Annotated in this window: 711 protein-coding genes, 1 tRNA gene, 5 pseudogenes and 2 riboswitches (1 of these 719 running past the window's edge); of the genes and pseudogenes, 415 read left to right on the top strand and 302 right to left on the bottom strand. The window is 64.5% G+C overall.

Features of this window, described 5'->3' with window-relative positions:
• Positions 1-201: 201 nt before the first annotated feature.
• The 3 genes from QY049_RS08765 to QY049_RS08755 all read left to right on the top strand — a co-directional run bounded on the left by QY049_RS08765 (position 202) and on the right by QY049_RS08755 (position 2579).
• Positions 202-1419 (top strand): acyl-CoA dehydrogenase family protein, encoded by a 1218-nt coding sequence (locus QY049_RS08765; RefSeq protein WP_258762483.1) that lies wholly within the window; start codon positions 202-204, stop codon positions 1417-1419.
• A 322-nt stretch (positions 1420-1741) separates the two neighbouring features.
• The gene (locus QY049_RS08760) at positions 1742-2233 is read left to right on the top strand and encodes a septal ring lytic transglycosylase RlpA family protein (protein WP_258762482.1); all 492 of its coding nucleotides are present in this window, start codon (positions 1742-1744) and stop codon (positions 2231-2233) included.
• A 46-nt stretch (positions 2234-2279) separates the two neighbouring features.
• Positions 2280-2579, top strand: a complete 300-nt coding sequence (locus QY049_RS08755; RefSeq protein ID WP_258762481.1) for a hypothetical protein — start codon at positions 2280-2282, stop codon at positions 2577-2579.
• Positions 2580-3174: 595 nt separating this feature from the next.
• Here the strand turns inward: QY049_RS08755 and QY049_RS08750 are convergent.
• Positions 3175-3627 (bottom strand): low molecular weight phosphatase family protein, encoded by a 453-nt coding sequence (locus QY049_RS08750; RefSeq protein ID WP_258762480.1) that lies wholly within the window; start codon positions 3625-3627, stop codon positions 3175-3177.
• Positions 3628-3980: 353 nt separating this feature from the next.
• Between QY049_RS08750 and QY049_RS08745 the strand changes: the two genes are divergently transcribed.
• Positions 3981-5438 carry a hypothetical protein gene (locus QY049_RS08745; RefSeq protein WP_258762479.1) on the top strand — a complete coding sequence of 486 codons (1458 nt, stop codon included), beginning with the start codon at positions 3981-3983 and terminating at the stop codon, positions 5436-5438.
• A 215-nt stretch (positions 5439-5653) separates the two neighbouring features.
• On the opposite strand, the gene QY049_RS08740 is transcribed toward QY049_RS08745, so the two are convergent.
• Positions 5654-7384: a methyl-accepting chemotaxis protein gene (locus tag QY049_RS08740; RefSeq protein WP_194476878.1), complete on the bottom strand. Its 1731-nt coding sequence runs from the start codon at positions 7382-7384 to the stop codon at positions 5654-5656.
• 220 nt (positions 7385-7604) lie between these two features.
• Between QY049_RS08740 and QY049_RS08735 the strand changes: the two genes are divergently transcribed.
• The 4 genes from QY049_RS08735 (at position 7605) to QY049_RS08720 (ending at position 14100) form a co-directional block, all read left to right on the top strand.
• Complete coding sequence (locus QY049_RS08735) at positions 7605-8987, top strand: ethanolamine ammonia-lyase subunit EutB (protein ID WP_258762478.1); 1383 nt, start codon at positions 7605-7607, stop codon at positions 8985-8987.
• 172 nt (positions 8988-9159) lie between these two features.
• Positions 9160-10746: a B12-binding domain-containing radical SAM protein gene (locus QY049_RS08730; protein WP_194476876.1), complete on the top strand. Its 1587-nt coding sequence runs from the start codon at positions 9160-9162 to the stop codon at positions 10744-10746.
• Entirely contained in the window at positions 10743-11528 is a 786-nt protein-coding gene (gene eutC, locus QY049_RS08725; RefSeq protein WP_258762477.1) for an ethanolamine ammonia-lyase subunit EutC, read from the top strand. The genes QY049_RS08730 and eutC overlap by 4 nt, the downstream gene beginning before the upstream one ends.
• A 205-nt stretch (positions 11529-11733) precedes the next feature.
• On the top strand, positions 11734-14100 hold the full coding sequence (locus QY049_RS08720) for an RND family transporter (protein ID WP_258762475.1): 2367 nt from the start codon (positions 11734-11736) through the stop codon (positions 14098-14100).
• Between the two features lie 84 nt (positions 14101-14184).
• Here QY049_RS08720 and QY049_RS08715 read toward each other — a convergent pair whose 3' ends face one another.
• Positions 14185-14682, bottom strand: a complete 498-nt coding sequence (locus tag QY049_RS08715) for a hypothetical protein (protein ID WP_194482792.1) — start codon at positions 14680-14682, stop codon at positions 14185-14187.
• A gap of 481 nt (positions 14683-15163) precedes the next feature.
• On the opposite strand from QY049_RS08715, the gene QY049_RS08710 reads away from it, so the two are divergent.
• The 6 genes from QY049_RS08710 (at position 15164) to QY049_RS08685 (ending at position 21321) form a co-directional block, all read left to right on the top strand.
• Complete coding sequence (locus QY049_RS08710) at positions 15164-15397, top strand: hypothetical protein (RefSeq protein ID WP_194476873.1); 234 nt, start codon at positions 15164-15166, stop codon at positions 15395-15397.
• Positions 15398-15588: 191 nt separating this feature from the next.
• Positions 15589-16473 carry a squalene synthase HpnC gene (gene hpnC, locus QY049_RS08705; RefSeq protein ID WP_258762474.1) on the top strand — a complete coding sequence of 295 codons (885 nt, stop codon included), beginning with the start codon at positions 15589-15591 and terminating at the stop codon, positions 16471-16473.
• Positions 16463-17302, top strand: a complete 840-nt coding sequence (gene hpnD, locus QY049_RS08700) for a presqualene diphosphate synthase HpnD (protein WP_258762473.1) — start codon at positions 16463-16465, stop codon at positions 17300-17302. Before hpnC ends, hpnD begins: the two co-directional genes overlap by 11 nt.
• The gene (hpnE, locus tag QY049_RS08695; protein ID WP_301269245.1) at positions 17302-18558 is read left to right on the top strand and encodes a hydroxysqualene dehydroxylase HpnE; all 1257 of its coding nucleotides are present in this window, start codon (positions 17302-17304) and stop codon (positions 18556-18558) included. The genes hpnD and hpnE overlap by 1 nt, the downstream gene beginning before the upstream one ends.
• Positions 18559-18622: 64 nt before the next feature.
• Positions 18623-20575, top strand: coding sequence for a squalene--hopene cyclase (gene shc / locus QY049_RS08690; RefSeq protein WP_301269244.1), 1953 nt, complete (start codon positions 18623-18625; stop codon positions 20573-20575).
• On the top strand, positions 20572-21321 hold the full coding sequence (locus QY049_RS08685; RefSeq protein ID WP_258762470.1) for a phosphorylase: 750 nt from the start codon (positions 20572-20574) through the stop codon (positions 21319-21321). The genes shc and QY049_RS08685 overlap by 4 nt, the downstream gene beginning before the upstream one ends.
• 141 nt (positions 21322-21462) lie before the next feature.
• On the opposite strand, the gene QY049_RS08680 is transcribed toward QY049_RS08685, so the two are convergent.
• The 6 genes from QY049_RS08680 to ispH all read right to left on the bottom strand — a co-directional run bounded on the left by QY049_RS08680 (position 21463) and on the right by ispH (position 30268).
• Positions 21463-23001 (bottom strand): efflux transporter outer membrane subunit, encoded by a 1539-nt coding sequence (locus QY049_RS08680; RefSeq protein ID WP_258762469.1) that lies wholly within the window; start codon positions 22999-23001, stop codon positions 21463-21465.
• A 6-nt stretch (positions 23002-23007) separates the two neighbouring features.
• Positions 23008-26112, bottom strand: a complete 3105-nt coding sequence (locus QY049_RS08675; protein WP_258762468.1) for an efflux RND transporter permease subunit — start codon at positions 26110-26112, stop codon at positions 23008-23010.
• A complete protein-coding gene (locus tag QY049_RS08670) occupies positions 26105-27331 on the bottom strand; it encodes an efflux RND transporter periplasmic adaptor subunit (protein ID WP_258762467.1) in 1227 nt (408 codons plus the stop codon). Before QY049_RS08670 ends, QY049_RS08675 begins: the two co-directional genes overlap by 8 nt.
• 123 nt (positions 27332-27454) lie before the next feature.
• Positions 27455-27814, bottom strand: coding sequence for a hypothetical protein (locus tag QY049_RS08665; RefSeq protein ID WP_258762466.1), 360 nt, complete (start codon positions 27812-27814; stop codon positions 27455-27457).
• A gap of 331 nt (positions 27815-28145) precedes the next feature.
• Positions 28146-29306, bottom strand: coding sequence for an adenosyl-hopene transferase HpnH (gene hpnH, locus QY049_RS08660; RefSeq protein ID WP_258762465.1), 1161 nt, complete (start codon positions 29304-29306; stop codon positions 28146-28148).
• A gap of 35 nt (positions 29307-29341) precedes the next feature.
• Positions 29342-30268, bottom strand: coding sequence for a 4-hydroxy-3-methylbut-2-enyl diphosphate reductase (gene ispH, locus QY049_RS08655; protein WP_258767009.1), 927 nt, complete (start codon positions 30266-30268; stop codon positions 29342-29344).
• A 462-nt stretch (positions 30269-30730) separates the two neighbouring features.
• Between ispH and QY049_RS08650 the strand changes: the two genes are divergently transcribed.
• Positions 30731-33319 (top strand): MMPL family transporter, encoded by a 2589-nt coding sequence (locus tag QY049_RS08650; protein ID WP_258762464.1) that lies wholly within the window; start codon positions 30731-30733, stop codon positions 33317-33319.
• On the opposite strand, the gene QY049_RS08645 is transcribed toward QY049_RS08650, so the two are convergent.
• Positions 33287-33919 carry a DUF2147 domain-containing protein gene (locus tag QY049_RS08645; RefSeq protein ID WP_258762463.1) on the bottom strand — a complete coding sequence of 211 codons (633 nt, stop codon included), beginning with the start codon at positions 33917-33919 and terminating at the stop codon, positions 33287-33289. The genes QY049_RS08650 and QY049_RS08645 overlap by 33 nt on opposite strands.
• 142 nt (positions 33920-34061) lie before the next feature.
• Here QY049_RS08645 and hpnO point away from each other — a divergent pair, with 142 nt between their 5' ends.
• The gene (gene hpnO, locus QY049_RS08640) at positions 34062-35453 is read left to right on the top strand and encodes an aminobacteriohopanetriol synthase HpnO (RefSeq protein WP_194476862.1); all 1392 of its coding nucleotides are present in this window, start codon (positions 34062-34064) and stop codon (positions 35451-35453) included.
• Between the two features lie 40 nt (positions 35454-35493).
• Here the strand turns inward: hpnO and QY049_RS08635 are convergent, their stop codons facing one another.
• From QY049_RS08635 to QY049_RS08610, 6 genes are all read right to left on the bottom strand, one after another.
• The gene (locus tag QY049_RS08635) at positions 35494-36258 is read right to left on the bottom strand and encodes an anti-sigma factor (protein WP_258762462.1); all 765 of its coding nucleotides are present in this window, start codon (positions 36256-36258) and stop codon (positions 35494-35496) included.
• Positions 36255-36803: a sigma-70 family RNA polymerase sigma factor gene (locus tag QY049_RS08630; RefSeq protein WP_258762461.1), complete on the bottom strand. Its 549-nt coding sequence runs from the start codon at positions 36801-36803 to the stop codon at positions 36255-36257. Before QY049_RS08630 ends, QY049_RS08635 begins: the two co-directional genes overlap by 4 nt.
• A gap of 127 nt (positions 36804-36930) precedes the next feature.
• Positions 36931-37260, bottom strand: coding sequence for a cupredoxin family copper-binding protein (locus tag QY049_RS08625; RefSeq protein ID WP_194476859.1), 330 nt, complete (start codon positions 37258-37260; stop codon positions 36931-36933).
• 24 nt (positions 37261-37284) lie between these two features.
• Positions 37285-38229, bottom strand: coding sequence for a metallophosphoesterase (locus tag QY049_RS08620; protein ID WP_258762460.1), 945 nt, complete (start codon positions 38227-38229; stop codon positions 37285-37287).
• Positions 38230-38367: 138 nt separating this feature from the next.
• Positions 38368-39252 carry an alpha/beta fold hydrolase gene (locus QY049_RS08615; RefSeq protein ID WP_258762459.1) on the bottom strand — a complete coding sequence of 295 codons (885 nt, stop codon included), beginning with the start codon at positions 39250-39252 and terminating at the stop codon, positions 38368-38370.
• Between the two features lie 12 nt (positions 39253-39264).
• Complete coding sequence (locus tag QY049_RS08610; protein WP_258762458.1) at positions 39265-40884, bottom strand: GMC family oxidoreductase; 1620 nt, start codon at positions 40882-40884, stop codon at positions 39265-39267.
• A gap of 210 nt (positions 40885-41094) precedes the next feature.
• On the opposite strand from QY049_RS08610, the gene QY049_RS08605 reads away from it, so the two are divergent.
• The gene (locus QY049_RS08605) at positions 41095-42267 is read left to right on the top strand and encodes a M20 aminoacylase family protein (RefSeq protein WP_194476855.1); all 1173 of its coding nucleotides are present in this window, start codon (positions 41095-41097) and stop codon (positions 42265-42267) included.
• A 79-nt stretch (positions 42268-42346) separates the two neighbouring features.
• Here QY049_RS08605 and QY049_RS08600 read toward each other — a convergent pair whose 3' ends face one another.
• From QY049_RS08600 to QY049_RS08590, 3 genes are all read right to left on the bottom strand, one after another.
• Complete coding sequence (locus QY049_RS08600) at positions 42347-43969, bottom strand: inorganic phosphate transporter (RefSeq protein ID WP_258762457.1); 1623 nt, start codon at positions 43967-43969, stop codon at positions 42347-42349.
• Positions 43970-44091: 122 nt separating this feature from the next.
• Entirely contained in the window at positions 44092-45534 is a 1443-nt protein-coding gene (locus QY049_RS08595; protein WP_258762456.1) for a UdgX family uracil-DNA binding protein, read from the bottom strand.
• Positions 45534-46772 (bottom strand): putative DNA modification/repair radical SAM protein, encoded by a 1239-nt coding sequence (locus QY049_RS08590; RefSeq protein ID WP_194476852.1) that lies wholly within the window; start codon positions 46770-46772, stop codon positions 45534-45536. The genes QY049_RS08595 and QY049_RS08590 overlap by 1 nt, the downstream gene beginning before the upstream one ends.
• A 163-nt stretch (positions 46773-46935) precedes the next feature.
• Here QY049_RS08590 and QY049_RS08585 point away from each other — a divergent pair, with 163 nt between their 5' ends.
• Genes QY049_RS08585 through QY049_RS08575 form a run of 3 tightly spaced genes read left to right on the top strand, consistent with a single transcriptional unit; the run spans position 46936 to position 52659 of the window.
• A complete protein-coding gene (locus tag QY049_RS08585; RefSeq protein ID WP_258762455.1) occupies positions 46936-47724 on the top strand; it encodes an ImuA family protein in 789 nt (262 codons plus the stop codon).
• A complete protein-coding gene (locus QY049_RS08580) occupies positions 47621-49213 on the top strand; it encodes a DNA polymerase Y family protein (protein ID WP_258762454.1) in 1593 nt (530 codons plus the stop codon). Before QY049_RS08585 ends, QY049_RS08580 begins: the two co-directional genes overlap by 104 nt.
• Positions 49210-52659, top strand: coding sequence for an error-prone DNA polymerase (locus QY049_RS08575; RefSeq protein WP_258762453.1), 3450 nt, complete (start codon positions 49210-49212; stop codon positions 52657-52659). Before QY049_RS08580 ends, QY049_RS08575 begins: the two co-directional genes overlap by 4 nt.
• Before the next feature lie 179 nt (positions 52660-52838).
• Here QY049_RS08575 and QY049_RS08570 read toward each other — a convergent pair whose 3' ends face one another.
• Together QY049_RS08570 and QY049_RS08565 are read right to left on the bottom strand one after the other, a co-directional pair.
• The gene (locus QY049_RS08570) at positions 52839-53609 is read right to left on the bottom strand and encodes an SDR family NAD(P)-dependent oxidoreductase (RefSeq protein ID WP_301269243.1); all 771 of its coding nucleotides are present in this window, start codon (positions 53607-53609) and stop codon (positions 52839-52841) included.
• A gap of 67 nt (positions 53610-53676) precedes the next feature.
• A complete protein-coding gene (locus tag QY049_RS08565; protein ID WP_092229821.1) occupies positions 53677-53964 on the bottom strand; it encodes a hypothetical protein in 288 nt (95 codons plus the stop codon).
• 59 nt (positions 53965-54023) lie between these two features.
• Between QY049_RS08565 and QY049_RS08560 the strand changes: the two genes are divergently transcribed.
• The 3 genes from QY049_RS08560 (at position 54024) to QY049_RS08550 (ending at position 59979) form a co-directional block, all read left to right on the top strand.
• Positions 54024-55439 carry a CoA transferase gene (locus QY049_RS08560; RefSeq protein ID WP_258762452.1) on the top strand — a complete coding sequence of 472 codons (1416 nt, stop codon included), beginning with the start codon at positions 54024-54026 and terminating at the stop codon, positions 55437-55439.
• Between the two features lie 145 nt (positions 55440-55584).
• On the top strand, positions 55585-56829 hold the full coding sequence (locus tag QY049_RS08555) for an efflux RND transporter periplasmic adaptor subunit (RefSeq protein ID WP_258762451.1): 1245 nt from the start codon (positions 55585-55587) through the stop codon (positions 56827-56829).
• 33 nt (positions 56830-56862) lie between these two features.
• Positions 56863-59979: an efflux RND transporter permease subunit gene (locus QY049_RS08550; RefSeq protein ID WP_258762450.1), complete on the top strand. Its 3117-nt coding sequence runs from the start codon at positions 56863-56865 to the stop codon at positions 59977-59979.
• Positions 59980-59987: 8 nt separating this feature from the next.
• On the opposite strand, the gene QY049_RS08545 is transcribed toward QY049_RS08550, so the two are convergent.
• From QY049_RS08545 to QY049_RS08535, 3 genes are read right to left on the bottom strand one after another with little or no spacing between them, the layout of a single operon-like run.
• Positions 59988-60899 carry an amidohydrolase gene (locus QY049_RS08545; protein WP_258762449.1) on the bottom strand — a complete coding sequence of 304 codons (912 nt, stop codon included), beginning with the start codon at positions 60897-60899 and terminating at the stop codon, positions 59988-59990.
• Between the two features lie 40 nt (positions 60900-60939).
• Positions 60940-61497, bottom strand: coding sequence for a hypothetical protein (locus tag QY049_RS08540; RefSeq protein ID WP_258762448.1), 558 nt, complete (start codon positions 61495-61497; stop codon positions 60940-60942).
• A gap of 24 nt (positions 61498-61521) precedes the next feature.
• The gene (locus tag QY049_RS08535) at positions 61522-62919 is read right to left on the bottom strand and encodes a TolC family outer membrane protein (RefSeq protein ID WP_194476842.1); all 1398 of its coding nucleotides are present in this window, start codon (positions 62917-62919) and stop codon (positions 61522-61524) included.
• 259 nt (positions 62920-63178) lie between these two features.
• On the opposite strand from QY049_RS08535, the gene QY049_RS08530 reads away from it, so the two are divergent.
• A complete protein-coding gene (locus QY049_RS08530) occupies positions 63179-65038 on the top strand; it encodes an acetyl-CoA hydrolase/transferase C-terminal domain-containing protein (protein ID WP_258767008.1) in 1860 nt (619 codons plus the stop codon).
• 160 nt (positions 65039-65198) lie between these two features.
• On the opposite strand, the gene QY049_RS08525 is transcribed toward QY049_RS08530, so the two are convergent.
• The gene (locus tag QY049_RS08525) at positions 65199-65978 is read right to left on the bottom strand and encodes an enoyl-CoA hydratase (protein ID WP_194476841.1); all 780 of its coding nucleotides are present in this window, start codon (positions 65976-65978) and stop codon (positions 65199-65201) included.
• A 110-nt stretch (positions 65979-66088) separates the two neighbouring features.
• On the bottom strand, positions 66089-66760 hold the full coding sequence (locus QY049_RS08520) for a hypothetical protein (protein WP_194476840.1): 672 nt from the start codon (positions 66758-66760) through the stop codon (positions 66089-66091).
• A gap of 290 nt (positions 66761-67050) precedes the next feature.
• On the opposite strand from QY049_RS08520, the gene QY049_RS08515 reads away from it, so the two are divergent.
• Together QY049_RS08515 and QY049_RS08510 are read left to right on the top strand one after the other, a co-directional pair.
• Entirely contained in the window at positions 67051-67596 is a 546-nt protein-coding gene (locus QY049_RS08515; RefSeq protein WP_194476839.1) for a sigma-70 family RNA polymerase sigma factor, read from the top strand.
• Positions 67597-67598: 2 nt separating this feature from the next.
• Positions 67599-68237: a DUF1109 domain-containing protein gene (locus QY049_RS08510; RefSeq protein ID WP_258762447.1), complete on the top strand. Its 639-nt coding sequence runs from the start codon at positions 67599-67601 to the stop codon at positions 68235-68237.
• On the opposite strand, the gene QY049_RS08505 is transcribed toward QY049_RS08510, so the two are convergent.
• A complete protein-coding gene (locus QY049_RS08505; RefSeq protein WP_258762446.1) occupies positions 68234-69334 on the bottom strand; it encodes a DUF2336 domain-containing protein in 1101 nt (366 codons plus the stop codon). The two genes, QY049_RS08510 and QY049_RS08505, sit on opposite strands and share 4 nt — an antisense overlap.
• A 62-nt stretch (positions 69335-69396) precedes the next feature.
• A complete protein-coding gene (locus QY049_RS08500) occupies positions 69397-70554 on the bottom strand; it encodes a GGDEF domain-containing protein (protein WP_258762445.1) in 1158 nt (385 codons plus the stop codon).
• Positions 70555-70994: 440 nt separating this feature from the next.
• Here QY049_RS08500 and QY049_RS08495 point away from each other — a divergent pair, with 440 nt between their 5' ends.
• From QY049_RS08495 to QY049_RS08480, 4 genes are all read left to right on the top strand, one after another.
• On the top strand, positions 70995-71564 hold the full coding sequence (locus QY049_RS08495; RefSeq protein ID WP_164938793.1) for a sigma-70 family RNA polymerase sigma factor: 570 nt from the start codon (positions 70995-70997) through the stop codon (positions 71562-71564).
• Positions 71561-72253 (top strand): hypothetical protein, encoded by a 693-nt coding sequence (locus tag QY049_RS08490; RefSeq protein WP_194476835.1) that lies wholly within the window; start codon positions 71561-71563, stop codon positions 72251-72253. Before QY049_RS08495 ends, QY049_RS08490 begins: the two co-directional genes overlap by 4 nt.
• Positions 72254-72269: 16 nt before the next feature.
• Positions 72270-73952: a S8 family serine peptidase gene (locus QY049_RS08485; protein ID WP_258762444.1), complete on the top strand. Its 1683-nt coding sequence runs from the start codon at positions 72270-72272 to the stop codon at positions 73950-73952.
• A gap of 482 nt (positions 73953-74434) precedes the next feature.
• Positions 74435-75043, top strand: a complete 609-nt coding sequence (locus QY049_RS08480) for a TIGR03809 family protein (protein WP_194476833.1) — start codon at positions 74435-74437, stop codon at positions 75041-75043.
• A 20-nt stretch (positions 75044-75063) separates the two neighbouring features.
• Here QY049_RS08480 and QY049_RS08475 read toward each other — a convergent pair whose 3' ends face one another.
• From QY049_RS08475 to QY049_RS08415, 13 genes are all read right to left on the bottom strand, one after another.
• Positions 75064-76434: a TIGR03808 family TAT-translocated repetitive protein gene (locus tag QY049_RS08475; protein ID WP_194476832.1), complete on the bottom strand. Its 1371-nt coding sequence runs from the start codon at positions 76432-76434 to the stop codon at positions 75064-75066.
• Positions 76435-76527: 93 nt separating this feature from the next.
• Positions 76528-77187, bottom strand: a complete 660-nt coding sequence (locus QY049_RS08470; protein WP_258762443.1) for a pyroglutamyl-peptidase I — start codon at positions 77185-77187, stop codon at positions 76528-76530.
• Positions 77184-78173: a methylmalonyl Co-A mutase-associated GTPase MeaB gene (meaB, locus tag QY049_RS08465; protein WP_258762442.1), complete on the bottom strand. Its 990-nt coding sequence runs from the start codon at positions 78171-78173 to the stop codon at positions 77184-77186. Before meaB ends, QY049_RS08470 begins: the two co-directional genes overlap by 4 nt.
• A 39-nt stretch (positions 78174-78212) precedes the next feature.
• Complete coding sequence (locus tag QY049_RS08460; RefSeq protein ID WP_258762441.1) at positions 78213-79199, bottom strand: tripartite tricarboxylate transporter substrate binding protein; 987 nt, start codon at positions 79197-79199, stop codon at positions 78213-78215.
• A 117-nt stretch (positions 79200-79316) separates the two neighbouring features.
• Entirely contained in the window at positions 79317-80087 is a 771-nt protein-coding gene (locus QY049_RS08455) for a DUF3298 and DUF4163 domain-containing protein (RefSeq protein ID WP_258767007.1), read from the bottom strand.
• A 220-nt stretch (positions 80088-80307) separates the two neighbouring features.
• Positions 80308-82464, bottom strand: a complete 2157-nt coding sequence (gene scpA, locus QY049_RS08450) for a methylmalonyl-CoA mutase (protein WP_258762440.1) — start codon at positions 82462-82464, stop codon at positions 80308-80310.
• A gap of 23 nt (positions 82465-82487) precedes the next feature.
• The gene (locus tag QY049_RS08445; RefSeq protein ID WP_194476826.1) at positions 82488-82952 is read right to left on the bottom strand and encodes a GFA family protein; all 465 of its coding nucleotides are present in this window, start codon (positions 82950-82952) and stop codon (positions 82488-82490) included.
• Positions 82949-84820, bottom strand: a complete 1872-nt coding sequence (locus QY049_RS08440) for a methylmalonyl-CoA mutase subunit beta (RefSeq protein WP_258762439.1) — start codon at positions 84818-84820, stop codon at positions 82949-82951. Before QY049_RS08440 ends, QY049_RS08445 begins: the two co-directional genes overlap by 4 nt.
• An 81-nt stretch (positions 84821-84901) precedes the next feature.
• The gene (gene folK, locus QY049_RS08435) at positions 84902-85393 is read right to left on the bottom strand and encodes a 2-amino-4-hydroxy-6-hydroxymethyldihydropteridine diphosphokinase (RefSeq protein WP_194476824.1); all 492 of its coding nucleotides are present in this window, start codon (positions 85391-85393) and stop codon (positions 84902-84904) included.
• A gap of 1 nt (position 85394) precedes the next feature.
• Complete coding sequence (folB, locus tag QY049_RS08430) at positions 85395-85763, bottom strand: dihydroneopterin aldolase (protein WP_194476823.1); 369 nt, start codon at positions 85761-85763, stop codon at positions 85395-85397.
• A complete protein-coding gene (gene folP / locus QY049_RS08425) occupies positions 85760-86620 on the bottom strand; it encodes a dihydropteroate synthase (RefSeq protein ID WP_194482789.1) in 861 nt (286 codons plus the stop codon). The genes folB and folP overlap by 4 nt, the downstream gene beginning before the upstream one ends.
• Positions 86621-86806: 186 nt before the next feature.
• On the bottom strand, positions 86807-87214 hold the full coding sequence (locus QY049_RS08420) for a DUF4332 domain-containing protein (protein WP_194476822.1): 408 nt from the start codon (positions 87212-87214) through the stop codon (positions 86807-86809).
• Positions 87215-87240: 26 nt separating this feature from the next.
• A complete protein-coding gene (locus QY049_RS08415) occupies positions 87241-87606 on the bottom strand; it encodes a DUF2267 domain-containing protein (protein WP_194476821.1) in 366 nt (121 codons plus the stop codon).
• Positions 87607-87955: 349 nt separating this feature from the next.
• Here QY049_RS08415 and QY049_RS08410 point away from each other — a divergent pair, with 349 nt between their 5' ends.
• From QY049_RS08410 to QY049_RS08400, 3 genes are all read left to right on the top strand, one after another.
• Complete coding sequence (locus QY049_RS08410; protein WP_258762438.1) at positions 87956-89578, top strand: DUF853 domain-containing protein; 1623 nt, start codon at positions 87956-87958, stop codon at positions 89576-89578.
• 177 nt (positions 89579-89755) lie between these two features.
• Positions 89756-91045: a glycosyltransferase family 87 protein gene (locus tag QY049_RS08405; protein WP_258762437.1), complete on the top strand. Its 1290-nt coding sequence runs from the start codon at positions 89756-89758 to the stop codon at positions 91043-91045.
• Between the two features lie 42 nt (positions 91046-91087).
• Positions 91088-92482: a M20/M25/M40 family metallo-hydrolase gene (locus QY049_RS08400; protein ID WP_258762436.1), complete on the top strand. Its 1395-nt coding sequence runs from the start codon at positions 91088-91090 to the stop codon at positions 92480-92482.
• A gap of 202 nt (positions 92483-92684) precedes the next feature.
• On the opposite strand, the gene QY049_RS08395 is transcribed toward QY049_RS08400, so the two are convergent.
• Together QY049_RS08395 and QY049_RS08390 are read right to left on the bottom strand one after the other, a co-directional pair.
• The gene (locus QY049_RS08395) at positions 92685-93464 is read right to left on the bottom strand and encodes a class II aldolase/adducin family protein (RefSeq protein WP_028153549.1); all 780 of its coding nucleotides are present in this window, start codon (positions 93462-93464) and stop codon (positions 92685-92687) included.
• Between the two features lie 174 nt (positions 93465-93638).
• On the bottom strand, positions 93639-95288 hold the full coding sequence (locus QY049_RS08390; RefSeq protein ID WP_194476817.1) for a glycosyltransferase family 39 protein: 1650 nt from the start codon (positions 95286-95288) through the stop codon (positions 93639-93641).
• 313 nt (positions 95289-95601) lie between these two features.
• On the opposite strand from QY049_RS08390, the gene QY049_RS08385 reads away from it, so the two are divergent.
• Both QY049_RS08385 and QY049_RS08380 read left to right on the top strand, forming a co-directional pair.
• Positions 95602-96474, top strand: a complete 873-nt coding sequence (locus QY049_RS08385) for a DUF308 domain-containing protein (protein ID WP_258762435.1) — start codon at positions 95602-95604, stop codon at positions 96472-96474.
• Between the two features lie 160 nt (positions 96475-96634).
• Positions 96635-97051, top strand: coding sequence for a MucR family transcriptional regulator (locus QY049_RS08380; protein ID WP_258762434.1), 417 nt, complete (start codon positions 96635-96637; stop codon positions 97049-97051).
• Between the two features lie 4 nt (positions 97052-97055).
• On the opposite strand, the gene QY049_RS08375 is transcribed toward QY049_RS08380, so the two are convergent.
• Positions 97056-97484 (bottom strand): SufE family protein, encoded by a 429-nt coding sequence (locus tag QY049_RS08375; RefSeq protein WP_258762433.1) that lies wholly within the window; start codon positions 97482-97484, stop codon positions 97056-97058.
• Positions 97485-97554: 70 nt separating this feature from the next.
• The gene (locus QY049_RS08370) at positions 97555-97992 is read right to left on the bottom strand and encodes a DUF5330 domain-containing protein (protein ID WP_258762432.1); all 438 of its coding nucleotides are present in this window, start codon (positions 97990-97992) and stop codon (positions 97555-97557) included.
• A 409-nt stretch (positions 97993-98401) separates the two neighbouring features.
• Between QY049_RS08370 and QY049_RS08365 the strand changes: the two genes are divergently transcribed.
• From QY049_RS08365 to QY049_RS08350, 4 genes are all read left to right on the top strand, one after another.
• Positions 98402-100231 (top strand): ATP-binding protein, encoded by a 1830-nt coding sequence (locus QY049_RS08365; RefSeq protein ID WP_258762431.1) that lies wholly within the window; start codon positions 98402-98404, stop codon positions 100229-100231.
• On the top strand, positions 100224-100958 hold the full coding sequence (locus tag QY049_RS08360) for a peptidoglycan-binding domain-containing protein (RefSeq protein WP_258762430.1): 735 nt from the start codon (positions 100224-100226) through the stop codon (positions 100956-100958). Before QY049_RS08365 ends, QY049_RS08360 begins: the two co-directional genes overlap by 8 nt.
• 125 nt (positions 100959-101083) lie before the next feature.
• Positions 101084-101293, top strand: a complete 210-nt coding sequence (locus tag QY049_RS08355) for a hypothetical protein (RefSeq protein WP_194476810.1) — start codon at positions 101084-101086, stop codon at positions 101291-101293.
• A gap of 53 nt (positions 101294-101346) precedes the next feature.
• A complete protein-coding gene (locus tag QY049_RS08350) occupies positions 101347-101691 on the top strand; it encodes a DUF1491 family protein (RefSeq protein ID WP_128952824.1) in 345 nt (114 codons plus the stop codon).
• Here the strand turns inward: QY049_RS08350 and QY049_RS08345 are convergent, their stop codons facing one another.
• Positions 101692-102669, bottom strand: coding sequence for a DUF2336 domain-containing protein (locus QY049_RS08345; protein WP_258762429.1), 978 nt, complete (start codon positions 102667-102669; stop codon positions 101692-101694).
• Positions 102670-102920: 251 nt separating this feature from the next.
• Between QY049_RS08345 and QY049_RS08340 the strand changes: the two genes are divergently transcribed.
• The 6 genes from QY049_RS08340 (at position 102921) to QY049_RS08315 (ending at position 108933) form a co-directional block, all read left to right on the top strand.
• Complete coding sequence (locus QY049_RS08340; RefSeq protein WP_194476808.1) at positions 102921-103109, top strand: hypothetical protein; 189 nt, start codon at positions 102921-102923, stop codon at positions 103107-103109.
• A gap of 14 nt (positions 103110-103123) precedes the next feature.
• Positions 103124-103885, top strand: a complete 762-nt coding sequence (locus QY049_RS08335) for a hypothetical protein (RefSeq protein ID WP_258762428.1) — start codon at positions 103124-103126, stop codon at positions 103883-103885.
• Positions 103886-104095: 210 nt separating this feature from the next.
• Complete coding sequence (locus QY049_RS08330) at positions 104096-107503, top strand: CHAT domain-containing protein (RefSeq protein ID WP_258762427.1); 3408 nt, start codon at positions 104096-104098, stop codon at positions 107501-107503.
• 25 nt (positions 107504-107528) lie between these two features.
• Positions 107529-107972, top strand: coding sequence for a hypothetical protein (locus QY049_RS08325; protein ID WP_258762426.1), 444 nt, complete (start codon positions 107529-107531; stop codon positions 107970-107972).
• The gene (locus QY049_RS08320; RefSeq protein WP_258762425.1) at positions 107969-108166 is read left to right on the top strand and encodes a hypothetical protein; all 198 of its coding nucleotides are present in this window, start codon (positions 107969-107971) and stop codon (positions 108164-108166) included. The genes QY049_RS08325 and QY049_RS08320 overlap by 4 nt, the downstream gene beginning before the upstream one ends.
• Before the next feature lie 2 nt (positions 108167-108168).
• Positions 108169-108933: a hypothetical protein gene (locus QY049_RS08315; RefSeq protein WP_258762424.1), complete on the top strand. Its 765-nt coding sequence runs from the start codon at positions 108169-108171 to the stop codon at positions 108931-108933.
• Between the two features lies 1 nt (position 108934).
• Here the strand turns inward: QY049_RS08315 and QY049_RS08310 are convergent, their stop codons facing one another.
• Entirely contained in the window at positions 108935-109795 is an 861-nt protein-coding gene (locus tag QY049_RS08310; protein WP_258762423.1) for a LysR family transcriptional regulator, read from the bottom strand.
• A gap of 94 nt (positions 109796-109889) precedes the next feature.
• Between QY049_RS08310 and QY049_RS08305 the strand changes: the two genes are divergently transcribed.
• Entirely contained in the window at positions 109890-110720 is an 831-nt protein-coding gene (locus QY049_RS08305) for an MBL fold metallo-hydrolase (RefSeq protein ID WP_258762422.1), read from the top strand.
• Positions 110721-110723: 3 nt separating this feature from the next.
• Here QY049_RS08305 and QY049_RS08300 read toward each other — a convergent pair whose 3' ends face one another.
• The 3 genes from QY049_RS08300 to QY049_RS08290 form a co-directional block, all read right to left on the bottom strand.
• Positions 110724-111230: a DUF1993 family protein gene (locus QY049_RS08300; protein ID WP_258762420.1), complete on the bottom strand. Its 507-nt coding sequence runs from the start codon at positions 111228-111230 to the stop codon at positions 110724-110726.
• A gap of 79 nt (positions 111231-111309) precedes the next feature.
• The gene (locus QY049_RS08295) at positions 111310-112491 is read right to left on the bottom strand and encodes an MFS transporter (protein ID WP_258762419.1); all 1182 of its coding nucleotides are present in this window, start codon (positions 112489-112491) and stop codon (positions 111310-111312) included.
• 27 nt (positions 112492-112518) lie between these two features.
• A complete protein-coding gene (locus tag QY049_RS08290) occupies positions 112519-113406 on the bottom strand; it encodes an alpha/beta fold hydrolase (protein ID WP_258762418.1) in 888 nt (295 codons plus the stop codon).
• A 123-nt stretch (positions 113407-113529) separates the two neighbouring features.
• On the opposite strand from QY049_RS08290, the gene QY049_RS08285 reads away from it, so the two are divergent.
• Complete coding sequence (locus QY049_RS08285) at positions 113530-114435, top strand: LysR family transcriptional regulator (RefSeq protein ID WP_194476797.1); 906 nt, start codon at positions 113530-113532, stop codon at positions 114433-114435.
• Between the two features lie 143 nt (positions 114436-114578).
• Here the strand turns inward: QY049_RS08285 and QY049_RS08280 are convergent, their stop codons facing one another.
• Together QY049_RS08280 and QY049_RS08275 are read right to left on the bottom strand one after the other, a co-directional pair.
• Complete coding sequence (locus QY049_RS08280) at positions 114579-115268, bottom strand: L-2-amino-thiazoline-4-carboxylic acid hydrolase (protein ID WP_258762417.1); 690 nt, start codon at positions 115266-115268, stop codon at positions 114579-114581.
• A 39-nt stretch (positions 115269-115307) separates the two neighbouring features.
• Positions 115308-115700 (bottom strand): RidA family protein, encoded by a 393-nt coding sequence (locus QY049_RS08275; protein ID WP_194476795.1) that lies wholly within the window; start codon positions 115698-115700, stop codon positions 115308-115310.
• Positions 115701-115829: 129 nt separating this feature from the next.
• Between QY049_RS08275 and QY049_RS08270 the strand changes: the two genes are divergently transcribed.
• From QY049_RS08270 to QY049_RS08230, 9 genes are all read left to right on the top strand, one after another.
• Complete coding sequence (locus QY049_RS08270) at positions 115830-116456, top strand: LysR family transcriptional regulator (RefSeq protein ID WP_258767006.1); 627 nt, start codon at positions 115830-115832, stop codon at positions 116454-116456.
• A 172-nt stretch (positions 116457-116628) separates the two neighbouring features.
• Positions 116629-116811, top strand: a complete 183-nt coding sequence (locus QY049_RS08265) for a hypothetical protein (RefSeq protein WP_258762416.1) — start codon at positions 116629-116631, stop codon at positions 116809-116811.
• Between the two features lie 52 nt (positions 116812-116863).
• Positions 116864-117091 carry a hypothetical protein gene (locus tag QY049_RS08260; RefSeq protein ID WP_194476794.1) on the top strand — a complete coding sequence of 76 codons (228 nt, stop codon included), beginning with the start codon at positions 116864-116866 and terminating at the stop codon, positions 117089-117091.
• Positions 117092-117290: 199 nt separating this feature from the next.
• Positions 117291-117716 (top strand): hypothetical protein, encoded by a 426-nt coding sequence (locus QY049_RS08255; RefSeq protein WP_258762415.1) that lies wholly within the window; start codon positions 117291-117293, stop codon positions 117714-117716.
• 173 nt (positions 117717-117889) lie between these two features.
• A complete protein-coding gene (locus tag QY049_RS08250) occupies positions 117890-118360 on the top strand; it encodes a DUF2147 domain-containing protein (RefSeq protein WP_258762414.1) in 471 nt (156 codons plus the stop codon).
• A gap of 199 nt (positions 118361-118559) precedes the next feature.
• Positions 118560-119390, top strand: a complete 831-nt coding sequence (locus QY049_RS08245) for an oxidoreductase (protein WP_258762413.1) — start codon at positions 118560-118562, stop codon at positions 119388-119390.
• 9 nt (positions 119391-119399) lie between these two features.
• A complete protein-coding gene (locus QY049_RS08240; RefSeq protein ID WP_258762412.1) occupies positions 119400-120416 on the top strand; it encodes an AraC family transcriptional regulator in 1017 nt (338 codons plus the stop codon).
• Positions 120417-120555: 139 nt separating this feature from the next.
• The gene (locus QY049_RS08235; protein ID WP_258762411.1) at positions 120556-121404 is read left to right on the top strand and encodes an SDR family NAD(P)-dependent oxidoreductase; all 849 of its coding nucleotides are present in this window, start codon (positions 120556-120558) and stop codon (positions 121402-121404) included.
• Between the two features lie 64 nt (positions 121405-121468).
• Positions 121469-122062 carry a class I SAM-dependent methyltransferase gene (locus tag QY049_RS08230; protein WP_258762410.1) on the top strand — a complete coding sequence of 198 codons (594 nt, stop codon included), beginning with the start codon at positions 121469-121471 and terminating at the stop codon, positions 122060-122062.
• A gap of 70 nt (positions 122063-122132) precedes the next feature.
• Here the strand turns inward: QY049_RS08230 and arsC are convergent, their stop codons facing one another.
• From arsC to QY049_RS08210, 4 genes are read right to left on the bottom strand one after another with little or no spacing between them, the layout of a single operon-like run.
• Positions 122133-122534, bottom strand: a complete 402-nt coding sequence (gene arsC, locus QY049_RS08225; RefSeq protein WP_194476787.1) for an arsenate reductase (glutaredoxin) — start codon at positions 122532-122534, stop codon at positions 122133-122135.
• A complete protein-coding gene (locus tag QY049_RS08220) occupies positions 122531-123232 on the bottom strand; it encodes an MIP/aquaporin family protein (protein WP_258762409.1) in 702 nt (233 codons plus the stop codon). Before QY049_RS08220 ends, arsC begins: the two co-directional genes overlap by 4 nt.
• Positions 123232-123759, bottom strand: a complete 528-nt coding sequence (locus QY049_RS08215) for an arsenate reductase ArsC (RefSeq protein ID WP_258762408.1) — start codon at positions 123757-123759, stop codon at positions 123232-123234. The genes QY049_RS08220 and QY049_RS08215 overlap by 1 nt, the downstream gene beginning before the upstream one ends.
• Positions 123752-124114 (bottom strand): helix-turn-helix transcriptional regulator, encoded by a 363-nt coding sequence (locus QY049_RS08210; protein ID WP_258762406.1) that lies wholly within the window; start codon positions 124112-124114, stop codon positions 123752-123754. The genes QY049_RS08215 and QY049_RS08210 overlap by 8 nt, the downstream gene beginning before the upstream one ends.
• 125 nt (positions 124115-124239) lie before the next feature.
• On the opposite strand from QY049_RS08210, the gene QY049_RS08205 reads away from it, so the two are divergent.
• From QY049_RS08205 to QY049_RS08195, 3 genes are all read left to right on the top strand, one after another.
• The gene (locus tag QY049_RS08205; protein WP_258762405.1) at positions 124240-124557 is read left to right on the top strand and encodes a helix-turn-helix transcriptional regulator; all 318 of its coding nucleotides are present in this window, start codon (positions 124240-124242) and stop codon (positions 124555-124557) included.
• 48 nt (positions 124558-124605) lie between these two features.
• Positions 124606-125973 (top strand): NAD(P)-binding domain-containing protein, encoded by a 1368-nt coding sequence (locus tag QY049_RS08200; protein ID WP_258762404.1) that lies wholly within the window; start codon positions 124606-124608, stop codon positions 125971-125973.
• A gap of 85 nt (positions 125974-126058) precedes the next feature.
• The gene (locus QY049_RS08195; protein WP_301269242.1) at positions 126059-127237 is read left to right on the top strand and encodes an MFS transporter; all 1179 of its coding nucleotides are present in this window, start codon (positions 126059-126061) and stop codon (positions 127235-127237) included.
• Positions 127238-127440: 203 nt separating this feature from the next.
• Here QY049_RS08195 and QY049_RS08190 read toward each other — a convergent pair whose 3' ends face one another.
• The 6 genes from QY049_RS08190 to QY049_RS08165 all read right to left on the bottom strand — a co-directional run bounded on the left by QY049_RS08190 (position 127441) and on the right by QY049_RS08165 (position 137002).
• Positions 127441-127830, bottom strand: a complete 390-nt coding sequence (locus tag QY049_RS08190; RefSeq protein ID WP_194476780.1) for a response regulator — start codon at positions 127828-127830, stop codon at positions 127441-127443.
• Positions 127827-132011, bottom strand: coding sequence for a GAF domain-containing protein (locus QY049_RS08185; protein ID WP_258762402.1), 4185 nt, complete (start codon positions 132009-132011; stop codon positions 127827-127829). The genes QY049_RS08190 and QY049_RS08185 overlap by 4 nt, the downstream gene beginning before the upstream one ends.
• 241 nt (positions 132012-132252) lie before the next feature.
• Positions 132253-133092 (bottom strand): class I SAM-dependent methyltransferase, encoded by an 840-nt coding sequence (locus tag QY049_RS08180; RefSeq protein WP_258762401.1) that lies wholly within the window; start codon positions 133090-133092, stop codon positions 132253-132255.
• Positions 133093-133544: 452 nt separating this feature from the next.
• Complete coding sequence (locus QY049_RS08175) at positions 133545-134129, bottom strand: DUF1254 domain-containing protein (RefSeq protein WP_194476777.1); 585 nt, start codon at positions 134127-134129, stop codon at positions 133545-133547.
• Positions 134126-134704 carry a DUF1214 domain-containing protein gene (locus QY049_RS08170; RefSeq protein ID WP_194476776.1) on the bottom strand — a complete coding sequence of 193 codons (579 nt, stop codon included), beginning with the start codon at positions 134702-134704 and terminating at the stop codon, positions 134126-134128. The genes QY049_RS08175 and QY049_RS08170 overlap by 4 nt, the downstream gene beginning before the upstream one ends.
• Before the next feature lie 9 nt (positions 134705-134713).
• Positions 134714-137002 carry a transglycosylase domain-containing protein gene (locus QY049_RS08165; protein ID WP_194476775.1) on the bottom strand — a complete coding sequence of 763 codons (2289 nt, stop codon included), beginning with the start codon at positions 137000-137002 and terminating at the stop codon, positions 134714-134716.
• 293 nt (positions 137003-137295) lie between these two features.
• On the opposite strand from QY049_RS08165, the gene QY049_RS08160 reads away from it, so the two are divergent.
• On the top strand, positions 137296-137811 hold the full coding sequence (locus QY049_RS08160; RefSeq protein ID WP_194476774.1) for a YcgN family cysteine cluster protein: 516 nt from the start codon (positions 137296-137298) through the stop codon (positions 137809-137811).
• Positions 137812-137973: 162 nt separating this feature from the next.
• Entirely contained in the window at positions 137974-139560 is a 1587-nt protein-coding gene (locus QY049_RS08155; RefSeq protein WP_258762400.1) for an MDR family MFS transporter, read from the top strand.
• Positions 139561-139565: 5 nt separating this feature from the next.
• Here the strand turns inward: QY049_RS08155 and QY049_RS08150 are convergent, their stop codons facing one another.
• From QY049_RS08150 to QY049_RS08105, 10 genes are all read right to left on the bottom strand, one after another.
• The gene (locus QY049_RS08150) at positions 139566-141581 is read right to left on the bottom strand and encodes a GAF domain-containing protein (protein ID WP_258762399.1); all 2016 of its coding nucleotides are present in this window, start codon (positions 141579-141581) and stop codon (positions 139566-139568) included.
• Between the two features lie 128 nt (positions 141582-141709).
• Entirely contained in the window at positions 141710-143434 is a 1725-nt protein-coding gene (locus tag QY049_RS08145) for a thiamine pyrophosphate-requiring protein (protein ID WP_258767005.1), read from the bottom strand.
• A gap of 33 nt (positions 143435-143467) precedes the next feature.
• Positions 143468-143893 carry a hypothetical protein gene (locus tag QY049_RS08140; protein WP_258762398.1) on the bottom strand — a complete coding sequence of 142 codons (426 nt, stop codon included), beginning with the start codon at positions 143891-143893 and terminating at the stop codon, positions 143468-143470.
• A gap of 202 nt (positions 143894-144095) precedes the next feature.
• On the bottom strand, positions 144096-145691 hold the full coding sequence (locus tag QY049_RS08135) for an MBL fold metallo-hydrolase (RefSeq protein ID WP_258762397.1): 1596 nt from the start codon (positions 145689-145691) through the stop codon (positions 144096-144098).
• Positions 145688-146608, bottom strand: a complete 921-nt coding sequence (locus QY049_RS08130) for a ribose-phosphate diphosphokinase (RefSeq protein ID WP_258762396.1) — start codon at positions 146606-146608, stop codon at positions 145688-145690. Before QY049_RS08130 ends, QY049_RS08135 begins: the two co-directional genes overlap by 4 nt.
• Complete coding sequence (locus QY049_RS08125) at positions 146605-148146, bottom strand: thymidine phosphorylase family protein (RefSeq protein ID WP_258762395.1); 1542 nt, start codon at positions 148144-148146, stop codon at positions 146605-146607. Before QY049_RS08125 ends, QY049_RS08130 begins: the two co-directional genes overlap by 4 nt.
• A 150-nt stretch (positions 148147-148296) precedes the next feature.
• Positions 148297-148461 carry a Flp family type IVb pilin gene (locus QY049_RS08120; RefSeq protein WP_194482787.1) on the bottom strand — a complete coding sequence of 55 codons (165 nt, stop codon included), beginning with the start codon at positions 148459-148461 and terminating at the stop codon, positions 148297-148299.
• A 186-nt stretch (positions 148462-148647) separates the two neighbouring features.
• Entirely contained in the window at positions 148648-148830 is a 183-nt protein-coding gene (locus tag QY049_RS08115; RefSeq protein ID WP_194476766.1) for a hypothetical protein, read from the bottom strand.
• A gap of 188 nt (positions 148831-149018) precedes the next feature.
• Positions 149019-149255, bottom strand: a complete 237-nt coding sequence (locus QY049_RS08110) for a hypothetical protein (RefSeq protein ID WP_258762394.1) — start codon at positions 149253-149255, stop codon at positions 149019-149021.
• A 58-nt stretch (positions 149256-149313) separates the two neighbouring features.
• Entirely contained in the window at positions 149314-150300 is a 987-nt protein-coding gene (locus QY049_RS08105; protein WP_258762393.1) for a Ku protein, read from the bottom strand.
• A 235-nt stretch (positions 150301-150535) separates the two neighbouring features.
• On the opposite strand from QY049_RS08105, the gene QY049_RS08100 reads away from it, so the two are divergent.
• The 14 genes from QY049_RS08100 (at position 150536) to QY049_RS08035 (ending at position 167907) form a co-directional block, all read left to right on the top strand.
• Positions 150536-150691, top strand: coding sequence for a hypothetical protein (locus tag QY049_RS08100; RefSeq protein WP_194476763.1), 156 nt, complete (start codon positions 150536-150538; stop codon positions 150689-150691).
• A gap of 242 nt (positions 150692-150933) precedes the next feature.
• Positions 150934-151608 carry a response regulator transcription factor gene (locus QY049_RS08095; RefSeq protein WP_194476762.1) on the top strand — a complete coding sequence of 225 codons (675 nt, stop codon included), beginning with the start codon at positions 150934-150936 and terminating at the stop codon, positions 151606-151608.
• 105 nt (positions 151609-151713) lie between these two features.
• Positions 151714-153090: a sensor histidine kinase gene (locus tag QY049_RS08090; RefSeq protein WP_194476761.1), complete on the top strand. Its 1377-nt coding sequence runs from the start codon at positions 151714-151716 to the stop codon at positions 153088-153090.
• Between the two features lie 148 nt (positions 153091-153238).
• The gene (locus QY049_RS08085) at positions 153239-154642 is read left to right on the top strand and encodes a hypothetical protein (protein ID WP_258762392.1); all 1404 of its coding nucleotides are present in this window, start codon (positions 153239-153241) and stop codon (positions 154640-154642) included.
• 99 nt (positions 154643-154741) lie between these two features.
• Entirely contained in the window at positions 154742-155011 is a 270-nt protein-coding gene (locus QY049_RS08080; RefSeq protein ID WP_194476759.1) for a hypothetical protein, read from the top strand.
• A gap of 131 nt (positions 155012-155142) precedes the next feature.
• A complete protein-coding gene (ccmI, locus tag QY049_RS08075; RefSeq protein WP_258762391.1) occupies positions 155143-156258 on the top strand; it encodes a c-type cytochrome biogenesis protein CcmI in 1116 nt (371 codons plus the stop codon).
• Between the two features lie 37 nt (positions 156259-156295).
• Positions 156296-156817 carry a cytochrome c maturation protein CcmE gene (gene ccmE / locus QY049_RS08070; protein ID WP_194476757.1) on the top strand — a complete coding sequence of 174 codons (522 nt, stop codon included), beginning with the start codon at positions 156296-156298 and terminating at the stop codon, positions 156815-156817.
• The gene (locus QY049_RS08065; RefSeq protein ID WP_258762390.1) at positions 156814-158796 is read left to right on the top strand and encodes a heme lyase CcmF/NrfE family subunit; all 1983 of its coding nucleotides are present in this window, start codon (positions 156814-156816) and stop codon (positions 158794-158796) included. Before ccmE ends, QY049_RS08065 begins: the two co-directional genes overlap by 4 nt.
• 4 nt (positions 158797-158800) lie before the next feature.
• A complete protein-coding gene (locus QY049_RS08060) occupies positions 158801-159289 on the top strand; it encodes a cytochrome c-type biogenesis protein (RefSeq protein ID WP_194476755.1) in 489 nt (162 codons plus the stop codon).
• A gap of 103 nt (positions 159290-159392) precedes the next feature.
• Positions 159393-160736 carry a methyl-accepting chemotaxis protein gene (locus QY049_RS08055; RefSeq protein WP_309493924.1) on the top strand — a complete coding sequence of 448 codons (1344 nt, stop codon included), beginning with the start codon at positions 159393-159395 and terminating at the stop codon, positions 160734-160736.
• A 221-nt stretch (positions 160737-160957) separates the two neighbouring features.
• Complete coding sequence (locus QY049_RS08050; RefSeq protein ID WP_194476753.1) at positions 160958-162535, top strand: Do family serine endopeptidase; 1578 nt, start codon at positions 160958-160960, stop codon at positions 162533-162535.
• Between the two features lie 272 nt (positions 162536-162807).
• Positions 162808-163488, top strand: coding sequence for a response regulator transcription factor (locus QY049_RS08045; protein ID WP_258762388.1), 681 nt, complete (start codon positions 162808-162810; stop codon positions 163486-163488).
• The gene (locus tag QY049_RS08040) at positions 163472-164932 is read left to right on the top strand and encodes an ATP-binding protein (RefSeq protein ID WP_194476751.1); all 1461 of its coding nucleotides are present in this window, start codon (positions 163472-163474) and stop codon (positions 164930-164932) included. Before QY049_RS08045 ends, QY049_RS08040 begins: the two co-directional genes overlap by 17 nt.
• Positions 164929-167907, top strand: coding sequence for a bifunctional [glutamine synthetase] adenylyltransferase/[glutamine synthetase]-adenylyl-L-tyrosine phosphorylase (locus tag QY049_RS08035; RefSeq protein WP_258762361.1), 2979 nt, complete (start codon positions 164929-164931; stop codon positions 167905-167907). The genes QY049_RS08040 and QY049_RS08035 overlap by 4 nt, the downstream gene beginning before the upstream one ends.
• Here QY049_RS08035 and QY049_RS08030 read toward each other — a convergent pair.
• The 5 genes from QY049_RS08030 to QY049_RS08010 are packed head-to-tail and all read right to left on the bottom strand — an operon-like array spanning position 167873 to position 173856.
• Positions 167873-168109, bottom strand: coding sequence for a formate dehydrogenase subunit delta (locus tag QY049_RS08030; RefSeq protein ID WP_194476749.1), 237 nt, complete (start codon positions 168107-168109; stop codon positions 167873-167875). The two genes, QY049_RS08035 and QY049_RS08030, sit on opposite strands and share 35 nt — an antisense overlap.
• On the bottom strand, positions 168096-168926 hold the full coding sequence (gene fdhD, locus QY049_RS08025) for a formate dehydrogenase accessory sulfurtransferase FdhD (protein ID WP_301269241.1): 831 nt from the start codon (positions 168924-168926) through the stop codon (positions 168096-168098). The genes QY049_RS08030 and fdhD overlap by 14 nt, the downstream gene beginning before the upstream one ends.
• Positions 168927-168930: 4 nt before the next feature.
• The gene (gene fdhF, locus QY049_RS08020) at positions 168931-171804 is read right to left on the bottom strand and encodes a formate dehydrogenase subunit alpha (protein WP_258762360.1); all 2874 of its coding nucleotides are present in this window, start codon (positions 171802-171804) and stop codon (positions 168931-168933) included.
• Positions 171805-171814: 10 nt separating this feature from the next.
• Complete coding sequence (locus QY049_RS08015; RefSeq protein ID WP_258762359.1) at positions 171815-173371, bottom strand: NADH-quinone oxidoreductase subunit NuoF; 1557 nt, start codon at positions 173369-173371, stop codon at positions 171815-171817.
• Positions 173368-173856: a formate dehydrogenase subunit gamma gene (locus QY049_RS08010; RefSeq protein ID WP_258762358.1), complete on the bottom strand. Its 489-nt coding sequence runs from the start codon at positions 173854-173856 to the stop codon at positions 173368-173370. The genes QY049_RS08015 and QY049_RS08010 overlap by 4 nt, the downstream gene beginning before the upstream one ends.
• 224 nt (positions 173857-174080) lie before the next feature.
• Between QY049_RS08010 and QY049_RS08005 the strand changes: the two genes are divergently transcribed.
• Entirely contained in the window at positions 174081-174974 is an 894-nt protein-coding gene (locus QY049_RS08005) for a LysR family transcriptional regulator (RefSeq protein ID WP_194476744.1), read from the top strand.
• A gap of 3 nt (positions 174975-174977) precedes the next feature.
• Here the strand turns inward: QY049_RS08005 and QY049_RS08000 are convergent, their stop codons facing one another.
• The 13 genes from QY049_RS08000 to QY049_RS07940 form a co-directional block, all read right to left on the bottom strand.
• The gene (locus tag QY049_RS08000) at positions 174978-177308 is read right to left on the bottom strand and encodes a PAS domain-containing sensor histidine kinase (protein WP_258762357.1); all 2331 of its coding nucleotides are present in this window, start codon (positions 177306-177308) and stop codon (positions 174978-174980) included.
• A 225-nt stretch (positions 177309-177533) separates the two neighbouring features.
• Complete coding sequence (locus tag QY049_RS07995) at positions 177534-178925, bottom strand: cation-efflux pump (RefSeq protein WP_258762356.1); 1392 nt, start codon at positions 178923-178925, stop codon at positions 177534-177536.
• 196 nt (positions 178926-179121) lie between these two features.
• On the bottom strand, positions 179122-180090 hold the full coding sequence (locus tag QY049_RS07990; RefSeq protein WP_258762355.1) for a zinc-binding dehydrogenase: 969 nt from the start codon (positions 180088-180090) through the stop codon (positions 179122-179124).
• Positions 180091-180115: 25 nt separating this feature from the next.
• The gene (locus QY049_RS07985) at positions 180116-181111 is read right to left on the bottom strand and encodes a nitronate monooxygenase family protein (protein ID WP_258762354.1); all 996 of its coding nucleotides are present in this window, start codon (positions 181109-181111) and stop codon (positions 180116-180118) included.
• Positions 181112-181446: 335 nt separating this feature from the next.
• The gene (locus QY049_RS07980) at positions 181447-182106 is read right to left on the bottom strand and encodes a hypothetical protein (RefSeq protein WP_194476739.1); all 660 of its coding nucleotides are present in this window, start codon (positions 182104-182106) and stop codon (positions 181447-181449) included.
• Between the two features lie 46 nt (positions 182107-182152).
• Positions 182153-182356, bottom strand: coding sequence for a hypothetical protein (locus tag QY049_RS07975; RefSeq protein WP_018647766.1), 204 nt, complete (start codon positions 182354-182356; stop codon positions 182153-182155).
• A gap of 170 nt (positions 182357-182526) precedes the next feature.
• The gene (locus tag QY049_RS07970; RefSeq protein WP_258762353.1) at positions 182527-183243 is read right to left on the bottom strand and encodes a hypothetical protein; all 717 of its coding nucleotides are present in this window, start codon (positions 183241-183243) and stop codon (positions 182527-182529) included.
• A gap of 160 nt (positions 183244-183403) precedes the next feature.
• Entirely contained in the window at positions 183404-184189 is a 786-nt protein-coding gene (locus QY049_RS07965; RefSeq protein WP_258762352.1) for a fumarylacetoacetate hydrolase family protein, read from the bottom strand.
• Positions 184189-185208 (bottom strand): 2-dehydropantoate 2-reductase, encoded by a 1020-nt coding sequence (locus QY049_RS07960; protein WP_258762351.1) that lies wholly within the window; start codon positions 185206-185208, stop codon positions 184189-184191. The genes QY049_RS07965 and QY049_RS07960 overlap by 1 nt, the downstream gene beginning before the upstream one ends.
• Before the next feature lie 111 nt (positions 185209-185319).
• On the bottom strand, positions 185320-185745 hold the full coding sequence (locus tag QY049_RS07955) for a CBS domain-containing protein (protein WP_194476735.1): 426 nt from the start codon (positions 185743-185745) through the stop codon (positions 185320-185322).
• 183 nt (positions 185746-185928) lie between these two features.
• Positions 185929-187230, bottom strand: a complete 1302-nt coding sequence (gene oxlT, locus QY049_RS07950; protein WP_194476734.1) for an oxalate/formate MFS antiporter — start codon at positions 187228-187230, stop codon at positions 185929-185931.
• A gap of 233 nt (positions 187231-187463) precedes the next feature.
• Positions 187464-188753: an oxalate/formate MFS antiporter gene (oxlT, locus tag QY049_RS07945; RefSeq protein WP_258762350.1), complete on the bottom strand. Its 1290-nt coding sequence runs from the start codon at positions 188751-188753 to the stop codon at positions 187464-187466.
• Positions 188754-189002: 249 nt separating this feature from the next.
• Positions 189003-189140, bottom strand: coding sequence for a hypothetical protein (locus QY049_RS07940; RefSeq protein WP_194476732.1), 138 nt, complete (start codon positions 189138-189140; stop codon positions 189003-189005).
• Between the two features lie 297 nt (positions 189141-189437).
• Here QY049_RS07940 and QY049_RS07935 point away from each other — a divergent pair, with 297 nt between their 5' ends.
• Entirely contained in the window at positions 189438-190766 is a 1329-nt protein-coding gene (locus QY049_RS07935; protein ID WP_258762349.1) for an Hsp70 family protein, read from the top strand.
• A 234-nt stretch (positions 190767-191000) separates the two neighbouring features.
• Here QY049_RS07935 and QY049_RS07930 read toward each other — a convergent pair whose 3' ends face one another.
• The gene (locus QY049_RS07930; RefSeq protein WP_194476730.1) at positions 191001-191444 is read right to left on the bottom strand and encodes an SRPBCC family protein; all 444 of its coding nucleotides are present in this window, start codon (positions 191442-191444) and stop codon (positions 191001-191003) included.
• 321 nt (positions 191445-191765) lie between these two features.
• Between QY049_RS07930 and QY049_RS07925 the strand changes: the two genes are divergently transcribed.
• Positions 191766-192737: a hypothetical protein gene (locus QY049_RS07925; RefSeq protein ID WP_258762348.1), complete on the top strand. Its 972-nt coding sequence runs from the start codon at positions 191766-191768 to the stop codon at positions 192735-192737.
• Positions 192738-192932: 195 nt separating this feature from the next.
• Here the strand turns inward: QY049_RS07925 and QY049_RS07920 are convergent, their stop codons facing one another.
• The 8 genes from QY049_RS07920 to QY049_RS07885 all read right to left on the bottom strand — a co-directional run bounded on the left by QY049_RS07920 (position 192933) and on the right by QY049_RS07885 (position 204219).
• Positions 192933-194237, bottom strand: coding sequence for an ATP-binding protein (locus tag QY049_RS07920; RefSeq protein ID WP_258762347.1), 1305 nt, complete (start codon positions 194235-194237; stop codon positions 192933-192935).
• Positions 194234-194944: a response regulator gene (locus QY049_RS07915; RefSeq protein WP_258767003.1), complete on the bottom strand. Its 711-nt coding sequence runs from the start codon at positions 194942-194944 to the stop codon at positions 194234-194236. Before QY049_RS07915 ends, QY049_RS07920 begins: the two co-directional genes overlap by 4 nt.
• 90 nt (positions 194945-195034) lie before the next feature.
• Positions 195035-196996 (bottom strand): MacB family efflux pump subunit, encoded by a 1962-nt coding sequence (locus QY049_RS07910; protein ID WP_301269240.1) that lies wholly within the window; start codon positions 196994-196996, stop codon positions 195035-195037.
• A gap of 1 nt (position 196997) precedes the next feature.
• Positions 196998-198233 carry an efflux RND transporter periplasmic adaptor subunit gene (locus QY049_RS07905; RefSeq protein ID WP_258762345.1) on the bottom strand — a complete coding sequence of 412 codons (1236 nt, stop codon included), beginning with the start codon at positions 198231-198233 and terminating at the stop codon, positions 196998-197000.
• On the bottom strand, positions 198230-199702 hold the full coding sequence (locus QY049_RS07900; protein WP_367401176.1) for an efflux transporter outer membrane subunit: 1473 nt from the start codon (positions 199700-199702) through the stop codon (positions 198230-198232). The genes QY049_RS07905 and QY049_RS07900 overlap by 4 nt, the downstream gene beginning before the upstream one ends.
• A 675-nt stretch (positions 199703-200377) precedes the next feature.
• Complete coding sequence (gene frc, locus QY049_RS07895) at positions 200378-201655, bottom strand: formyl-CoA transferase (protein WP_194476722.1); 1278 nt, start codon at positions 201653-201655, stop codon at positions 200378-200380.
• Between the two features lie 61 nt (positions 201656-201716).
• Positions 201717-203450: an oxalyl-CoA decarboxylase gene (gene oxc / locus QY049_RS07890; RefSeq protein ID WP_258762343.1), complete on the bottom strand. Its 1734-nt coding sequence runs from the start codon at positions 203448-203450 to the stop codon at positions 201717-201719.
• Positions 203451-203523: 73 nt separating this feature from the next.
• On the bottom strand, positions 203524-204219 hold the full coding sequence (locus tag QY049_RS07885) for a GntR family transcriptional regulator (RefSeq protein WP_008553944.1): 696 nt from the start codon (positions 204217-204219) through the stop codon (positions 203524-203526).
• Between the two features lie 344 nt (positions 204220-204563).
• Between QY049_RS07885 and QY049_RS07880 the strand changes: the two genes are divergently transcribed.
• The 8 genes from QY049_RS07880 to QY049_RS07845 all read left to right on the top strand — a co-directional run bounded on the left by QY049_RS07880 (position 204564) and on the right by QY049_RS07845 (position 214522).
• On the top strand, positions 204564-206693 hold the full coding sequence (locus tag QY049_RS07880) for an acetate--CoA ligase family protein (RefSeq protein ID WP_194476720.1): 2130 nt from the start codon (positions 204564-204566) through the stop codon (positions 206691-206693).
• Between the two features lie 58 nt (positions 206694-206751).
• Positions 206752-207591, top strand: coding sequence for an IclR family transcriptional regulator (locus QY049_RS07875; RefSeq protein WP_258762342.1), 840 nt, complete (start codon positions 206752-206754; stop codon positions 207589-207591).
• A 103-nt stretch (positions 207592-207694) separates the two neighbouring features.
• The gene (locus QY049_RS07870) at positions 207695-208498 is read left to right on the top strand and encodes an NYN domain-containing protein (RefSeq protein WP_258762341.1); all 804 of its coding nucleotides are present in this window, start codon (positions 207695-207697) and stop codon (positions 208496-208498) included.
• 84 nt (positions 208499-208582) lie between these two features.
• Positions 208583-210385 (top strand): adenine deaminase C-terminal domain-containing protein, encoded by a 1803-nt coding sequence (locus QY049_RS07865; RefSeq protein WP_301269239.1) that lies wholly within the window; start codon positions 208583-208585, stop codon positions 210383-210385.
• A gap of 152 nt (positions 210386-210537) precedes the next feature.
• The gene (gcl, locus tag QY049_RS07860) at positions 210538-212328 is read left to right on the top strand and encodes a glyoxylate carboligase (protein ID WP_258762339.1); all 1791 of its coding nucleotides are present in this window, start codon (positions 210538-210540) and stop codon (positions 212326-212328) included.
• An 11-nt stretch (positions 212329-212339) separates the two neighbouring features.
• Positions 212340-213125, top strand: coding sequence for a hydroxypyruvate isomerase (hyi, locus tag QY049_RS07855; RefSeq protein WP_258762338.1), 786 nt, complete (start codon positions 212340-212342; stop codon positions 213123-213125).
• 12 nt (positions 213126-213137) lie between these two features.
• The gene (locus QY049_RS07850; RefSeq protein WP_258762337.1) at positions 213138-214025 is read left to right on the top strand and encodes a 2-hydroxy-3-oxopropionate reductase; all 888 of its coding nucleotides are present in this window, start codon (positions 213138-213140) and stop codon (positions 214023-214025) included.
• A gap of 113 nt (positions 214026-214138) precedes the next feature.
• Entirely contained in the window at positions 214139-214522 is a 384-nt protein-coding gene (locus QY049_RS07845) for a DUF1236 domain-containing protein (protein ID WP_258762336.1), read from the top strand.
• Between the two features lie 80 nt (positions 214523-214602).
• Here the strand turns inward: QY049_RS07845 and QY049_RS07840 are convergent, their stop codons facing one another.
• Both QY049_RS07840 and QY049_RS07835 read right to left on the bottom strand, forming a co-directional pair.
• Complete coding sequence (locus QY049_RS07840) at positions 214603-215199, bottom strand: thiamine pyrophosphate-dependent enzyme (protein ID WP_194476714.1); 597 nt, start codon at positions 215197-215199, stop codon at positions 214603-214605.
• Positions 215200-215207: 8 nt separating this feature from the next.
• Entirely contained in the window at positions 215208-215774 is a 567-nt protein-coding gene (locus tag QY049_RS07835; RefSeq protein WP_194476713.1) for a thiamine pyrophosphate-binding protein, read from the bottom strand.
• Between the two features lie 241 nt (positions 215775-216015).
• Here QY049_RS07835 and QY049_RS07830 point away from each other — a divergent pair, with 241 nt between their 5' ends.
• Together QY049_RS07830 and QY049_RS07825 are read left to right on the top strand one after the other, a co-directional pair.
• On the top strand, positions 216016-217065 hold the full coding sequence (locus QY049_RS07830) for a hydroxyacid dehydrogenase (RefSeq protein ID WP_258762335.1): 1050 nt from the start codon (positions 216016-216018) through the stop codon (positions 217063-217065).
• A gap of 97 nt (positions 217066-217162) precedes the next feature.
• Entirely contained in the window at positions 217163-217375 is a 213-nt protein-coding gene (locus tag QY049_RS07825; protein ID WP_194476711.1) for a hypothetical protein, read from the top strand.
• 3 nt (positions 217376-217378) lie between these two features.
• Here the strand turns inward: QY049_RS07825 and QY049_RS07820 are convergent, their stop codons facing one another.
• The 3 genes from QY049_RS07820 to QY049_RS07810 all read right to left on the bottom strand — a co-directional run bounded on the left by QY049_RS07820 (position 217379) and on the right by QY049_RS07810 (position 220891).
• Positions 217379-217957, bottom strand: a complete 579-nt coding sequence (locus QY049_RS07820) for a GNAT family N-acetyltransferase (protein ID WP_258762334.1) — start codon at positions 217955-217957, stop codon at positions 217379-217381.
• Between the two features lie 6 nt (positions 217958-217963).
• Positions 217964-220321, bottom strand: coding sequence for an Orn/Lys/Arg decarboxylase N-terminal domain-containing protein (locus QY049_RS07815; RefSeq protein WP_194476709.1), 2358 nt, complete (start codon positions 220319-220321; stop codon positions 217964-217966).
• Between the two features lie 90 nt (positions 220322-220411).
• A complete protein-coding gene (locus tag QY049_RS07810; RefSeq protein ID WP_057759127.1) occupies positions 220412-220891 on the bottom strand; it encodes an Lrp/AsnC family transcriptional regulator in 480 nt (159 codons plus the stop codon).
• 133 nt (positions 220892-221024) lie between these two features.
• Between QY049_RS07810 and ald the strand changes: the two genes are divergently transcribed.
• Positions 221025-222140, top strand: coding sequence for an alanine dehydrogenase (gene ald / locus QY049_RS07805; RefSeq protein WP_258762332.1), 1116 nt, complete (start codon positions 221025-221027; stop codon positions 222138-222140).
• Between the two features lie 46 nt (positions 222141-222186).
• On the opposite strand, the gene QY049_RS07800 is transcribed toward ald, so the two are convergent.
• Positions 222187-224097, bottom strand: coding sequence for an NAD(P)/FAD-dependent oxidoreductase (locus tag QY049_RS07800; RefSeq protein WP_258762331.1), 1911 nt, complete (start codon positions 224095-224097; stop codon positions 222187-222189).
• Positions 224098-224355: 258 nt separating this feature from the next.
• Between QY049_RS07800 and QY049_RS07795 the strand changes: the two genes are divergently transcribed.
• Together QY049_RS07795 and QY049_RS07790 are read left to right on the top strand one after the other, a co-directional pair.
• Entirely contained in the window at positions 224356-224574 is a 219-nt protein-coding gene (locus QY049_RS07795) for a hypothetical protein (protein WP_194476707.1), read from the top strand.
• A 111-nt stretch (positions 224575-224685) separates the two neighbouring features.
• Positions 224686-225744, top strand: coding sequence for a YeiH family protein (locus QY049_RS07790; RefSeq protein WP_194476706.1), 1059 nt, complete (start codon positions 224686-224688; stop codon positions 225742-225744).
• 58 nt (positions 225745-225802) lie between these two features.
• Here QY049_RS07790 and QY049_RS07785 read toward each other — a convergent pair whose 3' ends face one another.
• The 5 genes from QY049_RS07785 to QY049_RS07765 all read right to left on the bottom strand — a co-directional run bounded on the left by QY049_RS07785 (position 225803) and on the right by QY049_RS07765 (position 230328).
• Positions 225803-226675 (bottom strand): ABC transporter ATP-binding protein, encoded by an 873-nt coding sequence (locus QY049_RS07785; RefSeq protein ID WP_301269238.1) that lies wholly within the window; start codon positions 226673-226675, stop codon positions 225803-225805.
• Positions 226672-227586, bottom strand: a complete 915-nt coding sequence (locus tag QY049_RS07780; protein ID WP_258762330.1) for an ABC transporter permease — start codon at positions 227584-227586, stop codon at positions 226672-226674. The genes QY049_RS07785 and QY049_RS07780 overlap by 4 nt, the downstream gene beginning before the upstream one ends.
• Positions 227583-229004 (bottom strand): ABC transporter substrate-binding protein, encoded by a 1422-nt coding sequence (locus tag QY049_RS07775; protein ID WP_194476704.1) that lies wholly within the window; start codon positions 229002-229004, stop codon positions 227583-227585. Before QY049_RS07775 ends, QY049_RS07780 begins: the two co-directional genes overlap by 4 nt.
• Positions 229005-229185: 181 nt before the next feature.
• Complete coding sequence (locus tag QY049_RS07770) at positions 229186-229959, bottom strand: Crp/Fnr family transcriptional regulator (protein WP_194476703.1); 774 nt, start codon at positions 229957-229959, stop codon at positions 229186-229188.
• Between the two features lie 72 nt (positions 229960-230031).
• Positions 230032-230328: a gamma-butyrobetaine hydroxylase-like domain-containing protein gene (locus QY049_RS07765; protein WP_194482784.1), complete on the bottom strand. Its 297-nt coding sequence runs from the start codon at positions 230326-230328 to the stop codon at positions 230032-230034.
• Positions 230329-230539: 211 nt separating this feature from the next.
• Here QY049_RS07765 and QY049_RS07760 point away from each other — a divergent pair, with 211 nt between their 5' ends.
• The 25 genes from QY049_RS07760 (at position 230540) to QY049_RS07640 (ending at position 258137) form a co-directional block, all read left to right on the top strand.
• Positions 230540-231313 carry a ferredoxin--NADP reductase gene (locus tag QY049_RS07760; RefSeq protein ID WP_258762329.1) on the top strand — a complete coding sequence of 258 codons (774 nt, stop codon included), beginning with the start codon at positions 230540-230542 and terminating at the stop codon, positions 231311-231313.
• A 103-nt stretch (positions 231314-231416) separates the two neighbouring features.
• Complete coding sequence (locus QY049_RS07755) at positions 231417-233159, top strand: fumarate reductase/succinate dehydrogenase flavoprotein subunit (protein ID WP_301269237.1); 1743 nt, start codon at positions 231417-231419, stop codon at positions 233157-233159.
• Positions 233160-233190: 31 nt separating this feature from the next.
• On the top strand, positions 233191-233424 hold the full coding sequence (locus QY049_RS07750) for a ferredoxin family protein (RefSeq protein ID WP_008141081.1): 234 nt from the start codon (positions 233191-233193) through the stop codon (positions 233422-233424).
• 2 nt (positions 233425-233426) lie between these two features.
• A complete protein-coding gene (locus QY049_RS07745) occupies positions 233427-234404 on the top strand; it encodes a HEAT repeat domain-containing protein (protein ID WP_258762327.1) in 978 nt (325 codons plus the stop codon).
• Positions 234405-234540: 136 nt separating this feature from the next.
• A complete protein-coding gene (locus QY049_RS07740) occupies positions 234541-235713 on the top strand; it encodes a fumarylacetoacetate hydrolase family protein (RefSeq protein WP_258762326.1) in 1173 nt (390 codons plus the stop codon).
• A gap of 378 nt (positions 235714-236091) precedes the next feature.
• Positions 236092-237057, top strand: coding sequence for a galactofuranose ABC transporter, galactofuranose-binding protein YtfQ (ytfQ, locus tag QY049_RS07735; protein WP_194476698.1), 966 nt, complete (start codon positions 236092-236094; stop codon positions 237055-237057).
• A 117-nt stretch (positions 237058-237174) separates the two neighbouring features.
• Entirely contained in the window at positions 237175-238716 is a 1542-nt protein-coding gene (locus QY049_RS07730; RefSeq protein ID WP_258767001.1) for a sugar ABC transporter ATP-binding protein, read from the top strand.
• Positions 238713-239705, top strand: a complete 993-nt coding sequence (locus QY049_RS07725; protein ID WP_258762325.1) for an ABC transporter permease — start codon at positions 238713-238715, stop codon at positions 239703-239705. Before QY049_RS07730 ends, QY049_RS07725 begins: the two co-directional genes overlap by 4 nt.
• Positions 239702-240682 (top strand): galactofuranose ABC transporter, permease protein YjfF, encoded by a 981-nt coding sequence (gene yjfF, locus QY049_RS07720; RefSeq protein WP_258762324.1) that lies wholly within the window; start codon positions 239702-239704, stop codon positions 240680-240682. The genes QY049_RS07725 and yjfF overlap by 4 nt, the downstream gene beginning before the upstream one ends.
• On the top strand, positions 240679-241443 hold the full coding sequence (locus QY049_RS07715; RefSeq protein WP_194476694.1) for a FadR/GntR family transcriptional regulator: 765 nt from the start codon (positions 240679-240681) through the stop codon (positions 241441-241443). The genes yjfF and QY049_RS07715 overlap by 4 nt, the downstream gene beginning before the upstream one ends.
• Positions 241440-242366: a Gfo/Idh/MocA family protein gene (locus tag QY049_RS07710; RefSeq protein WP_258762323.1), complete on the top strand. Its 927-nt coding sequence runs from the start codon at positions 241440-241442 to the stop codon at positions 242364-242366. Before QY049_RS07715 ends, QY049_RS07710 begins: the two co-directional genes overlap by 4 nt.
• A gap of 2 nt (positions 242367-242368) precedes the next feature.
• Positions 242369-243445, top strand: coding sequence for an aldose epimerase family protein (locus QY049_RS07705; protein WP_258762322.1), 1077 nt, complete (start codon positions 242369-242371; stop codon positions 243443-243445).
• Positions 243445-244323, top strand: a complete 879-nt coding sequence (locus QY049_RS07700; protein WP_258767000.1) for an SMP-30/gluconolactonase/LRE family protein — start codon at positions 243445-243447, stop codon at positions 244321-244323. The genes QY049_RS07705 and QY049_RS07700 overlap by 1 nt, the downstream gene beginning before the upstream one ends.
• A 73-nt stretch (positions 244324-244396) precedes the next feature.
• On the top strand, positions 244397-245470 hold the full coding sequence (gene chvE / locus QY049_RS07695) for a multiple monosaccharide ABC transporter substrate-binding protein (RefSeq protein ID WP_258762321.1): 1074 nt from the start codon (positions 244397-244399) through the stop codon (positions 245468-245470).
• Between the two features lie 64 nt (positions 245471-245534).
• Positions 245535-247112 (top strand): multiple monosaccharide ABC transporter ATP-binding protein, encoded by a 1578-nt coding sequence (gene mmsA, locus QY049_RS07690; protein ID WP_194476690.1) that lies wholly within the window; start codon positions 245535-245537, stop codon positions 247110-247112.
• Positions 247109-248299 carry a multiple monosaccharide ABC transporter permease gene (gene mmsB, locus QY049_RS07685; protein ID WP_258762320.1) on the top strand — a complete coding sequence of 397 codons (1191 nt, stop codon included), beginning with the start codon at positions 247109-247111 and terminating at the stop codon, positions 248297-248299. The genes mmsA and mmsB (QY049_RS07685) overlap by 4 nt, the downstream gene beginning before the upstream one ends.
• A 376-nt stretch (positions 248300-248675) precedes the next feature.
• Positions 248676-249332 carry an HAD family hydrolase gene (locus tag QY049_RS07680; protein ID WP_258762318.1) on the top strand — a complete coding sequence of 219 codons (657 nt, stop codon included), beginning with the start codon at positions 248676-248678 and terminating at the stop codon, positions 249330-249332.
• 6 nt (positions 249333-249338) lie between these two features.
• On the top strand, positions 249339-250289 hold the full coding sequence (locus QY049_RS07675) for a sugar-binding transcriptional regulator (RefSeq protein ID WP_194476686.1): 951 nt from the start codon (positions 249339-249341) through the stop codon (positions 250287-250289).
• Between the two features lie 283 nt (positions 250290-250572).
• Entirely contained in the window at positions 250573-251883 is a 1311-nt protein-coding gene (locus QY049_RS07670; RefSeq protein ID WP_194476685.1) for a sugar ABC transporter substrate-binding protein, read from the top strand.
• 89 nt (positions 251884-251972) lie between these two features.
• Complete coding sequence (locus tag QY049_RS07665; protein ID WP_194476684.1) at positions 251973-252845, top strand: carbohydrate ABC transporter permease; 873 nt, start codon at positions 251973-251975, stop codon at positions 252843-252845.
• Between the two features lie 4 nt (positions 252846-252849).
• Positions 252850-253680 (top strand): carbohydrate ABC transporter permease, encoded by an 831-nt coding sequence (locus QY049_RS07660; RefSeq protein ID WP_194476683.1) that lies wholly within the window; start codon positions 252850-252852, stop codon positions 253678-253680.
• Positions 253681-253695: 15 nt separating this feature from the next.
• Positions 253696-254703: an ABC transporter ATP-binding protein gene (locus QY049_RS07655; RefSeq protein ID WP_258762317.1), complete on the top strand. Its 1008-nt coding sequence runs from the start codon at positions 253696-253698 to the stop codon at positions 254701-254703.
• A gap of 20 nt (positions 254704-254723) precedes the next feature.
• Complete coding sequence (locus QY049_RS07650) at positions 254724-255497, top strand: SDR family NAD(P)-dependent oxidoreductase (RefSeq protein WP_258762316.1); 774 nt, start codon at positions 254724-254726, stop codon at positions 255495-255497.
• Positions 255498-255536: 39 nt separating this feature from the next.
• The gene (locus QY049_RS07645) at positions 255537-257183 is read left to right on the top strand and encodes an FGGY-family carbohydrate kinase (RefSeq protein ID WP_258762315.1); all 1647 of its coding nucleotides are present in this window, start codon (positions 255537-255539) and stop codon (positions 257181-257183) included.
• A gap of 18 nt (positions 257184-257201) precedes the next feature.
• A complete protein-coding gene (locus QY049_RS07640; RefSeq protein ID WP_258762314.1) occupies positions 257202-258137 on the top strand; it encodes a carbohydrate kinase in 936 nt (311 codons plus the stop codon).
• A 10-nt stretch (positions 258138-258147) separates the two neighbouring features.
• Here the strand turns inward: QY049_RS07640 and QY049_RS07635 are convergent, their stop codons facing one another.
• Positions 258148-259035, bottom strand: a complete 888-nt coding sequence (locus tag QY049_RS07635) for a LysR family transcriptional regulator (protein WP_258766999.1) — start codon at positions 259033-259035, stop codon at positions 258148-258150.
• A gap of 122 nt (positions 259036-259157) precedes the next feature.
• Here QY049_RS07635 and QY049_RS07630 point away from each other — a divergent pair, with 122 nt between their 5' ends.
• From QY049_RS07630 to QY049_RS07605, 6 genes are all read left to right on the top strand, one after another.
• Positions 259158-260579: an amidase gene (locus QY049_RS07630; protein ID WP_258762313.1), complete on the top strand. Its 1422-nt coding sequence runs from the start codon at positions 259158-259160 to the stop codon at positions 260577-260579.
• 85 nt (positions 260580-260664) lie between these two features.
• Positions 260665-261615, top strand: coding sequence for an ABC transporter permease (locus QY049_RS07625; RefSeq protein ID WP_258762312.1), 951 nt, complete (start codon positions 260665-260667; stop codon positions 261613-261615).
• Positions 261612-262505: an ABC transporter permease gene (locus tag QY049_RS07620; protein WP_194476676.1), complete on the top strand. Its 894-nt coding sequence runs from the start codon at positions 261612-261614 to the stop codon at positions 262503-262505. The genes QY049_RS07625 and QY049_RS07620 overlap by 4 nt, the downstream gene beginning before the upstream one ends.
• Before the next feature lie 2 nt (positions 262506-262507).
• On the top strand, positions 262508-263515 hold the full coding sequence (locus tag QY049_RS07615; RefSeq protein WP_258762311.1) for an ABC transporter ATP-binding protein: 1008 nt from the start codon (positions 262508-262510) through the stop codon (positions 263513-263515).
• A complete protein-coding gene (locus tag QY049_RS07610; protein WP_258762310.1) occupies positions 263512-264516 on the top strand; it encodes an ABC transporter ATP-binding protein in 1005 nt (334 codons plus the stop codon). Before QY049_RS07615 ends, QY049_RS07610 begins: the two co-directional genes overlap by 4 nt.
• A 54-nt stretch (positions 264517-264570) precedes the next feature.
• On the top strand, positions 264571-266064 hold the full coding sequence (locus QY049_RS07605; protein WP_258762309.1) for an ABC transporter substrate-binding protein: 1494 nt from the start codon (positions 264571-264573) through the stop codon (positions 266062-266064).
• A 293-nt stretch (positions 266065-266357) separates the two neighbouring features.
• Here QY049_RS07605 and QY049_RS07600 read toward each other — a convergent pair whose 3' ends face one another.
• Positions 266358-266978: an alpha/beta hydrolase gene (locus QY049_RS07600; protein WP_258762308.1), complete on the bottom strand. Its 621-nt coding sequence runs from the start codon at positions 266976-266978 to the stop codon at positions 266358-266360.
• Positions 266975-267913 (bottom strand): ring-cleaving dioxygenase, encoded by a 939-nt coding sequence (locus QY049_RS07595; RefSeq protein WP_258762307.1) that lies wholly within the window; start codon positions 267911-267913, stop codon positions 266975-266977. Before QY049_RS07595 ends, QY049_RS07600 begins: the two co-directional genes overlap by 4 nt.
• A gap of 130 nt (positions 267914-268043) precedes the next feature.
• Between QY049_RS07595 and QY049_RS07590 the strand changes: the two genes are divergently transcribed.
• Positions 268044-268943 (top strand): LysR family transcriptional regulator, encoded by a 900-nt coding sequence (locus tag QY049_RS07590; RefSeq protein ID WP_258762306.1) that lies wholly within the window; start codon positions 268044-268046, stop codon positions 268941-268943.
• 29 nt (positions 268944-268972) lie between these two features.
• Here the strand turns inward: QY049_RS07590 and QY049_RS07585 are convergent, their stop codons facing one another.
• From QY049_RS07585 to QY049_RS07565, 5 genes are all read right to left on the bottom strand, one after another.
• On the bottom strand, positions 268973-269257 hold the full coding sequence (locus tag QY049_RS07585; protein ID WP_258762305.1) for a hypothetical protein: 285 nt from the start codon (positions 269255-269257) through the stop codon (positions 268973-268975).
• Positions 269258-269421: 164 nt separating this feature from the next.
• Entirely contained in the window at positions 269422-270393 is a 972-nt protein-coding gene (gene dapD / locus QY049_RS07580; RefSeq protein WP_258762304.1) for a 2,3,4,5-tetrahydropyridine-2,6-dicarboxylate N-succinyltransferase, read from the bottom strand.
• Between the two features lie 93 nt (positions 270394-270486).
• Positions 270487-271398, bottom strand: coding sequence for an alpha/beta fold hydrolase (locus tag QY049_RS07575; protein ID WP_258762303.1), 912 nt, complete (start codon positions 271396-271398; stop codon positions 270487-270489).
• Positions 271399-271526: 128 nt separating this feature from the next.
• Positions 271527-274241, bottom strand: coding sequence for a hybrid sensor histidine kinase/response regulator (locus QY049_RS07570; RefSeq protein ID WP_258762302.1), 2715 nt, complete (start codon positions 274239-274241; stop codon positions 271527-271529).
• The gene (locus QY049_RS07565) at positions 274238-275281 is read right to left on the bottom strand and encodes an ABC transporter substrate-binding protein (protein WP_194476666.1); all 1044 of its coding nucleotides are present in this window, start codon (positions 275279-275281) and stop codon (positions 274238-274240) included. Before QY049_RS07565 ends, QY049_RS07570 begins: the two co-directional genes overlap by 4 nt.
• A 283-nt stretch (positions 275282-275564) precedes the next feature.
• Between QY049_RS07565 and QY049_RS07560 the strand changes: the two genes are divergently transcribed.
• The 3 genes from QY049_RS07560 (at position 275565) to QY049_RS07550 (ending at position 302128) form a co-directional block, all read left to right on the top strand.
• Entirely contained in the window at positions 275565-276323 is a 759-nt protein-coding gene (locus QY049_RS07560) for a hypothetical protein (protein ID WP_258762301.1), read from the top strand.
• A 71-nt stretch (positions 276324-276394) separates the two neighbouring features.
• Entirely contained in the window at positions 276395-300427 is a 24033-nt protein-coding gene (locus tag QY049_RS07555; protein ID WP_301269236.1) for a leukotoxin LktA family filamentous adhesin, read from the top strand.
• Between the two features lie 6 nt (positions 300428-300433).
• On the top strand, positions 300434-302128 hold the full coding sequence (locus QY049_RS07550) for a ShlB/FhaC/HecB family hemolysin secretion/activation protein (protein WP_258762299.1): 1695 nt from the start codon (positions 300434-300436) through the stop codon (positions 302126-302128).
• A 56-nt stretch (positions 302129-302184) separates the two neighbouring features.
• Here the strand turns inward: QY049_RS07550 and bluB are convergent, their stop codons facing one another.
• From bluB to cobU, 3 genes are read right to left on the bottom strand one after another with little or no spacing between them, the layout of a single operon-like run.
• Positions 302185-302817 carry a 5,6-dimethylbenzimidazole synthase gene (bluB, locus tag QY049_RS07545; RefSeq protein ID WP_194476662.1) on the bottom strand — a complete coding sequence of 211 codons (633 nt, stop codon included), beginning with the start codon at positions 302815-302817 and terminating at the stop codon, positions 302185-302187.
• A gap of 4 nt (positions 302818-302821) precedes the next feature.
• Positions 302822-303607: an adenosylcobinamide-GDP ribazoletransferase gene (gene cobS, locus QY049_RS07540; protein ID WP_258762298.1), complete on the bottom strand. Its 786-nt coding sequence runs from the start codon at positions 303605-303607 to the stop codon at positions 302822-302824.
• Positions 303604-304107 (bottom strand): bifunctional adenosylcobinamide kinase/adenosylcobinamide-phosphate guanylyltransferase, encoded by a 504-nt coding sequence (cobU, locus tag QY049_RS07535; protein WP_258762297.1) that lies wholly within the window; start codon positions 304105-304107, stop codon positions 303604-303606. Before cobU ends, cobS begins: the two co-directional genes overlap by 4 nt.
• Positions 304108-304228: 121 nt before the next feature.
• Here cobU and cbiB point away from each other — a divergent pair, with 121 nt between their 5' ends.
• Both cbiB and cobD read left to right on the top strand, forming a co-directional pair.
• Entirely contained in the window at positions 304229-305170 is a 942-nt protein-coding gene (cbiB, locus tag QY049_RS07530) for an adenosylcobinamide-phosphate synthase CbiB (protein ID WP_258762296.1), read from the top strand.
• Positions 305171-305181: 11 nt separating this feature from the next.
• On the top strand, positions 305182-306147 hold the full coding sequence (cobD, locus tag QY049_RS07525) for a threonine-phosphate decarboxylase CobD (protein ID WP_301269235.1): 966 nt from the start codon (positions 305182-305184) through the stop codon (positions 306145-306147).
• Here cobD and QY049_RS07520 read toward each other — a convergent pair.
• A complete protein-coding gene (locus tag QY049_RS07520; protein ID WP_258762294.1) occupies positions 306136-307584 on the bottom strand; it encodes a cobyric acid synthase in 1449 nt (482 codons plus the stop codon). The two genes, cobD and QY049_RS07520, sit on opposite strands and share 12 nt — an antisense overlap.
• Before the next feature lie 5 nt (positions 307585-307589).
• Positions 307590-308237, bottom strand: coding sequence for a cob(I)yrinic acid a,c-diamide adenosyltransferase (gene cobO / locus QY049_RS07515; RefSeq protein ID WP_258762293.1), 648 nt, complete (start codon positions 308235-308237; stop codon positions 307590-307592).
• 40 nt (positions 308238-308277) lie between these two features.
• Positions 308278-308501, top strand: a riboswitch (cobalamin riboswitch).
• A gap of 95 nt (positions 308502-308596) precedes the next feature.
• Between cobO and QY049_RS07510 the strand changes: the two genes are divergently transcribed.
• From QY049_RS07510 to cobJ, 7 genes are read left to right on the top strand one after another with little or no spacing between them, the layout of a single operon-like run.
• Positions 308597-308971, top strand: coding sequence for a DUF1636 domain-containing protein (locus tag QY049_RS07510; RefSeq protein WP_194476655.1), 375 nt, complete (start codon positions 308597-308599; stop codon positions 308969-308971).
• A complete protein-coding gene (gene cobW / locus QY049_RS07505) occupies positions 308968-310002 on the top strand; it encodes a cobalamin biosynthesis protein CobW (protein WP_258762292.1) in 1035 nt (344 codons plus the stop codon). Before QY049_RS07510 ends, cobW begins: the two co-directional genes overlap by 4 nt.
• Positions 310002-313250: a cobaltochelatase subunit CobN gene (cobN, locus tag QY049_RS07500; protein WP_301269234.1), complete on the top strand. Its 3249-nt coding sequence runs from the start codon at positions 310002-310004 to the stop codon at positions 313248-313250. Before cobW ends, cobN begins: the two co-directional genes overlap by 1 nt.
• Positions 313247-314407: a precorrin-3B synthase gene (gene cobG / locus QY049_RS07495; protein ID WP_258762290.1), complete on the top strand. Its 1161-nt coding sequence runs from the start codon at positions 313247-313249 to the stop codon at positions 314405-314407. The genes cobN and cobG overlap by 4 nt, the downstream gene beginning before the upstream one ends.
• On the top strand, positions 314407-315036 hold the full coding sequence (locus tag QY049_RS07490) for a precorrin-8X methylmutase (RefSeq protein ID WP_258762289.1): 630 nt from the start codon (positions 314407-314409) through the stop codon (positions 315034-315036). Before cobG ends, QY049_RS07490 begins: the two co-directional genes overlap by 1 nt.
• Before the next feature lie 2 nt (positions 315037-315038).
• Positions 315039-315770: a precorrin-2 C(20)-methyltransferase gene (locus tag QY049_RS07485; protein WP_258762288.1), complete on the top strand. Its 732-nt coding sequence runs from the start codon at positions 315039-315041 to the stop codon at positions 315768-315770.
• Positions 315767-316501 (top strand): precorrin-3B C(17)-methyltransferase, encoded by a 735-nt coding sequence (gene cobJ, locus QY049_RS07480; protein ID WP_258762287.1) that lies wholly within the window; start codon positions 315767-315769, stop codon positions 316499-316501. The genes QY049_RS07485 and cobJ overlap by 4 nt, the downstream gene beginning before the upstream one ends.
• Here the strand turns inward: cobJ and QY049_RS07475 are convergent.
• Positions 316477-317223 (bottom strand): cobalt-precorrin-6A reductase, encoded by a 747-nt coding sequence (locus QY049_RS07475; RefSeq protein ID WP_258762286.1) that lies wholly within the window; start codon positions 317221-317223, stop codon positions 316477-316479. The genes cobJ and QY049_RS07475 overlap by 25 nt on opposite strands.
• Between QY049_RS07475 and cbiT the strand changes: the two genes are divergently transcribed.
• From cbiT to cobT, 7 genes are read left to right on the top strand one after another with little or no spacing between them, the layout of a single operon-like run.
• Positions 317222-318403 carry a precorrin-6Y C5,15-methyltransferase (decarboxylating) subunit CbiT gene (gene cbiT, locus QY049_RS07470; RefSeq protein ID WP_258762285.1) on the top strand — a complete coding sequence of 394 codons (1182 nt, stop codon included), beginning with the start codon at positions 317222-317224 and terminating at the stop codon, positions 318401-318403. The genes QY049_RS07475 and cbiT overlap by 2 nt on opposite strands.
• Entirely contained in the window at positions 318400-318768 is a 369-nt protein-coding gene (locus QY049_RS07465; RefSeq protein ID WP_258762284.1) for a cobalamin biosynthesis protein, read from the top strand. The genes cbiT and QY049_RS07465 overlap by 4 nt, the downstream gene beginning before the upstream one ends.
• Positions 318765-319547 (top strand): precorrin-4 C(11)-methyltransferase, encoded by a 783-nt coding sequence (cobM, locus tag QY049_RS07460; RefSeq protein ID WP_258762283.1) that lies wholly within the window; start codon positions 318765-318767, stop codon positions 319545-319547. Before QY049_RS07465 ends, cobM begins: the two co-directional genes overlap by 4 nt.
• On the top strand, positions 319547-320857 hold the full coding sequence (locus QY049_RS07455) for a cobyrinate a,c-diamide synthase (protein ID WP_258762282.1): 1311 nt from the start codon (positions 319547-319549) through the stop codon (positions 320855-320857). Before cobM ends, QY049_RS07455 begins: the two co-directional genes overlap by 1 nt.
• Positions 320854-321585, top strand: coding sequence for a uroporphyrinogen-III C-methyltransferase (gene cobA / locus QY049_RS07450; RefSeq protein WP_258762281.1), 732 nt, complete (start codon positions 320854-320856; stop codon positions 321583-321585). The genes QY049_RS07455 and cobA overlap by 4 nt, the downstream gene beginning before the upstream one ends.
• A complete protein-coding gene (gene cobF, locus QY049_RS07445; RefSeq protein ID WP_258762280.1) occupies positions 321582-322331 on the top strand; it encodes a precorrin-6A synthase (deacetylating) in 750 nt (249 codons plus the stop codon). Before cobA ends, cobF begins: the two co-directional genes overlap by 4 nt.
• A gap of 10 nt (positions 322332-322341) precedes the next feature.
• Positions 322342-323394, top strand: coding sequence for a nicotinate-nucleotide--dimethylbenzimidazole phosphoribosyltransferase (gene cobT / locus QY049_RS07440; RefSeq protein WP_258762279.1), 1053 nt, complete (start codon positions 322342-322344; stop codon positions 323392-323394).
• Here cobT and QY049_RS07435 read toward each other — a convergent pair whose 3' ends face one another.
• The gene (locus tag QY049_RS07435) at positions 323395-323967 is read right to left on the bottom strand and encodes a histidine phosphatase family protein (RefSeq protein ID WP_258762278.1); all 573 of its coding nucleotides are present in this window, start codon (positions 323965-323967) and stop codon (positions 323395-323397) included.
• A 72-nt stretch (positions 323968-324039) separates the two neighbouring features.
• Positions 324040-324242: riboswitch (cobalamin riboswitch) on the top strand.
• A 115-nt stretch (positions 324243-324357) separates the two neighbouring features.
• Here QY049_RS07435 and QY049_RS07430 point away from each other — a divergent pair.
• The 5 genes from QY049_RS07430 (at position 324358) to QY049_RS07410 (ending at position 332024) form a co-directional block, all read left to right on the top strand.
• Positions 324358-326706, top strand: coding sequence for a TonB-dependent siderophore receptor (locus QY049_RS07430; protein ID WP_301269233.1), 2349 nt, complete (start codon positions 324358-324360; stop codon positions 326704-326706).
• A 12-nt stretch (positions 326707-326718) separates the two neighbouring features.
• Positions 326719-328140, top strand: a complete 1422-nt coding sequence (locus QY049_RS07425) for a PepSY domain-containing protein (RefSeq protein WP_301269232.1) — start codon at positions 326719-326721, stop codon at positions 328138-328140.
• 118 nt (positions 328141-328258) lie between these two features.
• Positions 328259-328999, top strand: coding sequence for an aspartate/glutamate racemase family protein (locus QY049_RS07420; RefSeq protein WP_258762275.1), 741 nt, complete (start codon positions 328259-328261; stop codon positions 328997-328999).
• A gap of 11 nt (positions 329000-329010) precedes the next feature.
• On the top strand, positions 329011-330420 hold the full coding sequence (gene hydA / locus QY049_RS07415) for a dihydropyrimidinase (RefSeq protein WP_258762274.1): 1410 nt from the start codon (positions 329011-329013) through the stop codon (positions 330418-330420).
• A 170-nt stretch (positions 330421-330590) separates the two neighbouring features.
• Positions 330591-332024: an NAD-dependent succinate-semialdehyde dehydrogenase gene (locus QY049_RS07410; RefSeq protein ID WP_258762273.1), complete on the top strand. Its 1434-nt coding sequence runs from the start codon at positions 330591-330593 to the stop codon at positions 332022-332024.
• A 53-nt stretch (positions 332025-332077) separates the two neighbouring features.
• On the opposite strand, the gene QY049_RS07405 is transcribed toward QY049_RS07410, so the two are convergent.
• Positions 332078-333211: an MFS transporter gene (locus QY049_RS07405; protein WP_301269231.1), complete on the bottom strand. Its 1134-nt coding sequence runs from the start codon at positions 333209-333211 to the stop codon at positions 332078-332080.
• A gap of 1257 nt (positions 333212-334468) precedes the next feature.
• Here QY049_RS07405 and QY049_RS07400 point away from each other — a divergent pair.
• The 7 genes from QY049_RS07400 (at position 334469) to QY049_RS07370 (ending at position 342616) form a co-directional block, all read left to right on the top strand.
• Positions 334469-335401 carry an N-carbamoyl-D-amino-acid hydrolase gene (locus tag QY049_RS07400; protein WP_258762271.1) on the top strand — a complete coding sequence of 311 codons (933 nt, stop codon included), beginning with the start codon at positions 334469-334471 and terminating at the stop codon, positions 335399-335401.
• Between the two features lie 39 nt (positions 335402-335440).
• On the top strand, positions 335441-336910 hold the full coding sequence (gene hydA / locus QY049_RS07395; protein ID WP_258762270.1) for a dihydropyrimidinase: 1470 nt from the start codon (positions 335441-335443) through the stop codon (positions 336908-336910).
• Between the two features lie 233 nt (positions 336911-337143).
• Positions 337144-338748, top strand: a complete 1605-nt coding sequence (locus QY049_RS07390) for an ABC transporter substrate-binding protein (RefSeq protein WP_194476631.1) — start codon at positions 337144-337146, stop codon at positions 338746-338748.
• Positions 338749-338765: 17 nt separating this feature from the next.
• A complete protein-coding gene (locus QY049_RS07385; protein ID WP_194476630.1) occupies positions 338766-339707 on the top strand; it encodes an ABC transporter permease in 942 nt (313 codons plus the stop codon).
• On the top strand, positions 339704-340627 hold the full coding sequence (locus tag QY049_RS07380) for an ABC transporter permease (protein WP_194476629.1): 924 nt from the start codon (positions 339704-339706) through the stop codon (positions 340625-340627). Before QY049_RS07385 ends, QY049_RS07380 begins: the two co-directional genes overlap by 4 nt.
• A 19-nt stretch (positions 340628-340646) precedes the next feature.
• Positions 340647-341636 carry an ABC transporter ATP-binding protein gene (locus QY049_RS07375; protein WP_258762269.1) on the top strand — a complete coding sequence of 330 codons (990 nt, stop codon included), beginning with the start codon at positions 340647-340649 and terminating at the stop codon, positions 341634-341636.
• Complete coding sequence (locus QY049_RS07370; RefSeq protein WP_301269230.1) at positions 341633-342616, top strand: ABC transporter ATP-binding protein; 984 nt, start codon at positions 341633-341635, stop codon at positions 342614-342616. Before QY049_RS07375 ends, QY049_RS07370 begins: the two co-directional genes overlap by 4 nt.
• Before the next feature lie 211 nt (positions 342617-342827).
• Here the strand turns inward: QY049_RS07370 and QY049_RS07365 are convergent, their stop codons facing one another.
• The 3 genes from QY049_RS07365 to QY049_RS07355 all read right to left on the bottom strand — a co-directional run bounded on the left by QY049_RS07365 (position 342828) and on the right by QY049_RS07355 (position 347678).
• Complete coding sequence (locus QY049_RS07365; protein ID WP_258762267.1) at positions 342828-343814, bottom strand: helix-turn-helix domain-containing protein; 987 nt, start codon at positions 343812-343814, stop codon at positions 342828-342830.
• 200 nt (positions 343815-344014) lie between these two features.
• A complete protein-coding gene (locus QY049_RS07360; RefSeq protein WP_258762266.1) occupies positions 344015-344722 on the bottom strand; it encodes a hypothetical protein in 708 nt (235 codons plus the stop codon).
• Between the two features lie 118 nt (positions 344723-344840).
• Entirely contained in the window at positions 344841-347678 is a 2838-nt protein-coding gene (locus tag QY049_RS07355) for a winged helix-turn-helix domain-containing protein (protein WP_258762265.1), read from the bottom strand.
• Between the two features lie 341 nt (positions 347679-348019).
• On the opposite strand from QY049_RS07355, the gene QY049_RS07350 reads away from it, so the two are divergent.
• The 6 genes from QY049_RS07350 to QY049_RS07325 all read left to right on the top strand — a co-directional run bounded on the left by QY049_RS07350 (position 348020) and on the right by QY049_RS07325 (position 352473).
• Entirely contained in the window at positions 348020-348691 is a 672-nt protein-coding gene (locus tag QY049_RS07350; RefSeq protein ID WP_258762263.1) for a sensor histidine kinase, read from the top strand.
• Between the two features lie 47 nt (positions 348692-348738).
• Positions 348739-349428, top strand: coding sequence for a VOC family protein (locus QY049_RS07345; RefSeq protein WP_258762262.1), 690 nt, complete (start codon positions 348739-348741; stop codon positions 349426-349428).
• Between the two features lie 244 nt (positions 349429-349672).
• On the top strand, positions 349673-350986 hold the full coding sequence (locus QY049_RS07340; RefSeq protein WP_258762261.1) for an epoxide hydrolase family protein: 1314 nt from the start codon (positions 349673-349675) through the stop codon (positions 350984-350986).
• A 147-nt stretch (positions 350987-351133) separates the two neighbouring features.
• Entirely contained in the window at positions 351134-351556 is a 423-nt protein-coding gene (locus QY049_RS07335; RefSeq protein WP_258762260.1) for an OsmC family protein, read from the top strand.
• A gap of 105 nt (positions 351557-351661) precedes the next feature.
• Positions 351662-352177, top strand: coding sequence for a peptide-methionine (S)-S-oxide reductase MsrA (gene msrA / locus QY049_RS07330; protein ID WP_258762259.1), 516 nt, complete (start codon positions 351662-351664; stop codon positions 352175-352177).
• Between the two features lie 2 nt (positions 352178-352179).
• Positions 352180-352473 carry a DUF1330 domain-containing protein gene (locus QY049_RS07325; RefSeq protein ID WP_194476618.1) on the top strand — a complete coding sequence of 98 codons (294 nt, stop codon included), beginning with the start codon at positions 352180-352182 and terminating at the stop codon, positions 352471-352473.
• Positions 352474-352616: 143 nt separating this feature from the next.
• On the opposite strand, the gene QY049_RS07320 is transcribed toward QY049_RS07325, so the two are convergent.
• Complete coding sequence (locus tag QY049_RS07320) at positions 352617-353276, bottom strand: TetR/AcrR family transcriptional regulator (RefSeq protein ID WP_194476617.1); 660 nt, start codon at positions 353274-353276, stop codon at positions 352617-352619.
• A 138-nt stretch (positions 353277-353414) separates the two neighbouring features.
• Here QY049_RS07320 and QY049_RS07315 point away from each other — a divergent pair, with 138 nt between their 5' ends.
• From QY049_RS07315 to QY049_RS07305, 3 genes are all read left to right on the top strand, one after another.
• Positions 353415-354560 carry an HlyD family secretion protein gene (locus QY049_RS07315; protein WP_258762258.1) on the top strand — a complete coding sequence of 382 codons (1146 nt, stop codon included), beginning with the start codon at positions 353415-353417 and terminating at the stop codon, positions 354558-354560.
• On the top strand, positions 354557-356053 hold the full coding sequence (locus QY049_RS07310) for an MDR family MFS transporter (protein ID WP_258762257.1): 1497 nt from the start codon (positions 354557-354559) through the stop codon (positions 356051-356053). The genes QY049_RS07315 and QY049_RS07310 overlap by 4 nt, the downstream gene beginning before the upstream one ends.
• 93 nt (positions 356054-356146) lie before the next feature.
• Positions 356147-357085: an aldo/keto reductase gene (locus QY049_RS07305; protein WP_258762256.1), complete on the top strand. Its 939-nt coding sequence runs from the start codon at positions 356147-356149 to the stop codon at positions 357083-357085.
• 62 nt (positions 357086-357147) lie between these two features.
• Here QY049_RS07305 and QY049_RS07300 read toward each other — a convergent pair whose 3' ends face one another.
• Positions 357148-359988 (bottom strand): winged helix-turn-helix domain-containing protein, encoded by a 2841-nt coding sequence (locus QY049_RS07300; protein WP_301269229.1) that lies wholly within the window; start codon positions 359986-359988, stop codon positions 357148-357150.
• A gap of 322 nt (positions 359989-360310) precedes the next feature.
• Between QY049_RS07300 and QY049_RS07295 the strand changes: the two genes are divergently transcribed.
• A complete protein-coding gene (locus tag QY049_RS07295; protein WP_258762254.1) occupies positions 360311-361300 on the top strand; it encodes a tripartite tricarboxylate transporter substrate binding protein in 990 nt (329 codons plus the stop codon).
• Positions 361301-361332: 32 nt separating this feature from the next.
• On the opposite strand, the gene QY049_RS07290 is transcribed toward QY049_RS07295, so the two are convergent.
• A complete protein-coding gene (locus QY049_RS07290) occupies positions 361333-361788 on the bottom strand; it encodes an RbsD/FucU family protein (RefSeq protein ID WP_258762252.1) in 456 nt (151 codons plus the stop codon).
• A 326-nt stretch (positions 361789-362114) separates the two neighbouring features.
• Between QY049_RS07290 and QY049_RS07285 the strand changes: the two genes are divergently transcribed.
• Positions 362115-364274 carry an exonuclease domain-containing protein gene (locus QY049_RS07285; RefSeq protein ID WP_301269228.1) on the top strand — a complete coding sequence of 720 codons (2160 nt, stop codon included), beginning with the start codon at positions 362115-362117 and terminating at the stop codon, positions 364272-364274.
• 57 nt (positions 364275-364331) lie between these two features.
• Here the strand turns inward: QY049_RS07285 and dinB are convergent, their stop codons facing one another.
• Entirely contained in the window at positions 364332-365432 is a 1101-nt protein-coding gene (gene dinB / locus QY049_RS07280; RefSeq protein WP_301269227.1) for a DNA polymerase IV, read from the bottom strand.
• A gap of 126 nt (positions 365433-365558) precedes the next feature.
• Positions 365559-366560, bottom strand: a complete 1002-nt coding sequence (gene iolG / locus QY049_RS07275; RefSeq protein ID WP_301269272.1) for an inositol 2-dehydrogenase — start codon at positions 366558-366560, stop codon at positions 365559-365561.
• A gap of 243 nt (positions 366561-366803) precedes the next feature.
• On the opposite strand from iolG, the gene iolD reads away from it, so the two are divergent.
• On the top strand, positions 366804-368645 hold the full coding sequence (gene iolD / locus QY049_RS07270) for a 3D-(3,5/4)-trihydroxycyclohexane-1,2-dione acylhydrolase (decyclizing) (protein WP_258762249.1): 1842 nt from the start codon (positions 366804-366806) through the stop codon (positions 368643-368645).
• 15 nt (positions 368646-368660) lie between these two features.
• On the top strand, positions 368661-369560 hold the full coding sequence (gene iolE / locus QY049_RS07265) for a myo-inosose-2 dehydratase (RefSeq protein ID WP_258762248.1): 900 nt from the start codon (positions 368661-368663) through the stop codon (positions 369558-369560).
• A gap of 785 nt (positions 369561-370345) precedes the next feature.
• Here iolE and QY049_RS07260 read toward each other — a convergent pair.
• From QY049_RS07260 to QY049_RS07250, 3 genes are all read right to left on the bottom strand, one after another.
• Positions 370346-371104 (bottom strand): SDR family NAD(P)-dependent oxidoreductase, encoded by a 759-nt coding sequence (locus tag QY049_RS07260; RefSeq protein ID WP_258762207.1) that lies wholly within the window; start codon positions 371102-371104, stop codon positions 370346-370348.
• 98 nt (positions 371105-371202) lie between these two features.
• Positions 371203-371409, bottom strand: coding sequence for a hypothetical protein (locus tag QY049_RS07255; RefSeq protein WP_258762206.1), 207 nt, complete (start codon positions 371407-371409; stop codon positions 371203-371205).
• 10 nt (positions 371410-371419) lie between these two features.
• Positions 371420-372496 carry an OpgC domain-containing protein gene (locus tag QY049_RS07250; protein WP_301269226.1) on the bottom strand — a complete coding sequence of 359 codons (1077 nt, stop codon included), beginning with the start codon at positions 372494-372496 and terminating at the stop codon, positions 371420-371422.
• A 527-nt stretch (positions 372497-373023) separates the two neighbouring features.
• Between QY049_RS07250 and QY049_RS07245 the strand changes: the two genes are divergently transcribed.
• On the top strand, positions 373024-373512 hold the full coding sequence (locus QY049_RS07245; protein WP_258762204.1) for a CDP-archaeol synthase: 489 nt from the start codon (positions 373024-373026) through the stop codon (positions 373510-373512).
• Here the strand turns inward: QY049_RS07245 and QY049_RS07240 are convergent.
• The 4 genes from QY049_RS07240 to QY049_RS07225 form a co-directional block, all read right to left on the bottom strand.
• On the bottom strand, positions 373493-374458 hold the full coding sequence (locus QY049_RS07240) for a metallophosphoesterase (protein ID WP_258762203.1): 966 nt from the start codon (positions 374456-374458) through the stop codon (positions 373493-373495). The genes QY049_RS07245 and QY049_RS07240 overlap by 20 nt on opposite strands.
• Positions 374459-374577: 119 nt before the next feature.
• Positions 374578-375534, bottom strand: a complete 957-nt coding sequence (locus tag QY049_RS07235; protein ID WP_309493989.1) for a 1-phosphofructokinase family hexose kinase — start codon at positions 375532-375534, stop codon at positions 374578-374580.
• 1 nt (position 375535) lies between these two features.
• Positions 375536-376513: a glucokinase gene (gene glk, locus QY049_RS07230; RefSeq protein ID WP_258766996.1), complete on the bottom strand. Its 978-nt coding sequence runs from the start codon at positions 376511-376513 to the stop codon at positions 375536-375538.
• On the bottom strand, positions 376510-377844 hold the full coding sequence (locus QY049_RS07225; protein WP_258762201.1) for a GH1 family beta-glucosidase: 1335 nt from the start codon (positions 377842-377844) through the stop codon (positions 376510-376512). Before QY049_RS07225 ends, glk begins: the two co-directional genes overlap by 4 nt.
• Before the next feature lie 177 nt (positions 377845-378021).
• Here QY049_RS07225 and QY049_RS07220 point away from each other — a divergent pair, with 177 nt between their 5' ends.
• Positions 378022-379359, top strand: a complete 1338-nt coding sequence (locus tag QY049_RS07220) for an agarase (protein WP_258762200.1) — start codon at positions 378022-378024, stop codon at positions 379357-379359.
• Between the two features lie 21 nt (positions 379360-379380).
• Here QY049_RS07220 and ppsA read toward each other — a convergent pair whose 3' ends face one another.
• Together ppsA and QY049_RS07210 are read right to left on the bottom strand one after the other, a co-directional pair.
• Positions 379381-381792, bottom strand: a complete 2412-nt coding sequence (gene ppsA / locus QY049_RS07215; RefSeq protein ID WP_258762199.1) for a phosphoenolpyruvate synthase — start codon at positions 381790-381792, stop codon at positions 379381-379383.
• A gap of 73 nt (positions 381793-381865) precedes the next feature.
• The gene (locus QY049_RS07210) at positions 381866-382252 is read right to left on the bottom strand and encodes a DUF302 domain-containing protein (protein WP_258762198.1); all 387 of its coding nucleotides are present in this window, start codon (positions 382250-382252) and stop codon (positions 381866-381868) included.
• Between the two features lie 203 nt (positions 382253-382455).
• Here QY049_RS07210 and QY049_RS07205 point away from each other — a divergent pair, with 203 nt between their 5' ends.
• The 6 genes from QY049_RS07205 to QY049_RS07180 all read left to right on the top strand — a co-directional run bounded on the left by QY049_RS07205 (position 382456) and on the right by QY049_RS07180 (position 392734).
• Entirely contained in the window at positions 382456-383292 is an 837-nt protein-coding gene (locus tag QY049_RS07205) for a universal stress protein (protein ID WP_258762197.1), read from the top strand.
• 54 nt (positions 383293-383346) lie between these two features.
• Positions 383347-384084, top strand: a complete 738-nt coding sequence (locus QY049_RS07200; protein WP_194476597.1) for an ABC transporter ATP-binding protein — start codon at positions 383347-383349, stop codon at positions 384082-384084.
• Entirely contained in the window at positions 384081-386444 is a 2364-nt protein-coding gene (locus tag QY049_RS07195; RefSeq protein WP_258762196.1) for an ABC transporter permease, read from the top strand. Before QY049_RS07200 ends, QY049_RS07195 begins: the two co-directional genes overlap by 4 nt.
• Positions 386441-387646: an efflux RND transporter periplasmic adaptor subunit gene (locus tag QY049_RS07190; RefSeq protein WP_367401175.1), complete on the top strand. Its 1206-nt coding sequence runs from the start codon at positions 386441-386443 to the stop codon at positions 387644-387646. The genes QY049_RS07195 and QY049_RS07190 overlap by 4 nt, the downstream gene beginning before the upstream one ends.
• Positions 387647-387712: 66 nt before the next feature.
• Positions 387713-390010 (top strand): heavy metal translocating P-type ATPase, encoded by a 2298-nt coding sequence (locus QY049_RS07185; RefSeq protein WP_258762195.1) that lies wholly within the window; start codon positions 387713-387715, stop codon positions 390008-390010.
• 39 nt (positions 390011-390049) lie between these two features.
• Positions 390050-392734: a cation-translocating P-type ATPase gene (locus QY049_RS07180; RefSeq protein ID WP_367401179.1), complete on the top strand. Its 2685-nt coding sequence runs from the start codon at positions 390050-390052 to the stop codon at positions 392732-392734.
• Positions 392735-392965: 231 nt separating this feature from the next.
• Here QY049_RS07180 and QY049_RS07175 read toward each other — a convergent pair whose 3' ends face one another.
• Positions 392966-393634, bottom strand: coding sequence for a CBS domain-containing protein (locus tag QY049_RS07175; protein WP_301269225.1), 669 nt, complete (start codon positions 393632-393634; stop codon positions 392966-392968).
• Positions 393635-393837: 203 nt separating this feature from the next.
• Between QY049_RS07175 and QY049_RS07170 the strand changes: the two genes are divergently transcribed.
• Together QY049_RS07170 and QY049_RS07165 are read left to right on the top strand one after the other, a co-directional pair.
• A complete protein-coding gene (locus tag QY049_RS07170; protein ID WP_301269224.1) occupies positions 393838-394659 on the top strand; it encodes a universal stress protein in 822 nt (273 codons plus the stop codon).
• A 24-nt stretch (positions 394660-394683) separates the two neighbouring features.
• Positions 394684-394866: a hypothetical protein gene (locus tag QY049_RS07165; protein WP_194476592.1), complete on the top strand. Its 183-nt coding sequence runs from the start codon at positions 394684-394686 to the stop codon at positions 394864-394866.
• Between the two features lie 167 nt (positions 394867-395033).
• Here the strand turns inward: QY049_RS07165 and QY049_RS07160 are convergent, their stop codons facing one another.
• Together QY049_RS07160 and groL are read right to left on the bottom strand one after the other, a co-directional pair.
• On the bottom strand, positions 395034-395258 hold the full coding sequence (locus tag QY049_RS07160) for a ChaB family protein (protein ID WP_258762191.1): 225 nt from the start codon (positions 395256-395258) through the stop codon (positions 395034-395036).
• Positions 395259-395343: 85 nt separating this feature from the next.
• Entirely contained in the window at positions 395344-396966 is a 1623-nt protein-coding gene (groL, locus tag QY049_RS07155) for a chaperonin GroEL (RefSeq protein ID WP_194476590.1), read from the bottom strand.
• Positions 396967-397242: 276 nt separating this feature from the next.
• Between groL and QY049_RS07150 the strand changes: the two genes are divergently transcribed.
• Positions 397243-397680: an EF-hand domain-containing protein gene (locus QY049_RS07150; protein ID WP_258762189.1), complete on the top strand. Its 438-nt coding sequence runs from the start codon at positions 397243-397245 to the stop codon at positions 397678-397680.
• A 225-nt stretch (positions 397681-397905) separates the two neighbouring features.
• On the opposite strand, the gene QY049_RS07145 is transcribed toward QY049_RS07150, so the two are convergent.
• The 3 genes from QY049_RS07145 to QY049_RS07135 form a co-directional block, all read right to left on the bottom strand.
• Positions 397906-398985, bottom strand: a complete 1080-nt coding sequence (locus tag QY049_RS07145) for a YeeE/YedE family protein (protein WP_301269223.1) — start codon at positions 398983-398985, stop codon at positions 397906-397908.
• Positions 398986-399060: 75 nt separating this feature from the next.
• Positions 399061-399411, bottom strand: a complete 351-nt coding sequence (locus tag QY049_RS07140; RefSeq protein WP_092183595.1) for a metalloregulator ArsR/SmtB family transcription factor — start codon at positions 399409-399411, stop codon at positions 399061-399063.
• Positions 399412-399447: 36 nt separating this feature from the next.
• Positions 399448-399819: a thioredoxin gene (locus QY049_RS07135; RefSeq protein ID WP_258762187.1), complete on the bottom strand. Its 372-nt coding sequence runs from the start codon at positions 399817-399819 to the stop codon at positions 399448-399450.
• 74 nt (positions 399820-399893) lie between these two features.
• Here QY049_RS07135 and QY049_RS07130 point away from each other — a divergent pair, with 74 nt between their 5' ends.
• On the top strand, positions 399894-400625 hold the full coding sequence (locus tag QY049_RS07130) for a cytochrome c biogenesis CcdA family protein (protein WP_301269222.1): 732 nt from the start codon (positions 399894-399896) through the stop codon (positions 400623-400625).
• A 3-nt stretch (positions 400626-400628) separates the two neighbouring features.
• On the opposite strand, the gene QY049_RS07125 is transcribed toward QY049_RS07130, so the two are convergent.
• Positions 400629-401348, bottom strand: coding sequence for a hypothetical protein (locus QY049_RS07125; RefSeq protein ID WP_301269221.1), 720 nt, complete (start codon positions 401346-401348; stop codon positions 400629-400631).
• 83 nt (positions 401349-401431) lie between these two features.
• Between QY049_RS07125 and QY049_RS07120 the strand changes: the two genes are divergently transcribed.
• The 14 genes from QY049_RS07120 (at position 401432) to QY049_RS07055 (ending at position 412162) form a co-directional block, all read left to right on the top strand.
• Positions 401432-402016 (top strand): thioredoxin family protein, encoded by a 585-nt coding sequence (locus tag QY049_RS07120; RefSeq protein ID WP_301269220.1) that lies wholly within the window; start codon positions 401432-401434, stop codon positions 402014-402016.
• Positions 402017-402146: 130 nt separating this feature from the next.
• Positions 402147-402590, top strand: a complete 444-nt coding sequence (gene soxX, locus QY049_RS07115) for a sulfur oxidation c-type cytochrome SoxX (RefSeq protein WP_258762183.1) — start codon at positions 402147-402149, stop codon at positions 402588-402590.
• An 18-nt stretch (positions 402591-402608) separates the two neighbouring features.
• Positions 402609-403061 carry a thiosulfate oxidation carrier protein SoxY gene (gene soxY, locus QY049_RS07110; protein WP_194476583.1) on the top strand — a complete coding sequence of 151 codons (453 nt, stop codon included), beginning with the start codon at positions 402609-402611 and terminating at the stop codon, positions 403059-403061.
• Between the two features lie 18 nt (positions 403062-403079).
• A complete protein-coding gene (gene soxZ / locus QY049_RS07105; protein ID WP_258762182.1) occupies positions 403080-403406 on the top strand; it encodes a thiosulfate oxidation carrier complex protein SoxZ in 327 nt (108 codons plus the stop codon).
• Between the two features lie 28 nt (positions 403407-403434).
• Complete coding sequence (gene soxA, locus QY049_RS07100; protein ID WP_301269219.1) at positions 403435-404256, top strand: sulfur oxidation c-type cytochrome SoxA; 822 nt, start codon at positions 403435-403437, stop codon at positions 404254-404256.
• Positions 404257-404283: 27 nt separating this feature from the next.
• The gene (soxB, locus tag QY049_RS07095; protein ID WP_258762181.1) at positions 404284-405975 is read left to right on the top strand and encodes a thiosulfohydrolase SoxB; all 1692 of its coding nucleotides are present in this window, start codon (positions 404284-404286) and stop codon (positions 405973-405975) included.
• A gap of 6 nt (positions 405976-405981) precedes the next feature.
• Positions 405982-407253, top strand: a complete 1272-nt coding sequence (gene soxC, locus QY049_RS07090) for a sulfite dehydrogenase (RefSeq protein WP_258762180.1) — start codon at positions 405982-405984, stop codon at positions 407251-407253.
• The gene (locus tag QY049_RS07085; protein ID WP_258762179.1) at positions 407237-407929 is read left to right on the top strand and encodes a c-type cytochrome; all 693 of its coding nucleotides are present in this window, start codon (positions 407237-407239) and stop codon (positions 407927-407929) included. The genes soxC and QY049_RS07085 overlap by 17 nt, the downstream gene beginning before the upstream one ends.
• A 26-nt stretch (positions 407930-407955) precedes the next feature.
• Positions 407956-408390 (top strand): DsrE family protein, encoded by a 435-nt coding sequence (locus tag QY049_RS07080; RefSeq protein ID WP_246755559.1) that lies wholly within the window; start codon positions 407956-407958, stop codon positions 408388-408390.
• Between the two features lie 13 nt (positions 408391-408403).
• Positions 408404-409315 carry an alpha/beta hydrolase gene (locus tag QY049_RS07075; protein WP_258762178.1) on the top strand — a complete coding sequence of 304 codons (912 nt, stop codon included), beginning with the start codon at positions 408404-408406 and terminating at the stop codon, positions 409313-409315.
• A gap of 8 nt (positions 409316-409323) precedes the next feature.
• Positions 409324-409767, top strand: coding sequence for a DsrE family protein (locus tag QY049_RS07070; RefSeq protein WP_258762177.1), 444 nt, complete (start codon positions 409324-409326; stop codon positions 409765-409767).
• Positions 409768-409855: 88 nt separating this feature from the next.
• The gene (locus QY049_RS07065) at positions 409856-410944 is read left to right on the top strand and encodes a YeeE/YedE family protein (protein ID WP_258762176.1); all 1089 of its coding nucleotides are present in this window, start codon (positions 409856-409858) and stop codon (positions 410942-410944) included.
• 113 nt (positions 410945-411057) lie between these two features.
• A complete protein-coding gene (locus QY049_RS07060; protein WP_258766993.1) occupies positions 411058-411600 on the top strand; it encodes a YeeE/YedE family protein in 543 nt (180 codons plus the stop codon).
• A 10-nt stretch (positions 411601-411610) separates the two neighbouring features.
• Positions 411611-412162, top strand: coding sequence for a YeeE/YedE thiosulfate transporter family protein (locus QY049_RS07055; RefSeq protein ID WP_194476573.1), 552 nt, complete (start codon positions 411611-411613; stop codon positions 412160-412162).
• A gap of 30 nt (positions 412163-412192) precedes the next feature.
• Here the strand turns inward: QY049_RS07055 and QY049_RS07050 are convergent, their stop codons facing one another.
• Both QY049_RS07050 and QY049_RS07045 read right to left on the bottom strand, forming a co-directional pair.
• Positions 412193-412510: a helix-turn-helix transcriptional regulator gene (locus tag QY049_RS07050; protein WP_258762175.1), complete on the bottom strand. Its 318-nt coding sequence runs from the start codon at positions 412508-412510 to the stop codon at positions 412193-412195.
• A 408-nt stretch (positions 412511-412918) separates the two neighbouring features.
• Positions 412919-413611, bottom strand: a complete 693-nt coding sequence (locus QY049_RS07045) for an SDR family NAD(P)-dependent oxidoreductase (protein ID WP_258762174.1) — start codon at positions 413609-413611, stop codon at positions 412919-412921.
• 256 nt (positions 413612-413867) lie between these two features.
• Between QY049_RS07045 and QY049_RS07040 the strand changes: the two genes are divergently transcribed.
• The 9 genes from QY049_RS07040 (at position 413868) to QY049_RS07000 (ending at position 422628) form a co-directional block, all read left to right on the top strand.
• Positions 413868-414671, top strand: coding sequence for an SDR family oxidoreductase (locus QY049_RS07040; protein WP_258762173.1), 804 nt, complete (start codon positions 413868-413870; stop codon positions 414669-414671).
• A complete protein-coding gene (locus QY049_RS07035) occupies positions 414664-415866 on the top strand; it encodes a pyridoxal phosphate-dependent aminotransferase (protein ID WP_194476569.1) in 1203 nt (400 codons plus the stop codon). Before QY049_RS07040 ends, QY049_RS07035 begins: the two co-directional genes overlap by 8 nt.
• A gap of 218 nt (positions 415867-416084) precedes the next feature.
• Positions 416085-417017: an ABC transporter permease gene (locus QY049_RS07030; protein WP_258762172.1), complete on the top strand. Its 933-nt coding sequence runs from the start codon at positions 416085-416087 to the stop codon at positions 417015-417017.
• Positions 417017-417820: an ABC transporter permease gene (locus QY049_RS07025; protein ID WP_258762171.1), complete on the top strand. Its 804-nt coding sequence runs from the start codon at positions 417017-417019 to the stop codon at positions 417818-417820. The genes QY049_RS07030 and QY049_RS07025 overlap by 1 nt, the downstream gene beginning before the upstream one ends.
• 27 nt (positions 417821-417847) lie before the next feature.
• Positions 417848-418912 carry an extracellular solute-binding protein gene (locus QY049_RS07020; RefSeq protein WP_258762170.1) on the top strand — a complete coding sequence of 355 codons (1065 nt, stop codon included), beginning with the start codon at positions 417848-417850 and terminating at the stop codon, positions 418910-418912.
• 11 nt (positions 418913-418923) lie between these two features.
• Positions 418924-420018: an ABC transporter ATP-binding protein gene (locus tag QY049_RS07015; RefSeq protein ID WP_258762169.1), complete on the top strand. Its 1095-nt coding sequence runs from the start codon at positions 418924-418926 to the stop codon at positions 420016-420018.
• Positions 420019-420155: 137 nt separating this feature from the next.
• Positions 420156-420851, top strand: coding sequence for a 5-oxoprolinase subunit PxpB (gene pxpB / locus QY049_RS07010; RefSeq protein WP_258762168.1), 696 nt, complete (start codon positions 420156-420158; stop codon positions 420849-420851).
• Entirely contained in the window at positions 420848-421825 is a 978-nt protein-coding gene (locus QY049_RS07005) for a biotin-dependent carboxyltransferase family protein (RefSeq protein WP_301269218.1), read from the top strand. The genes pxpB (QY049_RS07010) and QY049_RS07005 overlap by 4 nt, the downstream gene beginning before the upstream one ends.
• Before the next feature lie 35 nt (positions 421826-421860).
• A complete protein-coding gene (locus QY049_RS07000) occupies positions 421861-422628 on the top strand; it encodes a LamB/YcsF family protein (RefSeq protein WP_258762166.1) in 768 nt (255 codons plus the stop codon).
• Here the strand turns inward: QY049_RS07000 and QY049_RS06995 are convergent.
• From QY049_RS06995 to QY049_RS06970, 6 genes are read right to left on the bottom strand one after another with little or no spacing between them, the layout of a single operon-like run.
• The gene (locus QY049_RS06995) at positions 422621-423037 is read right to left on the bottom strand and encodes an acetyl-CoA carboxylase biotin carboxyl carrier protein subunit (RefSeq protein WP_258762165.1); all 417 of its coding nucleotides are present in this window, start codon (positions 423035-423037) and stop codon (positions 422621-422623) included. The genes QY049_RS07000 and QY049_RS06995 overlap by 8 nt on opposite strands.
• Positions 423028-424005 (bottom strand): biotin-dependent carboxyltransferase family protein, encoded by a 978-nt coding sequence (locus QY049_RS06990; RefSeq protein WP_258762164.1) that lies wholly within the window; start codon positions 424003-424005, stop codon positions 423028-423030. The genes QY049_RS06995 and QY049_RS06990 overlap by 10 nt, the downstream gene beginning before the upstream one ends.
• Entirely contained in the window at positions 424002-424664 is a 663-nt protein-coding gene (pxpB, locus tag QY049_RS06985) for a 5-oxoprolinase subunit PxpB (protein ID WP_258762163.1), read from the bottom strand. Before pxpB (QY049_RS06985) ends, QY049_RS06990 begins: the two co-directional genes overlap by 4 nt.
• Positions 424661-426016: an acetyl-CoA carboxylase biotin carboxylase subunit gene (accC, locus tag QY049_RS06980; protein ID WP_258762162.1), complete on the bottom strand. Its 1356-nt coding sequence runs from the start codon at positions 426014-426016 to the stop codon at positions 424661-424663. The genes pxpB (QY049_RS06985) and accC overlap by 4 nt, the downstream gene beginning before the upstream one ends.
• Entirely contained in the window at positions 426016-426474 is a 459-nt protein-coding gene (locus tag QY049_RS06975) for an acetyl-CoA carboxylase biotin carboxyl carrier protein subunit (protein ID WP_258762161.1), read from the bottom strand. Before QY049_RS06975 ends, accC begins: the two co-directional genes overlap by 1 nt.
• A 47-nt stretch (positions 426475-426521) precedes the next feature.
• Positions 426522-427280: an SDR family oxidoreductase gene (locus QY049_RS06970; protein ID WP_194476556.1), complete on the bottom strand. Its 759-nt coding sequence runs from the start codon at positions 427278-427280 to the stop codon at positions 426522-426524.
• Between the two features lie 188 nt (positions 427281-427468).
• Here QY049_RS06970 and nac point away from each other — a divergent pair, with 188 nt between their 5' ends.
• The 4 genes from nac (at position 427469) to dusA (ending at position 431578) form a co-directional block, all read left to right on the top strand.
• Positions 427469-428455 carry a nitrogen assimilation transcriptional regulator NAC gene (gene nac / locus QY049_RS06965; RefSeq protein ID WP_258762160.1) on the top strand — a complete coding sequence of 329 codons (987 nt, stop codon included), beginning with the start codon at positions 427469-427471 and terminating at the stop codon, positions 428453-428455.
• Positions 428456-428559: 104 nt separating this feature from the next.
• A complete protein-coding gene (locus QY049_RS06960; protein ID WP_194476554.1) occupies positions 428560-429231 on the top strand; it encodes a 4-carboxy-4-hydroxy-2-oxoadipate aldolase/oxaloacetate decarboxylase in 672 nt (223 codons plus the stop codon).
• A 41-nt stretch (positions 429232-429272) separates the two neighbouring features.
• A complete protein-coding gene (locus QY049_RS06955) occupies positions 429273-430259 on the top strand; it encodes a peptidyl-alpha-hydroxyglycine alpha-amidating lyase family protein (RefSeq protein WP_258762159.1) in 987 nt (328 codons plus the stop codon).
• Between the two features lie 326 nt (positions 430260-430585).
• Positions 430586-431578: a tRNA dihydrouridine(20/20a) synthase DusA gene (dusA, locus tag QY049_RS06950; RefSeq protein ID WP_301269217.1), complete on the top strand. Its 993-nt coding sequence runs from the start codon at positions 430586-430588 to the stop codon at positions 431576-431578.
• Between the two features lie 46 nt (positions 431579-431624).
• On the opposite strand, the gene QY049_RS06945 is transcribed toward dusA, so the two are convergent.
• The 6 genes and pseudogenes from QY049_RS06945 to QY049_RS06920 form a co-directional block, all read right to left on the bottom strand.
• Complete coding sequence (locus tag QY049_RS06945; protein WP_194476551.1) at positions 431625-432287, bottom strand: outer membrane protein; 663 nt, start codon at positions 432285-432287, stop codon at positions 431625-431627.
• Positions 432288-432479: 192 nt separating this feature from the next.
• On the bottom strand, positions 432480-433034 hold the full coding sequence (locus QY049_RS06940) for a TIGR02281 family clan AA aspartic protease (RefSeq protein WP_194476550.1): 555 nt from the start codon (positions 433032-433034) through the stop codon (positions 432480-432482).
• Between the two features lie 28 nt (positions 433035-433062).
• Positions 433063-433266, bottom strand: coding sequence for a DUF1289 domain-containing protein (locus QY049_RS06935; protein ID WP_194476549.1), 204 nt, complete (start codon positions 433264-433266; stop codon positions 433063-433065).
• Between the two features lie 44 nt (positions 433267-433310).
• Positions 433311-434906, bottom strand: a complete 1596-nt coding sequence (locus QY049_RS06930) for a HAMP domain-containing sensor histidine kinase (protein ID WP_258762157.1) — start codon at positions 434904-434906, stop codon at positions 433311-433313.
• Positions 434907-435045: 139 nt separating this feature from the next.
• On the bottom strand, positions 435046-436323 hold the full coding sequence (gene nhaD / locus QY049_RS06925; RefSeq protein ID WP_258762156.1) for a sodium:proton antiporter NhaD: 1278 nt from the start codon (positions 436321-436323) through the stop codon (positions 435046-435048).
• 23 nt (positions 436324-436346) lie between these two features.
• Positions 436347-437243: pseudogene (locus tag QY049_RS06920) on the bottom strand (NAD(P)-dependent oxidoreductase); the annotation flags it as partial.
• Positions 437244-437410: 167 nt separating this feature from the next.
• On the opposite strand from QY049_RS06920, the gene QY049_RS06915 reads away from it, so the two are divergent.
• From QY049_RS06915 to QY049_RS06850, 14 genes are all read left to right on the top strand, one after another.
• Positions 437411-437848, top strand: a complete 438-nt coding sequence (locus QY049_RS06915; protein ID WP_194476545.1) for a VOC family protein — start codon at positions 437411-437413, stop codon at positions 437846-437848.
• Between the two features lie 54 nt (positions 437849-437902).
• On the top strand, positions 437903-439045 hold the full coding sequence (locus QY049_RS06910) for an Mrp/NBP35 family ATP-binding protein (RefSeq protein WP_258762155.1): 1143 nt from the start codon (positions 437903-437905) through the stop codon (positions 439043-439045).
• A gap of 197 nt (positions 439046-439242) precedes the next feature.
• Complete coding sequence (locus QY049_RS06905; RefSeq protein ID WP_194476543.1) at positions 439243-440334, top strand: TRAP transporter substrate-binding protein; 1092 nt, start codon at positions 439243-439245, stop codon at positions 440332-440334.
• Positions 440335-440775: 441 nt separating this feature from the next.
• Positions 440776-441864, top strand: coding sequence for a TRAP transporter substrate-binding protein (locus QY049_RS06900; RefSeq protein WP_258762154.1), 1089 nt, complete (start codon positions 440776-440778; stop codon positions 441862-441864).
• A gap of 84 nt (positions 441865-441948) precedes the next feature.
• Entirely contained in the window at positions 441949-442347 is a 399-nt protein-coding gene (locus tag QY049_RS06895) for a hypothetical protein (protein WP_258762153.1), read from the top strand.
• A 493-nt stretch (positions 442348-442840) separates the two neighbouring features.
• Entirely contained in the window at positions 442841-444175 is a 1335-nt protein-coding gene (locus tag QY049_RS06890) for an ABC transporter substrate-binding protein (protein ID WP_301269216.1), read from the top strand.
• 37 nt (positions 444176-444212) lie between these two features.
• A complete protein-coding gene (locus tag QY049_RS06885; RefSeq protein ID WP_301269215.1) occupies positions 444213-445082 on the top strand; it encodes a branched-chain amino acid ABC transporter permease in 870 nt (289 codons plus the stop codon).
• Positions 445079-446083: a branched-chain amino acid ABC transporter permease gene (locus tag QY049_RS06880; protein ID WP_246755557.1), complete on the top strand. Its 1005-nt coding sequence runs from the start codon at positions 445079-445081 to the stop codon at positions 446081-446083. Before QY049_RS06885 ends, QY049_RS06880 begins: the two co-directional genes overlap by 4 nt.
• A 2-nt stretch (positions 446084-446085) precedes the next feature.
• Positions 446086-446829 carry an ABC transporter ATP-binding protein gene (locus QY049_RS06875; protein ID WP_246755556.1) on the top strand — a complete coding sequence of 248 codons (744 nt, stop codon included), beginning with the start codon at positions 446086-446088 and terminating at the stop codon, positions 446827-446829.
• The gene (locus QY049_RS06870) at positions 446826-447545 is read left to right on the top strand and encodes an ABC transporter ATP-binding protein (RefSeq protein ID WP_258762152.1); all 720 of its coding nucleotides are present in this window, start codon (positions 446826-446828) and stop codon (positions 447543-447545) included. Before QY049_RS06875 ends, QY049_RS06870 begins: the two co-directional genes overlap by 4 nt.
• A 287-nt stretch (positions 447546-447832) precedes the next feature.
• Entirely contained in the window at positions 447833-448015 is a 183-nt protein-coding gene (locus QY049_RS06865) for a hypothetical protein (RefSeq protein ID WP_194476537.1), read from the top strand.
• A 56-nt stretch (positions 448016-448071) separates the two neighbouring features.
• Positions 448072-448299, top strand: coding sequence for a hypothetical protein (locus QY049_RS06860; RefSeq protein ID WP_194476536.1), 228 nt, complete (start codon positions 448072-448074; stop codon positions 448297-448299).
• Between the two features lie 256 nt (positions 448300-448555).
• Complete coding sequence (locus tag QY049_RS06855) at positions 448556-449230, top strand: response regulator transcription factor (RefSeq protein WP_258762151.1); 675 nt, start codon at positions 448556-448558, stop codon at positions 449228-449230.
• Between the two features lie 109 nt (positions 449231-449339).
• Complete coding sequence (locus tag QY049_RS06850; RefSeq protein WP_258762150.1) at positions 449340-450611, top strand: HAMP domain-containing sensor histidine kinase; 1272 nt, start codon at positions 449340-449342, stop codon at positions 450609-450611.
• A 142-nt stretch (positions 450612-450753) separates the two neighbouring features.
• Here QY049_RS06850 and QY049_RS06845 read toward each other — a convergent pair whose 3' ends face one another.
• The 5 genes from QY049_RS06845 to QY049_RS06825 form a co-directional block, all read right to left on the bottom strand.
• Complete coding sequence (locus QY049_RS06845) at positions 450754-452409, bottom strand: TRAP transporter large permease subunit (protein WP_194476533.1); 1656 nt, start codon at positions 452407-452409, stop codon at positions 450754-450756.
• A gap of 26 nt (positions 452410-452435) precedes the next feature.
• On the bottom strand, positions 452436-453017 hold the full coding sequence (locus QY049_RS06840) for a TRAP transporter small permease subunit (RefSeq protein WP_194482771.1): 582 nt from the start codon (positions 453015-453017) through the stop codon (positions 452436-452438).
• Between the two features lie 171 nt (positions 453018-453188).
• On the bottom strand, positions 453189-454223 hold the full coding sequence (gene moaA / locus QY049_RS06835; RefSeq protein ID WP_194476532.1) for a GTP 3',8-cyclase MoaA: 1035 nt from the start codon (positions 454221-454223) through the stop codon (positions 453189-453191).
• Between the two features lie 119 nt (positions 454224-454342).
• Positions 454343-454822, bottom strand: a complete 480-nt coding sequence (locus QY049_RS06830) for a hypothetical protein (RefSeq protein WP_194476531.1) — start codon at positions 454820-454822, stop codon at positions 454343-454345.
• 158 nt (positions 454823-454980) lie between these two features.
• A complete protein-coding gene (locus QY049_RS06825) occupies positions 454981-455655 on the bottom strand; it encodes an HAD-IA family hydrolase (RefSeq protein WP_194482770.1) in 675 nt (224 codons plus the stop codon).
• A gap of 162 nt (positions 455656-455817) precedes the next feature.
• On the opposite strand from QY049_RS06825, the gene rpiA reads away from it, so the two are divergent.
• From rpiA to gor, 3 genes are read left to right on the top strand one after another with little or no spacing between them, the layout of a single operon-like run.
• The gene (gene rpiA, locus QY049_RS06820) at positions 455818-456543 is read left to right on the top strand and encodes a ribose-5-phosphate isomerase RpiA (protein ID WP_258762149.1); all 726 of its coding nucleotides are present in this window, start codon (positions 455818-455820) and stop codon (positions 456541-456543) included.
• A 2-nt stretch (positions 456544-456545) separates the two neighbouring features.
• The gene (locus tag QY049_RS06815; protein WP_258762148.1) at positions 456546-457067 is read left to right on the top strand and encodes a DUF2059 domain-containing protein; all 522 of its coding nucleotides are present in this window, start codon (positions 456546-456548) and stop codon (positions 457065-457067) included.
• Between the two features lie 55 nt (positions 457068-457122).
• Positions 457123-458511, top strand: a complete 1389-nt coding sequence (gene gor / locus QY049_RS06810; RefSeq protein WP_301269214.1) for a glutathione-disulfide reductase — start codon at positions 457123-457125, stop codon at positions 458509-458511.
• A gap of 3 nt (positions 458512-458514) precedes the next feature.
• Here the strand turns inward: gor and QY049_RS06805 are convergent, their stop codons facing one another.
• Positions 458515-459654, bottom strand: coding sequence for a glucuronate isomerase (locus tag QY049_RS06805; protein WP_258762146.1), 1140 nt, complete (start codon positions 459652-459654; stop codon positions 458515-458517).
• A 299-nt stretch (positions 459655-459953) separates the two neighbouring features.
• Here QY049_RS06805 and QY049_RS06800 point away from each other — a divergent pair, with 299 nt between their 5' ends.
• Positions 459954-460262 carry a hypothetical protein gene (locus tag QY049_RS06800; protein ID WP_246755555.1) on the top strand — a complete coding sequence of 103 codons (309 nt, stop codon included), beginning with the start codon at positions 459954-459956 and terminating at the stop codon, positions 460260-460262.
• 13 nt (positions 460263-460275) lie between these two features.
• On the opposite strand, the gene QY049_RS06795 is transcribed toward QY049_RS06800, so the two are convergent.
• Positions 460276-460461 carry a hypothetical protein gene (locus QY049_RS06795; protein WP_258762145.1) on the bottom strand — a complete coding sequence of 62 codons (186 nt, stop codon included), beginning with the start codon at positions 460459-460461 and terminating at the stop codon, positions 460276-460278.
• A gap of 63 nt (positions 460462-460524) precedes the next feature.
• Complete coding sequence (locus QY049_RS06790) at positions 460525-461754, bottom strand: carboxylate-amine ligase (RefSeq protein ID WP_301269213.1); 1230 nt, start codon at positions 461752-461754, stop codon at positions 460525-460527.
• Positions 461755-461988: 234 nt separating this feature from the next.
• Between QY049_RS06790 and nhaA the strand changes: the two genes are divergently transcribed.
• Complete coding sequence (nhaA, locus tag QY049_RS06785; protein WP_258762143.1) at positions 461989-463224, top strand: Na+/H+ antiporter NhaA; 1236 nt, start codon at positions 461989-461991, stop codon at positions 463222-463224.
• Between the two features lie 18 nt (positions 463225-463242).
• Here nhaA and QY049_RS06780 read toward each other — a convergent pair whose 3' ends face one another.
• Both QY049_RS06780 and QY049_RS06775 read right to left on the bottom strand, forming a co-directional pair.
• The gene (locus tag QY049_RS06780; RefSeq protein WP_258762142.1) at positions 463243-463872 is read right to left on the bottom strand and encodes an FMN-binding negative transcriptional regulator; all 630 of its coding nucleotides are present in this window, start codon (positions 463870-463872) and stop codon (positions 463243-463245) included.
• A 74-nt stretch (positions 463873-463946) separates the two neighbouring features.
• Positions 463947-464291 (bottom strand): hypothetical protein, encoded by a 345-nt coding sequence (locus QY049_RS06775; protein WP_258762141.1) that lies wholly within the window; start codon positions 464289-464291, stop codon positions 463947-463949.
• Between the two features lie 194 nt (positions 464292-464485).
• Between QY049_RS06775 and QY049_RS06770 the strand changes: the two genes are divergently transcribed.
• From QY049_RS06770 to QY049_RS06750, 5 genes are all read left to right on the top strand, one after another.
• On the top strand, positions 464486-464866 hold the full coding sequence (locus tag QY049_RS06770; protein WP_258762139.1) for a nuclear transport factor 2 family protein: 381 nt from the start codon (positions 464486-464488) through the stop codon (positions 464864-464866).
• A gap of 288 nt (positions 464867-465154) precedes the next feature.
• The gene (locus QY049_RS06765; RefSeq protein ID WP_194476521.1) at positions 465155-465610 is read left to right on the top strand and encodes a TerB family tellurite resistance protein; all 456 of its coding nucleotides are present in this window, start codon (positions 465155-465157) and stop codon (positions 465608-465610) included.
• A 2-nt stretch (positions 465611-465612) separates the two neighbouring features.
• Positions 465613-465975: a hypothetical protein gene (locus tag QY049_RS06760; protein ID WP_258762138.1), complete on the top strand. Its 363-nt coding sequence runs from the start codon at positions 465613-465615 to the stop codon at positions 465973-465975.
• A complete protein-coding gene (locus tag QY049_RS06755; protein WP_258762137.1) occupies positions 465972-466610 on the top strand; it encodes a TerC family protein in 639 nt (212 codons plus the stop codon). Before QY049_RS06760 ends, QY049_RS06755 begins: the two co-directional genes overlap by 4 nt.
• A 41-nt stretch (positions 466611-466651) precedes the next feature.
• A complete protein-coding gene (locus tag QY049_RS06750) occupies positions 466652-467236 on the top strand; it encodes a TIGR00645 family protein (RefSeq protein ID WP_194476518.1) in 585 nt (194 codons plus the stop codon).
• A gap of 9 nt (positions 467237-467245) precedes the next feature.
• Here the strand turns inward: QY049_RS06750 and QY049_RS06745 are convergent, their stop codons facing one another.
• Both QY049_RS06745 and QY049_RS06740 read right to left on the bottom strand, forming a co-directional pair.
• Positions 467246-469162, bottom strand: a complete 1917-nt coding sequence (locus QY049_RS06745) for a diguanylate cyclase (RefSeq protein WP_258762136.1) — start codon at positions 469160-469162, stop codon at positions 467246-467248.
• 54 nt (positions 469163-469216) lie between these two features.
• Complete coding sequence (locus QY049_RS06740) at positions 469217-469534, bottom strand: hypothetical protein (protein ID WP_258762135.1); 318 nt, start codon at positions 469532-469534, stop codon at positions 469217-469219.
• On the opposite strand from QY049_RS06740, the gene QY049_RS06735 reads away from it, so the two are divergent.
• Positions 469534-469911 carry a hypothetical protein gene (locus tag QY049_RS06735; RefSeq protein ID WP_194476516.1) on the top strand — a complete coding sequence of 126 codons (378 nt, stop codon included), beginning with the start codon at positions 469534-469536 and terminating at the stop codon, positions 469909-469911. The two genes, QY049_RS06740 and QY049_RS06735, sit on opposite strands and share 1 nt — an antisense overlap.
• 3 nt (positions 469912-469914) lie before the next feature.
• On the opposite strand, the gene QY049_RS06730 is transcribed toward QY049_RS06735, so the two are convergent.
• Both QY049_RS06730 and QY049_RS06725 read right to left on the bottom strand, forming a co-directional pair.
• Positions 469915-470292, bottom strand: coding sequence for a winged helix-turn-helix domain-containing protein (locus tag QY049_RS06730; protein WP_194476515.1), 378 nt, complete (start codon positions 470290-470292; stop codon positions 469915-469917).
• Between the two features lie 78 nt (positions 470293-470370).
• The gene (locus tag QY049_RS06725) at positions 470371-471453 is read right to left on the bottom strand and encodes a helix-turn-helix transcriptional regulator (protein ID WP_258762134.1); all 1083 of its coding nucleotides are present in this window, start codon (positions 471451-471453) and stop codon (positions 470371-470373) included.
• A gap of 113 nt (positions 471454-471566) precedes the next feature.
• Here QY049_RS06725 and QY049_RS06720 point away from each other — a divergent pair, with 113 nt between their 5' ends.
• Both QY049_RS06720 and QY049_RS06715 read left to right on the top strand, forming a co-directional pair.
• Positions 471567-473051, top strand: coding sequence for an aldehyde dehydrogenase family protein (locus QY049_RS06720; RefSeq protein ID WP_258766989.1), 1485 nt, complete (start codon positions 471567-471569; stop codon positions 473049-473051).
• Between the two features lie 187 nt (positions 473052-473238).
• Positions 473239-473502 (top strand): hypothetical protein, encoded by a 264-nt coding sequence (locus tag QY049_RS06715; protein WP_258762133.1) that lies wholly within the window; start codon positions 473239-473241, stop codon positions 473500-473502.
• On the opposite strand, the gene QY049_RS06710 is transcribed toward QY049_RS06715, so the two are convergent.
• Genes QY049_RS06710 through QY049_RS06700 form a run of 3 tightly spaced genes read right to left on the bottom strand, consistent with a single transcriptional unit; the run spans position 473499 to position 475529 of the window.
• Positions 473499-474287: a hypothetical protein gene (locus QY049_RS06710; RefSeq protein WP_258762132.1), complete on the bottom strand. Its 789-nt coding sequence runs from the start codon at positions 474285-474287 to the stop codon at positions 473499-473501. The genes QY049_RS06715 and QY049_RS06710 overlap by 4 nt on opposite strands.
• A gap of 33 nt (positions 474288-474320) precedes the next feature.
• Positions 474321-474719: a hypothetical protein gene (locus tag QY049_RS06705; RefSeq protein WP_258762131.1), complete on the bottom strand. Its 399-nt coding sequence runs from the start codon at positions 474717-474719 to the stop codon at positions 474321-474323.
• Between the two features lie 60 nt (positions 474720-474779).
• The gene (locus QY049_RS06700) at positions 474780-475529 is read right to left on the bottom strand and encodes a hypothetical protein (protein WP_258766988.1); all 750 of its coding nucleotides are present in this window, start codon (positions 475527-475529) and stop codon (positions 474780-474782) included.
• 227 nt (positions 475530-475756) lie between these two features.
• Here QY049_RS06700 and QY049_RS06695 point away from each other — a divergent pair, with 227 nt between their 5' ends.
• Positions 475757-476416, top strand: coding sequence for a response regulator transcription factor (locus tag QY049_RS06695; protein ID WP_258762130.1), 660 nt, complete (start codon positions 475757-475759; stop codon positions 476414-476416).
• A 59-nt stretch (positions 476417-476475) separates the two neighbouring features.
• Positions 476476-477723, top strand: a complete 1248-nt coding sequence (locus QY049_RS06690) for an ATP-binding protein (protein ID WP_258762129.1) — start codon at positions 476476-476478, stop codon at positions 477721-477723.
• 3 nt (positions 477724-477726) lie between these two features.
• Here the strand turns inward: QY049_RS06690 and QY049_RS06685 are convergent, their stop codons facing one another.
• Positions 477727-478623 (bottom strand): alpha/beta fold hydrolase, encoded by an 897-nt coding sequence (locus QY049_RS06685; protein ID WP_194476508.1) that lies wholly within the window; start codon positions 478621-478623, stop codon positions 477727-477729.
• A 182-nt stretch (positions 478624-478805) separates the two neighbouring features.
• On the opposite strand from QY049_RS06685, the gene QY049_RS06680 reads away from it, so the two are divergent.
• From QY049_RS06680 to QY049_RS06670, 3 genes are read left to right on the top strand one after another with little or no spacing between them, the layout of a single operon-like run.
• Positions 478806-480194, top strand: coding sequence for a class II 3-deoxy-7-phosphoheptulonate synthase (locus tag QY049_RS06680; protein ID WP_301269212.1), 1389 nt, complete (start codon positions 478806-478808; stop codon positions 480192-480194).
• 4 nt (positions 480195-480198) lie between these two features.
• Entirely contained in the window at positions 480199-480552 is a 354-nt protein-coding gene (locus tag QY049_RS06675) for a diacylglycerol kinase (RefSeq protein WP_194476506.1), read from the top strand.
• Positions 480553-480567: 15 nt separating this feature from the next.
• Positions 480568-482325: an NAD+ synthase gene (locus QY049_RS06670; RefSeq protein WP_258762128.1), complete on the top strand. Its 1758-nt coding sequence runs from the start codon at positions 480568-480570 to the stop codon at positions 482323-482325.
• A gap of 3 nt (positions 482326-482328) precedes the next feature.
• On the opposite strand, the gene QY049_RS06665 is transcribed toward QY049_RS06670, so the two are convergent.
• Complete coding sequence (locus tag QY049_RS06665) at positions 482329-483504, bottom strand: DUF2865 domain-containing protein (protein WP_258762127.1); 1176 nt, start codon at positions 483502-483504, stop codon at positions 482329-482331.
• A 143-nt stretch (positions 483505-483647) separates the two neighbouring features.
• A complete protein-coding gene (locus QY049_RS06660; protein ID WP_194476503.1) occupies positions 483648-483953 on the bottom strand; it encodes a hypothetical protein in 306 nt (101 codons plus the stop codon).
• A 295-nt stretch (positions 483954-484248) separates the two neighbouring features.
• Here QY049_RS06660 and cysS point away from each other — a divergent pair, with 295 nt between their 5' ends.
• From cysS to QY049_RS06640, 4 genes are all read left to right on the top strand, one after another.
• The gene (gene cysS, locus QY049_RS06655; RefSeq protein ID WP_258762126.1) at positions 484249-485631 is read left to right on the top strand and encodes a cysteine--tRNA ligase; all 1383 of its coding nucleotides are present in this window, start codon (positions 484249-484251) and stop codon (positions 485629-485631) included.
• A gap of 115 nt (positions 485632-485746) precedes the next feature.
• On the top strand, positions 485747-486238 hold the full coding sequence (locus tag QY049_RS06650; protein WP_194476501.1) for a GNAT family N-acetyltransferase: 492 nt from the start codon (positions 485747-485749) through the stop codon (positions 486236-486238).
• Positions 486235-487833, top strand: a complete 1599-nt coding sequence (gene cimA / locus QY049_RS06645) for a citramalate synthase (RefSeq protein WP_258762125.1) — start codon at positions 486235-486237, stop codon at positions 487831-487833. Before QY049_RS06650 ends, cimA begins: the two co-directional genes overlap by 4 nt.
• Positions 487834-487975: 142 nt before the next feature.
• The gene (locus QY049_RS06640; RefSeq protein WP_258762124.1) at positions 487976-488353 is read left to right on the top strand and encodes a VOC family protein; all 378 of its coding nucleotides are present in this window, start codon (positions 487976-487978) and stop codon (positions 488351-488353) included.
• A 61-nt stretch (positions 488354-488414) separates the two neighbouring features.
• Here QY049_RS06640 and QY049_RS06635 read toward each other — a convergent pair whose 3' ends face one another.
• Complete coding sequence (locus tag QY049_RS06635) at positions 488415-489020, bottom strand: TIGR00730 family Rossman fold protein (RefSeq protein WP_194476498.1); 606 nt, start codon at positions 489018-489020, stop codon at positions 488415-488417.
• Positions 489021-489221: 201 nt separating this feature from the next.
• On the opposite strand from QY049_RS06635, the gene QY049_RS06630 reads away from it, so the two are divergent.
• The 12 genes and pseudogenes from QY049_RS06630 to QY049_RS06575 all read left to right on the top strand — a co-directional run bounded on the left by QY049_RS06630 (position 489222) and on the right by QY049_RS06575 (position 503406).
• Positions 489222-491177, top strand: a complete 1956-nt coding sequence (locus QY049_RS06630; protein ID WP_194476497.1) for an ABC transporter ATP-binding protein/permease — start codon at positions 489222-489224, stop codon at positions 491175-491177.
• Positions 491178-491234: 57 nt separating this feature from the next.
• Positions 491235-491960: pseudogene (locus tag QY049_RS06625) on the top strand (phosphatidylserine decarboxylase); the annotation flags it as partial.
• 87 nt (positions 491961-492047) lie between these two features.
• The gene (locus QY049_RS06620; RefSeq protein WP_194476495.1) at positions 492048-492929 is read left to right on the top strand and encodes a phosphatidylcholine/phosphatidylserine synthase; all 882 of its coding nucleotides are present in this window, start codon (positions 492048-492050) and stop codon (positions 492927-492929) included.
• 122 nt (positions 492930-493051) lie between these two features.
• On the top strand, positions 493052-493771 hold the full coding sequence (locus QY049_RS06615) for an RraA family protein (protein ID WP_194476494.1): 720 nt from the start codon (positions 493052-493054) through the stop codon (positions 493769-493771).
• 15 nt (positions 493772-493786) lie between these two features.
• Positions 493787-494611 carry an SDR family NAD(P)-dependent oxidoreductase gene (locus QY049_RS06610; RefSeq protein WP_301269211.1) on the top strand — a complete coding sequence of 275 codons (825 nt, stop codon included), beginning with the start codon at positions 493787-493789 and terminating at the stop codon, positions 494609-494611.
• Positions 494612-494824: 213 nt separating this feature from the next.
• On the top strand, positions 494825-495598 hold the full coding sequence (locus tag QY049_RS06605; protein ID WP_057759060.1) for a motility protein A: 774 nt from the start codon (positions 494825-494827) through the stop codon (positions 495596-495598).
• Positions 495599-495623: 25 nt separating this feature from the next.
• Positions 495624-496454 (top strand): flagellar motor protein MotB, encoded by an 831-nt coding sequence (locus QY049_RS06600; RefSeq protein ID WP_194476492.1) that lies wholly within the window; start codon positions 495624-495626, stop codon positions 496452-496454.
• A gap of 174 nt (positions 496455-496628) precedes the next feature.
• On the top strand, positions 496629-498527 hold the full coding sequence (locus QY049_RS06595; protein WP_258762122.1) for a potassium transporter Kup: 1899 nt from the start codon (positions 496629-496631) through the stop codon (positions 498525-498527).
• Between the two features lie 156 nt (positions 498528-498683).
• Positions 498684-500612 carry a potassium transporter Kup gene (locus QY049_RS06590; protein ID WP_194476490.1) on the top strand — a complete coding sequence of 643 codons (1929 nt, stop codon included), beginning with the start codon at positions 498684-498686 and terminating at the stop codon, positions 500610-500612.
• A gap of 159 nt (positions 500613-500771) precedes the next feature.
• A complete protein-coding gene (locus tag QY049_RS06585; RefSeq protein WP_194476489.1) occupies positions 500772-501098 on the top strand; it encodes a rhodanese-like domain-containing protein in 327 nt (108 codons plus the stop codon).
• Positions 501099-501105: 7 nt separating this feature from the next.
• Complete coding sequence (locus QY049_RS06580) at positions 501106-502287, top strand: aminotransferase (protein WP_301269210.1); 1182 nt, start codon at positions 501106-501108, stop codon at positions 502285-502287.
• A gap of 6 nt (positions 502288-502293) precedes the next feature.
• A complete protein-coding gene (locus tag QY049_RS06575) occupies positions 502294-503406 on the top strand; it encodes a polyamine ABC transporter substrate-binding protein (RefSeq protein WP_258762119.1) in 1113 nt (370 codons plus the stop codon).
• Between the two features lie 180 nt (positions 503407-503586).
• Here the strand turns inward: QY049_RS06575 and QY049_RS06570 are convergent, their stop codons facing one another.
• The 6 genes from QY049_RS06570 to QY049_RS06545 all read right to left on the bottom strand — a co-directional run bounded on the left by QY049_RS06570 (position 503587) and on the right by QY049_RS06545 (position 508462).
• Entirely contained in the window at positions 503587-504519 is a 933-nt protein-coding gene (locus tag QY049_RS06570; protein WP_258762118.1) for a lipid A biosynthesis lauroyl acyltransferase, read from the bottom strand.
• A 13-nt stretch (positions 504520-504532) separates the two neighbouring features.
• Positions 504533-505810 (bottom strand): beta-ketoacyl-ACP synthase, encoded by a 1278-nt coding sequence (locus tag QY049_RS06565; protein WP_194476485.1) that lies wholly within the window; start codon positions 505808-505810, stop codon positions 504533-504535.
• A gap of 104 nt (positions 505811-505914) precedes the next feature.
• Positions 505915-507120: a beta-ketoacyl-ACP synthase gene (locus QY049_RS06560; protein WP_194476484.1), complete on the bottom strand. Its 1206-nt coding sequence runs from the start codon at positions 507118-507120 to the stop codon at positions 505915-505917.
• A complete protein-coding gene (locus QY049_RS06555) occupies positions 507117-507587 on the bottom strand; it encodes a 3-hydroxyacyl-ACP dehydratase FabZ family protein (RefSeq protein WP_194476483.1) in 471 nt (156 codons plus the stop codon). The genes QY049_RS06560 and QY049_RS06555 overlap by 4 nt, the downstream gene beginning before the upstream one ends.
• A 10-nt stretch (positions 507588-507597) precedes the next feature.
• Positions 507598-507885 (bottom strand): acyl carrier protein, encoded by a 288-nt coding sequence (locus tag QY049_RS06550; protein ID WP_007592476.1) that lies wholly within the window; start codon positions 507883-507885, stop codon positions 507598-507600.
• Between the two features lie 232 nt (positions 507886-508117).
• On the bottom strand, positions 508118-508462 hold the full coding sequence (locus QY049_RS06545) for a hypothetical protein (protein ID WP_258762116.1): 345 nt from the start codon (positions 508460-508462) through the stop codon (positions 508118-508120).
• Positions 508463-508788: 326 nt separating this feature from the next.
• On the opposite strand from QY049_RS06545, the gene QY049_RS06540 reads away from it, so the two are divergent.
• Positions 508789-509415, top strand: coding sequence for a ParB-like protein (locus QY049_RS06540; protein ID WP_194476481.1), 627 nt, complete (start codon positions 508789-508791; stop codon positions 509413-509415).
• 16 nt (positions 509416-509431) lie between these two features.
• Here QY049_RS06540 and QY049_RS06535 read toward each other — a convergent pair whose 3' ends face one another.
• Positions 509432-509587, bottom strand: a complete 156-nt coding sequence (locus tag QY049_RS06535; RefSeq protein WP_194476480.1) for a hypothetical protein — start codon at positions 509585-509587, stop codon at positions 509432-509434.
• Between the two features lie 270 nt (positions 509588-509857).
• Here QY049_RS06535 and QY049_RS06530 point away from each other — a divergent pair, with 270 nt between their 5' ends.
• Positions 509858-510001: a hypothetical protein gene (locus QY049_RS06530; RefSeq protein ID WP_301269209.1), complete on the top strand. Its 144-nt coding sequence runs from the start codon at positions 509858-509860 to the stop codon at positions 509999-510001.
• Between the two features lie 23 nt (positions 510002-510024).
• On the opposite strand, the gene QY049_RS06525 is transcribed toward QY049_RS06530, so the two are convergent.
• Positions 510025-510228 carry a hypothetical protein gene (locus QY049_RS06525; RefSeq protein ID WP_301269208.1) on the bottom strand — a complete coding sequence of 68 codons (204 nt, stop codon included), beginning with the start codon at positions 510226-510228 and terminating at the stop codon, positions 510025-510027.
• Between the two features lie 160 nt (positions 510229-510388).
• Here QY049_RS06525 and QY049_RS06520 point away from each other — a divergent pair, with 160 nt between their 5' ends.
• The 4 genes from QY049_RS06520 (at position 510389) to QY049_RS06505 (ending at position 511966) form a co-directional block, all read left to right on the top strand.
• Positions 510389-511120 (top strand): Crp/Fnr family transcriptional regulator, encoded by a 732-nt coding sequence (locus QY049_RS06520; RefSeq protein ID WP_301269207.1) that lies wholly within the window; start codon positions 510389-510391, stop codon positions 511118-511120.
• A gap of 8 nt (positions 511121-511128) precedes the next feature.
• Positions 511129-511371 (top strand): hypothetical protein, encoded by a 243-nt coding sequence (locus QY049_RS06515; protein ID WP_258762113.1) that lies wholly within the window; start codon positions 511129-511131, stop codon positions 511369-511371.
• A 141-nt stretch (positions 511372-511512) separates the two neighbouring features.
• Positions 511513-511719, top strand: coding sequence for a hypothetical protein (locus QY049_RS06510; protein ID WP_258762112.1), 207 nt, complete (start codon positions 511513-511515; stop codon positions 511717-511719).
• A 49-nt stretch (positions 511720-511768) separates the two neighbouring features.
• On the top strand, positions 511769-511966 hold the full coding sequence (locus QY049_RS06505) for a hypothetical protein (RefSeq protein ID WP_194476474.1): 198 nt from the start codon (positions 511769-511771) through the stop codon (positions 511964-511966).
• Between the two features lie 30 nt (positions 511967-511996).
• On the opposite strand, the gene QY049_RS06500 is transcribed toward QY049_RS06505, so the two are convergent.
• From QY049_RS06500 to QY049_RS06490, 3 genes are all read right to left on the bottom strand, one after another.
• A complete protein-coding gene (locus QY049_RS06500) occupies positions 511997-512659 on the bottom strand; it encodes a flavin reductase family protein (RefSeq protein ID WP_301269206.1) in 663 nt (220 codons plus the stop codon).
• 155 nt (positions 512660-512814) lie between these two features.
• Complete coding sequence (locus tag QY049_RS06495; protein ID WP_301269205.1) at positions 512815-513393, bottom strand: peroxidase-related enzyme; 579 nt, start codon at positions 513391-513393, stop codon at positions 512815-512817.
• Between the two features lie 194 nt (positions 513394-513587).
• The gene (locus tag QY049_RS06490) at positions 513588-515327 is read right to left on the bottom strand and encodes an ATP-binding protein (protein WP_194476471.1); all 1740 of its coding nucleotides are present in this window, start codon (positions 515325-515327) and stop codon (positions 513588-513590) included.
• A gap of 438 nt (positions 515328-515765) precedes the next feature.
• On the opposite strand from QY049_RS06490, the gene QY049_RS06485 reads away from it, so the two are divergent.
• Positions 515766-516734, top strand: a complete 969-nt coding sequence (locus tag QY049_RS06485; protein WP_194476470.1) for a catechol 2,3-dioxygenase — start codon at positions 515766-515768, stop codon at positions 516732-516734.
• An 11-nt stretch (positions 516735-516745) separates the two neighbouring features.
• Here QY049_RS06485 and QY049_RS06480 read toward each other — a convergent pair whose 3' ends face one another.
• Together QY049_RS06480 and QY049_RS06475 are read right to left on the bottom strand one after the other, a co-directional pair.
• Positions 516746-520258: a molybdopterin cofactor-binding domain-containing protein gene (locus QY049_RS06480; RefSeq protein ID WP_301269204.1), complete on the bottom strand. Its 3513-nt coding sequence runs from the start codon at positions 520256-520258 to the stop codon at positions 516746-516748.
• A complete protein-coding gene (locus QY049_RS06475; RefSeq protein WP_194476468.1) occupies positions 520258-520740 on the bottom strand; it encodes a (2Fe-2S)-binding protein in 483 nt (160 codons plus the stop codon). Before QY049_RS06475 ends, QY049_RS06480 begins: the two co-directional genes overlap by 1 nt.
• Before the next feature lie 276 nt (positions 520741-521016).
• Here QY049_RS06475 and QY049_RS06470 point away from each other — a divergent pair, with 276 nt between their 5' ends.
• From QY049_RS06470 to QY049_RS06435, 8 genes are all read left to right on the top strand, one after another.
• Positions 521017-522474, top strand: coding sequence for a 6-hydroxynicotinate reductase (locus QY049_RS06470; RefSeq protein WP_194482767.1), 1458 nt, complete (start codon positions 521017-521019; stop codon positions 522472-522474).
• Complete coding sequence (locus QY049_RS06465; protein ID WP_301269203.1) at positions 522471-523367, top strand: UPF0280 family protein; 897 nt, start codon at positions 522471-522473, stop codon at positions 523365-523367. Before QY049_RS06470 ends, QY049_RS06465 begins: the two co-directional genes overlap by 4 nt.
• Positions 523368-523382: 15 nt before the next feature.
• Positions 523383-523967 (top strand): amino acid synthesis family protein, encoded by a 585-nt coding sequence (locus QY049_RS06460; RefSeq protein ID WP_015686892.1) that lies wholly within the window; start codon positions 523383-523385, stop codon positions 523965-523967.
• A gap of 32 nt (positions 523968-523999) precedes the next feature.
• Complete coding sequence (locus QY049_RS06455; protein WP_194476465.1) at positions 524000-525202, top strand: ABC transporter substrate-binding protein; 1203 nt, start codon at positions 524000-524002, stop codon at positions 525200-525202.
• Positions 525203-525273: 71 nt separating this feature from the next.
• Entirely contained in the window at positions 525274-527163 is a 1890-nt protein-coding gene (locus tag QY049_RS06450) for an ABC transporter permease (protein WP_258762108.1), read from the top strand.
• Positions 527160-527951: an ABC transporter ATP-binding protein gene (locus QY049_RS06445; protein ID WP_258762107.1), complete on the top strand. Its 792-nt coding sequence runs from the start codon at positions 527160-527162 to the stop codon at positions 527949-527951. Before QY049_RS06450 ends, QY049_RS06445 begins: the two co-directional genes overlap by 4 nt.
• Positions 527948-528652, top strand: a complete 705-nt coding sequence (locus tag QY049_RS06440) for an ABC transporter ATP-binding protein (RefSeq protein ID WP_194476462.1) — start codon at positions 527948-527950, stop codon at positions 528650-528652. Before QY049_RS06445 ends, QY049_RS06440 begins: the two co-directional genes overlap by 4 nt.
• 25 nt (positions 528653-528677) lie before the next feature.
• Positions 528678-529133, top strand: coding sequence for a MarR family winged helix-turn-helix transcriptional regulator (locus QY049_RS06435; RefSeq protein ID WP_194476461.1), 456 nt, complete (start codon positions 528678-528680; stop codon positions 529131-529133).
• Between the two features lie 66 nt (positions 529134-529199).
• Here the strand turns inward: QY049_RS06435 and QY049_RS06430 are convergent, their stop codons facing one another.
• Positions 529200-530396, bottom strand: coding sequence for an amidohydrolase family protein (locus QY049_RS06430; RefSeq protein WP_258762106.1), 1197 nt, complete (start codon positions 530394-530396; stop codon positions 529200-529202).
• Positions 530397-530553: 157 nt separating this feature from the next.
• On the opposite strand from QY049_RS06430, the gene QY049_RS06425 reads away from it, so the two are divergent.
• From QY049_RS06425 to QY049_RS06415, 3 genes are all read left to right on the top strand, one after another.
• Positions 530554-531327: a ferredoxin--NADP reductase gene (locus QY049_RS06425; protein ID WP_194476459.1), complete on the top strand. Its 774-nt coding sequence runs from the start codon at positions 530554-530556 to the stop codon at positions 531325-531327.
• Between the two features lie 106 nt (positions 531328-531433).
• Positions 531434-531760, top strand: coding sequence for a hypothetical protein (locus tag QY049_RS06420; RefSeq protein ID WP_258762105.1), 327 nt, complete (start codon positions 531434-531436; stop codon positions 531758-531760).
• A gap of 99 nt (positions 531761-531859) precedes the next feature.
• A complete protein-coding gene (locus QY049_RS06415) occupies positions 531860-533167 on the top strand; it encodes a cytochrome P450 (protein WP_301269202.1) in 1308 nt (435 codons plus the stop codon).
• Here the strand turns inward: QY049_RS06415 and QY049_RS06410 are convergent.
• Entirely contained in the window at positions 533068-534318 is a 1251-nt protein-coding gene (locus QY049_RS06410; RefSeq protein WP_258762103.1) for a DUF763 domain-containing protein, read from the bottom strand. The two genes, QY049_RS06415 and QY049_RS06410, sit on opposite strands and share 100 nt — an antisense overlap.
• A gap of 127 nt (positions 534319-534445) precedes the next feature.
• On the opposite strand from QY049_RS06410, the gene QY049_RS06405 reads away from it, so the two are divergent.
• Positions 534446-535591 (top strand): mechanosensitive ion channel family protein, encoded by a 1146-nt coding sequence (locus QY049_RS06405; RefSeq protein ID WP_258762102.1) that lies wholly within the window; start codon positions 534446-534448, stop codon positions 535589-535591.
• 39 nt (positions 535592-535630) lie between these two features.
• Here QY049_RS06405 and QY049_RS06400 read toward each other — a convergent pair whose 3' ends face one another.
• Positions 535631-536611 carry a tripartite tricarboxylate transporter substrate binding protein gene (locus tag QY049_RS06400; RefSeq protein ID WP_258762101.1) on the bottom strand — a complete coding sequence of 327 codons (981 nt, stop codon included), beginning with the start codon at positions 536609-536611 and terminating at the stop codon, positions 535631-535633.
• A 116-nt stretch (positions 536612-536727) separates the two neighbouring features.
• Here QY049_RS06400 and QY049_RS06395 point away from each other — a divergent pair, with 116 nt between their 5' ends.
• The 8 genes from QY049_RS06395 to QY049_RS06360 all read left to right on the top strand — a co-directional run bounded on the left by QY049_RS06395 (position 536728) and on the right by QY049_RS06360 (position 543918).
• Positions 536728-537438: a TetR/AcrR family transcriptional regulator gene (locus QY049_RS06395; protein WP_194476453.1), complete on the top strand. Its 711-nt coding sequence runs from the start codon at positions 536728-536730 to the stop codon at positions 537436-537438.
• A 73-nt stretch (positions 537439-537511) separates the two neighbouring features.
• Entirely contained in the window at positions 537512-538471 is a 960-nt protein-coding gene (locus QY049_RS06390; protein ID WP_258762100.1) for an amidohydrolase, read from the top strand.
• Positions 538472-538476: 5 nt separating this feature from the next.
• Positions 538477-539355 (top strand): amidohydrolase, encoded by an 879-nt coding sequence (locus QY049_RS06385; RefSeq protein ID WP_258762099.1) that lies wholly within the window; start codon positions 538477-538479, stop codon positions 539353-539355.
• Positions 539352-540653, top strand: coding sequence for a C4-dicarboxylate transporter DctA (dctA, locus tag QY049_RS06380; protein ID WP_258762098.1), 1302 nt, complete (start codon positions 539352-539354; stop codon positions 540651-540653). The genes QY049_RS06385 and dctA overlap by 4 nt, the downstream gene beginning before the upstream one ends.
• Before the next feature lie 67 nt (positions 540654-540720).
• The gene (locus QY049_RS06375) at positions 540721-541434 is read left to right on the top strand and encodes a PIG-L deacetylase family protein (RefSeq protein ID WP_027517331.1); all 714 of its coding nucleotides are present in this window, start codon (positions 540721-540723) and stop codon (positions 541432-541434) included.
• The gene (locus tag QY049_RS06370; RefSeq protein WP_194476448.1) at positions 541431-542114 is read left to right on the top strand and encodes a 4-carboxy-4-hydroxy-2-oxoadipate aldolase/oxaloacetate decarboxylase; all 684 of its coding nucleotides are present in this window, start codon (positions 541431-541433) and stop codon (positions 542112-542114) included. The genes QY049_RS06375 and QY049_RS06370 overlap by 4 nt, the downstream gene beginning before the upstream one ends.
• 20 nt (positions 542115-542134) lie before the next feature.
• Entirely contained in the window at positions 542135-543004 is an 870-nt protein-coding gene (locus QY049_RS06365; RefSeq protein WP_301269201.1) for a hypothetical protein, read from the top strand.
• On the top strand, positions 543001-543918 hold the full coding sequence (locus QY049_RS06360; RefSeq protein WP_258766985.1) for a DUF1932 domain-containing protein: 918 nt from the start codon (positions 543001-543003) through the stop codon (positions 543916-543918). Before QY049_RS06365 ends, QY049_RS06360 begins: the two co-directional genes overlap by 4 nt.
• A gap of 16 nt (positions 543919-543934) precedes the next feature.
• On the opposite strand, the gene QY049_RS06355 is transcribed toward QY049_RS06360, so the two are convergent.
• From QY049_RS06355 to QY049_RS06345, 3 genes are all read right to left on the bottom strand, one after another.
• The gene (locus tag QY049_RS06355; protein WP_258762096.1) at positions 543935-544252 is read right to left on the bottom strand and encodes a hypothetical protein; all 318 of its coding nucleotides are present in this window, start codon (positions 544250-544252) and stop codon (positions 543935-543937) included.
• A 156-nt stretch (positions 544253-544408) separates the two neighbouring features.
• Positions 544409-545614, bottom strand: coding sequence for an amidohydrolase family protein (locus QY049_RS06350; RefSeq protein ID WP_258762095.1), 1206 nt, complete (start codon positions 545612-545614; stop codon positions 544409-544411).
• 39 nt (positions 545615-545653) lie between these two features.
• Entirely contained in the window at positions 545654-546895 is a 1242-nt protein-coding gene (locus QY049_RS06345) for an amidohydrolase family protein (protein ID WP_258762094.1), read from the bottom strand.
• Between the two features lie 344 nt (positions 546896-547239).
• Here QY049_RS06345 and QY049_RS06340 point away from each other — a divergent pair, with 344 nt between their 5' ends.
• Genes QY049_RS06340 through QY049_RS06325 form a run of 4 tightly spaced genes read left to right on the top strand, consistent with a single transcriptional unit; the run spans position 547240 to position 550833 of the window.
• Positions 547240-547713 carry a MarR family winged helix-turn-helix transcriptional regulator gene (locus tag QY049_RS06340; protein WP_194482764.1) on the top strand — a complete coding sequence of 158 codons (474 nt, stop codon included), beginning with the start codon at positions 547240-547242 and terminating at the stop codon, positions 547711-547713.
• Positions 547714-547715: 2 nt separating this feature from the next.
• A complete protein-coding gene (locus QY049_RS06335) occupies positions 547716-549767 on the top strand; it encodes an FUSC family protein (RefSeq protein ID WP_301269200.1) in 2052 nt (683 codons plus the stop codon).
• Positions 549764-549970 (top strand): DUF1656 domain-containing protein, encoded by a 207-nt coding sequence (locus tag QY049_RS06330; RefSeq protein WP_194476443.1) that lies wholly within the window; start codon positions 549764-549766, stop codon positions 549968-549970. The genes QY049_RS06335 and QY049_RS06330 overlap by 4 nt, the downstream gene beginning before the upstream one ends.
• Positions 549967-550833, top strand: coding sequence for an HlyD family secretion protein (locus tag QY049_RS06325; RefSeq protein ID WP_194476442.1), 867 nt, complete (start codon positions 549967-549969; stop codon positions 550831-550833). The genes QY049_RS06330 and QY049_RS06325 overlap by 4 nt, the downstream gene beginning before the upstream one ends.
• A gap of 6 nt (positions 550834-550839) precedes the next feature.
• On the opposite strand, the gene QY049_RS06320 is transcribed toward QY049_RS06325, so the two are convergent.
• Together QY049_RS06320 and QY049_RS06315 are read right to left on the bottom strand one after the other, a co-directional pair.
• Positions 550840-552051 carry an acyl-CoA dehydrogenase family protein gene (locus QY049_RS06320; RefSeq protein WP_258762093.1) on the bottom strand — a complete coding sequence of 404 codons (1212 nt, stop codon included), beginning with the start codon at positions 552049-552051 and terminating at the stop codon, positions 550840-550842.
• A 54-nt stretch (positions 552052-552105) separates the two neighbouring features.
• A complete protein-coding gene (locus QY049_RS06315) occupies positions 552106-553731 on the bottom strand; it encodes a long-chain fatty acid--CoA ligase (RefSeq protein WP_258762092.1) in 1626 nt (541 codons plus the stop codon).
• 189 nt (positions 553732-553920) lie between these two features.
• Between QY049_RS06315 and QY049_RS38955 the strand changes: the two are divergent.
• The 6 genes and pseudogenes from QY049_RS38955 to QY049_RS06280 all read left to right on the top strand — a co-directional run bounded on the left by QY049_RS38955 (position 553921) and on the right by QY049_RS06280 (position 559133).
• A pseudogene (locus QY049_RS38955) lies at positions 553921-555779 on the top strand (flavin-containing monooxygenase).
• A 5-nt stretch (positions 555780-555784) separates the two neighbouring features.
• The gene (locus tag QY049_RS06300) at positions 555785-556591 is read left to right on the top strand and encodes a shikimate dehydrogenase (protein WP_301269269.1); all 807 of its coding nucleotides are present in this window, start codon (positions 555785-555787) and stop codon (positions 556589-556591) included.
• A 127-nt stretch (positions 556592-556718) separates the two neighbouring features.
• The gene (locus QY049_RS06295; protein WP_258762090.1) at positions 556719-557534 is read left to right on the top strand and encodes a lytic transglycosylase domain-containing protein; all 816 of its coding nucleotides are present in this window, start codon (positions 556719-556721) and stop codon (positions 557532-557534) included.
• A 111-nt stretch (positions 557535-557645) separates the two neighbouring features.
• Entirely contained in the window at positions 557646-557867 is a 222-nt protein-coding gene (locus tag QY049_RS06290; protein ID WP_194476437.1) for a hypothetical protein, read from the top strand.
• A gap of 11 nt (positions 557868-557878) precedes the next feature.
• Complete coding sequence (locus QY049_RS06285) at positions 557879-558301, top strand: hypothetical protein (protein WP_194476436.1); 423 nt, start codon at positions 557879-557881, stop codon at positions 558299-558301.
• Between the two features lie 385 nt (positions 558302-558686).
• Positions 558687-559133 (top strand): MaoC family dehydratase, encoded by a 447-nt coding sequence (locus tag QY049_RS06280; RefSeq protein ID WP_194476435.1) that lies wholly within the window; start codon positions 558687-558689, stop codon positions 559131-559133.
• A gap of 101 nt (positions 559134-559234) precedes the next feature.
• Here QY049_RS06280 and QY049_RS06275 read toward each other — a convergent pair whose 3' ends face one another.
• Positions 559235-562423 carry an efflux RND transporter permease subunit gene (locus QY049_RS06275; RefSeq protein WP_258762089.1) on the bottom strand — a complete coding sequence of 1063 codons (3189 nt, stop codon included), beginning with the start codon at positions 562421-562423 and terminating at the stop codon, positions 559235-559237.
• A gap of 141 nt (positions 562424-562564) precedes the next feature.
• Positions 562565-563800 (bottom strand): efflux RND transporter periplasmic adaptor subunit, encoded by a 1236-nt coding sequence (locus QY049_RS06270; RefSeq protein ID WP_258762088.1) that lies wholly within the window; start codon positions 563798-563800, stop codon positions 562565-562567.
• 198 nt (positions 563801-563998) lie between these two features.
• On the opposite strand from QY049_RS06270, the gene QY049_RS06265 reads away from it, so the two are divergent.
• Complete coding sequence (locus tag QY049_RS06265; RefSeq protein ID WP_258762087.1) at positions 563999-564607, top strand: TetR/AcrR family transcriptional regulator; 609 nt, start codon at positions 563999-564001, stop codon at positions 564605-564607.
• A 174-nt stretch (positions 564608-564781) separates the two neighbouring features.
• Positions 564782-565687, top strand: a complete 906-nt coding sequence (rnz, locus tag QY049_RS06260; protein WP_258762086.1) for a ribonuclease Z — start codon at positions 564782-564784, stop codon at positions 565685-565687.
• A gap of 64 nt (positions 565688-565751) precedes the next feature.
• Here the strand turns inward: rnz and QY049_RS06255 are convergent, their stop codons facing one another.
• Positions 565752-566600: an IclR family transcriptional regulator gene (locus QY049_RS06255; RefSeq protein WP_194476430.1), complete on the bottom strand. Its 849-nt coding sequence runs from the start codon at positions 566598-566600 to the stop codon at positions 565752-565754.
• A 139-nt stretch (positions 566601-566739) separates the two neighbouring features.
• Between QY049_RS06255 and QY049_RS06250 the strand changes: the two genes are divergently transcribed.
• The 8 genes from QY049_RS06250 to QY049_RS06215 all read left to right on the top strand — a co-directional run bounded on the left by QY049_RS06250 (position 566740) and on the right by QY049_RS06215 (position 574171).
• Positions 566740-567660, top strand: coding sequence for a dihydrodipicolinate synthase family protein (locus tag QY049_RS06250; protein ID WP_258766982.1), 921 nt, complete (start codon positions 566740-566742; stop codon positions 567658-567660).
• A 27-nt stretch (positions 567661-567687) separates the two neighbouring features.
• The gene (locus tag QY049_RS06245; RefSeq protein ID WP_194476429.1) at positions 567688-569127 is read left to right on the top strand and encodes an FAD-binding oxidoreductase; all 1440 of its coding nucleotides are present in this window, start codon (positions 567688-567690) and stop codon (positions 569125-569127) included.
• Between the two features lie 2 nt (positions 569128-569129).
• On the top strand, positions 569130-570236 hold the full coding sequence (locus QY049_RS06240) for a four-carbon acid sugar kinase family protein (protein ID WP_194482761.1): 1107 nt from the start codon (positions 569130-569132) through the stop codon (positions 570234-570236).
• Positions 570233-571261, top strand: a complete 1029-nt coding sequence (gene pdxA / locus QY049_RS06235; RefSeq protein WP_258762085.1) for a 4-hydroxythreonine-4-phosphate dehydrogenase PdxA — start codon at positions 570233-570235, stop codon at positions 571259-571261. Before QY049_RS06240 ends, pdxA (QY049_RS06235) begins: the two co-directional genes overlap by 4 nt.
• Positions 571262-571277: 16 nt before the next feature.
• Complete coding sequence (locus QY049_RS06230; RefSeq protein WP_258762084.1) at positions 571278-572408, top strand: iron-containing alcohol dehydrogenase; 1131 nt, start codon at positions 571278-571280, stop codon at positions 572406-572408.
• A 57-nt stretch (positions 572409-572465) separates the two neighbouring features.
• Positions 572466-573437: a tripartite tricarboxylate transporter substrate binding protein gene (locus QY049_RS06225; RefSeq protein WP_258762083.1), complete on the top strand. Its 972-nt coding sequence runs from the start codon at positions 572466-572468 to the stop codon at positions 573435-573437.
• 144 nt (positions 573438-573581) lie between these two features.
• Positions 573582-573655 (top strand) — tRNA-Gln (locus QY049_RS06220).
• Between the two features lie 156 nt (positions 573656-573811).
• Positions 573812-574171 (top strand): DUF1428 domain-containing protein, encoded by a 360-nt coding sequence (locus tag QY049_RS06215; RefSeq protein WP_258762082.1) that lies wholly within the window; start codon positions 573812-573814, stop codon positions 574169-574171.
• Here QY049_RS06215 and QY049_RS06210 read toward each other — a convergent pair.
• Positions 574168-574833, bottom strand: coding sequence for a TetR/AcrR family transcriptional regulator (locus QY049_RS06210; protein WP_258762081.1), 666 nt, complete (start codon positions 574831-574833; stop codon positions 574168-574170). The genes QY049_RS06215 and QY049_RS06210 overlap by 4 nt on opposite strands.
• Positions 574834-574922: 89 nt before the next feature.
• Between QY049_RS06210 and QY049_RS06205 the strand changes: the two genes are divergently transcribed.
• On the top strand, positions 574923-577211 hold the full coding sequence (locus tag QY049_RS06205; RefSeq protein WP_258762080.1) for an arylsulfatase: 2289 nt from the start codon (positions 574923-574925) through the stop codon (positions 577209-577211).
• 16 nt (positions 577212-577227) lie between these two features.
• Here QY049_RS06205 and QY049_RS06200 read toward each other — a convergent pair whose 3' ends face one another.
• The 3 genes from QY049_RS06200 to QY049_RS06190 all read right to left on the bottom strand — a co-directional run bounded on the left by QY049_RS06200 (position 577228) and on the right by QY049_RS06190 (position 582174).
• Positions 577228-577800 (bottom strand): invasion associated locus B family protein, encoded by a 573-nt coding sequence (locus QY049_RS06200; protein WP_258762079.1) that lies wholly within the window; start codon positions 577798-577800, stop codon positions 577228-577230.
• A 64-nt stretch (positions 577801-577864) separates the two neighbouring features.
• On the bottom strand, positions 577865-581002 hold the full coding sequence (locus tag QY049_RS06195) for a multidrug efflux RND transporter permease subunit (RefSeq protein WP_258762078.1): 3138 nt from the start codon (positions 581000-581002) through the stop codon (positions 577865-577867).
• Complete coding sequence (locus tag QY049_RS06190) at positions 580999-582174, bottom strand: efflux RND transporter periplasmic adaptor subunit (RefSeq protein WP_301269197.1); 1176 nt, start codon at positions 582172-582174, stop codon at positions 580999-581001. Before QY049_RS06190 ends, QY049_RS06195 begins: the two co-directional genes overlap by 4 nt.
• Positions 582175-582564: 390 nt before the next feature.
• Here QY049_RS06190 and QY049_RS06185 point away from each other — a divergent pair, with 390 nt between their 5' ends.
• From QY049_RS06185 to QY049_RS06155, 7 genes are all read left to right on the top strand, one after another.
• Complete coding sequence (locus QY049_RS06185; protein ID WP_194476418.1) at positions 582565-582804, top strand: hypothetical protein; 240 nt, start codon at positions 582565-582567, stop codon at positions 582802-582804.
• A gap of 233 nt (positions 582805-583037) precedes the next feature.
• Positions 583038-585446: a TonB-dependent siderophore receptor gene (locus tag QY049_RS06180; protein ID WP_258762076.1), complete on the top strand. Its 2409-nt coding sequence runs from the start codon at positions 583038-583040 to the stop codon at positions 585444-585446.
• A 305-nt stretch (positions 585447-585751) separates the two neighbouring features.
• Positions 585752-588310: a TonB-dependent siderophore receptor gene (locus QY049_RS06175; RefSeq protein WP_194476416.1), complete on the top strand. Its 2559-nt coding sequence runs from the start codon at positions 585752-585754 to the stop codon at positions 588308-588310.
• 20 nt (positions 588311-588330) lie between these two features.
• Complete coding sequence (locus QY049_RS06170) at positions 588331-589020, top strand: Fe2+-dependent dioxygenase (RefSeq protein ID WP_258762075.1); 690 nt, start codon at positions 588331-588333, stop codon at positions 589018-589020.
• Positions 589017-590027 carry a tonB-system energizer ExbB gene (gene exbB / locus QY049_RS06165; protein WP_258762074.1) on the top strand — a complete coding sequence of 337 codons (1011 nt, stop codon included), beginning with the start codon at positions 589017-589019 and terminating at the stop codon, positions 590025-590027. The genes QY049_RS06170 and exbB overlap by 4 nt, the downstream gene beginning before the upstream one ends.
• 3 nt (positions 590028-590030) lie before the next feature.
• Positions 590031-590492, top strand: coding sequence for a TonB system transport protein ExbD (exbD, locus tag QY049_RS06160; RefSeq protein ID WP_258762073.1), 462 nt, complete (start codon positions 590031-590033; stop codon positions 590490-590492).
• Between the two features lie 10 nt (positions 590493-590502).
• Positions 590503-591294: an energy transducer TonB gene (locus tag QY049_RS06155; protein ID WP_194476412.1), complete on the top strand. Its 792-nt coding sequence runs from the start codon at positions 590503-590505 to the stop codon at positions 591292-591294.
• 7 nt (positions 591295-591301) lie between these two features.
• Here the strand turns inward: QY049_RS06155 and QY049_RS06150 are convergent, their stop codons facing one another.
• From QY049_RS06150 to QY049_RS06120, 7 genes are all read right to left on the bottom strand, one after another.
• On the bottom strand, positions 591302-591724 hold the full coding sequence (locus QY049_RS06150; protein WP_258766981.1) for a hypothetical protein: 423 nt from the start codon (positions 591722-591724) through the stop codon (positions 591302-591304).
• Positions 591725-591800: 76 nt separating this feature from the next.
• Positions 591801-592481, bottom strand: a complete 681-nt coding sequence (locus tag QY049_RS06145) for a site-2 protease family protein (protein ID WP_258762072.1) — start codon at positions 592479-592481, stop codon at positions 591801-591803.
• A 121-nt stretch (positions 592482-592602) separates the two neighbouring features.
• Positions 592603-592995, bottom strand: coding sequence for a GFA family protein (locus QY049_RS06140; protein WP_258762071.1), 393 nt, complete (start codon positions 592993-592995; stop codon positions 592603-592605).
• Between the two features lie 7 nt (positions 592996-593002).
• Positions 593003-593749 carry an SDR family NAD(P)-dependent oxidoreductase gene (locus tag QY049_RS06135; RefSeq protein WP_258762070.1) on the bottom strand — a complete coding sequence of 249 codons (747 nt, stop codon included), beginning with the start codon at positions 593747-593749 and terminating at the stop codon, positions 593003-593005.
• A gap of 31 nt (positions 593750-593780) precedes the next feature.
• Complete coding sequence (locus tag QY049_RS06130) at positions 593781-594512, bottom strand: SDR family oxidoreductase (RefSeq protein ID WP_258762069.1); 732 nt, start codon at positions 594510-594512, stop codon at positions 593781-593783.
• Positions 594513-594641: 129 nt separating this feature from the next.
• Entirely contained in the window at positions 594642-596471 is a 1830-nt protein-coding gene (locus tag QY049_RS06125) for an IlvD/Edd family dehydratase (RefSeq protein WP_258762068.1), read from the bottom strand.
• A gap of 127 nt (positions 596472-596598) precedes the next feature.
• Positions 596599-597696 (bottom strand): LacI family DNA-binding transcriptional regulator, encoded by a 1098-nt coding sequence (locus QY049_RS06120; protein ID WP_301269196.1) that lies wholly within the window; start codon positions 597694-597696, stop codon positions 596599-596601.
• Between the two features lie 205 nt (positions 597697-597901).
• Here QY049_RS06120 and QY049_RS06115 point away from each other — a divergent pair, with 205 nt between their 5' ends.
• The 14 genes from QY049_RS06115 (at position 597902) to QY049_RS06050 (ending at position 610710) form a co-directional block, all read left to right on the top strand.
• On the top strand, positions 597902-598963 hold the full coding sequence (locus QY049_RS06115) for an ABC transporter ATP-binding protein (RefSeq protein ID WP_194476406.1): 1062 nt from the start codon (positions 597902-597904) through the stop codon (positions 598961-598963).
• 46 nt (positions 598964-599009) lie between these two features.
• Positions 599010-600323, top strand: a complete 1314-nt coding sequence (locus QY049_RS06110) for an ABC transporter substrate-binding protein (protein WP_194476405.1) — start codon at positions 599010-599012, stop codon at positions 600321-600323.
• A 66-nt stretch (positions 600324-600389) separates the two neighbouring features.
• Positions 600390-601337 (top strand): carbohydrate ABC transporter permease, encoded by a 948-nt coding sequence (locus QY049_RS06105; RefSeq protein WP_258762067.1) that lies wholly within the window; start codon positions 600390-600392, stop codon positions 601335-601337.
• 2 nt (positions 601338-601339) lie between these two features.
• On the top strand, positions 601340-602215 hold the full coding sequence (locus QY049_RS06100; RefSeq protein ID WP_258762066.1) for a carbohydrate ABC transporter permease: 876 nt from the start codon (positions 601340-601342) through the stop codon (positions 602213-602215).
• A gap of 77 nt (positions 602216-602292) precedes the next feature.
• Complete coding sequence (denD, locus tag QY049_RS06095; protein WP_194476402.1) at positions 602293-603279, top strand: D-erythronate dehydrogenase; 987 nt, start codon at positions 602293-602295, stop codon at positions 603277-603279.
• A 30-nt stretch (positions 603280-603309) separates the two neighbouring features.
• Entirely contained in the window at positions 603310-604272 is a 963-nt protein-coding gene (locus tag QY049_RS06090; RefSeq protein ID WP_258762065.1) for a sugar kinase, read from the top strand.
• A 16-nt stretch (positions 604273-604288) separates the two neighbouring features.
• Positions 604289-604939: a bifunctional 4-hydroxy-2-oxoglutarate aldolase/2-dehydro-3-deoxy-phosphogluconate aldolase gene (gene eda / locus QY049_RS06085; protein ID WP_194476400.1), complete on the top strand. Its 651-nt coding sequence runs from the start codon at positions 604289-604291 to the stop codon at positions 604937-604939.
• Between the two features lie 60 nt (positions 604940-604999).
• Complete coding sequence (locus QY049_RS06080) at positions 605000-606169, top strand: acetyl-CoA acetyltransferase (RefSeq protein ID WP_258762064.1); 1170 nt, start codon at positions 605000-605002, stop codon at positions 606167-606169.
• Positions 606170-606287: 118 nt separating this feature from the next.
• The gene (locus tag QY049_RS06075) at positions 606288-606494 is read left to right on the top strand and encodes a hypothetical protein (protein ID WP_194476398.1); all 207 of its coding nucleotides are present in this window, start codon (positions 606288-606290) and stop codon (positions 606492-606494) included.
• Positions 606495-606615: 121 nt separating this feature from the next.
• Complete coding sequence (locus QY049_RS06070) at positions 606616-607815, top strand: CaiB/BaiF CoA-transferase family protein (RefSeq protein ID WP_258762063.1); 1200 nt, start codon at positions 606616-606618, stop codon at positions 607813-607815.
• Positions 607816-607865: 50 nt separating this feature from the next.
• Complete coding sequence (locus tag QY049_RS06065) at positions 607866-609002, top strand: thiolase family protein (protein ID WP_258762062.1); 1137 nt, start codon at positions 607866-607868, stop codon at positions 609000-609002.
• Positions 608999-609358, top strand: a complete 360-nt coding sequence (locus QY049_RS06060; RefSeq protein WP_258762061.1) for a Zn-ribbon domain-containing OB-fold protein — start codon at positions 608999-609001, stop codon at positions 609356-609358. Before QY049_RS06065 ends, QY049_RS06060 begins: the two co-directional genes overlap by 4 nt.
• 495 nt (positions 609359-609853) lie before the next feature.
• Positions 609854-610381, top strand: coding sequence for a carboxymuconolactone decarboxylase family protein (locus QY049_RS06055; protein WP_258762060.1), 528 nt, complete (start codon positions 609854-609856; stop codon positions 610379-610381).
• Positions 610382-610407: 26 nt separating this feature from the next.
• Positions 610408-610710 (top strand): nucleoside triphosphate pyrophosphohydrolase family protein, encoded by a 303-nt coding sequence (locus tag QY049_RS06050; RefSeq protein WP_057759035.1) that lies wholly within the window; start codon positions 610408-610410, stop codon positions 610708-610710.
• A 66-nt stretch (positions 610711-610776) separates the two neighbouring features.
• On the opposite strand, the gene glsA is transcribed toward QY049_RS06050, so the two are convergent.
• The 4 genes and pseudogenes from glsA to QY049_RS06030 all read right to left on the bottom strand — a co-directional run.
• Positions 610777-612621, bottom strand: a complete 1845-nt coding sequence (gene glsA, locus QY049_RS06045) for a glutaminase A (protein ID WP_194476393.1) — start codon at positions 612619-612621, stop codon at positions 610777-610779.
• Positions 612622-612642: 21 nt separating this feature from the next.
• Positions 612643-614703 carry a TRAP transporter permease gene (locus QY049_RS06040; RefSeq protein WP_301269195.1) on the bottom strand — a complete coding sequence of 687 codons (2061 nt, stop codon included), beginning with the start codon at positions 614701-614703 and terminating at the stop codon, positions 612643-612645.
• Positions 614704-614849: 146 nt separating this feature from the next.
• Entirely contained in the window at positions 614850-616013 is a 1164-nt protein-coding gene (locus tag QY049_RS06035; RefSeq protein WP_258762058.1) for a TAXI family TRAP transporter solute-binding subunit, read from the bottom strand.
• Between the two features lie 151 nt (positions 616014-616164).
• Positions 616165-616376, bottom strand: a pseudogene (locus QY049_RS06030) (acetyl-CoA carboxylase biotin carboxyl carrier protein subunit); the annotation flags it as partial.
• Between the two features lie 95 nt (positions 616377-616471).
• On the opposite strand from QY049_RS06030, the gene QY049_RS06025 reads away from it, so the two are divergent.
• From QY049_RS06025 to QY049_RS06015, 3 genes are all read left to right on the top strand, one after another.
• Positions 616472-617446: an IclR family transcriptional regulator gene (locus QY049_RS06025; protein WP_194476390.1), complete on the top strand. Its 975-nt coding sequence runs from the start codon at positions 616472-616474 to the stop codon at positions 617444-617446.
• Positions 617376-618935, top strand: a complete 1560-nt coding sequence (locus tag QY049_RS06020; RefSeq protein WP_258762057.1) for an acyl-CoA carboxylase subunit beta — start codon at positions 617376-617378, stop codon at positions 618933-618935. Before QY049_RS06025 ends, QY049_RS06020 begins: the two co-directional genes overlap by 71 nt.
• A gap of 305 nt (positions 618936-619240) precedes the next feature.
• Positions 619241-619786: a hypothetical protein gene (locus QY049_RS06015; protein ID WP_258762056.1), complete on the top strand. Its 546-nt coding sequence runs from the start codon at positions 619241-619243 to the stop codon at positions 619784-619786.
• A gap of 268 nt (positions 619787-620054) precedes the next feature.
• On the opposite strand, the gene QY049_RS06010 is transcribed toward QY049_RS06015, so the two are convergent.
• The 4 genes from QY049_RS06010 to QY049_RS05995 all read right to left on the bottom strand — a co-directional run bounded on the left by QY049_RS06010 (position 620055) and on the right by QY049_RS05995 (position 625288).
• Positions 620055-621530, bottom strand: coding sequence for an FAD-binding oxidoreductase (locus QY049_RS06010; RefSeq protein WP_258762055.1), 1476 nt, complete (start codon positions 621528-621530; stop codon positions 620055-620057).
• A 251-nt stretch (positions 621531-621781) separates the two neighbouring features.
• Complete coding sequence (locus QY049_RS06005; RefSeq protein ID WP_194476385.1) at positions 621782-623077, bottom strand: MFS transporter; 1296 nt, start codon at positions 623075-623077, stop codon at positions 621782-621784.
• A gap of 111 nt (positions 623078-623188) precedes the next feature.
• Positions 623189-624385 (bottom strand): acetyl-CoA C-acyltransferase, encoded by a 1197-nt coding sequence (locus QY049_RS06000; RefSeq protein ID WP_258762054.1) that lies wholly within the window; start codon positions 624383-624385, stop codon positions 623189-623191.
• A 132-nt stretch (positions 624386-624517) separates the two neighbouring features.
• Positions 624518-625288 (bottom strand): enoyl-CoA hydratase, encoded by a 771-nt coding sequence (locus QY049_RS05995; RefSeq protein WP_258762053.1) that lies wholly within the window; start codon positions 625286-625288, stop codon positions 624518-624520.
• Positions 625289-625440: 152 nt separating this feature from the next.
• Between QY049_RS05995 and QY049_RS05990 the strand changes: the two genes are divergently transcribed.
• Complete coding sequence (locus tag QY049_RS05990; RefSeq protein ID WP_258762052.1) at positions 625441-625980, top strand: PaaI family thioesterase; 540 nt, start codon at positions 625441-625443, stop codon at positions 625978-625980.
• A gap of 59 nt (positions 625981-626039) precedes the next feature.
• Positions 626040-626660 (top strand): TetR/AcrR family transcriptional regulator, encoded by a 621-nt coding sequence (locus tag QY049_RS05985; RefSeq protein WP_258762051.1) that lies wholly within the window; start codon positions 626040-626042, stop codon positions 626658-626660.
• 25 nt (positions 626661-626685) lie between these two features.
• Here QY049_RS05985 and QY049_RS05980 read toward each other — a convergent pair whose 3' ends face one another.
• The gene (locus QY049_RS05980) at positions 626686-627594 is read right to left on the bottom strand and encodes a LysR family transcriptional regulator (protein WP_258762050.1); all 909 of its coding nucleotides are present in this window, start codon (positions 627592-627594) and stop codon (positions 626686-626688) included.
• A gap of 100 nt (positions 627595-627694) precedes the next feature.
• On the opposite strand from QY049_RS05980, the gene QY049_RS05975 reads away from it, so the two are divergent.
• The 8 genes and pseudogenes from QY049_RS05975 (at position 627695) to QY049_RS05940 (ending at position 636791) form a co-directional block, all read left to right on the top strand.
• On the top strand, positions 627695-629191 hold the full coding sequence (locus QY049_RS05975; RefSeq protein WP_194476379.1) for a CoA-acylating methylmalonate-semialdehyde dehydrogenase: 1497 nt from the start codon (positions 627695-627697) through the stop codon (positions 629189-629191).
• Positions 629192-629213: 22 nt separating this feature from the next.
• A complete protein-coding gene (locus QY049_RS05970) occupies positions 629214-630359 on the top strand; it encodes an isobutyryl-CoA dehydrogenase (RefSeq protein ID WP_194476378.1) in 1146 nt (381 codons plus the stop codon).
• A complete protein-coding gene (locus QY049_RS05965; protein ID WP_194476377.1) occupies positions 630356-631423 on the top strand; it encodes an enoyl-CoA hydratase/isomerase family protein in 1068 nt (355 codons plus the stop codon). Before QY049_RS05970 ends, QY049_RS05965 begins: the two co-directional genes overlap by 4 nt.
• Before the next feature lie 24 nt (positions 631424-631447).
• A pseudogene (gene mmsB / locus QY049_RS05960) lies at positions 631448-632341 on the top strand (3-hydroxyisobutyrate dehydrogenase); the annotation flags it as partial.
• On the top strand, positions 632341-634059 hold the full coding sequence (locus tag QY049_RS05955) for an AMP-binding protein (RefSeq protein WP_258762047.1): 1719 nt from the start codon (positions 632341-632343) through the stop codon (positions 634057-634059). The pseudogene mmsB (QY049_RS05960) and the gene QY049_RS05955, both read left to right, overlap by 1 nt.
• A gap of 6 nt (positions 634060-634065) precedes the next feature.
• Positions 634066-634545 carry a MaoC family dehydratase gene (locus tag QY049_RS05950; protein ID WP_258762046.1) on the top strand — a complete coding sequence of 160 codons (480 nt, stop codon included), beginning with the start codon at positions 634066-634068 and terminating at the stop codon, positions 634543-634545.
• Between the two features lie 114 nt (positions 634546-634659).
• Complete coding sequence (locus QY049_RS05945) at positions 634660-635577, top strand: SDR family NAD(P)-dependent oxidoreductase (RefSeq protein WP_246755550.1); 918 nt, start codon at positions 634660-634662, stop codon at positions 635575-635577.
• The gene (locus QY049_RS05940; RefSeq protein ID WP_258766980.1) at positions 635574-636791 is read left to right on the top strand and encodes a TIGR03862 family flavoprotein; all 1218 of its coding nucleotides are present in this window, start codon (positions 635574-635576) and stop codon (positions 636789-636791) included. Before QY049_RS05945 ends, QY049_RS05940 begins: the two co-directional genes overlap by 4 nt.
• Before the next feature lie 75 nt (positions 636792-636866).
• Here the strand turns inward: QY049_RS05940 and QY049_RS05935 are convergent, their stop codons facing one another.
• The 3 genes from QY049_RS05935 to QY049_RS05925 are packed head-to-tail and all read right to left on the bottom strand — an operon-like array spanning position 636867 to position 640255.
• Entirely contained in the window at positions 636867-637946 is a 1080-nt protein-coding gene (locus QY049_RS05935) for a D-TA family PLP-dependent enzyme (protein ID WP_194476372.1), read from the bottom strand.
• A gap of 3 nt (positions 637947-637949) precedes the next feature.
• Positions 637950-639761 (bottom strand): ABC-F family ATP-binding cassette domain-containing protein, encoded by a 1812-nt coding sequence (locus QY049_RS05930; protein WP_258762045.1) that lies wholly within the window; start codon positions 639759-639761, stop codon positions 637950-637952.
• A gap of 2 nt (positions 639762-639763) precedes the next feature.
• The gene (locus QY049_RS05925) at positions 639764-640255 is read right to left on the bottom strand and encodes a YaiI/YqxD family protein (RefSeq protein ID WP_301269194.1); all 492 of its coding nucleotides are present in this window, start codon (positions 640253-640255) and stop codon (positions 639764-639766) included.
• 107 nt (positions 640256-640362) lie between these two features.
• Between QY049_RS05925 and QY049_RS05920 the strand changes: the two genes are divergently transcribed.
• Positions 640363-641163, top strand: a complete 801-nt coding sequence (locus tag QY049_RS05920) for a hypothetical protein (RefSeq protein ID WP_301269193.1) — start codon at positions 640363-640365, stop codon at positions 641161-641163.
• Positions 641164-641325: 162 nt separating this feature from the next.
• Here QY049_RS05920 and QY049_RS05915 read toward each other — a convergent pair whose 3' ends face one another.
• Positions 641326-643695, bottom strand: coding sequence for a xanthine dehydrogenase family protein molybdopterin-binding subunit (locus QY049_RS05915; RefSeq protein WP_258762042.1), 2370 nt, complete (start codon positions 643693-643695; stop codon positions 641326-641328).
• Between the two features lie 210 nt (positions 643696-643905).
• Between QY049_RS05915 and QY049_RS05910 the strand changes: the two genes are divergently transcribed.
• The gene (locus QY049_RS05910) at positions 643906-644976 is read left to right on the top strand and encodes a Ppx/GppA phosphatase family protein (RefSeq protein ID WP_194476367.1); all 1071 of its coding nucleotides are present in this window, start codon (positions 643906-643908) and stop codon (positions 644974-644976) included.
• A gap of 1 nt (position 644977) precedes the next feature.
• Complete coding sequence (locus QY049_RS05905; protein WP_258762041.1) at positions 644978-645658, top strand: RlmE family RNA methyltransferase; 681 nt, start codon at positions 644978-644980, stop codon at positions 645656-645658.
• Positions 645659-645705: 47 nt separating this feature from the next.
• Here the strand turns inward: QY049_RS05905 and QY049_RS05900 are convergent, their stop codons facing one another.
• The gene (locus QY049_RS05900; RefSeq protein ID WP_258762040.1) at positions 645706-646404 is read right to left on the bottom strand and encodes a helix-turn-helix domain-containing protein; all 699 of its coding nucleotides are present in this window, start codon (positions 646402-646404) and stop codon (positions 645706-645708) included.
• 196 nt (positions 646405-646600) lie between these two features.
• Here QY049_RS05900 and QY049_RS05895 point away from each other — a divergent pair, with 196 nt between their 5' ends.
• Positions 646601-647416, top strand: a complete 816-nt coding sequence (locus QY049_RS05895; protein ID WP_301269192.1) for a class I SAM-dependent methyltransferase — start codon at positions 646601-646603, stop codon at positions 647414-647416.
• A gap of 521 nt (positions 647417-647937) precedes the next feature.
• Here QY049_RS05895 and QY049_RS05890 read toward each other — a convergent pair.
• The gene (locus tag QY049_RS05890) at positions 647938-649428 is read right to left on the bottom strand and encodes an MFS transporter (protein ID WP_258762039.1); all 1491 of its coding nucleotides are present in this window, start codon (positions 649426-649428) and stop codon (positions 647938-647940) included.
• Positions 649429-649799: 371 nt separating this feature from the next.
• On the opposite strand from QY049_RS05890, the gene guaB reads away from it, so the two are divergent.
• The 3 genes from guaB to QY049_RS05875 all read left to right on the top strand — a co-directional run bounded on the left by guaB (position 649800) and on the right by QY049_RS05875 (position 653044).
• Entirely contained in the window at positions 649800-651293 is a 1494-nt protein-coding gene (guaB, locus tag QY049_RS05885) for an IMP dehydrogenase (RefSeq protein ID WP_194476362.1), read from the top strand.
• 234 nt (positions 651294-651527) lie between these two features.
• Positions 651528-652550, top strand: a complete 1023-nt coding sequence (locus QY049_RS05880; RefSeq protein WP_258762038.1) for an NADP-dependent oxidoreductase — start codon at positions 651528-651530, stop codon at positions 652548-652550.
• 194 nt (positions 652551-652744) lie between these two features.
• On the top strand, positions 652745-653044 hold the full coding sequence (locus tag QY049_RS05875) for a hypothetical protein (RefSeq protein WP_258762036.1): 300 nt from the start codon (positions 652745-652747) through the stop codon (positions 653042-653044).
• Between the two features lie 16 nt (positions 653045-653060).
• Here QY049_RS05875 and QY049_RS05870 read toward each other — a convergent pair whose 3' ends face one another.
• On the bottom strand, positions 653061-653903 hold the full coding sequence (locus QY049_RS05870) for a metallophosphoesterase (RefSeq protein ID WP_258762035.1): 843 nt from the start codon (positions 653901-653903) through the stop codon (positions 653061-653063).
• Positions 653904-653971: 68 nt separating this feature from the next.
• Positions 653972-654589 carry an acriflavin resistance protein gene (locus QY049_RS05865; protein ID WP_258762034.1) on the bottom strand — a complete coding sequence of 206 codons (618 nt, stop codon included), beginning with the start codon at positions 654587-654589 and terminating at the stop codon, positions 653972-653974.
• Between the two features lie 164 nt (positions 654590-654753).
• Between QY049_RS05865 and QY049_RS05860 the strand changes: the two genes are divergently transcribed.
• On the top strand, positions 654754-655176 hold the full coding sequence (locus QY049_RS05860) for an MAPEG family protein (protein ID WP_258762033.1): 423 nt from the start codon (positions 654754-654756) through the stop codon (positions 655174-655176).
• A gap of 34 nt (positions 655177-655210) precedes the next feature.
• Complete coding sequence (locus tag QY049_RS05855; RefSeq protein ID WP_258762032.1) at positions 655211-656512, top strand: RsmB/NOP family class I SAM-dependent RNA methyltransferase; 1302 nt, start codon at positions 655211-655213, stop codon at positions 656510-656512.
• Between the two features lie 155 nt (positions 656513-656667).
• Here QY049_RS05855 and QY049_RS05850 read toward each other — a convergent pair whose 3' ends face one another.
• From QY049_RS05850 to QY049_RS05840, 3 genes are all read right to left on the bottom strand, one after another.
• Positions 656668-656877, bottom strand: a complete 210-nt coding sequence (locus tag QY049_RS05850; RefSeq protein ID WP_194482758.1) for a cold-shock protein — start codon at positions 656875-656877, stop codon at positions 656668-656670.
• A 263-nt stretch (positions 656878-657140) separates the two neighbouring features.
• A complete protein-coding gene (locus QY049_RS05845; protein WP_258762031.1) occupies positions 657141-657473 on the bottom strand; it encodes a DHCW motif cupin fold protein in 333 nt (110 codons plus the stop codon).
• A 237-nt stretch (positions 657474-657710) separates the two neighbouring features.
• Positions 657711-658082, bottom strand: coding sequence for a nuclear transport factor 2 family protein (locus tag QY049_RS05840; protein ID WP_258762030.1), 372 nt, complete (start codon positions 658080-658082; stop codon positions 657711-657713).
• A gap of 148 nt (positions 658083-658230) precedes the next feature.
• On the opposite strand from QY049_RS05840, the gene guaA reads away from it, so the two are divergent.
• Positions 658231-659829: a glutamine-hydrolyzing GMP synthase gene (gene guaA / locus QY049_RS05835; protein ID WP_258762029.1), complete on the top strand. Its 1599-nt coding sequence runs from the start codon at positions 658231-658233 to the stop codon at positions 659827-659829.
• Positions 659830-659846: 17 nt separating this feature from the next.
• On the opposite strand, the gene QY049_RS05830 is transcribed toward guaA, so the two are convergent.
• From QY049_RS05830 to QY049_RS05820, 3 genes are read right to left on the bottom strand one after another with little or no spacing between them, the layout of a single operon-like run.
• The gene (locus QY049_RS05830) at positions 659847-660710 is read right to left on the bottom strand and encodes a DUF6602 domain-containing protein (protein WP_258762028.1); all 864 of its coding nucleotides are present in this window, start codon (positions 660708-660710) and stop codon (positions 659847-659849) included.
• Positions 660711-660733: 23 nt separating this feature from the next.
• Positions 660734-661159 (bottom strand): PIN domain-containing protein, encoded by a 426-nt coding sequence (locus tag QY049_RS05825; RefSeq protein WP_258762027.1) that lies wholly within the window; start codon positions 661157-661159, stop codon positions 660734-660736.
• Entirely contained in the window at positions 661156-661455 is a 300-nt protein-coding gene (locus QY049_RS05820) for a hypothetical protein (protein WP_258762026.1), read from the bottom strand. The genes QY049_RS05825 and QY049_RS05820 overlap by 4 nt, the downstream gene beginning before the upstream one ends.
• Before the next feature lie 219 nt (positions 661456-661674).
• Between QY049_RS05820 and QY049_RS05815 the strand changes: the two genes are divergently transcribed.
• The 4 genes from QY049_RS05815 to QY049_RS05800 all read left to right on the top strand — a co-directional run bounded on the left by QY049_RS05815 (position 661675) and on the right by QY049_RS05800 (position 664367).
• Positions 661675-661917, top strand: coding sequence for a type II toxin-antitoxin system Phd/YefM family antitoxin (locus tag QY049_RS05815; RefSeq protein WP_258762025.1), 243 nt, complete (start codon positions 661675-661677; stop codon positions 661915-661917).
• A 3-nt stretch (positions 661918-661920) separates the two neighbouring features.
• Positions 661921-662358, top strand: coding sequence for a type II toxin-antitoxin system VapC family toxin (locus QY049_RS05810; protein ID WP_258762024.1), 438 nt, complete (start codon positions 661921-661923; stop codon positions 662356-662358).
• A 90-nt stretch (positions 662359-662448) separates the two neighbouring features.
• Positions 662449-663690, top strand: a complete 1242-nt coding sequence (locus QY049_RS05805) for a serine hydrolase (protein ID WP_301269191.1) — start codon at positions 662449-662451, stop codon at positions 663688-663690.
• Positions 663687-664367 carry a hypothetical protein gene (locus QY049_RS05800; RefSeq protein ID WP_301269190.1) on the top strand — a complete coding sequence of 227 codons (681 nt, stop codon included), beginning with the start codon at positions 663687-663689 and terminating at the stop codon, positions 664365-664367. The genes QY049_RS05805 and QY049_RS05800 overlap by 4 nt, the downstream gene beginning before the upstream one ends.
• Positions 664368-664384: 17 nt before the next feature.
• Here QY049_RS05800 and QY049_RS05795 read toward each other — a convergent pair whose 3' ends face one another.
• Both QY049_RS05795 and QY049_RS05790 read right to left on the bottom strand, forming a co-directional pair.
• On the bottom strand, positions 664385-664882 hold the full coding sequence (locus QY049_RS05795; RefSeq protein ID WP_258762021.1) for a peptide deformylase: 498 nt from the start codon (positions 664880-664882) through the stop codon (positions 664385-664387).
• A 10-nt stretch (positions 664883-664892) separates the two neighbouring features.
• Positions 664893-665342, bottom strand: a complete 450-nt coding sequence (locus QY049_RS05790) for an Lrp/AsnC family transcriptional regulator (protein WP_258762020.1) — start codon at positions 665340-665342, stop codon at positions 664893-664895.
• A gap of 137 nt (positions 665343-665479) precedes the next feature.
• Here QY049_RS05790 and QY049_RS05785 point away from each other — a divergent pair, with 137 nt between their 5' ends.
• The 3 genes from QY049_RS05785 to QY049_RS05775 all read left to right on the top strand — a co-directional run bounded on the left by QY049_RS05785 (position 665480) and on the right by QY049_RS05775 (position 668101).
• Positions 665480-666013 carry an alpha/beta hydrolase gene (locus QY049_RS05785; protein WP_301269189.1) on the top strand — a complete coding sequence of 178 codons (534 nt, stop codon included), beginning with the start codon at positions 665480-665482 and terminating at the stop codon, positions 666011-666013.
• Between the two features lie 19 nt (positions 666014-666032).
• A complete protein-coding gene (locus QY049_RS05780) occupies positions 666033-666506 on the top strand; it encodes an SRPBCC domain-containing protein (RefSeq protein ID WP_258762019.1) in 474 nt (157 codons plus the stop codon).
• Between the two features lie 368 nt (positions 666507-666874).
• Complete coding sequence (locus tag QY049_RS05775; RefSeq protein WP_258762018.1) at positions 666875-668101, top strand: MFS transporter; 1227 nt, start codon at positions 666875-666877, stop codon at positions 668099-668101.
• A 6-nt stretch (positions 668102-668107) separates the two neighbouring features.
• On the opposite strand, the gene QY049_RS05770 is transcribed toward QY049_RS05775, so the two are convergent.
• Positions 668108-668986, bottom strand: a complete 879-nt coding sequence (locus QY049_RS05770; RefSeq protein ID WP_258762017.1) for a helix-turn-helix domain-containing GNAT family N-acetyltransferase — start codon at positions 668984-668986, stop codon at positions 668108-668110.
• 185 nt (positions 668987-669171) lie between these two features.
• Here QY049_RS05770 and QY049_RS05765 point away from each other — a divergent pair, with 185 nt between their 5' ends.
• The 6 genes from QY049_RS05765 to QY049_RS05740 all read left to right on the top strand — a co-directional run bounded on the left by QY049_RS05765 (position 669172) and on the right by QY049_RS05740 (position 675328).
• A complete protein-coding gene (locus tag QY049_RS05765; protein ID WP_258762016.1) occupies positions 669172-669723 on the top strand; it encodes a carboxymuconolactone decarboxylase family protein in 552 nt (183 codons plus the stop codon).
• A 108-nt stretch (positions 669724-669831) separates the two neighbouring features.
• Complete coding sequence (locus QY049_RS05760) at positions 669832-670458, top strand: PadR family transcriptional regulator (RefSeq protein ID WP_258762015.1); 627 nt, start codon at positions 669832-669834, stop codon at positions 670456-670458.
• Between the two features lie 214 nt (positions 670459-670672).
• Complete coding sequence (locus QY049_RS05755; RefSeq protein ID WP_258762014.1) at positions 670673-672328, top strand: acetolactate synthase large subunit; 1656 nt, start codon at positions 670673-670675, stop codon at positions 672326-672328.
• Positions 672329-672435: 107 nt separating this feature from the next.
• The gene (locus tag QY049_RS05750) at positions 672436-674262 is read left to right on the top strand and encodes a chloride channel protein (RefSeq protein WP_258762013.1); all 1827 of its coding nucleotides are present in this window, start codon (positions 672436-672438) and stop codon (positions 674260-674262) included.
• Positions 674263-674286: 24 nt separating this feature from the next.
• Positions 674287-674634, top strand: coding sequence for a Lin0512 family protein (locus QY049_RS05745; protein WP_258762012.1), 348 nt, complete (start codon positions 674287-674289; stop codon positions 674632-674634).
• A gap of 4 nt (positions 674635-674638) precedes the next feature.
• Positions 674639-675328 carry a GNAT family N-acetyltransferase gene (locus QY049_RS05740; RefSeq protein ID WP_258762011.1) on the top strand — a complete coding sequence of 230 codons (690 nt, stop codon included), beginning with the start codon at positions 674639-674641 and terminating at the stop codon, positions 675326-675328.
• Positions 675329-675359: 31 nt separating this feature from the next.
• Here the strand turns inward: QY049_RS05740 and QY049_RS05735 are convergent, their stop codons facing one another.
• The gene (locus tag QY049_RS05735; protein WP_258762010.1) at positions 675360-675923 is read right to left on the bottom strand and encodes a hypothetical protein; all 564 of its coding nucleotides are present in this window, start codon (positions 675921-675923) and stop codon (positions 675360-675362) included.
• A gap of 246 nt (positions 675924-676169) precedes the next feature.
• Between QY049_RS05735 and QY049_RS05730 the strand changes: the two genes are divergently transcribed.
• From QY049_RS05730 to QY049_RS05705, 6 genes are all read left to right on the top strand, one after another.
• A complete protein-coding gene (locus QY049_RS05730; RefSeq protein WP_258762009.1) occupies positions 676170-677354 on the top strand; it encodes a serine hydrolase in 1185 nt (394 codons plus the stop codon).
• 95 nt (positions 677355-677449) lie between these two features.
• Positions 677450-677659 carry a DUF2892 domain-containing protein gene (locus QY049_RS05725; protein WP_194476337.1) on the top strand — a complete coding sequence of 70 codons (210 nt, stop codon included), beginning with the start codon at positions 677450-677452 and terminating at the stop codon, positions 677657-677659.
• Positions 677656-678177, top strand: coding sequence for an RNA polymerase sigma factor (locus QY049_RS05720; protein WP_258762008.1), 522 nt, complete (start codon positions 677656-677658; stop codon positions 678175-678177). Before QY049_RS05725 ends, QY049_RS05720 begins: the two co-directional genes overlap by 4 nt.
• Before the next feature lie 98 nt (positions 678178-678275).
• Positions 678276-678941, top strand: coding sequence for a DUF429 domain-containing protein (locus QY049_RS05715; RefSeq protein WP_258762007.1), 666 nt, complete (start codon positions 678276-678278; stop codon positions 678939-678941).
• A gap of 111 nt (positions 678942-679052) precedes the next feature.
• Complete coding sequence (locus QY049_RS05710; protein WP_194476334.1) at positions 679053-679196, top strand: hypothetical protein; 144 nt, start codon at positions 679053-679055, stop codon at positions 679194-679196.
• A 77-nt stretch (positions 679197-679273) separates the two neighbouring features.
• Positions 679274-679978, top strand: a complete 705-nt coding sequence (locus QY049_RS05705) for a glutathione S-transferase family protein (RefSeq protein WP_194476333.1) — start codon at positions 679274-679276, stop codon at positions 679976-679978.
• 2 nt (positions 679979-679980) lie between these two features.
• On the opposite strand, the gene QY049_RS05700 is transcribed toward QY049_RS05705, so the two are convergent.
• The 3 genes from QY049_RS05700 to QY049_RS05690 all read right to left on the bottom strand — a co-directional run bounded on the left by QY049_RS05700 (position 679981) and on the right by QY049_RS05690 (position 681970).
• The gene (locus QY049_RS05700) at positions 679981-680763 is read right to left on the bottom strand and encodes a sulfite exporter TauE/SafE family protein (RefSeq protein ID WP_258762006.1); all 783 of its coding nucleotides are present in this window, start codon (positions 680761-680763) and stop codon (positions 679981-679983) included.
• Positions 680764-680766: 3 nt separating this feature from the next.
• A complete protein-coding gene (locus QY049_RS05695; protein WP_258762005.1) occupies positions 680767-681399 on the bottom strand; it encodes a TetR/AcrR family transcriptional regulator in 633 nt (210 codons plus the stop codon).
• Positions 681400-681598: 199 nt separating this feature from the next.
• Complete coding sequence (locus tag QY049_RS05690; RefSeq protein ID WP_258762004.1) at positions 681599-681970, bottom strand: tRNA-binding protein; 372 nt, start codon at positions 681968-681970, stop codon at positions 681599-681601.
• 107 nt (positions 681971-682077) lie between these two features.
• On the opposite strand from QY049_RS05690, the gene QY049_RS05685 reads away from it, so the two are divergent.
• Positions 682078-682443: an ArsC family reductase gene (locus QY049_RS05685; protein ID WP_301269188.1), complete on the top strand. Its 366-nt coding sequence runs from the start codon at positions 682078-682080 to the stop codon at positions 682441-682443.
• On the opposite strand, the gene QY049_RS05680 is transcribed toward QY049_RS05685, so the two are convergent.
• A complete protein-coding gene (locus QY049_RS05680) occupies positions 682440-683090 on the bottom strand; it encodes a hypothetical protein (RefSeq protein ID WP_258762002.1) in 651 nt (216 codons plus the stop codon). The genes QY049_RS05685 and QY049_RS05680 overlap by 4 nt on opposite strands.
• Before the next feature lie 338 nt (positions 683091-683428).
• On the opposite strand from QY049_RS05680, the gene QY049_RS05675 reads away from it, so the two are divergent.
• The 7 genes from QY049_RS05675 to QY049_RS05645 all read left to right on the top strand — a co-directional run bounded on the left by QY049_RS05675 (position 683429) and on the right by QY049_RS05645 (position 689930).
• Entirely contained in the window at positions 683429-684184 is a 756-nt protein-coding gene (locus QY049_RS05675; protein ID WP_063983735.1) for an ABC transporter ATP-binding protein, read from the top strand.
• A complete protein-coding gene (locus QY049_RS05670; protein WP_194476327.1) occupies positions 684177-684923 on the top strand; it encodes an ABC transporter ATP-binding protein in 747 nt (248 codons plus the stop codon). The genes QY049_RS05675 and QY049_RS05670 overlap by 8 nt, the downstream gene beginning before the upstream one ends.
• Positions 684924-684983: 60 nt before the next feature.
• On the top strand, positions 684984-686204 hold the full coding sequence (locus QY049_RS05665; protein ID WP_258762001.1) for an ABC transporter substrate-binding protein: 1221 nt from the start codon (positions 684984-684986) through the stop codon (positions 686202-686204).
• A gap of 71 nt (positions 686205-686275) precedes the next feature.
• Complete coding sequence (locus QY049_RS05660) at positions 686276-687139, top strand: branched-chain amino acid ABC transporter permease (RefSeq protein WP_194476325.1); 864 nt, start codon at positions 686276-686278, stop codon at positions 687137-687139.
• A 1-nt stretch (position 687140) separates the two neighbouring features.
• Positions 687141-688109 carry a branched-chain amino acid ABC transporter permease gene (locus QY049_RS05655; RefSeq protein WP_194476324.1) on the top strand — a complete coding sequence of 323 codons (969 nt, stop codon included), beginning with the start codon at positions 687141-687143 and terminating at the stop codon, positions 688107-688109.
• 156 nt (positions 688110-688265) lie between these two features.
• Positions 688266-688910, top strand: a complete 645-nt coding sequence (locus QY049_RS05650) for a DUF47 domain-containing protein (RefSeq protein ID WP_194476323.1) — start codon at positions 688266-688268, stop codon at positions 688908-688910.
• Between the two features lie 15 nt (positions 688911-688925).
• Positions 688926-689930 carry an inorganic phosphate transporter gene (locus QY049_RS05645; RefSeq protein ID WP_194476322.1) on the top strand — a complete coding sequence of 335 codons (1005 nt, stop codon included), beginning with the start codon at positions 688926-688928 and terminating at the stop codon, positions 689928-689930.
• Here QY049_RS05645 and sugE read toward each other — a convergent pair.
• Positions 689923-690237, bottom strand: coding sequence for a quaternary ammonium compound efflux SMR transporter SugE (gene sugE / locus QY049_RS05640; RefSeq protein ID WP_258762000.1), 315 nt, complete (start codon positions 690235-690237; stop codon positions 689923-689925). The two genes, QY049_RS05645 and sugE, sit on opposite strands and share 8 nt — an antisense overlap.
• A 174-nt stretch (positions 690238-690411) precedes the next feature.
• Here sugE and QY049_RS05635 point away from each other — a divergent pair, with 174 nt between their 5' ends.
• The 7 genes from QY049_RS05635 to der all read left to right on the top strand — a co-directional run bounded on the left by QY049_RS05635 (position 690412) and on the right by der (position 697902).
• The gene (locus tag QY049_RS05635; protein WP_301269187.1) at positions 690412-692034 is read left to right on the top strand and encodes a peptide chain release factor 3; all 1623 of its coding nucleotides are present in this window, start codon (positions 690412-690414) and stop codon (positions 692032-692034) included.
• 103 nt (positions 692035-692137) lie between these two features.
• Positions 692138-692716 (top strand): hypothetical protein, encoded by a 579-nt coding sequence (locus tag QY049_RS05630; RefSeq protein ID WP_194476319.1) that lies wholly within the window; start codon positions 692138-692140, stop codon positions 692714-692716.
• A gap of 70 nt (positions 692717-692786) precedes the next feature.
• Positions 692787-693371 carry an NnrU family protein gene (locus QY049_RS05625; protein ID WP_301269186.1) on the top strand — a complete coding sequence of 195 codons (585 nt, stop codon included), beginning with the start codon at positions 692787-692789 and terminating at the stop codon, positions 693369-693371.
• A 74-nt stretch (positions 693372-693445) separates the two neighbouring features.
• Positions 693446-695041 carry a class I adenylate-forming enzyme family protein gene (locus tag QY049_RS05620; RefSeq protein WP_301269185.1) on the top strand — a complete coding sequence of 532 codons (1596 nt, stop codon included), beginning with the start codon at positions 693446-693448 and terminating at the stop codon, positions 695039-695041.
• Positions 695042-695212: 171 nt separating this feature from the next.
• The gene (locus tag QY049_RS05615) at positions 695213-695866 is read left to right on the top strand and encodes a tetratricopeptide repeat protein (RefSeq protein ID WP_301269184.1); all 654 of its coding nucleotides are present in this window, start codon (positions 695213-695215) and stop codon (positions 695864-695866) included.
• Positions 695867-695920: 54 nt separating this feature from the next.
• Positions 695921-696469 carry a hypothetical protein gene (locus QY049_RS05610; RefSeq protein ID WP_194476315.1) on the top strand — a complete coding sequence of 183 codons (549 nt, stop codon included), beginning with the start codon at positions 695921-695923 and terminating at the stop codon, positions 696467-696469.
• 50 nt (positions 696470-696519) lie between these two features.
• Positions 696520-697902, top strand: coding sequence for a ribosome biogenesis GTPase Der (gene der / locus QY049_RS05605; RefSeq protein WP_301269183.1), 1383 nt, complete (start codon positions 696520-696522; stop codon positions 697900-697902).
• A gap of 129 nt (positions 697903-698031) precedes the next feature.
• Here the strand turns inward: der and QY049_RS05600 are convergent, their stop codons facing one another.
• The 5 genes from QY049_RS05600 to radA all read right to left on the bottom strand — a co-directional run bounded on the left by QY049_RS05600 (position 698032) and on the right by radA (position 704171).
• Complete coding sequence (locus QY049_RS05600) at positions 698032-699258, bottom strand: ABC transporter substrate-binding protein (RefSeq protein WP_194476313.1); 1227 nt, start codon at positions 699256-699258, stop codon at positions 698032-698034.
• Between the two features lie 225 nt (positions 699259-699483).
• The gene (locus QY049_RS05595; protein ID WP_194476312.1) at positions 699484-700227 is read right to left on the bottom strand and encodes an SDR family NAD(P)-dependent oxidoreductase; all 744 of its coding nucleotides are present in this window, start codon (positions 700225-700227) and stop codon (positions 699484-699486) included.
• 157 nt (positions 700228-700384) lie between these two features.
• Entirely contained in the window at positions 700385-701896 is a 1512-nt protein-coding gene (purF, locus tag QY049_RS05590; RefSeq protein WP_194476311.1) for an amidophosphoribosyltransferase, read from the bottom strand.
• A gap of 28 nt (positions 701897-701924) precedes the next feature.
• On the bottom strand, positions 701925-702554 hold the full coding sequence (locus QY049_RS05585; RefSeq protein ID WP_194476310.1) for a CvpA family protein: 630 nt from the start codon (positions 702552-702554) through the stop codon (positions 701925-701927).
• Between the two features lie 168 nt (positions 702555-702722).
• The gene (radA, locus tag QY049_RS05580; RefSeq protein WP_194476309.1) at positions 702723-704171 is read right to left on the bottom strand and encodes a DNA repair protein RadA; all 1449 of its coding nucleotides are present in this window, start codon (positions 704169-704171) and stop codon (positions 702723-702725) included.
• 202 nt (positions 704172-704373) lie between these two features.
• On the opposite strand from radA, the gene QY049_RS05575 reads away from it, so the two are divergent.
• Both QY049_RS05575 and QY049_RS05570 read left to right on the top strand, forming a co-directional pair.
• On the top strand, positions 704374-705531 hold the full coding sequence (locus QY049_RS05575; protein ID WP_301269182.1) for an ABC transporter substrate-binding protein: 1158 nt from the start codon (positions 704374-704376) through the stop codon (positions 705529-705531).
• A 17-nt stretch (positions 705532-705548) separates the two neighbouring features.
• On the top strand, positions 705549-707585 hold the full coding sequence (locus QY049_RS05570) for a bifunctional diguanylate cyclase/phosphodiesterase (RefSeq protein WP_301269181.1): 2037 nt from the start codon (positions 705549-705551) through the stop codon (positions 707583-707585).
• Positions 707586-707588: 3 nt separating this feature from the next.
• On the opposite strand, the gene QY049_RS05565 is transcribed toward QY049_RS05570, so the two are convergent.
• On the bottom strand, positions 707589-708314 hold the full coding sequence (locus QY049_RS05565) for a sulfite exporter TauE/SafE family protein (protein ID WP_301269180.1): 726 nt from the start codon (positions 708312-708314) through the stop codon (positions 707589-707591).
• A gap of 251 nt (positions 708315-708565) precedes the next feature.
• On the opposite strand from QY049_RS05565, the gene QY049_RS05560 reads away from it, so the two are divergent.
• Complete coding sequence (locus QY049_RS05560) at positions 708566-708934, top strand: GFA family protein (protein WP_194476306.1); 369 nt, start codon at positions 708566-708568, stop codon at positions 708932-708934.
• Here the strand turns inward: QY049_RS05560 and QY049_RS05555 are convergent, their stop codons facing one another.
• On the bottom strand, positions 708935-709708 hold the full coding sequence (locus tag QY049_RS05555) for an exodeoxyribonuclease III (protein WP_301269179.1): 774 nt from the start codon (positions 709706-709708) through the stop codon (positions 708935-708937).
• Positions 709709-709748: 40 nt separating this feature from the next.
• On the opposite strand from QY049_RS05555, the gene QY049_RS05550 reads away from it, so the two are divergent.
• A complete protein-coding gene (locus QY049_RS05550) occupies positions 709749-709967 on the top strand; it encodes a cysteine rich repeat-containing protein (protein ID WP_194476304.1) in 219 nt (72 codons plus the stop codon).
• A gap of 12 nt (positions 709968-709979) precedes the next feature.
• Here QY049_RS05550 and alr read toward each other — a convergent pair whose 3' ends face one another.
• Positions 709980-711251 carry an alanine racemase gene (alr, locus tag QY049_RS05545; protein WP_301269268.1) on the bottom strand — a complete coding sequence of 424 codons (1272 nt, stop codon included), beginning with the start codon at positions 711249-711251 and terminating at the stop codon, positions 709980-709982.
• Between the two features lie 64 nt (positions 711252-711315).
• Entirely contained in the window at positions 711316-712827 is a 1512-nt protein-coding gene (locus tag QY049_RS05540; RefSeq protein WP_194476303.1) for a replicative DNA helicase, read from the bottom strand.
• 547 nt (positions 712828-713374) lie between these two features.
• Here QY049_RS05540 and QY049_RS05535 point away from each other — a divergent pair.
• Positions 713375-713581, top strand: a complete 207-nt coding sequence (locus QY049_RS05535) for a transcriptional regulator (protein ID WP_194476302.1) — start codon at positions 713375-713377, stop codon at positions 713579-713581.
• Between the two features lie 3 nt (positions 713582-713584).
• On the opposite strand, the gene QY049_RS05530 is transcribed toward QY049_RS05535, so the two are convergent.
• Complete coding sequence (locus QY049_RS05530) at positions 713585-714835, bottom strand: cyclopropane-fatty-acyl-phospholipid synthase family protein (RefSeq protein ID WP_301269178.1); 1251 nt, start codon at positions 714833-714835, stop codon at positions 713585-713587.
• A gap of 272 nt (positions 714836-715107) precedes the next feature.
• Between QY049_RS05530 and QY049_RS05525 the strand changes: the two genes are divergently transcribed.
• From QY049_RS05525 to QY049_RS05515, 3 genes are all read left to right on the top strand, one after another.
• The gene (locus tag QY049_RS05525) at positions 715108-716133 is read left to right on the top strand and encodes a hypothetical protein (protein WP_301269177.1); all 1026 of its coding nucleotides are present in this window, start codon (positions 715108-715110) and stop codon (positions 716131-716133) included.
• Between the two features lie 103 nt (positions 716134-716236).
• Complete coding sequence (locus QY049_RS05520; protein ID WP_301269176.1) at positions 716237-716848, top strand: TetR/AcrR family transcriptional regulator; 612 nt, start codon at positions 716237-716239, stop codon at positions 716846-716848.
• Entirely contained in the window at positions 716845-717306 is a 462-nt protein-coding gene (locus QY049_RS05515; RefSeq protein WP_301269175.1) for a PaaI family thioesterase, read from the top strand. Before QY049_RS05520 ends, QY049_RS05515 begins: the two co-directional genes overlap by 4 nt.
• 36 nt (positions 717307-717342) lie before the next feature.
• Here the strand turns inward: QY049_RS05515 and rplI are convergent, their stop codons facing one another.
• From rplI to rpsF, 4 genes are all read right to left on the bottom strand, one after another.
• Entirely contained in the window at positions 717343-717942 is a 600-nt protein-coding gene (gene rplI / locus QY049_RS05510) for a 50S ribosomal protein L9 (RefSeq protein ID WP_194476297.1), read from the bottom strand.
• Between the two features lie 48 nt (positions 717943-717990).
• A complete protein-coding gene (locus QY049_RS05505; protein ID WP_301269174.1) occupies positions 717991-718968 on the bottom strand; it encodes a DUF2232 domain-containing protein in 978 nt (325 codons plus the stop codon).
• Positions 718969-719096: 128 nt separating this feature from the next.
• Positions 719097-719336, bottom strand: coding sequence for a 30S ribosomal protein S18 (gene rpsR / locus QY049_RS05500; RefSeq protein ID WP_007592020.1), 240 nt, complete (start codon positions 719334-719336; stop codon positions 719097-719099).
• A 5-nt stretch (positions 719337-719341) separates the two neighbouring features.
• Entirely contained in the window at positions 719342-719839 is a 498-nt protein-coding gene (rpsF, locus tag QY049_RS05495) for a 30S ribosomal protein S6 (protein WP_128952215.1), read from the bottom strand.
• A gap of 345 nt (positions 719840-720184) precedes the next feature.
• Here rpsF and QY049_RS05490 point away from each other — a divergent pair, with 345 nt between their 5' ends.
• The 9 genes from QY049_RS05490 to gmk all read left to right on the top strand — a co-directional run bounded on the left by QY049_RS05490 (position 720185) and on the right by gmk (position 728806).
• Positions 720185-720889 carry a TetR/AcrR family transcriptional regulator C-terminal domain-containing protein gene (locus tag QY049_RS05490; RefSeq protein WP_301269173.1) on the top strand — a complete coding sequence of 235 codons (705 nt, stop codon included), beginning with the start codon at positions 720185-720187 and terminating at the stop codon, positions 720887-720889.
• A 3-nt stretch (positions 720890-720892) separates the two neighbouring features.
• Positions 720893-721918 (top strand): fatty acid desaturase family protein, encoded by a 1026-nt coding sequence (locus QY049_RS05485; RefSeq protein ID WP_258761985.1) that lies wholly within the window; start codon positions 720893-720895, stop codon positions 721916-721918.
• 173 nt (positions 721919-722091) lie between these two features.
• Positions 722092-723051, top strand: coding sequence for an ACP S-malonyltransferase (gene fabD, locus QY049_RS05480; RefSeq protein WP_301269172.1), 960 nt, complete (start codon positions 722092-722094; stop codon positions 723049-723051).
• A 10-nt stretch (positions 723052-723061) separates the two neighbouring features.
• Positions 723062-723799, top strand: a complete 738-nt coding sequence (gene fabG / locus QY049_RS05475; protein WP_301269171.1) for a 3-oxoacyl-[acyl-carrier-protein] reductase — start codon at positions 723062-723064, stop codon at positions 723797-723799.
• 314 nt (positions 723800-724113) lie between these two features.
• Positions 724114-724353, top strand: coding sequence for an acyl carrier protein (locus QY049_RS05470; RefSeq protein WP_008130699.1), 240 nt, complete (start codon positions 724114-724116; stop codon positions 724351-724353).
• A gap of 108 nt (positions 724354-724461) precedes the next feature.
• A complete protein-coding gene (gene fabF, locus QY049_RS05465; protein ID WP_258761984.1) occupies positions 724462-725727 on the top strand; it encodes a beta-ketoacyl-ACP synthase II in 1266 nt (421 codons plus the stop codon).
• A 125-nt stretch (positions 725728-725852) separates the two neighbouring features.
• A complete protein-coding gene (gene mltG / locus QY049_RS05460) occupies positions 725853-727124 on the top strand; it encodes an endolytic transglycosylase MltG (RefSeq protein WP_301269170.1) in 1272 nt (423 codons plus the stop codon).
• A 131-nt stretch (positions 727125-727255) separates the two neighbouring features.
• Positions 727256-728143 (top strand): YicC/YloC family endoribonuclease, encoded by an 888-nt coding sequence (locus tag QY049_RS05455; protein WP_194476288.1) that lies wholly within the window; start codon positions 727256-727258, stop codon positions 728141-728143.
• A 3-nt stretch (positions 728144-728146) separates the two neighbouring features.
• The gene (gmk, locus tag QY049_RS05450; protein WP_301269169.1) at positions 728147-728806 is read left to right on the top strand and encodes a guanylate kinase; all 660 of its coding nucleotides are present in this window, start codon (positions 728147-728149) and stop codon (positions 728804-728806) included.
• Here gmk and QY049_RS05445 read toward each other — a convergent pair.
• The 17 genes from QY049_RS05445 to lptF all read right to left on the bottom strand — a co-directional run bounded on the left by QY049_RS05445 (position 728739) and on the right by lptF (position 744285).
• Entirely contained in the window at positions 728739-730001 is a 1263-nt protein-coding gene (locus QY049_RS05445) for a hypothetical protein (RefSeq protein WP_301269168.1), read from the bottom strand. The two genes, gmk and QY049_RS05445, sit on opposite strands and share 68 nt — an antisense overlap.
• Positions 730002-730153: 152 nt before the next feature.
• Entirely contained in the window at positions 730154-730663 is a 510-nt protein-coding gene (locus QY049_RS05440; protein WP_301269167.1) for a hypothetical protein, read from the bottom strand.
• 36 nt (positions 730664-730699) lie between these two features.
• Positions 730700-732043 (bottom strand): caspase family protein, encoded by a 1344-nt coding sequence (locus QY049_RS05435; protein WP_301269166.1) that lies wholly within the window; start codon positions 732041-732043, stop codon positions 730700-730702.
• A gap of 764 nt (positions 732044-732807) precedes the next feature.
• Positions 732808-733014, bottom strand: a complete 207-nt coding sequence (locus QY049_RS05430) for a hypothetical protein (protein WP_301269165.1) — start codon at positions 733012-733014, stop codon at positions 732808-732810.
• A complete protein-coding gene (locus tag QY049_RS05425; RefSeq protein WP_258767117.1) occupies positions 733014-733190 on the bottom strand; it encodes a hypothetical protein in 177 nt (58 codons plus the stop codon). The genes QY049_RS05430 and QY049_RS05425 overlap by 1 nt, the downstream gene beginning before the upstream one ends.
• A 35-nt stretch (positions 733191-733225) precedes the next feature.
• The gene (locus QY049_RS05420) at positions 733226-733417 is read right to left on the bottom strand and encodes a hypothetical protein (protein WP_301269164.1); all 192 of its coding nucleotides are present in this window, start codon (positions 733415-733417) and stop codon (positions 733226-733228) included.
• 101 nt (positions 733418-733518) lie between these two features.
• Complete coding sequence (locus QY049_RS05415) at positions 733519-733938, bottom strand: phosphonate metabolism protein PhnM (protein WP_301269163.1); 420 nt, start codon at positions 733936-733938, stop codon at positions 733519-733521.
• Positions 733939-734168: 230 nt separating this feature from the next.
• The gene (locus QY049_RS05410) at positions 734169-734420 is read right to left on the bottom strand and encodes a tRNA 5-methylaminomethyl-2-thiouridine synthase (RefSeq protein ID WP_258761979.1); all 252 of its coding nucleotides are present in this window, start codon (positions 734418-734420) and stop codon (positions 734169-734171) included.
• A 21-nt stretch (positions 734421-734441) separates the two neighbouring features.
• A complete protein-coding gene (locus QY049_RS05405) occupies positions 734442-735146 on the bottom strand; it encodes a Crp/Fnr family transcriptional regulator (protein ID WP_301269162.1) in 705 nt (234 codons plus the stop codon).
• 134 nt (positions 735147-735280) lie between these two features.
• On the bottom strand, positions 735281-735508 hold the full coding sequence (locus QY049_RS05400; RefSeq protein ID WP_258761977.1) for a hypothetical protein: 228 nt from the start codon (positions 735506-735508) through the stop codon (positions 735281-735283).
• 74 nt (positions 735509-735582) lie between these two features.
• Positions 735583-736641 carry an alcohol dehydrogenase gene (locus QY049_RS05395; RefSeq protein WP_301269161.1) on the bottom strand — a complete coding sequence of 353 codons (1059 nt, stop codon included), beginning with the start codon at positions 736639-736641 and terminating at the stop codon, positions 735583-735585.
• Positions 736642-736666: 25 nt separating this feature from the next.
• Complete coding sequence (gene rsmA, locus QY049_RS05390) at positions 736667-737521, bottom strand: 16S rRNA (adenine(1518)-N(6)/adenine(1519)-N(6))-dimethyltransferase RsmA (RefSeq protein ID WP_258761975.1); 855 nt, start codon at positions 737519-737521, stop codon at positions 736667-736669.
• Entirely contained in the window at positions 737521-738534 is a 1014-nt protein-coding gene (pdxA, locus tag QY049_RS05385) for a 4-hydroxythreonine-4-phosphate dehydrogenase PdxA (RefSeq protein ID WP_194476276.1), read from the bottom strand. Before pdxA (QY049_RS05385) ends, rsmA begins: the two co-directional genes overlap by 1 nt.
• Positions 738534-739466, bottom strand: coding sequence for a SurA N-terminal domain-containing protein (locus tag QY049_RS05380; RefSeq protein ID WP_301269160.1), 933 nt, complete (start codon positions 739464-739466; stop codon positions 738534-738536). The genes pdxA (QY049_RS05385) and QY049_RS05380 overlap by 1 nt, the downstream gene beginning before the upstream one ends.
• A gap of 69 nt (positions 739467-739535) precedes the next feature.
• Positions 739536-741896, bottom strand: coding sequence for an LPS-assembly protein LptD (locus QY049_RS05375; protein WP_301269267.1), 2361 nt, complete (start codon positions 741894-741896; stop codon positions 739536-739538).
• 125 nt (positions 741897-742021) lie between these two features.
• Positions 742022-743119, bottom strand: a complete 1098-nt coding sequence (gene lptG / locus QY049_RS05370; protein ID WP_194476273.1) for an LPS export ABC transporter permease LptG — start codon at positions 743117-743119, stop codon at positions 742022-742024.
• Positions 743116-744285, bottom strand: a complete 1170-nt coding sequence (lptF, locus tag QY049_RS05365; protein ID WP_194476272.1) for an LPS export ABC transporter permease LptF — start codon at positions 744283-744285, stop codon at positions 743116-743118. The genes lptG and lptF overlap by 4 nt, the downstream gene beginning before the upstream one ends.
• A 338-nt stretch (positions 744286-744623) precedes the next feature.
• Between lptF and QY049_RS05360 the strand changes: the two genes are divergently transcribed.
• From QY049_RS05360 to QY049_RS05350, 3 genes are all read left to right on the top strand, one after another.
• A complete protein-coding gene (locus QY049_RS05360; RefSeq protein WP_301269159.1) occupies positions 744624-746123 on the top strand; it encodes a leucyl aminopeptidase in 1500 nt (499 codons plus the stop codon).
• Positions 746124-746129: 6 nt separating this feature from the next.
• Positions 746130-746582, top strand: coding sequence for a DNA polymerase III subunit chi (locus QY049_RS05355; RefSeq protein WP_258761969.1), 453 nt, complete (start codon positions 746130-746132; stop codon positions 746580-746582).
• Positions 746583-746748: 166 nt separating this feature from the next.
• Positions 746749-747249, top strand: coding sequence for a hypothetical protein (locus tag QY049_RS05350; protein ID WP_258766978.1), 501 nt, complete (start codon positions 746749-746751; stop codon positions 747247-747249).
• A gap of 31 nt (positions 747250-747280) precedes the next feature.
• Here the strand turns inward: QY049_RS05350 and QY049_RS05345 are convergent, their stop codons facing one another.
• On the bottom strand, positions 747281-748069 hold the full coding sequence (locus tag QY049_RS05345; protein WP_301269158.1) for a class I SAM-dependent methyltransferase: 789 nt from the start codon (positions 748067-748069) through the stop codon (positions 747281-747283).
• A gap of 85 nt (positions 748070-748154) precedes the next feature.
• Here QY049_RS05345 and QY049_RS05340 point away from each other — a divergent pair, with 85 nt between their 5' ends.
• Positions 748155-748697: an ABC transporter substrate binding protein gene (locus QY049_RS05340; RefSeq protein ID WP_301269157.1), complete on the top strand. Its 543-nt coding sequence runs from the start codon at positions 748155-748157 to the stop codon at positions 748695-748697.
• 6 nt (positions 748698-748703) lie between these two features.
• On the opposite strand, the gene QY049_RS05335 is transcribed toward QY049_RS05340, so the two are convergent.
• The 3 genes from QY049_RS05335 to QY049_RS05325 all read right to left on the bottom strand — a co-directional run bounded on the left by QY049_RS05335 (position 748704) and on the right by QY049_RS05325 (position 751269).
• Positions 748704-750566 carry an ABC-F family ATP-binding cassette domain-containing protein gene (locus QY049_RS05335; RefSeq protein ID WP_301269156.1) on the bottom strand — a complete coding sequence of 621 codons (1863 nt, stop codon included), beginning with the start codon at positions 750564-750566 and terminating at the stop codon, positions 748704-748706.
• Between the two features lie 56 nt (positions 750567-750622).
• Positions 750623-750796, bottom strand: a complete 174-nt coding sequence (locus QY049_RS05330) for a hypothetical protein (RefSeq protein WP_194476266.1) — start codon at positions 750794-750796, stop codon at positions 750623-750625.
• Positions 750797-751008: 212 nt separating this feature from the next.
• Positions 751009-751269, bottom strand: coding sequence for a sulfur globule protein precursor (locus QY049_RS05325; RefSeq protein ID WP_194476265.1), 261 nt, complete (start codon positions 751267-751269; stop codon positions 751009-751011).
• Between the two features lie 319 nt (positions 751270-751588).
• Here QY049_RS05325 and ndk point away from each other — a divergent pair, with 319 nt between their 5' ends.
• Both ndk and QY049_RS05315 read left to right on the top strand, forming a co-directional pair.
• Positions 751589-752011: a nucleoside-diphosphate kinase gene (gene ndk / locus QY049_RS05320; protein WP_018645406.1), complete on the top strand. Its 423-nt coding sequence runs from the start codon at positions 751589-751591 to the stop codon at positions 752009-752011.
• 42 nt (positions 752012-752053) lie between these two features.
• The gene (locus tag QY049_RS05315) at positions 752054-752914 is read left to right on the top strand and encodes a TerC family protein (protein ID WP_258761965.1); all 861 of its coding nucleotides are present in this window, start codon (positions 752054-752056) and stop codon (positions 752912-752914) included.
• Between the two features lie 3 nt (positions 752915-752917).
• Here QY049_RS05315 and QY049_RS05310 read toward each other — a convergent pair whose 3' ends face one another.
• The 7 genes from QY049_RS05310 to QY049_RS05280 all read right to left on the bottom strand — a co-directional run bounded on the left by QY049_RS05310 (position 752918) and on the right by QY049_RS05280 (position 762709).
• The gene (locus tag QY049_RS05310; protein WP_194476263.1) at positions 752918-753229 is read right to left on the bottom strand and encodes a DUF3240 family protein; all 312 of its coding nucleotides are present in this window, start codon (positions 753227-753229) and stop codon (positions 752918-752920) included.
• Positions 753226-756300, bottom strand: a complete 3075-nt coding sequence (locus tag QY049_RS05305; protein ID WP_301269155.1) for an efflux RND transporter permease subunit — start codon at positions 756298-756300, stop codon at positions 753226-753228. Before QY049_RS05305 ends, QY049_RS05310 begins: the two co-directional genes overlap by 4 nt.
• Positions 756301-757389, bottom strand: a complete 1089-nt coding sequence (locus QY049_RS05300; RefSeq protein WP_301269154.1) for an efflux RND transporter periplasmic adaptor subunit — start codon at positions 757387-757389, stop codon at positions 756301-756303.
• A 149-nt stretch (positions 757390-757538) separates the two neighbouring features.
• Positions 757539-759041 carry an exopolyphosphatase gene (ppx, locus tag QY049_RS05295; protein WP_194476260.1) on the bottom strand — a complete coding sequence of 501 codons (1503 nt, stop codon included), beginning with the start codon at positions 759039-759041 and terminating at the stop codon, positions 757539-757541.
• Between the two features lie 15 nt (positions 759042-759056).
• On the bottom strand, positions 759057-761246 hold the full coding sequence (locus QY049_RS05290) for an RNA degradosome polyphosphate kinase (protein WP_258766977.1): 2190 nt from the start codon (positions 761244-761246) through the stop codon (positions 759057-759059).
• A 149-nt stretch (positions 761247-761395) separates the two neighbouring features.
• Entirely contained in the window at positions 761396-762073 is a 678-nt protein-coding gene (locus QY049_RS05285) for a DnaA/Hda family protein (RefSeq protein ID WP_301269153.1), read from the bottom strand.
• 93 nt (positions 762074-762166) lie between these two features.
• The gene (locus QY049_RS05280) at positions 762167-762709 is read right to left on the bottom strand and encodes a CDP-alcohol phosphatidyltransferase family protein (protein WP_258761960.1); all 543 of its coding nucleotides are present in this window, start codon (positions 762707-762709) and stop codon (positions 762167-762169) included.
• A gap of 153 nt (positions 762710-762862) precedes the next feature.
• On the opposite strand from QY049_RS05280, the gene purM reads away from it, so the two are divergent.
• Together purM and purN are read left to right on the top strand one after the other, a co-directional pair.
• A complete protein-coding gene (purM, locus tag QY049_RS05275; RefSeq protein ID WP_301269152.1) occupies positions 762863-763936 on the top strand; it encodes a phosphoribosylformylglycinamidine cyclo-ligase in 1074 nt (357 codons plus the stop codon).
• Positions 763936-764589, top strand: a complete 654-nt coding sequence (purN, locus tag QY049_RS05270) for a phosphoribosylglycinamide formyltransferase (protein WP_194476256.1) — start codon at positions 763936-763938, stop codon at positions 764587-764589. The genes purM and purN overlap by 1 nt, the downstream gene beginning before the upstream one ends.
• Before the next feature lie 90 nt (positions 764590-764679).
• Here purN and QY049_RS05265 read toward each other — a convergent pair whose 3' ends face one another.
• Positions 764680-764886, bottom strand: coding sequence for a cold-shock protein (locus tag QY049_RS05265; protein ID WP_008551638.1), 207 nt, complete (start codon positions 764884-764886; stop codon positions 764680-764682).
• Between the two features lie 377 nt (positions 764887-765263).
• Here QY049_RS05265 and QY049_RS05260 point away from each other — a divergent pair, with 377 nt between their 5' ends.
• Positions 765264-766406, top strand: coding sequence for an autotransporter outer membrane beta-barrel domain-containing protein (locus tag QY049_RS05260; protein ID WP_301269151.1), 1143 nt, complete (start codon positions 765264-765266; stop codon positions 766404-766406).
• A gap of 18 nt (positions 766407-766424) precedes the next feature.
• Here the strand turns inward: QY049_RS05260 and QY049_RS05255 are convergent, their stop codons facing one another.
• Positions 766425-767465 carry a LysR family transcriptional regulator gene (locus QY049_RS05255; RefSeq protein WP_258761957.1) on the bottom strand — a complete coding sequence of 347 codons (1041 nt, stop codon included), beginning with the start codon at positions 767463-767465 and terminating at the stop codon, positions 766425-766427.
• Positions 767466-767536: 71 nt separating this feature from the next.
• Between QY049_RS05255 and QY049_RS05250 the strand changes: the two genes are divergently transcribed.
• From QY049_RS05250 to QY049_RS05230, 5 genes are all read left to right on the top strand, one after another.
• Positions 767537-768154: a hypothetical protein gene (locus tag QY049_RS05250; protein WP_301269150.1), complete on the top strand. Its 618-nt coding sequence runs from the start codon at positions 767537-767539 to the stop codon at positions 768152-768154.
• Positions 768141-768761 (top strand): GNAT family N-acetyltransferase, encoded by a 621-nt coding sequence (locus QY049_RS05245; RefSeq protein WP_194476252.1) that lies wholly within the window; start codon positions 768141-768143, stop codon positions 768759-768761. Before QY049_RS05250 ends, QY049_RS05245 begins: the two co-directional genes overlap by 14 nt.
• Positions 768762-768786: 25 nt before the next feature.
• Positions 768787-769347 (top strand): isochorismatase family protein, encoded by a 561-nt coding sequence (locus QY049_RS05240; protein ID WP_301269149.1) that lies wholly within the window; start codon positions 768787-768789, stop codon positions 769345-769347.
• Between the two features lie 34 nt (positions 769348-769381).
• Complete coding sequence (locus tag QY049_RS05235) at positions 769382-769546, top strand: hypothetical protein (RefSeq protein WP_258761954.1); 165 nt, start codon at positions 769382-769384, stop codon at positions 769544-769546.
• A gap of 142 nt (positions 769547-769688) precedes the next feature.
• On the top strand, positions 769689-771071 hold the full coding sequence (locus tag QY049_RS05230; RefSeq protein WP_301269148.1) for an aspartate aminotransferase family protein: 1383 nt from the start codon (positions 769689-769691) through the stop codon (positions 771069-771071).
• A gap of 113 nt (positions 771072-771184) precedes the next feature.
• Here QY049_RS05230 and rnd read toward each other — a convergent pair whose 3' ends face one another.
• The 6 genes from rnd to QY049_RS05200 all read right to left on the bottom strand — a co-directional run bounded on the left by rnd (position 771185) and on the right by QY049_RS05200 (position 777914).
• Positions 771185-772333: a ribonuclease D gene (rnd, locus tag QY049_RS05225; protein WP_194476248.1), complete on the bottom strand. Its 1149-nt coding sequence runs from the start codon at positions 772331-772333 to the stop codon at positions 771185-771187.
• A 412-nt stretch (positions 772334-772745) separates the two neighbouring features.
• Positions 772746-774080, bottom strand: coding sequence for an ABC transporter substrate-binding protein (locus QY049_RS05220; protein WP_301269147.1), 1335 nt, complete (start codon positions 774078-774080; stop codon positions 772746-772748).
• A gap of 11 nt (positions 774081-774091) precedes the next feature.
• The gene (locus QY049_RS05215) at positions 774092-774961 is read right to left on the bottom strand and encodes a carbohydrate ABC transporter permease (protein WP_301269146.1); all 870 of its coding nucleotides are present in this window, start codon (positions 774959-774961) and stop codon (positions 774092-774094) included.
• On the bottom strand, positions 774958-775908 hold the full coding sequence (locus tag QY049_RS05210; protein ID WP_301269145.1) for a carbohydrate ABC transporter permease: 951 nt from the start codon (positions 775906-775908) through the stop codon (positions 774958-774960). The genes QY049_RS05215 and QY049_RS05210 overlap by 4 nt, the downstream gene beginning before the upstream one ends.
• Before the next feature lies 1 nt (position 775909).
• The gene (locus QY049_RS05205) at positions 775910-776761 is read right to left on the bottom strand and encodes a phosphodiesterase (RefSeq protein WP_301269144.1); all 852 of its coding nucleotides are present in this window, start codon (positions 776759-776761) and stop codon (positions 775910-775912) included.
• Positions 776762-777224: 463 nt separating this feature from the next.
• Positions 777225-777914, bottom strand: a complete 690-nt coding sequence (locus tag QY049_RS05200) for an IclR family transcriptional regulator (RefSeq protein ID WP_258761949.1) — start codon at positions 777912-777914, stop codon at positions 777225-777227.
• 160 nt (positions 777915-778074) lie between these two features.
• Here QY049_RS05200 and QY049_RS05195 point away from each other — a divergent pair, with 160 nt between their 5' ends.
• The 4 genes in view from QY049_RS05195 to QY049_RS05180 are tightly spaced (at most 30 nt apart) and all read left to right on the top strand, a layout consistent with a single transcriptional unit that may run on beyond the window.
• Positions 778075-778866 (top strand): ABC transporter ATP-binding protein, encoded by a 792-nt coding sequence (locus QY049_RS05195; RefSeq protein ID WP_258761948.1) that lies wholly within the window; start codon positions 778075-778077, stop codon positions 778864-778866.
• On the top strand, positions 778850-779623 hold the full coding sequence (locus QY049_RS05190) for an ABC transporter permease (protein ID WP_194476241.1): 774 nt from the start codon (positions 778850-778852) through the stop codon (positions 779621-779623). Before QY049_RS05195 ends, QY049_RS05190 begins: the two co-directional genes overlap by 17 nt.
• A 30-nt stretch (positions 779624-779653) precedes the next feature.
• Complete coding sequence (locus tag QY049_RS05185) at positions 779654-780676, top strand: ABC transporter substrate-binding protein (protein ID WP_301269143.1); 1023 nt, start codon at positions 779654-779656, stop codon at positions 780674-780676.
• Positions 780677-780688: 12 nt separating this feature from the next.
• A protein-coding gene (locus QY049_RS05180) for a CaiB/BaiF CoA-transferase family protein (RefSeq protein WP_301269142.1) crosses the window boundary here: on the top strand, positions 780689-781542 show its 5' portion. Its footprint extends 391 nt past the window's final position; only the first 854 of its 1245 coding nucleotides appear in the window; the start codon lies at positions 780689-780691; its stop codon lies beyond the right edge, outside the window.

The following is a 781542-nucleotide window of genomic DNA, read 5'->3' as shown; positions in this document are numbered from 1 at the left end:
CGGTCTATTCTGTTACCCATGTAGCCGGTTAGGACCACTGCACCCTCTCCCCTTGCGGGAGAGGGTGGATGCGCGAAGCGCAGCCGGGTGAGGGGGATTTCTCCGCGAGAGAAATTCGCGCTTGAGTGCGCGGACAGAACCCCTCATCCGGCGCTTCGCGCCACCTTCTCCCACAAGGGGAGAAGGGAAGAGGAGGACACAATGAACTTTCAACACTCCGCCCGTTCGCTGGAATTGCAGGACCGCGTGCGCCAGTTCATGCGGGATCAGGTCGAGCCCGTCGAGGAGCTCTACTACGAGCAAGTAAAGCCGGAAGCCACGCGCTACAAGACGCCGCCTGTGCTGCAGGATCTGAAGCGGCTGGCGCGGGAGCAGGGGCTCTGGAACCTGTTCCTGTCAGGCGAACATGGCCCGGGCCTGACCAATCTCGAATACGCGCCTGTCAAGGAGATCATGGGCCGCATCCTCTGGGCGCCGGAGGTTTTCAATTGCTCCGCTCCCGATGTCGGCAACATGGAGGTGCTGGCGAACTACGGCACCAAGGCGCAGCAGGAGCGCTGGCTGAAGCCGCTGCTGGAGGGACGCATCCGCTCCGGCTTCTCTATGACCGAGCCGCAGGTCGCCTCCAGCGACGCCACCAACATCCAGTGCGCCATCACGCGCGACGGCGACGATTACGTCGTCAACGGTCGCAAATGGTTTACCTCTGGCGCGATGAACGAGGATTGCGAGATCCTGATCGTGATGGGCAAGACCGCCCCTGACGATCCCGATCACCATCGCCAGCAATCGATGATTCTGGTGCCGCGAAACACGCCCGGTGTCCGCATCATCAGGGACATGCTCACCTACGGCTACGACGACGCGCCGGTCGGCCATCCCGAGATCGTCTACGAGAACGTCCGCGTGCCCGCGGAGAACATCCTGCTCGGCGAAGGCCGCGGTTTCGAGATCGCGCAAGGCCGGCTCGGTCCCGGCCGCATCCATCATTGCATGCGGCTGATCGGCTGCGCCCAGCGCGCGCTGGAATTGATGTGCCGGCGTTCGGTCTCGCGCGTCGCCTTCGGCAAGCCGCTCGCCGAGCAGGGCTCGGTGCGTGAGGACATCGCGCATTCCTTCTGCGAGATCGCGCAGGCGCGCCTGCTCACGCTGCAGGCCGCCGACAAGATGGACCGCGAGGGCAACAAGGCCGCGCGCGATCTGATCGCCGCGGCCAAGATTGTGGTGCCCAGCATGGCCGCCCGCGTCATCGATCGCGCCATCCAGATCCACGGCGCGGCCGGCGTCTCGCAGGACACGTTCCTCGCGCGCGCCTATGTTTATGCCCGCTTCATCCGCATCGGCGACGGCCCCGACCAGGTGCATCTCGCCGCCGTCGGCAAGGAGCTGATCAAGCGCGGTGGCGTGATCGGAGGCTAGAGCCTCCCGTTGCAGGACAATCGCATGCACATCTCCTGAGGTTCCGCGCCATTGCGGCTTACGCGAACATTGGACAATGGCCTCATCGCTGAACGCGTAGGAATCCGGGGACCTAGACCCGTGAATCCACGGGTCATGTTGCTGACTCATTCTCTGTCTTAGACAGCGACAACGAAAGCACGCGGGGCCACTCAGGTTCTCGCAACGGTTCCGCGCCCAGCGCGAGTTCGCAAGAGACTGGCACAAGTTCAAAAACGCCGACGCGTTCGCTTGGCCAAGGTCTGCGGCATCAGGAACCGCACGAAAAATCAAAGGAGATCTGATGGTGTTCCGCACGAGCGCCGCAATTTGCGGCGCCCTGGTTGCGCTTGTCGTATCTGTGACAGTTGCCCGTAGTGAAACAAGTGGGGATCATTCAAGCGCCGTCGTCGATGCCGCCTGTGGCGATGCGATCGTTGGCGCAGCATCCACCTACAATCCGTTCAAGCCCGGCAAGGAGGAGGGCGGCCCGAAGACAGCCTCCGGCGAGCGCTATGATCCCGATGTCTGGACAGCCGCCATCAAGACGAGCCTGCGGCAGAAATTTGGCGGAGTCCAATTCGGGGCGCCACCGAAATTTGCGCTCGTCGAGGCCGTCGGCAAGAAGGTCATCGTCAAGATCAATGACGTGGGGCCGCTCAGGCCCGGCCGCATCATCGATCTCAACGAGCGGACCATGCGCCATTTCGATCCGAGCATGGAGCTGGGCGTCATTCCCGACGTCACCGTCAGGCCGCTGGCCGGCCACGATTGGACGCCGGGGCCGGTTGGCTGAACATTCGTTGATCTGGATCAACGAGGCGACAGCGCGGGATGGCGCGATGCGCTCTCCCGTTCGCATCGTTCCGGAGCCCATCATGTGGGTCCTGATGTACGTGTTCTCCTACTCGGTCAGTCCCGCCGCAACAAATGATAGGGCGGAATGGCGTCTGCTGCCGACCGTGGTGTTCCAGGAATTCACCAACGAAGAGCGGTGCAAGGCGGCGAAGTCGGCGCTGGAGGCGAGCTTGGGCCAGGCGGGTGCCAGGCTGAAGAGCGGTCTCGAGGATCTGAAGAGCCTGGGGAAGGCCGACCCCAGTCAGATCATCATCGCCTATAACGTGGAGTGCCTGCCAAAATAGGCTGGCGTCCTCGCTCACCAAGTCTAGTCGTGGCGGCGCACGAAAACCTCGTTCCCGCGATGTCCCCAATTGCCATTTTGGCACAAACTGCACAGACTTGCTGCCTGTCCTAAGCTAGCTTCTTGAGCATGGGCAACGAGTTGATCATACGTGTCGTCGTCGTTGCGGCCGGTGCGTTCACCGTGGCTGCCGTCTCCGCGCTCATCTTCGGCCATTGATCTATCTCAAGTGACGCATCGCGGCCGGGCGTTTCCTGTCGTTGGCAGGAACATGCGTACGGGGTGCAACAATGCGACCGTGGGCTTTGCATTCGCTGGTGTGGGGGCTGACGGCGATCGGCTTGATCGCCATCGTCTCCATGATGCTCTGAGGTCGTTGGCTTTGAGATCGATCCATTGCGACGCGACGGAGTGATGGAGTTCCGCTGGGCGCGACATTTTGTCGGCGGCGAACTCCGTCATCATCTGTTCAAGATTCGCAGTTAGTCTCTGCTTCGACGATTGGTTCGCCGGATGTACGCGGGCTGGATCGCAAGCCTCGGTCCACGTGCCGGGGCTTTTCGTTGTCGAGGCACTTTCAAGCGCCCATGTTTGCGCTACGGCTTGCGGCTTTGCAGGCTCCCGATCAGCAACCCGACGAGATCGTCGATCCTGCCGAGCGCCGTTGGTGGATCGAGGTCCTCGATATCGTCGACGTCCCAATATTCGACACGATCGGCGACGCCGGCAAAGCGGCGCTCGATCATGGGGCGATGCTCGGCGTCCTTCAGCGCGACCACGAGTTCGGCATCGGCAAAGTCGCCGAGCGTGCAGAGCATCGGATCACGCTCCGCGCCATCAGGCGCGATGCCTTTCGCTTGCAGGGCAATCAGCGCGTATGGCGAGATCGGCCCTATATTTTCAGGCGAGAGTTTGTCAGCGACGGCCCGCGAGAAGGCACTCCAACCCAATCCCTCGAGCCTGACGTGATGGTTGAATATCTCTTCGGCGTAGCGGCTTCGATAATAATTGCCGGTGCAGAGAAACAACACGCGATTGGTCTTGCTCATCGAGCCGCGCTTTCACCATCGTCTGCCGCGGCCTCATAGGGCCTGGCGTTTCCAAACAGGCTAGCACGTGATTTCGCCGGTGGATATTTGGGACCGGGCAGGTTCGCCGATCCGATAGTCGGATCGCGTTGGCAGGCCGGCTGGGCAATCCTATCCCACCCGCACCTCGACCCACTGGCGATGGCACCGCCTTCAGGCATCGTAGGACAATAGTAACGGCTCCGGGTTGAGAATGGTGGCGATCGCCATCTGCTGGGATCGACATCCGCACGACCGTACGTCCCGCCGCACGGTTTTGAACCGCGCCGCAAAGAGGAGCCGGGACTCTGGGGACGCCAGCAAGCAATTTCGACATGAAGCGGCAATGGATGGTCGCAGCTGCGATTGTCCTGGCGGCCGCGCTCGTCCAGATTCCGCTCGTCCTCAACGCGGATCTGGCCTGCCTGCTCACCCTGGACGAAAAGATCCTCGACGGCCGAAAGCTCGGGATTGATCTGTTCGAGTTGAATCCGCCGCTGTCGGTCTACATGTACATGCCGGCAGCGTGGCTTGCGCGGTCCATCGGTGTTGCACCCGAATTGGTCGTGATCATTCTGGTGGTCATCGAGATCGTCGTCGCGCTCATTGTGGTCGACCGCGCAAACGTCGCAGCCGAGTTGGGAATGGAAGAGAGAACTCTCTTCCTGTGGTCGTTCGCATTCCTGCTCGCGCTTCTCCCCGGCGCCGTATTCGGACAGCGGGAACACATCGCGGTCGCGGCGTTGACCCCGTTCGTCGCCGTCACGGCGCTGCGCTGGCGCGGTCTCGGTCCCGGGCGGACGACGGTCGTCGCGGGACTTGGAGCGGGGCTGGCCATGAGCATCAAGCCCTTTTTTGCGCTGGTGGTCGGACTTCCGATCATCGCCAGTGTCGTCCGCCAGCGCTCGCTCAGGCCGTTGCTGACCCCCGAAGCGTGCAGCGCCGCGATCGTCGTCATCGGCTACGGCGCGATCGTCGCGACCGTCTTTGCCGACTATCTCTCCCTCTATGCGCCGATGGTGGCCGAGGCGTATCTGCCGATCAGGAAGGGGCTGGGCGGCCTGCTTCCTCTCCCGATCGTCGTGATCGGCGCTTCGATCGCGTTCCTGCGCCTGTTGGCTCCGCGGCAATTCAGGATCACGGGCGATGCAACTCCGTGGCTCGCAGCGTCGATTGGCGGAGCCGCGACCTTGCTGCTTCAAGGCAAGAGCTGGCCCTATATGGCTTTCGGGTTGTGCACATTCGCCATTGCGGCGCCGCTACTGCAGGTCAGCACCCGCACATTGCGGAAGTCAGTGGCGATTGGCGGCGCTGCGGCGATTGTCCTGATCGCGGCCTATCTGTCCTCGCCGTCCCCCGGGTTTCCGCCGCTGGCGGAGCGTATCCAGGCGCTCGTGAAGCATCCGCGGCTGTTGACGATCACCGACCATGTCGGGCTGAGCCATCCGCTCGTGCGTCAAATCGGCGGCGCCTGGGTCGGCAGCTCCTGCGGCGCGCAGCTGCTCGCGAGCGGCGCAATGCTGCGCGAGAGCAGTTCGCAGCTGGCGGACGCCGAGCGCGCCAGGCTGGACGGCATCATCAAGTTCGAGCGGCGGCATTTGCTGGAGGACATACGCAAGGGGCGCCCGAACATCATCCTCGTGGATACCTATCTGCTGAGTTCATTTCCGTTCGATTGGCTGGCCTGGGCCAATGCTGATCCGGAGCTCCGTGCGGAGCTCAGTCGCTATCGCGAGGCCGAGGACGTCGGCCGTGTCAGGATATTGGTCGATCGATCGTATCAGGACCAATGACCGGCGGGGCAGGGTGCGAAAAACGCGCCATCGTCATGGTGACATCATGCCGGTGTTTTGCCCGACGGGTCAAGTTTATTTCGCAAAATCCGTAAAGCTCCCATGCGCGGGGCGAGCCCCTGAAAAGGCTCGCCTCGCCTACTGTGCATGGGGTTGTTTTCGCGTTTCCGGTTCGAGCGCGCCCGGCCCGAGCCTTGTCAGCGGCGGCCGGGCCGTCATCCCGCCTTGGCGATGCGGCTGTCCGCGCGCAGGTCCTGGAAGAACTTTTCCACCTCGCGCGAGAGCGTGTCCGCGGTCGCGGTCAGGCTGCTCGCCGCCGTCAGCACGGACGTCGCCGCCGTGTCGGTCTCGCCGATGGCATCGCGCAGCGAGGTGATGTTGGCGACCAGCGTCTCGTTGCCCAGGGCTGCGCTCTGCGCATTGGAGGAGATCTCGCGCGTCGCCTGGTCCTGCTGGCCGACGGCGCCTGCGATCGCCGAGGTGACCTCGTTGATCTCGCGCACCGCGCCGCCGATCTCGCGCACGGCATCGACCGCGTTGCGGGTGGAGGACTGGATCATCGCGACGTTCTCGCTGATGTCGGCGGTCGCCTTCGCGGTCTGGCCTGCGAGCGCCTTGACTTCGTGGGCGACCACGGCAAAGCCGCGGCCGGCCTCACCGGCACGGGCGGCCTCGATGGTGGCGTTGAGCGCAAGCAGATTGGTCTGCTCGGCAATCGTCTGAATGAGGGTCAGCACGCCGTCGATGCGCTGCGTGGCGGCGGCGAGGCTCTCGATCTCGGCGATCGACTTTTCGGTGCGCTGGCCGGTCTGCTCGACCGCGCCCGCGCTCTGCCGCACCTGCCGGCCGATCTCCTCGACGGAGGCCGAGAGCTCCTCGGCGGCGCCTGCGACCGCGGTGACGTTGTGCGAGGCCTGCTCGCTGGCGTTCGCCGCCATGCCGGCGCGCCCGCTCGCATCCGCGGTGACGCGGGTGATGGTCTGCGCGGTTTCGCGCATGACCGAGGCGTTGTCGCTGAGGCCCCGCATGATCGCGCCGATCGCTTCGCGAAACGCCTCGACGGAGTGCTCGATGTGGCGCGCGCGCTCTTCGCGTGCGGCCGAATCCTGCGAGACCTGCGAGGCGAGGTTGCGGTTGCGGCCCATCGCGTCCTGGAACACTTCGATGGCGCGGGCGAGCGCGCCGATCTCGTCGGCCCGGCCGGCGTGCGGCACCACCACGTTTTCGGCGCCGTCGGCGACCTGCTTGATGGTCGCGGTGATCGCGGCGAGCGGCCGGGCGATCGAGCGGGCGATGATGATGATTCCGATCACCACCAGCGCCAGCGCCACGCCGCCGAGGCAGGTCAGCACGAAGGACAGGGTGCGGTTGGTCTCGGTTTCGCGCGTGATCTGCCTTGCACGCTCGGCATAGACCTTGGACAGCGCCTCGAGGTCCTTGTTCAGCGCCGAGCGTACGGCGCGGTTGGCGTCGTTGTCGCCCCATTCGCGCCCCGCGGCGGCATTGATCTCGACGCCGCGGCGCACCAGCTCCTTGCGGAAGTCGACGAACTGCTCGATGCGCTTCTTGAAGGTGGCGAACTGCTCGGCGTCGTCAGCCTGGACGATGCTCTCCCAGCCCTTCACGACGCCCAGGATCCGATTGTTGAGCTTGAGCAGGCCGTCGCCGTATTTCTTCACCACGGCCGGTTCGGTCGACATGTAGATGCCGCGCGACTCCATCACGACCGCATAGACCAGCGAGTTGACGCGCTCGACGTTGAGCGCGGCCGCGTTGGCCGTCTCGATCGCGCTGGTCAATTCGGCGCCGCGGCGACTGTTGTAGTCGGACAGCATCGCGATCGCCGCCGTCAGCAGGGCGAACAGCGCGAAGATCGCATAGAGCTTGATGGCCAGCGTGAAACGGCCTGCCAGGCCGGCAGTATTCCCAGATCGATTGACTTGCATGGTGTTCAGGGCCCGAGTGGCCGGGAGCGGCCGGTGCGCGCGGTCGAATGAAATTGATACAAAACTATGCAGAATGAAGATGGACGTGGCGTTAACGCGGCGGTTGGCCCCCTTCGTTCCTGGCCGAAGGAAAGGTAAGATATTTCAGCGTCTTGATACGAAGGTATAGTCTCGAGATCGCTTGGAGTCGGTCACTGGCCGACGAATCCCGGAGGGGCCTTTGGTCTACCGCCACGCCATCGACGCCACGACCTACACCTTCCCCGACCTGCGCGACCTGCTCGCCAAGGCGGCGCCGCCGCGCTCCGGCGACCGGCTGGCCGGCATTGCCGCTGGCAGCGCCGAGCAGATGATCGCCGCGCGAATGGCCCTGGCGGACGTTCCCTTAAGTCAGTTCCTGAACGAAGCCGTCATCCCCTATGAGGCCGACGAGGTCACCCGTCTCGTCATCGACAGCCATGACGCCAAAGCCTTTGCGCCCGTGGCCTCGCTGACTGTCGGAGCCTTCCGCGACTGGCTGCTGTCGGATGCCGCCACGCCGGAGTCCCTGCGCAAGCTCGCGACCGGCATCACGCCGGAGATGGCGGCCGCAGTCTCGAAGCTGATGCGCAACCAGGACCTGATCCTGGCGGCGCGGAAATGCCGGGTCACGACCGCCTTCCGCAATACCATCGGCCTGAAGGGCCGGATGAGCACGCGGCTTCAACCGAACCATCCCTTCGACGATGCCAGGGGCATCACCGCCTCGATCCTCGACGGCCTGCTGCTCGGGGCCGGCGATGCCTGCATCGGCATCAATCCTGCGAGCGACGATCCGGCCGTGATCGCGCAATTGCTGCGGCTCCTGGACGAGATCATCGCGCGGCTGAAAATCCCGACGCAGGGATGCGTGCTGACCCATGTCACGACGACGTTGTCGCTGATCGGGCAGGGCGTGCCCATCGACCTCGTCTTCCAGTCGGTCGCCGGCACCGAGGCCGCCAACCGCAGCTTCGGCATCGACCTCGCTCTGCTGAAGGAGGCGCACGACGCCGGCCTGTCGCAGAAGCGCGGGACGGTCGGCGAGAACGTCATGTATTTTGAAACCGGCCAGGGCTCGGCGCTGTCGGCGGGTGCGCATCACGGCGTCGACCAGCAGACCTGCGAGGCGCGTGCCTATGCGGTCGCCCGCGCGTTCGCGCCATTGCTGGTCAACAGCGTGGTCGGCTTCATCGGTCCGGAATATCTCTACGACGGCAAGGAGATCATCCGGGCGGGGCTGGAAGACCATTTTTGCGGCAAGCTGCTCGGCCTGCCGCTCGGCATCGACATCTGCTACACCAACCATGCCGAGGCGGACCAGGACGACATGGACAATCTGCTGACGCTGCTCGCCGCTGCCGGCGTCACTTTCATCATGGGTGTCCCCGGCGCCGACGACGTCATGCTGAACTACCAGTCCACCTCCTTCCACGACGCGCTCTATGTCCGCGAGGTCTTCGGTGCGGCCCGCGCGCCCGAGTTCGACGACTGGCTGGTTCGGAGCGGAATTGCCGGCGCCGACTTCCGGCTTGCCGGTGACGCAGGCCTGTTGCCCGATTTTGCCTCCCGCCTGATCGCGTAGCGCGAAAACCGGCTAAAAAACTTCCGCCCGCCGGCGTGAACCGGGGAAACCATTGGCGCGTCTCAAGAATTAGTTCGGTGCCACAATATTGAGGAATTCCGGTCGCAGCGTTACGCTATGTATCTGGAGACCTCGTCAGTACCGTTCTTGGAACGTGGTTGGGGGAAGTTCGATGCGCGCTGAAAGCAACGGAACGAGCCGGCATATTCTCTGTGTCTTTCCGCGTTACACCTCGTCGTTCGGAACTTTCGAGCACGCCTATCCGCTGACCGACGGCGTCCGCGCCTTCATGCCGCCGCAGGGTCTGCTGCTGCTCGCGGCCTATCTGCCGAAGGAGTGGCAGGTCAAATTCGTCGACGAGAATCTCCGCAGCACCACGAAGGAGGAGTTTGAATGGGCGGAGGCCGTCTTCGTCAGCGGCATGCACATCCAGCGCCAGCAGATGAACGACATCTGCCGCCGCGCCCATGAATTCGACCTGCCGGTTGCGCTCGGCGGCCCCTCGGTCAGCGCGTGCCCCGACTACTATCCGTCGTTCGACTATCTCCATGTCGGCGAGCTCGGCGACGCCACCAATCAGCTGCTCGAAATCCTGTCGCGCGACACCTCGCGCCCCGAGCAGCAGGTCGTGCTCACGACCAAGGACCGCGTGCCGATGACGGAGTTTCCGATCCCGGCCTATGAGCTCGCCGACGTGAAGCGCTACTTCCTCGGCAGCATCCAGTATTCCAGCGGCTGTCCCTATGAGTGCGAGTTCTGCGACATCCCCGGCCTTTATGGCCGCAATCCGCGTATCAAGGCGCCGGAACAAATCATCGCCGAGCTCGACCGCCTGCGCGAATGCGGCATGACCGACACGGTCTACTTCGTCGACGACAATTTCATCGGCAACCGCAAGGCGGCGATGGATCTGCTGCCGCATCTGATCGAATGGCAGAAGAAGACCGGCTATGTGATGCGGCTTGCCTGCGAGGCGACGCTCAACATCGCCAAGCGGCCGGAGATTCTCAAGAAGATGCGTGAGGCTTACTTCATCACGATCTTCTGCGGCATCGAGACACCGGACCCGGACGCGCTGAAGGCGATGCACAAGGACCACAACATGATGGTCCCGATCCTCGAAGGCGTGCGCACCATCAACTCCTACGGCATGGAGGTGGTGTCCGGCATCATCATGGGGCTCGACACCGACAAGCCGAACACGTCGGATGCGCTGCTGGCCTTCGTCGAGGAGTCCAGGATTCCGCTGCTCACCATCAACCTGCTTCAGGCGCTGCCGAAGACGCCCCTGTGGGACCGACTGGCAAAGGAAGGGCGTCTGGTCGACGATGAGGGGCGCGATTCCAACGTCGACTTCCTGCTGCCTTACGACGAGGTCGTCGCATCCTGGAAGCACGCCATGAGCGTGGCCTACGAGCCCGAGAAGGTTTACGAACGCTTCCAGTATCAATGTGACAACGTCTATGTGCACCGCCTGAAGATGCCGGTGCCGGACGAGATGAAGACCTGGCCGAACATCAAGCGCGGCCTCGTCATGCTGCGCAACATCTTCTGGAAGGTCGGCGTGCTCGGCGACTACAGGCGCGTGTTCTGGAAATTCGCGCTGGGGCGGCTCCGGCGCGGTGACATGGAGGGCCTGATCGGCTGCACCATGATCGCGCATCATCTCATCACCTTCGCGCGCGCGGCCACGAGCGGCAGGCAGAACGCCTCGAACTATTCGATCCGGCTGCGCGAAGCGTCCGTTCCCGCCGAATGAGCGACAAGCCCGTTCCGGCCCGCCCGACCGTCGACTTGAAATCGTTCACGCCTGCGCGCGTCGCGCTTGGGCGGAGCGGCGCGAGCCTGCCGACAAAACCGCTGCTCGATTTCACGCTGGCCCACGCCCGCGCCCGCGATGCCGTGCATGCCGTCTTCGACGCGCCGCATCTGGCGGCCGGGGTGAGGGCGCTCGGCCTTGCGGTCGCCGAGGTCAGGAGCCGGGTCGCCGATCGCGCAGATTATCTGCGCCGGCCGGATCTCGGACGGCAGCTCGATGCCGCTTCCGCTGCGGCGCTGGCGGATGGCATCACAGCGCCGTGCCAGCTTGCGATCGTCATCGGCGATGGATTGTCGGCCGCCGCGATCCACGCCCATGCCGTCGCGCTGCTGCAAAGCCTGCTGCCGCTGCTGGGCGCGGGCGAGGCTGTCGCGATCGACCACGTCGTCGTCGCCTCAGGCGCGCGAGTTGCGCTCGGCGACGAGATCGGGGCTATCATCGGCGCCCGCATGGTTTTGATGCTGATCGGCGAGCGGCCGGGCCTGTCGGCGCCCGACAGCCTCGGGGCCTATCTGACCTTCGCGCCAAGGCCCGGCCTGACCGATGCCGGGCGCAACTGCGTGTCGAACATCCACAAGGCTGGGTTGAGCCATGACGAGGCGGCCCACAAGATTGCCTGGCTCGTCCGCGAAGGGCTGGCGCGGGAGGTCACCGGTGTGGCGCTCAAGGACGAGAGTGCCGACCGTGCGCCGCGTCGAATTGGCACGGCTTTGCCCGAATGACGGGCATTCCGGCAAAATCGCCGCATCTTGATTGATTCGGAGACCGCCGGTGTGCTTGCGAGAGGGGTGATTGACCTGCTAAACCGCTGCCGGCGATTTTCCGCGCATTTTCAACGGGCAAGCCTCCCATTGGTATGGCGTTTTCAAGCCGTTCGCGCGGCGCAATAAGCTCACAGCTAGAGCCGATTTAGGAACTGGACAAGGCATGCTCGAAAAGCACAGCGAGAGTGAGGTTCATGTCGACAAGGTCGAACAGGGGCCCGCGTCCTCCATTGCCTTCGGGCTTGAGCGTCTCGGGCTGATCGCCGTCCGCGCACCGATCGTCTCCTGCATCATCCTGCTGGCGCTGATCGTCGGTGCCGTGTTCGGCATCGAGCGGATCAAGATCGACGATTCGCTGTCGCAGCTGTTCCGCTCCAACACCCGCGAATTCCGCCAGTACGAAGAGGTGACCAAGAAGTTCCCGGCCGAGGAATTCGACGTCCTCGTCGTGGTCGAGGGCAAGACCCTGCTGGCGCGGAATAACCTCGAGAAGCTGCGCGACTTCGTCACGGATCTGCAACTGGTCGAGGGTACCCGCGGCCTGGTCTCGCTGTTCTCGGCGCGCCAGGCGCCGGCGCCGGGCAAGCTGCCGGCCGCGCTGTTCCCGGCCGAACTGCCCGAGGGCGCGGCCTATGACCGATTCATCGAAACAGTCAAAAACAACGAGATCATCCGCGGCAAGCTGCTGTCGGAGGACGGCACGCTCGCGCTGATCGTGCTCTCGCTCGATCCGGATGTGGTCGCCTCCAGCAAGCTCGGCAAGACCGTCGGCGACATCCGCGCGCTGATGAAGGAAGATCTTGGCGACACCGGGCTCAGCGTGCAGCTCTCCGGCGTGCCGGTGATGCAGCTCGAAATCCGCAACGCGGTCGAGCGCGACGGCCTCACCTACAACATTCTCGGCATCCTCGCCGGCTGCATCATCGCGATCATCTTCTTCCGCAAGATATCGTTCATGGTAGTGGCGGCGTTTCCGCCCATGATCGCGATCCTGATCGCGCTCGGCGCGCTCGGCTGGGCCAATTTCAATCTCAACATGTTCCTGAACGTGATGACGCCGCTCATCATGGTGATCTCGTTCTCGGACTCGATGCAGCTGACCTTCGCCGCGCGCGACCGGCTGATCGCGGGCCAGGACAAGTTCACCGCGTTCAAGAACGCGGTGCTGGTGGTCGGCCCGGCCTGCGTGCTGACGCACGGTACCGCCGGCATTTCCTTCATCGCGCTGCAGTTCTCCGATTCGGATCTGATCCGCAAGTTCGGCGAGGCGGGGCTCGCCGCGACCATCATCGCGCTTGTGACGGTGCTGTCGCTGGTGCCGGTGTTCGGCGTGCTGTTCGTGCGCAACGAGAAGGTCTTTGCGGTCAAGTTCCAGAGCGCCGATGCCGGCGTGCAGGCGCTGCGCAATTTCTGCTACTGGATCGCGGTGCGCATGGTCGGCCGGCCCGGCCTGTTCAGCCTGATCGCACTGCTGTTCGTCGCCAGCCTCGGCGTCGTCTACGCCAATCTTCAGCCGCGCTACCGGCTCGCCGACCAGGTGCCCGACAAGCGTCAGGCGGTGGCCGCCAGCAACCGGCTCGACGCCAAGCTGACCGGCGCCAATCCGGTCAACGTCCTGATCCAGTTCCCCAAGGGTGAATCGCTCTATTCGCCGGAGACGCTGCAAACCATCGCCGACGTCCACGCGACCGTGGAGAAGGCGGCCGGCGTCGGCAATGTCTGGTCGCTGGAGACGCTGCGCCGGTGGCTCGCCGAAAAGGCCGGCAGCGACGACGTCGCGACCCTGAAGGAATACGTCAACGTCATTCCCGAGCATCTGGTGCGGCGCTTCATCGACGCCCAGCAGGACGCGGTGGTCGTGGCCGGCCGCGTGCCGGACAAGGACTCCAGCCAGCTCCTGCCGATCGTCGACAAGCTCGACACCGAGCTCGACGCCGTCCGCAAGAAGCATCCCGGCTACGAGATCGCCGTCACGGGTCTTGCCGCCATCGCCGCGCGCAACTCGGCCGGCATGATCGAGAAGCTGAACCGCGGCCTCACCGTCGAATTCGCGCTGGTCGCGATCTTCATCGGTCTCGCCTTCCGCTCCTGGGTGGTGATGTTCGCCTGCATCCTGCCGGGCATCTTCCCGGTGGTGATGTCGGGAACCGTGCTGTGGGCGATGGGCGAGGGGCTGCAATTCGCCAGCGTGGTAGCGCTCACCGTCTCGTTCGGCCTTGGCCTGTCCGCAACCATCCACTTCCTCAACCGCCTGCGGCTCGAGAGCAAGCCCGGCGTCGGTTCGGCACTCGCGGTGGAGCGCGCGACCGTGCTGGTCGGCCCGGCGCTGATCCTGACCACGGTGGTGCTGGCCTGCGGCCTCGTGGTCACGGTCTTCTCGGACCTGCCGTCGCTGCGGCTGTTCGGCTGGCTCAGTGCCTTCTCGATGGTGGCGGCCTTGGTCGCCGACCTCTTCATCCTGCGTCCGACCGCGATGTGGCTGATCAATCTGCACGCCAGGCTTCAGGGCCCGGATAAGCCGGCGATCTGAGCGGGGGCGACACGTTCTCGACAGCAAAAAGCCCCCGGCTCGCGAAAACCGGAGGCTTTATTTATTTCGAGGCAGAGAGGGCGATCAGCCCTTCGTCATCGTGATGTTGACGCCGCGGATCTCGCCCTTGGAGGAGATCTGCACCGTCTGCTTGGTGCCGTTGGTGCGCAGCGTCAGGTTGGCGGCAAAGCCGTTGGCCTCGACGAACACGTCGATCTGGCCGCCGCCGGCGGTGCCCTGCAGATTGCCGAAGATGTTGCGGCTGGCCTCGCTCCAATTGCCGGAGATACGGTCACCCTGGCTCGTCACGTCGCTGGTGAGGTCGAATTTGTAGCTGTCGGAGGCGCAGTGCAGCGCCTGCTTGAGGCTGAGGCCGGTGCCGGCAACCTTGTAGTCCGCCTTGCAGCGGATGCGCTCGGTCGAGCCGTCCGACAGCGACACCGTGCCGGTGCCGGTCCACGCGCCGTCGAAACCGGCGAACGGCCCGGACGACTGAGCGTGGCTTGCCGCAACTGAGAAGAGCAGCGCCGCACCAATGCCGGCCGCCTTGATTGCCAGTTCAGATCGCCCAAGGAATTTCATCATCAATATCCCGTTTTGGAATGACGCCCGCGCATTGCAGGGGTCTCGCCGCATCGAAAGTTTAGTGTTGCGAGCCTGTCTCAGGTTCAAGCGGCTGGGTCCGGCTCGGAACCCGACCGCCCGCGATGTCAGGCTCGCAAAGCGCTGTTGCCACGGGTCCGGCCCCGGATTCTCTCTGTTTCCATGTGTTTCCGGCCGAGGCGGCCGGCCGGACAGATGCAGCTCTGCAACAGGTATGCAGTAAAACGCCGCCTGTCCGAATTATGACGTAGTATCAAACCCTTACATCTGCCAATGAAGGTCGAGGGAAGACCTGATTTGGTCGGTGCGGCACCAATTTGGCCGCATTTACCAGCGCTTGTGGCCTTCTCCGGTACCGCTCGCTTCCCGCGGTAACTTGCCATCAGAACATTCCGTTCCCGTCGTCCGCCCTGTGCTGTCCGGGATTGGTGCGATTCTGCCGTCAGAATGAAGGAATACAATGCGTAAGCTTCTCGTCGCTCTCACCGTGCTGTCGGCAACCCTGTCCACGGCTGCGTTTGCCCAGCAGGGACGTGGCACGGACGCCGAGCAGAAGGCCTGCACGCGCGACGTGCAGAAGTTCTGCCGTCCGGTTATCGACCAGGGCGATTTCACCATCCTGGCCTGCCTCAAGGAGAATCGGGCCAAGATCTCGCAGGGCTGCGACCAGGTCCTGAAGAACCATAACCAGTAAGCTCGGCCACTGGCCCACAAAGGCGGCCCCAGGGCCGCCTTTTCAGGCCGGATCAGGAAGGGCTGCCATCGCGCGACAGGATTGGTTTTGCGGCCGTATTCCCCTATATGGGGGCCGCGGCGGCGTCGCCGGCACGAGCCCGCGCGAACGCAAAAGCCCTTCCTGTCCAAACGATTGTTGATCAGCCCTCGATGACCTCTGCGAGCGAATTGCGATCCGGCAAAGGTGACCGCGACGAGAATTTCCCCGTCGCGTCCTGGATCATTCATCCGCGTCATCGCGCCCTGATCCTGGCGTACTACAATTTCGTCCGGACCGCCGACGACATCGCCGATCACGCGACCCTGCCGGCGGACGAAAAGCTTCGCTATCTCGACCTGCTCGAGGCGGAACTGCTCGGCACGGGCGACACCCAGGCCGAGGCCGTCGCGCTGCGGCGTGCGCTCGCCGAACGCGGCATGGCACCGCGCCACGCGCTCGACGTACTCATCGCGTTCCGCATGGACGTGACCAAGCTCCGCTACGAAAACTGGGACGAAGTGATCCATTATTGCCGCTATTCGGCGATGCCGGTCGGCCGCTTCATGCTCGACGTTCATGGCGAGAGCACCGCGACCTGGGCAGCGTCGGACGCGCTCTGCGCCGGCCTCCAGATCAACAACCATCTCCAGGATTGCGGCAAGGATTATCGCGAGCTCAACCGCGTCTACCTGCCGCGCGATGCCCTGGCTGCAAGCGGCGCCTCGGTCGAACAGCTCGGCCTTGCGCAGTCGCCGCCGGCGATGCTGGCCTGTCTTCAGGGGCTCGCCGTGCGCAACGAAGCGCTGCTCGGCGAAGGCAGGTCGCTGAGCGGCGAGATCCGGGATGTCCGCCTCGGTATCGACGTCGCGGTGATCCAGGCTTATGCCGATCGCATCGTGCGCCTCTTGAAGGTGCGCGATCCCTTGCGCGAGCGCGTGCACCTGAACAAGTTCGAGCTGCTCGTTTTCAGCCTTGCCGGCATCGTCGGTGAAATCGGCCGCCGTGCGATCGGCCGCAAGGCCATCTCGAATCCGGGGACTGCCCATGACGCTTGAGGCGACCGCGCCCGGCGCCAATTACGGCTCGTCCGCATCGAACAGCTCCTTCTACGCTGCGATGCGCATCCTGCCGCGCGACCAGCGCGAGGCGATGTTCCAGATCTACAGCTTCTGCCGCCAGGTCGACGACATCGCCGATTCCGACGGCCCGCGCGACGAGCGGCTCGCCGCGCTCCAGGAATGGCGCAACGACATCGACGCGCTCTATCAGGGCAATCCGCCGCCGCGCCTGAAGGACTACGTCGCCTCGGTGAAGACCTTCGGTCTGAAGCGCGAGGATTTCCTCGCCATCGTCGACGGCATGGAAATGGACGTGCCGCAGGACATCCGCGCGCCCGACATGGCGACGCTGGATCTCTACTGCGATCGCGTCGCCAGCGCCGTGGGACGCTTGTCGGTGCGGGTGTTCGGCCTGCCCGAAGACGACGGCATCCTGCTCGCCTATCACCTCGGCCGCGCGCTCCAGCTCACCAACATCCTGCGCGACATCGACGAGGACGCCGGTCTCGGCCGGCTCTATCTGCCGCGCGAGGCGCTGCTGCATGCCGGCATCACCTCCGACGATCCGAACCGCGTCACCGCCGAGCGTGCGCTGCCAAAGGTCTGCCTGCCGCTGACGCAGCGCGCGAAAGCGCATTTCGAGAAGTCGGACGAGATCATGAACCGCAACAGGCGCCGTGCCGTGCGCGCGCCGCGGATCATGTCGAAGTACTATCATTCCATTCTGGACCTCCTGATCGCGCGCGGCTTCAACGCGCCGCGCGAGCCGGTGCGTGTGTCGAAGGTCACGCGCATCTTGATCCTGCTCCGTTACGCTTTCATCTGATGCAAAACACAGCTCACATCATCGGCGCTGGAATTTCCGGCCTCTCCGCCGCTGTGCGGCTCGCCAATGCCGGCTACAAGGTCGCCGTGCACGAGGCGACGCACCAGGCCGGCGGCCGCTGCCGCTCGTATTTCGACGGCGCCACCAATCTCACCATCGACAACGGCAATCATCTGCTGTTGTCCGGCAACAGCCACGCGCGCGCCTATGCGCGCTCGATCGGCACCGAAGCCGGCCTCGTCGGCCCCGAGAGCGCTCAGTTTCCCTTCGTCGACATCAAGACCGGTCAGCGCTGGCAGATCGATCTCGGCACCGGCCGGTGGCCGACCTGGGTGTTCGACGAGGGTCGCCGCGTGCCCGACACGGGCCTCACCGATTATCTCAAGCTGGCGCCGCTGGTCTGGGCGTCGGAACAGACGCTGGTCGGCAAGTCCATTCCTTGCGAAGGCACGCTCTATCATCGCCTGGTGCAGCCGCTGCTGCTCGCGGCGCTCAACGTCGATCCTCCCGAAGGCTCGGCCGGGCTTGCCGGCGCGATCGTGCGCGAGACGCTGCTTGCAGGCGGGCAGGCCTGCCGTCCGCTGATCGCGCGCGACGGCCTCAGCGCCGTGCTGATCGAGCCTGCCGTGAAATTTTTGGCTGAGCGTGGCCACACCGTTCAGCTCGGCCATGAGCTGCGCTCGTTCGTCACGACTGACGGCAAGGTCAGCGCGCTGAACTTCGGTGGCGAGGACGTGATCCAGCTTGGCGTTGGCGACGTGATCGTGATGGCGGTGCCGCCGCGCGCGGCCACGAGCCTGCTGCCGGGCTTGACGGCGCCGACCGAATTCCGCGCCATCGTCAATGCGCATTTCCGCATCACGCCGCCGCCGGGCTCGGCGCCGATCCTGGGCGTGATCGGCGGCGTGGTGGAATGGCTGTTCGCCTTCCCGAACCGGCTGTCCGTCACCATCAGCAATGGCGACCGCCTGGTCGACATGCCGCGCGAGGAACTGGCGCAGGCGATCTGGAACGACGTCTGCGCGGCCGGCGGTGTCTCCGGCGAGCTGCCGCCGTGGCAGATCGTGCGCGAGCGCCGTGCCACATTTGCGGCAACGCCGGCGCAGAACGCCCTGCGTCCAGGGCCGGTCACGTCGCTGAAAAACCTGTTCCTCGCCGGTGACTGGACTGCTACGGGATTGCCTGCAACGATCGAGGGATCGGTCCGGTCAGGCGATCGCGCCGCGGATCTGGTGCTGGCCGCCAAAGGATCCTGACAAGCGGCCCCGACGGGCAATGTGCCGGTCATCTTCAATTCGACATCAGGAGCAATCGAGCGACATGGATTCCGTGAACCCGACCAGCGGCGAAGCTTTGGAATCGAGCATTGCGTCGGCCACGCAGGGCGTGCTCGCCTTCCAGCAGCCCGACGGCCATTGGGTTTTCGAGCTCGAGGCCGACTGCACCATTCCGGCCGAATACATCCTGCTGCGCCATTACCTCGCCGAGCCCGTCGACGTGGCGCTCGAGGCCAAGATCGGCAACTATCTGCGCCGCGTCCAGGGTGCCCATGGCGGCTGGCCGCTGGTGCATGACGGCGAGTTCGACATGAGCGCCAGCGTGAAGGCCTATTTCGCGCTGAAGATGATCGGCGATTCCGTGGACGCGCCGCACATGGTGCGCGCGCGCGAGGCGATCCACGCCCGTGGCGGTGCGATCAACAGCAACGTCTTCACCCGCTTCCTGCTCGCGACCTTCGGCGTGGTGACCTGGCGCGCGGTGCCGGTGCTGCCGATCGAGATCGTGCTGCTGCCGTTCTGGTCGCCGTTCCACCTCAACAAGATCTCCTACTGGGCGCGCACCACGATGGTGCCGCTGATGGTGATCGCCGCGCTGAAGCCGCGCGCGAGGAATCCGAAAGGTGTCGGTATCGACGAGCTGTTCCTGCAGGATCCGCGCTCGATCGGCATGACCGCCAAGGCGCCGCACCAGAGCATGGCCTGGTTCGTGCTGTTCCGCGCGCTCGACGGCATCTTGCGCGTGGTCGAGCCGATGTTTCCGAGACGCCTGCGCAAGCGCGCGATCGATGCCGCGCTCGCCTTCACCGAAGAGCGGCTCAACGGCGAGGACGGCATGGGCGCGATCTATCCGCCCATGGCCAACATCGTCATGATGTATGACGCGCTCGGCAAGGACGAGACCTTCCCGCCGCGCGCGATCACGCGCCGGGGCATCGACAAGCTGCTCGTGATCAAGGGCGACGAGGCCTATTGCCAGCCCTGCGTCTCGCCGGTGTGGGACACCACGCTGACCGCCCACGCGCTGCTGGAAGCCGGCGGCGACAAGGCCGTGCCTGCGGCGAGGCAAGGCCTCGACTGGTTGATCCCGCGGCAAGAGCTCGAGGTGAAGGGCGACTGGGCGGTGAAGCGGCCCGACGTGCGTCCGGGCGGCTGGGCGTTCCAGTACAACAATGCGCATTACCCCGATCTGGACGACACCGCCGTCGTGGTGATGTCGATGGACCGCATGCGCCGGGAGCATGGTGCGACCGGCTACGATGCCGCGATCGACCGCGGCCGCGAGTGGATCGAGGGCATGCAGAGCGACGACGGCGGCTGGGCGGCCTTCGACGTCAACAACCTCGAATATTACCTGAACAACATCCCGTTTTCGGACCACGGCGCGCTGCTCGATCCGCCGACCGAGGACGTCACCGCGCGCTGCATCTCGATGCTGGCCCAGCTCGGCGAGACCGAGAAGACCAGCAAGCACGTCGCCGACGGGGTGGCCTACCTCCGGAAGACCCAGCACCCCGAGGGGTCCTGGTACGGCCGCTGGGGCATGAACTTCATCTATGGAACCTGGTCGGTGCTCTGCGCCCTCAACATGGCCGGCGTCGACCGCAACGACCCCATGATGCGCAAGGCTGCCGATTGGCTGGCCTCGATCCAGAACAAGGACGGCGGCTGGGGCGAGGACGCGGTCAGCTACCGGCTCGACTACCGGGGATGGGAGGCCGCGCCCTCGACCGCCTCGCAAACGGCATGGGCCTTGCTTGCCCTGATGGCTGCTGGCGAGGTTGATCACCCGGCCGTCGCCCGCGGGGTGGAGTACCTGATTGCAACACAGAACGAAAAAGGACTGTGGGACGAGCAGCGTTACACCGCCACAGGCTTCCCCCGCGTGTTCTATCTACGTTATCATGGTTACCCAACGTTCTTCCCGTTGTGGGCACTGGCGCGGTATCGGAACTTGCGGAACACCAACAGCAGGGTGGTAGGGGTCGGGATGTGACTTTGGGGATGGGGGACTATATTACCGCGGGCAATGCCATTGATCCGCGGCCGATCCTGATCGTGACTGGACTGGTGCAGGAAGCCCGCATTGCGGCCGGCCCCGGCATGGCCGTGATCTGCTCGTCCAGCAGCCCGACCCAATTGCGGGCGCTTCTGACGGTGGTGGATCCCCAGACGATTCGCGGCGTGATCTCGTTCGGCGTGGCAGGCGGGCTCGACCCGAGCTTGCGCTCCGGCGACGTCGTGGTGGCAACCGAGGTGCTCTCGGGCGATGCCCGCTGGGGCGCCGGCCTGTCGCTCAGCGACGACCTCATCGACAAGCTGACCTCCGGCCGCCGCCGCGTCGTGCGCGGCTCCCTGGCCGGCGCCGAGGAAGTGGTCACGGGCTCGTCTTGCAAGGCGGCGCTGCATTCGGAGACCGGCGCCTTCGCCGTCGACATGGAGAGCCACATCGCGGCCGCCTATGCTGCCGAGGTTGGGCTGCCGTTCGCCGCGGTCCGCGTCATCAGCGATCCCGCCCATCGCGCACTGCCGGCAATCGCCCGCGCCGCGATCAAGCCGAACGGCCAAATCGACCTCGCCGCCGTCCTGCGCGGCATCGTGCGCAATCCGGCAACGCTCCACGCGCTGGTCTCGACCGGCATCGACTTCAACCGCGCGCTGCGCTCGCTTCGTGGCTGCCGCGATTTTCTGATCGGGACGGAGCTCGTGGACAGCGAGGCGCTGGTGGCGGAGACGATCTGAGCTCTTCAACCTGGCAAAACACAAGGCCCGGTCGCGGATGCGATCGGGCCTTTTTGTTTGGGGGTCTTAGCGTGACGTCGTAGACAGGCCTCAATGCTTCGATGGGTATCGATCGGATCGAACGGCGACCCAAGTGCGTCGCTACTGCAGCATGTCCGAGATCGTTAGCGGTCGCTCCGGCTCGACGTCCGATCTGTTCCACCAGCCGCCGCCCAGCGCCTGGAAAAGCGCAACCGTGTCGGCGTAGCGCGCCGCGCGCGCCTGCACGAGGCTCACCAGCGCCTGCTGATAGGTCTGTTGCGCGTTGAGCAGCGAGATGTAGTTGATATCGCCGAGCTCCAGGCGGTGCCTTGAGATTTCGAGGCTTTTGGCCGCCGCCTTCTCGGAAGCCGCAGCTTTTTGCAGAGCGACCGCGTCGGCCTGGATTGCGCGCAAGCTGTCGGCGACATTCTGGAACGCGGTGATCACCGTCGAGCGATACTGCGCATCGGCCTGGTCAAAGGTTGCTTTCGCCGCGAGCTCGCGATGCAGCAGCGCGCCGCCATGGAAGATCGGCTGGGTGGCGGCACCGGCGATACTCCAGAAATTGTTGCCCGGCGTAAACATCTGATCGACCGCAATTGCGGTGCTGCCGGCGCCTGCGCTTAATGTGATGTTCGGCAGCCGGTTGGCTATGGCGACGCCGATCTGCGCGCTCGCGGCATGAAGGTTGGCTTCCGCCGCGCGAATGTCGGGGCGCTGCTCGACCAGACGCGACGGCAGACTGACCGGCAAGTCGCGCGGCAGCCGCAGTCCCGACAGCACGAATTGCTCCGATAGAGCTTGACTCGGAAAGCCCCCGATCAACGCGGCGATGAGGTTACGCTGTTGCGCGAGCTGCTTGCGCAACGGTGGTAGCGCCTGCTCGGACTGCGCCAATGCAGCTTCCTGCGCCACCACATCGGCGTCGGCAACGGCGCCGAGGCCACGCTGCTTGCGCAGCAGGTCACGAATGTCGGTCTCGATCTTGATGATGCTTTGCGTCGCCGCGATCTGGCCACGCAGCGAGGCTTCCTGCACCGCAGCTCCAGCCAGATTCGAGGTCAGCGTGAGGTATGTCGCCTCCAGCGCAAAGCGTTGCGAGTCCGCCTGCGCCGCAAGCGCCTCGATCGAACGGCGCGTGCCGCCGAACACGTCGGGGGAGTAGGAGACATTGAGCTGAGTGGTGAAAAGATTGAAGGTGGACGCGCCGGCGCCAACGTCGGACGGGCTGCCGATCGCCGGTAATTGTCTGATGGCGCCGGCGTTGGCGTCGACCGCCGGAAACAGCGCGCCCTGCTGGGCGTAAACGTTTTCTCGGGCAACGCGGAGCGCCGCCTGCGCCGCCTGGAGGTCGGCATTGGCGGCCAGCGCCCTCTCGACGAGTGCGTTCAGCGCGCGGGAATGAAACAGCGTCCACCATTGGCCCGACAGGTCGCGCGCCGAATCGAACCGCTGCGCCGTTCCGGAACTCGTACTCGCCGCGGTGGTGCCCTTGAGCGGCTCTGGCGTGTAGCCGGTCACATCAGGCGGCGGAGGCGTGACAAAGTCGGGCCCGACGGCGCAGCCGGCGAGCAGCAGTACAAGAACCAGCGCGGAGACCGCAGCGCTCGAACCGCGCCGCGCCCGATACTTCCGGATGAGTGGGCGCCCACGCGTCATGAATCCTCAACTCTCACCGAAGGCGGCGTGGCTTGCGATTGCGGCGGCGCGGCGTTCGGCGCGGCGCTCGATCGCGAAATACAGTGTCGGAATGATGAACAGCGTCAGCAGGGTCGCCGGAACGAGGCCGCCGGCAACCACGGTGGCGAGGCTGCGCTGCACGTCACTGCCGACGCCAGTGGCGAGCGCCGCCGGCAGCATGCCGGCGGTCGCGACCGCGGCCGTCATCAGCACCGGCCGCAATCGCTCGCTCGCGCCGGTCACAACCGCATCCGCCAGGGACAGCCCCTGCTCGCGCAGGCGATTGAGGTTCGCGACCATGATGACGCCATTCATGACTGCGACCCCGAACAGCGCGATGAAGCCGACACCGGAGGCGACGTTCAGCGTCGTGCCGGTGAGATGCAGGGCCAAAAGCCCACCGAGCGTCGCCAGCGGCACCACGCCGATTACCAGCAACACCTGTCGCAACACTCCAAACTCGGCATAGAGCAGCACCATCATGGCGCCGAGCACCATGCCGAGGATCAGGCGAAAATGCGCTTCGGCGCGCTGCTCGCCCTCGAACTGACCGCCCCAGACGATGCGGTATTTCGACCGGTCGAACGACACCTTCTGATCGATGGTGCGGCCGAGCTCCTTCACCAGCGCGACGGGATCGCGGTCGCTGTAGTTGAATTTCACCAAAAGATAACGCTGGTCCATCTCGCGATTGATCATGCTCTCGCCGGTCTGGAAGCCGATGTCGGCAATCTGCGACAGCGGAATGAGCGCGCCATCGCTGGAGGTCAGCACGAGGCTCTTGATCGCCTCGGGACTTTCGCGCGCATCCGGGCTGAAGCGAACGCTGACGTCGTAGTGCCGTTCTCCAATGAAGACTTGAGTGACCGCGCCGCCGCCGATGCCGGTCGAGATCAGGTTAGCGACGTCGCCGACATTGATGCCGAAACGCGCCGCAACTTCCCTGTTCACCTTGATCGAGATCTGCGGCAGCGGCGTGTACTGATCGATCGAAGCGTCGCTGACGCCGGGCGTACGATTCAGAACGCCGATGATGTCCTTGCCGATCCGCTTCAGCTCGCCGAAATCGTCGCCGAAGACTTTCACGGCGAGCGAGGAGTGCGGGTCGAACACCTTGTCCAGCACGCTGTCGATGATTGGCTGGCTGACCGCAATTTCGAAGCCGGGCTCCTGGTCGAGCCGCGCCTTGATGCGGCGAACCAGCTTGGCTTTGGTCTCGCCGGCCGGCCAGCTTCTGTAATCCCGCAGGCCGATCGCAGCCTCCATATGCGACGGCGTCCACGGATCGGTGCCGTCGTCATTGCGGCCGATATGGCTGACGATGTATGCGACCTCGGGGAAACCGTTCACGATGCGGCGGAGGTCGGCAACCATATCGGTTGCCTTGCGCAGGGAGATGCCGGGCGGCAGCTCGGCGTGCAGCCACAGCGCGCCCTCGTCGAGCTCCGGCAAAAATTCGCGCCACACGGTGGCCCCGAGGATGACGATTGCTGCGGCCGCGGCGGCGCTGAGCGCGTAAACGATCCGCGGACGCGTCAACGAGCCCTGCAACGCGCCGCGATAGCGCTGCTCGAGCCGCTGCAAGAACATGTTGTGGAACAGGCGGCGTGGCCGGCGCCACGCGACATAGGCAAGGCCGGGCGCGACCAGCAACGCGAATGCCAGCGCACCGAACTGGGCGTAGCCGACCGCGTAAGCCAGCGGATAAAACAGCTTTGCCTCGATCCGCTGCAACGCGAATAGCGGCAAATAGGTGGTGATGATCACCGCGGTGGCAAAGAAGATCGGCCGCGCCACCTGCCGCGCGGCGTCGCGCACGTCGGCCTCGCTGAGCGACTGCTCCGGCCGCGCCTCCCGGCGGCGCAAGATCGCTTCCACCATCACGATCGAGCCGTCCACGATGATGCCGAAGTCAATCGCCCCGAGCGACAGCAGGTTCGCCGAGATGCCTGTGTGGCGCATCAGAATGAACGCGACGACCATCGCAAACGGAATGGTGGTGCCGACAATCAAGGCGCTACGCGGGCTGCCGAGAAACAGGATCAGGATTACCAGCACCAGCGCGATGCCGGTCACAACCGTCGTCGTAACCTTCTCGACGGTGGCGTTGACCAGGTCCGAGCGATCGAGATAAGGCACGATCTGCACGCCATCGCCTTTCAGTCGCGCATTGAGCTCCTCGATCTTCGCGTGGACGCCTTGCAGCACGCGCGACGGGTTTTCGCCACGCAGCAGCAGCACGGTGCCTTCGACGACATCGTTGACGCCGTCCTTGCCGACGATGCCGTGGCGTTCCTGGTTAGCGAGCTTCAGCTTTCCGAGATCGCGCACGAAGATCGGCGTGCCGTTGTGCTGGGCGACGACGATGTTGCCGAGATCGTCCAGGGTCTGCACCAGGCCGATGCCACGAATGACATAGCCGAGCTCGCCGCGGTTCAGCACGCTGCCGCCGGCGCTGGCGCTGTTGGCCGAGATCGCGTCGGTGACATTCTTGAGCGACACGTTGAAGCGGACGAGCTGTTGCGGGTCGAGCTCGAGCTGGAATTGCGTGGTGACGCCGCCGAAGTTCGAAACGTCTGCGACCCCCGGCACCTGCTTGATAGCGGGGATCACGGTCCACTGCTCGATCTCGGATAGCTCCCGCAGGTTCTTGGTGTCGGACTGAAGGATGTAATAGAGGATCTGGCCCGTCGGCGACGACAGCGGATCGAGACCCGGGGTCAATCCGGACGGCAAGGTCGCGTCCTGGATCCGCTCCATGATCCGTTGCCGTGACCAATAGTCTTCTATGCCATCGCGAAACACCAGCGTGATCAGCGACAATCCGAATGTCGAGCGCGAACGCATCATGGCAAGCCCTGGGGTACCATTGAGCTCGCGCTCGAGCGGAATAGTGACCTGCTGCTCGACCTCCTCGGCGGCAAGACCCGTCGCCTGGGTCACCACCTGCGAGGCGGTGTCGGCAACGTCGGGATAGGCTTCGACCGGCAACTGGGTCCAGCAGTAGGCGCCGTAGATCGCAACGATGATGCAGATCATCGCGACGACAAGACGCTTCTCGAGCGCCAGCGTGACCAGCCGGTCAATCACCGAGCAGCACTCCTCCTTTGACCACGATGCGGTCGCCAGGCTTGATGCCTTTCGCAATGAACGCCTGCTCACCCTGCTGGAACGCGATATCGACGGTGCGCGGTTCGAATTGCCACGGGGAGGTCTCGACATAGACCTGCGTCAGGTCGTCCTTCAGCAAGAGCGCGCTGGTCGGCGCGGTCGCGAGCGTCCGGCTGCCGGCGTGGAATGTTGCGGTCGCAAACATTCCCGGTCGCAGCCGGCCGTCGGCGTTGTCGAAGGCGATGCGAACCTTGGTGCGCCGGGTGTCAGCGTCGAGCACGTCGCTGACGAACAGCACGTTGCCGTGCCTGATTTCGTCGGGGTAAGCGACGAGGCGGACGTCGACCGGCTGGCCCTTGACGATCTGTGCGATGTCCTTTTCCGGCACGCTCGCTGTGACCCAGACGCTGGAGAGATCGGAAACCGTCAGCAGGGCCTGCGTCGAGTCGTTCCAGTATTCGCCGGGCGCAACGCCGAGATCGGTCACGCTGCCGTCCATCGGCGCCACCACGGTCACGGTGCGCGACTTGTTCGGCGTCTCGGGATCGATGCCAATCTGTTTCAAGTGCGCGGTGGCGCGCTGGTCCTCGACCTCCGCGGTCGCGTAGTCGGTTTCGGCTTGCTGCAAATCCTTCTCAGCAGCACCGCCGATCTTCGACAGGCCGCGCTGGCGGTCGCGGTTCTTCTGTGCCAACGCCAGCAAGGCCTTGGCGCGATCGTAGTCCGAATAGGCCGCGGCGAGATCAGGCGAGTCGATCGAGAACAGCGGCTGGCCGGCCTTGACTTGCTCGCCGAGCGTGACTTTCAGCTGGGTGACGCGGCCGGCCAGCGGCGGCGCCACCTTGATCAGACGGGCCGGATTGACTTCGACCACGGCGGGCAGCGCAAGATCGCGAGAAACCTCGCGCGCGATGACGGATGCGATCGCGAGCTTGCTCCGCACTGGCGAACCATCGGGCACCGCGACGGCGTCACCCGAGTGAATCAGCGCGGCGGGTTTCGCGGTCGCCTCGGGACGACCGGGAGTGCCGCCGATGAAGCGATAAAGGGCGAGGCCTATCAGCAGCAGCACCACCAGCGCAGCGATGCCCTTTGTAGGCGATGGGGCGGCGGCTGCGCGATCGCGGCCGGCGGGCTCCGCTGCGCCCGGAAACGGATCTTTTGGGCCAGCGGACTTGAGATGGGAATCGACGAGCATGGGGCTGTCGTCCGAATGGAACTTGGAAAGGCACGCGCAAACGAAAGCGTTTGACGCGAAGCCGGCTCAATCGTCTTGGGAAGCGCGTTTTGACAGCAAACGCCGCAAGGCGCGGCTCCGCCTTCAGGCGGCGGGCGGGCCGCGGGCCTGGAATGACGCTGACGGCTCGGCCGCCGCGGAGAACTCAAGGGGTGGCTGCAGGACGAGGAAATCGACCGCGACCGGCAGCGGCAGCTCCGGGGCAGCCGATGGCGCCGATATGGCGCTGAGCTGGATCAGCGCACAGGTCGGACAATCGATATCCGCGAGGCCGTTATGGTCGGGACCTTGCGGCGCCGTGCTGTCCGACTGTGAGATTTGCACTGCCGAGGCCAGCGCGGTCGACGGTGCATGCACGTGGCCGAACGTCAACACGAGCTGCAGCATCAGCGCGATCAGCGCCAGACGGCCACCAAACTGCCTGTTCGTTCGGAACCAGCGCATCAACCGCCTGTGATCCCCTTAAACATTGACGCCCCCGGCGCAGGCAGGCGGCCGAGTTGGGCAGGCTTTTCAGTTCCTGTCAATCTCCGTCCCCGATTGCGCTCACGATTTGGCGCGATCCGAACCCGCGCCGCCTATGTCGCGATCCTTGCCGGTTCGCTGCCGATTTGCTCGACGCTGCAATGGCCTAACCGAATAGTTCTCATGTCGGCGAGCTCTCGCGCTTCTACTGTGCATGGGGTTGTTTTTCATCTTTGTGGAGAGCGAACAAAACGAAAGGCCCGGTCGCCATCGGCGACCGGGCCTAGTTCGTTCGTGCGGCCTCGCGCGCTTACGCCGCCGTCGAAGCCTTCCGTGCAGCCTTCGCGGCAGCGGCGTCGGCCTCGTCCTTGCGGATCTCGGAAAGCTTCTTCTGGACCTGCTCGGAGAAGATGTACTGCGCCGGGCGCTGCTTCGACATGTCGATCTCCGGCGCCATCGGGCCCGAGGTCTTGATGCCGCGGAGCGACACCCACATCGCCTTGATCGGGTTGTTGAGCGCTGCGGTCGCCGCCGTCGGCTCGTAGCCGCAATGGGCCATACAGTCGGCGCACTTCTCGTACTTGCCGGTGCCGTAGGTCTCCCAGTCGGTCGTGTCCATCAGCTCCTTGAAGGTCTTTGCGTAGCCTTCACCGAGCAGGTAGCAGGGCTTCTGCCAGCCGAAGATGTTGCGCGCGGGCATGCCCCACGGCGTGCACTCGTATTCTTGGTTGCCGGCGAGGAAGTCGAGGAACAGGCCGGAATGCATAAAGTTCCACTTCTTGCCCTTGCCCATCGCAAAGACGTCGCGGAACAGCTTCTTGGTCTTGGTGCGGTTGAGGAAGTGCTCCTGGTCCGGCGCGCGCTCATAGGCGTAGCCGGGCGACATCGAGACGCCGACGCCGAGCTCGACCGTGAGGTCCAGGAACTTCGCGATCTCCTCGGCCGGATGGCCGTCGAAGATGGTGGCGTTGACGTTGACGGTGAAGCCGCGCGCCTTCGCCGCCTTGATCGCCGAGACGGCGCGGTCGAACACGCCGACTTGCGACACCGCCTTGTCGTGATGGTCCTTGAGGCCGTCGAGATGCACCGAGAAAAACAGGTAAGGTGAGGGCTCGAACAAATCGAGCTTCTTCTCGAGCAGCAGCGCGTTGGTGCAGAGCGAGACGAACTTCTTGCGGGCGACGAGGCCGCGCACGATCTCGCCGATCTCCTTGTGGATCAGCGGCTCGCCGCCGGGAATCGCCACCATCGGCGCGCCGCACTCGTCGGCCGCGTCCCAGCACTCCTGTGCGGTCATGCGGCGGTTGAGGATCGCATCCGGATAGTCGATCTTGCCGCAGCCGACGCAGGCGAGGTTGCAGCGGAACAGCGGCTCCAGCATCAGCACGAGCGGATAGCGCTTGCGGCCAAGCATTTTCTGCTTGAGCAAATAGCCGCCGATACGCATTTCCTTGAAGAAGGGGATTGCCATTACACGTTTCTTTCTGGGCTTGAAATTCGGGTAGGTCAGCTCGCAGCCAGTTCGGCCGGAAGCCTGAATTCGATGTTTTCCTCGCGGCCCGGGAGCACCGAGACCGTCACCGGTCCGATCCGCCGCAGCGCTTCGATCACGTCATCCACCAGCACTTCGGGCGCCGAGGCGCCGGCCGTGAGGCCGACTGACCTGGCACTCTTCAACCACTCCGGATTGAGCTCGCGGCCATCGGCGATCAGATAACTCGCGACACCGGCCTCAGTGCCGATCTCGCGGAGCCGGTTCGAGTTCGAGCTATTGGCAGCGCCCACCACCAAGATCACGTCGACCAGCTTGCTCAAGTCCCTTACCGCAGATTGGCGGTTCTGTGTCGCATAGCAGATATCCCGGATGTCCGGGCCTTGAATATCTGTAAATTTGGCTTGAAGTGCCTCGATAATGCCCCTGGTATCGTCGACCGACAGGGTGGTCTGGGTGATGTAGGCCACTGGCGTATCTGCCGGCAGCGTCAGGGCCTTGGCCTGTTCGACGCTCTGGACCAGCAGAACGGGGCCTGGAACCTGGCCCATCGTGCCCTCGACCTCGGGGTGGCCGGCATGGCCGATCAGGATCAGGGTACGGCCCCTGGTGATGTAGCGCTTCCCCTGATTGTGAACTTTCGTGACCAGGGGGCAGGTGGCATTCAGCACCGGAAGGTCGCGGGCGGCGGCCTCCTCCTCGACGCTGCGGGCGACGCCATGGGCGCTGAAAACGGTCACCGCCTTCGGCGGAACTTCGGACAGCTCCTCGACGAAGATCGCGCCTTTGCTCTTGAGGCTCTCGACGACGTATTTGTTGTGCACGATCTCGTGGCGAACGTAGACGGGCGGGCCGTATTTCTCCAGCGCCCGCTCCACGATCTCGATTGCGCGCACCACGCCCGCGCAAAAGCCGCGCGGCTGCGCTAGATAAACTTCCATTGGACGCCCATCACGCAAGTTGCACCAATCCGCTTCGTTGCCCCCGGCGGCACCCCTGATAACGGCCAAAGGTGCAATATCCGCACCATTGGTGTCACAGCCACGGTAGCCGCCCACCCCATCGAGGTTCCGGCGCATGCAGGCACAGCACTTTGTGTCAAAAAGTCGGCAACAAGAAAAGGTGGGAATGCGCCGCGGTTCCGGATAGGGCCGATTTGAGGTATTATAGTGCTTCATTTCGGATGGGCAAGACGGCGACATTTGTGCTCACCCCTTCGTCACTTTACCGCCTCAACTCCCCGGCTATACCGGCCGCCCCCGCATGATTTTGCCATGGTCCTTCGCCGTTTACCTCGAACCTTGTTCCGGCGAGGACGACCTAAAACGGCAATAGGTTTCGCCAGGGAACTCCGCTAAACAGCGGGCGTTTTCGGCAGGCTGTTAACACTAGAAAGAAAAGATGTGCTGCAAAGCGTAGTCGTTGCCATCGTCAGGGCCTGTACCCGGTTTGCCTCCCTCGTCGTCGTTCTCGGGCTCCTGCTGGCGGTGGGGGCGGGTTATTACACGTCCCGGCACTTCGCCATCAACACCGACATCAATTCGCTGATTGCCCAGAATCTGGACTGGCGCCAGCGCGACCAGCAGTTCGACCGCGCCTTCGACCGCGACGCGACGATTCTCGCGGTGGTCGAGGCGAGGACGCCGGAGATGGCGACCGCAGCTTCGGACGCGCTGTTTGCCAAGCTGAAGGACAACAAGACCGAATTCCAGTCGATGCAGCAGCTCGGCACCGGCGAGTTCTTCGAGAAGAACGGCCTGCTGTTCCTGCCGACCGAGGAAGTCGGCAAGATCACCAGCCAGTTCGAATCCGCCGCGCCCCTGATCGAGATCATGGCCGGCGATCCGTCGATCCGCGGCCTCACCGGCGCCCTGGAGACCGGGCTTGCCGGCGTCAAGCGTGGCCAGGTCAAACTCGACAGCACCGAGCGGCCGTTCAACCAGATCGCGGAGACGGTCGAGACCGTGCTCAACAAGGGCAATGCGATCTTCTCCTGGCGGGAGCTCGTCAGCGACAAGCCGCTGCAGGATTCGGACAAGCGAGCCTTCATCGAGTTCAAGCCGATCCTCGACTACAACGCGCTGGAGCCCGGCAAGGGTGCGACCGACGCGATCCGCAAGGCCGCGGTCGATCTCGATTTCGCGACGAAATATCAGGCGCGGGTACGGCTGACGGGTCCGGTGCCGATCGCCAACGAGGAATATGCCACCGTCCAGGAGGGCGCTGTCGTCAACGGGGTCGGCACGGTGCTCGTCGTGCTCCTGATCCTGTGGCTTGCGCTGCATTCGGCGAAGATCATCTTCGCGGTGTTCGTCAATCTCTTCGTCGGTCTCGCGATCACGACCGCTGCGGGCCTGATGATGGTCGGCTCGCTCAATCTCCTGTCGATCGCATTCGCGGTGCTGTTCGTCGGCCTCGGCGTCGATTTCGGCATTCAGTATAGCGTCCGCTATCGCTCCGAGCGCTACAAGCACAACGACCTTTCGGGGGCGCTCGTGCTGGCGGCGAAGCGATCGGCGGTGCCGCTGTCTCTCGCGGCGATGGCGACCGCGGCGGGCTTTCTTTGCTTCCTGCCGACCGCCTACAAGGGCATCTCGGAACTCGGCCAGATTGCCGGCGTCGGCATGCTCGTGGCCTTCATCTCCTCGATCACCATCCTGCCGGCGCTCCTGAAGCTTCTGAACCCGCCCGGTGAGAAGGAGCCGGTCGGCTACGCCTTCCTGGCACCGCTCGATCATTTCCTGGAGAAGCACCGTGTGCTGGTCGTCGGCGGCACGCTGCTGCTGGCGGTCGCCGGCCTGCCGCTGCTCTACTTCATGAAGTTCGACTTCAACCCGATGAACCTGCGCAACCCGAAGGCCGAGTCGATCGCGACCTTCCTCGACCTGCGAAAGGATCCGAACACCGGCGCCAATGCGATCAACGTGATGACCACGTCTGAAGAGCAGGCCAAGCAGGTCGAAGCGAAGCTGGAAAAGGTGCCGGAGGTGTTGCGCGTGATGTCGCTCGACAGCTTCGTGCCGGAGGACCAGCAGCCCAAGCTGAAGCTGATCGCGCAGGGTGCCAAGATCCTGAATCCCGCGCTCAACCCGGATCAGGTCGATGCCGCGCCATCGGACCAAGAGAATGTCGAATCGCTGAAGTCCTCGGTCGACAATCTGCGCCGCACCGCAGGCGATGCGAAGGGGCCGGGTGCGGTCGCCTCGCGCCGCCTTGCCGACGCGCTGGAGAAGCTTGCCAATTCGGATGAAGCGACCCGCAACAAGGCGCAGGACGTGTTCGTGACGCCGATGAAGATCGTGTTCGATCAGCTCAGGAACGCGATGCAGGCCGAGCCGGTCACGCTGAAGTCACTGCCGCCGGATCTCGTCAGCGCCTGGAGGAGCAAGGACGGAATCATCCGCGTCGAGGCTCAGCCGAAGGGCGATCCCAACGACAACGATACGCTGCGCAAGTTTGCGGCAGCCGTGCTCGAGGCCGAGCCGACCGCGATCGGCGGTCCGGTTTCGATCCTGAAATCCGGCGACACCGTGGTAAATGCATTCATTCATGCCGGCATCTATGCGTTGCTGGTGATCGGCCTGTTGCTGTGGATCACGCTGCGCCGCATCGTCGACGTGCTGATGACTCTGGTGCCGCTCCTCGTTGCGGGCGCGGTGACGCTCGAAATCTGCGTGTTGATCGGCCTGCCGCTCAACTTCGCCAACATCGTCGCGTTCCCGCTGCTGCTCGGCGTCGGTGTCGCGTTCAAGATCTATTACGTCGTGGCGTGGCGCTCCGGCAGGACAAACCTGCTTCAGACCAGCCTGACGCGGGCGATCTTCTTCAGCGCGCTGACGACGGCGACCGCGTTCGGCAGCCTGTGGCTGTCGAGCCATCCCGGCACGTCCAGCATGGGCAAGTTGCTCGCACTCTCGCTGGTGACGACGCTTGCCGCAGTGCTGTTGTTCCAGCCGGCCCTAATGGGCAAACCCCGCAATCTCAGGGAGTAGACAGATGTCGCCGACGGGATCGGCGGCACCTTTCTGACCGGGTTTGGCCGCGGCGGCGCTTTTCGAAGCTGCCGTCGTCGGCGCTGGTGCTGCGACACCGTGTGCCGGCGCGGTCTTGGGCGCAGCACCTGTCGTTTTGGGCGCACTCTTGGCCATGGCGTTGGCAGTGCTCGGGGGGATCGGCGGACCGACGCGGGTCCAGGTCTCTCCGCCGCACAGGAAGCCCAGCACGCAGCCCTTGATCTCGAGTTGGTCGGTGCCGACAGGCGTGATGGTCGCACTATACATCTGACCATCCTTCGCGTTGTAGACCTGACCTTCCCACTGCTCGGCGCCGGCGGTCTTCTTCATGTTGATCAGGGTCGCCATGCCCAGTGTCGGCCTGTTCTTTTTTGAGACATCCGGGTTGTTCTCGTCGCGCCCTCCGGGCTGTTTTTCCCAGGAAACCGCGCCCCACATGCTGCCATTGCATTGGGCGACGCGAATGTTGGCAACGCCATCGGCGACCCGCCAGTCGCCGGTGGGATCGGCGGCGAGCGCCGGTGTCAGGCCGGCGTAACTGCCTGCCAGTATTATTCCGGTGTAAAGGGCCAAACGCATGAGTGTTCCTTGGCAGTGCAACATGGTCTAAAGCTGTGCTTGCGAAGATGGTCCGAAAAAGGGCAAAAGGCCGCACAGACCCTTTTCCGTTTGCTGACCGTTTTCAGTTGACGAAGCGGCCCTCAACCGAAGTATGTAGCGGATGAACAGTCCAAATCCAGACATGTCCCAGCTGTTCGCGGACCGTCAGGCCCAGCGCAGCACCCTGCATAATCGGTACCTGAACGAGCAGTTCGTCCGGGTTCTCAAGACCATCGGCTACGACGTCGGCTTCCAGAAGGGGCAGGGGCAGTACCTCTATGATCGAGAGGGCGCGCGCTATCTCGACCTGTTGTCCGGCTTTGGCGTGTTCGCGATCGGGCGTAACCATCCGGTCATGCGCGACGCGCTGAAAAGCGTGCTCGACGCCGATCTGCCCAATCTCGTCCAGTTCGACGTCTCGACGCTGGCCGGCGTGCTCGCCGAGCGGCTGTTGAAATACGTTCCCTATCTCGACAAGGCCTTCTTCGCCAATTCCGGCGCCGAATGCGTCGAGGCCGCGATCAAGTTCGCGCGCGGGGCTACGGGCCGTCCCGGTATCGTTTACTGCGCGCACGGCTATCACGGCCTGACCTATGGCGCGCTGTCGCTGACCGGAGATTCGAACTTCCGTACCGGCTTCGAGCCGCTGCTGCCGGGATGCACCCCGGTTCCGTTCAACGATCTCGCCGCGCTCGAGAAAGCGCTGGCCTCGCGCGAGGTCGCGGCCTTCGTCGTCGAGCCCATCCAGGGCAAGGGCGTCAACATGCCCTCCGACGAATTCCTGCCGGGCGCGGCCGCGCTCTGCAAGAAGTACGGCACGCTGTTCGTCGCCGACGAGATCCAGACCGGCATGGGCCGCACCGGCCGCTTCCTCGCGGTCGAGCACTGGAACGTCGAGCCCGACATGGTGCTGCTGTCGAAGTCGCTCTCGGGCGGCCATGTGCCAGTCGGTGCCGTGCTGACGCGCAAGAGCATCTTCGACAAGATCTTCAACCAGATGGACCGCGCCGTGGTGCACGGTTCGACCTTCTCCAAGAACGACCTCGCGATGGCGGCGGGCATCGCCACGCTCGACGTGATGGAATCGGAGAAGCTGATCGAGGCCGCCGCCAAGCGTGGCGCCGAGCTTCGCCTCGCGCTGACGCGCATGGTGCCCGGCTACGAACTGATGAAAGAAGTCCGCGGCAAGGGCCTGATGATCGGCATCGAGTTCGGACCGCCGAAATCGCTCCGCCTGCGGGCGTCCTGGAACGTGCTCGAGGCCGCCAACAAGGGCCTGTTCTGCCAGCTCATCACCGTGCCGCTATTCAAGGATCACAAGATCCTGACACAGGTCGCCGGTCACGGTAGCCACACGATCAAGCTGCTGCCGCCGCTCACCATCACCGAAGAAGACTGCAACTGGATCGAGCGAGCCTTCGACGACGTCATCGCCGGCAGCCACAAGGTCCCTGGCGCGATCTGGTCGCTCGGCAAGACGCTGGTGGACAACGCTGTGCGGCGGTCGGCGTGATATCGCCGAGGTATCTCGGCACTCATGGTGTGAGATAAAGCTACCCTTCCACATTCGCCTTCATCGCCGCCTCGAACTTGTCGACGAACTCGGTGAGCTCGTCGCCGCCGATGTCGCTGACGGCCCAGAAGTTCAGGCCGCGCTCGCCCCAGCGGCGGCAGTTGAAGCCCTGCATGGTCTGCGTCTTCGGCGGCCGATGCTCGGTGCTGGCGGTCTGCGCCACGAACAGATTGATGATGTGCTGCCGGCGCTTGTAGACCACCGCTCCGATGGCGCGCGCATCGACATAGTCGAGCCGGCCGCCGACCAGCGTGAATCCTTGCGCGGTGAGGTCGATCACGGGCGGCGCCACGTCCAGCTTGCCGTTGAACCAGGGCTTCACCGTGTGCTGGTCGGTCGAGACGACGTCGATGAGATGGCCGGCCTGGAGCGAGCGCAGATGCGCTGAAACGATCTCCGAGAGGATGCGCTGCTGATCGTCCTGGCGCAGCACCAAGGCGACGACGCCGGAGGCGGCGAGCGCCGAGACGGCCGAGCCCATCGCGAACCCGCGCAGCACCGAGCGGCGGCTCGGCTGCGGCCGCGCCTGCGGCATCGACGCCTCGATGCGAGCGCGCAAGGCTGCGGGCGCGCTGTAGCGCAGGTTGCTGTCGGCCAGCACGCGCTTCATCTCGCGCTGCGCCGCGAACTCGGTGGCACAAGCCGGGCAGCTGTCGATATGGGCTTCGACCTCGCGCGCGTGGCCGGCATCAAGCTCGTTGTCGAGCAGCGCGTGAAGCAGGATCTTTGCTTCGTCGCAGGTCATTTCGAGTGCTCCTCTTCCGCCATCCAGGCCGCGCGCAGCATGGCGCGGGCTCGGGCAAGGCGGGACATCACGGTGCCGACGGGGGCACCGACGGCTTCTGCAATTTCACGATAGGACAGGTTGTTGATCTCCCGCAGCACGAAGGTTTCCTTGAACGGCTCGGCGAGCGCGTCGATCATCTTGCGGATGGCCCCGGCTTCGCGGTTGCGCAGTACTTCGGTCTCCGGGCTCGCCTCGTTCTCCTGCCACATCGGCGTCTGGTCGACCGCTCCGGGCGTGTCCTCGATCGCGGCATGCGAATGCGCGCGCCTGGCATATTCGGCGTTGCAGACATTGCGCAGGATCGCCAACAGCCACGGCTTCATGGCCGGGCCGCGATAGCTGTCAAAGTGCTTCAGCGCGCGCAGATAGCATTCCTGCACCGCGTCCTCCGCGTCGGAGGCGTCGCGCAGCAAATAACGTGCGAGCGTGTAGACGTCGTCGAGATAGGGCAGGGCCGCCTCGCGGAAGCGCTGCGCCTTCTGGAAATCGTCGCTGACGGGCATCGCCTCTCGCTTTGCCTCTTGCTGCGTTTGGTACGCCGTTTCGCCTTGGGGCCTGACCGAAGGCACGCGAGCCCGGCCGGTGTGGGACCACCGGCCGGGCAAGACAGAGATGCCTTGGTTGGAGACGTTACTCAACCTTGATCATCCCGGTCATGTGCGGGTGCAACGAACAAAAATATTTGTAGTCGCCCGCATCGGTGAAGGTGAACGTGAACTTGTCGTCAGTGTCCAGGGCCTTGGACCGGAACTTGCCGGCCGACACCACGGTGTGCGGGATGTCGTCCCGGTTGGTCCAGGTCACGGTCGTGCCGACCTTGATCGTGAGCTCCGGCGGTTGGAAGACGAAATTGTCGATATGCACCTCCATGTTGGTGTCGTCGGCACGGGCGGTGGTGACGGGCAGCAGGATGGCCGCGGCCACCGCAACCCCGAAGTCGCGGCGATTGAGTGTCTTCATTGTCAGCGTCCGTTCAACCTTGCTTCAACCCTGGAGCGGCGTGTCGATGATGGCGAGCCGCTGCTCGTTCTGCTTGAAGTTGATGCTGGCAACCCCGAGCATCGAGCGGAGCTTGGCGTCCTCGACCTTCATCGGTCCGGGCGAGGAGGCTGTGCCCGGCGCCGGTTGCGGGAACGCGGTCGAGCGTGCGGTGTGGAAGGTGACGTTGCCCTCGACCTTCTGCATCACCTGGTGGATGTGGCCGTTGAGCACGGTGACCGAGCCAAAGCCCTTGACGTATTCGAGCGCGCGGCCGCCGTCCTCGGTGCCCCAGCCCCATTCCGGATAGACCGTCCAGAGCGGAATGTGCGCGAACAGCACGATCGGCGTCGATTTCGACTTGCTGCGGAGATCGTCCTCGAGCCAGGCGAGCTGCTCCGCGCCGAGATTGCCGAGACCGCCGGCCTTGAGGTCGACGACGTTGACGAGGCCGACGAAGTGCACACCGCCGGCGTCGAAGGAGTACCAGCCCGCGCCCTTGGTGCCGCGGCCGTATCGCTCGCGATAAAACTTCACCTCTTCGTCGAGGAAGTCGTGCTCGCCGGGGACGTAGTGCACGTCCAGCTTGGACTGCGAGATGATGCGATCGGCATTGTCGAACTCGGCGGCCTTGGACAGATGGGTAATGTCGCCGGTGTGGATCATGAACGACGGCTTGGCCGGCATCGCATTGATCTTGTTGACGGCCTCCTCCAGCGTGCCGAGTGCATTGGGGTTCGCCGGCTTGTCGAAGCCGACATGGCTGTCGCTGATCTGGAGGAAGGTCATGCCAGGCGCGGCGGCGGTGGCGGCTTCAGCTGAATCGATGATGCCGAGCGAGCGCGGCACGCCGCCCGTGATGGTCCAGAGCACGCCGGTGCCGGCCCATGTCATGCATTCCAGCACCTTGCGGCGGCTGACGCCGTCGTCCCCGTGATCGTGTCCGCTCATCGCGCGTCTCCTTTGGCCCGGAATTGGGCTTCGGGGAGGTGATCGGGGGTGGGGCCGGTTTATTCGTGGGGGGCGATGACGTTTTCGTGAGGCGGGGTCACATACACCGGGCGCGGGATAACGGAGGTTGACGGGGATCTACGCCGAAAATTCCCGGACCGCCCGGACCACCAAGGATGGGGCTTCCTGTACGACGCAGTGGCCGGCACCTTCGAAGGTGAGCGTCTGGGCGTGCGGGATCAGCGCCACGGCGCGTGAGGCCATCTCCTTGTAGATCGGCCACGACGCCTCGGCGGTCGTCACCATCACGGGGCATGCGATCTCACTGAACCAGGCAAAGGGATTGCCGCGCGCGTCGCCGACATAGACCTGCTCCATCACTTCGTAGATCGGACGCAGCATCGCCGACTCGGTCTCGGGCGTACAGCAGAGCCGCACGCGGCCATTGTCGAGCTGCGTAAAGCCGTGCCGGACATAGGCCCAGAGTGAAGCCTCGGTCCAATCCGCAAAGGCGGGCGCCCCGCGATAGCGTTCGACGACGGCGTCGCGACTGTCGAACTCCGCTTGCCTGCGCAATGCGCCCTGCACGCGGGACAGCGATTGCGCGCTCAGTGTTGCGGAAGGATCGTGCGTCGCGTGCGGGTTCATCGCCGTCGGCTCCATCACGAAGAGGCGCGTGAAGCATTTCGGCAGCATCTTTGCCGCCAGCAACAGATCGGTTGCGCCTGCGCTGTGGCCGATGCCGTAGACGCCGCGCAGGCCCAGCGCGTCGACCACCCGGCAGACATCATCGGCATAGTCTGCAAAGTGATAGGTGGCGGGCTTGTGGCTGGCGCCATGGCCGCGGCGATCGAGAGCATAGACGGTGTGCGTCGATGCGAGTTCGCGCGCAACCTCGTCCCAGACGTCGGCAACGAAGCCGGTGCCGTGCACGAGCAGGGCGGGCGGCTTGCCGCTCTCGCCCCATTGCACCATGGCGATCGCTACGCCGGCGGGCCCGATGGAAAAGCGCTGAGGCATCATGGCGGCGGGATGCTACTTCGCATCCTCCAGAATCATGGTCGCACCCTTCTCGGCGATCATCGCGGTCGGCGTGTTGGTATTGCCCGATGTGATCGTCGGCATGATCGAGGCATCGACGATGCGAAGACCGTTGAGGCCATAGAAACGCAGGCGCTCGTCCACCACGGCCATGGGATCGCTCACCGCGCCCATCTTGGCCGTGCCGACGGGATGGAAGATCGTGGTGCCGATATCGCCGGCGGCCTTTGCGAGCGAGGCGTCGTCGTCGCCGACGGTGGGGCCGGGCAGATATTCGCTCGGGCGATATTTGGCGAGCGCCTTCTGCTGCATCAGGCGGCGGGTGGTGCGGATGGCGTCGGCGCCGACCTGGCGGTCGTCATCGGTCGAAAGGTAGTTCGGCGCGATGATCGGCTTCTCGTCGGGCGTGGCCGAGCGCAGCCGCACAGTGCCGCGCGACGTCGGCTGGAGATTGCAGGCGCTGACGGTGATCGCCGGGAAGTGGTGCAGAGGATCGCCGAACTTGTCGAGCGACAACGGCTGCACGTGGAACTGGATGTTGGCGCGCGCACGCGTCGCATCAGAACGCGTGAAGATGCCGAGTTGCGACGGTGCCATGGTCAGCGGGCCGCGGCGGCGGAAGGCGTAATCGAGGCCCATCAGGCCGCGCCGGAACAGATTGTAATAGGTCTCGTTCAGCGTGCGCACGCCCTCGACCTTGTAGATCGCGCGTTGCTGGAGATGGTCCTGCAAATTGCGCCCGACGCCGGGCTTGTCCATGACGATGTCGATACCGAGTGGCGACAGCCAATCGGCCGGACCGATGCCGGAGCGATGCAGCACTTGCACCGAGCCGATCGAGCCGGCCGACAGAATCACTTCGCGCTTTGCTCGCGCCTCGACGATCTCGCCGTTCTGGATGAAGCGCACGCCGACGGCGCGGCCCTGCTCGACGATCAGACGGTCGACCAGCACGTTTTTCTCGAGCCGCAGATTGGGACGGCCCAGCGCGGGTTTGAGAAAGCCGCGCGCCGACGACCAGCGCCGGCCGCGCTTCTGGTTGACGTGGAAGTAGCTCGTGCCTTCGTTGTCGCCGGTGTTGAAGTCGGGGATCCGCTTGATGCCCATCTCTTCTGCAGCGTCGCCGACGGCATCGAGAACGTCCCACGACAGACGCGGCGCCTCGATGCGCCAGCCACCGCCGGCGCCGTGATGCTCGCTTGCGCCCAGGAAGTGATCCTCGAGCCTTTTGAACAGCGGCAGCACATCATCGTAGCCCCAGCCGGTCATGCCGAGCTGGCGCCAGTGATCGTAGTCGGCGGCCTGGCCGCGCATCGAGATCATGGCGTTGATCGCCGAGCAGCCGCCGATCACCTTGCCTCTGGGATAGGCGAGCGCGCGGCCGTTCAGGCCCGGCTCGGCCTCGGTCTTGAACATCCAGTCCGAGCGCGGATTGCCAATGGCGAAGAGATAGCCGACCGGAATATGGAACCAGATCCAGTTGTCGTCGCCGCCGGCCTCGAGAATGAGGACTCGGTTCTTGGGCTCGGCCGATAGCCGGTTGGCAATGATGCAGCCCGCCGTGCCGGCGCCTACCACGATGTAGTCAAATTCACCTTCGAGGCGTCTTGGCATTTTGCTTCCACCCAAACAGGCGTCAGGCCCGAGCTTGTCCGGGCATCCACGCGCTTTCCGCCCTAATAGTCAGACGTGGATGGCCAAGACAAGCTAGCGACAAGCCCGGCCATGCCCAGAGGACAGAGCTACCCTCGATCTGCGGGAGTTAGGTGGACTGGCGCTTGCATGGTAGAGAGTCCTGTATTTTCAACAGAACTCGGACCCTCCATGCCCATCGTGAACCGCGTCGCCGACCTTCAACCCGATATTCAGGCTTGGCGGCGGGACATCCACCAGCATCCTGAACTGCTGTATGACGTCCACCGCACTGCAGCATTCGTTGCGGACCGGCTGCGCGAGTTTGGCTGCGACGAGGTCGTTACCGGCATCGGCCAGACCGGCGTGGTCGGCGTGATCAAGGGCAACAAGCCCGCTGGCGAAGGGCTCAAGGCGATCGGCTTGCGCGCCGACATGGACGCGCTGCCCGTCGAAGAGCAGACCAACCTGCCTTACGCCTCGAAGACTCCGGGCAAGATGCACGCCTGCGGCCATGACGGTCATACCGCGATGCTGCTCGGCGCCGCGCGCTACCTCGCAGAAACCCGCAACTTCGCCGGCGACGCGATCGTGATCTTCCAGCCGGCCGAGGAGGGCGGCGCCGGCGGCGCGGCCATGGTCAAGGACGGCATGATGGAGCGCTTCGGCATCGACCAAGTCTACGGCATGCACAACGGTCCCGGCATTCCGATCGGCTCGTTCGCGATCCGGCCGGGCCCCATCATGGCGGCAACCGACGAGGTCGACATCAAGATCGAGGGGCTCGGCGGCCACGCCGCGCGTCCGCACAAGTGCATCGATTCGGTTCTGGTCGGCGCCCAGGTGATCACCGCGTTGCAGTCGATCGTCGCGCGCAGCGTCGATCCGCTGGAATCGGCCGTGATCTCGATCTGCGAATTCCACGCCGGCAATGCCCGCAACGTCATCCCGCAGACGGCGGAGTTGCGTGGAACCATTCGCACGCTGTCGCCGGAGGTACGCAAGCTGGTCGAGAAGCGGGTGCACGAAGTGGTGGCGGGCGTGGCGCAGATCACCGGCGCCAAGATCGATCTGCACTACAAGCGCAACTATCCAGTCGTGAACAACCACGCCGCGGAGACCGAAGTGGCGATGCGCATCGCCAAACAGGTCGCGGGCGATGCCAATGTGCACGAGATGTCGCCGCTGATGGGCGGCGAGGATTTTGCCTACATGCTGGAAGCGCGTCCCGGCGCGTTCATCTTCTGCGGCAATGGCGATAGCGCAGGCCTGCATCACCCCGCCTACAATTTCAACGACGAGGCGATCGTGTTCGGCACGTCCTACTGGGTCAAACTGGTCGAGGAACAGCTCGCAGCGTCGTGACATGCCAAGGTGAAAGCGCAAACGAAAAAAAGGCCCGTGCATCGCACGGGCCTTCTTTTTTGGTGTGTCGTCTCGCGGATCAGAAGATGTGCGAGAACAGATAATAGAGCACACCCGAGATCAGCATCGCGGCCGGCAGGGTCAGCACCCAGGCCATGGCGATGTTGCGGATCGTGGCCCATTGCAGGCCCGAGCCGTTGGCGGCCATGGCGCCGGCGATGCCTGATGACAGCACGTGGGTGGTCGAGACCGGCAGGCCGTAGACATCGGCGGCGGCGATGGTGGCGGCCGCGGTGATCTCGGCGCAGGCTCCTTGCGCGTAGGTCAAGTGGGTCTTGCCGATCTTCTCGCCGACGGTGACGACGATGCGCTTCCAGCCGACCATGGTGCCGAGGCCAAGCGCGATGGCAACCGCGATCTTCACCCAGCCAGGGATGAACTTCGTGGCGCTGTCGAGCGAGCCCTTGTAGGCGTTGAGCACAGTGACGTCGGCGGCACCGAACTCGGCTTCCTTGTCCTTCACCAGGAAGCGGAGCGCTTCCGAGACCAGGTACATGTCGTTGCGGGTGTTGCCGACGAGTTCGGCCGGCACCTTGGCGAGCGAGCCGTAGGTGGTCACCTGCTTGGAGATGTCGCGCACGAGCACGGCGAGCGACGGGAACGTGCCTTCGTTGACCTCGTGCTGAGCGACATAGTTGGTGACGGCCGGGCGCGGATTGCCGATCACGCTGTAGCCGGCGGCCTTGCCCTCGATGATCTTGCTGGCAGCCTCCGAGTTCTGGCTGAACGCGGCTATCTGGCTCTCGGGCAGCGCGCGGTTGAGCGCGTAGGCGGTCGGCACGGTGCCGATCAGGATCAGCATGATCAGGCCCATGCCCTTCTGACCGTCATTGGAGCCGTGGAAGAAGCTCACCAGCGTGCAGGTGAGGATCAGGATGCCGCGGATCCACAACGGCGGCGGCTGGTCGCCCTTCGGCTCGCCGAACAGAGCGGGCGTGGCACGCAGCAGCACGGTGCGGAGGATCAGCAGCAGGCCGGCGGCGAGCGCGAAACCGAACAGCGGCGACAACAGCAGCGCCTTGCCGATGTTGGTGGCCTGGCTCCAGTCGACGCCCGAGGTGCCGCTGCGGCCATGCAGGACCGCGTTCATGATACCGACGCCCATGATCGAGCCGATCAGGGTGTGCGAGCTCGAGGCAGGCAGGCCAAAGTACCAGGTGCCGACGTTCCAGATGATGGCGGCGATCAGCAGTGCGAACACCATGGCGAAGCCGGCGCTGGAGCCGACCTGGAGGATCAGCTCGACCGGCAGCAGCGAGACGATGCCGAACGCGACCGCGCCCGAGGACAGGAGCACGCCGAACAGATTGAACATGCCGGACCACACCACGGCGACGTGGGCGGGCAGCGAGCGGGTGTAGATCACGGTCGCGACCGCGTTGGCGGTGTCGTGGAAGCCGTTCACGAACTCGAAGCCGAGTGCGATCAGGAGTGCGACGAAGAGCAGGAGGAAGGGAGCCAAGGTCTTGACCTGCGCGCCGGTGGCATCCACGTCGACCCAGATGCTGTAGGCGACGAACAGCAGCGCAGCGGCGATCACCCCCATGTAGATCACGCCGGTGAGCGGATGGAATCCGCGATTGAGGTCCGGTCCCTTACTCAAGGCCGGCTCGATGGAGCCCGGCAAAGCAACGTCACTCATTGGAATTCTCCTGTCCCAAGGCCCCGATTTTGCGCGCGGCATGTGACAGGCGGTTGAAATGGCGGGAGGCAGTTGAAATGACGTGCGTTCTCCACGACTCGTCGTCGTGCATCGGTGCCGTCTCAGGCGGCGCGCGGTGCTTTCTTCTGCAACGCCGCGGCGATCTTCAGGTCTTCGACAAAGCGCTGATACTCGAGCACCTTGGCTTCCGGATCGGGCAGTCGCAGCAGGTAGGACGGATGCACCGTCACGAGAGCTCTGCGTCCTTCAGGGAGGTCTATGAGCCGACCGCGGGTCTTGCCGATGGGCGTGATCTTGCCGAATACACTCTGTGCGGCGGTCGCGCCCATCGCCACGATCAGCTCGGGCTGGATTGCCGACACTTCACGCTCATACCATTGCCGGCACGCCTTGATCTCCGGCGTTGCCGATTTCTGATGCAAACGGATCTTGCCGCGCGGCACGAATTTGAAGTGCTTCACCGCGTTGGTGACATAGACCTTCTTGCGATCGACGCCGGCTTCCGCGAGCGCTCGGTCGAGCATCTGGCCGGCCGGGCCGACGAAGGGGTGACCGTCAAGGTCCTCCTTGTCGCCGGGCTGCTCGCCGACCAGCATGATGGTGGCGTCCTTCGGTCCCTCACCGAACACGGTCTGCGTCGCGTCCTTGTAGAGCGGGCAGGCGCGGCAATGGGCGGCCTCCTCGCGAAGCGTTTCGAGATCGTCGGCAGCGGACTTGCGTTTCATCGGAGCCTCCGGCCGCTTCTGGGGCTTGTGCGGATCGGTTGCGGCATTGGCGATCATAGCACCGGTCATGCGCTCGGCGTCCTCGATCAGGGGCTTAATGATCGAGGCTTCGGGCAGGTTCCTCCAGTATTTCTTCGGCATCTCCGTCTGCATCGCCTTCACCTTGAGCCGCGCCGGATTGAAGATGCTGGCGTAGTAGCGCCGCCATGTCTCCTCCAGCCGGTCTTCGCTCGGTGCCTCGCTCTTGCTCACGCCCGGTATGAACGAGAGCGCGTGACCGTCCCAATGCGCGCAGAGATCGGGCGTCAGGATCGACCACGGCATGTCGGCAAAGCGCTTGGCGAAGAATGGGGCTGCGAGCTCGACGATGTGATGTTCCGGCTCGAACCAGGCGACGTAATGCGCCGCGCGTTCGCGGCCGATCTCGCGAAAGCGCACGAAGGCATGCATCTTGTGCTCGTCGCGATGGACCGCGCGCGCCATCGCCGTGACCAGCGCGACCTCGCGATCGGTCGTGACCTCGATGAGATCGTGGTTGTCCCTCAGCCGCCAGAGCAGGCGATAGAGGATCGCAAAACGCTCGCCGTCGCGATGCAGGATTGCCGCTTTCGCGAGGTCGATGAATTTGGCCGGCACGTTGAACGTGCCGTCGTTCGTCTCGAGGATCGGAGACGGCGAAGGCGGTGCAAACAATTCGGCGTCGCCTCCTTGCACGACCCAGGTGACATCGGCGGGCTGCACGTGATGAAGCACGAGGCTGCGCGCGGCTTTGCGCCAGCCGTCGAAATCGGTTTCGCTGTCGAGGGTGATATATTGCATCAGAAGCCAAACCCCAGTTGCGTTGCCTTCGGCTTGAACCGTTCGATCAGCCCGGCAGCATCGAGACGATGCGGCGCGGGACGATGATCGCTGAGGACGATGAACGGCAGCGCCTTGTTGCGGGGCACGTGCAGCCGCGCGAGATCGGAGAGGCGGATCGTGGTGGTGCGCCGCGTCGCGATGATGCGCTCGACCGCCTTGGTGCCGAAGCCCGGCACGCGCAACAGCTCCTCGCGGCTGGCGCGGTTGACGTCGAGCGGGAAACGGTCGCGATGGCGCAGGGCCCAGGCCAGCTTCGGGTCGATGTCGAGCGGCAGCATCGCGCTGTCGTCGACGATTTCGCCGACATCGAAGCCGTAGAAGCGCATCAGCCAGTCGGCCTGGTAGAGCCGGTGCTCGCGCAGCAGTGGCGGCTGGACCAGAGGCAACGCGCGGCTGGCATCCGGGATCGGGCTGAAGGCGGAGTAATAGACGCGCCGCAGCCGGTAGGAACCGTAGAGATTGGCGCTTGTATGGAGAATGGTGTGATCGTTCGCGCTGTCGGCGCCAACGATCATCTGCGTGCTTTGGCCAGCCGGCGCGAAACGTGGCGGCTTTACTTTCGTCGTCTTCGCTACGCGGTCTTCCTCGGCCTCGTCGAGCTTCAGACGCAGCCGGCCCATGGTGCGACGGATCGCACGCACGTCCTTTTCCGGCGCGAATTGCCGAAGGCTCGCCGCCTCGGGCATTTCGATGTTGATGGAGAGACGATCGGCATATTTGCCGGCTTCGGTGATCAGCGCGTCATCGGCTTCCGGAATGGTCTTGAGATGGATGTAGCCGCGGAAGTGATGCTCCTCGCGCAGCTTTCGCGCGACGCTCACCACTTGCTCCATGGTGTAGTCGGGGCTGCGGATGATGCCGGAGGAGAGGAACAGTCCCTCGATGTAGTTGCGCCGGTAGAAGTCGAGCGTGAGCTTGACCACCTCGTCGATGGTGAAGCGGGCGCGCGGCACGTTGGAGGAGGCGCGGTTGACGCAATAGAGGCAATCGTAATTGCAGGCGTTGGTCAGCAGCACCTTGAGCAGCGAAATGCAGCGTCCGTCCGGCGCGTAGGAATGGCAGATGCCCATGCCGGGCGCGGTCGAGCCCATGCCCTTGCCGTCGCTGGAATCCCGCTTCTCGGTGCCGCTGGAAGCGCAGGAGGCGTCGTACTTGGCGGCATCTGCGAGAATCTCCAGCTTGCGGTGCACGTCCATTATTGAATCCCTTTGATTTCGCTGATGAATCCGACAGGACGCCAATTCGGTTGACTCCCGGAGCATCGTTAGCTTTATATTAGAACATATCATGAACAAATGAGCCAGCCGCTGGTTCTCTTTTTGAGAGTCATCGGCAATCACCTCTGAAGGAGCGGCGAGCATGAGCGGCGCACGCAGAAGCGCGCTTGCGACCTTGCGCAGCCAGATCGAACGGATCGAGACGGCGGAGGTCGTGCATCATCAGGACCGTGTCGTGCTCGGTCACGGCGAAGTCGATCGCGCCTTGAAAGGTGGGCTCGCGCGTGCGGCAATCCACGAGGTGTTTTGCGAAGGGCGCCAGGGCGCGGCCGCGACCGGTTTTGTCACCGGGCTTGCGGGCCGCGTCACGGCGCAGCGGCCGCTGCTGTGGGTGCGGCAGGATTTCTCGGGACTTGAAACCGGCGCGCTGTCGATGAGCGGGCTCGCCGAGCTCGGCCTCGATCCGCGCCGTATCGTAATGGTGCGTGCCGCCGACGTGGAGAGTGCACTGCGCACCTCGGCCGATGCGCTCGCCTGCGATGCGCTGGGTGCCGTCGTGCTCGAGCTCTGGGGCGAGACCAGGCAGTTCGATCTGGTGGCGAGCCGCAAGCTGACGCTGGCCGCGCAGGGTTCCGGCGTCACCGGTCTGTTGCTGCGGATGGCGGCGCAACCTTTGCCCTCGACCGCGGAGACGCGGTGGATGCTGCGCGCGGCGCATTCGCCGCCGGGGCCAGCCTGGAGTGCCTGGGGCGCGCCGCGCTTCGATGTCGAGCTGCTGCGTAATCGTCACGGCCCGTGTGGCCGGTGGATCATGGAATGGAAGTGTGATGAGTGCCAGTTCAGTGAACCGTCGACGTATTCTCAGCCTGTGGCTGCCGCGCCTGCCCATCGACCGGATCCAGCGGTTCTTCAACAGCGCCGGGCTGGGTAAGGCCAATGATCCCAGCATCGTCGTCATCAAGAACAACAACGCGCTGGTGATCCATGCGTTGGACGAGGCCGCCGAGCGGCTCGGACTTTACATCGGCCAGCCGCTCGCCAATGCGCGGGCGGTGTGTCCGGATTTAAAAGTGTTCGACGCCGATGTCGTGGCCGACGCGAAAACGCTGAGCGATATCGCCGATTGGTGCGATCGCTTCACCCCGCTGGTGGCGTTCGATGCGCCGCATGGATTGTTCCTGGACATCACCGGCTGCGCGCATTTGTTCGGCGGCGAGGCTGCACTGTTGCAGACACTGGTCCGCGCGCTCGACCGTCAGGGCTTTGCCGTCAGCGCGGCGATTGCCGGCACTTCGGTCTGCGCGCGCACGCTGACGCGACAGGCCACGGGCAGCATCGTCGCCGATGGCGGCGAGGCGGCGGCGATCGACCGGTTTCCGGTGTCCGCGCTCGGTGCGGACGAGACCATCACCACCGGCCTGCGCCGCGCCGGCCTGAAGACCATCGGCGATGTCGCATCGCGCAGCGCCTCCGAAATCACGGCGCGGTTCGGCGCGCGGTTCTCCACGCTGCTCGCGCATGCGCTGGGACAGGGCGATGCGCCGATCAGCCCGCGCAAGCCGCTGCCCGATTACATCGTGGAGAAGCGCTTTGCCGAGCCGATCGCGACCGACACCATGATCGCGATGACGCTGTCGCGACTGGCTGATACGTTGATCGCCTCCATGGAGAAGCAGGGCAAGGGCGCGCGCCGGCTGGAGGCCGCGTTCTTCCGCACCGACGGCGTGGTGCGCGCGATCATGGTCGAGACTGGACGTCCGGTGACGCGGAGCGCCGTGATCGACCGGCTGTTCCGCGAGCGGCTCGATGCGCTCGCCGATCCGCTCGATCCCGGTTTCGGCTTCGACATGGTGCGCTTGTCGGCGAGCCGAACCGAGGTCGTGGTGCAGGAGCAGCGCGATCTCGACGCCCATGTTCACGACAATGACGAACTCGCCGCACTGATCGACCGCATTGCCGCACGGATCGGAGGAAAGCGCGTCGTCGTGCATCTACCTGAGGATACCCATGTCCCCGAGCAGGCGGTGCTGGCCGCGCCGGCGCAGCATCATCTCGCCGTCGCCATGGAGGCCCAGTGGCCTGCTCGTGCCGAAGGTGAACCGCCGCTGCGTCCCCTCAGGCTGTTCGATAAGCCGGAGCCGGTCACCGTGCCGTTCGCGACCGTGCCTGACGGGCCGCCGCATCAATTCACCTGGCGCCGCGCGAAACATGCGGTGGTGCGGGTAGAAGGGCCCGAGCGCATCGCCATGGAATGGTGGCGGCAGGACGGCAAGCAGCTGACGCGGGATTATTTCCGCATCGAGGATGCCGAAGGCCTGCGCTTCTGGATCTTTCGGGACGGTCTTTACGAGGGAGAGGTGTTCGATGCCGACGGCAAGCCCGCGCCACCCAACTGGTATGTCCACGGTCTCTTCGCATGAACGCGCCTGCTTATGCCGAGATCGGCATCACCACGAATTTCTCCTTTTTGCGCGGCGGCTCGGATCCGCGCGCCTATGTGCATCAGGCCAGCAAGCTCGGCATTCCCGTGATCGGCATCGCCGATCGCAACACGCTCGCCGGCGTGGTGCGGGCCTGGAAGGAGCTCGACAATGACAAGGTGCTGCACAAGCCAAAGCTGCTGATCGGCGCGCGCATCGTCTTCATCGACGGCACGCCCGACATTTTCGTCTATCCGCGCGATCGCACCGCCTATGGCCGGCTGTGCCAGCTTCTGACCCGGGGCAAGCGCGGCGACGACATCACGCGGATCGAGAAGGGCGAATGCCATCTCGGCTTTGCCGATCTGCTGGAGTTCGTGGAAGGCCAGCTCCTGGTCCTGACGCTGCCGCACCGGTTCGATGACGCGCAAGCGTTGGATATTCTTGGAAAGCTCAAAGCAAGCCGCGCCGAGGGCGTGTGGCTGGCAGCAAGCCTGATCTATCGTGGCGATGACCGCCGCCGCCTGGCACGGCTCGACGATCTCGCCGCAACAGCAAGAGTGCCGCTGCTCGCGACCAACGAGGTGCTCTATCACCACCCCGGCCGCCGTCCTTTGCAGGACGTGCTGACCTGCATTCGCGAAAAGACCACGATCGAGGCGATCGGACGCAAGCTGGAAGCCAATGCCGAGCGCTTTCTGAAGACGCCCCGCGAAATGGCGCGGCTGTTCCGGGATTTCCCTGATGCGATCACAGAGACCATGCGCTTTGCGGGCGGGATCGGCTTCTCGCTCGATCAACTCAAGTACCAGTATCCTGACGAGCCGGTTCCGCCGGGCAAGAGCGCGCAGGGGCATCTGGAGGACCTGACCTGGGCCGGCGTCGACAAATATTTCGGCGGTGACATCGATGACAAGCTGCGCGCCACGCTGAAGAAGGAGCTCGCGCTGATATCAGAGCTGAAATACGCACACTACTTTCTCACTGTGCACGACATCGTCCACTACGCCCGCAGCCAGAACATTTTGTGCCAGGGACGGGGATCGGCGGCGAATTCGGCCGTGTGCTACGTGCTCGGCATCACCTCGGTCGACCCGACCAAGGTCGATCTGCTGTTCGAGCGCTTCATCTCCAAGGAGCGGCTGGAGCCGCCCGACATCGATGTCGATTTCGAGCATTCGCGGCGCGAAGAGGTGATGCAATATGTCTATCGTCGCTACGGCCGCCACAGGGCTGCGATCATCGCCACGGTTATCCATTATCGTCCGCGCAGCGCCATCCGCGATGTCGGCAAGGCGCTCGGCCTGACCGAGGACGTCACCGCGGCGCTCGCCGATACCGTCTGGGGTAGTTGGGGCAAGGGTCTCAACGACATGCAGGTCCGGCAGGCCGGGCTCGATCCCCAGAATCCCATGATCAACCTTGCGGTCGAGCTTGCGACCGAGCTGATCGAATTCCCGCGCCATCTCTCCCAGCATGTCGGCGGCTATGTGCTGACGCAGGATCGGCTCGACACCTATGTGCCGATCGGCAACGCCGCGATGGACGACCGCACCTTCATCGAATGGGACAAGGACGACGTCGACGCGCTCAGCATGATGAAGGTCGACGTGCTCGCGCTGGGCATGCTGACCTGCATCAGGAAATGTTTCGATCTGATCGACCATCACAAGGGCGAGCGTTGGGTTCTGGCGACCGTCCCGCAGGATGATCCCAGGGTTTACGATATGTTGTGTGCCGGCGAGTCGCTCGGGGTCTTCCAGGTCGAGAGCCGCGCCCAGATGAACATGCTGCCGCGCCTGAAGCCGCGGACCTTCTACGATCTCGTCATCGAAGTCGCGATCGTGCGGCCGGGGCCGATCCAGGGCGACATGGTGCATCCTTACTTGAGGCGGCGGAACAATCTGGAGAAGGTGACCTATCCCTCGCCATCGCCCGAGCACGGTCCCGCGGACGAGCTCTACAAGGTGCTGCACAAGACCAAGGGCGTGCCCCTGTTTCAGGAACAGGCAATGCGCATCGCGATCGAGGCGGCAAAATTCACCCCCGAGGAAGCCAACGGCCTGCGCCGTTCGATGGCGACTTTCCGCAATGTCGGCACCATCGGCCAATACGAGGAGAAGCTGATCGGCAACATGGTCGCGCGCGGCTATGATGCCAACTTCGCCAGAAGCTGCTTTGACCAGATCAAGGGCTTTGGCTCCTATGGTTTTCCGGAGAGCCATGCTGCGAGTTTTGCCCAGCTCGTCTACATCTCGTCATGGCTGAAATATCATCACCCCGACGCCTTCTGCTGTGGCCTGTTGAACTCCCAGCCGATGGGTTTTTACGCCCCGGCGCAGATCGTCGGCGATGCCCGCAAGAACGGCGTCGAGGTGCGCGAAATCGACGTGTCCTACAGCTTCGCGCAGAACACGCTGGAGAACACGGACGGCAGATATTGTGCCGTTCGCCTGGGCTTCCGTCAGATCGACGGTTTTCATTGGCTCGATGAGGATGAAGAGAGGCTGAAGCAAATTCAGTCGTCATTCCGGGGCGCGCCGACAGGCGCGAGCCCGGAATCCATACTCCCGATGGTGGTTATGGATTCCGGGCTCGACGCTGGCGCGTCGCCCCGGAATGACAAAAAAGAAGACTGGGCCGACCGTATCATCGCCGCTCGCGACCGCCGCCCCTTCACCTCGCTCGAAGACTTCGCCCGCGACACCGGCCTGCCCAAGCGCGCGCTGATCCTGCTGGCGGATGCGGATGCCTTCCGCTCGCTCGGGCTGGATCGCCGCGAGGCGCTGTGGCAGGTGCGGCGGCTGCCCGACGACGTCGCGCTGCCGCTGTTTGAAGCAGCCACCGCCCGCGAGCAACCGGACGAACACGCGCAGCCGTTGCCAATGATGCCGCGTCCCGAACAGGTCGTCGCCGACTACCAGACCATCCGTCTGTCACTCAAAGGCCATCCGATGGAATTCCTGCGCGAGATGTTTTCGCGCGAGCGGATCGTCGCCTGCAAGGAGATCAGCCACGAGAACGAACGGCGCCGCGTCCGCTGCGCCGGCGTGGTGCTGGTGCGGCAGCGGCCGGGCAGCGCCAGCGGCGTCGTGTTCATGACGCTGGAAGACGAGACCGGCATTGCCAATGTCGTGGTGTGGCCCAAGGTCATGGAGCAGTATCGGAAAGAGGTGATGGGCGCGCGCCTCATCGAGGTTCAAGGCTATATCCAGAGCAGCCCCGAGAAGGTGACGCATCTGATCGCGCAGCGCATGATCGACCGTTCGCACGATCTGGTTGGCCTTGCCAATGATGTTCTGAGCCGCAAGCCTCCGGTGCCGGCAGGCGCCACGGTCGTCGAGCCGCTCAATGACGATCGTCGCGACCACGCGGATATGCCGGCGCAAAAAATTCGCCATCCCCGCAACGTCCGCATACTGCCGCCGTCGCGGGATTTCCATTGAGGCTTGATCCATGCGCGCCAAGTCTCTCCCCGTCACCCTGACGTGGCCGCTCCTTCAGCGGCCCTCGAAGGCGACGGCCCGACTGCCAGCTTGGCTGCTCATCCTTCGAGGCTCGGCTTGCGATGCATGCGCATCGCAAACCTCGCACTTCAGGATGACGGAACAGGCAGGAGCACGCGCTAGAAATTCACCCGGTTCGAGATCGCACCATCCACGACGAGATTGGCGCCGGTCGTGAACGACGATGCCGGGCTCGCCAGAAACACCGCGGCGTTCGCGATCTCCTGTGGCGTTGCCATGCGTCCCGTCGGATTGCGCTTCATCGCGTCGTTGTAGCGCTCAGGCATATTCTGCTCGATCATGTTCCAGACGCCGCCCTTGAAATAGACGGTGCCGGGCGACACGACATTCACGCGGATCTTCTTCTTCGCATATTGCCGCGCCAGGCCCTTGGCCATGTGGATCAGCGCCGCCTTGATCGGGCCGTAGGAACTGGCGAGATCGGCCTGTGCCGCCGCGATCGAGGAGATGATGATGAAGGCGGCATCGCCGTTCTTTTCGCCGCTGGCCTCGAGGAAGGGCCGCGCCGCGTCGAACGCATGCACGGCCCCGAGCACGTCGAGCCGGAAGTTCTGTTCCCACGATGCCGGATCATGGCCTTGCGCCATCGCGCCGGCGTTGGCGAAAACCAGGTCTACTCCTCCTAATTCCTTCGCAGTGCCCTCGACCCACGCCTTCAGAGCAGCGCCGTCGGTGACGTCGACCGTGCCGCCGGTGGCGCGGATGCCGCTCGCCTTGAGTTCAGCAACGGTGGCCGCAACTTGCTCCGCGTTACGCGCGCACACCGCGACATTGCTGCCTTCACCGGCCAGCGTTGCTGCGATTGCCCGCCCGATGCCGCGGGTGCCGCCGAGCACGATGGCGTTCTTGCCTTTGAGACCGAGATCCATTGTTTGGGTTTTCCTTTTTGTTGGTCGTACGGAGTGTAGCCGCGGAGGCGGAGAAAGTCCTCCCCCTCTATTCCGGCGAGGCCCCCACAGGCGGGCCGCCGGGTGGGCGATGCAGGAAGGTCAGCGATGCATAGGCGCCGACCCAGGAGCCGATGGCCGCGAATGCGACATAGAAAGCGTTTTCGGTGTAGCTGATCACGGCGTAGGAGGAGAGCAGGTACCAGATCGCACTCCAGCTCGCGGCCGGTACGCGCTTGCGTGCGACCACGGCCGACGTAAACATCACGTAGACTGCGTCGGTTGCCGCCGTTGCGACGAACACGGCGCCTGCGGTGAGGGGATCGATGGCGGCCATTGCAATCCTTTCCGTGCTCATGGGATGGTCGCAAGAAAACCTAGGGGAGAGAGGCTACGATGCAAAGCCCTATCGGCGTTCTCAGCGATATCTGGACCTCCGCCGGCGGCGATAAGGCCGCGCTCGAGCGTGTGCACCTGACCGGCGAGGAGCCGCAGATCCCGTCCTCGTTCCGTGTCGCCGTCGCTGGGCAAACGACAATCGCCGCGGCAGCTCTTGCCGCCGCCGAGATCTGGCGGCTGCGCGGCGGCGAGGCGCAGGGCGTGAGCGTCGACATGCGCCATGCCGTCGTCGAATGCCGCTCCGAGCGTTATCTGCGTCTCGACGACAAGCCGCCGCCGCCGGCCTGGGACGCCATCGCCGGCGTCTACAAGACCGGCGACGACCGCTTCGTCCGCTGCCACACCAATTTCCCGCATCACCGCGACGCTGTCTGCAAGGTGCTTGGCTGCGTGCCCGAGCGCGACAAGGTGCAGGCCGCTCTGATGCAATGGAAGGGCGCGGATTTCGAAACGGCAGCCTATGCCGCAGGCGGCGTCGTTGCGTTGATGCGCTCCTACGACGAATGGTCCGCGCTGCCGCAGGCGTGTGCGCTCGCGGAGCTCCCGCTGATCTCGATCGACAGGATCGGCGATGCCCCGCCGAAGCCATGGCCTAAAAAATCATGGCCGAAAGGCGATCGGCCGCTCGCAGGTCTGCGCGTGCTCGATCTCTCCCGCGTCATTGCCGGTCCCGTCGCCGGCCGCACGCTCGCGGCGCACGGCGCCGATGTGCTGCTCGTTTCGGGGCCGACACTGCCGGCCATTCCCTGGCTCACCATCGACACAGGCCGCGGCAAGCTCACAACCTTCATCGAGCTGAAGAGCGAGGCAGGCAAGGCGCAGATGCGCGCGCTGTTGAAAGATGCAGACATCTTCTCGCAGGGCTATCGCCCGCGCGCGCTCGCGGCCCTCGGCTTCTCGCCGGAGCACGCCGCGGAGATCAATCCCGGCATCGTCTATGTCACGCTGTCGGCTTACGGCCATGGCGGTCCCTGGGCCGAGCGTCGCGGCTTCGATTCGCTGGTGCAGACCACGACCGGCTTCAACGACGCGGAAGGGAAGGCTGTCGGCGTCGATGGTCCCAAGGAATTGCCGGCACAGATTCTCGACCACGCCACCGGCTATCTCATGGCGTTCGGCGCGATGATGGCGAAGGCGCGTCAGGCTCGCGAAGGCGGTAGCTGGCACGTGCGCGTGTCGCTGGCGCAGACCGGACGCTGGCTTTGGAATCTCGGCCGGCTTGCGGATGGCCTGAACACCCCGGATCTTACGGGCGAGGCCGTACATGCTGCGTTCATGGAAACGATGTCATCTGGCTTCGGAACGTTGAAGGCGGTGCGCCATTCGGCTGTGCTGTCGAGAACACCGGCGCAATGGAGCCGTCCGGCGATGCCGCTCGGCAGTCATTCGCCGCAATGGCCGGCGCAAAGCTGACGTGAAGCTGACATGCCGCAAAATTTTAACGCAAACCGAAGGGTGCGCGGCGTTTTTTAGGTTGTTTGAAATCCCAAATCGGCACTATTAGCGCGACCGATGAGGCAGTCGTCTGCCGAGATCGTCGCAGACACGACCGGGCTCCATGGTAGTTGAAAACACCAAGCGATCGCAGGCGCTTACGAAACGGCGGGTGATCACATCCGTAGTCTTGCTGGCGCTCGCCGGGGCCGGCGCCTACGGCTTCATGTTTGCCGGCACCAAGGAGAAGAAGAACTCCGAGGTCTCAAGCCAGTCGCGCAAGAACGCCCAGAATTTCACGCCGACGCCATCAGAATGGGCGACGCTGACGATCGAGCCGGTCAATGCCAAGACCTTCCGCGCCGAGTATGTCACCGAAGGCAAGGTCGCCGTCGACGAGGACCGTTCGACGCCGGTGTTCTCGCCCTATGCGGGCCGGGTGACCAAGCTGCTCGCCAAGCCGGGCGAGAGCGTGACCCAGGGTCAACCGCTGTTCACAATCGAAGCCGCCGATACCGTGCAGGCCCAGAATGATTTCATCGCGGCGATGACGTCGCAGAACAAGGCGAAGTCGGCGCTCGAACTTGCCGACATCCAGTACCGGCGCGCCAAGGATCTCTACGAAGGCCGCGCCATTCCGCTCAAGGATTTCCAGCAGGCGGAAGCGACCCAGGTCCAGGCGCAGAACGACATGCGTTCCTCGGTGACGGCGCTGGAAGCCGCTAACAACAAACTGCGCATCCTCGGTTTTACCGACGAGACGATCAAGGCGTTCCAGACGAAGAGCACCATCAATCCGGAAATCACGATCTATGCGCCGATCTCGGGCACGGTCGTGCAACGCAAGATCGGCCCCGGGCAATATGTCAACACCGGCGCCAGCGATCCGGTCTTCGTGATCGGCGATCTCTCCACGGTCTGGCTCACCGCTTTCGTGCGTGAGAGCGACGCCGCCTCCGTCAGTGTCGGGCAGGATATCGCCGTCAACGTGATGGCGCTGCCGGGCCATCCGCTGGCCGCCAAGATCAACTATGTCGCCGCTGCGATCGATCCCAACACCCGCCGCCTGCTGGTGCGAGCAACCATCGACAACAAGGACGGCCTGCTCAAGCCGGAAATGTTCGCCAACGTCACGATCTATTCGACCGGCGACCGCGCCGCGCCCGCGGTGCCGAAGCAGGCGCTGATCTATGAAGGCGACCAGGTCCGCATCTGGGTCGCGCGTGACGACAAGTCGGTCGAGCTCCGCCAGATCAAGATCGGCCTCATCAATGGCAAACTCGTCGAGGTCACCAGCAACCTGAGGCCCGGCGAACGGATCGTCGTCAAAGGCAGCCTGTTCATCGACCGCGCGGCGTCCGGCAGCTGATCGACGAGCCCCAAGAAACTGCGAAAAACCTGAATGGACCGTCTCGTCGCCCTTGCCGTCAACCGGCGCTTCCTGATGGTCGGCATGTTCGTTGCCGTGTTCATCGGCGGCCTGATCGCGTTCAACCAGCTCAATATCGAGGCCTATCCCGATCCGACCCCGCCGATGGTCGATATCGTCACGCAGAGCCCCGGCCTGTCGGCGGAAGAGATCGAGCGCTACATCACGATTCCGATCGAGACCCAGGTCGCTGGCCTGAAGAACCTGACGACGATCCGCACCATCTCGCTCTACGGCCTCTCCGACGTCAAACTCCAGTTCTCCTTCGCCTACACTTATGACGAGGCGTTGCAGCAGGTCTTGAATCGCCTCGCGCAGCTGGCGCCGCTGCCGGGCAACGTGCAGCCGCAAATCTCGCCCCTGAGCCCGATCGGTGAAATCTTCCGCTACCGCCTGGTCGGTCCGCCGAACTACAGCGTGCTCGACCTCAAGACCATCCAGGACTGGATCCTCCAGCGCCGCTTCCGCGCCGTGCCCGGCGTGATCGACGTCACCGGCTGGGGCGGCAAGAGCAAGACCTACGAGCTCCAGGTCGACAACAACAAGCTGGTCGCCAACGGCTTGACGCTGCCGCAGTTGCTGCAGGCCGTCAGCAATTCGAACGTCAATGTCGGCGGCAACACCGTCAATATTGGCCAGCAGTCGGCCGTGGTGCGCGGCGTCGGCCTGATCAAGTCGATCGACGATCTTGCCAACACCATGGTTGCGCAGACCAACGGCAATCCGGTGCTGGTGAAGGACGTCGCCACCGTCACCGTCGGCCAGAAGCCGCGTCTCGGCATCGCCGGTCTCGACGATTCCGACGACATCGTGCAGGGCATCGTGCTGATGCGCCGCGGCGAGCAGAGCACGCCGACCATCAATCGCGTCGAGCAGCTCGTCGCCCAGATCAACGGCTCGACGATCCTGCCGCCGGGCGTGCGGATCGAGCGCATCTACGACCGCAAGGACCTGATCGACCTTACCACGCACACCGTGTTGCACAACATGGTGGTCGGCATCCTGCTGATCGTGCTGCTGCAATGGATCTTCCTCGGCGATCTCCGCAGCGCGCTGATCGTCGGCGCCACGATTCCGTTCGCGCTGTTCTTCGCTGTGATCATCCTGGTGCTGCGCGGGGAATCGGCCAACCTGCTCTCGGTCGGCGCCATCGATTTCGGCCTGATCGTGGACGCGACCGTCATCATGGTGGAGGCGATCTTCCGCCGCCTGACCCAGACCACGCCGACGTCGGAATCCGAGCAGATGTCGCCCGAGACGCTGTTCGGCATGAAGAGCCACGCCATCCTCAGCGCCGCGGCCGACGTCTCGCGTTCGATCTTCTTTGCCGCCGCGATCATCATTGCGGCCTTCCTGCCGCTGTTCACGCTGTCAGGCGTCGAGGGCAACATCTTCGGGCCGATGGCGCGCACCTATGCCTACGCGCTTGCCGGCGGCCTGCTTGCGACCTTTACCGTCACGCCGGCGTTGTCCGCGATCATCCTGCCCGCCCATGTCGAGGAGACCGAGACCCGCGTGATGCAGGTCCTGCACCGGCTCTACATGCCGGTGCTGAACTGGGCCGTCGCCAACCGCGCCATCGTACTCGGCGGCGCGGTCGGGCTCGTGGTGATGACGATCGTGTTCGGCCGGCTGCTCGGCCTCGAATTCCTGCCCAAGCTCGAAGAGGGCAATCTCTGGATTCGCGCCACGCTGCCGCCGACCATCTCGCTCCAGGAAGGCAACTCCTACGTCAACGAGATGCGGAAGCTGATCCGCGCCCGGCCCGAGGTCGAGTCCGTGGTGTCGCAGCATGGCCGTCCTGACGACGGCACCGACGCTGCCGGCTTCTTCAACGCCGAGTTCTTCGCGCCGTTGAAGCCCGCGAGCACGTGGCCGGGTACGCATGACAAGGAGGAGCTGACCGCGGAGCTGCTCAAGCAGCTCGACGACCGCTTCCCCGGCGTCGAGTTCAACTTCTCGCAATATCTCCAGGACAACGTCTCCGAAGCCGTCTCCGGCGTGAAGGGCGAGAACTCGATCAAGCTGTTCGGCAGCGATCTTCAGGCGCTGACGGACACCGCCAACAAGATCAAGTCGGTGCTGTCGACGGTGCAGGGCGTTACGGACCTTGCGGTCTTCACCTCGCTCGGGCAGCCGACCGTGCAGATCGACATCGATCGCGCCAAGGCCGCGCGCTACGGGCTCTCTCCCGGCGACATCAACGCCACCATCAAGGTCGCGATCGGTGGCGACACCGCCGGCGACCTCTACGAGCCGGGGTCCGACCGCCACTTCCCGATCATCGTGCGCCTGGCGCCGGAGTACCGCCGCAGCGCCGAGGCGATCCAGAACATCCGGATCGGCGCGCCCGGGCCGAACGGCTCGATCACCCAGATTCCCCTGAGCGAAGTTGCCACGATCAGCCTCGTCTCCGGCGCCGCCTACATCTACCGCGAGCAGCAGGAACGCTATCTGCCGATCAAGTTCTCGGTGCGCGAGCGCGATCTCGGCAGCGCCATCCGCGAGGCGCAGCAGAAGATCGCCGAACAGGTCCAGCTGCCGCCCGGTTCGCACATGGAATGGGTCGGCGAGTTCGGCAATCTCCAGGACGCGATCCGGCGGCTGTCGATCGTGGTCCCGATCTCGCTGGCGCTGATCGGCATCCTGCTCTGGTTCAATTTCGGCTCGATGACCGACACGCTGCTCGCCATGAGCGTGATCCCGATGGCGATCTTCGGCGGCGTGCTGGGTCTGTTGATGTCCGGCACCGCCTTCAGCGTTTCGGCGGCGATCGGCTTCATCGCGCTGTTCGGCATCGCCGTGATGGACGGCATCATCATCCTCTCGCAGTTCAACCAGTTGATCGAAGAGGGCATGGACCGCATGAGCGCGGTGGTTCGCACCGGCGAGTTGCAGCTCCGGCCCGTGCTGATGACATGCGTGGTCGCCGGCGTCGGCCTCTTGCCGGCCGCGCTGTCGGAAGGCATCGGCTCGCAGGTGCAGAAGCCGCTCGCGGTCGTCGTGGTGACCGGCATGATGCTTGCGCCGGTCGTGATTCTGGTGACGCTGCCGGTGCTGATCTCCTTCTTCTCCCGCCGCGCGCGCTGACGCCGATCTTAAAATCCGTAGAGCCGGGCCGGATTGTCGACCAGGATTTTCCTGCGGATGTCATCATCCTGTGACCACACCGGAAGCTGGTTCAGCAGCCGGCCGTCGTCGATCTGGTGAAATGGTGCGGGATCGGTAGCCTTGCGGCCCGCGACTTGCGCCGAATCCGGGTGCGGCCAGTCGGTACCCCAGACGATACGATCCGGGTTTGCGGCGATCAGCGCACGCGCATAGGGCACCATGTCCTGATAGTCGGGCGCGAGGTTCGACGAGCGATAGGCGCCGGAGATCTTCACATGGGCCTTGCCTGACTTGACCAGCGCGACGAGGTCGGAAAACCCGGGCTGCTCGAGCCCGAGAGCGGCCTCGAGCCCGCCGAAATGATCGAACACGACGGGCACCGGTGAAGCCAGCACGAGACCCCTGATGGCCGAGATCATCGCCGGCGTGGTGTAGAGCTGCACGTGCCAGCCGCGCGCTGACATGCGTTCGACGGCGGCGGCAAAGCGGGCGCGGCCGACATCGGGATCGTTGACACCGTCGGTCGCAAGATTGATGCGGATGCCCCGAAAGCCGTCCGCATGCATTGCATCGAGCTGGGCCTCGGTGGTCTTGTCGTCGATCACGGCTACGCCGCGCGCGGTTGCGCCGCGGGCCTTCATGCCGAACAGGCTCGAGGAATTGTCGGTGCCGTAGACGCTCGGCGTGACGATCACCACGCGCTCGACGTGCAGCGCCTCGTGCAGCGCCGCCATTTCGTCGGGGCTTGCCGGTCCCGGCGTGTAGACGCGCCCCGCGAAGAACGGAAAGTCTTCGACGTCGCCATGGATGTGGGTGTGACAGTCGCAGGCACCTGCCGGTACATCGAAACTGATCGGTGTCGCGGGCTGCGCTGCGCGCGCGAAAATCTTGTCGGTCATGGCGGCTCCGGCGGCGAGGAAGGCGCGGAACGATATCACATCAGCCGGGCAGTCCCGCCACGTCGGCGCATAGCTGGTCGACCAGCTCCGCAATCGGCCGTGCGCCGTCGGCGCGGACGACCGTGCAGGGCAGACCCGCCAGCCAGGCCTCGTCCTTTGCGAGGCTGCGTCCGTCGCGATCGCTGGCTTCGTAGTGCGAGGCCCATTCGACGAAGGCTTCGGTCTCCTCGTGGCGCCAGCCACCGGGAACAACGGCATCCGCACCAAAATGCGCAGCCTCGCGGGCGTATAGGCGTTGCACGCGAAGATCGCGCTGCGTCGTCACGAAGACAACAAGATCGAACAGCGGGACGATTTCGTCGCCCCAGCCGGTGACGGTTCCGCTGAGCACCCAATCGAGACGCGGCAGGAACATCTCACGCATGAGGCGCAGACGATCGGCGGCTGGGCGTGTCGTCCGATAGGGCGGAGCAGTCGGGAGCCAGAAATAGTCGTCGGTGTCGTGATGCGGCAGCGCCAACCGCCTCGCAAGAGCGCGGCCGAGCGTCGTCACGCCGGAACCCGAAGCTCCCATCAGATGGATGCGGCGGCTCTTCATTGGCGTCGACCGAAAGATTCGAAACTACTGCCCCGACGGCGTGCGCAGGCCGTGCCAGGCGTCGCGGACCTGCTGGTAGTGCACCTCGGGCAGATAGTCCGGTGTGTTCAGGTTCAAGGTCTTGACGTCGAGATGGCCGATGGCGCTGAGCAGCGTGTAGGAGGCGATGACGCGGTCGCGCAGTGCGCCGATCAGGCGGGCCTTGGCCTGGATCAGATCGGCCTGCGAGTTCAGCACGTCCACCGTCGTGCGCTGTCCGCCGGCGGCCTCGCGCTGGACGCCCTGGAGCGCGACGGTCGCCGCCTTCACCTCGGACTCCGAGGCCGAGACCGCGATCTTGGCGCCTTCGTTGGCGACCCAGGCGCTGACCGCCGCCGTGCGCGCCTGGTTGCGGATCTGGTCGAGCACCAGACGGCTCTGCGCCGTGACTTCCTTGGCCTGCCGGGTCTGCGATGCCGCCTGGCCACCGTCATAGATCGGCGCGGTGACGTTGGCGACGATCGAGGCCTGATCGGTACCGAAGGTGCCGAGCGTCTGGTCGCTGTCGCGGCTGCGGCTGACGCTGCCCTGGAGGCTGGCGCTGGGGAGCAGTGCGCCTTCGGCGACGCGGATATTGGTCGAGGCGACGTCGACGTCGAAGCCGGCTGCCATCACGGCGGGATGCTCGCGGATCGCCATGGCGATCGAATCCTCGCGGCTCTTCGGCAGATAGCGATCGACAACTTCGGCGGGACGAAGGGCGGAGGGCGAATTGCCGATCACCTGGGCGTAGGTCGCCTGGCTCACCGCAAGCGCGACTTCGGCGGCATTGAGATCGGCAAGGCCCCGATTGAGGCGCGCCTCGGCCTGGGCGGTATCGGTCGGGGTGACGTCGCCGGCGTTGAGGCGGCGCTGGGTGATGGAGAGCGTCTCGCGCAGGAAGGCGACGTTTGAGCGCTGCGCCTCGACCAGCGACTGGTTCGCCAGCACGTTGGTATAGGCGGTGACGGCGTCGAGCAGCACGCCCTGGCCAACGTTGCGCAGAGCCTCGCGACCGGACTGCACCTGGAGTTCCGCGACCCGCACGCTGTTGGCGGTGCGGAAGCCGTTGAACAGGGTCTGCGACACCGTGACCCCGATGGTCCATGGTTTCAGCGTTGCGGTCTGGATGGTGTTGTCGGGAAGCAGATTGCGCACTGCCTGCATGCCCGCGCTGAGGCTCGCCACGATCTGCGGCCGGTAGCCGGCCAGCGCCTGCGGAACGTTCTCGTCGGTGGCGCGCTGCCTTGCACGCTCGGCGTTGAGTTGCGGGTTGGTCTGGTAGGCCTTGACCAGCGCCTCCGGCAGCGCCTCTGCACAGACGGCGGCGGGCAGGGCGCAACAGAGCGCCACCGCAGTCCATGTCGCCAGGACAGGACCCACGCCCGATCGACGCCGCGTCATCACGCGGCCAGCTCTGGCGGTACGCCCAATCATGTAATCCCGCAAAACCCCGGCTGTCCGCCCCCGCCGACGGCGGTTCTCTTAACTGTTTACCCAGCGCCGGTCGCGCAGGCAAACTGCCGCGGAGCAAACCCCCATGAAATCCGTGCTTGTTGCAGGTGCGTCACACACCGATTGCGCCACGAATAGGCTATAGGGACCTGATGGTGCCTTCCAATTCCGTCGGGCGCCTTAGCCATGCGGTCCGGACCCACGGATGATGCCGAAAGTCTTCTCCGATCCCGATGCACTCGCGGAAGAAATCATTCGCGACGTCGGAACCGATCTGGTGGTCGGTCTGCCGCTTGGTCTCGGCAAGGCCAATCATGTCGTCAACGCGCTCTATGCGCGGGCCTGTGCCGATCCTGACATCAAGCTGACAATGCTGTCGGCGCTGACACTGGAGAAGCCAGCACCGAAGGCGCTCATCGAACGCCGGTTCATCACGCCGGTGATCGATCGCCTGTTCGGCGGGTATCCCGATCTGACCTACGCCGATGCGTTGCGCGAACGTCGGCTGCCGCCCAATATCGACGTGGTCGAATTTTTCTTTCTGGCCGGGCGCTGGCTGCACGTGCCTGCTGCCCAGCAGAATTACATTTCGGCCAACTATACCAATGCCGCGAGCTATCTGCTGGCGCGCGGGATGAACGTGGTGACACAATTGGTGGCGCAGCGCGTCGTCGACGGCGTGCCGCGCTACAGCCTCTCCTGCAATACCGACACGACGCTGGACGTGCTGCGCGAGCGCCGCGCCGGACGCGCGACGTTCAAGCTGATCGCGCAGGTAAATTCCGAGCTGCCGTTCATGCCAGGCGAGGGCGATCTTCCGGCCGAGGAGTTTTCCGCGGTGCTGGACAGTGCGGCGACCGACTTTCCCCTGTTCGCGCCGCCGTCGGAGCCGATCTCCGATACCAGATACGCCATCGGCCTGAATGCGGCATCGCTGGTCCGTGACGGCGGCACGCTGCAAATCGGCATCGGGCAGATCGGCGATGCGCTGGCACAGGGCCTGATCCTCCGCCAACGCCATGGAGCAGCGTTTCATGACGTCGTCACGCGGCTGTGCGAGGCGCGACCGGGCGTGGCGCAGGAAGCCGGGGCCTTCCAGGTTGGCCTCTATGGCGTCAGCGAGATGGTGACCGAGGCCTTCATCGGCCTGATCGACGCCGGCATTCTCACGCGCGCCATCGACGGCGTGGTGCTGCATGGCGCTTTCTTCCTCGGTCCAAGGTCGTTCTATCGTGTATTGCGCGAGATGCCATCAGACGAGATCGCGCGCATCCAGATGATGCCGGTGTCGTTTACGAACGAGCTCTACGGCGATGAGGATCGGAAGCGCAGCGCCCGCATCGACGCACGCTTCATCAACGTCACGATGATGGCGACGCTGCTGGGGGCGGCCGTGTCGGACGGCCTCGATGACGGGCAGGTCGTGAGCGGGGTCGGCGGGCAATACAATTTCGTAGCGCAAGCCTTCGCGCTCCAGGGCGCGCGGTCGGTCCTGACGCTGGAAGCTACGCGGCAGTCCGGCGGCGCGCTGAAATCCAACTTTCTCTGGCGCTACGGGCATGAGACCATTCCGCGCCATTTGCGCGATGTCTTCATCACCGAATACGGCGTTGCCGATCTCAGGGGAAAGTCGGACGCCGATGTGATCGCAAGCATGCTGACAATCGCGGATTCACGCTTTCAAGGCGAGTTGGCGCGGGTGGCGAAGGACGCCGGCAAGCTGCCGCGGGGCTACGAGATCCCGGCCGCTTACCGCGACAACCATCCCGAAAGGATCGCAGCCGCGCTGAAGCCCGCGCGCGAGGCCGGGCTCTTGCCGTCGTTCCCGTTCGGTTGCGATTTCACCGAGGTGGAGCAACGCCTGATTCCCGCGCTGGAGATCCTGCAAGGTGCGCAACATTCATCGCGCGCGCTGGCAGGTCTGCTGTGGCAGGGATTGATGCGGAAGCCTGATACGGCCGACGAGGCGTGCCTGGCACGCCTCGGCCTTGACCGTCCCAAAACCTGGCCGGAGCGCTTCTATCGCGCACTGGTCAACGCTGCTCTGGCAGAGAGCCGCGCCAGCTAGCTCCGCTGTCGTCCTGGCGAAGGCCAGAACCCACTGCACTTGGGAGCAGTCGTGGTGCGAAGCCGGTAACTCCGGGTCATCGCAAAAACATTGCTGCGGAGTATGGGTCCCGAATTTGCGCGCGCTTAAGGCGCGCTCGTCCGGGACGACGGAGAGGAAATCACCGGTTCTTGTTCACCGGCTTGCGCTTCTCGATGAAGGCGGCCATGCCCTCGGAGCGGTCTTCGAGCGCGAAGGTCGAGTGGAACAGATTGCGCTCGACGCTCATGCCCTCGGCCAGCGTCGTCTCGAAGGCGCGATTGACCGCTTCCTTGGCCATCGCGACCGCAGGGCGCGACATGGAGGCGATCTTCTCGGCCGCCGCCAGGGTCTCCTCCATCAGCTTGTCGGCGGGCACGATCCGGCTGACGAGGCCGCTGCGCTCGGCCTCGGCCGCATCCATCATGCGGCCGGTGAGGCAAAGATCCATCGCCTTGGACTTGCCGATCGCGCGGGTCAGGCGCTGGGTGCCGCCGATGCCGGGGATGGTGCCGAGCGTGATCTCGGGCTGGCCGAATTTGGCGGTGTCCGCCGCGATGATGAAATCGCACATCATGGCGAGCTCGCAGCCGCCGCCGAGCGCGTAGCCTGCGACCGCCGCAATGGTCGGCTTGCGGCAACGCGCGACGCGATCGCCGCCGATCGCGGCAAAGTCCTCGGAGAACATGTCGATGAAGCCCTTCGGCTGCATCTCCTTGATGTCCGCGCCGGCCGCAAAGGCCTTCTCGCTGCCGGTCAAGACGATGCAGCCGATCGCGTCATCGGCCTCGAGATCGTCGACCGCCGCGGCGATCTCGCGAAACACGCCGAAGGAAAGCGCGTTGAGCATCTTCGGCCGGTTCAGCTTGACGATGCCGACTGCGCCTTTGCTCTCGACGATGATGTGTTCGAACGTGCTCATGCTCCACCCACGCGTTTGATTGGGCGGGCAATGTGCCCGCTGGCGCGGATGCCTTCAAGGGGGCCAAGGGCCGCCGGGACGCGCGCGCAGCGCGCCCCGAAATGGGGCCTTCAAGCCATGAACATGCGTGCGGCCGAGGCCAGCGTCAGCAGCGTACCGACGCCGATGAAGATCTTGCCGATCAGGGTGCTCTGGTCCCAGGCCGAGTTCGGCTGGCTGCTCGCCATCACCGGCGCCGGACGCGGCTGCGCGTCGGTTGCGGCGACCACCGCTCTCTGCGCGGGGGGATTGTCCTGTTGCAGGGCGCGGTCGAGGTCGTTGAGCTGGTCGGGCGCGACCACCTGGTTCTCGGCATTGGGGGCGGCGTCATTGTCGGCTGCGGCCTGCACATTGTCGTTGGCGCGGCCGGTCATCGCCGAGGCCGCGGTCGCAGGGGGCGTCTCGGGGGTGAGCTGCGCGTTGGCATTGGCGACATCGGGCGACATCTGGCTCGAGGCCGGGGCGTCGGTGTTGGCCTTGTTGTCGATCTTGGCCTCGTCGACCTGCGGCTGCGCATCCGCCTTGTCGGATTTGTCGGCCTTGTCGTCGGATTTCTGCGCCGTCTTGCTGCCGGTGTGGCGGCGGGAGGCGTGGTGCCGCGACTTGGTCGGCTTGACCGCATCGGCCTGTTTGCTTGCGCTCGTGCTTGCAGCAGAACTCGGCGCCGCCTGCGCCGAGGCGCCCAACAGCAAGAACAGCCCGGCCAGAACGGCCAATGCCGCGCGCCCGCTGGCTTTCGTCATGTTCATGGTCTCCCCAATTCGCCCGTCCCGGAAGCGAACAGAGACCTTGGGCCATGACGACAGCGGGGCAAAATATGGGAATCTTCGGGCCACACCGGGCAAAACCGGGGCAAACCGGTTAGCGGCAGCGGGTGGCCGGATGCGGCAGGGCCCGATCGGTGTTATGAGCCCTGACGGAATTCCTGCGGCTGCTTCGGGGAAGGTGCGATCTTGATCACGACTTCGTGATCGTTCGGGCCGGGTCGTAACAAATTGAAAGAGCGGCCGAATTGCAATGATGAGGGGCGCGCGTGCGCGGACGTGAGGACGAATGGACCGGCCTGATGCGGTCGGCCATGGCAGGCGATGATGCGGCGTATCATCGGCTGTTGAAGGCGGTCACGCCGGTGCTGCGCGCTGCCGCGAGGCGCGGCTTGGCGCGTGCCGGGCAGCCTCCCGATCAGGCCGAGGATATTGTGCAGGAGATTTTGTTGGCGGTGCATCTGAAGCGGCACACCTGGGACAGCGAAGCGCCCTTCGCCCCCTGGCTGTTTGCGATCGCCCGCAACAAGCTGATCGACGCGCTCAGGCGCCGCGGCCGGCGCGTGTTCGTCAACATCGACGATTTCGCCGAGACGCTGCCCGGCGAGACGCCGCAGGAGACGGCCTCGGCCGGCGAGGTCACGGCGCAGCTCAACACGCTGCCGCAGCGCCAGCGCGACGTGTTGCAGTCGATCGCGGTGGACAGCGCCTCGATCAAGGACACCGCGACGAAATTCTCGATGAGTGAAGGTGCGGTGCGCGTCGCGCTGCATCGGGGGCTTGCGGCCCTGACCGCCAAACTACGGGACCACTAGTCATGGACACCGATCAACTCATTCGCACGCTTGCAGCCGACAACGCCCACCGCGCCCCGCGCGTCGGCGCGCTGCTGACGACGGGGCTCCTGGTCGCGGCGCCGTTGTCGATCCTGGTTTTCGCGACGTTTCTCGGCGTCCGGCCGGACGTGATGAGCGCCATGCACAACCCGTTCTTCGACATGAAGTTCGCGGTTACGCTGTCGCTCGCGATTCCCGCGATCATCATCAGCCTGCACCTGTCGCGGCCCGAGGCATTGCTGCGCGGCTGGGGCTGGCTTCTGCTGCTGCCCGTGGGATTGCTTGCGGTCGCGATCGGCAGCGAGGCGATGATGGCGCCGGCCATGCCGATGACGATGCGGCTCGTCGGCAAGAATTCGCGGGCATGCCTGTCGGCGATTCCCGCGATGTCGCTGCCGCTTCTTGCGGGCGCGTTGTTCGGCCTGCGCCATGGCGCTCCGGCGCGTCCTGCGCTTGCCGGCGCGCTCGCCGGACTGCTCTCGGCCGGGCTCGCCGCCACGCTCTACGCCTCGCACTGCACCGACGACTCGCCGCTGTTCGTCGCGACCTGGTACACGATCGCGACCGCGTTCGTGACGGCGATCGGCGCGGCGGTTGGGTCGAGAGTATTGAGATATTAAGCCGCGGACGTCGTGCTCTGCATGCGCTGGAAGCGCAGCACCTGCTGGGCGGTGGAACTGCGCAGGGCCTCGTAGGTATCGCGCAGCGACAGCATGTCGGTCTGCGTGCCGCCCGAGAGCTTTTCGCGCATGGCAACGATCGCGCGCACGCTCGACCATTGCATCCCGGCGACCTTGGCGAGGATCATCACGCCCTCGGTGCGGCTCTCGATCATCATGTTCTCGGCGATGTCGACCGAAACGCCGGCAAGGGCCGCGAGCCCCGCATTGGTCTCGTCGAACTTGCCCTGTTCGGCGAAGGCTGCGACCTGGAATTCGTTGAGACGGCCGTCGTCGTGGAGTGACTTCACCAACGCGCGCGCCATCTCGGTCTGCCGGCTCATGGCGGCGGCGCGGACCCGCTGTGCCGCTTCCTGGACCACGCTGGACACTTCGTCGGCGAGTTCGGGATGGGCGGCTTCCAGTTTCCTGCGCACGCTGAGGGATGCCTTGGCGACCAGTTTCAGATAGTGATGGCGCGGCAGGTCGGGCCGCAGGCCGATGCAGGCCGCAAGATCGTCATCGCGCTCGGCGCGGGCGACGAGATCGGTGAGGCTGCCCTCGGAGAGCTTCGCACCGGGATTGCTGACGGTCGACTGCACCACGTCTTCGTTGCCGCGCGACACCAGCACGTCGGTCAGCGCTTCCGACAGCACCCGTCGAAGCGAGATCGCCTTGAGATGGGCCTGGCTCTTGCTGCGTGCGATCTCGATCAGGGTCGTCTCGTCGAGCCGCTCGGACTTCGACAGCACGGGACCCGCGACCTCGATGACGTCGTCGAGCGCGAGCGTGCGGATGATTCGGGGCGGGGCGGCTCCGATCGGCGCGAGCCGGTCGGCGAGCAACGCTTTCGCCGAAGTCTCGATCTGCTCGATCAGGCATTGGAAGACGTCGTCGAAGACCCGGATGTGGTCGTCGGAGTAGTCGACCGCATTGCCCACGAAGAGGTCGGTGACGCGGCGCAGCGTCTCGACCCGGCGGGCGACGGTGCCGTGCGCGAGTGCCGATTGCAATTCGTCGAGGATGTTCTCGGATGATTTAACGGATTTGGATGTCATGGCCCTGTCCTGGAGCGTTCGGTCCGGCGATGCCTTCTCATCTGCCGGCATAAATGGATTGGTCAGCTCGTAGCAATGCGGTTGCGCCCTTGCGCCTTGGCGGAATAGAGCGCGCAGTCGGCGCGCGCGAGGAACGTGTCGGCAGTATCAACGTCACGCAGCGTCACGACGCCGGCGGAAATGGTCACGCTCATGCCGGGCGAGAATGCGCCCCAGTCGAGCTCGGCGACGATGCTGCGCAGCCGGTCGAGCATGCGCGATGCAGCCTCGATTGCGGTGCCGGGCAGCAGCAGCAGAAACTCCTCGCCGCCATAGCGGCCGAAGCGGTCGTCGGGCCGGATGTTGGCGAAGATGGTGATGGCGAAGGTCCGCAGCACCTCGTCGCCGACGGGATGTCCGTAGGCGTCGTTGATCCGCTTGAACCAGTCGAGGTCGATCAGCGCGATCGCGCACGGTGCGGCAGTCTGCCGCGACTTTTCGATCTCCGCGTCGAGCAGCCGCATGATGCAGCGGCGGTTGTAGGAGCCGGTCAGCTCGTCGAGCTCGGCGAGCTCCTCGATGCGCTGATAGGCGGCCTTCAGCTCGACGCTGCGCCGGTACAGGATCTTGCGCAGCGTGGCGCCGAACAGGCCGAGGAAGGCGCACTGGCCGATCACCAGCACGAAGCAGAGCATTGAGGCGGTCCGCTGGAGCCGCGTCGCAACCGGCATGCCGATCGGCAGGTCGGAGCCGAGGAACACGGCCGCGAGCGCGAGCGTCGCGAGCGCCCAGGTGAGCATCGCCTGTTCCGGGATCATGCGCAGCGTGCCGAAGGCGAAGATCAGGAACAGCACGCTGATGAAGGCAATCCCGATCGTCGGCACCGACACCAGGAAGATGAATTGCAGCGCCATATGCGCCGAGATCTGGAAGACCGTGAGGTAATGGTCGGTGTGCTGGTCGCCGACGCCGGCCTCCGACATGACCACGAAGATGCCGATGATCAGGAGGCCGCCGACCCAGAACAGCGACGGAACGTCGAAATGAACGGCGCCGTCATAGGCATAGAGCAACAGGACGAAGGCGCCGAGCGAGTAGCTGGCGGCCTGGCCGACATACATCTGTCGGCGCTGCCGGATCCGGCGCGCCAGCGCCGCGGGTGCCGCCGCCTCGGGCGCGAGGACGAGATCCGCGACTTCAGCGGCATTCCTTTCCGGAATGGACGTCGCGGCCGTGCTCATGGTCCCGCCAATGGTGGATGTCAGCCGAAAAAATCTACGTGGTAAGCCTTTAGGTTTGGTATCCTTTTGCATCGAATCCGGGGGGCGCCGCGCGCGGGTGAGGGGCTTCGTACGGCGCGGAGTATGGCAGTCAGTTAGGCATCGCAGGCGATATCGCGGACCAAATCCGGCGCCGAGCGACATAAGGTGCACAGGGCCGTGTCATGAACCCGGCTCGATCGGGCCGTCTGTGCCGGCCAACGGCAGTCCGTAAGAGAGTGTTCCCGTATTATGTTACCGTTCTGGAGCGAAGCCGCCAACCGCCACGGGTGCGACAAGGAAGCTGCGCGCATGTGGGGTAGTTCACACGGATCCCCGTATGACTGCGGTAGGTTGAAGAATTTCACCTCTCCCGTCGAACCCTGCGCCCCATCGATCCGACCAATCTTGCGAGACGGGCTTTGAGCGTGACACAGGCGGCTACGGACGAGGTCCTCATCGCCAGGATCGCCCAAGGTGACCGGCTCGCCATGCAGGTGTTGTACGGGCGGCACCATGTCAGGGTGTACAGGTTCGGGCTGAGGCTCGTGCGGGACGAGCAGACGGCGGAAGACCTCATCAGCGAGGTGTTTCTCGACGTCTGGCGTCAGGCCGGAAAATTCGAGGGCCGGTCCGCGGTTTCCACCTGGCTTTTGGCGATCACCCGATTCAAGGCCCTGTCCGCGCTTCGGCGCAGGAAGGATTTTGAGTTGGACGACGAAGCCGCGAACGCGATCGAGGATTCATCCGACGATCCGGAAACGGTGGTGCAGAAGAAGGATACCAGTGAAGCGTTGCGGGAGTGTCTGACGGGCCTCTCGCCGGACCATCGGGAAATCGTCGACCTCGTCTACTACCACGAGAAATCGGTGGAAGAGGTGGCTGAGATCGTCGGGATCCCGGAGAATACGGTGAAGACGCGCTTGTTCTATGCGCGCAAGAAATTGGCCGAACTGCTGAAGGCAGCCGGCATTGAGCGAGGCTGGCCATGATGGCGTTGAGCAAGAAGATGCTGGAGCAAGAGCCCAGTGAGATCGAGATGCTGCTGCCCTGGCACGCCGCCGGCACGCTGAACGCGCGCGATGTCCGCCGCGTCGAGGAAGCGCTTGCGAGCGATCCGGAACTCGCCAGGCAATATGCGGCGATCCGCGGCGAGTACGAAGAGACAATCCATCTGAACGAGAGCCTGGGTGCTCCCTCGGCACGTGCGATGCAGAAGCTGTTCGCCGCGATCGACGCCGAGCCGGCGCGGGCGACCGGTTCGCTGCCGCTGTCGGCGCGCATCGCCACGTTCTTCGCCAGCCTGTCGCCGCGCACGCTTGCCTGGTCGGCGAGCCTGGGTGCCATCGCATTGCTGCTCCAGGCCGGCATCATCGGCGCCGTGCTGATGAAGACCCAGCCTGCGACCTTCCAGACCGCATCGCTCTCGACCGGCGCGCCGATCACGCGCGAACTGGGCGCCGTCGCTCCGTCGCGGGCGCTGGTGCGCTTCACGCCCGAGGCGCGCGTCGCCGACATCACCGCGCTGCTCGACAGCTACCAGGCTTCGATCATCGGCGATGCCAAGGGCGGCATGTTCCGCCTCCAGTTCGACAAGGCGATGAGCCAGGACGAACTGACCGCGCTGCTCGGCAGGATGCAGCGCGAGAAGGTCGTCAACCTCGCCGTGGCGGCGCCTTAAACGCGCCTTCGCACCCATGATGCGCAAATCCGGGAGTCAGTTGCGGATCGGAGCCTATGCTTCCTCGGTTGGAGTTGCGCTCCTGCTCGCCGCCTGTCTCGGCATCGAGGTGGCGCACGCCCAGGCGATCATGCGCACGCCGACGATCAGCGTTCCCTCGCGCGTACCGACGATCTCTCCGAATGTTGCGGCCAGGGTGATGAGTGTCGACCACGGTCCGCGCGTGGCGCCGACGACGCCGCATATTTCGGCGCGGATGGCGCCGAACCCGGTGTTGCCCTATGCGCACTATTCGCCGAACCTCTACCCGGCCTGCTCCGCGCCTTATCGCGATGCCGATGGCGAGTGCCTTGCACAGCCGAGCGGAGGCGGCGGGGGGGCCGGCAAATCGGCCAAGAAGAGCACTGGCAAGGGGCGGGGCAACAATACGCCTGTCGGTGTCGTCTCGCGCACCTACGCCAACGAATTCGTGGCCGAAATCGACAGCGCGCTGTCGCTGACCGAGGCCGATGAACTCGCGCGGCGTCATGGGCTCGCGCGAATTGCATCGGAGAATTTTCCGCTGATCGGGGCTACGGTTGGCCTGTTCCGCATCACGGACGGCCGGCCATATGAGACGGTGCGGCGCGAATTCGCCGCCGACGGGAGCGTGCGCTCGCTTCAGCCGAACTTCCGCTACGTGCTCCAGGATCAGAAGCCGTCGGTGCCGACCGAGGGCGATCCGGCGCAATACGCGCTGTCGAAGCTGCGTCTGCCCCAGGCGCATACGCTGGCGCACGGCGCCAATGTCACGGTTGCCGTGATCGATTCCGGCATCGACGCCAAACATCCCGAACTCGCCAACTCCATTGCCGACAATTTCGACGCGCTGGGCAGCAGCGAGGGCGCCCATGTCCATGGCACCGGTATTGCGGGGGCCATCGTGGCGCATGCGAGGCTGATGGGCAGCGCGCCGGAGGCGCGCATCATCGCCATCAGGGCCTTCGGCGGCACCGGCGGCAGCGCTGAGAGCTCGTCCTACATCATCCTGCGCTCGCTCAATTATGCCGCCGAGCACGGCGCCCAGATCGTCAATATGAGCTTTGCAGGTCCCAAGGACGCGGTGATCGAGCGCGCGATCGCGGCGAGCGCCGAGCGCGGGCTTGTGCTGATAGCAGCCGCCGGCAATGCCGGTGCGAAATCGCCGCCGCTCTATCCTGCGGCCAATCCCAACGTGATCGCGGTGAGCGCGACTGACCAGCAGGACAAGCTGTTCACGGCATCGAACCGCGGCAATTACATCGCGCTGGCGGCGCCCGGCGTCGACATCTTCCTGCCGGCGCCTGACGGTAAGTACCAGATGACATCAGGCACCTCCTTCTCGGCGGCCTATGTCTCCGGCGTCGCGGCACTGCTACTGGAGCGCAACTACACGCTCAAGCCGGAAGCGTTGCGGATGACGCTGGCTAAGACCGCCCGCGATCTCGGTTCACCCGGGCGCGATGATCTCTACGGCGACGGCGAGGCCGATGCATTTGCCGCGGTCATGGCCGTTCCGGTCGACAGCACGACGCCGGTCGCTGCTGCCGGTACAACTAAACGTGAAGATGCCGGCAAGCGTCGCGACGACCCCGGCATCCGCGCGATCGCGCAGCCCTCGCTGTCGAGCGCCGACGATAAATCCACGATTTCTCAGGTGGATAGACCGGCGTCGCGCTAGCGCCTGCGACAACTTTGCGCGCCGGCCAAATGTCAAAAATTCGAACGCCGCTTTTGAACGTCCAGCCCGCTGCCACGACCAATCTATGTGGGAGCGGTCATCCCTCCCCATCAGTCATATCAGGCGCGAGCGCCCATCCACCCCAAGCGCCCATATGGCTCGACCCGTCCGGTTGTCCCCCCGGACGGGTCTTTTCTTTTGGGCATCCGATTTCTTGAAGCGCAATGCGAGATCAGCTTGCGGTTGAGCCCGCGGACGCGCCTCGTCGTTGCGAGGCCGCACCGGCACGCGGCAAGCCCGCTATGCTTGCGCGAAGCTTGACTCTGAAATCCCTGAAAACTCCGCACGACTACGGTCTTTGATGACGACGGCCGTGTCGTTGCTGGACAAGTCAAAACTTTTCCACAAAATATTCACGTCGCGTCTAAATTGATTCGTGTGCGTTGCGTCGCGTCCGTATTCTTCTCAAGACGGGCTGATTCATGACACATCGCAATGGGGTTGGCCAAGAAGTTGGCCAAGGCGCGGCCACCCGCGAAATTGCGGCGCGCTGGTGCGCTCTCGCCGAACAGCGGCTGGAGCATCTCTCCGAAATGTTCGAGACCGGCCGCTGGCGCCGGTATCACTCGGAGCTCGCATTTCTCGAAAACATCCAGGAAGCCAAGCGCGCGGTCCAGACCTGGCGCGCGCTGGCGAGTGGCGGGGATGTCGCCGCGGCCGCCGCCAGTGTGACCTCCGCATTCGGCTGGTCGCCGGCGACGATGCCGCGCGTGTTTCCGCGCGAGCAGGTTCAGACCGTTCAGCCAAAAGCCGTGCACATCGCACCCGAGACCGCCGTCCCGGTCAGGCTCGAGCCCACGCTGGACGTGCTTGCCGAAGTCCTCGATGCGCCGATTGCACCGGTTGTTCAGGGGGCGCCGGCGGCACCGCCTGCGCCAGCCGCTCTGGCTGCGCCGTCGATCGCATCGTTCCTCCAGACCTTCTCGCCACCCGCCGATGAAATCGTCGCGGCCCCCGAGCGCGTGGTCGAATTCACCTTCAGCCTCGATGGCATCGAAGCGAAGTACCCCTTGCTGCGGAATACGTTCTAGCGCAAGGCCGGGCGTCCCGCCTACTGCCGCACCGCATTTCCGCCGATCACCACCTGCGCAAAGCGCTGCGCGCCGTCGGCCGACAGGTCTGAGGTCACGGCCCGTGCATGGTCGAGGCCGACCACGGCGCCGCGCGGGGTTTCCGAGATCATGTTGTTGTTGACGAGGGCGATGCCGGCGCCCGGCACGACAGAGACGCCGATGCCGGCGAGCGCCTTGCGGATCACGTTGCCCGTGATCGCGACGTCGCGCAGATATTTGCCCCAGCCGGCGACGATGCCGTAGGACGGCGCGTTCTCGATCACATTGCCTGTGACCGACGTGTCCGCCTCGATGTAGATGCCGACGCCGGCATCGTCGTCAGGTGCGGTGCCGATCGGCCGCTTCGGGATCAGATTGCGGATGATGTTGCCCTGGACCACCGCGATGCGGCCGCCTTCGTTGAAATTGCAGACGGAGACGCCGACGGCGGCGCCATCGACCGTGTTGTTGGCTATCACCGCGGCCTCGAACGAGAACTCGGAATAGAGCGCGACCTCGCGGACGTCGCTGACGCTGTTGCCCGATATGTGGATGTTGGAGGCCGAGTTGCCGCGCACCGCGGAGTAATCGCAATTCCTGATGCGGTTGCCGCGCACGATCACGTTGCCGGCGCGGAAGGCGTTGATGGCGTTGCCGTACTGGCCGGAGCCGCCGGGGCCGGCCTTGATGTCCTCGATGCGGTTGTCCGCGACGATGGTGCCGTCATCGCCGATCGCGGTGCGCAGGATCTCGATGCCGTTGTCGTTGGTGCCGACGATGGTGTTGCGGGACACGCTGAGTCCTCTCGCGTCGAACGAGACGACCGCCGTCACGGCGATGTTGGTAAGGATGTTGCCGGAGATGTCGCCTGACACCTGCTCGAGCCAGATGCCGCTGCCGCCGGAGCCGGTGATCTCGCAATCGGTTATACGGACGTCGCGGCCGCCGAGCACATGGACGAGCCCGCGCCGCGTCGGCAGCGGAATGCCGCCGCCGTCGAAGGTGAGGCCGGTGAGGCCGATTGAGTCAGAGCCGTCGCTTTGGATCGCCGAGGCTCCGCCGGTGAAGATGAGTTTGGTCGCACCGCGCACGCCGATCACCTGCGCGCCGTTCGGTAGCCGCAGCAGCCCGGCCCGGTAGAGCCCGGGCGGAAGCGCCAGCGGCATCTGTGCGCGCGCGGCTTCGTCGATCGCGCGCTGGAGAACGCGCGTCTGGTCCTCGCTGCTGCCGGGCCGCACGCCGTACTGGGTTGCGTCGCGGCCGAGCAGCGACGTCAGCGGCGCCGCGCGAGCGGCGTCCGAGGGCATGGCGAGCGCACCGGCGATGCCGGCAGTCGAGGCTCCGATGAGGTGACGGCGATTGAGGTTCATGGCGCGTCCTTCGGCGGACGCGGGGTGTCCGCGGAAGTTAGGTAGCGCAGGGCGGACGACGCCGTCGGGATTGTTCGCGGTAGGGTTAAATGTTTACCGCAAAGCGCGCGTGTTCCGCGCCTTCCTCGCCAAACCCACCATCTCCATCAGCATCGCTTCTCCCGCGTCCACCAGTTCCTCCAGCGTGATCCGCGGCGCGCCTTTGCGCCGCGCTGCACCGCTGCGCGCTAGCAGGGGAATGTGGATGAACGTCGCCAGCTTCGGTCCGCCAGCCCTGACGTTTTCGATCGCGCGCCAGCTCAGATAGTTGCAGAGATAGGCGCCGGCATCGCGCGAGGGCCGCGCGTCGATGCCGGTGAGGCGCGCGGCACGCAGCAGCCGTGCCGTGTGCGGGCCGAACGTCATCGCGTCGGCATGACCGGCGATGCCACGCTTGCTCGAACGGGTGTTGGCCGCATCGGGCCAGAGCATGGTGACGGCGTTGCGCGCGCGGCTCTCGATGCGCAGGTATGGTGTGCGCGCGGCGAGGCCGAACATCAAAAGCGCATCCGGCTTCACCTCCGCCAGAACGTCAGGCAATTGCCGGTCGACCGCAGCATAGGTCACCGGAAAGATATGGCGCGAGATCTCGACATCGTCGAGTGCCGGGCGGCGCAACAGCGCCAGTCGCGCGACCAGGGGTTGGGTCGGATTATGCGGCGCGCCGGGAAACGGACCGAAGCCGGTGAGGAGAATACGGAGCTTGTCGCTCATTGCAGCAACTCCAGGATCCGCTCGGCGGCGAGCGCCGGGGTGAGATGGCCGTCCGCCACCTCGGACTCGATCTTCCGTACCTTGGTGCGCACCGAGGCCTCGCTGCGCAGCCGCGACAGCATGCGCTGCTCCAACATCGACCACATCCATTTGACCTGCTGGTCACGCCGGCGGGCGGCGAATTCGCCGGATGCGTTCATCGCCTTGCGGTGATCCAGAACCTTCTGCCAGAGTTCCGCGATGCCGGTGCCGGTCAGCGCCGAATAGGTGATCACAGGCGGGTGCCAATGCTCGGAGCGGGGGCTGAGGATATGCAACGCGCCGCGATAGTCGGCGGCGGTGACGTTGGCGCGCTTGAGGTTGTCGCCGTCAGCCTTGTTGATCGCGATCATGTCGGCGAGCTCGACCAGACCCTTCTTGATGCCCTGCAGCTCGTCGCCACCGCCCGGCAGCATCAGTGCGAGAAAGAAATCGGTCATCTCGCAGACTGCCGTCTCGGACTGGCCGATGCCGACGGTCTCGACGAGCACGACGTCGAAGCCGGCGGCCTCGCACAGCAGCATCGCCTCGCGCGTCTTGGCCGCGACGCCGCCGAGCGTGCCCGAGGACGGCGAGGGACGGATGAAGGCCGCGTCCGACGCCGACAGCCGCGCCATCCGCGTCTTGTCGCCGAGGATCGAGCCGCCGCTGCGCGCCGAGGACGGATCGACCGCGAGCACGGCGACCTTGTTGCCCTGCTCGATCAGATAGGTGCCAAGCACGTCGATGGTGGTGGATTTGCCGACACCGGGCGCGCCCGTGATGCCGACGCGGACCGCCTTGCCGGTGTCCGGCAGCAGCATCTGCACGAGTTCGCGCGCCTGCGCCTGATGATCGCCACGCCGGCTCTCCACCAGCGTGATGGCGCGCGCAAGAGCCGCACGATGGCCGGCGCGGAGGTCGCGGGCGAGGGTCGTGATATCGAGCGAAGTCTTCTTCTCAACCATGCCCTGCTTTACAACGGCCGAAGCAGGCAGGCGAGGGCCTCAGGCTTTGGCAAATCCGGCGGCCTTCATGGCTTGCCCCATCTGGCGATCCGCCTGGTCCATAAAGGTTTCGAACTGACCGGCATCGCGCCAGACGGTGCCAAAGCCGCGTCCGGTCATGAATTCCTTGAATGCAGTGGAATCGTAAACCTTCTTCAGAGCCCCGGTCAGCCTGGTCGCGATATCAGGGGCAAGGCCCCTGGGGGCGCCGATGCCGCGCCATGAGCTGGTCGAATAGTCGACGCCGAGCGTCTCTTTCAGAGTCGGGACATCGGGGAAGCTCGGATTGCGCGCAAGCGCCATGACCGCCAGGCTGCGCGCCTGGTGAGCCTCGATGGTGGCGCGCGCCTCCGGCACCGAGCAGGTGGTGAGATCGAGGCTACCCGCGACGAGATCCTGCATGGCGGGTGCCGCGCCATTCGACGCCGACCATGCGACCTGGTTTGCCGGCAATCCCATCGCCTGCATCCAGCCGACGAGTGCGAGATGCCAGATGCCGCCTTGTCCGGTGCCCGAGGCCTTGAACCGTCCCGGCGCTGCCAGCTTGATGGCATCCATCAGCTCCTTCGCCGTCCTGTACGGCGAGGACGTCGAGACCTGGACGCCCGGTGGGTCTTCGTTCATCAGCGCCAGCGGCGTGAAGTTTCGCGGCGCCAACTGTGTCAGGGCCTGCCAATGCAGCATCGCGATTTCCACCGTCAGCATGCCGATGGTGTACCCGTCCGGCGCTGCGGCTGCGATCTCGGCATGGCCGGTGGCGCCGGACCCGCCGGTGCGATTGACGACGTTGAACGGTTGGCCGAGCTCTTTCTCCAGCAGCGTTGCGACGATGCGCGCGGTTGCATCAGAGCCGCCGCCCGCACCCCAGGGAACGATCAAGGTCACCGGCCGCGCCGGGTAGGCTTGCGCGCGTGCGGGCGTGAACAGTGCAGATGTGGCCGCGGCCACGGAAGAGACCGCGAAACTGCGGCGCGTGATTCGTCGCATCAATGATCCCGGCGGCGCCCTCGGGAATCGGGCTCGTACCAATGCAATATGCTACGCAGCTTTGCACGGACGTCGCAAGCGGCCGACCCGAGCAGCTATGAGCAACCGGTTCCCTCGCTATTGCTGCTCCTCAGCGTCGCCCTTTGGCCGCGCACCGCCGAAAATGCGGACCCCTTCCGGCGTCAGATAGGGCTTCAAAGTCTCCCACGGAACGAATGCGACATATTGGCCCTCGGCGTAGGGGCCGACCGCATAGGGCGGATAGTGGAAGGTCAGGCCGGAGCTCTTGCCTGTTTCGGTCGATGGCGCGAGCGTCACGGCGCCGATCTTGAGCAGGCTCGGTTTGAGCTCCTTGAACCATTCCTCTGTCGCGGTCTCGCTGCTGTCGCGCTTCTTCTTCTCGATCTTCAGCGATGCAATCACGGCCTTTACCATCGCCTTCATGGTCGCGCCGTTGTCGGCCGTCTCGGTGAAGAACGGGCGGATCGAGATGCGCTTATTCTCGGATCTATCCCACAGCACCGTGTTCACGTCCGAATTGGGATGGGCGCCGTGGGTATCCATGTAGTCGTCGCGCAGGAGGCTGACATAGCGGTCGGCAACGACGGAGCGGATCGTATATTTGCGCTCGAACTCCCAGCCGCCGTCCTTGAAGAATTGCGGATCCTGCTTGCGCGAAGCGGCGGCGTCGGCTGCGTTCTTGTCGAGCCACTTCTTTCCCTCGGCGAGGCAATCCGCCGCGAGCGGCACATCGGCCTTGATCTTGTCGTCGAGGAATACCCGTGCCTCGATGTTCTTGTTCTTGATGATTGCGTCGGGCTTGGGGTCGGCGGCGAGGGAGGGGGAGGCCAAGACGATCGTCGCGATGGCCGAAAGGATAACGAGCAACCCGGCCCGCACATTGGCACGATGATATGTCACTTCAATATCCATCAATTCTCTATCCGACCGCCGTCGCGGCGATGCCGTCGCGGCGCTCGAACGTCTGCATGAGCGTAATGACCGCAAGATGAACCGGCGCGGAATGCGCGGCGCGAACACTGGGACGTGAAGATTGGTCGCGGCAGCAAGCCCGCGGGTTTGATAGCGGGAGCGAGAGGTGGCGGAATTACTCCGCCGCCTCGCTATGCCCGAGCCGCGCATTCAGCTTCCGGATCAGCTCCTCGGCGGCCTCCGCAATCACCGTGCCCGGCGGGAAGATGGCTTCGGCGCCGGCGGCGTGGAGCGCGTCGTAGTCCTGCGGCGGCACCACGCCGCCGACGATGATCATGATGTCCTCGCGGCCCTGCTTCTTCAGCGCGGCCTTCAGTTCGGGCACCGCGGTGAGGTGGGCGGCGGCGAGCGAGGAGACGCCGAGGATGTGAACGTCGTTTTCGACCGCCTGTCGGGCGGCTTCGTCGGCGGTCGCAAACAGCGGCCCGATGTCGACGTCGAAGCCGATATCGGCAAAGGCAGACGCAATCACCTTCTGGCCGCGGTCATGGCCGTCCTGGCCGATCTTGGCCACCAGGATGCGCGGGCGGCGGCCTTCCGCCTCCTCGAAGGCGTCGATCAGCGCCTGAACCTTCTCGACCTGGTTGCCCATGCTGGACGCCTCCCGCTTGTAGACGCCGGTGATGGATTTGATCTCGGCGCGGTGCCGGCCGAACACTTTTTCCATCGCGTCCGAAATTTCGCCCACGGTCGCCTTGGCTCGCGCCGCGTCGATGGCGAGCGCGAGCAGATTGCCGTTGCCTTCCCCGGCCGAGCGCGTGATCGCAGCGAGTGCGGCGTCGACGTCCTTCTGGTTACGCTCGGACTTCAGCCGCGTCAGCTTGTCGATCTGCAGGCGCCGGACATTGGTGTTGTCGACCTTGAGGATGTCGATCGGCGTTTCGTCCGTCGGCTTGTACTTGTTGACGCCGATCACCGCCTGCTTGCCGGCGTCGATGCGGGCCTGGGTCTTCGCGGATGCCTCCTCGATGCGCAGCTTGGGCACGCCGGCCTCGATCGCCTTGGCCATGCCGCCGAGTTCCTCGACCTCCTGGATGTGGCTCCAGGCCTTCGCGGCGAGGTCGCGCGTGAGCCGCTCGACATAATAGGAGCCGCCCCAGGGATCGATGATGCGGGTGGTGCCGCTCTCCTGCTGGAGGAACAGCTGGGTGTTGCGGGCAATGCGCGCCGAGAAATCCGTCGGCAGCGCCAAGGCCTCATCCAGCGCATTGGTGTGAAGCGACTGGGTGTGGCCCTGCGTCGCCGCCATCGCTTCGACGGTCGTGCGCATCACGTTGTTGAAGACGTCCTGCGCGGTCAGCGACCAGCCGGAGGTCTGGCTATGCGTGCGCAGCGACAGCGAGCGCGGGTCTTTCGGATTGAACGGCTTCAGGAGCTTCGCCCAGAGCAGGCGCGCGGCGCGCAGCTTGGCGACCTCCATGAAGAAGTTCATGCCGATCGCCCAGAAGAACGACAGGCGCGGGGCGAAGCGGTCGACGTCGAGGCCTGCGGCAAGACCGGCGCGAAGATATTCGACGCCGTCGGCGAGCGTGTAGGCGAGCTCGAGATCCTGCGTCGCGCCGGCCTCCTGCATGTGATAGCCGGAGATCGAGATCGAATTGTACTTCGGCATCTTTTGCGAGGTGTAGGCGAAGATGTCCGAGATGATCCGCATCGAGGGCGCGGGCGGATAGATATAGGTGTTGCGCACCATGAACTCTTTCAGAATGTCGTTCTGAATGGTGCCCGACAGCTTTTCCGGTGCGACGCCCTGTTCGCCTGCGGCGGCGACATAGAGCGCTAGGATCGGCAGCACCGCGCCGTTCATGGTCATCGACACGCTCATCTGGTCGAGCGGGATGCCGGCGAACAGCGTGCGCATGTCGTAGATGGAATCGATGGCGACGCCGGCCATGCCGACGTCACCGCCGACGCGCGGATGATCTGAGTCATAGCCGCGATGGGTGGCGAGATCGAACGCGACCGAGAGGCCTTTCTGTCCGGCCGCGAGGTTGCGGCGGTAGAACGCGTTGGAATCCTCCGCCGTGGAAAAGCCGGCATATTGCCTGACGGTCCAGGGCTGGTTGACATACATGGTCGGGTAGGGGCCGCGCAGGTAAGGCGCGATGCCCGGATAGGTCTCGAGGAAATCGAGCCCGGCCAGATCAGCCTCGCCATAAGCGGGTTTCACCAGAATGCCCTCCGGCGTCAGCCACGGCTCGGCGCTGCCTGACGGTGCGGCGGTTGCCGCGCGCTCGAAGGCGACATCGGCGAAGTTCGGAATACGGCTCATGGCTTCAACCATATCATGGACGCTCAATCGTGGTCCGGATGCTGATGGCTGACGATGGTCGCCATCTTCTCCGGTCCGTAATTCTGCTGCGTGGTCTGGCTCGGCAGGTTCGAAATGCCAACGACCCAGCCAAGGCGGGATTCCGTTCCGTACTGCCGCGTCGGCACCAACCGGTCGGGCCGGTCGAAGGCGCCGGTCATGATCTCGATCCGGTCACCATTGATGCGGCCGAAGCTCAGCGGCGTGCCGCAGGCGGCGCAGTAGCCGCGGTCGGCGATCGTGGACGAGCGGAAGAACGACGGCTGCCCCTTGGTCCATGCAAAATCCGTGCGGTTGACATCGGCGAAGGAAGCGAACGGCGCGCCGCTCGCCTTCTGGCACATCCGGCAGTGGCAGATCGACACCCGGTTCGGCGTCGCCGAGATCGCAAAGCGCACCGCGCCGCATTGGCAGCCGCCGGTGAGAACGGGTTTGCTGGCGTCGGTCATGCCTGTTCCATCCGCACATAAGCGTCTTGCAGCGTGGCAAGCGCGTCAACACCGGCGAAGACGAAGCCCGTGACGCCGGCCGCACGTAATGTCGCCTCGGCTTCAGCCGGACGGCCTGCCAGATAGATATGTCGCGCCCCCGCCGTTTGCAGGGCCTTCGCCGCGGCTTCGGCGTGTTCCGCATAGACCTTGTCGCTGGAACAAAGGCAGACAAGCGCCGCGCCGGAAGCCCTGAAGGCGGCTGCCAGTCTGGCCGGATCGGCAAAACCTTCGCTGTCGAGGGCCTGAATGCCGCCTGTCTCGAAGAAGCTCTTGGCGAAGGTCGCGCGCGCGGTGAAGTCCGCGGGCGTGCCGAGATTGGCCAGGAACACGCTCGGCCGCTTGCCGCTCACTTTCAGTGCCGCATCGGATTTGTCGCGCAGCGCTTCGAACGGTTGCGCAAGCCGGATCGGGACGAGGGCGTCGAACTTGTATTTGGCTTCGCCATAGGGGGGCAGCGCGACGGGCGTTGCCTTCAGCACCGTCACCTCATTCTCATGCAGGTTCGGAAACTCGCTCGCGCCGGTCAGCACGTCACGGCGCTTTGCGATGCTGGCATCGCGCGCCTTTCGTGTGGCTGCGACCCTATCCTGGAACAGGCCCTGTTGAAGTGCTGCGAAGGCACCGCCGGCTTTCTCGCTCTCCTGGAACAACGCCCACGCTGCTTCACAGAGCTGCGCCGTCAGCGTCTCGATGCCGCCGGAGCCGGCCGCGGGATCGCTGACCTTGGCGAGGTTGCTCTCTTCCAGCAGCAGAAGCTGCGTGTTCCGCGCAATGCGCCGCGCGAATGGATCGGGCAGGCCGAGCGCCAGCGTGTGCGGCAGCACGGTGATCGTATTGGCGCCGGCGAGCCCGGCTGCGAACGTCGCCATGGTCGCGCGCAGCATGTTCACGTAGGGATCGCGCTGCGTCAGCATGCGCCAGGCGGTATCGGCGGCAATGAACAGCGGTTTTGGTGCCAGCCCGCACGCAGCCTCGACGCGTGCCCACAACAATCGCAGCGCGCGAAACTTTGCCATGGTCAAGAACTGATCGGCATCAGCGGCAAGCCGCGCATAGACCATGCCTTGCGCGGCTTCCAGCGGAACGCCGGCCGATTCGATCGCGCGCAGATGGGCGACGCCGCAGGCGAGCGCGAAGGCCAGCTCCTGCACCTCGGAGCCGCCGGCATCATGGATCACGCGCCCGTCGGCAGAGGCAAACGGCCCCTTGAAGCCAAGCGCGGCGAGGCCTTTGATCCCGCCTGTGACGGCGGGAACGATCTCCTCCCAGCTGTAGGGGCTGGAGCCCCACACGGCGCAGGCCGCGAGCGGATCGAGCCCGAAGCGGATGTCGCAGGCCGCGGGATCGATGCCATTGCTCTTCACGTATTCCGCGACGTGGATCGCGGCCATCCGCGATTCCGGACCGACCTGAAGCTCGATACCGATACCGGCATCGAGATGAACGTCCTTCAACACCTTTGCAACCGCGTCGGCCGTCGGTTCCAGGCCGAAACCGTGACTACCATTGCCGCTGGCGAACACCAGCGAGAGTCCCGTCGCGCCATTCTCGAGGTCAGTGAGCGCCTGCGCATTCGCGCCCACCGCATCGGGATGGTCGATCCGTTGCATGATCTGCCACGGCGCGGCGGCAGACCGTCCCGCCACCAGCGCAGCCCCCTTGGCGCGTGGATAGAGCGGCTCGATCTTGAGACCGTCATAGGTCCTGCCGATCAGCTTCTCGAACGGCGCGCCTTTCAGCACGCCATCAACCAGCTTGCGCCAGTCCGCGTCCGTCGCCTTGGGAAAATCGGCCGCGAGCGGCAGATCGTCAGTCACGGAGGTCATACGGCCAAGGGCTCCCGAAAATCTCGACATTCGCGGGCGAAATTGCCACGGCGGACCGTCCCTGCAAACGGTTGTTTTTGGTTAACCGGTATCCGGAAGCCGCTCAATGCCTTGCGTTGAGACGCTGGCGAGCCCGTCACGCACACGAATGCCCGATATCACGCGATCCGGCGCGATTTCGTTGAGCGGCACCAGCACGAACGCCCGCTCGAACAGGTGCGGATGCGGCAGGGTCAGATCGGGCTTGTTCATCGACACATCGTCATAGGCGATCATGTCGAGATCGAGCGTGCGCGGGCCCCAGCGCCGGTCCTTGTTGCGCGTGCGGCCGAATTTCTGCTCGACTTTCTGCATGACGAACAACAGCGCGTGCGGATCGAGGTCGGTCTCGATCTCGGCGCAGGCGTTGATGAAGGGATCCTGGTCCTCGTCACCCCAGGGCGGCGTGGTGTAGTCCGACGAGCGTGCGACCAATGCGCCCTGCGCCATGCCGCAGACATGGGCGATCGCCTTTTTGAATGTCGCGCGGACATCGCCGACATTTCCGCCGAGGGCGATCAGCACGCTCGCCATATCAGGGATGCCGCGAGCGCGTCAGCATGATGCCGACATCGTCGAAGATCGCCGCGATCGGCGCATGCGGCTTGTGCACGGTGATCTTCACGGCGCGGATGCGCGGGAAGTGCGACAGGATGGCGTCGGCGACCGCGCCCGCCGCGCCCTCGAGCAGCTTGTAATTGGTGTTCTTGAACGCCGCCGTGGTGGTTGCCACGACTTCGGCATACGAGACCGTATCGGAGAGCCGGTCGCTGCGCGCAGGCCCCGACAAATCGGTGTAGAGTTCGAGGTCGATCACGAAGCGCTGGCCGACTTCGGTTTCGTGATCCATCACGCCATGGCGGGCGTGGATCGACAGGCCGGTGACGAAGATCGTATCTGTCATTGCTTGCTCTCGATTGCGTTTGCGACCCGCAGGGCCTGCAAGGTCTCAGCGACGTCATGGGTCCGGATGATCTTGGCGCCCTTCTGCGCGGCGATCAGATGCGCGGCGATAGAGCCGGCGAGCCGCTCTTTCGGCTCCGACGGCGACACCGAGGCGATGAAGCGTTTTCGCGAGGCACCAACGAGGATTGGCAGGCCGAACATGTCGAGCTCGCGCAAGCGCGCCAGCGCGATCATGCTCTGCTCGGCAGTCTTGCCGAAGCCGATGCCGGGATCGAGCACGACCTTGTCGCGTGCGATACCGGCCTTGGCAGCGATGTCGAGCGAGCGCATGAAGAACGCCTTCATGTCGGCGACGATGTCGATGGCGGAGTCGACGCTGTCACGATTGTGCATGACGATGACGGGGACGCCTTTGGCGGCGACCAGCGGCGCCATGCCGGCGTCGCGCTGCAGGCCCCAGACGTCGTTGGCAATGGCGGCACCCTCGGCGAGCGCGAAGGCCACGACCTCCGCCTTCATGCTGTCGATCGAAACAGGCACGCCGAGCGCCACGATATCAGCCAGCACCGGCTTCAGCCGGGCCAGTTCATCCGCGGCCGTGACCGGCTGGGCGCCCTTGTAGGGCCGGGTAGACTCGGCGCCGATATCGATGATGTCGACGCCGGCATCGATCATCGCCCGCGCCCGCGCAAGCGCCTGGTCCGGCGCGATGAAGTCGCCGCCGTCGGAGAAGGAGTCCGGGGTGATGTTGAGCACGCCCATCACCGCCGGGAGCGGCCGGCCCACGAGCGTCCGCAGCGCATCAGGCCCGGCCGAGCCGGCCTGTTGGACGGATGGGGAGGGCGAAGCATTCATGCGCGTGGCTTTGCGCGGTCGGGCAGGGGGAGTCAAGACCACCCTCCTGCCATTGCCCGCGAAGGCGGGCAATCCAGTACTCCGAGGCCGTGCCGTGATGCGGAGGAACTGCGGCGCACTGGATACCCCGCTTTCGCGGGGTATGACACCGAAAGCCAACGCTGCAGATCGTATGCCGAAAGAGACCTAGTACGTAATCTTCGGCGGCAGCTTCTTGGCCTTGGCGATGATGTCGCCAACCGACTTCTCGGAAGGAAGGATACGGACGAGCTTCTTCCGGTCGTTGGCCTCGCGCATGCTCTGCGCCAGCCTGGCCGGATTCCGAAAGGCGAGCTCGCGCACGGTGGTGACGCCGGCGGCGCGGACCAGGCCGACCTTGGCCCGGCCCATGCCGGGAATGCGCATGTAGTCGGAGACGTTGGCCCACTCCAGCAGCAGCTGCTCGCTGATGCCGGTCTTGGCCGAGAGCGCCTTGCGGCCCTTGGCCGTGCTCGCGGCTTCCAGCAGCGCGTCGGTGGTGCGGATGCCGTGCGCCTTCAGCTTGTTGGCGGCAAAGGCCGGCAGGCTCTCAATCTCGGAGATCGGATATGTCATGATACTCGGTATGAAATGCGACGGCTTCAAGCGAACTGGCTGAGGCCCGGCGTGCCCGCGATGATCTTGCCCATCTGATCCGCTCCGATTTTGTCTCGACCGTAGCGGAAAAGTTCACGGGCCACGTTCTGGATGTCGGACATGCCAAGCCCGAGGCCCATCAGGCGCGTGCCGACGGCCATCAGCCCGCCGCCCATCAGCCGCGACAGTCCGCCGCCGCTCCTGGATGCTTCGATCGCGCCTTCTGCACCGGGGATCTGGTCGATCAGGGCCTGTACGCTGTCGGAGGGACCTTCGCTGCGAAGGAAGCCCAGGATAATGCCGACGGTCTTTTCAGCGACAGCACCATCTATGCTGGCGTTTGTCGCCAGCCGCCCGATCAGCTCGTCCATATTGACCCGCCCCTCAGCCGGTTGCATGCCGGAGTATTATTCCGAAAAACGATCTTGAGCCGGTGCGATGTGAAATACAAGCGATGAACGCACGCGGCGTTCCGATTCATTCTCGAAGACGCGTAAAGTGTTGCAGCGATGCAAGAGCGGAGAAAAAATTCATCAGAAATTGCCGCGGTGCGAATGCACGCGTCCGACTTTTGGCGGATGCCGCGCGCTCATCCTCCGACAATGTCGCATGTCGAGGGTGTCTTGCACGGTTTCAATCGGCTTGCGACATGCGTTAAACTACGGAACTGATCGGCTTGAGTTTCAATACGCGAAACCAACTAGAGAGATAGAGAGTGTGATGACGGCGCAGGACAACAAGCTCGGCGATACCGACGACAAGATCTTCGTCGGCAAGGGAGACGAGCTGGCCTGGCTGACGCTGGCGCTCGCCAATCGTCACGGCCTTGTCACCGGAGCGACCGGCACCGGCAAGACGGTCACGCTGCAAGTGATGGCGGAAGGATTTGCGCGGGCCGGTGTTCCGGTGTTCGCCGCCGACATCAAAGGCGATCTCTCCGGCATTTCCGAGGTCGGGGAAGCAAAGGATTTCATCATCAAGCGCGCTACCGAGATCGGGCTGAATTTCGAGCCCGACCAGTTCTCGACGGTGTTCTGGGACGTGTTCGGCGAGCAGGGCCACCCGGTGCGGGCGACCGTCACCGAAATGGGGCCGCTGTTGCTGGCGCGCATGCTCGATCTCAACGACGTCCAGGAGGGCGTGCTCAACGTCGCCTTCCGCGTGGCCGATGACAACGGCCTTGCGCTGATCGACATGAAGGATCTGAGGGCATTGCTCGATGCCATCGTGCCCGATAGCGGCAAGAAGGGGCCGGACGCGGAGGAAGATCCGCTCGCGCCGATCCGCAAGGCCGCCCAGGGTTTTGGCAACGTCACCAAGGCCACCGTCGGCACCATCCAGCGCCAGCTCCTGGTGCTGGAGAACCAGGGCGGCACCAAATTCTTCGGCGAGCCGGCGCTGACCCTGAAGGACTTCATGAAGACCGACCGCGACGGCCGCGGCATGATCAATATCCTCGTCGCCGACAAGCTGATGCAGAGTCCACGGCTTTACGCGACATTCCTGCTGTGGATGCTGTCGGAGCTGTTCGAGGAATTGCCCGAGGCCGGCGACCTGCCCAAGCCCAAGCTGGTGTTCTTCTTCGACGAGGCGCATCTGTTGTTCAACGACGCGCCGAAGGCGCTGATGGACAAGATCGAGCAGGTGGTCCGCCTGATCCGCTCCAAGGGCGTCGGCGTCTATTTCGTCACGCAGAATCCGATCGACGTGCCCGACCGCGTGCTCGGGCAGATGGGCAACCGGGTGCAGCACGCGTTGCGCGCCTTCACCCCGCGGGACCAGAAGGCGGTCGCAGCCGCCGCCCAGACCTTTCGGCCCAACCCGAAGCTCGACACGACCAAGGTGATCATGGAGCTCGGCAAGGGCGAGGCGCTGGTGTCGTTCCTCGAAGGCAACGGCACGCCGGCGATGGTCGAGCGTGTGCTGATCCGCCCGCCTTCGGCCCGCATCGGGTCGATCACTCCTGAGGAGCGCAAGGCGATCATGGATGCGAGCCCCGTGAAGGGCAAATACGACACCGCTGTTGATTCCGAGTCCGCCTATGAAATCCTTCAGAAGCGCATTGCCGGCACCGCTGTGACGGCCGACGGCCAGGCGGGGGCGAGCGGCGGCGGTATTCTCGGTCAGATCGGCTCGATGGTCGGCACCATCTTCGGCACCAATACCGGGCGCAACCGGCTGACGACGGGACAGCGCATCGCGCGCGACGTCACGCGTACGGTCACCGACAAGGTGGTCGGCGGCGTCGTGGCCGATCTCGGCAAATCGGTCGGCGGCCAGCTCGGCGGCTCGGTCGGCCGCGCGCTCGTCCGTGGTGCGCTCGGCGGATTGCTGCGAAGGTAGGCAGCCAGCCCCATTTGGGGCAATTCATCCTCGGCCAGGGGCACCGCGACCGCTACCGGGACAGGCACAAATTCGGGTCAGGGGGACTCTCCAAGCGTCCGTCGGTCTGCTACGTGCTGTCTGTTTCCGACTGGACATAATGTGACACTCTCGAAGCCCTCAGATGAACATCGCGCATTGCGCCTGCCGTCCCTGCGCGCGCCGCTCGATCTGCTTTTCCTGTTTTGTTGCGTCATCCTCACCGCCGATGTCCTTGGTCCCGAGATCTTCGGCCACGGCAAGACCAAGGACTACGCGCTGTGGTTCTGGGCCGGGCAGCAGGTGCTGCATGGTGGCCCGCTCTACCCAAAAATCACCGAGCTGTTTGCCTATATCTACCCGCCGCTGCCGGCGATCCTGCTCGCGATCCCGAGCTGGTTCGGCAAGATCCCGCTTTATCTCGTGCTGTCGGTCCTGAACGCGGTGGCGTGGTGGTACACGGGCATCCTCTCCAACGCGATGACCGGCTCGGATCGAAAGCCCGGGCCCTGGCTCGAAGCGTTGCCCGCGTTCGCCACCGTGACCTTCGTGTTCGACATGTTCGATCTCGGTCAGCCGAACCTGCTGCTGCTGGCGATGATGCTCTACGGCTTCTGGAGCCTGCAGCATCATCGGCCCTGGCTTGCCGGCTTCATGTTCGCGCTCGCCACCGGCATCAAGATGTTTCCGGTAGCGGTGCTGCCTTATCTCGTCTGGCGCCGGCAGTGGGCCGCAGTCATCGGGATGGTCGCCTTCACCTGCATCCTGCTCTTTGTCGTGCCGGCGCCGATCCGCGGCTTCGAGCGCAACGCCGCCGAGCTCAACACCTGGTACCAGGGCATGGTCGCTTCGAGCTCGGAAAAGGGGTTCGGCCAGCGTGACGAGCAGAACTGGTCATGGGTCAACCAGTCCATCATCGCGGTGACGCACCGGCTGGTGCGCCCGATCAACTACAATCTGGATGATCCCGCCAAGCCCGTGCGCACCATGAATGTCATCGATGTCGGCTACAGGACGGCGAACTGGATCGTGGTCGCGGTATCGGTTCTGCTGGGACTTGGCTTCGTCGCGGTCATGCCGTCACGGCGGCGGCGAACGGCGCACTCGGATGCCGAGGAGCTCGGCATCCTGTTCTGCCTGATGACGGTGGCCTCGCCGCTGGCGCGACAATACTACTTCATGTGGCTGTTCCTGCCGTTCACGGTGCTGATGCATCGGGCCGCCTTCGATCTGCGGCCGAGGGTGCGGTTGGGAACCTGGCTTGCGCTCGCCGCGGCCGGCATTCTCATGCTGCTGTCGCTGCCGCCATTTCCCAACGCCTTTCAGGCCTGGGGCAACAACCTCGCCGCCACGGCGGTTCTGGCGGTTTGCCTCGCCTGGCATCTCCGGCATCCGCCTGATGCGGCTAGCTCCGACGCCCCGGCAGGGTTAAAAGCCAAAGCAGCTTGAACTCAAGCCATCTTGAGACTCCAGAAGTCAGGGAATGCGACCATGGCCAACGCGCAGCTTCAATCCGTGCTCGACCACATCGACAAGGACTTCGACAACAGCCTGGAGAGGCTGTTTTCGCTGTTGCGCATCAAGTCGATCTCCGCGGATCCGGCCTTTGCCGGCGATTGCAGGGCGGCCGCCGAACATCTCGCCGGGGACATCGCCAGCCTCGGCGTTGCGACCGAGGTGAGGCCGACCGCCGGCCATCCCGCGATCGTCGGCAAGACGGGGGCGGGCGGACGGCCGCACGTGATCTTCTATGGCCATTACGACGTGCAGCCGGTCGATCCGCTCGACCTCTGGCACCGTCCGCCGTTCGAGCCAGTGGTGACCGACCATGCCGACGGCCGCAAGATCATCGTCGCGCGCGGCGCCGAGGACGACAAGGGCCAGGTGATGACCTTCGTCGAGGCCTGCCGCGCCTGGAAGAAGGTGACGGGCTCGCTGCCGATCGACGTCACCTTCCTGATCGAAGGCGAGGAGGAGGTCGGCTCGAAGAACTTCGTGCCGTTCATCGAGGCCAACAAGGACGAGTTCAGGGCGGACTACGTGCTGGTCTGCGACACCGGCATGTGGGACCGCAACACGCCGGCGATCACGACGTCGCTGCGCGGCCTGCTCTATGAAGAGCTGAAGATCACGGCGGCCAATCGCGATTTGCATTCGGGCGTGTTCGGCGGCAGCGCGATGAACCCGATCCGGGTGCTGACGAGAATTCTGGGCGGTCTGTTCGACGACGACAACCGCATCACCATCCCCGGCTTCTACGACGGCGTGAAAGACCTGCCGCCCGACATTCTGGAGCAGTGGAAGAAGCTCAATCTGACGCCTGAGATGTTCTTGAAGCCGATCGGGCTCTCGATCCCGGCCGGCGAGAAGGGGCGGCTCTTGATCGAGCAGGCCTCCTCGCGCCCGACCTGCGACGTCAACGGCATCTGGGGCGGCTATATCGGCGAAGGCTCCAAGACGGTGATCCCCTCGCATGCGTCCGCCAAGGTCTCGTTCCGCCTGGTCGAGGGACAGGACCCGCAGAAGATCCGCAAGGCCTTCCGCGACTACGTGACGGCGCGACTTCCCGGCGACTGCAAGGTGGAGTTCGGCGACCATTCCGCCGCGCCCGCCGTTGCGCTCGACTGGAACATGAAGCCGCTGGCCGCCGCCCGCAAGGCGCTGACCGAAGAGTGGGGCAAGGAGACCGTACTGATGGGCTCCGGCGCCTCGATCCCGATCGTCGCCGACTTCAAGCGGACGCTCGGGCTGGACTCGCTGCTGGTCGGCTTCGGCCTTGACGACGACAACATCCACTCGCCGAACGAGAAGTACGATCTGCGCAGCTTCCAGAAGGGCATCCGCTCCTGGGCAAGGATCCTCGCGGCGCTGGCGGAGGTGAAGTAAGGGCACCGGTGCCGTAGCGTGGATTAGCCGAAGGCGCAATCCACCAACTTCGTTCCGCATACGCGTGTGTGGGGTGGATTACGCTTCGCTCATCCACCCCACGAAGCTCACCAAATAAAAACGCCGCCCGGAATTGGGCGGCGTTTCATTCCAAAACGTGCAGAGGTAGGTGACATCTACCCTACACGAAACCCCGCAAATCTCAAGATCGGTAGCCCGGCAGCTCGCGGTCGAGCTTGCGCAGCAGCGGCGGCCAGACGAGGTTGGTCGCGCGCAGCTCGGCGCGGTCGCGGTTGGCGAGCAGCTCCGTGTTCTTCTCGATCGCGATCTCCTCGACCGGATAGACCGGCGTGCCGAGCGCGCGTGTGCGCACCTGCATCGAGCAGGCACGCTCGAGGTGGTACATGCGCTCGAAGGCGGAGGCGACCGAGCGGCCGACGGTGAGCGTGCCGTGGTTGCGCAGGAGCATGTGGTTGTGATCGCCGAGATCCTTCTGGAGCCGCGGCCGTTCGTCGTGATCGAGCGCAATGCCTTCATAGTCGTGATAGGCGAGGTCGTGGGTCACGAGCTGCGCGGTCTGGTTCAGCGGCAACAGGCCTTCTGCGCTGCTCGACACCGCGGTGCCGTCGAGGGTGTGGAGATGCAGCACGCAGATCGCGTCCTCGCGCACCTCGTGGATCGCCGAATGGATGGTGAAGCCGGCCGGGTTGATGCTGTACTCGCTCTCGGAGAGCTGGTTGCCGTGCAGGTCGACCTTGACGAGGCTCGAGGCCGTGATCTCGTCGAACATCAGTCCGTAGGGATTGATGAGGAAGTGATGGTCGGGCCCAGGCACGCGCGCGGAGATGTGGGTGTCGACTAGGTCGTCCCAGCCATACAGGGACACCAGACGATAGCAGGCAGCGAGATTGACCCGTTGCTGCCACTCGGCCTCCGTCATGTTTGACGGCACTTCCTTGAGGCGGGCTTCCGCTGGCGACATGGCAAATCTCTCCGAACTTCGTTGTTGCGGGGAGGTACCCTAGTCTCGCAAGGGGCGGGCGGCAAGGCGACGAAATCGCGGCAGCCAAGCGTAGCCCGCATGGAGCGGAGCGGAATGCGCGACACTCTCACGGCCCCGGATTCGCTGCACTCTGTCCGGGCTAGGGAGATAATTCTACGGCGCCGGGATCGACAGCAGGCTGGAAATGCTTCGGCCGCGGATGTCGTAGACGCGGGCGAACACCACGTCGTCGCGCTTGATCTCGACCATCACGGGCGCGGTGAGACCCTTGCAGTAGAATTCGCCGAGCGTCATGGCGAAATCGGCGGCATTGGAATCCCAGCCGATGGTGAAGTCGGGGCCGAGCGCGACCTGGGCCGGGCGCTGCGGACCGCACACCGCGACCTTCCATTTGCGATTGCGCGGCGGCGCTTCCTGGCGCTCGACCAGCTGCTCGCGCAGCTCGTCGGAGGCCTGCTTCAGCGCGAGGCCCCAATAGTCCAGCATGAAGCGTTCGTCGGCGCCGCGCACCGTGCCGGCGATGTGGTTGAAGTGGGTGTACTGATAGGGATGCAGCCGGATCATCTCGGCAAGCGGCAACGCGAGGCCAAAGCAGAACAACGCGAGCACGGCCGGCTGCCAGGCGCGATGGTTGGCGCGCAGCCGCTCCATGGTCCAGGCGAAGGCGACGCCGCCCAGCACCGCCATCGGCGGGATCACGAACACGAAGTGGCGGATGCCGTTGTAGAGCGCCGGACGCTTCACCATCGCGATCGCGAGCGGCAGGGCCGCCGCCAGCGTCAGCATCAGCATGATGGTCTTCCGGCGCGCCGGAACCTCGCGGCGCGGGAGCATGGCGAAGGTGCCGACCACGGCGCCGGCCGTCAGCACCAGCATCACTTCGGGCAGCTGCAGCGCGAACAGCGTCGGCAGGTAGGACCAGGGCATGTCGGGCACGGACACGAGCGCACCGTCGAACATCTCCTTCCAGGGCTTCTCGAAGAAGTGCGAGAAATACGTCAGCGCCTCGAAGGGATTGCCGGGCTCCATGATCGACCACGGCCAGATCAGGCCCATCACGAGGTAGCCGAACACGAGGCCGGGCAACAGCACGTAGACGACATGGGCGAACCGCCTGATCGCCTCGCGCGCGCCTTCGGTGCGCAGCTCCTCCAGGAACAGCGGCACGAAGCCGATCATGGCGTAGACCAGCGCGAGACCGCCGAGGATGCGGCAGCCGATCGAGAGGCCCGCGCCCAGGCCGACGATCAGGATCGTGCGCGGCGTGGGCTTTGGATATTCCTCGGCAAGCCGGACCAAGCCGAGCATCAGGATGATCATCGCCACCGCGAAGGGCGCATCCTTCGGGTTCATGAACATGTGGCCGTAGAAGATCGGGCAGAGCGCGAGCAGCAGGAGCGAGGCGAGGCCCGCAAGAGGGCCGCCGATGCGGCGGCCGAGCCGCCACGTCACCGCGAGCCCGATCACGCCGACGATCGCGCCGACCAGGCGTCGCGTCTCGAACAGCTCGAGCGGAATGACCTTGTGCAGCAGCGCTGCGGCCATGTCGAAGCCGCCGCCATACATGTAGAGGTTGGCGAAGGAGAGCGCGCCGGTGTCCCTGAAGCCGGAGCCGTACATGCGCAGCAGCAGGTCGGCATATTCGGCGTGGGTATAGTCGTCCCAGCCGAGCCCGTAGTCGCGGAAGGTCAGGCCTGCGACGACGGCGACGGCAGCCAGCACCAGCATGGCAATGTCGTCGCAAGTCCGTTCAACCGAGCGCCCGAGTGGCGTATCGATCGCCGAAGTCGTGATGGATGTCATGGCTGTTGGTGACCCGGACGACCCTCTCGGCCCTGCTGGTGCGCGCGGGCCTGCTCCCCGGAATCCCTATAGCGCAGTTCCATTACCAAGTAATTGGGCATTATGGCTAAATTCCTGATGCGACGCAGCAATTTCCGACCAATTTGGAGCACCTGACAGCTAGCTGAACGTTGCTGAAGGGAATGTGAATAAGTCCCTGATATCCTTCCCTTTAGGAACGGTGGCGGCAATTGGTCGTTGGCGAGGGATGCAGTATGACGGTATCGTGGCGTAGCGGGTGTCGCGCGTTGATGCGTGGCCGGGGGTGTGTTCGATGAACGTGGCTTTGTTGATCGCTGGGATCTTCGCCGTGGTGGCGGGCCTCCTTGCGGTCGCGTTTGGCTATTCGATCAGGGATTTCAGCCTCGGCAGCACGCTCATAACCAGCGGAACGATTGGCGTCTGCTCCGGAATGTTACTGGTCGGGCTCTACGCCGTGGTGCTCGAGCTGAAGGCCATCGCGCGCCGCCTGGCCGGGGCGGGCGCGGCATCGGAGGTACGCGTCAGGCCGGTGCTCCCGCCGGGCCTTGCGTCGCCAAATGGACTGAGTGCGCCTGCGCCGGAGCTTGCTGCGGCGGTGCGGGCCGAGCCGCCATCGCCGGCTGGGCTGCCATGGCAGGCTGAAGCGCCCGTGCGCCCAGGCGCCGAGGCGACGGCCGAGGCGGAAGTGCCTCCGCAGCCGCCCACAGCTCAGGAACCACCGCGCCGGCGCAATCTGATGTTCGCCTCGAGCTCGCGCAAGGAGCGCGAGCGTGCCGAGGCGAAGGCTGCCGAAAGCCCACCGCCGCAGGCGCGCACCGAGCCCGCGGAGCCGGCCGCGCCCGACGCTCCACACGCGAGCTTCGACGACGCCTGGCCGAAGCCGGACCGCGCGCGGCCGCCGGAGCCGTCCGCGGCGCGTCGGCCGCTGCAGCGCCCATCGTCGACCTTCGAGCCTGCCGCGCCTCAGCCCGCCGCGCCTCCGCCGGCGCCCGAGCCGCCGCCGGCCGAACAGCCGCAGGTGACGGTGCTCAAATCCGGTATCGTCGACGGCATGGCCTATTCGCTCTATTCCGACGGCTCGATCGAGGCGCAGATGCCCGAAGGCATGATGCGCTTTGCCTCGATCGATGAACTGCGCGCCCATCTCGACCAGCGTGGTGGCTGACGACCTCGCGCGTCCAAGTCAAATCTTCCGGTTCTTGTCGCGAGATCAGTAATCGATACAACTTTCCAAGTTGTCCTATTTCGGCCAAAAGTATTGTCGACACAGAATACTTCACCGTCGCTCATGCCGCGACGGAGCCTGATTGGAGAGGGGCGCGCCCATGTCGGATGCAGGGGCCAAGAGTTTCATCGAGCTGACGGCGAGCATCGTGTCGGCCTATGTCGGCAACAACCCGACACCGGCCGCCGAGATTTCGAACCTGATCAGCCAGGTGCACGGCGCCTTGACGCGGGTGTCCTCGGGACGTGTCGAGGCGCCGCTCGAGCCGGCAAAGCCCGCGGTGTCGCTGAAGAAGTCGATCGCGCCGGACTATCTGGTGTGTCTCGAAGACGGCAAGCGATTCAAGTCCCTGAAGCGCCATCTGCGCACCCAGTACAACATGACGCCCGAGCAATATCGCGAGAAATGGGGCCTGCCGGCCGACTATCCCATGGTCGCGCCGAACTACGCGGTGGCCCGTTCGCAACTGGCAAAGAAGATGGGCCTCGGGCAGCAGCAGCGGAAGAAGGGGAAGTAACTCCTCAAGACGCTTCCGCGAGCGCCTCTTTCGCGTCGGTCTTGATGCGCTCGACCATCGAGCGCAGGCCGTTGGAGCGCTGCGGCGTCAGGTGGTCGCGGAAGCCGAACTCGTTGAACACCGAAACCGCGTCGGTCGCGAGAATTTCCTGCGGGGTGCGGCCGGAATAGAGCGCGAGCACGATCGCGACCAGCCCGCGCACGATGTGCGCGTCGCTGTCGCCGCGATATCTCAGGATCGGTACGCCATTGCCGCGATCGACCAGCTTCCGGAGCCAGACCTGGCTGACGCAGCCATTCACCTTGTTCTCGGCCGAATGCTCTTCCTCGGGCATCGGTTCCAGGGTGCGGCCAAGCTCGATGACGTACCGGTAGCGGTCGTCCCAGTCGTCCAGAAGCTCGAAATTGTCCCTGATGTCGTCGATCGAAGTCATTGATGGCCCGTGGTTCCCGCTTCCCGCCAATATAGGCACGCGAGGTCGTGAAATCGATAGGATTGGGGCCCTAATTCGGCGTCGGCTCGGGTCCGCGCCATTCCAGCGCGAGATCGTCCTGGGTCAGCGTGTCGCGCGGCGCCTCGGTGGCGGCCGCGTCGCCTTCACCGGCGACGGTGATCGAGCCGGTATGGTCGGGCGCCTTCTTGTTGGTCTTCTCGTTCTTCTCGTCGGTGATCTGCTCTTTCTTGTCGTTGATGATCTGGTAGATCTTGCGCGCGCCGTCCTGGGCCCGCTGGCCGATGATGGTCGCGGCCTGGCCGCCGACCTCGCAGGCCGCCGGCTGGCGCTTGCAGAACTGGCTCATGTCGGAGACGGCCGCGGTCGCAGCCTGCACCGCGTCGGCAGCGCCGATCTGTGGCAGCTTCTCCGATTCGGGCGTCTTGTCCCGCGGCAGGAGCACCAGCACCAGCCCGAGCCAGAATGTGATGCGGAGCAGAAAGCGCATCTTATCGACCTGTACGTTAGATCCCGCGGCGGCGTTGTCCGCGCGCGTTTCGACCTAGCAACTCTCGATAAATCGCAAGTGATTGCCTTGAGCTTAATTCGCGGAAAATTGACGCAAAAATCTTCGCAAGACGAGGTCTCGTAAAGATTCGATTGACGAGGGCGGCCGTGGCTGTCCGGACCTGCATGTCCACCAATTCGAAACCATGAGCGGGGCGGTGAAACCCTGTGTTCACCATCACCGATGATGACGTCGCCAAATCGCCTAAAAATCTCCGCGATGGCGCGGTGTCCGGCCGCACGCCGATCCGCCTTAGCACTCGTTTAAGGTCGCTCTGACACGGTGGCTCAACGACAAGGAGGCGTTCCGGCGCGTCTTCCAAAGACGATTGAGCCGAAGCGCGAGACCCGTGACAGTTTTGAGTATCATCCGCGATTGTCTCGATGCACTGCTGCATCCCTCCGCGCGTTACGATGCGCTGACGCGTGCGCGCCATCGGGCCTTCATGGCGCCGCGGCTTCTCGGAAGCCTGGCCGCCTTTGCCGCATTTCCCGTCTATCTCGTGCTGCGCGGCGCGCCGAGCGCGATCGAGGTCGCGGCCTTCGCCTGGCTGATCGCGCCGATCCTGTTGTCCTGGTTCCTGTCGCGCACCGGCCGCTATGAAGGCGCCCACGTGCTGTCGTCGCTGGCGCTCGCTGGCCTGATCATGGCGGTCGCCGCCACGACCGGCGGCATCGAATCATTCGCCGCGATCTGGCTGGTCGTGGTTCCGCTCGAGGCCTCGCTGTCGGCGTCGCGTCGCGTTGCAGCCTTTGCCTCCTTGCTCGCGCTGTCCTGCGCGGGCCTGTTGATCCTGCTCGGCCAGTTCGGCTGGCTGCCGGCCGGCGAGCTCGGTGGCGCGGAACGCGGTATGATGATGGCGTTCGGGGTTGCCTCCGCAACGCTCTATGCCGCGGGCCTCGCCTTTGGCGCCGAGTCGCTTGCGCGCACCAGCGTGACGCTGCTGTCGCGCGAGGAGGAGCGCTATCGCCTCCTGGCGCGCAACATGAGCGACGTGATCTCTCGGCATCAGCGCAACGGCGCGGTGCAGTTCATCTCGCCGGCGGCGGAAGCCATGCTCGGCATGCCCGTCGCCCAGCTGCTCGGCCACGGCCTGTTCGACCGGGTCCATGTCGCCGATCGTCCGGCCTATCTCACCGCGCTCTCGGATGCCGCGCGCGGCGACGTGCGCAGCGTCGAATTCCGCCTGCGGCGCGAGCCCGCCGGCTCCGAGCGCGGTCAGGTCGATTTCATCTGGGTCGAGATGCGCTGCCGGCCGCTCGAGCAGGACCAGCGTCGCGATATCACCGCTGAGCTCGAAGTCGTCGCGGTGATGCGCGACGTCACCGATCGTAAGCTGTCCGAGCAGGCGCTCGACCAGGCCCGGAGCGCGGCGGAATCGGCCGACGCCGCCAAGACGCGCTTCCTCGCCACCATGAGCCACGAGCTGCGCACCCCGCTCAACGCCATCATCGGCTTCTCCGAGATGATCGCGCAGGAGCAGAGCTTGATGCTGGCCGCTCACCAGCGCAAGGAATATGCCGAGCTGATCAATGCGTCCGGCCAGCATCTTCTGTCGGTCGTCAACGGCATCCTCGACATGTCGAAGATGGAATCGGGCAATTTCGAGATCGCGTCGGAACCGTTCGCGCCGCGCGCCTCGCTGATGCATTGCTGCAATCTGCTGGCACTGAAGGCACGCGAAAATGGCATCGATCTGATCACCGATGCGCCGCAGGATCTTCCCCTGATGAACGGCGATCCCAGGGCCTTCAAGCAGATCGTGCTCAATCTCGTCGCCAACGCCGTCAAATTTACGGAGCGTGGCGGTCAGGTCACCGTATCCGCGTCGGCATCCGCCTCGCAGCTGACGCTGCGCATCAGCGACACCGGCGTCGGCATCGCGCCTGACGATCTCAAGCGCATCGGCGCGCCGTTCTTCCAGTGCGGCAAGACCTATGAGCGCCGTCACGAAGGCACCGGCCTCGGTCTTTCGATCGTGAAGAGCCTCGTGGCGTTGCATCTCGGCGAATTGACGGTACAAAGCAAACTCGGCGAGGGCACCGCCGTCACGGTCAAGCTGCCGCTCGTCTACACGCCGCCGCAAGCCAGGCCGGCGGACAGCAAGATCGCGACGTTGACGCCGGTGCCGCGTCATGAAGTTCAGGACCAACCTGCTCTGGTGAAGAAAAGTGCCTAGAAAGTCTGCCAACGACGAAGCTGCTCCGCGCCGCCGTGGCGCCAAGGGTGGTGCCAAGGGTGGGGCCAAGGCCGCGGTCCTGGATGTCGAGACCGAGCGCAATCTGGTGATGCGCGTGCTGCTGCACAGCCCCAAGGACACGCTCGCCGGCCTCGTCGCCGCCGCGGCCGTCAGTGCCATCGTTGCGAACGCGCTGTTTCTCCAGACCGGCCGGCATCCGGCGCCGATGTTCGGCACCGTGATCAACCTTCCCGCGCCGTCGTCGATCTCTCTGTCCAATCCCTTGCCGCGCCCGCGTCCCGTCGGCGCCGACACCTCGCCGCTCGAGCCGAAGGCGACCGAGTTTCGCGTCGAGCCGAAGCCGGCCGAGAAGGCGCCGGAGAGGCCCGCCGAGACCACGGCCTCGACGTCGCGCTCTGGCGATCCCATGACCAATCTGGTGATCAAGTCCATGGCGCCGACGCAGACGCCGTCTGCGATGGCGGTCGCGCGGCCGCCGGCGCCGATTCCGGTGCAGCAAAGCCCGGCGGCGCGTCGCCTCGCCGGCGTGCAGCGCGCGCTGTCCGAATATGGCTATGGCAATCTGAAGATCACGGGCGCGATGAGCGGCGAGACCCAGTCCGCGATCCAGACGTTCGAGCGTCAGCACAAGATGCCGGTGACCGGCCAGGTGACGGACCGCCTGCTGCGCGAGCTTGCCGCAGCGATCGGCCATCCCGTCGAATAATCGAACGTCCGCTGTCATTGACGCCGATCAATCCTCGGACCGGAGGAGCGATTTGCGTGGGATCAATGACGGCGGGAACCCTCGGTGAACATGATCGTCCATCTCATCAAGGGAGAGAGGTCGTCATGTTCAAGGTCTCGATTCTCGTCTGGATCATGCTCGGCACGGTACTCGCGGGTATCAGCCTCATCGTGGTGCTGATGGTGCCGAGCTTTGCCGCTGGCGCCATCAGGAACATCCCGTACGCGGTCGCCGTGGGATTTGCGCTGGCAATGCCACTGTCATACCTCGTTGCGCGCCAGATCGGTGGCGGGCAAGGCGCCGGCAAGGCATAACAAGCCGGCGCTGACACTGGCGGCGCTCGTCACGCTGGCCTATCGTTCGACTCATGCGTTTGAAATCAAATATCTGGGTCTCAGCCTACTTGCGCCGTTGCCAGACCGAAGGCGTGTTCGGCGCCGTGCGCCGTCGCGGCGCCGAGGAAGCAGGCGCGGTGTTCGTGAAGGTGTCGCTGCTCGACGGCAACGCAATGCTCTACGTGCCGGCGCCGCAGACGTCTTACGACGATGGCCGTCCCGTCGATCGCTTCTTCGTGCCGATCGCGCCGCAGCCGGTGCCTGAGCCGGCCGTGGAGGAGCGCCTGACCAAGGAGCTGCGTTTCGATCCGGACGCCTGGATCGTCGAGACCGAAGACCGTGCAGGACGGCACTTCCTCGATCTGGCGAAAACCTGACTAGCGCTCCGACGACCCGCCGCTGCCGGTGCGCACCGCCGGGCTCGAGCCGGGCTGCACGCTCGGCCGCGACTGGCTTGCGCCCGCGCGAGCGCGCTGACGGTCGCTGTCGTGCAGCGCCGGCTGGTACTTGGCGCGGGTGACGGCGAGCGTCGAGCCGCGCCAGGCGGCCAGCATCACCAGCGCGGAGCGATCGCTGAGGCGGTCATACAGCCGCGACAGCCGGTAGACCTCGTTCACGGAATTGCCGATCGCGGGCTTGAAGAACAGCAGAATGCGCTGGAAGTTCGGACTTGGCATGTCGAGCGCGCGCGCGGCAACCGCGAGTGCCTCGCCGCCGGCATCGTCGACGATCTGCGCCGCGACGCGCGCGGGCAGGATCAGGGTATCGCCGAGCTCGTGGGTGAAGCTCTCGACATCGCCCGCGATCGCCGCCATCTCCAGGACCTGGATCGCGCGCCTGGCGTGCACGGTCGGAATCCGCGGCGCGGCCTTCAGCGGTGTTTGCGCCAGGTTGTGCAGGATCAGCGCGCGCTGGCTCGCATCGGCGCGGAAGAACATGTCGTGGATCTCGGCCGCCTCTTTCGGCTGCATCGCCATGTTGGCGGCCATGCGCGCTTCCGCGTCGGTCGGCGTGCGGGCAGGCGAGGGAGCAGGCGCAGGCCGCGGGATCTCGCGCGCGAGCGGCACTCGGCGGCCTTCCTGCACTGCGACCAGCCCGAGCTTCTGGAGGACGGGGACGGGCGTCTGGGGATAGATCGCGAGCCGCGCCTTGACGGCCGCGCGCGTCGCGTCGTCGACCTGGTCGATCAGCCGCGTCGCAAGCTCGATGAATTGCCGCTGCTCGTCCTCGCTGTGGGTGGGCGCCTGGACATACAGATCGGTCAACACGCGCAGCAGCGTCGGACGAACATCGACGCCTTCGCGGCGCGAGAGGGTCATCAGCCCGTCGAATCCGGGAAACAGCGACTTGGTCATGGAGGCGTACGCAACTCGGGAAGGACTGTTGCCTCAGCCTATCAGCGGTTCCTTTAAAGGCTCCTTAAGGAAAATGAAGTGTGAAGCAAACCCGCTCATTTCAGCAGATCTCGTGCCGTCGCGGGACGGCCGCGCGGCCCGTGCGGTTACGGTCCGAAGGCCGTGTTTACACCCCGTTAACCATAAACTGATCCTAATGACTCTCATGTTGCAGGGGCGCGTTTGGTCGCGCGGCAATTGAGAGAGCTGACATGGGGACCATCATCGAATTTCCGGCCGGTCGCCGGGTGGGCTCGTCGGGGGACGTCGCACCGCGCGCGGACACGGGGACGATCCTGATCCTTCCCGTCATTCGCATCGAGCGCGAGGCGGACGAAACCAGCGGCGACCGTGGACCGGAGCAGGGCACCGCGCCGGGGCGCCGTCGTCGTCGCCGCTAGTTCCGGCATTTGCAATGCCGGGTTCCATCCACCGGATTCGTACCCTCGCATCGGCCATCCTGCTGATGCTGATGGGCGCCTCGCTCGCAGCCTGCAGCGGCGGTGATTTCGGCCGCACCCGAGCCGACATGCGCAGCGACGACATGCATCGCTGGTTGGGTGCCGAGGTCACCGGCAGCCTCGGCCTCACGCCCTCTCAATTCCAGCTCACCGACGAAGAGCGCCAGCTTCGCGACCTCGCTTATCCCATGATCGAGCCGCCGCTGTCGCGGCCGGCCTGGAAGAGCGTGTTCGGCGACTACAAGGCCCTGCCGTCGCCGTGGCGCCAGAAGATCGTGTTCGACCGCACCATGTACGGGCGCACGCTGATCGACGAGCCGCATCGCTCGCAATCCTCGCGCTATGCGCAGCTGATCGAGGACGTGCGCAACGACATCACCCGCTTCGAGCCGTTCTTCGCATGCGCGATTCGCGTCATCGATCTCGACAGGAAGCGTGACGCCAGCATGGCGCGCGTCTCCGAGCTCTCGCCGAGGGAGAAGGCGGATGCCGTCGAGCGCATGCAGGAGAACTCGCTGATCGTCCAGTGGGTACAGCTGTCGCTGGAACAGCGCGTCTCGTCCTATCGCTGGGCGCTGGAGCGGCTGGTGATCCAGGCGCCCGACAGCATGGCCGCCGATGCCGATCGCCTGATCGGCGAACTCGCCGCCCAGACCGCCAATCCGCCGGTGCAGTCGCAGCCGGCCTACGGCCGCGCGGTGATCTCGAAGGGCTGAGCGGCGGCCGCCACGGCCGCGCTGGCATCAGGCTGAGCTGCCCCTGCCGGCAGGTCCTGCCGCGACGCGCAACCGAGGAATCGGTGCCCGCGGCTGTCGCCGACCCTCCCGGGCATCCCACCACCCTACCGATTGGTGATTGTTCTCCGCGGCAATAGAGGTAGGATTGGCTCGTTTTCTTCAAGTCATTTCACCCAAAGGTCCTTCGCGATGAGCGTAGACGCCGCGAGCCCGGTCAAGAGCCGCCTGGACGTCACCCTGCCGCGACAGTTGCTGGTCTTGGCCGTTCTCCTGGGATGGACCGGCTCGGCTGCCGCGCTGACCAAGGAGGCGGCATTCGAGAACTGCCGGATGACCGTCGGCAGGCCGATCGTGCAGGCCTGCATGCGTGCGGGCGGGGGTGCCGATCGGGAAGCATGCCGCGCCAAGGCCTCGCCGCAGGTCCGGGCCTGCGTGATGGCGGCTTTGAACGCCGCCAACGGCCGCGCCAACGTCGCCGTCGAGCTTCCCAAGGAAGCCGCACCCAAGCTGGTCCCCGGCACGGCGCTGCCGAAGGATTTCATCGCCCCGCCGCGCACCATCTCCGACATCACCGCGATCCTCGACAGCGAAAAGCCGAACGACAAGCTGATTGCGGAGCTGAAGGCGGACGCGGATTCAACGCCCACGGGCAAGGAGTCCCGCGAGGACCTCGCTCAGTTCTATTTCGATCGCGCCAATGCACGCGCCCAACTCGGCCGGCTCGCCGAATCCATCGCCGACGCCAACAAGGCCGTCGAGATCGGCCGCGGTGCAGTGGAGCCCAACATGATGGGCCGCCTGATGCAGCTCCTCTCGCTGCAATATGCTGCGGCTGGCGATCCGAAACGCTCGCTCGAAGTCATGCAGCGGCTGTTGCGCGACACCGCGAGCCTGCCGGGTGCCAAGGGGTATCAACTCAGCGCCAACAGGTCCATTGTCGGCATTCTCATCCAGATGGGTGACATCGCCCAGGCCGAGGCCTATCTGCGCCGGACCATGAGTGCCATCCAAGAAGCGCGAACCAGCGGTCTTCCAGGCTGGCGCACCTCCTATGCGCGCATGGGGCAAAGCTGGGAGTCGGATCTCGAAGGCACCCGGGCATTGATCTTCGAGGCGCGCGGGCAGTTCGTCGAGGCCGAGGCCGCCTATCGCGTGGCAGAGCAACGCAAGCGGGCCGCCATGAAGGCCTTGCTGGACTCGGACAATCCGCCGGCTGAAACCGTCGTGCTTCAGGCGATCGACAATTTCGTGCTCAGTCAGGCCCGCATGAAGGCACGGCAAGGCCGGCTTGCTGAAGCGGAGGTCGACGCCCGCCGCGCTCTGCTGTCGCGGTTGAAAGATACTGGCAAGTACAACCCGGTCATGCCGCGCTACGTGATGGGGCTGGCCGGCATTTTGGTCGACGAGGGCCGCTACGAGGAAGCCGAGCAGCTTGGCCGCGTCGCGCTCGAGATCAACAAGACGGTCGGCGTGCCTGATGACTCGCAATCGACTGTGCAGCTGCTCTCGCGGCTCGCCGGCATTCTCAACCTGCGGCGCAAGAATGCCGAAGCCAACGAGATGTTTGCGCAGATCGACAGGGCCGTTGCCAATTGGGACCCGCAGCGGCGCCAGGTCATCGAGCTCAACCCGGCGCGCATTCTCGCGCTCTACAATTCAGGTCAGCTCGACGCCGGCATCGCCGCTGCCGAGCAACTGGTCAAGAAGCAGATCGGACGGGTCGGCGAAAGCCATTTCGACACCGCCTCGGCGCGCGGCACCCTGGCTGTGGGCTTGATGCTCGCGCGGCGCGATGCCGACGCGATCCGCGAGTTCAAGGCCGCCATCCCGGTCATGATGGCGAACGCGAACGAGAATGCCGACGACGAGAACACGACCGTGGTGGCCGCGCGCAGCCAGCGACTTCAGACCATCGTCGAGAGCTATCTGCTGCTGCTCGCGCGGGCCGAGGGCACCGGCGGCGCCGTCGGTGAGGAGACCTTCAGTCTCGCCGACGCCATCCGCGGTCATTCGGTTCAGCAGGCTCTGGCGGCATCGAGCGCCCGCGCGGCTGCCAAGGATCCGGCGCTGGCCGATCTCGTGCGCAAGGAGCAGGACCTCACCAAGCAGGTCAACGCCCAGCTCGGCACGCTCAACAACGTCCTCGCCATTCCCTCGGCGGATCGCGACGAGAAGGGGGCGCAGCAGATCCAGGCGTCGATCGCGGCCTTGCGCAGTGAACGGGACAAGGCGCGCCTGGAGATCAAGCAGAAATTCCCTGTCTACGCCGATCTGGTTTCGCCGAAGCCGCCGAGCGTTGCCGAAATCCGCGCGACGTTGTCTGACAATGAAGCCATGTTGTCGTTCTATTTCGGCCAGAACGGCAGCTTCGTCTGGGCCGTGCCGAAATCGGGCCCGGTGGCGTTCGCTGCCGTCAACGCCAAGATCGGCGACATCGAGACCAAGATCCGCAAGCTGCGCGAGGCGCTCGAGCCGCAGGCGGCGATGATCTCGGACATTCCTCCGTTCGATCTCAAGCTCGGCTACGAGCTCTACGAGCTGCTGCTGAAGCCGGTCGAGAGCGGATGGAAGCCGGCCAGGAACTTGATCGTGGTGACCAACGGCGCGCTCGGCCTGTTGCCGCTGTCGCTGTTGCCGACCGCCCCGGCGGAGGTGGCGGCGGACGAGGATCCGCTGTTCGTCGGCTATCGCAAGGTGCCGTGGCTGGCCCGGACCCATGCCGTGTCGACGGTGCCTTCAGCGGCCGCGTTGCGCACGCTGCGGCAGTTACCGCCCGGCAAGCCCGGCCGCGGCGATCTCGTCGCGTTCGGCGATCCCTATTTCAACAAGGATCAGCAGGCCGAGGCAGAGAGCGCCGACAGCAAGGTTCAGGTCGCCGAGGTCGGCGGCAACGTCACCCGCGGCATGCCGCTGAAGCGTCGCAGCAGCCCGAAGCTCGAAGGCGTCGACAGCGCCGAGCTTGGCCTCCTGCCGCGGCTCCCTGATACGGCCGACGAGCTCAGATCGATCGCGCTGGCCTTGCAGGCGGATCCCTCGAAGGTCCTGTTCCTCGGCAAGAACGCGACCGAGAGCGCGGTCAAGACCATGAACCTGTCCGGTTTTCGCATCCTTGCATTCGCCACCCACGGTCTGGTCCCGGGCGAACTCAACGGACTGACGCAGCCCGCGCTCGCGCTGTCGTCGCCGGCGGTGACGGGCGAGAGCGGCGACGGCCTCCTGACCATGGAGGAGATTCTCGGCCTCAAGCTCGACGCCGACTGGGTCATCCTGTCCGCCTGCAACACCGGTGCGGGTGCAGGCGCCGGTGCCGAAGCGGCGTCCGGCCTTGGCCGCGCGTTCTTCTATGCCGGAACACGCGCCCTGCTGGTGACGAACTGGTCGGTGCATTCGCAATCGGCGCGGCAGCTGGTGACCGATCTGTTCAAGCGACAGGCCGACGATCCGAAACTGTCGCGGAGCGAAGCGCTGCGGCAGGCGATGATGGCCCTGGTCGATGGTCCCGGTTACCTCGACGACGAGGGCAAGACCGAGTTCGCCTACGCGCATCCGCTGTTCTGGGCGCCGTATACGATCATCGGCGATGGCGGCGTGCGATGATCGACGTGGGAAGGTTGGAAGGACAATGACGCGGAATATCTTGCTAGGGCTGGTTGCGGCAGGTCTCCTGTTTTCGGGAACGTCGCGGGCAACGCAATTGATCACCGAAGAGGAAGCCAAGCTGCCACCGCCGAAGGGCGCGATTGCGGCAGACCGGCGCGGTATCCTGCGCGGTCCGAAGGTGGAGTACATCTCGCCCGGCGAATTGGTGTCCTCGCCGATGCGACTTCAATTGAAGTTCGAGTCGTTCGGGGGCGCCAAGATCGATCCTGACTCGGTCAAGGTGACCTTCCTGCGCACGCCGAACGTCGATCTGACGACCCGGATCAAGCCGTTCGTCCAGGCCGACGGGATCAACATGCAGAATGCGGAATTGCCGCCCGGCGACTACACCATGCGGGTCGACATCAAGGACAGTGACGGACGGCCGGGCACGGCCATCTTTACCCTCAAGGTCGCACCGAAGTGACGTGTCCCTACTGCCAGGCCGAGAACGCGGAGAGCGTGCTGGTTTGCGCCTCCTGTTCCCGGGACATCGCCGTGCCCGCGACGCTGATTGCGGAGCGCGACGATCTCCTGCGCAAGCGGGACCAGCTGCGCGATGAGCTGGCGCGGGCCAGAGACGAGGTCGAAGCCATCATGCTGCGCAGGAAGTCGCGCTGACGATGGAGTGTCCGTTCTGCGCCGAGACGATCAAGGACGAGGCCATCGCGTGCAAGCATTGCTCGCGCGATCTGCGCTTCGTGCGGCCGACGCTCCTGGAGATCGAAGACATCGTTGCCGAGCTGGACAGGCTCAGGCGCGACCTCGACCGGGTCAACGTCCGGCTCGAGCGCTACAGGAATCCGCTGCGCTATTTCGCGACGCATGCCGTTCTCTACGTCGTCGTTCCGGCCGTCCTGCTGACGATCGCGCATGTTCTGGTCACCATCACCTTCGATCTCTCTCCGATCCCGCTGCGGATCGCGTCGATCGTGATCCCCCTGCTGTTCGGTTTCGCAGCCTATCCTCTGCATCGGGTCTCGACGCTGGGAGCGTTCGTGCTGGCATTGCTTCTCGCCAGCGTCAGCATCCAGGCGATGCTGACGGTGACCGGATTCCACGATGGCGTTCCGATCCTACCCACCGTGTGGGTCGAATGGCGCGAAGTGTTCGAATACGGCGCCAGCATCCTGCTGGCCTTCGTGTCCGGAAACATCCTGGGAGTCGTCGTCTTCCAGGTCCTGCCGCGCGTTCTCGGCCAGGGCGGCAAGCCCAATGCTTTCGCCTTCAGGATGGCGCGCCTGCTCGGGCAGCATGTCGGCGAGGAGCAGCTGCGCCGCCGCGCGCGGTTGATCCAGGATCTCATGCAGACGGTCGGACCGCTGGCCGGTGTCGCCGCGACGGCTGTCGGCTCGATCTACGCCGGCCTGAAGGGCCTGCTCGGCTAGCTCATTTGCGGCGCCCGGTGAGCCCTTGCGGCGCGCGCCGGGACGTTGCGCGCCCCCGCTGCAGCTTCCCGACGAGATCCTTCAACGCATCGGTGAGCGGCACCGACGCGCGATAGGCGAGCCCAACCTCGCGTTTGACCTTCACCTCGATCTCCCTGACGGCGATGTCGGAAACGCCTTTCGCCACGCCTTCGGGGACGATGGCGATGCCGACGCCGGCCGCGACCAGCGCCATCGCCCAATCCTCCGATTGCGCGATCGCCGCGGACGGACGCCGCTGCGACGCGCGGCCGAAGAACGCGCTCTGCTCGCAATGGCAGCGGTCGATCATGGCCACGTCGGCGAGATCGGCGGCGCGGAGTTTGTCCTTGAGCGTCAGCGGATGCGACGGCGGCAGCGCTGCGACGTAGCGCTCGCTCCAGAGCGGGACGAAATGCTCCTCGTCATCAAGCATGCTCTTCGAGATGATTCTGGCGTCCGCGCGCTCGTCGCTGCCGACGAGCCGGAGCGCGATGTCGTTGCGCGCCGTCAGCGGCTTGAGCAGCGCGATGGTTCTGGGCACGTCGAGCGTCCGCATCAGGCCGAGCGTGACAGTGGTCTTGGTGCTCGGTTTGCGGAACAGCTTTCGCGCGGCGTCGGCCTCGTCGATGATGCGGCGGGCGACGGTGTGAAACTGCTCGGCCGAGGCGGTCGGTGCGACGCCCTTCTTGTGCCGGATGAAGAGAGTGGTGCCGAGCTCCGCCTCCAGATTGGTGATCGCGGTCGAGATCGACGGCTGCGACACGAAGCAGCTTCGCGCCGCAGCCGTCAGGTTGCGCTCGCGGTAGACGGCGGCGAAGTAGCGGAGCTCGCGGATGTCCATAGGATAGGCCTAGAGATAGTATCAATATTCGATATTTTACCTATGGATCGAAGGATGACAAGAACAGCCTGTCCTCAACAGGCAGGGAAGCGCGATGAAGATCCATCACCTCAATACCGGCACTATGTGCCCCATGGGCCGCCGGCTCGTGAACGGCACCGGCGGCCTGTTCCAGCGCGCCCGCATGGTCTGCCATTGCCTCCTGATCGAGACCAGCGATGGTCTCGCGCTGGTCGACACCGGCATCGGGCTCGGCGACATCGCGACGCCGGATCGGCTCGGCAAGCGCTGGGTGCGCCAGACCGCGCCAAGGCTCGATCCGGCAGAGACGGCGGTGCAGCAGGTGAGGGCGCTCGGTTATTCGCCTGACGACGTGCGCCACGTGCTGCTGACGCATCTCGACCGCGACCACGCCGGCGGTGTACCCGACTTTCCCCATGCGGCGATCCATGTTCACCGCACCGAGTACGACATGGCGGTACTGCGCGAGCCCGCACCGCCCGAAGGGCGTTACGTCATGGCGCAGTGGAGCCACGGACCGCGCTGGAGTTTCTATGGCGAGGCCGGCGAAGACTGGTTCGGCTTCAAGGGCGTGCGCGCGCTCGGCGATCGCGAGGGTGACATCCTGACGATTCCGCTGGCCGGCCACACGCTCGGCCATTGCGGCATCGCGGTCCGCTCCGGCGACACATGGCTGCTGCATGCCGGCGACAGCTATTTCCATCACGCCCAGCTAGACTTGTCGCCGCGCGCGCCGCTGATGCTCCGTTATTTCCAGCGCCGCGTCGACATGGACCGCAACGCCCGCCTCGCCAACCAGGCGCGCCTCCGCGAGCTGAAGCTCAGCCATGGCAGCCGCGTGACGATTTTCAACAGCCACGATCCGGTCGACTACGAGAACTGCCGGTGCGGGGCGCACATATGAGTCTCACCCTTCGACGAAATTGATCGGTCTCAGATAATCCTGCTTGCCGATGTCGACGCCGTTGTGACGCAGGATGGCGTAGGCCATGGCGATGTGGAAGTAGGTGTTAGGGATCGTCATCTGCAGGAAATAATCCCGGCCGCCGAGAAACCTTCCTGGTGCCCAGGAGAGCCTCACCTTCTGCTCGCTCGCATTGGCATATTCCCTCTCGGGGACGCTCTCCACGAAGGCGATCGTCTTTTTGATGCGGGCGCGCAGTTCGTCGATGGTGCGTTCGTTGTCTTCATGTCGTGGCGGCGTCTGACCCGACAACCAGGCGGCCGCGGCCTTGACGTAGTTGCAGGCGCTTTGGACCTGATAGGTGAAGTCCTGCATGTCCGGTGCGAGGCGGCTGTGCATGAGTACCGCGACATCGAACTTCTTTGCGGCCGCATGCTGCTCGGCTTTGTCTAGGCAGGTCAGCAGATTGGCGAGGTTTTGCCTGCACTGTGAAACGACGTCGTAATACATCTCCGTCTTCCCTGACATTGAGCGGTCACGTCGCGGAGGCCGATGCCTGTGGCACCGGCCCCGATGGATTCTTTACGCGCTACGCCGGCACACTGCACGTCGCGGTACGGGAATTATCGGCAGCGGAGATGCGGAGTGTCGCGAGTTCTGCGAGGATGAAAGCGAGAACCGCAAGCCCTGCGCCGACAAAGCCGAGATGGTGCGCGCCGACCAGCGGGATCGCCACCGCACCGATCAGGCCCGCCGCCGACATGCCGAAGAACGAACCGGCGGTGTTGAGCCCGAGCAGGACGGGCGCAATCGACGGAGCGAGCGCGACGAGGCGATATTGCTGCGGCACCAGCAGGCCCCAGCCGGCGGCGCCCCAGATCGCGACGACCGGAATGGCGGTCCACAGGCTGGCGCTGGTCCAAGGCATCGAGGCGCTGACGATGGCGAGCACGACCAGCGTCGACAGGATCACCATGCGCGAACCGATACGATCGATGAGCCGACCGAAGGCGAGGTTTGCGACCGTGCCGCCGGCGCCCCAGAGCACGAGCAGGGTTCCCAGCACCAGCGCGTCGTTGCCGATGGCGCGGTCGAAGGCCACGGCGAAGTAGGTGTAGACCGTGAAGATGCCGCTGAGATTGACGAGCGTCGTCGCCAGCGTCAGCAGAATCCGGGAGTCGGCCAGTGGTGCGAGGCGCTTCGACAGCGAGACCGCCGGCGGCAGCGGCACTTCAGCGAGGAAAGTCCAGACACCGAGACCGGCCGCCGTGCCAAGCGCGGCCACGAACAGCATCGTGTAGCGCCAGTCGCCGAGGCCGCCGATGACGGCGCCGGCAGGCGAGCCCAACGCGGTCGACAGGGTCAGGCCGGCGACGACGATGGAGAGTGCGTAGCCGCGTCGCTCCGGCGGCACCAGCATGGCGGCGGATCCCGTCGCGGTCGGTGAGAACATCGCGGCACCAACGCCGGCGAGCGCGCGAGTCATTAGCGCTATGGCGAAGGTCGGCGAGACCGCGGTTGCAAGGTTCGCCAGCACGAAGACGGCGGCGCCCGCGATCAGCATGGTCTTGCGCGAGACGCCCGCCGCGAGCGCGGCGATGGTCGGCGACAGCAGCGCGAACGTGACCGAGTAGATCGTGGTCATCTGCCCGGCAGCGCCAATGCTGACGTCGAAATGCCGAGCGATTTCGGGCAGCACGCCGGCCACGACAAAACTATCGGTGCCGAGCGCGAACATGCCGATCGAGAGAACGAGGAGACGGCGGTCCATTGTCGTTGTCCTTGATGTCTGGATTGTTCAGGCGGCAGCGTTTGCCGCTGGATGCTGTGGCGCGAACCGCGCCTTGATCTCGCAGGCGACCTGCGCGACGTTTTCGTCGAGCACGAAATGTCCGCTATCGAGCCAGACCAGCTTTGTATCCGGCAGGTCGTTGAGGTAGGCGCGGGCGCCGGGCGGGATGAAGAACGGGTCGTGCTTGCCCCAGACAATGAGCGTCTTCGGCTGGTGCTGGCGGAAGGCGGCCTGCCACTCCGGATAGAGCGCAACGTTGCTCTTGTAATTCTCGAGCAGGTCGACCTGGTAATCCTGCGTGCCGGGCCGATCGAGCAGTGCCTGGTCGAGGATCCAGTTGTCGGGATTGATGGCCTCGGGGTTCTTCGCGCCGACGAGCCAATGAAACCTGGTGCCCTCGATGCTGACGAACTCCCGCGCGGGCTTCTCCGTCTCGGCGTTGCGGTTCTCCCACAGCGGCAGCAGCACCTTCCGGGGCGCATCGCCGACGCCTTCCATGTAGGCGTTGGCGTTCTGGATGATGAAGCCCTTCACCTGCGAAGGCCGCTGGGTGAACAGGCGGAAGCCGATGGGACCACCATAGTCCTGCATGTAGAGAATGTAGGAGGAAAGCCCCAGCGCCTCGACGAGGCCGGCGATATGCGCGGCGAGATTGTCGAAGGTGTAGGTGAACTCATTGCGCGGCGGCGCGTCGGAATGCCCGAAGCCGATGTAGTCGGGCGCGATCAGATGGAAGCGGTCGGCCAGTGCCGGCATCAGATCGCGGAACATCTGGCTGGAGGTCGGCAGGCCGTGCAGGAGCAGGATGGTCGGGGACGCCGGGTCTCCGGCCTCGCGGTAAAACACCTTGCGGCCGTTCACGGTGGCGGTGCGATGGAGCGTCGGGTGGGGCATGGGTTTCCCTTTTTTTGGCTGTCCGGCCGCCGGCGGCGAGCGGTGCCGCTCTTTTGGGGCTTTCCGGGAATGCCCGGCAGCCGCTAGGATCGGGAGGAACCCTCTCGTTTAGTGGAAGGCCCTATGGACCGCCTGGATGCCATGTCGGTGCTGCTCGCGGCCGTCGAGAACGGCAGTCTGTCCAAGGCCAGCCGCGAATTGCGGCTGCCGCTGGCGACCGTCAGCCGCAAGGTTGCCGAGCTGGAAGCGCATCTGAAGGCGACACTGCTGATCCGCTCCGCCAAGGGCCTGGAGCTGACCCCGGCCGGGCGGTCCTACGTCACCTCAGCGAAATCGATCCTCGAACAGCTGTCCGAGGCCGAGCGCGCGGCCGCAGGCGAATACAGCGAGCCGAAGGGCGACCTCGTCGTCACCGCGCCGATCATGTTCGGCCGCATGCATGTGCTGCCGGTGGTGACGCGCTTCCTTGAGGCGTTTTCCGAGGTGTCGGTCGGGCTGGTCCTCACCGACCGCGTTGCGCATTTCCTCGAAGACCAGGTCGATGTCGCCCTGCGTCTTGGTCTCTTGCCGGACAGCAGTCTGATCGCAACGCGCGTCGGCGAGGTCCGGCATGTCATCTGTGCGAGCCCGGACTATCTCGCCGCCAACGGAATTCCTGAAACGCTCGACGATCTGGAAAAACATCGTCTGGTCTCGTTCCAGAGCGTGTCGGCGCTGAGCACCTGGACCTTCGAGCATGACGGCACCGAGAAGACCGTCTCGTTCCGCTCGCGGCTCGGCGTTAACACCATCGACGCGGCCATCGATGCCGCGCTCGCGGGCGCTGGCCTCGTGCGCGCGGTGTCGTATCAGATCGCCGAGCACGTGCGGGCAGGGCGTCTCGCCGTCGTGCTCGAGGCCTTCGAGCCGCAGCTTCGCCCCGTGCATCTCGTCTACGACACGCAAAGCCGCTTGCCGCTCAAGCTCCGCGCTTTCGTCGATTTCGTCGTCCCGCGCCTGCGCGAACGGCTGGCGCAGGCGAGGCTTTAGTCCTCGGGGACGAAGCGCAGCGTGCCGGCCCGGCGGCTTGTCGGTGTCGCTGGTGTGGTTGACGCCGTCTATGACGCGCGTCGGCGAAATCGAACGGGCTCGTTCCGTCGAGGCACGCGACGTTGACGCCATGGAGGGTGAAATCAACCGTCGCGTTGCAACCGCGAGAAGCGGAAATTGCAGTGGCTGGCGCCGCCCGCCAGCGTCTGCGTCCGTTCCAGGCGGATGCCGCGCGTTGCATAGGCGTCGAAATCGAGCCCGCAAATGTTGGGCAGAATCTCCTTGTCGCCATGGCGGCCAGCGAATTTGCAGAAGCCGCAGGCCCGGTAGTTGATACCGAATTCGAAACTGTCATCCGGGCCCGGCGCGACGAAATCGTAGACGAAGTCCTCCGGAAACTCCGCCTGATGGCTTTCTGTCGTGCTCTTTGCCGCCTGCTCGCGCAGCAGCGCCTGGTTCTCCGCCGACATGAATTGATCGCCCGCGGCGAGACGTTCCGCTTCGGGCACGTCGAGCAATTGCGCCTTGTAGGTTTCCCGCTCGATCTCGCCGATCACGGGCAGCGGCACGCCATGCCGCCGCAGCACGCGGCTGATCGCCATGAAGCCGATCAGGCGCATGAAGAAATCGGTCATGCGGCTTGCGGTGCCGCCGACATAGGGCGTCTGGGTGAGCACGATGGCGAATTCGTCCATCACCTCGCGCCTGATGCCGTCGATGTCGGTGATGTCAGCGCGCTCGCGCAGCATCGCCTTGGCCAGGTCGAGCCGATGGCGCATCGCGGCTTCCATCGCGCCGCGATGCTGCTGGTAGAAGGGATGGATCTCAGCCATGGCAGCCTCGCATCTCTGGCTTGTTGGACATCAGGCACGTCATTCCGCGGCAATCGCCTCGATCTCGAGCAGCCATTTGCCGTTGACGGTCTCGGCGACGATGACCGTCAGCGCGGGCTGATGGTCCCCGAGCGCCGCGCGGCGAATGGTGCGGTTGGTCACGAGTTGAGCCCGGTCGGTCAGGAACGTGTTGACCTTGACCAGATGCTCGACGCCAAGACCGGCGGAGGCGAGCACCTCCTTGACGTTGCGCCAGGCTTGCTCGCATTGCGCCTCGAATCCTTCGGGCACGGTGCCGTCGGGTCTCTCGGGCACCTGACCGCTGATGAACAGCAGGCGGCGATGCTGCTTCAGTTCAAGTCCCATGCAGTAGCCGCCGGCGGGCGGGTGGACCGTTGCGGGATTGTGGCTGACGATGTGGGCTGGGGCCATGGGGGTTTCTCCTGATTGCGGGCCGACCGTATCCGGCGACATCACGGCGGCGCAAAGCATCATTCCTGCGGTTCAGCGCAAGAAAATCTATTGCAAGACGGCGGTCCATCAGTGTCAAACTCCGCCGCGATGACCTACGTCCTTCCACCGCTCAACGCGCTCCGCGCCTTCGAGGCCGCCGCGCGCCATCTCAGTTTCAAGCTGGCCGCGCACGAGTTGCATGTGACGCCCGCCGCTGTCGGGCAGCAGGTGAAGGCACTGGAGGCGCGCCTCGGCGTGCAACTGTTCGAACGGCTGCACAAGCAGCTCATCCTGACCGCGGCAGGCCAGGCCTATCTGCCCGGCGTCTCCGAGGGCTTTCGCCACATCGCGGAGGCGACCTCGCAATTGAAGCCGTCAGGTGCGGTGCTGCTGCAATTGGGGGTCCATGCCGGCTTCGATCTGCGCCGGCTCGATCTGGCAGCGTTTCGCGACGTGCATGCGGAGATCGGCTTGCGCGTGCTCCAGCCCGCCGGCCTGCACGAACTGGTCGAGGGCAAGGTCGACCTCTTGATCGCCCGCAGCCTCGGCCACCATCCCGGCTATCGCTGCAACAGGATCAGCGAAGGAACAGGTCGCGGCGATTGGCTGATCGCGCCCGAGGGCACCGCGGATTGCCCCGAGATCGTCGGCTTTCGCGCCTGGCTGCGCACCATGGCGGATGAGAAGGCGCACGCTGTCGGCCGTCCGCGATTGGTCGGCCGTGTCGGAAGCTGAGAAAGCAGGCGCGCAATCGGCCACTTCGTCATTTCCGGCTTGATCATTTGCGCTTGAAAGCGGCTCTTTTGCCTGCGTGACCCGTATCACAGTCTAACAGAACCGCCTGCGCTACTCCTGCGACCACCAGATGCGAGGGGATGGCACCCTCCTTGGACAACGGGAGAGACAAATGACTGAGCGCAGCAGCAATCGGAACCACAGAGAGCTGGACGACCGTGAACTGGAGACCGTGTGCGGTGGCTTCATCAATGATGGCGGCTGCATCGGTCCGTGGATCGTCAATGGACGGATCACCACCCATCAGCCCGCCGGCCCGAACCCCTGGCTGCCCGGCGGCATCTTTCACGGCTGAGAGCCATACGTCTCAACATTTTTGCAACGCAATCTGAACAGGAGTGACCACAATGCTGAACCTCGACCATGGAAAATCGGAAATCATCGAACTGACCGATGCGGAGCTCGAAACGATCGTCGGCGGCAACTGGCTCGGCGACGCCTTCCGCGCCATCGGCGGCGCCATCAAGAGTGCCGTCGAGTGGGTTGGCGGCCTGATCTTTGGCGGCTTGCAGGGCCCGGGCAACCAGCGCGGCCCGTTCGGTCCGGGATCGGGCCCCGGCCAGCCGCCCTTCTGATCCCATCGCCTTAAACTCGATCGCGAAAGGAGAGGCTGCCTCGGTTGGCGGCCTCTTTCTTTTTGGCCCTGTTGTCGCGTCGACATGCGGCCCGAGCGATCGGTTGTCCACACCCACGACACGCAGTAGCGACTTGCGGATCCGACCTACCAGCGATCGATAATTTGCCAGCGCGTTGTCACGTTGCTTTGATCGCGGCATGAGCACCAAATCACGCGAGGTCATCTGGAGCGGCCGCATCATGGGTGCGGAGATTTCCGCCAAGCATGCGCGCGAGGAAGCGAAGAAAGCCGTGCGCAAGGCCGATCGCGCCGAGGCGGAAGCCTGGTCGGTGCGGATGGAAGGCTACGGCGGTCCCTCGCAGCCGTCGCCGACGATCGCGCAATGTCTCAACGGCGGCCTGGGCTGGCTCGAGGTCGAGTGCAACAGGTGCAAGTCGCGCGCGAGCCTGCCGCTCGATGCGATCCGCCGTCCGCGCGATACGCCGATCTGGAAGCTCGAAGCGTCGCTGAAGTGCCGGTCATGCCGGAAGGGACGCTCCGCACCGCCGGTCCACATGATCAAGCTGACCGAAACCCGCAGCATCACGCCATACAAATGGGTGCATCCGACCGAGGAGCGGTAGAGCCATGATGGCAGCGCTCCGCCGAGCTTGACGCCGGCCCCAATTGGCGCGCCGCGCAATTCGGCTGGCGCTTTCTGCCGCTGCCGCGGCCGACAGCGAAATCTACAGATGCCTGCGAGACCACGAGCCAAGGCTCGATCACTCCTGTGTCCCCGCAAATCTGGAAACACATTATGCAAAGCTCTACGTTCACGCGTCGATCCTCCATCTTCCTGCTCATGGCAGCCTTGAACGTCGGGCTCATTCCGATGGCCCATGGCGAGTCGGCAGGTCCCGAGGCAATTGTCGGAACATGGGAAGCAGACGACGGCACGGTGAAGCTCGACATGTTCAGGGCTGGAACGGAGTTCCAGGCGCGCATGCTCTACGGCAACGAGATCGTGGAAGCCGACAACGTCACCTTCAAGAAGGACGCCAGGAATCCCGATCCGGGTTTGCGCGCGCGGTCGCTGAAGAACATCATCTTCATCACCGGATTGCGCTGGGAGGACGGCGAGTGGAGCGGCGGCTCGATCTATGACGCCTCATCCGGCCGCACCTACAACTGCAAGGCCACCGTCAAGGACGGCAAGATGCACCTCAGAGGATATCTCGGGCTCCCGGCGATGGGGCAGACCCGCTCTTTCCACCGCGCTCGCGGGTAAGTCGTTTCTGGCATCTCAAACCGTTCTTTCGAAAGCGCGACCCCCTGGTGTCGCGCTTTTCCTTTTGAAAAACGAGGAAGTCCAGGCGTTTGACGCTATCGCCAGCAATGGCGTGATGTGCAAGTCTATTGGCGCACTCGGCTAGTCACTTCGGTTCGTGGAGGCAGCAGAACAAAAATCAGAATGAAGAGAGGTCATCATGTCCACGACATCGAAACGAACGGCGCTTGTGACCGGAGCCTCATCCGGCATGGGGAAGGAAATCGCCAGGCGTCTGATCAAGGACGGCTTCCAGGTCAACGCCGCCGCGCGCAGCGTCGAGAAGATGGACGATCTCGCACGGCTCGGTGCGAGGACGTTGCGCATGGACATCTCCAGGGACGCCGACATCACGGCAGCCGTTCAAACCATCCTCGACGAAGCCGATGGCGTGGATGTGCTGGTGAACAACGCGGGGTTCGGGCTCTACGGTCCCGTTGAGGACGTCGGCCTCGACGAGGCGCGATATCAGTTCGAAGTGAATCTGTTCGGCGCCGCCCGATTGACGCAGCTTCTGCTGCCGAAGATGAGAGAGAGGCGCTCGGGAACCATCGTCAACGTCACCTCGATGGGCGGCAAGATCTACACCCTGCTGGGCGCCTGGTATCACGCGACCAAGCATGCGTTGGAAGGTTGGTCCGATTGCCTGAGGCTCGAACTCGCCCCGTTCGGCATCAAGGTCGTCATCATCGAGCCCGGCCTGATCGAGACGGGGTTCGGTGACGTGGTTGCCGGGGGGCTGCTCGATCGCTCCGGTACGGGGCCTTATGCCAAGCTCACGCAAGCGGTCGCGAAATCGACGCGGGATGCCTACGATCACGGACGCGGCACGAAGCCGGATGTCATCGCCGGTGTCGTATCCAGGGCCGTGAAAGCGGCCAAGCCGCGTACACGTTACGTTGCGGGCAAGTATGCCTTGCCCATGATCAAGATTCGCGCCTGGCTCGGCGACCGTGTGTTCGACCGCGTCATCATGAGCCAGATGCGCTAGGGATCGACGATGAGTGGAGCAGCCGCAGACAGATGCAAGGTTCCCCGCGCCTTTTGGCAGGCCGTCGATCATATCGGCGTTCCGCCGGCCGCACTGTTGCGGCAAGCCAAATTGCCGGCGACCTTGCATCTGAACGAACAAGGGCTGGTCACCACGGACCAGTTCTTTGCGCTTTGGCGGGCCCTTGAGGAGCTGAAGCCGGAGCCCGGGCTCGGCCTCAAGCTGGTCCAGAGCGCCGACACGGCCGTTCATCCGCCATCGAGCCTCGCTGCATTCTATGCGAGAGACTATCGTGACGGACTGCATCGCATCGCGCGGTTCAAGCGGCTTTGCTCGCCCGAGCAGCCGCGGCTGAAGGAAGGCAAGGGCGAGTGCACGATCACGGTCGAATGGCCGTACGCGACCGATCCGGAGCCCGCGATCTCGACGGACGTGACCTTTGCGTCCCTCGTTGAACTAGGGCGCCGGGGTACGGGGCAGCATGTGACACCGAAGCGGGTCGAGCTGGTACGTGCTCGACCCAGGAGCGACGTCTATCAGAACTATTTTGATTGCCAGATCCGCTATGGCGCGGCACGAAATAGTCTCATTCTGAAATCTGCGGACCTCGACCGTCCGTTTCCCGGGCACAACCAGGAGCTGCTCGATATCCTGACGCCGGCATTGGCGTCGGCGTTGGGCGAGCTGCAAGCCCGCAGCTCCATCAAGGAGCAGGTGAAGGTTGTCCTTAAGAGGAGCCTTGCGAGCGGGCGCCCTGAATTGTCGGACGTCGCGCGCGACCTCGGCACCAGCGACCGGACCCTTCAGCGCCGCATTACCGAGGAAGGTTCGAGCTTCCGTGAGCTGCTGGTCGAGGCGCGCCAGGAGCTCGGACGGCAATTGCTGTCGGATCCGACCACCGACATCGACGAGGTCGCGTGCCTGCTCGGCTATCAGGATGCGAGCTCCTTCTATCGCGCCTTTCGTTATTGGGAAGGCGTGACGCCCAGCCGCTGGCGAGAGCTGCACGGCGACAAGCTTCACTAAGACGCAGACCTGGGACGCTCTCCCCACACTCGCTTTGGCGCGTGTCGCAAGTTGGTTGGCGTGCTCTGTCGCTGTCATCAGGATGGTTCGGCTGTACGACACTCTCGAGAGTTGAAGTTCAACGAACGAGGAAATCGACATGTCTGGTAAAGTCTGGTTCATCACGGGGGCATCCCGCGGCTTTGGGCGCATCTGGGCGGAGGCTGCGCTCAAGCGCGGCGACAAGGTCGCGGCAACAGCCCGAATCTTCGCAGATGTCGCGGACCTCTCGGAAAGTTACGGCGATGCGGTGCTGCCGGTCGCGCTTGATGTCACCAACGCCCAGGCGGTGCAAAATGCCGTGACCCGGGCTCACGCGCATTTCGGAAAGCTCGACGTCGTCCTCAACAACGCGGGCTATGCGCTGGTTGGGGCGATCGAGGAGGCGCACGAGGCGGATGTCCGCGCCGAGTTCGATACGAACTTCTTCGGCTCCCTCCGGGTCATTCAGGCCGCGCTTCCCCTGCTGCGGCGACAAGGCTATGGGCATATCATCGGTGTGTCGAGTGTCGCGGGCATCGTCGCAGGTCCCATCACTGGCTTTTACAACGCCTCCAAATTCGCGGTCGAAGCGCTGCACGAGAGCCTGGCGCAGGAAGTCAAGGGCTTCGGGATCAAGGTCACGCTGCTCGAGCCTGGCGCCTATGCCACCGGGTTCGCCAGCATGGCATCGCTCAGGATTTCGCCAGTCATCAACGCCTACGGCAACATCCGCGCGGAGGTGTTCGCGGCGGGCGCCAGGTTCGCGTTTGGCGATCCGGAAGCAACAGCGGATGCCGTCTTGAAGGTAGTGGACTCCGAGGCGCCTCCGTTACGTCTCTTCGTCGGCACGGAAGGCCTGCCGCGCGCCCGCGCCGCTTATGCCGATCGTCTCGCCATATGGGAAGCCTGGGAGACGGTGTCCAACGCCGCCCAGGGCGAGGCCAGGCAGCACAACATCGCGTCGTAGAAGCGCGAGGCGCCTTCCGTGAAACCGCGTCCGTTCGCCTGCCGCGAACGGAGAGAGGATTGTGATGAACGCCACCGCAGTCGCAGACTTTTTCCAGTTCTTCCGCTCGTACATCTCCAATCCCCGGCAGGTCTCCGCCATCGCGCCATCGGGGCAGTCGCTCGCCCGGCTGATCACGCAGGAGGTCGTACCTGGCCGGGGGCCGGTGATCGAGCTGGGGCCAGGCACCGGTATCTTCACGAAGGCGCTCATTCAACGCGGTGTGCCGGAGCGCGATTTGCTGCTCGTGGAATACGGTTCGGATTTCGTCCGGCTGTTGCAGGAGCGGTTCCCGAGGGCGCGCGTGCTCTGGATGGATGCACGCCGGCTCTCTCAATACGAACGTTTCACGGCGCCTGCGTCCGCTGTCGTCAGCGGCCTGCCGCTTCTGTCGATGTCGCCGCGAAAGGTGATAGCCATTCTCTCCGGGGCATTCCGTCACATGCAGGAAGGCGGCGCGCTCTACCAGTTCACCTATGGACCGCGCTGTCCGGTGCCTCGGCCGATCCTCGATCGGCTCGGCCTGAAAGCGAGCCTCGTTGGGCGAACGGCATTGAACGTCCCTCCGGCGTCCGTCTATCGCATCCGGCGTCGCCATCGATCATCGGCGATGTCCTGAAAAAAGCGACCCGCAGCATCACGCCGTACAAATGGGTGCATCCGACCGAAGAGCGGTAGGCCGAAGGGGCCTATCGCGCTTCGACGACCTCGCCGTCTTCCTTCACGAACCGGCCGACGGGATTGTCGAGGAGATCGACGACCGCCTCCGAGGGCCTGCACAAGCGCGTACCCTTTGGCGTCACCACGATCGGGCGGTTGATCAGGATCGGGTGCGCGAGCATCCGGTCGATCAGTTCGTCGTCCGTCCATTTGGGATCGGCGAGGCCGAGGTCCTTGTAGGGCGTGCCTTTCTCGCGCAGCAACGCCCGGACGGGCACTCCCATCGCCGCGATCAGCTGCTCGAGCGTTTCGCGCGACGGCGGCGTCTTGAGGTATTCGATGACGTCAGGCTCGACGCCGCTCTGCCGGATCATCGCCAGCGTATTGCGCGAGGTGCCGCAGTCGGGGTTGTGATAGATCGTGACGCTCATCGGTTTGTTTCCGCGATCGGGACGGGGCCGCGTGCATTGGAATGTCCGAGCAGCCAGTTCATCAACAGCATGCCGGCGAACGCTCCGCAGAGTTCCGCGAGAATGAATCCGGGCAGGTCGACGGGACGAATGCCCGAGAACGTGTTTGTCAGCGACCGCGCGATGGCGACGGCCGGGTTGGCGAACGAGGTCGAGGCGGTGAACCAGTAGGCCGCGGTGATGTAGAGCCCGACCAGCCAGGGGACCGCCGTCCGCTGAAAGCGTATCCCGGCCAGGATCGTCGCGACCAGGCCGAAGGCGGCGACGGCTTCGGCGAACCATTGCGGTCCGCCGGTTCGAACCTTCGTCGAGACATCGAGCAGGGGCAGTCCGAACATCAGGTGCGCCGCCATCGTGCCTGCGATGCCGCCGGCGATCTGCGCCATCACGTAGAGGGCGGCCTCGTTCACCGGAAGCTCGCGCTTGCCGGTGAAGACCAGCGTGACCGCCGGATTGAAATGCGCGCCGGAGATCGGACCGAGCACCGTGATCAGGACGACCAGGATGGCGCCGGTCGGCAAGGTGTTGCAGAGCAGCGCAAGCGCGACGTCCTTGGTCAGCGTTTCCGCCATGATGCCGGAGCCGACCACGGTGGCGACGAGAATGCCGGTGCCGAGCGCCTCGGCCGCAAGGCGCCGCGAAAGATCGAAACTGTCCATCAGCCGGCCTTCGGCTCTGGACGCGTCGCGCCATCGGAGCGGCCGATCTCGCGCAGCCTGGTGCCGAGCGAGAGCTTGTCGATGCTTCTCATCGGGAGGTTCACAAAGGTGTCGATCCGATTCTTGAGATAGCGGAAGGCCGTGACGAAGGCCGCCTGCTTTTCCAGGTCCGAGCCCTCTGCGGCGGCGGGATCCTCGATGCCCCAGTGCGCCGTCATCGGCTGACCCGGCCAGATCGGACAAGCTTCACCTGCGGCGTTGTCGCAAACGGTGAAGACGAAATCCATCACGGGCGCATCCGGAGCGGCGAACTCCAGCCAGCTTTTCGACCACATCCCGTCGGCGGGATAGTCCATGCTTGCCAGCGTGCGCAGTGCCAGTGGATGCACCGCGCCCTTCGGCGTGCTGCCGGCGGAGAAGGACTGGAAGCGGCCGGCGCCGTCCCTGCGAAGAATCGACTCGGCGAGGATCGAGCGCGCCGAATTGCCGGTGCACAGAAACAGGACATTGTAGGTTTGATCAGGCACGGGCCTTCCCCTTTGGCTTTGGAGAGCAGCAGGCTCGCAGGCTCTCGACGACCGGCTCGCAGACTTCCGGCCGTCCGCCGCAGCAATCGCGCAGCAGGAAAACCGCGACGTCGCGAAACTCGCCGAGATTGGCGCGGTAGATGATCGAGCGGCTCTGCCGTTCGGACGACACGAGGCGCGCGCGGCTCAGGATCGACAGATGCGCCGAGAGGGTGTTCTGGGGCACCTCCAGGAGGCGGGCGAGGTCGCCGGCCGCGAGACCGTCGGGTTCGTGCCTGACCAGCGTCCGGAACGCCTCCAGACGGGTCGACTGCGACAGCGCAGCGAGCGCAAGCACGGCTTCTTCAGTTTCCATATATCCAGACTTATGGAATTATCGGCGGGGCGTCAATCCGAAACCTCGCGTGGATTGCAACGGTATTTCGAACATTCTAGAAATATGGTTGACGGCCGGGTGCGGACGGGCGCATGATGCGTGCCATGAAGATCGACGACGCAGCAGCCCGCCTGGAAGCTTTGGGTAATCGGACCCGGCTCCAGATCTATCGCGCCCTGGTGCGGGCAGGACACTCCGGCATGCCGGTCGGCCGCCTGCAGGACAAGCTGAAGATTCCGGCATCGACGCTGTCTCATCACATCAAGTCTCTGGTTGCGGTCGGGCTGGTCAGCCAGGTCCGCGAATCCACCACCCTCGTTTGTCACGCGAACTTCGAGGCGATGCGCGAGCTGGTGGATTTTCTGGCTGCTGAATGTTGCGCGGACGAAGCCGAGTGCGGGGGCGCCCAGTCGGCGGCCTGATTTTTTTGCCGAATTATTCGATGATTCTAGAATGACGGGAGTAGCGGGATGAGCGACGCAAAGAAGGTGGCCATCATCGGGGCCGGGCCGGTCGGCCTTGCAGCGGCCGCGCATGTGCTGGAGCGTGGCATGTCGCCCATCGTGCTGGAGGCCGGGCCGGAGGCGGGACATGCGATCCGCCAGTGGCAGCACGTGCAGCTGTTCTCGCCCTGGGAATACAATGTCGACAAGGCCGCAGCGCGTCTGCTCGCGCCGACGGGCTGGAATTCGCCGGACCCTCAGGCCTATCCGACCGGCGGCGAACTGCTGGAGGGATATCTCGAGCCGCTCGCGACGCGGACGCCGCTGCGCGACGTGATCCGCACCTCCAGCCGCGTCTCGGCCATCAGCCGCGTCGGCTTCGACAAGGCGAAGACGAGGGGCAGGGAGCAGGCGCCTTTCGAAATCCGCTACCAGAACGGCAAGGGGCCGGAGGTGCTGCGCGCTGATGCCGTGATCGACACGTCGGGCACATGGTTCTCTCCCAATCCGGCCGGCAGCAACGGCCTGCCCGCGATCGGTGAACGCGAGCGCGCGGACCGCATAGCTTACGGCATGCCTGACGTGCGCGGCGGCGATCGTTCCAGATATGCCGGCAAGACCGTCGCCGTGCTCGGCGCCGGCCATTCCGCTGTGGGCACACTGATCGATCTGGTGCAACTCGCCGACGAGGTGTCCGGCACGAAGGCCATCTGGCTGCTGCGCGGTGCCGATCCCGCAAAGGCTTTTGGCGGCGGCAGCAACGACAAGCTCGCCGCGCGCGGCGAGCTCGGTTCTCATTTTGCGGCGCTCGTCGCTGCCGGAAAGATCAGGGTCGAGACCGGATTTGGCGTCACGCATCTGTCGGACTCCGAAGGCCGCCTCAAGATATCGGCCGGTGCCTGCTGCGGTGCGCGCAGCGTTGTCGTGGACGAACTGGTGGTGTCGACGGGCTTCCGTCCCGATTTTTCGTTTCTGTCCGAGCTGCGCCTGCGGCTCGATCCGGCCATCGAGGCGCCGGTCGCGCTGGCGCCGCTGATCGATCCCAACGAACATAGCTGCGGCACCGTGCGCCCGCACGGCGCGCGTGAGCTCTCTCATGACGAGCCGGGCTTCTATATCGCCGGCATGAAGTCGTACGGCCGCGCGCCGACCTTCCTGATGATGACGGGCTACGAGCAGGCCCGCTCGATCGCAGCCGACATCGCCGGCGACAAGAAAGCGGCAGCGAGGGTCGAGCTAGTGCTGCCGGAAACCGGCGTCTGCACGCGCGGCGGCGTCGAGACGGCCGGGGACGCAGGATGTTGCGGCGGGCCGGCGAAGCAAGACGCGACGGCGTGCTGTGCCGCCGACGAAACGGCAAGGAAGGCCGGCGGATCCGGCTGCGGTTGCGCCTAAGCGGTGCCGGCTGGGGCGCCGTCTTTTTGGTCGTAGGAGGGGGGAAGCCATTCGTAGTCTGCGCGGTCGGTCTCTCATCGCGGTGATGTGCATCGGCCAGGTCGGCAATTTGCTGCCGCATGTCACGTTGTCCGCAAATCTGGCGCAGCACCTGATGCCGGCGTGGGGACTGTCCGCCGCCGAAGGCGGATTGATGGCGAGCGGCTACGCCTTCGGCTACATGCTTGCGGTGCCTCTGCTGACGACGTTGACCGACCGCATCGATGCGCGGCTCGTGCTGCTTTGGGGCTCGATCGCCAGCGGGCTCGCGACCGTGGCTTTCGGCATGTTTGCACAGGGCTTCTGGTCGGGTACGGCGATCTGGTCCATGGCGGGCCTCGGATTTGCCGGGGCCTACATGCCGGGATTGAAGGCGCTGACGGATCGGTTGCCTGCCGGCGACACCTCGCGGGCCGTCACGTTGTACACGTCGAGCTTCTCGGTCGGCGTCGGCCTCTCGTTCCTGGTGGCGCAAATCATCGCCGATCGTTGCGGATGGCGGACTGCTTTCGTCGTGACCGGCTTCGGTCCCGTCGCAATGGTGGTCGCGTGCCTTCTGATGCAGGCGCAGCGACCCGCGCCGAAGGTGGGGCGATTGCTCGACTTCGTCCCCGTCTTCGCCAACCGCGAGGCGCTCGGTTACATCCTCGGCTACGGCGCGCATTGTTTCGAGCTCTACGGCATCCGCACCTGGCTGGTCGGATTCTGGACCTTCGTCATCGCGCATCAGGGCGCGCCGTCATGGCTCAGCCCTGTCGTGATGAGCTTCTGCTTCGCGGTGATCTCCATGCCGGCCAGCATCCTCGGCAACGAGGCCGCGCTGAAAATCGGACGACATCGCGCCATCACGATGGTCATGATTGCGTCGGCCTGCGTCGCGCTGGTCATCGGGTTCAACGCGACGGCTCCGGCAGGAGTGCTCGCGCTGCTGCTGCTCGCCTATGGCCTGACCGTGCCGGCCGATTCGGGCGCGCTGACCGCGGGCATGTCCGCCGCCGCGGTGTCCGAACATCGCGGCGCGACGCTTGCCCTGCACTCGACCGTCGGTTTCGGCCTGTCGGCACTCGGTGCGTGGGGGACCGGCGTCGCACTCGACGCCGCGGGCGGACCGCAAAGCGCGCGTGGTTGGCTGCTGGTGTTCATCGTTCTTGCAGTGGGGATCGCGGTGGGGCCGCTGGCGCTGCTCTGGGCGCGGATGGTGCGTTTGGAAAAGCGGCCATCATGAGCGCCGCCTCAAACCTCCGGGGATCACCGTATCGTTCATGCACGGACCCTTATTTGGAGCGGACTGATCCATCGCATCATGGCCTCAGCCGGATCAGTTGATGTCAAGATGAGCCGGCGCCTGGAAGAGGCTTCAGCTTCTCCACTGGCTGCGGTGGACTAACGGACACCCGCAAACCGCGCAGCTTCGGGCCAATAGACGAGCTACACCGATCCCTCGAGGCGGTGGTCGATCTCATTGCGGAGCAAGTCGAAGTCGATCGGCTTGGGAAGCAATCCGGCTGCCCCGAGTTCGGTCGCCCTCTTTCTGGTCGCATCATCCCCGTAGGCGGTAATCATGATGACCGGCACGTTCGGACGTTCCGCCCTGACCTTTGGAAGCATCTCGAGACCGGTCATCCCGGGCATGTTGATGTCGGAGAGGATCAGGATCAGTGATGGATCGGGAATTGCTTTCACGCGCTCAAGAGCAGACGGCGCGGAAAGCGCGAATTCCATCGCAAAACGCCCGGATCGAAGATCCCGCCGGAAATGCTGTCGGAACATGCTTTCGACATCGGGTTCGTCGTCGACGACGACAATGTACGTGCTCAATTCGCGCTCCCTGGTTTCTGCGCGGACGTCGCTCGCGGCAACGTAACGACGAATTCGGTGAATACGCCGGGCTCACTGTCGACGTGAATGGTGCCACCGTGTTGTTTCACGACGATGTCGTGGCTAATGGAAAGTCCGAGTCCGGTGCCTTCGCCGGCGGGTTTGGTCGTGAAGAAAGGGTTGAACATCTGCTCCTTGACCACCGGCGGGATGCCGGTGCCGTTGTCGCGGATGCGAATCTCGACACGCAAGCCGCTGCCACGCGTGCTGGCGGTAAGCTCCGGCTCGAAGCCGGCGCCAGCTTCCGCAGCCCGCCTGCTGACGGCATAAAAACCGTTGGAAATCAGGTTGAGCAATACCCGTGTGATCTCCTGCGGAAACACCTCGACCGCGCCGGCGTCCGGATCGAAGTCGCGCCTCAGCGTGACGTTGAACGTCGGCCTCTCTGCGCGTGCGCCGTGATAGGCAAGGTTGAGGCTCTCCTCGACCAAGGCGTTCAGATCGGTGGGCCGGTGTTCGCTCGAACCCTCGCGCGAGTGAAGCAGCATGTTCTTCACGATCGAGTCGGCGCGCTGGCCGTGCTGCACGATCTTGGAAAGATTGTCCTTCAGCAGCCCGGTCAGCTCGCCGACCTCTGCGCGGAGTTTCCCGGCGAGCGCTGCTTGATCGAGCAGTTCTTCGAGCTCGTCAGCGAGCTCGATCGAGAGCGCGGAGAAGTTGTTGACAAAATTAAGCGGGTTCTTGATCTCGTGCGCGATACCGGCGGTGAGCTGGCCGAGCGAAGCGAGCTTCTCGGTCTGGACTAGGCGATCCTGCGCCTTGCGGAGGTCGTCGAGCGACTGCGACAACTCCCGAGTACGGGCCTGGACCTCGTCGAACAGCCGGACGTTTTCGATGGCGATCGCCGCTTGGTCGGCGAAGGTAATGGCGAGCTCGATCTGCTTGTCCGTGAACGCCTCCGGGTCAGTCCGTGTCAATGTGATGACGCCGATTGGTACACCCTCGCGCAGCATCGGCACGCCCAGGAGCGCACGGAAGTCTCCAAGCCGCTGCCCTTCGCGGAAAGTATAATCCTTGTCTGCCTCGACGTCGGGAATGTGGACGACGATCCCCTCGAAGAGGGCGCGTCCGGTCACTGAATGCCGGTCGACGACAACAGGTATGCTACGGACGTAGTTCATGAAATCTTCCGAGAAGCCGAACGATTCGGCACGATAGAAGATGCCGTCCTTCTGCCGAGTTATGGTTCCCTTGTCGGCTGCGCAAAGCCGCGCAGCCGTCTCGACCAACGCATGCAGGACGGCCGGCAGATCGAAGGTTGCACGGCTGATGACCTTGAGCACCTCCGCCGTCGCAGTCTGCTGTTGCAGCGATTCCTGCAGCTCGCGAGTCCTGATTTGCACCTCCTCGAACAGGCGGACATTGCCGATGGCAATCACCGCCTGGTCCGCGAAGGTCTGCAGGAGCGCAACCTGCTTCTCAGTGAAGGGATGCACCTCGGTACGCCGGAGCACGATCGCGCCGATGCTTTCCTCGTCGCGCAGCAGGGGCACGCTGAGAATGGTGCGATGTCCCATCGTGATCGCGAGCTGCCGGCCGTCGGAAAGGTCCTCGTTTATCTCGTCGCGGAGATCGGCGATATGAACCGGCTTCCTGTCGATGAAGGCGCGTCCGGCGGTCCAGCGGCGGTTGATCGGCCACTTCTCCAACCCGATCGGGATCGGTCCGTGATGAGCGGAAAAACGCAGGTCGTCGCCGTCCTTGAGCAATACCGCCGCATCGTAGGCCTCGCAGACCTGGCAGGCGCTGTCGGTGATGGCCTTCAGCACCGGCGCGACGTTCGTCGGCGAGGAGGCGATCACGTTCAGTATGTTGGAGCTGCCGGTCTGGTAGGTCAGGGCTTCCTCGAGATCGCGCGTCTTGGCCTGAACCTCGTCGAACAACCGGACATTGCCGATGGCGATCACCGCTTGGTCGGCGAAGGTCTGAAGCAAGGCGATCTGCTTGGCGCTGAACGGATGCACATCGGTACGGCGCAGCAAGATCGCGCCGATCGCCTCTCCCTCACGCAAGAGAGGCGCAGCCACGAGCGTATGACAACCGTCGGCGAGCGACATTTCACGCCCGATGACAAATTCTGCAGATTCGTCGGAGAGCATATCGTGGACGTGTACCGGAATCCCATCGGCCATTGCGCGGCCAGAGACCGTGGTCCGGTCGTTGGACCAGCGCCTCCGCCCCATTGGAATTGGGCCATGATGCGCGCCAAGGCATAGCTCCTCGCCCTCCTTCAGCATCACTGCCGCGTCGTAAGCTCCGCATAGCTCGCACGCGCTCTCGACGATGGCCTGCAGCACTGGAGTGACGTCCGTGGGCGAGGAGGCGATCACGTTCAGGATGTTGGAGCTGCCGGTCTGATAGGTCAGGGCTTCCTCGAGGTCGCGGGTCTTGGCCTGCACTTCGTCGAACAGGCGGACGTTCTGGATGGCGATGACAGCCTGGTCAGCGAAGGTCTGGACCAATTCGATCTGCTTGTCGGTGAATGCGCGCACGACCTGCCGTGTCAACGTGAAGACGCCTATGGTCTGGCCGTCGCGCCGCAGCGGGACGCCGAGATTGGTTCGGTGCTCCCCTAGTTGCTGATAGCAGCGCGCAAGATCGCCCTGCGTTTCATCCGCAAGGATGTCAACGGTTTGGACAGGGAGCCCGGACACGGCCGCGCGCGCGGTCGTGCTGCCCCCATCGAGGGAGAAAGGATGCGTCCTTGCAAAGATCTCCAACTCGGGTGGGAAGCCGAAATTGGCAGACATGTGAAGCTGGTCGCCTTGCCGAAGGTAGACCATGCCGCGCTCGGCTTCGCACAGCCGCGCAGCCGATTCCGTCAGCGTATCGAGAACGGTTTGCAGGTCGAAGGCCGAACGGCTAATGACCTTCAGCACGTCGGCGGTCGCGGTCTGCTGCTGGAGAGACTCCTGCAGGTCGTCCGTACGTTGGCGCAATTCCTTCAGCAGCCGTGTGTTTTCAATGGCGATGACCGCCTGGGCCGCGAAATTGGTTACGAGCTTTATTTGTCTATCGCTAAACGGTCGAACTTCCTGACGATAGATGACGACGGCTCCGACAAGCTCGGCGTCCTTGAGCATTGGCACAGCAAGAAGGGTTCGAGCCTGCAATATGTCAACCGTCGCAATGCGTAGAGGATCGCCTTCAGAATACAGCGTTCCCGACATCACGTCGGGAATGTGTATGACCGCTTTGCTTGCAACAAGCCTTCCCAGACCCGTGTCGGGTCCGGCAACAAGTGGTCCGCGTTTGAAGAGTTCAGCGTACTCAGCGGGAGTATTGTGCAGTTCGGCGGGCAACAATCCCCTGCCATCGAACAGGAGCAATTGGCCGAACTTCGCTTCACAAATCCGCAAAGCGTTGTTCAGCATCGACCTGAAGACCGGCTGCAGATCGCCCGGAGAGCTGCTGATAACCTCGAGAACTTCCGAGGTCGCCGTCTGCTGCTCCAGTGCTTCCTGTGTCTCGTTGAACAGCCGAGCGTTCTCGATCGCGATCACGGCCTGACTGGCGAATGTCTTCAGGAGATCCAGGTGGCGTTCAGAGAACGATCCGGTTTTTACGCGCGTGACGCTGATGTAGCCGATTGGAGACCCATTGCTGAGCAAAGGCACGAAAACCATACTCCGAAAGCCGAGCGTCCTGGCCAAGGTGCGCGCGCGGGGCGTCTGCTCGGTGTCTGGGATTTGTACCGTTTTGCCTTCGTATACCAGTTCCTGCGCCGCAAAGCCGGCAATAGGGCGCGGGAACGAAGCTCTCAGTGTTTCGTCCGCAAGCGGACTAATCGGAGTGAAGGCCGCGAGGTGAGCGGCGTTGTCGATGAAGCGAAACACAGCAGTTGAGAAGCCGCCGAGCAGCCGATTTGCAGTCTTCGCAATCGCATCGAAAGCCCGCTGCACGTCAGAGGGCGAACTGGCGATGATCCTGAGGATGTCGGCCGTCGCCGCCTGCTGCTCACGGGCCTCTTTCAATTCTACGTCGGACGCCGTTGAAAGCTTCAAGCGGGTGGCGGACCGAACAGGACGCTTGGTCACGGCTGGGGCGCACTCGCTCGCTGAGCGCGCGTTGCGCGTTTTCGTCGCGCTCTTCTTGCCGCCCGCTTTTGTCGACCGCGCCATATCCGCCCCCCGAGGGTGAACAAGGCCATCATATCGGGCGAACGCACCACTCCGGAAGGGGTGAACGAGCGGAATCGCGGCTGCCGAGCCGGCTGATGGCCGCGTCAAAATGCGGGCTGGCGGAGGCCCACACGACTGTCCGGCCTAACCCCGGCGAACGGATATACGGGGCCACGGCCTTCTCGATTGACAATGACCGGAAGTCCAGATTGGCCTGAACGGTTTTCCGATTTGCCATCGACTACCGATGTGCACGCACGATGTGCGGACCGGGTCCGAGCACGATATCTTGCCTCAGGACGCCGTAGAACCGCTCGGCTATTTCGGGAAGCCCAAGATCTTCTATCACACTAAAGCCCTCGCCTTGCAGCAATTGCAGCAACTCGATGGGATCGAAAAAGCTGAGCCAGGGTTCACCCCGCGCCGCTGCCCTTGCGGCCGTTGCCATGACGTCGGCGCGTCGCTCGGCAGGATAGTTGCGGAATGGTTCGGCATAGTCAAAAACGACCGCGGTTTGCGGTACCTTGGAAATGAATTTCAGTGTGGAAGAGACTGCATCTTTCGTCAGATAAGGCACGACGCCAAGCCATTGAAAGAACGCAGGCTCGTCCAGGTTGAACCCCGCTCTTGTCAGCCCCTCCGCGAGGCTTTCTCGTTCAAAATCTACCGGGGCGAAAACGAGTGACGGCGGCTCGGCGAGACCTGCGGCCCGCATCCGATCACGTTTCCACGTTTGTGTCCCGGCGTAGTCGACCTCGAATGTGCGAACGCCGAGATCAGCGTAAGGATTTCGCAGCGAGAAGGTATCGAGGCCCGCACCCAGCACCACGACCTGACGTGCGCCGCTCGTGATGCAATCGGACAATACGTCCTCGGAAAATCGGCTGCGCGCGGCTATGAACAAACGCCACGGTCGTAGCGAGTCATTGGCAGCGATCTCGTCCAAGACAGCGGCGGTCTCTTCGTCTAAAATTTTCAACGCAAGGGGGTCTTTGAAGATCGCTCCGCCTTCCAGTTTTTGGTGGATGGCACGATAAGCCGCCGCTCCCCGAGCCGTCTGACTTGGTTGTCCATCGCGCATGGTGATCTATCCCAAAAGCGTGCAGATCTCACGGCATCGTTGTGGCTTAAACTATAGCACCCCCGCAGGGACTGCCGACGTCAGCTGCAGGGTCAAAAGCGACCTTGGCCGGCTTGTCTGCTCGGCTCTCGGGTGTGTGCACAAGATGGCGATGCCATGGGCACGCCGGACCGCCCAACTGACGACGGCTGATCATGGCAAGCTGTGCTCGAAATGAAATCGCCCGCGACGGATTGCTCCGCGCGGGCTCCGAGAATTTTCGATGATGCCATTCTGCCAGTGTTTTGCCCGACGTGTCAAAGTGGAAAACTGCGACTGAGCAAGGGGAATCTCGGCCGCACAAACGCTTTCCTTGATGCGACGTCAGAATTGCCAATCGCTTCAACGCCGGCGCTACTGTGCATGGGGTTGTTTTTCAGCTTTTGCTTCGATGGCGCCGCAACGCCCGCGCCTCAGCGCCGGCCGCGCGGCGCCTCGGCTTTCGCCGGCGCTTCGGTCTGCGGGGTGCAGGTCGCGGCTTGCAGCGTGGCCTGCGCCTGCGGCATCAGGCCGGGCTCGGCGGCCAGCGCCTTCATCAGGATCAGGCCTGTCGTCGTCGGGGAATCGATGATCAGGCGGTCGGCCGCGGTGACCTCCTCGTCCTCGGGCAGGGCGCTGTGCTGCGCTTCCGTCATCAGGTCGAGCTCGATCACCTTCTTGCCGGCCGAGCGGTCGTTGATGGCGTAATAGGCGATCTCGTTGCGGGTGTAGAACGACACCGACGTGTAGGCCTGGCTCACCGGCACGGTGAGCTTGATCGGCCCGCCCGCGAGGTCATAGCGGCAGATCGCGAGCGCGAAGGCCGGGTCCATGAACGGCATCGGTGACGTCTGCGGATCGGCCAGCGGCAGCTGCGTCACGCCGTTGAGCTTGGTCATCGGCGTCAGGCGCGAATAGGCGTCCTGCGTTGCGATGCGCGGCAGGGCGAGCACGCTGACGAGATGGACCACGAGGCCCAGCAACACACCGGCAAGAATCGTGAACGCCAGGCGGATCATGAGCAGCCGACCGTCGAGATGTTGGGCATCGGCGCGTCGCGCTTGGTGCGCGTCGCCACCCCGACCGGAGTGTCGTAGAGGCGGAACATCAGCGCGTAGCGCTCGATGCCGCCGGTCGGCAGCCAGTTGCCGGCGCGCGAGCGCGCGGCGATGTGGATCTCGAACGAGCCGTCCGAGGCGCGCACGATCTCCTGGCTGGTGAAGCCGTAGCGGGCAAGCGAGTTGGCGACGAGATGGCCCTTGCGGTCGTACAGCGTCAGCGTCCAGAACCGCGCCGGCGGCGTCACGCCCGACACGACGACGTCGCAGCGGCCGTCGAGCGCCTTCTTCCTGTCGTCGGTGGTCGCGGTGAAGGCGACGCCGTCGCCGGTGCCGATCGGCAGTTCGCCGTTGCGGACGATGGTGGCGCGCGAATAGGGATCGACGTCGCCGGTGCCGGTGCGGGGGCGGGCGGTCCAGGCGCCGATGGTCAGTGTGCCGATCTCGGTGCCGCGGGTCGTCGTCATCCAGGTCGCGCCGACGCCGACCACGGTCGCGAGCAGAAGGGCCGTCAATGTGATCAGGATCAGCCGCACGGGACCAGATCAGTTCTTGCGCGGGGTGGATGCGTTCGCGTTCTCCTCCGCCGCGTAATTCTGCGGGAAGGCGAGCGCGCTCGTCGACGACGCCGGCCTGGCCGGCTGGCTGTCGTTATCAGCCGATTTGTTCGCGGTCTTGGCGGCGTCGTCGAGCATCTTCTCGACGCGCACCAGGATGTCGGCGCCGCGCTTGGTCAGCACCGGCGGCGGACCGGGCTTGGTCTCAAGCACCTTCGGCGCCGCGTTGGCCTGCGCGTCCCTCGGCTGCGGCGGCAGCTTCTGGCCCATGCCGACGCCGGGAATTTCCCGGACCTCGACGCCCTGATGCGCCGCGACCATGATGTCGTGCCAGGTCTGCGCCGGCAGCGAGCCGCCGGTCATGCGGTTGGTCGGCGAATAGTCGTCATTGCCGTACCAGACCGCGCAGGTGAAATTGCCGGTGTAGCCGACGAACCAGGCGTCGCGATACGCATTGGTCGTGCCGGTCTTGCCGGCGGTCGGAATGCCGTCGAGTGCGGCGCGGCGCGCGGTGCCTTCGCTGACGACGTGGCTCATCATGCCGGCCATGTCGGCGGCGATGTTCGGCGGGATCGCCTGCTTCGGCTTCGGACCGTCGCGGTCCCAGCGCCAGACCAGGTCGCCGGCGCCGGTGCGCACCTCGAGGATCGCATGCGGCGTCACCGCCTTGCCGCGGTTCGGGAAGGTCGCGTAGGCCACGGCGTGCTCGAGCACGGTGACTTCGTCCGAGCCGATCGGCATCGACGGCGTGTCGGGCAGCGGCGCCTTGATGCCGAAGCGGCGCGCGACCTCGACGATCTTGGCGCGGCCGATCTTGGCCGGGTTCGGCGCCTTCGGCTGTTCCTTCTGTCCGATCGCGATCGACAGCTTGACCGGCACGACGTTGATCGAGCGCGTGATCGCCTGCGTCAGCGTCACCGGGCCGGAATAGGAATGGCCATAGTTCTGCGGGCACCAATTGCCGATGCAGACCGGGCCGTCGACCACGATCGAGTTCGGCGTGAAGCCGTTGAGGAGAGCGGTCGTGTAGACGTAGGGCTTGAACGAGGAGCCGGGCTGGCGATAGGCGTCGGTGGCGCGGTTGAACTGGCTCGCGCCGTAATCGCGGCCGCCGACCATGGCGCGGATGCCGCCGTCGAGATCAGCGACGACGGTCGCGGCTTGCGTGGCGTGGTAGTCGCGGCCGAACTGGCGCAGCTGGTTCTCGATCGCGTCTTCGGCGGCCTTCTGCACGTTGGTGTCGATCGCGAGGCGAACGACGAACACGCGCTCGGTGTAGGACTTCGGGAAGGTGTCGACGAGCTTGCGCATCTCGTCGAAGGCGTAGTCGAGGTAATAGTTCGGCGAGGCCTCGTCGCGGCGGTCGACCGCGAAGGCCGGATTGCGGCGGGCGCCGAACACCTGGCCCTCGGTCATGAAGCCGGCATCGACGAGGTTGTCGAGCACGACGTTGGCGCGGGCGCGCGCGGCGGGCAGGTTGATGTGGGGGGCGTATTTGGTCGGCGCCTTGAACAGGCCGGCGAGCATCGCGGCCTCGGCCAGCGTCACGTCGCGCGCGGACTTGTTGAAGTAGAAATGCGCAGCGCCATCGACGCCGAAGGTGCCGCCGCCCATATAGGCGCGGTCCAGGTAGAGCTTGAGGATCTCGTTCTTGGTCAGGCGCCATTCCAGCCAGACCGCGAGGAACGCCTCGTTGATCTTGCGCTCGATGGTGCGCTCGTTGCTCAGGAACAGGTTCTTGGCGAGCTGCTGGGTGATCGAGGAGCCGCCCTGGCGGACGCCGCCGGCTTGCGCGTTGGTGACGAGCGCGCGCGCGGTGCCGGCGATGTCGATGCCGAAATGGTCGTAGAAGCGGCGGTCTTCGGTGGCGAGCGTCGCCTTGATCAGCACGTCCGGAAAGTCTTCCAGCGGGATCGAGTCGTTGTGCTTGATGCCGCGGCTGCCGATCGGGTTGCCGTAACGGTCGAGGAAGGTCACGGCGAGGTCGGACTTCTTCAGCCAGTCCTCGTCCGCGGTCTCGCGGAAGGCGGGGATGGCCAGGATCAGCATCAGCACCATACCGCCGAGGCCGATCGTTGCGGCCTCCGACAGCGGCTCGATGAACACCCAGCGCTTCCACCGCCCGACATAGAAGCGGTCCATGAAGGTCGAGTAGCGCTCGTAGAGCTCGCGGATGCCCTTGGCGGAGGAGAACAGCGAGGAGTCGATGCGCGCATCGAGGTCCAGGAAGAAGTTCCGGACTCTGCTCTTCCAGTTGGATGGTGTGTTCTGGACCACCTAGAACCCTTGAGGCTCGCTTCGACAGCGTTCAAGCACCCGGCCGGGGCGGCATCGAGACGTCTTGCGGGATTGTTGCGGCAAACCCAAGGCGCCCGTGTCGCGCACCTCAGGGGACTTGCTGTTCTTCTAGCCGAGCGGGGCCTATAAACCAATGGTCACGCTCGCAATTTGAACAACAGGCCTAATTGAACCCCGGTTCATTACGGGTCTTTTGCGGGCCTTGCTTGCAGCTTTTGGGCAGCCCGCCCTAGAAGGTGCCGGCCGCAGCTCTTTGGATCAGTATCAGGCGCATGACCGCAGCTCCAAAACGACCTTCAGACCAGGATGGATTCTTCTGGAAAACCAAGAAGATGGAGGACATGTCGCCGGCCGAATGGGAGAGCCTTTGCGACGGCTGCGGCCGCTGCTGCCTGAACAAGCTCGAAGATGAGGATACCGGCGAGATCTATTTCACCGACGTGAGCTGCAAATTGCTCGATTCCTGCACGGCCGGCTGCAAGAGCTACGCGAATCGCTTCGACTCCGTTCCCGATTGCGTGGTCATGACCCCCGAGAGTGTCCGGGACCTGAAATGGCTGCCGCCGAGCTGCGGCTACAAGCTCGTGGCCGAGGGCCGCGATCTCTATTGGTGGCACCCGCTGGTCTCAGGCGATCCCAATACGGTGCACGAGGCCGGCGTCTCCGTGCGCGGCCGGGTCGCTGGCACCGAAGTGGAGATCCCTGACGAAGAGCTCGAGCATTATCTGGTGCAATGGCCGGGGCAGCTGCCGAAGCGGGCGCGCCTGAAGCGACGTCCCAAGGACTGATCTGCCGGTAATCCCGGATCACATCATCGGGATGACCCCGGGGCGGGATGCACCCATGCGCGGCGGTGCCTGCCTGAGAAGAACTTTGCTGTCTAGATTGGCTTCATAGAACGAATCCTTCGCGGCTTTGCGCCGCAACACGCTCGATCTGACACGCCCGAGATGAACCAGTTCACACGGCAGAGCAGCTCTGCCGATATCCAGACCTTGCCCGACGATATTGCCGAGGAACTGACCCGCCTTCCAGGCGAGGTCATCAGCGTGAGTGATGCGCCGCCGATCTCGCCGCCGGCACCGCTGACCTCGGACGAGGTCCGCACCATCGTCATCAGCCTGATGCTGACGATGTTCCTGGCCGCGCTCGACCAGACCATCGTTGCCACGGCGCTGCCGACCATCGGGCGCCAGTTCCAGGATGTGTCGAACCTGTCCTGGGTCATCACCGCATATCTGCTCGCCTCGACCGCGGTTGCACCGGTGTTCGGAACACTGAGCGACATCTACGGCCGCAAGGTGATGATCATCGTCTCGCTGAGCCTCTTCATCGCCGGCTCGATCCTGTGCGCGATCGCGCCGAGCATGTCGATGCTGATCCTGGCCCGCGGCCTCCAGGGGCTCGGCGGCGGCGGCATCATGCCCGTCGTGCAGACCGTGATCTCCGACGTCGTGAGCCCGCGCGAGCGCGGGCAATACCAAGCCTATTTCTCCAGCGTCTGGATGGTCGGCGGCATCTTGGGCCCCGTCATCGGCGGCGTGTTTGCGGAGCATCTGCACTGGTCGATGATCTTCTGGATCAATCTGCCGCTCGCGGCGGCAGCACTCGCGCTGCTGCTGCCGAAGATGAGCAAGATCCCGGTGTTCCACCGCAAGCGCAAGGTCGACTGGCTCGGCGGCGTCCTGCTGATGGCTTCCGCCGTCGTCTTCATGCTGGTGCTCACCTGGGGCGGCACGCGCTACACATGGCTGTCGCCGACCATTCTTGCGATGGTGGGCGGTGCCGTCGCGCTCGCGCTCACCTTCGTCTGGCACGCGCGCCGCGCCGACGAGCCGTTCCTGCCGTTGCCGCTGCTCTCGGGATCGGTCGCGCCGTTCGCGCTGACCGCCGGCGGCTGCGGCCTCGGCGCCATCACCGGCCTCACCGTGCAGCTGCCGCTCTATTACGAGTCGGTCTATCACCTCAGCGCCAGCGAGGCGGGCCTTGCGCTGATCCCGCTCGCGGCGGTCTCGACCTGCGGTGCTGCGATCGCCGGCCGCACCATGGCGCGCGCCAAGCATTACAAGCGCGTCGCCATCATCGGCACCTCCTGGGCCGCGATCTGCGCGCTCGGCCTCACCGTCACCACGCTGCCGCTATGGGGGCTTCTGACGCTGATGGCCGCCTTTGCACTTGGCCTCGGCACGACTTTCCCGGTCTGCGTGGTCTCGCTGCAGAATTCGGTGGCCCGCCCGCAGGTCGGCACCATCACCGGTGCGATGAACTTCTTCCGCTCGCTGATGTCCTCGTTCACGGTCGCCGCGTTCGCCGCGATCCTGCTGATCTCGCTCGGCGCCGACATTCCGCTGGGCGGCGAGCATCACGTAGCAGGCGGCATCCCGGCGATTCCGACTGAAGACATGCGGCACGCCTTCCGCTATGTCTTCGCGGCCGCGACCGCGCTGATGGCCACCGCCTCGCTCTGCCTGATCATGATGGAGGAGCGGCCGTTGGCCGGTCCCACCACCACGCAGGCCGTCGAGATGGCGGAGTAACGGCGCTAGCCGCCTCCACCCACGAAGCCGCTCTTGCGCGGCAACACGATCGTGAACTCCGTGAACTGGCCCGGCTCCGTCGCGACGTCGATCGTGCCGCCATGCTGCTTCACCACGATGTCGTGGCTCATCGACAGCCCGAGGCCGGTGCCTTCGCCGGCCGGCTTTGTGGTGAAGAACGGATTGAACATCTTCGCCTTCACGTCGTCGGGAATGCCGGTGCCGTTGTCGCGGATGCGGATCTCGATGGTATCGCCACGATCGCGGGTCGTGACAGTCACGACAGGCTCGAACGTGCCGGCGCCGCTCTCGGCCTTGCGTTTGGCCACCGCATAGAACCCGTTCGAGACCAGGTTCAGCAGCACCCGCGTGATCTCCTGCGGGAACACCTCGGCGGAACCTGCCGCCGGATCGAACGTGCGTTTCAGCGTGACGTCGAACTGCGGCTGCTCGGCGCGCGCGCCGTGATAAGAAAGGTTGAGGCTCTCCTCGACCAGTGCGTTGATGTCGCTCAAGCGATGCTCGCCGCCGCCTTCGCGCGAATGCAGCAGCATGTTCTTGACGATGGAATCGGCGCGCTTACCGTGCTGCACGACCTTTTGCAGATTGTCCTTCAGCATGCCCGTCAACTCGTCGACGTCGTTGCGGAGAGCGTCGCCGAGCGGGACGGGTGCCAGCACCTCGTTCAGCTCGTCCGTCAGCTCGGCCGACAGCGCGGCAAAATTGTTGACGAAGTTGAGCGGATTCTTGATCTCGTGCGCGATGCCCGCTGTGAGCTGGCCGAGCGAGGCCAGCTTCTCGGTCTGGATCAGCCGGTCCTGCGCCGCGCGGAGATCTTCAAGCGATTGGGCAAGTTCGCGGGTGCGCGCTTGCACCTCGTCGAACAGGCGGACGTTCTCGATCGCTATCACGGCCTGGTCGGCGAAGCTCTGCACCAGCTCGATCTGCCGGTTGGAGAACGGGTTGACGGTAGCACGTCCGAGGAAGAGAACGCCGATCGGCTGCCCTTCGCGGAGCAAGGGGACGCCAAGTAGGGTGCGATAGCCACCGGCCCGCTGCTGCTCGGGAAAGGCGTATTCGGGGTCAATCAGCACGTCGGTGATCTGCACCGCTTTGCCTTCTAGCAGCACCCGCCCCACCAGGCTGCCGCGGCCGGGGTAAAGCCTTACGGTGCTGGATACGCGGTCCCATTCCGGCGCAAAATTATAACGCGTGGCATGCGCGTATCCGCCGTCGGCCTGCTGGCGCGTGATCGCAGCCATATCTGCATTGCAGAGCCGTGCCGCCGATTCCGTGAGCGTGTTGAGCACGGTCTCGAGGTCAAAGGCGGAGCGGCTGATGACCTTGAGGACGTCGGCGGTTGCGGTTTGCTGCTGCAGCGTCTCCCTGGTTTCGTTGAACAGCCGCGCGTTCTCGATGGCGATCGCCGCCTGGTCGGCAAAGCTCTGCTGCAGCGCCAGCTCTTCGTCGGAGAAGGGCTCCAGGCGGTCCCGGTGAACGATCAACGAGCCGATCGCCCTGCCTTTGCTGCGCAAGGGCGTTCCGCAGATGGTTCGCGTGCCGGCGGCGCGGGCGTGCGGCAAGCCCGGAAAGTCGGCCAGATCGCCTTCGAGATTGTCGAGGTCCGGCGCATGGATCTGCTGGTTTCGTCCGACGACCGCGCCGGGCATGTTGCGGCCGCCGACCTTAATGTCGGTGAGCGGTACCGCGGCGCGGATGCGCTGCGCGCTTGCGCCGTAGCGGTAGGCCTTGCCCCATTCGCCGTTCTCGGCGAGCTGGATCGAGACGCTGGAGGCGCCGAACAGCCGCGCCGTGGTCTCCGCAATTTGCTGCAAGGCATGATCGGCGTCGCCCGAGGTGCTGGCAATTGTCGCCAGGATGTCCGCGCCGGCGGTCTGGCGTTCGCGCGACAGGGCGAGCTCATGCCGCAAGCGCTCGGTCTCGGCGGCGCTCGATTGTAGCCTCTGCTCAAGCTCGGCAGTCTGGCGCGCAATATCAGCGTCCTGGGCGAGCGCAGTCATCGACAATTCCATATCGGGCAGGCGCCCGCAGGTGCAGATCTCAAACTATCCGGAACGCCAGTATTTCACCGTCAAATCAAGGGCGCCAGCGATATCATTGCAGAAATACGTCCGACCGTTAACGCCGCTCACGTGCCCGGGCGCGATACCTCGGTTTCCTTGCTTGTGATGAACTCCAGCAGCACCGGCACGCCTTCCTTCGTCTTCTGGATCCCGCGCTTGATCGCGGGGATGATGTCCTCAGGCCTGGTCACTCGCTCGCCATGGCCGCCGAAGGCGCGCGCCATCGCCGCATAGTCGCCGGAGATGTCGGTCGAGCGATATTTCTCGGTCGAGATCGGCATCACCTTCAGCTCGATCGCCATCGAGAAGTTGTTCAGAAGAATCGACATGATCGGGATGCGCTCGCGCACAGCGGTCTCGAAATCCATGCCGGTGAAGCCGATCGCCGCATCGCCCCAGACATTGATGCAGAGCTTGTCGGGCTTTGCCAGCTTTGCACCCATCGCCAGGCCAAGGCCGTAGCCGAGCTGCGTCGTCTTGCCCCAGCCGAGATAGGAGAGCGGCGTCACCGCCTTCCAGAACGGCGATAGCTGGTCGCGCGGGCTGCCGGCATCATGGGTGATGATGGTGTTGTCGATGTCGATGGTGTGCTGCAGATCCCACAGCACGCGATAGGGATTGAGCGGCGCGTCATTGCTGGTCAGCTTCGGCATCCATTTCGCCAGCCATTCCTTGTGCGAGGTCGCGATCTCGGCGGCGACCGTCGATGCATCGCGATCCTTCGTGACGGTCTTGCCGATCTCCTCCAGCAGCGCATCGAGCACGAGACCGGCATCGCCGACGAGGCCGACCTTCGCTTCGACATCCTTGTTGAGATGGTTGGGATCGAGCGTGGAATGGATGACGGTCTTGCCCTTCGGCATGGCGATGCCAAAGCTGGTCTCGGTGAAGGAGCAGCCGATGCCGAAGATGACGTCGGCCTCGGCCAGGAACTTCGGCACCGCGCGCGGCACGGCAAGGCCGCCCGAGCCGAGCGAGAGCGGATGCGTCTCGGGGAACGATGATTTACCGCCGAGGCTGGTAGTGACGGGGATGGCCAGCCGTTCCGCCAACCGCTTCAACTGCGGCCAGGCCTGCGCGTAGTGCACGCCCTGGCCGGCATAGAGCACCGGCCGTTTTGCATTCACGAGCAGGGCGGCAGCCTCCTTCACATGAACAGGGTCGGCGCCGTAGCGCGTGCGCAGCACCGGCGTGTAGTTCAGCGGTTCCGGTACTTCCTCGTTCCACATGTCGGAGGGGATTTCGACGATCACAGGCCCGCCGCGGCCGTTCTTCAGCTTGGTGAAGGCGCGTCGAAAGATGTTGGCGACCTCGGCCGCCAGGATGATCGGCTCGGACGATTTCGCAAACGGCTTCATCGCCTCGCTCGAATTGAAGTTCGGCTCGATATGCGCGAGCCTGCGCTGATAGCCCATCGGCAGCACCAGCACGGGCACGGATTCGCCAAAGCACTGCGCGACGCCGCCCATCGCGTTCTCGGCGCCGGGTCCGTGCTGCATGCAGAACGCCCCGATCGTGCGCCCAGACGTCACCCGCGAGATCGCATCCGCCATGTGAACGCCGACGCGCTCCTGCCGCACCATCACGGGCCGAATCTCGGCCTTGGCCGCGTGCTCGATCAGATGATTGACCGGATAGCCGCAGAGGATCTCGATCCCCTCGCGCCGCATGATTTCCGCAATGGCGGTGCCGAGCTTCATGGCGTCTCTCTCCTCAGGCCTGGCCGGTTGCTCCGGCCCATTGGAGGAGAGAGGATCAGGAAATGCCGGAGGCGTAAAGCGTGAGCAAATGACAATCAGCCATGCAGCGACCTGGCGGCAGCTCTATTTGCACTTCTGGCAAATCGTCAGCTTGCGCTTCAACGCCTCGTCCTCCTGATCGACCAGCGTCTGCGGGTCCAGACCGGAGCCGGATGCCGCGCGCGTCCTCGCAGGCGGCGTGACCTGGCTCGGCGCGTCGCTGTCGTCGGTACTGGCGTTGAAGCCGTCGTAATCGGCGGCCGGGTTCGGCATTGCCGGAAAACCGCCGATCACAGGTGGAGACGGCTCTCTGGCCGGTGAGGTCCTAGCGTTCGTGAGCACTGTCGGCTCGCGCTTGGGTTTGGAATTCCTGGGACTCGCGTGCTGCGAAGATGCGTTGGGCGGGGTGAGGGAAACCGGCGCCGTGGAGGAATTCTGTCCGCGCGCGCTGTCCTGCGACCAGACGCCGATCAACATGAGGCCGAGGGCCAGAAGCGTCGTGCGTTTCATCGGCGTCCTTCAAATGGTTATGGTTCAATGACTGACTGCATGGCCTATCGCGCCAGGGTATGAAGACTATCAGCACTGACACGATCGTCAAAGTTGGCAAAGCTCGGGCGAAAACAGGCGCGAGAACGCGAGAGTATGCGTGCCGATGAAACGGTGTTGATCGAGCGGGCTGTCGCCTCACATTCCGTCATTGCGAGCGCAGCTATACTTTGTCTTCCAGCGCGCGGCGCAGCTTTCGGATGATGACACCGCGGGCACGGTCGTCGGCAGCCGCGCCGACCCTGTCGTTGATGTCGAGCATCAGCTCCGACATCTCGTTGTGCCAGTCGAGGTGGGTCACAGCCTCCGGCGCGAGCCGCCGGCGATGATCGACGTCGATCACGCGCGGTTCGGGGGCGGCGAGTTCATAGATGTCGTCCAGCACCGGCTGGTACACCTTGGCCGCCGGAATGATCCGTTCGGCGACTCGCTCGGCGAGGCCTGCGATGGCGCCTTCCTCGCCATGGACCAGGAACAGCCCGCGGGCGATGGGGCGCCGTGCGGCAATCCAGCCGGCCATGCCTGCGCCGTCGGCGTGACCCGAATATTCGTCGATCATGCGGATCCGTGCCGCGACCCTGATTTCCTCTCCCTGGATCCGCACGGCTTTGGCGCCGTCCTGCAGGAAGCGGCCGAGCGTGCCGCTCGCCTGGAAGCCGGCGAGCAGCACGGTCGCGCGCTCGTTCCAGAGCCAGCGCTTCAGATGGTGGCGGATGCGTCCGGCGTCGCACATGCCGCTGGCCGCGATGATGATGTGAAATCCGCTGAGCCGCATGATTGCCTTGCTCTCGTCCGCGGTCTCGGTGAATTTGAGATGCGGCGAGTTGAGCAGGCGTTCGGCGTCGACGCTCGGGTCGAGGCTCGCGGCGTGCCGGCGAAACACTTCGGTGGCGCGGATCGCCAGCGGCGAGTCGAGGAAGATCGGCGCTTTCGGAATCTCGCCGTGCTCCATCAGGTCGACGAGGTCGACGATCAGCTCCTGCGTGCGTTCGACCGCGAAGGCGGGTATCAGCAGCGCGCCTCCGGCTGCGGCAGCGTCGCGCACCTCGGCCGCGAGATGCTGCCGGCGGAGCGCAGGCGTCGTGGCGGCGCGCACCCGGTCGCCATAGGTGGATTCGGAGATCACGTAGTCGAGGTCGCTCGGTGCTTCGGGATCGGGCTGGAGCAGCTTGGCTTCCGGTCCGACATCGCCGGAGAGCAGCACGCGCAGCGGGCGCGGGGAGCCTCGTTGGGCGATCTCGAGCTCGATCGAGGCGGAGCCGAGCAGATGACCGGCATTCCAGTAGCGCGCACGGACGCCCGGGATGACATCGATCCAGCGTTCATAGTCGACGGCGCGAAACGATTGCAGCGACGCGACCGCGTCCGCCTGCGTGTAGATCGGCTGCACCTCCTTGCGGCCGCGGGCCTTGTTGCGCCGGTTGAGCTGCGCGACTTCGGACTCCTGGATGCTGCCGGCGTCCGGCAGCATGTAGGAGCAGAGGTCGATCGTGCCGCGCGTCGCCAGGATCGGTCCGTCAAATCCTTCGCTCACGAGTTTTGGCAGCAATCCGCTGTGGTCGATATGAGCGTGCGTCAGCACGACGGCGTCGATATCGGTCGGCCGGAAGGGGAAGGCGCCGTAGTTGAGCTCCTTGAGCGTTTTCTGGCCCTGGAACAGGCCGCAATCCACCAGAAAGCGGCCGGTTGCGGTCTGGAACAGATAGCTCGAGCCGGTCACGGTGCGCGCGGCACCGCAGAAACGGACGGTGATGCTCATGTCGTTGTCTCCGGCGAAGGTGTGGTGCCGAGTTCGGACCGCAAGGCGGCCGCGAGAGGCGCGTCGAGGGCGATCGCGTTGGTCGGATGCGGTACGCTTTCCGTCGAGCGGACGGAGCGGACGCCGGCGTTGATGAATGCAGCGATCATCGCGGGTGGAAACAGCGCATGCGTCACGATCGAATCCACGGTCGTCGCGCCCATCGACAGTAACGCCTTCGCCGCGGCCATCAGCGTGGTCCCGGACGATACGATATCGTCGACCATCAGGGCCGGCCGTCCTGCCAGCAGCCCGGCATCTGCGAACGCAATGTCCACGGCACGATCACCGCGCCGGATCTTGCGCGCGACGGCGTGCTGCAGGCCCAGCCGTCCGGCCAGGTCCTTGACCCAGGGCTCGGACTCCGCATCGGGACCGATCACGACGGTGGCGGGATCGACGCCGCCGGCGGCGAGCGCGTCTGCGATCGCCGGCATGGCGGAGAGATTCTCGGCCTCGATGCCGGGGAACACGGAAGCGATGTCGGCGGTGCGATGCAGATGTGCATCCACGGTGACGACGCGATCGACGATCGCCGCAAGCAGGGTGCCCACGGCGCGCTGGCTGACGGCTTCGCCGGCATGAAACGCGATGTCCTGCCGCATGTAGCAGAGATAGGGCGCGACCAGCACCAGCCGCTTCGCGCCTCCGCGCCGCAGCGCTTCCGCGGCGAACAGCACGGCGATCAGCTTGTCATTGGGTTGATCGAGCGACGCATAGAGGATGGTGGTGTCGGCCGCCGGCGCGACCGTCACGCGCAGTTCGCCGTCCGGAAAGCGGTGCAGGGCGACCTCCTCGCAGGCCAGTCCGAGCCGCGCCGCGATGCGCTTCGCCGCGCCGGCGCCGGAGGGCAAGGTCTGGAACACGACCGTGCTCACGACGGCGTCCTGCCCGGTGGGACCTCGTGACCGTTGACGATGTAGCCGGTCTCCTGCTGAGCGGCAGACGCGGCCAGATCATGCTCCGGCCCTTCGAACGTGTAGACACGGTAGAGCGGCTCGCCCTGCTCGACCCGGTCGCCGATCTTCTTGAAGAGGCGAATGCCGGCGCCCTTGTCGAGTGGCGCGCCGGCGGTGCGGGCGAGGCGGTTGAGACGGAGGCAGTCGATCGTGGCGACCGTGCCGTCATGCGCCGCCTTGACGTCGAAGCTGCTGGGTCCAAGATCGGTGCTGCATTTCGACGGACCCTGGGCGTCGATGATCTTCTGCATCTGCTTCAGGGCGGCGCCGCTGTCGAGCAGTTCACGCGCGCGGGCATAGCCGGCGCCGCCGCGCAGCTTCGGATCGTATTCCAGGAGATGGGCGGCGAGCCGCAGCGATTTCTCGCGCAGGTCGCGCGGCGCATCTTCCTCATTGCCGAGCACTGCCATCACGTCGTTGGCCTCGAGCACCGGCCCGATGCCGTTGCCGATCGGCTGGCGGCCGTCGGTCGTGATCACCTCGACCGTGCGGCCGAACCGGTCGCCGACGAATTCGAACAGCTTTCGCAGCCTCATCGCGTCCATGGCGGTGGTGACTTTCGCGGTCGGCCCGACCGGAATGTCGATCAGCAGGTGCGTCGATCCCGCCGCGATCTTCTTCGACATGATGGAGGCGACCATCTGCTCGCGGGTGTCCAGGCTGAGCGGGCGTTCGACCGAGATCAGCACATCGTCGGCCGGCGACAGGTTCACATGTCCGCCCCAGATCAGGCATCCGTTGCAGGACGAGACGATCGACTTCATTTCCTCGACGCCGACATTCACGCGGGCCAGAACCTCCATCGTGTCGGCCGTTCCGGCCGGCGAGGTGATGGCGCGCGAGGATGTCTTCGGGATCGGGAGACCGTGGGCTGCGACGATCGGCACCACGATCATCGAGGTGCGGTTACCGGGAATGCCGCCGATGCAGTGCTTGTCGACCACGATCTGGTCGGGCCATACGAGCTGCGTGCCGGCCTGCGCCATGGCGCCTGTCAGGGCCAGGAGCTCGTCACTGGTGATGAAGCTCGCCGAGCCGATCAGGAAGGCGGCGATCTCCATGTCGGAATAGCGAAAATGCGCGAGGTCGCTGATGATGGCGTCGATCTCGGCCTTGTCGAGCGTTCGACCGCGGATCTTGGCGCGCACGGCTTCGAGGCTCTCCGGCGGCGCGGCGGGTGCGACCGTGACCAGCGTGCCGACCGGTTTGGCGAAGCGGTGGAAGGCGGGCTCGGAGAGGCCGATTTCGTCCTGGGCCGCCAGCGCATCGTCGTCGGTGATCAGGAGTGTCGCAAGCAGCGTCTTGTCGTCGAGGCGAAGCTCGACGCGGCTGAAGCCGCGAAAGATATCCGCGCGCAGTGCCTTCGATCGCCTGGAAACGACGACGACGTTCTCGCGGCCCGTATCGAGATGGACGCGGCGTATCTTGAGCTGGGAGCGCGAAGGATCGGGAGGCATGACGGACCACAAAAGTCGGGTCGCTCATGCTAAACTGTCGCTGTCGCGACAGGCTTGACTCAGATCATGGTCCGCTGGGTCAGCGAAACCAGCCGGTCGTCGGGCCGCGCCTGGGACGGGCCCGCTGGTGGCCACGACGGCGTGTCGGATCTACTTCATGGCCGTGCTGATCGAGTTGAACTTGTTGCTGAGGAGGACGCTGCCCGTGTTGGTCACGACGGTGACGATGGCGAGCGCGATGCCGGCGGCGATCAGGCCATACTCGATCGCGGTGGCGGCACTCTCATCGGCAAGAAAAGACCTGAGCAAAGTCATCGCCAACTCCTGTTCATCCGGTCCAATGTAGGCGCGCGGCGTTATCAAAGTGGTAAAGTGATCGACGAGGCGCTTGTCGCGCATCAATAAAGGCGGGTTCGGCCGACCCGACCTGATGTGTCTTAACGTGACAGCCGTTAAGCGAAGGTTTCATGATCCATTCAAATGAACGGAAGCGCGCATGCCTCAACTCGTGGTGGTGCGTCCCGGCGCCGCCTTTGGAGGCCGTCCCAGCGCGGCCGCGAGGCGTCCGATCAGATAGCCAACGACATGTGCCTGCGCCCGCACCGCCGCGTCGGCGATACGCTCGTCCTCGGCCGTTTCATTCACGATGCCGATGTAGTTTTTTCTGACGTCCTGCTGCGGCACAGTCGTGCGAGCCCTGCTTTTTCGATGGCCGGACCATGCTGCGCGCAAGGGGAATCAACGGTTAATTTTGCGTCCCGTAGGAATACCCGGGTGCGGCATGATGGCAACGTGACGTGACAAGTGAGCTGCCGCTTAAGGGTCTGTTGAGGCTGTTCGTCAACCGATCGGCAAGCATGCCGAGCGAGGCCTCATCGAGGCCGGCGATTCGCGTTCAATGCGCGCAGCATGCCGATGCGGGCGAATATCAGCCAGCCGCCGCCGGTCTCTGCCGCGTTGATCAGCATCTCGATGGCGGTTTGCCAGCGCGGCTCCTGCTGCTCGTCTTCGGACAGCTGCATGATGAAGTCCGCGGCCTCCTGCAACGTGCGCAGCCTGGCGCCGCCGCGCAATCCGATCGGATCGTCGAACGGCGTCGACCAGGGCATATCAGTCTGCCCGATCGGTGAGGGGAGGCGTCACGGCGCGGTCGGTGATGCGATGCCGTCAGCCGGCCTTCTTGGTTCGCGTGGTCGCGCGTACAGGCTTGTCGGCCTTCTTCGGCGCGGTTTCCCTGGCCGCGGCGTCCTTGCCGCCCTTGCCGGAGATCGGCAGCAGCATCTCGCGCTGGCCCTCGACGCGCTTCTTCGGCTTCTTGGCTTTTGCGGTTTCCTTGGCGGTTTCTTTGGCGACCTTCGCCGCCGGAGCTGCATCCTTTTCGCTGGCCAGGCTCTTCTTCAGCGCGTCCATCAGATTGATGACGTTGCCGCCGCTCTTCGGCGTGGACCTGGCCGCGATCGGCGTGCCTGCGCGCTTCTTGTTGATCAGATCGATCAGCGCGGTCTCGTAGTGATCCTCGAACAGCTCCGGCTCGAACGCGCCGGACTTCTTCTCGACGATGTGCTTGGCGAGGTCGAGCATGTCCTTCGTCAGCTTCACGTCCTGGATGTCGTCGAAATACTCCTTCTCGCTGCGCACCTCGTACGGGTAGCGCAGCAGCGTGCCCATCAGGCCGCTGTCGAGCGGCTCGAGTGCGATGATGTGCTCGCGGTTGGTCAGCACCACGCGGCCGATGGCGACCTTGTCCATGCTGCGGATGGTCTCGCGGATCACCGCGAAGGCGTCGTGGCCGACCTTGCCGTCGGGCACGAGGTAATAGGGGCGGATCAGATAGCGGTTGTCGATGTCGGACTTCGGCACGAATTCGTCGATCTCGATCGTGTGGGTCGAGTCCAGCGCGATGTCGTCGAGCTCGTCCTTGGTGACCTCGATATAGGTGTCGGTGTCGACCTTGTAGCCCTTGACGATGTCCTCGGAGGTCACCTCGTCACCGGTCTCGGCGTCGACCTTGAGATATTTGATCCGGTGGCCGGTCTTGCGGTTGATCTGGTTGAACGAGACCTTCTCGGTATCCGATGTGGCCGGATACAGCGCGACCGGGCAGGTCACGAGCGAGAGACGCAGAAAACCCTTCCAATTGGCGCGGGGGGCCATGGGCTACTCCAAACGCAACGGGGACAGACCTATGAGGATACCATCGGGGAACACCGAATCATACACAGGTTCGAGCGGAATCTTGCAACTGCGTTAACCAGTCGCTGACCTCAGCGGTTCGGCCCGATGCGGGGCGCAAGAGCCGGAACATCAAATCGGATCGGGCGTTGGCTCTGGATGCAGGCTGCGAAGAAGTCGCGGCCATCGGAGGCGACATCCAGGGATCGAGGTCACCATGGCAACCACGCGCGAGGAGCATCAGATCGTCGAAACTGCGACCGAGGCGCGCCAGGGCGAACCGGGGCCGTCGGTGGCCGCACTGCTCGCCATCTCGACCGGGCTCGCGATCCTGATCCTCGCCGTCATCTGGTTCGTGTTCTTCCGGACCTGACGGCAATCTGACGGGCAGATCGAACAGGAAGGGCGGACCTTCCGCCTCGCCGCCATCAGCGGCACACCGCGCCCGCCATGCCGCCGGTTCTTCCGGTGGCCTGGCGGGCGCAGTCGCATTGACTCGCGCCAAATCTTATATGACCAAAAAGTAACGCGGGCGGTTCCCGGCGTTCATATTCAGTTCACGCCGGAATTGCTCATCTGGAGCGGTGTTCATGCGGCTTATTTCTGGAGAGAAGCGTGCGCCTGCTTGTTGTTGAGGACGACCCCGATCTCAATCGCCAGCTCACCAAGGCGCTGACGGACGCCGGCTATGTCGTCGACCGCGCCTTCGACGGAGAGGAGGGGCACTATCTCGGCGACAACGAACCGTACGACGCCGTGGTGCTCGATATCGGTCTGCCCAAGAAGGACGGCATTTCGGTGCTGGAAGCCTGGCGCCGCAACGGCCGCACCATGCCGGTCTTGATTCTCACCGCGCGCGACCGCTGGAGCGACAAGGTCCAGGGTTTTGATGCCGGTGCCGACGATTACGTGCCCAAGCCGTTCCATCTGGAGGAAGTGCTGGCGCGCATCCGTGCGCTGCTGCGCCGCTCGGCCGGCCATGCCCAGAGCGAATTGAGCTGCGGCCCCGTCACGCTCGACACCCGCACCGGCCGTGTCAGCGTGTCGGGCAATCCGGTCAAGATGACCTCGCACGAATATCGGCTTCTGGCCTACCTCATGCACCATTCGGGGCGCGTGGTGTCGCGCACCGAGCTGGTCGAGCACCTCTACGACCAGGATTTCGATCGCGACTCCAACACGATTGAAGTCTTTGTCGGCCGCATCCGCAAGAAGCTCGACGTCGACATCATCCAGACCGTCCGCGGCCTCGGCTATCTCCTGACCCCGCCGCCGGCACCGGGCGCCTGAGAGCCTTTCGAAGGATATTGGCTTGACGGGCTGCCCGACACGGGCCTTGGTCCTGACATGACCGCCGACGCCATGCCGCCATCTCGCGCCTCCGGGATCATTCCGATGCCCGCCAGCTCGCTTGCCAACCGACTGTTCCTGTCGGCGACCGCCTGGCTGGTGGTGATCCTGGCGATCACCGGCGTGGTGCTGTCATCGGTCTACAAGAACGCTACCGAGCGTGCCTTCGACCGCCGGCTCAACCTCTATCTGCGCACCCTGATCGCCGAGGTCGCCACCCCCGACGAGCCGCCGGATCGCCAGTTCCAGTCGCTCGGGGAGCCGCTGTTCGAGCTGCCGCTGTCGGGCTGGTACTGGCAGATCACGCGCACCGACACCGAGAAGCCGGAGGTGCGCTCGTCGCGCTCGCTCTGGGACAAGAAGCTGCCGAAGCTGGAAGACAAGGGCGCCGAGCTCACCGCGGCCGGCATTCGCCTCGCCTATGTCGATGGGCCGGAAGGCCAGAATCTGCGCATGGTCGAACGTCCCGTCGACCTCGGCGCCGACGGCAAATATCTGGTCAGCGTCGCCGGCGACGACACCGAGATCTTCGACGAGACGCGCAGTTTTGACTACTACCTCGGCGGCACCTTCACCGCGCTCGGCATCGTGCTGCTGCTGACGACGGTGTTCCAGGTCCGCTTCGGCCTTGCGCCGCTCAAGCGGATTTCCGAATCGATCGCCGACATTCGCTCCGGGCGGGCCGAGCGGCTCGAGGGTGAATTCCCGGTCGAGATCGCGCCGCTCGCGCGCGAGACCAACGCGTTGATCGACGCCAACAGGGAGATCGTCGAGCGGGCCCGCACCCATGTCGGCAATCTCGCCCATGCGATCAAGACGCCGCTTTCGGTGATCGTCAACGAGGCCGGAACGCACGCGGCCGATCCGTTCGCGGCCAAGGTGATGGAGCAGGCCGACGTGATGCGCAACCAGCTCGCCCATCACCTGGAGCGCGCCCGCATCGCGGCGAGGGTCTCGATCGTCGGCACCGTGACGGAGGTGGCGCCCGCCATCGAGGCGTTGCGGCGGACCATGGAGAAGATCCACCGCGGCCGCGGCATCGCTGTTGAGGCGAAGGCCGATCCCTCGGCGAAATTCCGGGGCGAGCGGCAGGACCTAGAGGAGATGGTCGGCAATCTCGTCGACAACGCATGCAAATGGGCGGCCTCGCGCGTCTTCATCGAGGTGCTGGTGGAGGCCCCGACCGAGACGGGCGCAGCCCCCAGGCTGCGGCTGATCGTCGACGACGACGGGCGCGGCCTCTCGGAGGCCGAGCGCGCCCAGGTTTCCCGCCGCGGCCAGCGGCTCGACGAATCGAAGCCGGGTTCAGGGCTGGGGCTGTCGATCGTGACCGATCTTGCCGCGCTCTACGGCGGCAGCCTCTCACTCGGCCACGCGCCGATCGGAGGCTTGCGGGCCGAGCTGGTCCTGCCGGGAATATAATCCTCTGATCCGAAACGCTTATTTTGGCTTCCGGGCGAAACCGGAGGGTTTCGGAGCGACTTCCTCAACGGCTTCTTAAGGCGCACCCATCTATGATCGGTAAGGACGCATCCTACGTCCGCCATTTTACCGTGCATTACCCGGGCGCATGAGCCAGACATCGATCGAGCGGCTGAGGGAATATCTCGCGCAGCTCCCGCCGCAGGCGCAGGCGCTGCTGATGCGGGAGTTCGAGCGCGCGCTCGAGCGCGGCCAGGACACGGCTGTGGCGACCCTGGTGCTCGAACAGCTCCGCAAGATCGTGCGGAAGACAGAGGCCGACGAGGCCACGCCGCCGCGCACCGACGATCTGTCGCGGTTGCTGTTCCAGGTGCTGGAACCGTTCCTGATCGAGGCTGGCGCGCCAATTCGGGTCGGGCAGATCCGCCGCTCCTCGCTTCATCCGATCTGGCAATGGCTCGGCCGCGATGGCGCCCCGGACAAGATCAACGAATTCGAGGCGGCGCTGGCGCGCATGCCGGCCACGGACAGTTCCGGGCAGGTCGAGGCGCTGGCGCTCAAGCTTCAGGTCGTGGCTGCGGACGCCATCTTCGAGCTGACGGGGCCTGGCGGCGGCGACAAGTCGCGCGCGCTCGCCCGGGTCGGTCCGCCCAACGTGATCGAGGACCTCTATTCGATCGGCGCGGTGCTCGCCGTTCGCGAGGCCATGGGCACGTTGAAAGAAAAACTGCCGCGCTTCCTGCGTGCGTTCGGAGATCCCCAGATCGCCTCGGTGACCGCAGCGCTGAACATTCCGGTGCTCCAGACCCCGCAGATGCTGCCCTTTGCGCTGTCGGTGGTGGTCCAGCGCATGACCGCGCCGTGGCAGATCATTCGCCTCGCCATCAAGATCGCCGCCTCCGACGACGAGATTCGCGTCGCAGCCACACCCTATGGCGTCGCCGTCACGATGGCCCTGCACGATCTGTCCCGCGTTGCCGCCAATTTGCGCATGGACATCAAGCGCGGCCATTTCGAGACCGTCGCCGACAATCTCAAGGCGCTGCATGACGGCGTCCGCGGTCTGCGCACCGAGCTCGACCTGCGCAACGATTCCGCCTGGGGCAAGCAGCTGACCTCGATCCGGGCCGACATCTCCAATGCGCTGCAATCGGAAATCGACAGCGTTCCCGGCCGCGTTCGCCGCATCCTGCGCCAGCGCCCCGAGAAGGACATTCCGCCTGGCGCGCGGATCGACAGCACCGAGGTCGAGGAAACCGTCGCGCTGATCGACTTCGTCGCGACCTGCCGCAATTTCGCCAGCGAGCTCGCCATCAACGAGGTGACGCTGCGCACCTATTCCGACCTCCAGCAATATGTCGAACGCTCGACCGAGCAGGTGGTGCAGTCGTTGCGCGGCGCCGACCACAAGGTCCGCGCCTACCGGCAGCAGCAGGTGCAGGCGGCGATCCGCTTCTGCCAGGTGCTGTTCGGCGACGATTACGCCTCGCTGATGAGCCGAGCCGCGGAGAACGCCGCGACGGGCGAACGCAAATCGACGCGCGCGAGCTGATTCAAGCGCATCTTTTCGTGATCACAATTTGTGGTTGACGGTGCCTGCTGCGGGCCCTACGGTCGCCGTGCAAGCATTGGAATTTCTATCTGTGGGCGCATGAAACCCATTATCAGCTCCATCGAAATCGAAAACCGCGTCATTGTTGCCAAATATCAACGACTGATGGTCGGTGCGAAGGTGGTGCTGGTCGAAAAGGCGAGCGGTCGACAACTGCCCGAGACCGTTACCAGGGTCGCATCGCCCGTTCCCGTCGGGGCGTTGCGCATCAGATTGCCCGAGGCCATCGAGCCGGGAACATACTTCTTGAGGGCTCTCAACGGGCATGGCGAGGACGCCGCTCAAAGCGTTGACTTCGAGATCAGCTAAGCCGTTGGATTATCACCCTTTCGGGACAGGGTGTGCTCGCGCCAAATTGACAATTGTCAATTGCCGCATCGTCCGGCCGTGGTGTAAAGCCACCTATGGGCGCGGCTCACGCGCTGCCGGAAGCTTGCCAGATGACGCTATGGTTCGTGTTCGCGCTGATGACGGTCGCGGCGATTTTCGCCGTGCTCTGGCCGCTCGGCCGTGGCGCGCGCGATCAAGATCAAGGCAGCGAGGTCGCGGTCTACAAGGACCAACTGGCCGAGGTCGAACGGGATCTTGCCGCAGGGCTGATCGCGCTACCTGAGGCCGAGGCCGCACGCGTCGAGATCAGCCGCAGGCTGCTCGCCGCTGCCGGCAGCGAGTCCGCGCTCGCGCCGGCAACCAGCCTGAAATGGCGCCGCGCGGCAGCCGTGCTGGCGCTGGTCGGCCTGCCTCTGGCCGCGATTGCCATCTACGTTCCGCTCGGCTCGCCGACGCTGCGTGATTTCCCGCTGGCGGAGCGCGAGCGCGGTGCAGGTTCCGGCATGGCGCAGTCGCTCGAGAACCTCGTGGTGCAGGTCCAGCAACATCTGGAAAAGAACCCGACCGACGGCCGCGGCTGGAACGTGCTTGCGCCGGTGCTGGAGCGGCTCGGCCGCTTCGACGAGGCCGTGCGCGCCTATCGCAATTCGATCGCCTACAATGGCGAGAGCGCGGAGCGGCGCTCCGATCTCGGCGAGGCCATCGCGGCTGCCGCCAGCGGCGTGGTGACGGCGGAAGCCAAGACCGAGTTCGAGCGCGCGCATGCGCTGAACGCGGACGATCCCAAGGCGAACTATTTCCTCGGGCTCGCCGCCGAGCAGGACGGTCGCAGGGATGACGCGGCCAATATCTGGCGCGCGCTGCTGGCGAAGGCGCCGGCGGATGCGCCGTGGCGGCCGCTGGTGCAGACTTCGCTCGCGCGTGTCGGCGGTGGCGGCGTGACGATGCCGGCGCTGTCGGATGAGACGATCGCAGCGTCCAAGGAAATGAAGGATGGCGATCGCAATGCGATGATCCGCGGCATGGTCGAACGGCTCGCCACGCGGCTGAAGCAGAACGGCGACGACGTCGAGGGTTGGCTGCGTCTGGTGCGCGCCTATCTTGTGATGGGCGACCGCGACAAGGCGATGGGCGCCTCGAGCGACGCCCGACAGGCGGTCGCCAACAACGCCGAGCGGCTGCGCCAGCTCAATGAAGGCCTCAAGACTCTCGGGCTCGACGGATGACGGTCGCAGCACGAGACGAGCGGAGAACGGATACGCCATGACGCGCAAGCAGCGACGTATGACCATCATCGGCGGCTCGCTCGCCGTTCTCGCGCTCGCGGCCGCGCTGGTCCTCAATGCCTTGCGCGACTCCATCGTGTTCTTTTCGACCCCGACCATGGTGGCCGAAAAGCACGTCCAGCCCGGCACCCGTTTTCGCCTGGGCGGCCTGGTGCAGCCGGGCTCGCTCCAGCGCGGCGACAATCTGGCGGTGACGTTTGAAGTTGCCGACGGCGGCGCCAAGTTGCCCGTTGCCTACAAGGGCATTCTGCCCGATCTGTTCCGCGAAGGGCAGGGCGTCGTCGCCGAAGGTGCGCTCGATGCCAACGGCGTGTTCAAGGCCGATACCGTGCTCGCCAAGCACGACGAGACCTACATGCCCAAGGACGTTGCCGATGCCCTGAAGAAGCAGGGGCATTGGAAGGACGATTACGGCGCCCAGGCTTCCGACAAGGCGTCTGGTGGTGCCAAGCCTGCCGCCACGACGGCGCAGGGCAATTCGCAGGGAGCGATGCGGTGATTGCGGAAGCCGGACATTACGCGCTGGTGCTGGCGCTCGCGCTGGCGCTGATTCAATCCTTCGTGCCTGTCATCGGCGCGCGCCTGCGCGATCCCGCCTTGATGAACGTGGCGCGTTCCACCGCGCTGGCGCAGCTCCTGTTCGTCGGGGCGTCGTTCATCGCGCTGGTGACGTTGCACGTGAACTCGGATTTCTCCGTCGCCAACGTCTACGAGAACTCGCACTCCATGAAGCCGTTGATCTACAAGATCACCGGGGTCTGGGGAAACCATGAAGGCTCGATGCTGCTGTGGGTGTCGATCCTGGCGCTGTTCGGCGGGCTCGTTGCGGCCTTCGGCAACAATCTGCCGCTGTCGCTGCGCGCGCATGTGCTGGCGGTCCAGGCCTGGATCGCGAGCGCCTTCTATCTCTTCATCCTGATCACCTCGAATCCGTTCCTGCGCATCGCCAATCCGCCGATCGAGGGGCGCGACCTCAATCCGGTGCTTCAGGACATCGGTCTCGCCGTGCATCCGCCGATGCTCTATCTCGGCTATGTCGGCTTCTCGATCTCGTTCTCCTTCGCGATCGCGGCCCTGATCGAGGGACGCATCGATGCGGCCTGGGCGCGCTGGGTGCGGCCGTGGACGCTGGTCGCCTGGATCTTCCTGACCCTCGGCATCGCGATGGGCTCCTACTGGGCCTATTACGAGCTCGGCTGGGGTGGCTGGTGGTTCTGGGACCCGGTCGAGAACGCCTCGCTGATGCCGTGGCTCGCCGGCACCGCGCTCTTGCATTCGGCGCTCGTGATGGAAAAGCGCAATGCGCTGAAGGTCTGGACCATTCTTCTGTCGATCCTGACCTTCTCGCTGTCGCTGCTCGGCACCTTCCTGGTGCGCTCGGGGGTCATCACCTCCGTGCATGCCTTCGCCAACGATCCGACCCGCGGCGTGTTCATCCTGCTGATCCTCTGCCTGTTCATCGGGGGCAGCCTGTCGCTGTTCGCGGGACGCGCGACCTCGTTGAAGCAGGGGGGGTTGTTCGCGCCGATTTCGCGCGAGGGCGCGCTGGTGCTGAACAATCTGCTGCTCACGGTGGCCTGCGCCGTCGTGCTGTTCGGCACGCTCTATCCGCTCGCGATGGAAGTGCTCGCCGACTTCAAGATGTCGGTAGGTGCTCCCTTCTACAATCTCACCTTCGTGCCGCTGTTCGCACTGCTGCTGCTTGCGGTGCCGTTCGGGCCGATGCTGGCGTGGAAGCGCGGCGACCTGCTCGGTGTGACCCAGCGCCTGCTTGCGGCGGGCGTCGCAGGCCTCGTCGTGATCGCCATCGTCTGGGCCTGGACGCGTGGCGGCAGCGCGCTGGCGCCGTTGGCGATCGGGCTTGGCATCTTCGTCATCGCCGGCGCCGTGACCGACATCGCCGAACGAACCGGCCTGTTTCGCCTGTCGTTCGCGACCACGCTGCACCGCGCCCGCGGCCTGCCTCGCTCGGCCTGGGGCACCGCGTTTGCGCATGCCGGTCTCGGTGTCGCGCTGATCGGGATCGTCTGCGAGACGACCTGGAACAGCGAATATATCGCGACGATGAAGCCGAACGACGTGGCGCAGGTCGCCGGCTATGATCTGAAGCTCGACGGCCTGCTCGAGCGGCAGGGGCCGAACTACCGCGAGATGATTGCGCAGTTCAACGTCAGCCGGGGCGGCGAAGCGCTCAGCGTGATGACGCCGTCGAAGCGCAGCTTTACCACGCGCGGCTCCTCGACCACCGAGGCCGCGCTGCTGACCCGCGGCGCGAGCCAGCTCTACATCTCGCTCGGTGACGTCACCGCCGAGGGCGGGATCGCCGTGCGCATCTACCACAAGCCGCTGGTGCTGATGATCTGGTGGGGGCCGGTGCTGATGGCGTTCGGCGGCATGCTGTCGCTGTCGGATCGTCGCTTGCGCGTCGGCGCGCCGAAGCCGGCGCGAGCCAAGCAGCGCCTGCAGCCGGCGGAGTGATCCGATGCGCCGCATGATGGCCGCGTTCGTCGCGCTGATGCTGCTGGCCGTGCCTGCGGTGCATGCCGTGCAGCCCGACGAGATCATGTCGGATCCGGCCAAGGAAGCGCGCGCGCGCGCATTGTCGCGCGAGCTGCGCTGCATGGTCTGCCAGAACCAGTCGATCGACGATTCCGATGCGCCGCTCGCGCGCGACCTGCGGCTCCTGGTGCGCGAGCGGATCGCGGCCGGCGACAGCAATTCGCAGGTGCTCGACTTCCTGGTCGCGCGCTACGGCGAATTCGTGCTGCTGAAGCCGCGCTTCGAGCGACAGACCATGCTGTTGTGGCTGCTCGCGCCGCTGCTGCTGATGGGTGGCGGCTTCGCGCTGTGGCGGCAGAATCGCCGGCGCACGCAGGACGGTGCAGATCTGCCGACGCCGCCGCTGACGCCGGACGAAGAGGCGAGGCTCGCGGCGTTGATGTCCGAAGATGCGAAGTCGTCCCAGCCCTAAGTAATGATACGTAGGATGTTGGGCGGAGCGCGTTTCATGCTCTGTTGACCTTTGTCTGGAAGCTTGTCGCGAGATTTGATTCTAGACTCTGGGTCTCCGAGCGATGTTCACGAACTGCAATTTGACGATCCGTTTTCTGGTCGGCGCCGTCGTCGCTGCATTATTGTTCCTGCTGGGCATTGGTGGCGGCACGGGTTTCGTCGCGGTGCTCTATCTCAACAACGAGATTACCAGCCTCTCGTCCGACGTCGCCGCGCTGAGCGGTCCTGCGCGCGACCACGCGATGCAGATCTACCAGCAGGCGCAGGCCGCGTTCTCCTGGTTCCTGGTCGCCTGCGGAGTGATCGCGGTCATCGCCGTCGCGATCTGCCTCACCACCTGGTTCGCCGTGCGCAACGGCATTCTCAATCCCCTGGCGGCGATCGTGCATGCCATGCGCGAGGTTGCCGACCAGAAATTCGAGACGCCGATCCCGGGTCTCGGCGGCACCAACGAGATTGGGTTGCTCGCCGGCGCGCTGGAGGTGTTCAAGACCAACGGGATCGAACGGCGCCGTCTCACCGAGCAGCAGTTGCACGAAGCGCAGCACCAGGCTGACCGTTCAAAATACCTCGATGACCGGATCAAGGGCTTCAACGGGCTCGTCGCCAGCGTGGTCGACAGCGTGGCGTCGTCGGCCGTGCACCTGAAGCGCAACGCCGAGACGCTGTCGCAGACCGCCAACGACACCAGCAGCAAGGCCAATGCCGTGGCAAGCGGCGCGAGCCAGGCCAGCGCCAGCGTGCAGACGGTTGCGGGCGCGGCCGAGGAGATGACGAACTCGATCGGCACGATCAGTCGCCGCGTCACGGACGCCACGCAGCGCGCCGAGGGCGCGGCGGCGCAAGCCGAGAAGAGCCGCGACACCATCCATACGCTGTCGGATGCCGCCGACAAGATCGGCGAGGTCGTCCAACTGGTGCAGGCGATCGCATCGCAGACCAATCTGCTGGCGCTGAACGCCACGATCGAGGCGGCGCGGGCTGGCGAATCCGGCAAGGGCTTTGCGGTGGTTGCTTCGGAAGTGAAGAGCCTTGCGCATCAGACCAGCAAGGCGACGGAGGAAATCACCGCGCATGTTGCCAGCATCCAGGGCATCACCGCGGAGACGCGCGGCGCGATCGACGCGATCTCGAAGACGCTGTCGGAGATTTCGTCGATCATGTCCGGCATCGAGGTCGACACCGCCCAGCAGCGCAATGCCACGCAGGACATCAGCCGCAGCGTCCAGGACGCCGCGCGCGGCACGCTCGACGTCTCCAACCACATCGTTCAGATCACCTCGACCTCGGCCGAGACCGGCCGCATGGCGGCTGAAGCCCGGGATTCCGCCGTCGATCTGTCGCAGCAGGCGGAGACCCTGAAGCGCGAAGTCGACGAATTCATCGCCAGCGTCAGGGCAAGTTGACGAAGGGCGGAGGGCGCTTTGGCCGATCTCGCCGGAATCCTTTTAAGCTCCTGTAAGAACGCGACTTTTGGCCTGCGCTAAACTGCCGCAGCACGGTCCCGCCTTCATTACAAAAGTTTAACCCCGCAGCCAGCGCGCGGTAAGGCTGAAGCCCCCATCTTCAGGTCCCTACGGTGCCGCCACTGGCACCCGAAGGATTTCAAGGCCCTGGAGACCTCTGCATGACCGACCGTCCCGATCTCACGAACCTTCCGTCCTACCGGCAGTCCCGCCGTTCGGTGTTTTCCGCCCGCAGGATCGCGCTGATGGCTTCGGTCGTCGCCGGCCTCGGCATCGCCGTCCACGGCTTCAGCCCGTCGACGTCGCCTGCGGATTTGTTCTCCAGCCCGGCGCACGCGCAGGTCAACAACGAGGTCAAGAAGGTCGATCGTCCGATCGGTTTCGCCGACATCGTCGAGCGCGTGAAGCCCTCGGTGATCTCGGTGAAGGTCAACATCAAGGAGAAGGCCACGAGCAACGACGACGGCGATGATTCCTCGCCATTCCAGCCGGGCTCGCCGATGGAACGCTTCTTCCGCCGCTTCGGCGGTCCGGATGGCATCCCCGGCCTCAGGGGCGGCGGTCGTGGCCGCGTCGTGCAGGGCCAGGGCTCCGGCTTCTTCATCTCGGCTGACGGCTTTGCGGTGACCAACAACCACGTGGTCGACGGCGCCGACAAGGTCGAGGTCACCACCGACGACGGCAAGACCTACAGCGCCAAGGTGATCGGCACCGACCAGCGCACCGACCTCGCCTTGATCAAGGTCGAGGGCGGCTCGAACTTCCCGTTCGCCAAGCTCGCGGACAGCAAGCCGCGGATCGGCGACTGGGTGCTCGCGGTCGGCAATCCCTTCGGCCTCGGCGGCACCGTGACCGCCGGCATCGTCTCGGCCAGCGGCCGCGACATCGGCAACGGCCCCTATGACGATTTCATCCAGATCGACGCGCCCGTGAACAAGGGCAATTCGGGCGGTCCGGCCTTCGACACCAACGGCGAGGTGATGGGCGTCAACACCGCGATCTACTCGCCCTCCGGCGGCAGCGTCGGTATTGCGTTCTCGATTCCAGCCAACACCGTCAAGAGCGTGGTCGCCCAGCTCAAGGACAAGGGCTCGGTCAGCCGCGGCTGGATCGGCGTGCAGATCCAGCCCGTCACGTCCGACATCGCCGACAGCCTGGGGATGAAGAAGGCCGAAGGCGCGCTGGTCGCGGAGCCGCAGAAGGACGGTCCGGCCGCCAAGGCCGGTATCGAGTCCGGCGACGTGATCACGGCCGTCAACGGCGATTCCGTCAAGGATGCGCGCGAACTCGCCCGCACCATCGGTGGCATGGCGCCCGGTGCGACCGTAAAGCTCGACGTGCTGCACAAGGGCCAGGACAAGGTCGTCAACCTCACCCTCGGCCAGCTGCCGAACACGGTCGAGGCCAAGGCCGACACTGATAACGGCAGCGGCAAGGGTGCGAGCAGGGGCACCGATGTGCCGAAGCTCGGCATGACCGTTGCGCCCGCCAACTCCGTGGCCGGCGCCGGCAAGGACGGTGTCGTGGTCACCGAAGTCGATCCGAAGAGCGCTGCGGCCGAACGCGGCTTCAAGGAAGGAGACGTGATCCTCGAAGTCGGCGGCAAGAGCGTGAGCACCGCCGGCGAAGTCCGCGACGCCATCAACACGGCGCGGTCCGACAACAAGAACAGCGTCCTGATGCGCGTGAAGAGCGGCGGCCAGTCGCGCTTCGTCGCGGTGCCCATCGCCAAGGGCTAGCTTCAGGAGGCCGTCGAGATGAAGAGTGTCGCCGGCATCGGTCGCCCCCGCCGCCGGCACTCTTCCGGGGAGCAGCGCAACGCTCGCTCCCCACACCTACCTTCCGGTGGAAACACGCCCCCCTCCGTCGGAAGGTCTAGGGCGGTGAGGTCCCCCCAGCTTCACCGCCCGCCTTTTTGCCTATCCACGTTCCGTTCGCTTGGCTTGCATGCGATTGCCGCTCGCGCCATGTTTAGAGAAGGTTGACCTCCTTGACCGCCGCTGAACGCACGATGCGCCTCCTCATCATCGAAGACGACCGCGAATCCGCCGACTATCTCGTGAAGGCGTTTCGCGAGGTCGGACACATTGCCGACCACGCCGGTGACGGCGAGGAAGGCCTCGCCATGGCCGAGAGCGGCGATTACGACGTGCTCGTGGTCGATCGCATGCTCCCCAAGCGCGACGGTCTGTCGCTGATCGGCGCGCTGCGCGACACGGGCGATACGACACCGGTCTTGATTCTCTCCGCACTCGGGCAGGTTGACGACCGCATCAAGGGCCTGCGCGCCGGCGGCGACGACTACCTGCCGAAGCCTTATTCCTTTGCCGAGCTGCTGGCTCGCGTCGAGGTGCTGTCGCGCCGCCGTGGCGGCCCGGCGGAGGACACGCTCTATCGCGTCGGCGACCTCGAGCTCGACCGGCTCTCTCACCGCGTCGCCCGCGGCAAGGACGAGCTGACGTTACAACCGCGCGAATTCCGCCTGCTCGAATATCTCATGAAGCATGCCGGCCAGGTGGTGACGCGCACCATGCTGCTGGAGAACGTCTGGGACTATCATTTCGATCCGCAAACCAACGTGATCGACGTGCACATTTCGCGGTTGCGCTCCAAGATCGACAAGGGATTCGAGCGGCCGCTGCTGCACACGATCCGCGGCGCCGGGTACATGATCCGTGACGGCATTCGGTAAACTCGTCCGCACCACGGCATTCCGGCTGACGCTGGTCTATCTGCTGCTGTTCGCGATGTTCGCGGCCTCGCTGCTCGGCTATTTCGCCTGGAATACGCGGCGGCTTATCACCGAGGAAATCACCCAGACGGTGAATGCCGAGACCTCGGAGATCAACGTGATCTATGATCGCCGCGGCTTGGTCGGCCTCGTGCGAACGATCGAGTACCGCGCGCTGCGGCCGGGCGCCAACCTCTATCTCGTGACGACGCCGACCGGGCAGGCGATCGCCGGCAATGTCGGCTCGCTGGCGCCGGGCGTGATGGGAACGACCGGCTGGTCGGAGACGGCCTATCGTCGGATCGAGGATGCCGACGATCGCGACCATCGCGCGCTGGTGCGCGTCACCCAGCTCGAAAACGGCTTCCGCCTCCTGATCGGCCGCGATCTTGCCGAGCGGCGGCGCTTGTTCAGCATCGTGGCCAAGGCCGCGCAATGGTCGATCCTGATCGTCGTCGTGCTCGGCCTCGGCGGCGGCGTCTTCGTCGCGCGCAGGGTGCTGACGCGCATCGATGCGATGTCCGGCACGGCGCATCGCATCATGACCGGCGATCTCAGCGAGCGCCTGCCGGTCGGCCGCAGCGGCGACGAGCTTGATCGCCTCGCCGAGAATCTCAACGCCATGCTGGAGCGGATCGAGGCGCTGATGTCGGGCCTGAAGGAGGTCTCCGACAACATCGCGCACGACCTCAAGACGCCGCTGACGCGCTTGCGCAATCGCGCCGAGGAGGCGCTGGCGAAATCGGGCTGCGAGGCCGATTATCGCACCGCGCTGGAGCGGACCATCGAGGAATCCGACGGGCTGATCCGCACCTTTAATGCGCTCTTGATGATCGCGCGCGCCGAATCCGGCCAGGCGCGCGGCAACATGGATGATTTCGACGCCGCCGACGTCGCGGTCGGCATTCACGAGCTGTACGAGCCGCTGGCCGAAGACGACGGCATGACCTTGAAGGTCAAGACCCAGGCGGCGCCCATTCACGGCAATCGCGAATTGATCAGCCAGGCGCTCGCCAATCTGGTCGAGAACGCGATCAAGTACGGCAAGCCGGACGCTCAGCCCCAGGGAACCGTGATCAGCATGGATGCCCGTCAGATCACGATCGAGGCGAAGCGCGAAGGCGATCAGGTGCTGCTCAGCGTCGCCGACCGTGGCCCCGGAATTCCCGAGGCCGACCGCAAGCACGTCGTCGAGCGATTCGTCCGGCTGGAGGCGAGCCGCACCATGCCGGGCTCCGGCCTTGGCCTCAGCCTCGCCTCCGCCGTCGCTACGTTGCATGGCGGTGAATTGCGCCTGGGCGACGCCCAGCCCGGTCTCGTTGCCACGCTGCTGCTGCCGGCGCGCGTGGGGGCCGGCGACAGGGTTGCTCCTGCAGTAGCGGATGTGCCACAGAAGGTGGCATGAACCACTCCGCGCCGGGAAACGCGGACAAGCATGGTGAGAGCCTGGTCGCGCGCTTCGCGGAAGCTCCCCATATTGCCGCTTCCATGTCAGACGAGCGACGTTTCGAAGGCTGGCTGGCCGAGCTCGAGCCGGCACAATCGACCCGTCTTGAAGCCTTGCTGGTCCATCCCTTTGCGCGGGAGATCCTGGCCGGGATCGCGGAATTCTCGCCTTATCTGTTCGATCTGGTGCGCGCCGATCCGCTGCGCCTGATCCGGCTGCTCGAAAGCGAACCGGATACGCATCTCGCCGCGCTGATCGCGGAGGCGAGGGCCGCTGTGCTGGCGGCGCCCGACGAAGCCGAGGTGATGCGGCTGCTTCGCCGCATGAAGGCGGAAGCGGCGCTCCTGATCGCGCTGTGCGACATCGGCGGGGTTTGGCCGGTGATGCGGGTGACGGCTGCGCTGACCGATCTCGCGGTGTCCTCGGTGCAGGCGGCGCTCCAGTACCTGCTGCGACAGGAAGCCGCACGCGGCAAGATCGTGCCATCAGATCCAGAGGCGCCGGAGATCGGTTGCGGCCTGATCGTGCTCGCCATGGGCAAGATGGGTGCGGGCGAGCTGAACTACTCCAGCGACATCGATCTGATCGTGTTCTTCGATCCCGATGCCACGACGCTCGCGCCCGATATCGAGCCGCAGCCATTCTTCGTCCGGGTGACGCAGGGCATGGCGCGCATTCTCCAGCAGCGCACCTATGACGGCTACGTTTTCCGCGTCGACTTGCGGCTGCGGCCTGATCCCTCCTCGACGCAGGTCGCGATCTCGCGCGATGCCGCGCTGAACTATTACGAGCGCGAAGGACGCACCTGGGAGCGTGCCGCGATGATCAAGGCGCGGGCTTGTGCCGGCGATCCCCGGGCAGGCGAAGCGCTGCTGGCTGAAATCGCGCCCTTTGTCTGGCGCAAGCATCTCGATTTCGCCGCACTCGCCGACGTGCACGACATGAAGCGGCAGATGCAGACCTATCGCGGCCAGAGCGAGATCGCGGTCGAGGGCCACAACGTCAAGGTCGGTCGCGGCGGCATCCGCGAGATCGAATTCTTCGCCCAGACCCAGCAATTGATCGCCGGCGGCCGCCAACCGGAATTGCGCGTGCGACCGACGCTTGCCGCGCTGAACATCCTCGCTGCTCGCAACTGGATCACCTCATCGGCCCGCGACGAGCTGACCACGGCCTATGAATTCCTGCGCCGCGCCGAGCACCGTCTCCAGATGATTGCCGACGAGCAGACCCATGCGCTGCCTGAGGACAAGGAGGCGGTCGAACGCTTCGCTTGGTTCTTCGGCTATCAAAGCCGCGAGACGTTTGCGCGCGACTTGTTGCGTCAGCTCGAGATCGTCCAGGGACACTACGAAAAGCTGTTCGAAGGCGACGATCCGACCGGTACGGCAAGCTTGCCGGCGATCGACTATCGCGCAGGTCCCGACGATCCGCGCCTGCTCCAGCATCTGACAACGCTTGGCTTCAAGAAGCCCGCCGCCGTGGCGCAGACCGTCCGCGATTGGCTCACTGGCGACTACCGCGTCTTCCGCGTTGAGGCGACGCGAAATGCCTTTGTCGAGTTCGTGCCGGCTTTGATCGACGGTCTCGCGCATGCCGAGGAGCCGGACCGCGCCGTCGTGGCCTTCGACCATTTCCTCCAGGCGCTCCAACGCGGCGGCCGACTGATCACGCTGCTCGGCCAGAACCGCGATCTCGTCGCGCTCGTTGCGCTCGTGCTCGGCGCCGCGCCCCGGCTCGGCGAGATGCTGGCGCGGCAGCCGCAGCTGATGGACGGCCTGATCGATCCGCGCTTCTTCGGCGCGATGCCCGACAAGCGGGAATTGTCGGCGCGGCTTGCGGTCACGGTGCAGGATGCCGGCTCCTACGAGGAATTTCTGGACCGGCTGCGCCTGTTCGGGCAGGAGAGCCTGTTCCTGATCGGCACGCGCATTCTTTCGGGCACCGTCTCGGCGCAGCAGGCCAGCACGGCCTTTGCCGACGTCGCCGAGGGCATCGTCCATACCGTGCACGGTCTCGTCGCCGATCGCTTTGCCGCTCAGCACGGGCGCATCAAAGGGCAGGAGACCGCCATCATCGCGATGGGGCGGCTCGGCAGCCGCGAGATGACCGCATCCTCCGACCTCGACCTGATCCTGCTCTATGATTTCGACAGCGACGATCCGGACTCCGACGGCCGGAAATCGCTCCAGGGCGCGCACTATTTCGCCCGCTTCACCCAGCGCCTGATCAGCGCGTTCACCACCCGCACCAATTACGGCGTGCTGTACGAGATCGACATGCGACTGCGACCTTCGGGGCGCGCGGGTCCGGTGGCGTCCAGCCTCGTCTCCTTCGCGGACTACCAGGCCAACGAAGCATGGACCTGGGAGCACATGGCGCTGACGCGCGCACGCGTGGTGTCGGCCTCGGGAGAATTCACCGCGCGGATCGAGCGCATCATCCGCGAGGTGCTGACCCGCCCGCGCGACCCTGCGACTACCGCCAACGACGTCGCCGACATGCGCCGTGCGATCGCGCAGGAGAAGGGCGAGACCGACCATTGGGACCTGAAATATGCCTCAGGCGGCATGGTCGACATCGATTTCATCGCGCAATATCTCCAGCTCGTCCATGCACACGACAAGCCCGACATTCTCGATGTCAGCACACTGCAGGTGCTGGAGAATGCCGCCAGGCTCGGCGTGCTGCCGCAATCGGAAGCCGAGATCCTGCGCGCCGCGGCGCGGCTCTATCACGATCTGACGCAGATCCTGCGGCTCTGCGTCAGCGACCGCTTCAAGCCGGAAACGGCGGGAACAGACCTTCAGCGCGTGATGGCGCGCGCCGGCGATGCGCCGGATTTCTCCTCGCTGGAGGCGCGCGTGAAGGAGACGCAAAGCGAGGTGCGGCGCGTGTTCAGTGCGCTTCTGGAAGGGAAGTCGTCTGCTTGAGCGAGGTGAGGGCTTCGAGCACGTTCGGTTCGAGGCCCGCGCCGCCGGCATCGAGATGCGCGAAGATCGCGCGCTTCATCCTGGGATCCCAGAACTTCCTGATGTGATCGGCGATCCCGGGCACGGCCTTGTCGTGGCCCTGGCTGCGGAAGAAGGTGCCGATCTGGTTGGCCATGTAGACGAGGCGGTCAGGCGACGACATCGATGATCTCCTGAGCACGACGAGCCGTGATGCGGCCCTGGTGCGTGAACACTTCAAACCCGTCGCTGCGGGCGATGGCAATCAGCGTGATACCGGCAGCCGCTGCGGTGCGGACCGCAAGCGCGGTGGGGGCGGAGACGGCGATCATCACGGGCGCGCCGATCGCGGCGGTCTTCTGCACCATTTCGACCGAGACGCGGCTCGTCAGCAGCACCAGGCCTGCGCTTGCGCTCGTCCGGCTGCGCGCCAGCGAGCCTGCGAGCTTGTCGAGCGCGTTATGGCGGCCGACGTCCTCGCGCAGGGCCACGATACCGTTCGAGGGGGACCAGAACGCCGCGGCGTGCACCGCGCGGGTCTGCATGTTGATCGATTGCAGCGGGGCGATCGCCTGCATCGCCGTCATGATCTGCTGCGGTGTGAAGGACTGGCCCGGCGGCACGATGGAAGCGGGCCGCACGGCTTCCGCGATCGAGTCGATGCCGCAAATGCCGCAACCGGTGGGGCCGGCAATGTGGCGGCGGCGCTCGCTGATGCGCGCAGCGTTGTCCTGCTCGAGCCACATGCGCAGCTCGATGCCGTCGTCGAGGCGGACCACGTCGAGCGACTTGATGTCGTCGACCGATGTGATGATGCCTTCGTCCAGGCTGAAGCCGACGGCGAAATCTTCCAGATTCTGCGGCGTCCCCATCATGACGGCGTAGGTGCCGCCATTATAGGTCAGCGCCAGCGGCGTCTCCTCGGGGATCAGCCGTGTGCCCTCGGACGCGACACCATCGCGCCAGATTTCCCGATCGATGGCCTGGACCGCCACGTGCATGCCGTTACTCCGCGGCCTCGGCCGGCGCAATGCGGCGGGAGTGCCGCGCCTGCTCGTCGTAGCTCTTCTGCCAGTCGGACGGGCCGTTCGAGGGCGAGATCTGCACGGCCGTCACCTTGTATTCGGGGCAGTTGGTCGCCCAGTCCGAATAGTCGGTCGTGATCACGTTGGCCTGCGTATCCGGATGGTGGAAGGTGGTGTAGACGACGCCAGGCGACACGCGGTCGGTGATTTCAGCGCGCAATGTGGTCTCGCCGGCGCGGCTGGCCAGCCGCACCCAGTCGCCGTCGCGCACGCCGCGCTGCTCGGCGTCGTGCGGATGGATCTCCAGCCGGTCCTCGGCATGCCAGACCACGTTGTCGGTGCGCCGCGTCTGCGCACCGACATTGTACTGGCTGAGGATGCGCCCCGTGGTGAGCAGCAGCGGGAAGCGGGGGCCGGTGCGCTCGTCGGTTGCGACATACTCGGTGACGATGAACTTGCCCTTGCCGCGCACGAAGCCGTCGATGTGCATCACCGGCGTGCCTTCCGGCGCCTTCTCGTTGCAGGGCCACTGCACCGAGCCGAGTTCGTCTAGCTTGGCGTAGGAGACGCCGGCGAAGGTCGGCGTCAGCGCCGCGATCTCGTCCATGATCTCGGAGGGGTGGCTGTAGTTCATCTCTAAGCCCATCGCCTTGGCGAGGGCAATGGTGACTTCCCAGTCGGCCATGCCGTTCTTCGGCGACATCACCTTGCGGACGCGCTGGATGCGGCGCTCGGCGTTGGTGAAGGTGCCGTCCTTCTCGAGGAAGCTCGAGCCGGGCAGGAAGACGTGGGCGTAGTTTGCGGTCTCGTTCAGGAAGAGGTCGTGGACGATGACGCATTCCATCGCCGATAGCGCCGCCACCACGTGCTTGGTGTTGGGGTCGGACTGGAGAATGTCCTCGCCCTGCACGTAGAGGCCCATGAACGTGCCTTCGATTGCGGCATCGAACATGTTGGGAATGCGCAGGCCCGGCTCCGGGTTGAGCTTGACGTTCCAGAGCGCCTCGAACTGGTCGCGCACGGCATCGCCAGAGATGTGGCGATAGCCTGGCAGCTCGTGCGGGAACGAACCCATGTCGCAGGAGCCCTGCACGTTGTTCTGGCCGCGCAGCGGGTTCACGCCGACGCCGGGACGGCCGATATTGCCGGTCGCCATCGCGAGGTTGGCGATCGCGATGACAGTGGTCGAGCCCTGGCTGTGCTCGGTGACGCCGAGCCCGTAATAGATCGCGCCGTTGCCGCCGGTCGCATAGATGCGGGCGGCTTCACGCAACGTCTTCGGATCGACGCCGGTGAGGATGGCGGTGGCTTCCGGGCTGTGCTTCGCTTGCGCGACGAAAGTGGCCCATTCCTCGAACTCGCTCCAGTCGCAGCGTTCGCGCACGAAGGCTTCGTTGACGAGGCCTTCGGTGACGATGACATGCGCCAGCGCCGTCACGACCGCGACGTTGGTGCCGGGCATCAAGGGCAGGTGCAGCGCCTTCACGTGCGGCGATTCCACCATCTCGGTGCGGCGCGGATCGATCACGATCAGTTTTGCACCCTGGCGCAGCCGCTTCTTGAGGCGCGAAGCAAACACGGGATGAGCGGAAGCCGGATTGGCGCCGATGATGACGGCGACATCGGTGTCCTCGACCGAGTCGAAATCCTGGGTGCCGGCCGAGGTGCCGAAGGTCTGCGACAGGCCATAGCCGGTCGGCGAGTGGCAGACGCGGGCGCAGGTGTCGACGTTGTTGTTGCCGAAGCCGGCGCGGATCAGCTTCTGCACCAGATAGGTTTCTTCATTGGTGCAGCGGGACGAGGTGATGCCGCCGATGGCATCGCGGCCGTACTTGTTCTGGATGCCGCGCATCTTGGCGGCAGCGAACGAGAACGCTTCATCCCAGGACACTTCCTTCCAGGGATCCTCGATCCGCTCGCGGATCATCGGATTGAGGATGCGTTCCTTGTGGTTGGTGTAGCCCCAGGCGAAGCGGCCCTTGACGCAGGAATGGCCGCGATTGGCCTTGCCGTCCTTGTACGGCACCATGCGCACGACTTCCTCGCCGCGCATTTCCGCCTTGAAGGCGCAGCCGACGCCGCAATAGGCGCAGGTGGTGACGACGGAGTGCTCGGGCTGGCCGATCTCGATCACGGACTTTTCCGTCAGCGTCGCGGTCGGGCAGGCCTGCACGCAGGCGCCGCAGGAGACGCATTCGGAGCCGAGAAAACTCTCGCTCATGCCGGGCGAGACGCGGCTGTCGAAGCCGCGGCCGGAGATGGTCAGCGCGAAGGTGCCTTGCACCTCCTCGCAGGCGCGGACGCAGCGCGAGCAGACGATGCACTTGGAGGGATCGTAGGTGAAGTAGGGGTTGGACTCGTCCTTCGGCATCCAGGCGGCGTTGACCTCGCCGTTGGACTTTGCGAACACGTGGTTCTCGCCATCATAGCCATAGCGCACTTCGCGCAGGCCCACGGCGCCGGCCATGTCCTGCAGCTCGCAATCGCCGTTGGCACCGCAGGTGAGGCAGTCGAGCGGATGGTCGGAGATGTAGAGCTCCATCACGCCCTTGCGCAGCTGCTTCAGCCGCTCGCTCTGGGTGTGGACGACGAGGCCGTTCATCACGGGCGTGGTGCAGGAGGCAGGCGTGCCGGCGCGGCCCTCGATCTCGACGACGCAGAGCCGGCAGGAGCCGAACGCGTCGACCATGTCGGTCGCGCAGAGCTTCGGGATCTGGTGGCCTGCATCCATCGCGGCGCGCATGATCGAGGTGCCCTCTGGCACCGTGACCTCGTTGCCGTCGATGGTCAGCGTGACCATCGTTGATGATTTGGAGCGCGGCGTGCCGAAGTCGATCTCTTCGATCAGAGACATTGTCGTTCTCCTATTCCGCGGCCTGAAGCGTGGTCGGGATGGGTGCGAAGTCCTCCCGGAAGTGCTTCAATGCGCTGAGCACGGGGTAGGGCGTGAAGCCGCCGAGTGCGCAGAGCGAGCCGAATTTCATGGTGTTGCAGAGGTCTTCGACGAGCGCGAGGTTTTCGCTGACGCGCTCGCCACGGATGATCTTCTCGATGGTCTCGACGCCGCGGGTCGAGCCGATCCGGCAGGGCGTGCACTTGCCGCAGGACTCGACGGCACAGAACTCCATGGCGAAACGCGCCTGCTTGCGCATGTCGACGCTGTCGTCGAACACGACGATGCCGCCATGGCCGATCAGGCCGTCGCGTGCGGCGAACGCCTCGTAGTCGAACGGCGTGTCGAACAGCGCGCGGGGGAAGTAGGCGCCGAGCGGGCCGCCGACCTGCACGGCGCGAACCGGACGGCCGGTGAAGGTGCCGCCGCCGATGTCGTCGACGAGCTCGCCCAGCGTCACGCCGAACGCGGTCTCGAACAGGCCGCCCTGGCGGATGTTGCCGGCGAGCTGGATCGGCATCGTACCGCGCGAGCGACCCATGCCGAAATCCGCATAGGCCTTGGCGCCTTCGGCGAGGATGAAGGGGATCGCGGCGAACGACAGCACGTTGTTGATGACGGTCGGCTTGCCGAACAGGCCGTGATGCGCGGGCAGCGGCGGCTTGGCGCGCACCAGGCCCCGGCGGCCTTCCAGGCTCTCCAGCAGCGAGGTCTCTTCGCCGCAGACATAGGCGCCGGCGCCGACGCGCACCTCCATGTCGAAGCTGTGGGTCGAGCCCCCGATCTTGTCGCCGAGATAGCCGCCGCGCCGCGCCGCGACGATGGCTGCATTCATCGCCTCGACCGCATGCGGATATTCGCTGCGGATGTAGATGTAGCCCTTGGTGGCGCCGACGGTGATGCCTGATGTCGTCATGCCCTCGATGACGAGGAAGGGATCGCCTTCCATGATCATGCGGTCGGCGAAGGTGCCGCTGTCGCCTTCGTCCGCGTTGCAGACGATGAATTTGCGGTCCGCCTTGGCCTGCGCCACCGTCTTCCACTTGATGCCGGTCGGGAAGCCCGCGCCGCCGCGGCCGCGCAGGCCCGAGGCGGTCACTTCGTTGAGGATCGCGTCCGGGCCGAGCGAGAGCGCGCGCTCGAGGCCCCTGTAGCCGCCGTGGGCGCGGTAGTCCTCGAGCGAGCGCGGGTCGATCACGCCGCAGCGGGAGAAGGTCAGGCGGGTCTGGCGCTTGAGCCAGGAAATTTCGTCGGCGATGCCGAGCCGCAACGCGTGCGGCCCGTTGCTCGTCATCGACTCGAATACGGAGGCGACGTCTTCCGCGCTGACCGGGCCATAGGCGAGCCGGCCCTTTGGCGTCGCGACCTCGACCATCGGCTCCAGCCAGCAGAGCCCGCGCGAGCCGGTCCTGACGATCTCGACGGGCAGGCCGCGCTTGGCCGCAACCTGCTCGAACGCAACGGCAACCTCGTCGGCGCCGACGGCAACCGCGGCGGCGTCGCGAGGAACGAAGATCTTCATGTTCATCGCTGCGCCTCCGCGACCAGCGCGTCGATGCGCTTCTCGTTCAGCCGGCCGATGAGGCGGCCGTCGAGCATTGCGGACGGCGCGGTCGCGCACAGCCCGAGGCAGTAGATCGGCTCCAGCGTGACGCGATCGTCCGCAGTGGTATGGCCGAGCGACACGCCGAGCTTGGCTTCGGCGCGCGCCGCCAGCGCATCGCCGCCGGCAGCCTGGCAGGCTTCCGCGCGGCACAGCTTCAGCACGTGGCGGCCGGCCGGCTTGTGGCGGAAGTCATGATAGAAGGTGAAGACGCCATGGACCTCGGCGCGTGACAGATTCAGCGCCTGCGCCACCATGGGAATTGCGGCCTCCGGCACATAGCCGAACGCCTCCTGGAGCGCATGCAGAATCACCAGTGTCGCGCCTTCCTGGTTGGCGTGTTCGGCGATGATCTCCGCCCCGCGCGTGTCGTTCCAAGGCTCGTAACAAGGCTCAAAAACCGCTGTCATTCTTCGTTCTCAAATTGAGCGTCCCTTGCGCGCAAACTATTTGGAATCATTCGAAGATCAATAAAGCTGTCTCATGCTGCGATTGCGAATTCAGATCGATTTGAAAGCGCAATCGATCGATACGATCAGGTAATGAAACTTGTATCGGCTGCCGGTTTTTGCGTGTTGGTGCAGGCCCGCCGTGATAGCTTGCATGCCACGACGGTGACCAAGGGGACGGACGGTTGATCGACAAGCTTGAACTGCTGCTGGCGCTGGCCAAGGAACGGCATTTTGGACGTGCGGCAGAGGCCTGCGGCGTCACCCAACCGACCATGTCGACCGGGCTCAAGCAGCTCGAGGAGATCCTCGGCGTGATGCTGGTGCAGCGCGGATCGCGCTTCCAGGGTTTCACCCCCGAGGGCGAGCGGGCGCTGGACTGGGCGAGGCGCATCGTCGGCGATGCGCGCGCGATGCGCGACGAGATCAACGGACTGAAGCATCAGCTCTCCGGCGAGATCCGCATCGCGGCGATTCCGACCGTGCTCGGCATGGTCGCCTCGCTGACGACGCCGTTCCGCGCGCGGCATCCCGAGGTGCGTTTCAGCATCCGCTCGACGACCTCATCGGAGGTGCTGGGGCTGCTCGAGAATCTCGAGGTCGATGCCGGGCTGACCTATATCGAGAACGAGCCGATCGGGAAGGTGCGCACCATTCCGCTCTACAACGAGAGCTATCGCCTGCTCACCGCGCCCGATGGCATGTTCGGAGATCGCGAGACGGTGACCTGGAAGGAAGTCGGGCAGGTGCCGCTGTGCCTGCTGACTCCGGATATGCAGAACCGCCGCATCATCGACCGGGCGCTGCGCTCGGTTGGCGCGGAGGCGACGCCGACACTGACCTCGAACTCGCTGCTGGTGCTGTTCACCCACGTCAAGACCGGGCGGTGGGCGAGCGTGATGCCGGCCAAGCTCGCCGAGACGCTCGGCCTGTCCGACAAGGTGCGTTCGATCCCGATCACCGATCCGGAGGTCAATTACAGCATTGGCCTCGTGATTCCGCAGCGCGATCCGATGACGCCGCTGATCGCGGCGCTGGTCAACGTCGCACGTGAAGTGGCGCCGACGCTGCAATCGTAGGATTCAAGCCGCCGCCGATATTCCTGACGCCGCCTTGATGGCGTCGCGCGGCAGCGTCACGCGGACGACGGTGCCGACTTCAAGCCTGGAGCGCAGCTTCATCGAGCCGCCGTGGAGCTGCGCCAGCGAGCGGGCGATCGCGAGGCCGAGGCCGGAGCCGTGATAGGTCTTGGTGAGCTGGCTCTCGACCTGCTCGAACGGACGCCCGAGCCGCGCCAGCGAATGCGGCGCGATGCCGATGCCGGTGTCGGCGATCATCAGCACGACCTTGTCCTCGAACTGCCGGCTGCGCACCACGATGCGTCCGCCGTCGGGCGTGAACTTCACGGCGTTGGACAGCAGGTTGACGATGATCTGCTTGGTGGCGCGGCGGTCGGCGACGACCGAGATCGACTTTTCGACATCGGCATCCAGCGTCAGGTTCTTGTCCTGGGCCCGGCCGGAGACGACGCGCAGGGATTCCGCGAGCGTCTGTCCGAGGTCGAGCTCTTCCATGTCGAGCTTCATCCGGCCTGCCTCGATCTTGGACATGTCGAGGATGTCGTTGATGACCTCGAGCAGATAATGCCCGCTGGTCAGGATGTCGTGGCAGTATTCCTGGTACTTCTCCGAGCCGAGCTCGCCGAACATGCCCGAGCCCATGATCTCCGAGAAGCCGATGATGGCGTTGAGCGGCGTGCGCAGCTCGTGGCTCATATTGGCGAGGAATTTCGACTTGGTCTGGTTGGCTTCCTCGGCGCGGGTCTTCTCGCGCTGATACTTCTCGGCAAGATCGGCGAGCTCGATGGTCTGGCGTTCCAGCGCCGCCTGCGAGCGCTTGAGGTCGATGACCGTCGCGCGTAGCCGCAGGTCGTTGTCGACCAGCTTCTGCTCGTGCTCCTTGATGCGGGTGATGTCGGTGCCGACGGAGACGTAGCCGCCGTCCTTGGTGCGGCGCTCGCTGATGTGCAGCCAGCTGCCGTCGTCGAGCTGGGCTTCGAAGGTGCGGGCGCCTGGGCCTTGGGCGCCGGTCTCGTTGTGACGGGTGCGGACCTCCGGCATGCGGCCGACTTCCAGCACGGTCTCGTAGGAGGTACCGGGGATCACGGCTGTGTCGGGCAGCTTGTGCAGGCGCTGGAAGTGCGAGTTGCAGAGCACCAGGCGGTCGCTGGCGTCCCACAGCACGAAGGCTTCCGGAATGGTCTCGATGGCGTCGCGGAGGCGAAGGTCGGCTTCCACGGTGCGCTCGGCAAGGCTCTTCTGCTCGGTGATGTCGACCGCGATGCCGATCAGGTGCATGCCGGAATCGTTGGCGCCGCGGGTCCGCTCGCAGCGGACGCGCAGCCAGATCCAGTGACCGTCGACGTGCTGCATGCGGAAGGTCTGGTCGATGTGATCGATCGTCTCGGAGATCAGCTGGTCGGCGATCTCGAACAGGTCGATGTCGTCGGACTTCACCAGCGCGTTGACCTCGCCGAAGGTGAGGAGCTCGTTGCGGCCGTCGAGGCCCAGCATCGAGAACATCGATTGCGACCAGAAGATCCGCCCGCGCGACAGGTCCCAGTCCCACAGGCCGCAGCGGCCGCGGTTGAGCGCGGTGTCGATCCGGCCGCGCACGGCGTCGTTGATGAGGTCGCCTTCGCGGGCGCGGGTCGATTGCCAGTGGAAGGCGAAGCCGAGGATCAGGACGACGAAGCCCGTGGTGGCCGACAGCGTCACCGACAGCGCGGCGTCCGAGCCCCAGATCGGCTCGTTGCGCTCCTGGATCACGGTGACGAGGCCGGGCAGCGACCTGATCGGCCGCGATGTCGCCATCGCGTAATTCCCGTTCGGCAGCGTCATGTGAGAGACGCCGTGATCGCGCGGCGGCGCGGCGAGCAGCTGTGCGGTGGTGATCGCGTCCAGCAAGCGATCATTGCCAGGGGGATCGTTGTCGATCGGTATGCGGGCGAGGATACGGCCGTTGACGCCGGCCGAGGTGACGACGACGTGTCGGCCCGGCACTCTGGCCCGGGACGGGATCATGTCGGGCAACAGCGTCGGCAGGTTCTCGATGTTCTTCAGCCGCTCCGCGCGCACCGAGGTGACGCGGTCGATCCGCTCGGCGAGCAGTTCGGCGAGGGCCGAGATGTCGTTCTGGATCACCACGCGCTTCTGGCGCGTCTGGTCGACGACCTGGACGAATGCACCGAGGCAAATCGTGATGAGGAAGGCGATGATGAGCGTCGGCACGGCGCGTCGCAACGCCGGCTCCGCGATCAGGAGCCGATGATAGGCAGGTTTCGCGATCGATTGCGCCAATCCCTTGATCGAATCGGATTGGACGCATGCGTTCGCGGCGTCTGCACGCGCCATGCCTTCGGCCCCCTGAAAACCTGCTTGCTACTCGGTTCGAAAGCAGCCCCACATCGCTCTCGAATCACAGCGATTTGAATCCAGTTTTCGCAGGCTGTCGAGAGTCAACGAAACGTTAACGCGAAATAATTCTTATCCAACGAAGAGTCTGCGCGCTTCGACTCCGCAAACTCACGTGCATCGGGAGTCCGAAACGAGAACGTGTGACTCCTCGCACCTTGCGCGTCACGTGCGGGGCGGTTCGGCGTGACTGATGACGCGCTTCACGCTCGGGAACGCGCGACGCAGCCGACGCTCGATCGCGTCGACATGCTCGTGCACCCTGATCACGCTCATCGACGGCGTGGCGCGGCAGTGGAAGTTGACGATCTCGCCGGCGTCGGTGTTGCGCACGCGCACATTATGGATGTCGTGGATCTCCCCGCCCGCGGCGTACTCGGTGAGCGCCGACGCGATGGTCTGCACACGTTCCGGCGCGGCATCGACGCCGAAAGGCAGTTCCGGTTCCAGCGGCTCAATATGGACATCGACCTCGACGTCCTCGCCGAACTCCTCCTGGATGTTCCGCTCCAGCGTGTTGGCGACGTCATGGGCGGCCTCGAGCTGCATGTCGGCGTCGACCTCGAGGTCGATGCTGACGATCAGCTTGGCGCCCAGGTTCTGCGCCGTGCCCAAATCGTGCACCGTGACATGGTGGATGGCGAGGCCGGAATTGCGCGCGATCACCATGATGCGGTCGCGCACGGTTTCGTTGTTGCGGGCGACGGGGACGGCGGTGAAGGAGAGATCGGCATCGCCGAACGCCTTGCTGACGGCAGCTTCGGCGTTGCGCTTGATGGCTTCGACGCGGTCGATCGGGTAGGTTCGCGGCACGTTGACGATGCTGTCGATGAACGTAGTCGCCCCGACCATGCGCACGCGCAAGCGCTCGACGTCGATCACGCCGGGCACGCCGCGGATCGCGGCGGTGGCCTTTTCCTGCGCGCCCTCCGGCGCGCGGTCGACCAGCGTCTGCACCGTGGAGCTTGCCATCCGCAGGCCGAGAGCCGCGATCATCACGGCCACCGCGCCGGCCGCGGCCGCGTCACCCCACCAGAAGCCGAAGGCAGCGAGAATCAGGCCCGCGATCACGGCACACGAGCCCATGACGTCGGAGGCGAAATGGAGTGCGTCGGCGGCGAGCGCTTCGCTTCGGGTCTCGCGGGCGGCGCGGTGCAGCGCGCGGGCACGCCAGAGATTGACGACGATGTCGATCACCAGCACCACGAACGGCACGGCCGAAATCGTCGGCGGTGGGGTTCCCTCGCGCAGCCGGCTATAGGCCTCGACCAGGATGCCGCCCGCGAGCACGTAGAGCATCGCGGTGACGCCGAGTGCGGAGATGCTCTCCAGCTTGCCGTGACCGTAATGATGCTCGTCGTCGGCCGGCCTGTCGGAGACCCGCACTACCGCCCAGGTGATGATGGTCGCGACCAGGTCGATCGAGGAATGCAGCGCCTCGGAGATCAGCGCCAGCGATCCGATCGCGATCCCGACCACGAATTTGGCCGCCGCCATGCCGCCGCTGGCGAGGATCGAGATGGCCGCGACCGATGTCTTGTCGTGTTGTCCGCTCATGGCGGGGGATTTAGCAGGGCGACCGTGAACATCAAGCGACCATCCACAGAACTAGTCGCGAGTGAGTTGCAGGAGCGGATGCCTTTCACCACCGTCATTCCGGGGCGCCGAAGGCGAACCCGGAATCTCGATATTCTCAGGTGCGCAACTGCGCATAGTTCGGCTCTTTGAGCCGCCCCCGGAACGACGGCGGTCGTCACAGCGTCACCACGATCTTCCCCAGATGCTTGTTCGCCTCCATGTGCTCGAACGCCTGGTCGATCTGGTCGAACGGATAGACCTTGTCGATCGGCAGCTGGAGTTTTCGCGATTCCACCGCGCCCCAGATGTCCTTCCTGACCTCCTCGAAGATCTCGCGGACCTCCTCGATGGTGCGGGTACGGAAGGTGACGCCGATATAGCTGATGCGGCGAGCGGCATGGAGGTCGAAGTTGAAGTCGGCATGGGTGCCGCCGAGCCGGCCGACATTGACGATGCGGCCAAGGACTTTCGTCGCCGCGAGGTTCTGGTTGGCGACCTTGCCGGAGACCTGGTCGACGATGAGATCGACGCCTTCGCCGTTCGTCGCCTTCAGCACCTCGTCGACCCATTTGGGATCGGAGGAGTCGACCGATAGGTCGGCGCCATACTCCTTCAGCCGGCCGCGGCGATAGGCGTCGGTCGAGGACCCGATCACGAGTCTCGCGCCCTTGAGTTTTGCAATCTGCATCGCCATCAGGCCGACGCCGGAACTGGCGCCCTGGACCAGCACGGCCTGGCCGGGCTGCACGCCGCCGACGGTGACGACGGCGTTGTGCATGGTCGCGAGCGCGACGGGCAGGGTGGCGGCCTCCTCGAAGTTCATGTTCGAGGGGGCGCGGAACAGCCGGCCGTGATCGGCGAGCGTATACTCCGCGAAGGCCGCGCCGCCCGACCCCATGATGCGATCGCCGACCTTGACGCCCTTCGCGTCAGGTCCGAGCTCGGCGACTTCGCCGGCCCATTCCATGCCGAGCACGGTGCCGGCACCGCCGGCCGCGCCGTGCGCGTGGCCCTTGCGCATGCCGGTGTCGGCGCGATTGAGGCCGCAGGCGCGGACCTTGACGAGGACCTGCGTGCCTTTCGGCTTTGGTTGAGCGACCTCGGAAATCCGAGCGCCTTCAGGACCGTAGACGTAAGCCTTCATGAATTGCTCTCGCTTCTTGCAGTGATTATTCCGCGGCCTGCGCGCTTGGTTGAACGATCATGCCTTCGAGCCGGCTGCGAATGATCGCCTCGGCTTCGCGCACGATCCGGGAGATGAGCTCGCCGCAGCTCGGGATGTCCTGGATCAGGCCCTGCACCTGGCCGGCCGACCAGATGCCTTCGTCCGAATTGCCTGTGGCATAGACCATCTTGCCGCGGGCGCCGGCGACGAGCTCGCGGATGTCCTCGAACTTGGCGCCTTCCTTCTCCATCGCGACGACCTTGGTCGAGATCTCGTTCCTGGCGACGCGCGAGGTGTTGCGCATGGTGCGGAAGATCAGCTCGGTCTCGCGCTCGTCATTGGCGACGATCTTCTCCTTGATGAGCTGGTGGATCGGGCTCTCCTTGGTTGCCATGAAGCGGGTGCCCATGTTGATGCCTTCGGCCCCGAGCGCCAGCGCCGCGACGAGGCCGCGGGCGTCGGCAAAGCCGCCGGAGGCGATCATCGGGATCTTGACCTTGTTGGCGGCGGCCGGGATCAGGATCAGGCCTGGGGTGTCGTCCTCGCCGGGGTGGCCGGCGCATTCGAAGCCGTCGATCGAGATGGCGTCGACGCCCATCCGCTCGGCCGACAGCGCGTGGCGGACGCTGGTGCATTTGTGCACGACCTTGACGCCGTGCTTCCTGAACTCGTCGACGTGCTCCTGCGGCTTGTTGCCGGCGGTCTCGACCACCTTGATGCCGGCTTCGATGATGGCGGCGCGGTATTCGGCATAAGGCGGCGGCTTGATTGCGGGCAGGATGGTCAGGTTGACGCCGAACGGCTTGTCGGTGAGGTCGCGGCAGCGCGCGATCTCCTTGGTCAGGTCCTCCGGCGTCGGCTGGGTCAGCGCCGTGATGAAGCCGAGCGCGCCGGCGTTGGCGACGGCCGCGACCAGCTCGGCCCGCCCGACCCATTGCATCCCGCCCTGGACGATCGGGTGCTCGACGCCGACGAGCTTGGTGAACCGTGTCTGCAACATCGCTGTTTCCCCCGCCTGCGTAGCAGGCTCTGTTATCGGCTGATGGGCGGAGGATGCCGCCGGGGTCAGGAAATGTCTATTGCGCCGCCGTGCGGTGCGGGCGGGGCGTCATGCGGGCGGTGAGGGTGATTCCGCGGGGCGGACAATTGGTATCTCACCCCGTCATCCTGAGGCCCGAGGCATGGGACGCAACGCGTCCCATGCGGAGCCGCGATGGATGAACGGCCGAGACGCAGCCGGGCTGTCGCCGTTCGAGGCTTGCCAGCGGCGCGTTGCGCCTCAGGGCGACGGTCATTGGTTGACGCCTCGCTGCGCTCGAAATGACCGCTGAGAAGCTACTCCGCCGACAGCCGTACGATCTGGCGGCCGCCGTTCATGTCTTTAAGGCTGTTGACGAAGTTTTCCGGGCGTTGCCAGCGGTTGGGGACCTTCAATCCCATGTACTCGGCGATGTCGCCGATGAAGCCGGTGCAGTTGGTGGTCTCGGCATTCCAGACCGGCGAGCTCGCCTTCAGCTTCTCGATATAGGCGAAGACGCGCTTGGCGTCGGCTTCGTTGAGGTACACGCGATAGCTCGCGGTCAGATAGTCCGGGTCGAGATCGCCATAGCTCGCACCGGTCTCGGACGGCACCCAGGTGAGATAGCCGAGCACATAGGTCCAGGTATCGCCGGCCGGCGTCAGGCCGGCGACCTCGACGGCGCGCTCGCTGGTCTTGCCATACCAGACGAAGGCATGGCCCCAGCTCGCCGCCGTCCGCGCGCGGAAGTCGACGTAATAGGGGCCCTTCTCCGCCCGCGCGGCCGAGCGCCGCGTGGCTTGCGGTGCGCGCGAAGCGGCGTCGGTCGAAACAAGCGCGCTGGCGTCGGCCATGCGCTTGTTCGTTTGGTGGTTCTTCTCTTGGGCCGAGGCCGATGGCGTCGCGCAGGCGATCATGGTCGCAAGCGCGAGTCCTGCGAGGATGCAGGATCCCGATCGATCAAATTCGTTCGTCACGCGATGCCCCTCGACTGTCGGCGCTTGCGCAAATCCTGGGCGTCGCTCAGTAGCGCGCGGCGACCGGGCCGGGCGCCTTGCCGATCGGGGCCTTGCCAACCGGGCTCTTGCCGATCGGCATCTTGCCGATCGGAGCCTGCTCGGCCGGATAGACCGGCACGGGCTGGCGGCGCGGCAGATCGGCAGCGTTGGCGGCCGTCACCAGAGCAAGCGTCGCACCCAGAACAAATACGATTTTCTTCACAGTCATACCCCTAGCAGGTTTGGTCCAAACACGGCCGAGCCGTGCCCCCAGACACGCCTCCCACAAGGGCGGCCGAATGCGACCAAGTTGGGGCACCCCAGCGACATGTTGGCGGCATCTGTCGGGCACGCGCAGATGTGATGTGTGTCGAATTATTTCGGCGCGTCGCGCGCTCTTCAGCGATCGGCGCTCAGCCGGAAATGCATCTCGATCTTCGTAGGCGATCCGCCGGTCGCGACGCGCCACGGTGAGAAGCCGGGCGTGGGGGCGGGATCGGAGGGAAGGTCGATCGACCAGCGTTGCGTGGGTACGTCAGGCAGGGTCAGGCTGACGGCACGGTGGCGTGTCTTGTACATCAGCGAGGCCGTGGCGATAATCGCCCGGCGGTCGCCATCATGGGCACGCCAGTTCGGAGGCAACATCGCATCGGCGTAGCCTGAGGCCTCCTCGACCTCGATGTGCACGTCTTCCTCCTTGTCCGGCAGGCTCATGCCGGCCGGCAGGCGAAACTCGACCTGGAGCGTCATGAAGCCGTGACTGAGATTGGGCGAGCGGATGAGTTCGTACCATCCCCACCAGCCAAGAATGGCCACGATGAGCGCGACGGTGACGGCAAAGGGGAAGGAGAGCTGCGTGGTGCGCCGAGGCGTGGCATCGGAGGTTTCCGCGGGCGGCTCTGGCGCTGCGTTTCGGACCAGGCCGAAGCGCATGAACAGCCAGATGCCGGCGATCAGGCCGGTCACGCCGCCGATCGGGCCGATGTCGAAGAAGGCACTCATGGCGATGCCGCCATCGCGGTCCGGTCCCGCCAGCAGGACCACCAGCGCGGCAAGGCCCGCCCAGCCGGCGAGCGCGCCGAGCAGACCGGACAGGAGGCCGAGGATGAAGCGCATGTGCTGATAGTCGCAGCGAGGTTGATCGCGGTTCGAACCGGACTGTACGTCCGGCCTTCACCCGATCCGGTTCAGGCTATTGCGGATGGCCGAGAAGATGCCGCCGATGTCCTTGCGGATTGCGCTTCGCTCCATCCGGACTACGGCACCGCGTTTGCAGCTATAGCCGAAACTCGTTGGTCAGCTCGCCGATGCCGTCGATGGCGACGGTCACCGTGTTCACCGGCTCCTTCATGACGCCGACGCCGACCGAGGTGCCGACGGCGATGAGGTCGCCGGGGAGCAGGGTCATATCGTGGGAGATCTTGCTGACGAGCGCCTGCGCACTGAAGATCATGTCCGAGATCGGATAGTTCTGCCGCTCGGCGCCGTTGAGGATGGTGCGGACGGTGAGCTTGGCCGGGTCGAGGCCGGTCGCGATGACGGGGCCGAACGGGCCGTAATCGTCGATGCCCTTGGCGCGCGCCCATTGGGGAAAGGTGGGATCGCTGGTCAGGATGTCGTTGGCGGTGATGTCGTTGACGCAGGTGTAGCCGAAGATGAAGCTGTCGGCCTCGGCGGGCGAGACGCGGGCGCAGGTCTTGCCGATCACGATGCCGAGCTCGCCCTCATAGGTGGTCTTGCCGTCGTAGTAGGAGGGACGGCGGATCACGGCGCCCGGCGTCGTGATGGTGGTGGTGGCCTTGAGCAGGTAGAGCGGCTCAGGCGGCTCGGGCTGGTTCAGCTTGGCCGCGAGCGCGTGGAAATTATTCCAGAGCGCGACGATCTTGCTGGGTGTGCAGGGCGCCAGCAGTTCGACCTCCGACAGCGCCAGCGTCTTGCCTGTGCCTGCGTTGCGGCCGAACATCTCGCCGTCATGCACGCTGATGCCCGATGCGGTCAGCGTGCCGAAGCCGGTGGTGCCGGCGTGACGGAAGCGGAGCCATTTTTTTGTTTCGTTGCTCATCACGCCACCGCCAGTGCGCGAGGATCTGATGGCGTGGAGACGCCGTCATAGAGGCCGGCGATGCGGGCGCGCTGAGTCACCATCGCCAGCACCGAGTCGAGCGCGGGCGTCGGGATCTTGGTGAGGCGGCCCATCTCCTGCACCACGGTGACGAGCGGATCGATCTCCATCGGGCGGCCGCGCTCGAGATCCTGGAGCATCGAGGTCTTGTGCGCGCCGACCTTGCGGGCGCCCTCGATCCGGCGCTCGACATCGACGCGGAACTTGACGCCGAACGTTTCGGCGATGGCTTGCGTCTCCACCATGATCGCGCGCGACAGCGCGCGCGTGGCGGGATCGGTGCAGATCACGTCGAGCGTCGCATGGGTCAGCGCGCTGATCGGGTTGAAGCAGACATTGCCCCACAGCTTGAGCCAGATCTCGTCGCGGATGCGGTCGAGCACCGGCGCCTTCAAGCCGGTCGCGACGAAGAGGTCGGCGAGGCGCTGCACGTCGGCGGTGATGTCGCCGGAGGGCTCGCCGAGCGGGAAATTGTTGCCGTAGACGTGGCGGATCACGCCAGGCGCCTCGATCTCGGTGGCGGGATAGACGATGCAGCCGATGGCGCGCTCGGCGCCGATCTCGCGCCATTGCCGGCCGCCGGGATCGATGCTCTCGAGCGTCGAGCCCTCGTAGGCGCCGCCGTGCTTGTGGAAGTACCAATAGGGGATGCCGTTGACCGCGGTGACGATGCGGGTGTGCGGCCCGAGCAGCGGCTGCATCTTCTCGATGACGCCGGTGATCGAATGCGCCTTCAGCGTGACGATGACGTAGTCCTGCACGCCGAGCTCGGCCGCGTCGTCGGTGCAGCGGGGATGGACGGTGTGCGTCTCCTCGCCGGCGAGCAGAGTCAGGCCGCGCTCGCGCATCGCGGCGAGATGTGCGCCGCGTGCGACCAGGCTGACATCGGCGCCTGCGCGCGCCAGCTGCACGCCGAGATATCCGCCGATCGCGCCGGCGCCGTAGATGCAGATCTTCATGAAATCCTCGCGGGAGTACCGGAATTTTGGGACGAAAGATCCGGTCCGGCTCGGATGGATCCGAGCCGGGGCCGGTAGTCGCAGGGGAAGAGGTGTGGCCGCCTGAGGCGATCAGGCCGCTTGCGGCGTGCTGTTGGTCGCCTCGTCGACGGCAGCGGCGATGTCGCGCATGCTGATGACGGAGACGAGGCTGTAGTCGTCGATCACGGGCAGGTGCCGGATGTGATTCCGGTTCATCAGATGCCTGACGTGCTCGATCGTGTCCGAGGAGGTGCAGGAGACGAGCTGCTGCACCGAGATGAGTTGCGAGACCTTGACGTTGACCGCGTTGGCGCCGTGCTCGGCGACCGCGCGCACCACGTCACGCTCGGTGAACATGCCGACCGCGGTGTTGCCTTCGGAGCGGACCACGTCCTTCACCACCAGCGCGCTGATGTTGTTGGCCCGCATCAGCTTGGCGGCAATACCCACCGTTTCGTTCATTCGCACCGTGACAACGCGCGGTGTCTTCTTGCGCAGAATGTCTCCGACCAGCATTGCAACCTCCCTGGGTGAATGATGGGAGAAGTGTGGTATACATAATGCCAATCGTCAAGCGCTGGATTTGGTTGATCCGAAAAATCTTGCGGCAGCATTGCTGACGTTTGTCAGTTGCGCGGTCAAACGAGAAAGGGCGCACCGAAGTGCGCCCTTTGCGTTTGGTCTTCTGGTTGAGGCGGTCTACTCGGCAGGCTGGCCGACCGCGCGCTCCTGCTTGTCCTGTGAAGCGCTGATCGACAACCGCATCGGTCGCACCACGAACAGCGCCAGGCCGACGACGGCGAAGTTCATGATCGCGGCGATGGCGAACACCGAATGCCAGTTTCCCGTATAGCTCTTCAGGACGTTGGCGAGAGGGACGACGAAAGCGGAAAGTCCCTTGGCGGTGTAGAGCAGGCTGGTGTTCGTCGTCGCATATTTCGGACCGAACATATCCGTGCAGGTCGACGGGAACAGACTGAAGATCTCGCCCCAGGTGAAGAAGATCAGCGCCGCACAAATCACGAAGGTCCAGGGCGTCGTTCCCGCCGTGCCGAGCAGCCAGTAGGCGAGGCCGCCGGCGGTGAAGGCAATGGCCATCGTGTATTCGCGGCCGATCTGATCGGACACCCAGCCGAAGAACGGCCGCGCGCCGCCATTGGCAAGGTTGTCGATCACGCCCGAGACGATCAGCGTTGTCGCTCCGAACAACACCACCGACTGCGCCACGCCATAGTCCTTGGCGATCAGCGCGATCTGCGCGGCCACCATCAGTCCGCTCGCAGACACCAGCACGAACATGACGTAAAGCAGCCAGAATACCGGAGAAGCCAGCATTTGGCCGGGCGTGCTGCTGGTCTTCGACTGCAGAACCTTCACGGCGCCGGCGGCAGGTACTTCGCTCGGCTCCGGCGAACGCAGCAGCCAGGCCAGGATGAAGATGATGCCGCCCTGTCCGAGAGCGAACCAGAAGAAGGTGTCGGCATAGCCGATGGATGCGATCATCTTCTGGATCGGAATGACGGTGACGGCCGCACCCGCACCGAAACCCGCTGCAGTGAGGCCCACCGCGAGGCCGCGGCGATCGGGGAACCATTTCACGGCATTGCCGACACAGGTGGCATAGATGCCGCCCGCGCCGACGCCGGAGATGACTGCGCCGAGATAGAGCATTTCGAGCGAAGTCGCCTTCGCATTGATGAGCCAGCCAATGGCAACGAAGAGGCCGCCCGCGGCGACCATGAGCTTGGGTCCGCGTTGCGGGCCGAGCGAGTCGACGATCCAGCCTTCAACCGGCGTCAGCCACGTCTCGAGTGCGACGAAGATGCTGAAGGCGATCTGGATGCTGCCCACGTCCCACGAGTTCGCCTTGGACATCGGTCCGACGAAGTAGGTCCACCCATATTGCAGGTTCGCGATCATCGCCATGCAGACGACGCCGACAATGAGCTGAACCCAGCGAAAGCCGCCGGTGGGCGACGTCGCATTCATGCTTGCAGCCATGATTCCTCCTTGAGCTCCCAATGACGCGCCTTGTCTTCATTGTGACTGAGTGTCGCAAATGTCGTGACTTATCGTCGCAAGCGCCAAAGGAAGCTTGGTATAATATATTCCAAGAAGCAAGCGCGAATTTTTGGGTGCGTTGCGGTAAGACCGGCGGATGTCCGGGCGCAGCCAAAACGAAAACGCCCGGCCATGAGGCCGGGCGTCCGTCTGGAACGGCTTTGCCGATGCGTTCAGATCGTCGATCTCGCGACAACCACCTTGCGCCAGGGTTTCAGCGCCACCAGCGCCAGCAGCGAGGCCAGGATGTTGGCGCCGGCTGCGAGGATGAACACGTTGTCCCAATGGCCCGACGTCTGCTGCACGTAGTTCGCCAGCGGCACCAGCAATGCGGCGGTGCCCTTGGCGGTGTAGAGCAGGCCGGCATTGGTGGTCGCGAACTTTGCGCCGAACGTGTCGGTGCAGGTCGAGGGGAAGAGCGAGTAGATCTCGCCCCAGGCGAAGAACACGAAGCCCGACAGGATCACGAACCAGATCGGATCGTGGCCCCAGAGGTAGAGCATCCAGATGCCGACGCCCTCCATGCCGAAGGCGATGAACATCGTGTTCTCGCGGCCGATCATGTCGGAGATCCAGCCGAAGAACGGACGCGTCAGGCCGTTGAGCACGCGGTCGATGGTTGCAGCGAACGTCACCGCGGTCATGGTCATGCCGATCAGCGTGACCGGGATGGCGTCGACCTTCCAGTCGACCGCGATCGGCTTCAGGTTCGCCGTCACCATCAGACCGCCGGCGCCGACGATCACGAACATGAAGTACATCAGCCAGAAGATCGGCTGACGCAGAACTTCGGTCGGCTGGTAGTTGCGCCGCGTCTGCAACAGCGCGGCATTCGCCACCACGTTCGGCACCTGGCCCGCCTTCGGCGCCAGCAGGAAGAAGGCGAGAACGCAGATGATGATGCCTTGGCCGAGGCCGAAATAGAGGAAGGTGGTCTGGAAGCCGCTATCCTTGATCATGGCCTGGATCGGCGCGACGGTGAGCGCGGAGCCTGCACCGAAGCCGGCGGCGGTGATGCCCGCGGCAAGACCGCGCTTGTCGGGAAACCATTTCAGCGCATTGCCGACGCAGGTGCCGTAGACGCCGCCGGCGCCGATGCCCGCGACGATCATGCCGAGATAGTAGCCGTTGAGCGTGGTGGCCTGCGCGTTGATCGCCCAGCCGATCGCGCAGAGCACGCCGCCGACGAGCACGACGAGACGCGGACCGTATTTATCGACAAACCATCCTTCGACCGGCACCAGCCAGGTCTCGAACAAAACAAACAGAGTAAAGGCCCACTGGATCGAGGCGCGATCCCAACCGAATTTCTTCTGGATGTCGGGGACGAAGAACGTCCAGCCGTATTGGTAATTGGCGATCATCACCATGGCCGCTACGCCGATCGCCAGTTGCGCCCAGCGATACGTGTCGCTGACGCGTGCGGCTGTAGCAGCTGTTGTTGCTTGCACCATGTCCGTCATGAATCCTCCAGTTTGCGCTTCTGTTTTTTGAATGCGCTTGGCGTCATTCTTGTATTCATTATGCCAAGCTTCAAGCGCACGACGGCCCATTGTGCGCTTATGACGCAACCTCGCTTTTCGAGGCTGTGCAATGTGCCGATATCCAAAAAGAAATGGCCCCGCAGAGCGGGGCCAATTCTTCAGAAGTAGGAGTTTGCAGCTCTTGCAACCGCCGCGACAATTCGACGCGCCGGCTTCTCGTCCTGATGCTTACAGGCCGAAGCGGGGCACGTCGCCGTTGCGGATGTTCATTTCGGCATAGGCCAGCAACAGGCGGTCGATCGCAGCCACCAGACGGGCGAACGGCGAGGAAGCGGGGGCGAGGGCAACGGCAGCGGTCTTCGACATTGGAATTCCCTTTCTTGAGACGGTCAGTATTGCTGTCTCATTTCGAAGGTTGTTTTATGTATACCAGATGCCAATGTCCATGCATCCCATTGCATAGCAGCATTCGAACTACTGCATTGCAGCATAGCACCTGGTTAAAGACGTCGATTTGGAGCTCAAAACGGGCCGTTTCAGGCTCAAACCAGCGAAAAGCCGGGTCCGGACCACTACGGGTCGGCCCTGAACCGGCCCCTTGGCACTGCAGTGCAAAACGGCTAGTGGTTCGCCCCCTTTTCCAGGCATCTTGCAGAGTGGTTCATGTCGAGCGCCTCGCCCGCCGTCTCGATCGGCATCGATTTTGGGACCAGCAACACCGTCGTCGCCCTTGCGGCTGATGACCGCCGGGTCGAGGCCATCCGCTTCGACCATGGCGGCCAGCGCCACAGCACCTACGTCTCCGCGCTGTGCTTCTGGGAGGACCGGCCGGGCGCCGGCGCCCAGGCCGAAGGCGGGCCGTGGGCGATCGAGCAGTTTCTCGAGGGACGCCACGTCTATCGCTTCCTCCAGTCGTTCAAGACCTTTGCGGCGAGCTCCAGCTTCAACACCACGCAGGTGTTCCGGCAGCGCTTCAAGTTCGAGGACATTCTGGCGGCGTTCCTGCGCACGCTGGCGCGTCATGGCGGCGACAGGTTCGGCTTCGAGGCGGCCAACATCACCGTCGGCCGTCCCGTGCGCTTCGCCGGCGGCAATCCCGACGACGACCTCGCCATGCAGCGCTACCGCGCCGCGTTCGAGCGCCTTGGCGCCGGCCACGCCCGTTACGTCTACGAGCCCGTGGGCGCGGCGTTCTCCTTTGCGCGGCGCCTCGAGCGCGACGCCACCGTGCTGGTTGCGGATTTCGGCGGCGGCACCAGCGACTTCTCGGTGATGCGCTTCTCGCGCGCCGGCGGACACTTGCGCGCCGAACCGCTCGGCCATGCCGGCATCGGGATTGCGGGCGACACGTTCGACTATCGCATCGTCGATCGTGTCGTCTCGCCGCGGCTCGGCAAGGGCTCGAGCTTCCGCTCGTTCGACAAGGTGCTGCCGATCCCGAACAGCCATTACACCAATCTCGCGCGCTGGCATCAGCTCGCGCTGATGAAGAGCAACGGCGATCTGCGCGAGCTCAGGGAGCTCGCACGCAGCGCGCTGAAGCCTGATCAGCTCGAGGATTTCTTCACCATCGTCGATCTCGATCTCGGCTTTTCGCTGTATCGCGCGGTGTCGGACGCCAAGGTCGCGCTCTCGGCCAGCGACGAGGTCGACTTCCGCTTCAAGGGCGGCGGCGTCGATATCGGCTCGACCATTACCCGGACAAAGTTCGACGCCTGGATTGCCGACGACATCGCGCGCCTCGGCGCCACCGTCGACAAGGTGCTCGGCGAAGCCCGCATCACCGCGCGCGACATCGAGAAGGTGTTCCTGACCGGCGGCACCTCGTTCGTGCCCGCCGTGCGAAAACTGTTCGCCGACCGGTTCGGCAACGAGCGGCTGATGTCGGGCGACCAGTTCGAGTCGATCGCCTACGGCCTCGCGCTGATCGGACACAGCCCCGAGCCGGATCGCTGGACCGCGGACGGCGGCCTGAAGAAGACGGGCGCGTAGTTGGGGGGGCGCATGGTCGCCAACGGGGTGGTGCGCTCCCTCTCCCGCTTGCTGGAGAGGGTTGGGGAGAGGGTATCTCCGCATCGGGATTGTTGACGATTGCCGAAAATGTCCCTGCGCGGCGAGAACCCTCACCCGCCGCGCTCTGCGAGCGCGTCGGCCTCTCCCGCAAGCGGGAGAGGCGGCGCAAGCCGCGGCCGCATGGATTCAATCCGATGCTATTCCGATTTGGTGCTACTGATTGATCTCCGGCTCGACGAGCTTCGCCAGGTTGCGCAGCGATTCCTGCCAGCCGAGATAGCAGGCCTCCACCGGGATGACGTCGGGTAGGCCGGCCTGCGTGATGTCCACCTCGGTGCCGACAGAGACCTTCTTCAGGATCACGATCACCTCGATCACGCCCGGCAAATTGGGGTCGTCGAATTTGTCGGTGTAGCGCAGGCGCTGGCCGGGAACGAGCTCGAGATATTCGCCGCCGAAAGAATGGCCGTTGCCCGTCGTGAAATTCCGGAAGGACATCTTGAACGTGCCGCCGACCTTGGCCTCCAGATGATGCACGGTGCAGGTGAAACCATTGGGCGGCAGCCATTTCGCCAGCGCATCGGCCTCGATGAAGGCGCGATAGACCTTTTCAGGGCTGGTGGTGAGGACGCGGTGCAGACGTACGGTGTTCGGCATGGTCGTTATTCCCTGTGAACCGATGGGCGCGAGGTCTATTGCCCAATCATGGCCCAAGGACGAACGCGGCCACGCCGATCCGACATGGCACCGTCGGTTTTTTTGCCTGACGTTGCGGCCGGGCCGGTGCGTGTCGTGACGAGCCGTCGGCATACCGCGCGCGTTGTTCGCACAAATTCAGAGCATCCAGGCTCCGGTTCACACTCCGAAACACTCGAGCCGGATTTTGGCCTCTCATCTCGGCGATGAGTTCGTGGCCGGCCGCCTCGCACGACGAGGCGACCGCACGACGGGGCGATTGCAATTTGGGGACTTCGCGACATGAAGCAGAAGACGCTGCGTTACCGGGCCTTGCGCCGGGTCCGCAGCCTGCCGGCCGAGACCGCTTCGCGGTTGCTCGCAATGCCGGCCATCAGCCGGAAACTGAACGAGAGCTACGAAAAGGCGCGCGCATCCCACAGGCCGCGCCTGCCTCAACTTTCGCCGTTCGACAAGGACATCGTCGCCGGTCTGGAGAGGAACGGCGTCTACGTCACCTCGCTCGACAGGCTGGATCTGCCCGGCACCGGCGCATTGTGGAGGTCGGCGACGGGCATCGCGAGCGCCTATTCGCTCCGTGCCGGGCAAGGCGAGTTTGCCGGTGAATACACGGTGCAGGTCGGCGCCGAAGAGATGATGCATCATCCGCATATCGTCCGCTGGCCCCTCGACGACCGCATCCTCGACATCGTCGAGACCTATCTCGGCTTGCCTGCGGCCTGCGACACGCTGAATTTCTTCCATACCCTGGCCGATGGCCGGCAGGTCGCCGCGCGCCGATGGCATCGCGACGTCGAGGATCGGCGGATGGTCAAGGTCATCGTCTATCTGCACGATGTCGACGAGGATGGCGGTCCGCTCGAGATCCTGCATCGCGCCTTTCCGGGCAGCGACCAGCTCGACGGCGGCAATTTTCCGGTGCTGACCCAGGAAATGCTGGAGCAGCGTCTCGGCGGGGCGCTGGAGCCTGGTGATGTCACGAGTTGCACCGGCAAGGCGGGCACCGTGATCTTCGCGGATGTCGCAAGCCGCTATCATCGCGGCCGGCCGGCGATCGCGCGCGACCGCTCCGCGCTGTTCTACAATTTCTTCTCGCGCTCGCCGCTTCGCCCGTTCTACCGCGAGCGGCACGTGTTCTCGCGCGCGCAGCTTGCCGAGCTTGCTGCGGGCCAGAGCGCGCGGGCGCGCGATTGCTTGCTGTGGCACGCAAACGTGCCTCTGCTGGCCCGGATCGTGCCGCGCGCACGTTCCTAGCGGGATTGAAGCCACAATTCCGCTACGCTTGCCCGCTCAACTCCCGCGCGAAAATCAGGGAGCTTCCGTTGCGCAAGGTCATCCGGGCTTTCGCCGTCGCGTTTCTGTGTCTCGGCTCGTTTGCCAGGGCCGCGGGCATTCAGCTCCTTGAGCAACTCGGCGAGCATTGATCCGAACGATCGAACTCGGAAGCCATCAAGGCTCCCCGACGTTCGGAAGCAGCAGGCGGGCCCGGAGGCCATTCGGCTCGTTGTCCAGCAGCAGGAGCGATCCGCCATGCGCGGTGGCGATCGCCTGCGCGATCGCCAGACCGAGACCGAATCCCGCGGTCTCGTCCATCGTGCGAGCGGGCTCGCCGCGTACGAAAGGTTCCAGCATCGATGCCTTCCGCTCGTCTGGAATCCCCGGCCCGTTATCGGACACGTCAATGACGATATCTGCCTCCGAAACCAGAAGCGCGACCACGACTTCGGTACCGAAACGCGTCGCATTCTCGACCAGATTGGTGACGGCACGGATGATCTCCTCCGGCCGCACGACGAGGGCGGCCCGATCGGGACCTTGATACGCCAGCGCATGTCCGCAATCGGAGAACTGATCGCAGACCATCTGGAGAAGCGCGGCTACGTCCACCAATGTCGGCTTTCCCGCGCCCTCATTGCGTAGCAAGGACAGAACCGATTCCAGCATCGACTGCATCTGATCGAGGTCGCGGACAGTCTGCGTGCGCTGCGCGAGATCTTCGATGTATTCGGAGCGCAGCCGCAACCGCGTGATCGGCGTGCGCAGATCATGGCTGATTGCCGCGAGCATGCGGGTCCTGTCGTTCATCAGCCCGGTGATGCGCTCGCGCATGCGGTTGAGAGCGCGTGCCGCCGACTTGATCTCCTCCGGGCCGTTCTCGGGGAGCGGCGCAGCCGAGCCGTTCAGGCTGAAGTTTTCTGCTGCGCGGGCGAAAGCCGACAACGGGGAAGAAAGCGCACGGCCGGCCCACACGCCGAGCAGTGTCACGCTCGCGACCAGGAACAGCAGCGTGCTGGTCCAGAGCCCGCTCACGAAGGCGGGCATCTGGGGCGATCCGATCGTGGCCTCGAGCACGTCGTCCTTCGTCAGATAGTACCACAAGCGGTCGCCGTCCGGCCCGGAGCCGCGGATGAGATCGGTGTGGCCTTCGAGCGGCGAGGGGATGCTCAAGGGAGTCCGTTTCGGCATCGGCGCGGTGGTCACATCGTCGCGCAACTGGAGCTTCAGGGCGGGAAACGTCTGCCTGACGCTGTCCAAGACGACGGGCCGATTGGCCTGCGTCGTGTTTGCCATGATCTGCGCGATCAGCTCGAACTGCTCGAATGGCCGGTCCGAGGCCAGCCTCGGCCGGTTGAGCAGAAAATATCCGGCGATCGAGACGTGGATGAAGACCAGCGAGACCAGGATCAGGGCAGCTATCTGGCCGCTGATGCGACGGAAACTGAACAGCGAGACGATATCGGAAGTGCGGCTCATGCTTCCTCCACCACCGGCGTGAAGATGTAGCCACCGATGCGAACGGTCCGGATGACGGAGGTTCCTTCCGTCCGGTCGAGCTTGCGGCGCAAACGGCTGACCAGTACGTCGATACTGCGGCCAAAGCCGCTCTCGGGGCGGCCACGCGTGATGTTCAGGAGGCTGTCGCGCGTGAGGATGCGGCCGGCCCGCTCGCAGAAGGCTTGCAGCAGATCGAACTCGGCGCTCGTCAGCGGCACCTGCGCGCCTTCGGGATCGTGCAATTCGCGCAGCCTCAGATCGATCGTCCAGCCCTGGAATTTGAGGCGCGTGGCGGATCCTGCAGCCGATGCACTGCTTTGGCGACGTAGCACCGCGTTGATCCGGGCCAGCAGCTCGCGCGGGTTGAACGGCTTTGCCAGGTAGTCGTCGGCGCCCATTTCGAGGCCGAGAATGCGATCGACGTCGTCGCCCTTCGCGGTCAGGATGATGACCGGCGTGGCGTTGTCGACGCGCAGGCGTCGGCAAAGGCTGAGACCATCCTCGCCCGGCAGCATCAGATCGAGCACGATCAGGTCGACGCGATTCTGCGCGAGATAACGGTCCATCTCCCGGCCGTTGGTGACGGCATCGACCGCGAAAGCGTGCTCCGCCAGATAGCGCGAGATCAGCTCGCGGGTCGGCCGATCGTCCTCGACGATCAAAATGCTCTGCTTCGCCTTGGTCATCACTGAGACCGCATCGGGAAATCCGATCGTTAGTACATCTTCCGACGATTGTCTCGCCCGGGCAACGACGGTCATGTTTCAATCCTTCGTTCAGTCACGGCTGAGCGCCACCACGGGGTCGAGGAAGGCGGCGCGGCGGGCGGGGAAGAAGCCGAAGGCGATGCCGATTCCTGTCGAGGTCAGGAACGCCGCGCCGATCGAGAACGGCGAATAAGTGACCTGGAATCCCGGGACCGCCATGTTGATGGCGACACCGAGCAGCACTGCAAGCACAATGCCGGCGAGGCCGCCGATCGAGGAGATCAGCGTTGCCTCGACCAGGAATTGCTGGAGGATGTCGCTGCGTCTGGCGCCCACCGCCATGCGGACGCCGATCTCGCCGATCCGCTCGGAGACCGAAACCAGCATGATGTTCATGACGCCGATGCCGCCGACGACCAGCGAGATCACCGCGATCGCGGCGACCAGGAGCGCCAGCGTCTGCGTCGTGCTGGTGATGGTTCGGCGGATGTCGTCGGTGTTGAGAATCACGAAATCCTTGGCGTTGTGCCGCTGCGTCAGGAGCGTAGTGACCGCATCCTGCGCCAGAGTGGTCGAGACATCGTCGCTGATCCGGAGCAGCACACTGCGCAGCGAGCGGTCGCCGGTGAACTGCGCCTGGACGGTGGTGTAGGGGAGATAGACCGACAGGTTCTGGTTCGAGCCGAAGCCGCCCTGCTGCTGAGCGATGACGCCGACGATTCGGCACGGCACCGTGCCGAGCCAGATGATGCGGCCGATTCCTGCAGTCTGGTCGTCGGCGAAGAAAGTCTTCCGCGTGTTGTCGTCGATGACGACCTGCCGCTCGATGTTGCGCACGGCGTCGGCATCTAACAGGCGGCCCATCGCCAGCTTGGCGCCCTTGACCTGGAAATAGCTCTCGCCAACGCCGTTCACCAGCACGTTGGACTCGTTGCCGCGGTAGCGCGCCGTCATGCTGGTCGACACCGTCGGCGTGACGCCCGCGATAAAGCTCTGCTGGTCGAGTGCGCGGGCGTCAGCGAGCACCAGCGTCTTGATCTTGCCGGCGCGGGCATCGCCGAAATCCTTGCCCGGAAATACCTCGATGGTGTTGGTGCCGAGGCTCGATATGTCGGACAGAACCTTTCGTTGCGACGCATTGCCGAGCGCGACGACGGACGATACCGCGGCGATGCCGATGATGATCCCGAGCATGGTCAGAAACGCACGCAGCCGGTGCGCCGCCATGGCAACAAGTGCCATGCGCGTGGCCTCGCGCAGACGTCCCGATGCGTTCGCCCAGCCCGTGCCGCTATCCCGCGAGCCCAGGGGTATCGCAGGCGCCGGCATGTGCGTGGCCTCGGTCGCCGTGCGCCGGTCGGAGACGATCTTTCCGTCCCTGAGCTCGATGATGCGTTCGGCGCGCGCCGCGACCCCGGCATCATGGGTGACGGTGACGATGGTCCGTCCCTCGCGGTGCAGCTCTTCGAGGATCCTCAGCACTTCCTCGCCGCTGCGTCGATCGAGCGCGCCGGTGGGCTCGTCGGCCAGGATGACTTCGGCGTCGTTGATCAGGGCTCGCGCGATCGAGACGCGCTGCTGCTGGCCGCCGGAAAGCTGGTTCGGGCGATGACCGCCCCTGTCTGCGACGCCCAGGCGCGAGAGCAGCTGCCCCGCCCGCGTGCGACGCTGCCGCGCATTTGTGCCGGCATAGACGGCGGGGATCTCGACATTCGCGGCGGCGGAGAGGTCGCCGAGCAGATTGTAGCGCTGGAAGATGAAGCCGAAATGCTCGCGGCGCAGCGCCGCCAGTTCGTCTGCGTCGAGCTCGGAGACGTTCTTGCCGGCAACCCGATAGGTTCCGCAGGTCGGGCGGTCGAGGCAGCCGAGGATGTTGAGCAGCGTCGACTTGCCCGATCCGGACGAGCCGATGATCGCAACCATCTCGCCGGGCAGGATGCTCAGTGACAGATCGGCCAGCGCGACCACCTGTGTGTCGCCGGCTGCGAACTCCCGCCGGATGCTCCGAAGGTCGATGATCGGATCGGACACGTCAGGGGCCTCCGCCGCCCGGCGGCCCGCCCGGCATGCCTCGCGATGCCGTCTGCTCGTTGGCCTCGCCGGTGACGACACGCTCGCCCTCGTCGAGGCCCGACTTGACCTCGACCGTGGTGCGGTCGTTGAGGCCGGTCTTGATCTCGCGCTCTCGGACGTCGCCCGAGGCGGAGAGCGTGCGGACCGTGCTGCGGCCGTCGGATCTGCGCATCACGGCGAGCGCCGGGATGACTTTGATGCGCTTGGCTTCGCCGGTGACGATGTGCACCTCCGCGGTCATGTAGGTCCGCAACGCATGATCCTTGTTCGGAACGTGGAAGACGCCGATGTAGTAGATCGCCGTGCTGGTCGAGCTCGACGAGCTCGTGCTCGAACTCGACGACGTCGTGGTCGAAGAGAAGCTGGCATCGTTCTTGATCGATTCCGGTGCCGGCTCGATCTGTTCCAGCCGGGCCTCGTAGCGGTGGTCCTGGTCGCCGAGGATGGTGAAATAAAGCGATTGCCCCGGCTTGACCTTGACGATGTCGGCTTCCGAAATTTCCGCCCGCACCGTCATGGTATCGAGCTGGCCGAGCACGACGATGGTCGGCGCGGACTGGACCGCGTTGACCGTCTGTCCCTCCTGCACCACGGTGGCGAGTACGGTGCCGTCGATCGGGGCGGTGATGCGGGTGTATTCGAGGTTCACCCGTGCCGTCTCGACGCTGGCCTCGGCGCCGACGATCAGTGCTTCCAGGGCCGCAATCTGGGCGCGGGTCTGCCGCACGGTCGAATCCGCGCTGTCGAAATCGCTGCGCGAGGTCGCACGCTGCGCCAATGTCGTCTGCTGGCGCGCGAGGTTCGCCTCGGCCAGCACCAGCGCGGCCTCCTTCTCGTCCTTCTGCGCGCGGTAGTTCTTCAGCGAGGCTTCCGCGCTGCGCAGGTCGTTCTGCCTGGTGACAGGATCGATCTGAGCGATGACGTCGCCGGCTTTCACGGTGTCGCCGACGTGGACGCTGAGCGCCGTGATTCGGCCCGACACCTGCGCGCCGACCGCGGTCAGTCGCGCCGGCTTGAGCGTGCCGCTCGCGAGTACCTCCTCGCGCAGATCGCCGATGGTGACGGGCGCGGTGATGTAGGATTGCGCCTTGCTCGACGTCCCCGGAAAGCGTGAGGCCGCGACGACGCCCATGGCCACCACGGCGATGATTGCGGCGGCGATCTTGACGCGCCTGGTGGTGATGATCCCGGTCACTTCAGCGCCTCCCGCATGTGCGGTCCGGTGTTGGTATCCACGATGATCGGCGTCGATACGTCGACCGGATCGACCCAGCCGCCGCCGAGCGCCTTCGCGAGCGCGATATAGTCCTTGGCTGCCGACACCTTGCTCTGGATCAGCGAATCCTCGGACGAATAGAGCGAACGCTCGGCGTCGAGCACGTCGATGAAGCTGGCGCTGCCGGTCTCGAACAGCGAGCGCGACAGCTTTGCGGCCTCGCGATAATTCTTCGCGGCTTCCGTCAGCTTGGTCGCGCGGATGCGCTCTTGCGACAGCGAGACCAGCGCATTCTCGACGTCCTCGAGCGCGGTGAGCAAGGTCGAATGGAACGTCGCAAACGCCTGATCGCGTTGCGCCTCGGCAATCCTGACGGTGGCGACGCGCTTGCCGGCGTCGAACACCGGCACCGTGATCGAGGGCCCGACCGACCAGCTGACACTGGAATATTTGGCGAGATCGCCGGCGCGCAGCGCCGAGGTGCCGACCGAGCCGGTCAGCGACACCGCGGGATAGCGGTCGGCTTTGGCCGCGCCGATCTTGGCGGTGGCCTGCGCCAGCTTGCGTTCGGCGCCGGCGACGTCCGGACGGTTCGCGAGGAGATCGGCAGGCAGGCCAGTGGGCAGCGGCATGCGCGGCGCTGGTACGGGCGCGGCCTTCGCCATCAGTGCAGCAACGCCATCGGGCGGCCGTCCGAGCAGAATGCCGAGGCGGTGAATGTCGGCGGCGAGCGCGGCCTGATAGGTCGGAACGTTCGCTTCCGTGCTCGCGGCCTGCGCCGTGGCCTTGCTGAGATCGACGGCGTTGCCGCTGCCGGCGTCGTATTTGCTGCGGGTGAGCTTTTCGGTGTCGCGCTGCGAAACGGACGTGCGCTGCGCCAGTGCGATGCGGGCCTGATAACCGCGCGCCTCGACATAGTAGGAGGCCACGTCGCCGATCAGCGTGACGAGGCTGTCGCGCAGATCTTCGCCGGCCGATTGCTCGCCGCGCACCGCCGCCTCGATGCTCCGCTGCGTGCCGCCGAACAGATCGAACTCCCAGCTCGAATCGAAGCTACCCTGGTGCAGCGCGTAGGGCGAGGAATCGACGAGTACGGACGAGGAGCCTGCGCTGGTCTTGTTGTCCGTCACCGAGGTCGTGCCGCTAACGGATGGAAACAGGCCGGAGGCCGTCTGCTGCACCGTTGCGCGCGCCTCGCGCACCGCGGCCTTGGCCTTCGCGACATCAGGATTGGCGACGACCGCCTCCTCGATCAGCCGGTTGAGCAGGGGATCGCGCAGGCGCAGCCACCAGCGGTCAAGGGTTCCGGTTCGCTTTCGGGAGGTCGATTGGGCGCTCCAATGCGAAGGCAGTTCGAGCCGGGGCGGGCCGGCATAGTCCGGGCCGACCGCACAGCCGCCCAGGATGCCGGTCAGCATCAGTGCGACGCCGGCCAATCCGGCGCGCAACAGGGCGGTCGTCTGACGAGGATTCTCCTTTGCGGATGGCGCGGGACTTACGACGAACACGTGTGACGGCATCAAATCGGCTTGGATCCATTGGCCTTGCCCCCAGATGGGAAAGGCCAGGTGCTCTCGGCTGGGAGGGCAAGACCGGAAGCACTGCCGGGGGATCGTGGCCTTTCGGAAGCCGGAATATTTCCGGATGTAAACAGATGTTGCTTGATGCGTGTGGATCGGAGATCCCCGGGGGCACGATGGATGAGGTCCGGTAGAACCCGACCCGAGCAAACGCTTTGCGCTTGGTCGTCAGCAGCCGACACTGCGATGATGAATACGCCGTAGCGATCGCGCGTGCGCCGATCGACCGTTCGCCCGAGCCTCGGCACGACCGAGGAGATCTGGTGTCGGAATCTTCGGGTGGTTTGGCCGATCGACCATCGCGCTCGTGTTTCGTCGGGCAGGGCGCTCGCTCTTTCGGATCGTGACATCCTACCCCTGTTTTGCCCGACGCGTCAACAAAAATTCGAAAAAGACGAAATTTCGTTCAAGGTCGACGAACAGGCTACTGTGCATGGGGTTGTTTTCGAGGTTTTGGCTTGAGCCGGCCGCCATACGACATTGCCGGACGCAAAAAGGGCCGCCTCGATGGGCGGCCCTTTCGTCTCGCGGCTGCGGTGAGGCTTACTCGGCGGCCTGCTTCTGCGGCGGGTCGAGTGCACCGGACTTGTGGATCTCGGCGACCTGGTGATCGCTGAAGCCGAGCACGGCGCGCAGGATCTCGTCGGTGTGCTCGCCGAGCAGCGGCGAGCGGGTGACGTCGCTCGGGCTGTCCGACAGCTTGATCGGGTTGCCGACCGAGATGTACTTGCCGCGGGTCGGATGATCGACCTCGACGACGGTACCGGTCGCGCGCAGCGACTGGTCCTCGGCGATCTCCTTCATCGACAGGATCGGGCCGCAGGGGATGTCGTCCTTGTTGAGGATTTCCATCGCCTCGAACTTGGTCTTGGTCATCGTCCACTGCTCGATGCGCGAGAAGATCTCGTTCAGGCGCGGCAGGCGGGCCGGGGGCTTGGCGTAGTTCGGATCGGTCTTCCAGGTCGGCTCGCCGATCACGTCGCAGATCTTCTCCCAGACCGGGGCCTGGGTGATGAAGTAGATGTAGGCGTTGGGATCGGTCTCCCAGCCCTTGCACTTCAGGATGCGGCCCGGCTGGCCACCGCCGGAATCGTTGCCGGCGCGCGGCACGGCATCGCCGAACGGAATGCCTTCGCCGAACTGGCTGTATTCCTTGAGCGGGCCGTGGGCGAGGCGCTGCTGGTCGCGCAGCTTGACGCGGGCGAGGTTGAGCACACCGTCCTGCATCGCAGCCGTGACGCGCTGGCCCTTGCCCGAATGCGTGCGCTGATAGAGCGCGGTGACGATGCCGAGCGCGAGGTGCAGGCCGGTGCCGGAATCGCCGATCTGTGCGCCGGTGACGAGCGGCAGGCCGTCGCGGAAACCGGTGGTGGAGGCAGCGCCGCCGGTGCACTGCGCGACGTTCTCATAGACCTTGCAGTCCTCGTACGGTCCGGGGCCGAAGCCCTTGATCGACGCGACGATCATCTTCGGGTTGATCGCCTGGATCTTCTCCCAGGGGAAGCCCATGCGGTCGAGCACGCCGGGGCCGAAGTTCTCGACCAGCACGTCGCACTTCTTGATGAGCTCCGTGAGGACTTCCTTGCCCTTCGGGTTCTTGGTGTCGAGCGTGATCGAACGCTTGTTGTGGTTGAGCATGGTGAAATACAGGCTGTCCACGTTCGGGATGTCCTGCAGCTGGCCGCGGGTGATGTCACCCACGCCCGGGCGTTCCACCTTGATCACGTCGGCGCCGAACCAAGCGAGCAGCTGCGTGCAGGTCGGTCCGGACTGGACGTGGGTGAAGTCGAGAATGCGAACGCCCTCGAGCGCTTTGGTCATGGTGTTGCTCCGTACTCTGTCTGCCCCCGCCAACCGCAGGGATTAAAGGTTGAAGGGGGACTTACTTCTTCTTCTGCAGAACGCTCTGCGGATTGAGGTTGCCGATGCGGCCGCTCTCCGAGCCTGCGGCCGGATCGATCACCGCGTTGATCAGCGTCGGCTTGCGCGAGGCCATCGCCTCGACGACGGCGCGCTTGAGCTCGTCCGGCGAGGTCGCATTCACGCCGACGCCGCCAAAGGCTTCCATCATCTTGTCGTAGCGCGCGCCCTTGACGAACACCGTCGTCGCCGGATCGTCGTTGACGCCGTTGACGTCGGTGCCGCGATAGATGCCGTCATTGTTGAAGATGACGACGCAGATCGGAAGGTTGTAGCGGCAGATGGTCTCGACCTCCATGCCGGAGAAGCCGAAGGCCGAGTCGCCTTCAACCGCGAGCACGGGGTGGCCGGTCTCGAGCGCAGCTGCGATCGCCTGGCCCATGCCGATGCCCATCACGCCCCAGGTGCCGACGTCGAGACGCTTGCGGGGCTTGTACATGTCGATGACGCCGCGGGCGAGGTCGAGCGTGTTGGCGCCTTCGTTGACGAGGATCGCCTCGGGGTGATCCTTGATCACGTTCTTCAGCACGCCGAGCGCGCCGTGATAATCCATCGGCGACTTGTTGTTCATGAGCTTTGGCGCCATCTTGGCGACGTTCTCGTCGCGCTTGGTCACGATGGCCTTGGTCCATTCGGCGGGCGGAGCGGTCCAGCCCGTTCCCATCGCCTGGTTGAAGGCGGAGACCACCGAGCCGATGTCGCCCACGACGGGCGCGACGATCTCGACGTTGGAGTCCATCTCACGCGGTTCGATGTCGACCTGGATGAACTTCTTCGGGGATTCGCCCCAGCTCTTGCCCTTGCCGTGCGAGAGCAGCCAGTTGAGCCGCGCGCCGATCAGCATGACGACGTCGGAGTCCTTCAGCACCGTCGAACGGGCCGCGCCGGCGCATTGCGGATGCGAGTCGGGCAGCAGGCCCTTGGCCATGCTCATCGGGAGGAACGGCACGCCGCTCTTCTCGACGAAGTTCTTGATCTCCTCATCGGCCTGCGCGTAGGCCGCGCCCTTGCCGAGGATGATGAGCGGACGCTTCGCGTTCTTGAGCACGTCGAGCGCGCGCTTGACCGAAGCGGGCGAGGGGATTTGTGCGGGCGCAGCATCGATCACCTTGACCAGCGACTTCTGGCCGGCGTCCGCGTTCATCACCTGGCCGAACAGTTTTGCCGGCAGGTCGAGATAGACGCCGCCCGGACGGCCCGAGACCGCCGCGCGGATGGCGCGGGCGAAACCGATGCCGATGTCCTGCGCGTGCAGCACGCGATAGGCCGCCTTGCACAGCGGCTTTGCGATCGCGAGCTGGTCCATTTCCTCGTAGTCGCCCTGCTGGAGGTCGACGATCTCGCGCTCGGAGGAGCCCGAGACCAGAATCATCGGGTAGCAATTGGTGGTGGCGTGGGCGAGCGCGGTGAGGCCGTTGAGGAAGCCGGGCGCGGACACCGTGAGGCAGACACCGGGCTTCTTGGTGAGATAGCCGGCGATGCCCGCGGCGTAGCCGGCGTTCTGCTCGTGGCGGAAGGAGATCACGCGAATGCCGGCAGCCTGCGCCATGCGGCCCAAATCCGTGATCGGGATGCCCGGCACATTATAAATGGTGTTGATGCCGTTCAGCTTGAGCGCGTCGATGACGAGATGGAAGCCATCCGTCAGTTCCTGCTCGGTGCCCGGTGCTTCGGACTTGGTCGCGGTGTTCAGCATGGGCCTTGTCTCCCTGGTCTCAAGGTACGGGGCGAATGGTTCGCCCTTCTGGTGAATGTTGCGAGGTGAACAGTTACGTGAACAGTTCCTGGCCGTGCGCCTCGACGTAAGCCGCAAGGCCAAGGGTGTGGTCGCGGGCGCGCTTCTCGGCGAGCTCGGTATCGCGCGCCTCCAGCGCCTCGATCATGGCGAGATGCTCGGGCAGGGACGTCGCGGTGCGGTCCTTGCGGCCGATCGTCAGCTGGCGATAGCCGCGCACGTGCAGCAAGAGATCGTTGGTGAGATCGACCAGGACAGGGGATTCCGACAGCGAGATCAGCGCCTGGTGGAAGGCGATGTTGGCGCGCGAATATTCCTCGACGTGATCCTCGGGCAGGCGGTCCTTGCCGAAATCCTTGAAGTAGTCGCGGAGCGCCGTGATGTCCTTCTTGCGCGCGGTGGTGGTGATGAGGCGGGCGGCCATGCTCTCCAGCGCCGCCCAGGCGCGGATCATGTCGACGATCTCGCTCTTGGTCCGCCGCACCACCATGATGCCGCGGCGCGGCACGGTCTTCACGAAACCGTCCTGCTCGAGCATCGCGATGGCTTCACGGATCGGCGTGCGGCTGACACCCAGGCGCTCGGACAATGCGCGCTCGTCCAGCATCACGGGTTCGGGCGTCGAGTAGATGTCCATCCTGAGGATGGCTTCCTTCAAGGCGTCATACGCCTTGTTTTTGAAGCTGCTCTCCGGGGCAATACGAACGATTGCGATGTCTGCCTCGGCCATATTCGGCAACGCCTTGGTTGGTTTCCGCAGTGACACGACGATTCTCCTCCTGTGGGAGTCGTCTTTTACAGGAATATTTACCGGAAAGTTTTTGGCATACCACATGCCAGAATGTCAAGCTGCCTATTTTTTGCAGCGTTCTTGGTGGTGCTCTGGCTTGACAAGTTGGCTTCTGGCATACCAAATGCCATCGCTAGCCATTTTTGATCCAAGCTGGCGGAGTAATCAAGGCCTTTCGCCGCTCCGTTCCGCTAGGTGGAACAGAGCGCGGCGATGGCAAGTATCACGGCAGCCGCATCACGCGCGCTTTGCAAAGCAAGAACTGAAGGTCAAGGGAGAAGCTCATGTCCAATTCCAAAGACGTCGTCCGCAAGGTCCTTGACCAGGTCAAGGCCGACAACCGTACCAGCCTGACCGCGCCGGAAGGCAAGGTGGTCTGCGACGCCTACGGCATTCCGGTGCCGAAAGAGGGCGTGGCGAAGTCAGCGGGCGAGGCCGGCAAGATGGCCTCGTCGATGGGCTTCCCTGTCGTGATGAAGATCGTCTCGCCGGACATCCTCCACAAGACCGAGGCTGGCGGTGTCATCGTTGGCGTCAAGACGGCCCAAGATGCCGAGAAGGCCTACGAGACCATTCTCGGCAACGCGAAGAAGTACAAGGCCGACGCCAAGATCGAGGGCATCCAGGTGCAGCAGATGCTGGCCGGCGGCACCGAAGTCATCGTCGGCTCGATCACCGACGGCTCGTTCGGCAAGCTGGTGGCCTTCGGCCTCGGCGGCGTGCTGGTCGAAGTGCTGAAGGACATCACCTTCCGCCTCGCACCCGCGACCAAGGAAGACGCGCTGTCGATGCTCGACGGCATCCAGGCACATGAGATTCTGAAGGGCGTGCGCGGCGGCGAGCCGGTGAACCGCACGGCGCTCGCCGACGTCATCGTCAAGGTCTCGCAGCTCGTCACCGATTTCCCTGAGATCGTCGAGCTCGACCTCAACCCTGTCTTCGCCACCGCCAAGGACGCGATTGCCGCCGACGTCCGCATCGTCGTGGACTTCGCATACAAGCCCAAGCCGAAGCCGCGCCCGACCGAAGAGATCGTTGCGGCGATGAGCCGCATCATGCAGCCGAAGGCGGTCGCCGTGGTCGGCGCCTCCGCCGAGGACGGCAAGATCGGCAACTCCGTGATGAAGAACCTCATCAACGGCGGCTACAAGGGCGAGATCTATCCGATCCACCCGAAGGCGGCCGAAATCCTCGGTTACAAGGCCTACAAGAGCGTCAAGGACGTTCCCGGCGTGATCGACACCGCGGTGTTCGCGATCCCCGCGAAGTTCGTGGCCGCAGCGCTGACCGAATGCGGTGAGAAGAAGATTCCGGGCGCGGTGCTGATTCCGTCGGGCTTCGCGGAGGCTGGCGCGCCGGAACTCCAGGCCGAGATCGTCGAGGTCGGCAAGAAGTACGACATCCGCCTGATGGGGCCGAACATCTATGGCTTCTACTATACGCCGGCGAACCTCTGCGCGACCTTCTGCACGGCTTACGATGTCAAGGGCCACGCCGCGTTGTCGTCGCAGTCGGGCGGCATCGGCATGGCGATCATCGGCTTCTCGCGCTCGGCCAAGATGGGCGTGTCGGCGATCGTCGGCCTCGGCAACAAGTCCGACATCGACGAGGACGATCTGCTCGCCTTCTTCGAGCAGGATCCGAACACGAACCTGATCGCGCAGCACTGCGAAGACCTCAAGGATGGCCGCGCCTTCGCGGAGGCCGCCAAGCGCGTCTCCAAGAAGAAGCCGGTCGTCGTGCTCAAGGCCGGCCGCACTTCGGCCGGCGCCAAGGCGGCCTCGTCGCACACCGGCGCGCTCGCCGGTAACGACAAGATCTACGAGGACGTCCTGGCGCAGTCCGGCGTGATCCGCGCCCGCAGCTTGCGTCAGCTGCTCGAATTCGCCCGTGGTGTGCCGGTGCTGCCGACGCCGAAGGGTGAGAACGTGCTGATCATCACTGGTGCCGGCGGCTCGGGTGTGCTGCTGTCGGACTCCTGCGTCGACAACGGCCTGTCGCTGATGTCGATGCCGCCGGATCTCGATGCTGCCTTCCGCAAGTTCATCCCGCCGTTTGGTGCGGCCGGAAATCCTGTGGATATCACCGGCGGCGAGCCGCCGATCACCTACGTCAACACTGTGAAGCTGGGTCTGTCGGATGAGCGCATCCACTCCCTGATCCTCGGCTACTGGCACACCATCGTCACGCCGCCGATGGTGTTCGCCCGCAACATGGTCGAGGTGAAGAAGGAGATGGAGGCCAAGGGCTTCGTGAAGCCGATCGTGGCTTCGCTCGCCGGCGACGTCGAAGTCGAGGAAGCTGCCGAATATCTCTACCAGAACGGCATCCCGGCCTATGCTTACTCGACCGAACTTCCGGTCGAGGTGCTCGGCGCCAAGTACAAGTGGGCTCGCGGCGCGGGCCTGCTCTGAGACGCAAAACTTTCACCTCTCCCCGTCTGCGGGGAGAGGTGGGAACGGTCAGGTCGCGATGGGCAAGAACGTGATCCGGCGCAAATCGCTCGAAACACGATCGGCATCGGAGGCCGATCGTGACGGCGGCGTGCAGTCTGTGGACCGCGCGCTGTCCATCCTGGAGACCCTCGCCGAGGACGACGAAGGCTATCGCCTCAGCGATCTCGCTGTCCGCACCGGGCTGTCGGCCTCCACCGTGCACCGCCTGCTGGCGACGCTGGAAAGCCGCCGCTTCGTGCAATTCGACCGCGCTGAATCCAAATGGCATGTCGGCGTACGCAGTTTTACCGTGGGCGCGAGCTTTGCGCGGCGGCGCAATTTTACCGCGCAGGCCATTCCTTATTTGCGCAAGTTGCGTGATCTCACGCGTGAGACCGCCAATCTCGCCGTGGTCGACGACGAGTTCATCATCGTGCTGACCCGCATGGAGAGCCGGGAAATCATGCGCTCGCTGACCAAGGTCGGCGGCCGCGTCGCAATGGTGACCTCAGGCGTCGGCAAGGCCGTGCTCGCAACCTATTCCGACGAGGATGTCGGCGCTGTCATCCGCCATCACGGGATGCCGAGGCTCACCGCAAAATCCATCGTGCGGCCGAGCGATCTCTTCAAGGAGCTCGCGACGGTGCGAAAGCAAGGTTTTGCCGTTGACGACGAGGAGGCGCAGATGGGCCTGCGCTGCGTCGCCGCCGTGGTCTACAACGCGCTCGCAGAGCCGCTTGCGGCGATCTCGGTATCAGGCATGACCAGCCGCATCACTGACGAGCGGCTGCCCGAGGTCGGCCGTGTGGTACGGGATGTGGCCGCGGAACTCACGGCGGCGCTCGGTGGTGTCACGCCGGCGGTGAAACCGGCGTGAGCAGAGTTTGCAGTCCGGCTGCCCATTGACGAAATCAAGTCTGGCGGCAAGAGCCCCGACATCGTTATACATCCACCGTTGTCGCATCCTTTTGGGGAATGTCATGCCCGTTGAGCTCCGTTCGCCCCGTCTTGCTGTTCTGATCGATGCTGACAATGCATCCGCGAAAATCGCGGATGGGCTATTCGAGGAGATTGCCAAGATCGGGGAAGCCAGCGTTCGCCGCATCTATGGCGACTTCTCCAATGCGCGATCCAGGAGCTGGGCCGATCTTTTGTCGAAATACGCCATCATTCCGCAGCAACAGTTCGCCTATACGGCGGGAAAGAATGCCTCCGACATAACTCTGGTCATCGACGCAATGGACTTGTTGCACAGCGGTCGATTCGATGGCTTTTGCCTAGTCTCCTCCGACAGCGACTTTACCCGTCTTGCCGCCCGTATCCGAGAGCAGGGCGTTGATGTCTTTGGGTTCGGCGAACACAAGACGCCGGAGAGCTTCAGGCAGGCCTGCCGGAGGTTCGTTTATACCGAGAATCTGCTTGCCGCGCCGGCGAACACCCAGGGTGCCGCCTCCAGGTCGCCGCTGCTTCAACCCCCTGACGCAGCCATCCCCATGATCAAGAAAGTCATCGCCCAGATGGAAAGCGAAGACGGATGGGTTTCTCTCGGGGAGGTCGGAAAAGGGCTTACCAACCTCGCCCCCGATTTCGATTCCAGAACCTACGGCTCCCGCAAACTGAGCGACCTCGTGCGAAAAACAAATTCATTCGAGATTGATGAACCTAAGGGCCGGTCGATGCGGATTCGGGTCAAGCCCGCTGCCGCGCCACAGTCGCCTAGAACGCGGAAGTCACGCAGACCTGCGAATCGAGTGGGGGCAGGCGGTTCGCCGCCCAAGGCCTGAGCAGGCGGGCCGTCATTTTTGAGCTTGCCCGCTTTGGCGCAGAGCGTAACCATCGCTCGGCCGTAACGCCACGCGAGGGTTCCGATGACCAAGCTCACCCGTTTTGCCGTCGCGCCGCTGCACGCCATGACGCGCCGTCTCGCCGATGTCGCCTCTGCGCGCATCATGCCCGACCTCGTCATCTCAGGCGCGCGGGCGCTTTCGACCTATTCGGAGCGGATCCATCCGGGACGGGAGGTCTGGATCACCGGCGGCCGCATTGCCGCAGTGAAACCATCAGGCACGGCGAAGAAGACGTGGAGCGACGTCTCGGTTTATGACGCCGCCGGCGGCATCGTGGCGCCGGGGCTGGTCGATCCGCACATCCACATCGAATCCTCGATGGTGACGGCGTGCGCTTACGCCGAGGCTGCACTGCTGAACGGCACCACCACGATCTTCTGCGACAGCCATGAGATTGGCAACGTCATGGACGTTGCTGGCGTCGAGGCGATGCTGGAGGACGCCCGCGAGGCGCCGCTCTCGATCTTCTTGACGGTGCCGAGCACGGTGCCGGCGACGTCGGCGGAGCTGGAAACTGCGGGCGGTGATCTCACGCCCGACAAGATTGCAGGCTTGTTCGACCGCTGGCCTGAAGCCGTCGCGCTTGGCGAGAAGATGGATTTCGTCCCGGTGACGATGGGCGACGAGCGCAGCCATGCCATCCTTGCCGCGGCCTTGAAGCGCGGCCGCCCGGTCTCCGGTCATGTCTATGGCCGCGAATTCGTCGCGGCCTATGCAGCGAGCGGCGTCACTGACACGCACGAGGCGATCGACCGTGACATCGCCGACGATCTGCTCGACGCCGGCGTCTGGGTGTTTCTGCGTGGCGGTCCGCCGACCACGCCCTGGCACTCGCTGCCGCAGGCGATCCGGACGATCACCGAGTTAGGGGCCTCGCACAAGCGAACTGCCGTGTGCACCGACGATCGCGATGCTGATGATCTCCTGCTGTTCGGTCTCGACTGGGTGGTGCGCGAAGCAGTGAAAGCGGGAATGTCGCCCGAACAGGCGTGGTCGATGGGCTCGCTGCATGGCGCCACGCGCTTCTGCATGGAGGGCGATATCGGCGGGCTCGGCGGCGGCCGCCGCGCCGATCTCGTGCTGATGGACGACCAGCTCAAGCCGCAATGCACCTGGTATGGCGGCGAATTGGTGGTCGAGCATCGCAAGATCACGCCGCGTCTCGATCGGGCACTATCGCAGCGCTATCAATATCCGAAGGCGGCCTATGCGACCGTCAAACTCCCGGAGAAGCTGAAGCTGACGCCGGAGCTGCCCGTGAAGGCCTGTACCGTCAATGCGATCAGGACGGCGCTGCCCGGTATTACGCTGATCCATGAGAAAGTAGCGATCGAGCCGGCAAAAGATTGGCCGTCGCTGTTCGCGCGCTACGGTCTGTGCTTCGTTACGGTGGTCGAGCGCCAAGGCAAGTCTGCCGGCAACGTCGCTTATGGCCTACTCAAGGATTTCGGCCTCAAGCGCGGCGCGGTCGCCTCCAGCGTCGGCCACGACAGCCATAACATCATCGTTGCCGGAACCAACGAGGGCGACATGCAGGTGGCAATCGCTGCCATCAATGAGCAGCAGGGCGGTGTCTGTGTCGTCGCCGACGACAGGGTGAGGGCACTGGTGCCGCTGCCGATCGCGGGCCTGCTCTCTGACAAGCGCGTCACGGAGGTGGCCGAAGAGGTCAAGGTGCTGAAGAAGGAATGGGCCGGCGCCGGCTGCACCATCCCTTACATGGGCTTCAATTTGATTCCGCTATCGGTCATTCCCGAAATTCGCATCACCGACAAGGGCCTTGTGCTGGTCCCGCAGATGGAGCTGGCGCCGCTGTTCGAGTGAGCGGCTTTCACGGTTTTCTCGATCTAAGCGCTTGAGACCACCGCAATTTTTCCACCGCTGCCGCATCGTGGAAAATAAAATCTGCTTCGTTGAGATCGCATCTTTCGCGACTGATGATCTCGCTCGCTGACTTAAACCAAGCGAGGTCCGATATGGCGAAGATGCGAGCCGTCGATGCGGCCGTGCGTATCCTGGAGAAGGAAGGCATCTCGACCGCCTTCGGCGTACCCGGCGCGGCGATCAATCCGCTTTACTCGGCACTGAAGAAGCGCGGCTCGATCCGCCATATCCTTGCGCGCCATGTCGAGGGCGCTTCCCATATGGCCGAGGGCTACACCAGGGCCAAGGCCGGCAATATCGGCGTCTGCATCGGTACCTCGGGGCCGGCCGGCACCGACATGATCACCGGGCTCTATTCGGCGATCGCCGATTCCATTCCGATCCTCTGCATCACCGGGCAGGCGCCGCGCGCGCGGCTCTACAAGGAGGATTTCCAGGCCGTCGACATCGAGTCGATCGCCAAGCCCGTGACCAAATGGGCGGTGACCGTGCGCGAGCCCGCGTTGGTGCCGCGCGTGTTCAGCCAGGCCTTTCACGTGATGCGCTCGGGCCGGCCGGGGCCGGTGCTGATCGACATGCCGCTCGACGTGCAGCTTGCCGAGATCGAATTCGACGACGAGACCTATGAGCCGCTGCCGGTCTACAAGCCGACCGCGACCCGCAAGCAGGTCGAGAAGGCGCTGGAGATGCTCAACGCCGCCGAGCGGCCGCTGATCGTTGCGGGCGGCGGTATCATCAATGCCGATGCCTCCGACCTTCTCGTCGAATTCGCCGAGATCGCCAACGTGCCTGTCGTCCCGACGCTGATGGGGTGGGGCGCGATCCCCGACGATCACGTGCTGATGGCCGGCATGGTCGGACTTCAAACCAGCCACCGCTACGGCAATGCCACGCTACTGGAGTCCGATTTCGTGCTCGGCATCGGCAATCGCTGGGCCAACCGTCACACTGGCTCGGTCGAGACCTATACCAAGGGCCGCACCTTCGTGCATGTCGACATCGAGCCGACACAGATCGGGCGTGTATTCAATCCCGATCTCGGCATCGTCTCGGACGCCAAGGCCGCGCTCGAGCTCTTCGTCACCGTCGCCACGGAGTGGCGGCGTTCCGGCAGGCTCCGTGAGCGCCAGGCGTGGCCCGCGGCCTGCCGTGATCGCAAGAAAACCATGCTGCGCAAGAGCCATTTCGACAACGTCCCAATTAAGCCGCAGCGCGTCTATGAGGAGATGAACAAGGCGTTCGGCCGCGATACCGCCTATGTCACGGTGATCGGCCTGTCGCAGATCGCGGGTGCGCAGTTCCTCGGCGTCTACAAGCCGCGCAACTGGATCAACGCCGGGCAGGCGGGACCGCTCGGCTGGACGCTGCCGGCGGCGCTCGGTGTGCGCGCGGCGTGTCCGGATCGTGAGATCGTCGCGCTGTCGGGCGATTACGACTTCCAGTTCCTGATCGAGGAGCTCGCGGTCGGGGCGCAGTTCAATCTGCCCTACATCCACGTGGTCGTGAACAATTCCTATCTCGGCCTGATCCGGCAGGCCCAGCGCGGCTTCGACATGGACTATCACGTCCAGCTCTCGTTCGAGAATGTCAATGCGCCGGAGCTCAATGGCTACGGCGTCGACCATGTCGCCGTCGCCGAAGGCCTCGGCTGCAAAGCGATCCGCGTCACTGATCCCAAGGACACGCAGGCCGCGTTCGCAACCGCACGCGACTTGATGAAGAAGCACCGCGTGCCCGTGGTGGTCGAGTTCATCCTCGAACGCGTCACCAACATCGCGATGGGCACGGAGATCGACAACATCGTCGAGTTCGAGGAGGTGCTGGATCTGCCGCTCGACGAGGTCGGGGCCATCAGGCCCGGCGTGTTGCAGCCGGCAGAATAGGGGAGCGCACCATGCCGAAGTTTGCCGCCAATCTGACCATGCTCTTCAACGAGATGCCGTTCATCGACCGCTTTGCCGCGGCGAAGGCGGCAGGCTTTGCCGGGGTCGAGTATCTCTTTCCCTATGATTTCGACAAGGCGCAGCTGCGCGAGCAGCTGGAAGCCCACGGGCTGACCCAGGTGCTGCACAATCTGCCCGCCGGCAACTGGGCCGACGGCGAGCGCGGCATCGCGATCCTGCCCGATCGCACCAGCGAATTCCGCGACGGCGTGTTCCGCGCCATCGACTACGCCAAGGCGCTCGATTGCGAGCAGCTCAACTGCCTCGTCGGCATCGCGCCTGCCGACGCCGATCCGCGCGAGCTTCAGGAGACTCTGGTCGGAAACCTGCGCTTTGCGGCGTCGACGCTGGCGCGCGAGAACATCAAGCTGCTGGTCGAGCCGATCAACACGCTCGATATTCCCGGCTTCTTTCTCAACGGCACCGAGCAGGCGATCCAGCTGATCTCCGAGGTGCGGTCGAACAATCTGTTCGTCCAATACGACATCTATCACATGCAGATCATGGAGGGCGATCTCGCCCGCACCATGCAGGAATATCTGCCGCAGATCTCCCACATCCAGCTCGCCGACAATCCCGGCCGGCATGAGCCGGGCACCGGCGAGATCAACTATCCCTTCCTGTTCCGCCATCTCGACGCGATCGGCTATCGCGGCTGGATCGGCTGCGAATACAAGCCACGCACCACGACGCTGGAAGGCCTGTCCTGGCACGCCGCGCAGACGTTTGAGACTTGAGGAAACGCAGACATGATCGACATCGGATTCATCGGACTTGGCACCATGGGACGGCCGATGGCCGGCCATCTCCTGGCCGCGGGCCATCGTGTTCTTCTGCATGACGTCGCGCCGGTCGCGCCTGAGCTGATCGCGGCGGGTGGCATCGCCTGCAAATCGGCCAAGGAGGTTGCGGAGGAGGCGGACGCCGTCATCATCATGGTGCCGGATACGCCGCATGTCGAAGCCGTTCTGTTTGGCAAGGACGGCGTCGCGGGCGGCATCTCCAAAGGCAAGATCGTGATCGACATGAGCTCGATCTCGCCGCTGGCGACCAAGGAGTTTGCGAAGAAGATCGAGGCTCTGGGCGCCGATTACCTCGATGCGCCGGTGTCGGGCGGGGAGGTTGGCGCCAAGGCTGCGAGCCTCACCATCATGGTCGGCGGGCCCGAGCGGGCCTTTGGCACCATGAAGCCTGTTTTCGACAGGATGGGCAAGAACGTCACGCATGTCGGGGCGAATGGCGACGGGCAGACGACGAAAGTCGCCAATCAGATCATCGTCGCGCTGACGATCGAGGCGGTGAGCGAGGCGCTCTTGTTCGCGTCCAAGGCCGGTGCCGATCCTGCGCTGGTGCGCAAGGCGCTGATGGGCGGCTTCGCGTCCTCGCGCATTCTCGAGGTACACGGCGAGCGTATGGTGAAGCGCAATTTCGATCCGGGCTTCCGCATCGAGCTGCATCAGAAGGATCTCAACCTCGCGCTTGAAGGGGCGCGTTCGCTCGGCCTGTCGCTGCCGAGCACGGCGGTGGCGCAGCAATTGTTCTCGTCCTGCACCGCGCATGGCGGTAAGGGCTGGGATCATTCGGCGATGGTCCGTGCGCTGGAACTGATGGCGGGCCACGAGATCGCAGCCAGCTGAACTGTTACGCAGTGACATTCACCAGTTTGATGTGTGTTTCATCGCGCGGGAACCGGAACAATGCTCCGGCCCCGCGGTTGATGCCGCACAACAATCACTGGAGACATAAGGACATGAAAACCAGTCTTGCGATTTCGTTGGCTGCCGCGTCGCTGCTGGCGTCGAGTGCAGCCTTTGCTCAGTCGACGACCGCCGAGGGCGCCGCGAACGGCGCGCGTGCGGGCGGCGAAATCGGAGGCCCCGTGGGCGCGATGGTTGGCGGCACCGTCGGTGCGGCCGTCGGTGCCGGACTGGAGATTCCGAATGCAATTCTGGGTGGCATCCCGCGCGATGATTCCGTGGTGGTGCACGAGCGCGTCGTGGTTGGCGAGCCGCTGCCTTCGACCGTAGTGTTGCGGCCGGTGCCGAACTACACCCAGTATCGTTATGCCGTCGTGAACGATCGTCGCGTGATCGTCGAGCCGCGCACACGCCGCGTCGTCAAGATCATCGACTGATCGGAGCATAAGTGAGCGATTGAATATAGGGGCCCCGCGGAGTGACGCTCCGCGGGGCCCTTATCGTCGATGACGAAACCTTAAAGCGGCTCGCGCACGCCGAGGCCGTGCATGAAACGCTCGCGGATCTGCACGGGATCCCGGCGGGTGGTGCCGACACCAGGCTTGTCGTCGATGCGCAGTGCAATCAGGCTCGGCTCGTCGACCGACATCGCCTCGTCGATCAGGCGCTCGAAATCCTCCTCGTCCGCGGCCCAAGCACTGTTGGTGAGACCCGAGCCCAGGGCGATGGCGACGAGGTCGGCGACGCCAGCGGCCGGCGTCGGCTGCGCCCCGGTGATCTGGTAGATGCCGTTGTCCATCACGATCATGATGAGGTTCTTCGGTTTCAGCGCCGCAATGGTCGAGAGCGCGCCGAGCTGCATCAGGAGCGAGCCGTCGCCCTCCAGCGCGAAGACGCGGCGGTCAGGCTGCGCCAGCGCCACGCCGAGCGCGATCGGGAAGGCAAGGCCCATGCTGCCTAGCATGTAAAAGTTCTGCGGGCGGTGGCCGGCGGCCCAGAGGTCGAAATTGGTATTGCCGATGCCGCCGATCACCGCTTCCTCGTGCTTTAGCTTTGCGATCAGGCGCGAGGTCACATCGAAGCGGTTCATCACCTTGGTGTTGCGCGTGGTCATGCCGGGGCTCACTTGTCGAAGACCTTGCCGCCCGTGAGCAGCGGATTGAGAATCAGTGCGACCGGCGCCTGCGTGGTGACGGCCTGCTTGATCGAGCGGTCGGCGATGAATTCGAGCTCGTCGAGCCGGGTGATGGTGTGGTGCTCCAGCGCCAGCGAATCCAGCACCGGGCGCATCGTGCGGCAGACCAGCGATTGGCCGTAATTGAACTCGCCGAGCGTTCCGCGCTCGGATACGAACATGATCAGCGGGATCTGGTAGGGCACCGCGAGCGAGGCGAGCGTGTTGGCCAGCGTTGCAAAGCCCGAAGTCTGCATCAGCACCGCGCCGCGCCGCCCGCCCATCCAGGCGCCGGAGACGATGCCGACGGCCTCTTCCTCGCGGGCGGTGGCAAAGGTCGTGAAGAAAGGGTCGGCGTGCAAATTCTTGATCAGCGGCGTCAGCACGCGGTCGGGCACGTAGGGGATGAGGCTGATCTCGTTCCGCTTCAGGGTTTGCAGGACGAGGCTATGCCAGCTTCGCTCGCCGGCCTCCGGTCCCGCCCGGGACGAGGTCTGCTGTTCCGCAATCGCCATCGCGTTCTCCCTTCAGCCGCGCATGTTTCTTATTTGTCCGTCGCGGCGGTCTGCCGAACTTGACGGAGCGGGCGGGATTGTCAACATACCCGGGCCGGCACCGTGATCTGCGCCAGACGGACTGCCATGGCCGGCACCGCCATGTCATAAGCGGGAGAACGAGAAAACGGGGAGAACGCAGGAGCAGGGCGCGCATGGCGCTGACCTTGCGGGTCTCCATGAGAGAGCCGGAAGGGTCCTGATGTCGGTCAACAGCAAACGCGTCTTCTACGTCAAATACCTGGCCAATCCTATCTATGCCGACATCCTGAAGGCGCGGCCCGACGTCCGGCTCGACCGCATCGAGAACGAAAGCCCCGAGGATTTCTACGCGCCGATCCTGAGCGCGGCCCATGTCTACCAGATCGGCGCCGCCCGCGACGAGCTGGCGCCGCATTTCCATGTCGACGCTGCCCTCCTGAAGCGCACGCCGAACCTGCTGCTGGTCTCCAGCAACGGCGCGGGCTTCGACCCCGTCGATGTCCAGGCTTGTACTGATGCGGGCGTGCTGGTCGTCAACCAGTCCGGCGGCAATGCGCATTCGGTTGCCGAGCACGCGCTGGCGATGATGCTGACCTTGTCCAAGCGCATCATCCAGTCCGATCGACGGCTCCGCCGCGAGGCCAACGTCAACCGTAACGAGCTCATCGGCAACGAGGTCGAGCACAAGACCGTCGGCATCGTCGGTCTCGGCAATGTCGGTCGCCGCATCGCAGCACTCTGCAAGGGCCTGCTCGGCATGAAGGTGCTGGCCTACGACCCCTATCTCTCGAAAGAGGTGATGGCCGAGCGGGGCGGGGAGAAGGTCGAGCTGGACGAGCTTTTGCGCCGGGCCGATTTCGTCTCGATCTCATGCCCGCTCAACAAGGGCAGCCGCGACATGATCAGCGTGCGCGAGTTCGGGCTGATGCAGCCGCACGCCTATTTCATCACCACCGCGCGCGGATTCATTCACGACGAGGACGCGCTGCTTGGCGCGTTGCGCGATAGGCGCATTGCCGGTGCCGGCCTCGACGTCTGGTCCAAGGAGCCGCCGCCGCCGGAGCATCCGCTGCTTCAGTTCGACAACGTGCTGGCAAGCCCGCACACCGCAGGCGTTACGATCGAGGCGCGCCAGAACATGGGCCGCATTGCCGCCGAGCAGGTGCTCGAGACGCTCGACGGCAAGCGGCCGCCGCGCATCATCAATCCCGAGGTTTGGCCCGTCTATGCCGAACGATTCAAGCAGACCTTCGGCGTCGCGCCGGGGTAGGGGGCGGGAACCTCGCCGGGCCTTGATCCGCGTCAAAATCTCCCTCCCTCATCCGGCTTAAAGGAATTAAAGTATTGCCGGGGCAGCAGGAGGTCCCATGTCAACTTATGTCGTCAGGTTCATGAAGGACGTGCTCGGCGAATACGGCCGGCAGAGCGAGATCTGCCAGGGCACGCTCGAAATCGATGCCGTCGACGAGGACGAAGCGAGGGAGCGGGCGAAGGCGAGGTTTTGCCAGGACCAGGCGTTGCATCACTGGTCGCTGCATGCCGACCGCATTCAGGTCAGACCGGCTGACTTTCCCTCGTAAGGTCTAACGTCCGGGTGCCGTGACAGGCGGCGGCGCGGTGACGCCGGCGCCGAGCGAACGCTGCACCATGGCGGTATCAGACCAGCGGCCGTGCCGATAGGCCACGCCGCAGAGCAGGCCGACGCGCGCAAATCCAAACTTTTCGTGCAGCGCCAGCGACGGTGCGTTGTCGGCATCGATGTAGCCGATCATCTGGCGGAATCCGGTCGCTGCACAGGCATCGATCAGCTCTTGAAGCAGCAATCGCCCGACGCCGCGGCCGAGATGCTCGTGGTGGACGTAGATCGAGTGCTTGGCCGTGTAACGATAGGCCGGGCGCTTGCGGAACAGCACCGCATAGGCATAGCCGACGACCTCGCCGCGCCAGGTCGCGACCAGATGCGGCAGGCGAGTCTGCTTCAAATTCTTGCGCCGGTCGCGAAGGTCGTCCGGCTCGGGCGCACCGGTTCCCTCGACATCGCGCGGCACGCCATTGCGAACATGATGGCGATAGATCGCCAGCATCGCCTCGATATCGCTCTCGCGTGACGGCCGGACCAGGACCGGCTCCTCATCGGTGCGTGCAATCGCTTTTTCGTTCATGGGCTCCTACTCGGCAACGACATAGGTATAGAGTCCGATGCTGCCGCGCGCGTCGACTTCCTTGTAGACGCCCTGGATTTCGACATCGAAGCCCGGAAACGTGTTGAAGCAGGTTTCGAACATCTTGAGATAATCCACCATGGGCTTGGCACGTTCCGTCAGCCGCTCGCCGGGCACGATGGTAGCGATCCCTGGCGGATAGACCACGAAGGGCGTGGTGGCGATGCGGCCGGTGATCGCCTCGATCGGCAGGTAGTCGACGTCGTTCTTGAACAGATAGCGGGCGGCATCGCGGGGCGACATCGCGATCTCCGGCATGTGCTCCGGCATGAACTGCCGCGCCTGGAGCGCGCTAACGTCGGCGGCGCGGAAGAAGCGGTGCATCTCTCCGCAGAGGTCGCGCAGCCGCACGCCGGCATAGCGTGCCTGACGCCGCTGATAGAATTCCGGGATCGCGTCGGCCAGCAGCGCATTGTCGTCGTGCAGCTTCTTGAAGGCGACGAGGCCGGAGATCAGCGTGCCGGCCTTGCTGGCCTCGACGCCCGGCGTGAGCAGGAACAGCAGGGAGTTGAGGTCGTTCTTTTCAGGCACGATACGGTTTTCGCGCAAATATTGCGCGACGACAGGGGCGGGGATTCCGTGGTCGACATAGGCGCCGGTGGCGCGGTCGAAGCCGGGGGTGAGCAAGGTCAGCTTGTTCGGATCGGTCATGGCAAAGCCCTCGGCCATGCCGGGGAAACCGTGCCAGCTGCTGTCCGGCGAAAGCTGCCAGAGCGCGGAATTGGTCGCGAGTTCGTCGGTCGAGAGCGTTTCCCAGGCAACGTTATGCGCGGCGCCCGGACGGCTGACGTCGGGGATGGCGACGCGATCGGGAACGAAGGGCTCGAAGAACCAGCGGCGATCCGGGTTCTGTTCCTTCTCCTCGAATTCCCGGCGCATCGCGCGGATCTTTTTGCGCAGCTCGATGCCGAGGCGGATCGTGTCGTCCCACAGCACTTCGCCGGAGCGGCCTTTCATCATCTGGGCGCCGACATCGAGCGAGGCGAACAGCGGGTAGAAGGGCGACGTCGAGGCGTGCTGCATGAAGCTTTCGTTGAAGCGGCGGTGCTCGACGCGCCGCTTCTGGCCGCGGATGTGGCGGTCCTTGATGTGGATCTGGGACGCCTGCGAGAAGCTCGCGAGTTGCTTGTGTGTCGACTGCGTCGCGATGATACCGGGCGCTTCCGGCGCAAGGTTGGCCAGGCCCATGGCGAAGCGACCGGTATAGAGCGGGTGAAATTTCATGAAGCCGGCCCAAGCCTCGTCGAACAGGATGTATTCGCAGAGATGGCCGATCCGCTTCAGGATCATTTCGGCGTTGTGAATCGTGCCGTCATAGGTGCACTGCTCGACCACGGCGACGCGGAACGGCCGCTCCTTGCGCCAGGCGTCCTTGTCCGTGACCAGGGGGTGATTGCGGATCGCCTCGCGCAGGGCCTTCTCGTCGAGCATGTCCCAGCGCATCGGGCCGATCAACCCCCAGGCGTTGCGGATCGTCGGGACATAGACGGGGATGCCGCCGCCGATCATCAACGCGCCGTGATGGGCAGCCTTGTGGTTGTTGCGGTCGAACAGTACGAGGTCGCCGTCGGTGACGAGCGCACCGAGCGCGACCTTGTTCGAGGTCGAGGTGCCGTTGAGGACGAAATAGGTCTTTTCCGCGCCAAAGATCTGCGCGGCTTCCTTTTGCGCCTTCAGCGCCGGGCCCTCATGGGTGAGCAGGTCGCCGAGGTCGAGCACGGAATTGTCGAGGTCGTCGCGGAACACGGATTCGCCGAGGTGCTCCACGAAGACCCGGCCGATCGGGCTGCGGTTGTAGAACACGCCGCCATTGTGGCCTGGACAAGTCCAGAGCTGGTTGCCTTCCTCGGCATAGTCGACCAGCGCGCCGAAGAACGGCGTCTTCAGCGTTTCGGCATATTGTTTCAGTCGGCTGATCAGATTCTTGGCGATGAAGGTCGGCGTTTCCTCCGAGAGGAAGACGTAGCCGTCGATGAAGTCGAGCACCTCGACCGGCAAATCCTCGAACCGCTTGCGGCGGATCAGGAGGATGATCGGGAAGTCGAGGCCGCGGCGCCGCATCAGATTGATCAGCGCGGAGGTCTTGCCCTCAAGCCCCTTCTTCCCCCAGTCCACCACCATGCAGCCGATGGCGGCATCAGTCTGCACCGCGATCTCGGCGTCTTCCAGCTTGCGGGCCCGGACCACCTCGAAACCGGAGCGCTGGATCTCCTCGATGATCTGGTTGAAGCGGAGGCCCTCGAGATCGTCCGCGTCGAACACAGGTGCGGCGAACAGGAAGTTGAAGCGCTTGAAATAATCCATGGCGTGTCCCGAATGAGCGGAGACGGACAGGTCTCTGCACATTCGATGACAGTTCTATGACAGGGGCGGCAATCGGGCGCGGGAAGTGCCCTATCGCTTCGTCTCGCCGAACACCACGGTCGGCACCGCGCGGTTGACGACCTCGCGCAAAGCAAAACTCGATTGCACCCTTGCCACGCGCGGCAGGCGTGACAGTTCGGTGCGGTGGATGCGCTCGAAATCCTGGATATCGCGGGCGAGCACGATCAGGATGTAATCGTCGGTGCCGGACATCAGGAAGCAGCGCACGACCGATGGGCACTTCACCACCTCCGCCTCGAATGCCTTCAGCGCCTCGTCGCTCTGGCTCTCGAGCGCGATACGGACCAGTACCGTCGTGGTGAGCCCGAACTGCGCCAGGTCCAATGCGGCCTGATAGGCCTGGATGTAGCCGTCATCCTCCAGCGCCTTCTGCCGTCGCGCCAGCGCCGTGCTGGAAAGGCCGACCTTGTTTGCGAGCTCGGTATGGCTGGCGCGCGCATTGGTCGTGAGTTCCGCGAGAATCGCGAGGTCTTTGCGGTCGAGGGCCAAGGTTTCGATTCCGGCGTCAAAGGGCACTTCCGCGACCGAAACCGGCGCGGGGAGGCCAAAGCTAGCGGATATTTGCACGAAACCAAACTGCCTGCGTCGCTACGATCCCAAGGTGAATCAAAAGGAGACGAGGATGCGCGTCGGTGTGCCCAAGGAGATCAAGGTCCAGGAATATCGCGTCGGGCTCACCCCGGGTGCCGTCCGCGAGTATGTCGCAGCCGGGCATGAGGTAACGGTCGAGACCGGCGCCGGCTGTGGCATCGGCGCGCCCGACGACGTGTACCAGCGGGCAGGGGCCTCCATTGCCGCGAATGCGCGCGACGTCTTCGCGAAGTCCGACATGGTCGTAAAGGTGAAAGAGCCGCAGAAGAGCGAATGGACCCAGCTCCGCGAAGGCCAGATCCTGTTTACTTATCTCCATCTCGCGCCGGATCCCGAACAAGCGAAGGGCCTGCTGGCCTCCGGTTGCACCGCGATCGCCTATGAAACCGTCACCGACGCGGCCGGTCACCTCCCCCTGCTCGCGCCGATGAGCGAAGTCGCCGGCCGCCTCGCCATCGAGGCCGCCGGCGCCGCGCTCAAGCGATCGGCAGGCGGTCGCGGCCTGCTGCTCGGTGGCGTGCCCGGCGTGCAGCCGGCGCGGGTGGTCGTGCTGGGCGGCGGCGTGGTGGGAACTCAGGCCGCGCGCATGGCCACAGGCCTTGGCGCCGAGGTCACCGTAGTCGATCGCTCGATTCCTCGGTTGCGCGAACTCGATGATCTCTTCGCCGGACGTGTACGCACGCGCTTCTCCACGATCGAGTCGGTCGAAGAGGAGGTGTTCGCTGCCGATGTCGTGATCGGTGCGGTGCTGGTGCCTGGCGCCAGTGCGCCAAGGCTCGTCACGCGCGCGATGCTCAAGTCGATGCGGCCGGGCGCCGTGCTGGTCGACGTCGCGATCGACCAGGGCGGCTGCTTCGAGACGTCGCATGCGACGACGCACGACGATCCGACCTACGAGGTCGACGGCGTCGTGCACTATTGCGTCGCCAACATGCCGGGCGCGGTGCCGGTGACGTCGAGCCAGGCGCTGAACAACGCGACGCTGCCGTTCGGTCTGATGCTCGCGGGCAAAGGCTTTGCCGCGGTGCTGGAAAATCCGCATTTGCGCAACGGGCTGAACGCGCATCGCGGCCGCATCACCAACAAGGCGGTGGCCGAGAGTCTTGGGTTGGAGTTCGCGCCTGTTGGGAGTGGGCTGGCGGCATGAAGGCCGTCATTGCTTCGCGACGTTCGCAACAACGATGTGGTGAGGCCTACGCCTTCGTCAGCCTGTACTGTCGCATGTCTGGATCATGCGTCATGCGCCAGTAATCCACGAACCGCCACGGCATCGCCGAGAACACGCGGCCGCTAGCATTGCGGTAGTAGGTGCTCATGCCCGGATGGGTCCAGATCATGGCCTCGTGCTCGGCGTCGACCTTGCGGACGTAGTCGTCGAGTACATCCGGGCGAACGTCGATCGCGGTGACCTCGTGTTCGATCATGTCGGCGAGGCAAGCCGAGATGTAGCGGCTCTGGCATTCCGACTGGAAGATGACGCTGCCGCCGTGCGCCGGACCGGAGTTCGGGCCGAGCATGCAGAAGAAGTTTGGAAAATCGGGCACCGTGAGCCCGAGGAACGCGGTCGGATTGTCGTTGGCCCACGCCTCGCGCAAATTCTTGCCGTGGCGGCCGGTGATGTTGAGGCGCGCCGCCATCTCCGTGACCTTGAAGCCGGTGGCGACCACGATGATGTCGGCGGGGCGGTGCTTGCCGTCGGCGGTGACGATGCCGCTTTCATCGAAATGATCGATCGCCTCGGTGACGAGTTCGACATTGTCCCGCGTCAATGTCTTGAACCAGTTGTTGTCGAGCAGGATGCGCTTGCCATAGGGCGGATAGGTCGGCACGCATTTGGCGATCAGGTCGGGCCGGTCCTTCAGCTCGGAGAGGATGAAGTCTGTCAATTCCTGGCGATGCCGGTCATTGCCCTTGTTGACGGCGCGCTCCGGATGCGGCCACGCGGGATCCTTGCGCAGGAACGGCAGCAGGCCGTCGCCATAGCGCCAGAACATGTTGAAGCGATACCACTGCACATAGAACGGCAGATGGGCGAGCAGCCAGCGCGCGCCTTCGGTGATCGGATCGGAATAGCCCTTCACCGGTCGCGCCCATTGCGCGCTGCGCTGATAGACCGCGACCGAGGCGACGCGGCCTGCAATCGCCGGCACCAGCTGCATCGACGTCGCGCCGGTGCCGATCACCGCCAGGCGCTTGCCGTCGAGCCTGATGTTGTCAGACCACAGGGCCGAATGCAGGATCGTGCTCTTGAAGCTTTCCTCGCCTTTGAAATGCGCGCGCGAGGGATCGTTGAGCTGGCCGATGGCCGAGACCAGCGCCGTGGACTCGAAAGTCTCCTCGCCGTCTTTCGTCTTCAGCGTCGAGATCCAGCGCCGTTCGTCTTCATCCCAGCGCGATGCCTTCAGCTCGGTGTTGACGCGGAGATGCGCGCGAATGCCGTATTCGTCCGCGACTTTCAGGAGGTAGCCGAGCAGCTCCTCGCGCTGGCAGAAATAGCGCGTCCAGGCATTGCCCGAGCCGAACGAGTAGGAATAGGAGTGGTTCGGCGTATCGACGCCGCAGCCGGGATAGCGATTGATCCACCAGGTGCCGCCGAGCTCGGCGTTCCTCTCGACGATGGTGTAGGGGATGCCGAGATGGCCGAGCGCGACGCCGAGCGCGATGGCGCAGACGCCGGCGCCGACAATGAGCACATGCTGTTCGGCGAGATTCTCGTCGGAAGGGCGCCTCGTCCATCGCGCCTCGCGCGCCACAAAGCCCATTTCCTCGCGCATCAGCGGCGCATATTCCGGTGCGACGTTCTCGCCGAGGCAGGCGCGCATCATCTTGAGCAGCAGCTCCTCGCCGGGATCGGTGATGACAGGGTTCGGCGCGCCGTCGGCAAACAGCCTCACCACTGCGGCGCGGATCTCGTCCTGGATATCGCGGGGCACCCCGGCCTCCGGATCGGGGATGAGGCGGATGTCGCGTTTGGGCAGATAGGGGGGCTCGAGCCAGCGATCGTCGCCGGTCATGTGCACCAGCACCATGAGGAGGCAGCGGATGTCGGCCTCCGCGATAGCCGAGGCGAGGTCGAGGGGCTTGCGGGGAGATTCGATGTTCATCGTCTTCTTTTGATCTCCGGGGATCCAGCATCGGACCTGCGGGCGGCGGCACGGTAGTCGACCTGGATGGAATCGTCCATGCGGCGGTATCGGGGCCGGAGCTCTGGTGCTTAAGTAGGGCGAAAGAAGAAAACTATTGCCGCGAGACGGTCCGGCGGAAGGAGTTTCCCCTCCAGGGGCCAAAAACGCCAATCGCTTCCATTGCCGTTTGGGGCCGAAACGACGACATTCCCATCAGGATTTGGTGGATTGACGGCCATGGAACGTACTGGATTTGAGCCCTTCGGCGAGCAGCTGGTGTCCGCAACGGACGCCCAGCCGCAATCTCGCGCCTCAAAGCTGCTGCTGCGCGCCGGCACTACCGTGTTCTGGACGCTGGTTGCGGGCATCGTGCTGGCACGCGCCGCCTTCTTCGAGCCGGGCGTCTATGACAGCTTCAGCCACGTTGCCTCATTGGCCAAGAACCTGCTGTTCTGAGCCCGACTATTCCAGGCTGAGGATAGAACTTCGCTCGGCCCTGATATGTCGAAAACTTATTTCCCATTGGGATCGCGCTGCGTATAAATCTTCCTCCCTTGGGAGAGATTTGTGTCGCAGAATCAAGCATCCAGTCCGACCGACGCCAAGCCGACCACCGCCGCTAGCCGGATCGCCGCGCTGGTCCCTGGTATCCTCCTTTGTATCGCCGTTGCCGGCCTCTCGGCCCTGCTGGAACGAGCCGAACTCGGTGTGTTCGAGCATCCCTATGTCGAGGCGCTGGTGATGGCGATCCTGCTGGGGATGGCCCTGCGCAGCTTCTGGAAGCCTGCCCCCCGCTGGCAGGCCGGGATTGCCTTCAGCGCCAAGCAGCTCCTTGAAGTCGCCGTCATGTTGCTGGGCGCCTCCATCAGCTTTGCCGCCATCGCGGCCTCGGGCATTGCGCTGCTGGCCTCGATCGCGGCCGTCGTCGTGATCGCGCTTTGCGTCTCCTTCGGCCTTGGCCGCATGCTCGGCTTGTCGACGCGGCTGTCGATCCTGATTGCCTGCGGCAACTCGATCTGCGGCAACTCGGCGATCGCCGCGGTGGCGCCGATCATCGGCGCCAACAGCGACGAGATCGCGTCCTCGATCTCCTTCACCGCCATCCTCGGCGTGATGATGGTGCTGGGCCTGCCCCTTCTGATCCCGCTGTTGCAGCTCTCCGCCACGCAGTACGGCATCCTCGCCGGACTGACCGTCTATGCCGTGCCGCAAGTGCTCGCGGCGACGGTGCCGGCGGGCCTGATCTCCACACAGATCGGCACGCTGGTGAAGCTGATGCGCGTGCTGATGCTCGGCCCCGTGGTCATTGCCCTCTCGCTGGTCGCCTCGCGCTGGCAGACCGGTACCAAGAAGGCCAATGTTGGCTTCTTCCGCCTGGTCCCGTGGTTCATCCTCGGCTTCCTCGCGCTGGCGACCCTGCGCTCGCTAGAGATCGTGCCGGGCACGGTGGTCGCGCCGGTGACGAAGATCACTACGTTTCTCACGGTGGTGTCGATGGCCGCACTTGGCCTCGGCGTCGACGTGCGCGTACTGGCCAATGTCGGAGGCAGGGTGACGGCGGCCGTGACGCTGTCGCTGATGCTGCTGCTCGGCATCAGCATCGTGCTGGTGCACTGGTTCAAGTGATGAAGGCAAAGCTGCCGTAGCGTGGGCACAGGCGCGAAAGCGCCCGCGCCCATCACAATCAAATCACATCCGCCAGCGAGTGCCCATGCAGCTCGATGTTGAGCCCCTGCATGCCCATGTCGTTGATCTCGCCGCCCATCGCCTTCAGGCTTTCCTCGCGGATCAGCGACATCAGCCCGCGGCGCAGCGCCAGAAATTCCGACGACATCATCATCGACTGCTGACGCGGCCGCTCCAGGGGAACCGGGATCTCGGCCTTGATCGAGCCGGGGCGGGCGGTCATGCAGTAGACCCGATCCGACAGGAAGATCGCTTCGTCAATGTCGTGGGTGACGAACAGCACCGAGATCTTCAACCGCTGCCACATGTTGGTGAGAATCTGCTGCATGATGACGCGGGTCTGGGCATCGAGCGCGCCAAAGGGTTCATCCAGCAGCAGCACTTTCGGTCCCGTCGCGAGGGCGCGGACGATGCCGACGCGCTGCTTCATGCCGCCGGAGAGCTTTTCGGGATAGTGTTTTTCAAAGGCTTCGAGTCCGGCGAGCCCAAGCAACGTGCGCGCCGCGCGCTCGCGCTGCGAACGCGGCATGCCGCGCATCTTCAGACCGAACTCGACGTTCTCCCGTACCGTCTTCCAGGGAAACAGCGAATATTGCTGGAACACCATGCCGCGCTCGGCGCTGGGGCCGTTCACGCGCTCGCCGTCGACGGTGACGATGCCCGTGGTCGGCTTGAGGAAGCCGGCGACTGCATTGAGCAACGTCGATTTTCCGCAGCCGGAGGGGCCGACGATGGAGACGAACTCGCCGGGCTTCACATGAATCTGCGTGTCCGTAACGGCCTGAACAGGTCCCTCGATGCTCTCATAGCTGAGGGAGAAGTTTTTGACCTCGATATGGCCTTTCGGCTCGCCCGCAAGCATTTCGCTCATCTCGTCGACCTCCACGGCATTATCAGATGCCCCGCGCCCCTGATGAGCACGCTCGATCCCAGTCCGAGGACGCCGATCGCGATCATGCCCAGCGCAATATCGGCATACTGGACCAGCGAATAGGCCTCCCAGGTGAAGTAACCGATGCCGTACTGGCCCGAGATCATTTCGGCGGCGATTAGCGACACCCAGGCGACGCCCATGCCGACGGTGAGGCCGGTGAAGATGTGCGGCAGCGAGGCTGGGAAGTAGACCTCACGGAAGATCGAGCGTTCGCGGGCGCCGAGACATTGCGCGGCGCGCACCAGTACGGGATCGACCAAGGACATGCCGTGCAGCGTGTTGACCAGGATCGGGAAGAACGAGCCGAGGAAGGTGATGAAGACGATGCTCTGCTCGTTCGTCGGCCACAGCATGATCGCCATTGGCACCCAGGCGATCGCCGGGATCGGCCGCAGCACTTCCGCGACCGGGAAGATGACCTCATGCACCAGCTTGAACCGGCCCATGATCAGCCCGAGCGGCACGCCGACGATCGCAGCCAGCGAGAAGCCGATGAAGATGCGCCGGCAGCTCAGCACGACGTGCATCAGGAATTTCGGGTCGTGGATCGCCTTGGTGAAGCTCGCATAGACCGCGAGCGGCGAGGGCACGTTGATGAAGCGCACGAAGAACACGACTCGGTAGGTCGTGAGCAGGTGCCAGACCAAGAGGAAGGCGAGCAGCGAAATCACGCCGATCGCAGTCGCGCGCAGCCGGCCCTGATTCAACCGGTACCAGCGCAGTGCGAGTGTGCCGAAGGAAGGCGGGGTTGCGGGTGAGGTAACGGCGGGCGCGGAGCCCGCCTCTGCAAGTGCTGCTGTTGCCGGCATGCTGTCCTCGGGATGTCTGGCGAGGGCGGGACTGCTCACGTCTTGCCTCCGCTGACTGCCGCCTTCACCGCGTCGTCGAAGCCGAACACCTTGCCGTCGATCTTGGCGGCATAGGCCTCCGCGTCCTTCTTGAGCAGGAACGGGGCTATCTCGCCATTGCCGACCGCGAAGAAGGCCTGGTCGGCGAACAGCTTGATGCCGCGAATGGTGTCGAAGACGTAGGCGACGTTGATCTTCTTGCCCTTGGCCTTGAAGTCGGCGTAAGCGCCGAGTGCGCAGGCAGTGGACGAGAACGGCAGGATGCCGGCGTCGTCCACCCAGACCTCGCCGGCCTTGCGCGGATCGGTGATGGGCTTCTTGCAGAAGGCGTCTTCGCCCGTGATCTCGTAGTTCTTGGTGCTAGCGAGCTGCGCGTCATAGTCGAGCTTCATCTCGGCGTAGGCTTTGCGGATGTAGCTGTCGTCGACCCACTTCTTCGGATCGAACTCTTTCATGCGGCCGAGCTTCTGGAGCACTTTGACGTCCGCCGCGGCCGCGTCGATGAGCGTTGGCTTGATGGTCGGATCGGTGGTCATGTTTCCGCCGGGGCCAAGGAAGATGTAGACGACCTCCTTGTTGATGCCGGTCCATTCCTGGATCTTTTCGGCGGCCAGTTTCGGATCGGCGCGGAGCCACGCATTGGCGGCGATCAGGGCCTTTTCGTAGGCGACGACGACCTCAGGGTACTTCTCGGCGAAGTCGGTGCGCACCACGACGCCGTGGAAGGTCGGCAGATTGGTCTCGACGCCGTCGAAGATCTTTCGCGCAAAGCCGCGGAATGGCAGGAGCTCGGCGAAGGGGACAAAGTCCGCGTGGGCGTCGATCTTCTTCTCCTGAAGATTGGTCGAGCCGACCTCCGGGCTTTGGCTGACGAGTTGGAAGAAGTCGTCTGGGTAACCGCGGTCCTGCATCGCCTTGAGCACCATGCCATGCGCGGCGGAGCCGAACGGCACGCTCACGAGCTTGCCCTTGAGGTCGGCGAGATCGTAATAGGGCGAGTCCTTGTGGACGACGATGCCGTTACCGGAGCCGGCGAGGCTGTAGGCGGCAACTGCAATCAGGCGGCTCTTGCTCTCCGGATTGCTCTCGAAGGTGAAGCCGTTCACGATCAGCGGATAGTCGCCCATCATGCCGATCTGCAGCTTGTTCGCCATCATCGCATTGGTGACAGGCGGGCCCGAGGTGAAGTTTTGCCACTCGATCTCGAATTTGATGTTTGCGTATTTACCTGACGTCGGCAGGTACTTTTCGAGAAGATGAAGCTGCCGCACCACCGTTCCAGCGGTCACCGTGTTGGTCGTGGTGTCCTGCGTTCCGATGCCGAGCGTGACGGTTTCCGCCGAGGCCGGCTGCGCCAGGATTAGGGCGAGCGACGTCACCGACATCGCGATCGAGAGCGTGGGAAGATGGCGGACCATTTTCATCCTCATTCGGTTGGATGTGCTGTGGTTGCCATGATTGGGTGAGGGGGCAGACAGGGCAAATCCGGAATAACGGTCGTAGTCGATTAGTTGCCGGGAAAAGCTGCTTGCATACTCCTTGGGCAGTCCTGCACTATAAAGCCGCTTGCCTGTGCACTGCCCTTGCTCGCAAATTCTCTCAGTCGGATGCGTGGCCGCGCATCTCCTCCAGGACGTCGGTCCGGCAGACCACGATCTGCGAGCGCTTGGTCAGGACGATTCCCTTTTCCTGCATCCGCTTCAGGCTGATCGTGACCCACTGCCTGGTGGCGCCGACCATGTGGGCGATGTCGGCGTGGGTGAAGGCCGCTGCGATCACGCGCCCGTCGGCGTCCTCGACGCCATAGAGTTCGACGAGATGCAAGAGCAGGTGTGCCAGGCGCTGCGTGATCGAGCGCGTTCCCAGCATCTGCGCCAACGCCGAATAGCATTTGCCTTTGAAAGTCAGGCCCTCAATGAGGCCGATCGCGAGGTTAGGGATCTCTGCGGCAAGGGACCGCAATTCCTTTCCGGGCAGATGCACGACGCTGCAATTGCTGGATGCGACGCCGGACCATTGATGCACGGTGCCTTCGAACACTTCGGGCCCGCCGACGAAATTGCCGACATGCCAATAGGCAAGCGTAATCTCGCGTCCAAGGGGAGAAGTGTAGAACACGCGGATGCGGCCGCTCTCGATCAGCCAGATGCCGTCATGCTTGCCGCCCTGGCTGAACAGCGTCTGACCGCGGTTGAGCACCTTTCGCCGGCCCTGCTTCAGCACCAGTTCCCGCTCGCGCGGAGAGAGCTTGTCCATCAAGGGCGGTGGTCCGCCGATCCATTGCTGATTCTCGGTGAGCAGCAGCGAGGAACTGCCCGCAGTCCGGACTGTCGGGGGAACAGCCCCGCGAACCGCACTCGCCGCCTGCAACATCGTCTGCCTCCGGAACGTTCAAATCGTTCTAAAGAGGAGCAATGTCCGTGCCAGATGCGGGGAAGCGGGCGCTCAACGCCCCGCCAGGCTCAGCAGATAGGGTTTGGGGTAAATTCCCCTGTTATGCCCGTCCGAAAACGAGATGTTCAGCCCGTAGCCGAGATCGCCGATCTCGGTGATGGCAATCCCCGGAAATGCCACGGGAAAGCGGCCGTCGAAGCGGGCGCGGGTGCAGTGGGCGCATTTGCAGGAGAGGCGGAGTTGCTCGGCTGGAACGCTGATCGCATCGCCCTTGGTCGTGCGGACGAGGAGCGCTGCGAGATCGGCGCTTGCTTCGCAGTCGGCCACGGTTGGGGCCACCAAAGTCATGGTCATGACGAACCTCCAACACCTTTCTACGTCATTGCCGACACGCGCGGATAGCAACTAATTGCCGGGACCGGTGCGGTTGTGTCTTCGCTGCCTGCTCTTCGATCATCGCTCGCCAAATGTGAAACTAATCGACCGGAAATTTCACTTCCGAATTGCCGGAATCCCGTCTCTTCGAAACTTTGTACGCCGTCGAGGCCAAGGAGAGACCATGAGTGCATTTCAGAAGGAAACTGTTTTGTCGGTTCGCCACTGGACCGAATCCCTGTTCAGCTTCACCGCGACGCGTGATCCCGGTTTCCGCTTCCAGAACGGCCAATTCGCCATGATTGGACTGGAAGTCGAGGGCAAGCCTTTGATGCGGGCCTACAGCATGGCGAGCGCCAATCACGAGGAGGCGCTCGAGTTCTTCTCGATCAAGGTGCAGGACGGCCCGCTGACCTCACGCCTCCAGAAGATCAGGGAAGGCGATATCATCCTGGTCGGCCGCAAGGCGACAGGCACGCTGATCACCGGCAATCTGATTCCGGGCAAGCGCCTGCTGCTGCTCTCGACCGGCACGGGCCTCGCGCCGTTCGCCAGCCTAATCAAGGACCCCGACGTCTACGAGAATTACGAGACTATCGTGCTCGCTCATGGCTGCCGCCAGGTCTCCGAGCTTGCTTATGGTGAGCACGTCGTCGACGGCCTGCGCAATCACGAATTCTTCGGGCCGCTGATCCGCGACAAGCTGGTCTACTATCCGACGGTCACTCGCGAGCCGTTCCGCAACCGCGGCCGCATCACCGATCTGATCGGCTCCAACCAGTTGTTCGACGATATCGGGCTAACAGGCCTCGATATCGAGACCGACCGCATCATGCTGTGCGGCAGCCCGGCGATGCTTGAGGAGCTCCCCGCGATGTTTGCCGCGCGCGGCTTCGTTGAGGGCAATCACAGCCAGCCCGGCCATTTCGTGATCGAGAAGGCCTTCGTCGAGCGCTGAGGCGCAAATCGCGTCCCGGCGACAACTAATTGCTATCGCCGGAAAGTCACCTGAACAAATCTGACGCAAAGGCGCCGGACACGCGGCGAACCAGGAGCAAGTGATGGCACTAGATCAGATCGTCGACGGACTTTCCGAGGTTTCCTGCGACGTGCTGGTCATCGGCGGCGGCACGGCCGGCCCGATGGCGGCGCTGAAGGCGAAGCTGAAGAACCCGAAGGCCAACGTCGTCCTGCTCGAAAAGGCCAACGTCAAGCGCTCGGGCGCGATCTCGATGGGCATGGACGGGCTGAACAACGCCGTCATTCCCGGTTACGCGACGCCGGAACAGTACACCAAGGAAATCACCATCGCCAACGACGGCATCGTCGACCAGAAGGCGGTCTATAAATACGCGCAAAACTGCTACAAGATCATTGAGGAGCTCGACAGCTTCGGCATCCGCTTCCTGAAGAACGAGAACGGCGACTACGCCGTCAAGAAAGTGCACCACATCGGCACCTACGTTCTGCCGATGCCGAACGGCGAGACCGTGAAGAAGGCGCTCTATCGCCAGCTCCGCCGCGCCCGCATCCTGATCTCCAACCGCTACATGGCGACCCGGCTGCTCAAATCGTCCGATGGTCGTATTGCCGGCGCGATCTCCGTCAACACCCGCACCGCCGAGATGCTGGTGATCAAGGCCAAAGCCGTGATCCTCTGCATGGGCGCCGCCGGCCGCCTGGGCCTGCCGACCTCCGGCTACATGTTCGGCACTTATGAGAACGCCGCAAATTCCGGCGACGGCTATTCGATGGCCTATCACGCCGGCGCTGCGCTTGCGAACCTCGAATGCTATCAGATCAATCCGCTGATCAAGGACTATAACGGCCCGGCCTGCGCCTATGTCGCCGGACCCTTCGGCGCCTTCACGGCCAACAACGAGGGCTCGCGCTTCATCGAATGCGACTACTGGTCCGGCCAGATGATGCTGGAGTTCTACAATGAACTCCTGTCTGGCAAAGGTCCGGTGTTCCTCCAGCTCAAGCATCTGCATCCCGACACGATCTCGGAGATCGAATCGACGCTGCACAAGGTCGAAAGGCCGACGCGCGGCCTCTTCCAGCAGGGGCGCGGCGTCGACTACCGCAACGACTCGATCGAGATGCACATCTCCGAGATCGGCTTCTGCTCCGGCCACAGCGCCTCCGGCGTGTTCGTCGACGACAATGCCCGCACCACCGTACCGGGCCTCTATGCCGCCGGCGACATGGCGAGTGTGCCGCATAACTACATGCTCGGTGCCTTCACCAACGGGTCGGTTGCCGGCATCGACGCAATGGAGTTCGCCGACAGTCACGATTTCGCGGACTTTGACGCGGCCGATGTCGCAATGGAGCGCGATCGCGTTCTGGCACCAACGAAGCGGGAGGACGGCATTCCGCCGAACCAGGTCGAGTACAAAACCCGCCGGCTCGTCAACGACTATCTCCAGCCGCCAAAGGTCACCCGCAAATACGAGCTCGGCATGCGCCGTCTCGCCGAGACGCGACAGGACATGCAGGAGCAAATGATTGCGCGCAACGCACATGAGTTGCTCCGCGCGCTCGAAGTGCAGTCGATCATGGACTGCGCCGACATGGCGGTGCACGCCTCGCTCTACCGCGAGGAGAGCCGCTGGGGCCTCTATCACTGGCGCACGGATTTCCCGGAGAAGGACAACGAGAACTGGTTCTGCCACACGCTCTTGTCCAAGCAGGACGGCAAGATGACGAGCGAAAAGCGTGCCGTCGAGCCTTACGTCGTGCCGATCGCCGACGACGAGAAGGACCTCTACGACAAGCAGCGCATCCGCGCCACCGCCTGATCCACCGCACCACAGCAACAGGAGACATCGAATGCCTCTCGCGTCCTATCAGACATCGGTCCCGGTGGTCGTCGACGACGCCAAATGCATCGCCGACAAGGGCTGCACCGTCTGCGTCGACGTCTGCCCGCTCGACGTGTTGCGCATCAGCGACATGACCGGCAAGGCCTACATGGCCTATGACGAGTGCTGGTACTGCATGCCCTGCGAGGCCGATTGCCCGACCGGTGCGGTCACCGTCAACATTCCCTATCTGCTGAGGTGAGCATGTCGAGCCCGTTCGAATCTTACGATGATCTCGAAGATGCCGACGAGCGGCTCCAGGCCGCCGATCCGGCTGAGCGGCGCGTCGCCATCATCGCACTCGGCCATTCCGGCGATCCCGCGGCCGTGGCCCATCTCGCCAATATGGTCGCTGATCCCGATGCCGGCGTGCGCCAGCAGGTCGCAATGGCGCTCGGCGAGTTTGATGGGCCGGAAGCGGCGAGCGCACTGGTGAGACTGCTGGTCGACCCTGAAAGGATCGTCGCCGCGGCGGCGGCCGACAGCATGGCCGAGTTCAAGGACCCGGCCTGCGCCGATGTCATCCTGCCTCTCGTCAAGCACGCCCATGCCTTCGTCCGTATGGGTGCGCTGCGCGCGCTGAAGGAGCTGCGCCGCAAGGACACGTTGAAGCCTGCGCTGGAAGCGCTTCAAGATCCCGATGCCGCGGTGCGCGTGCAGGCGATCGGTGTGATCGGCTTTCTGAAGCTGGAAGAATCCATCCCCGCGCTGACTGCGCTGATCAACGATCCTGACGCTCATGTCCGGCGTGCCGCCGTGAGTGCGCTGGCATTCTCGCAGATGAAGCCTGCGGCCGAGACGATCACCCGCGCGCTCAAGGACGGCGACTGGATGGTCCGCGAGATGGCCGCTGAGACGCTAGGCCTCAACGTCAATGGATCGATCGCGGCCGACCAGTTGATCGGCGCACTCACGGACGAGTTCTGGCAGGTGCGGCTGAAGGCGATCCGCAGCCTCGGCAAGATGAAGGTCGAGCGCGCGGTTCGCCCAATCGGCAATTGCGTCAACCACGAACAGGCCAATTTGCGCAAAGAGGCGGCGGCCGCACTCGGCGAGATCGCTCATCCCGACGGCGAGGCATTTTTGGCCGTCATCGCCGACGATGCCGATCCCGATGTCCGCAAGAACGCGCGCTGGGCGCTCCAGCAGATCGCGGCCCGCAAGGCGCGCGCAGGCGCATAAAAGGCGCGGGCAGGGGCATAGCAGCGGGGCATCCTGCCGCTCTGGACTTCCCCTGCCAGACGTTTATTGGTCTTCGCCAATGGGATCGGCGGCTTGCGAAAGGCGCTGGTCCGAAGAAACAGCGAGGACGCCGGCCATGACGACTTTGACGGTTAGAGATCTTCTCCCCGAGGATGGAACGAAGGGAGCGCTGGTCGGTCGCGTCTGGTTGCCGCAGGCGAACGGTCCGGCCGTTGTCGCCGTGCGAGGCGATAGCGTCTTCGACGTCACCGCAAGGTTTCCGACGGTCAGCGCGCTCTGCGAGGAGGACAATCCGGCCAGGGCGCTTTCCGCGGTCAAGGGCGAGCGCATTGGCGATCTCGACGCCATCGTCGCCAACACGGCTCCCGATACGCGCGATCCGAAGAAGCCTTGGCTGCTCGCGCCGGTCGATCTCCAGACCCTGAAAGCCGCCGGCGTCACCTTCGCGATTTCGATGCTGGAACGCGTGATCGAGGAGAGGGCCAAGGGCAACCCGGCTTCGGCCGAAGCCATTCGCAAGGAAGTGACACGGCTGATCGGCGACGATCTGTCAAAGCTCAAGCCGGGCTCGGACCAGGCGATGCATTTGAAGCAGGTTCTGATCGATCAGAACGCCTGGAGCCAGTATCTCGAAGTCGGCATCGGCCCGGATGCTGAGGTCTTCACCAAGGCGCCGACGATGTCCTCGGTTGGCACCGGCATGGATGCCGGCCTGCATCCGAAATCGACCTGGAATAATCCCGAGCCGGAGCTCGTGCTGTTCGTCTCCAGCCGCGGCAAGATCGTCGGCGGTGCACTCGGCAACGACGTGAATCTACGAGACTTCGAGGGCCGCTCGGCTCTGCTGCTGTCGAAGGCCAAGGACAACAACGCGTCTTGTTCGATTGGTCCGCTGCTGCGCCTCTTCGACGACACCTTCACGCTTGATGATGCGCGCAAGCTCGACATCAGCCTGAACGTGAAAGGCACGGATGGCTTCGTGCTCGACGGTCATTCCTCGATCAGCATGATCAGCCGCGATCCGACCGATCTCGTCGCGCAGACCATCGGCAAAGTGCATCAATACCCTGACGGCTTCGTGCTGTTCCTCGGCACGATGTTCGCGCCGGTCAAGGATCGCGACGCGCCAGGGCAGGGTTTTACGCACAAGCGCGACGACATCGTCACCATCGCGGCGCCCCAGCTCGGCAAGCTGGTCAACCGCATGCGCACCAGCGACGAGTGCGAGCCGTGGACGTTCGGCATCGGCGCGCTGATGAAGAACCTCGCGCAACGGAAGTTGATCTAGCTTCTTCGCTTGTCTGCTGCTTGTGGCAGCGGATCGCACACGTGAATTTCCAAGAGACCATTATGCCCGGGCTTGTCCCGGGCATCTTCGTTCTGTGACCCGCGAGGAAGGCCGTAAGGGGCGGGACTAGCCCGGGTATGGCGTGCTGCTCCACAAAATCGCGTCACCCTAAAATTGTAGATGTGAAAGATTAGTGCTTTGGCGTGTCGCTTATGCTTGGCCCTTGCGCATCCCTGGTCCTTTGTCCAAATAGTAAAATAATATGACTATACGGAAGCGAACTTCCGTGAAATAGTCCCTTCCGCCGCCTCGAAAGCCGGCATGAGGGTGCCATGATACCGAATTGGTGCCCCGGATAACACTTGGGAGACACGCCTGATGACCCTCAAAGCCCTTTTTGCGGCCAGCGCCACGGCCGCATTGTTGCTCGCGCTGCCGGCCAATGCAGCCGAGCTCACCATCGGCTTCTCGCAGATCGGATCTGAATCCGGCTGGCGCGCAGCCGAGACCTCGGTCTCCAAGCAGGAGGCCGCCAAGCGCAAGGTCAATCTCAAGATCGCCGACGCGCAGCAGAAGCAGGAAAACCAGATCAAGGCGATCCGCTCCTTCATCGCGCAGAACGTCGATGCGATCTTTCTCGCGCCCGTGGTCTCGACCGGTTGGGACGCCGTGCTGAAGGAGGCCAAGGAAGCCAAGATCCCGGTCGTGCTGCTCGACCGCGACATCGATCCGTCGGGCAAGGACCTCTATCTCACCGCCGTCACCTCGGACAGCGTGCACGAAGGCGAGGTTGCCGGGGACTGGCTGGCCAAGACCGTCGGCGACAAAGCCTGCAACATCGTCGAATTGCAGGGCACGGTCGGCGCGAGCGTCGCCGCCAACCGCAAGAAGGGCTTTGACACCGCCATCGCCAAGCACGCCAATCTCAAGGTCGTGCGCAGCCAGACGGGTGACTTCACCCGCGCCAAGGGCAAGGAAGTCATGGAGAGCTTCATCAAGGCCGAAGGCGGCGGCAAGAACATCTGCGCGGTTTACGCCCACAACGACGACATGATGGTCGGCGCAATCCAGGCGATGAAGGAAGCCGGCCTCAAGCCCGGCAAGGACATCCTCACCGTCTCGATCGACGCGGTCCCCGATATCTTCAAGGCGATGGCCGCCGGCGAAGCCAATGCGACGGTTGAACTGACGCCGAACATGGCGGGCCCGGCGCTCGATGCCATCGCGGCCTTCAAGGGCAAAGGCACGGTTCCGCCGAAGTGGATCCAGACCGAATCCAAGCTCTACACCGCCGCCGACGATCCGCAGAAGATCTACGACAGCAAGAAGGGCCTCGGTTACTGAGGTGGGCATCTCGCCGGACCGCTGCCTCGTGGTCCGGCACCCCCTTCGCAATCGTTGCGCGAACGAATAGGCTGGGCGCCTGCAGGATAAGCGGGCGCCGGTGGGAGTGACGTCGTGATGGAGAACAGCCTTGATCCTGCTCCGCCCATCCTTGAGGTGCGCGGGATCAGCAAGAGCTTTGGTGCGGTGCGCGCGTTGCAGGAGGTCGACTTCACGCTTCGCGCCGGCGAGATCCATGCGCTGCTCGGTGAGAACGGCGCCGGCAAATCCACGCTGATCAAAGTCGTGACCGGCGTGTTCCCGCGCGATGCCGGGGTGATCAGGCTGGGCGGCGAAGAGGTCGCGCCGCGTTCGGCCAAGGCGGCGGTACAGGCCGGCATTGCCACCGTCTACCAGGAAGTCAATCTTCTGCCGAACCTCTCGGTGGCACAGAATCTATTTCTCGATCGCCAGCCGATGCGCTTCGGCCTCGTGCGCGAGGGCGAGATGCGCCGCCGCGCAGAAAAACTGCTCTCGGATTTCGGCCTCGACATCGATGTCTCTGCGCCCCTCGGCAATTATTCGGTGGCGATACAACACGTGGCCGCGATAGCGCGGGCCGTCGATCTTTCCGCGCGGGTGTTGATCCTGGACGAGCCAACCGCGAGCCTCGACCGTCACGAGGTCGATATCCTTTTCCGCATCATGCGCCAGCTGGCCGAGCGCGGCATCGGTATCGTCTTCGTCAGTCATTTCCTCGACCAGGTTTACGAGATATCCGATCGCATCACAGTCTTGCGCAACGGCCGCCTGGTCGGCGAGCGCGAGATTGCCTCGCTGCCGCGGCTCGAACTGATCCGGATGATGCTCGGCCGTGAGCTCGCCGAGACCACCAACGCTCGGGCTGCGTCCGCCGAGCAGAAGGCGCGCGAGGTTTGCGCCAGCTTCGAGAACTACGGCAAGGCCGGCTATGTCGCGCCGTTCAATCTCGAGCTGCACCACGGCGAGGTCGTCGGCCTTGCCGGGTTGCTCGGCTCGGGGCGGACCGAAACGGCGCGGCTGGTGTTCGGCGCCGAGCGCGCCGATGGCGGGCAGGCGAGGGTGGAGGGCGCCCCCGTGCGGCTTCAGTCGCCACGTGACGGCGTGCGGCACGGCTTCGGTTATTGCCCGGAGGAGCGCAAGACCGACGGCATCGTCGCCGAGCTCACCGTTCGCGAGAACATCGTGCTCGCGCTTCAGGCCAAGCGAGGACTGCATCGGCCGCTGGCGCGTCGCGAGCAGGACGAGCTTGCGAAACGCTACGTCAAGATGCTCGACATCCGTCCCCCTGATCCCGAGCGCCCGGTGGGTCTGCTCTCCGGCGGCAACCAGCAAAAGGTGCTGCTGGCGCGCTGGCTCGCAACCGCCCCGCGGCTCCTCGTGCTCGACGAGCCCACCCGCGGCATCGATGTCGGCGCGCATGCCGAGATCATCCGCCTGATCCGTGAGCTCTGCGACGACGGGCTGGCACTGCTGGTGATCTCCTCGGAGCTCGACGAGATCGTGACCTATTCCGACCGCGTGGTCGTGTTGCGCGATCGCGCCCATGTCGAGGAGCTCGGGGGCGAGGCGATCGATGTCACCAACATTCTCGCTGCCATCGCGGCCGACGGGGCAGCGATGCAAGAGGCCCACGCATGATCGCGCTGTTGCCGCGCCGCGGCCTTGCCCAGATCCTGGCCTTGATCATCATCCTTGCCGTTGACCGCGTGGTGTCGCCGCAATTCTTCGACCTGCGCCTCCAGGACGGCCGCTTGTTCGGCAGTCTCATTGACGTGCTCAACCGCGGCACGCCCGTGGCGCTGCTCTCGCTCGGCATGGTGCTGGTGATCGCGACGCGCGGCATCGACCTCTCGGTCGGCGCGGTGATGGCGATCAGCGGCGCGATTGCCGCGAGCCTCGCCGACAGCCATGGCCTTGCAGTGGTGCTGGCGGCGGCGCTCGGCGCGGGTTTGCTCTGCGGTTTGTGGAATGGCCTCCTCGTCGCCGTGCTCGGGATGCAGCCGATCGTGGCGACGCTGATCCTGATGGTGGCCGGGCGCGGCATCGCCCAGCTCATCACAGAGGGGCGCATCGTGACCTTCACCTCGCCGGACCTGGTATGGCTCGGCACCGGCGCCATTCTCGGCGTGCCGGTGCCGGTCGCGATTGCGCTCGGCATGCTGGTCCTCACCGGTGCGGTGGTGCGCGGCTCCGCGCTCGGGCTTCTGATCGAGGCCACCGGCGGTAACGCGCGGGCGAGCGAGCTTGCCGGCGTCGGCACGCGCGCAATGATCCTGGCGGTCTATGTCTGGTGCGGCGTCTGCGCTGCGCTCGCCGGCGTGATCGCGGCGGCCGACATCATGGGCGCGGATGCCAACAATGCCGGCCTCTGGCTCGAACTCGATGCCATCCTTGCGGTGGTGATCGGCGGCACTTCGCTGTTCGGTGGACGCTTCAGCCTTGTCCTGGCGGTGCTTGGTGCGCTGATCATCCAGACCATGAACACAGGCATTTTGTTGTCCGGCTATCCACCGGAGTTCAATTTGCTGGTCAAGGCCGTGGTGGTGCTCGCGGTGCTGCTGCTGCAATCGCCGAAATTGCCCGGCCTTGCCGGCATCATGACGCGGCTGCGGAGGACGAAACCGTGAAAGGCCTGCCGCCTGTCCTGATCACGGCCATCGTTCTCGTCGCCGGCTTTGCGGCCTGCGCGATCCAGTTTCCCAACATCGCTTCCACGCGCGTGGTCGGCAACCTCCTGACTGACAACGCCTTCCTCGGCATCGTCGCGATCGGAATGACCTTCGTCATCATCTCCGGCGGCATCGATCTCTCGGTCGGCTCGGTGATCGGCTTCACCACCGTGTTCGTGGCGCTCGCGATCGAACGCTGGGGCGTGCCGCCGCTGGTCGCTTTCGTCGTCATTCTTGTGCTGTCGGCGGGTTTTGGCGCGGCAATGGGCGCGGTCATCCACGTCTTCGACCTGCCACCTTTCATCGTAACGCTCGCCGGCATGTTCCTGGCGCGCGGTGCAAGCTTCCTGCTCTCGACGGAATCGGTGCCGATCAACGCGCCGATCTACTCGACCGTGTCCGATTTCGCGCTGCGCATGCCCGGCGGCGGACGGCTGAGCGCGATCGCCATCATCATGCTTGTCATCGTGACCGGCGGCGCACTTCTGTTGCATCTCACCCGCTTCGGCGCCAATGTCTATGCGCTCGGCGGTAACAGGGCCACCGCGAGCCTGATGGGCGTTGCGGTCGGCAAGATGACGGTGAAGATCTATATGCTGTCGAGCCTGCTCGCAGGGATCGCCGGCATCGTGTTCTCATTCTACACCAGCGCCGGCTATTCGCTCTCCGCTGTCGGCGTGGAGCTGGATAGCATCGCTGCCGTCGTGATCGGCGGCACGCTGCTCACCGGCGGGCAGGGCTCGGTGATCGGCACCTTTCTCGGCGTGCTGATCCAGGGCATGATCCAGACCTACATCAATTTCGACGGCACGCTGTCGAGCTGGTGGACCAAGATTGCGACCGGCATCCTGCTGTTCGCCTTCATCGCACTTCAGCAAGGGCTGGTCGCGCTGGCGCGTCGACCTGCGCAGAAGCGCGCGGGAGCAGCCTCATGACCTCGCGCATCGTCGTCATTCCGACACCACGGGCCCATTCCAACCATGCGGAGGTGGCCCGCTCGATCGGCGTGGACATCATCGCTGGCCGCTATGCGGAAGGTGTGCGTCTCCCGGGTGATGCCGAGATGACGGCGATGTTCGGCGTGTCGCGGCCGGTGCTGCGCGAGAGCGTGAAGACCCTGGTCGCCAAGGGGCTGCTCACCACCAAGGCGCGCGTCGGCACCGTCGTGCGAGAGCGCGCCGCCTGGAACATGTTCGACGCCGACGTGCTGGCCTGGCATCTCGACGCCGGCATCGACAGGCGCTTTCTCAACGATCTTGCCGAAATACGTCTTGCGGTCGAGCCGCGCGCGGCGGCCCTCGCGGCCGAGCGTCGTTCCGAGGAAGACATCGCCGAGCTTCAGCGCAGCATGGACCGAATGCGGCAGGAGCCGTCGGAGTCCGCCGCCTTTGCCGACGCCGACCTCGCCGTGCACCTTGCGGTGGCGCGTGCGTCCGGCAATCCGTTCATGCGCTCCGTCGGTCATGTGATCGAGGCGGCCTTGCGGGCGGCATTCATGCTCAGCGCACCGGCCGGGTCGGAAGATCGAGAGACCGCTTTGGTCTGGCACCAGAAGATCGCCGATTCGATCGCGGCCGGTGATGCCGACGCAGCGGCCGAGGCCATGGCGTTCGTCATTCACAACGGCATGCGTCGGCATCAGGGAATTGCTGCCGAAGCAGCTCCCGCAGCAGCAGAATCCGGAGAAAGTTCGTGACAGCCCTTCGTATCGCCATCGTCGGCTTCGGCAAGATTGCGCGCGACCAGCATGTCGGTGCGATCGCCGCGACGCCAGGCGCGGTGCTCGCCGCTGTTGCCAGCCGTAACGCGTCGCTGCCGGGCCTGCCGCATTTTGCGACCATTGAGGAACTACTGGAGAAGGGCCCGGAGATCGATGCGGTGTCGCTCTGCACGCCGCCGCAGGTGCGCCGCGCCCAGGCCGCCGCGGCTCTCGCCGCCGGCAAGCACGTCATGCTGGAGAAGCCGCCCGGCATTGGTGTTGCCGAACTCGATCCGCTTGTGGCGATCGCGACGGATGCAAAGCGCACCTTGTTTGCGACTTGGCACTCGCGCCATGCGCCGGCGGTCGAGCCGGCCCGCGAATGGCTGACGACGCGCCGGATCAAGTCGGTGCACATCATCTGGAAGGAAGACGTTCGGGTCTGGCATCCCGGCCAGACCTGGATTTGGGAGCCCGGCGGGCTTGGCGTATTCGATCCCGGCATCAATGCGCTCTCGATCCTGACCCGCATCCTGCCAAAGCCGGTGTTCGTCACCGCAGCTGATCTGGCTTTCCCGGCCAATTGCCAGTCGCCGATTGCCGCCAGCTTGACGCTGACCGATATCGACGGCCTGCCCGTGACAGCCGAATTTGACTTTCGCCAGACCGGACCGCAGAGCTGGGACATCGTTGCGGAAACGGACCAGGGCCGGATGACATTGTCTCGTGGTGGCAGGATCATGAAGGTCGACGGCCAGGTTGTTGCCGACGCGCCCGATGAGGAATATCGCGAACTGTATCGGCGCTTCGTCGAGCTCGCCGCGAGCGGCGAACGCGATGTCGACCTGGCGCCGCTCCGTCTCGTCGCCGACGCGTTCCTGCTCGGCAAGCGCAATATCGTCGAACCGTTTGTGGACTAGACATGGCCGACGGAAAAATAGCGAAGGACGTCTTCGGAACCCTGCCGGACGGGCGCAATGTCGAGCGTATCGTGCTGCGCGGAGAGGGCGGGTTCGAGGCCCGTATCATCACCCATGGCGCGGTGATCCAGGCGCTGATCGCGCCGGACGCCAAGGGCGGTTATGACGACGTCGTGCTCGGCCATGATACTTTCGCCGGCTATCTCGCCGAACGGAAGTTCTTTGGCGCCACCGTTGGCCGTTACGCCAACCGCATCGCCAACGGCCAGTTTTCGCTCGACGGAGAGACTTTCCGGCTTGCCGTCAACAACGGTCCGAATGCGCTGCATGGCGGCCTCGACGGTTTCGATCGCAAGCTGTGGGACATTGCCGGGATCGAGGATGGCGCCAGCCCTGCGGTCACGCTGACCTACACGAGCCCCGACGGCGATGAGAATTATCCCGGCAAGCTCGACGTGCGCCTGACCTATCGCGTCACCGGCCCGACCGAACTGTCGCTGATCGTGGAGGCGCGGACCGACCGGCCCACCATCGTCAACCTGACCAATCACAGCTTCTTCAATCTGGACGGCGCGACCTCGGGCACGTCCACGCTCGATCACAGGCTGACGGTGAAAGCCGAACATTTCCTGGCCATCGATCCCACCGCCATCCCGCTGCCGGGGCCACCGCGCAGCGTAGCCGGCACGCCGTTCGACTTCCGCGAGGCACATGCCGTCGGCGCGCGTATCCGCGAGGGCGATCAGCAATTGCGCAACGGCAGGGGTTACGACCACACTTATTGCCTCGCGCGCGACGGCAAGCTCGCGCTCGCGGCCCGGCTGGAGGCGCCGCTCTCGGGGCGGATCATGGAGTTGTTGACCGATCAGCCCGGCCTTCAGGTCTATTCCGGTAACTACCTCGACGGCACGATCTCGGGCAAGGGCGGCAAGCTGATCCGGCAGTCGGACGCGTTGTGCCTGGAGCCGCATATGTGGCCCAATTCGCCGAACCGGCCGGACTATCCGAGCCCGCGCCTTGATCCCGGCGGTGTCTATCGGCATCATACCGTCTATCGCTTTGCAGTGAGGTCGCCATGATGGAGCAGGTGCCGACCTCTGTTGTCTCCGCCGAGCGCTGTCACCTCGGTGAAGGCCCGACCTATGACGTCTCAACCGACACAGCCTGGTGGTTCGACATTCGCGAAAGACGCCTGTTCGAGGCGCATCTCGGCGGTGGCAGCATCCGCGTCCACGCGCTCGGCCGGATGGCAAGTGCGCTGGGGCGGATCGATGCCGAACGCCAACTCGTCGTCGCGGAGGATGGCTGTTACATCCGCACGCTCTCCGATGGCGCAATGACGTTGTTCTGCCCGCTCGAAGCGGACAATCCCGCGACGCGCTCCAATGATTGCCGCGTGCATCAATCCGGGACGTTCTGGATCGGCACCATGGGACGCAAGGCCGAGCGGGGGCTGGGGGCGATCTACGCGCTCCACCGCGGCAAGATATCGACGCTGTTTCCCGGCATCAGCATTCCCAATTCGATCTGCTTCTCGCCGGATGGTACCACCGGCTATTTCGCGGACACCGCGCGTGCCGTGCTCTATGCCGTGCCGCTCAATGCCGATACCGGCCTGCCGCGCGGCGAGCCGGAGGTGCTGCTGCGCCACACCGGCATCGGCGAGCTCGACGGCTCGGTGTGCGATGCCGACGGGCGGATCTGGAACGCCTGCTGGGGCGCTGGCCGCGTCGACGTCTATTCTCCGCAAGGCGAGCGCCTGCGCTCGCTGCACGTACCGGCCAGGCAGGCGAGTTGTCCTGCTTTCGTCGGGCCTGATCTGTCAGGCCTGCTCGTCACTTCAGCCTGGCAGGATATGGATGCGGAGGCTCGCGCAGCCGATCCACAGGCCGGGTGCACTTTTCTGCTACACGCCTCCGCGCGCGGTCGCGCGGAGCCTGACGTCAAGCTCGCATAGGAGATCCGAAACCAACCTTTACCGACGTACTGGACGACCCAAGAAACAGTCTGACACCCAACGGGAGTGAAGCATGTTGAAATTGAAGACGACATTTCTCGCGATGGCGCTGGCCGGCGCCGCAACGATGGCCACGGGCCTCACGGCCTCCGCGCAGGACAAGGCAACTGTCGGCATCGCGATGCCGACCAAGTCGTCGGCGCGCTGGATCGACGACGGCAACAACATGGTGAAAGTGCTGAAGGAGCGCGGCTACAACACCGATCTGCAATATGCCGAGGACGACATCCCGAACCAGCTCTCGCAGGTCGAGAACATGGTCACCAAGGGCGCCAAGGCGCTGGTGATCGCCGCGATCGACGGCACCACGCTGTCCGACGTGCTCAAGCAGGCCAAGGCCAAGGGCATCACCGTGATCGCCTATGACCGCCTGATCCGCGGCACGCCGAATGTCGACTATTACGCGACCTTCGACAATTTCCAGGTCGGCGTGCTCCAGGCTCAGTCGATCGAGAAGGGGCTTGGCCTCAAGGAGGGCAAGGGTCCCTTCAACATCGAGCTGTTCGGCGGCTCGCCCGACGACAACAACGCCTACTTTTTCTACAACGGCGCGATGAGCGTGCTTCAGCCCTACATCGACAGCAAGAAGCTCGTCGTCCAGTCCGGACAGATGGGCATGGACAAGGTCGCAACGCTGCGCTGGGACGGTGCCACCGCTCAGGCCCGCATGGACAACCTGCTGAGCGCCTACTACAGCAACAAGAAGGTGAACGCCGTTCTGTCGCCGTATGACGGCCTCTCGATCGGCATCATCTCCTCGCTCAAGGGCGTCGGCTACGGCAGCGCCGACCAGCCGATGCCGATCATCTCGGGCCAGGACGCGGAGGTTCCCTCGATCAAGGCGATGATCCGCGGAGATCAGTATTCGACCATCTTCAAGGACACCCGCGACCTCGCCAAGGTGACCGCCGACATGGTCGACGCAGCGCTTGCCGGCAAGCAGGTCACGGTCAACGACACCAAGACCTATGAGAACGGCGCCAAGACCGTGCCGTCCTATCTGCTGAAGCCGGTCGTGGTGTATAAGGACAATTGGGAGAAGACCCTGATTGACAGCGGCTACTACAAGAAGTCGCAATTCCAGTAAGACTTCTCAGGTTTCCCTCTCCCCGTCCGCGGGGAGAGGGACGCAACGGATGGGATACGACGCCATGACAGCCATGCTGGAGATGCGCAACGTCAGCAAGAGCTTTGCCGGCGTGCAGGCGCTGCGCGACGTCAACTTATCGGTCGAGGCTGGCCAGATCCATGCCCTCGTCGGCGAGAACGGCGCCGGCAAATCGACCCTGATGAAGGTGCTGAGCGGGGTCTACCCGGCGGGCAGCTATGAGGGCACCATCGTCTTCGAGGGCGAGGAGCGCCGTTTCCGCGACATCAACGATTCCGAGGCGCTCGGCATCATCATCATCCACCAGGAGTTGGCGCTGATCCCGCTGATGTCGATCGCGGAGAATATCTTTCTCTCGCATCCACCGTCAAAATTCGGCGTAATCGATCGCGACGAGGTCTACACACGCACCCGCGAGCTTCTCGCGCAGGTCGGCCTGAAGGAATCGCCGGATACGCTGATCACCGATCTGGGCGTCGGCAAGCAGCAGCTGGTCGAGATCGCCAAGGCGCTGTCCAAGCGCGTCCGCATGCTGATCCTGGACGAGCCGACCGCCAGTCTGAACGAGGCCGACAGCGCCGCGCTGCTCGAGCGCCTGATGAAATTCCGCCAGCAGGGCATCGGTTCGATCCTGATCTCGCACAAGCTGAACGAGGTCGCTCGCGTCGCCGACCACATCACCGTGCTGCGCGACGGCCGCACCGTCGATAGCATCGACTGCCGCGCCGAGCCGATCCAGGAAGACCGCATCATCCGCAGCATGGTCAACCGCGATCTCGCCCATCGCTTTCCGGAGCGCAGCTCGAAGATTGGCGAACTCGTGCTCGAGGTTTCGAACTGGTCAGTCTATCACCCCATCCATCCCGATCGCCAGGTCATCAAGAACGTCAACTTCGGCGTCAAGCGCGGCGAAGTCGTCGGCATCGCCGGGCTGATGGGCGCCGGCCGCACCGAATTCGCCATGAGCTTGTTCGGTCGCTCCTGGGGCACCAATATCAGCGGCCGCATCGCCCTCGAGGGCCATGAGATCGTGCTGCCGAACGTTGCGGCTGCGATCGACGCCGGCCTTGCCTATGTCACCGAGGATCGCAAGCAGCTCGGGCTGATCCTGGCCGACGACGTCCGCAAGAACATTACGCTGGCAAGCCTCGACCAGGTCGCGCCTGGGAGGGTGATCGACGACATCGCCGAACTGAAGGTCGCCAGCGACTACCGCAACCGGATGCGGATCCGCTGCTCCGACGTCTATCAGGAGACCGGCCAGCTCTCCGGCGGGAACCAGCAGAAGGTCGTGCTGTCGAAATGGCTGATGACCGACCCGAAGGTGCTGATCCTGGATGAGCCGACCAGGGGCATCGACGTCGGTGCAAAATACGAGATTTACTGTATCATCAATGAACTCGCGGAGGCCGGGCGTGGCGTCGTGGTGATCTCCTCGGAGATGCCCGAGCTGCTCGGCATCTGCGATCGCATCTGCGTCATGAACGACGGGGCCTTCGTCGGCGAGTTCGCGGGCGCGGATGCGACACAGGAAAAGATCATGCGCGCCATCATGCGCAACGAACGAAGCAACGGAAACGGCGCGGTCGAGGCCGCGGAAATGGGAGGATCGCAGCCATGACCGACAAGACGGTTTCGCTGCCTGAGGAGCGCCGGCACGGCAGCTTCATCAAGAACAATCTGCGCAACTACGGCATGCTGATGTCGCTGATTGCGATCATGCTGTTCTTCCAGGTCATGACCAGCGGCACGCTGCTCCAGCCGCTCAACCTGACCAACCTTGTGCTCCAGAACAGCTACATCGTCATCATGGCGCTGGGAATGTTGCTGGTGATCGTAACCGGGCATATCGACTTGTCGGTCGGATCTGTCGCGGGCTTCGTCGGCGCGGTCGCCGCTCTCCTGATGGTGAGCTACAAGGTCGACTACACGCTCGCTTTCATCATCTGCCTCGCGGTCGGCGCGGCCATCGGTGCGGCGCAGGGCTATTGGGTCGCCTATTTCAAGATCCCGTCCTTCATCGTGACCCTGGCCGGCATGCTCGTGTTCAAAGGGCTCGCGCTCGCGGTGTTGCAGGGCCAGTCGCTCGGGCCGTTCCCATCGACCTTCCAGAAATTGTCGTCAGGTTTTATTCCGGAACTGTTGCCCGAGTCCGGCACGCTGCACCCGACCTCAATGTTGATCGGCGCGTTGCTGGCACTGGGGCTGGTCTATGCCAGCGCCAAGGGGCGCGCGCGTGAAGTGTCGCACGGCATCGAGGTCGAGCCCTATGCATTCTTCCTCGGCAAGAGCGTGGTGCTGGCCTGCGCCGTTCTCTATTTCACCTACCTGATCGCGACCTATCGCGGCCTGCCCAACGTGCTGGTGATCATGAGCGTCCTGATCGCGCTCTATGGCTTCGTCACCCGCCGTACCGTGATCGGCCGGCAGATCTATGCTGTGGGCGGCAACGCCAAGGCGGCGGGCCTGTCGGGCATCAAGACCGAGCGGCTGACCTTCTTCACCTTCGTCAACATGGGTGTGCTCGCCGCGCTCGCCGGTCTCGTCTTCGCCGCGCGACTCAACACCGCGACGCCAAAGGCGGGCCTCGGCTTCGAGCTCGACGTCATCGCCGCCTGCTTCATCGGCGGCGCCTCGGCCTATGGCGGCGTCGGCCGTGTCGGCGGCGCCGTGGTCGGCGCCATGATCATGGGCGTGATGAACAACGGCATGTCCATCCTCGGCATCGGCATCGACTACCAGCAGGTCATCAAGGGCCTGGTGCTGCTCGGGGCGGTTTGCATCGACGTGTATAACCAGCGGCGGTAAGAAAGGCGCGACTTCGACGCAGTCGCTGGAATTCGATCACGGTATTGGCATTGCCGGGGGCGGCAATGCCTCGCCTTGACCACGATTTGGGACCTAGATCCCGCCGGTCGAGGAAAGCCGGGCAGGGCGGCGCTGATGGCGGCTCAATAACGCGGACCGGCTTCGCGCCCTCATTCGTATCGTTTCCGCCTCGACCCTGGGGCTTTGCTCCTTTGCCGCGGGCCTGCTGATCGGGGCATTTTTTCTGTTTTGAACAAGGCTTCGTCGTGGCTGGGCGTGCCATTCGTATCGCGCGTGATCCAGGCTGGTGAGGTCGAGACTTACGGCTCCTTGCTGAGCTATTGCCCAGCTTCTGAGTATATGATCGAATGGTCTGATGGATCCCTACAGGCCCGATATGATCATCTTCGATTGCGACGGCGTGCTCGTCGACAGCGAGTTGCTCAGCTGTCGCTGCCTGTCCGAAGTGCTGGCGGAATTCGGCTTTCAACTGAGCGTGGAGCAGGCGCTCGGACTTTTCCTCGGACGCAGCACGAAGGCGATCGAGCAGTACTATCGTGATCTCGGGCAGGCTTTGCCTGACGACTTTCTTCCCCGCCTGAAGGCCAGCGTGCTCGAGAGGTTTGCGGGCGCGCTTCAGCCGATCCCTGGCGTAGCTGCGGTGCTGTCCGGATTGGAGACGCCGCGCTGTGTCGCATCGTCGAGCGACCTCGACCGCGTCTCGCTCTCGCTGGACGTCACCGGCCTCGCTCCGCATTTCGGTGACCGGCTCTACACCGCGCAGATGGTCCGGCACGGCAAGCCGGCGCCTGACCTTTTTCTCCATGCCGCCGGGAAGATGCAGGCCGATCCCGCGCGCACGCTGGTGATCGAGGACAGCGTCAGCGGCGTGCACGCCGCCAAGGCGGCGGGCATGATGGTCTGGGGATTTGTCGGCGGTAGCCATTATCGCGCTCGCGATGGCCGGGCTATATTGTCGGCCGCCGGAGCCGATCGGGTCTTCGCGCAGATGAGCGATTTCTGGGAGGCGTGAGGCCGCATGGCCGCCGAGAACGAAAAATCCAGGCTCGACGATGCCGCGCGCGCCGGCTGGCTCTATTTCATAGCCGGCCACACCCAGGACGAGATCGCAAAGATGCTCCAGGTGTCGCGTGCCTCGGCGCAGCGGCTGGTCTCCCTGTGTCTCGCCGAACGGCTGATCACGTTCCGGCTCGAACACCCCATCGCCGCCTGCATGGAATTGGCGGCGCGCCTGAAGGAGCGGTTCGACCTCAGCCATTGCGAGGTTGTGCCGGCTGATCTTGCGGCGCCGCAGTCGACCGCGGGCATTGCCGAGCGCTGCGCCAATTTGCTGGATGCGACGCTGCGCTCGGAGACGCCCGTGATCGTCGCGCTCGGCACTGGGCGGGCGGTGCGCGCCGCGGTCGAGCGCGTCACGCCGATCGACCGGCCCAACCACCAGATCGTCTCGCTGGTCGGCAACATCTCCGCCGATGGCTCGGCGAGCTTTTACGACACCGTCGGCCGGCTCGCCGACCGCACCGGTGCACGGCATTATCCAATGCCGCTGCCGTTCCTGATGTCGTCGGAGGACGAGCGCAACAAGATGGTCCGCATTGAGCCGATCGCGAAGGTCAAGGCGGTCGCGGCCAAGGCGGATTTGCGCCTCGTCGGCATCGGGCAGATGGACCAGAGGGCGCAGGTCCATGTCGACGGCTTCGTCACGCGCGACGAATTGTTCGAGATGATGCGGCAGGGCGCCATCGGCGAAATCACCGGCTGGGCCTATGATTCCAAGGGCCGCCTGCTCAAGGCCGGCACCAACAAGCGCCTCACCAGCATTCCGCCGGAAGTGCCGGCGAAGACGACGACCATCGGTGCCGCGGTCGGTGCGGCCAAGGTGTCCGCGATCGCGGCGGCGTTGAATGGGCGGCTGATCAACGGCCTCATCACCGACGAGGCTACCGCGAGGGCGATCCTGGAGAGGTAGAGGCGGGCGGCCTCGCTACTTGCCCCTGCTGTCATCGTCCCGCGAAGGCGGACGATCCAGTGCGCTGCGGCCCTTCTCGGGGCAAACCAACTGACGACACGGAGTACTGGATGCCCCGCTTTCGCGGAGCATGACAGCCAATTTTGCTGCGCCTCTCTCCCGCACCGCAGCACTCATAAGTTGCCGGATTGCCGCCGCGCCTGCTTGACAAGCGGCAGCCCTCGTCCGAACATACGCCCAACGCGTGGGCATATGCTCAAAAGCGCGGGCTAGGGAGGTCACCGTGAAACACATTCTGGGCGCCGTCTGCGGCGCGTCCGTACTGCTTGCCGTCCCCGCGATGGCCGAAACGACCCTGACCATCGCCACCGTCAACAATGGCGACATGATCCGCATGCAGGGCCTGACCAGCGAATTCACCAAGAAGAATCCCGACATCACCGTGAAATGGGTGACGCTCGAGGAGAACGTGCTGCGCCAACGCGTTACCACCGACATCGCCACCAAAGGCGGCCAGTTCGACGTGCTGACCATCGGCACCTACGAGGTGCCGATCTGGGCCAAGAAGGGCTGGCTGGTGCCGCTTGCCAATCTCGGCGCCGACTACGACGTCGGCGATCTCCTGCCGAAGATCAGGGATGCCGTGTCGGCCGACGGCAAGCTCTATGCCGCGCCATTTTACGGCGAAAGCTCGATGGTGATGTATCGCACCGATCTGTTCGACAAGGCCGGCCTGAAGATGCCGGAGAAGCCCACCTGGGATTTCGTCATCGATGCCGCCAAGAAGATCACCGACAAGAACGGTGGGATCTACGGCATCTGCCTGCGCGGCAAGGCTGGCTGGGGCGAGAACATGGCGTTCCTCTCTGCGATGGCGAATTCCTACGGTGCCCGCTGGTTCGACGAGAAGTGGGAGCCGCAGTTCAACACGCCGGAATGGAAGACGACGCTCACGACCTATGTCAATCTGATGAAGGACGCCGGGCCTCCCGGCGCGAGCTCGAACGGCTTTAACGAGAACCTGGCGCTGTTCAACGCCGGCAAGTGCGGCATGTGGATCGACGCGACGGTGGCGGCGTCCTTCGTCACCAACCCGAAGGACTCAAAGGTCGCAGACAAGGTCGGCTTTGCGCTCGCGCCCAATACCGGGCTCGGGAAGAATGCCAACTGGCTGTGGGCCTGGAACCTCGCGATTCCCGCCGGCTCGAAGAAGACCGAAGCCGCCGAGAAGTTCATCGCCTGGGCAACGAGCAAGGACTACACCAAACTGGTAGCGTCGAAGGAAGGTTGGGCCAATGTCCCTCCGGGCACTCGCACCTCGCTCTACACGAATCCTGAGTACCTGAAGGCCGCGCCCTTCGCGAAGATGACGCTGGCCTCGATCGACGCCGCCGACCCGAACAAGCCGACCGTGAAGCCGGTGCCTTACGTCGGCGTGCAATATGCCGCGATCCCCGAATTCCAGGGCATCGGCACGCAGGTCGGGCAGCAGTTCTCCGCTGCGCTTGCTGGCTCGATGACGGTCGATGCGGCGCTTGCCGCTGCGCAATCGGCCACCGAGCGCGAGATGAAGCGCGCCGGCTACATCAAGTGAGCCTGAGCTCTCCCTGAGCTCAAACTCGCGGCCATCCACTCCTTGCGCGATGGATGGCCGCCTTCTTCCTCCAAGCGGAGAGCCCGAGGATGGCAACCCGGCAGACGCAATTCCTTGCGCGGTCGCTCCTGACTCCGGCCGTCGGACTGCTGTTCATCTGGATGATCGTTCCGCTCGCGCTGACGATCTATTTCTCGACGCTGCATTACAGCCTGCTCGATCCCGATTCAGAGTCCTTCGTCGGACTTGAGAACTTCCGCTACTTCCTCACGGATCCCGCCTTCCTCGCTTCGCTCCAGAACACGCTGGTGCTGGTCGGCTCGGTGCTGGCGCTGACGATCGTGCTCGGCATTCCCCTGGCGCTGCTGATGGACCAGCCCGTGATCGGCCGCAATTTCGTCCGGCTGATGGTGATCGCGCCGTTCTTCGTGATGCCTACGGTGAGCGCGCTGGTCTGGAAAAACCTGCTGATGCATCCGGTGTCGGGCCTGTTCGCCTGGCTCGCCAAGCTGGTCGGACTGACGCCAGTCGACTGGTTCAACGATTTGCCGCTGTTCTCGGTAATCCTGATCGTGGCCTGGCAATGGCTGCCGTTTGCAACCCTGATCCTGCTCACCGCGCTGCAGTCGCTCGACGAAGAGCAGAAGGAAGCCGCCGAGATGGACGGCGCGAGCGCGATCTCGACCTTCATCTACATCACGCTGCCGCATCTGGCTCGTCCGATCACGGTGGTGATCCTGATCGAGACCATCTTCCTGCTCACGGTGTTCGCCGAGATCTTCGTCACTACCGGCGGTGGCCCGGGCCTGCAGACCACCAACATCGCCTTCCTCATCTATTCGCAGGCGCTGATCCAATTCGACGTCGGCAGCGCATCGGCTGGCGGCCTGGTCGCCGTGGTCATTGCAAATGTCGTCGCCTTCTTCCTCGTCCGCATCGTCGGCCGCAACCTGGAAGCCTGACATCATGGCGCGCAGATCAACGACACAGCGGGTGGTGGTCTCGACGATCGGGGCGTGGTTCTTCGGCTTCCTGATCTTCTTCCCAATCCTGTGGATGGTGCTGGCGAGCTTCAAGACCGAGCTCGAGGCTTTTGCGATTCCGCCATCCTTCCTGTTCTTCCACTGGACGACGGAGAACTACGCGACGGTGCAGGAGCGCAGCGACTATTTCCTCCACGCGATGAACTCGATCATCATCGCCGGCGGTTCGACCTTGATTGCGCTGCTGATCGCGATCCCGGCGGCCTGGTCGATGGCGTTCTCGCCGACAAAGCGCACCAAGGACATCCTGCTCTGGATGCTCTCCACCAAGATGATGCCGCCGGTTGGCGTGCTGGTGCCGATCTACCTGATCTACAAGACTTTCGGCTTGCTCGATTCCCGCATTGGCCTCGTCTTCATCCTCTGTCTCGGCAATTTGCCGATCGTGGTCTGGATGCTGTTCACCTATTTCAAGGAAATCCCGCGCGATATCCTGGAAGCCGCGCGCATGGATGGCGCGACGATCGGCCGCGAGCTCGTCTATGTCCTGACGCCGATGGCAATCCCGGGGCTGGCGTCGACCTTGCTGCTCAATCTGATCCTGGCTTGGAACGAGGCGTTCTGGACGCTGAACCTGTCGACGTCGAACGCCGCGCCGCTCACCACGTTCATCGCGTCCTATTCCAGTCCGGAAGGACTGTTCTGGGCAAAGCTGTCGGCGGCCTCGACGCTGGCGATCGCGCCCATTCTCGTCCTCGGTTGGTTCAGCCAGAAGCAGCTCGTGCGCGGGCTCACCTTCGGCGCGGTGAAGTAAAGGGGCTGCCGGAACATGGGTCAGATTACACTTCAGGGCGTGCAGAAATCCTTCGGCCCCGTGCACATCATCAAGGGCGCCGATCTCGACATCGCCGACGGCTCCTTCGTCGTGTTCGTCGGTCCTTCCGGCTGCGGCAAGACCACGCTGCTGCGGCTGATCGCGGGCCTCGAGGACGTCACCGGCGGTGCTATTTTGATCGATGGCAAGAATGTCGTCGACACGCCGCCTGCCAAGCGCGGGCTGTCGATGGTGTTCCAGTCCTACGCGCTCTATCCGCATATGAGCGTCCGCGGCAATATCGGCTTCGGCCTGAAGATGGCGGGATTGCCCAAGGACGAGATCAGCCGCAAGGTCGAGGCGGCCGCAGCGACGCTGAACCTGACGCCTTATCTCGATCGCAAGCCGCGCGAGCTCTCCGGCGGTCAGCGCCAGCGTGTCGCGATCGGACGCGCCATCGTCCGTGAGCCCAAGGGGTTCCTGTTCGACGAGCCGCTCTCCAATCTCGACGCGGCGCTGCGCGTGCAGATGCGTATCGAGGTGACGCGGCTGCAGAAGCAGCTCGGCACCACCGCGATCTACGTGACGCACGACCAGGTCGAGGCCATGACCATGGCCGACAAGATCGTCGTGCTCAACGCCGGCAAGATCGAGCAATACGGCTCGCCGCTGGAGCTCTACGAGCGGCCCGCCAATCTCTTCGTCGCCGGATTCATCGGATCGCCCAAGATGAACTTCGTCACGGGCGACAACGCCTCGCAGCAGGGCGCGGCGACGATCGGCGTGCGCCCGGAGCATCTCAAGATCGAGCGCGAGGGCGCCGGCGGCTGGCAGGGCACGATTTCGGTCGCCGAGCATCTCGGCAGCGACACCTTTCTCTACGTCGATGCCGGGCCGCTCGGGATGTTGACGGCGCGCTACATCGGCGAACTGAGCCTTCATGCCGGCGACCGCGTGTCGCTGGTGCCCGACCCCGCACGCATCCACCGCTTCGACGCGAGCGGCAACGCGATCAGGAAGTAACAAGAAACGGGAAGACGGCCATGTACCTGGAAAAATTCAAGCTGAGCGGCAAGACCGCGTTTATCACCGGCGGCGGGCAGGGCATTGGGCTTGCCTGCGCCGAAGCGCTGGCCGAGGCAGGCGCCAAGGTGATTATCGGCGATCGCGACAGCAAGGTCGCTGGCGATGCCAAGGCCAGCCTGAAGGCGAAGGGCTACGACGTCGAGACCGCGATCATGGACGTCACCGACACCAAGCGCGTGGCGGAGGTCGCCAACGACCTCGTCGCCCGCCACGGCAAGGTCGACGTCCTCGTCAACAACGCCGGCATCGCCCGCAGCGAGACGCCGGCTGAGACCGTGACCGACGAGCATTGGCTCAACGTCATCGACGTCAATCTCAACGGAACCTTCTGGTGCTGCCGCGAGTTCGGCAAGCACATGCTCAAGGCCAAGAGCGGCGCCATCGTCAATGTCGGATCGATGTCCGGTTTCATCGTCAATAAGCCGCAGGAGCAGTGCTTCTACAACGCTTCCAAGGCCGGCGTGCATCACCTGACCAAGTCGCTGGCCGCCGAATGGGGCGCGCGCGGCATCCGAGTCAACGCGGTGGCGCCGACCTACATCGACACGCCGCTGAACGCCTTCGTGAAAAGCACCCCGAAAATGTACGATGCTTGGATCGGTGGAACCCCGATGGCGCGGATGGGACAGGTCGAGGAGATCGCCTCGGTCGTCCTGTTCCTGGCCTCGGAGGCCGCGAGCCTGATGACTGGCAGCATCGTGCTGGTGGATGGCGGCTACACTTGCTGGTAGGCTTATCGTCAAAACTGACGGAAGCGACCGGGAGCGACAATGCCGCGAGCGTATATCGGCGTCGATGTAGGGACCACGAGCACGCGGGCAGGGGTGTTTGACGAGGCGGGCACGCTGCTCGCGACCGCCAGGCATCCGATTCGAATCTGGCACGAGGCCGGCGATATTGTCGAGCAGTCCTCCCACGATATCTGGGAGGCCTGTGCCAGATCGGTGCGGGCGGCGATGGCGGAAGCAGCGATTGCGCCCGACAGCGTCGGCGGCATCGGCTTCGACGCCACCTGTTCCCTGGTGGTGCTCGACCGCCAAGGGGAGCCAGTCACGGTCAGCGCCTCCGGCGACAGGCAGCGCAACGTCATCGTCTGGATGGACCATCGCGCCGTCGCCGAGGCGCGGCTGATCAACGAGACCGCCGACGATGTGCTGCGCTATGTCGGCGGCTCGATCTCGCCAGAGATGGAGATGCCAAAGCTGTTGTGGTTGAAGCGGCATCTGCGCGCGAGCTTTGATGCTGCCGGGCATTTCTTTGATCTGGCGGACTATCTGACCTGGCGTTCGACCGGATCGCTGCAGCGCTCGACCTGCACCGTCACCTGCAAATGGAACTATCTCGCGCATGATGGCGGCGGCTGGAGCGGGCAATACTTCAAGCGCATTGGGCTTTCGGATTTCGTCAACGAAAAATATGCTCGCATCGGCACCGAGATCGTCGCCCCTGGCACGCGGCTCGGCACCGGTCTCACCCGAGCGGCCGCCGCCGATCTCGGCCTGCCCGCTGGCATTCCAGTCGGTGCCTCCTTGATCGATGCCCACGCCGGCGGCATCGGCGCGATCGGAGGTCGTGACGGCTCGGGCGGAACGACTGACGTTACAGATCGCCTTGCCTACATCATGGGAACGTCAGCCTGCATCATGGCGACGACCAAACAACCGTGCTTCGTGCCCGGCGTCTGGGGTCCCTACTACTCCGGCATGGTGCCGGACTTCTGGCTCAACGAAGGCGGCCAATCGGCCGCGGGCGCGGCAATCGACCATCTTCTCAAATCGCATCCCGGACATGCCGAGGCGATCGTCGCTGCCAGAAGCGAGGGCGTCGATCTCATCGAGTTCCTCGAGCGCCGCATCATCGCGCGCGCCGGCGATGCCAGCCGCGCCGCGTTGCTCGCCCGCGACGTCCATGTGCTTCCCGAGTTCATCGGCAACCGCTCACCCTACGCGGACCCTGACACCCGTGCGGTGATCGCGGGCCTCGATCTCGACACCGATGTCGGTTCGATGGAGCGGCTGTTCATCGCCGGCCTGTGCGGGCTCGCCTATGGGCTCGCCGAAGTGATCGAGGCCTTTGCAGCCCATGGCGTGCATGCCGGCATCATGATCATGGGCGGCGGCGCGAGCCGCAGCCCCTTAGTGCGGCAGATCATGGCCGACACCACCGGCCTTACTGTCGCGCTGCCGCAGACCAAGGAGCCGGTGCTGCTCGGCGCTGCGATGCTGGGTGCTGTCGCCGGCGGTGCCTATGCCTCGATCGGCGAGACCATGGCAAAGATGTCGGCTCTTGGGCGCAAGAGCGAGCCGACCACGCCCGACATGGCGGCGTTTCACAAGAAGAAGCGGGAGGTGTACAAGCTGCTGCGCGAAGTCGACCACGGCAGCCGCGCGGCGATGCGCGGCGTCGCCAAGGGGTAGAAGGACGCGTTAAGAGCCATGCTGATTTCCTGCGGCGATGCATTGATCGATTTCGTGCCGACGAAGAACGCCGACGGCCGCGAAGCGGTGATGCCGGCGGTGGGCGGCTCCTGCCTCAACGTCGCCATCGGCATCGCGCGGCTCGGCGCCCCGACCGGCTTTGTCGGCGGCATCTCGACCGACCTGTTCGGACGCATGATCGCAGATCACGCCGTAGCGTCGAGCGTCGAACTGGGCCTCGCCACCCGAAGCGATCACCAGACCACGCTCGCCTTCGTTCGCATCGTCGCGGGTGAATCGCATTACGCCTTCTATGATGCCGAAACCGCGACGCGGAATTGGACGTTTCGGCGCGGGAGCATCCCGTTCGATACGGTTGAGGCCGTCCATGTCGGCTCGACCACGCTGGTGAACGACCAGGGTGCGGCCGAGACCAAGGCCCTCATCGCGGACGCGAAGGCCTCGTCGACGATCTCTTTCGATCCAAATTGCCGGCCCAATCTGGTCAAGGACAAGCCGGCTTATCTTGCTCGCATGACCGAGTTCGCCGACAGCGCCGACCTCGTCAAGATGTCGGATGTCGACTTCACCTATCTCTTCGGCGAGGAACTGTATCGGCAGCGCGCGAGCGCGATGCTGGGGCAAGGCTCGAGCCTCGTCGTCATCACCCGCGGCAACAACGGCGCCATCGCCTGGCACGCAAAAGCAGGGCAGATCGAGGTGGAAGCGCCGAAGGTGCAGGTCGCCGACACCATCGGCGCTGGCGACAGCTTTCAGGCCGCATTGCTGTTTGCCCTGCATAAGCAAGGCCGTCTCTCACGATCGCAACTGAAGGGCATCGGCACCGAGGAACTCCGCCGCGCGCTATCGTTCGCCGCCAATTGCGCCGGGCTGACCTGCACCCGCCCGGGCGCCGATCCGCCTTGGAGCCATGAAATCAGCTGGCGCTGGTAGGTAGCTCTCCTCACAGCCGCGCGACGACTTTCTCGGCGCACTTCAGAAATTTGGGGATCAACGGGCTCTGCGAGTCCCGCCGCCAGCATACCGCGATGTCGATGGAGTCGACTGTGTCCCGCAGCGGCCGGAATACGATGCCGCGCGGCGCGCCGAGCCTGGCGCAGGCCGGCAGGATCGCAAGACCTTCACCGGCGAGGACAAGGCTCATCGCCGAATGCACCGTCTCGACACGGCTTGCGATCGGCATCACGATCTGATGCCGTCGCAGCAGGGCCGCGACCGCGGAGGAGGCGGGATCGCGCTCTGGCGGCGGCAGCGCGACCAGCGGACGGCCCTGCAATCGCGCCATCGGCACGGCGCCGAGACGCGCGAGCGGCGAGCGGTTTGGCATCGCCAGCATGAAGCGCTGCGCGCCGATCCGCGCCACCTGGATCTCGGGGTGATGGATCGCCGGCATGCACAGCGCTACCGTGACGCTGCGGTCGAGTAGCCGCGCCTCGCGTGTCGATGCGCTGAGGTCGACGAAGTCGAGATCAACGCCGGGAATGGATCGCCGCAGTTCGGGGATCAGTCGCGGCAGCATGGCGTTCGCCAGCACGAACATGTAGCCGACGGAGATCCGCCCGCGCCGACCGGCCGCAACCGCGCGGGCGGCTTCGATGCCATCTGCCGCAAGCGCCAGCGCCTCGCCTGCGCGCGCCAGCAGGGCCAGGCCCGCGTCGGTCAGGTCCATGCCGCGCGTGCCACGGTGGAACAACGGTGCGCCGACTTCGGCCTCGAGCTTGCGGATCTGGACCGAGAGCGGCGGCTGCGCCATCCGTAGCCGCTCGGCCGCCTTGCCGACGCTGCGCGTCTCGGCCACGGCGACGAAATAGCGGAGCCGGCGAAGATCCATAGGCATACCGAAACCGTATGGGTTGACCACCAAAATCGTATTGGACGCCGAGTTAACAAAACTGTCATTCTCGTTGTCAATGCATGGGGCCAACGAAGGCCGTTTCGGAGCATGATCTGACGATGAACGGCGATCCCTGCCTGCTGTCCGCTACCGAATTGCGTCCGCTGATTGCGAACAAGCAGATTTCTCCCGTCGAAATCACCAGCGCGGTGCTCGCGCGCGCCGAGGCGCTCCAGCCCAAGCTGAACTGCTTCATCACGATTTGTGGCGACGAGGCGATGGCAGCGGCACGCGAGGCCGAGCGCAAGGTCATGTCAGGCGAGCCGCTTGGTCTGCTGCATGGCCTGCCCGTTACAGTCAAGGACATCGTCAACACCAAAGGCGTGAAGACCACCTTCGGCGCCGTTCCTTACAAGGACAATGTACCCACCGAGGATGCCGTTGCGGTCGCAAAGCTGCGCGGCGCAGGCGCGATCCTGATCGGCAAGACCACGACGCCGGAATTCGGCAGCAAATGCCTGACCGATTCACCGCTGTTCGGCCGCACCCGCAATGCGTGGAGCGCGGAGCGCTCCTCCGGCGGCTCCAGTGGAGGTGCTGCCGTGGCGGTGGCGAGCGGCATCGCACCGCTGGCGATCGCGACCGACGGCGGCGGCTCGACGCGCATTCCGGCCGCCTGCAACGGCGTGGTCGGTTTGAAGCAGAGCAACGGCGTGATCGCGCACAGCCAGGCGCTCGATGCATTCGGCAACCAGACCTATGTCACGCCGACCACGCGCACCGTCGCCGACACGGCTCTGATGATGCAGGCGATATCGGGCGAGGATGCCTGCGATCCTTGGTCGATCGGCATGCCCGTGCCCGATTTCATCGACACCGCCGCCCCGCGTGGCGATCTGCGCGGGCAAAAAATCCTGTTCTGCGCAGCGCCCCCGGGACGCCCGGTGTCGGCGGACGTCGCCGCGGCCTTCAAGGCGAGCCTCGACCGGCTCGCGAGTCTGGGCGCCGAACTCGAAGAGTTCGCCGGCGAAGGCTACGACGTCGAACCGATCTGGCGCGCCATCAACCACACCGTCTGGCGTTCGCGCTTTTCGAAGCTGGTGGCCGAGCATGGCGACGCCTTAAGCGAAGCCTTCGTCAAGCAGATTGCGCTGGCGACCAATGTCAGCGGCGTTGACTATCAGGAGGCGATGTTCGCGCGTACAGCGCTGTTCCGTCGCGTGCAATCATTGCTTGCGCGTGGGCACCTTCTGGCGATGCCGACCATCACCCGGACCGCGCTGCCGATCGACCAGGATCTGTTCGGCAAGATCGAGATTGACGGGGTGCAGTTTGACAGCGTCCGGCCGCACTGGTTCCCGTGGACCATGCCGTTCAACATGACCGGCCACCCCGCCATCAGTTTGCCCTGCGGTTTCGGCCGCGACGGCCTGCCGATCGGGCTCCAGCTCGTCGGCCGCTTCCGGGCCGATGCGGAATTGCTGCGCGCCAGCGCGCTGTTCGAGGCCTCGCACGACCTTCTCGCCCGCCGGCCGGAATGACGGCATGCACTGGCCAGCAAGGGGCTTGCGTCCGGCGTCGGGACATGTTGATCGTGCCGCTGATGAGCCCTGAGCCCGATCGCGCATGAGCGTATTTGTCCTTCGACGTGTTCTGACATTGCTGGCGACGCTGGTCGGCGCATCCGTGATCATTTTTCTGGTGCTGGACGCGTTGCCGGGCAATGCCGCCCAAATGCTGATGGGCGCCGACGCCTCGGCCGACGCGGTCCGCGCGCTCACGGTCAAGCTCGGGCTCGATCAGCCGCTGGCGGTCCGCTACGTGCAATGGATCAGGGGCCTCGTCGTCGGCGACCTCGGCAATTCCTATGTTTATGGCACACCGGTTGCGAGCCTGATCGCGGAGCGGCTGGTGCTGACCATTCCGCTCGCGATCATGTCGATGCTGATCACGGTCGTGCTGGCGCTTTCGGCCGGCATTTACACCGCTGCCAACCACAACAAGCTCGGCGATGTCGGCGTGATGTCGCTGACGCAAGTCGGCATCGCGCTGCCGAACTTCTGGTTCGCCATTCTCCTGGTCCTGCTGTTCGCCGTGCGGCTGCAATGGCTTTCCGCGGGCGGATTTGCCGGCTGGGATGACGGCATCTGGTTGGGAGTCAAATCGCTGCTGTTGCCGTCGATCTCGTTGGCCGTGGTGCAGGCCGCCATTCTTGCCCGCGTCACGCGCTCGGCCGTGCTCGAAGTCCTGCGCGAGGACTTCGTCCGCACCGCTCGCGCAAAAGGGCTCGGCAAGCGCGAGGTGCTGTGGAGCCACGTGCTGCGCAATGCCATGATCCCCGTGATGACGGTGATGGGCCTGCAATTCGCCAATCTGCTCGCCGGCACGATCGTGATCGAGAACGTGTTCTATCTGCCGGGCCTTGGCCGGCTGATCTTCCAGTCGATTGCCAACCGCGACCTGATCGTGGTGCGCAATTGCGTGATGCTGCTGGCCGCCATGGTCGTCATCGTCAATTTCGTGGTCGACGTGCTCTATGCCTTCATCGATCCCCGCATCAAGGTGCACGACCTGTGAGCGCGCCTCTAACCAGTTCAGTCGACGCGCCAGCCCCAACGCGCCCCTTGCCGGCAAAGACCTTCTGGGGCCGCGCGCTGCGCCATCGCAGTTTCGTGCTGGGCGGTGCACTGAGCCTGCTGGTGGTGGTCTCGGCGCTGCTGTCGCTGGTGTGGACGCCGTGGTCGCCTTACGAGATCGACATCGCCTCGAAACTCAGGCCACCGTCGGCGGCGCACTGGCTCGGCACCGATTCCTTCGGTCGCGACATCGTCTCGCTGCTGCTCGCCGGCGCGCGCTCGACCATCCTGGTCGGCATCATCGCGGTCAGCATCGGTCTCACCTTCGGCGTCTGCCTCGGCCTGATTGCCTCGGCCAAGCGCGGCTGGACCGAAGAGATCATCATGCGCTTTTCCGACTTCACCTTCGCGTTCCCGGCCGTGCTCTCCGCGATCATGCTCGCGGCGGTCGCGGGGCCGGGCATGGTGACCTCGATCATCGCGATCGGCATCTTCCAGATCCCGACCTTGACCCGGCTGACGCGCGGCTCGGCCAATGCGATCTGGGCGCGCGAATTCGTGCTGGCCGCGCGCGCCTCGGGCAAGGGCGCCTTCCGCATCACAATCGAGCACGTGCTGCCGAACATCCTGTCGATCCTGATCGTGCAAGCGACGATCCAGTTTGCGCTCGCCATTCTTGCAGAGGCCGCTTTGTCCTATCTCGGCCTCGGCACGCAGCCGCCGCAACCGTCCTGGGGGCGTATGCTGAATGACGCGCAAACCATGCTGTTCCAGTCGCCGATGCTCGCGGTCTATCCGGGCGCTGCGATCGCCATCGCCGTGCTCGGCCTCAATCTGCTCGGCGACGGTCTTCGCGACTTGCTCGATCCCAGACTGGCGCGGGAGCGGTGACGATGGTTGATCCCGCAGCGCTGATCGAGGTCGCCAATCTCGGCGTCCGCCTCAACACCAGCCGCGGCCCGGCACAGGCCGTGCGCGGCGTCAGCTTTGCGCTGAAGCGCGGCGAGACGCTCGGGCTTGTCGGCGAATCCGGCTGCGGCAAGTCGGTCACGGCGCTGTCGCTGATGGGATTGCTGCCGGACAGCGCGGTTGTGACCGGCAGCATCAAGCTTGATGGCAACGAGCTCGCGCGGCTTCCTGATGCCGAATATTGCAAGCTGCGCGGCAACCGCATCAGCATGATCTTCCAGGAGCCGATGACGGCTCTCAACCCGATGCACACGATCGGCCATCAGGTTGCAGAACCCTTGCGGCGTCACAAGAAATATTCCGCCGCGCAGGCGCGGAAGGAGGCGATCGCCTTGCTCGACCGCGTCGGGCTGCCCGATCCCGCAAAACGCATCGATGCCTATCCGCACCAGTTCTCCGGCGGCCAGCGCCAGCGCGTCACGATTGCGATGGCGCTGGCCTGCGAGCCCGATCTGTTGATCGCGGACGAGCCCACCACCGCGCTCGACGTCACCATCCAGGGCCAGATCCTCGATCTCATCGCCGATCTGGTCGAGGAGCGCGGCATGTCGATGATCCTGATCTCGCACGATCTCGGCGTCATCGCCGAGAATGTGCAGCGCATGATGGTGATGTATGGCGGCACGGTGGTCGAGAGCGGGCCGACCGACGAGGTGTTCCGCCGCATGGGCCATCCGTACACGCAAGGCCTGTTCCGTGCCCGTCCAAAACTCGGTGCGCGCAAGGGGACGCGGCTGACGACGATCTCGGGCACGGTGCCGGAGCTCGCCGATCTGCCGGTGGGCTGCGCCTTCGGCGAGCGCTGTCCGCTGGTCGAGGAAAAATGTCGTGCGGCGCTGCCGCCGATGGTCGAGGTCGGCCCGGGCCACGCCGTGCGCTGCGTGCGTACCGATGTGTCGATGGCCACGAATGTCGGGGCGCTGTCCGCATGACCGCAGCACCTCTTCTCAACGTCAGGAATCTCGAGCAGCGCTACGCGCTGCCGCGCGAAAGCCTGTTTCGTTCGCCCGGAGAGGTGCGCGCGCTCAACGGCGTCAGCGTGCAGGTCCAGGCCGGCAAGAGCCTCGGCATCGTCGGCGAATCCGGCTCGGGCAAGTCGACCTTCGCGCGCGTCGTGATGGCGCTGGAGCGGCCGACGGCGGGGCAGGTCACGCTGCTCGGCCGCGATCTCAACCGCATCTCGCCTGATGAATTGCGCCGCGCACGCCGCGATTTCCAGATGGTGTTCCAGGATCCTTACGGCTCGCTCGACCCGCGCCAGACCATCGCGCGCATCGTCGCCGAGCCGCTCACCGTGCTTGACGATGCCGACCGCAATACGTTCCGCGCCCGCGTTGCCGCCGTGCTGAAGCAGGTCGGCCTGCGTGAAGCGGACATGGATAAATATCCGCACGAATTCTCCGGCGGCCAGCGCCAGCGAATCGCCATTGCGCGTGCGCTGATCACGCAACCCAAACTGATCGTCGCGGATGAACCCGTCTCCGCGCTCGACGTCTCCGTGCAGGCCCAGGTGCTGAACCTGATGCAGGACCTCCAGGAGCAGTTCCGCCTCAGCTACATCCTGATCAGCCACGACCTTGCCGTCGTCGACTATCTCTGCGACGAGGTCGCGGTGATGTATCTCGGCCGGGTGGTCGAGCAAGGGCGGCCGGAAGACCTGTTCGAGCGCTGCGCTCATCCCTATACGCGGGCGCTGCTGGACGCCGTGCCGCGGGCACGCGCCGGGGGCGGTCGGCGGCGGCGCGGCGCCCAGGCGATCGCCTCGCAATCGGCGGCGGCGACCGGATGCCCCTATGTTGCGCGTTGTCCGCTCGCCGACCAGCATTGCAGCGAGGTTCCGCCCTTGCTACGCAGGGTGGGCGAGGGACATCTCGCCGCCTGCCACAAGGCGGAGGCCGTGATGGCATTGCCGCAGTCGGGCCTGGAAGGTTAGTGTCCGCCCGAGGATTGGCGTAGGCTGGAAACAGAGAAGGCCGGGGAGTTAGGCATGTTGAAGAAGCTTTCGATCGTCGCTTTTGCCGCCGCATTGGCCGCGGCGCCGCTGCCGGTGCTGGCGCAGGGCAAGAAGGACAGCGTCGTCATGGGCATGACGCTGGAGCCGCCGGGGCTCGATCCCACCAATGCCGCCGCCGCCGCGATCGCCGAGGTCACGCTCTACAACATCTATGAGACCCTGACCAAGATCAACGAGGACGGCTCGGTCTCGCCGCTGCTGGCCGAGAGCTGGACGGCATCGCCCGATTTGAAGACGTATACCTTCAAGCTGCGCAAGGGCGTCAAATTCCAGAACGGCGAGGCTTTCAATTCAGCCGCCGTCAAATTCTCGTTCGAGCGCAACGCGGCCGCGAACAGCACCAACAAGGACAAGAGCCTGTACCAGGCGTTCGAGAAGGTCGACGCGCCCGACGCCGACACGATCGTGCTGACGCTGAAATATCCCGAGCCGAACCTGCCGTTCCTGCTGGGGCAGGCGAGCGGCTCGATCGTCGAGCCGAAGAGCGCGGCGACCAACATCACCCAGCCGGTCGGCACCGGGCCGTACCAGCTGGGCGGCTGGGTCAAGGGCTCCTCGCTCACGCTGAACAAATGGGCCGACTACCGCAACGCCTCCGCGATCAAGCTGTCCAAGGTGACGATCCGCTTCATCGGCGATCCGGCCGCGCAGATTGCAGCGCTGCTGTCCGGGGACGTCGATGCGTTCCCGCGTGTCACCACCCGCGGTGTTGCGCAGTTCAAGAACGATCCGCGCTTCACCGTGCTGATCGGCGGCTCCAAGGCCAAGACCATCGTCGCCATCAACGAGAAGAAGAAGCCGCTCGACGACGTCAGGGTGCGCCGTGCGATCCTCGCCGCCATCGACCGCAAGGCGATGATCGACGGCGCGGTCGAAGGCTTCGGCACGCCGATCGGCAGCTTCTACACGCCGGGCTCGCTCGGCTATGTCGACACGACTGGCATCAACCCTTACGATCCGGAGAAGGCGAAGAAGCTGCTGGCCGAGGCCGGCGTCACCACGCCGCTCGAGCTCAGCCTGAAGCTGCCGCCGCCGCCCTACGCGCGGCAAGGCGGCGAGATCCTCGCGGCCCAGCTCGCCAAGGTGGGCATCGTCGCCAAGATCGAGAATGTCGAGTGGGCGCAGTGGCTGTCGCAGGTGTTCGCGCCGAACGGGCCGCACAATTACGACCTCACCATCGTCTCGCATGTCGAGCCGTTCGATCTCGTCAAGCTGACCGAGCCCGACTTCTATCTCGGCTACAACAGCGAGGCCTTCAACGCGCTGTACAAGCAGATCGTGTCGACGCCTGACCAGGCCGGCCGCGCCAAGCTGCTTGGCGATGCCCAGAAGATGCTGGCGACCGATGCCGTGGCCGGCTTCCTGTTCCAGCCGCAATGGCCGACGGTCATCAACAAGAAGCTGAAGGGCGTCTGGAAGGAAGTCCCGCAGTTCGAGAACGATTTCTCGGCCTGGTCCTGGGAGTGAACCACTCACCCAGCTCGAAGCTGACAGGTTGATTCTGACCTCTCCCCGTCGAGGGAGAGGTCATTTTTTTGATCGCATCAAGGCAAGATCTGCAAAACAACCCCATGCACAGTAGACGGGGACAGTGCTTTCAATGGCTTGCGCGGCCCGCTTGAGCGCTAGTGCAATTTCGCGGCAAAGTTGACCCGTCGGGCAAAACACTGGCATGATGACATCATCGCGAGCCACCGCCGGGCACTGGTCCTGCCGATGAGAAGCGACGCACCGTCCGAAGACGATGCGCCGCTCGTTGCTCACGCCGCTTTCGCCTCGACACTGCCTATCCAGTTGCGGGCAAGCGTCACGTCTGCTTGCGATATCTGATGACCTGCCGGCAAGACCTTGTGGTCGACCCGCGCCCCTGCGTGCGACAACAGCGCTGCAAGCTTGGCCGAATTGCTCGCCGGCACGATCGGATCGGCCTGCCCGGACAGCAGCAGAACGGGCTTGCCGTCGAGTTTAGCCATGGGCGGATCCGACAGCGGCACCATGGCGCGCAGCAGGATCGCGCCGGCCAGCACCTCCGGCTTCAGCAGCAACAGCGCGGCTGCGATGTTGGCGCCATTGGAGAAGCCGACCGCAATGGGCGCGGCGATGCCGTATTGCGTCCGCGCGTTGGCGACGAAGTCGGCGAGTTCGATCGCGCGGCGGCGCACGTCGGTCTCGTCGAACACGCCTTCGGCAAGGCGGCGGAAGAAGCGCGGCATGCCGTGCTCGAGCACGCGGCCGCGCGGCGAGAGCAGCGCCGAGCCCGGCGAGATCATCTTGCCGAGCCCGAGCAGATCGTTCTCGTCGCCACCGGTGCCGTGCAGCAGCAGCAGAGGCGGGGAGCCCGCGCTGGTCGCGGGCTCGAAACGATGGATGAAGTCGGTCATGACGCGGTCTCTTCCAGGCTCGGCAGCACGCCCTCGATCTGCTTGCGATGCTGTTCGAGGAAGCTGGGCAGCTTCAGGTCACGTCCAAGCGTCGCCACGGGCTCGTCCACGGCGAAGCCGGGGATGTCGGTCGCGATCTCGAACAGAACGCCGCCGGGCTCGCGGAAGTAGATCGAGCGGAAGTAGTTGCGGTCCCGCTGCTCGGTCGGATGCAGGCCATGACTGCTCACGAGCCTCTCGGCCATCTTGCCCTGCTCGGCATCATCGGCCGCACGGAAGGCGATGTGGTGCACCGAGCCGCCGCCCTGGTGGCCGCGCAGAAAGCCCTTGGCCTCGTAGATGTCGACGACGCTGCCCTCGGCATCGCCTGGCGCCTTGAAGCGGATCACCGAGCCTTCACGGCCGGTCTCCTTGAAGCCGAACACGTCGGTGAGGACGGCGGCCGTCTTCGCTGCGCTGTCGAGCAGCAGGGTCACGCCGTGGAAGCCGCGGATCGCATGCTCTGATGGCACGTCGCCATTGCTCCAGCCGGGCTCGTTCTCGGCGCCGGGGACGCCAACAAGGGCTAGCGCCATGCCGTCAGGGTCGGTGAACGGCAGCACGGACTCGCCAAAACGCTTTTCGAGCGCCTCGTAGGCAATGCCCTTCTCGATGAAGCGCTGCGTCCAGAAGCCGAGCGAGCGTTGCGGCACGCGAAACGCGGTCTGATGGGTCTCGCCGACGCCCCGTCGTCCCGGAGACACGCCAGCCCAGGGGAAGAAGGTCAGGATGGTGCCGGGGCGGCCGGTCTCGTCGCCGTAATAGAAGTGATAGGTGCCGGGGTCGTCGAAATTGACCGTCTTCTTGACGAAGCGCAGGCCGAGATCCCGGGTGTAGAAGCCGAAATTGCGGATGGGGTCGCCGGCAATCGCGGTGACATGGTGCAGTCCAGACATTGTCGTCCTCCAAAAACTCGGGGAGCGGGTCTTGCTCTCTGGCCGGAAATATCGTTCCGCTTTGGATTGGAGACAATCCATGCAAATATGACGGCTATGTCTACGATTTGGAAACAATCGAGGCCCGGCCTTGGATAAGGTCGCCAGCCTCCGGGCCTTCGTGAAAGTGGTCGAAAGCGGCAGCTTTGCCGAGGCCGGGCGGCAATTGCGGCTGTCGCGCTCGGCGATCAGCAAATACATCGCCGACCTCGAGGAGAGCCTCGGCGTCCAGCTTCTGAACAGGACCACCCGTCACGCCAGCCCGACCGAGAACGGCCAGCGCTATTTCGAGCGGGCGGTCGTCATCCTCTCGGAGATCGAGGCCGCCGACCAGGCCGTGGCGCAGGCCCAGTCGGCGCCGCGGGGCCTGCTGCGGGTCAATGCGCCGATGTCGTTCGGTACGATGCGGCTCGGGCCCGCGCTCGCGGACTTCATGGAGACGTATCCGGAGCTTCAGCTCCAGATCGTGCTGAGCGACGATTTGCTCGATCCGGTGCAGGACGGTTTTGACGTGACCTTGCGGATTGCCGAGCTGGAATCCTCGAGCCTGATCGCGCGAAAAATCATCCCGATGCCGCGCATGATCTGCGCTTCGCCCGATTATCTCGCGCTTCACGGCACGCCAAGGCATCCGCAGGATCTGCGCGCGCATGCCTCGCTCACCTACGGCTTCCTGCTGACGGGCAATCAGTGGAAGCTGTCAGGCCGCGATGGCTACCACTGGATCCAGCCGGACTGGTCGCTCTGCGTCAACAATGCCGAAGTGCTTCGTGATGCCGCGATCAAGGGCAGGGGCCTCGCGCTGCTGCCGGAGTTCATTGCCGCTGATGCTTTGAAGAGGGGCGAGTTGCGGACGGTGCTCGATGATTATTCGGCGCCGCCGCTTGCGCTCTATGCGGTGTATCCGCCGACGCGACATCTGTCGGTGAAGGTGCGGCTGTTCATCGATTTTCTGGTGGAGCGGTTTGGGCGGGAGGAGGCGGCGGGCTGAGGCGCCGAGGCGGGGAACGTGGACTCAGATCAAATGCCACGCTTGCTGTCGGGCAATCCGAGAATAATGCCAAGGAACCAACCGCCAAAGAAAGAGACGATCAGCATGAGGAGATCGGTCGTTACGGAAGGACCGAACTCCTGCGGGCCTCGAACCCGATCAAACCCGATGAGCCCCAGAGCACAAGCTCCCGCGGAGAATACGGGCAAAAACACTGCGAGCCGTCCCTGAGGGTTCTGTGACAGAGCCCTGGATCGACGGTACGACATCGCGGCACTCGAGACGATCACGATCAGACAGGCAGTGAGGAACATGGACATTATCCTTCGTGCCTTGCAGCGTACTCGCTAGATCAAAAGAAAGCCTTTCCGAGCAGATCGAAGTTTATCGATTGCCGTATGGATTGATATCTGTAACCGCACACGATGCGGACGAAGTCAGCTCTGGGTCCACTAGCGCAAGCCGCGATCGGGCTTGCCTAACCGTGAAGCTGCGCGTTCAGGCCGTCCCAATTTCCCTTGCGTTTTGTCGCCTCGAGCGCGCCGCTCTGGGAATTGCGGCGAAAGAGAAGGCCCTTCTGGCCCGAGAGTTCCTTGGCTTTCACGACGCGGCCATCTTCCAACAGGATGCGCGCGCCTGCCGTGACGTAGCAGCCTGCTTCGACGATGCAATCGTCACCCAGTGAAATGCCGATACCGGCGTTGGCTCCGATCAGGCAGCGCTCGCCAACCGTGATCTTCTCCTTGCCTCCGCCTGACAGCGTCCCCATGATCGAGGCGCCGCCGCCAATGTCGCTGCCGCTTGCCACGACCACGCCGGCGCTGATCCGGCCTTCGACCATGCAGGGACCGAGCGTGCCCGCGTTGAAGTTGCAAAAGCCCTCATGCATCACGGTAGTGCCCGGAGCCAGATGGGCGCCGAGCCTGACGCGATCCGCATCCGCAATTCTCACGTCCGCAGGCGTCACGTAATCTGTCATGCGGGGAAACTTGTCGATGCCTGCCACCTCGAAGGCGAGACCACGCTTTCGCGCCAGCAGCCGCACGTCCGCGACGCGCGCGGGTTCGCAGGGACCGAGGCTCGTCCAGGCTACGTTGGGCAACAGACCGAAAATGCCGTCGAGGTTCAGGCTATTCGGCTGGACCAGCCGGTGGCTCAACAGATGCAGGCGAAGATAGGCGTCGTGCACGTCCGTCGGCGCGGATTCGAGAGAGCCAAGGCTTGTGCGGACGGCAACGATGTCGACGTTGCGGATGTCGTCGTGTCGCGCATAGCCGTCGGCCAGCTCGCCCAACGATTTGACGATCTCGTCATTCGTAAGCCGGACCGTCGCCGTCTTGTCGGCCTCCGCAACCAGGGTTGGCTTGAGAAACCAGGAATCCAGCACGCGACCGTCGGCGGTCACAGTCGCAAATCCCTCGCCCCACGCGCCCTTCAGCTCCATCGCCATTTGAATTCCTCCCAGTGCAATCCTTCGCAGTGGATACGCGAGTTCTCGCCAGGGGGAAAGCCGGGCTGAGGCGCGTCAGCCCGGCTCGTCGCCTTATTTCCTGCCGTCGAGGAACTCGCGGACCGCCTTGATGGTCGCCGCCGGATCCTCTTCCATCAGCCAGTGCCCGGCGCCAGGGACCACCACTTCGGTGACATCGCTCGCCGCATTGCGCATCACGACCGCTTCCATCTTGCCAAATGACTTTTCGCCGCCGACGGCGAGCACGGGCATGGTCAGCTTGGTCGCGATCTGCTTCTTGTTGTCCTCGGCGTCGGTACGGATCGCCCTGAATTGGGCGAAGGCGGAATGCATCGCGCCCGGCTGCGCATAGAGTTTTGCGTAGTGGCGGCGCGTCGCTTCGTCGACCTTGGAAGGCGTACCGGCAAACTCGTTCCAGAAGCGGTCGAGATAGATGCGCTCGCGCCCCTTGACCAGCCGCTCCATGTCGGGGCCGCCGAAATCGAAGTGCCAGAGCTGCGGGCTGCGGACGATCTCGTCCCACGGCGGTACGCCGGGGACGGGGGCATCCATGACGACCAGCTTCTCGGTGAGGTCGCGGTAGCGCGCCGCGTAGGCATACGCGACCATGGTGCCGATGTCGTGTCCAATGACGATGGCCTTGTCGATGCCGAGCGACTGTAGGACGGCCCGCATATCGGCGGCCTGGCTCCATTTGTCGTAGCCGGTCTCGGGCTTGGCCGAGAGGCCCATGCCGCGCAAATCAGGCACGACCACGGTGTGGTCGCGAACGAGGTCCGCGCCAAGCTTCGCCCACATGTCGCCGGTGTCGCCAAAACCGTGGATCAGGATCACGGCGGGTCCCTTGCCGCCGATGCGCACGTGGATCTGCGTGCCGTTGGCCGGGATGGTTTTGGTCTGGAAGCTGGACGGGAAGGGTTCCTCGGCGCGGGCGGCCGCCGGCGCGAGCAACATGAGGAGAATGGCGAGATGTCTTGCGCGCACGGGCGGTCCTTATCATTTTGTGTTTCGGATCGCAGAGGTAGTTGGAGACCGATCGATCTACAACAGGAATCCGTGCGAGCGGCCGTAGCAATCGTGCGAGATTGCAATCTCTCGGCCGGATCGCATTTTCAATGCGATCCGACCTCGTCCTTCGAGAGAGATGAGTGCTTCGCGGGCGCGAGCAGGTCGTCGAGCGCGTTCATCGAGGCTTCTCGAAGCGCGGCGAGCTCGCGCGCGGCATCCTGACATTCGCCTGATGACATCGATGGCGCTGCCTGCTCGACGTCACGACAGCGATCGAACAGTCGGACGAGGCCCAGCGCACTCGCCGCGCTGCCGAGCTGGTGCGCGGATCGCGCAAGCTGTTTGTGATCGCCGGCTGCGGCGGCGGCAGCGATGTCGGCGATCAGCTTTTCGCCTGTCTCGTCGAGCAATCGATGCAGCTTCGCGATCTGCGAGGTGCCGAGCAGGTCCTTCTGGTCGGCGAGAAAGTGCCGGTCGATCAAGGCTCCGGTTTCCGGCCGCGGATCCGCCGCGCCTCGTTCGGGCTCGTTTTCGAGCGCCTCGCGAAGCGCGTTCATGAGGATCGGCTTGCTGACGACCTTGCCGATCCCGGCGGCGGTCAGGCGCTCGCGGGTGTCGCGGGACACGTCGGCGGTCACGACGATGATCCGCGGCATCGGTTGCAGCGGGAGCTGCCGAATGCGCGTGGCCGCCTCGACGCCGTCCATGTCGGGCATGTGCAGGTCCATCAGGACCACGTCGAACGGCTGTTTGCGGGCGAGCGCGACGGCGGCGGCACCGTTCCTCGCGATCGCGGCGCGGTGCCCGAGCCTGATCAGAATGGCTTCGCCGACCTCGCAATTCACGGGGTCGTCGTCGACCAGCAGCACGCGGAATTGCCGCGACGGCGGCGGAAGCGCGCCGAGTGCGATGCCGCTCGCGGCCAGGCCGAGCGGCACGAGAAGCGTGAACACGCTGCCGGCGCCCGGCGCGCTCTCCACCGTCAGCTCGCCGCGCATCAGCCGCGTCAGGCGGCGCGCGATCGCAAGCCCAAGGCCGGTGCCGCCGAACCGCCGCGCGATGCTGTCGTCGGCCTGCACGAAATCCTCGAAGATCCGCTCGTGCATGTCGGGTGCGATGCCGATGCCGGTGTCGCGGACGATGACGCGCAGCAGCGCATGATCGTCATGCCGCTCGGCGGTCGCGCTCAGCGCGATGCCGCCGCTCGGGGTGAACTTGATGGCGTTGCCGATCAAATTGAGCAGGATGCGGTTGAGCCGGACGGGATCGCCGTGAACGGAGCTGTTGACTGTCGCATCGCAGGCGAGGTCGAAGGAGAGGCCCTTGCCGAACGCCTGCGGACCCATCAGGTCGACGGCCGTCTCGATCAACTGGTCGAGGCGGAAGTCGCGCGTCTCCAGCGCCTCCGTGCTGGCCTCCAGGCGCGCATATTCGAGAATGGCGTCGACCAGGGCGATCAGCGTTTCGCCCGAGGCGGCGGCGGTCGCGAGGTGGCGGCGCTGGATTTCGCCGAGCCGGCCGTCGTCGAGCAGTTGCAGAACGCCCATGACGCCGTTGAGCGGCGTGCGCAGCTCGTGGCTGACGACGGCGAGGAAGCGCGATTTGGTCTCGTTGGCCGCGACCGCGACGCTGCGCGCGCGCTCGGCCGCATCGTGCTCGGCAAGGGCGTGATCGCGCGCCTTCTCGAGCTCGGAGGTGCGCTCGATCACCTTGCGCTCGAGCGTCGCATAGGACTCGTGCAGATGCGCGGCCATCCGGTTGAACTGGTCGCCGAGCGCTTCCAGCTCGTCGCCGGTCTTTATGGCGAGCCGCAGCCCGAGATCGCCGCTGCCGATCCGCTGGGCACCCTGGCTCAGCATCTGGATCGGCACGGTCATGCGCCGGCTGAGCCAGAGCGACACCAGCGTCGCGAAGGCCAGGAGGACGATCAGCAGAAACGCCGACCGTCCGATCGAGGCGTAGATCGGCGCGTAGGCTTCGCTGAGCGGAAGCTCGGCGAACACCAGCCAGCCGAGCGAAGGCACCGTGGCGTAGGTCGACAGCACGCGCTGACCGGAAAAATCCTCCTTGATGAGGCCGCCCGAGGGGGGCCCGACCCCGTCGAGCGCGGCGCGCACGTCCGGATGCGAGGAGAGATCGCTGCGGCGGAGCGCCGGCCACAAATCGGGATGCGCGATCAGTACGCCGAGGCGGTCGACCACATAGGCCTTGCCCGTATTGCCGACCCTGATCCCGGCGACGAGGTCCCAGATGAAACGCAGATTGACCTCGGCGACCACCACGTTGGGCGTGCTGCCGGCCCCGCGCACCGCAATCGTCATGAAGGGCTCGGTGTCGTCGAAGAAGTAGACCGGCCCGTAATAGGCCCGGCTTTCATTGGCGCCGCGAAAGGCGGCAGAGGAGGAATGGTCGACGTTGCTGCCGACCCTGTCCGCGACACGGCGCGACACCCGCACCTGCTCGCGGCCCTTTGCATCGAGCTCGGTCAATTCGGCGATCGCGGGCGACAGACGCAGCAGGCGGATGGCGTTGAGGCGCTCGTCCTCGTTGGTCGACAGCTCCGGAGGCAGGCGCGAGAGCCATCTGATCTGGTTTTCGATCTGGCCGACGAACTGGCCGATCTGGATCGCCGCGCTTGCGGCCTGCTCGCGCTGGGCTGCGGCGAGAAGCTGCTTCTGCTCGCGATAGGAGAACCAGACGTCGAAGCCGGTATTGATGGCGAGCGCGGCAAAGGCGAGGGCGACGATCGCGTAGAGATATTTGCGGAACAGCCGGCCCGGAGGCGTCCGCAAATGTCCCTGGTCGATCTCTTCGTTCACTCGCGGATCTCGTCGGCGCGCGCCAGCAGGGTGAACGGGATCTTCAGCCCGAGCGCCTTGGCAACGGTGCGGTTGATCAGCAGCTCGTATTTTCGCGGCGACTGCACCGGCAGATCGCCGGCCTTGGTGCCGCGCAGGATGAGATCGACGTAATCGGCCGAGCGCACCTCCAGCGTCGGCCCGTAGCTCATCAGCCCGCCCGCCTCGATGAAATAGTGGAACGGATAGATCATGGGCACGCCATACCTGGCGGTCGTCGCGACGATCGCTCGCCGGTTGATCACGAGAAAACTGTCGACCAGCGAGATCATCGCCGCCTTCGGCGGCTCGGCGAAACGTCCGATCGCGCCGTCGATCTCCGCTACGGTGCCGATGGGCGCAAGCACCACCGCGACGCCCGAGGAAGCGGCCTCCTGCTCGAGCGAGTCGAGGTAGTAGCGTCCGGCGCGAGGCGTGCTCGCCGGATTGAACAGGACGCCGACGCGCTGGATGTCCGGAACGGCCTCCTTGATGAGCTGAAGCCATTTGCCGCCCATCTCGGGCGTGCTGCTGGTGAAGCCCGTGACATTGCCGCCGGGGTGGGCAAGGCTTTGAACGAAGCCGTTGCCGACGGGGTCGTTCGAGGTTGCGAAGACGATCGGGATCGTGGTGGTGGCCGCCATCATGGCTGCGGTATCGACGGTCGAGCCGGTCAGGATGACATCGGGCTCGAGATCGATGAGCTCCTGCACCGCGGTCTTCATCTGCGCCGGTCCGCCGAACGTCGAGCGGATCTCGAAACGATAGTTGACGCCTTCGACCCAGCCGCGCTGTCGCAAGCCCGCGATCAGCGCGCCGAGGCGGGAGGTCGAACTCTCGGTGATGTTTCGCCTGGTCAACTCGTCGTCGAGCGGCAGGCCGGTGATAGAGGCGACGATTCGGATGCGATCCGACGTTGCGCCTGATGCGAGGAAGCCTGCGGCAGTTGCGCCCGCAAGCCGAATGAAATCGCGGCGGGCGACCGCCGGCACAACGCGGGCAGGAGCAAGCCGCTCAGTCATGAAATGTTTCGCAAAAGTTGTCCCGGCGATGTGCATAACGCGAAAGGCTTGCGACCACAATTGATGAAAAAATGCGCTTGTGAATGTTCATTCGCAGCCACGGGCAGCCCGATACCGTATTGCTACGTAAATCGCTGTTTCGATCGATGTCCGCTCCGTGATGCCTCGTAACGCCTTGTGGCATTGCAACATTTCCGTCCCGGTTGAGACGCGTTTCGCGGAGGCCGATTAACGAACCGCCGATTTTTGAGTCGTTGTTTCCAGTTGTTTTCGAAGGTTTACGATGCGCAAAATCTACCTCGCCTCGGCCCTGGTTGGCCTTCTCACCACTGTTGCGGTCGGGCCGCTGGCCGCCCAGGGCGCGACGCCCAAGCAGAAAGCCGTGGCCGCTCCGAAAGCGGTCGCGGCGGGCGCTCCGCCGGCTGCAGCAGCCCCCGCCGCTGCGGCGCCGGCCGCCTCCACCGAGCCCGCTGCGGCGTCCGCCGACGACAAGGTCAAGGCGATCGACGGTTTCCGCTCCGCCAAGTTCGGCATGAACGAGGCCGACGTCCGCGCGGCGATGGCCAAGGACTTCAACCCGAAGGCCGACGCCATCAAGGCCCAGGACAACCCGTCCGAGCTGACCCACAGCGTGCTGCTCTCCGTTCCGGAGCTGCTGCAGAACGGCGGCACCGCCGAGCTCTCCTACGTGTTCGGCTACAAGACCAAGTCGCTGATCCAGGTCGGTGCGGTCTGGTCCAAGGCCACCGACGCGGCCATGACGCCGGAGAAGCTGTTCTCCAACGCCAACATCCTGCGGGCGCACTTCCTCAGCGAGGGCTTCAAGCCCGAATCGATCGCGGTCAACATGCCCGTGAACGGCGGCATCGTGATGTTCCGCGGCAGCGACACCAAGGATCGTTCGGTGATCCTGCTGCTCCAGGGCACGTTCGAGAACAAGGAGAACAACCAGCGCGTGCTCACGCCGACGGGCCTGCTGCTGTTCTACGTGGCCGACGCCAAGAGCCCCGACGTCTTCAAGCTCCCGCCCGGCCAGTTCTGACCGCGGGCGATCTCACGTCGTTCTCCCACGTGGTCGTGGATCGGCGCCAATGCCGATGAAGAGGGACTGAAATGCGCGGACCATTTGCGACGCGAGACGGCAACGGCGAACGGATGCTGCAAGGACTTGCACGCTTCCGTTCGATGTCGTTGCTCTGCGCGATGCAGATGGTCTTTCTGCCCGTCTTCAGCGTCCGCCTTCAGGCGCAGACGGCGAACGTCATCGTTCCGGACGGGCGCACCGGAACGAGCCTGCAGACCTCCGGCAGCGTCACCAACGTCACGACGTCGACGGTGTCGGGCGCCAACGCCTTCAACTCGTTCTCGCAGTTCGGCGTAGGGCAGGGCAACACCGTCAATCTGCAACTGCCGACCGGCACGCAGAACCTCGTCAACATCGTTCGCGACGCCCCCGTCTACGTCAACGGCACGCTGAACTCCTACATGAACGGGGCGATCGGCGGTAACGTCTACTTCGCCGATCCCAAGGGTTTTGTCGTCGGCCGCAGCGGCACCGTCAATGTCGGCAGCCTCAACGTCTCGACGCCGACGCGCGAGTTCACCGACAGCCTGATCGGCCCGGGTGGCGCGGTCAACGGCACCGCGGTCGGCAATTTGATGGCGGGCTCGTTCCCGGTCTCGCCTGACGGCAATATCAGGATCTACGGCCGGATCAACGCCATCGACGGCGTTCGCCTGACCGGGCAGAACGTGCTGGTCGGCGGCGCGAGCCAGCGCGACATCGCCAATCTCGATCACGCCGCGAAGTTCGCGGCGTCGGTCAATTCGAAGGGTCTGCGCAGCGCCAGCGCCATCACCGTCTCCAACGGCTCGATCCATATCGGCGCCGTCAACAAGGCGACGGTCAACGGGCGGCTGACCGCGCGCAGCAAGACCACGACGCCGAGCAACATCACCGTCACGGCCGGCAACGGCATCGAAGTCGGCAAGAACGCCAGGCTCACTACAGCCAGCAGGACCGGCGATGCCGGCAACATCACGCTGAAGACGCAAGGCGACCTGACCGTCAGGAGCGGCGCGAAGATCGATGCCGGCGCCGCCAGGGGCAATGGCGGTCTGGTCGACCTCAGCGCCGACGGCAGGTTCGATATCGGCGACAAGGTCCAGATCGATCTGGCGGCGCCGAACGGCAGGCACGGCACGCTGGTTCTCGATCCCGTCGACATCGTCATCGGAGACGCCTCGCAGGGCGATGCCAATGTCAACATGTCGAACGCGACGGTCGCGGCCGCGATCTCGGCCCTGAACGGTACCGGCACCTTCACGCTGCTGGCGAGCAATTCGATCACGATCGACCAGCACGGCCGGGTCGACGCCGGCGCCGGCGGCCTCAACGTCACCCTGAGCGCGCCGACGCTGACCCTGCTGGCCGGCAGTTACGTGCGCGGCGATACGGTGCTGCTGGATTCCGGCGTGAGCGGCTCCATCAACGTCAACGCTGCCGCCAATGGTGGCGCGCAGATCGTGGCGAATACCGCGCTGCAGTTCAATGCCGCGCACCTGATGCTGACCAGCACGGCTGCTGCGATCGTGGGCGACGGCACCGTCTCGGCCAACAGGACCGCAACAGGGTTCATCTCGAACGCGACGATTGCCCGGTACGCCGCCGCGATGAACGGGGCAGGCGATCTGACCGTGAGTGCGGCAACCTCCATCATCGTGGACGCCACCGGCATCGTCGATACCCGCGAGATCAGCGGCGGCCTTTCCACCGCCAGCTCGCTCGGCGTGACGCTGAAGGCGCCGACCGTCAGCGTTCTGGCCGGCGGCCAGGTCCTGACCAAGGCGATCAACGATTCCGACTCGGCCTTCACGACCGGCGACATCACCCTCGATGCCACCGGCACGCCCGGGGGCACCGTTTCGGTGGCCGGTACGCTGGCCGGCGGCATCACCACGCTGCAGGCCGGCGCCTCGGTCACGCTGGGTGCGACCGCCGTCATCGACACCCGCATTCGCGATTCCGACGGGTTTGCCGCCGCGAATTCGCAAAACGTCGTGTTGACCGCCCCGTCGATCACCGCATCGCAGGGCAGTCAAATTCTCGCCGGTGCGGTCAATGCCGACGGCACGACGACCTATGTGGGCGGCAACGTCAGGTTCGACGCGACGGGTTCCTCGAGCGGCGTCGTCTCGGCCAATGGCGCGATCGTCGGCGACAATGTCGACCTCTGGGCCGGTTCGACCGTGAATGTCGGCGCGCAGGCCACGATCGCCTCGTCGGTTCCGTTGGGCACGGCGGCGATCACGCTGCAGGCGCCGAACATCTCGGTCGCGACGGGGGCGGCGTTTTCGGCGCCGGGCGTCAACGACGGCGACCCGGTCGCGGGCGCGGTGGTCAACTACGCCCTGCAATCGGCATTCTCGGTCAACGACGCCACCAGCGTGCAGCAATACGTCGCCGCACTCAACGGCAGCGGCAAGATGAATTTGTCCTCGACGGTCTCGTTGGCCGTCGGCGCGGCGGGCGTCATCAGCGGCGGCAATCTGGACGTCACGCTGAGCGCGCCGTCGATCACGCTCGCAGGCGGCAGCAGCGTCAGCGGCAATGCCGTGTCCCTGCTGGCCGGCAACGACCTCAATATCGACGCCAGCCGGATCGGCGGTGCCCAGATTTCGTCGGCGACGCCGCTGCACCTGGCCGCGCCCACGCTCAGCCTCACCAACGGCGCCGCCGACGTCGTGATCGGCGATGTCGCTGCGGATGCCGCCGTCAATCTGACGAATTCCACGATCGCGAATTATCTCGCCGCCGGCCCGATCGAGACCTTCAGGATATCCGGCGCGTCGTCGATCGCGGTCGATGCCGCCGGCGTCATCGACGTCCGCCATCAGAGCGGAGGGGTTAGCAATGGAGCGCCGGCGAACATCGTCCTTGCCGCGCCGACCATCAGCATTGCCGCCGGCGCGTCCGTGCGTTCCGACGTCGTCAATTCCAGCAGCACGTTCTATTCGGCCGGCAACATCACGCTGACCTCGTCGAACATCACTGTCGGTGCCGGAACGTTGAACGGCGGCCTCGTGACGTTCAACGACGGACAGAGCGCGATCTATGTCGGTCCGTCCAGCGACCAGAACGCCGCCAACGCAGGCTTCCTCTCCAACGCCAGGATCGCGAGCTATTTGGCCGCGCTCGCCGGGTCGAGCACGTTCGGGCTTTCCGCCAGCAGCTCGATCTCGATCGACAACGGCGCCGTCGTCGCCGGTGGAAGCTCCCGCAACCTGAATTTTTCCGCGCCGACACTGACCTTCGCGGCCAACAGCACCGTGAGCGGCAACACCATTCTCCTGAACGCAGGCAGTGCCGGCGTCATCAACATCAACGCCGCCTCCAGCGGCGGGGCGCAGATCAATGCGCAAACGCCGCTGCAACTGACCGCTTCGCAGATCAACCTGAACACCGGCACCGCGACCGCCATGTTCGTCGGCGATGCCGGCACGTCGACAAACAATGCCGCGTCCGGGTTCGTCTCCAATGCGACGGTGGCGCGCTATGTCACCGCGATGCACGGCATCGGCACGCTGCAACTGTCGGCGTCGTCGTCGATCACGGTCGACGGTACCGGCGTCGTCGACGGCACCCAGATGAGCAACAACGTGTCCACCGGCAATTCGGTGAACCTGTTGCTGACCGCGCCGACGATCACGGTCGCCGCGCTGGGCAAGGTGGTTGCGCTCGCGGTCAACAGCGGCACGAGCTACACGTCCGGCACGGTCACCCTGAACGCAGCCGGCAGCGGCTCGGGTCTCGTCAGCGTCGGCGGCACCGTCAAGGGCGGCACGGTCTTGCTCAGTTCCAACCTGATCACGGTTGCGAACGGAGCGACGCTCTCGGCCGGCGCCAACGGCACGGTGATCTTCGCCTTCGACGAAGACCTGACGGTCAATAGTTCGTCGGGCAGCAACGGCTCAGGCGGTATCCTGTCGAACAACGTCATCGCCAACTATGTTGCCGCCATGAGCGCGGGCACCTTCGCGCTGTCGGCTGGGTCCCATGGCCTGACGCTGGCATCGACGGCATCCATCACCGCCGGCAACGGCATCGCAGTGGGTCTGTCCGGCGCCACGCTGAACGTCGTGTCCGGCGCGTCCATCAATGCAGTCACGGTCGGGTTCGGCTTCAACGAGGACAACATCGTCATCGCGGCGAGCAATCCGAACACGCCGGACTATGCGTTCGTCAGCAACAGCCAGATCGCGGCGCTGATTCTCGCGTCGGCCAACGCGACCAAGCTGACGATATCGGCGAACAAGCAGATCAACGTCGCAGCGTCTGGCATCATCGACACCCGCTTCCTCAACGCGCAGTCTCACTCTACGCACAATGCGCTGGGAATCGAGCTCGACGCGCCGATCATCACGGTCGCGACCGGCGCCCAGATCCTGGCCAAGGCGATCAATTCCGGCGGCAGCACCTTCACCGACGGTGACGTCACGCTGTCCGCGGCCTGGAGCACCAGCCTGATTTCGGGCCTTGCAAGTTCGACCACCAGCATCACGGTCGACGCGGCAACGATCACTGGCGGCAACGTTACCATTGCCGCCAACTCGTCGGCGTCGTCGAACTTCACCAGCAACGCCTTTGGGTATTTGGCCACGATCGGCGTGTTGCTCGCCGGGTTGGGCGTCAATGGCGGCTACGTCGCCGGCGAATCGACCGCAACGGTGGCGATCAATTCGTACGCCAACATCTCGGGATCCGGCAACGTCGCGATCACGGCAACGGGGTCGGAGACGGCGGCAGATCCCGTCGTCGCCGTGAGCGCGATTTCGCCGTTCGGCGCCTCCGTCGTGGTCGGCAGCGTGAAGGCGAACGTCTCGGTGACCGTCGCCGATCATGCGACGATCGCAGCCGGCGGATCGCTGCGGGTCGCTGCCGCCAATGATGCCACGCTGGATGTGTCAGCGCTGACCATCACGACGGCGGGGCAGTTCATCACGACCGTGGCCGTTGGCCAGGCCGACATCCAGACCCAGGCCATCGTGAACAGCCGCGCCAATATCAGCGCCGGCGCCGGCGGCATCAGCGTCACCGCGCGAAACGGCAATTCGTTCTCGACCAGCGCCACGGCGTTCGCCTTCAACCCGACGACCGGCTCCGGTGGCGTCGGCGCAGTCGCCGCCGTCAGCAATGTCAGCAGCGTGGCAACTGCGATCCTCGGCGCCGACGTCGGCAGTTCGAGCGCGGCGGCGCCGGGCCCGGTGCAGGTCTCGGCGTTTTCGGATACCAGCAAGAACGCGGTCAGTGCGTCCGTAACGCTGGGGCAGCCGGCCTTGGTCGGCGCGATCACCTCCGGCATCGCCGGTCTCGGGAAGGTGTCCGCCGGCGTTATCGGCGCCCTGATGTCCCCGCTGGTGTCGATCGAATTTCCGTTGAAGGTCGCAGGCTCGCTGTCGCTTGCCACCAGCAACCAGTCGGCCAATGCCGAGATCACCGCGATCGGCGGCGGCAACGCTCCGGCGATCTATTCCGCGGGCGACGTCAGCGTCGTCAGCCGGGTGATCGACGACCAGATCCGCAACAATTCGTCGTCCTCGGTCACCGTCAGCAATCCGAACAAGCCCGAAGCGGGCACCATCGCCGCTGCGGTTGCCTATGGCAGCTATAACCACAATTCGAATGCCTATGTCGGTCAGGATGTCATTGTCGACGCATCGCGGATCGCAGTGTCGGCCGATACAGAATTGCCGAACACCAACACCTGGGGCCAGTGGGACGGGCTGAGCGATACGCTCAGCCATCTCAACGCGAACTTCGGCGCGGTCAACAACGTCGTCACCACCTATGCCGACGCGACCGCGAGCGGCGGGAGCACGGCCAGCGTCTCCGGCTCCTTCGCCTATTTCGGCAATACCGACAACACCACGGCATGGATCGCGAGCGGCGCGAGCCTGACGTCGAACAAGACCACGACGGGTGCCTGGTCGACGCAGGTGGCCGACGGCAGCCAGAACGGCCTGACGGTGAATTTTGCCAGCAACATCACCGTTTCGGCGACGGCGACCAACAACTCGATCAACATCGGCGGCGTGTTCGGGCCTCTGGTGCTGATGCCCGGAGCGGATTCCGGCGGGGTGGCAGCCGGCGGCTCGCTCAACCTCATCATCTCGAGCAGCAATACCAACGCCGGCGTTTCCAACGGCGTCATGCTCAGCGCCAAGGACATCGCCGTCACCGCCATCACGACCGACCTGATGTTTGCGATCGCGCCGACGTCGGGTTCGTCGTCCGGCAGCATCGCGCTCAACGGCCTGACCTCGCTCGGCTTCATCGACAACGAGACCCACGCCTCGATCAGCTCGGGTGCCACGGTCACGGCGGCGACGATCGATGTCGAGGCCTATCAGAACATCTCGGTGCTGTCGCTCGCCGGCGCGATCCAGCTCAGCACCACCTCCGGCGTCGGCCTCGCGGTCGCCTATCTGACGGTCGACGCGGACACGGCCGCCTATATCGGCGACAATCACAGCGACATCCAGACGTTCAGCGGCGACGACGGCGGCGCCACATCCGCCGACGGCGGCGATATCACCAGCAGTGCGCTGACGATGCGCGCCGCAACCGCCGGCCGCCTCACGGTTGCTTCGGTCGCGGTGGTGGAATCCGATCCGTTCGCCCAGGTGGGCTCGGCGACCAAGGCCAAGTCGATCCTGTCGGGTTCAACCGGCATATTCGGGACGTCCGTGGCAAGCCAGCTCAACCGGGCCGCGGCGGCCGCTGCGTCCAAGTCCGGCAGCAAGTCGCCGAGCTTCAGCATCGATATCGCCGGCAGTTCGGCGGTCTCGCAGACCGGGATCGACACCACGGCCTATGTTTCCGGCGTCACGATCAATCAGACCAATCCCTACGCAGCCGGCGCTGCGCCGTTCGTGCAGGTCGAGGCGCTGAACTACACCATTCTGGACAACGGCTCCGGCGCAGCCGCGCTCAATTTTGCCGGCAGCAGCAACCCGAGCGCCGCCGTTGACGGAACCATCGCGGTCGCGATTTCGCAGAATTCGACGACTGCCTTCATCGCCAACACGACGATGAGCGACGAAGCCAGTGCCAGCGTCACCGCACTGACCGGCGGTTCGGAAACCGTGGTCGCGCTCGGGCTGACCGCGACCCGCACCGGGATTGCGGCCTCGGTCGCGGCCTCGGTCGCGCTGATCTCCGACAGCACCACGGCCTATATCGACAACTCGAACATGACCGGCGTCGCTGCCGGGACGTCGAACACGCTCGACGTCAACGCCTACCAGACCAGCAACATCGCGATCGGGGGCGGCTCGCTGTATCTGTCCGGCAGCACCAGCAGCAGCAGCGGCAGCATCGGCCTGGCGCTGACCTACGCGGAAATTCGCGATCCCGGCGGCAGCAAGGCCGTCGATGCCCACATCACCAATTCGCAAGTCAACGGATTCAACACGCTGGCCGTGATCGGCGACGACGCGGCCGTGATTGCGGCCGGCGCGGCTTCGGGCGGCCTCGGTGGCAACGGCTTGGCGGGCGCCATCGTCATCGACGTGATCAGCCCGACGATTGCGGCCTATGTCGGCGGCAGCACCATTACGATGTCGGCCGGCGGCACCGTCATCGTCAGTGCCCAAAGCGGCGACTCCTCCGATCTCGATACCGCGCTCCATAACCTCGCCAGCAGCACGAACAACGGCCAGGTCGCGCAGGACGATTGCAGCACTCCGAACGGCCCGCAGGCTTGCGTCGATTTCAACGGCGCCGCGCTCAACGGCGGCGTCGGGGCCGGGCCGGGCGCGGCGATCATGTCGGTCGCCGGCTTCGTCCAGGCCGGCAAGAACAATATCGGCGTAGCCATCGTCGCCGATGCCATTTCCACCACCCATTCGGCCTACATCACCCAGACGCTGATGACCGCGACGGGCGGTAGCGCGCTGGTGTCAGCGGAAGATTCCTCGAAGATCCAGTCCGTCGCGGTCGGATTTGGTCTTGCGACCGGGCAGTTTGCCGGGCAGGGCGGCGTCGTCGTCAGCACCATCAGGAACGACGTCTCGGCGGCGACCGGCGACGGCAACTCGACCCCCGCCAATACGGTGGTGAACGCCGGCAACGTCAGCGTCCGGGCGCTCGACAATTCTGCGATCACCTCCACGGCGGCAGTCGGGGGCGCCTCCACCCAGGGCAGCGCCGCCGGTCTTTCGATCGTCTACAGCGAGATCAGCAATCAGCTCAACGCCAACGTCACGGGCGCGAAGATCGTCGCCGGCGGCGACGTTGACGTCAGCGCTGCTTCGAACGCCACCATCTCGACGGTTGCCGTCGGCGTGGCCTTGTCGTCGCAGATCGGCCTTGCAGGATCGGTTGCGACCAATGTGATGGGCACCAACGTCACCGCCAGCATCAGCGGCGGCGCCGATGTGCTCGCCACCAACAATGTCGGCGTGCTCGCCGACAACACCGACGGCATCGCCGTATTTGCCGGCGCCTTCGCGATATCGAAGGGCGCGGCCGGCGGCGGTGGCTCGATGGTCACCAACTCGATCAACGGCAGCACGTCGGCCTATATCAGCGGGGCGGCCACCATGGTCGACGCGCTCGGCACCAGTTCGTCGGACGTCCTGTCGGTCAACAGCGGAACGCTCGCGCATGCGTTCAATATCGGCGGGTTCAGCGCGCCGACCGACGATATTCCCGATCTCAGCGAGACGCAGGAATCGGTGAAGGGTCTTGCCGTCGTTGCCAGCTCGCACCAGGCGGTGGTTGCCAACGTCGCCGGCCTCGCCTTGGGCAGCAGCATCGCAATCATGATCAACCCGATCGTGAACGTGATGCAGGGAACGACGAATGCCTATATCGACAGTGCCGGCATCGACACGCGGCTGACCAGTACCACGCCGGCGCCGCAAATCGACGTCGCCGCCAGCAGCTTCTCCTATTCGGGAACGTTCGGCGTCGGCGTCGCAGCGGTCACCGGTGGCGGCGGCGCCGCCGGCGGCGCCACCATCGTCAGCACGACGATGGCGCGCAAGACGTACGCCACCATCACCAATGCAACGATCGGCAACATCATCGCCGGCGCACCTGCGGTCGGAGCCGTCACCGTCAAGTCCAATGCGGAGCAGGATGCCTCCTCGATCGCGCTCGGCTTCAACAGCGGCTCGGTCGGGCTCAACGTCTTCAAGGCGACCACCGAAGCCTATGTCGATGGCGGCGCGCTCACCGCCACGTCGCTGTCCGTCAGGGCCGCCGACAGCACGGGCATCGCCTCGGCCAACGGCAGCGGCGCCTATGGCAGCCAGGCCGCCATCGGTGCCGCGTTCCTGGTGCAGGTCAGCGCCAACACCACCGAGGCCTATATCGGCGACGAGTTCCACTATCGCGGCAACAGCACGGGGACGCATACCACGGCGATCAACCTTGCCAGCACCGGTACCCTCGACGTCTCGGCCTCGACCACGGATAATTTCCAAGCTTATTCGGTCGGCGGCGCGGCAACGGGCGGCACCGCCGCCATCGCCGGCATGGCGAATATCGAAATCGCCAACAACACGACGATCTCCGGAATTTACGACACGACTGTGCAGTCGGTGAGCGGCGGTTCGGTCGGTGCGATCTCGGTCAGCGGGACCGAGACCGTGACCATCATGGAGATCGCCGGCGCGCTGTCGATCGCGGCGAGCGGGGCGGGCGTCGGCGTCGGCGCTGCGGCCAACGTCGTCTCCTTCCAGAGCTCGACCGTCGCGGAGACCCGCAACAGCAATTTGAATTCGTCCGGCACGATCAGCGTCGTCGGCCAGAGCACGCGCGAGGTCTCGTCCTACGCGGTGACCGCCGGCATCGGCGGCTCGGCCGGAATTGCCGCGACGATCGGGATCATCAACGTCGGCGTAAACCTTGCCGACGGCGCCGTGTTCGCCCAGCAGATGGGACAGCTCGGCGGCACCCTGGGCGCAACCAATTCGGGAACCAATTCCGACCAGGGCAGCAACGCGGTCGCGAGCGGCACCGTGGGGTCTCCGTCCGGAGCGCACGCCAGTTCGACATACGATGTCAGCACGGCGCTGAACGGCGGTGCCGACGGTGTGACCGCGCAGATCGACGGCGGTCACATCATCGCCCATGAAATCGACGTGGGCGCGACCAGCGCCACCAGCGCACAGATGTTCCTGCTCGGGGCCGGCTTCGGCAAGAATGCCGGCGTCGGTGCCGCGATCGGCTTTGCCACCGTCGGCAGCAACGTCCTTGCGAGCCTCAACCCCATCACGGCGGTGGCGCCCACCATCAACGTGCTGGCGACGGTGCAGGACGCGAGCGGCGGCGCGCGTCCCGGCCGGACCATCGACATCCAGTCGATCGCCGGTGGCGGAGCGCTTTACTTCGGTGGCGATGCAGCCGTCGCCGAGGATGACGTCGCCAACGTGGTCACCGCGCAGATCGGCGGGCAGGTCGCGGGAACCAGCAGCACCGCCGCCACCATTAATGTCGGCGCCCGCGACACCTCTTCGCAGCGCGCCCAGACCGAAGGCGCCTCGGTCGGCATCGCCGCGGTCGGCGCTTCGGTCACGTCGGCCCAGAAGACCAGCCTCGTCACCGCGCAGGTGATGGGCAGCGCCAATATCACGGCCGCCAGCCTCGGCGTGAACGCCTCCAACGCCGGCATGTTGTGGGCCTATTCGGTCGCGGCCTCCGGCGGCGTCATCAGCGGCAACGGATCGACCGCCTCCGCGACGGACCTCGCAAACGTCACGGCGCGGGTCGGCTCCAGCGCCAGCATCACGACCAGCGGCAGCAGCGGCCTGACCATGACCGCGACCGACACGCCGGATGCGGAGGCCAATGCGCTCGGCGTCGTCGCAGGCGCTGCCGCCGTCGGCGCTTCGGTCGCGACCGCGACCGTGAACTCAACGGTCACGGCGGAAGTGCTGAACAACGCCGCGCTGACCGGTAACGTGACGGTCTCGGCCTACGAGCGCGTCCAGGACGGCGGCAACGCGGCCTACACCAACGCGGTCGGCGCCTCCGGCGCTGTTCTTCTCGGGCTCCAGGCAACGGCGTCGCTTGCCTCCAACTCGTCCAGCGTTGCCGCCACGATCGGTGACGACGTCACGCTGTCGTCCGGTAACGTCACGGTTCTCGCCCAGAACACCACCGGCCAGAGCGCCAATGCCACCGGTATCGCGGCGGCGGGAATCCTGGCGGTCGGCGTGGTGGTGGCCAATGCGACCTCGGGCACGACAACGACCGCGACGATCGGCAACAACACGGACGCCTCCAACACGGGCGTGGTGAAGATCTCCGCCATCGGCACCGACAACAACTACGTTCACGCGCTGTCCGGCAGCGGCGGTTTTGTCTCCGGAAACGGCGCCTCGGCGAACACGTCGGACAGTTCGACCGTCATCGCCGGCATCGGTAACGGCAACCGCGGCGCCACGACCTCCAGTTCCGACAATTTCATCTCGGTGGCGTCGCTGGCGATCCTTGCCACCCACATCGACAATTACACGACGATGGCCGACACCGGGCAGGCCGCCGCCTATGGCGCCAGCGGCGCGGCGTCGACCCACAACGCCAATTCGGTGGTGACGGCGGGGATCGGCATCAACAATACGATCGGGGTGAGGGGCACCAGCCCCGGCCATTGCGACGTCTCGGATTGCGCCCCCGACCTGACCATCACGGCCAACAACATCTTCAACGAGGTCGGCACCGGCTCCAGCGCCAATGCGGGCGCCGGCGGCGGCATCAACGGCGTCGGCGCCACCAGCGCCATCACGCTGACCGGCGTGACGACCGTCGATATCGGCAAGAACACCCACATCGCCACGGGCACCGACACGGTCTCGAACCCCGGCAACATCAAGATGCTCGCCACCAGCACGATCACCGGCACCGACCGCGTGACGCTGGTCACCGGCGGCGGCATCGAAGGCGCCGGCGTCTCGTCGTCGCTGCACGCAGATGTCGACAACAACATCAATATCGGCTCGGCCACGGCCTTTGATTCCGGCGCGCTGACATCACCGTCCTCGGCCACGGCGGACCAGGTGTGGATCACCTCGTTCGGCACGATCGGGGCCGGCACCTACACCATGTCGTCCGCCAACACCTCGTCCAACGCCAACACCTACGGCGTTGCCTTCGTCGCCGCAGCAGCCTTCGCCAACACCAACATCACGACCAACCAGAACATCGTGGTTGGCGCATCGGTGCTGACCGCGTTCGACAACATCAATCTCACGGCCGGCCGGAGCCCGGATGGGCTGACGTCCACCACCATGCAGGATGACGCCTCCGCGATCAGCTTCACACGCGGCCTCATCGCGGTGCCGGATGCGCGCGCGTCGTCGACGCTCACCAACAACACCAATGTCACCATCGCGGCCGGCGCATCGGTCAACAGCGGCCAGAACATCGTCGCCGGCGGTTATGCCGGCGTGGTCAACGCGACCGCGACCGGCAGCGGTCACGGCTACGAGCTCGGCTTCATCCCCGCCAGCGACGGCCACAGCGACCCCAGCAACAACGCCCACGCCGAGCTGGCGGTCAACGGCACGCTGACGGCCGGCATCTACAACTCGCTGCTGATCACCATCTCCTGCGACAACAGCGCCAGCTGTCTCAGCGTGGCGCCCGGCGGCGCGCCGTTCAGCTTCAGCTATACCAACGCCTTCGACGGCACCACGCTGATCAACAGCCATTTCGACCAGGAGACCCGCGGCACGCTGCTCAACGGCCTGAGCACCTCGGGCAACGCGTTCGCGCTGGGACAGTTGTTCGCCTCGGGCGGCACCGTCACCCTCAACGCGGACCACATCACCGGCAGCGGCACCGTCACCGCCAGGGGCGCGCCGACGATCTCGGTGAACAACGCGAGCGACGCCAATCTGGTGCTCACCGGCGCCTATATCGGGATTGCCGCAGCGGGCGACATCTTCTTCACGGGAGCGGCCAGTGGCTTTGCGGCCGGAACGTCGGCGACGCTTCACGCCAACGCGAATACGAGCGGGATTGCCACGATCGCGATCAACAACTCCTACAACCCGCCCGACTACGACCTGAGCGTCAACGGGCCGACGCTGCTGATCCTCGGCGACGTCACCAACGTCAATGGCCTCGTGACCGTCAACAACACGCTCGGTTCCTACGGTCTGTCGGCCAATCTGACCGGCCAGCAGGTGCAGATCACCGTTCCGAACGGCGCGGTCGCGGTCTCGGCGAATGATGACTCCGGCATGTATATCGCCGGCGGCGCGCCATTCTCGGAATGGGCGAGCTTCATGGTGTACCCGGGCGGCAATCCGGCGAGCGGTACGCCGATCGGCAACATCGCAGCCGCGTACCTCGCGAACGCGTTGTTCCCGAATGCCGGCAGCGCTGCCGCCCTGAACAGGGACCTCTACGGCGAAGTTGGTGATTCCGGGACGAAGGTCGACGGCTCGCCGGCCAATATCAGCATGATCCTGTTCGGCAACTGCGTCATGTACGTCAGCGGTAATTGCATCCCGTACCAGACCCAGTACGCCTCCAACTGGAATGGGGTCGTCAGCCTGTCGCAGAATTACGATTTCAATGTCGGCGGTGACGACGCGATGCAGCCGTACATCTCGTACTTCTCGCTGACCAAGTCGACCGACGCGACCCAGAGCGTCTCCCAGCAATACGCGTCGGCGAATCTGAGCCGCAGCCTCTCGAGCTTCCAGATCTACGGTGCCCAGGTCGCGATCAAGGCCAGGATCATCGACGTCAACGGCAAGATCACCGCCGGACGCCAGACCAATTACAGCATCAATCTGGACTCGAGCCTGTCTGCGCCCGCCGTCGTCACCACGACGACGACCAGCACCGGCGACGACAACTCGTTCAGCTGCATGTACTTCCAGACCGGCTGCGCGACGACGGTGACGAACTCGAGCGTCTCGGGCGGATCCATTTCCGTCTTCGAGTACAACTACCAGAAGGACGTCCTGACGAATCCGACCACCAACCCGCTGATGACGCTGGTCTATGACCAGTTCGGTGCGCCGCTGGCGACCTACAACGCCGCGACCAACCAGATCACCGTCGCCAACATCAACGCGTCCTCCGGCGGCGGCAGCGTGCTGCTCGACGGCAAGATCATCAGCACCAACCAGCTCGGCAACATTCACGTCAACGGCGGCTACGGCAGCGTCAGCATCAACAACCAGACCGGCCTCGACCTCGTGGTCAAGGGCGTCAACACCGGCAACACGGCCGCGGCCGCGGCGCTGACCAGCACGGTCACCCTGGTCGATCGCAACATCACGTCCGGCAACAACACCTCGACCTACGTCTATTCGCCGGCGACCAACGCCATCAACCTCTACAAGACCGCGGACGGCGCACCGCCCAACACCAGTGTCGGCTGTACGGCCGCGAACAATTGCTCCACGACCTCTGGTTCGGACGGATATTACGATCCGGTTTCGGGGCTGCGCTTCCAGTGGGTGCAACAGGCATCGATCCATCGCGGCACCACGACCATCGATCCGGCCACCGGCCTTCCCGTCCTCACCATCGGCGACTACTCGGACTGGCAATTCACCGGCGACGTCAATCAGCCCTGGTCGTATGTCGCAGCGGACGGCACGCTCTCGTCGACGCCGCAGGGAACGATCACGACTGGCAATTCGACGAGCCTGCCGGTGTTCCAGGAAACCATCAGCGGGACCGTCAACCAATACCAACAGAGGAACATCGCCTATGGCCATTGTGACGGAACCTCTTGCAGCTATGGCTTCCACCAGAACGGTTCCAGCACCGGCGATTGGAACTACAATCTGGTCTACGACGGCACGCTGACCATCACCTCGTCGGTGAAGGCGGACAACCGGTTCGGGATCAATTTCGGCGGCAACGCCAGCGGCACGGTGAACATCGCCTCGAACGGCAACGTGATTTTCACAGGCGGCATCGTCAATCCGAACGGCGCGCTGTCGGTGAACTCGTCGTCGCAGCAGCAGCTCTTCAACACGACGACCGGCGGCAGCATCTCGCAGACCTCGACGGGCTCGATCCTGACCCAGAGTGCGAGCTTCAACGCCTCGGGAGGCATCGGCTCGCTGGCGGCTTCGATCAACGCGACGCTGTCCAACACCGGATCGGCACCGGGGGCGCTATCGGCGCAGGCCGGCGTCGGCGGCGTCTATTTGAACCTCGCCTCGGGCGCCACGCTCGGGCAGGTGTCGTCGGGCAACGCCAACAGCGGCTTCGGCGACGTCAACATCACTGCCACCGGCGATCTCGTCGCGGGCGCCAATGCGCAGGTCACCGGCCGCAACATCTCGCTGATCAGCACGCTCGGTGCCGTCGGCTCGATCACCAACCCGCTGTCGATCAGCGCCAATGCCTCGCAGCAGGCTGACGGCTCGTATAGCGGCGGCATCGTCAACGTCGTGGCCCATGGCGACATCGGCCTGACCCAGACCGCGGCGTCCTCGGCCTATTCCAGCGATCTGCGGGTTGGCCTGATCGCGTCGGCGAGCGGCGACGTGCTGCTCAACGTGCCCTATGGCACGATCCTCGACGCGAGTGGGCAGACCGCGTCGCAAACGCTGACGTCGGCGCAGGTCGCGGCGGTGTCCTCGGCCCTGCACCTGACCGCGCTTGATGGCGCCAACGACACCGCGCTCGCGAGCGTCATTGCCTTCTCCAACACGGTGAACCGCGATCTCCTGGCTTATAGCGTGCTGTTGCTGCATGGCACGATCCAGGCCGGCTCGGCGCCGCTCGGCGCGTCCGGCATCTCGCGTCTTGCCATCGGCGTGCTGAACTCGACCGACTACGCCACCTTCCAGAGCCTCACGGCCGCGGCCAATGCCACGATCGCGGCGGATGGCACATTGACATTGACGGCGAACGGCATCGCCCAGTTCAAGGCCGCGGCGGCCACCGCGCTTGGCATTGCCAACCCGACATCGGCGCAAATCCAGACCTACGCCAACAGCCAGTACCAGGCCTATGCGTCGGCGATCCAGAGCTACGCCAATGCGCAAGGCACCTACGTGCTGTCGAGCGACCTGGCCTCGATCGCGACCTATGCGCCAACGGCCCTGTCGGCCACGGACTATACCAAGTTCCAGACGTTGACCTCGAACGGCGCGACGCTGGGGACCGGCGGGGTTCTGGCCCTGACCGTGGCCGGCGTTTCGGCGAACGCCTCGGCGGCGCTCGGGTCGACGGCTTATGCCGCTTTCCAGGTGCTGACCTCGAGCACCAACGCCACGATCGGATCGGATGGCACGCTGACCCTGACGGCGACCGGCATCAACCAGTTCAGGGCGGCGGCGGCCGCTGCCCTTGGCATCGCCAACCCGACATCGGCGCAGATCCAGAGCTACGCCAATAGCCAGTACCAGGCCTACGCATCGGCGACCCAGAGCTACGCCAATACGGCTTATCAGGGCTACAAGAACACCATTCAGGCTTACGCGCCGACGCTGTATCTGCCGATCGCCACGGTGTTTGGACAGGCCTACGGGTCGAGCTGGAAGACCAATGCGCAGGTCGCCAACTATGCGACGAATGCGGCGGCCCTGCTGACGCTCAACACCTATGGTACCGTCGTCAACGGCGTGTTCACGCTGAGCACGGGCGCGATCGGCGATGCCGCTGTCGCCCACTACGCGTCCGCCGGACTGACGTCGACGCAATACGGCCTGTTCCAGACGCTGACCTCTGCGCAAAACAGCTCGGTCAACAGTGGCGTTCTCACGCTGACGACAGCGGGCGTGGCCTACTATGCGTCGTCCGCGCTGGGCTCGGGCTCCGCCGGCTATACCGCGTTCCAGAATCTGACCTCGGCCGCCAACGGAACCGTCAGCAACGGCGTGCTCACGCTGACCGCGGCCGGCGTCACCTTCTTCACCGCGGCTGCGGCCGCGGCGCTGCATGTTGCCTCGCCGTCGCAGGCGCAGGTCCAGGCCTATGCCAACGCGCAGTACCAGAGCTACGCGCAGAGCATCCAGACTTACGCCAACGGCCAGTATCAGGGCTTCGCGACGACGATCCAGTCTTACGCCACGGCCCAGTACCAGCCGCTGCAGACGGCGACGACGTTCAATGCCACCCCGGCGGTCGCGTTCTCGCTGCTGAGCGCCAGTGGCTCGCTTCAGAACGGCACCTTCGTCCTGACCAACAGCGGCATCCTGAGCTACGCCAAGAGCGCGCTGTCGAGCACCAACTATGCCCAGTTCGCCAATCTGCTCAGCAACGGGACGCTGAGCGGCGGCACGTTCCAGCTCAGTGCCAGCGGTGTCTCCTCGCTCGCCCAGACGGCGCTGACGCAGGACTACCAGAACTTCGAGACGCTCTATGCCAACGGCTCGCTGGTGAACGGCGTCTGGACCCTGACCGCCGCGGGCATCGCGGCCTTCCGCCAGGCGGCGTCGACCACGCAAAATCCGAACCCGACCGACGCGCAGGTGCAGGCCTACGCCAATGCGCTGTACCAGTCCTATGCGACGAACATCAACGGCGCGGCGAATGTGCAGTATCAGGGCTACCTGACGTCGATCTCGACCGCGGCGAGCACCGCCTACCGGAATTTCGCCGCCGAACTACTGGCGCAATACAACCAGCAAAACCCCAACAACCCGATCGCGATCACCGATCTGCTCGGATCGACGGCGACCTACAGCGCCGCCAATGCGATGCAGTTCCTGCAGACCTTCGCGTTCCTGCTTCCCAGCGCTGACAGGACGACGTTTGCAAGCCTGATGGCGCTCGGGCAGATCCAGAACGGCACGTTCGTGCTCAACAACGTGGCGTCCTATGCCCAGACCGGACTGAGTGCCGCCAACTATAGCGCTTACACCGCGCTGCTGGCCTCGGGCACGCTGTCGAACGGTGTGCTGGCCCTGTCGCCGGCAGGCCTGAACGGCATGGCGCAGGCCCAGCTCACGCCGAACTACCAGTCCTACGTCAACCTCACCACCAGCGGCTCGTTGCAGAGCGGCAACTTCGTCTTCAGCAGCGCCGGCGTTCTGGCCAACGCGCAGGCCGGCGTGACCGCCGCCTACAATTCGTTCCAGCAGTTGATGGCCAACGGCGCGGTCGTCAATGGCGTGTTCACGCTGTCGAGTAGCGGCCTTGCGGCCTACACGTCGATCGCCGCGGCAGCGCTGGGCGTCGCCAACCCGACCGCGTTGCAGGTGCAGACTTACGCCAATCAGCAGTACCAGAACTCGCTGTTCAGCAGCGCCAACCCGATCTACCAGTCGTACGCCCAGTCGATCAGTTCAGGCGCCCAGGCGCAGTACACGGATCTGGCCAACAAGGTCTTCCTCTACCTGCAGCAGCAGGACCAGCAGGGCTGCAGCGGCTTTGGTGGCTGTTCGGGCCCGATCCTGACCCCGGGGCAGACAACCGCCACGGATGCCCAGGTGGCGCAATATGCCAGCCAGGCACTGTACGGCACCGACTTGCAGAACTATCAGACGCTCACCGCCAACGGCACGGTCACCAATGGTGTGCTGACGCTGAGCGCAGCCGGTCTCGCGCCGGTGTCTGTGCAGGTGCTCTCCGCGCCGCTCGCGACCGCGTTCACCTCGCTTCTGAGCACCGGCTCACTGCAAGGCGGACAGTTCGTGCTGAGTTCGGCGACAGTCCTGCAGAATCTTCAGACGCTGGCGACCGGCGGCAGCGCGGCGTCCGGGCAGTTCCAGTTCAACACCGCAGGTATCCTCGCCAATGCGTCGACGGCGCTCGGCAGCAATCCCTTGCAGCAGCTCCTGGCGAGCGGTTTGGTCCAGACGACGACGGTGAACGGGGTGTCGACTTCGAGCTTCGTCCTCAGTGACCCCGGCGTGTCCTATTACGCCTCGGCGGCGCTGACGGCCGCGAACTACCTGACGTTCCAGGGGCTGACCGCGAGCGCCAATGGCGAGGTCGTCAACGGCGTGCTGACGCTGTCCGCCGCCGGTATCGCCCAATTCTCGGCAGCGACGGCTGCGGCGCTGCACCTGGGCACGACGGCGCCGACGGCGGCGCAGGTCCAGGCCTATGCCAACAGCCAGTACCAGGGCTTCGCGACGACCATCAAGACCTACGCCAATTCGCAGTATCAGAGCTACGGCAGCACGTTCTCGTCCTACGCCAACGGCCAGTACCAGCCGCTGCAGCAGGAAGTGCTGACCTACGCAGCGAACAACCTCAACATCGTGGTTGACCTCGCGAGCGGTACGTACCGGACCAGCTTCGATTACAGCAATACTTGCCAGTACAACAATTGCTCTGCGCCGGCGCCGATCACCAATGCTGTTCTGGCCGACTGGGCCCAGCAGGCGCATGCGGGAACGAACGTCAACAACCCGTTCAGCAACGGCTATGGCACGATCTCGACCGCGGACTATAACAGCTTCATCGCGATGCTGGGGCAGGGGACCGTGCAGTCCGGAGCGCTGATGCTCAATGCGGCCGCGCTGCAAGGCTACTACTCGAACCAGGCGTCGAGCGCGGCGATCCTGAATCAGTCGTATCTGGTGTTCCAGACCATCGTCGGGGCCGGCAACAGCACGATCCAGAACGGCGCGCTGACGCTGACCGCGGCCGGCATCACCAACGTTGCGGCTGCCGCCGTCGCCTTCCTCGGAAACAATCCGACCAATGCACAGGTGCAGGCCTTCGCTGCGCAGTCCTATGCGACTGACCTGGCGTCAATCCAGGGCTACGCGGCGGCCCAGTACCAGTCCTACGCCACGTCGATCAGCGCCTACGGCAACACGCAGTACCAGGGCCTCGTTCAGACCATCCAGAGCTACGCCAATACGCAGTACCAGGCGAACGTGACGACGATCCAGGCCTACGGCAATTCGCAGTACCAGACCCTCACGGCCAACGGCACGCCGCAGGTGAGCGACGGCATCCTCAGCCTGGTGGCCAACTCCGTCTACTCGACGGGACAGATCGTCTCCACGCTGAGCAATGCCGCGTTGCTGCCCTCGGCCGGGACCGTGGGGACGAATGTCACGGCCAGCGTTGTCGGCCGTAACGTGACGCTGAATGCCGGCAACAGCGTCGGCAGCACCGCGCCCAGCGTCTCGATCGGCCTGACCGACTTGAAGGACGGCACGATCACCACGACGCAGCAGGCCGCGCTGTCGGTTGCGACCACGCCGGGCTCGATCACGTTCAGCGCGACGGTCAGCAACCAGGTTCTGGCCGGTATCGACCTTGCCCATCTGCCGGCCGGCGTCACCGTCAATGGAAACACGCTCAGCGGCCTGACGCTGGGCAGTCTGCCGAACGGCGTGACGGTCAATGATCTGAACTCCGTCGAACTGGCGCAGACGGCGCCGCTCTACGTCAACGCCAGCGGCACCTTCAACGCGACATCAGGCGCCGCGTTGTACGTCCAGGCGGCCGCGAGTGACGGACACCCGGTGGCGAGCCTGACGATCGGTCAGATCACCGCGGGTGGGGACGTCACCTTGCTGGCACCGCAGAGCATCCTGGTGGCGACGAACTCCTCCGGCGCGGCGCTGTATGCCAATCAGGTCGTGATCAACCCGGCCGATGCTGCGATCGGCAATTTGACGCTCGCCGCCACAAACGCGATCGGCTCGGCCGCCAATGCGTTCACCTATCATGTCAACGGCAAGCTGATCTCGGCGCAGGCCGGTACCGACGCCTATCTGACTGCAACCGGCGGCGATGCCATCTTCGGCAAGGTGTTCGCCACGGACACCGTGTCGCTGACCGCGACCAACGGCAATATCGACAGCTATCTGGCTGGTGTCACGATGGCCGCCAACAACATCATCCTTGACGCATCGGGTGATGTCGGTACGCAGAACACGCCGTTCACGGTTCAGGTCGGCGCCACCGGCCTGCTGAGCGGCACGATTGCAGGATCCGCCTTCATCTATAGTCCGACGCTGGCGACGCAGAACCCGGTGTCGCTCAACGTCGGCAATTTGACGGCCGCCAACGGGCTGACGCTCATCAGCGATGCCGGCATCTCGTTCGGCGGCGCCGCGGGTTCGTCGCTGGGATCGGTCACGGTCTGCTCCGGTCCGTGCCTGACCGGATCGACCGCGGTCGGCGCATCGATCACGATGAGCGCGAATGCCTCGATCCTGTCCGGGCAATCGATCAGCCTGACCGCGCCCGGCGATATCGTGCTCGGCGAGCTGATTTCGACCGCCAATCCGTCTTCGGCCGCGACCGTCATCACGATCAACAGCACCGGCGGCGCCATCACGGCCAATGGCGATGGCCACACCAATATCACCGCGACGGCCGCGAACGCCGAGGTGTCGCTCTCTGCAAACAGCATCGGCACCTCGACTCAGAAGGTCGGCGTCGACACGCCGCTGCTGACGGCGACTGCCGGCACCGGAGGAATTTACCTGAGTTCGGTCGCCGATCTCGATGCGGTCCAGCTGTCGGCAATCCACGGGTCGGTCGATATCGTCTCGGGCGGCAAGTTGAGCCTCGACAGCGTCCTGGCGGGTACGGCCAATGGCGCGAGCGGCACCATCACCGCCAAGACACTGACGCATGCGGGCGACGTCGTCATTGGCACGGCGACGAGCAGTGGCGACATGACGGTCGACAGTGCCGGCGCCCTTCGTTTCACGCAGCTCGGCACCACGGCCGGAGCCATCGAGCTGACTGCCTACGCCGCCGTCAATGGCGGGACGCTCGACGCGGCGGCTGGGCTCGGCGTCACCTCGACCACCGACAGCATCACGCTGGCAACCGCCAGAAGCGGCGGCTCGCAGACGATCCAGGCCGACCAGAACGTCACCTTCAACAGCCTGACCGCGACCGGCATCACCGGCGACGTCGGCAGCATCACGGTCAACGCCATCAATGGCTTCGTGCTGGCGCAGACCGTGCTCGTGAGCGGGACGGCGACGCAGGGTTCGGTCGCGGCCAATGGCTCGGCCTCGCTGACATCGGGAACAACCAGCACGGGCAGGGTGCTGACGGCGACCACCGGATCGGGCTCGATCGGCGGCGGCGGCCTGGTCGATTGGACCTCGTTCACGGCGGGCACAACGCTGAGCGTGTCCTCGACGGCCGACAGCATCACCTTCCAGACCGCGCAGAGCGGCGGCACGCAGACCATACACGCCCACGACAACGTGACGTTCAACGCGCTGACCGCCACCGGCATCGCTGGCGATACCGGCAGCATCAGCGTCACCGCCGACAGCGGCTTCATCCTGGCCCAGACCGTGACGTCAGGCGGTGTGACGACGCTGGGCTCGATCTCGGCCAACGGCTCGGCGGCGCTCGTTGCCGGCACGACCGTCACCGGCAACACGCTCGCAGCCACGACCGGTTCGGGCCTCCTGACCGCCGGCGGCCCGGTGAACTGGAACACGCTCAACGTCGGCACGTCGCTCGGCATGGCGGCGAGCCTGGGCAGCATTACCTTCGAGACCGCGCAGAGCGGCGGCACGCAGACCATCCACGCCCATGACAACGTGACGTTCAACGCGCTGACCGCCACCGGCATCACCGGCGATGCCGGCAGCATCAGCGTCGCCGCCGACAGCGGCTTCATCCTGGCCCAGACCGTGACGTCAGGCGGCGCGACGATGCAGGGCTCGATCTCGGCCAACGGCTCGGCGGCGCTCGTTGCCGGCACGACTATCACCGGCAACACGCTCGCAGCCGCGACCGGTTCGGGCCTCCTGACCGCCGGCGGTCCGGTGAACTGGAACACGCTCAACGTCGGCACGTCGCTCGGCATGACGGCTAGCGTGGGCAGCATCACCTTCCAGACCGCGCAGAGCGGCGGCACGCAGACGATCCACGCCCATGACAACGTGACGTTCAACGCGCTGACCGCCACCGGCATCACCGGCGATGCCGGCAGCATCAACGTCACCGCCGACAACGGCTTCATCCTGGCGCAGACCGTGACATCGGGCGGCATGACGACGCAGGGCTCGGTCGCGGCCAACGGTTCGGCCACGCTGATCGCGGCACTGTCGAACACCGGGCATAACCTCACGGCGACCACCGGCGATGCGACCCTGCGCGGCACGGTGATCCGCTGGGACAACCTCAATGTCGGCGGCTCGCTCGGTATTACCGCGACGACGGGCGGCATCGATCTCGCAACGGCCGTCAGCGGTGGCACGCAGACGCTGCACGCCGTGACGGATATCGGCTTCACCCACCTCACCACCACCGGCATTCCGGGCGATGCCGGAGACATCAATCTCACGTCCGACACCGGCTCGCTCCGCGGTGGATCGATCTCCGCCAACGGCGACACGCATTTCGACACGGCCGGCTCGATCACGCTGGACCGCATCCGGGGCAGCACGATCAAGCTGTCCTCGCGGGGCGACCTGACGATCGGCTTCGTCAGCGTGGTCAGGGAACTCGACCTCGCGGCCGATACCATCAACGTCACGGGCGAGCAGATCCGCTCGACGCCGCCGATTCCGCTGATCATGAACGTGACCGGCTATCACGGCGGGACGGCGACGTCGGCCAACATCTCGCTCGATCCGGACAGCATCGTCGTCAATCAGTTCAACGTGGTGGATGCCAACTTCCTGACCGATGCCCGCGCCGTCTCGATCCTGAACGGCTATGTGCCGGGTCAGCTCGTTCTGACCACAGCGACCGAGCAGGTGCTGCTGAACAATCGTTCGCCGGCGCCGACGAGCTGGCCATCACTCCAGCTCTATCAGCCGGGCGGCGTGTTCGCGATGAGCCAGGTCGGCAACGCCAATGTCAGCAACGCCTATGTGGTGTTCTACACCGGCGACATCTCGGCGACCGTCACCAATTACGGAGCGACCCATACCTGCTGCAACGACTACACCGGCGCCAGCATGATGCGTAACATCGCCATCGACGGCGAGGGCTATGAGAGCATCGACACCTGGCTGGCGCAGAAGAGCGGGGGAACGTTCTATCAACTCGGTCTCTCCGGCCATGCGCGGCTCGACGCATTGCTGTCGCCGCGACCGGTCGAGGCCATCGGGTCCGGTCCCGCGGTGAACATCGAGGGGCTGAGCGACATGCGCAAGCTGCGCCGCCACGGGCAGCGCACGGGGCGTCCTGGCTGGAAAGATGCCGCAGTCGGCGTCATGACGAAGCCGGCAGTGAGCCGTCTTGCGGAAGCGTGGTAGAGTAGGATGCGTGTTCTGGGGGCAGCACTGGGGGTCGGGCTTGCAGCGTCGAGCATCGTGGCCGCGCGCGCGCAGGTGCCCACGATCAATCCAGGTGCGATCCAGAACGACGTCGACCGGCAACGACGCCAGTTCGAACAGCAGAGCGCGCCGCCCAAGCTGAACGGCCCCGCCGTGGTCGGCGGCCCCAGGGAAAAGTCGCCGCTGATGAAGCCCGGCGGCCCGAAATTCCGCCTGCGCAAGCTCGAATTCGACCCATCCAAATTCATCACGCCGGCGGAGCTCGACGAGATCGCGAAGAAGTATGTCGGCAAGAATGTCGACATCGCGACGCTGCTGCAGATCGTCGCCGACATCAATGCCATCTACACCGAGCGCGGCATCGTGACCGGCATCGCGACGCTGCCGGAGCAGGATCCCAAGGACGGGACGGTCAAGATCAAGCTGACCGAAGGCCGGCTCCAGAAGACCACCGTCGAGGGCAACAAGCAGACGCGGACCGACTACATCCTCCAGCGCGTGCAGGAGCCGGAAGGCGAGGTCCTCGACGTCCCCAAGCTCAATCGCGACGTGACCTGGTTCAACCGGACCAACGACGTGCAGATCAAGGCGCTGCTCCAGCCCGGCACGAGCTTCGGCCTGACCGACCTCCAGTTCGCGGTGATCGAGCCGCCGGTCGACACCTGGCAGCTCTTCGTCGACAACCAGGCCTCCGAGAACACCGGCCGCTGGGAAGGCGGCACCTTCTACAAGCGCCACGGTCTGTTCGGTGTCGACGACCGACTGACGTTCTACGGCGTCCGCTCCGACGGCAACCTGAACGGCAACGCCGCCTACAGCGTTCCGGTCAATCCCTGGGGCGGACGCGTCGGCGTCAGCTATACCGAAGGCAAGATCAAGATCATCGACGGTCCGTTCGTAACGCTCGACGTCACCGGACGGTCGAGCCAGGCCGCGGTCAATTTCAGCCAGCCGGTCTGGGTGACGCAGAACTGGCTTGTGCTGCTCAACGCCGCCGAAACCGAGGGCAAGACGGTGAGCCGCTTCTCGACGGTCGCGGTGACCGACGACCACTACGACAAGGCCACGGCCGGCGTCTCCGTGACCAATTCCGGTAACACCTATTCGATCACAGTCTCGCCCGCCGTGAACTACATCGAATGGCAAGACCATGTGCTCGGCAACAACCGCACGTTCAACACCTATACCGGCTCGCTGATCGCGACCAGCGCAGCCGGCCCGCCCAATTTCAGCGCCAACGTGCTGGCGAGCTGGCAGTATACCCAGGAGAAGCTGCTGCCGGGCGACCAGATATTCACGATCGGCGGTCCCACCACCGTGCGCGGCTATCCGACCAGCGCGGCGTCCGGTGACAGCGGCTACTATTTCAACGCCGAGCTGCATTACAATTGGTCGCAATGGCTCAGGGGATTTGACACCTACGTCTTCACCGACTGGGGCGCGGTGTATTCGACGGCCCCCGGCATCACGGAAATGTCCTCAGTCGGTGTCGGCTTCTCCTGGACTTATGCTCCGTTCATGACGTTCGAGGCGAACTATGCGACGCCGCTGAAGAATGCGGTCTCGACCCAGCGTCACTACGAGGCCTACGGCCGCGTCGTCTTCCGCCCGCTGCTGATGTTCGAGAAGCCGCAGAGCGCGGTCCCGGTGGCGGCCGTCGCCGACAAGAGCAGGTCGTAAACTTTCGCGCCTTCTCTCACCGTCGGCAATGACGGGGGATGGTGCGTGCGACCTTGCTACCGCCGCAGCGTGAACTCGCTCGCGTCGCGCCGATGCTCCCACTTCGCCCGTTCGAGCTCCGGCTGGTCGCACTCCGCCTCGGGATAACCGATGCAGAGATAGGCGATGAATTTCCAGGAGGCAGGCACATCGAGTACGTCATGGATGCGCTGCGGATTGAGGATCGAGACCCAGCCGAGCCCGATGCCGTCGGCGCGCGCGGCCAGCCACATCGCGGTGATCGCCCCGACCACCGAGTATTCCGTCGTCTCCGGCATCGTCGCGCGGCCGAGGCCATGGCCGATGTCGCTGGCCTTGTCGGCGAACACGGCGAGGTGGCCGGGCGCCTGCTCGAGGCCCGACAGTTTGAGCGCGGCATAGCGCGCCGCGCGCTCGCCGGAATAGCAGGCCAGCGCGTCGGCGTTGCACGCCTTGAAATCGTCGATCACGGCGCGGCGCCGCGAGGCATCGTCGACGATGACGAAGCGCCACGGCTGGCTCAGGCCGACCGAGGGCGATAGGCAAGCCGTGTCGATCAGCCGCTCCACGGCTCCGTCCGGCAATGGATCGGTGCGAAAGCGGCGCACATCGCGCCGCCAGACAAACAGCTCGCGCAATTGCCGACGGAAGGCGTCGTCGAACTCGACCATGACTTTAGCTTCCTGCCTGAAGGAAGGCCGCGGCAACAAGCAGGATCAGGATCTCGCCGACCTGCTCGAACGCGCCGAGGATGTCGCCGGTCTGTCCGCCGATCTGGCGGATGGCGAGCCGCGCCAGGATCAGCCCGGCCAGCGACAACAGCACCAGCCCGACCAGCGCCTTGGCCGGCCCGAGCGCCAGGGCAAGCGCGAGTGTTCCGATAGCGAAGGCTGTGGCCACGCTGCGGCCCGGCGGTGATCCAGCGCTTGCCGCGAGTCCGTCGCGTCGCGCCGGGGGGACCAGTGACATGAAGGCCGGCAAGCCCGCGCGGGCCGCGGCGTGCGCGGCGCACATCGCCAACATCACAGCCCAGGGATTGCCGATCGCGGCCAGCGCGCTCCAGCGCAGGCCGAACGACAGGATCAGCGCGCAGACGCCATAGCTGCCGATCCGGCTGTCGCGCATGATCTCGAGCTTGCGCTCGCGCGTGCGGCCGCCGCCGAGCCCGTCGGCGGTATCGGCAAGCCCGTCCTCGTGCAGCGCGCCGGTGATGAGGGCGGTCGTTGCAAGCGCGAGCAGGGCGGCCATGCCTGGCGCCAGTCCCAGTCTGCTCGCGAGCGCGTGGGATGCTCCGCCTGCAAGTCCCACCAGCAATCCCGCGACCGGCAGCGCCCAGGTCGCCCGCGCGATGGCGCCGTTGTCGGCAGGCTTCGACGAGCCTACCGGCACGATCGTGACGAAGGACGCCGCGATCCTGAGATCGGCGACGACGTCGTTCAGAAAGTCGGCGCGCGGCGTCATTTCAGCTTCATCGGCAGGCCGGCGACGATGAACTCGACCTCGTCGGCGACATCGGCAATCGTCTGATTCATGATTCCGGCGGCGTCGCGAAAGCTGCGCGCCAGCGCGTTGTCGGGCACGATGCCAAGGCCGACCTCGTTGGTGACGAGCACGACCGGGCTCTCGAGATTGCGCAGGGTGGCGGCAAGCGCGTTCACCTCGTGCTCCCAGTCGCGCTCGGCATGCATCAGGTTCGAGAGCCACAGGGTCAGGCAATCCACCAACCTTGCGCCGCCGCCATCGCTTGCGATGAGCGCGGGCACGAGATCGAGCGGCACCTCGCGTTCGATCCAGTCGGTTCCGCGACGCGCGCGGTGTCTTGCGATGCGCGCGTCCATTTCGGCATCGAAGGTCTCGGCCGTCGCGACATAGACGGGCTGCCCCGGAAAGGCGCGCGTGCGCGTTTCCGCGCGCGTGCTCTTGCCCGATCGTGCTCCGCCCGTGATCAAGATGACGGTCATGAAGGTCTCCCGTTGGCCTGACTAATCACCAAACGCGGCCAAAGACAAAGCCGAAATCAGGCGCTCGGGGGCTTGCGCTCGACCCTCGCTTTGCGCAACAGGGGCGGGACAGGAGGCAGGATTGGGCTTTGCGGGCGCGATGGTGGTGGCGATGGCGGTGGATGCCCTCACGGGCTGGCCGTCACCGTTGTTCGCGCGAATCGGCCACCCCGTGACCTGGCTCGGCCGGCTGATCGGCGCCATCGATGCCGGCTGGAATCGCGAGTCCGTCGCGCCGGCGCTCCGCCGCGCTGCCGGTATCGCTGGAGCGCTTGTCGTGATCGCGCTCTCCGTCGTGATCGGCTGGGTGCTGCAGTCCCTGCTTGCCGCGGGCTGGCTCCAGATTGCGCTGGTCGGCATCCTCGCCTGGCCATTGGTCGCGCTGCGCTCGCTGCACGATCACGTCGCCGCCGTTGCCGAGCCTCTGCCGGGCGGCGATATCGCCGCCGCGCGCGAGGCGGTCTCGCGCATCGTCGGCCGCGATCCCGCCGCGCTCGATGAAGCCGGCATCGCACGCGCCGCGATCGAAAGCCTCGCGGAAAACGCCTCGGACGGTATCGTCGCGCCGGTGTTCTGGGGCGCGCTGTTCGGCCTGCCGGGCATTTTGGGCTACAAGGCAATCAACACGCTGGATTCCATGATCGGCCATCGCAGCGAACGCTACGAGGCTTTCGGCTGGGCGGCTGCGCGCATCGACGATGTCGCCAATTTCATTCCAGCCCGGCTCACCGGCTTTCTGTTCGTACTGCTCGCGCCGCGGCGATCCCAGGCACTGTCATGCATGACGCGGGACGCGCGCCGCCACCGCTCGCCCAACGCGGGCTGGCCGGAAGCCGCAATGGCCGGCGCGCTTGGCGTCCGGCTCAGCGGGCCCCGCATCTATCGCGGCAGCTTAACGAACGAGCCCTGGCTCAACGAAGGCGCGCGCGATCCGCTTGCCGTGGACATCAATGAGGCGCTGGCCGTCTACCGCCGCGCCATGCTGCTGCTCGCAGCCATCCTTGCGATCCTGGCCTTCGCGTGAAAGAACAGGGCATGCGCGAGCACGGTGGAAATCTCGATCTGGCCCAGCAGCGTTTCGGCGGACGCGCGGACGACTGGATCGATCTGTCGACCGGGATCAACCGGCTGCCTTATCCCGTGGGCGAGATATCAGCGCATCATTGGCAGGCGCTGCCGCCGCGATCCGAGATCGAGGCGCTGCATCAGGCGGCGCGACACGCCTATCGCACGTCAGCGCCTGTTGTCGCGATGGGCGGCGCGCAGGCCGCCATTCAATTGTTGCCGCAACTCGCGCCGCGCGGCCGTGCCTGCATCCTTGCGCCGACCTACAACGAATATGTTCCGGTTCTGTCGGCCGCGGGATGGGAGGTCGAGGAGGTGAGGGAGCCAGGTGCGCTCGCGGGCGCCGAGCTCGCCATTGTCGTCAATCCCAACAATCCCGACGGGCGCCGTCATGCGCCGAAGGACCTGCTCGCGTTGTTGCCGCGTGTCGGTCGCCTCGTCGTCGACGAGAGTTTTGTTGATGCCATTCCCGAGCTCTCCCTCGCTTCGGAAGCAGATCGGCCGGGACTGCTGATCCTGCGCTCCTTCGGAAAGTTCTACGGGCTGGCCGGCCTTCGGCTTGGCTTCGCGATCGGCCATGCAGCCGACATTGCGAAGCTCGCGGCGGCATCAGGTCCGTGGCCGGTGTCGGGGGCGGCGATCGCGATCGGCTGCCGCGCCTTGCGCGATGATTCCTGGGCCGGGGCAACGTCGGCGCGCCTCGTGCGGGATTGCGCTCGCCTCGACGACATGGTGCGGTCGCAAGGCTGGCGGCTCGTCGGCGGCGCACCGCTGTTTCGTCTCTACGAGACGCCTGATGCGCTTGCCGCTCAGGAAAAACTCGCGCGCGGCCAGATCTGGTCGCGAGTCTTCGCGCAGAATCCGGCATGGCTGCGCCTGGGTCTTCCCGGCAGCGAAGCCGAATGGCTGCGCCTCGCAAAGATCCTAGCGCGCTAGCGCGAGCAGGCCTTCGACGTCGAGATGCCGTTCGATGTGATCGGCCAGGGCATCGAGCGCGCTCTCGACCCTGGCGTGATAGGGCTCCTCGCCTGCGGGGATGTCGAGCTTCGCCAGATACGCCTTGCGGAAATCATCCGACGTGAACAGGCCGTGCAGATAGCTGCCCTGTACGCGCCCATCGCCGGAAATCGCGCCTTCCGGCTCGCCATTCAGTGTTGCGAACGGCCGTACGCGATCCGGCCCGTCGGTGCGGCCGATGTGGATCTCGTAAGCCTGGATCGGCTGGGCCGTCGCCGCATGCACGGCCGCAACACGCGTCAGCGTCTTCTGCGGGCTCATCACCGTTTCCACGTCCAGCAGTCCAAGGCCCGGCGTGTCGCCCGCGGGCCCCTCGATGCCGTCAGGATCCGCGACGCTGTGTCCGAGCATCTGATAGCCGCCGCAGAGGCCTAGCACGTGACCGCCTCTGCGATGATGTGCGAGTAGATCGATGTCCCAGCCCTGCGCGCGCAAAAAGGCGAGATCGCCGCGCGTGGACTTCGAACCGGGGATCACGACGAGCCTGACGTCGCCGGGGATGGCTTCGCCCGGACGCACCATGACGAGATCGACCCCGGGCTCGAGCTTGAGCGGATCGAGATCGTCGAAATTGGCGATCCGCGACAGCGCGAGGCAGGCGATCTTGCACCGGCCGGGCTTGCGCGCGTCGCTCAGGCCCAGCGCATCCTCCGCCGGCAGCTCGCCGGCGCGCGCGAACCAGGGCAGCACGCCGAGGCCGCGCCATGCGGTCTTTTGTTCGATCAGCTTGTAGCCGTCGTCGAACAGCGTGGAATCGCCGCGGAACTTGTTGATGACAAAACCGTGGATCAAGGCGGCATCGTCAGGGTCGATCACCGTCTTGATGCCGACGAGCTGGGCGATGACGCCGCCGCGATCGATGTCGCCGACCAGCACGACGGGCACGTCGGCCTTGCGGGCAAAGCCCATATTGGCGATGTCGGCCTTGCGAAGGTTCACCTCGGCCGGGCTGCCGGCGCCTTCGACCAGCACCAGGTCAGAGCGCGCCTTGAGCCGCCCAAAACTCTCCAGCACCGCGCCCATCAGCGAGGGCTTCATCGCCGCGTATTCACGCGCGCGCGCAGTCGCGATGCGCTTGCCATGCACGATCACCTGCGCGCCGACATCGGTCTCCGGCTTGAGCAGCACCGGGTTCATGTCGGTGTGCGGTTCGACACCCGCTGCAAGCGCCTGCAGCGCCTGTGCGCGGCCGATCTCGCCGCCATCGACGGTGACGGCCGCGTTGTTCGACATGTTCTGCGGCTTGAACGGGAGCACGTGCAAGGTCCGCCGCGTGAAAGCGCGAGCAAGGCCGGCGACGATGAGCGATTTGCCCACGTCCGAGCCGGCCCCCTGTATCATCAATGCGCGTGCCATCGAATTCAGAACTCGACGCCGGCCTGCGCCTTGATGCCGGAGCGGAACGGATGCTTCACCAGCGTCATCTCGGTGACGAGATCGGCGATCTCGATCAGCTCGTCCTTGGCGTTGCGGCCGGTGAGCACGACATGCGTCATCGGCGGCTTCGAGGTTTTCAGGAAATCGACGACCTCGGCGATGTCGAGATAGTCGTAGCGCAGCGCGATGTTGATTTCGTCGAGCACGACCATGCGCAGCCGTTGATCGGATATCAGCTCCTTCGCTTTTTCCCAGCCGGCGCGGGCGGCCGCGATGTCGCGAGCGCGGTCCTGCGTCTCCCAGGTAAAGCCCTCGCCCATGGCGTGGAACTGGCAGAGCTCGCCGAAATGGCCGGTGAGCAGGCGCCGCTCGCCGGTGTCCCAGGCGCCCTTGATGAACTGCACGACCGCGCAGGGCAGGCCGTGGGCAACGCAACGCACGATCATGCCGAAGGCGGAGGAGGACTTGCCCTTGCCGGCGCCGGTGTGGACGATGATGAGGCCTTTTTCGCCGCTCTTGGTCGCCATGATCTTGTCGCGGGCGACCTTGATCTTCGCCATTTTCGCGGCGTGCTTGGCGTCAGTCTTGGCGTCCGTTTCGTCGGCCGTCTGGGTCTCCGGTTCAGGCGTCATGGTATCCGGTCCTTCGGCTTGACAAGAGGCGGCCGGGGGCAAATGGTGGTCCGGCGTTGGTTCCTGTCCTATGACAGGCGAAGAGGGAATGCGATAGGGTCCGAATCGGCAAGATTTGGGTCCAAAATGCAGCCGCCCCCGCGACCGTGACCGGAGAGATGCCCGAAGCCACTGATCCCCTCGGGGGATCGGGAAGGCGGGGATCGAAGGGCCAAAAGCCCTGCTCCGCAAGCCGGGAGACCTGCCAGCGCGGACGATTTTTGGACCGGCGGACGGGGTGTTCCGCGACGGGGAAACGGGCCTTCGCAAGAACGGTTCGTGGGCCTCTTCGCCTCCCGCCGATACTTCTGGAAGAGGCGATGACCGTCACACTGCATGTCTGCATCACCTGCCGCGCCGGCCAGACGCTGGGCGAGGGCGAGGTCGCGCCCGGCAAGCGCCTGCACGGCGCGATCCTCGAGGCTGGCGTGCCCGAAGGCGTCACCGTGGTTCCCGTCGAATGCCTGTCTGCATGCAGCCAGGGTTGCTCGGTCGCGCTCAGCGCGCCCGGCCGCTGGTCGTATGTCTATGGCCGCCTCTCGGATGCCAATGCGCACGACGTGGTCGCGGGCGCCGCCGCCTATGCCGCCGCGCCCGACGGCCTGGTGCCCTGGCGCAGCCGGCCCGAAATCTTCCGCAAGCAGTCGCTTGCCCGCATTCCCCCCATTGCCGTGTTGCCGGAGGCCGCCGAATGAACTCGCTCGCAAAAGTCCCGGTGACTGTTGTCACCGGCTTCCTCGGCTCCGGCAAGACGACGCTGATCCAGCATCTGCTCAGCAATGCGGGCGGCAAGAAGCTCGCCGTGCTCGTCAACGAGTTCGGCAGCGAGGGGGTCGACGGCGAGATTCTGAAGTCCTGCGCCGATGCGAACTGCCCGGAAGAAAACATCGTCGAGCTCGCCAATGGCTGCATCTGCTGCACCGTTGCCGACGATTTCATTCCGACCATGGAGCAACTGCTGGCGCGCCCTGTCAGGCCCGATCACATCCTGATCGAGACCTCGGGGCTGGCGCTGCCGAAGCCGCTGCTGAAGGCGTTCGACTGGCCGGAGATCCGCTCGCGCATCACGGTCGACGGCGTGATTGCGCTCGCCGATGCCGAGGCGGTTGCCGCCGGTCGTTTCGCGCCGGATCCGGATGCGGTCGAAGCCCAGCGCGCGGCGGACGAAAATCTCGATCATGAGACGCCGCTCTCGGAAGTGTTCGAGGACCAGATCGCCTGCGCCGACATCGTGCTGCTGACCAAGGCGGACCTCGCGGGTGCTGCGGGCATCGAGGCCGCCAAGGCGCTGATCACTGCCGAGATGCCGCGCCGCGTGCCGATGCTTCCCATTACCGACGGCGCGATCGATGCGCGCGTCATTCTCGGCCTCGGCGCTGCCGCCGAGAACGATCTCGCCGCGCGCCCCTCGCATCATGACGGCGAGGAGGAGCACGAGCATGACGATTTCGCTTCCGTCGTGATCGATCTCCCTGAGGTCGCCGACGTCGATGCGCTGGTCGCGTCCGTACAGAAGCTGGCGCGCGAGCGGAACGTGCTGCGCGCCAAGGGCTATATCGCGGTCGCGGGCAAGCCCATGCGCCTGCTGCTGCAGGCGGTCGGCGAGCGCGTGCGCCACCAGTTCGACAAGCCCTGGGGCGCAGGGCTCAGGCAGTCGAAGCTCGTCGTGATCGGCGAGCACGGCGATATCGACGAAACCGCGATCAGGTCAGGGCTAGGGATCTGATGCACGTCGTCTTCCGCGAGAGCCGTGGTCTCGAGGAGACCGCGACGCCGAGGGACATCGGCCAGGACCCGGCCGATCTCGCGGCGCTCTCGTTCTCGGATTCAGATCTGGCGGCGTTTGCGGCCGGCTGGCGACGTGGCCGCGAGAGCCTGCCGTCGCTGCGGCTCGCCAACCTCGCGGAGCTCCGTCATCCGCTATCGGTCGACACCTATATCGAGCGGACGCTGTCGCAGGCGCGCGGCATTCTGGTGCGGTTGATCGGTGGTGAATCCTACTGGTCGTATGGTCTTGCGGCGCTCCAGCAGCTGGCAAAGGATCGCAACATCGCGCTGGCCGTGCTCCCGGCCGATGGCCGTGACGACATCAGGCTGGACGCGTACTCCACCTTGCCGGTCTCGACGCTACGCCGGCTCAAGGTGCTCTGCGACACCGGTGGGCCCGTCGCGACGCAAGCGGCGATCGCGCAGCTTGCGCTGGCCTCGGGTCTCTATGCAGGCCCGGTCGTCGGCGAGATGGCCGTGCCCGAGATGGGCTTTTACGATCCCGCACGCGGGGTGATCGCCGCGCCGGTGGCGCGCGAGGGGAAATCGTCCGCGCTGGTGACGTTCTATCGCTCCTATCTCACTGCCGCGGACACGGGGCCCGTCGATACGTTGATCGCGGCGCTGCGCGAGAAGGGCTTTGACGCACATGGCGCGTTCGTCGCCTCGCTGAAAGCAGCCGGCGTCGCGGATTGGCTGCGCGCGCATCTCGCCAGGAATCCACCCGCCGCGATCGTCAACGCGACGGCGTTCTCGGCGCTGGGTGACGACGGTACGACGCCGTTCGATGCCGCATCGTGTCCGGTGTTTCAGGTCGCGCTGTCATCGGCGCGGCGTGAGGATTGGGCGGAATCGCTGCGTGGCCTGTCGCCGGGTGATCTCGCGATGCATGTCGTGCTGCCCGAGGTCGACGGCCGCCTGTTCTCAGGCGTCGTGAGCTTCAAGTCGGCCGCCGAGCGCGATCCCGATTTGCAGTTTTCACATCTCGCCCACAGGCCGGATGAAGAGCGCGTGAAGGCTGTCGCAGCGCGCGTTGCGGCCTGGCGCCGCCTCGCGGAGACGCCGGCCGCCGAGAAGCGGCTGGCGATCGTGCTGTCGAACTATCCGGGCCGCCCGCATCAGATCGCGCATGCGGTGGGTCTCGATGCGCTCGCTTCTGTCGAGGCGTTGGTGTCCGATCTCTCCGAGACTGGCTTCAATGTTGCGCCAGTCCAGGAGCTCGGTGAGGCGCTGCTCAGGCAGAAATTGACCTGGAGCGTCGTCGACTATCGCGCCGCGCTCTCGCGTCTTCCGCAAAGTTTGCAGGACGATCTCGCGAAAGCCTGGGGCGCGCCGGAAAGCGATCCGAGCTGCGGCGACGGCGCGTTCCACTTCGCTGCGATCCCATGCGGCCGATCGATCATCGCGGTCCAGCCAGAGCGCGGCGATGCGACGACGCGTGATACCGACTATCACGATCTCGCCCGCACGCCGCGCCATGCCTATGTCGCGTTCTATCTCTGGCTCCGCGCGCAGGGGATTGATGCCGTCGTGCACATGGGCGCGCATGGCACGCTGGAATGGCTGCCCGGAAAATCCGTGGCGTTGTCGTCCGCCTGCTGGCCCGAAGCGCTGATCGGCGATCTCCCCGTCATCTATCCCTTCATCGTCAACGATCCCGGCGAGGCCGCGCAGGCCAAGCGGCGCATTGGCGCCGTCACCGTCGGTCATCTGCCGCCGCCGCTCGAGCAATCCGCGGTCCCGGAAGGGCTGCGTCGGCTGGAACGCCTGCTCGACGAATATTCGACCGCCGACGGTCTCGACCCCGCCCGCCGCCAGCGCCTGATCGCCGCGATCCGGGACGAGGCGCGCACGGCAGGGCTCGAAGACGATCTCGGCCTCGATGTATCCGCCGCGCCGGCCGAAGCCATTCCGCGCATCGATCGCTTCGTCTGCGACCTCAAGCAGAGCCAGTTCGGCGACGGCCTGCACGTGTTCGGTCGCGGCGCGTGCGGTGATGCGGAGCGGGACGCGCTGCGCGCTGCGCTTGCCGGTCAGCGTGTTGCGCCGGGCCCGTCGGGCTCGCCGTATCGTGGGCGCCAGGACGTGCTGCCGACGGGGCGCAATCTCTTCGCCGTCGATCCGCGCGCGGTGCCGACGCCGTCGGCGCATGCGCAGGGGATCAAGCTCGCCGAAGAACTGCTGCGGCGGCATTTGCAGGATCACGGCGACTGGCCGAAGGGCCTCGTCGTCGATCTCTGGGGTTCCGCGACCATGCGCACCGCCGGCGAAGAGTTTGCGATGGCGCTGCATCTGGCCGGCCTCGCGCCGCGCTGGGACCACGCCTCCGGCCGCGTCACCGGCTACGACATCATCGCGCCGGCCGAACTCGGCCGCCCCCGCATCGACGTCACGCTGCGGGTGTCAGGCCTGTTCCGCGACGTCTTTGCGGGCCTTGCGCAATTGTTCGAGGCCGCTGCCGAAGCGCTCGCATCGCGCGAGGACGAGGGCGATGAGAATCCCTATCGCCACCGCACCTCGCGCGTGTTCGCGCCGCGCCCCGGACAATACGGCGTCGGCCTTTCGGCAATCCCCGATGTTTTCACGCCGGAGACGCGCGATGCGGCTGGCGAGGCCTGGCTGTCGGCCTCGTCCTGGGCGTTCTCCGCCGATGGCGCGATCAAGCCCGATCGCGAGGGTATCGAACAGCGGCTTGCATCCGCAGATGCGTTCGTCCATGCCCAGGACCTGCCGGAGACCGATCTCCTGCTCGCTGCCGACTATGCCGCGCACGAAGCCGGCGTCGCCGCGGCGGCAGCGCATCTCGGTGTATCAGGGCCATCGCTCTATCACCTCGACACGACGCGTCCCGAGCAGCCGCATGCGCGCACGTTGACCGAAGAAATCTCCCGCGTCGTCCGTACCCGCGCGGCCAATCCTGCCTGGATCACCGGCATGATGCGCCACGGCTTCCGCGGCGCGGCCGAGATCTCCGCGACGCTGGAGCACATGGCCGCGTTCGCGCATCTGGCCGACGCCGTGCCGCCGCATCTGTTCGATCTCTATTATGACGCGACGCTCGGCGATGCCGAAATCCGCGCCTTCATGGCGCGCGAGAACCCGGCGGCGCTCGCTGCGATGGAAACGTGCTTCAAGCGCCTGCACGAGGCCTCGCTCTGGCGAACGCGCCGCAATTCGATCGCGGCCGCGCTGAAGGAGGCGTCATGAGCGCGGCTTCGGTGAAGGGCTGGTGTCCTGGGGCGCTGCGGCCGATGCAATCGGGCGACGGGCTCGTGGTCCGCGTGCGCCCGTTCGGCGGCCGGCTCGATCCGGCCCAGACGGCAGGGCTCGCGCATCTCGCCGAGCGCCACGGCAATGGGCTGATCGACGTCACCAGCCGCGCCAATCTCCAGATCAGAGGCGTCAGCGAGACCAGCCACCGGCTGCTGCTTGACGGACTCGCGCAATTGAAGTTGCTCGACCCTGATGCCGACACTGAATCCCGCCGCAACATCCTGGTCACGCCGTTCTGGCGCGATGGCGACGAGACCCAGGCGCTCGCCGCAGAGCTCGAAGAGGCGCTGGCGGACTCTGCGCTCGAGCTTCCCACGAAATTCGGCTTCGCCGTCGATGACGGCAAATCACGCGTGCTTGCCGGAAATTCCGCCGACGTCCGGATCGAGCGTGACGCTTCAGGTGGTCTCATGGTGCGCGCCGATGGCGCCACGCTCGGCCGCAGCGTAGCGCGCGGCGAGGCGGTGACCGCCGCACTTGCCGTCGCGCGCTGGTTCGTTACATCAGGCGTCCGGGATGGGCGAGGACGGATGGCAACGCATGTTGCCGCCGGCGCAACATTGCCTCAGGCGCTGCGCGGCGAGGCGGAGCCCGCGCCGATCATGGCAGCAGTGCGTCCCGGGCTTTATCCGCAAGGCGCCATGGTCGGGATCGCCTTCGGACAGATGCCGCATGCGACGCTCAATCAGCTCTCGGGCCTCGGGCATGCGCTGCGGATGACGCCGTGGCGGATGGTTTTGAGCGAAGGCAAGCTAACGATGCCATCAGCCCCAGGCCTGATCACCGAAGCCTACGATCCGGCGTTGCGCGTCATCGCCTGCAGCGGCGCGCCGCGCTGCCGCGAGGCCCATGCCGACACCCGCGGGCTGGCCGCAACGCTCGCGCCGAACATCGGTGGGGCCGCACGGCTTCACGTCTCCGGCTGCGCCAAGGGCTGCGCCCATTCCGGCGCGGTCGCGATCACGCTGGTCGCGACGGCTGCCGGGTTTGATCTCGTACGCGACGGCTCGACCCGCGACGAGCCGGTCCTGCGCGGGCTTGACCGCGACGATATCGTTCGCGATCCCTCCATCCTGTTGGGAGGGCACTGATGCCGCATACTTACGAGACTGACGGCGCGGCGATCTATCGTCAATCCTTTGCGACCATTCGCGCCGAGGCCGATCTGGCGCGTTTCACGCCTGATGAGGAGCAGGTCGTGGTGCGGATGATCCATGCGGCGGGCATGGTCGGCCTCGAAGCTCATATCCGCTTCACATCGGGTATGGCGACCGCGACTCGCGCAGCCTTGCAGAAGGGCGCACCGATCCTGTGCGACGCCCGCATGGTGTCGGAAGGAATTACGCGCGCGCGATTGCCTGCGGCCAACGCCGTGATCTGCACGCTTGGCGACGAGACCGTTCCCGCGCTGGCGCAATCCATGCGCAACACACGCTCGGCCGCGGCGCTGGAGCTGTGGCGACCGCATCTCGATGGCGCGATCGTCGCGATCGGCAACGCGCCCACCGCGCTGTTCCATCTGCTCAGTATGCTGGAAGATCGCAGCTGCCCACGGCCCGCGGCGATTATCGGCTGTCCCGTTGGCTTCGTTGGCGCAGCCGAATCCAAGGCCGCGTTGATGGCCGATCCACCGGTGCCGGCGCTGACGGTCGAGGGTCGCCTCGGCGGCTCTGCAATCACGGTCGCTGCCGTGAACGCGCTGGCGAGCCGGAGCGAATAGTCATGGGACGCATCATCTGCTGCGGTCTCGGCCCCGGCGATCCCGATCTGATGAGTGTGCGCGCGGACCGGACCGTGCGCGGCGCGCAGCACGTCGCCTTTTTCCGCAAGAAGGGCCGTCCCGGTCAGGCGCGGCGTATCGTCGAGGGGATGCTCGCGGCCGACGTCACCGAATATCCCATGGAATATCCTGTCACGACGGAGATCGCGTTCGATAGCCCGAACTACGTGCAATTGCTTGCCGGCTTCTACGACGAATGGGCCGAGCGTCTGGCGCGGCTTTCGCGCGCGGTCGACGTCGTCGTGCTCTGCGAGGGCGATCCCTATTTCTACGGGTCCTTCATGCATCTGCACGCGCGGCTGCAAGGCCGCGTCGAGATCGAGGTGATCGCCGGCATTCCCGGCATGGTCGGCTGCTGGAATGGTGTCGGCCAGCCGATTGCGCTGGGCGACGACGTGACGACGGTGCTGATGGGAACGCTTCCCGAATCCGAGCTCGAACGCCACATGCGCGATTCCGATGCGCTGGTGATCATGAAGACCGGGCGCAACCTCGCAAAAGTGCGGCGCGCACTCGCGTCCACCGGCCGCCTCGATGACGCCTGGCTGGTGGAGCGCGGCACCATGCCGGGCGAGCGCATCGCGCGGCTCGCCGAGATCGACGCCGCTGAGTGTCCCTACTTCGCGATCGTGCTCGTGCACGGCAAGGGCCGGCTTCCGGACTCCGCCGAATGACGGGCACGCTGACCATCGCGGGCCTCGGCCCGGGCAGCGATGCGCTGGTGACGCCGGAGGTCACTGCAGCGCTCGCCGCCGCGACCGACATCCTTGGATACGCCCCCTATGTCGCGCGCGTGCCGTCGCGGCCCGGCCTCAAGCTCCATCCCTCCGACAACCGCGAGGAGCTTCAGCGGGCAGCAGAAGCCTTGCAGCTTGCGGCCGAAGGCGGGCAGGTGGTCGTCGTCTCCTCCGGCGATCCCGGCGTGTTCGCGATGGCATCCGCGGTGTTCGAGGCGTTGGAACAGGCGCCGCAACATCAGGACCTGCCGATCCGCGTCCTGCCCGGCATCACCGCGATGCTGGCGGCAGCTGCGCGCGCCGGCGCGCCGCTCGGCCACGATTTCTGCGCGATCAATCTCTCCGACAACCTGAAGCCCTGGACGGTGATCGAGAAGCGTCTGCGGCTCGCGGCCGAAGCGGATTTTTCGATTGCAATGTACAATCCGCGCTCGGCGAGCCGGCCGGAGGGATTTGGCCGCGCGCTCGCGGTTTTGAAGGAAACCGGCTGTGGCGGGCGCCTCGTGATTTTTGCGCGCGCCGTCAGCGCGCCTGACGAAAAAATCGTGATCGTGCCACTGGACGACGCGAGGCCCGAGATGGCGGACATGCGAACGCTGGTGATCGTCGGCAATTCGCAGACGCGCCGCGTCGGCCGCTGGATCTATGCGCCGAGGCGGGCCCGATGACCGAGCCATTGCATCACCTCCGTGACGCTCTCGACTTTCTTGCGCTCGGGCAGCGCCGGCCGCGAGATCATGATCACGGGCAGGCCGAGCCGGCGGGCCGCGTCGATCTTGGCGCGCGCGCCGTCGCCGCCGGAATTGCGGGCGACGATCCATGCGATGCCGCGCGTGCGCATCATGTCGAGCTCGCCGTCAAGCGTGAACGGCCCGCGCGACACGATGACATCGGCGGCGAATGGCAGAGGCGTTTCCGGCGGATCGACGAACCGCAGCGTGTAGGCATGCTGCGGCTTCGCCGCGAACGGAGCGATGTGCTGGCGGCCGATGGCGAGGAACATTCTTGCCGGCGCCTCCGGCAGCGCGGCGACGGCGGCGGTAACGTCGGTGACCTCGGTCCAGATGTCTTCGGGCGTTCTGCTCCAGGGCGCGCGCTCGAGCGCGATCAGCGGCGTGCCGGTCTCCGCGCAAGCGTCGACCGCATGACGGCTCATCTCGGCGGCAAAGGGATGCGTGGCGTCGATCACATGCGTGATGCCTTCGCGCCTGACGTAGTCGGCCAGCCCGCTCGCGCCGCCAAAACCACCGATGCGGGTCGGCAGCGGCTGATCGGCAGGCGCGCGGGTGCGGCCGCCGTAGGAATATACGGCGTCAATGCCTGCGCGCGCGATCTTCCCGGCGAGCAGGCTCGCGTCGGCAATTCCGCCCAGAACAAGGGCGCGCGTCATGGCTGATCCCTGGCTGACCATCATCGGTATCGGCGAAGATGGCCTCACGGGGCTGTCGGACGCAAGTCGAAAGGCGCTCGCCAGCGCGGAAACCGTGTTCGGCGGCGAGCGTCATCTCGCGCTTGCAGACGTCGGAAGCCGCGGCCGCGCATGGCCGGTGCCTTTCAACGCAGACATCGTGCTGAGCTGCCGTGGAAGGCCCACGGCCGTGCTGGCCTCCGGCGATCCGTTCTGGCATGGCGCCGGCGCAGGCCTTGCCGAGAGGCTCGACCCGAGCGAGTGGATCGCGCATCCGGCGCCCTCGACCTTCTCGCTCGCCGCCGCGCGGCTCGGCTGGCGGCTCGAATCCATCGCCTGCCTCGGGCTTCATGCCGCGCCGTTCGAGCGTCTCGTACCCTATCTCGCGCCGGGCGCGCGGATCATTTGTCTCGTGCGAGGCGGCAAGGCCGCTGGCGACCTCGCGCGATGGCTGACGGAACGCGGGTGGGGTGGCTCGGCATTCTGGACTCTCGCCGCACTTGGCGGCCCGCGCGAAGCCATTGCGGAGCATCGTGCCGACTGCTTTGCCGGCGACCTCGCTGGAAACCTGGTTGCAGTCGCCGTCGCGGCAAAGGACGGGAAGGGCATTCCCCGCAGCTCAGGACTCTCGGACGATCTCTTCGCCCATGACGGCCAGATCACCAAGCGGCCGGTCCGCGCGCTGGCGCTGTCGGCGCTGGCCCCGCGTCCCGGTGAACGCTTGTGGGACATCGGCGCCGGCTCGGGCTCGATTTCGGTTGAGTGGGCGCTGTGTGACGGGACGGCGATTGCGATCGAGACGCGCGAGGATCGCGCCGCGAACATTCGGGCCAATGCGGCGGCGTTTGGACTGACGCATCGGATCACGGTAGTTACGGGACAGGCGCCGGAAGCGCTTGCCCCGCTGGATGCGCCGGATGCCGTCTTCGTGGGTGGCGGCCTCGATCGTGCGATGTTCGACGCGATCTGGTTGCGGCTTGCGCCAGGGGCGCGGTTGGTTGCACATTCCGTCACGCTGGAGACGGAAGCGCTGCTCGGCGAATTGCATCAGCAGCATGGCGGCGAGTTGATGCGGGTCGAGATCGCCTACGCCGCTCCGCTTGGCCGCTATCGCTCCTGGGGGGCGGCGCGGCCGGTGCTGCAGTGGAGTGTGGTCCGATGAAGGTTGCCGGGCTCGGATTCAAGAAGGATGTGACGCTGGCCTCTTTGCGCGAAGCGCTTGCAGCGGCTGGCGGCCCCGATGGCCTCGCGGCCATGGCTACTGTCAGCGACAAGGCCGACGCTGACGTGTTGAAGCAGCTCGCGCGTGAATGCGGCGTGCCGATCAAGGCTGTGCCGGCCGATGTGCTTGCGCGTGTCGATACGCCGACGCAGTCGCAGCGGATCACCGGAAGGTTCGGCACGGGATCGGTCGCCGAAGCAGCCGCGCTGGCCGCCGCTGGTCCGCGCGCGCGGCTCATCGCGACGCGCGCGGTCTCGCAGGATCGCACCGCGACTGCGGCGATCGCCGAAGGAGACGGCCCATGACGGTGCACTTCATCGGCGCCGGGCCGGGCGCCGCCGATCTTCTCACCTTGCGTGGGCGCGATTTGATCGCGGCCTGTCCGGTCTGTCTCTATGCGGGCTCGCTGGTGCCCGCGGGCGTGCTGGCGCATTGCCCAAGCGGAGCGCGCATCGTCAACACCGCGCCCCTGTCGCTCGACGAGATCATCGCGGAGATCTCCGCCGCGCATGCGGAGGGCAAGGACGTCGCGCGGCTGCATTCCGGCGATCTCTCGATCTGGTCGGCGATGGGCGAGCAGCTTCGCCGCCTGCGCGCGCTCGGCATTCCATTCACCGTCACACCGGGCGTGCCGTCCTTTTCCGCAGCCGCCGCGGCGCTGGAAGCCGAGCTGACGCTGCCCGGCCTCACTCAGACGGTGGTGCTGACCCGCACGCCGGGCCGCGCCAGCGCGATGCCCGAGGGCGAGAAGCTTGCGGCCTTCGCCGCGACCGGCGCTGTACTCGCGATCCATCTGTCGATTCATCTGCTCGACGAGGTGGTTGCCGAACTCACGCCGCATTGCGGCGCGGACTGTCCGGTGGCGATCGTCTGGCGCGCGAGCTGGCCCGACCAGCGCATCGTCCGCGCGACGCTGGCGACGCTCGATGCCGCCGTCGCGACCGAGATGGAGCGCACCGCGCTGATCCTGGTCGGCAAGACGCTGGGTGCGGCGGATTTCGACGAGAGCCGGCTCTATGCCGCGGATTACGATCGTCGCTATCGTCCCGTTGGCGCCGAGCCGCGTTTTCCGGAGGCATCGTGATGGCGGCAGGCCTCGTCATCTCCGCGCCGGCCTCGGGCGTCGGCAAGACCACGCTGACGCTGGCGCTCGCGCGCGCCTGGCACAATCGTGGCTTGAACGTGCAGTGCTTCAAGAGCGGCCCTGATTACATCGATCCAGCCTTTCACGCAGCAGCCACAGGCCGCCCCTCCGTCAATGTCGATAGCTGGGCGATGGACCGCTCGACGATCGCGCATCTCGTCAGCCGGGGGAGCGATGCCGATATCGTGCTTGCCGAGGGCTCGATGGGCCTGTTCGACGGCGTCGCCGCGCGCGGCGTCTCCGGCACCGGTGCTACCGCCGACATCGCGGAAATGCTGGGTTGGCCGGTGGTTCTGGTGATCGACCCCTCCGGTCAGGCGCAGACCGCGGCGGCGATCGCCGCAGGCCTGCGCGATTATCGCGCCGGCGTGCGCCTTGCGGGCGTGGTGCTCAACCGGGTCGCCAGCCCGCGTCACGAAGACCTCGTGCGGCGTGCGCTCGACGACGCCGGCATCGCCGTGTTCGGCGCGCTGCCGCGTCATGCCGAGATCAGCCTGCCGAAGCGGCATCTCGGCCTCGTGCAAGCCGAGGAGCAGGCCGAGATCGGAAAACTGATCGACGAGGCCGCGCGCTTTGTCTCGGAGCACGTCGATCTCGATGCGGTGATGCAATCGGCCGCTAGCTGGTCGCCGCAACCGGCCGCGAACGGCCTCAACGTGACACCGCCCGGGCAGCGCATTGCGCTTGCGCGCGATGCCGCGTTTTCCTTCGTCTATCCGCACATGCTGGAAGCCTGGCGGGCGTCAGGCGCGGAGATTTCAACGTTCTCTCCGCTTGCCGACGAAGCGCCCGATGCAGGCGCCGACGTCGGCTGGCTGCCCGGTGGCTATCCCGAACTTCATGCCGGCAAGATCGCCGCCAATGCACGCTTCCGCAGCGGTCTGCGCGCCTTCGCCGAGACGCGACCAGTGCACGGCGAATGCGGTGGGTATATGGTGCTGGGGACAGCTTTGACCGACGCCGACGGTATTCGTCACGAAATGACGGGCCTGCTCGGCCTGGAGACGAGTTTTGCCAAGCGGCGCATGCATCTGGGCTATCGTCTCGCCTCGCTCGCAATGCCGATGCCGGGGCACAAGGCCGGCGCGCGGCTGCGCGGCCACGAGTTTCACTATTCGACGATCATCGCCCAGCCCGATGCGCCGCTGGCAGTCGTGCACGACGCAACTGGCAGCGTCATCGCCGAGACCGGCTCGCGGCGCGGGCACGCCACGGGCACGTTCTTCCATCTGATCGCGGAGGACCGGTGAGCGGTTTTGTCTCCTTCGTCTCCGCCGGCCCCGGCGACCCTGAGCTTCTCACGCTCAAGGGCGCCGCGCGGCTGCGCGAGGCTGACGTCGTGCTCTATGACGATCTCGCCTCGGGCGCGATCCTCGATCTCGCACGGCCGGGCGCGAATCTCGTCGCGGTCGGGAAACGGGCAGGGCGGCCGTCGACAAAGCAGCATCACGTCAATCGCCTGCTGGTCGACTATGCCGCGACGGGCGTGCGGGTCGTGCGGCTGAAGTCGGGCGATGCCGGCATCTTTGGCCGGCTCGAGGAGGAGTTGGAGACGCTGCGCGAGGCCGGCATCGGCTTCGAGATCATTCCCGGCGTCACCTCGGCCTGCGTGGCGGCCGCACAGGCCGGCATTCCGCTGACGCGCCGCCATACATCGCGCCGGGTGCAGTTCGTGACCGGCGCCGACGTCACCGGTGAGCTGCCGCCAGATCTGAACTGGGCGGCGCTGGCCGATCCTGATGCGACGACGGTGGTCTATATGGGCCGGCGCACCTTTCCGGTGCTGGCCGCAAAACTGATCGAGCACGGTCTTTCATCGAGCACGCCGGCGCTGTTCGCCGAATCCCTCGGACGCCCCGACGAGCGGCTGGTGCGCACCACGATCGCCGAGCTTGCCGAGCAACTCGCGCGCGGCGGTGCGGCTTCCACGGCCGCTGTCATCATGTTCGGCGCGCTGGCTGAGGGCGGATCGTCATGATGACGCTCTCCCTGATCGGCATCGGCTGCGGCGATCCCGGGCAACTCACGCGCGCTGCGATTGGCGCGATCAACGCCGCCGATCTCGTGCTGATCCCGCGCAAGGGAACGGCAAAGACAGATCTCGCCGATCTCAGGCGGGCGATCTGCGCCGACGTGCTCATCAACGCCACAACGCGCATCGCCGAGTTCGATCTTCCCGTGCGCGACGCCGCTGAACCCGATTACCGCAAGGGCGTCGACGATTGGCACGATGCGGTCGCCGCGGCCTGGTCGCGGACGATCGAAGAACATCTCGGCGGTGACGGCAAGGCCGCACTGCTGATCTGGGGCGATCCCTCGCTCTATGATTCCTCGCTGCGCATCGCGCGGCGGCTCAATCCCTTGCCCAGAATCGAGGTCGTGCCCGGCATCACCTCGATCCAGGCGCTGTGCGCGGCGCATGCGCTGCCGCTCAACGACATCGGCGAGCCGTTTCTGGTGACGACGGGACGCCGCCTGCGCGAAGGCGGCTGGCCGCAAGGCGTTGATACCGTGGTGGTGATGCTCGACGGCGGCACGGCATTCCAGTCGCTCGATCCAAATGGCCTTCACATCTGGTGGGGCGCCTATCTCGGCCTGGCTGACCAGATCATTCTGTCAGGCGCGCTGACCGAGGTCGGCCCGCGCATCGTCGCCGCGCGACAGGACGCGCGCGCGCGTCACGGCTGGATCATGGACAGTTACATTCTCAAGCGCAGGCCGTAAGCGAGGCAGCATGCTCCCTGATTGGGTCACCCGGAAATGTCCCGAGATCTCCGTCGTCCATCGCGACGCCGCGATCGCGCGACAGGCGCAACTGACGAAGCCGACCGGCGCGCTCGGCCGGCTCGAGCAACTCGCGATCGAGCTTGCGGGCTTGCAGGCGACCGAACGCCCGCGTGCCGCGCGCGTGCCGATCATCATCTTCGCCGGCGATCATGGCATCGTCGCGCAGGGCGTATCGGCCTATCCGCAGGCCGTCACCGTCGCGATGATGGCGAACTTTGCCGCCGGCGGCGCCGCGATCTCGGTGTTGGCGCGCGAACTCGGTTCGAGCCTCGAGGTCGTCGACGCCGGAACGCTGGCGGCGGACGCCATGCCCGGCGTGGTTACGGACAAGCCGCGCCACGGCACGCGCGATTTCAGCAGTGAGCCGGCGCTCACGCCGGCGGAGCTGGCATTCGCCTTCGAGGCCGGCCAGCGCGCGGTGGCGCGGGCGAAGGCCAATCAGCCTGATATCCTGATTTTCGGCGAGATGGGCATCGGCAACACCACGACCTCGGCGGCTATCGCCGCGGGCCTGCTCGGCATCGGTGCCGAGGAAATAGCGGGCCACGGCACCGGCGTCGATGCGGCGGGCCGTACCCACAAGGCGCGCGTGATCGATGCAGCGATCGCACGTCATGGCGTGGCCGGCGCTGCGCCCGAGAAGACAATGTGCGCCGTCGGCGGCCTCGAGATCGCGGCGATATCAGGCGCGATCATCGCGGCTGCGCAGGCGCGCATCCCCGTGCTGATCGACGGTTTCATCGTCTCGGTTGCGGCGCTCGCGGCGGCGCGGCTGAACCCGTCGTGCCAGCCCTTCCTGCTGCCGTCGCATCAATCGGCGGAGCAGGGTCATCGGCTGGTGCTGCGCGCGCTGAACGTGCAGCCGCTGATCAGCCTCGATCTCCGGCTTGGCGAGGGATCTGGCGCCGCGATCGCGCTGCCGCTGGTGCGATCGGCCTGCACGCTTCACAATGACATGGCGACCTTCGCACAGGCCAGCGTGCCGGATCGGCCTGGCTGATCAAGCCATCCGCTGATTGACCGACACCACGCGCCAGCCGCTGGCGAGTCGGTCGATCCGGGTCAGTGACAACGGATCGATCACGAAGCGCAACGCTGCTTGCGGGGTCAGGTCGAGCGCGATGCAGAGCGCGGCGCGAATGGTGCCGGAATGCACGACGAGGGTTGCGGGGCCGCGGCCGATCCGCGCGAGTCCCCGCCGGACGCGCGCGACCTGTTCCTCGAAGCTCTCTCCACCGGGCGGCCGTCCGCGCGCGGGATCGCTCCAGAACTGCGCATAGGTCTCGCCGCCATCAGCTGCGAGTTGGTCATGCCTCCAGCCGGTCCACGCGCCAAAATCCTGCTCGCCGAATTCGGCCACCAATTTGGGCTCCAGCCCCAGCGCTCGGGCCGTCTCAACCGTGCGGCGCGCCGGGCTCGCATGGCTCGTCGCGTCGCGAGGCAGACTTTGGCGCAGCGCGGCGAGCTGCGCGTGATCGCGCAGATCGGCCGGCGCATCATCCGCATGAATGGTTCCCGCGACACCGTCGACCGGTGCATGCCGTATCAGCCAGAGGAAGGCCGCGCCTTCCATGCTCGTCTCCAAAGAAGTTGGTCACTGCGGCAATGTCGCCGCATCAGGCACATTGACTCTGTCTTCGCCGTAATCCTAGATGGATTTGACGGTTTCCCCGCGAGGGGATGAAAAGGGAATGCGGTGCGGGGACGTTGTCCCCAATGCCGTAGCTGCCCCCGCAACTGTAAGCGGTGAATCCTTCGTCACGAGCCACTGGGTCCTCGGTCCCGGGAAGGCGACGAAGCGGTCACGACCCGCGAGCCAGGAGACCTGCCGTCAGCCGTGGTCACACGCGAAGATGTCGGTCGGGGAGTACAGACATTCGGCTTCATCGGAAGGCTGACGGCCTGATGATGGGACCTTGGTTCGCGGTGACGTGCCACTGACGTCACACCGAGGTCCAGAACCGTGTCTTCCATCCGTCTCGTACGACTACGCCGCATTCTGCCGGCGTCCGCCGCTCTCGCACTTTTTGCCGCGATCGACATGACGGCCGCCTTGGCGCAGCAGGCCGGCGAGCTCTTGCCGCCCGTCGAGGTGTCGCCGCCGCAATCCCGCAAGCAGGCCAAACCAGCCGGCCGGGACGCAGCGAGCACCCGCCGTGCGGCGACACGGCGGTCCGTTACCGCAGCGGTCGCGCCAAAGCCGGTCGCACTTGACCTTGCGCCACCGACGCCGCTCAACAGCAACGCCGTCGCCGCGAGCGCCTCGCGCCTCGGCCTGACGGTGCGGCAGACTCCTGCAACTGTCGAAGTCATCTCCGCCGAGACCATCCGCGAGCAGCGCTACCGCACCGTTTCCGACGTCGCGCAAGGCGCGGTCGGCGTCACCGCCGGCGATAATCCGGCCGAGCCCTCGGCCTTCTCCATGCGCGGCTTCACCAACAGCCAGATCAACACGCTCTACAACGGCATCAAGATCGGTCCGCAGAACATGACCTTGCGGATCATGGACACGGCCAATCTCGAAGCCGTGGAGATCCTGAAAGGGCCCGCCTCGCTGATGTCAGGCGAGGGTGCCGCCGGCGGCGCAATCAATCTCGTCACCAAGCGGCCGCACACGGGGCCGATCCGGAACGAAGCGGACTTTTCCTGGGACTCGCTGAACTCCCTCCGCGCGCATTTTGGCTCCGGTGGCAGCACCAATGTGCAGGGCCTGGACTATCGCTTCGACGTCAGCCGTTCCTCGCTCAACGGCTTTGCCGAGGACACCAACACCAGGACACTCGACCTCTCCGGCCAGCTCGACTATCGCGTCTCCGACAGTCTCAAGGTCTGGGGCGCGATCGAATATCGGGAGGACCGCTCGAAGGCCTATTGGGGCGCGCCGCTGGTGCCGGTGGCCTTCAGCGGATCGCACGCGACGGCGGGCATCGTCTCCGGCAGTTACTTCAACAGGACCGACCTCGGTGCCGTTACGATCGACGACCGCACCTTCAACACCAACTACAACGTTCTCGACAACCGCAACGTCGCCCAGGAAGTGTGGCTGCGCGGCGGTTTCGAGCTGAAGCTGGCGCCCGACCTGACGCTGAAGAGCCAGGCCTATGGTTATGGCGCCGAGCGCAGCTGGTTCAACAACGAGATCGAGGCGTTCGATGCCACGAACAACCAGGTCTATCGCGAGCGCTTCTATGTCGCGCACAGCCAGCGCCTCGTCGGCAATATCACCGATCTGGTCTGGGACGCCAATGTCGCGGGCTTCGACAACCGCATGGTTGCGACGCTGTCGTCGAGTTACCTCGATTTCGTCCGGCCGGGTGCTGCAAACTTCCCGAACGACTTTGTCTCGCTGGTCGATCCCGATCGCGGCTTCTACGGCCCGCTGACGACGCAGCAGCAGACCGCACGCATCGACAACGAAGCGCTGTCGTTCGAGGACCGGCTGAAACTCACACGAACGTTCTCGCTGATCGGTGGCCTGCGCGTCGAGCATATCGGGCTCGACCGCAATTCGACCGATCCGGTCGGGCTTGTGAAGGCAGGCTTTCCGTTCACGAAGGACTGGGCGCCGGTGACGGGACGCATCGGCTACACCTGGGAGGCCGTTCCGGGCCTGACCTTCTTCAGCCAGTACGCCACCGGCGCCGACGTCTCGGCCAACAACATCTTCCTGCTCGCACCGGCCCAGCCGCTCGACCTGACCACCACGCGCACCTACGAGACCGGCGTCAAGCACGTGCTTTGGGACAACAGGGCAGAGTGGTCGTTCTCGGCCTACGACATCGTGCGCAGGAACGTCTATGCGGCAGCCGGCGGCCAGACGCTCAACATCGCGGGACGGCAGGAATCGAAGGGCGTCGAGGTCGCCGGATCGATCCGCCCGATCGGGCCTCTGCGTCTGTGGGGCAACATCGCCTATGTCGATGCGCGCTATGCCGACTACGATTTCGCCGGCGGCTCGTTTTCGGGCAACGCGCCGCCGAACGTGCCGCGCGTCGTCGCCAATGCCGGCGCGTCCTGGCGATTCTTCACGCCGTGGCCGGTCGAGGTCGGCATCACCGGCCGCCATGTCGGTGACCGCTACAACACCGACGCCAACACCGTGACGATGAATGCCTACACGATCGGCGATCTCTACGCCTTCGTCGATATTCCCAAGGCGGTCTTCAATGCCGTCGACCTGGCGCGACTGACCTTCCGCGTCCGCAACTTCACCGACAAGCGCTACGCGATCTGGGGCGACCCGTTCTATCCCGACCAGATCCTGTTGGGCGCGCCGCGGACCTACGAGATTTCCGCGGCGTTCAAATGGTAGGGCGCTGATCCAATGATGGGCGCGGTCGCCCTGCTACATCGCTGGCTCGGGATCGCGTTCTGCCTTCCGTTCGCGATGTGGTTCGCGAGCGGGATCGTGATGCACTTCGTTCCGTTTCCGTCGCTGACGGAAGCGGAACGGTTTGCCGGGCTGCTGCCGCTCGCGCGCGGAGCGCCGATCATGCCGGTTGCCGACGCGGTGGCTGCGAGCGGGATCACCGACGCCACGCGCGTTCGACTGATCCAGCGGAGTGACGCGCCCGTTTTTGTCGTGTCGGGTCCGACGCGCGTATGGGCGGTCGATGCCTCAGGCGGGGCCGAGGCATCGGTCGGATCTGCCGATGTCGCACTTGCCATTGCGCAGGATCATGCTCGGCGACGCGGACTCGATGCCACACACGCGGCAATCGTCGCGCGCGCGGATTGCGATCAATGGAGCGTGCCGAACGGATTTGACCGCCATCGGCCGCTGTTCCGCATAGCTCTCGGCGACGCCGCCGGAACAGAGATTTATGTCTCGTCGCGCACCGGCGAGATCGTGCTGGATACGACCCGCAACGAGCGTGGCTGGAACTGGGTCGGCAGCGTCCTGCACTGGATCTATCCGACGATTCTCAGGCGCAACTGGGCGCTCTGGGACCAGGTGGTTTCGAATCTCTCGCTGCTGGCCTTGATTGCCGCGGTGCTAGGCGCGGTTCTGGGCGTGATCAGGATCAGAATCCGGAGCCGCCGGATCTCGTCGCCCTATCGCGGCTGGCACGCGCTGCATCACATCGTCGGACTCGCATCGACGGTCTTCGTGCTGACCTGGATCTTCAGCGGCTGGCTCTCCATGGATCACGGCCGGCTGTTCTCGCGCGGCCAATTGACCGCGGCCGAGGCCGGCGTGATCAACGCCGTGCCGGACTGGCGCGCGGCGCCATCCCTGGTTCAGCAGCCGTTATCGTCCCCGCTCCGTGAAGTCGAATGGTTTGCCTTCGGCGGCCATGTCTATCGACGCGAGCGGGGAGGACTCGGCAAGCAGGCCCTGATGTGGCCAAACGGTAAGCAGTCGGCGGCTCTCAGCCCGGAGGATGTGCTCGGCCTGACGAGCCGCCTTGCGGTCGGCTGCGGCGCGGCGTCCGTTCTGGCCGATAACGACGATTATCCCGCGCAGTCCATCGTTCGCGGTGCGCCGGTCTACCGCGTGCATTGCGGTGATCTCTGGTTCGACATCGACGGCGCCGACGGCAGCGTGCTGCAGCGGCTGGATTCGTCGCGGCGAGCCTATCGCTGGGCTTACAGCGCGTTGCACACGCTGGATTTTCCTGTCCTCAAGGCGCATCCGCGCCTGCGCGATGTCCTGATCGTCGGGCTCTGCGCGCTGGGCTTGGTGTTCTCCGTGACCGGCATCGTGATCGGCTGGCGACGCTTGCGGGCGACCTTCGCAACCTGAATGCACGCGGCAAATGATGTGCCGCCTGCAAATTTGCGGGTTGCGCGGATCCCGACAGGCGAGGATGATCCTCCGGAAGGCGCCATCGCGCGCGTTCGCAACGGAGCAATCGTGATCGATGTCAATCCTGCGCAAGCGTCTCGGCATGATCACGCCGTCCTCCAACTCGGTGCTGGAGCCCGTGACCTGCGCCATGCTGCATGGCGTCAATGATGTTACCGCGCATTTCTCGCGCTTTCGCGTCACCGAAATCGCGCTTGATGCCGCGGCGCTGAATCAGTTCGACGCTTCCGTGATGTTGCCGGCGGCGGACCTGCTGGCCGATGCCAGGGTCGATGCCATCGCTTGGAACGGCACCTCCGCAAGCTGGCTCGGCATCGGCAGGGACAGGAGTCTTTGCGACGCGATCACGGCGCGAACCGGCGTGCCGGCGACGACCTCGACGCTGGCCTGCATCGACGCCGCCCGCGCGCTGCGAGCCGAACGTGTCGCGCTCGTCTCGCCTTACATCGACGACGTGCAACGGCGGATCGGCGACGTCTGGGCCGGTGAGGGCATCGCACCGCATGCCGAGCGACATCTCGGCCTGCGCGACAATTTTTCCTTCGGCGAGGTCGCACCCGCCACAATCGTCGACATGATTCGCGCGGTGGCGGCGGAGGGGGCCGACGCTGTCGTCATCCTCTGTACCAATCTCGACGGCGCCGCGCTTGCCGCGCCGCTCGAACGAGAGCTTGAGATCGCCGTGCTCGATTCCGTCGCCGTGACGTTGTGGCGAACCCTCAGCCTCGCCGGCGCCGACGTCACGGCGCTGGCATCGTGGGGACGGATATTCCAGACATCAGCCGTGATGAAGTGACGGAGACACCAGTGACCCAGCTCGATCTCGCCATTCGCGGCGGCACCATCGTGACGGCCAGCGACGAGTTTCGCGCCGATATCGGCATTCGCGACGGTCGCATCGTCGCTATCGCGGACAACATCAAAGGCGCGGCGCGCGAGATCGATGCGACCGGACTGCTGGCGCTGCCGGGCGGCATCGACAGCCACGTCCACATATCTCAGCCGTCCGGACCGGATGTCGTGATGGCTGACGATTTCGCCTCGGCGACGCGCGCGGCGGCGGCCGGGGGTAACACCATGGTGCTGCCCTTCGCGCTCCAGGAGAAGGGGACGTCGCTGCGCACCTGCGTCGAGAACTACCGCAAGCTTGCGGAAGGCGAGTGCTACATCGACACGGCGTTCCACCTCATCATCTCCGACCCGACCGCGGTCGTGCTCGGACAGGAGCTGCCGGCGCTGGTCAAGGACGGCTACACCTCGTTCAAGGTGTTCATGACCTACGACGACCTCGTGCTCAGCGACAAGCAGCTGCTCGAGGTGTTCGAGGTGGCGCGCCGCGAGGAGGCGCTGGTGATGGTCCATTGCGAGGGCTACGACGCGATCCGCTTCCTCACCACCAAGCTCGAGCGTGATGGCCACATCGCGCCCTATTATCACGGCAGCTCGCGGCCGCAGGCTGTCGAACGCGAGGCGACGCACCGCGCCATCAGCCATGCCGAGGTGGTCGGCGTTCCCATCATGATCGTCCATGTCTCCGGGCGCGAGGCGATGGAGCAGGTACGCTGGGCCCAGCAGCGCGGTCTGCCCGTGCATGCGGAGACCTGCCCGCAATACATCACGCTGACGGCCGACGACATGAAGGGCCTGAACATGGACATCACGGGCGCGAAATATGTCTGCTCGCCGCCGCCGCGCGATGTCGAGAGCCAGCAGGCGATCTGGGAAGGCCTGACGTCAGGCGTGTTCCAGACCTTCTCGTCCGACCATTGCCCGTTCCGCTACGACGATCCCAAGGGCAAGCTGACGCCGAATGCGCGGACCTCGTTCCGCTGGGTGCCGAACGGCATCCCCGGCATCGAGACGCGGCTGCCGATCCTGTTCTCCGAGGGCGTTTCGAAAGGCCGCATCACCTTGCAAAAATTCGTCGAGCTGACCGCGACCAATCATGCTCGCATCTACGGCCTCTATCCGCGCAAGGGCTCGATCGGGGTCGGCTTTGATGCCGATATCGCGCTGTGGGATCCCAAGCTGCAGAAATCGATCCGGCAGGCCGACCTGCACCACGGCTCCGATTACACGCCCTGGGAAGCCTTTGACGTCACCGGCTGGCCGGTCACGACGATCGCGCGGGGGCGCGTCGTGTACGAGCAGGGCAGGATCGTGGGCGACAAGGGTGCGGGCGAGGTGCTCAGCCGCGGCAAGTCCAGCCTGGTGTGAAGGGAAGATGATGCGCCGCGGCGAGGCCGTATCGCCGCTTGTGCATGGCTTCCGCGCGTGGCTGCGGCAGCTTTGATCCCTTTCCGCCGGCCGCCTTTCAGTGTAGCTCTGCGCCCACCCAAGCGGCGGCCGAAAGTCGGGCCGCCGAAATCATGCGAGGAGACCTAAGGATGTACCCGAAAGTTCAAATGTTCATCGCCGGCCAGTGGACCGACGGCACTTCCGGCAAGTCGGAGGACATCCTCAATCCCGCCACCGGCCAGCCGATCGGCAAGACCCCCCACGCCTCGAAGGCCGATCTCGACCGTGCGCTGGAAGCCTCCAGGGCCGGCTTCGAAATCTGGCGCAAGACCTCGCCGTTCGACCGCTACAAGCTGATGCGCAAGGCCGCCGACATCATCCGCTCGCGCGCCGCCGAGATCGCGCCTGTCATGACCATGGAACAGGGCAAGCCGGTGGTGGAAGCCCAGGGCGAGACCATGCTGGCCGGCGACCTCATCGACTGGTTCTCGGAGGAAGCCCGCCGCGCCTATGGCCGCATCGTGCCGCCGCGGATGGGCAATGTCTCGCAGCTCGTGACCAAGGAGCCGGTCGGCCCGGTCGCAGCCTTCACGCCCTGGAATTTCCCGATCAACCAGGCCGTCCGCAAGATCTCGGCTGCGCTCGCTGCCGGCTGCTCGATCATCGTCAAGGGCCCCGAAGAGACGCCCGCAAGCTGCATGGAGCTGGTGCGCGCCTATGCCGACGCGGGCATTCCCGCCGGCGTCGTCCAGCTGGTATTCGGCGTGCCGTCGGAAGTGTCGGAATATCTCATTCCGCATCCGATCATACGCAAGATCAGTTTTACCGGCTCGACCGCAGTCGGCAAGCATCTGGCCGCGCTTGCCGGCTTGCACATGAAGCGCGTCACCATGGAGCTCGGCGGCCACGCGCCGGCGATCGTGTTCGCGGATGCCGACCTCGACAACGCCGCGAAGATTCTCTCGGCCAACAAGTTCCGCAATGCCGGCCAGGTCTGCGTCTCGCCGACCCGCTTCCTGGTGCATGAAAGCGTCTACCAGCCTTTCGTCGACAAGTTCGTCGCGGCGGCCAAGGGTCTCAAGGTCGGCAACGGCCTCGACAAGGACACCCGCATGGGTCCGCTCGCCAATCCGCGCCGTGTCGACGCCATGGAAGGCTTCGTCGCGGATGCGGTCCAGCGCGGCGCCAAGATCCAGGCCGGCGGCAAGCGCATCGGCAATGAGGGCTTCTTCTTCGAGCCGACCGTCATCACCGACGTGCCGCGCGATGCCCGCATCATGAACGAGGAGCCGTTCGGCCCGCTGGCGCCTATCACGTCGTTTCGCAGCTATGACGAAGTGGTGGCCGAGGCCAACCGTCTGCCTTACGGGCTTGCGGCCTATGCTTACACCACCTCGACCAAGACGATGCAGGCGATCGGCGCCGACGTCGAGAGCGGCATGGTCTCGATCAACCATCATGGCCTTGCGCTGCCGGAAGTGCCGTTCGGCGGCATCAAGGATTCCGGCTACGGCTCCGAAGGCGGTCTCGAGGCGATCGAGGGCTACCTGAATACGAAGTTCGTGACGCAGGCCAGCGCGTAGGGCTCGCGCCACGTCCACCGCAGGCGCGTCACGGCAGACCGTGGCGCGCCTTTCTATTTTCTGGTCACGGCACGTGCGGACAGCGTGACGAGAAACATCATCGCGGCGAGCATCCGGAATGCCGTGGGCAAGCCGACCGCGTGCGCGACAAATCCGATGCCGGCGGGGCCAACCAGAACACCGGCATAGCCGGCGGTGGTGATCGACGCCACCGCTAGCCCCGTGGGCATCGCGGTCTGCCCGGCCGCGCCACGGAACAGCACCGGTACGAGGTTCGAGGCGCCGAGGCCGATGAGCAGGAAGCCGGCGATGGCAACGGCCGCGCTCGGTGCCAGCAGCAGCACCGCAAGGCCTGCGATCGCAAGCAGGCTTCCTCCGACCAGCGTTGCGCGATCGCCGACACGCGCCACGACGGCGTCGCCACCGAGCCGGCCGACGGTCATAGCGATCGAGAACACGATGTAGCCGATCCCGCCTTGCGCTTCGCGGACGAGCCCGGTGCCGATGACGAGCAGCGCGCCCCAGTCGAGCATTGCGCCCTCGATCAGGAAGGTGATGGCCGCCAGCAGCGCCAACAGCAGCACGACGCCATGCGGCAGCACGAACAGCGGTCCTTCCTGCGCCTGTGCCGAGCGCAACAGGCGCGGCGAGGCGAGCGCCATCGCGATCAGCATCAGCACCGAGCAGATCAATGCGCATGCGAGCGGTCCGAGATGAAACGACAGCAGCGCCGTCATCACCGCGGATCCCGCGAATCCACCGATGCTGAACAGCGCATGAAAGCCCGACATCAGCGGAATCCCTGCCGCGCGTTCGACCTCGACAGCGTGGATGTTCATGGCGACATCGATCGAGCCGAGCGCAGCGCCGAATGCGAGCAAGGCAATCGCCAATGTGGCCGGAGATCCGGCAATGGCCAGCAACGGCAGGACCACGGCGAGGCCGATCCCGCCGGCGATGATGATCGGCCTGGTGCCGTGACGAGCGCTCAAGGCGCCGGTCGCGAGCATCGCGGCGACCGAGCCGATACCGAGGCTGAGCAGCAGCAGGCCGAGGACGGCGTCGCCGACCGCGAGTCGCTCCTTCGCGAACGGCACCAGCGGCGCCCAGCAGGCGAGGCCGAAGCCGGCGACCAGGAACGAAAGGCGCGTGGCGAGCCGCGTCGCCGGCCTGTCGGCTGAACTCATCGGTAAAACTCCGGGAGGGAAACGAAGCGCGCGTGATCGCGGGGGCGTGTGCTTAGATCATCAACCAGGAGTGAACGCCAGGGTTCCGCCGGCGCTGTGAGTTGACGAATTGTATCATTGCGATGTCAGCCACAATCCCTTGCGTTGCCTGACAGGCAAAACATGCAAACCCTGGGTCAACCGGCGCCATCCAAAATATTCCGCTTTACCGAAATTCGGTTTTGTCGTATGTGTCGCCCATCCTGATCCGGCGAAAAGGGGCGGTCGTACGTCGTCACGAGCCGCGGATCGGGTCGCGGTGGACGCGGGCAGCGCCGTCGCGGATGCGGGCCGCAGGGTGGGGCGATGGATTGAGCCGAACCCCGTGAGCGTCTTGCAAGCCGCGTTGTACGAACGGCGCTCGATGCTCTGCGAAGCCTCTTGGCGAAGCAGGGTCGCTTGCGTACGGCAAAACCGTGTGGTCCCGGCCGTCGTCGCTACGGTCAAGTCTTGCGGATGCGGCATCGCGCCAACCGGCGCGGTGCCGGTGACTTCCGTCGGGCGAGGGAGGCCAGAAGGAATTCGGCTCCCGGGAGAGCACGGCATAAGCCGTCCAACCATCGCGCAGGGAAGGCCGTGTGTTCGGCCACACCTGTATGCCGCTGTGCAGTTCTTTTTGCGCTACATGCGCACAGCGGACCGTGGGTGCCGGCCGGCACCCGGCCTTCCCTGCGCCCTTTGTTTTGAGGGCGTGACGCGAACAGCAAACCCCGGGCGAAACCCGCCGCGAGGCCGCGAAGGCGTGCCTGCAGGAACCCGGGATTGGGCCGCGCGCCGGGAGAAGCTGAGCTGACGGCTGTGCATAGCTCATGGGCATCCAATGCCCTCGTATCTCCATTCCAAAGCCTGCAAATTAGCCAGACGGTTTGATGTGCTCGGGACGCAGCGCAGCGAACGTCGCGATTCCCCCTGTGAAATCCGTGGTGCGCTGCACGCTTCTGCCGTGAACGATCCGCCAACTCGTTTGCTCACTCCGCGGGCACGTGACCCCTCGAGATAGGGGCGCGAACCGCACCGTCCGGGCGTGTGGCATCATCTCTGCGCCCGAGGGTTTGGCGTGCCGGGGTCGCGTGGTGCCGAATGGAAGGCAGACGGCATGAAAGCTGCTTGGTGGAAAAACGGCGCGCGGCTGCGTTATGCTGCGCCCGCCGACCCGCCCTTGAAGCTGCGATCGCCAGCCTCGCCAAAAAAAGTCGTCAAGAAGTCAGGACATCGCTGATGCGTATCGTCACAGTTGCCGCCGCCCAGATGGGCCCGATTCAGAAGGCCGACAGCCGCGAGGCCGTGGTCAAGCGCATGATCGCGCTGATGGACGAGGCGAAAGCAAGAGGCGCCGACCTGATCGTCTATCCGGAATTGGCGCTGACGACGTTTTTCCCGCGCTGGTACGTGGAAGACCGCGCCGAGTTCGACGGCTGGTTCGAGCGCGAAATGCCGAACGCGGCGACCAGGCCGCTGTTCGAACGCGCGGCGCAGCATCGGATGGCGATGAATTTCGGGTACGCCGAGCTCACGCCCGACGGCCACCACTTCAACACCGCCGTTCTCACCGACAAGTCGGGCAAGATCGTCGGCAAATATCGCAAGGTCCATTTGCCGGGCCACGTGGAATACGAGACCCATCGGTCGCATCAGCATCTGGAGAAGCGCTATTTCGAGCCGGGCGATCTCGGCTTCAACGTCTGGCGGGAACTCGGCGGCATCATCGGCATGGCCATCTGCAACGATCGGCGCTGGCCCGAGACCTATCGCGTCATGGGCTTGCAGGGCGTCGAGATGGTGCTGATCGGCTATAACACGCCCTCGGTGAATGCGGAGCGGGGCGAGGAGGGCCTCGAGAAGCGCCTGTTCCACAACCGCCTTTCCGTGCAGGCCGGCGCCTACCAGAATGCGACCTGGGTGGTCGCGGTCGCCAAGGCCGGCGTCGAGGACGGCCACGCATTGTTTGGCGGGAGCTTGATCGTCGATCCCAACGGCGAGATTGTCGCCGAGGCGAAAACGGAGGAAGACGAGCTTCTGGTCCATGCCTGCGATCTCGATGCGACCATGTTCGGCAAGACCACGATCTTCAATTTCGCGCAGCACCGCCGTATCGAGCATTACGGCCTGATCACCAGCCGCACTGGCGCGGTGCCGCCGCCGCAGAAGTGACGCCGGTCGACCTTCTGGCGATCGTTCATGGAGTGCCTCATGACAGACCCCACCTACGACCTCATCATCCGCGGCGGTCGCGTCGCCACCACCACCGACGTGTTCGAGGCCGACGTTGCGATCTCCGGCGAGACCATCGCGGCCATCGGCCGTGGGCTGCCTCCAGCCAGGCGCGAGATCGACGCGCGCGGCAAGCTGGTGCTGCCGGGTGGCGTCGATAGCCACGCGCATATCGAGCAGCTCTCTGCCGCCGGTATCATGAATGCCGACACGTTTGAGAGTGCTACTGTGTCGGCGGCCTTTGGCGGCACCACCACGGTGATTCCGTTTGCGGCCCAGCATGTCGGCATGAATCTGCCGCAGGTGGTCGCGGATTATCACGCGCTCGCAAGGAAGGGCGCGGTGATCGACTACGCCTTCCACATGATCATCGCGGACGCAACGAAGGAAACGGTCGAGGAGCACATTCCCGCGCTGGTGAAGCAGGGCCATGCGTCGATCAAGATCTTCATGACGTACGACCGGCTCAAGGTCGATGACGAGCCGCTGCTCGACATTCTCCTCGCGGCTCGCCAGTCCGGCGCGATGCTGTGTGCCCACGCAGAGAACCACGGCATCATCGCCTGGATGGTGAAACGCCTGCTCGCGCGCGGCTACACCATGCCGAAATACCATGCCGTCAGCCACGCGCGCGTGTCGGAAGCCGAAGCCTTCACCCGGCTGATCGGCATGGCGGCATTGATCGACCAGCCGATCATGATCTTTCATGTCTCGACCGCCGAGGGCGCCAAGGTGATCCGTGACTCGCGCGGGCAGGGGCTGAAGGTCTTTGCGGAAACGTGTCCGCAATATCTCTTCCTCACCGCCAACGATCTCGACAAGCCCGGCACGGAAGGTGCCAAGTGGATGTGCAGCCCTCCGCCGCGCACGCATGCCGATCAGGAGGCGCTGTGGCAGGCGCTGTCGCTCGGCGATCTCCAGACCATCTCGTCTGACCACGCGCCGTATCGCTATGACGAGACCGGCAAGCTGCGCGCCGGCCCCAATCCGAACTTCAAGCAGGTCGCGAACGGCCTGCCGGGACTCGAACTGCGGTTGCCGCTGCTGTTCGACGCGATGGTCTCGAAGGGCAGGCTGGGCCTCGAAAAGTTTGTCGAACTGACCGCGACGGCGCCGGCGAAAATCTACAATCTGCATCCGCGCAAGGGTTCGATCGCCGTTGGTGCCGACGCCGACATCGCGATCTGGGATCCCAATCGGGAGACCACGATCGCGGACGGCATGATGCACGACCTCGCCGGCTACACGCCGTTCGCAGGCCGCAAGCTGAAGGGGTGGCCGGTGTCGGTATTGTCACGTGGCCGTGTGATCATCGACGGCGGCAAATGTCTTGCGAGCGCCGGCAGCGGACAATTTTTGGCGCGCAGCGGCGGCGCGGCAGCGAAGCCGGCCGGTCGGCTCGTCGCCGACATGGATCCGGAGCGGAATTTTGGGGCGAGGCTGCTGTGATCCTGCATCGCGTGCGGTGAAGACCATCGTCCGGGAGGCTCCTCGAACAGAACGGCTCCCAGCGGCTCGGCACGGACGCGTTCATGCTGCTGCGCGACGACGGGTCCTAAAGTCTAGGAGAACCTGCTGGCGAAGGTGCGACCAGTGGCATACCATTTGCACGCTAATGGGCTCTGTTTCACCTGCCTTTGGCCAATGAACGGCCGGCATCACGGCATGACTGGGAGGACATTATGGATCGCAGGAGCGTATTGAAGGGACTGGCCGGAGCGAGCGGTCTGGCATTGACCGGCGGCCTCTCGGCCCCCGCGATCGCGCAAGGCGCCGCCGCCCGCACCTTGCGCTTTGTGCCGCAGGCCAATCTCGCCAATTTCGACCCGATCTGGGGCACGCAATATGTCGTGCGCAATGCGGCCGCGATGGTCTGGGACACGCTCTACGGCATCGATTCCTCGTTCCAGCCGCAGCGGCAGATGGTCGAGTCCGAGGAAGTGACCGATGACGGCACGACCTGGACATTCAAGCTGCGCCCGGGCCTCAAATTCCATGATGGCGAGCCGGTGCGGAGCAAGGACGTTGTCGCGAGCCTCAACCGCTGGGCGGCGCGTGATCCGATGGGCCTGATGCTCAAGGCGATCCAGCAGGAGTTGACTGCAGTCGACGACCGTACCTTCAAATGGGTGCTGAAACAGCCTTACCCGAAAATGCTGTTCGCGCTGGGCAAGAACAACTCGCCTTGCGCCTTCATCATGCCGGAGCGCATCGCGCAGACGGATCCGTTCAAGCAGATCTCGGATTATGTCGGCTCCGGTCCGCTGAAATTCGTCAAGGGCGAGTGGGTCCCCGGCGCGAAGGCCGTGTTCGAGAAATTTACCGACTACGTGCCGCGGCAGGAGAAGCCGTCCTGGCTCGCCGGCGGCAAACAGGTGATGATCGATCGCGTCGAGTGGGTGATCATGCCGGACCCGGCCACGGCGGCGGCCGCGCTGCAGAACGGTGAGGTCGATTGGTGGGAAAATCCGATCGCGGATCTCGTTCCGGTTCTGAAGAACAACAAGAACATCAGCGTCGATATCGGCGATCCCCTCGGAAATATCGGCTCGTTCCGCATGAACTTCCTCTATCCGCCGTTCAACAACGTCAAGGCGCGGCGTGCGGTGCTGATGGCGCTCAGCCAGGAAGACTACATGCGCTCGATCGTCGGCGACGACAATTCGCTGTGGAAGGCGCTGCCCAGCTTCTTCACGCCGGACACGCCGCTCTACACGGAATTGGGCGGCGATATCCTGAAGGGCAAGCGCGATCTGAATGCCGCCAAGAAGCTGCTCGCCGAGAGCGGCTATTCAGGCGAGCCGGTGACATGCCTCGTCGCGCAAGACCAGCCGATCACCAAGGCCATGGGCGATGTGACCGCGGACCTTTTGAAGAAGCTCGGCATGAACGTCGACTTCGTGGCAACCGACTGGGGCACGGTCGGCGCGCGCCGCGCACTGAAGACCCCGCCGGGACAGGGCGGCTGGAACATGTTCCACACCTGGCATGCGGGCGCGGATTGCGTCAATCCGGCTCCCTACACCGCCATTCGCGCCAACGGCGACAAGGCCTGGTTCGGCTGGCCCACCAGCGAGGCCACTGAAAAGGAGGTCACGTCCTGGTTCGAGGCCAAGAATCTCGATGAGGAGAAGGCCGCCATCGGCCGCCTCAACAAGGCTGCGATGGACGACGTCGTCTACGCACCGACCGGCTTCTTCCTGAGCTACACGGCGTGGCGCAAGAACGTCTCCGGCGTTGCCAAGGGACCCGTGCCCTTGTTCTGGGGCGTGTCGAAGTCCGCATGATCGCGCGCTGAAGCCAGATGCTCTCCTACATCCTCCGTCGCCTGGTCGCGACCCTGCCAGTGATGGCGATCGTCGCGCTGTTCGTGTTCAGCCTGCTCTACATCGCGCCGGGCGATCCCGCCGTGGTGATCGCGGGCGACCAGGCGAGCCCGGAGGATGTGGAGCGCATCCGCCAGAGCCTCGGCCTCGACCGGCCGTTCCTGATCCAGTTCGGAAGCTGGGTCTGGCGCATCCTGCACGGCGATCTCGGCACCTCGATCTTCACCAATCTTCCGGTGTCGACCATGATCGGACAGCGTCTCGGGCCGACGCTGTCGCTGATGATCGTGACGCTCCTGCTCACGATCGTCGTCGCGGTGCCGCTCGGCGTGATTGCGGCATGGAAGGCCGGCAGCTTCATCGATCGGGCCATCATGGGCTTCGCGGTGTTCGGCTTCTCGCTGCCGGTCTTCGTGGTCGGTTACATGCTGGCCTACATCTTCGCGCTCCGGCTCGAATGGCTTCCGGTGCAGGGCTATACGCCGCTCACCGAAGGCTTCTGGCCCTGGCTGGAGAACCTGATCCTGCCGGCCGTTGCGCTCGGCTGCGTCTACATCGCGCTGGTCGCGCGCATCACGCGCGCTGCCATGCTCGAGGTGTTGCAGCAGGACTACATCCGCACCGCGAAGGCCAAGGGTCTCGGGCAGGGCGGCATCCTGTTCATTCACGCGCTGAAGAACGCGGCGGTGCCGATCGTGACCGTGATCGGGATCGGCATCGCGCTCCTGATCGGCGGCGCGGTCGTGACCGAAAGCGTGTTCGCGATTCCGGGCCTCGGCCGTCTCACGATCGATGCGATCCTGCGCCGCGACTATCCCGTCATCCAGGGCATCGTGCTGCTGTTCAGCTTCGTCTACGTCCTCGTCAACCTGATGATCGACGTCACCTACACGCTCGTTGACCCGAGGATCCGCTATTGACCGATGCCACCGTCAACCCGCAATCGCTTCCGGCCGGCCTCGTCCTTGCGCCGCAACTGCCCGACATCCTCCGGCCGGTCGCGATCCGGCGCGGTTTCATCGGGCTGTTGCGCGGCCATCCCACGGTCGCGATCGGCGGTGCGCTGCTGCTGGCGCTGGTTCTGATCGCGGTCTTTGCGCCCTATCTCGGAACGGTCGATCCGACGGCGCTCGCACCGGCAAAACGCACGCGTGCGCCCTCGGCCGATTTCTGGTTCGGTTCCGACGTGCTCGGCCGCGACATCTATTCGCGCGTGCTCTTTGGCGCGCGGGTCTCGCTGACGGTCGGCCTCTCGGTCGCCGCGCTGGCCTCCGCCGCCGGGCTCGCCATCGGTGTCGTCTCCGGCTTCATCCGCTGGGCCGACGGCATCCTGATGCGTTTCATGGACGGGTTGATGTCGATCCCGCCGATTTTGCTCGCGATCGCGCTGATGGCCCTGACGCGCGGCAGTGTCGGCAACGTCATCCTTGCCATCACCATCGCCGAAATCCCGCGCGTCTCGCGGCTCGTTCGCAGCGTGGTGCTGTCGCTGCGCGAGCAGCCCTATGTCGATGCCGCGGTGGCCTGCGGCACGCGGACGCCGATGATCATCCTGCGCCACATCCTGCCGAACACGCTGGCGCCGATGCTGGTGCAGGCGACCTATATCTGCGCCAGCGCCATGATCACGGAAGCGATCCTGTCCTTCATCGGCGCCGGCACGCCGCCGACCATTCCGTCCTGGGGCAACATCATGGCCGAAGGCCGCGCGCTGTGGCAGGTCAAGCCCTACATTGTCTTCTTTCCAGCGGCTTTCCTCTCGGTCACCGTGCTTGCCGTGAACCTGCTCGGCGACGGCCTTCGCGATGCGCTCGATCCGCGCATGGCCAAGCGTCTCTAGTGTCCAGAGGCTGATCGCGATGGCATTGCTCGAAGTCGAAAATCTCCAGGCCCACTTCCGCACCCCCAGCGGCATCAACCGCGCGGTGGACGGCGTGTCCTTCCACGTCAACGAAGGCGAGACACTCGCCATCGTCGGCGAGTCCGGCTGCGGCAAGTCGGTGACCTCGATGTCCCTGATGCGGCTTATCCCGGAGCCGCCGGGCAGGATTGCGGGCGCCATCCGCTTCGCAGGCAGGGACCTCTTGCAGCTGTCAGACCGGGAGATGCGCGCCATCCGCGGCAACGACATTTCGATGATCTTTCAGGAGCCGATGACGAGCCTCAATCCGGTCCTGACCGTCGGCCGCCAGATCCGCGAGACGCTGATGATTCATCAGGGGCTCGACAAGCAGGCAGCCGAGACCCACGCCATCGAGATGCTGACGCTGGTCGGCATTCCCGAGCCGAAGCGGCGCGTGCGTGAATTTCCGCACCAGCTCTCGGGCGGCATGCGCCAGCGCGTGATGATCGCGATTGCGCTCGCGTGCAACCCGAAGCTCCTGATCGCGGACGAGCCGACCACGGCGCTCGACGTCACCATCCAGGCGCAGATCCTGAAGCTGATGCTGGACCTGAAGCGCCGCGTCGGCGCGGCGATCATCCTGATCACTCACGATCTCGGCGTCGTCGCCGAGATTGCCGAGCGCGTCATGGTGATGTATGCGGGCCGCAAGGTCGAGGAGGCGCCGGTGGCCGAGCTGTTCCGCTCGCCGCGCCATCCCTATACGCAAGGGTTGCTCGGCGCGGTGCCGAAGCTGGGCTCGTCGCTCGCCGGCACCGCGACGCGGCTTGCCGAAATTCCGGGACAGGTTCCGGACCTGCGCAAGCCGATCACCGGCTGCGTTTTTGCCGGCCGTTGCGCGCAGGCGACCGATCTGTGCCGGCAGTTCGCGCCGGGGCTCGAAGAGAAGGGCCCCCGCCACATCGCCGCCTGCCACTACGCCGCCAAGGGAGCGGTCGCGGCATGAGTACCCCGCTGCTCCAGGTCAACGACCTCAAGAAGCATTTTCCGGTCAACAAGGGCCTATTCGGACGGAAGACCGAATTCGTCTATGCGGTGGACGGCGTGTCGTTCGAGATCGCGCGCGGCGAGACTCTGTCGCTGGTCGGCGAGTCCGGCTGCGGCAAGTCCACGGTCGGCCGCGCGATCCTGCGGCTGTTCGACGTGACGTCGGGCCAGGTGATCCTCGACGGCCAGCGCATCGATGACGCGCATCCGAGCACGATGCGCCAGATGCGGCGACGTGTGCAGGTGGTGTTTCAGGATCCGTTCTCGAGCCTCAATCCGCGCATGCGCGTGCGCGACATCCTGGCCGAGCCGATCCGCAATTTCGGCCTCGCCAAGTCCGCGGCCGATCTCGAGACGCGCGTGACGGCGCTGATGGATACGGTGCGCCTGCCGCGCGAGGCGCTGAACCGCCGGCCGCACGAATTCTCCGGCGGCCAGCGCCAGCGCATCGGCATCGCGCGGGCGCTCGCGGCCGAGCCCGAGCTGATCGTCTGCGACGAGGCGGTCTCCGCGCTCGACGTCTCCGTCAAGGCGCAGATCGTCAATTTACTGCAGGATCTTCAGCGCGAGTACGGACTGGCGCTGCTGTTCATCAGCCATGATCTTGCGATCGTCGAGCACATGACCCATCGCGTCGCGGTGATGTATCTCGGCAAGATCGTCGAGGTGGCGCCGCGGCGGCAGATCTTTGCCGCGCCGAGACATCCCTACACCAAGGCGCTGCTCTCGGCGGTGCCGCTGCCGGAACCCGGAGCCAAGCGCAATCCGGTTATCCTCGGCGGCGACGTGCCGAGCCCAATCAATCCGCCGAAGGGCTGCCGCTTCCACACCCGCTGCCCGTATGTGTTCGACCGTTGCAGGACGGAAGAGCCGCAGCTTCGCTCGACCGAAGGCGAGCAATGGGTGGCCTGCCACCTCGATGCGCTGCCGGCGGGATAGAGGGCGGCGTCAGCTGATGTTGCTCAATGGCCGCCAGATCTCGGCAGAACCGGGCGCGTAGGCGAACGGATGGACCGAATAGGCGGCCGAAAAAGGGGCCGCCTTGTGGGGAGCAGGGCGGCCCCGAGAGGCTCGTAGGCCCGGGAGGAGAAGGGCGCGAGCCGGCGCAAGCTGCAGGGCACTTACGCCAAGAAGGTTGTCGCCAGCCTTGTCATGCGGCGGTGCTCACGATGTGATCCCGATCCCATGATGGACGTCGTCGTGAGAGCACTTCAACGTCAGGCCGGTGGCCCTTGGAGGCCGCGCGCCAGCGCGCCGGGGTCTCGCCGCTGATGCGCTTGAACACGGTCGAAAAATGCGCCTGCGTGCTGAAGCCGACTGCAAGAGCGATCTCGGCCAATGGTCTCTCGGTCGTCGTCAGCATCGACTTCGCCTGCTCGATGCGATGATTGAGCAGATATTCACGGGGGCGATAGCCCGTCGCTGCACGGAATTGCGCGGCGAAATGCATTCTCGAGAGGCCGGCGACATTGGCGAGTTCGGACAGGCTGATGCCGCGTTCGAAATGGGCCGCAATATGGTGCTCGACGCGCCGCAGCCGCCATTTCGGCAGGGCATTGACCTTGGCGCGCGGCAATTCGGGGCGGGCCAGATGCATCGCGAGAATCTCGCCGATGCAACGGGCAAATTGGTGGCCTGCGGCATCGCCCTGCTCGGCGAGAGCCCTGGTCAGTCCGGCAGCGAGCGGATCGCGCAGCAAAACGAGGTCGTCGAGCTCCTCGGCTGCATCCGGCGACCATCGCGCAGGGAAATGGTCGGCGGATATATGGAAGTGCAGGAAGTCACACGGTCCCTCGAATTGCGCGCTCAGTCGTCGCGACGGCGCACTGACATAGAGCGTGCCTGACGGCATCGTGCCGTCGAAAATGATCTGGCGTTCCCTGGTCAGTTTGGCCCGCGTGGTCTTCAGGGCGATGCCGACGAAATACCGGCCATCGGGAGTCGTTGCTTCGTGCCGCTTGGCGTCCCGCGAAGCTTCCCAGCGCGAGATCGTGATGTCCTCATTCGTCGAACTCGACGCAATCTGGCGCCATTCGACTTCTCGGGCGACCGTCAGACTCGTGTGAGGGATTTCCCGATCCCGCGAACCGGCCGGACAATCAATCCAGGTGTAGGCCGTCTGCGCTTCGGTCAACATTGCTTATCCTCTCTCAGCTTCGCGGTCGTGCTTTTGGCGAGCTGCGAACCCGCGATCTTGGTATGTTGAAAGGTTAGGCCTAAGCAGGTCTGGAAGCTCGTTAGGGGTGATTAGGATCTGTTAGATTATGTGCGAGTGTGCAGGGTGCGGCGGCCGGTCGCATCGGGTTTGGCTTTAGCCAATATTTCAAGGACATGCCGCTATTCGAAGACGGCGTCGAAGATCTCGACGTCGATCAGCACGGGCTTGGCCATCGCGGTGCCGTCGGGCTGCAATGTCAGGGTGCGCCGAAGCGTTGGAACGACGATGCCACCGAAGACATCGTGGGCCCACGAATAATGCGCGACCCGTGCGCCGAGGAGATCGTGATCGGTGCGTCGCTGCAAAGCACTAGCATCGAAGTAGAACACTTGCTCGGACGCAAGGTTGATCAGGCTCGACGGGAATTGCGCGCGAAGGCGGCGCCATGTCTCATTGTTCTCCTGCCAGGGCGGCAGCTCCTCCACCACGACGTCAGGACGGGCGAGGAGGAACGGGGTGGTGAGATAGTTCCAGATCTGGACGCCGCAGAAGAACACCAGATGCAGTTCGTCCGCGAGCGCGTGCGTGCCGTTGGTCGGAAAGGCGAGGCTCGGGTTGCGCCAGGTCCGAAGCACCTGTCCGTCCAGGCTTTCGATCGTGATCGCGTCGGGCGCGAACGCGCCGGACTGCTCGCCGCCGGTGATCCCGGTGAAGCGGACCGATTGTGTGCGCGTCGATCCCTCCGCGGTCACGTCCTTGAATTCCCTGGCATGTCCCGCGTCGGAAAACAGGGCCCCCCCAACGGAAAGATGCAGCGTAAACCGGCTCAAGCTGTTCCAGCGGACCAGGCCTCCGCAGGCGTCGATCGCATCGTCAAGAAGTGCCATGTCTCACTGCTTCCACCATGAATTGTCTGCACCATGGCGGGACGGGTGCGGCTTGGCGTGTTAGAAGTTGTTAGGAGTTGCAAGAGCGCAATCGGGCGGTATCCTGTTGAAGATGCTCCTAATTCAGGACGCTCAGCAGTGCCTTCGCGGCGATCAGGTCACGGCTCGACAGGCCTTCGTGATACTGCGCAACCAGTGGCGCGAGCAGGGCCTGCGCGTCGCGCTTTCGTCCGGCCTGCTGCCAGATGTGAACGAGGCTCATCGCCCCCCGCAACTCCCAGCCGCGCGCGCCTTGCCGGCGCGACAAGGCCAGCGATTGCTGGAGCCAGGTCTCTGCCTCGGTCGTCCTGGCGGACTGGACCAGAATGTCGGCCTTGACCCGCAGCATTTCCGGCATGTCGAAGGATTCGCCGTGGTCGCCGATCTGGGCGATCGCTTCATCGATCGTGCGCAAGGCCTCGCCGGCCTGGTTCTGGGCCGCCAACCCCTCCGCGAGCGCCGTCGCAAACACGGTCGTCATGATTCTGTGCCGAGTGGCGTACAAGGTCGCCTGGCTGCGGCGCAGATGCTCGATGCCGCCGGCGATGTCCCCGCGGCGGAGCAGGAGCTCGCCCTTCTGGCCGATACCGACCGCGTGATAGGGGCCGAGGAAGTGCCGTGCGGCGTGGTCGATCAGCCGCTCGATCAGGCTTTCTGCGCTGGTCCAGTCGCCGACCCATAGAAACACGTAGATCGTCCAGATCAGGGCGATCCCGAGCGTCAAAGGTTGCTCGAGCTGCTCGGCCTCTCTCACGGTGTATCTCGCCGCCTCGATGGCACGATCGGGCCGGCCGCTGAGCCAGAGCCCGCGCGCCAGGGCGACCAGCGCGACGATGCGGTCGTCATAGCCGAGATGGCCGATATTGAGCCGTTGCGAGCCCGGATTGTGCACCATCGCGCTCTCGCAGAACTGGACGGCCTTGTCCTGGTTGCCGATCAGATGATGCGCGACGCCGAGCATCCACTCGACGTTCAGCGTGCTGGTCGGGTCGTTCAGTTTCCTGGCGACGCTTTCGCCCTGTACGCCGGTGCCGAGCGCGCCGTGAAAATCTCCGACCCGGGTGAGGTAGATGTGCAGCCCGCGCAACAGCCAGAGTTGCCAGTGCAGGTCGTCGAGGCCCTCGGCCAGATGCAGGCTTCGCGTGAACGCCGACCGTACCCCTTCCGTATTGCCTTGCGTGAACATCACGGAGACGCCGAGAGCCGCCTGCAAGGTCATTTCCTTGCGGCTGTCGATCCCATCGGCGGAGGCAAGCGCCTGCTGGGTCCAGCTATGGCATTCCGTCAACAAGGTGAGCTCGAGGAAGAACTGCGCGGCCGCCGCCGCAAGGTCCACGCCGACCGCGCGGTCGCCGGCCTCGGAAAAGCTCCAGGTCAGCGCGGCCCGCACATTCGGCAGATGATCGGCATAGGGCAGGAAGCCGCCCGTGCTCTGCATGCCGGTCGATTTGACGGAGATGTCGTGCAGGAAGTCGCGGAAATAATCAGCGTGGGCGCGCGCGACGCGGGCCGATTCGCCGCTCTCGACGAGCTTGTCGCCGACAAAGGCGCGGGTCGTATCGAGCAGGCGGTATCTCAGCCTTCGTTCCGCAGGCGACGTCGCAATCAGGGATTTCGACAGCAGGTTCGAGATCGCTTCGACCGCTTCCGCCTCGTCGATGCCCTGACTTGCGGCGACGGCGAGCGCAGCTTCCAGCGTGAACGGCCCGACGAAGACCGACAGGCCGCGCAAGGTCGCACTCTCGGCCGCGGGCAGGAGGTCGTAGCTCCAGCTCAGCGCCGCGCTGAGTGTCTGGTGCCTGGGAATCGCGGTACGGCGTCCCCGCCACAAGAGCGAGAAACGGCTGTCGAGTAGCGAGGCCGTGCCGGCGATCCCATAAGCGTTGACTCGTCCGGCGGCAAGCTCGATTGCGAGCGCAATCCCGTCGAGGCGCCGGCAGATATCGGCGACGAGAGGCGCGTCCTCCTCGCTGAGTTCGAATTCGCTCAGGCTTTCCGTGATCCGCTCGACGAAAAGCTGGCTTGCCGGATAGGCGAGGACGTCGGCCATGCTCAGTCCGTCGCGTTGCGGCGGACAATCCAGCGGAAACAGCCGGTACACTCGTTCGCCCTCGGTGCGGAAGGACTCGCGGCTGGTGGCGAGAACGTGCAGCGCAGGGGCTTCCCGCACCATGCGCTCTGCCAGCGGAGCGAGCTCGTCGATGATATGCTCGCAGCTGTCGAACAGCAGCAGCATCCGACGGCTGCGCAGCGACTGCAGCAGTCCCGGTATCGGATCGCCGGAACTGACCGTCAGGCCGAGAGCCGCCGCGATCGTGCCGGAAACGAGCCGCGGGTCGGTCAACGCGCCAAAATCGACGAAGCAGACCTGGCCCTCGAAGCCCGCTTGCTGGCCATGCGCCACGGCCAGTGCGACCGATGTCTTGCCGATGCCGCCGGGCCCGACGATCGTAACGAACCTATGCAGGGAAAGTTCGGCCGCGATCTTCTCGACGGCGTCATCTCGTCCGATCATCCTGGCGAGCGGAGCGGGAAGCGACTGAAGCGAGGGAGCAACAGCGCTTGTCCTGACTTCCGCGGGTGCGGCGCGGAGCAGCGGTGCCGTGAAGCAATAGCCGCGGCCAGGAACGTTGACGACATAGCGGGCGCCTTCGCCGGCATCGCCCAAGGCCTTGCGCAGCGAGGTGATGTGAAAGCGCAGGCTGCCCTCGTCGACGTTCACATCGGCCCAGACCCGCTTGACCAACTCTCGCTTGTCGACGACCTCGCCTGCTCGCTCCGCGAGAAAGATCAGGATATCGAGCGCGCGGCCGCCGAGGTGAAGGGGCACGCCGTCCTTCTCGAGCAGCCGCGACCGAGGAAACAGCCGGAAGGCCCCGAAGGAAATGGCTGAGTCCTGGTCGTTATTGTCTGGCACGCGCCATGATTCCAGCGAAAGGAAAGTGCTGCTGTCTTGTTTGATCTACCAGAACGAGACCGTGAGTAAACCTGCCGAAAGCGGCGGAATCGCGCAGCGGGCATGCGATCGGGTCCAAAGAGCACGGTCGAAACGCGACGAATTTTGTTTAAACCCGAACGGCTTGTGCGGAAAGCGCGAAAGTTCGGCAGTGCGCCTCGGAACGGATGCATCGGCCGCGTCGCGCAAGCATCACGCCCATTCGATCATAACAAAATCTTGCAACGTCTAACGAGCGCGCGGCGCGGGTCTGCATCAGTATAGCGCTCGAGTTAGGCCTATTTCCAACGGGGGAGACTATGATCCACGATATCAGCTCTCGGCCGAACGACGGGGACGTTCGAGCTCACCTCGTCGCCAATCTGGATGACGTCTCGCGGGATTGGGAACTCGTGCTGCGGGAGTCGCACCATCGCATGAAGAACACGCTGACGCTGCTGGGCGCGTCAGTCCGTCGCGACTTCACGCGGGCCGGAGGCCGAGACATGTCGGTTGCGGTGGACCGGCTGGAGCGGCGGATCGTCGCCTTCGGCAGGCTCTATCAGCTGCTGTCCGACAATGATGATCTCGCGGAGATCTCCGTCGAGGCCTTCTTCGAGAACCTGTGTAGTGCGCTCTCCGCGGCGGTGCTGGAGCCGGCGTGCGTCCGGTGCGAGGCCGCGATCGAAAGTGGCACGCTGCCGGCATGGCAGTGCCACCGCCTCGCTCTGATGCTGACGGAGCTGGTCACGAATGCTGCCAAGCATGCCTTTCCGAACAAGAATGGCGCGGTGATCCGCATCGAAATGGCGAACCACGAGGGCTGTTGGTTTTGCACGGTCGCCGACAACGGCGTCGGTGCGACCAGACCCCTTCAGGGGGCCGGCAGCCGGATTCTGGAAGGATTGGCGCGCAGCCTCGGTGCGCGCTTGTTCGGCGATGCGGGGCAGGGCGGCACGCGCATATCCATCACGATGCCGATTGAACCAGCCTAGACACCCGCTTCACTCTCGAACCCGCACGCCAAATCAGGGAGTTCGACATGACCATCATTGAGATAAAGCGCGACGTCGAAACGGAAGTGTCGAAATCGCGTCGAACCGATCTCAAGCTCGAGGTCGTCGTGATCTCCGTATCGGATGTCGACCGAGCCAAGGCATTTTATGCAAAACTCGGCTGGAGACTGGACGCCGATTTCGCTTCCGCCGATGGCTGGCGTGTCATCCAGTTCACACCGCCGGGGTCGACCTGTTCGGTGATTTTCGGCACGAACGTTACATCGGCGGCGCCCGGGTCTGCCCAGGGCCTGTATCTGATCGTCTCCGATCTTGAAGCTGCACGACAGGATCTGCTCACGCGCGGCGTCAAGGTCAGCAAACCTTTCCACGGCGGCGGCGATGTTCACGCCGGAACGGACGAGCCGTATCTGTTCGGCCGCATCAGGCTCGGCGGTGCTGATCCAGAACGCGGCAGCTACAGTTCGTTTGCCTCCTTCAGGGATCCCGACGGCAACGGATGGTTCTTTCAGGAAGTGACCATGCGACTGCCCGGCCGCATCGACGCGCTGGACGCCACGTTCTCCTCGTCGAGCGAGCTTGCGCGCGCGTTGCGGCGCGCGGCAGTGGCGCATGGTGAGCATGAGAAGCGGACCGGCGCGCACGATGAGAACTGGCAGGATTGGTATGCCGACTACATCGTGCGCGAGCAGCTAGGCCAGCCGCTGCCGACCTGATGCGCAGCAATATCTACCAGGCCCGGCGCGCGAGCACTTATCGCGCGCCGTGATGCATTTGCGCACCTTGTGTGCCTTGGCACTCATTGGCCTTGAATGCGGCTGCGACTCGCAACGCCTAACGCAGTCTAACAATCCATAACGAGCAAATTGCGGATGCTTGGGCCAAGGTCGCCACAGGACGAACCGATCCTGGCGATTTCGAATTCGGTCGAGGTCACCAATCAGAACGATGGAGATCCAGATGACGATGCAAGCACGAGCCGACATCCTGAACCCGGATCGCCGCCAATTGTTGAATCAGGCCGCGATGGGCGCCGTTGCCGCTGGTGTCGCGAGCCTGTTGCCGCTGCATCAGGTGAAAGCTGCCGCGAGTGGCGCGATCCGCCCGTTCCATGTCAATGTCGCAGAGGAAGATCTGCTCGATCTGCGCCGCCGACTTGCGGCAACGCGGTGGCCGGATCGCGAGACCGTCGCCGACCAGTCGCAGGGCGTGCAGCTCACGACGGTCCAGCAGCTGGTTCGCTATTGGCAGTCCGACTACGACTGGCGCAGGATGGAGGCGCGGCTGAACGCGCTGCCGCAATTCGTCACCAAGATCGACGGTGTCGACATTCACTTCATTCACGTGCGTTCCGGACACGACAACGCGCTGCCGATGATCGTCACACATGGTTGGCCCGGCTCGATCATCGAGCAGATGAAGATCGTGGGTCCACTGACGGATCCGACTGCGCACGGCGCGGCGGCGGCGGATGCATTCGACCTCGTGATCCCCTCGCTTCCGGGCCACGGCTTCTCCGGCAAGCCGACGGAACTCGGCTGGGATCCGCAGCGTGTCGCGCGGGCCTGGGTCGTGCTCATGAAGCGGCTCGGCTACGCCCGTTACGTCGCCCAGGGCGGGGATTGGGGCAATGCAGTCACGGAGCAGATGGCGCTGCTGGCGCCGCCGGAACTGCTCGGCATCCACACCAACATGCCTGCAACCGTCCCTGATGATATCGCCAACGCGCTCCAGCCCGGCGGATCGAAGCCTTCAGGCCTCTCCGCCGACGAGAACTACGCTTACGACCAGCTCGACGATTTCTACAAGCACGGCCTCGGCTACGCGATCGAGATGTCGAACCGGCCACAGACGCTTTATGGCCTGGTGGACTCGCCGGCGGGTCTGGCGTCCTGGATGCTCGATCACGACGCCCGTAGTGCCGCGATGATGGCGCGGGTTTTCGACGGCAAGACCGAAGGCCTGTCGCGCGATGACGTCATCGATAACATCACGCTCTACTGGCTCACCAACACGGCGGTGTCGTCGGCGCGGCTGTACTGGGAGAACAAGCTGGTGTTCTTTGCGCCAAAGCACGTGAATATCCCAGTCGCTGTCAGCGTCTTCCCGGATGAGATCTATGCCGCGCCGCGCAGTTGGGCCGAGAAGGCATATCCCAAGCTGATTCACTACAACCGACTCGACAAGGGCGGCCACTTCGCGGCCTGGGAGCAGCCGGCATTGTTCTGCGCGGAAATGCGCACCGCGTTCCGACCGCTGCGTCAGTCGATCTGAGGCAGGTGGGGCAGACGCATCCCGCCCTTCAAAAGACACTTCAATGGCGCAAATCTTGGATCGTCCCTGGTAGCGCCAGCGGGGCCGCTTCCCATCGTGGGCAGGAGCGCCGCTGGACGACTCCAAATCAAGGCAAGGAGAAACAACATGATCCGCAAGGCGAAAGCAGTTTGGCAGGGCACCGGCCGCGACGGCACAGGCCATCTATCGAGTGAGTCCGGCGTGCTCTCCGACACGCCATACTCCTTCAAGACCCGCTTCGAGAATGAGAAGGGCACCAATCCCGAGGAATTGATCGCAGCGGCCCACGCGGGCTGCTTTACGATGGCGCTGGCCTTCGGTCTTCAACTCGCGGGCTTCACGCCGACGGAGCTGACCACCGAGGCCGCAGTGACCCTCGATCCAGAAGGCAAGGGATTCAAGATCAGTAAGTCCGCACTGACCTTGCGCGCCAAGGTGCCGAACCTCGACGATGCCGGCTTTGCCCGTATCGCGGGCGAAGCCGAGAAGAATTGCCCGGTGTCGAAGGTGCTGAACGCGACGATCACACTCGACGCCAAGTTGATCTGAGCCGGCGCCGGGAGCTGTTGCAAGGCTCATTCCCGGGACTTGCCAGCATCAGTCCGATGAAGGCAAAGTCCTGGGCGAGACGGCGGAGCAGAAGGGATACATCACATGACGACAGAGCGCGCGGTTTTGGCTGGAGGCTGCTTCTGGGGCATGCAGGATCTCATCCGCAAGCAGCCAGGCGTGATCGCCACGCGGGTCGGCTATACCGGTGGCCGGGTGAAGAACGCGACCTATCGCAATCACGAAGGTCACGCCGAAGCAATCGAGATCATGTTCGATCCCGCCAAGACCAGCTTCCGGACCATGCTGGAGTTCTTCTTCCAGATCCACGATCCCACCACGCTCAATCGCCAGGGCAATGATCTGGGGACGAGCTATCGCTCGGCGATCTTCTACACGTCGGACGAGCAGAAGCGCATCGCCGAGGACACCGTTGCCGATGTCGAGGCATCGGGTCTGTGGCCCGGCAAGGTGGTGACCGAAGTCACGCCAGTCGGCGAGTTCTGGGAGGCCGAGCCGGAGCATCAGGATTATCTCGAGCGCTATCCTGCCGGCTACACCTGTCATTTCATTCGACCGGACTGGAAGCTGCCACGACGTGCGACTGTTGCGGGAGGCTAGCGATGGCGAGAGGATACTGGATCACGTTCTATCGCTCGATTTCAGATTCAGAGGCGCTCGCGGCATACGCAAAGCTCGCGGGGCCGGCGATCACCGCCCATGGTGGTCGTTTCCTCGCCCGCGGCATTGCCGCGAAGACCTACGAGCAGGGCATTGACCAGCGCGCGACGGTGACCGAGTTCGACAACCTCGCACTCGCCGTGGGCGCGCACGACAGCCCGGCCTATGCGGAGGCGCTTCGGGCGCTCGGCAATGCGTGCGAGCGTGACGTTCGGATCATCGAAGGATTGGAATGAGGGCCGGCGGCGAAATGCGCTGGTCCCGGGTTTGAAGGCGATCGCTAGACTCTAACGAGAGCGGGCGGAAATGTGCAAGCCATCCTTGTCGCTTTGCCGGCAGCGCTGGCTGCCAACTGGTTCGCCTGATGAAGCCTTCGATCTCAGACGGGAGTCGCGTCCCGGTGCGCTTCCGGCCGGCATCCGCAGATCACGTCAACCGCCTTCCGGGCGAGCTCTCGCAACTCGGCGCGACGAGCGCCGGCACGTGCGCGAATGGCAATCGTCTGCATTGTGGCGGCGGCAAGGATCGCAAGCGCAGCGGGGTCTGCGTTCGATTTCAATTCTCCCTCGTCCCGTGCGCGGCGAAAGCGGGCTTCGAAATCGGCATCGATCGCGCGCAGTCCGGCCGCTACGCTGCTGCGGATCTCCGCATCTTCCGCGACTTCGGTCACTGCAGTTCCGACCACGAAGCAGCCACGAGCGGTTCCTTTCCCGGAAAAATAGATCGAAAGGGCTGCCTCATAGGCCAACATCAAGGCTTCATCCAGGGGATGGTTCCCTGCAAGGGCCTCCCGGGTGGCGGCCAGACTCGTCTCCCAATAGCGCGCGAGCGCTTCGAGATAGAGCGCGTGCTTGTTGCCGAACACCGCGTACAGGCTTGGTGGGCTCATGCCGGTCGCGACGGCGATCCTGTCGAGAGATGTGCCGGAATAGCCAGCCCTCCAGAACGTTTCCGTGGCCCGTTTGAGGGCCGTCTCTGCGTCGTAGGCCGGCGGCCGTCCGCGGCGCGCCGGGCCCGTCTCGTTCTTCTTCCGTGCCATGTCGCCAAGATCCTGGTTCCAGCGCTCTACACATATATTTGTATGGATCGTTATAAAAATCAATGGGGCGGTCTTGATCGCTGCGTGACGGTGCAATATTTGTAACGGTCGTTATTAAAAGATATAAGGACGAGGACGATGGGTCTGAAGATTGCGCCAATCGCCGGCTGGTTGGGCGATCTCGGGAGCTTCCGCGGACGCGAAGTTTCCGCAACGTTTCCCGGAACTGATCTTTCCAGGCGGCTGCGCCGCCCCTTGATGTTGGTCCTGCCGGCCGCGGCTGCCCTGTTCGGCGCCTTCATGTATCTTGCGCAGGGACGCTATATTTCGACCGACGACGCATTCGTCCGAGCCGCGAAAGTGACCATCAACGCACGGGTGTCCGGCCAGGCGGTTGAGATCGCCGTGCGCGACAATCAACGCGTTCGCCAAGGACAGATTTTGTTCCGAATAGATCCGGAGCCTTATCAGATTGCCGTCGATCAGGCCGAAGCCCGGCTCGGCAGCGCGCGGCTCCAGATCGAATCCCTCAAGGCAACTTACCGCCAGCAGCAGGCCGAATTGCAATCGGCGAGGGATACAGCTGCTTTCGACGAGCGCGAGTTCGACCGCAAGAAAATGCTGGTTGCCTCCGACTTCACGCCGCGCGCGGTCTATGAGCGGGCTGAGACCGATCTCAAGGTCGCGCGTCAGCGCACGGCTTCGATCGAACAGCAGATTGCCAACACGGTCGTCGCGCTCAACGGCGATCCTGATATTGACATCGATCGTCATCCGACGGTCCGTGCGGCGAAGGCACAATTCGACCGCGCGCGCCTCGATCTCTCCTATGCCACCGTGAGGGCACCCGACGATGGCGTGGTAACGAAGGTCGATGACCTGCAGGTCGGCGCATTCGTCGCCGCGGGGGCGCCCACGTTCTCGCTGATGTCGAGCAGGGACATCTGGATCGAAGCAAATTTCCGTGAGACAGGCCTGACCCACATGCGTCCGGGCCAGGAAGCGGTGATCGACGTCGACGCTTATCCGGACCGCAAGTTCAAGGCTCACATCGTCAGTATGAGTCCCGGCACTGGGTCGGACTTCTCGGTGCTGCCGCCCGAGAACGCGACCGGCAATTGGGTCAAGGTCGTCCAGAGGGTGCCGGTCCGCCTCGAACTCGATGATCCCGATCCGACCCGGCCACTGTTCTCGGGCATCAGCGTGACCGCGCGTGTCGACACGGGCCATCGCCAAAGCTCGCTGCATCTGCTCCAGCCCGCGCGCGCAATGGAGGTCAAATGAGCACGCTCCATCCATCCCGCGCTGCGGTCGGCGGTCACCACACAATCACCGCGGCGGCGCTTTTGGCGACATACATGCAATCGGTCAACATTTCCGTGCCGAACGCCGCGCTGCCGCACATCCAGGCGACGCTCTCGATGGCGAACGACGAGGTTGGCTGGGTGTTCTCCTCCTATATCGCGGCAAGCGCCGTCAGCATGTCGATCACACAATGGCTCGCGGCGCGCTATGGCAGAAGGACCATCTATCAGACTGCTCTCGCCATCTTCGCGCTCGGCCTCGTGCTCGACACGCTGGCAACGACGTCGATCCAGTTCGTGCTGGCCAGGATTGTTCAGGGCGCAGCTAGCGGACCGTTCGCACCGCTGTCGCTGGCGATCCTGCTCGAGGTGACACCCGCCGCCCGGCATGCGCGCATGAGCCTGGCGTGGACCGTTTGCTCCCTGCTTGGCATCAGCACTGGTCCCGCCATCGGCGGGTGGCTCGCCGAATATTATGGCTGGCCGTCGATCTTCTATTTCAGCCTGCCGATGGTGGCATTCATCTTTCCGACGATGAGGTCACTGCTGAGCGAGAAGCGCGCAGAGCGAAGCAAGCCCTTCGACTTCTTCGGCCTTGTGACTTTCTCCGTCGGGATGATCGGACTGCAGATGCTGCTGGATCGCGGAGAGCGCCTCGAATGGTTCGCCTCTACGGAGAGTTGGGTCGAAGCAGGCGCCTCTGTCCTGGGATTCTATCTCTTCATCGTGCACGTGTTGACGACAAGAGAGCATTTCCTGCGCACGGTCCTGTTCAGGGATCGCAACCTCATCCTTTCGACGGTGATCTCCTTCGCGCTGGGTTTCGTCCTGCTGCCGACGTTGGCCCTGACGTCCCCAATGCTGGAGGAGTTGCTCAATTACCCGGTCGACACCACCGGTTACATGACGATCCCGCGCGGCATGGCGCTGGTCGGAGCGCTGGTGCTGACGAGTCTCGTTCCGGCGCAGGTCGATTACCGGCCGTTTCTCCTGGGGGGAATGGCGCTGGTGGTCTATGCCAATTGGCTGATGCTTGGCTATTCGCCGGCGATGGATTGGCGGCCGGTCGTCGAAGCTGGCTTCCTTCAGGGTGCAGGTCTCGGCATGTTGCTGCCGACGCTCGCCAGGGCCGCGTTCGGAACTCTGGATACGAAGCTTCGCCCGGAAGGCAGCGCTCTGATCAGCCTGTCGCGGCTCTATGGCAGCACCATCGGAATCGCCGTGGTCCAGCTGTTCTTCTATGCCAACACACAGGCGATGCACATCGCGCTCGCCAAGCACCTTACGCCGCTGCGTGTGGCGGCGAATACGGTGGGTTCGATCGGCAAGCCGGGCCTTGCCGCCCTCAATGGCATGGTCACGCGCCAGGCGGCCACCATTGCCGTCATCGATCAGTTCGAGATCCTGATGTTCGCCATGCTCGTCGTGATGCCGCTCGTCTTCTTTCTGCGCAGGCCACGGCCCTCCGGTTAATCGCGGCGGCGGGCAGATCACACCGCATCTTCAGTTTCGATCATTTGGTCCCGCGATCGTGCGGGAGCCGAGGACAAGCAAAGGAGTCTCGACATGATTGCATCCGATTCCCTTCGTTACACGAGAGTTCCCACCTATGGCTCCGGATCGATCCCCGCCGTGGGCTTTGGCACGCTCATTCCGGATTCGGTCGTGACCAGGCAGGCCACAAAGGCTGCTTTGGAGGCGGGATTTCGCCATCTCGATTGCGCAGAGCGTTACCGCAACGAAGAGGCGGTCGGTGATGCGATTCACGAGGCGTTCGGGGCGGGGATGCTTCAGCGTCGGGACCTGTTCGTTACGACGAAGTTATGGAACACCAACCATCGGCCGGAGAGGGTGAAACCCGCCTTCGACGCGAGCCGCAGGCGGCTGAAACTCGACGACATCGACTGCTACATCATCCATACGCCATTTGCCTTTCAACCCGGCGACGAGCAGGATCCGAGGGACGAGCGTGGGCGGGTCATCTATGATTCAGGAGTGACGTTGGCAGAGACATGGCAGGCACTGGAGCGGCTCGTCGACGAGGGCCACTGCAGGTCGATCGGCCTTTCGGATATCACTTTGGAGAAGCTGCGCGAGATCGTTGCGGTCGCGCGGATCAGGCCCGCCATGGTGCAGGTCGAATCTCATCCCTATCTGCCGGAATGGGAATTACTCGACTTCTGCCGCGAGCACGGAATTGTGCTGCAAGCGTTTGCGGCACTTGGACACGCCATGAAGCCCAACGTCCTGGCCGATCCTGTGATCACAGCTATCGCGGAGCGAGTGCACAAGACGCCGGCTCAGATTGCGCTGGCATGGGCCGTCCAACGCGGCTCCGCATTCCTGACCACCTCGACGAATCCGCGGCGCATCCGGGAAAACCTCGATATCTCAGCCCTGCCTGAGGAGGCCATGCAGGAGATACAGCAGCGGATCACGACGAACATCAGGTTCAACTCGGTGGTCGAGACCGGCGTGCCCGGCTTTATTCCGAGAGCCGTATGAACTGAAGGACGTGAGTGCCGGCTTCATTCGGGTCAGAGCCACCGCAGCAAGATGCGCGAGGGTCACGTCCGCAGGTCTGCGATCAGGCCCCGCGCGATCCGCATATCGGCGATGTCGGATCCTTCGGTCAGCGTGCCGCAGACCTTCTCCAGAACGGCGAGTGCGTCTGCGCGCCGACCTTGTCCGATCCCGAGCTGCGCGATGCTGATGGCGCATCGCAGCTGCCAGAAGTCCGCGCCTTGCTGTGTGGCCAGATCCATGGCCTCGCGAAAGCAGGCATCGGCGGTTTCCGATTGCGGGGAGTCTCGCAGCATGAGCTCACCCTTGATGCGCAGCAACTCGGGCAGATACCAACGTTCCTGCCTGTCGTTGCAACGCGCCAAGGCGCTCTCGATCGTGTCGAAGCCTTGGTGGACCTGGTTGGCCTGTCCGAAACACGCCGCGAGTTCGCCGAGCAGGGGAAGGAAACGCGGCAGGAAGCGCGCATCGCCGGCGCGATTGAGCTCGTCGCGGAGCAGCGGCAGGCCCGTCTCGACGTCCGTGCGCTTCGCAGCGACCAGCGCGTTGAACGCGCGGGCCCACAGCCCCCAGAGCCTGATGGCATGGCGATCGGTATGCTCCAGCAACTCGGTGCCATGGCGCTCTGCGGCATCGTAGTCGCCGGCCAGGAAGGCGATCGGGCAGGCGGCTTGTCCGAGCACGCTACAGAAAGTCAGCGCGTGGCCGTTGGCGCGGCCTTCGTGAATGTTCTGCTCGGCGAGTGCGAGGGCCTGATCCGCCTGACCCTGCAGCCACAGGATGCGAGCGCGGAAATACTGCGTCGAAATCCGCAAATCGAGCGGGAAGATCTTCGGCTTCTCGGCCAGCACATGCAGCGACGCATTCACCCGGTCGATCCGAAGGCGCGCCTCGCGCTGGTCTCCGAGATAATGCAGCACGACGGCGGTGAGGCGGTCGGCCAGCATGAGGTCCGTCTTGTCAGGTGAATTCGCCGCGGCTTCGGCGAAACGGTCGGCAAGCGCGCGTGCCTTGCCGAACGCTCCATTGTTGAACTGATCGATGGACAAGCCCCAGAGGGCCCGCAAACGGAAATCCTTGTCATCGAACCTGTCGGCCAGCTCGAGCGTGGCCTCGAGGATCGGGCGAGCTTCGCGCGCCCGTCCTTCGCCATACATCAGCGACCAGCCGAGCGCCGCCAGGAGCTGCATGCGCACCCGGTCGTCGCCTTGGTCGCCGAGCGCGGCAAGCGCCGTCCCGGCGCGCTCGCGACATTCGGAGAACAACGAAAGACGGACCCAGAGCGTGACCGCCACCGCGGTCAGCGCGATGCCGAGCCGGGCATCGCCATCGGGCGAAAAGGCCCAGTCCAGCGCGGCGCGCAGATTGTCCAGTTCAGCGCCGTAGGTGCCGAGCCAGTCCGACAAGGGAGAGGAGGTCTCGGCCTCGGCGCGCTCGAACAGGTCGCGGAAATATTCGGCATGCTGCCGCGCGATCCGCTTGCCTTCACCGGCTTCGTTCAGCTTGCCCAGCGCGTAGGTCCGTGTGGTATCCAGCAGGCGATAGCGCAGTGTTCGTGCGCCTGATGGTGCGATCAGCGACTTCGTGACGAGATTGTCGATCGCCTCCATTGTCGCTGCGGCGCTGAGCCCGTCGCCTGCGGCGACGGCGGCAGCGGCCTCCGGCGTGAATGGCCCGACGAACACCGACAGTCTGCGCAAGACGGCGCTCTCGGATGCGGGAAGCAGGTCGTAGCTCCAGTCGAGCGCGGCGCTGAGCGTCTGGTGTCGCGGGATGGCGGTGCGTCGCCCGCGCCATTGCAGCGAAAAGCGGCTGTCGAGGAGGGATGCGGTGCCGGCGATCCCAAAGGCGTTGACGCGTCCCGCCGCGAGCTCGATCGCGAGCGCGATGCCGTCGAGGCGGCGGCAGATGTCCGCCACCAGCGGCGCTTCTTCCGCGCTGAGCTGAAACGATCCGGAACTCTGCGCGATACGTTCGACGAAGAGCTGGGCTGCGGGATAGGCAAGCACCTCGGCCACCGCGAGGTCGTCGCGCACGGGCGGGCAATCGAGCGGAAACAGCCGGAAGATCCGTTCGCCTTCGCTGCGAAAGGATTCGCGGCTGGTTGCCAGCACATGCAATCGCGGTACCTCGCGCACCAGGCGCTCGACCAGCGGTGCAAGGGTCTCCAGCACGTGCTCGCAACTGTCGAAGATCAACAGCGTCGGCTTGGTCTGAAGATGGGTCAGCAGAGCCGGGACCGGGTCTTCCGCGTTGATGGACAGCCCGAGTGTCGCGGCGATGGTGATTGCCGCGAGTTCGGGCCTTCTCACCGGTCCGACGTCGATGAAGAAGACGTGGCCGTCGAAATGCGCAAGACGGCGATGGCCCACGGCCACGGCGACTGCGGTCTTGCCGATCCCGCCGGGACCGACCACGGTGACGAAGCGATGCTGGACGAGCCCTGTCGAGATCTTGTCGATGACGTCGTCCCGCCCAATCACCCGGGCCAGCGGAGCCGGAAGCGATCGGGGGAGGGGGAGATCAATTGGGGGAGCAGGACGTGCGGGAGCGGCCTGGGCGAGCGATGCGACGAAGCAATAGCCGCGCCCGGGGACGTTGACCACATAACGAGCCGACTTGCCGGTGTCGCCGAGCGCCTTGCGCAGCGCTGCGATGTGGAAGCGGAGGCTGCCATCGTCGACATTCACGTCGGCCCAGACGCGTTTGACCAGTTCGCGCTTGTCGACGACTTCGCCGGGCCGCTCGGCCAGGAAGATCAGGATGTCGAGCGCGCGGCCGCCGACGTGAAGATGCGCGCCATCCTTCTCGAGGAGGCGGGACTTCGGAAACAGTCGAAATGGCCCAAAAGAAATGGCCGAGTCTTGGTTGTTGTTGTCTGGCACGCGCCATCGCCCCCTCGGCGGGGAGTCAAAATTGTTTGATTTGGTCTACCAGAACGAAGCGTACAGTAAACTGGACGAAAGCAGCAAAGGCGGTGGTCTGGTCGCTCGCAGTCGCTTCTGTCGATGACGCGCAGCGAAAATATAACCTGCAAAATGAATGGGTTATGACAGCGCCACTCCGGCGATGGCCGGCAGCTTCCAGTCCCGCGCGGTGGGCATGCCACTCATCGGCCGCGCCGCCATTGACGATCGCCGCGGAGTGCTGCGAATGGCGCTTTGGGGCCGGTCCCATTGATCAAGGCTCCCGACTTCGGAACAGGACATGGCATCCCTCTCGCGGCGAGACTTCGTCAATGCGGCCACGTTTGCTGCCGCCCTCGCCGGAAATCCACGAAGTGGACGCGCCACCGATTATCCGTCGCGTCCCATTCGGCTGGTGATTCCATATTCTGCAGGCGGTTCAGGCGATCAGATCGGTCGCCCATGGGTTGAGAGGATGTCGTCTCAGCTCGGCCCGACCTATGTGGGCAATATCGGCGGTGCGGGCGGTGCGATCGGGACGACCGCAATCGCACGCGAGAAGCCTGACGGCTATTCGCTGTTGCTCGGAAACGGCAGCACGCAGGTCATCATCCCGCTGACGACGCGCAATCCTGCTTATTCCATCAGCGACTTTCGGGCGATCTATCGGCTGATCAGCAGCGCTCTGGTTTTCGCCATCCATCCGTCGGTGCCGGCCACCGATCTGCAAGGCCTCATCGCTCATGCCAGGAGCAACCCCGGCAAGCTGTCCTATGGAACTCCAGGCATCGGCACCGGCAACCACCTCGTCGGCGAGCAGTTCAAGCAGCAGGCGGGTGGGTTGGATATCGTCCACATCCCCTATCGGGGCATCTCTCAGGCGACCAACGACCTCGTCAGCGGCCAGATATCTCTCGTGGTTGCGGTGATGTCGGTCCAATTGCAGCAACTGAGCCGGGCCGGCAAGATAAGGCTGCTTGCAGTCACCACGGACAAACGCTTGAGCGGTGCGCCCGATATTCCGACAGCCATCGAATCGGGCATGCCACATCTCAGCTATCAAGGATGGTTCGGCCTGTTCGCGCCGAAAACGACCGATGATGCGATCATCGACCGCATCGCGCAGGCGACCCTTGCGGCAATGGCGGATCCCGTACTCCAGGCGAACTATCGCGCGCAGGGCATGGAGCCCGACAGCGATTCAGGCCCCGACAAATTCCAGCGAACCGTCGATGCCACCCTGGCAAGCCTTGCGCCCGTGATCAGGTCGATCGGGCTCCAGTCGCTGTAAGCGCGCCGGGGGGGCGCGCATTCTCGTCGTCGTCATTCTTCGTCCGGCGCGATGACGCCTTTGGCGAGCAGGAAACAGCCGTAGAAGCGCCGCTCGCCGGTGGCGATCACGCAGTAGGATGCCTTGGCCTTCTCATAGAAGGCATGGCGCTCGACCCCGACCAGCGGCCAGGAGCGTCCCTCGGCGCGATCGATCACGGCCTGCACCTCGCGCTGAACCGGCGGCACCTGGTGAGGTTGGCCGACGACCTCCATGCGCAGCGCCGCATCGTCAACGAACGTATCGAGCGGCATCACCGAGAGGATGGCTTCAATCGCCTTCGCCGCGCTGACGTTGTCGATGCGGAGCAGCCCGCCGAACGTGGTTTGGCGCGCGATCGAGTCAGCCGGAAAATTGGTGTCGCATATGACGAGGCGATCGCCATGCCCCATTGCCCGCAAAGCATGGAGCACGTCGGCATTCAGCAGTGGGTTGATGCCCTTGAGCATGTTGTGTCCCTCCCTTGTCCTCGAAAGCGGCCCTGACTCTGATGGTCCGAATCCCATCCGTATCACTGCAAGTTGACGTATTTAACCAAGCGCGGTGACCCAGACATTGCCGTGCTGGTCGCACTTCATCCCGTCGGCTCGCTGTCGGGCACGGCACGGTAGACGCCCTGGAAGCCGAGCAGCAACCGCGAAGGTTCTGAGCTTGACACTGTCGGGCAAAAAGAACAAAAGTTGAACATGGATGCCCGTGAATCAGAGGTGGCCCGTGCCTTTGCTGCCCGCGCCAGATCCGGATCTCGCTGCGCCGCGCCGAGGGTGAGGCGCGGATGACGCTGCCTGTCCTGCCGGTCTATTATTATCACGACCACTTCACCGAGATGCTGAGCTTCGTTTGCGAGACCTACGGTCCGGTGCTGGCCGAACGGCATCGCACATTTATCGCTCGTTTTTCGTCGCTCTCGAAGGACGCCCAGTGCCTCTTCATCCGGATGGTCAACCGGAACGGTACGGTCTTCAATCCGTCCACGTTCAAATACGCGGAGATTGCCGATCCCGTCGGCGCATTGGGGGAGCTTGGTCTCGCCGGTTATGTCCGAGGCCTGACCGATCGGGATTACGCTGCGTTCCTGGCGTGCCTTGCGAAGCCGGTGCTGTTCGACGGTGCCAGGGCGGCCGGCATGAGCGATGTCAGGGCCTCATGGCCCAAGGCCAAGCTGACCGAGTATTGGCTCGCCCATCTGTCGTTCGGCACGGCCTTTCAGCACTGCGGTGGCGAGGCCTTCATCGCACTCGGCGACACCGAGCCGCTCGAGTTCCTGCTCTATCTCTACTTCGGCAAGACCGAGGACAACCTCAAGAATTTCGCGCTGCGCGATCTCGGTATCCTGCGCACCAACGATCAGGGCGATTTCAGCGCTCGGTTTGCCGATGTGGGCGAAGCGAGGGCCTGCTTCCACTACGCGCGCCTGCTGCGTCACCTCGAGACCAAATCGGACGAGGTGTACCGCAACTCCGTCGCCGACATTCTCGGCGGTCCGGTCTGCCCGACCGACTACGCGATCGAGCTGCGAAGCCGTGCTGCCCACAAAGCGGGGCTGCATTTCGAGAAAAAGGGCGAGGCCGCGCTCGCGGTCCAGCTCTACCGCGCCGGCGCCTCGGCCGAATGCAACGAGCGCCTCGCTCGACTGCTCTATGCGGAAGGCGACAAGGATTCAGCCGAGGACCTGCTGCGTCGGATGATCGACGATCCCGCCAGCGACGACGAATTCGTCTTCGCGAGCGACTTTTATGCCCGCAAGTTCGATCGACGCCGGACGGGGCTATGCACCGAGCTGCTGCGGGCGGGACGAACGCTCAGGGTCGACGACACCTGGCGCGGCAACCCGGAGGCCGGGATCGCAGGCGTTCTGCGCCGGCAGGGCCTCGAGGTCTTCCACGCCGAGAACACGCTCTGGCATTGCCTGTTCGGATTGCTGTTCTGGGACGAGCTGTTCGAATCCGGACAGCTGCACAGCGGCTTCGACTGGATGCCGCATTGCCTGAAGGACAGAACCTTCGCGTTGATGTTCTCGCCCCAGATCGAGACGAAGCTGGAGGCCGTCGCGTCGCGCTCCGCGCTCCCCCGGATTTTGCGTGTCGTCGCCGCAAAGTGGGGGAAGCCGAACGGCGTGTTCGCCTGGGACCATGTCGACATGGATGCACTCCGCGCGCTGCTTGCCGGCGCAAGCGCTGATGGTCTCGCCAGGATCCTTCGCCAGATGTGCGAGGACTATCGCGCGATGCGCGATGGCTTCCCCGATCTGATGCTCGTGGCTGACGGCGCCGTCTCGTTCATGGAAGTGAAGGCCGAGGGCGACGTCATCAGGCGCAACCAGCTCACGCGGCTTCGCCAACTCGGCAACGCCGGAATCCCCGCGGAAATCGGCCGTGCCGATTTCCGTTTCGATCCGGACCAAGACTACGTCGTCGTGGACATCGAGACAACAGGCGGCTGGACCGGCGGGGATCGCATCACCGAGATCGGTGCCGTCAAGATCCGCAATCATGAGGTCGTGGCGGAGTGGCATTCGCTGATCAACCCGCAGCGGTCGATCCCGTCCAAGATCGTCGCGTTGACCGGGATCACCAACGAGATGGTGCGGGACGCGCCGTTGTTCGCGGAAGTCGCCGACAATTTCATGCAATTCATGGGCGACGGCGTGTTCGTCGCCCACAACGTCAATTTCGACTATGGTTTCATCGCCGCGGAATACGAGCGCCTCGAGCGTCGCTTCCGCTTTCCAAAGCTCTGCACCTGCACGGGCATGCGCCGGCATTACCCCGGTCACAAATCCTACGGGCTCGGCAAGCTCACCCGTGCCTACAATATCGAGCTGAAAGACCACCACCGCGCTCTATGCGATGCCCGCGCCGCCGCGCATCTACTCAACTTGATCAATGCAAAGCGCGATGAGCACGGAGGCGGGGCGGAAGAGATCGCGGCCTGATCTGCCGGCAACCGCGAGATCTCCTGCAGGACAACGCGTCTGCCCATGTCCCACGGATCAGATACCGAAGGTCAATTGCGGTTCCGCATCGTCTCCGACTTGGAGGGACGACAGCGATACACCAAGCAGCCTGACTCGCTTGGGCAGCGGCATCTCGACTTCGAGCAGGCCGCTGGCGAGGCGCGCGAGTTCGTCCCGGCCGGCGACCGGCGCGAGCACGGACCTGCTGCGGGTGATGATCTCGAAATCGGCGAACTTGATTTTCAGGGTGACGGTGCGGCCCCGGCTGCCGGATGTCTCGCAGTGGCGCCAGACCTTGTCGACGAGGGGACGAAGCTCGCCGACCAGCACGTCGAGATCAGCGAGGTCGGTCGAGAACGTGGTCTCCGCGCCGATCGACTTGCGGATCCGGTTGGCCCGCACCGGCCGTTCATCGACGCCGCGTGAGATCCAATAGTAGTAGGCGCCCGACTTGCCGAAGTTGGCGTTCATGAATTCGAGCGTCTGGTTGCGGATGTCGAGACCGGTGAACAGGCCGAGTGCGTTCATCTTTGCACCTGTTGCCGGTCCGATCCCGTGGAACTTGCCGACGGGCAGCGTTTCCACGAAGGCGGGTCCCATCTCGGGCGAGATCACGAACTGGCCGTTGGGCTTGCGATGATCGGAGGCGAGCTTGGCCAGGAACTTGTTGTAGGAAATGCCCGCCGACGCGTTGAGGCCGGTCTCGGCCTTGATCTTCTCGCGGATCTTGAGCGCGATGTCGCGGGCGAGGGGAATGCCTTGCAGGTTTTCGGTCACATCGAGATAGGCCTCGTCGAGCGACAGTGGCTCGATGATCTCCGTGTGCTCGGCAAAGATCTCGCGGATCTGCCGGCTGATCGCCTTGTAGACCTCGAAGCGCGGCTTGACAAAGATCAGGTCGGGACATTGCCGCTTCGCGGTGACCGACGGCATCGCAGACCGAACGCCGAATTTGCGCGCTTCATAGCTCGCCGCAGCGACCACGCCGCGCTCGGCCGACCCGCCCACGGCGACGGGCTTGCCGCGCAGCTCCGTGTTATCGCGTTGTTCCACGGACGCGTAGAAGGCATCCATGTCGATATGGATGATCTTGCGAACGCGGGTTGCGTCGCCTTCCACGGCGTCGGAGTCTCTCATGCGCCGATGATACAATCGGTCCGAGAGAATCGCGAGGTGGCCCACGCTTCAGCCGTTGGTCTTGTCGTTGCCGGCGCGCCCAACGCGGCAATCTGGCGTTTGAACCGAGTTCGGCCGGCGTCAGCGTCAGGCGGCCTCGATGGCGACGGGGCGGCCGGTGCGGGCCGATTCGGTCGCTGCGTCGGCGAGCATCTGGGCACGCAGGCCGTCGAGACCGGTCGGAGAGAGCGCGGCCTTGCCGGCGCAGGCATCGACGAACGCAGCGAGCTCGGCGCGATAAGCGGCGGCATAGCGTTCGAGGAAGAAGTTTTGCACCGGATCGGCACGAAAACCCTGGCCGGTCGCGATCTCGACGGTCGTCTCGTGAATGTTGCCGGCCCGGAGCATTCCCTTCGAGCCGTGCACCTCGATGCGCTGATCGTAGCCGTAGGTGGCGCGGCGCGAATTCGAAATCTGGGCGATGCGCCCGCTCGCCGTCTTCATCAGCACCGCGGCGGTGTCGACGTCGCCGGCCTCGCCGATAGCCTTGTCCACCAGCGCCGAGCCGAGCGCAAAGACCTCGACCGGCTCCTCCGCCAGCAGGAAACGCGCCATGTCGAAATCATGGATCATCATGTCGCGGAACAGACCGCCCGAGCGTTTCACATAGTCGACCGGCGGCGGTCCGGGATCGCGCGAGATGACGCTGACGATCTCGATTTCGCCGGCCTCGCCGCTGCGCAGCCGCTTCTCCAGGCCCGCGAAGTTCGGATCGAAGCGGCGGTTGAAGCCGATCATCAGAGGCTTGCCTGACTTTTCGACCGTGGCCAGGCAGCGGCGAATGCGGCCCGAATCGAGATCGACCGGCTTCTCGCAGAACACAGCCTTGCCGGCCGACACGGAGGCTTCGATCAGATCGGCATGCGTGTCGGTCGGCGTGCAGATCAGGATGGCGTCGATGCCGGGATCGCTCATGATCGCGTCCGCATCGGCGACTTTCGCGCCGGTCGCCTGGGCCAGCGAGGACGCGGCCTCGGTTGAGGCGTCGGCCACCGCGACGAGCCGTGCATCGCCGCGTGCGACGACATTGAGAGCGTGAATGCGCCCGATCCTGCCGGCGCCGAGAAGTCCAAACCGCATTGTCATCATCATGTCCGTCTCAGACGGAGGCACTCCCTGGGTGGCATATTTTCTTTGTCTTGCTTGACTATTCGAATAAGCATTCCATTCTCTGCGCCGCCTAGTCAAGGTCGGAGCGTGTCCTTCTCGATGTCGTCAACCGCTTCACGGCATCGTGTCAGATTGGATGACGACGAAGGCGCGGTCAGCGTGATGACGGAATATTTCGGCCGGCCGATCCAAGCTGGCGGCGCGGTTGAGTGGGAGTGAGTAATGGCGACGATCAGGCTCACCATGGCGCAGGCGCTCGTCGCCGCGATGGCAGCGCAGAGGACGGTAATCGACGGGCAGGACCGGCCTCTCTTCGCCGGTGTCTGGGCGATCTTCGGGCATGGCAATGTCGCAGGTCTCGGCGAGGCGCTGTATGCCGCGCGCGATCGTCTGCCGACCTTGCGCGCGCATAATGAGCAGGCGATGGCGCATGCCGCGATCGCCTTCGCGAAGACCTCGCGCCGCCGGCGCATGATGGCGGTGACGAGCTCGATCGGCCCCGGCGCAACCAACATGGTGACGGCCGCAGCCGTGGCTCACGTCAGCCGCCTGCCGGTGTTGCTGCTGCCGGGCGACGTCTTCGCCGGCCGCCGCCCCGATCCGGTGCTGCAGCAGATCGAGGATTTCGGCGACGGCACTGTCTCCGCCAATGATTGTTTCCGGCCCGTCTCGCGCTATTTCGACCGCATCACAAGGCCCGAGCAGATCATGCCCGCCTTCGAGCGCGCGATGCAGGTTCTCAACGACGCGGCCGAATGTGGCCCCGTGACGCTCGCGCTCTGCCAGGACGTGCAGACGGAGGCCTTCGACTATCCCGATTGGTTCTTCGCCGAGCGCGTCTGGCAGCCGCGCCGGGCGCGGGCCGACGCGACGCAACTGGCTCAGGCCGCAGCGCTGCTCAAGGCAGCCAAGCGCCCGCTCGTCGTCGCCGGTGGTGGCGTCCTCTATAGCGAGGCGGAAGGTGATCTCGCTGCCTTCTGCACGGCGCACGGCATCCCGGTGGCGGAAACGCAAGCCGGCAAGAGCGCGATGCCTCACGATCTGCAGCTCAATCTCGGTGCGATCGGTGTCACCGGCACCGGCGCGGCCAACGATGCGGCGCGGCAGGCCGATCTCGTGCTGGCGATCGGCACGCGCTTGCAGGATTTCACCACGGGCTCACGCTCGCTGTTCGCCGATCCCGCCTGCCGGATCGTCGGCCTCAACACACAGCCGTTCGATGCCGGCAAGCACCGCGCCCAGCCACTCGTCGCAGATGCCAAGGTCGGCTTGGCGGACCTCGGCGCCGCGCTTCAGGGCTGGACGGCCCCTGCTATCTGGACCGATCAGGCAAGAAGCGGCCGCACGGCCTGGCTAGAAACGGCTGCGCGCTACCTGGCTGTCGGGAACGAAGCCTTGCCGAGCGATGCGCAGGTCATCGGCGCCGTTCAACGCCACAGCCGGCCCGATGATGTCGTGCTGTGCGCGGCCGGCGGCTTGCCCGGCGAGTTGCACAAGCTCTGGCAGCCGGGCGCGCCCGGCGGCTACCACATGGAATACGGCTATTCCTGCATGGGTTACGAGATCGCCGGCGGGCTGGGCGTCAAGCTCGCCGATCCCACGCGCGAAGTCGTCGTGATGGTCGGCGATGGTTCCTATCTGATGATGAATTCCGAGATCGCCACGTCGGTGATGCTGGGTACGAAACTCATCATCGTCGTGCTCGACAACAGAGGCTTCGGCTGCATCAACCGACTCCAGAACGCGACGGGAGGCGCGCCCTTCAACAACCTCCTGCGCGATACCCGCCACGAGACGTTGCCCGCGATCGACTTCGCCGCCCATGCCGCCGCGATGGGGGCGATCGCGTGCAAGGTCGCGAGCATTAGCGAATTGGAAACGGCGTTCGACGAGGCACGTCACCACGGTCGGACGAGCGTCGTCGTGATCGATACCGACCCGCTGCGCTCGACTGATGCCGGCGGCCATTGGTGGGATGTGGCGGTGCCGGAGGTCTCCGAGCGCACTGAGGTCGAGGCCGCAAGGCGCAGCTATGTCGAGGCGCTGATGCGCCGCAATACCTGATCAAGCGAGGACGTCATGCCTATCCGTATCGGTGCCAACCCCATCGGCTGGTCGAACGACGATCTTCAGGAGATCGGCGGCGACACGCCGCTCGAGACGTGCCTCGCCGAGGCGCGCGAGGCGGGCTTCGAGGGCATGGAACTCGGCCACAAATTTCCGCGCGAACCGCAAGCCTTGAAGGCCGCGCTCGCGCCCTTCGGCATGGCCTGCATCTCCGGCTGGTATTCGGCCGAGCTTCTCAAGCGCGATGCCGACGAGGAGACGCGGCATCTGCGCCCGCATCTCGATTTGCTGAAGGCGATGGGATCGACCGTGCTGGTCTTCGCCGAGACCTCGAATGCGATCCATGGCGACCGCAGCAAGCCGCTATCGCAACGGCCGATGATGAAGGCGGGCGACTGGGTGGAGTTCGGCCGCCGTATCACTGATATCGCCGAGCGTACGCTCGCCGAGGGCGTCAGGCTGGTCTACCATCATCACATCGGCACCATCGTGGAAAGCGCCGATGACATCGACGCCTTCATGGCGGCGACCGGCGAGGCCGCTCATCTCCTGCTCGATACCGGCCACGCCACCTGGGGCGGCGCCGATCCCGCTGCACTGGCCCGGAAGTATCGCGCCCGTATCAGCCATGTCCACGCCAAGGACGTTCGCCGGGCGGTGATGGAGCAGGCGCGGCGCGAGGATTGGAGCTTCCTCGATGCAGTGCTGGGGCAGGGCGGCGAGCTCGGTGTCTACACCGTGCCCGGCGATGGCATGGTCGATTACCCCGCCGTCTTCCGCGAACTGCCGGGTTATTCCAGCTGGATCGTGGTCGAGGCCGAGCAAGACCCGCAGAAGGCGCATCCGCTGACCTATGCCAGGAAGGGTGTTGCCCATCTGAAGCAGAGCTTGAAGGTGGCCGGGCTGGCTTGATCGGCGCGGTCCCGCCGACCCGTCGGGCAAAACATCCGGCACCCCGTCAATCCCTTTCGTCAAATATATTCCACTTTACCGAAATTCGGAAATGTCGTATGTATCACCCATCCCGGCTCATCCTTGAGGGGCGATCTCGAGTCGTCTTGATTGCGAGCCGGGCTTGCGGTGGACGCGGGCAGCGTTGGGCGCGAGAGGAGCGGGCAGGGCGGGTAGTCCCTGTGAGCCCGTAGCCGCGTGCCGGACGAACGGCGCTGTCAGGTTCGTCTCGCCAGCATTCATCCGGCAACGTCGACGAAGCTGGACGATCATGCGGCGAATTTGCGAACCGCGCGTACGGCAAAACCGTGTGGTCCTGGCCGTCGTCGCTACGGTCAAGCCGTCGCGGAGGTGCGGGGAGCCCAACCGGGTGAACTGCATCGTCAATCTGCGGGCGAGGGAGGCCAGAAGGAATTCGGCTCCCGGGAGAGCACGGCATAAGCCGTCAAACCATCGCGCAGGGAAGGCCGAGTGATTGGCACCACCTGTATGCTGCTGTGCGGTTTTCCTGCGCTACATTTTTCGCGCAGCGGACCGCGGGTGCGAGGTCGGCACCCGGTCTTCCCTGCGCCCTCTTGGGTTTAGAGAGGGGCGAACGACCAGCAAAGCTCGGGCGGAATGTGCCGCGAGAACGCGAAGCTGCGTCCAGCGTGCAGATCCGAGGACGACCGGTATCCGAAGTGACGCGCGGGCGCTGTAGACTGAGTGCCGCGCTGCCCCGGTCCCAACCGGCGCGGAGGTGCATGTCAGACCCAGCCGCCATCGACGATGTAGTGTTGAGCGGTGCAGGCGGAGGCCTCGTCGGAGGCGAGGAAAATGGTGAATTTCGCGACCTCGTCCGGCACGAGCCGGCGCTTCAGGCACTGCCGCTGCTGCAGTTCGACCTCGCCGGCCGGCGTCATCCATTTCTCGAGCTGGCGTTCGGTCATGATCCAGCCCGGGGCGATCGCGTTCACGCGGATGTTGTAGGGACCGTAGTCGCGTGCCAGCGAGCGCGTCAGGCCGATCACGCCCGATTTGCTTGCGGTGTAGGCCGCCATGCCGCCTTGTCCGGCGATCCACGACACCGAGCCGAAATTGATGATGGCGCCGGCGTTCGCCGCCTTCATGTCCGGCAGCACGGCTTGCGATGCGAAGAACTGATGCTTCAGATTCACGGCTATGCGATCGTCCCAATATTCCGGCGTCATCTCCTCGGTCTTGTGCCGTTCGTCATGCGCGGCGTTGTTGATCAGGATGTTGATCGCGCCGTGCGCCTTGCGTGCCTCCGCGACGCCGGCGCGCAGTGCCGGGATGTCGGTTAGGTCGACGCGCTGGAAATGCGCAGCCAGTCCTCGATTCGACAGCTCGCGCGCCAGGCGTTGGCCCTCGTCGACCTTGATGTCGAAGAACACCACCTTGGATTTCTGCTCCGCGAACCGCCGCACGATTGCAGCACCAATTCCCGCTGCGCCTCCAGTGACGAGCACGACCTTGCCGGCGAGGTCGGAATAGGTGGCAGCCATGGGAGCCTCTCAGTTTGTTGCGGGCGCCGCGACGGGCCGCGCGCCGACTCTTTTCCAGACCTTAGCGATTCCGTCCATGAGGTGCATAGGTCAGAATGTCAGTTGCGTACCCCAAAAACTGAAGGCAGGATTGCAGTCAAAGAGCGTACGAGCTCGATGTCTCGGGGATTCGCGGCGCCGGCAATCGTGGCAATGCCGAGGCGCTCGATGCGTCCGGCCGCGCGCGCGACGTGGTCTGGATCGCCCATGAACTGACCCAGCATACGCGGCGCCCCTGGTTCCCGCTTGAAGTCGATCGAGGTCAACTATTTAAACCTAGAACAATTCTGGACCCCGCCGGTCAAGCTTAGCCTCCCATGTAAGAAGGTTGGCAATCGCTATCATAAGCGCAATGCCCAAAGCGCTGACCGCAGCTTGCATCGGCAGCCGACCGGACACCTGGTTCAAAACAACAAATGCCACAAAAGAAGCGAGAACACTGAAGCAAAAGACGGAGAGCGAGTTTTCGCCACAACGGATCAGCGCCGTCGCCCAAGGCCCGGGTGAACGGTTCCGGTTCGGCGGCACGAAGCGCGTCAACAAAACAACGATTGCCAAAAAGTGGATGAGTCGAGCCGGATCCAAATGACTCTTATAGATCGGATAGAGCCAGTCTTCGATCATTTGCGGGATCAGCCACTTGAACCCATCCAGGCGCCAACTCAAGGCGACGATGAGGCTGAACAGAACATAAGCCGCGGAGATTGATATCGTGGCTCGGTGTCGCAAGAGAGCAGAGAAATACGGGGCGCGCGGACCGGCGGAGCAAGCTCCGACCACAAACAGGATCTGCCATGCGAAGGGATTGAAATAGAGCTCGCCAGCCGGCCAGGCGGGCATGTGCCAGCTATATAGCTGCACCATCAGGTAAAGCATGAACGATGCAGCGAGTGCGATTGCTGCACTACGGGCTATGAGCCACAGCACGAGCGGAAATGCGAAATGCAGGATGACGAACGTGGGCAAGATATCGGTGTTGACGGGAGCGTACTGAAGAGCCAGGAGGTGGATAAGGGCTATCCCCGGATCGTTGAAAAAGTGTCTTGTGTTGGTTTCGTCCAGATAGGAACCGCTTAGCCAAGCCAGAACGAGATAGATGATGACCAGCAGCAGAAACGCAACGTAGATTTCGAAGCTGCGTCGCAAGCTGCGTGCGATGATGGTTGGCCAACCTCGACTTTGCAGCGTGCCGCCATAAGAGACCATGCACGTATAGCCCGACACGAATACGAATACTTCGGAGGCGTCGCTAAAGCCGTAGTTGCGAATGGTCAACCAGTCGAGGGCATTGCCAGGGATGTGGTCGATGAAGACAAACCAGAGCGCCAGCCCGCGACAAGCGTCGAGCCGCAAGTCACGATCATCGCTGGGATGAGCCGCTATCTGTGAACTCCTTGGTGCCTTCGTTACAACAATCTGCAAGATTCAAAATACCCCCTCGCGTGACCCTGCTGCAGAGCGGGGCCGATCCGCAACAGTTTCAAACTGCGGCTATTTGGCTGCAGGAGTCTTGATCTACAGCAAAGTGGCTGTCGGCCCAAATCGTGCAGTATCCCGCTTACCGGGTTTTGCATCGTCCTCCCGGGGCTGGAAAGCCGCCGCCTGCGGTCATTTAAGCAGGCGGCGTTTTTATCGGTGTGCCGATTGGTGAGGCTAAACATAGACTTGGGCTCGACCTGCTCGATTCACCTCAACGATATGATCGGCGTTTGGTCTGTTGTGATGAGAGGCTTCGATATGCGGCTGCCACGCTCATTCATCATTGGGTATTGCACGACCGCACCCTCGTCCGGATGTTGCCTCACTCCAAGGATTGAGACGGGCTGCGATCTGCCGATGTGTCCGCTTCTCATACCCCGATGCTGTCCGCGAGATGCTTGATGGCTGCGATGCCGATCCTCTATTCAATTGCTCTCTTGACGCTCGCAAACGGGTCGCCGGTCGTAGCCAAGAAGCTCTTCGGTCCTCGCTTCGCGTTCGCACTGGATGGAGGGTTTTTGCTCTTCGACGGCCGCCCGGTATTCGGTGCCTCGAAGACCGTCCGCGGTATCGTTGCGTCAATCGCCGTGACCGCGGTTGGTGGGGTCATGCTTGGACTGGGTTACGAATTGGGAGCCCTCATGGCCATCGTCGCGATGGCGGGGGACCTGCTTTCCAGCTTCTTGAAGCGGCGGATGAACATGCCGCCTAGCAGCCAGGCGTTGGGTTTGGACCAGGTTCCGGAATCGCTGTTCCCGCTCCTCGCTTGCCGGGAGAGTCTCGGCCTGAGTTACGCCGGGATCTTAGTGATTGTCTTGATGTTCTTTGTCGGCGAGCTCGCGATCTCCCGCCTGCTGTACGTGTTGCGTATCAGGGATCAGCCGTATTGAAACGATCGGCGGGCCGGCACAAGCGATGCAGCGTGATCTCCGGCGGGCAGTTGAAGCGGACTGCCACGACGCTCGATCCCGCACCCACGGACGTGTAGCCGACCATATCGCGATAGCGCCAGGCGCCGGATCCGAACCGACGCGGCAGCACCGAATCGAGCGTGATGGGAATCGACCCCGGAAGGCAGATCTGTCCTCCGTGCGTATGTCCGCTCAGCAGCACGTCAAAGCCGGCATGCGCTGCTTGCCGGTAGATTTCCGGCGTGTGGGACAGCAGGACCGAGAAGGCTCCGTCGGGGACATCCGACGCGACCTTCTCGATGTTGTCGACTCTGAAATAGTGCGCGTCGTCGATCCCTGCGACGAATATCTCCTGATCGCCGCGCACGATCGTCGCGCATTCGTTCTGGAGCATGCGTATGCCCATTGCCTCCAGACCGGGCAGCATCCTGATCGTGTCGTGATTGCCGAGCACGCCGAGAATGGGCTGCTTCAGGTGAGCGGTCACCCGTGCCATGCCTTCCAGCGCCGCGTCGTACGCTCCGAAAGTCTTGCCACGATAGTCGCCGGTCAGGACGCATAAATCATAGTCCATGCCTGAGACCAGCTCTACGACGCGCCGCATGGCACGCTGGCTCATATCGACGTGGGTATCGCTGATATGAAGAATTGTGAAGCCGTCGAACAGAGTCGGTAAGGTGGCACATTCGATCGCGTTATGCTTGACGACAACGCTCTCGGCATTTCGGCAACCGCGCCAGTAGAGCCCGGACAGCTTCAGAACATGTCGTATCAACGAATGAACGGAGTACCAGTTCTCGATGTGGAAGAAGTTGAGGCCCTGGCCGAAGATCTGCGCTTCATGATCGGTTTCTATGCCGAGTCGCTGCCGGGCGTGAATTCGCCCCAGGCGCTTCTCAAGTTTTGAAAGCAGTTCGTCCTCCACCTGCTGCCCCTTCGGTTTCGTGGCAATCAACCCAACGGGTTGAAGCGACCCATTCTGACAGCCGCGGATAGTTGTCTGTCAACCGGCTGCGTTCGCCAGGCGGTTGATGGGCCTTGTTGCTAGGCATGACGGCCGGCGATAGCTGTTACGTTCACGCTGGACGCGAGACGATGGATGTCCTCTCTCAAGCATAGCCCCGTGCCGGGGCTCAGCAGTGCCGCCGAACCGCCGGCGACGCCATAGCGCAGAGCGGCTTCGAGATTGTCGTCTCGTGCAAGGCTCGACACCATCGCACCCACGAAGCTGTCGCCGGCGCCGGAAACGCTCACTGGCTCGATCGGGAGGCCATTTGCCCGCAAAGCGATGTCGCGCGTCAGGAGCAGAGCGCCCTGCGACCCCAGCGAGAGTGCGATGATCTCGATGCTGTAACGATCGAACAGTTTGCGTCCTGCTTCGAGCAGCGAGGGTTCATCCTCGGTGCCAATCCCGGCGAGATCCTGAAACTCGTGAAGATTGGGCTTGATGAGATAAACGCCGGCATCTAGGGCGGCCTTCAGCGCGGCGCCGGTCGTATCAACGATGACCCTGGCTGCCCCTTTCGACGCCCGGACCGCCTTGCCGTAGAAGTCGGCTGGTACTCCGGGGGGGAGGCTGCCACTTGCGACGACAAACCCGGCTTGGGAACTGATGCGTGCGAGTGCGTCGAGGCACTGCTGCCATTCGAATTCGCTGAGCAAGGCGCCCGGAAAGACCAGGCGAAACTGCTCGCGGGTTGTCTCGTCGAAGATGGTGATGTCCTCGCGGGTATCGTTCGAGGTCGGGATCACGATGCTGCGCACGGACTCGCGTTCAACCAGTGCTGCGAGGATTTGTCCGGTGGCGCCGCCGGCCGGGTAGACCGCGATCGTGTCGATACCGAGCCGCGTCAGAACCCTTGCGACGTTGATTCCGCCGCCGCCGGGATCGCGCTGAGCTTCCGCGCAACGCATTTTGGTGAAGGGGACCATCTTCCTGACCGAAGTCGAGATGTCGACCGCCGGGTTGATGGTCAACGTCACGATCTGGATTGGCGGCATCTCAGCCAAGGCCGTCGACCTCCATCAGCGCGCGAAGGCCGGTGAACGCGACGTCGTCATCCAGGATGAGATAGGCTGGTATTGGCTCCAGGAATGTCCTGAGACGCCCCTTTGCTTCGAAGCGCATTCGAAATTGGGACGCAGCAAGGTAGTCGGGCATATGGCGCAAGATACCTCCGCCGATGAACACGCCACCTCTCGCACCGACCGCGAGCGCAAAATTGCCTGCGACCGATCCCAGCATCGCGCAGAACATGTCGACAGCGGCACGGCTGGTGGCACAAGTCGCCTCGATTGCGGCGCACGTGATGTCGGCCGCGTGGCGTTTTGGAACGGTTACCCCGTCGACAGAAGCAAGAGCGTCATGGAGATTTTCCAATCCTGCGCCTGACAGCAGGCGCTCGGACGAGACATGCCCGAATCGCTGGCGCAAGTGTGCGATCACGGCGTCCTCGCGCAATGAGCCACCTGCCATCGTGGAATGGCCGCCTTCGCCGGAAAGAACGATCTGACGGTCTGCGTGCGATATGAGGGCCGCCATGCCAAGGCCGGTGCCGGGGCCGATCGCCGCAAGGGGCGCTCCCGCGACCCGATCGCGTCCACCCAGTTGCAGCAGACTGCCTGGGGCAAGATGGGGCAGTGCCAACGCAACCGCCTCGAAATCATTGATTAGGCGTACGGACGAAAAGCCATGGGCTCCGCGCAACTGCTCTGCATCGATCACCCAGGAGTTGTTCGTGAGCGCACAACGGCCATTCTGAACCGGGCCGGAGGCAGCAAGGATTGCGTGCTGAATTGCCCCGGCCTTCGCCCTGTCGCCGAGATAGGCGGCGAGCGCCTCCGGAAAGGTGCCGTGATTGCTGACGGCCGTGTGCGCGATCGTGCTGAGCTTGCCGTCGGTCAGAAGTGCGAAGCGGGCGTTGGTCCCACCGATATCGGCGAGCAGGGTCGTTCGCGCTGGAAGGGGCGCCTTCATCATGGCCGCCCCGCCTTGATCAGCCCTGCATACCAGGCGAACGAGGATTTTGGTGTTCGCCGCAGCGATGCATAATCCACATAAGTCAGGCCGAACCTGATGCTGTATCCGGAATCCCATTCGAAGTTGTCGAGCAGCGACCAGACGAAATAGCCGCGAACGTCGACGCCGCGAGAGGCGGCGGCATTCATCGCGTCGACATAGTCCCTCAGGAACTCCATTCGGCCAGTGTCGATCACCGCGCCGGTCACGTCAGGCTGGTCGGAATTTCCGTATCCGTTCTCGAGGACGTAGATCGGCAGGCCATAGCGCTCGTGGACACTCCGCAACGTGTCGCTGAAAGCCTTGGGATCGATCGGCCAATCGATCGGTGTCAAGGGGACTCCAGCGGGCTTGTCGCCGAAGTCGTAGCCCAGCATCGAATCCGCATCTGCCTTCACATAGACCGGGCTGTAGTGGTTCAGTCCGAACCAATCGACCGGCCGACAAATGCGCGAGAGGTCGCCGGGCTCCAGATGTGGCTCGATCGCTGCCCGCATCTGCGTCGGATACGCACCACGGCATTGGGGGTCCGGGAAGGCGCTGTTCCAATAGATGTCCAGACGTGCAGCCGCGGCTCTATCGGCCTCGCCGTCACTGGAGGGCCGGCATGGCTGCCGATTGTGGATGCACCCGATTGAGGCGCCGGCAACGTTTGCCCGGACAACATCTACCGCGGCGCCGTGCGCAAGATTGACGTGGTGGATCATGCGATGCAGCTTGTCCTCGCTGCTGCGATCCCGCTTGCCGAGTGATCGGCTGAACAGGCTGAAGATCGATGGCTCGTTGAGCGTCGCAAATTGCTTGACCCGGTCGCCGAAGCGGGTGGCGACCAGAGCCGCATAGTCGGCGAACCAAGTCGCCATTTCGCGGTTCTGCCAGCCGCCCCGCTCCTCCAAAGCCTGCGGCAGGTCCCAATGGTACAGGCACATCCACGGTTCGATGCCGGCGGCCAGGAGCTCGTCGACCAGGCGATCGTAGAAAGAAAGACCGGCCTCGTTCGCGGCTCCGCGGCCCTGCGGCAGGATGCGTGGCCAAGCTATCGAGAACCGATACGCTTGCACGCCAAGGTCTTTCATCAGGGCCACATCTTCGCGGTGGCGATGATAGTGGTCACACGCGACGTCGCCGGTATCGTGATTCTTGATCGTGCCGCTTTGGCAGTAAATATCCCAGATGCTGGGGCCGCGGCCGTCCTCCCGCGTTGCTCCCTCGATCTGAAAGCTCGAGGTGGAAACGCCCCAGATAAAATCGGGACGCAGACTGGCGGTGTTCGGCAGTCGAATTGTCGACATGGACGACCTGCTTGGTCCTGCTCTACCTGTGCCGCGCCACGCCGGTGTGGTCGTTGATTTCAAGCATCTGTTAGATTGATAGCCAGGCAGGTTCTGGATGGTATTGAGACAAGTCAAAAGACCTGGGCAGGACCGTGCGATGAATGGTTAGTCTTGGTCCGTTGCCGGGGTCCGCAGTTGCAGAGAACGAAGTGGGGAGGGGTCGTCGATGGCGTCAGCGGAAGCGGCTTCTTCCGTGTCGCCGAGCACAACGGCGTTTTCTGGCTAATCGATCCTGACGGTGGCCGCTTTCTCTCCAAAGGTGTCAATACCATCCGTTTCGATCAGGACCATGTCGGACAGACCGATCGCGTGCCCTACGCCAAGGCCTGCATGGCCAAATACGGCAGCCCCCACATCTGGCGCGCCGCGGCCGCCGACCGGCTGGCGCGCTGGAATTTCAACACTGTCGGCTGCTGGTCGGACGAGCTCGTCGCCGGTGCGGGATCGCGATTGCTGGCGAGCACGCCAACCACGGAGCTCGGTGCGTCCTTCCGCCTGCATCGCCGCGATCAGATCTTTCCGGACGTCTACGATCCCGAATTCTCGGCGCATATCCGTGTGAGCGCCGAGCAACGCTGCAAGCACCGGCGCAACGACCCCGGCTTGCTCGGGACCTTCATCGACAACGAACTCTACTGGTCGCCGGACTGGCGCGGCACCGACGAACTCTTGACGCTGTTTCTGAACCTGCCATCTCATCGTCCAGGCAGGATTGCCGCAATCGCGGGTCTGCACGAGCATTATCGAGAGTTTTCTCAGTTCAATTCGGTATGGCGCACACAGGCACGATCCTGGGACGAACTCGGCAGGATCGAACACATCGCGGCGCCCTTTGTCAGACTCCGGCCTGGCGTTCTGAACGATGCGCTCGAGACCAAGGCGAATCTGACGGATCGCGCCCGCGAGGCCTTCTCTGCCGATTGCGATGCCTTTGTGGCCGTGGTGGCCGACAAGTATTTCGAACTGTGCGTCTCGGCGATCAAGGCCGCCGATCCCAATCATCTCGTGCTCGGCTCCCGGTTCGGATATCAACCGCTCAGCGGCGTGATTGCCGCGGCCGGGCGTCACCTGGATGTCGTTTCCTTCAATTGCTACGACTTCGATCCAGGTCCTGTCATCGACGCTTATGCTGCCACCGGCAAGCCGTGCCTGATCTCGGAATTCTCGTTCCGCGGCGACGATGCGGGCCTGGCGAATTCCAGAGGGGGCGGACCGCGGGTGCCAACCCAGACCGAACGTGCCCGGGCCTTCGAAGGCTACGTCGCGGCAGCCCTCAGCAAGCCGAATGTGGTCGGCTATCACTGGTTCGAGCATGCGGATCAGCCGGCCGAGGGTCGCTTTGACGGCGAGGATTCCAATTTCGGCCTGGTGACCATCGACGACCAAGTTTATGACGAACTGACGCAGATGATGACCAAGGTCAATGCCGCGGCGGAACGTATCCACGCTGCGGCCGTCCCGGCTGCAGTCTGATTGCGATAATGGGCCAAAGCGTTACGTCGCGGACTGTGGGAGAGTGGCCTCGGCGTCCGACACGGCAGCCATGGTCCGGAACACGCTCGACGGATTGACGCTGATGGAGTCGATGCCAAGCCCTGTCAGATAACGCGCGATCTCCGGGTAGTTCGCGGGCGCCTCGCCGCAGATGCCGATATGGCGACCGTTACGCTTGGCGCCGACCACCGCCTGCCGGAACATCTCCAGCATTCCAGGATCGCGCTCGTCGAAATCGAAGGCCACGATGTCGGAATCCCGGTCGACTCCCAGCGTGAGCTGGGTGAGATCGTTGGAGCCGATCGAAAAGCCGTCGAACAATTCCGCAAAAGCATCGATCTGGATCACGTTGTTCGGAATCTCGCACATCACGTATATCTCAAGACCGTCGTCGCTGCGCTTCAATCCATTTGCCGCCATCGTCGCGATCACGCGCCGGCCCTCTTCGACCGTTCGGCAGAACGGCACCATGATACGCAGGTTGGAGAGACCCATTTCCTTCCGCACCCGGCGGAGTGCGGCGCACTCCAGCGCAAATCCTTCGGCATAGGCAGGATGGCTGTAGCGAGAGGCGCCCCGGAAACCCAGCATCGGGTTCTCTTCCCGGGGCTCGAAGCCTTCGCCGCCGATCAGGCTGGCATACTCGTTGGTCTTGAAGTCGGAAAGCCGCACGATCACAGGCTTCGGATAGAATGCCGCAGCGATGGTGCCGACACCTTCTGCCAGTCTTTGAACGAAGAAGTCGGCGGGGCTCGTGAAGCCCCTCACGAGACGCGCGATCGCGGCACGCGCCCTGGCTGACTTGACCTGATCCGGCTTGAGCAACGCCATCGGGTGAACCCCGATATGCTCGCTGATGATGAACTCCATGCGGGCGAGGCCGACCCCGGCCTGCGGCTGCATTGCGGTCCGGAACGCCATCTCCGGGGTGCCGACATTCACCATGATGGCCGTGCGCGGCTGCCGCAACTCGCTCACCGGCGTCCTGGTCACGTCGAAGCCGGCCTTTCCTTGATAGACGCTGCCGACGTCGCCCTCGGCGCAGCAGATCGTGACTTCGGTCCCGGTCTTGATCTTTTCGGTCGCGAGCGTGGTCCCCACAACGGCGGGGATGCCCAGCTCGCGCGCGATGATGGCGGCATGGCAGGTGCGGCCGCCCTTGTCGGTGATGATGCCGGCCGCGATCTTCATGACCGGCTCCCAGTCCGGACTGGTCGCCGGGGCCACCAGGATCTCGCCGGGTTTGAAGGCAGCGAGGTCGCGCGCGGTCACGACGCGGCGCGTCCGTCCGGACGCGATCTTCTCGCCCACCGCGCGACCGCTGACGATGACGGGGCCATGCGCTTTCAGATTATAGGTCTCGTACACGTCTGCGGAGCGCCGCGAGGCTACCGTCTCGGGCCTCGCCTGAATGATGTAGAGCTTCCCGTCAGTGCCGTCCTTGGCCCATTCGATATCCATCGGCATCGCGACGCCGGCATGTTGGGAGTAGTGGGCCTCGATCCGGAGCGCGATTTCGGCAAGGCTCAGCACTTCCGGATCGGAGATGCAGAACTTCCGGCGTTCGGCTTCCGGAACATTGCGGGTGAGCGTTGCATGATCGCTGCCGCGCTTGCCGTAGATCATGCGGATCTGCTTGGCGCCCAACCGTCGCCTCAGGACGCAGCGATATCCCAGGCTCAGCGTCGGCTTGTGGACGTAGAACTCGTCCGGATCGACCTGGCCCTGAACGATGGTCTCGCCGAGACCGTAGCCGCCTGTGACGAAGACGACGTCGCGAAAGCCGGATTCGGTGTCGAGCGTGAAGACGACGCCGCTGGCCGCCAGATCGGAGCGCACCATTTTCATCACGGCTACGGAGAGTGCGACCTTGAAATGATCGAAGCCCTTGTCGATGCGATAGGAGATCGCGCGGTCGGTGAAGATGGACGCAAAGCAGCGCCGGCAGGCTTCGAACAGATCCTCCGGCCCACGTACGTTGAGATAGCTTTCGTGCTGGCCTGCGAAGCTCGCGTTCGGAAGATCCTCGGCGGTCGCAGAGCTTCGCACGGCAACGGCAACTCCGGTCCCGGACTCGCGCTCGAGCTGCCGGTACGCTTCCACGACCTGGTGGCGGAGAAGGGGCGTGTCCATCGCGTGATAGATGATCTCTCGAGCCTTCGCAGCTTTGCTGGCGAGCTGTTTGATCTTGCTTTTGTCCACTCCGTCGAGAAGCTGGTGAAGCGCATCTGCGACGTTGTGCCGCGACAGCGCCTCGCGATAGGCGTCGGCCGTGATCGCAAAGCCGTCGGGGACCGAAATCCCTTGCGAGGCGAGAGCTGAGTAAAGTTCGCCCAGCGAAGCCGTCTTGCCGCCGACCAGGCCGACGTCGCCCAAACCGAGTTCGAGGAAGGATCTGATATACGAGGACATGGAAGCAGCAGATCAGGTGACGGCTTTTCCCGCTTGAGGCAGATCAAGCCTTCCAACGGCTTGGATGGGCTTCCTACAAGCTCTCGATCACCTTCCGCAGCAGCGTCTGGACACGCTGGGCTGATGCCTTGAGCTCGGGATTGTCGATTGCTTGCATCGATGCGACGGGATCAATGGCCGCGATTTCTGTGCGATCTTGAGCGATTTCCTGGACTACGACATTGCACGGCAGCATCGTGCCGACCTTGTCCTCCAGTTGCAGGGCCTCATAGGCGAGCTTCGGATTGCATGCGCCAAGGATACGATAGTTTCGAAAGTCGGTGCCAAGCTTCTCCTTGAACGTTCGCTTGACGTCGATTTCCGTGATGATGCCAAAGCCGCCCTGCTTGAGCGCTTCCGTTACGCGCTGCGACGCAGCGTCGAAGCCAACCGGCAGTGTCTTGCTGAAATAGTAGGCCATCTCGTGTCCTCCTCGTCACCGGAGCTTTATCAAGCCGACCGACGTACGGCCGCTTGATTTGGGTCAAATGAGCGGACTCGAGGTCGCGGCGTGGGCCGGTGATCGGACGTTTGGCGGCAGGGGCCGAACCGAAGGCGTTCTGACTTAGATCAATCGACCCGGATGCGGCGCTGATACCATAATCGAAAGTTCGGAGACACGCGATGGCCGTAAGGGACGTTCTGCTCACCTTGACCAGCTATCCCGAGCCGACGCCGGTTTCGGTAATCGACCGCGCCGTATCGCTCGTCTCACTATTTGGAGCCCACGTCGCGGCGATCTCGTGTGAAGTCCATGTGCAAATACCCGGGACCTTCCTGTCTGGGGTCGGCAATGTCGGATCGATCGTGGCCGGTGAAGCTCACAAGAGCAGGAAAAATGCGCAGGAACTGCTGGCGACTTTTGAAGCGGCGGCTACGAAATCGGGGCTGCTGCACGAGACCATTCTCGAGCGTTGTCTGACGTCCGAAGTCCCGGACCTCCTGGTGGACTATGCGCGGCTGCGCGATCTCACCATCGTGCCGGTGCCGGAATCCTATGACCAATGGTATGCTGAAGCGATCATATTCGGTTCGGGAAGACCGACGCTGGTGCTACCGGAGGCGACTGCCTCGAAGGAAGCCGAACTCAACAGGGTGATCGTTGCGTGGGACTTCAGCCGCGCGGCGGCACGCGCCGTCTCCGATTCGATCCCGATCCTGGAGAAAGCGCGAGAGGTGTTCATTCTCACGGTGACCAACGAGAAGGCGATATCGAGCCGACGCTCGTCGTCCGAACTTGCGAAGAATCTCTCGCGTCATGGCATCGACGTGGTCGTCGAGGAAGTCAATGCCGCGGGACAAGCCATCGGCGAGGTTCTCGCGGCTCAGATAGCTTCCCGCAGGGCGGATCTGCTCGTCATGGGGGCGTATGGTCATTCCCGCTTACGAGAGTTCATATTGGGAGGCGCGACCCGCAGCATACTGACGAGGCCGCCAATTCCCGTGCTGTTGTCGCATTGAACCGATCGGTAATCGGCCAAGCTACTGAAGGGCGGCCGTAAGCGGACTATGCTGATGGATGTCCATCCGCCCAAGCCGGATAGCAGCGGATCCCCGGTGTTTCACGCCAGGGGGCTTTCGAAGACCTATCGAATGGGAGAGATCGACGTGCATGCGCTACGCGACGTCGATCTCGACATCTTTGAGGGTGAGTTCGTCGTGCTCCTTGGGCCGTCCGGATCGGGCAAGTCGACCTTGCTGAACATTCTGGGAGGCCTGGACAGTCCGACGTCCGGCGAGGCTCGTTGGCGAGACCACAATCTGGTCGGGGCGACCGACGCCGAGTTGACGCGTTACAGGCGCGAACATGTAGGTTTTGTCTTTCAGTTCTACAACCTCATCCCAAGCCTTACGGTGCTGGAGAACGTTGCACTGGTGAACGAGATAGCGGAGAAGCCTCTCGATCCGCTCGAGGCGATCACCCTTGTCGGGCTGGAAGAGCGGATCGACCACTTTCCCTCGCAACTGTCGGGTGGCGAACAGCAGCGCGTCGCAGTTGCCCGCGCCATCGTCAAGTCGCCCGACGTCCTGATGTGCGACGAACCGACCGGTGCGCTGGATTGCGAGACGGGCAAGGTGGTGCTTGCAGCCATCGCACGCGCCAATGAGCGGCTCCGCACGACGACCATCATCATCACGCACAATGCGGCGATCGCGGGCATGGCAGACCGCGTGCTGCGGCTTGGCGGCGGGCGGATTGTCGGCGAGGAGCGCAATACACACCGGCTCTCGGCGGAAGAGGTGCGGTGGTGAGCTTGCTCGATCGAAAACTGCGGCGCGACATCGGTGCCATGCGGGGGCAGGTGCTCACCATCGCCTTGCTGGTTGCCGCCGGCATCGCCGTCTTCGTGGGATCGGTCTCGACATACGAGTCCCTCGACACAGCAGTGGAGCGATTCTACGCGACGACGCGGTTTCCGCAGGTCTTCGTGACACTCAAGCGCGCACCGTTGTCGATCGTCACGCAGCTCAACGCGATTCCCGGAGTCGCCGCCGTCGATCCCCGCATTGTTCGTGAAGTCATCGTCGACTGGCCGGCGGCCTCGCAGCCGGTCTCGGCCCGCATGGTGTCGCTCGTACATGCCGGGGACGAGACCCTTGCCCGGCTGCATTTGCGACGAGGCATGGCGCCCGAACCCGGCTTCTCGCAGGACGCCGCGGTCAATGAGGCGTTCGCGGAAGCCAATGGAGTGAAGCCAGGCGAGGAGATCCGCGTGCTGCTGAACGGAAAGGTGGAGGCGTTTCACGTTATAGGCGTGGCGCTCTCAGCCGAATATGTCTACGCCGTCAAGCTGGGGCTGCCGATTCCGGACGACCGGCTCTATGCAATTCTCTGGGTGGACCGCAGCGCGGCGGAAGCCGGCTTCGACATGAAGGCAGCCTTCAACGACGCGGTCATTTCGCTGACGCCGGGCACAGACCCCAAGCCGGTGATCGATGAACTGGACCGGCTGCTCGAACCGTATGGATCGGTTGGCGCGGTCGAGCGGCGGGATCAGCCGTCCAACAGATTTCTCGAAGACGAATTGAATCAGCAAAAGGTGATGTCGACGACTATTCCCTTCATTTTCTTCGGCGTCGCCGCGTTCCTGCTCAACAGCGCGCTCGGCAGGCTGGTTGCGGTGCAGCGCGAGCAGATCGCCGCATTGAAGGCGCTGGGCTTTCCCACGACTGCGTTGAGCCTGCACTATCTGAAGCTGGTTCTCGTTATCGTGTTGATCGGGTCGGTACTCGGGATTGCCGCCGGTTGGGGCTTTGGAAGGGCAATGATCGCAAGTTATCGAGGATTTTTTCATCTGCCCGAATTGACTTTTGCGCTCGCTCCCTGGTCAGCGGTGTTGGGCATTGTGATCAGCGCAACCGCGGCGTCTCTCGGCGTTTTGACCGCCTTGCGGCAGGTCGTTCGCCTTGCGCCCGCGGTCGCCATGCGGCCGGCCGCGCCGCTCGACTTTCGCCGATCCTGGATCGAGGCCCTGCTGCCACGTAATGTCGCGAGATCGCGCCGGATGATGGTCCTGCGGAATACCGCTGGACGCCCACTCCGTTCCCTGCTGACCGTGGCGGGGGTGGCCCTTGCCGTGCCAATGATGGTGCTTGGGATATTCTGGCACGACGCGATCGGCGAGATGATTGATCTGCAGTTCAATCTGGTGGAGCGCGGAAATACGACGGTCACGTTTCCGCATCCGATGGATCGCTCGATCATTCGCGACCTGGCTCGCGAGCCCGGCGTACTAGCGGTTGAAGGCCAGCGCATGGTGCCGGTACGGCTTCGCGCCGGGCAACGCAGCTATCTGACATCTGTGATCGGCCTGGCTGTCGGGGACGAACTGCGCCGGCCGCATGACGCCATGCTGCGCCCAATCGCGGCCGGGCCCGACGGCATCACGCTCACCCGGCGTCTTGCCGAGCGGCTCGATGTGCAGGCCGGCGGCATCATCTCGATCGAAGCGATGGAGGGGCGGCGTCGCAAGCGAGATATCCCGGTCAGTGCTGTCGTCGATGAACCGATCGGAATGGCGTCCTACATGGAGATCGAGACGCTGAACCGTTTCACGGACGAAGGCGCCGTGGTCTCGGCCGCGAGCCTGTATGTCGAGCCGACGGCGGTAACGACATTGGGGCGGAAGTTAAAGAACCTCCCCACTATCGAATCCGTGACGATGAAAGCGTATACGCTCACGTCTTTCATGGAGAAAATCGCAGGGCTTATCTTTGTAACAGCCGGCATCCTTGCAGCTTTCGCCACGATCATCACGGTGGGCGTGGTCTACAATAGTGCCCGCATCAGCCTGCAGGAGCGAGCATGGGAGTTGGCCAGCTTGAGGGTGTTGGGCTTCACCCGTGGTGAGGTCGCAGGCATCCTTTTCGGCGAATTCAGCATAGAGATCGCTTTGGGCATTGCGGCCGGCCTGCCGCTTTCGCGCGTTGTCATCGATCTGATCGCGAGATTCCATTCCAACGAGAGCTTTCAAATACCTGCGGTGGTCGCCCCGACGACTTACTTGATTGCAGCCGGCGTCGTGATGCTCGCGGCCGTTGCCAGTGCGTACATCGTCAAGGCGCGTGTCGACCGGCTCGATCTGGTTGCAGCCCTCAAGGCCAGGGAATGAATATGCGCATCGCGGGCCGGCACATTGGAATGGCTGCGGGAATTCTGACCGCGGCCGGGATCGCGATCTGGCTTCTGGTGCCAGCGCCGGTGGCGGTCGAGACGAGCGCGGTGACGAAAGGACGCTTCGTCGCCACCGTCGATGAAGACGGCAAGACACGCGTGCGCGAGCGATACGTTGTCGCTGCACCGCTCGCAGGACGGTTAGGCCGGATCCGCTTCAAGGTCGGCGACCAGGTGCAGGTCAACGACGCCGTCGCCACGATCTGGCCATCGCCGGCGCCGCTGATGGACCCACGAACCCGGCGGGAAGTCGAGGAAAGGCTGGGAATGGCCGAAGCCAACCTCGAGCGGACCAAGGCAGTTGTCGAGCGGGTGCGGGATCAGGTCAACCAGGCCAATACCGATCTGACGCGGGCGCGGACCCTGGCCCAGCAAGGGGCCGCTACGGTGCAGACCCTTGAACGTGCCGAACTTGCGGCACGCCTGGCTGACCGGGATCTTCGTGCGGCGGAATTTCAGGATCACGCCGCCGGGCATGAGATCAGTCAGATGCGCGCATTGCTGGCGCGTTACGGCAGCGACGGCGACGGTCAACCGGAAAGCTGGAGCGTCGCTTCGCCGGTCGCCGGCGTTGTTTTGGGGGTGACGACGCCAAGCGAGACGACCGTGCAGCCGGGTACGCCGCTTCTGGACATCGGCGACGCCAGAGATCTCGAAATCGTGGCCGATGTCCTCAGCACCGACGCAGTCGAGATCCGTGCGGGGGCTGATGTCACGATCGACCATTGGGGCGGCGAGGGGAAATTGAGGGGCCGCGTCCGCCGGGTTGAGCCGGCGGCATTCACCAAGGTCTCTACGCTTGGCGTCGAGGAGCAAAGGGTCAATGTTCTCGTCGATCTTCTGTCGCCACCGGGACAGTGGGCGCGGCTTGGCGACGGCTATCAGGTCGACGTTGAGATCACCGTCTTCGCAAAGGACGACGCGACGATCGTCCCATCTGGCGCACTCTTTCGCCGAGGAGAGCGCTGGAACGTCTACGTCGCGAAGGACGGGCGCGCCGAATTGCGTCAACTCGAGCTTTTGCGCCGCTCGGGTCGTCTAGCGGCAGTCGCTTCCGGCCTGGCTCCGGGAGAAAAGGTGATTGTCTATCCCAGTGACCGTGTGGCGCCGGGCAAGAGGGTCTCGCAACGAACGCGTTGATCTTGCTCAATGGGCGAAGCCGGATTTGGAAGAGTGTGATTTGTCGCCAACCGTGGGAATAAGATCATGTCGTTTGAGCGGGTCCTGCGATGGGCCTTGGTCGCGATTGCGATCGCGGGATTGGTCGCAGGTATTCTCGCGCGAGCCGTCGGCCGGCCTGATCTCGCCGATCTTGCATGGGAACTCGGCACGGCGCCCGTGATTGGAGGGCTTGCGGTCTCCATCGTCAGGGATTTTCTGAGCGGCCGCCTCGGGGTGGACGCCGTTGCGCTGCTGTCCATGAGCGCGGCGTTGGCGCTTGGCCAACCGCTTGCCGGGGCGGTGGTCGCGTTGATGTATTCCGGCGGCAACGTGCTGGAAGACATCGCGGTCGCACGCGCGGAGCGCGACCTGCGGTCGCTGGTCGATCGTGCGCCGCGGCAGGCCCATCGCAAGAGCGGCGAGCGGATCGAAGAGGTTGCAGTCGATGCAATCTCGGTCGGCGAAGAACTTCTGGTGCGGGCCGGCGAGATCGTGCCGGTCGACGGTATCGTTGGCTCGGCTTCGGCTACCATTGACGAGTCCGCCGTGACCGGCGAACCGATCCCGGTCGAAAAAGCGCGTGGCAGTGCCGTTCTGTCAGGCTCGTTGAATGCGGGTGAGACGTTCGAATTGACCGTGACCGCGCCGGCTGGCGAGAGCACCTATGCCGGCATCGTGCGCATGGTGACGGCGGCGCAAACTGCAAAAGCTCCCTTCGTGCGACTGGCCGATCGCTACGCGCTGATCCTTCTGCCGGTCACGCTTGTCATCGCCTTCGTGGCGTGGCGGATCTCCGGCGATCTGACGCGCAGCCTCGCTGTGCTCGTCGCGGCAACACCATGTCCGCTGATTCTCGCGGCACCGGTTGCTTTCATTGCCGGCGTGGCGCAAGCGGCGCGCCGCGGCATTCTGGCCAAGGGCAGTGGGGCGCTGGAAGCGCTGGCTCGTGCGCACACCGTGTTGTTTGACAAAACAGGCACCTTGACGGTCGGAGGGGCGCGGTTGCTGTCGATCGAAGTCGCGCCAGGAGGGGACCCTGACGAGGTGCTCAGGCTCGGGGCATCGCTTGAGCAGGCTTCACATCACGTGCTTGCAAAGACTGTGGTGGCGGCGGCTCTCGATCGCCGCCTCGAGCTGAAAGCACCCGAACAGGTCAAGGAGGCGATGGGCTCGGGCTTGAGCGGCCGGATCGACGGACATCAGGTCACGGCCGGATCGCGGCAGATGCTTTCCTCGAATGCTGAGCTCTTGCCGTGGGAGCTGCGGGCAATCCGGCGCGCCTCGTGGCGCTCGGCGCTGATAGTCTTTGTCGCCGTGGACGGACGTACAATCGGTGCGTTGCTGCTGGCTGATGAACTTCGTGCCGACACGCCGAGAGCGATTCGGTTGCTCCGCGACGCGGGCATCGCGCGCATGGTTATGGTCACGGGTGATCGTGCCGCGGCGGCGCAAGCCATCGGTGCTGCGCTCGACCTCGATGCCGTGCTGGCGGACCGCGTTCCTTCCGACAAGGTCGAGGCGGTGCGCGCCGAGCAACGGCTGCATCCGACCATCATGGTCGGCGATGGTATCAACGACGCCCCGGCGCTGGCCGTGGCAGACATCGGGGTCGCGCTCGGGGCGCGGGGAGCCAGCGCCTCGTCCGAGGCGGCTGATGTGGTGATCCTGGCCGACCGCCTTGACCGTGTGGGCGAAGCGATCATCATTGCGCAGCGGGCGCGGCGGATTGCCCTGCAAAGCATTGTCGTCGGCATGGGGTTGTCGCTGGTGGCGATGATCGCCGCCACTCTCGGCTGGCTAGCGCCGGTGCCGGCGGCGATCGTGCAGGAGGTGATCGATGTTGCCGTCATCCTGAACGCGCTGCGCGCGCTCACTCCAGCCTTCGGCGCTGGCGGCCGTCGCATCACGCCGGAGCAGGGGCTGACTTTGCATCACGATCATCAGACCCTGTTCAGGGACCTCGACCGCCTGCGCAAGATCGTCGATGCATTGGACGACGTGCCCCCCGAAACGGCCGGAACATTGATTGGCGAAGCCCAGCGGGTGGTTCAGGGCAGCGTCGTGAAACACGAGCGCGATGACGAAGACAGCGTCTATCCGAAGCTCGCAGAGGTCCTGCGCGAGCGCCATGGTCTCTCCGCCATGAGCCGCGCCCATCGGGAGATACTGCATCTTGCCCGGCTGCTCAGCCGGATCGTCGAGGACATGCCCTCGGAGAAAATCGACCGCTATCTCGTGCGGGACGCGCAACGCGTGATCGAGGCGATCGAGACGCTGGTGCGCATGCACACGGCCCAAGAGGAGGATATCTACGAAGCCGTGTCGGCTCAGGCCCCGGCCTAGCGGCACAATTCCTCTGTTCCGGTGCAAAGGAGGTTCGCCATCTCGAAGCAGGAACTTGCCAACCCGCCGATACTTCCGGAGTACCCGCACGCTCTGCCTGTCACGGAACTGCTCAGTCAGTTGCGCGTATCCGGAGCCGAAGGGCTCTCCGAGACCGAGGTCAGCGCACGGCGCAAGCATTTCGGTGCGAACACCATCGCCTCCCGACGTCCAGCCGGCGCGATGCGCCTGCTGCTGCACCAGTTCAGGAGCCCGGTCGTCTATCTCCTGAGTGGCGCAGCCGGCCTGGCGCTATATTTTGGTGAACTGGAAGAAGGAAGCGCCATCGTTGCGGTGCTTGCCATCAACACGCTGATCGGTTTCGTGACCGAGTTGAAGGCGGTCAGATCGATCGAGGCTTTGCGTGCGCTTGGCACGCATACCGTCCGTGTCCGTAGGCAGGGGCTGGTGCGTGGGGTTCCGGCCGAGGAACTCGTTCCGGGAGATGTCGTTGTTTTGGAGGCCGGTGACGCGGTTACGGCTGACCTGCGTCTGATCGAGACATCTCGCTTTTCCGCTGACGAGTCGTCGTTGACCGGAGAATCGGTCGCCGTCGAGAAACAGATCGACCCGGTCGGCGCAGACACCCGTCTCGGCGACCGCGCGTCGATGGCGTTCAAGGGCACCGCCGTTACGCGCGGGACCGGGGCCGGCGTCGTCGTCGCGACCGGCTTCGCCACCGAACTTGGCCGAGTGGCCCGTCTTGTCCTCGAATCTGATCCGGGTAGCTCGCCTCTTGAACGCAAGCTCGAACGCCTGTCGTTGCAGCTCGTTTGGGCGACCATCATGGCCGCCGCCGTTATCGGCACCCTCGGTCTCCGCGGCGGTGAGAAACCTCTCGTGATAGTCGAGGCGGCGATAGCGCTCGCCGTGGCGGCGATCCCCGAGGGCCTTCCGATCGTTGCTACGCTCGCGCTCGCCCGCGGCATGTGGCGCATGGCGCGACGGAACGCGCTGATCGAGCGCTTGTCCGCAGTCGAGACGCTTGGGGCTACGACCGTCATCCTCACCGACAAAACGGGCACTTTGACCGAGAATCGGATGACGGTGCGGCGGCTCTACACCGCCTCTGGCGAGATCGAACTCGAGGCAAAAGCGCAGCAAAGTGAGGGTTCGCAGATTGGCCATGACCCACAGGCCGTTCAATTGCTGCGAATTGCAGTCCTTTGCAACGACGCCCACCTCGACTTGGCAGACAAGAGCGGCAGCGGCGACCCGATGGAGATCGCGCTCTTGCGTGCCGGATTGAACGTGGGCATATCGCGGATTGCCCTGCTGGATGGGCAGCCGATCGTTGGGAAGCACGCCTTCGATCCTGCCACCAAGATGATGGCGACGGTTCACGAATACGACGGTGGCGTGCTGGTAGCCGTGAAGGGAGCGCCGGAAGCAGTCCTCGCCGCCACGACGCGCCTGGCCGTCGCACACGGCGAGGTCGTTCTCGATGACGACATGCGAGCGGAGTGGTTAAGCCGGGCTGAGCAGCTCGGCCATCACGGCCTGCGCGTACTTGCCTGTGCGATGAAAGCCGAGACGCGGGCCGATGTTCCGCCCTATGAGGGGTTAATCCTTGTTGGCCTGATTGGTCTCGAGGACCCTCCGCGTGCTGAGGTACCAATGGCGATCCGGGACTGCAGGCGAGCGGGAATTCGCGTGATCATGGTCACCGGCGACCATTTGGTGACAGCGCGAAGTATCGGGCGCGCCGTCGGTCTTGGCGAGAACATCGCGAATGCCGTTGAAGGCAAGAAGATCGCGGAGGTGATCGAGACCGGATTACCTTCGCTCCGCGACATCGGAATTTTCGCGCGGGTGAACCCTGATGAGAAGCTTGCTCTCGTCAAGGCATACCAGGCGGCAGGCGAGATCGTCGCCATGACCGGGGACGGGGTCAACGACGCGCCGGCGCTACGGCAGGCCGATATCGGTGTGGCCATGGGCCTAAGGGGAACCGATGTTGCACGCGAGGCGGCGGCCATGATTCTTCTCGACGACGCATTTCCGACCATCATCAAGGCGATCGGCGAAGGTCGCATCATCTTCGCCAATATTCGGCGTTTCGCCGCCTACCTGTTGTCCTGCAACCTTAGCGAAGTGATGGTAGTCGGCCTGGCCGTGCTGTCGACGTTACCCTTGCCGCTTCTGCCGCTACAGGTTCTGTATCTCAATCTCGTGACTGACGTATTTCCGGCCTTCGCGCTGGCGATGGGCGAAGGCGAGGCGGGTATCCTCAATCATCCTCCACGCGATCCACAGGAATCCATTCTGGGCCACCGCCAATGGATTACGATAGTGCTGCATGGTGCTGCATTGACGGCCGGCACATTCGGCGCTCTGGCTGTGTCGTCCTGGTTGGTTCTCGACGCCCAAGGGACCGTGACCGTTACGTTTCTCACGCTCGCCTTTGCGCAGCTGTGGCACACGTTGAACATGCGTGATCAGCACTCACCTGTCTTCGTCAACGAAGTGACTCGGAACGGCTGGCTGTGGTGCGCGCTAGTGCTTTGCGCGGTACTGATTGCCGTGCCGCCCTACCTGCCGCCGATTGCCCTGCTATTGCAGCTTTCACCTCTTACCTTCGAAATGTGGTCCGTTGTCATTTTCTTCAGTTTGATGCCGTTGGTCATTACGCAGGTCGCGACCGCGGTCACTAGTGGATGGACCGCAAGGCGATCAAGGGGCTGAGGTGAGGACGTTACCAACTATGCTTTGCGGTACATCATCGATGCAAATTTCATCGGCGCCGCCGGAATTCGGCGCTCGCGGCATTGATCGCATCAATATTCGATGAGCTGCGTCGGCAATAGTTCCAGCTATGAGAAGATCGGGCCTTGCCAGACCTCGTCCAGCGGGGCAAATGCCGTGCATCCTCGACCGAAGGCAGCGGGACAGCCGCCCCGCGAGCCGGCTTCCGGGTCAATAGACGAAGGCTGGAGTTTCGAGGAGGTGGTCATTCACCGCTACGACGCCGGGGATCGTCTCTGCGGCAACGCGAATGGCCGTACGTTCTGCAAGCGATGGCGCGAAACCCCAGATATCGATCACACCGTCCTGTACGGTCGCGTTCAAATTGAATGTATGAGCCCAGGGTTGCTTTCTGACCTCCTCGAAGAACCTCTTCCGGATGGCTGAGTCGGGCAACGAAATCTCGAGCTTCGGCCTGGCGCTGGCGATCGCCTGGAGCAGGTTCGCTCGGCTGACGATTCCGACGAGCTGGCCTTCCTTGTTGACGATGGGAACGCGCTTGATCTGATGCTCTTCGAGCAGCATCGCAATGTCGTGCAACGGCGTCTCGGGCGCCGCGCTGGCAACGTCTCGTGTCATGATGTCCTGCACCTTGATCGAGTGCGATTTGACATAGTCACTCGCGAGGTCGGCATCGCCGGTCAACAGGCGCAACCACCAGGAGGGGGAGCGTTCGGTGCTGCTCTCGGTTCTATGCAGCAGATCGCCTTCACTCACGATTCCGAGAACTTTATTGTCGGCATCGACGACCGGCACAGCACTGATCCGGTGCTCCAACAGCATCTGCGCCACCTGGCGGACGGTCGCATTCGGCCCGACGGTAACCACCGGCGACATCATCACATCTCGTGCCTGCATGATAGACCCTCCGTATCGCCTTTCAATTTCGGACCATCTTGCCTGATCGTGGGTGGTCCGGTTTGATCGGGATCAAGCATCGCAGCCGTCCCGGCGACGGGCCGCTGCAACGTCTTTGATTTCTGTCAAGCGTTTCGCCGATCCAGGGGCGATAAGAGGCCGTCGCATTTTGCCGGAGCATCATCATGTCTGTCGCAAGCGTCATGGTCTATGTCGATTCCGAACAGCAGGCGGCAGGCCAAGTTGCCGTTGCCGGGGGGATTGCGAGAACGTTCGGAGCGAGCGTCCTGGGTATTTCCGCGGTGGCGGTGGAAGCTCCCTTCGTGGCAGAGGGTGTCGTCATCGAGCAGACCACCGAGGAAGACATCAAGCGCATAAAGGCAACGCTTTCGGCGAAGGAGGCTTGGTTCAAGAGGGTGCTCGGCCTGCCGGGCGAGACGGTCGAATGGCGCTGGGCACTGGACTATCCGACCGACTTTCTGGTCGAGCAGGCTCGCGCGGCGGATATTGTGGTCGTCAAGCGTAGGTCACACACGGCCAGCCACTCGCACTTCCTCGATCCAGCCGGAGCCATGCTGCGGATGGGACGCCCCACCTTATCGGTGCCGGAGCGGGTGACGGAGTTGTCCGGCGAACGCATCGTGGTCGGCTGGAAGGACACACGGGAAGCACGTATCGCCGTTCGCGATGCCATGCCGTTTCTGACCAGGGCCTCCCAGGTCACAATCGCGGAAATCTGCACGTCGGGCGAGCAGGATGCGGCCCGCAAACGGGTTCGCGACGTGGCCGGCTACCTTCAACGACATGGCGTGCAGTCCCAACACGAGATACGTGTCCACACTGCGGAGCCGGACGGAGGCTATCTTGTTCGGTTGGCATCCGAACTCGGCGCCGACCTCATCGTCACCGGCGGCTATGGACACAGCCGGTTGGGAGAATGGATTTTTGGCGGCATGACCCAGACCCTTCTGCAACAGGCACCGGTCTGTCTGCTGATGTCGCACTGAGTCAATGCGGCGGGAGTGTGCGCAATGGACAAGGATGGTCAAGCGGCGCAGCAGAGCGCGGTGAAGCAAAGGTCCGAGGTGGCCGCTCCCGATCGGGGAAAGCCGGTCGTCGAAACCGGGCTGGCGGATCGCGCGATCAGGGATGCCGTAGAAGACGACGAGGTACGCGAGGCACTGAATTTGCGTGGTCGCGACAAGCGCCGGTAGTCCGAGAAGCTTTTATCACGAGCGGAAGTCCGTCAAATTCCGCGGCAATGCGTGCGAGACCAAAAGGGGTGGGCAAGATCGCGACGATCGCCTCGTCATTGTTTCGCCGATGAACAAATTGGGCGGATCAGCGCCCCTTTCTCAATTGCCTCGCTTCGAGTTGCCGCTCAAATCGTTGAGTCCGTTTTCCTTGGTACCCATTGATCTCCGCATTTCACATAGGAGCGCTTGACAGCCGACCAGGCCGTGCGATGAGCGATCTCTTCCTGCCGGAGATCGCCGACATGCGAAGCAAAGGAGTGATTGAACGCCTCCCGGTAAATGTCCAAAGCGTGGGGCGGCAAATGATGCCGCACGCCAGCGGGAAGGTCTTGGTTCGAGCGGTAGGGCATCGTTCGTGTCCTGGGGCGGATCGTCGCCGTCTTCGACCGCTCGCTCACGGCTTGATGCCGGAGGCCGCGACGAGACGTGTCGCAGCTACATCGCCATATCGTGCTCGGGCATGCGCTCGCGCTTTGTCTCCGGAATTTCCGTCATCGTCGCTTCCGTCAGAAGCAGAACGCTCGCCACCGAGACGGCGTTTTCGAGTGCGGTCCGCACCACTTTCACGGGGTCTACAATACCGGCTTCCACGAGATCGACGTACATCTTGCGGGCGGCATCGAAGCCGAAGTTACCTTCGCTGTCGAGCATCCGCGCGACCACGACGCCGCCGTCGGTAGCCGAATTCTCGGCGATCTGACGAGCCGGCGCCTCGAGGGCACGTCTCAGGATCTGCATACCGGTTCGTTCGTCACCCTCGCAAGCCGCTTCTTCCTTGGCCACGGCTGCCACGGTTCGAAGCAGGGCAAGTCCGCCGCCGGGTACGATGCCTTCCGCAACGGCTGCCTTGGTCGAACTGATGGCATCGTCGAGTGCTTCCTTCTTGGCCTTCATCTCGGCTTCGGTCGGGGCCCCGACCCTGATCACGGCGACGCCGCCGGATAATTTCGCGAGGCGCTCCTCGAGCTTCTCCCGATCGTAGTCGCTCGTGGACTTCTCGATTTCGACCCGGATCTGCGCCAGCCGTGCGTCGATGCGCGAGCGGTCGCCGCCGCTGCCGATCAGGGTCGTATTCTCCTTGTCAGCAACCACGCGTGCGGCGCGGCCGAGTTGTTGCAGGGTGGAACTTTCCAGCTTGAGGCCAATCTCTTCCGAGATCACCTGGGCGCCGGTCAGAATCGCTATGTCTTCCAGCATGGCCCTGCGCCGATCGCCGAACCCGGGCGCCTTGACCGCGCAGGCCTTGAGCACGCCGCGTAGCTGGTTGACGATAAGCGTTGCCAGCGCTTCGCCCTCGATGTCTTCGGCGATGATCAGGAGCGAACGGCCGCTCTTGGCGACCTGCTCGAGCAGAGGGACCAGATCGCGGAGCGCGCCGATCTTGTGGTCACAGAGCAGCACGTAGGGGTCCTCCAAAACGGATTCCATGCGATCCGCGTCGGTGACGAAGTACGGAGATAAAAAGCCGCGGTCGAACTTCATCCCCTCGACGACATCCAGAAGGGTCTCGGTCGTCTTGGACTCTTCGACCGAGATCACGCCATCACCGCCGACCTTCTCGATCGCGTCAGCAACCAGTTCACCGATGGACGCATCGTTGTGTGCGGAAATCGTCGCGACCTGAGCCTTCTCGGCGCGGGTCTTCACCGGCTTTGCCATGGCGCGGAGCGCCGCGATGGCGGCTTGTGCCCCCCGATCCAGACCACGCTTCAGGTCGATTGCGCTCGCGCCGGCGACAACGTTGCGAACGCCGTCCGACAGGATGGCGTGCGCGAGGATCGTCGAGGTGCTGGTGCCGTCTCCGACGACGTCGCCCGTTTTTTCGGCTGCCTGCCGAAGCACCTGGGCGCCGAGATTCTCCTCGGGGTCCTTCAGATCGAACTCCTTCGCGATGGTGACGCCGTCATTGCAGACAATCGGCGCTCCCCATCCTTTCTGGATCAGAACGGATTTCGACTTCGGGCCAAGCGTAACGCGCACCGCGTCCGCGAGAAGCGAGGCGCCACGCAGGACTTTCTCGCGAGCCGCCGAATGGAACAGGACTTGTTTGTGTGCCATCGAAATGCCTCAGGTGTTCTGCCGTTGCCGAGATTTCGTCGACCAGTGTGTACGACCGGGCTGAGCTGAAATTGATCTTGGTCAACAGGCGGTCGGCACCTGATGTCGTGATCTCCGAGCGTGCCCGCTACCTTGTTGATCTGAAGCTGCCGAGTCCATCGGGGGGATCTGCGGATAGAGCGTCATTCTGCACACCGCATGATTGACTTGGCTCAAGGTAAATTTCGCTGAGTCTCGGCACAGTCGCAACGACACCACCAACGCTGGAGAAATCCCATGCGATGCCGAACCATTGCTGCAGCGCTGCTGTTTGCCGCCATGAGTTATCCCGTCTCGGCTCAAGATACGACGGATCACGGCGCCCATCACACGGGGCAGGATCAGGCTCCGCTGACCAGGCAGACGGAATCTCCCGCAGGTCAATCCGCAGAGCAACAAGGCATGATGCGCGGTAGAGACATGATGGGAATGATGGGAGGCGGTATGAAGGAGCAGGGCATGGTAGGCGCGGCTGGGATGGGGTCGTCAATCATGTTCCGCATGATTTTCGCGCTGATGGATGCTGATAGTGACGGGACCGTCTCGTTGCCGGAGTTTCAGTCCGCGCACGAACGGATATTCAAGGCGATGGACAGCAACAAGGATGGCAAGCTCACTGCGGAGGAGATGCTGTCCTTTCTGAGCGGGATCAAGAGCAAAGTCTCACGGCAATAGCCGACTGGTCGGGGTTCGACGCGATCGCCCGATTCATTTGGGCGGTTGACTGGGGCGGCCGCATTTGCCCGGCGATCACGAGGCCGGGATTGCGCCCGCCCACGAGACCGCTATGACCAGCTACGTGCGCGTCGTAATACTCGGGTAGGCAAATCGGACCTCCGCGCGATAGGATTTGTCGTCATTCGGAGTCGCGCCGGCGTGGCAGAAGCGGTAAATGTTCCGCTACGTCGAGACGCCGAATAGCTTGCGCACTGCTGGCAACCACTCGCCTGTCATCGTGAACTCGAGCCCGAGTCGAGCTCCGCAGGCAATCGCCAGCATGGTGATCGGCGCCGAGACGGCGAGCGTCGAGAACGCGGTCAAGCCCTGGCCGATCGTGCATCCCATCGACATGACGCCTCCGATACCCATCAGGAGCGCTCCGGTCATGTGACGCTTCAATTCGCGCGCGTCGTCGCAGGCCTCCCAGCGGAAACCGCGCGCGAGCATCGCTGCGGCAAAAGAGCCCGCCACGACTCCGGCGACGGAGCCGATGCCGAAATTGAGACGTGCGCCGGAGAAAGTGGCGATGTAGAGAATGGTGTCGCCGAGTGGCGCCACGAAGGTGAGGGAAGAGACCCGCGTGGGATCGAACTCATCGTCAGCAAGCCATCCGGTCGCAAGCCATCCGAATGCGATCGCCGCGCCGACAGCAAGGCCGGAGGCCAGCAGCCGCGGCGAGCGGATCAGCCTGCCGTCCGCAAGTGTCCAGATGGCCAGCGCCGCGGCGATCGATACGGTAAGGATCGCGCGCATCGTGCCACCTGCGCCGAGCAACGAGGTCAGCGTCTGAGTGCTGCCCTCAGGCAGCCGCAGCGACAATGGCTCGATCAGCGCCAGGCGCAGCATGCCCGTGATGCCGCGCATGGTCGCGAGGGCGGACAGGCCGAGCACGAGAAAGACCACGATCGCGCGCAGGTCGCCGCCGCCGATCCGCACCAGCGTGCCGAAGCCACAGGTGCCGACCAGCGCCATGCCAACGCCAAACATCAGACCGCCAATGATCGCGCCGCCAAGACCTATCGATGCCGTGAGATAGATCGATCGCGATAGATCGACGATGCCAAACCCAGCGAGGGCCTGAGTCGCAAGCAGTGCAACGGCCGCTGCCAGCGCGAAAGCTTTCAGGCGGCGATAGTCCGATCCGAAAAACGCATCCTCGAGCATCGCGAGCGTGCAAAAACGGCCTGCACGGCCGGCAACGCCGAGCACGGCGCCCGCGGCAAGCCCGCATCCAAACGCTATGGTCGATGGACTGAGCATTCCCTCCCGGAAGATGTTTGTTCTGCCTCTTTGGGCAGTTTGCGCCTGAGGTGTACGAAAATCCAGCGAGGAAAATTACCGGCGGCGCCGGCGCACCGGCTCGCAGAACACGTCGTAGACGGCGGTGAGAATCTTGCGGACGTCCTCATTGGCGAGACTGTAGTAGATCGCCTTGCCGTCGCGGCGGGTGGTCACCAGCCGGTCGAGCCTCAGCCGCGCAAGCTGCTGTGAGACGGTCGATTGCCGCTCGCCTAGGAATTGCTCGAGCTCGGTCACGGATTTCTCGCCCTCGGCGAGGATGCAGAGCAACAGCAACCGAGACTCGTGCGACAGCGCCTTGAGCATGTCGCTCGCCTCGCGCGCCTTCTCGATCATCTGCTCGAGCTCGGCTGAGCCTTCGATCTCCTTCAGCTTTGGCAATGGCATCGCGTCAAAGTCCCCTGAGCAAAATCCAAAGAGCGGTCACGATCTGGCTGGTTCATATCCTGCGCTCGACAGGATCCGATCCAAGAGGCCGAAGAAGAAGGTATCCCCCGGATAGCCGCGAATGCGTCCGATCTCACGGCCTTCTTTTACCACGACGAAGGTCGGCGTGAAGGCGCCCGGATCGATTCCGGCGAGATCGGCAGGCAGGGGACCATTCAGGTCGACCCGGCGCAGCGGCGCGGCCTGACTTTCCTCGGTCTTGCCGTAGATCGGCGCAATCTCGGCATTGAAGCGCGCGCACCACACGCAGCCTGGCCGTTCGAACATGACGAGCTCGGCCGCGCGCGATGCCGCCGACGGCAGCGCCAGCGCGATAGTGACGGCGAGGAAGGCGGTGATTCGGTTCATTCTGGGCAACGGCCTCTGGACTTCCTCGCCGCTTTATATCATTAAATTCGTATATGTGCTAGGGATGAGGCGCAATGACCTTGGACGTCACGCTGGGTGCGGCCTTTGTCGCGGGTCTGTTGTCGTTTCTGTCGCCCTGTATCCTGCCCTTGGTGCCGCCTTTCCTTTGCTACATGGCCGGTGTCTCCGTCACGGATCTGTCCGGCGACAGGCCGGATCTGCGGCCGCGCATCCTGGTCTCCGCGCTGGCTTTCATCGCTGGCTTCTCGCTGGTTTTCGTCGCGCTCGGCTCGACCGCGTCGATCGCGGGTCGCTTCGTGTCCGCGCATCTGTCGACGCTCGGCATGGTTGCCGGCGGCCTGATCATCGCCATGGGCCTGCATTTCCTGGGCGTGCTCCGGATCCCGCTGCTCTATCGCAGCGCGACCGTGCAGGTCGACAACCGACCGGCCGGCGTCGGGGGGGCCTTCGTCATGGGGCTGGCGTTCGCGTTCGGCTGGACGCCTTGCGCAGGGCCCATTCTGGCTGCGGTCCTGCTGATGGCAGGCTCGGAGGAGACCACCGGACGCGGCGCGCTGCTGCTGTTCGTCTATTCGATCGGGACCGGCATTCCGTTTCTGATCGCAGCCGTCTTTACCGGTCGTTTCATGGCGTTGCTTGGCCGCGCGCGCCGGCATCTCGGCCTGATCGAGAAGGCAATGGGTGTCTTTCTGGTCGTAACTGGTCTGATGTTTCTGACCGGTCTGATGCCGGCGGTGTCCGAATGGCTGCTGGAGCTATTCCCCGGGCTGACCAGCATCGGCTGACGCTCAACCGTAGCGGAAATCGAGGAGCTGAGCATAGGACTGCAGCTCGATCAGGTAACGATGCACGAGCGGCCCGTCGCCGGCCATCGCCGCATGCGCGATCTCGCCGCTGCTCGCGATCGCGCCGTCGACGAGGCGACGAAACTCGCCTTTTTCAGCGATTTCTGGACTTGCCAAATCGTTGCATCTCCGGAGTTGATCGCGGAATGCGCCCGCCGCGGCAACGGTCCCTTCGGCGTTCGCAGGCGATGGCTGCTCGCCATAGCGCGTGGCCGCCGCGCGCAGTGCCTCCATGGCCGGCGCGATCTCGAAGACGCAGTCGCCGAGACCGTACAGGCCCGCACGCCGTCTGAGCTCATGAAGGGATTGGCGAAGCGCAAGCAACTCGCGTCCTGCGGCGATCGTGTCTCCGCTGTCGAGCGCGCGTGTTGCCGCCATGAGTCGTTCGCGCCCCTGGTCGAGAAGACCCGACATCGCAGCCGGTGAGTCAGCAGGCAGCGGACCGGTCGTGCTTGGCTCAAGCCGCTTCCACGTGACCAGCGCCTCGTCGGTTTCCATCTGGGCCAACGCGATGTTTCCAGTGCGCACATAGCTCGCCGCAGTGCGCAGATTGGCCATGATCGGCGCCATCGCCGGTGCGAAATCCGGGCTCTTCCCGGTCTGCGCCCCGAGGACGAGTTCGTTGGAAGCCAGCAATGCCAACAGGACGATGATGCAGCGCAAGATGGGAAATCCTTGTCACATTCGTGTATTTGAATATCATAATGAAAATGACCGGCGCGCAAGATGTTCCGATGCACAAATCCATGAGGATGATTCGAGTGCCGACGCGGCGCGGCTTTCTTGCGCTAGCGTCGAGCGCGGCTCTTGCCGCCGGCCGAGGTGGGGCGGCTGCTGAGCCCGCGCTTGGCGAAGACGGGATCTATCACGAGCCCTGGTTCCTGCAGAGCTTCCTCGATCTGCGCGAAGACCTCGATAGCGCGGCCGCCGGTGGCAAGCGGCTCGCCATCATGTGGGAGCTGCGCGGCTGTCCCTATTGCCGCGAGACGCATCTGGTGAACTTTGCCGATGCCGGCATCACGACCTATATCCGCGACAATTTCGAAGTGCTGCAGCTCAATCTGATCGGCTCCCGTAAGGTCACGGATTTCGACCGCCAGGAATTGTCCGAGAAAGAGTTCGCTCAGAAATACGGGATCAGGTTTACCCCGACATTTCAGTTCTTTCCACCGTCGTCCGATCGCATCGAAGCGATGGACGCGATGGCTCGGGAAGTGGCGCGGGCGCCGGGCTATCTCAAGCCGCCGCATTTCCTGGCGATGTTTCGCTTCGTGCGCGAGCGTGCCTACGAACGCGGCTCGTTCCGCGATTTTCTTGCCGCAAACGGCTAGCTGTCGGCGTCTTCCGAATTCCGCTTGACGTCGCCGTTTATATGAACATATCATAATAACTGAATTTGATGGACTGTAGGTCCATCGTGATCAAGAGCGGGCGTCACCCCGCTATTCAAGGGTAGGAAACATGCGGCGCTCGCTTGCGGCTGCGTTTGCACTGTGTCTGTCGGTCGGGGCCGTTTGCGCCCAAGAGCCGATCAAGCTCGACGTCATCGACGAGTCGCTGCCGAAGTCCCTGACCGGGGCGTCCGGCAATGCCGATGCCGGTAAAAAGGTGTTCCTGACCCGTACGCTCGGCAACTGCCTGGCTTGCCATCAGGTCACTAGTCTGAAATCCGAGGAATTCCACGGCGAGTTTGGTCCGTCGCTCGACGGCGTGGCCGGCCGCTACACCGAGGCGCAGCTGCGCCTCATCGTCGCCGACCCCAAGCGCATCTTCACCGACACGGTCATGCCGGCGTTCTTCAAGAACGACGGCTTGAGCAGGGTGCGCCCGGAGTTCGCCGGCAAATCCATTCTGACGGCCGCGCAGGTCGAGGACGTAGTTGCTTTTCTCAAGACGCTGAACTGACGGCGGGGAGGACCAGGAATGAAGGCCATCAATCGACGGCAGGCATTTTCGCTCGGGGGAGGCTTCGTCATGCTGACCCTGATGCCCATGGCGGCCGACGCCGAGGTGACGAACGACGCGGCGAAGTGGATCGAGAAGTTCACCGGCGGCAAGCAGCCTGCCAAGGGCAAGATTTCGCTCGATCTGCCGGAGATCGCGGAGAACGGCAACACCGTGCCGCTGTCGATCAACATCGAAAGCCCGATGACCGCGGAGTCCTACGTCAAGGAAGTCATGATCATCGCCGACGGGAACCCCAATGCAGGTGTCGCGACGCTGTCGTTCACGCCGTTGTCGGGCAAGGCGGAGGCCTCGATCCGAATCAGGCTCGCAACGACCCAGAACGTCGTCGCGATCGCGAAAATGAGCGACGGGGCACTGTTCACGGAACAGAAGACCGTCAAGGTCACCATCGGCGGCTGCGGCGGCTAAGGGCTCAGGAGAGAGAAGATGGCAGACAAACCGCGCATCAAGCTTCCGAAGGAAGCGGCCAAGGGTGAGGTCATCCAGATCAAGACCCTGGTCGCGCACGTGATGGAATCCGGCCAGCGCAAGGACGCGCAGGGCAAGACCATTCCGCGCAAGATCATCAACAGGTTCGCCTGCGAGTTCAACGGCAAGCCGGTGTTCTCCTGTGCGCTGGAGCCGGCGATCTCGGCCAATCCCTACATCCAGTTCGATGCGAGGGTGGACGAGGCCGGAACGTTCAAGTTTTCCTGGACCGACGACGACGGCACGGTGATCGCAGCCGAAGAGAAGATCGCACTCAAGGCCTGATGTGCGCGGCGCTTCGAGGGAGGGACGGATGCTGCAACGATATGTTGGGCTCGCGGCCGCAGCCATTGTGCTCGCGTCGGTCGCGACCTGCGCCTCCGCGCAGGAAGCCGAACGCAAGGGCATCCTGGCACCGCCCGGGCACGTGTTCAAGACCATCATCTCCGGTTACGAATTCCGCAGCAAGGAGACCCGCGCGCTGCAGGACGACGACCTCGAGAATCCGGGCTTCCTCGCCGTAGAGCGTGCAGCGGACGTCTGGAAGAAGGTCGAAGGCAGCGAAGGCAAATCCTGCATGAGCTGTCACGGCGAGGCCGAGACCAGCATGAAGGGCGTCGGCGCCGCCATGCCGAAATGGGACGACAAACTGAAGAAGCCGGTCAATCTCGAGCAGCGCATCAACATCTGCCGCACTGAGCACATGAAGGCCGAGCCCTGGAAATTCAAATCCCAGGAACTGACCGACATGACGACCTTCGTGCGCTACCAGTCGCATGGCATGCCGGTGATGGTGAAGACCGATGGTCCGATGTCGCCGTGGTTCGAGCGCGGCAAGCAGACCTACTACACACGGTTCGGCCAACTCGATCTCGCCTGCGCCTCCTGCCACGAGCGCAACAACGGAAAATTCATGCGCGCGGATTTTCTGAGCCAGGGACAGACCAACGGCTTTCCGACCTACCGGCTGCGCGACCAGCGTCTGGTGCCGCTGCACGAGCGATTCGAGGGCTGCATGTTCGACGTGCGCGCCGAGCCGTTCAAGCCCTTGTCGGACGACTTCCTCGCGCTAGAGCTCTACGTCGCCTGGCGGGGTATTGGATTGCCGGTCGAGACGCCGTCGGTGCGCAACTGAAACGATGAGCTTGCAGGAGCATTGCGCATGATCTCTCGCCGCGAATTCATTCAGGTGGCTGCGGCAACGGCGGCGCTCTCGACCGGCGTCGGCGCCGGCCTGACCCGGGCGGTTGCCCAGCAGCGCCTGACCGAGAAGGAACTGCTGGCGTTCGAGCCGCTCGGCAACGTCACGCTGGTGCATGTGACCGACATTCACGGTCAGCTCATGCCGCTCTATTTCCGCGAGCCGTCCACCAATCTCGGCGTCGGCGATGCTAAGGGGCTCCCGCCGCACGTCACCGGCAAGGAATTCCTCGCCCGCTTCGGCATCGCGCCGGGCTCGTCGGCGGCCTACGCCCTGACGTCGGAGGATTTCGAGGCCCTCGCCAGGAGCTACGGCCGAATCGGCGGCCTCGATCGTGCCGCTACCGTGATCAAGGCGATCCGTGCCGAGCGCGGCGACAAGGTTGCGCTGCTCGACGGCGGCGACACCTGGCAGGGCTCATGGTCGTCGTTGAAGACGCGCGGCCAGGATATGATCGACTGCATGGCGCTGCTCAAGCCAGACGCCATGACTGGACATTGGGAGTTCACCTACGGCACCGAGCGCGTCAAGCAGGCAATCGAGGGCCTCGGCTTCCCGTTCCTCGGCCTCAACATCCGCGACACCGAATGGAACGAGGCCGCGTTCGACGCCTCGACCATGATCGAGCGCGGCGGTGTCAAGATCGCGGTGCTTGGCCAGGCCTTCCCTTATACGCCGGTCGCAAATCCACGCTGGATGATTCCGAATTGGTCGTTCGGCGTTCGCGAGGAGGACGTGCAGTCGCAGGTCGACAAGGCCCGCAAGGACGGCGCGCAGCTCGTCGTGCTGCTCTCGCACAACGGCTTCGACGTCGATCGCAAGCTTGCGAGCCGTGTCAAGGGTATCGACGTCATCCTCACCGGACACACCCATGACGCGCTGCCAGAGGCGGTCAAGGTCGGAAAGACCCTGCTGATCGCGTCGGGCTCGTCCGGCAAATTCGTGTCCCGGCTCGACCTCGACGTTCGCGACGGCGAGGTCAAGGCTTTCAGGTACAAGCTCATTCCGCTGTTCTCCGACGTGATCACGGCGGACGCCGAGATGGCCGCGAAGATCGCCGAGGTGCGCAAGCCCTTCGCGTCGGAGCTGTCCAAGGTGCTCGGCAAGACGGATTCGCTGCTCTTCAGGCGCGGCAATTTCAACGGCACGTTCGACGACCTGATCTGCCAGGCGCTGATGCAGGAGAGGGACGCCGAGATCGCGCTCTCGCCGGGCTTCCGCTGGGGCACCAGCGTGCTGCCCGGACAGGACATCACCTTCGAGGACATAACCAACGCGACCGCGATCACCTATCCGGCGGTCTACCGCATGGGGATGACGGGATCGCGGTTGAAGGAGATCATCGAGGACGTCGCCGACAATCTCTTCAACGTCGATCCCTATTATCAGCAGGGCGGCGACATGGTGCGGATCGGCGGGCTGTCCTACGCGATCGATGTCGCAAAGCCGCAAGGCAGCCGCATCTCGGACATGCAACTGGTCAAAACCGGCGCGCCGATCGATCCCGCCAGGGAGTATCAGGTCGCCGGGTGGGCCAGTGTCAACGAAGGAACCGAAGGGCCGCCGATCTGGGAGGTCGTGGCCAATTACCTGACCCGACAGAAGACGGTTCGCCTCGAACCGAACCGAGCCGTCAAAGTCACCGGAGCCTGAGAAGCGATGTCGAAGATGGATCGTCCCGGACAATCCCGACGCAATTTCCTGGCTGCTGGCGCAGGTGTCGCGGCGTCGATGCTGGCGAAGTCTGCCTCGGCCGGTGCGGGCAATCCCGCGAACCAGCCGCCCAACGTGCCCGAGTGGACCAAGTCGCTCGGCGAAGGCGTCGCCGTGCGCCCCTACGGCAAGCCGTCGAAGTTCGAGAAGGACGTCATCCGGCGCGACGTCGAATGGCTGACCGCCTCGCGCGAGTCCTCCGTGAGCTTCACGCCGCTGCATGAGCTCGAAGGCATCATCACGCCGAACGGCCTCTGCTTCGAGCGGCACCACGGTGGCATCGCCGAGATCGATCCGGCTGATCATCGCCTCATGATCCACGGGCTGGTGGAGCGGCCGCTGATCCTCACGCTGGAAGAACTGAAGCGCTATCCACGGGTCAACCGCATCCATTTCATGGAATGTGCGGCGAATTCCGGCATGGAGTGGCGCGGCGCGCAACTCAATGGCTGCCAGTTCACCCACGGCATGATCCACTGCGTGCAATACACGGGCGTGTCGTTGCGCACGCTGCTGGAGGAAGCTGGCGTCAAGACGAACGGTAAGTGGCTGCTGGTCGAGGGCGCCGATGCGGCCGCGATGGATCGCAGCCTGCCGATCGAGAAGGCGCTCGACGACTGCATCGTCGCCTACAAAATGAACGGTGAGGCGCTCTATCCCGAGCAGGGCTATCCGATGCGGCTCGTGGTGCCGGGCTGGCAGGGCAATCTCTGGGTCAAGTGGTTGCGCCGCATCAAGGTCGGCGACCAGCCCTGGCACACCCGCGAGGAGACGTCGAAATACACGGACCTCCTACCGAGCGGCAAGGCGCGCCGGTTCACTTGGTCGATGGACGCCAAGTCTGTGATCACGAGCCCGAGCCCGCAGGCGCCGATCAAGCATGGCAAGGGCTTCACCATCATCTCGGGGCTCGCCTGGAGCGGTAACGGCAAGGTCAAGCGCGTGGACGTGTCGCTCGACGGCGGCCGCAACTGGTGGCCGGCGCGGCTCGATGGTCCCGTGCTCGACAAGGCGTTGACGCGCTTCTACTACGAGTTCGACTGGAACGGTGAGTCGCTGCTGCTGCAATCGCGCGTGCAGGACGAAACCGGCTATGTGCAGCCCAGCAAGGCCGAGCTGCGCAAGATCCGTGGCGTCAACTCCATCTATCACAACAATGGCATCCAGACCTGGCATGTACAGGCCAACGGTGAGGTCGAGAATGTCGAAGTCGCCTAAGTTCATGATAGCCGCGCTGATCGCCTGCGCGCTGACCGCGCCGGCATTCGCGCAACAGAAGGCGGACGCGAGGGGCGGCCCACGCTATCACATCGGACGCGCGCCGACCGCGGATGAGATCCGCGGTTGGGACATCGACGTGCGGCCCGACGGCCAGGGCCTGCCGGAAGGCAAGGGCACGGTCACCCAGGGCGAAAAGCTGTTCATGGACAATTGCTCGACCTGCCATGGCGAGTTCGGCGAGGGCAACGGCCGCTGGCCGGTGCTGGCCGGCGGCAAGGGCTCGCTAACGAGCGACAATCCGGTCAAGACCGTCGGCTCGTACTGGCCCTACGCCTCGACCGTGTTCGACTATGTCCGTCACGCCATGCCATACGGCAATGCCGAGTCGTTCTCGGTCGACGAATATTATGCGCTGGTCGCCTATGTCCTCTACCTGAACGACGTCGTCACCGACCAGAATTTCGAGCTGAGCAACAAGAACCTTGCCACGATAAAGATGCCGAACGAGCAAGGCTTTGTGATGGACGATCGCGCAACCAGCGAGAAATCGTTCTGGCAGAAGGATCCCTGCATGAAGGATTGCATCGCGCCGGTGAAGATCACCGGGCGCGCCGCCGTCATCGATGTGACGCCTGAGGACGGCAAGGACGGAAAGCCGCGGGGCGTGGAGTGATCCGCGGCCGGACGAGCCGCCGCGGATTGCTTCGCTGTCTGCTCGCTGCCGTCGTCGTCGCGATAGGCTTCGCCGCCCCGTCCCGGGCGGCCGAGCCGCACAGGCTCGCGCTGCAGATCAGCGACGACGACCCGGTCAAGATGCGTGCGGTCCTCGATGTTGCGGCCAACGTCTCGCGGCACTATTCCGGGCAGGGTGAGGACGTCGAGATCGTGGTGGTCGCCTTCAATGGCGGCCTCGACATGCTGCTCGATGACCGCTCTCCAGTGAAGGAGCGCCTGACGAACTTCCTCAAATCGATGCCCAATGTGAGCTTCATCGCGTGCGGCAACACGCTGGAGACGCTGGCCGTGAAGGAGGGCAGACGACCGCCGCTGATTGAGGGCGTCAGCATCACCCAGGTCGGCGTTGCCGTGCTGATGGATCTTGCCGAAAAGAGCTGGACGATTGTCCGGCCGTGAGGAGAGGCCGCCGATGCGATGGTTGATGGGACTGGCCGTCTTGCTCGCGCTCGCGCTCGCGCTGCCTGCCGCTGCGGCCGAGCAGGAGCTGGAACTGTCCGTCGAGGGCCGCACCACGCTCGGGACACTGCGCACGCCAGCTTCGATGGGGGCAGACACACCGCTCGTCGTGATGACCCACGGCACGCTGGCGCACAAGGACATGGAAGTCATTCACGACCTCGCGAAGGCGCTCGAGCAGCGCGGCGTCGCATCGCTCGCCCACACGCTGTCACTGGGGATCGATCGCCGCAAGGGCATGTATGACTGTGCAGTGCGGCACGACCACACGGCCGACGATGCGGCCGCTGAGATTGGCGCCTGGGTGACTCGTGCGAAGGGCATGTCACGCCTCGTCTTCGCGTTCGGTCACTCGCGCGGCGGGAACCAGGTTGCACGCTATCTGGCGGCGAGCGAGACGTCGCCGATCGTGGGTGCAGTGCTGCTGGCGCCGGTGACCGCAAAAGCAGAAGCCGATTTGCGCGCCGCCTACGCCCAGACCTATGGCAGGTCGCTCGAACCGTTCCTGGAGCAGGCGACGAAGGCCGTCGCGACCGGCCATGGCGGAGAGTGGATGGATGTGCCGGGATTCATCTATTGCCGCAATGCCGTGGTGACGGCGCGCGCCTTCGCGTCCTTCTATGCCGTCGGCCCTGGCCAAGACACTGCGGCGCTCGTGGCGCGCATGAAGCTGCCGGTGCTGGTGCTTGCCGCAACCAAGGATACCGTCGTGCCCGATGTGATCGCGTCCTTCGCGCCGCTTGCCGATTCGAGTGGCGGCAGGGTGCAGCTCGACAAGATCGAGGACGCTGATCATTTCTTCCGCGACCTGTTCGCGGAAGACGTGGCCGACCGCATCGTCGATTTCATCAAGCAGACACACTAGGAGGGACCATGCAGCGTCGATCCATGCTCCGCGGCAGCCTTGTCGGATTGTTCGGTGTCGTCGCGATGCGCGAGGCGGCCGCGGCGACGGAAGCGCCCACGCGGCAGCGCGTCGTCTATCACCTGGCCGATGCCGATCGTGTCGTCTTCGTTCTGGGTAACATTCAGAACCACGTCGATGGCGTGGGTGGACCGGGCAAGGCCGATATCAGGCTGGTTGTGCATGGACCCGCGTTGCGGGCCTTTCACGCACTCGCTGCCGACGACCACACCGTTGCGATGATGAAAAAGCTCACTGACGCCGGTGTCGGTTTTGATGCCTGTGCCAACACCATGAAGGCGCAGGGCGTCAAGCTCGACGACCTCACGCCCGGCTTCGTGGTGGCCGAGAAGGGCGGCGTGGTGCGGCTCGCCGAGCTGCAACAGCAGGGATATGCCTATCTGCGTCCATGAAGCGCTATCGCCAGCCTTGATTTGGCTCATATGACGCGGCAGCAGCGAGCGATAGATTGGCGCACCTCCAGGAAATTCCGAGGTAGCTGTGCTGACGACATTGATCGATCTCTTGGGGGAAGACCGGCTGTCATGGCTGGGCGGCCTCCTGGTCGGTGGCCTCTTTGGATTCTTCGCCCAGCGCAGCCGCTTCTGCCTGCGCGCGGCGGCCGTCGAATTTTCCCGCGGTGAGGGTGGGCCGCGCCTTGCGGTCTGGCTCCTGACGTTTGCCGCGGCGCTCGTGGGCACGCAGGCGCTGGTTGCGATCGGCTGGCTCGATGTTTCCGAGGCGCGCCAGCTTGCGCAGCAGGGGAGCATCTCCGGCGCGCTGGTCGGCGGCGTGATGTTCGGCTGTGGCATGATCCTCGCGCGCGGCTGCGCCAGCCGGCTGCTCGTGCTCTCGGCCAATGGCAATCTCAGGGCCCTGTTGTCGGGCCTGGTGTTTGCGGTGACCGCGCAGGCCTCCTATCGCGGCCTGCTATCGCCCGTGCGCGAGTGGGTGGCCGATCTGTGGCTGGTCGATGGTGGCCCCTCGCGCGACATCATGGCAGTGTTCGGCGGTGGTACGCCCGAGAAGCTTGCCTTTGGCGGACTATGGCTGATCGTGGGGCTCGCTTTCGCCTTTCGCAGCCAGTTGCCGCGCCGGCTGATCCTCGCAGCGCTGGCCACCGGGGTGGCCGTCGTCGCGGGCTGGTTCTTCACCTATCAGCTTGCGCAGGCGTCCTTCGCGCCGGTGACGCTGAAGAGCCTGACCTTCAGCGGGCCCTCGGCCGAATTGTTGATGTTGGTCCTGAACAGTGCGCAGCTCCGGCTCGGCTTCGATCTCGGTATCATCCCCGGCGTATTCCTCGGCTCGTTTGCTGCTGCGGCGAGCGCGAACGAGCTGAAGCTCGAGGGTTTTTCTGACGGACTCGGCATGCGGCGCTATCTGCTCGGTGCGTTGCTCATGGGGTTCGGCGCGATGCTTGCGGGCGGTTGTGCGGTAGGGGCCGGAGTGACCGGTGCCTCGGTATTCGCGCTCACCGCATGGCTGGTGCTCGGCGGCATGTGGCTGGGGGCGGGGCTCACCGACCTGCTCTTCGATCGCGGCGGCATGCGGCAACCGCAGCAAGCAAGTTCGGCAACTCCGGGCGTCTGATCCAATATTTTAGAGTTTGCTAAATTAGAAAGTTTGAATATGATTTTCGATGCGGGTCGATCGCGCCGTGAGAATGCGGCCGTGCCGCTAACGGGGAAACGCACATGACCACCATGACGGAAAGCTACGTTCGCGAGGCACCGCGCACCGCGCGGATCGACTGGTCGCCGTATCTCGTCGGTGCCGGGATCGGGCTCTTGAGCTGGATCGCGTTTGCAGTGTTCGGCGATCCGCTCGGGGTCACCACCGCTTATTCGCGTATTGCCTCGTTGTTCGCCATACCGGTGATCGGATCAGACGCGGTGGCACAGAACGCCTATTGGAAGAGCATGCCGCTGAAGTGGGATTACGGCGTCTGGTTCCTCGTCGGCATCCCCGCAGGTGCACTCATATCAGCGGTGATGTCGGGAACGTGGCGGCTCGAGCTCGTACCCGAGGTCTGGAAGGATCGTTTCGGGCCGTCAGTCGCCAAGCGTTTTGTCGCCGCGTTCCTCGGTGGCGCCGTTATCATGTACGGCGCTCGGCTCGCAGGCGGCTGCACCAGCGGACACGGCATCTCCGGCGGCCTGCAGCTCGCGGTGTCGAGTTGGCTGTTCCTGGCGGTGATGTTTGCAACCGGGCTCGGCATTTCCGCGCTCATGTTCCGCAAGCGCTGAGGAGGGTGCAATGACCGCGATGATGACAATTCTCGGCCCACTGCTGATGGGCGCAGCTTTCGGCTTCCTGCTGCAACGCGGCAAGGTGACGAATTGCAATGTGATCGAAAACCAATTTCGCTTGCGCGACTTCACCGTGCTGAAAGTGATGGGCACGGCAATCGTGGTCGGGGGCATCGGCGTGCTGTTGCTCGTCGATACCGGCAACACGAAGTACTATGTGAAGGATGCCAACATGCTGGCGGTCGCGCTCGGTGCCGCGCTGTTCGGCATCGGCATGGTCGTCTATGGATATTGCCCGGGTACGGCGCTCGGCGCCATCGCAACCGGCAGCGTTCATGCCCTGGTCGGCGCGCTCGGCATGGTGGCGGGTGCCATCCTCTACGCGCTGAGCTTCGATTGGTTGAAGGCGCACGTCCTCAACGTCTGGGCGCTGGGCAAAGTCCGACTTCCGGATGTGACGAATATCCCTGATATCGCCTGGTTCGCTGTGCTTGCGGTCGGCGCTGCGCTGTTCTTCTGGTGGGTCGAATCCACGGAATCCAGGCAGAAGCGCGGTTAGGCTGCGCGTTTCGTGCCAGTTGGCGAAAGCTCAGCGCTTACGAGGGGCGCAGAACAGCTTGTGCAGCGTTGAAAACAGCTCTTCGACCCGTCGGTCGGCGATCCGATACCACATCGTCTGGCTGTCCCGCCGGGACGCCACGACGCCCTCCGCCTTCAGCTTGGTGAGGTGCTGCGACAGGGCCGAGGCGGACAGGCCGATGTCCTCGGCAAGCGTGCCGGCACTGGCTTCGCCATATTCGACCAGCTTGCAAACAATGAGCAGCCGATGCTCGTTGGCAAGCATGCGCATCAGGGCGGCGACATCCTTGGCCTGCCGTTCCAGCGCGCGCGTGGTTAGCTTGCTCATAGTCCGTTCAATAGCACTCACACCGGCAACGTCAACACGCCGAAGCTGAGGCGCAAGGATGCGCTTCGCCGCTCATCCGGCAATCCGCTCAGTCAGCAAATCAGCACCGCTGTGGCGAGGCCGATTATGGCCCCGCCCACGATCCCCGAACTCGAGTTCGAGTTGTGCATCGGTTGGCCTCGCCGGTCGGAGCACCGCTCAGATCCGCGCCGTCCCCAGCCGAAGCGCGTTGGTTGCCGAGGAACTGAGCGAACCCGGCCCCCGCCTCTGTGGGCACACGACAGCTCGGCGGATCCGCTGCGTTCAGATGGTGGAAAGCCAAACGAAGACGCGACACAACTCGGCGCTGCAGTTCTTAGGTTGCCGTTCGTACGAATCTCTGTCGCAAAGCATCAGTTTCGGCCGGTCCTATAGCATCGGCTCGAACTGGCAATGCACGAGCATCTCGGAAACAGAGGCGTTGTTCGGCAGCATCAGCGCGGTCTCCACCAGCCGAGCGATGTCGCCCGGCTGGCTCATTTCATGGCGGGGAATCTCGTCGTCGTTGAGTGTCATGTCGGTGGCGACATAGCCCGGGCAGACCACCGTCGCCCGAATGCCGGCCGCGCGGCCTTCCCGGCGGATGCCGTGGGTGAGCGCGACCACGGCGAACTTGGTCATGGCGTAGCCGACATTGCTGCCGACCCGCTTTCCAGCGAGAGACCCTAGATTGACGACCCGACCATGACCGCAGATGGCCAGATGAGGCAGAACGGCTCTGACGATGCGCAAGGGACCCTTGACGTTGACGCGCCACATTTCATCCAACTCGCTCTCGCCCTCATCTGAGACGCGAACTCTGGGGTTGATCCCGGCTGCGTTGACGATGGCATCGACGCCGCCCCATCGCGCGACCGTTGCGTCCACCCAGGCCAGCGGGCTCTTGGCGTCTTCGGCGTCATAGCGATGCGTCATAAGCCGCTCGCTCTCGACGAGCCGGCTCGGATCGCGCATGCCGGCCGATACCCTGAATCCCGACGACAACAGCCGGTCGACGACGGCGCGTCCGATGCCGCGCGACGCCCCCGAAACCATGACGATCCGATTGCCGACCTCCAACATCTGATCCGTCTCCTTTGGGTGAGTCAGGGCATCTGCGAAATGTAAGGGGACGCGACCGATGGCGAGTAAGAGAAATTCACTCTGCCGGTATCGGACGCGCTTATGGCCTGCCTGCCGACACCGCCCGTTCGGGATATTGGATGTCCTTATGAGGGCAGAACAAATCCGCTGTATGCTTGCAGCAACGCATGCACGTAGTTTTCCCGCCGCCTTCGCTGCCTGCAAAAGATTGGCTGCCTGAAAAAGAGCCCTGCGGATGGGATTTTCTGACTATCGAACGGCGTTGGTGACGGGCGCATCCTCGGGGATCGGGGCGGCGACGGTTCGGCGCCTCCGCGCCGAGGGACTCGAGGTCCACGCGCTGGCACGCGATCATCAGCGATTGGCGCGTCTGGCGGCCGAGACCGGTTGTCGCGTATGCGAAGTCGACGTGAACGATCTCACAGCCCTGACGCGGCTTGCCCGCTCGGCCGAGTTCGACGTCCTCGTCAACAATGCCGGTCAGTCGCGGCGCAGCAATATCCGGGATACGGCGCCTGACGATGTCGATGCAATGGTTGACGTCAATCTGCGCGCGGTCCTGCACCTGACGCGGCTCGTCGTGCCTGATATGGCAAAGCGCGACCGCGGCCACGTCGTCAACGTCTCCTCGATCGCTGGCCATTACGCCTTTGGCGAGAATGCAACGACATTCAACTCCTCGGTGGCCTATCACGCGACCAAGGCGGGCATTCATTCGCTGTCGCAGCAGCTGCGTGTCGATCTCTATGGCACCCGCGTTCGTGTCACCGAAATCGCGCCCGGACGCGTGGCGACCAGCATCTTCCAGAACCAGAATGCTGCCGACAACCCCGATGCCCGCTTCGTCGGCGCATTCGAGACGCTTCAGTCCGACGACATTGCGGACGCCATTGCATTCGCGGTGGGAGCGCCGGAGCGGATGAACGTCGCGATGATCGAGGTCGTTCCCACGTTTCAGGTCGTCGGCGAATTGCGATTCGCGAGCCGATCCGAGGCCGCGCGATTGAAAGAGATGAGAAGTGGAGCTGACAATGCCTGAACTCGCAAACCGCCTCAAGACCGTGAAGGTGTCGGCCTCGGCGGCGATGACGGACAAGGCGCGGGAACTCCGCGATGCCGGCGTCAAGATTGTCGGCCTGTCGTCCGGGGAGCCGGACTTTCCGACGCCGCCGCACGCGATCGAGGCTGCGCATCGGGCGGCACTGGCTGGTGACACCAAATATCCTGCGCAGCCGGGGACCGTCGCGCTGAGGACCGCAGTGCAGCGCAAGTTCAAGCGGGAAAACAATCTCGATTACGCGCTCGACGAGATCCTGATCGCAAATGGCGGCAAGCAGATCATCTTCAATGCCTTGTTTGCGACCTGCAATCCCGGCGACGAAGTCGTGATTCCGGCGCCGGGCTGGATCACCTATGCGGATATCGTTCTGCTCGCGGAGGCGACGCCGGTCGCCGTGCCCTGTCCGGAAAACAACCAGTTCAAGCTCCGCCCGGCGGACCTCGAGGCTGCTATCACGCCGAAGACGAAATGGTTGATCCTGAACTTTCCCAACAATCCGACCGGCACGGCCTGCACGCACGAGGAGATGCGGGCCATCGCCGACGTCATGTTGAAATACCCTGATGTCTGGATACTCACCGACGACATCTACGAGCACCTGACCTACGACGGTTTCAAGTTCTGCACCATTGCGGAGGTCGAACCGAAGTTGAAGGATCGCGTGGTGACCGTGAACGGCGCATCCAAAGCCTACGCGATGACTGGTTGGCGGGTCGGCTATTGCGGCGGACCCAAGGACCTGATTGCTGCAATGAACAACGTCCACGGTCAGGCGACCGGCGGAATCTGTACGATAAGCCAAGCGGCGGCGGTCGCGGTACTGGACGGTCCTCAGGATTTCCTGAAGGAACGCGCGGACATCTATCGCAACCGCCGCGACTTGGTGGTCGGGCTCCTCAACCAGATTCCCGGTGTTACCTGCCACAAGCCGCAAGGCGCCTTCTATGTGTTTCCGAACATCGCCGGCTGCATAGGCAAGACCACCAAGGGCGGACGGCGGCTGGAAACTGACGCCGACTTCATCTCAGCGCTCCTGGAAGAGCAGCATGTCGCCGCCGTGCCGGGTGGCGCTTATGGGATGAGCCCATATTTCCGCATTTCCTACGCAACCGATACCGAGTCGCTCAAGGAGGGGTGCCGGCGCATCGCGAGCTTCTGCGAAGGGCTGCGCTGACCTGGCATCGAGACGACAGGAGGGCTGGCCTAACGGAGAATGAAAGATGCGACCAGCGGCATTTGTCGATCAAGATCGGAGCAAAATGCCGAACCAATTGTCATAATCGTTCCTGATGCCCCTAAACGAAGATGTTCTTGGTCCTGTAGGATGCCGACGCATAAGCTTTGTGCAAAGAGGGGAATGCCTTGGTATCGCGCAGTCGAGGACAGCCAGCGATGACCACCAGCGACGATGCGGTGGCAGTTTTGACTGTTGAAGCGCCTCCGGTCGCCCAGCGGCGATCGCCTTGGCGCCTGGCCCTGCCTGTCGGGCTTCTGGCCGTCCCGATGCTGGCATTCCTGACTTATTTCTTCTTCTATCCGGCCCTAGTGCTGCTGCTCTCGAGCATCCAGACGCAGGACAGCCGCGGCATCATCGGCCGTCCGTTCACGCTCTCGCACTACGCGCGCCTCATCAATGTCGAACTCTACGCACGCGTGCTCTGGACGACGCTGCGGATCAGCATCATCACTTCGGCCCTCGCGACGGTGCTCGCCTATCCGGTCGCGCTGGTAATGGTGAAGAGCCGCCCGGTAGTCACGCGGATCATCACGCTGATCGTCATTGCGCCGCTCATCGTCAGCGTGGTTGTTCGCGGGTATGGCTGGCAGCTGGTACTCCAGAACGGCCCCAAGGGCATGCTGAACTGGATCCTGATGACACTGCATATTGTGGATGCGCCGATATCGGTGCTCTACACGGAAGCGGCCGTCGTCATCGGGTCGCTGCACGTGTTCTTCCCGATGATGGTGCTGCCGCTGGCCTCGGCGCTCGGCAAGATAGATCCCAACCTCGAAGATGCGGCCCGCATGCTCGGCGCGCCCTGGTGGAAGGTGTTCCTGCGGGTGACGTTGCCGTTGAGCATGCCGGGCTTCGTGGCCGGGTTCACGCTGGTGTTCTCGCTCACCGCCGGCTCTTTCGTCATTCCCGCGATCCTGGGCGGCGCTTCGGCGGTCATGCTCGGCAATCTGATCGAGCAGCAGATCTTCGTCGTCTACAACTGGCCGTTCGGTGCGGCCATCGCCGTCGTTCTCGTCGGGCTGGTCATGGCGGTGAACGGTCTCTCGATGTGGCTTCTGGAAGGCCGACGTCTCCGGAGGCCCGAGTGATGGACGAGCGATTTTCCGGCTTCGGCGCCTTCATTCTCTACTCCATCACCGCCGGCATGATGCTGTTCATCCTGGCGCCGCTTCTTCTCGTCATGGCGGTGTCGGTGTCCGATTCCTATTTCGTGACCTTTCCTCCGCAAGGCTTCACGTTGAAATGGTACGCCAAGGTTCTCCAGGACCGCGACTTCCTCGAGGCGATGAGGCTGAGCATCCTGCTGGCGCTCGGCACGACGGCGGGATCGCTCCTCCTCGGCGTGCCGGCGGCCTTCGCGCTGGTGCGGGGCAGGTTCTACGGTCTGGCGGCGATCAAGGGATTCTTGCTGTCGCCGCTGATTTTCCCGGCGCTGGTCACCGGTCTCGCGCTGCTTCAGGTGCTGACCAAGCTCGGCTCCCAGGATGCACGGATCAATCTGCTGATTGGACACGTGGTGGTGACGTCGCCCTATGTCATCCGCACCGTCGTCACCAGTCTTCAACTGGTGGACGAGAATCTGGAGGACGCCGCGCGTACGCTCGGTGCTAACCGGCTGACGACCTTCTGGCGCGTGACGCTGCCGCAAATCGCCTCGGGCGTCGCCGCCGGCGGGCTGTTCGCCTTCATGGTGTCCTTCGACAATTACCCGGTCACGATGTGGTTGGCGAATTCCGAATACTCGCCCGTCCCGCTCGTTTTGATGCGGCAACTGGTCAACGTTTTTGACCCTTCTGTGCCTGCGATGTCGACGATCATCATCCTGATGGCGATGGTCGGCGTGCTGCTGCTGGAGAAACTGGTCGGCCTTCGCCGTGCGTTGGCCGCCTGATGTGCATTGGTAGATGGAGATAGGACCATGAAGCTGACACGTAGGACTCTCGTTAAGGCCGGTGCATCCGCGATTGCCTTCCCGACCATCATCAGCCGGTCGTGGGCGCAGGACGCCAAGCAGCTGCACGTCGGCGTCTACAATTCCGCGCTGGGCAAGCTGGTCCAGAAGGAGGTCATTCCGAAGTTCGAGGCCGAGTTCAAGTGCCGCGTCTTCACGATTGAGGGCGCCACGCTCTCCAACATCGCGGCGCTTCGCGCAACCCGCGATACGCCGCGTTTCAGTGTTATGATGATGGACGACGTCGGCATTCCCCAGGCAAAGCAGGAAGGCCTGATCGGCAAGCTCGACGCCGACAAGATCCCCAATCTTGCGAAGGTCTACCCGCGATACATCTTCGAGGACGGCTACGGCGTCGGCTTCTCGATCTCCAGCGCGGCCATGTTCATCAATCCGCAAGTGACTAAGCCGCTCAAGAGCTATGAAGAGATCTTCGACGCAAAGTATCGCAAGCAGATTTTGCTGAATACACCCAAGAATACGCAGAGCGTGCTGATGCTCATCGTCGCGGCTTCGCTCGTTACCGGGAAGCCGTTCAAGGAAGCGCAATATCTGGTCGATCAGGGCTGGGACAAGCTGGCGACGCTGAAGCCGAATGTCCTCACGATCTATGACAGCGAGGCGCAGGTGCTGCAGGTTGCCCAGGGACAGGCGACGATTGGGGGCATCGAATATTCGAAGGCGATCTATCCCCACACTGCGAAGGGATTGCCGCTCGATATGACCTTTCCGAAGGAAGGCGCGTTCACCGGCATCAACAGCATGACGATCGTCAAGAATGCACCGGAGCCGGAACTCGGAGCTGCTTTCATCAACCGCATCCTGGATCCGGCGGTTGCCAAAATGCTGTCCGAGCAGACGCTGAGTGCGCCCTCGGTCGGCGGAATCGACTTCAAGCCTGAGACGGCAAAATTCCTCGCTTATCCCGATACGAAGGCAACCGATCTTGGGCTCTTCACGCCGGATTGGAATTTCATCGTGCCGCGCCGAGGCCCGTGGCTGGAGAAGTATAACGAGGTATTTACGAGCTGAGTAGGATCGTCATGAAATCTTCCGAAGTCAGGCTTGATCGCCTTAGCAAGGAATACAACCGCGTTGTCGCGGTCGACGACGTGTCGCTCAGGATCGAGCCGGGCCACATGGTGGCGCTGCTCGGTCCGAGCGGATGCGGCAAGACGACCTGCCTCCGCATGATTGCGGGGCTGATCCGTCCGACGTCGGGCGACGTCTTCGTGAACGACAAGAAGATGACAGGCGTTCCGGTGCATCGCCGCAACGTCGGGATGCTGTTCCAGAACTACGCACTGTTTCCTCATCTGACCGTCGAGGAGAACATCGCGTTCGGCCTGGAGATGCGCGGTATCGCGAAGGCCGATGCCGCGCGAAAGGTGAGCGAGGCGCTCAGCCTCGTTCAACTATCCAACTTCGGAAAGCGCTATCCCGCTCAGCTCTCCGGTGGCCAGCAACAGCGCGTCGCTCTCGGTCGTGCCTTGGTGATCGAACCGGCGATGCTGCTGCTCGATGAGCCGCTCGGAGCACTCGACAAGGGGCTTCGCGAGAGCATGCAGGTCGAGCTGCGTGCATTGCAACGCAGGCTTGGCCTGACCACCGTCATGGTGACACACGACCAGGATGAGGCCCTGACGATGGCGGACAAGATCGTGGTGATGCGGGACGGCAGGCTCGAACAGGTCGGTTCGGCGACAGAGATCTACCAGCGTCCAACCTCGAAATTCGTCGCGCAGTTCATCGGTGCCTCGAATCTGTTCGAGGGGCCCATCGAGCAACGCAACGGCAGCGGGGCCGTCATCCGCGTCTCACCGGAGTTGAGCCTTCAGGTTGAACAGCTTCCAGCGTCCGCGAGCGACGTGATGGTCTCGATCAGGCCCGAGGCAATCGTCGTCGAGAGGGCAGGCCAGACCCCGGCGACGCAACGCGTGAACAGCGTGACGGCGCGGATCGACCAGGCGATCTATCGCGGCTTCGTCAGCCACTACTATCTCAAGACGCCGAGCGGTGGGCAGATCATCGTGTTCGAGCAGAACCAGTCGCAACAGGCCGGACTTCGATACGCTGTGGGCGAAGAGGTTGTCGCGCGCTGGGAAGCTCCGAGCAATCACATCATTGCAAGGCATTGAGATCAAGGATGAATGCGACGGATGCGGGCAATCGACATCCCTTATGCCCGCAGATGAACATCGTCTTGGATTGGTCTGGACTGTTTGGCTAGAACGGGAGGCGGCAGCGCCACGGGCGTTAGACTAACGAGGCCCTTTTGTCGATTAATCAGCCCAGCGCTCCTCTTGTCGGCGCGATCGAGAAAAGCCCGAAGATCAGCCTGATCGGCACGCTTGCGATGTTGGTCGAGGCACCGGGCGAATTTGACTTGATTCAACAGGGACGCATCTGGGCGCTTGCAGATGCCCTGTCGTCTTGGCCCAACGTGCAGGAGGCCGTCATTGGTGTCACCAATGTGATGCTGATATTCGACCAGCCGCCTTCGGATATAGGCATGCTCGGTGCCTCCATCGTCGAGCTGTGGCACCGCGTGCCTGGCCGAAGGGCCGATGGCAAGGTGATCGAGATTCCCGTGGTCTACGGCGGCGAGCTCGGCTTCGATTTGCCGGCGGTGGTGGAGCATACGGGACTGTCCGCGCGCGACATCATCCGGATTCACAGCGAAGGCGATTACACCGTCTGCGCCGTCGCCAGCTCGCCGGGCTTCGGATATCTCCACGGACTTGATCCCCGCATTCATATGCCGCGCAAATCGGTGCCGTCACTCAATATACGTGCAGGCTCGGTGACGATCGGCGGAATGCAGACTGGCGTTGCGGCGCTGACGAGCCCGAATGGATGGAACGCGATCGGCTGGGCCTCGGTCGCCATGTTCGATCCGTGGCGCGAGCAGCCGTCCCTGATGCTTCCAGGGGACCGTGTCAAATTCAGGATCGATCGGATCGAGCTGTGATCGAGATCCTGACCAGCGCTGCCTTCAACACGATCCAGGATCTCGGGCGTCGTGGCGCGCGGCGTTTTGGGGTGAGCACCTCAGGCGCGATGGATCCGATCGCGCTTGCTGGCGGAAATGCGCTGCTTGGCAATGACGACAATGCAGCCGGCATCGAGATCCAGACATTTCCGTTCCGGCTGCGCTTCCAGGCCGATGCTGCATTTGCGCTGACGGGCGCCGATCACATCTCGACACTGGCCGGATCACCCGTTGGTTCCTGGTGGTGCAGGCGGGCGCGGGCAGGCGACATTCTCGCGATCGAAACGCCGCGCCGAGGTGCGCGCGTCTACGCAACGTTCGGCGGCGGCCTCGATGTTCCCAGCGTGCTGGGCTCGCGCAGCACGCATCTGCGCGCCGGCTTTGGCGGGCTTGAGGGGCGGACCTTGCAGGCGGGCGATGTCATTCCGGTTGGGAGACGGTTGTGTGAGGCTGGCCGCCGCTTCGACTTCGGTGCCGCGCCGCCGGATGTAGCGATTGCAGGCGCTGGTTCGGCCGTGGATCGTGTGCTGCGAATACGCCTCATGCGGGCTGGCGAATATGATTTGTTTCCAGAAGCGGTGCAGGCGAGATTCTGGTCGACCACGTGGAAGATCAGCGCCCGCAGCGACCGCGGTGGATATCGTCTTGCCGGAGACAAGTTGACGCTGGATGCACCGGTCGAGATGCGTTCGCATGGTGTCGTGCCGGGGGTCGTGCAGGTGCCGCCCGGCGGCGAGCCGATCATCCAGATGAGCGATGCCAATACGGCGGGCGGCTATCCCAAGATGGCGGCGGTGATCCACGCCGATCTCTGGCGCCTTGGCCAGGCGACGCCGGGATCGTTCATCACCTTCAGCGAGGTGAGCTACCGGGACGCGGTCGCGGCCATGGCTCCCGTCAACGATTACCTCGCGAGGTTGCGTGCGACCGCGGATCTCTATCGAGCGCTTTGAGTGGACGTCAACAATAACAAGAGCAGGGTACGAACATGAAAATCGGCATCAATTCGGACATGGGCGAAGGCTTCGGCAATTACCGGATCTGCGACGACGAGGCACTGATGGGGATCGTCTCGTCCGCCAATGTGGCATGCGGGTTTCATGCCGGCGATCCCATCATAATGGATCGCATGGTTCGTCTGGCAAAGCAGAAGGGAGTCGAGGTCGGCGCCCATCCGGGCCTGCCCGATCTGCTTGGATTTGGCCGCCGCGTGATCCAGATGGACGCCGCCGAGCTCGAGAAGCACATGGTCTATCAGATCGGCGCCTTGCAGGCGATCGCGGCCAATGCCGGCCACCGCGTCACCCATGTCAGCTTCCACGCCGCGATGGGCAACATGGTCAATGCGGACCCCGACATGGCCGACGTCGTGGCCCGAGCGATTGCGACCATCAACCGCGATTTCATCGTGTTCTCGCAGCCCGACGCCGAGATTGTGCGCGCGGCGCGCAAGGTGGACTTGCGCATCCTGACTCTGTTCCTGGCCGATCGCGCCTATGACGAGCACGGCCATCTGGTGTCGCGCAAGCTTCCCAATTCAGTGATCAGTTCGACCGAAGCCGTCGCCGAGCGGGTCAAGCGCTTCCTTGACAGCGGGACGGTGAAGACCATCGACGGCAAGTCGATCAAGGTCGAGGCGCGCTCGATCCTGATCCACAGCGACACGCCCGGATCGGTCAATCTTGCCGGCACGGTACGCCGCGTGATCGAAGAGGGCGGCGGCGAGGTCACGCCCGCAACCGTGCTGCTCAATTGAGCGGGCGGATCCGCACGATCGGGGTGCCGTAGCCGACCATGGCACCCGTTTCCGCAATTACGGCATCGACGGTGCCGGCGGCGGGCGCTACGACGGGCGCGTACAACAGGCCGACCTTGACGAGGCCGACGATCGCGCCGGCCTCGATGCGCTGGCCGGGCACGACGAAAGGCTTGTCCTGCCAGGGATGCGCCGCAAGGAAATGTCCAGCGACATCAGCTTTTGCGATGATGGAATGATCATTGATCGGGGCGTCCGTAGCTGCAGGCGTTGCAGACGTCGCGATTCTGATACCGGTGTCGACGACGAGCTTCAGTGTCAGCCCCGGCTCTTCGATCTCGATCGTGTCGACGCCAGACTTTGCAAGGATCTGCGCTAGACGCGCGATGTCGGTGATCTCTATCGGCATGTTCTGATCTCCTCGACGAGACGCACATTGGCCCTCAGCCGGTCGAGATAAGCCGACATCTCGGATTCGGCTGCAAGCGCGTCGGTGTAGCCAGTTTGCTCGAACCGCAGCTTGGTGCCGAGCCGCGCCTGCCCGACGCGCCACAGATCGGCCCGGATCACGGTTGCGATCTTCGGATAGCCGCCCGAGGTCTGTGCATCGCGCATCTGGATAATGGGCTGTCCGTTGGGCGGAATCTGGATGACACCGGGGACAATGCCGTGCGAGCGTTTCTCGACGGGTGCCTGCGGCTTCACGGCGGGGCCTTGCAGGCGGTAGCCGTAGCGATTGCTCTGCGGAGTGATCTTCCAGCCGCTGGACCAGAACAGCGCCTGCGTAGCGTCGTCGAACGCGTCATATTCGCCGGCGACGACAACCCGGACGATGGTCTCGTCCGCCGCAGCGTTCGGTCGTGCCAGCGTGATCTCGGCCGGCTCGATCCCGAGTTCGCCGATGGCAGTGGCGGACGCCGCGCAGGGCAGGATATCACCCACCTGAAGCGGCCGCCCATGCAGGCCGCCGAATTCGCCTCGAAATTGCGTGCTGCGCGAGCCCAGCACGACAGGCACGTCGATGCCGCCGCTGACGGCGAGATAGAGACGAGCGCCGTGAGACATCGCCTTGATGGTCAGAACGTCACCAGTGCGTGCATGCGAGCGCCACCAGGACGGGATGGCGCGTGCTGCGATCTCAGCCTCGACACCAGCCCCTGTGAGCGCGAAGGCCATATCCCGGCCGAAGCGCAGTTTGAACGGCATCATCGGGATTTCGATGTTGGCGGCGTTCTCATCATTGCCGAGCAGGATGTTGCCGGCGCGCAGCGCGACATCGTCCATTGCCCCCGAGGTGCCGACCCCGAAGCGATATTGATCGAAGCGTCCGAGATCTTGGATGCTGGCGGGACCCGTGACTGACAGGATCTCGATCACCGGATCACCCGTTCGATCTCGAAGCGGATCGTATCTCCCGGCGCGAGCGCGGCGGGCGTCGGCCAAGAGGGGTCGAAGAACGTCCAGCTGGTGTGTCCGATGGCATGCCAGCCGCTGGGGCCGGGCGAGGCGGAGATGCCGGTCTGCGATCCGCCGATCGAGACCGAGCCGCCTGCGGAACGTTGCAGCGGTGTCTGTCGCCGCGGCATGGTGATACGCGGATCCATGCCGCCCAGATAGCAATAGCCGGGATGGCTGCCGAGCGCGAATACCGTGTAAAGCGGCGCGGCATGGATCGCCACGACATCGTCAATTGACAGGCCGCAATGATCCGCGACGGACCGGAGCTGCGAGCCGACCTCGCCGCCATAGGTGACCGGCAGCCTGATCTCGCGGCCGCTGATCGCAAGGCCCTCCGCCGCGTCCCAGCTCTCATTGAGGGCGGCAATCAGGGCGTCGAGCTGACATGGCGGCGTTTCGAAGGTCAGCATCAAATTAGTGATGCCGGGAATAGCCTCGCGAATGTCAGGCCATTTCGATGCTGTCGCGGCCAGCGCCCAGATGCGTCGCTGATGCGGTAGATCGAACGCGCCGGGGGCCTCGAAAAGGAGGGCCGATGTGCCAAGCAGGCTGATCCGCGGCCGGTCGGGTGCCGTCATTGCGCGGCCACCTTCGCATTCATCCAGTGCTCGAGATGGTGGATGTCGTAACCGCCACGGCAGAACGAGGGATCGGCGAGGATCGCCTGATGCAACGGAACATTGGTCCGGATGCCTTCGGCGCGGAGCTCTGACAGGGCGACGCGCGCGCGGGCCAGGGCCTCGTCGCGGGTGCTGCCGTGGGCGATCAGCTTGCCGATCAGCGAGTCGTAGTGGCGCGGAACGGTGGCGCCGGCCACGATATGGGAATCGACGCGGATGCCGATGCCGCCGGGCACATCCCAGCGCGTCACGGTGCCGGGCGAGGGCGCAAAGGTGGCAGGGTCTTCGGCATTGATGCGAAATTCGACGGCATGGCCGACACGCGCGATGTCCTCTTGGGCGATCTCAAGCCGTTCGCCACGCGCGATGCGAATCTGTTCCTTGACGATGTCGATTCCCGTCGTCATCTCGGTGACGGGATGCTCCACCTGGACGCGCGTATTCATCTCGATGAAGAAGAACTGTCTGTCCTCGTACAGGAATTCGAAGGTGCCCGCGCCGCGATAGCCGATCCGCCGGCAGGCTTCGACGCAGCTTGCGCCAACCCGCTCGATCAGCGCGCGATCGATGCCTGGCGCCGGAGCTTCCTCGACGACCTTCTGGTTCCTGCGTTGAAGCGAGCAGTCGCGGTCGCCGAGCCAGAGATGGTTGTCGTGTTGATCGCACAGCACCTGGATCTCGATGTGGCGCGGCTTTTCGAGGAATTTCTCGACATAAACCGCGGCGTTCCCGAAGGCCTTGCTGGCTTCCGCGCGCGTCAGCGCGAGCGCCTCGTCCAGCGCGCCTTCGTTGCGCACGATCCGCATGCCGCGTCCGCCACCACCGCCGGCGGCCTTGATGATGACGGGATAGCCGATGTCTTGCGCGATGGCGCGGACCTCCGCCGGATCGTCCGGCAGGGCGCTGTCCGGCCCGGGTACACAAGGTACGCCTGCGGCCCGCATCGCGCGCTTGGCGGCAACCTTGTCGCCCATGGTGCGGATACACTCCGCGGGAGGACCGATGAAGGTGAGGCCGGCGCGTGCAATCCGCTCTGCGAACTCCGCGCTCTCCGACAGGAAGCCGTAGCCGGGGTGGATCGCCCGGGCGCCGCTGGCCTCGGCCGCGAGCAGGATCGCCGCAATGTTGAGATATGTGCTGCTCGCGGGCGCCGGCCCGATGCAGAGTGCCTGGTCCGCAAGCGCAACATAGCGCGCGTCGCTGTCCGCCTCCGAGTGAATGACGACCGTCTTGAGGCCCATCGCCCGACAGGCGCGCTGGATACGGAGCGCGATTTCGCCGCGATTGGCGATCAAGACCTTGTCGAACATCAGGACGAACCCGCAGGACCGATCCGGAACAGCGCCTGGCCGGCCGCGATCTCGTCACCGTTTTCGGCGAGGATCGCAAGTACCACGCCGGGCGCTTCGGCGGCGATGTCGATGAAGGTCTTCATCGCCTCGATGATGCAAATCTTCTGCCCGGCCTCGATCCTCGCGCCGACCTCGACCAGCGGGGGCTCGTCCGGTGTCGCAGATCTGTAGAAGACGCCATGCATCGGCGCGGGCACGATGAGGTCAGCGGTTGCATCGAACGGGCGACTGTTCTGATGATCGGCGGCAGGGACGTGCGGGCCGCTTGCGCTTGCAGGGCGCACGGCGACCGGCTGCGCTTCCCCAGATGGATGTTTGAGGATGCGGATGCGGGTTCCGTCCTGCGTCAGCTCCAGCTCCGCGATGGAGGAGCGGGTAACCAGATCCACGAGTTGTTCGATCTTGGGCAAGTCCACTGTCACGCTCCGCGTTGACGACCTCTCGCGTTCGGGGCGTTCATGCGTTACTCGGCCGGCGGCCGGCTCTTCTGCGCGAAATTAAGGCCGCCGACGACCTGCTGGGTCGGCAGGACTTCCATGAACGCCACATTCATACGCGCTGGGGAGCCCACCACGAATGCGATCGAATTGGCGATGTCCTCGGGCTGGAGGGCATCATAGTCGTCGAAGAAGCGGCGCTTGGCTTCGGCCAGATCGCCCAGCAGCCGCCCGAAAACCTCAGTCTCGACCCGGGCCGGCGATATCTCGGTGACGCGGACCCTGGTTCCGTAGAGGTCGACGCGCAATTGCTGCGACAGCGAGTGAATGCCGGCTTTCGTGGCATGATAGACGGTATTTCCGCCGCCGAACGCGTAGTGGCCGGCGATCGAGGAGATATTGACGACATGACCGCGGTCGCGACGTGCCATGCCCGGCACGACGAGGCTCGTCAGATGCAGGACCGCGCGCAGATTAACGTCGATGAGCGCGTCGATATCTTCCGGCGTGGTGTCCAGGATATTGCCGCGCCGGGACTGGCCGGCATTGTTGACCAGGACGTCGAACTCGGCCGACTTTGCCAGGGCTGCGAGCGCGTCGAGGTCGCTGATATCAACGGCGCAGGGACGGCAACCGGTTTCCGCCGCCAGGGCGGTCAGGCGCGCGGCGTCACGTGCCACGGCGTGAACCTGAAGTCCCTCCGCACTCAGGCGGCGAACCGTCGCAGCCCCGATTCCCGAGGAAGCGCCCGTCACCAAGGCCGTACGATAATCCGAAAATCCCATCCCAAGGGCTCCTCTGCTACCGTCCAACCCGCGCGAGCGGCATCGGCTGCAAGGCGAGCTGCGGACGAGTGCAGTACCAACCTATAGGCCCGCAGGGTTCCCAGTGGTAAGAACAATTCCTTCTGATCCCATAGCTTCAGCCTATTGCTGCTGCATGGCTCCCTAGCTGGATATCCGGAGACTCCGTATTGGATACGAAACGTTTGGAGGCCTTCATCAAGGTCGTCGATCTCGGCAGCATGACGAGCGCGGCGAAGGTGCTGAATGTCGCGCAGCCGGCGTTGAGCCAGCACATTGCGAGCCTGGAGGCGGATTTCAAGAGCAAGCTGCTCCATCGCAGCGCCCGCGGCGTCAAGCCGACCGAGGCCGGACAAATCCTCTACCGCTATGCCAGGTCGATCCAGCGCCAGATCGAAGAGGCAAGGCGCACCATTCTGGACAACAAGCCGGAGTTGACGGGCAATGTCACGATTGGCCTCGCCCCGCTCAGCTCGGCCGCGCTGCTCGCAACCCCGCTGCTGTTGCGGGTCCGTGAGCGCTATCCCGGCATCGTGCTGCACATCTATGATAGTTCCGGAATCATGCTCAGCGAAATGATGCTGAAGGGCAGCATGGATATGGCTGTCCTGTATGGCGATCGTCCGGTGACCGGTCTCGATTACAAGCCGTTGATGCGCGAGCCTTTCTATCTCGTCGCGCCCCGCAGCACCTATGGGAATCACGCTCCTCCCGACGAGGTTTCGGCGGCGGAGGTCGCGCAATTCGACCTGCTGCTGCCGTATCGGGAATCCTTCCTGCGTCAGGCGGTCGAGCGGGTCTGTGCCGAGGCGGGGCTCCGTCCGCGCATCGTCGCAGAGATCCATTCGCAATCGACCTTGTCTTCGGCGATCGCGGCCGGAATCGGTGCTGCGGTGCTGCCCATGTCGATCGCAAAGGAGTTGCCGAACCTCGACGAACTCTGTGTTCGCAGGATCAACGCGCCGTCGGCGTCGCAGCAGATGTCGTTGTGTATCTCGGACAACATCGCGCTGTCCGACGCCGCATTCGCGGTCTACAAGATCTTGCTGGAAATCATTGCGAAGGACTGGGGACCGTACGATTGCGCGACGAGTCCTAATGCCGTTGTTGCAGCGGTCTCTACGGCGGTGCGGGATGGGTCGGACGAAGAGCCATAACGAAATGCGATGCGGCAATGCTAAAATCTGAAATTCTCGAAGATTGGGCCGTGGACTATTTGGAGGTGTAGCGCAGTCTTGCTGCGGACCCCCAGGGAGGGACCATGGTTCACGTGATCAAAACTTTCGACCGACCTGCCGCAGACCTCGTCGAACGCATCAAGCAGTTTCCTCCCTCCACGCTGCATGAGGCGCAGGGACGATCGGGCGCGCTGACCTCCCGGATCAAGCCGATCTATTCAGGGATGCGCGCCTGCGGCCCAGCCCTCACGGTGAGCTGCCATCCTGGCGACAACATGATGCTGATCACGGCGATTTCGCTGGCGAAGCCGGGCGATGTGCTCGTGGTGAGCGCGGGCGACCATCCTGAACAAGGCGGCTTCGGCGAGGTGCTGGCGACGGCGTGCGTCGCCAAGGGCATCGTCGGGCTGGTTACGGATGCCGGCGTTCGCGACGGCCTTGCGGTGCGCGGCACTGGCTTCAACGTCTTCTCCTATGGCCTCTGCATGAAGGGCACCGTCAAGGAGACGCTCGGCACCATCAACCAGCCGATCGTCATTGGCGGCATCGCCGTTCGTCCCGGCGATATCGTCAGTGCCGACGACGACGGCGTCGTGATCGTGCCGAAGGAGAATATCGCCGATGTCTGCGTCAAGTCGGCGGCGCGCGAGGAGAAGGAAGCCGGTGTGATGAAGGCGCTCAAGGCTGGCGGGAACATCCTCGAACTGTCCGGCATCGGCAAGGTGCTGGAATCCAAGGGTTGCACCTTCGCTTGAGCGATGGTGCGTGCCGCAAGCGAGCAATAGCGGGAAAACCAGTGGCAGCGATCCTCGGCTCGGGCGAACATCGCTACCGCGTCGTCGATAATTGGGCGAAGCTGCCGGATGGCTGGCAGCTCACCGACGTTGCCTCCGTCGCGGTCGACAGCAAGGATCGCATCTACGTCTTCAATCGCGGCGCCCATCCGATGGTGGTGCTCGATCGCGACGGCAACTTCCTGCGGAGCTGGGGTGAGGGGCTGTTCTCACGCGCCCATGGCCTGCACATTGATGCCGACGACAATCTCTACTGCACCGACGACGGCGACCACACCGTCCGCAAATGCACGACCGACGGCAAGGTGCTACTGACGATCGGCGTGCCCGGGAAGCCCGCGGCGTTCATGAGCGGCGATCCCTTCCATCGCTGCACCCACACGGCCTTGTCGCCGAAGGGCGAGATCTACGTCTCGGATGGCTACGGCAACGCCCGCATTCACAAGTTCACGCCGGACGGCAGGCTGATCACGAGCTGGGGCGCGCCGGGCACCGATCCCGGTCAGTTCAACATCGTCCACAACATCGTCACCGATGCCGACGGTTGGGTCTATGTCGCCGACCGCGAAAACCATCGCGTGCAGGTGTTCGACGGCAACGGAAAATACGAGGCGCAATGGAATAATTTGCACCGGCCCTGTGCGCTGTGCTGCTGCGGCGGGGCCAAGAACCCGACTTTCGTGGTTGGCGAACTCGGGCCGGCCATGCCTGTCAACCGCAAAGTGCCCAATCTCGGCCCGCGGCTGTCTATTGTGGATGCCAACGGCAAGCGCATTGCGCGGCTCGGCGGCGAGGACGGTCCCGGCCTTGCGAGCGGAAAGTTTTTGGCGCCGCATGGCATCGCGCTGGATTCCAGGGGTGACATGTATGTCGGTGAGGTCGGCGTCACCGACTGGAAAACGAACTTTCCGGACGAGGATATGCCGGCCGTGGTCCGCACCTCGCGTTGCCTGCAGAAGCTGGAGCGTGTGACGGACTTTCAGCGCTGACTTTGGCGGCAGTGTGTCGCTCGGATGCGCGTGAAGTTCAAGGAACATCGCGCAATTTATACTCAATCCGCAAACCTGGGCATAACGCCGGTCTATAGCAGCTTTAGATAGCATTGTATTTCCGTCGCCGGTCTTGCAAGCCGCGTGTGCACGCGGCTTTTCGTGTGCGCGACGTGTGCACTGAGAATCCGAATTCGCGATTTTCGCTTCCAATCCAGGCCCAAATGAGCCTAGAAGAGCCACCCCCGCGGAAACGTGGCCGAACTCGATATCTCAGTCGCTCCTACAACATATGCGACTGATCGACACCAAAATAACTTAGCAAGATGAATGACTTACGCTGGAGATTTTCCACAGCGCCGATGATGGATTGGACCGACCGGCACTGCCGGGTGTTCCACCGTCACCTGACGAAACGGGCGCTGCTTTATACGGAGATGCTGACGACGGGCGCCATTATTCATGGCGATCGGGAGCGGCTGCTCGGCTTCGACGCAGTCGAGCACCCGGTGGCGCTGCAGCTTGGCGGCTCGGATCCCGGCGACCTCGCGAAAGCTGCGCGGATCGGCGAAGAGTTCGGCTATGACGAGATCAATCTTAATGTAGGCTGCCCGTCCGATCGCGTGAAGGACGGCCGCTTCGGTGCTTGCCTGATGGCTGAGCCGGATCTGGTGGCAAGGTGCGTCGAGGCGATGAAGGGGGCGGTCTCCATCCCCGTCACGGTAAAATGCCGCATCGGCATCGATGACCAGGATCCCGAAGTAGCGCTCGATACGCTCGCGCGCGCTGTTGCAGCTGCTGGCTGCGACGCGCTGATCGTGCATGCCCGCAAGGCCTGGCTCGACGGTCTGTCCCCGAAGGAGAATCGCGACATTCCGCCACTCGACTACGACCGCGTTTATCGGCTCAAGCGTGCGATGCCTGATGTGCCTGTGATCATCAATGGCGGCGTCCTGAGCATCGAGGAGGCGAAAGCGCATCTTGCGCATGTCGATGGCGTGATGCTCGGCCGCGCCGCCTATCAGGAGCCGTGGCGGTTGCTCTCGGTCGATAGCGACATCTTCGGCGAGGCGGCGCCGCACGCGACCATGCAGGACGCATTCGAGGCGATGATGCCCTATGTCGCGGCGCAGCTGGCGCGCGGCACGCGGCTGCACGCCATCACGCGGCATTTCGTCGGCGCCTTCCACGCCGTGCCCGGTGCACGCGCTTTCCGCCGTCATCTTGCCGTGCAGGGCGTTAAGCCTGGCGCCGGGATCGATGTGCTGCGCGACGCGATTGCGCGTGTCGGTGCTCGCGCGCCGGCAGAGGCAGCGTAGCCGCAAGAAAAGCCAGATCGCGGCATCTGGCTCTTCCTCAAGAGGCTCAGCGGAACAGGTCGAAATGGTAGTTCACGCCGACGCGGAAGCTGTGGAGTTTCGCAGCATTCCAGTCCGGCAGATTGTCGTGTTTGAATTCAGTGTAGAGATATTCGGCCTTGGCCGACCATTTCGGCGCGAACGCCCATTCGACACCACCGCCGGCGGTCCAGCCCATCTTCATCTTGTTGATCGGACCGTCCTTCAATTCGCCGGTGGCAAGACCGGCGGTCCCGAAGAACAGCAGGCGTGAATCCATCGTCGCGATGCCGGCGCGGGCACGGCCGGTCATGTACCAGGGCAGGCTGACCGCGGCGCTGTTGAGCGCGTCGTGGTTCTTGACATCGCCACCTTCGAAGTCGTTCTCGATGCCGACCACGAACATCGGCGAGAGCTGATAGTTGTAGCCGATCTGTACGCCGCCGATGGCGCCCTTGACCTTGCCGCCGCTCGCACCGACGAGATTGTTGAAGGCATTGTCGCCGCTCTCGGCGTAGCCGGCGTTGAGGCCGGCGTAGAGGCCGGTCCAGGAGTAGACCGGCTGCGGCGCGGTGTAGGCGGGGGCGGCGTATCGCGGCGACAGGTCGGCTGCGCTGGCGTTGCTCGTTCCGAGCGCGACGGCAAAGGGCAGGGTGCGTATCGCGCGGCTCAAGGCGGCTCTCGCAGTCATCACTTTCAATCTCCCAACTTGGCCGCCTCAATCACTTGGGCGCGACGGCTCGTCCAACCCCGATCGGGGAACGGCTCCATCTATAAACCGACTAGTTGGTTTGTAAATAGCGGAATTGCCACGGCCGCGTTCGTTGTGGATTCAAGGATTGGCTGTGTGGCCGGGACCGGAAAGTGGCGCCTTGGCGCGCGCCTAATCGACCGCCGTGCGTCCGCGGCGGTGGCTGCTCTGGAGCTCCGGATAGCCGGTGAGCAATAGCGTGTCGGAGCGCACGCCCCAGCTCTCGAGGCGATCGAGGAAGCTCATGCCGAGCAGGTTGGTCTTCATCTGCCCACGCTGCACCACGAGCGCCGGCACCGATTTCTCGACGAGATGGCCGACGGCGAGACGATCAAGTGTCAGCCGCGCCGCCTTGGTGTGACCGCCCGCGGTCTCGAGGTCGACGTCATATTCGAGTACCTCGAGTGGCAGCCCGATCGCCTTCGCGGTCTCCCAGGTCAGCACGACCGACGTGGCGCCGGTATCGATCACCATCGGTGCGGCGACGCCGTTGATCTTGGCGCGTAGTGCGAATTCACCGCCCTGGCCTCGCTGGATCTGCACCGCGGGGGCGGGCGTTGCCGTCTTTGTGCGAAAAATGTGCGAGACCTTGTGGCTGGCGCGCGCGATCTGACCGGGGTCGCCATAGGCCACCACGGCGCCGGCCGTGCCGGCGAGCATGACGAGGACGAGCAGGAAGCGGATCATTGCGCGCCTCCGAAGGCGCGCGGGCCCGTCAGGCCCGTTTGGCCGAGCCCCCGATCGGCTGCAACCCGGCGTCCGCTAGTCGCGCCGGGAGCTGCGCCATCAACGCGAGCCGTTCCGCCCTTTCCATGGCGTGCCAGCGCGCGATCTCCGGCAAAGTCCGGCCACAGCCGAAGCACAGCTTGGTCTTGGGATCGATCATGCAGACGGCGACGCACGGCGTTTCTTTGCTCATCCGGACATAGTGGGGGATTGGCGGGCATCTCTGCAAGCATGTGTTTACGAACCCGTGCCCGCGCTCATGATCGGCTTGTGTCGCGGCCTGCGCTTCTCGTCAGGCACCATGGAACTCTCGGGCTGGAGCGGCGGCGCGTCCTCCGAGAGCGGCGCAAGCGCGCTCATCACGCGCTCCGGCGGGAAGGTGACGATCACCTCGGTGCCGATGCGCAGCTTCGACTTCAGCGTGAACGTGCCGCCATGCAGGTCGATCAGGTTCTTGGCGATGGGGAGGCCTAGGCCTGCGCCCTGTTCGGCCGATTTGATCGAGTTGGAGCCCTGGCCGAACGAGGCGAGCACGACGGGGATCTCGTCCTCCGGGATGCCCGAGCCGGAATCCTTCACCGAGAGATACTGCCCGCCAGACGCAGTCCAGCCGGCCTTGAGCCAGATCTCGCCGCCTTGCGGAGTGAACTTGATCGAGTTGGAAAGCAGGTTGAGCACGACCTGGCGGATCGCGCGCTCGTCGGCCCATAGCCGCGGCATCGCCTGCTCGAACACCTCGTGAATGGTGATTCCGCGGCTGGAGGCGCGCAGCTTCATCAGATGGTGGCAGTCGGCGACGATGCCGACCAGAGACACCGCTTCCTCGTTCAGTTCGTAGCGGCCGGCTTCGATCCGCGACAGATCGAGGATCTCGTTGATGAGGTTGAGCAGATGCACGCCGGAATTATGGATGTCCGCCGAGTATTCCTTGTACACCGGCACCGCATGCGCGCCAAAGATCTCGCTCTTCATCACCTCGGAGAAGCCGAGGATGGCGTTGAGCGGCGTCCGCAGTTCATGGCTCATCTGCGCGAGGAAGCGCGATTTGGCGACGTTGGCGGATTCGGCGCGGTGACGGGCTTCATCCGAGATCGCCTTGGCCTGTTCGAGCTCGCCGATCAGCGCGTCCTTTTCGGCGCGCGCTTCGAGCGTGGCGAAGGTCGAGGAGTGCAGGCGATGCGCCAGCAGCACGAAATAGCCTTCGGCCGCGAGTGCGAGTGCACCGAGAATATAATTGTCCAGCGAGCCGCTCATCACGAAGCTCAGCGCCATGGCGACCGCAACCGGCGCGGTGGCGGCCAGCGCTGCGATCGGCAGATTGGCGGCAAGCATGCTCGATACTGCGATCACCAGCAGCATCAGGAACATCATCAGCGTTTCCGTGACCATGTCGAGCACGGGATGGATCAGTATCGCCATCCAGCAAAGGCCGTAGAGCAGGTCGAGCACGACGAAGCGCGTTCGCCAGGTGCGCGTCGCGGTGGGCGACGCTGGCTCGATCAGGAAGCGCTTGCAGCTGCGGATCATCGCGGCGTGGATGCAGATCATGCCGGCGGTCCAGGCCGCGGCCGGGATCGGCTGCATCCACAGGCCGAACAGCATGCCGGTCGCGACCACCAGCAGCATCACGACGTAGGAGGCGGAGAGCCGTGTCTGTGCATATTGCCGGAGCAACTCGGCGTCGAAGGCCGGCCGGGTTCCGCTGGTCGACGTTAACTTATCGCGCGCCTCGCGCACCCGCTGCGCCGCAGCCCTTCGGCTGCTCACCGACGGAGCGCTGACCGGCTCGGCCGGAAGCTGCACTACCTCAGGCTTTTCAGCGGGGTTACTCATCAAGCAACAACGATTCCTGCCCACGTCGGACGCGGGCCTTCTGCATTGTCTATCTCTGGCAAGAAATCCTTAAGAGGTGACTTAAGGAGCTAAAAAATTACGTTAACCGGATGTTAATTCGGGCCCCGGCAGTTGCCGCTCAGTGCAGCCACGCGTGCTGCGCGACATAGACCACTGCGCCGGCCAGATAGCCCGCGAGCGCGGGTACCGCGATGCGGCGGGCGTACCAGAGGAACTCGATCCGCTCGAGCCCCATGGCGGCGACGCCTGCGGCCGAGCCGATGATCAGGATCGAGCCGCCGGTGCCGGCGCAATAGGCGATGAACTCCCAGAGGAAGCTGTCTGGCGGGTAGTGGCCGAGGTCGTACATGCCCATGGTCGCGGCCACCAGCGGCACGTTGTCGATGATGGCGCTGAGCAGACCGAGCACGACGACGATGATGTCCTGGCGGCCGATCGTGACGTCCAGCCATTTCGCCAGCATCGAGAGCAGGCTCACATGTTCGAGGCAGGCGACTGCGAGCAGGATGCCGACGAAGAATACGATCGAGCCCATGTCGATCTGCGTGAGCGCGTGCGCGAGCGACAGGGAACGGCGAACATGCTCATCCTTGCCGCGATGGACGAGGTCGCCGACCAGCCAGACGAGGCCGAGTCCGAGCAGCACGCCCATAAACGGTGGCAGATGCGTGGCCGCCTTGAAGGCGGGCACCGCGATCAGCACGCCGAGCCCGAGAAAGAACATCAGATTGCGCTCGACCTGGTCGACGCCGAGCATATTGCCGTCCTTCGGAGGAGGCGCGATGGTCTTGCCCTTCAGTGCAAAGCTGATCGCCGCCAGCGGCACGAGCAGGTTGATCAGGGAGGGCAGGAACACAGCGCTCATGATGTTAAGCGGCGAGATCTGGCCGCCGATCCACAGCATCGTGGTGGTAACGTCGCCAATCACGGTCCATGCGCCGCCAGCATTGGCGGCTATGACGATGAGGGAGGCGAACAGCAGGCGGTCCTCGCGCCGCGCGATCAGGCGCTGGATCAGCGAAATCATGACGATGGTCGTCGTCAAATTGTCCAGGATAGAGCTGAGGAAAAAGGCCACGAAGGCGACCAGCCATATCAGCTTGACCTGGCTGGTCGTGCCGATGCGGGAAGTGATGACCTCGAAACCGTCATGGGCGTCGATCACCTCGACGATCGTCATCGCGCCGATCAGGAAGAACACGATCTGTGCGGTCGAGGCGACGGAATCGTCGAGCTGACGGCCGACCAGAGCGTGGTCGCCCGTCGTGATCCCATAGATCATCCAGAGCAGGCCCGCGCCGAGCAGCGCGGACGCACTCTTGTTGATCCCGATCGGATGTTCGAGCGCGATCGCTGCATAGGCGAGAACGAAGAGTGCGGTGATCGCGATCAGCAAGGCGGAATTCGCTTCGTCAGGTATCAGCGCGACAGGCGCGCGAGCAGGCTCGACGTATCCCAGCGTTTGCCGCCCATCTTCTCGACCTCGGCATAGAACTGGTCGACCAGCGCGGTGACCGGAAGATTGGCACCGTTGCGGCGAGCCTCCGCCAGCGCGATCGAGAGGTCCTTGCGCATCCATTCGACAGCGAAGCCGAAATCGTACTTGCCCTCTTTCATGGTCTTGTAGCGGTTCTCCATCTGCCAGGACTGCGCCGCGCCCTTGGAGATGGTCTCGATCACCGCGGCGACGTCGAGGCCGCTCTTCTGGGCGAAGTGAATGCCCTCGGAGAGGCCCTGCACTAGGCCGGCGATGCAGATCTGGTTGACCATCTTGGTCAGCTGGCCGCTCCCGGCTGGCCCGAGCAGTTTGCACATCCGCGCATAGGCGCCCGTGATGATCGGCTCTGCGCCGGCGTAGACGTCCTGGGCACCGCCGCACATCACCGTCAGCACGCCGTTCTCGGCGCCGGCCTGGCCGCCGGAGACGGGGGCGTCGATGAACTTGAAGCCGGCCTTGGTCGCGGCCGCGTCGAGCTCGCGCGCGACTTCGGCGGAGGCGGTGGTGTGGTCGACGAAGGTCGCGCCCTTCTTCATGCCGGCGAAGGCGCCGTCTGGGCCGATCGTGACCGCGCGCAGATCGTTGTCGTTGCCGACGCAGCACATCACGAAGTCCTGGCCCTCGGCCGCGGTCTTCGGGGTCGCCGCGGTCTTGCCGCCGAACTTGTCCGCCCACTCCTTCGCCTTGGCGGCGGTGCGGTTGTAGACGGTGACCTCATGGCCCCCTTTTTTCACGAGGTGTCCGGCCATGGGGAATCCCATCACGCCGAGACCGAGGAAAGCGACTTTAGCCATGTGTGTGTCCGTAGCTTGAGTTTTACGGTTGCAGCCGGGCGAGGGGGCGCCAGCCGGGGTCCTTGAGGTTCCGCCCGAGGGCGGGCCGGGCGCACCATAAACCCTTGCGGGCAGAGGGCAACGGCTTCGTTTGGCGGCCTCCTGTGCTAGGATGGCGGACCTCAAGGACTTCAAAACAAGGGAGCGAAAGCATGGGCGGAATAAGCGTCGGCGTCCTCGATCATTTCAACATCCGGACCCGGAATCTGGCCGAGACGGTCAGCTTCTACGAGGACGTGCTGGGTCTCGAAAAAGGCGCCCGGCCGAATTTCGCCTTCCCGGGGGCGTGGATGTACAGCGAGGGCAAGCCGGTGGTGCACCTCGTCGACATTTCCCCGACCTCCGAGCCGCAAAAGCCGGATTCCGGCGTCGTCCACCACGTCGCCTTCGTCAGCCGCGGCTTCGACGGCATGAAGCAGCGCCTGACGTCCAAAGGCATGAAATTCGACTCCCGACAGGTGCCCGGCGGCGACCTCTGGCAGATCTTCGTCCACGACCCCAACGGGGTCATGATCGAGCTCAATTACGAGGCCGCGAAGGAGCAGGGGGCAGCGCCCGCCGAGATGGCTGACGATATCGGCAGGCAGTAGCCTTTTGGCCGTTTCCGCTCTAATGGGGCATCTTGAACTTCCAGGAGATGCGCTTTGAGCGTGACGCAGCAACAGGTCCTCGACAGCCTCGCCAAGATCAAGTCGCCCCGCGGGGTCGCGCTCACCAACGCCAATGTGCTGAGCGCGATCAGCGCGTCCGGCGGCAAGGTGTTCTTCTCGATCAACGTGGATGCCGCCGAGGCGCGGGCCTGGGAATCCGTCCGGGCCGAGGCCGAGGCCGCCGTGCGCGGCCTTCCCGGCGTCACCACCGTGATGGTGGCGCTGACCGCCGAGCGCAAGGCGGGCGCTGCTCCGCCGCCGCCCCCGCAGCCGAGTCGCGGCGCACCCGGCGTGCAGCCGGTCCACGCTCACAAGCCGGCGCCGCAGGGCGGCGCCCAATCGCCGATGGCGCGGCAGTCCGAGATTCCGGGCGTCGCTGCTGTGATCGCGGTCGCCTCCGGCAAGGGCGGTGTCGGCAAGTCGACCACCGCGCTCAATCTGGCATTGGGCCTGCGCGACCTCGGTCTCAAGGTCGGGCTGCTCGATGCCGACATCTACGGCCCTTCGGTGCCGCGGCTGACCGGCCTGTACGAGAAGCCGGAGCTGGATGGCGAGCGCAAGATGATTCCGCTCCGGCGCTTCGGCCTCGCCATCATGTCGATCGGCTTCCTGGTCGAGGAAGAGACCGCGATGATCTGGCGCGGCCCGATGGTGATGTCGGCGGTGACGCAGATGCTGCGCGATGTCGCATGGGGCACGCTCGACGTGCTCGTGGTCGACATGCCGCCGGGCACTGGCGATGCGCAGCTGACGCTGGCGCAGAACGTGCCGCTGAAGGGTGCCGTGATCGTCTCGACCCCGCAGGACCTGTCCCTGATCGACGCGCGGCGTGGCCTTGCCATGTTCAGGAAGGTCAACGTGCCCGTGCTCGGCATCGTCGAGAACATGAGCTATTTCCAGTGCCCCCATTGCGGCACGAAATCGGACATCTTCGGCCATGGCGGCGCGCGCCACGAGGCGGAGAAGCTCGGAGTACCGTTCCTGGGCGAGATCCCGCTGCACATGGCGATTCGCGCGACTTCGGATGCCGGCAATCCCGTCGTGGACAGCGAGCCCGATGGGCCCCATGCGGCGATCTACCGCGCCATTGCGGGACAGGTCCGGGACCAGCTCAAGAGCGCCATCGCAACGGCTTAAGCCAGACGTCAGGGAACATGCGACTTTCGTCGCCCCCTGTCATGCCATTGTCGCGTTCCGCGAGAGTAGCTTCCGTGTTAAATGCCCACGGCGGCGAAGCCCCTTCGGCTTGACGCAGGCTTGAACGCCGCGTCGCCGGAACGAGCGGCAGCAAAGAAGAAGTTCGGGGAAATGCCCCAGCAAGGAGAGACCTGAAGATGAAGCGTCGTGATTTTCTGAAAGTGTCGGCAGCAGGCGCGGCGGCGACCGCCGCGGTAGCCTCGCCGGCGATTGCGCAGTCTTCGCCCGAGATCAAGTGGCGCATGACGTCGAGCTTCCCGAAGTCGCTCGACACGATCTATGGCGGCGGTGAGCAGGTGGCGAAGTACGTCGCCGAGATGACCGACAACAAATTCCAGATCCAGGTGTTCGCGGGCGGCGAAATCGTCCCCGGCCTGCAGGCGCTCGATGCGACCTCGAACGGCACGGTCGAGATGTGCCACACCGTGTCGTACTACTATGTCGGCAAGGACCCGACCTGGGCGATCTACGCCTCGGTGCCGTTCGGCCTCAACGCGCGCCAGCAGAACTCCTGGTGGTACCAGGGCGGCGGCGAGCAGCTCGGCAACGAGTTCTTCAAGAAGTCGAACGTGATCGGCTTTGCCTGCGGCAACACAGGCACCCAGATGGGCGGCTGGTTCCGCAAGGAGATCAAGACCGTTGCGGATCTGTCGGGCCTGAAATTCCGCATCGGCGGCATTGCCGGGCAGGTGCTGCAGAAGGTCGGCGTGGTGCCGCAGCAACTCGCCGGCGGCGACATCTATCCGGCGCTGGAGAAGGGCACCATCGACGCGGCCGAGTGGGTCGGCCCGTACGATGACGAGAAGCTCGGCTTCGCCAAGGTTGCGAAGTACTATTACTATCCGGGCTTCTGGGAAGGCGGTCCGATGGTCCATGCCTTCGCCAACCTCGACAAGTGGAATTCGCTGCCGAAGAACTACCAGGCGATTCTCACCAACGCGACGGCCAACGCCAACAGCTGGATGGCCGCGCGCTACGATATGCAGAACCCGTCCGCGCTGAAGCGTCTGGTCGCCGGCGGCACGCAGCTCCGTCCCTTCACCAACGAAGTGCTGGAAGCCTGCCTCAAGGCGACCAACGAACTGTGGGCCGAGCTCTCGGCCAAGAACGCCGACTTCAAGAAGTCGATCGACGCCATGCAGGCCTACCGCTCCGACGAATATCTGTGGTGGCAGGTCGCCGAATACACCTACGACAGCTTCATGATCCGTTCGCGCACCCGCGGCTGATCGACGACCAGGCTGTCGGACTGAATGGCCCGGCCTCGTTTGCGAGGCCGGGCTTTTCTTTGCCGCGGTGGAGGGCGCACTCAATATTCGAGAAAACAACCCCATGCACAGTAGAGGCGGGGGCTCCCCGCAATGACGGCCGGATGGAGGCGGGCTTGACCCGTCGGGCAAAACAGTGGCAAATTGCGATCATCGCTTAATCCGAAATCTGGCTCGCTCGCCGGCGGGATGCCGCCGCCCCGGTCAAACCTTCGCGCAAGCGCCACCCGAGCGCTGAGCTAGTACTTAAGTCTTAAGGGTGACCCGGCTACCACTTGCGAGGCAGGACTTTTTCCATGCCGCAGTGCGATCACGATGGCATTCGAGCCGGCGCTGCGCCATGCTGTCGGTCAGGCCTCGACAAGAAGGCCCGCAATCGTAAATCCATCAGGGCAGGACAACATGAAACGAAGAGACTTCATCAAGGTCACAGGACTTGGTGCGGCCGGCGCCGCGACGCTTGCCGCTCCCGCAATCGCGCAGTCGATGCCGGAAATCAAATGGCGCATGCCGACGAGCTGGCCGAAATCGCTCGACACGCTCTACGGCGGTGCCGAGGTGATGGCCAAGGCTGTGGCCGAGGCGACCGACAACAAATTCCAGATCCAAACCTTCGCCGGTGGCGAAATCGTGCCGGGCCTGCAGGTGCTCGATGCCGTGCAGAACGGCACCTGCGAGATCGGCCACACCGCCTCGTACTACTATTTCGGCAAGGACCCGACCTTTACCTTCGGTTCGTCGGTGCCTTTTGGCCCCAACATGCGCATCAACCAAGCCTGGTACATGCTGGGTGGCGGCAAGGAAGTTCTGAACGAGTTCTACAAGAGCTACAACGTCACCTCGCTGCTGGCTGGCAATACCGGCTGCCAGATGGGCGGCTGGTTCCGCAAGGAGATCAAGACCGTCGCAGATCTCAACGGACTGAAATTCCGCATCGGTGGCTTCGCCGGGAAGGTGCTGGCCAAGCTCGGCGCCGTGCCGCAGCAGATCGCGGGCGGCGACATCTATCCCGCGCTGGAAAAAGGCACGATCGACGGCGCGGAGTGGGTCGGACCCTACGACGACGAGAAGCTCGGCTTCTACAAGGTCGCGCCGCATTACTACTATCCGGGATGGTGGGAGGGCGGGCCGATACTGCTCAGTTTCGTCAATCTCGACAAGTGGAACGCGCTGCCGAAATATTACCAGAACGTGCTGGAGCAGGCCGGCCATTATGCCAACAACTGGATGATGGCGAAATACGATCAGGCCAATCCGCAGGCGCTACGCCGCCTGCTCGCGGGCGGTACCAAGCTGCACGCATTCCCGCCCGAGGTCATGGAGGCTTCCTTCAAGGCGGCGAAGGCGCTGCATAGCGAGATTGCGGGCACCAACGAGAACTTCAAGAAAGTCTACGAGTCGCTGACGAACTTCTCGAACAACGATTACTCGTGGTTCCAGGTGGCCGAGCTCGCCTACGACAGTTTCATGGCGCGTCACGCGCAGGGCTGAGCGCGCCGTCTCGCGAATGCCGGCCCCGGGGCGAAAGCTCCGGGGCCTTTGCTTGAGGACGCCCTCACGAGATGAGACGTGACGATGAGCTTCGATCCTCATGCAGTTCAAGCTGCGCTGTTCAAGGCTTGGTCGCTGTCGACGGCCAGCCAATGGACGGCCGGCAATCCCGCGGCAGGCCAATGCAACGTCACGGCGCTGCTCATTCACGAACTCTTCGGAGGCGAGTTGCTGAAGACGCCGCTGCCGGCCGGCGATCATTTCTACAACAGGATCGATGGGCGGCGATATGACTTCACGGCGAGCCAGTTCGATCGGCCGATCGCTTACACGGACTTGCCGACCAATCGGATGGAGGCGGAGTTGGGCGCGACGAGCCAGCAGCTGCGTGAACTCAGAGCAGCTTTTCAGGAGCGCGGCACCAAATCAGGTCAATGGCAGCGATCAGGTCGGCAACGCCATTTCGGCGCGCGTCCCACCTGACCGACAATTGCACCGGATGATAGTCGGGCTGGACCGGCAGGTCGCGCGTGTACAGGCGCTGCGATCGTCGGACGTCATGGATCTGACGACCGTCGCGATCGAAACAAGGGGCTGCGGCACCTCGACTTTCGTCGATGTTTGGACGTCGAGCGACAAGACGGAAACTTCGTTCAAGCAGATCATTGCTTGAACGCCGGCCCCTTCCAAGATGGAGAGCGCGCTCGAGATTTGGCTGCATCGGCTTTGGGTTTGCTAGCGTGTTGATCTGCTGCTCACGGGCGCGTCTTCGATGTTGCGCAGCAACAGGATTGTCGAAGAACAATCGCCGAGCACGAAAGCGTGTTCACCGGTTAGACCAATTGTGGATTTTTGCCGTTCGGAAACCGGTGCAGTCTGCCACCGGGACGCGATGAGGGCTGCCGCCTGGTGCTGCGCGGCAGGCGCCCCCCAAGTCAAAACAGCGATGTCAAATCGCCCGTGATCTCGGAGACGAGTGACGTCTCCTGCTCTTCGCGGCAACCGGAATGATTCGTCTTATGAACTAACATCGTCAAACGAGAGAACAGGGAGGTCTGGAATGGCTATAATTCAACCTTCGATCAGTCGTCGTTCGCTCATCAAGTCCGGCGTTGTTCTTGCCGGAAGCCAATTGATCAGCGCTCCCTTCATCGTCAAATCTCTCGCCGACGAGCCGGTGAAGATCGGTATGGTCAATCCCTTGACGGGCGTTCTCTCCGCGCTGGCTCAGAGCGAGGTCGACGGGGCCAAATACGCTGAGGCCGAGATCAACAAGAAGGGCGGCATCCTGGGTCGCCAGGTTCAGCTTCTTGTCGAGGATTCCGCGAACGATGTCGGGACCGGTGTGCAGAAGACCCGCAAGCTGATTGACCGTGACAATGTGGCGGTCATTCTCGGTGACGTCAATTCCGGCATTGCCTATGCAATGTCCCAAGTCACCAACGAGAAGAAGATTTTCCATATCGTCCCTGGCGGCCACACCGATCCGATCACCGGCTCGAACTGCAAATGGAATGTCTTCCGGATCTGCAACACAACGACGATGGACGCCAACGCGGTCACGCCGGAGCTGGTGAAGAAGTTCGGCAAGAAATGGTTCTTCATCACGCCGGACTACGCCTATGGCCACACGCTTCAAGACGCCTTCATCAAGGCGCTGAAAAAAGCCGGTGGGACTTACGAGGGAGACATGCTCCCGATCAACAGTACGGACTTCTCGGCCACGTTGATCAAGGCGAAGGCGTTCAAACCGAACGTTCTACTCAACAACATGGGCGGTCTTACGCAAATCAACTGCATGAAGCAATTCACGCAATTTGGCATGCAGAAGGAAATGGCGCTTGGCGGCGCGCTCTTCGAGCTCGAGAGCATCAAGGGCTGCCCGCCCGATGCGCAGGCTGGATGGTGGGCGATGGAATGGTGGTGGAATCAACCGAACGTGCCGGAGGTCGTCAAGTTTGTGAGCGACTTCCGCGCCGCCACGAAGAAGACGCCCTCGGCGCGCGACTGGTTCGGCTATGTGGCGATGCATACCGTACGCCTGGCGTCAGACAAGGCGAAGTCGTTGGATGGCCCCAAAATGGCGAAGGCTCTCGAGGATCTCGAGCTGCCGCCGGATGTCGCTCTCCAGCCGGGCAAGGTACGCTACAGGGCGGGAGACCATGAGCTGATGCCGAACATCTTCGTTGGCGAAGTTCATCCGGCAAAATCTTCTCCCGACGACGTCTTCAATGCCGAGACGCTGGTGCACGGTGAGCAGGCCGCAGGCTCGGTGGAGGAAACTGGATGCAAGATGGTCGAACCGGCCTGATCCAATAAGCGGAGAAAACGTCAGGGCGGAGGACGCGATGATCCAGGTCATATTGTTCAACGTCACCAATGGACTGATCATTGGCGCGTTTTACGTGTTGATGGCCCTTGGCTTGTCGCTGATCCTCAATCTGAGCAACGTCATCAATTTCTCTCACGGCAATTTCCTGGCGCTCGGCGGCTATCTCGCTTTCACGTTGGCGCCGGCGCTGGGTTATTGGGGGGCATTGCTGGTTTCTCCGCTGATCACGGCAATCATCGGGCTCGCGGTGGAGAGATTGATGATCCGCCGCGTCTACAACAGGGACCCGGTTTACAGCCTGTTGCTCACGTTCGGCTTTGCCTTTGTCATGCAGGATATGGCTCGCTACGTTTGGGGGCCCAATGGCCTGCCGCTCGGGTTGCCCGAATTCCTGGCACAGCCGATCAGCTCAAGCCTGTTCTTCATCACCTGGTACCGCGTCTTCATGGTCGCGGTGGTGATCATCGCGGTGCTCGGGCTATTCGCGTTCCTACGCTACACAAGGGTCGGCGTCCGCATTCGGGCCGGCACGCTCGATCTGGAGACGGTGGCTTCCCTTGGCGTCAACATCAGCCTTCTGCGGACGTTCAATTTTGCGCTCGGCTGCATGCTCGCGGGCCTCAGTGGGGTGCTTGCCGCGGGGCAGATCGGGCTCAATCCGAATATGGGGGATGACCTGCTCATGCCGAGCTTCATTGCGATCATCGTCGGCGGCGTCGGCAGCTTGATCGGCACGCTGTTTGGCGGCTTGCTGATCGGACTGGCAGCGGCCCTGACCACCGTCGTCTTTCCGGCGGCGAGCGAGGCTGTCATTTATGCGATCATGATGGTCGTGCTGCTGGTTCGTCCGCGAGGCCTGATGGGCGAAGAAGGGATGATGTCATGAGTACTGACGTCAGTCCCGGTTTGCCGACAGCCGCCGTCGCAGCAGACCGGACTCCACCTGTTCCCCGATGGATGCTGCTCGTCATCGTCTGGGCCGTTCTGATCGCTGCCCCATACTGGCTGCCTCTGGTTGGCGGCTATACCGCACTTGCCGGAAAAGTTCTGGTGTTCGGCCTGGCTGCGATGGGCCTGAATCTCCTGTTGGGATTCACGGGCGTGCTGAGTTTCGGGCACGCAGCCTATTTCGGGCTGGGCGCCTATGGCGCGGGTCTCACATTGAGGTATCTCGCGCATAGTACCCCACTTGCCATGCTTTTGGGGACGCTGCTTGGAGGGGTCGCAGGCACGCTTTTTGGACTTCTGATCGTGCGGCGCCGCGGCGTCTACTTTGCCATGTGTACGATCGCGTTCGGGCAGCTCTGTTACTATCTAGCCTATAGCTGGAATGACTTCACCGGTGGCTTCGATGGCTTACGCGATTTCCACCGCGAGCCTATTGGATTGGGTCCCCTCGGTCTGGACATCACTGAGGGTGGCAACAAGTTCTACTTCTTCTTGCTTGCCGTGTTCGCGGTCACGGTCGGGATCCTTGGTCTGTTGGTTCGCTCGCCGTTTGGTCACACCTTGAGAGCGATCCGGGAGAACGAGCGTCGTGCTCGCTTCCTGGCCATTCCTGTCGAGCGTCAGATCTGGCTTTCCTTCTCGATCTCGTGCTTTGTGACGGCGCTTGCCGGCACACTCTATGCGCTCTTGAACAACTTCGCCGATCCACTCGCGTTGCACTATTCGCTCTCGGGCTATTTTGTCGTGATGTGCGTCATGGGCGGAATGCGGACCTTCTGGGGCCCATTGGTTGGCGCAACGGTCTTCGTGGTGCTGCAGGACTATATCTCTTCGATGACGGTCAATTGGATGTCCTTTGTGGGCGCCATTTTCGTGCTGGTCGTACTTTTCTTCCCGCGCGGTCTGCTCGGTATGCGGCGCCAGGGCAAGTCGGGGTGAGCATGCTCGAAGTTCGCAACGTCACCAAGCGCTTTGGCAACCTGGTTGCCGTGAAGGACGTATCGATGATGGTTGAGCGCGGCGAACTGCGCGCCATCATCGGTCCGAATGGAGCGGGCAAGACGACCTTTTTCAACATGATCAGCGGCTATTTCCCGCCCAGCAGGGGATCGATCCTGTTCAACGGCAAAGACGTGACCGCGACGCCGGCGCACGCGCGGGTTGGGCTCGGTATGGGGCGCACCTTCCAGATTACCGAGGTGTTTCCGGAATTGACCGTCCATGAGAACGTCCTCACCGCAGCCGAGGTGGCGGCAGGCCAGACCCTGCGCATGCTGCCGAACCGCAGCGACGCGAAGATTGCCAACGACGTGGCGACGGAGATGCTTGCGGTCGTGGGATTGAGCGCCAAAGCGGACCGGCTGGTCGGGGAGCTCTCGCACGGCGACCAGAGGACCACGGAGATTGCAATGGCGCTGGCGCAATTGCCGCGCCTGTTGCTGCTCGATGAGCCGACCGCCGGGATGGGCGATCAGGAAACCTATGAGATCACCACGCTGATTCGCCGCCTGCACCGGGAGCGAAACTACACCATCGTCTTGATCGAGCACGACATGCGGGTGGTCTTTCATCTCGCCGACCGCATCACAGTGCTTGACCAGGGCGCCTTGCTAGCAGAAGGGACGCCAGACGAGATCGCCACCTCTGAGGCGGTGCAAGCGGCCTATCTGGGAGAGACCCAATGATCCCGCTCAGAGTGATGGGATTGCAGACTTTTTACGGCAAGAGCCACATCCTGCACAATGTCGGCCTGGAGGTTCATGAAGGCGAGATCGTTGTCCTGCTCGGTCGGAATGGCGCAGGCAAGACGACAACGCTTCGCAGCATCATGGGACTAACTCCGCCCCGCGAAGGCAATGTGAGCCTGTTCGGAATCGACGCCACGCGGATGTCGCCCTATCAGGTTGCGGCGCTCGGCGTGGGCTATGTTCCGGAAGGGCGCAAGATCTTCGCCAACCTGACCGTCGAGGACAATCTGCGGGTCCCGGTCACGCGACCGGGTCCGTGGACCATTGATCGCGTCTTCAAAACTTTTCCGCGGCTTGCCGAGCGCCGGGAAAATCGTGGCCGCCAATTGTCTGGCGGCGAGCAGGAGATGCTCTCGGTCGCGCGTGCCCTTCTTCTCAATCCGAAACTGTTGCTGCTGGACGAGCCAAGCCAGGGTCTTGCCCCACTGATCGTGAAAGAGGTCTTTCAGATCATCCAGACCATGCGGCAAGAGGGCATTTCAGTGCTGCTGGTCGAGCAGAACGTAAGGGTCAGTCTCACCGTCGCCGACCGCGCCTATGTGCTGGATGACGGCGCCATCATCTATAGCGGAAGCTCCTCCGAACTCGCGAGTGACGAGGAACGCGTGCGTTCCATGGCGGGCGCAAGCGCGAAGGAATGGGCCGTGAGCTAGTCTGGTCCAGATTGCCGAAACAAAGCAGTGTGGTTCGCAATGCGACGAACTCGTCGTGAGTGGTCCAAATCTGCTCCGCCGCGAGGAGGGGACTTGAAGCGTTGTGCCGCCACCTCGGGCCGGTGAGTTGCGAAGCTACAGCGCGTCCGGGAGCTCGATGGGACAGGCTCAAGAGTTACCCGTTTGCCTGCGTGACGCGTATCACAGTCTAACAGAACCGCCTGCGATACTCCTGTGACTACGAGATGAGAGGGGATGGCACCCTCCTTCGACAACGGGAGAGACAAATGACTGAGCGCAGCAGCAATCGGAACCACAAAGAGCTGGACGACCGTGAACTCGAGACCGTGTGCGGCGGCTTCATCAATGATGGCGGCTGCATCGGTCCGTGGATCGTGAATGGACGGATCACCACCCATCAGCCCGCCGGCCCGAACCCCTGGCTGCCTGGCGGCATCTTCCACGGCTGAGCACCACACCTCGACCTTTCTGACACACACACACAATCTGAACCGGAGCGACCACGATGCTGAACCTGGACCATGGAAAATCGGAAATCATCGAACTGACCGATGCGGAGCTCGAAACGATCGTCGGCGGCAACTGGCTCGGCGACGCCTTCCGCGCCATCGGCGGCGCCATCAAGGGCGCCGTCGAGTGGGTCGGCGGCCTGATCTTTGGCGGCTTGCAGGGCCCGGGCAACCTGCGCGGCCCCTTCGGCCCGGGGTCGGGGCCTGGGCATCCGCCCCTCTGATCCAATTCTCCAAACTTGCTCGCGAAACAGGAGGTCGCCTCGGTCGGCGGCCTCTTTCCTTTTCCGGCCTGATGCTTTCAAGTTGATTGGCCAAATCCGACTGACTTACATCAACCTGACGACGGCGGCCGATCGTCGTTGAAAGCGCTTTTTCGCTGGCCGGGGCGTCCGGAATGGTGGAAGAGAGCGCAGATGCGGCCTGAGCCGTAGGGTGGCACCGGAGTAGGGGCCACCGGAACATCCGGCTGGAAATGCAATGCGCCTTCTGATCGTCGAGGATAATGCCGAGTTGTCGCGGCTCGTGGCCAGCGGGCTGGCGGGAGCGGGCTACGAGAGCGACGTCGTCGGCAGCGCCGAGGAGGCGCGCGAGGCGGTGCACAATGTCAGCTATGCCGCGATGATCCTCGACCTCGGCTTGCCCGACGGCGACGGCCTGTCGGTGCTGCGCGAACTGCGGCGGCAGATGGAGCCGCTGCCGGTGCTGGTGCTGACCGCGCGCGGTGGCGTGCAGGACCGCGTCAACGGCCTGCGCAGCGGCGCCGACGACTACCTCGCCAAACCGTTCGCGATGGAGGAGCTGGTGGCGCGGCTGGAGGCGATTCTGCGCCGTCCTGGCCAGTTGCTCGGTCGCTCGCTGCGGCTCGCCAATCTCGTCTACGACACCGAGACCCGCCAGATCTTCGTCGACGACGAGCCGCGGATCATTTCGTCGCGCGAGACCTCGGTGCTGGAGATCCTGCTGCGCCGCCAGGGGCGGGTGGTGCCGAAGAAGAACGTCGAGGATCACATCTTCGGGCTCGAGGGCGAGGTCGCCTCCAACGCGGTCGAGGTGTATGTCTCTCGCCTGCGCAAGCAGCTCATCGAGCATGGCGCCAAAGTCGTGATCCATACCATTCGCGGCGTCGGCTACATGATGGCCGAGGAGAAATAGCGTGAGCTGGGCCGGATCCCGGAGCGGGTCCACAACGGGGTCGCAAGAACGATCCCGTGCCGGGTTCCTTGGACGGGCGCCGTCGTTCAAATCGCTGATCTCGCGTATCGTGTTCCTGCACATCATCGCGGTCGCGGTGGTTGCGATCTTCCTGCCGCTGGTCCTGTTCTGGCTGTTGAGTTCCGAGATCGACCAGCTGCATCGGGCCGCGATGCGAGCCCAGGCCGAGACGCTGGCCGAGCGTATCGTCGTCCAACCCGACGGCAGGGTGACGTTCAATCTGCCGGATAGCCTTCGCGGTCTCTACTCGGAAGCCTACGGCCGCTACCAGTACGACATCAGGGATGCCGAGGGCCGCCTGCTGTTCTCGTCGCACAAGAAGACGGGCAGCTTCGACTCGGACTCGAGTGCCGGCGCCGACGTGATCCAGACGATCGGCGACACCAACTTTCGCATCAAGGTGGCGGAAGACCTGTCCCATCGCGACGTCATCACCGACGACATCGTGTCCAACTTCTTCCGCCGGGTCGGCTGGATCACCATTCCCGTTCTCCTGGTCCTGCTCGCCATCGACATCATCATCTTCCGCCGCGCGGTCGCGCCGCTGTGGAAGGCCTCGGAGGAGGCGAGCAACATCGGCCCGTCACGCACCGACATTCGCCTGCCGACGGAGCGGATTCCGCGCGAGATCGTGCCGCTCGTCACCGCCGTCAACCTGGCCCTCGATCGCCTCGAGGACGGCTTTCGCGTGCAGCGCCAGTTCACAGCCGACGCCGCCCACCAATTGCGCACGCCGCTGGCGATCCTGCGCACGCGGATCGAGACACTCGGCGACGGTGAGGCCAGGCAGGCGCTGCATGACGATATCGAGGGCATGAGCCGGATCGTCGCGCAGCTGCTGGAGATCGCCGAGCTCGACACGCTGGTGCTCGATCCCGGCGAGACCGCGGATTTGCGCGCCGTCTGCGCCGAGGTGGTCGGCGCGATCGCGCCGTTCGCGATCGCGCAGCACAAGGACATCGCGCTCAAGGGCGCCGACGCGCCGGTGATGATCCACGGCAATTCCGAGATGCTCCAGCGCGCAGTGTTCAACCTCGCCGAAAACGCCATCAAGTTCACCGCGACGGCGACGTCCGTCGACGTCGAGGTCGGCGACGACGGCTCGGTGCGCGTGCGCGATTGCGGTCCCGGCGTCACCCAGGTCGAACGCGAGCTGATCTTCCAGCGCTTCTGGCGCAGGGATCGCCAGCGCAGCGATGGCGCGGGCCTCGGCCTTTCGATCGTGCGCGCCGTCGCCGACGATCACGCCGCGACGGTTACGGTGGACAATCTCCCCGGCGGCGGCGCCGAGTTCACGCTTCGGTTCAGGCTGGCGGAGTAGGGCAAGCCGACTGAGGGTTGAATGCGCGGAGGGCACCCTTCATCCGGCGCCAAAGCCGAAGCTTCGCTTCGGCTTTCTCGAGAGAACGGCGGCCGAAGGCCGCCCATGCCATCTACTCCCACAAGGGAGGGAAAAGTGACGGCTACTTCTGCGGCGGACCGAAATCGAGTGGCGGCAACTCGATCTGCGGCACCTCGATCTTGACGGAGTTCGGATCGATGTTCGACTGGGCGCCCTTGTAATGCATGACCATCGACGGGAACGCGATCACCAGAGCGACCATAATGACTTGGATGACGACGAACGGGACTGCGCCCCAATAGATCTGCCCCGTCGTGACCGGGTCCATCCTCTTGCCGGTGACGCGATCGGTGTATCGCTCCTTGGGCGCGACCGATCGGAGATAGAACAGCGCGAAGCCAAACGGCGGATGCATGAACGAGGTCTGCATATTGACGCCGAGGATGACGCCGAACCAGATCAGGTCGATGCCCAGGTGCTCGGCAGCAGGCCCCAGCAGCGGGATCACGATGAAGGCCAGCTCGAAGAAGTCGAGGAAGAAGGCCAGCACGAACACGAACGCGTTGACGAAGATCAGGAAGCCGACCTGGCCGCCGGGCAGGGAGGTGAGCAGATGCTCGACCCAGACGTGCCCGTTGACGCCGTAGAAGGTGAGCGAGAACACGCGGGCGCCGACCAGGATGAACACCACGAACGCCGACAGCTTGGCGGTCGATTCCGTCGCTTGCCGGACCAGGTCCCAGCTCAGCCGCCGTTTCGCCGCGCCGAGGATCAGGGCGCCGGCAGCGCCCATCGCGCCACCTTCCGTCGGCGTCGCAAGGCCGATGAAGATGGTGCCGAGCACCAGGAAGATCAGGAACAGCGGCGGCACCATGACGAAGGTGGTCTGCTGGGCCATCTTCGAGAGGAAACGGAAGCCGGTGAACTTGTGGATGGCCCAGTTCAGCACCGCGACGACGAACGCGAAGATGATGCCGTTGAACATGCTGAGCACCACGAAGTCGGCACCGTGCGTCTCCGAATTGCGCATCATGAGCCAGCCGAACACGCAGCTCGCGATGAAGAGCACGCCGAGCGAGCCGAGGCCGCGGCTGCCATTGTCTTCGCGGAAGCCGATGGCTTCCTTCGGCAGGCCCGGCGCGGCTTTCGGGAAGATCATGCTGACGAGGAAAGCATAGCCCGCGTAGAGACCCGCGAGCACCAGCCCCGGAATGAAGGCGCCCTCGTACATGTCGCCGACGGATTTGCCGAGCTGGTCGGCCATCACGATCAGCACGAGCGAGGGCGGAATGATCTGCGCGAGCGTACCCGATGCAGCGATGATGCCGGTCGCCATGCGCCGGTCGTAACCGTAGCGCAGCATGATTGGCAGCGAGATCAACCCCATCGAGATCACGGAAGCGGCGACCACGCCCGTCGTTGCCGCAAGAAGGGCGCCGACGAACACAACCGCGTATGCGAGACCGCCGCGGATGGTTCCGAACAGCTGTCCGATGGTGTCGAGCAGATCCTCGGCCATGCCCGACCGCTCCAGTACCAATCCCATGAAGGTGAAGAAGGGAATGGCGAGCAGCGTGTCGTTGTTCATCACACCGTAGACGCGCTCAGGAAGCGCGTTGAGGAAGTCAGGACGGAATTCGCCGAGCTCGATTCCGACCACGGCATAGAAAAGCCCGACGGCGCCCAGCGAAAATGCCGCGGGATAGCCGAGCAACAGCACGACGACGAGCGTCGCGAACATGATGGGCGCCAGATTGGCGATGATGAATGCGGTCATGATTCCCCCTGAGCCGTCGCCAACGGCTATTTCTTCTCGATCGCTTCGACGAGATGCTCGACTTCCGCCTCGATCGCCGAGACCTGGGACTCGTGAGGATCGGGAATCAACCCGCGCATGATCGCGATCCGCTTGATCAGCTCGGAGACGCCCTGAACGAGCAGGAACGCGAACCCGATCATGATCAGGGATTTGGTGGGCCATTGCGGCAGGCCGCCTGCGTTGCCCGACTGCTCGTTGATATGGAACGATCGCTCGAAGAACGGTACGCCGGTAGCGATCATGACGATGCACAGCGGAATGAGAAAGAACAGATGACCGATCACGTCGATCATGCTGCGGACTTTCTTGGGCAACGTGTTGTTCACGATGTCGATGCGGATGTGCTCATTGTCGAGCAACGTCCATGGCGAGCAGAGCAGGAATACGATGCTGAAAAGCACCCACTGCAGCTCGAGCCATGAATTGGAGGACGTATCGAATACCTTCCGCACGATCGCATTGAGCGCCGAGACAACGACGGCCAGGACGATCATCCAGGCCAGACGCTTTCCCGTCCAGCGCGTGAACGCGTCGATCCCACTGCTCAGCTTAAGGAGCGCTTGCAAAGATAGGTCCTCCCCCGATGGTGCCCCAGCCGTCTTGACTGCGCCGAAGGGGCGCGTGGCTTGTCTCGCCGCGCAGGCATGAGGCTGGCGCACCAAACCAGCGGGCGTGCCGGCAGTCAATCGGAAGTTTGTTGATATCTAAGGGGAATAGTGCCGCAGCCGGTCCATTCCTCAACCGCCGGTGACGCTCATGTGCCTGGACACGCTGGGGCGGTCGTGACGTCGGTCGATGATGAAATCGTGGCCCTTGGGCTTCAGCCCGATGGCGCGGTCGATCGCCGCCGCGAGCAGCTCATCGTCGTCCGATGCGCGTAGCGGCTTGCGCAGATCGGAGGCGTCCTCGTGGCCGAGGCAGGTGTGCAGCGTGCCCGTGCAGGTGATGCGCACCCGGTTGCAGGATTCGCAGAAATTATGCGTCATCGGCGTGATGAAGCCGAGCTTGCCGCCGGTCTCGGCGACGCTGACATAGCGCGCCGGCCCGCCGGTGCTCTCGGCGAGATCCGTCAGCGTGAACTGCTGGGCGAGGCGCGCGCGCACCAGTGACAGCGGCAGATATTGGTCGATGCGGCCCGCGCCGATCTCGCCCATCGGCATCACCTCGATCAGGGTGAGGCCCATGTTCTTGCCATGGGCCCAGCGCAGGAGATCGGGGAGCTCGTCCTCGTTGAGGTTCTTCAGTGCGACCGCGTTGATCTTCACGGCAAGGCCCGCGGCGCGCGCGGCCTCGATGCCTTCCAGCACCTTGTCGATCTCGCCCCAGCGCGTGATCTCGCGAAACTTCCTGGGATCGAGCGTGTCGAGCGAGACATTGATGCGACGGACGCCGCAATCGGCGAGCTCTTGCGCGTGCTTTGCGAGCTGCGTTCCGTTGGTGGTCAGCGTCAGCTCGTTCAGCGCGCCGCTCTGGAGGTGGCGCGACAGCGAGCGCACCAGCGACATCACGTTGCGCCGGACCAGCGGCTCGCCGCCGGTCAGTCGCAGCTTCTTCACGCCCTTGGCGATGAAGGCCGAGCAGAGCCGATCGAGTTCCTCGAGCGTCAGCAGGTCGGCCTTGGGCAGGAACGTCATGTCTTCCGACATGCAATAGAAGCAGCGCAGGTCGCAGCGGTCGGTGACGGAGACGCGCAAGTAAGAGATTGTCCGCCCGAAGGGATCGGTCATGGCGCTCGACAACGCGGCGAGGGGGCTCGCAATAGGTCCGTTCATACCAAATGCCTTGTCACTTACGGCGACGGGCGCACGTTTGCTTCAGCGGTGCTTGGAAGCAATCTAAGCATCGGACGCGGCTGAGACAATCGGGTGGTATACCTAGATTGACGCCCGGATCAGCGCTTGCCCGCGTTGGGATCGGGGAACGGCGAGCCTGCGGGCGCCGCGGCATCGGCTGGCGCTGCAGCGGGCGCGGCTGCGGCCGGTTTCGGCTTCTTCGGCCGGTGCGGCTTCTTCTTCACGGGCTTGGGCGGCACAACCGGCGCAAGCTCCGCGAACACCGGATTCGGGTCGGTGGTGACCGTCGCAGGCGTGGTGAAATTGCCGGGATTCTTGATCACGTTCACCGGCACCGTGGTCGGCTGGTACTTGAGAAGCGCGTACGACACCGTGAACGGCGCGTCGGGGGCAGGAACCGAGACGGAGCAAGGTGTCTTGCAGCCGCCGCCCAGCGAGGTCGTGGCGTCAGCCCCCGGGGGATTGGATTCGAGCCGGACCTGGACGGTCGGCGGCGCCGATTTGAACATGTCCCAAGACATCGAGGAGCAGCCACCAAGGCTCGCCCCCGCTAACGCAATCGCGATGACACGACGCATGACCATCCACTCTAACTGCGACGAACCGCCACATAACCCCGTCGGGACCTTAGGGGCGTCGCCGGGGGCAAGCAACCGGCGGAAAGCGCATAGTTAATAGATGGTTAACGCGGGGTTCCACGGGGATAGAGTAGCCATTTCAGGGCCTTGCCCGACACTTAGGCGCTCATCAGGCTGTGGGCGGCATCCGGCAGGTCACGCATATGATGGATCAGCCTATCAGGTTTCAGATCGGCGATCGGCACGTCCGTGTAGCCGAAACTGACGCCGATCACGGGAACCCCGGCGCGCCGGGCCACCCCGACATCGGTTCCGGCATCGCCGACCATGATGCTGGCTTTGACCTCGCCGCCGGCCCGCGCCACGGTCTGGCGGAAAATGGTCGGATCTGGCTTCTGCACCCCGAACGTATCGGCGCCGCAGATCGCCGCGAAACGCCTGGTCAGGTCGAGCTGATCCAGCAGCCGCTTGGACAGCCATTCCAGCTTGTTGGTGCAGACCGCGAGGCGATGGCCCTGGGCCGCAAAAAGATCGAGCGCATCCAGCAGCCCCTCGAAGGGGCGGGATTCGACCGCGATGTGGTCGGCATAATAGGCGATGAAATCCGCCGTCATCCGGTCCATGTCGGCCACGCTGACGGTGCGGCCCTCGGCCTCCAGACCCCGCTCGATCAGCTTGCGGGCACCGGCGCCGATCATGTTGCGGGCCGAAGCCATCGGAACCGGCGGCAGGCCCTCACGGTCGAGCACGTGATTCAGCGCGGTGATCAGGTCGGGCGCCGTATCCACAAGCGTGCCGTCGAGATCGAAGACGAGGGTATAGGGGGAGGTCATGCCAAAAGCGCTATCGGGCCGGCCGGGCCGGCGCAAGGGGAGGGCCCATAAGATCACCTTATAGGCCTGTTCCCAGACCTGTTCTCGGGGGAGAAACGAGGCTACATAGGCCGCCGCGAGCGACATCATCGGCAGCACTCCTTAGAGGCGGGGCGCAAAGACGTGGATATGGACCAGTTGAAGCGGCAGGCTGCGGCTCGCGCCCTGGAAGAGGTGCGCGACGGCATGCAGCTTGGCCTCGGGACCGGCTCGACCGCCAAGCATTTCGTCGAGCTGCTCGGCGAGCGCGTCGCCGCCGGCCTCAAGGTGATCGGCGTGCCGACCTCCGAGGCGACGCGCGCCGACGCGGAGCGCTGCGGCGTGCCCCTGACGACGCTCGATGAGATCGACCATCTCGACATCACCGTCGACGGTGCCGACGAGATCGATCCGGAGCTCAATCTGATCAAGGGCGGCGGCGGTGCCTTGCTGCGCGAGAAGATCGTGGCAGCCGCCTCGGATCGCATGATCGTCATTGCCGACGACAGCAAATGGGTGCCGACGCTCGGCAGCTTTCCGCTGCCAATCGAGGTGATCCCGTTCGGGCTCGGCGCGACCCGCCGGGCCATCGAGAAGGCATTTGCGGAATGCGGCGTTTCCGGGCAAATGGCGGTCCGCAAGGCCAGGGGCGGGGGCGGGGATGGCCACGTTTTCGTCACCGATGGCGGCCACTGGATCGTCGATGCCCGGCTCGGGTGCATTGCGGATCCGCCCAGCCTCGCCAGGGCATTGAGTACGATCCCCGGCGTGGTCGAGCACGGGTTGTTCATCGGCTTGGCCAGCTCGGCCGTTTTGGCGGGTGGCGAGGGAATTCGCGTGATTGAACGGCGTAAGCCGAAAGGAGACTAGGAATGAAGAGCGTTTCGAAGATCGTGCCCGCCGTGTGCCTCGCCTTCGCGCTGGCACTGGGGGCAGTGCCTGCAACCGCTCAGCAGCAGCCGGCCCCGCAGGCACCCTCTCCGGGGGCGATCGCGGCGGCGAAGGAGATCCTGCAGCTGAAGAATGCAGCCGGGATGTACGCCAACGCCGTGCCGGCCATCGTGGACAAGGTCAAGACCACGCTGATCGGGCAGAACCTCAACTACCAGAAGGATCTCAACGAGCTCGCCCCTGTGATCGCCAAGCAGCTTGCCGGCCGCGAGCAGGAGATCGGCGAGGGGATGGTGGGGGTCTATGCCGGCGAGTTCACCGAGCAGGAGTTGAAGGATCTCGTCACGTTCTACAAGTCGCCGCTCGGCCAGAAGCTGATCGCCAACGAGCCCAAGGCCATCAACCTCAGCGTGCAGGTCATGAACGATTGGGCACGGAACTTCTCCGAGGTCGTCGCAAGCGCGTTCCGCGCCGAGATGAAGAAGCGTGGCAAGGAAATCTGACAGTACCTATCTGATCGGAATCCGGATCATGTTCTAGGAGAGGTCGGAGTGGACAATGGCTGAATTCGACGTCGACCTCTTCGTCATCGGTGGCGGTTCGGGCGGCGTGCGTGCCGCCCGCATCGCGGCCGGTTACGGCGCCCGCGTGATGATCGCGGAAGAGTACCGCATGGGCGGCACCTGCGTGATCCGCGGCTGCGTGCCCAAGAAGCTGTTCGTGATCGGCTCGCATGTTCGTCACGAGATCGAGGACGCCGCCGGTTTCGGCTGGACCGTTCCACCCGCGACCTTCGACTGGCCGACCCTGATCGCCAACAAGGACAAGGAAATCGCGCGGCTGGAGGCGGCCTACACCGCGAACGTCGAGAAATCGGGCGCGCAGATTGTCAAGAGCCGCGCGGTGATCGAGGACAAGCACACCGTCCGCCTGCTCGCGGACGACAAGAAGATCACCGCAAAGTACATTCTCATCGCCACCGGCGGCGCGCCCAACCATGGCGCGGCGATCCCCGGCATCGAGCATGTGATCTCCTCCAACGAGGCGTTTCACCTGAAGAAGCTGCCGCGGCGGATCGTGATCCAGGGGGGCGGCTATATCGCGCTGGAATTCGCCGGCATCTTCGCCGGCTTCGGCTCCGACGTGACCGTGATCTATCGCGGCGACAACATCCTGCGCGGGTTCGACGAGGACGTCCGCACGCATGTCCGAACCGAGATGGAGAAGCAGGGCATCACCATCCTCACCGGCTGCACGGTGAACGAGGTCGATCGCCACGGCGAGGAATTCACCACCCATCTGTCGAACGGATCGAGCATCGCGTCCGACCAGGTGATGTTCGCGATCGGGCGCCATCCGTCGGTCGCAAATCTCGGACTGGAGAAGGCGGGCGTCGCCATCAACCCGAGGAATGGCGGCATCGCGGTCGACCATTTCTCCAAGAGCTCGGTCGACAGCATCTACGCGATCGGCGACGTCACCCACCGCCACAATCTGACGCCGGTTGCGATCCGCGAGGGCCATGCTTTCGCCGACACCGTGTTCGGCAAGCGCGAGGTGCAGGTCGATCATTCGCATATCCCGACCGCGGTGTTCTCGCAGCCGGAGGTCGGCACTGTTGGCCTGACCGAGACTGAAGCACGCGCGCAGTTCAGCCACGTCGACATCTACAAGACGACGTTCCGCCCGATCAAGGCGACGATGTCCGGCCGCGACACCCGCGTGCTGATGAAGCTCGTGGTCGACGGATCGACCGACCGCGTGCTCGGCTGCCACATCGTCGGCGACTGTGCCGCCGAGGTCACGCAAGTCGTCGCGATTGCCGTGAAGATGAAGGCGAACAAAGCCGATTTCGACGCGACCATCGCGCTGCATCCGACCGCGGCCGAAGAGCTGGTGACGATGCGCACCCCGACCGCGCGCCACGTGCGCCAGGCGGCGGAGTAGCGTCTACCCGTACAAATATCCGACCGGTTTGCCCTCGGTGCGCAGGGGACGAATGTCCTTCTGCGTGATGATCTGGCCGGCGAGGCCGTCGATCTCGTCGCGCTGCGTCGGCGTCCAGCTGCGCAGGTTGTCGATGCCCTTGAGAAGACCGAGCCGCAGGACCTGGGTGTTCTCGCCGACTGCAATGAGGCTGATCGCGCTCTTGCTCGCGGTGACGACGTCGCCGGCCGCGAGCTCAAAGGTCCCGCCTGCCTTGTTCTTGAATTCGGCGGTGCCGCGAATGATGCGATAGATCGCGACCTCGCCGTTGGCGAAGGAGGCGGCATCCACCGAAGCCGACGAGCTCTTCGGCAGCAGCGATTGGCCGCGCGGATCGGTTGCGATGATGTGGCCGGTGACGAGCTGGCCGCTCGGCGCCTCGATGCCGATGTCGCGCACGTAGACCGGCAGCGCCGATTTGATCGTGCCGCCAGTGAGCGGCTTGAACAGCGCATCCAGCGCCAGCGGATCCTGAAGCCAGAAGCCGGCATTGGCCGGGCGATCGTGCAAGGGGTGGCTCCACGCCACGCGCGGCGTCTCGGCTTCGTTGATCTGGTCGGGGCCGACGATGGTCGGGTTCGGAAAGGTGGTGGGATCGGTGATGAAGGCTTCGAGGAACTTGCCGGAGTAGCCCATCGAGATGGGATCCGGCACCACCGTCTGCGGCGTCTTCAGATTCTGTTCGGTTGGCAAACCCGACCACGTGTAGAACAGCTGGCGATGCACGATCGCGCTTTGCAGCATCACCGCGCCAGGGCCGACATTGTAGAAGCGCCCGTCATAGTCGAAGGTGAAGGCGCCCGAGGTGACCAGCACGAGCTGAAAGCCGCCGGGCGGCAGATGCAGATGGAAATCGGTCGGCCCGGTGTCGGGGCGGTAGATCGGCAGGTTCGTGGCGACTTCGTGGAGCAGGAAGGTTTCGTTGTTGGCGTGAAAGCCTTCATTCGCACGGTTGTAGAGCGCTTGCGGACGATACGTCGCCTCGAATTTCGCGCACCTGTCGCGATCGATCGCAACGAAATCCCTGGTGTTGAGGCGGAGCGGCGCGCCGTTCGGGTGGGTGAGGCCGGTGGTCTTGAGATCGCCCGCAGCATGCACGTTCATGACGTTCTCCGCTCTGCGCCATTGCCAGCTTGCGAAGTCGTTGCGAATTTTGGGCCAGTTGGTTTGCGAAGCAGCAATGGCGCCCGGCGCGTCGATGCGGTGAGGAAAAATCGGTGGCTGCACCGGAGGTTAGACCGCCCGCTCGCACTGATCTTGCGACCCTGCGCCAAGGCTCGCGCTTCGGAGGTGGCGCCGCTTTTTGTCTAATTTGTCAGCAGGCCCCGCCGTCGCGCGTGCAGGCAGCGGTTGACATTATGTTCACTTTTTGTTCTTATGCTGCGACCGAGATGGAGGCAGCCATGGACAACCGCATCAACGACATCCGCAGAACCATCAGGGCGCTTCGCGTCAGCATGCGCGAGGCCGAGGCGATCATGCACGAGCAGATCAACCGCGATGAGGACTGCAGCTTCGTGGCGCAGGAGGTCATCAAGATGCGCTCGGTCATGAGCCTGCTCGTGAAGGAGCGAACCGCGCTGGGCGATTTCGAGCCGATCCTGGTCAACAGCTTCTTCATCCCGCGGCGGCGGTCGGCACGAAAGCTCGCTGCTGCGCAGGCGGCGACCGTCGAGTCCGTGTTCCGTCCACGCCTGGTGGCGCGGGCTTGAGGCGGAGAGCGCCTCAATCAAAGACGTGAGGCGCGGCCCGATCCGGCTTGCCGGCCGGGCTGTCCGCCCACTTCGCCATCTCCATGGTCCGCATATCGACGCTCTCGCACCAGAAGCAGCTCGGCGCTGTCAGGCCCTTCTCGGACAGGATCTGGATCAGGCTGTGGCCGCAACCGGCGCACCAGGCGATGTCGGTCATTCATTCCTCGACGGCGTAGCAAATTGGGCAATGAAGTTGTCGCTGGTGAAGCTTGCGTGGGCGCTATGACGGTGCCGGAGCGCTGCGCCCGATCGGCGCGCTCGTGCCCGAGATCGTCGAAGTAGCAATCCATCGTGACACGGCTGCGATGTCGTCGCCGTTGTCGCGATAGGCGCGAAGCTGGAATTCGGCCGAGCTGCCGCGATCTACAACGGTGCGGCAGTGCTCGATCTCCGCGGCGCAGCCCAATGCGTCCGCGTCCTCGGCGATGCCGTCGATGATCCGGGTGAGCATCTCCGAGATCATGACCGGTCCGTCCTTTGATGCAAAGATGCAATCGGTGCCGTAGCGCTGGGCGCGCCATTTGTTCTCGACCGCAATGGCGCGTTCGACGACGGTGACCTCCTTCGACAGATGCGGCCGCAGATAGAGGTGGCGCGTCAGGCAGCGATAGAGCGAGGCGATCGCGACGGCGTCCTCGACCAGGGTGCAGGTATCGGGCGCACGAAGCTCCAGCGTCGGGTGCTTCATGGATGGGCACATCGCCCACCAGATGTGGCCTTCGTCGGGGATCACGCCGGAGCGCTGGAGAGCGCCGATATATTCGTCGAAGTCCTGCCTGTTTTCGAATAGTTCGGGCAGCCCCGTGCGCGGCAGCTCGGAATAGGCGGCGAGACGATAGCCCTTCAGTCCCGTCTTGTGCGAGTTCCAGAACGGCGAGGACGCCGCGAGCGCGATGAACAGCGGCAGATGCGGGAGCATCGCCCGCATCACCGCCATCCGCTTTTCGGGATCAGGCAGTTGAACATGCACGTGCATGCCGCACATCATGTTGCGGTGGCCGATGCTGCGCAGATCCTCGATCATCTCCTCGTAGCGCGGCTTCGGGCTCGGCTGCGACCTGCGCCAGACCGCGGTCGGATGCGTGCCGCAGGCCATGATGACGAAGCCATATTGCGCGGCGACGTTGGCCACCTCGCGGCGCAGGAACCTCAGCTCCTCTCGTGCGTCATTGACATCGACGTGGACGTTGGTCGCCACCTCGAGCTGGGATTGCAGCATCTCGCGCATGGCTTGTCCGCCGGTCGACCAGTTTGCGGATTCGAACAGCTCGTTGGGCGTCTGGATCGCAACCTCGAGCGTACGGCGATCGGCGAGGAAGTATTCCTCCTCGATGCCGAAGGAATATTCGGCCGCCTTGCCGCGCCCGCCGGCCGAGCGAATGACGACATGCTGCTTGTCGTCGGAGGGATCGAGGCGCAGCAGTTTCAAAACGTCCGAAGCAAATGTCATCGTGCCACCCGGCGGCGGTATTGCCTGCGGGCAATAATCCGCCTGACAGGGGTGGGTTCCGCCTCGGACCTACTGGAAATTGTAAGATCGAACGGAACAATTTTCCCTGCTTCGGATCCGAGCTGAGCGGGGTTGCCTTGACGCCCTCGTCGTGTAGAACAGCCGCGGGTGATCGCTGCATCGGGCAGCGACAGGTTAAGCGATGGTCGGGCCGCCACGCAGGATGCGTGCGCCATGAACGATCAGCTGCCCGGCAGGCACCTGCCCAAATCACCGTTTTTCGTCGAGCGAGCACTCGCGACGCTCCAGCGATTCCTGCACGTCGAGGCCGTCAGCGGCGTGGTGCTGCTGGTGGCCGCGGCGGCCGCCTTGCTCTGGGCCAACTCACCCTTCGCCCATGCGTATCATGAGGTCTGGAACCTGCCGATTTCGCTTCATCTCGGCGGCTTCGTCTTCGTCCGATCGCTGCATTTCTGGATCAACGATGCGTTGATGACGATCTTCTTCCTGGTCGTCGGCATGGAAATCCGCCGCGAGATCCACGAGGGCGCGCTCAGCTGGTTCGATCAGGCCATGCTACCGGTGCTCGCGGCTCTCGGCGGCGTTCTCGTTCCCGCGCTGATCTATCTCGGCTTCAACATGGTCCCGGGACGTAGCCAGGGCTGGGCGATCCCAACCGCGACGGATATCGCTTTCGCGGTCGGCGTGCTCGCGTTGCTGGGACGATCGATCCCCGCGAACGTCAGGGTGTTTCTGCTGGCGCTGGCCATCATCGACGACATCATCGCAGTGCTCATCATCGCATTGTTTTATACGAGCGGACTCGATCTCAACGGCTTCATCGTCGCGGCAGTCGGCGTGCTCCTGGCGCTCGGGTTTCAACGGCTCGGCTTCGGCTCCGCGTTCGCCTACGTGCTGCCTGCATTCATCGTCTGGGCGGGGTTCCTTATGGCTGGCGTCCATCCGACGCTCGCGGGTGTCCTGCTGGGCTTGATCACGCCGGTCCGCTCGGCCCGTCCCGAGATCGTGCCGCCCGTCATTCGTGTTGAAACGGCGCTGCATCCCTGGGTCGCCTACGCCGTCATGCCGCTGTTCGCGTTGGCCAATGCCGGTGTCGACTTCAGAAGTGCCGAGTTCACTGGCGGCGCGCAATTCGTGACGCTGGGCATCGGACTTGCGCTTTGCGCGGGAAAGCCCATCGGCGTGATCGGTGCGACCTGGCTTGCGGTGCGCGCAGGGGGATGTCGACTGGCGCCGGGCGTGACATGGGCCGGCGTCTGCCTCGTCGGGCTTCTGGCCGGCATCGGCTTCACCATGTCGATCTTCATCGCCATGCTCGCGTTCACCGACGAGAAGCTGCTCGATGCCGCGAAATTCGGCGTGCTGCTCGGCTCGCTCATCTCGGTGACGCTCGGCCTCGGATGGGGAGCCGAATACGCTCACCGGCAGCGCGAGCACGGCGATCACTGAAACGGCGCCGTCAGCGCGTCAGCCCGGCAGCGGGATCAGGGGCGCGACCTCGCGATCCCCGGCGTTCTCGCTCGCCGCAAGGCCGGCTGCGACGCCGATGCGATCGGCCTCGGGCCGGTTCTGGCTCATCTTGCGCTTGCCTTCGAACCTGGTCACGGGAATGCGCACGCCGACGATCCCGCGCAGCTGCGCGGCGATGAAATCCGCGGGCGCATCGTTGACCGCCCACGGCTTTGCACGCGCGCCTTCGTGCCTGTTGGTCAGCCGCGTCACGACCGCGAGCAGGCGCTCCGGATCCTGGAAGAATTCCACCGGGCCGTAGGCATGTACGGCAATGTAGTTCCAGGTCGGCACGACCTTTTCGGTCTCCTGCTTGGTCGCGTACCAGGACGGCGTCACATAGGCGTCGGGACCCGAGAAGATCGCCAGCGCATCGCCGATCGGCGGCAGCTGCCATTGCGGGTTGGCCTTCGCCACGTGCCCATACAGCACGCCATGCTCGCCTTCGCTCTCGTCGAGGAAGAGCGGCAAGGGCGTTGCGATCGGGCCTTCGCTGGTGGCCGTGACGAGGCTCGCGAGCCGTGCAGCCCGGATGGTCGCGTGAACGCTCTCGATGTCGTCGTCCCTGAAGGCCGGGGGAATGTACATGACGTGTCTCCGTTCGGGTGACGGACATAGCCGGAATCTGGCCTGCCATAAACGGCCAGTTTTGGACAATAATGTCAGTCCAGTTCGGCGACCGCCTGCGCGAGCAGCCGGCAGCCCCGTTCGATCTGCGCGACCTCCAGCGCTGAATAGCCCATGACGAGGCCGACCGTCTTCCGCGCATTGCGCCGGCCGGCGACCAGCGCGGAGACGGGATAGATGCCGACGCCCTTGGCGCGGGCTGCCTTGATCAATGCCTCTTCATGTTTCAACGGCAGATCGTCGAACCACGCCACCACATGCAGGCCGGCGGCTGCGCCTTCGATCCTGACGCGATCGCCGAAGCGCCGGCGCAGCGCGGTGATCAACGCCTGCTGGCGCTCGGCGTTGCGCCGGGAAGTCGGAGGGCGACAGCTCGCCATAGCGGAAGTTCGCGACGAGCCCGCGCAGCGCCTCGTAGATCCGGCGCGCGCCCATGCGGGCGGGATTGGTCTTCATCTGGGTCATCGATCGTCTCGGCATGGAGCAATCTCTCACGCTCGTGATCAGCACGACGTGAGAGCTGCGTTGTATATCTTCATTCCCTGGGGCACCGGCTTCAATAGGGGAGACCGAGATGGACGACCAAGCCAAATTGGCGGCGCTCCAGCGCCATTGGGACGCGTCGGACGCGAACGATTTCGAGGCCGAGCATGACATCTATCGCGAGGACGCCTTGCTCGACTATCCGCAGTCCGGAGAGCGCATCCGCGGCCGCCGGAACATTCAGCAGAGCCGATTCGCGCAGCCGAACAAGAAGCGCTTCAAGGTTCGGCGGATCATCGGCGGCGGCGATCTCTGGGTGAGCGAGTTCGTCCTGACCTATGACGGAGTGCCGTCCTACGTCGTCAGCATCATGGAATTCCGTGACGGCCTGGTCGCGCACGAAACGCAATATTTCGGCGACCGATTTGAACCGTCACCGTCGCGCGCGCATCTCGTCGAGCGGATGGGGTAGACACGCCACTGCCTTAACCGAGTTTGCCAAGACGGAACCCGATGCGGCGGCTGGTCGCACGTCGGTCACCTTGATTCCAGCTCACGCAGCTTTATGTGTGGGAAGAACAAGAATCCGGGCCCCTCTGGCGAGGACGCTGACCATGTCGGCAAAACCTCGCGATGTCGGATGACCTGTCCCGCGCGAATGCGATGGATCGGCCGATTGTCGGGCCTGCTCGAGTTCCCTCCGCCCCAATCGTCTCCATCGCAGCTCAGCGCGGCCATTTCGCAAGCATGAGGAGCGACGATGTCTGACGCCACAACTTCCACCCCGATCGAGATCACCGAGCCGCGCGGCATCAACGAGCAGGCTGCGGCGGCGCTGGTAATCGCCGGCGCGCTGGTCGCCGTAGCCGACCGCCGCGTGTCGCCGGTCGAGCGCGACGAGGTGATCCGCTTCATCAGGGAGCGCGGACTGGCGCCGCATATCGGCGACGATCGTCTGTTTGCGATGTTCGACGAGCTCGCCGAACGGCTCGAAGAGCCTGATTTCGCCAACGTCGTGATCGACACGCTGCGCCCGGTCGCGGACCTGCCGCTGTCGTCCCATCTGATCGAGCTGTCGGAACGTGTCGCGGCGGCGGACGAGAATGTGGATCCGCACGAAGTGCAGGCGATCAAGCTGCTGCGGCTGCTGACGCTGGTGCTGCCGCGCGCGAAGCCGGTCGGGCCCATCGCGGTTGGCGCGGCCGCCAAGGCGTGAGCATGAGCGCAGCTTCCGATGAGCAAAAGACCAGATCCGAGGGCCACAGCGGCCAACCGGCCGGTGGCGATCCGCGCCTCGATGCGCTGGTCGATCGGCTGCCGCCGCGCCTTGCCAACACAGTCGACTATCTCCTGCAACCGTCCAGCCGCTGGGTCCGGATTCCCTCGGGCGCGCTGCTCGTCGTCGGTGGCGTGCTGTCCTTCCTGCCGGTGCTCGGCGTCTGGATGCTGCCGCTCGGCCTCGCGCTGCTCGCCGAGGACGTGCCGGCGCTGCGTGCGTCGCGCTCGAAGGTCTTCGACTGGATCGAGCGCCGCAAGCCGCACTGGCTGGACCCGGCCGCATCAAAAGACGATCGATCATGACTGAGTTCATCACCGCCGATGCGCTGACCGCGCTGCTCCAGGTCGTCCTGATCGACCTCGTGCTCGCCGGCGACAATGCCGTCGTCATCGGCCTGGCCGCCGCCGGCCTGCCGGCCGAGCAGCGCCGCCGCGCCATCGTCGTCGGCATCATCGCGGCGACCGGCTTGCGCATCATGTTTGCCGGCGTCGCGACCCAGCTTCTGCAAGTGATCGGCCTGCTGCTCGCCGGCGGCGTGCTGTTGCTGTGGGTGTGCTGGAAGATGTGGCGCGAACTGCGCGAGCAGACCGCGCATGCGAACCAGCTTGCGTTCAGCCATGGCGGTGCCGCGACCAGCCCTGCCGCACCGCGCAAGACGTTCGGGCAGGCGGCGATGCAGATCGTGGCCGCGGACGTCTCGATGTCGCTCGACAACGTGCTCGCGGTCGCGGGCGCGGCGCGCGAGCATCCCTACATCCTGGCCTTCGGCCTGCTTCTGTCGGTTGCGCTGATGGGCGTTGCCGCCGATCTGCTCGGCCGCGTGCTGCAGAAGCAGCGCTGGATCGCCTATGTCGGCCTCGCCATCGTCGTCTACGTCGCCTTCGAGATGATCTATCGCGGCTCGCTCGAGCTCGCGCCTGTCATCGCAAGTCTCTAAACCCGCCGCCGTATTCTGCCGTCGCCCTTCCGGAGTGATCGATGTCGTCCGAACCCCAAGCACCTTCGGCGCGCCTCGCGCCAAAGCCGCCGGTCGGCCTGTTTCCGCGCCTGATCTTCGGCTCGCGCTGGCTGCAATTGCCGCTCTATGTCGGGCTCATCGTCGCGCAGGCCGTCTATGTGCTGCTGTTCCTGAAGGAGCTCTGGCACCTGGTCGCGCACTCGTTCGACGCCAGCGAGCAGCAGATCATGCTGGTCGTGCTCGGCCTGATCGACGTCGTCATGATCTCGAACCTGCTCGTGATGGTGATCGTCGGCGGCTACGAGACCTTCGTCTCGCGTCTGAACCTGCGCGGCCATCCCGACGAGCCCGAATGGCTGAGCCATGTCAACGCCAGCGTGCTCAAGATCAAGCTTGCGATGGCGATCGTCGGCATCTCCTCGATCTCGCTGCTCAGGACGTTCATCGAGGCCGGGAATCTCGGCACCACGCGCAGCAATTTCACCGAGAGCGGCGTGATGTGGCAGGTGTTGATCCACCTGACCTTCATCGTCTCGGCGATCGGTATCGCCTGGGTCGACCGCCTCAGCGAGAATGGACACCGAAAGGAGAACGGTCACGCCTGAGCGCGGGCGCTACCCGGCGAGATCCAGGTCGGCGAGCGGAGGCGAGGCCACCTCCGCGCTGTGCAGCGACGTGCTTGCGACCGCACGATTCCGGCCGGCGTCCTTGGCGCGGTAGAGCGCGATGTCGGCCTGTCGCAGCAGCGCAATGTCGTTGCTGCCGATTTCTTGCTTGTCGGCGACGCCGATGCTGATGGTCACGGGGCCGCGCGGTGCCGCGGGATGGCGGATGTCGAGATTTATGACCGATTGCCGCAACTGTTCGGCGATCTCCATCGCGCGCTCTTCCGTGAGGCCCGGCAGCACGACGGCGAATTCCTCGCCGCCATATCTTGCGGCCTGGCCGCCGGAACGCGCCGCAATCTGGTCGATCGCGCCGGCAATCTGGCGCAGGCAGTCGTCGCCGGCCTGATGGCCGAGCGTGTCGTTGAATCCCTTGAAGTGATCGATGTCGATCATCAGCACCGAGAGGACCGAATTGTGCTCATAAGCCTCGCGCAGGAAGCCGTCGAAGCTCCGGCGATTGGCGAGCCGCGTCAGACCGTCGGTGGTGGCGAGCTGTGCAAGGCGCCGGGTCGCGGTCGACAGTTCGTCTTCGAGCAGCTTGCGCTGCGTCACGTCGCGCAGCACGGCGACGGTCGAGCGCCCTTCGGGGCCGAGGCCACGGGCCGGCCGAAAATTCGATTCGAGCCATACGATGGAGCCGTCCGGTCGCCTGACGCGGAAGGTGATCGATCGCGAATGACTGCTCTCGTCAAGAAGGCTGCCGCTGTTGGCCACGATCTCGTGGTCGTCGGGGTGGACGAAATCGAGGCAGGAACGTCCGACCACCATGTCTTCGGTCATGCCGAGGGCCGCGTGAATCGACTGCGACACATAGCGGCACACGCCTCTCGCATCGAGCACCAGCACGATGTCGGCGATGTTCTCGGCAAGCAGGCGATAGCGTGCCTCACGCTCGCAAAGCGACTGTTCGAGGCGGGTACGATAGTGGAACTGCCGCGCCAGCAGTGTGGCGATGCCGGCCACGACGAGCAGGAGGACGAAGGCCACGAGCGCGTCCCGGCGCAGCGCTTGTTGCCATCCGGCAAGGATCTGCGCCTCGGATCGCGCAACGGTCACCACGATGGGATAGCGGTCGGCCTGTTCGTAGCCGAAATATTTCGCAATCCCGTCGAACGGCGAGGTTATCCTGTAATAGCCGACGGGATCCTGCTTCAGGCGCGTCTGAAACAGCGGCGTGCCTGAAAGGTCGCGGCCGCTGGAGCCCTCCGGCCAGCGTGCCAAGACCTTGCCGTCACCGGTGATCAGGCTGATGGCGCCATGCTCGCCGATCCGGAACGACTGATAGAAGCCGGCGAAATAGTCGCAAGGAATCGTCGCCATGACGATTCCGGCAAATGCGCCGGTCGCCGCATCGCTGATGCGTTTCGACAGCACGATGGTTGGAAGGCCCGTGGTTCGGGACTTGAACGGGCCGCTGATGCGCAGCTCGTTGCCGGGAGTATCCCGGTGGAAGTGGAAATAAGCGCGATCCGCATTGTTGTGCGTTTGCAGCTCTCCACTCGAATAGATCGCATCGCCGTTGACGTCGAGCACCTTGATCTCGCGGAGCTGGGGCAGCGAGCGCACAGTGTTTGCCAGATAGGCATTGAACCGCGCCGCGCTCTCGGGCTTGCGATATTTGAGCAGATCGACGAGGCCGCCCATCGCGACGTCGGGAGCCTGGAACGAATGGACGGCGTGCTGGGTCAGCGAATGCACGAGGTTGCGAACGTCGTCCTCGTTGCGCGTCAACGCCATCTCGCGGCCAAGGGCGGCCTTCCACGCAACCAGGCCGAGCACGCAGGCGCTCATGAGCACGACGAGCGCCCACACGACCATGGTCGGATGGTGCTGAATCCTGGCGTGAAGGCGTCGTGACGGCATCGGGCTCGACCTGTTTGCGTCCGGCGATGATCGCCGCCCGGCGTTGCCGACTGCCTAACTCTCGCGCGTGTGCACAGCGGGAACTCGCCGCGTCATTAACAGAACGTGGAGGAGAATATCGGAAAGGAGAAAAATGCCCGTATTTGACCGGGCTTTTTCACCGATGCGCGAGCGCGCCCGTAAAATGACGGCCTCGCGCAGCGTCTCGGAGGGGGCTTCGCCGAACGCTCGCCTGTAGCCCACCGAGAAGTCGCCGAGGTGCCAGAAGGCGTTGCCGAGCGTAGATGGATTCCAAGGAATGCCCGCTAGACCTCTTTCGGCATTATCGCTATATCGTTCGAGATATAGCGATATGCGCTTCGGAGCGTTCAATGGAAATCAAGGTGAGGCAGCTCACGACCTGCGAGGTGGCGGCCGACGGCGGCGCGATCTCGCTGGGCTTCGAGGATGTGACAGGCAATCCCGCCGCGGTCAGCGTCTCTCTCAACCAGGTCGGCGCCCTGATCATGACGCTGCCCGGCCTGCTCGAGGCGGCGCTGAAGACCCGCTACGGCGACCAGAGCCTGCGCTATGCCTATCCGCTGGCGTCCTGGGTGCTGGAACAATCCACCGACACGACCCAGCGCATCATCACGCTGGAAACAGAAGACGGTTTCAAGGTCCGCTTTTCGATCCCGGAGGCCGAACAGTGCCTGCTCGGTGAAGCGCTGACTCAGCCGATGCCCGAGACGACGGTGCTGCCGAACTGACGGTCAAGAGGATTTACGGGAACGGGCGATGTCGCTCTTGAGCGCTGCCAGATCCTTGTGCACCGCGCGTGCGGCGTCACGCTCGATCTTGCGGTAGCGCTCAACGAGCTTCTCGCCGAACGGCGTCAGCATCGCGCCGCCTCCGTTCTTGCCGCCGGCCTGCGGCTCGACCGCGGGATGTCCGCAGATCCGGTTGATCTCGTCGACGAGATCCCAGGCGCGCTTGTACGACATGTCCATGGCGCGGCCGGCCGCCGAGATGGAGCCCTGCTCGCGGATCTGCTCCAGAAGCTCGATCTTGCCGGGCCCGATCCGGTCCTCGCCATCGAGGTCGATGCGAAGGCTGAGCTGGGGCAGGGATTTGGCGCTCGCGCGCGGCATGATGGGCTCTCTTGAATGACTCTCGACCGAGATTGCCATTCTTGCCCATCGCGAACAAGGTGAATGCGGCCCGCCGCATCACCGCACGGCGTGCATCTCCAGAAACGCCTTCACGCCGGTGACGTCGCCGGTGTCGGATGCGGTGTAGCCGGGCAGGGTGGCGATGGCCGCTCGAAAATCGTGACTGCGGATGATGTCGAGGATGCGCCGCATCGGCTCCGTTTCGAGAAAGGCGCGCTTGCAGACGAAGAAATAGTCCTCGGTGAGGATGCGGATGAAATCGAGGCCGAACTGGCGCGCCGCCGCCTCGACGCCGAAGCACGCATCGGCCATGCCGCTGGCGACATAGGCGGCGACCGCGGCATGGGTGAATTCGATCTGCTGGGCGCCGTTGATCTTGCTCTCGTCGATGCCATGCGCGTCGATGAGTTGATCGAACAGAAGCCGCGTACCGGAATCGTGATCGCGGTTGACGAAGCGGACGTTGGGCCGGGTGAGGTCATTGAGCGAGGCGATGCGCAGCGGATTGCCGCGCGCAACCATCAGGCCCATCTCGCGCGTGACAAAGCTGATGATGCGGTCCTCGCGCGGATCGAGCCATTCGCGCGCGGCCTTGATGCCCTGGGCGCGCAGCGTGCCGTGCGGCAGATGCAGGCCTGAGAGATCGCAGGCGCCCTGTGCCAGCGAGACCAGCGAATGCTGATTGCTGACATAGCGCAGGTCGACGCCGATGCCGGGCTCCCGGTCGAGGAATTCGCGCAGCTTGGCCACCGCAAAGCCGTGGCTGGCATGGACGCGGATCACGGAAGGGCGCTGTTCGAGAAACGGCTTGATCTCGCTTGCGAGCTCCTGCGCCAGATTCTCGAGCTGCGGCCCGAGCCGGGCCTGCATGCGCTCGCCGGCCCACACCAGCCGCTCGCCGAACGGCGTGAGTTTTGAGCCCTTGCCGCGCTGGGTCTCGACGAGAGGCGTGCCGAAGAACTCGGACCATTGCTCGATCAGATTCCAGACATGCCGGTAGGACAGGTGCGCGTCGCTGGCCGCGCTGGTGATCTTTCCCGTCTTTCGAATCTCGTTGAGCACGCCCAGCATGACGACCGCGGTGCGCGGGCTGCCTTCGTGGCGAAACCGCCAGACGGCCTCGATCTCGATCTGGAGCATCCGATATCCTTATGAACTTAACTTCATATATAAGGCGCTTAATTGCAAGCCATATCATATTTACTCCCACGAATAGGCGCCTATTCTGGCATACCAGATTGGGAGAAGATATGATGTCCGCTGCATATGACTTTGCGCATTCGCCGGCGACCGAATTCATGGCTCGGCCGCAGCATCTGCTGATCGACGGCCGCCGCGTCCCTGCGAGCTCGGGCCGCACCTTCAAATCGCTCAATCCTGCCACCGGCCAAGCCATCGCCACCATCGCCGAAGGCGGCGAGGCCGATGTCGAGCTTGCCGTAGCCGCCGCGCGCCGCGCCTTCGAAGGTCCGTGGCGCACGATGCGCGCGTCGGAGCGCGGCCGGATCCTGCTGCGCTGGGCGGATCTGTTGAGAGTGCACGCCGACGAGATCATAGAGCTCGAGTCGATCGACGCCGGCAAGCCTGTGACCGCGACGATGCGCCAGGACTTTCCGGCTGCTTTGGACACGCTGACCTATTACGCCGGCTGGGCCGACAAGATCAGCGGTGACGTCGTGCCGGTGCGTGACGATGCCCTGACCTACACCATGCGCGAGCCGGTCGGCGTGGTCGCGGCGATCGTGCCGTGGAATTTCCCGCTGATGATCGGCATGTGGAAGCTTGCGCCGGCGCTCGCCTGCGGCTGCACCATCGTGATGAAGCCGGCCGAATTGACCTCACTGTCGGCGCTGCGCATCGCCGAGCTCGCCCTTGAAGCAGGTTTGCCGAAAGGAGTCTTCAACGTCGTGACAGGACCCGGCCGTGTCGTCGGCGACGCGCTGGTTAATCACCCTGACGTGGACAAGGTCACCTTCACCGGCTCGCCCGGCGTCGGCCGCGGAATCATGAAGGGCGCGGCCAGCAACTTCAAGCGCGTCTCGCTCGAGCTCGGCGGCAAATCGGCCAACGTGATTTTTCACGACGCCGACCTCGAAGCAGCCAGCAAGGCAGCCGCCTCCGGCATCTTCTTCAATGCGGGCCAGGTCTGCTCGGCGGGCTCGCGCGTGCTGGTGCAGGAGAGCGCCTATGACGAGGTCGTCGAGCGGCTCGCTGCGCGCGCAAGGTCGATCAAGATCGGCGATCCGCTCGACCGCAAGACCGCGCTCGGCCCCGTGATCTCCGAGAAGCAGATGAGGTCGATCCTCGACTATGTCGAGATCGGCCAGAAGGAAGGCGCGAGGCTCGTCACCGGCGGCGCGCGGGTCGGCGAGCGCGGCTACTTCATCAGCCCGACGGTGTTCGCCGATGTCGCGCACGAGATGCGGATCTCGCAGGAGGAGATCTTCGGCCCCGTCGTCAGCGTCATCAAGTTCAAGGACGAGGCCGATGCTCTACGGATCGCCAACGGCACGGCCTACAGCCTCGCCGCCGGCGTCTGGAGCCGCGACATCGGCAAGCTCCAGCGCTTCGCCAAGCGGGCGCGCGCCGGCACCGTCTGGATGAACACCTATGGCTATACCGACGTGCGGCTGCCCTGGGGCGGCGAGCGCGACTCCGGCCTCGGCCGCGAGCACGGCACCGCCGCGCTCGACAATTTCACCGAGCCCAAGGCCGTCTGGATGAACTTGGCCGTCTGACACCTCCCGAGCGGCCAACCCTGGAGCCTGCCTGACCCACCGGTCAGGCAGGCTCTCTTTTTCCAGATCGATAGAATTGTCTGCAATCCGCTCAGTGGCGGCAAACCCTGCGGACAAGAAGGCGGCCGCCTTAAACCTCGGCTTTGGAACCGACGTGCATCCTCACGCAAAAGAGTGGGGCATCAACATGTCGGTTCTCAAGGAGGTCGTCGTGGCGGTCGCGGGAGTCTACGCGCTCCTGTTCGCCTGCGACGCATTGTTCGGGGTCGGCGAGGCGCGCTTCGACGAGTCCTACTACAGCGCCAGCTTCTACGCGCCGAAGCAGCAGGAATTCCGTTTCGCCAGCGACACACCGCCGGCGACCCGCGTCAGCGACGCCTTCGCGCAGTTCTCCGCGGCTGAAGCAAAACCGAACAAGCGCTACTCGTCGCTGACGACGATCATCCGCTAAGCGCGCTCGGCTGCATGGCCGCCGGGATGCTGTCCTGCGCGTTGCGGGACGAGCAGAAGGCAGGCCACCATGAACGCCGCGATCACGATCGAGGCCAGCGGCCGGCTGAGTGCCAGCCCGCCGTGATCGTGCGGCTTGTCGAGGAAGTCGCCAACGGTCGCGCCCAGCGGACGTGTCAGGATGAACGCCGCCCAGAACAGCGTGACGCGTGAGATTCGGGTCCAGAAATACAGCGCCGCGATGACGGCAAGCGCGGCCGCAAAGATCAGCGCGCCGCCGCGATAACCCATGTCGCCGGTGTCGGCGATCCAGTCGCCGAGCGCGGTGCCCAGCGTCTGCGAGAAGGTGATCGCTCCCCAATAGAAGGCTTCGACCCGCGGCGTGCTGACGCTGTTGACCGAGATCGTGCCTTCGGCGCGATACCAGAGGCCGAGCACCAGCACGAGGCAGGTGAGCAGCAGCGTCGAGCCGCCGGTGTAGCCGATGCCGAGCGAGCGGTCGGCCAAGTCGGCCATCGTGGTCCCGAAGGTGGTCGAGGCCACGATGGTCGCCCAATACAGCGCGGGATGAAATCTTTGCGCGCGGATTTGCGCGGTAACGAGGACGATCATCGCCGCCAGGAACAGGCATGTGCCCGCGAGGTAACCCCAGTTCAGTGTCATCGTGACGGTGTCGCCGCCGGTCTCGCCCAGCGTCGTGGCGGCGATCTTGATGATCCAGAAGCCGAGGGTGACTTCGGGGACCTTGCTCTCGCTGAGGAGGCTGCTCTTCGTAGTGTCTTCCATGGTGTCCTCTATGTTGCGCGCTGCGCGGAGATCTCAGGTCTTGGTAACGCTGTCCATGATCGAGAGCATGTCAGTGATGGCCTGCTTGCATTTCGCGGCATCCGGGGTGCCGGCACGCAACGCTTCGAGCGCGCGGTCGATCGCCTTGTCGATGATGTGCCAGTCGGCGGCCGCTCGCGGCTTCAACCCCGCCTCGGCTTCGTCCCATCTGGTTTCGAGGTCCTTGATCCTTGCCTTCGCGCCGGCAAGGTCGCCCTTGTCGATCAGCCCTGCGACGTCGACTACGATGCTGCGGAACGGAGCGAGGTCGCCGAGCTGCGCGGTCGCCGCCTCCGCGAGCGGCACGAAGGTGAAATGCTGGCTCGCATGCATGCTCGGCTCGCCGACGAAAGCTATCACGAGGCAAACGGCAATGGCGCGGATGAGTTTCATTTGGTCTCTCCTGGTGTCGCTCCTGCGCTCGTGCAGGATGCGCTGAGGTTGGGATTGGAGTTATTGGGCCGGATCCGTGCGGTACGTGCCGCGATGTTCGAACGTCACCCGAGCGACGAGGCCGACGATGACGGTCAGGAAGACGATGCTGGTCAGGACCGTGCCGAGACCGATGCCGCCATACTCGCGCGACTGCGAGAGCAGATCGCCGAGCTCGGCACCGAGCGGGCGGGTGAGGATGTAGGCGAGCCAGAAGGTGAGGACCGGGTTGCCTCCGACATGGTAGGAGATCGCAATCGCTGCGATCAGCGCACCGAAGGCGACCACGCCGAGTTGGAAGCCGAGGCCGAGCGCTTCCGTGGCGAGATCGCCGGCAGCCGTGCCCAGCGCGAAGGTGAACAGGATCGCGGTCCAGTAGAACAACTCGCGCCGCGTCGTGACGATGCTGTGGATCGACAGCGTGCGCTCGACGCCGAACCAGATCGCGAAGGTTGCGGCGAGTGCGCAGGCGAACGCGGCGGTGCTGATGTAGAGGCTGATCTCGAGCTTGTCGGTAAGGAGGTCCGTGAGCTGCGTGCCCACGATGCTGACGAGGACGACGGTGAGCCAATATATCCAGGGCACGTAGGCGCGACGGCTCAATTGCATGAGGAGGACGGCAACCAGCAAGCCAGTCATGCACATTGCAGTCCTGCTGGCGCCCAGCCCAACATGCACCGCAAGATAGTCGGCGCCGGTCTCTCCCACGGTCGTGGAGAGGATCTTGATGGCCCAGAAGATCGCGCTGACCTCCGGAACCTTGTTCAGCATCTGTTTTGTACCGAAGCCTGAATCTTGCGACACGCCTATCCCTCCCGAAGCCGAAGCGATGTCGGACCGTCGCGCCCTGGACTTAGGTCCGACTTAGGGACAAGAAATTTCCTGATAGCGCAGCCTTCGCCGCAATTTGGGCCGGCTGGCGTCGGCTAAGTCAGTGCTAAGTCGTGATGGACAGGATGAGACGGCCGGAACGTCCGGCGGAGCTTGAGGACCGATTTTTGCGGGTTCTGTTGATCGAGGACGACAAGATGGTGGGCGCAGCCGTCGAGCAGGCGCTGAGGGATGCTGCTTACGCCGTCGACTGGGTCAGGGATGCCGCGACAGCGCTGCTCGCGGCGGAAAACGAAAACTACGAGGTGCTGCTGCTCGACCTTGGCCTGCCGAATGCGGATGGCCGTGACATTCTGCGGCGGTTGCGCGCGGACGGCCGCAAGCTTCCCATCATCGTTGTGACTGCGCGCGACGCAATCGACGACAGGATCGAGGGGCTCGATCTCGGTGCCGACGACTACCTCGTCAAGCCCTTCGAGATCCGCGAATTGCTGGCGCGGATGCGTGCCGTCACACGCCGCGAAGCCGGCGGCGCGCCGGCGCTGCTCGGCAATGGGACGCTGCGGTTGGACCCCGCAAGCCGCGAGGCATCTTACCTGACGAAATCGGCGGTGCTGACGGCGCGCGAATTCGCGCTGCTTCAGGCGCTGCTGGCGCGACCCGGCGCAATTCTGTCGCGCGGCGAGCTGGAGCGACAGCTCTACGGGTGGAACGAGGAGGTCGCGAGCAACGCGATCGAGTTTCTGATCCACGCGGTACGAAAGAAACTGGGTGTGGATGCGATCCGAAACGTGCGCGGCGTCGGCTGGATGGTGGACCGCCCATGATAAGGTCCTTGCGGGGCCGTCTCTTTGCCGGCGTCACCACGATCATTCTCCTGACAGGAATGATCGGCGGACTGCTCGGCTATCACTGGGCTTTCAGCGAGGCCATCGAGATGCAGGACTCCGTCCTCATCCAGATCGCAGGATTGGTGCAAGGTGGCAGCCTCACCGGCGGCCGGGCGCTGCATGGGGTGGATCTGGATGCAGAGGTCTGGTTGATTGATCAGGCCACTGCCCCGCAGGCGTCCGAGGACGACGCGAGGCTCTGGAGCCTCAAGGATGGTCTTGCCCTGGCGGTGCGAAACGGACAGCCGATCCGCGTGCTGCTGCGGACCCGCGCCGACGGCGCGCGGTTCGCGGTGGCACAGCGTACCTCCGTGCGCGACGAGATCGCCAGCGACATGGCGTTCCGCACCGTGCTGCCGATTGCGGCGCTCATTCCCTGCCTGTTGCTGGTCACGGCCATCGTCATTGCGCGCTCCCTGCGGCCGATGGTGCATCTTGCTGGCGATCTTGACGGACGGCGCGCCGACGACATGACGCTGCTGCCGACCGCGCAGATGCCGAGCGAGTTGCATCCTTTCATCGCGTCGATCAACGGATTGTTGCAGCGGATGCGCCTCTTGATGGACCAGCAACGCCGCTTCGTGGCTGAGGCCGCACATGAGCTGCGCACGCCAATCACGGCGCTGAGCCTGCAGGCGGAAAATCTCGCGGCCGTTGATCTGCCTTCCAGCGCCCGCGATCGCGTGGGGTCGCTTCGGCAGGGGATTGGCCGAACCAGGCATCTGCTCGAACAGCTGCTTGCGCTCGCGAGACAGGATGCGGGACAGGCCGATGCCGTGGCGATGCCTGTCGTGAGGCTGGACGACGTTGCCAAGGAGGTCGTTGCTGGACTGTTGCCCGAGGCGGCCAGTCGGGGCATCGACCTCGGTTTTGTGCTTGTCGAGCCGGCGGTTGTCCGCAGCGAAGCTGTGATGCCTGCCGCCCTATTGCGCAACCTCCTCGACAACGCACTTCGCTTCACGTCGCAGGGCGGGCGGATCGATGCATGGGTTTATCGCGATGGCGACGCGGCGATCCTGCAGATCGAGGACAGCGGGCCCGGGGTTGCGCCCGAGGAGATCGGTCGGATCTTTGAGCCGTTCTTCCGCGGCCAGCATCAGGAAGGCGATGGCGTCGGACTTGGCCTGTCGATCGTCAAGCGGATCGTCGATCGGCTCGGTGGCTCGGTCGAGGTTGCGAACATGACCGAGGGCGGGCGGACCGGACTGCGTGTTCTGGTCAAGCTGCCAGCGGCCACCGCCTGACTGTCATTCCCCCTGGATCCATTCCGCCATGCCGCGCCACAGCGTGTCGCGATGCTCGGGGCGGAAGAAGCCGAAATGGCCGATCGCCTTGGCGCCGACCTCGGACGGCTTCACGGTCAGCACCTCCGGCTTGATCGCAGTGAAGCCCGATGTCAGCAACTCGACTGCGGGCCGTGTTGCCCAGGGATCGTCGGAGAAGCAGAGCGCGCGCAGCGCGCCCTTGAATTTCGCGAAATTCTCCAGCGCCGGCAGTTTGGAATCGAACAGATAGCGCGGGCTGGAGACCCACTCGGCCCATTGCAGGAAGACGCCCTTGGGCAGGTCCTCGCCGATCCCGGCCCAGCCCGGCGCGTAGCCGAGTGCGTGGGTGAGCGGCACGCCGACAAAATTCATGAAGGCGAAGACGCGGTATTTTTCCGGCGACGTCATCAGCCGCCAGGTCGCGGCCTGCGATGCCACGAACGCGGCGCGCGAAATCTCGCTGTTGTTCTCGATCAGCCCGAGCGCCTGGCCGCCGTAGGAGTGGCCGACATAGGCGAGCGGCAGGGTGTTGTAGCGCTCGCGCATCCAGCGCACCGCGGCGGTGACGTCCCGCGCAGCCCAGTCCGACATCGAGGCCTTGAAGCCGACCAGCGACTTCGGCTGGTTGTAGCCGACCATCGCCGGCCGCCGGGAGTCCCCGATGCCGCGATAATCGTAGGTCATCACCGCGCAGCCGCGATGGGCGAGGTAGGAGGCAAAGCCCTTGTAGATCTTGCGCGGGACGGCAGTCGCCGAGTTGATCAGGATGGCATGCCGCTTGGCGCCGCGCGGCAGGAACAGGGTGCCGGTCAGCGCATACCCGTCGGTCGCCGGGAAGCTGATCTCGTCGATGAAAACGTCGTCCAGTGGCGCGTCCATGGGTGGAAGCTGTCTTGCCGGTTTCCTCTACCACCCCTAGCAAATGCGAATTCGGCTTTGCCCGCAAGGGTTTGCATTGCGAAACGGATTTACAACTGGCGATGTCGCGCCAGCCTGTGTATAAGGCGGCCCTCGCAACCCACAGATCAGGTTGCACTTTTTTGCTTCACGGAGAGATTGCGATGTCCGAGCGGTGGACGCCCGAGTCCTGGCGCAGCAAGCCGGTGCTACAGGTGCCCGAATATCCCGACGCCAAGGCTTTGGCCGACGTCGAGGCGCAGCTTGCAACCTTTCCGCCGCTGGTGTTCGCCGGCGAGGCGCGCAATCTGAAGAAGGCGCTGGCCCGCGTTGCGGCCGGTGACGCCTTCCTGCTCCAGGGCGGCGATTGCGCCGAGAGCTTTGCCGAGCACGGCGCCAACAACATCCGCGACTTTTTCCGCGTGCTGCTGCAGATGGCGGTGGTGCTGACCTATGCCGGCGCGGTGCCGGTGGTGAAGGTCGGCCGCATCGCCGGCCAGTTTGCCAAGCCGCGGTCGTCGCCGACCGAGAAGGTCAATGGCGTCGAGCTGCCGAGCTATCGCGGCGACATCGTCAACGACATCGCCTTCACCAAGGAAGCGCGCGTGCCGGACCCGCAGCGGCAGCTGATGGCCTATCGCCAGTCGGCCGCGACGCTGAATCTGCTCCGCGCCTTTGCGACCGGCGGCTTCGCCAATCTCGGCAGCGTGCATCAATGGATGCTCGGCTTCCTGAAGGATAGCCCGCAGTCCCGCCGCTACAAGGAACTGGCTGACCGCATCTCCGACGCGCTCAACTTCATGCGCGCCTGCGGCCTCGATCTGGAGAGCCATCCGGAGCTGCGCGCCACCGATTTCTACACCAGCCATGAAGCGCTGCTGCTCGGCTACGAGCAGGCCATGACCCGCGTCGATTCCACCACCGGCGACTGGTACGCGACTTCGGGCCACATGATCTGGATCGGCGACCGCACCCGCCAGCTCGATCACGGCCATGTCGAATATTTCCGCGGCATCAAGAATCCGATCGGGCTCAAATGCGGCCCGTCGCTCAAGCCCGACGGGCTGTTGAAGCTGATCGACATTCTCAACCCCGAGAACGAGCCGGGCCGGCTGACGCTGATCAACCGCTTCGGCTCCGACAAGGTCGCCGATCATCTGCCCGGCCTGATCCGCGCGGTGAAGCGCGAGGGCAGGGTGGTGGTCTGGTCGTGCGATCCGATGCACGGCAACACCATTACCTCGACCACCGGCTACAAGACGCGGCCGTTCGACCGCGTGCTTTCGGAGGTGAAGTCGTTCTTCACGATCCATGCCGCCGAAGGCACTCATGCCGGCGGCGTGCATCTGGAAATGACCGGCCAGGACGTCACCGAGTGCATCGGCGGCGCCCGCGCCATCACGGACGAGGATCTCAACGACCGCTACCACACGGTCTGCGATCCCCGCCTCAACGCCGAGCAATCCATCGACATGGCGTTCCTGATCGCGGAGCTGCTCAAGCAGGAACGCGTCGGCAAAACCAAGCCGATGCCGTTCGCAGCGGGGCTCTAGGACCTTGCTGCGCATCTGGAAGGCCACGATCAATTCCCGTAACGGTCTGGCCTTTGCGTTCCGCTCGGAGCAGGCCGTCCGCGAGGAGATCTTTGCGCTGATCCTGTCGCTGCCGGTGGCGTGGTTCGTCGCGGCCACCGCGACGCGCGCGGTCGAGCTGGTTTGTGCGGTCGCCTTCGTGCTGGTGGTCGAGTTGCTCAACACCGCGATCGAGAAGCTCGCCGACCGCCTGACGATGGATCACGACAAGCAGATCGGCCGGGTCAAGGACATGGGCTCGGCCGCGGTCGGCGTTGCGCTGCTGATGGCCGGCGCGTTCTGGATCATCGCCGTCATCGAGCGATTGGGATTCCTCTAGCTGGACGAGGCGGCCATGACCGAACGTCTCAACGCATTCGCGGTCACGCTCGCCCAGCTCAATCCGACCATGGGCGACATCGCGGGCAATGCCGCGAAGGTTCGGCTCGCCCGCGCGCGCGCCATCGCCGATGGCGCCGATCTCGTGCTGTTTCCGGAATTGTTCATCGCCGGCTATCCGCCGGAGGATCTGGTGCAGAAGCCGGCCTTCCAGACCGCCTGCCGCGCGGCAATCGAAGCGCTGGCGCGCGAGACTGCCGACGGCGGTCCGGCGTTGCTGGTCGGCACGCCCTGGGTCGAAGACGGCAAGCTCTACAATGCCTGCGCGCTGCTCGACGGCGGGCGCATCGCCGCTCTGCGCTTCAAATGCAACCTGCCGAATTATGGCGTATTCGACGAGAAGCGACTGTTCGCGCGCGGCCCCGCCGCAGGTCCCATCACCGTGCGCGGCGTGCGGATCGGCGTGCCGATCTGCGAGGATATCTGGCTGGAAGAGTCCGAGGACTACGAGAACGTGGTGGAGACGCTGGCCGAGACCGGCGCCGAGATCATCCTGGTGCCGAACGGCTCGCCCTATGCCCGCGACAAGAACGATGCGCGCCTGTCGGTGGCTGTCGCGCGGGTCACCGAGAGCGGCCTGCCGCTGGTCTATCTCAACCAGGTTTGCGGCCAGGACGAGCTCGTCTTCGACGGCGCCTCGTTCGCGCTCAACGGCGATCTCTCGCTCGCCGCGCAACTGCCGGCGTTCGAAGAGAGCATCACCACGCTGCGCTTCACGAGGAACGGCGGGGATTGGCGCTGCACCGGTCCGATTGCCGAGCAGCCGGAGGGCGACAAGGCCGACTATGCCGCCTGCGTGCTGGGTCTGCGCGACTACGTCGCCAAAAACGGCTTTCCCGGTGTGCTGCTCGGCATCTCAGGCGGCATCGACTCTGCGCTGTGCGCGGCGATCGCGGTCGACGCGCTTGGTGCCGACCAGGTGCACGGCGTCATGCTGCCTTATCGCTACACGGCAGCACACTCGATTGCGGATGCCGGCGAGCTCGCCGGCCATCTCGGCATCCGCTACGAAGTACTGCCGATCGCTGAAGCCGTGAGCGGCTTCGAGACCATCCTGTCCGGCCTCTTCAAGAACCTGCCGCCCGACATCACCGAGGAGAACCTTCAGGCCCGCACCCGCGGCACGCTGCTGATGGCGATCTCCAACAAGATCGGGCTGATGGTGGTGACCACAGGCAACAAGTCGGAAATGTCGGTGGGCTATGCCACGCTCTATGGCGACATGAACGGCGGCTTCAATCCGATCAAGGACATCTACAAGACGCAGGTGTTCCGGCTCGCAAGCTTGCGCAATTCGTGGAAGCCCGACGGTGCATTGGGACCCGCGGGCGAAGTGATCCCGCCCGACATCATCACGCGTCCGCCGACGGCGGAGCTGCGCGAAAATCAGAGCGATCAGGATTCACTGCCGCCCTACGACGTGCTCGATGCGATCCTGGAACGTCTGGTCGAACGCGAGGAGCCGCTCGACCAGATCATCGAAGCAGGCTTCGATCGCGAGACGGTGACCCGCATCGACCATCTGCTTAATGTCGCCGAATACAAGCGCCGCCAGGCCGCGCCCGGCGTGAAGGTGACGCGCAAGAATTTCGGCCGCGACCGCCGCTATCCCATCACCAATCGCTTTCGCGATCGGGGCGAGAAGCTGCCCGCACCCGACGAGACGCTGGTGTCGCGCGGCAGCAAGGCGTCGATCGACGCGTTCGAGGGGTGAGCCTTACTTCTGCTGCGGCAGGAAGATCGGGCCGACCGAGCGGATCGGCTTGTTGTCCGACGTGGTCATGGTGCTCGCATCTGCAGGCGGCGTGGCGGCGGGTGCGGCCGCGGTCGCCGGCACGGGAGCTGCGCCCTTCTTGGTCGGCGCGCCCTTGGTGAGCTGCCGCTGCTGCATCTTCTTGGCGCTTTCCTCGGTGACGATGATGTCACCCTGCTGCTCGGCAGCCGCCTTGTCGTCGGCCGATTTCAGCGCGTCGGCCCAGCTCTGGCCTGCCGCCTTGCAGGAGCAGGACGGGTTGAACTCGCTGCGGAATTTGAAGGCGGTCGGCAGCGACGTGTAGGGCTGGCCGCTGATGGAAACCGCGGAGTTCATGTCCTCGCCGGGATTGCGGTGGGCGTAGAGCACCGCTTCGGCCGCCGGGCAGAGGGCCTTGCAGGTCTTTTCGTCGTCGGCGAAACGCGCCGGCACGGTCGCAAACGAGATCGGGAAATAGGCGCCGTCGCAGGTGCGCACGCACACGGTGCGATAGGTGCCGGATTGCGGGCCGAGATCGGACGGCGGGACGGGCTGCGGATTGTTCGGGTTGTTGCCGCCGCCGAACAGATTGCTCAGGAAGTTGCCGCCGCCTTGAGACTGCGCGGCGTTGGCGTATTGCGGACCGCAATTGTTCTGTGCGAGCGCAACCAGCACGGAGCGACGCTGGCTGTCCCGTTCAGGGCTGCCGGCACCGGGTCCGCTGCGCAGGCGTTCGAGATTGCCGGTGATCTGATCCAGATTGGCGCGCATTTGCTGGATCTGGGTGTTGACCGGACTGCATTGCGCCGACTGGCCGTTGAACAGCGAGAAGAAGCCAGTGGATTCGCAGCCCATGCGCTTGGCCTGCATGGAGACACGATCGAGCTCGGCCTGCTGGCGGCTCTGGGAATCCTGGTAGCGACGGATCTGCTCGTCGCGCGCGGGGTCGCTGCTGCCGCCGCGGTCGAGCGCGGCGAGCTGGCCTTCCAGCCGCACGCACATCGGGTTCGATCCGAGCCCGCCCTGGGCGGGCGGAGGCGGTGCACCGGGCGGGCCGGCCTGCGCAAAAGCGTCAGTGGCGAGCACGACGCTGAGAAGCACGGTGCAAGCGAGGAGGGCGCGGGGACGGGACAGAGACAAAAATTCAGGCATATCCGCCATTCTAGCGAGGTCACGGCCCCGAGTGACTTTTCAATAGGATCTGGGGGGCCGAAGCGCGCCCTCCAATAGCCGCTTCCTGCGGCAGCGTCACGTCGTTTCAGGGGCCGTAAACGGGTCCTAAGGTCCGCCAGTTCCGAGAGAATTCAGCGCTGGCAGGTGATTGCGACATATTCGTCGCAATGGCCATGGGAGCAGTTTGCGCCGGATTTGGGGACAGAGCCGGTAATTTCGTCGGGATCGACCCGGCGGTAGGCCGATGCCTGTGCAAAGTCTCGTGACTGGCAATAGGTCCGGGCGACCTGCGCGCCGCATTTCTCGCCCTTGGCCAGGCACTGGTCGACGCCATAGCCGCCGGCCTGGTTGGCGACGATGAAGACGCGGGTCTCGGCCAAGGCGCTGGAGGCCGCAAGGATGGAGGCGCAAGACACGAGCGCGAGCAAGGATCGCATGAAAACACCTTGGGGGCAAAAAGCAGGAACCGCCAGTTCCAGAATGCGCTCAAATGGTTAAGGATGATGAACCATCAAGGCGGACGGCGGCCGTTTGCGGACATAAAGCGGCATTTTCGCGGCTCTCTTGACGCCAAGGCCCTTCGTGGCCCATATGTCGCCGCATGAACGGTCTCCTCGCCATCTGCATTATTTGCCGCGAGATTACGAGCTAGCGATTCGCTGGCTGGAGCCGTCTTTTCTCAAAACACATTGAGAGCACTGGACGCCCGGCCAACAGCCGACAGGTGTCCTTATGGAATTGCGCCTTTACGATACGTTGAGCCGGGACAAGCGCACCTTTGTGCCGCTCGATGCGAACAACGTCCGCATGTATGTCTGCGGACCGACCGTCTATGACTTCGCCCATATCGGCAATGCGCGGCCGGTGATCGTGTTCGACGTGCTGTTTCGGCTGCTCCGCCACCTCTATGGCGCGGCCCACGTCAAATATGTCCGCAACATCACCGACGTCGACGACAAGATCAACGACCGCGCAGCGCGGGATTTTCCGGGCCTGCCGCTGAACGAGGCGATCCGCAAGGTCACCGAGCAGACCGGCAGGCAGTTTCACGCCGACGTCGATGCGCTCGGTGCGCTGCGGCCGAGCGTCGAGCCGCGTGCGACCGAGCATATCGGCGAGATGCGTGAGATCATCGAAAGGCTCGTCAAAGGTGGCTTTGCCTATGTCGCCGAGGACCACGTGCTGTTCTCGCCGCAGGCGATGAACGAGGCCAACGACGGACTCCCGCGCTACGGCGCGCTATCGAACCGTTCTCTAGACGAGATGGTCGCCGGTGCTCGCGTCGATGTCGCGCCCTACAAGAAGGGCAATACCGACTTCGTGCTGTGGAAACCGTCCAAGCCCGGCGAGCCGTCCTGGCCGTCGCCATCAGGCATCGAGGCCGAGGGGCGTCCGGGCTGGCACATCGAGTGCTCGGCCATGGCCTGGAAGCATCTCGGCGAACAGTTCGACATCCATGGCGGCGGCATCGATCTCGTGTTTCCGCATCACGAGAACGAGGTGGCGCAGACCTGCTGCGCCTTCCACCGGCAGCGCATGGCGAACTACTGGATGCACAACGGCTTCCTGCAGGTCGAGAGCGAGAAGATGTCGAAGTCGCTCGGCAACTTCATCACCATCCACGAGCTGCTCGCGGACTGGCCGGGTGAGGCCCTGCGCCTCAACATGCTGAAGACGCATTACACCTCGCCGATCGACTGGACCATGAAGTCGCTGGAGGAGAGCGCCAGGACTCTCGACGAATGGTATCGGGTCGCCGCCGACGTCGAAGCCGGCAAGCCGGCTGCGTCCGTGGTCGAAGCGCTGCTCGACGACCTCAACACGCCGCAGGCGATCGCGGCGCTGCACAGCCTGCGTGGCGGCGACGTACCGGCCCTTGCGGGCTCGTTGCGGCTGCTCGGCTTCCTGTCCGAGAGCGCGGCGCAATGGGAAGGGCGCAAGCAGCAGGCGAGCGGCATCGACGGCAAGAAGGTCGAGAGCCTGATCGCGGAGCGGACGGCCGCGCGGGCGCGCAAGGATTTCAAGGAATCCGACCGCATTCGCGATCAACTCGCCGCGATGGGCGTCGCGATCAAGGACTCCAAGGACGGCACGACCTGGGAGGTCGCGCGATGACACGACCTGATACGCCGTTTCCGCGGCACTGGCTCTATTACATCGCGCTGAAGATCCTGTTGCTCGGCGCCGCGGTGGCGATCGTGCTGAAACTCTATGGTTTGTGGTGAAGACGATGGCACAAGCGCATCCCAAGCCCGGCCTGCGGCCGTTCCTGCCTGATGACGTTCCGATGCTGGCCGCGATCTTCGCCGCCAGCATCCAGGAGCTGACCGGCGACGATTACAGCGAGGCGCAGCAGGAAGCCTGGATGGAGGCGGCCGAGACCGCGGAGTTCGGCAAGCGGCTGGCCGCCGACCTGACCTTGATCGCGACGCTCGAAGGTTCGCCCGTCGGCTTCGCTTCGCTGCGCGGCGCCGATCACATCCGGATGCTCTATGTGCATCCGGCCGTCGGCCGGCAGGGCATCGCGACCATGCTGGTCGACGCGCTGGAGAAGCTCGCGGGCGGTCGTGGCGCTGCGGCGCTCACAGTCGACGCCAGCGACACCGCGCAGAATTTCTTCGCCAAGCGCGGCTACACGGCCCAGCAGCGCAACAGCGTCACCATGAATGACGAATGGCTCGCCAACACCACCATGAAGAAGACGCTCGGAGCAGCGCAATGAGCAAGGAGCGCCTCTATCTGTTCGACACCACGCTGCGCGACGGCGCGCAGACCAACGGTGTCGACTTCACGCTGACCGACAAGCAGGTCATCGCAGGCATGCTCGACGATCTCGGCATCGACTACGTCGAGGGCGGCTATCCCGGCGCCAATCCGCTCGACACGGAGTTCTTCGGCAGCAAGCCGAAGCTCAATCATGCGCGCTTTACGGCTTTCGGCATGACGCGGCGGGCAGGGCGCTCGGTCTCCAACGATCCCGGCGTCGCCGGCTTGCTGGAGGCGAAGGCGGACGCAATCTGCTTCGTCGCGAAGTCCTCGGCCTATCAGGTGCGCGTCGCGCTGGAGACGACGAAGGAAGAAAACCTCGCCTCGATCCGTGACAGCGTCGCGGCGGCGAAGGCCGCCGGCCGTGAGGTCATGCTCGACTGCGAACATTTCTTCGACGGTTACAAGGAAGATGCCAGTTTTGCGCTCGCCTGCGCCAAGGCGGCCTATGAGGCCGGCGCGCGCTGGGTGGTCTTGTGTGACACCAATGGCGGCACCATGCCGAACGAAGTCGAGGCCATCGTCACCGAGGTAACCAAGCACATCCCCGGCGACCATGTCGGCATCCACGCCCATAACGACACCGAGCAGGCGGTAGCGAACTCGCTCGCGGCGGTGCGCGCCGGCGCCCGGCAGATCCAGGGCACCTTGAACGGTCTCGGCGAGCGTTGCGGCAACGCCAATCTCTGTTCGCTGATCCCGACCTTGAAATTGAAGAAGGAGTTCTCGGACGCCTTCGAGATATCAGTTACGGCGGAGAAGATGGCGACCCTCGTCAAGGTCTCGCGCACGCTCGACGACATGCTCAACCGGGTGCCGAACCGGCATGCGGCCTATGTCGGCGAGAGCGCCTTCGTCACCAAGACTGGCATTCACGCCTCCGCCGTGATGAAGGACCCCCAGACCTACGAGCACGTGCTGCCGGAGACGGTCGGCAATCACCGCAAGGTGCTGGTATCGGACCAAGCCGGACGCTCCAACGTCATCGCCGAGCTCGATCGCGCCGGTATTGCCTACGAGAAGAGCGATCCCAAGCTGACGCGGCTCGTCGAGGAATTGAAGGAGCGCGAGGCGCAGGGCTACGCCTACGAATCCGCCAACGCCTCGTTCGACCTGCTGGCGCGCCGCACGCTCGGCAAGGTCCCGCATTATTTCGAGGTCGAGCAGTTCGACGTCAATGTCGAGCAGCGCTACAACGCGCTCGGCGAGCGCGTCACCGTGGCGCTGGCCGTCGTCAAGGTCGACGTCGCCGGCGAGCACCTGATCTCGGCGGCCGAAGGCAATGGACCCGTCAACGCGCTCGACGTCGCGCTCCGCAAGGACCTCGGCAAGTACCAGAAGTACATCGAGGGCCTGACGCTGATCGACTACCGCGTCCGCATCCTCAACGGCGGCACCGGCGCGGTCACGCGCGTGCTGATCGAGAGCGAAGACGAGAACGGCGATCGCTGGACCACGGTCGGCGTGTCCCCGAACATCATCGACGCCTCGTTCCAGGCGCTGATGGATTCGGTGATCTACAAGCTCGTGAAATCGGGCGCGCCAGCGTAGGCAGCCACGACGACTGTCATACCCCGCGAAAGCGGGGTATCCAGTACGCTGCGGCTTCACGGTTGCTCTTGGGCGTCTCGGAATACTGGATCGCCCGGTCGAGCCGGGCGATGACAGTGGAGAGTGAGGAGAGGGCAGGGCGATGATCGACCACATCTCCGTCGGCGTCAGCGATCTCGAACGCGCCGCGAAATTCTACGAGGCCACGCTCGCCGCGCTCGGCCTCGCGCGCCTCGTGACGCGGCCGCGCACGGTCGGCTTCGGCAAGACCTATCCGGAATTCTGGATCAACCTGCGGGAGGCGATGCCGCGCGTAGCACCGGAGAGCGGCGTGCACATCTGCCTGCGGGCGAAGACGACAGGCGAAGTCGATGCGTTTCATGCCGCTGCGCTTGCGACCGGCGGCGCATCCGACGGTGCGCCGGGGATCCGCCCGCATGACCGCGTGCGCTACTACGCGGCCTTCGTGACCGATCCTGACGGCAACCGGATCGAGGCGGTAACGTTTCCGCAGGAGTAGCGCATGATCCGGAAAAGTGTGCGGCGGTTTTCCGAAAGGATCATGCGCAAACAAGAAACTCTTACAGCTTGCGCGCGACGTCCGGGGAGAGCTGCTTTTCTTCGTCGGCGATCTGGGCCACGGCGGATTTCAGCTTCGGCAGGATATCCTCGACGCGATCGGCCTTGAGGATATCGACCGACAGGCCGGCGCGGATGAACTCGGTCTGGCGCATGTGCGACAGCAGCGAGAACAGCGGCTCCCAGAAATTGTCGAAATTGGCGAGCAGCACCGGCTTGGCGTGACGGCCGAGCTGCTTCCAGGTCAGTTGCTCGACCAGCTCCTCCAGCGTGCCGACGCCGCCCGGCAATGCCACGAAGGCGTCGGAGCGCTCGAACATCAGCCGCTTGCGCTCGTGCATGTCGGGGGTGACGATCATCTCCTGCACCCGGGTCAGCGCGTTCTCGCGCTTGCGCAGGAATTCGGGAATGATGCCGGTGACGGTGCCGCCGTGATCCAGCACGGAGGTGGCGACCGAGCCCATCAGGCCCAGCGAGCCGCCGCCATAGACCAGGCGGATGTTGTTCTCGGCGAGCGCCTTGCCGAACGCCTTGGCGCCTTCGGTGAATTGGGGATTGGTTCCGGGGCCGGAGCCGCAATAGACACAGACGGTTTTGATCGTGCTCATTGGTGCCATGATGCATTGCAGCGAAGGGGCGTCAAGCCCCTCAGGTGATTCGGACTACCCGGAAATCTACCGGTAAATGGCGACAAACAATCGAAGATTCGCCATCTGGCGGGGTGCGCTTCGGCCCGGAAGCTTCTATATGACGAGCGAAATTCGCAAATCGCACCGCGCCCGCATCCGGCGGGCCTTTCAGGTTTCTTGATGAGCCCACCTCGTTCGCCAGACGTTCCCGAAGTGCCCGAGGCTGCCGGCGGACCGCTGGAACGGGCCACCCTGATGGGCACGCTGGCGCATCTGTGGCCCTATATCTGGCCGGGCGACCGCTTCGACCTGAAGATGCGGGTGGTGTGGTCGATGGTGCTGCTGCTCGCCGCCAAGCTGATCACGCTGACGGTACCGTTCAGCTTCAAATGGGCAACGGATGCGCTGACCGGCGCCAACACCGCGCCGGTGCAGGCCGGCAACTGGCACCTCTGGGTGGTCGCGTCGCCGCTGCTCCTGACCGCCAGCTACGGCGTCATGCGCATCGTCATGGCGGTGCTGACACAATGGCGCGACGGCATTTTCGCCCGCGTCGCCATGCATGCCGTGCGCAAGCTCGCCACCATCACCTTCGTCCACATGCACGAGCTGTCTCTGCGCTTTCACCTGGAGCGCAAGACCGGCGGCCTGACGCGCGTGCTCGAGCGCGGCCGCGAAGGCATCGAGGTCATCGTGCGCATGGTGATCCTCCAGTTGATCCCGACGATCGTCGAGGTCTCGCTGCTGATGGCCGTGCTGCTCTGGCAGTTCGACTGGCGCTACGTGGTCGCGACCCTGATCACGGTCACGGTCTATATGTACTACACTTATATCGCGACCGAGTGGCGGATCGGCATCCGCCGCAAGATGAACGATTCCGACACCGAGGCGAACACCAAGGCGATCGACTCGCTGCTCAATTACGAGACCGTCAAATATTTCAGCGCCGAGGCCCGCGAGGCGCAGCGCTACGACAAATCGGTCGCGCGCTACGAGGAAGCGAGCATCAATACCTACACCTCGCTCGCGGTGCTCAACACCGGGCAGGCCGTGATCTTCACGCTGGGCCTGACCGCGACCATGCTGATGTGCGCGATCGGCGTGCGCAATGGTACCAACACGGTCGGCGATTTCGTGCTGGTCAATGCCATGATGATCCAGCTCTACCAGCCCCTGAATTTCATGGGCATGGTCTATCGCGAGATCAAGCAGGCCATCATCGACATCGAGAAGATGTTCAACGTGATCGGCCGCGAGGCCGAGATCAAGGATGTCCCGAATGCTCAGCCGCTGGCCGTCTCTGCCGGCACAGTGCGTTTCGAGGACGTGCGCTTTGCGTATGAGCCGACGCGGCCAATTCTGAAAGGTATCAGCTTCGAGGTGCCGGCCGGCAAGACGGTGGCGATCGTCGGCCCGTCGGGCGCCGGCAAGTCGACCATCTCGCGCCTTCTGTTCCGCCTCTACGACGTCTCGGGTGGCAAGATCCTGATCGACGGCCAGGACATCCGCGAGGTCACGCAAGGCTCCTTGCGCGCCTCCATCGGCATGGTGCCGCAGGACACGGTGCTGTTCAACGACACCATCCGCTACAACATCCGCTACGGCCGCTGGGACGCGACCGACGCGGAAGTCGAGGAGGCCGCGAGTCTCGCGCAGATCGACCATTTCATCCGCATGGCGCCGATGGGCTACGAGACCCAGGTCGGCGAGCGCGGCCTGAAACTGTCGGGCGGCGAGAAGCAGCGCGTCGCGATCGCACGCACCGTCTTGAAGGCTCCACCGATCCTGGTGCTCGATGAGGCGACCTCGGCGCTCGATACCCACACCGAGCACGAGATCCAGGGCGCGCTCGACCGCGTGGCGAAGAACCGCACCTCCCTCGTCATCGCGCACCGGCTCTCGACCATCGTCGGCGCCGACGAGATCATCGTGCTCGACCAGGGCCGCATCGCCGAACGCGGCACCCATGCCAGCCTGCTGGCGCAGGGTGGTCTTTATGCCAGCATGTGGAACAGGCAGCGCGAGGCCGAGGCGGCGCGGGAGAAGCTGGCCCGGATGGCCGACAGCAGCGAGGCGCCCAACCGGGAGCCGCCGCCGGTCGCGGACGTCCTCACGGCGCAGGCGGCCGCGGAGTGAGCTTGTCTCCGGTCCCAACTCTGGCCTAAACAACCCCGGTGCGCGAGACGACCCGCGCCATCAACCCCTGAGCGGCAGATAGCGATGTCCATTCTCGATTCGATCCAGCGTCAGATTCCGCCGATCCACAAGGAGGGCTATCCCTTCATCGGCGGCTTTGCGCTGGCAAGCCTCGTCCTGTTCTGGCTGTGGTCGCCGCTGGGCTGGATCGGCACGATCCTCACCGTCTGGTGTACACTGTTTTTCCGCGATCCGGTGCGCGTGACGCCGCAGCGCGACGGCCTTGTGGTGTCGCCCGCAGACGGTCGCGTCTCGATGATCACCATGGCGCTGCCGCCGGCCGAGCTTGGGCTCGGCGACCGGCCGCTGCCGCGCATCTCGGTGTTCATGAGCGTGTTCAACTGCCATGTGAACCGCGCTCCCGTCGCGGGCAGGGTGGATCGCATTGCCTATCGGCCCGGCCTGTTCATCAATGCCGAGCTCGACAAGGCGAGCGAGGACAATGAGCGCAACTCGCTCGTCATCTCGACGCCGCAGGGCCGCATCGGCGTGATCCAGATCGCGGGCCTCGTCGCCAAGCGTATCGTCTGCTTCGTCAAGGAGGGGCAGGCGGTCGGCGCCGGCGAGCGGTTCGGCCTGATCCGCTTCGGCTCGAGGCTCGACGTTTATCTGCCCGTCGGCACCAAGGCACTGGTCTCGGAAGGGCAGACCGCAATCGCGGGCGAGACCATCCTGGCCGACCTCACCGGAGATGACCCCAGTCGCACCTACCGCGCCAATTAACCAGGAAGCCGGTGTCGGGGGCCTTCCGACGCGATGGCGGAGGGGAAGGCGACTTGCTATATCTCGTCTACAGGTGAGGACGAGCCTATGACGCCCTACGACTACAGAGATCCCGACCTTCGCCGCCGACGGTTCCGCCCGATCCCGGTGCGGATGCTGGTGCCCAACGTCATCACGCTGCTGGCGATCTGCGCCGGCCTGACCTCGATCCGGCTGTCGATCGAAGGGCGAATGTCGCTCGCCGTCTACGCCATCGTGTTCGCCGCCGCGCTCGACGGCATCGACGGCCGCGTCGCGCGCATGATCAAGGGCCAGTCGAAGTTCGGCGCCGAACTCGACAGCCTCGCCGACTTCGTCAATTTCGGCGTCGCGCCCGGCCTGATGCTGTACTTCTGGCAGCTGCACGAGCTCGGCAATGCCGGCTGGATCGCCGCGATGGTGTTTGCGATCTCCGGTGGCCTGCGGCTCGCGCGCTTCAACGCGACCATGGACGATCCGAACAAGCCCGCCTTCGCCGCCAATTTCTTCACCGGCGTGCCGGCGCCGGCCGGTGCCATCACCGTGCTGCTGCCGATCTACGTCGCGTTCCTCGAGCTCGGTCGCGCGCCCGCGGCTTTGACCGCCGCCTATACGTTGCTGATCGCCTTCCTGATGGTCTCGCGGTTGCCGGTGTTCTCCGGCAAGACCAAGCGTATGCGCGTGCCACCCGAGCTGGTGCTGCCGGCGTTCGTCGCTGTCATCGTCTTCATCGCGCTCTTGATCGCCTATCCCTGGCATGTGCTCTCGGCCGGCACGGTGCTCTATCTCCTCTGCCTGCCGCTCGGCTACAAATCCTACCGCGACCAGGCGCGCGCGACGGAAGCCGCGGCCCCTGCGGCCGGCGAGGTCTCGTCGCCGCCGTCGGCACCGACGATGGCAAGCCTGTCCGAGCCGCCTCACGACGATGACCGGCCCGGACGGTTACACTGAGCGATCGCACGCGGATATCTGCCATGAGAGCGCCTGAGTTGGGTTGAGGCCCGATCTCGGCTATATCGCCCAGTGCCGGCGGCACCGCGCCAACAGCGGCCGCCAATCTGGGAGAGAACGCCGTGACCAATTCCGCGACCGGGCCGCTGCCTGCTTCCGTCCTCGAAGCACTGGGCCGCTATGATACGCCGACGATCTGCAACGCCATGGAGATCGTGGCGCCTGAGCGCCGGCTGATCGGCTACACCACCAAGCAGCTGGTCTGCCCGTTCCCGGATCTGCCGCCCATCGTCGGCTACGCCCGCACCGTCGCGATCCGTTCGGTGCTGAAGTCCTCGTTGCCGGCCGAAGAGCAGTCGAAACGCCGCATCGAATACTACGAATATGTCGGCACCGGCTTTGGGCCGCGCATCTCGGTGATCCAGGACATCGATGGCCCTGATGTCGGCTACGGCGCGTTCTGGGGCGAAGTGCAGAGCAACGTGCACAAGGCACTCGGCTGCCTCGGCGTCATCACCGACGGCTCGATCCGCGACATCCCGCAATGGGCCCCTGGCTTCCAGGCGCTGGCCGGCTCGATCGGCCCGTCGCATGCATGGGTGCATGCCGAGAGCTTTGGCGGCGAGGTGCGCGTTGCCGGCATGACCGTGAAATCGGACGATCTGATCCATGCTGACCAGCATGGCGCGATCGTGATCCCGCTCGACGTCGCCGCGAAACTCCCCGAGGCCGCCGAGCTCTGTGGCCGCCGCGAGACGCCGATCCTGGAGATCGCGCGCAGCCCCGACTTCTCGCTGGAGAAGCTCAAGGCCGCGCTGAAGCGCTCCGCGGAGATTCACTGAGCGCGGAGTGACGCCATGGACATGCGCGGCAAGACGGTGCTGATCACGGGTTCGACCGATGGTGTCGGGCGCTATGTCGCGGGCCGCCTTGCCGCCGAGGGCGCTGATGTCCTGATCCATGGCCGGAGTGCCGAGCGCGCAAAGGCGCTGATCGACGAGATCGTGAGGGCCGGCCATGCTGCGCCGACCTTCTATCAGGCCGATCTATCGTCGATGGCCGGCACGCGCGAGCTCGCCGCGGCCGTGATACGCGATCACAAGCGTCTCGATATCTTCGTCAGCAATGCCGGCATTGGCTCGCAGAGCGACGGGCCGCAACGCCAGGAGAGCTGCGACGGTTACGAGCTGCGCTTTGCCGTGAACTATCTTTCGGGCTTCCTGCTCGCGCGTCTGTTGCTGCCGTTGCTGAAGGCCGCCGCGCCTTCGCGCATCGTCAATGTCGCTTCGCTCGGCCAGCATCCGGTCGATTTCGACGATGTCATGATCGCCAAGGGCTATAGCGGGTCGCGTGCCTACGCGCAGAGCAAGCTGTCGCAGATCATGTTCACGATCGATCTCGCAGAGGAATTGAAGGGCACCGGCATCACCGTGAACGCGCTGCATCCGGCGACCTACATGAACACGACCATGGTCCGTGCCGGTGGCATCACGCCGATCTCGACGGTGGAGCAGGGCGGCGCCGCGATCCTGCATCTGGTCGAAGGCGACGACGTCGCCGGCAAGAGCGGCGTGTTCTTCAACGGCATGAACGAAGCCCGCGCCAATCCGCAGGCCTATGATGCCGACGCGCGCAGGCGCCTGCGCGTGCTCAGCCTGGAGCTGACGGGATTATCGTCCTGACGCGCCGCAATTATGGTTAGCAAAGTGTTGAGATTCATGTCGCGTAACGGCAAAGCCGCCGTCCTTCCGTTGCGTTGCGCCGCTCGGTCGCGTCGAATGAACTTAACCTTTACGCGGCTTTAAGGGCGGCGCTCTAGGGTTTCCGACGCGGCTCGGGGTTGGGCCGTGCCAACGGCCAGGACGGCCGTTGTTGCGTTCGCGTTGGAGTCTCCCATGGATATCATGACGGGCGTTGGCCTTGTGGTGGGCTTTGGCGTCATCGCCACCATGATGCTCTTGGGCGGCGATCTTCACATGTTCATCTCCGAACATGCGATGATCATCATCTTCGGCGGATCGACGGCGGCAACGATGATCCGCTTCCCGCTGTCTGCGCTTATGCACGGTCTGCCGCTCGGCGCCAAATTCGCCTTCACCATGAGCCGGCTGTCGGCCCACGACCTGGTCGACGAACTCGCCCGTATCGCCGAGATCGCCCGCAAGCAGGGACCGGTCGGCCTCGAAAAGGTCGAGACCGACGAGCCGTTCCTCGCCAAGGGCATCCGCTATGTTGCCGACGGCTACGACCTCGACTTCATCCGCGACAATCTCGAGCGCGACCGCGACAACTTCCTGATGCACCTCGACGAGGGCAGCAAGATCTACCGCGCCATCGGCGATTGCGCCCCGGCATTCGGCATGATCGGCACCCTGATCGGCATGGTGCAGATGTTCGCGAACATGACCGACCCGTCCAAGCTCGGCCCGTTCATGGCGACTGCACTGCTCGCGACGCTGTACGGCGCGCTCGTGGCGAACCTGTTCTGTCTGCCGATCGCGGACAAGCTGCACGGCAAGCTGCTCGACGAGGAAACCAACCGCACGCTCATCATCGACGGCATCCTCATGATCCGCGACTCCAAGAGCCCGACGCTCGTGCGCGAAATGCTGCTGGCCTATCTGCCGGAGAAGCACCGCCATGCCGAGGGCGAGCCGGTGCCGGCCTAACGCCGCCCGGTCCGGATATTGAGAGATGGCCAAGAAGAAGCGCGGCGATGCTCACGGTGGCGGTCACGGCTGGTTCGTGACCTTCGCCGACCTGATGGGCCTGTTGATGAGCTTCTTCGTGATGCTCGTGGCGTTCTCGACCCAGGACGCCAACAAGCTCAAGGTCGTCGCCGGCTCCATGCGCGACGCCTTCGGCGTCCAGAGCGAAGCGCGCTACGCCGGCATCATCGAGTCCGATGGCCTGCCGACCCGCCCACGCCTGAAGAATGTCGATCACATCGAGCCCGAGGACGCCTCCAACACGCCGACGCCGGATCAGGAGGATCGCGACCGCACGCAGGGTGCGAAGATGAAGATCGACCGCAATTTCGCGCTCGCTGCGGCCTCGTTGCGCCAGGCGTTGCAGGACATGCCGGAACTGACCGAGATGTCCAAGCACATCATGTTCGAGGAGACCAAGCAGGGTCTCAACCTCGAGATCGTCGACCAGGACGGCCGCTCGATGTTCGCAGATGGTTCCAAGGTGCCCTACGACCGCACCCGCCGCCTGATCGAGAAGCTCGCGGTTCCGCTCAAGGCGACCCCCTTACGCGTTTCGATCGCAGGCCACACCGCGGCCGGCTTCGTGCCGACCCGCAGCGATTACGGCGCCTTCGACTTGTCGGCCGACCGCGCCAATGCGGTGCGCCAGATTCTCGAGCGCGAGGGCCTGCCGCCGTCGCACATCTTCGCCGTCTCCGGCAAGGCGGACACCCAGCCGCTGTTCCCGGACGATCCGTCGCTCGCCGCGAACCGCCGCGTGACCATCACCTTGATGCGTGAAGATCCGCCGCTGCCTCCGAACTTGAAGCCCTAAATTTTCTTGCGCTACCATCTTACCTGAGGCAATCAGTCGCGCAGGCGAAGAACGTGGCCGCCTCGTCACTACATCCGCCGTGGCGCCTGCTATGGTGGCTGGCCGATTGACAGGTGCGCTGGAAGCGTCAAAAGGCGCCGGATCAATTCCAGGGACGAAGCGTTTTCCACCCTCATGACGGCGAGCATCACATCGGCTGAGACCCAGGAAGGCCCGGTCACCTCGGGCTTTTGGGCCCTTACGCTCGGGAGCATCGGTGTCGTGTTCGGCGACATCGGCACCTCGCCACTTTACGCGTTTCACGAGGCGGTTCGAGGCGCGGCCCACGGCGAGCCGGTGACACGGATCATGGTGCTCGGCGTGCTGTCGCTGATCCTGTGGGCGCTGCTGATCGTCGTCACCGCCAAATACGTTCTGCTGCTGCTGCGCGCCGACAATAACGGGGAGGGCGGCACCCTCTCGCTGATGGCGCTCGGCCAGCGTGCGCTGGGGCGGCGGAGCTGGTTCCTGCTCGCGCTCGGCGTCGTCGGCGCCTCCATGTTCATCGGTGATTCCATGATCACGCCGGCGATCTCGGTGCTGTCGGCGGTCGACGGCCTCAAGCTCGCAACGCCCGCGTTCGAGCATTATGTCGTTCCGTTGACGGTGCTGATCCTGGTGCTGCTGTTCGCGGTGCAGAGCAAGGGGACCGCGCTGGTGGCCTCGGCCTTCGGGCCGGTGATGGTGATCTGGTTTGCCGTCCTGGCGGTGCTTGGCGTCATCCACATCGCCGACGATCCCACAGTGCTGGCTGCGATCAATCCCTATTACGCCCTGCAATTCCTGCTGTCGCACGGCACGATCGGCCTGGTGACGCTCGGCGCCGTCTTCCTCGCCGTGACCGGAGGCGAAGCGCTCTATGCCGATCTCGGTCATTTCGGCCGCAAGCCGATCCAGTCGGCCTGGATGTTCTTCGTGCTGCCGTCGCTGCTGATCAACTATTTCGGGCAGGGCGCGCTGGTGCTGTCCAACCCAGGTGCGATCGAGCATTCGTTCTACCGCATGGTGCCCGAGCATCTGGTGCTGCCATTGGTCGGGCTTGCAACCGCGGCCACCGTCATCGCCAGCCAGGCGGTCATCACCGGCGCCTATTCGCTGGTCTATCAGGCGGTGCAGCTTGGGCTCCTGCCGCGTTTCGAGGTGCGCTACACCTCCGAAACCCATGCCGGCCAGATCTATCTGCCGCGCGTCAACCGGCTGCTGTTGATCGGCGTGATGCTGCTGGTGCTGTTGTTCCACACGCCCAGCAACCTCGCTTCGGCCTATGGCATCGCCGTCTCTACAACCATGGTCGCCGACGGCATCATGGGGTTTGTGGTGATCTGGAAATTGTGGAACTGGAAGGCCGCGACCGCTGCGGCCGTGATCCTGCCCTTTGTCATGGTCGACATGACCTTCTTCAGTGCCAATCTGCTGAAGCTGCTCGAAGGCGCCTGGGTGCCGCTGCTGTTCGGCGTGGCGATGGCGGGGACGATCTGGACCTGGCGGCGCGGCTCCGGGATCCTGATTCAGAAGACACGCCGGATCGAGGTGCCGCTGGACGACCTGATCCGCAGCCTGGAGAAGCGGCCGCCGCACATCGTCAAAGGCACGGCGGTGTTTCTCACCAGCGATCCCGCCTTCGTGCCGACCGCGCTTCTGCACAATCTCAAGCACAACAAGGTGCTGCACGAGCACAACGTCATCCTGACCATCGAGACCGCGCACACGCCGCGGGTCGATCTGTCGGAGCGTTTCCGCATGGAGAAGATCAGCGAGAAGTTCTCGAAAGTCCGCCTGCGCTTCGGCTTCATGGAGCAGCCAAACGTGCCCAAGGCCCTCGCGATCGCGCGCAAGCAGGGTTGGCAGTTCGACATCATGTCGACGTCGTTCTTCGTGTCGCGGCGCTCGTTGAAAGCCTCGGCCCAGTCGGGCATGCCTCTCTGGCAGGACCATCTGTTCATCGCCCTCAGCCGCTCCGCCAACGACGCCACCGACTACTTCCAGATTCCGACCGGGCGGGTGGTTGAAGTTGGAACCCAGGTCACCATTTGAGGGCTTCCATGGGAGCGCAATTTGCGGACCTATGTGAATTTTGCATGCCAAGGGCCCAGAATCGGGCTAGGCTATGCCGGCAGCGCAGGACTATAAGCCGCGCGCTCTCTTCAGCCGTTGTGCAGTGAAGCATTTTTAGAGGCCACCAGGCTCTCCATGACAAGTGACGTAGCAGTTCCCGCCCCGGAAACGGCGGCGGCCAATGGGCATGGCGATGCCCACACCACCGCCGGTTTCGGCGCGCTGACGCTCGGCAGCATCGGCGTCGTCTATGGCGATATCGGCACCAGCCCGCTCTACGCGTTCCGCGAGGCGGTGATCGCGGCGTCCGGCGCCGAAGGCGCTCCGACCACAGTGGCCATTCTCGGCGTGGTCTCCCTGATCCTCTGGGCGCTGATCGTCGTGGTGACGCTCAAATACGTCGTGATCCTGCTCCGCGCCGACAATAACGGCGAGGGGGGTACGCTCGCTCTGATGGCGCTGGCCCAGCGAGCAGTCGGCACCCGCGGGGCGACCATTGTCATGCTTGGCATCATCTCCGGCGCCCTGTTCTACGGCGACGCGGTGATCACGCCGGCACTTTCGGTGCTGTCGGCGATCGAAGGCATGAAGGACGTCACCCTCACGTTCGAGCCTTACATCGTTCCGTTGACAGTGGTGATCCTGGTGGTCCTGTTCGCCGTGCAATCCCGCGGCACCGCCCGCGTTGCGGCATTCTTCGGACCCGTCATGTGCGTCTGGTTTGCGGTGATCGCTGTGGCGGCAATCCACCCGATCATCGCGCAGCCGCAGGTGCTGTTTGCCCTGAACCCCCTCTACGCCGTGTCCTTCATGCTGCATCATGGCATCATCGGCTTCGTGACGCTGGGCGCGGTGTTCTTGGCGGTCACTGGTGCCGAGGCGCTCTATGCCGACCTCGGCCATTTCGGCAAGCGGCCGATCCAGACCGCTTGGCTGTTCATCGTGCTGCCGTCGCTGGCGTTGAACTATCTCGGGCAGGGCGCGCTCGTGCTCGCCGATCCCGCCGCCATCGAGAGCCCGTTCTTCCAGCTGTTTTCGCAAGGCTGGATGCGCGGCGGCATGGTCGTGCTCGCGACTGCCGCCACCGTTATCGCAAGCCAGGCCGTCATCACCGGCGCCTATTCGCTGACGCGGCAGGCGATCCAGCTCGGCCTGCTGCCCCGATTCGAAATTCGCCATACGTCGGAAGCCCATTCCGGCCAGATCTTCATACCGCGCATCAACCAGTTGCTGCTGGTCGCGGTGGTGCTCCTGGTGCTGTTGTTCCGCTCGTCCAGCGCGCTGGCCTCGGCCTACGGCATCTCCGTGACCGGGACCATGGTGGTCACGGCCATGATGGGCTTTGTCGTGATCTGGAAGGTATGGCGGTGGTCGCCGTTCGCCGCCGCCGCCCTGATCGCGCCGTTCCTGTTCCTCGACCTGACCTTCCTCGCCGCCAATTTGCTGAAGGTGTTCGAGGGCGGCTGGGTGCCGCTCGCGCTCGGCTCGCTCATGATCATCATGATGTACACATGGCGGCGCGGCAGCCGGCTGCTGTTCGAGAAGTCGCGCAAGCTGGAGTTCCCGCTCGCCGACCTCGTGGCGATGCTCGAGAAGCGGCCGCCGCAGCGGGTGCCCGGAACCGCGGTGTTCCTGACCAGCGATCCCCTGAGCGCCCCGACCGCGCTGATGCATAGCCTGAAACACTACAAGGTGCTTCACGAGAAGAATGTCATTCTCACCATCGAGACCGCGCAGACCCCGCGCATCGATCCGGCCGAGCGCGTGAAGCTGGATGCGATCAGCCCCACCTTCTCCAAGGTGACGCTGAAGTTCGGCTTCATGGAATCGCCGAACGTGCCCAAGGCCCTCGCCATCGCCCGCAAGCTCGGCTGGCAGTTCGACATCATGTCGACCTCGTTCTTCCTGTCGCGGAGGGCGCTCAAGCCCGCTGCCCATTCGGGCATGCCACGCTGGCAGGACCGGCTGTTCATCTCGCTCAGCCGCTCGGCGAACGATGCCACCGACTATTTCCAGATCCCCTCAGGGCGCGTCGTCGAGGTCGGTACGCAGGTGACGATCTAGGCAGGCAAGCCAAAGCCGCGCTTCAAGTCGCTGCGATTTAGCTTTAACTTGCGCAAGGCAGCTCAAGCCTTTGTAGCGCTTGATTTTCGCATGCCGAGAGGCGAGGTTGCCCGCCGGCCGGGATCGCCCGGCGAGCGACCCGCGACGTTGGAGGATGATGTGGCAAATCAAGTTCAGGATCTGACCCCCGAGGAGGTTTCCAAGGGTGCCGCGGAGGGCCGCTATCTGCTCGTCGACGTCCGTGAACCGAACGAGGTCCAGGCCGAGGCTTACCCTTACGGCGTGGTCGTCCCGCTCTCGACCTTCGATCCCAAGGCCATCCCCGATCCCCAAGGCAAAGAGGTCGTGTTCGCCTGCCGCTCGGGCAAGCGATCGGTGACCGCCTCGCTCGCCGCCCAGGCCGCGGGCCTGCCCTACGACAAGCATCTGGCCGGTGGCATGCTGGGCTGGAAGGCGGCGGGGCTTCCCAGCAAGGTCGGCGGCTAACTCCGAGATGACGACCAAGAGCTCCTCGCTGAACAAGGTCTTCGCCGACCTTCCCGTCACCATCTTCGAGGCGATGTCGCAGGCCGCACGCGACAACAACGCCATCAATCTCGGCCAGGGGTTTCCCGACGATCCCGGCCCCGAGGACATCCGCCGCGCCGCGGCCGACGCCTCGCTCAACGGCTACAACCAGTATCCGTCGATGATGGGCATCCCGGAGCTGCGCCAGGCGATCGCGACCCATTACGGCCACTGGCACGGCCTCGAGCTCGATCCGATGAGCGAGGTGATGGTGACATCAGGCGGCACCGAGGCGCTGACCTCGGCGATCCTCTCGGTGGTGCAGCCCGGCGATGAGGTCGTCTGCTTCCAACCCGTCTATGATTCCTACCTGCCGATCATCCGCCAGGCCGGCGGCATTCCGCGCCTGGTGCGGCTCGAGCCGCCGGGCTGGCGGCTGAATGAGGACATGCTGAAAAGCGTCTTCAATTCAAAGACCAAGGCGGTGCTGTTCAACAATCCACTGAATCCGTCGGCGGTGGTCTATCCGCGCGAGGACCTCGAGCTGCTGGCACGCTACTGCCAGGAGTTCGACGTCATCGCGATCTGCGACGAGGTCTGGGAGCACGTCACCTTCGACGAGCACAAGCACATTCCGCTGATCACCATCCCCGGCATGCGCGAGCGCACCATCAAGGTCGGCTCGGCCGGCAAGATCTTCTCGCTCACGGGCTGGAAGATCGGCTTCGTCTGCGCAGCGCCGCCGCTGCTGCGCGTCGCCGCCAAGGTGCATCAGTTCCTCACCTTCACGACCGCGCCGAACCTCCAGGCCGCCGTCGCCTATGGCCTCGGCAAGCCCGACGAGTACTTCCTGTCGATGCGCAAGGACCTGACGCGGAGCAGGGACCGCCTGACCAAGGGGCTCGAAAGCCTGGGCTTCCCCGTGCTGAAGTCGCAGGGCACCTACTTCCTGACCGTCGACCTGTCGCCGCTCGGGCTCAACGAGAGTGACGCCGAGTTCTGCTGGCGGATCGTGAAGGACTACAAGGTCGCCGCGATCCCGGTCTCGGCGTTCTACGAGCAGGACCCCGTGACCTCGGTGGTCCGTTTCTGCTTTGCCAAGAAGGATCAGACGCTCGACACCGCGCTGGAGCGGCTGTCGGACGCGATACGCGGACGCAAGAGGTAGACCGAGATGACGAACGTCGGCCGCTTGGGGCTTTGCCTTGGTTTTGCAATCGCCGCCGCGCTGACGTTGCTCTCGCCCCCCGCCGGGGCCGAGGAGCGCGTCGTCAACTTCTACAATTGGTCGAACTACATGGCGCCCGATGTCCTTGATGACTTCACCAAGGAGACCGGCATCAAGGTGGTCTACGACACCTTCGACGCCAACGAGACGCTGGAGACGCGCCTGATGGCCGGCAAGTCCGGCTACGACGTGGTGGTGCCCACCGCCTACTTCCTGCAGCGCCAGATCAAGGCGAACATCTTCCAGAAGCTAGACAAGTCGAAGCTGCCGAACCTCGCCAACGCCTGGCCGATGGTGACGAAGAATCTCGCGACCTACGATCCCGGCAACGCGTTTGCCGCAAACTACATGTGGGGCACGACAGGCATCGGCTACAACGTCGCCAAGGTGAAGGAGATCCTGGGCGCGGATGCGAAGATCGACAGCTGGGACATCGTCTTCAAGCCGGAGAACCTCGCCAAGTTCAAGGACTGCGGCGTGCACATGCTCGACTCCGCCGACGACATCTTTCCGGCGGCGCTGAACTATCTCGGGCTCGATCCGAACTCGACCAAGCAGACCGACCTCGAGAAGGCCGCCGACGTGGTCGCCAAGATCCGCCCCTTCGTGCGCAAGTTCCACTCGTCCGAATATTTGAGCGCGCTCGCGACCGGCGAGATCTGCTTCGTGGTCGGCTGGTCCGGCGACATCATGCAGGCGCGCGCTCGCGCGGCCGAGGCGAAGAACGGCATCGAGATCGGCTACGCCATTCCGAAGGAGGGCGCGCAGATGTTCTTCGACAATCTCGCGATCCCTGCGGATGCCAAGAACGTCAAAGAGGCCTACGAGCTGATCAACTACCTCTACCGCCCGGATGTGGCCGCCAAGAACTCGGACTTCCTGTCCTACGCCAACGGCAACCTCGCCAGCCAGAAGCTGGTCGATCCGAAAATTCTGAACGACAAGAACATCTATCCGGATGACGCCACGCTCGCAAAACTGTTCGTCATCACCGCCCGCGATCCCGCCACCCAGCGCATCATCAACCGGCTCTGGACCAGGGTGAAGACGGGAAGGTAGGGGCGCGGCCGGTCGCAGCACCGGCCCGGCCACTCAAATCCGCAAAACAACCCCATGCACAGTAGAACCGTGACCGGAGGGTTGGCGGCGCTGGCGGCGGCTAAGTCGTGACGCGAACTGGTCGAATCGGCGCCCGCGCGCAAAGTCACCGTCGCTTCGCTGTCGGCAGAGCCTTGTGCCTTACCGCCATCGCCGGTGCAGCCACAACCACTGCTCGGGATATTCGCGCACCCAGCCTTCCACCACATCGGTGATCGCCTGCGTCGTGCCCTGGATGTCGATCTTGCCCTCGGCATCGCGCACCGGCGGGATCTCTTCGGTGAGCTCCGCGCGGAAGCGGTAACCGGGAAGACGGATGATGCGGACGCCGTGGATGGGGCATTCGACCTGGCGGAGCAGGCGCGCCAGCATCGGGTTGGCGCGGGTCTTGCGGCCGAAGAAGGTGACCTCGACGCCGCCGGTCAGATACTGGTCGATCAGCATGGCGACGTGCTTGCCGTCCTTGAGCGCCTGCGCGAGCCGTAAGGGGGCGTCACGGCCCGCCGGGATCAGCGTGCCCATGTTGACCTGACGCATTTCCTCGATGATGCGGTCGGCGGACGCAATGTTCGGACGGCGGTAGAGGATCGCGGTGTCGAGCCCGTGCGCGACGGCGGCGAGCGCCGGCAATTCCCAATTGGCCAGATGCGACGCGAAGATCAGCGCCGGCTTGCCGTCGTCCCTGAGTTGATCGTGCAGTTCGACGGTGCGCGGCGGAAGCTCGATCCGGCTGCGCTCCGGATGGGCGCGGTCGTAGTCCCAGATATGATCGATATGGGCAAACTCGGCGCCGACGCGACCGAGATTGTCCCAGACGCCCATCAGGATCTGCTCGATCTCGTCCGGCGACTTCTCGGGAAAGGCTGCGGTCAGGTTGGCGCGACCGATGCGATGCTCGCGCAGGCGCGGACCGATCGTCTTGGTGACGCGCGCGAAAAAGTCCGAAGTCTTGACCGGGTCGAAATAGCGAGTCGTGCGCAGCATGCCGACGGTGGCAGCGCCGATCAGGCCTCCGCCGATCGATTTGGCTGCATTCCGCGCACGAATCTTCGTGCTGATGGGAATCAGCGCCATGGCTTGCGTCCGGTCAGGCCGGTTCGCGGGTCAGGATCAGCGAGGCGTTCTGGCCGCCGAAGCCGAACGAGTTCGACATCACGGCGGTGACGCGGGCGTCGCGCGCCTTGTTGCCGACCACGTTGAACAGGATCGTGGGATCCGGCGTCTCGTAGTTGATGGTCGGCGGAATGCGCTGATGCTCGAGCGTCAGCAGCGAGAAGATCGCCTCGACCGCGCCTGCGGCCGAGATGGTATGGCCGACCATCGACTTGTTCGACGTGACCGGAATCTTCTGCGCGAGATCGCCGAACACGGCCGAGGTCGTGTTGAACTCCATCTTGTCGTTCTCGGGCGTCGCGGTGCCGTGCGCGTTGATGTGGTCGATCTGGTCCGGGGTCATGCCGGCATCGGCCAGCGTCTTGTTCATGCAGCCGATGATCGGCTTGCCGTCGGGCGAGGAGCGGGTGCGATGGAAGGAATCGGTGAGTTCGCCGCAGCCGGCGATCACGCCGAGAATCTTCGCGCCGCGCGCGGTGGCCGCCTCATAGCTTTCGAGCACGAGGGCGCCTGCGCCCTCTGCCATGACGAAGCCGTCGCGGTTCTTGGAGAAGGGGCGGGAGGCCGCCTGCGGCGGATCGTTCTGGGTCGACAGCGCCGAGAGCAGCGAGAAGCGCACCAAGGCTTCCGGATTCACGGTGCCGTCGGTGGCGACGCAAAGTGCCGCATCCGTCTCGCCGCGGCGGATCGCCTCGACGCCGAGCTGGATCGAGGTGGCTCCGGAGGCGCAGGCCGTCGACAGCGAGATCGGCGAGCCCTTGGTGCCGAAGGTCTCGGCGAGGTGGGCTGCGACCGAGCCGAACATGAAGCGGTGGTGATAGGCGGTGTACTTGCCGCCGCCGGAGATGCGCAACAGATCGTCGTAGGTGAAGTCGGGCGAGCCGACGGCGCGGCCGAGCTCGCGGCGCTGCGGCCACTCGACCTCGACCGGTGCGACCGCGAGGAAGAGGGGGCCCGGAAAATCGCCCTTGGCGCCGATGCCGGCCTGCTCGAGGGCTTCCTGGGTGACCAGCTCCGCCATGCGTTCGGACAGGCCGGTGGAGGAGAACGGATCGACGCTGACGAAATCGACCGTGCCGGCCATCGTGGTCTTCAGGCCGTCGACCGGAAAGCGCGTGATGGTGCGGATGCCGGATTCGCCCGCGACGAGCTTCGACCAATTGTCGGCCTTGCCGGCGCCGAGCGAGGTCGTGATGCCCATGCCGGTAACGACGACAACGGGACGCCCGAGTTTGTCGCGTGGTGCAGTCATGTCGATCGTCCCCAGATAGAGCTAGAGCATGATCCGGAAAAGTGTGACGCGGTTTTCCGACCAGATCATGCTCAAAACAACAACCGGCTAAAGCGCTGCGCGCTCTAGCTTATCGCCTCGACCAGCGCCATGCCTTCGCCGCGCCAGTGTCCGGCTCCCACCACGACAATCTGGGTGGGCGCCCCCTGCATTTCAATCTCGGTGCCGGTCGAATCGTTCGGCGGGAACAGCGCACCGCGCGAGATCGAGAGCGCCGCGAGCGCAATCCCGAGCGGGAATTGCGTTTCCATGGTGTGCCCGAACATCGTACCGGTGGCGCGTACCGGGAAGTCGGCGTGCTTCTTCAGGAAGTCGCGCTCCTCGGACGTTGCCGGCTCCGCGCCTGTCGCGCCCGAGATGATTGCGCCCTTGCCGTCGCGCTTGGGCAGCTTGTCCCAGAGCTTGTCCAGCGTCGCTTTCATGTCCCCGGACTGCTTGCGGCGGGCGAGATCCGTCACCACGCTCGACAGCTTGGCGTAAGGCTTGGCACCGCGCGCTTCTGCATGCGCCTTGGATTCCAGCACCAGAAACGCGCCGGCTGAGCCGAGCGCGAAGCCGGCGTGGTCCTTGCGCGCCCACACGGGGGCGAACTTGTCCTTCAGGTTGAAGTCGCCGAATTCGTAGAGGACCAGGAGGTCCTTGCGCTCGCCATTGTGCGAGCCGCCGACCAGCGCAATGTCGCTCTCGCCCGAGGCGATGCGCGACAGCGCGATGCGCAGCGCATCGGCGCCCGCAACCTCTTCGCCCATGAAGGTGCGCGAGGTGCCGCCGAGACCGTTGACGATGGCAATGTTGCCGGCGAGCAGATTGGAGAGCTGCGCCAGAAACAACGTCGGCCTGAGATCGCTCATCAGCCGCTCGTTGAGGAAGCCGGGTGCATTGGCGCCCTTGGCTTCGGCGTTGAGCACGCCGGTGTCGACATTGAGGTCGCGCTCGCCGCCGCCGGCGGCCACCACCATGTCGATCTTGGACAGGATGTCCTTGTTGCCCTTGATACCGGCCGAGTCGAGCGCGAGACCCGCGGCATAGACGCCGATGCGCTGCCAGGCTTCCATCTGGCGCTGGTCGCCTTTCTTCGGGATCTGGCTGTCGAAGGACACGGGCATCAGCGGATGCACGATGAAGGGCGCAAAGCCCTTCTCGTCGACATTGGTGCGCTTCTCCTGGAGCGCGGCCCAGTTGGCGTCCAGACCTTCGCCGAGCGAGGTGGCAAGACCAATACCGGTGATCCAGACTTCCGTCTGGCCCGGCTTCGAAGCGGTGTCAGTCATGGCGAGACGGCCTGTTGCGGAAAGCCGACGCGTTGCGCGACCGCGTCCATGTATCCGCGCATATCAGCATTGGGGAAGGGGATCAGCGTGAAGGTGAGTGTCGAATTCGCGCGCAGCTTGCCGCCGACCCGGATCTTGGCCTCGGTCATGGCATAGCCCGAGCCCTCATGGGCCACGCTCGCCTCGAGGGTCATCAGGTCACCCGGAAACACCGAGCCGCGCACCTTGGCTTCCTTCACGGCGGCCAGAATCGGCATGCGCTCGAACTTCAAGACGCCAAGCAGGAGAAAGCCCGAGGCCTGCGCCATCGATTCGATCAGCAGCACGCCAGGCATCAGGGGATAGCCCGGAAAGTGCCCCTCGAAGATGGTGCTCTCCTGGGGGACCTGGGCCTCGACGACGATCGTCTTCTCGTCGACCTTGAGGTCGACGATGCGATCGATCATGTGGAAGTATTCGAGTTGCATGATCGCCCGATTAGGCGCTCGCGCCCTTGGCGGCAACCAGCTCGTCGATGCGCGCGCACAGGTTCTTCAGCACGAAATACTGCTCGGTGGTGGCCTTGCCGTCGTTGACTTCCTGCGTCCACTTTTCCAGCGGCAGCTTGATGCCGAACTGCTTGTCGATCGCGAACGCGATGTCCAGGAAATCGAGGCTGTCGATGCCGAGGTCATCGATGGCGTGGCTATCCGGCGTGATCGTGTCGCGCGGGATGTCGCAGGTTTCAGCGATGATCGTAGCGACCTGATCGAATGTAGAGGACATCACTAAGCCTTTGATATATTGCAGGTATTTTTCAGATATCCCAGAGTGGCACGGTGGGTGGGCATCGCGCCCCAAATGACGCCCTCTAACCCCCCTCTGGATGGGTCGAGAGCCCGTATATCGGAGCGCCGCCCTGAGTTCAATGGAGCCGGACAGGGCCGTGGACAGGCCTGGGGACGCCGGTCCGGAGCGGTGTCCACCGGGGGGCACGGCCTTGGGGCCGGGGTGAGGCCTAGATGTGCGGCGTCGTGATCTTGACGCAGTCCCGACGGCCCATCAGCACGCAATCCTGGGTCCGGCGCAGATCGGCGATGCTGACGGCGAGCCAGATCCCGATTGCGGTCAGCGCGATGGTGAAGGCGAGAGCGGCGATATTGGCGAGCATGCGATGGCGGAAATCGTCCGGCTCCTCGCGCGGCTGCTCGTAGCGAGACAGGTCGAGCGGTTCGGGCGTCGCTGCATGCAGTGGCTGTACGATACCGCTGCCCCGGTGGACCACCGGAGAGGGCGTCGTGCGCGGCCTGAACTGGAGCACCCGGTGCTCGTCGTCCGAGGTTATGGGCCGCTGGGATTTCATGGGGCGGGGATTACTCCGAAGCAGCGATTTTTAGATAGCATAGGCAACACAGTCGTTGCAGAAAATCTTCTCGACGCGCACGTGCATTCCACGTTCGCGTCATCTTTCCTGGCCCGTCTCGGACGCTGCTTTTGGGCGCTGTCGGCGAGGGGCGAACGCCGTTCGGAGCAGGTTGTCATCGCGGGGTCAGGGGCGCACGGATTGCGCTGCAACAACAGCCGGTACAACCGTGCTGCCCAGCCCCGAGCCCATATTGCCGCGGCAAGGCCCATGGCATAATCGGGAACCCGGACCACAGGCGCCACCAGACGAGAGGCCGTTCGATCATGACAACCAATGCGCGCGAGCCGAGAGTGCACCCGGTGTCGATCCTGTCGCTGCGGCCGACGCAGATGACGGTCGGCATGCGCGAGGTCAAGGAGAAGCGCAAGCGCTGGCGCGAGCACGACAAGAAGAAGCAGTCCGACCTGCTCGGCACCCACATGATCCCCGTCGTCGCCGGACCCGACGGGCGCTACTACGTCATCGACCATCACCATCTCGGCCGCGCGCTGCACGACGAGGGCATCAAGCAGGTGCTGGTCACGGTGGTCGGCGATCTCCGCATGGTCGAGCGCGAAGCGTTCTGGGGCGTGATGGACAACAAGCGCTGGGTCTATCCTTACGACTCCAAGGGCGAGCGCCGCCCGTTTCGCGATCTGCCGAAATCGGTCGCCGATCTCAAGGACGATCCTTTCCGCAGCCTCGCCGGCGAGCTGCGCCGCATGGGGGGCTTTGCCAAGGATACGACGCCGTTTTCCGAATTCCTGTGGGCCGACTTCCTGCGCCGAAAACTGACGCGCAAGGCGGTGGATGCCAATTTCGACAAGGCGCTCGAGAAGGCCCTGGCCGCGGCCAGGAGCAGGGACGCGGTCTATCTGCCCGGCTGGTGCGGGCCGGCATCGGACGATTGAGGCGCTGACGCTCGCATCAGTCGCGCTGGAAGATCTTGGCGCCGGGATAAGCACGGCGGGCGTAAGTGACGACCAGTGCGCGATCCTGGGTTTCCAGGAACGGCGTACGGATCCGACACGACCCGACGATGAGGTGCCATAGACCATTGAGCCTCTGGATCACGATTTTCATCTGAACATTCCTCGAAGACTCCGCACTCGAGCAAATTGCTGCTCCTCGCGGCCGTCTTGCGATTCATGATCATGATCGCGGGAGTGAAATTCCCCGCTCGCGTTGGCCGCAAGACGACGGCGATACTCATGAGTTGGTTACGACCTGCGGCCCGGTAAGCTGAATCCGATCACAGCCGCTTGAACGCAATCATTTTCCGCGCCGACGAAACCGTCCTGAAACACGGCGACCCACTTAATCGTTGTAGTCGAGCTCACACAGGAGGCTCACATGCGCCGTCTGGTTTTCGCAATTGCCTTGCTGGCGGTCGCTTCAGCAGGAATTTCGGCCTCGTTTGCTGCAGTCCACCAGGCGAGGATTCTGACATTTGCCGAGCGCTTCGCGCCCGCGCTTCCGCTGATGGTCAATCACTAGCGCCATAGCGCTATCGCGCGCGATCATTTCGGATTTGACTGGTCGGGCGAGGACAGCAACCGCTCCATGTCGGCCGCGGTTTCACCGTCACGCACCTTCTGCAGCAAGGCGTGACGTTCGGCGCCGGCCGGGAGCTTCCTGGCTGCGGCTCTGGCTGCCTCCGTGAACTTGTTGAGGCGCTCCTGGAGGGACAAGGCCGGTCGCGTACGGTTGCGTTTCTTGGTCATGATTTGCCCTTTCGAGAGTCGAGCAGATCATGTGCGGGAAAACCGCGTCCTTAACTTTTGTTGGAACCAGTGAAGCCGATTGCGGGTTTTTCCCCGCGATGGCGCATGACGCCATCGCAGCCCAACCTCGGCTCCTTGTTCACGACCGGAGTTAAGCGAAGTGACCAGCGACGCGATCCGCGCGGCTCTCATCAGGCGCCTGCGCATATCGTCCGCGATCGCGGACGAGGACATCAAGGAGATCGAAGCCCTCCCCATTTCGGTGCGCCAGTATCCGGCCGAGAGGGCGGTGGTGCGTGACGGCGAGCGTGCGACCGACTGCGTCCTGATTGCCGACGGCTTCTGCGCACGCTCCAAGACGATCGCGAGCGGCAAGCGTCAGATTCTCTCGCTGCATATTCCTGGCGAAATCCCTGACCTGATGAGCCTGTTCCTCCACGTGATGGACCATGATCTGTCCACTCTGACGCCGGCGACGCTCGGCTTCATCAGCCACGAGACGCTGCAAAAGCTGCATCGCCGCAGGCCTGTCGTCGCCGAGATGTTCTGGCGGGACACGCTGATCGACGCCGCCATGTTCCGCGAATGGATCGTCAATGTCGGCCAGCGTCCTGCGCCGGCGCGGCTTGTCCACGTCATGATCGAGCTGCGCGAACGCCTGCGGATCGTCGGGCGCGTCGACGGGGCGAGCTTCGAGATGCCGCTGACCCAGGAACAGATCGGCGAGGCCCTGGGCATCACCGCGGTGCATGCAAATCGCGTGATCAGGCAACTGCGCGAGGAGGGAATCGTCGAGCTCAACCGCGGCCGCGTCACGGTTCTCGACGAGCGGAGATTTCTGGAACTTGCTGATTTCGACGGCCGTTATCTCCATCAATCGCCAGCGCTTTGAGGCACCCAATGCCGCGATTTCATTTCGACGTTCACGAGGACGGCCACCTGTTCCGCGACGAAGACGGTCAGGACTTCGCGAATGTCGACGTTGCACGCAAGGAGGCCGTGCTGACCGGGACGTCGATTGCGCGCGATGCATTCGTGGCCGGCAGCGCCGATCATGTCGTCGTCGACGTTCGCGAGGACGAGCACGCGCCGTGCCTGAAAGTGTCGATCAAGCTCGAGGTCGAACAACCAACGGACGGCTAGCCTCGTCGCGCGAAACGCGCAATTGTTCCCTTGAAATGCAAACTTGCAGGCCGTTCCCACACTTCAACAATTGCTCCGGGGTGGAACGCTCGCACCGGGTGCCGATTTGACACGCATCGGCAAGCGATGCGGGACACCAAATTGGACGAGCAGCGCAAGACATATCTGGACAAAGCGCGGATTTGCCTGGAACAGGCCGAGCATGAACCGGCCCGGCGCCAACACTGGCTTCAACAGGCCGAGGATTGGACGCGGCGGGCGAGTGAGCTCGTTCGCGAGGACGGCGATGACGCCACGCACGAAGTGCACGATCGACGCCTGATTCCGAAATCGCCTCGCCGGAACTAGCTCGCTCGACGCGGAACTCCGGCGTCTCCAGCTGCGACAGGAGCACGGCATGAGCAGAAAAGACGACATCCACGCCACCCGTCGGACGGAACCCAATGGGGTCGAGCCGTCGTTCTCCGAGGACGATCTTCAGCGGGCGCAGCTTGGTCCGCGCGGTGTTCCCGGACAGCCGGATCCCGCCAGAATGACTCCCCAGCGCGCCAAGAAGACCCCTGTCGAGGGTGACTTCGACGGACATACGTCGTGAGCGCCGACCGGGACTGAAGTCGACGCCCGTCTACGACTCCCTTTGGCTCCAATAGTCGTCGAGCGTCGGCGTCTCCATGTCGAAACGGTCGCGAATGGTCGAGCAGGTGCTGCCGCCGAGCCTTGCGATGGCATCGAGCTTCGCCGGATCGATGCGCAGGCGCTCGGTGTCGACGACGTCTGAATGGTAATGCGCGAACAAGATCTCACCCATGATGATCTGGCGCGACTTCCCGAGCTCGAGCGTGATATGGCGACGGCATTCGAAGGCGGCCGGCGCCTCCTTGATCCAGGGCGAAGCCACGGTCTTGCCGGGCATGGCGGTCAGGCCCGCGGCCTTCAATTCGTCATGCTCGGGCGAGAAGGGCACGGCGCAGACGTGCATTGCCTCGGCTATGGCGTGTGAGACGATGTTGACGGTGAAGACCTCGGTCAGGCGGATGTTGAGACCGGTGTCCTTGAAGCGCATGTCCGGATGGTTCTCGACGCCGAGCGCGAGGATCGGCGGATCGGCCGACAGGCAATTGAAGAAGCTGAACGGCGCGGCGTTGATCCGCCCTTGCGGATCGACCGTCGTCACCAGCGCGATCGGCCGCGGCACGACGGTGCCGATCAGCAGCTTGTATTTGTCGCGCGGTGACAGTTCGCGGAAATCGAACGTGACGTCGCCGGGATCGTGAGCACTGCTGTCCATCGTGTCTCTCGGGTTCGAACGGGTTCCGCTGGCCGACAGCCGCGAAGACCCGTCGCGGCAATTATCGGCGCTTCAGATCAATAAGCGAGTGGAAGATTTGAGCAAAGGCCGCTAGACGCCGAGGCGCAGCAGGATGTCGGACCAGTCGAGCTCCGTCATTTTTTCGGCAGGCGCCCCATCAGGTAGAATTCGTCATTCGGCCGCATGGCGGTGAAATTCGCCAGCCGGTTCGACAATCCGAAGAACGCCGAGATCGCGGCGATGTCCCAGATGTCGTCGTCGCTGAAGCCGTGCGGGGCAAGGGCCTCGAAATCCTCTTCCGAACTGCGCTGTGCGTCGGCCGAGATCTTCATCGCGAAATCGAGCATCGCTCTCTCGCGCGGCGTGATGTCGGCCTTGCGATAGTTGGTCGCGATCTGGTCGGCTATCAGCGGGTTCTTGGCGCGGATGCGCAGGATCGCGCCATGGGCGATCACGCAATACTGGCACTGGTTGGCCGCCGAGGTCGCCACCACGATCATCTCGCGCTCGGCCTTGGTGAGGCCGCCGTCCTTCTCCATCAGCGCGTCGTGATAGGCGAAGAAGGCGCGGAACTCGTCGGGCCGGTAGGCCAGCGTCAGGAAGACGTTGGGCACGAAGCCGCTCTTCTCCTGCACCGCGAGCAGGCGCGTGCGGATGTCGTCGGGCAGGCTGTCGATGGCGGGTGCGGGGAAGCGTTGCGCGAGCTTTGTCATGGGCATGGATTCCGGCTTGGGGCCGGGAAACATAGTCCATGCGGGCGATAGCCTCAATGTGCTCCCGATATCCGGCGGGGCGCACGCGCCACGAACTCGTTGTCATCGTCCGATTCAATCGGGCGATCCAGTATTTCAGAGACGGAAGTGATCGAATCGAGAGGCCGCGGCGTACCTGAGGCGCGAGCCTGGCTTTACCGCAGCGGCTTCTTCAGCAACGAGAAGCGATCCGGATCGAGGCCCAACGAGGGTTGCAGCATCGGCGCCTCGGCGGGCGCGAGCGTCTTGGCGGGAGGCGCGGAGAACACCGGATCGTTCGGCACGTCGCGCTGCGAGGTGGCACCGCGCCAGCGTTCCAGCACGGCGCTGACGAAGTGCATGTCGTGACCGGCGGTAACCGAGGGTACGCTGGAGATGGTGGCTTCGCCGCGCGGCAATTGATGCGGCGGCACTTCCTTGAAGCGCAGCCGCGTCGGCAGCGCGACGCCTTCGCCGAACGCCAGCACCTCGCGGGTGCCGAGCGACGGCACGAAGGACAACAGGTTCGCGGCCGCATCGGACACCGCGGCGCGCAGCAGCGCCTGGTCGCGGTCGTTGGCAAGACGCATCGTGAACAGCGTGTTGCACTGGGAGATGATGGTGGCGTCGAGCTCGGCCGGTCGCTGCGTGATCAGGCCGAGATAGACGCCGTATTTGCGGCCTTCCTTGGCGATGCGCGAGACCGCCTTGCGAGTCGGGCCGAATCCGATGTTGCGGTCGGCGGAGGCGTAGCGGTGCGCCTCCTCGCAGACGAACAGCAGCGGCGAGACGCCGTCGCTCCAAAGGCCGAAATCGAAGGCCATGCGGCATAGAACCGAGACGACGGAATCGATGACCTCGGCCGGAAAGCCGGCGAGTTGCATCACCGTCATCGGCTTGCCGTTGGCGGGCAGGCGGAACAGATGGCTGATCACCTCGGCCATGGTGTCGCCGCCGACATTGGCGTTGTCGAACATGAAGGCGTAGCGCGGGTCGTTGCGCACGGCTTCGATGCGCGAGATCAGCTTGTGATAGATGATGCGCGAGGAGCGGTTTTCCAGCTTGCCCATGCGCTCGTCGATCAGCGACATCAGGTCGACCAGGCGGTACGGCACCGGCGTGTCGACGGTGTAGCCGACCTGCTTGGGGTCGATGCGTTTGAGACCGATGCGGTCGGCGTTCTGGTACTGGGTATAGACGCCCTTGGCGAGCGGGATCACTTCCGCGAGGATGTCGAGTTCTTCGGGCACGCCGGCACGGCCGCCGAACAGCACGTCGACGATTTCCTCGAAATTGAACAGCCAGAACGGCAGCTTCAGGTTTCGCGGGTTGAGCACCAGCGCGCGGTCGCCGAAGCAGCGGCCATATTCGTTGTGCACGTCGAGCAGGAAGATGCGCAGGTTCGGACGCGCCTTCAGGATCTCGTTGAGCAGCAGCGACACGCCGGTGGACTTGCCGACGCCGGTCGACCCCAGCACCGCAAAGTGCTTCGACAGCATTTCCTCGACATCGACATAGGCGATGACCGAGCGGTCCTGCTGGAGGAAGCCGACGTTGATCTGGTCCGACCCGGTCGGCGCGTAGATGGTGCGCAGCTCCTGGCTGGTGATCAGGTCCACGGCGTCGCCGATGGTCGGGTAATTGGTGACGCCGCGCTGGAATTTGGCCTTGTCGGCGGCATTGAGGATTTCGCCGAGCAGGTCGACCGAGGCGATCGCGATGTAGTTGTCGCTGCTCGACAAATTCTCGCAGGACACCTCGGTGATCATGGCGACGATGACCGAGCTTCCGCTGCGGATGCTGACGAAACGGCCGACGGTGGCCCGAACTTCCGAGATCGACATCTGGCCTTGCGCCAGAAGCCCGACCCGGGCGAGCGATCCGCGCACCGAAATCACACGTCCAAAGGATGTCACGATGGATGAACCCGAGAAGACAAACTGTTTCTCGGACTATGCGGCGCCGTCGCTGGACAAACGGTTAAACGGGAGCCGCGGCGGCTTTGTTAAATCTGCGACAATTCGGCCAGGAGATTTGTTCGGAATGCATACTCTTGGGCAGATTCGGCCCGGAAATGCTGCTTTTCGAGGCCTTCGAGCCCAAATCGCATTAAGGAAGATTTTACCATCCGGGCACTCCGCCAACCTTTTGTGGACGGATGGTCGCGTTTGGGAGGCCGGCTCCGCCGTCGGCCGGTTGGCGTTCATTTGTTGACGGGACCTAATCATTTGTACATTAGTACAAATGAGCCCGCGGCCCCGGATGCCGCCCCGGGCGCATCCATGAACATTGCGCTCCGCGCCCGATTGCGCGATTCCGTGAGACGGATCGCAAGAAACGCTTTGGAGGACACCATGCAGCCCGAACCGATCCTCGATCTCGCCCATCTCGGCCACATGGAACTGCTGACGCCGAAGCCCGACGAGAGCCTGAAATTCTTCGTCGACGTCATGGGCATGACGGTCAGCGGGCGGAAGGGCGAGTCGGTTTACTTGCGCGGCTGGGACGATTACGAGCGCTATTCGCTCAAGCTCACGGCGTCGAAGACCTCGGGCATGGAGCACATGGCGCTGCGCGCGCGCAGCCAGCAGGCGCTGGAGCGCCGCGTCGCCGCGCTGAAGGGCTCGGGCTTCGACATCGGCTGGATCGACGGCGACATGGGGCAGGGGCCGACGTTCCGCTGCCGCGACCCCGATGGGCACATCGTCGAGCTCTATTACGAGACCGAATGGTATCAGGCGCCGCCGGAGCTGAAGCCGGCGCTGAAGAACCAGGCGCAGCGTTTTCCCGCGCGCGGCGTCAATGTCCGCCGCCTCGACCATCTCAACTGCCTCGCCGTCGACATCAAGGCCAACCGCGAGTTCTTCGAAAACTATCTCGGCTGCCGCCTCACCGAGCAGATCGTGCTCAATGACGGGCGGGAAGCGGCGATGTGGCTGACCATGTCGAACAAGAGCTACGACTTTGCCTATTCGCTCGATCATTCCGGCACGCCCGGCCGCTTCCACCACGTCACCTACGCGCTCGACAGCCGCGAGGAGATTCTGCGCGCCGCAGACATCTTCCTGGAGAACGGGGTGCACATCGAGACCGGGCCGCACAAGCACGCGATCCAGCAGACCTTCTTCCTCTATGTCTACGAGCCCGGCGGCAACCGCGTCGAAGTCGCCAATGCCGGCGCCCGCCTCATCCTGGCGCCGGACTGGAAGCCGATCGTGTGGACGGAAGAAGAGCGCAAGAAGGGCCAGGCGTGGGGCTTGAAGACGATCGAATCCTTCCACACCCACGGCACGCCGCCGGTGGAGATGAAGAAGCACGCTTGACGGCGTGCTCTCTAATGCGTTGATCCCCGAACGCGCGCGATCGTCTCGCGCAGCTTGGTCCATGCCGGCTTGTCCGGCGCGAACTGGCTGCGCAGGAAGCTGACGAGCTCCTCGACCTGCGCATCGCTCATGCTGTTGCCGAACGCGGGCATGTAGCCGAGATCGCTCGATGCGGGCTCGGTGATGCCGTGCAGGATCACCTGCACGAGATTGTCCGAGGTCGCGCTGTGCAGATTGCTGTTGAGCGCGAGCGAGGGACGGCTGCCGAAAAGCGGCAGGCCGCCGACCTCGTGGCAGACGGCGCAGGCGCCCTGATAGAGCCGCGCACCGGTGGACGAGGCGACGGTGACTTGCGTTGCACTCTCGAGCTTCGTCGCGAGCGCGGGCGCGTCGGCGGCGCCGTCGTTGAACGAGCCGAGATAGACCGCCATCGCGCGGATGTCATGATCGGGCAGAGCTTTTAGATCACGGACAACAGGCGCCATCGGGCCGGCGGCAACGCCGTGATAGCTCGAATGGCCGGTGCGCAAATAGGCGAACAGCTCGTCTTCGCTCCACGGGATCGGCGCGTGAGAGAGCGAGGTCAGCGGCGGCGCTTCCCAACCTTCCGCAAAGCCGCCGGCGAGATAGGCCTGCCGCTGCTCGGCGCCGAGGGCATTGCGCGGCGAATGGCAGGCGCTGCAATGGCCGAGGCTCTCGACCAGATAGGCGCCGCGATTCCACGCCTCGGATTTGGCGGGATCGGGCTTGAACTCCCTGGCCTGGTGGAACAGCGCATTCCACCCGGCAAGCAGCGGGCGAAGATTGAAGGGGAAGGCCAGCGCATTCGCAGGCGCCGTCGCGCGCACCGCGGGCTGTGCCATCAGATAGGCGTACAGCGCCTGCATGTCGGCATCGCTGGTCTTCGAGAAGTGCGTGTAGGGGAAGGCGGGATAGAGCTGCCGGCCGTTGCGATGCAGCCCGTCGCGCATGGCGCGCTCGAAGGCGGGATAGGACCAGGCGCCGATGCCGGTCTCGATGTCGGGCGTGATGTTGGTCGAATGGATCGTGCCGAACGGCGTCTCCAGCGCGCGGCCGCCGGCGTTGAGCACGCCGCTCAAACTGGTGTGGCACTCCGCGCAATTGCCGAGCGCCGCGAGCTGCTCGCCGCGCGCGATGGTCGCAGCGGAATAGACCGACGCATCGGGCCGCGCGATCGGCGCGATCGCTCGGCCCGGCAGAAGTGCTGCGCCGACGCCAATCGCAGCAGTGCACACGGCGGCAATCGTCGCGAAGATGCCGGCACGCTTTGCGAAGGGATTTTCCCAGAAGCGAGAGGGCTTCGCTGCAGCGGGCGCGGGCAGGGCCTGGGGCACGGGCGATGTCTCGCCGTGCAATCCCCTCAGGATCCGTTCCGGCGTGAACGGCGGCTCGCGAAAGCGCACGCCGGTGGCATCGAAGATCGCATTGGCGATCGCGGCTGCGCTCGGCACCGATGCGGATTCGCCGACGCCGAGCGGCGGCTGGTCCTGGCGCGGCAGCATCAGCACGTCGATCTTGGGCACGTCGGGGAAGGGGATGATCGGATAGGCGCCCCATTCGCGCGCCGCTACTGTGCCGCGCTCGAACGACACTTCCTCCATCAGCGCGCGGCTGGTGGACTGGATGACGTTGCCGTGGATCTGGTGGCGGACGCCGTCCGGATTGATCATCAGGCCGGAGTCCTGGCCCGCGACGACGCGGGTGACGCTGACATCGCCCGTCGTCTTGTTCACGGCAACGTCGGCGACCCACGCCGACCAAGCTGCGCCATAGCCGGGAAACTTGCTGTGGACATAGAGCGCATAGGCAAAGCCGCGCCCGTGCACGATGTCGCCGTCCTTCTCCTCGCGGACCGGCCGCGGAGTCCAGCCTGCGCGTTCGGCCACGGCATTGACGAGGTCGACGGCCCGCTGGTCTTTCAGGTAGCGCAGCCGATATTCGATGGGATCGACGCCGGCCTCGAATGCCGCCTCGTCGATGTAGGATTCATGCGCAAAGGTGTTCGGCAGCGCCGAGACGCCGCGAAACCAGGACGCGCGCACGATCGGTGCCATGTCGTGGGCGACGACGCGCATGTGATCGTAGTCGTAAGGCGGGATCGCGGTGCGATCGCCCATCTGGAGCACCGAGGGCTCGGGCGAGATGCGCCCCGTGAGCAGCAGCGCCAGCGTCGGCGCGGCGTTCGAGGGATAGCGCGTGGCGAGATCGTAGCCGGCGATGCCACCGTCCGCGTCCAGGCCGCCATTGACGTCGACGAGCTGCGCGGTGCCCTTCGGCTCCCAGGCGTGCTCCTGCTCCCGCGTCAACTGGACGCGTACCGGCCGGCCGACCGCGCGCGACAGCAGCAGCGCATCCGCTGTGACGTCGTCGGCGCAATTGCGGCCGTAGCAGCCGGCGGCCTCGAGCCTGATGACCTCGACCTCGCTCTCGGGACGCTCGACCAGCAGCGCAAGGTCGGCGCGCAGCACGTGCGGATTCTGCGTGCCGGACCAGACGCGAATGTTGCCGTCCCGGAAATCCGCGACAGCGCAGGACGGGCCGATCGAGGCGTGCATCTGGTACGGCCAGACATAAGTGCGTTGCATCGGCCTCGCTGAGCCCGCGATCGCCGCATCGACATCGCCCTTGTCGATCAGCGTGCGCGGCGTCGACGGATTGGCGCGCAGTGCGGTCTCGACATCGGCAAGGTCGGTCAGCGCGGGCGTCGGCTTCCAGCTCACCGCGAGCTGCTCCGCGGCGCGAATCGCATTCTCCTCGCGCTCGGCCACCACGCCGACGAAATCGCCGATGCGCACGACGGCCATGAGACCGGGAATGTCGCGTACGGAAGCTTCATCCACCGCGATCAGGCTGGTGCCGACGAAGGGACCTGCATCGACGCCGGAATAGGGCGGGCGCACCACGCGGCCGTGCAGCATGCCGGGCAGGCGGATATCGTGCACGAAGGTCAACTCGCCCGTGGCCTTGGCCGGGAGATCGACCCGCGGCATCGACTGGCCGACGATGGCGTAGTCACCGACGGCCTTGACGGCGACGTCGTCGGCAAGCTCGAGGCGGATGGTCTCGCTGCCGATCAACTCGCCATAGCTGACGCTGCGATTGTGACCTCGGACAAGGCCGTCCTCTATCTTCAGTTCCTCTGCCGGCAGCTCCAGCCGCTCGGCCGCGCGCGCGATCAGGAAGTGACGCGCCTGGGCTGCGGCCTTGCGCAGGGGCACGGCAGTGATCTGGATCGTTTCGCTGGCAATCGTCGCGCCCTGGTTCGGCACCACCGCAGTGTCGCCGAGCACGACGACGACACGCGCAAAGGAGACGTCCAGCTCTTCGGCGACGATCTGGCCAAGTGCGGTGCGAATTCCGGTGCCGAGATCGACATGGCCGTTATAGGCGGTGACGGAGCCATCCGCGGTGATCCGCACGAATGTTTCGGACGTGACTTCGTCCACGCTACGGGAGACGACGAGCGACCCCCGCTCGGATCCGTTCGAAACAGGGGAGGCCATCAATCACCGGCCTCGGCAAGCTGGCCCGAAGCACGCATCACGGCGCGCAGGATCTCGACATGCGTGCCGCATCGGCAGAGATTGTAGCGCAGCGCCGCGAGCGCCTCCTGCTCTGACGGTTGCGGGTTGACCGCGAGCAGCGCCTTGGTGGTCATGATCATGCCGTTGAGGCAGTAGCCGCATTGCGCGGCCTGCTCGTCGATGAAGGCCTGCTGCACCACATCAGGCTTGTCGCGCGTGCCGAGGCCTTCGAGCGTCACGATGTCGCGCCCGGCGCAGCCGCCGATCGGAATCACGCAGGATCGCGCAGCCATGCCATCAATCAGGACAGTACAGGTGCCGCATTCACCCAGGCCGCAACCGTATTTCGGGCCATTGAGTCCGAGATCGTTGCGCAGCACATAAAGCAACGGCGTCTGGCGTTCTGCCGTGACGTCGTGGATCCTGCCGTTCACGGTGAGGCGGATCGGTGTTTGCGTCATCCTCGTTCCCAAGCCTTACCCGTTTCCAAGCCTTACTCGTTTCCAAGTCCTGCGGTCGCAGAAATGTACGTTGCGACGATACCGTTTGTACACAAACGTGCAAGCGGCCATGCCGCAGTGCAGCGCAACTGCCCGCTTTGTGGACAAGGCGGGAGGCAAATGAGGTTTTATTCGGCAGGCGCGACTTTTCGCGCGCGGCGCCGCTTGACAGCCATCAGGACCGCGCGCAACATCGTTCGTATACGAATGATAACCGCAATGTCCGCTGGCTTTGACATGGTGACGGAAACAACGAGCGCTGCCATCGACAAGATCCGCTGCGACGCTTGTCCGGTGATGTGCTACATCAAGCCGGGCGCGGCGGGCGCCTGCGACCGCTATGCCAACCAGGATGGCAAGCTCGTCCGCGTCGATCCCCACATCATTCTCGAACGCACGGTGTCGCAGGGCGGCAAGCTCGTGCCGTTCAGCCGCACCGAAGACTGGGACGGCAAGATCGTCCACGAGCCCTCGACCTTCGTCACCGCGATCGGCGCGGGCACGACCTATCCCGACTACAAACCGGCGCCGTTCATCGTCTCCTCCGAGGTCGACGGTGTCGACATGGTGACCGTCGTCACCGAGGGCATCTTCTCCTATTGCGGCATCAAGGTGAAGATCGACACCGACCGCTATCTCGGTCCGGAGACCGCGACCGTGCGCGCGCAGGGCGAGGCGGTCGGCCACGTCACGACCAGCGAGTACGGCTCGCAGATGCTGTCGCTCGGCGGCGTGCATCATCTCACCGGCGGTTCGAAGAAGGAAGGTCGCGTCACCTGCGACACGCTGATGGACCTCGCCAATTGCAAGGCGGTAGAGCTGACCATCGACGGCGGCGCCAGCGTGGTGGTGCAGGCCGGCCAGCCGCCGATCGTCAACGGCGTCAAGGAAGAGCGCATGCGCGTCGGCTGCGGCTCGGCGACCATCGGCATGTTCGCCAAGCAATGGCATGGCAAGGTCGACGAGGTCGTCGTGGTCGACGATCACATCACCGGCGTGCTCTCGGAGCACCAGGCCGGCAAGCTGCTCGACATCGCCGACACGGGTATCAAGATGAAGGGTCGGCGTTCGACGCCCGGCCGTTATTTCCAGGTCGCCGATCCCGGCACCGGGTGGGGCGGCACCAACATCTCCGATCCGCTGGCCATCCTCGGGCCGTTCGACGCCAAGGAGGCCAGGCCCGGGCTGTCGATGCTGATGGTGTCCACCACGGGCGAGCATTCGTCCTACTACGTGCTCGACGACGCCCTGAAGCCGATCGAGACCGAAATGCCCGCCGACCTGCAATTCTCGGTCGAGCGCATCCAGGAAAATTGCGAGCCTGCGCTGTGCACGGTGTTGTTCATGGCCGGTGCCGGCGGTTCCTTGCGTGCCGGGGTGACCGACAATCCGGTGCGGCTGACGCGGTCGGTGAAGGACGCCCTGACGCGCGTCACCAGCGGCGGCGCGGCGGTCTATGTCTGGCCCGGCGGCGGTATCACCTACATGGTGGACGTGACGCAGATGCCGGCGGGTGCATTCGGTTATGTGCCGACGCCGGCGCTGGTCGCGCCGATCGAGTTCACGATGAAACTCACCGACTATGCCGCGCTCGGCGGACACATGGACTACGTCAAGCCGCTCGCCGAGGTCAGGGGCGGCGATGATGTCCGTCAGTTGCCCTGGCAGAATCCGATCCCGGGACGGCGGGCATGACGCGGCTCCCGCAAATCGCATTGCTGTCTGATGGCCGGCGGCTGCATTTGCAGGATGGACCGATTGATCTGATCGTGCAGGCGAGAGGGCGCGAGCACGAGCTGCGCGCGGCTTACGAGGCTGCGGCGCGCCGTTTCACGGGCCTGCTCGACGAACTCTGTGCGGAGCTGCCGGAATTGCGGGCGGCCGCCAAGGCGCGGACGTCGCTGAAGGGCGTGGTCGCGCGTCGGATGCACGCCGCAGTCGCGCCTTATGCCGCGGATTGCTTCATCACCCCAATGGCCGCGGTGGCCGGCAGTGTGGCTGAAGAAATCCTGGCGGCGATGCTGAACGCAGCGCCGCTCGATCGGGTCTATGTCAACAATGGCGGCGACATCGCGCTGCATCTCGGGCGCGGCGAGCATTTTTCCGTCGGCTTGATGGATCGGCCGGATCGTGACGGCGTGATGAGGGTCATGAGGGTTGATGCGGATGATCCCGTGCGCGGCATTGCGACCAGCGGCCGCCATGGCCGCAGCTTTTCGCTCGGCATTGCCGACGCGGTGACGGTTCTGGCGGCGACGGCGTCGCAGGCTGATGCGGCCGCGACCGTGATTGCGAACGCCGTCGATTTGCCCGGACATCCCGCCATCACCAGGCAACCCGCCAACGAGCTTCAGCCCGACAGCGATCTTGGCGCACGTCTGATCACCCGTGACGTCGGTGAATTATCGCAAGAGGAGATCGCGGCTGCGCTCGAATCTGGCGCGGAATGTGCACGGCAATTATTCGACCACGGATTGATCGAGGGTGCTGTGCTGCGGCTTTGTGGTGATATGCTTGTGATCGGAACCAAGGATATGGAAGAGCAACGATCGCGCCCGCTCGCGCTGGAGAACGCGGTCGATGCCTGAACAGGGACGTGAAACATGAGCGCGATCATCCGCAAGATCGTCACCGTCGTCGAAGAAACGCAGATGGAGATGGGCCGCCAGGTCTCGCCGCCGACCCGGCGCGCCGCTGCGATCGCCGTCATCGAGAATCCCTTTGCCGGAAAATATGTCGAGGACCTCTCGCCGCTGATCGCCATCGGTGAGGAGCTTGGCGAGCTGCTGTCGAAGCGCGCGGTCGCGGCGCTCGGTATCGATGGTTCGAAAGCGCAGAGCTACGGCAAGGCCGCGGCCGTCGGCGAGAATGGCGAACTGGAGCATGCCGCCGCGATCCTTCACCCCAAGATGGGCGCACCGGTGCGGAAAGTTCTGGGCAAGGGCGCGGCGCTGATTCCCTCGTCCAAGAAGCGCAGCGGTCCCGGCACGACGCTGGACATTCCGCTTGGTCACAAGGACGCTGCCTTCGTGCGCAGTCACTTCGACGGCATGGAAGTTCAGATCAACGACGCGCCGCGCGCCAACGAGATCATGGTCGCGGTCGCCGTCACCGACAGCGGTCGTCCGCTGCCGCGCGTCGGCGGGCTGACGGTTGCCGAGGTCAAGGGCGAAGACGGTTTGAGATAGAGACGTTAGAGAGTTCAAAACTGGAGGTTGGGATGCGAGCAAAAAATTACGTCGTCGGCGCGGCCTTTGCGCTTCTGGCTGCCGGCATGGGCCATTCGGCCGTGGCGGAGGACATCAAGATCGGCGAGATCAACAGCTACTCGCTGCTGCCGTCCTTCACCGAACCCTATCGCAAGGGCTGGCAGCTTGCGGTGGAAGAGATCAACGCCGCCGGTGGCATCAACGGCAAGAAGCTCGTCGTCGTCTCCAAGGACGACGGCGGCAAGCCCGCGGACGCACAGACCGCGGCCAATGAGCTCGTCTCCAGCGAGGGCGTGGCGATGCTGACGGGCACGTTCCTGTCGAACATCGGTCTTGCCGTCAGTGACTTCGCCAACCAGAAGAAGGTGTTCTTCCTCGCGGCGGAGCCGCTGACGGACGCCGTGACCTGGTCGAAGGGCAACAAGTACACCTTCCGCCTGCGCCCCTCCAACTACATGCAGGCTGCGATGCTGGTGGAAGCCGCCAGCAAGTTGCCGGCAAAACGCTGGGCGACGATCGCGCCGAACTATGAATACGGCCAGTCGGCGGTGGCGGTGTTCAAGAAACTGATGTCGGCGAAGCGTCCTGACATCCAGTGGGTCGACGAACAGTGGCCGCCGCAGGGCAAGATCGATGCGGGTCCGGTGGTGCAGGCGGTGGCGCAGGCCAATCCCGAAGCGATCCTCAACGTCACCTTCGGTCCTGATCTCGTCAAGCTCGTGCGCGAAGGCAACACCCGTGGCCTCTTCAAGGGACGCGAGGTCGTGTCCTTCCTGACCGGCGAGCCCGAATATCTCGATCCGCTCAAGGACGAGACGCCCGAAGGCTGGATCGTCACCGGCTATCCCTGGTACTCGATCAAGACGCCCGAGCATGATGCGTTCCTGAAGGCTTACCAGGCCAAGTACAACGACTATCCGCGCCTCGGCTCGATCGTCGGCTACCAGACCATCAAGGCGGCAGCGGCGATCATCGCCAAGGCCGGCTCGACCGACACCGACAAGATGATTGCGGCGGCCGAGGGCATTTCGATGCCGTCGCCGTTCGGGGAGATCACCTTCCGCAAGATCGACCACCAGTCGACCCTCGGCGCCTTCGTCGGCAAGACAGCGCAGAAGGACGGCAAGGGCGTGATGGTGGACGCCGTCTACAGGAAGGGCTCGGACTATCTGCCGAGCGATGCCGAAGTCGAGAAGCTGCGGCCGAAGGATTAAGGCTTCTTTAGCTCTCCCTCTCCCCGCTCTACGCGGGGAGAGGTGAAAATCAGACCTAACCCGGACCGCCGATGGCCTTTTACGTCGTACAGTTTCTGACCGGTCTCGCCAGCGCAGCGTCGCTGTTTCTGGTGGCCTCGGGTCTGTCGATCATCTTCGGCGTGACGCGGATCGTGAATTTCGCGCATGGCGCCTTCTACATGATCGGCGCCTACATCGCCTTCACGCTCACCGAGCGTTTCTCCGGTGCATTCGGCTTCTGGGGCGGCGTGGTGATGGCGGCGCTGGCGGTGGCGCTGATCGGCGTCCTCGTCGAGATGGTGCTGCTCCGGCGTATCTACCATGCGCCCGAACTGTTCCAGCTGCTCGGTACCTTCGGCCTGACCCTGATGGTCGAGGATCTCGTGGTATTGATCTGGGGGCCCGACGATCTCGTCGGCCGCCGCGCGCCGGGCTTCAGGGGCGCGGTCGATTTCTTCGGCCAGAACATCCCGAGCTACGATCTGTTCCTGATAGCGATGGGCCCTGTGGTGCTCGGTATTCTCTGGCTGCTGTTCCAGCGCACGCGCTGGGGCATCTTGGTGCGCGCCGCGACGCAGGACCGCGACATGGTCGCAGCGCTCGGCGTGAACCAGAAGTGGCTGTTCACATCAGTGTTCGCGGTCGGCGTCTTCCTCGCCGCGCTTGGCGGCGCGCTCCAGATCCCGCGTGATGCCGTGCACCACGCCATGGATCTGCGCATCATCGTCGAGGTCTTCGTCGTCGTCGTGATCGGCGGTCTCGGCAGCATCGTTGGCGCCTTCGTGGCGGCCGTGCTTGTGTCCGAGCTGAATGCGTTTGGCATCCTGATCTTCCCAAAAATCTCCATCATCCTGGTCTTCCTGGTGATGGCGGTGGTGTTGATCGTCCGGCCCTGGGGCCTGTTCGGCAAGCCGGAAGCGGCCGCGCGCAAGACGCCGGGGCTGTCGGTCAATCCCTGGCGGCCGCTGACGTCGAACGAGCGGCTGGCGTCCCTCGCGGCGCTCGTCATCGCGGCGATGCTGCCGCTGTTTGCCGGCAACTACGCGCTGACCGTCGGCTCGGAGATCGCGATCTTCGTGATCTTTGCCGTCAGCCTCCATTTCCTGATGTCGGTCGGCGGGCTCGCGTCGTTCGGCCACGCCGCCTATTTCGGCCTCGGCGCCTATGGCGTGGCGTTCCTCGCCAAGATGGCGGGGCTGCCGATGATCGTCTGTCTCTTGCTCGGTCCGCTGCTCGGCTGCATGGGCGCCGCCGTGTTCGGCTTCTTCGCGGTGCAGCTCTCCGGCGTCTATTTTGCCATGCTGACGCTCGCCTTCGCGCAGATCGTCTGGTCGATCGCGTTCCAGTGGGTGAGCGTCACGGGCGGCGACAACGGCATTCTGGGCGTCTGGCCTGCGAGCTGGGCGGCGAGCCCGTCGCATTTCTACTGGCTGGCGCTCGGCGTCGCAGCGCTCGTCACCACTGCGCTGCGGATCGCGGTGTTCTCGCCGTTCGGTTACGCGCTTCGCGCCACGCGCGACTCGCTGCTCCGCAGCGAAGCCGTCGGTATCAATGCCAAGCGCATCCAGTGGACCGCCTTCGTGATCGCGGGCACGACCGCCGGCATCGGCGGCGCGCTGTTCGCTTATCTCAAAGGCAGCGTCTTCCCCGACAATCTCGGCATCTCGCTCTCGGTCGATGCGCTGGTCATGGTGCTGCTCGGCGGCGTCGAGACGGTGTCGGGCGGGGTGATTGGCGCCATTGTCTACAAGGCCCTCAACATCTGGCTGGTGAGCCAGACCGATCTGTCAAAGCTGGTGCTCGGCGGCTTCATCGTGCTGATCGTCGTCGTCTTCCCCAAGGGCATCGTCGGCATGCTGGAGATTCTCACGCAGCGGCGCAGAAAATCATCGCCGCCGGGATCATCTTTGCTCGCCAAGCCGATCGAGTCCGCCGAATGAGCGTTACGCCCCCACTTCTCGCGGTCGAAGGCTTGACCAAATCCTACGGTGGCATTCATGCCGTGCGAGGCGTCTCGTTCTCGCTGCGATCAGGCGAGATCCTGGCGCTGATCGGTCCGAACGGCGCGGGCAAGAGCACCTGCTTCGACATGCTCAACGGCCAGAACAAGCCGGATAGCGGACACGTCCGCCTGCTCGGCGAAGAGACCACAGGCAAGAAGCCGCGCGATATCTGGCGCATGGGCGTGGGACGCACCTTCCAGATCACGGCGACCTTCGCCACCATGACGGTGCGTGAAAACGTGCAGGTCGCGCTGATTTCGCACGGCAGGCAACTGTTCAATCTCTGGGGCTCGGCGCCTGATGTCGACCGCAACGAGGCCGGACGGCTGCTCGAGCTGGTCGGCATGGGCGGCTATGCGGACCGTCCCTGCGGCGAGCTCGCCTATGGCGACCTCAAGCGCCTCGAGCTCGCGGTCGCGCTCGCCAATGATCCAAAGCTGCTCTTGATGGACGAGCCGACCGCCGGCATGGCGCCGCGCGAGCGCGTCGAGCTGATGCGGCTCACGGCTCAGATCGCGAAGGAAAAGGCGATCGGCGTGCTCTTCACCGAGCACGACATGGACGTGGTGTTCGAACATGCCGACCGCATCATCGTGCTCAATCGCGGCACGTTGATCGCCGAGGGCTCGCCGGCCGAGGTGCGAGGCAATCCGCAAGTGCAGGCGATCTATCTCGGCGAGGGGCTGCTTTACGAAGGCGGGCATCGCGAGGGGGCCCCGGCATGAAGCTCACGGTGCAGGACCTCAACAGCCATTACGGCCCCGCGCATATTCTGTTCGACATCGGTTTCGAGGTCGGCGAGGGCGAAGTGGTGGCGCTGCTCGGGCGCAACGGCGCTGGCAAGTCGACGACGTTCCGCTCGATCGTGGGTCTCGTGGCGCAGCGGACCGGCCGCATCACGTTCGAGGGCAAGGACGTCTCGACGAAACCGACGCACGAGATCGTGCGCGAGGGGCTCGGCTATGTGCCGGAGGAGCGGCGCATCTTCACGGACCTGACGGTCGAAGAGAATCTAGAGGTCGGCCGCCAGCCGAAGCGGCCGAACGCGCCATACTGGACGCGCGAAAAACTGTTCACGCTGTTTCCCAATCTCGGCGAGATGAAGGGCCGCCCTGGCGGCCGCATGAGCGGCGGCGAGCAGCAGATGCTGACCATCGCGCGCACGTTGATGGGCAATCCGTCGCTGGTGCTGCTCGACGAGCCCTCGGAGGGCCTGTCGCCAAAGATCGTGGAGCAGATGGTCGATGCCATCCTGACCATGAAGAAGGAGGGCGTCAGCATCGTCGTCTCCGAGCAGAATTTGCACTTTGCGCGGTTGATTTCCGATCGCGCCTATATCATCGAGCGCGGCCGCATCTGTTTCGGCGGTACCATGGCTGAGCTCGACGCGCGTCCGGATATCCGCGACGCGCATCTGTCGTTGTGAGGGCAAAGGGAAGGGCAGCGCAGGAATGGCAAGAAGCGTCACGGCGAAGAAAAGCGTCAAGCAAGGCAAGCCTCCTTACGTGCTCGACGAGCAGGTCGGCTTCATCCTGCGCCAGGTCTGGCAGCGCCACAGCGCGATCTTCTCCCGCGACATCGGCACCAACCTGACGCCGACGCAGTGGGCCGCGCTGTCGAAGCTCGCCGAGACCGGGCCGTGCTCGCAGAACCAGCTCGGACGTCTGACCGCGATGGACGTCGCGACCATCAAGGGCGTGATCGATCGCCTCACGGCACGCGGCCTGACCGAGACGAGCCAGGATCCAGAGGATGGACGGCGCCTCCTGGTGAGCCTGACGCGCGCCGGTCAGCAGCTTGCCGAAAAGCTCGCGCCGAATGCGATCGCGATCACGCGCGAGACGCTGGCGCCGCTCGACGCCAAGGAGCGCGAGCTGCTGATGGCGCTGTTGAACAAGCTGCGGTGAATTGAAGCCGTCATTCCGGGGCGCAACGAAGTCGCGAGCCCGGAATGACGACTGTGTTTGCGGCGCCTACTTCCCCACCACCTCCGGCACTCTTCCCGCCGGCGGCGTGTTGCGGCTGCGCTGCGTCCGCACGATGCCGTCGATGATGGTCATGCCGATGCCGGGGAGATCGCCGAGCTGGACGCTCTCCAGGATGTTCTTGCCGGGCGAGTGCTGAGCCTTGTCCATGATGACGAAATCGGCGGCGCGGCCGACCTCGATCAGGCCGCAATCGAGCTGCCGCATTCGCGCGGTGTTGCCGGTGGCCAGGCAGAACGCGATCTCCGCCGGCAGCTCGCCGATCGAGGACAGCATCGAGACCATGCGCAGGATGCCGAGCGGCTGCACGCCGGAGCCCGCCGGCCCGTCGGTGCCAAGGATGACGCGGTGCAGATCGCCCATCTCGCGTGCGATGCGCAGCGTGTAGAGCGCCGAGCGCTCATTGCCGTTGTGAACGATCTCGAGCCCGCGCTTGCAGCCCTCGCAGATGCAGCGGATCTGGTCGTCGGGCAGCGCGGTGTGGCCGCCGTTGATGTGGCCGACCACGTCGGTGTCGGCTTCCAGCACCACGTCCTTGTCGATCAGGCCGGAGCCGGGGATCGAGGGGCCGCCGGTGTGGATGGTGCTCTGGATGCCGTATTTGCGCGCCCAGCCGACCATCTTGCGCGCGGTCGGGCCATCCTTGACGCCGCCAAGGCCGACTTCGCCGAGCAGCTTGACGCCGGCGGCGGCCATCTCCTTGAAGTCTTCCTCGACCATCTCGCATTCGATCACGGGCGCGCCGGCGTGAACCTTCACGCCGCCCGGACGAAGCGTCCAGAACGCACGCTGGGCGAAGATCGCCATGGCCTTGAGCCCGACGACGTCGCGGGGGCGGCCGGGCATGTGCACTTCGCCCGCCGAGATCATGGTGGTGATGCCGCCATGGAGGGAGCTGTCGATCCAGTTGATCTGGTTCTGGCGTGGCGTCCAGTCGCCGGCGACGGGGTGGACGTGGCTGTCGATGAGGCCCGGGGTCACCGTCGTGCCGTTGGCATCGACGATGGTGGTGGCGCCTTCCGTATCGAGGTCCTTGAAGCGGCCGATCGCGGTGATCTTGCCGTTCTCTGCGACGATGGTGTCGCCGTCCAGGATCGGCTTTTCCAGCGCGCCGGACAGGATCAGGCCGATATTGCGGATCACCAGCTTCGAGGGTCCGGCGGCCTGGGGTGCGTCATGCGCCATGGAAGGGGCTCCTTATTCCTAACTGCAACGCTTTCGATCTTGGGCAGCCTTGACCGCGGGATCAAGCAGGATTATTCATTAGTATACGAATGATCGTGTACAAACGACGCATAGCTGGCCGCCTCGGAAACCGCTGGAAGCGAAACGGAAGGGTGAGATGAGCAATTTCAATCAGGAAAGCGTTTTGAGCGTCCACCACTGGACCGATACGCTGTTCTCCTTCAAGACCACCCGCAGCCCGACCTTCCGCTTCCGCAACGGCGAGTTCACCATGATCGGGCTCAAGGTCGGCGAGAAGCCGCTGCTGCGGGCCTACAGCGTCGCCAGCGCCAATTACGAGGACACCCTCGAGTTCTTCTCGATCAAGGTGCCCGATGGTCCGCTGACCTCGCGGCTCCAGCACCTGAAGGAGGGTGATGAGGTCATCGTCAGCCGCAAGGCCACCGGCACGCTTGTCATCGACAACCTGGAAGCGGGCCGCAACCTCTACCTCATCGGCACCGGCACGGGCCTCGCGCCGTTTCTGAGCGTGATCAAGGATCCCGAGACCTACGAGCGGTTCGAGAAGGTCGTGCTGCTGCACGGCTGCCGGCACGTCAAGGAGCTCGCCTATGGCGAGATGATCACCGAGCACCTGCCCAAGGACGAGATGCTCGGCGAATACATCCAGAACCAGCTGATCTACTACCCGACCGTGACGCGCGATCCCTTCCGCAACCGCGGCCGCATCACCGACCTCATCACCTCGGGCAAGCTGTTCGACGACATCGGCCTGCCGGCGATCGAGGCGGCCCATGACCGCGTCATGATCTGCGGCAGCCCGGCGCTGGTCGCCGACACCCGAGTCCTCCTCGGCGAGCGTGGTTTTGTCGAAGGCAACCACGGTGAGCCGGCCCAGTTCGTGGTCGAGAAGGCGTTTGCCGAGCGCTAAACGCGGAATTTCTGCGCATTAAGGTCGCATTTTCGCCCTCGGGCGGGCGTTGCGGCGCCGATTCGGCGCTTGATACACTGTGGGAGCGAATCAGCGGAGTTCCCACATGGTTGCGGACAGCGACAGCAACATCGCCTGGCACCGGGTTCAGTTGAAGAAAAACCGCGCCGAGTTGAAGGCGCTGGAGACTGCGCGCTTCACGATGGGCGAGATCGCGTCCTCGAAGCGCAACGGCCAGACCCAGAAGGCGATCGCGGACCTCAAGCGCAAGATCGCGCTGTCCGAGCGCGCCGTTGCCGACCACGACAAGCGCACGCGCCGCCCGCTCGGCACCGATCTGCAAAGCCTCAGCAACGGCAGCTGGAGCCATTGGGACGCCTATACCAACCAGCAGCAGCGCAAGACCGGACCGCGCTCGCCGGGGCGGGGGTAGGCTCGTCTCTCCGCGTCAGAGAGGCGCACGTTCCGCCCCTTGCGTCGGGGCCACCATGTACCATGTGAGCGAGACGCCACCAACCGCTCCGGGAATCCCATGACATCGCGCCTCGATTTCACCAGCGAGGACTTCTTTCGCGATCCCCCCAAGACCATTGCGACGTTGCGTCTGTCCGGCCCTGTGGTCGCGACGCGGTTTCCTCTCGTCGGCAATGTCTGGATCACCACGACCCATGACGCCACGGCACAAGTTCTGAAGGACAGCACCACCTTCACGCTGCGCAAGGAGGATGGTGACATCGCGGGCCTGCGCTGGTGGATGCCCGCGTTCGTCAGCACCATCGCCAACAACATGCTGACCATGGACGAGCCGGATCATACAAGGCTGCGCAGCATCGTTGACGAGGCGTTCCGGCGCCGCGCGATCGTTGCGATGGAGCCGCGCATTCGCGCCATCGCCGACGGCCTAGCCGAGGACCTGTTCGCGAACGGTGGCACGGCCGACCTCGTCCAGCGTTACGCGCGCATCCTGCCGCTGTCGGTGATCTCAGAGCTTCTTGGTCTGCCCTTGGCGGATCGTCCCAAATTCATCGCCTGGGGCAACGCCATGTCCTCGGTGACGAATTTCGTCAGCTTCTTCAGCCTGATGTTCGCGTTCCGCAAGATGCGAGCCTACCTCGAGCAGCAGTTGCAGATCGCGCGTGTGCAGAGCGGCGAGGGCTTGATTGCCGAACTGGTCCAGGTTGAACGCGAGTGCGGTGAAATTACGCCGGAGGAGATGGTGTCTATGGTGTTTCTGCTGCTCGCGGCGGGATCGGAGACGACCACGCATCTCATCAGCGGTTCCGTCTACGAACTGCTCAGGAATCCGGCCTTGCGCGACTGGCTGGAGCAGGACTGGAGCCGCGCTGGGCTTGCGGTGGAGGAGTTCTTGCGCTTCGTGTCGCCGGTTCAATTCTCCAAGCCGCGCTACGTGCGGCGGGACGTCGAGGTCGAAGGCGTGCGCCTGACGAAGGGCGATCGTGTCATGGTGATGCTGGCCGCGGCGAACGTGGACCCGGCAGTGCATGCCCAGCCCGAGCGGCTCGATCCTGAGCGCAAGCCGAACCGCCACCTCTCGTTCGGAACGGGAATCCATTTCTGCCTGGGCCACCAGCTCGCGCGCATCGAAGCGGCCTGCGCGCTTCAGGCCCTTTTCACGCGATGGCCGAAACTCAGCCTCGCGGTCGCTCCGTCCGAGATACGCTGGCGTCGGCGACCGGGCATCAGAATGATCGCGAAGCTCCCCGTCGTCGCTGCGACGCTTCAGGCCGTCGACTTACCTGATGATGCAAGGTCGCGCTCCCAGCCGAACACCGAGCGGCCGTCGAGATCGGGCGAGGCCGCACGTTCGCCCGCGATATAGGCCTCGACCGAAGGTCCGCTCGCCGTGCGCTCCAGGCGACGCGCCTGGTCGTCGAGGCGCTTGATCGCCTGCATCTCTTCCTCACGCCCGAGCTTGGCGTTCTGGATCGCGCCCTTCAGCACGCGGATGGTCTCGTCATAGACCTTGATCGGAACGGGGTAGGGATGCCGGTCCTTGCCGCCATGGGCGAGCGAGAAGCGCGCCGGGTCCTTGAAGCGATAGGGCGCACCGTGCACGACCTCGGCGACCATTGCGAGCGAGCGCACGGTGCGGGCGCCGACGCCCGGCGTCAGCAACAGCTCGGGGAAGTCGACGGGGCCGCGCTCAGCGGCCGCGGCGAGGGTGCCGTGCAGTCGCCGGGCGAACACGTCCTTCGGCCGCACGTCGTGATGCGCGGGCATGATCAGGTGCGGCAGCATCGCTTGCGCCGGTTCGGGCGCAGCGCCCGTGAGCCGCTCGAATTCGGAGAGGATGCGGTCGGGGCCGAGATCGGAGAGCAGTTCGAGCTGCGCGCTACGCGAGACGTCGGCGCGATGGTCGGTGAGATTGACGATCTCGCCCTGCTGCGGGCCGTCGATCGCGCTGTGAGGCGTATCGACAAAGCTCTTCAGCGCTTCGGAATGCCAGTGATAGCGGCGGGCCTGCCGCTTGTCGCCGTTCATGCCTTGCTGCACCACGGTCCACTTGCCCTCGGTGGTGACGAAGAAGCCGTGCAGATAGAGATCAAAGCCGTCCTGCACGGCGGCACTGTCGACCTTCGCCACCAGCCGGCTCGCACGCGTAAGCTTTGCGCCGTCGAATCCGACGCGGTCGCCGAGTTGCATCAGCTCGTCCGGTGTTTTGCGCGAATGCTGGCCGCGGCCGCCGCAGACATAGATGCCGAGCTCGTCCTGGAGTGGCCCGAGCCCGCGCTTCAGCGCGCCGATCACTGATGTCGTGATGCCGGAGGAATGCCAGTCCATTCCCATCACGGCGCCGAACGATTGGAACCAGAATGGATGCGATAGCCGCTGCATGAAGGCATCGCGGCCGTAATGAAGCACGATCGCCTGCGTGACGATCGCGCCCAGCGAGGCCATGCGGCTCGCCAGCCATGGCGGAACCCGCCCGGTGTGGAGAGGAAGATCGGCGCTGCCGGTTCGTCTGGTCATGAGTTCCTCAAGCTAGCGCAATCCGCCGACGGTTGCACCAGCGGAATGCTGCGTTGCACGGAGCGGGGGAGCGAAGCCCGGCGCAATGCGTTGAGCGCGAGATGCGAATGCAAGTCCGGGGACGTGAATGACCAGGCAGGCCCTCATGGCCGACCTCGACAAGATGTTCGGGTGGATCCCGTCATGGATCATCGGCCTCGGCCTCGTTGCCGGAGCGATCCTGCTCGCGCTGACCTTCTACCGATTCGCGGTCTGGCTGCTCAACCGGGCGTTCGGAACCCGGCTTCCGCTGATGGGCGTGTTCATCGCGCGCACGTCCGGACCGGCGCAGCTGGCGCTGTGTCTTGCCGCCGTCGCGCTGGTCCTGCCGCTTGCACCGCTGAACGATGCATTCCGTTCTCCGCTGACGAGCCTGTTCGTCGTCGCCTTCATCGCGCTGATCGGCTGGATCTCGATCCGTATCGTCGATATGAGTGCGGCGCGCTACCTGCAGAATTTTCGCGATGTCACCGAGAATTTCGTCGCGCGCAAGCACGTCACGCAAGTCCGCGTGTTCAAGCGCATCGCCGACATCATCATCGTCATCATCACGGTGTCGACCGCGCTGATGACGTTCGACTCGGTCAGGCAATACGGCGTCAGCCTGTTCGCCTCCGCCGGTGCCGCCGGCATCATCGTCGGTCTCGCCGCGCGGCCGCTGCTCAGCAATCTGATTGCGGGCCTGCAGATCGCCATCACCCAGCCGATCCGCATCGAGGATGCCGTCATCATCGAGAACGAATGGGGCTGGGTCGAGGACATCGCCGCGACCTATGTGGTGATCCGCCTATGGGACTGGCGCCGCATGGTGGTGCCGCTGTCCTATTTCATCGAAAAGCCGTTCCAGAACTGGACCCGCGACACCGCGTCCCTGATCGGCGTCATCGCGCTGCATGTCGATTACCGCGCCGACGTGCCGCGTATTCGTCGTTGGCTGGAGGGAGCGGTGAAAGAGTCAAGGCTCTGGGACGGCGCGGTGGTCAATCTGCAGGTGATCGGCGCGGATTCACGCACCATCGAGCTGCGCGCACTGGTCAGCGCACGGAATGCGCCGCAATCCTGGGACCTGCGCTGCGAGATGCGCGAGAAGCTGATTGCCTTCATCCGCGACGAGATGCCGGAAGCCCTGCCACGCGAACGCGCGATCCTGATCCCGCAGGGCGGAGGCGACGATGATGAATTCTCGCGACGTGCTGCGTCGTCGGAGAAGATGAGGGCGCCTGCGCACAATTGACCGGCGCGCGAGGCCCCTATTGCCCATCGCTTGGAGACCTCACTGCGCGCGGATGTCGGCGGCCTTCAGCACCGGCTCCCATTTGGTCGCCTCGGCGTGCATGTAGGCGTCAAACTCCTTGGAGGAGGAGCCGACCGGGGCTGCGCCGATCTTGCCGAGCGTCGACTGCACGCCCGGATCCTGCAGCGCCGCCTTCAGGTCGGCTTCGAGCTTCGCGACGATCTCCGGCGGCATTTTTGCCGGCCCAAGCACGCCCCACCAGACCGAGACGTCGTAGCCTGATACGCCGGACTCCGCGACGGTTGGCACATCAGGCAGCGCCTTGGAGCGCCCGACCGAAGTCACCGCGAGTGCGCGCACCGGGCCGCCTTCGAGCTGGCCGATGGCTTCCGCGAGGGGGTTGATGCTGAGCGGGATTTCGCCTGCGATCACCGCGGTCAGGGCCGGTGCGCCACCCTTGTAGGGGATCGCGACCATCTTGGTGCCGGACATGTATTTCAGGAGCTCGCCGGCGAGATGCGCCGAGGTGCCGTTGCCGGACATGCCGTAGGAGAGCTTGTCCGGCTCCTTCTTTGCGGCGGCGAGGAGATCGCCCAGCGTCTTGTAGGGACTGTCCTTGGCCACCACGATCGCAAGCGGCGAGGAGGCGACTTCCGAGATCGCCGTAAAATCCTTGAAGGTGTCGTAAGGCATGCTCGGATAGATGAACTGGTTGAGCGGGTGACCGCTCGCGACCAGGATCAGCGTGTAGCCGTCGGGGGCGGCCTGCGTCAGCGCCTGCGAGGCGACGATGCCGCCGGCGCCAGGCCGGTTGTCGATCACCGGCTGCTGGCCCCAAGTTTTTGCGAGAGCCTGGCCGAGCGTGCGCGCGAGCACGTCGACCGCGCCGCCGGCCGCATAAGGCACGAGGATGTGGACCGGCTTGCTCGGAAAAGTGTCGGCGGCCTGCGCGACGCTGCCCGCGAGCATCAGACCGGCGCCGAGCATCCAAGCGGCAGCCTTCGTGTTCAAACCCAGCATATTTCAGCACTCCCTGAAGGCAGTTAGGTCCGTGCGGTGGTCTTCGAGCCGCTTCCGGACCTTGCCCGTGGTTTTTGTTGACGAGACCTGATCTTTTGTACGATAGTACAAATCACATGGTACGCAAGCCCACCAGCAAGGAAACGGCCCGCAAGCCGAACATGCGCGAGGCAATCCTCGCCGCGGCCGAGGAACTGTTCGCCACCAACGGTTTCAACGCCGTCTCGGTGCGCGACATTGCGCAGGCCGCCGGCGCCAATCCCGGCAGCGTGACCTATCATTTCAAGACCAAGGACGGCCTGCTGCTGGAGATCTACCGGCGCCATTGCGGGCCGATGAACCTTCGCCGCTCGGAGTTGCTCGCCGCCGCCAGGCGCGTGCGCGATCTCCAGGACCGGCTGGAAGCGATCGTGCGGGCCTATGTGGTGCCGGCCTTCACCTCGGGCAGCGATCTTGCAGGGGGCGGGGCGCGCTTCACGCGGCTCCGCGCCGTGATGTCCGCCGAAGGCAACGAGGTCGCGCGAAAGATCATCGCGCAGACCTTCGACGACACCAGCCACGCCTTCATCGATGCAATTCACGAGAGCCTGCCGCACATTCCGCGCACCGACATCGTCTGGCGCAGCCATTTCCTGCTCGGCGCACTCTATTATTCGCTCGTGACGCCGGACCGCGTCTCGCGCCTGTCGCGCGGCGAGGCCGACGGCAGCGACGCCGCAACGGCGATCGAGCAGCTGGTGCAGGCCACCGTTGCAGCGTTCCAGGCGCCCGCTCTGGATCAGGTCGTTCCGGCACGGCGGCGAACTCCTGCAAGCAGCAAGACTTGAAAGAAACCGCCCGAGCGGAGGCGCGCAACAGCGCTTCCGCTCGCAAGCGGACATGTGATGGAGTGATGAGGAAATGAACAGGCGGGAGTGTTTGCATCTCTTGACCGGACTGGCCGGCGCCGCGCTCGCGGGCGAAGCGCGCGGGCAGGCGGCTGAACCGAGGTCGATCCCGACGATCGCACCGCCGGACCCAAACCCCAAGACGCCGTCGTTCAAGCTGCCACCGAAATCCTGCGACAGCCACACCCACATTTTCGGGCCGGCGTCGCGCTATCCCTTCTCGGAGAAGCGTCCCTACAACACGGCTGACGCTCCGCTGGAGACATTTCGCAGCGTGCACGAGAAAATCGGCGTCGAGCGCTGCGTGATCGTGAACGCCACCGTGCACGGCACCGACAATCGCGTCGTTACCGATGCGATCGCTCAGAGCGAGGGCGCCTACAAGGGCATCGCAAATGTCAGCGACGAGATGACCGAGAAGGAGCTGGCTGCGCTCGACAAGAGCGGAATCTGCGGCTGCCGTTTTGCCTTCTTGAAGCGCCTCGGCGGCGTCGGCGACATGAACAAGTTCCAGCGCATCGTGCACCGGGTCGCCGAACTCGGCTGGCACATCGACGTCTATTTCGAGCCGGGCACTGTTCCCGAATTCGCGCCTGTTCTCACCGCGCTGCCGACGCCTTATGTGATCGACCACATGGGCACGGTTCAGGCCGCGAAAGGTCTCGATGATCCCGGCTTCACGGCGCTGCTCGACCTCCAGAAGAAGGATGAGAAGTGCTGGGTCAAGATTACCGGCCTCGAACGCGCGTCCGCCGCCGGCAAGCCGTTCCACGACGCCGTGCCGTTCGCGAAGGCGCTGATCGACAACGCGCCCGATCGCGTCATCTGGGGCACCGACTGGCCGCATCCCAACGTCAAGATCATGCCGAATGACGGCGAGATCGTTGATCTGATCCCCCTCTACGCGCCCGACAAGGCGATCCAGCAGAAGCTGCTGGTCGACAACCCCGCGCGTCTCTTCAAGTTCGGCTGACGACGATGATGTACACGCCCACCATTCCACCGCCCGATCCGAATACGCGCACGCCGAAATTCAAACTGCCGAAGCTGTCCTGCGACGCGCATTGCCACATCTTCGGCCCTGGTGCGAAATACCCTTACGCGCCGGACCGTTCCTACACGCCGCCCGACGCGCCGCTCGAAGATTTCAGAGGGCTGCACGCCAGGCTCGGCGTGGAGCGCGCGGTCATCGTCAATGCCAGCGTGCACGGCACCGACAACACGGTGGCGCTCGATGCGATCGCGCAGAGCAACGGCGCCTATCGCGCCGTCGCCAATATCGACGACACCATCACCGAGCACGGGCTTCGGGTGCTGCACGAGGGCGGTTTTCGCGGCTGCCGTTTCAATTTCGTCCGCCATCTGGGCGGCGTCCCCGACAAGAGCGTGTTCGATCGCGTCATCGCAATGGTCGCACCGCTCGGCTGGCATATCGACCTGCATTTCGATGCGATCGATCTGCCTGAATATGCCGACATGCTCGCAAAACTGCCGCTGAGCTACACGATCGACCATATGGGACGGGTGAAGGCCTCGGAGGGGCTCGACCAGCTTCCGTTCAGGATCCTGATCGAGCTGATGCAGCGCGACGAGAAATGCTGGGTCAAGATCTGCGGCTCGGAGCGGGTCTCCTCGGCCGGTCCGCCGTTCACGGACGCGGTGCCGTTCGCACGAAAAATCGTCGAAACCGCGCCGGACCGTGTCATCTGGGGCACCGACTGGCCGCATCCCAATGTCAAGGTGATGCCGAATGACGGCGACCTCGTCGATCTGATCCCGCTGTTCGCGCCTGAAACGGAGTACCAGCAGAAGATCCTGGTCGACAATCCCGCGCGCCTGTTCGAGTTCGACCGATGACCGCGATGGCGATCGACAAGCCGCGCAGGCGCGCCTGGTGGAAGGAGCTCTGGATTCAGGTGCTCATCGCAATGGCGGCCGGCGTCGCGCTCGGGACCGTCAGCCCCGAGGCGGGTGCGAAGATGCAGCCGCTCGGCGACGCCTTCATCAAGGCGATCCGGATGCTGATCGCGCCGATCATCTTCTGCACCGTCGTGCATGGCATCGCCCATATGGCGGACATGGCGAGGGTTGGGCGCGTCGCGGTCAAAGCGATCATCTATTTCGAAATCATGACCACGATCGCGCTGATCATCGGTCTCATCGCGGTGAACGTGCTCAAGCCCGGCGCCGGCATGAACATCGATCCGGCCAGCATCAATGCCAGCGCGGTCGAGCCCTATGTCAAGCAGACCGCGGTCATAGGCTTCGTTCCGTTCCTGATGAACATCGTGCCGGGGACCTTCATCGGCGCCTTTGCCGAGGGCAACATCCTCCAGGTGCTGTTCATTTCCGTGCTTTGTGGCTTTGCACTGGTGCAACTCGGCGAGCGCGCCGCGCCGCTGGTCGGCCTGATCGATATTGCCGCCAAGATGGTGTTCGCCGTGGTCGGCTTCGTGATGTGGGCCGCGCCGATCGGCGCGTTTGGCGCCATTGCCTTTACCGTCGGGAAGTTCGGAGTGGGATCACTTGCCTCGCTCGGCAAGCTGCTCGGCGGCTTCTATCTGACCTGCGCGATCTTCATCATCGTGGCGCTCGGTCCGGTCGCACGGCTCTGCGGCTTCTCGCTGCTCAAGCTGATCCGCTACATCTGGGAAGAGCTTTTGATCTGCATCGCCACGACGTCGTCCGAGACGGTGTTGCCGCGGATGCTGACCAAGCTGGAGAAGGCCGGCTGCGAGAGGAGCGTGGTCGGGCTGGTGATCCCGACCGGCTATTCCTTCAATCTCGACGGCACCTGTCTGTATCTCGCTGCCGCCTCGGTGTTCCTGGCTCAGGCGACCAACACGCCGTTTGGCCTCGCCGAGCAGATCGAGCTGCTGCTGATCCTGCTCGTGACCTCCAAGGGCGCGGCGGGCATCGCGGGCGCGGCCTTTGTCGTTCTGGCGGCGACGCTGTCGGCCACAGGGACGATTCCGGTGACGAGTGTCGCGCTGGTGCTCGGCATCCATCGCCTGATGTCGCAGGGGTTGACGCCGACCAATCTGATCGGGAACGCGGTCGCGACCATCGCCATTGCCAAATGGGAAGGCGCGCTCGATAGCGAGCGCCTGAAGCGCGTGCTCGATGGTGAGGAACCCGCGGCTACTGCTGCTTGATGAATTGGCTGCCCGCACGAGGCAGGCGGTCTAGAATGCTTACGAACGAAAGAAGGGAGTTTGTCCCATGAAAACAGGTCTCGTGATCACCGCCCATCCCGGCGATTTCGTCTGGCGCGCCGGTGGCGCCATCGCGCTGCATGCCAAGAAGGGCTATCGCATGAAGATCGTGTGCATGTCCTTCGGCGAGCGCGGCGAGAGCCAGTTCGCCTGGAAGGAGAAGGGTGCGACGCTGGAGTCCGTCAAGGCCGGCCGCAAGGACGAGGCGGAGCGAGCCGCAAAGCTGTTAGGGGCCGAGATCGAGTTCTTCGACTGCGGCGACTATCCGCTGAAGCTGACAGAGGCGCATTTCGACCGCATGGTCGACATCTACCGCGAGCTCAATCCGAGCTTCGTGCTGACGCACGCGCTGGAAGATCCCTATAATTTCGACCACCCGAACGCGGCGCATTTCGCCCAGGAGACCCGCGTGGTCGCGCAGGCCATGGGTCACAAGCCCGGCGCGCAGTACAAATATTCGGCGCCGCCGGTGTTCCTGTTCGAGCCGCACCAGCCCGAGCAGTGCAATTACAAGCCGGACCTGCTGCTCAAGATCGACGAGGTCTGGAAGGAGAAGTACGAGGCGTTCCAGATCCTGGCCGCGCAAAAGCATCTCTGGGGCTATTACGAGCGCGTCGCGCTCAACCGCGGCATTCAGGGCAGCCGCAACACCGGCGTGCCCATGACCTATGGCGAGGCCTATCAGCGCCTGTTCCCGACCGTTGCGGAGGAATTGGCATGAAGCCCGTCGTCGTTCGCAATATCAAGCGCGCCGATCCCGCCGGAATGGCCGAGTACGGCGTCTCGACCGTGCACGAGGCCTACGGCCGCCTCGGCCTAATGAAGACGTATTTGCGCCCGGTCTGGGCCGGTGCGTCGATTGCCGGTCCCGCCGTCACAGTGCTGGCTCAGCCGGGTGACAACTGGATGATCCATGTCGCGGTCGAGCAGTGCAGGAAGGGCGACATACTCGTGGTAGGTTGCACGACCGACAATACCGACGGCATGTTCGGCGAGCTGCTGGCGACCTCGCTCAAGGCGCGCGGCGTGCAGGGGCTGATCATCGATGCCGGCTGCCGCGACGTCAAAGCGCTGCACGGGATGAATTTTCCGGTGTGGTCGCGCGCGGTCTCGGCCAAGGGCACTGTGAAGGCGACGCTCGGCTCGGTCAACATCCCCGTGGTCTGTGCCGGCGTCAACGTCGATCCCGGCGACATCATCGTCGCCGATGACGACGGTGTCGTGGTGGTGCCGAAACGCTACGCGGCCGAGGTCGCCGAGAAGGCCAAGAAGCGTAACGCCGACGAGGGCGGCAAGCGCACGCGCCTCGCCTCGGGCGAACTGGGCCTCGACATGTACAGCATGCGCGAGGCTCTGGCGAAGGCCGGGCTCGTCTATGTCGACAATCCCGAGGACGTCTGAACAGCAAGCGGAGCGGGCGGATGGATCGTCTCAAGCTGAAGGCCGTGCTCGGCAGTCATCCTCACGTCAAGGCGGTGAAGAGCGGCGCGCTTCGCTCCGACCTGTTCGAGCTCGACTTCATCGAGTACACGCCGACCAACACGGCGTTCAAGCCGATGGTGCGCGAACAGGCTTTCGACGTCTGCGAGATGGCGATCGTCACCTACCTGATGGCGAAGGCGCACGGCAAGCCGCTGGTGCTGCTGCCGGCAACCATGCTCGGCCGCTTCCAGCATGCCTACGCGCTCTACAACCCGGCGCACGGGGCGCTCGGGCCGTCCGATCTCGAAGGCAAGCGTGTCGGCATCCGCTCGTTCACGACGACGACGGGCGCCTGGATCCGCGGTATCCTCGCCAACGACTATGGCGTCAATCTCGACAAGATCCGCTGGGTTACCTTCGAGGATCCGCACGTCGCCGAATATGTCGACACCACCGAGCGCGCGCCGAAGGACAAGAAGGTCTTGCAGATGCTGATCGACGGCGAGCTGGACGCCGTCCTCGGCGAGACTTCTGACCATCCCAAGCTGAAGTCGCTGTTTCCCGATCCTGCCGCGGAGGCCGCGAAATGGTACGCGCGGCGCGGCGTCGTGCCGGTCAATCATCTGGTGGTCGTGACTGAGCGCCTTGCGAAATCGCGTCCCGATGTGGTCGCTGGCGTTTATGATCTACTCAAGCGGAACAAGGATCAGGCGGGACCAGCGGCGATTCCCGACCTCGTGCCCTTCGGGATCGAGGCGAACAGAAAGCCGCTGGACCTGATCGTCGATTACGCATTCCAGCAGGGATTGATCCCGCGCCGCTATGCGGTCGAGGAGCTGTTCGACGCGACGACACGAGGGCTGAACTGATGGCGGATCCCAAGCGCTGGCAGATCGGGCTGGTTGGCTATGGCGAGGTCGGCCGGATCCTGGCCGAGGATCTGCGCCGGCAGGACATCAAGGTCGCCGCCTACGACGTCAAGCTTGGCGGCGAGCAGGCCGCTGCGCTGAAGGACCATGCGGCCAAGTTAGGCGTGATGCTCGCAGCCTCTCATGCCGAGCTGACGATGAAATCCGATTTCATTATCTCGGCGGTCACCGCGAGCCAGGCCGTGCCAGTGGCAAAAGCCTGCGCGGCTGCGATCAACCAGGGCACCTGGTTCCTCGATTTCAATTCGGCTTCTCCAGGTGCCAAGCAGCGTGCGGCGGCTCTGATCGACGGCGCCGCGGGCCGCTATGTCGAGGGCGCGGTGATGACCTCGGTGCCGCCTTATCGCATCAAGGTGCCGCTGCTGCTCGGTGGGCCCGGCGCAAGAGAGCTGGAGCCGCTGCTGAATACGATCGGCTTTGCGGCCAAGGTCGCGAGCGACAAGCTCGGCGTGTCCTCCGCTGTAAAAATGTGCCGCAGCATCATGATCAAGGGCCTGGAGGCCATGGTCATCGAGAGTTTTACGACCGCACGCGCCTATGGCGTCGAGGATGCAGTTCTGGCGTCGCTCGCGGAGACCTTTCCCGCCATCGACTGGGAGAAGCAGGGCGCCTATTTCTTCCAGCGCGTGATCGAGCATGGTCGTCGTCGCGCCGAAGAGGTGCGTGAGGTTGCCGAAACCGTGCGCGAAGCCGGGCTGACGCCGTGGTCGGCGGAGGGCACCGCCGAACGCCAAGCCTGGGTCGCCGATCTCGCCGACGAAGGCCTGTTCGGCACGAAGGGTACGAAAGAGTTTGCCCGCAGCGCCGATTGGCGCACCGAGGCGGATCGGATTCTGGCGAGGATCAAACGTTAGCGCCGGGCGCGATCACTCAGCTCAGGGGCACTTTGCCATCGCGATAGCCCGAGACTTCATCGCGGGCGGCTTCGATCAAATCGATCAGGCTCTTGGCCTTGCGGACAACGTCCCTGGTGCACTCGGTCCTGAACTCGGTCAGGATCATGCGAATGCACTTGTCGGCGGTGTCGAGCGTCCAAAGCGCGCGCGCCAAGTCGTCGTGCGAATGGATCGCCGAAATATCGAGGCCGGAGAGCACTTCGCCGATGCCATTCAAACGCTTGACGGCGGTCTCCGCGGGCGTGTTGGCCCGGATCGACTGGTAGTCAATGCTGCTGAATGCGCTGAACATATCCATGACTTCCCCAGAGAACGCAGATGGTCAGTGCGCGTGTCCAAATAGGATGAGCGCAGCCGGCCTCGCAACGCGGGGAGCTACGGTCCGGGATTTTACCGGTCCGGGATTTCTGCGGGAATTGGCGGCAAATCGGGCTCGAAAGGCCCGCAATCAGCGATACTTCCCGACCATCTTACCGTCGAGCGCAACGAGCATACCTGCCTTGTACACAGCGCGGCCCTGTGGCACCGCGACCACGGCCTCAGGAACGTGCTCAGCGTCCAGCGTCACGAAATCGGCCTTGGCGCCGACACGCAGGCCGTAGCCTTCGAGGCGCAACGCCTTGGCCCCAGATGCGGTGACGACATCGAATGCGATGCGCAATTCCTCGTCGATGTTGAAGCCCGAGCGATAGCCGAGTGTCGTTGCCCGGCGCAGCATGTCGCCGTCGCCATAGGGCCACCAGGAATCGCGGATGTTGTCGTTGCCGCTGAACACGGTGACGCCGGCGTTGCGCAGGGGCAGGATCGGCGGGAAGTTCCGGGCGCCCGGCGCATTGGTCATGATCGCGACGCCGGAGCGGGCGAGGATGTCGGCGACGCTCTTGAGCTGATCCGCCGTGATATCGCCAAGTCCGTAAGCGTGGCTGATCGCGACATGGCCTTCCATGCCGAGCGCGCGCGTGCGCGCCGCGATCTGCTCGATCTCGAAGGCGCCGAGCGTGCCCATGTCGTGCAGATGAATGTCGACGTCGACGGCGTGCTTCTCGGCGACGCCGAACACGACGTCGAGGTGCTTCTCGACATCGCGGTCGAAACTCGCAGGGTCGAGCCCGCCGATGAGGTTCGCGCCGAGTCCGATGGCGTCGTTCAGCAATTGTGGTGTGCCCGGGCTCGTCAAGATGCCGCTCTGGGGGAAGGCGACGAGCTGGATGTCGATCAGGTCGCGGTATTCCTCCCGCACACGCAAGATCGTCTCCAGCGATTTCAAGCCGACCGAGCCGTCGACCATGACATGACTGCGCATCTGCGTGGCGCCGTGTCCGATGCAGAGATCGAGCTGGTTGCGTGCCCGCACGTCCATCGGCGCGGCTTCCGCCATGTTCTGGGCCTGGAAGGCGACGCGTTCGTGCACGTTGAAACCGGCTGTGCAGGGTTTATGCGGACGCCAGGCGTCGCCATAGAAGCTGGTGTCGAGATGGATGTGGCCCTCGACGAAACCGGGAACGACGAGGGCATTGCCGAGGTCGACAGTTTCGGTGCCGCCTGTGGGCGCGTCAGCCGGCAGAAGCGCGGCGATGCGTCCGTTCTTGACCGCGATATGATGCTTCGCTCCGCCGTCAAAGCGCGCGTTCAGGAAGATCTTGTCGAAGGCCATCCGGTTGCTCCGTTGGTCTGATGTTGTTGCGCGAGCTGCTCAGTTTCGCGGCACCAGCAGCTTGGCCGGCTTTCGCTCAAAAGTCTGCCTTCCATTTTTGAACCCCATCAGGATGTCAGGCAGTTCGGCAACGGCAAAACGACTGTCCTTGATGTCGAGCACGACCAAATCGGCGGGCCTGCCGACCGCCATCCCGTAGTCGTCGAGATTCATCAGCCGCGCCGGCAGTTCGGTGACGAGATCGAGGCAGGTGTCGAAATCGCCGACGGCGGCATGGGCGACATTGGCGTAGAAGTTCGCCATCCGCAGCAGCGAGGCATCGCCGAAGGGGGTGAAGGGATTGAGCACGTTATTGGTCGCGACCGAGCAGACGATGCCGTCCGCGGCGAGCTTGTGCGCGAGCGTCAACCCGCGCGGCGCGTTGTGGGTGGCATCGCGGCCCATCAAATAGAGGTCGGTCGCCGGCAGCACGGTGACGGCGACACCGGCCCCCGCCAATTGCGCAATCGCCGCCTTCAGCGGTTCCGGCGGCATAGCCGAGAGCTTTGTGGCATGGCCGATCGCGACGCGGCCTCCGTAGTTGCGCCGCTCGGTCTGCCGGCAGACCTCGTCCAGATGCGACCAGGAGGGATCGAGATCGAAATCGAGATGGAGGTCGACGTCGAAGTCGAACTCCTGGGCGAGGTCGAAGATGCGGGCGAGATGCGCGTTCGGATCGGTGTCGGTATAGGGGCAGCCGCCGATCGCATCGGCACCGTCACGCAGGGCCTGGACCAGTAGCTCGTCGGCGCCGGGATCGTTGGTCAGGCCTTCCTGCGGGAAAACGCAAAGCGACAGATCGATCGCCCAGGCATAATCGCGCTTGAGCGCCTTGATCGCCTCGAAGCTGCGCAGGCCGATGCGAGGGTCGATTTCCACATGGGTGCGCATCCGCGTCGTGCCGTGCACGATGGCGCGCTCGAGCACCTTGGCGCCGCGTGCATGGACGTCGTCGGTGCTGAAATCCCGCTTCATCGCCGAGACTGCGCGGATCGCATCGCCGAGTGTGCCGTGGATATGCCCGCAACGCTCGAGCAGGCAGGCCTTGTCGAGATGAATGTGGGTGTCGACGAAGCCGGGCAGGGCCAGCCGCCCGGCGATGTCGACCTCGATAGCCTCGCAGGCGAGTTTTGGTTCGATCGCAACGATACGTCCCGCCTTCACGCCGATATCGACGGGTATCGGGGACGATCGTAACAGGGTGTTGCGGAAGATCAGGTCGAAGGCGGTCTGGGTGGTCATCTAGTGGGCTTACAGCAGTCCGCGGGGTTGGGTGACGGCAACGTAACAGGCTCAGTTTGATTTTAGCGCGCCCGCGGCGTGTCGAGCAAATGGCCTGGCAGCGCCGCGCCGATTGACGCGATCGCGGCCATCGCAAGCGCCCACGGCACTGACAAGCGGTGACCGATCGGCGCGCCGCTCAGGCGCGGTGCGCTGATAATTGCGCCCGACATCAGCGACTGATTGAGTCTCTGCCGTGGAACCCGGGCCCATGGCGCATTGCCCTCGTTCGCTTTTGCGTGATCGGTCTGAACACGCCGGATTATATAGTTGCAGGCTAATAGTTCGTGTCCTATCTAATGTGCATGGCACCCTCGCAAGGCTACATCCACGGCGAAATCGGCAGGCTGATCACGCGCCTCGCCCGCATCTGGCGGCGCGAGTCGGATCAGGCGCTGTCCGATCACGGCCTATCCTATGCGACCGCGATTCCACTCTTGGTATTGTCGCGCCAGGGTGAAAACGTGCGCCAGGGCGTGCTGGCCGACGAGCTCGGCATAGAAGGGCCGTCGCTGGTGCGGCTGATCGACCTGCTCCAGGCGGAGGGGCTGGTGGAGCGCCGCGAGGACCCGACGGACCGGCGTGCCAAAACGCTCCACCTCACCAAAGCCGGCGAGGCCAAGGTCGAGGAGACCAACCGGATCTTGCGGCGCGTGCGGGCGAGTCTGCTGAAGGATATCGGCGCAGACGAACTTGCGATAACTTTCGACACGCTTCAGCGCATCGAACAACGGGCCAGCCGGTTACAGGACGCCAAGGCCGGTCCAGAGGCGAAGTAGCTATGCGCGCAGATGAGCCGTTCCTGGTCCGACATGCGGACCTGATTTTTGCCCTGAAGACGTTTGCCGCGTCGATGCTCGCGCTCGTCATTGCGCTCGCCATGGACCTACCGCGGCCCTATTGGGCGATGGCGACCGTCTATATCACTTCGCAGCCGCTCGCGGGCGCGACCAGCTCGAAGGCCTTCTTCCGCGTCATGGGCACGCTGGCCGGCGCGACCATGACGGTCGCCCTGGTGCCGAACCTGATCAACGCGCCCGAGCTTCTGTGCCTCGCCATCGCGCTCTGGGTCGGGCTCTGCCTCTATCTGTCGCTGCTGGACGGCACGCCGCGCAGCTACGTCTTCATGCTGGCCGGATACACGGTCGCCCTGATCGGCTTTCCCTCGGTGTCCGATCCCGGTGCGATCTTCGACACCGCAGTTGCACGCCTGGAGGAAATCTCGCTGGGCATCATCTGCGCCAGCCTGGTCTCGACCATCATGTTTCCCCGCAGCGTTGCGCCGGCCGTCGCCGGTCGCATCGACAGCTGGCTTTTGGACGCGCGCCGCCTCAGCCAGGTCGTCCTGTTGCGTGAGGGCACCAACGAAACGCGGCGCGGCAAGCGCCTCAAGCTCGCGACCGACATCGTCGAAATCGACACGCTCTCCACTCATCTTGCCTACGACCGGTTGACCGATCGCAATGCGGTGACCGGTCTCGGCGAGATCCGGCTGCGCATGCTGATGCTGCTGCCGGTGATCGCCTCGCTGGAGGATCGGCTGGCGGCATTGGGGGAGGAGGCCCTGCGGCGGCAGCCGGAGCTGAAGCGATTGTTGGAAGATCTCGCGCAATGGATCCTCAGCGACGTCAGTGCGCGGCAGCCGGCCGAGCGGATCCGCGCCATGATCACGGAGCGGCAGTCGGTGCTGGACGACGATGCTTCCTGGGAACGGATCATCATCACCAGCCTGCTGTCGCGCCTGCGCGAACTCGTCGATCTCTCGCGCGATTGCCGGGAGTTGACCGAGGCGGTCGCCGAGAACCGCAACGTCTCGACCCTCGACCTGGCGTTCCACTCCGAGGCCGGCGCTGCCCCGGTGCGCCACCGCGATCGCGGCATGGCGCTCTGGTCGGCGGCGGGCGCGGCCGCGGCCATTCTGATCTGCTGCGCGTTCTGGATCGGGACGGGCTGGCCGGACGGCGCCTCCGCGCCGATGATGGCGGCGGTGGCCTGTTCTTTCTTCGCGACCCAGGACGAGCCCGCGCGCTTCATCCGCAGTTTTGGCCTGTGGTCGCTGGTCGCCATCGTCGTCGTCGCGATCTACCTGTTCGCGCTGGTGCCTGCGATCTCTCATATCGAGGTTCTGGTCCTCGCGCTGGCGCCGACCTTCCTGCTCTATGGTTTCCTGATCGCACGACCGGCAACGGCGGGCACAGGCATGGCGCTCGCGGCCAATACCGCGACGCTGCTGGCGCTGCAATCGACCTACATCGCCGATTTCGCCTCCTACGCCAATTCCGCCGTGGCCTTCTTCGTCGGGGTCCTCATCGCCGAGCTGGTCACGCGGATTGCGCGCGGGGTGGGCGCCGAGTGGATCGCCAATCGGCTGGTGCTGTCGAGCTGGATCACGATTGCGGTTGCCGCCGAACGGCGGGGGAAACGCGACCGCGCGGAGTTCGCGGGCCTCATGCTGCACCGTCTCGGGCTCCTCGTGCAACGCATCGCTTTCCTGTCGGAGAGCGACCGGCGCGATGCCGACAGCCTCGTGCAGCTTCGCATCGGCATCAACATCATCGATCTGCGCCGCGCGCGCTACGGGCTTGCCGTTTCGACCATCTCGGTCATCGACGACATGCTCGACCAGCTCGCCATTGCCTGTCGCAATCACGCGGGCGGTGGCATGCCGCGCGAGCTTCTGACCAGCGTCGATCGGGCGCTGGCCCAGGCGGTGAAGGATCCCAATGACAACGCGCGCGAAGACGCCCTGATCGGCCTCGTCGGCATCCGCCGCGGCCTGTTCCCGGATGCACCGGCCTACCGGCCCCGCGCAGAGGCCAGTGTAGCGGCATGAGATATGTGATCGACATCTACGGCGTGTTCGTGCCGGCGCTGCTGCTCTGGATCGTCGTCGCCTATGTGCTGAGTGCGCTGCTGCGCCGGCTTATGCAGCGCTTCGACCTCTACCGGCTGGTCTGGCACCGCGCGCTGTTCGATTTCGCCATTTTCATCTGCCTGCTCGGCGGCGTCGTCTATCTCTCGGAGTATCTCTCATGAAAGGGAATTTTGCCTGGCTCGGCCGGCTTGCGCTGACGGTCCTTGTCGTCGTCGCGGCGCTCGGCGTCGGCCGCGAGCTGTGGGTCTATTACATGGAGTCGCCCTGGACGCGTGATGGTCGCGTGCGCGCCGACGTGGTGCAGGTCGCGCCCGATGTGTCCGGCTTCGTCACCGACGTGCTGGTGAAGGACAATCAGAAGGTCCATCACGGCGACGTGCTGTTTCGGATCGACCGGCAGCGCTTCGCGCTGGCGCTGCGGCAGGCCGATGCGTCGGTGGCTGGTCACCAAGCCACGCTCGATCAGGCCAACGCCGATCTGAAACGCTACAGCACATTGACGACGGACGCGGTTTCCCAACAGAAGCAGGAGCAGGTGCTCGCCACCCAGCTCCAGGCCAAGGCGGCCTTCGATCAGGCCGTCGCCGACCGTGCGGTCGCCCAGCTCAATCTCGACCGGAGCGAGGTGCGTGCCTCCGTGAACGGCGTGATCACCAACATGGATCTGCGGCCCGGCACGTACGTCTCCGCCGGCAAGGGCGTGATGGCGCTGGTCGACAGCGACACGCTGCATGTCGAGGGCTATTTCGAGGAGACGAAACTCCCGCGCATCCGTGTGGGCGACAAGGTCAAGGTCCGTTTGATGGGCGAGAAGAACAGGCTCACCGGCCATGTCGAGAGCATCGCCGCCGGCATCGAGGATCGCGACCGTGCCGAGGGTGCGAGCCTGCTTGCCAACGTCAATCCGACCTTCAGCTGGGTGCGGCTCGCCCAGCGCGTGCCGGTACGCATCGCGCTGGACCCGGTGCCGGACAACGTATCGCTGGTCGCAGGACGCTCGGCGACGGTCGAGGTATTGAACTAGCCGTCTCTATGCGTTCGAATATTTCTTCAGCTCGAACCGCGCGATCTGGTTCCTGTGCACCTCGTCGGGCCCGTCGGCGAGACGCAGCAGGCGTGCGGTGGCGTAGGCCTGAGTCAGGCCGAAATCGTTCGAGGTGCCGCCGCCACCATGAGCCTGAATCGCCCAGTCGATGATCTGGCAGGCCATGTTGGGCACCGCGACCTTGATCATCGCGATCTCGGCTTTCGCCACCTTGTTGCCGACGGTGTCCATCGCGTAAGCGGCGTTCAGTGTCAGCAGCCGGGCCTGCTCGATCATGATGCGGGCCTCGGCGATGCGCTCCTGCGTCACCGTCTGTTCGGACACCGGCTTGCCGAAGGCGACACGGCTGCGGACGCGTCGGCACATCTTTTCCAGCGTACGTTCCGCAAGCCCAATCAGGCGCATGCAATGGTGGATGCGGCCGGGGCCAAGACGTCCTTGCGCGATCTCGAATCCGCGGCCCTCGCCGAGCAGCATGTTTTCCTTCGGCACGCGGACGTTGGTGAAGATGACCTCCGAGGCACGGTCGGGCACGCCGTAGAAGCCGAATACGGGCAGGGGCCGCTTCACCTCGATGCCAGCGGTGTCCATCGGCACCAGGATCATGGATTGCTGCTTGTGACGATCCGCATTGTCTGGATCGGTCTTGCCCATGAAGATGCAGATCTTGCAGCGCGGATCGGTCGCGTTGGTCGTGTACCATTTGCGGCCGTTGACCACGTAGTGGTCGCCGTCGCGCACGATCGAGCTCTCGATGTTGGTTGCATCGGATGATGCGACTGCAGGCTCGGTCATGGCGAAGCAGGAGCGGATTTCGCCCGCGAGCAGCGGCTTCAGCCAGCGTTCCTTGTCTTTCTCCGAGCCATAGCGCTCCAGCACCTCCATGTTTCCGGTGTCGGGCGCCGAGCAGTTGAACACCTCGGGCGCCAGATGCGCGCGGCCCATCACTTCGCAGAGCGGAGCATATTCGAGATTGGTGAGGCCTGCGCCGCGGCTGGACTCCGGCAGGAACAGGTTCCACAGGCCTTCCGCGCGCGCGAGCGGCTTCAGCTCCTCGACGACGGGATAGACCTTCCACGGCCCGAGCTCTTCTGCTTCGCGATAAAACCGTTCCTCGTTCGGATAGATGAGCCGATCCATGAAGCTTTCCAGCTTGCGCTTGAGCTCGACGACTTTTGGCGACATCGGATAGAGCATTTGTCGTCTCCTTGATCGGTGGACGGCGCGAAGGTTTGGAGGTTGTGTGCCGGCTCAGCCGATGCGATATGCCCTGAACTTCTCGCGCAACGCCGATTTGAGCACCTTGCCGGTCCCGGTCATCGGGAATTCGTCGAGGAATTCGACTGCATCAGGCATCCACCAGCTCGCGATCCTGGGTCGCATATGGTCGAGCAACGTCTTGCCGTCCACGGTCGCGCCCTTCTTGCGGACGACGAGAAGGAGAGGGCGTTCCTGCCACTTCTCGTGCGCGATGGCGACCACGGCCGCCTGCAGCACGTCGGGGTGGGAAAGCGCGATGTCCTCGAGCTGAATCGAGGAGATCCACTCGCCGCCCGACTTGATCACGTCCTTGGAGCGGTCGGTGAGCGTCACATGGCCGTGCTGGTCGATCACGGCCATGTCGCCGGTGATCAGCCAGCCGTCGCTGTCGAGGCCTTCGTCGAGCTTCATGTAGCCGGAGGCGACCCAGGGGCCGCGGGCGCGCAGATGGCCGACGGTCTTGCCGTCGCGCGGCAGCTCATTGCCGCCGTCGTCGACGATGCGCAAGGTCGTGCCGAAGCAGGCGCGGCCCGAGACCTGCCGCCGGTCGAAGATCTCGGTTTCGCTGAGATGCTCCGAGCCCGGCCGCAAGCCCGGCATCGAGCAGCCCAGCGCCTCCGTCATGCCCCAGGCCTGGATATAGTCGACGGAAAAGTCGCGCTTGAGCTTCTCGACCATCGCGCGCGGCGGCGCCGAGCCCGAGGACAGCGTTGCACGCAGCGTCGAGAACTTTTTGCCGGTTCGGCCGAGCCAGTCGAGCAGGATGAGCCAGAAGCTAGGCACACCCGCCGAGAGCGTCACCTTCTCGCCCTCCAGCAGTTCATAGAGCTTGTCGGGCTCGTAGTTGCGGCCGGGCAACACCAGTTTCGAGCCGGTATAGGGCGCAGTAAACGGCATATTCCAGCCGTTGCCGTGGAACAGCGGCGCCATCGGCATCATGACCTCACGCACCCCTTCGAGATGCCCGGGAATGAAATCGAAGTTGCAGCAGGTCATGGTCTGCAGGATGGCGGCGCGGTGCGAATAGATCACGCCCTTGGGGTTCCCCGTCGTGCCCGAGGTGTAGCAGATGGTGGAAGCTGATTTCTCGTCGAACTCCGGCCAGGCGAAGCCTGCGTCGCTCTCCTTCTCCAGCAACTCCTCGTAGCAGTGTACGTTCGCAAGCTTCGTCTCGGGCATGCGTTCGCGCGATGACATCATCACATAGGCTTCGACGGTCTTCAGCTGCGGCGCGATCGCCTCGACGATCGGCAGCGTGGCGCGATCGACGAAGAGGATTCGGTCTTCGGCGTGGTTGATGATGTAGACGAGCTGTTCGGGAAACAGCCGCGGATTGACGGTGTGCAGCACATAGCCCATCCCTGGCGCCGCATAGAACATTTCGAAGTGACGATGCGTATTCCAGGCCAGCGTGCCGACGCGGTCGCCTTGTTTCATGCCGAGCCGATCGAGCGCCAGCGCCATGCGTTTAATGCGCGGATGCGCGTCGGCATAGGTGTAGCGATGGATGTCGCCCTCGATCTCGCGCGCGACGATCTCCGCCTCGCCATGATAGTCGGCTGCGTATTGGATCAGGCCGCTGATCAGCAGCGGCATGTCCATCATCAATCCCTGCATTGTCCCCTCCGAAAAGGCCGTGCGCCTTAAGATCATGTCGTTGCATGACGCGTTCGCGCTTGCGTGCAAGGTAGCCGAACGTCGCGCGACGTCCACGCAAAAAGCGGCGGACGTGATTGCGTGCGTCACTTTTTCAGGGCTAACTGACGCAAATCGCAGACCGAAGCAGCGCCGCCGTGGAGGAGATCGATGTCAGCGGAAAGACACAAGACCGGTACAGCCGGCGCGCCTAGTATCGACGTCGAGGCCTTGCGTGCGCGCTATCGCGACGAGCGCGACCTGCGTCTGCGCTCCGAAGGCAAGGCGCAATATGTCGAGGCGACGGGCGGCTTTGCGCGCTACCTCGACGATCCCTGGGCCGCTCCCGGTTTTGCTCGCGCGCCGATTGCCGAAGAAACTGAAGTGCTGATCGTCGGTGGCGGTTTCGGCGGCTTGCTGTGTGGCGCGCGCCTGCGCGCGGCCGGAATTACCGATTTCCGCATCGTGGAAAAGGCTGCCGATTTCGGCGGCACCTGGTACTGGAATCGCTATCCTGGTGCGGCCTGCGATACCGAGAGCTACATCTATCTGCCGCTGCTGGAAGAAACCGGCTACATGCCGGTGCGCAAATATGCGCGCGCTCCCGAGATCTACGAACACTCGCGCCGCATCGGCCGTCACTTCGGTCTTTATGATCGCGCGCTGTTTCAGACCGTCATCTCACGCATGGAATGGCATGAGCAGGAGGGACGCTGGCTGGTCGAGACCGATCGGGGCGATCGCATCCAGGCGCGCTTCGTGATCCTCGCAGGCGGTCCACTCAGCCGGCCGAAGCTGCCGGGCATTCCCGGCATCGAGAGCTTCAAAGGTCACAGCTTCCACACTAGCCGCTGGGACTATGCGTACACCGGCGGCACCGCCGAAGGTGGTCTGACCGGACTTGCCGGCAAGCGCGTCGGCATCATCGGCACCGGCGCCACCGCCGTGCAATGCGTGCCGCATCTCGGCCGTTCGGCGAAGGAGCTCTATGTTTTCCAGCGCACGCCCTCCGCGATCGGCGTACGCGACGACCGTCCGACGGACCATGCCTGGGCGGACAGCCTCAAGTCCGGCTGGCAGCGCGAGCGGATGGACAATTTTACCGCGGTGATCTCGGGCGAGCCGTTCGAGCAGGATCTCGTGCAGGACGGCTGGACGGGCCTGCTCGGCGAGATCCTGCTGGCGCCGCGCCGCCAGCCGCAGCCGGTGAACTCGATGGAAGAGGCGCTGAAGGTGACGAGCAGGCCGACTATCGCAAGATGGAGGAGATCCGGGCCCGCGTCGATGCGGTCGTGAAGGACGAGGCGGCCGCGGCCGCGCTCAAACCCTGGTACAAGGCGTTCTGCAAGCGGCCGTGTTTTCACGACGAATATCTCGACACCTTCAATCGTCCCAACGTGCATCTCGTCGACACCAGGGGCAGAGGCGTCGATCGCATTACCGAGAATGCGGTCGTCGTCGACGGCAAAGCCTACGAGCTCGACTGCCTGATCTACGCCAGTGGTTTCGAGGTCGGTACCGACTATGCGCGCCGTATGGGGTTTGAGCTCTATGGCCGCGACGGCATGAGCCTGTCCGAGCGATGGCGCGATGGCGTCAAGACGATGCACGGCTTCTACACCCGTGGCTTCCCGAACTGCTTCCTGATCGTGACGGTGCAGGCCGGCCAGAGCGCAAATTTTCCACACATCATCGACGAGCAATCGCAGCACATCGCCTATGTGATCGCCGAGGCTCGGAAGCGTGGCGCGAGGACCTTGGAGCCGACGCTCGCCGCCGAGAACGCGTGGGTCGACGAGGTCGTGAAGGCAGCGGTCGGCCGCCAGGCTTATCTGGCCGAATGCACGCCCGGCTACTACAACAATGAAGGCGTGTTCGATCCGATCGCGGCGCGTAACAGCCAATATTGGCGCGGGCCAATGGCGTTCCTGCGCCTGCTCGGCAAATGGCGGAGTGAGGGTAATCTGGACGGATTGGAGCTGACTTATGGTGCGGATGCGATGAGCGACGGCGCTTCGGTTTCGGCATGAACGACATGATGCCGGCTCCTACGGGCGCGACGCGGCTCTACGTCATCGTCGGTGATCCCATCGCGCAGGTGCGCTCGCCTGCGGGTGTTTCCGCGGAGTTCGCGGCGCGTGGTCATGATGCCATTCTCGTTCCGGTTCAGGTCGCGACCGCCGATCTGGCCGATTTTCTCTCGGTCGCGAGCCGGTTGAAGAACCTCGACGGCATCGTCGTGACCATCCCGCACAAATTCGCCTGCTATCTGGCCTGCGCCGGCGCGACCGATCGAGCGCACTTCCTGCGCACCGTTAATTTGATGCGCCGGCAGGCCGACGGTTCGTGGCACGGCGACATGGTGGACGGTCTCGGTTTCATCGGAGCGGCGCGGGCGAAAGGGATCGATCCCAAGGGGATGCGGGCGCTGCTCGTCGCGGCGGGTGGGGCAGGCTCGGCCATCGCGCTGGCCCTGGTCGAGGCCGGTGTGAGCGCACTTGCCATTCACGACAGCGCACTCGAGCGCCGCGACGCGCTGATCGGCCGGCTCAACGGGCTCGGCAAAGCGTCCGTGCGGGCGGGCACATCCGACCCGACAGGCTTCGATTTCGTCGCCAATGCCACGCCGGCCGGAATGAAGGATGGTGATCCGCTGCCGGTCGATGTTATCAGGCTGGCGCCATCGGCCTATTGCGGCTGTGTTATCACCAAGCCCGAGATCTCGCCGTTCATCGCCGAAGCCCGCAAGCTCGGCTGCGTCACCGCGACCGGGACCGACATGTATCGGCAGCACCAGGGCATCATGGTGGATTTCCTGCTCGGAACCGAGAGGGGACGATAAGCCTTTAATTCATGTCAAGCGCATTGCTTGCATTGATTGCATCGGTCGGGGCTTGAGCGGGCGCGCCTGACGTAGGATCATGCAGCGCGCGAGCCGATCGCGCAATTTGAGAGAAGGATAGGCAGGAATGACTGAGGGCAGGACCGTTGCGACGGCGATGATCGGCGCGGCCGCGCTACTGTTGTCCCTGATGCCCGCCGCCGATGCAGCGCAATGCGGCAATGGGCCCGGCGGATTCGAGGCCTGGAAGCGCGAGTTCAGCGCCGAGGCGCAGGGCAAGGGCATCGGCCAGACCGCGATCTCGGCCTTGATGCAGACCAGTTACGCCAGCGCCACCATCAATGCTGATCGCAGCCAGCACAGTTTCTCGCTGTCCCTCGACCAGTTCCTGGCCAAGCGCGGCGCCACCACGATCGTCGCGCGCGGCCGGTCGCTGAAGCAATCGCAGGCGGCGATGTTCGCCTCGATCGAGCAGCGCTATGGCGTGCCGCCGGGGCCGTTGATCGCGATCTGGGGCATGGAGACCGGTTTCGGCAGCCAGCGCGGTAACCAGAACATGCTCTCGTCGATCGCGACGCTGGCCTATGACTGCCGGCGTCCTGAATTCTTCACCGAGCAGCTCTATGCGGCGCTGAAGCTGGTCGACCGCGGCGTGCTGTCGGGGGCAACCCGCGGCTCCATGCATGGTGAGGTCGGCCAGACCCAGTTCATGCCCAAGAACATCCTGGCCTATGGCACCGGCAATCTCGACGTTGCCGCCAACGCGCTGAGCTCGACCGCGAATTTCCTGAAGGCCAATGGCTGGCGGGCGGGAGCCGGTTACCAGCCGGGCGAGCCGAATTTCGCCGCCATTCAGGCCTGGAATGCGGCCGGCGTCTATCAGAAGGCCATTGCGCTGATGGGCCGGCAGATCGACGGGGGTGGGGCGGCCGCGGTACGCTGAGGCGCTCCGCAAGGCGTGACTTGTTTGTCAGAGAAAGTTGTTGCTTTCAGGAACCGACGGCACGAGGTTTGCTTAGATCAAGTTCAGGGCTGGGCATGAGGAGAACTCAACATGGCTACCCAGATCGTGATGGATCAGACTGGCGATACACGCCACGAGTTTGATCCCGAAAATGCCGAAGCGTTGGCGCGGGCCGAACAGCGCTTTCGGGAGTTGACCGGCGCGGGCTTTACCGCGGCGTACCGGACCGGGCCCGGCGAAGTCACGCGTATCAAATCGTTCGACCCGACCGCGCACGAAACGCTGTTCTATCCCCGCCTGGTCGGCGGCTGACTGAACGGCCGATGATCGCGGTCTTCAGGCTTCGCGCGCCCGCGCGAGCGCGTCTGCACGCGCTCCGCGAGCTCTACCGCCGCTTCTTCGGCGAGAATACGCCCGAGGCGCGCGGCCGACGGCTGTTGTCTGAATGGCTGTCCGAAGAGCAGCGCGCCCAATTCGCGCAGCACCGGCATTTTGATGTCATCGGGTGCGATAGCGGCAAGCGCTATCGCATTCACTACGGCACCGCCGCCAATGTCCACGAGATCGACGATGCCGGAAATGCGACGATGGGGTGGTGCTTCGTCCCCTCGGGTTTCCTGGTGCCGGGCGACGTGATGCTGGCGCAGAAGATCGCGCTCGAGACGGACGAGAAAGGCGCGCTCGCACTCGCCAACCGGTTTCCACCGGCAACGCATTCGGAGCACTTTTACCGGCGACCGTTCTAGCGGCGCCGGCGCTGGTCAGGAGTGCGTGGTCCGATAGGCGTCCAGCGCATGCGCTGCGAAGACGCCGATGCTGCAAAGGACGAGGAGGGCTGAGATCAACTCGATCATTGTTCGTCCTCCCCAAGCGGTTGGGCGACGAGATGCTGGCAACGGGCATATTCGCTGATCAGGTCGAGAATGAATTGCATGACGCACGTCCCTGTATGATTTTGACGGTCAGTTAACCGGTCCTCTGTTTCAGGGGTGTTTCGTCGATTTGGGAAAGGGGTTTCGCGGGGAACCGGGACCTGGCCTGCGAGCGGCCGAGCCGCTACATCCGATGACCGATCCGTCGTTTTGGCCGTGCGCAATGGACGCACGGCGCGTCACATTTCGAGGCAAGATCATGGCACAGGTCGCCTGGTTCGACGATCTCACCGTCGGCATGGGTTTCAAATCCCCTGAGGTCGTGGTCACCGAGGCCGATATCAAACGGTTTGCCGCCGAGTTCGACCCGCAGCCGATGCATCTCGACCACGAGGCGGCCAAGGCGACCCTGTTCAACGGCCTGGCTGCATCGGGATGGCACACCGCGGCGATTGCCATGAACCTTGCGATCCAGACCCGTCCGTTCGGACCTCACCCGCTGATCGGCGCCGGCGTCGATGGGCTGCGCTGGACGATCCCGGTGCGGCCGAACGACCGCCTGCATCTGGTCGGCGAGGTCATGAGCCTGACGCCGTCGAAGTCGAAGCCGCAAGGCATCGCGCTGGTGAAATGGACCATGTTCAACCAGAACGGCGAGGAGGTTTACACCTTCACCCCGATCGCGATCGTGCCGCGGCGCGGGTAAGGCGCTCGCCGCGCTGAAGTTCCGTGAGGAGAACCGGAAATAGGTCGCCGCGCGATACGATCGTTTGACCGCGCGCGCAGCGCGACGGGGTCTTCTTTGACCTAGTGCCCGGTGCCCTGAACCGGTGCCGCACTGATGTCGCTGCCATGATGCACCAGCGGCTTCATGCCGGTTACGGTTCGCAGCAGCACATAGAACACCGGCGTCAGGAACAGGCCGAACACGGTGACGCCGATCATGCCGGAGAACACCGCAACGCCCATCGCGCGCCGCATCTCCGAGCCGGCACCGGTCGAGAGCACCAGCGGCAGCACGCCCATGATGAACGCCATCGACGTCATCAGGATCGGCCGAAGCCGCAAGCGGCTCGCCTCAATCGCGGCCCGGATCGGCGTGCGGCCGGCGAATTCGAGCTCGCGCGCGAATTCGACGATCAGGATCGCGTTCTTGGCCGAGAGGCCCACGAGCACGATCAAGCCGATCTGGGTGAAGACGTTGTTGTCGCCCTTCGAGAGCCAGACGCCGAACATCGCAGCCAGCAGGCCCATCGGCACGATCATGATGATCGACAGCGGCAGGGTCAGGCTCTCATAGAGCGCGGCCAGCACCAGGAACACGAGCAGAATCGCCAGCGGGAAGACCCACAGGCCGGAATTGCCGGCGATGAACTCCTGATAGGTCAGGTCGGTCCATTCGAAGGCAAAGCCCGGCGGCAGCACCTCCGCGGCAATGCGCGTAGCTGCCTCCTGCGCCTGGCCGGACGAGTAGCCCGGCGCCGCCGCCGCGTTGATGTCGGAGGACAAGAAGCCGTTGTAGCGGATCGCGCGCTCCGGTCCCGCGCTCTGGCGGATCGTGAGCAGCGCCGACAGCGGCACCATGTCGCCGGAGGACGAACGCACCTTCAACTGCCTGATGTCGTCGGCGCGGGCGCGGAACGGCGCGTCGGCCTGGACATAGACGGAGTAGGTACGGCCAAACTTGTTGAAGTCGTTGACGTAGTAGGAGCCGAGATAAATCTGGAGCGTGTTGAAGACCTCGGTCACGGGCACACCGAGCTGGAGCGCCTTGGTGCGATCGATATCGGCGAACAGCTGGGGCACGTTGACCTGGAAGCTCGAGAACACGCCAGCGATCTCCGGCGCCTTCTGCATCGCTGCCATGAACGCCTTGGTGGCCTCGTTCAACGCCTCATAACCGAGACCAGCGCGGTCCTCGATCTGCAGCTTGAAACCGCCGATGGTGCCGAGGCCGTTGACCGGCGGGGGCGGGAACATGGCGATGAAGGCTTCCTGGATGCCGGCGTATTTCTTGTTGAGGTCCGCCGCGATCGCGTTCCCGCTCAGCGCCATGCCCTTGCGCTCGTCGAACGGCTTCAGCGTCGAGAACACGATGCCGGCGTTGGACGAGTTGGTGAAGCCGGAGATCGACAGGCCCGGGAAGGCGACCGAACTCTCGACACCGGGCTGGGTCAGTGCGATGTCGCTCATCTTGCGGATCACCTCCTCGGTGCGGTCGAGCGTCGCGCCATCGGGCAAGCGGGCGAATCCAACGAGATATTGCTTGTCTTGGCCCGGCACGAATCCACCAGGCACCTGATGGAACAGGAAGGCGGTGATGCCGACCAGCACCACATAAAGACCCATTACGGCGGCCTTGCCCGAAATCACCTTGGTAACGGTGCCGCTGTAGTTCTCCGAGGAATAGGTGAAGGCGTGATTGAAGCGGCGGAAGAACCAGCCGAAGGTCTTTTCGAGGATGATCGTCAGCCGGTCCTTCGGTTCATGATGGCCCTTCAGCAGCAGGGCCGACAAAGCCGGCGACAGCGTCAGCGAGTTGACGGCGGAGATTACGGTGGAGATTGCAATCGTCAGCGCGAATTGCTTGTAGAATTGCCCGGTGAGGCCGGAGATGAAGGCGAGCGGCACGAACACCGCGATCAGTACCATCGCGATCGCGATGATCGGCCCCGAGACCTCGCGCATCGCCTGATAGGTGGCATCGCGCGGCGACAGCCCGCCCTCGATGTTGCGCTCGACGTTCTCGACCACGACGATGGCGTCGTCGACGACGATGCCGATGGCGAGCACGAGGCCGAACAGGCTGAGCGCGTTGATGGAGAAGCCGAACACGTGCATCACGGCGAAGGTGCCGACGATCGACACCGGCACGGCGAGCAGCGGGATGATCGACGCGCGCCAGGTTTGCAGGAACAGGATCACCACCAGTACCACCAGCGCGACGGCCTCCAGCAGCGTGTGGATCACGGCCTCGATGGAGGAGCGCACGAACTGGGTCGGATCGTAGACGATCTGATAGGACACGCCCTCCGGCATGTTCTTCTTGATCTCGGCCATGGTGGCGCGCACGTGGTCGGAAATCTCGAGCGCGTTGGAGCCCGGCGCCTGGAAAATCGGGATCGCCACCGCCTGCTTGTTGTCGAGCAGCGAGCGCAGGCCGTATTCGGACGCGCCGAGCTCTATGCGCGCGACGTCGCGCAGCCGCACAACTTCGCCTCGCGTGCCTGTCTTGACCACGATGTCGCCGAACTGCTCTTCGTTGGCGAGGCGCCCCTCGGCATTGACCGAGAGCTGCAGGTCGATGCCCTTGACGTTCGGCGAGGAGCCGACCACGCCGGCGGCGGCCTCGACGTTCTGCGCCTGAATGGCCTTGACGATATCGCTGGCGGTCAGGCCGTGCTCGGCTGCCTTCTGCGGATCGACCCAGACCCGCATCGAATAGTCGCCCGCGCCATAGAGCTGGACATCGCCGACGCCGTCGATCCGCGCCAGGCGATCCCTGACGTTGAGCACCGCGTAGTTGCGCAAGTACGTCATGTCGTAGCGGTTGTTCGGTGACAGCAAGTGGACGACCATGGTGAGGTCGGGCGACGATTTCTTGGTGATGATGCCGAGCTGGCGCACCACCGCCGGCAGGCGCGGCTCGGCCTGCTGCACGCGGTTCTGCACCAGCTGCGTCGCCTTGTCGGGATCGGTGCCAAGGCGGAACGTCACCGTCAGCGTCATCGCGCCGTCGGTTGTCGCCTGGCTCGACATGTAGAGCATGTTCTCGACGCCGTTGATCTGCTCCTCGATCGGCGTCGCCACCGTCTCCGCGATCACCTTGGGATTGGCGCCGGGATAGGTCGCGCGCACCACGACGGAGGGCGGCACGACATCGGGATATTCCGAGATCGGCATCGCGAACAGCGAGATCAGCCCCGCGAGGAAAATCAGCACCGACAGCACGCCGGCGAAAATCGGACGATCAATGAAGAACTTCGAGAGATTCATGGCTTTGCCCCTGCAAGAGAGACAGCTCTCCCGCGAGCCGGGACGCAGACCCTGCTGCGCGCCCGGAATTGGGATGCGATGTCTTGGTCGTTTAGGTCGTCGTTGTTCCGGGCGCACTCTGCGTAGCCCGGAACGAAGTCTCTAGCGCTGCACCACGTCCTGGTTGCTGTGGTTTGAGGCCTGCTGTCCGCGTGCGCCCATCGTTGCCACCTCGGTCTTGAGGAGGGCGCCCGGGCGCACACGCTGGAGGCCGTTGACGACGATCCGGTCGCCGGACTTCAGGCCCGCGGTCACGATGCGCAGGCCGTCGACGGAGCCACCGAGCGTGATCGGCCGGTAGACCGCACGGCTGTCGTCGCCGACGGCCATCACGAACTTCTTGTCCTGGTCGGTGCCGATCGCGCGCTCGTCGATCATCACCAGCGTCTGCTGCTTCGGCTGGCCCATCCGTACGCGGGCGAACTGGCCGGGGATGAGACGCCCGTCGTCGTTGGGAAATACCGCGCGGACACGGATGGTGCCGCTCGAGCCGTTGACCTGGTTGTCGATGAGCTGGATGTGACCCTTGGCCGAGAGACCGCCTGATGTCGCCATCTCCACCGGGATCTGGTCGAGATTGCCGCGCTTGCCGGAAGCATCCGCAATCGAGTTCAGCGCGCGCAGCACTACCTCTTCATCCGCATCGAACGAGGCGTAGATCGGATTGACCGACACCAGCGAGGTCAGCACCGGGGAGGCGGTGCCGGCGGCGACGAGATTGCCGACGGTGACTTCGATCCTGCCGACGCGGCCGTCGACGGGCGCGCGCACTTCGGTGTAGTCTAGATTGAGCCTGGCGGTCTGCAGCGTAGCTTCGGCCGCCTTCACATTGGCGATGGCTTCGCGATTGGCGTTGTCGCGCTGATCGTAGTCGCGCCGCGTGACCACGGCGTTGCCGACCAACTGCGCGCCGCGCTCGAGTTCGCTCTGGGTAAAGACCTCGCGCGCTTTCGCGGCTTCAAGCTGCGCGTTCGCCTTGTCGACCTCGGCCTCGTAAGGCGCGGGGTCGATCTTGAACAGGACGTCACCCGCCTTCACCAGAGCCCCCTCGGTAAAGTTGGTCGACAGGATTGCACCGGCCACACGCGGACGAAGCTCGACGCGTTGGATGGCTTCAAGCCGGCCAGAGAAGTCGTCCCACAACACGGTCTGCTTTGGCTCGATCGTCGCAACCGTCACGGAGACGGCCTGCTCGGCCGCGGCCGCAGTCGCCTGGGCTGAACGGAAGTAGTGGCCGGTCGCGATCGAACCGGCCACGGCGAGGGCGCCAACGATCGCAACGCCGCCGAGAAGACGGCGGATACGGCGGGGCCGAGAGGTCTTTTGGGAGGGGGGCATTTGCGCGCTCCAGATATGTAGTGTTCACTACAGATGTGGAGCTGGATACCGCAGCGCAAGATACTTATGTACTGTTCGCTAAGAAAATTGTAGCCGCTTACCGCAAGAATGGGAAGGCGGAAGAGAAAAGAAAGACAGAACAAATAGATAGGATTAGGCGTTGGCTGAGGGATGACGCTGGTCCAAGGAGACAGGCAGATGGGCATGGGACGCCCCCGCGAATTCGATACTGAAATCGCGCTTGATCAGGCGATGGAAGTATTTTGGCGCCACGGCTACGAGGGCGCCACGATTGCCCAGCTCACGGAGGCCATGGGCATCAACCCGCCGAGCCTTTACGCCTGCTTCGGCAACAAGGAAGGCCTGCTGAAGGCCGCGCTCGACCGTTACACCAAATTGCGCGGTGCCTGGATGGATGAGGTGCTGGCCGCACCCACCGCCCGCGAGGTCGCCGAACGAATGCTGATGGGCATCGCCGAAAAGCAGACCGATCCCGCCAATCCGCCCGGCTGCCTGCTCGTACAGGGTGGCATCGCCTGCGGCACCGGCTCCGAGAACGTCCCCTTCGAGCTCGCATCGCGCCGCGCCCAGAACGAAGACCAGCTCCGCGATCGTTTTGTTCGCGCCAAGGCGGAAGGCGATCTCAAGCCGACGTCGGATCCCGCAGCACTCGCGCGCTATGTCTCGGCGGTGTCGGTCGGCATGGGCGTGATGGCATCTTCTGGCTCCGACCGCGAAGCGCTGCGGCAGGTCGCAAGCGTCGCGGTGCAGGCGGTCGAGGCGCAGTCGGCTGATAGGACGCAGTAGCGCCACGGGCCTCCGTTAGCGTGCCGGCAGTGACGGCGGCGGCACGAAGCCGCCGAACTCGCGTTCGATCAGCCCGGCCAATGCGATCGTTGTCCGGTCTTTCAGATACGGGCCGGGTAGCCAATAGCAGCTATAAGGGCGGATCAACCCTGCGACCTCGCACCAGAGTAGGCAATGTTCGCCCTGACATTTCTCGGCACCTCGGCCAGCGTTCCATCCGCAGAGCGCAACCATCCGGCGCTCCTCCTGGAGGCCGCGGTTGGGCGTATGCTGATCGATTGCGGCGAGGGCACGCAGCGCCAGCTGCTGCGGAGTGGCGCGGGCTTTCGGCGGCTTGATCGCATCCTGCTGACGCATGGTCATCTCGATCATGTGCTCGGCATCCCCGGCCTGTTCTCGACATTGGGACTGCGACAGACGTCCGAAATGATGACCATCCATGGCGGGCCTGGCACGCTCGACCTCGTCATCCGCATGCTGGCAGGTCTGTGGGGTGAGGGGCGGGCGCCGATTTCGGTGCAGTTCGCCCCGCTCTCGGAAGGACAGGTCATCGACGCCGGCGATTTCACCATCGACTGCTTTCCGGTTCGCCACCGCGACACCGACAGTTTTGGATTCTCTTTCCAGAAACGTGCGCGCCGCCACCTGTTGTCCGATCGCCTGGCTGCGTTTGGTGTGCCTGATGGTCCCGTGCGCGGCGAGCTGGCCGCGGGGCGGTCCATCACGATCGAAGGCGGCCGGACGATCGATCCGGAGGATGTTCTGGGGCCGCCAAGCGGCGGCAAGAAGTTGGTCGTGATCGGCGACACCGAGACGACCGAGGGACTGGCCAGCCACGTCGCGGACGCCGACCTGCTGGTGATCGAGGCGACATTCCTGGCTCGCGACGCGCCGACCGCGCGGGATTACGGCCATCTCACCGCAGCGGAAGCGGCCAGGTTCGCGGCCGAGACCAACGTCCGGCAGCTCGTGCTGACGCACCTGTCGGGCCGCTATGAGGACGACGAGATTCTGGCCGAGGCGGCAACGATCTTTCCGAACGTCCGGATCGCCGCCGACTTCGATCGTATCGTTGTTTAGGCGGCGCGTTGCTTACGATGCTCGTTCCTAGAAGCCGTAAGGGGCGCGCTGCGGCTGGAAACGCTCAGCTCGACAGGCCCGATTTGATCGCGAGCTCCTGCACCGTGCCTGTCAGCTGCATCAGCCTTGGCAGTGCCTGGTCGCGAAAGGTCGGCATGTCCATGCGCATCGCGTCCACCGTGACGCTCAATCCCGCGATCACGAAGCCCCGGGCATCGAGGATCGGTGTCGCAAGCGTGCGCAGGCCATAGGCATTCTCGCCGTCGGAAACGGCATGGCCCTTCCTCTTAACCTGGTCGAGCCGGGCGAGCAGGGCATCGAGATCGGTGAGCGTTCGCTCCGACAATTTGACGCGGGGCCGCGACTCCAGCCGCTGGATCTGATCGTCCCTTTGAAGATGCGCCAACATGGCATGTCCGAGCGCGGCGCTGTAGGCGGGGATGCGCGTGCCCGGCCGACGGTCCATCTTGTGACGGTCGAGGCCGGCGCCGACGCGCGCGAGATAGATCACGTCGCCGCCATCGAGAATGCCGAGCGAGGCCGCATCGCCGACCTCGGGCACGAGGTCGCGCAACAGGGGTTCGACGATGCTGCGCAGCGATCCGCGCGACAACACGGTGTAACCGAGGTCGAGGCAGGCGACGCCGAGACGGAACCGGCGGCTCTGCGGCACCGCCTGGAGATAGCCGAGTTCGATCAAGGTCTGGATCAGCCGGAACGCCGTGCCGCGGTCGAGATCGGCGCGTGCGGCAACTTCACTCAGCGTCAGTTCAAAGGTCTCGCTGGTGAAACTCCTGAGCACGGCGAAGGCCTTGCCGACGGAGGCGACGAAATTCTTGGGATTCTTGTCTCCCGCGTTTTTCGGGGTAGATTCCGGTGCGCGCTTTGCAGCCTTCTTTTCGACCTTGGCCATGCCTGTATGTCCTGCGATGACAGCCGCAGCCCTTGACGCGGCGGCAGCCTGCTCTTACCAACGGATCAGAATATAACAAATGTTCGCATTCCGAACAATATCGATCTGACGATCGGAGGAAGCTTTGTCGACATCCTCGCTGCACCCCCAGTCCTTGCACCCACATGGCGTGTTCTCCGCCGCGCTGACGCCGCTCGACGCTGAACTCGCACCCGATCATGCGCGCTTCATCGCGCATTGCCGCTACCTCCTGGACGAAGGCTGCGACGCCATCGCGATGCTCGGCACCACGGGGGAGGCGAACTCCTTCTCGGTCGCCGAACGCACGGCGTTGCTCGAGGCCGTAATCGCGGGCGGCATCAAGCCGAAGCAACTGCTGCCGGGCACCGGCGTTGCCGCGTTCACCGAGACCATTGCGCTGACGCGCCATGCCTTGTCGGTCGGCGTCGAGACCGTGGTGATGCTGCCGCCGTTCTACTACAAGAACGTCAGCGACGACGGCGTTTATGCGGCTTACAGCGAGATCATCCAGCGCATCGGCGATGCGCGCCTCAAGATCGTGCTCTATCACATTCCCCAGATGTCGATGCAGCCGATCTCGCACGCACTGATCGAACGGCTGCGCAAGGCCTATCCGTCGACCATCGTCGGCATCAAGGACTCCTCGGGCGATTTCGCCAACATGACCGCGATGGTCGAGCGCTTCGAGGGCTTTTCGGTGCTGACCGGCGCCGACCCGCTGCTGCTTCCGCTGCTCCGCAAGGGCGGCGCGGGCTGCATCACCGCGACCTCGAATCTCGTCGCGCGCGATCTTGCCTATGTCTTCAAGCATTTCCGCGACAGCGACGAGGACGCGGCGTTGAAGGCCGCGCAGGCGCGCATCGTGACGGCGCGCGAACTCGTTTCGCGTTTCGCGCAGATGCCGTCCCTGAAGGCGCTGGTCGCCGCGCGCACCGGCCACGCGGGTTGGGAGCGCCTGCGGCCGCCGCTGGAGATCCTGCCGGCGGCTCAACGGACAGAGCTGCTGGCGAGTGCCGCGGCATTTGCGGCGGCCGCTTAAGGCCGCGGCGGACGACGAGGCGATCCGATGTCCGACTCTTTTCAGGATGCGTTGGCCGGGCTCGCCGCGATCGTCGGCGACAAGCATGTCATCGCGTCCGGGCCGGAGCAGGACCCCTATGTGACGGATTGGCGCGGGCGCTATCACGGCCGCGCAGTTGCGGTGGTGAAGCCCGGCTCGACGGCCGAGGTCGCATCCGTGGTCAGATATTGCGCGGAAAAGCGGCTCGCGATCGTGCCGCAGGGTGGCAACACCGGCATGTGCGGAGCGGCAACGCCCGACGATGCTGCCTGCAATGTCGTGATCCGGCTGGATCGTATGCGAGCGTTGCGCGACGTCAGCCCGCTCGCCAACACGATCACGGTTGAGGCCGGCTGCATCCTCGCGGACGTGCAGGCCGCGGCCCGCGACGTCGATCGCTATTTTCCCTTGAGCCTGGGTGCCGAGGGCTCCTGCCAGATCGGCGGCAACATCTCGACCAATGCCGGCGGCACGGCCGTGCTTCGCTATGGGCCGACGCGCGATCTCGTGCTTGGCCTCGAGGTCGTGCTCCCTGATGGCCGCGTCTTCAATGGCCTGCGCGCGCTGCGCAAGGACAATACGGGTTATGCACTCAAGCAGCTCTTCATCGGCGCGGAAGGCACGCTCGGCATCATTACTGCGGCGGTGCTGAAACTGTTCGCGCAGCCCCGCAGCTCGGCGCTGGCGCTGCTCAAATTGCGGAGCGCCGGGCGGGCGCTCGAGATCATGGCGCGCCTGCGCGGTGCGGTCGGTGACCGGCTCGGCAGCCTCGAGATCATGTCGCGGTCGCAGATCGAGGTGATCGCCGCGACCGTGCCTGATGTCACGATTCCCTTTGCGCTGACGACGCCGTGGTATCTGATCGTCGAACTGACCGACACGCTGGCGGGCGTCGACCTCAATGAACCGCTTGCTGCGGTGCTTGCGGACGCCATGGAGGCTGGGCTCGCTGAAGACGCCATCCTCGCCTCCAATCTCGCGCAGGCGAAGGCGATCTGGGCCGTCAGGCACAGCGTATCCGAGGGCAACAAGCGCAGCGGCTATGTCGTCTCGCATGACAGCGTGGTGCCGCTGGAGCGACAGGCGGCTTTCGTCACCAATGTCGAAGCCCGGATCAAGTCGGCCGTGCCGCATGCGAACGTCGTGATGCACGGCCATATCGGTGACGGCAATATCCACGTGATCGCCCTGATCGATCGTGCGCGCTGCCAGGATCCGAAAGCGGCGGCCGCGCTGGTAGCGCAAATCAACGAGATCGTCGACGACGAGACCGCGGCGCAGGGCGGGGCGATCAGCGCCGAGCACGGCGTCGGCATCACCAATCGCGGCCGGCTCGCCCGCGTCGCCGATCCCCTCGACATCGAGTTGATGCGCGGCATCAAGCAGTTGCTCGATCCGCACGGTCTGATGAACCCCGGCAAGATCTTTGGCGTGGGAGCGGCATGACGATGACGTGCGTCCGCATGCTTGCCGATGATCTCACCGGTGCGCTCGACACCGCAGCGGAGTTCGTCGGGCTGTCTGGACCGTTCGACGTGATCTGGGCGGATGGGCCTGTGGCGTCAGGCTCTGGGAGCCTGGCGATCGACAGTGGCACCCGCGAGCGTTCGAAAGCCGAGAGTGTCGAGATCGTTGCCCGGCTGGCGCCGCTGCTGCCCGAGGGAGAAATCGCCTACAAAAAAGTGGACAGCCTGCTCCGCGGCGCATGGGCCGCCGAGCTCGGCGCCTGCCTGGCCACCGGCCACTGGGCGTCATGTGTCGTTGCGCCTGCTTTCGACTATCAGGGCCGTCGCACTGTCGGTGGTCAACATTTCGCGCGGACGCAGCAGGGCGATTGGCATCGGGTCGGCGACAATCTACTCGATCAATTGAAGCTGGACGGCATCGTGGCGCGACTGGCCGATGCCGATACGTTGACGCAGGGCGGCGTCCAGGTGTTCGACGCCGAGAGCGACGTCTGTCTCGATCGCGTCGTCGAGATGGGACGACGCATGCCGGGACCAGTGCTCTGGTGCGGCAGCGGCGGCCTCGCCGGCGCGCTCGCCCGCAATCATCGGGCCGATACGTCGCCTGACCTGAAACGGCCGGTGCTCGGGCTGTTCGGCTCCGACCAGCCCGCCACGGCATCCCAGCTCGCGGCCTGCGGCGAGGCAACGCTCGCGCTGGCTGAGGGCGAGGGCGGCGCGACCGTTCAGCGCAAGCTGGCCGACGATGATGTGGCCCTCGTCAATTTTAGACTTTCCGATGGCCTGTCGCGTTCCGAAGCAGCGCAGCGGATCGCGCGCGAGTTGACGACGCTGACCGCGGCGCTCGATCCACCCGGAACCCTGATCGTTGCTGGCGGCGAGACGCTCAAGGCCGTATGCCTTGCCCTCGGCGCCCATGCGCTTGAGGTGACGGGGCGCATCGTGCCGGGCCTGCCGCGCTCGACGTTGCAAGGTGGCCGTTGGGCCGGCGTCGATGTCATCTCGAAATCCGGAGCATTCGGCGCGCGCGACCTCTGGCGCGATCTGCTCCGGGACAATCATCTGCTCAATATGGAGAGTCCGACATGACCTCTCGTCATCTTGCCATCACCATGGGCGATCCCGCCGGGATCGGGCCGGAGATCATCGTCAAGGCTTGCGTCGGATTGAAGGACCGGATCGCCTCCGGCGATCTGCGATTGCTGATCATCGGCAGCGGTACTGCGCTGGACGGCGCCAGGGCGGCGCTCGGCGCCAATGTCGCGATCCCGCAAGTCACCGCCGACGATCGCAACTGGCCCAATCTCTGCTACCTGCAGGCCGACGCCGAGGGCGATCCGATCAAGCCCGGCGTGCTGAGCGCCGATGGCGGCCGCTTTGCGTACAAGGCGATCGAGCAGGGCGTGCGCCTGACGCAGGCCGGTCGCACCGCGGCGATCGTCACAGCCCCGCTCAACAAGGAAGCGCTCAACAAGGCCGGCTATCATTTCCCCGGTCATACCGAGATGCTGGCGCACCTCACCGGCGTGCGCGGCTCGGTGATGCTGCTCGCCCACGGCAACATGCGCGTCAGCCACGTCTCGACCCATGTGGCGCTGGAGGACGTGCCGAAGCGTCTGACGCCGGAGCGGCTGCGCATGGTGATCGATCTCACCAACGATGCGCTGCGCCGTCTCGGCATTGCAAAACCCAAGATCGCGATCGCCGCGCTCAATCCGCATGCGGGTGAAGGCGGTTTGTTCGGCCGGCAGGATATCGACGTCTCGGCGCCCACGATTGCCAGGGCGGTCGCCGACGGTCTCGACGTCGTCGGTCCCGTGCCCGGCGACACCATCTTCGTCAAGCTGCGCGCCGGCCAGTACGATGCGGCCGTCGCGATGTATCACGATCAGGGGCACATTCCCGTAAAACTGCTCGGCTTCCAGGTCGATCCCGCCACAGGCCGTTGGCAGGAGCTCTCCGGCGTCAACATCACGTTGGGCCTGCCGATCATCCGGACCTCCGTCGACCACGGCACCGCCTTCGACATCGCCGGCAAGGGCATCGCCAACGAGCACAGCCTGATCGAGGCCATCGACTATGCCGAGCGCCTGGCCGCCGGCGCTTCCAAGTAACGAGACCGAGCCCACGATGACCAACGCCTTCACGCCCATCGAAATCCTCCGTCCGACCATCCTCGAGTTCGGCAACGGCACGATCACGGCTGCCGCGCGCTTCGCTGAGCGGATCGGTGCCAAGCGGCCGCTTGTCATTTCCGACCCCTTCAATGCACGCCGCGTCGATGCGCTGGCGCTGCCGGGCGCAGTCAAGGTGTTCGGCGAGGTCAAGCCGGAGCCGGATCTGCCCAATCTCGGGAAGGCGGTGGCGATGGCGAAAGAGGCCAAGCCGGATCTCGTCGTCGGCTTCGGCGGCGGCAGCGCCATGGATCTCGCCAAGCTGGTCGCGGTGATGTGCACCGGGGACGTCGCCTTTGCCGACATCGTCGGACCGGAGAAGGTCGTCGGCCGCAGCGTCGCGCTGATGCAGATCCCGACCACGTCGGGCACCGGCAGCGAGGCCGGCACCCGCGCGCTCGTCACCGATCCCGTCAGCCAGAACAAGCAGGCGGTGCAGAGCCGCTTCATGCTGGCCGATATCGCCATCGTCGACCCCGATCTGACGATGACCGTGCCGAAGGAGATCACCGCTGCTACCGGCGTCGATGCGCTGGCGCACTGCGTCGAGGCCTTCACCAGCCGCAAGGCGCATCCGACGATCGACCTCTACGCGCTCGAAGGCGCGCGACTGGTCGGGCGCTATCTCGAGCGCGCGGTGACCGATGGCGGCGATCGCGAGGCTCGCGCCGGTCTTTCGCTGGCCTCGCTCTATGGCGGCTATTGCCTGGGGCCGGTGAACACCACCGCTGGCCACGCGGTGGCTTATCCGCTCGGCACGCGTCATCACATCGCCCATGGCTTGGCCTGCGCGATGATCTTTCCGCACACGCTGGCGTTCAACATGCCCGCGGTCGAGGAAAAGACGGTCGCGGTGCTCGGAGCGCTTGGTCTTCCCGAGCAGAACGATCCGAAATCTGCATTCGATGCGACCTACGCGTTCTGCAAGAACCTCGGCGTCGAGATGCGGCTGTCGGCGCTCGGCGTGCCCAGGAACGATCTCGGCGTGATGGCCGACGAGGCGCACGCCATCCGCCGCCTGCTCGACAACAATCCGCGGGACCTGAGCCGGGGTACGATCCTCGGCATGTACGAGCTCGCGTTTTAACCTCCGCCGCGCGCTTGCGGCAACCAATCAACAATACCAAAGGTAGAGGAAACTTCGATGAGATCGATGTGGCTTGGTCTTGCGTCCGCAATTCTGCTGGCGATGTCTCCCGCGCATGCGCAGGACGGCTATCCGTCCAAGCAGGTGACGGTGATCGTGCCATTTGCCGCCGGCGGCACCGCTGACATCTTTGCGCGCATGGTCTCCAACCATCTGCAGATGAAGCTCGGCAAGCCGTTCGTGGTCGAGAATGTCGGCGGTGCCGGCTCGATCCTCGGCGTGACGCGGCTGGCAAAGTCTGCCCCTGATGGCATCACGCTCGGCCTTGCCAGCACCTCGGCGCTGGCGATCAACCCGTCGCTTTACGGTGCGAAGCTCAGCTATCAGCCGGGTAGGGATCTCGCGCCGGTCGCTCAGATCAGCGTCGTGCCCAACGTGCTCGTCGTCAATCCAAACAAGATCAAGGCGCGGACCGTGCCGGAGCTGATCGCCTACCTCAAGGCGAATCCGGACAAGGTCTCGTTCGGCTCGGCGGGTGTCGGCACCTCGCAGCATCTTGCCGGCGAACTGTTTCAGCAGATGACCGGCACCAAGATGGTGCACGTGCCCTACAAGGGCTCGAGCCAGATGCTGACGGATCTCCTCAGCGGCCAGATCGATCTCGCCTTCGACAACGTGCCGTTGCTGCTGCCGCAGGTGAAGACCGGCCAGCTCGCGATGCTGGCAACCGCGACACCGAAGCGCGCCGCCTTCGACCCGGACGTGCCGGCGGTAGCCGAATTCCTGCCGGGCTTCGAGGCTGTCGCCTGGCACGGCTTCTTCGTTCCTGCTGCGACGCCGAAGCCGATCGTCGAAAGGCTCTCGGCCGAGATCCGCGCCTACATGCAGCAGCCCGAGACGGTGCAGAAGATGGCCGAACTCGGTGCTACCGCCGTCGCCGTCGATTCCGAGCCGTTCGCCGCCTACATCGCCTCCGAAACGGAGCGGTGGAAGAAGGTGATCGAGGCGGCGAATATCAAAATGGACTAGGGGGCGATCGATCCACCGCAGCGCTTGCCAGCCCGGGGACGAGCAGGTAGAAGGCTGCACGCCTGAGCCGTGATTTGCGCTGTCAGCGCTTCCGGCCACAGTCGGACAGATCAGTAAGATATTGAATTTGTTCGACTATTCCGTTGGGGAATGGTGTAACGGTAGCACAACAGACTCTGACTCTGTTTGTCTTGGTTCGAATCCAGGTTCCCCAGCCAATTCCAGGCGCTTCCTAAGGCCTGAATTGCCTCATGTCCGGCCAACCGCCGCGCGACGGCTCGCGGCGGTTTGCCTCACCAGAACATCATCACCGCCGGTCGGCTTGCGACGCGCTGGATCGTCCTTCGGGGCACACAACCCCGAGGAGATCCGTGATGTCTTATGTCGATGGATTCGTGCTGGCCGTGCCGAAGGACAAGATCGAGGCCTACAAGGCGCTGGCGCGGACGGCCTGCGCGGTTTGGATGGAGCATGGTGCGCTCGACTACGTTGAATGTATCGGCGATGACGTCCCCTATGGCACGCTCACCTCGTTTCCGCGCGCGGTGATGGCGAGCGAGGACGAGGTCGTGGTGTTTTCCTGGGTCGTCTACCGTAACAGGGAGAGTCGCGATGCCGTCAACGCAAAGGTGATGGCCGATCCCAGGCTCAAGGGCTCCGACATGCCTTTCGACGGCAAGCGCATGATCTATGGCGGCTTCGCGACGCTGCTGCGGGCGAGTGATCGGGACTAGGCGGCTTCGGCCTGAAGCAGCAGCAGCAGGCAGTCTGCAAGCCGCGTTTCCATCTCTTTCGAGCGGAGCGACAACGGTCCGGGATCGTTGAGGATCGCGTTCACCAGCGTGCCCAGCACGACCTGCAAGCCGAACGCGATGGCGCGGGTCCTTGCTGCCGCGTGTCCCTTGCCCATGGCGGGCAGCAGGAGAGGAGTGGCGCGTTCCGTGGTCGCCTTGGCCAGCGCCTTGAAGGGCGTCCATTTGTCCGGGCGGGTGTCGTCATGCTGGAGCGCGGCGCGCAGCACGCCCTCGTGGCGGCGCATCCAGGCGACGATGCCGCTGACGATGATGGGGCAGAGCTTGTCGAGATTGGTCGCGGGTGAGGGCCGCCTGATCTCGCCGAGGCGTTGCTCGCCGTCGCGTGCGGCCAGCGCCATCAGTGCGTTGAAATAGGCCTCCTTGCTCGCGAAGCGGCTGTAGAAGGCGCCGACGGTGACACCGACCTCGGTGCAGAGCGTCTCGATCGAGAGCTCGGCAAGGCTTCGCGTTCGCAGCATGTCGGCGCCGGTGCGCAGAAGCGCCAGCGTCATTTCGCGGCTGCGCTTCTGGCGTGACGGGGCGACGCCCGGCAGATCGAGAGAGCCGGGCTCGTCGGATGATAGACGTGGTCGTGCTTGCATTCGGTTTAAATTATAATCATAATTCGGATTATAATTCAAGATCGAACGCGACGCGGGTCAACCGCGATGGAACGTGCAGGGAGAAACAGATGAGCGCAGGCAGCGGCATGCCGTTCCGCGGCACCGTCGGCAAGACGGTTGCGGAGTCAAAACCCTGGTGGCCGGAGGCCGTGAGGCCGCCCGCGGGCGCGCCAAACATTCTCGTCGTGCTGTTCGACGATGTCGGCTTTTCCGACTTCGGCTGCTACGGCTCGGCGATCAGGACGCCGACCATCGACAAGCTTGCCGCGGAAGGCCTGCGCTATTCCGGCTTCCATACCACCGCGATGTGCTCGACGACGCGCGCCGCATTGCTGACCGGGCGCAACCATCATTCGGTCGGCGTCGGGTGCCTCGCCAATTTCGATTCCGGCTATCCTGGGTATCGCGGCAAGATCGCGCGCGAGGCGGGGACGCTCGCCGAGATGCTGCGCGTGCACGGCTATCGCAATTACATGGTCGGCAAATGGCACGTCACGCCGCTGACCGAGAGTGGCGCCACGGGACCGTTCGACGGCTGGCCGCTGGGACGCGGCTTCGACCGCTTCTACGGCTTCCTCGATGCCGAGACCGACCAATACGCGCCCGAGCTCGTCTCCGACAACACGCACATCGATCCTCCCGGCACCTATGCCGACGGCTATCATCTGACCGAGGATCTGATCGACCAGGCGATCCGCTTCATCGGCGATCACCAGGCCGATCGCCCTGACGTCCCGTGGCTGACCTGGGTCGCGCTGGGCGCCTGCCACGCGCCGCATCAGGCACCGGCGGATATCATCCGAAGCTACGACGCCGAATTCGTGCACGGCTGGGACGTCGAGCGCGAGCGGCGGCTGGGACGTCAGAAGGCGATGGGGCTGGTGCCGCCGGAGACGCGGATGCCGGCGCGCAATGACGGCGTGAAGGCGTGGGAGGATCATTCCATCGACGAGCGCCGGGTCTTCACGCGGCTGCAGGCGGCCTTTGCCGGCATGCTCGACCATTCCGATCGGCATCTTGCGCGTCTGGTCGCATTCCTGGAGACGGCCAGCATTCGCGACAACACCGTGATCATCGTGATGTCCGACAATGGTGCGAGCCAGGAGGGCGGCCCACTCGGCTTCGTCAACGCGATGGGGCCGTTCAACTTCAAGCCGGAACCGATCGCGGAGAAGCTCGCCCGCATCGACGATATCGGCGGGCCCGACACCCACAGCAATTTCCCGCACGGCTGGGCCATGGCGTCCAACACGCCTCTGCGCCGCTACAAGCAGAACACCCATGGCGGCGGCATCCGCGATCCCTTCGTCATCAACTGGCCGAAGCGCATTGCAGCCAAAGGCGAGCTGCGCCATCAGTTCGTGCACGCCTGCGACCTGACACCGACGCTGCTGGAGTTGATCGGGATCGATGCACCGTCGACGATCGCCGGTTGCCCGCAGATGCCGCTCGAAGGCGAAAGCTTTGCGGGCTCGATCGCCGATGCCTCGGCGCCGTCGAAGACTTCAGCACAGTATTTCGAGATGTTCGGCCATCGCGGCCTCTGGCAGGGCGGCTGGAAGGCCGTCGCCTACCATCCGCCGGGCATGCCGTTCGAGAACGACAAATGGGAGCTGTTTCATCTCGATCGCGATTTCTCCGAGACCGACGATCTTGCAGCGAAGGAGCCGGAGCGGCTCGCCCAGATGATCGCGGCGTGGTGGGGCGAGGCCGAGAAGCACAACGTGCTGCCGCTCGACGATCGTTTCGGGCCGCGCTTCGCCGAGAATGCGGCGCGCTTCCACGGTGCGCGCCACCATTTCGTCTTTCACCATGGCATGGGCCATGTGCCGACCGACGTTGCGCCGGACGTGCGCAGCCGCAGCTACACGATCGAGGCGCATGTCGAGATCGAGGAGGCGAGTGCCGACGGCGTGCTGATCTCGCATGGCGACGCAACGTCTGGCTACAGCCTCTACGTCAAGGACGGTTACCTCGTGCACGACCTCAACATCGGCGGCAGCCATCAGATCGTGCGCTCCGACCGCAAAGTGCCGCCTGGCGCCCGGCGGCTCGGCGTTCACGTCGAGCGTCTCGTGCGCAAGGAGCCGCCGGCCAAGGGCTCGCGCACCGGCGTCACCGATTACACGCTGCTGATCGACGGCGAGCCGGCCGGCTCGCTCCAGACCCAGCTCGGCTTCCACACGTTGATCTCGTGGTCGGGCCTCGACATCGGCCGCGATCGCGGCAGCCCGGTGTCGCACTACGAGTCGCCCTTCGAGTTCGAGGGGCGGCTGCTGCGTGTGACGGTCACGATGCACAACGACCAAAGGCTCGACGGCGAGGCCGTCGGCAACGCACAGATGGCGCGACAGTAGCGAAGCGGGAGCTGCGCTATTTGATCTTGTCGTACGCCGCCGCGAAGTCGTTCAGCGGCATAGGGATCGCGATCGTTTCCTTCGCCATGTTCTGGAAGGAGACCTTCAACTGCTTGCCCGTGCGCAAGGAGGCGAGCAGGTCGGGCGCAATGGGCGTCGAGGCGTAGCAGCCGCGATTCTCGCAGGTCTGGATCTGGAGATCGACGGTCTTGCCCTCGTCGACCTGGAGTTTGGCGCCCAGCGGCAGGTTGAGGCCGAGCGGCAGCTGGAGCAGCGCGATCGGCGTGCGGGTGTCGGGGGCGATGCGGACATTGACGAGGACGATGGTCTGGCCGGTCTTTGTCAGGACCGCGTTCTGCTCGATCGCGCATTCGAGGGGCGCCTCGCGACTTGCGCTGGTGCAGCGCGCGATCCAGCCGGGTTGTTGCGGCGGCGCGCCCTCGGCCTGCGGCTGGGTCGGCGCCGGCGCGGGCTGCGCGGCCGGGGCGGGAGGAGCTGCGTTCTTCTTGGCGCCCTGCTGGGCATGCGCGATGCCCGTCGATAGCAGGGCAGCAGCGGCAAGAGCGACAAGTCTGGATTGCATGGACATGGCAAGACCGCGTTGGCGTGAACCGAGGGCCCCGCTGTAGCGTCGCGGCTGCCGCGGCGCAAGCTTACTCGGCGGCTTCCTTGACGGTGCCGTGCCCGGACGTCTCGTGCTCGTCCTCGCCGGAGCTGCCCTTGAACAGGTTCGAGAACTTGTCGAGATAGAGATAAACCACCGGCGTGGTGAACAGCGTCAGCGCCTGGCTGACGATCAGGCCGCCGACCATAGCGTAGCCGAGCGGCTGGCGGATCTCGGCGCCGGTGCCGTGGCCGAGCATCAGTGGTACGCCGCCGAGCAATGCTGCCATCGTCGTCATCATGATCGGACGGAAGCGCAGCAGCGCGGCCTGGCGGATCGATTCCTCCGGCGTCTTGTTCTGATCGCGTTCGGCCGCGATGGCGAAGTCGACCATCATGATGCCGTTCTTCTTGACGATGCCGATCAGCAGAATGATGCCGATCAGTGCGATGAGGCTGAAGTCGAATCCGGCCGCCATCAGGATGAGCAGTGCGCCGACGCCGGCCGAGGGCAGGGTCGACAAAATCGTGATGGGGTGGATGTAGCTCTCGTAGAGGATGCCGAGGATCAGATAGACCACGACCAGCGCCGCGAGGATCAACAGCGGCACGGTGCCGAGTGATTGCTGGAACGCCTGCGCGGTGCCCTGGAAGCTCGAGTTCAGCGTCGCCGGTGCGCCGAGATCGGCCATCGCCTTTTGTACGGACTGGGTGGCCTGGCCCAGTGCCACGCCCTGCGCGAGGTTGAAGCTGATCGTGATCGCTGGGAACTGGCCCTGGTGGCTGATCGAAAGCGGGCGGACCGGGTCAGTGGTCCAGGTCGCAAAGGTCGACAGCGGCACCTGATCGCCGGTGAGCGGCGACTTCAAGTAAAGTTTGTTCAGTGAATCGAGGTTGCCCTGCATCTCCGGCAGGATCTCCAGGATCACGTGATAGCTGTTGAGCTGCGTGAAGTACTGGGCGACCTGGCGCTGGCCGAACGCGTCATAGAGCGTGTCGTCGATCAGCTGCGGCTGGATGCCGTAGCGCGAGGCGGTGTCGCGGTTGATCTTGAGCTGGACCGTGGTGCCCTGGGTCTGCTGGTCGGTCGCGACGTCGCGCAGCTCCGGCAGCGTCTGCATCTTGGCGAGAATCTTCGGCGCCCATTCGTTGAGCTCGCCGAGATCGGCGTCCTGCAAGGTGAATTCAAACTGGGTGCGGGTCGGACGGCCGCCGAGGCGAACGTCCTGCGCTGCCTGCATGTAGAGGCGGGCGCCCTCGACCTTGTCGAACTGCGGGCGCAGCCGCCCGATGATCTGCTGGGCCGAAGCCTTGCGCTGGTCGCGAGGCTTCAGCGTGATGAAGAGGTTGCCGTTGTTGCCGGCTCGGCCGCTGCCGCCGATCGACATGGCGACGCTGGCGACGTCCGGATCGGCCAGGATGATCTTGCCGAGTTGCTCCTGGCGCTTGACCATCTCCTTGAAGGAGATGTCCTGCGAGGCTTCCGACGTGGCGGTGATCAGGCCCACGTCCTGTTGCGGGAAGAAGCCCTTCGGAATCAGGACGAAGAGGTAGATCGACAGTGCGAGTGTCGCAAAGAAGATGAAGAGCGTCGTTCGCTTCCAGCTCAGCGCGTGGTCGAGCACATATTCGTAGCCGCGCAGCATCGCGTCGAAGGCGCTCTCGCTCCACCGGTAGAACTTGCCGTGGGTGACCTCGCCATGGGCGCGAAGGAAGCGAGATGCCATCATCGGCGTCAGGGTCAGCGACACGAACATCGATACGAAGATCGTCATCGCCAGCACGACCGCGAATTCGCGGAACAGGCGCCCGATGATGCCGCCCATCAGGAGCAGCGGGATCAGCACCGCGACCAGCGAGATCGAGATCGAGACGATGGTGAAGCCGATTTCCTTCGAGCCTCTGAAGGCTGCGGCGAGCGGCTTTTCGCCTTCCTCGATGTAGCGCGTGATGTTCTCGAGCATCACGATGGCGTCGTCGACCACGAAGCCGACGGCGATCGTCAGCGCCATCAGCGAGAGATTGTCCAGCGAATAGCCGAACACCCACATCAGCGCGCAGGCGCCCAGCAGCGCCAGCGGAACCGTGACGGTGGGAATGACGGTCGCCCAAAAGCTGCGCAGGAAGACGAAGATGACCATGACCACGAGGGCGATGGTCAGGAGCAGCGTGTACTGCACGTCCTCGACCGCGGCGCGGATGGTCGTCGTGCGGTCGCTGATGACCTCGATCTTGATCGCCGGCGGGATCGCCGCCACTAGCCGGGGCAGGGTCGCCTTGATCCGGTCGACGGTCTCGATGACGTTGGCACCCGGCTGCTTGAACACGACCAGGAAGACGCCGCGCTTGCCGTTGGCCCAGGCGGCCTGCTTGGCGTCCTCGGGTCCGGTGACCGCCTGACCGATGTCCTTGATCCGCAAGGGACCGCCGTTGCGGTACGCGATGATGACGTCGTTCCAGTCCTTGGACTGGGTCAGCTGGTCGTTCGCATAGATCGTGTAAGCGCGCTTGTCGCCGTCGATGTTGCCCTTGGGGCTGTCGACGGTGGTGATGCCGATCGCGCTGCGGACGTCCTCCAGCGACAGGCCCTTGGCGACGAGCTTGCCCGGATCGATCTGCACGCGCACCGAGGGCTTCTGCTGGCCGCCGATGAAGACCTGCGCCACCCCCGAGAGCTGGCTGATCTGCTGCGCAAGCTGGGCATCGACCGCGTCGCTGACGCTGGTCAGCGGCAGCGTCTCCGATGTCGCCGACAAGAGCAGGATAGGGGCGTCGGCCGGATTGACCTTGCGGTAGGTCGGCGGCGACGGCAGGCTCTTCGGCAGCTGGCCGCTGGCGGCATTGATGGCGCCCTGCACGTCGTTGGCGGCGCCGTCGATGCTGCGGTTGAGGTCGAACTGGATGGTGATCGAGGCGGTGCCCAGATAGCTCGTCGAGGTCATCTGCGCGATACCGGGAATCTGGGCGAACTGGCGCTCCAGCGGCTGCGCGACCGACGAGGCCATCGTCTCCGGGCTGCCGCCCGGCAGATTGGCCGTGATCTGGATGGTCGGGAAGTCCACCTGCGGCAGCGGCGCGACCGGCAGCAGGGGATAGGCAACGAGGCCGACAAAAAGAATGCCGGCCATCAGCAGCGACGTGCCGATGGGATAACGGATGAAAGGTGCCGAAATCCCGCCTTCGGTCATTCCTGCTGAACCTTGTTTTTCTGGACCGGATCCGAACTCGCGACAGTCGTCGAGACGAGACTGCCGGGCTGCACCTTGTACTGACCGCCGGTGATCACTTGCTGGCCGGGGCTCAATCCCTCATCGACGACCGAACGTCCGTCGATGGAGTAGCTGACCTTGATCTTGTGCACCTCGGCCTTGTTGTCCTGGCCGACGGTATAGGCGTAGAGGCCGTTGGTCGAATGCTGAACCGCATCATCGGGAACGATGGTTGCGTCTTTCAGCGTCCGCACCAAGAGGCGGGTCGATACCGATTGTCCCGGCCACAGCGTGTGTTCCTTGTTGTCGAACACTGCCTTGAGCCTGATCGTCCCGCTGGTCGTATCGACCTGGTTGTTGATGACGGCAAGCTTGCCCTGCGCAAGCGTCTTCTTGCCGTCGGTGGTGAACGCGATCACCTTGAGCTCACCGGACTTCTGGCCCTCGCTGATATAGGGCAGCTGATCTTCCGGTGCGGTGAAGATCACCGTGATCGGCTCGACCTGCGCGATGCTGACGACGCCGGTCTGGCTCGAGGCGTTGACGATGTTGCCGATGTCGACCTGGCGCAGGCCGGCGACGCCGGTGATCGGCGACTTGACCTGGGTGTAGTCGAGCTGGGTCTGGGCGTTGGCGATCGCGGCTTCGTCGGCGGCGATCTGGGCGGTGAGCTGGGCAACGGTGGAACGCTGCGTATCGGTCTGCTGCCGCGTCGCGAATTCACCGAGCTTGGTGTAGCGCTGGAGATCGAGGTTGGCGTTGGCGAGACTGGCTTCGTCCTGCGCCTTCTTGGCCTTGGCCTGATCGAGGGCGGCCTGGAACGGGCGCGGGTCGATCTCGACCAGGAGATCGCCTTGCTTGACCATCTGGCCTTCGGTAAAGGCGACCTTGTCGATCTGGCCGTCGACACGCGTGCGGACCTGGACGGTGTTGAAGCCCTGAACGGTGCCGAGACCGGTGAGGTAGACCGGGAAGTCGACCTTCTGAACCGGAGCGATGCTGACGGGCACCGCGGGGGCTCGCGGCGCACCCTTCTGGGCGGTCTGGGTTTTCCCGGCTTCGGAGGCCGAGAATCGCTTCCAGCCGTAATAGCCGCCCCCGGCCACGGCTGCGATGATGACAATCCACAGGATCGGCCGCGACTTTTTCATATGCGAGCGTATCGGCTTGTATGCCCGAAACAACGAATTGCAGGGCTATCAAAGGGTTCCAGCACAGCTTGTATAATACACGCCAAGTTCCAGTGTAAACAGCACTATCCGTTGAGAAACCTAAACAATTGGAAAGCTTTGCACCCCGTAGGCAAGCGGGTGACGCAGCGGTGTGCAGTGCTGCATTTTTCCCTGACGAGCAAAGAGCGTGCAAAAGATAGGCAGTGCTCGCGGGCAGCGTGGGCGAGGCAACGAGAGGTGGAAGCGGCGCCTGGCCGCGAGGTGAGCGAACCAGGCTCGCGAGAACGGTTCTAAACCGGCCAGGCGGCGTTTCGGTTGTCAGCAAAATCAGCCTCGTCCATATCAGCGCCACCACATCAGGAGTGCGGAATGGACGAATTGAACGGCAAGCTGATCGCGTGCCAGATCTTGATCACGGGGCTGATCGCGCGCGTCGCCAACGAGCAGCGCGATCCCTTGCGTTTCCTCACCGACTTCCGCGACGAGATCAAGGCCGTCGTCAACGGCGTCAACATCGCCGGCATGGACGATACCGATCGCGTCCGCGCGACGGCGCAGCGCACCGTCGACGAATTGTTCTCGCTGATGAAGCCGCCGAGCGGCGACTGACGGCTGCGCGAGATGTTGCGGGAAGGCAAGCGCTTCGATGTCTGTCTGCATCAACGTGTCGCGCTACATTTCAGCGATTCCAAAATCGAAGTTTAGAATCGATTTGATCTAGACGTATTCAAGCGCTCTTGCGGCCCTCGTTGCATTGACCTGATTTTTTGCGGTCGATAGCACCGCCTCATCGTTCGTCGCGCATGTTGCGTATCGACGAATTTGGAATGGGGTGTGTTGGAATGGGGCTCGTGGTGGCTCCGCGATCGCTGCGTGCGATCGCGGCAAGAAATTCGGTTGAAGAGAAGCTCGACGGCAATTCCGGCAAGGCGACCTCAGTCGTCGCTGGTCTGATCGCGGTGGCCTCGGTGTCGAGCGGTGCGCAGGCGCAGCAGTCGAGCCTGCCGCCGGTGAACGTCGATGCCCCTGTCGAGCGTCCGCGCCCGTCAGCCTCGAAGCCGACACCGGAGCAGGTGCGTGCGCGCGACGCGCTTCGGCGTGCCGCACAGCGCCAGCAGGCGCAGCAGGCCGCTGCTGTCGCGCCGGCCCCGGCCGGTGCCGTCGATCGCAATCCCTATGCCGATCCGGCCGCGCCCTACAAGGTCGATCACGTCCAGGCTTCCGGCAAGTTTCCCGAGCCGATGCTCAACACGCCTAAGACGATCACGGTGCTCAGCAAGGAAGTGCTCGAGGACAAGAACGCGACGACGCTGAAGGAGATCGGGCGCTCGACCGCGGGCGTGACGCTGGGGTCGGGCGAAGGCGGCAACGCCTTCGGCGACCGTTTCTTCATCCGCGGCTTCGACGCGCGCAACGACGTCTTCATCGACGGCATCCGCGATCCCGCCGTGTCGATCCGCGAGAATTTCTTCACCGAGCAGATCGAGATCCTGCGCGGCCCGGCGTCGTCCTATGCCGGTCGCGGCACCGCCGGCGGCGCCATCAACATCGTCACCAAGCAGGCCGGCGACGTCAACTTCAAGCGAATGGACACCGAGTTCGGCACCGACATGACCAAGCGCATCACGCTTGACGTCAACCAGGTCGTCGACTCGACCTTCTCGGTGCGCACCGGAGGTCTGTTCCAGGATGCCAATGTCGCCGGCCGCAACTACGTGACCGACGATCGCTGGGGCACCTTCCTGTCGACCAAGTACACCCCGACCAACGACATCAAGATCACGACGAACTACGTCCACACCGATCTCAGCGGCTATCCCGATTTCGGCGTGCCCTATTACAAGCAAGGCAACGTGCCGGTGACGTCGGCCGGCATTCCGCGCGAGACCTGGTACGGCTTCCTCAACCGCGATTTCCAGACCGCGCGGCAGGATTTCGGCACCGGGACGGCGGAGTACAAGGTCAACGAAGCCATCACTCTGACCAGCAGGGTACGCGGCGAGCATTCGCTGCTCAACTACATCGGCACGCTGCCGCAGAACCCGGTCACGACCAATTCCAACCCGCTGCTATGGACCACGACGGCGAGCGCGCAGAGCCGCTACCAGACCGTGGACGTGTGGGCGAACCAGAACGAGGCCACGTTCAAGCTCGATACCGGCGGGGTCAAGCACACCGCGGTGTTCGGTGTCGAATACACCAACGAGAACGTCTCGATCGACCGCTATGCGGGTCTCTCGTCGGAATTGGCGGGCGCGGGGTTTACCAGCAACGGCGCCGTTTCGGGGGTCAATCTCTACTCGCCGCAATACACCTACGCTCCCTTCGGGACGCCGTCGCTGACGGGCAATCCAACGCGCTATGGCGTCAACACCAGCAGCGTCTACGTGATGGACACCGCGAACTGGCAGGACACCATCATCCTGAACGGTGGCGTCCGCTACGACGGCTACAACATGAGCTCGTCGACCAATTCGGCCTATCTGAAAATGAACTCCGATCTGGTCAACTACAATGTCGGCCTGGTCTACAAGGCGACGTCGATCGGCAGCATCTATGCGGCCTATGCGACCTCGGCCAATCCGTTCGGCTCGGAGCTCGACGCGACCGGTACCGATTACGGCGGCGTTCCCGCCAACACCGCCGTCCTGCTCGGGCCCGAGCGCAACAAGGCGGCCGAACTCGGCACCAAATGGGAGCTCGCCGATCGTCATCTGCTGGTCACAGCGGCGCTGTTCCAGACCACCAAGGACAATGCACGCGAGACGAACGCTTCGGGCGTGCTCACCTCGAACGCGGCCTACCGCATCCAGGGCATCGACATCGAGGCCGAGGGCAGGATCACCGATCGCTGGAGCGTGTTCGGCGGCCTGGTGCTGATGCAGTCCAAGGTCACACAGAGCAACATTGCGTCCAACATCGGCCTTCAGCTCGCCAACGTCGCGCACCAGTCGTTCAGCATGCTGACCAAATACAAGTTCGACGGCGATTGGGAAGTCGGTGGCCAGGCGGTGTACCGCTCGAAGGTCTATGGCGGCACCTTCGCGGCGAACACCGGCAACCTTCTGCCGAGCTATTGGCGCTTCGATGCGTTCGTCGAGAAGAAGATCGACAAGAACTGGACGATGAAGTTCTACGCGCAGAACCTCACCAACAAGCTCTATTACGACACGCTCTATCGCAGCGCCGTGCCGTTCGTCGCGGTCGCGCCGGGGCGCGCGTTCTACATCATCACGACGGCCAAGTTCTGATGAAGTTCTGATTGCGCCGCTTCAAATCGGGGATGCCCGCCACGGCAGGCGTCCCGCAGCTTCCGAAGGACCGATCGCGATGCGCGGACAATCTGCATCGCAAGGACAAACATCGGCTCCAGTTTAGAACGCTTACAAGATCGAGTTTAGAACCATTTCAAACTCGAGTTTAGAATCGTTTTGATCTGGATCGATTCAAAGTTGCTGTAGCCGTGACTTCGTTGACCCTCATTGCTGCGCTCGATACGACCAATGTGTCGCATTGTCGCAATGCGACACATTGCAGAAACGGAATGGGGCGTAGGATGGGTACGGCGAGGACTCCGCGGTCGTTGCGTTCGAGCGCGGCACGGCGAGCATCGGGCGGCAATTTCGAGGCCGCGACCGGCAAGACTGTTTCGACGGTTGCCAGCCTGATTGCGGTCGCATCTGTCTCGAGTGGAGCCCAGGCCCAGCAAACATCTCTACCACCCGTGAACGTCGACGCGCCGAAGGAGCGGCCGCGGTCCACCACGGCGAAACCGACGTCCGACCAGGTCCGCGCCCGAAACGCGCTGCGCCGTGCCGCCCAGCAACGTCAACAGGCCGCGAGTGCCCCCATCGTCGATGCGAATGCACCGGCTGCCGATCGCAATCCCTATGCGGATCCCGCCGCGCCCTACAAGGTCGATCACGTGCAGGCCAGCGGCAAGTTTCCGGAGAAGCTGGTCGACACGCCGAGGTCGGTGACGGTGCTGTCGAAAGAGGTTCTGGAAGACAAGGGCGCCACGTCGTTGAAGCAGGCGATTCTGAGCACGGCCGGCGTCACGCTCGGCTCGGGCGAGGGCGGCAACGCCTTTGGCGACCGCTTCTTCATCCGCGGTTTCGACGCGCGCAACGACATCTTCATCGACGGTGTGCGCGACGCCGGTGTCAGCGTCCGCGAGAATTTCTTCACCGAGCAGGTCGAGATCCTGCGTGGCCCGGCCTCGTCCTTCTCCGGTCGCGGTACCGCAGGTGGCGCGATCAACATCGTGACCAAGCAGGCCACGACGGAAAAGAGTTTCTACGACATGGACACCACGTTTGGCACGGACCAGACCAAGCGTGTGACCCTCGACGTCAACCAGGTGATCTCGCCGACGCTGGCCGTTCGTGCCGGCGGCCTGTTCCAGGATGCGGACGTTGCGGGAAGGGACCGCATCAAGGACAACCGCGACGGCGCGTTTGTCGCGACCACCTGGAAGCCGACCGACGCCATCAAGATCACGACAAACTACGTCCACACCGAACTGACCGGTATTCCGGATTTCGGCGTGCCCTATTATCGGCCAAGCACGGCGAGCACTGCCGGCGGGCCGTTCCCCGACTTCGGCGTCAACCGCAACAATTTCTACGGCTTCGTCAATCGCGACTTCTACAGGACCGGCCAGGACATCGGTACCATCAATGCCGAGATCCAGATCACGCCAGATCTGTCGCTGACAAACAAGATTCGGGAATCGCACTCGACGCAGAACTACATAGGTACCCTGCCGGAATCGCCGGTCATCACCAGCAACAGTCCGGCATTGTGGACGCTTTCTGCCAACCCCCAGAGCCGATACCAGGCCACGGATGTGTTCGCCAATCAGACCGAGGCGACGTACAAGTTCGACGACTACACCGGCTTCAAGCACACGCTGCTTGCAGGCATTGAATACAACAACGAGCGATCGTCGATCGACAGCTACACGGGGCTTGGCTCCGAGATCACGACCGGAACGACAAGTTTCACCGGTACTGGTTCGCTGCCCGGTGTCAGTGTCTTCTGGCCGCAGTATACAGACATTCCGTTCGGGATCCCGTCAGGCCTGACGGGCAGACCGACCAAGATCAAGATTGATACCGTCAGCGGCTACGTAGTGGACAGCGCGAATTATCGCGACGTCCTGATCCTCAATGGCGGCTTCCGCTATGACGATTACAGCATCAAGACGTCGGCCTACACGGCGGCCGGCGCCTTCGGTCAGCAGTCGGCGGAGTTCCTGGTCCCGGATTTCAACCTCGGCCTCACGCTGAAGCCGCTGCCGAATGGCAGCGTCTATGTGGCCTATGCGACTTCAGCCAACCCGGTGGGCTCCGAGTTCGACGGCACCAGCACGGCCTATGGCGGCATCAATCCGAACCTCGCCGGAGGCAACAACCAGATCTTCGGGCCCGAGAAGAACAAGGCGATCGAACTCGGCACCAAGTGGGAGCTGTTCGACCGTCACCTCCTTCTGACAGCTGCGCTGTTCCAGACGACCAAGGAGAACGCGCGCGAGGCGCAGAATGTCGGCAGCGCGGCCGCCGCTGCGGCGCTGGGCTGCACCTATGCGCCCGTCGCTCCGGCAACCACCGTCTCCTGCGTCACCGCTGGCGCGGCCTATCGTGTCCGCGGCATCGATCTCGGCGTGGGCGGAAAGATCACGGACAAGTGGAGCGTGTTCGGCGGCCTCGTGCTGATGCAATCGGAGGTCACGAAATCGCTGGCACCGCCCGCCAATTCGACGCTCTTTGCGTCGAATGTCGGGCTGCCGCTCGCCAACATCGCACATCAGTCCTTCAGCATGCTCACGAAGTACCAGTTCAACGACACCTGGGAGCTTGGCGGGCAGGCGGTGTACCGCTCGAAGATCTACGGCGGCACCTTGCTTGCGGCCAACCAGGGCACGTCGATTCCGAGCTATTGGCGCTTCGATGCATTCGCGGAAGCGAAGATCAACAAGAACTGGCGGCTGAAGGTGTATGTGAACAACATCTTCGACAAGCGCTATTACGACGCATTGTACCAGAGCGCTGCGCCCTTCGTGCTGGAAGCACCGGGACGTGCCGCCTATCTGACGATCTCTGCACGCTACTGATGGAGTAACGACGAGGTGCCATGCTGACATGCATAGAAGGCGTCCTGAGCAAGGATGACGTGACGGAGTTCCGCCGCGTCATGGACGCCGCCGAATGGGAAGACGGCCGCTCCACGGCGGGCGCGCAGTCGGCGATGGTCAAGCGCAACGAACAATTGCCGCCGGACAGCGAGGTCGCGCGCAAGCTCGGCAATCGCATCATCTCGGCGTTGACCGCGAACCCGCGATTTCTGGCAGCGGCCATCCCGCTCCAGATCTTTCCGCCGCTGTTCAACCGCTATGCGGCCAGCAGCGGCCACCATTTCGGCCTGCATGTCGACAACGCGATCCGCGGCGACCGCCTGACCGGCCTCCGCATCCGCACCGATCTGTCGGTCACGCTGTTCCTCAGCGAGCCCGAGGATTACGACGGTGGCGAACTTGTGATCGAGGACACCTACGGCTCGCACGAAGTCAAGTTGCCAGCCGGGGACTGCGTGCTCTATCCCTCGACCAGCCTGCATCTGGTCACTCCGGTGACCAGGGGGGCACGGGTTGCGTCTTTCTTCTGGCTCCAGAGCATGATACGGGACGATCAAGCCCGCAGCATGATCTTCGACCTCGACACCGCCATTCAGGCGCTGGTGACACGGCTCGGGCGTGACGATCCCGAAACGGTCAAATTGACGGGTATCTATCACAATCTCATTCGCACCTGGGCCGAAGTATGAAGATCACATCTTTCCGAGCTAGCCTCGCTGCAACCGTGCTGCTGACGGCCACCTGGCTCGCAGTCCCCGTTTCTGCCCAAACACAAACCCAGCCGGTCGCGCCGGCCCGACCTGCGGCCGCATCGGCGCCTGTCGCGGCCCAGCCGGCGCCGGCCGCTCCCGCAGCCACGGTGCAACCAAGCGCGGTTGCCGCGCCTGCACCATCGACGACGGCTCCCGCTGCTGCGCCTGTCCCCGCGACGCCCGGTGCGCCTGCGACTAACGTTGCCGTGGCCCCGGCATCCGAGGCGGCGCCGAAGGCCGGCATTGCGCCGGCCATGAAGGAATTGTCGCCCTGGGTGATGTTCATGTCGGCGGACGTCATCGTGAAGGCGGTGATGATCGGGCTTGCTTTCGCTTCGCTCGTGACCTGGACCGTCTTCATCGCGAAGTCGATCGAGCTGTCGGTCGCGTCGGCCAAGCTGCGCTCGGCGCTCAAGAAGATTGCCGAGGTGCGCTCGCTCGCGGAAGCGCAGATGGCGCTCGGCACCAAGCAGGGCATCCTTCCGTCCTTCCTCGCAGCGGCACTGCGTGAGGCACGGATGTCGGCCGGGCTCTCCAGCGACATCGGCATCAAGGAGCGTGCGGCGTCGAGCTTCGTCGAGATCATGCGAGCCGAACAGCGCCGCATCCGCATCGGCATGGGCTTCCTCGCGACCATCGGCTCGACGTCGCCCTTCGTCGGCCTATTCGGCACCGTGTGGGGCATCATGAACAGTTTCATCGGCATTTCGAAGTCGCAGACGACCAATCTTGCTGTCGTCGCCCCCGGCATCGCAGAGGCGCTGCTCGCCACCGCCATCGGCCTCGTCGCGGCAATCCCTGCCGTCATCATCTACAATCACTTCTCGCGCGTCACGAAGGGCTATCTCGAACTCGTCAGCCGCGCCTCGGGGGCGGCAGCTCGGCTGTTGTCGCGCGATCTCGATCGCAGCCACGGCAGCGCGCATTCGCGCGCGGCGGAGTAGGCCATGGCTGTTTCGCTCACCGACAGCGATGACGACGACGATTTCTCGGAAACGCATGACATCAACGTCACGCCGTTCATCGACGTCATTCTGGTGCTGCTGATCATCTTCATGGTCGCGGCACCGTTGTCGACGGTCGATCTGCCGATCGATTTGCCGACCTCGAGCGCGACGCCGCAGAAAAAGCCGGACAAGCCGACCTATGTCAGCATCAAGCCCGATCTGACGCTGGCGATCGGCGAAAATGCGGTCAAGCGCACCGATCTCGTCAGCTCGCTCGACGCCCTCGCCGACATGAGCAAGGACAAATACGTGTTCCTGCGCGCCGACAAGGTCGTGCCTTACGGCGAGTTGATGGGCGTCATGGAAATCCTCCGCGCCGGCGGCTATTCTCGGATCAAGCTGGTGGCGCTCGAGGCACCTCCTGCGGCGGCGGGGCCGGCGCAAGGGGCAGTCCAACCCTGATGGCGGCGCGATGACCGACCCTGTGTTCGAGGCAAAATCCTCGCGGCCGTTGTGGATCCTGGCCGCCGTGGTGGCGGTTGGCCTGCATCTTGGCGGGGCCGCACTGGCGCTCGCCAACCTCCGCCCCGATGACGGTGACGATGGCCTCGGTGCCAACGGCGCGGAATACGCCGTCGAAATGACCTCGCCAAAGCTCCCCGAGACGGATCTGCCGCCGGGGCCGGACAGCGAGGCCTCGCAGTACCAGCCGCAGCAGATGCAGCAGCAGGCCGAGGTGAAAGAAACCGACCTGCCGAAGGAAATCCCTCAAGAGGCCGAGGACCCGGATCGCCTCGTCACCGAGAACGACTCTAAGAAGCCGGTCGAGGAGACCACGAAGGTGGCCAAGGTCGAAACCCAGGCCGTCGAGGAGATGCCGAACGCCCAGGAATCGGCGCGGCAGGCGCTGAACGAGAACGCGCGCGAGGACGAGAAGGCGGCTGCCCCGCATCAGGGCATCGGCAAGGATATCCGCAAGCTGACGGCCGAATGGGGCAAGCGCATCAGCGCCTATTTCGAGTTGCACAAGCGCTATCCCAAGGACAAGAGCAAGACGACGACGGTCAAGCTCAGCCTGGTCCTGAACCGTCGCGGCAATGTCGTGTCCGTCGATGTGTCGCAATCCTCGGGCGACCCCGCCTTCGACAATGAAGCCATCTCGATGGTGCGCCGCTCGGATCCCGTGCCGGCGCCGCCGGCAGAACTCACGGAAGATCAGTTCGCCTTCAGCCTGCCGGTGAATTTCAAGAAGCCGGCGAAATAGCCGGCCGTCAGCGCCAGTAGAACTTGATCGAGACGTAGACCACGACCAGGCAGGCGAAGATCAGGGCCACCGGGAGGGGCCGCTTCTCGGTTCCGCCGAACATGGTCGCCCCGAACATCGCGGCCTTCTTCGCCTTGGGCGCGGGGCGCCGGAAGGCGGTAACATTGTCCGTCCCCGGTTCGGTCGGCCGGGTGCGGACGTCGGGCGGGTTCCCACCGCCGCCCATCTCCAGATAGTAGGATTTGTAGACCTCGGCGATGGTGGCCTCGGAGGCCTCGTCCTCGCTCATCCGCTCCAGCAGCTTCTTGTAGCCGTCGAGGAAGCCCTGTGCGTCCGGAGGCAGCGCCGACAGCCCGTTGAGCTTCGCCATCATCTTCCAGGTGGCGAAATCGGCGCGGGCACGGGTGTCGGCGCGTCGCGCGATCAGCATATCGGCAGCTTTGACCAAGTTGGCCTCTGGCCCTTCGGCTTTGTCTTCAAGTGTCTGTGGCGGGGTACGGATTCAACTACGCATTGCCTGTAGCTAAGAGAACAGCTTGAATCACATAACCGGTCAACGTTCGCAGTATTGCTGAAATAACATCAAGATTTAGACCGAACCGGGAACCGGCCAGCGGCAGCAGGATCAACAGCGCGATCAGGATCATCATGCCGAACGGCTCGAGCCGCGCCAGAGGCAGAGCAAGGGGCCGGGGCAGCAGCCCGACCGCGACCCGCCCGCCGTCGAGCGGTGGGATCGGCATCATGTTGAAGACCGCCAGCACGGCGTTGATCAGCAACGCATTCTTGAGGTTGTCGAAGATCCATTGCGCCGAGCCCGCCGGCGCCAAAGGTAAGGCGTGGAGCGCGAGACCGGCCAACAACGCCAGCAGGATGTTGGTGATGGGACCGGCCAGGGCAACCCAGACCATGTCCAGCCTGGGATTGTTGAGGTTGCGAAAATTCACCGGCACCGGCTTGGCATAGCCGAACAGGAACGGCGAATGCGCAAACAGCAGCATCGCGGGCAGGATCAGGGTGCCGAACGGATCGATGTGCCTGATGGGGTTGAAGCTGACGCGGCCGAGCTGCCAGGCGGTGTTGTCGCCGAGCCGGTGCGCGACGAAGCCGTGCGCGGCCTCGTGGAGGGTGATGGCGAGCACCAGCGGCAGCACCCACACCGAGAGGTCATAGAAGGAAAGGTTCACGTCGGCTGTCCCGGTTCTGCCTGTTGCCTTGCAGACGACCTAGCCAAACCGGCGGTGCAGCAACGCTTCAGGCCAGCATAGGGTGGCCGGTTCCGAATTGCCACGCTGCAAATGATCGGCGTCAGGCCGGAATCGTCCCCTGATATTGCTTCAGGCCGTCGTCGAGCTTCACCCAGGCGAGCTTTTCCGAGACCCATATGTGCTCTGTCGGCGCGAACGCGTTGCGGTCGTCGAAGGTCGCGAGCGCGACGCCCGCCAGCGTGCCGTTGCGTCGCCAGGAGAACAGCCGCGTGCCGCATGTCTTGCAGAACACGCGATCGATGTTTTCGGACGATGCGTAGCGACCGGTGTCACCCTCGACACTCAAGGCTTTCTGGTCGAACTGGGCGCGGGCGAAATAAGGTGAGCCCATCGCCTTCTGGCACATGCGGCAATGGCAGATGCGCACGTTCAGCGGCTCGCCCTCCGCCTTGAACCGCACCGCGCCGCACAGACATCCACCTTCCCGGATCATGGCAGTCTCAATAGGTTGCGCGTCCGCCGGAGATGTCGAAAACGGCGCCGGTCGAGAACGCGCAGTCTTCGGATGCAAGCCAGCTCACCATCGCAGCGAGCTCCTCCACCAGCACGAAGCGGGCCTTGGGGATTTTCGACAACATGAAATCGATATGCTGCTGCGTCATCTGGTCGAAGATCGCGGTCTTGGCCGCCGCCGGCGTCACCGCATTCACGAGAATGTCATGCGCGGCGAGCTCCTTGCCGAGCGACTTTGTCAGCGCGATCAGGCCGGCCTTGGACGTTGAATAGTGCGAGGCGTTCGGATTGCCTTCCTTGCCGGCGATCGAGGCGATGTTCACGATGCGTCCGTATTTCTGCTCGAGCATCACGGGCACGATGGCCTTGCAGACGATGAAGGGACCGTCGAGGTTGATGCGCAGCACCTTGCGCCATTCCTCGAGATCGGTCTCCCAGACCGGCTTGTTGACGCCGGCGATGCCGGCGTTGTTGACGAGGATGTCGATCTTGCCGAAGGCTTTGAGCGCCGCATCGCGGGCCTGCTCGACGCCCGCCGTGTCGGTGACGTCGACCTTGAAGACCCGGACGTTGTCGCCGATCTCTTTCGCCGTCTTCTCGGCCAGCGTCGAGTCAAAGTCCCAGATCGCGACCTTGGCGCCGGAGGCGACGAAGCGCTCGGCGATGGCGCGGCCGAAGCCCTGCGCGCCGCCGGTGACGACGGCGACGCGGCCGTTGAGATCAATCTTGTTCATGAGATGTGATCCTGTCCGAACCCTTGGGGCGTCAGAGCATGTAGCCGCCGTCGACGACGAGGTCGACACCGGTGGTGAAGGCGCTCTCGTCGCTGCCGAGATAGATCGCCATGTTGGCGATTTCGTCGGCGGTGCCGAGCCGGCCCATTTTCTGGCGGGAGATGAACATCTCCTTGCCCTGGGGGCCTTGCGCGGCAGCGCGATCGAGCATCGAGGGGGTCTCGACGGTGCCCGGGCAGATCGAATTGCAGCGGATGCCCTTGGTGATGAAGTCGAGCGCGACCGCACGCGTCAGCAGCGACACCGCGGCTTTCGACGAGCTGTAGACGTAGCGGTTCGCTGGCGGCCGCAGCGCCGCGCAGGACGAGATGTTGACGATGCTGCCGCCGCCGCCCGCGAGCATGTCGGGCAGGAACGCCTTGATGGTCCGGTGCATCGACTTGACGTTGAGGTCGAACGAAAAGTCAAAATCCTCTTCCGAGCACTCCAGGATGGTGCCGTGGTGGACGAAACCGGCCGCGTTGAGCAGGATGTCGATCTTGCCGACACGCTTGGCGAAGGCGTTGACGTCGGCGGTGTTGCGGACGTCGAGCTTGGCGACCTCGGCGATGCCTTCCTTGGTCAGGCTGGCGATGCCGGCCTCGTTGATGTCGGTGGCGATGACGGTTGCGCCCTCACGCGCGAACGCGAGCGCGCATGCGCGCCCGATGCCTGCCGCAGCAGCCGTGATGACGGCGCGCTTTCCCTTGAGGCGGTCTGCCATGTTCTTGTTCTCCTTTGAGTTCGTCATCCCGGGGCGCGCCTCTTGGCGCGAGCCCGGAATCCATAATCACGGTGGTGGTTATGGATTCCGGGCTCGCGACGTCGTCGCGCCCCGGAATGACAGTTGTTACTAGTGATTATCCCGCGGCACGCCAAACGCTGAGGCGACGTTCTGGTAGCGCGTGGCGAGCTCCATGCAGGCGCCGGTCGATTGCTGGCCGACGGTGTTGCGATAGATCTCCTGCCAAGGCGTCTGGTTCGGCGGATGCTTGAAGCCGCCGGCGGCCTTGAGCCCGGCATGGCGCTTCTTCAGCTCCTCGTCCGAGATCAGGATGTTGGCGCTGCCCTTGTTGAGGTCGATGCGCACCTTGTCGCCGGTCTTCAGGATCGCGAGCCCGCCATTGGCGGCGGCTTCCGGCGAGGCGTTGAGGATCGACGGCGAGCCCGAGGTGCCGGACTGGCGGCCGTCGCCGATGCAGGGCAGGGACAGGATGCCGCGTTTGATCAGCGCCGCCGGCGGCTGCATGTTCACGACCTCGGCGCCACCGGGGTAGCCGATCGGGCCGGTGCCGCGGATGAACAGCACGCAGTGCTCGTCGATGTCGAGCGAGGCATCGTCGATCCGCTCGTGATAGTCCTCCGGGCCTTCGAACACGATGGCGCGGCCCTCGAAGGCGTTCAGATCCTTCGGGTTGTTGAGATAGCGATCGCGGAATTCCTTGGAGATCACGCTCGTCTTCATGATCGCGGAATCGAACAGGTTGCCCCTCAGCACCAGGAAGCCCGCGTCCTTCACCAGCGGCTTGTCGTAAGTCCAGATCACGTCGTTGTCGGGCTGGGCCGCGTTCTTGCAGTTCTCGCCGATGCCGCGGCCGTTGACGGTGACGGCATCCTCGTGGATGCGCTTGTGCTTCATCAGTTCGCGCACCACGGCCGGTACGCCGCCGGCGCGGTGGAATTCCTCGCCGAGATAGAAGCCGGCCGGCTGCATGTTGACCAAGAGCGGCACGTCGTGGCCGAACTTCTGCCAGTCGTCGATCGACAGTTCCACGCCGATATGGCGGGCGAGCGCGTTGATGTGGATCGGCGCGTTTGTCGAGCCGCCGATCGCCGAATTGATGACGATGCAGTTCTCGAACGCCTTGCGGGTCAGGATGTCCGAAGGCTTGAGATCTTCCCAGACCATCTCGACGGCGCGTTTTCCGGTCTCGTAGGCGATCTGGCCGCGCTCACGGTAGGGGGCGGGGATCGCCGCGCAGCCCGGCAGCGAGAAGCCGAGCGCTTCGGCGAGGCCATTCATGGTCGAGGCCGTGCCCATGGTGTTGCAATGGCCGACCGAAGGCGCCGAGGACGCCACGATCTCCATGAACTCTTCATAGTCGATCTCGCCGGCAGCAAGCCGCTCGCGCGACTTCCAGACGATGGTGCCGGAGCCGGTGCGCTCGCCATTGTGCCAACCATTGAGCATCGGGCCACCCGACAGCACGATCGCCGGCAGGTTGACGGTCGCCGCCGCCATCATCAAGGCGGGTGTGGTCTTGTCGCAGCCGGTGGTGAGGACCACGCCGTCGAGCGGATAGCCGTAGAGGACCTCGACCAGGCCGAGATAGGCGAGGTTGCGGTCGAGCGCCGCGGTCGGGCGCTTGCCGGTCTCCTGGATCGGGTGGGTCGGGAATTCCATTGCAATGCCGCCGGCCTCGCGGATGCCTTCGCGGACGCGATGGGCCAGCTCGATATGGTGACGATTGCAGGGAGAGAGGTCGTTGCCGGTCTGCGCGATGCCGATGATCGGCTTGCCGGACTGGAGCTCGGCGCGGGTGAGGCCGAAGTTCAGATAGCGCTCCATATAGAGCGCGGTCATGCCCGGATTATGCGGGTTGTTGAACCAGTCCTGTGAGCGAAGGTGGCGGCGGGCGCCGTTGCCGGCAGGCGCGTGCCCATTGGTTGGCTTTTTTGTCACTGGATTCTCCTTCAATGCAAACGCACGGATCGACGTCCCGGATGTCGGTCGGTGCGATGCCCGGCAGCGCGAGCATGTCTTGACGGCCCGCCTGCTGGCGAACGTTTCCTCACGATTGCGATACTACTCATGGGTCGTTGGTAACGCTATCATTTTGTACGGCTGGCACCCATTCCGGTGCGCGAGGGCTGGCTGCCGACCGCTGTGTCTGCGAGCTCTGCCGCTCGATCACGGTAAAGCCGAGATCCAGCACGGGCTCCTCGGGGCGCTTGCCTTCGATCGCCTCGATCAGCATCGCGGCAGCAGTGCTGCCCATCTCGTAACGATTGGTCCTTACGCTCGTGAGCGTCGGCACCGAAGAGGCCATGAATTCGAGGTCGTTGAAGCCGACTATCGCGATCTGATCGGGGACAGCGATCTCCCGGCGACGGCATTCGAAGAGAACGCCGAGCGCGAGGTCGTCATTGGCGCAGAAGACCGCGTCGATATCGGGCTCGCGCGCGAGCAGATCGACGAACAGCGCACCGCCGAGCGTCACCGAAGTCGGCGTTGCCGTCGTCACGATCAGCCTCTGGTCGAACAGGCCGGCGTCTTTCACGGCGGCGGCATAGCCGTCGAGCCGGCGCTGGACCCGGGGGTCCATGCGGGCGCCGACGAAGCCGATCCTGCGATGACCCTGCGCGAACAAATGGGCAATTGCCGCGCGTGCTGCATCATAATGGGAAAAGCCGATCATCATGTCGACCGGGTTGGGACCGATTTCCATGATCTGCACGATCGGGCAGTCGGCCGCCTCCAGCATCGCGCGCGATTCCGCGGTCTGGTCGATGCCTGTGACGATGAGTCCCGCCGGCTTCTGCGCCAGAAACAGCCGCAGCAATTTCTCCTCCTGGAGAATGCTGTAGCGTGTGTTGGAGAGCTGGATCGAGTAGCGGCTGCCTTCGGAGGCGTCATAGATGCCGCGCAGCACGTCCGAAAACACGTTGTTGGTCAGTGACGGAATCAAGACACCGATCACCTCGGTGCGCTGCGAGGCCAGCGCGCGTGCCGCAAGGTTGGGCACATAGCCGAGCTCCCGCGCCGCGCTTTCGACCCGCGTCCGCTTGGCGACCGACAGCGCCTCGGGATTCCGGAAGAAGCGGGATGCGGTAATCGGGCTGACGCCGGCCAGCTCGGCCACTTCCGCCAACCGAATCTTGCCAGACTTGGTGCGCTTTCGACCCATTTGTTGCTCTTAACACAGTCACTCCCGCAAACAAAGGAACGTTGACAGCGCTACCAGCAACGACTAACCAAAGAGAAATTGCCAAAGCCGCGCAAACTGCTGACAATGTCGCCTGTTAAAGAGGGGCTTCGGGTCGGCGAAGTTCAGAAAAAACAAGACGGTGGCGGCGCCAGGTTTGCGTCGTCGGGTCTGAGGAGGGAGCTAGATGTCGTCTGTGCAAATCCGCGACGTGCGGAAATCGTTCGGCAATTTTGAAGTCCTGCACGGCGTGTCGATCCCGATCGAGGACGGCCAGTTCGTCGTCTTGGTTGGCCCTTCCGGCTGCGGCAAGTCGACCCTTCTGCGCATGCTCGCCGGTCTCGAGAACATCACGTCGGGCACGATTTCGATCGGCGACCGCGTCGTCAACAATGTCCAGCCGAAGGAGCGGGACATTGCGATGGTGTTCCAGAACTACGCGCTCTATCCGCACATGACCGTCGCCGAGAACATGGGCTTCTCGCTGAAGCTGCGGAATGCCGGCTCGGATGAGATCGGCAAGCGCGTCAAGCGCGCCGCCGAAATCCTCGCGCTGTCGCCGCTGCTCGATCGTTATCCGCGGCAGCTTTCGGGCGGTCAGCGCCAGCGCGTCGCCATGGGCCGTGCCATCGTGCGCGATCCGCAGGTGTTCCTGTTCGACGAGCCCTTGTCGAATCTCGACGCCAAGCTGCGCGTAGCCATGCGCACGGAGATCAAGGAGCTGCACCAGCGGCTCAAGACCACGACCGTCTACGTCACCCACGACCAGATCGAGGCCATGACCATGGCCGACAAGATCGTCGTGATGCATGACGGAATCGTCGAGCAGATGGGCACGCCGCTCGAACTCTATGACAGGCCAGAAAACCAGTTCGTCGCCGGCTTCATTGGCTCGCCGGCCATGAATTTCCTGAAGGGGCACATCCGCGTCAACGGCGTTGCGACCTTCGAGGGACCGAACGGCGTCAAGCTGCCGCTCAAGAGCGCGCCGGCTGCCTCGGACGGCAAGCCCGTGGTTTACGGCGTCCGTCCCGAGCATTTCACGATTGCCGACGACGGCGCCGACGCCGAGATCGTCGTGGTCGAGCCGACCGGCTCGGAGACGCAGGTGTTTGCGAAGGTCGGTGGCGAGCAGGTCGTCGCGGTCTTCCGCGAGCGCCACCAGTTCAATCCGGGCGACAAGGTCAAGTTGAAGCCGGATCCGACCGTGGTTCACCTGTTTGACGAGGCGACAGGCAAACGTCTGTAGCGACTTCAGAACGACCAAATACAATCAAAAAATCAGGGAGAGAATGATGAGCGATTTCGACAGGCGAAGTGTGCTTAAAGCCGGCCTGGGCGGTGCAGCGTTGCTGGCTGGCCCAGGTATCGTCCCCGTCCGTGCGGCGGAGTGGACCAACACGCCGGAGCCGAATGCCTCCATCCGCGTGCTGCGCTGGAAGCAGTTCATCCAGGCCGAGTTCGACAAGTTCGCGGAGCAGACCAAGAAGTTCTCCGAGAAGACCGGCATCAAGGTGAAGCTCGAGGCCGAGAGCTGGGAGGATATCCGGCCGAAGGCGGCGGTCGCCGCCAATGTCGGTGCCGGTCCCGACCTCATCATCGGTACGCTCGACGATCCCTTCAAATTCCCCGAGAAGCTGATTGACGTGACCGACGTCGCCACCTATCTCGGCGCGCAGTATGGCGGCTGGTACCCGGTGGCGGAGCGCTACGGCAGGAAGGGCGACAGCTGGATCGCCATTCCGCAAGGCGCGACCGGCGGCTGCCTCAACTACCGCATCAGCCACATGAAGGCGGCAGGCTTCGAGCAGTTTCCCAAGGATACCGACGGCTTCCTCAAGCTCTGCCAGGCGCTGAAGAAGAACAATACGCCGGCCGGCTTCGCGCTCGGTCATGCCACGGGCGATGCCAACGGCTGGTGCCAGTGGGCTCTGTGGGCGTTCGGCGGCAAGGTCGTCAACGAGAAGAACGAGGTCGTTATCGACTCGCCCGAGACGATCGCCGCGATCGAATACGTCAAGCAGCTCTATGCGACCTTCATTCCGGGCGTGTTGTCGTGGAACGACTCGAACAACAACAAGGCGTTCCTCAACGGCGAGCTCAGCCTCACCTTGAACGGCATCTCGATCTGGACCGTGGGCAAGACCTCGCCTGATCCGAAGCAGCAGGAGATCGCCAAGGACATGGACCACGCGCCGATGCCGATCGGCCCCGTGGGCGTGGCGACCGAGCAGCAGAACGTCCTCGTCTACTACGGCTACAAGCACTCGAAGTATCCGAAGGCGGTCAAGGAATACATCAAGTTCATGATGGACAAGGAGAACTACGACGCGTGGGAGGTCGCCTCCAACGGCTACGTCTCGCCGCCGCTCCCGGCCTACAACAACAACCCGGTGTGGACCTCCGATCCCAAGATCACGCCGTATCGCGACTGCCTGAAGCGCTGCCGCGACAACGGTTATGCCGGCGATCTCGGCTACGCCTCGGCCGCCGTGATGGGCGACTTCGTCGTGGTCGACATGTTCGCCGAAGCCGCCTCCGGCTCGGCCACGCCGCAGGAAGCAGCCAAGCGCGCTGCCGAGCGTGCCAAGCGCTACTACCAAGTCTGATCCGCACGCACGGCGGCGTCCACTTTGCTGGGCGCCGCCGTCGTCGTTCTTCTAGGGGAATCCGACATGGCAGTCATTGCCGAGCCCGTCGCGGCGCAGCTCAAGCGCGGCAGCCTGTGGAGCAGGGCGTTCGAAAGCCGGAATTTTCTCGGCGCCATGTTCATGGTGCCGGCGATCGCCATCCTGATCCTGTTTCTGGCGTACCCGCTGGCGCTCGGCTTCTGGCTCGGCATGACCGACACCAAGATCGGCGGCGTCGGCCGCTTCATCGGTTTCCAGAACTTCGTCTCGCTGTCCAAGGACAGCGTGTTCTGGCTCTCGGTGTTCAACACCATCTTCTACACGGTGTTCGCGAGCATCGTGAAATTCGCGATCGGACTCTATCTGGCCCTGCTGCTCAACGAGCGGCTGCCGTTCAAGTCGATGGTCCGCGCCATCGTGCTGTTGCCCTTCGTGGTGCCGACCGTGCTGTCGGCGATCGCGTTCTGGTGGATCTATGACAGCCAGTTCTCGATCATCTCCTGGGTGCTGATCAAGGCCGGCCTGATCACGAGCTACATCGAATTCCTCGGCGAGCCCTGGAATGCGCGCTGGTCGGTCGTGCTCGCCAACATCTGGCGCGGCGTGCCGTTCGTGGCGATCACGCTGCTGGCGGGGTTGCAGACGATCTCGCCCTCGCTCTACGAGGCCGCCAATCTCGACGGCGCCACCAACTTGCAGCGCTTCCGCCACATCACGCTGCCGATGCTGTCGCCGATCATCGCCGTCGTGATGACGTTCTCGGTGCTGATGACGTTCACCGACTTCCAGCTGATCTACACCATCACGCGCGGCGGGCCGATCAACGCCACGCATCTGATGGCGACGCTGTCGTTCCAGCGTGCCATCACCGGCGGCAATCTCGGCGAGGGCGCGGCGATCTCGAATGCGATGATCCCGTTCCTGGTTGCCGCGATCCTGCTTAGCTTCTTCGGGCTTCAGCGCTCACGCTGGCAGCAGGGCGGGAGGGACTGACCATGACGACCGTGGAAGACCAAAGCGTCGGAATGGACTATCTGGAGAGCTTCCCGAAGAAGTTTCTCCGGGTTTACCTCCCGCTCGGCCTGATCATCTTCTTCCTGCTGTTTCCGTTCTACTGGATGGCGGTGACGACGTTCAAACCCGACGCGGAGATGTACGACTACGAGAAGTACAATCCGTTCCTGATCGCGCATCCGACGCTGGAGCACATCAAGAAGCTGTTCTTCGACACCGACTATCCGCTGTGGATGTGGAACACGGTGATCGTGTCGGTGTCCTCGACCTTCATTTCGCTGTTCGCGAGTGTCTGCGCGGCCTATGCGATTGAACGCCTGCGCTATACCGGCTCGCGCTATGTCGGCCTTGCGATCTTCCTCGGCTACCTCGTGCCGCCCTCGATCCTGTTCATTCCGCTGGCGGCGATCGTGTTCCAGCTCGGTCTGTTCGACGGCAATCTGGCGCTGATCCTGACCTATCCGACCTTCCTGATCCCGTTCTGCACCTGGCTCCTGATGGGCTATTTCCGCACCATTCCCTATGAGCTGGAGGAATGCGCCCTGATCGACGGGGCGACGCGGCTCCAGATTCTGGTCAAGATCACGCTGCCGCTGTCGCTGCCGGGGGTGATTTCGGCCGGCATCTTCGCCTTCACCTTGTCCTGGAACGAGTTCATCTACGCGCTCACCTTCATCTCCTCTTCGGAGAACAAGACGATCCCCGTCGGCGCCATTACCGAGCTCGTCAACGGCGACGTCTATCATTGGGGCGCCCTGATGGCGGCGGCCCTGACCGGCTCGGTCCCCGTAGTTATCCTTTATTCCTTCTTCGTAGAGTACTATGTGTCGGCGATGACCGGCGCCGTAAAGGAATGATCGCGGGGCCTGCCTGAGAACGCGCCAACATTTCAAGAGCGGCGCGTTCCGGCCAATACGTAAGAAGGAGTAGGCTCTTGCACATTCTGGTTCTGGGTGCCGCAGGCATGGTCGGCCGCAAATTGTGCGAACGTCTGTTGCGCGACGGCCGGCTCGGCAAGAACGACATCACGAAATTGACCATGCACGACGTGGTCGAGCCCAAGAAGCCGGAGAAGGCCGGTTTCCCCGTCGAAACGGTCTCGGGCGATTTCGCCGTGCCCGGCGCGGCCGAAAAGCTGATCGCCGGCCGTCCCGACGTGATCTTTCATCTCGCCGCCATCGTCTCGGGCGAGGCCGAGCTCGATTTCGACAAGGGGTACCGCATCAATCTCGACGGCACGCGGATGCTGCTCGATGCGATCAGGCTCGTCGGCGGCGGCTACAAGCCGCGTGTGGTGTTCACCTCCTCGATCGCGGTGTTCGGCGCGCCGTTCCCCGACGCCATCGGCGACGAGTTCTTCCATACCCCGCTGCTCAGCTACGGCACCCAGAAGGCGATCGGAGAACTCCTGCTGGCCGACTATTCGCGCCGCGGCTTCCTCGACGGCATCGGCATCCGTCTGCCGACCATCTGCATCCGGCCGGGCCTGCCCAACAAGGCGGCGTCGGGGTTCTTCTCAAACATCCTGCGCGAGCCGCTGGCCGGCAAGGAAGCGGTGCTCCCGGTCTCCGAGGATGTCCGCCACTGGCACGCCACGCCGCGCTCGGCTGTCGGCTTCCTGCTGCATGCCGGCACCATGGACCTTGCCGCGGTCGGTCCGCGCCGCAATCTCACGATGCCGGGCCTGTCGGCAACTGTCGGCGAGCAAATCGCAGCCTTGAGGCGCGTTGCGGGCGAAAAGGTTGCTGCCCGCATCAAGCACGAGCCCGATCCCTTCATCGTCGGCATCGTCGGCGGCTGGCCGCGCAACTTCAACGCCAAGCGGTCGCTCGAGCTCGGTTTCACGACGGCTGAAAAGACCTTCGACGATATCATCCGCATTCACATCGAGGACGAGCTCGGCGGCAATTTCGTCGCCTGATCGTGTGAGATGAACAGCGTGGATATGACGATGGCGAGCGTCGCTTGCATCGGTGAATGCATGGTCGAGCTCCGGCAGGCTCAGAGTAGCCATTCCGCCGGGCACGGCCTGTTCTCGCGCGGCTTCGGCGGCGACACCCTCAACACGGCGGTGTATCTGGCGCGGCTCGAGGTCAAGGTCGACTATCTCACCGCGCTCGGCGACGACGGCATGAGCGAGGAGATGATCGCGGCCTGGAATGCCGAGGGCGTCGGCACGCGACGCGTCGTGCGGCTGCCGGGCAAGCTGCCCGGTCTCTACATGATCCAGCTCGATGCCAATGGCGAGCGCCAGTTCTTCCACTGGCGCGACAGCGCAGCGGCGCGGCAGCTGATGAGCCTGCCGGAGACCGACGAACTGCTCAACTCGCTGACGAGCTACGACATCGTCTATCTCTCCGCGATCACGCTCTCGATCTACGACGCGGCCGGACGGGAGCGTTTGTTTGCGGCAATCAAGCGCGCGCGCCTGCTCGGCACGCGCTTCGTGTTCGACACCAATTTCCGCGCACGCGGCTGGCCCGATCGCGATGTCGCGCGCGACGTGTTCGCGGCGGCCTTTGCGGCTGCCGACATTGTGCTGACCTCGGCCGAGGACCTCCTCGCGCTCTATCCCGGCGAGAGCCCCGATCAATTGATGGCGCGCATTCCGACGCCCGAGCTGGTGTTCCGTCTTGCCGAGCCCGTCAGCCTCTTACGCTTCCCGGCCGGCACCAGTGAGGTCCGCGCCGAACCCATGACAAGGCCCGTGGTCGACACCACTGCGGCCGGCGACAGCTTTGCGGCGGCCTATATCGCGGCGCGGCTCGGGGGAGCCGACCCGGTCGAGGCGGCCCAGTCAGGGCATCGCCTCGCCAGCCTCGTGATCTGCTATTCCGGCGCCATCATTCCGGGCTATGCCATGCCGCCGAAGAAGCGGCACCGGCTGGCGCCCACGCGTCAAGCGACCAAATGAACGAAAAGATCCCAAGATGCCCACTGCTGCCCAACAGAACCACCTCGTCGCCCTGTTCAAGGCCGCGACTGTCATTCCCGTGCTCACCATCGAGAGGATCCAGGATGCCGTACCGCTGGCGCAAGCCCTGGTGGCCGGCGGGGTCCGCACGCTTGAGGTCACCCTGCGCACCCCTGTCGCGATCGAGGCGGCGAGGGCGATCATGTCCGAGGTCCCCGACGCCGTGGTCGGCATCGGTACCATTCTCAATCCGGCCGACTTCACCCGCGTCGAGAAGCTCGGTGTCGCGTTCGGCATCAGCCCGGGCCTGACCCCGGATCTGCTCAAGGCCGCCACGCACAGCTCCTTGCCGTTCGCCCCGGGTATCGCCACGGCGTCCGAACTGATGATGGCGCTGTCCTACGGCTTCGACGTCGCAAAGTTCTTCCCGGCCGAGCAGGCCGGCGGCATCAAGGGCCTGCGCGCGCTGGGCGGCCCGTTCCCGAACGTGCGGTTCTGCCCGACCGGCGGGGTGGGCGAGGCCAATGCGGCGACCTGGCTCGCCGAGCCCAACGTCGTTGCAGTGGGCGGTTCCTGGTTATGCCCGACGGCGGAGATCAGGGCCGGGAACTGGGCCGGCATAACTGCCATCTGCCAGCGCACCCTCCAGGCGTTGAAAGCCGCGTGAAGTCTTGCCATCCCTGAGCTAAGACTTAGGTCAGCAAGAGACCGCCAGGGAGACAAGACCATGACTGCCAGCATCGTCGGATGGGCGCATACGCCGTTCGGCAAGTTCGACACCGAAACCGTCGAAAGCCTCGTCACCCGCGTCGCCAACGAGGCGATGGCCGATGCCGGCATTTCGGCCTCCGACGTCGACGAGATCGTGCTCGGCCATTTCAACGCCGGCTTCTCGGCGCAGGATTTTACCGCCTCGCTGGTGCTCCAGGCCGACCCGAAGCTGCGCTTCAAGCCGGCGACCCGCGTCGAGAACGCCTGCGCCACCGGCTCGGCCGCGGTGCACCAGGGCCTGCGCGCGATCGCCGCAGGCGCGGCCAAGATCGTGCTGGTCGTCGGCGTCGAGCAGATGACCCGCACGCCGGGCCCCGAGATCGGCAAGAACCTGCTCAAGGCGTCCTATCTGCCCGAGGACGGCGACACGGTCGGCGGCTTCGCCGGCGTGTTCGGCAAGATCGCCAGCTCCTATTTCCAGAAATACGGCGACCAGTCCGATGCGCTGGCGCTGATCGCGGCCAAGAACCACAAGAACGGCGTCGCCAATCCTTTCGCCCAGATGCGCAAGGATTTCGGCTTCGACTTCTGCCGCGCCGAGAGCGAGAAGAACCCTTATGTGGCAGGTCCCCTGAAGCGCACCGATTGCTCGCTGGTCTCCGACGGCGCGGCTGCGTTGGTGCTGGCCGATGCCGAGACCGCCAGGGGCATGAGCAAGTCGATCGGCTTCCGCGCCACCGCGCATGCCCAGGATTTCCTGCCGATGTCCAAGCGCGACATCCTCCAGTTCGAAGGCTGCACGGTCGCCTGGCAGCGCGCGCTGGAGAAGGCGGGCGTGACGCTGAGCGATCTCTCCTTCGTCGAGACCCATGACTGCTTCACCGTTGCCGAGTTGATCGAGTACGAAGCGATGGGCCTGACGCCGAAGGGGCAGGGCGCCCGCGCCATCAAGGAAGGCTGGACCCTCAAGGACGGTAAGCTGCCGGTCAATCCGTCCGGCGGGCTGAAGGCCAAGGGCCACCCGATCGGCGCCACCGGCGTCTCCATGCATGTGATGACCGCGATGCAACTCGCCGGCCAGGCGCCCGAAGGCATGCAGCTCAAGAACGCCAAGCTCGGCGGCATCTTCAACATGGGCGGCGCTGCCGTTGCCAACTACGTCTCCGTGCTGGAGCCGCTTAAGTAAGCTTGCGTCGGGTGGGCAGGGGCGCCATGCGCCGTGCCCACCTTTTTCTTGCGCTAGATCATGGTGGGCCGGTTCCGGTTCGCCTTAATGCTCCTGATTGATTTGCAGGGAATGCATCATGAGCACTGACTACGAAGACTCACTGTCGCTGGACGCCCTCAACGATCGCATCGCGATCCTCGAGGACAACATCCGCCAGCTGATCGAGCAGGCCGCCGCCGCCTCCGGCGAGCAGAACGAGTCGCGTATCGCCGATCGCATCAACCAGCAGAACGACGAGCTCGACCGTCTCATGAAGATCCGCGAATCCCGCCAGAAGAAATAGCGGTCGCGTCGGCCTGCGCATGCGGCCATACCCCGGCCGCCCTTGCGCGCCCGGCGTGACTACCCTTAGCTGGACCGAAATCGCGGTGCCGAGTTGAGCCCGCGCAATCGGGAGCGAACGGATGGGGCCGCTGAAGGGCATCAAGGTCGTCGACATGACCACCGTGCTGATGGGGCCTTACGCGACCCAGATGCTCGGCGACTACGGTGCCGACGTGATCAAGGTGGAATCGCTCGACGGCGACGTCACCCGCCTGATCGGCCCGATGCGGCACACCGGCATGGGCCCGGTGTTCCTCAACACCAACCGCAGCAAGCGCTCGATCTGCCTCGATCTGAAGAAGCCCGCCGGCCGCGACGCCGTGTTGCGGCTGCTGCAGGACGCCGACGTGCTCGTCTACAACGTCCGTCCGCAGGCGATGGCGCGGCTTCAGCTCGGTTACGACGTCGTCTCCGCAATCAACCCGCGCCTCGTCTATGCCGGGGTGTTCGGCTTCGGCCAGGACGGGCCCTATGCCGCAAAGCCCGCTTACGACGATCTGATCCAGGGCGCCACCGCGCTGCCCGCGCTGATGGCGCAGACCGGCGACGGCGTGCCGCGCTACGTGCCGAACGCGCTGGTCGATCGCATCGTCGGCCTCACCGCCGTCGGTGCGATCTGCGCCAGCCTCGTGCATCGTGACCGCACCGGCCGCGGCCAGCGCGTCGACATCCCGATGTTCGAGACCATGGCCGGATTCGTCATGGGCGACCACATGGGCGGGCTCACCTATGAGCCGCCGCTCGACAAGGGCGGCTATGCCCGCCACCTCTCGCGCGACCGTCGACCCTACAAGACCTCGGACGGCTATCTCAGCGTGATCGTCTACAACGACAAGCAGTGGGAGAACTTCTTCAAGGCCACAGGCCGCGACGACCTGCGCGCCGATCCCAAATTCGCGACCTTTGCCGGCCGCGCGGCCAATATCGACGTCGTCTATGCCGAGCTCGCGCGCATCTTCGAGACGCGCACCACGACGGAGTGGATCACGCTGCTGACCAAGGCCGACGTGCCCGTGATGCCGATGCACGATCTTGCGTCGATCCTGCACGACGAGCACCTCGAGGCGACCGGCTTCTTTCCGGTCGTCAACCATCCGACCGAAGGCCCGATCCGCAGCATGAAAGTCACGGCGACCTGGTCGGAAACCGGGGCCGAACCGGTGCGCCTGGCGCCACGGCTCAACGAGCACGGCGCAGAGATCCTGCGTGAGATCGGATATTCTCCTGATGAGATTGCCGCCATGGTGCGCGACGGCGTCACGCGCTCGGCGCAGGAGTAGGGCAAGCAGTAATGAGAACGAATCTCTCATGACAGCGGAGAGGTAGCGAGATGAGCTTCATCACCGGCGTCGGCCTCACATCTTATGGCAAGCACGACGGCTCATCCTCGCTCGACCTGATGAGCGAGGCCGCGCAAGACGCGCTCGACGATGCCGGGCTGAAGCGGGCGGAAATCGACGGGATCCTTTGCGGCTATTCCACCGTCTCGCCGCACATCATGCTGGCGACGGTGTTCGCCGAGCATTTTGGTATCCGCCCGTCCTACGCCCATGCCGTACAGGTCGGCGGTGCTACCGGCCTTGCAATGACCATGCTGGCGCATCACCTCGTCGCATCGGGTGTCTGCCGCAACGTGCTCGTCGTCGCCGGTGAGAACCGTCTCACCGGGCAGAGCCGCGACGCCTCGATCCAGGCGCTGGCACAGGTCGGCCATCCCGACTACGAGGTGCCGCTCGGGCCGACCATTCCCGCCTATTACGGCCTGGTCGCCACGCGCTACATGCACCAATACGGCGTGACCGAAGAGGACCTTGCCGAATTCGCGGTGCTGATGCGCGCGCACGCCTGCACCCATCCCGGTGCGCAATTCCGCGATCCCATCACGGTTGCCGACGTCATGGCCTCGAAGCCGGTGGCGATGCCGTTGAAACTGCTCGACTGCTGTCCGGTGTCCGATGGCGGCGCGGCCTTCGTCATCAGCCGCGAGCTGACCGGCGAGGCCGGTGTTCGCATTCGCGGCTGCGCCCAGGCCCACACCCATCAGCACGTCACGGCCGCGCCGGCACTGAGCGAGCTCGGCGCGGAAATCTCGATCGCCCGCGCCAAGGAAGCCACCGGCCTTGCGATCTCCGACGTGCGCTATGCCGCGATCTACGACAGCTTTACCATCACGCTTGCCATGCTGCTGGAAGACCTCGGCCTGGCCGGCCGCGGCGAGGCGGCCGCTCGTGTGCGTGCAGGCCATTTCAGCCGCGACGGCGCGATGCCGCTCAACACCCATGGTGGCCTGCTCAGCTACGGCCATTGCGGCGTCGGTGGCGCCATGGCGCATCTGGTCGAGGCGCATTTGCAGATGACGGGGCGGGCGGCGAATCGTCAGGTGCGGGACGCCTCGATTGCGCTGTTGCATGGCGACGGCGGCGTGCTGTCGTCCCATGTCAGCATGTTTCTGGAGCAGGTGCGATGAGCGAACGAATCGCGGACTGGACCAAGGGCGAACCGGCCATCACCTACCAGACCTGCGCCGCATGCGGCCACGTGCAGTATTTCCACCGCGCCTTCTGCGCTGCGTGCGGGGCCGCGGCTCCGCGCGAGGCGCGCGCCAGTGGCAAGGGCAAGGTCTATGCGACCTCGCTGGTCTGCCGAGCCGCCACGCCTGAGACGCGCGCCCACGTGCCCTACAACATCCTGCTGATCGATTGCGCCGAGGGTTTTCGCATGATGGCCCATGGCGACAATGATCTCGCCATTGGCGATGCGGTCAAGGTGAGCTTCAAACCCTTTGCGGGTAAGCTCGTGCCGTTCTTCACGAAGGAAGCCTGAGGGGATTTCGCCATTCGGGGGCGGTCCGGAGGGACCGAGCCTGGAACGGGTATTCTGGGCCTGGCCTGTGCGAGGGCCACCCCGGAATGACGAAAACTCAAGAACTCAACTAACGCGCGTAGAACAGGATGCTGGCGATGACGAGCATTGCCATCACCGCCAGCATGTGCGCGAGCGCTTCCGAGGCCGCCCCCTTGGAGGCTTCCTTCATGCCGTTTTCTCCCTAGACTTGGGCGTGACTCATCGTTGCGCGCTCTGCGCACCCGACGGCCAATTGTTTCTACTCGGAACACCCCACATCGAGCATTCGCCACCATGTGTCCCCACGCGGCGAATATCGACTGTACCAAGGTCGATCAGCAATGCGGCGGCAATTTGACTCGATGATGTTGCTCCTGCGTCTCCGCAAGAATACAGTTTTTGGGAACTTATTCCGGTAACGACAACAAGCATCAAAATCGCAAGAAAAATCTCAGGAAAAACTCAAGGTAAATCATGGCCCGCATCGACTACAGCGATCCCTCCAGGGCGTCCGACCGCACCCGCGAAATCCTCGACAAGAATCGCAACGCCAACATCTTCCGGATGATGGCGCACTCGCCGAGCTATTTTGAACAGTACTGCCGGCTCGGCGGCGCCATCAGGCACAAGGGCGAACTGGATCCCGTCGTGCGCGAGCTCGCGATCACGCGCACCGGCATTTTGTGCGAAGCGCCATACGAGATCGTCGCGCACAAGCGCATCGGCAGGAATGTCGGCGTCACCGAGGCGCAGAACGAGGCGCTGGAAAGCTGGCAGGCAGCTGACTGCTTCGACGAGACCCAGCGCGCGGCGCTCGCCTTCACCGACGAGACCGTCAAGCTGAAGAAGCCGACGGACGCGACCTTCAAGGCGATCGCGTCGAAGCTGACGCCGGCCGCGCTCGTCGAGCTCCAGTTGTCGGTGGGCTTCTACATCATGACGTCGAAGTTCCTGGAGACGTTTGAGATCGATCTCCAGCCCGTCACCGACGTGGTGGGCTGATCACGCGCGAGCTATGAGGGAGGGTCATGACGATCGATGAATATGCGGCCTGGGCCGCGACCATTGCGAAAGTCGATGAGCATCCCTCGAACGAGCGACTGTCCTATCTCGGGCTTGGCCTTGCCGGTGAAGCGGGCGAAGTCGCCGAACACATCAAGAAGCTCTTGCGTGACGACTGGCTCGACAAGGCCGGTCTCGTCGAAGAGCTCGGCGACGTCATCTACTACTGGGCCTGCCTGTGCGCCGCAACCGGCCAGCAGCCATCCGAATTGCTGAAGGCCAGCGCCGCCAAGATCAAGCGTCGGATCAGCGAGGCGGCAAGTCGGTAAAGCAGGGTACGCCTTGGGAACGGGATCATCTCTCCCCGTCGGGGAGAGATGAAGAACCTCATTCGCTCACGTCGATGTCAGGATATCCACCTTGGTGTTGGCGACGATCAGCCGGTCGGCCAGCAGCTGCGCCAGATTGCGCATGATGCGCTCGGAGGCGCGCGGGTGCTGTTTGCGAAAGCGCTCGAAATCCTTCAGCGGCACCTCGAAAGCGGTCGCCGCCATGTCCGCGAACACGTCGGCGGAGCGGGTGGTCTCGATCAGCGCCATCTCGCCGAAGGCCATGCCGGCGGTCAGCGTCGCCAGGCGGATGCCGTCGGGCAGGGTGACATGCACCGCGCCGCTGCGCAGGAAGAACAGCGCATCGGCAGGATCGCCCGTGGTGAGGATCTTGGCGCCGGACTGATAGGTTCTGACGGTGCAGATCGAGGCGAGATCGGTCAGCTCTTCGGCGCCGAGGCCGTCGAGCAGCGGTTGTTCGGATAGATCCGTGGTCTCGTGAAAGTCGATCGAGCCGCCGTAACGGTAGACGATCTGGTCTTCGGCCCATTCGATCGCGGTATCGAGCAGATAGAAGTCGCGGACGTTCTTCAGCTCCGCGGTCCACTCTCTCAAGCTGTCCCATTCCCTGGAGGCGCGCCTGACGCCCGACAGGACCACGGTGACGTTCAGCGCTGCGAGCTCCTCAAAAGCCTCCGCGATCAGCCGCGCGCCGGCGCGCGTGGTGGAGGTGACGCGGTGCAGGTCGAACACGACGATTTGCGGTCGGGCCTGTCCCGCGAGCCGGCGCGTCACATAGTCGACCGCCGACAGCGACAGCACGCCGACCAGCTCGATCACGCGCACCGCCTGCTCATGGGCGGCGAGGATGTCGCGTTCCTGCTGGCGGCGGACGCGGCGTGACGGGCTCTTGCCGATGTCGTAGTCGGCGATGACCGCGTTGCGGGCGTCGTCGCTGCGGTTGAGCATGTGCAGGTCGTAGTGCGAGGATAGCGCCTCGCAGACCTTGATGCCGCGCACGCTGTTGCCGTGCTTGTCGAGCTTCGGCGAATAGCTGCCGAGCCCGAGGCGGGCAGGGAGCGCCGCCAGAATTCCGCCGCCGACGCCGCTCTTAGCTGGGATGCCGATGCGATAGATCCACTCGCCGGCATAGTCGTACATGCCCGACGACGTCATCACCGACAGCGTTCGCGAGATCGCGTATGCGCTCAGCACCTGCTCGCCCGTCACGGGATTGACGCCGCGATTGGCGAGCGTCGCCGCCATGATCGCGATGTCGCGCGCGGTCACCAACACCGCGCATTGCCGGAAATAGACGTCGAGCACGCCGGCAACATTGTCCGAGATCACGGCATTGGTCTTTAGCAGATAGGCGATGGCGCGGTTGCGATCGCCGGTTTGGCTCTCCGAGGTGTAGACGGCCTCGTCGACGGCGAGGTCGCGCCCGGCAAAACGGCTCAGCGCGAGCCGGATCTGCTCGAATGCCTCGGCACCCCTGCTCGCATGGATCAGCCCGGTGCAGGCGATCGCGCCGGCATTGACCATCGGATTGAACGGATGGTTTTCCGAGTTGAGCCGGATCGAGTTGAAGGGATCGCCCGAGGGCTCGACGCCGATCGCGCTCTCGACATGGCCTGCGCCGAGCAGGTCGAGCGCCAGCGCGAACACGAAAGGCTTCGACATCGACTGGATGGTGAAGGGCACCCTGGAGTCGCCGACTTCGTAGACATGGCCGTCGAGCGTTGCGAGGCTGATGCCAAAATAGGCAGGGTCGGCCTTGCTCAGTTCGGGAATGTAATCCGCGACATGGCCGGAGGTCTCCGCGGAGAATTCATTGAGGCATGTGTCGAGAAACCGCAGCAAGGGCGGCTTCGAGCGGGTCCAGGCCGAGGCGGGCGGTTGCGCTGTCATCGCCTCCCTTGTGCAACGCAATCAAGGCATGCGCAACCCGTCCGGCACCACGGTCTGTCTGCGAACCAGCAGCAGGGCAACGAGGAAAGTGGGCACCAGCACGGCAAGCCCGAGCAGCGTCACCTGCATCTGCGACAGCGGCATGATCCCGCCGCCGGGGGTGGCCACGACGAAGCCGCCGGTCACCAGCAGAACGCGGATCGGCCATTCCAATACGCCTGCGCGGCGGAGATCGCCGACGAACGGCTGGTAGCCCTGGATGCCGCCGCAGATGAAGAGCGTGCCGAAGGCGGCCATGCCCATCAGGCCGAGACCGGCGAGATAGGGGCTCGGTCCCTGCAGCACCAGCGCCGGGTTGAGCACGAAGAAGAACGGGATGAAATAGATGATGCTGCCGACCCACATCGATTCCCAGCCGGTCTTCATCGCCGGCGAGCCCGCGATGCCGGCGGCCGCGAAAGAGGCGATCGCGACCGGCGGCGTGATCGACGACAGCATGCCCCAGTAGAAGATGAACATATGCACGGCCATCTTGTTGAGCCCGAGCTTTTCAAGTGCTGGTGCAACCAGGATGGCGAGGAAGATGTAGCAGGCCGTCGTCGTCAGCCCGAGGCCGAGGATCAGGCTGGTGAGGGCGCACATCGCCAGCAGAAGGAACGCATTGTCGCCTGCAATATGTAGCAGATCGTTGGCGAGGCTGGAGACCACGCCGGTCATCGAGAACGCCCCGATCAGCAGGCCGCAGCCGGCAAGAATCCCGACCAGCTCGACGAAGGTGCGTCCGTTGACCTCCAGGAATTTGCCGATCGTCGCCAGCGTCCAGCGCGTGTCCCTGGAGAAGAACTGGTTGAGCACCAGCAGCAGCGCGGTCGCATAGAAAGGTGCGTGGCTCTCGCGCTTGAAGTAGAGCAGCATCACGATCAACAGCGCGATCACGAAGACGTAGTACCAGCCGTCCTTGATCGTATCCATGACCCGCGGCAGCTCGGCGCGCGGAATCCCCTTCAAGCCGTGACGCGCCGCATAGGCGTCGACCTGCATGAACAGACCGACGTAGTAGAGCGCGGCCGGTATGATCGCGGCGACCGCGACCTCGGCGTAGCCGACATTGAGGAATTGCGCGATCACGAAGGCGGTTGCGCCCATCACCGGCGGCGCCAGAACCGCGCCGGTCGAAGCGCAGGCCTCGATCGCGCCGGCATAGGAGGCGCGGAAGCCGCTCTTCTTCATCACGGGAATGGTCATGGTGCCCGCGGTCAGCACGTTGGAGATGATCGAGCCGGACAGGCCGCTGGCGAAGATGCAGACCTTCGCGGCGCCGCCGCGGAACGTGCCGCACAGCGCGAAGGCGAGGTTGATGAAGAATTTTCCGGCACCGGTCATCATCAGCGCGGTGCCGAATACGAGGAAGCCGATCACGGTGTCGGCGAAGGCCTGGATGGGAATGCCGAGCAGGCTTTCGCCTGACAGGACGTGATAGGCGGTCGCCTGTTCGAGGGTCGACTGCGTGCCGCGGAACGGGCCGAGCCAGGCGGATTCCGCGAACAGCGGATAGACGGTGAAGGGAAGCACGCTGAGCAGCAGGCTCCAGCCGCCGGTGCGGCGCAGCGCCTCCATCAGCATCACCCACATCACGAGGCCCGCGACGATCACGCCGGTCGGCGCGCCGCCGAATTCCCAGCCGGCCTCGGCCGCCTTGCGCACGTTCGACATCAAGAGTAGCGCGGCAGCGATGGTCGCAACGAAGAAGACGAGGTCGTACCAGGGAATGCGGTTGAGCGGGGCGCGCTCGCTCCCAGGGAAGATCAGGAAGGTGAAAGGCAGCATCAAGGCGATCAGAAGATAGAAATATTCAGTGTTCAGCTGGGTGTAGCCGATGAAGAAACGCAGCGAGAATTGCTGGTTGATGCAGAGAAGGATCGTGGCGGCAGTCGCCGCCACCAGCGTCCAGCGCCAGGCGCCGCGAAGCGAGCGGACACGCGTCACCTCCGCCTCCTGCATGTTGCCGGCGGCGCCGTGCGGATCGTCGAACACAATTCGCTTGGCCTCGCTCTCGGGGCCGGTGGAGGTTGAAGCAGACATGATCGACCCCGCGCGCGTGGGCTGGCAACGACTGACTAGGCGAATGGTTGTCGGTTGAAGCGGTCGAGCCGCGGGCTCTTCAACCTCTCCCGCTTGCGGGAGAGGAGGCGCACCTCGTGCGTGGCAACGAACGAGCCCATCGCGCCCTAGTCCTCGAATCCGTTCGGCATGTCGGCTTTCGCAAGCGCGACCGCGCGGGCTTTCATCCAGCCTTCGAGGAACGCCTTGTCATCCGCAGGCGGGTTTGATTTGCCGTACTCCGCCCATGCCGCACCGAGCACCTCCTGGCGCTTGAACAGCTTGTTGTTGTACGCCTCCTGCGCATCGGACCATTGCCCGGCTTCTTTCAAGGCCTTCACGGCGCCGGAATGCACCGGCACCACCCAGTTCCTGGTCTGGCGATCGGCGGCAAGGCCACCGGCGCCGGGTGCGGAATCCTTGTAGGCGTCATAGTTCACGATCATCGCCTTGGTCATCGCATAGACCTGGTCAGCCGGTTGCGAAGCATAGGCGACGAAGATCGGGTAGGGGTAGTTGCCGAGCTCGATTGGTTTCTCGGGGGAGATGCCGGCGCCGCAGGTCGCAAGCTGCGGGAAGAAGAACGAGCCGACCTTGTGCATCCGTGCCCAGCCGTCCTTGTCGCCGGCCGGCAGCGGCGGCCAGATCAGGCCGCGCGGCGAGGTCTCGGCTTCCTTGGCGGGGCCGGTGATGGTGGTGCCGAATGCGGCATCGGTGTCGTTGTTGACGAGGCCCTTCCACATCGCGCCGTAGCTGGCGAACTCGACGACCTTGACGTCCTTCTGCGTCAGCCCCGCGAAAGCGAGCACCGCGAGCGAGTTCTGGTTCAGCGCGGGCGAGCCGACGACGAAGCCGACGCGCTTGCCTTTCAGGTCTTTCAGATCTTTCACGCCGGTGTCGGCTGCGACGCCAAGCGAACCGCAATTGCAATCGACGCTGGAGAGCATGATCTGAAGCGCTTGCGGGCCCCATTCCCTCGCGCCGAACTCGAACACGCCTTCCTGCGCGAAATAGGTGCCCGATCCCATCGCAGACGACGCCGCGCGCTTGGCACGGAGCGGCGCAAGCCGGGCGACGTCGTTGCCGGCGGGAAGCACGCGCACGTCGGTGCCGAACTTGTCCTTCATCATCTTGCCGACGCCGACCGCGATGTTGAAGCCCGCGGTGCCGGTGTCATAGGCGGTGAACGTCAATGTCGCCGGCAACTTGGCCTCGTCGGCGAATGCATAGCTAGTAGACGCAAATGAGCCCGCAACCATGGCAGGCGCGAGCATGATCAGCCCACGACGCATATTTTCCTCCCGATGTCCTCGCTTCGGCCGCGAAGAGTTTCTTTCTTTGTTTAAAACAGATCACGTCACCACGGTCGGGAATGACAACGTCGGACCGTGCATGCAGCAAGAAGGCAGATTGTCGCGGAATCGATCGATTATGCGACCACCTCGCGACGATCGCGATCGTCTGGCCTTCGGCAGCGAGATGATCGATCTTCACGAGCAACGATGTGAGCGTGCCCGACGCAGGCGAGGGCACCGGTATCTCCATCTTCATGGCTTCGACGACCACACGCCGCCATCGGCGACGGTTCCTCCAACTTGCACGGGAGTTGCGCAGATGCGACCGGCGACCTCGGTGACGATCTTAATTTCTGGCATGCCATCGCCTTTTTGTTGTCGTCGCAAAACGCCTGAGGTAGCGTCGTCTGCAAGTGGAATTTAATTCCGCACAGCGGAACAAACCGGTAGGGATCATGGGACGACGTTCGGAGCGGTTAAGCAGGCAAGGTGCGCTCGCTGGCGATGCCGGTGAGGGTGATGTCATCCAGGTGGTGTCGCGCGCGTTCGACGTGTTGCGATGCTTCGAGGGCCACGAGGCACGGCTCGGCAATCTCGAGATTTCAAATCGCTGCGGCCTGCCGCGCTCGACGGTATCGCGTCTCACACACACCCTGACCCGCATGGGACAGTTGGTCTATCTGCCGCGTGACCAGAAGTATCGCATCGGTCCGAGCGCGGTGGCGATGAGCGCCTCGATGATGAAGGGCGCGCAGCTGCGCAGCATGATCCGGCAGCGGCTTCAGGAAGTCGCCGAGCAGCTTCCGGGCACCGTCGGCTTCGTCGTGCCCGATCGCTTTCATCTGGTCTATCTCCAGTTCGCGCGCTCGCCCTCTGCGCTCGGTTTGCACGAGGGCACCGGCAGCCGCATCTCGATGGCCTCGACTGCCGCAGGCGCGGCCTACACCGCGGCGCTGGCGCCGGAGGTCGGTGATGCCTTCATCAACGACATGGAGCGCGAAGCGCCCGAGGCTGTAAAGATCCTGCGGCCGCGCATCGAGGCCAACAGGCAGTCGCTGCGCGAGCGCGGCTATGTCACGGCTTGCGGCCTGTGGAGCCCGCACATCAATGGCCTCGCGGTGCCGATCTGGTCGCCGCAGTACCAGACCTTCGTCGTGGTCACGATCGGTCTGCTCTCGGCGATGTATGACGAGGAGCGTCTGCAGGCGGAAGCCGCGCCGCTGATGTTGGCGCTCGGCCGTTCGCTCGGCAGCTTGATGGAGGGCGCCGAAGGCGACGCCTTCAACAACCGCATCTCGCGCAAACCGGTCGCAATGGCCGTGCACAACAATAACAAGCCGATGAGTTCGGAGGGAGTGAATGAACTGGAAGCTGGAACTCGACGAGCTCGCCCGGCGCGAAGCCTTCGCGCGGGAGATGGGCGGCGTTGACAAGGTCAAGCGACAGCATGACCAGGGCCGGCTGACTGTTCGGGAGCGCATCGACAGGCTGATCGACAAGAATAGCTTTCACGAGATCGGTGCCGTCTCCGGCATCGGCGAGTACGATCGAACGGGCGAGCTGAAGGCCGTGACGCCGGCGAACTGCGTGTTCGGCCGCGCGCGCGTCGATGGCCGTACGGTGGTCGTCGTCGGCGACGATTTCACCGTGCGCGGCGGCTCGGCGGATGCGTCGATCTCGGCGAAGCCCTTGATGGCGGAGGAGATGGCGCACGACTTCCGTCTGCCCATCGTTCGCATCATCGAAGGCTCCGGCGGCGGCGGTTCGGTCAAGACCATCGAAACCAAGGGCGCGGCCAACCTGCCGGGCGGGATCGGCGGCACGCGCTGGTACCGCTTCACGACGGAGAATCTGTCGCGCGTGCCTGTCGTCGCGCTCGGCCTCGGCTCGGTCGCGGGCCTCGGCGCCGCGCGCCTTGCCGCCAGCCACTATTCCATCATGACGCGCAAATCCGCGATGTTCGTTGCGGGCCCGCCTGTCGTGAAGGCGCTGGGCCAGAATCTCTCGAAGGAAGAGCTCGGCGGCGCCGATATCCAGACCCGGGCCGGCGCGGTTGATCATGCCGTCGACACCGAGGAGGAAGCCTTTGCCTGCGCGCGTCGCTTCCTCTCGTATTTGCCGTCGTCGGTCTACGAACTGCCGCCGACCTTGCCCTGCATAGACAATCCGGAGCGCACGGAAGAAGCGCTGATGAAAGCGGTGCCGCGCAACCGCAAGCAGGTCTACAAGGTCAGGCCCATCATCGAGTCCGTCGTCGACAAGGGTTCGTTCTTCGAGGTCGCATCCAATTTCGGCAAGCCCATCATCGTCGGCCTCGCGCGGCTCGAGGGCCGGGCGGTGATGCTGCTTGCCAGCGACAGTTTTCACTATGGCGGCTCGTGGACGGCGGATGCCTGCCAGAAGGTGGTGCGCTGGGTCGACTTCGCGGAAACCTTCCATCTGCCGATCGTCTATCTCATGGACTGTCCGGGCTTCATGATTGGCCTCGATGCCGAGAAGGCGGCGACCATCCGTCACGGCGTCCGCGCCATGGCCGCGGTCAACCAGACCACGGTGCCCTGGTGCACCGTGATCCTGCGCAACGCCTTCGGCGTGGCCGGCGTCGTGCACCAGCCGGCCGATCGGTTCTCGATGCGCTACGCCTGGCCCTCGGCCTATTGGGGCTCGCTGCCGCTCGAAGGCGGCATCGAAGCCGCCTACCGCGCCGACATCGACGCGGCCGAGGACAAGGCGGCGAAGCTGAAGGAGATCGAGGAACGCCTGAACAAGCTCCGTTCGCCGTTCCGCTCGGCCGAAAAGTTCTGGGTCGAGGAGATCATCGATCCCCGCAAGACCCGCTCGCTCTTGTGCGAGTTCGCGCGCCTCGCCGAACCGCTGCGTAAAGCGGGACCGCCGGAGAACATGACGATCCGTCCGTAGGCCGAGCCGTCGCGGCGACCATCGCCGTCATTTCAAGCGTAGCGAAGCAATCCAGAAACCCACCGGGGAGACAGCCTGGATTGCTTCGGCTCTTCAGCGCAAGAATGCTTCGCAATTTCATCGCGGGCTCGCCGCAATGGCGGACCTGGCTCGAGTCCTCGCGACCAGTTCCGCTCGCGCGACATTTGCCCACGTCAATACGGTGAATAGGCAACCATTTTCCGCCGCGCTTCAGGCTCATTTCAGCCAAACCAATATTGGTCTCTCGCGGCCGGGGCAGGACCCTCCAACTCGGAGTCCTGCAAATGATCAAGCAAGTTGTTTCTGCGTGTCTCGCTATTGTCGCCAGTTCGGCCGTCGCCGACGCGCGGCCTTTTCGCAATTTTCAAGCACCCGAATGCAATGTCACCATGCCCTGCGACTTCTCGTATGCGCCGACGCGCCGCGAGCGTGATCCCAGGGCGTCGTTGCGGGCCTACCGCACGACACAGATGACCGTGAGCAACGCGGGTTACGCCACCACGACGATCAGCGTCTCCGGCGATCGCGTCATCGGCGGCCGTCCGGCCGGATGCCCGTCGTCGTTCTGCGGCTGCGGCGCGGCACTGCGCGTGTTCGGTCATGTCGTGCCGGAGTTGAATCTCGCTTCAAACTGGCTGCGCTTTCCGCGCGCGGCGCCGGCGCCGGGAATGGTCGCCGCGCGGCGCGGACATGTCTTCGTTCTGGAGCAGCCGCTCGGTGGCGACATGTGGATGGCCTATGACGCCAATTCGGGCGGTCACGCCACGCGCATGCACGCGCGTTCGCTGCGGGGTTACACGATCGTCAACCCGCGCGGCGCGATGGGTTGAACGACAAGCGCCAGTGCGACACTCCGCAACGCACGTGTTGCGGAGTGTGCGGTGCTTACGGGCCACGCCTTAACATTTGCTGGCGAGCCATCCGACCAAGGGTGAATTGTTCGCGTTCATTCGCCGAGTACCTTTCGGCTGCAATGGCGAATGTGCTCGCATGACATGAAAAGCAGACTGTCGCGAGCGCATTGAGAACGTGGGAAACGAATCCGGAAGTTCAACGATCTCGCCTGAGAAGCTCGATCAGGGACAGGCTCGCGCCCCGTCATACCCTCAGCACTTTACCTGGATTCATGATGTTCTGCGGGTCGAGCGCGCGCTTGATGGTGCGCATGATGTCGAGCTCGGTCTTGGAGCGGTAGTGGCTGAGCTCGTCGAGCTTTTCGATGCCGATGCCGTGCTCGGCCGAGATCGAGCCGCCCATGGAGGTGACGAGATCGTTCACGGCGCGCGTGATCGCGGCGGTGTATTGGTTCAGCGTCTGCTGATCCATGCCGAGGGGCCCCATGAACGAGAAATGCAGATTGCCGTCGCCGATATGCCCGAGTGGATAGGGACGAATGCCCGGGAGAATGTCGAGCGCGGCCTTGAGCCCCTTGTCGATGAACCCGGGGATCTTGGAGATCGCCACCGAGATGTCGTAGCTGATCCCCGGACCCTCGGCGCGAGAAGCCTCGGCCATCGCTTCCCGGATGCGCCACATGTTGCGCGATTGACCGACGGTCTGCGCGATGACCGCGTCGAGCACGCGACCGGCTTCGAGCTGGTCGGCGAGAAACGCCTCCAGCTTCTCCGACATGCCGTCGGCCCCGTCCTGCCGTGGGCGCGAGGACGACCATTCAAGCAGCAGGTACCACGGCGTATCCGCCTTGAGCGGATCCTGGACGCCGGGAATGTGACGCATCACGAGGTCGACAGCCGCGCGGCTCAGCAGCTCGCAGGATCCGACATTGTCCTCGGAGGCCGCATGCGCTTCCGACAGGATTTCCAGCGCCGCGCGTGGATCGCGAACCGCCAGCCACGCCGTGCTGACGTCCTTCGGCGCGGGCCACAGCTTGAGCACGGCCTTGGTGATGATCCCGAGCGTTCCCTCGGCGCCCATGAAAAGATGCTTGAGGTCGTAGCCTGTGTTGTCCTTCTTCAGCGCACGCAATCCGTCCCAGACGTCGCCATTGGGCAGCACGACCTCGAGCCCGAGCACGAGATTGCGGGCATTGCCATAGCGCAGCACCTGCACGCCGCCGGCGTTGGTCGAGAGGTTGCCGCCGATCATGCAGGAGCCCTGGGCGCCGAGGCTGAGCGGCAGGAACCTGTCGTTCGCGGCCGCGGTCTCCTGAAGCGTTTGCAGCACGCAGCCGGCCTCGACCGTCATCGCATAACCGACGGGATCGACGTCGAGCACACGGTTCATCCGGCCGAGCGACAGCACGATGCCGGTGTGTGCCGGCCAGGGAGTTGCGCCGCCCATCAATCCGGTGTTGCCGCCCTGCGGCACGATCGCGACGCCGTGCTGATGGCAAAGCCGGACCACATCAGAGACTTCCCCGGTGCTTCCAGGGCGAACGACGGCGCCGGCGCCGCCAAGCAGCAGTCCGCGCCAGTCCGTCACGAACGGCTGCATGCCGTGCGCGTCCTCGATGAGACCCTTCTCGCCCACGATCGCGCGCAACGCATCGCGTAGCTCGGCAGTGACGGGAGCGGTTGGAATGGTGGGGACGGGCGACGGGAAGGCAGTCGGCATGTTGTTTCCCTCTGGCGCATCTTGGTGTGCACTGCGCGCGCGAAGCGCTTGGGACCCATTGTCCACGTTTGGCCCGTGAAGTCTATCGGCAACACCCGGACCATGTTCCGCAACATCTCGACGAGTCCCACTCCGGGGCCTTCGAGTGAGCGCCGTCATGGGTATGATCAAGCAGAGGTTCGCACAGGGCCTGCAACTCGGCGAGGATACGTCGCGAACGGCTTCTCGCTAGAGCCGCCGCGCGATCCGTGCTAGGCCATCGCGGGCTTTGGTTGCGGCTTCGGCTGCCGCGACAGTGCCAGCACGATCAGCGAGGCGAACACGCAGAGCGCGCCGGCGACGAAGAAGGCGGGCAGGTAGCTCTGCAGCAGCGTCCGCGACAGGCCTGCGCCGAACGCGGCGGTGCCGGCGCCGAGCTGATGGCCGGCGAAGATCCAGCCGAACACCAGGTTCGCACGTTCCGGTCCGAATTTTTGCGCGGTGAGGCGCACCGTCGGCGGCACGGTCGCGATCCAGTCCAGACCATAGAACATTGCGAAGATCGACAAGCCGTAGAACGAGAAGTCGCTGAAGGGCAGGAAGATCAGCGAGAGCCCGCGCAGACCGTAGTACCAGAACAGCAGGAAGCGGTTGTCGTAACGGTCCGACAGCCAGCCTGACATGATGGTGCCGAAGAAGTCGAAGATGCCCATCGCCGCCAACAGGCTCGCGGCCTGCACCTGCGGAATGCCGAAATCGAGGCACATCGGAATCAGATGTACCTGCACGAGGCCGTTGGTCGAGGCGCCGCAGACGAAGAAGGTCGCAAACAGGATCCAGAACGCGCTCGACTTCGAGGCGTCGCGCAGCGTGCCGAGCGCGACGGCCGTGATCGAGCCGTGGCTCAGGGGCGGCGCGGGCAGGGGCTCGGTACCTTCGTCGCCGAAGGGACGCAGACCTAGATCGCTGGGGCGGTCGCGCATGACGAGCAGGACCGCTGCGGCGGAGACGCCGAGCATGATGCAGACGAAGCCGAGCGCGGGGCGCCAGCCGAAGCGTTCGGTCAGGCTTGCCAGCAGCGGCAGGAACACGAGTTGACCGGTTGCCACGCTCGCGGTCATGATGCCGATGACGAGGCCGCGTCTTGCGGCGAACCAGCGCGTCGCGATGGTGGCGCCGAGCACCAGCGCGGTCATGCCGGTGCCGATGCCGATCACCACGCCCCACAGCGCCACGAGCTGCCAGACCTGCGTCATGCCGAGTGAGAGGACGAGCGCGGAGACGACGATGAGCTGCGCGGTCAGCGTGACGTTGCGTAAGCCGTAGCGGTTGAGGAGGGCGGCAGCGAACGGTGCCATCAGCCCAAACAGGATGAAGCGTATCGACAGCGCAGACGAGATCTCCGCCGTGCTCCAGCCGAACTCCTTTTGTAGCGGAACGATGAACACGCCGGGCGCGCCGACCGTGCCGGCGCTGATCAGCGCTGCAAAAAAGGTGACGCCGACCATCACCCAGCCGTAATGGATGTTACGGCGGCCGAGCGCAGCCGAAAGCCAGTTCGAAATCATCGCGACTCAATCCAGGTTGGCGGGCTCCGGGAGACCCGCGTCATCGTTGTAGTCTGGCATGGACGAGGGAAGTCTGAAATGACAGACTTCCCTCATTTTCTGACTTGAACGTCAGTGCGCGAGGCGCTCCACTGCGATCGCAGTGGCTTCACCACCGCCGATGCAGAGTGCCGCAACACCACGCCTGAGGTTGTTGGCCTCGAGCGCATGCAGCAGCGTCACGATCAGACGCGCGCCGGTGGCACCGATGGGATGGCCGAGCGCGCAGGCACCGCCGTTGATGTTCAGCTTCTCGCGAGGAATGCCGAGATCGCGCTGCGCCGCCATCGCCACCACGGCGAAGGCCTCGTTGATCTCGAACAGATCGACGTCATCAGCGCTCCAGCCGACCTTGTCGAGCAGCTTTCTGATCGCCGGGATCGGCGCCGTGGTGAACCATTGCGGCTCCTGGCTGTGGGTCGTGTGGCCCTTGATCTCGGCGATGGCGGGAAGGCCGTTGTGATCGGCGAGCGAGCGCTTGGTCAGCACGAGCGCCGCGGCACCGTCGGCATTGGCGGAGGAAGCCGCCGGCGTGATGGTGCCGTTGGCGCGGAACGCCGGCTTCAGGCCGGGGATCTTTGCGGGATCGACCTTCAGCGGATGCTCGTCATTGGCGATGATGCGCGGGCCAGCCTTCTCGACCAGCGTGATCGGCGCGATCTCGGCCTTGAACGCGCCGCCCTCGACCGCCTTGCGTGCGCGGCTCAGCGTCTCCATCGCATAGGCGTCCTGGTCCTTGCGGGTGAACTGATAGGCTTCGGCGGTGGCCTCGCCGAAATCGCCCATGGAGCGGCCGGTCTCGTAGGCGTCCTCGAGGCCATCCATCATCATGTGGTCGATGATGCGGTCATGGCCGGCGCGATAGCCGCCACGTGCCTTCTGCAGGAGATAGGGTGCGTTGCTCATGCTCTCCATGCCGCCGGATACGACGATCTCGGCCGAGCCGGCGCGAATGATGTCGTGCGCCAGCATGGTCGCCTTCATGCCGGAACCGCAGACCTTGTTGATCGTGGTGGCACCAGTCGCATCGGGCAGGCCGGCGCTACGCGCCGCCTGGCGTGCCGGTGCCTGGCCCTGGCCGGCCGGCAGCACGCAGCCCATGAAGACCTCGTCGACCTTCTCGGGCGCAAGCCTGGCGCGTTCCAGCGCCGCATTGATGACATGCGATCCGAGCTTGTGAGCGGCGAGCGGTGACAACTCGCCCATGAAGCGGCCGAGCGGGGTGCGGGCGGCGGAGACGATGACGACGGGATCGGCGGCTTCGGCCATGACAGAACTCCCTGCGATGATAGATAAGATTATATCCATCATATGATGCAGCGCAAAAAATGCAACCGCGCCCGGCATGAGAAATTGTCGTGGATCGGATGAGAACCGGTCCGCGGAGGGGAGGCGGCGCGCTTACCGTTTCCTGTTCACGAATGCGCCCATCAGCCGTGTGGGCTCGTCCGTCAGGAACGACTCGCCGAACACCTTGACGCTGAGATTCACCGACTCCGTCAGCGGCAGTTCCTCCCACTGCCGCAGCAGCGCCTTCTGCGAGCGCAGCGCCTCGGGGCCGCATTCGAGCAGCGCGGTCACGAGGTGCTCGACGGCCGCATCCAGTCCGCCTGCCGGCGCGATCTTGTCGACTAGGCCCCAGGCCAGGGCGGTCGGGGCGTCGATGTTCTCGGCCGTCATCACCAGCCAGCGCGCGCGAGCCCAGCCGATCAGGCGCGGCAGCAGCGCGGCGTGGATCACCGAGGGAATGCCGACGCGCACCTCCGGCATGCCGAAATGCGCATCATGCGCGGCGATCCGGAAGTCGCAGGCAGCCGCCACCTCGAGCCCGCCACCGAGGCACCAGCCGGGCATGCGCGCGATCATGGGCGCTGGAAATTGGCGCACGGCTTCGCAGAGATCGCGCAGGCGGCTGATGAAGGCCTCGGCCGACTTCTGGTCGAGCTTGGCCATCTCCTTGATATCGGCGCCGCCGATCATGCTCTTCTCGCTCTGGCCGCGCAGCACCACGACGCGGATGCTGCGGTCGGACGAGAGCTGCTGCAGCCCCTCCCGGACCGCGTCGGTCACGGGCGAGCCGAGGATGTTGAGCGAGCCGGCGTTGCAGATCGCGACATGAACGACGCCGCGCTCATCGCGCGTCACGCCGCAGTAGTTGTTGAGCATTTCCATCGTGTGATCTCGAAGGTTTCGTGGACCTGCGCGAGGCGCGCCGGACGGGATCACTTCCGGGACGAAATGCCCGGCTTGTCAAGCGGTGGATGTGGCGTTGCCAGCGCGAAGTCCGTCGTATAGTATGACATATATCATATAAAGAGGTGCCCATGATCGAACCTGCTCAACTCGACCTGTTCTCACCGGCGCAGCGGCGCGAGCGCGTGGTGGACTGGCAGGTGCCGGCCCCGGTTGCGAAGGTGGCGATGGGCTTGTCCGGCATGGACGCCATGCTGGGCATCCGCGACGGCCGGTTGCCGCCGCCGCCCTTCGCGAAGCTGATTGGCTTCACTGTTGGAGTGGTCGAGCCCGGCCGTATCGTGATGGAACTCGAACCGCGCGAGGATCTCGAAAACACCATCGGGCTCCTGCACGGGGCGACCGCCGCCGCGCTCCTCGATACCGCCATGGGCTGCGCAATTTCGACGCGGCTGGAGGCCGGGCAGTCGTCGGTGACGCTCGACCTGAAGATGACTTTCCTGCGGCCGCTCTCCGTCAGGTCAGGCCTGATCTCGGCGGAAGGCAAGGTCATCAAGCTCGGGCGCCAGACCAGCTACACCGAAGGCTTCGTCCGCGACGGTAAGGGGGCACTCGCGGTCCATGCAACTGCAACCTTTTCCATGGTCGGCAACAATTTTACCGGGAATTAATGCGCCGCTTGGCGGGTATCCGTGCTATGAGATGACTTCCGACATCCAATGAGAGCCGCATGCGCTATTCTCGGGAACACAAGCAGGAAACCCACGACCGCATCGTCAAGAAGGCGTCCGTGCGGCTACGCGAAAAGGGGGCCCATGGCATCGGCGTCGCCGACCTGATGAAGGAGGCGGGCCTCACCCATGGTGGCTTCTATGCGCATTTCGACTCGCGCGAGGCCCTGGTGATCGAGGCCTTCGATTACGCCATGAACCGTTCGATGGAGCACTGGCGCAAGCAGTCCGATCAGGTCGCGCCCGAGAAGCAGCTTGCCCAGATCGTCGAGACTTACCTCTCGGCGCTCCATCGCGACAATCCCGGCCATGGCTGCTCGATCCCCGCGCTTGGCGCCGAGATCGCCCGCGAGAGCCCGAAGACACGCAAGGCGTTTGCCGGCAAGCTCGACGAGATGGTCGAGATGATGACCAATTTCATTCCGAACGTTCCGCGCAAGGCCGCGCGCAAGCAGGCGATCGCGACGCTGGCGACGATGGCCGGCACCATGCTGCTGGCACGCATCGCCGGCTCGAGCGAACTGTCGGACGAGGTGCTGAAGGCCGGCAAGGACAGCGCGCTGGAGGGGGCAAAGCGGGAGCCAAAGGCGGCGGCGGCGAAGAAGGCGAAGCAGAATTAAGCCGAGGTGCCGTACCAGAGCAGCGCTATCGCCCCGCGAACAACGCCCGCTCACGCTCGACAATTTCCGAGATGTAATCCGCCACCGCCCTGATCCGCGCGAGATCCTTGCTGTCGGCGTGCATCAGCATCCAGAACGTCCTGACAATCGACACTTCCTCGGGCAGCACCGCCATGAGTTGCGGGTAGTCGCTCGCCATGAAGTGCGGCAGCACCGCGATGCCGAACCCCGAGAGCGTGGCATTGAGCTGCGCGATCAGATTGGCGCTGCGGAAGCGTGCCGAGATCCGCGGTGACACTTGGGGCAGATAATCGAGCTCCGGCGTGAAAAGCAGCTCTTCGATGTAGCCGACGAAGCGATGCTGCGGCAGGTCCTGCCGCGAGGCGATTTTCGGGAAGCGGTCGAGATAGACCGCGGCGGCGTACAAGCCGAGCCGATAATCGAGCAGCTTGCGGCCGACGATGCGGCCCTCTTTCGGCATGGTCAGGCTGATCGCGATGTCTGCCTCGCGTTTGGAGAGGCTGAACAGCCGTGCGGTCGCTACAAGTTGCAGATCGAGGTCGGGATAGCGATCGGCGAAGGGAGCCAGGCGCGGCGCCAGGAAGGCGGTGCCGAACCCGTCGGGCGCCCCGATCCGCACCGTACCGGTCAATCGCGCCACGGAGCCGCCGACCTGCTCCTGGTTGGCGACGATGGTGGATTCCATTGCTTCGGCGCTGTCGGCGACGCGCTGGCCGGCGTCGGTGAGGAGGTAGCCGGTCTTGCGCCGGTCAAACAGCTTTGCCGAGAGGTGCTTTTCCAGCCGGTCGACGCGGCGGATCACCGTGGCATGGTCGACGCCGAGCTGTTTTGCCGCAGCCGACACCGAGCCGCCCCGCACGATGGCCAGCACGAAACGAAAGTCGTCCCAATCGATAGCGCCTTGATCCAGCATTTTCGCACATCTATGGTGCAATATCTCAGACTTGAATCCTATAAAATGCAGGTCGATAGGATTTGTCAAAGCGATCTAACCCGTCCTGTGGGAGGTATTCATGCGCGACGTCGGGCACTTCATCGGTGGCAAGGAAGTCAAGGGTAAGTCGGGCCGTACCGCCGACGTCTTCGAGCCGATGACCGGTGACGTCCAGGCCAAGGTCGCGCTGGCCTCCAAGGCCGAAGTCCGTGCCGCCGTCGAGAACGCTCGCGCCGCGCAGCCCGAATGGGCCGCGACGAATCCGCAGCGCCGCGCCCGCGTCATGACGAAATTCGTCGAACTGGTGCAGCGCGACTATGACAAGCTCGCCGAGCTGCTCGCGCGCGAGCACGGCAAGACCGTGCCCGACGCCAAGGGCGACATCCAGCGCGGCCTCGAAGTCGCCGAGTTCGCCTGCGGCATTCCTCATCTGATGAAGGGCGAATACACCGAAGGTGCCGGCCCCGGCATCGACATCTATTCCATGCGCCAGCCGCTCGGCGTCGTTGCCGGAATCACGCCGTTCAACTTTCCGGCAATGATCCCGATGTGGAAGTTCGCGCCTGCGATCGCCTGCGGCAACGCCTTCATCCTGAAGCCGTCCGAGCGCGATCCCGGCGTGCCGATGAAGCTTGCCGAACTGATGATCGAGGCGGGCCTGCCGGCCGGCATCCTCAACGTCGTCAACGGCGACAAGGAAGCGGTCGATGCCATCCTCGACGACCCCGATATCAAGGCCGTCGGCTTCGTCGGCTCGACGCCGATCGCGCAATACATCTATGAGCGCGCTGCCCAGACCGGCAAGCGCTGCCAGTGCTTCGGTGGCGCCAAGAATCACGCCATCATCATGCCGGATGCCGACATGGACCAGGCTGTCGACGCGCTGATCGGGGCGGGCTACGGCTCGGCCGGCGAGCGCTGCATGGCCGTCTCGGTCGCTGTTCCAGTCGGCAAGACCACCGCCGACCGTCTGATGGACAAGCTGATCCCGCGCGTCGAGAGCCTCAAGATCGGCACCTCGATCGATCCGTCGGCCGATTATGGTCCGCTGGTGACACGCGAGGCAGTCGAGAAGGTCAAGAGCTACATCGACATCGGCATCAAGGAAGGTGCGACGCTTGCCGTCGACGGCCGCGGCTTCAAGATGCAGGGCTACGAGAAGGGCTTCTATCTCGGCGGTTCGCTGTTCGACAACGTCACCAGGGACATGCGGATCTACAAGGAAGAGATTTTCGGCCCGGTGCTCTCGGTCGTGCGCGCGCACGACTACAAGGAAGCGCTGGCGCTGCCGTCCGAGCATGATTACGGCAACGGCGTTGCCATCTTTACTCGTGACGGCGACGCTGCCCGCGACTTCGCGGCCAAGGTCAATGTCGGCATGGTCGGCATCAACGTGCCGATCCCGGTGCCGATCGCCTATTACACCTTCGGCGGCTGGAAGAAGTCCGGATTCGGCGATCTCAACCAGCACGGCCCGGACTCGGTCCGCTTCTACACCAAGACCAAGACGGTGACCTCGCGCTGGCCGTCCGGCGTCAAGGAAGGTGCGGAGTTCTCGATCCCGCTGATGAAGTAAGCCTCCCAGGAGCGAGGGCACGATGCAGTTCGCTCTGAACGAGGATCAGGTCGCGGTTCGCGACATGGCGTTGGCGTTTGCGGCTTCGCGGATCGCGCCGCACGCGTTGCGCTGGGACGAGGAGAAGCATTTCCCCGTCGACGTGATGCGCGAGGCCGCAACGCTCGGCATGGGCGGCATCTACATCCGCGAGGATGTCGGTGGCTCCGCCATGACGCGGTTCGACGCGGCGCTGATCTTCGAGGCGCTGGCGACGGGCTGCCCGACCACTTCGGCGTTCATCTCCATTCACAACATGGCGAGCTGGATGATCGATGCCTTCGGCAGCGACACCCAGCGCCATCAATGGCTGCCAAAGCTCTGCACGATGGAGCTGATCGCGAGCTATTGCCTGACCGAGCCGGGCGCCGGCTCCGATGCGGCGGCCCTTCGCACGCGCGCGGTGCGCGACGGCGATCACTACGTCCTCGACGGTCAGAAGCAGTTCATCTCCGGCGCCGGCGGCACCGACCTGCTGGTCGCGATGGTGCGCACCGGCGGCGACGGCCCCGGCGGCATCTCGACCCTCGTCATCGACGGCAAGACGCCGGGTGTCTCCTTCGGCGCCAATGAGCGCAAGATGGGCTGGAACGCGCAGCCGACCCGCGCGGTGATGTTCGAAAATGCCCGCGTGCCCGTCGCCAACCGGCTGAGCGAGGAGGGCGTCGGTTTCAAGATCGCCATGGCCGGCCTCGACGGCGGCCGACTCAACATCACGGCATGTTCGCTCGGCGGCGCGCAGACTGCGCTCGACAAGGCGCGCGCCTACATGAAGGACCGCAAGGCTTTCGGAAAGCGCCTCGACGAGTTCCAGGCGCTTCAATTCAAGCTTGCCGACATGGCGATCGAGCTGGAGGCCGCACGCACCTTCCTCTGGCGCGCGGCGGCTGCGCTCGACCGCAAGGACCCCGACGCCACCATGCTCTGTGCGATGGCAAAACGCTTCGGTACCGATGTCGGCTTCGAGGTCGCCAACCATGCGCTGCAACTGCACGGCGGCTACGGCTATCTCAGCGAATACGGAATCGAGAAGATCGTGCGCGATCTGCGCGTGCACCAGATTCTCGAAGGCACCAACGAAATCATGCGGCTCATCGTGGCGCGCAAATTGATCGAGGGCGCGCGATGAGTTCGGTGGAAGAGGGCGATCTCGTCGCCCGTGTCGAGGGCGCGGCCGGCATTGTCAGGCTCAATCGCCCCAAGGCGATCAATGCCGTGACGCTGGAGATGTTTCGCGACATCGAGAAGGCGCTCGACCGCTTCGAGGCCGATTCCGCCGTCGCCGTGATCCTGCTGGAAGGCGCCGGCGAGCGCGGCTTGTGCGCCGGCGGCGACATCCGCGCGCTCTGGGAGAGTTCGAAGGTCAACGGTGATCTCGGCAGGATCCTGTGGCGCGAGGAATACATCCTCAACGCCCGGATCAAGAAGTTTCCAAAGCCCTATGTCGCCTTCATGGACGGCATCGTGATGGGCGGTGGTGTCGGCCTGTCCGCGCATGCGAGCCACCGCGTGGTTACGGATCGGACGAAACTTGCGATGCCCGAGGTCGGGCTCGGCTTCTTCCCCGATGTCGGCGGCACTTGGTTGTTGTCGCGCTCGCCGGGCGAGATCGGCACGTTCTTCGGCCTGACCGGCCAGACCATGAACGGACCGGACGCGATTCATGCGAAGTTCGCCGATTGGGTGGTTCAGGCGGTGAAGTTGCCTGCGTTACGCGAGGCGCTGACCAAGGTTCGCCCGGGTGTGACCGCGGCCGATGTCAGCAAGCTCATCGACGGTTTTGCCACCGGTGAGACCGCGGGTCCGGTGGCAGCGAAAGAACCCGTCATCGATGCGCTGTTCGGCTTCGACCGGATGGAAGACATTTTCGCCGCGCTCAAGCGCGACGGCTCCGAGTTCGCGCTGGCGACGCTGAAGACGCTGAACGAGAAATCGCCGCGCGGTATGGTGGTGACGCTGAAACTGCTGCGGCTCGCGCGTACTGCGCCGAGCCTGGAAGAGTGCCTGGTGCGCGAATATCGCGCGGCGTGCGAAGTGTTCCGCAGCGACGATTTCCGCGAGGGTGTGCGCGCCGCCGTGATCGACAAGGATCGCAACCCGACCTGGTCGCCGCCGCGGATCGAGGATGTGACGCCGCAAATGCTGGCGCCGTATCTCGCCGAGATCGGCGCGGATGAGCTGAAGTTCAACTAATCAACGAAACGAGCGGAGGAAACGACAATGGCCACGATCGCATTCATCGGTCTCGGCAACATGGGCGGCCCGATGGCGGCCAATCTGGTCAAGGCCGGCCACAAGGTGGTGGCGTTCGATCTCGTCGAAGCCTCCCGCAATCAGGCCAAGGCCGACGGCGCCGGCATCGCGGACAGCGCCGCGGGTGCTGTGAAGGGCGCCGATGTCGTCGTCACCATGCTGCCCGCAGGCAAGCATGTGCTCGGCGTCTGGAACGAGGTCGTTCCCGCCATGGCCAAGGGCACGTTGATTATCGATAGCTCCACTATCGACGTGGAAAGCGCGCGTCAGGCTCATGCGCTGGCGGCGAAGAACGGCGTGCTCTCGGTCGACGCGCCGGTCTCCGGCGGCACCGGTGGTGCCAAGGGCGCAACGCTCACCTTCATGTGCGGCGGCGAGGACGGCGCGTTTGCGGCGGCCAAGCCCGTGCTGGAGAAAATGGGCAAGAAGATCGTGCATTGCGGCGGCGCCGGCGCCGGCCAGGCCGCAAAAATCTGCAACAACATGATCCTCGGTATTTCCATGATCGCGGTAAGCGAAGCCTTCGCGCTCGGCGAAAAGCTCGGCCTCTCGCATCAGGCGCTGTTCGACGTCGCCTCGACCTCGTCGGGCCAGTGCTGGTCGCTGACCACCTATTGCCCGGTTCCCGGTCCGGTGCCGACTTCACCGGCCAACAACGACTACAAGCCGGGTTTTGCCTCGGCGCTGATGGTGAAGGACCTGACGCTGGCGCAGGACGCCGCGAAGGCTGCGGGGGCGGCGACGCCGCTCGGCAAGCGTGCGCAGGAGATCTATCAGTCTTTCGACGCAGCAGGCCAGGGCGGGGTGGATTTTTCCGGAATTATCAAGCACGTTAGGGCGTTAGCCGGGAAAGCTTGATGACGACATTTCAGGACGCGCGCGCGTTTCTTCTCGCACACCGCACGGATTACGAGACAGCGGTTAGGGATTTCCGCTGGCCCGATCCCGACCCCTTCAACTGGGCGCTCGACTGGTTCGACGCCGAGCTGGCGACGAATGCGGAGAGCAAGGATCGGCCCGCGCTCTGGATTGTCGATGCTGCGCAGGACAAGCAGATAAAGCTGTCCTTCGCCGCGCTCTCGCTGCGCTCCAACCAGGTTGCCAATTTTCTCCGCGCGCAGGGCCTCAAGCGCGGCGACCATCTCCTGCTGCTGCTCGGCAATGTGGTTCCGCTGTGGGAGACCATGCTGGCGGCAATAAAACTCGGCGTCGTCGTGATCCCCGCGACCACGCTCCTGACGGCCGAGGAACTGCGCGACCGGCTTGATCGCGGCAGAGCGAAGGCCGTGGTGGCCGCGCAGGACCAGGTCGCGAAGTTCGCAAGTCTTGGCGTCGACGGTATCGCGCGGATCGTCGTGGGCGAGGCGTCCGATGGCTGGCTTGCCTATGACGAGGCGGCCAAAGCTTCGGAGAGTTTTACGCCTGATGGTCCGACCAACGCCGACGACCCGATGCTGCTCTATTTCACTTCGGGCACGACGGCCAAACCGAAGCTGGTGCGGCACAGCCAACGCAGCTATCCCGTAGGCCACCTCTCCACCATGTACTGGATCGGGCTGAAGCCCGGCGACGTCCATCTGAACATCTCATCGCCCGGCTGGGCCAAGCATGCCTGGAGCTGCTTCTTCGCGCCGTGGAATGCCGGCGCGACCGTGTTCGTGGTCAACCAGCCGCGCTTCGATGCCAAGGGCCTGCTCGCCACCATCGGCCGTTGTGGCGTCACCACGTTGTGCGCGCCGCCGACCGTGTGGCGGCTGTTCATTCAGGAGAACCTGGCCTCGTTCAAAATGAGCTTGCGTGAGGTCTGCGGCGCAGGCGAGCCGCTCAACCCTGAAGTGATCGACCAGGTGCAGGCCGCCTGGGGACTCACCATCCGCGACGGCTACGGCCAGACCGAGACCACCGCGCTTGCCGGCAACTCGCCGGGCCAGAAGATCAAGGTCGGCTCGATGGGCCGGCCGCTGCCGGGCTATCGCGTGCAGGTCAGCGACGCCGACGGCCACCCGGCCAAGGAGGGCGAGGTGGCGCTGCTGCTGGGTGCCGACCGTCCCGCCGGCTTGATGCAGGGCTATCAGGGTGACGACGGCAAGCTGTCCGGCGCCGAAGGCGAGCTCTATCGCAGCGGCGACGTGGTCTTCGCGGACGAAGATGGCTATCTCACCTTCGTCGGCCGCTCCGATGACGTGTTCAAATCCTCCGACTATCGCATCAGCCCGTTCGAGCTGGAGAGCGTGCTGCTGGAGCACGAACTTGTCGCGGAAGCCGCGGTGGTGCCGAGTCCCGATCCCATCCGGCTCGCGATCCCCAAGGCCTTCGTGCTGCTGACCTCGGGCGCGGAGCGCTCGCCGGAGACGGCGCTCTCCATCTTCAAGCACCTGCATACGCGCCTTGCGCCCTTCAAGCGTATCCGGCGGATCGAAATCGTCACCGAATTGCCGAAGACGATCTCTGGCAAAATCCGGCGCGTGCAGCTACGACGGCTCGAACGCGACAACGATCGCGACGATCCGCTGCGCGGCCGGGAATTCCGCGAGGAGGATTTTCCGGAGCTGCCTAAAACGAGAAGCGAGACCTGAAGCGACATGAACGAAATCTGGAAGAAGCCGCCGATCACACTCGAGGCCTATCAGGCCATGGTCGGCAAGGAGATCGGCGTATCGTCCTGGCACCTGATCGACCAGCCCCGCATCGACACCTATGCCGACGTGATCGAGGATCACCAATTCATCCACGTCGATCCTGAAAGGGCGAAGAAGGAGACCGCGTTCGGCACCACCATCGCGCACGGATTCCTGACGATGTCGCTGCTGTCGATCATGTCCTATGAGGTGATGCCGGCGGTTGCAGGCGCCACGATGGGCGTGAACTACGGGTTCGACAAGCTGCGCTTCATCTCGCCGGTGCGCTCGGGCAAGCGCGTCCGTGGCCGCTTCGTGCTGGCGGAAGCCAAGCTGCGCAAGCCCAACGAATTGCAGACCCGTACCAACGTGACGGTGGAGATCGAAGGCGAGGACAAGCCCGCGCTGGTCGCGGAGTGGCTCGGCCTGACTTACTTCGCGTAAGTCCGTCCGCCGTGGCCGGGCTTGACCCGGCGATCCATCGCTGCTCAAAAGCTGACGAATTTTCGCGGATTTCACCCTCTCCCACAAGCGGAGAAGGAAGAAAAGGAAGCTTTCATGGCAATCAGGTTCGACGGACGCGTCGCCATCGTCACCGGCGCGGGCAATGGTCTCGGCAAGGCGCATGCGCTGGGCCTTGCGAGCCGCGGCGCGAAAGTCGTGGTCAACGATTTCGGCGGCGCGCGCGACGGTACCGGCGCCTCGCTCTCGCCGGCCGAAGCCGTGGTCGAGGAGATCCGCAAGGCCGGCGGCACCGCGATGGCCGACGGCGCCGACGTCTCGAATTTCGAGCAGGTCACCGCCATGGTCGAGCGCGCGACCAAGGAGTGGGGCAGCGTCGACATCATGTGCGCCAATGCCGGCATTTTGCGCGACAAGTCGTTCGGCAAGATGGAAGCGGCCGATTTCCAGAAGGTGCTCGACGTGCATCTCGTCGGCACCTTCTACTGCTGCAAGGCGGTCTGGGCCGGCATGCGCGACCGCAATTACGGCCGCATCGTGCTGACGACCTCGTCCTCCGGCCTCTACGGCAATTTCGGTCAGGCCAATTACGGCGCGGCGAAATCAGGCATGGTCGGCCTGATGAACGTGCTCGCGGAAGAGGGCCGCAAGAACGACATCCGCGTCAACATCATCTCGCCGACGGCGGCGACCCGCATGACCGAAGAGCTGCTGCCGCCGCAGGCGCTGCAATTGATGAAGCCGAACGCGATCACGCCCGCGGTCGAGTATATGCTGAGCGAGGACGCGCCGACCCGCACCATCATGGGCGCCGGCGCCGGCTCCTTCGCGGTGATCAAGATCCTGGAGAGCGAGGGCATCAACCTGCCGGAGTCCGAATGGACGCCCGATGCGGTCGCCGCGCATTTCGCCGAGATCAGCGACATGTCGAAGGCCAAGGCGCTGGCGGGTGCCTTCGAGCAGACGCAGAAATACGTGGCGCAGGCCGCGGCACGGGCGGGGATCAAGCTCTGACTGACATCGCCGTCATCGGGGCCGGTCCCGCCGGGCTGATGGCGGCGGAGGTGCTCGCGGCGGGCGGGGCTCGCGTCACCGTCTACGATGCGATGCCGTCAGCCGGCCGTAAATTCCTGATGGCCGGACGTGGTGGCCTCAATCTTACCCACAGCGAGCCGCTAGCGGGTTTCCTCGAGCGCTACCGCGAAGCGATGCCGCATCTGCGCGCCGCGGCCGAAGCGTTTCCACCCGACGCGCTGCGCGACTGGAGCGCAGGCCTTGGGCAGCTGACCTTCGTCGGCAGCAGCGGACGGGTGTTTCCAAGGACGTTCAAGGCCTCGCCCCTGCTGCGCGCCTGGCTGCGGCGGCTCGATGCATCTGGTGTGCGGTTCGCGTTTCGGCACCGCTGGACCGGCTGGGATGGGGAGGGGCGGCTGCAATTCCAAACGCCCGAGGGCCTGCTTGCGATCGATGCCAAGGCAACCGTGCTCGCGCTTGGTGGTGCGAGCTGGCCGCGATTGGGCTCGGACGGTGCGTGGGTCGATTGCCTCGCCGCGAAGGGTGTTGCCATCTCCAAGCTGAGGCCCGCAAATTCCGCCTTCACGGTCGCATGGTCCGACGTATTTCGCGACCGCTTCGAAGGCCAGCCGCTCAAGGGCGTGGCGCTGACGGTCGGCGCGCACACGGTGCGCGGCGAAGCGATGATCACCCGCAGCGGCATCGAAGGCGGTGCGATCTACGCGTTGTCGGCGGAGCTGCGCGAGGCGGTGCTGGCGATCGGGCAGGCGACCTTGACGATCGCGTTGCGGCCGGATCTCACCGCCGACGCGCTGACCACGCGGCTATCAGGGACACGCGGCAAGCAATCGCTCGCAAATTTCCTGCGCAAGGCCGCGCAATTGTCGCCGGTCGGCATTGGCCTGATGCAGGAGGCGACCATTGCCTCAGGCCGATCGCTGGCGGCGTTCTCACCGACGGAGCTTGCGCACCTGGCGAATGCGATTCCGGTTCAGCTCACCGGCATCGCGCCGATCGATCGCGCGATCTCGACGGCGGGCGGGATCGCCTTCGACGAGCTCGACGACCGCTTCATGCTGCGCAAATTGCCCGGCGTGTTCGCCGCCGGCGAGATGCTGGATTGGGAAGCCCCGACCGGCGGCTATCTGCTCCAAGCATCGTTCGCGACGGGGGCGGCTGCAGGCAGGGGCGTGCTGGAGTGGCTCAGCCGCTAACCGCGCAGCGACGCAATCCAGACTGGATTGCTTCGTCACAAGGGCGCCTCGCAATGACGGAGAGAGACCGGTGCGCTATCGCAACTTCCCGCGCGCCGCCACCGGAAGCGTGCCGATGATCTCATCGCCGCGGACCATCACCACCTCGTCCATCATGTTGACGACGACGCAGACGTGGTTCGGCACGATGCGGACGACATCGCCGACATTCGGGCGTGTGTTGCTGCGGGAGAGGTCGAGGAAGCCGTGCTCCTCTGCGAATTTGGCGATCTTGGCCTCGGGGTGCTCGAGGATCAGGCCGTGGCCGTCGAGGCCGCCGGTGTCGGTCGTCAATGTCTTCGAGCCGGCATCGAGAATGCCGCGCTCGGGGGCGGCGCGGCTCACCACCGTCGAATAGACGTGCAGCGCGCAATCGTCCCAGGTGGCAGAGCCGGCTGCGACCTGCATGCGGTCGTTGTAAATATAGGTGCCGAAGCGATGCTCGGTGCCGCCCCTGAGCTTGCCGATGTTGACCAGATTCGGTGTGCCGCCGGTCGAGACGATCTTGGCGTCCAGCCCGTGCGCGCGCACGCCGGCCAGTGCCTCGTCGAAGAATTTCTGCGCATCGCCCCAGCCAGTCTCGGTCGGGTAGAGCATGAAGCCGGCAAATTCGAGCCCCTTCGACGCGGCGATCTCGCGCGCCAGCGCGATCGCTTCCGCGGGCGTCTCGACGCCCGCGCGCTTGCGCCCCGTATCGCATTCGACCACCACCGAGAGCGGACGGCCCGAGGCCGCGGCGGCCTTGGGCAGTCCGGCAACGACGGTCGAATTGTCGGCGGCGACCGTCATCCTGGTCTTGGCATTGAGCGCGCCGAGCCGCGCCATCTTTTCCTCGCCGAGCAGATTGTAGCTGATCAGGATGTCGTCGATGCCGGCATTGGCCATGATCTCGGCCTCGCCGATCTTCTGGCAGGTGATGCCCTTGGCGCCGGCCGCGACCTGCATCTTCGCGATCGTCGGGTTCTTGTGCGTCTTGATATGCGGCCGGTTGGCGATGCCGGCGTCGTCGCAGGCCTTCTGGATGCGCGCAATGTTGCGCTCGACCCTGTCCATGTCGATGACGGCGCAGGGCGTGCCGTATTCGCGGGCGATTTTTGCGGCGAGGGGAGTGGTCATGGGTCAAGCCTGTTCTATCTCTTCGCGGAGCATTTCGAGTTCGAGCCAGCGCTCTTCGGCTGCGGACAGGTCTTCATGTGCCCTGGCGATGGCGGCCGAGGTATCGTCGAATTTCTTGCGATCTTTTGCATAGAGATTGGGATCGTCAAGCACGCGCTGCAGCTTGGCGATGTCGGCCTGCAACGATTCCATCTTCTGCGGCAGCGTTTCCAGCGCGTGCTTCTCGTTGAAGCTCAGCTTGCGCTTCGGCGCGGAGGCGGGCGCAGCAACGCGCTCCTCCTTTTTCTCTGCGGTCGGCTGCGCTTTCGTGGTCTCGCGCTTGAGGTCCGTGCCGCGTTGCGCCAGCATGTCGCTGTAGCCGCCGGCATATTCGATCCACTTGCCGTTGCCCTCCGGCGCGATCACGGAGGTGACGACGCGATCGAGGAAGTCGCGGTCGTGGCTGATCAGGATGACCGTGCCCTCGTAGTCGCCGAGCATCTCCTCGAGCACGTCGAGCGTCTCGAGATCGAGATCGTTGGTCGGCTCGTCCAGCACCAGGAGGTTCGAGGGCTTCGCCAGCGCGCGCGCCAGCATCAGCCGGCCGCGCTCACCGCCAGAGAGCACCTCCACCGGCGTGCCACGCTGCTCCTGGCCGAACAGGAAGTCCTTCATGTAGCCGACGACGTGCTTCGGCTTGCCGCCGACCATGATTTGATCGCCACGACCGCCGGTCAGCGCCTCGGCCAGCGTCGACTTGGGATCGAGGCTTTCACGATGTTGGTCGAGCGTGGCGGTCTCGAGATTGGCTCCTAACCGTACCGTGCCGGAATCTGGTTGCGCAGCACCGGTCAAGAGATTGACCAGCGTGGTCTTGCCGGCGCCGTTCGGGCCGATGATGCCGAGCCGGTCGCCGCGCTGGATGCGGGTGGAGAAATTGTCGACGATCACGCGATCGCCATAGGCCTTGCTGATGCCCTTGGCCTCGATCACCAGCTTGCCGGATTGCTCGGCTTCAGCGGCGGCGAGACTGGCGGTGCCGGCGGTGCCGCGATAATTGCGGCGCTGGTCGCGTAGCACATGCAGATTGGCGAGCCGCTTGACGTTGCGCTTGCGGCGGCCGGAGACGCCGTGGCGCAGCCAGTGCTCCTCGTCGACGATCTTGCGGTCGAGCTTGTGCTGATCGCGTTCCTCCTCCGCCAGCACCTCGTCGCGCCAGGTCTCGAACGAGGCAAAGCCGCGATCGATCTGCTTGATCTTGCCGCGGTCGAGCCAGGCGGTGGAGCGCGAGAGATTGGTGAGGAAGCGGCGATCGTGGCTGATGATGACAAGCGCGCTGCGCCGGGAGTCGAGCTCCTTTTCCAGCCATTCGATGGTGGAGAGATCGAGATGGTTGGTCGGCTCGTCCAGCAGCAGGATGTCGGGCGAGGGCGCGAGCACATAGGCCAACGCTGCGCGGCGCGCCTCGCCGCCGGAGAGATTATGCGGGTTCTCCTCGCCGGTCAGGCCGAGCTGCTCGAGCAGATAGCGCGCCTGGTGCTGATCGTCGCCGGGGGCGAGCCCGGATTCGACGTAGGCCAGCGTGGTCTTGTACTCGCCGAAGTCGGGCTCCTGCGGCAGATAGCGGACCGTCGCGCCGGGCTGCACGAAGCGCGTACCGTCATCGGGCTCGACCAGGCCGGCTGCAATTCTGAGCAGCGTCGATTTACCGGAGCCGTTGCGGCCGATCAGGCAGACGCGTTCGGACGGCGCGACATTGAGCTCGACGCCCGACAGCAGCGGCGTGCCGCCAAAGGTCAGCTTGATGTCTTTCAGTTGGATCAGCGGGGGTGCCATGACTAGCCCTGACTCGTGGCCGCCTGGGCGGCACGGCGGCGCTGGATCCGGCGCAGCGTCTGATCGAGCGCCGAGAGGAAGGCGGAGCGGTCCCGGGGCGAGAACGAGCGCGGGCCGCCGGTGACTTCGCCGGCCGAGCGCAAATCCGTCATCAGGTTGCGCACGGCCAGCGTCATGCCGATCGACTCTTCCGTGAACGGCTTGCCGTTCGGCGCGATCACGTCGGCTCCGGCTTTCACGCAGCGGCTCGCCAGCGGAATGTCCGACGTGACGACGACGTCGCCGGGCCTCGCCCGTTCGGCGATCCAGTCGTCGGCCGCGTCCATCCCAGCGCCCGCGGCGATGCGCTCGATCAGCGGGTCCTGCGGCACGCGGATAAAATTGCCGGCGACCACGCTGACGGGCACGCCGTGCCGGAGCGCGACGCGATAAATCTCGTCCTTCACTGGGCAGGCGTCGGCATCGACATAGATGCGGGTGGGGGTGTCAGTCATTCGCCGCGTGGTACCCCATTCGGGCCGCAAAGGCGAGGGGATTGACCGGTGTTCCCCGGGGCCTACGATCAGCTCTGAAACAACAAGAACTGAGGGGAAGCCAAGCCATGCCGAACCGGCTCGAAACCTGGCGCGTCGAGGCCTACAACACCGCCAAACAGTCCGAAAACAAGATGCACGACGACACGGTGGCGCGCCGCTTCGGCTTCTCCGGCGGGCTGGTCCCGGGCGTCGATGTCTTCGCCTACATGATGCACGTGCCGGTGGCCCGCTGGGGCCGCGATTTCCTGTCGCGCGGGCTGATCGAAGCCCGCTTCATCAAGCCGGTCTATGATGGCGAGACCGCCGATGTCGACGCCACCGAGCACAACGGCCTGCTCACGATCGAGGTTTTCAGTCGCACCGAGCTGTGCGCGACCGGGACTGCGTCGCTGCCGGCGGCTGCGCCGGCGGTATCTTTGCGCGACTATGTCGAGGTCCCCGCCGTCGCCGAGCGCAAACCGGTCAGCCCCACGACGTTCGAGACAGGCAAATGGCTGGGCACCACGCCGCGCCGCTGGGCCGGGCAGGCGGCCACCGACTATCTTGCCGATGTCAGGGAGACCGATCCGGTCTTCGCGCGCGAAGGGCTCGGCCATCCCGGACTGATCCAGCGCGTGATGAACCGCGTGCTGGTCGACAACACCATTCTGGGCCCTTGGATTCACGTCGGCAGCCGCATGCAGCTCTTGTCCGCCGCGCGCACCGGCGATGAGATCACCGCGCGAGCGAAGGTCGCTGCGAATTACGAGAAGAAGGGGCACCGCTTCGTCGAGTTCGACGCGCTGGTCGTGGCCAATGGAACGACGCCGATTGCGCATTGCCAGCACACCGCGATCTACCAGCCGCGCGAGCAGGCTGCGGCGTAGGGCGCCGGAAGGGGCACACCCCGCACGCACACTCGGTGTCATTCCCCGCGAAGGCGGGGAATCCAGTACGCCGCGGCTTCTCGGTCGATCATGATTGTCTCGGAGTACTGGATCGCCCGCCTTCGCGGGCGATGACAGTGTGGCGTTGGAGACAGCAGTCGCTTACGCCGCGCCCTTCGCATCCTGGATCGCGCGCCAGACGCGCTCCGGGGTCAGCGGCATGTCGATGTGCTTGATGCCGTAGTCCGAGAGTGCATCCACCACCGCGTTCACCACCGTGGACAGGCTGCCGGCGCAGCCGGCTTCGCCGCAGCCCTTGGTGCCCAGGGGATTGCTCTTGGCCGGCACCGGATGGTCACCGACCTCCATGAACGGGACGTCCTCGGCGCGGGGCAGCGCATAGTCCATCAGGGAGCCCGTGATCGGCTGGCCGCTCTCGTCGTAGCGGACATGCTCCATCAGCGCCTGGCCGATGCCCTGGACGACGCCGCCGTGAAGCTGGCCAGCGACCAGCATCGGGTTGATGACGGTGCCGAAGTCGTTGACCGCGCTGTAACGCACGATCTGCACCACGCCGGTCTCGGGATCGACCTCGACCTCGGCGACGTGGCAGCCGTTCGGGAAGGCCGACGGAATCGGCTCGCTGGTGTGATCGACGTCGAGCGAGTCAGGCACGCCGTCCGGCACCTTGCCGTCATGCAGCTTCTTGGCGAGCTCCATGATGTCGATGCTTCGGTCGGTGCCGGCGATGGTGAAGCTGCCGTCGGCAAACTCGATGTCGGCTTCGGATGCCTCCAGCATGTGCGCGGCGGCGCGCTTGCCCTTCTCGATGACGAGCTTCGAGGATTCCACGATGGCTTGCCCGGTCGCGGTGATCGAGCGCGAGCCGCCGGTGCCGTTGCCGGTGTGCACGATGTCGCTGTCGCCCTGCACCAGCTTCACGCTCTCGAAGGGAACGCCAAGCTGTGCGCACAGCACCTGCGCGAACGGCGTCGCGTGGCCCTGGCCGTAATCCAGCGTGCCGGTGATCAGCTGCACGCTGCCGTCGGGGTCGAACACGATCTTGCCGAGTTCGGGGCTCGGCGGCGCGGTGACCTCGAGATAGGAGCCGACCGCGATGCCGCGCAGCTTGCCGGCCTTCTTGCTCTCCTTCTTGCGCTTGGCAAAGTTCTCGTGGTCGGAGATTTCCAGCGCCTTGTTGAACACGGCCTGGAAGTCACCGCTGTCATAGGTGACGCCTGATGACGCCGGAAACGGCATCTGGTTCGGCTTGATGAAGTTGCGCTTGCGCATCGTCAGCCGGTTGATGCCCATCTCGTCGGCGGCGCGGTCGATCAGCCGCTCCATGTAGTAGTTGGCCTCGGGCCGGCCGGCGCCGCGATAGGCGCCCATCAGCGTGGTGTTGGTCAGCACCGTCTTGATGTCGACGCCCATCAGCGGCGTGCGGTAGACGCTGGAAAAGTTCTTGCCGGTGTTGAGCGACAGCGGCCCCGGCGCAACGCCGGTTATGTAGGCGCCGAGATTGCCGTAGCCGGAGAGTTTCGCCGCGAGGAAATGCCCCTCGGCATCGAGCGCGAGCTCGGCATGGATTTTCTGCGCGCGGCCGTGGCTGTCGGAAAGAAAGCTGGTGGAGCGCTCGTCGAGCCATTTCACCGGGCGTCCCAGCGCCTTCGCCGCATACAGGATGCACATGTATTCGGGGTAGTTGACGTTCTTCATGCCGAAGGAGCCGCCGACGTTGGCGGTGAGGATCCGCACCTTCTCGTTCGGCACCTTCAGGTTCTTGGCGAGGTTGGCGCGGTTGCCCGCGACGCCCTGCGTCGGCATCTGGATAGTGTAGCGCTCGGTGGCCTTGTCGTAGGAGGCAAGACCGACCCGCGGCTCCATCGAGACCACGGCGACGCGGGTGTTCTCGATGTCGATCCTGGTGACGTGGGCGGCGCTGGCGAAGGCGGCGTTCACCTTCTCCATGTCGCCATAGTGATAGTCGAGCGCGACATTGTTCGGGATGTGGTCGTAGAGCTGCGGCGCGCCGGGCTTGGCGGCTTCCTCGGGATCGGTCACCGCCGGCAGCGGCTCGATGTCGAGCTCGACGGCTTCGGCCGCATCGCGGGCCTGCGCCAGCGTCTCCGCCACGACGAAGGCGACGGGGTCGCCGACGAAGCGGACCTTGTCGGTTGCCAGCGGGTGGCGGTTGGTCTGGAGCAGGGGTGAGCCGTCACGGTTCTTCAGCGGCAGGCCGCAGGTGAAGGGGCCATAGCCGGCGGCATCGATGTCCTTGCCGGTCCACACGCCCAGCACGCCCGGCATTGCCTTGGCGGCGTCGGTGCCGATGCCGCGGATGATTCCGTGAGCGTGGGTCGAGCGGACGATCACGGCATAGGCCTGGCCGGGCAGGTTGAAATCGTCGGTGTAGCGGCCCTTGCCGCGCACCAGCGTGTCGTCTTCCTTGCGGCGGACCGGCTGCCCGACGCCGTATTTTTGCAGTGCAATAGCATTTTCGAGCGTCGAGGATTTGGTGTGTTCTTGCATGGAAATGACCTGAAAAGCCGGCAATTGCGCGTTTTATGGGCGCCTTCGAGACCGGGATCTCTCAGATAACCCGCCACCGCGTTCACGACAACGCACGAATGGACATGGTCCCATTGTGATGCGTTGTTGCGCATGTCAGCCGCGCTGCTAATGTTTCAGGCGAAAAAGCAATTCCGGATCGACCCTTAGGGTCGTGGAAAGACAGTTTGTATGAATGACCACACGCGGCTCCGCGACGGCCATGGGCCGCACGGTGAGCTGGAGGGGTCGATGGCGGCGGTGGCATTGGCCACTGAACCGGCCGTCCCCGCGCAAGCGGGAACCGGCGTCTATGCGGCGCTGGACCTCGGCACCAACAATTGCAGGCTCCTGATCGCCTGTCCGACCCACGATGGCTTTCGCGTGGTCGATTCCTTCTCGCGGATCATCCGGCTCGGCGAGGGCGTCTCGGCGACGGGGTGCATCAGCGAGGCTGCAATCGATCGCGCGATCGCCGCGCTCAGCATTTGCCGGGACAAGATCAACCTGCGCAAGGCCAAGCGGCTGCGGCTGATCGCGACGGAAGCCTGCCGCGCCGCCTCGAACGCGGAAGGCTTCCGCAGCCGCGTCGCGGCCGAGACCGGCATCGAGCTCGAGGTGATCGACCGCGAGACCGAAGCCTCGCTCGCCATGCTCGGCTGCTCGCCGCTGGTCGATCCGAAGGGCCGCGGCGCGATCCTGTTCGACATCGGCGGCGGCTCGACCGAGCTGGTGCGGATCGAGCGCGACCCGCAAAATCCGGAGCCGCGCATCAAGGCATGGATGTCGATCCCCTACGGTGTGGTCACCCTCGCCGAACAGTTCGGCGGCCGCGACGTGACGCCCGAAATCTACACTGCGATGGAGCGCGCAGTCGCAAGCCACGTCGCGCCCTTCGCTGAGCAACACGGCCGCGATCTCACCGACATGCATCTGCTCGGCACGTCAGGCACCGTGACGACGCTCGCCGGTATCCATCTCAATCTCCTGCGCTACGACCGCCGCCGCATCGACAGCATCTGGATGAACGATACCGACATCACCGCGACCATCAACAAGCTGCTCGGCATGAGCTACGAGGACCGCGCCAACAACAGCTGCATCAGCGTCGAGCGCGCCGATCTCGTTCTGGCCGGCTGCGCCATCCTCGATGCGATCAGGCGCGCGTTCCCGCTGCCGCGCCTGCGCGTCGCCGATCGCGGCCTGCGCGAGGGCATGCTGGTCGAGATGATGCGCGAGGACGGCGCGCTCAGGAGCTGGTGAGATGGCGAAAGACACCACCGGCCGCTTGCACGTCCAGGTCAAGACCGGCGGCAAGCGCAAATTGTCGTCCAAGCTCTGGCTGGAGCGGCAGCTCAACGATCCCTATGTGGCCAAGGCCAAGGCCGCGGGCTATCGCTCGCGCGCAGCGTTCAAGCTGCTCGAGATCGACGACAAGTTCCGCCTGCTCAAGCCCGGCATGGCCGTGGTCGATCTCGGCGCAGCCCCCGGCGGCTGGAGCCAGATCGCCGCCAAGCGCGTCGGCTCGGTCGATGGCAAGGGCAAGGTCGTCGCGATCGACCTGTTGGAGATGCCCGAGATTCCCGGCGTCGACTTTGCGCAGCTCGACTTCATGGACAACGACGCGCCGGAAAAGCTTACAGCCATGCTGGGCGGCGGCGCCGATATCGTGATGTCCGACATGGCCGCCAATACCACCGGCCACCGAAAGACCGACCAACTCCGCATCGTCGGCCTGGTCGAGACCGCGGCTGCGTTTGCCTGCGATGTGCTCAAGCCCGGCGGCACGTTCCTCGCCAAGACGTTCCAGAGCGGCGCCGATGCCGATCTGCTCGCGCAGCTCAAGCGCGATTTTGCGACGGTACGCCATGTGAAGCCGGCAGCGAGCCGGCAGGATTCGTCCGAGCGTTACGTGCTGGCGACGGGATTTCGGGGGCGCGGTTAGGACGCGCAACGATCATCGGCGCTGCAACTCGTCCGGAAGCCCCAGCCTTAGGCCACTTTCTTCTCGAAATTGGCGTACACGCTGAGCTTCAACCAAGCGCGGAGGTTTGTGGCCAGCTTGCTGCTCCCGGTCAGGACAAGCCGACCATCATCCGACATCTGGTCGGCAGTTGCGTATCCAAGCCAAATCTCGGTCATCGATTGAAGATCCGTTGACACGTAGAGATCGACATCGAAGCCTGGATCGACGAGGCAGAGGTCGACGTCCCTGTTCGGCTCCACGATCAGCCAATAGTTGCGCTCCGAATTGGGTCTGTCCTTGAAAATGAACTGGATGGTGTTGCGGCGTGGCGGCATCGGATCGGTATTGAGAGTTCGCCTGACGTCCCACATCAAGAGGTTGGCATCGAGGTTCTTCAAGGTTGCTTCTGTCGTCACCCATCTGTGGCCCCAGGCGCCGATGGCTTCGATGATTGGACGCAGCTCGGTCCCCGCTTCGGTGAGATGATATTCGTGGACGCCGGACTCGCGCTCGGCGGCGACGCGAGTGACGATGCCCGCGGCTTCGAGCTCTTTGAGCCGCTTGGACAGAAGGGCAGGCGACATGCTGGGCACGCCTCGCCGCAGCTCGTTGAACCGAGTCGATCCCATCACCAGCTCGCGCAGGACAAGCAGCGTCCAGCGAGAGCAAATGACCTCGGCTGCCATTGAAACTGGGCAGAACTGATTGTAGCCGCCATCCGACATTCGATCGCTTCCTTTCGGCCAGTCATCTCCGAGCTCGTGAGGCTAGGAGGAAGTCGATGGATTGGCCAGTACAGAATCTGTACCGCCGGGGTTCAGATACGGAACTGGATGCCTTCGTGCAGTCATGGCTCGCTGTCGTCCAATCGCGAGATGCGATGCCGCTTCCGGCGGGCTGCCGGGCAACAGGAGATGACTGATGTCAGTGACGACGCTCCCCCTCGACTATACCTCCATCAAGCAACGACAGCGCGCAGTCTGGTCGGCAGGCGACTATGCAATGATTGGGACCACGCTTCAGATCGTGGGCGAGCGGCTGTGCGAGACTCTCGATCTTCGGGCCGGAAGCCGTGTGCTCGACGTCGCCGCCGGCAATGGAAACGCGACGCTCGCCGCCGCGCGCCGCTTCGCGCACGTCACGTCCACCGACTATGTCGGCGCGCTTCTCGAGCGGGGTCGGGAGCGCGCCGCCGCGGAACGCGTCGCCGTCGATTTCCAGGAGGCCGATGCCGAGGCGCTGCCGTTTCCCGACGTCAGCTTCGATACTGCGTTGTCTACATTCGGCGTCATGTTCACCCCGGATCAGGACAAGGCGGCGGCCGAGCTCGTGCGTGTGGTACGCCGCGGTGGAAAGATAGGGCTCGCCAACTGGACGCCGGACGGATTCATCGGTCAGCTCCTCAAGCTCGTCGGAAAATATGCGCCGCCGCCATCCGGGGTTAGGTCGCCGACCCTATGGGGCACCGTCGCGCGGCTCGGCGAGCTGTTTCCGCGTCACCAGATCGATGCCTTGGAGCAGACGTTCACTTTCCGGTACCGGTCTCCGGCCCATTGGCTTGATGTGTTTCGTTCATACTACGGTCCCACCAATCGCGCGTTCGCCGCGCTGGACGCGGACATGGCAGCGGCGCTGGAGGCCGACATTCTCGATCTGCTGGAGAAATCGAATTGGGGCGATCGCGGCGACCTCGTCGTTCCCAGCACTTATCTCGAGGTGGTCATTACGATTGCGTGAGTGCTGGGTGAACGACGGGGCCACCACATCTTCCGATCCGTGGGCCTGACGAAGGTCCCGGCGGTTGAGTGATCGTTGGATCGAACCGGTAGAGGCCTCGCTGCAGACGGGCAGCGGCCTCTACGCAACCGTCACGTTTCGGACCATGCAGATCCATGGTCTACGCAGGAGTGACTCTATGAGATGTTGTGCTGACGTTCGCGACACGAACCAAAGGTGTCTCACTGAACAAGAACGTATCGAGGAACGCTTTCTCGAACAATTCGCTCTGCTTGAGGATGGTCTGGCACATCTTCAACTTCAGATGCGCCGCATGTCGGAAAGCGCCAAGCAGTTTGGCAGCCTCGCGAGGCAGATGCGGCAAGCAACCTATCCTGCAGATTGCGGCAAGCAAGACATGACCATTCGGTTCGAGCACCGTGGAGGTCGCTCGGTCAAAGGCGAGTAATCCCTTTTCAGAGCCTGGCGCGGATTGCGCAATGGCTTCCGCGCTCCTGAATTTGAGGGATTGGCATCGTGGGCTACCCCAACCGCTGATCCCGCATGTCCTGCGTGTCTTCCGTGGCCGTCTTGACGGCGGCGGTTGCGGCGCTCTTGGCCGCGCCCTTGCGGCTCGCGACCTCGATCGCCTTGCGGCCCGAGATCTCATGGCCGGCGTCGGCGGGCATCTGCCAGAAGAACCAGCTCGACGCCGCCGAGGTCAGCGCCACGACGATGAAAGCCGGCATGAACACGGTGGCGTTGAGCTCGTTGACGTGGTTCAGCCACATCGTCGTCTCCACGGAGGCGGCACCGACCGCGACGCCGGCTGAGACGGCGAGCTGCTGGTTGACGCTGACGAGTGTGGTCGCGCGGCTCATCTGCGGGCTTTCGACGTCGGCATAGGCCACCGTGTTGATAGCGGTGAACTCCAGCGAACGGAAGAAGCCGCCGACCACCAGGATGACCATGATGATCAGGAGCGGGGTCGTCACCGTGAACAGCGCACAGACGCCGAGGAAGAACGCGCTGACGATCGCGTTCACCGTCATCAGATTGCGGAAGCCGAAGGCGCGGATGAGACGCGCCGCCAGCGTCTTCATGCCCATCGCGCCGAGCGAGGAGGAGAAGGTGACGAGGCCCGAATGAAACGGCGACAGCCCGAAGCCGATCTGCATCAACAGCGGCAGCAGGAAGGGCAGGGCACCGATGCCGAGCCGGAACATGAAGCCGCCGACGATGGCCGCCCGCAACGTCGGCAGCCGCAGCAGCGAGAAGTCCAGCACCGGCGATCCGGTCCGGCGGGCGTGAATGACGTAGAGCGTCATCGAGATCGCGCCGCCGGCAACCAGGCCTGCCACCGTGCTCCAGGGCAACAGATTGAGGCCGGCAACCGACAGGCCGAACGCGATGCCCGCAAGGCCGATGCCGGCGAGCACCATGCCGTAGAGATCGAACTTCTCCTGCGTCTCGCTCTTGATGGGATCGATGAACTTCAACGCCATGAAGATGCCGAGCAGCCCGATCGGAATGTTGATCAGGAAGATCCAGTGCCACGACGCATACGTCGTGATGAAGCCGCCGAGCGGGGGGCCGATCACGGGACCTATCAGGGCAGGCACCGTCACCCAGGCCATCGCGTTGACGAGCGCGCTCTTGTCGACCGAGCGCAGCAGCACGAGACGCCCGACCGGCGTCATCATCGCGCCGCCCATGCCCTGCAGGATGCGCGCGAACACGAAGTCGGTCACCGACCCCGAGATCGCGCAGCCGACCGAGCCGATCATGAACACGCCGACCGCGATCGCGAACACCATGCGCGCGCCGAACCGGTCGGCGGTCCAGCCGCTCGCCGGGATGAACACCGCGAGCGACAGCAGGTACGAGGTGATCGCAAGCTTCAGCGTCAGCGGGCTGGTGCCGATGTCGGCCGCGATCGCCGGCAGCGAAGTGGCGATCACCGTGGAGTCCATGTTCTCCATGAAGAGCGCGGTGGCCACGATCAGCGGAATGATGCGTTGCTTGTCGACCATGACGGATTGGTAATGGAAATCAGTGGGAAGGGCGAGAATTGCGGCTTATCACCGCCACCGGCGGCCGACCATTGTGGATCGGCGCATAGCACCTAAATGCTGCGCGACACTCCCTCGTCATTCCGGGCTTGCGCCTGTCGGCGCGCCCCGGAATGACGGTGGGAATGGGCTTTCCCCGCCGAAATTCACGTAAAAAAGCCTGTGCATGGCTGGCCAGCGGTCCGATTTGCTTTGATTCGTCACGCGGCCGTGCTATCGACCCGCGTCAACCCCACCGATGGGCTCCGATTCTCCGGCGATGCCGCAAGGTACGCCGAGGGCGGCGCTCATCCATACTCATTTGCGGCAGGGCCGCAGGAAGGAGTTGGCATATGGCCACGGTGCAACTTCAAGGCATCCGCGAAGCCTTTACGTTCGACGACGTGCTGTTGAAGCCGGGCCTGTCCGACGTCATGCCGGGCGAGGTCGACATCCGCTCCCGCGTCACCCGCGCCATTCCGCTCAACATCCCGATCATGGCCTCCGCCATGGACACCGTCACCGAGGCCCGCATGGCGATCGCCATGGCCCAGGCCGGCGGCCTCGGCGTCATCCACCGCAATTTCGATCCCGAAGGGCAGGCCGCCCAAGTCCGGCAGGTCAAGCGCTACGAGTCGGGCATGGTGGTGAACCCGCTCACCATCAGCCCCGAGGCCACGCTCGACGATGCGCTCAAGCTGATGAGCGACCACGGCATCTCCGGCATTCCCGTCGTCACCGGCGCCGGCAAGAACACGCCAGGCAAGCTGGTCGGCATCCTCACCAACCGCGACGTGCGCTTTGCCACCGACCGCCGGCAAAAAGTCTCCGAGCTGATGACGCATGAAAAGCTCGTCACGGTGCGGGAGAATGTCAGCCAGGACGAAGCACGGCGGATGCTGCACCAGCATCGCATCGAGAAGCTGCTCGTCGTCGACGACCAGTATCGCTGCGTCGGCCTCATCACCGTGAAGGACATGGAGAAGGCGGTCGCCCATCCGCTCGCCTGCAAGGACGCGCAGGGCCGCCTCCGCGTCGCCGCCGCCACCACCGTCGGTGACACCGGCTTCGAGCGTACCGAGCGGCTGATCGATGCCGGCGTCGATCTCGTCGTCGTCGACACCGCGCACGGCCATTCCCGTCACGTGTTGCACGCGGTCAACCGCATCAAGCGTCTCTCCAACTCCGTGCAGGTCGTCGCCGGCAACGTCGCGACGTCGGAAGGCGCGCAGGCGCTGATCGATGCGGGCGCTGATTGCATCAAGGTCGGCATCGGTCCGGGTTCGATCTGCACCACCCGCATCGTCGCCGGCGTCGGCGTGCCGCAACTCACCGCGATCATGGATGCGGTCGAGGCCGCGAAGAAGTCCGACATCCCCGTCATCGCCGACGGCGGCATCAAGTTCTCCGGCGACCTCGCCAAGGCGCTCGCCGCCGGTGCCGACATCGCGATGGTCGGCTCGCTGCTCGCCGGCACCGACGAGACGCCGGGCGAAGTCTTCCTGTGGCAGGGCCGTTCCTACAAGGCCTATCGCGGCATGGGCTCGGTCGGCGCGATGGCGCGGGGATCTGCCGACCGCTACTTCCAGCAGGACATCAAGGATTCGCTCAAGCTCGTGCCTGAAGGCATCGAGGGCCAGGTGCCGTACAAGGGCCCGGTCGGCAACGTCATGCACCAACTCGCCGGTGGCCTCCGCGCCGCGATGGGCTATGTCGGCGCCAAGGACATGAACGAGCTGCACGCCAAGGCACAGTTCGTCCGCATCACCGGCGCGGGCCTGCGCGAAAGCCACGTCCACGACGTGACCATCACGCGCGAGAGCCCGAACTATCCGGGCGGGGGCTAGTCGCTCCGCTCTGTTTTCGGCTGCGCGTCGGATTGCGACGCGCCCGCCAAAATGACGGTGTCATGCCCCGCGAAGGCGGGGCATCCAGTACGCCGCGGTCCTTCGGTTCAATCACTGCTGTCTCTGGAATACTGGATCGCCCGCCTTCGCGGGCGATGACACCGAGCGTGTGGATTTGCTTCATTCCCGCGCACCTCCTAAATGACTGCAACAAGCAGTCAGGAGGAAGCCATCATGTCCCAAGCAAAACGCATCGTTCTCGCCGCGCGTCCCGTCGGCGAACCCAAATCGTCTGATTTTCGCCTGGAGGAATTCGCGGCGCCGACGCCCGGCGCCGGCGAAGTTCTGCTGCGCACGATCTGGCTGTCGCTCGATCCCTACATGCGCGGGCGCATGAGCGACGGTCCGTCCTACGCCGCGCCGGTGCCGGTCGGCGGCGTGATGGAAGGCGAGGCGGTGAGCGAGGTTGCGGCCTCCAGCAATCCTGATTTCGCGGTGGGCGACATCGTTCGTGCACGCACAGGCTGGCAGACGCATGCGATCTCGAACGGCAAGGGCCTGATCAAGGTCGATCCCAGGCTCGGGCCGATCTCGACCTCGATCGGCGTGCTCGGCATGCCCGGCATGACCGCCTATACGGGCCTGCTCGACATCGGCAAGCCGCAAGAGGGCGAGACCGTCGTCGTCGCCGGCGCTTCCGGCGCGGTCGGTTCTGCCGTCGGCCAGATCGCGAAGATCAAGGGCGCACGCGCGGTCGGCATCGCCGGCGGCAAGGACAAGTGCGACTACGTGGTGAAGGAGCTCGGCTTCGATGCCTGCATCGATCACCGCGATCCTGATTTGCCTGCGAAGCTGAAGGACGCCTGCCCGAAAGGCATCGACGTCTATTTCGAGAACGTCGGCGGCGCGGTGTTCGAGGCGGTGTTCCCGCTTCTCAATCCGTTCGCGCGCGTGCCGGTCTGCGGCCTGATCGCCCATTACAACGACACCGAGGCCAAGCCGCCGAAATGGGCCGCATCCATGATGCGCGCGACGCTGACCAAGCGGCTGACCTTCCGCGGCTTCATCGTCTCCGACTTCGCCAGCCGCCATGGCGACTTCCTGCGCGACATGTCGGGATGGGTCCGCGACGGCAAGGTGAAGTACAAGGAGTTCGTCACCGAGGGCCTGGAGAGCGCTCCCGGTGCCTTCATCGGGCTCCTGAAGGGCGCCAATTTCGGCAAGCAGCTCGTCCGGGTCGGGCCGGATAAGGCTTAACTTTCAAGGCCTGGCGCGTCTGCTGGTGGCCTGGGGCGCCGCGAAGTTGCCCCGGCGCCACATCCCGGGCGTCATTGGTTAACAAAGAGTTACCGATCGGCCACACCTGCCCGTAAAAGGCGCAAGGTGTGACCGGCGGTTCATTGACGTCTGGGCGAAGGCATTGAATCATCGCGCATATTTCAGGTGCTGCGATGTTTGAGATCGGTATTTTCTGCATAATCCTTCTGGCTGCCGGCTATTGGGCGGCGATGTTTGTCATGGGCCGCCATGATGACGTCATCCATGGCAAGTTCGTGCATAGCGAGGATGAAGAGGCGTTCGTGCAGCCTCCGATGCCGGCGCCGCCGCCACGCTTTCCCAAGCGTCCGGTGCATGCGACCCAGCCCGCCAACATTGTGCCGGCCAATGCTCCGGTCGCTCAGCCGGTGACCAGCGAAGCGCTGCAGTCGCTGCTGGCTGCAATCCAGCAGGATCTCGAGAGCGTCGCCTGAGAGGCGACGCGGCCGCTTAGTGCTCGCCGCCCATCTGGGCGAACAGCTCTTCGATGTCGATATCGACCTGGCCCGCCGCGCGGACGTGGCGGACTTCGAAATTGTCTGGGGCGAAGCGGTATTCGACGAGGCCGGTCTCCTTGATCGCGATCCGGTCCTGGCGGGCATCGTTGATGCTGAAGCCTGCCGACGGCGCCCAGACGTGCCTGACGTGGCGGAACGTGAAGTCGCGGCGCTGGTGCACGTGACCGCTGGCGATGAGGCGAAGATCCACCCTGCCAAACATCTCGATCAACCGCGCGCGCGCCGGCTGCGGCACGTAGCGGATCGAGGTCTCCGGTGTTTCAGCATCGTCGGGCAGGTTGAGAAACAGCGGCTTGTGGATGAACAGCGCGACCGGCCTGCCGTTTACGCGTGAGATCTCGGAAGTTAGCCAGTCGAACTGCTCGGCCTCGAACGCGAGCCCTGAATTCATCACCAGCGAGTTGATGCCGATGAAGCGCCAGCCGGCGGCTTCGAACGACCAATGGTCCTCGCCGATGATGTCGCAAAACTGCCGGCGGTGCGCTTCCGCGATCGGCGGCTTGGGCGCCGGCCCGAGCGCGGTCGGGTTGTCGCCGATGTCGTGATTTCCGGGAATGTAGCGGCAGGCGACGGGGAGGGCTGCGTGCAGGCTTTTCGCAAACGCGACATCGTCGCGGCTCGTTGGCCCGTCGAAGGACACATCGCCGGTGTTGACGACGAGATCGGGCCTGTCGGCGTCGATATGCTCGCTGACGCGATGGAAGTTCGCGATCAGGCCGGGAAAGCGCCGGCCGAGATGCGTGTCGGAAATCTGGGTGAGGCGAAATTCGGACATGCGCAAACTATCGCGCGCGCAAACGTCGGAACGATGACGCGCGCGCAAAACGTGCGATGAAACAAAGTTTAAAGCACGCGATAGCGGATCGTGTAGGCGTCCTGCTGCGCGACGCCGCTTGCGATCGGCGAGGCGATGCGGTCGGCGAGGTGCCAGGGGCCGAACTGCTCGGTGCGATGCGGCTCGGCGGGCAGGCGCAGGCGGAACTCGAACGTGCCCTTGCCGGGCAGGCTCAGCACCAGCACCCGGTCGGCGGTGCGGTGGTTCAGCGCCACCGCGCCGCGCAGCAGCGCGCGTCCGTCGGCAAGGTCGGTCACGCCGTCGACCAGGGCGAGGGTCTGGTTGCGGTCGGTGTGCAGCTCGATCTGGGTGTCGGCCGACACGGCGTTGAGCGTTTCGCGCGGCATCCGGATCTCGAACTCGATCGCGGGCCTGGAGGGGTTGAGGCCGAGATAGGCGAGCGCAGCGTGGCGCATGTCGTAGCCGGCGAAGGCGAGCAGGGCGACGGCAGCCAGCACGGCCAGACCGTGCCGAAACATGTCGCGCGAGGTTCGGTAGCCCAGGCGGAAATACACCGTCAGCGCCAGAGCGACGGCGAGGGCTGCCGCGATCCCTGACGGCGCCGACATCCAGATGCCGAGCTGGCCGTCGGCGGATTCGGTCCAAAGGCTGGACAGGGTGTTCATGGTGTTCTCCTGGCGCTATCCCGCCGGGCTCCAGGGACCGAAATCGCTTTGACGATCGGCAGTTGGTCGCAGATGCGGGAACGCCGGTTCAACTCGTTGATTGTCAGCGCCAGAAGTCGCGGCTAATGACGGTCTGCGGCAATCCGCCTTACGGGAAAGATCCGATGTCCGTTCAAATGGTCCTGCTGCCGGTCTTCGTGCAGATCGGCCTCACCTTCGCGCTGCTGATCGGCATGGTGTTCGGGCGGCGGAATGCGCTGGTCTCGGGCGAGACCAGGATTCGCGACATTGCGCTGGGCGAGCCGAACTGGCCGAAGGGTCCCACGCAAATCGCCAATTGCTACCGCAACCAGTTCGAGCTGCCGGTACTGTTCTACGCCCTGATCGCACTGGCGCTGCCGCTCCGCCATGCCGATCTCTTCATCGTGCTGATGTCCTGGGTGTTCGTGGTGAGCCGCTTTGCCCATGCCGGCGTGTTCGTCACCTCGAACGATCTCGGCTACCGCTCGTCGGTCTGGCTCGCCGGCGTGCTCGTGCTGCTGGTGATGTGGATCTACTTCGCATTGAAAATCCTGTTGCTGATCTGATCCTTGCTGGTCCGATTTGATCTGAAAGATTCAAATGACTCCCGCTGCCCGGCTGTCCGCAGCCATCGAACTGATCGACATCATCGAACGCGACCGCGTGCCCGCGGCCAAGGCGCTGAAGGAGTGGGGCACCGCGCACCGCTTCGCCGGCTCCGGCGACCGCGCCGCCATTGCCGGCCTCGTCTGGGACGTGCTGCGCCGCTATGCCTCGAGCGCCTACCTCATGGACGATGACAGCGCACGGGCGCGGCTGATCGGCATGCTCCGCCTCGAGCGGAACATGGACATCGCGACTATGGCCGCGATGTTCGACGGCAGCCGGTTTGCGCCGGAGCCGCTGACTGCAGCAGAGGAGGCAGCGCTCGGCCATCGCTCGCTGAAGGACGCGCCCGCCGCGATCGCCGGCGACTATCCGGAATGGCTCGATTCCCATCTGGCCAAAGTGTTCGGCGAGGACCGCGCGGCGGAGGCCGCGGCGATGGCGAGCCGGGCGCCGCTCGATCTGCGCGTCAACACGCTAAAATCCAATCGCGACAAGGTGCTGAAGGCGCTTGCTCATCTTCATGCGAAACCGACGCCCTGGTCGCCAAACGGCCTGCGCATCGAGCTTTCGGCCGATGCGCGCAACCCGGGCATCCAGGCCGAGGAGGATTTCATCAAGGGCGGCATTGAAGTGCAGGATGAGGGATCGCAGCTTGCGGCCATGTTCACCGCCGCAAAACCCGGCGAGCAGGTGATCGATCTCTGTGCCGGCGCCGGCGGCAAGACGCTGGCGCTCGCCGCGCTGATGCAGGGCAAGGGGCGGCTGATCGCGACCGACCGCGACAAGCGCCAGCTTGCCCCGATCCACGAGCGCCTGTCGCGCGCCGGCGTCCACAATGCCGACGTCCGCACGCCCAAGGGCGAAGCGGATCCGCTCGCCGACATCAGCGCCACCGCCGACCTCGTCGTGATCGACGCGCCGTGCACGGGAACCGGTACCTGGCGCCGCAACCCCGACGCCAAATGGCGCATGCGGCCGGGCGCGCTGGAGGTTCGCCTGAAGGACCAGGCCGAGGTGCTGGAGCGCGCGGTTCCGCTGGTCAAGACCGGCGGCCGCATCGCCTACATCACCTGCTCGGTGCTGTCCGAAGAGAACAACGAGCAGGTGAGGGCGTTCGTCGCAAAACATCCGGAGTTTTCGACGCTGCCGCCGGAGCAGACCGCAAGCGTGCTCTGGGACAAGGCCGAGGACTTTGCCAAGGCTGCGCTGCAATCGCCTGAGGGCTGGCTGATGACCCCGCGCCGCACGGGGACGGACGGGTTCTTCGTCTCGGTTCTGAAGAAGGGCGGCTGATCTCGTTCCGCCGTCGTTCCGGGCTTTCGCGGCGCGAACCGCGGAATGAAGCATGGCTCAAACAAAAACCCCGCGAACCGGATCCCGGTCGCGGGGTTTCTGAACTCGACGATCCGCCGGTACGTCCGCGGTCGGATCGTGAATGGCGTGGCTGGCTAGCCGGCGCGGAGGTTGTCGGCCGCGGACTTGCCGCTGCGGCGGTCCGCAACGATGTCGAACGAGACCTTCTGGCCCTCGTTGAGGGTCGACAGACCCGCGCGCTCGACGGCGCTGATGTGGACGAACACGTCCTTGTCGCCGTCATCCGGCTGGATGAAGCCGAAGCCCTTTTGGTTGTTGAACCACTTCACGGTGCCCATTGCCATAGTCATTTCCTTTCAATTGACGATGCACTCAGGGGGACAAATGCGCCTTGTCGGCGCCCACGTCCCGATTGGTCGATTTTGGAGAAATACCTGAAACGTGCTCGCCCATTGAAAATGAGGCGCAGCGGCCCAGTCGTTCGGCCAAGGATCGATGTTCACAATCTAGCGATTTTTTGGGGCAACTTCAAGGCGGCACGCGCTGACAGCGAGCTGGCAGCAGTTTTCTATTTTGCGCTGCAAACCTTGTCCGAAGGATGGTTCCGTCAATCCACGATGAAGAGCGTCGCACCCACCGCCGTCGAGGAGCGATGCGCAGCGTCGCCGAAATCCGATACCTGATAGCTCATGCCCGGCGTCAGCTTGAACCTGCGCCCGTCGCGCAGCTCGCTGTCGAGCTCGCCCGCGAGCACGTAGAGCACGTGCCCGCGATCGCACCAATGATCGGCGAGATAGCCCGGCGAATACTCCACCATCCGCACCCGGAGATCGCCGATGTTGAGCGTCCGCCACAGCGCGTGCCCGGTCTCTCCTGGATGCGTGGTGGCTTCGACCTTGCTCCAGTCGGTGACGGTGAAGGGCGAGGTGGGGAGTTTCATGGGAGAGGTCCTGTGTCGGCCGGCGGAGAGTTGTTAGCGCACGCTGTCTTACCAGTCTCCGTCATTGCGCCCTCGGGGCACGCGTATCACACACTCTCGCTGTCATCGCCCGACTTGATCGGGCGATCCAGTACTCCGAGGCAGCGGTGATTCATCGAGGAGCCGCGGCGTACTGGATTCCCCGCTCCAGTGCGCAATTGCGCACAAGGCTGGGAATGACAGCGGTGGACGACGCCCTCAATGCCCCAAATGGTTCGCCGAGCCCTGCACGATCAACCCCGCATCATTCACGCGCAGATACTCGCAAATCTTCTTCCCGCGCTCGTTCTCGTAAAAAACCACCAGGCTGTCAGGACTGACGAACACATCGATCAACGTGAAGTGCAACTCCGGCAAGAGCCCGAGCGCCTTGCCCCAATAGGCGCGCAACTCGTCCTTGCCGCGCACGGTCCCGCTGGCATCGAACCCCATCGCCGGGATGCGGTCGGACGTCATCACCGTGGCATTGTCGTAAAGCGTCAGCACGCGCTCGAGATCGCGTGCGTTCCAGGCCTCGACCCAGGTCCGTCCGAGCTCGGCAAGCGTTGATGGCTGATGGAATTTCGACATGGCGTTCTCCCTGATCGGCCCCCGATTGTTGGCGGGCATATTAGGTCAATAATACTTACCTATATTCAGATGTCCATGCCCAAAGAAGCATGTGGGCGCGCGCGAGCGCGCGGTTGCGGGCAGGGGGCTCATCGCGTATCTGCTTGCCATGACAGCAGCACAGAACGACCGCTCCGCGTCGACGCCTTCAGTGGCCTCGGCGCACGACAAGATTCTCATCGTCGACTTCGGCAGCCAGGTGACGCAGCTGATTGCGCGTCGCGTGCGCGAGGACGGCGTCTATTGCGAGATCGTCCCGTTCAACAAGGCCGAACAGGCCTTTTTGGAGATGAAGCCGAAGGCGGTGATTCTCTCCGGCGGCCCCGAGTCGGTGCACGAGGCCGGCTCGCCCCGCGCCCCGCAGCTGATCTTCGCCTCCGGCGTGCCCGTGATGGGCATCTGCTACGGCCAGATGACCATGGCGGCCCAGTTAGGGGGCGAGGTCGAGGGCGGTCATCACCGCGAATTCGGCCGCGCCGATGTCGAGGTCAAGGCCGACAGCAAGCTGTTCGAGGACGTCTGGTCGTCAGGCAGCAAGAACCAGGTCTGGATGAGCCATGGTGATCGCATCACCAAGATGCCGCCGGGCTTCTCCGTCGCCGGCACCTCGCCGAACGCGCCCTTCGCGATCATCCAGGACGAGACGCGCAAATATTACGGCCTGATGTTCCACCCCGAAGTGGTGCACACGCCCGACGGCGCCAAGCTGATCCGCAATTTCGTCCGCAAGATCGCCGGCCTCACCGGCGACTGGACCATGCGCGCCTTCCGCGAGGAAGAGATCGCCAAGATCCGCGCGCAGGTCGGCAAGGGCAAGGTGATCTGCGGCCTCTCCGGCGGCGTCGATTCCGCCGTCGCGGCCGTGCTGATCCACGAAGCCATCGGCGATCAGCTCACCTGCGTGTTCGTCGATCACGGCATGCTGCGCCTCGACGAAGCCAAGACCGTCGTCGACCTGTTCCGCCACCACTACAACATCCCGCTCGTGCACGTGGACGCTTCGAAGCAATTTCTCGGCGAACTCGAAGGCGTCACCGATCCGGAAGTGAAGCGCAAGACCATCGGCCGCCTCTTCATCGAGGTGTTCGAGCAGGAGGCCAGGAAGATCGGCGGCGCCGACTTCCTCGCGCAGGGCACGCTCTATCCTGACGTGATCGAAAGCGTCTCCTTCACCGGCGGACCTTCGGTCACCATTAAGTCGCACCACAATGTCGGCGGTCTGCCTGAACGCATGAACATGAAGCTCGTCGAGCCCCTGCGCGAGCTGTTCAAGGACGAGGTGCGCAAGCTCGGCTACGAGCTCGGCCTGCCCGAGATCTTCGTCGGCCGCCACCCGTTCCCCGGCCCCGGCCTCGCCATCCGCTGCCCCGGCGACATCACGAAGGACAAGCTCGACATCCTGCGCAAGGCCGATGCCGTGTACATCGACCAGATCCGCAAACACGGCCTCTACGACGACATCTGGCAGGCCTTCGCCGTGCTGCTCCCCGTCAAGACCGTCGGCGTCATGGGCGACGGCCGCACCTACGACTACGTCGTGGGCCTGCGCGCCGTCACCTCCACCGACGGCATGACCGCCGACTTCTACCAGTTCGACATGAAGTTCCTGGGCGAGACCGCCACGCGCATCATCAACGAGGTGAAGGGCGTGAATAGGGTGGTTTATGATGTGACGAGCAAGCCGCCTGGGACGATTGAGTGGGAGTAAGGGGGAGTGCAGTTCAATCACTCCGATTCTAAGTACGGTATTAAGCCGAGTTCGGGTGAGTTTGCGAATGTTCTTTTCTTGAATGATACGAACCCGGGTCGCTGCTTTCCAGAGCCCCGGGTCTCGTCGTAATAGACCGACAGCAGGCTTTGTAGAAGACGCTGCAAGGGAATATGCGGCTCCGACCGACAGTCAACGCGGACATATCGCGCGTTCTGCGGCGTGTGCTTTGGCCTATTCTTGAAAATACATACCCTTGCCATCACCGAAGCCTCATTGACCATTGGGTCAAACAGTTGGCTCTCATGCGTGTTTTTGATTGCCTTAAAGATGCGGCTGCCGAGAGCGGCGTCGTCTTTTTCTTCCGCGGAGAAGGCAAAGAGGCCTGTATAAGGGCCGCGGCGATTTTCCTGATGACAGAGGTCCGCGGCTCCTTTGAGAGCGACGAATTCTTTCTCGATTTCCCTGTTGTATAGGGTCTTTTTCACGGAAAGGATGCCCACCACACCTTCAGGAGGAACTATACAGAATTCCTCGAACCGTTCAAAAACGGGAAACGCGTCGAAGTCGTAGATAATGACATCGAGCTGGCTGCTGTGACGGTCGGGGTGTTCGGCCACGCGCTTGATGTCCTGCACGCCTGTTTTCGTTGACGGACATAGGATAAAGCCTGAAACAGCGCGAAGATTGCCCGGCAAGTGTTTGTTCAGAAACGACCGAAGGAGAGACTCGATATGTCGGCCTTCTTCCCCGCGATGCGCCGCGCCGCGAGTCCGTGCGTGAGGGAGTAGAGTTTCGATAACTCGGTAACGGGCAAGTAGCGTCTGCGCTTCGATTTCAAAAAATTGGCGTACTCTATGACCTTTGAGGGAGTCATCCACGTCTTTTGGCTCTAACATCCGGCTCACCCGCGCACTGGATTGAAGACCTTGATTCCGGCAAAATCCTTTTCGTTGTCCGTCACGACGATGCAGTCGTTCGCAGCGGCGATCGCGGCAATGATCATGTCGAGCGCGCTTCGCGGTTTGCCCGCCGTTTTGCCTTCGGCCATCAGCCGTGCCCAGACGAGCCCCGCCTTATCGTCGAAAGACAGGATGCGGCCGGCAAAGAGAGCCTGCGGTCCTTCAGGCCCTGAGAACCAGAGATCGAGGAGGTCGCGCTTTTTACCGCGCGGTTTTTCCAGAATGCCGCGGCGGATTTCTCCGACGGTTAGTGACGCGATGAACAAATCCTCGTCGCGCTGCATCGACATCCATGACAGCAGCGATTTCGATGGCTGCGGTTTGACGACGTTGCTGATGATGTTGGTGTCGAGGAGATAGCGTGTCACAGGTCGACCTTGCGCCCCTTCTCGCGGGGGCGCGAAAGATCGAGATCTGCGCCGACGAGTGGTGAGCGACGCAATGCGGCAAGGATACCGCCGGGCTTTGGCGGTTCTCCCGCGATCGACTTGCTCACGGCAGCGCGAAGCTCCAAGGCCTCGGGCGTATCTTCTGACAGGCGTCTGGCGAACGAGCGGATGAGATCGCGATCGGCATCCCGGCCGAGCACCTCAAAACGAGCCAGGCCGCGCTTTCCCAGGCGCGAGCGATAATTCTGGATGGCGCGTTTCTGTGAGCTTCCCATAGGGTCTCCTTGATTTCCAGTAATATAGCCAGAAATGATGAATTCGACAAGTCGCGAGGAGGTGGCGCGTAGGGTGACTAGCCGAAGGCGTAATCCACGGAGGCCCCTCATATGGTCGAGCGCACAATGGCGGGTTACGCCTCGCTCAGCTGCCTACCAGTGCTCGCTTGAATTGTCCGCCATTCTCCTATATGACTACAATAGTCACATAGGTGCTCTATGCGAGAAATCCAGCTTCGTGATGCCAAGGCCAATCTCTCTGCAGTCGTCGATGAAGCCATTGACGGCAAGCCGGCGGTGATCACGCGCCATGGCAAGAAGCAGGCGGTGGTCCTGAGCTACGAGGAGTGGCGCCGGCTTTCGCAGGTCCCGAGCTTCGGACGTCTTTTGATGGCTGCTCCCGCGAGGGCGGGGGATCTGCCGGCGCGCAATCGGTCCAAGCTACGCAAGACCGATTTCTGAGACGTGTACCTCGTCGATACCAACGTCATATCCGCGGTCTCGCCGAACCGGCTGGCGCCCGCGGCGCTGGTCGAATGGATGGATGCGCACTCCGCTTCGTTGTTCTTGTCTGCGGTGACGATTGCGGAGGTCGAGGACGGAATCGCCAAGCTGCGGCGCGAGAAGGCCACGCGCAGGAGCAAGGACTTGGCCCAATGGCTAGACGTCGTATTGCATCTCTATGGCGACCGAATTCTGGCGTTCGATACGGCGGTCGCGCGGCTCGCGGGAGAGCTATCGGACCGGGCTCGCGGGCAGGGGCATGCGCCCGGATTTGCCGATATCATCATTGCCGCCACGGCGCGTCAGCACGCGCTGACGATCCTGTCGCGCAATGTCAGGCACTTCGAGCCGCTGGGTGTGCCAGTGCTCGATCCCTTTAGTGAGTTGCCGCCGTCCTGATCGCCGCGCAGGTGCCCAGCGCTTGCGTTGGATGTGCACCGTGCCTGCCCATGCTACGACCTCAGCGTCGCCTCTCTGGAGCCAGCGCTGATGTCCGTCCCGCCTGCAACCTCTGCCGAATCCGACCCCGAAGCCCTCGGCTATATGCGCGGCTTCCCGCCATCGCCCGATCGCATCATCACCTTCCAGGACGGCTCCTTCCGCAGCTTCCCCGAACTCCGCTGGGCCTGGAGCAACATCCGCCAGCTTGTGCCCACCGTGAACGTCTGGCGCGGAGCAGGGCCCGCGTCGGTGCTGCCGCGCGCGGAGCAGGACATCGGCGCGGTCGCATCGATCACGATGGACGGGCGGCCCATGACGTTCGCGAAGATGCTGGATGAGACGTACACCGACGGCATCGCGGTGCTGCATCGGGGCAGGCTGATCTATGAGCGCTATTTTGGCGCGCTGAAGCCGCACAAGCCGCATATCGCGATGTCGGTGACGAAGTCGTTCACCGGAGTGCTCGCAGGTCTCCTGGTCAGCGAGGGCAAGATCGATCCGCAGGCGCCTGTGACGGATTACGTGCCGGAGCTGAAGGCGAGTGCGTTCGGCGATGCGCGCGTGCACGAGGCCATGGATATGACCACGGGGCTCGAATACACCGAGGTCTACACCGACAAGAACTCGCACGTCTGGGGCCTGCGGCGCGCCAACGGCATGGCGCCGATCCCGCCCGACTATGACGGCCCGACCACGATCTTCGATTTCCTGGTGTCGCAGACAAAGCAGGGCGAGCACGGCAAGGCTTTCTCCTACAAGACCGTCAACACCGACGTTCTGGCCTGGATCATCAGGCGCGCCAGCGGGATGACGCTGTCCGACCTTCTCTCCGAACGGATCTGGCAGCCGATGGGCGCGGAGGAGGACGCGCATTATCATGTCGATCGCGTCGGCACCGAGAGCGGCGGTGGCGGTCTTTCCACGACGCTCCGCGATCTCGCCCGTTTCGGCGAGACCATCCGCAACCACGGCCGCTTCAATGGCCGCCAGATCGTGCCGTCACAGGTCGTCGAGGACATCGCGCGCGGCGGCAATCCCGAAAAGTTCAAGCCGGCCGGCTACACCACGCTCCCAGGCGCGTCCTACCACAATCAATGGTGGGTCACGCACAACGCTCACGGCGCCTACATGGCGCGCGGCGTGCACGGCCAGGGCATCTACGTCGATCCCAAGGCCGAGATGGTGATCGCGCGCTACGCTTCGCACCCCGTCGCAGGCAACGCCGCCAACGATCCCGTGACGCTGCCGGCCTACATGGCGCTGGCAAAGGCGCTGGTGGCGGGCGGATGAGTGCCGGTCACAGCGAGTGGGTGGTCTATCGCGCCCCCAAATCCGTGTCCTTCGGCCATCAATCCCGGCTTCGGGATCCACGGTGCGCCTGGCCATCGGTGCAACGGTTCCTGGCCGAGCTGACCCGATCGACCTTCGGCCACTACATTCAGCTCACATGTCATGAGCCCGGGCTGCTGAACCTTGCTGGTGCGACGTCGAGGGTCGAGGAGGCGCGAGGCATCTTCGGTGCGGAGGCCCAGCAGAACGGTCCCTACCGCACGCACCCGAGCTGGTCCTTGAGCGAAGCGCAGGTTTCCGCCGCAATTGATTTCGCACTCGATGACGACAAATTCCCGAAGCAGGAGATGGGTCCCTGTTGGTTCACTTTCGGATATCAGTTTTGCTGGCCCGAGTTTGACGATGCATTGCCGGCACAAACGGAGACGCGACCAATTATGTCGAGGCTAGGCCTCATACTCGGTCAGCAACGCCTCTTCCTTCAACCGCTCTTCGTCTATCCGGGGCCCTGGGATGCGGAGCGCGTGCGGGACTTCATCGACCGTACCGAAGCGATCATTCCGTTCCGTTTCCGCGATCAATATTTCAAGCGTTGGCTTCCGCCGGAAAAGCGGGGCAGCCAGGGCCGTCTTCTCCGCCTGGAGCCGACCTGGCGGCGCGGCAAGCAGTTGCATTGAAATCCGTTGAGCTCCCTCTACGGTCGCCCCATCTTCTCGAACTTCTTCACCAGCCGCTCCCGCTTCAGCCGCGACAGCCGCTGGATCCAGAACATCCCGTCGAGCTGGTCGATCTCGTGCTGATGGCAGACGGCGCGCAGAGCCTGGGACTCCTCGCTTTGCGCAACACCTTCCAGGTCCTGATAGCTGACCCGCACGCGGGCGTGGCGCTGCACCTCGTCGTTGACGCCGGGCATCGAGACGCTGCCCTCCTTGTGCATGATCATCTCGGGCGAAGCCCACTCGATCTGCGGGTTGACGTAGGTCTGCGGACCCGCGACGGCATCGAGCTCGAGCACGACGAGCCGCAACGGCACGCCGATATGCGGCGCCGTGATGCCGATGCCGGGCGCGGCGCGCATGGTCTCCAGCAGGTCCGCCGCAAGCTCCCGCAAGCCGTCGTCGAAGGCGGTGACGGGGCGAGCCGGCATCGCGAGCCGGCGGTCGGGATAGCGGACGATGGGACGAATGGTCATGAATGGCGCGCTAGCCCCTCTGGATCAGTTCGCGCCCGATCCGCTTCGGCGGCTCGCTCCGCAAGACGATGGCGGTCGTGACGGAGCCGTATCGGGCAATCGCATCGACGATGCTCTCGAGATCCGCGGGTGAGGGCACGATCACCTTGAGATGAAAGCAATCCTCGCCCGTCAGCCTCAGGACTTCGATGATCTCGGGCATCTCGGCAAACTGCTTCAGGCACGCCTTGATGTGCTCGTGCGTCGTCCGCAGGCGGATGACCGCCATCATGTTGAGGCCGACCGAGGCCGGCTCGATGACCGCGCGATAGGCCCTGATGATCCCGCGCTCCTCCAGCCGCTTCAGCCGCTCCGAGGTGGCGGGCTGGGACAGGCCGACCTTGCGTCCTAACTCCGAGACGCTGATGCGGCCATCGTCCTGAAGCGTCTCGATGATCGCAACATCGGTCGGGTCGAGCATGGGCTGGAAATCCTGGCTTCGCGTCATGACCTCTAATCTATCGGAATTGCGCTGCGCTTTCCGATGAATGCCAATTCCGTTTGTCGATGTAAATCGCCATGCTCCGCGCCTGCATGGCGACAGACGAGAGGTCAGGTGTGACGCAATTCATCCATTTGCCCGGGATCGGCAACTCCGGCGAAGCGCATTGGCAAAGCCACTGGGAGCTCGCGGATCCCACCATCCGCAGGTTCAGTCCGGCGAGCTGGGATCGACCTGACCTGGCCGACTGGATCGCGGCGTTGGATCGGGCTGTCGGCGCGGCAACAACGCCGCCGGTGCTCGTGGCCCACAGTTTGGCCTGTCTGCTTGTCGCGCATTGGCAGAAGCAAGCGACTGCGCCGGTGCAGGGCGCGCTTCTGGTTGCTGTGCCCGATCCGCAGTCTCCGGCGTTCCCGGTCGAGGCTGCGGCGTTTACGTCCGTGCCGGAAGAGCACTTTCGCTTTCCCTCGATGATCGTGGCCAGCACCAATGATCCCTACGCGTCGCTGCCCTATGTGCAGGCAAGGGCAGGGCAGTGGGGCAGCGAGCTGGTCAATATCGGCGCGAAGGGGCACATCAACGGTGCGAGCAATCTCGGTGACTGGCCGGACGGACGCCAGATTCTCACAGCGCTTTGTGCGCGGATCTAGGTGATGAGCAGGTCAATCCGTGTCGTTTCATAGGGTATTTCAGTCGATCGGCATTGCAGCCGAACCGCGTGATGTGTGGGAGGCTCTGATCAGTCCCGATGCCGGGGAGCTCTGGCGCAACGCCCACTTCAGGACGGGCTGGCAGGCCGGTGACCTCATTGAGATCGAGGCGAACATCGGAGCGAGGCGCTACCGCGACAAAGGGCAGGTTGTTGAGGTTCAGCGGCACCAATTGCTGCAATACACCTATTGGTCCAGCGTGTCAGGTCTGCCCGATCATCCCGAATTCCATTCGACCATCACCATGACGCTGGAGGCCAGCGGCGCGGAGACGATTTTGACGGTGGAGCAAGTGGTGCCGTCGTCACCGGTGCGCAGGGGACCGGATTGGGAGATCGGCGAGGACTCCGGAGCTAAGCATGTCGAATTCTATTGGCGGATGACCCTTCCGGTTCTGAAGCGGGTCGTCGAAGAAGCGCAGGAAGAATCGTGATCCGCGCGCCGCAATGCTACCCGATCCAGAGCAATGGTCACTTGGCTGTTTCGAAGGCGTCAATCGCTCGCGATACTTGTCCGGATAGGGCGTGCCGTCCTTGTGCGACGAGGCTTTCGGGATCATGACAGGATGCCAGTGTTTTGCCCGACGTGTCAAATTTGCTGTGGTCTCGCGAGTTCCCAGTCATGTGATTTGGCCGCCCCGTAAGTCATTGATCGCGCGGGGCCGGCTACTGTGCATGGGGTTGTTTTCGATATTTTTCCTGGCGGGCCGCAAAAGCCTGCTACGAAAAATGACGCGAGCGTGTCGGTCTCCAGCATTCCCATTCGTCTTCCATGTGAGACAGACCTGACGGGAGACATTCAATGCCTGCTTCCAGATATCGCTGGGTGATCGTCGCCGCCGGCGGCCTGCTCGGCTGCGTCGCGATCGGCGGCATGTTTTCGCTGCCGGTGTTCCTGCAGCCGATCGCCAAGGACACCGGCTGGTCGGTGACCGGCATCTCCAGCGCGATGACGATCGGCTTTCTTGCGATGGCCTGCAGCAGCATGATCTGGGGTACGCTGACGGACAAGTTCGGGCCGCTGCCGGTGGTGCTGACGGGATCGACGGTGCTGGCGCTGAGCCTGTTCGCCGCGAGCCATGCGACCTCGCTGATCGCCTTCCAGTTCGTGTTCGGGCTCATGACCGGCGCCTCCTGCGCCGCGATCTTCGCGCCGATGATGGCGACCGTCACCGGCTGGTTCGACACCCATCGCGGTCTCGCGGTGTCACTGGTGTCGGCCGGCATGGGCGTGGCGCCGATGACGATGTCGCCGTTCGCGGCCTGGCTCGTCTCTCATCATGACTGGCGTACGTCGATGCAGATCGTGGCGCTGGTGGTCGGCGCCATCATGATCCCGGTCGCGCTCTTGGTGCGCCGGCCGCCGGCGCTTGCGAATCCGCCGGTGGCGGCGATGGGCGAGGGCGGCGCGCAAGCCGAGATGTCCAGGAGCGAAGCGCTGCGCTCGCCGCAATTCCTGATCCTGCTCGCCACCAATTTCTTCTGCTGCGCCACCCATTCCGGCCCGATCATCCACACCGTCAGCTATGCCGTGAGCTGCGGCATCCCGCTGATCTCCGCGGTGACGATCTACAGCGTCGAGGGCCTCGCCGGTCTCGGCGGCCGCATCGCCTTCGGCCTGATGGGCGATCGGTTGGGGGCCAAGCGCGTGCTGGTCTCGGGCCTGCTCGCGCAAGCCTTCGGCGCGCTCGCCTACGTCTTCGCCCATCAGCTCACCACCTTCTACGCGGTCGCGATGGTGTTCGGCTTCATCTATGCCGGCACCATGCCGCTCTACGCGGTGATCATCCGCGAGAACTTTCCGCTGCGCATGATGGGCACCGTGATCGGCGGCACGGCGATGGCCGGCAGCCTCGGCATGGCGACCGGCCCGCTCGCCGGCGGCATGATCTACGACGCGTTCTCCAGCTACGCCTGGCTCTATATCGGCTCCTGGGCGATGGGCCTCGGCGCGTTCCTGATGGCGATGACGTTCCGCCCGTTCCCGAAGCCGCAAAGCCAGCCGGCGCCAGCCCCGGTTGCGGTCTGACGGAACCTAGGCCCGGATCTGTTTTTCGAAGAACAGATCCGGGTACGGATCGTCGTTGAAGCGCGGGATCTCGCGCCATCCGGTGGTGCGGTACAGCCGGCCGGCCTCCGGCAGCGCGCTGTTGGTGTCGAGCCGCAAGACGGCGATGCCGAGCGAGCGCGCGGCATCCTCGGCCACGTCCATCAGGCGCTTGCCGAGCCCCAATCCCCGCGCGGACGGCGCGACCCAGAGACGCTTGATCTCGGCATAGCCGTGATCGGTGCCCTTCAGGCCGACGCAGCCGATCGGCAACGTGTCCGACATCGCGACGATGAAGCTTCCGCGCGGCCGGCGCATGTCCTTGGCGTCAGGATCGCGCGACAGCGAAACGTCAAAGCCCTGTTTGAAGCGGCGGCCGAGCTCGGCGTAGTACTCGCCGAGGCAATGGCGCGCCTCGTCGCTGCGCGGATCCATGTCGGTGAGCGCGATACGATCCCGCGTCAGCGCCGAGGCGATCAGATCCATCGCCGCCAGCAGCGCCTCGGCTTGCGAGTTTCGCGCGAGGAAGCCTTCGGCTTGCTCGTTCGACATCGCCTCATAGGCTGCGAATTCGCGCTTGCCCGCGCGCGTCAGGCGCGCCACGCGGCGCCGCGCATCGTCCTCATGCGCTTGCGTCTCGACCAGGCCTTCATCCTCCAGGCTGCGCAACAGCCGGCTCATCAGCCCGGAATCGAGGCCGAGATAGTCGCGGATTTCGCCGACGTCGGAGCGGCCATGGCCGATCGCGTTGAGCACTCGCGCCGCCCCGAGCGGCCGCCCGCGCCCGAGGAAGGACGTGTCGAGCGCGCCGACGGCGGAGGTTACGGCGCGGTTGAAGCGGCGGACGCGGGAGACTGGATCGAACATTGTCTGACTTTAGTCAGATATTACGTTTGACGTCAATTGCCGCGCGGCATTTTCCCGATAAGAGGATGAAGATTGTCCATCCGCCGTCGCCGCCCTTGTCTTGGGTGTCATGCGTTTGCGATCGAAAGGTAGCGCGCGGGCCCGCCCGTGTGGCAGCATGCATCGTCCAACGGGGGGGACATGCCATGTCGCGCGTTTCGATCAAGACAAGGGACGATCTGCCGGAGACGCTGAGACCGCTGTGGGACAAGATGACGACCTATGGCGCGTTCGAGAACCAGGCCGGTGTGATGGCGCATCGCGCGCCGATCTTCAAGCACATGTGGTCGCTGCTGGTCGATCTCGCCAGCGAAGGCATGATCTCGAAGCGCCATCTCGAGCTTGCCCTGGTCACGGTGTCGCTGCTCAACAAATGCGACTACTGCGTCTCGCACCACGCGCCGAAACTTGCGGTGCAGGGCGTATCGGAGGAAGGCGCCGCGCGCCTCGTCGATTACAAGGATCATCCTGAGCTCGACGAGCTCGACAAGCTCGTCGTCGAGTATTCGATCGCCGTCACCAACGTCTGGAACAGGACGCGCGACGAGATCTTTGCTCGCCTGCGCGCGCATTTCTCGGAAGCCCAGATCGTCGAGCTGACCTGGCGCATCGCGCTGTGCGGCGCCTTCAACCGCTTCAACGACATTCTCCAGCTGGAGGTCGAGCAGGGCGTCCCCCACAGCGAAGCCGCCGAATAGCGGCCGGCGGTCGCTGCTTCGGCCGGCGAAGGATCACGGACCCGTGATTTGCGCGGAGACTAACGCAAGCTATATCGTAAGATATGTTTTGAGAAGGAGACGTAAGATATGTTTGGTAAGCACCGAGACCACAAAGACTTCCACTTCGGGCACTTCGCCCATTTCGCCATGGGTCGGCACGGCGGACGGCATCGTTTCGGCCGCGGCGGGCATGGCTTTTTTGGGCGGGGCGGCGACGACTTTCCGGGCGCAAGGCGGCTATCCTCGCAGGATCTCCAGCTCGTGATCCTGGCGTTGCTCGCCGACAAGCCGGCGCATGGCTACGAACTGATCAAGATCATCGAGGAGCGCTCGGAGGGATTCTACACGCCGAGCCCCGGCGTGATCTATCCGGCGCTGACCTATCTCGAAGAGGTCGGCAACGCGAACGTCGCGCAGGATGGCGGCCGCAAGCTCTACAGCATCACGCCGCAGGGCGAGGCTTATTTGGCCGAGCAGCGCGGCACCGCGGATGCGATCCTCCAAGCGCTGTCGCGGATCGGACGCCGCATGGACGAGGTGCGCGAGGCCTTTGCAGGCGTCAGCGATCTCGATGCCGATGCCTCCGACGAGCTTCATCGCGCCCGCCACAACCTCAAGCGCGCGCTGCGGACCAAGCACGGCAGCGACTCCGCCGAAGCACGTCGCATCGCCGGCGTCCTGGAGCGCGCGGCAGCGGAAATCATGGGCAAGTGACGATACGAATGCGTGGAAATGACTGATCGGCCGCACAGCCCGATTCAAGATCCGCGCGTCAACGCCGTGATCGCGCGCCTGCAAGGCGAGCGGCAGCGGAAAATTCGTGCACCCTGAAAAGCCACCTGCATTGTGAGTTGTGCCCGAGCGCCGCGCGGTTACGATGCGAGCGAGGTTCCCGGCGGAAGCGGGAGCTAACGACCGCGGAGGCGACATGAGCGGGCAGGAACGCAAAGTCAAAGGATCGGACCTGTTCGTCGCTGCGCTGGAGAACGAGGGCGTCGACCGCATTTTCGGTGTGCCCGGCGAGGAGAACCTCGACCTCGTCGAATCGCTGCGCACGTCCAAGATCGAGCTGGTCCTGACGCGCCACGAGCAGGCCGCCGCCTTCATGGCGGCGACCCACGGAAGGCTGACCGGTAAGCCCGGCGTGTGTCTATCGACCCTCGGCCCCGGCGCGCTCAACCTGTCGACCGGCGCGGCCTACGCGCATCTCGGCGCGATGCCGATGATCCTCATCACCGGCCAGAAGCCGATCATGAGCAGCCGGCAGGCGCGTTTCCAGATCGTGGACGTGGTCGCGACGATGAAGCCGCTGACGAAGCTGTCGCGGCAGATCGTCAGCGCCTCATCAATTCCGACGGTGGTGCGCGACGCCTTTCGCGTGGCAATGGAGGAGCGACCGGGACCGGTGCATCTCGAACTGCCCGAGGACATCGCCGGCGACGAAGTCGAAGCCGTTCCTGTGATCCCGATCCATCCGATCGAGATCCCCGTCGCCCACCGTGCCGCGCTCGATCGCGCCGCCGAGATGATCTTGGCCGCAAAGCGTCCGCTGGCGATGATGGGCGCCGCGACCAGCCGGCCTCGCTCGACACACGGTATCGCCAGCTTCGTGCGGCGGACCGGCATCCCGTTCTTCACGACGCAAATGGGCAAGGGCACCGTTCCCGGCGGCACCAATCTCTACATGGGCACCGCGGCGCTGTCCGAGCGCGACTACGTTCACGACGCCATCGACGCCGCCGACCTGATCGTGGCGATCGGCCATGATCCGATCGAGAAGCCGCCCTTCATCATGGGGCCGTCGGGGCCGAAGGTCATCCACGTCAGCTACACTTCCGCCAGCGTCGAGCTGGTCTACTTCCCCGATGCCGAGGTGGTCGGCGATGTCGGCCCGAGCCTGGAGCTTCTGGCCGATCGCCTCGAAGGCAAGCTGCCGCAGGCGGCCGCGCTGTTGCCGCTCCGCGAAGAGATCCTCAACCACATCGCCGACCGCGCCACCGAGACGCGCTGGCCGCCGACGCCGCAGCGGATCGTGCACGACATCCGCCAGATCATCCCCGAGAACGGCATCGTTGCGCTCGACAACGGGATGTACAAGATCTGGTTCGCGCGCAACTATCGCACCCGTGTCGCCAACACGCTCTTGCTCGACAACGCGCTTGCGACGATGGGTGCCGGCCTGCCGTCGGCGATGATGGCCGCAATGCTTTATCCCAACCGCCGCGTGCTCGCGGTCGCCGGCGACGGCGGCTTCATGATGAACAGCCAGGAGATGGAGACCGCCGTCCGCCTCCAGCTGAATCTGGTGGTGCTGGTGCTGGAGGACAACTCTTACGGCATGATCCGCTGGAAGCAGGCCGTCGACCACTTTGCCGATTATGGCATGACGTTCGGCAACCCCGACTTTGCGCTCTATGCCAAGGCCTATGGCGCCAAGGGTCACCGTATCGAAAGCATCGACAGCTTTGGTCCGACCCTCGACGCGGCATTCAAGGAAGGCGGCGTGCACCTGGTTTCGATCCCGATCGACTATTCGGAGAACGTACGAGTGCTGGTCGACGAGCTGCGGGCGCGGCAGAAATAAGGGAAAACTCTCAGAAATTGCCGGGAGGATCATACCAGACATTCCTTGATATATATCGTGCTACGATATATTGCAGGCGCGAAGAATCCTCCCGACAAGAGCAATTCATGCGCCAGCCTCCCGACATGACAGGTGGCCTCCCGCGTCATCGCGGCAAGCCCGGAGACTTTACCGCCGACCGCCGCGTGCTGGTCCTGATCGGCATGGCGCTGCTGGTCGGCAGCATCAGTGCTGGGGCCTCCTGGGTGCTGCTGAAGCTGATTGCGCTGGTGACCAATCTGGTCTGGTTCGGCCATGTCAGCACCGGGAACGTCTCGCTGGCCAATGCCCATCCCGGGATATGGATGGTGCTGGCACCGGCGCTCGGCGGTCTCGTGATCGGATTGATGGCGCGGTTCGGCTCGGAGAAGATCCGGGGCCACGGCATCCCCGAGGCGATCGAGGCGATCCTGATCGGCGGCAGCCGGATGCAGCCGAAGGTCGCGATCCTGAAGCCGCTGTCCTCGGCGGTGTCGATCGGAAGCGGCGGTCCGTTCGGCGCCGAGGGACCGATCATCATGACGGGCGGCGCGATCGGTTCGATCTTCGCCCAGTGCTTCCATCTCACCGCGGCCGAACGCAAGACACTGCTGGTCGCGGGGGCGGCCGCCGGCATGACGGCGATCTTCGGCACGCCGATTGCGGCGGTGCTGCTCGCGGTCGAGCTGCTGCTGTTCGAATGGAAGCCGCGCAGCTTCCTCCCCGTGGTGACGGGAGCGGTGGTCTCGGCGGCGTGGCGCCCGCTGCTGTTCGGGACCGGACCGCTGTTTCCGTTCGCGGAGCGGCCGGATCTGCCCTGGTGGGGGCTTGCCGCCGCAATCGGCGTCGGCATCGTCGCAGGCCTGCAATCCGGCCTGATGACGCGGCTGCTCTACGCGATCGAGGATTTGTTCGATCATCTGCCGATGCACTGGATGTGGTGGCCGATGCTCGGCGGCCTTGTCGTCGGGCTCGGCGGGCTCATCGATCCACGCGCGCTCGGCGTCGGCTACGACGTCATTGCGGATCTGTTGTCCGGTCACATGGTGCGCGACGAGGCGATCCGGCTCTTGTTGGTGAAGTCCGTGATCTGGGTGGTCGCGCTCAGCTCGGGCACGTCGGGCGGCGTGCTGGCGCCGCTGCTCATTCTCGGCGGCACGGCTGGCTGGATGGAGGGGCTGTTGCTTCCCGGTGGCGCATCGTTCTGGGCGCTGGTCGGCATGGCGGCGATGATGGGCGGCACGATGCGTTCGCCGCTGACCGGCGTGATGTTCGCGATCGAGCTGACCGGCAATATCGACATGCTGCTGCCGCTGCTGGCGGCGACCGGCGCTGCGCACGCCGTCACGGTACTGTTGCTCAAGCGCTCGATCCTGACCGAGAAGATCGCGCGCCGCGGCCAGCACATCACCCGCGAATACGCGATCGACCCGTTCGAGCTGATGCGCACGGCCGATGTCATGGTCACGAGAGTCGACACACTGCCGGTCGACATGTCGGTCGACGCGGCCGTGGCTTTCTTCACGTCGGACCAGCGCCGTCACAAATCCTATCCTGTCGTGGCTGCCGATGGACGATTGAGCGGCATGGTCACCCGCGCCGACGTGCTGCGCTGGCGCACCGAGGGTAATCATCAGGCGGCGACGCTTGATGACGTCGTCTCGGACAGCTCCAGCGTGGTCGCGCATCCCGACGACGTGCTGGGGCGGGTTGCCGATCTCATGGTCGCCTCCGATCTCGGGCGGCTGCCGGTGGTCGATCGTGCCAGCCATCGCGTCGTTGGCCTCGTCGCTCGCAAGGATTTGCTGCGAATTCGCGCGGTCGTGAACGCGCAGGAGGAGGACCGCAACGCCTATTTCCTGCGCGAAAAGGCGCTTGTGCCGGAGGCGCGGATCGCGGAAGGTCTGCCCCTCTGAACTCCAGCACCGACAGGAATGAACATGACTCGCGTTCGTTGTGTTACCGAGATGGGCATGGGCGTCGACGTTCACGGCCGGGACGCGACCAAGGCGGCGAAGCGCGCCGTTTCTGATGCCATCAGGCATTCGAGCCTCGGCTTCTTCCGGATGATCGGCAAGACCGCGAACGACATGTTCGTCGATGTTACCATCGGGGTGCCGAACCCGGAGGCGGTTGACAAGGAGGCCGTCGCGAAGGAGCTGCCTTACGGCTCCGTGACTGTCACCGCGGTCAAGGGCGGGCTGGAGATTCCGTCGGCCACGGAGGTAGCCAACGACCCCATCCTGATCGCCAATGCGGCCGTGATCGTCAGCTTCGACAGGGACTGAGCCGGTGTCCGACAGCGATGAGGCGCTGCTGGATCGTCCGATCTGGAGTGCACTGACGACCAGCCAGAAGCATCTGGCGGAGGGCGGGCCGCGCGCGCTGCGTTATCCCGTGGACATGACGCCGTTCGCCGACATGGTCGACCTGTCCGCGGCGAGTTTCGCCGCGCTCGGCGAACTCATGTTGCCGTCGCAGGTTGTCGCGCTGTTCACGCCGGAGCCGGTCGACGTTCCCGCTGGATTCAGGGTCGTGATCGCGGAGAGTGGCGAGCAGATGATCGGCTCACCCGCCGATTGCCCGCTGCGCGACGCCGAGGTCGTCACGCTCGGCAAGGCCGACGTTCCTGCGATGACGGCGCTGACGACGCTGACCAAGCCGGGGCCGTTCGCCGCGCGGACGCACGAACTGGGTACGTTCCTCGGCATTCGCGCCGGAGGCGAATTGGTCGCGATGACAGGCGAGCGGATGAAGCCCGGCAAGTTCGTCGAGATGACGGCGGTCTGCGTCCACCCTGACTACCGCGGGCGCGGCTATGCGCAGGCGCTGCTCGCGGCCGTCGCGCGCCGGATCGAGGCGCGTGGTGAAATTCCGTTCCTGCACGTGTTTTCGAGCAACACGTCTGCGATCGCGCTGTACGAGCGGCAGGGCATGCGCATCCGCCGCCGCCTGCACGTCACGGCCTTCATGAAGGAATGATGGCCCGGCGGCGTCCGCCGGGCCATTGCGATCAGGTCTTGTAGTCGACGAGCAGCGAACTCGCCGAAGACGAGTTGGAATTGCCGCTGGAGCCGTAGGAAGTCGACTGGCTGGTTGCGTTCTGAAGCAGCGAGATCAGTTCCTTCATCAGCTCCGCGGTGGTGGTCGAGGACGAGCTAGAGGAGGAATCGGACGAGGAGGTTGAGTCGGTACTGCTCGTGCTCGATGAGTCGCTGGTCCCATCCGTCGGTGGTGGGGGCGGCGGTCCACCTGGGCCATCGGCACTGCCGGAGAAGGTGTTGGCGAACACGTTCTTCAACTCGCTCGCCTGGTCGCTGGTCAGCTTGCCGCTCGACACTTCGCTCTGGATGAGATCGTCGATCTTGGATTGCATCTCGTCGGAGGAGGGCGGCGACGAGGAGCTCGAGCTCGATGCGCCGCTCTTCATCGCCGAATCGATGTCGTCAAGCGCGGACGACAGCGCGGATTCATCACTCGACGAGATGGTGCCCGCCGAGACTTCCTTGGTGAGTTCGCTCTTGAGGCGGTCGAGTGGAGAGTAGGAATTGCTGGTCGTTGCAGAAATCGAGGTCATTGCCGGTCACCCCTGGTGAAGTCGTGGATACGCTGAACATGGGTGTGAGGCTAAAGGTCGCGCGCTTAACGAGGTCTTGCCGCAGGGATTGCCGGTGTTTTCGTTGTGTTGCTCGCGCCGGGACGAACACGCGGTGAAACAAAAATCCGGGTCTGGCCGGTGCGGTCCACGCCTGACGCGAACAGGCTTCCCCGCAGCCGATTCGTTGCTATATCCATCGCAATCATGTCGGGGAGAGACCAGTCCATGGATGCCAGAACGCAAGATTTTTCCGCTGCACGGACGGCGATGCAGCGCTACGTGGACCAGGAGATCATTCCCGGCGTGTCCTGGGCGGTGCTGCGCGGGCGCGAGGTGGTCGATCAGCAATGCGTCGGCTTTGCCGATCGCGAGGCGAAGACGGCGCTGCGGCCCGACCATATTTTTCGCGCGTTCTCCAACACCAAGATCTTCGTGACCTCGGCGATCATGCTGCTGGTCGAGGAGGGCCGCATCGGGCTCGATGATCCGGTCGAGAAATTCCTGCCGCAACTCGGCAATCGGAAGGTGCTGAAGCAGGGTGCGTCGAGCCTCGCCGATGTCGAGCCGGCGAAAAGCCCGATCACGATCCGGCACCTGCTGACCCATACGTCCGGTCTCAGCTACGGCATCTTCGATCCCGGATCGGTGCTGTTCAAGGGCTACAACGACGCGCGCGTGCTCAATCCGCTGACGCCGCTGCCCGACATGATCGACCAGCTCGCAGATCTGCCGCTGTCCTATCATCCCGGCATGTCCTGGGAATATTCGGTGGCGACCGACGTGCTCGGCCGTGTCGTGGAGGTTGTCTCGGGCAAGCCGCTCGATGTCTTCCTCAAGGTGGGCATCTTCGATCCGCTCGGCATGACCGATACCGGCTTCTCCGTGCCTGAGGCGCAGCAGGACAGGCTGGTCGCGCATTACACCGGGACGGATGTGCTCGATCCGATGAAGCCGGGCCTGACGCGCGCTGACAATCTGCCGTATCCGCAGGCCTATCGGCGGCCGTTCCCGCGGCTGTCGGGGGGCGGCGGTCTGGTCTCGACCTTGCCGGATATGCTGGCCTTGGTGAAGGCGCTGGTGCCTGGGCCGGATTCGCTGCTGAAGCCTGAGACCTTGCGGCAGATGATGACCAACCAGCTACCGGCAGGCCAGACCATCCGTTTCGCCAATCTCGGCCCGATACCCGGTAAGGGCTTTGGCCTCGGCGGCGCCGTGACCTTCGCGCCGACGCCGTTCGATCCCCCGCACTCCACCGGCGAATTCCAGTGGGGGGGCCTTGCCGGCACCCATTGGTGGATCTGCCCGCAGGCAAATACTGCAGGCGTCCTGATGGCCCAGCGCCATATGGGCTTCTGGAACCCGTTCTTCTTCGAGTTCACGCGCATTGCCTACCAGGCCGTCGGAGGCTGACCGCGAAAAAAATGCCCAGCCTGGCGAATCCTTTTTGGCCATCGCGCTCTCTCTGTGGTCGAGGCTATCAGCCTCGGCTCATCTCGGAGGATGCGATGGCGTTTTACAGGAAGAATATCGGCGGCATGCACCAGGCGGTGCGGGTTGCAGCAGGGATCGCGGTGGCGGTCGTGGCATTGGTCTATCTCGCTGGTCCGGCGGCATGGTTGGTCGCGCTTGGCGGCGCCGGCTTCGCGCTGACCGGTCTCGTCGGCTATTGTCCGATGTGCGCGATGGCCGGCATCGGCAGGGGAGGCGTGTCGTGAACGCGGCTGCGATCTCGCTGGACCAGTTCGAGGCAGCGCGGCTCGGCGATATCGAGGCGATCGCCGGCCTGCTCGAAACGGCGCAGCCGGACATCCGCCGCTACGCACGAGCCACCTGCCGGAGTTCGGCGGATGCCGAGGATGCCGCGCAGGAAGCGCTGTGGATCCTGTTCCGTCATGTCGGCACGATCCGCTCGCTGCTTGCAATGTCCGCTTGGCTGTTCAGCGTGGTCCGTCGCGAATGCCTCCGGCTCGCCCGCAAGGCGGGCCTTGCGCCGTCGATCGACGAAACTGAAGCGGAGGCTGCGCTGCTGTCGCGTCCCGAGGCCGATTTGCGGCTAGACGTCGCCGCAGCCTTCGAGGCGCTGCCGCCGCATTACCGCGATGTCGCGCTGATGCGCGACGTCGAGGAGATGACGATCGACGAAATTGCCGACGCGCTTGGGGCCACGCGGCAGACCGTGAAAGCGCGCCTGCATCGCGCCCGCGCCTTGTTGCGCGAGTATCTGACGAGGTGAGTCACGAGCTGTTATCAAGCTCAGACGATCTGAAGTCGATTCCCCGCGGCATGGGGGTGAGAGATGAGCGAGCGTTCATTGGAGGCACGGCGGGACGTGTGAAGAATTATCTCGGTCTCGACGGATTTCGTTTCGGCTGGGTCGCCGCGTGGATCGATGATCGCGGCCAGCATGGATTCGACTATTCGCCGGGTCTGACGCGCCTGCTCGCGATGCCGCATGCGCGCGCGATGATCGACATGCCGATCGGGTTGAAGCCGAGCGGCTATCGGATCTGCGACTTGCGTGCGCGCGAGATGGTGGGCCCCGCGGTATTCCTCGGCGCCCGCCGCGACCTCTGGACGTTTCCCGACATGACCGCGGCCAACAGCCACTACTGGGAGCAGGAAGGCAAGGGCAGGGGCGTGTCGGCGCAGCTCTGGAACATCAGGGACAAGATCAAAGACGTCGACCAGATCATGACGCCGGAACAGCAGGCAACAATCGGCGAGGCGCATCCGGAATTGATCTTCTGGAATCTCGCGGGACAAGTCCGGCTTGCCAGGAAGACGTCGGCGGAAGGCCGGGAGCAGCGCATTGCACTACTGACACAACGTGGCTTCACGCACCTGCCGAAATGGCTGACGCGGCGCCACGGCACCGGCATCGACCGCGACGATCTCATTGATGCCTGCGCCTGTGCGGTGGCGGCGCGGGACAGCACGCAGCGTGTCGGTGGAGACGAAATCGATCCGCGCGGACTGCGGATGGAAATCAACTATTGAGGGCGGCGGGTCTCGCGTCCAGGAAAAACAGGCAAATTATTTGAGCCATGCAGGAACTGACAATGGCCGGCGCGCGTTCCCCGTGCGAACCGAATTGAGAGAGTTCGTGCGATGAATGATGCCAGCCAGTTCGCGACAGCGATGCTCGCGCTCGTTTTCACCGGAGCATTGCTCGTCACGGGGCAACTCTTCATCGAGCAGCGCGCCCAGAGCGAAGCGCTCTACGCGCTGAACCATCTGCTGCGTCCATTGTAGTCGAAATGGTCCGGCCTTGCGCCGTGCGATGGCTCGCCTAGATTATGCGGCATCTCACGAACGAAGCCGGAGTCCTGATGTCTGATTTGTCCGCCTTTGCGATCACCAAGCGTTGGCCCGCCAAACATCCCGAATTGCTTCAGCTCTATTCGCTGCCGACGCCGAACGGCGTGAAGGTCTCGATCATGCTGGAGGAGATCGGGTTGCCCTATGAGGTCCATCTCGTCGATTTCGGCAAGGACGATCAGAAGACGGCGGAGTTCCTCTCGCTCAATCCCAACGGCAAGATCCCGGCGATCCTCGATCCCAACGGTCCCGGCGGCAAGCCGCTGCCGCTGTTCGAATCCGGTGCGATCCTGCAATATCTCGCGGAGAAGACCGGCAAGCTGCTGCCCCAGGATGCCGCGCGGCGCTACCAGACCATCCAGTGGGTGCATTTCCAGATGGGCGGAATCGGGCCGATGTTCGGCCAGGTCGGCTTCTTCCACAAATTCGCCGGCAAGGATTTCGAGGACAAGCGTCCGCTCGAGCGTTACGTCGGCGAATCCAAGCGTCTGCTCGGCGTGATGGAGGCGCATCTTGCGGGCCGCCAATGGTTCATGGATGACGACTACACCATCGCCGACATCTCGATGCTCGGCTGGGTGCGCAATCTCATCGGCTTTTATGGAGCCGGCGATCTCGTCGCATTCAGCCAGTTCAAGTCGGTCGGCGCCTGGCTCGAACGCGGGCTTGCGCGTCCGGCCGTGCAGCGTGGGCTCAACATTCCGAAGCGTCCTTGAAGCTAGCCCAGCGCTTTGTAGCTCATGTAGATCGCCATCAAGGCGACCAGCCCAATCATGGTTCGGCGCAGTACGGCTTTGCTGACGCCGTTGGCCGCGCGGGCGCCGAGATCGGTGCCGACCCAGAGGCCGGCGACGATGCCGAGGATGGCCGGCCAGCCGACCATCAATCCCTTGCTCCAATAGATCCAGGCCGCCGGGATGTTGGTGGGAATGACCAAGAAAACGAGGCTGACGAGCTGCGCCTGATGCTGTGGCACGCGCAAGCCGGCAGCGAGGCCGACCGTGATTGCGAGCCCGCCGCCAATGCCCATGAAGCCCGAGGAGAAGCCGGCGAGTACGCCGATGAGGAGCAGGGGGAACCAGGGCCGGCGGTCCTGATCGCCGCCGCCGCTGCCGCTGTCCTTGCGGTCGCGACGCAGGACCAGCAGGGCGATCAGCGCGACGAGATAGACGACGTAGGTCCATTGCAGCACCGCGTCGGTCACCGCGGCCGCGGCATAGCCGCCGCCGGCGCCACCGATCAGAAATCCGAGGCCGATCCAGAGGATCCAGAGCAGTGGGCTGCGGTTGCCATGCTCCCAGTAGCGGCGCACGCCGGCGAGGCCGGTCGGCGGGATCTGCGTGATCAGCGAGGTGCCCTGTGCGACATGTTGCTCGGCGCCGAGCAGCAGCACGCTGAAGATGACGAGGCCGCCGCCGGGGCTCGTCCCCATGAAGCCCGAGGTCAGTCCGCCGACGAGACCGACGCCGGCGCCGGCGAGGAGGTCGTGGATCCCCGACATCGCTTATGTCCTCGTCCGTCGTTTGACGTCGGGTTTGGCCGTACGAAAGCCGTCGATCACAGTGGTGACAGTCGCCATGCAGGCAGCGACGTCAAAATCCTCGCCCCAGCATTTTTGCAGCACGAAGCCCTGGAAGATCGCGATCAGCACGCGCGCGATCGCATCGGCGCCGATGTCGCGCTTGATCAGGCCGTCGTGCTGGCCGCGCTCGACCAGCGCGACGATCAGCGCGCGCGGCATGTCGATGCCCTCGACGACGCTGGTGCGGACGCGGCGGTTGCGCAGCGCCTCGGACCAGCCATGGATGCCGACCCGGCGCCGCGCTTCGCCGGCGGGATCGGTGAGCCATTGCGTGTAGACGCGGACCAGCGCGTGCAGTCCCCCGATGGGATCGCCGGATCCCTGCGCCACCGAGTTGAGCACGGACTCGCGGCGATGCCGGTCATCGGCGAGGGCCTCGATCAGATCGTCCTTGCTCTGAAAATAGAGATAGACCGCGCCGTGGCTCAGGCCCGACCGCTTGACGATGTCGGCCATGCCGGTCTGGTGAAATCCGTCGCCGGAAAAGCAGGCGAGCGCGGCTTCGAGGATCTGCTGACGCCGGTCTTCACGCTTCTTGTCGCTGATTTTGGGCATCCGTCCCGTCTATAAATAGCTGACAGATCGATCGTTTTAGAGGGAAAGCCGGAAACGGCACGATCAAAGCCGTGATTATATAAAAACGATCAGTCAGTCATTTTTATTGGCAGAACGGATGCGGGTCAAGTCCCGAGTGCCCTGGCTCGACGGACAAAGGGGATCGGGTGATGGGAGATCCGCTCGCGAGGACGCTAGTCTAGAACAGCCGCCCGCCGTTCGGCACCGGCTTGCTGGGCTGCATCAGCACGACCTTGCCGTCGGCATCGGGGAAGCCGAGCGTCAGCACCTCGGAGACGACAGGCCCGATCTGGCGCGGCGGGAAATTGACGACCGCGGCGACCTGCTGTCCGACCAGCGTCTCGAGCGGATGGTTCTCGGTGATCTGCGCCGAACTCTTGCGCACGCCGATGGCCGGGCCGAAGTCGATCCACAGCCGCCACGCCGGCTTGCGCGCCTCGGGAAACGGCTTGGCATCGACGATGGTGCCGACGCGGATATCGACCGCAAGGAACGCGTTGAAGTCGATGGTCGGTGAGGCGGCAGCGGTAGGATCGTGGGTGACGTGCATGGTGTGTCCGTCCGGAAGAAGTCGAAAGCGTCGTTCGCAATATTGTCGCGTGATCGGGAGTTTCGTACAACGCCACGGCACGTCACGACGCATGCGCGAGGACCGTCTTGCCCAACATCATCTACGGCATCAAGAACTGCGACACCATGAAGAAGGCGCGAGCCTGGCTCGATACCCATGGCGTGGCCTACGAGTTCCACGACTACAAGGCCGCTGGCGTGGAGAAGGACAAGCTCAAGCAATGGAGCGACAAGCTCGGCTGGGACATGCTGCTCAATCGCGCCGGCACCACCTTCAAGAAGCTGCCCGATGCCGACAAGGAAGGCCTGACCGAAAAGAAGGCGCTGGCGCTGATGCTAGCGCAACCATCGATGATCAAGCGGCCGGTGCTCGAAATCGGCGGCAAGCTCCTGGTCGGCTTCAAGCCCGATATCTACGACAAGGAAGTCGGTGCGAAAGCGCGCAAGAGCTAGTTCAGCTCGATGATCTCGGCGGTCACGTCAGGCCCACCGGCCTGATCGGCGGATTCGACGATTCCGGCGGCTACGATGCGGCCGGGTGTGCTGTGAAACAGGTCGCGATCGATCACCGTGCGCAGTTTCGGCCGCGGCAGCGCGTCATTTCCGCGCAGCAGATTCTTGATCTCGAAGCCACCATCCTCGCAGAAGGTCTTGAGCGAGGCGATGACGTGGCTGACCCTGTCGTCGGTCAGGAAAGGCAGCAGCAGCCGTTCATAGGCGACGACGCGGCCATAGATGTCGTCGACGTCCGCAACGCTGTAGACCGGAAGCCCGCGCGCCACGCATTCATGATAGATCGGCATCACGAAGGGCGCGAGCCGGGGCCCGACATAATCCTCCAGCAGGATTCCCTTGCCCGTATGGCCGTAGGCGCGCGAGATGCGGGTGCCCTCGCTCTGAATGGTCAGGCTCGGCGTCGGCCCCGAATTGTCCACCGTGTAGTAGATGAGATCGGACAATTCTTCCTCGAGTCGGGCGGGCTGGTACTCCCAGATCGCCGGTGCAAGCTGCTGGCGCGCATAAAGTCGCAGCCACGTGTTCAGGAGGTCACGCTGCCTGATCGACTTGACGACAGAAGGAGCGGCGCTTGCGAAATCCAAAACATTATTCCCGGCAAATGAACCCGCGCATGATGGTCGCGGCGGGAAAATTTTTGATGAAGGCTGGTGCGCGGGACCAAAGACCGTTAACGACGACTTGATGACCGGCGTCTTGCGAACCGGGAAGCCGGCAGGCGACATCAGCAAAACCTCCAACTAAGGGAGCATAAGACTCCCGGCCGGAGGCCTGACCTGCTCAGCTTTCCGCCTTGCCTAACCCCCGTCACCTCCGGCATATTCCGCGCCCGGAGGCTGCGTCCGGGACGGGCTCCAGGGCCTCCGGAAAGCCGAATTAACAAGGACAGCCACGCGCAGGATGCGGGCAGGGGGAAATCTGTTTGGCCGATGAGTTCATTCTCGAAACGGAAGGCTTGACCAAGGAGTTCGCGGGCTTCTTCGCCGTCCGCGACGTTGCGCTCAAGGTTCGCCGTGGGAGTATTCACGCGTTGATCGGCCCGAACGGCGCCGGCAAGACGACGTGCTTCAATCTTCTGACCAAGTTCCTCAAACCGTCTGCCGGAAAAATCCTGTACAAGGGACAGGACATCACCGCGATGGCGCCCGCCGATGTCGCGCGCCTGGGACTGGTGCGTTCATTCCAGATCTCGGCGGTGTTTCCGCATCTCACTGCGCTGGAGAACGTTCGTGTCGCCCTCCAGCGCCAGCACGGCAGCTCGTTCGATTTCTGGCGCTCCAAGTCCGTGCTCAACCGCTTCAACGACCGTGCGCGCGAACTGTTGAACGACGTCGGCCTCAGCGAGTTTGCGAATACGCCGGCGGTCGAGATGGCCTATGGGCGCAAGCGTGCGCTCGAGATCGCGACCACGCTCGCACTCGATCCGGAAATGATGCTTCTGGACGAGCCGATGGCCGGCATGGGCCACGAGGATATCGACAAGATCGCGGCGCTGATCAAGCGGATCTCCGCGAAATACACCATCCTGATGGTCGAGCATAATTTGAGCGTCGTCGCCAATCTCTCCGATATCATCACCGTGCTGACGCGCGGGCAGGTGCTCGCGCAGGGCCATTACAGCGAACTCACCAAGGACGAGCGCGTGAAGGAAGCCTATCTGGGAGCCGGTCATGCCTGAGACTGCAATGGCCGAGGCGCCGGTGAAGGCCGCAACCGGCGGCAACATCCTCCAGGTCCGCAACCTCGAGGCCTGGTACGGCGAGTCCCACATCCTGCACGGGATCAATTTCGACGTGAATGCGGGCGAGGTCGTCACGCTGCTCGGGCGTAACGGCGCCGGCAAGACGACCACGCTGAAGTCGATCATGGGCATCATCGGCAAGCGCGCCGGCTCGATCAAATTCAACGATCAGGAGATCATCCGCGCGACCTCCGACAAGATCGCCCGCATGGGCATCGCGTTCTGCCCTGAGGAACGGGGAATTTTCTCGAGCCTCGACGTGAAGGAGAATTTGCTGCTGCCGCCGGTGGTTCGTGCAGGCGGATTGCCGCTCGAGCAGATTTTCGATCTGTTTCCGAACCTGAAAGAGCGGCTGAGCAGCCAGGGCACCAAGCTCTCCGGCGGCGAGCAGCAGATGCTCGCGATCGCGCGCATCCTGCGCACGGGCGCGAGCTTCCTGATGCTGGACGAGCCGACCGAAGGTCTTGCGCCCGTCATCATCCAGCAGATCGGCCACACCATTGCGCGGCTCAAGAAGGAAGGGTTCACGATTCTGCTGGTCGAGCAGAACTTCCGCTTCGCATCCACCGTCGCCGACCGTTATTATGTCGTCGAGCACGGCAAGATCATTGACGGATTTTCCAATGCGGAGCTTGCCGCCAACATGGACAAGCTCCACACCTATCTCGGCGTCTAGCCTGGCCCGGAGCGGGACGGCTTGCAGAAAAGACGAAGAGAGATTTGACGAGGAAGTAGTATGAACAAGTCGATTGCATCGTTGTTGCTCGGCACGGCGTTGGCCGCGACCGCCGCCGGCGTCGCCTTCGCACAGGACAAGACGGTCAAGATCGGTGCGCTGTCCGATCAGTCCGGCCTCTATGCGGACCTCGGTGGACCCGGTTCGACGCTCGCAGCCCAGATGGCCGTCGAGGACTCCGGCCTCGCCGCAAAAGGGTGGAAGATCGACATCATCTCTGGCGACCACCAGAACAAGCCCGACATCGGCACCGCGATCGCGCGGCAATGGTTCGACGTCGACAAGGTCGACGCCATCGTCGACGTGCCGAACTCCGGCGTGGCGCTCGCCGTCAACAACGTCGTCAAGGAAAAGAACGGCGTCTACATCAACTCGGGTGCGGCGACCTCCGACCTCACCAACGCGCAGTGCTCGCCAAACACCGTGCACTGGACCTACGATACCTACATGCTGGCCCACACCACGGGCCAGGCGCTGGTGAAGGCCGGCGGCGACACGTGGTTCTTCCTCACTGCCGACTATGCCTTCGGTGCGGCGCTCGAGCGCGACACCACGGCCGTCATCAACGCCAATGGCGGCAAGGTCGTCGGCGGCGTCAAGCATCCGCTCAACACGCCGGATTTCTCGTCGTTCCTGCTTCAGGCGCAGGCTTCCAAGGCCAAGATCATCGGCCTCGCCAATGCCGGCGGCGACACCACCAATACGATCAAGCAGGCGGCCGAGTTCGGCATCGTCAAGGGCGGCCAGAAGCTCGCCGCGCTGCTGCTGTTCCTCACCGACGTCAAGGCGATCGGGCTCGAGACCGCGCAGGGCCTGAACTTCACCGAGACGTTCTACTGGGACATGAACGACAAGACCCGTGCGTTCTCCAAGCGCTTCTCGGAAAAGATGAAGAACAGCGCCCCGCCGACCATGGTGCAGGCGGGCGTCTACGCAGGTGTGCGCCACTATCTCAAGGCGCTGGAAGCGCTCGGCGGCAATCCGCATGACGGCGTCAAGGTCGTCGACAAGATGAAATCGATGCCCACGGAAGACGATCTGTTCGGCAAGGGCGAGATCCAGCCGAACGGCCGCACCATCCACAACGCCTATCTGTTCGAGGTGAAGAAGCCCTCCGAGTCCAAGGGACCGTGGGACTTCTACAAGCTCGTCGGCACGGTGCCCGGCGATCAGGCGTTCACGCCGCTCTCCGAGAGCAAGTGCGCGCTGCTTAAGAAGTAGGACCAACAGCCTGCCGGCCTCGAGCCGGCGGGCAAACTTTGGGAACGCCGAAGGGACTGGGTGCTGGATCGATGCAGGCTCTCTACGCACAGCTACTTGTGGGACTGATCAACGGCTCGTTTTACGCGCTGCTCAGTCTCGGGCTCGCCGTCATCTTCGGCATGCTCAACATCATCAATTTCGCCCATGGCGCGCTCTACATGATGGGCGCCTTCATGGCGTATTTCCTGCTGAACCTCGGCGGCATCAACTACTGGTGGGCGCTGCTGCTGGCGCCGATCATCGTCGGCATCTTCGGCATGATCCTGGAACGGACCATGCTGCAGTGGCTGACCGGCCTCGATCATCTCTACGGCCTGCTGCTCACCTTCGGCATCGCACTGATCGTGCAGGGCGTGTTCCAGAACTATTTCGGCTCCTCCGGCCTGCCTTACGCCATTCCGGATCAGCTCAGGGGCGGCATGAATCTCGGCTTCATGTTCCTGCCGATCTATCGCGGCTGGGTCGTGATCTTCTCGCTGGTCGTGTGTCTGGCGACCTGGTACCTGATTGAGAAGACGCGGCTGGGCGCCTACCTGCGCGCCGCCACTGAAAACCCGACGCTGGTGCGCGCCTTCGGCATCAACGTGCCCCGCATGATCACGCTGACCTATGGTCTCGGTGTCGGTCTTGCCGCGCTGGCCGGCGTGCTCTCGGCGCCGATCAATCAGGTCCGGCCGCTGATGGGCGCCGACCTCATCATCGTCGTGTTCGCGGTGGTGGTGATCGGCGGCATGGGATCGATCATGGGCTCCATCATCACCGGCTTCGCGCTCGGTGTGATCGAAGGCCTGACCAAATATTTCTACCCCGAGGCCTCCAACACCGTCGTGTTCGTGCTGATGGTGCTGGTGCTCTTGGTGAAGCCAACGGGATTGACGGGAAGGGCGGCCTGACATGACAGCCTTGACGGACGACACGCTGCCGGTAACCCCGCGCGCGATGCGCGACGAGATGATCGCGTTTGTGGTGATGGCGCTGCTGCTGGCGTCGGTGCCTTTCACGGGAGTCTATCCGTTCTTCGTGATGCAGGCGCTGTGCTTTGCGCTGCTTGCGTGCGCCTTCAATCTCCTGATCGGCTATGGTGGCCTGTTGTCGTTCGGTCACGCCATGTTCATGGGCACTGCCGGTTATTGCAGCGCGCATGCACTGAAGGTCTGGGCGCTCCCGCCCGAACTCGGCGTCCTCGTCGGCATCGCGGCGGCGTTCGTGCTGTCCCTCATCACCGGCTACATCTCGATCCGCCGCCAGGGCATCTACTTCTCGATGATTACGCTGGCGCTGTCACAGCTGCTGTACTTCATCTACCTCCAGGCACCGTTCACGCATGGCGAGGACGGCATCCAGGGCATTCCGCAGGGGCACATGTTCGGCGTGCTCGACCTGTCCAATGCGACCGTGCTCTATTACGTCGTGCTGGCCGGATTCCTCGCGGGCTTCCTGCTGATCTACCGCATCATCAATTCGCCGTTCGGTGAAGTGCTGAAGTCGATCCGCGAGAACGAGCCGCGCGCCATCTCGCTCGGCTACCGGACTGACCAGTACAAGTTCCTGGCGTTTGTCCTGTCGGGGACGTTGGCGGGCTTTGCCGGCGCGCTGAAAGTGTTCGTGGCGCAGAACGCCTCGCTCACCGACGTGCATTGGTCGATGTCGGGTGAGGTCGTACTGATGACGCTGGTCGGCGGTCTCGGGACCATTTTCGGTCCCGTGATCGGCGCCTTCGTCATCATCGCCATGCAGCAATATCTGGCGGGCTTCGGCCAATGGGTGACGGTGATCCAGGGCTCGATCTTCGTGATCTGCGTGCTCACCTTCCGCCGCGGCGTCATCGGCGAAATCGCCCATTACTTCCGGCGATCGCTCTAAATCATTGATATCACATCAATTTAATTGATGTGCGAATCCGGTGGATGATCCCGCTCCGCGGGCGTGAGATGACACGCACGCAGAGCGAAAATGGTCTATGACGGTTTTGTGACGGTCCGTACGGACCGGGGGATTTCCAACCGGTAGACCATTTCCATGATGCGTTGGTTTCGCGCTTTCCTGCCCAAGGAAGAACGGTTCTTCGACCTGTTCGACCGCCACGCCCAGACCGTGATCCAGGGCGCGATCGCGCTCCAGGGCGTGCTGAACGGCGGCGAGGAGACGCCGGTCTATTGCCAGCGCGTCAGCCAGTTCGAGAACGACGCCGACAACGTCACCCGCGAGGTGCTGACGGCGGTGCGCCGCACTTTCATTACGCCGTTCGACAGGGGCGACATCAAGAACCTCATCACGTCGCTGGATGATGCCATCGACCAGATGCAGCAGACGGCCAAGGCCGTGATGCTGTTCGAGGTGCGCACCTTCGAGCCGCCGATGCGTGAAATCGGCGCGCTCCTGATCGAGTGCGCCAACCTGGTCGGACGCGCACTGCCCTTGATGCAGCAGATCGGCAAGAACGTCGCGATGCTCACCGCGATCACGGAGGAACTGACCAAACTCGAGGGCCGCGTCGACGATCTCCACGACATCGGCCTGAAGGAGTTGTTCCTCAAGCACCGCGACGGCAACGCGATGGATTTCATCGTCGGCGTCGAGATCTACGACCACCTCGAAAAGGTGGCGGATCGCTTCGACGACGTTGCGAACGAGATCAACAGCATCGTCATCGAGCAAGTGTAGGGCAGGGGCCGCGCCGTGGATGCTGCGTTGGGTTTTCCCGTCCTGGTCGGACTGATCGCCGTCGCGCTGCTGTTCGACTTCCTGAACGGCCTGCACGACGCCGCCAATTCGATTGCGACCATCGTCTCGACACGGGTGCTGCGGCCGCAATTTGCGGTGTTCTGGGCCGCATTCTTCAATTTCGTCGCCTTCATGGTGTTCGGGCTTCACGTCGCCCAGACCATCGGCACCGGTATCATCGACCCCGCGATCGTCGACGCCCAGGTGATCTTCGCCGCACTGGTCGGCGCCATCGTCTGGAATCTCGTGACCTGGGGGCTGGGCATTCCGTCCTCCTCCTCGCATGCGCTGATCGGCGGCCTTGTCGGTGGCGGCATGGCCAAGGCCGGAATTTCGGCAGCGGTCTGGAGCGGCCTTACCAAGGCGGTGTTGGCGATCGTGCTGTCGCCGCTGGTCGGTTTCCTGCTCGCGATGATGCTGGTCGCGATCGTGTCCTGGCTCTCGGTGCGTTCGACGCCGTTCGCGGTCGACCGCGCCTTCCGCATCCTGCAATTCGCCTCGGCCTCGCTCTATTCGCTCGGCCATGGCGGCAATGACGCGCAGAAGACGATGGGAATCATCGCCGTGCTGCTCTATTCGCAGGGCCAGCTCGGCAGCGAATTCACGGTGCCGTTCTGGGTGGTCCTGTCCTGCCAGACGGCGATGGCGCTGGGTACGCTGATGGGCGGCTGGCGCATCGTCCGCACTATGGGCCTGCGCATCACCAAATTGACGCCGATGCAGGGTTTTTGCGCCGAGACCGGCGGCGCGGCAACCTTGTTCATGGCGACCTTCCTCGGCGTCCCCGTCTCGACCACCCACACCATCACCGGCGCAATCGTCGGTGTCGGCGCTGCCCGCCGTGTCTCGGCGGTGCGCTGGAACGTGGCGAGCTCGATCGTCTATGCCTGGGTGATCACGATCCCGGCTTCGGCCATCGTCGCCGCGCTGAGCTGGTGGGCGGTGCAGATCTTCAAGTAACCAGCTTCAATCCGGCGATGCCGGCCACGATCAGCCCGATGCTGGCGAGGCGCAACGCGGTGGCGGGCTCGCCGAACAGGTAGATGCCGAGCGTTGCGGTGCCGACTGCCCCGATCCCGGTCCAGACCGCATAGGCGGTTCCGACGGGCAGGGACTTGAGCGCGAGTCCGAGCAGGACCACGCTGCCCGCCATGGCCGCGAGCGTGATCGCGGATGGAACAAGCCTGGTAAATCCCTCGGTATATTTCAGGCCGATCGCCCAGGTGATCTCGAGAAGACCGGCGACGAACAGGATGCTCCAGGCCATGACGACCCTCCCTTCAAGGCAGGGCCGTCCCCGCTAGGCAATAGGCTGATGAGCAGGGAGGTCGTCCTCCCCCAAGGCCAGCATGGCCAAGGCCGATATGGGGCTGGCCGAGAGGCTCCGCAATCACCAAATGAGGCTTGATCCAGCCCATTTTCCCTGCCAAACGCTCCCGCCATGTCCGACATTGCCGCCACCACAGCCGAATCGCCGGCCCGTTCCCCGCTTGCCGCAGAAGTGTCGCGCCGGCGTACCTTTGCGATCATCTCGCACCCGGACGCCGGCAAGACCACGCTGACCGAAAAGCTCCTGTTGTTCGGCGGCGCCATCAATCTCGCCGGCCAGGTCAAGGCCAAGGGTGAGCGGCGCAACACCCGTTCGGACTGGATGAAGATCGAGCGCGAGCGCGGCATCTCGGTCGTGACCTCGGTGATGACGTTCGAGTTCGAAGGCCTTGTCTTCAACCTGCTGGACACGCCGGGCCACGAGGACTTTTCGGAAGACACCTATCGCACCCTGACGGCGGTGGATTCCGCCGTCATGGTGATCGACGCCGCCAAGGGCATCGAGGCGCGGACGCGAAAGCTGTTCGAGGTTTGCCGCCTGCGCGACATCCCGATCATCACGTTCATCAACAAGATGGACCGCGAGAGCCGCGACGTGTTCGAACTGCTCGACGAGATCGAGAAGACGCTGGCGCTCGACACGACGCCGATGACCTGGCCGGTCGGCCGGGGCCGCGACTTCCTCGGTACCTACGACGTCGTCAATGGCGGCGTGCGCCTGCTCGAAGGCGGTGGCGCCAAGACGGGGGCTGCGCAGCAGATCGAGATCGAAGAACTGGCCAAGCTCAGTGCGAACCTTGACGTGTCCGCGGTGAAGGACGAACTCGAGCTCGTCACCGAGGCCTCAAAACCGTTCGAGCTCGAAGCGTTCCGTGAGGGGCATCTGACGCCGGTTTATTTCGGCAGCGCGCTGCGCAATTTCGGCGTCGGCGACCTGCTCGAGGGCCTCGGCAAGTTTGCGCCCGAACCGCGCGCGCAGGACAGCGACCAGCGCAAGGTCGAGGCGACCGATCCGCGCATGAGCGCCTTCGTATTCAAGATCCAGGCCAACATGGATCCGAATCACCGCGACCGCATCGCCTTCGCGCGCCTCTGCTCCGGCAGGCTCAGCCGCGGCATGAAGGCGAAGCTGGTGCGCACCGGCAAGAGCATGCCGCTGTCGAGCCCGCAATTCTTCTTCGCCCAGGACCGCTCGGTCGCGGACGAAGCCTTTGCCGGCGACGTCGTCGGCATTCCCAATCACGGCACGCTGCGCATCGGCGACACGCTGACCGAGGGCGAGGATTTCAACTTCGTCGGCGTGCCGAGTTTCGCCCCTGAAATCGTTCGCCGTGTCCGTCTTACCGACGCGATGAAGGCCAAGAAGCTGAAGGAAGCGCTTCAGCAGATGTCGGAAGAGGGCGTCGTCCAGGTGTTCCGTCCGCGCGACGGCGCGCCGGCATTGGTCGGCGTGGTCGGCGCGCTCCAGCTCGATGTGCTGAAGGCACGGCTCGAAGCGGAATATTCGCTGCCGGTCGAATTCGAGGTGAGCGAGTTCCAGCTCGCGCGCTGGGTTTCATCGGATGATCGGAAGAAGCTCGACACCTTCATCGCCGCCAACACGTCGAGCATCGCCGACGACGTCGATGGCGATCCCGTGTATCTGGCCCGGAATGAATTCTATCTCGGCTACACCAAAGAGCGCGCCGAAGGCATCGAGTTCACCAACGTCAAGGATGTCAAGAAGAAGGGGTAGGGCGGAGTCCGGTCGCTTGAGCGCGGGCATGTGAACGCGCGCGGGCTTGACGCTGTCACGAACGATGCCACGTTTCATCGAGGTGATATCGCGAGCTCAAAGCATGCGGCGCGGCATTCTCCTTCTCACACTGTTGGCGATATCGACCGTTGCCGCCGACGCGCAGCGTCGCCAGATCAATCCGATCCCGTTTGCGCACGAGCCGTGTAGCGTGCTCGACAACAGGCCCTGCACGCCGTCCTATTGCAGTCCGCTCGAGCCCGGTCCCTGCATTCCCGAGATGGACTATCCCTATGGCCAGAACCTCCAGCTCACGATCGAGAGCGTGCCGGCGGAGGCTGATCGGGCCAAGTATCAAAAGCCGGATCACGATCTCGATACGATCGGTGATCTCTTTGCCGAGCTGCGCGCTTGTTGGTCACCGCCATCGGACAATGCGCACGCGGGCATGCAGGTGGCCGTTCGCTTCAGTTTCAATAAAGCCGGCCGCCTGATCGGCCCGCCGCGGCTGACCTTTGCGACTGCGGGCGTCCCCGCCGAAACGCGCACCACCTACCTCAACGCAATCAATTCATCTTTGAACGCCTGTCTCCCGCTGAAATTCACCAGCGGTCTTGGTGGCGCCTTGGCCGGACGGCCAATTGCGATCCGCTATGTCGACAATCGGGAGCCCGGAAAGTAGCCCGTCAGTTGCGAGCGGCGGCCGATCGATGATACCTCAGTGGCGGGGCGCTCGTTAAGGGGAGTATGTCGTGGGTCTGCTGGTCATGATCCTGGGGCTGGTGCTGTTTTTCGCCGCCCATGTTTTCACAACGAAACGTGACGCCCGTGCGCAGGCGATCGCTCGGCTGGGCGAGGGGACCTACAAGATCCTCTATTCGCTGGTTTCGCTCGCGGGTCTGGCGCTGATCGTCTGGGGCTTTGCGCACTATCGTGCGACCGGCTGGATCGACGTCTGGTATCCGCCGAAGGCCATGAAGCACATCACGGTCGCCCTGATGCTGCCTGCCGTCATCCTGGTTGTCGCGTCCTATCTGCGCGGCCGCATCTATGCGACGCTGAAACATCCGATGCTCGCCGGCATCAAGCTGTGGGCGGTTGCGCATCTGCTCGCCAACGGCGATCTCGGCTCCATCATCCTGTTCGGCTCCTTCCTGGGCTGGGGCGTCTATGACCGCATTTCGCTGAAGCATCGCAAGGATGCCGGCGGTCCGCCGATTCCGGTGGGCGGCGTCACGAACGATCTGATCGCGGTCGCGGTCGGCATCGTTGCCTATCTGGCGCTGGCGTTTGCGTTCCATCCTGTCGTGATCGGTGTTCCCGTGATGGGCGGCTAGCCGGATCGGCGAGAGGCATCACCTCTGCGCCCATGCGCGGAAGGCGACAAGAGCAACAACACGAGGGCCACCCGATGAACTGGTCGCAATCTCAGATTCCGCCGATGCGGTGCGAGGCGCGTTTTGGTGATCGGGTGGTGCCGGCCTTCGCAGAACGGCCGGCCAGCGTCTGGGCGATGATTGCCGAGGCGGCCGCGCGGAGCGGTGACAGCGAAGCGCTCGTCTGCGGTAGTGCCAGGCTGAGCTGGCGGCAGGCGGTCGAGCAGGCCGCGCGGATTGCCTCGGGCTTTCGCAAGCTCGGCCTGCAACGCGGCGACCGTGTCGCCATCCTGCTCCGCAACCGCATTGAATTTCCGCTGCTGCTGTTTGCCGCCGCGCATGAGGGGCTGGTCACGGTGCTGCTCAGCACGCGCCAGCAGAAGCCGGAGATCGCCTATGTGCTCGCCGATTGCGGCGCCAGGATATTGATCCACGAGGCTGCGCTCGCCGAACGGCTGCCCGATGCGCAGGATGTCCCCGATGTGACCCATCGCATCGCCATCGACAATGATCAGGCTCTGTCGCGCTTCGCGGTGCTCGCCGACAACGCCCCGGCGCCAACGCCGGTCGAGGTGGGCGAGGAGGACACCGCGATGATCCTCTACACCTCGGGCACGACAGGCAAGCCGAAAGGCGCGATGCTCGCCCATTGCAACATCGTGCATTCCTCGATGGTGTTCGTGTCCTGCCTGCAGTTGACCGCCGCCGATCGTTCGATTGCCGCCGTCCCGCTCGGGCACGTCACGGGCGTCGTCGCCAACATCACGACGATGATCTGCTGCGGTGGTGCGCTGATCATCATGCCGGAGTTCAAGGCGGCCGACTATCTCAAGCTCGCCGCGCGCGAGCGCGTCACCTACACGGTGATGGTGCCGGCGATGTACAATCTCTGCCTGCTCCAGCCCGACTTCGAGAGCTACGATCTCTCGAGCTGGCGCATCGGCGGCTTTGGCGGCGCGCCGATGCCGGTCGCGACCATCGAGAAGCTGAAGGCGACGATTCCGGGCCTGAAGCTCGCGAACTGCTATGGCGCGACGGAGACGACGTCGCCGTCTACCATCATGCCGGGCGAGTTGACGGAGAGTCATATCGACAGTGTCGGCCTGCCATGTCCGGGGGCGCGGATCATCGCGATGGGGGCGGATGGGCGTGAGCTGCCCCCCGGCGAGATCGGCGAGCTCTGGATCGGCAGCGCCTCCGTCATCAAGGGCTATTGGAACAACCCGAAGGCCACGGCGGAGAGTTTTACCGCCGGCTTCTGGCATTCCGGCGATCTCGGCTCGGTCGACGTCGAAGGATTCGTCCGCGTGTTCGACCGGCAGAAGGACATGATCAACCGGGGCGGCCTCAAGATCTATTCGGCCGAGGTCGAATCGGTGCTGGCCGGTCATCCCGCCGTGGTCGAGAGCGCGATCATCGCCAAGCCGTGCCCGGTGCTGGGCGAGCGCGTCCATGCGGTCGTGGTCACGCGCGTGCAGGTCGGCAGCGACGATCTGCGTGCCTGGTGCGCAGAACGCCTCTCCGACTACAAGGTGCCGGAGACCATGACTGTTACCGCCGAGCCGCTGCCGCGCAACGCCAATGGCAAGGTGGTGAAGCGACAGCTGCGGGAGCTGCTGGTCGGGGCCTGAACGGGCCGGGGCGGGTACCGGGATATCCCGGATCATACGTTAACGCCTTGATCGGCCTTGCTTTGCCTTGCCACCGCCATATCGATAGGGTATCGCCGCCGCCACGTGGGGACGGGCTTTAGACGCGCACGATCTGGCGCGCGCTCCCGGCCGGGCATGGGATTGTCATAAGTGTCTGAATTATTTGACGAAGTCGACGAGGAAGTACGTCGCGAGCAGCTCAAGAAGCTGTGGGACAAATATTCGCTCTACTTCATCGCCCTGATGGTGCTGATCGTGGCGGCCGTCGGTGGCTGGCGCGGCTACCAGTACCTGGAGGCCAAGAAGGCCGCCGAGGCCGGCGCGACCTTCGAGAAGGCCGTCGGGCTGTCGGAGCAGGGCAAGCACGCCGAGGCCGAGACCGCCTTTGCCGATCTCGCTGCGAAGGCCCCGTCTGGCTACCGCATCCTGTCGCGGCTCCGCGCCGCGGCGGAGGCGTCGGCCGGCGATCCCAAGGCCGCGGCCAAGATGTATGACGACATTGCCGCCGACCGCAGTGTCGGCAGCGAATGGCAGGATCTGGCGAAGATCCGCGCGGCCAGCCTGCTGGTGGACAGCGCGAGCTACGCCGACATCCAGCAGCGGCTGGAGACATCCGCCGAGGCCAAATCGACCTTCCGTCACAGCGCGCGGGAGTTGCTGGCGCTGTCGGCCTGGCGCAACAACGACATCACCGCCGCCCGCAAATGGATCGACGCGATCGCCGAGGACGGCGAAACGCCGCCGGGCCTGCGCTCGCGCGCCGAGGCGCTCCAGGCCCTGCTGCCGCCCGTCGCCAAGAGCTGAACCGAGAGCAGCCGAGCGAGCTGACGGTCCCGAGTGCCCAGACGAGATACCGATATGCGCCGTACGTCACGTTTGATCGCAGCCGCTGTCCTGATCGCCTTTACGGGCCTCCTGGGCGGCTGCTCCAGCGGCGGATTCGATCCGAGCGATCTGCTCGACTTCCTCGACACCAAGAAGAAGCTGCCGGGCGAGCGCAAGCCGGTGTTTCCCGAAGGCGTGCCGGGCCTCGAGCAGGGCGTGCCAAAGGAGATGTACAAAGGCGCGCAGCAACAGCAGGACGCGCCCGACGTGGCCACGCTGCCGGCCGAGCCGCCACCCGCCGAGCCCGCGAAATCGTCGAAATCCGCCAAGGGCAAGAAGGCCAGGCAGCCGGCTCCCACCGCTGAAGCGCCGGCCGGCGAGGTCGACGGCGAGGCCCAGCCCGAGGCGGCACCGGCACCGGCCGCCCCGCCGCCGAAGCACAAGATCGTCCGCAAGCGCACCACCGCGCCTCCGCCGGACCAGCAATCCGCACAGCCGGCCCAACCGGCGCAGACCACCCAGCAACAGCAGACGCCGGGAGCCTTCCCGGCGCCGCTGCCCAGCGGCACCTTCTCGCGCTGATATTTTTCACTGAATTGACAGGCGCGGCCTCCGCAGCGCACGAATGACCGATGTCCTTTACGATCGCCATCATCGGCCGACCCAATGTCGGCAAGTCGACGCTGTTCAACCGTCTGGTCGGGCAGAAGCTCGCGCTCGTCGACGATCTGCCCGGCGTCACCCGCGACCGCCGCGAAGGTGAGGCCAGGCTCGGCGATCTCGAATTCACCATCATCGATACCGCCGGTCTCGACGAGGGCGCCAAGGGCTCGCTGACGGCACGCATGCAGGAGCAGACCGAGACCGCGATCGCGCAGGCCGATGCGCTCTTCTTCGTGATCGACGCCCGCGTCGGCCTCACGCCGACCGACCGCGCCTTCGCCGATTTCGCCCGCAAGGCCAACAAGCCGGTGCTGCTGGTCGCCAACAAGAGCGAGGGCAAGCACGGCGATGCCGGCGCGATGGAATCCTTTGCGCTTGGTCTCGGCGATCCCATCCAGATCTCCGCCGAGCACGGCGAGGGCATGGGTGAGCTCTACGACGCGCTCGCCAAGCTGATGCCGGAGCCGGTCGAGGAGGATGAGGCCGAGGACGACGAGCCGATCTCCGAGGAAGAGGCCGCGACGCGCCCGATCCGGGTGGCCATCGTCGGCCGTCCCAATGCCGGCAAGTCGACGCTGATCAACCATCTGCTCGGCGAGGAGCGCCTGCTGACGAGCCCGGAGGCGGGCACCACGCGCGATTCCATTGCGGTCGAGATCAACTGGAAGGGCCGCGATTTTCGCGTGTTCGACACCGCCGGTCTCCGCCGGCGCTCGCGCATCGAGGAGAAGCTGGAGAAGCTCTCGGTGGCGGATGCACTGCGCGCCGTGCGCTTTGCCGAAGTCGTCGTGATGATGATGGATTCGCAGAATCGCTTCGAGGAACAGGATCTGCGCATTGCCGACCTGATCGAGCGCGAGGGCCGCGCGGTCGTGCTCGCCGTCAACAAATGGGATCTGATGGAGACCAAGGGCGGCGGCGCGATCTCGGGGCTGCGCCGCGACGCCGACCATTGGCTGCCGCAGCTCAAGGGCGTGCCGATCGTCGCCGTCTCCGGCCTGATGGGCGAGGGCATCGACCGCCTGATGCAGGCGATCCAGGACGCCTATGCGCTCTGGAACAGGCGCGTGCCGACCGCAGCGCTCAATCGCTGGTTCGAGCAGGCGGTCCAGGCCAATCCGCCGCCGGCCGTCTCGGGCCGCCGTCTGAAGCTCAACTACATCACCCAGACCAAGGCGCGCCCGCCGAGCTTCGTGCTGTTCTGCTCGCGTGCGGACGCCGTGCCGCAATCCTATTTGCGCTACCTCATCAACTCGATGCGTGAAGCCTTCGACCTGCCGGGCACGCCGGTGCGCATCACCCTGCGCGAGAAAGCCAATCCCTTCGCGCACAAGCGCAAGCGGCCGTCCTGAGCGACATCAGGAAACTGGTGGCACGCTTGGCTTCGTCCACCTGCAGCAGCGTTTCCTGAACCCGAAACGTCGATGCCCGGGACAAGCCCGGGCATGACGTCGTCGCAGAGCAGCGCGACCGCTACGCGGTCACTTCTTCACCAGCGGACACTCGCTGTCCTTGAGCGGCCTTGCGGCATCTTCCGCCGGGATGGTCGCGACCAGCTTGTAATAGTCCCACGGTCCCTTCGATTCCTCCGGCTTCTTCACCTCGAACAGATAGGCCGGGATGATGCGGCGGCCGTCCACGCGGAGCGGGCCCTTGCCGAACAGCGGATCGTCGGTCGGGATTTCCTTCATCTTGGCGACGACCTTGGCGCCGTCATGCGGATTGCCGCCGAGCGCCTCGAGCGCCTTGAGGTAATGGATCACGCCCGCATAGTTGCCGGCCTGGGTCATCGACGGCATCGCGTGGTTGCTCACCTTCTCCTGGAAGCGCTTGGACCAGGCGCGGGTGTTGTCGTTCAGATCCCAGTAGAAGGATTCGGTGAAGGTCAGGCCATGCGCGGTCTTGAGGCCGAGCGAGTGGACGTCGTTGATGAAGAGCAGCAACGCTGCGAGCTTCTGGCCGCCTTCGACGATGCCGAACTCGGCCGCCTGCTTGATCGCGTTGGTGGTGTCGCCGCCGGCGTTGGCAAGGCCGACGATCTTCGCCTTGGAGTTCTGCGCCTGGAGCAGGAAGGACGAGAAGTCCGACGTGTTGAGCGGATGCTTGACGCCACCCAGCACCTTGCCGCCGTTGGCGGTGACGACGGCACTGGTGTCGCGCTCGAGCGCGGCGCCGAAGGCGTAGTCGGCGGTCAGGAAGAACCAGCTGTCGCCGCCCGCCTTGGTCAGCGCCTTGCCGGTGCCGTTGGCCAGCATGTAGGTGTCGTAGGTGTAGGAGATGGTGTTGGCGTTGCAGGCCTTGCCGGTGAGGTCGGCGCTGGCACCGCCATTGTTGAGCAGGACGACGTTCTTCTCCTTGGCGACGTTGCTGACCGCCAGCGCCACGCCGGAGTTCGGCGTGTCGGTGATCATGTCGACCTTCTGGGTGTCGATCCACTGCCGCGCGATGTTGACCCCGATGTCAGGCTTGTTCTGGTGATCGCCGCTGACGACCTCGATCTTCCAGCCCTTGGCAAGCAGGCCGGAATCCTCAACCGCCATCTTGACCGCCACCACGGAGTTGGGACCGCCGATATCGGCGTAGAGGCTGGACATGTCGTTGAGCACGCCGATCGTGACGGTCTTGTCCTGGGCGTAGGCTGATGTGGCAAAACCGAAAGCGGCGCAGGCCAGAAGTGCCGCGGAGCGGCGCGCGAACGTCGTCGTCATAAAAGGTTTCCTCCATTGTCAAAATATGCGGACGGCTCTCTTGCGGAGCCTCGTCCGGCGAATTCCGTAGCCTGTCCCAGAGACGGCGGCAATGCACTTAAAGCCGGATGATGCTGCGTCGTAGCGTCATCCGTTGGTTAACTTCTGGGGAAGATGCGTTGAGGCGCTATTTCAGCGTGCCCGAGGTCTGCTTGAACCTCTGGATTCGCCGTTCAGGCGAGGTCATCACGCCGGTGCGCGGAAGCTCATCAGGCTGCGGGTCCTGTAGTCGTAGAACTTTCCGGTCTCGGTCCAGTCGGGTGCGCACATCGGGACGATGAATTCGGCGACCTGCTCGGGCGTGTCGAGCGTGGCGGGATCCTCGCCCGGCATCAGGGTTGCGCGCATGCGGGTGCGGATCGGGCCCGGGTTGAACAGATTGACGCGGATGGCCGTGTTCGCGGTCTCGTGCGCCCAGGCGCGCGCCAGCGTCTCCAGTGCGGCCTTGGAGGCGGCATAGGGGCTGACATAGGCGGTCGCCTTGTTGGCGGCGCCCGAGGTGATGAACACGGCGCGGCCGGCGTCGGACTGCTTGAGCAGCGGCTCCATGCAACGGATCAGCTGGAAGTTCGCCGAGACGTTGACTGCCAAGACATCGTTGAACGTCTTCAGCTCGATATGGCCGACCGGCGAGGAGGGGCCGAGCACGCCGGCATTGCCGACGAGAATGTCGAGCTTGCCGTAACGCTCGTGCAGGCCCGCGCCAAGCCGCGCGATGCCGTCGGTATCGGTGAGGTTGAGCGGTACCAGAGTGGCGCCGCTGCCGCCCTCTTTCCGGATCTCGTCGTCGAGCTCCTCCAGCCCGCCCTGCGTGCGCGCGGTGGCAACGATATGCGCGCCGGCCCTGGCGAGCGCGAGTGCCGTGGCAAAACCGATGCCGCGCGAGGCGCCGGTGACGAGAGCGATGCGGTCCGCGAGGGGCTTTGTCATGGCGGGGTTTTACAGGCGTGGATGGCCGGGACAAGCCCCCGCGTGCCCGTCATTCCGGGGCGATGCGAAGCATCGAGCCCGGAATCCGGAGATTGAAAGACAACGTCGATATCCCGGGTTCGGTCCTGCGGACCGCCCCGGAATGACGCCCGCGCCGTCAGCTTGCCTCCGCCAGCAGCGACAACTGCCGCGGCTGCGGCTCCGTCTGGGTCTGGTCGGTGAGGTGGGTCGGATAGGCGCCGGTGAAGCAGTGATCCGCAAACTTCGGATTGGCGGGGTCGCGGCCCGGTTCGCCCATCGCACGGTACATGCCGTCGATCGACAGGAAGGCGAGCGAGTCGGCGCCGATGAGCTCGCGCATCTCCTCCAGCGAATGCGTTGCGGCCAGCAGGCCGCCGCGGTCGGGCAGGTCGATGCCGTAATAGTCAGGGTAGAGGATCGGGGGCGAAGCGAGGCGGAAGTGCACTTCCTTGGCGCCGGCATCGCGCATCATGCGCACGATCTTCTTCGACGTGGTCCCGCGCACCAGCGAGTCGTCGATCAGGATAATGCGCTTGCCTTCGATCGCGGCGCGGTTGGCCGAGTGCTTCATGCGCACGCCGGATTCGCGGATCGCCTGCGTCGGCTGGATGAAGGTGCGGCCGACATAGTGGTTGCGGATGATGCCGAGCTCGAACGGCACGCCTGAATGCTGGCTGTAGCCGACCGCGGCGGGCACGCCGGAATCCGGCACCGGCACCACGACGTCGACGGGCACATGGCTCTCGCGCGCCAGCTGCGCGCCAAAGGCCTTGCGCACCTCGTAGACCGAGCGGCCGTGGACGATGGAATCCGGACGCGAGAAATAGATGTACTCGAAGATGCAGGGGCGTGGCGCCATCGGCGGGAACGGCTTGTGGATGTCCTGTCCGTGCTCGTCGAACACGATGACTTCGCCGGGCTCGATGTCGCGCACGAAACGCGCGCCGATGATGTCGAGCGCGCAGGTCTCCGACGTCAGGATCGGGCAGCCGTCGAGCTCGCCGAGCACCAAGGGGCGGATCCCGCGCGGATCGCGCGCGCCGACCAGCTTCTTGTTGGTCAGCGAGACCAGCGCATAGGCGCCTTCGATCTCGCGCAGCGCGTCGATATAGCGCTCGATGAAACGGGCGCGCCTGGAGCGCGCCACAAGGTGCAGGATCACCTCGGTGTCGGAGGTCGACTGCATCATCGCGCCGTTCTTGACGAGCTCGCGGCGCAGCGTCAGGCCGTTGGAGAGGTTGCCGTTGTGAGCGACCGCGAGGCCGCCGGCATTGAGCTCTGCGAACAGCGGCTGCACGTTGCGCAGGATGGTGGCGCCGGTCGTGGCGTAGCGGACATGGCCGACCGCCATGGTGCCGGGCAGGCGATCGATCACCTCGCGGCGGGAAAAGGTGTCGCCGACGAGACCGAGGCGGCGTTCGGAGTGAAAGCGGCTGCCGTCGTAGGAGACGATGCCGGCGGCTTCCTGGCCGCGGTGTTGGAGTGCGTGCAGGCCGAGCGCCGTGATAGCGGCTGCATCAGGATGTCCGTAAATGCCGAATACGCCGCATTCCTCGCGGACCGTATCTCCCTCCAGGTCGTCCTGAAGCTCTAGCGCGGCGGAGCCGGGATCGAGTTCAGTGTGGGCGTCCTGGTCAGGGTGTCGCATCTCGTCCGCGCCTCTCTTTAGGGCTCAATCAACGCGCCGCAGGTTTCTCGATCAGCTTCTTCAGGCTGTCACGAGCCGGTTTGCTGTAGCCGTCGCCACTGCCCGAAGGCTGCTGGTCGGTGTCAGCTTGATCATCATCTGGTTTGTTTTTCTTGAATCTCTTCAAGATGGTGTTCTCGGGGTCATCAGGCAAGAGGGACATCAGCCAATCCCCGGTTCCCTGGAGCACCACGCGGGACTTGGCCCCGCTGACCCAGTCCGGGCGCTGCTTGTCTGGCACCAGCCAGGTGAAGAACAGGAAGGCGACCACCACGATCAAAAGCCCGCGAGCGAGGCCAAACAGGAACCCCAGGGTGCGGTCCAGCGCGCCGATGCGCGAGTCCAGGATCATGTCGGAGATCCGGACCGTGATCACGGAGACCACGACCAGGGTGCCGATGAAGACGCCGGCGACCACGACCACGCTCGCGACCGTGTCGTTGTTGAAATAGGTCTTTGCGGTCGGCAGCAGCTTGGAGAACGAGTACAGCGTCACGATCGCCGCGGTGCCCCAGGCCGCGATCGAGAGGATTTCGCGCATGAAGCCGCGGACCATGGCAAGCAGGCCCGAGATCAGCATCACACCGAGCAGGATCAGGTCGAGGAGTGTTACTGGCATCGGCTGGTCTGGTCCGCTCGTACGCTCAAAGGGTGCTCAGCGAATCGGTGTTTTGCCGCCGCCCTAACTGAAGGCCAGACGACGTTCCCGGCAAGGCCGCAACCACGCAATCCCATGCTGCTTTTGTGACGGCTGTATAGCGGTGGGGACGCTTGGCGTCACCTCCAGCTACCCCTCTCCACGGCGGAATCTTGCCGGTGTGGCATTTTTCTCCGCCGGCGGGGTCTGATCGCCGCGACGGGAGCCCTTGGCGGCGATTTCAGCGACCAGGGTCGTGAGGCTGTTGACCGCGTTCAGGGTCAATCCGGCGTCACCGCCGGCATCGCCGCCGCGGGCCGATTCGGGCAGGACGGCGCGCTTGAAGCCGAGTTTTGCAGCTTCCTTGAGTCGGGCCGGGGTCTGCGCCACCGGACGGATGACGCCGGAGAGCGAAATCTCGCCGAAATAAACGGCATCGGTGGGTAACTGCGCATTAACCAGCGAAGACACCAGCGCGGCCGCGGCGGCCATGTCGGCCGCCGGCTCGTGGATGCGCAGGCCGCCCGCGACGTTCAGATAGACGTCGTGGCCGGACAGCTTGACCCCGCAATGGGCCTCCAGCACCGCCAGCACCATCGAGAGCCGGCTCTGGTCCCAGCCGACCACGGCCCGCCGCGGAGTGCCGAGCGAGGTCGGCGCCACCAGCGCCTGCAATTCGACTAGAACCGGCCTTGTGCCCTCGATGCCCGCGAAGACGGCGGTGCCGGGCGTACCGAGATCGCGCTCGGACAGGAACAATTCGGACGGGTTCGTGACCTCGCGCAGGCCGAGGCCGGTCATCTCGAACACGCCGATCTCGTCGGTCGGGCCGAACCGGTTTTTGACGGCGCGCAGGATGCGGAATTGTTGCGAACCTTCGCCCTCGAACGACATCACGGCATCGACCATGTGCTCGACGACGCGGGGGCCCGCGATCTGGCCGTCCTTGGTGACGTGACCGACCAGGATGATGGCCGCACCTGATTTCTTGGCGAAGCGGATGAGCGCCTGCGCCGAGGCGCGCACCTGCGTCACCGTGCCGGGCGCCGATTCCACCGTGTCGGTCCACATGGTCTGGATCGAGTCGATCACGATGAGCCGGGGGACAGCGCCTTCCGAGAGCGTCGAGATAATGTCCTCGACTGAAGTCTCGGCCGCGAGCTGGACCGGCGCATCCGACAGCCCGAGTCGCTCGGCGCGCAAGCGCACCTGGGCGATGGCTTCTTCGCCGGAGATGTAGACGATGCGGTGGCCGGCGCGCGCCATCATGCTGGTGGCCTGCGTCAGCAGCGTCGACTTGCCGATGCCGGGATCGCCACCGACCAGCAGCACCGAGCCGCGGACGAAGCCGCCGCCGGTGACGCGGTCGAGCTCGGTCATGCCTGACGACATGCGCGGTGCATCCGGGCTTTTGCCCGCGAGGCTCTCCAGCGCAAACGTCCGGCCCTTGCGCTTGGAGCGGATCGAGACCGGCACGCTGCCGCTGGTGTCTTCCTCGGCCAACGTATTCCATTCGCCACAGGACTCGCACTTGCCCTGCCAGCGGTTATAGGCCGCGCCGCAGTTCTGGCAGACGAAGGAAAGCGTGTTCTTGGCCATGGGTATGGTGAGTCGGAGGTTTCAAATGCGCTGATAGCACGAAATGGTGAGCTGCGCGGGCGTCCGTGAGCGCTCCCATTAGCCCGATTTCGCGCGGCCGATACACCCTTTGTTAGCTCTACGCCGCCCTGGCGCGCCGGACTTTGCCAAATGTTAGCGGACGCAGGTCCAGCTTCGGAACCAGGACGGGGTGGCGAAACGAATGACGATCCTCTTACGCATATTGCTCGCTGTCGGCATGGCCATTGGCGCTCTCGCGCCAGCCAGCCACGCCGTTGCGGCTGACGCAAAACCGCTCAACATCGTCTTCGTGAACCCCGGCAAGACCGGCGAGGTCTACTGGGACATGGTCGCGCAGACCATGCAGGCCGCTGGCCGCAAGCTCAACGCCCATGTCGAGGTGCTGACCAGCGAGCGCAACTACCGCACCATGCAGGAGCTCGGTCTCGGCGTGGTCGCGCGCGCCGACAAGCCCGACTTCCTCATTCTCTCGAACGAGGAGTCCGCCGCCGTTCCGATCCTGGAGGCGGCGGAGGCCGCGGGCATCAGGACGCTGCTGCTGTCGAACACGCTGATCGGCGAAGATGCGGTGCGCCTCGGACCGCCGCGAGCTACGCTGAAGAACTGGCTCGGCGACATCACGACCGATCTGACGACCGCCGGCGCGCGGATGGCGAATGCCCTGATCGGTGCGGCACGCAACGAAAAATGGCAAAGCCCTGACGGCAAGATCCATCTGCTCGGGATCGGCGGCGACGAGACCACGCCGGCATCGATCGCCCGCAATGCCGGCCTCCAGCTCGCGGTCGCGGCTGCGCCCGACGTCGTGGTGGACCGATTGCTCTTCGCGAACTGGACGCAGTCGGAAGCGGAGCAGGTCGCTGCAAACTATCTGAGCTGGGCGCAGCGCAAGGGCATCCGTCCCGCAGGGATCTGGGCCGGCAACGATCCGATGGCGCTCGGCGCACTCAAGGCTGTCGCGGCCGCCGGCATCACGCCCGGCGAGGATATCCAGGTGGTCGGCCTCAACTGGTCGGAGGATGCCTTACGCGAAATCAAGGCCGGCCGCATGCTGCTGACCGACGGCGGTCACTTCCTGCTCGGCGGCTGGTCGATCGTGCTGTTGCGCGACTACGCCGACGGTTGCGACTTCGCAGCCACTTCGCCGCACATCGAGGTCAAGACGTCGGCGATCACGCGAGACAATCTCGGCTCCGTTGCCGGGCTGATCAAGACCCGGGCCTTCGACCGGATCGATTTTGCGCGGTTCAGGGCCAAGCCGGACCATTGCGGCCGATACGACTTCTCGGTGGACACGCTGATCTCGTCGCTATCGCCGCCGGGCGACGCCGGTGAATGATGCCGGGCGCTGACGAGATGAACGATTCGACGAAGCCGACGCCATCGCGCTCGGTGGTCCGCGCGATGATCTGGGCCACCGTGCCCGTGCTGCTGCTGGTACAACTGCTTGCTTCCGCCGGCGTCGAGGTCTCGAGCTTCTGGTCTCAGATCAAGCAGCTCGATGCCCGCATCGCCCGTGTCGCCGAGAGTCGCGCCGAACTGATTGCCGAGCCGCTCTGGAAAATGCGCTACGACCAGGTCACGGGCGTGCTCAACGAGATCATGCACGACGAGACCATCGCAGCCGCCGCCGTCTACGACGACACGGGCGTCGCGATCGCCCGCGTGGTGGCGCGGCCGACGGCTCAGGCTCTCACCGAGGTCTCGCGTCCGATCGCCTACCGCAACGGCAACATCGCCGTTCAGGCCGGCCGCATCGTGATCGCCTATTCTTCCGCCTCGCTCTATGTCGGCGCCGGCAGCAGGCTGGGGCTGCTTCTCGTCGTCGGCTTGCTCGGGACGCTTGCGACCGTGATCGCGATGCGGATCTCCGCCAACATCTTCATCGGCAGGCCGTTGGCCGCGATGATGTCGGCGATCCAGCGAAGCAAGCAGGACGGCCGCGCCTATCCGGCGGACGTCAAATCGTCGAACGAATTCGGCCAGCTCGCGAACGCCTTCAATGCGATGCAGCACACGACGTCGGGCGCGCTCGACCGGCTCGGCCACATGGCCTCGCACGATCCGCTTACGGGGCTGCCCAACCGCCGTTCGCTGTCCGAGCGTCTCGTGACCTTGAGCAGGAATGCCGGTTCGCCTGACGCGCTGATCGCTTTCAATTTCATCGATCTCGACGACTTCAAGGGTATCAACGACACCTTCGGTCACGATGCCGGCGACAGATTCCTGGTCCACATCTCCGAGCGGCTTCGTAACACGGTCGAACCGCAGGATTGGGTCGCGCGGCTCGGTGGCGACGAGTTCGTGGTCATTCGCCCTGAGGTCAGCAATGAAGCGGCCGCGCGGACCTTTGCACGGCAATTGCTCGAGGCGATTTCGGCGCCGATCCTGCTGCATGACAAGCAGGTCGTGCCACGCGCCAGCATCGGCCTTGCGGTGCGCCGTGCCGGCGATCCTGAACTGTCCCACTTGCCGGCGCTGGCCGACATCGCGCTCTATCATGCCAAGAGCAAGGCGCCCGGCACCGTTGCCGTGCTGGACGAAGCGCTCCAGCGCGACTATCGCCGCCGCAGAGACCTGGAGCTCGCCATTCCCACGGGTTTCTCCGAGGGCCAGTTCGAGGTCTGGTATCAGAGCCAGGTCGATCTGGTGACCCAGGACGTCGTTGGCCTCGAGGCGCTCATTCGCTGGCGTCATCCCGAACACGGCGTGATCAGCCCTGGCGAATTCCTGCCGCTGATCGAGCGCAGCGGCAGCAACGCACGTCTGACTCGCTACGTGCTGACCGACGCCTGCCGCGCGCTGCAACAACTGGCCGCTGCCGGCCGGCCGCAGATCAGGATCGCGATCAATCTGCCGCCGTCCGAGCTCGCCGATCACTCTCTCGCGGCCGAACTGCGGGAGACCTGCGAGCGCTTCGGCGTCGCGCCCGCATTGCTCGAGCTCGAGATCACGGAGGGCTCGCTGATCAACAACATCGCCAGCGCATCCGACACGCTGCGCCGGCTGCGGCGCCTAGGGGCGACCATCGCGCTCGACGATTTCGGCACGGGCTACAGCTCGCTGGCGCATCTCAGGCGCTTTCCGCTCGACAAGGTCAAGATCGACAAGGCGTTCATTCGCGAAATCCCTGCAAGCGCCGAGGACAAGGCGATCGTCGGCGTCATCGCTTCGCTCGCGGGCACGCTGGAGCTCACCCTGGTCGCGGAAGGCATCGAGCGCGCCGAGCAGGCGCAGGCGATGCGCGAGATGGGCGTGAGGCTCGGCCAGGGCTTTCTCTATCACAAGCCGCAGCCGCTTCATGCCGTGCTGCGCGGGCTCGCGAGGGCCGGCGGAGGCGAAGACCGCGTGCTGGCCGACAGTCCGTCGATCGCACCGGAATTCGCTGCCTGAGCGCTAAGGCTGCGTCGCGTTCCAGAGCATCGAGAGTCCGGCCGCGATCATGATGGCATCCATCACCTGGCGGAACATCTCCGGCTTCAGGTGCAACACGAAGCGCTTGGCGACGAAAGCGCCCGACATCAGCGAGGAGCCTGCGATCAAGCCCTTGACGAAGACTTCCAGTGTCAGCGCGCCAAAGCGCTCGAACGTCACTGATTTGGCGAAGTAGAGGCCGAGCGAGGCGGCGGCTTCGGTCGCGAGAAAGGCGCCCCTGGAGAGGCCGTAGAACAGGAACAGCGGCACGCTGAGCGGCCCGGTCGAGACCACGATGCCGGTGAGATAGCCGATGATCGCGCCGCCGATCGCAAGATGCCAGAGACTGGCCTTGAGGTCATGCCGCGCCAGCCAGTGCCGGACCGGTACCATCGCGATCAGGAAGATGCCGATGGCGAGATCGACGGCGTGCGAGGGCAGGGCGAGCAGCGTCCGGGCGCCCAGCGCCGCGGCCGGAATGCCCGTGACCGAATAGGCCACGCAGGCCCGCCAGTCGACCTCGCGCCACCACGCCAGAATCCGCGAAAAATTCGCCATGACGGACGCGACCGCCATGATCGGCACGGCCTCCTTCGGCCCATAGGCATAGACCAGAACCGGCATCAGCATGATCGACGAGCCCGTGCCGACGATGCCGGAAATGGTGCCTGCGATCAGGCCGACGCTGAGGACAAAAAGGAAGGCCAAGGGAACAGGGCGCAATTTTCCAAGGGTGGCATGGTGCAGCTGTTTTGCCCGACGTGTCAAACGGCTCTTTGCTTGATCCGCGTAAAGCGTGGATCGGGCGGGGGGCTGGCTACTGTGCATGGGGTTGTTTTCAAGTTTTGCCCAGATGGCCCCGCTCGCTGGGGGCGCGCTCCATCGGAAGCAGGCTGCTGACAGCATGTTGGCAGCAGGGGCGGGCTACGACCATCTCCTGACAAAACGGAGAGCGGATCATGCCGGTCGAGGCAAGCTGTCATTGCGGTGAGACGGTGTTCGAGGTGACCGAGGCACCAGAGAGCGTGACGCGCTGCACCTGCTCGCTCTGCGCCAAGCGCGGCGCGCTGTGGGCCTATTATGCGCCAGCGCAATTTCGCCTGCTGTCGCCCGCCGACAGCGTCGCGACCTATCTCTGGGGGAGCCGCACCGTCAAGCATCATTACTGCGCGAATTGCGGCTGCGGCACCTATTCGGAGTCGCCGGATTGGTCGACCGGCAAGCCTGATTTCGACAATCCCAAGGTCGCGGTGAACGCGCGCCTGTTCGACGATTTCGATCTGGACGCCGTGCCGGTCAACATGATCGATGGCAAGAATTTGTGGTGACTATCGCCTCAGCACCACCCACGCCGGCGCATGATCGCTCGCGCCCTCTTCGCCGCGAATCTTCTTGTCGACGCCGGCCCTGGACAGGCGCGAGACGAGCGCAGGGCTCAGCAGCAGGTGGTCGAGCCTGAGGCCCGCGTCGCGCGGCCAGCGGTTCCGCTTGTAGTCCCAGAAGGTGTAGATGCGCTCCTCGCCGTGCAGTTCGCGGATCGCATCGCACCAGCCTTGTTCGACGAGCGAGGCGAACGCCGCGCGGCTCTTCGGCTGGATCAGCGCGTCCTTGTCCCATGAGCGCGTCGGGTAGATGTCGATCTCATCAGGCGCGACGTTGTAGTCGCCCGCCAGCACGACGGGCAGATCCTGCTTGAGGAAGGTCCTGGCGTGGCGTTTCAGCCGCGCAAACCAGTCGAGCTTGTAGTCGAATTTCGGTCCCGGCTGCGGATTGCCGTTCGGCAGGTAGATGCTGGTGACGATGATGCCGCGCACGGCAGCCTCGATGTAGCGCGCCTCGCGGTCGTCGGGCCGCCCCGGCAGCCGGTCGCGCGTCAGGATGGGCTCGGCGTTGCGGGCGAGAATGGCGACGCCGTTCCAGGTCTTCTGTCCACGCCAGACCGCGCCATAGCCGGCTTTTTCGATCGCGGCCGCCGGAAATTCGCCATCACTTGCCTTCAATTCCTGAAGCGCGACGACATCGGGCTTCGCCGCGCGCAACCATGCGAGCAGATTGGGCAGGCGACGATTGATGTTGTTGATGTTGAATGTCGCAATCTTCATGTAGAGCTACCGGCTCTCGCCTTTCGTATCCGGAGATACCATGTCCAAGTTGAGCTTTGCCGTTCTCGCACTCGTCGTCGGGTTCTCCGGGACCGCTTCGGCACAATCGGCCGATCCGCGCGGTGCGTGCAAGGCGGATTACGACAAATTCTGCGCCGGCATCGCTCCGGGCGGCGGCAAGATCATCGCCTGCCTCAATGCCAAGCGCGACCAGCTCAGCGCGACCTGCAAGGCGGCGCTGGACAGCCGGAAGAAGTAAGCGGCGAGACGCTCAGCTCGGCGGCGGAGCCGCCTTCTGCTCGAGCGGTGGCGGGGAGGGGGGCTGTTCGGCGGCCTCCGCGGGCTCCGGCTTCACCAGCGGCTCGACGAAATTGCCGCCCTTGTAGACGCGAGCGTAGCGATGTCCGAGGCTGGTCAGCACCTCGTAGCCGATCGTACCGAAATGATGCGCGAGCTCGTCGACGGTGATGCCTTCGCCGAGCAGCGTCACCATGTGGCCGCGCCGAGCTGAGTTGGGCGGAAGATCGGTGATGTCGATTGCGATCAGGTCCATGGAGATGCGGCCCGCGACGGGGCAGCGCTTGCCGGCGACGATGACCTCGGCGCCGCGCGTGCCGTCGTTGGAGCTGGCGGCGCGGAAATAGCCGTCGGCATAGCCGACCGCGATGATCGCGAGTTTGGTCGGCCGCCGTGCGCTCCAGGTGCCGCCATAGCCGACGGTCTCACCGCGCTCGATGGAGCGGATCTGCACGATGCGCGCCTTGAGGTCGACCACCGGCTGCATTGGATTGTCGGCCTCCGGCGTCGGATTGACGCCGTAGAGCGCGGCACCCGGCCGCACCAGGTCGAACTGGAAGGGCGCGCCGAGGAAGATGCCTGAGGAATTGGCGAGCGCCGCCGGCACGCCGGCGAACTCGCTGGCGATGCCGCGGAAGGTCGCGAGCTGCCTGGCGTTGACGGGACTGTTGAGCTGCTCGGCCGAGACCAGATGGCTCATCACCAGCGTGATGCCGTGATCGCCGGCATTGATGCGGGGGATGATGGCTTGCGCCTCCTGGAGCGTCAGCCCGAGCCGGTTCATGCCGGTGTCGATATGAATTGCGGCGCCGCCGGACCAGCCGGTGCGGCGGCAGAACACGTCCCATTCGGCGAGTTCGTTGAGGTCGCCGATCACGGGACGGCAGTTGATCTTGGCGTAGTGCTCGCCGGTATTCTGGAAATAGCCGCCGAGTACGTAGATCGCAGCGTCCGGCACCGCCGCGCGCGCGGTCCGCGCTTCCTCGATGGTGGCGACGAAGAAGGTCTTGCAGCCGGCCTTGTTCAGCGCCTGCGCGACCTGCGCGGCGCCGCAGCCATAGGCGTCGGCCTTGATTACCGCCGAGCATTCGGCCGGCACCGCGGTCTTCTCGAGCTTGCGCCAGTTGGCGATGATGGCGTCGAGATCGACGGTGAGCACGCCGCCGAAGGCAGCGAGCGCGGCAGCCTGATTGGCCTCCGCGGAGAGAAGGCCGGATTGCGGGATCATGTTCGGGTCGGACGCCATTGTCATGGCGCCGTTTTACGCAAGAGGCAGATACTGTTCAAGGAACTCTGCTGGTTCAAGGAACTCAGTAGTCGTTGCCGCTGCGAGCCGGCAGCTGACTGTCAGGCGCGAGGTCGCCGAACCGCGTGACCGAGGCTTCGAACGCCAGATCGACGGTGCCGGTCGGGCCGTGGCGCTGCTTGCCGATGATGACCTCGGCCTTGCCATGCGCAAGGCTCATGTCAAGCTGCCACTTCTCGTGTTCGGGCGTGCCCGGGCGCGGCTCCTTCATCGCGAGGTAGTATTCCTCGCGATACACGAACAGCACGACGTCGGCGTCCTGCTCGATCGATCCGGATTCACGGAGGTCGGAGAGCTGCGGCCGTTTGTCGTCGCGGGATTCGACCTGGCGCGAGAGCTGGGACAGCGCGATGACCGGAACGTTGAGCTCCTTGGCGAGCGCCTTCAGGCTGGTCGTGATCTCCGTGATTTCCTGCACGCGGCTGTCACTGGCGCGCTTGCCCGAGCCTGACAACAGCTGGATGTAGTCGATCACGAGCAGGTCGAGGCCCTTCTGTCGCTTCAGCCGGCGCGCGCGCGCCATCAGCTGCGCGATCGACAGGCCGCCGGTCGCGTCGACATAAAAAGGCAGCGATTGCAGCTCGATCGAGACCTCCCGGATCTTGTCGAAATCGGCTTCCGAGATGCCGCCGCGCCGGATGTGGGAGGAGGGAACGCCGGTGCGCTCGGCCACGATACGCGTGGCGAGCTGGTCGGCCGACATTTCGCAGGAGAAGAAGCCGATCACGCCGCCATTGGCGGCCTTCGTGGTGCCGTCGGCCTGGAGCTCCGGAACATAGGCTCGTGCGACATTGTAGGCGATGTTGGTCGCAAGCGATGTCTTGCCCATGCCGGGACGGCCCGCGACGATGATGAGGTCGGAGTGTTGCAGGCCGCCCATTTTGGTGTCGAGGTCGCGCATGCCCGTCGAGATGCCCGACAGCTTGCCGTCGCGCTGGAATGCCTTTGCAGCGAGGTCGACCGCGACCGCCAGTGCCTGCGAGAATTTCTGGAAGCCGCCGTCATAGCGGCCGGACTCGGCGAGTTCGTAGAGGCGCCGCTCGGCGTCCTCGATCTGCGCCCGCGGCGCGAAGTCGACCGGCGCGTCATAGGCGACATTCACCATGTCCTCGCCGATGCCGATGAGATCGCGGCGCAGCGCGAGATCGTAGATGGTGCGACCGTAGTCCTGGGCGTTGATGATGGTGGTCGCCTCGGCCGCGAGCCGCGCCAGATATTGGCCGATGGTCATGCCGCCGACGTCGGTATCGGCGGGCAGGAAGGTCTTCAGCGTCACGGGCGTGGCGATCTTGCCCATCCGGATCAGGCTGCCGGCGGTCTCGTAGATCGTCTGGTGCAGCGGCTCGAAATAGTGCTTCGGCTCCAGGAAGTCGGAGACGCGGTAGAAAGCGTCGTTGTTGACCAGGATTGCGCCCAGAAGGCTTTGTTCCGCCTCGATGTTATGTGGCGCGCTCCGATACGCGGGGGTTCCGGGCTCGGGCGCGAGTTTGAGGACGTTCGAATCAGTCGGGGCCATGGTCGAGCGATAGCAAGTTTCTGCGGCGGATGCGGGGCCGGGATAAAGCGCCGCCTCAAGCCAAAGCGGAAGTAAAAGCTCGTCGCTATCAACCGATCTTAAAAGCGGTGGATGATTAGCAGCCGCAGCATGCGCCGCGCTTGACGGATTTCCGCGGAACTCACGGCGGACCGGAAGTGGCCGCGATCGCGCCTCGGAATAATCCGGAAACGATGAACCTAATGAATTGAGTGCAGACGTATTTGAAAGGCGCGCGAAATGGCGCGCTGGCGCTTCCGGGGCGGGTTCAGACCAGCAGGAGGTAGACCAGCGCAACCAGCGCGGCGCCCACGCCGGTGGCGATCAGGGCGTAATCGGTGCGGAGGTCGTCCTGCACGTCGAAGGAGGTTCGGGTCTCTTTGCTCATGTCGACGGTCTACGGCACGGCCGTCGAGAGATATGTGAACCAGATCACATCTTCCCGGATTCTTTCGGGGGTAGGACAGGGAACAGGCGGGCGGACCGGGAATTGTCTCCCACGACCCGCCGGCAGGGAACGAGGCAAGCGATGCGGCCGGAACGGCAGCTCCAGAATTGGCGAAGCGAGGCAGGCAGCCGGCTTTGGCTGTCCGGGCTGATCGCCGCGATGCAGCATGCCGAGCGGCCCGAAATCCGGCGTCAGCCGGTCGCGCCCGAGGTCGTCGTCGAACTGAGGGCTCAACTGGCGTTAACTGCGTCTTACCGCGCCTCCCAGATATCGACCTTGCGCCACTAGACCCTATTCACCAGCAAGCTTCAGCTTCGGCTTGGCGCCACTTTCGAGGCCGCGCAACCGGGCTTCCTCGTGCGCGATATAGTCGCGGGTCATGGGGACCACGCCCTGGCGCTTGGTGAGCTGAATTTGGAAGTTCATCATGCCCTGCTTGCGGAACGTCATCTCGCAGGCGGCGAGATAAAACTCCCACATCAGCGCAAAGCGCTCGTCATAGAGCTGCACGGCCTCCTCGCGACGCGCCATGAAGCGTTCCCTCCATGCCTTCAACGTCTCGGCGTAGTGCAGGCGCAGGATCTCGATGTCGCAGACCAGCAGGCCGGCGTCCTCGATCGACGGCAGCACCTCCGAGAGGGAGGGAATGTAGCCGCCGGGGAAGATGTATTTGGCGATCCAGGGATTGGTCGAATCCGGCCCCTGGGAGCGGCCGATCGAATGCAGCAGCATGACGCCGTCGTCGCTGAGCAGCTCGGCGCAGCGCTTGAAATAGGTGTCGTAAAATCTGGCTCCGACATGCTCGAACATGCCCACCGAGACGATGCGGTCGAACGGGCCATCGATGTCGCGGTAATCCTGGAGCAGGAAGCGCGCCTGTCGCGTCAGTCCCTTTTCAACGGCACGCGCGTTGGCGACCTGCAACTGCTCCGTCGATAGCGTCACGCCGGTGACGTCGGCGCCTGCGAACTCGGCGAGATAGAGGCCGAGCCCGCCCCAGCCCGAGCCGATGTCGAGCACGCGCTGGCCGCGGTCGACCCGCAGTTTTGCGGTGACGTGCCGTTTCTTGGCCAGCTGCGCGTCGTCGAGCGTGGCGTCCGGCGTCTCGAAATAGGCGCAGCTATATTGCTTGTCCGCGTCGAGAAACAGCGAATAGAGCCGCGCATCGAGATCGTAATGATGTGCGACATTGCTGCGCGAGCGCGTCCGCGGGTTGAACTGCCTCAGGTGGCGGACGAGATAGCGCAGGTGCCACCAGGGTTTTGCCCAGTGCGGCAACAGGTCTGATTGATCGAGCAGGATTGCGAGGGCATCAGCGATGCTGCCGCGCTCGACGACGAACTCGCCGTTCATAAACGCCTCGCCAAGCCCGAGCTCGGGATTGACGAGAACTTTCCTTTGTGCGTCGGCCGTGACGAAGCGGACCTCGACCGGCTGACCGGAGCCGTCACCGACGCTGAATTTCAATCCGTCGGCCGAGGTCACCGTCAACGACCCGCGGCGGATGAATTGGGACAAGAACTTACGCAACAAGCGGTCCATAGGCACCAACCTCTCGAGCGAACCCGAAAAGATGCGACTACCCGGCCGTCACACCGACACCTGGGAAGTATATTGGTTCCAATGCGTGCGCATGTAAATCTAGGCGGCCAATTCCCGCCCCGCTAATGCGTTGTGTTCAAACCCGATATTCGAAAATCGCGTGTTCACATGCTTGTGGAGCGCGCTTCCATTCGCAGCGCAATCGGCTAAAAGGTGACCGCCGCCGCGCCGGATGCCGGCCGTATCTGTCGGATTTCATGGAGATGATGGGAATGTCGAGCCGAGCGCTTAGCCTCGCCACGGTGCTGTTTCTGATTGGCTTCGGCGCCGCCGATGCCGTCCTGGCGCAGGCGACGAACCTCGAGGCCGGCAAGGCCCCTTCCCAGCTGTTCGCGCAGACCTGCAACGCCTGCCACAAGAGCCCGCGCGGACTGCTGAAGACGGTGTCGCCGGGCTCGCTGCCGGGCTTCCTGCGTCAGCACTACACCACCAGCCCGGACATGGCTGGCGTGCTGGCCTCCTACCTGATCTCCAACGGCGCCACCGACACCCGTTACCAGGCCAAGGACGGGAAGGACGGCAAGGAGAGGAAGGACGGCGCCAAGGACAAGGAGGCCAACACGCCTCCGGGACATTCGCCGGAGCATCAGGGGCGCCGCCAGCGCTCACAGGAGGCCGCGAGGCCCGAGGGCGAGGGTTCAGCGCCTGCGGCTGAAGGCCGTCATAAGCGCGCGGCCCGACCAAGTGAGGAAGGCGCGAAGGAAGGTGCGAAGCCGGAGGCGACCACCGAACAACCGCCCGAGGGCCGCAAGGGCAAGCGCATAAGCAAGCGTGGCAAGCCGGAGACAGACGAGACCGCTGCGCCGAAGGTCGAGTCCAGGACTGAACCGAAGACCGAGCCCAAGGCCGAATCGAAGGCTGAACCAAAGAGCGAGAGCGCCAAGGTCGATTCCGAGTCCAAGCCCGACAGCGGCAAATCAGACAGCTTCAAGCCGGCCGAGAAGCCTGCAGAGGCCAAGCCGGAGAGCGCCAAGGCCGAGCCGAGCGCCAGCGAGACGCCGGCGCTGCGCCCCGATCCGGTGCCTCAGGTGACACCGGCCACGCCGGCGGTCGCGAAGCCGGCTGAACCTGCTGCGCCCAAGCCCGCGGAAGCAGCCGTCTCCAAACCAGCCGAGCCCGCGCCCAGCGCCGAGCCGGCGACCAAGCCCGCTGAGCCAGCGCCGTCCGCGCCCGTCGCTGCGCCGTCACCTGCAGCCGCCGAGTCCTCCGGCCCGCCGGCGCCGCCGATCTCGCGATAGGCAGATCATCTCGTCGATCTCTGGAGGCCGCGCCCTGCGCGGCCTTCTCTCGTCTTGACCAATTTTAGAGTAATACTCTAGAGTAATTCTCTAGGAGAGATCCATGTCATCTGGCATGCGCGACGATCTGTTGGCGGCAGGGCTTGCGGTGTTCGACCGGTTGGGCTTCGAGGGCGCGACCGTGGCCGCGATCCGCGCCAAGGCGCGTGCTTCCAATGGCAGCTTCTTCCATGTGTTCGGCTCGAAGAGGGAGCTTGCCGGCGCGCTATTCCTGGAGGTGCTGCGGCACTATCACGCCGCAATGCTGGCCGCGCTCGATCCGGCGCTGGATGCGGAGCAGGGGATCGGCGGCCTGATCCGCGCCCATCTCGACTGGGTCGTGCTGAGCCGCCGCGAGGCGCGTTATCTCTTCGAGATCTCGCGCAATGAGTGGGGTGACGATGTTCGCGATGCTCAGCGCGCGCAGAATGCGCGGCTCGCCGAAGGCGTCGAACGCTGGCGCGCGCCGCTCGTTGCGCGCGGCGAGCTTTGGCCGATGACACCGGTGATGTTCGTCAGCCAGCTGATCGGCCCAGCGCAGATCTTCTGCCGCGCCTTTCTCTCCGGGCGCGACCGCGCCGATCCACGCGGCGAGGCGGATACGCTGATCGCTTGCGCCATCCGCGCGCTGGTTCCGCCCGGACGCGTCAACAAGCAGGAAAGAGTTGCGTCATGAGCAACGATCCCGATTTCGCTCCGATCGCCGAACGAATCCACGCCAATGTCGGCCGCCAGGGTTTCATGAACCTGGTCGGCGCGGAGCTGTCGGAGATATCGCGGGGCACCTGCACGATTGCGGTCGAGCGCCGGCCGGAGTTGCTGCAGCAGCACGGCTTCTTCCATGGCGGGGTCACCGCTTTCCTGGTCGATAACGCCACGACCATCGCGGCGGCGACCTCGCGCGGCCAGCCGGCGCTGACGGCAGAGTACAAGCTCAATCTGCTGTCGCCCGCGGTCGGCGACAAACTGATTTGCCGGGCGAGGGTGATCAAGCCGGGTCGCCAGGTTTCCGTGGTCGCGGCCGACGTGTTCTGCGTCAACGACGGCGTCGAGAAACATACGGCGACGGCGCTCGCCTCGATCGCGATGCTGAGCGAGGATGTGGGTGCGAAAACGAAAAACCCGGCTGCCTGAGGCAGCCGGGCTTCGCGTTGCGCCTGAGCGCGAGGCTTACTTCTCTTCCACAGCCGGAGCCGGCTCGACGTCGTCGTGCTGGGCTTCCGGATCGAAGAACTCGCCGGCGGCGGCGATCGCCTCGGCGGCCGCGTCGCGGTCCTCGTTGCGGGTCGAGATGTCCTCGCCGCGGTTGATGCGCTCGGCCTCGTCCTGGCTGCGCGCAACGGTGACGGTGACCTCGACCTCGACCTCGGGGTGGACGGCGACGGTGATCGAGTGCTTGCCAATGGTCTTGATCGGCGCGTCGAGCTGAACCTGCGGACGAGCCAGCGAAACGCCGTCGGCCTCGAAGGCGGCAACCACGTCGCGCACCGTGACCGAACCGAACAGCTGGCCGGCTTCAGAAGCCTGACGGATCACGATGATGTTCTTGCCCTCGATCTTCTCGGCGACTTTGGACGCCTCGCCCTTCGAGGCAAGGTTGCGAGCTTCGAGGTCGGCCTTCATGCCGTCGTACTTGGCGCGGTTGTCGGCGGTGGCGCGCAGCGCCTTGCCGCGCTTGAGCAGGAAATTGCGGGCGTAGCCGTCGCGAACCTTCACGACTTCGCCCATCTGGCCGAGCTTGCTCACGCGTTCCAGCAAAATGACTTCCATATTCGTTCTCCTTTGAAGTGCTTTGGGTTTTCAGGTTTCGGGTTGAACTCAAGATGTCGGCAATGGCGGCGGTTGCCGATTGCGCAAGAAGCGCTCGCGGACGCCGAACACGGCGTCAGCGAGCCCAAGGATCACCATCGCGATGACAGGCCAGCCGAAGACCAGGACGACAGCATAGGTCGAGCTAAGCCAGAAGGCGCGGCTCTTCAGCGCGAGCGTCAGCGTATGCAGCACGGCGAATCCGGTCAGCGCGTAAGCCATCATCAACGCCGCCGTGGCGATCTGCGCGACGATCGCGAGCAAGCCACTGGTGAAGCAGAAGGCGAGTGCGATGCAGAGCACCGCTAGCGTCATCGCCGGCAGTTGGGCCGTCTTCAGATCCGGCCAAGGGCGCCGCAGCCGGCCCGATGTCGCCGTCACTTTGGCGCTGAGCCAAAGATTGAGCGTGAGCGTCATCATCGAGACGATGGCGGCAGCAGCCGGAGCGATGTGGATCAATGCGTCGATAAACTGGTCGGCTTCGCCGGACGCCTGCGGATCGGCGGCACGCAGGATGCGCATCAGGCCACGCCGCAGCGTGCCCGTGATGGTCTCGGCGTCGCTACCGAGCGTGAGGAGGGCGGCGATCGTGGTCAGCGCGGCAAAGCCGGCGATCCACAACAGGATGCGGCCGACGGGATACCATTCGATGTCGGGTTCGGCCGGCGCAGCGACCGCCGTGGCAGACGTCGTGTTCTCGACGTGCCGACCGAGCAAGACAAGATGGCCCAGCCACCAGGCCGGCAGTGCGACGGTGACGGCAAAGGCGAGGCAATAGGGCAGGCCAAAGATGGCGCCGAGGCCGATCGCGGCGGCGATACCGCCCAGAGTCGCGTAGAGCGGCCCCCAGCCGATCGCGGCGACCATCAGCGGCAGCGGCGCGAGATAGAACAGGACGAGCGAGATCAGCGCGCCCGACACGATCGAGGCGAACATCAGGGCCGACGCAGCGCCGGCGATCAGGGCTATCAGTCCAAATACCATCATCAGCTGTCCCGCTCCCTTCGAGCGGTTAGAGGCGCTTCGCCCCAACCATCGGCGACCGGACGACCCGGAAGCCTTATGAGTTCAGAAAGTCGCGACCGGCGGCTTGAATGCCGCCGGCCGGATTCGTCTTAGCGAATGACGTAGGGCAGCAGGCCCAGGAACCGCGCGCGCTTGATTGCGCGGGCGAGTTCACGCTGCTTCTTCGCGGACACCGCGGTGATGCGGCTCGGCACGATCTTGCCGCGCTCGGAGACGTAACGCATCAGCAGCTTGGAGTCCTTGTAGTCGATCTTCGGCGCATTGGCTCCCGTGAACGGGCAGCTCTTGCGGCGACGGAAAAACGGGCGGCGTGCACCAGCTTCAGCCATTGTTCTTACTCCCCATCCGTCGTTTCAGCTTCGTCGCGCGGACGGCGCGGGCCGCGATCGCCGCGGAAGCCACCACCGTCACGATCGCCACCACGGAAACCGCCTTCACGGTCGCCGCGGAAGCCGCCTTCGCGCTCACCGCGGAAACCGCCACCGCGGTCGTCACGCTCGCGATCGCGGTCAGCCTTGCGCATCATCGCGGACGGACCTTCCTCGAGCTCCTCGACGCGGACGCTGAGATAGCGGATCACGTCTTCGCTGATGCGCTCCTGGCGCTCGATCTCGGCGATCGCCGCGGACGGCGCGTCGATGTTGAGCAGCACGAAGTGCGCCTTGCGGTTCTTGTTCATGCGGTAGGTGAGGGAGCGAACGCCCCAATTCTCGGTCTTGGTGACCTTGCCGCCGAGACCCTCGACGATGCCGGTCATCTGCGCAGTCAGCTCTTCGACCTGCTGCGTGCTCGCGTCCTGGCGCGCGAGAAAAACATGCTCATAAAGAGCCATTGTCGTCCTTTCCTCGTGTTGGCGCATTGCCCGGCGTCAAGCCCTTAAGAGACCTTCGGAAAGGACTCTGGGATCAAGCTCAGAAGGCGGAAACACGGGACGACGGGCCGACTGGCCCTGCCACACCAAAATCACTGAGGATTTGCTGAGACCGTCCGTTCAGCTCCCGGCCGGGGTCTGCGGATGCGCGCGTTATACGGATTTTGGACGGGTTTGCAAGGTTTGGGGCCGTGGTTTCGGCCCGGATCGTTGCGGTGCCGGGGACGGGGACCGATCCTCCCATACCACGATCCGGCTTGATCTATTTGTTTGTATGCCATACAAATAAATGAGGGAGAAGACCCAATGGCGGAAAAGCCGGCCCAGGAGCCGTTTGAGGCGGCAGGCGACCCCAAACATGCTGCGCGGGCGACGCGTTCGGCCGGGCGCAAGATGCGCTCCCTGCTGCTGGACGCAGCGAGCCCGCTGTTTCGGGAGAGGGGGCTGTCGGGCACTGCGATCACCGAGATCGCGGCCGCCGCGAACGCGTTCCCGAGCCAGATCACCTATTACTTCCGCACCAAGGAGGCGCTGTTCGTCGAATGTGCCTGCCGCGATCTCCTCTATCTGGGCCGTGCGACCGAGCAGGCGGCGCTGAAGGCGCGCACGCCACGGGAGTACACCCGCGCGCTGGCCGAGACCGTGACCGCCGGCGATTCGATCGCATTCTTCGCCGAGGCATTGACGCTGACGCGGCGTCGCCAGGATCTGGCGCCGCTGGTCGAGCGCACGATTGAGCGCCTGCACGCTGAAGGCGCGCGCGCCTATGCGGGCCAGGTGGCGCGCCATGGCTGGCGCTCGCTGCGCGCGCCCGACGAAAGCTCGCGGCGGTTCTGGGCCGTCGCTATCGGCGTCATTCTCGAAGGCTACGCCATGGGTCGCTCGCCAGAGGCACTGTGTGCCGAGATGCTGCGCGTGCTCGGCGAGCAGGCGAAGTCTACCGGCGACACCGCGCGGCTGCGTCTCGTCGATGAAAATGATGGATCAAGCCATTCGGACGGAGAGGGGTAGGCCTTGACCGCGCTTCGCATGCGTGCCCGCGATTTCCTGACCGACGATCAACTCGCCGATGTGCGCCAACGCGTGACCTGGAAGGGCGTCGCGATGATCGCGCACGCCTGGGCGCTCATCATTGGTGCGATCGTGCTGGTCGCGTGGTGGCCCAATCCGATTACCTATGTTCTTGCGGTTGCCATCATTGGCTCGCGCCAGCTTGGGCTCGCAATTCTCATGCATGACGGCGCGCATGGGTGTCTGTCCGCTGACGAGAAGACCAATCTGGCCCTGAGCCAGTGGCTCTGCGCCTATCCTTTGTTTGCCGAGACGCGCAGCTATCGGCGCTATCATCTGCAGCACCATGCGCGCACGCAGCAGGAGGATGATCCTGATCTGGTGCTGTCGGCACCATTTCCAATCACGAAGCTGAGCTACCGCCGCAAGTTCATCCGCGACATTACCGGGCAGACCGGCTACCAGCAGCGCAAGGCGCAACTCCTCAACGCGCTCGGACCGAAGGACTGGCCGTGGCGTCAGCGCGCCGCCCATTTCTGGGAGAAGCTCGGTCCGCAATGCCTCCTCAACGCCGCGATGTTTGCCGGTCTCGCGGCGGCCGGCGTGTGGTGGGCGTACCCGTTGCTCTGGCTGGTGCCGCTGCTCACCTGGATGATGGTCATTACCCGCATCCGCAACATAGCCGAGCATGCTGTCGTGCCTGACAGCAGCGATCCCTTGCGCAACACGCGCACCACGCACGCCAATGTCCTCGAGCGTCTGTTCATCGCGCCGTACTACGTGAACTATCACCTCGAACATCATCTGCTGTTCTACGTGCCTTGCTACAATCTGCCGAAGGTGCATCGTCTGCTCAGCGCGAGCCGGCATGCCGGCCGGATGGAGGTGCAGCCGGGCTACGCGGCGGTGCTGCGGCTTGCGACCACAAAGCCCGATCGTGACGACCGCCCGGGCCAACTCGTGAACAGCGCGCGCCGCGCGCAGGCGGGGGCGGCGGTCGATGCCAACCAGACCAATGGTGGATTTTAGGGGGCCGCATCCCAGGTGAATGCAGGCCGAAGTTCCTATCTTGGCTTGACATTCCGGCCCCGGACAGTGTCTACGGCCCCTTTCGGAGCATGGTCGAGAACCAAGGCTCGGGCCGGACGTCATCGGCTGCCGGGTTCTCGAAGCACACGACTCGAGCGATCCAGGGAGCGCCGATGACGGCAGCATTCACATTTCCAGGACAAGGTTCCCAGGCAGTCGGTATGGGCAAGGCCCTCGCCGACGCTTTTCCGGCGGCTCGCGCAGTGTTCGACGAGGTCGATGCCGCACTTGGAGAGAAGCTGACGGACACGATCTGGGACGGTCCGGCCGAAACCCTTCAGCTCACTGAAAACGCCCAGCCGGCCTTGATGGCAGTGTCCGTGGCCACTCTGCGGGTGCTTGAGGCTGAAGCCGGGTTTTCCGTGGGGCGGGATGCCGCCTTCGTCGCCGGTCACTCGCTCGGCGAATATTCGGCGCTGGCAGCGGCCGGCAGTCTGACGATTTCGGACACCGCGCGGCTGCTTCGTACCCGCGGTCTCGCAATGCAAAAGGCCGTGCCGGTTGGAGCCGGCGCCATGGCTGCGCTGCTCGGCCTCGATTACGAGGCGGCCATGGAGGTCGCCAAGGAGGCCGCGCAGGGCCAGGTCTGCCAGGCTGCCAATGATAACGGCGGCGGGCAGGTGGTCGTCTCCGGCGACAAGGCGGCGGTGGATCGCGCCGTCGAGATCGCCAAGACCAAGGGCGCCAAGCGCGCGATGCTGCTGCCGGTATCCGCCCCGTTCCATTGCCAGCTGATGCAGCCGGCGGCCGACGCGATGGCGGAAGCGCTGTCCAAGGTCACGATCAAGGCGCCGGCAGCGCCGCTGGTCTCCAACGTGCTGGCAAGCGCCATCACCGATCCCGACGAAATCCGCCGCCGCCTTGTTGAGCAGGTCACCGGGACGGTGCGCTGGCGCGAGTCGGTTGCCTACATGGCGGGCCAGGGCGTCACCCGTTTCTTCGAGATCGGGGCGGGCAAGGTGTTGACGGGCCTCGTCAAGCGCATCGCCGACGGCGCCGTCGGCGTTGCCGTCGGCGGACCGAACGATATTGCCGCTGCCAAAGACGCCTTGGCTGCGGCGAAGCAGGGTTGAGGAGCTATCGATGTTCGATCTGACTGGCAAAAAGGCGCTTGTCACCGGCGCGACCGGCGGCATCGGCGGCGCGATCGCGCTGGCCCTGCATGCTCAGGGCGCCACCGTCGCGATCTCCGGAACGCGCAAGGAAGTGCTGGATGAGCTCGCCGGCAAGCTCGGCGAGCGTACCCATGTGCTGCCCTGCAACCTCTCCAAGGCCGATGAAGTCGAGGCGCTTGTTCCCGCCGCGGAAGCTGCGATGGGCCAGGTCGACATTCTCGTCGCGAACGCCGGCATTACGCGGGACAACCTGTTCGTTCAGCTGCGCGACGAGGACTGGGACGAGGTCATCAACGTCAACCTGACGGCGACCTTCCGCCTGGCGCGCGCCGCCACCAAATTAATGATGCGCAAGCGCTTCGGCCGCATCATCGCCATTACCTCGGTGGTCGGCGTGACAGGGAATCCCGGGCAGGGCAATTACACCGCGTCGAAGGCCGGGCTGATCGGCATGATCAAGACGCTGGGCGCCGAATACGCCAAGCGCGGCGTCACCGCGAATTGCATTGCGCCCGGCTTCATCAAGACGCCGATGACCGATGCGCTCAACGACAAGCAGCGCGAGACGATTTTGAGCAAGGTTCCGGCCAACCGCCTGGGCACGCCCGAGGACATCGCGGCCGCCGCCGTCTACCTCAGTTCGAACGAAGCGGCCTACGTGACCGGCCAAACCATCCACGTCAACGGCGGCATGGCCATGATCTGACGCGGCGTTCCGCATTGCCCACATGGGCGGGGCGGGATGCGGCAAACGGCCGTTTCCAGAGCGAAATGAGGCTTGTAGTCAAGGCAGTTGAAGTATGATAACCGGACCTTCAACGGATGGGCAAAGAACGCCATTGCAGGTTTTTGAAACCCTGTATATTGGCGATGCGGAGCCTTGGCCGTCGTTCGCCGGGCCCTGGATCGGTTTGGATGGGGCCAAATCAAGTTCGTAAGTATTAAGGCAAGTAACACGACCACGACGGCTCGTATCGTCCCGGGGGGTCGGGTCTACAGGGAACAACACGAGGTTATGCAATGAGTGACATTGGCGAGCGGGTTAAGAAGATCGTGGTCGAACACCTTGGTGTTGAACCCGAGAAGGTTGTCGACGCAGCGAGCTTCATCGACGACCTCGGCGCCGACAGTCTGGACACCGTCGAATTGGTGATGGCGTTCGAAGAAGAATTCGGGTGCGAGATTCCTGATGACGCCGCCGAGACGATTCTCACCGTCGGCGACGCCACGAAGTTTCTCGAGAAGAACGCGAAGAGCTAAGGCTCTTCATTTTCGCGGGGACAACATTGAAACCGGACGGGCCGCTTCCCAGCGGTCAGCCGGTTTCTTGTTATTGGCCGTGAATCTTTCGATGCGGAGTTTTCGGACATGAGGCGGGTTGTCGTCACTGGTCTCGGCATGGTGTCGCCACTCGGCTGCGGCGTCGAGCCAACCTGGAAACGCATCCTCAACGGCGAAAGCGGTGCGCGCAGGATCGAGAGCTTCGATGTCTCCGATCTGCAGACCAAGATCGCCTGCACCGTCGTGCGCGGCGACGGCAGCAACGACAGCTTCAATCCCGACAAGTGGATGGAGCCGAAGGACCAGCGCAAGGTCGACGACTTCATCATCTTCGGCATGGCCGCAGCCGGCCAGGCGCTCGACGACGCCAATTGGCATCCCGAGACCGAAGAGGACAAATGCGCGACCGGCACCATGATCGGTTCCGGCATCGGTGGCCTCAACGGTATCGCCGACACCGCGATCCTGCTCAAGGAACGTGGCCCGCGCCGGGTGTCGCCGTTCTTCATTCCCGGCCGCCTGATCAATCTTGCGTCCGGCTACGTCTCGATCGCACACGGGTTGAAGGGGCCGAACCATTCAGTGGTCACGGCCTGCTCGACCGGCGCTCACGCGGTCGGCGATGCCGCACGCCTGATCGCGCTCGGCGATGCAGACGTGATGGTCGCCGGCGGCGCGGAGTCGCCGATCAGCCGCATCGGTATCGCCGGCTTCAACGCCGCGCGCGCGCTTTCGACCGGCTTCAACGAGACGCCCGAGAAGGCATCGCGTCCCTATGACAAGGATCGCGACGGGTTTGTCATGGGCGAGGGCGCCGGCGTCCTCGTTCTGGAGGAACTGGAGCACGCCCAGCGCCGCGGCGCGAAGATCTATGCCGAGGTGATCGGCTATGGTCTGTCCGGTGATGCCTATCACATTACGTCGCCGTCGCCTGATGGCGATGGCGGTTTCCGCAGCATGTCGGCTGCGCTCAAGCGTGCCGGCCTGACCGCGTCCGATCTCGACTACATCAACGCGCACGGCACCTCGACGCCGCTCGGCGACGAGATCGAGCTCGGGGCCGTGGAACGCCTGCTCGGCAATGCCGCCTCCAAGGTTGCGATGTCCTCGACCAAATCGTCGACCGGCCATCTGCTCGGTGCGGCCGGCGCGATCGAGGCGATCTTCGCCGTCCTCGCGATTCGCGATAATGTCGTGCCGCCGACCATCAACCTGGACAACCCGTCGGTGGAGACCGCGATCGATCTCGTGCCGCACAAGGCGAAGCAGCGCGAGGTCAATGTCGCGTTGTCGAATTCTTTTGGTTTCGGCGGTACCAATGCGTCGGTGATCGTCCGGCGCCTGGCCCAATAGTTTGCGTTTGAGACGAATCCACCGTTTTGCCGTATTCGGCGATAGTCATGTCTGTGGGCGCGTGCATTTGGCTCGGCAAGCGATTGTCAAGCCGCGATTGAACCGGCAGGATTCAGGTTGCTTCGATGAGTGAAAGGCCGCCCATTTCGCCCAGGAGTCCGCGGGCAGCGCTCGAGCCCGAGCAGGTCCCGCCGCCGCCGAAGCGTTCGGAGCGGGCGCGCAATCCCTTCGTCGTAGTCGGCAACGCCATCATCACCTTGCTCCTGATCGGCATGATCGGCGCGGGTGTTGCCTATTATTACGGCCGGCAGGTGCTGGAGTCGCCCGGGCCGTTGAAGGAAGATAAGGTCGTCAACATTCCCCAGCGCGCCGGGAAGCGCGACATCGCCGAGACCCTGAACCGGGAAGGCGTGACCGACGTCAATCCATGGATCTTCATCGGCGCCGTGGCTGCGCTGAAGGCGAGCTCGGATCTCAAGCCGGGTGAATATTCGTTCCAGAAGAACGCGAGCTTGCGCGACGTCATCGCCACAATCGTCGAGGGCAAGGTGGTGCAGCATGCCGTCACGATTCCGGAAGGGCTGACCTCCGAGCAGATCGTGGCGCGATTGAGCGACAACGACATCTTCACCGGCAGCGTGCGCGAAGTGCCGCTTGAAGGGACGCTGCTGCCCGAGACCTACAAGTTCCCGCGCGGGACCCCGCGCGACCAGGTGATCCAGCGCATGCAGCAGGCGCACAAGCGCGTGCTCGCGGAGATCTGGGAGCGCCGCAGCCAGGATCTGCCGGTCAAGACGCCGGAGCAACTGGTGACGCTGGCCTCGATCGTCGAGAAGGAGACCGGCAAGCCGGACGAGCGCAGCCGCGTCGCCGCGGTGTTCGTCAATCGCCTCAAGCAGAAGATCAAGCTCCAGTCCGACCCGACCATCATTTACGGCCTCGTCGGCGGCAAGGGCACGCTGGGCCGCCCGATCAAGCGCAGCGAGATCACCCAGCCTTCGCCCTACAATACCTATGTGATCGAGGGCCTGCCGCCGGGCCCGATCTCCAATCCCGGCCGCGCCTCGCTGGAGGCCGCCGCCAACCCGGCCCGCACCCGCGACCTCTATTTCGTCGCCGACGGCTCGGGTGGGCATGCGTTCACCGAGACCTACGACGCGCACCAGAAGAACGTCGCGAAACTCCGCGCGATGGAGAAGCAGATCCAGAACGACACCGTCGAGCCGGCCGACGATGCGCCGGCGCCGGCCGCCGCCGCGCCCGCTGGCGCAGATACAGCGCCGACCGCGACCACGCCGCCGGCGCGCCCGACCCAGCAGAAGAAGCCGCCGGCGCGGCCCGCAGCTCCAGCTCGCCAGGGCGCAGTGCAGCCCTCGCCGCCGGTAATCCAGCGCTAGGCCCGGTCCGGCGTCAGGCCCACGCAGACCTGCCTGCGGACTTTGCGGATTCCACTTTCCTGCAAAATAGTCTTAAGTTTCGCGTGGCCTGATGGCCTTGCGAATCCCATGATGTCGGAGAACTTGACCTGATGGCGCTGTCGTCCATGACCGGCTTTGCCCGAAGCCACGGCGCAAGCGGGCCGTATACGTTCGAATGGGAATTGAAGTCGGTCAACGCCAAGGGCTTTGACCTCAGGGTGCGGCTGCCGCAAGGGTTCGACGAGCTCGAGGCCTACGCCAAGAAGCGCGCGGGCGAGCTTTTGTCGCGCGGCACCGTCTACGCCAATCTCAACGTCAAGCGCGCCAACGCGGCCGCCACCGTCCGCGTCAATGAGGACGTTCTCAACGCGGTGCTGAAGGCGGCCGCCGTAATCTCCGGCAAGATCGACGCCGTCGCGCCGAGCATCGACGGCCTGCTCGCCATCAAGGGCGTCGTCGAGGTTGCCGAGCCCGAGGGCGACGAAGAGGAGGACAAGGCCGCGCGCGCTGCCGCAGCGGAGGCTTTCGACAAGGCGCTCGACGAACTCGTGGCGATGCGCAAGCGCGAGGGCTCCTCGCTCGGCCAGATACTGACCCAGCGGGTCGACGAGATCGAGCAGCTCGCCAAGAAGGCGGAAGGCTCGCCGGGCCGCAGGCCGGAGGCGATCAAGGCGAAGCTCGCCGAGCAGATCGCAGCGTTGCTGGACACGTCGGACCGTTTCGATTCCGACCGTCTGATGCAGGAGGCGATCCTGATCGCCACCAAGGCCGACATCCGCGAGGAGCTCGACCGCATCGCCTCGCACGTCGCACAGGCGCGCGAACTGATCGGCAAGGGCGGCCCGATCGGCCGAAAGCTAGATTTCCTGGCGCAGGAGTTTCACCGTGAGGTCAACACCTGCTGCTCGAAGTCGAACGACATCGAGCTGACCAATACCGGGCTCGCCATGAAGAACGTGGTCGAGCAATTCCGCGAGCAGGTCCAGAATCTGGAGTGATCGATGACGACGAGCGGTCACGGAACTGACGGTGTCGAGCGGCGCGGACTGATGTTCGTACTGTCCTCGCCATCGGGCGCGGGCAAGACGACGCTGTCGCGGATGTTGATCGACCGCATGCCGGGCCTTCGCATGTCGGTGTCGGCGACCACGCGCGCGATGCGGCCCGGCGAGGTCGATGGCCGCGACTATCTGTTCGTCGACAAGGCCAGGTTCGACGCGATGGTGAAGGGTGACGAGCTGCTGGAATGGGCGACCGTATTCGACAACAGCTACGGTACGCCGCGCGCGCCGGTCGAGGCCGCGCTGTCGGCCGGGCAGGACGTGCTGTTCGACATCGACTGGCAGGGCACGCAGCAGCTCCGCGAGAAGGCCCGCGCCGACGTCGTCAGCGTCTTCATCCTGCCGCCCTCGGCCGCCGATCTCGAGAAGCGACTGCATTCACGCGCGCAGGATTCCGACGAGGTCATCCGCAAGCGCATGAGCCGCGCCAGCCACGAGATGAGCCATTGGGCCGAGTACGACTACATCGTCATCAACCACAATGTCGATGATGCCTTCGCGGAGGTCCAGTCGATCCTGAAGGCCGAGCGCCTCAAGCGCGAGCGGCGGACCGGCCTCGTGAGCTTCGTGCGAGGGCTGCAAGGTCAGCTTCAAGGCTAGCGTCGAAGCTCGGCTGCGTCAGCCGCGGCCCTTCGGCCGCGAGCCGTTCCAGCATCGCCGTGATGATGTCGATGTCGATCGCATTGTCGTTGCGCGCGGGCCCCTCATGCGAATCTGCGTCGCGGACGTGCTCTTGATGCGCGTCCTCATCGTGATCGGCCGTCTCTTCGTGATGAGCCGCGGCCGCGAGTTGAGGCGCTGGCGCCTCGATCTCGAATTCGCCCTCGAAATAGTCGATCTCGGTCTCGTCAGGTTCTTCCACCGTAACCTCGGCGGCGGGACGGCCTTGCGCTGCGATCCGGCCGATCGCGTCGCTGAAAGCGGCGATCTGACGGGCTTGCGGACGCACGGCGTCGAAGTCGATCGGAAGCGGCCGCTCGACGCGCGGCGCCGGAACGGGCTCGCCGTGCCACGGTGCGCGGCTGTCATCGTAATCTTGCCTGGTGTCCCAGTTGACGCGGCGATCGGCTGTCTGCATGCGCGCGCGTCCGCCCGCGAAGCGGTAGATCAGGCTGGCGAGGACGCCGGCGAGCGCTAGCGCGCCGACGACGACGAGCAGAAGCATCTGGAGCGAACCGGTCGACTTCTCGGCAGGCGCGTCGGCTGCGGCGAGCGCCACCGGGGCAGGGGATGCGGCCGGCGTTGCGCTCGTCTCGGTTGACGGTGCTGCAGGTGCATCGGTCGTTGCAGGCGACGGCTGCGGTGCGGGTGAGGCGGCGGCCGGTGCAGCGTCGGGCCAACGTGTGGCGACGGCCGGCTGTTGCGGATCGCCGTTCGCAGCGGGCGCAGGCTGAGTGACCGGAACTGCGGTCGCGGCCGTGGGCGCTGCCTGCGGGGCGGCGCTCTGCGGCGCGACGTATTCGGCGTGCGCATTCTGCACCGATTGCGGCGGCGGTGAATCCGGCTGCGCCGTGCTGCTCGCCATCTGCGCGGTCGTGGCAGCCTTGGCGGGTTCCTTGACGCCTTCAGCGCGCAGATACCAGCATTGCCGCTTCGTCCCGCGCTCCACGCGATAGTGCCAGTGTTGTCCCTGCGGCGCGCCGCCCTTCGGCGAGGTGAGACAGTCGCTCGCGGGATTCACCGTGCTGGCAGCGCCGGGTGCAACCGGCGCGTTCTGCGAGACGGCAGCCAGGGGTACGCCGGCGATGATGCTGCCGATCAATGCAGATGTGAACTTTGCGGTGCGGTTGCCCATCCTGGTCTCCCGATTACGCATGACGCAACTCGTTACCTTCCCCTTCTCAGCAAAGAGTTGGGTGGCAATGAGCCGCAAATCCGGAGAGGATGTGGCTTGAATCGGGCCTGCGGGGCGGTCGTTCCGCCGCGAATGAGGCAATTTCGAGCGCGTTACTGCTTGCTCGCGGTCCAGGTTCCCGAGCAGCCGTCGGAGCGGCGGAACGTGCCGGACCCGCTGCGCCCGGACAGGCGGCCGGCGCCGGTATAGGTGATGCCGCCATCACCCTGTCCGAACGTGTGCACCGAGCCGTTTGCGCTGACCGTCCCACTGACGCCTTGGCCGATCACGCGGCCGGAGGTCACGACGGTCGCGCCACTGGACGTGCCGCCGCAGCCGACGCTGGTGACGGCCCAGGCACCGTCGAAACTGCCGCCGCCACCACTTCCGCCGCCGCGCCGTGCCGACGAGCGTTGTTCGTCCGTGGCCGGCTTGCTCCGGCGCGCCGATGGCGCGGGTTCTGCGGAACGGCCTGAAGAACCATCCTGGCGCGAGCCGGACAGCGATTTTTCGTCATTGCCGATCGAGCCGCCGGCGCTGCCGGATTGCGCGAAGGCCGATGGCGAGACGAGTGTGAGGAGAAGCGAGGCGAGGGCAAAATGGCGGCTTGAGGTGTTCGACATGAGCCAGAAATCCATCATGAAAAATCAGCGGCAAAATCAACGACCAGAGCCGTCGGCACAGACGGCTCCAATAATGCGGCAAGCTTTGCCGGCCTTGCCGCAATCGTCAAGCGCGGCATCCTTCGCGCGCTGCACGCTGTCGCGCTGGACCAGCGACCAGGATTTGTCCGAGATTGCGAACGCGCCGCAGCTTCTGCCGTAGAACGAGAGTTCGATCGCGCATTTGGCGCCTCCGCAATTGCCGCGCGCATCCGCGACCGCCGCGCGCCGTGAGGCATGGTTCCACGAGATGCCCCATTTGCTGCTGTCGGGGCCGTAGACGATCGAGCCCCAGGGCTTGAGGTCCTCCATCTTGCGCATCCGCAGCAGCAGGCCCTCGGTCGCTTCACCCGTTGGCGCCAGGGAAATCCGTTGCTGAAGCTTCGTGATCGCGCGCGTGAGCCCGTCGGGCGTATCAGGATCGAAATTGAGCTCGTAGAGCCGCTCGCTCAATTCGCTGAGCAGCGCGGCATCGCGCAGCGGCACTCGGTCAGGATCGGCACGCAGGCGATCCGCCGGCAGCGGATCGGGCTGCATCGCCGCGACCTGCGGCGGCGCGGCTTGCGTCGGGGGTACGAAGTAGAATGTGCCGTCGATCGGCGAGGACGACACCCATGGTTGCTGTGCGCCCGAGGTGGCGCGCTTCACGCCGAGGCCGACCTGGTTGAAGGTCTGGAAGACGTCGAGGCCCGCGGTGCGGATCGTCGCCGCGAGCGCCTTGGTGTAGGGGCTGTGGCCGTCGCTGCCATCCTGCGCGACGTTGCCCGGTTGCGTCGCGTAGGAAATCAGCGTGCCCTCGGGCGCACGCATCTGCGCGAGGCCGCCGTCGGAGGAGCGCAGGCCGCGCGAACCGAACGGGTTGTTGCGGCAGGCATCGAGGATGACGAGGTTGAGCCGCGTGCCCGAACCCTGCATTTGGCGCAGCACGAGATTGACGTCGGTCATCTGGAAATCGACGTCGGCTTCGCGCGTTGGATTGGCGCCGACAGGTACCAGATAGTTCGAGCCCGCCACCTGCACACCGTGACCGGCATAATAGAACAGCGCGACGTCGGCGCCCTGCACCTGCCGGCCGAAGCTTTGTACCGCAATGTCCATCGCGGCCTTGTCGAGATCGAGCTGTGCGCCGCCGCCGACCAGTACGAAGCCGAGCGAGCCGAGCGTCTGCGCCATCAGGCTGGCGTCCTTGGCGGGATTGTCGAGCGGCGTGATGTTCTTGTAGGCGGAGTTGCCAACCACCAGCGCAATGCGCTTCTCGGCCGCCGCCGGCTGCACGACGTTGAGCGTGGCGACGACGAACGCCGCCAGCATCAGGACGCGATCGAAAATCCTCGCGCGCATCAAAATTCCCCAAATAATGGCGCCAATCTACCAGCTGGATGCACGGCCGAAAAGCGGTGCGGCACTTTGGCTGGATGGCCGGAACGAGCCCGCCATGACGACGTCTCGCGATCGGAGAGGCGCACAGTTTCGCGTTCCCGCGACAGGTTTGTCCGGGCCTTGCTGCCGTTCATCGCCCTATGAAAGCCAGAGGGCGCAGGGAAGGCCGGGCGCCGGCGGCACCCGCAAGTCCGTGCGCTCCAGGAAATGCACACGGGGTGGACCACAGGTTGGCCGAACGCCCGGCCTTCCCTGCGCGGATGGTTTTAACGGTGTCCTTCGCGCTCTCCTCGGGGAGCGATGCACTATTGCCCCCGTCGCTTTGCAGATGGCTGACGCGCGCACCCGGTCGGGCCGCCACATCACCGCAAGGCTTGACGCACAGGCTCCGGGCGCCAGGACCACACGACTTCTCCGTCCGCGGACGGTTTCGCCTGATCGTTCGGGGCTTGCGTGTGCTCACCCGGACCGCCGACGAACCCGCTGTGACCGCGCCGTGTCGTGCCGCGTTGCGTGACGTCTCACGGTTGCCCGCCCTGTCATCGCGCAATCGCGCCGGCGCTACCGCGTCCACCGCAACCCGGCCCGCATCTCGTGACGATCGCGAAGCGCCCCTTTGGCAAGGGCCGGGATGGGGGCGCTTATGCCATAAATCCGAAATTCTGGAAAGAAGAATATTTTTGCGCGAAGGGGTTGACGGTGTTTTGGTGTTTTGCCCGGTGCCCTTATCTCTGCTCGCCGGTCTGGATGAAGGCCTGGCATGTGCTGGCAAGGCAGATCGCGGTGGGAGCGGGCAGGCGCAGCCGACGATGATCGCGAGGTAGCGGATCGCGATGGTGGCGGGCCTTGCTGGGGATGACGGATCGGTCATGCAGGAGAACAAGAATGCGCCGGACGGCGCGCGTCACCCCGTCACGCACGCGCAGGAGCATCACTTGCCTGCGCAGCAATCGACCAGCAAGCGCCAGATGCGCTGGATCTCGATGGACCTCTGCATCTCGAGCACGTGGTTCTCGCTGGCATGGGGGGAGGGAGCTGCGGCGTGGAGTTCGCGCGGTGCGATCCAGCGTTCCGAGATCGGATCGTACCATTTGCTGGGCGTCACCAAGTTCGTATCTCCTCTTCATCCCCCTGGTTCTGCGCCTATCCCGTGCGCCGGTTGCTGGTGTTTTGGGTGAGGTTGCCGTGGGCGGCCTGCTCACGGATGTTCTGTTTCTCGTCGTCGCGATGGCCTTTGGTCGTATCGATGGGAACAGTCGGCGTGCTGCCGGCGCCTTTGTGGCTTTGGTTCTGATCGGGCACAGGCTGCACGATCTTTGTCAGCGGCTTCGTCATATCGCTCAGACTCCGTCGTTGCCTCGACGAAGGGTCAACGCGGTGGACGCGCAGGGCGTTCCAAGATCGGGTCTGACGTAATTGCGGCGATGCGAAGCGCGCTAGTGCTTCGCGCCGTCGTGGCTGCCGGATGACGAGCGGTCGGAGACGGGCTCGTTCTCCCGGGCGCGGAGCTCGCTCAAGGCCGTCTCGAGGGGGTGTCCGTCGCCGCCCGCAGCCCCGGCAGGTGGTCGTGGCTTGCGGTATTTCCGGATCATCTGCTTGATGTCGTCGACGGCCTCCAGCAAGGGCGGCGTCAGCGAGAGCACCGTCCCCATCGCAATGGCGATGATGGTGTGGCGCAGCGAGACCTTCTCGTCTTCATCATAGGCGTAGACATTCCGGCCGATCCGGACAGGCGCGAGCCCGCTCCCGGATCGCGTCTGATCCGCTTTCCGCGGCTTGCGCGGCGGAATCATGATCACGACGAAGAGCACGTTGATCAGGAGCCAGATGCCCAGGATGATGAGAACAGTCCGCATCGATAAACCAAAGGTTAAGAAATGTGCTGGTGATTCAAGTGGATATTGAACGGCCGTTCGCGCGCCAATGCAAGTCGTGCTTTCGACGAGACCCGAGTTTCAGCGCGAGCTGCTATCGGAATTCGGCAGGAATGGATGCCAAAGGACGCGTGCACCGGCTCCATCCCAGGAACCGAAACGAGGGTTCGGCTTGGACCGATTCTGCCTCCCGGTGCCGAGATCTGCCCGCTCTACCGAAACCGCCGCGTCACCATCGCCAGTACGAAGACCGGTTCGGTACCGTCGAACACGCTGAGCGTCCAGCTGTCGCCGGGACGCAGCGCATGCTCGACGTCGCGGGAGAGGCGGAGCGCTTCGCGCCAGGCAGCCTCATCGTCGGGGAGCGATTCGCCTGTCGTGTCGGTGTGAGGCTGCTGCCCCTCGAAATGGAAAAAGTACCGCCGCATGTCGGGCAATGCGGGCGAGGTCGATATGTTCCGCATTCGCGCGGATCGGCCGCGCCGTCAGCGCGCGCCCAGCACTCTGCCGAAATGCCGTTTGACGGCGCGGTTGCAGGCGCAGGCGCTGGCGGAAAGCGCTGATGCGTCGAGGATCAGGATGGCACCGCGACGCGTTGCAAGGATGCGCCTTGCCTTCAGCATCTGGATGACGCGGCTGGCATAGCTGCGGGAGACGCCGAGCATGCCGGCGAGCTGCTCATGGGTGAGGGGGATTTCGTCGCCGCCGATGTGCTCCTGCGCCGCGATGATCCATTTCGCTGCGCGCTGCTCGATCGAATGCGCGGCATTGCATGCTGCGGTCTGGAGCAGCTGAGTGAGCTGACAGGTGGCGTAGCGTGCGAACAGGTCCTGGAGGGTCGCCGATCTCTGCTGCGCCTGTTCGAGCGCGCGCAACGGCAGGCGTAGCACCGTGCCGCCCACCTTCGCGACGATGCGTGCATAGGCCAGCGACGGGCCGCGGCCGAAGGGAAGACCAACCGCCCCCTCGCGACCGACCAGCAGGCTTTCGACCTCGCGATCATCTTCGACCGGGACCGCGAACGATACGAAGGCGGGGCCACAAGGGAAATGAACAACGGCGATGCTGTCACCGGCATGATGCAGGATGTGGTTCGCAGCGAGGTCGATCGATTGCAAATGAGGGGCGAGCAGCTCGAAATCCTGGTTGCTGAGCCTCTGGAGGAGTTCGTTATCGGGCCGGCGGATCACGCGTGTTTCTCTTACCTGCCGGGAATCGGCAACCGACGAGACCCTACGTTTCCGCGCAGGAACAGACGGTTCCAAAGTGCACACAAGGCTTGCGGAAAATCGAAAAAGATCAGCGCCGAACGCGAGGGAGCCCTCTAGCCGCGGCGCGCCTCGCGCGCGGATGACAGCCGGCTCGCATGCCGGTAGGCGTCGATCGCCCTGTTGGCGAGCATCAGCGGCCGGCGCTCGCCGGTTTTGAGCTGTGCCTCGATCGCATCGAGAATGATGTTTGCGGAGATGTCGGGCGCGCCCAGCTCGCCGGTCTTCTCGAGGAAGCTCCAGGCGATGAAGAATGCGCTCTCGACCGTGCAGCGAATGGACATGCGCTGCCAACGCAGTGCGGCCGCAGCCGTTCCGTAAGCGGCGGCAAGACCATTGTCCCGCCGCCGATCAAAACTCAGTTCTTCAGCACGATGCGGCCGACCACCTTGCCGGCGCGCAGCTCGTCGATCCATTTCTGGACATCGCCCATCGGCTCTTCGCGCATCGGCGTCGGCTTGATCTTGCCGGCGCGGGCGAGCGCCATGAGCTCGTGGGCTTCTGCCAGCGTGCCGACCATGAAGCCTTCGACGGTGAGGCGCTTGTAGACCCACTGCACCATCGGCAGCGTGAACTGTCCGCCCATCAGGCCGGAGACCACGACCTTGCCGCCGCGCGCGGCGACGGCGACGGCAAACGCCATCGACTTCTCGTTGCCGGCGAAATCCACCACCTCGTCGAAGCCGCCGTCGGTCTCCTTCAGGATGCGCTTGATCACGTCGGGCTCGGACGGATCGTAGGCGACGGCTGCGCCGTTCTTGAGCGCGGTATCGCGCGCGGCCGGCGAGAGATCGGCGACCGTGATCGGCTGCTTGAACATCGCCTGCGCGAACGACAGGCCCATCATGCCGACGCCGCCGAGACCGACCAGCAGCAGGTTGCGCTGGCGCGGACGATCGACCAGGCGCTTGAGAGCGCCATAGGCGGTGACGCCGGAGCACATCAGCGTCGCGGCCTGGTTGACGGGCAGCGGATCGTAATCGAGCAGATATTTCGCGTCGGGCACCAGCACGTGGGTGGCGAAGCCGCCGTCGATGGAGACGCCGAGGAAGCGCTGCTTGACGCAAAGGTTCTCGTCGCCGTTCTTGCAGTCGCGGCACTGGCCGCAACCGATCCAGGGAAACACCGCCTTCTTGGATCCGACCAGGCTCGCCGGCACGTCGGGGCCCACTTCGTCGACGACGCCGGCGATCTCGTGGCCGAGCGTGAAGGGCAGCGTCATGCCGCGCGTGGTGTCGAGTTTCTTGCCGCCGCCGAGATCGGCATAGCCGTCCTGGATGTGCAGGTCGGAATGGCACAGCCCGCAGCGCTCGATGCGCACCAGCACCTCGGCGCCCTGCGGTTTTGGTGTGTCGACGATGGTCTCGCACAGCGGCGCATCGAACTTGACCAGGGACTGCCGACGCATCAACGCCATTTTCTTTCCTCCGGAATATGAATTGTCACGCTTCGTTGCGTATATCGGCCAATTCACGCGCCATGGCAACAAAGCCCGAGATGGGAATGGTCTCGGCGCGCCGCGTCGCATCGACGCCTGCGGCGGCGGCAAGTCGCACGGGGTCCGCTTGAAGCGATTTCAGGCTCTGGCGCAGCATTTTCCGGCGCTGGCCGAAGGCAGCGGCCGCGACCTGTTCGAGCAGCTTGCGATCGCAGGGCAGCGGCTCCGCGCGCGGCACCAGGCGCACGACGGACGACGTGACTTTCGGCGGCGGCACGAAGGCGGACGGCGAAATGTCGAACAGGATTTTCGTCTCCGCGCGCCAGTTGGCGAGCACGCCGAGACGGCCATAGGCCTCCTCGTCCTCGCGCGCGACGATGCGCTCGCCGACCTCGCGCTGAAACATCAGCACCATCATGTCGTACCAGGGCGGCCAGGGCTCCACGGTGAGCCAGTTGATCAGGAGCTGGGTCGCGATGTTGTAGGGCAGGTTGGCGACGATCTTGGCGCGCTCGCCCGCGAGCAGCGGACGCGGATCGAAGGTCATGGCATCGCCATGCACGATCTCGAGCCGGTCGGGGTAGCGCGCTGAGATGTCTTTCAACGCCGGGATCGCGCGCTCGTCATGCTCGATCGCGATGACGCGTTTGGCGCCGAGCGCGAGCAGCGCGCGGGTCAGTCCACCGGGGCCGGGGCCGATCTCGACGATGACGCTGTCTTCGAGCGGCGCTGCCGCACGCGCGATGCGCGCGGTGAGATTGAGATCGAGCAGAAAGTTCTGGCCTAGCGATTTGCGGGCCGACAGCGCGTGCTGGCGAATGACCTCGCGAAGCGGCGGGAGGTCGTCGATCGCGCCCATCAGCTGTTTGCAGCCGCCATGCGGCTCGCCAGCTTGAGCGCAGCAACAAGGCTCGCCGGATTGGCCTTGCCGGTGCCGGCGATGTCGAAGGCGGTGCCGTGATCGGGCGAGGTGCGGATGAAGGGCAGGCCGAGCGTGACGTTGACGGCATCGTCGAACGCGACCGTCTTGATCGGAATCAGCGCCTGGTCGTGGTACATGCAAACCGCGCAGTCGTAGGTTTGCCGCGCGGCTTCGTGGAACATGGTGTCGGCGGGCAGCGGCCCCCTGGCGTCGATGCCGTCGTTGCGCAGAACCTTGAGCGCCGGCGCGATCACGGTCTGCTCCTCATGGCCGAGCGAGCCGTCTTCGCCGGCATGGGGATTGAGGCCCGATATCGCGATGCGGGGACGGGCAATGCCGAAGCGGGACGTGAGCTCGGCTGCGACGATGCGCACGGTCGAGACGATGAGGTCGCTGGTGAGTTCGGCGAGAGCATCCCGCAAGGACACGTGGATCGTCACCGGCACCACGGCGAGACGCGGCGACCACAGCATCATCACCGGCTGCGGAACGCCGGCCTGCGTGGCTGCGAGTTCGGCGAGGAATTCGGTGTGGCCGGGATGGCGGAAGCCCGCGCGGTAGAGCACGCTCTTGGCGATCGGGTTGGTGACGACGGCGCTGGCGAATCCAGCGCGCACGTCGCTGACGGCCTGGCGGATCGAGGCGAGCGCAGCCGGCGCGCTCGACGCGTCCGGCTTGCCTGACACGGCGGTCGCACGCTCCCCGGTCGCAACCACGGGCAGGGCATCGGCGAAGGCAGTTGCGGCCTCGCCCGGGCTCACCGCGGCGATCCTGATCTCGGCTTCGAGCATCCTGGCGCGCTGCGCGATCAGCGCTTCGTCGCCGAGCAGATAGAAGGCAGGCAGTCCCAACTCGCGGCGCCTGAGCCAGGCTGCGATGGTGATATCGGGGCCGATGCCGGCGGGTTCTCCGAGCGTGAGCGCGAGAGGTTTTGCGGGAGCGGTGGCCATCAGCGGTTGTGATATTCGATCATCGCCGCTTTGCGGAGATCGTCGAGATAGGCCCGCTGGGTCTTCTCGTACTTCTCCTGGTACATCTTGTCGCGAATCTCGCGCTTCTTCGGCGTATCGATCGTGGTCGGCTTGCGCGAGCAAAGCACGACCATCTCGATGCCGGACCTGGTCACTTCGGGGGCCGTGAGGTGGCCGATCGGGGTTTCGTCGAGCACCTTGCGGAGCGCTTCCGGCAGGTCGGCGGTGGTCTTGGTGACGCTGTCGCGGATGGTGGCGTTCGGGGTCGAACGGAACAGCGAATTGGCTTCGTCGCAGCTTCCGACACGCGCGCGATATTGTTCGGCTTCCTTCATCCGCGTCTCCTGGAAAGCGGCGGACGAACCGCGCGGCACGATCAGGACGATCGGCTGCATCTTGTATTCGGTGCCCTCGATCTGGAGCTTTGCATCACCGCTTTCCCGCACCTTGTCGGCGACGTCCTTCTCGCCGACGATCAGCTTCTCCTTGAAGCGGCCGCGCACGAGGCTGGTCCAGACCATCTCGGACCTCATGCGGCTCTTGAGCGTGTCGGGGCGCACGCCCTTGACCTCGAGCGACTTGGTCAGCATCTCCGGCGAGATGCGCATGCGCTGCGCCATCCCCTCGTAGGACTGGTTGATGTCGGAAGCGGTGGGTTCGACGCCGTATTTCTTGCCTTCCTTGATCTTGAGCTTGTCGTCGATCAGCGTGTTGATGACGTCCTGCCGGCTCGGAGTCTTCTGCGTCGTCAGCGTGTCGAGCTTGGTGCGCTGCTCGATGTCGAAATCGGTGATGGGATCGCCATTGACCATGACCACGATGTTCTGCGCCCGCGCCGGCGCGCCGACCAACGTCAGCACGACGACGAGGATGAGGGGGAGGAGGCGGAAGACAGGCAATCGGGTCGTCATGGTTTTCGCTCGCGTGTCAGCCGGGATGATCCCGCAACGGGGAAGAGGCGGCCGGCAATTCAGACGGGTTCACTGGATGCCGGCGGAACTGCTGGTCCCCGACGAGGTTGCCAGCGTGCGCAAGCCGATCTGGAACATGAACGCGTGGCTCAGCACGGGCGGCGTGGTGCCCGCGGAATAGCTATACGAAGTTACATAGTTCGCCGCCAGCACGAAGCAATCGTCGACATAGCCGGCGCCGAGCACATATTGGTTGATCTTGTTGGCCTCGAGGTCCCAGCGTGCCGAGCCCGTCACCACCCAGTTGGTCGCGACCTTGATCGAGCCCGAGGTCAGGATGCCCTCGCGCCTGGTCAGGTAGCCGAGTTCCGGCTGCGGCGCGTAATTGCCGTACATCATGCTGACCGACCAGCGATTGAAGTTGGCGCGGCCCTCCGCCTCGAAGCGCTGGACGTTCCAGGTCTGCTCGTCCATGCGGGAGCGAACGCTGAACGTATAGGTGCTGTTCGGCGAGTAGGCGACGCTCGCGACGTAATCGGAGCGCGGCTTGTCGAGGCCGGAATCCAGGCCCGTGTTGATCGAATCCTGGACCGCGTAGGAGTTCATGCCGAACAGCTGGTAGGACTGTCCGAACAGCACCTTGACCGCGCCGCCCTTGTCGAACTGCGTGGTAGCCTGCACGCCGACATTGGCGCGGCCGCCGCCCTCGACGCGGTCGTAGCCGGAGAACTTGTCGACGCTGAACAGGTTCGATGTGTCGAACACCATGCTCTGGGCGTCCTCGTTCGGGAACCTGCCGGCATAGGTCTCGTTCGGGCGGATGATGACCTGCGCGATCGGCTCGATGGTGGTCGAGCCCCAGGGCTGCACGTTGATGAAGGGGTAGCGATATTCGAGGCCAACGGTCGGCATCAGGCGGAGCGCCTGAGTGTTGCCCGTGGACAGGTAGTTCGACACGCCCGGCTGGTTGGAGACGTCGGCGTTGATCGCGTCGGCGCGCAGGATCGCGAACGGCGTCCAGATCTCGCCGAACGGATCGGTGTAGGACTTGCGCCACTGCGCCTCCGCCGTCAGGCGGGTGTAGGTGCCGGGGAAGCCGCGCAGCAGGCACTGTGACGGCGTGCGCGCGAGCGGATCGGCCGACGTCGTCGTGCACAGGCTGTTGGTGTTGGCGAGCGTCGTGATCGGGTCGAACACCGCGTCGTTGCGGGTCAGATTGACGAAGTTCGTCTTGTAGGAGACCTCGCCGCCGAAGATCGGATAGTTGAGCACGTTCGAGTAGTCGATGACGGGATAGACGACCGGGACCTGTTGCTGGTTGCCCGAGAAGCTCAGCCAGTACATCGTGCGCGCATCGAAGAAGCTGCGATTGCCGACGCCGGTCAGATAGAGCTGCGACAGCGCATCCGTCGGCAGGTTCAGGAACGAGCCGAGCGGATCGCGATAGGCCGACAGGCGGTAGTCCGACATGAAGTAGTAGTCGGAGAGCAGGACGCCGTCCCAGCCCCAGACCCATTTGTCGTTGAGCGCGAACTGGCCCTTGGTCTCGACGCCGCCGCGGAACTGACGGTCGCCCGGCAGGCCCGCGAACTTGTCGGGGTTGAGCTGGTCGATGCCGTAGACGCGGACCTGGTAGGCGCCGTCCATCAGGCGCTGGCGGAACTCGGCCTGGAACAGCACGCCCTGCTTGGAGGTGATGCGCGGGCTGAAGGTCGCGTCCATGTCGGGAGCGATCGCCCAGTAGAACGGGACTTCGACGCCGTAGCCGAACGCCGTGTAGGAGGTGAAGCCCGGCATCAGGAATCCGGTCTTGCGCTTCACGGTCGGATCAGGCGTCGAGAAGTAGGGCAGGTAGGCGAGCGGCACGCCGAAGAATTCGAGCTGCGCCGTCTCGAAATACAGCATCTTCTCCTGCTGGTCGTGGATGATGCGGGCACCCTTGACCTGCCAGAGCGGCGGCTTCTTCGGATCGTCCTTGCACGGCGCGCAGGCCGTGTAGACGCCGTTCTCGAACACCGTGTAATTGCCGCTGGAGCGGTCGGCGCGGGTCGCGGCCATGCGGGTCTGGTCGGCGGTGTCCACGCGCAGTGAATCGACGAAACCGTCGCGATAGTCGTCGGAGAGATCCAGGATCTCAGCGTAAGTGATCTTGCCGTCGGCATCCGTCATGCGGATGTTGCCTTCGGCATGAAGCCGCTTCGTCTTCTGGTCGTAGACGACGCGGTCGGCTTCGACGCTGGTGCCGTTGTAGAACAGCTGAACGTTGCCGACCGCGGAGACGCGCGAATTGTTGTAGTCGTAATCGACCTCGGTCGCCTGCACGAGCATCTGCCCGTCATTGGCGGCCTTCGGCGGCTTCGGACGGGGCGGCAGCGGATTGTAGGTGAAGCCCTGGGCGGCAGCGGGAGCCACCGCGGCAAGATCGATCATGCCGGCGAGCGAGGCGACGGCGATGACGGCCAGCACGAGCCTGCGAATGGACAACCGACATCCGTTCGCGCGCACGAGGGTGCGCGGCGCCCAGCCAGCCAGTTGTCCTCGGCGGACGGCCGTCACTATCCGTCCTCCTGATAAAGCAAGGCCAAAAAGCCGGTGAGGCCGCCCACCACCACGGGCAACCACGCCGCAGCGATCGGATGCATCAACTCAGCCTTGCTCAAGTCTTCAGTCACTTTCGACAGAACGTAGAGCAGAAAGCCTGCGCCCACGCCACTCAAAACCATCTTCTGTACGCCGCCCATCCGGAAGAAGCGCAGCGACACGGAAGCCGCGAGCATCACCATGGCGGCGAGCAAAAACGGCTGTGCCAGCAACTTGTGATACTGGAGTCGATATCCCGCTGTCGCGAACCCCGAGCTCTCGGACGAGCGGATGTAGCTCGGTAGTTGCCAAAAGGACACAGTCTCGGGTGTGGAAAAGCTGTTGCGAACCTGCGCCTCGGTCAGCGTCGTCGGAATTTCCAGGCTCGCCTGATCGATCGGGGGAGCGTCGAGCGAGAAGCGGCGCACGCCCTTGAACAGCCAGTGACCGGCCTCCAAGGTCGCCTCGCGCGCCTCGACCCGTTCCTTGAAGTGCTGCTCTGTATCAAACCGGAACAGCGTGAGCCCGGTGAGCCGGACGCCCTGCTGTTCGCTGCGTGCGGCGTTGATGATGGTCTGGCCGTCGCTGGTGACCTGGTTGAGCCAGAAGCCCGAGGCATCCTGGATGCCGCCGCCGGGCGCCGAGCCGAACAGCTCCGCCTCCATGCGCTTGGAGAGTTCGCGCAAATTGGCCGACATCGGATTGTAGGCGACGGTGGCGATCACGCCGATCAGAAGCGCGCTGCCGAGCGCCGGCGAGATGAATTGCCAGGCCGAGATCCCGGCGGCGCGCGCCACCACGAGTTCGAGCCGGCGGGAGAGCGCGAGATAGCAGGTCATGGCGCCGATCAGCATGCAGAACGGCGTCAGCTTCTCCAGCAGCTGCGGCACGCGGAACAGCGAGGTTTCGGCCACCATGATCGCGGAGGCGGAGGCGAGCCCTGACGTCTTGCGCACCATCTCGATGTAATCGACCAGCACCAGCAGCAGGAAAATGCTCGCGAACACGCCGAGTGCGGCAACCACGAAGCGGCCGGCAAAATAGCGTCCGAGCGTGTTGGTGAGCATGCTCATGCGGCGGCCGGCCGTCCGAACAGCCGCGCGATGCGCGCATTCGACCTGTTGACGGTTTCCATCAGACCGGGCGGCGGCTCGACCACGATGCCGCCGATGACCATCCACAACCCGACGCCGATGGCGCCTAGAACCATCACGTATTGGACCAGCACCGGCCCCGACGATTTCACGGACATGACCGAACAGGCGAAGCCCGCCATCCGCAGGCCGAACACGGCGAGGATCGACGAGCCGATCGAGAAGTTGCGGCTCTGGCGCGTGGTGCGCGGCGCGCCCAGGAAAGCGAAGGTCAGCACGGCAAAGGCGAAGGGGTAGATCGGCGCCAGCAGGCTGTCATGCAGTGCCGAGCGGAACTGCCCGGGGATCTGCTTGTAGACGGGGTCGTCCTCGGACGGCGAGAACAGCTCCCACAGATAGCGTTCGCGAATGCCGAGGGTGACGTCGTGGCCCTGGTTGCCGAACTTCGACATGTCGAAGCCGTAGCGGCCGAACGCCACCAGCGCGGGATCGCGCTTGCCGGCCTCGAAGCGCTGGAGGTTGCCGTCCTTCAGCACCAGGAACGAGCCGTTCTCGTTCTTCACGACCTCGCCCTGCTCGGCGACGATCGAGATACGCTCATTGGGATCGCGGCGGTCGTCGATGAAGATTCCGGCAAGGATGCCGCCGGGCAGCCGTTCGCGGATGCGGATCGTGAGGTTCTTGTCGAGCTGGGCGAAGCGCCCGGGCTGCAGGATGTTGGTGAGCACGTCCGCGGTGATCTCGGCGTCCCACTGCTTGATCCGGCGCATGCCGTCGGGCGCCAGATAGGCGGCGATGAAGGCGACCAGCAGCGCCACCACGCAGGTGGCGTAGAAGAACGGATAGAACAGCCGGAACGGCGAGAAGCCGGCGGCATTCATCACGATGATCTCGGAATCGGTCGCGAGCTTGTTCAGCGTGTGAGAGATCGCGATCATCAGCGCGATCGGTGAGATGATCAGCACCAGCGCCGGGATCACGAGCCCGGTGATGCCGAGGAAGGTCATGATGGTCTGACCCTGGCTCGTCATCAGGTCGATGCCGCGCAACGCCTGCGTAATCCAGATCACGCCGGTGAGGCTGACCAGGACCAGCGCAAACGACGCCAGCGTCGTGCGGAAAATATACCTGTCGATCGACCCCATGCGCTACCGCACGAATCCCACCAAGTCCCCAACGCGTTCCGGAATTCGCGCTGTCCGACCAATCCCTGACAGGGATCCCCAAGGCCGGCCAATCACCTCTTCCGGAGGCTCACTTTCTCACTACCATCCCTTTGATCCGTCAACAAAATGGCTGACCCATGGCACCCTCTCTATATGGTTAATATTTCCCTTGATGTGGCGTCGCGGTCACGGGCGCGCTTGGCATCGACCGCGCCTCTGGCCCATAGTGGGGCGAGACGAGTGAATCGCCGTTCAGCTCCGGCCTTCGGCCGCACCGGTTGATCGGCAAAAAGCCCCACGTTTTCGAGGAGTTACCCATGTCCGATGCCATCAAGGTCGGCTTTGTCCCGATGGCGCCCGCCGCCCGTGGCATTCTGGTCGTGTTCTGTGACGACGCTCTGAAGGTCGGCCCGGCGACGGCCAAGGCGCTCGGCGGGGCGAGCGAACTCGTGAAGCGGGCGGCCGCCGCCGCCTCGTTCAAGGGCAAAAGCGGCGCCGCCCTGGACATCCTCGCCCCGGAGGGGCTGAAGGCCGAGCGCCTGATCGTGATCGGGACCGGCAAGGCCTCGAGCCTGAAAGGCAACGACTTCCTCAAATTCGGCGGCATGGCCGCCAGCAAGCTCAAGCCGGGTTCCGCGGCCATGACCATCATGGCCGAAATGGCCGGCGGCGCCATGAGCACCGAGCAGGCGGTGGCGATCGCCTCGGGCCTGCGCCTGCGCGCCTACAAGTTCGACCGCTACAAGACCAAGAAGAAGGACGGCGAGGAGGGCGCGCTGCGCGCCGACATCTCGCTCGCGGTCGGCGATGTGGCCGCTGCGAAGAAGGCCTTTGCCTCCGCCGGCGCGGTGGTCGACGGCGTGGTCATCGCGCGCGATCTCGTCAATGAGCCGCCGAACGTGCTGTATCCCGAGGAGTTCGCGCGCCGCGCCAGTCAGCTGCGCAAGCTCGGCGTCAAGATCGAGGTTTTAGACGTCAAGGCGATGCAGAAGCTCGGCATGGGCGCGCTGCTCGGCGTCGGCCAGGGCTCGGCGCGGCCGAGCCGCACCGTGATCATGCGCTGGGACGGGGCTAAGAAGGGCGATGCTCCGGTCGCCTTCGTCGGCAAGGGCGTCTGCTTCGACACTGGCGGCATCTCGATCAAGCCGGCCGGCAGCATGGAGGACATGAAGGGCGACATGGGCGGCGCTGCTTGCGTCGTCGGCCTGATGCACGCGCTCGCGGCGCGCAAGGCCAAGGTCAACGTGGTCGGCGCCATCGGCCTCGTCGAGAACATGCCCGACGGCAACGCGCAGCGGCCGGGCGACATCGTCACCTCGATGTCGGGCCAGACCATCGAGATCATCAACACCGACGCGGAAGGCCGCCTCGTGCTGGCCGACGTGCTCTGGTACGTCGCCAAGAAGACCAAGCCGAAGTTCATGGTGGATCTCGCGACGCTGACAGGCGCGATCGTGGTTGCGCTCGGCACCGATCACGCCGGCATGTTCTCCAACAATGACGAACTCGCCGAGCGGCTGCTCGCGGCCGGCATCGAGAGCGGCGAGAAGGTCTGGCGCCTGCCGCTCGGTCCCGAATACGACAAGCTGATCGATTCCCAGTTCGCCGACATGAAGAACACCGGCGGCCGTCACGGCGGCTCGATCACCGCGGCGCAGTTCCTGCAGCGCTTCGTCGATGGCACGCCCTGGGCGCATCTCGACATCGCCGGCACCGCGATGGGCGCGCCCAAGACCGACATCAACCAGAGCTGGGGGTCCGGCTATGGCGTCAGGCTGCTCGACCGCCTGGTGGCCGATCACTACGAGCGCAAATGACGTGAGATGACCGAAGTCCTGTTCTACCATCTGCAAAACATGACGGTTGAGAACGTCTTGCCGCCGCTTCTCGAGAAGTCGCTCGAGCGCGGCTGGCGCGTCGTGGTGCAGTCGACCTCGCCGGAGCGCGCCGATGCACTCGACGCTCACTTGTGGACCTATCGCGACGATTCCTTCCTGCCGCACGCGACATGGCGAGTGAACGATGCGGCCGAGCAGCCGATCGTGCTGGCGATCGAGGCGGACAATCCGAACGGCGCCAATGTTCGCTTCCTGGTCGACAACGCCGCGTTGCCGGAGGACACGGAAGGTTATGAGCGGATGGTGCTGCTGTTCAACGGCGACGATCCGGACGCGCTTGCATCTGCCCGCAGCACCTGGACCGATTGCAAGGCGCGCGGATTTGAGGTCACCTATTGGCAGGCGGACGAACGGGGCCGGTGGCAGCGGCGGAATTAGCGCCCCCGCGCAATTAATGATAATTTGGACTTTCGCGGACAGACTGGTTTCGGCCACCTTCGTGCCGCAAAGTGATGTTGGGACAATCGCTTAGGGCTGCTCCTTCATGCTGGGAACCTAGTTTATCGTGCGACATCAAAAGCTTCCAAAGTCGCTCATAGTTGCGTTGGCCGCGGTCGCGCCGCTGATCGCGGGCTGCTCGGGCGGAACCGATCTGCTGGCGTCTGCCAAAGACGCCGAATGGTTCAACAAGCCGAGCCGCCTGTTCATCAAGAACATCTCGATCGAGTCGCCGCCGCTGACCCCTGACAAGCCCGTGGGGGCCGAAGACCTCGTCAGCGCCGACGGTGCTTGCCCCGGCATGGCACCGCCGCCCGGACCTGCAGACGCCAATGCGTCGACGACGGCGCCGGCGCCCGTGGGCGGCACGGTCGCACTCGGCCACACCGAATGCGACGTCGTGCGCGGCATCGGCGCACCCTCGACCGTCAATCTCTCCACTGATCCCGCCGGCCGTCGCGTCGCGGTGGTGACCTGGACCGCGGGTCCGCGTGCCGGCATCTACACCTTCACGTCAGGACGCCTGTCCGCAATCGAGGGCACGCCCGAGCCGCCGGTGGTTGCGAAGCCCGTGAAGCCGAAGGCGAAGAAGAAGGCCGCGACGTAACGCGCCGTCGGCCTTTCGCCCATCGACATCGCTATGCAGCTTTGCGACCCTTGATCGCAGTGGCCGAGGCATGAACGGTGATCGCTCCGGTCGCGCTTGCGGGCAGTCGCGCCTGAAGCCGGCTCTTGAGCTCCGCGCCCTGGCTTTCAGACAGCTTTGCGATCACGCCGCTCGGGCTGCTGACGACCATCGACAGCCAGTAGTCGTCGAAGTCGGCGAATGTCCGCTCGACGACCAACTCGCGGGTTTCGATCTCGCGCAGACCAAGCTCCGCCCAGAGTGCTTTCAGCGCCTCGAAGCGCGAGATGTCCGCGCTCGGTGGACGCGCTGCGGGAATGCCAAGGGCATCCAACTCCTCCCACAGCGGTTGCGTCGGCGTGCCGCCGCGCACAATGTCCCAAGTGTAGGATGCAACCATGCCGCCGGGCTTGGTGACGCGGACCATTTCCGAAGCACCTTTGCGCGCGTCGGGGACGAAGAACAGCACCAGTGCCATCACGGCGATGTCGAAGCGGTTGGCGTCATAGGGAAGGGCCATCGCATCGCCAATCGACAACTCGACCGGCTTTCCCGCAAACTTTCGGCGCGCCGTCGCAATCTGTGCATCGGAGGGGTCGATCGCACAAACGGAGGAAGGGGCGGATTTCGCAAGCAGGAGCTCGGTGAACGCACCATTGCCGGCGCCAACATCAACCCAGGCCTGTCCAGAGCCCGGCGTCAGCCAATCCAGGAAAAGTGTCCCCGCCGATCGGCTCCAGGGGGACATGAAGCGCTCATAGGCCGCGCCGTCGGTGAATTTGATTGGTTCGGGTGACGGCATCTGCGATTTCCCTCGAAACTGCCTATTCAAAATATTGTTCTGGCCGAAAATGTCAGGGCTTGCTTCGTAGCACGAAAGCCGCACGATGCGCGACGTGCCGCTACAAATTCCGTTGCGCGAGCTCGATCCGAAACTTGCTCGCGTTGCCATCCTGTTCAATCCGGATACCGCACCCTATGCGCCTGGCCTCATTGCCGCGGCGAGGGACGCTGCATCCGGCATCGAGGTGGTCGAGATGCGGACGCACGATGACGGCGAGACCGAGGCCCGGCTCGAAGCGTTCAGCCGTGCGGGCGACGGCAGCCTGCTCGTCATTCCAGAGCCGTTCACCAACGGGCATCGCGACCACATCGTCGCGCAATGTGCCCGCTTTCGCGTGCCGGCACTGAATTCGGTGCTGGGCGCCGTCGATGGCGGGGCGCTGATGTCATACACATTCGTCTGGGACGAGCTGGTCAGCGCACCCGTCGACTACATCGATCGCATCCTCAAGGGGGCTTCGCCGCACGATCTGCCGATCCAGGCGCCGCGGCGCTACGAGCTGGTCGTCAACCTGAAGACGGCGAAGGCGCTCGGCGTCGATGTGCCGCCCGTGCTGCTCGCGCGCGCCGATCGCGTGATCGAATAGAAAGAGCTACCCCGCCGCCTCGTCGAACTGCGCGCTCGCTTCGAGCCATTGCTCTTCCGCACGCGCCAGCGCGTCGGCCGCATTGGCGCGGGCTTTCGACAACTGCGCGGCCTGCTTTGGATCACGCGTGAAGATGTCGGGCAGGGCGAGCGCGGTGTCGATCTTGGCGATGATATCGGTGACGCGGGCGATCTCAGTCTCGGCTTCCGCGATGCGCTTTTTCAGCGAGCCGCGATTGTCCGACTTGGGACGCTGCGGCTTTTCGATCTGAGCGCTGCGCTCGCGCGGGGCGGGCTCGGCATTGCGCGAGGACAGCACCAGGCGGCGGTACTCGTCGAGGTCGCCGTCGTAATTGGTCACGGTGCGGTCGGCGACGATCCAGAGCTGGTCGGCGCAGGCCTCGATCAGATAGCGGTCGTGCGAGACCATGATGATCGCGCCGGGAAACTCGTTGATCGCTTCGGCGAGCGCTGCGCGGCTGTCGATGTCGAGATGGTTGGTCGGCTCGTCCAGGATGATCATGTTGGGGCCGAAGAAGGTCGCGAGGCCCAGCAACAGCCGCGCCTTCTCGCCGCCGGATAGTTTTCCTGCCTTGGTGTCGGCCGCCTTGCCGGAGAAGCCGATCGCGCCGGCGCGGGCGCGTACCTTGGCTTCGGGCGCATCGCCCATCAGCTTGCGGACGTGGTCGTAGGCGGAGGCGTCCTCGTTCAGCTCGTCGAGCTGGTGCTGGGCGAAATAGGCGATCGACAGCTTGTCGGCGCGCGTCACCTTGCCCGAGAAGGGCGCAAGACGGGCAGCGAGCAGCTTGACGAGGGTCGACTTGCCGTTGCCGTTGGCGCCGAGGAGCGCGATGCGGTCGTCGTTGTCGATGCGCAGCGTCACGCGGCTAAGCACGGGCGTCGCCGGATCATAGCCGACGGAGGCATTGTCGACGGCGATGATCGGCGGCGACAGCAGTTTTTCCGGCGCCGGAAAAGTGATCTCGCGCACGTCCTCCGTCACCAGCGCCGTGATCGGCTTCAGCCGCTCCAGCATCTTGACGCGAGACTGGGCCTGGCGCGCTTTCGAGGCCTTGGCCTTGAAGCGGTCGACGAAGGCCTGGAGGCGGGCGCGCTCGGCCTCCTGGCGTTTGACGGCCTTGGCATCGAGCAGCTCGCGCGCGGCGCGCTGCTCCTCGAACGAGGAATAGGTGCCCTTGTAGAGCGTGAGCTTGCCGCGCTCCAGGTGCAAAATCTGGTCGACAGAGCTGTCCAGCAGATCGCGGTCGTGGCTGATCACGATCACGGTGCGCGGATAATGCGCGAGGTGATCCTCCAGCCACAGCGTGCCTTCGAGGTCGAGATAGTTGGTGGGCTCGTCGAGCAGCAGGAGATCCGGCGCCGCGAACAGCGTTGCGGCCAGCGCGACGCGCATGCGCCAGCCGCCGGAGAATTCGGCACAGGGACGCAGCTGGTCGACGGCGGAAAAGCCGAGGCCGGAAAGGATCGCGGCTGCGCGGCTCGGCGCTGAATGCGCGTCGATGTCGACGAGGCGGGTTTGGATCTCGGCGATCCGGTGCGGGTCGGTGGCGTTCTCGGCTTCAGTGAGCAACGCCTCGCGCTCGAGGTCGGCCTTGAGCACGACCGAGATCAGGCTTTCCGGCCCGTTCGGCGCCTCCTGCGCCAGGCTGCCGACCCTCCAGCGCGGCGGCAACGTGACCGAGCCGTGCTCGGCCGAAAGCTCGCCCCGGATCACCTTGAACAGCGTCGATTTGCCGGTGCCGTTGCGTCCGACCATGCCGACGCGCGAGCCGGGCGTGATCTGCACGGAGCTATTATCGATCAGAAGACGTCCGGCAAGGCGGATGGAGAGGTCGGTGATGGAGAGCATGCGGCCTTGTCACCGCAGGCGAGATCAAACGCAACCCGTTTTTCCGTGACCCTTCGTCAGTGCGAGTCGCGGTCGCGCTGTTTCAGCTCGTTGAGGAGCCGCTCGAGATGCGTCGGGAGGCGCGGTTCGGGGCGTATGCTCTGCTGGAGCCGCTCGCCTACGGCATCGCAAATCGAGCGGCTGGTACGCCGGTCGATCTGTTCGCTGTCATTGGCAAAGAGGCCAGCCATCGCAGGGTTCCGTGTGTGCAAGGTTACGACACGGTACCAAGTCATTGGCCCCCGAAATGGTTTCGCAGGCCGCGGGGAATGGCTGGCATTCTAGTAAAAATTGTATGAATTCGTCGTATCTGCCCAAATACAAGGCCCCGGCGGGGGGAACGCCGGGGCCTCTCTTGGAAGGTACCGCAGGGGGAACGGTACCTCTGGTAATTCAGGAAGGCTCAGTAGCAGCGGTTGACCAGCCGCCAACGGGGTCCCCAGGGGGTCGGGACCAGCCGGCGCACGTAGCAGCCGCCGTAACCGTAGGCCACGGGAGCGGCGTAGACGCGCGGTCCGCCCCAGCCCCAGCCGCCGTGATGCCAGCCACCACCGCCGTGCCAGCCCCAGCCGCCGCCGTGCCAGTGAGCGGAGGCGGAGGTGGGGGCCAGTGCGGCACCCAGCGCGACCGCGGCGACTGCAGCGAGCGAAAGTTTCCTCAACATGGTGATCTCCTCAGAACTGCCGGCGCGGGGCATCGCGTCGATGGAAAGGCCGCCGAAACGGTCCGCCTCGGGGGAAGGCTTGGTTTCGATGGAGCTGACGTTACGCCGGCGAGGCTGAACCAAACCCTGACAGGGCCTTCAGATTGGGTTCATCTGGGTGAAATCGTTGTAATCCATGTTGGAATCCTGCCGGGAATTCGGGCCTCGGCCTGCGGCGAAGCAGCCTTCGGTGCGTCCCGGCACTCGCTTGCCGGATCGCCAAGGCGCCGATATAAGCCCCGCAACTCCAAACCACCTTTTTCTCTTCAAGGACAAGATCATGGCCATCGAACGCACTTTCTCGATCATCAAGCCCGACGCCACCGCGCGTAACCTGACCGGCGCCGTGAACGCCGTGATCGAGAAGGCGGGCCTGCGCATCGTCGCGCAGAAGCGCATCCGCATGACCAAGGAACAGGCCGAGACCTTCTACGCCGTCCACAAGGCGCGTCCGTTCTTCGGCGAACTGGTCGAGTTCATGACCTCCGGCCCGGTCGTGGTGCAGGTGCTGGAAGCCGAAAACGCCATCGCCAAGTACCGCGATGCGATGGGCGCGACCGATCCGTCGAAGGCGGCCGAGGGCACCATCCGCAAGCTCTACGCCAAGTCGATCGGCGAGAACTCCGCGCACGGCTCGGACGCTCCGGAAACCGCCGCGATCGAAATCGCGCAGTTCTTCTCGGGCAACGAGATCGTCGGCTGACCCAGCCGGCGAACTAATTCGACGGGGCGATAAGGACTCATTGTGAACTGGCTCTGGCAGATCTTCGATCCCGCCACGATCGGGGCATTCTTCACCCAGTTCCGCAATGAGATGGCCGAACCGACCTTCTGGATCGCGGTCGGCAAGATCATCTGGATCAACGTCCTTTTGTCCGGCGACAACGCGCTGGTCATCGCGCTTGCCTGCCGCGGCCTGAAGCCGCGGCATCGGCTGTGGGGCATGGTGCTCGGCGCGGGCGCCGCGGTGCTGCTGCGGATCGTCTTCACCGGTATCGTCGCGAGCCTGATGGCTCTGCCGTACCTCAAGCTGGCCGGCGGACTCGCGCTGATCGTGATCGCGGCCAAGCTGCTGGTGCCTGAGAACGAGGAGGAGGGCGTCGAGTCCGCCTCGCATCTGTGGCAGGCGGTGCAGATCGTCGTGGTCGCCGACATCGTCATGAGCCTCGACAACGTCATCGCGGTCGCCGCCGCCGCCAATGGCAGCGTGCCGCTGCTGGTGCTCGGCCTCGCGGTCAGCGTGCCGCTGATCGTTGCGGGCGCGGCGCTGATCATGGCGCTGCTCGCACAATTGCCGATCCTGGTTTGGGCCGGTGCGGCGCTGCTGGGCTGGATCGCCGGCGAGGTGATCGCGACCGATCCCGGCATTGCACCAAAGCTGCATGCACTCTCCGAAGGTCGGTTCGGCGTCTCGCTGGACCGGATGCTCGGCACCCTGCACGTTCCGCCGCAATTCGCCCATGGCGGCGGTGGGGCTGAATATCTTTGCGCTGTGCTCGGTATCGTCGTCGTGCTGCTGGTCGGCTCGATCTGGCGCCGCCGCAGCATGAATGCCGCCGCGCTCGAAGCCTCCAAGCAGCACGCCAAGGCGTCGGCTGAAGGCTAGTGTTCAGTCGATGATGCCGAATTCCGTCACGGGCGTCGTCCAATAGACGAGCCTGGTGCCGGCAAACGAACCCCGAATCCGATCGAGCAGGCGGACGGCTTCATCGTGCGCCAGAATGACCTGGACCATGGCTTGATCGGCATGGCCCTGGACGCGTTCGGCGGCGGTGTACAGTCGGACTTCGCCGCCGTGGCCGGCGGTGCGCGAGGCGGTGAAGCCCGAGACAATGTCGCTCTGTTCGGCGAGATAGTCGAACATCTCTTCACGGAGTTGGCGCGGCACAATCAGCGTGAGGCAGACCTGCTGGTCGGTCATTTGGCCACCTTCGACGCGCCGCCGTAGCGGCGATACAAGATCGGCAGCAGGATCAGCGTCAGCACCGTAGAGGACAACAGCCCTCCGATCACGACGACGGCGAGCGGTCGCTGGACCTCGGATCCCGGACCTGAGGCAAACAGCAGGGGAATCAAGCCGAGCGCCGTGATGCTCGCGGTCATCAACACCGGCCGAAGCCGGCGCATGGCGCCTTCGACGACGATGCGATGCTCGCTCAGGCCGTGGGCGCGCAGTTGATTGAAGTAGGAGACCAGAACGACGCCGTTGAGGACGGCAATCCCGAGCAGCGCGATGAACCCGACCGAGGCCGGCACCGATAGGTACTCGCCCGTGACGACCAGCGCGAACACGCCGCCGATCAGGGCGAAGGGGATGTTCACGAGCACGAGCAAGGCCTGCCGGATGGCGCCGAACGTGGTGAAGAGCAGGACGAAAATCAGGCCGATCGCCACAGGCACGACGACCGACAGACGTGCGGAGGCACGTTGCTGGTTCTCGAACTGTCCGCCCCAGGTCAGCCGATAGCCGTCCGGGAGCTGAAGTTCCTCCGTGACCTTCTGGCGGGCCGCTTCGACGAAGCCGACCATGTCACGGCCCCGGACGTTGGCCCGAACCACGCTCATGCGAGCGCCGTCTTCGCGGTCGATCTTGACCGGGCCGTCGACGCGTTGAATTCGGGCGACCTGCGACAGCGCGACGTGCTGACCGGACGTGAGCGTCAGCGGAAGGCTCGCGAGCAGGGTCGGTGCCTCTCTGGTCGTCTTGCTGCCCCGGACGAGAATGGGTGTGCGGCGTCCCTCCTCGAGCGCGGTTCCGATCGTTCGCCCCTCGATTTGGGTGCGGAGCGAATTGGCGATCGCGTCAACCGTCAGGCCGAGACGTCCGGCCTCCATTCGATTGACGGAAACCGTATAATATTGAGCTCCTTCGTTGAGCGTGGTGTAGACATCCTCGGCACCGTCGATGCCGGACAGAATGGCGGACAGCTTAGCCGCGGCTTCGTTCAGCCTGGCGATATCCGGACCGAAGATCTTGACCGCGACGTCGCCACGCACGCCGCTGATCATCTCCTGCACGCGCATGTCGATGGGTTGGGTGAAGCTGAGCGAGATGCCGGGAAGGCCGGAGAGAACCTCGCGCAATTTCTGCAGCAGAGCCTCACGATCTTCAGTCTGTCTTTCGGCTGCCGGCTTCAGCACGAGGAACGTGTCGGTCTGGTTGGGCCCCATGGGGTCGAGGCCGAGCTCGTCGGACCCGGTCCGTGCGACGATGCCGGCAATGTCCGGCACTGCGAGGAGCGCGGCCTGCAGCCTCCCGTTCATCGCAAGCGATTCGTCGAGATTGACGGAGGGAAGCGTCTCCACGCTGACGATGACGTCGCCTTCGTCCATGGTCGGCATGAAGGTCTTGCCCAGCCTTCCATAGGCAAAGCCGGCGGCGGCCAGACCGATCAGCGCCGCAGCCACTACCTTGCGCTCGTTGCTCAAGGCCCAGTCCAGTGCCGGTGCATAGACGCGCTGGGCCGCGCGAACGATCAGGGGATCGCGATGAGAGGCAGAACTGAGCAGGAAGGACGTCGCGACCGGGATCACCGTGAGCGCAAGCAGCAGCGAGCCGGCGAGCGCGAAAATGATCGCCAGCGCGACGGGGATGAACAGCTTTCCTTCGAGTCCCTGGAGCGTCAGCAGGGGGACGAACACGATGATGATGATGACGACGCCCGAGGCTACCGGCTCCAGGACTTCGCAAACCGAGCGGTAGATCAGGTGGATCAGCGGAGTCGTCTTGCCGGTTTCGTGCTTGCCGAGGTTGCCGACAATGTTCTCGACCACAACGACCAGCGCGTCGATCAACATGCCGATCGCGATCGCAAGTCCGCCGAGGCTCATCAGGTTGGCCGACATCCCCACTACCCGCATGACAATCAGCGCAATGACGATGGCGAGCGGCAGGCTGAGAGCGATCACGAGCGAGGCCCGCCAGTTGCCCAAGAAGAGCAACAGGAGCACGATGACGAGAGCGGTGGCCTCACCAAGGGCACGCACAACGGTCCCGACGGCGCGATCGACCAGGCGGCTGCGGTCATAGAACACGTTGATCGAAACGCTTTTCGGCAGCGAGGATTGCAACTCGGCAAGGCGGGCACGTACGTCGCGGACGAGCTGCCCCGCGTTGGCACCGCGCAAACCGAGGACGAGCCCCTCGACGGTTTCGCCGCGCCCGTTCGACGTGACTGCACCATAGCGTGTCAGCGTCCCGACTTTGACGCTCGCGACGTCGTTGACGAGGATCGGGACCCCCTCGCGCGTGTCCACGATAATGGCCTTGATATCATCGATCGAACGGATGCTGCCTTCAATCCGAACCAGGGCGCTGTCTTCGCCCTGGTTCACCCGTCCGGCGCCGTCGTTGCGGCTGTTGGCTTCGATCGCCCGGCGAAACACGTCGTAGGAAATGCCGCGGGCGGCAAGTGCGTCATTGCGCGGAACGATCTCGAAGGCGCGCACGTAACCGCCCAGAGCGTTGACGTCCGCGACGCCGGCCACTGTGCGCAAGGCCGGTCGGATCACCCAGTCGAGCAGGGTACGACGCTCGGCGAGCGAAAGCTCGTCGCTGTCGATCGTGAACATGAACATTTCGCCCAGGGGGCTTGTGATCGGGGCAAGGCCGCCGCTCGCCCCGTCAGGGAAATCACGCGAGATGTTCGATAGCCGTTCCGAAACCTGGTTGCGCGCCCAGTAGATGTCGGTACCGTCCTCGAAATCGACGGTGATATCGGCCAGAGCGTATTTCGTGGTTGAACGCAGGATCTTTTTGTTCGGCAATCCAAGTAGCTCGAGCTCGGCGGGCACCGTGATGCGTTGCTCGACCTTTTCGGGGGTGAGGCCGGGCGCCTTCATGATGATCTTGACTTGAACCGGCGAGACGTCGGGAAATGCGTCGATTGGCAGGCTGGGCAGCAGCACGGCGCCCGCGCCGATCAACAGCAATACGCTCAGGACGACGAACAGCCGCTGCGCAAGCGCGAATGCGACCAGACGCCGGAGCATTTATTGCCCCAGCCCCAAGAGGATGCCGCGAAGCGCCGAGATGCCGCCGCTCGCAATCTCGTCGCGGTCGGTGATCGGGCCGGATACCACGACATGGTCCTGGTCTTCTGCAAGGAGCGTGACCGGAACGAGGCGGAAACCGCCGTCAAAGGCGACGAATACCGACGTCTGCTCGCCTCGCCGGACGAGCCCGGCATAAGGAATCTCCCAGGCGCTCTGGCCGGCGGAGAGAAAGCCGATGCGAGCGGCGGCCGTCTGGCCGGGATGCAGCTCGCCGTCGTTGGGGACTTCCGCGCGGACCAGGATCGTCTGGGTTGCAGGATCCGTCGTCTCGGAGACCAGCACGACCTTGCCGGGCGTGGAATAGCCTTCGATCTCGACTTTCGCTCCGGTACGGATCGCTCGAATGCTAGCCGCGGGAACCGCGATTTCGGCCCATAGCGGTGAAAGCCGCGCCAACTTGACCAGCGGTGCGGATTGTTCGAGCCGCTGCCCCGGCGATACCACGAGATCGACTACGGATGCGGTCTGCGGTGCGTTGACCGTCAGCGTCGCGCTGATTGCAGTTTCCTCGACCAGCCGCGAAATCGCTTCATCGGACATTCCGCTCAGGCGCAGCATCTGTCGACGTTCGGCGACCACGAGCGTGGCCTGGCGCGCCTCGGCCTGGCTCGCCTCGAGCACGCGTTGTGGCACTGCCTTGCCGTCGAACAAATCGATGTTGCGTTTGAGCTGCTGCGTTGTCAGTTGCTCCTGCGCGATCGCGTGCAGGTAGTCGCGCTGTTGGGAGACGAAGCTGGGGCTTTCCAGAACGACCAGCGGCTGTCCGGCCGAGATGCGATCGCCGCGGCCGACCAGCAGGCTGGCGACCATGCCGGCGACGGGTGCGCTGACGACCCACAATTGCGGCGTGGGGATCACGATCTGGACGGGGTAGGGCAGCGTCAGGTCCGTCCTGCTCGCGATCGGATGAGCGACGCGCACGCCAAGATTTCTCGCCTGCTGCTCGCTCAGCTTGAGTTCGTCCTGCGCTCCAAGAACCGGCGGCGAAAGGCCAAAGGCCAGCGCGGACAAGACGCAGGCAGCCATTTTCCGACTGCGGATCGTGAGGCGAAGCCCAGGTTGGAGCAGCATGGCAGCAGTGGTCCGAAACAACGTGGCGGCACGTTAGTCCGGCACGACGCGGTCGGGTTGATTTGCATCAACCTGCCTCATTCAGCGACAGAACGGAGCGCCGCTTAGCGCCGGACGATCGAGCCGCTGCGCCCGATCAGGCGGGCGAGCTGCTTGAAACGGCTGCCGACACGGTCGGCGACGAGATCGCCGAGCCTGTGCTCGAAAACCAGCATCAGATTGCGGCCCCGGCTGCGGAAATGCGTGGCCGGCAACACGCCGGGGCGCGCGGCCGAGATCAGATGCGCGACACGGAACGCCGCACCTAACAGGCGGGCGCGTTCGAGCTGCGCCGGCGTCAGCAATTCCTGCATGGTCAACGGCGGCTGGTTCTCTTCGCTGAGGCCCGCATAGCGATAGAACACCGACAGGCCGACGAAGGCGCGCTCGCGGTGGTCGATCGCGCCGAAATTGGCGTTCACGACGAGGCTCAGCGTCTGCTCTCCGCGATGATCGGGGTGGACGCGCCAGCCGATGTCGGACAGCAGGCAGGCGGTATGACGCAGGCGGCGGTCTTCCTCAGTCTCGCGCAGCTTCACCACGCGTGCGAGGCGATCGGTCCAGGCCATCAGCTCGCGCGCGTGCTTGGCCGAGCGTGACAACAGCTCGTTCAGCTCCTCGGCGGCGCAGATCAGGCCGTCCTTGTTGCGCTCGGCCTCCGGCAGCTTCTCGTGCAACAGGCCTTCGCGCACGCCGAAGGTCGAGAACACGATGGTCTTCGGTTTCGCAACCCGGATGATGTGCTCGAGTACCAGCGCTGCATAGGTGAGGAGAGGGCGCCGCGCATCAGCGACGACTTCGATGTCGGCGAGCATGTCAACGGCGGCGAGGCGCCGCAGGCGACGGGCAAAATCGAGCGCCTCGGCCGCGGGAATGGAGTAGCCGTGCATCACCTGGAGCGGATAGCCGCTCTGGATGATGTGGATGCGCGCGAGCGCGCGCCAGGTGCCGCCGACGGCGTAGAAGGTGCGGCCACGCCCGGCGGCGAGCTGCTCGACTTCGTCGAGCGCCTCGCGGACGATGCGATCGGCGCGCTTCAGCGATTTGTGGGCGAGGTCCTGAAGCGCAAGGCCGCCGAGCGGCAACGTCACGCCGCTGCGCACGCTGTTCCTGCGCACGTCGATCAGCTCGAGCGAGCCGCCGCCGAGATCGCCGACGATGCCGTCGGGCTGGTGAATGCCCGAGATCACGCCGAGCGCCGACAGCTTTGCTTCGCGCGGTCCCGACAGGATCTCGATCTTCACGGCGCAGATGCGCTCGGCTTTCGCGATGAAGTCGGCGCCATTGGAGGCGTCGCGGCAGGCGGCGGTCGCGATCGCGAACACGCGGCCGACCTGCATCACGCGGCACAGCGCGCGAAAGCGTTTCAGCGAGGTCAGCGCCTTGTCGACGGCGTCGGGCGCAAGCAGGCCCGTGCTCTGCACCTCGCGCCCGAGGCCGCACAGCGTCTTTTCGTTGAAGATCGGAATCAAGCTCCGCGCCAGCGCCTCGTAGACGACGAGACGCACCGAGTTGGAGCCGATGTCGATGACCGCGACGCTAGCGCCACGCTTGCGCGGCCGTTTCACGGCAACAATCTCCGGTCAGGACTGATGGCGTTCGTTTCGGCGCGTGAGACGGCGCGGCGAGGATTCCTTGAGCGACTTTCCACGGCCAGACAGACTCGGATTTGTCATGAAGTAATTGTGCACGTTGAAAGGCTCCTCGCCCTTCGCGGCCTTCATACGCGTTGAGGACCCGTCCGGCAACAATTGCCAGCTCTGCTCATTGTCCTTCAGGTTCGCGACCATGATCTGTTCGAGAACCTGCTGATGCACCGTGGGATTTTGCAGCGGACACAGCACCTCGACGCGGCGGTCGAGGTTGCGCGGCATCATATCGGCCGACGAGATATACACAGCCGCTTTCGCGCTCGGCAGGCCCTGGCCCATGCCGAAGCAGTAGATTCGGCCGTGTTCCAGGAAACGCCCAATGATCGACTTGACGCGGATGTTTTCCGACAGGCCAGGGATTCCGGGCCTGAGGCAACAGATACCGCGTACCACCAGCTCGACCTGCACGCCGGCCTGTGACGCTTCGTAAAGCGCGTCGATGATGTCGGGGTCGACGAGCGCATTCATCTTCATCCAGACCGCACCAGGCTTGCCGTGACGGGCGTGCTCGGTCTCGCCCTGGATATGCTCGATGATGCGCTTGCGCAGGGTCAGCGGCGAGACCGCCATCTTTTCCAGATCGCTCGGCGCGGCGTAGCCCGTGATGAAGTTGAACACGCGCGCAGCGTCGCGGCCGATGGTCGGTTCTGAGGTGAAGTAGGAGAGGTCCGTATAAATACGCGCGGTCACCGGGTGATAGTTGCCGGTGCCGGTATGGACGTAGGTGGTGAGACTGCCGCCCTCGCGGCGCACCACCATCGAGAGCTTTGCGTGCGTCTTCAATTCGAGGAAGCCGTAGACGACCTGCACGCCGGCACGTTCCAGGTCGCGCGCCCAGCGGATATTGGCCTCTTCGTCGAAGCGCGCCTTCAGCTCGATCAGCGCGGTCACGGACTTGCCGGCTTCGGCCGCTTCGGCGAGGGCGCGCACGATCGGCGAATTGTTGGAGGTGCGATAGAGCGTCTGCTTGATCGCGACGACGTCAGGGTCGCGCGCGGCTTGTTGCAGGAACTGCACCACCACGTCGAAGGATTCGTAGGGATGATGGACGATCAGGTCCTTCTGCCTGATGGCGGCGAAGATGTCGCCGCCATGCTCGCGCACGCGCTCGGGATGGCGCGGCACGTAAGGGGTGAATTCGAGGTCGGGCCGGTCGAGCCGGGTGAGCTGCGACAGCTCGTTCATGGCGAGCACGCCGTCGACCAGGAACACCTCGTCGTCGGCGGCGGACAGGGCGTGTTGCACGAAGCTGCGCAGCTGCTCCGGCATCTTGGCGTCGATTTCGAGCCGGATCACCGATCCGCGGCGGCGGCGCTTCAGCGCGGTCTCGAACAGGCGGACGAGATCTTCGGCCTCTTCCTCGATTTCGAGCTCGGAGTCGCGGATGATGCGGAAGGCGCCCTGGCCGTGGAGGCTGTAGCCCGGAAACAGGCGGTTGATAAACAGGCCGGTCAACTGCTCCAGCGAGATCAAGCGAACCTTGCCCTCGGCCGGCAGGCGGATGAAGCGGTCGATCTTGCCGGGCATGCGGATCAGCGCGTTCATCGGTTTGCCGTCGGCCTCGCGCGTCAGCTGGAGCGCGATGGTGAAGCCGAGGCTCGGGATGAACGGGAAGGGGTGGGCCGGATCGATCGCCAGCGGCGTCAGCAGCGGGAACACGTTGTTGAGGAAGTAGTCCTCGAGCCAGGTCCGCTCCGCCTTGGTGACCTCCTTGCCGTCGACCAGCACGATGCCGACATCGGCGAGCGTGCCCCGCAGGTCGCGCCAGATCGCCTGCTGATCGCTGGCAAGCTGCGACACGGTGCGGTTGATCAGGGCGAGCTGCTCGGACGGGGTCAGGCCGTCAGGTGCGCGCTCGGCAATGCCCTCGCGGACCTGCGCCTTGATGCCGGCAACGCGGACCATGAAGAACTCGTCGAGGTTATTTGCCGAAATCGACAGGAATCGCACCCGCTCCAGCATGGGGTGGCTGGCGTTGACCGATTCCTCAAGGACGCGGCGGTTGAAATGCAGCCAGGACAGCTCGCGATTGATGAATCGCTCAGGGCTCGAGGCGATCGCCGGCAGGCTCTCGGTCTCCGTTGCTTTCTCTTTTGTTTCAACAGCTTGCGCGGAGTCCATGAGAAGTCGGTCCATCCAGTTTGCCCCAATTTGCGACTTATGCGCAAAACCGGCCGGAGCATGTGTTAGTGCGATGACGTTTCGATGACATTGATGTTCCGCCGCAGCGCCGCGTCAAGCGGGCCTGGGGGCCAAGCGCCGCCTGGCGGTCAGACGTCGCGAAGCAACTCAGCGGCGAGCGCACGGGTGACGGGGCGGCCAAGCCGCAGAGCCTCGCAATCGAGCAGTTCCACGGCGCGCCTGGCCGCGGCTGAGGACCTCTCGAGCCGGGTCGCGAGGTAGCTCACCACGGTTTCGTCCACCGTGAGCTGGCGGTCGGCGCAGAACTTGATGATCAGGCCGCGGAACAGCTGGTCGTCAGGCGGCAGCAGCGAAATAAGGGGAATCGTCCGAAACCGGGATCTGAGGTCGCGGAGCTCGACTTCGATTGCCGCCGGCGGCTCACGTCCGGTGAACAGCATGTAGGCGCCGTCCTCGCGGGCGAGGTTCATCAGATGGAAAAGGGCGCGCTCGTCAAAATCACCGGCTTTGAGATCCTCGACCACCAGCGCGCCGGTCGCGAGCGCGCCGGGCACGTCAGGGGCGCTCAGCGCATTGGCAGTGGTGGAGCGGGCGCCTGATACCTCGGCCCAGATCGCGGCGAGATGGCTCTTGCCTGAGCCTTCGGGTCCGGCGAGCCACATGATCCGGTTTGGCCATTCAGGCCAGCCGTCGATCAGGGCAAGGCCGGCGGCGTTGGCAGGGCCCTCGAGGAAATTGTCCCGGCTGAGGCTTTCCGCATGCGGAAGCGAAAATGCCAATTGTCGGGGGTGTACGCGGCCTGCCACGCTTGCTCTGCTCCGTGCCGGCACGCCGGCGCCAACTGAAAGAGATTCGATTTATTCGATCGGGAGTTGGCCTTTTACGGGGCCGCGTCCCTCTCATTTGGCTTCGATCGTGCTCATGTGCCGCAGCCACTCGACCAGATAGAGCGATACGGAGGACAGCGTGAACAGCGTGACGAAGCCCATCAGGATTATATCATAGGGCGCCGGCTTGAAGCCGAAGGCGAGCGCGGCCAGCACCAGCGCCGCGTACGCGACCTGTGCGGCTGTGTTGAGCTTGGAGACCTTCGAGGGCCTCATCTCGACCGGCTTGTCGAACAGCCAGGACACGATCACCGCGGTGACGATCATGATGTCGCGGGAGACCACCAGGATCACGATCCAGCGGGGGATGTCGCCCCAGATGCCGAGCGACAGGTAGATCGACACCAGCAGTGCCTTGTCGGCCAGCGGGTCGAGCAGGGCGCCGAGTTCGCTGGCCATGTTGAAGCGCTTGGCGAGGAAACCGTCGACCGCGTCGCTGAAGCCCGCGATCAGGAAGACGGCGAATGCCACCTCCATTTGGCTCGACACGATGGCCCAGACGATGATCGGGACCAGCATGATGCGGCCCAGGGTAATGATGTTCGGAATACTCACGCGGCGCTTCCCGGCACCCGACTTGACCTCGAAATCCGGCCCTTGGAGGCTGAACCGGTTGATATCTACATAGTATAGGGCGGGGCGCCACGCTTGCCATTGCGTGTCCCCGGAATTCGACGTAACCAGCCGCAAACCCACTGGAAATCGGGCATGACCGACCGCAAAAACGGCCTCACCTACGCCGATTCAGGCGTGGATATCGACGCGGGCAACCGCCTCGTCGACCTGATCAAGCCGATGGTGCGCGCCACCGCACGGCCGGGCGCCGACGCCGAGATCGGCGGATTCGGCGGCTTGTTCGACCTCAAGGCGGCCGGATTCAAGGACCCCGTCCTGGTTGCGGCCACCGACGGCGTCGGGACCAAGGTCAAGATCGCGATCGAGACCGGCCTGCATGGCGGAATCGGCATCGACCTCGTCGCGATGAGCGTCAACGACCTCGTGGTCCAGGGTGCCGAGCCGCTGTTCTTCCTGGACTATTTCGCCTGCGGTAAGCTCGACCCGGAGGCGACGGCTGCGATCGTCGCCGGCGTCGCCGAAGGCTGCCGCGAGTCCGGCTGCGCTCTGATCGGCGGCGAGACCGCCGAAATGCCCGGCCTCTACAAGGACGGCGACTACGATCTCGGCGGTTTTGCCGTAGGCGCCACGGAGCGTGGCACCTTGTTGCCGCGCAAGGACATCGCCGCGGGCGACGCCGTGATTGGCCTCGCCTCGTCGGGCGTCCACTCCAACGGCTTCTCGCTGGTGCGCAAGATCGTGGAACAGTCCGGCCTCGGCTTCGAGGCGCAGGCGCCGTTTGCGCCGGTGATGACGCTGGGTGGCGCGCTGCTGACGCCGACCCGGCTCTACGTCAAATCCTGCCTGCGGGCGATCCGCGAGACCGGTGCGGTGAAGGGCCTCGCCCATATCACCGGCGGCGGCTTTACCGATAACATTCCCCGCGTGCTGCCGAAGAATCTCGGCGTCGGCATCGATCTCGCCCGTTTGCCGGTGCTGCCGGTGTTCAAATGGCTTGCAGCCCAGGCCGGCATTGCCGAACTCGAGATGCTGCGCACGTTCAACTGCGGCATAGGCATGATCGCGATCGTCCAGCCCGAGAAGGTCGACGAGGTCGTGCGTGTCTTCACAGATGCCGGCGAGACCGTGGCGCGGCTCGGTACCGTAATCCCGGCCGAGGGCGAGAACCGCGTCGTCTATAACGGCCATCTCGATCTGGCGCTGTGATGAAGCGCCGCGTCGCCATCCTGATCTCCGGCCGTGGTTCCAACATGTCCGCGCTGATCAAGGCAGCCAGCGCCGCGGATTTTCCGGCGGAGATTTCGCTCGTCATCTCGAACAAGGCCGATGCGCTTGGCCTCGAACGGGCCAAGGCGGCCGGCGCGAAGACGCTGGTGATCGAGAGCAAGCCATTCGGCAAGGACCGCGCCGGCTTTGAAGCGGTATTGCAGGCAGCCCTTGATGAGAACGGCATCGAGCTGATTTGTCTCGGCGGTTTCATGCGCCTCTTCACGGCCGAGTTCGCGAAGGCATGGTACGGGCGGATGCTGAATATCCATCCCTCCCTGCTGCCGTCCTTCCCCGGCCTCGATCCGCATGGTCAGGCCTTGCGCGCCGGCGTCAAGCTGTCTGGCGCGACGGTGCACTTCGTGATCCCCGAGACCGATGCCGGTCCGATCGTGATGCAGGGTGCAGTGCCCGTCAGCGATCACGATACGGCGGAGACGCTGTCCGAGCGCATCCTCGAAGTCGAGCATCGCATCTATCCGGCGGCGCTGAGCCTGCTTGCGACCGGCAAGGTCAAGATCGAGGGCGATGTCTGCAAGACGACGGGCAGTTCGGCGTCAGAGAATTTCCTGATCGCGCCGGTGGCGAACTGAAGCGCGGCCTGCATTTCGTCCTCCAAAACAAAATCCCCCGGCAGAGCCGGGGGCAACGTCATGATCTCTCGCGCTTAGCGTCGAGAGAAATCAGGAGACCTTGAGGTTCTCCGCGGACGATTTGCCGCGGTTCTCCACGAGGTCGTATTCAACCACCTGGTTCTCATTCAGGGTCGAGAGTCCGGCACGCTCGACTGCGGAGATGTGGACGAACACGTCCTTGTCGCCGCCGTTTGGCTTGATGAACCCGTAACCCTTGGTGGGGTTGAACCATTTGACGGTGCCCTTTTGTGGCATCGTTAGTCTCCTCCGCTAGATACTAAAAAGACGCGGCCGCTGTTTCGCGTGCCACGTCACAAACGGGCTTCCGGAAGTCTGTTCGAGTCTTGAGGCTGTCGCGAAACGCACAGTCGAGCGGCCAATTCCGATTGTGTATGGTATTCCAACACGAAATTTGCGCGCTAGCAAGCCGCGCGCGAATTTCAAGACCGTATCGAAAATGTACCGCTGCAATTTGCGACCTGTGGCAGCGGAACCACAATCAGGCGCAATTGCCCCGGCGACATCCTGCCCAACGGTTGACCCCTCGTGGCAGTTCGGCACAAATCGCCGCACCTGCTCGCCGTCCGTGTTGCATTCTTGCGGGCAGCTTTTTTGCTTCGGGATTAGTCGTCATGTGCTGCACTCCGCAGCCCCAGGGGATACGGCAGACGATCGGGCTGGACCGTGTCCGCCGGATCGTGACGGCACTCGCCTTGGCCCTTGCGGTTGTGGTGATGATACCGGCGACATCAGGTTTCGCGCAGACCCCGACGCCGGCAGCGTCTCCGACGCCCATACCGTCTCCGAATCCGACGTCGACCAATTACGACCAGTCGGCCGGCAACAGTGCGCTGGATCTCGGCTCGAACTTCCTCGAGCGGCTCGGCAACCAGGCCTCCGGCGGAATCAACCGGGCGTCGCGCACCAATCCGGGTGGGGGCGGCGCGTCCGAGAGTACCGAGGATCCGCGCTACCGCACCTGGTACGAGGGTTACGGCATTTCGATGCGGACCGATCCGCAGGGCGATTTCGTCGGCGACAAGCGCAAGACGTTCGGCGGCGTCGCAGGCTTCGGGGCGCGCATCGTGCCGGGTGTCAATCTCGGTTTCTCCGTCGACCAGAGCCATACCGACATCGACGTGCCGCTTGCGCTCCAGTCTGCGACCCTCGATCTGACCCAGATCGGTTTCAACGGTTCCATCGACAAGGGGCCTTGGACCTGGGCCTTCGCGGTCGTCCACGGCTTCGGCAAGGTCCATTCCATCAGGGACACCGGCTTTGGCTTCGCGACGGCGGGCTATCGCGCGGCGGTCGACGGCGCGCTGACCGAGATCAGCTATTACTGGACCAAAGACCAGATGCGCATCGTGCCCAAGGGGGCGCTCGAATATGTGCGCGCCACGGGCGCAGCATTCCAGGAGGCCGGCGGCCTCGACCCGCTTACCGTCGGCTCGAGCGCGATCGCGCGCGCGCGCGTCATGATCGGCGCCGAAATCGGGCGGTATTTCATTTTCGACCGGAAGATTCTGGACCTTTCGGCCTATGGCAAGTTCGTCGATAATTTTTATCAGGATTTGGGCTCGGTGCAGGTCAGCCTCGGGACCCAGAACATCATCGTCCCGGGCATCGGTGAGAGTCGCTACGGCATGGACGCCGGGGCGTCGGCCTCGCTCAGCCTCACCAACACCGCGCGCCTCTACGTCAACTACGACGGCAAGTTCCGCAACGAACTGACGTCGCACCAAGGCACCGTCGGCTTCGAGTATCGGTGGTGAGACGCCGCGCGTTCGACTCTACGTCGGCGTCGCCGCGACATAGCCGGTCAATCCAAAGCCTTCTCGCGCCGCCGTCATCATAGGCACCAGCGCGTTCGGATGGATGAATTCGTCGCGGAAGCAGGGATAGGTCTTGGGGTCGAAGATCTTCTTCAGCCAGTCGACCACGATCTTGTGCCGCTCGGAGGCGCGGAACTCCTTGTGATAGGTCAGCCAGAGGTCGGCGTGGTGGCTGACGCCCAGGTCGACGGCGACGAGGGGCGCACCGAGGGCGATTGACACCGTTGGCAGGAAGCCGATGCCCGCGCCGCGCTCGACCGCGTAGAGCACGCCCACCGAAGAATTGGTCTTGATCCCGACGATGCCCTCCAGCGACTTCAACCCGAGCACGCGGGCGTAAGCGCCGTCGTCGACCTGCGGTGCGCTCTGCTTGACGATGCGGTGACTCGGCAATTCGGCGAGCGTCGCCGGTACGCCGTAAAGATCCGCATAGTCTTTCGAGACGAACGGATAGATGTGCAAACGACCCAGCTTGGCGACGATGAGATCGGGATTGGTCGGCGGCTCGAGTTGAATCGCGATGTCCGACTCCAGGCGCGCCACATCCGCTTGTTCCATGGCGCAACGCAGGTCGACGGTGATCTTGCGGTAGGTCTTCTGGAAATCGATCAGCCGCGGCAGGATCCAGAAATTGCCGGGACCTTCCGTCACCGCGACGCGTACGGTGCCCGATGTGTCGTTCGACGAGCGCGAGGCGCGGCGGAAGACGTTGAAGGCGTGACGTTCCATGTGCGCGACGTCGGCAATCATCGCGGTGCCCTCGTCGCTGAGCGTGAGCCCGCTCTGGTCACGCAGGAAAAGCTTGCAACCGATGCTCTCTTCGAGCCGGTCGATCCTGCGCATCAATGTGGTGGAGGTGAGCCCGAGTTCCTCGGCCGCGTTGCGGAAACTTTTAGATTTTGCGCAAGCTAAAAAGAGTTTCAAATCGTCCCAGGACGCATTTAGCGCTTCTTCATGGTGCTGCATCATTGCAGCACCCCGGTGCAATACTTGCTGCATACTCCTGATCTCCAGCCGCTAAGCTCCTGCTCGTGGCGGCGTTCAAAACCCCTGGACGATAGAGGGACGACATGAGTATGGAAAGGGGCTCGTTTGCCGCGAGGCATGATTTCGATGCCTTGCCGCTGAGCCCGGACGTGGATGTCCGTTGCGCGCAATTTTCCGAAATCGCCGCACTTTCCGAGATGGCGCACCGACTGGTGCCGGGTGTGCAGATTGGGGCGGTTGAGCTCGCGAGATATCTGGCCTTCGATCCCCAGAGCATCCTGACGTTTACCCGGAAAGGCAATCTGCTCGGCGGCATGGCTTTCCTGTTCCTGAATGACTGCGGACATGATGCGCTGATGCTGGACGATATCTGTCTGACCGCGCCCGAGACACGCTATCTCGCTTCCGCGAATGACGACGTGGCCGCCATCTACATCTGGGCAATCGCGACGACGGGCCGCGGCATCGCTGGTCTTGGCAAGGCCGCGGCTCATCTGCGGCAGACGAGATTTCGCGGCGCCGATTGCTATGCGCAGCCGTCGACCGCAGCCGGCCGCGAGATCATGAGGGCAACGGGATTTGCGCCGATCTCGAGCTTCCAGCCCGACCTGTGGTGTTACGAGCGCCCTTGGCATCGGCAGCCGATGCGGATGCCGGGCGCGATCATCCAAGCAAGGAGTTATGCAGATGCACGGCACTAGGATTCCCCTCGCCAAGCCTGACTCCCGCGCAATCACCATCCGTCTTGCGCGCGATCCAAGCGATCTCATGCTGGTCACGGCCATTCGCTCCGCGGTCTATCTCGCCGAGCAGGATTGTCCGTTCGACGAGGAGTTCGACGGCAACGACATGGTTGCCGCGCATTTCATCGGCTATGTCGGCAACGAGCCGGCGGGTTGCCTGCGCGTGCGGTTCTTCGGCGATTTCGCCAAGGTGGAGCGGCTTGCGGTGCGGCACCAGTATCGACGCTCGCGCGTCTCGTTCAAGCTGGTGCAGGCGAGCGTGGACTATGTGAAGCGCAAGGGGTTCCGCAAGATCTATGGCCAGGCGCAGGATCGGCTGGTCGACTTCTGGGCTCATTTCGGCGCCAAGCCGCTCGGCCACAACCGCAAGATCACCTTCTCGGACTTTTCCTATACGGAAATGTTGCTGGAGATCGAGCCGGGGCCGGACGCCATCACGCTGGACAGCGATCCCTATGTGATCATTCGCCCGGAGGGCGACTGGGATCGTCCGGGGGTGCTCGACGCCTCGGCGGGGCGCGCGGTCACTTCGCCGCTGCGGGACCTCGCGCTCGCCGACCGCTGAAACGGGTGCAGCTCTGCGCAAGACAATGCCGGTGTCCCACGACGATCCGCTGGTTCTGGTCTGCGCCGACCTTCAGGTGGAATATCTGATCCCGGGGCGTCGCCACGTCATTCTCGACGGCGACGTCACGATCATTCGCTGCCTGGAGTTGCTGGCGTTGTGGCGGAGCAATCTCTGGCCGGTGATGCATTTGAAACGCATCGCGGAGGCGACGTGGTTCAATCCGTCATCCAGGCTGACTGATTGGATTGCGGAGGCGAAACCCAGGCCGGGCGAGATGACGTTCGAGCACGCGTTGCCGTCGGCTTACAGCTCCTCCCGTTTCGCCGACTACGTATCCAGCGTCCGCAATCTGCGCTGCGTGCTGACGGGCTTTTCCCTCGACGAGACCATTCTGGCCACCGCCATCGAGGGGTTTCATCGCAGCCACCGCTATCAGGTGGTCACCGATGCCGTGGCCTGTCGGCAGCCGGGCACAAGCGAGGCGGCCGTCTACCGACAGTCGGTGGTGGATGTCATCGCCAACTTTGCTACACTCCAGTCCAGCGCCGAGCTGATCAGAACCAGCGGCGCCGTCGCGGTCTAGGCAGACCCGATCGGCGGATGGATGGGGTGGGACATTGTTGCGGGAGGACGAGCTCAAGGAACTGGCGAGCGAGCTGTCGCGGGCCGTCGAGACGGCGCGCCGGGTTGGCCTGCCCACGACCGTCTATTTGCTGTCGATGGCGCTGGTCGAGGTAAGGGAGGCCGCAGCCGACGACGGAAATGACGACGGCGCGGCCTGAACACTGTCCCTGGTGCGGCTTTGTGCAACGCTGCTGAGCGCTTGCTGCCGACGAATTGGCGTTGCAAGTTTTGTCCCGTCGCAATAGCCAAGTGGTGACGTCGGCCGTGCCGGCGACGTCATGACTCAAGGGATCCCTGCAAATGTCCATGCTGCCCAATTCGCAAGAAGCCCGGGATGTGGCTTACCAGCTCCACGCCTACACCAATGCGCGCGCGCATCAGCAGGCGGGTCCCCTTGTGATCGAGCGCGGCGAGGGGCCCTACGTGTTCGATGCGTCGGGCAAGCGCTATTTCGAAGCGATGGCAGGCCTGTGGAGCGTCGGGCTCGGCTTCAACGAGAAGCGGCTGGTCGAGGCCGCGCACAAGCAGATGCAGGCGCTGCCGTTCTACCATACGTTCTCCGCCAAATCGCACGGGCCGTCGATTGACCTCGCAGAGAAGCTGGTCGCGCTCGCGCCGGTGCCCATGAGCAAGGTGTTCTTCACCAATTCCGGTTCGGAAGCCAACGACACTGTCCTCAAGCTGATCGCGTATCGTTCGAATTCGCTCGGCCAGCCCCAGCGCAAGAAGATCATCAGCCGCATGCGCGCCTATCACGGCGTCACCATTGCATCCGCAAGCCTTACCGGCCTGCCCAACAACCATCGTTCGTTCGACCTGCCGCTGCCGAACATCCTGCACACGGGCTCGCCGCATTTCTACAAGGACGGCGCGCCCGGCGAGACCGAGGAAGCCTTCGCGACGCGCCGGGCCGAGGAGCTCGACGCGCTGATCCAGAAGGAAGGGCCTGATACGATCGCGGCCTTCTTCGGCGAGCCGGTGATGGGGGCGGGCGGCGTCGTGGTGCCCCCGGCCTCCTATTGGGACAAGATCCAGGCGGTGTTGAAGAAGTACGACATCCTGCTGGTCGCCGACGAGGTGATCTGCGGCTTCGGACGCACTGGCAAGATGTTCGGTTGTGAAACCTATGGCATCAAGCCCGACGCGATGGTGGTCTCCAAGCAGATCACCTCGAGCTATTTCCCGCTGTCGGCCATCATCATGAACGACCGCATGTTCGAGCCGATTGCGGACGAGAGCAACAAGATCGGCGTGCTCGGCCACGGTTTCACTGCCGGCGGCCATCCGGTCGGCTCGGCGATTGCGCTGGAAAACCTCAAGATCATCGAGGAGCGCGGCCTCGTCGCGCATGCCGCCGAACTCGGCGGCTACATGCAGAGCCGCTTACGTGAGCTCGCCAGCCATTCGCTGGTCGGCGAGGTTCGCGGCGTCGGCATGATCGCAGCGCTCGAGCTCGTGCTCGACAAGGGCCGCAAGACCGCGGCCGCAACGCCCGGCGCCGTCGGCGGCATGGCGAGCCGCATGCTCCAGGAGCGCGGCGTCATCTCGCGCAACATGCTCGACGCCATCGCCATCTGCCCGCCGCTGATCACCACCAAGGCACAGATCGACGACCTGCTGGCGGCGATCACTGGCGTGTTGAATGATATGAAGCCGGAAGTGGCCAAGCTCACGCCGGCGTAGGCGAAGCCGGTGCGCAGAACTCGGTCATTGCGAACGAAGCAATCCAGAATCTTTCCGCGGAGGCGGTCCGGGTTGCTTCGGTACGCTCGCAACGACGAGGCGGATGCAGCGAGCTAAACCCGCTGAACTCCGATCACGCGACCCTTCTCGATCGCGAGCGCCAGCTCGCCGCGCTTGAGCTTCAGTGCGGCGTCCCCGAACAGCTCGCGGCGCCAGCCGCGCAGGGCCGGGACGTCCGCGTCGTCGTCAGCTGCGATCTCCTCGAGATCATCGACGGTCGCGATGACCTTGCTGGCCACCGCGTGACGCTCGGCAGTCATGCGCAGCAGCACCTTCAACAGCTCGACCGTGGCTGCGCCATTGGAGTTGTTGCGCGGTTTCTCCAGCTTCGGCAGCGTCGAGAAATCGCGCTTGAGCCCGCGCTCGACGGCGGCGACGATGTCCGCGCCCCATTTGGATTTCTCAAAGCCCTTCGGGACCGAGCGCAGATGGGCGAGCTTTTCGAGCGTGTTCGGCGCGTGGGTGGCGATGTCGGTGACGGCCTCGTCGCGCAGCACGCGGCCGCGCGGCACGTCGCGGCTCTGCGCTTCCTGCTCGCGCCAGGCGGCGACCTCCATCAGCACGGCGAGGTCCTTCGGCTTGCGAACCCGCGTCTTCAGCCGCTCCCAGGCGCGCTCGGGGTGGAAGTCGTAGGTCTTGGGCGAGGTCAGGATCTCCATCTCGATCGAGACCCATTCGCTGCGGCGGCGCTTCTTCAAATCGGCATCCAGCGCTGCGAACACGTCGCGCAGATGCGTGACGTCGGACACCGCGTAGTGCATTTGCTCCTTGGTCAGCGGCCGGCGCGACCAGTCGGTGAAGCGGTGGGTCTTGTCCGGGCGATGGCCGGTGACCTTCTCGACCAGGGCGTCATAGGCGATGCTGTCGCCGTATCCGAGCACCATGGCCGCAACCTGTGTGTCGAACACCGGGTGAGGGATGATGTTAGCCTGGTGCCAGATGATCTCGATGTCCTGGCGCGCGGCGTGAAACACCTTCAGCACGGCCTCGTTGGCCATCAGCTCGAAGAACGGCTTGAGGTCGATACCCTCGGCCAGGGTATCTATGACGATCGCTTCCTCGGGGCTGGCCATCTGCACCACGCACAACAGCGGGTAATAGGTGGTCTCGCGCAGGAACTCGGTATCGACGGTAATGACGGGGTGCTTGGCCAGCCGGCTGCAGGCAGCCGCGAGGTCAGCGGTGGTGGTAATCAAATCCATGAACGGCCCATGACACTTGGTATCAGCCGTTCTGCCGAAAGCGCTGTGATGTCAAGGGGCTCTAAGCGAATTCGAGGCTTGCATCGCCCCGGAATCACTCCTTGCGGCCGAAATTCCTATTCGTAGCGGACCCTACCTGAGGATTTCCGGGCGCAGGGCAGTGCCACCACGACCAGGCACATGCCAACCAGGGCCAACCCCAGGAACTCAAAAACCAGCAAATCCACGGCGGAAATCTCCAGAAACATCGGTAGATTTGTCGTGGGTGCGTTGAGGGTCTGTTAATTCCAATGGTTACCGGCGGAGGGCCGGACGGGATGGTGGACGGCGGGTTAACGGGGGTAACCATCCAAAACAAATTCGGCGCCCCGCATGACGGAGCGCCGATGTTCGTTGGCCGTCGTCGTTGGTCTTACGGCAGCTTCAGCGAGGTCTCGGCGTTGTACGGCTTGAGCGTCTCGTCGGCGGCCTTCTGGGCGGCGACGAGGGCTTCCTTCGGCTGCTTCTTGCCGTTCAGCACCAGCATCACCTCGTCCTCGAGGTTCTTGCGGACCGGTACGGTCTTGTAGGTCGCGAACCAGGGCTTGGCGACGTCGAGCTGCTCGACGGCGATCTTCGCGTCCGGGTTCTTGTTGAGGAAATCGACCATGTCGGGCGTCTTGTAGGCAGCCATGTTGGGCGCGAAGTAACCCGTGGCGCGGCTCCACCAGGCGCTCTTTTCCGGCGAGGTCATCCACTTGATCAGCGTCCAGGCGGCCTTCTGCTTGTCGGCCTCGACGCCCGCCGGAATGATCAGCGAGGCGCCACCGATCGGCACGGCGTTGCGGACGTTGCGCGGGATGAACGCGACCTTGTAGTTGAACTTGGCGTTCTCACGCACATAGGTCAGCGAGCCCGTCGACAGCATCATCATCGCCGCGTTGCCGGAAATGAAGGAGGTGCTGACCGCGGGACCGGGCGTGGCGCCGGGTGGGTGGACCTTGTGCTTGCTCACGAGGTCGCTCCACCAGGTCAGCGCGCCGAGCATCGAGGGCGTATCGTAGTAGACCTCGCCGCCGAACTCCTCGTTGTAGTAGCGCCCGCCATTGGTCATGGTGAGCGTTTCCATCATCCAGCCGCAATAGTCATAGGCGCAGGGGATCGCGATGCCCCATTGGGTCACCTTGTCGCCCTCGCGCTTGGTGAGCTTCTTGGCCCAGTCGGTGAGCTCGGCCCAGGTCTGCGGCGGCTTGTTCGGGTCGAGGCCGGCTTCCTTGGCCTTGTCGGCGTTGATGTAGAGCAGCGGCGTCGAATTCTGGAAGGGGACGCCATAGACCGAGCGATTGATCACCGCATTGCCGCTCAGCGCCGGAAAGAACTGGCCGAGAAACTGCTCCTTGGTGCTGCCGTCCGCCTTGATCAAGGGATCGAGATTGGTCAGCTCATTCTCGATCTGCATGTCGAGCAGGAAGTTGGCCGACATGATCACGGCCGCCGGCGGCTTGCCGGCCTTGATCGAGGCGCGCGTCTTGATCAGCGTGTCGTCATAGGAGCCGGTGTAGACCGCGGTCGCCTTGATGTCGGGGTGACCGTCGTTGAACTCCTTGATCAGCGTGCCCATGTCGCGGGCGAGCTTGCCGTCGACGGGCACGGGGAAGAACAGGTCGATCTCGGTCGGACCTTCACCGGCGTGAGCCGGTAAGGCGAGGGCGCTTGCCATGGAGCCTGCCATGGCGAGGCCAAGCATGAGCCTGCGGGAGAACAGCATCGATAAATCTCCTATTTGATGCCTGAGGTGACGAAAGAGCTGATGAAGCGCTTCTGGAAAATGAGGAACGTGACGAGCAGCGGTGCGATCACCATCAGCGTGCCGGCGGCAATGGTGCCCCAGTCCTGCGTACCTTCGGCGGTCTTGGTGAAGACCGAGAGCCCGACGGTGAGCGGTCGCTTGTCCGGCGAATTGATCACCATCAGCGGCCAAAGGAAGTCGTTCCAGTGGCTGGTGACCGAGATGATGGCGAAGGCCGAGAAGCTTGGCAGCGACAGCGGCACATAGATGTGGCGGATGCGCTGGATCAGGCTCGCGCCATCGATCAGCGCGGCGTCTTCCAGCTCGGTCGGAATCGCCTCGAAGGCCTGGCGCATCAGGAAGGTGCCGAAGGCCGAGGCGAAGAACGGCATCATCACGCCGGCGAGCGTGTCGTAGAGGCCGAGCTGGACCACCAGGCTCAGGTTCGGCACGATCAGCAGCACCGGCACCAGCATCAGCTGCATCAGGAACAGATAGAAGATCGGTGTCTTGCCGGCGAAGTCGAGCCGCGCAAAGGCAAAACCCGCAAGGGTGATCGTGACGAACTGCACCAGCAGGATGCCCGTGCAGATGATCGTGGTGTTGAGGAAGTAGCGCGGGAAATCGCCGATCTCCCAGGCATCCCTGATATTGTCGAGCGTCGGCTTCAGGCTCGGCATCAGCTCGGCCATCAAATTGATGCCGTCGGAGGACGGTCGCAGGGTCGCGACGCCCATCCACAGGAACGGGATCAGCCAGGCGAGTGCGAGCAGGATCGTCAGCAGGAAGCCGAGCTTCGGCGTGATCTCGTTGCGGGTGGCGAGCGGGGCGTCCTTGTAGAGCGCTTCGATCAGCTTCATGGCCCGCCCTCCCGGTTCGCCATGGTCCGGAACGAGAGCGCGGTGAGAGCCATCAGCGCTGCGAGCGTCAGCAGCGTCGCGGCCGAGGCCTTGCCGACGTCGAAATGCTCGACCGCCTGCTGGTATATGTAGAACAGCACGAGATTCGTGGAGTTCGACGGACCGCCTTGAGTGAGGACGAAGACGTGGTCGACCTGCGTGACCGCGTTCAGCGTGGCGATCACGATGACGAACAGGAAGGTCGGCTTGAGCTCCGGCAGGATGATGTAGCGCAGCCGCATGAAGGGACCGGCGCCGTCGAGATGCGCCGCCTCCATCACGTCCTCCGGCACGGCCTGGAGGCCGGCCAGGAAGAACAGCATGTAATAGCCGGCGTTCTTCCAGATGGTGATGATCATGATCGCGTAGAGCGCGATGTCGGGATCGCCGAGCCAGTTCGGCAGCACCGGCAGCAGGCCTCCGATGTAGTGGTCGAGCAGGCCGACATTGGGCAGGAAGATGAACAGGAATAGCGCGGACGCAGCCACCATCGGGATCAGCACCGGCAGGAACAACGCGGCGCGCAGCGCGCTGGTGACCACATTGGTGCGCGCGAGTGCCAGCGCGAACAGGAGCGCAAGGCCGATGCTGGGGATCGCGGTGCCGACGGCGTAGATGAGGTTGTTGACGACGGCGCCGGTGAAGGCGGGATCGGCCAACACGGCGCCGATGTTCTCGAGGCCGACGAAGCGAAGCGGCGCCTTCGGCGTGGCGCGCTGATAGAGCGCATCGATCAGCACGCGTCCCATCGCGCCATAGGTGAACAGCGCAAGGAAGATCAACGAGGGCAGCAACAGCAGATAGGCCGGCAGCGAGGCTTTGAGGCGGCTGGTGAACCGCTTTGCGACGCGCAGGCGCGGCGGCGCGGATGCCGCGACCGGAAGAGCCGCGGGTTCTGCGAAGCTCATGTCATCGCGCCGGGAAATTGAGCGCATAGTCGCGACCGTCCACGCCGGCGGGAGGCTCGAACGGGAAGCGCAGGCTGGTGTCGAGGAAGTCGTGGCTGTGCACGACGAGGTTTTCGTCGTCGATCAGCACCACGCCATAGGCGGGCGGCTCGTGGCTCGCCAGATGGTCGGCGGGGTTGGTGTCGAGCTCGAACCAGACCTGGTGGTTGGTGCCGCGCAGCGTCGAGAACGGAATCTTGCCGTAGCTGCCGAAGATCGGCCGGTGCACATGGCCGAAGAAGAGATGGCGGATGCGCGCGCGATAGGGCGCGATCACCTCGGCGAATTCGGCGCTCTGCTTCAGCGCGATCTCGTCCATGGCGTGCACGCCGACCGGGAAGGGCGGATGATGCATGAAGACGACGAACGGCTGGTCGGCCGGCGCGGCGGCCAGCGTCTTCGCCAGCCAGTCGAAGCGCCTGGCGCACATCTCGCCGGCATGGCTGGTCTCGTCCAGCGTGTCGAGGAAGACGAACAGGCCGTGCTCGGTGGTGCGGGTGCCCTGCACGAAGCCGTTGGGATCGCGCGGCGCGGCCTTGAGGCCGTCGAGGCAGGCCACGCGCTTGTCGTGATTGCCGACCATGGCGATGTACGGCATTTTCAGCGCGGCCATCGCCTCGGCGAAATTGGCGTAGGATTCAGGCTCGCCCCAATGGGTGAGGTCGCCGGTCACGACCGCAAACGCCGCATCCGACTGGTGCTTGTTGATGTCGGCAACAGCCGCATCAAGCCGGGCGCGCGGATCGAGGCCATAGAGCTTCAGCCCGGGGTTCGCCAGATGCGTGTCGGTGATGTGGATGAATTTGAAGGGCATGGCGCTCTTGTCAGGTCTCTGGGAGGACGGTCGCCTCCGGCAAGACGGCCCGCCAGCCGGTTAGAGTGCGAGTGTTTCAGTTTGATGACAGCGATTGCCGATGCCTCGAATTGTTGGGCAGAACGGCAGCGCGGGTCAATCCGCTCGTCTCGCGGTGCGGTATTCGTCGATCGCGCAAAAAGTATCGAAAACAACCCCATGCACAGTAGCCGAGGATTGCCGGGGCAATGCCCTACGCGTCGTTCGACACAAGTTGACACGTCGGGCAAAACAGGGGCATATTGCCAATATCGGAAAATCCGTAGATGATCAGCCGAGGGTAGGGTTCGACGCAGGACCAGCGTGCGAAGCCCGGCTCGCCTCACGCCCCGCGGAACGTCTGCAACGCTTACTGCTCCGGCAGCGGCTGCGCCTTCGAGACGCGGCGGCACAGATTGACCGTTCCGGCGGCACGCGCGATGCGTCAGCGCTCGCCGGCGGGCAGCAGACCGCTCAGGGCTTTGGCCTCGTTAGTCAGGACGTCGACGGCGGCCTTGCGCGCCTCTGCGTCGAAGCGGGTCCGGATCGCGGACACTGACAAGGCGCCGCGCAGCTTGCCCTGGACATCGATCACGGGGACTGCGGCAGCGGCGACCTCGGGATCACGTTCGCCGAGCGATACGTAGAACCCGCGCTCGCGGATTTTCCTGGCTTCGGCCGACGCGGGATCGCGATAGGCAGTGAGCACGCGACCGGCGGCGCCGCGATCGATCGGCAGTCGCTGGCCCTCGTCGAGATGATGCCGGACGGACCGCGGGGAGTTGACCCGGTAGAGGCAGATGCGCTCGTCACCGTCGGCAATGTAGAACGAAGCCGTTTCGCCGGTCGCTTCGACCAGGCGATGCAGCGTCGGTCTCACGAGGTCACCGAGATCAAGGCCGCGCTGATAGAGCGCACCGAGGCGCCAAAGTTCTGGCCCGGGGTGGAACAGCCGGTCCGCGCCGCGGACAAGAAAGCCGTCGCTCTCCAGCGTCGCCGCGAGGCGAAGCACCGTGCTCTTGTAGAGATCGGTCGCCTCGGCGATCTCGGTCAGCGTCATGGCGCTGCGCTCCGGCCCAAAGGCCTTGAGGATCGCCAGCGCCCGCGCCACCGCATCAACCCCTGTCTTGGCCATCTCTGCTCCCGTTCTATCAGACAGAACAAATATCATGGAGACATTCAGAAGTCGATAAAAAGGCCGACACACAGGTTCTGTTTGGTGAAATTAATTTGACTCAAGTGGCGCGTCGGGCTACGGGTTTCGATTAATAGAACTGGTTCTACGGAGCGAAACAATGGAAGGGCAGCCGGCCTCGGCCGTCGATTTGCGCGACGTCATGATCCGCTTCGGCGACTTCACCGCCGTCAAAAGCATGAACCTCCAGGTCGGCGAGGCCGAGTTCGTCGCTGTGGTCGGGCCGACCGGCTGTGGCAAGTCGACCATTCTCAACACCGTCACAGGATTGCTGAAGCCAGCCGCCGGGGATGTCTGCATCTTCGGCAAGCCGCTCACGGGCCTGAACGACCAGTCCGGTTACATGCTCCAGCAGGAGGGCCTGCTGCCGTGGAAGACCGCGCAGGACAATGTCGGGCTCGGCCTCGTATTTCAGGGCAAATCGGTCGAAGAGGCGCGGGCGCAGGCGCGCCCCTGGCTCGCCAAGGTCGGCCTGAAGGGTTTTGAGGAGCGGTATCCGCATCAGTTGTCGGGCGGCCAGCGCAAGCGCGTGGCGATGGCCCAGACCCTGATCATGGAGCCGAGGATCGTCCTGATGGACGAGCCGTTTTCGGCGCTCGACGTGCACACCCGCCGGCTGATGCACCGCATCCTGCTCGATCTCTGGCAGGCGGAGCGGCGCTCCCTGATCTTCATCACCCACGATCTCGACGAGGCGATCACGCTCGCTGACCGTGTCGTGGTGATGTCGGCGGGACCGGGCAGTCGCATGGTCGGGGACGTCCCGATCACGCTGCCACGCCCGCGCGACGTATCCGCGCTCCAGACTACGGATGAATTCGTCGCACTCTATCGTCAGATCTGGTCGCTGCTCGGCGCCGAAGTGGAGAAGAGCTATGCCGCGCAAGGGTAAGGTCGTTCTCGTTCAGGTCGCGATCGTGCTGAGTCTGCTCCTGGTCTGGGAAGCCGGCGTGCGGGCAGGACTGATCGACCCGTTCTTCTTTCCGGCGCCATCGACGCTGGTGGCGCGGATCGGCGAATGGATGTCGACCGCGGATTTCTGGACCGACGTAGGCGTCACGCTGCTGGAGACGATCCTGTCCTTCGCGGCGGGGATCGCGATCGGCACCACGCTTGGGATATGGCTCGGCCTGAGCCCGTTTGCGGCCGAGGTCGTGCAGCCCTTCATCAAGATGTTCAACGCCATCCCGCGCATTCTGCTCGGACCGATCTTCGTGATCTGGTTCGGCCTCGGCCTGACCTCGAAGGTGGCGCTGGGCGTCACGCTGGTGCTGTTCGTCGCCTTCTTCAACACCTTCCAGGGCGTGCGCGAGGTTAACCCGGTGGTGCTCGCCAATGCCCGCCTGCTGCGCGCGTCCAAATGGTCCTTGCTGCGCCACGTCTACCTGCCGTCGGCCACGACCTGGATCTTGTCGAGCTTGCGGGTCTCCGTCGGCATGGCCGTGATGGGCGCGGTGGTCGCCGAGTATCTCGGCTCGTCGGCTGGGCTCGGTCACCTGATTGCCCAGGCCGAGGGCGTGCTCGATGCCGCCGGTGTGTTCGCCGGCATCATCGTGCTGTCCGCCTTCGTCGTCGCCCTCGATGCGCTGGTCGATCGCGCCGAGAAACGGCTGCTGGTGTGGCGTCCCGCGCCGGCCCACGAAGTCTGATTGAACAACGAGATAATCATGGAGGTTCGCATGCGCGTTTTCACCCGGCTGATCCTGGCCACATCGGCGATCTGTTTTTCCGTCCTGTCCGCGCAGGCCGGCGAACCCGAAAAGGCGAAGCTCAAGATCGCCGTCGGCTCCCAGATCCTCAACTACATGCCGCTCGAGCTCGGCGTGAAGCTCGGCATGTTCAAGGAGGAGGGGCTCGACGTCACCGTCGAGAATTTCCAGGCCGGCGGCTCGAAGGCACTCCAGGCGCTGATCGGCGGTTCGGTCGACGGCACCGTCGGCTTCTACGACCACACGATCCAGATGCAGGCGCAAGGCAAGGAGATCTCCTGCGTGTTCCTGCTCAACGACATTCCAGGCGTGCTGCTTGGCGTGCGCAACGATCTTGCCGACAAGGTCAAGACCGGAGCCGACCTGAAGGGGCTCAAGCTCGGCATTACGGCGCCCGGCTCGTCGACCGACACCATGGCGCGCTACTACATCAAGAAGGCCGGGCTCGGGCCGCGCGACGTCAACATCATCGCGGTCGGCAGCGGCGCGCCGGGCATGGTCGCGCTCGAAGCCAAGAACATCGACGCGCTCGTCTATTTCGATCCGGTCGCGACGCTCTTGGCACGCAAGGGCTCCGCGGCGCCGCTGTTCGACGCGCGCACGATCGAGGGCTCGAAGCAGGCCTTCGGCGGCATCTATCCGACAGCCTGCCTCTATCTCCAGCAGTCGTTCATCGACAAGAATCCGGAGACGGTGCAGCGTCTCGTCAACGCCTTCCTGAAGACGCACCGCTGGATCAACTCGGTCCCGACCGAGCAGCTCGTCGATGCGATCCCTGCCGGCTACAAGACCGACAATCGCGACGTGAACATCGAGATCATGAAGGCCTCGAAGGCGCTGTTCTCGCAGACCGGCCAGATGGACGCCGAAGCCGCCAAGGTCCCGCTCGCAGTCCTGAGCGACTACGATCCCAAGATCGCGGCCGCCAAGATCGACCTCACCAAGACCTTCACCAACCGCTTCGCCGAGCGCGCTGCCGAGTTACTGAAGTAAGGGGCAACCGGAATGTCCTTGCCGCTCACCGGCATCCGCGTGCTCGACCTGTCCAACGTGCTGGCGGGTCCGTTCTGCGGCTACCATCTCGCGCGCCTCGGCGCCGAGGTGATCAAGATCGAGAAACCTGATGGCGGTGACCTGGCGCGACGCCTCGGCGCCGACCCGAAGCGGGCGGAGCGGCTCCAGGGCCTGTCCTTCGTCGCCGTCAACGCCGGCAAGCAATCGGTTGCGCTCGATCTGAAGTCGGAGGCGGGGAAGGAGGTGTTCCTGCGCTTCGTCGCCAAGGCAGACGTCGTTCTGGAGAATTTTCGACCCAAGGTGATGGAGCGGCTCGGCCTCGGTTATGACGTGCTGAGCCGGCACAATCCGCGGCTGGTCTATTGCGCGATCTCGGGCTTCGGCCAGACCGGGCCATGGGCGAAGAGGCCGGCCTATGACCAGATCGTGCAGGGCCTGTCGGGTGCGATGAGCGTGACGGGCGATGCGCAATCCGCGCCGCTGCGCACGGGATTTCCGATCTCCGATACCATCGCCGGGCTGACCGCGGCCTTTGCCATCAGTTCTGCGCTGGTCGATCAGCGGCAAACCGGCCGCGGCCGCTTCATCGACGTGTCGCTGCTGGAAGCCACCGTCGCTGCGATGGGCTGGGTGGTTTCCAACCACCTCAACGCCGGCGTCGAACCGGAGCCGATGGGCAACGAGAACTTCACCGCCGCGCCCTCCGGCACGTTCAGGACCGCGACGGGGCCGCTCAACATCGCAGCCAACGAGCAGAAGCAGTTTCAGACTTTGTGCGATCTGGTCGGCCGGCCCGAGCTCGCGACCGATCCACGCTTCGCCAGACGCGAGACGCGCAAGGCCAA

Origin of the sequence: Bradyrhizobium sp. WYCCWR 13022 (assembly GCF_030435535.1) — a bacterium.
Taxonomy (GTDB): domain Bacteria; phylum Pseudomonadota; class Alphaproteobacteria; order Rhizobiales; family Xanthobacteraceae; genus Bradyrhizobium.
Note: the sequence above shows the minus strand (reverse complement) of the source record. Positions and strands in the feature narration are given on the sequence as shown.

Bases quoted from the DNA above. Each gene is read 5' to 3' on its own strand.
- QY049_RS07360 (WP_258762266.1), bottom strand. From the start codon at position 344,722: ATGGCACTTCTTGACGATGCGATCGACGCCTGCGGAGGCCTGGTCCGC.
- QY049_RS07640 (WP_258762314.1), top strand. From the start codon at position 257,202: ATGCTGATTTCCTGCGGCGATGCATTGATCGATTTCGTGCCGACGAAG.
- QY049_RS06770 (WP_258762139.1), top strand. From the start codon at position 464,486: ATGGACGACCAAGCCAAATTGGCGGCGCTCCAGCGCCATTGGGACGCG.
- QY049_RS06620 (WP_194476495.1), top strand. From the start codon at position 492,048: ATGACGCCCTACGACTACAGAGATCCCGACCTTCGCCGCCGACGGTTC.
- hpnO (WP_194476862.1), top strand. From the start codon at position 34,062: ATGAACAGTCCAAATCCAGACATGTCCCAGCTGTTCGCGGACCGTCAG.
- QY049_RS08010 (WP_258762358.1), bottom strand. From the start codon at position 173,856: ATGACAGCGGTTTTTGAGCCTTGTTACGAGCCTTGGAACGACACGCGC.
- dapD (WP_258762304.1), bottom strand. From the start codon at position 270,393: ATGGCGATGGAGCTGAAGGGCGCGTGGGGCGAGGGATTTGCGACTGTG.
- QY049_RS06270 (WP_258762088.1), bottom strand. From the start codon at position 563,800: ATGCCCCCCTCCCAAAAGACCTCTCGGCCCCGCCGTATCCGCCGTCTT.
- QY049_RS05800 (WP_301269190.1), top strand. From the start codon at position 663,687: ATGAGTGCCGGTCACAGCGAGTGGGTGGTCTATCGCGCCCCCAAATCC.
- QY049_RS06915 (WP_194476545.1), top strand. From the start codon at position 437,411: ATGGGCGGAATAAGCGTCGGCGTCCTCGATCATTTCAACATCCGGACC.
- accC (WP_258762162.1), bottom strand. From the start codon at position 426,016: ATGTTCGACAAGGTCTTGATCGCCAATCGCGGCGAAATCGCGCTCCGT.
- oxlT (WP_194476734.1), bottom strand. From the start codon at position 187,230: ATGGCTGCAAGCATGAATGCGACGTCGCCCACCGGCGGCTTTCGCTGG.
- QY049_RS08295 (WP_258762419.1), bottom strand. From the start codon at position 112,491: ATGGACCGCCGTCTCCTCGTTCTCTCGATCGGCATGTTCGCGCTCGGC.
- QY049_RS06175 (WP_194476416.1), top strand. From the start codon at position 585,752: ATGGGTACGGCGAGGACTCCGCGGTCGTTGCGTTCGAGCGCGGCACGG.
- QY049_RS07165 (WP_194476592.1), top strand. From the start codon at position 394,684: ATGGACAAGGATGGTCAAGCGGCGCAGCAGAGCGCGGTGAAGCAAAGG.
- QY049_RS06560 (WP_194476484.1), bottom strand. From the start codon at position 507,120: ATGACTGACACCGCTTCGAAGCCGGGCCAGACGGAAGTCTGGATCACC.
- QY049_RS05900 (WP_258762040.1), bottom strand. From the start codon at position 646,404: ATGTCGGATGGCGGCTACAATCAGTTCTGCCCAGTTTCAATGGCAGCC.
- sugE (WP_258762000.1), bottom strand. From the start codon at position 690,237: ATGGCCTGGAGCATCCTGTTCGTCGCCGGTCTTCTCGAGATCACCTGG.
- QY049_RS06935 (WP_194476549.1), bottom strand. From the start codon at position 433,266: ATGAGCAAAGAAACGCCGTGCGTCGCCGTCTGCATGATCGATCCCAAG.
- fabD (WP_301269172.1), top strand. From the start codon at position 722,092: ATGACGGCAGCATTCACATTTCCAGGACAAGGTTCCCAGGCAGTCGGT.
- QY049_RS08600 (WP_258762457.1), bottom strand. From the start codon at position 43,969: ATGAGTGACGTTGCTTTGCCGGGCTCCATCGAGCCGGCCTTGAGTAAG.
- QY049_RS05445 (WP_301269168.1), bottom strand. From the start codon at position 730,001: ATGGGCAACCGCACCGCAAAGTTCACATCTGCATTGATCGGCAGCATC.
- QY049_RS08535 (WP_194476842.1), bottom strand. From the start codon at position 62,919: ATGACGCGGCGTCGATCGGGCGTGGGTCCTGTCCTGGCGACATGGACT.
- QY049_RS07975 (WP_018647766.1), bottom strand. From the start codon at position 182,356: ATGACTGTGAAGAAAATCGTATTTGTTCTGGGTGCGACGCTTGCTCTG.
- QY049_RS07595 (WP_258762307.1), bottom strand. From the start codon at position 267,913: ATGTCTGGACTGCACCATGTCACCGCGATTGCCGGCGACCCCATCCGC.
- QY049_RS06075 (WP_194476398.1), top strand. From the start codon at position 606,288: ATGAGCACTGACTACGAAGACTCACTGTCGCTGGACGCCCTCAACGAT.
- QY049_RS06180 (WP_258762076.1), top strand. From the start codon at position 583,038: ATGGGGCTCGTGGTGGCTCCGCGATCGCTGCGTGCGATCGCGGCAAGA.
- QY049_RS07345 (WP_258762262.1), top strand. From the start codon at position 348,739: ATGACCATCATTGAGATAAAGCGCGACGTCGAAACGGAAGTGTCGAAA.
- folP (WP_194482789.1), bottom strand. From the start codon at position 86,620: ATGAATGCTTCGCCCTCCCCATCCGTCCAACAGGCCGGCTCGGCCGGG.
- QY049_RS06535 (WP_194476480.1), bottom strand. From the start codon at position 509,587: ATGAAAATCGTGATCCAGAGGCTCAATGGTCTATGGCACCTCATCGTC.
- QY049_RS06595 (WP_258762122.1), top strand. From the start codon at position 496,629: ATGACGGCGAGCATCACATCGGCTGAGACCCAGGAAGGCCCGGTCACC.
- guaA (WP_258762029.1), top strand. From the start codon at position 658,231: ATGACAGCAGCACAGAACGACCGCTCCGCGTCGACGCCTTCAGTGGCC.
- radA (WP_194476309.1), bottom strand. From the start codon at position 704,171: ATGGCCAAGAACACGCTTTCCTTCGTCTGCCAGAACTGCGGCGCGGCC.
- QY049_RS06580 (WP_301269210.1), top strand. From the start codon at position 501,106: ATGACGACCAAGAGCTCCTCGCTGAACAAGGTCTTCGCCGACCTTCCC.
- QY049_RS05595 (WP_194476312.1), bottom strand. From the start codon at position 700,227: ATGACAAAGCCCCTCGCGGACCGCATCGCTCTCGTCACCGGCGCCTCG.
- QY049_RS05345 (WP_301269158.1), bottom strand. From the start codon at position 748,069: ATGCCGTCACCCGAACCAATCAAATTCACCGACGGCGCGGCCTATGAG.
- QY049_RS07995 (WP_258762356.1), bottom strand. From the start codon at position 178,925: ATGAGCGGACAACACGACAAGACATCGGTCGCGGCCATCTCGATCCTC.
- QY049_RS05950 (WP_258762046.1), top strand. From the start codon at position 634,066: ATGAACGAAATCTGGAAGAAGCCGCCGATCACACTCGAGGCCTATCAG.
- QY049_RS06775 (WP_258762141.1), bottom strand. From the start codon at position 464,291: ATGGCGAGCTGTCGCCCTCCGACTTCCCGGCGCAACGCCGAGCGCCAG.
- purM (WP_301269152.1), top strand. From the start codon at position 762,863: ATGACCGACCGCAAAAACGGCCTCACCTACGCCGATTCAGGCGTGGAT.
- QY049_RS05620 (WP_301269185.1), top strand. From the start codon at position 693,446: ATGAACTGGTCGCAATCTCAGATTCCGCCGATGCGGTGCGAGGCGCGT.
- QY049_RS08745 (WP_258762479.1), top strand. From the start codon at position 3,981: ATGAAGCGGCAATGGATGGTCGCAGCTGCGATTGTCCTGGCGGCCGCG.
- QY049_RS08500 (WP_258762445.1), bottom strand. From the start codon at position 70,554: ATGAGCACGGCCGCGACGTCCATTCCGGAAAGGAATGCCGCTGAAGTC.
- QY049_RS06790 (WP_301269213.1), bottom strand. From the start codon at position 461,754: ATGACATTTGCTTCGGACGTTTTGAAACTGCTGCGCCTCGATCCCTCC.
- QY049_RS06285 (WP_194476436.1), top strand. From the start codon at position 557,879: ATGATCGCGGTCTTCAGGCTTCGCGCGCCCGCGCGAGCGCGTCTGCAC.
- QY049_RS07120 (WP_301269220.1), top strand. From the start codon at position 401,432: ATGAGGATGATTCGAGTGCCGACGCGGCGCGGCTTTCTTGCGCTAGCG.
- QY049_RS05890 (WP_258762039.1), bottom strand. From the start codon at position 649,428: ATGGTCGACAAGCAACGCATCATTCCGCTGATCGTGGCCACCGCGCTC.
- QY049_RS06540 (WP_194476481.1), top strand. From the start codon at position 508,789: ATGACAACCAATGCGCGCGAGCCGAGAGTGCACCCGGTGTCGATCCTG.
- QY049_RS06315 (WP_258762092.1), bottom strand. From the start codon at position 553,731: ATGCAGGGATTGATGATGGACATGCCGCTGCTGATCAGCGGCCTGATC.
- QY049_RS06460 (WP_015686892.1), top strand. From the start codon at position 523,383: ATGAGCGCGATCATCCGCAAGATCGTCACCGTCGTCGAAGAAACGCAG.
- QY049_RS07075 (WP_258762178.1), top strand. From the start codon at position 408,404: ATGCGATGGTTGATGGGACTGGCCGTCTTGCTCGCGCTCGCGCTCGCG.
- QY049_RS06730 (WP_194476515.1), bottom strand. From the start codon at position 470,292: ATGCCGCGCGCGAGCGCCAAATCCCTGCCCCAGCTCAGCCTTCGCATC.
- QY049_RS05230 (WP_301269148.1), top strand. From the start codon at position 769,689: ATGTCCATGCTGCCCAATTCGCAAGAAGCCCGGGATGTGGCTTACCAG.
- QY049_RS07655 (WP_258762317.1), top strand. From the start codon at position 253,696: ATGGGTCAGATTACACTTCAGGGCGTGCAGAAATCCTTCGGCCCCGTG.
- QY049_RS05650 (WP_194476323.1), top strand. From the start codon at position 688,266: ATGATGCGTTGGTTTCGCGCTTTCCTGCCCAAGGAAGAACGGTTCTTC.
- QY049_RS05430 (WP_301269165.1), bottom strand. From the start codon at position 733,014: ATGCTCCTGCGCGTGCGTGACGGGGTGACGCGCGCCGTCCGGCGCATT.
- glk (WP_258766996.1), bottom strand. From the start codon at position 376,513: ATGATGAAGGCGCCCCTTCCAGCGCGAACGACCCTGCTCGCCGATATC.
- ppsA (WP_258762199.1), bottom strand. From the start codon at position 381,792: ATGTCCTCGTATATCAGATCCTTCCTCGAACTCGGTTTGGGCGACGTC.
- mltG (WP_301269170.1), top strand. From the start codon at position 725,853: ATGAGTGAAAGGCCGCCCATTTCGCCCAGGAGTCCGCGGGCAGCGCTC.
- QY049_RS06685 (WP_194476508.1), bottom strand. From the start codon at position 478,623: ATGGACGCGCCACTGGACGACGTTTTCATCGACGAGATCAGCTTCCCG.
- QY049_RS07960 (WP_258762351.1), bottom strand. From the start codon at position 185,208: ATGAAGATCTGCATCTACGGCGCCGGCGCGATCGGCGGATATCTCGGC.
- QY049_RS05635 (WP_301269187.1), top strand. From the start codon at position 690,412: ATGTCCGACATTGCCGCCACCACAGCCGAATCGCCGGCCCGTTCCCCG.
- QY049_RS08350 (WP_128952824.1), top strand. From the start codon at position 101,347: ATGCGTTTGAAATCAAATATCTGGGTCTCAGCCTACTTGCGCCGTTGC.
- QY049_RS08195 (WP_301269242.1), top strand. From the start codon at position 126,059: ATGTGCATCGGCCAGGTCGGCAATTTGCTGCCGCATGTCACGTTGTCC.
- soxC (WP_258762180.1), top strand. From the start codon at position 405,982: ATGTCGAAGATGGATCGTCCCGGACAATCCCGACGCAATTTCCTGGCT.
- rplI (WP_194476297.1), bottom strand. From the start codon at position 717,942: ATGGAAGTCATTTTGCTGGAACGCGTGAGCAAGCTCGGCCAGATGGGC.
- QY049_RS07150 (WP_258762189.1), top strand. From the start codon at position 397,243: ATGCGATGCCGAACCATTGCTGCAGCGCTGCTGTTTGCCGCCATGAGT.
- QY049_RS07015 (WP_258762169.1), top strand. From the start codon at position 418,924: ATGAAATCTTCCGAAGTCAGGCTTGATCGCCTTAGCAAGGAATACAAC.
- QY049_RS06320 (WP_258762093.1), bottom strand. From the start codon at position 552,051: ATGCTCTATCCGATGTCGCCAAAAGTCGTCGAGCTCAAGCGCAAGCTG.
- QY049_RS07880 (WP_194476720.1), top strand. From the start codon at position 204,564: ATGTCCAATTCCAAAGACGTCGTCCGCAAGGTCCTTGACCAGGTCAAG.
- QY049_RS07725 (WP_258762325.1), top strand. From the start codon at position 238,713: ATGATCGCGCTGTTGCCGCGCCGCGGCCTTGCCCAGATCCTGGCCTTG.
- QY049_RS06195 (WP_258762078.1), bottom strand. From the start codon at position 581,002: ATGACCGAAGGCGGGATTTCGGCACCTTTCATCCGTTATCCCATCGGC.
- QY049_RS08470 (WP_258762443.1), bottom strand. From the start codon at position 77,187: ATGAGCGACAAGCTCCGTATTCTCCTCACCGGCTTCGGTCCGTTTCCC.
- QY049_RS05915 (WP_258762042.1), bottom strand. From the start codon at position 643,695: ATGCAAGAACACACCAAATCCTCGACGCTCGAAAATGCTATTGCACTG.
- QY049_RS08610 (WP_258762458.1), bottom strand. From the start codon at position 40,884: ATGCCAAGACGCCTCGAAGGTGAATTTGACTACATCGTGGTAGGCGCC.
- QY049_RS08100 (WP_194476763.1), top strand. From the start codon at position 150,536: ATGGCAACCACGCGCGAGGAGCATCAGATCGTCGAAACTGCGACCGAG.
- QY049_RS07305 (WP_258762256.1), top strand. From the start codon at position 356,147: ATGATTGCATCCGATTCCCTTCGTTACACGAGAGTTCCCACCTATGGC.
- QY049_RS05670 (WP_194476327.1), top strand. From the start codon at position 684,177: ATGCCTGAGACTGCAATGGCCGAGGCGCCGGTGAAGGCCGCAACCGGC.
- QY049_RS08520 (WP_194476840.1), bottom strand. From the start codon at position 66,760: ATGACGAAAGCCAGCGGGCGCGCGGCATTGGCCGTTCTGGCCGGGCTG.
- QY049_RS05560 (WP_194476306.1), top strand. From the start codon at position 708,566: ATGCCGGTCGAGGCAAGCTGTCATTGCGGTGAGACGGTGTTCGAGGTG.
- cobF (WP_258762280.1), top strand. From the start codon at position 321,582: ATGATGACGCTCTCCCTGATCGGCATCGGCTGCGGCGATCCCGGGCAA.
- QY049_RS05555 (WP_301269179.1), bottom strand. From the start codon at position 709,708: ATGAAGATTGCGACATTCAACATCAACAACATCAATCGTCGCCTGCCC.
- QY049_RS07885 (WP_008553944.1), bottom strand. From the start codon at position 204,219: ATGGCCGAGGCAGACATCGCAATCGTTCGTATTGCCCCGGAGAGCAGC.
- QY049_RS07135 (WP_258762187.1), bottom strand. From the start codon at position 399,819: ATGAACCGAATCACCGCCTTCCTCGCCGTCACTATCGCGCTGGCGCTG.
- QY049_RS05265 (WP_008551638.1), bottom strand. From the start codon at position 764,886: ATGCCACAAAAGGGCACCGTCAAATGGTTCAACCCCACCAAGGGTTAC.
- QY049_RS06055 (WP_258762060.1), top strand. From the start codon at position 609,854: ATGGCCCGCATCGACTACAGCGATCCCTCCAGGGCGTCCGACCGCACC.
- QY049_RS06480 (WP_301269204.1), bottom strand. From the start codon at position 520,258: ATGGCCTCCCCTGTTTCGAACGGATCCGAGCGGGGGTCGCTCGTCGTC.
- QY049_RS05515 (WP_301269175.1), top strand. From the start codon at position 716,845: ATGAGCAACGATCCCGATTTCGCTCCGATCGCCGAACGAATCCACGCC.
- QY049_RS06130 (WP_258762069.1), bottom strand. From the start codon at position 594,512: ATGGCAGACCGCCTCAAGGGAAAGCGCGCCGTCATCACGGCTGCTGCG.
- QY049_RS06545 (WP_258762116.1), bottom strand. From the start codon at position 508,462: ATGAAATCCCAGCGGCCCATAACCTCGGACGACGAGCACCGGGTGCTC.
- ccmE (WP_194476757.1), top strand. From the start codon at position 156,296: ATGACGCGCAAGCAGCGACGTATGACCATCATCGGCGGCTCGCTCGCC.
- QY049_RS08460 (WP_258762441.1), bottom strand. From the start codon at position 79,199: ATGCGACGAATCACGCGCCGCAGTTTCGCGGTCTCTTCCGTGGCCGCG.
- QY049_RS05355 (WP_258761969.1), top strand. From the start codon at position 746,130: ATGACCGAAGTCCTGTTCTACCATCTGCAAAACATGACGGTTGAGAAC.
- QY049_RS06005 (WP_194476385.1), bottom strand. From the start codon at position 623,077: ATGATTTCGAACTGGCTTTCGGCTGCGCTCGGCCGCCGTAACATCCAT.
- QY049_RS07755 (WP_301269237.1), top strand. From the start codon at position 231,417: ATGGCACTAGATCAGATCGTCGACGGACTTTCCGAGGTTTCCTGCGAC.
- dusA (WP_301269217.1), top strand. From the start codon at position 430,586: ATGAATGACTTACGCTGGAGATTTTCCACAGCGCCGATGATGGATTGG.
- QY049_RS07285 (WP_301269228.1), top strand. From the start codon at position 362,115: ATGACGCTGCCTGTCCTGCCGGTCTATTATTATCACGACCACTTCACC.
- QY049_RS08200 (WP_258762404.1), top strand. From the start codon at position 124,606: ATGAGCGACGCAAAGAAGGTGGCCATCATCGGGGCCGGGCCGGTCGGC.
- QY049_RS08045 (WP_258762388.1), top strand. From the start codon at position 162,808: ATGCGCCTCCTCATCATCGAAGACGACCGCGAATCCGCCGACTATCTC.
- QY049_RS07060 (WP_258766993.1), top strand. From the start codon at position 411,058: ATGACGGAAAGCTACGTTCGCGAGGCACCGCGCACCGCGCGGATCGAC.
- QY049_RS07740 (WP_258762326.1), top strand. From the start codon at position 234,541: ATGACGACTTTGACGGTTAGAGATCTTCTCCCCGAGGATGGAACGAAG.
- QY049_RS05730 (WP_258762009.1), top strand. From the start codon at position 676,170: ATGGATGCCAGAACGCAAGATTTTTCCGCTGCACGGACGGCGATGCAG.
- QY049_RS06150 (WP_258766981.1), bottom strand. From the start codon at position 591,724: ATGCTGATCGCGCGACGCGCCGACACCCGTGCCCGCGCCGATTTCGCC.
- QY049_RS06610 (WP_301269211.1), top strand. From the start codon at position 493,787: ATGGACATGCGCGGCAAGACGGTGCTGATCACGGGTTCGACCGATGGT.
- scpA (WP_258762440.1), bottom strand. From the start codon at position 82,464: ATGAGCCGTATTCCGAACTTCGCCGATGTCGCCTTCGAGCGCGCGGCA.
- QY049_RS07915 (WP_258767003.1), bottom strand. From the start codon at position 194,944: ATGACCAAGGCGAAGCAGAGCATTTTGATCGTCGAGGACGATCGGCCG.
- QY049_RS08485 (WP_258762444.1), top strand. From the start codon at position 72,270: ATGATGCGCAAATCCGGGAGTCAGTTGCGGATCGGAGCCTATGCTTCC.
- rpsF (WP_128952215.1), bottom strand. From the start codon at position 719,839: ATGGCTCTTTATGAGCATGTTTTTCTCGCGCGCCAGGACGCGAGCACG.
- cobT (WP_258762279.1), top strand. From the start codon at position 322,342: ATGCTCCCTGATTGGGTCACCCGGAAATGTCCCGAGATCTCCGTCGTC.
- cobO (WP_258762293.1), bottom strand. From the start codon at position 308,237: ATGACGCCTGAACCGGAGACCCAGACGGCCGACGAAACGGACGCCAAG.
- folB (WP_194476823.1), bottom strand. From the start codon at position 85,763: ATGACAGATACGATCTTCGTCACCGGCCTGTCGATCCACGCCCGCCAT.
- pdxA (WP_258762085.1), top strand. From the start codon at position 570,233: ATGACCTCTCGTCATCTTGCCATCACCATGGGCGATCCCGCCGGGATC.
- QY049_RS08355 (WP_194476810.1), top strand. From the start codon at position 101,084: ATGTTCAAGGTCTCGATTCTCGTCTGGATCATGCTCGGCACGGTACTC.
- QY049_RS06010 (WP_258762055.1), bottom strand. From the start codon at position 621,530: ATGCCGACTGCCTTCCCGTCGCCCGTCCCCACCATTCCAACCGCTCCC.
- hpnH (WP_258762465.1), bottom strand. From the start codon at position 29,306: ATGGCAATCCCCTTCTTCAAGGAAATGCGTATCGGCGGCTATTTGCTC.
- QY049_RS07990 (WP_258762355.1), bottom strand. From the start codon at position 180,090: ATGAAGGCTTACGTCTACGGTCCTGAAGGCGCTCGGATTTCCGAGGTC.
- QY049_RS06340 (WP_194482764.1), top strand. From the start codon at position 547,240: ATGGCACCCTCGCAAGGCTACATCCACGGCGAAATCGGCAGGCTGATC.
- QY049_RS06715 (WP_258762133.1), top strand. From the start codon at position 473,239: ATGTCGGTTCTCAAGGAGGTCGTCGTGGCGGTCGCGGGAGTCTACGCG.
- iolE (WP_258762248.1), top strand. From the start codon at position 368,661: ATGCCTATCCGTATCGGTGCCAACCCCATCGGCTGGTCGAACGACGAT.
- QY049_RS07925 (WP_258762348.1), top strand. From the start codon at position 191,766: ATGAAGCAGAAGACGCTGCGTTACCGGGCCTTGCGCCGGGTCCGCAGC.
- QY049_RS06365 (WP_301269201.1), top strand. From the start codon at position 542,135: ATGGATCGTCTCAAGCTGAAGGCCGTGCTCGGCAGTCATCCTCACGTC.
- QY049_RS06815 (WP_258762148.1), top strand. From the start codon at position 456,546: ATGAAGAGCGTTTCGAAGATCGTGCCCGCCGTGTGCCTCGCCTTCGCG.
- QY049_RS07520 (WP_258762294.1), bottom strand. From the start codon at position 307,584: ATGGCACGCGCATTGATGATACAGGGGGCCGGCTCGGACGTGGGCAAA.
- QY049_RS06115 (WP_194476406.1), top strand. From the start codon at position 597,902: ATGTCGTCTGTGCAAATCCGCGACGTGCGGAAATCGTTCGGCAATTTT.
- QY049_RS08615 (WP_258762459.1), bottom strand. From the start codon at position 39,252: ATGATGCCTCAGCGCTTTTCCATCGGGCCCGCCGGCGTAGCGATCGCC.
- QY049_RS06800 (WP_246755555.1), top strand. From the start codon at position 459,954: ATGGACAACCGCATCAACGACATCCGCAGAACCATCAGGGCGCTTCGC.
- QY049_RS08085 (WP_258762392.1), top strand. From the start codon at position 153,239: ATGAGCCAGACATCGATCGAGCGGCTGAGGGAATATCTCGCGCAGCTC.
- QY049_RS05530 (WP_301269178.1), bottom strand. From the start codon at position 714,835: ATGGACCGCTTGTTGCGTAAGTTCTTGTCCCAATTCATCCGCCGCGGG.
- QY049_RS08490 (WP_194476835.1), top strand. From the start codon at position 71,561: ATGATGGCGTTGAGCAAGAAGATGCTGGAGCAAGAGCCCAGTGAGATC.
- QY049_RS08525 (WP_194476841.1), bottom strand. From the start codon at position 65,978: ATGAGCACGTTCGAACACATCATCGTCGAGAGCAAAGGCGCAGTCGGC.
- QY049_RS08205 (WP_258762405.1), top strand. From the start codon at position 124,240: ATGAAGATCGACGACGCAGCAGCCCGCCTGGAAGCTTTGGGTAATCGG.
- QY049_RS05330 (WP_194476266.1), bottom strand. From the start codon at position 750,796: ATGGCTGGCCTCTTTGCCAATGACAGCGAACAGATCGACCGGCGTACC.
- QY049_RS07845 (WP_258762336.1), top strand. From the start codon at position 214,139: ATGAAAACCAGTCTTGCGATTTCGTTGGCTGCCGCGTCGCTGCTGGCG.
- QY049_RS06725 (WP_258762134.1), bottom strand. From the start codon at position 471,453: ATGCTCCAGATCGAGATCGAGGCCGTCTGGCGGTTTCGCCACGAAGGC.
- QY049_RS08310 (WP_258762423.1), bottom strand. From the start codon at position 109,795: ATGGACATCCGCGAGCTCCGCTACTTCGCCGCCGTCTACCGCGAGCGC.
- QY049_RS07405 (WP_301269231.1), bottom strand. From the start codon at position 333,211: ATGAGTTCAGCCGACAGGCCGGCGACGCGGCTCGCCACGCGCCTTTCG.
- QY049_RS07130 (WP_301269222.1), top strand. From the start codon at position 399,894: ATGACCTTGGACGTCACGCTGGGTGCGGCCTTTGTCGCGGGTCTGTTG.
- hpnE (WP_301269245.1), top strand. From the start codon at position 17,302: ATGCAAAACACAGCTCACATCATCGGCGCTGGAATTTCCGGCCTCTCC.
- QY049_RS08740 (WP_194476878.1), bottom strand. From the start codon at position 7,384: ATGCAAGTCAATCGATCTGGGAATACTGCCGGCCTGGCAGGCCGTTTC.
- hyi (WP_258762338.1), top strand. From the start codon at position 212,340: ATGCCGAAGTTTGCCGCCAATCTGACCATGCTCTTCAACGAGATGCCG.
- QY049_RS08550 (WP_258762450.1), top strand. From the start codon at position 56,863: ATGGACCGTCTCGTCGCCCTTGCCGTCAACCGGCGCTTCCTGATGGTC.
- QY049_RS05975 (WP_194476379.1), top strand. From the start codon at position 627,695: ATGCGCGACGTCGGGCACTTCATCGGTGGCAAGGAAGTCAAGGGTAAG.
- QY049_RS08285 (WP_194476797.1), top strand. From the start codon at position 113,530: ATGGACCGCCTGGATGCCATGTCGGTGCTGCTCGCGGCCGTCGAGAAC.
- shc (WP_301269244.1), top strand. From the start codon at position 18,623: ATGGATTCCGTGAACCCGACCAGCGGCGAAGCTTTGGAATCGAGCATT.
- QY049_RS07315 (WP_258762258.1), top strand. From the start codon at position 353,415: ATGGGTCTGAAGATTGCGCCAATCGCCGGCTGGTTGGGCGATCTCGGG.
- QY049_RS08750 (WP_258762480.1), bottom strand. From the start codon at position 3,627: ATGAGCAAGACCAATCGCGTGTTGTTTCTCTGCACCGGCAATTATTAT.
- lptG (WP_194476273.1), bottom strand. From the start codon at position 743,119: ATGAGCATGCTCACCAACACGCTCGGACGCTATTTTGCCGGCCGCTTC.
- QY049_RS05360 (WP_301269159.1), top strand. From the start codon at position 744,624: ATGTCCGATGCCATCAAGGTCGGCTTTGTCCCGATGGCGCCCGCCGCC.
- QY049_RS08055 (WP_309493924.1), top strand. From the start codon at position 159,393: ATGTTCACGAACTGCAATTTGACGATCCGTTTTCTGGTCGGCGCCGTC.
- QY049_RS06945 (WP_194476551.1), bottom strand. From the start codon at position 432,287: ATGACTGCGAGAGCCGCCTTGAGCCGCGCGATACGCACCCTGCCCTTT.
- QY049_RS08140 (WP_258762398.1), bottom strand. From the start codon at position 143,893: ATGAAACGCACGACGCTTCTGGCCCTCGGCCTCATGTTGATCGGCGTC.
- QY049_RS05570 (WP_301269181.1), top strand. From the start codon at position 705,549: ATGAACGATTCGACGAAGCCGACGCCATCGCGCTCGGTGGTCCGCGCG.
- QY049_RS05535 (WP_194476302.1), top strand. From the start codon at position 713,375: ATGCGGCCGGAACGGCAGCTCCAGAATTGGCGAAGCGAGGCAGGCAGC.
- QY049_RS05860 (WP_258762033.1), top strand. From the start codon at position 654,754: ATGTCCGTTCAAATGGTCCTGCTGCCGGTCTTCGTGCAGATCGGCCTC.
- QY049_RS05965 (WP_194476377.1), top strand. From the start codon at position 630,356: ATGAGTTCGGTGGAAGAGGGCGATCTCGTCGCCCGTGTCGAGGGCGCG.
- cbiT (WP_258762285.1), top strand. From the start codon at position 317,222: ATGGCTGATCCCTGGCTGACCATCATCGGTATCGGCGAAGATGGCCTC.
- QY049_RS06760 (WP_258762138.1), top strand. From the start codon at position 465,613: ATGAGCGCAGCTTCCGATGAGCAAAAGACCAGATCCGAGGGCCACAGC.
- QY049_RS05300 (WP_301269154.1), bottom strand. From the start codon at position 757,389: ATGGCTGCCTGCGTCTTGTCCGCGCTGGCCTTTGGCCTTTCGCCGCCG.
- QY049_RS08280 (WP_258762417.1), bottom strand. From the start codon at position 115,268: ATGGCTGAGATCCATCCCTTCTACCAGCAGCATCGCGGCGCGATGGAA.
- QY049_RS07295 (WP_258762254.1), top strand. From the start codon at position 360,311: ATGGCATCCCTCTCGCGGCGAGACTTCGTCAATGCGGCCACGTTTGCT.
- soxY (WP_194476583.1), top strand. From the start codon at position 402,609: ATGAAGGCCATCAATCGACGGCAGGCATTTTCGCTCGGGGGAGGCTTC.
- QY049_RS05375 (WP_301269267.1), bottom strand. From the start codon at position 741,896: ATGATCGATCTTGCCGCGGTGGCTCCCGCTGCCGCCCAGGGCTTCACC.
- dinB (WP_301269227.1), bottom strand. From the start codon at position 365,432: ATGAGAGACTCCGACGCCGTGGAAGGCGACGCAACCCGCGTTCGCAAG.
- QY049_RS06830 (WP_194476531.1), bottom strand. From the start codon at position 454,822: ATGCGTCGTGTCATCGCGATTGCGTTAGCGGGGGCGAGCCTTGGTGGC.
- QY049_RS06050 (WP_057759035.1), top strand. From the start codon at position 610,408: ATGACGATCGATGAATATGCGGCCTGGGCCGCGACCATTGCGAAAGTC.
- cobU (WP_258762297.1), bottom strand. From the start codon at position 304,107: ATGACCGTCATCTTGATCACGGGCGGAGCACGATCGGGCAAGAGCACG.
- QY049_RS08035 (WP_258762361.1), top strand. From the start codon at position 164,929: ATGAACCACTCCGCGCCGGGAAACGCGGACAAGCATGGTGAGAGCCTG.
- QY049_RS05400 (WP_258761977.1), bottom strand. From the start codon at position 735,508: ATGTCCATTCGCTGCACGGTCGAGAGCGCATTCTTCATCGCCTGGAGC.
- soxA (WP_301269219.1), top strand. From the start codon at position 403,435: ATGCTGCAACGATATGTTGGGCTCGCGGCCGCAGCCATTGTGCTCGCG.
- QY049_RS05220 (WP_301269147.1), bottom strand. From the start codon at position 774,080: ATGCTGTTCTCCCGCAGGCTCATGCTTGGCCTCGCCATGGCAGGCTCC.
- QY049_RS07555 (WP_301269236.1), top strand. From the start codon at position 276,395: ATGCGCGGACCATTTGCGACGCGAGACGGCAACGGCGAACGGATGCTG.
- QY049_RS05850 (WP_194482758.1), bottom strand. From the start codon at position 656,877: ATGGCAATGGGCACCGTGAAGTGGTTCAACAACCAAAAGGGCTTCGGC.
- QY049_RS07235 (WP_309493989.1), bottom strand. From the start codon at position 375,534: ATGCCGCCAATCCAGATCGTGACGTTGACCATCAACCCGGCGGTCGAC.
- der (WP_301269183.1), top strand. From the start codon at position 696,520: ATGTCCTTTACGATCGCCATCATCGGCCGACCCAATGTCGGCAAGTCG.
- QY049_RS06995 (WP_258762165.1), bottom strand. From the start codon at position 423,037: ATGCCGATAGAGATCACCGACATCGCGCGTCTAGCGCAGATCCTTGCA.
- QY049_RS07160 (WP_258762191.1), bottom strand. From the start codon at position 395,258: ATGCCCTACCGCTCGAACCAAGACCTTCCCGCTGGCGTGCGGCATCAT.
- QY049_RS05185 (WP_301269143.1), top strand. From the start codon at position 779,654: ATGCGCGTTTTCACCCGGCTGATCCTGGCCACATCGGCGATCTGTTTT.
- QY049_RS06465 (WP_301269203.1), top strand. From the start codon at position 522,471: ATGACGCGGCTCCCGCAAATCGCATTGCTGTCTGATGGCCGGCGGCTG.
- QY049_RS08315 (WP_258762424.1), top strand. From the start codon at position 108,169: ATGGAGTGTCCGTTCTGCGCCGAGACGATCAAGGACGAGGCCATCGCG.
- QY049_RS08155 (WP_258762400.1), top strand. From the start codon at position 137,974: ATGAACCAGTTCACACGGCAGAGCAGCTCTGCCGATATCCAGACCTTG.
- QY049_RS07680 (WP_258762318.1), top strand. From the start codon at position 248,676: ATGGATCCCTACAGGCCCGATATGATCATCTTCGATTGCGACGGCGTG.
- soxZ (WP_258762182.1), top strand. From the start codon at position 403,080: ATGGCAGACAAACCGCGCATCAAGCTTCCGAAGGAAGCGGCCAAGGGT.
- QY049_RS07825 (WP_194476711.1), top strand. From the start codon at position 217,163: ATGTCAACTTATGTCGTCAGGTTCATGAAGGACGTGCTCGGCGAATAC.
- QY049_RS06745 (WP_258762136.1), bottom strand. From the start codon at position 469,162: ATGCCGTCACGACGCCTTCACGCCAGGATTCAGCACCATCCGACCATG.
- QY049_RS05795 (WP_258762021.1), bottom strand. From the start codon at position 664,882: ATGACCATTCGTCCCATCGTCCGCTATCCCGACCGCCGGCTCGCGATG.
- cimA (WP_258762125.1), top strand. From the start codon at position 486,235: ATGAGCAAGGAGCGCCTCTATCTGTTCGACACCACGCTGCGCGACGGC.
- QY049_RS06700 (WP_258766988.1), bottom strand. From the start codon at position 475,529: ATGCTGAACAAGGTTCCGGAGGTCAGCGCGATCTTCTGGGCCATCAAG.
- QY049_RS08410 (WP_258762438.1), top strand. From the start codon at position 87,956: ATGACGGCGCAGGACAACAAGCTCGGCGATACCGACGACAAGATCTTC.
- QY049_RS08370 (WP_258762432.1), bottom strand. From the start codon at position 97,992: ATGCGCTTTCTGCTCCGCATCACATTCTGGCTCGGGCTGGTGCTGGTG.
- QY049_RS06295 (WP_258762090.1), top strand. From the start codon at position 556,719: ATGACTGAGGGCAGGACCGTTGCGACGGCGATGATCGGCGCGGCCGCG.
- cobG (WP_258762290.1), top strand. From the start codon at position 313,247: ATGAGCGCGGCTTCGGTGAAGGGCTGGTGTCCTGGGGCGCTGCGGCCG.
- QY049_RS06485 (WP_194476470.1), top strand. From the start codon at position 515,766: ATGCAGCCCGAACCGATCCTCGATCTCGCCCATCTCGGCCACATGGAA.
- QY049_RS07600 (WP_258762308.1), bottom strand. From the start codon at position 266,978: ATGACCGACTTCATCCATCGTTTCGAGCCCGCGACCAGCGCGGGCTCC.
- QY049_RS06200 (WP_258762079.1), bottom strand. From the start codon at position 577,800: ATGTCCATGCAATCCAGACTTGTCGCTCTTGCCGCTGCTGCCCTGCTA.
- QY049_RS05490 (WP_301269173.1), top strand. From the start codon at position 720,185: ATGGCGGAAAAGCCGGCCCAGGAGCCGTTTGAGGCGGCAGGCGACCCC.
- bluB (WP_194476662.1), bottom strand. From the start codon at position 302,817: ATGGTCGAGTTCGACGACGCCTTCCGTCGGCAATTGCGCGAGCTGTTT.
- QY049_RS06470 (WP_194482767.1), top strand. From the start codon at position 521,017: ATGGTGACGGAAACAACGAGCGCTGCCATCGACAAGATCCGCTGCGAC.
- ald (WP_258762332.1), top strand. From the start codon at position 221,025: ATGCGCGTCGGTGTGCCCAAGGAGATCAAGGTCCAGGAATATCGCGTC.
- QY049_RS08560 (WP_258762452.1), top strand. From the start codon at position 54,024: ATGCAAAGCCCTATCGGCGTTCTCAGCGATATCTGGACCTCCGCCGGC.
- QY049_RS07050 (WP_258762175.1), bottom strand. From the start codon at position 412,510: ATGAGCAAGCTAACCACGCGCGCGCTGGAACGGCAGGCCAAGGATGTC.
- QY049_RS06845 (WP_194476533.1), bottom strand. From the start codon at position 452,409: ATGACCGCATTCATCATCGCCAATCTGGCGCCCATCATGTTCGCGACG.
- fdhF (WP_258762360.1), bottom strand. From the start codon at position 171,804: ATGTCTCTGATCGAAGAGATCGACTTCGGCACGCCGCGCTCCAAATCA.
- QY049_RS05655 (WP_194476324.1), top strand. From the start codon at position 687,141: ATGACAGCCTTGACGGACGACACGCTGCCGGTAACCCCGCGCGCGATG.
- QY049_RS08505 (WP_258762446.1), bottom strand. From the start codon at position 69,334: ATGACATCCAAATCCGTTAAATCATCCGAGAACATCCTCGACGAATTG.
- QY049_RS06555 (WP_194476483.1), bottom strand. From the start codon at position 507,587: ATGCAACTCGAATACTTCCACATGATCGATCGCATCGTCGACCTCAAG.
- QY049_RS06735 (WP_194476516.1), top strand. From the start codon at position 469,534: ATGGAAATCAAGGTGAGGCAGCTCACGACCTGCGAGGTGGCGGCCGAC.
- QY049_RS06765 (WP_194476521.1), top strand. From the start codon at position 465,155: ATGTCTGACGCCACAACTTCCACCCCGATCGAGATCACCGAGCCGCGC.
- QY049_RS05310 (WP_194476263.1), bottom strand. From the start codon at position 753,229: ATGACCGACCAGCAGGTCTGCCTCACGCTGATTGTGCCGCGCCAACTC.
- QY049_RS06425 (WP_194476459.1), top strand. From the start codon at position 530,554: ATGAGCAATTTCAATCAGGAAAGCGTTTTGAGCGTCCACCACTGGACC.
- QY049_RS05340 (WP_301269157.1), top strand. From the start codon at position 748,155: ATGCGCGACGTGCCGCTACAAATTCCGTTGCGCGAGCTCGATCCGAAA.
- QY049_RS07765 (WP_194482784.1), bottom strand. From the start codon at position 230,328: ATGACTTTGGTGGCCCCAACCGTGGCCGACTGCGAAGCAAGCGCCGAT.
- QY049_RS05325 (WP_194476265.1), bottom strand. From the start codon at position 751,269: ATGTTGAGGAAACTTTCGCTCGCTGCAGTCGCCGCGGTCGCGCTGGGT.
- QY049_RS07085 (WP_258762179.1), top strand. From the start codon at position 407,237: ATGTCGAAGTCGCCTAAGTTCATGATAGCCGCGCTGATCGCCTGCGCG.
- QY049_RS07630 (WP_258762313.1), top strand. From the start codon at position 259,158: ATGAACGGCGATCCCTGCCTGCTGTCCGCTACCGAATTGCGTCCGCTG.
- QY049_RS06100 (WP_258762066.1), top strand. From the start codon at position 601,340: ATGACGACCGTGGAAGACCAAAGCGTCGGAATGGACTATCTGGAGAGC.
- QY049_RS06245 (WP_194476429.1), top strand. From the start codon at position 567,688: ATGTCCGACTCTTTTCAGGATGCGTTGGCCGGGCTCGCCGCGATCGTC.
- QY049_RS07730 (WP_258767001.1), top strand. From the start codon at position 237,175: ATGGAGAACAGCCTTGATCCTGCTCCGCCCATCCTTGAGGTGCGCGGG.
- oxc (WP_258762343.1), bottom strand. From the start codon at position 203,450: ATGCTGAACACCGCGACCAAGTCCGAAGCACCGGGCACCGAGCAGGAA.
- QY049_RS06905 (WP_194476543.1), top strand. From the start codon at position 439,243: ATGAAGCGTCGTGATTTTCTGAAAGTGTCGGCAGCAGGCGCGGCGGCG.
- QY049_RS06565 (WP_194476485.1), bottom strand. From the start codon at position 505,810: ATGACTGCACCACGCGACAAACTCGGGCGTCCCGTTGTCGTCGTTACC.
- QY049_RS07200 (WP_194476597.1), top strand. From the start codon at position 383,347: ATGGATGTCCATCCGCCCAAGCCGGATAGCAGCGGATCCCCGGTGTTT.
- QY049_RS07635 (WP_258766999.1), bottom strand. From the start codon at position 259,035: ATGGATCTTCGCCGGCTCCGCTATTTCGTCGCCGTGGCCGAGACGCGC.
- QY049_RS06855 (WP_258762151.1), top strand. From the start codon at position 448,556: ATGCGCCTTCTGATCGTCGAGGATAATGCCGAGTTGTCGCGGCTCGTG.
- QY049_RS06930 (WP_258762157.1), bottom strand. From the start codon at position 434,906: ATGAGTAACCCCGCTGAAAAGCCTGAGGTAGTGCAGCTTCCGGCCGAG.
- QY049_RS08125 (WP_258762395.1), bottom strand. From the start codon at position 148,146: ATGCCTCCCGATCCTTCGCGCTCCCAGCTCAAGATACGCCGCGTCCAT.
- QY049_RS06230 (WP_258762084.1), top strand. From the start codon at position 571,278: ATGACCAACGCCTTCACGCCCATCGAAATCCTCCGTCCGACCATCCTC.
- QY049_RS06040 (WP_301269195.1), bottom strand. From the start codon at position 614,703: ATGTCTGCTTCAACCTCCACCGGCCCCGAGAGCGAGGCCAAGCGAATT.
- hpnC (WP_258762474.1), top strand. From the start codon at position 15,589: ATGACCTCTGCGAGCGAATTGCGATCCGGCAAAGGTGACCGCGACGAG.
- QY049_RS06190 (WP_301269197.1), bottom strand. From the start codon at position 582,174: ATGAAAAAGTCGCGGCCGATCCTGTGGATTGTCATCATCGCAGCCGTG.
- QY049_RS06885 (WP_301269215.1), top strand. From the start codon at position 444,213: ATGATCCAGGTCATATTGTTCAACGTCACCAATGGACTGATCATTGGC.
- QY049_RS06185 (WP_194476418.1), top strand. From the start codon at position 582,565: ATGGACGAATTGAACGGCAAGCTGATCGCGTGCCAGATCTTGATCACG.
- QY049_RS07820 (WP_258762334.1), bottom strand. From the start codon at position 217,957: ATGAACGAAAAAGCGATTGCACGCACCGATGAGGAGCCGGTCCTGGTC.
- QY049_RS05290 (WP_258766977.1), bottom strand. From the start codon at position 761,246: ATGGACTCCGCGCAAGCTGTTGAAACAAAAGAGAAAGCAACGGAGACC.
- QY049_RS05990 (WP_258762052.1), top strand. From the start codon at position 625,441: ATGATCGAACCTGCTCAACTCGACCTGTTCTCACCGGCGCAGCGGCGC.
- QY049_RS06070 (WP_258762063.1), top strand. From the start codon at position 606,616: ATGGGGCCGCTGAAGGGCATCAAGGTCGTCGACATGACCACCGTGCTG.
- QY049_RS07410 (WP_258762273.1), top strand. From the start codon at position 330,591: ATGTACCCGAAAGTTCAAATGTTCATCGCCGGCCAGTGGACCGACGGC.
- QY049_RS08080 (WP_194476759.1), top strand. From the start codon at position 154,742: ATGAAACCCATTATCAGCTCCATCGAAATCGAAAACCGCGTCATTGTT.
- QY049_RS08210 (WP_258762406.1), bottom strand. From the start codon at position 124,114: ATGGAAACTGAAGAAGCCGTGCTTGCGCTCGCTGCGCTGTCGCAGTCG.
- QY049_RS06525 (WP_301269208.1), bottom strand. From the start codon at position 510,228: ATGACCAAGAAACGCAACCGTACGCGACCGGCCTTGTCCCTCCAGGAG.
- QY049_RS08575 (WP_258762453.1), top strand. From the start codon at position 49,210: ATGAACGCGCCTGCTTATGCCGAGATCGGCATCACCACGAATTTCTCC.
- QY049_RS08110 (WP_258762394.1), bottom strand. From the start codon at position 149,255: ATGCCCTGGTCGACGCCGTTCGACGATCCGATCGGATTGCGCGGCGGC.
- QY049_RS06080 (WP_258762064.1), top strand. From the start codon at position 605,000: ATGACTGCCAGCATCGTCGGATGGGCGCATACGCCGTTCGGCAAGTTC.
- oxlT (WP_258762350.1), bottom strand. From the start codon at position 188,753: ATGACGGACATGGTGCAAGCAACAACAGCTGCTACAGCCGCACGCGTC.
- rpsR (WP_007592020.1), bottom strand. From the start codon at position 719,336: ATGGCTGAAGCTGGTGCACGCCGCCCGTTTTTCCGTCGCCGCAAGAGC.
- QY049_RS06440 (WP_194476462.1), top strand. From the start codon at position 527,948: ATGAAGCTCACGGTGCAGGACCTCAACAGCCATTACGGCCCCGCGCAT.
- QY049_RS07795 (WP_194476707.1), top strand. From the start codon at position 224,356: ATGGAACGTACTGGATTTGAGCCCTTCGGCGAGCAGCTGGTGTCCGCA.
- QY049_RS07930 (WP_194476730.1), bottom strand. From the start codon at position 191,444: ATGCCGAACACCGTACGTCTGCACCGCGTCCTCACCACCAGCCCTGAA.
- QY049_RS05420 (WP_301269164.1), bottom strand. From the start codon at position 733,417: ATGACGAAGCCGCTGACAAAGATCGTGCAGCCTGTGCCCGATCAGAAC.
- QY049_RS08220 (WP_258762409.1), bottom strand. From the start codon at position 123,232: ATGGACAGTTTCGATCTTTCGCGGCGCCTTGCGGCCGAGGCGCTCGGC.
- QY049_RS05820 (WP_258762026.1), bottom strand. From the start codon at position 661,455: ATGGGAAGCTCACAGAAACGCGCCATCCAGAATTATCGCTCGCGCCTG.
- QY049_RS07605 (WP_258762309.1), top strand. From the start codon at position 264,571: ATGTTGAAGAAGCTTTCGATCGTCGCTTTTGCCGCCGCATTGGCCGCG.
- QY049_RS06135 (WP_258762070.1), bottom strand. From the start codon at position 593,749: ATGAACAAGATTGATCTCAACGGCCGCGTCGCCGTCGTCACCGGCGGC.
- QY049_RS08290 (WP_258762418.1), bottom strand. From the start codon at position 113,406: ATGCCCCACCCGACGCTCCATCGCACCGCCACCGTGAACGGCCGCAAG.
- chvE (WP_258762321.1), top strand. From the start codon at position 244,397: ATGTTGAAATTGAAGACGACATTTCTCGCGATGGCGCTGGCCGGCGCC.
- QY049_RS05750 (WP_258762013.1), top strand. From the start codon at position 672,436: ATGCGCCAGCCTCCCGACATGACAGGTGGCCTCCCGCGTCATCGCGGC.
- QY049_RS07310 (WP_258762257.1), top strand. From the start codon at position 354,557: ATGAGCACGCTCCATCCATCCCGCGCTGCGGTCGGCGGTCACCACACA.
- QY049_RS06255 (WP_194476430.1), bottom strand. From the start codon at position 566,600: ATGGCCAAGGTCGAAAAGAAGGCTGCAAAGCGCGCACCGGAATCTACC.
- QY049_RS07970 (WP_258762353.1), bottom strand. From the start codon at position 183,243: ATGCGCTTCATCCTCGGCCTCCTGTCCGGTCTGCTCGGCGCGCTCGCC.
- eutC (WP_258762477.1), top strand. From the start codon at position 10,743: ATGAGCGACAAGCCCGTTCCGGCCCGCCCGACCGTCGACTTGAAATCG.
- QY049_RS05690 (WP_258762004.1), bottom strand. From the start codon at position 681,970: ATGCACGTCACCCACGATCCTACCGCTGCCGCCTCACCGACCATCGAC.
- QY049_RS05945 (WP_246755550.1), top strand. From the start codon at position 634,660: ATGGCAATCAGGTTCGACGGACGCGTCGCCATCGTCACCGGCGCGGGC.
- soxX (WP_258762183.1), top strand. From the start codon at position 402,147: ATGCGGCGCTCGCTTGCGGCTGCGTTTGCACTGTGTCTGTCGGTCGGG.
- QY049_RS06420 (WP_258762105.1), top strand. From the start codon at position 531,434: ATGGTTGCGGACAGCGACAGCAACATCGCCTGGCACCGGGTTCAGTTG.
- QY049_RS07485 (WP_258762288.1), top strand. From the start codon at position 315,039: ATGGGACGCATCATCTGCTGCGGTCTCGGCCCCGGCGATCCCGATCTG.
- QY049_RS06375 (WP_027517331.1), top strand. From the start codon at position 540,721: ATGAAAACAGGTCTCGTGATCACCGCCCATCCCGGCGATTTCGTCTGG.
- QY049_RS08015 (WP_258762359.1), bottom strand. From the start codon at position 173,371: ATGAACATGAAGATCTTCGTTCCTCGCGACGCCGCCGCGGTTGCCGTC.
- QY049_RS07020 (WP_258762170.1), top strand. From the start codon at position 417,848: ATGAAGCTGACACGTAGGACTCTCGTTAAGGCCGGTGCATCCGCGATT.
- rnd (WP_194476248.1), bottom strand. From the start codon at position 772,333: ATGGATTTGATTACCACCACCGCTGACCTCGCGGCTGCCTGCAGCCGG.
- QY049_RS05805 (WP_301269191.1), top strand. From the start codon at position 662,449: ATGTCCGTCCCGCCTGCAACCTCTGCCGAATCCGACCCCGAAGCCCTC.
- QY049_RS06015 (WP_258762056.1), top strand. From the start codon at position 619,241: ATGATCAAGCAAGTTGTTTCTGCGTGTCTCGCTATTGTCGCCAGTTCG.
- QY049_RS05745 (WP_258762012.1), top strand. From the start codon at position 674,287: ATGACTCGCGTTCGTTGTGTTACCGAGATGGGCATGGGCGTCGACGTT.
- QY049_RS07955 (WP_194476735.1), bottom strand. From the start codon at position 185,745: ATGCTGGTCGGAGACATTCTGCGCAAGAAGACACCGCGCGTTGTCACG.
- QY049_RS07625 (WP_258762312.1), top strand. From the start codon at position 260,665: ATGAGCGTATTTGTCCTTCGACGTGTTCTGACATTGCTGGCGACGCTG.
- QY049_RS06970 (WP_194476556.1), bottom strand. From the start codon at position 427,280: ATGGGATTTTCGGATTATCGTACGGCCTTGGTGACGGGCGCTTCCTCG.
- QY049_RS07935 (WP_258762349.1), top strand. From the start codon at position 189,438: ATGTCGAGCGCCTCGCCCGCCGTCTCGATCGGCATCGATTTTGGGACC.
- QY049_RS07040 (WP_258762173.1), top strand. From the start codon at position 413,868: ATGGGATTTTCTGACTATCGAACGGCGTTGGTGACGGGCGCATCCTCG.
- QY049_RS07775 (WP_194476704.1), bottom strand. From the start codon at position 229,004: ATGGTCCGCCATCTTCCCACGCTCTCGATCGCGATGTCGGTGACGTCG.
- ytfQ (WP_194476698.1), top strand. From the start codon at position 236,092: ATGACCCTCAAAGCCCTTTTTGCGGCCAGCGCCACGGCCGCATTGTTG.
- QY049_RS08265 (WP_258762416.1), top strand. From the start codon at position 116,629: ATGACTGAGCGCAGCAGCAATCGGAACCACAGAGAGCTGGACGACCGT.
- iolG (WP_301269272.1), bottom strand. From the start codon at position 366,560: ATGATGACAATGCGGTTTGGACTTCTCGGCGCCGGCAGGATCGGGCGC.
- QY049_RS06880 (WP_246755557.1), top strand. From the start codon at position 445,079: ATGAGTACTGACGTCAGTCCCGGTTTGCCGACAGCCGCCGTCGCAGCA.
- QY049_RS05435 (WP_301269166.1), bottom strand. From the start codon at position 732,043: ATGCGCGCGAGGATTTTCGATCGCGTCCTGATGCTGGCGGCGTTCGTC.
- QY049_RS06265 (WP_258762087.1), top strand. From the start codon at position 563,999: ATGGGCATGGGACGCCCCCGCGAATTCGATACTGAAATCGCGCTTGAT.
- QY049_RS07455 (WP_258762282.1), top strand. From the start codon at position 319,547: ATGGCGGCAGGCCTCGTCATCTCCGCGCCGGCCTCGGGCGTCGGCAAG.
- cobM (WP_258762283.1), top strand. From the start codon at position 318,765: ATGACGGTGCACTTCATCGGCGCCGGGCCGGGCGCCGCCGATCTTCTC.
- gor (WP_301269214.1), top strand. From the start codon at position 457,123: ATGGCTGAATTCGACGTCGACCTCTTCGTCATCGGTGGCGGTTCGGGC.
- QY049_RS05840 (WP_258762030.1), bottom strand. From the start codon at position 658,082: ATGTCGAAATTCCATCAGCCATCAACGCTTGCCGAGCTCGGACGGACC.
- QY049_RS05215 (WP_301269146.1), bottom strand. From the start codon at position 774,961: ATGAAGCTGATCGAAGCGCTCTACAAGGACGCCCCGCTCGCCACCCGC.
- QY049_RS07175 (WP_301269225.1), bottom strand. From the start codon at position 393,634: ATGATGTCGCCGGTGGTTACCGTCGGGCCGAATGCGACCGTCCGCCAG.
- QY049_RS08630 (WP_258762461.1), bottom strand. From the start codon at position 36,803: ATGCCCGTCAGCGACGATTTCCAGAAGGCGCAGCGCTTCCGCGAGGCG.
- QY049_RS08105 (WP_258762393.1), bottom strand. From the start codon at position 150,300: ATGGCCCCCCGCGCCAATTGGAAGGGTTTTCTGCGTCTCTCGCTCGTG.
- QY049_RS07550 (WP_258762299.1), top strand. From the start codon at position 300,434: ATGCGTGTTCTGGGGGCAGCACTGGGGGTCGGGCTTGCAGCGTCGAGC.
- QY049_RS05710 (WP_194476334.1), top strand. From the start codon at position 679,053: ATGAATGATGCCAGCCAGTTCGCGACAGCGATGCTCGCGCTCGTTTTC.
- QY049_RS06155 (WP_194476412.1), top strand. From the start codon at position 590,503: ATGACCGACCCTGTGTTCGAGGCAAAATCCTCGCGGCCGTTGTGGATC.
- ispH (WP_258767009.1), bottom strand. From the start codon at position 30,268: ATGGAAGTTTATCTAGCGCAGCCGCGCGGCTTTTGCGCGGGCGTGGTG.
- QY049_RS05195 (WP_258761948.1), top strand. From the start codon at position 778,075: ATGGAAGGGCAGCCGGCCTCGGCCGTCGATTTGCGCGACGTCATGATC.
- QY049_RS06290 (WP_194476437.1), top strand. From the start codon at position 557,646: ATGGCTACCCAGATCGTGATGGATCAGACTGGCGATACACGCCACGAG.
- QY049_RS08585 (WP_258762455.1), top strand. From the start codon at position 46,936: ATGAGCGGCGCACGCAGAAGCGCGCTTGCGACCTTGCGCAGCCAGATC.
- purN (WP_194476256.1), top strand. From the start codon at position 763,936: ATGAAGCGCCGCGTCGCCATCCTGATCTCCGGCCGTGGTTCCAACATG.
- QY049_RS05905 (WP_258762041.1), top strand. From the start codon at position 644,978: ATGGCGAAAGACACCACCGGCCGCTTGCACGTCCAGGTCAAGACCGGC.
- QY049_RS05970 (WP_194476378.1), top strand. From the start codon at position 629,214: ATGCAGTTCGCTCTGAACGAGGATCAGGTCGCGGTTCGCGACATGGCG.
- QY049_RS06680 (WP_301269212.1), top strand. From the start codon at position 478,806: ATGTCCGAGCGGTGGACGCCCGAGTCCTGGCGCAGCAAGCCGGTGCTA.
- QY049_RS08000 (WP_258762357.1), bottom strand. From the start codon at position 177,308: ATGGCGCGTGCAGACGCCGCGAACGCATGCGTCCAATCCGATTCGATC.
- QY049_RS07205 (WP_258762197.1), top strand. From the start codon at position 382,456: ATGGCCGTAAGGGACGTTCTGCTCACCTTGACCAGCTATCCCGAGCCG.
- QY049_RS06475 (WP_194476468.1), bottom strand. From the start codon at position 520,740: ATGACGCAAACACCGATCCGCCTCACCGTGAACGGCAGGATCCACGAC.
- QY049_RS08030 (WP_194476749.1), bottom strand. From the start codon at position 168,109: ATGTCGTCGCCTGACCGCCTCGTCTACATGGCCAACCAGATCGGCACC.
- QY049_RS07375 (WP_258762269.1), top strand. From the start codon at position 340,647: ATGGCATTGCTCGAAGTCGAAAATCTCCAGGCCCACTTCCGCACCCCC.
- QY049_RS05770 (WP_258762017.1), bottom strand. From the start codon at position 668,986: ATGTTCGATCCAGTCTCCCGCGTCCGCCGCTTCAACCGCGCCGTAACC.
- QY049_RS06430 (WP_258762106.1), bottom strand. From the start codon at position 530,396: ATGGCGCATGACGCACCCCAGGCCGCCGGACCCTCGAAGCTGGTGATC.
- QY049_RS06635 (WP_194476498.1), bottom strand. From the start codon at position 489,020: ATGAGCACGATCAAAACCGTCTGTGTCTATTGCGGCTCCGGCCCCGGA.
- QY049_RS05880 (WP_258762038.1), top strand. From the start codon at position 651,528: ATGTCCCAAGCAAAACGCATCGTTCTCGCCGCGCGTCCCGTCGGCGAA.
- QY049_RS08710 (WP_194476873.1), top strand. From the start codon at position 15,164: ATGCGTAAGCTTCTCGTCGCTCTCACCGTGCTGTCGGCAACCCTGTCC.
- QY049_RS06515 (WP_258762113.1), top strand. From the start codon at position 511,129: ATGCCGCGATTTCATTTCGACGTTCACGAGGACGGCCACCTGTTCCGC.
- QY049_RS06605 (WP_057759060.1), top strand. From the start codon at position 494,825: ATGGATATCATGACGGGCGTTGGCCTTGTGGTGGGCTTTGGCGTCATC.
- QY049_RS08545 (WP_258762449.1), bottom strand. From the start codon at position 60,899: ATGACCGACAAGATTTTCGCGCGCGCAGCGCAGCCCGCGACACCGATC.
- QY049_RS06720 (WP_258766989.1), top strand. From the start codon at position 471,567: ATGTCCGCTGCATATGACTTTGCGCATTCGCCGGCGACCGAATTCATG.
- QY049_RS06275 (WP_258762089.1), bottom strand. From the start codon at position 562,423: ATGAATCTCTCGAAGTTCTTCATTGATCGTCCGATTTTCGCCGGCGTG.
- QY049_RS06445 (WP_258762107.1), top strand. From the start codon at position 527,160: ATGAGCGTTACGCCCCCACTTCTCGCGGTCGAAGGCTTGACCAAATCC.
- QY049_RS08275 (WP_194476795.1), bottom strand. From the start codon at position 115,700: ATGGCCCCAGCCCACATCGTCAGCCACAATCCCGCAACGGTCCACCCG.
- QY049_RS06280 (WP_194476435.1), top strand. From the start codon at position 558,687: ATGGCACAGGTCGCCTGGTTCGACGATCTCACCGTCGGCATGGGTTTC.
- QY049_RS07245 (WP_258762204.1), top strand. From the start codon at position 373,024: ATGGCTGCGATGCCGATCCTCTATTCAATTGCTCTCTTGACGCTCGCA.
- QY049_RS06960 (WP_194476554.1), top strand. From the start codon at position 428,560: ATGGTTCACGTGATCAAAACTTTCGACCGACCTGCCGCAGACCTCGTC.
- QY049_RS07800 (WP_258762331.1), bottom strand. From the start codon at position 224,097: ATGAACATCGAATCTCCCCGCAAGCCCCTCGACCTCGCCTCGGCTATC.
- QY049_RS05245 (WP_194476252.1), top strand. From the start codon at position 768,141: ATGCACGGCACTAGGATTCCCCTCGCCAAGCCTGACTCCCGCGCAATC.
- QY049_RS06105 (WP_258762067.1), top strand. From the start codon at position 600,390: ATGGCAGTCATTGCCGAGCCCGTCGCGGCGCAGCTCAAGCGCGGCAGC.
- QY049_RS06755 (WP_258762137.1), top strand. From the start codon at position 465,972: ATGACTGAGTTCATCACCGCCGATGCGCTGACCGCGCTGCTCCAGGTC.
- QY049_RS08730 (WP_194476876.1), top strand. From the start codon at position 9,160: ATGCGCGCTGAAAGCAACGGAACGAGCCGGCATATTCTCTGTGTCTTT.
- purF (WP_194476311.1), bottom strand. From the start codon at position 701,896: ATGCGACACCCTGACCAGGACGCCCACACTGAACTCGATCCCGGCTCC.
- QY049_RS08375 (WP_258762433.1), bottom strand. From the start codon at position 97,484: ATGACTTCGATCGACGACATCAGGGACAATTTCGAGCTTCTGGACGAC.
- QY049_RS08540 (WP_258762448.1), bottom strand. From the start codon at position 61,497: ATGAAGAGCCGCCGCATCCATCTGATGGGAGCTTCGGGTTCCGGCGTG.
- QY049_RS06870 (WP_258762152.1), top strand. From the start codon at position 446,826: ATGATCCCGCTCAGAGTGATGGGATTGCAGACTTTTTACGGCAAGAGC.
- QY049_RS07385 (WP_194476630.1), top strand. From the start codon at position 338,766: ATGCTCTCCTACATCCTCCGTCGCCTGGTCGCGACCCTGCCAGTGATG.
- soxB (WP_258762181.1), top strand. From the start codon at position 404,284: ATGATCTCTCGCCGCGAATTCATTCAGGTGGCTGCGGCAACGGCGGCG.
- QY049_RS07585 (WP_258762305.1), bottom strand. From the start codon at position 269,257: ATGTTCCTCACTGCCTGTCTGATCGTGATCGTCTCGAGTGCCGCGATG.
- QY049_RS08050 (WP_194476753.1), top strand. From the start codon at position 160,958: ATGACCGACCGTCCCGATCTCACGAACCTTCCGTCCTACCGGCAGTCC.
- QY049_RS07965 (WP_258762352.1), bottom strand. From the start codon at position 184,189: ATGAGCAACGAAACAAAAAAATGGCTCCGCTTCCGTCACGCCGGCACC.
- QY049_RS06670 (WP_258762128.1), top strand. From the start codon at position 480,568: ATGACCGAACGTCTCAACGCATTCGCGGTCACGCTCGCCCAGCTCAAT.
- QY049_RS07400 (WP_258762271.1), top strand. From the start codon at position 334,469: ATGCGTATCGTCACAGTTGCCGCCGCCCAGATGGGCCCGATTCAGAAG.
- guaB (WP_194476362.1), top strand. From the start codon at position 649,800: ATGGCCACGGTGCAACTTCAAGGCATCCGCGAAGCCTTTACGTTCGAC.
- QY049_RS05920 (WP_301269193.1), top strand. From the start codon at position 640,363: ATGCCGAACCGGCTCGAAACCTGGCGCGTCGAGGCCTACAACACCGCC.
- gcl (WP_258762339.1), top strand. From the start codon at position 210,538: ATGGCGAAGATGCGAGCCGTCGATGCGGCCGTGCGTATCCTGGAGAAG.
- QY049_RS07425 (WP_301269232.1), top strand. From the start codon at position 326,719: ATGATGGGCGCGGTCGCCCTGCTACATCGCTGGCTCGGGATCGCGTTC.
- QY049_RS05985 (WP_258762051.1), top strand. From the start codon at position 626,040: ATGCGCTATTCTCGGGAACACAAGCAGGAAACCCACGACCGCATCGTC.
- arsC (WP_194476787.1), bottom strand. From the start codon at position 122,534: ATGAGCGTCACGATCTATCACAACCCCGACTGCGGCACCTCGCGCAAT.
- QY049_RS07340 (WP_258762261.1), top strand. From the start codon at position 349,673: ATGACGATGCAAGCACGAGCCGACATCCTGAACCCGGATCGCCGCCAA.
- groL (WP_194476590.1), bottom strand. From the start codon at position 396,966: ATGGCACACAAACAAGTCCTGTTCCATTCGGCGGCTCGCGAGAAAGTC.
- QY049_RS06940 (WP_194476550.1), bottom strand. From the start codon at position 433,034: ATGATCCGCTTCCTGCTCGTCCTCGTCATGCTCGCCGGCACGGCCGGC.
- QY049_RS08760 (WP_258762482.1), top strand. From the start codon at position 1,742: ATGGTGTTCCGCACGAGCGCCGCAATTTGCGGCGCCCTGGTTGCGCTT.
- QY049_RS05930 (WP_258762045.1), bottom strand. From the start codon at position 639,761: ATGGCACCCCCGCTGATCCAACTGAAAGACATCAAGCTGACCTTTGGC.
- QY049_RS05790 (WP_258762020.1), bottom strand. From the start codon at position 665,342: ATGCTCGACCCGACCGATGTTGCGATCATCGAGACGCTTCAGGACGAT.
- QY049_RS07560 (WP_258762301.1), top strand. From the start codon at position 275,565: ATGCGCAAAATCTACCTCGCCTCGGCCCTGGTTGGCCTTCTCACCACT.
- QY049_RS06660 (WP_194476503.1), bottom strand. From the start codon at position 483,953: ATGCGATCCTTGCTCGCGCTCGTGTCTTGCGCCTCCATCCTTGCGGCC.
- QY049_RS08150 (WP_258762399.1), bottom strand. From the start codon at position 141,581: ATGACTGCGCTCGCCCAGGACGCTGATATTGCGCGCCAGACTGCCGAG.
- QY049_RS05610 (WP_194476315.1), top strand. From the start codon at position 695,921: ATGCGCCGTACGTCACGTTTGATCGCAGCCGCTGTCCTGATCGCCTTT.
- QY049_RS05735 (WP_258762010.1), bottom strand. From the start codon at position 675,923: ATGACCTCGATTTCTGCAACGACCAGCAATTCCTACTCTCCACTCGAC.
- cysS (WP_258762126.1), top strand. From the start codon at position 484,249: ATGGAATTGCGCCTTTACGATACGTTGAGCCGGGACAAGCGCACCTTT.
- cobW (WP_258762292.1), top strand. From the start codon at position 308,968: ATGAACTCGCTCGCAAAAGTCCCGGTGACTGTTGTCACCGGCTTCCTC.
- QY049_RS05210 (WP_301269145.1), bottom strand. From the start codon at position 775,908: ATGAGCTTCGCAGAACCCGCGGCTCTTCCGGTCGCGGCATCCGCGCCG.
- QY049_RS07190 (WP_367401175.1), top strand. From the start codon at position 386,441: ATGAATATGCGCATCGCGGGCCGGCACATTGGAATGGCTGCGGGAATT.
- QY049_RS06705 (WP_258762131.1), bottom strand. From the start codon at position 474,719: ATGAAACTCATCCGCGCCATTGCCGTTTGCCTCGTGATAGCTTTCGTC.
- QY049_RS06600 (WP_194476492.1), top strand. From the start codon at position 495,624: ATGGCCAAGAAGAAGCGCGGCGATGCTCACGGTGGCGGTCACGGCTGG.
- QY049_RS05410 (WP_258761979.1), bottom strand. From the start codon at position 734,420: ATGCGGAACATATCGACCTCGCCCGCATTGCCCGACATGCGGCGGTAC.
- QY049_RS06650 (WP_194476501.1), top strand. From the start codon at position 485,747: ATGGCACAAGCGCATCCCAAGCCCGGCCTGCGGCCGTTCCTGCCTGAT.
- QY049_RS07870 (WP_258762341.1), top strand. From the start codon at position 207,695: ATGCCCGTTGAGCTCCGTTCGCCCCGTCTTGCTGTTCTGATCGATGCT.
- QY049_RS07145 (WP_301269223.1), bottom strand. From the start codon at position 398,985: ATGCTCAGTCCATCGACCATAGCGTTTGGATGCGGGCTTGCCGCGGGC.
- rsmA (WP_258761975.1), bottom strand. From the start codon at position 737,521: ATGGGCGCGATCGACGACCTCCCGCCGCTTCGCGAGGTCATTCGCCAG.
- QY049_RS05600 (WP_194476313.1), bottom strand. From the start codon at position 699,258: ATGACGACGACGTTCGCGCGCCGCTCCGCGGCACTTCTGGCCTGCGCC.
- QY049_RS07840 (WP_194476714.1), bottom strand. From the start codon at position 215,199: ATGACCACGCGCAACACCAAGGTGATGAACCGCTTCGATGTGACCTCG.
- QY049_RS07665 (WP_194476684.1), top strand. From the start codon at position 251,973: ATGGCAACCCGGCAGACGCAATTCCTTGCGCGGTCGCTCCTGACTCCG.
- QY049_RS07750 (WP_008141081.1), top strand. From the start codon at position 233,191: ATGCCTCTCGCGTCCTATCAGACATCGGTCCCGGTGGTCGTCGACGAC.
- QY049_RS08715 (WP_194482792.1), bottom strand. From the start codon at position 14,682: ATGAAATTCCTTGGGCGATCTGAACTGGCAATCAAGGCGGCCGGCATT.
- QY049_RS06325 (WP_194476442.1), top strand. From the start codon at position 549,967: ATGAAAGGGAATTTTGCCTGGCTCGGCCGGCTTGCGCTGACGGTCCTT.
- QY049_RS05955 (WP_258762047.1), top strand. From the start codon at position 632,341: ATGACGACATTTCAGGACGCGCGCGCGTTTCTTCTCGCACACCGCACG.
- QY049_RS05190 (WP_194476241.1), top strand. From the start codon at position 778,850: ATGCCGCGCAAGGGTAAGGTCGTTCTCGTTCAGGTCGCGATCGTGCTG.
- rnz (WP_258762086.1), top strand. From the start codon at position 564,782: ATGTTCGCCCTGACATTTCTCGGCACCTCGGCCAGCGTTCCATCCGCA.
- QY049_RS06335 (WP_301269200.1), top strand. From the start codon at position 547,716: ATGCGCGCAGATGAGCCGTTCCTGGTCCGACATGCGGACCTGATTTTT.
- QY049_RS08340 (WP_194476808.1), top strand. From the start codon at position 102,921: ATGGGGACCATCATCGAATTTCCGGCCGGTCGCCGGGTGGGCTCGTCG.
- QY049_RS06575 (WP_258762119.1), top strand. From the start codon at position 502,294: ATGACGAACGTCGGCCGCTTGGGGCTTTGCCTTGGTTTTGCAATCGCC.
- QY049_RS06215 (WP_258762082.1), top strand. From the start codon at position 573,812: ATGTCTTATGTCGATGGATTCGTGCTGGCCGTGCCGAAGGACAAGATC.
- QY049_RS08665 (WP_258762466.1), bottom strand. From the start codon at position 27,814: ATGCGCTGGTTCCGAACGAACAGGCAGTTTGGTGGCCGTCTGGCGCTG.
- QY049_RS07660 (WP_194476683.1), top strand. From the start codon at position 252,850: ATGGCGCGCAGATCAACGACACAGCGGGTGGTGGTCTCGACGATCGGG.
- fabF (WP_258761984.1), top strand. From the start codon at position 724,462: ATGAGGCGGGTTGTCGTCACTGGTCTCGGCATGGTGTCGCCACTCGGC.
- QY049_RS05855 (WP_258762032.1), top strand. From the start codon at position 655,211: ATGACTCCCGCTGCCCGGCTGTCCGCAGCCATCGAACTGATCGACATC.
- QY049_RS06780 (WP_258762142.1), bottom strand. From the start codon at position 463,872: ATGTACATTCCCCCGGCCTTCAGGGACGACGACATCGAGAGCGTTCAC.
- QY049_RS06060 (WP_258762061.1), top strand. From the start codon at position 608,999: ATGAGCGAACGAATCGCGGACTGGACCAAGGGCGAACCGGCCATCACC.
- QY049_RS08590 (WP_194476852.1), bottom strand. From the start codon at position 46,772: ATGGACGTGCACCGCAAGCTGGAGATTCTCGCAGATGCCGCCAAGTAC.
- QY049_RS05305 (WP_301269155.1), bottom strand. From the start codon at position 756,300: ATGCTCCGGCGTCTGGTCGCATTCGCGCTTGCGCAGCGGCTGTTCGTC.
- QY049_RS07610 (WP_258762310.1), top strand. From the start codon at position 263,512: ATGACCGCAGCACCTCTTCTCAACGTCAGGAATCTCGAGCAGCGCTAC.
- gmk (WP_301269169.1), top strand. From the start codon at position 728,147: ATGACGACGAGCGGTCACGGAACTGACGGTGTCGAGCGGCGCGGACTG.
- QY049_RS05505 (WP_301269174.1), bottom strand. From the start codon at position 718,968: ATGATGGTATTTGGACTGATAGCCCTGATCGCCGGCGCTGCGTCGGCC.
- fabG (WP_301269171.1), top strand. From the start codon at position 723,062: ATGTTCGATCTGACTGGCAAAAAGGCGCTTGTCACCGGCGCGACCGGC.
- mmsA (WP_194476690.1), top strand. From the start codon at position 245,535: ATGACAGCCATGCTGGAGATGCGCAACGTCAGCAAGAGCTTTGCCGGC.
- QY049_RS08335 (WP_258762428.1), top strand. From the start codon at position 103,124: ATGCCGGGTTCCATCCACCGGATTCGTACCCTCGCATCGGCCATCCTG.
- QY049_RS08670 (WP_258762467.1), bottom strand. From the start codon at position 27,331: ATGCTCGTCGATTCCCATCTCAAGTCCGCTGGCCCAAAAGATCCGTTT.
- lptF (WP_194476272.1), bottom strand. From the start codon at position 744,285: ATGGGGTCGATCGACAGGTATATTTTCCGCACGACGCTGGCGTCGTTT.
- folK (WP_194476824.1), bottom strand. From the start codon at position 85,393: ATGGCGAGCGTGCTGATCGCCCTCGGCGGAAATGTCGGCGATGTCCGC.
- QY049_RS05895 (WP_301269192.1), top strand. From the start codon at position 646,601: ATGTCAGTGACGACGCTCCCCCTCGACTATACCTCCATCAAGCAACGA.
- QY049_RS07035 (WP_194476569.1), top strand. From the start codon at position 414,664: ATGCCTGAACTCGCAAACCGCCTCAAGACCGTGAAGGTGTCGGCCTCG.
- QY049_RS05575 (WP_301269182.1), top strand. From the start codon at position 704,374: ATGACGATCCTCTTACGCATATTGCTCGCTGTCGGCATGGCCATTGGC.
- QY049_RS05760 (WP_258762015.1), top strand. From the start codon at position 669,832: ATGTTTGGTAAGCACCGAGACCACAAAGACTTCCACTTCGGGCACTTC.
- QY049_RS05470 (WP_008130699.1), top strand. From the start codon at position 724,114: ATGAGTGACATTGGCGAGCGGGTTAAGAAGATCGTGGTCGAACACCTT.
- QY049_RS06355 (WP_258762096.1), bottom strand. From the start codon at position 544,252: ATGTTCAGCGCATTCAGCAGCATTGACTACCAGTCGATCCGGGCCAAC.
- QY049_RS06025 (WP_194476390.1), top strand. From the start codon at position 616,472: ATGGGACGACGTTCGGAGCGGTTAAGCAGGCAAGGTGCGCTCGCTGGC.
- QY049_RS08765 (WP_258762483.1), top strand. From the start codon at position 202: ATGAACTTTCAACACTCCGCCCGTTCGCTGGAATTGCAGGACCGCGTG.
- QY049_RS05865 (WP_258762034.1), bottom strand. From the start codon at position 654,589: ATGAACACCCTGTCCAGCCTTTGGACCGAATCCGCCGACGGCCAGCTC.
- QY049_RS07645 (WP_258762315.1), top strand. From the start codon at position 255,537: ATGCCGCGAGCGTATATCGGCGTCGATGTAGGGACCACGAGCACGCGG.
- QY049_RS07465 (WP_258762284.1), top strand. From the start codon at position 318,400: ATGAAGGTTGCCGGGCTCGGATTCAAGAAGGATGTGACGCTGGCCTCT.
- QY049_RS06370 (WP_194476448.1), top strand. From the start codon at position 541,431: ATGAAGCCCGTCGTCGTTCGCAATATCAAGCGCGCCGATCCCGCCGGA.
- QY049_RS08300 (WP_258762420.1), bottom strand. From the start codon at position 111,230: ATGTATTACGACGTCGTTTCACAGTGCAGGCAAAACCTCGCCAATCTG.
- QY049_RS08445 (WP_194476826.1), bottom strand. From the start codon at position 82,952: ATGACCGACGCCAGCAAACCCGTTCTCACCGGCGGCTGCCAATGCGGC.
- QY049_RS07365 (WP_258762267.1), bottom strand. From the start codon at position 343,814: ATGTTGACCGAAGCGCAGACGGCCTACACCTGGATTGATTGTCCGGCC.
- QY049_RS06415 (WP_301269202.1), top strand. From the start codon at position 531,860: ATGACATCGCGCCTCGATTTCACCAGCGAGGACTTCTTTCGCGATCCC.
- QY049_RS07815 (WP_194476709.1), bottom strand. From the start codon at position 220,321: ATGGATTATTTCAAGCGCTTCAACTTCCTGTTCGCCGCACCTGTGTTC.
- QY049_RS05870 (WP_258762035.1), bottom strand. From the start codon at position 653,903: ATGTCCGAATTTCGCCTCACCCAGATTTCCGACACGCATCTCGGCCGG.
- QY049_RS05525 (WP_301269177.1), top strand. From the start codon at position 715,108: ATGTCGAGCCGAGCGCTTAGCCTCGCCACGGTGCTGTTTCTGATTGGC.
- QY049_RS06300 (WP_301269269.1), top strand. From the start codon at position 555,785: ATGATGCCGGCTCCTACGGGCGCGACGCGGCTCTACGTCATCGTCGGT.
- QY049_RS06895 (WP_258762153.1), top strand. From the start codon at position 441,949: ATGAGCTTCGATCCTCATGCAGTTCAAGCTGCGCTGTTCAAGGCTTGG.
- QY049_RS07185 (WP_258762195.1), top strand. From the start codon at position 387,713: ATGTCGTTTGAGCGGGTCCTGCGATGGGCCTTGGTCGCGATTGCGATC.
- QY049_RS06205 (WP_258762080.1), top strand. From the start codon at position 574,923: ATGAGCGCAGGCAGCGGCATGCCGTTCCGCGGCACCGTCGGCAAGACG.
- ccmI (WP_258762391.1), top strand. From the start codon at position 155,143: ATGACGCTATGGTTCGTGTTCGCGCTGATGACGGTCGCGGCGATTTTC.
- QY049_RS05395 (WP_301269161.1), bottom strand. From the start codon at position 736,641: ATGGCGTTGATGCGTCGGCAGTCCCTGGTCAAGTTCGATGCGCCGCTG.
- QY049_RS07675 (WP_194476686.1), top strand. From the start codon at position 249,339: ATGGCCGCCGAGAACGAAAAATCCAGGCTCGACGATGCCGCGCGCGCC.
- QY049_RS05205 (WP_301269144.1), bottom strand. From the start codon at position 776,761: ATGCCCTTCAAATTCATCCACATCACCGACACGCATCTGGCGAACCCC.
- QY049_RS08090 (WP_194476761.1), top strand. From the start codon at position 151,714: ATGCCCGCCAGCTCGCTTGCCAACCGACTGTTCCTGTCGGCGACCGCC.
- meaB (WP_258762442.1), bottom strand. From the start codon at position 78,173: ATGGTTGAGAAGAAGACTTCGCTCGATATCACGACCCTCGCCCGCGAC.
- QY049_RS08440 (WP_258762439.1), bottom strand. From the start codon at position 84,820: ATGACCTCCGTGACTGACGATCTGCCGCTCGCGGCCGATTTTCCCAAG.
- pxpB (WP_258762163.1), bottom strand. From the start codon at position 424,664: ATGACGGCACCCGACCGGCCGCGGATCAGCCTGCTTGGCACATCGGCC.
- QY049_RS07170 (WP_301269224.1), top strand. From the start codon at position 393,838: ATGTCTGTCGCAAGCGTCATGGTCTATGTCGATTCCGAACAGCAGGCG.
- QY049_RS06640 (WP_258762124.1), top strand. From the start codon at position 487,976: ATGATCGACCACATCTCCGTCGGCGTCAGCGATCTCGAACGCGCCGCG.
- QY049_RS05260 (WP_301269151.1), top strand. From the start codon at position 765,264: ATGTGCTGCACTCCGCAGCCCCAGGGGATACGGCAGACGATCGGGCTG.
- QY049_RS07390 (WP_194476631.1), top strand. From the start codon at position 337,144: ATGGATCGCAGGAGCGTATTGAAGGGACTGGCCGGAGCGAGCGGTCTG.
- QY049_RS08270 (WP_258767006.1), top strand. From the start codon at position 115,830: ATGACCTACGTCCTTCCACCGCTCAACGCGCTCCGCGCCTTCGAGGCC.
- QY049_RS05550 (WP_194476304.1), top strand. From the start codon at position 709,749: ATGTCCAAGTTGAGCTTTGCCGTTCTCGCACTCGTCGTCGGGTTCTCC.
- QY049_RS08720 (WP_258762475.1), top strand. From the start codon at position 11,734: ATGCTCGAAAAGCACAGCGAGAGTGAGGTTCATGTCGACAAGGTCGAA.
- QY049_RS06240 (WP_194482761.1), top strand. From the start codon at position 569,130: ATGACGTGCGTCCGCATGCTTGCCGATGATCTCACCGGTGCGCTCGAC.
- QY049_RS05935 (WP_194476372.1), bottom strand. From the start codon at position 637,946: ATGACCACTCCCCTCGCCGCAAAAATCGCCCGCGAATACGGCACGCCC.
- QY049_RS07705 (WP_258762322.1), top strand. From the start codon at position 242,369: ATGGCCGACGGAAAAATAGCGAAGGACGTCTTCGGAACCCTGCCGGAC.
- QY049_RS05845 (WP_258762031.1), bottom strand. From the start codon at position 657,473: ATGAAACTCCCCACCTCGCCCTTCACCGTCACCGACTGGAGCAAGGTC.
- QY049_RS08420 (WP_194476822.1), bottom strand. From the start codon at position 87,214: ATGACATATCCGATCTCCGAGATTGAGAGCCTGCCGGCCTTTGCCGCC.
- QY049_RS05995 (WP_258762053.1), bottom strand. From the start codon at position 625,288: ATGGAAATGCTCAACAACTACTGCGGCGTGACGCGCGATGAGCGCGGC.
- QY049_RS06865 (WP_194476537.1), top strand. From the start codon at position 447,833: ATGACTGAGCGCAGCAGCAATCGGAACCACAAAGAGCTGGACGACCGT.
- QY049_RS07000 (WP_258762166.1), top strand. From the start codon at position 421,861: ATGAAAATCGGCATCAATTCGGACATGGGCGAAGGCTTCGGCAATTAC.
- QY049_RS06500 (WP_301269206.1), bottom strand. From the start codon at position 512,659: ATGGACAGCAGTGCTCACGATCCCGGCGACGTCACGTTCGATTTCCGC.
- QY049_RS05255 (WP_258761957.1), bottom strand. From the start codon at position 767,465: ATGCAGCAAGTATTGCACCGGGGTGCTGCAATGATGCAGCACCATGAA.
- QY049_RS07045 (WP_258762174.1), bottom strand. From the start codon at position 413,611: ATGTTGGAGGTCGGCAATCGGATCGTCATGGTTTCGGGGGCGTCGCGC.
- QY049_RS08395 (WP_028153549.1), bottom strand. From the start codon at position 93,464: ATGTCGCCAGCGGAAGCCCGCCTCAAGGAAGTGCCGTCAAACATGACG.
- msrA (WP_258762259.1), top strand. From the start codon at position 351,662: ATGACGACAGAGCGCGCGGTTTTGGCTGGAGGCTGCTTCTGGGGCATG.
- nhaA (WP_258762143.1), top strand. From the start codon at position 461,989: ATGAACGATCAGCTGCCCGGCAGGCACCTGCCCAAATCACCGTTTTTC.
- moaA (WP_194476532.1), bottom strand. From the start codon at position 454,223: ATGAACGGACCTATTGCGAGCCCCCTCGCCGCGTTGTCGAGCGCCATG.
- mmsB (WP_258762320.1), top strand. From the start codon at position 247,109: ATGACCGACAAGACGGTTTCGCTGCCTGAGGAGCGCCGGCACGGCAGC.
- QY049_RS06090 (WP_258762065.1), top strand. From the start codon at position 603,310: ATGGCGAGCGTCGCTTGCATCGGTGAATGCATGGTCGAGCTCCGGCAG.
- QY049_RS08570 (WP_301269243.1), bottom strand. From the start codon at position 53,609: ATGGATCTCGGTCTCAAAGGCAAGAACGCCATCGTGCTCGGCGGCACC.
- cobS (WP_258762298.1), bottom strand. From the start codon at position 303,607: ATGACGCCGCGCGCCGACTTTCTGAACGACGTCGTCGCCGATCTCAGG.
- QY049_RS06690 (WP_258762129.1), top strand. From the start codon at position 476,476: ATGATCGGCGGACTGCTCGGCTATCACTGGGCTTTCAGCGAGGCCATC.
- QY049_RS05335 (WP_301269156.1), bottom strand. From the start codon at position 750,566: ATGCTCTCCATCACCGACCTCTCCATCCGCCTTGCCGGACGTCTTCTG.
- QY049_RS08645 (WP_258762463.1), bottom strand. From the start codon at position 33,919: ATGCGTTTGGCCCTTTACACCGGAATAATACTGGCAGGCAGTTACGCC.
- QY049_RS07370 (WP_301269230.1), top strand. From the start codon at position 341,633: ATGAGTACCCCGCTGCTCCAGGTCAACGACCTCAAGAAGCATTTTCCG.
- QY049_RS07210 (WP_258762198.1), bottom strand. From the start codon at position 382,252: ATGGCCTACTATTTCAGCAAGACACTGCCGGTTGGCTTCGACGCTGCG.
- alr (WP_301269268.1), bottom strand. From the start codon at position 711,251: ATGGCGTCCGACCCGAACATGATCCCGCAATCCGGCCTTCTCTCCGCG.
- QY049_RS06035 (WP_258762058.1), bottom strand. From the start codon at position 616,013: ATGCGTCGTGGGCTGATCATGCTCGCGCCTGCCATGGTTGCGGGCTCA.
- frc (WP_194476722.1), bottom strand. From the start codon at position 201,655: ATGACCAAAGCGCTCGAGGGCGTTCGCATTCTCGACTTCACCCACGTC.
- ndk (WP_018645406.1), top strand. From the start codon at position 751,589: ATGGCCATCGAACGCACTTTCTCGATCATCAAGCCCGACGCCACCGCG.
- QY049_RS08475 (WP_194476832.1), bottom strand. From the start codon at position 76,434: ATGAACCTCAATCGCCGTCACCTCATCGGAGCCTCGACTGCCGGCATC.
- QY049_RS05415 (WP_301269163.1), bottom strand. From the start codon at position 733,938: ATGCGGACTGTTCTCATCATCCTGGGCATCTGGCTCCTGATCAACGTG.
- QY049_RS05775 (WP_258762018.1), top strand. From the start codon at position 666,875: ATGCCTGCTTCCAGATATCGCTGGGTGATCGTCGCCGCCGGCGGCCTG.
- QY049_RS08135 (WP_258762397.1), bottom strand. From the start codon at position 145,691: ATGAGCATCACCGTCCGTTTCTGCGGTGCCGCGCGCACCGTGACCGGC.
- QY049_RS06710 (WP_258762132.1), bottom strand. From the start codon at position 474,287: ATGGAAGACACTACGAAGAGCAGCCTCCTCAGCGAGAGCAAGGTCCCC.
- QY049_RS07260 (WP_258762207.1), bottom strand. From the start codon at position 371,104: ATGGCTGCCACCTATTCCGACCTCGCCGGCAAGGTCGTGCTCGTCACT.
- QY049_RS06795 (WP_258762145.1), bottom strand. From the start codon at position 460,461: ATGACCGACATCGCCTGGTGCGCCGGTTGCGGCCACAGCCTGATCCAG.
- iolD (WP_258762249.1), top strand. From the start codon at position 366,804: ATGGCGACGATCAGGCTCACCATGGCGCAGGCGCTCGTCGCCGCGATG.
- QY049_RS05875 (WP_258762036.1), top strand. From the start codon at position 652,745: ATGTTTGAGATCGGTATTTTCTGCATAATCCTTCTGGCTGCCGGCTAT.
- QY049_RS07030 (WP_258762172.1), top strand. From the start codon at position 416,085: ATGACCACCAGCGACGATGCGGTGGCAGTTTTGACTGTTGAAGCGCCT.
- QY049_RS06410 (WP_258762103.1), bottom strand. From the start codon at position 534,318: ATGACCAGACGAACCGGCAGCGCCGATCTTCCTCTCCACACCGGGCGG.
- QY049_RS06825 (WP_194482770.1), bottom strand. From the start codon at position 455,655: ATGACCTCCCCCTATACCCTCGTCTTCGATCTCGACGGCACGCTTGTG.
- QY049_RS05380 (WP_301269160.1), bottom strand. From the start codon at position 739,466: ATGACGACCCGATTGCCTGTCTTCCGCCTCCTCCCCCTCATCCTCGTC.
- QY049_RS08530 (WP_258767008.1), top strand. From the start codon at position 63,179: ATGCCGAAAGTCTTCTCCGATCCCGATGCACTCGCGGAAGAAATCATT.
- QY049_RS06140 (WP_258762071.1), bottom strand. From the start codon at position 592,995: ATGATCCGGGAAGGTGGATGTCTGTGCGGCGCGGTGCGGTTCAAGGCG.
- QY049_RS06065 (WP_258762062.1), top strand. From the start codon at position 607,866: ATGAGCTTCATCACCGGCGTCGGCCTCACATCTTATGGCAAGCACGAC.
- exbD (WP_258762073.1), top strand. From the start codon at position 590,031: ATGGCTGTTTCGCTCACCGACAGCGATGACGACGACGATTTCTCGGAA.
- eda (WP_194476400.1), top strand. From the start codon at position 604,289: ATGCCCACTGCTGCCCAACAGAACCACCTCGTCGCCCTGTTCAAGGCC.
- QY049_RS07565 (WP_194476666.1), bottom strand. From the start codon at position 275,281: ATGACTGAGCGGCTTGCTCCTGCCCGCGTTGTGCCGGCGGTCGCCCGC.
- QY049_RS06405 (WP_258762102.1), top strand. From the start codon at position 534,446: ATGACCAGGCAGGCCCTCATGGCCGACCTCGACAAGATGTTCGGGTGG.
- QY049_RS08250 (WP_258762414.1), top strand. From the start codon at position 117,890: ATGCAAAGCTCTACGTTCACGCGTCGATCCTCCATCTTCCTGCTCATG.
- QY049_RS08240 (WP_258762412.1), top strand. From the start codon at position 119,400: ATGAGTGGAGCAGCCGCAGACAGATGCAAGGTTCCCCGCGCCTTTTGG.
- QY049_RS08580 (WP_258762454.1), top strand. From the start codon at position 47,621: ATGAGTGCCAGTTCAGTGAACCGTCGACGTATTCTCAGCCTGTGGCTG.
- QY049_RS06550 (WP_007592476.1), bottom strand. From the start codon at position 507,885: ATGTCCTCTACATTCGATCAGGTCGCTACGATCATCGCTGAAACCTGC.
- QY049_RS07335 (WP_258762260.1), top strand. From the start codon at position 351,134: ATGATCCGCAAGGCGAAAGCAGTTTGGCAGGGCACCGGCCGCGACGGC.
- QY049_RS05440 (WP_301269167.1), bottom strand. From the start codon at position 730,663: ATGTCGAACACCTCAAGCCGCCATTTTGCCCTCGCCTCGCTTCTCCTC.
- QY049_RS06225 (WP_258762083.1), top strand. From the start codon at position 572,466: ATGAGATCGATGTGGCTTGGTCTTGCGTCCGCAATTCTGCTGGCGATG.
- QY049_RS08400 (WP_258762436.1), top strand. From the start codon at position 91,088: ATGGCCAACGCGCAGCTTCAATCCGTGCTCGACCACATCGACAAGGAC.
- QY049_RS07770 (WP_194476703.1), bottom strand. From the start codon at position 229,959: ATGTTGCAGGCGGCGAGTGCGGTTCGCGGGGCTGTTCCCCCGACAGTC.
- QY049_RS05520 (WP_301269176.1), top strand. From the start codon at position 716,237: ATGTCATCTGGCATGCGCGACGATCTGTTGGCGGCAGGGCTTGCGGTG.
- QY049_RS05815 (WP_258762025.1), top strand. From the start codon at position 661,675: ATGCGAGAAATCCAGCTTCGTGATGCCAAGGCCAATCTCTCTGCAGTC.
- QY049_RS06860 (WP_194476536.1), top strand. From the start codon at position 448,072: ATGCTGAACCTGGACCATGGAAAATCGGAAATCATCGAACTGACCGAT.
- QY049_RS08755 (WP_258762481.1), top strand. From the start codon at position 2,280: ATGCGCTCTCCCGTTCGCATCGTTCCGGAGCCCATCATGTGGGTCCTG.
- QY049_RS08385 (WP_258762435.1), top strand. From the start codon at position 95,602: ATGAACGTGGCTTTGTTGATCGCTGGGATCTTCGCCGTGGTGGCGGGC.
- QY049_RS08120 (WP_194482787.1), bottom strand. From the start codon at position 148,461: ATGACTTTGCTCAGGTCTTTTCTTGCCGATGAGAGTGCCGCCACCGCG.
- QY049_RS06345 (WP_258762094.1), bottom strand. From the start codon at position 546,895: ATGACCACCCAGACCGCCTTCGACCTGATCTTCCGCAACACCCTGTTA.
- QY049_RS08180 (WP_258762401.1), bottom strand. From the start codon at position 133,092: ATGCGCGATGGACAACCAAGTCAGACGGCTCGGGGAGCGGCGGCTTAT.
- QY049_RS08245 (WP_258762413.1), top strand. From the start codon at position 118,560: ATGTCCACGACATCGAAACGAACGGCGCTTGTGACCGGAGCCTCATCC.
- QY049_RS06170 (WP_258762075.1), top strand. From the start codon at position 588,331: ATGCTGACATGCATAGAAGGCGTCCTGAGCAAGGATGACGTGACGGAG.
- QY049_RS05765 (WP_258762016.1), top strand. From the start codon at position 669,172: ATGTCGCGCGTTTCGATCAAGACAAGGGACGATCTGCCGGAGACGCTG.
- QY049_RS06395 (WP_194476453.1), top strand. From the start codon at position 536,728: ATGGTACGCAAGCCCACCAGCAAGGAAACGGCCCGCAAGCCGAACATG.
- QY049_RS07140 (WP_092183595.1), bottom strand. From the start codon at position 399,411: ATGCCATTGCCAAAGCTGAAGGAGATCGAAGGCTCAGCCGAGCTCGAG.
- QY049_RS08160 (WP_194476774.1), top strand. From the start codon at position 137,296: ATGACCGCAGCTCCAAAACGACCTTCAGACCAGGATGGATTCTTCTGG.
- QY049_RS05660 (WP_194476325.1), top strand. From the start codon at position 686,276: ATGCAGGCTCTCTACGCACAGCTACTTGTGGGACTGATCAACGGCTCG.
- QY049_RS05980 (WP_258762050.1), bottom strand. From the start codon at position 627,594: ATGCTGGATCAAGGCGCTATCGATTGGGACGACTTTCGTTTCGTGCTG.
- QY049_RS07650 (WP_258762316.1), top strand. From the start codon at position 254,724: ATGTACCTGGAAAAATTCAAGCTGAGCGGCAAGACCGCGTTTATCACC.
- QY049_RS05725 (WP_194476337.1), top strand. From the start codon at position 677,450: ATGGCGTTTTACAGGAAGAATATCGGCGGCATGCACCAGGCGGTGCGG.
- QY049_RS07490 (WP_258762289.1), top strand. From the start codon at position 314,407: ATGCCGCATACTTACGAGACTGACGGCGCGGCGATCTATCGTCAATCC.
- QY049_RS05925 (WP_301269194.1), bottom strand. From the start codon at position 640,255: ATGACTGACACCCCCACCCGCATCTATGTCGATGCCGACGCCTGCCCA.
- QY049_RS08415 (WP_194476821.1), bottom strand. From the start codon at position 87,606: ATGGACGAGCTGATCGGGCGGCTGGCGACAAACGCCAGCATAGATGGT.
- QY049_RS06210 (WP_258762081.1), bottom strand. From the start codon at position 574,833: ATGCAAGCACGACCACGTCTATCATCCGACGAGCCCGGCTCTCTCGAT.
- QY049_RS07025 (WP_258762171.1), top strand. From the start codon at position 417,017: ATGGACGAGCGATTTTCCGGCTTCGGCGCCTTCATTCTCTACTCCATC.
- QY049_RS08510 (WP_258762447.1), top strand. From the start codon at position 67,599: ATGGACACCGATCAACTCATTCGCACGCTTGCAGCCGACAACGCCCAC.
- QY049_RS06570 (WP_258762118.1), bottom strand. From the start codon at position 504,519: ATGGCGCTGATTCCCATCAGCACGAAGATTCGTGCGCGGAATGCAGCC.
- QY049_RS08620 (WP_258762460.1), bottom strand. From the start codon at position 38,229: ATGAGCGGACACGATCACGGGGACGACGGCGTCAGCCGCCGCAAGGTG.
- QY049_RS06385 (WP_258762099.1), top strand. From the start codon at position 538,477: ATGATGTACACGCCCACCATTCCACCGCCCGATCCGAATACGCGCACG.
- QY049_RS07225 (WP_258762201.1), bottom strand. From the start codon at position 377,844: ATGTCGACAATTCGACTGCCGAACACCGCCAGTCTGCGTCCCGATTTT.
- QY049_RS06900 (WP_258762154.1), top strand. From the start codon at position 440,776: ATGAAACGAAGAGACTTCATCAAGGTCACAGGACTTGGTGCGGCCGGC.
- QY049_RS05455 (WP_194476288.1), top strand. From the start codon at position 727,256: ATGGCGCTGTCGTCCATGACCGGCTTTGCCCGAAGCCACGGCGCAAGC.
- QY049_RS05705 (WP_194476333.1), top strand. From the start codon at position 679,274: ATGTCTGATTTGTCCGCCTTTGCGATCACCAAGCGTTGGCCCGCCAAA.
- QY049_RS06450 (WP_258762108.1), top strand. From the start codon at position 525,274: ATGGCCTTTTACGTCGTACAGTTTCTGACCGGTCTCGCCAGCGCAGCG.
- QY049_RS07615 (WP_258762311.1), top strand. From the start codon at position 262,508: ATGGTTGATCCCGCAGCGCTGATCGAGGTCGCCAATCTCGGCGTCCGC.
- QY049_RS07715 (WP_194476694.1), top strand. From the start codon at position 240,679: ATGACCTCGCGCATCGTCGTCATTCCGACACCACGGGCCCATTCCAAC.
- QY049_RS08635 (WP_258762462.1), bottom strand. From the start codon at position 36,258: ATGACCTGCGACGAAGCAAAGATCCTGCTTCACGCGCTGCTCGACAAC.
- QY049_RS08255 (WP_258762415.1), top strand. From the start codon at position 117,291: ATGAGCACCAAATCACGCGAGGTCATCTGGAGCGGCCGCATCATGGGT.
- QY049_RS05755 (WP_258762014.1), top strand. From the start codon at position 670,673: ATGAGCGGGCAGGAACGCAAAGTCAAAGGATCGGACCTGTTCGTCGCT.
- QY049_RS08555 (WP_258762451.1), top strand. From the start codon at position 55,585: ATGGTAGTTGAAAACACCAAGCGATCGCAGGCGCTTACGAAACGGCGG.
- QY049_RS06505 (WP_194476474.1), top strand. From the start codon at position 511,769: ATGAGCAGAAAAGACGACATCCACGCCACCCGTCGGACGGAACCCAAT.
- QY049_RS07745 (WP_258762327.1), top strand. From the start codon at position 233,427: ATGTCGAGCCCGTTCGAATCTTACGATGATCTCGAAGATGCCGACGAG.
- QY049_RS08185 (WP_258762402.1), bottom strand. From the start codon at position 132,011: ATGGCGCGGTCGACAAAAGCGGGCGGCAAGAAGAGCGCGACGAAAACG.
- QY049_RS07420 (WP_258762275.1), top strand. From the start codon at position 328,259: ATGTCAATCCTGCGCAAGCGTCTCGGCATGATCACGCCGTCCTCCAAC.
- QY049_RS06750 (WP_194476518.1), top strand. From the start codon at position 466,652: ATGTCGTCCGAACCCCAAGCACCTTCGGCGCGCCTCGCGCCAAAGCCG.
- QY049_RS08625 (WP_194476859.1), bottom strand. From the start codon at position 37,260: ATGAAGACACTCAATCGCCGCGACTTCGGGGTTGCGGTGGCCGCGGCC.
- QY049_RS05665 (WP_258762001.1), top strand. From the start codon at position 684,984: ATGAACAAGTCGATTGCATCGTTGTTGCTCGGCACGGCGTTGGCCGCG.
- QY049_RS08380 (WP_258762434.1), top strand. From the start codon at position 96,635: ATGTCGGATGCAGGGGCCAAGAGTTTCATCGAGCTGACGGCGAGCATC.
- QY049_RS07830 (WP_258762335.1), top strand. From the start codon at position 216,016: ATGTCGGTCAACAGCAAACGCGTCTTCTACGTCAAATACCTGGCCAAT.
- QY049_RS08305 (WP_258762422.1), top strand. From the start codon at position 109,890: ATGAAGATCCATCACCTCAATACCGGCACTATGTGCCCCATGGGCCGC.
- QY049_RS08230 (WP_258762410.1), top strand. From the start codon at position 121,469: ATGAACGCCACCGCAGTCGCAGACTTTTTCCAGTTCTTCCGCTCGTAC.
- QY049_RS08480 (WP_194476833.1), top strand. From the start codon at position 74,435: ATGACACATCGCAATGGGGTTGGCCAAGAAGTTGGCCAAGGCGCGGCC.
- QY049_RS06875 (WP_246755556.1), top strand. From the start codon at position 446,086: ATGCTCGAAGTTCGCAACGTCACCAAGCGCTTTGGCAACCTGGTTGCC.
- QY049_RS07850 (WP_258762337.1), top strand. From the start codon at position 213,138: ATGATCGACATCGGATTCATCGGACTTGGCACCATGGGACGGCCGATG.
- QY049_RS05910 (WP_194476367.1), top strand. From the start codon at position 643,906: ATGAATGACCACACGCGGCTCCGCGACGGCCATGGGCCGCACGGTGAG.
- QY049_RS06330 (WP_194476443.1), top strand. From the start codon at position 549,764: ATGAGATATGTGATCGACATCTACGGCGTGTTCGTGCCGGCGCTGCTG.
- QY049_RS05200 (WP_258761949.1), bottom strand. From the start codon at position 777,914: ATGGCCAAGACAGGGGTTGATGCGGTGGCGCGGGCGCTGGCGATCCTC.
- pdxA (WP_194476276.1), bottom strand. From the start codon at position 738,534: ATGGCCACCGCTCCCGCAAAACCTCTCGCGCTCACGCTCGGAGAACCC.
- exbB (WP_258762074.1), top strand. From the start codon at position 589,017: ATGAAGATCACATCTTTCCGAGCTAGCCTCGCTGCAACCGTGCTGCTG.
- QY049_RS06590 (WP_194476490.1), top strand. From the start codon at position 498,684: ATGACAAGTGACGTAGCAGTTCCCGCCCCGGAAACGGCGGCGGCCAAT.
- QY049_RS06000 (WP_258762054.1), bottom strand. From the start codon at position 624,385: ATGGCCGAAGCCGCCGATCCCGTCGTCATCGTCTCCGCCGCCCGCACC.
- QY049_RS08330 (WP_258762427.1), top strand. From the start codon at position 104,096: ATGAGCGTAGACGCCGCGAGCCCGGTCAAGAGCCGCCTGGACGTCACC.
- QY049_RS07835 (WP_194476713.1), bottom strand. From the start codon at position 215,774: ATGGCGATTGCGGAACAGCAGACCTCGTCCCGGGCGGGACCGGAGGCC.
- QY049_RS08595 (WP_258762456.1), bottom strand. From the start codon at position 45,534: ATGCAATATATCACCCTCGACAGCGAAACCGATTTCGACGGCTGGCGC.
- dctA (WP_258762098.1), top strand. From the start codon at position 539,352: ATGACCGCGATGGCGATCGACAAGCCGCGCAGGCGCGCCTGGTGGAAG.
- QY049_RS07985 (WP_258762354.1), bottom strand. From the start codon at position 181,111: ATGTTGCAGACACGGTTCACCAAGCTCGTCGGCGTCGAGCACCCGATC.
- QY049_RS07475 (WP_258762286.1), bottom strand. From the start codon at position 317,223: ATGACGCGCGCCCTTGTTCTGGGCGGAATTGCCGACGCGAGCCTGCTC.
- QY049_RS08565 (WP_092229821.1), bottom strand. From the start codon at position 53,964: ATGGCCGCCATCGATCCCCTCACCGCAGGCGCCGTGTTCGTCGCAACG.
- QY049_RS08235 (WP_258762411.1), top strand. From the start codon at position 120,556: ATGTCTGGTAAAGTCTGGTTCATCACGGGGGCATCCCGCGGCTTTGGG.
- QY049_RS07070 (WP_258762177.1), top strand. From the start codon at position 409,324: ATGCAGCGTCGATCCATGCTCCGCGGCAGCCTTGTCGGATTGTTCGGT.
- QY049_RS07320 (WP_194476617.1), bottom strand. From the start codon at position 353,276: ATGGCACGGAAGAAGAACGAGACGGGCCCGGCGCGCCGCGGACGGCCG.
- QY049_RS06400 (WP_258762101.1), bottom strand. From the start codon at position 536,611: ATGCTGGGTTTGAACACGAAGGCTGCCGCTTGGATGCTCGGCGCCGGT.
- QY049_RS07325 (WP_194476618.1), top strand. From the start codon at position 352,180: ATGGCGAGAGGATACTGGATCACGTTCTATCGCTCGATTTCAGATTCA.
- QY049_RS07290 (WP_258762252.1), bottom strand. From the start codon at position 361,788: ATGCTCAAGGGCATCAACCCACTGCTGAATGCCGACGTGCTCCATGCT.
- QY049_RS07875 (WP_258762342.1), top strand. From the start codon at position 206,752: ATGGGCAAGAACGTGATCCGGCGCAAATCGCTCGAAACACGATCGGCA.
- QY049_RS06630 (WP_194476497.1), top strand. From the start codon at position 489,222: ATGAGCCCACCTCGTTCGCCAGACGTTCCCGAAGTGCCCGAGGCTGCC.
- cobD (WP_301269235.1), top strand. From the start codon at position 305,182: ATGCGCGAGCACGGTGGAAATCTCGATCTGGCCCAGCAGCGTTTCGGC.
- hydA (WP_258762270.1), top strand. From the start codon at position 335,441: ATGACAGACCCCACCTACGACCTCATCATCCGCGGCGGTCGCGTCGCC.
- QY049_RS08680 (WP_258762469.1), bottom strand. From the start codon at position 23,001: ATGACGCGTGGGCGCCCACTCATCCGGAAGTATCGGGCGCGGCGCGGT.
- QY049_RS05700 (WP_258762006.1), bottom strand. From the start codon at position 680,763: ATGTCGGGGATCCACGACCTCCTCGCCGGCGCCGGCGTCGGTCTCGTC.
- QY049_RS08260 (WP_194476794.1), top strand. From the start codon at position 116,864: ATGCTGAACCTCGACCATGGAAAATCGGAAATCATCGAACTGACCGAT.
- QY049_RS08605 (WP_194476855.1), top strand. From the start codon at position 41,095: ATGCCCATCGTGAACCGCGTCGCCGACCTTCAACCCGATATTCAGGCT.
- QY049_RS06455 (WP_194476465.1), top strand. From the start codon at position 524,000: ATGCGAGCAAAAAATTACGTCGTCGGCGCGGCCTTTGCGCTTCTGGCT.
- QY049_RS06435 (WP_194476461.1), top strand. From the start codon at position 528,678: ATGGCAAGAAGCGTCACGGCGAAGAAAAGCGTCAAGCAAGGCAAGCCT.
- QY049_RS05585 (WP_194476310.1), bottom strand. From the start codon at position 702,554: ATGCCAGTAACACTCCTCGACCTGATCCTGCTCGGTGTGATGCTGATC.
- hpnD (WP_258762473.1), top strand. From the start codon at position 16,463: ATGACGCTTGAGGCGACCGCGCCCGGCGCCAATTACGGCTCGTCCGCA.
- QY049_RS07700 (WP_258767000.1), top strand. From the start codon at position 243,445: ATGGAGCAGGTGCCGACCTCTGTTGTCTCCGCCGAGCGCTGTCACCTC.
- QY049_RS08345 (WP_258762429.1), bottom strand. From the start codon at position 102,669: ATGACCAAGTCGCTGTTTCCCGGATTCGACGGGCTGATGACCCTCTCG.
- QY049_RS06350 (WP_258762095.1), bottom strand. From the start codon at position 545,614: ATGGCCTTCGACAAGATCTTCCTGAACGCGCGCTTTGACGGCGGAGCG.
- cobN (WP_301269234.1), top strand. From the start codon at position 310,002: ATGCACGTCGTCTTCCGCGAGAGCCGTGGTCTCGAGGAGACCGCGACG.
- glsA (WP_194476393.1), bottom strand. From the start codon at position 612,621: ATGACAGCGCAACCGCCCGCCTCGGCCTGGACCCGCTCGAAGCCGCCC.
- QY049_RS07785 (WP_301269238.1), bottom strand. From the start codon at position 226,675: ATGAGCGAAATGCTTGCGGGCGAGCCGAAAGGCCATATCGAGGTCAAA.
- QY049_RS06110 (WP_194476405.1), top strand. From the start codon at position 599,010: ATGAGCGATTTCGACAGGCGAAGTGTGCTTAAAGCCGGCCTGGGCGGT.
- QY049_RS06805 (WP_258762146.1), bottom strand. From the start codon at position 459,654: ATGAACGTGCATGCTGCGGGCGATCTCAAGACCACCGGCCTCACCCAC.
- QY049_RS06120 (WP_301269196.1), bottom strand. From the start codon at position 597,696: ATGGGTCGAAAGCGCACCAAGTCTGGCAAGATTCGGTTGGCGGAAGTG.
- QY049_RS07920 (WP_258762347.1), bottom strand. From the start codon at position 194,237: ATGAGCCGCACTTCCGATATCGTCTCGCTGTTCAGTTTCCGTCGCATC.
- QY049_RS05240 (WP_301269149.1), top strand. From the start codon at position 768,787: ATGCCGGTGTCCCACGACGATCCGCTGGTTCTGGTCTGCGCCGACCTT.
- QY049_RS06665 (WP_258762127.1), bottom strand. From the start codon at position 483,504: ATGGCGGATATGCCTGAATTTTTGTCTCTGTCCCGTCCCCGCGCCCTC.
- QY049_RS07510 (WP_194476655.1), top strand. From the start codon at position 308,597: ATGACCGTCACACTGCATGTCTGCATCACCTGCCGCGCCGGCCAGACG.
- QY049_RS08325 (WP_258762426.1), top strand. From the start codon at position 107,529: ATGACGCGGAATATCTTGCTAGGGCTGGTTGCGGCAGGTCTCCTGTTT.
- QY049_RS07760 (WP_258762329.1), top strand. From the start codon at position 230,540: ATGAGTGCATTTCAGAAGGAAACTGTTTTGTCGGTTCGCCACTGGACC.
- QY049_RS06495 (WP_301269205.1), bottom strand. From the start codon at position 513,393: ATGACAAAGCTCGCGCAACGCTTCCCCGCACCCGCCATCGACAGCCTG.
- QY049_RS07435 (WP_258762278.1), bottom strand. From the start codon at position 323,967: ATGGAAGGCGCGGCCTTCCTCTGGCTGATACGGCATGCACCGGTCGAC.
- cobJ (WP_258762287.1), top strand. From the start codon at position 315,767: ATGACGGGCACGCTGACCATCGCGGGCCTCGGCCCGGGCAGCGATGCG.
- QY049_RS08175 (WP_194476777.1), bottom strand. From the start codon at position 134,129: ATGATCCGCCTGGCGTTCACGATTCTTGCCGGTGTGTTGCTGGGCCTC.
- QY049_RS06390 (WP_258762100.1), top strand. From the start codon at position 537,512: ATGAACAGGCGGGAGTGTTTGCATCTCTTGACCGGACTGGCCGGCGCC.
- fdhD (WP_301269241.1), bottom strand. From the start codon at position 168,926: ATGCACGTGGCGGTCCAGGCCATCGATCGGGAAATCTGGCGCGATGGT.
- QY049_RS06020 (WP_258762057.1), top strand. From the start codon at position 617,376: ATGAACTGGAAGCTGGAACTCGACGAGCTCGCCCGGCGCGAAGCCTTC.
- QY049_RS05630 (WP_194476319.1), top strand. From the start codon at position 692,138: ATGCGGCGCGGCATTCTCCTTCTCACACTGTTGGCGATATCGACCGTT.
- QY049_RS06530 (WP_301269209.1), top strand. From the start codon at position 509,858: ATGCGCCGTCTGGTTTTCGCAATTGCCTTGCTGGCGGTCGCTTCAGCA.
- QY049_RS05250 (WP_301269150.1), top strand. From the start codon at position 767,537: ATGAGTATGGAAAGGGGCTCGTTTGCCGCGAGGCATGATTTCGATGCC.
- QY049_RS08390 (WP_194476817.1), bottom strand. From the start codon at position 95,288: ATGACATCCATCACGACTTCGGCGATCGATACGCCACTCGGGCGCTCG.
- QY049_RS07940 (WP_194476732.1), bottom strand. From the start codon at position 189,140: ATGTCGAAGACCGCTGCCGTTGCCCTCGCCCCCGCTTCCTCGCCGTTC.
- QY049_RS07865 (WP_301269239.1), top strand. From the start codon at position 208,583: ATGACCAAGCTCACCCGTTTTGCCGTCGCGCCGCTGCACGCCATGACG.
- QY049_RS08060 (WP_194476755.1), top strand. From the start codon at position 158,801: ATGCGCCGCATGATGGCCGCGTTCGTCGCGCTGATGCTGCTGGCCGTG.
- QY049_RS05695 (WP_258762005.1), bottom strand. From the start codon at position 681,399: ATGCCCAAAATCAGCGACAAGAAGCGTGAAGACCGGCGTCAGCAGATC.
- QY049_RS07055 (WP_194476573.1), top strand. From the start codon at position 411,611: ATGACCGCGATGATGACAATTCTCGGCCCACTGCTGATGGGCGCAGCT.
- QY049_RS05540 (WP_194476303.1), bottom strand. From the start codon at position 712,827: ATGGCCCCGACTGATTCGAACGTCCTCAAACTCGCGCCCGAGCCCGGA.